Source organism: Nostoc sp. C96, assembly GCF_059384975.1.
In genome coordinates this window covers 3690827-4613572 of sequence record NZ_CM182020.1, presented here as the reverse complement: position 1 = coordinate 4613572, position 922746 = coordinate 3690827, and the positions used below count along the sequence as shown (strand labels likewise).

Sequence of the window (922746 nt, the reverse complement as noted above, 5' to 3'; positions counted from 1 at the left end):
GCGCAACATCTGGGTTTCAGGAAATATCGACAAACCCATATCGCCCAAAAGATCACCAAAAATTTCTGGTAGTGTCTTACCAGCTTGCAACAATGGGGTAAATCCTGATAAGGCAGCCACCCGTGATTCTAAGGTTGTAACTAGGGCTTCATCTCTAGCTGCTTTAGGTAAAACTTGCACTAGCAACCCTCCAGCAGCCGTTACGCCATCTGCACCCACAAATACCCCTAAGACTAAAGCTGAAGGTGTTTGTTCAGAATTTACTAGGTAATGCGCCACATCATCACCAATTTCTCCAGAAACAAGTTCTACTGTACTAGAGTAGGGATAGCCATAACCAATATCCCGAACAACGTAGAGGTAGCCACTACCTACTGCACCGCCGACATCAAGTTTACCTTTAGCATTGGGCGGCAGTTCTACAGACGGGTTGCTAACATAACCCCGGACTGTTCCATCCAAACCTGCATCTACCAATATACCACCCAAAGGGCCATCGCCTTTGACTCGAATATTAATTCTCGATCCTGGACGCTTCATGCTAGAAGCCATCAATAAGCCTGCTGCCATAGTCCTTCCCATTGCAGCTGTTGCCACATAAGAAAGTTTGTGACGCTGTCGAGCCTCTTCTGTCAAGCGTGTAGTGATGACACCCACCGCACGAATCCCACCTTCAGCTGCTGTTGCGCGAATTAACTGATCCGCCATGAAAAAACCTTACATTTCTTAACAACTTCACTTTTTCTATTCTAAGTTCTCAGTTACCATCCAGGTGAGTTGATGATAAGTAGCGATCGCATTTGTAATACTAGAAATACGATTCATTAAAAAATCACATAAAAAATGCTAGGTAATTTTCAACAAAGTCAACTGCGGATAGAAATCGAAGCATCAGCCAGCGCCATTGGTGATAGCTTGCTACGTCCTGCACAATTAGAAAAATGGCTCTTAGGACAACGTTTTAACCCCGGAATGCCCGAAGAAATTTATCCTGGATTCCAGTTTACAAGCTGGACAGGCCCTGTTTCTATTCACCATCAAGTAGATGTAGCTCAATCTAATTGTGTGCGTTTACTACTCAGTGGCGGTATCGATGGCTTCCATGAATGGTACTGGGGCGAAGGTTGGGTACAGTCCCGCCTGGAAGGAATTTCGCTCTTACCCCTAAATTTAGGTCAAACCTTGAGTTTATTAAGCTTGCGGCAGTTTTTGGCTCAGGCAGAAAAAAGGTAAGTAATATAGAGATTGAACATTAGACAGGCTTAATTCATTCATCATTGTCTAATGTCCTTTAACCTTTACTTTGACTTAACCACTAATACAGAACAATTAGCTTCTTCTACTACTTGACTACTCACAGAACCCTGGACAATGCGCTTCATCCCAGTTAATCCGCGACTACCAATAATAATCAAATCAGCTTTGTAAATATTAGCTAGGCGAATAATTTCATCCGCAGCTTCGCCTGTTACCAACTCTACTGCGCTTTGAATAGATAATTTTTCTTGATAAGATTGCAGCTGTTTTTCAATTTGGAAATAAGACAAAGTGGGAGATTCAGGATGAGGGCGATCTGCGGGTAGTTCCATATCTGAATCTGGAGTGGGAAACACATGACAAAGAACGACTTTGGTTTCGGGTGATAATACCAAATTATCCAAAACTTGAATTACGCGTTCTGCAATATCCGAACCATCCAGAGCTATCAAAATATTGTTTAGCACTGCCCTTGTCTCCTCAAAAGTAGACCCCTGAAACTCTAGTACTGACACCAATAATCTTATTGATGGAAACTAAAGTTTATCTTGTGTTATGTATATTGGGCGATCGCCCATCGCTTTTCAGCAATACAGTTTAATCTTTAAGTGTGCAGCCCAAGAATACTATTTGCTAAAAGTATCGGAAAAAATTAAGCATTCCCCATTACTCATCTTGTTGAATCCGCCGCCGGACTGAATCAGCATGGGAAGGTAAGCCTTCTGCTGTGGCTAAGGAATCAATTGCACCTGCGACTTTTTGCAAGGCAGTTGGTGAGTATTGAATAATACTAGAATGTTTAAGAAAGGTTTCCACGCTTAACGCCGAAGTATATCGGGCTGCGCCCGAAGTAGGCAATGTATGGTTTGGCCCTGCTAAATAGTCACCTACAGCTTCTGGTGTAGAGTAACCTAAAAATATCGCCCCAGCGTGGCGGATTTGGGGCAGAATTGCCCAAGGGTCTTTAACTTCTAACTCTAAGTGTTCTGGAGCAAATTCATTGGATAGTTCTGCGGCTGCTTCGAGAGATTCTACCAACACAATTAAGCCGTAGTGAGCGATCGCTTTTTCGGTATCTATCCGTCTGGGATGATCAACTAACTGTCTTTCAACGGCGACTTGGACATTTTTTGCCAAAGCCGGATCAGTGGTCAGCAAAATCGCTGCTGCCATTGGATCATGTTCGGCTTGGGCTAACATATCAGCAGCCACATGCACCGGATTGGCAAATTCATCGGCAATAATTAGCACTTCGCTTGGCCCCGCCAGCATATCAATGCCCACAGTGCCATAGACAAGTTTTTTGGCTAAGGTGACGTAAATATTGCCTGGGCCAGTAATTATATTGACTTTCGGAATTGTTTCTGTCCCATAAGCTAAAGCTGCGATCGCCTGCGCTCCCCCAACGCGATAAATTTCTTGCACTCCTGTTTCTTGGGCCGCCACTAGTACAGCGGGGCTAATGACTTTTCCCGCCCCTGGTGGTGTTACCATGACAACTCGTGGTACACCAGCCACTTTTGCTGGAATGGCGTTCATTAACACCGTACTCGGATAAGCTGCACGACCACCAGGTACATATATCCCGGCTCGATCTACAGGGGTGTAGCGTTTACCCAACACCACATCATCTTCTCCGAAGTTTACCCAGCTTTTGGGGACTCGCTGACGGTGAAATGCTTCAATTTGACGAGCAGCTAACTGAATTGCTTGGAGCAATTCTTGAGATACTTGTTGGTACGCTGTATCTAGTTCGGAACCCGTAACGCGCAGTTCTTCCAGCTTCAAGGTTTGGTTGTCAAATTCAGCAGTGTAATGTAACACAGCTTTGTCGCCTTGGCGCTTCACAGCTTGCAACACTTCCCGCACCGTTGCTTCTTTGTGAACCACCTGTTCGTCATGGGTGCGATCGCAGATACGTTGTAGTTCTGCTTTAACGTCTGCCTGCTGAGTAATGATTCGCAGCATGGAGTAAGGAAAATGCCAAAATTTTAGATTATTCCCGCTTGAGAATTAGTCTTGCTCTTGACCCCCAAAAGGGGCAAGCTTTACTTTGATTCTCATCTCTAGCTTAACCTGGATTTTTTTGATACTCCCAAGGCTGCCAGCACATGGGTTACTTAATTTAGATGAGGAAATTTCTCAGGTTTTAACATGCTTACAAAAGCAATGTATGATTTGTGTACACGTAAACACCTGAAGTTTATATTTATAGTTCCTGTCTACTGACAATACAGCCTGATTCGGAAATAACATTGACAGTCACACCGCTGGTTCAGGTGGTAGTTAGTTAGGTAGATAATTTATTGAAGTACCTTATTTTAGCTTATTTACTTGGTTTGGCATACAAATTAAATCTACTGAAAAAATTGCCAGAGAATGGCTCATTTCCCAATACCTTTGAGTCTTGAACTCAGTCTCAATATTTTTTTGAGAAATTCTGACATTGGCAAGATGAATGCTATATTAGTAAATCTAGTAGTGTGTGTACATATCAATAGTCTTTTTGGAATCGACTGTGGCGAATACAAAGTCTGCTCTCAAACGCGCCAATATCGCCGAACGCAATCGGCTGCGGAATAAAACCTACAAATCAGCTGTTAAGACGCTGATGAAAAAATACTTGACTGTGGTAGCAACCTACGCGGCTAATCCTACGCCCGAACTCAAACAACAAGTAGATGAGCGTCTGGCTGAGGCTTACAGCAAAATCGATAAAGCTGTCAAGCGGGGCATTCTGCACCCCAACAATGGGGCTAGGAAAAAATCGAGATTGGCTCATAAACTCAAGCCAGTCACCTAAACACCACAGTAATTAGTCCAAAGTCAATAGTCCAAAGTCTTAGTTATTAACTCTGGACTATTGATCATTGACATTTGACTAAAATGCAACTAATTGACACCCACGTTCATCTTAACTTTGATAACTTCCAGCCAGATTTAGCCGCAGTGCGATCGCGATGGCAAGAAGCGGGGGTAGTGCGATTAGTACACTCCTGTGTTGAACCATCAGAGTTTTCCAGCATTCAAACTATTGCTCACCAATTTCCCGAACTGAGTTTTGCCGTGGGACTGCATCCCTTGGATGCCGAAAAATGGCAAAGTGATACAGCCGAGACAATTAAATCCTTGGCAAGTTCCGAACCAAAATTAGTGGCGATTGGAGAAATGGGGCTGGATTACTACAAAGCTGAAAACTATGAGCAACAGCGCCTAGTTTTTGAATCGCAATTAGCGATCGCCTCTGAACTCAACCTCCCTGTAATTATTCACTGTCGTGATGCGGCCAGTGATGTCAGGGAAATTTTGCAAAAATGGCAGGAAATCCAAGGAGGAATTCGGGGTGTAATGCACTGCTGGGGTGGAACACCAGAAGAAACCCAATGGTTCCTTGACCTGGGTTTTTACATTAGCTTTAGCGGGACTGTCACATTCAAAAACGCTAAAGAGATTCACGCCTCAGCCGCGATGGTCAGTAGCGATCGCTTATTAATCGAAACAGACTGTCCCTTTTTGACTCCTGTTCCCAAACGGGGTGAGAAACGCAATGAACCGGCTTATGTGCGCTATGTAGCGGAAAAATTAGCCGAATTGCGGGGAGAGACTGTAGAAGCGATCGCCCACCAAACCACGCAAAATGCCTGTAAATTATTTGGTTTGGCTTTATAAAAGTCAAATATGGCGATTGCAGGGTGTGGTAAAAATAATTAAAAGCTCAGGAGGATAAAAATATGTTAATATTAATCCCTCCAAAACATTTTGCTTGCGTCATAATGATAAAGGAAGAAACAAAAAACTTTTAAGCTTATTTATTGTTATCAACTTGACCATCCTCCACTCTCCACATACGGATGCTCGGCATAAATGAATAACCGTGACAACCAACATTGACCTAAAATTTGGCAAAATTTACCCTGCTTTGTATCTAAAACTATAGAAAATTGTTAAAAGTAAGTATCTTGTGAGTAAAACCCACCAAAATATAGCCATTTTGACTCAACGCCCATATCATCCGGCTGATTATCATTATCTTTTGATATTGCCGTCAAGATAACCGGTGTATTTAAAGGTGCAACAATTTTGAGATGCGTAAGCTAATCTACGCGCTTTTGGGAGGGGAAGTGAGGAAAGTAAAGCAAATGCAGAAATATCTCAACGCAAAGTTGAGAAATCAAGTTAATAGCTGGGTTTTAACAGCTATTGATGACTTGCAAGGGCGTTTACCCCCCTTGTCAAAATCACCCTGTCCAGATTAAAAAAATGCTGCGGTTAGCTGCATAAATCCATAACAGGTGGCACAAGGAGAAGTTCCCCAACAAATACGGACACTGGCTAGTAGCAGGAACCGTCCCACAGCAGTGTCCTCTAAAAGTTTAACCAGGTTGACAAAGGTAGAGGCATGAATAACGACAAATATCTGGAACCCGCCTTTTTGTTACCCGACTTGATTGAAATTCAGCGATCAAGCTTTCGCTGGTTTTTAGAAGAAGGGTTGATAGAAGAACTGAACTCCTTTAGTCCTATTACAGACTATACAGGTAAACTCGAACTGCATTTTTTAGGACATAACTATAAACTGAAGGAGCCAAAGTACAGCGTTGAGGAAGCAAAACGGCGAGATAGTACTTATGCAGTGCAGATGTATGTCCCCACACGTCTATTGAACAAAGAAACAGGGGACATTAAAGAACAAGAAGTATTTATTGGTGATTTGCCGTTAATGACCGATCGCGGCACGTTCATTATTAACGGAGCCGAACGGGTAATTGTCAACCAAATTGTGCGATCGCCAGGGGTTTACTACAAATCAGAAATCGATAAAAACGGGCGACGGACTTATTCAGCCAGCCTCATTCCTAACCGAGGTGCATGGCTAAAATTTGAAACAGACCGAAATGATTTAGTTTGGGTACGCATCGACAAAACCCGGAAACTTTCAGCGCAGGTACTGCTGAAAGCCTTGGGTTTATCGGATAACGAAATTTTTGATGCCCTCCGCCACCCAGAATATTTCCAAAAAACCATCGAAAAAGAAGGGCAATTCTCAGAAGAAGAAGCCCTGATGGAGTTGTATCGTAAACTCCGTCCCGGTGAACCACCAACCGTATTAGGTGGACAACAACTCCTAGACTCCCGGTTCTTCGATCCGAAACGCTATGACTTGGGTCGTGTTGGTCGATATAAACTCAACAAAAAACTCCGGTTGTCAGTTCCTGACACCATGCGTGTCCTGACTCCTGGCGATATTTTGTCAGCAGTCGATTACCTAATCAACCTAGAATATGACATCGGTAGCATAGATGACATCGACCACTTGGGTAATCGCCGTGTCAGAAGTGTGGGCGAATTACTGCAAAACCAAGTAAGAGTTGGCTTAAACCGCTTAGAACGGATTATCCGCGAACGGATGACTGTATCTGATGCCGAAGTTTTAACACCAGCATCTTTGGTTAACCCCAAACCATTAGTCGCAGCTATCAAAGAATTCTTTGGTTCCAGCCAATTAAGTCAGTTCATGGATCAAACCAATCCTCTGGCAGAACTGACACACAAACGCCGACTTTCCGCTTTAGGCCCTGGTGGTTTGACCAGAGAACGGGCAGGATTTGCGGTGCGGGATATTCACCCCTCCCACTACGGACGGATTTGTCCCATTGAAACTCCAGAAGGCCCCAACGCTGGTTTGATTGGTTCCTTGGCGACCCATGCACGCGTTAACCAGTACGGGTTTTTAGAAACACCATTCCGACCAGTAGAAAACGCACGGGTCAGATTTGACCTAGCACCCGTGTACATGACCGCCGATGAAGAAGATGATCTGCGGGTAGCACCAGGAGATATTCCAGTTGATGAAAATGGCTACATTATTGGGCCACAAGTACCAGTCCGCTACCGCCAAGAATTCTCCACCACGACACCAGAACAGGTAGACTACGTAGCGGTTTCCCCAGTGCAGATTGTATCGGTAGCAACCAGCATGATTCCTTTCTTGGAACATGACGACGCTAACCGAGCGCTGATGGGTTCTAACATGCAACGTCAAGCAGTACCCTTGCTCAAACCAGAGCGTCCCTTAGTAGGAACTGGTTTAGAAGCTCAAGGCGCGAGAGACTCTGGGATGGTAATTGTCTCCCGAACTGACGGCGATGTTACCTATGTAGACGCGACAGAAATTCGCGTCCGTCCCAAACCAAATGCACCAGAAATTAGATACACCGTTTCTAAATACCAACGTTCTAACCAAGATACCTGTTTAAACCAAAAACCCTTGGTCAGAATGGGTGAACGAGTTGTGGCTGGACAAGTACTAGCAGATGGTTCATCCACAGAAGGTGGTGAATTGGCACTGGGACAAAATATTGTCGTCGCTTATATGCCTTGGGAAGGCTATAACTACGAAGACGCAATTTTGATTTCTGAACGACTAGTACAAGATGACGTTTACACCTCAATTCACATTGAAAAATATGAAATTGAGGCTAGACAAACAAAATTAGGCCCAGAAGAAATTACTAGAGAAATTCCCAACGTCGGGGAAGATGCTTTGCGCCAGTTAGATGAACAAGGCATTATCCGCATTGGGGCGTGGGTAGAATCAGGAGACATCTTAGTCGGTAAAGTTACACCCAAAGGTGAATCTGACCAACCACCAGAAGAAAAACTCTTGCGTGCCATCTTCGGTGAAAAAGCGCGGGATGTACGCGATAACTCTTTGCGTGTACCGAACGGTGAAAAAGGTCGTGTAGTTGATGTGCGCTTGTTTACTCGTGAACAAGGCGATGAACTACCACCTGGAGCCAATATGGTAGTGAGGGTGTATGTCGCCCAAAAACGGAAAATTCAAGTCGGAGACAAAATGGCAGGTCGCCACGGCAACAAAGGAATTATTTCCCGGATATTGCCCCTGGAAGATATGCCTTACTTACCAGATGGTTCACCCGTAGACATAGTACTCAACCCCTTGGGCGTACCTAGCCGGATGAACGTGGGACAAGTATTTGAATGTCTGTTGGGTTGGGCTGGTCATACCTTGGGAGTGCGGTTTAAGATAGTTCCCTTCGATGAAATGTACGGCGAAGAGTCATCCCGCAGAATTGTGCATGGCAAATTGCAAGAAGCGCGGGACGAAACAGGTAGAGACTGGGTATATAACCCAGATGATCCCGGCAAAATCATGGTGTTTGACGGTCGTACAGGTGAACCCTTTGACCGACCAGTCACAGTAGGTGTGGCTTACATGTTGAAACTGGTGCATTTAGTGGATGATAAAATTCACGCTCGGTCTACAGGCCCTTACTCCTTGGTTACTCAGCAACCCTTGGGTGGTAAAGCGCAACAAGGTGGTCAGCGATTTGGAGAAATGGAAGTGTGGGCATTGGAAGCCTTTGGTGCAGCCTACACCTTGCAGGAATTGCTGACAGTCAAATCCGACGATATGCAGGGACGAAATGAAGCCTTAAATGCGATCGTTAAAGGTAAGGCGATTCCTCGACCAGGAACACCGGAATCCTTTAAGGTGTTGATGCGAGAACTGCAATCCTTGGGATTAGATATTGCTGTTCATAAAGTAGAAACCCAAGCAGACGGTAGTTCTTTAGACGTAGAAGTTGATTTAATGGCAGACCAAGCCGCCAGACGCACACCCCCACGACCTACTTACGAATCTCTTTCCCGTGAATCATTGGAAGACGACGAGTAAAAAGGGAATGGAGAGGAGAAAATTTTGAAGTTTTCTTCTCCCCGCTCCCTTCTAAAACTAAATATCTTTCCTAACACGGGTTTAGAACCTCGTGTATTTACATAACTCATAACTTTGAACTTAATAATAAAGAAATGAGATCAGCCCAAACTAATCAGTTTGACTACGTAAAAATCGGCTTGGCATCACCAGAACGCATTCGGCAATGGGGCGAACGCACCCTACCCAATGGTCAATTAGTAGGTGAAGTCACCAAACCAGAAACGATTAATTACCGGACTTTGAAGCCAGAAATGGATGGCTTATTTTGTGAGCGCATCTTTGGCCCCGCAAAAGATTGGGAATGTCACTGTGGTAAATATAAGAGAGTCCGCCACAGAGGTATTGTTTGCGAACGCTGTGGTGTAGAAGTCACAGAATCTAGGGTGCGCCGCCATCGTATGGGGTATATCAAACTCGCAGCACCTGTAGCTCACGTTTGGTATCTCAAAGGTATTCCCAGTTATATTGCCATCCTGTTGGATATGCCTTTGCGGGATGTAGAGCAAATAGTTTATTTCAACTCGTATGTTGTTCTCAGCCCTGGCAATGCCGAAACTTTAACTTATAAGCAACTACTGAGTGAAGACCAGTGGTTGGAAATTGAAGACCAAATTTATAGCGAAGACTCTACCTTACAAGGAGTAGAGGTAGGTATTGGTGCGGAAGCACTGCTGCGCTTGTTAGCTGATATTAATTTAGAGCAAGAAGCAGAAAGTCTGCGCGAAGAAATTAGTACAGCTAAAGGACAAAAACGAGCAAAACTGATTAAGCGCCTGCGGGTAATTGATAACTTCATTGCGACTGGTTCTAAACCAGAGTGGATGGTAATGACAGTTATCCCCGTGATTCCCCCTGATTTGCGCCCAATGGTGCAACTCGATGGTGGACGGTTTGCCACCAGTGACTTGAATGATTTATACAGACGTGTAATCAACCGCAACAACCGTCTGGCTCGCCTACAAGAAATTTTGGCACCAGAAATTATTGTGCGGAACGAAAAGCGGATGCTGCAAGAAGCGGTAGACGCACTGATTGATAACGGTCGTCGGGGTCGGACAGTAGTTGGTGCTAATAACCGACCACTAAAATCTTTATCTGACATTATTGAGGGTAAGCAAGGACGTTTCCGGCAAAACTTGTTAGGTAAACGGGTTGACTACTCTGGACGTTCGGTAATTGTGGTGGGGCCGAAACTGAATATTCACCAGTGCGGCTTACCCAGAGAAATGGCAATTGAGCTATTTCAACCATTTGTGATCAACCGCTTGATTCGCAGCGGAATGGTGAATAACATTAAGGCTGCCAAGAAGCTGATATCGCGGAATGATCCCAGTGTTTGGGATGTACTGGAAGAGGTGATCGAAGGACACCCAGTGATGCTCAACCGCGCACCGACATTGCACCGTTTGGGGATTCAAGCCTTTGAACCAATTTTGGTGGAAGGAAGAGCAATTCAACTGCATCCATTGGTGTGTCCGGCATTTAACGCTGACTTTGATGGAGACCAAATGGCGGTACACGTACCACTATCTTTAGAAAGTCAGGCAGAAGCGCGGTTATTGATGTTGGCTTCAAATAACATTTTGTCGCCAGCTACAGGTAAACCAATTATTACACCCAGCCAAGATATGGTATTGGGGGCCTACTATTTAACCGCAGAAAATCCTCACGCTACGAAAGGTGCTGGTAAGTACTTTGCGTCCCTAGAGGATGTAATTATGGCGTTTGAGCAAGGGGAAATAGATTTACATGCCTACATCTACGTGCGGTTTGATGGTGAACTGGAGTCAGATCAACCCGATACAGAACCGTTGGAAGTAACCAATAATGATGACGGTACTCGAACATTGATGTATAAGTTCCGTCGAGTTCGAGAAGACTCCCAAGGAAATTTGATTTCTCAGTATATACGCACAACACCTGGACGTGTCATTTACAACAATGCCATTCAGGAAGCACTAGCAAGTTAAAAAAGTCAAAAGTCAAAAGTCAAAAGTCAAAAGTATTTGACTGATGACTGTTGACTCTTGACCAATGACTATTGACTAAGGACTAATGACTAATGACTAACGAAAAAAAAGTTTTTCGCAATCGCGTAGTTGATAAAGGTCAACTGAGAAATCTCATCTCTTGGGCGTTTACGCACTACGGGACGGCGCGAACAGCAGTGATGGCGGATAAACTGAAAGATTTAGGTTTCCGTTATGCTACTAGAGCCGGGGTATCAATCAGTGTGGATGATTTGATGGTACCACCGAGTAAGCGCAGTCTTCTAGAAGCCGCAGAAGAAGAAATTCGGGCAACAGAAGCGCGTTACCAGAGGGGAGAAATCACTGAAGTTGAACGCTTCCAAAAAGTAATTGATACTTGGAATGGTACTAGTGAAGCTCTCAAAGACGAGGTAGTTGTCCATTTCAAGAAAACTAATCCCCTCAACTCCGTGTACATGATGGCGTTTTCTGGGGCGCGGGGTAATATTTCCCAAGTCCGTCAGTTAGTGGGGATGCGGGGACTGATGGCAGATCCCCAAGGGGAAATTATTGACTTACCGATTAAAACCAACTTCCGAGAAGGTTTGACTGTCACAGAATATATTATTTCCTCTTACGGTGCGCGTAAAGGATTGGTAGATACAGCGCTACGGACGGCTGACTCTGGTTATTTGACGCGCCGTCTGGTTGACGTATCTCAGGATGTGATTGTTCGAGAATTCGATTGCGGTACTAGCAGAGGTCTAGCGCTACAGTCGATGACAGAAGGTAGCAAAACCTTGATTCCTCTAGCAACACGCTTGATGGGACGGGTAGTGGGAGAGGATATAGTACATCCTACAACCAAAGAAGTAATAGCACCACGCAACACCCCCATTTCTGATGACTTGGCAAAAATAATTCAAAAAGCTGGGGTAACACAAGTGGTGGTGCGATCGCCCCTCACCTGTGAAGCTGCACGTTCTGTTTGTCAACATTGCTACGGCTGGAGTTTGGCTCACGCCAAGATGGTGGATTTGGGCGAAGCTGTGGGGATCATCGCTGCCCAAAGTATAGGGGAACCCGGTACTCAGCTAACCATGAGGACATTCCACACCGGGGGTGTGTTCACCGGAGAAGTAGCCCAGCAAGTGCGCTCAAAAATGGCTGGGACAGTTAAGATTCCGCGCAAATTGCGGACAAGACCCTACCGTACCCGCCACGGGGAAGATGCTTTGTATGTGGAAGCTAACGGCATCTTGATGTTAGAACCCAAGAAAGAAGGTTCAGAAACTCCAGTTGCCCAAGAAATTCAAGTTACCCAAGGTTCCACACTATATATAGTTGATGGTCAACAGGTAAAACTAGGACAATTACTGGCAGAAGTCGCAATTGGTGGTCGGACAACTCGTACCAACACCGAAAAAGCGGTCAAAGATGTGGCCACTGACTTAGCCGGAGAAGTCAAATTTGCCGATGTCGTTGCTGAACAAAAAACAGACCGTCAAGGTAACACCACAACCACCGCATCACGAGGTGGTTTGATTTGGATTTTGTCTGGGGAAGTTTATAACTTGCCCCCTGGTGCAGAATTGGTAGTGAATAATGGCGATCGCATCGCTACGAACGGCGTTTTAGCCGAAACCAGGCTCACCAGTCAGCATGGTGGTGTGGTGCGTTTACCAGAAGCTACTCCTGGTAAGAGTACCAGAGAAATTGAAATCATCACAGCTTCAGTAGTATTAGACCAAGCAGCTGTTACCGTTAACAGTTCTCAAGGGCGGAACAACTACCTCATCTCCACTGGCAACAACCAGGAATTCAACCTCCGAGCTACCCCAGGCACAAAAGTGCAAAATGGTCAAGTAGTAGCCGAATTAATTGATGACCGCTATCGCACTACCACTGGTGGCTTTTTGAAATTCGCCGGACTAGAAGTCCAGAAGAAAGGCAAAGCCAAACAAGGTTATGAAGTGGTACAGGGAGGCACAATGTTGTGGATTCCCGAAGAAACCCACGAGGTGAATAAAGATATCTCCTTGCTGTTAGTGGAAGATGGTCAGTTTGTTGAAGCTGGCTCGGAAGTTGTGAAAGATATCTTCTGCCAAAACAGCGGTGTAGTAGAAGTTACCCAGAAAAACGACATTCTGCGGGAAGTGGTAGTTAAACCCGGCGAACTGCTCATGGTTGATGATCCAGAAGCGGTCATTGGGCGAGATAACACCTTTGTTCAGCCTGGTGAAGAATTGTTGGGACAAACCTTCACGGAATTGCGCTACATCCAGTATGTAGAATCTCCAGAAGGCCCAGCCTTGTTAAGTCGTCCTGTAGTGGAATTTGCCGTACCCAACACCCCAGATGTACCTTCCACCACATCTGTGAGTCAGCAAACCGGACGTTCAATTCAACTGCGAGCAGTACAGCGTCTACCTTACAAAGATGCGGAACGCGTCAAATCTGTAGAAGGCGTGGAACTGTTACGCACTCAACTAGTGTTGGAAATTGAGCAAGAAGGTGAACAAGACCATAATGCTTCTCCTTTAGCAGCAGATATTGAATTGGTTCCTGATCTACAAGATCCAGATATACAGCGTTTGCAGCTAGTAATTTTGGAATCGTTGGTTATTCGGCGGGACATTGTTGCTGATGCTACCCAAGGTAGTACTCAGACAGCGCTGCAAGTACAAGATGGTCAAACCATTGCTCCTGGTGCTGTAGTCGCCAGTACCCAAATCTTGTGTAAAGAAGGGGGTATTGTTCGGGGTGTACAAAAAGGTACAGAAACTGTACGCCGTTGCTTAGTATTGCGTCACAGCGATATGATTTCGATGACAACTGCCTCTAAACCCAAGGTCAAAGTTGGGGATTTGATGGTAGAAGGTGCCGAAATTACTCCGGGAGTATTTGCAGAAGAATCTGGGGAAATTGTAGATATTAAAGCTGCGGCTCCAGCATCGGCTGGTGATGAATCAGCCCTGAGTACGCAGAATTATACTGTAACTATTCGTGCTGGTCGTCCCTACCGAGTCAGTCCTGGTGCAGTGTTGCAGATAGAAGACGGCGATTTAGTACAGCGCGGTGATAACTTAGTGCTGTTGGTATTTGAACGAGCTAAAACCGGAGACATCATTCAAGGTTTGCCGCGGATTGAAGAACTGCTGGAAGCTCGTAAACCAAAAGAAGCGTGCGTCTTAGTCCGCCGCGCTGGGGAAGTCAAGGTTGTTTATGGTGATGGCGATGAAGCGATCGCCGTGAAAATTGTAGAATCCAATGGTGTAGTCACCGACTATCCCCTTGGCCCAGGACAAAACTTGATAGTACCTGATGGTTATCACGTAGCAGCCGGACAACCAATCACTGATGGCCCATCTAACCCTCACGAAATCCTAGAAATCTTCTTTAGCTTGGGTTCTGAAGATGGAGTCTACGCTTGCGCCAGCCATGCTTTGCAGAAAGTGCAAACATTCTTGGTGAACGAAGTGCAATTGGTGTATCAATCCCAAGGTATTGATATTGCGGACAAACACATCGAAGTGATTGTCCGCCAGATGACCAACAAAGTGCGGATTGATGATGGTGGTGATACCACCATGCTGCCTGGGGAGTTGGTAGAGTTGCGCCAAGTTGAACAAGTCAACGAAGCAATGGCAATTACAGGTGGTGCTAGAGCGCAGTACACACCCGTACTATTGGGTATCACCAAAGCATCCTTGAACACAGACAGCTTTATCTCAGCTGCATCCTTCCAAGAAACTACCAGGGTCTTAACGGAAGCAGCAATTGAAGGAAAATCTGACTGGCTGCGGGGTCTAAAAGAGAACGTAATTATTGGACGCTTGATTCCGGCGGGTACGGGATACAATACATACGATGAACCCGGTGCGCTCGAAGATTACGCAACTCTGGACACCACCAGCGTTCTGGATGAGGTAGATGATCCACTAGATATGGTGTTAGACGATCGCACTGCTCGTGCCTACAATTTAGATACACCTTCTCTGACCGAAGGTACTTATGGTAGCCGACGCACAGGCTCAATCTTGGATGAAGATGATTTGATTCTTGATGGAGTCCATGAAGTCCATGACCTCGTATCCGATGACGAAGAAGATGAATATGAGGAAGTTGACGATGATGATGATGATTTCGATATGTAAATCGAAAGTTCATAATTAGCACAAAAGGCAAAAGAAACTTTTCTTTTGCCTTTTTCTTTTGACTATATCGTAAAAATTATGTTCAAATTATTTACTATAGGAATTTCCAATTCATAAATCACCAAATCAAATTTTAGCTATGGCTGACGAAACAAATCTTCTGTCTTTAACAACCCTAGAGTATATTCCTTATATTGATGATGCAGGCCAATTACCTGACATATTTCAAGGAAAAATAGGTGTATATGCAATATTTGACCAAAATAAATCGCTACAATTTGTCGGATATTCTCGTGATATTTATTTAAGCTTGAAACAACATTTAGTCCGTCTACCAGAACAATGTTACTGGGTGAAAGGACAAACTATTGAACGTCCCAATCGTACAGTTTTAGAAAATATTGAAAATGCCTGGATTGCCGAAAATGGAACTGTACCCACAGGAAATGGAGAGAATAAAGAAATATGGACACAACCGATCAACGTTAAAAGTATCATGACACCAGAAGAACAGATTAATTATCAAAATCCCGCTAATGATGAGTTAGCACAAATAAAAGTTATTAAGAATGTAGCACGGCGAGTTGAAGCAGAAATTTTAAAAGTTTTAGAATCCCGTGGTTTGCAAATGCAACTCCGCTTCAATCCCAAATTAAAAGAAGAAGGATTACTAGATTTAAAATCTTGAATCAGAATGCAAAAGTGAGAATTAATGGAAAATTCTTACTGGAATTGTTTGAATTTATTATTGGCAGATAGCAATAACTCTTGAGCTTTTAAATAAACAGTTGTACCTTTTTCCACCTTTTCTAATTGGTTAATAATACTGTGCAGCTGACTAATTACCCGATTACGATCCCAATTTTTGGGGTCATTAGGCATAGAAGCTACTAAGTTTTCAATTTCTTGTTGCGCTCTAGCTAAAGTTTTTACAGCATCAGCCTCAGCTTGTCGTCTGATTTTCACCTGACCCAAATTAGTCTCATAAGTTGCTAATAACTTTTGTGCTTGGGCATAACCTACTAAATCTGAGGAAGAAATCTGTTGTAAACGATTAATTGCTTCAGACCACAAATTTTCTATTTGTTGCCATTCAGTAACAGTATGCGGTGGATTTTGACCTGCTTTTGCAGCTTGCCAAGAAAATTGCTGGGCGGCGGTAATTAAAGTACTGACACGTTCATTACCTGCGGCTAATCCGACAACTTCCTGAAATTCTCGCTTGTAGCCATCTAGTTGATTTTGAGCAGTTTGGCCAGCTAAGGTTTGATCGGGAATTTCTGCTAATGTATCGAGTGCTGAACGCCAAGCTGCGATCGCTAACTTTTTATCGGTTATAGTTGTAGCTTGTTGATACTGCTGTTTAGCATTTAATAATGCTTGGTTATCATCAACCAGCAATGTTTGAGCATTTTTTTCTTGAAAAGCCTTGGCTTCTAATTGTCCTACTTGACGACGCGCCGCATTCAAACCATAAACGCTGAACCGCCATTCATACCAGCCATATTTATATTCTGGCCAATCGTTGGCTAATACAGTTGGCAAATTATTGAGATGTACTTTTGTCTGTTGCAGTTGTTCTTCACCCAACGCTAAATCGGCTGCACTAGTTGGTCTTTCAATCAAGTATTCAGCTTGTTCTAATGACACCAAGGCTTGCCGATAATGTTGTTCTATACTGATGTAACTGGGGAGCAACAACAATGGTGCATTTTGTACTACAGTCCGGCGAATCATTGGTGAAGGCTGATTCGCCACCCAAACTATACCTGCGGGAACGCCGATGAGTATTGTGATCCAGATCAGTTTACCTATACCTTTTTTAGCTTTGCCACGTTTTTGTTGAGAGGAGTTACTACGAATTTGCCCTTGTGTGGCTATTTCCTGTTCTAATTCAGCCAGGGTTTTTGGTTTTGCTGGTTGCTTTGGGGTGATAGAGGAATTAATCCCAGAGTTATTACCTACAAAAATTTTAGTAATTCTGTGTAAAAAAGCCATAAGTATATTCAATGCTGAGTTTAGTATTCCCAAACTCAGCAGGAAGCAATAAGCTGTTAAGCATTTAATTTGTACATTGAGGCCGCAGGGGGGCAGAGTGCAGGGAGCAAGGGAGAGGGTTTGCAGCTTTTATTACCATGAACATGGTGCAATTTAAATGACGATTAGCTTATCATGTTCGGTGAAATAATTATCATTAAGACCGCAGAGGAGCAGAGGAAGCAGGGGAGCGAGTTTTTCATTTATGCACAGATTTCTGGAATTATAACTAATTACCCGAACTTGATATAAAAACAAATTTTCTACTTTTATTTCCATTCACCTTGTAAAGTAAAGCCCGCCCAATAATAAGGTGAAGAATAATTCTCATCTCGCCATAATTCCAACCTCGCCTCTCGCAATGCTGCCGCAGGTGTCATTCCCTGTTTCAAGATTTTGGTATAAAATGTCCTCATTAATTTTGATGTCGCTTCATCATCCACATTCCATAAACTGACTAACACACGAGGGCTACCAGCATACATAAATCCTCTAGCTAATCCGACTAATCCTTCACCTTTGATTTCTTTACTTAAGCCAGTTTCACAAGCACTGAGGACAATTAATTCCGCAGGAAGTTTGAGATTGAAAATATCTTGTAGACGCAAAAAGCCATTTTGTAACCTTCCTTGTTGATCAAATAGTGATAGAACTACGCCAGATAAAGCTGGGTTTTCGGTATCTAAAATGCCGTGGGTGGCAAAATGTATGATGCGGTATTCACTAAGTTGAGAACTAGTAACAAAAGCACGGTTAGCAGCAAAATCTAATGCTTGCAGAGTCTGAGATTTAGGCACTAAAGCTAAAATGTTCTCTGCTTCTTGGCGAGTGAAAGATAAACGCTCAAAAGAGAAATTGGGATTGATCTGGGGAATAATTTGCTTGGGTATGGGCTGATGGATAATTCTAGTCAGGCGATCGTCATCATTGCTAAATACAGCATCTGCGATCACAGCTAAGGCTTTGGGAGGAATTTTGCGTTCTTTGTGTTCGCGCCTGATGACAGCTAGAGTAGAAGCTGATGGTATGTAAAGAATTTCGTTTGTTTCTAGCAGAGGCTTGAAGTTCTTACCTGATGTTCCGGGTTGAGGTAGGGCAGAAAATGGCAGATATTGTAAAGCACCATCACCGACAATCACCAAGCGTTTGTTTTTGATTTTTTCTGCGATCGGTTTTAACAGCGTTTGATTGAGTTTTTCCAGTACTTCGTAACTGCTAAAAGTACCTAACCCAGAGCTTGCATCTATTTTGGTGTTGGCACTGAGGCGGTAGTAACGTATTTTTAATAAATAATTAAATTGCTTAACAACTTTTTCGATATCTGCACGTTTAGGTAATTCATAGCTGCTAATACTAGTTTTACTAACCATCCACAAATAGCTGCGTTCTTCACCAAGGGCGTATTCTAACAACAGAGTATCGTCATCTAATACTTGCTGTTGAATTTCTTTGAGAGAAAGAGGTTGAGGTTGAGTTAGTGCAGCATATTTGGGACTGGTTAATCTGATTTGCGCCTGTACATCTTGATAGTCTTTGAGAAGTGCGGCCAGTTCATTTTCTAGAACTTGCGCTTGTGCTGGGGTGTATTGACCACTGGTATAAAGTTCTAAACGCCGTTTCTCGGTTGCATCCAGCCGCTGTTGCAATTTTTGTTCGGCTTCTAGTAGTTTTGGCTCTACTCCCTGGCGAATATCAGCATTAGCTTCTGTGAGTAGTTCTAACAAACTGCGAGAACGATATTTTTCACTGGTTTGTAGAGCCAAACCATCGTAACCTTGTTTTGGATATTGCTTGTGCAACTGCATTAATAAATCGTTGCAAAACTGGTAAATGGTTTGCTGCGAGGCAAAATAAGAGGTACGCAGTTGCTCGTTAGTAATTTTCGTACGTAAATTTTCGATGAGCTTGATAGCTGCTTCAATTTGAATCAGAGATTGTTTGAGGTTGCCTTGATCACGTTCTAAATAGGCAATGTTATAGAGAGTAATAGCTTCTCCAGCTTGATCCCTCATTTGTCTTCTGAGGGGCAAAGACTGATTGTAGTAAACTAGTGCTTGCTGTTTCTGTCCCAATGCAGAGTAGACACCACCAATGTTGTTAAGGCTAGTTGCAACACCTGCTTTATCACTCACTTGTTGGGATAAAGATAGGGATTGGTTGTAGTATTTGAGTGCCTGTTGTTTGTCTCCTAATGAGTCATAAACACGGCCGATGTTATTGAGCGTGACGGCTTCTCCTGTTTTATCTCCTACTTGCCGTCTTAAGGGCATCGACTGGTTATAGTATTTGAGTGCCTGTTGTTTGTCTCCTAATGAGTCGTAGACACGGCCGATGTTATTGAGAGTGACAGCTTCTCCTGTTTTATCGCCGATTTGTTGCCGCAAGGGTAGACACTGGTTGTAGTATTTGAGTGCCTGCTGTTTGTCTCCCAAAGCATTGTAGACACCGCCAATGTTGTTGAGAGTCGTTGCTTCCCCAACTTTATCGCCTACTTGTTTTGAGAGGGTTAGAGATTGGTTATAAAATGCTAAAGCCTGTTGTTTGTCTCCTAAGCCATCGTAGACACTACCAATGTTATTGAGAGTGGCAGCTTCTCCCGTTTTATCCCCGACTTGTCGTCTTAATGGTAGGGACTGATTATAGTATTGTAGTGCCTGCTGTTTGTCTGCTAGAGAGTCGTAGACACGGCCGATATTATTGAGCGTGACGGCTTGCCCGGCTTTATCACCCACTTGTCGTGATAAGACTAGAGATTGATTATAAAATGCTAGAGCCTGTTGTTTATCTCCCAATGCGTCGTAGATACCACCAATATTGTTGAGAGTGATGGCTTCTCCGGTTTTATCTCCTACTTGTCGTCTCAAGGGTAGAGATTGATCGTAGTACGACAAAGCCTGTTGTTTGTCTCCCAAGGCATCGTAAACACCACCAATATTATTGAGAGTTACTGCTTGCCCAGCTTTATCGCCTACTTGCCGTGATAATGGTAGGGATTTGTTGTAGTATGCCAGTGCTTGCTGTTTGTCTCCTAAAGCATCGTAAACACCGCCAATATTATTGAGGGTGATTGCTTCCTGGGCTTTATTGAGCATTTGTCGTGAGATTGGTAGGGATTTGTTGTAGTATGCCAGTGCTTGCTGTTTGTCTCCCAAGGCATTGTAGACACCGCCGATGTTATTGAAAGTCACTGCTTGCCCAGCCAGATCTCCTACTTGTTGTGATAAGGGTAGGGATTTGTTGTAGTATACCAGCGCTTGCTGTTTGTCTCCCAAGGCATCATAGACACCACCAATGTTGTTGAGAGTTACTGCTTGTCCAGCTATATCTCCTACTTGCTCTCTGAGAGGCAAAGATTGGTTGAAGAATACCAGTGCTTGCTGTTTGTTGCCTAGGGCATCATAAATAAAGCCAAGTTCGTTGAGCGTGATGGCTTGTTGTTTAGCATCGCCAATTTTTTGCCAGAGCTTGAAGGCGGTTTCAAATTTGGCGATCGCCTGTTTGAGGGATGTGGCTGTACCTCGTTCTAGTAATTCTTCGCCTTCTTGAAATATTTGCTCTGCGGTAGAACGGTTGACTTCTGGTGAATTTTTTTGTGGTTGTTGGGTAATTTTTAGTACAGAAAACCCAACCGCTGCTGCACCTGATTTAGTTAACATGATTATGCTGACTAAGAGAAGGAAAGAGCGAGTGGTAAACGTTGCAAAAAATCTTCTTTGCTTTTGGGGACGTTCCATTCTCTTAGCCATAGCAGCATTTTTTGACAAGAAGTTGTATCTGCTTCACTATACTTTTAGGCACAGTGCCGATTTGAATTTTTAATGAAAAAATTCGGACAAAGAGTCATCGCAATCTAGAAACCTTGCAATGCAAGGTCTCTGGAAATATGAACATTATCAAAATCAACCTTTTAATCTAAAACCCAAAACATAGTATCACCTATCTGTAAACAACCATAGTATTGCAGATTACTTCCACTCACCTTGTAAGGTAAAAGCAGCCCAATAATAAGGTGTAGAATAATCTTGCTCTTGCCATAACTCCAATTGGGCGGCTCGCAGGGCTGCCGCAGGTGTCAATTTTTGTTTGAGAATTTTGGTATAAAATTTCTGCATTAATTCTGATGTGGCTTCATCATCTACACTCCACAGACTCACTAATACACGGGGGCTACCAGCATACATAAAACCCCTTGTCAAGCCTACTAATCCTTCGCCCTTGGTTTCTTTGCCTAAGCCAGTTTCACAAGCACTGAGGACAATTAATTCAGCGGGAAGTTTGAGGTTGAAGATATCTTGCAGACGTAAAAAGCCATTTTCTAGTTTGCCTTTTTCATCAAACAATGACAGTACTACGCCTGATGATGTAGGGTTTTCGGTATCTAAAATGCCGTGGGTGGCAAGGTGGACAATGCGGTATTCACTTAGTTGAGGATTGGTAATAAAGGCGCGGTTAGCTGCAAAATCTAATGCTTGCAGAGTTTGAGGTTTGGGAATTAAAGCTAAAATTGCTTGGGCTTCTTGGCGGGTGAAGGGTAGACGGTCAAAAGAGAACTGGGAATTAGTTGCGGGAGAGACGTTTTGCATGACAATGGATTTGAGGCGATCGTCATCTTTGCTAAAAACTGGGTCTGCTAGGATTGCCAAAGTTTTTGGTGCAATTTTACGGTTTTTGTGTTCGCGCCGAATGATTGCTAGGGTAGAGGCTGAGGGTAAGCTGATAATTTCGTGTTTGGCTATGAGAGGTTGAATTTTTTTACCTACAGTTTCAGGTTGGGGTAGGGCGGCAAAGGGTAGATATTGCAAAGCACCATCACCAACAACTAGCAAGCGTTTGTTACCTAATTTATTAGCGACTGGTTGCAATAGGATTTGACTAAGTTTTGCCACTACTTCGGAACTGCGAAAAGCGCCTAAACCAGATTCTGCGCTGATGTTTATGTTGGTATTTAGATTAAAATAGCGGGTTTTTAATAGATAGTTAAACTGCTTAACGAGAATTTTTATGTCTGCGCCTTTGGGTAATTCATAACTGCTGATGCTAGTTTTGCGCACCAACCACAAATAGCTGCGTTCTTCACCGAGGGAGTATTGCAACAACAAAGTTTCATCATCAAGGATTTGTTGCTGAATTTCTTGAACGGAGGGTGTTTGAGGTTGAGTTAAGGCGGCGTAGCGGGGGCTAGTAAACCTAATTTCGGCTTGAATATCTTGATAATCTTTGACGAGAGAAGTAAATTCTGTTTCTAAGGCTTGTGCTTGTTCTGGCGTGTATTTGCCATTGTTATAAAGTTCTAAACGGCGTTTTTCAGTTGCATCAAGTCGCTGTTGTAAGTTGCGTTCGGCTGCTAATAGTTTTGGTTCTACACCTTGGCGAATATCGGCGTTTGCTTCTGTCAGGAGTTCTAATAAACTGCGGGCGCGAGATTTTTCACTGGCTTGCCAACCCTTAGCATCGTAGCCTTGGGATGGGTTTTGTTTGTGCAGTTGCATTAGTAAGTCGATGTAAAACTGGTAAACGTCTTGCTGAGAAGCGAAGTAGGAAGTACGTAGTTGTTCGTTGGTGATTTTGGTGCGTAGGTTTTCAATGAGTTCGATGGCTGCTTCAATTTGGGTAAGGGCTTGTTTAAGATTTCCTCTGTCGCGTTCTAGGTAAGCCACATTATAAAGAGTGACGGCTTCTTGCTCTTTATCCCCGACTTGCCGTGATAAGGGTAGGGACTGGTTGTAAAACTTCAGCGCCTGCTGTTTGTCTCCTAAATCGTCGTAGACACCGCCAATGTTGTTGAGGGTCACGGCTTCCTGTGCTTTATCACTAACTTGCCGTGATAAGGGTAGGGACTGGTTGTAAAACTTCAGCGCCTGCTGTTTGTCTCCTAAATCGTCGTAGACACGGCCGATGTTGTTGAGGGTGACGGCTTTCTGTGCTTTATCCCCGACTTGCTGTGATAGGGGTAGGGACTGGTTGTAAAATTTCAGCGCTTGCTGTTTGTCTCCCAAATCGTCGTAGACACCGCCAATGTTGTTGAGGGTGGTGGCTTCCCCTTTTTTATCACCAACTTGCCTTCTTAGAGGTAGGGACTGGTTGTAAAATTTCAGCGCCTGCTGTTTGTCTCCCAAATCGTCGTAGACACCGCCAATGTTGTTGAGGGTGGTGGCTTCCCCTTTTTTATCACCAACTTGCCTTCTTAGAGGTAGGGACTGGTTGTAAAATTTCAGCGCCTGCTGTTTGTCTCCCAAATCGTCGTAGACACCGCCAATGTTGTTGAGGGTGGTGGCTTCCCCTTTTTTATCACCGACTTGCCTTCTTAGGGGTAGGGACTGGTTGTAAAATTTCAGCGCCTGCTGTTTGTCTCCCAAATCGTCGTAGACACGGCCGATATTGTTGAGGGTGATGGCTTCCCCAGTTTTATCACCGACTTGCCTTCTTAGGGGTAGGGACTGGTTGTAAAATTTCAGCGCCTGCTGTTTGTCTCCTAATGCGGAGTGAATAGAACCCAGATAGCCCAGAGTGACAGCTTGCTTTCTCTCATCACCAACTTTCTGCCATAGTTTTAGAGATGCTTCAAATTTTGCGATCGCTTGTTTAAAAGATTCTGCTGTTCTTTGTTGATAAAGTTCTACACCTTCTTGAAAAACACGTTCTGCCGCAGTGCGATTTGCATCTTGTGTCTCTGTCTGTGGCTGTTGGGCAATCTTTACTACGTAATGCCTAGCCGTAGCTGTACTTGATTCGGCAAATATCATCATGCTAACCAAGAGAATAAAACTGCGACTGGTGAATGCTGCTAAAAGTTGTTTTGGCTTTTGGTGAGGCGCGATTCTCTTGGGCATAGCAGCATTTTTATACAGGTGGTTGTATGTTTTTTAATATACTTCTATGTGCTGTGATAGTTTGTGTTTTTAATGAAAGTTTTTTCTTTAACGCAGAGGCGCAGAAACGCAGAGAGTTATAAGAGAAAACAAGGTTTTTTTACAGGCGATTGATCGCAATTTCAATGTTGCATTGTAAAGTCTATCAAACCCAGCAAGTAGATTTTAATTAGGGCAATTTTGATGAACCTCTCCCCAACCCCTCTCCGACGCGGAGAGGGGCTAAAATATTCGCATTCTTAACGAAAAAATTAGCCTTTAAAGCCTCTCTCCTTGCAGGGGAGAGGTTTGGAGAGGGGTTTTATATTTGTTGAATACAAATTTAATTAACAAAATGCCATTTTGCTTTCTCATTTAGCCAAAACATTTACTCAAAATGCAATATTGCTTTCTCATTTTGGTGTTTTCCGCAAGCAAAATTTTATAATGCTTTCTCAATATCTTAAAATGCTTACTCATTTTAGTAAATCGCGTACTCATTTTAGTGTTTTCCGCAAGCAAAATGCCAAAACGCTTACTCATTATGCCAAAATGCTTTCTCATTTCAGTAAATCGCGTACTTATGAAAAATATTGCAGTGTAGCAAAAGTGATTACAGATTTGCTGGAATTTTCTCAGGCTGAAGAGTACGGATATTATTTAAGGTAAAGAATATTTACCGTACCGTATACAAAGGTATATATTATGGCTCGAAAAAAAAGAAGCTCTAAGGTATTAGAAAAAGCAGAACGTCGCGCATCTGGCATAAATTCAATAGATGCTTATTTAGATTTAGGCAATGGACTTTCTTTACCTGCCTACTCAAATCTGATAGAAAAAATGCGTACAAGAGAAAATTTATACAACTCTGCTCTTTCCAGTCTAGATAAGTTATATCGAGAAATGCTAGAAACTGAGGGCGAGTTGGCAGACATGACAGAACACATGCTGGTAGGAGTTGCGGCTCGATTTGGCAAAAGCAGTGCAGAATACGGTATGGCGGGGGGAGTTCCAAAAAACCAGCGCAACAAAAAACGGCGCGGCGAATCTTTAAATTCTAGTTCTGAGCAACCGTCGTTTGTTTCTAATGTCAACAATCAAAATGGTAATAAAACAACGGTAACGAGTTAGAGGAATTTAATCAAGAAAAAAATGGCGATCGCTCGTTCCGGCAAAAAGGGTGCGATCGCCTTTATTCTGTCTTAATATTAAAGTATTAAATTATACATAACAATATAAATTCAAAGATTCTTATTAAGAATGTTCTAGATTTAAAGAACATAAATTATTTCTATCATTACAAAAATTCCAGAGTAGAAATAACATAGTGATAAATAGATAAATTAAAAAAAATACAATATCTAAAAGATGTAAAATATTGCAGACAAATGCCTACAAATACTCTATGCGTCGAGACTCAATCTTTTACAAACTATTTCAACAATCGCCTACCTTGTTGTTTCAATTACTAGTTGAACCGCCAAGCAATGCAGAAGCTTACCGATTTGATTCAGTAGCAGTCAAAGAACCCAAATTTGAAATTGATGGCGTTGTCTTGAAAAGTTTTGTGGAAGGAAACCTTCCCCACAAACTTTTCGCTTTCTGCCACCAGAAAATCAAGGTGCAGGAGTTGTTTATTTCTGTGAGGTGCAATTTCAAACAGATGAACAGCTTTACGAACGAGTATTTGCCGAATCTGCACTCTATTTTTATCGCAACCGCGCCAGATTTTGCGATTGGCAAGCGGTGATCATTTATCCATCGCGTAATATTGAACAAACCGACATTCATCCTCATCGCTCATTACTCAATGGTGGGCAAGTACATCGAATATATTTAGATGAATTAGGAAATATTCGCTCTTTACCGATATGGGTGGCGCTGATGGTACTAACAACTGTAGAAGAAAACCAAGCACCAGAAGAAGCTAGGTATTTGTTAACCAGAACTCGCCAAGAAACAACTGAGCCAGCCAGTCGCGCCATAATAGAGATAATTCTCACGATTATGGTGTACAAATTTGAACAATTAAGCAGAAAGGAGGTTGAATCTATGTTGGGAATTACACTCAAGGAAACAAGAGTTTACCGAGAGATTAAAGAAGAAGGGCGCGAAGAAGGACGGGAAGAAGGACGAGAGGAAGCAACAGTCAATCTAATTATTCGACTGCTAACTAAGCGCTTTGGCGTACTATCTGAGGAAATGCGCGCCTCAATTGCTGCTTTGCCTTTGCCTGTTCTAGAAGAATTGAGCGAAGCATTGTTAGATTTTCTAAGTTTAGCTGATTTACAAACTTGGCTAGACAAGTAATACAGCACAAGTCAGCATCAGAATAGTTTTAATTCAACATTTTCAAGTCAATTCTTGACCAATTCAGTAAACTGACCTATATATATACTCTCGTTATCTCACTCAGGAACATTATCTGCCTGGACATCGTGATGTACATTTAAATATGGCGGACATATTGAACTGTTCATGACATCCATTCTGCTAAATAATCGCTATCAAGTTATCCAGGTACTCGGTGCTGGTGGATTTGGGGAAACTTTTTTGGCAGAAGATACTCACATGCCTTCTCGCCGTCGCTGTGTCATCAAGCAACTCAAGCCAATTGCTAATGATCCTCAAACTTACGAATTGATTCAGCAACGTTTTGAAAGGGAAGCAGCCACTTTAGAGTATCTGGGGGAAAGTAGTGACCAAATACCCAGACTCCACGCCTATTTTTCAGAGAATGGATTATTTTATCTGGTACAAGAATGGATTCACGGTGAAACGTTAACTCATCTTGTGGAAACTAGAGGATGCCAAAGTGAAGCTACAGTCAGAGAAATTCTCTTGAGTCTGCTATCAATATTAGATTATGTACATAGCAAGGGCATCATTCACCGCGATATCAAACCAGATAATATTATTCTGCGCTCTGTTGATAGCCAGCCTGTCTTGATTGATTTCGGTGCAGTCAAAGAAACGATTCGCACAGTAATGAGTAAACCTGGATATCCGACTCAATCTATGGTGATTGGTACGCCTGGATATATGCCTAGTGAACAAGCAATTGGACGACCAATTTACGCTACAGATATTTATAGTTTAGGCTTAACAGCTATTTATTTATTGACTGGCAAACAGCCTTCAGAATTACCAACTAATCAACAAACTGGGGAGATTCTCTGGCAGAATGAAGCACCGTCGGTTTCGCCACAACTAGCGACAGTGCTAAATCAGGCAATTAAACCTCAAGCGAGCGATCGCTACAGCACTGCGAGTAAAATGCTTTATGCTTTAAACTCTACAACTAATCTGACTCAATCCCCTACTATCAATTTTCGTCCAACTGAAGCTGCATCAACGCAGCAAACCCAGGCTGTTTCTCCCCCTCCCAGCATTCCACCGCGAAATCCCCAAAAACCTATATGGATATTGGGTGGGTTAATTGTCGCTGGTTTAATTGCTGGAATTGGAATTTCTCGCTTGACTCGTCCGCAATCATCCGAAGTACCCATCGTTACAAACTCTGAGTCTCCAGCAGATCCTACCCCACCTTTAACAGGTAATGAACAATCTGCTTCTCCACCCATAGCACCTTCGGTGACACCTAGCACACCCCCACAGCAGCCAAGAATTTCTGCTCCTTTATCCGCTAACAATGACGCTACAGATTCTAACTCTGCAAATGAATCTCCAGTAATTACCGATGACCAGCCTGTAATTACAGATACAGATAATTCAACAGCCAGATCAGAGGCTCAACCTACTGTCATTCCTACAAGAGAAGCACCTGCAATACAACCAGACAAGCCAGATAACAAAAAAAAAGTAAGTACAACAAGCGGTCTCAGCGTTCCCGCATTTCCTACAGGCACAAACAGAAGCACCGTAGAAGCCACTCTCGGAAGAAAAAGTAGAGATTACAAGGGTTTGTGGGGTAATACTCGCGCTGTTACTTATAAAGTTGTTCCCAATCAAATCGACTTGGGCTATCTCTTTGATCGTAATTCTGGAAGGTTAGTGCAAACTGAGGCTGCTTTTAATCAATCAGTCAATCCAGAAGTGATGCAAAATACGTTAAGAGGAATGCTTAATGGTCAAGTCACTCCTGAAATTCAGCAAGGACTAAAACAAATTCAACAGCGTCAGAAAGATGATTTTAGTGTGGATCTAGGTTCTGTCAAAGTACAAATTGTCCGCCAAAATTGTGATTTTATTTATATCAGTATTTGGGAAGGAAATTTACATCCGATTGGCAACCCATCGGCGGCGAAACAGTGTTCTTAATTCCACCCAGGGGCTAGAGACTAGAGATGATTATTTTTCATTCACTCAGCACTTAGCACTAAAACGGATAAACTGGCAATGTAAAGTGGAACCATGCGCCACCGTTGGGACTGGAATCTACCCAAATCTGGCCGTAATGCGCTCGCACAATCCGCTGGCATAAACAAAGACCAATACCATATCCGTCTGTACTTTGATCTCTTTGCAGGCGGAAGTGATTTTCAAAAATCAGATCACGACTTTCGAGGGGAATACCAGGGCCAGTGTCACCGATACTAAACTGAATTTTTTGAGTGGTGCGGTGCAATCCGGCAACGGAAATTTTACCCCCATAAGGTGTATATTTAATTGCATTATCTAAGAGGTTCACCAATACTTGGCGGATGCGCTCTGGATCGGCATAGACGCAAGGTAGATCTGAAGGTATATCTGTTTCTAGTGTTTGGGATTTGGCTGTGTAGCGATCGCGCAATTCCTCTAACACCTCTAAACAGAGTTGTCCTAGTTCGATTTTTTGAGGTATAATCGGCAACTCTTTATCGCTACCTCTACCTACCTGTAAGAGATCGGCAATTAACCGATCAATAATCTTGGCTTGAGTCCGAGCTTGTTTTAACAAATGCGCGGCCATTGCTGGTTTCAAGCGCTGAAATGCGCCTGCTTCTATATTGTAATTAGCTTGAAGGGTTTCAATAGCGATCGCCGCAGCGGTTAAAGGATTCCGCAGGTCGTGAGCCAACATCGCTATGACTCGGTCTTTGAATTGTAGCTGTTCTTGCAGTCTTTCTTTTTCTTGTTTCAAATGAAAAATTTCATCTGAGAGCTTGATTAGTTCTGCGGAAACTGCAACTGAATTAATTGTAGATTTAGGCGGTGACACCCGACCATTGTCATCTATACGTTCTTGAAAATCTTCTTGCAATTTTAAATAAGCATCTACAGCAGTTTGCCAGCGCGGCCACCAGTTTTTTAATTGGGCAATAATATTACTTCCAGCAAGAACTTGCTTGGGTTCTGGGTGGATTTTGATTAATGCTGGCGTAGCTACTAACTTAAAATGTTCTGCGAGATAAGGTTGTTGCCCGACATCAATAATTTGAACCTCAAAGTTATATTCTGCCTGCAATTCTTTTAAGTAAGCACGTATTCGCTGTACTTGTTGTCGAGACTGGGGTCTGCCATCGACAAACAACAATAACTGGAGAGGAGCCTCAAAATAAGTAGGCTGATCCTGGGAAACTTGCATGTAATCGTGTTTCAGCACTGGTAACAACCTGGCGACGCTTTGCAGAAGATAAAATAGACTAACGGTTGTCGATGGTCGTTGTTCTTATTAATTTAATATCTATTTTAGATTTTTCATACTCCTATCTGCTCTGGGTTTTTGATGTAAGATACATCTTTTTTAACCTTTTGCTTGCTTTTTAGCTAACTTGCTGCTCAAGCAACAACTTATTTCTCAGTATAAGTGCGTGTCTAAGTCTGACCACAATGTAGTATCAGGGTTAACTGATGAAAACTTTTATACTAAAAAAAGCCGTTTGATGCAGTAGTAGGTTAATTTAGCGACTTTTACTCAGTCGGCTATTAATGAACTAGATGCCAATACTCAGCCTTTTAACTGAGAATGATTAACTCTCTCAGTCAAATTATGAAATCTGTGCTTAACTATCAGCAGGTCGGTATAGGTTTCAAGCCGATTTTTTCAGAACAGCTTCTCCGTCACTTAAGCAGATTACTCAGCTACAGTCACAAATGTACTGCTTTTTGTCAACTTTTAGTAAGGATTTAGGCAAAATTCCTAAATACAAAGTTAATCGCGCTCTCAATAATATGAATGGGTATAAATTTGGCAACCTACTAATTGTTGCTTGTGAATGCCAATGAGATTTATTCTCTTGTTAACCCTTATATAACTTTTCCATCCTTCTCAAAACTGTGACAGTTTTTGAGAGTATGGGAAATTGATTTAGTGAGCAGCACCGCAAAACATCAAAATTTGTGACAACAGCATTTTCTCCACTTCTACTATCAAGTTTTTGTCTGCAATGCAAAAACAGTCATAGCCAAATACTTACTATTTTGATAACTGCGATCGCATTACCAAAAGTAGCAGTTTTTACTTTTACAAATGCTCAGAGTTTATTGATAGTAGAGTTAAGGGCATCTTTCCTTATATTCTCTTGATAGAACTTGAGGAAATGGCTACCAGACTTAACAGCTTTACTGAAATAATCGATTCTCAAAAAACGCAAGTTTATATCCAGTTTTTGGCATGATCCAAGACTGGCATTTTTTGCTTTTTTCTATGTTTCAGCCTAACAAACTTGACTGAATGTTGTCCAGAATCAATGTAAAACTGAATTCGCTAGAGTTAGCTTTTTGTTTTTTAGATGTTCCTAAGTGATGATGTATTTCTCAGTTTAGCACTGTGCAGCAGCGATGGAAACTAATTTTATTTGGCGTATGTAGGACAAGATTACAATCTTGCAGATGATTCAAATAAATTTCACTAGCCATCATGAAATTCATATTTGAAATTAGTAATTGAGAGTTTTATCATTAGTGACTCTTTCTTCTATGTAAAAAAGTTATCTAATCGTGCAATGTGACATCAGCAAGACCACAATAGCAGTCCGATTTAATTTTTGAACAAATCTCAGTAAAGGCGTAAGCTTCACCTTCCCCCAGAGTACAGACGTTCGCCTTTAACTTTAGTAATCCATATCAATAATACCAACTCTCTAAAATGAGGTAACACATTCAAACCCCGAAAACCATGCCATATCTGACTTTCTTAATTACGAATTGGTATAACCCACCTGCGTGTACAAGTTGTGACCAACCCCTTCGAGGTAGGGAATAGAGAACACTTAACACTTTTGTGATTTAAAAAAGTTTTTTGCCTGTTCCCTCTTGGCACAAAACCCCTTGGATCTAAATCCTGCTGGTACGCTATCGCGAACGCTCAAAACTAGTCTGTTCCCTGTTCCCTTTTAATCAGAGTTTTTAGCAAAATTGTTTATTTACGTGTCTGATTACGAAACTTAGAGGATTATTTGCTAGTCATCCGTTATAGTTTTGCTTGGGATGGACGGTTATCTAGCTGTCACATCTAACCCTTCTTAGCCAACTATAATTCAGCAGATCACAGACACAAAAATGAAACATCAAGGTTTTCATTTTTCTTCCGTAAAAAATATTTATTTTCTTTCTGGAAGAAACCTTAAATTTAATTTATCCTTAAAAGCCGGGCTGACAGCTTTGTTAGTAGCTGCAACTGGTTCTACATTATTGGTGGGTACAGCAAATGGTGGCGCTTCGCCCAACGTTGTGGCGCAAGCACCAGCAACTGCAAAGGTAATTTATGTCAACCCAACAACTGGTCAAAACAATACAGGTGCGGGTGCAACAGCAGCAGCACCTTACAAAACAATTAGCTTCGCCCTGACTCAAGCTCAACCAGGTACAGTTATTCGGCTTGCGCCTGGAACTTATAATCAAGAGGCTGGGGAAACATTTCCGCTGTTGCTCAAATCAGGAGTGACAATTCAGGGTGATGAACCAAGCAAAGGTCAAGGCGTAATTATTACTGGCGCAGGTTTTTACACTAGCCGGACTTTTGCAAGACAAGAAATCACCATCTTGGCTGATAATGATAGTGCGATCGCAGGTGTCACTGTAATTAACCCAACTCAACGTGGTACAGGTATTTGGGTAGAATCGACTAATCCCACTATCCAAAACAGCACTTTTACCAACAATGGTAGAGAGGGTGTATTTGTCACGGGTACAGGAAATCCGACCATCGAAGGCAATATTTTTGTCCAAAACAAAGGTAATGGGATTTCTCTAGCTAGAGCGGCTCAAGGCATAGTCAGAAATAACTTATTTCAAGATACAGGTTTTGGTTTAGCGATCGGTGGTACTTCCACAACTTTAGTTGAAGGAAACCAAATCATCCAAAACCAAGACGGGTTGTTTATTTCCGACTCCGCTAAACCTTTACTCCGCAAGAATGTCATTCAAAATAATAAGCGAGATGGGGTAGTCGCCATTACCACAGCGGAACCTAACCTGGGTACTAATGAAAATCCCGGTGGTAATCTCATTCGCGGTAATACTCGTTATGACGTAAACAACGCCACTAAAACTAGTACCATCGTGGCTGTTGGTAATGATGTTGATCAGAAAAAAATCTTTGGGAAAGTAGATTTTGTTGCAGCTACAGTTGAACCACCAGCAGGCGGTGCTGTGGCCTTTAAAGATGTACCCAGCAATTTTTGGGCAAAAAGCTATATTGAAGCTTTAGCCTCACAAAATATTATTGCGGGCTTTCCTGATGGTACATTTAAACCCAATGAACCTGTAACTCGCGCCCAGTTTGCCACAATTATCACTAAAGCTTTAAATCCATCAGCTAAACGTAGTGCTATCAACTTTCAAGACGTTCCTAGCAATTTTTGGGCTTTCGCTGCCATCAAATCTGCTTATCAAAGCCAATTTGTCTCCGGCTATCCCGATGGAACTTTTAAACCACAGCAACAAATTCCCAGAGTGCAAGCCTTAGTAGCCTTAGCCAATGGTTTAGGCTTAACCGCCAATAATCAAAATATTATTGGATTCTATAATGATGCAGCGCAAATTCCTAACTATGCAGTGGGCCCAGTTGCTGCGGCTACTTCACGCCAATTAGTGATTAACTATCCCACTGTTAAGCAGCTTGATCCTAATCGCCAAGCAACTAGAGCCGAAGTCGCGGCTTTTGTTTACCAAGCACTAGTTAACGCTGGACGCGCTCAACCAATTAACTCACCTTATTTGGTAACAGTTCAGTAAAATTCTTTATTGAAACTGGGTGTAAGGGTAAAAGGGTATGGGGTGTAAGGGTTTTGCATAAATACACCCCTATGCCCCTATACTCTTTCACCCTTTTATTGCGTAAGTCATAAATAAAAATTGCAATTTTTATTACTACATTATTAACAGTAATCATTCTTAAAATATTATTTTAATTAAGTGAGTTATACAACAACCAGTGTACGTGTAGTAAACTAATTTACATATTATTATTTGTTTCTATAAGTAGTAGATATCCTAAATTATTAAGTAATGAAAATTGTTCCCTGACGATGGAAATTGTTGGGAACTCATAGTAAAAAAGTGTAGTCGATGCAAACAAGCCAAATATGATACCAATTCAGAAAAATTAGGTTTTTGGTATCACCACAGATAAATGGAACTCTGAAATTAAATTGACAGTCTTCTGCGGAGACAGCAGATATGAGACTAGAAGTTAAATTCATAGTCTTTAATTACTGTTTTTAGATTTGAAGATGATGTCTGATAAGTATTGTTTGAATTGCAATACAGTTATTTATGCTGCTCATAAATAGTAGTTTATGAGTACTCGCAAAAGTATTTTTGTAAATACTTTTTGGTAATTTTTGGTGGCAATTTTTTCAGAATTTGCCATAAATTTTGTATTGCTATATTTCAGAAAATAAAGATAATAATTGCAGATTTTATTAGAAATATTTTCCGAAATATGCAATTCCAAATCTGGATCTAAGTAATGTCTAATCACTCAATTTAGGTGAGTTATGAACAATCAAAATATCAGGAAAACATCTATCAACTTTGTGAAAGCTTTTTTTGCAGGTGCAGTACTAATTACAGCTTCTGTTGGCCCTGCTTTGGCTGCTGACAAAGTTGAGATTCTGGGTGCAGGATATGGTGGTAACGGTTGTCCTGAAGGTTCTGCTAGTGTCAACGTGAGTCCTGATGGTCAAGAGTTAAGTATTCTCTTTGATCAGTTTATTGCTTTAGGAAATAAATCATCAGAAAGGCGTAAAAGTTGTAACTTGAGCATTCCCATTAAAGTGCCTCAAGGATTCCAAATTTCTCTTTATGATGCTGATTACCGTGGCTATGTCGCTCCTAGCACAACTGGGAGACTTAGAGCCGAATACTTTTTTGCTGGTCAACGTGGCCCTGTTTTCTCTCGGACATTTCGTGGCGAAACTGACTACAACGTTCGAGATCAGTTAGTGACTGTTGCTGATGTGTGGTCAAGCTGTGGCGATAGTGTAAATATGCGTGTCAATGCAGCTATGACTGCGAATGGAGCAGGTATGGCAACTGTTGACTCCTTTGACCTAGCTCACCGCGGGTTAGTGTATCACATCAAATATCGCCGATGTCGTTAGATGACTGGAAAACGAGGAGCTAATCAACTTTAAACTTCAATAGTACTGATTAAAACTGCGATCGCACTCTTAGAGGATGTTTTCAAAATCCTCTGAACTGTAGCAAAAAGTTTTAGCTCCTCTTTCACTCCCACACCCAGTCTCAACAGACAATCCTTGTGCGTAAGTTCTGAGTATAAAAGCGTCAAGACTAACAAATTGCTAGTCTTGACGCTTTCGATTTTGTAGTTTTTCTTAAATCCAGGGTCTTTATGCTTTATTTGACCCTATCTATATATTATGTGTTTATCTTCAGGGTCTTTATATTGGCTGACCCCGTTTGAACAATTTCTAGTTTCTCAAAAATTTTGAGTTTTTCTAATTTCCTCATATTTTTTTTATATTTTCTTTCTTTGTATTGCATATTATCTCGAAAGGTTAAGAAATTTTAAAGATGTATAGATATGTAAACTGAATACGATTTAGTTAACGTTGTTGGTTCCGAGAGACACAACACTGCAAATGGGGTTGCTTCCAGATTTAAATTAATTGTTAGTATATACTAATGGTAAAGTTGCAAAAAACCTTATCTCATAGGGATTGAAACGCTTAAAACTTAACTAATCCCTATTAGTGATTGAGTCTGTATGTTAAAAACCACAAACCTGAAAAATATCTCTAAAAAAATAGCGCTAGGCAGAAATCGTGCTTCTTTCAAGGAAAATGAGGCAATGAGAGCTATTGCATATAGTATGGATTTACTACTACCTGGTTTGTATATATGGATACTTGGTTTTAGTTTCCGCATTGGTGGGAGTATCCCCGATGATATTCCGTATAAATATCCTGGTGAAATTCATAGTTGCACTGGAATTGCTTTAGTATTACCAGGATATAGAATTTTTACGACTTACCAGGGTAGTTATGACCCTAAACAAACACCAAATACAGGGGCTAACAGCTTTTAATTGCGCGGTTCTCGACTCAAATACTTTTGAAACCTTAATGACTCAGGCGGGATATTCAATTTCAGGTAGCGCACCTGCACAGTCTAATAGAATCAAAGTATGGTGGATTCATAACGAATATCCAAGAGTCGAGTCTGTATATAGTACCGACAAGAAGATAGTGATTACTGCGTATCATGTTAACTGATATTCCTTGTTGTTGTTAAACTATTTAGGTAGTTGATTACGTTTTTCCCAGCGCCACAAAAAAGCCATCAAAGCTACTATTCCTAGTTGCAATGCCAAATTAGGTAAAGCGCTGTCAAGTTCTCTACCAGCAAGGACGCGAAAAAAGAAGACAAATGCGCCAATAAAACCAGAAGCACCCACACCAATGTAGATAAATTGCCGGAAGCCGCGATAAGGAGTTGCTGCTTCTGCTTTTAAACGGGCATATTGTTCTGGATTAAGGCGGGTTTTGGGATTTGGTTCTACCATCTGTAAATAATGCTATAATTTCTATTCGTGTATGCCGATGTGGCTCAGTGGTAGAGCAGCTGATTCGTAATCAGCAGGCCACGGGTTCAAATCCCGTCATCGGCTTTTATTCTGTGAGAGTTTCACAAAAGCCTTTTAATAGATTAATACAGTTAGCGATCGCACCTAGATGAGCAATTTCATAACCGTGGGTGTTTTGTGTGGGAAATGCTAAACAAGCAGCACGACCGACATGACCAAATTTCATCGCAATTGAGGCATCACTACCAAAACCGCTGATAATGGCTAATTGTACAGATATATCTAATTGCTTGGCAGAACGGCACAATTGCAGATTCAAGTTTTCATCATATATGCCATAGGCATCTTGAGACAGCAGTACCGGATTTTCCCCGTCTTTAATGGGATATTCCGGTGATAAGGGGCAAATTTCTAAAGCAATCAAAGCATCTAACTGCTGATTTTGGGTAAAAAATAACGCCCCAATTGCGCCGACTTCTTCTTTGGCTGAGGCGACTAAATACACATCACAAACTGGCTGCTTCAGTGTTTGGGCTAAAGCTAAAAGAATCGCCACCGAAGCTTTATTATCTAAGGTATAACTGGCAATGTGATCATTTAACCGAATGGGATGTTTGCGATGCTTGCCAACTACCATTCTGGTTCCTGGTCGAATACCTGCGGCTTCTAATTCAGCAGTGGTGCATTTGGTTTCAATCCAGGCATTTTCCCATTTTACAGGTGTATCTTCTTGTTGGACTTTTTGCGGTGATTCGTGAGATACATGGCGAGAACCAAAGCTGAGAATACCAGAGATGGTTTCATTATCACCAAGTAAATCAACAACACCTTCACCGTAAACCCAAGGATAAGCACCGCCAAGTTTGCGAACTTCTACTCGACCTGCATCACCGATGGTTTTGACAATTGCGCCAATTTCATCTTTGTGAGCCGTAATTGCGATCACTCTATTAGGGTCTTTTCCAGGAATTTTAGCAATAATATTGTCAGCGCGATCGCTCCAAACTTCTACTCCCAACTCGGCAAATTTCTGAAGCAAAAATTGGTTAATCTCCGTCTCTGCACCGCTAGGGGAATGGTGCATGACTAGTTCTTCAATAATCTTAAATAGCTGTTCGTAATCCCACATTCGATTTTAGATTTTAAATTTATATATATTCCATAGATAAATTCCGAGGCTACCCTAGGGGTAATTTAGATGCACAGACATTTTTAAATTGTGGATTGTGGATGTTGAATTTACTATCCAAAACCTAAAATTATTCTGTTTCCTGCCTTATCCTAACGATAAATATTCATGCTGACTTAATTATGCAAGCAATATCTGTACAGAAGCCCAACGCACCCCAACTACCTACATTTACTTCTATTGAAGAGGAACGCCTACACCGCAAACAGCGATTAGCCGCAGCATTACGCCTATTTTCCCGCTATGGTTTTGATGAGGGAATAGCAGGTCATATCACAGCACGCGACCCAGAAACACCCGAACACTTTTGGGTGAACCCTTTTGGAATGCACTTTGGTTTAATTCGCGTCAGTGACTTAATTTTAGTTAACCAAGAAGGTGAGGTTATTATAGGCGATCGCCCAGTTAATCGGGCTGCTTTTGCCATACATTCCCAAATTCATGCAGCTAGACCTGATGCTGTAGCGGCTGCTCATGCTCATTCTATTTATGGTAAAAGTTGGTCGAGTCTTGGTCGTTTGCTTGACCCCCTCACCCAAGATGCTTGCAGTTTTTACCAAGACCACAGCTTATTTGATGACTATACAGGTGTCGTGCTTGACCCGCAAGAAGGCCAGCGGATAGCCCAAACCCTCGGCAAACACAAAGCCATTATCCTGAAGAACCACGGTTTACTTACTGTTGGTCATACAGTTGATGAAGCTGCTTGGTGGTTCATCACAATGGAGCGCTCTTGTCAAGCACAGTTATTGGCTGAGGCCGCTGGCAAACCTAGCCCCATTAAACATGAGTATGCGGAGATAGCGCACTCTCAAGTTGGTTCACACAATTTAGGTTGGTTTAGCTTTCAACCTTTATACGAGATGATTGTGCGGCAAGAACCCGATTTTTTGGATTGAATGCTGACTTTTGATGTTGGCGTTTGAGCATTCCAATTGTACCCACTGCACCAAGCGCCAACAATCCTAAAGACACAGAAGGTTCGGGAACTTCTTTTGCTTGGATTGCGGCAAGTGCAGTCTCTGCAATAAATCTATGAGCAGTAGTAGTAGGGTGAAAATTATCCCAAAATAAAAACTGATTTTGGTTGTTTAGACAATCCACCGTTGATAGACAAGCTTCCGTAACATTATTTAAACCGAATTCTGATGGGGAGGCGATCGCCCGATTAAACAGGGAATTTACATCTACAGGAATAATATTCAAATTGAGATTTTGGTTTAAAGCAGCGACAGTTGTTTGTAAGCCAAAATTAAAATTATTGGTTGATTGAGTAAGAGTTGCCGGATCTCGATTGTCTGCTGTCGATCCTGGAAGCTTCCCTAAATCTGGCAAGTTAAACACCAAAATATTTCTTGCACCCACACTAGCTAGAGTAGTTAATGCCAAGCCGATATTATTTACTGGTGTTGTTAAGTCTTGGGGATTGGGGAATAAAAAGTCATTCGCTCCACCCCACACAACATATAGCGCATTTGGATCAGCAGTCTGGTTATTAGCCAAGAGAGGTTGGGCAAACAAACCTACTTGTTCTAACACTCCTGGTAATGGTGCATCACGTACAACCGCATTACCCACACCAGAAGCAGCACCGCCAAAGGCAAAGTTAATACCTTGGGTGGGAATAGTAGTATTTAATTTGGTGGCTAAAGTCGGCTGTAAGCCTAATTGATTGCCAAAATAGTCAACCCACAATGGGCCGTTAGATAAACTTCTATTGGGGTAAGGTGGATTTGCTGGAAAGACACCACCCGTAGCATTGAAAACATTACCTGTATCAGATAAGCTGTCGCCAAATACATACAGCTGGCTAAAATTTGCAGCCGAAGCTTTCTGAGGCAACATGAAGGATAAAAACACAAAGCCTGCGGCTACCAGTCGTTTTTTCATGCTTTTGATATATTAATTGCTGCGTATCTAATTAAGAGATTAGTAAATGTACTGACTGTATTTTGAGGGTATGGCAAAACCCCATAGCTAGAATTCGAGATTTATGTAATCTTACTGAATAAATTTTGTCAGATTCAACAAGAACTGAATATATTTACTTAATATTTATGATTTACCAAGGTTATACCAAGAACAAGTAAGATTAGGTGGGCGATCGCTTTAACTTCAAAGCATCACTCGCTGATACCCCATCACCTACAGTGCCAAAATACCACAAAACTGCCGCCGCCTCGGCACGGGTCACAGGTTTTTTCGGTTGAAACAACGTCGTATAGCCAAACACCCGCCGAATATTTGATTGTTCAGCACTGGGGAAATCAGCCAAAATTGCCCGTAATGCCTTCGGGTCGATTTTCCCGACATCTTGAAAACCCCAAGTTTGTTTAACTGCATCCAAAGTGGCAGTAGACAAAGCTTGGCGAGTATCTAACGGCACTTTCCACAAAATCAATTGTTCCCGTGTTAAAGGCGCGTCTGGGCGAAATAAAACTGTGGTTGAGTCTCCCGACAAGGGACTGGGAATCAAGCCAGCCTCAGCTAGTCCCTGAATTGTAGGAAAATCTGCATCTGTTTTTGCTACATCACTAAAAGCAGGCTGCGTAGTTTCCGCAGCTAAACGTATCTGCTTGGCAGAATTGTTCGGATACATCGCATTGTTAGCAGCAACTAACCAACGCGCATACATTCGGCGGGTGATGATTTTCCCCGGTTCAAATAAGTTTGTATTGCTGGAATTAGCCTTATTTGCTGAAGATTCAACCGACAACACACCCAATGCAGCTAAGTCTTGGATATGTTGGCGTAATTCTTGTGGCGCTTTGTTGAGGTCAGAAAATTCTTCAGATGTAGTTGTAGTTGCAGTGGTAGTTGAATTATTAGGCGTAGTGCTTGGTTGAGTAGTTGCAGTGTTAGGTGCTACTGGGCCAATAAACTGCGGATCACCAGGTTGCGGAGTATTATTAGTTGTTGGTGTAGATTGCGCCGTCTCAGAACTATTAGGCGCATAATCAATTACTAAACTAGTAGCTGTTTGTGGCTGATTAGGTGCAGCATTCGTCACTGATTGAGCTTGAATGGATACTTTGACGAGCAAATTATTGCGTCGTGCTTCAAAAGTACCAATATCATCAGCTGGTTGTTGGAGAATTTGCCAGTTATTATCTTGCAACTGGCTGCGATAAAAGCTGGTAATAAAATTGCTGGGATCGGAACTCAACCAGCGAGTTGATACTTGATTATTTGAACCACTCGCAGGCGTAACTTCCTGAAGTTTGGCATTGGAATATAACGGGATTTCTTTGGGAAAATCCGCAGGAAGCTGGACTGTTGCTTCGTTTTGTGCTGATTGTGGTTCGCCTTTATTAGTTTCCCCAAAGACAACTGGGTTGTTTTGCAGTCGAGGATCAGCCGCCAAAGATTCTTCCAAGTTTTTGGCGGTTGGATTGTTACTACAGGCTGTTAAGGAAGTAAGTAAAACAGCCAAACTTAATAAGGCGGCTGGACGTTTGCAGAGAAGCACAAGCAGGAATTGATAAATTACGTGTCCATTTCTACCCTAGCGCAGACTGGCAAAACTTTACCGAACATTGCATTGCGATCGCTCATATCAACCTCATCATCAAAAGTGCGATCGCCGCAGATCGACAAAAATTTTTGTAATTTTGCTTCCATAAACTAAAAAAGAAGCATTACTATAATGCTTCCCTGGAAACTGGTCATTTGGGCTAAGTAACCCAGATTAATCTGATTTTTTTAGTAAGCCAAAGTTTCTAAAGTTTCTCTTAAATACTTTTGTACTTGTTGATCCAGGCGCAGACCTTGTAATTGGGCATCACGTTCTAGTTGCCAACTTTGGAAACCGGAACTGGAAGCGATCGCACATTTAAGGCTGTACCAAATTTCGGTATCAGCGGGATATTGGTAATTACTAGCAGCAGGAGTTGCAGTCATAGTCCCTTATTCCTCAACTTTAACAGTTATGGCGGTTTTCGTTTTGAGCGAATACAAACCTGCCCTTGTGAGACAGTGTATACTCTGCGAAATATTTATTAGGTTCTAATGTTTAGGGCTGCTGCGAGTTTCTATTGATCCCGATTAAGGATTGAAACAACCTGGGTAAAATTTGATTAACTTGCACCCCTAAAATAGTGAAATCATGCTTGATATTATCTAAAGATAACGGTTCTAGGGCAGCAAATTCTGTGTCATTAGTCACTAAAATTCTTGCCACACTCACGGGAACTTGTAAAAATAAGTTACTTGCTAAAAAAGCTAAAGCAGCCAATACTAAGCCTAAGCCACGCCACTGCGGCAAAAAGCTGACTAAATGTTGCACTTGGGGAACAACCTTGTAAAGCTGCCACAGCACCACAGTTAATATTATTGCTGTGACTAAGGAAAGTACCCGGTTTAACTTAGTATTAATTAAACAAAGTATCTTACGCTGTTGCTCGGTCAAATTTTCGGGTTTGAGCGCTATGCCTAAAAGAGAATATATATAAAATGGGCGACGTAGCTGCATCCATAACAGTGGGGTAACGCCTATAGTGGCTACTAATAATAACTCTCCCCACACTGGTAAGAGTGGCTCACCTATAGCTAAGAATAATAGGCACAACACCAAAAAAATTGGCAGTGCTGCTAATCCAGCAATGTGAATCCACAATATAGGTTCAGAGCGAAACGAGGACATATTAAAAGTGCTAAGTGCTGAAGTAAATCAGTCAACAGTGAACAGTTATGAAAAGTATTTAAACTGATAACTGATAACTGTTAAAAGTGCTGAGTGCTGAGTTTAAATTTTCAGTTTTGAGTGTGGAACTAACTTATTTTCAGTTCAACACACTTAAACGTTGACTTGAACTCAGCACTTAGTGTTGACCACTATCTTGTCAATGTGAGAGTACGGCGTTTCGTAACCATCTGGTAGGCTTCAATAATGTCGCCTTCAACCCAGTCATGGAATTTGTCTACGTTAATACCGCATTCATAACCAGCATTGACTTCACGAGCATCTTCTTTGATCCGTTTGAGGGAGTCAAGAACACCTTCGTAAACAATTTTTCCGCCACGACGTACACGCAGTTTGCAGTTACGTACCAGCTTGCCAGATTGGACATAACAACCAGCAACGGCTCCTTTACCAACTGGGAAGACAGCACGGACTTCGCACTGACCAAGAGGTTCTTCAACCAACTCTGGTTCCAACAGACCTTCCAAGGCTCCTTGGATATCTTCGAGGAGTTTATAGATAATGTTATACTCCCGGACATCTACACCTGCTTCATCAGCGGCTTGTCTTGCGCCACTGGCGTAGGTGGTGTTAAAGCCAATAATGACTGCGCCACTGGCAGCAGCTAAGTCAATATCTGTTTGGGTAATTTCTCCAGCCGATGCTAACAGCATCCGGATTTGCACTTCGTTTTGGGGGATTTGCTTGAGCGAACCAACGATCGCTTCGACAGAACCTTGCACGTCGCCTTTCAAGATTAAGTTGAGTTCTTTCAACTCGCCTTCTTGTGCTTGAGCCGACAACGTTGTGAGTGTGACACGTCCCTGTAACAGTCGTGACAAGCGTTGTTTGTCGGCGCGATCGCCTGCAATACTCCGAGCTTCTTTTTCGTTCTCAAAGACCTCGAAGTCATCCCCGGCTGCGGGTACATCACTTAATCCTAGTACCTCAACGGCAAAGGAAGGTGAAGCTGCATCAACTCTGCGGCCACGGTCGTCAACCATTGCCCGAACTTTACCAAAGGCTGAACCAGCAACGAGCATATCTCCGACGTGCAGAGTTCCGTTCTGAATTAACAAGGTAGCAACTGCTCCCTTCGCTTTATCCAGGTGGGCTTCAATTACGGTTCCTTTCGCTAGGCGATCGGGGTTGGCAGATAGTTCGCCAACTTCTGCGACTAACAGAATCATTTCCAGAAGCGTATCAAGGTTTTCACCCTTAATTGCACTGACTGGAACCATGATGGTTTCACCACCCCATTCTTCTGGAGTTAAACCATAATGGGTGAGTTCTTGTTTAACTCTGTCTGGTTGTGCGCCTTCTTTGTCAATTTTGTTAATGGCGACGACAATTGGCACTTCTGCTGCTTGTGCGTGGCTGATGGCTTCCACTGTTTGGGGACGCACACCATCATCTGCTGCAACTACCAAAATGGCGATGTCTGTCACCCTAGCACCCCGCGCCCGCATGGCGGTAAAGGCTTCGTGACCAGGGGTATCTAAAAATACGATCTGATGGAGCTTACTGTCATGTTCGATGTCCACATGGTATGCACCGATGTGTTGGGTAATACCACCAGCTTCTCCTGCCGCGACTTTGGTTTTGCGAATCGAGTCAAGTAGGGTAGTTTTACCGTGGTCTACGTGACCCATAATGGTCACCACAGGCGGACGACGAATAAGATGTTCTAAATCGGCCACGTCGATCATTTCTGTGATCTTACGTGCTTCTGCCTCTGGTTCGGCGGTTTCAACTTCTACTTCTAGCTCTTTACCCACCAAGGTAATGGTTGGGATATCTAGATTTTGAGTAATGCTTACCGCCATACCTTTGAGGAACAGGATTTTTACAATCTCTGTATCCGCAACTGCTAATTCGTTGGCGAGTTCTTGCACTGTCAGCGGGCCTGTCACCACGATTTTTTCTGGACGATCGCGTTTTGGCTCTGCTTCTTGACGACGGTTTTGCTCACCACGGTTAGAATGACTGGCTTTTTTATTCGCTCTAGAAGTTGGAGCTGCGATCGCCGCTGCCATTACAGGTTGTGCAGGTCGCGCTGCTTTTGGTTTCGGTGGACGAGCGATAGAAAGACTGGCCTGGATAGTAGTTGGGATATCTAGACCTTCTTCATCTAGAAGATCATCATCTTCAAAGTCATCATCCAGGATTGGTTTGACCCGCTTACCTTTGGGGCCTCCCTTGCCTGCTTTCTCTTTAACTTCGTCAATTATTTCCTCTTCTTGCCATTTTTTCCCACCTTTGGCTAGACGCGGCGGTGTTGGCCGTTTCAGGTCTAATAAATCTGGAACTACAGCATCATCATCGACTCCGATTTTTGCTGTTGCTCCGGCTGCTGGTCTGCTAGGCGGGGTAGCAAGTGGGGCTGCTGTTGGTTCTGTGGAACGTACTGGTCTTTGAGGACGCGGCCCATCTGATCCTGCCCCTGGGGGTCGGTTTGTCCGCTGTTCTGGTTTGACAGGCCCAGGGGTCGGACGACTTTGTTTGGGCGCTGGCGCTTGTCCTGCTTCTGTTGGAGCCTGAGAAGGTTTACCAGCCTTAGTCGGTTTCACCTGGTCGCGATCGCGCTTGAGGATCGGTTTGTCTGCTGAACTTGACAGACCACTAATAGAAGCTTGTTCTGCCTCTGGTCTGGCAGGTGGTGCAGATAGTTGCGGTTTTTGCGGTTTTTCTGGCCTTTGCTTGTGCGAAGGCGCTTTTTCTGGCTTTTCCGCTGCTATATTTTCTGATACTTGCGTATTCGGTTTTGGGGTTGCGTCTGTGACAGCAGGTGCTTGTGAGTTCTCAGACTGATTCCGGGGTACAGGTCGGGTTGGTGCCGTCGGCTTCATGGATGAGACTGGTGTAGCGAAGGGCCGTGGAGGTGCTGGAGAATTGACTTCAGAAGAAGCAAATTGAGTATTAGTAGCAACTGATGCCTCTGGGGCATTGGTGTTAGGATTTCTCAATATTTTGGGTTTACGAATTTCCAAAATTTGTTGTTTGTGTGGTGGTGCAGGTCGGCTATGAGAGCCAGTTTGGTGCGAATTTGGTTTGTTGGTGGTTGTTCCTAGTTCTCTTTTAGGTGTTCCATTCGTTACTGCCAATTTTTCGGCAGCCGTCCGGATATGTTCTGCCTCTGATTCTGAAATAGTGCTGCTATGGCTTTTGACCGCAATATTGAGCTGGTCGCAAATTGCTAATAGCTCTTTGTTATCCAAATTCAATTCCTTTGATAATTCATAGATTCTAACTTTGCCGTTGTTCATCCACTCTTCCCCTTTAATTTACAGTTTTTTGGCGGATGGTTGCCTGGGTGTGCGACATCTCCATCCTTAGATCACTGTTTTTCGGTTGCCCTTGGTAATTTTGCCGGTGCCTCCAATCAGGAAAGAGAGATGTTTCGGGTTAACGTTGGCATCTACGCCAAAAATGGCGGTTGATTGGCTCCCATAAAAAGTTTTTATGAGAACTTTTGATGCCGAACTGCGCCTGAGCGCTACCAGGTTGCCATTCTGTAGTTTTTTGTTTTGCTGATTCTGAGTCTTCCACAACACAATCGAGTAAAACTTTGTGGGAGTATTGCTTCGTTCTTTTTTAAATTAAAGAGCCGCTTGCAGACTACACCCATTTACTATTTTGGCACTAACCCCAACAATTGCAGAGGGTGTATCTTCGGCACGAGTAGTTCGGCTTTCGTTACAATCCTCTGGGGATTACCACCACCAAGTTTTTCAACCTGATATTTAATTTTGGTGATGACTTGGAGCTAGACGTTGCCACAATGTTTGATACAGTGTTTCTGGCACTGATGCTTGTAGCGATCGCCCTAATCTATTCTTTTTGTTTGCCGCTTGCAAACAACTTGCTTGCGGACAAATATAGGCAGAACGCCCCATGCCCTGATCTAATTGTACCTTTCCCGATGGAAAGACGCGGACAATCCGCCAAAAGTCTTGCTTTAAGCCGACTTTGCGGCAACTAATACAACGCCGATAATTCGGTTTCATCAGTTTTTTATAGGCATGAAGTCAAATAATTTTTGATTTTTGATTTACCCCATTGAGAAATTTTGAATTTTTTATTGATTTCATCAGAAAATGATCGGTCAGCAGTTTTATAGGAAAGTCCAGCTAGTATAGCTAACTTTTGACTTGTATCTCATTTTTTCTCAAGTAATTATTAAACTTTGACTGAGGTAAATATTAGCAGAACTGTTCCAGGCTCATAAATTACTCTTCGTCACCTGGATCAAAAGAGTCATCGTCTAATTCTTGTTGGTTTTGCTCATCAAATTCCTCTAATTCCATATCATCATCTTCTAGTTCCATGTCATCTTCCTCTAGTTCCATCTGTTCTTGTTCTAATTGAGCTTGAGCGCGAGCAGCTGCAAACCTTGTATCTTCGCCTGCATAGTCATACTTGGCTTTATCTTTAATATCAATTTTCCAACCAGTGAGGCGGGCTGCTAGACGCACGTTTTGTCCTTCTTTGCCAATTGCTAAACTCAGTTGGTCTTCGGCTACTAATACGTGAGTTTGCCGCGTTTCTGGATCCATCAGCCGGACTTCATCGACTCTCGCTGGACTCAAGGCGTTGGCGATATATGTAGCTGGGTCTGGAGACCAACGAATTACGTCAATTTTTTCACCACGTAGTTCATTCACTACTACTTGGATTCTTGATCCTCGTGCGCCAATACAAGCACCTACAGGGTCAACATCTCGATCTAAGGTATCTACAGCGATTTTAGTCCGGGGGCCGACGTATCGAGATGGGGGATTCGCTTCTCGCGCTACAGCGACTATCCGCACCACTTCATCTTCGATTTCTGGGACTTCGTTGGCAAACAAATAAACTACTAACCCGGCATCAGCACGGGATACTAACAGTTGCGGCCCCCTTTGTTGACCTTGAGAAACTTTCTTCAGGTATACCTTAAAGGTGGCATTAGCTCGATAATTATCGTTTGGTAGCTGTTCTCGCTTGGGTAATTCAGCTTCGACTTCTGGCTGACCAAAGGTACTGCTAACAGCCAAAATTACCGATTGTCTCTCAAATCGCAGAACTCTGGCTTGCAGTACAGTTCCTTCTAAATCTTGGAACTCTTCCTGCACCATCTGGCGTTGTTGATCCCGTAATTTTTGCGCCAGGACTTGCTTGGTTTGCATGGCGGCCATGCGACCGAATTCTCCTTGGTCGGGTGTGACATCCAAGACGACAGAATCGCCTAATTGAGCTTCTGGGGCGACTTGTTGCACTTCGTCTAAAGAAATTTGATGGTCGGTGTTACTAACTTCTTCAACGATGGTTTTTGTGGAGAGAACGCGAAATCCTTCGTCATCAATATCGAGTTCTACTTCAAAATTATCAAAATAATCTTCATCAAATTGCTTGCGTTCTAAATTTTGAGCGCGACGATAACGTTCATAACCTTTCAGCAGTGCTTCTCTAATCGCCGCTTGAACTGCTAAACGAGGTAAGTTTCGCTCACGACTAATACTTTCAATTAATTCTTTTAATCCTGGTAGACTAACCATTGACATAAGCAATCTCCTTTAAAAATTAAGGAATAAGGAGTAGGAAGTAGGAAAAAGCATTAGTAATTAGGGATTAGAGAAAAGATTAACTCTACTCCCTAGTCCCTAGCCTCTAATCTCTAAACCCTAATCCCTCGTTTACCGACGTTCGTCTAGTTGCACCCTAGTAATGAGAGAACGGGGAATCTCTACTACCCGACCTTTTTGATTTAAATAAATGTTGGTTTCATCCCGGCGAATCAACTGACCATTCCACTCTGGTTGTCCGTCGTGGGGTGGCGAAGTGGTGACAATCACAGGAAATCCTTTGAAGGAAATAAATTCTCTATCTGTCACCAATTGCCGCGAAATACCTGGACTAGACACTTCCAAGACATAAGCATCTGGAATGATCTCCGCCGCATCTAAGCAGGGTTCTAAAGCGCGGCTCATCCTTTCGCAATCCTCCAAACCAGTATCTTGCTGGGGATTGCGAATGTCTATCCGCAATACGGGTGGACGTTGGTTAGTGTGAAAAACTGCGCCAACGACTTCTAATCCCAGTTCTGTTGCTACTGGTGCTGCCAAATCTATAATTTGTGGGACTAACGGATGAGTCATGCGAAATTTCAATAAAAAAAGTGGGCTTCGACCCACTTCCTGCGATAGGGATATCTTCCAAGAAGTCTTGTAACGAACTGATGATAGTTCGCCCTAAATTGAGTGTAGCGCATTTCTCTAAGAGTCAATAGTTAAATGGTCAAAAGGCAGGAGGCAGGAGGCAGAAGAATAAAAGTTCATACTTCAGACTTTTTTGTCTCTGATTTCGACGATCGCAGAACTTTGCTCTACTATTGGCTGAATGTATGGTTGTGTTCTTAGCTGTCTGGTTTGCTCGACGATTGTCTCTATATCTTCTTGGGAGAGGCGCTGTACGTAGTTGAGCTTGACTTCTTCTAAGAAATCAAATAATAAGCTTTGAATTTCGGCAGTTACTTGTTTTTGCTGTACTTCTGTGCCTAAAGCGGTGGTAAAACTTTGTATAAGTTGATTTGTGAGTTTTGCACCTTCAGGGTCTTGAATAGCACTGACTAAAGCACCATACAAGCTGGTGGTAATTTGAGTGGCGAGTTGTTCGCTGAGTTGGGTTTGAGCTTGTCCGATGCCTGGGAAGGCTTGGAGGTTGCGGTACATGGGAACTTGATTTAATAAACCGTCGATGTTATGGCGCAAAATCGCGATTAAATCAGGCTGAATTTTGGGTAGAACTTGGTAGACAACGGTTTGTACTAAAATGCCGGCGATCGCTTCTATTTCATTTACATTATTAATATCTACATAAGGGCGTAAGTTCTCTTGTTGCGATATCCAGCGGGTGAAATCACCTTGTTTAATCGAGATTTGAATCTGGTTGATTACCCTAACGACGACAATTTCTGTGAGTTCTTCGGCAAAATTTGCGACAACTGTTTGATTAATTTGGTGCTGTAATGGCTGGAGATCTAATAGTTGGGATTGGTCAAGCCGGACGACTACAGGTATAACTCGCAACCAACGGCAAAATGGCATGAGCAAAAATAAGTCGTACCAGCGGTAAGATATGGCATTTAACCAGCGGTAACCGGGATGACGACGTTTGATATAAAAGATGCGTGCTAAAAACTCGATGGCAAATATCGTGACAAATGGTAGGTCTATGAGCCAAAAATCATCGAGATATTCGCTATTTTCCCCAATTTGGCGGTAGTAGTTGCTGGCGATTAATGGACTAATTTTTTGATTAAAAAAGGTAAATTCTTGATTCCAGCCTTTTTGGGAGAGATAAGCTTGGCTCCAGAAAGTAGCAAAGGACTGCTTGGCGGAATCATTGCCGATGCGATCGCGCATTCGGTTTTTAATTTTTTCTAAAGTACCACTTTTGCCAACTCCGGCAAAGGGGTTGCTATTAATCATCTCGGCACTCAGGCGGCTGAGTTCGTCTAGCTTCGCCTTCGCTTGTGGTGATGTTAAACCTGTCTGACTAACCTGTTCTTTGAGTGCATCTACTGCTTTTAAATAACTTTGGGTTTCTCTATGGGCAGCGATGCCTTTAATTGGATCATATATTTGCGTAATTTTAGGTAATCTCCGCAAGTAGAAATCACGCCATTGTATATAAGTCAAATCAAACACAACTAAGCCTAAGTTAACTGTGGCAAGCAGTGCCATCAATCTTTCAAACCAAAGATTTTTTTGTTTTGGCAATGTTTGATTAACCATTTTTTTGTTTTAGATTATACAAGTTTTAAGTATTTAGTTATAACCTAACCAGAGGGTTGAAAGAAGGAAATAGGAAATCTAAATACTTCTCAAGAAAGATTGCCAAAAATTTATATCAATATTAATTAATTTTAATTAATCACAAATGATTAAACATTGAGAAAAAAGTCTTTAACAAACGTAAAATGCACCTGTTAATCTCTAAATGATGCTAATTTAACTGCAAGGAGTTTGAGATATGTGGTGTGGGTTTAGTAAATCCAGCGCAATTATTGCTGCTACTTGCCTAGTAAGTACCAGTGTACTAATTTCTGACAGTACTTATGCTGCTCGTCAACGTAACTATAAGCCCCAAGAATTGCGTGCTGTGTTGCACGGGCTAGGTTACAAAGTTAAAGTCTCGAATACACCTCTAACAGATGAGGAAACGAAAAAGGCAATTCGTGATTTTCAGAAAGGCTACAAGCTTGGTGTTGACGGTATAGCAGGCCCCAAAACCCAAGATTTAGCGGCCGATATTGTGCAGATCCTGCAAGCTAATTTAAATGTCGTACTTAAACCAAATCCTTCTCTCCCTCGTGATCAGTTTTTTGGCCCGCGCACAGAACAATTAATTAAGGAATATCAGAAAAAAAATCAGCTTCAAGAAACGGGAATTGCTAATTTAGCACTCCGCCAGAAGCTAAATGCAGATGCGAAGGAAACTATAGGTACGCCTCAGTCTCCATCGTCACCCAAACCGACGGCGACACCAACGGCTAAACCGACAGCGACACCGACTGCTAAACCGACGGCGACACCAACTGCTAAACCGACTGCTAAACCGACAGCAACTCCAACAGCGTCACCAACGGCAACTTCAACAGCAACACCAACTACTACACCCTAAGTTGTAGCGGTAGTTTGATAGCTCAAGAAATGCTGATTGCTAAAGCTTTTTAGACCCAAAGTAGTTTCCTGTAGGATAAGTAACCAAGTACACTCAGCACTTGTCTACATTCTTTGATCAGCTTCTTCTAAAGGTCTGCCTTTGGGTGTTGGTAAAATTGGACGACGGTCATCGTAAGGCATAGGAATGTACTGTACGGTTGGCCGTCCTCCCTGTGGTTGGGGATACAAATCCATCAAATCGTAAATGGAACGGGGTAGTCCGACTGTGACAGGCAACCCCATTTCTGTGGCTTCTTCCACTGTGATGGGATAATCGTGAGTCACGCGTCCGGTTGTTAAGGCATCGATAATTGGTTCAATATTTTCTGGTTCAACTTTTTGTTTAGGGATATTATCTTTCAATAAAGTCCGCACAAAGCGTTGTACTTGTTGAATGGCTTTCTCTGACAAGTCTGCCATGATCAAAGTTTGATCATCAATTTCACCGATGGGTTTATCTTTAACTACTTTTAAAATGCTGGCGGCGGGGAAGTTACCTAATTGGGGATCAACTGGCCCCAAAACAGCGTTAGCATCCATCACAATTTCATCAGCGGCTAAGGCCAGCATTGTCCCACCACTCATGGCATAGTGTGGGACAAAAACTGTGACTTTAGAAGGATGACGAATTAATGCTCTAGCTATTTGTTCGGTTGCGAGTACTAAACCGCCGGGAGTGTGCAGAATTAAATCAATCGGAACATCTGGAGGCGTGAGGCGAATTGCCCGCAGAATTTGTTCTGAGTCTTCAATGGTGATGTAGCGGGAGATGGGAATGCCTAGTAAGCTGATAGATTCTTGACGGTGGATGAGCAAAATCACCCGACTTTTGCGTTCTTGTTGGAATTCTTGCAAGCTGCGAATACGCCGATATTCTACTTGGCGTTTTTGCCAGATGGGTTGTAGAGAAGAAAGCAGCAGAAAAATCCAGAATAAATCACCAATACCGAATCCCATAGGTTTGATTGTCCAAAAATAACAGTTCTTGTGATTAATTGTGACAATCTTTGAGCGATCGCAAGTCTATCTAGGGGTTTATCTCACGTTACATATTAAATCAACTCATCAGGATTCACACCCAATTGGCGTAATCGTTCGGCTAATTTTTCTGCTTTCTGTTCAGCAATTATCGCCCGTTCATTCGCCGCAGCAACTTCTTCGGTAGGTTCGGGTATCAATTCACCTTCTAGGGTGAACCAGCGTAACCATAATCTTTCAATATCTCGAAATGTGCCTTGCCATACACCTAAACTTAAATTTAACTCCGGCATTAGTACGCGTCCGTTAGTTAAATTTATTGGTTCATAATGACCACCAACTAACCCAAATGCTTGGAGTTCATTGGTATAACGACTAAACACAATATAGTAAGGAATCCGCAAAATTTTTTCATAAACTTCCCATTTACTCGGTGGTTTATCTTCTGCTTTTTCGCTGGTTCCTAAGTCTTCCGCTTCTGTACCGGGTGATAATAATTCCACAATCACAAAAGGATTTGCTGGCTCTTGCCAAGTGACATAACTTAATCGCAAATCTTCACCTTTGTAGAGTTTTTTAACTCCGACAACACCAAACCAATCTGGGCGTTTATACCATAAAGGATGCTGCAAATCATAATAAAGATTCAAGTCAGCAGCACTATAAACCAACTCTGGATTCCAATTAATTGGTTGAAAAGTTAAGTATAAAAGTAACGGTTGCAAAAAATGAAAATCGTCTGGCAAACCTGGTTCCTCTGGATTATCGCTGGGTAAATCATACATTGTTGGCAGCGTTTCCCAAGGTGGACGCGGCGGATCAGATTGTGGGATGTAGTTAGGATATGTAGTCATATTGAAAGATAATCTATCAAGGAAAAATTCTATAAATATCTTTACGATGGGCAACTCGTTGACAAATTATTGTTTGTGCCTCTTTGTCAACAGAAATTCCTATTCTATAATCACCTACGCGAATTTTATATTTATTGTCGTAGCCTTTCATTTTTTGCAAATAGCCTAACTCAAAAGGATTTTCTGATTCTAGTTCTTGAAAGATAATTGGTTCAATCCGAGCTTGTATATCTTGTGGTAAATCTGCCAATTCTTTTAAAAACTTTTTAGTATATTCAACTGTCCACATTCTTTTGCTTTAACGATTGGTAATATTTCCACGCTTCATCTTTAGAGAGACGTTCCTCATCTTCTGTCTCAGCCATTAGCTTAATCAAGCCATAATTTTCTAAGATTTCTTCAATTTTTTCAAAGTCAGCTATGGAAATTTGTACAGCAACAGGTTGCTGATTTTCATCCATGACATAATTTTTGGTTATTTCTAGCATTTTACTAACATCAGACTGATTGTTAACTAGTTCTATTTACTATTGTGACGCTGTTATTCGACAACAGTGAAAGTAATAATTGCTCTGTTTAATAGTTCTCGGTGCTGTTTATGCTCAAACCATCATAAAACTTGTTTAAGCCTTGTAATTAACGCGATGTTTATATTTGAAACCCCTTTCCAAACCTCTCCCCGCAGCGGAGAGAGGCTTTAATTCTTGCTCCCCTTCCCTTGTAGGGAAGGGGTTGGGGGTTAGGTTTGAGATAAAGTTGCACACGGCGTTAATTAGCAAAATATTTCTTGTTTGTTGGTATAAAAAAATTTTCTTAATTGCTTACAAGTAACTATAACTGCCTAACTGACTTGGGGAATACTGAAATTAAGTACAATTTAGGGTGTATGAAAAATGCCAGAATCTAAAGTCAGTGCTAGACTTTCCCCAGCAGACCGGGAGGCGGTAATGCAAGCAATTACGACCATCAAAGAAAAGTTACCGTTCTTAGTAGATTTGTCAACGGAGGAGCGTAAATCTTTACCGAAGCTGGGAGATAAGAGTCGCGCATTTGTGAGTAAGGCGTTGGAAATAGCTGCACAAAATCCCGACTTCTTACCGCGTTCTTTTGACTTAGATGAAATGCGCCGCGACATTGAATTATTTGAAGCTTTGTATCCGATTTTGCTGTCGTTGACACAACTGCAAGAACTGATAGATGATACATCCGTAGCTGTGGGTAGTGAAGCTTATGCTGCGGGGTTGCTAGTTTATAACTATGCCAAAGCTAGTGGTAAAGGCGCTGGTTTAGAGACAATGGTTGATGATTTAGGACGAAGATTTGCGCGGAAAACTAAAAAAGTCCAGCCACAAGCTTTGTAAGTTGAGAAATTAACTCGACATTTGAGCTTCTGAGCCTGGATGGTTTAGTTTAAAGTGAAAAACTCCGAGTTCAAAGCTAAAATTTTGCTGTTGTAAGTGAGAACGTTCTTGTTTGAAACGAGAACGTTTTTGTTTTAAGTAAGAATGTTTCTGTTTCAAATGAGAACTTTTTTGTTTTAAGTGAGAATGTTCTTGGTTGAAACGAGAGCATTGCGGTTAAAAGTGAGAACGTTTTCGTTTCAAGTTAAAATTTTTGTGTTTGGAACCAGACTTTTGAGGGTTAACGAGCAATAAGTTTCAGTTCAGAATAACGCTAACGACTAGCTTGCTCTTGGATCTTCACTAGGAAGATGTAAGCCAGCATTAACCCAAAAACTCCGCGCACTCCTAATAGAGTCATCTTCGGGATAGCGTTCATCGTTTATATCAAGTCGCTTACAGGTTGCCCTACCAACGGGGGTAACTCCGATCATTGTCTTACCATCTGCTGACCAAAAGAAATGCTCTGACCAAATTTGCTGGCGAGGATTAAATAGAGGTACTACTGCGTTAGTCTCTGAGTCATATCCGGCGACAAAGTTGTAGCGACGCTCATTACAACGACGACAAGCCAAGGCTAGGTTATTAAGTTCATCAGAACCGCCAATAGATTTTGGTATTAAATGGTCTACTGTAAATCTTGTTGTAGAAATGCGTTCTGGAGAATGGCAATACTCGCACAGATAATTGGCACGTTTTCGGACAATTACTTTAGTAGCATCATCAATCATTGTTTTGAGCTACTAACATCGCATTGATATGAGTAAAAATTCTATCTAGTTCTCCGATTTCTTCAAGTTCGATTACTTCTTCTGGAGTTAGTAAGTCAGCTTTTTTGCGTTCTAACAGTTCTTCCATTCGTGCTTGTAGTTGATCGTTAAATTTGAACAGGTAAAACTTATCCAGCTTTTCTATTCTGATACTACCAATCAATGATGAAGGTCTAGCGATTACAGTTGTCATAGCCAGGGCAATATGAGTTATCGATATGTGCTTTTATTTTAGTGTTTTAATAGCTATTAACTAGTTCATATTAGGGTTAAACTGCGCGCACTTAGATTATATATTTACCGTTTTGACGCTGTTATTGTACAACTGGCTGCATAGCCAAGAATTAAGTCTTTCTAAATCCGCAATGGGTAATGCTGACTGAGTAGTTATCTTGGATGTATTAGTTCTGACACCTGAATCTTTTAATGAATCCGCAAAATAAGCCCAAGAGTTTACAGGATATTCTCAAACAACGTCAGCAGTCAGGGTTTGTTGGTCGAGAGGAACAAGTTAATCTATTTCGCAAAAATCTAGAATTACCCTTAGAAGACTCCCGTCGCCACTTTTTATTTAATGTTTGGGGTCAAGGGGGAGTTGGTAAAACTACACTGCTGCGTCAGTTTCGCCAAATTGTAGAAGGGGCAAAAATTATCCCGGCTTACGTTGATGAGGGTGAAAAAAGTATCCCGGAAGTTATGGGGCGTTTGGCGGAAGACTTAGAACAGCAAGGTCATAAGCTGGGACAATTTACGGAACGCTACAAAGTTTATCGTCAGAAGCGTCAGGAATTAGAAACCGACCCCGAAGCACCGCAAGGTTTCTCGGCTTTTGTCGGGAAAACTGTCGCTAAAGCAGGAATGGGGATGGCTAAACAAGTTCCCGGTTCTGGTGCGGTGTTTGGCTTGATAAATGAAGATGCTGTGGTGACTCAAGCCGGGGAATGGACAGCTTATGTAGCGAAAAAATTAGCAAATAAAGACGAAGTTCGCTTAGTCCAAGAACCTGTGGAGGTGCTGACTCCTTTATTTTTAGAAGATATTTCTAAAATTGCTCAAAAGTCTGGTCTTGGGTTGTTCTTTGATACCTATGAACGCAGCGAGGAATTTCTCGATAGCTGGCTGCGGGAAGTTTTAGATGGTCGCTATGGTGAAGTACCTCTCAATATATTGATGATTATTGCTGGTCGGCAAGAATTAGATAAAAACCATTGGGCATTTTATGAGGGGTTAATGGTTCGTTTCCCTTTAGAACCATTTACAGAAGCAGAAGCCCAACAATATCTCACCCGCAAAGGAATTACTAACAGTCGAGTTATTGAAGTAATTTTACGCCTTTCGGGAAAATTACCTTTACTAGTCGCCACCTTAGCGGCGGAAACTCCCAGTGACCCCACTCAAGTAGGCGATCCTAGCGGTACAGCAGTAGAACGCTTTTTAAAATGGATTGATGATCCCAAGCGGCGACAATTAGCTGTAGATGCTGCGCTTCCTCTGTGTTTAAATCGGGATGTGTTGGCTAAATTGCGAGGAGAAGAAGAGGCGGATAGTTTATTTAGCTGGCTGAAAGAAATGCCATTTATTGACGAACGCACTGATGGTTGGGCTTATCATGATGTCGTCAAAACTCAAATGCTTCGCCACAAGCGCCTTGTATCTCCGCAAAGCTGGGCTGATTTGCATGGCAAGTTAGCAGATTATTACGACACCTTGCGGAATAATTTACACCTGGAAGAAGACAAAAAACAGCGTGATCCTGTTTGGCAAAATTACACCCTCAATGTTTTGTATCACGGTTTATGTCAGTCACCACAGAGGAGTTTACCTGCTGCTTTAAATGAATTTCTCGCTGCGCTGAAAAATAAACGCGCTTTTGCTGAACGCTGGGCGGAAAGAATGATACAAGCAGGTCAAGATACGGGTGTAGATGAAATTCAGCGTTGGGGTGAACAATTAGCCAATGGTTTAAAAGCTTATGAGGAAAAACAGTATGAAGTTGCTGCTGAAATGTTCACAGCATTGTTGAGTAATTCCTGTCTTGAAATCAAGTGGCGTGCAGTAGCTTTATATCGACGTGGTGATATTTATGCTCAATCGAACCAATACTTAAAAGCTTTAGGAGATCTGACTGAAGCTATAAATTTAGCTCCAAATGAACCTGAAGGTTTATCATACCGAGGCAAAACTTACCGATTAATGGAGCAATATCAAGAAGCACTGCAAGATTTCGACCGTGCTATTGAACTTAATCCTAAATCTGACTGGGCAATCACAGCTAGAGGTGAAACTTACCGATTAATAGAGCGATATCAAGAAGCATTACAAGATTTCGACCGTGCTATTGAACTTAATCCCAAATACCATTGGGCGATCGCACGTCGCGGTCGAACTTACCAATCAATGGAGTGTTATCAAGAAGCATTGCAAGATTTCGACCGTGCTATTGAACTTAATCCCAAATACCATTGGGCGATCGCTAGTCGAGGTGTAACTTACCGCTTAATGGAGCGTTATCCCGAAGCACTGCAAGATTTTGACCGCGCCATTGAACTTAATCCTAAATCTGACTGGGCGATCGCTAGTCGAGGTGTAACTTACCGCTTAATGGAGCGTTATCCCGAAGCACTGCAAGATTTCGACCGTGCTATTGAACTTAATCTTAAGCTTGACTGGGCGATCGCTAGTCGAGGTGTAACTTACCGCTTAATGGAGCGTTATCCCGAAGCACTGCAAGATTTCGACCGTGCTATTGAACTTAATCCTAAGCTTGACTGGGCGATCGCTAGTCGAGGTGTAACTTACCGCTTAATGGAGCGTTATCCCGAAGCACTGCAAGATTTCGACCGTGCTATTGAACTTAATCCTAAGCTTGACTGGGCGATCGCTAGTCGAGGTGTAACTTACCGCTTAATGGAGCGTTATCCCGAAGCACTGCAAGATTTCGACCGTGCTACTGAACTTGACCCCAAATATGATTGGGTGATGGCACATCGAGGTTTCACTTATTGTTTAATCCGGCGTTATCAGAAAGCACTGTTAGATTTTAATCTCGCTATAAATTTAGATATTGATAATGATAAGTATTTATATATGCGCGCCTTAGTATATCAGGCTCTTCAGCAAACATATCAAGCAAAAACTGACCTAGCACTTGCCATAAAGCTTGCTAAACAAAGCTACGAAAAGGATACTAGAAACTGGCGTAATACTTTTAATTTAGCTATCTACTATTTAGCAGCCGAAGACTCAAAATCAGCAGAAAATTTGTATGATTATGCGCTATCTCAAAGTGCTTCCTTGCATATTAAACTCGAAGCAATTCAAGACCTAAAAGACTTTTTAACAATTTTCCCTAATCATGTGCAAGCCCAATCTATGCGTGAGTTATTACAATCTGCTTTGAAGGTTTAAAGTGATACAGTACTGGTGACAGATTTGAGAGAACCGATGAGTAAATGCTTAATTAACTCTCTGCTGAGAAATCGCAGTTGAGTTGATTGGCTGCGGGGGGCTTTATCTAAATCTTCGTCACGCAGATATTGTTTTTGCTTTCATCTCAACACCCAGACACTCATTCTCTACTCCTTATTTTCAAGCTAGTTAACAGCCTTTTGCCGTATTCAGTCATCCAATTCATATTGACTTTTATTCCCAAAAGTTCTAGATTCATTTGTTGAGATAGTTGAAATTAATTGTCAAAAATACTGCAAATAGTTCCTAATGGGGAGTTAGAAATGACTGTAAGTAAAAGGGGCGTATTGGGTGCTGGTGCTGCATTTGCGGCGCTGACAGGTTTGGTTGTTGGCAGTTTTGGGGTGATGCAGACAAAAAATGCTAATGCTAACTCCATTCTTAATCAACAAGCGCCACACTTACTTGCCCAAGCTAGAAGACTAAATAGTTTAACAGTAATTTTTCCCAGTCGTTCTGACTCTACAGACTTGCAAACTAAAGCCAACGCTGTCGCCCGCTTTCTCTCTAACGAGTTAAAGATTCCCGTCAAAGCGCAGATTGGTGATGATACGGCGGCGGTGGAAGCTTTGAGAGCAAATCGTGCTGATGTAGCTTTTCTTAGCAGTCGTCCGGCGTTGAAGGCTGAACAATTGGCAAATGCAAAGTTGTATCTCGCAGAAGTTCGTGACAATTACTCTGGTAGATACACTTATAATTCCATATTTGTTGTTCCCAATAATAGCCCACTAAAAACCAGAAATACGGCTCAAGCAACCCTAGGACAACTACGGGGTAAGCGGATGGCGTTTACTTCCCCAACTTCTGGTTCAGGGTTCGTTTTCCCGGTGAGTGAGTTAGTAAAACAAGGATTTGTCCCCAACCGCGATCGCCTCGATGGTTTCTTCGGTCAAGTTGCTTACGGTGGTAATTACAGCAAAGCGTTGCAAGCTGTAGTGCGTGGTCAAGCTGATGTCGCGGTTGTTTCTGAGTATGCGATGTTCCCTCCGTACATCACCGCCCAAGAAAAAAGCCAGTTAAGAATATTACATAAAATATCCGGTGTTCCCGCCCACGGTATCGCCATTGATGATGATGTCCCAGTTCAAGACAGAGAAAGATTAATCAACGCTCTACTCAAGTTAAATCAGTCACAAAATAATCAACTATTACGTAACCTGTATAATTCCACCGAATTGGTGAGAGTTGATCATAACCGTCACTTGTCGCCAGTTCGCACCGCCCTTTCTCGCATTGGAATTGCACCATAAATTCAGTAAAACAAATCAAAAGATCCCCGACTTCTTTAAGAAGTCGGGGATCTAAAGCCATTAATAGGATTTCGAGGTATAGGATGGGTAATTTTGTAATTGAATGCCATAACCTAGAGACAGCTTATGCTGCTTCTTTGAACCGTCCTATCCTGAATGACGTTAGTTGTCAGATTAAACAGGGCGAGTTTGTGGTTTTACTGGGACTCAACGGTGCGGGTAAATCTACATTATTGCGATCGCTTGTAGGATTAGTCCCCTTCACCAAGGGAGAAATTTACATCAACGGTTTGACAATGAATCCCCGCACATTACCCCAAATTCGCCGCAATGTGGGGATGTTATTTCAGGGAGGCGGATTAATTCGGCAGTTGTCAGCCATTGATAATGTATTGTGTGGCAGACTGGGCGTAAGGAAAACTTGGCAGACATTATTTGGTTTCCCCCAACGCGATCGCCTTTTAGCAATGGATTTACTTGCACAGTTGGGTTTAAAAGAACAGGCTTATCAAAAAACTAGTCAACTCAGTGGTGGACAGCAACAACGTGTAGCGATCGCCCGTGCATTAATTCAATCACCGCAGATACTCTTAGCTGATGAACCAATTACAGGTTTGGATGTTGTCGCCTGTCAACAGGTAATGGAAACCTTATCAGAATTGCACCAGCAAAGTATGACGATTGTGACAGTGTTGCACGATTTAGGTATAGCTGCACAATACGGTCAACGTGCGATCGTTTTAGAAGCCGGACGCATTGTTTACGACGGACTTTGTGAAAACTTGCAAGCCCAATTTGTCAAATGTTAAATTCAAAAACTCTTCGCCGTTATCCTTGGATCAGTCCCTTACTGATCCTGTTAATTATTGTTGTAGTTTATACATGGGCTTTGCGAGGTATCAAAGTTGATTTTGAATTACTAACATCTAGCTGGCCTTACATCACCGATTTTGTCTCTCGCCTATTTCCCCCTGATACCACGGTTATAGATATAGCAATTAAAGCACTCATAGAAACAGTGCAGATGTCTTTGTGGGGAACCACCATCGGAGCAATTTTATCTTTACCCATTGCTGTCGCTAGTGCTAGTAATGTTGCGCCTCGTTGGTTGCAATGGTTAGCCAACTTACTGCAAAACGCAGTCCGTTCTGTTCCTTCCATTATTTTAGGGTTGATTTTCGTCGCCGCCACTGGCTTAGGCGCACCCGCCGGAACTTTAGCTTTAGCAATTTACACCATTGGTTATCTAGCAAAGTTCTACCAACAAGCCATTGAAGCCGTCAACGCCAAATCTTTAGAATCTTTGCAAGTGATGGGTGCATCAAGATTTCAGATTATGCAGTACGGCATTTTACCCCAAGTCTTACCCTTGGGTTTAGGTTACACCTTATGGATGTTTGAGTATAATATCCGCGCAGCTTCCGTGTTGGGTGTAGTTGGTGCTGGTGGAATTGGTTTTCAATTAAAGAGTTACATTGATGGTTTTGAATACAATAAAGCCACAACTATGATGTTAGTGCTGTTGGTAGTTGTAACTGTAATTGATACTTTTAGTAGTAAATTGCGTCAGCGTCTAGATTCGATGTAGTCGTACTTATCAAACTGTTGATTTATGATCAAGGTTAAAACAGAGGAATTTAGTGAATGCAAACCTTCACAGACATTGGTACATTGATTGTTCGTACACCTGGAACACTTGGTGGCCGTCCTCACATAGCAGAAACCAGAATATCTGTACAAAGGGTTGCAGCTTGGTACAAAATGGGGCTGAATGCTGAGGAAATAGTTGAAAGAATGGGAAACTTGACTTTAGTGCAAGTATATGCAGCATTGACTTATTATCATGCTAATCGAGCAGAAATTGAAGCGTACCTCACGGCTGAAAAGTCCAGTTATGAACAACTAGCAGCATCGATGAATCAATCATTATGAGCAAAATACGGTTGTTCATAGATGAGGATGCAATGGATCATCGATTTGTCGCATCATTAAAAGCAAGGGGTGTAGATGTGACAACCGTTGGAGAATTAAGTAGAACTGGTTTGAGTGATGAAGAACAGTTAGCTATCTCAACTGAACAGCAGCGTGTATTTTATACATTTAATGTTGGTGATTTCTGCCAGTTGCATAGTCTTTACATGACAGAAAACAGAAATCATTCAGGTATTATTATTTCGATGCAAGACTATTCAGTAGGCGAGCAGATGCGGCGAGTTTTGAAGTTGATGACAACTAAATCTGCTGAAGATATGGAGAATCAGCTAGTCTTTTTAAGCGCCTATCCTGAATAGTAATCTAAATAGCTACTCAATAACATATTAAAAAACCCAGCTATAACTCCTGCATCTACCTTGCAAAAGTTGTAGCCAAGTTTTTAGGGAACACACTAATCTTTTAACTTTATAATTTTCTCATTAAATTACAGAATTTTTTACAGAAACTTCATTGAAATTAGAGATTTTTATTGGTAATAATTCTGAGTTATCAGTTTGCTTATCTTCCTGCTTTTCAGCAAAGTGCTTGTCCATTAGTGAAGCAACTTGCTTTGTTTGAATGCGGCTGTAGCGGGTTTTATCTGGCATAACTACATTAGGGCCTGCTTTGCAGTTTTTCATGCAGCCTGTACCTTTGATAGTAACTTGGTCTTCTAGGCCGCGATCGCTCAATGCTGCCTCAAATGCCTGACAAACTTCTTTCCCGCCACGTTTCCAACAGTCTGACTTTTGACACATTAAAATTGTCTGCTTCGTCTTAGCTGGTTTGACTTGAGCCACATTACTAGCTGGTGGTTCCTGTAATGCTGTGCTGGTTGCAACTCTGCCTAAATCAGAACGTGCAGCCATCACCCGTTCTGCTTTTAGGGTATACTCACTCTTTTTTTCGTCGTATTTTTTCGTACCAACAACTTGCAGCCAAGTACCTTTGGGTAAACGCAAATCAAAAGCAGCCCTTAAGGGTTTAGCCAGCTTTACATAGCATTCACCTTCAGAAGTTTCTAATTTCAAGCCTTTTAGCTTATAACCATCTTTAATAACAAAATCTATAAATCTGCCTTCCAAACAAAATTCCGTAATTTCTTGACTGTAGATTATACCCATCTTCTTTGCCCTATTTTTTACTGAATAATTTTGTTCTAATCACGTAATAACTTGCAGACATCTGTCCTTGCTTATTACTTTCAGTAGCGGCTTTGCCAGCTATTCTCAAGAATCTGAATTAGTTCTGGACGGCAGGCGAGAAATCGTTGCATCACACACCAAAATTGAACCATTGCCAAAGGATTAGCAATTTCAACTTGCAACGGCTGGTTAGTCTCACAGCAACAGGGAATATCTAACTCATTTAAACGTTGATAGACTTGCCAGCGGTCTGCCCAATTAACTTCAACTACGTACTTCTGGTCTATTTCTGAACCGGAACTAAACGATTTCAAGAGACGAACCCTCAAAAGTGCGACAAATTTGCAGTAACTAGTTTGCTTTCGCTCCTCGATTCTGACGAATCTTAGGATTACAGCTTCTTTAAATAAGGATAACCTAAGTGCGAACAATTCTCAGTTATTCTCTAATGGAAATATGAAAATTTCTCATTAATTTTGGGTTAAACACAAGCTCAACCGCTTATGTCATCAAGCTTTGACCTGATTTTAATTTTGCAAAAATTTTTTAAATTTTTTTCAGCTTAATTTTCAGGTAACTAGTATTGTGGATGAGAATGACTGTCTGCACTTAGTTTCTATCAATGTCATCGATACACCACCATCTTTCGGCTGGTATGAGTACTGGTAATGAAGAATAGTCTTATTTAACCTAGTTGTTCTACTGAAAATGTAAAGCAGAATTAGTCTCAAACCCTTTTGAATCCTGCCTCCTAGCGCCTGACTTCTGTCTTTTTACTGATGTCTCCCTTGTTTTCGCTGATGCGCGATTTTTCTACTTGGTAATTTCTACTATTAGTAAATATTTCTACAATCTCAAGATATACGCCTAATGAAGTAGGCGCAGATTAACTCGATAAAAAGCAAAAATTTGCAATTATAGCCACAAAAAAATTTAGAAATTTATGATATTCTTTGAACTTGCTTTTATTTTTAGAATGTTAATATGTAAAAACTAAGCAGTTAAAAACTGTAACTGCAAAAAAGCGAGGAGAACTATGTCTGATACACAAACTTTGTTACAAAATTTCGGTCAGGTTTATGACAATCCTGTATTGTTAGACCGTAGTGTTACTGCTCCAGTTACAGAAGGACTCAACGTTTTATTAGCTAGTTTTCAGGCGTTATACTTGCAATACCAAAAACATCATTTTGTTGTAGAAGGTGCAGAATTTTACTCATTACATGAGTTTTTCAACAGTAGTTACAATGAAGTACAAGATCACGTTCATGAAATTGGCGAAAGACTTAATGGTTTAGGTGGTGTACCCGCTGCTTCTTTTAGCAAATTGGCAGAACTAACCTGTTTTGAGCAAGAGTCTGATGGCGTATATTCTTCGCGCAAAATGGTAGAAAATGACCTAGCCGCCGAACAAGCAATTATTAATGTAATTCGTCGTCAAGCTGCTCAGGCTGAGAGTTTGGGCGACCGTGGGACACGCTATTTATACGAAAAAATTCTGTTAAAGACTGAAGAACGAGCTTATCATTTAGCTCATTTCTTAGCCAAAGACAGTTTAACCTTGGGTTTTGTACAACCTGCTCAAAACTAGAAATCTCATTATCTAGTCTATTCTTTATACTGCTGCGGCAAAATCTGACAGCACAGAACATTAAGAAAAGGTAAAAAATGACAGAGAAGTAGTCAGTATCTCTGTCATTTTTTATTTAGATATGCCAAAAATTACCAGATGAAATTATTATTTAGTTAGATATTAAAAATTATTAGCAATTAAGTAAATGATAAATATTTTTATTTAAGAAATATTTCATAACTTGTTGAAGAGTAATATAAGTTGGAAACTCATATTTAAATTATGAGATTTAGCAGCAACTTAAATAAAAATTCTTGGCAAATAATTGAGAGTTTGGGTTTTGAGAATTAATTAAAACTGTAAACACAAAAAAATCTGGATACTGAGTTAGTAAAGACGAGTCAGGCACATGAGATAGTAAATAGAGATATATTCGTCAATAGTCATTCGTCGATAGTAATTTGTTGTTTGTTCATCTTTCACTACACATCTGCTACCCTACTACCTTTTCTCTGGCTGCGGCGATCGCACCTGGAAAACTTGATAATAAACAACATGACTGAGGGCAAACACCCTTAAAATAATCAGGATTTGTATTTTCGTACTCCAACCCCAAGACTATGCCCCGCCGTCAAGACCTCAAAAAAATACTGCTGTTAGGCTCTGGCCCAATTGTAATTGGACAGGCTTGTGAGTTTGACTACTCTGGAACCCAAGCCTGTAAAGCGTTGCGAGAAGAAGGCTATGAAGTGGTGTTAGTCAATTCCAATCCTGCCACAATTATGACTGACCCAGAAACGGCCGATCGCACTTACATTGAGCCGTTAACACCAGAATTAGTTGCTAAAGTTATCGCCAAAGAACGTCCAGATGCTTTACTCCCGACAATGGGGGGACAAACCGCCCTCAACCTCGCCGTTGCTTTAGCTAAAAACGGTGTTCTCGATCAATATAATGTGGAATTAATTGGTGCAAAGTTAGCAGCGATCGAAAAAGCGGAAGACCGCAAACTATTTAATGAAGCAATGGCCAAGATAGGCGTGCATGTCTGTCCTAGTGGTACAGCTTCATCTTTAGAAGAATCCAAAGCGATCGCCCGCAAAATTGGTAGTTATCCCCTCATTATCCGTCCTGCCTTTACAATGGGGGGAACTGGTGGTGGTATTGCCTACAACCAAGAAGAATTTGAAGAAATGGCGCAAGTGGGGATTGATGCGAGTCCTGTATCGCAAATTCTCATTGACCAATCTCTCCTCGGTTGGAAAGAATATGAATTAGAAGTAATGCGCGATTTAGCAGATAACGTGGTGATTATCTGTTCTATCGAAAACCTCGACCCGATGGGGATTCACACAGGGGACTCCATCACCGTTGCACCCGCTCAAACCCTCACCGACAAAGAATATCAGCGGTTGCGGGATATGTCCATTAAAATCATCCGCGAGATTGGGGTAGAAACTGGCGGTTCTAATATTCAGTTCGCTGTTAATCCGGTGACTGGGGATGTTGTGGTAATTGAAATGAACCCCCGTGTATCTCGCAGTTCAGCCTTGGCCTCTAAAGCTACAGGGTTCCCGATAGCTAAGATGGCGGCGAAATTAGCCGTGGGCTACACCTTAGATGAAATTAACAACGACATCACCAAAAAAACCCCCGCCTCCTTTGAACCAACAATTGACTATGTAGTTACCAAAATTCCCCGCTTCGCCTTTGAAAAATTCCCCGGTTCGGAACCAGTGCTAACTACACAGATGAAATCTGTCGGGGAAGCAATGGCGATTGGGCGGACATTCAACGAATCCTTCCAAAAGGCGCTGCGTTCTTTAGAAACCGGACGCGCGGGTTGGGGTTGTGATAAAGCCGAAAAATTACCCAGTGGCGAACAAATCCGCGCCTTATTGCGGACACCGAATCCCGATCGCATTTTTGCTGTGCGTCACGCTATGCAACTAGGTCTCACCAATGAGGAAATCTATGAACTCACAGGGATTGACCCTTGGTTTTTAGATAAAATGCAGCAGTTGTTGGAGACAGAAAAATTTATCAAGCGCACACCGTTAAAGCAGTTGACGAAAGAGCAACTATATGCAGTAAAACGGGAAGGATTTAGCGATCGCCAAATTGCTTTCGCCACCAAAACCACAGAAGATGAAGTTCGCGCCTATCGTCAAGAATTGGGAATTGTACCAGCTTACAAAACTGTTGATACCTGCGCGGCTGAGTTTGAGGCGTTTACTCCTTACTATTATTCCACCTACGAAGAAGAAACCGAAGTTTTACCCTCAGATAAACCCAAAGTGATGATTTTGGGTGGTGGGCCGAACCGTATCGGTCAAGGAATTGAGTTTGACTATTGTTGCTGTCACGCTTCCTACGCTTTAAAAGGTGCAGGCTATGAAACTATCATGGTCAACTCCAACCCAGAGACAGTTTCTACAGACTACGATACTAGCGATCGCCTCTACTTTGAACCATTAACTAAAGAAGATGTTCTCAACATCATCGAAGCCGAAAACCCAGTCGGAATCATCGTCCAATTCGGCGGACAAACCCCATTAAAGTTAGCACTACCTCTGCAACAAGCACTTAGCGAACATCCCTCAGCACTCAGCACTAAAATCTGGGGTACATCCCCAGATTCTATTGACTCCGCCGAAGACAGGGAACGGTTTGAGCAAATTCTCAAGCAATTAAATATTGCTCAACCACCAAACGGGATTGCGCGGAGTTATGAAGATGCGCTGATTGTGGCTAGACGCATTGGTTATCCAGTCGTGGTGCGTCCTAGTTATGTGTTAGGTGGACGCGCAATGGAAATTGTCTACTCAGATACAGAACTGGAACGCTACATGACCTTTGCGGTACAGGTAGAACCAGAACATCCGATTTTAATTGATAAGTTCTTAGAAAATGCGATCGAAGTGGATGTAGATGCGATCGCTGATCATAATGGACGAGTGGTGATTGGTGGCATCATGGAACATATCGAACAAGCCGGAATTCACTCTGGCGACTCCGCTTGTTCTTTACCATCAATTTCTCTCCCTCCCGCAGTTCTTAATCAAATCAGAACTTGGACTGTCCAACTGGCGCAAGCATTGTCAGTAGTCGGGCTAATGAATATTCAGTTTGCGGTGGTGGGTGTTAGCTCATACTCTCCCCAAGTTTACATTCTCGAAGCTAACCCCCGCGCTTCCCGGACTGTACCTTTTGTTTCTAAAGCTACAGGTGTGCAATTGGCGAAGTTGGCATCCTTAATTATGTCGGGTAAAACTCTTGAGGAATTAGGCTTTACTGAGGAAGTCATACCCTCACATATTGCCGTGAAAGAAGCAGTTCTACCGTTTAATAAATTCCCAGGTACAGATACAATATTAGGCCCGGAGATGCGCTCAACTGGTGAGGTGATGGGCATAGATAGCGACTTTGGCCGCGCCTTTGCCAAGGCAGAATTAGCTGCTGGTGAGCGTTTACCCCTCAATGGTACTGTATTTGTCTCCATGAGTGATCGCGACAAAGCCGCGGCCGTTCCTGTTGTCAAGGAATTTATTGACTTAGGCTTTACCGTCATGGCGACCTTCGGTACACGCCAGGCGCTTCAAGAAAATGGATTAAAGGTTGAATTGGTGCTGAAACTTCACGAAGGTCGTCCCCACGTCCTTGACGCGATTAAAAACCAGAAGATTCAACTAATTATCAACACACCGTCCGGCGAAGAAGCGCAAACTGATGCCAGACTCATCCGTCGCACAGCCTTAGCTTACAAAATCCCCATTATCACTACCATTGCTGGGGCTAAGGCTACCGTTGCTGCTATCCGTTCTCTGCAAAATACTACTTTGGACGTAAAAGCTCTCCAAGATTATTCTCTGAGGCGTTAGTCGTAACTCTGCCCGGCGTGGCACTGAATTTGACTGGAGTATGAAGGGTGTGGAGGAAGTTTAAAGATTTCGCTTGTCTCCTACCCTTTTTTTATGAATCTGCTTAAAGCAGTATTTACAAGGAAAATTAAGTAATTATTATAGAAGAAACATTATAGTTACTATTGCGATATTTTAACAAATATGAGTAAACTAATTTTTCTCTCTGCGAATATTTATTAACTAACCTAGAGCGATCGCTCTCAGCCACATCAAGTAATTATACTTACGCCAAAAAGTTGATTTGTCGGAGTTTCAGCCCTCACACCAGAGCCAAAGCAAACAAATGACTTTTATCTACCCCTTAACCATAGTCTATAGTTCTCATTCTGGTTTGATGAGCAACAAAGGTTTATTCACTACTGTGGTTAACCTATCACAACCATTCTCAATTCCAATCATTTTTCGGCTGTGGGGCTTTTCAATATTTCTCATAAATGTTACAATTTTTAATAAAGATTAAAGAGAAAAGGTGTTGTTCTAGCTACCTTTATCTATCCGTAGATACTTGTACAAACTCAGGAAAAACTGTAACCTCTAGCAGTTAAGAGCGTAATTTTTGATTAATAAAAGCAACCGACACCAACGGACGCGTAAATCGTAAACCTAATATGTGTTTCCAGTCAAACTGGGCAGCACCCAAACAAACATCTATTTATTAGTTATCTACTAGTTGAATGACTCAAGCAATCAACCCAACAACACCAATGAGTAGCGCCATGAAGACCGCTCCGACAGCTACAGACCTCGTGCGGACTTACCTGCGTGAGATCGGCCGTGTACCACTGTTAACTCATGAAGAAGAGATTCGTTATGGCAAACAAGTACAGCGTTCAACCGCTTTACAAGAAGTCAGAGAATCCTTAGCTAGTCAGTTGGGGCGTGAACCGACTTTAGAAGAGTGGGCAAAAGAGTCGAAACTAGACATAGCCGATTTGAACGAAGCGATCGCATATGGTGAAATTGCTAAACGAAGAATGGTTGAAGCCAATTTGCGCTTAGTAGTATCTGTAGCTAAGAAGTATATCAAGCGTAACGTTGATTTACTTGACCTGATCCAAGAAGGCAGCATTGGAATGCAGCGCGGCGTAGAAAAATTCGACCCCACCAAAGGTTATCGATTTTCTACTTATGCTTACTGGTGGATTCGCCAAGCAATTACGCGAGCGATCGCCGAAAAAGCCCGCACCATTCGCCTACCCATTCATATCACAGAAAAACTCAATAAAATCAAAAAAGCCCAGCGTCAGTTATCGCAAAAACTCGGACGCGCTCCCTCTGTAGGAGAATTGGCAACAGAACTAGACCTAACTCCCAAACAAGTCAGAGAGTATCTCGAAAAAGCCCGTTTACCTCTTTCCTTAGATTTGCGCTTGGGAGATAACTATGACACCGAACTCGGAGAAATGCTAGAAGACCCAGGCGCTTCTCCCGAAGAGTTTGTCATGCAAACCTCTCTTTCATCTGATTTAGAGCGAGTCATGGAAGAACTCACCCCCCAGCAGCGAGAAGTAATCACCTTACGCTTTGGGTTAATTGATGGTCAAGCTTTAACCCTGGCCAGAATTGGTGAAATCTTAAATATCAGCCGTGAACGAGTTCGCCAAATCGAACGGGAAGCTTTAAACAAACTCCGCAAATCCAAAGCTGCGATGAATGAGTATTTGGCGAGTTAGTCAATTGTCAATTGTCATTAGTAGTTCACAAATGACTAATGACCCATGACAAATGACCATTAGGCGAGAAAATACTCTGGTTTTGGTACGGTTACACCGACTTCCAAGCGAGAATGTGCTTGTTAAATTATTTAACAGGAACACCAAAAAGGCAGCTAGGTTAAATAAACGACAGGCACTTATTATCTCAGTTGTAAACATAGCAGCCAGCAACGGTACTACAGGAGGTAAAACGTGAGTAACCAATCCAATCGAGTGTCAGAATTTTTTAATAGCGACGCATCGGAAACCAGCAACTTTCTGTGGCAGTATGTTAAATCATTAAGTCCTGAAACAGTTAGCCAGTTATCTCAACCAACATCTCCCGAAGTTTTCCAAGTGATGGAACGCAACATTGTGGGTTTGTTAGGTAACTTACCACCCGAACACTTCAATATGACTATTACCACCAGTCGGGAGAGCCTTGGCCGTTTGCTGGCTTCCGCAATGATTAGTGGTTATTTCCTACGTAACGCTGAACAACGTATGGACTTTGACATAGCATTACAAGGTACGGAAACCAATCATCAAGACATTGAAGAGTAATGGCAAATTGTTGAGTTTATCTCAGCCGATGTGCAGAACTCAGATTAGTTTCCTGCGGAATCCTGACAACCTACCTTACCTAAATTCTCAATCCCTGTAATGCGTTAGCGACATCTTCAATACAGCCACTAATCGCTAACGCAATGAGGATTTGATCAATGCTAATCTCAATAGATTTCTAATAGTAGATTAATTAAAAAGCCATCAAATCATAACTTGTTACTTTGTACGGCATCTGCGACAATATTGAATAAATTAAAGTAATTTCGACTATCAATCTAAAAAACTCGGCAGACTAATTTAGTGTCTGCCGAGTTTTTTGATCAGTCACCTATCATTCTCATAAAACTATGACTGAAATTAGTTCTATTCCCCATAAAATTATTGGTGTCGCTGTTATTTGGAACGACCAGCAGCAAATTTTAATTGATCGCCGTCGTCCACAAGGTGCAATGGGTGGTTTGTGGGAATTCCCTGGTGGCAAAATTGAGCCAGGAGAAACAATTGAAGAGTGTATCCGACGGGAAATAGCCGAAGAACTGGGTATAGAAATTGCAGTGAAAGACCATCTCATCACCATTGACCATACTTATACCCATTTGCGCGTGACTTTAACCGTGCATCACTGTCACTTCCTCGCAGGTATTCCCCAACCGTTAGAATGTGATGAAATTCGCTGGGTAAGCCTAGATGAACTGGAAAATTACGCTTTTCCCCAAGCTAACGGTCAAATTATCGCTGCCTTGAAAAGTGCTGAGTATAAAGTGTTGAGTGCTGAGTAAAGCTGTCTTTTGACTATCCAGCATTATGGTCTGGGATTCATCATCGCTGAATAACTGCGATCGCTAATGATTAATCAAGATTGTTCACAAGTAACAATGTATTAACTCAATTCAGTTCATGGCGGCAATTTTCTACAATAATGCCAGGGACTATAAAAAATGGTGTCTGCAAGCAAATGTCTAAAACTGTTGCCGACGTAATGAGCCGTGACCCGATTGTTGTGCGGGCGGAAACTCCTCTGAAGGAAGCCATTCAAATTTTGGCAGAGAAACGCATCAGTGGGCTACCTGTGGTGGATGATGTCGGTCAATTGGTGGGGATTATCTCCGAAACAGATTTGATGTGGCAAGAAACTGGCGTAACTCCACCTGCTTACATCATGTTTTTGGATAGTGTCATCTATTTAAAAAATCCTGCTACTTACGATCGCGATTTACATAAAGCATTAGGGCAAACTGTTGGAGAAGTTATGAGCAAAAATGCTGTAACAATTTCTCCCAACAAAACATTAAAAGAAGCAGCACAAATGATGCACGATCGCAATGTGCATCGCTTACCTGTATTAGATACTGAAGGTCAAGTAGTTGGCATTCTTACCCGTGGTGATGTGATTCGGGCAATGGCAGCAAGTTGATAGTCATTAGTCATTAGTCCTTTGTCATTAGTTAGGAGTTTCTTGACTATTGACTATGGACATTTGACTATTAACTATGGACTATTTTTTAAAACATCTTTGAAATTAGGATTATTAAATGAGTATTACTCCTGAGTCGGTAAGACAAATGCTCAGTTCTGAGGATTTGGGCGATCGCTTGCGTGCTGTCAATCAAATCCGTGACTTAGAACCTGTGATTGGTTTGGAACTAGTGCAGATTGCTATAGGCGATAGCAACTCTAGAGTGCGGTACTCAGCAGTGAGTCAAATGGATACACTCGGTACACAAGATTTGCAATTATCTTTGGATATTTTACGCGATCGCTTGCTCAATGACCCCGAAGCTGACGTGCAAGCCGCCGCCGCCGACTGTTTAGGTGCGCTAAAACTACACGATGCGTTTGCAGATTTAGAGCAGCTTTACCACTCTACTGGTGAGTGGTTAGTTCAATTCAGCATTATTGCCACATTAGGCGAGTTAGGTGATCCGCGTTCTTTTAAATTACTCAAAGAAGCACTTTCATCCGAAAACGAATTAGTGCAAACTGCTGCTATCAGTTCCTTTGGAGACTTAGGAAATATGGAAGCAATTCCTTTATTAGCTCCATATTCTACCAATCCCGACTGGCAAATGCGCTATAGAGTTGTCCAAGCTTTAGCACGGTTAGGTGGCGCAGAAGCAAAATCTATATTAGAAACTTTGGTAAATGATGAAGTTGAAGCAGTCGCCCTAGAAGCGCAGAAATCGTTACAGACTGTTTAGTTATTCCTCAATATAGTAGATCGCACCTGGTAAAAATGGTGCGATCATCTACTGCAAACACTACATTAAAAGACCAACGCCATACTAATACTACTCTTGAAGTGATGAGTGAGATAGTTAATCAGCAGGCCAATTGCACTCAAAATCTACTAACTCAGTGATGACTACGGTAGCCTCCAAATTTTGATGGTTTTGTCCATACTCCCACGGGCTAGAGTTTTGCCATCTGGGCTGATGGCAACAGAACTAAACCCGTCAGAATAAGATGTGAGTGTGCGGATTTCTCTCCCTGTTGCGAGATTCCAAACTTTGATAGTTTGGTCTCCACTAGCACTGGCCAGGGTTTTGCCATCTGCACTAATTGCCACAGAACTAACCCCATCTGTATGCCCTTCCAGGGTGCGGATTTCCTTTCCTGTTAAGAGATTCCACACTTTGATGGTTTTGTCACTACTAGCACTGACAAGGGTGTTGCCATCTGGGCTGATGGACACAGAACTCACACCATCTGTATGCCCTTCCAGGGTGCGGATTTCCTTCCCTATTGCCAGATTCCACACTTTGATGGTTTTGTCACGACTAGCACTGACAAGGGTGTTGCCATCTGAGCTGATGGACACAGAACTCACACCATCTGTATGCCCTTCCAGGGTGCGGATTTCCTTTCCTGTTGCCAGATTCCACACTTTGATGGTTTTGTCACGACTAGCACTGACAAGGGTGTTGCCATCTGGGCTGATGGACACAGAACTCACACCATCTGTATGCCCTTCCAGGGTGCGGATTTCCTTTCCTGTTAAGAGATTCCACACTTTGATGGTTTTGTCACGACTAGCACTGACAAGGGTGTTGCCATCTGGGCTGATGGACACAGAACTCACACCATCTGTATGCCCTTCCAGGGTGCGGATTTCCTTTCCTGTTGCCAGATTCCACACTTTGATGGTGTTGTCACGACTAGCACTAACAAGGGTTTTACCATCTGGGCTAAAGACGACGAAACGAACTGACTTCACATGACCTGTGAGAGTTCCTCTTAAGAACATTTCGCTAGTTTTACCAGTTAATTCACGGCTAATTAAAGCTATTGAATTAGTCGGAAATAAGCCATAACGAACATAACCATATATTTGAAGTCCTACTAAGGTAATAGCAACACCCAGCACCAAGTGTTTTGCCAACTTAATATGTTGTCTCGATTGCTGTGATGATACTTCTGGATTTACTGGTGACTCTACTAATTTTTCTTTTGTGAGTACTTGATCCTGAAAAGATGCTATGGCTGGTGACGATGATGGTGAAAATGAAACTAGTTGTTGATGTATTGGTAATTGTGTTGGTGGGAAGTTTGCAAAGTCTTGCTGGATGTGAGTTACAGAAGGCTGTGGTGGATTTAAATCCTTTAATAATTCTTCTACGGACTCATAACGGTGATGAGATTCTTCTTGCAATAATTTATCTAGCATCTGCCCAAATTCTTGACTCACCCCTTGTCGCAAATGATCTCTCCAACTAAAAACCCACCCATAACCTTGTCGTTTCCATAACTCCCAAGGGTGGGTTCCACTCAACAGGTGAAAGCAAGTTGCACCAACACTATATAAATCACTGGAGGGTAAAGCTTCGCCACCTTGCATTTGTTCCATAGGTGCATAACCAAAAGAACCAATTTGGGTTCCTGCTTGCGTCACTGCTGTTGCGGTCAGTTGCTTGGATGCACCAAAGTCAATCAGTACTAACTTGCCATTACTGTGGCGAATAATATTCTCTGGCTTAATATCGCGGTGAATAACTTTTTGTTGATGAACTGTTTTGAGAATATCTAATAAATCCAGCAATAATTCCCTAGCTTTATCTTCAGTGAAATGTCCTTGCTGTTGTAATTCTTTTAATAAATTCTGTCCTTCAATAAATTCCTGTACCAAGTACAGGCGTTTATCTTCATTAAAATACGCTAACAGTGTGGGTATTTGCGGATGTTTGCCTAACTGTTGCAGTCGCTTTGCTTCTTGTTCAAATAGTTCTGTGGCTTTTTTGAGTGCGCCTGTTCCCTGGACTTGCGGTGCAAATTGCTTGATGACGCAAGACTCATTAAGTTTGTCGATATCTTCTGCTAGATAAGTTTTACCAAATCCCCCGCCACCGATTGATTGAATTGGACGGTAGCGGTTTCTCAAAGCGATTAATGGCGCACCACAGCTAGAGCAGTACTCTACGCCATCAAAATGGGGTGGGTTGTGGCAAGCTGGATCTAGGCAGCAGGTCATAACTGTGCATCTGTCTGGAGGTGTAGTTATTATCGCTTAAGCATGGACTAATCTGAGTAGTTACCGCAAAATAATTAATATATTGAGTGTTACGTTGGGATAAGTCACAACTGAGGGATATGATGATAAACCCAACGGACGAACAAGTACAAGCCTGTGTGCGTGTCTGCCAAATGTTATCAAATACTTACTTCGTCATCCACTAAATACTTGTGGCCAGGTTGTGACTATAAAAACTGCAACCGCTGCAACTGCTAACAAACCCTGAATCAAATTCCCTACTAATGTACCGACGACAATTCCAATACCTGCTTTGACTGCTGGCCATAATTCTCGGCGGTAAATAAATTCACCAATAATTGCACCTATTAGCGGCCCAAATAACATTCCTAACAATGGCCCGCCAAAGGGTAAAGCTGGTAATAATCCCAAGATTCCTAAAACTAAACCAACAACTGCGCCAATTTGTCCCCATTTACTAGCGCCAGCTTGTTTTGCTCCTATGTAACTGGCTAAAAAATCAACTCCGACACTTAAAAGCAAAACTAGAATTGTGACGATTAAAGGTATCTTAATTGCTGCGAAAGAACCACTAACAAGTCCCCAAATAATAATGGCAGCTAAAATTAAACTACTTCCAGGAATGGCTGGGACTACAGCGCCAATAATTCCGACAATCATTAAGGCAATTAATAACCAATAAATAATTTGCATAAGCTGTAAAATTTTTCAAATATACGAGTCAAGATAGGAAAATAAAGTAAATAATTAGCTGTAAGCATACTCTGGTTACTTTGGGTTTTCCTGCATTTACCTCTGCGTTTAAAAATTAAACCATTACATATACAAACTAATTGTGACAGCTAATTTATCAGCAATGCCAGCAATCCAATTTTCATCTTGTTTGGTGTAACTTCTAGGTGCATTTGCTCCTAAAATCATCACGCCTTTATCCCCAATGGGTTGACAAATTACCCCTTGAGTATTTTCGGGTAAGTAATCAAATTCAATTTTGCCGGGGTAGATATTTAAATTAACTAAATAAACTGGCTGTTGTTTTTCCAGTACTCGTTTTATGATTGCCCCTGGTACTACTTCAGATTTAAGTCCCAGAATACCGCGACGTAACAAAACTTTGCCTTGATATACAACTACCAGCGATCGCGTGACTGTGTTAGTTAATATCATCCGAGATGCCCAGGCTAGTTCTGTTTTCACGGCTTCTGGTAAGTCATCTGCAAGCACAAAACCTTCTTCCCCAATCAGTTCAACAGCATCAGGCGATCGCGGCTGTACTTGCTGCCAAATTAAACCCGTTAAAATTAACACAGCACTCAAAATTACGCCCAAAACATCTCCACGAGATTGGGATTCTGTAAGTTCTGGTGTCAATAACCGATTAATCAGCAAAAGTATAGCGCCTAACCCACCGACAACTATGGGTAAACGGCGCAAAACTCGATTGGGATCAGGTTTGGTCATTGGTCAATGGTCATTTGTCTTTTGTTCATAGCCAAAAGTTATTCTCCTTTGCTCCCCTGCTCCTCTGCTCCTCTGCCTATTTACTCTTCTCCAGGTTCAATTATGCGTTGAAACAAATAACCCGTACCTCTTGCAGTCAGTATTAATTCCGGGTTACTGGGATCGTCTTCTAGTTTTGCTCGTAACCGAGATATATGCACATCTACCACCCGCGTATCTACATGGCGTTCTGGTGTGTATCCCCAAACTTCCTGCAAAATCTCGGAACGGGAAAAAGCTTCTCCAGAACGGCTAACTAGCAATTCTAGTAAGCTGAATTCCATTCCCGTCAAGCGAATGCGCTCATCACCTTTGTAAACTTGTCGCTTGTTGGTATCGATTTTGATATTGCCTACGTGAATTACCCCAGAACTGGGAATTCCCGACGCACCTGTTTTATCTACGCGGCGTAAAACTGAGCGAATCCGTGCTTCTAGCTCTTTGGGGGAGAATGGCTTAACTACGTAGTCATCAGCACCTAATTCTAACCCAGTGATGCGATCGGCAACGTCCCCCAAGGCTGTTAGCATAATAATAGGGACATCTGATTCTTTACGTAATTCTTGACACACGCCGTAGCCATCTAGCTTTGGCATCATTACATCCAAAACCACTAAATCAGGATCGGATTTGCGAAAAGTTTCTAACGCTTCCTCGCCGTCGCCAGCAGTCACAACATCGTAGCCAATCATAGAAAGGCGCGTTTCTAAAATCCGGCGAATGCTGGCTTCATCGTCTACCACCAGGATTTTTTCTTTATGACTTTCCAAGTTTCTCAACGCTCCTTAACTAAAATTTTTCATGATTAATTTTTAATACCATAATATTAAGATATCATTCCCACAATTGATTTGAAAAATGCTGGAAAAACCAGTTTTCTTTGACTTTAGTTTTTTGTAAGAATTAAGAAAAAATTAAGATTAATTAACTTAATTAAGATTTAAGAATGCCTAAGCCTAAAACCTTTTACATTTGTAACGAATGTGGTGCAGAATCTCCCCAGTGGTTTGGTAAGTGTCCTAATTGCGGAACCTTCAATTCTTTAGAAGAACAAATTGCCATACAATCTTCCGTTGATGTACCCACAAGAGGGGGAGTCGGCAGTTGGCATAAGGAGCAAAATAATGGGAAATCTCATGCTAAACCAGCAAAACCAAGGGCATCGCTGACATTTGATCAAATTAGCGATCGCCAAGTCACGCGCTGGGAATCTGGCTATGGAGAATTAGATCGAGTCTTGGGTGGTGGTGTTGTTCCTGGTTCAATGGTATTAATCGGTGGTGATCCAGGGATTGGTAAATCTACATTATTGTTGCAAGTATCAAATCAATTGGCGCAGAGATACCGCATTCTCTATGTTTCGGGAGAAGAATCAGGACAGCAAGTCAAATTGCGGGCGTTGCGTTTGGGTGTTTCTAAATCGGTGAGTGTGGTTGGTAATGGTAATGGCACAGCAGCAGAAGCAGCCTTAGATACAGAAGAATCGGCAGTCACAGTAAATACCGAAGTATTAGAAGTAGAAACGGTAACAGACTCCTCTGAGCGTATAGGTGCAGATTTGTATGTCTTACCAGAAACTGATTTAGAAGAAATTTTACGGGAAATAGATTCTCTCAGACCCAATGTGGCGGTGATTGATAGTATTCAAACCGTGTTTTTTCCCGCACTGACATCTGCACCTGGTTCTGTCGCCCAGGTAAGGGAATGTACCGCAGCCTTGATGAAAGTGGCGAAACACGAAGACATCACGATGTTAATTGTCGGACACGTCACCAAAGAAGGTGCGATCGCTGGGCCGAAAGTTTTAGAACACTTAGTAGATACAGTATTGTATTTTGAAGGCGATCGCTTTGCTTCCCACCGCTTATTAAGAACAGTCAAAAACCGTTTCGGTGCTACCCACGAAATCGGCATCTTTGAAATGGTAGAACATGGACTGCGAGAAGTTTCTAACCCTTCAGAGTTATTTTTAGGTAATCGAGATGATCCCGCGCCAGGTACAGCCATTGTCGTTGCTTGCGAAGGTACACGCCCGATTGTAGTGGAATTGCAAGCCTTGGTTAGTCCGACAAGTTACCCCTCACCCCGACGCGCCGGTACTGGTGTAGACTACAACCGCTTAGTCCAAATTCTCGCGGTTTTAGAAAAGCGTGTGGGAATTCCCATGTCAAAGCTAGATTCTTATGTGGCTTCGGCGGGTGGATTGAGTGTAGTCGAACCAGCCGTAGATTTAGGAGTAGCGATCGCCATTGTTGCCAGTTTCCGCGATCGCATCGTCGATCCCGGTACAGTATTAATTGGGGAAGTCGGCTTGGGTGGACAAGTCCGCGCCGTTTCCCAGATGGAACTGCGGTTAAAAGAAGCAGCTAAATTGGGATTTAAACGTGCGATCGTCCCCAAAGGCACAAAATTTCCCGACCTTAACCTGGAAATCTTACCAGTATCCAAAGTAATTGATGCGATTATTGCTGCCATTCCCCATCAAACACTAGAAGATAGCGATTTTGATCCAGACGATGACGAATAGGTAATAGGTGATAGGGAACAGGTTATAGAATCTCCCCTACACCCTCACACCCTTATCCCCCCACACCCCTACTCAACATGACAGCCATCATCACCCAAAACTACCAAGTCACTTGGGAAAAACTACCCGATGATTACGTTCTTCCAGATGAGCCAGTGGATAACATCAACCAACCAGCCATAGCCGCAGCCCTCACCGAAAGCTTACAAATCGCCGGAAAAATCCCTGAAAATGCTTTTACATCAACTAATTATGGGATTTGTGCAACTTTAGATGGAAAAACGGTCATTAAAGCTCCTGATTGGGCATATATTCCCAAAATCACCGTTGATAAAGCAGAAGTAATCCGCAGCTATACTCCCCAACTGCAAGGCGACATCCCCGCAATTGTGATGGAATTTATTTCCGATACAGAAGGAACAGAGTATTCTGCCAAACCGACCTATCCTCCTGGGAAATGGTTTTTCTATGAGCGCATCTTAAAAGTGCCAAACTATGCCATCTTTGAACCTGATAGCGGTAACTTAGAAGTTTATCGCCTAGATAACAATACAGGTAGATACACCATCCAAATCCCTAACGAGAGCCAACATTACTGGATTAGCGAAATGAATCTTTCCCTTAGCGTTTGGCAAGGTACTCGTGAAAACCGCACAGGCCATTGGTTGCGGTGGTGGGATGAACAAGGAAACCTGTTATTCTGGGGTTTTGAGTTAGCAGAACAAGAACGACAACGTGCTGAACAAGAACATCGACGTGCTGAACGACTAGCAGCACAATTGCGAGCGGCAGGTATTGAACCTCAAGATTAGAGTTTTGATGAATACCTCTCGCCTAAGTATAAGTATATTACCCCACCCATCTAATCGGAAAGGCGGGGTATACTTGCGATTTTAATATTATTAACACTGTAAGCGATCGCTAATCTTCAGGGAATACTAAAAATAATCTTTCAAAAAACCCATGAAACAAATTAGCCATAAAATTACAAATAAATTAGAGCGCATATTACTATCTTTTATCCCTCACATTGTCAAGTGGGAAGAATACTTGCAAACTAAAATCAAGAAATATAAACATCAACAACTAAAGCAACAATTAAAATCTGTCGGTTCTCGTGTGCGATTTAGAGATGATATTCGGATTGATCATCCGCAAAATGTTTCCTTTGGCAATAAAATTTACATCGGTACTAACGTTGTATTAGATGGTCGTGGTGGAATTACAATTGGTGACAACACTACAATCGGATTTAACGTTGTCATCTTATCAGCAAATCACAATTATCAAAGTAACGCTCTACCTTACGAACATGATGTTTATATTCATAAACCTGTAGTGATTGGTCAGAATGTTTGGATTGGAGCCAATGTCTTAATTATTCCCGGTATTACGATTGGAGACGGAGCAATTATCGCAGCAGGTACAGTTGTAACTTCTAACGTGGAACCTTTAGCAATTGTAGGCGGTCAACCTAGCAGAATCATTAAATATAGAGATAAAGAACACTATGACCGCCTTGCGCTTGAGCAAGCAAATCAAGCTGGAGTTTTATCTCCAAATTCCCACGTTGAAGGATAATACAAAAATCAATTCCTGAAACTGCCTGATTAATATTGGAGCAATATCCATCCTAGATAATTTGCTAAAACTCATAAACTGGGTTTTTGAAGTTTTACGACTGACAAATTTAATTGAATAGCTAAATTTAGTGTGGATTTATCAATATCAATTGACATTCAATTAGGTTAATTAATGGCTAATATTTTTAGATTAAATTTATAAAGTAAATATTAATCTTTACTTTAGCTCCATTTATGATAGCAACGACCTGTAATTTGATAAGGGTGAAAAATTTCTAGATAATTAGTTTGCAAAGTCTTGAAGAATTTGTTTATCATCTCTGTGTCATCTAAATGGAAAGGATGTTCTTGATTAAAACCTTTAAAAAAGCACCAGTTAAGTATTATTTTACCTTCATCTTTGAGAAGTTTATGAAACTGTAATAGTTGGTGGTTAGGGTCTGGTAAGTGTTCTAAAACATCAAAGCAAACAATAGTATCAAAATTTATGTCTGGTGGTATTTCGAGACAGAAATTTATTTTATCGTTCAAACCTAATTCCTTAGCTCGGTACTCAACAAAATCACGATTAGTCAGATTGATATCACAATAGATTACTTGTTCAACGTGAGGAGAAAGAGCAGCGGCTATGCTGTGAGTACCAATACCTCCACCAAAATCTAATACTCGACCTTGGCTATGATCGGCAATTAAACGCAGAGTATCACCTATATAGTTTTGACTACCTAAGTGCCATGCGCCTAGTTCAAACAAATAGAGTTCATTTACTTTTTCACGATAAAAAGTGGTTGCTTTCTCCCAATCGAAGTCTTTATGACCTAACTCAGCCATTTGTTGCTGACTGCATTTTAACTTTGTTTCTAGCGACACTGAATCTAGGTTCAGAAATCCTTGTATATGTTGTTTCAAATTAAAGGAGCTTTCCCAAAAAGTGCTTAGGAATGATGGTGTATGTAATGTTTGCATAATTTTGGTAATATAATATGTGTGACTTCAGTATGATACTATACGATAAAATTAAAAGCAGAAATTTCTTGTAAGTAATGAAAAATTCTGTCGTAAAAAGACTCAACTACCCCAAATTTAATTGCGTAGCAAAACTGAGGAGTTAGTTTTTAATTTGAGGCTTTTACGGACAATTAGAAGAGCAAGATTCAAGCTTGACTTAGGGTGCATCTAAGTTTTTATTTAGCAAAGACAGTTATTCTGTCTTTGTGAAGAGTACCTCCGTTAGCGCAGCGTAAGTGTCGCAGACAATATGCAGTCATTTAGAAACAATACAAATGGATACTTAGCAGCAATTATAGGTAGTTTAATCGGGGCTGTATCACTTTTATATTTAGGTGGTTATCTAGGCAGAATTTATGTGATTACATTTATGCCAAATGCTGAATTAGAAGGATTAATACCACCTGTAATTGGTCAATTTCTTGGTTGGTGGATTGGAGAAGTACTGGGATGTTGGCTGGCTTTACGTTGGCAAAATCACAGAAGAGTTAATAAAACAGTTAGATTATTAGCAATCCTAACTCCTATTGGCATCATCCTCTGGTTAGTAGCTTTTATTTTTATTTCCCAACTGCTCAACCGTTATTTTAGTGATTTAGAAATCCTGCTATTACAAAACCAAATACGACCAATATCTGTTGGTTTATTAATTATGGTTTTAGCATGGCTGGCAAGATTTTTAACAAAACCTCAGCCTCCTCATCCACACACTTATGAGTAAGCAAACATCCGTGAGAAACAAGATCCCCGACTTCTTTGAGAAGTCGGGGATCTGAATAAGCGCAATTCTCACAAACACAATAGGATTGCTATTGCCGATCAACTAGTTTTAAATCACTGCGATACAATCAATTTCTACCATGACATCTTTTGGCAAACGCGATACTTGAACACAAGCACGCGCTGGGGCTGTATCTTCAGGGAAGTATTTAGCGTAAACTGCATTCACAGCCGCAAAATCATTCATATCAGCTAAAAACACAGTTGTCTTGACAACATCAGCAAAAGTTGCCCCAGCAGCTTTTAAAATTGCTTCTAGATTTGCTAATACTTGCTCAGTTTGCTTTTTTATATCATCAGTGTAAACAACATCACCCAACCGGGGATCGATCGCAATTTGTCCAGCCACAAATATCATTTGTCCAGAAGCTGCGATCGCTTGATTATATGGCCCCACTGGTGCAGGTGCTTGATCAGTATTAATAACTTGCCGTGTCATAGATATTACTTTTTCTAACGATACTACCTGTTTACCGACTTCCATCTCAGAGGCGATCGGTTTATAAATTTCTCCATCAGGCATTATCGCACCAGTTAGGTCAGCATCTATAAAGGTTGCGCCATAAATATCAGCACCAGTTAAGTCAGCCCTCCTCAAATTTGCTCCATCCAGATTTGCGTTCGTTAAATTTGCCAATCGCAGATTAACTCTTTCTAAATTAGCGCCTTGGAGCCTTGATTTTATAAGGTTTGTACTTTGTAGAGATGCTGCTGTAAAGTCTACACCAGTTAAGTTCATCCCTGACAAATTCACTTTGTAGAGATTTGCTCTATGAAATTTAGTGTTTTGGAGTTTAGCATCTTCCAATATAGCTTCAGTTAAATTTGCCAAAGTTAAGTCACATCCTATTAAATAAGCATCACCTAGATTTGCCTTGGTTAGGTTAGCTTTACTTAAATTAGCTCCAGCTAATGAAGCTACATTTAGCTCTGCACTACTAAGATTTGCTCCACTCAAATCTGCCGTATCTAGATTTGCATAAATTAATTTTGCACTACTTAGATTTATACCTGTCAGCTTCGCTTGTTCTAAGTTCGCATAATTTAAATTAGCACTACTAAGATTTGACCAACTTAAATCAGCACCATTAAGGTCTGTCCAATAAAATGTTGCTGAAGAAGCGCTGACTGAATTTAACTTTGTATTTTTAAGAGATGCTTTAGTAAGATTTGTACTATTAAAGTTTCCTTTTTTTAAGGTTGTCCCACTTAAATCAGATCCAGTTAAATTTGAATTGTATAGATCTATCTCACTAAGGTCTAAGCCTTGAAGATTTTCTTCACTCAAATTTACTGAATGAAATTTTCGTTCCCCTGCGGCATATTTTTCTAACAGTTCCTCAGCATACATAATGCACCTTTGAATACTACTGACACAGTATAATCTCCATGATTCCGTGCCACCAGTATTCCTCTCTCCGTGTCCTCTGCGCCTCTGCGGTTCGTTTCTAAATCCCCAACCGTGGACGTATACCATAATGCCGATAACGCCAATAATCACGCAGAATGCGGTCATGATCAAAACATAAATTACTCGGCACAAGCCAAGACTCAAAAATACCTATACCCTTAGCATCATCTCCCGCCCTTGGCTCCCCTGTAGCTGTCGCCAAAAATACAATGCTAATCGTATGCTGACGAGGATCACGATTGGGGTCAGAATACACCAAAAATTGTTCAATTAACTCCACCTGTAAACTTGTTTCTTCCTCAGCTTCCCGCTTTGCGGCTACTTCCACAGGTTCGCCATAGTCAACAAAACCACCGGGAATTGCCCAACCAAACGGAGAATTAAGCCTTTCAATTAACACTATTGGCCGATGTGGTCGATCAATTAATTCGATGATGATATCAACCGTCGGAGCAGGATTGCGGTAATTCATAGTCATTAGTCAATGGTCAATGGTCAAGAGTCAATGGTCAATGGTCAACGGTCAAGAGTCAATGGTCAAAATGAACTACTTTAGACTTTGGACTATTGACCCTTGACTCTGCTAAAAAGAACCTCCTGTTCTGTGGTAGATTCAATGCGATCGCCCAGCGTGTCCTTCAGACTTATACTTGAAATTAAATAAATATGCCTTTTCCCAGATCCAGCGGCATTTTGCTGCATCCTACCTCATTTCCCAGCCGATTTGGTATTGGTGATTTAGGCTTAGAAGCCTATAAGTTTATTGATTTTCTCAGAGAAAGCTACCAGCAATATTGGCAAGTTTTGCCTTTGGGGCCAACTGGTTATGGTAATTCTCCTTACGCTGCTTATTCCGCAATGGCGGGTAATCCCTTCATCATTAGTCCCGAAAAGCTCCAAGAACAAGGTTTACTCTCTGACGAAGACTTTGCTAACCTGCCAGAATTTAACAATTATCAGGTCGACTACGACAAAGTTATAGGAATTAAAACTCAACTGCTCAAAAAAGCCTGCAAAAATTTTCAAAACCAAGCAACACCTCTACAACAAACTGAATTTGCAGGTTTTTGTGACAGCAAAGCTTATTGGTTAGATGATTATGCCTTATTTATGGCACTGAAAGATGCCAATGACGGGGCAAGCTGGCATACTTGGGAACCAGAACTAGTCAAGCGCGCACCAGCCGCAATTGAGCAAGCAAAGCAGCAGTTAAATGCGGAAATTTTTTATTACAAATTCATCCAATTTGAATTTTTCCGTGAGTGGTCGGAACTCAAAGCTTATGCCAATATGAGTGGCATTCAAATTATTGGCGATATTCCGATTTATGTAGCGCAAGATAGTGCCGATGTGTGGTCGCATCCCGATATCTTTTGTCTGGATGAAGAAACCAGAGAACCGAAACTAATGGCGGGAGTTCCACCAGATTATTTTAGTGCTACTGGTCAATTGTGGGGCAACCCGGTTTACAACTGGGAAGAATTGCAAAAACAGAATTTTAAGTGGTGGATAGGTCGCTTTGAAGCAATGCTGGATTATTTAGATGTGATTCGCATTGACCACTTTAGAGGATTTGAAGCTTATTGGGCTGTTCCCCAAGGTGAAGAAACTGCGATTAATGGCGAGTGGGTGAAAGCGCCTGGGGAAGAATTGTTTGATGCAATTAAAGAAGCGCTAGGTAAACTACCTGTATTAGCTGAAGATTTAGGAGTAATTACGCCAGAGGTAGAAGCGCTACGGGACAAGTATGAATTTCCGGGGATGAAAGTGTTACAGTTCGCCTTTGGTTCTGATCCCGGTAATCCATTTTTACCATTTAACTACTCGCAAAATTTTGTAGTTTATACCGGAACCCATGACAATGACACAACAGTGGGCTGGTTTGACAAAGCCAATGATTACGAAAAACGCAACTTTTTACTTTATTTAGGTTGTATTAGTCCTGAAGGCGTACATTGGGATTTAATTCGCCTGGCTTTAAGTTCCGTTGCTAATCAAGCAATTATTCCCTTGCAGGATGTTTTAGGCTTAGGAACCGACGCACGAATGAATTTCCCCAGTGTGGCTGAAGGTAATTGGGGCTGGCGCTATCACTCAGATGTAGTAACTCAAGAATTGCGCGATCGCTTAAAAACTCTCACCCAATTATACGGCCGCGCTCCTAAACAAAAATGAGGGAAATAGGGCAGGGGGCAGGGAGCAAGGGAGAGAATATTTCCCCCTTGCTCCCTGCACCTCATTTCCCCAGCCTCTTCGCTCCCTCATCGTAATTAAGATTGAGGCTTGGCCGCAGCAATTTTCACTTCTTCTGGTTTCCCAGGTTCTCCCATTTGCTTGGCTTCTTCTTGATTAACGCTCATCATCACGCTACCAGCATTATCAGTTTTTACTGTTAGTTGCTCTTGCGCTTTCCAAACGCGATGGCTTCCCTCTGGTAAAACCCCCTCAAACTCGGTTTTACCATCAGCAATTACACGAATCCAAGATGCTGCCTTCAAGGTGACACCAATCTGTACAGTTTGATTGTCTTGATTATCGCTCACAGACTGGGCTGTTGTATTCTCCTTGTCTGAATTAGGTGCAGGCTGTGAAACAGCTTCTGGTTGCGACTGATTATTATCAGCACTAAATTCAGCGCTGTTTAATACTTTAGACAAACTGCTAACAGAGCAAATAATTACAAAGATGTACAGCAAGTAAAGATGAACTGGTCGTAATAATTTCATCGACCGATTCACAGAAACGGGTGCTGTGGTAGCAACCGCCATAGCAGTCACAGGAAAAGCCTTCGCAAATTCTGCACCGTTAAAACCTAACGCATCAGCATATTGCCGAATAAAGCCTTGAATATAAACTGGTTCTGGCAAATCTTCGAGATTACCTTCTTCAATCGCCTGCAATAGTCGCCGCGAAATTTTAGTAATCACCATCATTTCTTCTAGAGACAAACTCCTCTCTTGACGCGCCGCCCAAAGTTGAGCGCCCAATTCTTTCAGCTTTTCGGCTCGTTGTTCTTCTAGAGTGAGTGTTGGCTGCTGATTATTTTTTCTTTTTACCTTAAACCACTTCATGCTTTTGCTACGCTCCTTACCTCAGCTGAGTCTTTAATAGTTTTGTGCTTAATGCTCTTTCGCAAAAAGCGAATTTCTTCATCCTTTAGAGAACGATATTGACCTTCACGTAAAAAGGTTTCTTTGGGGTTTTTTAATTTAATCGCGCCTATAGCAGTTCTATGTAATTTAATAACTGGATGTCCCAAAATCTCGGCTACGCGACGAATTTGGCGATTTCTGCCCTCCTTTAAAACTATTTCTAAACAGCTATTTGTTGCAAAACTTTCTATAAGATTTACTTGAGCAGGCAGCGTTTTTCTTCCATCTAACATCACACCCTGAGACCACTTTTCGATTACTGCTTGTGAAGGATGGCCTTTGACCAAAACACGATAAGTTTTTGCAATACTATGACTTGGATGGGTGAGTCCAAATGTAAGTTCTCCATCGTTTGTGAGAATTAATGCGCCTGTAGACTCTGCATCTAGACGACCAACAGGATGAATTCCTAAACCTGTACGTAACTCCTTGGATAGTAAATCTAAAACAGTTTTTCTGCCTTGAGGATCATCGCAAGTCGAAACTACTCCTGGTGGTTTGTGTAGCAGCAAATATCTTAAAGGCGGACGTTCTGCGGCAGAAATTAATTTGCCATCAATAGCGATCGCATCTTTTTGTGGGTCAACTTTTTGACCTAAATTTGCTGATACCCCATTTACCTGCACACGCGATTGCCGAATCATTTCTTCCGCTTCTCGCCGTGAGGCAATACCTAACTGAGACAGAGCTTTTTGTAACCTTACCTCCATGTTGAAATTACTTATTTTTTATTCAACCTTTAAATAATAATAATATTTGCATTTTGTACTGAATCGCCATAAATGTTACATTTAAAGCTTGTTTCAGTTTAGTTAGTTGATGTGCTATAACTCATCAACAAAATATTTCCATGCCTGAAAAAAATTCCCAAGCAAAAGGTGCAAATAAAATACGAATTATCACAAATGTCCTCACAACCGCAGTCAAACTCTGGTTAAGAGCGCAAGTGAGTCATGTATCCCAGTTAGAGGTGGATATTAAAGCGAGCGATCGCCAACTTCTCTCTGGTCGTATTCCTTGGGTTTCTATTTCTGCAAACGATGCAGTCTATCAAGGCCTCCATATTACACGAATTCAACTCGTAGCGGAGAATATTCAGGTCAACATAGGCGCAGTACTTAAAGGCCAGCCCTTACGACTGTTGGCAACAGTACCAGTGGTTGGCGAACTAATCGTAGATGAGAAAGATCTCAACAGTTCCGTCTCATCCGAACTATTATCGACTGCTTTAAATGAAGTACTGGTTAAACTTTTACCAGAACACTGCCTAAAATCCAAGCAAATAGCTTGGGAAAAAATTATTTTGGAGAATCATCGAATAATTCTGGCTGCTATACTAACATGTCCCAGTGACAATACACCTCTGGAAATATCTTTAAATTTAAATTTAGTGAGTAACCAAGAATTACGGTTATCACAGATTCAAGTTTTAGAAAATGGTGCGCCTTTAGTTGGAGGTAACGAAGATTACCATTTAGATTTAGGTTCTGATGTGAAAATCCAAGAACTCAGCGTGATCCCGGCTCAATTGGTATGCCGCGGTAAGATTAACGTGAATCCGTAGGAAGTGTGAAGTATGAAATTCTTCATACCTTCTGCCTCCTGCCTCCTGCCTTCTACCTTCACTTAATCAACGGCAATAACAATGTGACGAAGTAGTAAACTAATGGCGCTGTAAAAATGTAACTGTCGGTGCGGTCTAAAATTCCGCCATGACCGGGGATCAGTTGTCCCGAATCTTTTACCCCAGCATCGCGCTTCAGCATCGATTCAGTTAAATCGCCTAACAGACTAGCAATACCAATCAGTAAACCCAACGCTGCGCCTGTGAAGAGAAATTTAGGTAACTGAAGATAATAAGCTCCTGCTATAGCAACAGCAACGCTGGCTGCAATGCCAAAGGCTGCGCCTTCCACAGTTTTTTTCGGGCTAATGTCTGACAAGCGAGTTTTACCGAAGAATTTGCCAACTACATAAGCGCCTATATCTGCTGCCCAAATACATAAGAACGCCAGTATTGTGAGTGTGAACCCTGGCGGTAAAGCAAATAAATTTTTTGGGTCTAAAATCTCAGTCCAAGAATTAGGCCAGTAACCTTGTAAGAGAATATTGCTAACGGCTGCACTGCCAATCCCGCGGAGTCTTACCCAGTAGCTTGACAGATAAGCTACATAAAATAGTCCCATAATTGAAGCGGAAATGTCAGCAATTGTCGCCATTTTTGGCTGAAATAGCAGATAAAAACAAATGAAAGTTCCACCCAGAGGTAACACAGCATCAGCTAAACTGCCGTCAATTGTACAGATGATCAGCAAGGCTTGGCTGACAAATAAAGTAGTTTTCGCAGCAGGGACAATGCCTCTAGCCTGTACTAAATTAAAATATTCCAGTTGACCCAAAAAGATGCTGACTGCAATCACAATGGTGAAATACCATCCGCCTAACAGGGTGGCTACCAAAGCAAGAGCGATCGCAATAATTCCACTAATAATTCGAGACCAAGGCATAGAAAGTATTTTGGATTTTGGATTTTGGATTTTAGATTAGAAATTATGTATTAAAGATTAGGGATGGAAAATTGGTAATTACCCATCACATCATCCCCAATCTAAAATTTAAAATCTAAAATCTAAAATCTATTAGATTTAGTCTAGTTTCTCACCACTGAGGATAAAAATGGGATCAACTGCTGTAAAAGTCTGAGAAAACCCTCGTGTCTCCAGGCGATTAACAGCAGACTGAACAACTTCGATATTTACTGCTCGTAACTGCGAAAAGCTTTGAGAAATGGCATACAGGCTCTCTAGATTACCAGCCGTCGCGACGACTCGCCCTGATGGTGGCAAATAATCCCACACTGCTTGTAAAATCTCCTGGATGGCTCGTCCACCTTCAATGCAAACGCGATGAGGTACTGTCTTAATGTTATGTAAACATTCTGGAGCGCTACCTTCCAGAACTTCAACATTTTTGACATCAAAGCGATCGCAGTTACGCTTGATTAGATTGGCTACTTCTTCATCTCGTTCTACAGCAATAATCTTGCCTTGAGGACACAATAAGCCAACTTCTACCGGGATAGTACCAGTTCCCGCACCAATATCCCAAAATACGGAATCAGGTTTGAGTCGGAGTTGAGCAATTAACAACAGCCGCACTTCTCGCTGGCTGAAGGGAATTCCTGGTAATTGCTCGAATAAATCGTCGGGTATACCAGGGGTAACATAAGGCCAATGTTGGGAAGGCATAGAGACACACATTTATACTAAAGATATTGGTTTGTCTGATTGGATAAACCATAAACTATAAAAATTTTTGCGATGTAGCGTCATAAGTAATCATGATCCCTGAGCAAATATTAGGCGATCGCTACGAAATTCAACAGCAGTTAGGAAAAAAGGCAGGGCGGCGGACTTTTGTTGCTCGTGATTTAACAACTCAAGCATTAGTCATCATTAAGTTACTCTCATTTAATAGTGACTTTGAATGGGATGATCTCAAGTTATTTGAGCGTGAAGCCGAAACATTAAAATCTTTATCACATCCTGCTATCCCTCGCTATTTAGACTATTTTGAGGTAAATTCACCTACCATTAAAGGATTTGCCTTAGTACAAACTTATATCCCAGCCCAAACTTTAGAGCAATACTTAAAATCTGGGCGGAGTTTTACAGAAGTTGAAGTTAAACAGATAGCTACAGCAGTTTTAGAAATTTTGACTTATCTACACGGTTTAAATCCACCTGTGATTCACCGTGATCTTAAGCCTAGCAATATTTTATTGGGAGAGCGCTCTGGTAATAGTGTCGGTCAAGTGTATTTAGTAGATTTTGGTTCGGTGCAAACTGTTCTGGCTGCTGAAGGCGGAACACGAACGGTAGTAGGTACTTACGGTTATATGCCACCAGAACAATTTGGTGGACGTACTGTACCTGCATCTGACATTTATAGCTTAGGTGCAACTTTAATATATTTAGTTACGGGAACTCACCCGGCTGATTTACCCCAAAAAGACTTTCGGATTCAGTTTGAGTCAGGAGTTAATCTTGATTCGAGCTTGACTCGGTGGTTAAAGTGGATGACTGAACCCAGTTTAGACAGACGCTTGATTTCGGCAAATGCAGCACTTGCAGCTTTGGAACATCCAAAACTTTTACAAAAACCCCAACCAGCACAAATTAACCTGTCAGACTGGATTAGAGGTTATTGGTATTGGGATGGAAATAACTGGGTTTCTAATAATCTAGCCATTGATGTTTCCAAACCTGCTGGGAGCAAAATTCAATTAATTAAGAATTGGGATGTGTTAGAAATTACTATTCCAGTCAGTGGTTTTAAACCATCAATGCTATTTACAGCGGCATTTGCGATCGCTTGGAATTCATTTATTTTATTTTGGACGATAAATGCGATCGCCGTACCTTTTCCGATCAATATTCCCTTTGTTCTGTTCTCACTGCCTTTTTGGAGTGCTGGCTTTGTGATGATTTGGGGCGTAGTCTTTGGGTTATTTGGCAGTCTGCGATTACGTATAGATCATGAGCAAGTTAGCTTCCACCAAAATTTGTTAGGCTTGACATTTCATCGGACTAAACCATCACCAAAAGAAAATATCACTAAGTTAGTTTATATTCCCCAGCATTTTATTAAAGACGCAGAAGGTAATCGAACTACTGTGCCAGCACAATTAGATATCTGGGTTGGAGTAAAAAAATATCCGCTTACTGGTAACACAGATATAGTTTTATCAGAAGTTGAACTATTATGGTTAGCCAATGAATTAAGTGATTGGTTAAATATACCAATTCAGCACCAATAAATAAACTGGCTCATATTGAGAGATGTGAAATATGGAAAATTCAAATAAAAGACAATCTTTACTGGAACTCATTCAAGCACATTTAAACATGACTCCTGAAAGTACTCTAGAAAAAGTTTTAGAACTGCTAGAAGATGAAGAAGATAGGAGATATGCTTGTGCTGAAATCGTAGACTCAAAAATTAACGATAATATATCTTGGGATGAATATAAGCAAGAAAGAGCGAGAATGTTAGATCCCCAACTTCTGCGATAAGTCAGGAATATTTTTATTCACCTATGATTTAAGAATGCTATATATTTAGTGTTAATTGTAATTTAAAGTGCAATATCCTCAAGAAGTTGATCAAGACTCTTAATCTAGAATAGCCAATTAAAAAATAAAAATAACATAGAGGAACTGTATATGTTTGGACTAGGATGGCCAGAAGTTGGTGTAATTGCTATAGTTGCCCTGCTCATTTTTGGCCCTAAAAAAATTCCTGAACTAGGAAATTCGCTAGGCAAGACACTAAGGGGTTTTAAGGAAGAACTGAACACTCCTAATGATGAAAAGAGTTCGGAAAAAGAACAGGACTAGTCAATACAAATTGGTAATTCGTAATTCGTAATTCATGAGTGAACGACAAGATCCCCGACTTCTCCAAGAAGCCGGGGAGATGGAACAGTGCGATTTTCATAAACCAATAAATTCGGTAAAAATATAAAGGCGCGAGACTTCTCGCGCCTTTATTGCAGAAAAATGAATTATTGTCTGTTGGTTACAACAATGTGTTGATCACCGAGGAAGGTGACACCCCATTTTGATTTTGATTTTCTGTGGTTGTAGGAGTATTTTGTAGAGGAACTTCCTCCTTAACTAAACCACGTACTTTAATTAACTTAATCGCGCGGCTCACGCTCTCTGGCAAAATTACCACTAGGCCGTTTTCAGGAGCCATATCCAAACCTTTGTTAATGGCTTGGGTTTCGTCCATGATGACTTCGCAACGGGCATCGGGTTTAACTTGAGTAATCCCCTTCATAATCAATTGCGAAGCTGATCCCCTTGGTCTACCGCGCGTGTCATCATCTTCTTTGACGATGATGTAGTCGAAAATATCTGCGGCTAGTTTACCCAAGGTAACAAAGTCTTCGTCACGGCGATCTCCAGGGCCACCAACTACACCAATTCTTTGTCCGGTGTTCCAGTTACGCACAAATGCACCTACGGCTTCGTAACTGGCTGGGTTGTGGGCGTAGTCTACTAAGGCGTGGAAGGTTCCTAAGTTGAATAGGTTCATCCTGCCTGGTGTTTGACTCACAGAAGCGCGGAATGTCCTTAAACCAGCGCGAATTTGTTCAATGGTGACGTTCTGCACAAAGGCTGCCAAGCTGGCGGCTAAGGCATTGGCAATCATAAATGGTGCGCGTCCACCCATTGTCAATGGTATTTGCTCGGCTCTTTCGATGCGGTGTGTCCAATCGCCTTTGACAATTGACAGATAACCGTTTTCATAAACTGCGGCTACTCCACCCTGTTGAATGTGCTTGCGGACTAATTCTGAGTCAGGGTTCATGGTGAAGTAGGCAATGTTCGCCTTGGTTTTTTCTGCCATTGCGGCGACGCGGCGATCGTCAGCATTGAGTACGGCATAACCATCAGGATATATGGCTTCGGCAACTACACTCTTGAGGTTGGCTAATTGATCGATGGTATCAATATCACCTATACCTAAATGGTCGGCCGCTACATTCAGCACTATACCGACATTTGCTGCTTCAAACCCTAAGCCGGAACGTAAGATGCCACCACGAGCGCTTTCTAATACAGCTACTTCTACAGTTGGGTCTTGCAGGATGAGATGAGCGCTTTGCGGGCCTGTGTTGTCTCCCGCTTCTACTAAGTAATCACCGATATAAGTTCCATCTGTAGTTGTATAGCCTACTACTTTACCCGTTTGTTTATAAATATGTGCCAGCAATCGGGTTGTGGTAGTTTTACCATTTGTACCTGTGATGCTGAGAAGGGGAATCCGGCTAGACTGTTCATTGGGGAACAGCATATCCATCACTGCACCAGCAACGTTGCGAGGAATCCCAGAACTGGGGGCAACGTGCATCCGAAAACCAGGAGCAGCGTTGACTTCCACGATTACCCCATCGACTTCGCGCAAGGGACGGCTAATATCTGTGGTGACGATATCTAAGCCAGCAATATCTAACCCAATAGTCCTAACTACCCTTTGAGCAATCCAAAGGTTTTCTGGATGGATTTCGTCAGTTCGGTCTACAGCAATGCCACCTGTACTTAGATTAGCGGTAGCTCGGAGGTAACAAATAGTTCCCTTTTGTAGCACACTATTGAGGGTGTGACCTTGCCTTTCTAGTAATTGGTAACTAGTGCGGTCTAGTTCAATTTTAGTGAGAACCTTATCGTGTCCTTCGCCACGATTGGGGTCTTTGTTGGTTTCTTCAATTAATTCGGCGATCGTGGATCTACCATCACCAACGACATGAGCAGGCACACGTTCGGCTACGGCCACTACTTTGCCATCTACCACGAGTACTCGATGATCGCGTCCAACATAATACCGCTCAACAATTATTGATCGGGAAACTTGTCTGGCAGCTTCATAGGCTGCTTCTGCTTCTTCCCAATTTCTAATATCAATGGTGATGCCACGTCCATGATTACCGTCTAGTGGCTTAATCACGATGGGATAGCCACCAACATATTCAATCGCTTCTTCCAAATCATCCAAAAAGTTAATGACAGTACCTCTAGGTACTGGGACACCAGCTGCGGCTAAGATGCGCTTTGTCGCTTCTTTATCACAAGCTAGTTCCACTCCCAGAATGCCGGTTTTATCCGTCATGGTTGCCTGCATCCGTTTTTGGTTCACGCCGTAGCCCAGCTGAATCAAAAAACGCGCTCCCAGCTGCATCCAGGGAATGCCTCTTTTTTCTGCTTCTTTGATAATTGCTTCTGTAGAGGGGCCTAAAGAAGCGTCACGCCAGAAGTCTTTCAGGTCTTGGATATCTTGTTCTAGTTCTGCCTTGGGATAGCGGCCGCGATCGACAATGCTTTGACACAGCCTAACAGCTGCTCTGCCAGCATAGCGTCCTGCTTCCTCGTTCAGGTACTCAATGACTACCTGATAAACGCCGGGGGTGGAAGTTTCACGGGTGCGACCGAAGCCTACGTGCATTCCAGCTAGTTCCTGGAGTTCTAAGGCTACGTGTTCTACAATATGACCCATCATGGTACCTTCTCGTACCCGCATCAGAAAACCACCATGACAGCCAGGCGAACAATAGTGACCCTCCAGACTTGGCAACGCCTCAACTAATCCTTCATAAAATCCAGGGATTTCATTTGAGGGTGTCTCGGCAAGGTTCTCTAAATCGAGGCGCATGACGATCAGTTTGTGGCGTCGAATGCTCCAGTAGTTTGGGCCGCGTAAGGTCTGGATCTTGAGGATTCTCATGGGAATAGGTAGATGGAGATTCGGAACCAATATTCTAGTTTCATACTGGATTTGATCGCTAAACTGTTCATGGTAAACAGTTTTTTCTGTTTACATGGTATTACGTTAATTTTTTCTATCGCTAGAAATATACGCGATCAACTCAGTGTAACCTCGGATACTCTATCCCGTCAGCTGGAGATCCTGTGTACCGCAGGCAATACAGTCCGCTGGTACAAGTGGAAGCGATCGCCATAGCTGAGGATATGCAGACGTAAGTTATGCAATGTCAATGGTTCATTAGCACCAACATGGGGTTCATTGGTGTGGGTCAGTTCAGTGGGGTCGACAATGGTGACACTGCCTTTACCCATGACTTGTAGCCAACCATCGCGTTCAAATACAGCACAGGTATCTTCATCGATACCGATTCCCAGTCTGTCTGGATGAGAGGCGATCGCACTCAGCAGACGACCCATCCGATTACGGTTGTGGAAGTGTTGATCGACAATGACTTCAGGAATAAATCCTAAACCCGTTGCCATGTCGACTAAAGAGCGATTTGGTGTTTCGCCACTACCGCCACCAGCAATCATGTGATGCCCCATTACTGCCGCACCAGCACTAGTACCTGCTAAGGTTAACTGTCCGCCTCTTACCCGCTGACGAATAATTTCCATCGCTGGTGTGTCTGCCAATACGCCACAAAGGCGTAGTTGGTCTCCTCCTGTCAGAAATACCCCGCTACACGCCTCTAGAGATGCCTTGATCTGGGAGGATTCGCATTGTTCCCGCTCACGAATATCTAAAATTTCAACTTTTTCAGCACCCATCTCCTCAAAAATGCGAATATACCGACCACCGATGATAGCGGGTTCGCGGGAGGCTGATGGAACAATTGTAATATAAGCCTTATTAGCACCAGCACGACCGAAAAAAGTTCTTAGGATTTCGCGCCCATGAACTTTATCTTCAGCGCCTCCGATGACCATAACAGCGGTTTTAGTTGCTTGGGGTGTCCTCATTTCCAGCGATTTAGCTTTTAATTGCTGCATTTTGTCTCTCCTGTCAACAACTTCAGGAGCCATTGCGTTGGACGGGTTCCCCGGCTTATAGCAAATGGCTTGAGCCATCGCTTTGGACGGGTTTCCAAGGCACTCCGTTGGGCGGTGAGTCCAGTGCTGGGGGAGGGTTTTCCTCCGCAGGCAACTGGCGTTAGCGAAGCGGTAGCGACGTTAGGAGCGTCACCCGAAGGGCTTTGCCGACTTGACGGAAGTGCCGCCAGCATATAGCAAATGGCGTGTGAATTTAACAAGGTTCAGTATCCTAATGCTTTGGGCATTTTGCTTTCTTAAGAGGACACTTTTTGGAAGTTGCAAGGGGCAATTTCTGCCAACTTGGCTTCTCGCTTGAGGCACATGAAGTTTTGATTTTTCATGTGTCTATTGCCTTTCCTCAAAGCCAGCGCCTTGTTGTTCACCTGTTCACGGTTCCAGACTGGCAGAAGATTGATTGGGAGCTAGGGTTCCTGGGAGAATTTGGGAACTAAGTTTCCTTTCTGGGATTGGGTGTGAGCAGGTCTTAACACGCTGTTTTTAGGTCTGGCTCAATACATCCTGGAAGTTGTTAACTTTCGTCAGATTATTAATTTAAATGTAGTTGTCACAATATTTAAACATAAATTAAGTAATTAGAAAAACTTTGGTTGCCACTAAATATCAATAGTTCTAGTACTTTTAGATACTATTGATTAAGCTTATCTGTAGTTGTAACCTACATTTGCTTCTTGTGTTTACTAGACATTCAATTTTAAGATTAGTGTTCTCGAATACGAATTACTGTGCGCTTTGATATAGTTACGCTTTTTCCTGATTGTTTTACCTCAGTTCTCAGTTCTGGGCTGTTGGGTAAAGCTTTAGCCAAACAAATTGCCCAAGTGAATTTAGTCAATCCCAGAGACTTTACCAATGACAAACACCGCAAGGTAGATGATGAACCCTACGGGGGTGGCGTGGGAATGCTGATGAAGCCAGAACCAATTTTTGGTGCGGTGGAGTCGCTACCCTGTTTACCTCGCAGAGAGATAATTTTGATGAGTCCACAAGGTCAAACCATCGACCAACCTCTGTTGCGGGAATTGGCAGGTAATTATGACCAACTGGTAGTTATCTGTGGACATTATGAAGGGGTAGATGAGCGAGTACAACATTTGGTGACGCGGGAAGTCTCTTTGGGAGATTTTATTCTCACGGGTGGCGAAATTCCGGCAATGGCTTTAATTAATGGTGTGGTGCGCTTGTTACCGGGAACTGTGGGTAAGGTAGAGTCTCTGAAAGCTGAAAGTTTTGAAGAGGGTTTACTAGATTATCCTCAATATACTCGTCCAGCGAATTTTCGCGGCTGGAAAGTACCAGATGTTTTACTTTCTGGGAATCACGCCGCGATCGCCCATTGGCGTTATGAACAACAAATTAAACGCACGGGCGATCGCCGTCCCGATTTACTGGAAAAATGGCAAGAGGAGAAGAGGCTGGGGGGCTGGGGAGCAGGGGAGCAGGGGGAGCAGAAGCAATGACAAAGGACTCATGACAAATGACTAACATCAGAATTGGTAACGGCTACGATATTCACAGATTAGTGAGCGATCGCGCTTTAATTTTAGGTGGCATTCAAATTCCCCACGAATTGGGTTTACTCGGACACAGTGATGCTGATGTCTTAACCCACGCCATTATGGATGCGATGCTGGGGGCTTTATCCTTGGGTGACATTGGCCATTATTTTCCCCCTAGTGATCCCCAATGGGCAGGCGCAGATAGTTTGATACTTTTAACTCAAGTACATCAGCTAATTAAGGAACAAGGTTGGCAGATAGGCAACATTGACTCTGTAGTAGTTGCCGAACGCCCAAAACTAAAACCGCATATCGAGAAAATGCGTAGTAAGCTGGTCACAGTTTTAGAATTACAAGCCAATCAAATTGGGATCAAAGCTACCACCAATGAAAAGCTCGGCCCAGTAGGCAGAGAAGAAGGCATTTGTGCTTATGCTGTAGTCTTACTCGTAACTGCTGATTAATTTAGCATTTGAATATGGCGACTATAGAAGTAAACCAGATATTATTCAGTGCAACAGTAAATCTTCTTGCATTTCAAAACTATGCAAATTTTTAAATATAACTTGTCTAGAATTAAACATTCTTGGATACTCATAATTTTATCTGCATTGACAGCAATGACTGTTGCTGCTTGTAACCCTAGCAACTTTAAAAGTTCGGCAGCACAAATACCACAAGTAGTAAGTAGTATTCTGAGTGATCCCAAAACATTTAATTATGCCTTGAGTCAAGAATTTCCTAATATTTTTGGCTTGACTTATGAAGGCTTAGTTGACCAAAATCCTATTACAGGAAAAGTTGAACCAAGATTAGCCGAGTCTTGGCAAATTTCTGAAGATAAATTGAAGTTTACTTTTACTTTGCGTGATGGGTTGAAATGGTCTGATGGTCAGCCACTCACATCAGATGATGTTGTATTTACTTACAACGATGTTTATTTCAATGAAGCCATTCCCACAGATGTCAGAGATGCTTTTAGAATTGGCGTTAGTCGAAAACTACCTACTATTCGCAAAATAGATGAACGACGAATAGAATTTACTTTGCCAGAACCCTTTAGACCTTTTCTGTTAAATACAGGTACTCCCATATTACCTGCTCACGCTTTGCAAAAATATGTGCAAGAGAAAGACAGTGAAGGAAAGCCGATATTTTTGGCAAAGTGGGGTGTTGATAGTCCTGCTGAAGAAATTATCGTTAATGGCCCTTACAAACTTGAGCGTTATGACACTAGTCAGCGTGTTGTATTTCGTCGTAACCCCTATTATTGGCGTAAAGATGATCAAGGAAAATCCCAGCCTTATATTGAACGTTTAGTTTGGCAAATTGTCGAAAATACTGATACGTCTTTGCTGCAATTTCGCTCTGGTGGCTTGGATACGATAGGTATTTCACCTGATTACTTTTCTCTACTTAAGGTACAAGAAAAACAGGGAAACTTCAAAATTTATGGGAATGAACCTTCAACTGGTACTAGCTTTATTCTGTTTAATTTAAATAAGGGTAAAAGGAACGGCAAACCACTAGTAGACCCAATAAAATCACGTTGGTTTAATACAGTAGAATTTCGTCAGGCGGTTGCTTATGCTATTGACCGCCAAACAATGATTAATAATACTTTTCGCGGTTTGGGCAAACCGCAAAACTCACCTGTTACAGTGCAGAGTCCCTATTATCTTTCACCGGAAGAAGGGCTAAAGACTTATAATTTTGATATAGAAAAAGCCAAGCAATTACTCATCAAAGCAGGATTTAAATATAATCAACAAGGGCAATTACTAGATGCGGAAGGTAATCGTATACGCTTTACTTTACTGACTAATTCTGGTAATAAAATCCGGGAAGCAATGGGAGCGCAGATTAAACAAGATTTGGCTAAAATTGGGATGCAGGTTGATTTTACTCCCATTGCCTGGAATACCTATACAGATAAACTATCTAATACTTTAGACTGGGAAGCTTCTTTACTCGGTTTGACAGGTGGTTTAGAACCAAATGATGGAGCAAATGTTTGGTCTCCTGAAGGCGGATTACACATGTTTAATCAAAAGCCTCAACCTGGTCAAAAACCGATTGAAGGTTGGGAAGTGTCTCCTTGGGAAACAGAAATTGCTAAACTTTACATCCAAGCTACTCAAGAATTTGATGAGGCAAAAGTTAAACAAATTTATGGCAAAACTCAACAAATTACCCAAGAAAATCTGCCTTTTATTTATTTAGTGAATCCCTTAGCTATGACAGCAGTACGTAATCGCTTTGAAGGCATTAATTACTCTGCTTTGAATGGTGCATTCTGGAACATTTACGAAATCAAAATTACAAAATAGTCAAAGCTGAAAATGATCGTCTTGACTATGTACTATGGACTATGGACAAATGACAAATGACCAATGACAAATGATCAGAATTTGCGATCGCTATTGGAAGCCGTTGCCAATGGTAAAGTTACCCCAGATATAGCCTTAAACTCTCTCAAAAACTTAGCCTATGAACCTGTGGGTGAGTTTGCTAAAATCGACAACCATCGCGCCCTGAGAACTGGTTTCCCCGAAGTAATTTGGGGGCCAGGTAAAACTCCTGAACAAATTGTCCAGATTATTGAGGTGATGCGCCAACGTAACCCAGTAGTCATGGCAACTCGCATTGAACCATCAGTTTATGCGGTGCTGCAATCAAAAGTGCGCGGTTTGCAATACTACGAATTGGCAAGAATTTGCGCTATTACTCCCGAAACTATCGAACCTCAGTTCCCTGGCGAAATTGGTATTCTTTCGGCTGGGACTGCTGATTTACCTGTAGCGGAAGAAGCCGCAATCACAGCGGAACTTTCTGGTTTTCGTGTGCAGCGGCTTTGGGATGTGGGGGTGGCGGGTATTCACCGTTTGCTCAGTAATCGTCACTTGATTGAATCAGCATCGGTGTTAATTGTTGTGGCTGGGATGGAAGGTGCTTTACCCAGTGTGGTTGCAGGTTTAGCAAATTGTCCGGTGATTGCTGTTCCTACTAGTATTGGCTACGGTGCAAGTTTTGGTGGTTTAGCACCTCTATTGACAATGCTTAACTCTTGTGCTGCTGGTGTTGGGGTAGTAAATATTGATAACGGTTTTGGTGCAGCGGTATTGGCGGGGCAAATTTTGCGAACAGCTATGAAATTGAGTGAGGAGTAGAGGTTAGAGTATTGAGAATGGGACAAAATATCAGGTAGAGCGATCGCTGATCTCCCCCGGATCAAATTAACCAAATACTGGACATCTTATACATATAGAGGTTATGACATAGAGGACTTACGGGTATTTAGCATGAACTACCTCAATGATGTGACTTTTCAGCTATTTTGGCATTTGCCGATGAATGCTATGGTGCTGGCACAACAAGTTAGTGATCCTAATTTGATCGGACAGGTGCAGAAAGCTTGGAATCATTTTGTCCAAACAGGTCAAATTTGGGCGTTGCTGATTGGTTTGGTGATTGGTTGGCTGTTTCGTAACCTTACCAGCTACGGTTGACACTGATAGGGAGTTGGTAGTACGGATTAGAGTATTTGCCTACTTCCCATTCCCGTTTTTTTATGACGCAACCACAAACTTGGAGCCAGCGATTTGAATCAGCGCTACATCCGGCGATCGCTCTGTTTAATGCCAGCATTAATTTTGATATTGAATTAATTGAATATGATCTGACTGGTTCCCAAGCTCATGCCAAAATGTTGGCGCATACGGGAATAATTTCTACTGAAGAAGGCGAACAACTCGTTTCAGGTTTAGAACAAATTCGCCAAGAATATCGCCAAGGACAATTTCAACCGGGAGTTGATGCTGAAGACGTACATTTTGCTGTGGAACGGCGATTGACGGAAATTGTTGGCGATGTTGGTAAAAAGTTACATACGGCGCGATCGCGCAACGACCAAGTAGGTACAGATACTCGGCTTTATCTACGCGAGCAAATTCAGCAAATTCGCCATTGCTTAAGGGAATTTCAACAAGTTTTGCTAGATATCGCTGAACAAAACGTTGAAACCCTCATTCCTGGTTACACCCATTTACAACGCGCTCAACCCTTGAGTTTAGCCCATCATCTGTTGGCTTACTTTGAAATGGCACAGCGCGATTGGGAACGCTTAGGAGATGTTTCGCGCCGAGTGAATATTTCACCTTTGGGTTGTGGTGCTTTGGCGGGAACGACTTTCCCCATTGACCGCCATTACACAGCCCAGTTGCTAAATTTTGATAGTGTTTATGCTAACAGCTTGGATGGAGTGAGCGATCGCGATTTTGCGATCGAATTTTTGTGTGCGGCTAGTTTGATTATGGTTCACCTTAGCCGCCTTTCGGAAGAAATTATTCTCTGGGCTTCGGAAGAATTTCGCTTCATCACGCTCAAAGATAGCTGTGCTACTGGTTCTAGCATTATGCCTCAAAAGAAAAACCCCGATGTACCAGAATTAGTGCGTGGCAAAACTGGGCGGGTTTTTGGTCATCTCCAAGCGATGTTAGTTATTATGAAAGGCTTGCCTTTGGCATATAACAAAGATTTACAAGAAGACAAAGAAGGTTTATTTGATGGTGTTAACACAGTCAAAGCTTGTTTAGAAGCAATGACTATTTTGCTGCGGGAAGGCTTAGAATTTCGTAGTCAGCGTTTAGGCGAAGCTGTTGCAGAAGACTTTTCTAATGCTACAGATGTAGCAGATTATCTCGCCGCCAGAGGCATTCCCTTCCGTGAAGCTTATAATTTGGTGGGTAAAGTCGTCAAAACTAGTATTGCTGCGGGCAAACTTCTAAAAGACTTAACATTAGACGAATGGCAACAAATACATCCCGCATTCGCCGCAGATATTTATGATGCGATCGCACCGCGAACAGTTGTCGCCGCCCGTAATAGTTACGGTGGTACAGGTTTTGCCCAAGTTAACAAGGCAATTCATACCGCCCGCAATCAAATCAGGGAATAGGTTACAGGTGAGCCACTGCGGTGAAGCAGCCCCCATCTTGGCTGTTCCCTTCGATGGGGGACTGCTGAACCCGAAGGGTGGACGGGTTCCCCAACATAAAAGAGGCAGTGTGTTAGGTGGCTTTGCCGACTTGTAGCAACTGCCGTCAAGTGACGTTAGCGCAGCGTTAGCGACGCAGGAGCGTCACCCGAAGGGTTACAGGGTTAAAAGTCTTGTACTGCCTTCATACTTAAAAACAAATAAGAGCGTACATCTGTACGCCCTTAAAATTAGAATCACTGAAAGAATCAGAAATTAAGCTGGTGGCTTACTCAGCGTCAATTGCTGCTGCGCCCTCATCTTCCTCACTCTTAGGTGGTCGTTGCTGGAACCTTCTTTGCATTCTTCCCGTTGTAGTCCGTTTACGAAACTTTCTGGCGTATGCCTGGTTCCGTAGCGCCTTTTCTTTTTTCGGGTTACGGCGCTTTGCCATGTTCACCTCATTAATAAACAACAAAAAAATATAAACTAGGCATCTCTTAGGCATTATCAGCTATAAAGCTGATGCTATTGATATGATTTTCCCCTAGTTTAACAGTCTAACTGCTTTATTTGAACAACGTACAATTATATCGTATTAATTAAAACCATGTCAATATAAATTTTTGAGGATTTCTTTAACGCCAGTAAGTTCAAAACATCAAATAATTGGGAAAATTAAAAATATTCATCAATGTATCTATATGTATTATCAGGATCAACCTAGAGAAATTTTTATGGGAGATTTCTAGAATGACTTTATGTAAAAATAGCTGGCGATCGCTCCTAAAAAATTAGTAATATTCATGAGCTAATTTAGGTTTTTACTTTAATAAGTAAATCAACTATTTTCTATAATTTAAATATCTATTCCGGGAATTTTTAAGATAAAACCTATCTTTGTTCACTGAAATAAATAATGTATATACAAATACAAAAACTTTCTTTTAACTAAATGCTAAAATTGAGCTATCATACAAAAACTATTAGATAATACTTGCAAATTATCTAGTATTTTGCTTGATGTTCTGAGTTTACCTCGGTGATAAGTCAATAGTTTTCAGTTAGCCAAGCCTGACGGCAATTCCTATGGGAAAAGACTTAACTGAAGGATTGTAGATTGAAGTACTTCCTCATAAGTTGCAGGAAAGTTAGTCTAAATATAGACGTATATTCAATTACTAAGTAAATCAGCTAATACTTTTCAAATATTCTCTGAGCATAAAATCCCAAAGCACAAGCATCTTTGTGTGAAACAAATCTCAATAATTAGCTAGTTGAGTGAATGCGAGTGCAGGAAATAAAAACACATAACACCAAGATTTTCAGCTTGAACGTTCTGGCTTTTTTTGCAGCAGTTGTCCAGTCTACACGCGGTTTATGGCGTTATGGACAAACAGTATTAGGTATTATATTCCGTCATCCTATTACTGGTACAAGTATTATTCCGATATTACCTGACGGTCGAATTGTCTTAATTCGACGGCGAGATAATGGTCTTTGGTCATTACCCGGCGGGATGGTTGACTGGGGAGAAGATATTCCCACTACAGTCCGCCGAGAATTGATAGAGGAAACTGGACTGGAGTTGGTAGAGATTAAACGTTTAGTCGGTGTTTATTCTGCACCCGACCGTGATCCTCGGATTCATTCAATTTGTGTAGTGGTTGAAGCAGAAGTACAAGGGAAAATGGAAATTCAAGATGGGTTAGAAGTCATTGAAATCCAAGCTTTTTCACCTAGTGCTTTACCGAGTGAACCAATGTCCCATGACCATTCCCGACAGATAAAAGACTACTTAAACGGCTTGACAACACTGGCGTAACAATACTTTAGATTTTCGCTCGGAGATTTAATTGCAAAATCCAATATAGAAACTACAATCAACTATGATGTAATTTTTATATACAAGATGGATACACTATTACGTAACTCCCGCAGAAAGCTGTCCCAAGGATTGTTATTCTGGAGCGAAGCTGGTCAAGGTATTCCGGTCGTTTTGTTACATGGTGCTTGGAACGATAGCAGCCAGTGGTCATCGGTAATGGAAAAATTAGCAAAAAATTTCCATTGTTTTGCACCAGACTTGTTAGGCTTTGGAGAGTCTGATAAGCCCAATATCCATCATTCGATAGATTTACAAGTAGATTCTATAGCTGAACTTTTGCAAGCTTTAAGACTGGAAAGAGTATATTTAGTTGGTCATTCTTTAGGTGGTTGGATAGCAGCTAGTTATGCTTTGAAATATCCAGAACAAGTGGAAGGTTTAGTCTTATTAGCACCAGAAGGTGTAGAAGTAGAGAAACAAGAAAAACGTTGGCAACAACGACGCAAATTATTAGAATTTTCTCCGTTATTAGTGAAATTTTTCAAATTTATCAGACCTATCATTAAAATATTCGGTCGGCACGAAAAAATCGAGCAAGACTTACAGCAACGTCAACATTTACTCAAATATCCCGCAGCTTGTGAGTTATTATTTCAAAGACAGACAGCAGAAATTAAAGCCGAGTTACTGCAAGATAAATTGCATTTAATTGAAGTTCCCGTGTTAATTTTACAAGGCGGACAAGATACTTCTGATGCTGTTTTTCAAAGCCAAACTTATAAACAATTCATTCCCCAAGTAGATTTTAAATTAGTAGCTCATGCTGGCAATGATTTACCAGAAGAGTGTGCCGGCATTGTGGCGGAAGAGATTCATGATTTTATTAAACTTTCAATCTAATTTATTGAGAGTTTGCTGCCAATCAGCTATAAATATTCCTTCACTTTCAAATCGTGATATGTGTTTCAAGTTTGTTGCCACAACTGTAACCTTATCAAAAATATTCAGTTGCAAAATGGCTTGAGCAACAAGAATTACATCTATATCTAAGCTGTCCTTACTGGTGGTGGGTTTACATTATGTTATAACCCAAGCCTATAATTCATCTACTTTCTTCACCATTTCAGGAGTTATGTACATTTCAGTAAGTCAATATAGATTATCAATCTTTGCTATTCCCCAAAAAATTAAATTTGGTTCCATAATTAAATGTGCTGCAATGTCTGGATATACAGTTTGCATATAGTTGATTAACAAAGTGCGATCGCCTCCTTTAATTGCAACTTTACTATCAGGAAATAATTGCCACCACGCAGTGATAAAATCTTTGATTCCTGCTAATAAAGTGTAGATCACTCCACTTTGAATTGCTTCTGGTGTATTCAGTGCAAAACGTAGCGCTAAAGATGTAAAATTTTGCGTTTCTAACTGTGGTAATTGACCTGTTTTTTGACCCAAGCTTGCAAGTTGTAAACCTAGTCCTGGCAAAATAGCACCGCCAACTAAATGTTGTTGATGATCTGCGCCTGTAAAAGTGAGTGCTGTTCCCGCATCAATTACTAACATCGGAAATCCCAATTTTATCCCCGCACCCCACAAAGCCAAGGCGCGGTCAATTCCTAATGTGGAATAGGTATTTTTTAAAGGTACATCTTCTAAGGTAATCATCCGAGCATTAGGGTAAGTTTGCCAAAGTGCTGTTTGACTGGGAACAACCGAAGCAATGACCAGGGGAAGGGGGCGAGGAAGGGAAAAAATCTCTGCGGGGAAATCATCTGGAAGTCTACCGTTACCCAACTGCTGTATAACTGAATCAGGTAGATAGTCTGTATTCCACGTATCTTCAAGGGTTTCGCCTACGAATAACCCCCAATGTAGTCGGGAATTGCCTATCTCCAAAGCCAGCCAAGGTTTATGTATACGCGGTTTCACTATTTTGATTTTTTTAAGATAACTATAGGGTTTTTAATAAAAATTTACATTTAAACCGTGTCAAAATAGAACAAGCGGAATAAATACTCATTGTGTTAGAGAGGGGATTTATGGTATCGCTCACCGAAAAAACTGAAAAACGGCTGACTATACAGACTGAGGACATTGCTCAAGATACGACGGCTATTCGCTCTCTCGATTGGGATCGCGATCGCTTTGATATTGAGTTTGGGTTACAAAATGGTACTACCTACAACTCATTTTTGATTCGCGGTGAGCAGATTGCCTTAGTTGATACCTCCCATGAGAAATTCCGTCAGCTGTATTTTGATACGCTCACAGGCTTGATTAATCCTCAAGATATCAATTATTTGATTGTTAGCCACACTGAGCCTGACCATAGCGGCTTAGTGAAAGATTTGTTACAAATGGCTCCAGAAATTACCGTTGTGGCTTCCAAAGTCGCTATTCAATTTTTAGAAGATTTGGTACATCAACCATTTAAACGGCAAATTGTGAAAAATGGCGATCGCATAGATTTAGGTAACGGTCACGAGATAGAATTCGTGATTGCACCCAACTTACATTGGCCTGACACAATATTTAGCTTCGACCACAAAGACCAAATTCTTTTCACCTGCGACGCTTTCGGGATGCACTATTGCTCCGATGCCACTTTTGACGAAGACTTAAAAACTATAGAAGCTGATTTTAAATATTACTATGAATGCTTGATGGGGCCGAATTCGCGCTCGGTATTGTCTGCAATGAAGCGGATGGGCGAATTGCCAGCGATTAAAATGATTGCTACAGGTCACGGGCCGTTACTCTATCACAACGTGGAAGAATTAACCCAACGTTACCGCAAATGGAGCCAGAACCAAGCAAAACCAGAAACCACGGTTGGTATATTCTACGTTTCAGAATACGGTTATAGCGATCGCCTGGCGCAGTCAATTATCAACGGTATCAGCAAAACCGATGTCGCTGTTGAAGTAGTAGATTTGGGTTCAGCCACAGATTTACAAGAATTGCGCGAACTAGTTGGACGTTGTTCGGGGATAGTCATTGGTGCGCCTCCATCTGCTGGTGATACCATTGCTCAAGCCGCACTCAGCACCGTGTTAGGCTCTGCTAAAGATAAACAAGCCATTGGTATATTTGAGACTGGCGGCGGTAATGATGAGCCGACTTACCCCCTATTAACAAAATTCCGGGCGTTGGGACTGCACGTAGCATTCCCGGTAATTCAACTGAGCGAAACCCCCAGCGAAATCACTTACAAGCAGTGTGAAGAAGCTGGCACAGACTTAGGGCAATGGGTAACACGCGATCGCAGCATCAAAGCGATGAAATCCCTGAGTGCAGACTTAGATAAAGCCCTTGGTAGACTCAGTGGCGGACTGTATATTATTACTGCCAAAAAAGGCGACGTATCCAGCGCGATGTTAGCTTCTTGGGTAGCGCAAGCCAGCTTCAAACCCTTGGGATTCTCCATTGCAGTCGCTAAAGACCGGGCGATTGAATCCTTAATGCAAGTAGGCGATCGCTTTGTGTTAAACGTCTTAGAAGAAGGCAATTATCAAACACTTATGCGCCACTTCTTGAAGCGGTTCGCCCCCGGTGCAGACCGTTTTGCAGGTGTGCGAACCCAGCCAGCCGAAGACGGTACACCCATTCTCGCCGACGCTTTAGCTTACATGGAATGCGAAGTCGTTAGCCGGATGGACTGTGGCGACCACTGGGCGGTATACAGCACCGTCAACGGCGGCCGAGTTTCCAAACCGGAAGCACTGACAGCTGTGCATCATCGTAAGGTGGGAAATCACTACTAAAACTTTTTGCTACTCATCAGAGGACTTGTAAAAGATAAATAGCGATCGCACTTTTGAGAATTAGGGGAAGTGCGATCGCTATCATGTTTTAGGTCATAGCATGAAATAGCTAATATTTATTCACTGTAGAATGTAATCAATATTCTGTTGAGTCAGGAGAAATTTTTATGTTGACCTCTGAGACTAACAAAACATTATATGAACAAGATTTTTACTTATGGGTACGAACTACAGTTAAACTTTTGCAGGAAGGTAAACTGGAACAATTAGATATTGCGAATTTAATTGAAGAAATTGATAGTATGGGGCGGAGTGAAAAGAAAGAACTTAAAAATCGTCTAATAATCTTAATTGAACATATATTAAAACTGCAATTCTGGACAGAATAAAAAGAGTACAGTGCCAGAGAATGGCGTAATACTATTGTTGAGCAAAGACGACAAATAATTTATCTTCTAGAAGATAGTCCCAGTTTAAAATCTGTTTTAGATGATGTATTTCTAATCTGTTATACAGATGCTAGAAATGATACTATCAGAAAATATCAACTTCCCTCAGAATTATTTCCTGTAGAATCACCTTTTTCTGTATCTCAGATTCTTGACGCAGATTTTATACCTTAGCAAAACACCTAGTAGAGACATGAAATTTTACGTCTCTACATTTAAATTTATACCTTGATTTAGCAACGAGCGATCGCTTTGTTGTTAGATATGTAAATAAAGACTGATAGAATTAAGCCTGAATAATCTACATATTTCTATATTTTTTGTGAAACGAGACTCTATTTATTACCAAATTTTCAAACGATTTCCAGCGTTAATATTTGAACTTGTTGATAACCGTCCTGCACAGGCGCAAAACTATCGATTTGAGTCAGTGGAGGTAAAAGAAACCGCTTTTCGGATTGATGGTGTCTTTGTACCACCAGAAAACGCAACACCCAAAGTTATCTTTTTTGCTGAAGTTCAATTTCAGAAAGATGAAGGTCTTTATCATCGGTTTTTTACTGAATCGTTGATGTATTTGAACCGAAATCAATCTCAATACGATGATTGGTACTGTGTGGTAATATTTCCATCACGCTCTTTGGAACCAAACGATAAAAGAACCCATCGCATATTTTTAAACAGCGACCAAGTTCAGCGCATTTATTTGGATGAGTTAGGTACTTTTGATACTCTGCCAATAGGTATTAACTTAATGCAGTTAACAATTGCATCCTCTGAAGCGATGGCAGAGCAAGCCAAGCAACTAATTCAACGAGTAAAATTAGAAGAAACAGGCACACTGCCAAAAAACGAAATCATCGAAATTATCACGACAATTGCTGTTTACAAGTTTTCATCTTTGAGTAGAGAGGAAGTAGAAGCTATGCTAGGAATAACTTTAGAGGAAACAAGAGTATATCAGGAAGCAAAAGCTGAAGGTCTAGAACAAGGTCTAGAACAAGGTCTAGAACAAGGTCGAGGTGAAATTCTGAAAGTTACTGTCCCACTGTTACTGAAAACTGGGATGAGTGTAGAACAGATTGCTCAACAACTCAATGTTGCTGTGGAATCTGTGGAGAAATACAGGTAAGATTACTTTTGATGAGTCCTGACGATCGCACCCCATCTTACTCGAATTGCTAAAGATTCGTTCTGTACAATTGACTAAACAGCCGCTAAGAGCGATCGCCTTCAGGTTTAGCGTATCAGTAGTTTTACCAGTAGAATAGACACATCAAATTTTGACGCTATTTGGTTATTGATAGTGAATTTATGACACTTGATAGCTTCTTGATTGCTGTGGCTACTGTACTGTGGACTAAAGCACAGGAGAAAGTTGGCGAAAACATTGGTGATGTTTTATGGACTGCTCCTGGTAAGTTGATAGAATTACTGCGCCGCAAGAATAAAGCACCATCTCTTACCAGTAATGAACCGCAGCCATTAGATTACGGTCAAGCAGTGCTGGAACTGACACAAGCCGCACAAGACCCCGAAATTGCTCAAGCTGTAGTGGATGTGGAAGCAGCAGTTAATAATGATCAGTCTGAAGCTGCTAAGGAAATTAAAGATAAAGCAGCAGAAATCCAATCTCAGCCGTCAGTTGTAAATAACTTTGCGAAGTTAGCAGAAGAAATTAAAGCAGAAAAAGGTACGATGGTTGCTCAACAAATCAACATTGAGCAACAGACTAATACTTACAACTGACTACAGTCGTCCCCAGGGGAGGAGGGGATAAGGTTAACTCCCAATGACTGGCGTGAAGTTTGCACCGCCATGCTGCAAAATCAGCAGGAAGCAGCAAGACTCAGACGCAAAGCGACAGAACAAGGTTTTGAAGTTAACGTTTATGTTCCCTTGGGGTTGGTGGAACGCCAACAGCAGCAACGCCGACAGCTAAATGAATGTCAAGACAGGGCGCAAGTTTATGAGTTAACTCAAGAAGTTATAGTCAAAACCTATGAACATGACGCATTTCTACAAGAAGTAATTACACAACAGCCAAGCGGCAACAATAAACATATTGCTATCATCGGTGAACCAGGAGCAGGTAAAACCACTTTATTGAGTACCATTGCTGCCTTTATTCAAAACAAAACTCAAGATTTACCCATCTGTATTTCTCTCGCCAACTTACAGGGAAGAACCATTGAGGAATATTTACTCAAGCAATGGCTGACTGAAGCGATGAGATTAATAAAATCTGATGCTGTCGTCACGCCAGAAATTGAACGTCAATTACTTGAGTGTTTTGCTAAAGAGAGAGTTTGGCTACTGTTAGATGGTGTAGATGAAATGGGCGAAGATTCACCCGTGCAAGCATTAACCAAAATTAATCGAGAACTGACAGTATATTTGAGACAGGCGCGGGTGGTGTTAACTTGTCGGTTAAATGTTTGGGATGCCCAGGTTAATAATACACTCACAGGATTTGATACTTATAAAACTCAAGAGTTTAAACTAGAACAAATTGATAATTTTATTCAACAGTGGTTTGAGCGTGCTGGTAATTTAGCGAAAGGGAAGACACTACAGGATAAATTAAAAGCAACTCAACATGAAAATATTCGTAAATTGGTAACAAATCCTCTGCGGTTGTCGCTGTTGTGTCAGACATTCTATTTGGATAAGCAGGGAGAATTACCAGAAACGAAAGCAGCACTTTATCAGAGATTTACCCGCTATTTCTATGAATGGAAATCAGAGTTATCTATTGAGTTGTGTAACTCTGATGATTTAAAGGATGAATTACACCAAGCTTTAAGCAAAGTAGCTTTTGCTGGAATTAACAGTCCGGCGCGGTTTCGTTTGCGGCGGAGTTTAGCACATCAAGAAATGGGCGAGAGATTATTTAAATTAGCTGAGAATGTGGGATGGTTAAATTTAGTAGACAGAGTAGCTGAAACTGATGAAAAAGTTTATGCTTTCTTTCATCCTAACTTTCAAGAATATTTTGCTGCGTTAAAGGTTAATGATTGGCATGAGTTTCTGAATCATGTTCCTAATAATCCAACACAAGGAACTTACCGCATTTTTCAACCAGAATGGAGAGAGGTAATTTTGCTGTGGTTTGGGCTGAGAGGGGAGGGACTAAAACAACAGCAGCAAGAATTGATCAATGCTTTAGTAAATTTTAAAGATAGATGTGGTACTTGGGATAGGGAAGATGTAGACAAAGGTTTTTATGAGTATCGAGCTTACTTTTTAGCGGCTGTGGTAATTGCCGAGTTTAAAGATTGTTATCAAGCAGATGAAATCGTAAAGCAAATTGTCAAATGGGATTTTGGTTATTTATCAGAACAACAAAAGCGGGTGCAATTTCTTAGTCCAATTCCAAATGAAGCTAGATCAACATTACAACAAACAGAAAAAACAAAAGCGATCGCCGCTTTGGTGCAACTGCTGCATTCAAAGGATGTGGATGACTCCACCCGTAGGTGGGTAGCATATAGCTTAGGGACAATCGGCACAGGCAATCCAGATGCGATCGCCGCTTTGGTGCAACTGCTGCATTCAAAGGATGTGGATGACTCCACCCGTATGCAGGCAGCAGATAGCTTAGGGAAAATCGGCACAGGCAATCCAGATGCGATCGCTGCTTTGGTGCAACTGCTGCAATCAAAGAATGTGGATGACTCCACCCGTTGGCAGGTAGCATATAGCTTAGGGAAAATCGACCCAGGAAATCCAGATGCGATCGCTGCTTTGGTGCAACTGCTGCAATCAAAGAATGTGGATGACTCCACCCGTAAGCGGGTAGCATATAGCTTAGAGAAAATCGACCCAGGAAATCAAGATGCGATCGCTGCTTTGGTGCAACTGCTGCAATCAAAGAATGTGGATAACTATACCCGTAGGCGGATAGCATATAGCTTAGGGGAAATCGGTACAGGAAATCCAGATGCGATCGCTGCTTTGGTGCAACTGCTGCAATCAAAGAATGTGGATAACTTAATCCGTAGGCGGGTAGCATATAGCTTAGGGACAATCGGTACAGGAAATCCAGATGCGATCGCCGCTTTGGTGCAACTACTGCAATCAAAGAATGTGGATAACTTCACCCGTAGGCTGGTAGCATATAGCTTAGGAGAAATCGACCCAGGAAATCAAGATGCGATCGCCGCTTTGGTGCAACTGCTGCATTCAAAAGATGTGGAGGACTCCACCCGTAGGCGGGTAGCAGATAGCTTAGGGAAAATCGGCACAGGCAATCCAGATGAGATCGCTGCTTTGGTGCAACTGCTGCAATTATCTGATTTGGATAAGTCCACCCGTAAGCAGGCAGCAGAAAGCTTAAAGAGAATCGGCACAGGCAATCAAGATGCGATCGCTGCTTTGGTGCAACTGCTGCATTCAAAGGATGTGAATGACTCAACCCGTTGGTGGGTAGCAGATAGCTTAGGGAAAATCGACACAGGAAATCAAGATGCGATCGCTGCTTTGGTGCAACTGCTGCATTCAAAAGATGTGGATGACTATACCCGTAGGGATGCAGCAGAAAGTTTAGGGAAAGTTATACAAGACAATCAACATCGGTCTTTAGTTATCGCAGGTTTAAAAGATTATTTGCAATTTGCTGATCACTACAAAGTCATCTGGAAATGTTCTCAAAATATGCCTTATCCCGATTTCTACCAAGCTTGGCATCAAGGAAACGCTGAAACAATCTTTATTAACCATCTTGACTTACTCCAAAACTTGCAAACTGCAATTAACAATGACACTCAACTTAGCCAAAACATTCACTTAATTTGTATCGACACGAGTAAATTCATCGCACCAGATAACCCAGCCAGCAAAATTTACACAGCACTTGTCAAAGCTGGCTGTCCTAAATGTGCAGATAGTACGCCGAAAACAATGGCAGAACTGCAAACCTATTGGGAATTGCTAGAAACTGATAAGCAAGTGGTTTTATTGTTTCACCCAGGCGCAACTCAAACTACAGGCGAGGCAACATACAGCCATGTGTTTCTCAACGCCATCAGTAAATTTGAAGGTGCAATTTGTTTGATTAGCGACCCCATACCAAACTACAACACCCTCAAAGTCTTTACACCCCACCAATCAGTTAATGAAATTTTAGAATGGTTGCGGCGTAGTTGTTGATTATATAGTCGATACATTGGCAATGTCAGGCAATACAATCTTGATGTTAGTCGGTACAATCACAATGTTACGCAATACATTGGCAATATTAGGCGATACAATCGCAATGTTACGCAATACATTGGCAATGTCAGGCGATACGTTCACAATGGTGATGCAACATAAGCAAGTGCCTCATAAATATCAGCTTCTTCCAGATACGGATAAGCTTTGAGGATATAGAAATATGTATATATCACCAGGATAAAATATAACATCCTGGCAGATGCCTGTTTGCGGATTTTTTTCGGGAGCGATGGTCATAAGATGGATACGGCATCGAGTATGGCTTTATTGTAACAGCGTTGTCTTGGGCGATCGCTCTTTCAAATCCAAACCTCAGAAAGATGCGCTAGATATCTGCAATTAATTTTGTTATCCTCTGCATAAGAAATACTGTAAATTTCATCAACTAAATTAAGCTTTAATTAAAATAGGTACTCCTTTGCGGCAATTGTGGACTTATATGTAGCAATTGCTGTTTAATCCATAATAAATACTTAAAAATAAACAAGTTATTCAAAAATTATGCCAGATACTAAACCTCGTGATGTACAAGTATTGCCAATTGCTACCGATACAACTGTAATGCGAGCGCGCAGTTGGACAAGGTTAAGATTTGAAATTGAATACGCCCTAGCTAAAGGGACTACGGCTAACTCCTATTTAATTCAAGCTGACAAAATTGCTTTGATTGACCCGCCTGGGGAAACCTTCACGCAAATTTATCTGGATGCGTTGCAACAGCGTATTGATGTCCAAGCAATTAATTATGTCATTCTCGGTCACATCAACCCTAACCGCGCCGCCACTTTAAAAGCTTTATTAGAAATTGCACCCCAAATTACCTTTGTTTGTTCTAACCCAGGGGCGATAAATTTACGCGGTGCTTTAGAAAATCCTGACTTACCAATTATCGTGATGCGGGGGGAAGAAACCCTCGATTTGGGTAAGGGACATAACCTGCAATTCATTCCTACACCCAACCCCCGCTACGCCGATGAACTCTGCACCTACGACCCCCAAACCGAAATTCTCTACACAGATAAGTTATTTGGGGCGCATATCTGCGGCGACCAAGTATTAGACGAAGGCTGGGAAATTATTAACGAAGACCGCCGTTATTATTATGATTGCCTGATGGCTCCCCACGCTCGGCAGGTGGAAACAGCACTAGAAAAACTGGCAGATTTTCCAGCGCGTTTGTATGCTACAGGACACGGGCCTTTGGTACGTTACGGCTTAATTGAGCTAACTAAAGCTTATCGCCAATGGAGTCAACAGCAAACCTCTGCTGACTTGACAGTAGCTTTGATTTATGCTTCGGCGTATGGGAATACTGCCACCTTAGCCCAAGCGATCGCGCGTGGCATTACAAAAGCGGGTGTGGCTGTAGAATCAATTAACTGCGAATTTACCGAGCCAGAAGACATCCGCGCAGCTGTGGAAAAATCGGCTGGTTTTGTCATGGGTTCGCCAACTTTGGGCGGTCATGCACCCACACCTGTACAAACAGCTTTAGGGATTGTTCTATCCACAGCAACGAACAATAAACTTGCGGGTGTCTTTGGTTCTTTTGGCTGGAGTGGTGAGGCGGTCGATTTAATTGAAAGCCGACTCAAAGATGCAGGCTATCGCTTTGGTTTTGATACCATCCGTGTCAAGTTTAAACCCGATGATGCAACCTTACAATTGTGCGAAGAAGCCGGAACAGACTTTGCCCAAGCCTTGAAGAAAGCCAAAAAAGTGCGATCGCAAAGTGTCCCCGCTACAAATGTCGAACAAGCAGTTGGGCGCATCGTTGGTTCCTTGTGCGTGCTGACAGCCAAACAAGAAGATAGAGCCAGTGCTATGTTAGCCTCATGGGTAGCCCAAGCCAGCTTTAATCCGCCAGGGTTAACTATCGCCGTTGCTAAAGAACGGGCAGTAGAACCACTGACTCACTCAGGTAACGAATTTGTCCTGAATATTCTTAAAGAGGGTAATCATATAGGCTTGATGAAACATTTCCTCAAACCCTTCGGCCCTGGACAAGATAGATTTGCTGATGTCGCTACCGAAGAAAGTACAAATGGCTCTCCTATATTGGCAGATGCTTTAGCATATTTGGAGTGTAAAGTCCAAAATCGGATGGAATCGGGAGACCACTGGTTAGTTTATGCCACTGTAGAAAACGGTAAGGTTTTAAATCAAGATGGTGTGACTGCTGTGCATCATCGTAAGTCGGCTACGCATTATTAATGTGTTTTAACACAGAGGAGCGCTGAGGTTAACGCGGAGTTACGCGGAGAATTGCATATTCTTCCTTTGCGTCCTTTGTGGTTTGAGTGAGAATGACATGGGTAAACTTCATTACATCGAGTATAAAGAGTGATTACGATTTACTTTTATGATGTAGGGGTCATCTGTGTTTAAATTTCTCACTAAACTCGACTATTTATTAAAAGAAACCTTCTTAGGGTTGTTGCGTGGCGGCTGGATGAATTGGGCAGCCGTTAGCACTGTGGCGGTATTATTATTTTTATTTGGCTTGAGTCTGCAAACTTCTTGGCAAGTTGAAAAACTCCTGAATCAATTTGGCAGCCAGTTAGAGGTTTCAGTATATTTAGAACCGGGAATAGAAGCTAAGAGCATCGAACATTTGGTCGTGAAAATGCCGGAAGTTGTGGCGATGCAAACGGTTACTAAAGAAGAAGCTTGGGCAAAATTAGTCAAGGATTTGAGAATTGCGGATATTGACGGTGCGACTCAGCAGCTAGGGGAAAACCCTTTAGTTGATGAGATGAAGGTAAAAGCGCGAAATTCTCAAGCTGTACCAGTTTTAGCCACAAGTCTGGCTAAATTACAGGGAGTTGAGACCGTTGAGTATGTCGATGAAGCTGTAAAACGCATCGCTCAGTTGCATCGAGGTTTAAACTGGTTTACTGTGACAATTACCAGTATTTTGACTTTAACTGCGATCGCTGTTACTACTACTACCATTCGCCTTATTGTCTTGGCGCGACGACACGAAATTGAAATTATGCAACTAGTTGGCGCGACTTCGGCGTGGATTTATCTACCGTTTATTTTACAAGGAATTTCCTTTGGTTTAGTTGGTGGTGCGATCGCTTGGAGTTTCATTTCCGTCATCGAACAATTTTTAGGTAAGTTACTCGCTAATCAACCAGAGTTTATTCAATTCCTTGCTAATGGTTTGCAACTTGCGCCCACACAAATCTTATTATTACCTTTGATTCTCTTAAGTTTCGGTGCAACGGTAGGATTAATAGGCAGCTTATTCGCAGTACATCGATTTGCTAAGGCTTAGTCAATGGTCAAGAGTTCTCTATTATATTGATCAAATAACAAATGATATAGCAGTCGAAGTATAGGTGAGGATATTTAAAAAGCAAGAATACTAATCATAGTAAAACTTTACCTCCTGCCTCCTGCCTCCTGCTATAAATGACCAAGGACAAATAACATGGCATCTCAATGGGAATATTTATTAAAAAATCTTGGTGCGTGGCAAGGTTCATTCACCAGATTTTCAACTCAAGGTCAACTCTTAGAAGATATTAAAAGTGTTGTTTCCTTTGAAGGATTAAACGAAAATAAAACTATGCGTCAAATTGTCCGCCGCGAAGGACAAGAAGATTTAGTTTTAGAATACAGTTCTTTAGCTAAAAGTATACTATTCTTTGAAAATGGTGCATTTTCTCAAGGTTCGATTCAGTTAGCACCATTTACAGAATTTGGTGCAGAACTTGGTTTAATTTATGAAAACCGCCGTATACGTTTAGTACAGTTATTTGATAAAAACGGTCAGCTAGATAAACTAACTTTAATTCGAGAACATTTAGCCGGAACCGAACCAGTAGAAAACCCTCCCTTAACGGTGAACGATTTATTGGGAGAATGGCGCGGTGAGGCAATTACAATATATCCTGACTGGCGATCGCCTGATACTTTCTCTTCAACTTTAAAATTACATTTAGATGATACTGGACGATTAGTCCAGAGTTTGACTTTTGGCGAAAGAACCATCACTTCAACAGCAACTATCAAAGGTTCTATCATTCATTTTGACCAAGATCCACAAAAGCAGGTGCAAGTTTTACTATTACCAAACGGTGCTTCTGCAACTTCACCATTACAAGTAAAATTACGTCAACCCTTATTTTTAGAAGTGGGTTGGTTAATTCAGCCTAACTTGCGCCAGCGCATGGTTCGCACCTATAACGATAAAGGTGAATGGGTAAGCCTGACTTTGGTGACTGAACAAAAAGTATAAGTTATTCAATTTACTCTAAATTACCATTTTTCATAATCAGTGAGTGCCTCCTGAGCCAAGGCTTCTAGTTTTTTATCACTAACCTCTTTCTCTAGCTGTTCATCCCTTCGCTTGTAATATAGCTCAGAAAAAGAATAGGCGATTTAATTCATTTAAGCATTAGCATTTCACTTACAATTTCTTTTCCGTATTTTCTGTTACACCAAAGAACAGCGACGCTGTAACGCTTTGTGAAGTAAAGTTTGATATTCTTCATCACCAATACCGTAAGCGCCAAAGCGTTCTAAATGCGGGTTCATCATTTGAGCGTCAAACAGGACAAATTGTTTTTGGCGCAATCTTTCTACTAACTTGACCATTGCTACTTTTGATCCTTCGGGGATGCGGTAAAACATCGATTCACCGATAAAAGCACCGCCAATTACTATTCCTAAAATACCGCCTGCGAGTTCGTCACCTTGCCAAGTTTCAAAACTGTGAGCAAAACCTGTTTTATGCAGTAACAAGTAAATTTCTTTTAATTCTTCTGAAATCCAAGTTGTTTCTCGGTTTGCACAGCCAGCCACAACAGCCGGAAAATCGCGGTTAATCGCTACTGTAAACCGTTCCTGATTCAACACACGCTGCAACGACTTAGGATAGCGGAATCGCTGATCTAAAGGAATCAAAGTCCGATCGCGGCTACCATACCAACCCAAGCCATAATCGTCATCAGCCATGAGAAAATAGCCTTGAGCATAGCCTTGAATAATTGCAGCGATATCATATTGCATAGATAGAGCAAAATAGAATAAAAAAATTCAGAGGAACGCCATTTGATGCGATCGCCATCCTCTGCGCTCCTCTGGGATATATTAAGCGTCCCTCTGCGTTTACCAAAATGACACAACCAATCCCATCCATTACCCTACCACCAGCTAACAACCCCCTCCTTGAAGGTGAGTGGTTACAAGAGTGTTTGTTGCGGTGGTTAGATGCAGAATTTATCCCTGAAGCAGTCAACCAAACGATTGCTCAACGAGCCGCGCAAATCTTTGTGCGCCAACGTATGGAAGGAGAAAATGACTTAGGCTCTCTGGTAATTGCCATTGTTACAGAGATGCAGGCTTTTGATTTTTCCAAAAGCTTTTATGGAGAGTTTGCGATCGCTAACGCCGTCAGCGATCTACTCTTAGAAAGTCTGGGTATAGACCGTTGCTGCGGTCAATAAAGTAAAGTCCAAAGTCAACAGTCCATATTTTGACCATTGACTAATGACTAATAACTACCAGCTAGACTTAACCACTCCAGGTAACAAACCTTCGTGCGCCCATTCCCGCAGAACGTTCCGAGATAGTCCAAAGTCACGGTACACACCTCTGGGGCGACCAGTTACCCAGCAGCGATTGCGGCGACGGTTGGGCGCACTGTTCCGGGGTAGTTGTTGAATTTTCCGATGAGCGTCCAGTTTCTCTTCTAAAGATTCAGCCTGTCTGAACTCTTCCAGCAGAGTTTCCCGCTTTTCGGCATACTTAGCCACTAACTTGGCGCGTTTTTTCTCGCGCTCAATCATACTTTTCTTCGCCATACATTCTAAATAAAGACAGCATTTTCCATTCTACAGTGTCCTAATCAATTCTAGGGATACTCCTTAATTTACCTAGCCTATTGTCATCACTTTATGAGCAGTAGGACACAAATCAGCTAACTCACAACCTCCACAAGCTGGAGAACGGGCTTTACAAACAGCACGACCATGATAAATTAGCCGAATTGACCAATTTTCCCAATCTGCTTGGGGTAATAACTTCATTAAATCTTGTTCAATTTTGACTGGTTCAGAATACTTGGTTAAACCTAACCGCTGACTCAAACGCTTAACGTGAGTATCCACAGTCACCCCAGCATTTATCCCATAAGCATGAGCTAAAACAACATTTGCCGTTTTCCGCGCCACACCAGGTAATTTTAATAAATGCTCCATTTGGTTAGGCACAATCGAATCAAACTCAGTCACAATCATCCGACATGCGGCTTGAATATTCTTGGCTTTATTACGATAAAACCCTGTAGAACGCACCAAGTTTTCTAATTCTGCTAAATCAGCATTCGCTAAACTGGCTGCATCGGGAAAACGACCAAATAAATTTGGTGTAACTTGATTAACTCGCTCATCTGTACACTGAGCCGAGAGAATAGTAGCAACGAGTAGTTGTATAGGTGTTGAGTAATTTAATGAACAAGTTGCATCTGGATATAAATGCTTGAGGCGCTGGAGAATTTCTAACGCTCGTTGTTTTTTAGATGGGGATTTGCGGGTAGTAGTCATGGTAAAAGGCAAAAGTAAAAAGGCAAAAGTAAAAAAAGGCACTGCTGAATATGAGAATGAAAATTAAAAACTCAATCGCTCAAACTCTTATTCTCCGCCCCTCTGCGTCTCTGCGAAAGATAAAAATCATCCGACTAATCAGCAACACCTAAAAAAATAAGTGCCTATTTACTCAGAAATTAGTAAGTAAAAAATAAATTAGCCTGCACAAGCAGGCTTTGTTTGGTTAGCGTCAGACTTGAGTCTGAGTGCTTTAATTTTGCGCCGATCCTACTGAGTGGTTAACTGGATGGTTTCTTTGACTATTAAGAAAATACCTAAGCCTAAAAGTAGGACTAAGCCTGTTTGCATTACACCTTCTTGAATGCGGCTAGGTAAGGGTTTACCGCGTAAACCTTCAATTAATAGAAAAGCTAGTTGTCCGCCGTCTAATGCTGGTAAAGGCAAGATATTGATAATGGCTAAGTTAATGCTGATAATCGCGGCAAAAGATAGTAAATTTGTGCTGTCATCAGCCGCTAATTTTGCACCAACTTTCACAATATTAACTGGCCCAGAAACTTGTCCGATGGTTTGTTGAAAGTTAGTAATTAACTGCCCAAAACCGTTGAGCGTGCCGATAAATAACTGTTGGAAGCGGTTAGCTGCAATACCAAAAATCTCGAAAGGACTGTTAGGTTTACGAAAAACTGGTTTACCATTTGGCCCTAGTTGAATTCCTACCAAGCCTTTACCATCAGCGCCTAGGGCTGGGGTTAATTTTAGGGAAACTTGTTGATTTTTCTGTTGAACTTTGAGGGCGATTTCCTGATTGGGATGAGTTTGAATTTCTTTGGTCAAGATAGCGGTGGATTTGTCTGAAGCCGGGAGTTCTTGACCATTAACTGCTAAAACTATATCACCTTCTCTAATGCCGGCTTGATAGGCAATAGATTGTTCATTAACTGGTTGAACAAGCACACCGGGTTGATAGTTGAACTTTTCTGGGATGCCAACAATACCCAATTGGAGAACTAGCACTAAATAGGCAAATATTAAATTTGCAATTACTCCCGCACTGATGACGATCGCCCGATCTAAAACTGGACGGTTACGCAGCAGATTCGGGTCGTTGGGTGGAATGTCACTATCTGGGTCATCATCGGGAAAGCCCACAAAGCCACCCAAGGGAAAAGCACGGACAGCATATTCGGTTTCCGTTCCTTGGTATTTCCACAAAACTGGGCCGAAACCCAAAGAAAAACGGTTAACGTGAATGCCTTGAGACCTTGCTGCTATAAAGTGTCCCAGTTCGTGTACCAAAATTAAAATAGCCAAGACTGCGATCGCTGCTAAAACTGACATAAAGCAAATTAGTCAAAATATGCGGATATATATGTTTATTGTAGTAGTTGGGGATGGAGTACACAGATAAATCCTGTAACTGCTGTTGAGCTTGATTAATTGCCAACATCTGCCAAACTTCTACAGATGTTTTTTGTCATGCTAAATATGTAAATACAATAGCTGCACCTATTGTATTAAAGGTGTATTCTAGTAAATTTTTATTCCTCTGTTACAATTCAATGTGCAATGCAGACGAATAAAATATTGAATCGCAATTAGTATACTAAACTACTCACGAATTGGTGCAATTACACAAGCCATGCTGATGCACCAACTCAAACAGTAACTAATATTAAATTTTAAATACTCTTGACAGAAACTTTAAAAAGTCACTAAAAAATTGTAGTGAATAAACACAGTAAATCTAGATAGATGTATTGAGACTAAATAAAATATTGCCAAATTGCTCACAATCTCATCGTCAAATAGTTCACTCTTATAGCAGAATTCAAGCTGCGCCGTGCGCTTCAACTGCACGGAGTGCGAAGTAAAACAGTTTATCTCTCTATCTAGAGACATAGATTGGCTACGTTAAGCGGAAATCGACAATATATCTAAAATAATTAGCTTGCGAGTATTAAGTTAAACTGAGCGCAAAATAAATGGGACAAGGTTTTTTACAAATCGGCTTGACACTGTGTCTTGTCATAGCGATCGCCCCTATATTGGGAAGATACATAGCGCGTGTGTTCATGGGAGCGAGAACGTTGCTTGATCCCCTAATGAATCCAATTGAACACAGCATTTATCTGGTAGCAGGTGTTAACAGAAAAGATGATATGACAGGCTGGCAGTATATCCGGGCGATTCTTGCCAGCAATCTTGTTATGGGTATTTTAGTTTTTGGTTTGATACATTATCAAAGATTTTTACCTTGGAATCCCAATAACTTCTTTTCCCCGCGTTGGCATACCTTACTACACACAGTTATTTCTTTTGTTACCAACACCGACCAGCAACACTATGTCCCAGAGACAACCCTGAGTTACTTCAGCCAAGTAGCAGCTTTAGGCTTTTTGATGTTCACCTCAGCAGCTACGGGGTTGGCGGTGGGAATCGCGTTTATTCGTGGGTTGACTAGCAAAAGGTTAGGTAACTTTTATGTTGACCTAATTCGTGGAATTACTAGGATATTACTGCCAATTTCGGTAGTTGGAGCGATCGCCCTTGTTTTATTAGGCGTACCGCAAACCATCGATAAACCATTGATTGTGGAAACGATAGAAGGAAGCACACAATACATTGCCAGAGGCCCTGTAGCTTCCTTTGAGATGATTAAAATGCTGGGTGAGAACGGCGGTGGTTTCTTTGCAGCGAATTCCGCCCATCCCTTTGAAAATCCCAATGGTGCGTCTAACTTAATCGAACTCATTGCCATGATTTCCATTCCCGCAGCCTTGATATTCACCTACGGGATGTTTGCCAAAAATCTCAAACAAGCTTGGCTGTTATTTTGGATGGTATTTACCGCTTTTGTGATTTTAGTTTGGGTGACAGTCAGTGGCGAACTGCAAGGAAATCCCCTCGTTAATGGCACATTGGGAGTAGAACTGCCAAATTTAGAAGGTAAAGAAGTCAGATTTGGAGTTATACAAACAGCACTGTGGGTAGTAACTACCACCGCCACAATGACTGGTGCAGTTAATGGAATGCTCGATTCCCTAATGCCTCAAGGATTATTTGCGACATTATTTAACTTATTTGTGCAGATTATTTGGGGAGGGCAGGGTACAGGTATAGCTTACTTGCTAGTTTACTTAATTCTCACCGTATTCTTAACAGGGTTGATGGTAGGACGCACACCAGAATTTTTAGGACGCAAAATTGAAAAGCGCGAAATCATCCTCGCCAGCGTTGTGCTGTTAATTCACCCCATCATGATTTTAATTCCCAGCGCGATCGCCCTAGCTTATCCCTTCTCCCTCTCAGGAATTACAAACCCCGGCTTTCATGGTATTTCTCAAGTAGTTTATGAATATGCTTCAGCCGCAGCTAATAACGGTTCCGGCTTAGAGAAACTAAATGATAATACCCTGTGGTGGAATTTAAGCACAGGGTTGAGTATGTTGGGTGGGCGCTATATCCCAATTATTGCCATCTTGCTATTAGCTGAGAATATGTCGCGCAAACCAGTCACACCAGAAACAGCGGGAACACTCAAAACAGATTCATTACTATTCACCACAGTGACAGCGGGCATAGTACTAATTTTAGGCGTATTGACATTTTTTCCCGTTTTAGCCCTAGGCCCCATCGCTGAAGGATTTAAACTAGCATCTGGCAGTTAAAAAAGTGCTGAGTTGAGATTGCTGTTAGCGGTAGCGGGGCGTTTAGCCCGTGCTGAGTTGGGAGTTGAGAACAAGAAATAATTCTTCCCCTGCCCCCCTGCCCCCCTGCACCTCTGCCTCCTCTGCCCCCTTGCCCCCTGCCCTGCCTCTATCCTCCCTTGCACTACTGAAGATATGAACCCAGTTGCACCTACCCCCAAATCCAAAACACCAAGAGCGCGTCCGAGCGATCGCCGCCAAGTGCGAAAAAAAGCCAAAATAAATAATCAAGTAATTTACATCAGAGCCATCAGGGATGCTTTTATCAAACTGAATCCCATAGTAGCTATCAAAAATCCGGTGATGTTTGTGGTGTGGATTGGCACACTGATTACCCTCGCAGTCACCATTGATCCCAACTTATTTGGCCCTACCCAACAGAGCAATCCCCAATTATTTAATGGTATCCTCACTGGGATATTGTTTTTTACAGTCTGGTTTGCTAACTTTGCCGAAGCCGTAGCCGAAGGACGGGGTAAAGCCCAAGCCGATGCGTTGCGATCGACACAATCAGAAACCATCGCCAAAAAACTCGCCTCCGACGGCTCAATCTCTGAGGTTCCTTCCACAAGCCTTCAAAAAGGTGACAACGTATATATCGTGGCTGGCGATATCATCCCTGCTGATGGGGAAGTGATCATGGGTGTCGCCTCGGTGGATGAATCTGCAATTACGGGTGAATCTGCACCAGTTCTCAAAGAATCAGGTTCAGATGTCGCTAGTTCCGTTACAGGTGGAACACGCATCATCTCTGACGAGTTAATCATCCGCGTCACAGCTGATCCCGGCAAAGGTTTTATTGATCGGATGATTAATTTAGTAGAAGGTGCAGAACGCAGCAAAACACCCAACGAAATTGCCCTCACAGTATTACTAGCTGTATTAAGCCTCATATTTTTGTTTGTTGTTGCTACCTTGCCAGCATTTGCCTACTACGTTCAAAGTCCTGTCAGTATCCCAGTTTTAATTGCGTTATTAGTAGCATTGATCCCCACAACCATTGGTGGCTTACTCAGCGCGGTCGGGATTGCAGGTATGGATCGAGTCGCCCAATATAATGTTATTGCTACCTCTGGACGAGCAGTGGAAGCCTGTGGCGATATCAACACTTTAATTTTAGATAAAACCGGTACGATTACCCTCGGCAACCGTTTAGCAGAAGAATTTATCCCAGTTAACGGTCATTCTATGCAGGAATTGGCTTATATTGCCCTGATAGCCAGCATATTTGACGATACACCAGAAGGCAAATCTATTGTGCGACTTGCAGAAAGATTAGGCGCTCGATTAGATTTTGATCCCCACCAAGCCGCAGCCGTGGAATTCTCAGCCAAAACCCGGATGAGTGGTACAAATTTAGTCAATGGACGGGAAGCTCGCAAAGGTGCAGTCGCAGCGATTAAAGGATTTGTTCTTTCCCGCAACGGCCGAGATACCCCAGAACTAGATGCTGCATACCAACGAGTTTCTCAACAAGGGGGTACACCTCTAGCAGTTTGCTTAGATCAAGAAATTTATGGTGTCATCTATCTCAAAGATATTGTCAAACCCGGCATTCGTGAGCGTTTTGCCCAGTTGCGTCGGATGGGTGTGCATACTGTCATGCTCACAGGAGACAACCACATTACTGCATCTGTAATTGCTCAAGAAGCCGGTGTGGATGATTTTATTGCCGAAGCCACACCCGAAGATAAAATCAGCGTCATTCAACAAGAACAGGCTGAAGGCAAACTAGTCGCCATGACAGGTGATGGAACTAACGATGCTCCCGCATTGGCACAGGCAAATGTTGGTGTGGCGATGAATACTGGTACTCAAGCTGCTAAAGAAGCAGCCAACATGGTAGATTTAGACTCTGACCCTACCAAACTCATCGATATTATCAGTATTGGTAAACAACTGTTAATTACCCGTGGGGCATTGACAACATTTTCTATTGCTAATGATATTGCTAAGTATTTTGCAATTATTCCGGTAATTTTTGCAGCTACTAACCTGCAAGGTCTGAATATTATGAATTTAACTAGCACAAATTCCGCTGTGCTATCGGCATTAATTTACAATGCTGTGATTATTCCTGCGTTAATTCCCTTAGCATTGAAAGGTGTGAAATTTAGACCCCTGACGGCTAATCAATTACTCAAACGCAATCTTTTGATTTATGGCTTAGGTGGTGTGATTGCACCGTTTATTGCGATTAAGCTATTAGATTTGGTGATTACAGCAGTGGGACTGGCTTAGAAAGGCAAAAATAAAAAGGCAAAAGTAAAATAAGAAAAAATTTTATTTTTTGCCCTGTTAGTAAGGAAAATTGGCAGATAAATATGAATAATGAGCCGAGAAATTTAATGCAGGCGATCGCCTATATTGGGTCACAACTGCCTAAACAAAAACTGGCGTTGATAATTCTAACTATACTTGGACTAAATTTAGGAATTTATCGCGGAGTTTATGCAGCTACCAATACCACATTACAAATTCAATTTACTTGGGCTTATGGTATTTTGGGGGCAATTATCTTAGGGCTAATATTTTACTTATTGATTGTGGTTTTTCAACCAGAACGCTTCTAAAAAATAAATTTAATCCTCAGTACTTTTTATGATAATTATTCGAGAAACCTTCAGAGCCATTCGTATCACTTTAATATTGTGGTTGCTAACGGCACTAATTTATCCTTTAGCCATCCTGGTTATCGGTCAAGGTTTATTTCCTTTTCAAGCTAATGGTAGTGTCATGCTGAATATAGATGACAAGCCTATTGGCTCGGCTTTGATTGGTCAAATATTCACTGACGATCGCTATTTTCAAGGTCGTCCTAGCACAATAAGATATAGCCAAGGCAGAAAGGCTAAACCAAATGGGATATCTGGTGGTAGTAATCTTGCTCCTAGTAACCCAGAGTTGCTCAACCGCGTGATTGAAAAAGCAAATGAATATCAAGAAGAAAGTATTCAACCAATTGAAGATTTAATTTATACCTCCGGCTCAGGTGTAGATCCACATATTTCTTTAAAAGCCGCCAGAGAACAAATAGCAAGAGTAGCTAATGCCCGTGGTATCAAAGAAGATGACATCATACCTTTACTAAATAAGTTTACTGATGGCAGATTTTTATGGATTTTTGGCGAACCAGGGATTAATATTTTGCGGTTGAATTATGCACTTGATTTGCAAGATATCAATCGTAAGCTCAATCAATGAAATGAAGTATGAAGTGTGAAATTAAATTTTTGGCTTTTATAGTTTGATAATTGCTAATTTTTAGAAGAATTTTCTAAAAATTAGCAATTATGTATGATACATACAGCAACTCTCAATCTAAAATCCAAAATGGTCTCAGGTGCAGCGATCAATTCTTCTTACCCAGTACGCCGAGGTAAACATAAAATCTTCATTGGGATGGCTCCGGGTGTGGGTAAAACCTACCGGATGTTAGAAGAAGGAACAGCGCTCAAACAAGAAGGAATTGACGTAGTTATTGGATTGTTGGAAACCCACGGACGTAAAGATACAGCAGAAAAAGCATCTGGGTTAGAAATCATTCCCCGTCAGGAAATTTCTAGAGGTGGGTTAACGCTGACGGAAATGGATACAGAGGCAATTTTACAGCGATGTCTACCCACAAGCAGCTATGGCTATAAGTCTCAATTAGTTTTAGTTGATGAACTCGCCCATACCAATGTCCCTGGTTCCCCACGAGAGAAACGCTACCAAGATGTAGAAGTAATTTTGGCTGCGGGTATTGATGTCTACTCCACAATGAATGTGCAGCATTTAGAAAGTCTCAATGACTTAGTAGCCCGAATTACTGGGGTAGTTGTCAGGGAACGAGTTCCTGATCGGATTTTAGAAGAGGCTGATGAAGTAGTTGTAGTAGATGTTACACCCGAAACTCTGCAAGAAAGGTTATTAGAAGGGAAAATTTACGCGCAGTCAAAAATCCAACAAGCCTTAGATAACTTTTTTCAGCGTCGTAATTTGATTGCTTTACGAGAATTGGCTTTGCGTGAGGTAGCAGACAACATTGAAGAAGATGCGATCGCCTCTACACCGAATGGACAATTTTGTAACATCCACGAGCGAGTTTTAGTCTGTATATCTACTTACCCAAACTCGTTACAATTACTACGGCGTGGTGCAAGACTAGCTAATTACATGAATGCGCCACTGTATGTTGTGTTTGTCGCTGATCCTGAGCGCTTCTTAAGTAAGGAGGAAAGCTTACACATTCACAACTGTGAAAAGCTGTGTCAAGAATTTACAGGTACTTTTCTGCGTGTTGCAAATGGTAATATAGCTCAAGCGATCGCCGAAGTTGCTGAGAAATATCGTATTACTCAAATTGTCATCGGAGAAAGTCAGCGATCGCGCTGGCAAATCCTCCTCAAAGGTTCCTTAACCCAAAAACTCGTCCGCTTATTGAAAAATATCGATATCCATATTATCGCTAGTGATAAACAATCTTCAGTTAAAATCTGAACATTATTCATTCCACAGTATCTCATGAAAGTTGAGACTATCAGCATTAAAAATATCAAAGTTCAGCAAAATCATATTCTAAAAAATATTCTTCATTTAGCATCTACTCCTAACCAAAATACTCCCCAAATCCAACAATTAACTGACACTTTAAACAAAATAGTTGCCACGATTGAACAGATTTGTGATAATCTGCAAATCACACCAGCGAATCTGACTAATTCATCTCGTAAAGCCTATTCCTGGTTCAAGTTTCTCACAGAAGAACAAAACTTAAAGCTTCATCTGATTGGCACTTACCGTGTGCAACAAATGACTCAACAAATTCTCTCCCAAGCAGGACAAGATGTAGTTGAAGTTATGATTGAATTCACAAATTTAGCCGGATTGTACCAAGGTAAAAGGTCTAGTAAAGTTGCTTCTCTTAAGATTAATGAAGGTTTTATTAATGCTTCCGAAGCAGTTTTACAAGCATTAGTCAGATGTATGCTATTGGGCAAAACACCAGCAAGTACTAGACTGATTCGAGAATTTGCCAGTTCAGAAGAATATAGTTCTGTTCTCCTAGATTTGGATTTAATTGCTGACGTAATTGCCGAAAATCCTCAAGGTAATTTTTATAATTTAAATGACTTGTTTGACAAACTCAACCATGAATACTTTGCTACTAATCTTGTCAAACCGCGGCTGACATGGAGTCAAATCAAAACCTACCGTAAATTTGGACATTATGAGCCAGCGAGAGATCGGGTAGTCATGAGTACAAGCCTTGATCACGTTAATGTACCCAAGTTTGTTGCTGAGTTTGTTTTATACCACGAATTACTCCATAAGTACCACGGCACAAAGTGGGTAAATGGTAAACGAATGGTTCATACCACCCAGTTTCGCACTGATGAGAGGAAGTTTAAATTCTACGCAGAAGCAGATAGTTGGTTAAAAAAGTTAGCTTCTCATCAGAGTTGATCAAAAAACTTTCGCCGGAAAAATCCCACCCCATCAAGGTTCCACACCTTTACTCCAAATTTAAGTATGTTTGGGGTTTTTTATGGAGATTTTAGTAGTACAATTGTTCTAGTGATAGACCTCTGAGCGATGCGTTGCCGACGCGAAGAAAAAACATATCAATAACTATGATGACACCATTACAGGGTATAGTTGCAACCCAAGTAAACTCTCAAACCATCACTCAATCGAAGTTTGAGCAATCTTCTGAACACAAAGCTAATCGCCCAAAGAGCGCTAAAATCGACAGTTTGGCTTTTCAAAGGCTCACGGATGTTACTAAGGCAATATTGCATCATGCCTTTTGGTTAGCAGAACAAAAACAACAGCTTTCTTTACGCGATTATAAACAGCTACTTTTAGATCATGGTTGGCAAGGTGAAGAAAAGCGCTATCTCAAGATAGCAGCAGCATTTGCGAAATTTTCACCTCAAGATGTCGCCCAAGTTGAACCGAGAACCATCTATCAGTTGGCAGAAAATAGCAAAAAGTACCAACAAGTCATCAATCGGTTACTGGACTTAAGCATTATCAATCAAGAGAGTGTGCGTTCTTTAATTAAAAAGCAGCGTACCCCTAAAACAATTAAGTCGGAAAAACCCAGTATTTGGCGACGGACAAAAAATGGTGGGAGATATTGTCAAATTCCGCCAATTCATGAACCTTCAGAACAGACGGGTGTAACTTTGCAACGCATGATGGATGAAGAAGGATTGAGCGCCCAGCATATTGTGGCAGAAGCGATCGCTCTCAGGCAAGCATATAAACAAGGGCAATTAGTCCACGCTGAAGATAACAATTAAATTTTCCGCGACAATAGAGTTGTAATTGAGCATAAGTGCGTAGACGCACACCACTCAACTATGACTGATACCAAAATTAAGAAAAAAGGCAAATCTTTGCCGCCAAAGCTCATCATCGGTTTGGGTAAGTTTGTTTGGACAACTCTTTGGCATATTATGATGTCCCGACTCGCCCCGCGTAATAAGTCAGGAGAATACATTCGTCCCGACAGCCAATTTAGAAATGTTGTTAGTCAAGCCGAAGCTAATATTTATCAACCAGCTACGGGACGTTACAAACTTTATGTTGGACTAGGTTGTCCTTGGGCGCACCGCACACTAGTTGTCAGGGCGCTCAAAGGGTTAGAAGATGTCATCTCAGTCACTACTGTTGAACCTTCTGCGGAGTCTGGGGGTTGGGTATTTACCAGCGAAGACGAAGGTTGTCAAACTCTGGCTGAATTGTATCAGCTTGCCCAACCTGGTTACACTGGGCGCAGTACAGTTCCGGTGTTATGGGACAAACAAACCAAAACCATTGTCAATAACGAAAGTGCAGAAATTATTGTCATACTGAACTCAGAATTTAACGAGTTTGCTAAAAATCCCACACTGAATCTCTACCCAGCAGAACTCAAAGAGAAAATTGACTGGTGGAACCAAAAGATTTATACAAGTGTTAACAATGGTGTGTATCGTTGTGGCTTTGCCCAAACTCAAGCAGCATACAACCAAGTTTGTGATGAACTGTTCGCCACCCTTGATGAAATTGACGCAGCCTTAAATACAAGCCGATATCTTTGCGGCAACAACGTTACCTTAGCAGATGTGCGTTTATTCACAACGCTGTTTCGGTTTGACATTGTGTATTATGGGTTGTTCAAGTGTAACCGCCACCGCATTCAAGACTATCCCAATTTAGGAGCCTATTTGCGCGACTTGTATCAGTTACCAAGTGTTGCAGGCACTTGCGATTTAGAGAGTGTCAAGCAAGACTATTATGGAAATCTTTTCCCGCTGAATCCTGGTGGGATTGTGCCGAGTGGCCCTGATATGGCATTTATGTTAAAACCACACAATCGTGAAACCATTGGAGTGCATTAGCCAGCACTTAAATTAGCAATGATTTCCAGGTATTTGCTTCAAAAGCATTTATTATGGTGTTGATAACACCTCTATTGCCAATTTCTTGTGGTTTCAAAATACACAGAAGTAGATATGGCTCAACCATTAGTAACGCTTGGTATCTGTACATACAACAGAGCCGCAAGTTTATCTCAGCACTCTCTTGCGGCATTAGAAAAGCTGACATATTCCAACTATGAAATTATTGTTATTGATGATTGCTCATCTGATAAAACTCAAGATGTATTGCATGAGTACAAAAAAAAATTAAATAGATTACAGTTTTTTCGTAATGACAAAAATCGAGGTATTTGTTATTCACGAAATCGGGTTTTAGAAAAATCTCAAGGAGAAATTATTGTATTTTTTGATGATGATGTCAGTATTTTTCCTAGCTGTTTAGATGAAATGGTTAAAGCATATATGCAAGACCCCGCAGCTTTGTTTGCTTGGGGAGGAGTATATCAATGCCACGGTTCACACGATAGTAATAAACTAACCTTTGGCAGTGGTAGTTTATTTTCTATGAGACGCATAGTTGCCAATCATTTTCGGTTTGATACTAATATTCGATATTTTAAAACTTATTGTTGCGAGGAGCATGAATTTGCTCGGAGAGTGCAACGCCAACCAGGAAAAATTATCCAAATTCCCACCGCTAAGGCAAATCATTACCAAGCTCCTGCTACAAATAGAGCATGGCGAGGTTTAGGAGGAGACCTAAATTATCTTTATGAAAAAGCTAAACATGGTTCTATCTTGAAGTATTACCAGTCTTTGTTAATTGGTATTCAATATACTATTTACTGTATTATCTTCAAGCATCAGGTTGAAAAAGATTACTATCAGCACTATTACAGAGAAGCAGTTCATTCATTTCATCAAGTACTGCTTCTTCTGAGAGATGGCAAGTTTTTAATTGCCAGTAAATATTTATTTAATATAATAGTTGATGTGCCGATTAGGGCATTGATTAAGCGCAGGATAGAAGCAAAACAGGCTGATAAATTTAGGCAATCATTTGCAGGTGCTGAGAATATAGATTTGCAGAGTGAATTTGTGCAGTATAGCAATTTCAATACAAAAGACAGTCGAGAGCTACTTGTAAATACAGAGAGAAATTCAATAAAATAGCTTAAACCGTGCTAACTGAACTTCTAAAGCTTTGATGAGAATTTTATTGAGTTCTGTACTATTTTTAAATGGCAAAATTTGTTGTGTAGGTAAGTCAAACGGAATTTTACCTTCTAACTCTGGGCGCTGCATGTGTGCTAACAAAATTTGTTCCGAGCGTTTACTTTGAATTGCATAACCAATTTCTATGCAAACATTGGGACTAGGAATTAATTGCTGATTTTCTTTACCATCGATGCTGGCTATAGGTGTAGTATCTGCAATAAACAATAGACTCTTACGGATTTTTCGCATCATAGTCCGATTTAATCGCAGAGTTCCATCACTAGGTCTATAAGATTCTACTAATGTTAAAGGCAGACGCGATCGCATATTCAAAATTTCCAAGCTTTTTTGCAATCCCTCTCGCAGGGCATCGCTTGCTGCGCCATACTCAGTTTGATAGCATAAAAAAATCGTTGGGTCTAATTGGGCTAATAATGCTTGTTTGGTGAAATAAATTTCATGACTGATCAAGTCAATATTAGCTACACAATAACCACCACTACCTTCAACATAAAATTCAATATTTTCCCCTTCCAAATAACGCTCAAACCAAACTGACTTTTTCACTACATCGCTATCTTCTAAAAAGTCTGCACGTAATGCCGATCGCAATAGACTTTTTTTACTAAGGCGAATGTCTGGTGGACGTTTTTCTAATTCTGCGATCGGTTCATAATCCTGAACATACCATGCTCTGAGCGCAATAATTGACATAAGGCGCTATTTCACTATTTCTGATTATTTAACTGTTTATTTAACTTGATACAAGCTTACACTGATTTCCCTAAACACAACAACACCCAAGCATCTACTAACTTCGATTATTTCCTCCTCTTGTTTCTTCTAGCCAGGGATGTAATCTATTTCACCACTCAAAACAAGCAATGAAAACCAGTTTACAGCGCCCCCTGATTCTCAATATTTGAGGAAATATCAGCGTTCGCGTTGGGTGTTGTTGTTTTTGAACGAGACAGACATGAACTCAACAGCTTTTTACCTCTTCTTTTATTGCAATCTTGCTGTTTGATCTGCCAGGGAAGCTTGGTCGCTTCATTTATTAGATTATCACTTGTAGATTGGCATGGATTTTTCTGCAACTAAACTTTACTTTTAAGTTCAAAATCAACAACTTAAAAGTCAAAAACTAGAAATGATAAGTATTGGCTTTGATTAATCAAATCACTTGTAAAATTTGGGAAATATTTTGCCTACTCAATTGTTGCCGTTGTTTAATAAATGCCAGGATTACTTTAGTAATCACTCCCTTTTTATTAAGATTTATTGAATAATAAAAATCAATTCACTATTGTAAGTCTATGCCTAGGTTTTTTTCTACTTCCTGTTTGTCTCCCACATTAAATTTACGTAACAATTTAATAGGAATCTCAATCCAAAATTCTGTTCCCTTAGCTAGTTCGGAGATACAGTCCATCATGCCACCATGTTTTTCTACAATAATCTGGTAACTAATTGCTAGTCCTAACCCTGTACCCTTACCTACAGATTTGGTTGTAAAAAACGGATCAAAAATGCGCTTCCTGACTTCTTCTGTCATTCCTAGTCCATTATCAGCGATGCGAATTAATACGCGTGATCTGTCTGTTGATAATCTAGTAGAAATCGAAATCTGAGGCTTAGAAAGCTGAGATTTTCCCTGTGCTAACTCCCCTTGATTCTCCAAGGCATCAATGGCGTTAGTGAGAATGTTCATAAAGACTTGATTGATTTGTCCTGCATAACATTCTATCAATGGTAAATTACCATAGTCTTTGATGATATCAATGCCAGTAAAATAAACACTTGATTTCAGGCGGTGTTGCAAAATTAAGAGCGTATTATCTATGCCTTCATGTAAATCAACAGGTTTATTTTCTGCCTCATCTAAGCGCGAAAAGTTACGTAAAGATAATACAATTGAGCGAATGCGATCGGCTCCAACCTGCATGGAAGAAATCATTTTTGGTAAATCTTCAGATAAAAATTCTAAATCAATGGCTTTGGCTGTAGAGCTAATTTCATGATGCGGCTGGGGATAGTGTAATTGGTAAAGGTCGATTATTTTTAATAAGTCTTGAGTGTACTTACTTGCATAGTGTAAGTTACCGTAGATAAAGTTAACTGGGTTGTTGATTTCGTGGGCGACACCTGCAACTAGTTGTCCCAAACTAGACATTTTTTCAGTTTGAATTAATTGGGTTTGTGCTGCTTGAAGTTCTAACAAAGCTTGTTCTAATTGTGTAGCTTTAGCTGTAGCTTCAGTTTCAGCGGCACAACTTTGTTGATAAAGTTGTGCTTGCTGAATAGCGATCGCAGCTTGATCTGCTAACTGTTGGATTAAATTAATTTCTGTATCTTGCCAATTTCTGGGAGTTGCACACTGATGCACAATTAGTAAACCCCAAAGTTGGGAACCTATATTGATGGGAACAGTTAAGTTGGCTTGTATTTGCAGACTCTGCAAAAATTCTTGGTGACAAGCACTTAAATGATATGCAGAGACATTATTAATTGCTTTAATTTTACCTTGAGAAAGAAAACGAGCAGATTCATCAGGGAGACAGCCGTCTGGTGTTGTAATTCCCAATGTTGATAACCAAGTGCCATTGATTTCTTCAACAATGACTTCACCCACAGATTCACCAGTTTTTTGATAAATTATTACTCTATCTGAGTTAAGCAGCGATCGCACTTCATAGACAATAGTTTGTAAGGTAGTTTTTAAGTCTAATGAACGGCGAATTTGCTCAGAAACTTGTTTGATTACTTTAGTAAACGATAATGATTTTTCTAGTTCTGCGGTTTTCTCTTTTACTCGCACTTCTAAGTTAGCGTTGAGCATTTGTACTTCTTGGTACATTTGTTGCTGCTGAATCGCAATAGAAAAGCTATAAGATAAAGCCTGTGCTAGAGAAATTTCATTATCTGTCCAGGCAATGGCTTGCCCGTTTCTTTCTTCTCGCCACACATCAAAAGAAATTTGTGGTAACTGTTGTTGAGGATGTTGCTCACGTCGCCCAGCCCATAATATTTCTGTGTTGAATTCTGGGCGAAAAATACTTAACACACCAATAAATTGCTGTCGGTATTGCAAAGGCATGACTAACATACCTCGAATTGGGGTTAATCGAAATGCAAATGCTAACACACGCAAATGTGCTTCATGATAAAGGTTATTCGTTACCCAAATTTGCCCTTGTTTGCATTCATCCATCCATTTTTGCCACACAGGATGTTGTTCGATGATGCTAGATTCTAACTCTAATGGCATTTTTGGTTGATTGCCATAGGTGTAAATTTCTGCTGTTGGCTCAATGTAAAGTCTGCCGCCTATGCCATTTAAGGCTGTGATAGTTGCTTCTAAAGCTGCTTGCAATTCAAGTTTTGGTAATTTATGCAGCAGGTTAGTTACGTGATTAATCGTCTCTTCCCGCTTTTGTCTTGCCAGACTTTGGGTATACAGATTACTTTGGGCAATAGCGATCGCAACTTGATCAACAACTTGCTGGACTAAGGTCAATTCTGCTGGCAAAATTTCTCGTGGTTGACTGTGATGCGATACTAATAATCCCCACAGTTTAGTTTTGAGTAGTTCTCCTTCCACTTCGCTATGTAAAATTGGCACCACTAGGGAAGACTGTACTCCCATTGCTGTGAGATATTGAATGTGGCATGGATCTACTTGTCGATAGTAGATATTTTCACTTTCTAAGAGTTCTTGTGTGTCGTTGGACTGTAGCGACGATAACCCGATTTTGCCACTAGATACATTGACAATTACACGCTGCCGTTCTAACAGCAGCCTGTTTCTGCTTTCTGTGGGAATATCTGTCGCTGGAAAGTGCAACCCTAGTAGGGATGGTAAAATCTGGTCATGAATAGATTCAGCAATAACCTCACCACTACCATCAGACTCAAACCGATACACCATAACTCGGTCTGTAGATAAAAACAAACGAATTTCGGCAACGGTGGCTGTTAAAATATCTGGCAGTTCCAGCGATCGCCTGATCCGGTTAATTATCCGGTGTAATAAGCCTTCTTGCTGAAAAGCAGGCTGCGAACCGCTTGGGTTATCAGTATATTCCATTGCCTAGTAAACCTAATAAAAAAATAATTAAACTATGTTAAAAAACGCCGCCAAACCTGAGCCGCCATTTCTATCTTTAACGGTTTAATAACTAAAGAGAAAATATTAATTGTCAACTAATTTTATACTTACTACCGAATGCTGTATTCGGTGATATTATGCAAATCACCAAATTCCAAAACTTTTTCTATGATTTTAAGGGATTTTTATAATTTTTTTATTTTTATGCAAACAAATTAAGTAAATATAATGAGATAATTGCTAAATTTTTTGAGTTTAGGGAATGTCAGCATTCCCGTGTCAGTATCACTATTTTTTTATATGTAGCTATTCTGTGAGACAATCACTAGTAATTACTGAGTAAAGACGTAATCGGCGAATTTCTTCGCGCACATTCATCAAAATTTTACCAAGATGGTTGTTACCAGTTTTATCTGTACCACAACCCCAAAAATAATCAGTGGGAGAATTCTCAACAATCATCTCATCACCTGTTGCTAGTAAAATTTCTCGAATATCGGTATGGGTGAGAAATTTTTTGAGTACAGCCTCGCGCATAACTTGAGTTTTGACTACATCCCAATCTAAACGGAGTGTACGTGAATTACAGCGCCCTAAAGCAGCAGCCTCTTCTGGTGTAGCAGCAGCATGAATCACAGGTATAATTGCGGCATCTTTGCTACCGACAAACTTTTGGGCTTGATAATAATGCTCAACTGTTGACCAATAAGTACCGTGGATTTGGATGGGATGGGAAGAAAAGTTAGAAAAACAACCGTAAGGCTGCCAAACTTTGTAAAAGTAAATGGTCATTTGAAAACTTGTATTTATATATATTCACTCTAGCGGAGTCTCTACAGCCTTCACCAATTCCCGCAGAAGTACATTTAATTTGCACATTGAGGCCGCAGGGGGGCAGGGAGCAGGGGAGAGGGTTTGCAGCTTTTCTTACCATGAACATGGTGCAACTTAAATGACGATTAGCTTACAAAGGACTGACGCACACAAGTTAATTTTTGAGATTGGGTATGGGGGTGTAAGGATGTTTTACACCTACACCCTTCTCTAAAACCTGAATTTTTCGGTTTCTTACGTAAGTCCCAACTACACCCGTCGAAAAAGCCTTTCAACCCTGTTACCTGTAATATTAAATACTAGTTAAAAAAACAGGTTGACCACCCTGATTGAGAGATGTGGTTAAAGCAGCCAAAATTTTGACTAACTCTGCACCTACCCAACCCGATGATACAACTGGAGGTTGATTCTGGAGTATAGATTGAATAAAGCGATCGCACACTTGTTGTAAAGGTTCTCCTGGCTGTAATTCCACTACCTCTCGGCTTTGATTGACAGGGAGAAAATAATTTTCCTGGCGTTCAAACTCACCATGTAATAAAGTTAACGGTGCAGCAGGAGACATTTCATCAAAGATTAAACTACCAAGACTACCCACAACGGCTATTCGTCTTTGTTTATCTGGGTTGAGCCAGCATAGGTGAATGTATGCTTGAAAGTTATTTGGGTATGTCAGCGTCACCCAAACTAAATCTGCTAAATCGGATGGTGAGTTTTCTTTAGTTTGCAACCAAACCGTCCCCGTTGCTTGCACCTTCACAGGTACTTGACCCAACCAGTTGTTAAAAATTGCAATATCATGAATCGCTAAGTCCCATAGTGCATCAACATCTTGGCGGACTGGCCCTAAATGAGTGCGAGAAGCATAGCCATAACGTAATTCACCTAATTTACCAGCGGTTACTACTGCTTTTCCGGCTGTAACCGCTGGGTGAAATAAATAGGTATGATCAACCATCAAGATTAACTGCTGTAACTCTGCTAAATAGCAAAGTTCCTCACATTCTTTCGCGTCTAAAGTTAAAGGCTTTTCGGCTAAAACATGATATCCCTGCTGGAGAGCATCTTTGATTAAAGGATAGTGAGTTGTGGCTGGGGTGGCGATCGCTACTGCTGTCAAATCTGGGATTTCTTTTAAGGCTGTCCACTGAGTTGTTAATAATACGCTCTCATCCAAGTTAAATTGCTGCTTGACGGCTGTTAATCTTTCTGTATGAGGATCTACGACTGCGACTACATTAACTTGGGGATGCGCTAAAAAATTCCGCAGTAAATGTACGCCCCAACGCCCAACCCCAATAACTGCGATTTTAATCATTGGTTAATCGTCAAAAGTCAATAGTCAATAGTCAGCGGTAAAACTGCGATCGTCAACAGTGAAGATGCCAAGTTTGTTATTACTATTGAGTTCACCTATTTATACATCAGCCTTCAGTACTTTTTAGCGAGTGTAAACTCTGATGTTGATTTTGGGAACACTTATATTTAGCTGACTGTTGAATGCTAGGTCTTACTAAATTCCTGGAACAAGCTCGTACGTAAAAATTTATCAGTTTTGGTAAATCTAAAACTAAGGCACTATCATCAATATGAAATGGATTAAGTCATCTGTACATTTGGCAGTCTTTTCAATACTGTGCTTAGATGTTCTGCCAATTTCTAGTTTCACAGCACAGGTCAAAGCTGAATCTTTATCGAAAGCAAAAGCATGGGAAGTTAGCCAAGCATTTAAGCCACCAAAACGAGGAGATCCACCTCCAAGCGCAGGCGGTTCCACTCGTGGTTCTGCTTGTTTGAAAGGTAATAAAAAAATAGTTCCTTTTCTACCTCCAAATAAATTAGGTTTAACATTAGCTGAACGTCCCACATTTTTCTGGTTTGTCCCCCAATCTTCAGTTAAAACAGCCAAGTTTATTCTCTTAACTGATAAAGATGAAACCTCTGTATATGAGACAACTTTGATACTACCAAATAAACCTGGAATTATTAGTTTTACACTCCCTAATACTGCCCCAGAACTGACAGTAGGTAAAACTTATCATTGGTATTTGACAGTTGTTTGCAACTCTCAAGATTCCAGTACAAATCCTTGGGTAGATGGTTGGGTAGAACGAACTGAAGCAGAAGCCTCATTGTCAGCCGCATTGGCTAAGGCGCAACCTCGGAAGTTACCTAGTATTTATGCAGATGCTGGGATTTGGTATGAAGCACTAGCTACTTCAGCACAATTACGCCGCACTGATCCGAAAAATTGGCGAGTCAGAATGGATTGGTGGACATTATTGAAATCAGTCAAGTTAACTGCACTAGCCTCTGAGCAATTTATTGACTGCTGTACAAGTGAAAAATGAGTAGCGAATAGAATTCAAAATACAAAAGGCAAAAGTAAAAATATTAACATCTTTTGCCTTTTTATTTTTTACTTTGAAAATTTATGATGTGGTCAAAACTTAAGTCGCAAATTTGGCAATGGCGGGGTGTTTTATTTGCTGTTCCTAGCGTGACAGCCTTAGTAATTGGATTGCGGTTAATGGGATGGTTGCAATTGTTAGAATTAGTTACATTAGATCATTTTTTTCAGATGCGTCCATCAGAACCAGTTGATAGCCGCATTGTAATAATTGAAATTAATGAAGCAGATATTCGCCAGCAAACGCAGTGGCCAATGACCGATGCAGCTTTGGCTAGTGTATTAGAGCAAATTAAGCAACAAACACCTAGAGCAATTGGGTTAGATATTTATCGTGATTTACCTGTTAACCCTGGTCATCAAGCTTTAGTTAAAGTCTTGGCTTCTACGCCTAATATTATTGGAGTACAGAAAGTCTCTGATACTATTGATAGTTCCGCTGTGAATGCGTCTCCAGTATTGAAGCAACGTCATCAAATTGGCTCAAATGATTTGCCTATAGATGGGGATGGCAGAATTAGAAGAGGATTACTCTACGTTAATTTAAAAAATGACGAGGTTCTGGAAAGCTTTGCTTTGAAATTGGCTTTATTATATTTAAAGCCTGAAGGTATTACCGAGAAACCATCGGCAAATAATCCTAATTATTTGCAGCTAGGTATAGGTATTTTCCCAATTTTTGAAGCTAATGATGGCAGTTATATCCGGGCTAATGCTGGTAGTTATCAAGTGCTGATCAATTACCGAGGACGAATACAAAAGTTTCAAAAAATCTCTTTGACACAAGTCCAGCAAAATCGCATTCCGCCAGACTTAATGCGAGATAAAGTGGTATTAATTGGGGCAACTGCTGAAAGTTTAAAAGATTTATTTTACACACCATATAGTAGTAGCGTGTTTGCTGAACCAGAACGTATGGCTGGTGTAACTATTCATGCAAATTTGATTAGTCAAATTTTGAGTGCAGCTATAGATGGTCGTCAGCAGATTAAGAGTTTACCGGAGCCTTTAGAATATTTGTGGATTTTGAGTTGGTCGATCGCCGGCGCAACTTTATGCTGGATACAACGCCACAGCATTCATCAAAAAATCCGCTTGCCGATCAATGTGGTGTTAACGAGTGGTACTTTAGTTGGCAGTAGTTTTGTCGCTTTTTTAGCTGGTTGGTGGATTCCAGTTGTCCCGTCATTTTTGGCTTTAGCAGGTTCAGCGATCGCAGTTACCCAATACATTGCAGAAAGCGCCAATGGAATGCGGAAAACTTTTGGTCGTTACCTTACTGATGAAGTGGTGGCTAATTTACTCGAAAATCCTGCTGGTTTAAAAATCGGTGGCGATCGCCGCAAAGTCACGCTCCTATTTTCCGATTTACGTGGCTTCTCGGCGATGTCGGAACAATTGTCACCAGAACAAGTTGTGACAATTCTTAATTTTTACCTGGGAACGATGACTGAGGTAATTAATCAGTACAAAGGTACGATTAATGAGTTTATGGGTGACGGTATCTTTGTTATCTTTGGTGCGCCGATTCATCGTCCTGATGATTCCGAAAGAGCGATCGCTTGTGCTGTGGCCATGCAATTAGCGATGCAGCAAGTCAATGAACACAATAAAAAAATGAATCTTCCTATCCTGGAAATGGGAATCGGAATTAATACAGGTGAGGTGGTTGCGGGTAATATTGGTTCCCAAAAACGCGCTCAATATACAGTGATTGGTAGCCATGTTAACTTGGCTTCTCGTGTAGAAACTTATACAGTCGGTGGACAAGTGTTAATTTCGGAAAATACCATCCAAGATGCTCACATCAAACTGCACATTGGTAGCCAAATGCAAATCCAGCCGAAAGGCATCAGAGAACCGATTACTATTTATGAAGTTTGCGGCGTTGGTGGTCAATATAACTTGTTCTTACCTAACGACGATGCCGGAATGGTGACACTCAATCAGCCGATTTTAATAGAGTATACAGTTTTACAGGGTAAACAAGCCGTTGGCACAGTCTTTCAGGGTGAATTGATTAGCCTTTCTGAAAAAGTTGCCCAAATGCGATCGCTCAATTCCTTAGAAGTTTTAAATAATCTTAAACTTAAATTACTAGATGCTGAACTTGCTGCCGAAGAAGATATTTACGCCAAGGTGATGAAAAAATCTGACTTTGACGCACATACTGTAACGATTCGGTTTACATCTGTACCACCAAAGGCGATCGCAATTTTTGAGTCAATAGTCAATAGTCAATAGTCAATAGTCAAAAGTTTCATAATTCATAATTCAGACTTTCTCGATATTATAGAAAAGTAGACAAAACTTAAAAAATATTCATCAAATGCTCATTGACTCCTCTGGCTTGTCCAAGGTCAAAGACTCAGTAAAAGAAAAAATCTTCTTCGGCCATGAACCCAGTGCCGAGTTAATTGCTATTCTTAGCGTCTACTTTGTCCAAGGAATTTTAGGGTTGGCGCGTTTAGCTGTTAGCTTTTTCTTAAAAGATGAATTATTGCTGAGTCCGGCTGAGGTATCGGCAATGTTGGGAGTTGTCGCAATACCTTGGATGATTAAGCCGCTATTTGGCTTTATGTCTGATGGCTTACCCATTTTTGGTTATCGTCGCCGTCCCTACCTGATATTGTCAGGGATACTCGGAGCTATTGCTTGGGTGAGTATGGCCACAATAGTTCATAGTAGCTGGGCAGCAACAATGGCGATCGCCCTCAGTTCCCTAGCTATAGCCGTTAGTGATGTCATAGTTGATTCCTTAGTTGTAGAACGAGCCAGAGTCGAATCTCAAGCAGATGCAGGTTCACTACAATCTCTCTGCTGGGGTGCAACTGCATTTGGAGGTTTAGTCACAGCATATTTTAGCGGGTTGCTACTGGAGCATTTTACTACCCGCACAATATTTTTAATTACCGCCACCTTTCCCCTCATTGTTTCAGGAGTAGCTTGGTTAATTGCTGAGTCTCCTGTTAATAAAGATACTAACGATCCTCATAACGCCAACTCCCTGAGTATCAAGCATCAACTCCAACAACTACGCCAAGCCGTCAGCCAAAAAACAATTTGGCTACCAGCCGCCTTCGTCTTCATTTTGCAAGCTACCCCAACCGCTGAATCTGCCTTTTTCTACTTCAGCACCAACGAACTCCACTTTGAACCAGAATTTTTAGGGCGAGTCCGCCTAGTAACCAGTCTCGCCTCTTTATGTGGCATTTGGATTTTTCAACGTTTTTTGAAAAGCGTGCCATTCCGCGTCATTTTTGGCTGGAGTACTGTTATTTCAGCAGTGTTAGGCATGACAATGCTGCTTTTGGTAACTCACACTAACCGTACTTTGGGTATAGATGACCGCTGGTTTAGCTTAGGCGACAGCCTCATCCTCACCGTCATGGGACAAATCGCCTATATGCCAGTATTGGTATTAGCCGCTAGACTTTGCCCCCCTGGAGTAGAAGCAACTTTATTCGCCTTGTTAATGTCAGTCTTCAACTTAGCAGGTATGGTTTCTTATGAAGTTGGAGCCATTATCATGCACTGGCTAGGAATCACCGAGAGTAACTTTGACTCACTGTGGATTTTGGTAATTATCACAAACCTCAGCACCTTATTACCCCTAGCATTTCTCCAATGGCTACCAAAAGACGACACGCAAACCGAAGCATTACCAACTAACAGCGAACCATTCATCCAAAATTTAATACTCCAAGAACAAGAATCACAAGTTGTTGAATAAAAATCTCTTTGCGTCTTTGCGCGAAATCAATCCTAGACTATGCAGAATTTAACAAACCAACAGACATCAACCATTAATAAATCCTACAGTTCTGAAGATTGGCAAGGAGCCTATCAATCTATCACCCAAGAATATGACTATTGGATTGATGACATAGAAGGACAAATCCCGCCTGAACTGCAAGGTACCCTCTTGAGAAATGGCCCTGGACTGTTGGATGTGAATGGACAACGCATTCATCACCCCATTGATGGTGATGGAATGATTAGCCGCATCACCTTTACGGATGGTCGCGCTCATTTCCGCAATCGTTTTGTTCAGACTGAAGACTATTTAGCGGAACAAAAAGCGGGAAAAATTCTTTATCGCGGCGCTTTTGGCACTCAAAAGCCCGGCGGCTGGTTAGCTAATATCTTCGATTTAAAAATCAAAAATCCTGCTAACACCAGTGTTATTTATTGGGGAGAAAAACTTTTAGCACTGTGGGAAGGGAAAGAACCTTATCTTCTTGACCCCTACACACTAGAAACCTTGGGAAAAGAATATTTCCACGGTTTTTTGTCAGAGGGTCAACCCTTTAGCGCCCATCCCCGAATTGACCCCAGTAGCTATCAAGATGGCGGCGCACCTTGTCTGGTGAATTTTTCCAGCAACCCAGGACTATCCACCAAAATTAGTATTTTTGAACTTGACCAAACAGGTAAGGCGCTCAGAAATCATGACTACATTATTCCTGGTTTCTGCTTTATCCACGATTTTGTGATTACCCCTAATTACTACATCTTCTTTCAAAATCCTGTCACCTTTAATCCCATATTGTTCAGCTTGGGAATCAGCAGTGCAGCAGAAAGTATCAAGTTTCAGCCCAACAAGCCTACGCGCATTTTAGTAATTCCCCGCGCTTCCCAAGAAGGACAACAAAACATCCAAATTTTAGAAACTCAGGCGGGCTTTATTTTCCATCATGCAAATGCTTTTGAGGTGGGAAATGAAGTGTTTATTGATACGATTTGCTATGATAATTTTCCTGAATTAGAGCCTGCAAGCGATTTTCGCCAGATTGATTTTGATCAGTTTCCATCGGGTAATGTTTGGCGGTTTCACCTGAATCTCGATCATCAAACGGTGCAACGGAAATTGATCACACAAAAAAGTTGTGAGTTTCCTAGCGTCAATCCCAACCAAGTTGGACGTTATTATCGATATTTATATTTAGCTGCGGCTCATGCAGAGACGGGAAATGCTCCAGCACAAGCCATTCTCAAACTTGATTTAGAAACGGGAGAACAACAACTTTGGAGCGACGCACCCCGTGGTTTTGTCGGTGAGCCAATTTTTGTTCCACGCCCTGGTGCTGAAAAAGAAGACGATGGCTGGATACTAACTTTAGTTTACGATGCAGCCCATCACCGTTCAGATGTGGTGATTTTAGATGCTAGTAATTTAGCCAAAGGTGCGATCGCCCGCCTACACCTAAAACATCATATACCCTACGGATTTCATGGTAATTTTACTTCCGAGATATTTTGTCCAATTGATCCCTAATGTATAGATATTGATTTTTTACTGTTTATCAACCACAGTTCACCTCAACTGTGGTTTTTTTAACAAAAAACAAAATTGTAACAAAAACTACAGAAATTAATCTTTTTTTGAGCATAGAGGATAAGCTAGGCATATATGTATCCGGTTCGCAAAGATACCGCGATTAGGAGAAACTTTTATGATTGCCACACCAACAATGCCGCTGGAAGCCGCTACCCCAGCCCATATATGCCCTTTTGATCAAGCTTGTAGTTACTTAGAAGCTGCGGCCAAAGAATTAAGGTTAGACCAAGGTGTATTGGAAATTCTTAGCCACCCGCGCAAGGTGGTGACAGTTTCCATTCCCGTGAAACTAGATAATGGTGAAATACGCGTATTAGCCGGACATCGGGTACAACACTCGGATATTTTAGGCCCCTACAAAGGCGGAATTCGTTATCATCCGGCGGTTACACTGCGGGAAGTTTCCGCACTAGCAATGTTGATGACTTGGAAATGTGCGTTGTTGGGTATTCCTTATGGCGGTGCGAAGGGAGGAATTGCGATCGCCCCGGAAAATTATAGTGTGGGAGAATTAGAACGCATTACCCGTCGTTACACCAGCGAATTAATTAAAGATATCGGCCCTTCCGTAGACATCCCTGCGCCAGATATGGGTACTTCTGCCCGTGAAATGGCTTGGATGATGGATACTTATTCAGTCAATATGGGTCATGCTGTACCAGGAGTTGTGACTGGTAAGCCGCTTTCCGTTGGTGGTTCTCTCGGTAGGGAAAAGGCCACCGGACGCGGGACGATGATTATTGTACGGGAAGCATTGGCAGACCAAGGCAGAACTTTAGCAGGAATACGAGTTGTTATTCAAGGTTTTGGTAATGTTGGTGGTGCAGCAGCGGAATTACTATACGCAGCAGGAGCGAAAGTGATAGCTGTTTCCACAGCTACAGGCGGGGTATATGCTCCCGATGGGTTGGATATTCCCGCATTAAAAGCTTACGCCGCCGAAAATCATCACAATCTGCTTAATTTTCCCCATACGAGAGCCATTAGCAATGCCGAATTACTGACTTTGCCTTGCGATGTCTTGATTCCGGCTGCTTTAGAAAACCAAATTACGGCAGAGAATGTTGATCAAGTACAGGCGCAAATGATCGCCGAAGCCGCTAACGGCCCTGTAACCCTGGAAGCCAACCGAGTTCTAGAAGCACGGGGTGTCACGGTACTACCTGACATTTTGGCGAATGCTGGCGGTGTGGTGGTGAGTTATCTCGAATGGGTGCAAGGTTTATCTTACCTATTCTGGGATGAAGAACGAGTCAACCGCGAAATGGAACATTTGATGGTGCAAGCTTACCGTCAAGTTATTCAACAGTCTCAAATGCGACAAGTTCCCCTGCGGTTAGCAGCTTACACCTTGGGTGTAGGAAGAGTAGCACAGGCATTAAGCGATCGCGGTCTTTATCCTTGATAATCTGACAAAGTAGAGATGTTGCCATGCAACGTCTCTACAAAATCTATTTTTATTTGAATCAGCAACCCACAACAGTGCAAATTTGATCTTTGACAGATTTTTCCAGTTTCAGCCAGCCAAAAATCATATATGCTGAATTTTTGTATGTTAACTGTATTGATCAAGAAGATTCTAGGCTAAAAACTGAGAAAAATCTGTGCTGGATATCAAGCAAATACGGGAAAATCCGCAATTAGTACAAGAACGGTTGAACAGTCGTAGCGGTAATTATGACATTCAGCCGATATTAGGGTTAGACAAGCAACAACGAGAATTGGAAGTGAACCGCAGTCAACTCCAAGCTCGGAGTAACGAAATTGGTAAACTTGTTGGGCAGAAGATGAAATCTGGTGTTAATCCCCAAGATCCAGAAATTCAAGCTTTGCGTGATGAAGGTAACTCCATTAAAGCTCAGTTGAGTGAACTGGAACCAAAAGAAAAAGAACTGAAGGCTGAAATTACCCAGCTTGTACTAGCTTTACCCAACTTACCGAGTGACTCCACACCTGTAGGTAAAGGTGAGGAAGAGAATGTAGAAGTACGACGTTGGGGTGATGAGTACTTACCCAAGAACCCGAACATTCTACCGCACTGGGAAATTGGTGAAAAACTAGGTATTCTCAATTTTGAGCGTGCTGTCAAAATTGCCCAAAGTCGCTTTGTCAACTTAATTGGGGCTGGTGCAGCGTTAGAAAGAGCATTAATTAACTTTATGCTGACAACGCAAACCGCAGCAGGCTATGTAGAAGTTAGTCCACCCTTATTAGTAAATACTGATTCTTTAACAGGAACAGGTCAATTACCAAAGTTTGCCGAAGAAAGTTTTAAGTGTGCCGATGATGAATTGTGGTTGATTCCTACAGCCGAAGTTCCTGTTACCAATCTTTACCGTGGGGAAATTTTAGCAGCGGAAGATTTACCTATTTACCACTGTGCTTATACTCCTTGTTTCCGGCGAGAAGCTGGCAGTTATGGGCGAGATATGCGCGGTTTAATTCGTCTGCATCAATTTAATAAAGTTGAATTGGTGAAAATTGTTCATCCCAGTTCTTCTTTTGATGAATTAGAAAAATTAGTAGGAAATGCTGAAGCAATTTTACAGGCTTTAAAATTGCCTTACCGTGTGATTAATCTCTGTACTGGTGATTTAGGTTTTGGGTCAACTAAAACCTATGATTTAGAAGTATGGCTACCATCTTCTGGCAAGTATCGAGAAATTTCTAGTTGTTCTAATTGTTTTGATTTCCAAGCGCGACGGGCTGATATTCGCTTTAAGGAAGCTGGTAAAAAAGGCACACAATTTGTCCATACCCTCAACGGTTCTGGGTTGGCTGTGGGAAGAACAATGGCAGCAATTTTAGAAAATTATCAACAACCAGATGGGACTATTTTGATACCGGAGGTTTTGCAACCTTTCTTAGGGCGTGAAGTGTTGTAATTAAAAATTGGTGAATAAGTAGAGACGTTACCTAAAACGTCTCTACAATTTTTTATGAAGCTGCATAGAATTTGATTGTTTAACTTTAGTTATCCAATTTTGATATAAATTGAGAATTTCGGAGTAAGAAAGTTTACCTTCAGCAACTAGTTCAAATAATGAAGGTAAGAAGAATTTAGGGAAGATTGGAGATAAATATTTACTCAGGCTATTCCTGAATAGCAACTCCAGAAATAACTTTTTCGAGACAGGAAAAGCATAATCACTTAATTCCACCACAGCCATACCATCTGCTTGACGTTGAATAGTAAACTGTTCCACCGCAACAGCTAAATTATCAGAATATTCATCCAAAATTTGATTAAAAATAGTTGCGTCTTCCAAGGCTGCGTTACAACCTTGACCGAGAGAGGGGGATACTCCATGCGCCGCATCTCCAATTAACAGCACGCTATCGCCTTGATGGTAGCGGTTACAGCGTATTGTTAGCACTCTGGATACAGGTCTATTGGCAAAATCTTCAGCTTCTGATTCTGGGAGTATCTGCCCAATTTCTGGGAAATTATGGCGAAAATAGCTCAACACTTCTTGCTGATTAGCTAGTTCAGGAATTGTTTTATCTTTGTGAGGAAACAGTACAACCCCACTCCAGCTACTGTCTGTCTGATACACCAATAAAACGGTTGTACCGTTATCTAACCGCCAAGAGTGGACTTTGCCTTTTTGCCAGTTGATGCCTAATTTGGGATCTAAGGGTGGTAGAAAAATAGATTTGTAGTCGTTTACAACATAATTTTGTTCACACTGAAAGTTCTCTGTGGTGAGAAAACTTTCTCTGACTACTGAACGCGCCCCATCTGCCCCAATTAATAAGTCATAATCAACGGTGATTTCTGCTTCAGAATCAAGTTTTTTAAACTTTACTTGCTTGGCGGCAAAATCTACTTGTGTACATTGATGGTTAAAGTGAAGATTGACTTGATTGCCGCCTTTGATAGTCAACTGTTCTAATAATTTAATTACTAAGCTGGTGCGGTCAAGGCTCAACTGTGAGTATTTTCTACTAAATACCCGTGTTTTACCATTCTTTTGGTGCAGCACTGCTCCGTTTGTCTCTAAGCTGACGGCTTTAACTGCTTCCTCGAGTCCTTCAATTTGCCGTAAAGCATTTATTCCCCTTTGACTAAGGACGATAGAAAAGGTGCGAGATTTGGATAATGGAATAGTTTCTGGATCACTGCGAAAATCAAAAATATCGATTTGATATTTTTCCTGACGGTGTAGCAAGTAGTGAGCGAGTAGAACTCCGCTAGGGCCAGCACCAACGATCGCTACTTTTTTCACCATAATTCAACAACCTCATAATATATTCACTGGGTCAACATCTATAGTCAAGCTAACGCGATCGCCGCATAATTCTCTGATTTCCTCCCAATTGGGTAACTGAGGTAATTCATCAGGACTAAATTTCAACAAGATTTGCCACCGATAACGATTCGCTACCCGCATTACACTCGCAGGTGCTGGACCAAGGATTTCAAATCCTGCATTACTACCCAAGTGTGTAGCAATGATTTGGGCGGTATTCTGCACTTGTATAGGATCAAGGCTGCTGAGACGCAATAAAATTAACCTGCCGTAAGGAGGATAATCTAGGTCTTGGCGTTGTTCTAGTTCGGCTTGGCAAAAAGATTCATAATCATGGGTGCGGACTGCTTCGATTACCTGATGTTCTGGGGTGTAAGTTTGCACTATGACTCTCCCCGCATCATCGCCTCTCCCGGCGCGTCCGGCTACTTGGGTGAGGGTTTGAAATGCTCGTTCACTGGCGCGATAGTCTGATAAATGCAGGAGTCCATCTGCGGCGACAACTCCCACTAGTGTGACTTGGGGTAAGTCTAAACCTTTGGTAAGCATTTGCGTCCCGACTAATAAATCGGCTTCACCGTTAGCAAACTGAGTCAGTAAGGTGCGGTGTGCGCCTTTGTTGCGGGTGGTATCACTATCAAAGCGGATGCAACGCAATTGGGGAAACTCTTTGGCTAATTCCTGGGTAATGCGTTGCGTTCCGCTACCAAAGAATTTTAAGTAAGGCGAACTGCAATCGGGGCAGAATTTGGGATGCGATCGCCCATAATTACAGTAATGACACCGCAATAATTGGGGCGCTCCCTCTTCTGTATGGTGATAGGCTAAGGATACATCACAGTGCGGACATTCCATCACATAGCCACAACTGCGACAAGACACAAAGGTACTATGTCCCCGGCGATGAATAAATAAAATTCCCTGTTGTTTTTTTTCTTGCAGTTGTCCTAAAGCTGCTTGCAAACTGCGACTAAAAATTGACCGATTCCCCTGCTGTAATTCCAGCCGCATATCTACCACTTCAACTGGTGGTAACGGGCGCGAGTTGATGCGTTCTGGTAGTGATAAGTAGAAAGTCACCGAAGTTTGCTCAACGGGGGGAACCCCCGCACGCAACTTCTCGCTGAGTGCTGTTAGCGGTAGCGGGGCGTTTAGCCCGTGCTGAGTCGAAGAAAATTCTTCTACCTCCTGCCCCCTGCCTTCTACCTCCTGTCCCCTGCCCCCTGCCCCCTGCCCCCTGCCTTCTACCTGCTGCCCCCCGCCCCCTGCCCCCTGCCTCCTCACACTCACCCAACTCTCCAACGATGGAGTAGCCGAACCTAAAACCAGGGGACAGTTTTCTAACTCAGCCCGCCATTGGGCGACGGTGCGGGCGTGGTAGGTGGGGATGGGAGAATCTTGTTTAAAACTGCTGTCGTGTTCTTCATCTAAGATAATTAAACCGAGGTTGGGTAAGGGGGCGAAAATTGCACTACGTGTGCCGATGACAACTTGCGGTTCGCCTGTGAGCATTTGTCGCCAAGTGTCGTAACGTTCGCCTTCGGAAAGAGCGCTGTGATAAACGGCGACTTTGTTACCAAAACGGGCGCGAAACCTATCGGTGAGTTGGGGTGTGAGTCCAATTTCTGGGACTAAAACTAAAGCTGATTTGCCTTGATGCAGTAGTGGAGCGATCGCTTGTAAATATACTTCGGTTTTGCCGGAACCTGTGATTCCATGTAACAAAATTTGAGCAAATCCATTGATACTATTGATAGTTGCTAAGGCGTTAGCTTGGGCAGCATTTAAGCTTTTTGCCTGATCTTGGGGTAATGTCGGACTTTGTTCTGCACGCAAAACTTCCCGTTCTTCAATCACGATATAACCTTTTTGTGCCAAGGTTTTGAGGATGGAAGAACTGGCGCTACAAATTTGTAGTAGTTCGCTGTGCCATAATTCCCCACCGCGACGACGCAAGACTTCGATAATTTCTCTTTGACGCTGAGTTAAATCGCGATCGCTGGCATCAATTAGTGTGACAGCTTTTTGTAATTTGGGGCGAGTTAGTCGTGGCGCTTCTAAATAACTTTCCACTAAACCCAAGCGCAACAACTCCCGTACTCCCCGATAGGTGAATTTAACTTTTTGTTGCAAATAGGCAAAGCTGTAATCTCCCGATGGTTGAGTCTGTAAAAGTTGGAGAATTTGCTGTGCGGCGGGACTCAGAAAATTGACAGTTGATAGTTTTGTGGTTGTTTGCTCTTGACTCAGTTGAGTTAATTTGATGCGACGTTGCGATCGCCCTAATAATCCCGGCGGTAAAGCGACGCGAATCACTTGAATCAAGGGCGTATAGTAATATGTCGCCACTCGATTTAATAATTCCCAATAATGGCTGGGAAAAAACCCCACACTTACTACATCTTCTACTTCCCGAATTTTGTCTGTTGCTAAATTAGGTGTCGCTAATAAGCGAATGGCGATCGCTCCTAATTGTTGTGCGCCAAATGGCACAGTTAATATATCCCCTGGTGTTACTTCTAACTGCGGTGGCAATCGGTATGTAAATAATCCTGTAGCCCCTGGACAGTCTACCAACACTTCAATGTAGCGATTACCCAAATTTTGGGCTTGGTACAATTCTCCTGGCTCCGCAACTACTAAATTTTGTAAATTTAAGTCATTAATATACATATTTTTTGTTTTTTATTGACAGGAATTTATTATCCCTTCACTTAGCTCTCAAAAATCAAAGTTTTTTCTCTATAAAAGGTAAAATGTATTTCGCACTACTTTTATCCCTAATGATACTTGATAAGTTTCCTGTTATGTAACGTACTAGACAAATCAAACTTAGCTATACGTGCAATAAATATTTGAAGTCCACCCACAATAAAAACACAAATATATCTCTGACTATTTATGAAATCATTTGCCTATTTACGAAATATGGCATAGCCTTTTTCCGCCCATTGATAGATATTCAATTATTGGTGTATATGAGATGCTTTTATACAAATAATTGATTTCAGTTAATTAAATTACTGAAATTTTGACCTTTAGAAAATTTTATGAAATTCTCATAACCCCAAAATCAAGACTTTAAATTTCGCCATTAATTCCTACCCCTAACACTGAAAAACTTTATAAAAATATAGGAAATTTTAAGAAATAGTACTAATTACTTGGTTTCTTTTATATTTTTTAAGGTTGAGAATGGTTGAGGGAGTTTGACAGATTTAGGGATTAATCAAAAAATAAGAAGTATATCTGTTAGAACCTGAGACAATTAATTTTTAGGTGCAATAACCAGTATTGGTGAGAGGGTTCTATCTAGCAGGAACCAAAAAATGACAGCTAGAAAAGAATTTTTGGTTTTGCTAAGTAATTAGTAGAAACTTGTACTTTGCTATAGAGAGGGTGCATTTGTTTCTAAGGGGAAACTACCAAATTGCAAGCGAGTAGCTGTCAAGGAATTATGTACCAAACAAAGCAACCATCCCTAAAGGAAACTATGAATATTGCTGAATTGGGAACAATGGAAATACTGGAAAACGCTGTCGAGACAGAAGAGCAACTACTCGAAAGTTTAGAAATATTGGTAGAAGAAGAATCCCCAATTCCAGAAAATCTCGACTCAGAGGAACGTGATGGGGATGAGATGGCAGCGGCTCGACCTTCAGGATATAACAAAACCGAGCATGATGATGCTGTAGGTGCATTTTTTAAAGAAATGGCACGTTACCCGCTGCTGAAACCAGATGAAGAAGTAGAATTAGCGCGGCGAGTTCGATTTTTAGAAGAAGTCAGAGAAATTCAAGCCGCCTTACAAGAGCAACTGGGACAACAACCAACTAAAGTCCAAGTAGCTGCTCAATTAGATTTAACAGAAAAGCAATTAGAAAGCCGCTTATATCAAGGTCGAGTAGCAAAACGCAAAATGATTCGCTCGAACCTGAGATTAGTTGTATCAATTGCCAAGCGATATTTAAATCGCGGAGTGCCTTTTTTAGATTTAATTCAAGAAGGGGCGATGGGTTTAAATCGCGCTACAGAAAAATTTGATCCCGATAAAGGTTATAAGTTTTCTACTTATGCTTACTGGTGGATTAGACAAGCAATTACCAGAGCGATCGCTAACGATGCTCGCACAATTCGCCTACCAATTCATATTGTTGAAAAACTTAACAAACTCAAAAAAGCTCAACGCGAACTTAAACAAAAACTTGGTCACAACCCCTCAGAAGCAGAAATGGCCGCTTCTTTGGAAATGACCGTTCAACAATTACGCCAACTACAACAACTACGCCGCCAAGCACTTTCTCTCAACCACCGTGTTGGTAAAGAAGAAGACACCGAATTGATGGACTTATTAGAAGACGAGGACAACCTCTCTCCCGAAGCAAAAATGAATGAAAACATGATGCGCCAGGAGATTTGGGAAGTCTTAGGCGATGTGCTAACTCCTAGAGAGAAAGACGTAATATCTTTACGCTATGGACTCACAACCAGTGAACCATGCACTCTAGAAGAAGTTGGCAATATGTTCAACTTGTCGCGTGAACGAGTGCGCCAAATTCAAAGCAAAGCCATGCGAAAATTACGCCGTCCGCACATTGCTAAACGCTTGAAAGGTTGGCTAATTTAAAAGTCAAAAGTCAAAAGTGATAGTTATAGTGCTTAACTTATCTTTAGATGTTAACTCTCCCTGCTTTTAGAAGCAGGGATTCAAATTGATGCTAAAAATTGGGCTAAAGCCGCAAATCTGGTGCTTTTTACGTTATCTTTCTAGAGAAAAAATCTCTGTAGGACAGTCAAAAGTTCCCTATAAGTCTTAGCTAAATCTAGATTTATACCAAGTCATCAAAATTTTGATACACATACAAGAACCTGTAGGCGCATTCGCTCTTAGTATTTCCGCAGAGTACTTCCGTTCGCCCTTATACCTGTATTTGTATTATCCATAAAGTGAAATAGTATTAATACTTATTTCTCTGTGGATTGGTTTTTCTAGATGGAAATTGGTAACGAAGCTTTTTAACGACTCTGGGACTCAATAGGATTCGGTTAACTCACATCATTGCATTGCTGTCTTTGGCAATAACTAAATTACTTATTATTTTTTAAAATAAATTAATTATTTACTTGCTGAACTACTCAATTCTTCTTTTAAATGTCTTAACTGTCTTAACTGTCTGTTTAATTATTTTCTTAACTATCTTAACTATCCCATTCATCAAAAATAAAGTTTTTAACTCCTATTGCATTTTATTTATAAAGCTGAGATTATTTGACGGAAAGATATTTATAGCAAGTTTTAGAGATGAAGCAAAAATAATAGTTAATTAAACAGGAATGTGACCATTTTTTTTGGTAAGTTCGAGTTGCTATGGACAGTAGAACTAGTTTTTCAAAGCAGCAATTGATGGTTGTTTTTGTATACATTTATTCAGGCTATTGCATAATCAAATTTTCCGAAAAAGCCACTTAATTGATTTGGTTGGATACAGTAACAAGTGGCTGAGATTAAACGTTTCACTACATTTTAGTGAAAGGAATTTATGGAATTTATGATTAAAAGGAGAAGCCTGGTAGTTATTAAATAGTAACCGCAAATATGGAATTGACAAGATTTCAATCAAAACAATGAGCTTAAACTCATAGGTATAAACGGACAATGACTTCAAAAAAGCAACCTTTTAAGTTGCCAAGTTTTTATGTGCCTTGGCCAGCACGGCTGAACCCAAACCTGGAAGCAGCACGGGTACATTCTAAAGCTTGGGCTTATGAAATGGGAATTTTGGGAGGAGCAGAAGGCTCAGAAGATTATGGAATTTGGGATGAGCGCAAGTTTGATGCCCATGACTACGCACTATTGTGTTCCTATACCCATCCAGATGCCGATGAACAGATGCTCAATCTGGTAACTGACTGGTATGTTTGGGTATTTTTCTTCGACGATCACTTTCTTGAGCTTTATAAGCGTACCCAAGATATGGCGGGTGCCAAGAAGTACCTCAATAGACTACCAGCGTTTATGCCTGTGCAGCCCCAAAAAACGCTGCCAGAACCGACCAATGCCGTAGAAAAAGGTTTAGTCGACCTTTGGAATCGCACCATTCCCAATGCCTCCCAAGACTGGGTAATTCGATTTTCGGAAAGTACAATCAATCTTCTCAAAGAATCTCAGTGGGAACTCGCCAATATCAGCCAGGATCGAGTTGCTAATCCCATTGAGTACATTGAGATGCGCCGTAAGGTAGGGGGAGCGCCCTGGTCAGCTAACCTAGTGGAACACGCGGTTGGAGCAGAAATTCCGGCTGCGATCGCGCGCACTCGACCCTTGCGTGTTCTCAAAGACACTTTTTCTGATGGGGTACATCTGCGAAATGACATCCTCTCTTACCAAAGAGAAGTAGAAGAAGAAGGGGAAAATGCTAACTGTATCTTGGTTTTAGAACGATTCCTCGATGTGAGTACCCAAGAGGCGGCCAACCTCACTAACGACTTACTCACATCTAGAGTACAACAGTTCGAAAACACCTTTGTCACAGAGCTTCCTTTCTTGTTCGAGGAATATAGTCTGACTCCTGATGAGCGTCTGAAAGTCGTTCTATATGCCAAAGGACTTCAGGACTGGCAATCAGGAGGTCATGAGTGGCACATGCGATCGAGCCGCTACATGAACCAGACATCAGACAAATCTTCCACAGCCAGCTGGTTTTTAGGCGGCCCTATTGGACTAGGCACATCGGCCGCCCGTCTGGGAGACTTACACGATAGTTTGGGACTAAAACGCTTTAAAAGCTTTACTCATGTTCCCTATCAACCTGTAGGGCCAGTCACCCTACCACAGTTTTATATGCCCTTTTCCACCAGTTTGAATAACCATCTAGAAGAGGCTAGGCGGCATTCTAAAGAATGGGCGCGTCAAATGGGGATGCTGGACGTACTGCCAGGAATGCCCGGCATTTACATCTGGGATGACCACAAATTTGATGTGGCTGACGTAGCCTTATGTGGTGCTTATATTCATCCCAATGGCTCTAGTACTGAGTTAAATATCACAGCCTGCTGGTTGGTTTGGGGAACTTATGCTGATGACTACTTCCCTGCACTGTATGGCTATAGCCGCAACATGGCTGGGGCGAAAATCTTCAACTCTCGGTTATCTGCCTTTATGCCTCTTGATGGAGATGCCATTCCCGAAGCCACCAACCCAGTCGAACGGGGTTTAGCAGATATTTGGATGCGGACGGCTGGCCCCATGACCCCTAATGCTCGTCGTCAGTTTCGTCGAGCGATTGAAGATATGACAGAAAGTTGGTTATGGGAATTGGCTAACCAAATCCAAAATCGCATTCCCGACCCGATAGACTATGTGGAAATGCGTCGAAAGACCTTTGGCTCCGATTTAACCATGAGCCTGTCTCGACTTTCTCAAGGAGATGAGATCCCACCGGAAATCTTTCACACTCGAACTATGCAGAATATCGATAATTCGGCAGCTGATTTCGCTTGTCTGACGAACGATATTTTTTCTTATCAAAAAGAAATTGAATTCGAGGGCGAGATTAATAACGGTGTGCTGGCGGTTCAGAATTTCCTTAACTGCGATATCCCCCACGCTGTGGCAATTGTTAACGACCTGATGACCTCTCGTGCTATTCAGTTTGAACATATTGTTGCTACTGAACTCCCTGCCTTATGTGATGATTTCGGACTAGATACAAATACCCGCAAGAAACTGTACGGATACATCAAGAAATTAGAACAGTGGATGTGTGGGGTACTCAAATGGCATAGAGCAGTAGACCGCTATCAGGAATTTGAATTGCGGAATAACTCAACCCAAAAGCGGTTACTTCAAAGCCCTACAGGCTTAGGCACTGCGGCGACTCAGATTAAACCAAGTATTGGTCAGCAAACAACTCAAACCCATGTTCAGCCAGTGGTGCATAACTTACTGAGTAGTCCAACAGGGTTAGGGACTTCAGCGACCAAAATCGGAACCCTGTTAGGAAGGAAAGAATAGCTCAATCTGAGTCTTGATTCCGGTCAATCAAATAGTTTGTCAATAAACACTATCAATGGAGATTCATCATGACTAATACAGCAAATACTCCCTTAGAAAATCAAATTGAGCAATTGCCAATGAGTTTGCAGACCGAAGCGGCGCGTAATTTGGCAACAACCACCAAAACCCAACCCCAGATGCAGGGTATTACCTCACGGTGGCTCTTAAAACTGCTGCCTTGGGTAGAAACAGTGGGTGGTAGCTATCGGGTCAACCGCCGCTTAACCTATACAGTTGGGGATGGACGAGTCAGCTTTACCAATACAGGCGCTCAAATACAGGTCATTCCGCAAGAACTCACTGAGTTACCTTTGTTGCGGGGATTTGAAGATGTCGGGGTCTTAAATGCTTTAGCTAGTCAATTTGTGCAACAAGAATTTGCTGCTGGAGATGTGATCATACAGGCAGGTCAAGCAGCTGATCAAGTATTGTTGATTGCTCATGGTAAAGTCAATAAAATTGGCCCAGGCAAATATGACGATCAAGTTGTTTTGGCTGTATTAGCTGATGGCGACCATTTTGGTGACTACGCTTTAGTGGAATCCCAAGATATTTGGGATGTGACTCTCACAGCCATTACCCGTTGTACCATCTTGTCTCTGCCTCAAGCAGCCTTTCAAAACCTGGTTAACCAGTCTGAAGCTTTACAAGCGCAAGTAGATCAATTCCGGGCAAAATTGCGCCAACCCAAAAACCAATATGGGGAAGCCTCGATTGATATTACCTCCGGCCACCTTGCAGAGGCAGTATTACCTGGGACTTTTGCAGATTATGAAATCAATCCACGAGAATATGAGTTAAGTGTTGCTCAAACCATTTTGCAAATCAACACACGGGTTGCTGACCTCTACAACGAACCCATGAATCAGACTGAGGAACAATTGCGCCTCACCATTGAAGCATTACGGGAACGCCAAGAACACGAAATGATTAACAATCGTGACTTTGGACTGTTACACAATGCAGATCTCCAACAACGCATCTTTACCCGCAGTGGCCCTCCAACTCCTGATGATCTTGATGAGTTGATCTCTATTGTTTGGAAAGAACCGAGCTTTTTCTTAGCTCATCCCCGCACTATTGCTGCTTTTGGTCGGGAATGCAACCGCCTAGGACTCTATCCCGATCCTATCCCTATGGGTAATAGTGCAATTCCAGCTTGGCGTGGTATTCCCATCTATCCTTGCAATAAGATTCCCGTTACCAAAGAGCGTACTAGCTCCATCATGTTAATGCGTGTGGGAGCAACTAACCAGGGTGTTATTGGTCTGCATAAAACTGGTATTCCTGATGAATATCAGCCTAGTTTATCTGTGCGCTTCATGGGTATTAACGAAAAGGCCGTTATTTCTTACTTAGTTAGTGCTTACTACTCTACAGCCGTTCTTGTTCCTGATGCCCTAGGCATTCTTGAAGATGTAGAAGTTGGTCTCTAAGTAGTTGGACATCCTCTCCAAAGTAGGGGCTAACGAAAGTTTGCTCCTACTCTCCAATGCGCTCTTTTATGAATGTAAATTTAGTCGGATGAAACGTTGACTGTATGACAGATGCTTTGATTAGGCCTGATTTAGACCAAGAAAACAGGCAACTCCAGATGAGCTTAAGCACCAAAGGGGCGCGGAATTTAGCCAAAACCACGAAAACCCAGCCCCAGATGCAGGGTATTACTCCTAGGTGGTTGTTACAGATGTTGCCTTGGGTGCAAGTTACGGGTGGGGCCTATCGGGTTAACCGTCGCTTGACATATCCTGTTGGCAATGGACGGGTTAGCTTTAGCAATATAGGGAATCAAGTAAGAGTCATTCCCCAAACACTTTGTGAACTATCTTTACTGCGTGGGTTTGAGGATATTGAGGTACTCAACGCCTTGGCAGAGCGCTTTGTGCAACAAGAATTTGCCCCTGGTGAGGTAATTGTACAGGAAGGTCAACCAGCTAACCAGGTGTTATTAATTGCTCATGGTAAAGTTAATCAGCTGAAGGCAGGCAAATATGAGGCGGAAGCTTTACGGGATATTCTAGCTGATGGCGATTGTTTTGGTGGCGAAGCTATAGTTCTATCTCAGGAAACTTGGGAGGTTAGCCTAAAAGCTGTTACCCGCTGCATAGTTTTGTCTTTGCCAGTACAGGCGTTTCGGGAGTTGCTCAACCAGTCTGAAGCCTTGCAGACTCAGGTCGATCGCTTGAGAGCAATATTGAGCAAACCCCAGGATAGGCATAATCAAGCGGCGATCGCTATGTCTGCCGGTCACAGTCCGGAAACTGAGTTACCCACAACATTTGCTGATTACGACTTGAATCCACGGGAGTATGAGTTAAGCGTCGCGCAAACCATTTTACAGGTGAATACGCGAGTTGCTGACCTCTACAATGAACCGATGAACCAGACAGAGCAGCAATTACGGCTGACTATTGAAGCGTTGCGGGAACGGCAAGAATACGAAATGCTGAATAACCCTGATTTCGGGTTGTTGCACAATGCTGATCTCAAGCAACGCATCTATACCCGCACCGGGCCACCAACTCCAGATGATTTTGATGAATTGCTGTCTCGGCGGCGCAAATCCCATTTTTTCCTTGCTCATCCTCGTGCGATCGCTGCTTTTGGCAGGGAGTGTAACCGTCGTGGAATCTATTCCCCCAGCAGAGAGGTAAATGGCAAGATTGTGCCTACTTGGCGCAACTATCCGATTTTTCCTTCTAACAAAATTCCGATCACCAAGCAGGGTACTACCTCTATTTTGGTATTCCGTGTCGGAGAAGAAAACCAAGGGGTAGTAGGTCTACACAAAACGGGTATCCCTGATGAATACCAACCCAGTTTATCTGTACGGTTTTTGGGTATCAACGAGAAAGCGATTATTTCTTATCTTGTCACCGCCTACTACTCCGCCGCCATTCTCATCCCCGATGCACTTGGTATCCTAGAAAATGTCGAAATTGGCTGCTAATAATTAACAGCAGGGTAAACTTTAGCAACCGTATTGAACTAATGACCGATTTAATTTTGCGTTTTGCTGAACCTGCTGATAGCAACGTACTATTTCAATTAATTAAACAGTTGGCGGAGTATGAGAAATTATCTCATGCCGTCACAGGAGATGTTGCGGCACTCCAAGAGCATCTATTTGGTTCGCCAAAATATATCGAGGCCATCTTGGCAGAATATCAAGGACAGGCTGTAGGCTTTGCCTTGTTCTTTCACAACTATTCTACTTTTCTGACCAAGCCAGGAATTTATCTGGAAGACTTGTTTGTTTTACCAGATTATCGCCGTCAAGGTATTGGTAAAGCGTTGTTAACTAAACTCGCGCAAATTGCTGTAGAGCGAAATTGTGGACGCTTAGAGTGGAGTGTCTTAGATTGGAACGAGCCAGCCCAAGCATTTTACCGCAGTATGGGAGCCAGCATTTTAGATGATTGGCGAATTTGTCGCGTCACAGCAGAAAACCTGACAAATTTAGCAGCAAAGTAATAAAAAATAGGCTAGTGGTGTGACAAGGCTAAAATAGGGCATAAAATTAGAACAAATTAACCGCCGAAGAAAGCGGATAGAACTAATTTATATTGCAATATTTAAGGCTTAATACCAATTTAATGTAAAGTTGCACATATCTTGATCCCCCTAAATCCCCCTTGAAAAGGGAGAATTGAAGAATTTCCCCTCTTAAAAAGGCTAGGGGGGATCTGATCTATACAGCTTTATAAAAAATTGGTACAACACGCCATTACTAGTTTTTTTATTTCATACTTTCTAGATAGGAATTTCTATTTGAAATTCAGTCCCTTGTCCTGGTTTTGATAGACAAGTCAGTTTCCCATGATGCTTTTCTACGACAATTTGATAGCTAATTGATAAACCTAGTCCTGTACCTACACCCACTGGCTTAGTTGTAAAAAAAGGGTCAAACAAACGGTTGATTAAATTCTCTGGTATACCTGAACCATTATCAATAAATCGAATTATAACGTGTTGTTTATCTGATAAAAAAGTCTGAATGCGGATAGTACTTGGTGTTTGTTGTATTTCTTCAAGAGAACGTTTTTGATCTCGTTCTTCTAAAGCATCTAAAGCATTCACCAAAATGTTCATAAAAACTTGATTCAACTGTCCAGGATAACATTCTATTAAAGGTAAATTGCCATATTCTTTAATGAGTGCAATTTCTGGACGATTATGTTGTGCCTTGAGGCGATGTGCCAAAATAACTAAAGTGCTATCAATGCCAGAATGAATATCTACAGCTTTACACTCTGCTTCATCCATCCGCGAAAAATTGCGTAAGGAAAGAACAATTTGTGTAATTCGTTCTGCGCCAATTTTCATTGAAGATACTAAGCGAGGCAAATCTGCTATTAAAAATTCGAGGTCTATAGCTTTGATGTGGTCTTGAATAACTTTTACTGGATGAGGATAATTTTGCTGATAAAGCTCAATTAAATCCATTAAATCATTGATATATTCTTTAGCAGGTTGAATATTACTGTAAATAAAACTTGTAGGATTATTGATTTCGTGAGCAACTCCTGCAACTAATTGACCAATAGACGACATTTTTTCGCTTTGGATGAGATGTGCTTGAGTATATTGCAATTCTTTGAGGGTTTGCTCTAAATCTTGAGCTTTATGTCTTAAGGCCTCTTCAGCAGCTTTTAATTCACTAATATCTCTAGCAACTGTTGAAAAATATTCAAGTTCTCCCTGTGGTGATTTATGTGCAAGGATTAGTTGGGAAAGCGGAATTTCTTGGCCATTTGCTCCTAAAAGTGCTGTTTCTCCCACCCAATTCCCACATCGGATTGATTCTGGTATTCCCTGATTCATAATAATTTCATTTGTCCATTGGGGGTGATTTTGAGACAAATTTCTGCCTTGAAATGACTCTGTTTCTGACAGTCCTAACATTCTGCGAGCAGCTTTATTAAAGTAGAGAACTTGTCCAGTTAAATCCGCAGTGCTGATAAAATCTGGTGCTGCTTCGAGAATTGCTAATAACTTGGCTTTTTCTTTTTCTGCTTTTTGACGCTCGCTATCATCACGAGATACGCCTACTGTCATCACCACTTCGCCTTTTTCGTTACGGATGGCAGATTTGATGGTATGAAATAAGCGTACTTCCCCATCATACTTTGTCACTGCTTCTTGAATTTCTAGAGTTTTTCCAGTTTCAAATACATAAGCATCATCTTTAATATACTGGAGTGTATTTTCTGGTTCATTAAAAGGAGCATCAATCAAATCTTGCAGTTGTGCTTCTGTCATTCCGTAATAATCACGGAAGGCTTTATTTGACCAAATAATCCGCGATTTAGCACCTTTAACCAATATCATATCAGTTATGCAATCTAAGATTGAGCTATAAAATTCTGCGTTTTTGCTTAGGGTTGTCGTACAATTTTTTACTTGCGTGACATTTTGTAATGTTGAAATAATACTAACTACTTGGCCATTTAAATCCACTATAGGAATATTAGTCCACTCACAAATAACTACTTTTTGGTTTTTTGTAATATTTTTATTGATATTATTAGTTTCTTCTGGCTGCTGCAATAGTATTTGCATAACTGTGCTAACTTGAATTCGTTCATCTTCTGGCACAATTAATTCTGTAATATTGCAACCAATAACCTCATTTTTTCTATATCCAAATAACTTTTCAGCAGCACCATTCCATTCTGTTATCTTAAATGCTGCATCCCACTCAATTATCGGTAAAGGATTATGTTTTATTAGTAACAACAGTTTGTTTTGTAGCTGTTTTAACTCTTTCTCTACTGGTTGAGATGCAATTTCTGTATCGGGGCTGGCATTCTCACAACAATTCTTAATATTACCGTTTTGAATATTTTGCTTTTGAGGGTTCATCCTAATTTAAGGGATTATATAGATTTTATTTGGCTGTTAAATATAGAATTCCCTTTTGTTGAAGCTATGTAACATTCTGCTTAATGAATATGAGACTTGATTGGCTACTAACTGCATACTGATTGTGAGTATAGCAAGAGTACGATCGCCGATTCTGATATGAGCTTTTCTTAACTCATTAGATATGGCTATTCAAAATTATTACAGCGAAGTTTGACAGCCTGTCTTTTGACGCAGGTAATTTAATCAACTGACAATTGTGAATGATATCGTCCGCAATTAAAGTTGGTTTCAGAGAGAACACTCCATGAAAAAAATCATTTCAGTTATGCTGTTAGGCATTGCTATTTTCACATTTGCCTTCAGCAGCCCAGCATTAGCAACAGATACCGCCAATGGAGCTAAAGTATTTAGTGCTAATTGTGCTTCTTGTCACGCAGGTGGTAAAAATTTAGTTAATGCTCAAAAGACCTTGAAAAAAGAAGATTTAGAAAAGTATGGCATGAACTCAGCAGAGGCCATTATTGCTCAAGTAACAAATGGTAAAAATGCTATGCCTGCTTTTAAAGGCCGTCTAAAACTTGACCAAATTGAAGATGTAGCTGCTTACGTACTAGGACAAGCAGACAAATCTTGGAAGTAGAGTTAGTATAGATTTCTACAAACTGCGGGGCTAATTGTCCCGCCGATTTTATTTTTGCCGAAATTGTCGCTAGTACTTATGACTAATTTTGGGCGGTTTTTATTCAGTTTGCTAGTTGTGTTTCCTCTAACTTTTGCTATTCAGTTTTTACCTGTATCACCTACATTGCTTGCCCAAAAAATAGCAAGTGATTCGTTTCATTTAGGTGTAGTCCAGATGCAGCAAGGTAACTATGAGGAAGCGATAGAGCATTTTAACCAAGTAATTGAACGGCAAGGAAAAACCACTTCTGCTTACAGTAATCGCTGTCTTGCTTATCTCTATTTACAAGATTACCATCAAGCGATCGCTGATTGTACCGCAGCTATAAATTATTCCCCAAATAATCTGGAAGCGTATCTAAATCGGGGTTTAGCACATTACCGGCAAGGTAATTATATCAGTGCTATTGACGATGATAATTTAGCGATCGCTCACAAACCTCATGATTTTCGTGCCTACTATAATCGAGGCGTAGCTCATAATACCCTGGGTGATCACACATCGGCCATTAATGATTTTAATCTGGCATTAACGCAAATTCCTCAAGTAGCCAATGTATTATTTGCAGATATTTACAACGATAGGGGTTTAGCTCATTTTCATCTGCATAATTTACCCGCAGCAATGCACGACTTTAATTTAGCGATTCGTTTCAACGCTAAGGATTATCGAGCTTATTTTAACCTTGGTTGTGTGTGTGGTCGTAATGGCGACAACACAGGCGCAGTCAATCATTTTTCGGAAGTTATTCGGCTAGATCCCAGTAATGGACAAGCTTACCTGAATCGAGGTATTGCTCAGTATTATCTAGGGTATCATCAAAGAGCGATCGCTGATTTGAACAAGGCATCTGAGTACTTTGAACACAAGAACCAAAAAGTTGCCTACGAGACAACTATAGATCTACTCAAGCGCTTGCAATACGAAATTCAACTTGCAGTTGAAGTAGCTTGAATAATTCACAAATAGGGGCGAACGGCTGTTTGTCCCTACAGAAAATAGAATCAGGACTCTATTTTTATAGCTTTTTATACCATAATATTTGCTTCTTTTCTCAACAATTACTTCCTGTAAATATGACAGGTTGTCGTTTGACAAGATTTTGCAATAACCGTAACAATACCCATTGGTGATAGTTTTTACTGGGTGTGAGACAAAACGTGAGAAAGAATTATTGGCTGCTAGTTGCTTTACCAAATTTGTTCATAACTTTGCCTGCTGAAGCCATTGAAGAAATTCAACAAACTGGCACTGAAGTAACGCCAATAACGACAAGTATTCCTGACTTAAAAGAAATTGAGTTACCTATTATTAATGCTGAATTACTAACTCAAGAAACGAGTAATGATATAGAATTTAAACAAGAAGATCAGCCAGAAGTAGAAACACAACCTGCTGAAAATGCAGATATTTCTACAGAGGTAATTGGAGAACAAGATACTTTATCTGGCTCTACACCTGTTTATGTGATTGAGAAAGAAGAAATTCAAAAGCAGGGTGCTACTAGTGTTGCTGATGTATTAAAAAAATTGCCTGGTTTTGCGATTAATGATGTCGGTCGTGGCGCAGATATTCACACAGGTACATATTATCGAGGAGCTTCAATTAATCAGTCTGTATTTTTGATTAATGGCAGACAGATTAATAATAATATCAACACTTATCATGGCACAACTGATTTAAATAGCATTCCTGTAGAATCAATAGAACGCGTAGAATTATCTAGCGGTGTAGCTTCTACCTTATATGGTTCCTCAGCTTTTGGTGGCGTTGTGAATATCATCACCAAAGAAGGTTATGGCAAACCAAAGCTAACGGGTAGTGTGGAATATGGCTCATTCAGCTTAAATAATCAACAGACTAGTTTTGGTGGTTCAGTTGGTGCGGCTAGATATAATTTCAGTTTTGAAAGATTTTTTTCTGATAACCGTTATCGTGTACCTGTGGGCGCAGCTAACCGTGATTCTCAAGGTTTTTTATCTAATGCAGATACAGCCACAAGCAGTTATTTTGGCAACATCGGTTTAGATTTAAATTCTCGCAATACTTTGAATTTAGATGTTACCGCCCTGAGTAGCCGTCGAGGTTTAATCTTTTTTGGTTTCCCTTTACAAAGAGACCGTTTAGACCATGATGGCTTGAATATTGGTTTATCTTGGAAAACTCGTTTAGGTAATGGCGATCGCTCTAATCTCACAACTACAATTGGTTACAATCAAGACTATTTCAGTACTTATGGCCCGACAGGTAACTTTTATCGTACAGGTGCTTTAGATACACAACAGTTATCAGCCAGAGTAGACCATGAGTGGCAATTAAGCCAGAGCAATAAATTACGTTGGGGATTGGATTTAAAAAATACTAACTTAAATGGTGATGTATTAAGTAGCGACCCAAATCGCATTACTAATAATGAAACTGAAAACAGAGATTTATTAAACACAGCTTTATTTGCTGTCAATAGTTGGAATATCAGCAAAAATTTTCAACTCGATTTAGGACTCAGACAAAGCTTTGATACAGAGTTTGGTAATTATCTCAATCCTAGCGTGGGCTTACGTTATGCTCTGACACCAACACTAGCCATGCGTGGAAGTTGGACTGGCGGACAACGCAACCCCGGACTAGACCAGTTATATGTTTATGACACAGTGCATGGTTGGGAACCAAACCCTGATTTAGACCCAGAAACAGGCTCTAGTTGGACTGCGGGATTAGATGTCAAATTTGCAGAAAATTTGACTGGACAGTTTACTTATTTCGGTAGCAGCATAGATAATCGTCTGGGTGTGATAGCCGGACGATGGACAAATATTGGGCTAGTAGATACCAATGGTTTAGAAGCAGCCTTACAACTAAAACTAAATTCTGGCTGGTCAACTTTTCTCAACTATACCTATACAGATGCTCAAATTAAAACAGGTACAGAAAGAGGCTTACAGTTAGGTTTGATTCCCTATTCTTTACTGCAAGGTGGTATTGGGTATCAAAATTCTGGTTGGCAAGCTAACTTGTATATGACATACAACAGTGGTGCGCGTCGAGCCTTATTTAATAGAGCCGGAGACCAAAATACAGATTTTGTCCCATCCTATTTCAACTTAGATTTTAGTGGTCGCATTCCTGTAGCTGGCAATTTAGGACTGACAGTTTATTTAGAAAACTTACTGGGTGAGCAATACGAGCGAGTGAATCGCATTTATAGTCCTGGATTTACTTTCCGTTTAGGCTTAAGTTCCAGTTTGTAGATATAGCAGTAATCAGATATGTTAGGACAATTTGAAAGCTTGAATGCCAGGAATAATAAGACTTTTCCCCCTGCCTCCTGCCTTCTGCTATATGAGATATTCCGTCTCAATCAATTAAAATGGCTAGTATGAAAGCCAGAATCGACAATCAAGTATTATTTCTTCACCACCAAGACTTGCCAGAGTTTAAAAAAGGTGGTTCGGTGGTGAGGAATTCTTATTTTTGGGCGCTACGTTCCATTGCGGGTCGGGCTTCGCGCTATAGTGATTGGGAATATGAGTCAGAAGTTTGGTTTGCACTCAAGCGAATGCTGTTGTCATTTGCTGAGTCTGGGTATTTAGGTTACAGAGAAACCTTGTTGGAATTTCCCCTAGAGATGGGAGAAATCCCTGATGTGCTAAGAGATGTATCAACTTGGGAGTAATGCGGGAGTATTCCCCAGCCTTAACAAGTAACCTTTTGCATTGGTTCAGTTTAATTTTCTCATCATTTTTTCTAGACGAATGGATGATAGTATTTTTGCTAACCACATTAGCAACATCTAATTTGTGCTAGTGAATACAAATGACAGTTTCTCAACTTGCTGTGTCATTGTTAGGTCTGGGAAACTCTAGATTGAGAAAAGTTCTAGAATACCAAGCTTTTGTATGTCTAAATCTGCAATTACAGTCACGGTAAAATTATTCGCTGCTTATCAAGAAGCCTTTGGAATTTCAGAATTGGTGTTGGAATTTCCTGAAGCTACACCTGTAAAAGCTGTGTGCGATCGCCTGATTGCAGAACGCCCAGAACTCGCTAAATGGCGTGACATCACTCGCTTTGGGATCAATTTAATCTTTGTTGAACCAGATACATTACTGCAAAATGGTGATGAAGTGGTACTGATTCCACCTGTGAGTGGTGGTTAATAAAAAGTTAAAAAGTAAAAGGCAAAAGGCAAAAGTTATGTTACAGAATACATACGCTCATTCTGACGAATAACGTATGTATTTTGTTTAAAGAAACCCCATCATTTGCCGAGATACTTACTAACCAAGCGAATCGCATCAGTAATGTCCACATCGCCATCCCCATCTGCATCCAAAAAGCTACTCAATACAGAATTACTACCAGATTGAGGATTTTGAGCGTTAGCACCTGATTGTAAAAAATTCAGAACTACTGGCACTATTGAAGGTAGTAATTGTTGAATAGTTCCAGTATCTAACCCAGTGCGCTGAGAAACTGTTTCAGCTACTTGTTGCTGCATCTCCCCAGAAAACAGCGAATTTACAGCTTGCGGATTAGGAGAAGTACCAGCATATTGATTTACTAAAGCTTGAGCTTCGGCTGCGCCGCTGGTAGCTTGCTTTTCTTGTAAAGAAGAGCGTACATAATTGCTCACAATCCCCAAAACCGTTTGGATAGTCGAGGAATCTGCACCAGTGCGATCGCTCAGTTGTTGTAAGGTGTTGATCATATCGCCTAGTTGACCCAAGCCACCTTGTTGATTGAGATTAGTAACAGCACCGAGAATTTGGTCAAACAGTCCCATAAATTTTTCTTCCTGATGAATATTTGTGCAGATTAGCTGAACTTTATCCTATTAACAACCTATCTGAAGAATTACAGTTGTTTGTTGCTAGTTTAACCCCAGGTAGAAGAATTTAACGCCTGAAATCGGTAATATCAGCCTAAAAGGTAAGTATAGATTTTATCTTACTTACTGCAAACTTGGCTTTGTTGGTGATTTGGGCAAGTAGTAATTATGCGTTGGCAATTAGGTCGTCGGAGTACAAACGTCGAAGATCAGCGGGGATTGCGAGTTTCGGCTCCCGTGGTTGGTGGTGGGATTGGCGTACTACTGCTATCGCTGGTGGTGGCGCTATTAGGTGGTGATCCCAGAGTAATTTTGGAACAGAACAACGCACCTAGCGATCGCCCAGTCACGGAGTCACCGCAGACACCAGCCCAAGACCAAATGGCTGATTTTGTTTCCGTAGTGCTGGCTGATACAGAAGATACTTGGAGTGAAATATTTCAACAAAGTGGTGAAAAATACGTCGATCCGAAGTTAGTGCTGTATTCTAATGCGGTGGAATCGGCTTGTGGCTTTGCGCGTTCGGCAGTGGGGCCATTTTACTGTCCGCAAGACCAAAAAGTGTATATTGACTTGAGCTTTTACCGTGATTTAAAGAACCGCTACCAAGCGCCAGGAGATTTTGCTCAAGCTTATGTTATCGCCCATGAAGTTGGGCATCATGTCCAAAATTTGTTGGGAATTTCCGATCAAGTGCGATCGCTACAACAACGAGCCGATCAGGTAGAAGCAAATCAGTTGTCTGTGCGCCAAGAACTCCAAGCAGATTGTTATGCGGGAGTTTGGGCAAATCACGCCGAGCGATCGCGCCAAATTTTGGAAACTGGTGATGTCGAAGAAGCCTTAAATGCGGCTAGTAGTATTGGTGATGATCGCTTACAAGAGCAAGCTAGGGGTTATGTAGTTCCAGAATCTTTTACCCACGGCAGTTCTGCCCAAAGGGTACGATGGTTTAAGCGAGGTATTCAAACAGGCGATCCGCAGCAATGCAATACCTTTAAAGCCGCTAATCCTTAGAGATGCAAAACCCCACTTACCACTTTCTTTTTCAATCTAGAACACAATCAAATTAACAGACATCAAATAAAGTCAAGTGTTGGAATCTAGATGAAAAACCGTACTTTAACCGAAGTTGGTTTTTTATATGAATCCCCTAGACTAGAATAAAAATATAAGCATCACTATAAGCTGCTGAGTGTCAGTACTCAGTTAAATATAAGCAACATGGGATTCTTTGATTCTGAGATAGTTCAGCAAGAAGCAAAAGAGCTTTTTGAAGATTACCAAGCCCTAATCAAACTTGGTAATAGTTATGGCAAATTTGACCGCGAAGGCAAAAAGCTGTTTATTGACCAAATGGAAACCATGATGGATCGCTATCGCATCTTTATGAAGCGTTTCGAGCTATCAGAAGATTTTATGGCGCAAATGACAGTAGAACAGTTAAAAACCCAGTTAGGTCAGTTTGGCATAACTCCACAACAGATGTTTGATCAAATGAACTTCACCCTAGAACGGATGAAAGCCGAACTGGAAAAACAGCCCTAGAGATAATTAAGTATTTGGTATCAAGACTTGCGTTTAGAAAAACAAAGGCGCAGAGAAGAAATTTCCCCTCCGCGCCTGTCTACACCTGTCGTTGGCTTTTGAAAAAATGCTTTTAATTTGATTTAGGGCGAGGAAACTGAGAAGGTGGTTTGAAATTTTCCACTGGTACACCTTTAAGTGCTTTGGTCATGAAATCCTTCCAGATGGGAGCTACCATAACACCACCAGTAGCACCGCTGGCTAATTGTCTGTTATCGTCTCGACCTACCCAAACAGCAGTTGTCAATTGGGGTACTGTACCGACAAACCAAATATCTTTTTCCGAAGATGTTGTTCCCGTCTTCCCCGCGGCTGGGCGGTCGATTGCAGCATTTTTACCAGTACCTTCAGTAATTACAGATTGCATTGTATTAATAATTGCTGCTGATGCCCAAGGATCAAGCACTAATTGGGGCTTCGGGGTATTATCTAACAACACATTGCCGCTGCTGTCGGTAATCCGGGCAATAATTGTTGGTGGTGATTGCCACCCGTAGTTGGCAAAAGTAGCATAAGCACTGGTCATTTCTAATGGTGTCACACCGATCGCACCTAAAGGCAATGAAGTCACAGGTTCCATCGGACTCATAATGCCCAAAGTTCGGCAAGTTTCAATCACCTTTGACATCCCTACAGCCTTACCCAGCTTAATTACAGGAATGTTGCGAGAGACTGATAGAGCTTTGCGAATTGTCATTGCTCCACCAAAGCTACCATCATAGTTCCTGGGATAGTACCAACCATCACCATCGCGGTAGCTTACTGGCGCATCAATTACCGTACTGTCTGGCCCATATTTACCAGTAGCAAAGGCAGTATAGTAAACAAAAGGCTTAAAAGAAGATCCTGGTTGGCGAAGAGCTTGAGTTGCTCGGTTAAACTCACTGACTTTAGGATCTACACCACCCACCAGAGCCTTAATAAAATGTGTACGTGGATCAATGGCTACTAAAGCAATTTGGTTCTTATATAACCCTTGTCCACTAAGTGTTTTATGCCATTTTTTAACAGTATCTTCAGCCATAATTTGGAATTTAGCATCAACTGTAGTTTGAACTCGCATCCCACCTTTGAGTAATGCGTCACGTCCAAACTTTTTCGCTAATTCCTGGGAAACAGTGTTAGAAACATAAGGTAAAGCGCTACCTTGAAAAGACCTAATTCTGCCTAGTTTGATTTCTTGCTTTAAGGCATCATCATATTCTTGCTGGGTAATCCACTTCAATTCCAGCATCCGCCCCAGCACTTCTTTTTGCTTTTGTTTTGCCAGCTTCATACTCGCAAAGGGGCTAAATTCTTCTGGCGCTTGAATTAAACCCGCCATCATGGCCGATTCTCCCAATGTTAGGGTTTCGGCTGATTTATCAAAGTAACTGCGTGCAGCTGTTTGCACTCCGTAATTATTGTGACCCCAATACACTTGATTGAGGTACATTTCTAAAATTTGGTCTTTGGTAAGAATTTGCTCTAGCCGAATGGCCAACACAGCCTCGGCTAATTTCCGAGTAATGGCGCGTTTTTGCGACAAAAACAAATTTTTGACCAACTGCATGGTGATGGTAGAACCACCTTCTTTCACACCACCTGCTACGGCGTTAACGACAATAGCACGACCAATCCCTGTAGGATTAATCCCGTGGTGAGAGTAAAAATGTCCATCTTCACTGGCTAGTACCGCCCGTTTTAAATTGGGCGAAATTCTATCTAAAGGTACAACTTCGCGGTTAGCTTCCCCGTGAACACTGGCAAGCAATTTACCTTTAATGTCATAAATATAAGTCGTTTCTGATGGCAAGAAGTTACGCAGTTGTCTGACATCTGGCAAATTGCGGAAACTAATCGCTAAACCAACTAGCCCTCCAGCTACAATAGAGCTTGTCAGCATGGTTATAGATAACAAAGTACCGCCAGTTATCTGACCTACGCCTTTCAAAAACTCAAAACCCGATGAAGGCCGACGTTGTGGCTGCTTATTTTCAAGAGTCCTAGACGACACGGTGATATCACTTCCTCACTTGTAAATTTAACTGTAATTCATCGAAATGCAGCAAGGTGGTTAATTTTTTGCAATTATATTAATTTGGCAGATGAAAAAACGGACAAATTGCCAGTGAATGTAACCAACCTAACTTCTCAAATAAAAAGTGTAGTTAATAGCGAATCTCCTATTATGGCGCAAGATTTTTCTTGGCTGCATCGTGGGATAGTAGAAGTATTCCCCCAACCGACTGATATTAATAGCGAAATTGAAAGTTTAGAGAAACGTCTAGCAAATAGTAACAGACCTCTGAGGGTGAAATTGGGAATTGACCCTACGGGTGCTGATATTCACTTTGGTCATAGCATACCAGTACGAAAACTGCGAGCGTTTCAAGATGCTGGTCATACGGCAGTTCTGATTATCGGTGATTTTACGGCTCGCATTGGTGATCCTACAGGTAAATCTGAGGTGCGTCGCCAACTGACCCAAGCCGATGTGGCACAAAATGCTCAAACTTACTTAGACCAAGTGCGTCCTATTTTGGATTTTGACACACCAGGACGGTTAGAGGTGCGTTATAACTCCGAATGGCTTTCCCAGCTTAATTTAGGGAAAATTTTGGAGTTACTTTCTACCATGACGGTGGGGCAAATGTTAGCTAAGGAAGGATTTGCTGAACGTTATAAAAAAGAGAATCCGATTTTCTTGCATGAGTTCCTTTATCCGTTAATGCAGGGCTATGATTCTGTGGCCGTTGAAGCAGATGTAGAACTAGGGGGAACTGACCAAAAGTTTAACATTGCTGTGGGACGGGATTTACAACGTCATTTTGGGCAAACACCACAATTTGGTTTACTGCTACCAATTTTAATTGGTACAGACGGCGTACAGAAAATGTCGAAATCTCTGGGTAATTATGTCGGCTTGTCGGAACATCCAGGACAAAAATATCAGAAGTTACAAGGGGTTCCCGATAATTTGCTGGCGCAGTATTTTGAACTTCTGACTGATTTACCTTTAGAGAAATTGCCAGAAAATCCGCGCGATCGCCAGATGCTGTTAGCTTGGGAAGTAGTCAAACAATACCACGGCGAACAAGCCGCCAATGAAGCCAAAGAAGCAGCTAAAAGTGGTGGTAAGGAAGGTGCTGTTCCCGAATTTTCCCTGGCAGAAATACCCCAGTTTCCAGCAAAGTTGGCTTTTATACTCAATGCCACTGGCTTATGTAAAAGTACAGGTGAAGGTCGGCGGAAAATTCAAGAAGGTGGTGTACGCTTAGATGGCGATCGCATTACTGATGTTGATACAACTTACCAGCAGCCCAATGAGTTGTATGGGCGAGTATTGCAAGTAGGTAAAAATAAGTTTGTGCGGCTAGTTGAATAGGGATGTAAGGGAGAATAATTTTGACCATTGACAAATGACAAATGACAAATGACAAATGACAAAATAATCGTAGCTTTGGATGTACCAGATTTAGAAAGTGCGATCGCTTTAATTGACAAGTTAGAATCAGTTAGTTTCTGGAAGGTTGGGTTAGAGTTGTTTACCAGCACTGGGCCGAAAATTTTAGAAATCTTAAAATCTCGGCAAAAGCGCATCTTTCTAGACTTAAAGTTTCACGATATTCCCAATACCGTGGCTGGGGCTTGTCGCAGTGCGGCGCGTTATGGTGTAGATTTACTGACAATTCATGCTACATCTGGTAGAGATGCCCTCAACGCAGCTACCGAAGCAGCCCAAGAAGGTGCAACCCAAGCAAGTTTGAAACCACCTAAATTAATTGCAATTACGCTGCTGACAAGTATTTCTACTAGGCAGTTGGCTTTTGACTTAAAAATTCCTCTAGAGTTGCCCGAATTTGCCCTAGAAATGGCATTGATGGCGAAAGACTGTGGATTGGATGGGGCGGTATGTTCACCGCAAGAAGTGTCTCAGTTACGGCAAAATTGCGGTGATGAGTTTTTACTAGTTTGTCCTGGAGTGCGTCCAACTTGGGCAGAAAAAGGGGATCAAAAGCGATCGCTCACTCCTTCCCAAGCCATACTCGCTGGTGCAAACTATTTAGTAATTGGTCGTCCCATCACAGCAGCAGCTGACCCTGAGTTAGCCTGGAAGCGCATTTCTGATGAATTGAACTAGAGGCTAGGGAATAGGGGCTAGAGGCTAGTTTTTTTTACTTAACAATGTCAGTTCACAATTAAAAATAGCCTGTGGAAAAACCTCACCCAAACATGAAAATCGTTTCTTCTCTACTCCCTACTCCCTACTCCCTACTGCATCTCATAGCTTCCACCTTCTGCCTCACAATTACTAATATCATTGGTAACTCAGTATTTTCTCAAGCCGCACGAAGCAGTGTAAACTCTGCTTGCATAGAAAAAAATATTGAAACATTAACTACTCAACTTTTGCGCGATTTACCTAGCTATGCTAATCGTGCCAGTCAACGCGCTCGTCGTCTTACAAGAAGCAGCGATTTGTTCAGCTATATGCTAGTAGCAGGTAGACCAGAATTTCAACCTCTACCATTAAATCCTGCTGGCGATGATCTAAATGAGCAAAAAAGTTCAAATACAAAAGTCGAGCAAGTTTTTTTTACTACCTTAGAGCGCCAGTATATAGACAGTAAAGCTATTGAATTCCAAGAATTTCATTGGTTGTTTTTGACCAAAAATCAAAGCGGCTGGTATTTGGTGACGATGTTGACGCAAACGGGTGCTTCTACTAACAAACAACCACCTACACCACCGCGTGATAGTAGCAATGGTACAGTTGCTCAAGGGGTAAAAGCTTGGCTACGCGATTGTCAGGCAGGGAGTGTGCGCGGGACAGTAAGAAATTGAGTGAAAATTCTTAGGTTTATGGTATGACGGGTGGCTGACTCATAACGGGTTAGTTTTCCTGGGGTAATCCGGCTAATCTGCGTTTATTCCAGATTGAGTAGGGAACACCTACAAAAGCTCCCAAAATTAGATAAGCCACCAGCGTCGGAATCACCTGCTGTTGTACATGATTCAAAATAGCAATAAACAAAGCTAAACCAAAATTGCGAGCAATACAGAAAATCGCCAAGGTAGATCGGGTATCATCATCGAATCTGCCTAAAGCGTGTCCAATTCCTAGAGAGGCAATCACCATAATTGCGATCGCTACCAGTGGTAATTCCCTAATTTTGGATAACATTGGCAGCCCTAAGATGCACAATAAAACAACCAGCACCAAAAAGAGACTGTTAGCAATAAAAGTCAAGGGTTTAGCAATCTGTTGGGTAAATGTAGGTGCGAACTTTTGCATCAAAATACCGAGACTGACGGGTAATAACTGCACCATAATTACTTGTCGGGCAACTTCTAAAATTGCCACCCTTTGTGAAATACTCGCAAATAAGGTGGCGAAAATTGCCAAAGTGATGGGAGTAACAAAAACCGCCAGTATTGCCAGAGTTAGCTGAAGACTTGCTGAGTAGTGGAAGCTGCCTCCAGCCTGTTGCGATCGCTTTGTGGTCAGAGGCGCACCCGGAGAAGCTGCAAGTATTGCCAATCCGATCATCACTGGCGATGGTAAGTTAAACAGTTTCAAAAGGAGAATAACTACTAGAGGAACCAGCACAACAACCGCTAAAAGCGCACGGAATACTAAGGCAGGTTTTCGCCAGAAGGAGCGCATCTTTTCAAAAGAGAGGTTGCACCCTATGGCTAACATCAGAGAAAAAATAGTGACTTTAACGAGAATCAGTAATAAGGGATGGTGCATGGCTTGCAAATGCTTGATCCTGGGAAATGAAAAATCACTAAAAGATTCCGAACTCGCCGTGAATCAGGACAAAAATTAGCCAGCAAACTAACAGATTTAACTAAGTGGGGTTATTGACTCTCTACTGTCGTGCCATAATGGTACGCATTTCAGCTTCCTTATCTTGAATCAAATCTCCACTAACATCCACTATCACACTATAAATCTTACCCGTAAACTTGAAGGGCGGTTCATAATCGGGTGTTACAGGCGCACCAGGGGCAATCCCACAAGTCACACCACTGGTCAGACCTAGTGCTAAGGGAGTAGTTACAGGGACATCAGCTTGCCCAACTAATTTCCCATCGATATAAAGTTCGGCACGACCCGGCGTTCCTTTCCCCTTGGCTAAATCTGGTTGACCCGTGACTTTAAACTCAAAGCTCAACTGGTGACGACCTTCCGGCACAGATGACCCAGACTCGACATGATAGAGCGATCGCGCTACATAATTATGAACCCATTGCAGTTTGCCATCTTTGACATAGAAGGAGTAGCCACTATCATTACCCCCATGAGCAAGTAATATTCCTTCTGCGCCACCTGTGGGAATTTCCACATCAGCCGTAATACTGTGAGAACGATTGAGCAACTTGACGGCACAATTGGCTGGGATTGCCTGAGTATCAGGATAGTAAGTATAGCGGCTACGATTGACGACAATCTGAGGACGTTCTTCTGCAAATCGTTGTACGCCTCTGCCATCTACAGGCAACACATTGTATTTACCCGCCTCTACGTACCAAGTGGCAATCATTTCAATTAATTTAGGGCGATTATCAGCCGCAATATTGTGATTTTCCGCAAAATCTGAGGCGACGTGATACAGTTCCCAATGATGGGTATCCAAGTCCGTCAGAGTTTCCGCCGAAATGGCCGCACCAAAAAACTGACCTGCTTCTGCAAATGAGGGGCCAGGCCAAGGACAAACCGCCCGCCAACCATCATAGTAAAGAGAACGATGTCCCATCATCTCGAAATATTGGGTCAGGTGCTTAGTAGGTACGGTACTATGATTAAAAGTATGGGCAAAACTGACACCTTCAATGGGAGATTGAGTAACACCCTTAATCGTTGTTGGTGGTTCAATTTCCAGTAATTCCAGCACAGTCGGTACTAGGTCAATAGCATGAGCGTACTGAGTACGGATTTCACCTTTTGCCTCAATGCCTGGATTCCAATGGACTATCAAGGGATCGCTGATTCCACCCCGATAAGTTTCCCGTTTCCAACGACGGAAAGGCGTATTACCTGCCCAAGTCCAACCCCAAGCATAATGGTTGAAAGTTTCTGGACTGCCTAGCTTATCTAGTGCCTTGAGATTTTCCTCTAGGGATTCTGGCACATTGTTAAAAAAGAGGTTCTCATTAACTGAACCAGTTGGCCCCCCTTCAGAACTGGCCCCATTGTCCGAGATGACTATAATTACAGTATTCTCAAACTCGCCGATCGCTTTGAGGAAGTCGAGTAAGCGACCGATATGGTGGTCAGTGTGGGTTAAAAAGCCAGCATATACTTCCATCATCCTGGCATAAAGCCGTTTTTCTGCGGCTGAGAGGGAATCCCAGTGTGGAACATCGGGATCATGGCGGGAGAGTTCGGCATCTGCGGGGACAATCCCTATTTCCTGCTGACGGGCAAAAACCTTTTCCCTGTAAGCTTCCCAGCCATCATCAAACTGTCCTGCGTAGGCATCAGCCCATTCTTTCGGCACATGATGGGGGGCGTGCATCGCACCAGGACAGAAATACATGAAAAAAGGTTTATTGGGGGCAACCTGCTTGGCATCAGCAATAAAGCTAATTGCCTTGTCTGCCAAGTCTGCGGTCAAATGGTAGCCTTCTGCAGGGGTCTTTTCTGGCTTAACGGTGTGGTTGTCATAAACCAAATCTGGATAATACTGGTGGGTTTCTCCGCCTAGAAAACCATAAAAACGTTCAAAACCGCGACCAAGAGGCCAGCGATCATAGGGGCCGGCCGCAGATATCTGGTCTGCGGGCGTTAAATGCCATTTCCCGATCGCATAGGTGTTATAACCTTTCTGTAATAGTATCTCCGAGAGAAACCCATTTTCAAAGGGAATATTCCCATTACCACCCGGATAACCCGTAGACCCTTCTGTAATGCAGGACATAGCGTTGGAATGGTGATTGCGCCCAGTTAGAAGGCAAGAACGGGTGGGTGAACACAACGCCGTCGTGTGTAGATTGTTGTAGCGCAAACCATTGGCGGCTAGTGCGTCTAGGTTGGGTGTTTTGATGGGACTTCCGTAACATCCAAATTGCCCAAAGCCTGTATCATCAAAGACGATAAATAGGATGTTTGGTGTACCTTCTTTAGATCGCAACGGTTCTGGCCAAGCTGGACTGGATTTATCAACTGTCCGACCAATGACACCGGGGAAAGTATTTCCGGGTTTGTATTCACGCAGAGACATAAATCTGACCTCTTGAGAATATGTAATTTTTAACAAAAGCCCCGAAATTCTATCTCCTCTTTAGGAGAGGTTAATTTATAAATTCATTGCCCTAATTAGCACACCAATAAAACTAACTAAGCCAATTATGAGTAAAGCCACTCCGATCATTTCCGCACTGTGAGAGGTTTCGTAGGTATAGCGATTATTTTGGATTTGTTTAAGTAACCGATGGTGTTCTCTCAACCCTAAAACCATTGCCAAAATTCCTGTACCAATGAAAGACAACCCCACAATCACCGAAAATCTGACTGGGTTAAGATGATGACTAAGACGAGTATTTTCAATCGCACTCACAATGGTGGGAATACCAAAACCAAAACCAATCAACGAAAGACAGGTGCGTATCCACGCCATTAATGTGCGGTCTGCTGCCGCCCGACTGCGGTATTTAGCTAGTTCTGTCCGATCTGCTGCTAAATCATTGGTAGACAACTGTTCAGGTGTTTCTGAGTTTATGGGTAGCTGACTCACTAGAACCGCACAGGTAAAGCATCAAATCCCTTAAAAACTAAGGTACTACGACGGGGAAGGGGGGGTCTTGTCGAATCAAACTGAAGATTTGGGAACCGCTTCAGCAAAGTAGAGAAGCAAATATTTAATTCCATCCGAGCCAAAACTGCACCTAGACAGAAATGGATACCAGGGCCAAACCCTAAATGTTCATTAGGCGATCGCTCAATGTCAAAATTGTCTGGTAGAGGAAATTTTGCTGGGTCGTGATTAGCTGCTGCTAATCCCAAAGCAATTACACTACCTGCGGGAATTTTTTGACCACCAATTTCTATATCTTCTTTGGCAATGCGAAATACAAAGGACACCGAACTGTCATAGCGGATGATTTCTTCAATCGCTGATGAGATAAGGGCGGGATTATCCTTGAGTTTCTGTAGCTGTTGGGGATGATTGAGCAAAGCTGATACCCCATTGGGGATTAAATCAGTAGTAGTTGAACGACCAGCATTGAGAATGAGAATGCACAGGGAAGGTAATTCTGCAAAATCCAGGTTTTGCTCTGTGTAAGCCATTGTCAACAAGCTAATCATATCTGTTCCTGGTTTTTGACGGCGTTCAGCTACGAGTTGGTTAATGAAAGCCGTGAATTGAGCAGCACTAGTATCAGCTTTCCGCGCTAATTCTTCTATGTTCTTAGATGGAGCGCCCCAGAAAGAACTGGTATCCGTTGCCCACTTAATTAGGTTAGCGCGATCGCTTTCTGGTACACCAAAAATCTTGGCGATAATTAAGCTAGGTAAGGGTACAGATAGGTCAGAGACAATATCCATATAACCCTGATGTTGCACTTGATCTAATAAGGTATCAGTCGTTTTTTGAATAATGCCCCGCCAACTTTCTAAAGCACGGGTTGTAAAGCCTTGATTCGCTAGTTTTCGCATCCGCGAGTGATCAGGTGGATCTTTTTCAATCATCGAGTTACCCGTCAGTTGCAAAAAGTTTTGAATCAAACTGACATCTAGATTGCCCAATTGCTGAATAAACAAAGTCCGTCGATCAGAACTAAGCCGTTCATCTCGCAAGGCAGCTTCTACATCTTGATATCGAGTTAAAATCCAGTAGCCCAAGGATGCTTCATAGTGAACTGGATCTTCTTCGCGGATACGTTTGTACAGTGGATAGGGATTAGCAATTATTTGTGGTGAAAATAAGTCATAAGTTGGGGACTGATTGCGTTTTGCTAAACCACTTTGGTTATCTTCTCCATTTAATCCTAAATGCTCTGGGGGAATTAATGGGGTAATAGGTGGATGCATAATTAGTAGGAGATCACGATGTTTGCGGAGTAGGATTTATTTAGGCATTTTGAAGTTTTTCCATCCCTAAAAGTCTTTGCAACTAAACTATGAATGGTTTTCATCTGATTTAGAGTTGGTGATGCCCTCAGAGTAAAAGTTTGATAAATAATTTATCTCTGTCGAGCAAAAGATATACGTGCTATACAATTTCTACTTATGGAATGATTTAGGTAGAACTTTTTTATAGTAGTTTTGACTCGATGTGCGACTTATGAGTAAAGCACACCTAAAAAAGCTCTCAAAATTAGATAAGCAACCAGCGTCGGAATCACCTGCTGTTGTACATGATTCAAAATAGCAATAAACAAAGCTAAACCAAAATTGCGAGCAATACAGAAAATCGCCAAGCTAGAACGCGTATCATCATAGACTCTGCCTAAAGCGTGTCCAATTCCTAGAGAGGCAATCACCATAATTGCGATCGCATTTTTTATATTTGAAGTCGCTGAAATAGATTTTGCATTCGCATTTGCTGTTTTTGCGATCGCATTTCTTATGTCTGAAGTGGCTTTAGTTCAGTTTCTCTATTAAATTTTCACTTTCAATTACTTTGTATTTTCAGGCAGGCATCTTGCCTACCCGAAAATAATCATCCCTTATCTGTCTACAGATCCCATGATTACGTCAATACTACCGAGAATCACCACAACATCGGCAACTTTCATACCCCGCAATAAATGAGGCAGAATTTGTAAGTTGTTGAAATCTGCTGGGCGAATTTTCCAGCGCCAAGGGAAGACATTATCATCACCAACGAGATAAATACCTAATTCACCTTTACCGCTTTCGACACGGGCATAAATTTCACCTTTAGGCATTTTAAAAGTGGGGGAAACTTTCTTGCCAATAAACTGGTAATCAAAAGCATCCCACTCAGATTTTTTACCCGCAGCTAGGCGTTTGGCTTCTAGGTTTTCGTAGGGGCCGCCTGGTAGTCCTTTGATGGCTTGTTTGATAATCTTCACGGATTCGCGCATTTCTCGCATCCGCACCATATAACGGGCTAAACAATCACCAGTAGTTTCCCACTGAACGTCCCAGTCAAAATCGTCATAGCACTCGTAATGGTCAACTTTACGCAAATCCCACTTCACGCCAGAAGCGCGTAACATAGGGCCAGACAGCCCCCAGTTAATTGCTTCTTCGCGGGTAATTGTGCCAATACCTTCAATACGACGGCGGAAGATGGGGTTATTGGTAACTAACTTTTCGTATTCATCAACTACAGGTAAAAAGTAGTCACAAAATTCGAGACACTTATCTACCCAACCATAAGGTAAATCAGCAGCTACACCACCAACGCGGAAGTAGTTGTTATTTACCATCCGGTAGCCTGTGGCCGCTTCCCACAAATCGTAAATCATCTCCCGTTCTCGGAACTGATAGAAGAAGGGAGTTTGTGCGCCCACGTCAGCCAGGAACGGGCCGAACCACAGCAAGTGGTTGGCGATGCGATTTAGTTCTAGCATGATGACGCGGATGTAGCTGGCGCGTTTTGGTACAGCCACACCAGCTAACTTTTCTGGGGCGTTAACAGTGACAGCTTCGTTAAACATTCCCGCTGCATAGTCCCATCGACTAACGTAGGGGACGTACATAACAGTGGTGCGGTTCTCGGCAATTTTTTCCATACCTCGGTGTAGGTAGCCGATGACCGGTTCACAATCAATGACATCCTCGCCATCCAATGTGACAATTAGCCTCAGAACCCCGTGCATTGAGGGGTGGTGTGGCCCCATATTCAGCACCATTGGTTCAGTACGGGTTTCTAGTCTTGCCATAAATTCCGTGTTCTCCCATGATCAAAAGTTGAATGGAACCGCGTAGATGCCAACCAGACCGATAAAATCGTGTCTGCCAAAATCAAGTTTGTAGGGGCAATAACTTGAGGGTAAACCCTACATCCATTGCCAATACAGAAGTTTGTTGGAGAAGAGGTGGCAGCAGAGGGATTTTATGATGTTTCTTTTTGTTTCACTTCTTCAACTATTATATGGAGCTTGAGATGCCGGAAATTCAGGCATCGGAATTTTTTCAACTCTGTGTTAGCAAATCGAAAAATTTTTCTCCTCAAGTGCGATCGCTAACTTTTTATTCTTTTAAGTACAAGCACAGTAGCTTTTGAAGCAATATTGTACTTAGAATAATCCCAGGGGTCATCTTGTAGGAGAGCTTGGTAATTTACTGAATTTAACTAATTTTTCATAATCCAAAATGTTGTGTTGTAAATCTGTCTCTGTATATTTCTATCAGTTTTAACTGCAAGTTGTTACTCAAAAAACTGATATGAGGCATTAATAAGATACATGATTGTGATAACTGCTGGAGCAATGGGAATAATTAAATAAGAAGCTCTTCCATAACTAGTGAAGATTTTATTAAAAATTTTGTCCCTTTAAAATTAAAAATCAATGGCACATCTTACAGAATATCCAATTAAAGCCACGCTCCATGAAGGAATTCAAACTATTATCTATCGCACTCAAATACCAGAAACTCAACAACAAGTTATTCTCAAGTTACTAAAAAATGAATATCCTAAATTGGAAGCCTTCACTCGCTTAAAAAATGAGTATTTAATTCAGCAAAATCTAGATTCTCCTTATATTATTAAGGCTATCTGTTTAGAGAATTTTGATCATCGTGTAGGACTAATATTAGAGGATTTTGGTGGGCAGTCTCTAGCACAAATTCTTAAAAACAAAGAACTCGAATTAACTCAATCTTTAAAAATCAGTATTCAATTAACTAAAGCTTTAGATTATCTTCATCAACACCAAATTATTCATAAAGATATTAAACCTAGTAATATCATTATTAACTCGCAAACGAATTTAGTTAAACTTGCTGACTTTGGTATAGCCTCTCGCTTAAATAAAGAAACTCCCCAATTTACTAATCCTAACTGTGTTGAAGGGACACTCGCCTATATGTCCCCTGAACAAACAGGGAGAATGAATCGCATTCTTGACTATCGGAGTGATTTTTATTCTCTGGGTGTAACTTTATATGAAATGCTCACTCAGCAAATACCTTTTTTCAGCCCAGATCCCCTGGAAGTTGTTTACCGACATATTGCAGTTACAGCAATCAATCCTCAGTCTTTAAATCCCAACATTCCCACCGCAGTTTCAGAAATCGTCATGAAACTGATGTCCAAAAATGCTGAAGATCGTTATCAAAGTGCAACAGGATTATTAGTTGATTTAGAAACTTGTCTGGAAGAATTAGAAAGTAGAGGAGAAATTACTAACTTTATTCCAGGTCGTTTAGATGTTTTAAGTCAGTTATTAATCCCGCAAAAGTTATATGGACGAGAAGCGCAAGTTAATGAGCTTTTAACTGCGTTTGAGCAAGTTAATTCTGGAACTAGCGAAATTATGCTAGTTTCTGGATATTCTGGTATTGGCAAATCTGCTTTAGTTAATGAAGTTAATAAACCAATTACCCAACGTCAAGGTTACTTTATTTCCGGGAAATTCGACCAATTAAAGCGGAATGTTCCCTACGCTTCATTAATTCAGGCTTTTACTTATTTAGTGCGCTGTTTATTGACTGAAAATCAGGAAAAAATAGCAGCATGGAAAACAAAAATATTAGCAGCATTAGGTAGTAATGGAAAGGTTATTACTGATGTTATTCCTGAAATTGAATTAATTATTGGCAAACAACCAGAAGTTCCAGAACTAGGAGCAACAGAATCTCAAAATCGCTTTCATCGTGTTTTTGAAGATTTCATCCAAGTTTTTACTCAACAAGAACATCCATTAGTTATCTTTTTAGATGATTTACAATGGGCAGATTCTGCCACTTTAAACTTAATTAAACTGCTCACGACTAACTCTAAGAGCCAATATTTGTTATTTATCGGTGCATATAGAGATAATGAAGTCAGCCCCACTCATCCTTTAATTCAAACAATTGAAGAAATTCAGCTTACTGGCACAATTGTTAATAATCTTATCCTACAGCCTTTAGATTTAAATCATGTTAATCAACTGATTGCTGAGACTTTGCAAGCAAGTCGCCATACCCAAGAGAGAGATGTAAAGTCTACAGCTTTTGAACAGCAAATTAGCCAATTAGCCGAATTAATTTTTAATAAAACAGGCGGTAATCCCTTCTTTTTAACCCAATTACTACAAGTACTTTATCAAGAATACTTGTTGAGCTTTGATTTTAATAGTCAACAATGGCAGTGGAATTTAAAAAAAATCCAATCAATTGGCATCACTGATAAAAATGTAGTGGAACTGGTTGCCAGTCGTCTAGAAAAACTACCTCAAGTCACCCAAGAAGTTTTGAAATTAGCAGCTTGTGTAGGCGATAGATTTAGTCTAGATGTACTGACAATCATCAATGAAAAATCACCATCAATAACAGCCAATGAATTATATCCTGCTTTACAAGCTGGGTTAATTCTGCCTTTAAACGAAAATTATCGTATTCCTTTAGTTTTTAATCAAGAAGAAGCGGTCAAGTTAAAATTTGAGACTGCCAAAATCAGTTATAAATTTTTACACGATAGAGTACAACAAGCTGCCTATTCATTAATTCCCGAATCGCAAAAGCAAGCGACTCATTTAAAAATAGGTCAGTTGCTTGTCCAAAATACTCCCAAAGAGGAAATAGAAGCGAATATTTTTGATATTGTCAACCAATTAAATGTAGGCGTTAATTCATTAATTGAGCAATCGCCAAAAACGGAATTGGCAAAATTGAATTTAATTGCCGGACGTAAGGCAAAAGCATCGACAGCTTATGAAGCTGCTTTAAAATATTACAAAATTGGCATAGAACTTTTAAGTGTAGATGCTTGGCATACTGAATATAACTTAGCACTAGATTTATATGAAGGCGGTGCTGAAGTTGCTTATCTTGGGGGCAATTTTGCTCAGATGCAGCAATGGGCAGATGTAGTACTACTAGAGGCTCAAACCTTACTAGAGAAAGTGAAGGTATATGAAGTACAAATTATTGCCTCAATTATCCAAGGTCAACAATTAAAAGCCATTCAGACAGCATTATCAGTGCTGCAATTACTAGGAATTCAAATTCCCGATAAACCAACAGCAGTTGAGTATGAACAAAGGATAGAGGACATTGCAGCTAATTTACAAGGAAGAGCGATCGCAGATTTAATCAACTTACCATTAATGACCGATCTGCAAAAGATAGCAGCAATGAGAATCCTCATGGGAGTTCTCCCTGCGGCTTTCCAAACTGCGCCTGAATTAATGCCTCTCATTGCCTATGAAATGGTGATTTTATCTTTAAAATATGGCAATACATCTGTTTCTGCATACGGTTACAGCTTATATGGATTACTGCTTTGCGGAGTCCAAGGGAAAATTGATGTTGGCTATGGATTTGGAAAACTGGCATTAAATTTAGTCTCACAATTTAATTCTGAAGAACTAAAAGCGAAAATTCTCACAGTTGTTAGCGCTCATGTTATGCACTGGCAAGAGCATATTCAAGAGACATTCATCACCGCTAAACAAGGATATGCTAGTGGTTTAGAAACTGGGGATTTAGAATATGCTGGGTATTGTGGATATATCTATCCTTATCATTCATTTTGGTTAGGTAAAGAACTCTGGATTTTAGAAAAAGAACTGGCAGCTTATTGTGAATCACTGAAAAAAATTCAGCAACAAGTCGCCTTTACTTGGAACTCAATATATTTGCAAACAGTATTAAATTTGAAGGGCAATCCAGAGAATGTTTGCTGTTTAATGGGTGAAGCTTACGATGAACGAGTAATGTTACCAGTGCATCAACAGGTGAATGACTTGTACACGATGAACCACCTATTTATTAATAAGTTGATGCTGGCTTATATATTCGGTGAACATCAGCAAGCTGTAGAATATGCAGCAATGACAGAAAAATCTTTAGGCGGCGTTACGGGGCTATTTGTTGTTCCCTTATTTTATTTTTATGATTCTTTAGCACAACTGGCCAATTATCATACAGCTTTAGAATCTACGCAGCCAGAAATTTTAGAAAAAGTCCGAAATAATCAGCGAAAAATGGAACTTTGGGCGACTCATGCACCCATGAATCACCTACATAAATTTTATTTAGTTGAGGCAGAAATATCTAGAGTTTTGCAGCAAAACATAGAGGCGATGGATTATTATGAACTGGCAATTCAAACCTCACAAGTAAATAGTTATCTCTTAGATGAAGCTTTAGCATACCAGTTAGCTGGAGAATTTTATCAGTCTTTAGGGAAAGAATTAATCCAGCAAGCTTATATCACTAAAGCTTATTATGCCTGTATTCGTTGGGGTGCGATCGCCAAAGTTAAATACTTAGAAGTAAAATATCCTTTTTTAGTTAAACAAACCACTAATACCGAAACTTTTACGTTTAAACCAGATATCACTCACATGACAACTACCACTACTACCAGTAGTGGTTTAAGTGATTTCTTGGACTTAAATACTTTTGTTAAAGTTTCTCAAGCAATCACCAATGAAATTGTTTTAGAAAATTTGTTGGGTAAGTTAATCAAAATTTTATTAGAAAATGCTGCTGCCCAAAAAGCCGTATTACTACTAGTAAAAGAAAATCAGCTATATATCGAAGCTGCGGGTAATGCTGTAGATGAGATAGCCACAGTTTTACACTCAATGCCTGTTGAGAGTTATCAAGATTTACCTGTGTCTGTGATTAATTATGTTTTCCGCACTCAGGAAAACTTGATATTAAATGATGCGATCGCTACTGAGCCTTTTAACCTAGATAGATATATCCAAATATCAAAATCAAAATCATTACTTTGTTTGCCAATTATCTATCAATCAAAACTCACTGGAATTATTTATTTAGAAAATCAACTGTCAACTGGGGCATTTATTCCCGAAAGAGTGCAAGTATTAAAAGTCTTGATTTCTCAAATGGCGATCGCTATTGAAAATGCTCGATTATATGCCAACGAACAAGATAAGTCTCGACAATTATCCCACTCTTTACAAGATTTACAGGCGGCACAATTACAAATTATCCAAAGTGAAAAGATGTCATCTTTAGGCAATTTAGTTGCTGGAGTAGCACACGAAATTAATAATCCATTGAGCTTTATTTCCGGTAATCTTGACTTAGCCAAAGATGCTGTGAATGATTTAATTGACTACCTGCAACTTTATCAGGCAACCTTTCCTAGCCCTGGAGATGAAATTGATCATAAAGCTGAAGAAATAGATATAGATATTCTGTTAGATGAATTACCCAAAATGATTGATGGGATGAAAACAGGTACAAAACGGATTAGGGAAATTAGTACTTCACTGCGTACATTTTCACGCACCGATACTAAATCTAAAGTATCAGCTAATATCCATGATGGGATTGACAGTACCTTGATGATTTTACAACATCGCTTAAAAGCTAATTATGATCATCCTGGTGTCCAAGTTATTAAAGAGTATGGCAATATTCCCTTGGTAGAATGTTATCTAGGACAGCTTAATCAAGTCTTTATGAATATCTTGGCTAATGCCATTGATGCTTTAGAAGAAGCTTACTCTGCCCATAAAATGTCTGATAATTCAGCAGATATTACTAACATAATTACTATTAAAACAGAAGTGGATCATCTTAATCAATATGTAGTAATTAGAATTAAAGATAATGCACAAGGTATGCCAGAAGAAGTTAAAGCATGTATTTTTGACCATTTATTTACTACTAAAACTGTTGGTAAAGGTACAGGATTAGGTCTATCTATAAGTCGGCAAATCATTGTTGATAATCATGGTGGTAGTTTAAATTGTGAGTCTGTTTTAGGAGTAGGTACAGAATTTATAATTTCTATTCCTATCTCTGGTTGAGCATTAACTATTGATAATGATTTAATCTATATACCCGTTTTCTTCAAGGAGACGGGTATTATATTTTCATATTTAGTTTATAAAAAATTTATAAACTAAAAGTAGTTATACCGAAATATTTTTAAATAAAAATAATAGCCTTGAGACTATTTTTATCATTACAAATTAGTTGGAATCCTCAGTTACATCTAATATATAAACTGTTATTAATATTTATATGCCCAAAAGTTATTAAATAAATCTTGAGGGATAAGTTTTCACTGGTGAAATAAACAAAGTTTAGCTAGTTGTAATTTCAATTAGTTAAATAGTTCCCTGTCTCCAGTAATAAATCATAACGAAATTCCAGACATAAACTTTAGATATCAAAAGTTAATTCCATGAAAAAAAGCAGAGAAATTAAGCAAGTAGCATCAAATCTATTTTCATTACTTGTAAAGCGGTTAAGCTTGATTTTACTGGCTGGGGTGATGGTTCTGCTAGTAGGAAGTAAGTTTGATGCGGTAAGTGCATCACAACCGAATGCAGAATCTGAAATTGAAAGTTTGGCAGTTTGTTACGCATTAGGAACTGATGCTATTGGTCGCGGAAATTTGCAAGAAGGTATAAATACTTACCAAAAATGTTTTACTTCAGATGCTAAAATAACAGCAATTTTTCCTAATGGCGCTCAGGCAACATTTATTGGTGCAGTTAATTGGGCTAATTTTGTCTCTTCAGTATTTCAAGGTAATGGATATACGGCTACTCAACATTTGTTGGGTAGTTTCGATATAAATGTCAACAATAATACAGCAACCATGTCCTCTTACCTTCATGCAACCCATAAGCTTTCCGATACCAGCATTGACGTTGCAAATGGTACCTATGTAGATAAAGTTATCATTCAAAACGGGAAATGGAAAATTAAGGAACGTGTTCTGACACTGATTGATTTCTTAAATCTTTCTTCTCCTGGTTCTTCTGAAGCGGAGGTTTCTTCAGCCGCTAGAAGTAGTAATTCTGTTTCTAATACTTCCTCTGATGATTCTGATTCTAATAATTCCAAAAAACCACATAAACCACATGTTGCTGGTTATATGTAAGAAGGTTACACAGAGTTTAATTTGGGCTTAGTCAAAAGTTAGGACAGGTATTTTACCTGTCCTAAAAAGTATCAACTCAGAGCATTATATATTTACGTAGAATGGCACAAAGAATAAATGACTTCAGACTTCTGCATTTTTACGTAAGTCAAGCAGATATTATGTCAGCTATATTGCAAATTGAACGAGCTAGTAAACATCTATGGCTTTCGATCAACAGCGTTTTGATAAGCTAATTCAGAGATTAGAAATTTTTGCTAGTCAACAGCCGCCTATTTATAGATTGCAAGTTGCGTTTTTGGCTGTGTTGGGCTACGCCTATATATTTCTTATTTTAGCAGTAACAGTAGGATTGCTGGTAGGTATTATTTGGTTAATGCTGACTACTAAATCATCATTTGGCACTTCAGCACTGAAAGCTGTGATTGTTTTGGTAGCGATCGCTATTATACTGGTGCGATCGCTTTGGGTATCATTTCCCCCACCCACAGGGTTAGCATTACGTCGCAAAGATGTACCTAGCCTATTTTGCTTAGTTGATGATATCTCCTCAAAACTCAAGGCTCCACGATTTCATCACATCTTACTGACAACAGATTTTAACGCCAGCGTCGTCCAAAGACCACGTTTAGGTTTATTTGGCTGGTATCAAAATTATCTGATTGTAGGCTTGCCATTGATGTTAGCATTGCCTCCTGAACAATTTCGGGCGGTTTTAGCCCATGAGATGGGACATATTTCGGGAAATCACAGTCGTTTTGCAGCTTGGATTTATCGTCAACGTCTAACTTGGTATCGTATTGAAGAAGGACTAGGAAAAGGTGGCAATGAATCATCATGGTTCATATTTAAACAATTTTTGCAGTGGTACATTCCATTTTTTTATGCGTATTCTTTTGTGTTAGCACGGTTGAATGAATACGAAGCTGATAAATGTGCTGTTGAAATAGCAGGAATAGAACACTCTGCTAAAACTCTGATGAACGTAGAAGTAAAAGCTAGATTTTTAGAAAATTATTTTTGGTCTGATATTTATCAGCAAGTACAGACAGAGATTGAACCACCAAAAACAAGTTATACAGCGATGCAAACAGCTTTGGCTCAGGGAGTACCGCTGAAAGAAGCCAGTATTTATTTAACTCAAGCACTTGCAAAAAAAACTAATAATGCAGATACTCATCCTTGCCTAACAGATAGATTAAAAGCTTTGGGTTGTATCCCTAGCATTCAGGAAGAATTAGCGGTATCTGCACCAGTAAAACTCAGTGCGGCTCATGAATTTCTAGGGACTTCCTTAGAAAAATTTAGAGATGATTTTAGTCAAACTTGGTATGAGAAAGTAGCAACACCTTGGCGACAAAAATATGCAGAAGTTCAGCAATCATTAGCTTTATTAGAAAAGTTGAATGCTAAAGCGGAGAGACAACAGCTATCTTTGGGAGAAGCAACTACAAGAGCTTTGCTCACATTTGAGTTAGATGGTGAAGATGCTGTCATACCGTTATTACGAGAAGTTATTAATTTAGATCATAACCATGCTTCCGCTAATTATTTACTGGGACAAATATTATTAAAACAAGAAGATGCCAGCGGTATCGAACATATTGAAAGAGCGATCGCTCAAGATATAGACATAGGAATTGATGGTTATCAGATAATTTTTTCGTTCCTGAAAAAACAACAACAAGATGATCGGGCTGAACTATATCAAGAGCGTGCCGAAAAGCATTATGATTTAATATTGCGAGGTCAAAAAGAACGTTCTAGTCTACAGACAAATGATGAGTTTAAAGCTCATCATCTTTCAGATGCAGAGATAAATAAGCTGCGTCAGCAATTATCTCGTTATCCACATATCACAACTGCTTACTTAACGCAAAAAGTTGTGCAGTATTTCCCAGAAAAACCACTTTATGTTTTGGCTGTAATGCGAAATTTCAGCTTTTGGGAAAATAATCATGATGCTGATAACGCACAACTGGTTGATGCTCTGTTAAAAGAAGTTGAATTACCAGGGGGAGTATTTTGCTTTATTTTGAACATTAATCTCAATTTTGAGAAGAAATTCAAACAAATACCAGATGCAATCATTTACCAACAGAAAATAAAAAAAAGATAGCTTTGATTCTTCATATCTCTGCGTGAAGTCAATTTCTATCCAGATTCAAATAGATAATAAATCTGTGTGGTACTATTGTAGGGAAATTCTATTTTATTTGTGAGAATATTTTTAACGAACTGCAAAGGACGCAGAGGGCGCTAAGATAAAGTTTCACAAATTATTTAGAACTACTACAGATTTTTTTCTAAGTCTAATGAATTCTGACTCTTCACCATCGCTAATTATTGACGAACAGATATTTTCTCATCTACCTGTGTTACCACAAGAAGTAATTGCAGGTTTAGCGGTGTCTGGGGGAGGTCATTATCTGGATACAACTGTAGGTGGTGGTGGTCACAGTCGCTTGATTTTGCAAACTGCGCCGGATATACAGTTAACGGCTATTGACCAAGATGAGGATGCTTTAGCCGCAGCGAGGAAAGAATTAGCTGAGTTTGGCGATCGCGTAAAATTTATTCAAAGTAATTTTGCTGCTTATCCGTTTCCCGCAGGGACTTTTAACGGTATTCTCGCCGATTTAGGAGTGAGTTCTTATCAGTTAGATACTCCAGAACGGGGTTTTAGCTTTCGCCATACTGCAAGTTTAGATATGCGGATGGATAAGCAGGGTTTACTTAGCGCGGCTGATGTGATTAATGAGTGGGATGAAAGGGAACTTGCAGATATTTTCTTTAAATACGGTGAAGAACGATTATCTCGACGTATTGCTAGACGCATTGTTGAACGCCGTCCCTTTTCCACAACGACACAGTTAGCAGAAGCGATCGCCTCTGCTGTTCCCCCCAAATACCGTTATGGTAGAATTCACCCAGCCACCCGCGCCTTTCAAGCTTTGCGAATTGTCGTCAATGATGAGTTAAAGTCTTTAGAAACTTTTTTAGAAAAAGCACCAAACGCCCTTGTTCGTGGTGGGAGAATTGCTGTGATTAGTTTTCATAGTTTAGAAGATCGTTTGGTTAAACACGGTTTACGCAATTCTCCCTTACTGCGAGTGATTACGAAAAAGCCAATCACAGCCCAAGAATCGGAAATTGCTCATAACCCGCGATCGCGTTCTGCCAAACTGAGAATAGCAGAAAGAGTCAATTGAATATTCAAGCATAATTAAAATAAAAATCCGAGTTAGGAACAATGCACATCCTCTCCCTGCAATATCCTGATGACTTACTTATTACCTCTGGTAAATCACCCCAAGCATTAGAAGCAGAACTCACGTTTTTGCTTGCTGTGAAACTGTTTGAGTTACGGCGACTCTCCCTCGGTAAAGCTGCTGCTTTTTGCAATATGAACAAACCCCGGTTTATGTACGAACTAGGACGTTTACAAGTTCCTGTGATTAACCTTGATGATGATCAAATCGCTGATGAATTAAGCGATGACTAACTCTGCCATTGTTGCTGATAGCAGTCCTCTAATCTCTTTATCAATTATCGAGCAACTGGAACTTTTACCTCAACTGTATCAGCGAATATTGCTTCCCCCAGCTGTATGGGATGAAGTAACTGTTCAAGGATTAGGCTTACCTGGTTCTCTAGCAGTCAGCCAATTAACTTGGCTCGAAATTCAAACCCCTGATACGCTGATATTAGAACCATTATCAATTTTAGTTGATCGTGGAGAAGCTGAAGCCATTGCTCTAGCTCAGTCCATCCCAGATAGTACTGTACTGTTGGATGATGCTCAAGCCCGAAGGGTTGCAGAACGTCTAGGAATTCGCCGAATTGGTACACTGGGAATTTTGCGTAAGGCGAAAAAAGCAGGCTTAATTGTTGAGGTTAAAGTATATATTGAACAGTTACGCACCAATGGAATTTATATCCGGTCTAGCCTCATTGATGCAGTTCTAAAAGATGTTGGAGAACTAGAATAATCTTTAGCTAATAATTAAAATTTATCTCTCCTTTCATAGCGGCGGCGATAGAGTAATTCTAACTGTCCGCCATACTCTTGAATGCGTGCAAGTTGGCGCTGATAGAGTCCGCGGAAGGTGTTTGCAAACAACAGTGTAAAAATAGCCACGACTAATCCTGATGCGGTGGATACCAAGGCTTCACTAATCCCAGCAGTTACCCCGACTGTTGTTGTACCACCCACATCACCAATATTTAGTGAAGCAAAGGACGCGATTAATCCTAAAACTGTACCCAGCAAACCTAATAATGGTGCAAGACCAATAATCGTATCAAAAATGTTTTGAAAACGTTTGAGTAAGGGTATTTCGGCTTGTGCTTCACTTTCTAGCGCTAAACGAAATTCTTCTGGTGTTGGTTCTTCTAATTCTAAAGCTGCAAGAAAAATTCGGGCGATGGGTAAGTCTGTATTTTGCTGTAATTTGTCTAAAGCACCAACCACATTATCTGAACGATATAGCTTGAGTACTTCTTTGACAACACGATTTTGGCGATTGGTAATTCTGATCCAAAATAGGACACGTTCAATAATCAAAGCCACTGCTAACAGAGAGAACCCCAGCAGCGGCCACATAACTACGCCACCAGCGACGAATAAATTGCTAATTTGCATTTTAGTCAAGAGTCAATTGTCATTAATTATTCTCCTCTGTACCTCTTGCTTGTAGTCAGTGCATTTTGGTTGCTACATCTACACCATCACTTTTGAGTATTCCATCTTCCATATAAATGATGCGATCAGCAATATCTAAAATCCGGTTGTCATGGGTGACTAACAAAATTGTACAGCCTTGTTCTTTGGCGAGTTTCTGCATTAATTCCACAACATCGCGTCCAGATTTTTTATCGAGTGCGGCTGTGGGTTCATCTGCTAAAACAATTTTAGGATGGCTGACTAAAGCACGGGCGATCGCAACTCGTTGTTTTTGTCCGCCAGAAAGTTTCTCTGGGTAGTAATTTACACGATCGCCTAAGCCAACTGTTTCGAGCATAGCGATCGCTTTGGCATCCATATTTTCATTCAGATATTCATCATGCAATTCTAAAGACATCCGCACATTTTCTTTTACTGTCAGAAATGTCATCAAATTATGCGCCTGAAAAATATAGCCAATCTGACGACGTAGTACTGTGAGTTTTCTTTTACTAGCGCCACAGATTTCTTGTCCTAAAATTTTTAAACTACCTTCTTGGGCAGAACGTAGTCCACCTAATAAGGTCAATAAGGTAGTTTTGCCCGAACCAGAGGGGCCAGTCATAATGACAATTTCACCAGCATTAATCTCTAAATTAATATCAAATAAAACTTGTTTTTTTAGTCCCCCTTCCCCAAAGTAGTGATTCAATTGATGGACGGTAATTACAGGTTCTAAATTAGCAGATGAGTTAGAGGAGTTGACTGACAGAGATTCTTGTAACATAAAATTTTAATGGTTAAAAAATATCCGCAGGATCAGCAGAACTGAGTTTACGCATAGCGATCGCCCCAGACCCTGTACACATGATGACTGTTAAAATAAACACAGTGATTGCCCGTTGTGAATTCATGAAGATGGGCAACATAGTGGCAGTATAGGCGAGTTGATACAAACCGATAGAAAAGAAAAACGCCGGAATAAAACCTAAGAAAGCGAGAAATAATGCTTCTTGAAATAAGACTACCAACAGATAGCGATCGGTGTAACCCATTGCTTTGAGCGTTGCATATTCGGGTAAATGGTCAGAAACGTCGGAATAAAGAATTTGGTAAACAATAACAATCCCAACAATAAAACCCACTCCCACACCTAAACCAAAAATAAAGCCAATCCCTGTACCGTTAGACCAGTAGGATTTTTCAATTTGCGCGAATTCTTCTGGGGTTAAAACTACAACATCTTTGGGTAATCCAGCAGCTAGTTGCGCTTGTATTTTCAACGGTTCAGCATCTGGTTTGAGAGTAATTAACCCAACCTCAATGCGGTCTGGTTTCCGTTCGGGAAAGATTTGTAAAAAAGTAGAGTCACTGGTAATGACATTACCATCCGCCGCAAAAGATGCACCATTACTAAAAACGCCTTTGACGCGGATATTTTTATTGTTCAATTCCGTGTCAAACTGACCTGTTTTTTGAAAAATCTCGCCCACAGCACCATATTCTGGACGACCTGCTTGGTCAAACAGAACTTGATTTAATTGTTTGATGGGGTCTAGATTTTGTTGAATTTCGGGAAAATTAAACGCAGATTTTGCTGGGTCGATCCCCCAAACTAAAATGGCACGTTCTAATCTTGTTTCGGGGTTGCGCCATTGTCCAGTGCTGATATAAACCGGATTCACTGACTGTACACCCTCATAACCTAATGTTTGGTACAGTCGCTCTCTGGAAAAACTTTTAACAGAAAACAGGGTTTGAAATTGGGGATTAATTAATACCAAATCTGCCTGTAAACTGCGATGTGGTTTAATAGCCGCATCAAACAATGCCCCTTCAAATCCCATCTGAATAAATATCAGCATATCGGCAAAGGTAATACCTGCGACTGCTATTAATAAACGAGTTCTTTCTTTTAATAATTGCCGCCATGCTAACGGCGTTTTGAGGAATAGTTTCATATTTGCTCAATGTCCCCAGAATGACGCTTCATACTTCACACTTCAGACTTTTTTTAAATTTCAATTGCTGCTTGCACTTGCAAGTTAGTGAAACCTGCAACTTTTTTGCTATCTTCAGGGTTGAGGCGAATTTTCACTTCTACAACTCGGCTATCTAAGTTTTCTCCGGGTTGGTTACTAAAGACGTTTTGACGGTTGACTTGTAAACCAACGTAGAAAACTTCACCGCGCAGTTCGCCGTTAAATGCTTGGCTAGTAACTATTGCGGATTGTCCGAGTTTGACTTTGCCAATATCTGTTTGATAAACTTCGGCGACTGCAATCATCTGTTCGGTTTGCGCTAAGTCTGCAATACCCTTATCACTCATTTTTTCGCCCACTCTTGTATGAATCTTGAGTATTTGTCCGGTCATTGGCGATCTGATATAAGCTGCTTGTAAATCGGTCTGGGCGCGTTTGAGTGCAGCGATCGCATTTTCAACTTCCATTCTGGCGGCTTGCACATCTACGGGGCGGACTTCGGCAATACTTGTGAGTGTGGCTTTAGCTTCGCTGACTTGCTTGTTACCAGTGGCGTTAATTCGCGCTAGGGAAACTCTAGCTTCCGCTAGTTGTCTGCTGGCTGTGGAGTTAATTCGCGCTAACACTGCTTTAGCTTCGTCTAGTTGTTGTTTTGCTGTTTCAACCAGCAAGCGCTTACTATCAAAGGCAGAGTTAGAAATTGCACCTTCGGTATATAGCGTTTGATAACGTTGATATTCGGCTTGAGCGTTGTTTAATTCTGCTTCTAGCCTTTTAATTGCGGCGGCTTGGGCGATTCTATCACCTTCCCATTGGGCTTCGATGCGGGCGATCGCTTCTCTTTGTCCAATTGAATCTCCTACAGATTGAGCTTGTAAGCGTTCAATGCTGGCTTGTTGTGCCAAAATTTCGCCAGTCTTCGCACCTGCTTTAACTTGATCAAGTTTAGCTTGAGCCACGCGCACTTGTTTTTCGGCTTGGAGTACAGCAGTTTCTAAGCGATCGCGTGAATCTAAAATAGCGACTATCTGCCCAGCTTGAACAATATCACCTTCTTGGACACGAATTTCTTGGACGCGATCGCCATCCAAAACCAATGGTGCAGATAAGCTAATTACTTCTGCTTCTGGTTCTAGTCTGCCTAAAGCTGTGACTTTCGGTACTGATGTTGTGACAGCCGGTTCCTGAGAAGCAGTTCTTCCCATTTGCCCAAACTGGGAAATACCATAAACCACAATTCCACCAGTAATGGCGGTAGCTGCAATTATTAAACCCAGTAATTTTTTATTGGCAGGTTTCAATAGTATATTTTGTCCCATATTCCCCTCTAAAAAATGAAATCTCTAATTCACATAACTAGTAACGTTCTGTTGCAAATAAACAGTCAACATTTTTCCTAGCAAAGCGCATTGTTCAACAAAATCAATTGTTTCGTTACCACATAATTTCTCCAGAATTAACCCATTAATAAAGCTCAGTACAAAAGAGGCTAAAACTTTATCTTGAACTCCCAGAAACTTACAAGCAGCTTGCAGATAACGCTGATTAGCACCTTGAAAAACACTGCTGTGATTCCGCATTTTTTTTGCATCTTGGTGCTGACAAAAATCCACCCAGACAAATGTCCATTTAATAAAATAATCTTCATTTTTTACTAGATATCTTCCTAACGCTGCCATTGCTTCTGATAGAGTTTCCTTCCCTTCTAATTCCGCTAAAGCTGCACTTACATCCTGTTGCGAAATCTCTTCTACTAATTGTTCAAATAACGCTTCTTTACTAGAAAAGTAGTGATACAAAGTCCCCGTGGAAACCCCCATTCCTTGAGCAATCTGCCGCATAGTAACGGAGCCATAACCTTTTTGGGCAAATAAATCAAAGCATTTGCACAGAAGTTCTTTGCGGTATTGGTCATGGTCAACAATCTTGGGCATGGGGCAAATTTTATTTATATCGAACGCTCGTTATTTATAATCTACTAGCAAAGATCTGCTTAGGCAAGACATTTATAAAAACAAGCACTACTCCAACAAAAGTTACATTTTTCGATTTTATGTAGTGTTGTTTAACTATGAATAAGATATTAATGCAGGCAACTTGCTGAGTTGAAGAAGACTATTGGCTGTCACTGCTTAATTTATACTTGTATACACTTCTTAATTTATTCCTAAATATCAGCCCTGTCAAGGAGAAATCAAGGTGCAGTTAGACAAAAGTAATAGCCTTATAAGATTCAACGGTTATAAAAATATAGTATGTTAGGTCATTGAATGAGACCCAACATACTGATGATTTTTAGGCGGCGTTCCTTAACGGTTAACCGTACTCATATCAGAATAGCGTTCCCCTGCGGTTACGCCTTTGGGTGCAGCAGCTTCAAGGCGATTTAAATCTTCTGTTGTCAAAGTAATCTCAGCAGCAGCAATATTTTCCTCTAAATAAACACGGCGTTTTGTACCAGGGATAGGAACAATATCTTCACCTTGGGCTAAAAGCCAGGCTAGAGCAAGTTGGCTGGGTGTTACGCCTTTTTCTGTGGCGATCGCTTTTACTTGGTCAACTAATTGCAGATTTTTGTAAAAATTATCACCTTGAAAGCGTGGAGCATTTCTGCGATAGTCATCAGCGGCTAAATCATCAGGGCTAGTGATTGCGCCTGATAAAAATCCTCGCCCTAGGGGACTGTAAGCCACAAATCCAATTCCGAGTTCCCGGACAGTCGGGAGAATTTCGTCTTCTGGGTCGCGGCTCCAGAGGGAGTACTCTGTTTGTAGTGCGCTAATTGGATGGACTACCTGCGCCCGTCGGATTGTCGCAGGTGCTGCTTCCGAAAGTCCTAAATAGCGGACTTTACCTTGCTGGACTAACTCGGCCATTGCGCCTACGGTGTCTTCAATTGGCACATTAGGGTCAACCCGATGTTGATAGTATAAATCAATTACCTCAACTCCCAAGCGTTGCAGAGAAGCATCACAACATTGATGCACATATTCTGGTCTACCACTAACACCTTTCCAACCGCCATCTTCAGTCCGGACATTACCAAATTTGGTTGCTAACACTACTTGATCTCGGTGTTCTTTAATGGCTTTGCCGACTAACTTTTCATTGGTAAACGGCCCGTACATATCAGCAGTATCAAGGAAATTCAACCCAAGTTCTAAGGCTCGATGAATAGTGGCGATCGCTTCTTGTTCATCACGACCACTATAAAATTCAGACATACCCATACAACCAAGTCCGAGTTCAGATACTGCCAATCCTTGCTTGCCGAGTTTTCTCGTTTTCACAAAAACATATCCTTCTGATTGAACAAAACACCGCTATTTAGCAGTATTTTAATCATCCAGTCATCTAGCCAAAGAAATACTTAGCCATCAATATAGGATTCATATTTGATAGTTGAAAAAAATCAGTACATTTCTATTTACCTTATTTGCTTTTTCCTCTCTACACAAGTATTTTCAGTACTCACGATAGATTGCTATATTATCTAATTTATCGAAATGATCTAAAAATAATTCATTCAATTGCAAATAATAAATATTGCAATCATGAGACACTAAATCTAAGATGATTTGTAATAGTTTTTGCAACCTGCATTTCCTATTTGAAGGGACTTGAACTACTCAATTAGTCAATCTTTCTTCTAGTAGCTTACCTAATTTAAAAAACAATTATGTTTGAGGCAAAAATCAACTGGCTACTGCCTGTGGCTTTAACTATAGTTAGTTTAGGATCTAACTTACAAAGTGTAAAAGCACAGAGTTTATCTAATTCTTATACATTTAGTGCAGATTACACTACTTCAGTTACTATAGATCCCAGCTTTAGACCAGATTTAGGTATTGTGAGAGCAACCATTACAGGTGAAAGTGTAGAACCTGTTCCTTATGGGTTAAATTTTTTTATTAGCAATACCTACGGTAAGCTTAATCCTATTGAAAACCCAGCAATCAACCGATATACCTTTAATTCTGATCCTAGGGTATTTGGTTTAGATGAAGAACCAATACTTGCTGATAGGTATTATGGCGGTACTAATGAATTATTTGGAACAGCCAGTGACAGCGCGGAAATTAACTTTGCGGAAGGTACTATCAGGGGTGGTGGTACTATAACTATTTCTGGTGGTAAAGGCTTATTCAAGAATGCTACAGGTACTATAACTTTTACTGAGGAAGACAGGCTGAATCCACCGGGAACGCCTTCTCAAGGTTTGGCTAAATTGAACTTTAATTTGCAAACTTCTCAGCCAGTTCCCGAACCAAAAGCCAGTATCACCTTCATTGGTATGGCTGTAATTGGAACTGCTTTACGAATTAAAGGCCATATTCGTCGCAAAGGTAATAGTTCACTTTTTTAAAGTTGATAGACAGTCAAACAATTTTAGATTGACTACCTCCACAAAAGCAAAATAATAATTCAAAATTCGGAGGGTCAAAAGTTCTGGAATATTACCGTAAATACTAGGGGTGCGACTCTTCTCTATATAAAAATATATTACGGTAATATTACTGGATAAGCAAAAAAAGTATGTTATACTATCTAAGCAGGATTACACAAAATAAAAAACCTGCATAAGCAGGCTCTTGGGTTAATTTGCGCTAAGTAAAGCATAGCGTTTTGTTACCATGACTAAATTAGAGTAGAACATAAAGTTAATCTACTCTTGATATCTATGAGCATTTTAGTCAGCTTTTAATTGTTATATTTTTAGCCAACGAGTTTGCCTTTATCAGCCAAAGCGATCGCTAACTACAATTTCTGCCCTGTATAAATAGAGCGAACTTCACCGTTACGACGGATAATCGCTTCTCCGTTATTGACCTCTACTAATGTCCAGCCACTAGTACCAATACTTTCTCCGATATTGATGCGGCGAGTCACACCGTCAACTTGAAATAAAGCCGCAGATTTATTACCTAACTCCAATACACCTTCTAAAGTATGACTGGGAGCAGCTTGAGCGCTGGATGCCAAGTATACTTGTTGAGTAGTTTTTGGTGACGCAGCAGCTACACTAGCCACTGAAGGTTGTGCAGCCCGTAGTGGTGCAACTGGTAGGGACGGAATTGGACTTGCTGATTGGCGCACTGTAATTGGTGTAGTACGGACAGCCACAGGTTTGAGATCTGTCCGCACAGCAGCCGCCAACATATTGACACTGACAGGCTTACCTGGTTGCTTAACAGTATTTAAGGCTGTTTTGACAGCATTAGGTTGGGTTGTTTGTCTAGCATTGGCTATGGGCGGTAAAGCGATGGGAGTTCCCGGAAGCCTTGGTAGCCCGTAGCGCATAGGTGACGGCGCTTGATAAACAGGAATATAGATGCGTTCAACAACGTTGCTTGCAGAACGGTTAGGTGTAGGTGCTGTGTTGTTAGAAGTTAGGGGAGATGGCAAATTACCGATTGGTAAACTACTAACAGATGCAACGGATGTAGGACTAGAAGTTATCCTGTTGCTGATTCCGCTACGGAAAGAGGTTTGGTTTTGCTGATCGATGATGGCTAAAGAACCTAGGAGATAATCAGCTAAATCCGCCTCAACATCTGCGCGTGTAGGTAATTGCGATCCTGACACTAAGATGTTTTGCTGGGTATATTTGCCAGTCAGAACAGAGAGAAATTCAGCGCGGAGTAAGTAAATCGTACCAGCGATCGCTATCCCAACAGCTGTTCCTAAAATTACCAGTTTGCGAAAAGCAAGTCTGATTTTTTTAGGTCTTCTGATCCCGGAAGTCGTTGCTGGCGTATCAACTACAACTGTACTGGGGTGCTGGTTTCTAACTTGAGGAACGCTTTGGACTGTGCGGTTAAGCGTATTTGGTAAGACAATCTGCGGTATATTCAGTGTTTGCAGAGGCTCATAATCTGAGTAATACCAATCGTTTACAGATGTTTCTTCTCTAGAACGCTGTGGTATGCGACCACCATACCTGACAGTATGGGAAGACAAACTGCCACTGCCATCTAAAATATCGTCAATATCGGCAAACAGATCATCCATCAAGCCATCAGCGTAAATGTCTATTGACCAAGGCTCGTTGGTAATTAATTCTTCTGATGGCTCCGGAAAGATGAGATGGGTGTTGAATTCTTGTAACATAGGCATGATTTTGGGTTTTATTTGCCAGGATTAAGTAATGCTCTTAACACCTGGAAATCAGGGTTTTGCAAAGATATCAAACTGCCAGCCTAAACTTGACGAGTTTATTTTTATGTGGTATTAAATTCAACTGTAGTCTGGAGATGGCTAGTGATGCCAGTTTTGAATTCGTGTCATCGATCATACCAATCTCCTCCCTTCTACTATACTCACGTTTGTTAAAACTTTAAGTTACGTTAACGCCGGAAAGTCTTTCTGGTGCTTTGTTTTACGCAATTCCAAATATATTAACAGTGCGTTAATATCCGCAGGATTTACACCCCCTATACGGGTAGCTTGGCCGATAGTCAGTGGTTTTACCTGATTTAATTTTTCCCGTGCTTCTTTAGAAAGGGTATCAATTTTGGCATAATCTAAATCCGCAGGTAGCTGGCGGTGCGCTTGACGGGCGGTTTGCTCAATTTGGTTTTGTTGTCTAGCGAGATAGCCAGAATATTTGATGTCAATTTCTGCGCCTTCTCTCTCAGCAGTGGTAAGGTTGGGGTTGCTTAAGCCATATCTATCTAGGTCAACATAATGAAATCCTGGTCGCCGCAGTAAGTCAGCGAGAGTAATAGAACCTTTAATTGCTTGTTGAGTATTAGTTGCGATCGCTTGGCCAATTTCCTCATGTTCTTTGATGCGGGTGGCGTATAACCGTTCTTTCTCCGCAGTAATTTGGGCTTGTTTGTTGGTGAATAATTCCCAACGGCGATCGTCAATTAAGCCAATTTCTCTACCCAAAGGTGTTAAGCGTTGGTCAGCATTATCAGAACGCAACAGTAAGCGATACTCAGACCGACTAGTAAGCATCCGGTAAGGTTCGCGCAAGTCTTTCGTACACAAGTCATCCATCAGCGTACCGATGTAACTTTGCTCACGCGGAAACACAATCATTTCCTGACCATGCACAAACCGCGCCGCGTTAATTCCCGCCACAATTCCTTGTGCTGCTGCTTCCTCATAGCCTGTTGTCCCGTTAATTTGACCTGCACAAAATAACCCAGCAATCTTCTTCGTCATCATTGTGGGATAACACTGGGTCGCAGGTAAATAATCGTACTCTACAGCGTAAGCCGGACGCAGCATCACACAATTTTCCAAACCAGGGAGACTCCGCAGCATAAGTAATTGCAGATTTTCGGGCAACCCAGTGGAAAAACCTTGAATATATAATTCGGGAATATCTCGTCCTTCTGGTTCAATAAAAATTTGGTGGCTTTCCTTATCCACAAACCGCACAATCTTATCTTCAATGCTGGGGCAGTAACGAGGGCCTTTCGCTTCTACCCAACCACCATAAACAGGGGATAAATGTAAATTTTCTCTGATTAAACGATGGGTTTCATCTGTGGTACGGGTCATATAACAAGGCATTTGTTCCCGTTCTACCCACGCCTGGGGGTCAAAACTAAACCAGCGAACTTCCGCATCTCCCGGCTGGATTTCCATTTTACTGTAGTCCACCGATCGCTTATCTACCCGTGCAGGTGTTCCAGTTTTCAGCCTTCCAGTTTCAAAACCCAAACGATTTAAAGTTTCTGTCAAACCCTCAGCGGCAAATTCTCCCGCGCGTCCCGCCGCCATTGATTTGTTACCCACCCAAATCTTGCCACCTAAAAAAGTCCCAGTCGTCAAAATTACTGTTTTACATTCAAATGCCACGCCAAAATAAGTTTCCACACCAACGACTTCATCGTTAGCACCCAAAACTAAATCTGTCACCATCCCTTCACGGATAGTCAAATTCTCTTGATTTTCGACAATAGCTTTCATCACAGCAGCATATTCGCGCTTGTCTGTTTGGGCGCGTAATGCCCATACCGCAGGCCCCCGTGAAGAGTTGAGGATACGCTTTTGCAAGTATGTGCGGTCTGCCACTTTCCCAATTTCCCCGCCAAGTGCATCTATCTCATGGGTTAACTGAGATTTAGCCGGGCCACCCACCGCTGGGTTACAAGGTTGCCAAGCAATTTTATCTAAATTTAGGGTCAATAGCAGAGTCTGACAACCAAGACGAGCAGCGGCCAAAGCGGCTTCGCAACCGGAGTGACCTGCACCGACGACAATGACATCATAAGCGTCTTGGAATTCAATGGAATTGTGCATGGTCATACTTATACAACAGATAGCTAAAAGCAAAAAAATTTTGGATTTTAGATTTGCAATTTTGGATTGACTGCGCCTATACAGGTAAGCATCTTGGGGATTTTAGGTTGATTCTATCCAGACGGGACAGACATTTTACCGCAAAACTAATCCAAAATCCAAAACCCAAAATCTAAAATTCAGTATGGTCATTGATATTTTAGCTGATCCAGTGCTTTCAAGGATGCGCCTTGTTAATAAAAAAGCTATCAAAAGAACTAGTCATCTAGTATTAGTGAATTTCTAAAATTTAGAAATTATAATTATTAACTAAGTTGAGATAAACAAATTTAGTTTATTTCAGCCTGAATGTCTCAAATGTGACTAATTTTCTAGTATTTACACATATCATAAGCAGAAAATATATTTATAATTTTCAGAATTTCATGAAATATCTAATTAAAAAAGCGAAATTTATCTTTATTGCTATTTTTATTTGTTTGTCATTGGTAGCTAGTAATAGTATTCAACGTTCTCAAATTGCCACAAATTCTTCATCAACAAGTCAATGCTTGGTTGCCGCAGTGACTGGCTGTACTGCTAATGCCCAAGAACCAAGTATTCCTAGCCAGCCCGTAACTGAGGAAGAGCGTTTTGTTGCAGGAATTATGCCGAAGTTAAAAGTAATGCCTGTACCTGGAACGTTTGAATATACTTTATTACGTTCTTATGGTGCTGCATTTATTAATCCAGCGAATGATGTGAAATTGCCGCCAAAATTGATTTTTGATAATGAAGAAGATACGCAAGCATTCCAATCGCAACTGACATTAGAAAAAGTTGTTGGCACAAATGAATGTTATTTGCAAAAATCAGCAGCAGATGCTTTAAATAAAGCCAGATTACAATTTAATATTCCCTTAAAATCAGGTTATGGCGCTAGTGATTGTATGCGTAGCTTTGCCACAAATTTAAGGTTTTGGCATAAATATGCTAATAATAAAACTTTAGAAAAAGTCAAACAAGGTAAAGAAACCGCCATCCTTGGTTTAGTCGCACCACCAGGAACATCGCAGCATCTTTGGGGATTAGCGATTGATTTAGGTGTCTCTAATCCAAAACAAAGACAAATTCTGAATCAACATGGTTGGTTTCAAACCGTGGTCAAAGATGTACCACACTGGACTTATCTTGGTGTATCAGCAGAAGATTTACCTACATTAGGTTTTAAAAATCAAGTGATTCAAGGAATTACTTATTGGCTCACACCTTTGTCATAAATCTCCAACTTATGGGAGAAGTCGGGGAACTGAGCAAGCGCGATTTTCACTTAATATCAATAAGTTTGTCGTAATACTGCTTCTATTGAACCTAACTGGTGAAACATTTCAATTAATTGATGTGATTTGCTTTTACGCTGCTCTAGCATAATTTTTAATGGTGTTAGTAATTGAGCATCTGAGTCATTATGGAGAGCGAATTCAGCAGCTTGTAAAACTTTTTTAGCATTAGCAAAAATATCTTCGTTATCAAAGCCTTCTTTAGCAGAAATCTGGTGTAAAGCTGCATCGGGTGTAGTAACTCTACCTTGTAAAGTTTCATCTAATATCAAACCTTTTAATAATGCTAATAATGCCGCATAAATATTAAAATCATCGCAACTATCAAAAGCTTTAAATTCAATGCGTCCGATTTCTGCGGGAATGCGGGCGACTTTGGTTAATGAAGGGATACTTGTAATTAATTCTTCTGACTTCTCGACAAAAACTAAAGTCGCTGAACGTTTACCTGTTCTGATAAAAGTTCTCACAGAAAGTCCTTCCCATAAACTCCCATTGTAAAAAGGAGAGCTATAAGTAAACGGGACAATGTAGGGACTGTAATAAGTTAACTTTTTGCCAATATCAATTAAACGGTCAGTAGACATATTTGCTACAGATATATTCAAATCTGGCCCGTAGCTAACCATATAAATATTAGCTGTTTGTTCATCAGGATAAGCTTGTAGTTGTTTGATTTCAAAATCGTTTAATGGAGGTTGCGGTTCAAAAACAGTTTTATAGGGGTTATAACTCGCTAAAACTGGGATGTATCCAAAACTCTTTGCTACTTCCCGCAGTAAATGAAAACTTTGTGATAATTCATTAACTGCATCTTGAATATTAGTATGTATGGTTGTTCTAATTTCGATACCTTTAGCTGAACAATCAATTGGTTGCTCAGAGTCAGCAAATCTTTCAAACCCTTCAATATACCATCTTTTCTTTTTAATCCCAGCATCACCTACACGCAGTTGAGGATAGTCGTTGGGATAAATAGGCAATTTTTCTACAATTTGAGCAAAATCTGCAAATTTAGTGTGGGTAAAATCTGCAAACTTTCCTTCTTGGTTCAAAAATGCAACTTCATGTTCAATGCCAAAATAAAACATAGCTTGTACCTGGAAAAAGTTTAATTAGAAAAAATTCTCAATATTTTTTAAAAGTATTTTAACTTGCAGCGTGATCGGGAAGCGATCGCTCATAACTTGTAGTTAGGAAAATAGCAAATCTTAAAAGCCTGTTAGTTAAAGGCACAATCAGTTACCTTCAAGGGTAGCCTAGTATTCACCGAGAGATGTTTGAGGCACAAGTGTATGACTAGTGTTGTGAAATCCCCATACAGTAGCGAACAAATTGCCGCTTGGTTACGTGGACTGCTAACAATTGCTTGGGCAGATGGTAACTTTGATGACCATGAACAGCAATTTATTGCCAGTTTCACTAAAGAAGAATTAGCACCTAGCCTGAAATGGGAGTCTTTAGAAGTCATTACCCCAGAAGACTTAGCCGCAGTTTTAGGTAAAGGTACACCAGCAGCCGAAAATTTTTTACGTACAGCTGTGATGGTAGCGATCGCTGATGGTACATATTCTTCTAGCGAAGATCAAGTTCTCCACCAATTTTGCCAAGCTTTAGAACAACCAGAAGAAATTATCGAAGCCCTGCGTCATACCCTAGAGGTACAAGACCAGCTAGTTTCTGCACCAGGTCTATCTCAAGTACCACCACATTTACCACTCAACTCTCTGCGCGACTGGTTAGATGGGTTAGATGTACAAGACCCCAGAGTTGCCCGGTTCTTATGTAAAATGATTCCTTCTCAGTGTCCCTTTGAACGAGATGTGACTCTATTTGGACGCAAAATTGTTCACATACCACCTTTGTGTAAAATTAATCCACTTTATGAGCAACTTGTCGGTTTACGTTTTCGCGCCCTCTCCTATTTGGCAGATGATTGCGGCGAGGATGTCACGCCCTATATTTGAGTGTTGTTAGGGTAGCGGAAGTTGAGCAGCGTGCTGAGTGTTGAGGAATGAGTTAAAAGTAGAGAATAAAGATAAAGCATTGATTAAAAAACTTATAATTTAAAACTCACTCCTCAGCGCTTTGAGAATATGAAATTCATTGATCAAGTAGAAATTCAAGTTGAAGCAGGTAAAGGTGGCGATGGTATTGTCGCCTTCCGCAGAGAAAAGTATGTACCAGCTGGTGGCCCCTCTGGCGGAAATGGCGGACGGGGTGGTTCAGTTATTTTCAAGGCTGTAGAAAGCCTGCAAACCCTATTGGACTTTAAATATAACCATCTTTTTAAGGCAGAAAATGGTGGTCGAGGCGGCCCGAATAACTGCACTGGTGCATCTGGCAAAGACTTAATCATCGAAGTTCCCTGCGGTACAGCGATTTATGATGCCGAAACTGATGAAATTATCGGCGATTTAATTGAACCTGAACAAACCCTGGTAATTGCTAAAGGTGGTAAAGGTGGACTAGGAAATCAATATTTTTTAAGTAACCGCAACCGCGCCCCAGAATACGCCCTCCCTGGTTTAGAAGGGGAAAGAAAAATGCTTCGTTTGGAGTTAAAACTATTAGCAGAAGTGGGAATTATTGGTTTACCCAATGCTGGTAAATCTACATTGATTTCATCTTTATCAGCAGCACGCCCAAAAATTGCCGATTATCCTTTCACTACCCTTGTGCCAAATTTAGGTGTAGTCCGTAAACCTACTGGTGATGGTACAGTTTTTGCCGACATTCCCGGATTAATTGAAGGCGCAGCCGACGGTGCAGGCTTGGGACATGATTTTTTACGTCATATTGAACGCACAAGAGTGCTATTACACTTGATTGATGCGACTAGTGATGATGTCATCAGAGATTACAATACGATTCAACAAGAATTGCAAGCTTATGGACGAGGGTTAGCAAATCGCCCGCAAATTTTAGCACTGAATAAAATTGACGCAGTTGATAGAGAAGAAGTTGATTTAGAAGCATTAGCTACTCAATTAAATCATCTTGCGTATGCTCCGGTTTTCTTAATTTCTGCGGTAACGCGTAATGGTTTAGAGCCATTGTTACAGTCAGTTTGGAATATTCTTGACCAAATGAATGCTGTTGAAATAGAGCAGGTTTTGAGTTGAGTTAATTTAAAATAAAACTACAGATATTCCCAGATAAATTATCTGTGTCTATCTGCCTCTATCTGCGGTTAATGATTCATTATTTGGGCTTGTGTTAAAAGTCTAATAGTTATGCAGTTACAAGAACAACGCTATTATTCGCCTGAAGAATACCTTGAACTAGAGGTGAATTCTGAGGAAAAACATGAATATATTGATGGGCAAATAATTCAAATGGCAGGCGGAACACCAGATCACAACCAAATAGCTGGTAATTTATATACTGTGATAAACTTTGCTCTTAAGCGTCAGCCTTATCGAGCCTTTGTTACAGACCAGCGTCTATGGATACCTAGCACGCGAATTCTCACTTACCCTGATGTGATGGTGGTGAAAACTCCTTTGGAATTTCAAGAAGGAAGACGAGACACTCTAATTAACCCAGTATTTATTGCTGAGGTGTTGTCAAAATCTACTAAAAGTTATGATCGCGATGAAAAGTTTGCTGCTTATCGCACAATTCCCAGCTTTCAAGAATATATTCTGATTGACCAGTCTAAAATGCACGTTGAGCAGTATTGCAAAACTGAGAATAATAAGTGGCTATTTTCTGAGTATGACGATGCAGATGTGTTATTAAGTTTAGCGGCTGTTCCTTGTCAGGTTTTGCTGGGGGATATTTACGATAAGGTGGATTTCAGTGTGGAGGAGTAGGAGCAATTGGCCTCACGCAGAGACGCGGAGGCGCAGAGAGATAAAGGTTAGACTTTGAGAAACCAGCGTTGGCGATACATCAGAACGGCAACAGCCCACCATAGCAAGACAGTAACAAGGGCGAATAGTAATGAACCGTTGAAAGTTCCTGCCCAAGATGCGAAGATGTTTTGATAAATCCAGTTGTAGGTACTGGGGGCGGTTTCGCCTGTACCGATTTTGGTTTTGGCTAGGATTTTAATTAATAATACAGATGCGACGAAAAGAGCGATCGCATTTAAGCCCATAATTTCAAATGGTTTACTCCAGCGTTTGATTAATCGCACTTCTATCAGTTCGTAACAAGCAGCTAGTAATAGTAATGCCCAACCACTGGTAAAAATAACGTAAGAACTCGTCCACAGTTTTTTGTTAATGGGGAACACCCAACCCCACGCCCAACCAATAATTAAGCAGCCAATACCAAATAAGGCTAACCCTACACTTGTCCGTGTTTGCACTGGCTGTTTACGTATCCATTGCCCTGTGAAGTAGCCAGCAAGAACACTAACAACAGCAGATATAGTGCTGAAAAGTCCCTCTGGATCTCCCATGTTTTTGAACCCATCACCAGCATACAGATGTGCTTGCGGTATAATTAGGCGGTCAATATATGCGCCAAAATTACCTTCCCGTGTCAGCGCACCAGCACCATATTCAGGAACTGTTACATACATCATTGTTAGCCAATAGCCGATGAGTAAGACGGCGGCTAGTATCCATTGTCCTTTGCGTGGGAGCTTGAGAACTGCCAAGGAAGCTAACAGATAAGTGAGGCTGATACGCTGTAACACTCCCATAATGCGGATGCTGCTGAAATCAAAAGTCCCAACGCCTTTGTTCCAAAAGCCATTTAATAATAAACCTAAAGCAAATAAAATTGCTGCACGGCGAACTATTCGCCAATAAACAGCAGCAGTAGGTTTATTTTCTGCGGTGTATTTTGACAAAGAAAATGTCATTGCGACACCAACAATAAATAAAAAGAAAGGAAATACTAAATCCGTTGGTGTGCAACCATGCCAGTCAGCATGAGCCAGGGGAGGGTAAACATCATCAGCTACTCCTGCCATGTTGACAAGAATCATACCAGCAATGGTGATGCCACGAAAAACATCCAGTGAGGTCAGGCGCATAGATGGAATGTTGTGTTCAGAGTCTAAACGGTTGCTTGTTATGATACTTCAGTGGCAATGAAGACTTGACAATATTTACTCAATACTTTGCTATGTCACAAAACAGCACTTAAGGATTTTCCTCACTTAAGTGCTTTTTCGCATAAATATACACCAGTTCACTTTATGGCTACAATCTTGAGAAAACACAAACTATCTATGATTAAAGACGGATTGTGGAAATTAATTGCAACTAATGTATCGTGAAATGGTATCACTCCTTGCAATAGGTAACAATACCTCTGATGTGGCACAATTGAATATATAGTTAGTGACAGTTGAGCAACTGACACTATGACAAAATGTCATATTCATCAAGTTAAATTAAGCAAAGCATAGCCATCGTAGGTTGGTAAATTTATTAGAAAAAGTTAGTGAGGATGAGCGATCGCTCTCTTAACAAAATCTCAAGAGCTAATTGTCAAAAGTGCTGAACTATGCCACACAATAAAGTTAGAAAAGCTGTAATTCCAGCGGCTGGTTTCGGCACTCGCTTGTTTCCAGCTACTAAAGTTGTCAAAAAAGAACTGTTCCCCATTATTGATCGAGATGGTAGAGCTAAACCTGTAATTCTGGCAATTGTCGAAGAGGCTATGAGTGCAGGAATTACAGAAATTGGCATTGTTGTACAACCAGATGATATAGAAATTTTTACAGATTTATTTAAAAATCCACCACAACCAGAACTGTTACAAAAGCTTTCGCCTGAAAATCAAAAATATAGTCGATACCTGCAAGATATTGGTGATAAAATCACGATTCTTACCCAAGAAAAGCCAGAAGGCTATGGTCATGCAGTCTTCTGTGCTAAAAATTGGGTACAAGATGAGCCATTTTTGTTAATGTTAGGTGATCATGTTTACGCATCCGATACTCATAAATCTTGTGCTAGTCAAGTTTTAGATATTTACGCACAAGTACATCAAAGTGTAGTGAGTTTAACAACTATGCCAGCAGCAATTATTCATAAAGCTGGTTGTGTCACCGGAGTATGGCAAGAAACTAATTCTATTTTGCAGGTGACACAACTTGTAGAGAAGCCAACTGTTGATTATGCGCGTCAAAATCTGCGGGTAGTCGGTATCACGGATGATGAGTTTTTATGTGTATTTGGTTTGTATGTACTAACACCAAGGATTTTTGATTGTTTAGCCGAACATATCGAGAAAAATTTACGCGATCGCGGCGAATTTCAGTTAACATCCTCTCTAGATACTCTATGTCAATCTGAGGGAATGACTGGTTATGTTGTCCAAGGAAAATGTTTCGATACAGGCTTATCAGATGCTTATCGGCAAACAATGATTGATTTTAGAAATATCTCAAAATAGTAAATAACAGTATTGTGTCAGCAAACTCTAGTTTTTGGTGAGGTGCAGCCATAAACCGACGCGCACGGTATGAGTGAAACTTGAGCCTGAGTTTGAAGTGGTATAGCTCATTTAACAAAGCCAAGTTTACTATTTAGGTAAATGCACCTTATTTACTACTTGTTTATGAATGAGATGATTTTTCAGATGATCTTTCAGATGATCTTTCAGATGATTTTTCCTGCTTGCCTTTTTTGATTAATTCCATATAAATATTAACCTCACTCACTTCTACATCATGTTCAATTCGAGTTACCTTCCAATTTTCTTTATTGATGTAAATTTCTTCGCCTATTCTGGGAATAAATTGTAAATCATAGAGTTTTTTGAGATAATCCTTTTGTTTTTCTTCCCATAATATTACTTTCACTATATCTCTACTCATAGTTAGCTTATCCTGTTTTGCGAGTAACCGAAAGTCACTGTTTAATGACATTCATTTCGCCAGTTTATCTTACTTATCCAATCCAATAGCGTAGTTTAAACCACATTATTTATAAGATTGTAGTTAAATTGTTGAGGATTTTTTTGTGTTACTTTATGTTCACGCTTTGGCGATCGCAGCGGCTACCTTCGTACCATAGTAGTGTTGCTGAAAATTGAGCGATCGCATCTTTTAATTTATTTGCAAAATAAGTTTTTACTTCACACACAAGAGAGATTAAACTCAATGACATACATTGTCTCCAAAATCATCAGTGTGCAGAGATTTAGATTTAGGATAAATGTATGTCATCTTTAGCGCACTCAATTTAAAGTGAAATATTCAATCTTGAATAATTAGAATTTTCTGCTTCAAATAATGCTGAAGTAATCTATCATTCTTAATAAAGTCCCGAATTTCCGTTAGCTGTTCGCTGCTAACTTCAGTTTCTCCAGGCACAAAACATATCCCTAAAATCAGTATATGAGGTGGAAGATATTTGCCTGTTTGTTTATATTTTACTATTGCCACACATTCACCATTTTTTATCTTTTATCAGGGCATTGCTATACACAAGTAGACTATGCTAAGTTATGTAACTAATGCCCAAGAGCAAGATACGTATTAGATAGTCTTGTGATCAAACTCAGTTACTTTTGTAGCACCATCCCTTTTAAAAGATTCTGAAGTTTAGTTATTGTCACAGGCTGACAATTTTATGGAAAAATTGCAGTTTTAACTAAAAAAACAGAAAAAGTGCTAAGTGTAGTCGATCACATAGCCGAAAATAATTCTCGCCCATCTAATCATAACATTATCTAAAAGAAAGCTATGTGTAAATATTGTTTCATTAGACTCTACAATCCTGATGCAGAGTGAGTTTTAGTTGAAAATCACCCACAGTTATGAATTAACTGTTAAGTCTTAATTCTTGAGCCAGGAACTTTTGTTGACTCTTTGAACAGCTAATATCTTGATTTTTGTACACTTTTGCCAATTGATTAATTTTTAGACACAAATTAGGCACAAATAAGGAAACTGTGCAAATATAAAGAAAAGCTTAAGAGGTTAGAGACTCATGATCACCACTAAAATGATGCAACAGCTTTGGGCTGTAATAGAGTCTACTAATGTCAGCACCTTGCTCCAGTTTGATGACGTGGCTTTAGTACAACTGCTCTTCCAGCAATTAAACACCCAGCAGGAAGAAGATTTACAGGCAGATAGTAGCCTTAATGCTTATATACAATCTAAACTGCCTTTAATTCGAGACACTGCTGAAGGCAGATTATCCTTTAGCACAGAGAATCACTAATACAAAAGTTTACCAATCAAATATGATGAGTCACTGGCTCGGTATTGCGCTTGTAGCTTATCTAATTGGCGCGGCGATTGAAGGGATAAGTACAGCCAGTCAGCTATCTCATTCATTGCCGGAAATAACCAAAGATATGCAATCCCAGCCATCAGAATCTGCTAATCAACTTGAAGAGAAGTGGCGTGTTTTTGCAGCTATTTTCTCTGTAAGTGTTTGTGGAGCTTGTATTTGGCCTTGCCGTCTGCTTCACCGTTTAATTAAAAAGAAAGTTTCGTCTGAGAATTCATCTGATTGAAGCATCTTGATATCATACTGGGTATAGTGACAAATTTCCCAATATTAAACTTGAAAATATTTATGGTATTCCCGCTTGTTGAAAAATTTGTGCGGGTGTAATTTGTAGGCCTTCAAATAAAGAATCTTCTAAACTATCTTCACCAGCTTTTGTTTGTGGGTGTGCATCAGGATAAAAAACAGTAACGGTTTTAGCTTTTGCATCTACAACCCAAACTCTCATCACACCCGCTTCTAGATAATCTGTTGCTTTCGCACTCATTTCACCAAAAGTTTGGTCAGGCGAGATAATTTCTATTGCTAAATCGGGCGGTATGGGACAAGCTTCATCTTCAATTACATCGCTGTGAAGGCGAGAGTATGAAACATAAAGTAAATCTGGTACAGGAACCCAGTCTCGACCTCTGCGTTTTAACGTAACTGCCCATTCGATACCAACTTCACCGCGATTTTTTGCCCACGGCGTTAAAAGTTGAGTCAAAGCCAAGGTTAAACGCGAATGAAATCTTTTTGGTGCCATTTTGGGTTTTGCCTCTCCATCAACTAATTCGTAGGTAATATCACCTTGTGGTAGGGCGAGGAATTCTTTGAGTGTCAGTTGAGATTTGATTTGAGTCATAAATATCGCATCTCCTTGGCGGTTAAGTTTATTATCTGCGATCGCCTAACGGTAGGCATTGCTGAAAAAATCAAGATACTTTTGATGCTGAGATAATTGAGATAAAACCGCTAAAGCAAGAGTTTACACTGAGAAATATCAAAAAATGGAGAAGTTTTGGCACAATAGCAGCTAAATCAGCAAAAGAGAAAATAAAGTATTATGGGATACATTTAGAAGACAGCGATCGCGTCATTCTAACAAAACAGTGTGAGGAAGAAAGAACATGTCTCATTTATTGTGGAAAACACTGGTGTTGTCTCCAGTATGCTTAGGCGTAGCTGTTTTATTTTCTGCGAAGGTAGTTGCAGCTGAAATTGAAACCGAGTCACCAACACCTCAACAACAGTTGATTTCTCAAGCCACAACTGAAGAAAATCAAGTTTTAGAACAAGTAAACCAATATAGTCTTGATGGTAAAAACCAAAATTCCCTATCTCAAGTCACATCAGTTTCGCAGTTTTCCGACGTACAGCCTACAGATTGGGCATTTCAAGCATTACAATCTTTAGTTGAGCGCTACGGATGTATTGCTGGTTATCCTAACGGCACTTATCGCGGTAATCGTGCTTTGACACGTTATGAATTTGCCGCCGGTTTAAATGCTTGTTTAGATAGAGTTAATGAACTGATTGCGACTGCAACCGCTGACTTAGTAAAAAAAGAAGACTTAGCCACACTTCAGCGTTTGCAAGAAGAATTTTCCGCAGAACTGGCAACTTTACGCGGTAGAGTAGATGCACTAGAAGCACGCACCGCAGAGTTAGAAGCCAATCAATTTTCTACCACTACCAAACTTGTTGGTGAGGCGGTTTTTGCTGTCACCGATAGCTTTGGCGACAACGACACCAACAACACCGTTTTCCAAGATAGGGTACGTCTCGATTTTCAAACCAGCTTTACTGGTAAAGATATCCTACACACCCGGATTGCAGCTGGGAATGCCAGTGTTTTACCTTTAGCAAACAACACTTACGAGGGAACGCAAACATTTAACGTGTTCCTAGGTGGTAACAATAGCGCGTTTATCGATTGGTTAGCTTATTACTTTCCTGTGGGTAACTCGCAAATTTACGTTGCAGCTACTGGCGGTATTCACAGTGATTACGTTCCTACCGTTAACCCCTACTTTGAAGATTTTGACGGTGGTAATGGTGCTTTATCTACCTTTGCTGGCGAAAGTCCAATTTATCGGATCGGTGGCGGTGCAGGTGCGGCGCTAAACTTAGCCTTTGGTGGTAGCGGAACTTTTAAACCTTCATTAACTTTGGGTTACTTGGCTGCGGAAGCAAATAACCCCAATTCGGGTTCAGGTTTATTTGCAGGTAACTATGCAGCCTTAGCACAATTGAACTTGAATGTGGGCGATCGCCTGACCTTAGCTGCCACCTACGTTAACGGCTATCATGGTGCAGGTAGCGCTTTATTCGATTTTGGCTCAGTCACCACTGGTGTTGTTGGTACTCGACAAGCTAACCGCCAAGACTTTGCTGGTAGCGGTAGCGCCTACGTGAGTAATTCCTATGGTTTTGAAGCAGCTTTCAAACCTAGCGACAAACTTTCCATTAGTGGTTTTGTGCTGTACAGCCAAGTTACAGGCTTTGGCGCAAACGATGACGATGATATTTGGAGTTATGGATTAGGCGTAGCTCTACCAGATCTAGGTAAAAAAGGCAACGTTTTAGGTATTTTTGGCGGCGCTCAACCTTATGCTGGCAGTGGTAATAACAACACTCCATACCACATTGAAGGTTTCTATAAATACCGCGTCAGCGATAACATTTCCATTACGCCAGGTGTGATTTGGTTAACCAATCCTGGTCAAACTTCTGATGATGCAATCATTGGTACTTTAAGAACCACCTTTGTTTTCTAAAAGTTCTCATCAATAAACGGTATTTCTCAATAAGAAATACCGTTTATTTTTGAAGATTTTGGTTAGTAGCATTTGTGAAAACTAAGAGGTGAATCAAGTTTATGCGCTGAGTGATTCTGGTTCTGTTGCAGCTATTTCCAAAACCCGATGTAACCAATCCTGTATTTGTTGGAATGCAAATTGCTTTTGTTCAGCATCAGACCAGATGTTGTCCCAATGGAATAGCCAACGAGTCATAAGACGACCCAAATCAACTAATTCTGCGGCTCGGTCAATATCATCAGCTTGCACCATGTCAGGGACAGTCCACTCAAGAAAGTATCGGCTTTCCTTAATTAGATCGAGTATTAATTCCTGGGATGATGATTCTCCAGTCCACAAAGACTGAATTTGTGACAGGTGATTTGCTAAATGATGTAAACGAGTGGAAACATCATCTTGCATAAAAATTTGTTGTTTCGGTGTCACTTCGATCATATATTTCCCAAGAATTCGATAATGATTTGGGCTACTCTTTCTCTAATCATAGGATCTAAAATCTCCATTGATTTATTTTGCCGGGGGCGGAGATTTACCATTGATTCAAAAATCATCCTTCCCGTCAATGACATGAAACTGGCTGCCCAAAGATTTTCTTGTCGGCTACCATCAAGCAGTAGAGCCTGTTCGCAATCGTAATGCAGATCGCCACCACCTGCTAATACTCGGCGCTCGATATCAACAGCAGTTTTGATATAGAATTTGTGCTGTTGCAGCATCTGTTCAAGTTGTTCAGGGGTGGCGCGATCGCGTAACAACAGAATCATGGAAATGCTATTTTACTGTTAAGAATTATTCGTCGGGAATATAGCTAAATCTGTTTCTGGGTCGAAAAAGTGAATTTTTTCAGGATTTATTGATAACCATAATTGTTCACCAACACTTAGCTGTCGGTCTGTGGGAATTCTCACTTGCAAGTAAGGCGCACTAGAAGATATTGGTGAGTCTGGTTCAGTTAGTCTGACACTCAAGAAAGCATCGTTACCCAAATTTTCTACCAAGTCTACTTTGACTGGCAGATTTTTAGTCGCAGGTAAACTCAGGTTTAAGTGTTCGGGACGAATGCCCAAAATTAAAGTTTGTTTATCATATTTTTGCAGAGCTTTTCCCCAAGTTTCTGGGAGTGTCAAACGAAATAGGGAATGGCTAATTAACAATGGCGCATGAAACTCTACCGGAATAAAATTCATCGGTGGTGAGCCAATGAATTCAGCCACAAAGCGGTTAGCAGGACGGTTATAGAGTTCTAATGGAGAAGCAAGCTGTTGAATTTGGCCTTGATTCATGATGGCGATGCGATCGCCCATTGTCATTGCTTCGGTTTGGTCGTGGGTAACATAAATCGTTGTTGTGCCTAATTGTCGCTGCAATTTGACAATTTGAGCGCGAGTTTCTGCCCGCAATTTGGCATCTAAGTTAGATAATGGCTCATCCATTAAAAATACTTGAGGATCACGGGCGATCGCTCTTCCTAATGCTACCCGTTGTCTTTGTCCCCCCGATAGTTGTTTGGGTAAGCGATTCAGCAGCATTTCAATTTGTAACAACTGCGCCACAGACCGCACCTGCGTCTCAATTAATTTTTCTTTTGGCGAAATATAACGTAACCCTTTGGGTAATTTCTTCGTTCCCCCTACCAAAAGATTTTCCACCCAATTAGGCATTTTATCTCCCCTGCTCACGCCAGTCGCCTCAACGGGGGGAACCCCCGCACGGCGCTGGCTCCCCTGCTCTCCTGCTCCCTGGCTTCCCCGACGGCGCAACCCAAAAGCAATGTTGTCATACACCGTCATGTGAGGATAGAGGGCGTAATTTTGAAACACCATTGCAATGTCTCGTTCTTTGGGTGGTAAATCATTGATTAAGCGATCGCCTACTAAAATATTGCCACCTGTCAGCGTTTCTAAACCAGCAATTAACCGTAGTAGTGTGCTTTTACCACAGCCCGAAGGCCCCACCAGTACCATAAATTCACCATCGGCGATAGTCAGGTTAATGCGGCGCAAAACATTAAGATTATCTGCACGTTCTTGGGCTGCATTACTTTCGCCCTTGCGGGGGGGGAAACTTTTATAAACGTTTTCTAAAATTACTTGTGCCACAGGTATTAGTTATTGTCATAGGTCATTCATCATAAGTCATTGATCATTAACTAAAAATAAACGACCAATGACAAAGGACATTTTAGCGATAATACATCTTCCCTATGACTACAAAAAGTTAAAAAAATCGCTGGCATGATCAAAAGCCAACTACCCTTGATTTAGGGCTACCTAGAGGTGTTGTGATGACTAACCATCTACCGACAAATCCTATCCCCGACTCAAGTGTTAACCCAGCCCATGAGATTGTAGACTTACAAACCACAGATTGTTGTATTGTGGGTGGTGGCCCAGCCGGGGCTATTTTAGCTTTGTTATTGGCGCGTCAAGGCATATCTGTAATCCTGCTAGAAGCGCATAAAGATTTTGACCGCGACTTTCGGGGAGACACAATTCATCCATCAGTCATGCAAATTATGGATGAATTGGGTTTAAGCGATCGCTTATTGCAATTACCCCATGCCAAAATGCGCCAAATTAATGTCAAAACCCCAGAAGGTAGTTTTACTTTGGCAGATTTTAGCCACCTCAAAACACCTTATCCTTACATCACAATGTTGCCACAAGTGAAATTTCTGGAGTTTATCACCCAAGAAGCGCAACAATATCCTCATTTTCAATTAGTTATGGGTGCGAATGTCCAAGAATTAATTGAGGAAAATGGCACAGTTAAGGGAGTGCGTTATCGCGGTGGGGGTGGTTGGCACGAAGTCCGCGCTATGCTCACAGTTGGTGCAGATGGTCGCCACTCACGGCTAAGACAAATAGGCGGATTTGAATCCATTGAAACTTCCCCACCAATGGATATTCTTTGGTTTCGCTTACCCCGCCATCCCGAAGATTTTGAAGGCGGAATGGGGCGTTTTGCGCCTGGTCATATCGTGGCCATGCTTGACCGTGGTGATGAGTGGCAAATTGCTTATGTGATTCCCAAAGGAGGATATCATCAACTGCGGGCGGCGGGTTTGGAAGAGTTAAAAAAATCTGTAGTTGAAGTTGTGCCAGAATTAAGCGATCGCCTATCTAGCCTTCAAGATTGGTCACAAGTCGCCTTTTTGTCGGTAGAATCGAGCCGTGTTAAACGCTGGTATCGTTCGGGACTATTACTCATTGGTGATGCGGCTCATATTATGTCTCCAGTTGGGGGAGTGGGGATTAATTACGCCATTCAAGATGCCGTCGTAGCCGCCAATGTTCTCAGCAAACCTCTGCACAATAAATACTTAGAACTCCGAGACTTAGCAAAAGTACAGCGTCAACGAGAGTTACCCACACGCATCATCCAAGCATTTCAGACATTTATTCAAAAGCGCGTATTTGCTCCAGTACTTTCTGCTAATCGCACTTTTCAACCCCCATCATTTTTACGCTTGCCATTTTTGCGCGACTTCCCCGCCAGATTGATTGCTTTGGGTGTGTTTCCTGTTCATGTGAAATATTCAAGTAACTCCTAATCGTCTCTGCGTCTCTGCGTGAGATAAGTTATCAACTTCCTTTATTCTGTTCGCAAAATAAAGTTAACGCCAATAATACCGAGCTATTTATATGTTAGAAAACAAGAATTTGGAGCCTCACGCAAAGGCGCAAAGATTTACATAGGGATTAGTTTGAATTGCAATGAGATAAAGTCATAGCCTGTAAGCTTTTATAATTCATCGTTTCAATCCCTAATAGGGATTAGTTGAAATTGCAATATCCAAACCGCCAACCGCAAACACCCACCACAGCACGTTTCAATCCCTAATAGGGATTAGTTGAAATTGCAATATAACAAATCCTGTGGTCGGAGGTACGCAAACTTTATGTTTCAATCCCTAATAGGGATTAGTTGAAATTGCAATATTTATCTGAAGTTGCCACCGCCAGAACGCTCAAACTGTTTCAATCCCTAATAGGGATTAGTTGAAATTGCAATATAGGTGATGCGCTCGGTAGTTTTTCAATTCTTTATGTTTCAATCCCTAATAGGGATTAGTTGAAATTGCAATATTCCCACAAGCCGTACCAAATATTCCACCTTTAGTAGTTTCAATCCCTAATAGGGATTAGTTGAAATTGCAATATGCTGGTGCAAATATCTTGGCTCATCACCCCATTGCCAGTTTCAATCCCTAATAGGGATTAGTTGAAATTGCAATATATACCGCGACCGATGAAGAAAGGAACTGTGTATCTGGTGGTTTCAATCCCTAATAGGGATTAGTTGAAATTGCAATATAGCGGGAGCTGGAAAAGCGCTTTGTATTTGGTTTTCAAGGTTCGATTTCGCGGATGGGCTAATTATAACACCCGATAATGTAAATTGATTTGCGTGAAATCTCTGAAACCCATTCAGAATAATGTGCGCGGACGATTTTAATTTATTTTTTCTGCAAAACCTGGCGCTGAGAGGAATACAGCCATTTTTGTGGAATGCTAATTTTCTACACCTACCCATCCGCGCTTGTGGTCAAAATAAACAACAAATTAACTAATCAAATTCTCCAAAGCTGTCTGCAAATCTTGTGTCAAAGTACTGGCGGCTTGTCTGGCTGCGTGACGGTTATTTTGCGCTTTTTCCCAGCGTTCGGTAACAGAAATTGGTTCGCCTACAGTAATTTGCACTTGTCGCAAACCTAAGCTTGGTCTACCAGGTAATGTTGAGTCTTGAATTCGAGTCAACATATCATACATGAGTAAGGCTGTCTCAGCAAACCGTTCGGATGTAGGTTGTTCTTGGAGATATGTTTCGGTGATGGCGACAAAACTTTCTACTATTCTCATGTGCTGCATTCGCAAATCTGCTTCTTCGGCAATCCAATCTGCCAGTCCGCGTTTCAAGGGTGGTAGTTTATGAATATCGGCAATGTCTTCTCGGTAAATATAATTCCAACCTGCATCTTCTAAACGGCGACAGCGGTCAATAAAGTTTCCTTGTGCTTGGATATTAAAATATTGTTCAGTAACTTTTAAGCTTGTATCTAATAAACGATGCAGTCGAGGAATTAATGTTTGATTAGGTATTTGTGGTAAGTCTTGATGATAAAAGCGGCGATAAAATTCTTCCATCTCGGTAATGAGATGTTCACCCAGCAGACAGATGCGTTGATGATAAATTTCGGCTGAGTTGTTAATTGCAGACTGAGAAATAGACTGTATTGCTAAACCACTATCTGCTTCTAATTTACTTAACAACCAATTTAGTTTTATCCAAGGTGGCTGAACGTAACGATATTGAATAGCTACTGGTACTATAAATACTGTTTCAGTGCGATCGCTTTTTCGCAAGTCTTCTACACACCAAAAACCTAATTGCGCCACACCGGGTTCTAAGGGGCTAACTATGCCACTATGGCCATTAGTACCACCTTCGGGGGCAACTGCGATCGGCATTTTCCCATTAGCAAATAAATCTCGCGCTGTTTGAATAGCCAACCTATCAACGCGTCTCCCCCGCCGTACAGGAACACCACCAACACGGGAAAATAACCAACCCAGCCAGTTTCCCGCCCATATCGTCATCCCTCGTTCATAAATAAAGTGACTATGAATTGGTTCTTGTAACTTGATACTATGCTGACACGCGGCTTTGGGAACAAGACGCGATAGCAGATACAGCATACACAGGGGATCTCTACTTCTGGGTGGCGAAACGCTATCAAAAAGCGGATTTTGCCTGCTTGGAATTTTTGATATAGTTCGGCTAATATCTCTGCGTTCTCGGCTTCTATTTTGACTACACCAGCAGTTAACCAAGGTCGTGTGCGAAACCGTAAGATAAATGGCAAGAACCATCGCATCATCTGGAGCGCCAGAGGGTTAAAATTTTGGGGAATAAATTTTAATGGTGGTTGAGTGGAGTGTATCGTTTTAGGCAAGCGTCTCTCCAGATGATGTTTCTTGCGATTGTACAATATGAGCTTTAGGTTATAGCGTGGGCGTTGACGCGTTCGCGCACCATCTCGAAGAGAAACGTCTTGTTGTGAGACATCGCACAAATCTTTTCTCGCCAACTACAGTTTATAATCAACCATCTACAGCAGAAAATCAGCTTATGTCTAAGCAGTCTCCCAGTTTTCCGTTTAATTCCAATAATCCTCACTCCGATAAATGGCAGGAAAGAACATCACAAGTAGCTTATCGCTTCAACCGCCAATATCAAAACCAAACTTTTGAACTGCCACCAGAAGTTCAATCCATGCCAATATATCAAGAATGGAAAGCGGGGATATTGGCTGGGAGGGCTGTTTCTCCGTTCTGGGAAATTGCTCAACCGCAGAAAAATCAACATTGTTTAGATATTGGTTGCGGTGTCAGCTTTTTGATTTATCCTTGGCGTGATTGGCAAGCATTTTTTTATGGGCAAGAAATTAGTAATATAGCGCGAGATACCCTCAATTCCCGTGGTTCTCAGTTAAACTCCAAACTATTCAAAGGTGTGGAGTTAGGCGGGGCGCATCATTTAAATTATGGTTTAGATCAGTTTGATTTGGCGATCGCTACCGGATTTAGTTGCTATTTTCCCCTGGAATACTGGAACACTGTTTTGGGAGAAGTTCAACGAGTCCTCAAATCTGGTGGACATTTCGTCTTTGATATCCTCAACCCAGAACAACCCCTAGCAGAAGATTGGGCGGTGTTAGAAACTTATTTAGGTGCAGAAGTTTTTTTAGAACCTCTAGCTGAGTGGGAAAAAATGATTAAAGCTGCTGGTGCTAAAGTGATTACAAAGCAATCAGGCGAATTATTTGAATTGTACAAAGTAAGGTTTTAGTTCAGAACATTTCCATCTCAATTATCCTTTCTGATTCGACAATCATCTTCACTCAAGCCAATATTTAATATCCAATGCAATGAATTAGTTATAATTCCAGAAATCTGTGCAGAAATGTAAAAACCTGCTCCTCTGCTCCCCTGCTTCCTCTGCTGTCTTAATGACAATTATTTCACTGAACACGAATTACTTAGTCTTTGTTATCTTCATTACCTAACATTTTTAATAATTTCCTCCCAACTAAAACACCAATAACACTTGCACCAACTAACTCCACTGCCTGGACAACTTTTTTACCTACATCATGAGGGTCGAGATGGTTATGAAATACCTCTTCATCCAGCCATTCTGTAGTAGCTTTAAAGTCATGAATTGGGGTTGGTAATAGCGTTAAATAAGTCCCTTGCCGGATTAAATGTGCGGGTTCGCCTGTAACTTCAAAAATATTGAATAAGTTAGCAGCAGCATCATTTAATCCCAACTTCAATAAAGTTCCCCGAATGTTAACCTTAAATGGTTTGAGGTCTTCTCCGAGAGCCAGTGCTTTTAAATTCCCAGCAATATTAGCTCCTTGTTGATAGGCGACTTGCGCTGTAGGAGGTAATGAATTATCTTGAACTGCTGCACAATCGCCACCAGCAAACACTTCTGGAAAGTCAAGCAATTGCATCGTGGGAGTAACTAGGGGACGGTGATGATGATCTCGATGTTCTTGAGGAATTGCTAACTCTTGAATCAGGGGATTAAGAGAAGTGCCAGCAGTCCAGATTGTGGTATGTGTTGCCAGTGTCTTAATTTCATCATTGCTTTTATATTCAATGGCATTAGGATAAACAGCAGTGGCTTCTGCCTCTTTAAAAATTTCTATTGCTACACTACGTTTTTGTAATTCTCTCTCAGCAATTGGACGCAACGGATCATTAATATCGCCATCAAGAATTTTTTCACCATGATTTAAGAGAATCACTCTGATTTCAGTAGAATTTCCGCCTAAGGCTCTATACCAATGTGGCAGAAAATCAGCTAAAGTTGCTGCCATTTCCACACCAGAAGCACCACCACCAACTACAACTACTGTTAATAGTTTGCGGCGTTGTTCTATATTTTCTGTTTGAACAGCTTTTTGTAAACATTCACGTAAATGTTTGTCAAGGGCGATCGCATCTGCTTGCGTCCAAAAAGGAAAGGCATTTTCTCTGGCACCCTCAACCTGATGATAACCAGTAACGCTACCCAAAGCTAATACTAAGTTGCTGTAATTGTAAGAGTTGCCAGAAACTAATTTAACCTCCCGTTGATGCAAGTCTATGGACTGTACAGTATCTTGCACAAAGATGACACCACTACCTTTAAGTAATTCCGAAAAACGCGGTACTACTTGAATAGCATCCATCTCGCCATCAAAATATTCATAAAGCAATGGCTTAAAGCAAAAACGCTCATTTTTATCAATCAAAATCACAGAACGAGGATAATGTTCATGAGCTAGGTGTAAAGCTGTAAATAGTCCGGTAAAACCACCACCAATAATTACAGTTTGATAAACTTGACTGTTCATAAAAGCTGAGTAATTTCTTGCTAGATGAATAAAAAGAAAGCAATGAGAATAGCACTAAGAGCAATAGCAAATATGAGAGCGTATTCAAATCTCCGGCTAAAAAATCCTACAGCCGCAATTAGAGCGATCGCTAGTCCGATAATGCCGACATACTGCTCTTTTTGTAATCCATGTGCAATCAAGGGGTCTTGCTTTGCACCAGGAACTGGAGTTTCTTGAATTGCTCTTGGAGATGGTAATTCTTGTGCTAATAACTTCATGAAATCCCTCCTAAAAATACTACTAACTTTTGAATGTTTTTATGGCTGCCAAAGATAGAGAAGTGAGAATAAAAATACCCAAATTATATCAACAAAATGCCAAAACAAAGTAGTTGCACTCACACCAAAGTGACCTTTTTCATAGTTACCTTGTCTGAAGGAACGGACAAGCATAGTTATTTGCAGAATCACGCCAGTCAGAACGTGTAAACCGTGAAAACCAGTTAATACATAAAATGTTGAACCTACCAATCCTGTACTTAACCCAAAATCAAGGTTTTTCCACTCAATTCCTTGACTTATTAAGAAATAAGTTCCCATGCAAATTGTTATCAGCCATAACCAACGGAATTTATTTAGCTGATGATGCTTGAGAGCATTTTCTGCTGGTTGAATGACAAAGCTACTTGAAAGTAAAATTACCGTGTTAATAATTACAAAAATAGACAATTCCGGCCCCGAAATTCCAGGTGGTAGCCAATTTTTTGAGTGGGTTAAGCGCAATCCAACGTATGTAAAAATAAAGCTCAAAAAAACTATACTTTCTGACAACAAAAACACGGTAAACCCAAAAATTGCTTTACCATGATGGTCTTCAGCACGTCCACCACGGACTGGTAAAAAACGCTTGAGCCAATTTGGTAAATATTGCCGCCACCGTTCTAAAGGGATAGGACTTTCATCTACATGAATAACACCACGATTCATAGATTCATAACTTTTGTTATTTGCCATTAGTTCTTAGTTTTCTTGCTGATGATAGTCATGAGGTTCTATGACTGAGTATTTGGGATCTCCATAGTCATAAGGTGGTCTTTTGACAACTGGAATCTCTTCAAAGTTATCTCGCGGTGGTGGTGAAGTCGTTGTCCATTCCAGTCCTGTCGCCAGCCAGGGATTATTACTTGCTCTCTGTCCGTATAGCAAAGAACCCACCATATTGGCAATAAAAGGCAGTACAGAAACTCCTAACAAAAATCCCCCTAAACTAGCGAGGATATTCCACCCTTGATAACGTGGGTCGTAAGAGGAAATTCGGCGTACCATTCCCTGTAAACCTAATGGCAGCATGGGAAAAAAAGTGAGGTTAGCACCAATAAAAGTTAACCAGAAATGCACCTTACCCCAGCCTTCAGCGTACATCCGTCCGGTAATCTTCGGAAACCAAAAGTAAATGGCAGCAAAAATTGCCATCGTGATGGTGTTAAAAACGATGTAGTGGAAGTGTCCCACTATAAAGTAAGTATTGTGGACGTGAATATCAAACGGTACTGCTGCCAACATCACCCCAGTGACACCACCAAGCAGAAACATGGCCGCACCGCCCATAGCAAATAGCATGGGTGTCTCTAAGTGCAGCTTACTTTTCCAAATTGTGGCAGTCCAACCAAATGCTTTTACACCAGTTGGTACAGCAACCAACATTGATGTCACCATGAATAACATCCGCATCCAGCCAGGGGTAGCACTGGTGAACATGTGATGTACCCAAACAAAGATGCTAACTACAGCGATACCTAAAGAGGCAACAGCTAATGACCGATAGCCAAATAGGGGGTTACGGGAAAAGGCTGGCAGCACCTCCGCAAAAATACCAAAGGCTGGTAATGCCATGATGTAAACTGCGGGGTGGGAATAAAACCAAAATAAATGCTGGTAAATAATCGGGTCGCCATTTTCCAAGGGCTTGAAGAATTGCGTGCCAAAATTAAGATCAAATAACAGTAGTATCAATGCACCTGTGAGGGAAGGCAAATTAACTAGCTGCAACAACTGGGCGCTGAGAACTGACCAAACAAACACAGGCATTCGGAAAAATGTCATTCCGGGGGCGCGCATCCAAAAAATTGTAGTGACAAAGTTCACAGCCCCCATAATTGAAGAGATGCCAATCAGGACGATACTCACAATCCAAATAAATTCACCGTTAATTGGCTGACCAGGGGGAATTTGTAAACTTATTGGTGGATAAGACCACCAGCCAGACTGCGCCGTACCATTGGGTAGCAAGAAACTAGAGATTAATAAAAGTCCACTGGGGGGCAGAATCCAAAAAGAGATGGCGTTAAGCAGGGGAAAAGCCATATCCCGCGCCCCAATCATCAGTGGTACTAAGTAGTTAGAGATACCTGCATTGAACGGGATAATCCACAAGAAAATCATGATTGTCCCGTGCAAGGTGAATAAGCCGTTGTACAGAGGACGATCAACTACATTTGATGCTGGCGTAATCAGTTCAGCACGGATGAGCATCGCCAACAGTCCGCCAATCAAAAAGAAAATGAAAGTCATCACCATGTACTGAACGCCGATTACCTTATGGTCAGTGCTGAAACTGAAGTAACGTCGCCAGTTATTTTCAGGATCGTTTTGAGGCGTTGTATCTATAGAATCATGTGTCGTCATTCATTACTTTCCTTTCATTTGCGGTTAGCCTTTTGGGCAGTGCGCTCCGTGCGATCGCCGGCTGCTCCGGTGCAACAGTGTACCAGCCAGTTTTCAATAATGTTTTTGGCGGTTGGCTATACTCAGCAACAGCCTGATTTTTGATGGCTAGTGGTTGTTGTTCTGCTGTGGTCAGCCACTGGTTATACTCTTCAAGAGATTCAATGTGTACATTGGCATCCATCAAAGCAAAGTATGTACCGCTAAATAAAGCATCTTTAAGCTTGTATTCACCCATGCGAGTGGGTGTAACTACAAGGTCAATGTCGCGCCCAGGGACAATATACTGCTGTAAGCGGAACTCAGGGACGTAAAAACTGTGAAGTACGTCCTTAGCGTGCATATTCAGACGAGTCCGACGATTTACAGGTAAGTGTAATTCATTACTAGTAGCATTATTTGGATAGCGGAAAGTCCAATCCCACTGCTTTACGAACACCTCAATAGTTTCATCAGCCGGTTTAGGGATATCGCTGATTGATGCGGCATAGACTGGTTCTTCTAGAGGTGTATGCAAATGTACAACTTGTTGCAAACCTAAAATATCTAATTGTTGATAAATATTGAAGCTTTGGAAAGCCAGCCACAACACTAGCAAGGTTGGAGCCGCAGTCCATAATAATTCTAGTTTTATATCGCCTCTGGATGGATGTCCCTCGCTATAGTCATTTTTAGGTGCGCGAAAGAAAAGTACCGAGTACACCATCATGCCTACAAGCCCAAGAATAATAAACGCGCCAATAGCAGTTAAGAAGCTAAACAAACTATCTACCTTTTGTGCTTCTGCTGTAGCTTCCACAGGCAGCCAAGAATAAGCTTGTTCTCCAATCCAATGGCTGATAACAAGCAACACAGCAATATAACTAGCTATTAGTAAATATTCTAAAAATCTAGACATAAATTCGGAGTGCTTCTTGTTTATTGCATTTCACGAAAAAAATGAGCCAAATTTATGGATTTTTCATTCTTTCCCCCTGCTCCCTGCTCCCTGCGGTCTATTTGTATCAAACTTAAAGTGAAACGGTATTATTTGGGTAGTAAGTTTGGGTTTGCGCCCTCTTGGAGTAACTTAGCAGCAGTGATGTGAACCCCGAATTCCGAGCCTAGTTGCCCTCCTAAAGTTCCGTGAACATACAAGAGACCCATGATGGCAATGCCTACTAACAAGTAAAACCACTGCACTTGTCTGGAAGCATTTTTCAGCCAGTGATAGCGTTGTAAACCTCTCCACACAGTCATAGCAACGATGATTCCCAACAACAAAATGCCTCCCAAACCATGTAAAAGCATCGTCCAAGAGGCATTTAATCCCCAATCACTTTTTTGATTAATTGGTGGGTTTGCCAGCATTAGCTCAAAAAAACCAAATGCGACAGTAAAAAATGTCACGACAGCAGCCCCTAGCAGGTTGTACCAACCAACATCGAATAAACCAGAACGGATGGCGGGAAGACCCAAAAATTTGAAGATTGGTCTTTCGACAGGAAAAATAGCTCCTGCTATGTCAAAAAAGATGGCAATGATGAACAAACCTAGTGTCAGGTGTACTAGCTGTGGGTGGAGAGGAACTTCGTAAGGTAGTCCGTTAGCACCGAACCGCAAGCCTAAAGAGTCAATTAGTGGCGAGTTCATGGTGAAACTCCCTGCTTCATGGCTTCAACCACAGGCTCAACGTGCAACCCATATACCCAAAATAATTTGCTGCCGAGATATATTTGCAAGAATACTAGGCAAATTAAAAACGTTGCGACACCAAGGTAAGCCGGGGGTACTTTTAGGGGGTGGCGATCGCGAATTACAAACCGCCAAGCTGTAATAATGGCAAATATCGCCCCCAGTGACCAACCCATGAGGGTGTGAAAATTAAGTGTAGGCTGGACTGCTGGATAAATTTGTGCCAGCCCTGCTTCAAACTGTCCAAAAATTATGGCTACAAAAATTGCGATCGCCGCAACAAACATATTCCAAAAACCAACCTCAAACAAACGTGTATTGCGGGTGAAATAACCAATGACATCACAAACGAATGAGAAAAACACCATCGCAATCACAAAATGGACAACGATTGGGTGTACTGGGTCGGGGTACGGGAGATTTTGGCTATTCAAATTCAGAGCGAACATCGCTTTCTCCTGGCGATCGCTAGATGCTGGAATACAAATTAATCCTAAAACAAAGTCAAATTTCTTCTTAAGTTTTCAGCTTTAAATTTCTCTCCACAAAAGTATTCTTAGTAACTCATATCTAACAAATAGAATAAAAAATACTATCCCAAGGGTGATTTATTATCAAAATAATTTGTTGATTTTTGTTAATTACACTTGAAAATTTTAAAAGGAATAAATCTAAATTTGACAAAATCTATTTTTACTTAAGAAATTAAGTGCTGCTGCCTTGATGATTTAAGAATTTTATAAAATTGTGAAAATGAAATGAAATTCTTCTAGCTCTTTGGCAAGAGTTTTTGATTCCTCCACTAGCTGGAGGCGATCGCCGCGGCAAACATCTAAAGTAATCCCAGAGTTAAAGCAATATATGTAGCAAATTAAATACTTACTTGTGTGATTTTTGTCACATTTTTAGCAATAGTTAAATTAGGAATTATATTCAATATTGTTAAATATATTCATAGAAAGCAGATTTTTTGGGATTAGCAACAATAAAACCCTAGATTTTCAGAAATTAAGGAAACATTATGAGCTATTCTTCTTACCTGCTTAAAGGTCAAAAAGCACTTGTAACGGGTGCTAGTTCTGGCATTGGCGAAGCTATAGCTCGTTATTTGGCTTCCTCTGGTGCAGCTGTCGCTATTAACTATCATTCTGAAGCCGAAGAAGCTGAAAAAATAGTTGATGATATAAAAGCAAATAATGGTGAAGCTTTTGCCATTCAAGCTGATGTCAGCCAGGAAGACCAAGTAAAGGCGATGTTTAAACAAACACTTCAGCAATTTGGAACTATTGACATCTTAGTGAATAATGCAGGTTTGCAAAAAGATTCACCTTTTGTAGATATGACCCTCGACCATTGGAATAAAGTAATTGGGGTAAACTTAACAGGACAATTTTTATGTGCTAGAGAAGCCGCAAAAGAATTCTTACGTCGAGGAGTGCAACCGCAGATTTCATCTGCGGCAGGTAAGATTATTTGCATTAGTTCAGTGCATGAGGTGATTCCTTGGGCGGGTCATGTTAATTATGCTGCTAGTAAAGGCGGTATTCACATGATGATGCAAAGTATTGCCCAAGAACTAGCCCCCCATAAAATACGTGTTAATAGTATTGCCCCTGGTGCAATCAAAACTCCTATTAATAAATCAGCTTGGGATACCCCACAAGCTGAGGCGAAGTTACTCCAACTAATTCCGGCAAAACGAATCGGAGATGTAGAAGACGTTGCCAAAGCCGCAGTTTGGTTAGCTTCTGATGATTCTGATTATGTCAACGGTACAACTTTGTTTGTAGACGGTGGCATGACTTTATATCCAGGTTTTACAGAAAATGGCTAGAAAGTGCTGAGTATTGAGTAAACATCTTAATTCCCAATCCCTCATGGCATCAGATTCATCTAAGAAAACTATTTTTGCGGCGATGGGTGCTAATTTAGCGATCGCTATTACTAAATTTATCGCTGCTTACATTACCAATAGTTCAGCGATGATATCTGAGGGTATTCATTCACTAGTAGATACTGCCGATCAATTATTACTGGTGCTGGGAATTCGTATGAGTCAAAAGCCAGCAGATGATAGCCATCCCTTTGGTTATGGACAAGAACTTTACTTTTGGACTTTAATTGTTGCTATCTTCATCTTTGCCATTGGTGGAGGAATGTCTATTTATGAAGGCATAACTCATTTAATTAACCCCAGCCCCTTAGAAGACCCGATGTGGAATTATATTGTGCTAGGTTTAGCAATCATATTTGAGGGTTTATCTTGGACTGTGGCTTTAAAGGAATTTCTGCCAACTAAGGGTAATCAAACTTTTTGGCAAGCAATTAAAAACAGTAAAGACCCTACAGTATTTACAGTATTATTTGAAGACTCTGCGGCAATATTAGGTTTGATTGTAGCTTTAATAGGCATTTTCTTAGGGCATTTATTTAACAATGTTTATTTTGATGGTATTGCCTCAATCATTATTGGCATTATTTTAGCTGTAGTTGCAGTATTACTAGCAAGAGAAAGTAAAGGATTATTAGTTGGTGAAAGTGCTAATCCTCAAACTGTTGCCAATATTCGCTCTTTATCAAAAATAGAACCAGGTGTACAAGAAGTTATTCGCGTGTTAACCATGCAGCTTGCGCCGCAAGAAGTATTGCTCAACTTAGAAATCCAGTTTGCTAAAAATCTCACAGGTGAGGAAATAGCATTAACTGTCGAGAGATTAGAAACCAAGATTTGCCAAAAACATCCAGAAATAAAACAAATTTTTATTGAAGCTAAATCCTTAAGTGCAACTCGCAAATCTTCAACAATTTCTCAATAAATGCAGAATCTCTAAATAGCTAAAAAGCTACTCAAAGCTAAATCATGAAAATTCCTAGTCAAGAAAATGCTTTTGGCTCACCAGGTATTGAGCCGCGATGGACTCATGCAAATAAAGATGCAGTAGGGACAGCTTACTCTACTTCTAGTCGGGTTTGGTTTACCGTTTGGAATGGGATTTTGACTGAAATCTACCATCCCACAGTAGACAGACCCCAAATTCGGGATTTACAGTATCTCATTTCTGATGGCAAAAGCTTTTTCCACGAGGAGAAATGCCATCTGCAATCAAAAGTAGAACATCTGTGGACTCATGGTTTAGGATACCGCATCACTAATTGTGATCCACAAGGGCGTTATACCATTATCAAAGAAGCGATCGCTGACCCGCATTTATCCTGTATTTTACAGCACACAAAAATCACAGGAGAGCGCAAGTTTATTGACCAACTCCATTTATACGCTTTGTGTGCGCCACATTTAGAAGTCAGTGGTAAAAATAATAATGGCTACACAGTAGAAGTAGCTGGACAAAATATTCTTGTAGCAGAAAAAGGCGGAACTTGGCTGGCGCTAGGTGCAACAATCCCGTTTACTTGTGTTTCCTGCGGCTATGTTGGTCAAAGTGATGGCTGGACAGATTTAGCTGATGATTTCCAAATGGATTGGGAATTTGACTCTGCTGTGGATGGTAACTTAGCTCTGACAGGAAAACTAAATTTAGAGCAGAGTAACGAGTTTACTTTAGGGTTGGCATTCGGCACAACTCTACATAATGCAATTTCTACATTGTTTCAGTCCCTGAATCTGCCTTTTGAACAGCAGAAGCAGCAATATAACGAACAATGGAAGCGATCGCGCAGCGATATCAAATCATTAGAAAATGTTTCTTATGATGATGGGAAGTTGTATCACAACAGCGTTAGTTTGTTGTTGGCACATGAAGACAAAACTTATCCCGGTGCTTTAATTGCCTCTCTCGCCATCCCTTGGGGTGAAGCCAAAGATGACCAAGAACAAGGAGGATATCATTTGGTATGGACGCGGGACATGGTGAGCAGTGTAGCAGGTTTAGTGGCGGCTGGGGAAACAGATACAGCAGTGCGATCGCTCATTTATCTCGCCACCAGCCAGCAGGAAGACGGAGGTTTTGCTCAAAACTTCTGGGTTAATGGCGAACCCTACTGGACAGGTATCCAACTCGATGAAGTCGCATTTCCCATTCTTTTAGCGTGGCTTTTACACCAAGAAAATGTACCACTAAACTTTGATATTTATCCCATGATTTTGCGGGCAGCGGGTTATTTAATTCGTCACGGCCCAGTTACCCAACAAGAACGATGGGAAGAATGTAGCGGCTATTCACCTTCTACACTCGCTTGTAATATTGCTGGCTTAATCTGTGCAGCTAACTTTGCTCGTGAGCGTGGCGACAAAGCAACAGCACAATTTATCGAAGAGTACGCCGATTTTTTAGAATCTCATATTGAAGACTGGACAGTTACTACCGAAGGAACCTTAGTTCCTGACATCAAACGGCATTATATTCGGATTACTCCATCAGATATCAATAATTCTCAACCTAACGAAAATCCCAATCAGGGAACTATTGTGATCAGCAGTCAACCACCTGGTAAACGAGCAGTATTTCCAGCCAAAGAAATTGTCGATGGCGGGTTTTTACAACTGGTACGTTATGGAATTCGTAAACCTGATGACCCAATTATTGTTGATTCTGTCAAAGTAATAGATGCAATCTTAAAAATAGATACACCTGTTGGTTCTTGTTGGCATCGTTATAATTACGACGGCTATGGACAGCAAGAAGACGGCAGTGCTTATACAAGGTGGGGTAAAGGTCGTGCTTGGCCTCTCTTAACAGGAGAAAGAGGACATTATGAATTAGCTGCTGGTGGTGATGTCAAAACATATATCAAAGCAATGGAAGGATTTGCTTCAAATACTTGTTTGCTTCCAGAACAAGTTTGGGATGAAGTCGATAAACCTGATGTGCATCTGTATTTAGGCAAACCAACAGGTTCCGCAATGCCTTTAATGTGGGCGCACGCTGAATATATCAAACTGTTGCGGTCAACGCATGAAGGTCAGGTATTTGATTTAATTCCAGAGGTGGCAAATCGATATTTAGGCGAAAGAAAGCAATGTAAATCATTAGAAATTTGGAAATTTAATCGTCAAATAGGCAAGGTTAAAAGAGGTTATACATTGCGAATTCAAGCTTTAGTATCTTTTCAATTGCACTGGTCAAATGATAATTGGCAAACTACACAAGATACGCCTTCTACTTCTACAAAGTTAGGAGTTAATTTTGTAGATATTTCTGTGTCCGACAATCAAAAAGAGTCAATCAGCTTTACTTTTTTTTGGATTGATAGCAACAAATGGGAAGAACAGAATTATAGCGTTGCAATTGATTAGCTATAGCTAATCGTCATTTAAGTTGCACCATGTTCATGGTAATAAAAGCTGCAAACCCTCTCCCCTGCCCCCCTGCGGCCTCAATGTGCAAATTAAATGCTTAACAGCTTATAGCGGCAACTCTTTGCGCGGCAGTCGCTTCAAGACGGCAGAGCCGCCTAACGCGCTGCCTCGCCCACCACAAATTCCTACACCTTAAACTTCTCCGTAATTCGCTTCATGGCTTCTTCGACATTTTCCCGGCTGTTAAATGCAGAAATGCGGAAGTAACCTTCACCCGCTGCACCAAAACCAGAGCCAGGTGTACCAACTACATTGCAAGTATGCAGCAATTTATCAAAGAAATCCCAACTAGAAAGACTATTGGGAGTTTTCACCCACACGTAAGGCGCATTGACACCACCATAAACAGCCAGTCCCGCGGCTGTGAGTTTTTCTCGAATAATTTTGGCGTTTTCTAAATAGAAACTTACCAAAGCCTTTGTTTGTGCTTGTCCATCTTCAAAATAAACTGCTTCAGCACCTCTTTGCACAATGTAGGACACGCCATTGAACTTGGTGGACTGGCGGCGGTTCCAGAGTTTCCACAGTTCCACATCGGAACCATCTGCGGCTTTGGCTTTTAAAGTTTTGGGTACAACAGTTAAAGCGCAACGCGTTCCCGTAAAACCTGCATTCTTAGAAAAAGAACGAAATTCGATCGCACAATCTCGCGCACCCTCAATTTCGTAAATAGAATGAGGTAAGCTCGGATCTGTAATATACGCTTCGTAAGCTGCATCAAAGAAAATAATTGAACCGTTGGCTTTGGCGTATTCTACCCAAGCTTGCAGATGTTCTTTAGTTGCAGTTGCACCAGTTGGGTTATTGGGAAAGCACAGATAAATTAAATCGACCTTTTCCCTCGGAATTTCCGCCGTAAAGTTATTTTCTGCGGTCACAGGCAGATATACTAAGCCCTCAAATTCGCCTTTATCATTGGCTGATCCTGTGTGTCCTGCCATCACATTAGTGTCTACGTATACAGGGTATACAGGGTCAGTAACAGCAATGATGTTGTTGTTACCAAAGATATCAAGAATATTACCTGTATCGCACTTGGAACCATCAGAAATAAAGATTTCGTCAGCGTCTATAGCTGCGCCGCGTGCGTGGAAGTCGTGAGCAGCAATTTTTTCTCTTAACCAAGCATAACCTTGTTCTGGGCCGTAGCCTTTAAAAGTTCCGCGATCGCCCATTTCTTCCACAGCTTTAATCATCGCCGTGCGGCACGCTTCTGGTAAAGGTTCGGTCACATCGCCAATTCCCAAACGAATAACTTTAGCATCAGGGTTAGCTTCCGCAAAAGCATTTACCCGCCGCGCAATTTCCGGGAACAGATAACCAGCCTTCAACTTCAGGTAGTTGTCGTTAATCGTCGCCATATTAGATAGTGAAATACGCACTACAACAGCTTACAGCTAATTGCTCTTGACGATAGCAGTCTGTCATAACTCGATTATTGATTCACTAACAGTCACTAAACTCACCAGTCTAAACTAGTCTCTGCACTATGACGTTAGAAGCACATCAATTTAAACTTACTAATAGTGAATAGAATTACTATTTAACTTAAAATAGCAGTTTTATTGATTACTCATCTTCTGCATAATTAAACATTAAAACAAATTTTTGTCTAGGTAATACTAGCATAGGTAGGTAGATTGGATGATCATCCCACCCCTTATTTTGTTTTTCTCCTTTCTGATAGCAAATAATTAACGTAGGAACATCAGTATATTCTTGTTGAGCTTTTATTGACCACCTACCTGAACCGAATCCGAACATCCATTGAAACGGTTCTTTTCTAGCCATATCTAATCCTTGATTATGATTTCTTTCACCTCGTCGAACATTTAAACGTCCTTTTGTCATACCTTTCGATTTCATGTCTGTCAAACCTTTGATTATACGTTTATCTTCCCATTTTTCCGAAGGTACATGATGACTTTTCGTATAACCGAGTATTTTAATGATAAAATCTATATCTACTTCATCATATAGATCATTATCTTGATAATTAATTAAGAGTTTTTCAATCTCTGCAAAATTTTGCTCAATTTCTTCTTTTTTATAAGCTGGATTCTGAGGAAAAACTAACGAACCTGGGACTAATACATCAATAACTGATGGATCTAAAACATTAGAGCGGGTTGGTTTTAAATTTCCTCCTATCCAGACAGGTTGAAGTTGAATATTATGAATGTCATCTCCTATTGCTTGACGCATTGATTCATCCGCTTCGTGAATAGAGCGAAAAGAATTTAGTATATGTTCAGGTACAAAAAGACGGGTAACATCTTTCAGTTGTGGACGATAACCATACATTCGAGCATGTTGATGAACCGTATCTACCATTTTTTGTTTTGCATCACGTCCATAATAAGTTACCATTAAACCTTCAATTGTAACTCCCCGACCCAACCTATTACCTCCTATTAATATGTTCATACCCGGATTATAATTAGGTTGTTTGTCAGGATTATTTGCATTGATTATTTTAGGGGTAATTACACTACCAATTTGGCTTTTCAATTCATCTATTAATTCATCTAGTGTAGGTAAGCCAGAGGCAGTTTTGCTTAACTCTTCATAAGCTTTTTCTAACCATTTTTTAGCTTGTTTATTTTCTGTTTCGGAACTTTTTTCTCTAATCGCCTTATCTAAATTAATCACAAATTGACCAATAACTTTTTCTAAAACACTATGTATATCTTGTTTATAACAAATATGAGCAAGAAAGGAATATTTTGCATCTTCTTGATCCGACGATAACATTTTGTAAGTTGAACCTAAAAAGAAGCAACACAATGCAAGTCTTAATCCTTCCGGAATTATCCATTGGTTCCCAGGATTAATTGAACCTTTTTGTTTCTTCAATAGGTTAATTTCTTCAGCATCTACAATACAAGAATAGTTACTGTGCTTAGTAAAAAATAACTCTCCTCCCATATAACCATCTCCTGGCTTTGGCAGTGCTGCACAAAATTTTGGTTTACAGGGATGAGAGAGTTTTTGTAATAATAAACTCTGAGGAGTTGCAGTGATTTGAATATAGATATGATTAGCAACTTCTTGACGAATTAGACCTATTTTTTCAAAAATTGCACTATCTGAAATCGTATCTTTACCTTGTCTAGCTTGTTTAGATTCATTCGTATTTAAACTAGCATTATCTGCTTCATCATCAAAAATTACTGTAGGGACATATTTGACTTTAGCTTTTTTTAAAACCTTGAATAAATTTTCTAAGTGATGAACATTTTTTGTAGAGACTAATACGATACCTCTATCCTTGATATAAGGGATAACTTTAGTTTCTGCAAAATAGTCAGGGTCTTTTTTCCATGCTTCCCAATCAAAAAAAGCAGGGCCTTTAATTTGATTGTTAAATCGATCAGCCGTTTGTTTTCCTAACCAAGTATTATCAGATGTTAAGACAATAAAACAACGAAAATTATTTTCATGAGCCAGTGCTAAAGTTGCAATAGTTGTATTAGTTTTACCACTTTGAACTCGACCATAAATAAGTCCTGTTGTACCATTTGGAATAGGGTCTTGTCCTTTATAAAGTTGACCGACTAAACCTGAACTATTTTTTCCAACATCACCAATACCAAAGTTTTCCGAATAAACATTGACACAATTTTGAACAACTTCAATAGCGGTTTCTTTAAGCTTATTTGCTTCTTTCTGCCCAATTTTTTTCTCTAATTTTTTAATTAGTCTATCAATACAGTCGCCATTGATTTCAATAGGAGTATGTGTCATAAGTTTTTTATGCTGATAAAATTGCATCCGGCCAATTATTTTGAGGTATTGTCCGCTCTAAAGGAACTCTCCCTGTACCTTTAACATAATAGCTTCCTCTTAGTTCTCGCTTCACAGAAATACGCTGATTTGCTAAACCCTCATTTTGATCCAGTATTGTCCATAATTGTTCTTCTGATAGACAACAAATCCCATCTCGATGACAAATTAATGCTATAAAAAGTTTGATATCAGGATAGCTTTTATGAAAGCTTATCAGCGCAAATTCTTCCTGTGAACTGAAGCTAAATGACCAAGAAGAATTGGGCTTTTTCGATATTTTAAATAAAATAGCGGATTGTTTATTTTTACTTTCAGTGAGATAAAGAGATGGATGAATGCAAGATAAATAACTTATGGATATATAAGGTGTTCCTTTGAGAAGTCGGAGAAAAGCTGCACCGTGCAAAAATTCTAGATCATTAATGCTCATGAAACTATTGGCATTAGTCATACACTATGTATTATAGTATACTTTATAAGCATAGTATTTTTGTTCAAGGAATACCTGCTGCTAACAATGCTTGAACAACTGCGACATGATAGATATTTCTCACAGGCATCAGTTGAAGATTACTCCTTAAGTGCAATAGCTGTAAAAAAAGCGATCGCTCTTTCTCAAAAACAAGAGGCGATCGCTTTACAAAAATTTAGATAACAGACATACACAGTAGCAATAAAAATACAGATGACTAGTTATTAGTCTCTGTTTCATGCTCGGCTTTTAAACATCCTGCTCACTCAACTCGCGGGTGATGTGGTCAAAAGGCTCATCCACAAAAGCAGTATTAGCGACACCTGCTGCTGCTACTTGTTCCTTGACCATATCCTTCATTAACTGGACACCGCGAACTGTTGGGCCAATGGGTACTCCTAGAGAATTGTAAGTTTCTCTCAAACCTTGGAGTACGCGCTCATCTAAAACATTGGTGTTACCAGCAACCAGCGCATAAGTAGCGTAGCGGAGATAATAGTCCATATCCCGCAGACAAGCTGCATAACGACGAGTTGTATAGGCGTTTCCACCAGGACGAATCAATTCTGGTAGTTCTTCAAATAATTTAGAACCAGCCTGCTTGACAATTGCAGCTGCATTTGAATTGATCGCAGCAGCAGCTTGTACCCGCGCTGTACCACTTTCAAAATAAGATTTCAGACTGTCGATCGCATTCCGGTCAAAATAACGTCCAGCTACGTCATAATTCTTAATTAAACTTGTGACTGCATCGCGCATTCCTTTTTCTCCCAATCGTTGCTTTCTATGGTTTGATATTTATTTGGCTGCACTTACGCACCAGTAAATTTTTGTGCTATTTAAAATAAGTTCTGCACAAAAACAATCTATCCGCTATTTAAGGATTCTATGCCAAAGTTGTCCCCGATGAAATGAACTTTCCAGTTTTGTACAGATGACGTGCGAAAGGTTAATATAACCTGTAATCCAGAGAATCTGTAACAAAAACTACATAATTCTCTAATCTCAAATCTTTACGATAATCCAGGTGTGTCACAACTTGGTGCGGATCAGTAGGGTTAGAATGCTTTGGCAGATTCTGGTTTTACAATAGGAAATTGGCAGAGAAGGAGTAACAATGACAACCCCACAAGAAGTCTTGAAGTTGATCCAAGACCAAAACATTCAGATGATTGATCTGAAATTCATCGATACACCAGGAACATGGCAGCACTTGACCGTGTACCATAACCAAATCGATGAAAGTTCTTTCTCTGATGGCGTACCTTTCGACGGTTCCAGCATTCGGGGTTGGAAAGGTATCGAAGAATCAGACATGACAATGGTGTTAGATCCCAACACAGCTTGGATTGACCCATTCATGGCAGAGCCAACCCTAAGCATAATTTGTAGCATTAAGGAACCCCGCACAGGGGAATGGTACAACCGTTGCCCACGCGTTATTGCCCAAAAAGCTGTTGATTATCTAGTTTCTACTGGTATTGGTGATACTACTTTCTTTGGGCCAGAAGCTGAATTCTTCATTTTTGATGATGTCCGCTTTGACCAAACTGCCAACTCCGGCTACTACTACGTAGACTCTGTAGAAGGTCGTTGGAACTCTGGTAGACAAGAAGGCCCCAACCTAGGTTACAAACCACGCTTCAAAGAAGGTTACTTCCCAGTTTCGCCAACCGACAGTTTCCAAGACATTCGGACAGAAATGTTGCTGACAATGGCACAGTGCGGTGTCCCCATTGAAAAGCAACACCACGAAGTTGCAACTGGTGGTCAGTGTGAACTCGGCTTCCGCTTTGGTAAGTTAATTGAAGCGGCTGACTGGCTAATGACCTACAAATACGTCATCAAGAACGTCGCCAAGAAATACGGCAAAACCGTTACCTTTATGCCAAAACCAATTTTTGGCGATAACGGTTCTGGTATGCACTGTCACCAGTCCATTTGGAAAGATGGCAAGCCTTTATTTGCAGGCGATAAGTATGCTGGTTTGAGTGAAATGGCACTACATTACATTGGTGGCATTCTTAAACACGCACCAGCACTATTAGGCATCACTAACCCCACAACCAACTCCTACAAGCGTCTCGTACCAGGTTATGAAGCACCTGTTAACTTGGCTTACTCCCAAGGAAACCGTTCTGCTTCTGTGCGTATTCCTCTCTCTGGCACAAACCCCAAAGCAAAACGCCTAGAGTTCCGTTGTCCAGACGCTACTTCTAACCCTTACTTGGCATTTGCAGCCATGCTTTGTGCTGGCTTGGATGGTATCAAGAACAAAATTGATCCAGGTGAGCCTTTAGATAAGAATATTTATGAACTGTCTCCAGCAGAACTGGCGAAGGTTCCTTCTACTCCTGGTTCTCTGGATAAAGCATTGGCAGCCTTAGAGAATGATCACGCTTTCTTAACCGAAACAGGCGTGTTCACAGAAGACTTCATCCAAAATTGGATTGACTACAAACTGGCTAATGAAGTTGAGCAGTTGCAGTTACGTCCTCATCCTTATGAGTTTTATCTCTATTACGACTGCTAATTATATTCAGTAGTGATTTTTCACAGCCACCTTGAGAGGTGGCTTTTTTTATGAGTTAACGCTATTGACAACTTTTTTAACCTAGCTCATCGAAGCGTTACTACTGCCATAAATCGTCCGTGCAGTTTGGTCTATCTTGCCTTGAATGGGATTCCAGTAATTGGATGCTTCTTCAGGAAGACCGAGTTCTTGTGCAGCCCGCATCAGCATTGATTGTTGACGGTTTTTAACTTGTTGATGTTGACGCACCATCAATGCACGAGATTTTTCTTGAATAGACATACTTCAGTCCCCCTTAAGGTTTTAGTTATATATTTTTAGCTGATAGTCCTTTCATTTATGAATATAACAAAAAAACTGTAGCTTAAGTTACCGTTTTGTTTTTTATAGGCTAAATAAAACAAATCTTAATATTTGCGAGCCTGTAATGAGTATTATTGTGTGGCTCAGATTCGTAAAAGTCAGGAATTGCTGATATTCTGGCTCATGGTCACTTTTACAAAAAATCATCATTCTGGTTTCCGGCAAGGAAGAAAAAACTGAGATAGCATCAAAAATGACAGTTAATAAAACTTCATACTATGACAGTTACTTACCCACGAAAATTCCAGAATAGTCTAGGTGCAAGAGATATCTTAAAACGGGTAGTTAGCGATCGCGAACTACATCTAATGACCCTCAACCGCTACCGCTACAGCGAACAACGGAGCTGCAAAGACCTAACCGAGGTAATTGAAAAACTAAACGGACAGCCACGAGAACTAGTGCGAGATTTATCACATCACATTGCTGATGAAGCGCGTCACGCTATGTGGCTAACTGATTTATTAGTAGAACTGGGAGCCGATGTTGGAAATCCCCCTGGAATGCCTTATATCGATGAATTTGAATGGCTGCTAGATAAAAGTAATCACGACCCAAAAACTAACTTGGATGACACCATAATTGCTGGAATGGCAGCAATCAACATCACCGAAAAACGCGGCTGTGAGTATTTCTCTGCCCACATTTACGCGTTAAAGCAAGCACCACAAACCGAAGAAAACATCAAAATCCGCGAAACCATCGAAAAAATCCTGCCAGAAGAAGCCGGACACGTCCGTTGGGGAAACCGTTGGTTAGCCCAAATAGCCGATAAAAGTCCAGAACATCGGCAAAAAGTTGAGCAAGCCAAGCGTAAATATGCCGCCATTGAACAAGCCGCCTACGAATCAGGTATGGATATTACCCTAGGCGCAGAACTGCGCCGCGTTACAAGGCTGGTAGAAGTGGCAAACACTATGCCATTGTGGGAACGTCCCCAGTACCTAATGGAACGCCTACCACAAGCTTTACTTGCCCCTGAATTGCAATTTACCAGAATTCAAGCAGCGCAAAAAGCTTGGCAGCGTAACCCACAAGAGTTTATGGATAAGTTTGTGCCAATGTTCATCAACGGCATTAAAAAGAACGAGATAGAAAAAGAGAAAACTAGCGTTTAAATAAGTAAGGGCGAACATCTGTTCGTCTTTAATGGCTATTACAAAGGTGGCAAATTATTGGGGTCGATACCCTGAGATGCTAAATAAGCCATCAATCGTTCTTTTTGCTGGCGTTCTTGTTCAGCGCGTTGGTGTTCCTGTTCAATTTTTTCTACAGCCCACGGTAATAAATTGCCTTGTGTGTCCCACCAGCGCAACCAATAACCTGTTCGAGCTTCTTTCGTACCTTGCCAAGTTCCCAAATATAAATTCATTGACGCAACGAAATAACGACCGTTTTCGTCGGGTAGCTGCAACTCATAACGTTTATTTTCCAGTTGGTAAAATTCTAATAAACCACCATCTGGTTCAAAAACAATGTATGTGGGAACTTGCAAAATTTGCTCATAAAAAAACCATCTTCCTGGCGGATAGGTGCGCTTGACAGAATATTCACCGCCTTCAGTGTCGGATAAAAATTCCATCACAACAGTCGGCACATCTCCTTCTAAATTAGAAGTATAACTTTTGCGATCGCTCAGAACTTGATTAACAGCTGGAACATAAACCCAATCAGGTGCTTTGAGAATTAATTGTCCATTGACAGTCGCACAAAGACCAAAATTCGAGGCTATCAACATCTGTGGTTGGATGAATCCACTAATTTCTAGGCTTTCACGCAAAGCACCAGCCAAAATTGGCTGATTGGTATTCTCCACAGGTTCATCCTCTAATTGATAATCATCGGGCAACGTTTCCCAAGAGATTACCATTTCAGCTGGCGATTGAGCTTCACTGAGTTGGGTTGCCATAACACAGCATCAATATTAGTTTGTTCTTATGTTATCGCTCTCTGTACAGGGATGAAGCGATCGCACTTATACTCTGGCTAGATGCAGATTTCTCCGCCAGGTTAAAAAATATTTGAATGAGATGCCCTTGATTTTGAAGTGTAAAATCTCAAAAAATTATCTGATTCAAGGAATAGGTGATGTTATAAATTCAGCACGGTTGCTTGGTGTTGCTAATGAAAAGAGGCAAACACTTTCTAGAACAAGACTTTAAGGATGGAATACTGAGAGAATATTAAATTTTTTTCGGGATTTATTAAGATTATTTCGCCACAAGCTGATTTTAGCCTGAACAACTTCTACGCAGCAGGAAAAGCATTATTGAGAGATTCAATTAAATCTCTGCGTCCACTACCGCGATGAGGAGTGGGATTTTCTGGCTCATTAGATTTGGGTTTAGGTTTAGGCTTGGCCGATAACAACATTTTTCCTTCTGCATCACCAATCAGTTTATGTGAGCTATTTAACTGGTCTGAACCGTTAAAAACCAAAGAACCAAACACCAAACTAGAAACTAAAAGTGAAAATGTAACACGCATAGCAGATATTTATTGTGAACTCTAATATTTACTGCTACTTAGTTTCTGAATGTGTATCCGGAAAGTTTGGCAAATAGTATTCTGTTTTACAGAAAGAAATTTAGTTTAAGGTTAAGTTCCCATTCTACAGATGAGACAACAGCACAAATTCAAAGTAGATGGTACTCGATGCTATCTTCGTTGCTAACATCACAGTTGCAGCAAGACTGAAAAGACAAAATAATTTTCCCAGAGCAACCTAAATTTTCATCAAAAGTCAGATTTATCTGTATAAACTTTTGAGTGCTGTTGCCAAATACTGATACTGATCTAAAGTATTGTAAATTTGGGCTGAAATCCTAATGAGCATTCCCGGTGATTCCTGCCAAGGGACTACTTGTACTTGAATGCCAAATTGATCAAATAATTCATCATGTAGCCAGACATGACTACAATTTTCCAAACTAACAGGTATGGGTACAACAGCCATAGAACCAATCATCTCTTCTGGACAAGGTGGTTGTACTTCTAATTCTTTACACAGTAGCTGTCTTGCTTGTAAAACTAACTGATGGTTTCGCTGCATTAATTCTAGCCAACCACCAGGTAACAGAGAACTCATAAAAGCGATCGCTTCTGGTACGCACATATAACCTGTAGGATCATCTGTACCTGTCCAATCAAATTCCAACTGAAAGCGGCTTTTATCGGTGCGCGGTGAATTAGCACCGTGACTAATTGTTAGCGGATGAATTTCTGGTTGTTTATCCCGCTGCACATACAAAAATGCTGCTCCTTTAGGTGCAGAAAGCCATTTATGACAATTTCCGCTATAGTAAGTTGCACCAATCTCCTGCATATTCAGAGAAATCATTCCTGGTGCATGAGCGCCATCTATCAATGTCTCGACATCCCGCGCCTGCAACTCTTTCACTAGCTGCTGCATAGGAAAGATTACCCCTGTCTGGCTGGTTATATGATCTAATAATGCTAATCGGGTTTTGGCTGAAACTTTCTCTAATACTGCTGCAATTATCTGCTGTGGAGACTCTAAGGGAAAAGGAATCTTGGCTACAACTACCCTTGCACCAGTGCGACTAGCAATAAAGTTTAAAGCATTGCGGCAAGCGTTGTACTCATGGTTAGTTGTCAGAATTTCGTCATCAGGTGAAAAAGTCAGAGAACGCAACACTGAATTCACACCTGTTGTAGCATTCGGGACAAATACTAAATCTTTAACATCAGCACTAATAAAAGCTGCTAACTTGCTCCTGGCGTTGTCTAACAGCGGTTCCCACTGTCTCCCAAAAAAATTTACTGGGTCTTGTTCCAACTGCGATCGCAAACTCTGCTGCATCCTTAACACCGCTTTCGGACAAGCACCATAAGAACCATGATTAAGAAAAACTACATTGTCATCTAGTGACCATAGGTCTTGGTAAGATGAAGTACGAAGTTTGAAATCTGGTTTTTCATACTTCATACTTTATCCTTCATACTTTTAAAAACTCCCCAGGCTGGATTCGAACCAGCGACCAATCGATTAACAGTCGATCGCTCTACCACTGAGCTACTGAGGAATGCTGTCGCTCACAGTTTCTAATGTTAGCGTAGTCACTCAGAAATAGCAAGTACTTTCGCCAACTTTTTTCCCAACCCTAATTTTTCCGATGATTTTCCCCAACGACCCCTTCTAGAGGCAGATTAGAGACTTTTGGATAGCAATAATTACTGCAATCCCATTCGTAATGCTGCCAACTTTTGCCGCGATTTATCATCAATAGCACTAGCTAAAAATCGACTATTGGATTTTTTGCGCGTTTGATATTTTTGACGTACTCGACAAACTGTCGTTTCCACAGCATTACACAGTTGTTGTGCTGATAACCATTCTGCCCCGTAACCTTGTACCACCAATTGTTGCGCTCTGTCTGAAGTAGCCACAATCATGCGTGAAACACGAGAAGCAGCAATTTGTGAACGCAAAGAGGCACAAAACTTTTCGATGTATGTATCTGCTGTTTGCCCAAAATCAGTGTAATAAACTGAAACAAGTTCTGTAATAACTTCCCTATTACTAGAAGCGTTATGATATTGAGCATCGAAAACTATTTGCGTTTCATAACCTTGAAAAGCACTGTAACCGATCATCGCTTCGACCAGTTCTCCTCGTGCTGCCTCTAAGCCAGCACTATCACGGGTGTTTTTCAGACAAGGCCAAGCGCCAATTATATTGTAGCCGTCCACTAACAGAACGGCTGGGGCTGAGGAACGGGGCATGGTTTTTAATCACAATTTAAGAGAGTTAACACAATCCATTCATAACTTTTATAGTAATTGAAGCATTACCTGTAACACTATGTTACAAATCACAAAATAATGCGAAGAGATTGCAAAATTAAACTAGAAAAAGCTGTTCATTTCAGAAGACGAGTAGCAGAGAGGATAATTTCATCAATCAATTGAGAGGCTGAAAACCCTTTTGTTACTAGCGTTTTTACTCCTCCCTGTAACCTATTCTGTTGGATCAAAAATATAAACGCGCCTTTAATAAGACGCGTTGTATATGTTAATAATTATTGATGAATTAGCTTCAGCATTTAGGGTAATTCATCATTGACTGTCATCAATCGTTGTTTGAGGCGTTGAGGTTCACCCCAATCAACTAAAGAACCTTTATCTAGTAAGAAAGCACCGTCGCAGTAATTCAACTCATCTAGGCGATGAGTCACCCATAAAGCTGTAATACCCCGACTTTTGACTAGGCGGTGGACACCAGCCACTAAATCTAGTTGGCTATCAGGATCGAGTAAAGCCGTGGGTTCATCTAATAATAAGATTTCACAGTGACGAGCGATCGCACCAGCAATAGCCACACGCTGTTTCTGTCCCCCACTCAAAGCATATATAGGGCGTAATTGCAGTTGCAGCAAATTCACGGCCCCTAAAGCTTCCGCAACCCTTGCTCTCACCGTTGCAGGCGGCAGTTTTTCTTCCACCAGACCAAAAGCCACATCCGCACCAACAGTTGGCATCACCAACTGATGATCGGGATTTTGGAACACAAAACCGACAGGGGGTAAAATACCAATTTCACCAGACTGAGGTTGCAACAGCCCCGCCAGTAGTCGGAGGAGAGTTGATTTGCCACTGCCATTAGTACCCAAAAGCATCCAAAATTCACCTTTGGGAACTTCTAGAGAGCAAGACTTAACGGCTATCTCACCATTAGGCCAACTGAAATTTAAGTCTTTGACTTGAATGCCCACTTCTGCCATTGCTACACCTTACTCACCAGCCAAGGCAAAAAAGCCGGGTGGTCTGCCACTGCTAGTACTGACACCATCTTTCTGAATAATCTGTACCCCAGAAATTTCACTAGCGCGAACAGCGATTTTTTTCTCTGTCTTACCTTCACACTTGAGTTCCACAATATCAGGATTGCCAGAACGCATTGCTGCCAAAATTAGCTGATAGACAGCCTCAGCATCCTCTGTCGACTTACGCTGTATAGATATAGGGAAAGCGGTGTTTCTTACACTTATGTCAATGGTAAACATTTAGGATTAATCAAACATAGCTGTAGCACTCATTTTAGCGTTCGAGGATTCAGGATTGGGGGTTAAAGCCTAGAACATAACATTTAAATTAGAGAATTCTGGAACTAAGAAAATTTCCTCAAACCCCACTCCCAACTCCCGACACTCCACTTCCTGACTTTCCCAAGATTAAATTTGATTCAGAATCCACTGGAAAAAATCACGATTTTCACCTAGAATTATTAGAGTCAGTAAAAAATTGTAAACTGGATTGACAAACCAGTTAAAAATCTGCATAGAAGAGGCTGCTACAAAAGAGCCTACAAGCAGAACTGTACTTATAAGAAAATATTTGGAGATTCACTCTCATGACCATCGCAGTAGGACGGGCCCCCAGTAGAAGAGGGTGGTTTGACGAACTAGACGACTGGTTAAAACGCGATCGCTTCGTATTCGTAGGTTGGTCAGGAATATTATTATTCCCCTGCGCCTTCCTCGCACTAGGCGGTTGGTTAACCGGTACAACCTTCGTCACCTCCTGGTACACCCACGGATTAGCATCATCATACCTAGAAGGCTGCAACTTCCTAACAGTAGCAGTATCAACCCCAGCAGACAGTATGGGACATTCCCTATTACTGTTGTGGGGGCCAGAAGCGCAAGGCGACTTCACCCGTTGGATTCAACTGGGTGGATTATGGCCATTCGTAGCGCTACACGGAGCCTTTGGCTTAATCGGCTTCATGTTGCGGCAATTTGAAATTGCGCGACTAGTAGGCATCCGTCCATACAACGCCCTAGCATTCTCAGCACCCATCGCGGTATTCGTCAGCGTCTTCCTGATGTACCCCTTGGGACAATCGTCTTGGTTCTTTGCACCCAGCTTTGGCGTAGCCGCAATCTTCCGGTTCTTGTTATTCTTGCAAGGCTTCCACAACTGGACACTCAACCCCTTCCACATGATGGGAGTAGCAGGTGTACTCGGTGGAGCGCTGTTGTGCGCCATTCACGGTGCCACAGTCGAAAACACCTTGTTTGAAGACGGTGAAGCCGCCAACACCTTCCGCGCCTTCAACCCCACCCAATCAGAAGAAACCTACTCAATGGTGACCGCAAACCGATTCTGGTCACAGATATTCGGGATTGCCTTCTCCAACAAGCGCTGGTTGCACTTCTTCATGTTGTTTGTACCAGTGACAGGTTTGTGGATGAGCGCCGTTGGCATTGTCGGTTTAGCACTCAACCTGCGGGCTTATGACTTCGTCTCCCAAGAATTGCGGGCAGCCGAAGACCCAGAATTTGAAACTTTCTATACCAAAAACATTTTGCTGAACGAGGGTATCCGCGCTTGGATGGCTCCTCAAGATCAGCCTCACGAACAATTTATATTCCCTGAAGAAGTATTGCCTCGTGGTAACGCTCTCTAAGATTTGATGAAATTCATCATGATCTGATTTTTCATATATCCCTCGCCTTTCGCCGGGGGATTTTTCATTTGGCTCACATTTTTCTAAAATTAATGTGTTATATTGATTCAAGGTTAAAGCCCAGAGTAATTACTCTGCCTTATTAGAACTAAGTCCGCTTAGGCAACAAGGAGGTGATGCCCATGATAGAAAGTAGTAAACGCATGGGTCATCAGGTTGCAGTTAGCCGGCTGTGCGCCGGGGCTGTTCTCTAAAGTTAACCTTAGTTAAATTGAGAAACTCAGTTATCTCAATTAACTAGGTAAGCCTGGGAGTTCCTCCCGGCAGTCTGGTTGCAACCTGAAGACCCGCTAGACCGCTCTGAGTATTAGATCAACAGATCTAAATCAGAGCGGATAGTTTTTTATGGGTAATTTGCTCACAAAGGCTTATAAAATTATTTTGAATATGTAAACTCCAGATTTGAAGCTTTAAATAAAGTCACGATTGGTTAAAAAGTAGCAACGTATGATTACCTCTACTAAACCCAACGTCCAAATAGTAATCAATGCAATTTTTGAGGTTCTAGGTGAACCGAGTAATGAATGCCAGTGTCAGGCATTGGAGCAATATAAAAATGGTAATGCGCGGGAAGCAAAAAAAACTTCCGCCAGTCATTTAAGAGATTTTTACTGTAAATGCTTAGGATTTTTAGTCAGTGCTACAGACATAAATCCTAACCTGAATAAGATTTTGTCAGCCGCAGCAAATGCAGCCGCTGATCACGCACAGATGAAAACTTTAGATGAAATTAGTGATGGTAATGCGATCGCTTTTGAATCCACCGACATAGTTGGGAGTGTCATAGAAAATATTCTCAGATTCCTCACACCCACAACTGAATACCACCAATTAGCTCTAGCTGCCAGAAATAATTATGATGTCCTCAAAGAGCTTGAGCAGAAAAATTCAGAAGATTATTTAATCAAAGCTTTGCTCTATTTAACAAAAGCTCATCCAGATTCCCCTGCACTTTTCACAATCATTGCTGAAGCTAGTACAACCGCAGCACTACATACCAGAAACTTAGCGCATCAAAAAATTACAGATGCGATCGCCTCTGCACTCACATCAAGCGCATAATGACTTTTTCATTACCAACACTTACTGAAAAAAATACAGCAGAGTTATTTTAAGCCAGATATTTCAAATTGTGCTGACAAAAAATATAGATGAGGATTCTGGGGTATGGCACAACTACTGACTGAAGCAGAAATTCACAAACTTGCAAATAGTCTGTCGGGTTGGACTGTAGAGGGTAACAAGTTACAGACTCTACGTAAATTTAAAGATTTTGTTGCAGCAATTGAATTCGTGAATAAATTAGTGGAACCTGCTGAATCAGCGGCACATCATCCAGACATAGAAATTTCTTATAACAAAGTCAAAGTTACACTTACCACTCATGATGCAGGTGGGTTAACCCAAAAAGACTTTGACCTAGCAGCTATAATTTCTCAAATCGTTTAAAATGATTGCTTTGCCTAGCTACAACTGGGTAATCGAAACTGCTGTAGTGGCGATGAATTGGAAATTTAAATACTCTCAACCCTACTCTTGCCTAGGAAAGACAGAAATTTGATTGTGACAGTTTAGGAGGCGATCGCACATAGCTTGTCATCTGCGCCTAATGCTCTATAATAATAAGCTATAAAGGTATGTTTTTGCATAAGTTAATTACATCAATTTTTAACATTAAGTTAAGCAGATGTTGCCTTTGCAAAAACTAAAATTGTAATAGTCGCACTGTAGCTCATTAACGAAATTTCAAAAAATATCGTATTTTTGAGAAGAGGTGTTACGAAACAATTGTCTATACAAGGTGTGAGGAGAAAAGTAAAAATGTCTAATCTCTTGTGGAAATCACTCGTGGTTAGCCCGGCAGTTTTAGGAGCAACCCTACTCGTTTCAGCAACAGCGATTGCAGCTCCTAATGCCAGTGCAGAAGTTTCAACAACTGAAAAAACCGTTGCCATAGAAGTTGCCCAGCCAGAAGTTTTGGCACAAGCTGCTCCTGCTAACAACGACAGCAAAGTTTTAGACCAAGTTAACCGTTACAGCAACGAAGGCAAAACCAGCAATTCGCTGTCTCAAGTAACTTCAGTCTCCCAGTTTTCTGATGTACAACCAACAGACTGGGCATTCCAAGCATTACAGTCCTTGGTAGAGCGTTACGGTTGTATTGCTGGTTATCCCAACGGTACTTACCGTGGTAATCGCGCTCTTACCCGTTATGAATTCGCTGCTGGTTTGAACGCTTGTTTGGATCGAGTAAACGAATTGATTGCCACAGCAACAGCTGACTTAGTAACCAAACAAGATTTAGCAACTTTACAGCGGTTACAAGAAGAATTTTCCGCTGAATTAGCAACCTTGCGTGGTCGTGTAGATGCTTTAGAAGCACGCACTGCTGAATTAGAAGCTAATCAATTCTCGACCACAACCAAACTCGTTGGTGAAGCAATTTTTGCTGTTAGCGATGTATTTGGCGATAACAGCGGTAATAACAATAACACTGTCTTCCAAGACAGAGTACGTCTAGGCTTGCAAACCAGCTTCACTGGTAGAGACGTATTGACTACCCGTTTGACAGCAAGCAACTCAAGTGCTTTTAATTTAACAGACCGTAATAATGCTTCTATCGGTAGCTCAGAAGCTACCCAAACCTTTAATGTAGGCGGTAACGATGCACGTAATAACGGCGTTGAAATAGACCGCTTAACATACGAAGCTCCTCTTGGCCCAGTTCAAGTTTACTTAGCTGCTGCTGGTGGTAAACACAGCCACTACGCTGCTGTTAACAACCCTTACTTCTTTGACAAAACCGACGGTGGTAATGGTGCATTGTCCACCTTCTCCTCCGAAAACCCAATTTACCGCATTGGTGGTGGTGCGGGTATCGCGTTCAACATACCTTTTGGCCAAGGTGGCAGCATTATCAAGCCCAGTTCTATCACCGTAGGTTACTTAGCATCGGAAGCTGATAGTCCAACTTCTGGTGAAGGTCTGTTTAACGGTAACTACTCTGCTTTAGGACAATTGAACTTTGGCATCGGCGATCGCGTAGCTGTCGCCGCTACCTACGTTCACAGTTATAATGGCGCAGGTAGTGCGTTATTTGATAACGGAGAAGGTCTGACACTAGCTGGTGGAACAACCGGCGCAGGTGTTGTAGGCACTAGCTTCGCCAATACTCTGCCAAACGCATCTTCAACAAATTCCTTCGGTCTGTCAGCAGCATTTAGACCCAGTGATAAACTATCCATCAGTGGCTTCATCTCTTACAGCGATGTTACAGGTTTTGGTGTAGGTGATGACAAAGAAGTTTGGAGCTATGGTGCTGGTATAGCACTACCTGACTTTGGTAAGAGAGGAAACGTTCTGGGTATTTTTGGTGGCGTTCAACCTTATGCTATTGGTCGAACCTCAGTATCAGGCGGTAACAACGATCTGCCATTCCAAGTAGAAGGCTTCTACAAATATCGCGTATCTGATAACATTTCCATCACTCCTGGTGTAATCTGGTTGTCTTCTCCTGGCCAGAACGACAGTAATGACGACGCGTTCATCGGTACTCTCAGAACAACCTTCACATTCTAAGAATTTGAAAATCTTGAGATAACTTTCAAATAAAAAACCCCGCCCTTGGCGGGGTTTTTTGTTGGCGACTTATCAAGTTTTAACTTTCTTGACTATCAAAACCAGTTAAAATATCTCTAATTTCATTTGTACCAATATCTTCTCGGTCAGATTTGGCATAAATCGTGAGTAACAAAATACTTGTAGGTGACTCAAGTTGATAAATTAAGCGATATCCAGCACTTTTACCTTTTTGAATATTACTATTGCGAACTCTCACCTTATAAACAACATACTCTTCACCAATACCCCCAATTCTGTCTCCGACTATATTTCCTTGCTGTATTTCCTCAATAATTGGTTCAACATCAGAACGAATATTACGAAATCTCTTTGAGAGTTTGTAAAGCTTCTGCTCAAACTCATCTGAGAACCTAATTGAAACCGGGACATTACTCTGCATCAATCCTGTCCCATAGCTCACTAATTGGTCTAGTTTGTCCCGTTTTAGCTTGCTGTAAGGCTATCTTTAAGCTGGCTTTAATTTCCTCAACGGGTGTATCATCAGGATCAACTTCTGCTGCTGTTGGTTCTGGAACTAACACAATCACCCGCACTTGATGAGGATAAGTGATTTCCCGAATCGGCTGATCTAAAATTAAGTTTCCTTCAGAGTCAATTTTGCCAGTTACTTCGATCGCTTTCATTGCTATTCACCTCATTTGTTGGTGATCCTAACACGGGCAAATCCAAGCAGGGTAAGGGAATCGAAGTTTATTTTAGCTTGAGTTAGGGAATAGGAAGCGATCGCAATAATCTTTCTACAATAGTTCTAGCATTACGTCCGCCTCTGGGAATGAGGCGATGGCAGAGAACATAAGGCACAAGAAATTTTACATCATCGGGAATTGCATAATCACGCCCGGAAATAAATGCTAGGGCTTGAGTAGCTTTTTGTAGAGCTACAGTACCGCGAGGACTAACACCTAATGTAATTTCTTCATCATGTCGGGTTGCTCGTACCAATTCTAAGATGTACTCTTGCAAAGAAGATTCTACCTTTACTTGGGAGCAGATTTGACGCAATTGTTGTAACTCTGCCAAGCTAATACAAGGCTGCAATTGAGTCGTATTTGCCCTTTGTTGGAGATTTTGCAGCATTTGTAATTCTTCTTGTGCAGAAGGATAACCCAAACTCAAAGACAACATAAATCTATCCATTTGCGCTTCAGGTAACGGGAAAGTACCTTGATACTCAATTGGATTCTGGGTAGCAATCACAAAAAATGGCTGAGGAACTGTACGAGAAACACCATCGACTGTCACCTGATTTTCTTCCATTACTTCCAGTAAAGCTGACTGGGTACGGGGTGTAGCGCGGTTAATTTCATCAGCTAGAAGTACATTGGCAAACACTGGCCCAGGAAGAAAGGTAAATTCACCAGTTTTTGGGTTCCAAATATTAGTACCAGTAATATCTGTGGGTAATAAATCCGGAGTGCATTGCAGCCGTTGAAACTTACCATCTAGGGAACGCGCCAAAGATTTAGCCAGCAGCGTCTTACCAACTCCAGGTACATCTTCTAATAACGCATGACCACCACTTAATAACGCGACTAATACCAAACGAATTGCCTCAGTTTTACCGACAATGGTATGAGCTAGATTTTGGGTTAAAGCTTCAATTTGTTCTCTCATACACCACAGAATAATTGAGGAATGGGCGATTAGGAACTGGAATGGAGAATAACCTATGCCTTATTCCCCACTCCCTGATTTTCAGTATTCCCAATTCACTATTGGAAGTTAGCATTCTCCACTCAAAATTTTTCGAGCAATGGTAGAATCTTGCTGAATTTGGGTTTTCAGGGCTTCTAAAGACGCAAATTTCTGTTCTGGGCGTAAAAATTCGATGATTTGTACAGCTAGTTGCTGACCATATAAATCGCCAGACCAATCAAATAGATGTACTTCCACAGATGAATTCGTACCGTTGACTGTGGGGCGATTACCAATATTCATAACTCCCAAAATCAACTGTGGTGTATTTGCATCTGGTATATCACTCAAAATAGATACCCTGACAGCGTAAACACCTTGGCGGGGTAAAAATTTATCGCTGGGTATTTGGAGATTAGCAGTAGGAAAACCAATTGTTCTACCTAGTTGTTGACCTTGAATAACAATACCGAAGAGAGTGTAAGGTCGTCCTAGACATAAATTGGCGCTTTTAATATCGCCGCTTTCGAGACATTGGCGAATCAGGGAAGTGCTAATGGGAGGAAGGCTGACAAATCCACTGTCTGAAAGGTTATCTGTATGAGTTTGTAGAGGAACAATGGTAACGGGAATATTGTAATTGGCAGCAAGTAATTGCAAATCCTTGGCAGTACCTTGGCGTTGTTTGCCAAAACAAAAATCTTGCCCAACACTAATTCGCTGACATTGTAATTGTTGCACGAGAATTTTATCGACAAAATCTTCAGGAGATAAAGCTGATAATTCTTTATCGAAGGGTAATAGTACTAGCTGTTCAACCCCAAGCGATCGCAATTGTTGGACTTTTTCATCCAGTGGTGTCAACCAAGTACGGGGTGTTCCTGTAAAAAATTCCTGTGGATGGGGACGAAAAGTGACAACTGTTGAGTATGTCAGTTCTTGTGCTTGGGGAGTTACCGACTTCTGGGGTGAATTAGCCTCATCTCCCCATCTTTCCATTTCCCCAGCTTTGTTCTGTGCTGGCTGTAGAATCGGCTGAATTACCGTTTGATGGCCAAGATGTACGCCATCAAATTTGCCCAGCGCAACAGTAGTTGGCCTGAGAACCGATGCGGTTGAAGACGCAACCCACACAGAACATCCATTTTGAGACAAATTTAGCACGTAGATTCTGGAATTTGAGGTTTATTTAGCCATGAGTCACAAGCAACCTGATGAAGCACCAATGAAAGAAAGACAAGCTGTGTGAAGGTATAGGTATGATTAGGGTATAAGGGTTGTGAACACCTAATACTCCTGAACTGCCCAAACCTTTGATTTTGAGTTTTTATGGGTAAGTTCTTGATGTACAATTTGTAACTTTAATGAACCCACACCTTTGTCCTCCAGTTATATCAGTGTCCTCATAAGGTACAATCTCGCGCTTATAGCTCTTGATCACCAATCTAATCTAAAATCTACAATTGCTTGACAGGCAACTTTACCCAGACAATTTACTAACAGGAAAAGATTCTGATAATGGAACAGATGTAGAAACTTGCAGCACCATTCTTTCTCGTGCCATAATCGCACCAGGGAATTCCTTAGCTGCTTCTTCTCCTACCGCATCCAAAAAATCATCATTGTGAGCAGGATCGTGGTGGAAGATTACCAACGTTTTGACATTAGCAGCTTTAGCAATTTTCACCGCTTCTTGCCAGGTGGAATGTCCCCAGCCAATTTTCGGCGATTTTGGTGAATAATATTCTTCATCAGTGTATGTACAATCGTAGATGAGAATGTCCGCATTGCGAGATAGCCAAAGAACGTTTTCATCCAGCCTATCCGGAAAATGTTCCGTATCGGTGATATATACAGCAGCACCACCACGCCAGTTAACTCGATAGCCTACTGCTTCACCTGGATGATTCAGCGATGCCGTTTCTATGGTAATGTCATTAATGTGAATGGGTTGCCCTGGTTTGACATCATGAAAATGCAAGTTAGCCTGCATAATCTGCAACGGCACAGGGAAATTAGGGTGAAGCATCTGGTCGTTGAGGCGTTGCTCGATAGTTGAACCATCAGGAGCGATCGCACCATAGATATGAAAATTATTCCCTCTGACAAACCCAGGCACAAAAAAGGGAAACCCCTGCATGTGATCCCAGTGGGAATGAGTAAACAACAGATGAGCTTCTATTGGCATTTGGCGCAATAAAGATTGTCCCAAAACATGCAGCCCTGTACCACCATCGAAAATTAAGCGTTTACCGCCCGCTTGCATCTCAATGCAAGGGGTATTACCGCCATAACGGACGGTGTGTGGCCCTGGACTGGGGATGCTGCCACGAACACCCCAAAATTGTACGGTAAATTGGTTCTCTATCCTAGACATGGGTGTTGCTTGCTGGACTGAGCGGGCGATCAAGAACAGAAATGTTACTTGTTTGGTTAAGTCTATGCTGTTTTACCACATTTGGTAGAGAATGTTTTTCTTGGTAAAACAGCATACCTTGTTTGGAGTAGATTTTGTAAATGTACAAGAAATACTGCAAAAGAGTTACCTTAATTTTTCCCACATTATATGTATCAGTAATATCAAAGCGCTCCTACTTTATAACCTAAATTTTTCTGTGACGCATTTAACTGGTAAGAAAAATGCTAAAGGCAGGAAACTGGAGGTAGTAGGCAGTAAGTTAAAATGCTCATACTTATTTTTCCCAGTTTTTGGATAAATCTCATTATGTATTTGCTTAGAGTCTAGGCGTATATAATAATACTTATTTTAAAGGGATTTCCCAGTGGGATAATTTATCCAGTCCTGTTGCGTAGGTAAGATTGTATTGCAACGGCGTAATACTGATCTGGTTTTTCTTGATTACATGCACATCAATGGGGATATTCTGCGGTAAGTTTAAACCGATTGGGGGTTCTACATCTTCTAAAACTTCTCCGGTTAACCAATAGTAGGTTTTACCACGGGGATCGATGCGCTGATCAAATACATCAACATATCGCCTGACTCCTTGTCTGGTAAAAGTGACCCCAGCAATTTCTGACCACTTCACCGCAGGCACATTAACATTCAGTAACATTAAATCTGGCAGAGGTTTGGCTGCTAGTTGCTCAACCAAAATTTTGGCAAACTTAGCAGCAGGTTGAAAGTCTTTGTAGAGATGACTAGTTAGGCTGAAAGCAATGCTGGAAATACCTTCTATCACACCTTCCATCGCTGCTGAAACAGTACCAGAATAGAGAATTTCCGTACCCAAATTGGCACCTTGGTTAATGCCAGAAAGCACTAAGTCTGGAGGCGACTCTAATAAAGCCCAGAGTGCTAATTTTACACAATCGGAAGGTGTGCCATCACAAGCCCAAGCTTTGATTGCGGGATGAAACATGGATTCAACAATTTCAGCCCGAATTGGCTGGTGTAAGGTAAGTCCATGTCCGGTAGCCGAGCGCTCTCGATCAGGACAAACTACAGTTACATCATGGCCGGCTTCTGCCAAGCAATTAGCTAGGGTACGCACACCCAAGGCAAAAATACCGTCATCATTACTAATGAGTAATCTCATGGGTCATTAGTTAATAGTCAATAGTCAATAGTCAACAGTTAAGAGTCAATTGTCAATGTTTGACATCACAAATACAAAAGAAAAAAATCATCCCAAGCGCGATCGCCTCTAAACTGGTAGAAAGAAATCAATTTATTTGTCCTTTGTTCAAGCTGCTTGCTATTGACCATTGACTATTGACCATTGACTATTGACTATTAACTAATGACTAGCAATTTAGAGACTCAACTTTTAGCATTACAGCAGGAAGGAGAAAATGCGATCGCTGCTGCTGATACCCTAGAACGTCTAGAGGAACTCAGAGTGAATTATCTGGGTAAAAAAGGGCAATTAGGGGCGTTGTTACGCAGTATGGGGCAGATGAGTGCAGAGGAGCGTCCTAAAATTGGAGCGATCGCCAATACAGTTAAAGAGTCCCTGCAAACTAGTCTAGATAAGCAACGTGCTGCTTTAGAAACCGCAGAAATTCAAGCGCAACTAGAAGCAGAAACCCTGGATGTGACTATGCCAGGAATTTTTCGCCCCCAAGGTCGCGTCCATCCCCTCAACGGCATTATTGACCGCGCGTTGGATATTTTTGTCGGTATGGGCTACACCGTAGCTCAAGGGCCAGAAATGGAAACCGACTATTACAATTTTGAAGCCCTGAATACTCCACCCGACCATCCTGCCCGTGATATGCAGGATACCTTTTACCTGCCAGATGGTAATTTATTACGGACTCACACTTCCTCAGTGCAAATCCGCTATATGGAAAAAGAAGAACCACCAATTAGAGTTGTAGCACCTGGGCGAGTTTATCGGCGTGATAATGTAGACGCAACTCACTCAGCAGTTTTCCATCAGATAGAACTTTTAGCCATTGATGAGGGACTGACTTTTACAGACCTCAAAGGCACAGTTAAGATGTTTTTACAAGCGATGTTTGGTGACTTGCCAATTCGCTTCCGTGCTAGTTACTTCCCGTTTACCGAACCTTCAGCTGAGGTAGATTTGCAGTGGAATGGGCGCTGGCTGGAAGTGATGGGTTGCGGCATGGTTGATCCAAATGTGCTTAAATCTGTAGGCTACGACCCAGAAATTTATACTGGGTTTGCTGCTGGTTTTGGCGTAGAACGCTTTGCAATGGTGTTACATCAAATCGATGATATCCGCCGTTTGTATGCCAGTGATTTAAGATTTTTACGGCAGTTTTAAACGTCTACTGCAATCAAGGCAGCAAGAATAATGACTCAATCTTCTAGATTAGATCAAGTTTTAGATAGCATTGAAGAATTATCAATATATGAACAAGAAATACTCATTGATCTGATCCGTCATCGCTTGGCAGAACAACGACGTTCTGCTATTGCTGCGAATATCGCGCAAGCACAAGCAGAATACCAGTCTGGTGAAGTGTTTCGCGGCAATGTTAATCAAATAATGGATGAGTTAAAAAAATGATGACTCTGGTTTTAGCATCATCGTTTAAACGAGCATTTAAGCGGTTGGTGCGACGACAACCAGAGTTGCAATAGCGAATTGAAGAGCGTTTAACGCTTCTAGCATCTGACCCATTTGATCCACTGTTACAAACCCATAAGCTCAAAGGCAAATTGTCTGGAGCTTGGGCTTGTTCAGTGGATTACGATTGTCGTTTCTTAGAGCATTATTTGACTGCGTAGGAATGAAAACTGGCGTTTAGACTAGTTTGCGGTGCGACAATTATCGCAATGTCCACAACGCCAATTAGCAGCATCTTGAGAAAAACCAAAAGCATTTAATAAAAACTGCCAACGACATTGTTTTGTTGTTAAATATTGCTGCATTTGTTTGACAGCTTGCAGTTGTGATGATGCTTGTTTTTGTACTTTTGAATTAATAGAGTAATAGAAAGGATCGAGCCAGTTTAATTGTCCGCTGCTGTGGAGTAATGCAAGTGCGACAGCTGCATCAGGAAATTGTCGCGTTACTGTATTAATATCGCCTTGTTTTGGCAGTTTTTTGACTAATTGTTGTGCTGTTTGCAGTTGCGATCGCATTTTATCAGCAAAAAACTGTTGTCTTTGCTTATCCCCGGAATCTAACCATCCTGTAGGTTCACTCACTAAAGTTAGTGCTTCGGCTGGTTTACCATCTCGGCCAGCACGGCCAATTTCTTGCACATATTCAGATAGCAAATGTGGGGCGTGATAGTGGATAACCCAACGCACATCAGGCTTATTTATCCCCATTCCAAAGGCACAGGTACAAACCACAAAGGGAATTTTACCACCTAACCAACTGGCTTCAACTGCACGGCGTTCGGCTGCACCTAAACCAGCATGATAACTGGCTGTAGCGTAACCCATCTGAGTTAACCATGCGGCTAAATCTTCACTATCTCGACGGGTGCGAACATAAATTAAGCCTGCTTGTGGCGATCGCTTTTCGATAAACTGGAGTAACTGTTGTTTTCTGCCTCGTGGTGTCCAAGCGATACTAACACTAGGATGTAAATTAGGACGATAAGGATTAAGACGAAAAATTTCCGGTTGCTGCAATTGTAAAACTGTTTGAATAATATTTTGGGCTAATGGGTCTGCGGTTGCAGTAAAAGCCGCAATACTGATTTTCGTTCCTGGTGGTTTTGATTTGAGTAATGCGGGCCGCACCGCCCCTAATCTGCGGTAAGCTGGTCGAAATGTTTCCCCCCACTGCACTAAACAATGTGCCTCATCAAGAATTAAGGCGTTGATTTGCAATTGTGGCTGAGATAATCTTTCCCAAACTGGCGGACTTAATAAAGTCTCTGGTGATAAATAAAGTAATCGTAATTTTTGTTTTTCTAATGCTTGCAGCGTTGCACGGCGTTGAGATGAAGGTAATTCACTATGCAAAAGTGCTGCGCTGAGATGGCGTTGACGCAGTTCTTCTACTTGGTTTTCCATGAGTGCTACCAAGGGAGAAACTACCAACGTTAATCCTGTTTGTAATAATGCTGGTAATTGAAAACAAATTGATTTACCTCCGCCTGTTGGCATAATAATCAGTGCATCTTTTTGTGTTAATAAAGTGCTGATTATTTCTCCCTGCGGTGGGCGGAAATCTTCGTAACCCCAAATTTTTTGGAAGGCTGCACGAACATCCTGCCAAGTTTTTGTTCCGGGTTGATTCATTTTGAGAAATAGTAGATGCGCCCTTGGTTTTCCACATTGAATATGAGGTTAGTATGAATATACCTGCTGTTATTTAACATCAGCTTCAGTAATTTCACTATGATTTAATTTTAATTGTCTGCTACTGATTAACTCATTATTTCTGCGGATAATTCTCCTTGGGCAACTTTCGTGACTGAACCTGTCATTGAGATATTAAAGTCGTCGTTAATTTGAATTAAAATTTCTCCGCCAGGCATTTGTACGGTAATTGTAGAATCACATAAACCAAGTTTATGGGCAACAGCCGCAGCCGCACTGCTACTACTACCTGAAGCTAAAGTGTAGCCAGCACCTCTTTCCCAAATTTCAATTTTGATGGTCTTGCGATTTAGAACCTGCATGAATTGAACATTAGTACGATTTGGGAAAAGGGGATTAATTTCTAATATTGGCCCGTACTTTTTGGCGATCGCAGAATTAACCTCAGTTAAAGGAATAACACAGTGGGGATTGCCAATTGTTGCTGCACAGAAGGTAAAATTTTCACCGTCAAAGTTGATTTGTGATTGAATAACTTCTCGGCGATCGCCAACTACGGGGATATCATTACTCCAAAAGCTGACTTTTCCCATTTCTATCTGAACTGTTTTCCCTCCATCTTGGACAACCGATTCCACTACTCCGCCTAGGGTTTCTATGGAGAATGCTACTTCGTTAACTAAACCTTCATCCCATAAGTAGCGTGAGAAAATCCGCAGTCCATTACCGCTTTTTTCAGCTTCACTTCCATCTGGATTGAAGATGCGTAATCCAAACTGTGCTTTTGTTGATGGTAACGGCCCCAACAAGATACCATCAGAACCAATGCCAAAATTTCGATGACAAATTATTTTGATTTGTTCAGGGGTTAAGAGAGACGATAAATATTGGGGATTAATTACTAGATAGTCGTTGCCCAACGCATGATATTTATAAAATTTCATTTCAACGTATCCATTCGATTGCACTGTCTACGTCAAGGTGAACAATCGCATTATCACCAAGTCGCACTCCTGGAGTTGCAATTTTGTAAGTCCATAACCAACCCATCAAGTCGGGGTGCGATTCAGCCTGGGGTTCAAAACGCAGAGGTGAGGCGATGTAGACAGTTCCTTCAATGAATTCGGATTTTTTAAGCTTGGGCATAGCATTGTACCGATTTTCAAATTCAAAGCGCGTTAAGCAATCGCCATTTTCCAATGGAGGAACTGTCAAACGTGGAATCATCGCAGCAAAAGTTTACTTTTATCCTACAACAGGGTAGAGGTGTAGGGGTTTTGCTTACTTACACCCCACACCCCTTGATTAAATCTCTTCACCTTTTATGCCGTAACTTCTTCTTGCTTTTCTTTAGTTTGCAAGGATGAGTAAAGACGATTTAACGCATTAACATAAGCTTGCGCGGATGCAACTATGATGTCTGTGTTGGCTGCATGACCCGAAAACACTCTTGATTCATAGCGCAGACGAATCGTGACTTCCCCAATTGCATCAATCCCAGCGGTTACTGACTGCACAGAAAATTCAATTAATTGGTTGGGTACATTCACAACGCGGTTAATTGCTTTGTAAACTGCATCTACTGGCCCAGTACCAATGGCTGCATCAGTTAACTCTTCACCATTGGGGGTGCGGAGGGTAACTGTAGCGGTGGGACAGGCGTTGCTACCGCAGGAAACTTGCACCAATTCGACACGGAATAAATCGGGAGCTTGTTGAATTTCATCATTGACAATTGCTTCCAAATCCCAATCAGAAATTTCTTTCTTTTTATCAGCAACTTCTTTAAACCTGACGAAGGCTTTGTTTAATTCGGTTTCTGATAATTCAAAGCCCAATTCTTTCAAGCGGGTGCGAAAAGCATTTCTACCAGAATGTTTGCCCAGAACAATTTGATTGTCTGTTAACCCAATTAATTGGGCATCCATAATTTCGTATGTGAGTTTATTTTTTAATACCCCATCTTGGTGGATACCAGATTCATGAGCAAAGGCATTTGCGCCGACAATTGCTTTATTTGGTTGCACTAACATTCCTGTCAAACTCGAAACTTGACGGGAGGTTTTATAAATTTGTCGGGTGTCAATATTAGTTAATGGTTCTTCAGATTCAACTGGTCTTCCGAGGAAAGGATTGAAATATTGACGACGGACATGCAAGGCCATGACTAATTCTTCTAAGGCCGCGTTACCTGCACGTTCACCAATACCATTGATGGTGCATTCTAATTGGCGTGCGCCATTTTTAACGGCTTCTAAAAAGTTAGCAACTGCTAAACCTAAATCGTTATGTCCGTGAACCGAGATAATTGCTTGATCAATATTCGGTACATTTTCTTTAATGCCTTTAATTAATGCACCAAATTCGCTGGGAGTTGTGTAACCAACGGTATCAGGAATATTAACAGTAGTTGCACCAGCGGCGATCGCTCGTTCTAATACTTGATACAAAAATTCTGGATCAGAACGTCCCGCATCTTCCGGAGAAAATTCGACATCATTTGTAAAAGTCTTAGCATAAGCGACCATTTCTTCGGCGATCGCTATGACTTCTGATTTTGTTTTTTTCAGTTTGTATTGCAGGTGAATATCAGAAGTAGCAATAAATGTATGAATTCTGCCCCGTGCTGCCCCTTTAATTGCTTCTGCGGCTGTTTTAATATCGTCGTGTCTTGCTCTAGCCAAACTACAAATTACTGGGCCTTCTTCTGTACCTACAGTTTGGGCTATTTTGCTAACTGCTTCAAAATCTCCTGGACTTGCAAAAGCAAAACCCGCTTCAATTATATCCACACCTAAGCGGGCTAGTTGTTTGGCGATCGCCAGCTTTTCATCTATATTCAACGTTGCGCCTGGACACTGTTCGCCATCTCGGAGTGTAGTATCAAAAATGATAATTCGCTCTGGTTTATTCATCTTTTTGGTTTTTGGTTTAGGTGTAGTTCTTTTATTTTAAATATTTGCAACCTTAGTTGTTTTACTCTTATTTTTGTAAATAATTATTGCTAAGGCACTTGACCATCTACTTTTTCTATTTGGTCTCTAATATCGTTCAAATCTATATATCTATCCGTAGCATTACGCAGTTCTCTGGCGATCATTCCTTCTGTAGACACTACCGTAATATGTGTATTTTTAGATCTTAATAATTCAATAGCTCTTTCAAAATCCCCATCACCACTAAATAAAACTACCCGGTCGTACTGGTCTACAGTATTAAACATATCTACGACAATTTCTATATCTAAATTAGCTTTTTGTGAATAGCGACCGGAAGTGTCATCATAATATTCTTTAAGAATTTTCGTTCGGACTGTATATCCTAGACTGATGAGAGCATCTCGGAAACCTCGTTGATCTTGTGGGTCTTTTAAGCCAGTGTACCAGAAGGCATTTATCAAAGTTGTTTCTGATTGCTCATGTTTGAAATATTCTAATACTCGCCGTGGGTCAAAAAACCAGCCATTTTTTTGTTGAGCATAGAACATATTATTTCCGTCTACAAAAATAGACAGACGATTCATAGGGGAACCCATAAAAATTTACACCTAATATATAGCAATGAATTTAGATTGAACAATAGATTATAGCAACTCTTAAATCATAAATTAGCTAATAGCCGGGAACTAGTTCCTCATGTATAGCCTTTATCTTACCTCTTTCAAAGCATAAATTTGACGCAAACATAAACCCAAGCTGCTGGGTGTTCGATAGTTTAACCTCTAGCACTATATAAATAGGTCAGATGATCAAAATCTACCAATAAAGTTGACTGAGTAACAGCATTCTTAGTTATATAACTGTCAATTTTACTCCTAAAGAGGTAAGGTATATGTCTGAAAGGAGGATATTGGCTGATGCTCATATATGAATACAGTTGAGTTAAGTAAAGTTATCTGTTAGGGCAAATGTAAAAAGTAGAGGAAACAGCGAAGTGAAGGGGAGATTTCAAGTATATTAATCCACATATAGGTTTTACTGTTAACAACATGGTAGCCTTTTTCGCACATGAGACCTGGACACAACAGGCTGAAGTCTTTTTCAACAAAGCTTCCTGGATAATAATTTTTAGGAGGCTCACATTGTGTCTTCAGACGTGAAAATATCGCTGCAATCCAATGCAGAATGGGTATATTCTGACAACAGTAGATTGTTAACTCAGGAGTGGAAAGCAAGAAACAAAGGCAAAATTTTCTCTTTTCTCCACCTTTATACTCTTACACTCTCAAACCAAGTTTCAGCGAGATATTCAAAAAAATTGCACCTGTGAGGTGAGAATTTCCTCGGTTTCACTCTAGAGAAGAAACAATCACTGCTAAAACTCACTCAGCAAATAAGTCAGTCTGTGCCAGGTTGAAAGCCTGCCAAATTCAGGTTCGTTCAGTAAACTGTGCAGAGTCATAAAACATAGATTACAAATGTATAAGATTTTCATTTAAGTTTTATTTCAATATTTTTTACTAAAAAGGAGACTAAATCCAACAGATTGCCAGTGAGTGAAGTACACAATTTAGTTTTCAAAGCTAGATAGAGAGCCTATTTTTATTCAGAATTCTGAATTCAGGCTTCTGAATTCTGCTGTCAATAAAGTTGTACGTAAACCAATTATTAACACGATATGGCAGAAGAACCTACATCTACCGTCAGCAAAAAACATCTATCTACTGCCAATACAGCATCCGGCAAACCCACAAAAGTAACTCTAACGGCATCACAGTCTAAGCTGGTAGCTCGTGTGAGTTATTTTTTAGCGGCTGCGTCCACAATTGGGGCAACATTGCTGACTGCTTCTGGTGTGGGCTGGGTTAATTTGATGGAGAGTCAGATATTTTCGGCGTTTTTTCAACTGCGGGGCGCGATACCTTTAGCAACGTCTTCTCTTCGAGACGCTACGCGAACGACGAACGCATCACCAGCAGATATCGTGATTTTGGCAATCGATGACCAGTCAATCTCACTTCCCGAACAGTACTATAAATCAGATCCACACCAGTATGCCTACCTAGAACCACTGAAATCTTTTCCGTTTAAACGTGCTGCATACGCCCAGATTATCGAAAAGTTAATGCAAGCTGGAGCAAAGTCTGTTGCATTAGATGTAGTTTTCGACACACCCAGCAGTTATGGTAGTGAGGACGATCGCCAGCTGCAAGCTGTATTAAAAAAATATGGCAGTAAAGTTACCTTAGCCGCACTTTACGAAAATTTTGCCACCCATCAAGGTATATTCACCCAACTGACTTTACCTCAAGAGATGTTTCAAGTCGGCGGGGTTTCCATTGGTTCAGTCAATTTCCCTTTAGAAGCAGACGGTAAAGTTCACAAACTAGCCAGTGAATTTCCCAAGCTGTTAGCAACTAATGGAATGTTGACAGAGAAAGCACCTTCCTTTGATGAAGCTGTTTTAGGTGCAGCGCAAATCAAATATCCTCAGCCAAAAGGCGATCGCATTTATTTTTGGGGGACAGCGGGGACTTTTGAGCCGATTTCCTTGTGGTATGTTCTTGATGCACAAAACTGGAATAACTATTTGCAGCAAGGCAGAGTTTTTCAAGACAAAATAGTTTTGATTGGTTCTACAGACAAACTAAACAATGATTATCACCCAGTAGCGGCTGCCAATATGTCGGAACGTATGGCTGGTGTAGAAATTCACGCCAATGCGATCGCCACTTTAATGCAGAATAAAGCGATCGCACCGGCAATTTCTAGTTCAGTTTTGCAAGGGTTGTTTGTGCTGATTTTAGTTGGCGCTACAGTCTACATCGTCAATAGAACCAAGAACAATCTCCAACGATTTTTGGTCAGTTTTGCCGTAGCCAGCATTTGGGGAGGAACTAGCTATATCTGCTTTATATATGGTCAGTTAATTTTCCCAACGGCTATACCAATGATGGCGATCGCTTTTAATGGAATATCTTATCTGGGAATAGAAGTCGCTAGAGAAAAATTGAGAACACGCCAATTAGTCACAATTTTCCAAAAATATAAAACCTCTCCCATTGTCCAAGAAATTATCAGCCAACAAAATGACCTGCAAGACTTACTAAAAAAAAGAGATTTAGCCGTATCTGGCAAAATTCTCGCTGGACGCTACAAAATTGTCAAAGTTCTTGGTTCTGGGGGATTTAGCGAAACCTACATTGCTGAAGATATGCACCGTCCTGGTTATCCACTCTGTGTTGTTAAGCAATTAAAACCAGCTAACACCCAAGCAAAAAGTTTAGAACTTGCCAGACGTTTATTTCATTCCGAAGCCGCAACCCTCGAAAAATTGGGGACTCATCCGCAAATTCCCCAACTTTTGGCTTATTTTGAACAAGATGATGAGTTTTATTTAGTTCAGGAATATGTCATAGGTCATTCCTTGATTAAAGAACTACCATCCGGTCAAGGTTTAAGAGAAACTCAAGTCAGAGAAATTATCAAAGAAATATTACAAATCTTAGTCTTTGTTCACGAAAACGGCGTGATTCATCGAGATATTAAACCCAGTAATATCATGCGCCGCCAAACAGATAACAAACTAGTCTTAATTGACTTTGGTGCAGTCAAAGAACTCTCAACCCCACAACTAGAAAATTCCGAACAAGCCCCTTTTACAATTGGTATTGGTACAAGAGGCTATGCACCTAGCGAACAATGTTTTGGTCGCCCACAGTACAGTAGTGATATTTATGCGATCGGGATGATTGGGATTCGCGCATTAACGGGAATTGCCCCCCATGAAATGAATAGAAATGAGGATGGTGAATGGGAATGGAAAAATCAGGCAATTGTCAGCGATGGCTTCGCTGAGATTTTGGAGAAAATGGTACTTGATGATTTTAAACAACGCTATCAATCAGCCAAAGAAGTATTAGTGATACTGGATAAATTGGCAGTTTTTCCAGATACAAATATTTTGCAGCAAAATGACGATTCAAATTTACCGACTATACCTTGGCTGGGAGATTGAGCAGGAAATTTGTAAAATTCAAAAATCAATATTTTAGCCTACAGCATAATTAGTAAACTGACGCATATAAGGCGAATGAAAACCTAAAACAATATCCTGCTTCGGCACACCCATCTCTACTAAATCAGCAGCAATATCATCTTCTGTACCATTCCATTGCAGCCAAATTTTTTCATTTTTAATATCTAAATGTATGACAGGCCCATAAACGCGCCTTCGATTGCGCCAACCAACATAAAAAAGCTGATAATGGTCGTGTTCAGTATCAAAAATCAGTTGTACTTCTACATTATCTTCCCCTAAATCTCGCGCTGCATATTCTTTGAGTAATCTTTGGATATGCTGTCGATAGATATCTAGCTTTGCCATAGCACAACCTCTTTTTTTTCGTCATCAAAAATCAATAAATTGACTTGACTACGTTGAATGACTGCCTGCACAAATGGCTGTGTCAAAAACTCATCATAGATGAGCCACGGTACTGCTAAGTATAAAGTTTGTTCATAGCCAAAATCTGCTAAAGCATAACGATAGTTAATATACTGACCTATAGCTAAATGGAATTCAGCCATCGCAGAAGCACCTAAAAAACTTTTGACTTCAACTGCAATTTTCTGACCATCACGTTCAGCTGCAACCAGTTTTTCTGCTCCCAAGTCTATATATAGTTTAGTTGTAGAGCTAATCCGAATGCGGAGAGGATCATGTGTAATTATCCATCCATCTTTTTGCAGGGCTATTTTAACTGTATCGTGAAATTTATCTTTGGCTGACATCCCACGCTAATTGTCGCTTTTATGGGTATTTTAGCATTTTTGGAACTGCAATTATTGATGAATATTAATTCAGCAATAACTGCATTTCTTCGACATCTTTGAGCATACCTAAATGTTCAAAAGCATCCATCGCTTCTCTAGCAAATTTATCAGCTTGATCCGCACTACCCCATTTTTTTTCCCATTTAGCCTGAGAGCGTTGATAGCGGGCTAGACGGCGCTTATTTTTGCTGCTGTCAGCCACAATGATGCCTTTAGTTAATAACTGTTGAGATCCATCGCGATCGCCTTGATCAATTGCAATATCCGCCAGCCAATTTTGAGCCGAATTAATTACTCGATACCAGTTAATTTTTTTAGCACATTCCATCACTTCTTGGAAAAGCATTTTCGCTTCGGAATATTTATTTTCCTTGTGTAAGATAACTGCTCGATGATAAAGTACAGGAATGTAATAACGGATATGTTTCTGCTCAATTAAATTCGCTTGAGTTACTAACCTTTGTTCTATATTCAGCCATTTACGTGCTTCTACATAATTTTTTTGTCTGATTTTGAGCCTAGCGATATTTTCAGCTAAGTCAGCTTGATCGCATAAATCTGCATGGTCGCGTAACACCCATGCCCTTTGCAACATCTCTTCAGCTTCTTGAAGACTCTTCTCGGAACATTCCCGAATTAATAGCCAAGTTTTGCGGATGATGAATTTCACCATAAATGACCATTCACCCCGTCTTTCTGATTGTTCCACAAGCCATTGCCACCAATCTAGGCGATCGTCCCAATAAGCATAGAGATTAGCGTAGTGGTTCAACAGCAGACCTAGATCTCTCACTTCTTCATAGTGGTCTTGGTCTCGACACCAATAAAGCACAGCCCGTAAATTTACCTCTTCTACTTCTAGCCTTTCGTAATGTTTCGATTTTTCCCAATCTTCGCCAGCGTAACTATTAGCAAAATCTAAATACCACCTTACCCAACGCCGCCGCGCCTCTCTTGCAAAATCTGGGTTAGCAGCTAACTCGGCCAAAGCATACTCACGAGTCAGAGATAACATTTCATATCGCTTCGTCTCTGGATTTTGATTGACTAAGGAAAGTTGCTGCAAAAGTGCTAAACCATCGTTATTAGAATCAGGTGAATTTGTTAACCCAGCCACCTCAGCCACAGCAGCTTGAGTCGGAGAGTTAGGAAAAATTGCCAGCGACATCAGCAACTTATGGGCTGGTTGTCCAGCAATTCCTTGCACCGATTGTTCAAAGCAAAAACGAGCGACATCACCACTAGCGTTGGTTAGCTTTGCCATTACTGAACTCAGAAAATAACCACTCGATATTTGACCAAGGGCGTAGACAATTGCTAGAGGAATCCCACCAGTGCGTTTGTAGAGTAATTGAGATTCTTGATCATTGATAGTTATACCTTTTTCTCCCGCTTGTTGCTGAATTAGCTGCATTCCATCTTCTACGGTCAAGTTTTGCAGGCTAATTGGTAGTAGCGCAATTCGCTCGCGAGTAGTAATCACCACTTTGACACAAATCGGCAGATTATAAAGGAACTCGATCACCCCACTTCTATCTTCTATCGTCTCCATATTGTCCACAATCAATAATGTGCGCTGTCTAGAGAGAATTTGGCGTACACGGTCAGATTGATCATTAGGAGGAGATTGAATAATTGTCGGGTCGCCAAGTGCATTACCAATCTCTCGAAAAATTTCTCGCAGATTACGCTGTCCTTGCTGGCGTTGCAAAATTCCGTGGGGAATGAGTTCTTGTTGTTTTGCAGAAGTGAAAATAATCGCATTAAATTTAGATGCGATATTCAAATTTTCACGACTAGCTTTTAAACAGATATAAGCTGCTGCTAAAACTAACGCTGTTTTACCTACACCACCAATACCATGTACTGTAATCATGTGAGCGCCATGTTCTGGGGAAAGACGCTCTAATAAAATTTTCATATCTGCCTCACGCCCAATAAATTCTGTGTAGGTTGGCGATGGCAGATTATTAATAATTGCCAGAGGATGTTTAGAAGATGGTTCTATACCTTTGCGATAACCATGTTTTTCTAAAATGTAAACTAGATTCTTTGCTCTTACAGTCTTGTTAGACTCTTCTGTCAACGTTTCAATATCTCGATAGATATTACTTAATCCTGCTCTGACAACAGCATTATTTTTATGTAAATATTTACCAAGTTCTTTTAAGCTATATCCACAAAGTAACCCTAATAATAAGTCTTTTTTAGTATTTTGCCTGTAGCGATTTTTGGTTCGAGCTTCTAAGTCAGTCAGTAGACAGTCTATTTCCCAATCTTTAGTAAGCTTTCGATGCCATGCTTTAGACAGATTCCCACTTTGTGAAGTCGCTGACATAAATATCACCCTATAACTCTGTCAACAATGTCTTAATAGCAACATTGTATATAATCATATCCGGAATGATTATACATAAGTAATTTTAGCAACATTATCAAAACAATAATCTAACAAATGGCCAACATTTTTTTAACATTCTACCTTTTGAATTTACCAAGTTTTATTAAGATTATGAATACTTGGTCAATATAGGAACTGGGAATATTAAAAATATTTCTCATAAATGAAAAGACTATCTTGACGATCATTGTGACATCTTAATAAAGAGGTATTTTGCATGGAGAGAATATTGAATTCCTTAAGTCTGTTACTTGGCATCAAACCAGACAGACTATATTTTCCTCAAGAAAAGCAAGTTTGTGTCTTTAATAAACGTCCGATACTTTATCGAGACTTTAGCCCCAGGTCTGTGCAGGAATCAATCAACGAACTGCAAGAACTATTAAAAATTCAGGGTTTAGAGATAGAAATCACTGGTAGATTTGATTTGCAGACTGATGCAGCAGTCAAAGAATTTCAGACAAGCAATCATCTTGTTTCAGATGGAGTAGTTGGCCCTTTGACTTGGGCTTGTTTGTTATATCCCAAGCTTTACCGTGGTCAGAAAAAGAATTTATCTGAATTGAGAGATGCAGTCGAAGAACTCCAAAATATTCTCTACAAAGAAGAATTTTTGAAGAAACAACCCAATGGCTATTTTGACTGGGAAACTGAAAGGGCTGTGAAACGTTTCCAGAGGGTTTATGGCTTAAAGACTGATGGTATTGTTGGGGCGGCAACTTGGGCAGTTTTATTGGGAATGCGACAAAAAATTGACAAAAGCTTTCCGCAGTTAGTTTATTTTTTGTCACCTCAATCTTGGTTTATGTGGCAACAATTTTTGATGATTTGTTTTATTTTGCTGGGAATTTACTATAGCCCCATACCAGGAGAAACACCAAAACTAAGTACAGCTTTAGCAACAGCCTATGGCTTGACTTGTATTGTGCCGTTTTTAATTGAGTGTTTACCACTAAAGCAACCACAAACCAAGAAATTCCCACTCTTGGAATATGCGCCTTATGTATTAACAGGCTTTTTTTGGAAACCAATTGTGAATTTTTTAGGAACGTTGTTCAATTAATCAGTCAGTAGACTAGTTGCACAAATCTTGATTTTTAACTTGTGGAGCAAGAGTCTTGATGCAAGAAGTCTATAAAAATGATCAGCGATCGCCAAAAACTAAACCTGCCGAAGCGGGTTTTTTAATTAAATTATGTGAATGGATAAAGGCGGGTGCAGGAATTGAACCCGCTAGTCCCGGAGATGGTGGAGACGTTATCCGATAACCCTACATTCTTCGTCCCCAAAGGGCAAGTTGCGAATAAGGGAAACCCGCCATGAAGTGTGAAGTGTGAAGTGTAAAATTTTACACTTCATACTTTAGCCTTTCTACAACTCGCCTGTTGCCAGCATTTGGATGATGCGAGGTGTTCCAGGGTCAAATCCTGCTAAATCCCAAGACAGTGGATCTTTGGGATCTACCAAGGTGATGCGGTATGGTGTCAGGGTGACGTACACAGCCTTAACATCTGGATTCACTTTTTTGCGGTACTCCTGCAAGGCTTGGCTAGGATGCTTGTATCCAGCCCAGCTTTCTGAGTCAGTCCAGAAGCAGACTACATCAGCTTTGAACTTATTTTTAATCATCCACTCGTAAGCAACAGAGGCATCTGTACCACCAAAGTTTTGATTGCTGGCTTTACGCACCGCCGAACTAAAACTATCTTTAGCGGTGATATCTAAATCCCGGAACTCGTTAGCAAAACCGCGAATCATGTAGTTTTTCTCGGCTTTGGCTGTGACGAGTGCCATTGTGGTAGCAACTTCACAGCAACTTAGTCCCATGTCTGCAACTAAGCTACCCATCGAACCGGAAACGTCGACGGCGTGCATGAAAACTTTGCCTGTAGGTTCTACCACATCAAAAGACAATTCAACAGCTTTTTCTAAGATGTCTACGATGCGGGGAACTGGAGTCCAAGTTTTCTTACTACGTCCTAGTCTTCCCCCAGACTCGTAAGTTTTGAGGGCTTTCAAAACATCAATGGGGTGAATGCGACCTTTACGCAGATGTTCTTTGTTGTTGAGAACTCCTTCGACGCGCTCCAAGTTGGCACTTTCGTCAGCACGTAATACGTCCAGTTCAGTTAATGAACCGAGGTTACGCAGCATTGCACCGATGGGCATTTCTTGAAATAGCAACTGCCAAGCTTGCTTATCCATATTGCCCACGGGTGCAGCCATTTCGTGAGTTAAGCGTCCTTGCAAAATGGCTTCGTGGGTTTGCCAAGGGTTGCGCTTTAGCCATTCATACCACCAAATCTGTGCCAAAGCTTGTGAGGGTATCTCTGTGGGCAATTCCTCCCAACCTCTGACAACCCATTCAAATAATTGACGGTGGTTTTCTGTAGGTGGTTTGACGTGAAATAAACGCAAAGCATCGCGGTGGGTAAAGCCTTGGCGTTGTTGATATTTCAACAATTGATAAGCCAAACCTTTTACATCTTCCCGTGACAGCCAGGTTTTCCCAGCTTCCCGCACAACTTTACCGAAGCCGCGCAGAGATTTGGTGTAGTTCAGCCATTCGTAGAAGTGGCTACCTGTGCGAACAACTTGGGGGAAGATTTCAGCAAAAGCCTTTTTTGCTTCGCCTGTTTCACCCATCGACAGTAACACTAAAGCAAGGATAGGTGCGCTGTTATTAATAGCGCGTCCATCGCTGGCATAAAGAATTTCTTCTGCTACACGGCTGGGATTTTCAGCAACAGCTTGGTTGACAACTGCTACAAAGTCTTCAGTTAATTCTGGTTTACCAGCATAGTAGGTGCTTTGGGCTGTCCCAACTAACAGACAGCGCCGCAGCATCTTCCATAGGCCAGCGTCAAACATCCAACCACCGGAACGGCCTTTGATCATCTCGGCTTCCCGTCCAGGGATAGGCTGAGTTTGTGGTGTGCTGGTTTTATTTCTGGTGAAGAAGTTGTAGTTCATGGTTTCATCTCCCAGCCCTTGCGGGCAAAAATAAAAGGTGGCAGGGCAGGATTTGAACCTGCGACATCCCGCGTGGAAGGCGATAACCCTCATTCTTCGGCCTGTGCAGGCAAGGGGTGAACAAGGATGTTTAGGCGCTCTACCAACTGAGCTACCTGCCACATGAAAATATGTAATTGTGTCTCACGCAGAGGCGCAGAGGCGCAGAGACGCAAAGAAGAAAGCAAGAGTTTTGGGTGGCGGAGCAGGATTTGAACCTGCGACCTCTCGAACCCTAATCGATAACCCTCAATTCTTCGGCCTTTGCAGGCAAGGAGTGAATAAGGGTAAAGCGCTCTACCTCTGAGCTACCCACCACATAAAAATTTTGGATTTTGGATTAAATTTAAAATGAAAATTGGTGTGGCAGGATAGGAATCGAACCTACAACCCTCCCGATTATGAGTCGATAACCCTCATTCTTCGGCCTTTGCAGGCAAGGAGTGAACAAAGATGTTTTTGGCGCTCTACCATTGAGCTACCTGCCACATAAGAATTATTTTTAACTCAGCACTTTGTTAGGGTGTAGCGGAGCAGGATTTTCACCTGCACCTCCAGAATTTTGTCTCAAGGATGTTTTAAGTTATTTGCGATAACCCTCGATGTGTCGGCCTTTGCAGGCAAGGCTGGCGCTCTGGTATTTGAGCTATCCGCTACGGTTTTTGGCTAACTCCTTTGGGAAAATCAGCTTGTAGCATTAATGTAGTATGTATGATTTTGAATGTCAAGGGGAAGAGAGGTAGATATTTTTAAACGCAGAGGGACGAGGAGTGGCGCGGAGGTTGAAGGAATTTGAGTAGGGAAATATTTCTTAATGTTTATGTAAAAATTTTGTTTTTGTTGAAGAGATTTTGGGAGGGAAAATATTTTTGCCTGTTTTTGCCGAAAATCTAGATTGGTTGGGTGTTAATTGGTTCAGATGAGCGATCGCCTTTCTGCACTTTTCCGTGATTTTGCCAAAAGATACAAAAACACGTCCCAATTTTTGCCAATATAATATATTATTTCCCAAAAAAATTCGCTTGGCAAAAATCGGCATGAGTGAAAAAACAATGGAAAGTGGCGGGAAGGGTTTTCTCGTTCTACTTTTGCCAATATCGTTTTTAATAATTTTCCTGGTTTCTACCTGGAGATTTTTGCTGGCGCTGGTTGTTTTGATTATTGGTTTCAATATCTGGCAACAATATCAATGGCAACAATGGTGTCAGCGAGTTAACCCGGTTTTCCATCAGTTAGTTCGGGAAAACCAGGGAAAAATTACACCAATGGACTTGGCAATGCGGGGTAGTTTTCCTGGCCCAACAGCAAAACGCTACCTGGATGGCAAAGCTTCAGAGTTTGGTGCAAGTATAGTCAATGCTGGTTCAGGCAATGAAGTTTATTACTTTATTACTGCCAGTATTTTGGGTAATATTCTTGACAGTAGCGAGCCTGTCAAAACTTTGTCTGCTCAACCTGTAACAACGGCTGCGCGATCGCTTTTAGCACCGCCAGCACCTCAAGCAGTAGTAGCAGAATTAGAACCAGAGGTTGAATTAGCACCGTCTGAAACTCATACAGAAGCAAAACCAAATTTAGCAAAACAGTTAATTTTTGGCTCTCTGATTCAATCGGAATTAGCAAAACGCTTGAATGTTTATTCCAGCACTGTCTACAAACGGCGCAATGATCCAGAGTTTCCCGAATGGACTCGCAGCCGTGATCCTGATGGTATAGCTTGGAGTTTTTCGGAAAAAACAAAAGAGTTCTTTCCCTTAGAAGAGTCATGAATGAAGTATGAAGTGGGAAGTATGAAGTATGAAATATAAATTTCATTCTTTGGCCTAGCCTATCGCAAGCTACTACGCATCTATACTTTTCAGACTTCATACTTTAGTCTTCATACTTTCAAACCAACTGCTTCGGTGATGGAATTTAATTTGTTTTGTTCTAACTTGGTTAGCAAACCATTCAAAATTCGGCTTACCATCATTGGGCCTTCATAAATCCAGCCTGTATAAACTTGGATTAGGCTGGCTCCCGCAGTAATTTTTTCCCAAGCGTCTTCTGGGGAAAATATGCCACCAACCCCGATAATGGGAATTTGTCCTTGGGTTTGCTGCCAAATAAACTTAATTACTTCTGTGGAGCGATCGCGCAATGGCGCACCACTAATTCCGCCAGCTTCATCTTGCGGAGGTTTCCCAGTTGGATGAATTAGCTTGGTTTTCAAGCCATCACGGTTGATTGTGGTGTTTGTGGCAATAATTCCTGCTAGTTGGTAGGTTTTAGCCAAGCCAATAATATCGGCGATCGCTTCCAATTCTAAATCAGGGGCTATTTTGACAAATACTGGTTTTTGTGTAGTGTTATCTGTTTGTAGTACGTCCAAGATAGAACTGAGCATAGCGGCATCTTGGAGCGATCGCAATCCTGGTGTATTGGGTGAAGATACATTCACCACAAAATAATCGCCCAACTCTTTCAGCAGCCGAAAACTATTGAGATAATCTGCGGCGGCAGCTTCTAACGGGGTAATTTTCGATTTGCCTAGATTTATACCGATGGGTATTGTATGAGTAAAATCTTTTTGTGCTGCTAACCGAGCAGCCATCACTGCTGCACCTTGATTATTAAAACCCATCCGGTTAAGAACAGCTTGATCTAAAGGCAAACGAAATAATCGGGGTTGAGGATTCCCTGGTTGGGGGTGAAAAGTCACAGTTCCCAACTCAGCGAAGCCAAAACCAAAGTTAGACCAAATTTTTGCCCCTACCCCATCCTTATCAAAACCAGCTGCCAAACCCAGAGGGTTCGGGAAATTTAGTCCAAACAAATTTTGTTCCAGACGGCGATCGCACACACATAAAGACTGCTGTAAGCTGTGATTGATCAAGTCAGCAGGAGTATTATTTGCTTGTGATAACCAACTTAAACTGCGAATAGCTTGATGATGTAGCCACTCTGCATCCGTTTTCAGCACGTTGAACAGTAGTGGACGAAGTGCAGCTTGATAAATATCCATGTGAAGAAGGGAAATGGCGATTAGGGATAAGAGATTACAAAATTACCATTGAGCATTGACTGTTGACCATTGACTCTTGACCCATAACTTTAATTTTGGCTAAACATATATAACTCAGGCGGCTTTTCTGGGCATCTTATATATAAAAAGCGATGTTCACGAAAAATACAATGGGGCAGCCACAAAAACCAATAGCCGCCGAACAAACAATCATTGCTTTGGGACGCGTTCTCCAAACGCTCAGGGAAGAGGATAATGTTGATGTTTTGATTGATACTACTATTTCTTATATTAGAGAACAGTTTGACTACAATCTGGTTTGGATTGCTTTATATGATCTGCCAAAACATACCTTAATTGGTAAAGGTGGTGTTGCACCTGATGGTGATACCAAATTTTTACGCAAACAGGTAACATTAAATCCTGGCGGCCTTTTAGAACAGGTAGTAATTGAACAGCGCCCCTTGGGTGTTGCCGATTTGCGCCTGGAACCTCGTGCAGCAGAATGGCAAGAAATTGGCAAAAAATTTAATATTCAGGGAACGATTGTTTTACCTATTCGCTATAGAGACCGTTTTTTAGGTTTATTATTATTTGGTTCGGAACGTTGGGGATATTTGTTACCAGGTGATGCCAAAGCTCGTTTATTAATGGTATTAGGCGAACTGGGAGCAGTGCTTTATCAAAATGAACTGAATTTGCAGCAACAGCAAACAAAGCATCTCGATGAGCCAATATTACACTTATTAGAAAATTTACGTACTCTCAATAATTTAGACCAAAAGCTGAAAGCAGTTGTCCAAACAACACATCAATTTGTCTCCCCTAGTAAGACAAATATTTATTGGTTTGAGCGCCAAGGGCGTTATTTTTGGTGTCGGATGAGCAATCAACTAGCCAACATCAATCGCCAAGACAACAAACAGCAAATAGCTGCGGGGATGACGGTACAGGATTTAAGCGAGTTTTATTATGCTTTGTCAGTTAATCAAATTGTCTGGATTGGCGATGAGCGTAGTTCTTTGAAAAGTCATTTTACTGCCAAAGTGTTGCAACGTTTACAAGTGCGATCGCTATTAGCAGCACCTATCCTCTGGCAAAAAGAACTCTTGGGGTTTCTGGCGGTGGAGGCCAATGAACCGCGAATCTGGACAGAAGCGGACAAAAATTTTGTCCAAAGTGCCGCGGGACTAATTTCTTTAGTTGCGCCTACCGAAACGATGGACACCACCATCAAGCAAATTCAAGATGATGCTCAATTAACTAGCCAAGTTGCTCAAGCTATTTATCACGAAGATGACCTGCAAGCAACTTTACGCAACTGTGCGACTAAAGTTTTAAACCGCTTCGCCGCCACGCGCTTTTTCCTCTTACAGTACAACCCTGATTTGCATAGTTATCAAATTATTTTTCAAAGCCAAGTCCAAAATCGCCGTCCGTTGACAGTTACCTTCAATGCGCTCAAAGATATGGATGAGCAGATGTTGAAGTCAGCCAAAACGGCAGTAGAAGTGCAGAATATAGAAGAAGATTTGCGGTTTTTTAATTGGCGACCTTTGTTATTAGAGCATGGAACGCGATCGCTGTTGGTTTGTAACTGCACTCAAGGTCATACACCCAGCGCACTTTTAGTAATTACCCATGAAACTAATCGTAGTTGGGCCAGCTTAGAAAAGGAATTGTTATGGGCTGTCGGTCAACAGATTGGTGTAATTATCCGCCAGTGGCAACTACAAACAGATACTAAACAACAGCAGCAAATTCTCTCTAGTATTCAAAAATGCTTACGTATTCTTGAAAAAGCCCAAAGTGACACAACAGAGTCGGGGGCAAAACATCTAGAACACATAGCCATCGAACAAATCGCCACTGTTCTCAATTCTCCTTTAGCTGTGCTGTTATCTTGGTCGCCTGGGGATAATTTTGCGGAAATTATTCCTAGCGTCATTCACGATAATCGATTTGGGCTTGTGCCAGACAATCCTGTCCCCATCCAGACTGAAGCTATAATTCAGTGGGCATTAACCAAAGATGATTATGTGTGTGTGTATGCTGATGATTTACCACCAGAAACCAGAAAATGGTTAAATGGTCAAGGCATTGGTCAAGTTTTAGCGATCGCACTCCGCACTAGCGCTGATTATGCACCCACAGGTGTAGTATTAGTTGCAGATCGTCGAGAACGATATTGGACAGAACAAAGCCTGAATGCAACAGAAACACTAGTCACTCAATTAGCTTGGTCGCGTCGTCAACAACAAATCACCAAACTATTAGAGTCCACAAATCAAGAATTGCAACAACTCAATTGGTATAAACATCGTCGCCTAGAGGAAATTCAAAGAACAGCAACACAGTTATTAAGCCAGATTGAAGATTTGGGTATTCCCAGCAATGAACTGACACAAACGCGCTATAAACTATTGCTGCGACAATTAGACCATGCAACAGCAGCCATGACCGCCTTAGTTAAACTTGAGCAATGGCAATTGCATCATAGTTCTGAAACTATGCCCATAGCCACTTTAATGAAGCGATCGCTAGAACGAGTCGAACATCTACTCAAACAACGCCAACTGTGGGCAGGGGTACATGGTTTAGGACAATCGGCTACAGATACAGATTCTGGTAACAGTGGGATATTCCTCAAAGGATTGCAACCTTCGAGCTATCCATCATCGTTAGCGATCGCTGGCGATATCGTCAAATTTGAATTAGTTTTGTATGAATTATTAGTTGTAGCTTGTAACCGTTCTCTCAGTGGCGGCAGAATTGATATCTGGTGTCGCCGCTTAGAGGAAAGATTGCTAGAACTGTCAATTACAGATCATGGCATGATTGAACCGCACCTGTTGGCAGCACTGCAAAATCAGATACCCAAAGATGTATTAGCCACTTCCTACCTCAACCAACCACCGGTTTTACACCTGCTGATTTGCCAACAACTCATGCAGCAGTTGGGTGGCGAGCTACATTTTTATCAGTTACCAGATCATCGGGTTGTTAGTCGCTTGGTGTTACCTTTAGCTGAGTGAAGAAGGTAGGAGTTAAATTTTCCCAACCCTTACACCCATTCTTCACCAACAACCTTTGTGCGTCAGTCTTGTCTTATTCCAGCTACATTAAATTCAAATGGATTCAATTGTGGATGGATCAAGATGAAAACGAAGCATCAATTTTCATTTGAGTGGAATCAAAAGCGTTATGCGATCGCTTACGATACGATAGGTCAGGGTAAACCCGTCTTGCTCCTACCCGCATTTAGTACTGTTTCCAGCCGTTACGAAATGAAGGGGATTGCCGAGGGAATTGCCAATCGCTACCAAGCCATTACACTCGATTGGTTAGGATTTGGTGAATCCGATCGCCCGGCTATAAATTATCAACCTGCACTATTGCAGCAGATGCTTGAGGCGTTTGTCCAACAGACTTTCTCAGAACCTGTGGCGGTAATTGCGGCTGGTCATACGGCGGGTTATGTCTTGCAACTGGCTCAACAACAACCCCAGGCTTGCTCTGGCATTGTTTTAGTTGCTCCCACCTGGCGCGGCCCTTTACCAACAATGGGCGTACCCAAACCAGTAGCAGCAGCAGTCAGACAACTAGTCAGATTCCCGATTGTGGGTCAAGCGCTTTATCAAGCAAATACAACCAAGGGCTTTCTGCGTCTCATGTATGGAAGGCATGTTTATGCAGATCAGTCACGCCTAACTCCAGAGTTTATTGAGCAGAAGCAGCAAATTACTCGACAGTCTGGGGCGCGATTTGCCCCAGCGGCGTTTGTCACCGGTGGACTTGATCCAGTGAGCGATCGCCAGGAATTCATCACACTACTGCGATCGTCTCCTGTGCCTGTGCTGGTCATCTTAGCAGAACAAGCTCCGCCCTATTCCAAACAAGAAATGGCAGCGATGGCAGCATTACCAGACATTCAATCACTGACACTTCCTGGCACATTGGGAATGTATGAAGAGTATGCCACTGAAGTTACAGAAGCCGTATTGCCCTTTTTAAATGCCAAGACAAGTACAACCGTTGTACCTTAATCTGTGTACAAACCGGATTATTATCTCAGCACCAAAATATAGCAGGAGGCAGGAGGTAAAAGTCTTACTATGTCTGCCATTCATACTTTTTTAATGTCATCACCCATACTTCGACTGCTATAAGACTTCAAAGGATGTCTGAAAAGTATTAAATATTTCTCTTGCTCCCCCCTAGAGTATCGATTCACTAATCAAAAACCTAACTCCCCAGCCCTCTTCCCTAGTAGGGAAGAGGGTAGCTCAACTCTCCTCTCCGACACGGAGAGCCAGAGTGGTTTCATACAACCAGAGAAAAAAATAAATTTAGCTTTCAAAGCCTCTCCCACCGTGGGGGAGAGGTTTGGAGAGGGGTCAAAATCTCGGCTACACAACGAAAAAGCAAAACGTCTAGATTTTTCTTTTTTCGTATGAAACCACCCTGCTTTTTAAGAGTGATTTAGGGGGATCTACAAGTATTTAATACAACACCAAAAAATTTTCAGACATCCTCTGATTTCCAGAGAAATGAAATATTTTTGCTGTTAACAATACTTAAACCACGGGAATAATAGATGTATTAATTTCGCACTAAAAATTCTGTTCTGAGGTATGTACAATGATTATTCCTGTGGATGCAATGGCAGTCATTCCCGGTTACAACCTGACAGAACAACTCTATGCAGGGTCTAGAACTGTAGTCTACCGAGGTATTCGAGCCGCAGATCAACAACCTGTCGTCATCAAATTACTCAACCGCGAATATCCCACCTTTAGCGAACTCTTACAATTTCACAATCAGTACACAATTACGAAAAATCTAGATTTTTCTGGGATTGTTTGTCCTTTAGGTTTAGAAGTAGACCGTAATGGCTATGCCCTAGTCATGGAAGATTTCGGTGGTCTCTCTTTGCGAGAATATTTGAGAAATCAAAAGTTAGGCTTGCAGGAGTTTTTGATCATTGCGCTACAAATGTGCGATATCCTGCACTATCTTTATCAAAACCGTGTTATCCACAAAGATATCAAACCCGCCAATATTTTAATTAACCCAAAAACTCACGAAATTAAGCTTATAGATTTTAGTATTGCTTCGCTTCTGCCTAAAGAAACTCAAACTCTGATTAGCCCCAATATTTTAGAAGGAACCTTGGCTTATTTATCCCCCGAACAAACTGGACGGATGAATCGTGGGATTGATTATCGCAGTGATTTTTATTCTTTAGGAGTGACATTTTTTGAACTGTTAACCGGAGAATTACCTTTCAACTGTGAAGACTCGATGGAGTTGGTGCATTGTCATATTGCGAAAATACCACCTTCAGTTAACAGTGAACAGATTCCTCAAGTGTTGGATAATATTATCCAGAAACTGATGGCAAAAAATGCTGAAGACCGCTATCAGAGCGCGTTAGGGTTGAAACATGATTTAGAAATCTGCCTGTCGCAAATACAAGAAACCGGAAAGATTGTCAACTTTGAGATTGGTGAGTGGGATATTTGCGATCGCTTTATTATCCCCGAAAAATTATACGGTAGAGAAACTGAAGTACAGCAAATCCTAGCAGCATTTGAGCGCATCGCTAGTGTTCAAGAATCATCTAACTCCTGTAGCGAACTCGTTCTGGTTGCTGGTTTTTCGGGAATTGGCAAAACTGCTGTTGTTAACGAAGTCCATAAACCGATTGTCAGACAACGCAGTTATTTTATTAAAGGTAAATTTGACCAATTCAACCGGAATATTCCCTTTTCGGCTTTTGTCCAAGTCCTCAGCGATTTAATTGGGCAGTTATTAACCGAAACTGATCAGCAATTAAAACAATGGCAATATAAAATTCTCCAAGCTTTAGGAGACAATGCCCAGCTAATTATTGATATTATTCCCGACTTAGAAAAAATTATCAGTCAACAACCACCCGTACAAGAATTATTAGGGACGGCGGCTCAAAATCGGTTTAATTTATTATTACAAAAATTTATTCAAATATTTGCCACGCCAGAACATCCCTTAGTAATATTTTTAGATGATTTGCAATGGGCTGATTCGGCTTCTCTACAATTAATTAAATTATTAATGAGTGAGGTTAATAGTACTTATCTGCTATTAATTGGAGCTTATCGAGATAATGAAATATTTCCTGGACATCCTTTAATGTTGACATTAGAGGAAATTAATAAGATGAATGCCAGAGTTAATTCAATTAACTTACAACCTCTGAGTGAATTAAATTTAAATCAGTTAGTTGCTGATACTTTGGGTTGTAGAACAGAAGCATCTTTGCCACTGGCTCGTCTGGTATATCAAAAAACTCAAGGCAATCCATTTTTTAGCACACAATTTCTCAAATCATTACACCAAGATGGGCTGATTAACTTCAATTTTACCCAAGGGTTTTGGGAATGTGATATTGCTCAAATCAACCAGCGATCGCTCACCAATGATGTGGTCGAATTTATGGCGATTCAGTTACAAAAACTGCCAGCATCTACTCAAGAAATATTGCAATTAGCCGCTTGTATAGGTAATAAATTTAATTTAAAAACTTTAGGGATTGTTAATCAACAATCAGTTAAAGCAACTGCGGCGGATTTGTGGCAGGCATTACAAGCAGGATTAATCTTACCACAAAGTGAAATTTACAAATTTTATTTAGGACAAGAAAATCAAAATATCACTCATCAAAATGCTGAACTTGTTACCTACAAGTTTCTCCATGACCGTGTTCAGCAAGCAGCATATTCACTTATACCCGATGAGGCAAAGCAAGCCACTCATCTGCAAATAGGTAGACTTTTACTCCAAGACAGTTCTGATGAGCAAAAAGAAGAACACATCTTTGAAATTGTCAGTCAACTTAACTTAGGGCAAAGCTTAATTACCGACACAGCCGAAAAACTTTTACTCGCTGAGTGTAATCTCAAAGCCAGCCAAAAAGCACTAGTCGCCACTGCCTATACTAGTGCTTTTGACTATGCCACTAGTGGATTAGAGTTATTAGGTGAATCTGCATGGGATGAGTACTATTCGCTCACACTGCATCTGCACAACTTAGCGGCGGAAGCGGCTTATTTATCAGGCAATCTTGATGTGATGGAGCGTTATGCAATAGTGATTCAGCAACAGGCTCAAACCCTGACGGATACTGTCAAGATTGCCGAGGTCAAACTAGAAGCTTACACTAACCAAGGTCAATTTATTTTCGCCATTGAAATGGCATTAGATTTACTGAATCAGTTAGGCATTCATCTACCGAAACAGCCTGTACCCGAAGAAATTCCGGCAGCATTTCAAGCGATCGCACTGCAACTAAATGGGCGATCGGCGGCTGAGTTACTCCATCTCCCGCCAATGACTGATCCAACGGTTTTGGCTGCTATGCGGATTTTAGTTAAGGTTGGGGTTGCTGCTTACGCTTGCAATCCAGTATTGTTTCCGCTGGTGGCTTTGAAAAAAGTAGAACTATCACTCCAGTATGGTAATGCCAATACTTCTGTAATTGGTTATGTTTATTATGGGCTGTTGCTATGTGCCGTACTCGAAGATTTTTCCACAGGTTATGAGTTTGGACAACTAGCACTCAACCTCTGCGAACAATTGCATGAAAAAGAGTTTTACGGACGTACACTAGTCCTGGTCTATTTCTACATTACATTCTGCACACATCATACTCAAGAAACTCTAGCGCCCTTGCAGCAAGCCTACAGCTGTGGTTTAGAAGTTGGCGACTTAGTATTTGCAGGCTTTGGTGGGTTTACTTATTGCTTACATTCATATTTGACTGGACAGCCTTTAAATGAACTGATAAAAAACATGAATACATACAGTCACGGTATCCAGCAAATTGGTCAGCAAACAGCTTTGAACTTTATAAAATCCTATCAACAAACAGTTCTAAATTTACTGGGACAGGCAAATAATCCCATTGTCTTGACTGGCGCAGTAATGGACGAAGCCGTTATGTTGGAAACACTGCATCAAAGTGGCGATCAATCAGGACTGTGGTTTTTGTTAACTAACAAAGTTGGTTTATGTTTCTTGTTTGGGGAATATTCCCAGACTTTAGACGTAGCACAACAGGCTAAACAATACTTGGGAAGTGGCGCTGGTACATTTAATGTACCTCTGTTGTATTTTTATGAATCATTGGCACTGTTGGCAACATCAGGTGATGCAGAAATCATCGTAGCCAATCAGGAAATGCTTCAGAAAAGGGCGCTGGCTGCACCAATGAATTTTCAACATAAGTATGATCTAATTAAAGCCGAACAGCATCGAGTTTTAGATCAAAAACTGGAGGCGATGGAATTATACGATCGCGCTATTGCTGGCGCGAAAGCAAATGGCTACATTCAAGAAGAAGCTCTCGCCAACGAATTGGCGGCGAAGTTTTATCTTGAGTGGGGTAAAGAAACAGTCGCCCAAGCATATATGCAGCAAGCATATTACTGCTATGCTCATTGGGGTGCAAAAGCCAAAACAGATGATTTAGAAAAGAAATATCCCCAGATTCTGCAACACATTCTCCAACAACGAAGATTTAACCTGAATCTGCAAGAAACCATCAGCAACGCTACTATTGTTACCTACACCAGTCAAACTTCTACTTCTCATAGCACCAGCTTTTCTCAGAATCTGGACTTCAGCGCTATTTTAAAAGCTTCAAGGGCGTTATTGAGTGCAATTCAATTGGAGGAGTTGATTACAAATTTAATGCAAGTGCTATTACAAAATTCCGGGGCGCAGAAAATAGCACTTGTCTTACCAGATCAGGCGAATTGGGTTGTAGTATCTGTGACTACTATTGAGGATTTGGAACAGTCGGTCTTTTCACCCCATCCGCTTGATAGTAGTCATGATGTCCCCATCAAGATGATTTATGCAGTGAAACACACCTTGCAACCAATCATTATTCACGACATCACCAAAGAAACTACCTGGTTAGCAGATAGTTACATCCAGCAATATTTACCCAAGAGTGTTGTTTGTACTCCCATTGTCAATCAAGGTCAACTGATTGGTCTGTTGTATTTAGAAAATAGTTTAACAAGCGAAGTCTTTACTAGCGATCGCCTCGAAATTCTGGAATTAATATGCGCTCAAGCGGCGATTTCTCTAGAAAATGCCCGTCTGTATCGAGATGCTCAAAACTATGCTCAACAGTTAGAAGCATCTTTGGTGCAACAGCAAGCCAGCCAAGTTCAGTTCCGCAATCTCGCAGATAATATTCCTGGTGTAGTTTATCAGTTCCGGCTTGCGCCTGATGGGGCAATTTCTGTGCCTTATATTAGCTCTGGTTGTTATGAACTGTATGGGGTAGATCCAGAAGATGTTATGACAGGTAGACAAGCCCTACATACTCTACACCATCCAGAAGATGACCCAGTTGTTGCCCAAGCAATTGCTGAATCTGCCCAAAATATGACTCCGTTTGAGCAAGAATGGCGAATTCTCTTGCCTTCTGGAACTGTAAAATGGATTCAATCTAAAGCCCGACCGGAACTGCAAGCAGATGGTGCAATTATCTGGGATGGGGTAGTGATTGATGTAAGCGATGTCTACGACGAGCTACGCTTACGCAAACTTGCTGAAATCGCACTCAAACAAAAATCTCAAGAATTAGAACAAGCACTTTCTAATTTGCAACAAGCTCAATTACAAATGGTACAAAATGAAAAAATGTCTGCGTTGGGTAATTTAGTAGCAGGGGTAGCCCATGAAATGAATAACCCTCTGGGTTTTATTGTTGCCAGCCTCAAACAAGTTAAACCAACCCTTGCAGATATATTTGCACACTTAAAATTATATCAAGATATTTTTCCTGAAGCTCATACAGAAATTCTTGACCATGCCGCAGAAATAGACTTGGAATATACTTTAGAAGACTTACCCAAGGTAATTGATGCAATGGTAATAGCCTGCGAAAGATTAAAAAATATTAGCACTAGTCTTCGCACCTTCTCCCGTGCCGATAAAGATTACAAAGTGCCATTTAATATTCATCAAGGTATCGACAGCACAATTTTAATTCTCAAGCATCGCCTGAAAGCTAACGAACAACGTCCAGCCATAGAAGTAATTACAAATTACGGTGAAATCCCGCCAATAGATTGTTTTCCTGGACAATTAAATCAGGTATTTATGAATATTTTAGCGAATGCAATTGATGCTTTAGATGATTCGAATGGCGGGCGTGAATTTGCAGAAATCAAGTTAAATCCAAATACAATTACTATTAAAACTTTTATAGAAAACCGCCAGCTAAAAATATCAATTACCGATAATGGTAAAGGAATGACCGCAGAAATTAAATACAAGATTTTTGACCATTTATTTACTACCAAAGAAGTAGGTAAAGGTACAGGATTAGGATTAGCGATCGCCCGACAAATTATCGAAGAAAAACATGGCGGTAAAATCATTGTTAATTCTGTTGTGGGTGAAGGAACTGAATTTATAATTTCTCTACCCATAGCCTAATACCGTTTCACTTTAAGTTTGATACAAATAGACCGCAGGGGGCAGGGAGCAGGGGGAAAGAATGAAAAACCCATAAATTTGTATCATTTTTTTCGTGAAATGGTATAATGTTAAATTTATTTTGCCTTTTAACTTTTTACTTTTGCCTTTTTACTTTTGCCTTGTTCTGTCAAGCTCACGCTGGAATTTCAATCACAAATTCTGTACCTTGTCCTAAAACAGAGTTGCAACTTAACTTACCACTGTGGGTTTCTTCAACAATTTGTCGAGCAATTGCTAATCCTAATCCTGTGCCTTTACCTACTTCTTTAGTGGTAAATAAATGGTCAAATATTTTCTCTTTAACTGATTCTTGTATCCCTTTACCATTATCATAAATTGATATTTTGACGAATTTATCTAAGCACCATGTTGTAATTTTAATTTGGTTGGGATGAGCTTTTATTTCGGGAAAGCTTCTACCTACACTTGCTTCTTCTAAGGCATCAATTGCATTAGCAATAATATTCATAAACACCTGATTTAACTGTCCAGGGAAACATTCTATTTGAGGTAAATCTCCGTATTCGGTGATGACTTCTATGGCTGGACGTTGTTCATTAGCTTTCAGGCGATGTTTGAGAATTAAAATTGTACTATCAATACCATGATGAAGATTAAAATGGACTTTGTAATCTTTATCAGCACGGGAAAAGGTACGCAGGCTTGTGCTAATATTTTTCAGGCGATCGCCAGCTATCATCATTGCATCTATCGTTTTTGGTAAATCTTCTAAAAGATAAATTAAATCAATTTCTTCGGCATGGTCTTGAATTTCATCACTGGGATTTTCTAGAGTTGATTGATAGAGTTTTAAGTGTTCAATGATATCCTCCAAATTTGGTTTAGTTTGTTTGAGAGTTGCCGAAATAAAACCCAAGGGATTATTCATTTCATGAGCTACACCCGCAACTAAATTACCCAACGCCGACATTTTTTCACTTTGAATGATTTGCAATTGTGCTGTTTGTAAATCTTGGAGAGCTTGTTGCAAGTCTAGGGATTTTTGCTTTAACGCTAGTTCAGCTTGTTTGCGCTCATTAATATCTCGCATCACCACTACCGCACCAACTTTGTTACCCCAAGCATCAAAGATTGCTTGACCACTGGCTAACAAAATTCTCTTTGTACCATTTTTAGGTGCAATTACCATCTCGACGTTTTCGATTTTTTCCCCTTGCAAGGCACGGAATAAAGGAATTTCTGTGGTTGATAAAGGTGTTTGACCATCAGGCTGATAAAGGTCAAAATGTTCGGCCCATTGTTCAGAGGGTAATGATGCTATTGGTAAGCCATGAAATTCATAAGTTGCTTTGTTAAATAAGGTCAATTTGCCATTAGCATCACAAACAACAATGCCATCTGTAATATTGTCAATGATGACATTTAAAAATTCTCGTTCTTGCGCCAGAGATGCTTCAGTTTGTTGTAATTGTGCCAGGGATGTTTGTAAGGAATGGGATTTTTCTTGTTCTCGCTCATAAAGTCGGGCATTTGCTAGAGAAATCGCCGCTTGCGTGCAGAGTAAATTCAACAGTTCGACGCGATCGCTAGTGAAGGCTCCTGTTGCTAAATTATTCTCTAGATATAAAATGCCCAGCAATTTACCTTGATGCAAAATCGGACTACACAATATACTCTTAGGCTGTTGACGTAGAATATATGGGTCGTTGGCTAAGGTATAATCTGCGGTTGCATCCCGTAGCACAACAGTTTGGTGGCTATGCTTGACTTTGTAAATTAACTTGTGGGGAATTTCTTGACTGTCTTCAACCGGAATCCTCTGCAATACAACTGGCGGTTTTCCTTCTGTCATCAAGCCTTTGATGAACAGGCGCTCATCTCGCAATAACATTAAGACACATTTATCAGCCCCAGAATTTTTGACAACAATCGCCAGCAATGTTGACAGCAGTTTTCCTAGTTCCATTTCACCAGCTAGAGTTTGATAAGCTGTGAGAATTGCTTTTAAATCGAGGGTATCGGATATATTGTTACTAGAAGTGGGGGAACTGGTAGAGGTGAAAATTCCTGAAGCCAGGATAGTTTCATTAGTTGTAATCGCCGCACGAGTTGATTGTAATATCGGTGCAAGTAATTGGGGATAGTGTTTTTCTAAGTCGGCAATTTTGGCTTTGGCACCCCAATGGGCATAAGCGTAGTAGGCTTGAATCATGTATTCCTCCGCTATGCGCTGTTTATCCCATTGCAGATAAAACTTGGCTGCTAATTCTTGGGCGAGGGCTTCTTCGTTGATCAATTGATGTTCTTTAGCCAGATTTATCGCTTCGTCATAACACTCACTGGCGGCAAATTTTTCACCCAAAACTCGATGACGTTCAGCCTCGACTAAATACCATTTATGCAAGTGGTTCATCGGCGCATAACACGCCCATTGGTGCAGAACTGTTTGGTGGCTGGCTGCAACCGCCAGCAGTTCGGCTTGTTCTGGTTCTGGCTGGGTGGGGACAAGTCCTAGATAAGTTAGCGCCGCATAAAAATGGAAAATCGGCACAAAAATCGATCCTGATACTGCCATCAAACAAGGCTGGGCTTGGTCAATATAGTTGCGTGCATTGGTATAATTAGCAAAATAGCAAGCAAGTAGCAGTTTATAGATATAAACTTGGGCGATCGCAATTAAGTCATTATCCTGCTGGTGCTTAGTCAGCATCAATGTTTCATTGTAGGTATTCCCAATCAAGTAATCTGGTTCGCTGACTGGTTCTATCAGGTTTTCTGCCGCCTGTTTACCCAAATTCAAATAGACTTGAGCCGAATATTGTTTTACCTGAGACAATGCCAGACTATAATCAGCCATAGCTTTAACAAAACTATGCAGTTCTTCACCAGTGAAAAATCTGCCATCACTGTGACCACCCAAAGCAAAACCAGCATGTAAAAAATCTCCGGTTTCGATGCCAGTTTGGTAGGCGGTTAACAGCAAGGGAATTGTGGCATCTAATCGCTCTTGGTAATGTTGAATAAAGCAGCCAAACAAAGAAAGGACAACGGATTTATGCTTTTGGATATGAAATTTTTCTAGTAAGTTGATAGCTAACTGACCAAAGGCATAGCCTGTGACCGCATCTTCTAAGAATGCACACAAAACCATCCCGTGAATGCCATATCCAGTTGTGGATGACACAGTATTACCTGATTGCAGAGATAAACTCACCATCATTGAACTTAACCAGGGTAATAAACCGGGCATTCCTTGGATGATAGGTGAAAACAGCATTCCCAACACTTCGATTGCTGCTTCTGTGGTGGGATCTGTCATTAATGGCAGATTGATCAAGTCGGCAATGTTTCTGCCTGCAAGTTGAGTATTCAGGTTTTGTAGGATTTGGCCAGTCAAGGCTGGATCAGGTGCTTGTGGCAGTTCAACCCCCAATTGTGCTAATGCTGTTCTGCCAACTGCGATCGCCTCCAACACATTACATTGTAAAACTTGGGCGGCAATTTGAATTTCATAAATTTTAACTTTATCTAAAATTGTGTGCGCCGATAGCAATACTATGGTTGCTATCTGTTCCATACTGGCAAAGTCACTATTCAAATAACTCGCTTCAGCCGCGGCAATATGGAGATGCAACGCCAATTCATACTGCTGAACCCAACAATCTTCTGATAATAGTTCTAGTCCAGTTTGGAAATATATTCTCGCTGCGGAATATGCTGTAGAATTTCTTGCCTTAGTGCCTGCTTTTAAGTTAAGTTGCGCCAGTTTCTCCTGTGCTTTTTGTTCTGTAATTAACTGAATGCCTTTATTCAAATGTCCGACAATATCAAAGATTTTTTCTTCTTGTTCGGTGTCAGATAGATTTTGTTGGAGTAATTGTCCGATTTGCAAATGAGTTGCTTGTTTTCGCTCTTGGGGAATCAGCGAATAGGCGGCTTGCTGTACTCTGTCATGTAAAAACTTATATTTTGCTAATTGTTTAGTAGTATTACCTGGTTCTAGGGTCAAGCGATCGCCTTCAATTCCCTGATAAAATTTATAAACTTCACTAATTGGTAAAATTAATCCTTCTTGCAACGCTTTCCACAAATCTGCGGCAGTTTCTATCTCTGACTGCTGAGAAACAATTGCCAAAGTTGCTAAATCAAAAGAGTTGCCAATACAAGCCGCTAATTGTAAGACATTTTGTGTAGATTGTGGCATTTTTTGTAATTGCCATGCCATAAAATCCACAACATCATTTGTAAGTGCCAGTTGATTGACTTGAGCAATATCACATTGCCAACAACCCAAGGCAAAATCAAATTGGATGAGATTTTCTTGATGTAATGATTTCAGAAATTGGTTAGCAAAAAATGGATTCCCCTGAGTTTTTTGATAAATTAATACAGAAAGATTCCATGCCAAATTTTCTGCACATCTCAGAGTGTTGGCTACTAACTGATTTAGTTGTAATTGATTTAGCGGTGCTAAAGTAATAGTATTAATTGTGGCTTGTGTTTTTTGAATTTCATTCAAAGTCAACATTAACGGATCTGCTGGTTTGACTTCATTATTACGATACGCCCCAATTAAGAATAGATAACCTGTATCAGCCATTAAAAGCTGGACTAAGTTTAATGATGCTGAATCTGCCCATTGCAAATCATCTAAAAATATCACTAAGGGATGTTCAGCACAGGTAAATATTTGTGTAAACTTTTGAAATAATAAATTAAATCTATTTTGTGCTGCTGTGCCTGATAATTCTATAGCAGGTGGCTGTTGACCAATGATGATTTCTAATTCGGGAATAACTTCCACAATTACCCCGCCATTTTCACCCACAGCCGCTAAAATTTTATTTTTCCATTGTTGAATTTGTGTATCACTTTCAGTTAAGATTTGACCTATCAAGTCACGGAATGCTTGGACAAAAGCACCCAAGGGAATATTCCGTTGAAATTGGTCGTATTTACCTTTGATAAAATAACCACGTTGTCTAACAATTGGTTTATGAACTTCATTAACAATTGCTGTTTTCCCAATTCCAGATAACCCAGTAACAAGCATCATTTCTGTTGCACCTTGGCTGACTCGCTCAAATGCTTGTAATAGAGTATCTACTTCCGCTTTTCTACCATAAAGTCTATCAGGAATAATGAAGCGATCGCATATATCCCGTTGTCCAATTTCAAAATGTTCAATCGTACCTGTTTCTTGGAGTTGAGATAGACATTTTTCTAAATCATATTTTATTCCCAAAGCACTTTGATATCTGTCTTCAGCATTTTTCGCCATCAACTTCATCACAATATCAGAAATTACTAGCGGAATTTCTTCCCTATTCCCTATTCCCTGTTTCCTGTTCCCTAATGCTGTAGGCATTTTCGCAATATGACAATGTACCAATTCCATCGCATCATTTGATTGAAAAGGTAATTCTCCGGTGAGTAATTCATAGAAAGTCACACCCAAAGAATAAAAATCAGTCCGGTAATCAATTGGGCGATTCATTCTTCCGGTTTGTTCCGGAGAAATGTAAGCAAGTGTCCCTTCTAAGACATTAGGATTAACAATCGCTGGTGTTTCTCTCGGTAATAAAGAGGCAATGCTAAAATCAATTAATTTAACTTGTTTGGTTACAGGATTAATTAAGATATTGCTGGGTTTAATATCTTTATGAATGATGCGATCGTGATATAAAATATCTAAGGTTCTACACAGTGAAATTGCAATTTCTAAAAACTCCTCTAGAAATTCTTGCCTACTCTTAGCTTTCCATTCTGGAAGAGAAATTCCGCCAAAATCTTCCATTATTAACGCATAGGCATTTTTATATGCTTCGAGGCTATAGGTTTGAATAATAAGAGGTGAGTTGAGATTTTTGGCAATGCTGTACTGATTGCAAAAAGATAAAAGTTCACTAAAACTAGGATAAGAGTTTTTTAGCAGTTTAATGACTACAGGTAAATTGTCAGTTTCTCGTACTGCTCGGTAAACTATAGTTCTGGAACCATCATAAATTTGTTCGCCGACTATATATCCGGAAATACTGACTGGAATACTAACCATAACTGCGTTCAGGCTGGAGAATTTCTGACTTTAGTATTCCCAAATTTCTCTAGGGGACTTCAAAAGCAAAAAAGTTGATCTGAATTGTTTTGAATAATGTGTGTATGGAAATACTAAGTAGATGTATTTAGTAACTCAGTAGTACAACAAGGCAAAAGTAAAAAGTGAGCCGCTGCGTTGGGTGGGTTTCCCGACTTGTACCCCTACGGAGACGCTACGCGTAGCGTCTCCGATTAGGAAAAGCAAGTTGCGTTAGCGACGAAGGAGCATCACTCTGAAGGAGTCAAAAGGAAAAAGAAAGAATAGTGATAACACAAGCCTTTTAGCAATTCCAGATGGTCTGTTTATTTACGCCGATCTGTAATAGTATGTTCAGTGTTTCCAACTACAAATTCATCGAAGAACTATACAATGACTCCAGAACTATCGTTTATCGAGGATATTGAGAGACTACTTAATTAATCTCGAAACCCAAGAAGTCAAATTAACTGACATTTCCCCAGAACAAACAGGAACAATGAACCAGGGTATTGACTACCGCACAGATTTTTATTCTTACAGAATACGCTGAAATACCACCAATAGATTGTTTTTCTGGACAATTAAATCAGGTATTTATGAATCTTTTAGCGAATGCAATTGATGCTGTAGATGATTTTAATCACAGGTTTAAACTTGCAAAAATTAAGTTAAATGCAAATAAAATTACTATTAAAAATTTCATAGGAAACTGCTGGTTAAAAATCTCAATTGTCGACAATGGTAAAAGGATTAGCGAAGAAATTAAACACAAAATTTTTGACCATTTATTTACTACGAAATCTGTAGGAAATGGTACCGGTTTAGGAATAGCGACCGCCCGACAAATTGTTGAATAAATCCACGCCGAAAAATTGAGTTGCAACTCGACTTTGGGTGTGGGAACGGAATTTGTGATTAAAATACCATTATAAATTTTTGCTCATCTTTATAAAAAATTTAATAAACTGGGAAAACTAAAACTGTCAATCATCAGGATTTAGCCGTATGGTTAGCACAATACTCAGTATTCCTGGATATCACATCACTCAAGAACTCTACAACGGTTCTAGAACCCAGGTTTACCGAGGGTATCGACAAACTGACTCATTACCTGTAGTGATTAAACTGCTGAAAAATCCTTACCCCAGTTTTAGTGAATTAGTTCAATTTCGCAACCAATATACCATTGCCAAAAATCTCAACTCTCCTTTAATTCTCCAAACTTATAGCTTGGAACCTTACCAAAATGGCTATGTGTTAGTCATGGAAGACTTTGGAGGGATTTCTCTTAAGGAATGGGGAATAGAGAATTGGAAGTCGGGAATGGGGGAAACCTTACAATCTCTACAGGAATTTTTAGAAATAGCGATCGCTTTATGCAACGCTTTAGAAATACTTTACCGCAATGCCTGCGACGGTCTACACCTAAGCATTATTCATAAAGATATTAAACCCAGCAATATTTTAATTAACCCCGAAACCAAACAAGTTAAATTAATTGACTTTAGTATTGCATCTTTACTACCACGAGAAACCCAAACCCTAGTTAATCCCAATGTTTTAGAAGGGACATTGGCTTATATTTCTCCAGAACAAACCGGGAGAATGAATCGGGGGATTGACTATCGGACTGACTTTTATTCTTTAGGGGTGACTTTTTATGAGTTACTCACAGGAGAATTACCCTTTAAATCAAATGATGCGATGGAGTTGGTACATTGTCATATTGCGAAAACACCTGCGGTATTGGAGAACAGAGAAGAGATTCCCCAGGTAATTTCTGATATCGTGATGAAATTGATGGCGAAAAATGCCGAAGACCGCTATCAGAGTGCATTGGGATTGAAATATGATTTAGGAAAATGTTTGGTTCAACTCCAAGAAAATGGCAAAATTGAGAGTTTCCCCATTGCACAGAGAGATGTGTGCGATCGCTTCATCATTCCTGATAAACTGTATGGACGAGAAGCCGAAGTAGAAAAACTACTGCAAGCATTTGAGCGTGTTAGCATTGGCGCATCTAAAATAATATTAGTTGCTGGCTTTTCGGGGATTGGGAAAACAGCAGTTGTCAACGAAGTACATAAACCGATTGTTAGACAACATGGTTATTTTATTAAAGGCAAATTTGATCAGTTTCATCGGAATATTCCTTTTAGTGCATTTGTGCAAGCATTCCGAGATTTAATTGGTCAATTTTTAAGCGAAAGCGAGGCTCAAATCCAGCAATGGAAAAACAAAATATTAGATGCTGTTGGCGAAAATGGACAGGTAATTATTGATGTAATTCCCGAATTAGAACGGATTATTGGTAGACAACAAACCATACCAGAATTATCAGGAACAACAGGCGAAAATAGATTTTATTTAATATTTCAAAAATTTACTAAAGTCTTTACCAGTGCAGCACATCCTTTAGTAATATTTCTAGATGATTTGCAATGGGCAGACTCAGCCTCATTAAAGTTAATGCAACTATTAATGACTGATACATCACATCTTTTGTTAATTGGAGCTTATCGTGATCACGAAGTCACTCCCATACATCCATTAATGTTAATTTTAGGTGAAATTGCTAAAACACAAACAACAATTAATACAATTAATTTATTACCACTAAGTCAAGAACAAGTTAATCTATTAGTTGCGGAAACACTGAGATGTCCAGAAAAGTTAGCTGGGAATCTTTCACAACTTGTATCTCAAAAAACTCAAGGTAATCCATTTTTCGCCACTCAGTTTCTCAAAGCATTGCATCAAGATAAATTAATTAAATTTAACTTTGATTTAGGTTGCTGGGAATGCGACATTACACAAGTAAGTCAGCAAGCAGTGACAAATGATGTTGTGAATTTTATGGCATTTCAATTACAAAGGCTGCCTTTAGCAACTCAAAATGTATTACAGTTAGCAGCTTATATTGGTAATCAATTTGATTTGGCAACTTTAGCAATTGTTGCAGAAATATCAGAAATTGAGGCTGCGGCTGATTTATGGAGAGCCTTGCAGTCAGGGTTAATTTTACCAATTAATAACATTTATAAGTTTTATCAAAGAGATATTCATGATGAAGCAGTTCGAGAAGATGTCAATCATCAACCATTAGTTCAATACAGATTTTTACACGATCGCATCCAACAAGCGGCTTATTCATTAATTCCCGCAGCACTAAAGCATAAAACTCATTACCGCATCGGACAACTACTCTTACAAAAAATTTCTCCCGCCGCCAGAGAAGAACGCATTTTTGAACTGGTTAATCAATTAAATCACGGCACCAGTTTGATTACTCAAGCAACAGAACGAGAGGAACTTGCACAACTGAACCTAACAGCATGTCGTAAAGCGAAAGCCGCCACCGCTTATTTAGCAGCGCGGGAATATGCCACAGTGGGATTGTCACTGTTGGGAGAACAAGCTTGGCAACAACAGTATGAAATCACCATCGCCTTGCATGAATTAGCCGCGGAATTGGCAATGCTGTGCGGTGATTTTGCGGTGATGGAACAACTGATTAACATTGTCATCGAGCAAGCACAATCCTTACCTGAACAGGTGAATGTTTACCGAATTAAAATTCAATCTCTAGTTTCCCAGAATAAATTTAGCGAAGCCATTGCGATCGCCCAAACAATTTTGCAACAGCTTGGCGTTACCTTTCCTGCAACACCCACACCAGCAGATATTCAACAAGAAATTCAGGCGATCGGGGAACTGATAGGCAACAGAAACATCGCAGATTTAGTTCATCTCAGCCTGATGACCGATGCCACAAAAATAGCAATTTTGCAAATTGCTGGTAGCATCATGCCTGTAGCTTACCTTTCTGGCTCTCCCTTGTTTCCCTTACTAATTTCTTTATCAGTCAGAACATCCATTCAGTATGGCAACACGCCAGCTACAGGCTATATTTATTGCTCTTATAGTGTGCTGCTATGTAATTTCTTGCAAGATGTGGATACAGCAACAGAGTTTGGTCAATTAGCACTCCAAGTTGTCGCAAAACTAGATGCTAAAGCGGCTAAACCGCAAGTATGTCTCCTCCTGGGACTATACATTCGCCAACGCAAATCTCACATCAAAGAAACCCTCCCACTCTTGCAAGAAGGATATAGCATTGGGCTAGAAGTCGGCGATCTAGAGTTTGCTGGACACAACGCCCACAATTTTTGCTTTTATGCTTTTTGTTGTGGTCAGTCTCTAATGACATTAGAACAAGAGACTCGCGCTTACTGCAACGGGTTAATGCAGCTTAACCAATTAACCACAGCCAATTATTGCCGCATATATTGGCAAGCTGTGTTAAATCTGCTGAGTTTGACAGAGAAACCCACTATTTTATCTGGGGAAGCCTTACAAGAAAATGAATTTGTTTCTCTACTGCAATCCGCCAATGATGGGTATGGGTTGTACATTTTCTCTTTGTATAAGCTGATGCTTTGTTTCTTGTTTGCAGAACTAGAAGCAGCCGAAAATTATGCAATTGAAGTCAGGCGCTATTTTATGGCTGGTGCAGGATTAGTCAGTGAACCTGCTTTTTATTTCTATGATTCTCTCCTGGCTTTGGCAAAGTTGCATCAACACCCAGATGAGACATCAGAAGTTTTACAGCGTGTAGCTGAAAACCAAAGCAAACTTCAGCATTGGGCGCACTATGCCCCGATGAATCACCAGCATAAAATTGATTTGGTGGAGGCAGAAAAACATCGGATTTTCGGAAAGTTCTATGAAGCAGGAGATTTTTATGATCGCGCCATCTCTGGAGCCAAAGAAAACACGTACATCCAAGAAGAAGCTCTAGCTAACGAACTTGCAGCTAAATTCTACCTCAACTGGGGCAAAGATAAAATTGCCGCAGGTTATATGCAGGAAGCCTACTACTGTTATGCTCATTGGGGAGCAAAAGCGAAAGTTAATCATCTAGAAAAAACCTATCCTCAATTACTCCAACCAATACTGCAACAACAACGCATCAACCTTAATCCCTTAGAAACTATAGCTTTTCGTGGGACTGTCTCATCGACTCACACTTCTACTAGCGACAGCACTAATTATTCAGAAATTCTCGATTTTACCTCTGTGCTGAAAGCGGCTCAGGCAATTTCTAGTTCTTTAAAATTAGACGAACTCATTGCTAATCTAATCCAGATTATTATCGAAAACTCTGGTGCAAAAAAAGCTATATTGTTGCTATCTCAAAATCAGACTTGGCAAGTTCAAGCAATTGGTTTAATTGAGCAGGGAAAATTAAACACTGTTCTAGAGCCGCAATTACTCGATATTTGCCCAGATATTCCCAAAAAAATTATCAATTATGTCATAAATACCCAAGAAACACTGGTGATAGACAATTGCCAAACAGATATACCAGGGGTAATTGGGGAATATATGCTGCAACATCAACCCCCAAGTGTACTTTGCACACCGATAGTTAATCAAGGATATTTGGTAGGTATACTCTACCTAGAAAATAAGTTAACTTCCGGGGTATTTACTCGCGATCGCCTCAACATAATTCATCTTTTGTCTTCTCAAGCCGCCATCTCCTTAGAAAATGCCCAACTTTACCAAAAAGCCGGACAAGCATTACAAGACTTACAACAAGCCCAATTACAAATTGTCCAAAGTGAGAAAATGTCTGCATTGGGTAATTTAGTAGCTGGAGTTGCCCATGAAATGAATAATCCTTTGGGCTTTATTGCTGCTAGTCTCAAACAAGCTAAACCGACCCTGGCTGATATTGTTGAACACTTAAAACTCTATCAAGAAACTTTACCCTTCCCCAGTGATGAAATTCTCCATCATGCCGAAGAAATTGATTTAGATTATAGCTTAGAAGATTTACCCAAAGTCATTGATGCAATGGTGATAGCTTGCGATCGCCTGAAAAATATTAGCACCAGTCTCCGCACTTTTTCCCGCGCTGATAAAGATTATAAAGTACCATTCCAAATCCACGAAGGCATCGACAGCACAATTTTAATTCTCAAACATCGCCTCAAAGCCAATGAACAACGTCCGGCTATTGAAGTGATTACTGATTATGATAACCTGCCGCAGCTTGAGTGTTTTCCTGGACGACTAAATCAAGTTTTTATGAATATTCTAGCTAATGCTATTGACGCTTTAGAAGAATCTAATAACCAACGCAGTTATGCCGAAATTCAAGCTAATATTAATCGGATCATCATTAAAACATCATTAGAAAATCAACATATAAAAATATCAATTGCCGATAATGGTAATGGGATGCCGGAAGATGTAAAAAAACAGATATTTAACCATTTATTTACAACTAAAGCGGTGGGGAAAGGTACAGGATTAGGATTGGCGATCGCCCGTCAAATTATCGTTGAAAAACACGGCGGTTCCATCCAATGCAAATCCTCTCCGGGAGAAGGTACAGAATTTGTCATCTTAATTCCCCTGCGATAATCAATAAGAGGAAAATTTATGAATAATGCAGTGCTTGAACAAGAAATTGCTTTGCTGCGTCAACAAAACGCTGAGTTGCAGCAACAGTTAGCACAATCTAAAAGTGAATCTAGCAAACGAATCATTCAATTAGAACAGGAATTGCAAGCAACTCAACAACTCTTACACAGTAATTACCAAACAGAACTCGCCCTCAAAACTTCTGAAGCAGAATTACTCACATTGTTTAACGCCATCCAAGATGTAATTATCGTTGTTGATTCCGAAGGACGATATCTAAAAATTGCTCCTAGTTGTGCGCCTTCACTATACAAACCGCCTACAGAACTTATAGGTAAAACCACCCATGAAGTTTTACCCACCGACCTTGCTGACTATTTTGTGGAATGTATTCAAAAGGTACTTAAGACAAAGAAAAATGCCACAATCGAATATAGCTTGCCCATTGGCGATCAAGAGATTTGGTTTGAGGGTAATGTTTCTGTAATGGATGAGAACAAGGTAGTTTGGGTAGCGAGAGATATTAGCGATCGCAAAGCAACTGAGGCAGCTTTACGTCAACAAGAAGTTCAGTATCGGAGTATTTTCGAGACTGTTAGTGATGGCATCAGTGTTGTGGATCTAAATAGTGGTAAGATTGTTGCTGCCAATCCGGCTTTTTGTCAGATGCACGGCTACTCTCAAGCAGAATTAGTTCAATTAAGTCCTCCAGATTTTATCCATCCAGATTCTTTGCAGAAATTTGGAGAATTTATTAATTCCATCAAGATGGGTGATGAATTTCACACTCAAGGTGTAGACATTCGCAAAGATGGTACTTGCTTTGATATCGAAGTCACAGGCAAACTCTTAAGCTACAATGGCAAACCCCATGCACTTTCGGTAGTGCGCGATATTAGCCAGCGTAAACAAGTAGAACAAGAACAACGCAGATTACTAGCGATTCTCGAAGCAACCACAGATATTATTGGTATAGCTGATGTGAATGGAAATAATCGCTATCTTAACCAAGCAGGTCAGAAGATTTTAGGCATTTCTCCCTCAGAAACCGATAAGTTTCATATCAGCGAGCTTATAGAACCCTCAATGTTAGAAACATTGCAGACACAGAGCCTACCTACTTTACTTGAGAAGGGTGTCTGGTCTGGAGAATCTAGATTACGCAGTCGTAGTGGAGAAGAATTTCCAGTTTCTCAGGTGATGATTGCCCATAAAAATGAACAGGGAGAAATAGAATTTTTATCAATGATCGCTCGTGATATCCGCGATCGCCAACAAATCGAGGCTCAACTTCGACAACAAGCAAAAGATTTAGCCCAAACTCTAGAAGAACTGCAACGTACCCAAGCACAAATGATTCAAGCTGAAAAAATGTCAAGTTTAGGTCAACTAGTTGCAGGAGTTGCTCATGAAATCAACAATCCTGTCAATTTTATTCATGGTAATCTCACTCATCTGGAAGAACATACCCAAGATTTATTGCAGGTAATTAACTTATGTCAACCTATGAACCTGCCAGAATTTCAAAATTTGTCGGAGGAAATTGACTTAGATTACATTCAGCAAGATTTACCTAAAATCTTGCATTCTATGAAAATAGGGACTCAACGCATCCGTCAAATTGTGTTATCACTGCGTACCTTCTCACGTATGGATGAAGCTGAATTTAAAGAAGTAGATATTCACGAAGGTATAGATAGTACTTTAATGATTTTGCAACATCGTCTCAAACAAAAACCCGAATTTCCCGAAATCCAAGTCATTAGAGACTATGCTTCTTTACCTTTAGTAGAATGCTACGCCGGACAACTCAATCAGGTATTGATGAATATTCTCACCAATGCCATTGATGCTTTAGAAATGGGAATGGGGAAAGATGAACTACCAACAATTACAATTCATACTTCCGTAATTAATTCTGGTTGGGTAAAAATGGCGATCGCTGACAACGGGATGGGAATGTCAGAACAAATTAAAACACAAATTTTCAATCCCTTCTTTACCACCAAGCCTGTTGGTAAGGGAACAGGTATGGGAATGTCCATCAGTTATCAAATCATTACTGAAAAACATGGTGGCAAGTTGGAGTGTTACTCCCAACCAGGAAAGGGAACGGAGTTTGTCATTACAATTCCCATTCGGCAGTGATTAGTCTTTCAGCGGATAACAAACAACGCCTAAATTAATTTTTTGTATCAAAAATAACTATATTATTTGGCGATTTGTAGAGACATCAATTTAAAAATCAATCGCATTGCTATTTATGAGCTAAAGTCTCCCGCCTTTGTAGCAAACTGGTTATAATTATTTTCCGTCTCTCTCAAAACTTAACATTATATCTTCACAGTATTTATATGGGGCGCTATCGTTCTAAATCTGACCTGCCCACAAAAATCTGCCCTGTATGTCAACGTCCCTTCGCTTGGCGAAAGAAGTGGCAAGATTGCTGGGATGAGGTGAAATACTGCTCAGAACGTTGCCGCCGTCGCCGTTCTGAAGCGAAAACAGACTAAGGGGTGAAATATGAAGTATGAACTATGAAGTATGAAGTGTAAAATCAACTTGAATTCAGACGCAAATAGCGCAAACAATTATAGATGCAGGTAAAGGTGCAACCCAAATTAATTATTCATGGAGGAGCAGGTAGTTCTCTCCACGGCAAAGGAGGATTAGAGGCAGTACGCCGATCGCTCCATGCAGTTATCGAAGAAGTTTATGCTTTGTTATTATCAGGGGCAAACGCTTCCGCAGCAGTGCTGCGGGGTTGCCAACTGTTGGAAGATGACCCCAGATTTAATGCTGGTACTGGTTCGGTACTGCAATCTGATGGTCAAATTCGTATGAGTGCGGCTTTAATGGATGGCATCTCAGGACGTTTTAGTGGTGTGATTAATGTCTCGCGGGTAAAAAATCCTATTGAATTAGCATATTTCTTACAAAATTCTCCTGACCGCGTATTGTCAGATTATGGTTCAGCTGAATTAGCGCGAGAGTTACAAGTACCCAGCTACAATGCTTTAACTGATTTGCGATTACAAGAGTGGATTCAGGAACGTCAAGATAATTTTAAAAGCACAATGGCTGGGGTAGTAGCCGAGCCAGAATTATTAGAAACCACCAGCAATGCTGGACGTGGCACGATTGGCGTAGTAGCTTTAGATGCTCATGGTGGCATCGCCGCAGGTACATCCACAGGCGGTAAAGGCTTTGAGAGGATTGGTCGGGTAAGTGATTCGGCAATGCCAGCTGGTAATTACGCCACTAGTTATGCGGCTGTTAGCTGTACTGGAATTGGCGAAGATATTATCGATGAGTGTTTAGCACCAAGGATTGTCGTGCGGGTTACTGATGGGATGACGCTCAAAGATGCTATACAACGCTCGTTTACTGAAGCCCACGAACATCAAAGAGATTTAGGGGCGATCGCCCTAGATGCCAGTGGGGCGATCGCTTGGGGTAAAACTAGCCAAGTCTTACTCGCCGCCTATCACGACGGTGAAAAAGTTGGCGACACTTTAGAAATGGCAGTTGGTACGCAAGTCGGCTGTATATCCTAGTGCTGAGTGCTGAGTATCAATCCGTTTGCTGAATGTCTAAACATATCTGAACTACATCTGTAAAACTTACTCAGCACTCAGCACTTTTCCTCCGCCATCCTTGCTTGACTACCTGACGACTACGAGCAATAACTAAACTATCGTTAGGCACATCTTCGGTGACTGTGGAACCTGCTGCCACATAGACATCATCACCTAAATTAACTGGTGCTACTAACACACTATTAGAACCAGTTTTGGTGCGATCGCCAATTTTAGTCCGGTGTTTTTTTACACCATCATAATTGGCAGTAATTGTGCCTGCTCCAATGTTTACTTGAGTCCCCGCTGTGGCATCACCCAAATAAGATAGATGGGCTACGTTGGTTTTATCACCTAACTGAGTATTTTTTAACTCCACAAAATTTCCGATACGGCAATTCGTTCCTACTTCAGTATGACCACGTAAATGCGCGTAAGGGCCAATCCGAGTTCCGGGTTGCACAATACTATCTGTAACTACAGAATATTGCACTGTAACGTTTTCGCCCAATTGGCTATTTTCAATCAAACTTCCTGGCCCGATGCGGCTACCAGTTTTAATACTGGTATTTCCCCGCAGGTGAGTTTGCGGCTCAATAATTACATCCTGTTGTAACTCTACAGTGTCGTCAATTGTAATGCTATGGGGATCGATGAGGGTGACACCTGCAAGCAGCCATTTTTCTTTGATGCGCCTTTGCAAAATTTCGTAGGCTGTGGCTAATTGTAGGCGATCGTTAATGCCTAAAATTTCTTGATAATCTGCTACATCCACAGCCATCACTTTTCCAACTTGGGTGACAGCATCGGTGAGGTAATATTCTTTTTGGGCATTGTTAGCTTCTAAATGTGGTAAGACTTTGGCTAAGTCCGGCCAACGAAAGCAATAAATCCCGGCGTTAATCTGCCGATTTTCTCTTTGAGCAGGGGTACAATCTTTATCTTCAACCATTTGTTGGACTATATTTGCACCATCGCAGAAAACTCGCCCATAGCCTTTGGGGTCAGATAACTGAGCAGTCAGAATGGTTGCAGCGTTTTGATTTTGTTGGTGAGTGAGCAATAACTGTTTCAGGGTTTCGGTGCGTAACAGTGGTACATCACCATTCAGCACTAATAAATCTCCAGTGTAGCCCTCAAGATAAGGCAGTAATTGCTGGATGGCGTGACCTGTTCCTAGTTGCACTGTCTGTTCTACAAACTCTAAGTTGAAGCTTGATTGTATGGCTGCTTTTACTTCTTGGGCTTGATACCCGACAATCACCATTCGTCTTGAGGGTGAAAGCGGTTCTACGCTGTCTAAAACTTTTTCTACTAGCGATCGCCCACCCAAAGAATGTAAAACTTTGGGTAAGCTGGATTTCATCCTTGTGCCGCGTCCCGCCGCTAGAATTGCTACAACTACCATAATCAAAAGTATGAAGTATCTTCGCCCGTGAAGTTCCCAAAAGGTAGTATAGCAGGAGGCAGAAGACAGGAGGTGAGACCGTGTGTCTTGAGCATTGGCAAAGCCGCCCAACGAGTGACCGAATTTTAGATTTTAAATTTTGGATTGAAGATTGAAAATTCAAAATTTAAACAGGTGACAGGTTCGCCTGACTTTAGGCATGGGGTCAATCTAAAATCTAAAATCCAAAATCGTGTGGCTGTACCCAAAGAGAAAACATTACTTCAAGTTGTAAGTATGAATAAAATCAGTAAATCGCTGCATTAGTTCAGGATTTCGCCACCCTGCTTGAGTTTCTTCCCACATCACAGATAAAGCTTCTGCTGGGCTGAAAGCTCTTTTATAAGGCCGCTCGCTAGTCAGCGCATCATAAATATCAATTAATTGGAAAACTTGCGCTAAAAACGGAATTTCATTCCCCTTCAGTCCATCAGGATAGCCTGAACCATTCCAGCGCTCGTGGTGATGGCGAATAATGGGAATTACACCCTGCATACTACGTAAGGGCTGGCAAATTTTTTCCCCAATTAAAACATGCTGCTGCATCATCTCCCAATCTTCCAAGGTAAGCTGCTCATTTTTGAGTAGCACTGCATCTGGAATGCCAACTTTACCAATGTCGTGAAGATAACCACCCCACATCAAATCTCGCAGTTGAGAGCGAGAAAGATTCAAGTATTCTCCAAAATTTTGTCCTAGTGTGACTAAACGTTCACAGTGATCTCCCGTATTCGGATCTCGACTTTCAATCGCTCTCGCAATTGAAAATAGCACTTGTTCTGCGTGGTCTAAGTCTTCGTTTAATCGCTTTTGTCTGACTAAGGACTTCACACGCGCGGCTAGTTCCACACGATCAAAGGGTTTGGTCAGAAAATCATCGGCTCCAACTTCTATTCCGCGAATACGCGATCGCCGATCATTTAATGCTGTAATAAAAATTACTGGAATTAACCTCGTATGTTCATCCTGCTTGAGTAAGTGACATACCTCAAACCCATCCATACCAGGCATCATCACATCCAGCAAAATTAAATCTGGGTGTTTTTGTGTCACCAACACCACAGCAGCCGCACCACTATCTGCTTCAATTACTTCATAACCTTCCATTGCCAACAATGCAGCAGCTGTCATCCGACTAGCAGCATGGTCGTCAACTACTAAAATTTTTGGTGCTTCAGTATCAAAGAAGCAATTCACTTTGGAGCCTTTGACTTGTAGAGTTCTAGATAATGATGAATTGTAGCCAGAATTAATCTCTGATTTACCCCAAGAAGACCCGGCTTTTCCTTCTTCAATCATTACTTCCTGCTGGGATAAGTTTAGTGGATAGTCCTCTAAGTCCCGCCATTCTAGCTCATTATTTGCATTTCCACTATGCACTTTCTTTTTGGGATTTGACCCACTCAGACTTTGTTGATTAGAGTTTGTGGAATTAGCACTCCAGTAAATCACAAAGGCACCCCATTCTTTTTAAATTAACAGTTTCTGTCTGCAAAAATCAAGTTTAGCTCTGCAACCATACTCCACTTTGCATTTTTACAAGCTTGCTGTCTTATTCTTAGCCTGCTTGTTTTTATCATGCCGAGGATATTTTTCTTTATAAAAATAAAATTTTACTAAGAGAAATTTGCCGCAAACATCCTAAATATCCATTCTAGTATCATAAATTCACCCAAATGTTAAATCAGGTTTTTTACGGATATTTTTAATGTTTCAGTATAGCAAGAGTGTTTTGTTCTTGTTATTTGGCTGGAAAATTATATTTTTATTTTGAGTTTTTATATAATTTTCAAAAAAAACTGTACTTACTGCCAAACTATTTTGACAATTATCATATTTGATAAATATTTTGTTTGATGTTAACTTTCCTAGTTTATACCTCGAAAACCAGAATAATTTTAAGATCATATTTCATTGCTCACTGTAGATTTTGATATCCATTAACTTACCATTTAGCGTTTAAATAGCTTAAGTTTTTATGAATCACTAGATGGAATTGAAACGTTTATATACATATTTTTAATTGTTACTTTGCCCATTGGGTATGATTTGAATTCTAAATATATTAGGACTTAAGCACTGTATATTAGGACTTATTCACTGTACAAAATGGCTATTTTGTGCATAACGAAAATCTGTCATTTCAGACTATTGCCTAAGAGTGCTGGAGCAATTGCGATCGCTGACTAATGGAGAGAAAAAGAAATCTCAATACCAAAAAATCTATCCACATATTTCATTGCTGCTATCTGTACTTCCTTCCTATTAATATCTGATGTGAATTAAACATACCCAAGCTATAACAAGGGTTTCATGCTGTGGTTTAGTCAATATGTTTAACAATTTTGACGTATTTACGCCTTTCCAGACTCTCAATCACATCAGCCTTTGAAAAAAAAGATTAAACATTAAGTCTATATTTATAGCAGAATTACCCAGTGTAAATTCCCCTATGGGTAAGTTTTATAGCGCATATCTACAGGTTGATATCATGTCAGATTAATCAGTTATGGTTCGGGGTATCTGTAAAGAAACAGCACAATTTTCTCCTCTGCTCCTTTTGCGTTATTCATCAGCAGTCTTTCACCGAACACGATATTATTCCTAGTTGGAAATCTGGTCTATGTGTTCCAGGAACTGGTGGGAAATATTTGCTTCAATTACAAGAGAAAATCTAGTGGTGTTTTCGCTGTATTTTGCCAACACAATTGTCAAACCAAGTCAGAATTAACTTCAATAGAGTCAGCTGTTTTGTTTTTCAGGAACCAACGTTTTCGCCAACGGGAAGTAGGTTCTAATAAACAAGCTTGTTGTTCTTGTTGTCGTCGCATCATGATCACATCAGGCGGATCATTTAATTGTGGATCGCGGTAAGGAATTGCAGCACGAGTTAACAAATGTTCTTGTTCTTCTAGAGAGAGGTGAGGAAGTGGTAAGTCACTGAAACACTCTGTACTTGGAGAATAAGCTGCAACTGTACCAGGCGATCGCCTTCCAACTGGCGGGGTAGAACCTATCTTTAATCCAGCCAATATCAGTGCTGTACGTACAGAAGCGGCACAAGAATAAGTTGCCAGTCGGCCTTGTTTACGTAAACAAACTGAGACTTGTTGAAGAAATTCCACAGTCCATAAGTGAGGACACTGAGGGGGTGAAAAGGGATCTAGAAAAATCGCATCTGCACTAAAACCAGATTTATTTACCTCTTGAATCGAGACTCTAGCATCACCAATGAGTAACTTTGCTTGCAGGCGTTCGGTTTTTGCTTGCTTTTCAAAAGCGAGTTGAGTCAAAATTGGCGTGTATTCGTAATTCCATTGATCAAATAAATGATTAGCGATCGCAGCTTGCGGTACAGTCGGATTCAGTTCTAAACCAATTAACTCCACATCACAATTAGGGTTTACTGCCCAGATTGTCTGTAAAGCTGCTGCTGTGTTGTATCCTAGACCATAACAAATATCTAATAGCCGCACAGCTGGTTTAAGCGCCGCTTGCGCTAGTTGAGTCGGTTCAACAAACTTAAAATAACTTTCTTGTTTCGCACCAAAATGACTATGAAATGATTCATTAAACTCTTGAGAGAAAAAGGTAAAAGAACCATCTGCTGTTGCTTGTGGTCGAAAGTGATCAAATTCTGGCATTAGACTTGGTTCACTAATGTTCATGGTCAATATTTTAAAAAAGCTTGACTAGTTATCACTGACTAAGAGTCCAGTATTATTAGGAAATTGATTAGTCAAATATTATTCTGATTCTTTAATTATTTTGAATTTTTATATCTATGGTTAACACTCAACTTTTTGTTTCACCAGCATGGCTTGTCGATCACCTCAACGATTCCCAAGTTGTGATTGTAGATTGTCGTTTTTCTTTGGCTGATCCACAATTGGGGCAAACACAATATCAAATAAGCCACATTCCAGGGTCATATTATCTAGATTTAAATCAGGATCTTTCCAGTCCTGTGGGTAAACATGGCGGTAGACATCCTTTACCTGATACTAACAATCTAGCTAAGAAGTTATCAGCAATGGGGATCAATTCCCAAAAAACTTTGGTTGTAGCTTATGATGATTCTCGCTTGGCTTTTGCATCTCGTTTATGGTGGTTACTCCGCTATCTAGGACATGAACAAGTAGTAGTTATGGATGGTGGCTATACTGCATGGCAACAAGCTGGATACCCAGTTACAGATATTATCCCAGAACTCCAGCCAGGGAATTTTATTCCTCAAATTCAACCCGAATTGGTAGTAGATATAGAAGTTGTTAAAAGTCGCAAAGATTTACCAGAGGTAGTTTTAGTAGATTCAAGAGAAAGCGATCGCTACCGTGGTGAAAGAGAACCAATTGATAAAATTGCTGGTCATATTCCCGGTGCAGTTAACTATCCTTGGCAAGAAGTTACAAACTCATCAGGTTATCTGCTTGCCCAACTACAGCAACGTCAAAGATGGGAAACCATAGAAACAGCTAAAGAAATTTTAGTCTACTGTGGTTCTGGTGTAACGGCTTGTGTCAATTTACTTTCTTTAGAATTAGCTGGCATTCATACAGGTAAGCTTTATGCAGGTAGTTGGAGTGATTGGATTAGTTATGGGTCAATGGTCAATGATCAATAGTCAAAAAAGTTAATTGCACTATAGACTTTGGACTAATTTTAAAATTCACCAATTTTAAAATTATAATAAACGCTCAAGAACCAGCTATCAAAATTAATATTTCTATCTGTAGAATCCCCAAAGCTAAAGCCACTCTGTAAATTGAAACTGCTAGAGTCAGAGACTCGGTAAATAACATGGCCAAATAGACGGTGATACTGGTCGTCTCGTTGTCTTTGCGTAAAATCAGAAAGATTTAATTGATAGTTAATCCCAATTTGTAATGGTTCTTGTAAGTAATAACTTAAAGAAACCCAAAAAGAATTAATTAGCCGACTGCGGTTGTTTGGTTCAGAAAAATTGGCACTAAATTCGTAGAAGCTATCTATAAATAATCTAGAATTAAGCGGGTCTCGTCTTCCTACCGATAGCCGCACTGCATTTTCGTCTAAAAAGCGATCGCCTGCTTGAAAGCGACCAACACTATTAGCATAGAAAAACTGTTGATTATTAAAATCTAGTTCTGCATACATACGTGGTGAAAGTTGTTGATAAATCCCTACGTTAAAACTTATTTGGTTATAGTTAAATCTTGATTGCTCCATATAGCGAATCAAATTACCATTAATTGAACCATTAATATAAGTTTTAGAACCTATAGGAAAGTATGCAGAAGCAAGACTAAGACCATAAAAAATTAAGCCATCTTCTCTCGGAAAAAACTCAGAAGCAAAAATGTTATTTGTATGAAAGTAGCCCAAATTAGCCTGTAAGGAACCTATTGGTTTAAACTTAGATACTGGCAATGGTGGTTTTTTTTGTGGTAAAGGTCGTGGTCTTACCCTTAACTCAAGTTCCTGAACACCATTAGCCTCAGATGTGGGCTTTTTTTGGGGTAAAGGTCTTTGTCTGACTCTTAGTTCTAATTCCCGCAGAATATTAGTTTCAGAGTTTGGCTTTTTTCTTTGTTGCAATATCTGTCTGAGCCTCTCTAACTTCTCATTTCTATCCGCTGAGGGTTTATCCAACAGTTCTTCTATAATCATGGGTGAAGGCTGAGGAAAATCTCTTGGCTGTACTTCTAGTTGTGGTGGATTATTTAAGAGTTGAGGATTGCTAGGAGAATTTGGCGGTTGGGGATTAGGCTCAGTATTAGGTTTTGTTTCAGGAGTGGTTTGGGCTATGATTATGTTTGACTCTGCTAAATTAAAATTAAATGGCTGAGGCAGCAGTAAATCAAAATTACTGACCTGAAACTGGCTGTTTTGGTCAAACTTATAACTTCCCAGGTTATATGCAAAATATTCTAGGTTTTCCTCATTTTGCTCACTAGATTCATCTAAGTTAGCAGCCCACGCTACATCTACGCCAATGCAACATTTATTTGCACCAATCAAAGCTAATAAAGTTGCAAATAAAAATTTTGTCCAGCCTGTGGGTTGCATCAGCATTGACGTTTTATCAACAAAACAATATAACCATTCAGCCCAATCATTAAAAAACAAAGATGTTAACTTTTAGAAATTAATTATTTGATTTTAATATTTTTTGATAATTTTGATTACATTGATTTATACCAGAATTTCGCTAAAATTTTCAATAAATCCACCGAAAATTTAGTTAGAAAACTAAAAAACTGATAAGTAAACCTAATATTTCAGAATCTATCTTCACTTGGTGTGGTCTTAGTTAAACTATCCAGCGTTCAAGCTATGTCTTGGAAATTTATTCCTTTTTTGATGATCGGTGTATGGGGAGTGATAATAATGCCTTCACCGAAGGCGATCGCAGTTACTCCATTGACTCGCGCAGAAATTCAAAATCTGCAAAATCTGGTGCAATTACTTCCTCGGAATAACAAAAAGCGACCAGCACGCAAATTAGATCCGATAATTCCTGGTGATGGTTTGTCTACTGGCAGATCCTCTTTGGCAGATTTGCGTTTTAACGATGGTTCTTTAGCACGGGTTGGAGAACGAGCAATATTTCAATTCCTACCCAAGACTCGGAATTTTCATCTGTCAAATGGGACAGTACTTTTATTGATTCCACCAGGTAAAGGACAGACACGTATTCAAACACCGAGTGCGGCTGCGGCAATTCGTGGTTCAGCATTATTTGTTCGTTATGACAAGCAAACAGACACCACAATTGTTGGGGCGTTGACAAATAGCGGCATTGAGGTTTTGAATCAGGAAGCTTCCCAAAATCAGGTTTTACAAGCTGGACAACTGATGGTCATCGTCAAAGGTGAATTTCAGGGCTTATATGATTTTGATCTCAAAACTTTTTATGAAACGAGTGATTTAGTCCAGGGATTAGATTTAACCAAGCAAAATAATACATCTAATCCAGATCCGGCGATCGCCAGCGTTCAATCTGAAATTGTTGCAGCTTTAGCAGCTCAAACACCCGTAGTCGGCCAAGGAGTCATAGAAAACCCATCTTTTATGGAGTTATCTATTAATTCTTCTAACTCAGCTGACCAAGGTGGGGTGTTAGACAATTCTCCAGTAGATTCTGTCTTACAAACAGGAGAAGTAATCTCAGATACTACTCGCAACTCTATTAATAATGACAACCAAAACATTAATACCATCAACATAAATCAGCCAATTAATGGTATTACTCCTGCCAATCCAGGCGGCAATCCGGGTGGTAACGGCAATCCGGGTGGTAACGGCAATCCAGGCGGCAATGGCAACCCTGGTGATAATCACGGTGGTAACCCTGGCGGCAACGGCAATCCGGGTGGCAATGGCAATCCAGGTGATAATCACGGTGGTAACCCTGGCGGCAACGGCAACCCTGGTGGCAATGGTAACCCTGGCGGTAATCCAGGTGGCAACGGCAACCCTAGTGACAATGGCAACCCTGGCGGGAATCCGGGTGGCAATGGCAACCCTGGTGACAATCCAGGCGGGAATCCAGGTGGCAATGGCAACCCTGGTGACAATCACGGCGGGAATCCAGGTGGCAATGGCAATCCAGGTGGCAATGGCAACCCTGGTGACAATCCAGGCGGGAATCCAGGTGGCAATGGCAACCCTGGTGACAATCCAGGCGGTAACGGCAACCCTGGTGATAATCACGGCGGCAATGGGAATCCAGGCGGGAATCCGGGTGGCAATGGCAACCCTGGTGACAATCCAGGCGGGAATGGCAATTCTGGTGGTAAACCTTTAGAAGGGGACTACCCTGCTCCTTAAACCTCTTCAGGCGTAACAATATGAAGTTAAGAATTATCGACTTTCGTATCTGATTCTTAACTTGAGATTTTATCACCCTCAATAATTACAGCCTTGCAATACATTTATCTTCACGGGTTTGCTTCTAGCCCTAAATCTGCTAAAGCGCTGGCTATGGGCGATCGCTTTACTAAAATTCCGATACAACTAAACATTCCTGATCTCAATGCTGGTGATTTTTCTGGGTTGACAATCACGCGCCAACTAAATCAAATCGCAGCAGCATTTCCTCATGATTCTGAACCCGTTACATTAATAGGCTCTAGTTTAGGTGGTTTGGTATCTGCTCATTTGGCGCAGCAATATCAACAAGTGGAACGCTTAATTTTGTTAGCACCAGCTTTTGGGTTTTTATCTCATTGGTTGTCTAAGCTAGGAGATGAAGAGATGAAGCGCTGGCAACAAGAAAAATATCTCATGGTTTACCACTATGGAGAAGGGAGATCGCTCCCTCTAAGTTACGATTTCATCACGGATGCAGAGCAATACCAAGAGGATATATTGCAACGTCCGGTGCCAACGCTAATTTTGCATGGCAGACAAGATGAGGTCATTCCAATTACTGCTAGTCGCCAATTTGCACGCTCTCGTCCTTGGGTAGAGTTAGTAGAACTCGATAGCGATCATGCTTTAGGCAATGTCACAGAAGAAATTTGGCAAGCAATTCACCTCTTCTGTCAGTTGCCGTAAAGCAGTAAAATATGAGACCAACCAACAAGCAATTTTCTCAGTTATTTGTTTTATTGACCAATGACTATTAACTAAAAATTATGCTTCCTTTTATTCGGTCAGATTTAGCCCAATTTACGGCTTACAAACCTCACCCTAGCAGCAATACAGCAGAACCAGTCGCCACAAAGTTTGATCGGCTGGATACAAACGAAAGTCCTGAAGATTTACCACCTGAACTAAAAGAAAAATTAGCCTGGACATATCAGCAAGTTATAGAAACAAATCGCTATCCTGATGGCGGACATGAGCTACTGAAAGATGCGATCGCTGAGTATGTAAATGAATCGGCTAATCTTTCTTCAGCCTTGTTTACCGCTGCTAATATTTCTGTTGGTAATGGTTCCGATGAACTAATTCGCTCTTTATTAATTGCTACCTGTCTGGGAGGAGAAGGTTCAATTCTAGTAGCTAATCCCACTTTTTCGATGTATGGGATTTTAGCTCAAACCTTGGGTATCGGAGTGGTGACAGTTGGCAGAAATCAAACCAATTTTGAAATAGACATAAAAGCTGCACAAACAGCCATCACCCAAACTCAAAATCCGCCAATTCGGGTAGTTTTTGTTGTACATCCGAATTCTCCCACTGCTAATCTACTCACTGCGGCAGAATTAGCATGGCTCAGAAGTTTACCAGAAGAAATTGTAGTAGTAATTGATGAAGCTTACTTTGAATTTAGCCAAAATACTTTAGTAGGTGAATTGGTACAACGACCCAATTGGATCATTTTACGAACTTTTTCTAAGGCTTTCCGTTTAGCAGCATTGCGTGTGGGTTATTGTATTGCTCATCCAGAAGCGATCGCCATTTTAGAGAAAGTCCGCTTGCCTTACAATCTTCCTAGCTTTTCACTGGCAGCAGCATTAGTGGCTTTACAAAATCGTCAACTTTTGCTTAGTTCAATTCTACAAACACAGAATGAACGCGACAAACTTATAGCAACCTTGGCGCAACATCCAGCCTTACAAGTAGGCGAAAGTGCCGCTAACTTTGTTTATCTACGTCTCCAGTCAAATAATTCTGATTCACAAAATACTACTTTACAAAGTCTTCATCAACAACTCAGAAGTGCGGGAACTCTTGTCAGACTACTGAATGAAGGATTACGAATCACTATTGGGACTCCAGAAGAAAATTCCCGTACCTTGGAAAGACTACAAGCAGCTATGGCAAATTTTGAATACTTAGTATCTAGCAGTTTATGATAACTAGTAATTAAATCTACCATCAATTTCACTGCCCAAACGACGTACTATCCCTACAGTTTGGGGAAAAACACCCACTAAAAGTGCAAAGGCTTCATCAGGTAAATCAGCCACCATTTCTGATGGAAAATATTGGTCAAACTGATCTAAAATCTTCTGCACTCGCTGTTGCGGAACCGGATTTTCGGTAATTTGCTTAATCAACCGAATCCATTGTCGTCGAATCAAGTAGGCTTTCTGGCGTTCCTCATAAGATTCTGGACTTAATAAAGATAAATTGCCGATACGCAGAACCATCTGGCAATCGCTGTCGTAATCTCCACCAACCGCTGCTCCCGGTCCAGCAAATTCTGCATGGTAGCGTTTAAAAAGTATTAACCCATTCCGCTTCCGACTATTGACAATAAAAACCTTTCCACTATGCAGAAGTGTCAAGATATCCGAGCCGTATGATTGCTCAGTTCCATCTGGCATAACAAGATGGTCAAGAAAACTGGTGTCGGGGTAATAAGTTGATACCATAGCGGTTTGATAGCGCATGTGCTTTTCGCTATCCATGTTTTTTATAACTTTTGAATAATTTGGTAGTGGGATGCACGTTAAGCAGTAACTTGGTGTTAAATCAAATTAGTTTTTTGCTTATCTTACTATCAAGAACTTTTTGTTCAATTTAATAATAGAGATGAATGAGATGTCGCTCATTAATTATGTAATCATATTTTATGAGATATGGCTGAATTTGTCTTTAAACTAAACTATAAAAAAATTAAAGTTTCTATAAAGATGAATAAATTAAATACAAAGTTATTATGAGGGAATTTTTATTTAGGGTAATTTTACTGATGGCTTCATCATAGTAGATATTATATATTGAGGAGTTTTGATTATTTTATTATTAAATAAAGTATAAGTAATTATTTTATATTAAGTGTAGAATTCCAATACAAGTCTGTGCATTATTGACCAATAATTTTACGCTTTACTTTCTCTTTCCTTTCTCTAAACCTAGTTTACAAATCCACTTGGATTATTACATTAAATATATTGTATGGCTATTTATGTAAAAATCACTTGAGCTAGAGTTGAAAAATCAGTCTAATTTGGCTCAATTTGTTTTGAGGCGATTTGGACAATAAAAAACTAACTTAGACTTAAAACATAGCCCAAATATCTTAAGTGTTTTATCCTAGACAGACTAGAATTTAGTTACATAAATTTGAATGAAAACTGCGATCGCTATATTTACATCCCATCCCACAACCTAAAATTTAGTCAGAAGAATCAAAATTTAAGTGTTTGTGTAAGAAGATTTGACGAGAACGTTGGAGAAAGAATAAATTCCAATTAGATTCTACTTTATACATTTTGTAACCTAATTTGAAATACAACTGTCGTGCTTGATGATTATCTTCTAAAACATGGAGATATAAGTCTTTAAAACCCCATTCTTGGCAAAGTGTTTCGCAACTCAGTAGTAACTTTGAAGCCACACCATTTCGACGATATTTTTGGTCAACAGCTAAATTAGATAGATAAAGAAAACTTTTGCCATTTTGTTTCCATGAATCATGAAAACGCAAGCCCAGTTCTACAGTTCCCACTAAATTATTAGCGCCAGTAATAGTAGTGTCAACAGCAACTAAACAAATATGGTGGGGTGCTGGTGATGATAACCGATTTCTGAAATCTTCGTAAATACCCAGACGTAACAATGGAAAAGCCCATCCCCAGAAACCAGTTTGAGAGTGAAAGCTTTCGGCAATAATCTGGGAAATAGCAGTCAAATCGGTAGGTGTAGCCGCACGAATTTGGAATTGTTGAGAAGCTTGATGCGCGGCTGATGTCAGTGGTTGTTCGTGAGATGAGTCAAAAAACCAGGATGTCAAGGTTAGTTTATTATTAATTGCATTTTACAAAAATTTTCTCAAATATTCTAAAACACCGTTTGCTACTGTAAATACAATTGTTTTTTGTAGTTTAATGCCAATAAGTTATTTGGGTGTTCTAGGTTCTTCTGTAAGTTAATAACACACTCAGCATCCTTTTGGTGAATTCACAACATTAATTGTCACAACCAATAACATAATCTCAGCAATTATGATCTATCGCTGCTAAATGCTCAAGATTGTCTGTGGGGAATACTATCTAAATCTTGATTGAGTTAGGTCTTTGACTACTTATAGGGGAAATTTAGTCCTGATCGCTGACTGATGTCGCTGCTTATTTATATAAATAAGTAAAGTTACAATAATCAACTTACCGTATTTATACTGAAAAAATCAGGCAAAATATTTTTGAGATATATATTGTACTTATTTGGCGATCGCCTAGATAAGCTAAGTACATGTTGTAATAGTTAAAGCAGCATTAATCTGTGACAGCCCCATGCCACTTGTCTAACTGCTGGTTATGATTGCTAAATTAGAATAAATAGTTAGTCTAATAGTATACTTTGCCTTTAATACTCATAGTTGTGACCTAGCTCACTCTCCCATGACCAACATAAATAAAATTTACCTGCAAATGTTATTACAACTGCAACAAAGGGCAAACTTAATATGCAGCTTCAGTTAGCTTTTCTGCCAGACCTGAATGCTGTGTGTATTCATCAAAAGTCTTCACGGGAGGTGAAACAACACTTGAAAAGCAAGCATCTACTCTTTAGTACCAAGATTGACCATTCCACTAAATCCGCTGTATCAGAGCAAGTGGCAAACATTACCAGCTATTGAGGCTAATTACTGTGAGTAGATACTCTTACACCCAGCATTTGTATAGCCATACAACCCAATTGGGCAAAATGCTCTGCTCTTACCTGATTCAGAAAAATTACCTCCTGAGCAGATTATTCTTTATTCAACTGCTGTTGCAGCAGGAAAGCGGTGCATGAAATCTCAAGTAAACAGTAAGCCGAAAATTTTGGTTGTTGATGACGAACCAGACAACCTTGATTTGCTTTACCGTACTTTCTATCGTGATTATAAGGTGTTGCGGGCAACCTCTGGCCCTGCGGCATTAGATCTTTTGGCAGAAGAAGGAGAGGTCGCAGTGATCATCTCTGATCAGCGAATGCCAATTATGAGTGGTACGGAATTTTTGAGCCTGACAGCAACTCAATATCCAGATATTATTCGGATTATTTTGACTGGCTACACTGATGTTGAAGACTTAGTGGAAGCAATCAACGCTGGTAAGGTATTTAAATATGTCACCAAACCGTGGGAAGCGGAAGAACTCAAAGCTGTGGTACGCCAAGCCTTGGATACCCACAATGTTCTGAAAGCTCGTACCCGCGAACTAACTCGTACCCTCCGACAAGAATCACTGCTGAATACTGTTACCAACACAATTCGCAGTGCTTTAGACTATCGGCAAATTTTGCAAGCAATTGTCGATACAGTTGGCCACATGTTAGAGGTAGATGTTTGCCTGTTACGTCCTTTTCAAGATGAGCAATTAGTAGACGAAGGGTTTATTTACCAAAAACCGCCCCAAGCTGAAACAGAGCAAGTCTCAGGGATTTCAGGAGAAGATGTGTCACCACCATCTTTCTTACCTTCTGCTGCTTTGTTAGCCCAAACTGTTTGGGAAACTCGTGAAGTTCAGGTAATTTACGATGTTGCTACAGATGAGCGAATTCAAGGAGAAAATTCCGAACTACAGCAAAGAGGAACAGCTTTTGCTACTGCTAATATTTACTCCAGCTTAGTTGTACCGCTAATTTGTCAACAAGAATTGTTAGCCGTTTTAGCACTACATCAGTGTCACCAGTCTCGCCTCTGGGGAACTGAGGAAATTCAGCTAGTGACAATGGTGGCAGATCAGGCCGCTTTAGCTTTATCTCAAGCTTATGCTTATGAACAAGTACGCGCTTTAGCGAAGCGAGAAGTGTTAATTAATACAATTACAACAGCAATTCGCTCTAGCTTAGACCCACAAGATATTTTTGCTGCTATTACCCACAAATTAGGCCAAGCCTTACAAGTTGACGGCTGTGCGCTGTCTTTATGGACAGAAGAAGAAGAATCTGTGCAGTGTGTTGGTTTATATGATAGTTTTCAACATTCTGACCATTCGCTCAAGCCAAGCCAAAATTTTAATTTAAATACTAATCTTGACTTAATATCTCAAAATTTCCCTTACTCGACGCAAGCTCCTATTAAAGATAACCCTCTGTTACAAGAAATTTTGCGGACACAGGAGCCGATAGTAATTTCTGATATGAGTGTCTGTTCTTTGGAACTGAAGGGATTTGATTTGCCTTTGAAAAAGCCAGCCCGATCGCTCATGGTTGTGCCTTTATTAGCTGATGGCAAATGTATTGGGAGTATTACCTTACGGGAAGGGCGAAAAGTCCGTGGATGGGTATCATCTGATATTGAACTCGCCAAAGCAGTGGCCGCACAAGCCGCGATCGCTGTACAGCAGTCACGTCTCTATCAAAAAACCCGTGAACAAGCCGAGCGTTTATTGGAACTAGATAAACAAAAAACTGAATTTTTCCAAAATATCTCCCACGAATTCCGTACTCCCATTACCTTGATTCAAGGGCCATTAGAATCTGCGGTAGCTGCTGGGGAAGGTCTATCTCATGCTCAAAGTGCGATCGCACTGCGTAACTCTCGCCGTCTGCTGCGATTAGTCAACCAATTACTCGACTTACAACGCCTAGATGCTGGACGAATGCAGCCAAGCTTTCGTCCCTGTGATTTAGTGGAATTTGTCAGCCAAATTGTTGAGTCATTTCGTCCCTATTGTGAGAAAAAACAACTGCATCTAGCAACTGATTTTACTGTATGTCCCAAGGTTTACTTAGATATGGAAAAATTTGACAAAGTGGTTTACAACCTCTTATCAAATGCCATGAAGTTTACACCTGAAGATGGCACAATCAGCGTTACACTGCAAAATCAAGACGAATACTGCATCCTCCAAGTAAAAGATACAGGAATTGGCATTATTCAAGAACAAATTCCCATGTTATTTGAGCGATTCCGCCAAGCTGAAGGCTCAGAAAACCGTTCCTATGAAGGTAGCGGACTGGGTTTGGCTTTAGTCAAAGAATTAGTAGAACTGCATGGCGGTAAAATCACTGTAGACTCAGTTTATGGTGAAGGAACGACTTTCACATTATGGCTGCTCACTGGCTATGATCACTTACCAATCAACCAAGTATTAGAAACACCTGCTGAATTAAATACTAGCCGTGCCACTGTTGAATTAGCTGATTTAGAACTCATCGAAGCCACTACTGAAAAGTTAGAACATATCTCCCCTAGTTACAATTCAGCACTCAACAACACCAAGTCGCTCATTTCGGCAGAGCCATCAACGCCGCAAACTTCTAAACACTCTATCTTAGTTGTAGACGACAACCCAGATTTACGAACTTACGTATCCGATATCATCCGCCGCAATGGCTATCAAGTCCACACGGCTCGTAATGGTTATGAAGGGTTTGGTGTAGTTCAAGAAATTTTACCCAGCTTGATTGTTACAGATTTGATGATGCCTTTGGTAACTGGGCTGGAAATGATTCGGATGATTCGCTCTGATGAGAAATTAAAAGGAATTCCAATCATTTTGCTTACAGCCAAAGTTGATGAAGAAACCCGTATTGAAAGCACAGAACATGGTGCAGATGCCTATTTAGCCAAACCATTTAATGACAGAGAACTTTTAGCAGAGGTCAGGAATCTCTTAGCCTTGAAGGAAAATGAACGACGAGTTGTAGAATTAAATACTTATCTAACAGAATCAGTTCTTAAGCGTTTTTTGCCAACTGTGTTAGTGCAGAAAGCCGCAGCAGGAGATTTAACTTTAGATTTACGTCCAGAACCACGGTTGATTACAGTTTTATTTAGTGACATTGTAGGGTTTACTCAATTAGCCAATACTCTTAGATCTCGACGGGTGGCAGAATTGCTAAATGAGTATTTAGAATGTATGACCAAAGTTGTGTTTGATAACGGCGGTACTGTAGATAAATTTATGGGAGATGCGATTTTGGCTTTATATGGAGCGCCAGAAGAACTGACTCCTAATGAACAGGTACGTCGAGCTATTAATACAGCTAGAGCAATGCACCGCGCACTCTCGCAGTTAAACCAGCGCTGGCGAGAGCAAGGTGTATTTGAAAGCGATGGACGTTCTAGTGTACAGTTTCGCTGTGGTATTCACCAAGGTACAGCGGTTGTGGGTATGTTTGGTAGTGCAGAACGCGCCGACTATACGGCTATTGGGCCAAGTGTGAATATTGCTGCTCGATTGCAAGCTGCTGCTGTTCCCGGTACGATTTTAGTTTCGGCTGCTGTGGCAGATTATTTGCAGGATGAAGAAATTACCAAAGGTAGTCCACTGAAACTTAAAGGAGTTGATGAAACTGTCCTGACTTTTGCTGTTTCGCCAGATCTAGTAGTTAATCGCTAAGATCCAAACGGAGTCTTTAGCAAAGCTTAAAGACTCTGAATTATCTTTGGCTTCGGTGATATGACAACGCCTGTTGCAGACAAAACTCCTGTTCCACCCAAGATTTGGAGACGACATAACGATCCTCCAAGTTTGTGGATTTTTGTCACTATTAGTTCAGTTTCCCTGCATTTGTTGATTTTCTGGCTGATGCGATCGTCTAATGTGTTTGGATTATGGTTTCCACAGCAAAGTCAAGCTATTGTTCCTATTGAGTTGGTAGAAATTTCTCCCACAGTAAAATCAAAATTACCGACAACAACAGTCTCACCCAAACCAAATATCTCATCCCAACAGAATGTAGCCAGAACTTTGCCAGAAACAGCCAAAAATATAGCTAGAAATCAGGATTCTGAAACCAGCATTCTGAATCGGAAGGAAGTTGTTTCTCCAAAAAACACCAAACCATCAGTCAAAAAATCTGTTTCACAACCCAAACCCAAAGCACAAACGACACCAAAACCCAGTTTTACACCTGACTTGACTAAATCTACGCCAACTCCCAAACCTACACCGACAATTCCTATTGCTAATCTTCCTTGGAATCGCCGACAAAGAATTATCCTCGGAAAAGGAAAACCATTACCAAGCGGCATTCCTTCAGAACAACCAACAAATTCGACCACAGGAACAGAGAATAATCCCCGCACTCCAATAGGAAGTCCTTCTCCAGGTTCCACCGATAATACTTCTAACACGCCTCCTCCAAGAAATCCTACTACTTCTCCAAGTCCTACTACCAATAAAACTTCACCCATTCCCACAAGAAATACTCCTCAAACTCCTACAGACAAAAATCCCACCACTTCTGAACAAGCTGGCTCGACAGTCACAATAGTGCCTTTCGCTGATCAGGAAATGCGTCAACTAAGCAAAGATTTACCTGATGTTCTGGCTAAATACCAGGGAAGTGGTACGAAAACATTAGCAGCGAATTCCCTCGATGGCGAAAATGGACTTGCACCTGCACAACTTGTAGCCAGCTTCGTAATTGATAAAAATGGTAACTTTCAACAGGCTGTAGTTATAGAAATACAACCCTCCAGCCTCCAAGGCGAAAAAAATTCATACCAACAAGCAATCAACGAACTTTTTAGGAACGAGAAGTTTACCCCAGCCTACAATCAAGATGGCAGTAAACCAGATTTGAGTAATCTCTTTGTCAAAATTACAATTCAACCTGTCAATTCTCATTAGATATTTGAATTTTTTGCAAAATAGTGTTAATATGTTTAAGTTGGAAATTTGCGGGCGTAGTTTAGTGGTAAAACTATAGCCTTCCAAGCTATTAATGCGGGTTCGATTCCCGCCGCCCGCTTAAAGATTATTTAAAGCTTTAATATTTTAATGAAACCAAGCTGATTTTAGAGCTTCACCACAGTAATTACAACTAATCCCATTTCATGAAGATCCTCCTATGCTTGTCTAAATTTTGTGATCAAGCTTATAGGCAGTAATCAATGGGAGAGTGCGATCGCTCAAGCTGATGATAAAATTACTAAAGAAGAAGCGGCAATTGAGTTTGCACGGCAGATATTGGAAAGTTAAGCTTTTTAACGCAAAGGTGCGCGGAGAAATTCTCAAGCTCCTTATCCTCTCTGCGCCTCCGCGCCTCTGCGTGAGATATATCACATTACCAATCATGATATAGCTTTTGAGCATGAAACATAATTTCCTCTTTTGGTAGGCGAATCTTAGGGGTTTGACGAGGATAAGAATTTTCAATAGCGCGTGTATCTTGCTCAACCACAGTTGTGACTGCACTTAACATTGAACGTCTTAACAAAGGTAAGAGAATTAGATGTTTGGGTTTGGTTAATACCAACACAAAAGTTTTAGTTTGAGTTTCTGTTTCTGGATACAAAATATGTACCTGCAAAATTTCTCCTAGTAAAAAAGAGGTGCGAAAAGTTAGGACTGATGGAAAAGCATACTCTAAAGTACCAATGTATATTTTAGGTGCAGTCATAACTAGAGGATTGCGGATGATATCATTCCATGTACTATCCTCACGTTCTAGCTCTTGCACAACTTTAGCCCAATATCCTTCATGCTCAAACACCGGAACGCGATTAGCTTTAATACCAAATAAGTCGCGGTGTGTACCGTATTGATGGTTATAGTCATAGTTAATTAACAAGTTATCTAAAAAAGTGCCGCGAATACTCTTTTCTCCAGCTACACCGACAAAACTCATACCTTCGCTAACTTTTGAGATGAGTTCTGGTACAGGAGTTTTCGGCACATGACCAGCGTATGTCCAAATGCAGTCATCTTTGATAATCAGTTCTAGTGGTGTTGTCAGAGGTTGATTTCCCACTTGACCGGACTGATGCAACCTTCCTTGTCCATCAAATTCCAAAGCGTGGAAAGGACAAGCAATTGTACCCCGTTCTTGGCAAATCCAGCCATCAGATAGAGGTGCTTGCATATGCGGACAAACGTTATCGAGAGCGAAAACTTCACCTTGCCCATTTTGCCAGAGGACATAATCTTGACCATTGAGAACAACTTTATAAGGCTTGTTAATGCCAAGCATGGAGCGATGGGCTATTAACCACGGTGCGCCAGGAAGGATTGCCATAGGAGCCTCCTAATAAAGTATGTAGGATGAGGGCGATCGCTCTAATTTCGACCGCGTTAGAGTAAAATTGTGACAAAACTTTCATATTTGATTTAAAAATACGACAGATTATTCATGTTTGTCAATAACTATGGCTATAAGTAAACCTGATCTGATGCGCCGTCAACCCAAGCAAAAGCGGAGTCAGGAACGCGTTGAAAAAATCCTCCAAGCCGCAGCCGAAGTCTTTGCAGAAGTAGGGTATGAAGCTGCAACTACCCATCAAATTGCAGCAAAAGCAGAAACGGCTATAGGTTCTCTGTATCAGTTTTTTCCCGATAAACTCGCAATATTTCATGCACTTGAAGCAATACACATGGAACGGGTGACAGCAATTCTAACCAAACTTATGCAGTCAGCCGACCAGCATCAATCATTATTAGAGTTTATTGAGTGTACAGTCGATATTTACGCTAAATATTTTGCAGATCCTATTCCTCGCGTTGTGTACATTCAGTATTTTGTTGCACCAGAATTATTTAAGCTATTTGACGAAACCTTTGATGAACAGCTAATTCAACAATTCGCCGCCTTCTTTCGCCAATGGAACCCAGACTTAGCTGTAGAAAAAAGTGAACTCCTAGCTGAAACGGTGCATCGAACTTACAACGCCTTACTATTGAATGCACTGAAACAGGATGAAAGTAAACGTCAAGCCCTTTATACAGAACTCAAAGCATTGTTAGTAGCTTATTTAACACCGTATACACTACCTCAGCAAGTAATGAAAGTAATGATATGTCCTCACTGTAATTCATCCCGCCTATCTAAAAATGGGCATCGTCACGGTAAGCAACGCTATCTCTGCAAAGATTGTGGTAAACAGTTCTTAGAAAAATCTGTTTAATGTATCGCAATTGACTGACGTATGAATAAAAATTCAAATAGCTGAAGAGCAGTTACAATAGCTATAGGCAAAGTTTATAGTTAAACAAGCCAGTAGATAAAGAATGGTAAACAGTTTTGTATTCGCAAAAGAAACAATTGCGAGCATTCAGAAGAATATAGAAACACTTGAGAGATGCCTGAATGAGCCTAATCCGCGAGATGAAACAATAGCGGCACTATACGAGTTAGCAAATAATCGGCAAATATCTCTCAGTCAACTTCAAGAAGAATTAGCGCAGCTACAGCAAAAACTAAGTAAGTTCAGTCGTCTTGGTGATGTGTTGAAGGAACAAGTAAAACAAGGAAAATTACCAGTTCTGATTTTTGTTAAATATAATCTTCTATTTAAAGAAATTTTTGATCAATTCTCACATTTAATTTTTTTTAAGCAAGGAAGAAATATTTTTACAAATCTCATTACCGATGCTGAAAATTTATACAGACTAATTAAAGATGAAGCTGAATCTGAAATTTATGAACATAATGAAAAATATATTCTTGAGGAAAGTATAAAATATGCAATACAAGCCTTAATCAAGGCTGGGTTACTTATCAACATATTAACTGAAGAGAAATTACAAAATTGGGCTTTAGAAGATATAACTCCCAAAGAATCAGAAGCTATGTTGACATCTTTGGCATCTACGAAAAAATGGGATTGGGTGTACAGAAATCTTGCATAGTCCTAAATTCATTGAAAAACAAGATGTTTTGAGTATACATAGTAAGCAGATTAATTTATATGGTGGCTCACTAGGTATACGTGATGAAGGCTTGCTAGATTCCGCTATTTATCAACCACAAGCAACTTTTGGTGGTGAGCTTTTACATCCTACAATTGTTGAACAAGCAGCAGCATACTTGTTTCCTATTACTAATAACCATGCTTTTGTAGATGGTAATAAGCTTACTGCTTTTGATGTGATGGTGACATTTTTGAATGTAAATGATTATGAACTGAATATGTCACCAGAACAAGCGTATGAATTAACAATGAAAGTTGCTGAAAATATCATGAGTAAGGAAGAGCTAATTGAATTACTGAAAGATTATATTACAGAATTCATTTAAGCTCTTCATGAAATTGGTATTTTTTACACTGTCACGCCTTCCAACTCTTCATCAGTCAACTCATATAACTGACGCAATTTATCTAATTTATCTGCATCAGCTTGCCAGAAACCGCGCCCTGATGCTTCTAACATTCTGCTAATAATATTGCGGAAAGCTTCAGGGTTAGCTTGGCGTAATTTCTCAGCCATTTCTGGGTCTAAAGCGTAGGTATCAGCCGCTTGGTCATAAACCCAATCATCTTTAAAATCAGCAGTTCCACCCCAACCAATTAAGGCTGTCATCCGTTGCGAAATTTCATAAGCACCACCAGAACCTTGATTTGCCATTGCTTGCGCCCATTTAGGATTGAGTAATTTAGTGCGATATTCCATCCGCAGCAAATCTTCTAGGTTGCGGGGGGTGGTGTCTTTGGAGAAACTTTCGACAAAGCTGGTAGTTACTTTTTTACCGCGTTGTTTTTCGGCGGCTTTTTTCAACCCGCCAGTGTTGGCGTAATATTCCTGAATATCGGTTAAACCATATTCTACCGAATCAATTTCTTGGACAATGCGATCGCTCGTTTTCAACAACTGATTTAACACCTCTGGTCTAGCTTGGCCTTTATCTTGTCTTCCGTAGCTAAACACATTACGGCTTTGCCAAGTATTACCTAACTCTTCCCCAGATTCCCAATTACCATCCACCACCCGATCATTTACCAAAGAACCAAAATCACCCGCAGGGTTAGAAAATAATCTCGCTGAAGCATTTTCTACACCTTGCGCCTGTAACGCCAAAGCGTGTTTCCGAATAAAATTCTGTTCTTCCGACTCATCCGTCTCAGCCGCACGTAAAAACAAATCATCTAATAATTCGATGATATTCACAAAACTATCGCGGAAAATCCCTGACAAATTACCCAACACATCAATACGCGGATGTCCCACCTCAGCCAAAGGTTTTAATTCATAACGGACAATTCTTCCCGTCCCTTCCTTCACAGGTTCAGCACCAACTAATTCCAACAGAATTCCTAACGACTCACCCTTAGTTTTAATCGCATCTAAACCCCACAACAACACCGCCACCGTCTCAGGATACTTCCCATGTTCTTGTAAATGCTGGGCGATAATTTTCTGTGCAATTTCCCTACCCCTTTCATACGCCGCAGGCGAAGGCATTCTATAAGGATCTAACGCATGAATATTCCTCCCCGTTGGCAAAACCCCAGCACCATCACGTAACAAATCACCACCAGGCGCAGGCGGAATATACTCCCCATTCAAGCCCCGCAACAGGTTCGTTAACTCATCCGTAGTTTGCCCTAATAAATTTCTTATCTGTATCTCTTCCTCTCCGTGTCCTTCGCATCTTTGCGGTTCGCTACCAAAATAAGCCTCCAAATAAGCCGCCATCTCCTCCTCATTCGGTGCTTCACCCAAAATATGCAACCCAGAAGAAAACAACCGATTTTCCAAAACCTGCAAATATTCGTACAACTTCACCAGATAATCATCAAAAGCATGACCACTAAACATTCTGATATTTTCTGGCGTAAAAGGAATGCCTAATTTTTTCGCATCCTCAAACGGACAATCGACATCTAAACCCGTATCTACAATTTTTTTACAAATCCCTTCCTTCAGCACATAATTCTTTTTGGGGTCTTCTCGATACTCCGCAATTAAATCGCGCAACGCCACTAATTCCTTATACAAACCTGCACGACCATAAGGTGGTACATTGTGCGAAATTAACACCCCATAACCGCGACGCTTTGCCAAAATTGACTCCGAAGGATTATTCGCCGCATATATATATAGATTGGGTAAATCACCTAACAAAATATCCGACCAAGAATAACCCGTATTTCCTAAAGGAGAACCCGGTAACCATTCCACTGTACCGTGCATTCCAAAGTGAACCACAGCATCAGCTTGCAATTCATTTTGCAACCATTTATAAAAAGCCGCGTATTGCGGATGCGGAGTTAAATCTCGTTCAAACATCAACCGCATCGGGTCGCCTTGAATGCCTAACGGTGGTTGTACGCCTATCCACACATTTCCTAACTGCACACCGCCAATGTGTAATTCATCGCCATAAGTTTTAATCCCGCTACCTGTTAAAGATTTCCATTGTTTCTCAACGCGAGATGTGCGGAGATATCCCAACCATTTTTCTAATTTTCTGGCATTAACAGTAATAGCGGAATCTGGGAAAGGTTTATTCATTTCCCATCTTTCCATCTCTTCATCAGCCTCTTTCACCTGACGAATTAATTCTTCCCCATCTTCTGGAATTTCGCCAACGTTATAACCTTGGTCTTTGAGTGCGTGGAGAAACTTGATCAGACTGCGAGGCACATTCAACAATGCAGCTGTGCCAACAGCACCGTAACCAGGTGGAAAACCATATAAAATAATGGCAATTTTACGTTCCGATGCAGGTTTTTGTCGTAAATCAACCCAGTTTTTGACTCTACCAATTAATCGCTTTACCCGTTCAGGAACCAAATAAATATTTTCGCCTACCAAACCACCGAGGGGAACGGTATCAATTGCACCGTCGAGTTCTGGTAAAGCATATAAGACTACACTTTGTAAGCCGCCGACACCTTGGCGTGTCCAAGAATGTATATCTTGAATTAATAATGGTGCAGCGACAATGTAAGGAACATTTTTAGCAGTTAAGATGCGCTTTGCTACTTCTACTTGCCGTCCTGCTTCCATTGAACCAGCCGGGCCACCCACTAAAGGAAAGCCAATGGTGGAAACTATGGCATCAACTTTAACTGCTTCTTGGGAAAGTGAGGGAGTTTCAATATTATTAAGTTGCCGTTGTTGCTGTTCGTAGTCGGTTGTCATCCAGTCCCGAACTGCTACGTGTCCTTCTACGCCGTTGATGAAAATGGGTAAGGGAATTAAGCCAGCTTCTTCAAAGCGACGAATTAATTGGGGAATGTATGGTTGTTTGGTGATGACGTGTTTGCGGTAAAGCAAAATTCCAACGACTGGAAACGGAGAAATAGTCCTTCTGCCTCCTGCCTCCTGCCTCCTGCCTCTGTTTTGATACCATTCCAAGTATGCTTTTGGCGATGCAAAAAACCCTTGGTAGTCGGGATGGAGTAATCCCATGTTGGGGGTTTCGACTGGTGGGGGAATGTCGCCAATTTTTAAGCCTAGATATTTCTCGGCTAGTGTCCAGAATAAAGAAGCGACGTTTTCTGGCCCGCCTGCATTCCAGTAACCATAAATAATTAACCAGTTGCGTAAGTCTTGGACTTTCTGCACTGGGACGAATTTTAAAAGTTTCGGGCCGATTTTTAAGAAGCTGATGTAACCTGCGAGTTTGTCTTCTTCGCGTCCGTTGCTGAATTTGTCGAGAATGAATTTAACTGGTTTGGGCATTCCTTTGGGTTTGTCACCTATAGCAAAGTCTCCCAGTTTGGTTAAACTCATCAATTCTAAAGCTGACTCAAACACAAGCCTGATAGGAACTTGGGCAAGGCGATCGCGCAACCACAAAACTTGGTCATAATCAAATAACAAGCTGCCAAAGAATACGTCAGCGTCATACAGTGCTGCTTCTAATTCCGCACGCTTACTGGTAATATCGCGATCGCTAAACACCCGAATATCTAATTCAGGACAGCGAGATTCAGCTACAGTTGCCGCTTTTCTGTATAAGTCAGCGTTGAACGATTCAAACCCAGCAATTAAGACGATCCGTTTCATGCCCGTAAGCTACGCAATATTTCTTTACTTAAATTCTAATCGGGGTTGCAGGCTGATTGTGAAACATCTGTCTTTAGTTCACCACGAAGAACCGAGAATTCCATAATTTGGCATTTTGGCAGATTTCCTCAAGTCTAAGTTGGTATGGTGATATCCGCGAATGTCTTTATGCGACAATTACCGACTTGCAGAATCCCTCGGCTAACTACCGGGGGGCTTTTTTTGGTAAAGTGCAAAATTTTTAGGCAACTGCTACTAAAAAAATATAAATGTTATGGTTTTGTTCTTTTAATCTAAAACTTCAAACTGATTCAGCTTTAGATGGAAACATAGAATTAGATGTGTATCTAACTAGGTTAATTATTTCTCAAAATTTAAGATTATTTTTATATATAAAAGGGCAGTTTACTGTTAAATTAACTCAAATAGTTCAATGTTTTTATACGAGTTGTTTAATAAGAATGAAGAGCGATCGCTTGAATATTCATCTGGGCGATCGCTTGAAATTCTAGAGGAAATTATGTTGACTATTTATCATCAAATCATTTGATGTCACCAGTGAATGTAAAAAATGATAACTAACCATTAACGTGATTTAATCTTTTGATAACGAAGTTCACTGCTTACCAAGCAAATATATTTTTATTTTCTCGTTTCACCAATAGTTGAGAAATCAAATTAAGATTTCTAGATTGTAATTAGATAATATAAATAACTTTGCCAAATCAATTTATTGAGGAAATTAGTAAGTAGATGATTTTTGATGATTAGCTGAATTTATTAACTTAATTAGCTCAATTAATTACTATTTAGTGGCTATGGCAAACTGTAGAGGTAACGCCTAAATTCTCGCGGACAGAATTAGCAACCTGAGCAACAAGTGTAACTTCGCCTTTGTTGTTAAAGACCCAACCAGATGCAGGAACTAGAGAGAGGCTATTAAGTGTCTTGGATGGTTTGACAGCGGGAGTTCGTGATTGGTGCTGTGGCTTTGCGGCTACAGTGCGGCGTGTGTCTAACCATACTGCATCGCTATTGAGATTGTCATTGGGACTGGGAGGTAAGCCACCACGTCCAGCTACGGTGAATTGATTGGCTACCTGTCCCGCTGGTGCGCCACAACCTTGAGCGATTAGTTGGGAAACATCTACTACAGTTTGAGGTAAAGTAGTTAAACCTTGGGTCGGATCAACATCGGGGTTGTTAATGTTCACAACTCCATTCACACCACCACGATCTGAACTAGCAGTAATATCACTTTCGGGTGTTGGAGATTGTCGTGGTTGAATGCCAAAGATGCCTCGTGTGGTGATATTAACTTGACCGCCATTACCTGTAAAAGCATTGGCTTTGATGTTGCTATCTTCTGAGGGGATAGCCACAATAAATGGCGCTTTAATATTAATGATGCCACCATTACCACCAGCATCTTGAGTTCCTGCTGTGGTGGAGATTAAACTCTGGCGGCGTAGAAGTAGCACCTCATTTAATGTGAGTGTGATATTACCACCATCACCAGAGGCAGTTTCAGCAATTAACTTGGCTTGATTATCTAATTGGACAATCCGAGCTTTGATATCTAAATTGCCGGCTTGTCCAGAGCCTTCACTACTTACTGATAATTCTGCGCCATCTCGTACCGACAAGCGATCGCTATTAATAATTAAATTACCAGCTTTCCCAGAAGCTTGAGCGTCTGTAAACAAAGTACTTATGACACTTTCACCACCAATATTAGCTGCACCCACAACGTCTATCGAATCAGTAGCGGTGATATTCAAGATTCCCCCCGCCCCTTCCCCAAAAGAAGCAGAACGAATTTCTCCGCCATTCTGCACTACCAACTGTCTCAGAGTGAAAGTTGCATTACCACCTACTTGACTAGAACCAAAATTAGCAGCGGAGATTCTGGCTCCATTTTCCACAGTTAGCAGTCCAGTGGTGATATTCAAGTTGCCGACATCGCCTGTAGCACCTGGGTCAGCACCGACAAAAATTCCACTACGAAAACTATCAAAGGGTGAAGCCGTAGCTTGCGAAGACGCGCCACTGACCAGAATTGCATCTGAAGCTTTAATCGTAATATCGCCGCCGTTACCGCTATTACGAGCAGTTGTGGCTATTTGTGCGCCACCCGTAATCGTAAGTTTTTGAGTTTCAATGGTTAAAGCTCCAGCATTACCAGGGTTTTCTATGTCATTTTGGGCAACTTGAGCAACAATACTACTAGCAATTTGACCATCTTGGCTACCTCCACGCAGTTCTATAAAATCTGAGGCTTTGACATTGATTTTGCCTGCGTTACCTAACCCAAAAGTAGAAGAATCTATAGTTGCACCATCTCGAATTAGTAATTGTTTAGTTTCAATTTTTATGTTACCAGCGTTACCTGTAGCTGACTCCAGAACTTGAGATGCGATACTGCTAGGAGAAAAACCATCTGGGGTTGTACCTGCCAATTCCACCAACTCTGAAGCTTTTACTTGTATGTTTCCCGCATTCCCTGCATCTAAAGCAAAAGTTCCTAGAAACGCACCTGCATCAATCGTGAAATTTCTAGCATTGACGGACAAACTATCTTGTCTACCTTCTCCAAGGTTATCAATAAATACCTGAGAACTATCGGTCAAGTTGACATTTCTACCTTGGAAATGAATGTCACTACCATCATTACCACTGCTATAAATAATCCCACCTTGGGAAACTTGAATATCTCGAAAATCTTGTACACCTGAATAGTCAAAGGCGTAACCTTTCTCAACTTCTGTCAGTTTAACTAAGCCTGTACCAACGCTACCTAGTTCAATTCTGCCTGCGGTTGTTGTCAGATTTCCTCCCTCTATCGCTACATCACCGCCTATCAATGCCAAGGTTTTACCAAGAGGCGCTTTTAAACCAATAGGGCTAGGAGGATCAGTATTATTCATTTCTCCATTGGGACTAGCTTGGGACTGATTGACAATTGTACCGGTATGAGAACCAAAGTATAGTCCGATAGGCGTGCTGATTGTTAACAATGGGTTAGGAGTATGATTTGTCGCGCTAAATTCTCTCCCATCAGCAAACTTAATACTATTGGCAGTACTGGCGACAAAGGAACCACCAACATTTAAGCTGGCATTGGGGCCAAAAACCATTCCACTAGGATTAATTAAAAATAGATTAGCCGTGCCGTTAGCTCTGATAATGCCATCTATATTAGAAATTGAACCACCTGTTACCCGTGCAAAGATGTTTCTGACTGCCGAGTTATTGTTGAAAAAGGCAGTATCTCCTGTCATTGCAGCAGTGTTGACAGAAAAAGAAAATTCTTGAAAGCTGTGGAATAGGTTTGTACCTCTAAGCGTACCGCCCTCAATCATTCTGACATTACCAGAGTTGCTGACAGTGGTATTTACAGGGAGGGTGTTATCTGGAATCATGTCTGCAACGGCTGGGTTACAAGCTAACAACCACAATATTGCCGTGCAATTCCATCTCCAAAATCGCATCAGATAGTTTACCTTTATCACGGCGATCGCACCTTAATTACGTAACAAAACTGTAAAAATCCAGAGATTTAGATCCCCGACTTTTTGAAAAAGTCGGGGATCTATGTTTTTGAGGAAAAGTTAAAAGTTTAGGACTGTTTTTTCAGGTGCTTGCGGTGTTGCAGTAGCGATCGCATCCCCAAAGCGCCTACACTCAGTAAACTAGCTGCAACAGTAGATGGTTCGGGAACTGGTTGACTCGTGTTTTGTCGGTCAATAGTAAATGTGCCACCGCTACTAGCCTGACTAGGAAAGAAGCCAACAATTCTATTAACTCCATCAAAACCTGTTAAATCATTAATCAGCCTAGAATCATCAGACTGAATAAACCAAACTACGTCAGGCTGATTACTAACTACTCCTCCTAAAAAGCTAAGATCATAGCGCAATACATTACCTAAAAAATTGATTCCACCATCAAAGAAGAAATTTTGTAAGGTATTTAATGTAACTGTTGATCCACCATCAATATTGAGATTACTGACACTACCGTCAGCTTCAGTAGTCAATCTGCTAATGGTTAAATCTCCCAATGGGCAAGGATCTTGACCACAAATAGCTAAATTACTTATATCAGAACTAGGCAATGCAATATTAAAATCTTGAATTGCTCCTGGAAAATATCCTAAATTGTCATTGCCTAAACCAGGGGATTGTTCAGGAACAGTAGCGTTTATATCAAAATCAATGATTTGTCCGTTAATGGAGCGTCCAGAATAACGCACTCTCCGCGCTTGTGCAACATCTGGCATCATACTAACTGCAAGAGTAATTAATACTGCTACTCCTACAACTTTTTTAAAAGCTTTGTTCATCATGGAATAACTCATCTCATTACTTAACTAATCTTTGCAATTGATTGCAAAGATAAACATTTGACAAACTCGTAATTAAAGATGCGTACCGAACTTTATTGAATTCAGTTTTAACCCTATTGTTGCTGCATGGAAAACAGCATTTAATTATTGTCATCTAAGCATAAATAACCAAATTTACGATATACATTTTTGTATTTCTTCGTATTTTCTTTATGAAAGCTACATACTTTTATCAGTAAATAGACGTAAATATTTTTTATTGTCAATCAATTAGTATTTATTTAAATGGTTATCAACCTACTGGTAACCTGCTGCTTGCAATAAAAATAATTTGGCGTAGATTCCCCCAGTTTTGAGTAAATCTTCATGAGTACCTTGTTCCTGGACTTCGCCATGTTCAATCACCACAATTTTGTCAGCCATTCTGACAGTAGAAAAACGGTGAGAAATCAAAAACACCATCTGATTTTGAGTCAGAGTCCGAAAATGATTAAAAATTTCAAACTCAGCTTGAGCATCAATCGCAGATGTAGGCTCATCAAGAACTAAAATATCTGCTTGAGTTCGCATAAAAGCACGAGCAAGAGCAATTTTTTGCCACTGTCCACCGGAGAGTTCTTGTCCACCTTTAAACCAGCGTCCAAGTTGAGTTTGAAAACTTTGCGGTAATTTTTCAATAAAAGATTGTGCTAATCCTTTTTGGGCTGCAATTTGCCAGCGATGTTTATCTTCAAGATTTTTAACATCACCAACACCAATATTCTCCCCAACGGTGAATTGATAACGCACAAAGTTTTGGAAAATTACACCAATGCGTCGCCGTAAAATATCAATATCCCATTCTTGTAAGTCCAAACCATCTAATAAAATTCTCCCAGAGTCTGGTGTGTAAAGTCGGGTGAGGAGTTTTATTAAAGTAGTTTTACCGGAACCATTTTCACCAACAATTGCTAGTTTTTCCCCAGGTTTTAAATGTAGAGAAATATTTTTTAAAGCAGGTTTATTACTACCTGGATAAGTAAAAGATACATTCTCAAAACGAACCCCATCTTGGGGCGATAAACCTTTGGTAGCGTAACCCCAAGGCTGAGTAACTTTTTCTTCTAAGAAGTCGTAGAGGTTAGATAAATATAAGTTATCCTCGTACATCCCACCAATGGAAGTCAAAGCATTAGAAAAAGTCGATTGTCCTTGACGAAACACGGTGAGATACATGGTCATATCTCCTAAAGAAATTTTACCCGCAACTGCTTCTATGACAATCCAAGCGTAGGCGATGTAAAAAGCAACAGTACTCACTAAACTCAGCAGATATCCCCAAAGTCCGCGCCGCAGAGTTAAATCTCGGTCTTCGCCGTAGAGTTGGCGAAAAACTTCGCGGTAACGTTCTAACAGCATTTCTCCTAGCTGGTAGAGTTTGATTTCTGTCGCAAAATCTTCCCGTGCTAAGAGATTTTCGATATAGTGCTGTTGACGAGTTTCCGGCGCACGCCAACTAAATAAGCGAAAGGCTTCACCAGCAAATCTAGTTTCGGCAATGAACGCAGGCATGGCTGCTACGATTAAAACTATGACCGCCCCAACAGAAAACTTGACTAACAATACACCGTAGGTAACGAGAGACAAGGCGTTTTGGACTAAGCCAAATGTGCGGTTGACGAGAGAAAGGGGACGGACTGAGGCTTCGCGCCTCGCATTGGTTAATTTGTCGTAAAATTCTGAGTCTTCAAACTGTTGCAGTTCTAAGGTGAGGGCTTTTTCGAGGATGAGAATATTTACCCGTTGACCAAGTAAAACTCGCAGTAAAGATTGACAAACAAGCAAACCGCGCTGACTACCGGCTAATAAAATAACTGCGATCGCTTCTAAACCAACATACCATAAAGGGTGATAACCACCGACTGCATTACCTTGCGCCTCCAATAACACAGCATCTACAATCAGTTTACCAATGTAGGCGATCGCAGCTGGTAAAAGTCCCGCAACTAAAGTTAACGTCGCCAAAGTCATCGTCAAACCACGGCTGGTAGTCCACACTAAATTTATCGCCCGTCCACTGTAGCGAAAGACAGACAGAGATTGTCGCAGAGTGTTTCTTACTTTTTTAGTCCCCATTATTATTCTTATAGCGTAGAAACACCGAGTTGGGGTGATAAGTAAATAAAGAGAATAACTCTTAACTCAACACAACGTATACTACGGATACATTCTGCCTGTAGCTTGATATGAGCCTGTGCATCAACCCCTTCTGCCCTAATCCAGAAAACCCGGACAATGATAATCACCGCTTTTGTCAAAGTTGTGGTTCCCAACTACTTTTAGAAGACCGCTATCGGGTTATGCGCCTGTTAAGTGATAAAACTAGCTTTGGCAAAATCTATGAAGTCTACACTAGGAGTACGCCAAAAATTCTCAAAGTACTGAAAGAACAACTCAATAACCACCCCAAAGCAGTGGAACTCTTTCAGAAAGAGGCTAATGTTTTAAGTCAATTAAATCATCCAGGAATCCCCCAAGTTGATGGTTATTTTCAATATCAAACCAGCAATGGATTCAAGCTCCATTGTTTAGTAATGGAGAAAATTGATGGTGTTAATTTAGAAGAATGGCTACAACAACAAAGTCACCAGCCCATTTCGGAAAAACAAGCGATCGCCTGGTTAAAACAATTAGCAGAAATCTTGAACATAGTCCATAGTCAAGGCTGGTTTCATCGTGATATTAAACCAGCAAATATCATGCTGCGAAATAATGGACAATTAGTTTTAATTGATTTTGGCACCGCTAGAGATGCAACCCACACTTATTTAGCCAAGTTAGGCGAAGGAAATCAAATTACAGCAGTATTTTCAGCCGGTTATACCGCAACAGAACAAGCCTGCGGTCAAGCTGTCCCACAATCAGATTTTTTCTCCCTAGGGCGCACTTTTGTTTATTTATTAACAGCACAATACCCACTACGATTTTACAATGCTCGTGATGATGTTTTAAACTGGCGACCAGCAGCAAATGTCTCCCCAAAATTTGCTGAATTTTTAGATAATTTGATGGCAAGAAAAGCCGCAGATAGACCACAAACTCCTGAAATCTTATTGCAACAACTGCGACAACTAGAACAGACAACAACACTCAAAACCACCCAAATTTCTCGTAAATTTCCTAGAGTAATAACTGTAGGAACTCTCCTAGTTATGGCAGGAGTATTAAGTTATGGATTATATCAATTGCCTAGACTGACATTTATACATAACAATCAATTAGAACATCTGCAAATAGACAACACTCTAAAATCTCACTCACACTACGTTAAAACCCTGTCTATCTCTCAAAATGGTAAAACTTTAGTCAGTGGTAGTAGTGATAAAACCATCAAGATTTGGAACTTAGCAGATGGCAGTTTAATTCGGACAATATCTGGTCATAATAGTGGTGTAATTGCAGTGGCTATTAGCCCAGATAATCAGACTTTAGTGAGTAGTAGTAATGACCAGACTATCAAAATTTGGAACTTAGAAACTGGGACATTAATTCATACTCTGAAAGGACATGAAGGTGCAGTTTGGTCAATTGCTATTAGCCCAGATGGACAAACTTTAGTGAGTGGTAGTGGCGATAAAACCATCAAAATTTGGAATTTAAAAACAGGCAAGTTAGTTAAGACGCTCACCAGCCATTTGAGCTCTGTAATGTCATTAGCAATTAGTCCTGATAGTCAAACATTAATCAGCGGTAGTAATGATAAAACCATCAAAATTTGGAATTTAACCACAGGTGAATTAATGCGGACAATCACAGGTCATGATGATGCCGTTATTTCTCTGGCTATTAATCCTGATAGTCAAACATTAGTCAGTGGTAGTAATGATAAAACAATTAAAATTTGGAATTTAGCCACAGGCGAATTAATTAAGACACTGACAGGTCACAACGCAGAGGTGTTTTCTGTAGCAATTAGTCCTGATGGCAAGACTTTAGCTAGTGGTAGCGGTGACACTACAATTAAACTATGGAATTTAAATGATGGTAGCTTAATTCAGACACTTACAGGTCACACTACTACTGTTTATTCTGTAGTTTTTAGTCCAGATTCGCAAACATTAGTCAGTGGTAGTAGTGATAGAAGTATCAAAATCTGGCGAATTCAGCAGTGAGATAGTAGTTACAAAACTCACAAAGAAATAATTAAGTTAAGTAGTCTTGGAGAAAATTTAGTAAATACATATCTACACTCATACTTTAGTTAAAATATTCTATAAGGTTTTTGAATTTTGTGTTAAGGTAGAAGATAAGAGTAAAATTAATTCATATTTATTTTTTATTATTAGCAGAATTTCACCTTAAATCCAAAATAATTGTTAGTTAATTATGTGATGTTATAATATTTATGGAATCTAATAAGTACAAAATTGAGTACAAGTTTCATTCAATCTGTATTGAAGAGGAATCATTAAGTAGAAAAGCTTACTACTACAAAATTTCTGGCGAATTATGTCATAACAGTGGATTTGTCAATTCAATTTCTGAAGCCGAAAAAGAAGCTAAAGAGAAAATTGATGAAAAGTTTAATCTGATAGATAAAAAAGCTGCGTTACACAGATATTGCGTAATGCGTGATTTTGAAAGCTTTGTGGAATTGTTAAATCAACAACAAGAAATTCCTAAAGAACTGGCGTATCAAGTAGCTTCTCAATTAGCTTTAGCTTCAACTTTAAAGTACTTTACCAAAGAAGCATTAAGAATTGATGTTAATAGTTCAGGAACTGTAGATGTTAGTGGAGAAATCAACACCGATAATTTACAGTAATTAAGTCAGTTTTTGACATAGTATTTTAGCGCTTGTTCAGCCTTGTCTATTTTTAGGTCAGTAATTAATTTGAGGCTTCACCATAACCACCGCTAATGAATATGGCAAAAGATAAAGAACTAGTTCTAAGTCATATTAGTCTTGAAGTCAGAAAATTAATCAAGATGTATGCTGCTGTTAATGAATGTACACAAGTTGAGATGTTAGAGCGCATTGTTTTGGAGTGGAATGCACAACAAAGCCGAACCGAAAGACCTCCAGGAGATGAAGATGAGTAGTGTAGTTTTATTTATATTTTATAAATAATTTTTGAGTCAGTCTTAATCGAAAGTTAATCAATAGCGTTGCGATGTACATAATTTGAAAATTAAATTTAGATTTATCTTGAGCAATACGCCAAATAATAAGAATATTTGCGATATTTAAACTTAAGTAACAAAAACTCAACATTTTCTGTCTGATGGCTGAAGAAGTATAGAGCATACTGTGTTACCTTAGTAATACTTGCAAGGCAAAGTGTTGAATAATTGAGAGGAAAAAATTATCGTAGTCCAAAAGCAGCTAATTAACTCGCAAATCAAGTCACCTCAAGTCTTCTTGATTGACCATGAAAATAATAATCGTGGTTTGATAGACACCTATGAAGCTCTACAGATAGCGCAGAGCGTCGAGCTTGACTTGGTTGTAGTCTCCCAAAACGAAGACATTCCAGTAGCCAAGATTCTCAACTATGGTAAACTTCAGTATCAAAAGAAGAAACGCCAGGGTTCAAGTGCTAGACCTACTGTAAAAGAAGTTCGCTTCCGTCCTAATGTCGGTGCGGGTGATTATAATTTGCGTATTAATCAAGCACTTCAGTGGTTGAGTAAAGGCGATTCAGTCAAATTTGCTATTCGTTTACGGGGTCGAGAAAATCAATATCGCCAGCAAGCTGGAGATATGCTAGACCGCATTGTTACTGATCTAGGTCAAGTTGGGAAAGTCCAATCCCTGGATAAACGCTCATTGATTGTGCAAATCATGCCTGCATAAAAATATAAACAGCGCTCTATATACACGAAATATAGAGCGCTTTTATTTACTTATAAATGGAAATTGCCATTAGTTGGCAGTAGTCATCATAATTTCTTGGATACTATTTAAACAAAAATCAATATGAGAGCGAATAGCTCGCTCATAAACTACGGTTTGCTGTGTGCGTACTCCTACAGCCTGATATATCAACTTAACTTCTGGGAATTCGCTCCAGTACATCAAAAAAATGTCTTTAGCAGGAGTAATAATTTCATAATTATTTTCTTGCCTTTTTTTTCTCAGCTTACAATTATTTAGTTGTAATTTTTGTCTAAATAATTTTTCAAATTCTGGAATTATATTTGCAGTAGTTTCCATACTTGATACACCTTGCAATTGCTTGTTAGGGAAAACATGATTCTGTAATGCTACTGAGTATGACATTAAGCTATCTAATATTAAAGCTAGTCATCTCAAAATTGTTAATTACATAGCACTTTTAGCAGTTGAATAAGACTACATATTTATCAAAAATACCTGCGGAAATTTAATCAATAAAAGGCTTCTATATTCTGGCGAAAAGCAATTAAAGCGTGCTTACCTTGCTCTTCTTTGAGTGCAGACAGAATTGCATTTGATGCTTCTAATGAGACTATTGTCTTGATTTCAATATTAGTGTTGTAGCCTGCTAGGTCTGACAAGCGTCTTCCGTGACCGCCTTCACCCTGCACTTGATTAATTGTATAGCCGCTGACGTTATGGTTTTTTAGCAACTTAACAATCCGGTCTTTGAGTACTGTTTCACCAATAATGGTGATTAAAATAGCAGGCTCAACGGGAGGGGTTGAGTTTGACATAGAGAACTCCAGAAATTCCAATTTAGGTCAATACGGTTCAGTTAAGATCCCCCCGCCTGCGGCGACACCCTTAAAAAGGGGTAATAGAGGGTTATGAGCCGCCCTGTTTAAGGGGGTTGGGGGGGATCTTCAGAAGATTAAAACGTTAACTGAACCGTATTGGATTTTAGGTGATTTTCCAGTCCATATTTTGTATTAAAAAGGCTCAAGCATTTCTGCCTAAGCCGGTAATAAATGCAATTAATATGCTGGATTAATGGGTTAGCTGAAAAAGCTAAATCTATAAAGCTTAGTAGCGGTTACGTGCGCCGTAGCTTCCACGATTACCACCAAATGAACCTCTGTCTTCTTTGGGTTTAGCTTTATTCACTTTCAGGTCACGTCCCATCCATTCAGCACCATCAAGAGCTTCAATGGCTGCTGTTTCTTCAGCATCTGTATTCATTTCCACAAATCCAAAACCGCGCATCCGACCTGTTTCACGGTCAGTAGGTAACTGAATGCGTTTTACTGAACCATATTCTGCAAAAACTGCATTTAGACTATCTTCTGTAACTTCGTAAGAAAGATTGCCTACATAAACTGACATAGATTGTCTCCGAAATCATAAGTGTCTGGAGATTTAGGTTTCGGAGAAAAGTCTGTAAATACCAAAAGGAAAAAGCCTGTCAATAATAAAAACAAACGCGGTCGCCGAATTAACTCTCACTCCTTAGTATGACATAGCAAGCAATTATCAGCGGTGAGTTGTCAAAAGCGTTATATAAAGTTATGTAAGCAATTTATCACTCAGTGTGGGTGATCAAGTTTGATGCTTGCAATAAGCTTAGTCTACGCAAGGATCAATACTTACCCTTGGTAGATAAAGGCTTTCGCAGTAATATATAAGCGCAAAGCCATCTTCTCGAAAGTTAGATTGACAATGATCCCTATACGGCAAACCTTAGTTAAATCTGATATTCAACTTTCTTATTTAGAGTGGAGTCAAGGTCAAGAGCCTTTGCTGTTATTACATGGGCTAGGCGACCATGCGCTGGTTTGGTCTAGCTTGGGAGCATATTTAGCAGCAGATTATCATATAGTTGCGCCAGATATGCGGGGTCATGGTGAAAGCAGCAAACCAGAGAAAGATTATAGCTTTGAAAGTGCGATCGCCGACCTCGAAATTCTCATGGATAAATTAGGATGGTCTTCCGCCCATGTTGTGAGTCATTCCTGGACTGGGAAATTAGCTGTTATCTGGGCTAAGAAAAATCCCCAACGGGTGCGAAGTATGGTGCTGGTTGACCCGATTTTTATCTGGAAAATGCCCGAATTCTTAAAAGCGACGTTTCCTGTGTTGTACCGCTTTTTATCTTTTCTCAAAGGTATGGGGCCATTTGCTAGTTATGCAGAAGCAGAACAACTAGCCCAACAATTAAACCAATATCAAGGCTGGAATGAACTACAACAGCAGGTATTCCAAGCAGGAATAGAACAAAAACCTGATGGTAGCTGGGGTAGTAAGTTCACCATAGCCGCCCGTGATGGGATTTTTGAAGATGTGATGCGTGTACCTGGCTTTACCAGTCCTATTGACACACCCGCATTGTTTGTTAAGTCTGATAAAGGTCTCAACCGCCAAGAATGGCAATTAAAACCCTACAAAACCAATCTGAAAAACTTACGTTTGTGTCAAGTTCCGGGAAACCATTGGCCTTTTCTGACTGAACCTGAGTCATTTAACCGGACTGTGGCGGCTTTCTTAGCAGAGTGTAAATGAGTCAATGGTCAATGGTCATTTGACTTTTGACTCTTGACTTTTGACTTTTGACTGACAATGAGCCTTTGTATAAATCCAGTTTGTCCCAAACCGAACAATCAAGATAACGATAAATACCGCTTCTGTCAAAGTTGTGGTTCTCCGTTGGAATTACCGGGGCGTTACCGCGTCATTCGCTTGTTGAGTGACAAAACTGGCTTTGGCAAAGTATATGAAGCATACACAAAAGATATGCCAAAAATCCTTAAGGTACTGCGAGAGGATTTGTCTGCTGATGCAGCTGCAATCAAAATTTTTCAACAAGAAGCTACTATTCTAGGACAATTACATCATCCGGGTATTCCCAAAGTTGATGGTTATTTTCAATATCAAACGCGCAATGGTTTGATATTACACTGCGCCGCAAAAGAAAAAATCGATGGCTTGGATTTAGAACAATGGATGAATAAACAGCAATATCGTCCAATTTCTCAAACACAAGCTATTGCCTGGTTACAACAATTAGTAGAAATTTTAAACTTGGTACATAGCAAGCAATATCTGCATCAAAATATTCAACCAGCAAATATTAAACTTCGTAGTAATGGGCAATTGGTATTAGTTGATTTTGGCACATCTATAGAAGTAGCCAAGCATTACCTTACTCAATTTAATCATAGTGGTGAAATGACATCAATTATTTCATCTGGCTACAGTGCATTGGAACAAATGAAAGGTCAAGCTGTACCGCAATCAGATTTCTTTGCCTTGGGACGCACTTTTACATTTTTGTTAGCAGGAAGGCATCCTTTAGATATGTATGATGCCAGAAAAAATTTGCTGCAATGGCGCGATTTTGTGTCTCATGTCTCACCTGCACTCTTAGATTTAATTGATTGGTTGATGGCAACGGATATAGAGAAAAGACCAAAAAATGCTCAGGAAATATTGCGGCAGTTAGGCGAAATTGAACAACAGAAAGTTAGAGCGAATATCGTTAATAATCTTCAAGAAAGACGATTTTTGCCAACTATTGCTAAAACAGAAATTAAAGAACAATTGCCTTTAATAGCATTATTAGCCGCATTAATGATGTCATTAAGCTTAATTGGTTTCATGGCTGTGGGAATGCGATCGCCTAAATTTTCTGCCTTGATTACCCAAAGCCAAGCTCCTGATAGAAAAGGTAAAATAGACTTTTTTACATATCAAGAAGGTAGAGATAGTCAAGGTAAAACGGCAGAATTTAGTATTGCGATTTTATCAACAGAATATAAATGGCTATTAAATAGCACGTTTCAAATTAAGCATAATGATCAAGTTGTGAGTCTTGATTTTTTAAAATTAAACCTAGAACAAGAGGGCATTCAAAAAATTATGGAATATCCCACAGAAATCATTTCTGTCGGTACAGCTACTTGTGAAGGCAATTTAGCAGTTGCACAACGTCGCTCTCTAGAACGTGCCAAGCAAGTACAAATGTTGGCTCAAAAATTATTTAAAAATACATCCAGTGTCAAAGGTTATCGCTTATTAAATCTGGGTCAATTTCAGCAGAATAAATGCCCATCTAGTCAAGATATCACTGCATATCAAAGAAGTATTATCATTATTGGTGTGAGGAAAAAATCAAAGGGGGTTATTTTAGATGAGGCGCTGCGAGATAGGTTCATCAATCAACCATTTGCAGATTTTAAATTAGATGATTATTCCTTGGGTTTAATTGACAAATTTGCAACCATTCCTCAACCTATTGTAATACCTGTAAAAAAGTAGATAGGTAGTTTGTAAATAAACGGTATGAGTATTTGAGAGGATGTTTGAAAAGTCGATAAGGATACTAAAAACCCCTCTCCAAACCTCTCCCCGACGCGGAGAGAGGCTTTGAACCGCTCCTTGCCTAGTAGGGAAGGGAGTAGGGGGTTAGGTTTTTAAGATTTTGATGTTAACAACAATAGTTTTCAAACATCCTTTAGGATAGGGATATGGCAAGAGATTAGGGCGTTGCATAAATGCGGGATGAATTAAGCTTTTTTAGCTAGGTTAACTATCGATTTTTGCGACTTTGCGCCTTTGCGCGAAACAAAAAACATCCCTCTAATCAGCAACGCCGAGATTAGAATTGGGTAAATTCATTTATGTATTCTAGTAACAACCCAAAAGATTGGTCATGGCCGTTCTGGCCTGTTGTTCCCCTTTATCCCTACAACAGAAGGCGAACACTTTGCCAAGAAATTGTTAAAGATACAATCTGGACATTTGAGCAGTTTCACGGCATTCTCTACACTATTGTGCCGATTCGGATGACTGTAATTAAGCTAACAGGTGGTGGTTTGCTGGTTTATGCACCTGTTGCACCAACTATTGAATGTGTGCGTATGGTGCAGGAGTTGGTAGGCAAACATGGTGCGGTGAAGTACATTATTCTGCCAACGAGTTCTGGTTTAGAACATAAGGTTTTTGTCGGCCCTTTTGCGAGATGTTTTCCCCAAGCGCAGGTTTTTGTCGCCCCCCATCAATGGAGTTTTCCCTTCGACTTGCCCCTGATTTGGCTAGGTTTTCCGCAAAAACGAACTTCTGTATTACCTGAAGATGCTAGTCTTGCGCCGTTTGCTGATGATTTCGAGTATGAGGTGTTAGATATCAATTTGGGACGCGGTTCTTTTGTGGAAGTGGCATTTTTGCATAAGCGATCGCACACGCTCCTTCTAACCGATACGATAATATCTGTACCCGAAAACCCGCCAGCTATCTTTCAATTAGACCCATACCCCTTGTTATTTCACGCCAGGGAAAATGCCCTCCAACCTATTGAAGATAACCCAGTAAACCGCCGTCAAGGATGGCAGCGTATTTCCTTATTTGCTGTCTATTTCCATCCTAGTGCGCTGGAAGTAACTAAACTAGGTGAAAGTTTCCGTGATGCAGTTAAAGCCCCAGACCATTCTCGCAAAGCGTACTTTGGTTTATATCCATTTCGTTGGCAAGAAAATTGGCAGCAATCATTTCACGCCCTAAGTGCTAACGGTCGTCCATTTGTCGCCCCCATTTTGCAAACCCTCATTCTGCCCCAAGCACCACAACAAGTTCTCGACTGGGCAAACAAAGTTGCAACTTGGGATTTTCAACAGATTATTTCTTGTCATTTTGATGCGCCTATAACTGTAAGTCCCCGTCAATTTCGACAAGCATTTAGTTTTTTAGAAAAGCAGCCATCAGTAAGTGGAGAAAGTCAGCCTTTGTTAGAGGAAGACTTTAAATTTATCAAAGAACTAGAAGCAAACCTACTCAAACAGGGTATTGCTACTCCTCCCAAGGAGAAGGTGTAATAAGTAAGCACGCAAAATTAATTTCTGAAGTCGCAGAAGTAAGTTTTGCGTACACATTTGTTATTTTGGCGATCGATCGCATTTGTTATATCTGGACTCGCAGAAATAGATTTTGCGTACGCATTTGTTATTTTGGCGATCGATCGCATTTGTTATATCTGGACTCGCAGAAATAGATTTTGTGTACGCGTTTGTTATTTTGGCATACGCATTTGTTATATCTGGATTCGCAGAAATAGATTTTGCGTACACAATTTTAGATTTTGAGCCAAAAAACAAAAATAAATGACTATTACGTTAATATGAGCTTGTATAAATAACTTTAGTTACCTGCGTATATAAATGGATATCGCGCTGATCGTCAAATTTCTCGCTCCCTGTCTGCCATTTCTGCTCAATGTGGGTGGTAAAGTTGCAGAAGGCGCATCACAAAAAGTTGGTGAGGATGTTTGGAATAAAGCTAAAGCTATTTGGGGGAAGTTACAACCCAAGGTAGAAGCGAAGGAAGCTGCAAAAGAAGCTGCTGCGGATGTTGCACAAAGTCCAGATAATAAAGATTTACAAGTAAGTTTGCGCGTGCAACTGAAAAAGATTTTGGATGCTGATACAGCACTAGCTGAGGAAATCGCCCAAATTTTGCAGGCAACAAAATCTGATGATAGCTCTGTTAGCCTCAACGCTCAATCTTACGATGAAAGTATACAGATAAATACAGCAGGTGATGTTAATCAGCCAAACTATGATTTCACCAAAAATATCAATAGCCCAAAGTAACTAACCACATTGCTGTTTATGGTACTGCACAGCAAGAAATAGTGGAGTGGCTAGAACGCAGTACCAAAGCTGAATCACCGGGAGTTCTCAAAGCGGGTAACTCCCCTAAAAATTTGGCTTATTGGCAAGGACGAAAAACAGAAATTGCCCAAATTCAGCAATGGTTAAATGATGAAAATACCTGTTTAATCGGTATAGAAGGCATCGGTGGCACAGGTAAATCAACACTGGCGACGAAGATTTATGCTGAAATTGCGGGTTTCCCCAAACGATTTTGGGCTGATGTCAGTAATGGGGCAGGTTTTAGCGATGTCGCCAGAGAAGTATTAACACAATTCGGCTTTCCGGTGCCAGAACAAGAAGCGCAGTTAGTAGAAGCGTTAGTTAGGTGTCTGCGTTCTGGGCAATTTTTACTAATTATTGACAACCTGGAAAGTTTATTACAACCTGATCGACAGTGGGGAAGTTTATTTTACGGTGAGTTTTTCCAAGCATGGGTGGAATCTGGTGGTAATAGTAAGGTGTTAGTCACCACCAGAGAAAGACCAGAATTAAAAGGCTTTGAATGGCTACCCTTGAAAGGTTTGCAAGTAGATGAAGGGGTAGCACTGTTAACAGCATTGGGCATTAAAGGGGATTTAAAAGAGTTTGTGGAATTAGTAGATGGGCATCCCCTATTGTTGAGATTGGTAGCAGACTTATTAAAGGAAGAATATTCACAAGACCCGGATTTAAGCAGATTAGCAGATTTAGGCTTAGGGAATTTGCGCCAGTTGTTGACAGATCCTCAAGTGGTGGGTGTGCATCGCCGGGAAAATGTGGGGATGGTTTTGGTATTGGATGCCAGTTTTGCAAGATTAAGTGAGTTACAAAAAACGTTATTGCAGAATATTAGTGTTTATCGTGGTGCGGTTGACAGTGTAGCAGCAGTTGCAGTGTTGCCGGGAAATTCAGCAGCAGAGATTGAGGGAGAATTAAGGAATATTGTTAAGCGTTCTTTGTTGGTAGAACAACTCAATGGTAAGCGGAGATTTAGATTTCAACCTGTGGTGTTGGAGTATGTGCGGTATAAAGCAGGGGAACAGACACAAGCGCATCAACGAGCGATTAATTATTATTTGTTGAATGTTAAACAAAAACCTTGGCAGACTAAAGATGATATCAAAGAATATTTAGAAGTTTTTCATCACTGGTTTCAACTAGAAAATTATGACTTGGCATTTGATGTCTTAAAATTTTGCAATGATTTTTTAACCTTGCGGGGTTATTACATCGACCAAGTGGAATTATATGGGCAGTTAGTAAGTAAATGGCAAGAAATTGGGGATAGAGAAAATTGGATTTATCGGGCTTCTCTCACTTCATTAGGCATTGCTTACAGTTCCCAGGGACAGTACCAACGGGCGATTGAGTTTTTCCAGTAGTCTTTAGAAATATCAAGGGACATAGGCGAGCGCAATAGTGAAGGTGCTTCCTTACAAAATTTAGGCATTGCTTACAGTTCCCAGGGACAGTACCAACGGGCGATTGAGTTCTACCAGCAGTCTTTAGAAATATCAAGGGACATAGGCGATCGTGATGGCGTTGGTAGTTTATTCAATAATTTAGGCAATGCTTACAAGTCCCAGGGACAGTACCAACGGGCGATTGAGTTCTACCAGCAGTCTTTGGAAATCAAAAGGGACATAGGCGATCGCTTAGGCGAAGGTAATTCCTTAAATAATTTAGGCAGTGCTTACAACTTCCAAGGACATTACCAACGGGCAATTGAGTTCTACCAGCAGTCTTTGGAGATATTTAGGGAGATAGGCAATCGTGATGGCGAAGGTAATTCTTTAATCGGTTTAGGCAGTGTTTACAAGTCCCAAGGACATTATCAACGGGCAATTGAGTTCTACCAACAGTCTTTGGAAATCAAAAGGGAGATAGGCGATCGTGATGGCGTTGGTAGTTCCTTAATCGGTTTAGGCAATGCTTACGATTCCCAGGGAGAGTACCAACGGGCGATTGAGTTTTTCCAGCAGTCTTTGGAAATCAAAAGGGAGATAGGCGATCGTGATGGCGTTGGTAGTTCCTTAATCGGTTTAGGCAATGTTTGCTATTCCCAGGGAGAGTACCAACGGGCGATTGAGTTTTTCCAGCAGTCTTTGGAAATCAAAAGGGAAATAGGCGCTCGTGATGGCGTTGGTAATTCCTTATACAATTTAGGCAATGCTTACGATTCCCAGGGAGAGTACCAACGGGCGATTGAGTTCTACCAGCAGTCTTTGGAAATCAAAAGGGACATAGGCGATCGTGATGGCGTTGGTAATTCCTTAATCGGTTTAGGCAATGCTTACAACTCCCAGGGAGAGTACCAACGGGCGATTGAGTTCTACCAGCAGTCTTTGGAAATCAAAAGGGATATAGGCGATCGCAACGACGTTGGTAATTCCTTAATCGGTTTAGGCGTTGCTTACTATTCCCAGGGAGAGTACCAACGGGCGATTGAGTTCTACCAGCAGTCTTTGGAAATCAAAAGGGAGATAGGCGATCACAATGGTGAAGGCTTATGTTTAATGAATTTAGGCAATGTTTGCTATTCCTTGGGAGAGTACCAACGGGCGATTGAGTTCTACCAGCAGTCTCTGGAAATCAAAAGGGAGATAGGCGATCGCAATGGCGAAGGTAATTCCTTAATGAATTTGGGCAATGCTTATTCTCGATGTGGCAGGATTCAAGAAGGATTTGCAGCTTCGTATCAAGCCCAGCAGATTTACCAAGAACTTGGGCTTCCTTTTGAAGCAATGCCTTATCCTCGGTGGCTAAAATCACTAATAAAATTCGCTCAACGTGGTTGGTTACATTTGATTTTGTGTTTCATTTTTGGGCTGATAGCCTTTCCTTTTGCCCTTGTATGGTTGATTCTGGTAATTTTATGGCGTTTAATGCGTTCCCAGTTTAGAAGATGAAAACTGATATCTTATGACCGTAGTTTTTGGGTGTGGTTGCGTCGCTTGTGGCGTTGGCTTCGCTCTTGGTTTCGGCGGTCATATTAGTTTAAGCTGGCAATGACATCAGTTATATAGTAGCGGGATTAATAGTTGTAATTTCTGAATAACGGGCAAAATCACTGATATTAAACGTCAAAATATGAGTTAAGCCATGCACCAGCATTGCTGCAACCAGTCGCGCATCGTGTACGTTGATTCCTCTAATTCCATAGACAACTACCAGCCTTTCCCATTCCTGGTAAATTGCCTCAGTATCTAGCAACAGTGGAAATAACACTTTTAAACGGTTAACTTCTGCTTGTGCTTCTGCTACACTACGCCCTAAACCATTTCGCTCAATTGGGCGTGTGTAGACGCTCCAAAATTCAATCAAGTTTTGCGGTACAATGTGCAACTGTTCACTGCGATTGTGTAACGTACTGATAGCATTGGCAGCATCAAGGTTCATGGGATGGCTAAGGTCTACACTCCTCAACAAAACATTAGTATCTACCAAGTACGACACTTAACCTCGCTCTCCATAAATACTTTCGCGGCTAATGGCTTCATCAGACAGTGTAGGTAGATTCAGCCCTCGGTGACTTTCTACCCAATCCCGAAATGCGGCTACCCACTCAGTAGGGGTAGCAGTTTCATAGAAAGGACTTTCCTGGGCTGGTTGCACCAGTCGCTCTAGCATAATATCCAGGTGTGGTTTAATTTCCGATGGACTGCGCTGGGAAATCTTCGCCAACAAAAGCGTAATTGTTTCAATGTCTTGACTATGAGATTTTTCTAACTCACTCAAATTGGGTTTTGGTTGACTGTTCATAGTCTGTTAGAACATAGCGATTTTAGTTAACATTTTAATTCTCCGCTTATTGATCAATTCCTACCTTGATCACGCATTTTTTACTTGTCTACAATCTTACTTGTTTCTGCATAAGTTGCGAAACTCAAAGGCGACTCTGTTTTGGCCTTGCAGCTTTTCAGACAAGCATTTGAAAAAGAACGGTTAGCAGTAGAATTAATTGTCAATAATCTGGCAGCAAAACCAACACGTTCAATCTTAGAGGTTACGGTGTAAACACAAGTCACAAATTTTCATGTTCAACCACATACCGCCTAGAACTAAAGTTCCAGGCTTATAGCCAAAGTCCACTCAAGTGGACTGAAAGACATTTTTGGTTGAGTTATCTTGAGATGACTGACGCTATGATACTCGGAATTTATTCTGAGGCGGGACTTGCGTCAAAGGCGGTGTGGGGTTATTTTTTGATTTCTGCAAGAAGTCTATTCAAAAAAGTGGGATGCTGCCTAATTTCATACTTCACACTTCATATTTGTAATAGTGTATGAGTAGAAATCAGGAGCAAATTCCTGTTATGCAACGTCATATTCAGTAAATATCACTAACGATTAGGTTTCCGCCGATGTCCAACAGTCTGAGGGGTAAGCTGCCACTTTTACTGACATTTTGCTTAGTTACTAGCTTGTTACCTGCATCTGGTTCGGTATTATGTCCAGCGATCGCTAATAACAACTACCTGGCTAATCGGGATTATGGCAGAGATGGAAGTGCGGGGACAAGTGGGCGATCGGGTAGAGAGGGCCGCGACGGTCAAAATCAAATTATTTTTGTCGATGGTTCATCAGTTAACCTCGACTTATCAGGTCAAAATGGCGAGGATGGGGAAGACGGTGAAAATGGTTATCGCCCTGACTGCGGTTATCAACCAGAGAAGGGAAATCGTGATATTCATGCAGCCGATGGCGGTGCGGGTGGTAATGGTGGTAAAGGCGGAGATGGCGGAAATGGGGGTTCTCTCACGGCTTATTACACCAATTTAGCCGACTTACGCAAAATTCTCGTTCGCGCTACCCCAGGTGAAGGCGGACGCGGCGGACGCGGTGGTAATGGTACGTCTGGGTGCAATTGTCGCAGGCGCAGTTGGGAAGTGGAAACCTGCAAAGGCACTCCCGGCAGTTCTGATTACAAATGTACTAAGAAGCGTTACAGATGCCATGATGGACGGGATGGCAGCAACGGTAGTGATGGTAGCGATGGTCATACTGGGCGTTTAGGAGTGTTGAGTATTGTTAACAGTAAAGAACCCTTGGCCGCTGAGACTCCTAGCATCAAATTATCAATTACCGAACTCGCTGGTAAACAATTCCCACTCTCGAAAAATAAATGGAACCTGCGTATAGGTGCAACTTCATTACTTGCGCCTGGTTCTATGGTTGCAGATGAGTACCGCGAATTTGCCCAGCGTTTAGAAGAGTCTTTTCAAATTGTTTGGCAGGAAAAACAACCGAGTCAAAGTTTTGGCAATCAACCTGTAACAGTCACTTTAAATGATAGTAAGCAAGTAGAAGTAACTTTTGCTGAAGATTTGTGGGTTGATGGTAACAGTAAAAATGAGAATAATTTGACAACCTATACCGTTAACCACGCAATTCTCAAACAAGATGTTACTCGGTTAGCCATAGCCGAATTTGCAGGTGCAGGAGAAAACCTCAACTTAAAAATAGTTGATTTAGCAGCAAAATCTGATGTGCTTCAGACTAAATTTCGGGTGAAATTCCGGGCGCGAGATAATTCTGGGGGTTTCTCTGACTATCAAACTGTTTATACAGGTGATGTTCCTGCTGAATTTGTCACCCGTGACTATAATCGGTTTATTTTGGCGTTAGGCAAGCTAAAAATCCCAGAAAATGCCCTCAGTTCTGGTACCAATGTTGATATTGAAGTGATAGCAACGCGCTCATTAGGCGAACGTTCGGCAAAGCAAACTATTAACTGGCAAAGTGTAATTCGTAAACCCAAATAAAAGATTAAGTAGATTTTTTGCTTTCAGAAATCATTTGTGCCAATAGAGACCCCATGAAATCTAAAAATTGATCCAATAATGTGCCGATAATACCGATGTAGAGTAAAAACTGAATAATGTTATTAGTATTACCTGCTTTATAGGCTTCCCAGAGAAGAAAGCCTAATCCTCTAGGGCCAATTAACATTTCTATGGCAATAACTGTAAACCACGCTACCCAAATGCCAACTTTTAGGGCATGAAATACATGAAATATGGCAGCACGAAAGTTATTATTTTGCCTGCGAAAATGTTGTAAACCTATTGCTACATTAATGATAATTGTCCAGAGGGTGGCAATAAAAATCACAATTACCGCAGCAGGTTCACTATCTTGAAATAATATCAGCGCAATTGGCAGTAGGGCTAAAGGTGGAATGCTATTAGGTATCTGAAATATTCTTCTAAGAATCTGATACACTGTAACATTTATACCAATGAAATATCCAATAAAACTGCCGAAAACAGCAGCCGGAATGTAACCTACAAACAGTTTTTGTAGGCTGGCTAAAAAGTCTAAAAATATAGTTTGTTCCATGCCTCAGTTTTTATTTGGAACGTTTACATATTACTGTGGCAATCAACAAAAAACAGTTAATAGATAACTCAAGGGAATATATGATAGTTTGCTGAAATTCAATTTATCAGAAAATCGAAGCTAAATCACAAAAATAAATAAAATCTCAATAATTCATGAATAACAAAATACCCGATTTCTCAAAGAAATCGGGTATCTAATATCTAGCTAATTTTTACTTATTTTCAACCGCAAATCATCATGTCATCATGTCTCAAAGATTATAGGCAATTGATGGTTGTACCACCTCTGTAACTTGTGCATGATCATCTGCTGATTGATTAACACGCTCCAGCCATCTTTGGGCTTTGGAATAGTTATCTTTCTGAACTTGTTTGATGGCTTGTTTGTAGTTGAGTGTGACTCCCCAAACATCAGAGGTGAAGCGTTTTTCTTGTTTCATTTTGTCAAAGAACTGCACAGCTTCTAGGTGTGATAAACCACCTTCTGTATTGGCGATCGCTAACATAACTTGATAAACATCATCGGCCATCTTGGCATCACCACAAACATAATAGTGGCATTGAGGATGACTCAGCTTTTGCCATATTTCTTGTGGTTGCTGCTGCATCAAATCTTGTACGTAGGTTTTGGTGTTGCCTTGGCGAGAAAATGCCACGTTTAATTCCGACAGCACGCCCTGATTGTGCCATGTCTGCAATTGCTCTTGATAGAGGAAGTCATGCTGATTACGACAACCAAAGAATAAAGCTGCATTTGCCAAAGGTTGTCCTTGTTGCCACAGGGCTTGTCGGTATTGCAAAAAGCCAATTAACGGTGAAACCCCAGTACCTGGCCCTACCATCAGCATAATTGCTTCTGGATCGCTAGGTGGTCTAAAGGTGGAGGTACGAACGTCAATTCGTACTTTTGTGCCTGGTTCCAGTCCAGCTAAGTAGTTGGAACATAGTCCTTGACGGACTTTGCCTGCATCGGTGGTAATTTGCAATACCCCAACGGTGATTTGAATTTCTTGGGGATGTAGCAAGGGACAGGAGGAAATTGAATACAGACGGGGTTTCTGTCTGGGAAGTAACTCTAGTAAGGCGGCGAGGGTAATTTTGGCGGCGGGGAATTCATCGAATAAGTCAGCCACGCTCATGTAATTGTCGGTGATATTTTTGGTGAGCGCAATGCTGTCGGGATGGTCTTCACCTTGGCGGAGAATTTCTAACCAAGTTTCTAGGCGTTGTTTTTCTGTGAGGTTTGGCGTGGCGGAGTGTAAATATGCCAATAAATCATTGAATGGTTCCCGCAAAGCTAAATCTAGTTCTTCCTGTAACACATGACCGACGGTTGTCGGTACGGGAATTGGGGGTTTGTCTTCGGTTTCCTGACCATCGGCGGTGACGTAACTGGCGCTGAAGTAGGTGTCTTGGGTGACATTGAGGCGATCGCAAATTCGCTGCACCAAGGCTGATGAATTACAAGGATACACTGCCACATGATCGCCTGTTTCATAATTCAGGTTGGTATTGGCAATATCAAAGCTGATAAATCGGGTGGAACGGCTACCAGGAATTACTTCTTGCAGCAGTTCTTGATTAGCAACTACAGGTACGGCTATACCGCGATCGCCACTGTCTACTATACAAGAAAGGTTGAGAACTTCTGCAGCGTTTAACAATTTCACTTGCAATTGCGGCGCATGAGCCGTAGTCGCATCGGCCGCTGTGGCATCTTCACCTAAGACACGGCTAATTAATCTCAGCCACTGCTTGAAGGTGTCGGCTTGTCCTTTGATTTCGTCAGCTTTATGTAGGGGAACAATACAGTTTGCCCCTGAACGAGCTAAGGCTTTATCAACCGCAATTCCCGCTGCACAGAATTGTTCATACACGGTACTGCCCAGCCCCAACACAGAATAATTTAAACTCATTAACGAACCGGGTGGTTGCTTTTTCAACCAGTACAAGAATTTTTTGCCGTTCCCTGGCATTTCCCCGTTACCAAAGGTGGAGGTGACAATCAGCAGTAGTTTTTCGGAGGTAAGGAGGTCAAGGTTATACTCATCTAGTTCCATCACCTTGGGACGATAGCGACTTAATTGCCGCGCCACAGTCCGGGCAAAACCTTCGGCTGTGCCAGTTTCCGAGGCATACAAAATCAAGATTCGGTCTTGTTTGTTGTCGTCTTCGGAAGCAAAAGTCGTGATTTTTTCCAGGTCAATTCCATCTTCTACTGCCCAGCGATCGGCTGCATGGTGATAGGCAGGTTCTAAATAAAAGTCGCGTGTTTGGTGATGCCAAACCGGACAAGCGCTACCGCCTGCTGGTGGTACCACCCAACCCCACTCAGCCGGACACTCTCTACCTGCTTTCTTTTCTCGCAAATCGTGGGCAAGGTACTGGCGCGAAGCAGATTGATGGTCTACCATTGTTACCTTCGCTTTTTGGAAGGAGTGCAGGACGGCAACATTCAGTTCTAAGGCGACGCGATCGCGCCACAATGTCTGCTCGGAACTAGTATCTAATTGCAGTACTTTGGCGATGTCTTCGAGTTTGTCGTAACGCCCTTCTTCCATGAAATCACGCATGATTTCTGTACCCATGTACCAGCCATTAAAGGGGACGCAAGCGTAGGTAATGCCACCAATATCCATACGGAAATTACTGATAGCCGGGATGGCATACCAGCGCAACCCTAAAGATTTGAATTCGGCAATGGTGGGATGTTCAATGTCTATTTCTAAAATTTCGTCTTTAGGGAATTCATAAAGCTTTGGCTCCATTCCCGGCACTTCAATCACTATCGGTAAAATATCGTAGGGTGTGCGGGGTGATGGTGGTTGCCAACCTAGTTTGATCACTGCTTTAGTTAAATCTAAGTTAGCGCGATCGCCCATTACACTGCCATCTGGTTGTTCGTAGGCGGCGTAACGCAGTAATTGGGGATTCCACAGGCGGGGCCCCCAACGTTCTTTCGGTTGTTTGGGACGAAATGCGGTCATGATCACTTGAATATTGCCGCCATTCGTCCCTAAACGCAAATGTTCGACTAATTCTTTGAACATTTCATCAGGGTCGGTAATATGACGGCAATCACGCACCACCATATTATTCCACTGAATCCGACCAATACATTTGGAAGCATTCCGCCAAGCTAACTGTGCGCCATAGGCGAGTTCTTCGTAGGTATGACTGTAAGCACCTGTGGCTTGGACTTCTGCTTGAATTTCTGCCCAACGTAGTTTTTGATGTTCTGGTTCCCAACCTTGTTCAGTCGCAATCACTTCGAGAAATTGCTTGGCTTTTTTTAATAACCTTTCTTCATTTAGCTTGGGCAATTTCATCACATTAGTGACGCGATTAAATAATGTTTGCCATGCCCGCCGTAATTCTGGGGTAAAATTCGGCACATACTTTTCAAATAAGACAAACATGGTGTCAGAAATGGCAGGGTATGCACAAGATGGTACTCCTACATTGCCGTGGATTTGTCCTAATAACCGCAGTTCCAGCAACAGTTCATCAGTGGTTTCACTTTTCAAGCAACGCATGAGAAAATCCAATGATTGAAACAGGTGCAAAGACAGGTAATCGATATCCGCCCTGCCAAAAATCGGCAATACAAAGGGATACTTTTCAAACAAGGTTTGATAAAATACCATCCCCATTTCTTGCTTGTTTTGGCTAAATACCTGCCAAGTGTCTGTCATCTCCTGGAGTAATTCTGGTGGTAAAGCGTCTTCATAACAACGGACTGCTTCTACCATTGGGACAATGATATGGGTATTAAAAAACTTGTAGAGGGCAGAGTTGACACCTTTAGCTAAATCTTGGCGATCATATTCTTCAATATAAGGAATCGAGGGTAACATCCACATCCACACTTGTCGCGCTTTCACCCAGTGGTGGGGACGCATCCCAATATCCGCAAACAAAGCCCCGTAATCTTCTACTGTATCGAAGTCATCGCCTTTTTCGTAAGGCACACCTGTGAGAGGTTCAGAAATGATGTTTTGGGTATGGGGCTGGAGTTGGTGAATACAGTAATCAAATAACTCATAAAAGTAATCTGTCATACTGTCGATCGCTTCACCAAAAATATGTTCTAGTTCTGGTTCTTCCAGCAACAGCCGTTTAAAGAACTTTTCCATTTGCAGTTCTTTCCAAGCCCGCATTTTATTCCAGATATCCTTGACGATGACTTCTTCATTAGCCGTCAGGGGTATAGCTGCGGGAATTTCTACTTCTTTGTCAGTTGTTGAGGTTGGTTTTAGTTGAACACGCGTATGGCTTGGCTGATTGGCTAATAAGTTGACGGTGCTGCTATGTGCTTCACCAATAGTCTGGGTGATCCGTGTTTTCAGGGTTAAGTAGGGTGCTAGACTCCAGGTGGTGATGGGAAATTCTAGTTCAATTGAGTTGTGTCCATGCAGAAAATCTTGCGCCGCAAAGGTCACTGTCCCTGCATCTTGCCAAGGTTGCGTCATATCACCTTGGCGATAACACAGTGTAATAGTAATGGCGCAGTCTTTGTAGTTAGTTAAATTTAATAGCCAGCTGGGCTGCATCCGCGAAAACAGATCTTTGGACAAAATAGATTGTCCTTGCTCTGAAAGTATCTGTACACGACATTTATATTTAAAATCTCCGCCAGATGGAACATCGGTGGCTGAGATTTCTGTTAAATGAATCAGTTGTTGATTGTAATCCATGAGTAAAAAATTATCGAGATGAATAGCAAGTTCAAGTTGATACCAAAATTCGCCGCAACACTAGAGTTCATCTAATTTCTGCGGGATTGAAATCTTCAAACAAGACATCAAAAGTTTGGGTAGTTAAGGTTTAAAATCCTCATTCCCTCCCAAGCGAAGCATCTTGTTGTGTAAGTCCTATTTTTGTATCGTATTGGTTACAAAATGCTCATTCAAAAGTCGGCAAAATACGATTGATCAAAATGGCCTAGAAAAGTTAGCCACCATAATTCATCATTGATTGGAGTTAGACCGATGATTCAGTGGCGTTGAAAATTTTTAATAATTGATTCTGATACCTGAACTATCCGTTCTGTATACGTTTTAAACGGGTATTTGCACATATATACTGACTCACAAATCCTTAAAGGGGCATTAACTAAGTTGGCGTGTTAGATGATACTTAATCTTGGATTATACAGTTTTTTTAAGTGTAAATCACTACAATGTTGCCGCTAAATTTTACTTTTTATTTCAACAATTAGTAAGTTCACCTTGTAGTATGGTAACTGCTTGACCAGAAATGAGTACGCGATCGCCGCCATCATAATATAATTTGACGACACCACCCGGACTAGATGCTTGATAAGCCAAGAAAGTATTCTTACTCAAGCGATCGCGCCAAAACGGTGCTAAACAGCAATGGGCGGCTCCTGTCACTGGATCTTCATCAATACCGAGGGCTGGTGCAAAAAAACGTGAAACAAAATCATATTCTGAGCCTGGATGAGTTTTGCTGGTGACGATTACCCCATCTCCCGGCAAGGTTTTCAAAAGTTGAAAATTCGGCTGCATTTGTCGTACTACATCTTCAGATTCTACTTCTACGAGATAACCGAGAGAATTTTGGTAAACAGCTTGAAAATTTACACCTAAAGCTGTACTGAGTTCTGCTGGTGCGTTCGTCGCTTGCGAGTGATTAACAGGGAAATCTAGCTCAATCCATTCATTTTGGCGCTTGGCAATCAGTAACCCACTTTTGGTATGAAATCGAGCCGCTTCATCCTTTGATAAATGTCCCTCAGACCACAGTACATGGGCGCTGGCTAAAGTTGCATGACCACAAAGCGGCACTTCCACAGCTGGCGTAAACCAACGCAGATTAAAGCCATCCTCTTGTTTGACTAAAAAAGCCGTTTCCGACAAATTCATTTCCTGCGCTACCAGCTGCATCCAGCCAGTATCTTTTGGTGCAGGCAAAACACACACAGCCGCAGGATTTCCCGCAAAAGGTTTATCGGTAAAAGCATCAACCTGAGTAATAACTTGTCCCATAGAGTTACTCTAGAAATGGCAGCTATATATATTTATCAAAACTGTATGAGATATTTACGGATTATCAAAGATAAACGTTATGTATTTACGCTGTAACGTAGAGATTAGATAACGTATCTCACAGCGCGAGTAATGTTAAATCAAGATAAAAACTTGAGGATCACCATTATCAGAGGTATCTTTGCTACCATCCATTTAGCGCTCCTTGCTTCAGGATTAGTTGGCTGCGTGATCCAAGTACACAGCCCACCAGAACAAACTGCAACACCAAAAGAGCAATCGAACAATCAACCTCAACCACAGCCTGAGCAAGCTATAAAACAGGACAAAAATGATGATCATGATCAAGATGATGATAAAAATCATGATCATGATGATAAAAACGATGATAAAGACTAAATAACAGAATTTATCCTTATTTTTAATTATTTATGGTTGCATACAATATCTCTAGTTCCTTTGCCGATACCCTAAGCCACAGACGGCAAAAACTCGCGCAGTTAATTGATTTCCCTGTAATTCTCTGGATCAGGAAGCAACAGCCCCCGCAATTTTAGAGCTAATACCTATCCATTTCGCGCCAGTAGTCATTTTCTGTACTTTGCCGGCTTGCCTTTGCCCAACGCCGCCATCCGCCTAGAAGCAGGCAAACTTGAGTTATTCATGGATGATCCCGAACCCAGTAGCGCTTTATGGCATGGTGAAACCCCCAAACGTGCAGAAATTGCCGAGAAAATAGGCGCAGATGTAGCGAAAACCCTGTCCGAATTGAAACATCGGGGGAGTGGCGCAGCCTCAATTCCGGTGCAGAACTATCGCACCAGCCTTGTGCAATCTCAAATTCTACACAGAGAGATTGCTTCACCATCCGATTTGGCAGGACTAGATTTAGAATTAGCCAAGGCAATTGTTACCTTACGCCTCACCCACGATGCTGGGGCGTTAGCTGAATTACGTAAAGCTGCGGCTGTGAGTGTGGCTGCACACAAAGCAGGTATGGCCGCAACCCCCAAAGCCAAACAAGAAGCAGAAGTCCGCGCGGCAATGGAAGGGGTAATTATTGCCCAGAATATGACAACTTCTTACAACAGTATTGTTACCGTTCACGGCGAAGTTTTGCATAATGAAGCATATCATCACCCACTGCAACCCGGTGATTTATTACTTGCTGATGTGGGTGCAGAAACAGAAATGGGGTGGGCGGCTGATATCACCCGGACTTGGCCTGTTTCTGGAAAGTTTTCCGCCACGCAACGAGATATTTATGATGTTGTTTTAGCGGCTCATGATGCTTGCATTGCCAAAATTCGCCCAGGGGTGGAGTATGGGGATATTCATTTATTAGCTGCAACTACCATTGCCGAAGGTTTAGTAGATTTAGGCATTTTACAAGGCAACCCCCAAGATTTAATAGAAATAGATGCCCATGCACTGTTTTTCCCCCACGGAATTGGGCATTTACTCGGTTTAGATGTGCATGATATGGAAGACTTGGGAGATTTAGCCGGATATGAAGATGGTAGGACAAGGAGCGATCGCTTTGGCTTAAGCTATCTGCGTCTCAATCGTCCCCTACATCCAGGAATGTTAGTCACAATTGAACCGGGATTTTATCAAGTTCCAGCGATTTTAAATGATCCTCAAAATCGCGCTAAATATCAAAATGTCTTGAATTGGGAGCGTTTATCTCAGTTTGCTGATGTTCGCGGTATCCGTATAGAAGATGATGTTTTAGTTACTAGTGATGGTAGCGAAGTTTTAACAGCCACATTACCAAATGATGCTGATACAGTAGAAAATTTGGTGGCTAATATCTCCAAGTAAGAGTTTTTATTTTATTTTCTTCTGAGAAAGTTTTTCTTTATTGGTAGTATTTAGTCAAATTTACGTCTTTGATAATAAGTGAATTTCCTTCTTATGAATATATTTTATTGCAAAACATTTTATGATAAAAATAATATAAATTTATTATCAATAAAAATCAGAATATTATCTGTGAAACTATTGCTGTAAATATCTAATAGATAAGAAGCAATAGCAAATAATATATTAAAATGTACTGATTTTTGAAAAAAATCACACATCATTTCTAATAAATAGAGTCAAAGAATTAGACTTTTTATATGAACAAATGAACAATACACATAAACATATTCTTATATGTGATGATTGCACTATAATTTGTTGGCTATTAAAAACAATTTTAGAAAGCAATGGTTATAAAGTTGATGCCGTATTTAGCGGAATAGAAGTACTAGCAAAAATAGAAACGCAAGTATTTGATTTACTAGTTCTGGATGTCACAATGCCTGGGATGGATGGTTATGAAGTGGCTCACCACATCCAGCAAAATTGTAATTTAAAGTGTTTACCGATTTTGTTACTGAGTGGCCATGAAGAAGATGCAATCCGCAAGAAGTGCCAAGCAAGAATAGCAGGCATTATCCGCAAGCCTGTTGACATGAATGTACTACTAGAAATAGTTAAAAAAGCCTTACAACCAAACGAATCTCAGCAAGTAAGTCTCGTTTAATAAGAGCGATCGCCCACACTGCCACACACCGCCAAAATCAGAATTTATACACAAAAGACGGTTGACCACCCCAACATCAGTAGGTATCCAGTTGTTCAAGTCGGAGTGAAAACTACTAAGCTGGTAGATAGCACGTTCAAATTCTACCGGAAATTCTGCATCGCTGTTTGGCGATTCAGGCTTCCCTATTGGCTAACTACTTGTAACTAAGATATGTTTGACGCATTAGCAGACCGTTTAGAATCCGCCTGGAAAAAACTACGAGGTCAAGATAAAATTTCGGAATCCAACATTCAAGACGCTTTGCGAGAAGTCCGCCGCGCTTTGTTGGAAGCAGATGTCAACCTCCAGGTAGTCAAAGATTTTATTAGCGAAGTTGAAGCCAAGGCGCAGGGAGCCGAGGTAATTTCTGGCGTGCGCCCTGACCAGCAGTTCATCAAAATTGTCTACGATGAACTAGTGCAAGTGATGGGGGAAGAAAACATTCCCCTAGCGGAAGCTGAACAAAAGCCTACCGTTGTGCTGATGGCTGGGTTGCAAGGTACTGGTAAAACCACCGCCACCGCCAAATTAGCTTTACATCTACGGAAATTAGATCGTAGCTGTTTATTAGTCGCCACAGACGTATATCGCCCAGCCGCGATCGATCAGTTGATCACCTTGGGTAAACAAATTGACGTACCAGTATTTGATTTGGGCAGTGACGCTGACCCAGTAGAAATCGCCCGCCAAGGTTTAGAACGCGCCAAAGCCGAAGGTGTAAACACAGTCATAATCGATACCGCGGGTCGTCTGCAAATCGACGAAGATATGATGGCAGAATTAGCCCGCATCAAAGCCACAGTCCAACCCCACGAAACTTTGTTAGTGGTGGACGCAATGACTGGTCAAGAAGCCGCCAACCTCACCCGCACCTTCCATGAGCAAATCGGCATTACTGGGGCAATTCTCACCAAGTTAGATGGTGATAGCCGGGGTGGTGCGGCGTTATCAGTCCGGCAGATTTCTGGCGCACCAATCAAATTTGTTGGTATTGGGGAAAAAGTCGAAGCCCTACAACCTTTCTACCCTGACCGGATGGCATCACGGATTCTGGGTATGGGCGATGTGCTGACCTTGGTAGAAAAAGCCCAAGAAGAAATTGACTTGGCAGATGCCGAGCAAATGCAGGAGAAAATTCTGTCAGCAAAGTTTGACTTTACCGACTTTCTCAAACAGCTGCGTTTGTTGAAAAATATGGGCTCCTTGGGAGGCATTCTCAAGATGATCCCTGGTATGGGCAAGCTTTCTGATGATCAACTCAAGCAGGGAGAAACCCAGCTAAAACGCTGCGAATCGATGATTAACTCCATGACCAAGCAAGAACGCCAAGACCCAGATTTATTGGCCAGTTCTCCCAGCCGACGACGACGGGTAGCGAGTGGTTCTGGTTACAAAGAAGCCGATGTCAGCAAGCTGGTATCAGACTTCCAAAAAATGCGATCGCTCATGCAGCAAATGGGTAAAGGTAACTTCCCCGGTATGCCCGGAGGTATGTTTGGCGGCGGTGGTATGGGCAACCCCTTTGCCGGCGCAGGCAACCGTCCCTCCGCACCTGGATGGCGCGGTTACACTGGTGGTGGCGGTGGCGGCACCAAAAAGAAAAAACCCAAAGATAAAAAGAAAAAAGGTTTTGGCAATCTTTAAGGAAGAGTCAATGGTCAAACCACTTTGGACTATTGACTCTTGACCCTTGACTATTAGTCAATAGCCGTAAACACTAATCAAGTGTTAAAATAGGCATTTCAGTATGGGAATTTATTAACAAAGGCACTTTCGCCCAGTTATTTCCCTCATCTATCCGCTGCCAAAAATCCATATAAACAGGAGAACGATTCTTCAACATGATCAAACTGCGCTTGAAGCGATACGGAAAAAAGCGGGAAGCGAGCTACCGTATTGTCGCCATGAATAGCCTCTCTCGCCGCGATGGTCGACCTTTGGAAGAACTGGGCTTTTACAACCCCAGAACCGATGAAGTAAGACTAGACGTTCCCAGCATCGTCAAGCGACTACAACAAGGCGCACAACCCACTGACACAGTACGTCGCATCCTAGTAAAAGCTAATGTTCTTGAACAGGTCAGTGCAAAACCCGCATCATAACGAAAACACACAATTTCTTCTGACAACTAATCCCAACTACGTTGGATTAGTTAAATTTTTGATGCAGCCGTTTTTAGAATCTCCAAAGACTTTAAGCGTTGATTGTGAAATTTCTCACACCCTGAAAAAGGCTTGGATTCGCATTGCCTTTGACAGTGAAGATAAAGGCAAAGTATTTGGTCGAGGCGGACGCAATATTCAGGCGATTCGGACAGTAATTGCCGCCGCTGCGGAACTTGCTGGACAATCAGTCTACCTGGATATCTATGGCAGCAGTGCTATGGGGCGAGACGGTATGTCTTTTGATGAAGACCGCGAAGAGCGACCGCCACTCCCAAAAACTAGGGAAAGAGGCGGGAACAACGGGCCTAGACCTATTGCTAAACCTCGTTTCCGCTAGGTTTAAACTAAAAAGAAAGGAAGATGAGGGAGAAAAAGTATGAAGTATGAAAGATGAAGTCTGAAACTTAATCCTTCTGCATTGTGCCTCCTCTCATTGACCTAATTTCTAAATGCTATTTTTGAATGCAACTTCTAAATATCTCTGTCAGGGGGTGAAAATAGGGAGTGGCTGAAGTTCGTCTAGGTGAAAATGAAACAATTGACTCGGCACTAAGACGTTTTAAAAAGAAAATTCAAAGAGCCGGGATATTATCTGAAGTTAAACGCCGGGAAAGATACGAAAAACCCAGTTTGCGCCGCAAGCGTAAAGCAGAGGCTGCACGTAAAGGTGTTCGGTAATAAGGGTTTGAAAGCTTAATTAATTTCAACCTCAACCTAGTAGAGACGCGATCGCGTCTCTACTTCTGCTAGAAAAAACAGTAAAAAATAACTATCTGAGATAGTCATTAGCCAGTAAAAATGACGAATCATTAGAAAATAATGTAAAAATAAAGTTAATTAAAAATCTGAAAAATACTGAGACCGTTGTTAAAAATAACTCCTCACACATTTAAGAAATAACTATGGCAGATGCTTTAAAGATTCAGCTGCCAAATATTCCCAGTGCGATCGCTCTTGCAGGTGATGGTGAAGAAAATCTCAAAATCCTGTCTCGGCAAACAGGCGCGGTGTTAGTACTACGCGGACAGGAATTACAGATTACTGGTACAGATGCACAAATTAATTTAGCATCGCGGTTAGTGCGATCGCTCGAAGACCTGTGGATTAAAGGCAATACCATTTCTAGTGCCGATATTTTAACAGCCCGTCAAGCCTTAGATAGCGATCGCGAAGACGAATTACAAGAATTACGTCGAGATGTTCTTGCTAAAACCCGTCGCGGTGATGAAGTCCGCGCCAAAACATTTCGTCAGCGACAGTACATTGAGACTATCCGCAAACGTGACGTTACCTTCTGTACAGGGCCTGCGGGTACAGGTAAAACTTATCTCGCTGTTGTTGTCGCCGTTCAAGCACTCCTCGCCAACCAAGTAGAAAAACTGATTTTAACTCGTCCAGCAGTAGAAGCCGGTGAAAGATTGGGTTTTTTACCAGGAGACTTACAGCAAAAAATTAACCCTTATCTCCGTCCACTTTACGATGCAATTTACGAATTTATTGATGCTGAAAAAGTCCCCAATTTAATGGAACGCGGCATCATTGAAGTTGCACCACTCGCATACATGCGCGGACGTACCCTAAATCATGCTTTCATAATAGTGGATGAAGCTCAAAATACTACACCTGCACAAATCAAAATGGTTTTGACGCGGTTGGGTTTTCGTTCGCGGATGGTGATTACAGGCGATACTACACAAACAGATTTGCCTCATAATCAACAATCAGGTCTATCAGTCGCTTTAGACATTTTAAAGCACGTCGAAGGCATTGGTTTTTGCGAATTCACCCAAAAAGATGTAGTGCGTCATCCCCTAGTTCAGCGAATTGTAGCTGCTTATGAAAAATACGAAAAATAGTTATTAGTCAATGGTCAATGGTCAAAAATTTTCAACTGACAAATGACAAAGGACAATTAATTATGAGTGCAGATTTAAAAGAATTTTTAGAAGCTTGTGAAGCTTTGGGAACTTTGCGTTTAATTGTTACCAGCAGTGCTGCTGTATTAGAAGCGCGTGGTAAAATCGAAAAACTCTTTTATGCTGAATTGCCTAAAGGTAAATATGCCAATATGCACACCGAAGGCTTTGAATTTCATCTCAATATGGACAAAATTACTCAGGTGAAGTTTGAAACAGGTGAAGCGAAAAGAGGTAACTTTACAACTTATGCAATTCGCTTTTTAGATGATAAACAAGAACCTGCTTTAAGCCTATTTCTGCAATGGGGCAAACCGGGAGAATATGAACCAGGTCAAGTAGAAGCTTGGCACGATTTAAAAGAGAAATATGGCGAAATTTGGCAGCCTTTACCAATAGAGTTATAAGTAATTTGTCATTTGTTCTAGTAATGAATAGACAGATTACATAATATTTAATTACGAATTAAAATGAAGGCAATTTGCAGTTTTTGCTTAATTGTTTTATTTATGCTGGGATGGGCTAGAAGTGCAGATGCAGGTGAGTTATCAGAACGCTTGACGAACTTTCCTCAATGGGAAAAATTAACTTCTGTACAGCCAGCTTCCGGCGATTTAGCTTATCCTGAATGGATGTTTGGTACTTGGAAAGTTACAAGTACATTGGTCGATTTAGTTGCACCTTTAGCGCCAGATATTGTTACACCTGGGTTTGAAACTAACCGTCAACAACTTAACCTACCTGTAAGTTTTATTGTTAGGTTTATTAAACAAAAACCATCAGTCACAGTTGGTTTAAAATTTATTCCCCAAATTAATAATTTTTCACCGATTTTAGTAGCAGATAGAGCATTTAATAGCTTGAATTTAGCGAAAGCATATTTAGGTGAGCAAGCAGTATTATCAGTCAAAGTAGATCCAGAATCTCCGAATCGGCAAATTACATTGTTACGCGGGGAACGGCAATTAGTCTCTATTGTGACAGCACGCGCTACAGAAAGTATTTCTGAGCATAAATACATCACTGCGGAAGTATTTCAACAACTCTTTAAAGGCGGTTCTCGACCTTATTTTAATTCTGTAGAGTCTACAACTGCTTACCATAAATTGCCAACAAATAATCCCACAATTGAGGCAGATCAAGTTACTGCGGTCTATCTTTCACCCCAAGATCCAAATTACTTTCAGGCTGCTTCTCACCCAGTTGCGCTGTATCGCTATCGGCTGGAATTTTTTCCTGTAGAACTTCCACCTCATCCAGAAGAATGATTTGTTGTATTAGCTCTTGACTATTTTGTATTACATTATGTAGTATGTTGTTCCAAGCTTAGGATCGCACTCTTGGACGGAATAGATCATGGCAAAATTTCGAGATATTCTCAATTATTATCGTTCCGACTGGAAACTGAGCATTTTCAGTATTACAGCATCGAGCATTTACGAAATTATTGATTTGGTTGTCCCCTATGCGATTGGTCAGATTTTAAATGTTTTGTCTAGCCAACCGTTAGATAAACCTCTGCAAAGTGCGATCGCATCTATCTCCGAAGTTACTAATTACCCAGTTGGTCAAACACTATCTTTAGTGGTTTTACTAGGTCTCATTTTTATAGCAACTGTAGTGAGAGCGCCAACGCAACCTTGGTTAACGATTTGGTTTCACTGGGATATTGCTTTAAGGTCGCGCCGAGATAAAGCTCAAATAGCTATAGAAAAAATCCTCTCTTTGCCCCTAGAATTTTATGATGTAAATAATCCCGGACGTATTGCCGGCAGAGTAGCTAGAGGGATTTCTAACCATACTTGGACATATCCAGAAGTTGCCGGACAATTAATTCCTAAACTGCTGCGTTTGATAGGAATTTTTGTATTTATCGTCGTGATTGAATGGCGAATTGCCGTTCTATACATGATTTCCTTCGTAATTATCCTCGCTTTTAGTTTGAAAGAATTACGGCGAATAATTTGGCACGAAGGTCGCTTGGATAAATATATGGAAGATACGGAAAGTCGGACTTCCGAAATTATCACAAACATCAAAACAGTGAAAGCATTTGCTACAGAAGCGAAGGAATTAAAACGACAACAACAACGTTTAAATCGGGAGCTAACAGTAGTAGATTACCGCATCCACAAAAATTATACAAAACTGGTAGCTTGGCAAAAAACAGTAATCCAGTTTTGTGTATTTACAATTTTAGGTTTAACTTTAGCAGCAACAGTAAATGGCCGAATTTCCCTTGGTCAGTTTGTGATGATCTTGACACTTTCGAGTATGGCGTATGCTGAACTAGAGCCGATTAGCACTGTAGCAGAAGTGTTTGCTCGACGCTATTCTTCTATGTTGCGGTTTCACGAATTTTTGGAAGAGCCAACAGGTTCTGATACATCCAGTCTTTTTGTAGAGAATGAAGCTGAATCGCCTTATCAATTTACTGGCAAAGTGGAGTTTTCTCTGGTGAGTTTTGGGTATCTTGCTAACCGTCCAGTTTTGCAAGATATCAACTTATTGATTGAACCTTACCAAACAGTCGCCTTAGTTGGCCGTTCTGGTTCTGGTAAATCAACTTTAGTAAAACTGCTATTGCGGTATTTTGAACCTCAAGATGGTCAAATTCTGATTGATGGCTATGATATTCGTACCTTGGATGTGGGTAAGTATAGACGCAGATTAGCGATCGTTCACCAAGAAGTAGATGTTTTTAACGGCACAATTTTGGACAACCTCACCTACGGTAGACCAAATGCCACCTTTGAAGAGGTGCAAGAAGCCTGTAAGATTGCCAGAGTTGATGAGGTAGTCCAGATGTTACCCCAAGGCTATTACACCGTTGTTGGGGAACGTGGCGTGAGGCTATCTGGTGGACAAAGACAGCGCCTCGGAATTGCCAGAGCGTTGTTAGTTAAACCAGACGTGCTAATTTTTGACGAAGCTACCTCCAGCTTAGATTATGAGTCAGAACGTTCCATTCAATTGGCGATGCGATCGATTCAGGGAACTTGTACCACAATTGTGATTGCTCACCGTCTGAGTACAGTCCGCGAAGCTGACAAGATTGTAGTGTTAGAACAAGGTAGAATCGCCGAAATTGGTAGCCACGAAGAACTTTTGCGCCACGAAGGTATTTACCAACGCTTACATTCTTTGCAAGAAACTGGCGAACTCTTGAGCTAGGTAGGCAATTTCAACGCAAGTCAATCTGTTTGTGGGGTGGATATAATTATCTTCGCCCTACAGACACCTCTAAGGAACTTACTAAAATTTTTCCTACTCCCCTTGCTATTTTTAAAATCTGCTGCTAAGATTGTAAATCGTGGGACATACGGGTCGGTGTCCGAGTGGTTAATGGAGACGGACTGTAAATCCGTTGGTTTACGCCTACGCTGGTTCAAATCCAGCCCGGCCCACCTTAAATTTTAGATTTTGAGTTTATTCAAATTCAAAATCTAGAATTTGTCAAAAGTTCGCCCGTGTGGCTCAGTGGTAGAGCACACCCTTGGTAAGGGTGAGGTCACGAGTTCAATCCTCGTCACGGGCTTTAAAAACACTGAATAATCAATAGTTTGTAGTAGATAGTCTAAATCACTTTTAGACTTCATCAATAATCACCCTACAGGTCAAAACTTGCATAGAAGTTGCATAAATAAATGGCGTTGCTGATTAGTTGAAGGATTTTGCCGCACGCACAGGCGCAGAGAGAATTAAGTATATTAGGCTTTATCTCCTGATTCAGCAACGCCATTTTTTCCTTGGGACTACTGTCTGACTGCTTACTTCACTTCTGCTTCAAATACACCTACCGGACAAGCAACGTTTGTTCCACCTAGACCACAATAGCCGTTGGGGTTTTTGGCTAGGTATTGCTGATGATAAGCTTCCGCGTAGTAAAATTCTGGCGCATCTAAGATTTCTGTGGTGATTTCGCCATAACGTGCCTTGGTTAGTTCTTGTTGATAAGCGTTTCGTGATGCTTCGGCTTGCTGTTTTTGACTTTCAGAATAGACGTAAATTCCTGAACGGTACTGTGTACCTGCGTCGTTACCTTGGCGCATTCCTTGAGTGGGGTTGTGGCTTTCCCAAAACACTTTGAGTATTTGAGCGTAACTAATAACTTGAGGATCAAACACAACTAAGACCACTTCATTGTGGCCAGTCATCCCTGTACAGACTTCTTCGTAGGTAGGGTTGGGTGTAACTCCCGCTGCATAACCTACAGCAGTGGTATAAACTCCTGGAAGTTGCCAGAATTTACGTTCTGCGCCCCAAAAACAGCCCAGTCCAAACACAGCTTGTTCCATACCTGCGGGGAAAGGTGGTTTTAGGGGATTGTTATTTACATAGTGATGAGCAGGTACTGGCATTTCTTTTGCCCGTCCTGGCAAAGCTTCTTCAGCAGTAGGGAGAGCCAGCTTTTTTTTACCGAATCCAAATAATACCATTGGTTCTAACTCTAAGGTTTGATATACATTTTCACTGTAGTTAATATTCTAACGATTCTGGCGATCGCTACTGATATTCTGCCAAAGCCTGCGATCGCATTTTGACTCGAAGCTGATACCGTTAGGAAATGAATTATTGAACCACAGAGAACACGAACAAAATGATCCCCAACTTTCCTTCAAAAGTTAGGGAGATGAGCCGCTTGACTTTCAAAAATCAAATGGATATGGATTGCTATTTTGCCTATTTATGCACTTTTATTTAGAGAATGCGATCGCATTCTATATAACTTTCTGCCAAATCCAAGGGCTATGAACGAACCAAGGATAGTGGCTGGTTCTGGCACTGGTGCAGGTGTAGTATTTTGACTAATTGCAACTTGACGAAGTTGTACTTGACCAGTACTGGTAAAGGTTAACCCTGTAACAAATGCAGTAATGTCATTAGGATCAAGTCCTGCACTAGGTTCAATACCTAATATACGGAACCTATCTACACCGCCATCACCAAAATTAAAGGCAAAACCCCCAGCAATATCTACTCCAGAATCAACAAAATCATTTGCTGTGCTGTCAAAAGTGAACAAATCGTAGAGGTTATCTCCAATACCAGTGGGCAGAATTACAGAGGCAATGTTTGGCCCTGAATCAACAATGTAGTCGTAACCAATTGCGACTGGAGGATCGATAAACACTGGCTGAGTAGGATCAGCAATGTTAAAGTCGAAATTCCAACCACCGTCTGTAACTACTGGGAGTAAAGGATTTTCTGGAGTTGCTCCTGGTAATGCACCGTTACGGACAGCAAAAGACCAAAGACCAGGAACAGGCTCAGGAAGATTACTGGTATTTTGTAAGTTGAGAATCTCGGCAGTCCGTGAGCCAGGCAGAGTGAAGAAATTAACATTATCACCTGCATCAAAGCCTGCTTGGGCTGGAATTCCACCTAGACCATTCACACCGCCACTAGCATTTCCTGTAGTCCACTCTAAGGTTTCATAACGAAATTCAATGTCAAAGTTTCCTGCGCCTGTGTCATTACGATTGCGGAGAACTGTCTGAAAAGTGTTCAATTTATCAGATCTGTTGGAAAAGTAGCCAACATTGTTCCACGTAACAACCACTGTGTCTGAGTTGGGGGAAGCAACATAAACTTCACCGCAGGTTGTACACCGAGTATCAACATCCGACCAATATGGTGCGATGATTGGTTGGTTAGCAATGGGAAAAGGATTGGGTGTAAATTGAACTAACCGACTTCTAAAGGTGAGGTTCCCATTGTTGTTAACAAAGAAGTTATTAAAAGTGTTCCCAAAAAAGTTGATCTGAAATGGGAGGTCAAGTTGGTTTGATGAGCCATCATCATTTCTCGGAAGGGCTAACTCTCCAAAACCCGCATTACCACCAAATCCATTCAGCAAAAGACCAGCTGCTTGAGCGTTATTAGCTGTACCTATAATTACAAATGCTGCACTTAAGGCAGTCATCGATAGCCTATTCAAAAGTCTGGAGATGGTCATTAGGATGATTTCTTAAACTAACGTGGTTTTACTGAGTCATTACTCCTGCTGAATATCTGCTGTCTCTGTCACAGAATGGCAGATTGAAATCGAAGGGTTTGGGAATCCTAAAAACTGAAACTCAGTAAGAGTTTAATATTCTGTTTAAAAAGGTAAAAGATTTTATGTAAATTTTTCATGAATTGTTCAGTATTTATACGTAAAAATTCTGTAAAGCCCGGTGGATGGCTATTCTATTAAAGTTCCAGTGAACTATGAAGCCACAGATACACAAGTATGTACCAACGGTAACAGCGGCCCTAATTGTTCTTGGCCGTTGACGGCTAAATCGCTGTGACACAAATACACTTTCTCAGATACACGGGAGAGTAAATCTGTCAAAATTCTGCGTAATCTTTCTTGTTCTGTGTTTTTTTCATCTTCGGCTGTCCAAGCTTCGCCTAATCTATGTTGTAAGAATAAGGGCGCACCGAATAAGGTAGCTGCACCACCTTTTGCCCATAATGGTGAACCCGCATCTAGCCAAAAATGCCAACGGTGCGATCGCCGACTCGAACGATATTGGAAAATAGTTGCTAAGGTGACGGCTTTTCTCGATAAGCCAATAGGACGCAAGGGATAAGGATTGGCGGTGATAGTACCACGTCGCAACAATTGAATAAATTCAGCCAAAGTAGTGCTGAGTGAGGAGTCCTGAGTTAAAGATTCTAATTCTCCCCCTGCTCCCTGCTCCCTGCCCCCTGCTCCCTGCCTCCTGCCCCCTGCCCCCTGCCTCAACCTTGTATCAATTTCCCAATAATGTTGGGCAGTTTCTAGCAGTTCTCGCAATGCGGCCATTTGGTCGTAGGGGGGGTTATTGTCTTTACACAGAAAGTCTTGAATTGCTAGATACAACAGAGAAATGGGGCTAGGTATTAAACGCTGTTCTTGTTGCGATCGCTGTTTTTCAATCCACTGTAATATCTGACTATAAGCTGTGGTTGCGGCATAGCCAATTCTATCCCAGCGCTCAAAAGATGTGACTGGTAATAAATTAGGTCGGTCAGGATGAGGTACAAAGCAATAATCAGCGATTAAACCAGCACGTACTGGGTCGATGTGAGTGCTGAGTACTGAGTGCTGAGTTAAAGATTCTACTTCTCCCCCTGCCTCCTGCCCCCTGCCCCCTGCTCCCCTGCTCCCCTGCCTCCTACTCAACACTACTAACATCTCAGCAACTGCATCTCGGTCTACCAAACGCCCCAAACCGGGATAAATTAATGCCAACATGGTTAACAATGCCCTAATCATTGGTGAACTAATCAAGGGGCGTTGGTCGTTGAGTGATTCAACGGGGATGTTTTGCTTAGTGAGAATTTCGGTGATAGTATAACGAGCGATCGCATCTAAACCAGGTGCAATTATGGCAATTTCTTCTGGTTGTATTCGTCCTGATTTGATAGCTTTGCCAATGACCTCGGCTGTAGTTCGCAGCAGTTCAGCACGGGAGGTAGTTTGAATTGATTGTACTGTTGCTGGTAACTGTAACATTACCAGTGGTTGTGTAATAAATTCTACTATTGGTGTAGCTAGTTGCTCTGCCAAAGACTCTTCCACGGGTGCAAACAAAGTTTCTAAGCGACAATGCCTGGCTAAACCTTCCAAATAGTTAGGATCTGCGCCTAATCCCCAGCGGATGGCTCCATCAGGATTGTAAGTAAATGCACCAATTGCGCCATGTTCTAAAAGTGTTTCACATAACTGACGGGCTACGGCTGGATAATCATCAACATCATCAGCTAGTATGGCTTGATACCTTTGGGTCAGGCGCTCTTGGTAATGGCGATCGCTTAACAAATGCTGAGAGTAGAGTTCAGTTATAATCCCATAAGTGAGTAGGCCTCGCTCTAAACACCAGTTACGCCAATCTAGCAGCAAAGATGCCAGAAATTCCGGCTCTAGATTTATGCCATTTTCCTCTAAACCTTTTTGCAAAACCTCTGCAATTCCTTCACAGGGTGTGCCACTATAAGCAGCTAGTTGCAATAAATCCAAAATCCGCCGCACTAAACGGTATTCATTCACTCCCACCCGACGCAATACTTCTGCATCTAATTGCTCACGCCAGAGTTTTGTTGCTAATTCCTGTTCCGTTTCTGGGCGTAATCTTACCGGAAATTGTGCCTTGAGATGCAACAACTCAATTAGTAAAGGCCAAAATAAAATAACTTCATCCTGAAAAAAACCTAATGGAGTTTTAGCACGAATAGGGTATTTTCCTAAAGTTTTTGTAACAATTTTGTCAGATAATTCTCGACGATTGTCATCATTGGCAGCTAAGACCAAAACTCCTGGTTCTGTTTGCTTCAAACCTAAAGGTTTCGAGATGGAATTGTCTGATTTTTTTCCGGCTTTTTTAGTATAAAATAATTCAAAGTTATGATTTTCTATTTGCAGCCAACGACAAAAATGTTCTACTAAACGAGTTGTCTTACCACTGCGGCTATTGCCGACAATCCAAACAGAATGCGAAATCACAAACTTTCTCCTTCTAGATTTGGTTAGTATATCTTGTGCGTTAACTTAGGGTTAAGAATCACTAGAAAAGGCTGGATAATTGCCTAAAATGAATAATTTTGTTTTTACTCAAAAAATTTACTCTTACTTACTAGCTGCTTACCGTTGGTACTTATTAACGCCACAGCGTTCTCTTGATGAGGCTTATCAAGCAGCGTTACAAATTAAATCCATAGAAGATGAGCATTTCAACGGACAGAAGATAGACGCTGACTCAAGCAGCTACAGCAGCAGCATGATGGATTATTTTGAGTTAGATCTAAAAAAACAATTAAAAATTGCCCGGATGCGCTTGACGGAATTTCGAGCCAGCCGTTGGTTTTCTAACGAATCTAATCAAAAAGCAGCCCGAAAAACCGGGATAGAATATCCCAGTGCTGACATCATTTTAGAAAAGTTAAGATTTATTGATGAAGTCATATCAAAATATACTGTAGCTGATATTGAGATTAATTCTGCAATAGTTACCCAACCACAAATAGTCAAAGTTGATGAGGTCGCTACACAAAAATCACCTGCTCCATTGACGACACCATCAGCCAATAAAAATATAGAACAAAAACTAAAACCACGGCGAAAAGCTGATACAACAGGTGTATTGCCGCGCTCGATTTTAGGTACAATTAGTCGTTTACAAGTTGAATTAGACCCTAATTCAGAGCAAGATGTTGTTCAAAGTTTTCGTCAAGCTCAAAGAAGAACCATTATATCGATCAGATTTATATTATTACTAATTATTGTACCTCTTTTAGCGCATCAACTATCAAAAACTTTGATTGTTGGGCCATTAATTAGTCATTTTAGACAAGATGAAACAGCCAATGTCTTTATCAATTTTGAAATGGAAGAAGAAGCTCTGGCAGAATTACAAAGATTTGAGGAAAGACTTAAATTTGAGAATTTAATTGGTCTGACACCAACGCTGAATCCAGAAGCAATAGAAGATAAACTGAAAGAAAAAGCAGCAGAAATTGCTGAAGAATTTCGGGGCGAAAGTGCTAATGCAATTAAAAACGTTTTTGCAGATATTTTCTCGGTAGTTGCTTTTGTGTGGTTGCTGCTGGTTAGTAAGCAATCTATTTCAGTACTAAAAGATTTTTTTGATAATCTTGTTTATGGCTTAAGTGATAGTGCTAAGGCATTTATTATTATTTTGTTTACCGATGTATTTGTAGGATTCCACTCTCCCCACGGCTGGGAAGTAATTTTAGAAGGGATATCTCGTCATTGGGGTTTACCTGCTAATCGAGATTTTATCTTTTTGTTTATTGCGACATTTCCAGTAATTTTAGATACGATTTTTAAATACTGGATATTCCGTTACCTTAACCGGATTTCGCCTTCGGCTGTTGCAACTTACCGCAATATGAATGAGTAGGTGGGGGAGTTAGAAGTTGGGACAAAGAAATAGGGCAATTATTAAATACTCAGCACTTTGTCATCAATGAAATATAGATTAGAAACTATCCTCAGTCTACCAATCATTATGTTGAGTTTTCTGGTGGGGATGCAGCCATTGGGATATCGAGAACTGAGTTCACCAGGATGTCGAGTGAAAAAATGGGATATCCCAGAGTCTTTACAAAACACCCAGCAAGTTCTGATTCAAAGATCGCCTGTTAGTTGTTGTCAAGATGATCTCTCATGTCTCGATCAAGTTTTATATCAACCAGAAAACAATCAATTAGCAGATAAACAAGCCCTAATTACTTCTATCGATCGCAGTTTACAATATTTGCAAACATCACGAGCGATCGCCGCTTATCAAAAATATCCAGTCACGGGAATTACCCGCGATCGCATCATCAAAAGTTTAACCAGATTCCGCCAACTCCTGCTCAAATCTCAATCTGCTAAAGAATTACATCAAGCCATCGAACGAGAGTTTGTTTATTACCAATCTGTTGGTAAAGACGAAAAAGGTACAGTTTTATTTACCGCTTACTATGAACCACTGTATATTGCCAGTCGCTCTCCCACAGCGGAATTTCGCTATCCGGTTTATCGATTACCTCCTGATTTCAACTCCTGGCCGCAGCCTCATCCTACCCGCTTAGAATTAGAAGGTGCTGATGGCTTACAAGGAGCGTCAGGAAAATTGCGCGGATTAGAGTTATTTTGGTTCCGCGATCGCCTGGAACCATATATGATTCAAATTCAAGGTTCGGCGCAGCTACAATTGACCGATGGAACTAAAACAACTATAGGTTACGCAGGTAATACAGCTTATAACTATAAAAGTATTGGCAGAGAACTAGCCAATGATGGCAAATTGCCTTTACAGGGGATGACAATGCCTATTATCCTCGACTATTTTCAACAGCATCCCCCAGAATTAAATATATATATCCCCCGTGATCCTAGTTTTGTGTTTTTTCAAGAAAACCACGGCGCACCAGCCCAAGGTTCAATTAATGTAGCACTCACACCAGAACGCTCAATCGCTACAGATAAGTCTCTCATGCCTCCCGGTGCTTTAGCTTTAATTCGCGCGGCTTTTCCTTTTATCACGACTAACGGTGAGATGGAACATCAGATTGTTAGCCGTTATGTGCTTGATCAAGATACAGGTGGAGCAATTAAAGGCGCAGGTAGAGTGGATTATTTTTTGGGTACTGGGAAACTAGCAGGCGATCGCGCTGGCGTTACTGTTAGCAATGGACAATTGTATTACTTGTTACTCAAGCCTTAAAAAACTAGACACTATAGCCATATTCACTGGCGTTAAGACAGTTTTGATTGTTCAAAGCATTAAAATTATTGGGTTCTTACTCAGCACTCAGCGAGAACTTGTGTTGAGCAAACTGTGGAGATTCAGCAGCATTTTGCTATAAATAGCAAAAAAATTTTCAGCCTGGAACTCATCAAATCATCTGCCGTCATTTTTGCTAATAGTCAATATTTAGACAGAGCAATGTTAAAGCTTGCTTTTATTTTATGCGTATTTAAGTTGATTGTGATATGAAATGGATTGCTTTTCTTTTTTTATAGTTTTATCACAGATAAGTTACTTATCTTAATATTTTGCCAAAACAAAAGGAAAATCAAATCTGAAATAATGATTAATTCCCTTGTATTTGATGATGTAAGTTTAAGTTCCAGTTACTACGACTAATGCTCGTTTATATTAGCAGCACCTTTATTCTGAATTTTAGCGATCGCGGGTTAACTACAAAAACTCAGTGCTGACTACGCTTCACTGTTAGGGGAGCATATTGAATGGTTACTAACCACTTCTTAGCTGCATTTATCCAGTCCATCATTGGGAGTTGAAAGTGTTCAGGATTTTAGTTGATGCCGATTTAATCTTAGATGCTTTGATAAATCGCCACAAATTGACAGAAGATGTCAGAGAATTACTCGACGGGGTGCATCCATCAATTAAGTTGTATTTAACAGATATTGGCTGGCAAAAAATAGCCGCTTACACTAGTCGCTTGCAAAACAGTCAAATTGCGGAGATAGTTATTGATTGGTTGCGCGAAAAAATTCACATTTGTATTGTTGACCAGCAAATTTTGCAACTAGCACGCTCGTTACCCTTGAGAGATTTTGAATCTGCTGTAGAGTTAGTTTGTGTCAGTGATCAATTGCTAGATGCGATCGTTACCCATACACCAGAGGATTTTGTGGAAGCACCAAATCAGCTATGGGTTTGGTCAGTTAGCGACCTGTGGTTGCGAGCCGATTTAGAAAGACAGTTACAAAAGTGTCTTTGATTGCTTAATAGTCAAGGTCAATAGTACTGAGTAAAACATATTCTCCCCTGCATCCTGACACTCTTACTGATTCTAGTGCCAATTTTTCAGGAAGATGGTTGAAAATAAAGTTTTTTTAGGGATTTTCTAGGCGCAGGTTTTTTTTGGTGCTAGGATCTAGCACTATATATTGAGATAAAAGTGCTGTAGCTGTGAAACAAAAGCCAAAACCGAGGATTGCTTTGCTTCGTGAGAGAGCAGGGCTGACCCAGCTTGAATTATCGCGTCTTGTTGGCGTAACTGAAAGCACTATTCAAAACTGGGAAAGCGGCAGAACTGGGACAGACCACATTGAAAGAATCATTAGGTTCTGCAAGGCCTTAGATTGCCAAGTAGAAGACCTAATAGAATATGTGAATGAACCATTAGAAGAACCTGTAGTGAAACCAAGTTCTATCAACGAAATACATCAGATATTGGGAACTGAAGCAGCAGCTTCAACCATAAATTCTGAAAGTGAAGTTACTCAAAAGCGTCAAGCCACGAGTAGCTAACATAGCTCTTAAGTAAATTCCCTGGACTAACCGATAGATAATCTCTCAAAAGTATTTGGCAAGAGATAATCTGTCGGTAATTTTCAAGTATTCAATTTTAATTAGTTTGATTGTATAGCAGAAGGCAGGAGGCAGAAGGCAGGAGGCAGGAGGAAAAGTCTTATTATTCCTGGCATTCCAGCTTTCAAATTGTCCTAACATATCTGACTACTGCTGTATCTCCATAAATTATCTACTGTTACAAACTGGTAGCCTTGTTGTAGTAATTGGGGAATCAAGACTTCTATTGTTGCAGCTACGTCTTGTCCGCCACACACACCATCATGTAAAACAATGAGTGAACCATTTTGTACTTGTTGGTTGACTCGCTGCACTACAGTGGTAATTCCCGGACTGATCCAATCTTCTGGTACAACACTCCACATTACCGGACGGTAATTCCATTGAAGGAATAAATTTAAAGTTTTTGGTGTAAATAAACCATTGGGAGGCCGAACATCGCGTACTTGTTCGGGTAGGAGGTTACAACTATCGTAGATAGCCGCTTGGGTTTTTGCTAAACTTTCTTTGAGTTCATTGGGGGTAAGTAAAGGAAAGGAACGATGATCGTAACCATGCAATCCAATCCAATGGCCGCGATCGCACACTGCTTTAGCAACCTCTGGTGAACGGTTGACACAAGCACCCAACCAAAAAAAACTGGCGGTAATATTGTAGCGGTCTAAAACTTGTAATACTTGGCGGGTGTATTGGGGATGGGGGCCATCATCAAAAGTCAGTGCGATCGCTTTGGAGTTGCGATCGCCACACCAAAGACAATTAGGAAAACTCGGTTGAAGAATCCGATAAATAAAAGGGAAAAAGGGAGCAAACTGCATTACCAATTTTTTTGTAGCTTCCCCTAGTCTAGCTTTAGAATTTTGGGTGTAAGGGTGTAGGAGTATAAGGGAATTATTTTCCCTCTGAGTTCAACTCGCCAAACTTCGGACTCCACCAACCTTTGGCTGTACTAAAATAAGCCACATCTTTATGCTTCTTATCTTGACGAGATGCAGCAGAACAACGCAGCATGGTTTTATTTTGTCCATCTTTGGTGTAGCTATACTCTTCTAGTGGTTTTTTACAGACTGGACAGGGATATGAGCTTAACTTAGCAGGCGGTTGGGAGTGATTTTCTGGTTTGGTTTCTTGGGTGCGTGGTGGTTGCCAAGATTTGCTGAAGTCACTCCAAAATAGGACTATATTTGCACAGCCACTGGTGCATTTGAGGAAATATTTTTTCTTGACCTTGCTGCTGGGAATTTTAGCGAGAAAATTATTACATTCAGGACAGCGAGTTTTAGAAGTATCATATTTGCGTTCAGCTACTGATGTTTTGGCACTTGATGGAGTTATAACAACAGTTTTGGCTTTTATTAAAGCTGGGACGAAGTAATTTTTATTCCAACTTGTTAAGTATTGCTGCCACCCTTGTTTGCCTGCGGCGATCGCATCGAGGGCGCTTTCCATTTTGGCTGTGAACTCTGCTTCTAGTAAATCTGGCAAAGCTTTCTGCAAAAAATCGTCCACTTCTAGCCCTAAAGCTGTGGGTTGAAGATTACCCTTGATTAACTCCACATAACCCCGCTTTTTTAAAGTAGCGACAGTAGGAGCGAATGTACTAGGACGACCGATACCTTTGCGCTCCATGAGTTGTACTAATTTCGGTTCACTGTAACGAGGTGGCGGCTGAGTCTGTTTTTTCTCCGAATTCGCATTCTCTAGAGTTAATGCTTGTCCCTGCTGAACCAGAGGTAACACACTATCTTTGCTGAGGTTATTCCAATAACGAGCGTAACCGTAAAATTCGACTACTTGGCCTCTGGCTTGCCATAACAAGGAACCAGAGTGTGTGATAATCTGAGTCTTGCAGAGTTGAGCAGCCCGACATTGAGATGCGATCGCTCTTTTCCAAATCATCACATACAAGTCAAATTCTTCAGCAGGTAATTCTTGACGTAGCTGGACTGAGGGACGAAACACATCGGTAGGACGAATCGCCTCATGAGCTTCTTGGGCTGTTTTAGCGCTACGATGCTTGGCAATTTGCTGTGGTACATTCTGCGGATCATGTTCTTCCAACCACTGACGAGCCGCAGCGCAGAACTCAGGACTTAACATTACTGAATCTGTTCGCATATATGTGATTAACCCAGCCTCATACAGCTTTTGGGCTAAAACCATCGTTTTGTCGGGAGCTAATTTCAGCTTGGAACCGGCGGCTTGTTGCAGAGTGGAAGTAATAAACGGTGGTGGTGGTTGACGATAAACAGTTTTACCTTCAACATGAACTACTTGATGGGGATGCTGACGTGCTTCTTCAACTAAGCGTGTAGCTTCTGCTTCCGAAAGAACCCGCTTAGATTCTGGCGCTTGGGTGCTATTACCCGCTGCATCATCGTGGGTTTCCGTTTCTGATTCTGGCGCATCACTGAGAGAATTGGTTGTACCTTTGTAAAAAGCCCGGAATCCTTCAGCGTAGTCTACCCACACACTCCAATAGTCTTGGGGTACAAAGGTGACAATCTCCCGTTCTCGCTGACATATTAGGTGCAACGTCGCACTTTGCACTCGCCCGACACTCTTCGCACCATTGTTTAACGCCCAAACCAAGGGACTACCTTTGTAACCAACAAGTTTATCGAGACAATCGCGGCAAAGTCCAGCACCGACCAAGTTAGAATCTAGTTTGCGCGGATTAGCGATCGCACTTCGTACCGCCGATGCTGTAATTTCACTATAAATAACTCGTTTTGGTTCTCGCAATCCCAGCACTTCTTTTAAATGCCAAGCAATTGTTTCACTTTCCCTATCTGGATCTGTGGCGAGAACAACTTCATCAACCTGCTTACTAACTGCCTTTAGCTGCTGGATAGTTTCTTTAGAGCGTTGGTCACGCGGTACATAGTTGCACTGGACGTGACCATCATCAATGACGAAACCTAAAGAATCTTCCCCCGTATTACTCAGTTCGCGGATGTGTCCACAACTAGCCCGCACAATCCAATCAGCACCCAAAATCTGACTGAGCTTTTTGACTTTCCCAGGAGATTCAACAACTAGAAGGCGTTTCGGCATAGATGCTTTTGATAACAGAGATTCTAGTCTTTGATATAGTAATACGATTTGATTGCTGAACTATCAATCAGCACGCTCTACTTCAAAAAATGCAATAAAATTAAACTCCTTCTCCCCTCCGCGCCTCTGCGTGAAACAAATTCATCCCGTATTTTTACTTTATTATTGAATTAGAATAATCGCCTCTTGAACTTTCGTTGCCAGGGCTTTTTGTAGACCTTGTTCAACTTTCTCAGTGAGTTTTTCAAAAGCGGCTTGATTTGTTGTTAGTTGTTCTCGAAATACATTTTCTAATTCTGGTTTTATTTGAATGCACATATCTGCAATTTTCTGATCGTTCATCAAACTAGAACGAATCCAACTGGGGATATCGATATTTTTCTTGATTGTTTCTTGGACAGTTTTGCGATTGAGTTCCATACCTGCGGCCATGACTGAAGCACCGTAGACTAATGCGATCGGCCAGGTTAAGTGTCCTGTAAGAATCAGAGTAATGATACTAGCAACAGTACCACCACCAATCACAACGTTGACGATAAATGCCACTGTGTCAGCTAAAATAGCATCACCAATTCGTAGTTCGGGGTTGACAAAAGCTGGTTCGATGCTATCTTCAAACCTTAAACTACTTCTGGGTATCTGAAACTTGCGGCAGATAGGGTCTGTTTCTGCTGCTAAGTCTGGTTGAATTTTGTTGTTAAACCAACGAATACATTGATTGTTAATTATTTGCTGGGCGACATTACCTTTTAACCACTCTTGTGCGCGATTTTTCATTGATGTTTCCAAATCAGCCAGAGTGCGAATTTTATTTTTTTGCCAGTCTTTTACTCCTGGTCTGACGGCGTGATCAATCAAGTTTTCTGCTAATGGTTGAGTTAACAATTCAACTAACTCTGGGATATGCCTACTAATTAGTTCTTTGAGTTTTTGAGAATCCAAAAGTTGATTCACTTCTTGTTGGAAAGCCGCCGCCCGCAGATCCCATCTTCCAACTCGCGCTAAACCCAGTGCAATGCAGCGTTCTGGTTCAGGATCGGGGCGGAGTTGGCTTTCAGGTTCGGGAAACATTTGCTGACAAATTTGATGGGTAAATTTCATCCGCGATGCACCACCAGTCATCAGCACTAATTTTGGGGTTGTCTCAAGTTGTTGTAGCTTGGTTTTGGCTTCGCTGACAGCATTATGAAATGCTTGAATCCAACTTTTATTTCGTAGTTCGGGTAAAGGTTGGTGTAGAATTTCCTCCATCATCAATTTGTTGACTTGGGGGATAAAATAGATTTGTTCGTTGATGGATTCAAAGCCACGGGCAAAAGATTGCGGGTCGTTATATAACTGTTCATTAGAAAAATAATCTTCTTTGGCTTTGCGACAGGCTAATTCACAACGTGCTTGGTGATGGGGATATTCTTGAAATACTTTTTCGAGTAATGGTTTTTGCTCATGTTTATCAAGAGTCCGGGCAAAAATTGCTTTGTCAATTAAGGATGCACCTAAAGCATTACTACCAAAATCTAACGGAATTTCATGTAAGCTTTTTACCAGTGTAAAATCTGTGGTTGAAGAGCCAATATCCACAATTAGCACCGATGCTAGGAGTTTCTCATACTCCAACTTTCCGGCTTCTTTGGCCTGCATAAAAGCCGCACGGGATTCGGGGATGACGTTGAGGTGGGGAATACCAGCCTCTTGAAGTAGTTTTTGATATGCTTGGCGATCGCTCACAGACCATCCTGAAGGACAACCAATGTAAAAATAACTACTTTCCTCGCCTTCTATTTGTTTGCTTTCTTGGAGTTTGTGGTAGTAAGTAGCGAGAAAAGTGGAGATTGTTTTTCTGTAATTTGCATCGTGGTTGGGTTTTTGCTTGAATGATATTGTCAGTTGAGTAACGCCAGCTTGAATTAAGGCTTGTTCCCCTACTAAATAACCAAGTTTGGGATGCCAACCTAAAGCGGTAATTTGGTTTTTCTTGTTATTAATTTCTAGCATTTGGGGCGGTTCGATGCTTTCGACTATGGCTTTGGCTACGGCTGTCTCACCATGTCCCAAATCAAAACCGATTGTTTCTAAAATTCTCATACTTTTATTGTCTGCTATTCTCTCGCCTCGGAGTATGCTGGCTCAATTACTCGACCACGCCGGAGTAAGCGATCGCCTTTTAACAAGGCAGGTGTGATGGTAACGTAATCTTTGGTGTTTGGGTCGATGCTCGGCTCAAAATCAAAATACTCCCGTTCACTTTGGGGTGCTTGCTGTTGGTAAAGTTGAGCGCGAATTCCTTGAGACATTAAAATTTGGGGGAGGAGTTTTGTTAAGGCGATCGCCATTTGCGGTTGTTCGAGAAATGATGCACCCATCAGCCTTTGAAGAAAATTCAGTAACTCTGGTAGTTCTTCTAAAGTGCGATCGTCTTCTAGTTTGTTTCCTTCGGCAAATCTAGCCACTGCTATGTCAATAGTATTCAGTGCATCGGCTAAGTTATCTAAAAGCAGTTTGCTATCCACTCGCAGCACTGGTTGGGGTGTCTCTAATGATTCCGTAGAGGTAACATTACTCTTGTCCAGTTGCAGCACAACTTCTAAACCGAGAAGCAGTGAAGTTAGTAATATACCCATCCACGCACTCAGGGTAATTTTCGTTAACGAAAATAAAGAGCCGAAAATACCTATATAAATAAGTGCTTTGAGCAGTTTTAGGATGACTCTGTTGGGGTCAAAATTTGCTGCTAGGTTAGTAATTGGCTTTTGCTCTTTTGGAATAACTTGAGACTGGTTAACCACAGTCAAAGTAGCGATTGACTGTCGTAGCATATCTAAAAAAAATGATGCTAAACGTACTTGAGTTAAATTTAGCTCGCTAATATAAATTCTTTCTAAATTATCAAGTCGATTTTGAACGAGCTTAACTATTTGTTCAACACTAGTTATATTATCAATCTCTATCTGTAGTTGGTTACGTTCTGCGTTAAACAGTGTAGTTATAGTTTTCATTGGTTAAGTTTACTAATCGCACTTCACCCTTTATAAATTTAGCTTATAGCGATTCCCTGATTGCCAGAAAAATTAACTCCCGATGGATAGACCTAGAAAGGCTATATCCGTGAAAAGCTAAAAGCTAAAAGTAAGGAGTAGCAATAACTCCTTACTTTTAGCCTTTTAACTAGTTATAGATTATCAGAACTTACGTTTCAAGGTTAACAACTAAGACAAAGTGTAAAAATCATATTCAACCAAACCATTGAGAAGGTTCACAACCAGGCTCAACTGTACCGCTTAAATGATGATTAATCCAAGCTGATTTATCTTGCATAATTGCAAAAATGCCTTGATGAATTAAGTTTTGTAAATGTAGTTTATGCTCTAATGGACTACGGGGAAATTTTTGCTCTATTGGACAATCTTTGATGATGTTTTGTAGCGGAAATTCTCGGTCAAATTCCTCGTTATAAAAACAGGGAATGCGGCTAATCACGAAATTAATCAGTTCTTGACGTAATTCAGGAATTACAAAGGTTTCTTGATAAGGATGATATGAGTATGTGTCTAATACACTGCCAATTTCTCTGACTACTGATTCGCGTGTTAAATTGACTACTGTTTTCATAAGTTTTTATCTCCTTTTAAATACGGTTGAGTCTTCTTTGAAAGAATTGATTCTTGAAAGACTCACTGAATTTTGCTCATCAGCCAAAAATACTTAGCCCAAATTGGTTTTTATACCCGACTTTTTACTTTTATATCGGTACAAAATTCGACATTTAGATAGAGTCGTTTAAGTTAAATTTTATACTTTAAAGCTCTGATCTATGTCTATAAATTCCCACTAAATAGTACAGTACCGAAACTTTATATCCACAATGCTAATTATTTCAAATTTCTATTTTTTTGGCGAAAATCTACACAAAACGCATCATAATCATTAGGGGATCAATTTTAATTTTTTATTAACAACATCCTTGAGACGGAAATATTCAAGGAAGTAAAACTTGCTAAGTAATTTACATTACTTATTGATTGATTACCTATTGTCTCTAAATAATTTTTTATTAAACTCTATGTATTAAAAAAAACAAATTATTGAGGTAGAAGTGTAGCAAATCCTGAAAAAAAGACCTGGCTACGCAGAGCAACCAGTCTAACGATAGATGTAATTAAAAGGTAAAAATTTTGAAAAAGTTCACACTAGTGAGAGTTAATTGATGCAGATGATGATTAATTGCAACGGACGCGGCCAGTCCAGAAAGCATTGCGCCTTCAACAAGATTACCGCCGCACCAATCACCACAACAAACCAAAGGTAGGGAAGTATTGGCAGATAAAACAGTTTCTGGCCAAGGATGACTAGGAAAGGCATAACGCCAACGATGTACTTGCAGCCATAAGGGTGTTTCTAACCAAGGAAGCGCTAGAGTTTGGGCGGCTTGCTGCAACATTTTTTGTCCTACAGGTTGTAAATCTGTGGTTTCTAGATGTTGTTGGGCAAAATTGGCACTGCTTTGGACGACAAATACAGGTTGTTTTGGCTGGGGGCGCTTACTACTATCTAAACCAATCCATCCCAAAATGGGATCATTGGTAAAACTTTGGGCTTGCCAATCTGGTAGGAGTAGGGAATCAGCAGGATAGCCAGCGATCGCACTGATACAAGGCGCAAATTCCACCGCCCGCAGGTTATTTAAAAAGTCTGTTCCTAATAAATTTTCTCCCAAGGGTTCTAACAACATCACAGCTTGGGGTGCAGGAATCGCCAGCACAAGAGCTTTAGCCGTGATTTCTTCATGACTAGATTCGAGAATTAACCGCCAAGCATTTTCGGGAGTTGGATGAATCGCCATCACCCGTTGATTTAATAACACATCCAAACCTTGAGCCAAAAATTTAGCGATCGCACTCATCCCCGCAGGTGCAATATAACGCGGTGCAGCGTTGGGGAGTTCGTGATGATTCCACACTGTGATAATTTGGCGATCGCGCAATAAATCGACAAACTCTTGGAAAAATTCACCCTGGGGTTTCAGATAACACGCCCCATGATCTGCCCAAGTTTCATGCAGGCGACGGGTAGCGACTCGTCCCCCCAAACCACGGGACTTTTCTACAACTAACACCGAATATCCCGCTTGCTTTAACTGCTGGGCGCAAACTAAACCCGCCATGCCAGCACCAATCACTGCAACATCTATCATTAGTTAATAGTCCTGAGTCTTGAGTCTTTGGTTATTATCCAATGACAAATTACAGATGGTGAAGGATAAAAAGACTACTAAAGACCGCCAAACGCTAATAGTAGAATAAAGTACAGATAAGCTGCACGGAAGGGAGGAAGGAACATTGGATGAACTCAGGGCGGCCTTAGAACTAGCAACCGATGATGAATTGCAAGATTTAACAGCAATTTTATTTAGTCGAAAGTTCAATCCCCTAGATTATGTTCAGACACCTGAACCTATCGAAATTCAAAGCCAGAGCCGCCAAGCTTGGTTAGACTCACTAGAAGAGCGTTTTCGGTTTTTGGCAGCGGATGGGGTAACAGTATTGCGCGGACGTACAAACCAAGTAACTTACCGCCAAGCGCTAATTCAAGTTTGTAAATATTTAAAAATTCCTTATTCCCATCAGTTAACAACTGTTGATTTAGAAGCAGAAGTATTTTTACATCTGCTTGGGCAAGTATGGAAAAAACTGCCGGAAAAAGAAAAACAAAAATTGACTGTCAAAGTACAGCGTCATTTGGTGAAAACAGAACTTAAAGAACCTCTACCAATCATGTTGCAACGTGACCCCTTGGGATTACTTTTTAAGGGTGGTAGTGCTTTAGCTGTAACTTCTGTCATTCAACCATTTATCCTCAAACAAATTGCTCAACAATTTGCCATACACTTTGCTACTTATCAAGTAGCGAAACAAGCCACAATTACAGGTTCAACAGTAGCAAAAACCCAGTTTGAAACATACTTCGCCTTGCAAATGGCGCGACGAGGTATGACGTTGAGTGCAGCGCGTTATGGAGCAGTTCGCACAATGTTTGCCTTTGTCGGCCCAGCTATGTGGACTTGGTTTTTGGCAGATTTAGGTTGGAGAGCGATCGCCACTAATTATGGTCGCATTATCCCGACTATTTTTGCCTTAGCACAAATTCGTCTCACTCGCACAGAATGTTGGGAGCCAGCTTGAAACTTGCTTTTGATCATCCCAACCCGCAAAGCCAATTTGCTTGGAATTCTTGCCAAATTGGGCTATTAATTTTTCCCCTTGCGCCGTTTTTAGGGTTTGTGGCGATGGCTTTGGCAGCTTTAATCACTTGGCTGCAACAATATCGCACAATTATTCGCCGCCCAATAAATCGGGGATTTGCCCTGTTTACTTTATTCCTGGTAATTACGTCAGGATTTGCAACAAATAAAACCGATGCTTTTTTAGGTTTATTTAATTTAGTACCTTACTTTTTTGTTTTTGCCGGCTTAAATAGTTTAATTCAGACTATTGCTCAATTGCGCCACATAGCTTGGATTTTGGTAATTGGTGCTGTACCAGTAATCATTATGGGCTTTGGACAATTGTTTTTAGCCTGGGCTTTAAAATTACAGTTTTTGTGGATTGTTTTAGATTGGGCGATCGCACCTGGAGGAGAACCGCCAGGGCGAATGGCGGCTTTATTTATGCACGCCAACCTATTGGCCTCTTATTTAGCGATCGTCTTTACTGTAGGGTTGGGGCTATTGCTAGAACAATGGCAATTAAAAAAGAAAAAAAATTACCAATTCTATTTTCTTACCCTGACTGTAATTGCCAGTTTTGCCGCCTTAATTTTAACTAACTCGCGCAACGGATGGGCGATCGCCATAATTGCCTGTTTAGCTTACGCACTATATCAAGGTTGGCGCATCTTGGTTGGTAGCGTTGTTGCTGTTGTAACTACCATTCTTTTGGCAGCTTTTGCCCCTTCCCCCATTGCCCAAATTTTTCGCCGCGTTGTCCCGGCTTTCTTTTGGGCGCGGTTAAACGATGAAATGTATCCAGATCGACCAGTTGCTTTAATGCGAAAAACTCAGTGGGAATTTGCTTGGTCTTTAGCACAACAGCATCCTTTCACTGGTTGGGGTTTACGTAGTTTCTCCGCACTCTACAAAGCCAAGATGCACATTGATTTAGGTCATCCTCATAACTTGTTTTTAATGCTATCGGCGGAAACGGGATTTCCTACTACTCTTGTGTTTTGTGCTTTACTAGCTTGGATATTAATTGCAGGCATTCAATTTTTGCGCCAATCCAATTATTTACCTAAAACCGATAAGTTAATATTCTTCAGTTATCTTTTGGTATTTGGGCAATGGATACTATTTAATACAGTGGATGTCACTTTATTTGATTTTCGAGTGAATACACTCTCCTGGTTATTTTTATCAGCTATTTGTGGAGTTGTATTTCACTCTCATCAAAATCACAAGCTTTCGGCAAATGAAAACTAGTACAACAAGTCTGAAGGGTGAAATAAATGCTCTTGTCTAGCCTATTTGTGTTGGATACTTGATTTACGCCTGTACTATCTATATAAGCAATTTTGCTCAAAAATAGCATTTAATTGCTTGCATTATTTTACGTGGTTACACTGTCGGCATTAGCAATTATTAGTTAATAAAATTACAGGTAAGTGTGGTTAATTTGTGATCATTCATAAATTAACCACTGTTGCTGATAGTTGGGAAGGTGTAAGGACAACCCTTTTGGGGGTTTCCTACATGACGGGCATCTAATCTTTAGATGCCCTTTTGTATGTTTTATTTTTTATCAGTTAAGCACTATTTTTTAATTTCATTCAAGATGGACAATATTATATGAAATTACCTTTTCAGGGATTTGCATTATTAACGATTGCATCAAGTTTACTGATGATTAATTTTGGTATTTCTTTACCTGCTCAAGCTGCAATTTCTTGTGAACCAGGTACTGTGGTTTATTATCCAAATAATTCTTTGGCAACTTGTTTGCTTGCTCAGAAGATGAATGTTCAAGTTTCTAGTCCTGTTGCCGGAACATCTAATTTTCCTTGCAAAGCCAGAAGTTATATTGTGTTTGATGAAAAAGGACAGTTTACTAGCTGTGAACTTTCAGAAAAAATTCAAATTAGAAACGGTAATTTAGTCGAGACTTGTCTAGCAGAATATAGAGTACAGTTCGCAGTTTCAGATCAAGGTGTTGTCTCTATTACTTGTACACCCTCCTAAGATTCTGCCGAGTAGAGTTGCACAATAACTAGAGAAGAAACAACAGCATAAGTGTAAGTACTCGGTAAAATGGGTGTGTCTGTAAAATGTGAAGACACCCAAGTAGCCAATCTGTATGTTCTCAACAGCTGATTTTCTTCAATTCACCCAATGGTCGGGTATTGCCACATTAGTATTTGCTGTCTTAGCAATACTGTCTTTTGTTTTTAAGTGGGGCATCCGCTTTCGGCTGGTAGGTACAACTGGCTTTATGCTGGTGCTAACAGGCGGGTTATTTGCACTTTCTTTAGTACCGTTAAGTCGGACAGTGATTCCCGGAGCCGGAAAATTTACCCTGGTTTATGATAATGGTGCGACACAAGCCGTAATTGCTATTTCACCAGCTATTTCCCCCTCACAGTTAGAGGCTACCCTGCGTCAAGCGGCTAATAATTTATATTCCTATGGTCGTTTGGGTAATCGAGGCAACAATTATCTAACGATTCGCGCTCGTACCCTGATACACCCAGAACCTGGGGTTTCTGTACCACTTTATCTTGGTCAAATCAAACGTTCTCTAGATTCACGGGAAGATGCGGAGATAGCAGTTGAGATTTATACAGATAAATTTGCTCAATTGCCAAAACCTACTGCTTAACCAAGCTCAAGAGTTACGCAGATGTAGAAAGGTGTAGGGGTTATATATCATGTGCTAACTAGCTCGGATCTCGATCATACCTGTTAGTTTTTTCACTTACACCCCTACACCCAAAAGCATCGCGTTTTTGAGATTGTTTCCGTTTTCATTAAATTTATAAGTATATTCTCTATTAGCAAAATCATAATTTTGTGTTCAAGAAGACATTAATTTTTTTTGTATTTGACTATACAATAAGGATTATTTTTGGATTAAGATAATACTTACCAATTCCATCAATGGAAAAATTCTTAGTAGGTGCTGGTCGTAAGTGATAGTGAGTTTTGTTGATAGGCGGCAGCCTTCTGGAAATATTATGTAATCCTACTAGCATCAATACAAATTCAGGTTTTGCCTAACTAGTTATATGCCCCATCAATCAACTACTACCTTGTCTACTCAAACATCTAATTCATTATCGGCACTGGCGATCGCTCCGGCAAAAGTCATCCGTGGATCTGGAGTATTGTCAGCATCACCAGCAGAGATTGCCCTTTTAGGCAGTCGTCCTTTAATCATTGCTGGCAATCAAACTCTAGCCCTCACTCAAGATACTTTACAACCAATTTTAGAACAACAACAGTTGCATACTGCTCAAGCATCCTATGGTGCCGATTGTTCGGAAGCGAGTTTGAAATCTTTAAGGAAGGCTGCGAAAGAACACAAAGCTGATCTGATTATCGGTGTTGGGGGCGGGAAAGCCTTGGATACAGCTAAATTAGTTGCCCATCAGTTACAGTTACCAGTGGTGACAATTCCCACTTCTGCCGCTACCTGTGCAGCTTGGACAGCCCTTTCTAATGTGTATTCTGAGATAGGGGCTTTTTTGTATGATGTGGCGTTACCTCGCTGTCCCGATTTATTAATTCTGGACTACGACTTGATTCAAACAGCACCACAACACACATTAGTCGCCGGGATTGGTGATGCGATCGCTAAATGGTACGAAGCTTCTGTGAGTAGTGGACACTTGCAGCAGACTTTAATTATTGCCGCAGTCCAACAAGCCAGAGTTTTGCGGGATATTTTATTTCAAAAGTCAGCCGCTGCGCTACAAAAACCAGGCAGTGAAGTTTGGCAAGAAGTTGTCGATGCTACCGTTCTACTAGCGGGAGTCATTGGCGGATTGGGTGGGGCGCAGTGTCGGACTGTTGCCGCCCATGCTGTACACAACGGCTTAACTCACATTGCCGGACACAGCAGCATTCACGGAGAAAAAGTCGCATTCGGTATCTTGGTGCAACTACGTTTAGAAGAAATGATTTTGGGTAATCAGTTAGCCACCACTGCACGCCAACAGTTGTTGAAGTTTTATGCAGAGATTGGCTTGCCCCAAAAATTAGATGATTTGGGCTTAGGCAATGTCAAATTAAGCGAGTTAAAAACAGCGGCGGAAATTTCTCTCGCACCTAATTCGGACATTCATCGCTTACCTTTCAAGGTAGGGATAGAACAACTGATGGCCGCAATGGTTTCTACCACGGCACCAACCGACAGTAGAGAATGTAGCAATCGGGTTGCTGCTAGGGCAATTGAAGAGCAAATTCAGGAGTAAATAACTTCCAGCAGCTTGCAGGATGAAATTTTATGCTTGATTTTTTGCCAAATATATTACCCAGACCAAAAATTTTTATCAAAGTCAGATTTTGCTAACTCATGGTTTTCTCAAATTTATCCACAGCCGCCAACTGTAGTATCTGAGAGAAATTTCACTCACAAATCAACTGTATCAAGAAGTGGTACATCAATGACACTGAATTGGATTGCCCCAGCAGAACGCATACAGAAACTACCCGCTTATGTATTTGCTCGTTTAGATGAACTAAAAGCAAAGGCACGGGAACAAGGACTGGATTTAATTGACTTGGGTATGGGGAACCCAGATGGCCCCACACCACAACCCGTAGTAGAAGCAGCGATCGCCGCTTTGCAAAATCCGGCAAATCACGGTTATCCGCCCTTTGAAGGTACTGCTAGTTTTCGTCGTGCCATCACCAATTGGTACAATCGCCGCTATGGTGTAGTACTTGATCCTGATAGCGAAGCCTTACCGCTACTCGGTTCTAAAGAGGGATTAGGACATTTGGCAATGGCCTATATCAACCCTGGTGATGTAGTTTTAGTGCCTTCACCGGCTTATCCTGCTCATTTTCGTGGGCCTGTAATTGCTGGGGCGCAAGTCCATAACTTAATTCTCAAACCAGAGAACGACTGGTTGATCGATTTAGCGGCGATTCCCGAAGAAGTAGCCCAAAAAGCCAAGATTCTTTATTTCAATTATCCCAGTAATCCCACCGCGGCCACTGCACCGCGAGAATTTTTTGAGGAAATTGTCGCCTTTGCCCGGAAATACGAAATTATGTTGGTGCATGACTTGTGTTATGCCGAGTTAGCTTTTGATGGCTATCAACCCACCAGTTTGTTAGAAATTCCGGGTGCAAAAGAAATTGGTGTGGAATTTCATACCTTATCTAAAACTTACAATATGGCTGGTTGGCGAGTGGGTTTTGTCGTTGGCAACAGTCAAATTATCCAAGGTTTACGGACACTCAAAACTAATTTGGATTATGGGATTTTTGCCGCATTGCAAACAGCTGCTGAGACGGCTTTGCAACTGCCAGATGTATATTTGCACGAAGTCCAACAGCGTTACCGCACCCGCCGCGACTTTTTGATTAAAGGATTAGGTGAGTTGGGTTGGGACATTCCCACAACCAAGGCTACTATGTATCTCTGGGTGAAATGCCCTGTGGGTACTAGTTCTACAGATTTTGCCTTGAATGTATTACAACAAACAGGCGTGGTGGTGACTCCCGGTAATGCCTTTGGGGTTGCGGGTGAAGGGTATGTGCGAATCAGTTTGATTGCAGATTGCGATCGCTTGGGTGAAGCCTTACATCGGTTTAAGCAAGCTGGGATCTCATATCAATCTGAAACATTAGTTTCTGTGCCACTTTAATAAGTGACCTCAGATTTTAATTATCAAAACCCCTAATACACTATAGTATGATAGGGGTTTTGGTGTAAAAAGAGTCAAAAAATATTAATAGTAAAATTCATAGTTCTGACTTTTGAATCAGAGCAAGCTAGATACCTAGATTTGAGATTTAAATGGTGTACTTCAATCATTTAAAATTGCTGTAAGTACCAATTATCTTGAAGTTGGGAAGTTCGTTGAAAGTATTTTTCTCTACTTAGTGCAGCACGGCGTAAATCAATAGACTATCCAACATAGTGCAGAAGTCTGGAATACAATTCTTTTGACTTTTGACTTCCATCTTGCGTTACTAGTCAGATTCATCTTCTAAATTTGATTTTAAAATTTTCTGTCTAGTAGCAATATTGCATTTTGCAAAGCTATTTAGTCGGGAGTTAAAGTTTTTTGGCAGTTTACAGTCAGCTATTTATTGACATCTACAGGCATACGCATTTTTTGAGAGATTTTATTCAGTTTTTCAGAATATTTTTACAATGCAGAAACCTGATCTGGCATTTTATGAAGTCTTCAGACTGGGGGTATCTGCTCGTATCAATTGGCGCATAGCTACCGAACAACTAAGTTAGATAATTTGCCGAATTTTAGCATAGTTGTTGATATTTACAGCAAAAAATTATGCTTGCTCAATATATCAAATCACACAGAACAAATTTCAGTAACCAAAGTCCTATATACTAGACATGAATTTAATAGGTTTGAATTTTTCGTTAATTATGATACAAAGACTATTAATCTTTAGATGAAATACTAACGCATCTCAAGATTTTCAGATTGAGTAAAAAGTATATCCCGGATCATCAAACAACTTTCAACTGCATGTGGTGTAAAAACTCAGAGGGGAGTGACAACATGGATTTACGTGGTGATGCCTTGCAAATCCTTAAAGAAACTAGTCGAACTTTTTATATTCCAATTAGTATTTTACCGTCAGGATTGCAAGAAGCCGTTGCATCAGCATATTTGTGTATGCGTGCCATTGATGAAATTGAAGATCATCCAGAACTGGATAATTCTACAAAGGCACAACTGTTACACAAGATTAGTTTGACATTACAAGCAGGAGTTGATGGCTTTGCAATTGATGCTTTCTCAGTAGGATTTAATGGCTATGAGGATGTCTTAGCAGAAGTAACTCTGAGAGTAAGGGAATGGTCATTATTAGCCCCTGAGACTATTGCACCACGAATTTGGGATGCAACCGCAGCAATGGCTGATCGGATGGCTCATTGGGCAGACAGAAACTGGAAAATTGAAACAGAGTCTGATTTAGATCGTTACACCTTTGGGGTTGCAGGTGCAGTTGGATTGTTACTTTCTGATTTATGGACTTGGTACGATGGTACACAAACCAACCGCACTCTAGCAATTGGCTTTGGTCGTGGCTTACAATCGGTGAACATTCTCCGCAACCATATTGAAGATATGGGACGTGGTGTAGACTTCTTTCCAGAAGGTTGGACAGTAACAGAAATGCAAGAGTATGCCTTACGCAACTTAGCGTTAGCAGATGCTTATACTCAAGCTTTGCCTACTGGCCCTGCTTTAAACTTTTGTCAAATTCCCTTAACTTTGGCACATGGTACGATTGATGCTCTAGCCAATGGTAAAGAAAAACTCAGTCGCAGCGATGTCATTGCCTTGCTTGAGCAATTAAATGCTGTAAATGTCAAAGCCAGTTAATAAATTTGATTCAGTACAATTGATTAAGTTTAATAGTGCTGATTTTAGATTGTGGTGTATTTTGTTTGTTAACCCAAATTTTTAACTACGTCGTAAATCTAAAAAGCAAGTAACCAGAAAATACAGACGTGATTAATGCACGTCTGTATTTCAAAATCAATTACAGCCGGGTGAAAATTTAGCAATTCCGCAGTTCCGACAGCTATATAATTCATCGAAAACTTGCCGTTTTAGGATGCAGAAAGAGCGTATTGTTTTAAATCAGTCAACGAACAGGCTTCCAAGGCTCTAGCGTGAGTGGCTTCCAAAACTACGGGTGGTGCGACACCAGCATCCATTGCTTCTTGCCAACGTGCGGCACACAAACACCAGCGATCGCCAGGCCGTAATCCAGGAAAATTATATTGGGGCATTGGTGTACTCAAATCATTACCACGGGATTTGGTAAACTCCAAAAATTCTGCTGTCACCTGGGCGCAAACAACGTGCATTCCCAAATCTTGCCCACCAGTTTTACAGTAACCATCTCGGTAATAACCAGTCATAGGCGAAGTACAGCAAATTTGTAAATCTGTGCCGAGTACATTTTTAGCTTCTGCCATTTTCTATTCCTTGGTCAATGAACCATAAGGTGCGTTACGTTTTGCTGTAACGCACCCATAATTTAAGCTTTACTGCTTGCTACTATATTTAACTTCTACCAAACACTGTTCCTAGAGAACGGGCAATGTTTTGCGGTTGCATTGCATCCATCGCGGCGGTTGGTTCGTAGCCGCAGTGAACCATACAATCGGCACACTGGGGATTACCACTGGCGCGGCCGTATTGACTCCAGTCTGTTTTGTCTAACAATTCTTTAAAACTGGTGTAATGGCCTTCGTTTAACAAATAACAGGGTTTTTGCCAACCGAGAACGCTATAACTGGGACTTCCCCAAGGTGTACATTCATAGTCTTTTTCGCCAATCAGAAAGTCTAGGAACAAAGGATTATGGTTGAAGTTCCAGTTTTTCTTACCTGATGTGTAGGGAGTGAGAATTTCCCGGAAGAGGGCGCGGGTTTGTTCGCGTTGGAGGAAATGATCTTGGTCTGGGGCCCATTCATAGCTATAGCCAGGGGAAATCATCATCCCATCAATGTTCAGGCTATCGAGAAAATCAAAGAATTCTTGCATTTCTTTGATATCTGCACCTTCAAAGATAGTGGTGTTGGTGGTGACGCGGAAACCTTTGGCTTTGGCTGCACGAATGGCTTGTACGGCAGTATCAAACACGCCTTTGCGATCGACACATTTATCATGCCATTCCCGCATTCCATCTAAATGAACGCTGAAAGTAAAGTAAGGGGAAGGTTGAAATTTGTCGAGGCTTTTTTCGAGTAACAACCCATTGGTACACAAGTAAACATATTTCTTGCGTTCTACTAACCCGCGTACAATTTCATCAATTTGGGGATGGAGTAGTGGTTCTCCCCCAGGAATGGAAACCACAGGTGCGCCACACTCTTCCACAGCGGCGAAGCACTCTTCTGGTGTGAGATTACGTTTGAGAATTTCCACGGGGTGCTGAATTTTGCCACAACCAGAACAAGCTAAATTACAACGAAATAATGGTTCTAGCATCAATACCAAGGGGAAGCGTTTGCGCCCTAAAAAACGCTGAGTTACCAGATACTTCCCAATATCCATCGCTTGTTGTAGATTAATTCCCACTTTTTTATTACTCCTCTCTATATAAGTAAAAAGTGCTGAGTGCTGAGTACTGAGTGCTGAGTAAAGAGTAAAGATTTCTTCTGCCTCCTGCCTCCTGCCTTTCATTTGACATAGCCTTCAGCGATAAACCAATCGACCGCATCTTTTAAGGCTGCTTTTAAGGGAGACTGGGGTAGTCCCAACTCGCGGACAGCTTTACTAGCGTCGTAATACATGTGTTGTTGAGCCATACGGACACCATCGATGGGGACTGAAGGCATTTTTCCTAACGGTGCGAGAATTGTCTCATCAATCCAAGCCACACTCAAGGGTATCCACGAGGGGATAGTGCGCTGGGGTGCTGGTAAATTGGTAATTTCGGCAAGTTGTTCTAGTAGTTGCTTGAGGCTGAGGTTTTGGTGTCCTAAGATATAGCGATCGCCTGACTTCCCTTTTTGCAACGCCAGTAAATGTCCCCAAGCCACATCCCGCACATCGATAAAATTTAGGCCAGTATCCAAATAAAAGGGCATTTCTAGCCGCAAAAACCGCAGGATAATATCTCCGGTGGGTGTAGGCTTAATATCTAAAGAACCAATTGGGCTACTAGGGTTGACAATTACGACATTTTGCCCTCTAGCGGCAGCTTGTTTCGCTTCTTGTTCGGCGAGAAATTTTGACTGTTTGTAACTGCCAATTAGCTTGTCTATGGGGCTTTGATAAGTTTCATCGACAGGTTTACCACCTAGTCCGACTCCTATGGCTGATACTGAACTGGTGTAAACAGTGCGTTCAATGTCGGCTTTGCGGGCGGCTTCAAGAATATTGCGTGTGCCGATAACGTTGTGGCGATACAGTAGTTGTTTGTCTACTTGCCACAAAGAATAATGGGCGGCGACATGAAATAAATATTGACAACCCCGCATTTGTTGCCAAATCTCAGGCTCTGTCAAATCGCCTTTGACTAGTTCCACATCCAAGCTGCGTAAATTGGCTAAATTGCTGCTAGGACGTACCAAAGCTTTGACTTTGTATCCTTGTTGCAGTAGTAACCGCACTAAGTGGGAACCGACAAAACCAGTTCCCCCTGTGACAAAGGCCTGCATTAATTTTTCGCCTCCTGACGAAAGCGCGGGAACCAGTCATCTAAAATGGCGTAAACTACGGGTACGACAATTAAGCTGAGGATTGTGGAACTAACTAAGCCTCCAGCAATAGCCACAGCCATAGGCGATCGCAATTCTGAACCAGCACCAAGACCCAAGGCAATGGGTAACATCCCTAAAATTGTGGAAGCAGTGGTCATCATAATCGGTCGCAGACGTACTGGCCCAGCTTTTAAGATAGCGTCGGTGCGATCTAAGCCTGATTCACGCAGTTGGTTGATATAATCCACCAGCAAAATCGCATTTTTATTGGCCAGTCCTAATAAAAAGACAAAGCCAATCAGCGAAATCATCCCGAAGTCGCTCTTGGTAAACAATAGCGCCAGTAATGCCCCTACCAAGGCCAAAGGTAAGGAAACACCAATCACTACCGGGTCTACCCAACTTTTGAAGAGTAAAATTAGCACTACAACAATACACAGGGCTGACAGCAACAAAGTCGAGGCAAAACTGCCAAATACCTCTGCCAAGCTGGCAGAATCGCCACCTAAATCAAGAGTCACACCAGGAGGTAAAACAGCTTTTGCTTCTGCCACAACTTTGTCAGTTGCATCACCCAATGATAAATTTTGACCAAGGTTGGCACTGATATAGGCGACTCGCTGATTATTCAAACGCTGAATTTGCAAGAATTGTCCTTGTTGATTAGCTTCACCTGTCACTGTAATATCAGCCAATCCGGGAATGTTGACTAAGCTTTCTTTAATTGCTTTGCTGGCCTTGGCTAAAGCTTGTAAATCATCACCTCGCAAGGCTACTTGCAAAGGTTTTTGTCCACCTGTATCGACAAATTGAATATCTTCGACACTGGTTGTTACTCCCTTTAATGTGGGCAAGCTGGTGCGGAATTGGTCTTGCAGTTCGGCAGTGGTAATATTGCGGTCTTCTTTGAGTTTGATGTAGAGTGTGCCTTTATTTGGCTCGCCTTCACGGGAACCAACAGTAGTAAATACTGTTTCCACGGCTGGCGATTTCCTCACAACTTCTTCTAATTTCTTAGCAACGTCTAGAGAGTCGTTGAGGGGGTTAGGCAACTGGAAAGCTTGTCCAGAAGGTGGAAGAGCTTGGGCAGCCGCCTGTTTTTGTAAAGCTGCTAAATCTGGTATTTGTGGTAAAGGAGCAGTATAAGTGATGTTAAACTCACCGCGATCGAGTTTAGGGATAAATCCTTTGGGAATCAGGGGAATCAAGGCTATCCCACCTACAAAACTGAGGACTGCTAATGCTACGACTAGCTTACGGTGTAGTAAAGACCAGTGGAGTAAGTTGCGGTAAGCATGGTTAAACCCTAACCATGTCTTGGCTTCTTTTTTACGGGGTTTAGCAGATACAGGTTTTAGCCAGTAAATAGCCAGCACTGGTGATAAAGTCCGCGCCACCAGCATAGAAGCTAACATTGCGGCTGAAACAGTTATGCCAAAGGGTTTGAAGAATTGTCCAACTACCCCACCCATTAAACCTATAGGCAGGAATACTGCCACAGCTGTCAATGTGGCCGCAGTCACAGTCAAACCAATTTCATTAGTAGCTAATAATGCCGCTTGACGAGGAGTTGCACCATCTTCAACATGGCGCATGATGTTTTCGACATCAACGATCGCATCATCAATAATACTGCCAATTACCAAGGCCAAAGCCAGTAGGGTAATTGTCTCTAAGTTGAAGCCGAAAATCGCCATGACGATAAATGTCGCCAACAACGAAGTTGGAATCGCCAATGCCGAAATGAGAGTGGCTCGCCAACTCCACAAGAAAGGAAAGATCACCACAATTGACAACACTATGGCTTCAATTAGAGCGTCTATGGTTGACTTGGTGGCATGACGAATATACTCGGCTTGGGTCGCAGCTAAGGTGAGTTTGACATCCTTGAGGTTGGTTCTCAACTTCTGCACTTCTTTTTCTGTCCGACTCACCACTTCTAAGGTGTTGGCGTTACCCCGTTTGATCACTTGAAAAGCCAGTGCATCTTGCCCATTAAACCTGACTAATGTGGCTCCGCCTTGGGGAATTGCCGCAGATGCATTTTGGGCTGTGGGTAAAGCTGGTTGAGAACTAGGCGCTCCTAACAAATTGACTTTCAAAACTCCCGGTACTTTGGTAATGACTGGGATAATTTTGTCTTGTGCTACCTTGGTCAATTCTGTGAGATTCTGCGAGGTACTCTCTATGGTGTAGCTAACGGCGGCTGATTCGTTCAGGTTCAGGGGAATAATTTTGTAATTTGCACCCTGCGGTAGACTTAACTGCTTAAGCGCAGTTTCTACCTTGCTGGTGGATTTTTCTAAATCAGTGCCAACTGCAAAAGCTAAACTAACGGCCGTTTGACCAGGATAGGCAGATGAACGCAGATCATCTAGTCCTTCCACAGAGCGTAGGCGCTCTTCAATTGGTTTGGTGAGCTTGGCTTCTGTATCGATTGCTGTTGTCAGTGGTGCTGTGGCGTTGACTACCACCACCGGAAAAGTAATATCTGGAAATAAAGCATACTTGAGGGAACTGAACGCCAAAAGCCCAGCTACCGTTACAGCAATCCAGAAACTCACTGTCAACCACGAGAAGTCAATGGCCAATTTGGAGATATTGAAGCGTTCTCGTGCAGATTTTGCGCTACTAACCTTTACCATCTTGGAAAATTTTGCTGGTGTCCCAATTAATTGTCATGCTACATTAATCGTCTCAAGTTTGGGTGGTTTAGTTTCTTGGGGTGGGCAATTTTACTTAATTAGTTTCTTAAAAAAGCATAAAGGATAAACGGTCAAAAAATTTCTTCTACTTAAACACTTAATAATTAATACTGAGCAATCAGCACTAGTACAACAAGGCAAAAGTAAAAAGTCAAAAGGAAAAAGAAAGAATAGTGATACTAAGCCTTTTCGCAATTCCAGATGGTCTGTTTATTTACGCCGAACTGCACTAGGTAATCAGTAATGTATTACTCTATGCTGAGAGCAAACTTGTGTTACTCACTACATCATCCTGGTTCTCACGGCAATTTTAAGCACACATAATTTTACTTATGAAAATTGGTTCTGTTGACCATAGAGAATTATTCTGTCGTAGTTTTATGGAGAGTTACAGGGAATATGAGCCTGAACATCTCCCTTGGCCTGATTTGGATAATGCAGCTTTGGAACTTTTGCGAAGCATCCCTTTTTGGGGTCAGGCTTTGAATAAAGAACGCCAAGCGGGTGTTATCGTCAGTGAATATGCCAAAACTTTAGACAGGGGCATTTTACAAGAGGCGATCGCTCTCCAAGGTGAAGAAGAATCTCGTCACGCTCGCTTGCTGAAAGTCTTTATTGAGCGTTATGACATTCCTATGCCTGCCTGTCCACCTATAGAAATTCCCGCTAACCTTGAACAGACATTCACTGTATTTGGCTTTGAAGAATGTCTCGATTCTTTTTTTGCCTTTGGCTTATTTGAAATTGCCCGTGAAGCCAGAGTATTTCCTGAGCAAATCTTCACAATCTTTGACTCAATTGTTGATGAAGAGGCACGGCATATTGTATTTTTTGTCAACTGGTTCACTGATTTGCAAATTCAACGTGGTTATGGGTTTTTACCTCTGCGGAGTGTGAAAACTCTCTGGTACTACGGCAGAGCCTTGAGCAGTGTAATTAAGGCATTTGGTGAAGCTGACCCCAATGGTGCTGGGTTCACCGCCAGCGGAGCCAGTGTGTTTAGTCAAGATTTAACACTTGAAAATTTTCTCAAAGTGTGCATTCAAGAAAACCAACGGCGAATGAGTAAGTTTGACTCGCGAATATTGCAACCGCAACTGCTACCTCGACTCGCCAGCATAGCTTTGAGTATTCTCCAGTTATTACCAAAACGTAAAACTTTTGCGGAGGGTGTAAGGGTGTAAGGGTGTGGGGGTATGGGGGTGTAGGTATGTAAGAGTATCAGGTTGTAAGGTATGGGGTGTGGGGGTAAGAATTAGCTGTAAGACTTTTTGACTCTACCCTATACCCTTACACCTCTCTACCCTTTTCATTCCCTCATACTCAACACGAATGATGATGAACACTGTGATTTTAGTGCCGCAGGGTGCGGAGTATAAAGCTGTGTGCCGCGGATTACGTAAAAATACAGAATCGATACCAAAGGTTTTATCGATACCAGTAGGGATGCAGCCTTTGACTAAATACTTGCAACAATGGGATAAACAGCAGGTGTCGCCATCAAAGGTGTTGGTAATGGGTTTGTGTGGGAGCTTGCGCCAGCGCTACACTGTTGGGGATGTAGTGTTGTATCAACATTGCACTTATCAAGGACAGGTGCAAGAATGCGATCGCAGTTTCACTACTCAGTTGTATTCTCCTTTACATCAACAACTATCTCTGGTGAAAGGATTGACAAGCGATCGCGTCATCTGGTCTGCTACAGAAAAATCTCATTTAGGTCAAACATCCGATAGTGATGTTGTTGATATGGAAAGTTTCGCCGCTTTGCAATTTTTTCAGCAAATGGGGGTAGCTGTTACCGTGTTACGTGTGGTTAGTGATGACTGTCAACATGATATTCCTAACCTTACAGATGCTATTAGTGCTGATGGTTCACTGCAAACTTTGCCCTTAGCATGGGGTTTGATTCGTCAACCTATAGCCGCTACTCGGTTAATTCGTGGCTCTTTACAAGGGTTAAAAGTATTAGAAAAAGTTACTCAATCTCTCTTCATTAACGGATAACCGATTTTATCGTCAGTCTACAGGTTTTGTGGCAGAACACAGTCCTGATAAAACAAGTTCCACCACTCCCTACTTGCAACGCAGCATTTGCAGTGAATCAATACTTAAAATTTTTAACCAATAATTTACGATTTTTATATATAAGGTTGTGATATTTTATATTTTATAAAAACACTGCCTTCCTTAGTATAGTTGGCAATTATATTATTTATTGCCGAGAGAATATAAATTAATATGAACCCCTTATTTGCAATCAGAAAATTAGAGCGTAAAGGAGTTAGAAGTACAGCTAATTCCTAGCTAATATAGCGATTTAACCTAACCATAATATAAATTAATTGTTTTTTGATTATCTTGATTAAGGTCAAGATTTAAGCAGTTTTTATTATCAATAAAGGGTGAAATAAATCAAATTTAAAGTATGACATATATTAAAAGTGCTTTTCAAGAATTTATCCCCACTTTAGAAGGATTTGACCAATTACCGTTAGAAGTAATTGTGAGTATTTCGGAAAAACTTGAAGCTTGGCGCTATCGTATTGGACAGAAAATTATTGGTAACGAAAGCATACCGCAAAAAGTCATCTTTCTTTATGAAGGACAAGTCCGCCTCTTGGGATATGAACCCCAAACACAAACAGCCATTACTTTAAAATTGCTCAAACCAGGCGCAATAATTGGGGAAATTAGTTTCTTGCGTCAGGTTCCTTGCGAAATTGCGATCGCCTCAACAGAAGTGATATGTTTAGCATTAAACCTTGACGAATATTTGCACCTATTATCACAATATCCAGAATTTGCAAAAACTCGCCAAAATCACAGCAACATCTCCGAAGTTTTTAGTGTTTTAGGTGTACAAGTAGCCAAGCAAGCTAATGCTGTTGCTAATTTTCAGGAACTATCCGAACAAGCTTTATTCAGCGCTAAAATACATTACTTATCCCCTGGTAAAACTGCCTATAACCAACTAGATAGCAACAGTATTTGGTTTGTTAGTGGCGGCGAAATTAAGAATTTGGCTCCAGGCGATCGCGTCGAATTAAGTGATAATAGTTCAATTGAAGTTTTGGGAAGAACTCCCGCCAGGTTAATTGGGTTCGCTCCAGAAGATTTATCATTTTTAGATAACTATAATACTCCGTCTGAAGAACTTGCTATTAATGACACTCAACTAACTATTACAGACGAGTTAGATATTCCCTATGCACCAGACGAAATTACTCCAGCAAACTATCCAGTACCAAAACAACAAAAATATTTAAAATATCCCTTCGTTCGTGGTAATGGAGAAGTAAATGCGACCTTTGCTTGTTTTCAAATGTTGTCCCAGCATTTACAAATTCCTTTGCGTCGAGAAGTTGTTCGGCGCATTTTATCTGAGCAAATTAAACGCCAAGGTAGTATATCTTTTCCAGCTTGTGCTTATTTAGCAGAATTAATTGGTTTAAAAGCGCAGTTAGTAGATTTACCTGCTAACACCCTTGAACGTCTTCCTACACCAGCACTAATTCGCTATCGAGGAAATTTTGCCGTTTTGTACGCCGCAGATGCACATCATGTTGTGGTTGGTGCGCCATCCCAAGGTATAGTACGCTGTAAACCAAAAGAATTGCTGGCGCATTTAGAACTTGAGGAAGGTAACTATCAGCCACAAATGCGGGTATTACTGCTGAGTGCTACCAAAGAAACACCACAAGAAAGATTTGGTGTATCGTGGTTTTTACCTTATTTGTCGCGCTACCGTCGAGTACTAATTGAAGTCTTTATTGCTTCCTTCTTTGTCCAATTAGCACAACTGGCTAACCCCCTCGTCATTCAGTTGATTATCGACAAAGTAATTGTCCAAAACAGTATTAGCACCTTGAATGTTTTGGGAGTACTACTGTTAGTAGTGGGACTATTTGAAGCGGTAATCAGTACTTTGCGGACTTACTTATTTGTTGATACAACAAACCGCATCGATATGGGTTTGGGTTCGCAGATTATTGACCACTTATTACGGCTACCACTGCGCTATTTTGAACGGCGACCAGTGGGGGAATTGTCAACCAGAATTAATGAGTTAGAAAATATTCGGCAGTTTCTTACAGGGACAGCATTAACTGTAGGGTTAGATGCGTTATTTTCGGTAGTTTATATTGTTGTCATGCTGTTTTATAGTTGGCAACTGACTTTAGTCGGTTTAGGGACAATTCCGATATTTGTTGTGATTACTTTAATTGCTTCCCCCACCATCAGTAAACAATTACGCAACAAAGCCGAACGCAACGCCGAAACTCAATCTTATTTGGTTGAGGTAATGTCTGGTATTCAGACAGTGAAAGCCCAAAATATTGAATTGCGATCGCGCTTTTCTTGGCAAGAGCGTTATGCTCGTTATGTGGGGGCTGGATTTAAAACTGTTGTCACCTCTACCTTGGCAAATTCTACTAGTAGCTTTCTGAATAAACTCAGTAGTTTACTAGTTTTATGGGTAGGTGCTTATTTAGTTTTACAAGGAGAACTGACATTAGGAGAATTAATCGCTTTTCGGATTATTTCTGGTTATGTTACTGGCCCAATTTTACGGTTAGCACAACTCTGGCAAAACTTTCAAGAAACTGCCTTATCTTTAGAACGATTAAGTGATATTGTGGATACGCCAGAAGAAGGCGAAGCTGACAGAGGTAATATTCCTCTACCAGCAATTGACGGTGCAATTAAATTTGACAACGTTTCCTTCCGATTTACACCTAGTGGGCCACTGCAACTTTCTAATATCAATATTGAATTTACCGCCGGACAATTTGTCGGTATTGTTGGGCAGAGTGGCTCAGGTAAAAGTACGATGATGAAATTACTGTTGAGACTTTATGATGTGGAGTCAGGCAGAATTTTAATTGATGGTTATGATATTGCCAAAGTCGAACTTTACTCTTTAAGAAGACAGATAGGCGTAGTCCCCCAAGAAACACTGTTATTTGATGGAACAGTACAAGAAAATATTGCTTTAACTAACCCGGAAGCAACTACAGAAGAAATTATCGAAGCAGCGCGTGTAGCTTGCGCCCATGAGTTTATTATGGGCTTACCCAACGGTTACAATACCCGCGTCGGCGAAAGAGGTGCGGGACTTTCTGGGGGACAGCGCCAAAGAATTGCGATCGCTCGTTCTGTACTCCAACGACCAAAACTGTTAGTCTTAGATGAGGCTACCAGTGCCTTAGATTACCCTACAGAACGCCAAGTTTGTTTAAACTTAGCCAAAGCCTTTCAAGGTAGCACAGTATTTTTCATTACCCACCGCCTAAACACCGTCAGCCATGCAGATACTATCGTTGTCATGGATGCAAGCCGAGTCATAGAACAAGGAAGTCATCAAGAATTAATGGCTGCTAAAGGTCATTATTATTACCTTTATCAACAGCAAGAAGTTAATTTGTAATTGGTCAAGGGTTAATCGCTAATTATTCATTAAAGGTAAAACTACTATGACTCAAATTAATGGTAATCGTCTCAATGGCAATAATGGTAACGGTAAACATCCTTCAGAAACTAAAACAGAATCATCCGTATTAACATCGTCAGATAAAGTTGCACAACAGCCTTTAATTAATCAAAAATTTGATAACTTTGAACAGTCTGTTGTCTTACGCCAATCTCCAGTTTGGTCACGCACAATAATGTTGACCTTGATAGTGTTAGCTTGTTTTGGCATTATTTGGGCTTATGTTGCCAAAATTGAACAAGTTGTACCTGCTACAGGTCAATTAAAACCCCAAGGAACCGTCAAAGATGTGCAAGCACCAGTGAATGGCGTAGTCAAAGAAGTTTATGTCAAAGATGGTCAAAAAGTTAACAAAGGAGACTTACTACTAACCTTTGAAACTGTGGCAACTTTAGCAGAGTTTAATTCATTAATTCAAGTTCGTAATAGCCTAATTAGGGAAAACCAAATTTATCGCCGTTTGATGAGTTCTAGTTACACTGTCGGCTCAGAACTGGAATTTTTACGGAGTAGATTACCCACAGATGCAGTCTTTTTGTTGAAAAGTCGCGCAGCATTAGTTGGCGAAAATGAATTGTTGCGGAAAGAATTAAGAAATTCAACAAATACTCAAGGACTGGGAGTTGATGAACAACAACGTTTGCGAGTATCTAAATTAGAATTAGCTACCCGTGCTAATGCAGCCCAATTAGAAGTTGAGAAAACTAAAAAACAACTTACACAAAATCAAGTTAAAATCGCGGACACACAATCTAGTTTAGCTATTCAACAGCAGATTTTAGATAGATTAAAAACTTTAGCAGAAGAAGGTGGCGTTTCTCAACTGCAATATCTTAATCAACAACAACAAGTCCAAAATCTTCAAGCAGAAGTCGCTCAATTACAAGAAGAAGACAAACGCCTCAAATATGATATAGAAAAAGGACGACAAGAATTAACTAATACTGTGGCGGTTTCTGGAAAAAATGTTTTAGAAAAAGTTTCGGAAAATAAACAACGCATTGCTGATATCGATAGCCAGTTTATCAAAATTGTCTTGGAAAATGAACAGCGGTTGGCAGATATAAACAGCAAAATTTCGCAAGCTCAACTCAATCTCAGATATCAAGAACTACGCGCCCCAGTCAGCGGGGTAGTTTTTGATTCACAAGTTAAAAATCCGGGTTTTGTTGCTAATGCTACACAAAAACTCCTGCAAATAGTCCCTAACGATAACTATATTGCTGAGGTATTCATTACTAATAAAGATATTGGGTTTGTGCGGGAAGGGATGAAAGCTGATGTGAGAATCGATTCCTTTCCATTCAGCGAATTTGGTGATATTAAAGGAGAGCTAATTTCGATTGGTTCTGATGCTTTACCACCGGATGAAACGCACAAATTTTATCGTTTCCCAGCCAGAATATCTTTAGATAAACAAGCACTAAATTTCAACGGTAAACAACTACCATTGCAGTCAGGGATGTCAACCACAGTTAATATTAAGGTGCGCGAAGAAAGAAGTGTGATGAGTCTATTTACTGAGATGTTTACCAAGCAAATTGACAGTTTAAAAGAAGTACGCTAAATCCGCAATTTTTGCGTATTGGGTGATAGGCGATCGCATTTACGCTAAAGTGGAGGCGATCGCATATTTATTTTTACCTATTTGTATGTTTTCCCCTCAACGCATCGAACCTGCACCCGGACAAGAATCAGTCTGGGATTATCCCCGTCCCCCGCGCTTAGAACCTACCAACAAACATATCCAGATAATTTTTAACGGCGTAACCATTGCAGACACCCACAACGCCCAGCGAGTATTAGAAACTAGTCATCCCCCTTCCTACTACATCCCGCCTGAAGATATCAAAATGGAATATTTGATATCAGTACCACAATCTAGTTTTTGCGAGTGGAAAGGACGCGCAGGTTATTACACAATTCGCGTCAGCGATAAAGAAGCCCAAAACGCTGCTTGGTATTATCCTAGTCCGACAACCGCTTTTGCCTCAATTAAAGATTATGTAGCCTTCTATGTCCATCTGATGGATGCTTGCTATGTAGATGGTGAAAAAGTTCAACCACAACCAGGAAACTTTTATGGAGGTTGGGTTACAAGTGATATTGTCGGGCCATTTAAAGGCGGGCCAGGTACTTGGGGATGGTAAATTTCTGAGTGCTGAGTTGAAATAATCAAAACCCTGTCACCTGTCCCCTATCACCTTGTTCCTACTATCAATACTTAAAACAACAACACCCAAACATCTACTCACTTAGGGATTTCCTCACATTCATCACTTACTTTAGGCTGTTACTGATATATCTTCAATCATCAGTTACAACGCCTCAGTTTACCAAGCAGAGGAAATATTAGTGTTCGAGTTGGGTGTTGTTGTTAGGACGAGACAGATTGAAATCAAACAGCGTTTTTACCTCTTAACTAATTTGAACATTGGCTGTTAATCTGCCAGGAAAGCTTTTCAGCTTCAATTACTAAATTATCACAGCTAAATCAACACAATAGGCTTTGATACTAAACTTTACTTTTGCATAGATTCCCGACTTCCCGAAAAAATTGGGGAGCGGGCGATCGCTGAATATCAGATTTTTGACGTTGCTCAACTGCTTATTGTTTCATGAGACTTTTCTCACACTATCTTAATTATCTTCTCATCAAGGTCTAATTTAATTTAGATTAAGCCCAAGTTAAACACTAATCATCGAGGCTGTACTTACAGTCAGGAGGCACATCCATAATCAAGCTTGGCTGAGGAAAGTAACGTAAACACAAACAAATGAAACTATCTGTAGATAAATACAAGGATATTTCTATAAATACATTCATAAAAAGATTAGGGGCATTTTTTCGGACTTCCACCCGTTGGCAGTTCAAGTCTCTTCTAGCATTATTTTTAACTTCTCTCTCTGGAGTCATAGTATTTTTACTGAATGGTTTATCTACACAGGGACGGTTGACAATATTTGTATTTCTCCTAGCAGTAATTTTGTGGTCAACCACCTCAATTAATGCTGGTTATGTAGCGATGGTTTCGGTGCTGTTGCTGCTGTTGACTGGAAGCATTTCTCAAGAACAATTTTTTGAGTCTTTGGGTTCCGATGTTGTCTGGTTAATGATAGGTGCATTTATTTTAGGCGGCGCAGTTAAGCAGACTGGTTTAGCCACACGGCTGACTCAAATAGTTGCAGCGAAAGCGCACAATGTCAGCAGTTTATTTTGGCTGTTAACTACAGTTTTAATTCCTCTGTCATTTTTAATTCCCTCCACCTCTGGACGCGCTGCTGTGACCCATCCGATTTTTCGCAGCGTCGCCCACGCTACGGAGGATGAACGGACTCGTCGCGCTCTAGCATTGTTAATGCCAACTATTATTCTTGTATCTACGATTGTTTCATTAACTGGAGCCGGTTCACATTTAGTCGCCCAAGATTTATTACAAGAAATTTCCGATAGAAGTATTTCTTTTAGTCAGTGGTTGCTTTACGGCTTACCCTTTGGAGTTGTTGCTAGTTATGCCTCTTGCTGGGTAATTATGCGGCTATTTTTAGATAAAAAACGCTTGCAACAAAAACTAAATGTGGAATATTTGCAATCAGCGCCTTTATCTGCACCAGAACGCAAAACATTGTTGATTGTATTGTTAATGTTGGCATTGTGGATAACTGAACAATGGCATGGTTTAGAAATTGCCACCGTCACCGTCATCGGTGCAATGATTCTCACCGCGCCTAACTTTGGAGTTATTAAATGGAAAGATGCAGTCAAAGCTGTTTCTTGGAATCTGATTATTTTTGTCGGTGCAACTTTAGTGTTAGGACGGGCGTTAATCAGTTCTGGCGCTTCGGGATGGTTGATTAATAATATTTTTCAATTTAGTAACATCAACAGCGCCAAATCTCATTTTTTGATTTTGCTACTCATTACAATTATTTCTCTAACTTCCCACATATATATGACTTCTCACACCGCTAGAGCCGCGGCTTTAGTTCCGCCGCTGCTTTACCTCGCTAGTAGTTTAAATATCAATCCTGTCGCTGTGTTGTTTCTTAGCACTTTAGGTATGGACTATTGTCTCACCTTCCCTGTCAGTTCTAAAGCACTGATGGTTTACCAAGATGCAGACGAAGGCTTTAAACCAACAGATTTACTGCGCCTAAGTTCAGTGATGATTGTGATTCACTTTGCTTTAATTCTGTTGTTTTACTTTACCTGGTGGCGTTGGGTAGGGTTATCTCTGTAATTTTTACCCATCTCTGCATTTTCCAATTTAACGACAAAAAAAGCGGCTGGATTGCCGCAGGAAATTAATAATGACACTAAACATTTTAATCGCTCCTTCTGGATTTAAAGAAAGTCTTGACGCGGAACAAGTCGCTGATTGTATTGCTATAGGTATCACCAGGGTTATACCCGATGTAAATATTTGCAAAGCACCTTTAGTAGATGGTGGTGAAGGTTTTACCAAAACCCTAGTAGCAGCCACAGGTGGTACTTTACATCACTTGGAAGTAACTGGCCCCGTGGGACAAAAGGTAGAATCTCACTTTGGCTTTTTGGGTGGAACTAGTAAAAAGACAGCCGTGTTGGAAATGGCGGCGGCGGCGGGGTTACGGCTTGTACCTAGGGATATGCGAAACCCCATGATCACCACAACCTATGGTGTAGGTGAGTTAATTAAAGCGGCGTTAGATGCTGGCGCTGAACGTATTTTAGTGGGTTGCGGTGATTCTGGTACTAACGATGGTGGTGCGGGAATGGCGCAAGCTTTGGGTGTGAAGTTGCTAGATGAAAATGGTAATGAGTTAGGTTTAGGTTGCAGTGAATTAATTAAACTTAAACGCCTTGATTTCTCACAAAAAGACTCTCGTTTAAATCAAGTTCAGATTGATGTAGCTTGCAATTGGCATAATCTTTTGTGTGGTGAGAAGGGTGTGGCGAGAGTTTTCGGCCCGCAAAAAGGCGCATCTCCAGAAACAGTAGAAAAAATGGCTTTAGCATTAGAACACTACGCCGCGGTTATCCAAGCAGATTTAGGTATTGATATGCGAGAAATGTCGGGTAGTGGTGCTTCTGGTGGTTTGGGTACTGGCTTACAAGCGTTAATTGGCGCTAAATTACACCCACGCTACGATATTGTCATGGACTATTTAGAATTAGATAGTTTGATTCCTCAAGCTGATTTAGTAATTACGGCGGAAGGTTGCATTGATTTTCAAACCCCACGGGGGAAAATTCCGGCTGAAGTTGCGAAACGTGCCAAGCGTTATCAATTACCCGTGATTGCATTGGTGGGTACGATTGGCGAGGGTGCAGAAATTAATTTTCAACAAGGGATTGATTATTTCAATAGTATTTTGACACATCCCTGTCAATTGCATGAGGCGATTTCGCAAACTGCAACTTTGTTAACTAATGCAGCTGAACAAGTTGCGCGGTTGTTGTTAGTTGGTAAACAAATTAGGCGTTATCAAGATTTACGTCAAGGTAAGGAAAAATCGAAACAGAGAGGGCGAAGAGAAAGAAGCGTTGCAGAAAGTTATTTAGTCAGTTCTGGCTATAAAATTAGAAGTTAGCAATTTAACGTGAGTTCGACGGATCTAAAAAACTCTCTCGAAATCTCTACGTTAATGTATAGCTAGAATTAATTGAATTTTTCCCCAAAATCTACTATTTATCAGGTTATTTTGGGGATTTTTGAATGTCTAAATTTTAGGAATAGTTATGCAGAATATTCTAATTGTTGATGATGAAATTCGCATTGCGGCTTTTATTGAAAAAGGCTTGCGTAAAAATGGCTTTAATACTGCGATCGCTAACAATGGTGAACAGGCTTTAGAAATGTTGACGACAGCTAAGTTTGACTTGTTGCTGTTAGATGTTAACTTACCTGTAAAGGATGGTTTCACTGTATTAACTGAACTTCGCGCTCATAATATGCTAATTCCGACAATTATAGTTAGTGCCAATCATGATGTGCTAAAACAAATCCCACAATCGGCAAATAAAACTGTTCCTTATATCAGCAAACCATTTAAATTTACTGATTTATTAAACAGCATCCGCACTCACTTATCTAAAAATAATTAAAATTTCCATGTGGTGCGGATAGTACCTACAAAAAGACTTTCGTTATTGGCGTTATGTTCCGGATTCGTAATGAGAAAAACTCCCGGTGTAATGGAAATATTATCTGTCACCCGCAAACGATAAAACCCTTCTATATGTAAGGAAGTATCCCTATCACTAACTAAACTACTACTGATAACTTTTGGTGGCATTCCAATAACTAAACCAGCTAAATTTCCTTCATTTCCCAAATCAGGAAATGCTAAACTCACCGCATAGTTTAAAATATCAGCATCATCATTTGTGACTGGTGACTCTGCTTTTGTATAACCAACCCAACTAGAAACAATAAATTTGGGATTGATTCGCCAGCTAGTTTCTAAACCAAAGGAATTTGCTGTAGTTGCAACATTACCAAAAGGACTACGCGCTGTTAAACTACCTGTGCTACCTGTCAAATTTACGCCACTTTCTCCACCGCCTGCATAGTAAGCATGAATATAGGTAAAAGCAATGCCTAAATTTGCACCTGGTTGATAATTCAAATGTCCTAATGCAGCAAAGTTACCATTAAATAAACCATTTTTGGCTGTTGGTAATGCTGCATCATTAGTCATGTAAGCAAAGCCAAGATTAGTGTTTTGATTTAGTTGATAGTTAAGCCCTAATCCTGCTCCATCCATACCGCGGACAATCGGGTTATATCTACCAAAGCGGGAAACTGCACCACTCCCACTACTGGCTAAAGGATTGATTGGTTCTGCAATATCATTTAATTCTAGTTCGGCGATCGCTAGTGTGGTTTTGATTCTATCACCAATAGGAAAAGCATAATATACTTCATCTAGACCAACATTGTTACCTGTATCTTCATCAAAGCCTAAACGAGTCATTCCTGTTCCAGTAATATTTTCATCAAATTCTGGAATATTCCCTGACTCTAAACGGAGGTTTAATTCATCTTTTCCCGTAAAGCTAGTGACAAAATTTAAGCGCATCCGTTGAGCAAATGTGAGATTATTATCAGCAATATTTTCACCAAAAACACTAGCAACAGTCATGATTGCTTCCGCTTCGAGTTTTGTTGTCGGAGAAAATTGATTTGCTACTAACTCAGCAGTTTGATTTTCTACAGCATCTACCCGATTGCTGATTGTTAATAATTCTGCGGCAAATTCTGATTGGAGTTTTTGAATTACATTTAAATCTTCTTGAGTTATCAAGCTATCTTTTGTTGTGCTAATTAATTCTTGAATTTTTGCTAAACAAGTGCTTAAACTTGCTGCAAACTCATAGCGTGACATAGCGCGATCGCCACGAAATGTACCATTAGAATAACCAGCAATACAACCATATCTTTCTATCAATGATTGTAAAGCTAGAAATGCCCAATCCGTAGGTTGAATGTCAGAAACTTGAGAAACTGATGTTAATTGTGAGATATCTGATGGAAGAGTCTCTGACTGATTTTCTAAGGCAAATGTTGGTATAGCAACTAGTGATGTAGCGAATATAAAATTCGATGTAAAGATGAAATTTTGATAGAAACTAGGCATTTTCAATGCAATGATTAATTATAAATATGTAGTTGGTTATACATAATAAATTAGCATCAAAATATGTAGGAAAATATGAGAAATTTCTCATGATTAAATATTAGTCTTCATATAAATCTAATTGCCTATTCCCGTCTCCATCAAAATATAGCTCATATTCAATTTCTCCATCAGTAATATCCACCTCATAGAAGTTACCTTCGGGTGTAATTTCTATTTCATATTTTGTAATTTTAAAGTTAGGATATTCTTGGCGGATGCGTTTTAATACAATATCAGGAAATTCTTTTGAGGTGACATAGTATTCAGTTTCCAACCATTCACCTGTATCAGAAAATTCAGCTTCGTATTTGATATTATTTTGTATATAAGTCGCCTCATAGCCGTAGTTAGTCTTTTCCCAAACACGAGGAATATGAGAATATTTTTCTGTAAATGCTTTGTCTACAATCTCAGGTGCTTGTATGCGGTTGTTTTGGTTGTGTGAACTATTGCAAGCCGAGAGAAATAAAATAAGCCAAGCATTAAAAGTGCCAAATATAATTTTTTGTATGTGCATAAGATAATGTCAAGCTAAATGCTGTTAATTGCCGTAGCTTTTAACGCAGTTTAACCCAACTCAGACATTCTGAGGAATTTTATTTTTACTTTATTAATAGGTCTTTTAAATATTTTTATTTTGAGGTGTTTATAAAGGTAATGTAATTGTGAATGTGGCTCCTCTTCCCAATTTACTTTCCAGGGTAACTTGTCCACCGTGAGCCTCTACAATGGCTTGAACTATTGATAATCCTAACCCGGCTCCTTCGGAACGACGGCGACTATTTGCAGCACGCGCAAAACGTTGGAAAATTCTTTGTTGATCAACTTGGGCAATACCTTCGCCAGTGTCACTTACCCAAAAGCTAAGTTTACCTCGATAAATAGCTGAACCCAAGGTGATTGTATCAGTAATTTTTGTATGCTGAGTAGCATTTTGTACTAAATTCATTACAGCCTGAGTCAAACGCTGGCGATCTGCAACAATTCTACCTTTAGCAGTAGTCTTCAGTTGCCAGTTGCGATCGCCTAAAGCTTGAACTTTCACAAATAATTCTTCGGTTAAAACGCTAATATCGACTGTTTCTAAATACAAAAAATCAGGACGTTCCGCTTTTGCTAGTAAACTTAAGTCATTCACAAATCGGTTCATCCGTTCTAGTTCATCCATGACTAATGCTAGAGTTTCTTGGATTTCTTGCGGATCATCACCCATCAACTCTAAATGACCACGAATAATTGTAATAGGCGTGCGTAATTCATGGCCAGCGTCGTTAATAAAATCTCGCTGGCTGATAAAAGCAGCTTGTAACCTATCCATCATTTCATTAAAAGTAGCTGCTAGTTCTGCAAGTTCACCCTCACCAGGAATAGAGAGGCGCTGATTTAAATCTGATTCGCTAATATTACGCACAGTTTGGGTTAACAAGCGTAAAGGTGCGAGAATTCTTCCCGAAGCAAACCAAGCTAATACTAAAGCTAAAACTAAAATTCCTGCACTCACAGGGATAATAACTCTGATAGCTTCTACTACTTCCCCATGTTCCCCAGCCGTAGTGTGGGCAATTACAAATACCCCAATAACTTCGCCCTGAATTTTCACAGGTTGAGCCAGATAAATAATACTTTCCACACTGCTACCAGGAAGCTTCCTTTCTCCTTCCTCTGGTTGAGTTAATTTTGACCAATATCGCATTAAAGCCGAGTCTCTGCTAAGTTCTTTTGGTCTACCTCTAGGGCTAGATTTATAAAATTTTCCTTCTGTTAAAGCAATTAAAAATGTGTCGTCTTCGGGAATTTGATTTACCAAAAAAGCATCAAAAAACTCTTTTAACTCTTCTAAAGATTTTGGTGGTTTAATTAAACGGTTATCTGCCTCCTTAAGTAGATTAATCGTATCGTCTTTTTCTCCATTTTCCAGATAATCAAATAATTTCGGATTACCATTAACTAATTCGAGAAAAGTATCCATTTTTTCGTTGATTTCTTTATGGACACGTTTCTCAACTTGGGCATATAAAAAATAACGAAATACTGGCACAAAAAAAATAAATACAAAGCATAAAATGAGAAAATACCAGAAAAAAATCTGGGTGCGTGTAGCCCAAAAAAAACTTTTAATATATTTTAAGCAAGTTTTTGTTACCCGTTCTTGGGAATTTTTATTTCTCCGCATTTTTATGTATACATAGCTATATTTAGCTGAGATTATGCTATTAATATATTATTTATTTTAGTGATATTATTTAGTTTGTTAACTGTTAATCAAAAAAACAATACGACACATAGAGTACTACTATAAGCGCTAAGTGTCGCATTTTGAATATTATTAATTAACTACTATAAATATGAAACTTGTCATGTCAGCATTCACTCGTAATTATCTTATTTGTCTAAGATAAGAAGACGATGAAAGTTTCATGAGAAATTTTTCATGTTCGCAGACGATAACCCATACCTCGAACAGTTTCAATCAGGTTATTGCCTAATTTTTTACGCAAGTAACCAACATAAACATCGACAATGTTAGAACCTGGATCATAGTCGTAACCCCATACCCTATCTAACAATTGCTCACGACTCAAAACTTGTCCAGGATGACGAAAGAAAGTTTCGGCGAGGGTAAATTCCCGTGCTGGTAGTTCTAGTGTTTTGTTACCTACTTTTACTTTACGCGATCGCAAATCCAAAATTATATTCCCAACCTTAAGTACCATCTCATCACTAGCTTGGCTGCTAACACTGTTACGTAATCTCGCCTTTACCCTTACTAACAATTCCTCAAATCGAAAAGGCTTAGTAATATAGTCATCTGCACCTGCTTCAAATCCTGCAACTTTATCTTGAATGTCATCACGCGCAGTCAAAATAATTACCGGGAAATTTTCACCTTGTCCGCGTAATTCTTCTAAAACATCTAAGCCGTCTTTACCCGGAAGCCCTAAATCTAAAATCATCAAGTCAAAAGCACTACCTAACGCCATTTCCGTAGCTGAGTGTGCATCAACCGCTACAGAGGTTGTAAAACCGTGAGAACGCAATCCTTTCTCAATAAACGCCGCTATTCTGGGTTCATCCTCAGCAATAAGAATTCGATTCATCCGATGCACCTATTTTTTGGGTTCTAAAGGTAAGACATCTGTAAATGTACTACCTGTTCCCAATGGTATTTTTTGGTAAACATTGCTGAATTTCCTATTCTTTTAGAAGATACTCTATATTCTGGGCATTTCAAATAGCTATGAAGGTAGAAGTTTTACCCCATAATCCTAACTTGCTGAGTCAATTTGAAAAAAACATATAAACTAGCAACTTATTAAATAATGCTACTTACTAACTTTCGGTTGAAATATTAAATAAGTTCCTCCAAGCCCCTCGACAATGGTGCGTGTATTCGCAACCATCATTTTTTGATAACTATCACCATCACTTTTTGTTTTTCCAAGACTATCCGTATAAAGCCCTCGTTCAGAAACTTTGACTTCTGCTGCTTGCGCCACTGATTGAATTAATTTAGGGTTAATATTTATTTCAGCAAAAATAGTTGGTACTTTAGCTTGCTGGATTTCGTTAACTAAATTGTTTATCTGTCCTTCTGTTGGTTTATCGTCTGGGTTAATACCAGCCAAAACTCCTGCTAGTGGAATACTATATGCTTTAGTATAATAAGCCATTGCATTATGGTTGGTGACTAATTTACGTTTCTCACGAGGAATAGTAGCTATTCTCGTTTTTATCCAACTATCTAACTGAGTTAGGTCACTTTTAATCCGTTGAGTATTACTATTATAAACTCCTGCGTTATCAGGCTCTAATTTCTTGAGATTGTTGCTAATTACTTCTACCATTTTGATACCATACTTAGCATTGTGCCAAATATGGGGGTCTGTAATTCTTTGTCCATCTTCAATAAATCTTTGCGGTTTAGGAACTGCTAACTGACTTACAGCTATTTTGGGTGCAGTATTGCTAGTTGATTTAATAATTCTCATCAAGCCTGGTTCAAAATTGTAGCCATTGTAAAAAATCAAATTAGCTTGGTCAATAGTTTCACGATCTGCCGTGTTTGCTTGATAGTTATGGGGGTCAGTACCTGGGGGAATTAAACAGGCGAGATTCACTGTATTTTCTGCAACTTGTTTAATTAAGTCACATAATATGCTGGTTGTGGCCACAACTTTAGGAAGACTTTCATCAAGTGTTGTAGTTTGTGTGAAAGAAGTATTAGTGGCTTGTCTTGCACAACCCACCAATCCAATCAATAAGATAGTAAAAGCAACGCGTAAGGAATGGATAAATAGTAATTTGTTTAGCATAATTAATTCCTAATAACTAGACTGAATCTAACGATCATCATTATTATTCAATAACAGTGAAATGTTAGATATTCAGGACTAAGTATAAGATTGCATAAGTTCATGGCAAAACAGATACACAAACTCTGTGTACTCCGCGTTTACCTCAGCGCTACTTTGCGTTTAAAAAAGGATCAATTAAAAATTGTTCAACAAAAAGATGAGGGAATTTTATACATCTTTTGACCAGATAATTAACTCGCCTTGTTCACCACCTGCGGCGAGAAATTGACCTTGGGGATGCCAAGCTAAGGTGGAGAACCCGGCGGTAGCACCTGTGAGAATTTGGGATACTTGTGCTGCTGCTGTCCACAAACACAATAAACCATCAGCGCCGGCGGAGGCTAACAAAAAGCTGTGGGGTGCAAATGCGATCGCATTAATCACATCCACATGATTAGTCAACACTCGTGCTTCCCAACCCAAGGATTCATCCTCTAACTTTTCCCAGACGACAATACCCTCAACACTAGAAGTAGCAAGTATCGGCGCACCTAGTTCAGTAGTAGCTTCTGACCATGCTAACTGCCGAATCTTACCAGGAAAGCCACGCATAATCCAAGGGTCGGGATTACTCCAGTCCAACACTGTGACGCTGCGATCCATATTCCCGGAAGCCAAGTATTTGCTATCAGGCGACCAACCCATAGCTACACTGACAGTTGGCATAGTCAGAAAGAATGGTTCTTCATCCCAGTTTTTACTCTCCCAAATCTTGACTCCTTGATAACCACCAATGGCTAAATACTGGCCATCGCTACGCCAATCTATCCCTAAAACTGAGGAGTTATCAAAATTTAAGGTGACGACTATCTCACCCAGATCAGCATCCCAGACTTGCACATAACGCCCCAAACTAAAAGCCAGTAAGTTACTAGTATGATTCCAAGCCAACTTATCTACCCAGGCTGGTGCATTTTCTAAGGTGGCGATGAGTTCATTTTCCCGCCAAATTTTGACTTGTCCATCCTGTCCACCAACCGCTAAAAATTTGCCATCGGCCGAAAAAGCCACACAGTCTACAGATTTACCGCTACCACTTTGCAACTCTATGGCATTGCCATCATTCCATAGCACCACCTCGCCAGCCGCAGATGTCGCCGCAAGAATTTCACCTGAAGGAGACCAAGCTAATGCTGTGACGTAATCTGACAGCATCCCGGAATCATAGATAGCAAATTCTGAGGATTGGTTAGTTGTCAAGTTCATTTTTATCTGCGTTTATCCGCGTTCATCTGCGGTTAATTTTATCTAAATCTAATGCAGAAAATTAGCTGTCTCAATATCAACCGCAGGGTAAGACGCAAAGAATTCAAAGAAAAAATGGGGTAATTCTTTTTCAGAACTACCCCAAATCCAAATTTTAGATGATTACCGCAGTTGCTTAAGCAAAGGCGGCAGTTTTCACATCATTGTTTGCCAAGATTTCTTGCAATTCTTCGGCATCTACTGTTTCTTTATCAACTAGCATTTGTGCTAACTGATCAAGAATGTGGCGGTTGCTGATTAACACATCTTTGGCGCGGTTGTAGGCTGTATCTACGAGTTTCCGCACTTCTTCGTCAATGGCAGCTGCGGTTTCTTCAGAGAAGTCGCGCTCTGACATGATATCGCGTCCGAGGAACATATTACCTTGCTGACGACCAAGAGCCACTGGCCCTAAGCGATCGCTCATCCCAAAGCGAGTAATCATTTGACGGGCTACTCTTGCTACCTGTTGTAGGTCGTTAGAAGCACCTGTGGTTACTTCTTCTTCACCAAAGATAATTTCTTCGGCTAAACGACCACCTAATGCCACAGCCATCTGATTTTCCAGATAGGAGCGACTGTATAAACCTGTGTCCATCCGGTCTTCGCTGGGGGTGAACCAAGTTAAACCACCTGCACGACCGCGAGGAATAATACTAATCTTTTGTACTGGGTCATAGTCGGGCATCAATGCACCAACTAAAGCGTGACCAGCTTCGTGATAAGCTACCAAGGTCTTGCGTTTTTCGCTCATTACCCGGTCTTTCTTCTCTGGGCCAGCTAACACGCGATCGATGGCATCATTGATTTCATCCATCGAAATTTCGGTTAAGTTGCGACGTGCAGCGAGAATTGCCGCTTCATTCAGCAAGTTAGATAAATCTGCACCAGTGAAACCAGGGGTACGACGCGCAATTTTATCCAAATCCACATCTTTGGCTAAGGTTTTGCCACGGGCGTGAACTTTGAGGATTTCGCTGCGTCCGGCGTAGTCGGGACGATCTACTACAACTTGACGGTCAAAACGACCAGGACGTAATAAAGCTGCGTCTAAAACGTCTGGACGGTTGGTAGCAGCAATGATGATGATCCCAGTGTTACCTTCAAAACCATCCATTTCGGTGAGTAACTGGTTGAGGGTTTGTTCCCGTTCATCGTTACCACCACCTAAACCTGCACCCCGTTGACGACCAACTGCGTCAATTTCATCGATGAAGACGATACAAGGAGCGTTAGATTTAGCTTGTTCAAATAAATCACGGACGCGGGAAGCACCCACACCCACGAACATTTCTACAAATTCGGAACCAGAGATAGAGAAGAACGGTACACCAGCTTCCCCAGCCACAGCACGAGCGAGTAAGGTTTTACCTGTACCTGGAGGCCCAACTAATAATACTCCTTTAGGAATTTTTGCACCGACAGCAGTAAAGCGATCGGCGTTTTTGAGAAAGTCTACAACTTCGTTTAATTCGAGCTTGGCTTGGTCAATCCCCGCAACATCACCAAATGTTACCTGGGTTTGGGGTTCCATCTGCACTCGCGCTTTGGATTTACCAAAGTTCATGGCTTGGCTACCAGGGCCACTTTGAGCGCGGCGGAGTAAGAAAAATAAACCAACTAACAGCAGTACAGGGAAAAATAAACTGCTTAGTGCCTTAAACCAAAAACCTTCATCAGTTTGAGGCAATACAGAAATATCAACGCCTTTAGAGGTGAGAGTGTTAATTAAGTCGGGGTCGTTAACTAAGGTGACTTTAATCTGAGTTCCGTCCTGAGCCTTAACAATCGCTGTAGAACGATCTGCACTCACCCTAACTTGTGTAACTCTACCTTTTTCAACTTCTTGAATAAATTGACTGTAGCGCCATGTTTGTGTGTTTTGTGGTTGTTTGTCAAAGAATGCTGTTCCCAGCGCAATGACAACAATAAACAGTAGCGCGTACAGCCCCGCATTTCTCCATCTTTTATTCACTAAGGTCTATCTCCTGTATATTCTGTGCTTTCGCGGAGCGTCTCTGTATGAGAGGGCATTATTAAGAATTATGTTAACTTATTTTAAGGTATACCAAAATGGTACGGTTGTCATGCTAAAAAGCCTCCTGATTTGCTGAAAATTGAGATGGTGGGGATTATATTGTAGCGACCCTGAAGCTTGCTCGACGGTATGAATGGGGATAATTTCTACCACACTATTAGTGTAGGCGATCGCTTCAAATCCCGTGACTAACTCAAGTGTCCAAGGTTCCTCTCGTACTTGTAGCTGTTGGTTTTGCAGCCATTGAATAATTTGCGATCGCATAATTCCGGGTAAAATCCCTACATCTAAGGGCGGTGTCCACCAACAATTATCTCGCCAGCCCCAAAGATTACCAGTGGTAGTTTCTAGCCAATTACCTGCAATATCAACTAAAATCCCTTCCTCGGCTGCTAAAGCTTGCACACTATTTTTAGCTAACCAAGCACCCAAATAATTTCCTGTTTTATGAGAAGGCAAGTTGCGAGAAAATTCTGGTTGTGCAATGGCGCATTTCACCCCATTTTGTTGTTTTTTTGTTAAATCTGCTGGTAAATTTCTGCCAATTATCCATTCCCTACCATCAGGAAACAAGGTAATTCTGAGAACGGGGAAATGTTGGATGAGAATTTCTGCACCTTGATGTATCCGCTGCCAATCTGGTTGTTGCCAAGTAAAAGCTTGTAAACTTAACTGGAGGCGATCGCAGTGTGCCTGCCAGTTAGTTAAACTACTATCGAGAGAATTTTCATAAACTCGCAATGTAGTAAACACCGTTGCACCATAAAGCAACCCCGGATCGTTAATATCTAATTCCAGGGTTTGAGACTCAATTAATTTGCCGTTATACCAATAAATAGGCTTACCCACTCTAGTCAACCCAATTTACTACTTGTACACCAGGAATCTGTCTAAAATGACGGATGTTTCTTGTTACTAAGGTTGCTTGATTAGAGAGAGCAATACTAGCAATCAATAAATCGGCTCGTCCTATTTTTCGGAATTTTGGGATGATGCGTAAACGCTCAAACTGTTCTGATGCGGCTTGACTGACAGGTACAACCAAAAGTTGACTAAGTAGGTCTTCTGTACGAAATAGAAGAGATTGCGCCTTGAGTAAATCTAATCCTGAATTGGCTTTTAAAAGATATTCGATCCTGCCACGCAAAACTTCTGCTTTCGTAATAATAGTAATGCCAACTTCTGGATCATTTACAGACCTTAATCGCTCAACTACATTAGCATTTCCAGCATAAAGATATGTGAGTGTGTCAGTATCAAGCAAATACATCAACCTTCAGACTCCGCATCAACTTCTGAGCGTCCCCTTGCTTGATAAATTGTGGCTCTCAATTCTGCTATTGAATCATCATCTGCTAAACTTCCTGCTTGTTGCAGAAGAATCGCTCGACTACTTTGATAACGTAGCCAGTCATCAATCGCCACTTTCAAGAATCTCCAGTCATCTTCAATTTTACGTCCTGGAATATTTCCCAAAGTAGCTTGATGCAAAACTGTTTCAATGGGTAGTCGTAGATATGCAGAGGTTTCTTCAAGGGTGAGAATATCCGGTAGTGTTAATTGTTCCATAACCTTATTCTCCAGTGTCCGACGAGTTTAGCCAATGACCAAATTCTGCCAAAAAGGAATCGTTCAATATTGCTTGGCGAATCTTTTGGGTAAACCGAATCAGTTCGGTGATATTGTGAATGCTGAGTAAGGTGTAGGCTAAAATTTCTTGCGATCGCACCAAATGAGAAATATATGCCCGACTAAAATTTTGACACGCATAACAATGGCAAGTTTCATCCAATGGTGCAAAATCTTCACGAAATTTAGCATTTTTTAAATTCCAGCGTTCGCCTTGCACCATTGCTGTACCATGTCTCGCCCAACGAGTCGGGATAACGCAATCAAATAAATCTATCCCAGAAGCGATCGCGATCGCCATTTCTCGATAAGTCCCCACACCCATCAAATAGCGGGGCTTTTCTGGTGGTAACAGTGGTGCAGTGGCTTGGACAATCTGCGCCATCAATTCTGCGGGTTCTCCCACACTCACACCACCAATAGCATATCCAGGCAAATCTAACTTAGCTAACGCCACAGCCGCCTGAGAACGCAAATCTAAATACACTCCCCCTTGTACAATCCCAAATAAGGCCTGATCTTGGCGTTGATGTGCTGCTATACAACGTTCTAGCCAACGGTAAGTTCGCTCAGTAGCTGTTTCTACTTCTTGGCGCGTTGCGGGGTAAGGCGGACATTCATCAAAGGCCATGATGACATCCGCCCCCAAAGTATTCTGAATTTCTATAGAACGCTCTGGTGTTAAATTGATAATCTGTCCATCATGGGGTGAGCGAAAGGTTACACCTTCTTCAGTAATTTTTCGCATCTCGCTCAAGCTGAATACTTGAAAACCACCAGAATCAGTGAGCATCGGCCCATCCCAGCCCATAAACTTATGTAACCCACCACCGCCAGCTACAATTGCTTCTCCTGGTTGCAGATGGAGATGGTATGTGTTTGACAATACCATCTGTGCGCCAGTATCTTTTAACTGGGCGGGGGTGACTGTTTTGACATTAGCCAGTGTCCCCACAGGCATAAATCTTGGGGTTTCCACAACACCGTGGGGCGTTAAGAATATCCCGGCTCTAGCTTTTGTTTGGCTACAACGAGCTAAGGATTGAAAAGAAAAATTCTTGGTCAAGGTAAAAGATTAGACGATTTCACTAAATGATTGTCATTTGTCCTTTGTCCTTGGTTATAGCAATTATTAATAGTCTTGGTTTATAGGAGCGCAAAACTTTGTGCCGCTACTAATGACAGATGACTAATGACAGATGACAATTCTAAAACGAATCAGAGCAGTCATCATCAATTTCTGCATCCCATTTGGCAGAGAGAACTTGTTCCATCATTGCTTCAATCGCGCTGACGTTGAAGGTTTTCTCTCGACGTTCTTGTAAAGGGGTAGTAAGGGGAATGAGCCGTAAACACATACCTTCTTGCATCAAATCGAAACAGGTTTCTTGTGGCGAGGACTGTTTCAGTTCTATGTAATCAAAACTATAAACATTCAAATAAAGCGCGCTGTTAGCCACTAAGGTAGAACGTTGCGGATTAGCGAATACTTCTATGACATCTCCTTCACCCTCGCTCACTACCTTTTCTCCGTGGGTGTATATGTAGTGAACTCGACCTAAATCAGAAAGTAATCGCCGCATATCGAGCTTATTCACAATCACGCCCGTGTCAACAATGCACGGAGCAGGTATCCTGGTGTCGGGTAGATGATGACTCATAGGAAATTTAAGGAGTGAGAAAAGGCGAGAACACAGCTAAAAATATTAAATGAATAGCTTAATTAGTTCCCTACATTTAAAAAATATCAATTTTGTGGTGCGATCGCTTCAATACTCTCGATCTAATTTACTAGCTAATGAATACACAAAATTTTTTGCTAGTATTACCTTGTTAAATTTGTTTTTTTATGTTATTATATTGAGCTAAAAAATTAGCTCTACGAGTCCAGCATAGCAAAATTTTTTAGAAGAGTCTGTAAACTAATAGCTATCTTATCCAAAGCTTTAAACTTTTCTACTAGTGGTTGTACCACAGTAATCAATATTATCCCTGAAATAGCTATTAAAAAAATGTAACTAATATGACTAAGTTTTCTCAGTGGTGGAAATCACCTCTGGATACTCTAATTGCAAGTGTAATATTTTACAGTGTTATTCCTTTGCCCTATATTCATGGCTTAGATTTTCGGGGAGTTTCTCGCTTTGCTCCAATAGTTGGGTTACTCATTGGAGGAATTTTAGGGCTGTGTGACACTGGTATGTTTTATTTGGGTATACCAGTATTAACTCGCAGTGCTTTAGTTGTGTGTGCTTGGATAGCTTTGACAGGTGGATTACACTTAGATGGTGCAATGGATACAGCTGATGGTTTAGCTGTGGGAAATCCAGAAAAACGACTAGAAGTCATGGCAGATAGCGCTACAGGGGCTTTTGGGGCAATGGCAGCGATCGCCATAGTATTATTAAAAACAGCAGCTTTAACAGACATTGAAGCTCACCGTTGGTTAATATTAATCGCTGCTTGTGGTTGGGGGCGCTGGGGACAACAACTAGCCATATTGCGATATCCTTACCTGAAACCGACTGGTAAAGGTGCATTTCATAAAGAAGCCATTCGTTCCTACAAAGATATTATTCCCGGACTGCTGTTGTTATTAAGTTTGAGTGGTTTACTGTGGTTGATAGATAGCCAAAACCTCTTTCTGGCACTAGCAATGATACTTGCCGGAAGTGCGATCGCTTGGCTCACAGGCCTATGGTTTAATTACAAATTAGGAGGACACACAGGTGATACCTACGGCGCAGTCGTAGAGTGGACAGAAGCCTTATTGCTCTGTGTGTTAACTGTCTTTTAGTGAAACAAAAGGGCAATCTAACTACTCAGCACTTTACTTAATTGGTTGCAGTTTTGTCACCTTCAGTTTAAAGTTACCCACTCCAGTTTCCCCAAAAGACCGAACACGAATAATATATATTCCTGTTTCGTTGATGCGGGTAAATAGTAGAGAGTTGCTAGTACCATCGGGGCCGTCATCGTTTTCGGCCACGGTTGAGCCATCTGGTGCTAACAGGGTAATGATACAGTCAAAGTTTTCCGAAGATAAATCAACCGCCAGATTATCACCTTTATTCAATTTAACTGTGTAGTCACGGGCAAATCCACCCTGTCCTGTGGGGATATCTTTTTCTGAGAGTGTATCAGAAAGTTCAGTGAGATTAGTTAAAGGAATTGGACTGTACAACTTACTTTGAGCTAATGCTGCTGTTGTACTGATACCAATTGCCAGAAAAGTAGTAGGAACAATGATGAATCTTCTTAAACCTGCTGTAAAAGCTTTACTCATAATCTCCGGCAGTGTTGTCACACAAGGTATTCGCTTAATTATAGATTTGTCAGAGATGACTCGCCTATGAACTAGTATGTTGGTCTTTGATGGCGATCGCAACTGCCGCTAACCCCAAAACTTTAATTCCAGACTGATGAAGTATTTGTACGGCAGATTTGGTGGTAGCGCCAGTAGTGTAAATATCATCTACTAACAATACTGAAGTACTGGGACAGCGATCGCGAAACTTTTTACCAACTACAAAAGCTTCAGCTAAGTTTTTTTCGCGTTCAGACACAGATAAACCAAACTGTGCTTGAGTTTCTCGTACTCTTTCTAAACCGTTGGGGTTTAATTTTAACTTAGTTATTTGGCAAAAGCTTTCGGCAATTAACGCCGCTTGATTGTAACCACGTTGCTTTTGCTTTTGCGGGTGCATGGGTATGGGGACGACTAAAAGTTGAGTATGAGGCTGAGGCGAGTGTAATAACCATGCTTCGCCTAACCATACACCTAACATCCGAGCAATATTTGGCTGGTTTTCATACTTCATCACAGCGATCGCTCGTTTTAGGCTACCACCATATACACCCCAACCAAAAATCGGTACTGCACCTTGCCATGATGCACAAGGATTTTTCTGACCACAATTTTGTAATTGTCTAGCACAGTATTGACACAAAGTATCAGATGTATTTCGCTGACACAAAGGACAATGAGATTGTAAAAATAGGTTGAGCAAACCTTGAAGATTATGAGTCCAACTGGGCATAGAGAATTAGCCTAGATATTTAACATACACGCGATCGCACCGTGCAGTTTCCACACCTATTTCTGGTAGATAACCACTGCTTTCGTATAACTTGACTGCTTCTACTAATATGCTGGCGGTTTCAATCCAAATTTGCTGAAAACCACGGGTAGCAATTGCGGCTTCTAGCTGTTGTAACAAATATTTGCCCAATCCTATACCTCTGACGCTGGGTAAAAGATACATTTTGCGGATTTCCACAGCTTTTTCTCCCCGACTGATGGGGTAATAAGCCCCAGTACCGACTATTTGGCTTTGGTGTTCAATAACCCAAAACTCGCCGCCTGTTGCTAAGTAACATTCTTCTACTTGCAACACATCTCGGTCAGCACCTTTGGGTTCCCAACCCAAACCGTATTCTGATAATACATAACTGATCACTGCGGCCGCTCTGGTGCGATCGCCCTTCTCCCAGTTACGAATTAAGAAATCTCGATAATGTTCTCTCATTCCGATGTGTGGGTTAGGTTTAAACAGAAAAATTTTCTGGATATATATCCCAATTTACCCACTAGATTGCTATTCTGGCAGAAACAATATCACGAGATACTCTGAAATGTATGTATTTTGCCTTGACTTCAATTTTTCATCTCTAAAGCAGAAGTTTGTTTGTTTTGCAGAACTTCTGTAGCTTTTTCCGCAGGAAGCGGTTTATAGAACAAATAGCCTTGTACATCTTCACAGTGAATAGATTTCAAAAAATCTAGTTCTTCTTGCTTTTCTACACCTTCAGCGGTGAGTCTTAGGCCTAAGTTACGTCCCAAGGTGACAATTGCCTTCACAATATGAGCTACTCGCACATCTGTGGTTAACTCTTGAATAAAAGAGCGATCAATTTTCAGGTTGTGCAGTGGGAGAAGTTGCAGGCGTGAAAGCGAAGAGTGGCCTGTCCCAAAGTCATCGATGGAAAGGTGAACACCCATTTGTTCTAAATTATGTAAAACATTTCTGGTAAATTCTAAATCGGCGATCGCTGTTGATTCCGTAATTTCCAATTCTAAAAACTTGGCATCTAATTCTGTCTCTGTGAGAATTCTGGCTACATCTTCTACCAATGTAGATTGGCGAAACTGTTTAGGTGAAAGATTCACAGCCACAGTTAAAGGCGGCAATCCTGCTTGTTGCCAAGCTTTATTTTGCAGACAAGCTGCTCGTAATACCCATTCACCAATGGGAATAATTAATCCACTTTCTTCAGCTAGAGGAATAAACACATTTGGCGCTATTAGACCCATCTCTGGGTTTTGCCAGCGTACTAAAGCCTCCATCCCAGTGATTTGTCCTGTCAAGATATTTACACGGGGCTGATAATATACGATTAATTCTTCCCGTTCCACGGCATAGCGCAAGCTTTTTTCTAAATTTAGCAGTTCTGGAGTTTTGGCACTGAGGGTAGTTGTATAAAACTGATAATTATTTCGGCCTAAATCTTTGGCATGATATAAAGCTGCATCTGCATGTTGAATCAGAATTTCTGGATTATGGCTGTGTTCATCAAACAAAGCAATGCCAATGCTGGCACTGATATAAAGTTCATGTCCATCAAAACAAAACATCTTTTGTAAGGCTTGCAAGATTCTTTGAGCTACTTGGTCTACCTCGTCTAGATAATTAACTCGTGGAAGCAAGATTGTAAATTCATCTCCTCCCCAACGTGCCACAGTATCTCCTTCTCGCAGAGATTCTTTTAGCCTTTGCGCCACAATTTGTAATAATTCGTCTCCCAATGTATGACCTAAAGTATCATTAATCACTTTAAAGCGATCTAAATCGAGAAACATGACCGCTAAACTTTCACGATTGCGGGTTGCGTTTGGTAGAGCTTTAGCCAACAGTTCATTGAATAGTAAACGGTTGGGTAATCCAGTCAGCATATCGTGGAGTGCTTGATAGCGAATTTTTTCCTCTACTTGTTGACGCTGCCAAGCACCGCTAATACTAGCCGCCATTGTCAATAAAGTTGATTCTTCATGCCTTGACCACAGACGCTCTTGAGAACAGTCTGCTAAACCAAGGCAACCCCAAAACTCATCTTCTAGTCGTAAGGGAACTAAAAGTAAAGATTTAATGCCATCCCTATCCAGGAGCTTTTGTTCAGCTATGGGAAATTCTTGGATAGTACCGCTAATAGATTGTCCGCAGGAAAGAGTTGCATACCAACGCGCCAGTTCCGAAGATTGATAAAGTTGATTTTGCCAGTGGGTGCGAGCGGCGGTAAAGTTAGTTCGTGTCCATTCAAATTGTAGGCTGAGAGCCATTTCTCCTGTATCTAAGTGGAGATGGTTTTTAAATAAATAGGCGCGATCAGTCTTCGCCGCTTCTCCTAAAACAGCTAGAGCTTTATCTATGCCAGTTTCGTAATTCATTTCCACTAGCAAGTAATTTGCAGCTTCGGCTACTGCCTGTAATAGGCGATCGCGTTGGCGTAATTCAGCTTCGGCTTGCTTCTGCTCTGTAATATCCCTGACGATAAAAGTTCTAATTAAGTCACTTTCAGGTAAGTAATGGATACATTGTTCAAAAACTTCCTGCTCAACTGTGATCTCGCGGGAAAAAGAATTTATCTTTCTATCCTCTACCGCATTGAGTAATCCTGTCAGCACAGGATGCTTGTTACCAATTTCTCGAATCTTCGGAAATTTCACCGATGCGGCTGGATTGAGATATGTAATTGTTCCCCCTAAATCCATCTCGATAATTGGGTTGGGGATGAGTTCAGGGAAAGATGCTAGGCGTGCTAAAGCCGTTTCACTGGCCGCTTCAAAATTAGGATCAACAATCAAAGTTTGAAACGGATTGGCAACATTCGCCTGTTCTAATAGAAAATCAGATATGTTTTCAATATCCCCACTTTCTGCAAAAGCCTTTTCGGAAATATAAGAAATTGCATAGTATTTAGCCTGGACTTGATTATTGCCAAAGGCAATTACGTCTCCATGTTGAAGATTATGGGAGACGCATTTCATCCCATTTACATATAAGCCATTGGTACTGGATTTACCCTTGAAGTTACCATCAATAATCCGAAAGCCATACTGGTCAGTTTCTGGAAGCGTGACCCGTAGTAAAATCGCATGTTGTCTAGATACTGAACGAGAACGCAGCACGATCGCGTTTCTCGAATCTCGACCAATGGAATAAGTGGTTTCTTGAAGTGGGATAGTTCTTTGTCCTTGCAAGTCTTGGACAACCAATAGGTGACGTATTTTCTCCCACTCATTTCCTGGCATTGCTCTTCCTCAAAATCTCATATCCTGGATTGAATGCTGAAAAATTCTACTTGTAGTCACTTGCTTTCACTTTCATACTTTCTCAAATATCTAGAGTAAATTTAAATGTATAGTATTTTACACAGTGTAAATACCTATTTTATGAGGTAAGGCTAATTTGACTTACCTCAAGATGCTTTTTTTATCACTTCATTAAGATACATTTATAGAAAAAAAGACTTAGTGAAATCACTGAACTATAAATTAATATTTGACTGTAATCCTAACCTAATTTTTTTGTAACATTGTTGAGAGAGGTTTGCCAATCTCAGTTGTTTTCTCTTGAAAACCACCAGCATAGTTAATTACGCAGATAGTTTTGTAAGTTTTATGATTTCCGTAAGCAACGCCACTAACTTTAAATGCAGAGTTAAAGATGTTTTTGCGATGTCCGCGTGATGTTACTCCATCATCAATAATTAATTGCATGACAATATCTTGGGCTGTATTAGGGCCATAACTAATATTTTCAGCCGCAGTTATCTGCCATTTACCATAGCGATTAATGCGCTCAAAAGGACTACTACCATCACTACCATAATGACCTGTATTGCCTTTATCCCCTTGGTCTTTTACATGAGCTTTTGCTGCTAAAGACATCCCTCTAGATACACTTAACGCGCCGACAGGACGTGCTGATTTGAGAAATGCGATCGCCTCATCAACAGCTTTGCTTCCTTCTTGAGTAATTAAAAAAGAATTTTGTGACAGTCTCAGCTTTTTCCCCTGAAACTGTTTTTTATAATTTTCTAAAATGGGAATATATGCCTTGGGATTTTGTCTAACTTTATTAGTTTCTTTAATTACTTCTTGTTCTATAAATGAAATATGATTGGTTTTGGCTACTAAATATAAACTAGATTCTTCATTCAACATTAAAATAGGTTCTGCTAAAGATGCTCTATATTGAAAAATTTGATTATAACAAATAGTAACTAAAATACTGATGATCAAGACTGCTAAATTCATGTATTTCACAATTGTTGCATAACTCATATATATTGTATTTTTTACAACGTGTCACCCTGAGAGTTATGCAATCAGCCAAGTATAATAAATTATTTGTATTACTGAGATAAATCGCACATAGCGAAAGTAAATTTTTTCTGTCTGTTCTCCTGCATATTTGTCTCAAACTTAAAGTGAAACCGTATTACACCCATTCTGAGGTTATGGGAAAATTCGGGAATTACGCCAAAGCTACATCTGAGTTTGACAGCAGTCTAATTGGTAAATCAGGTAAAGTAAAGATAAGTAAAGAAAGCGCGTTAATCATAAATGGCAGCTCTACCCTTACAGGAAATTTCTGCTCAGTTAGAAAGTTCAAATTTACGCGATCGCATGGTTGCACTTGCCAGTCTGCGCGATGTCCCGGCTGAAGATGCAGTACCTTTAATTAAAAAGGTGTTGGATGACGATTCTTTGCAACTGCGCTCTATGGCCATCTTTGCCTTGGGAATCAAGCAAACTGATGAATGTTATGCAATCTTAGTCAGAATTTTGCAAACAGACCCCGATTATGGCATTCGTGCAGATGCTGCTGGTGCATTGGGATATTTAGGTGATGTCAGAGCTTTTGAGGCACTAGCCAGAGCATTTTATGAAGATACTGATTGGTTAGTCCGATTTAGTGCAGCTGTGGCTTTAGGTAATCTTAAAGACCCACGCGCTCGTGAAATTCTCTTGCAGGCTTTGGATAGTAAGGAAGCGGTTTTACAAGAAGCTGCAATTTCTGCACTTGGGGAAATTGGCGACTTAGCAGCAGTTGATAATATTCTCAAATTTGCTCAATCGGATGATTGGCTAGTTAGACAACGGCTGGTAGAAGCCCTAGGAAATCTGCCCACGCCTAAGAGTATCTCGGCTTTAAAATATTTAGAGAAAGATAGTCATCCCAACGTTTCTGAAGCCGCAAGAATCTGCCTCAAGCGAATTGAAGAAAAAGGCAAGCAAGCATAAAATTTCCTTCTCCTGCTACCTTTTAATAATAAGAGGGACTTTTAGTATTTTGATGCAGGGTAATTTCATTTATGAATATTGAAGAGTTTTTTGAGTTAAGTGCTGGTAAATGGTTTTCTCACCGTACTAGCCACCATTTAGCATTTAAACAGTCTGAAGATGGCAAGTCAGATATTGTAATTGAGATGTTGGCAGCAGATCATCCAGAAGTGATTCAACTATGTCAGCAGTACGAAGTCAACCCCAGTGAAGCTTCCTGTGGTGCGAGAGTTACTTGGAACGGCACAATGGAATGGGATGAAGAGAAACACACAGGTTCGACTGTGTTAGTTACTATACCCGATGCTGATAATCCCAGTGAAGGTAAGTTACTCCGCGAAATGGGTTATGCAGAAAAAGCCCCTGTCGCCGGGCGCTATAAGATGGGTAGCGATGACGCATTAACCTTAACCACAGAGTACGAAACCATGTGGTCAGAAGAACGTTTGTGGTTTGCCAGTCCCAATTTAAGAATGCGCGTCAGTATTCTTAAACGCTTTGGCGGTTTTAGTATGGCTTCCTTTACTTCGGAAATTCGTATGGGTGGTAGTCCAGCAGCGGCAAAAGCAGCTGAAGTTAGTAATTCAGCTTCTTAACAGATATAGGAGGTAGGAGAATCTTCCCTACCTTCTCCCTACTATCCTAAATTTGCAGTAAGTTAGCGATCGCCTGTGGTAATGGCAAAATAATGATAATTAATAAAGCCATCGCCATTAATCCTAAAATGTCACGTCCATTATCCAATTCAGTGACATCGTTCAAGGCAGGTTCATCAATCAAAGGCATAAATAATAAAATTATCGCCCAGACAAAAAATTCTGACTGTACCAAAGAAAGTAATAGCAGTAACAAGCGAGCTATTTGACCAATTACTATCGCTGTGCGTTGCCCAAACATAGCATGAACAATATGACCACCATCTAGTTGTCCTACGGGCATTAAATTCAAGGCTGTGACAATTAATCCTAAAAAACCAGCCACAGCTAAGGGATGCAAATCAATAGCAGATTTAGCCGTTAACTGACTACCCAAAGCCACTTTGGAAAGTAATGCTAATAAAATTGAATATTTCGGATTCAGTGCATCTGGATTGAGAATTCCTGTTTTGTCAGTTAAAGGAACTATCTCAGAATGAGCTAAACCCCAAATTAAAATCGGTAATGTTGCGATAAATCCGGCAATTGGCCCAGCAATACTGACATCAAATAAAGCTTTACGGTGAGGAATTGGACTACGCATTTGAATAAATGCGCCGAAAGTCCCCAAGAAAAAAGGCATGGGGATAAAATACGGCAGAGTTGAACGAATTTTGTAGAACTTAGCTGTCAAGTAATGACCAAGTTCGTGAATGCCTAAAATTGTGATTAACCCCAAGGAATATGGCAATCCTTCTAAGAAAACATTTGGATCAGCCTTCAAGGTTGTGAGGTCAACACCAGCAATTCTCGCTCCCACAAAGGTGGTAGTCAAAATAGTTGTAATTAGTAATAGAAGTGCTATTCCTGGTCTAGTTAACTTTTCTGGTTTGTTTTTATTGACGGCTGAAGCCGACTGTGCATTAGGTACTAACACAAAGAAAGGTTTGCCATTCAGCCCTTCTTGAAAGATAACTAAAAAGCGATCGCCAAATTGTGATTCAATGTTGGCTTTAATTCGCTGGTAAGCTTGCTGGGGTGTCGTTCTTAACTGCCCTCGACAGATAATAGCTTGGGGTCGATACTCAAGATTTTGAATATAGTATACAGACCAGGGAAAACAATTTCGTAGCTGGCTTTCTTCGGTAGGTTCAATGGGACGCACTGGCACTGGTTCTGCGGTAGGATGGATAGCCGATTCTAATTTAGGAGCTTGGGGTTCAGTTTGCTTATTTGTTGGTGCTGTTCGCCCCCATTGAAACAACAGCCAGTATAACAAAAGACAAACAATAGAAGACCCAATAATTAATGACGGTGGCGGAGGTTGTTTGATTCCATATCTTACTGTCCATCCCGTCAATAGTAATGCTGGTGTCATTAACACTAGCCATAATAACCAAACAGGTGTGCGTGTAATGCCAATAGCACTGCGTTGCACCATCAGATAAGTAGCTAGTCCCAGTAGGAGGAGAAACCAAAAAGTCATGTGTTCTTTAATAATTTGGAAAAATATCCCACTAGCAGTGTCAGCACCACAGCCATCACCACAAAGCAGAATCTAAAACCCTAATTTTTAACAATAGTTAACTATTTAGGGTTAATTTTTTAGTACCAATTTGCCCAATGATTGCAACAGATGAATTGCTCAAAAGTTTAGACAACAACTGTTTTACAATCTGAAATCCCAAATGGTATAGGCATTTCAACTCTGTTACTAATTTTTACCACTCCTCATTGTTATTGAGTTTTTCTCATGTGTTCCTTACCCCAACAGCCCAGTCATACAGCTAAGTCCCCACGTCCTGTGCTAGATAGCATTTTTGCTTTTCCACCAAATCGGGACACATTGGGAGGAACCTCCTATTTCATTGTAAGAAATGAAGGGAATATCCTCATCGATTGCCCTGCTTTAGATCAAATGAATCTGGATTTTTTGCGATCGCATGGGGGTGTAAGGTGGTTGTTTATCACTCACCGTGGTGCTATTGGCAAAACACCAGAATTTCAGCAAACTTTGGGTTGTGAGATTTTAATTCAAGAACAAGAAGCCTATTTATTACCCGGCTTAACCGTTAATAACTTTTCTCAAGAAATTACTCTCACTTCTACAGTCCAAATAATTTGGACACCAGGCCATTCTCCTGGCTCGTCTTGCCTTTATTACAGCGAATTAGGCGGTGTTTTATTTTCTGGTCGCCATTTAGTTCCCAATCAGTACGGTGAACCAGTACCGTTACGCACGGCTAAAACTTTTCATTGGTCTAGGCAAATTAAAAATGTGCAATCTTTACTAGACCGCTTGACTCCAGCTACCCTTGAGTATATTTGTCCCGGTGCGAATACAGGGTTTCTCAGAGGTCAGCGGGTTATTGACCAAGCATACAAGCGGCTGGCTGTGTTAGATTTTCCAACTTTGTTGCAGTTACAACCTATTTTGTAAGTTTTGAGTAGGAAGTTGGAAATTGAGACTTCCTACTCTTAGTGTCTAGCCTTTTGCACCTACAGCTACTGCATTTTTCGCTAATATTTCGACGGCGGCTTGATATTGCAAATCTGCTGTTGTGGCAATTTCTTCGCGGGTAATAGGCTGTTGGGTAACTACTTGATCTGGCTTAATTCCTAATTTGTTAATATCTCGATGTTGCGGAGTTTCATATTTGGCTATGGTAACTGCCAAACCAGCACCATCGGATAATTCAAATAAAGATTGAATTAAGCCTTTACCAAAAGTAGTTTCGCCTACTAATTTAGCTCGGCCATTGTCTTGTAGTGCGCCAGCGAGAATTTCACTAGCACTAGCAGTTCCTTGATTGACCAAAATGACTAACGGATCTTTTGTCAGTGACGGGCCAAAGGCTTCAAAACTGCCTTGAATGCCTTGGCGATTAACTGTGTAGACAATGGTGCCAGAATCTAGCCATAGCCGCGCAATTTCAATCCCAGCTTGTAAAAGTCCCCCTGGGTTGTTGCGTAAATCTAAAATATAGGCAGCAGCACCTTTTTTCTCTAGACTATTAATAGCGTGTGCTAACTCCGTAGAAGCGTTGGCATTAAATTGAGTCAGGCGAAGATAACCAATGGATGTACCTTGAGGAGAAGTCCGCAATTGGGAGATAACTGGGTTGAGTTCAATGCGATCGCGCATGATACTAACTTCTCTGGATGCCTCTCCTTCGCGTTCAATCAACAGTGTTACTAAACTGCCAATGGGGCCACGCATTCTGGCAGCTGCCTCATCCAAAGTCAAGTTTTCTGTAGAAAATCCTTCAATTTTGAGAATGCGATCGCGCGGTTTAATGCCTGCTTTATCTGCTGGTGAACCTTCAATCGGCGAAACTACTTCTAGTTGACCTGTATGAGGATTGAGGGCAATTTGCAAACCAACTCCAGTTAATTCTCCAGAAGTATTGACCTGCAAGCTGCGGTACTGTTCTGGATCTAAAAAGCGGGTAAAAGGATCATCTAGGCTCTTGAGCATGGACTGAATCGCCGTGTAAGCTGCTTCTGTGCTAGTCAGCGGCTTCTCTAGAGCTTTTTGTCTAACTGCTGCCCAGTTTTGATGATTAAATGTTTCATCTAGATAAGAGCGATTGACAATGCGCCAAACTTCTGAAACGAGCTTTTGCTCATTTGTCAAAGCTGTGGCGGTGGGAATAACTCCACCAATCGCTAAACAAAACGCCAAAAATAACGACAAACTTACCCGAAAAACGTACTTTTGCATGAACCCCATTTTCAATTCCACCTGAACCCAAATTGTATCGAACTGCCCAGTTCTCTTGTTGTTGATGAAATCTATCTCTCGACTATGTTACTTTTTTTATAGAAGTAGTGCATTGCTCTCATCAAATTGTTAAGCAATCTGTGAGTACACAAGGCACTCTACAAACGATAAGATCTACTTTGGAACTGGCATCTTAAGTGTTTGGTTGCAAAGAGAACGCCATATATTTCATATTTACAGAGTGTTAAGTTGCTGAAAACGCTAATCACTCTGAACAGCAAAAAACCAAACAAACAACCTTTTTGTGAAAATCCCAAAATTGCCAATTGGGAGATTGATCAACCGCAACCGATTTTTAGGAACTTGAGATTGTATGGCCAACGTTTACGACTGGTTTGAGGAACGCTTGGAAATTCAGGCGCTTGCTGAAGACGTAACAAGCAAGTACGTACCTCCCCATGTCAACATTTTTTACTGTCTGGGTGGAATTACTCTGGTTTGCTTTCTCATCCAGTTTGCTACTGGATTTGCCATGACGTTCTACTACAGACCAACAGTTGCAGAAGCTTATGCTTCTGTACAGTACATCATGAACGAAGTAAACTTCGGTTGGCTGATTCGCTCTATCCACCGCTGGTCTGCCAGCATGATGGTGTTGATGATGATTCTGCACGTCTTCCGAGTTTACTTGACTGGTGGTTTTAAAAAGCCCCGCGAATTGACCTGGGTAAGTGGTGTAATCATGGCTGTGATCACCGTTTCCTTTGGTGTAACAGGCTACTCTTTACCTTGGGATCAGGTAGGCTACTGGGCTGTGAAAATCGTTAGTGGTGTACCAGAAGCAATTCCTGTAGTTGGGACATTGATTTCTGACTTGTTGCGCGGTGGTTCTAGTGTTGGTCAAGGAACCTTAACTCGTTACTACAGCGCCCACACTTTTGTTTTGCCTTGGTTAATTGCAGTCTTCATGCTGTTCCACTTCTTGATGATTCGCAAGCAAGGTATTTCTGGGCCTTTGTAATCTCATTGTTTGTTCAGCCAAAATGTGAACAGGCAATAGCTATTTCCAGAGAAAGTTGTTTGTTTTAAACTGATGGACAATTAGATATGGTATATCAGCAAGAAATCACAGACACTTTTACTGAGAAGCAAAAGCTACTACCTTGTCTCAGATAGCAAACGGCTAACATCAATGCTTTAACTGAAATTCAGCAGGAGAGCGCATTTAAACATGGCAACGCAGAAAAAACCCGATCTGAGCGATCCTACGTTAAGAGCTAAACTTGCCAAGGGTATGGGTCACAACTATTATGGTGAACCCGCTTGGCCTAATGACCTACTTTATATATTCCCAGTTGTGATCATGGGATCTTTTGCTTGTATTGTGGCTCTAGCTGTGCTAGATCCAGCAATGACAGGTGAACCAGCAGATCCTTTTGCTACACCACTGGAAATTCTGCCAGAGTGGTACTTGTACCCTGTATTCCAAATTTTGCGATCGCTTCCTAACAAATTGTTGGGAGTTTTAGCAATGGCTTCCGTACCCTTGGGGCTAATTCTCGTTCCCTTCATTGAGAACGTGAATAAGTTCCAAAACCCCTTCCGTCGTCCAGTTGCAACTACAGTATTTCTGTTTGGAACTCTCGTAACTTTGTGGTTGGGTATCGGTGCTGCTTTACCTTTAGACAAATCCTTGACCTTGGGACTTTTCTAAATTAGATTAGTTACCGAAAAGTGCTTTGACGCTTGTAAGTTTCAGTAGCATGTAAAAGGGTATGGGTGGTAGTTAAAACCACTCATACTCCCCAAAATATGCTAATGAAACAGTCAACAAGCGTCAATTTTAGTAATCCAGGTAGCATCTGAGATTTTTAGTTTTGGTTCTAAACAATAGCCAAAGTGTTGAGGCGATTTAACTCTGTCCCCTAACATCACAGCTATACCAAAATTCAAAGTCTCTATAATTCAACTTGTAAAAACATTTTTATTGAATAATCAAGTCACGGTCAATGCTGAGAATGGTGGAGCGAGACCATCTGACTGTCAGGAGCGAGCTTCCGCTCTTAAATAAAGTTCAACAATGGTTTGAACAATTTTGTCTGCAATATTTATTTCAACGTGGTTGGTCAGACAACCAACTCTATCGACTCAATTTAGCATTAGCAGAGGGCTTTACCAACGCAGTTCGCCACGCTCATGAGGCTTTACCGCCGGAAACAACTATAGATATTGAAGTTAGCCTATGGGTTGACCGAATGGAAATTAGAATTTGGGATCATGGTCAACCTTTTAATCCTGATGCGATCGCCGAGCCAAAACCTGGTACTCCCCAAGAAGGAGGTTATGGATGGTTTCTATTGAGGCGTTTAACTGATCGGGTAGTTTATGAACGTAGTCCAGATGAAAGAAATTGTCTGTTAATTATCGAGTACAGTCACCAATAAATATCCTAATGCTAAAAGACAAGGGAATTTATCAATACAGCAGAATTCAGGCTGCGCTGTGAGCGTCAGCCGAACGGAGCCAGGAGTCAGAATCCAGAAGTAAAACAGCCTTGATGTTTGGCTTTTAGTAACTGGAAATCCGCTGTAAGTAACAATTTGTGTATAAAAAAAATACTTCAGTTGAGTAAAGTCAGCATACGATTGAGGTGACGCTTTTGCTAAGATTTGGCAGCAGCATAGAGATTACTCAGGCTGTGAAAGAGTGAAACTTATCTAAATAAAAACGTAAATGCTGACTGATGTAATGGGAGAAAACCCGAAAGCTAGTAAAAAAGTTAACGAAACTCCTCACCATGTCTTCGTTTTTATAGAAATTTTTGCCTGTGAAGGTGGAATTCAATCTTATGTGAAAGATATTTTTCAGGCTTATGGGGAATTGAATGCTGGATATAAGACAGATGTATTTGTACTGCGGGATAGCTCTGACTGCTCAAATCCTTTTGAGTCTGATAGTTTAAAGTTTCATTATTTTAAAAATCAATCCCCGCAAATAGGCAGAATTGCTCTGGCCGGGGCTTTGTTAAAGTTTCTCTTACAAAAACGCCCCCAACATATTTTTTGTGGTCATATTAAACTTGCAGTATTAATCCAAACTCTTTGTCAGCCGTTGGGTATTCCCTACACAGTCCTCACCTACGGTAAAGAAGTTTGGGAACCTTTGAAAAGTCAAGAACGCCGCGCCCTCGCCGCCGCCAGTGAAATTTGGACAATCAGCCGCTACAGCCGCGATCGCGCTTGCGCGGCGAATGGAATTGACCCCAAAAACGTGAAAATGCTGCCTTGTGCAATTGATGGAGATAAATTCACTCCAGGGGCAAAACTACCAGAATTAGTAGAGAAGTATGGCTTAACAGATGCTAAGGTCTTGATGACAGTAGCCCGTCTGTGGTCGGGAGATATTTATAAAGGTGTTGATGTCACAATTCGGGCGCTACCTACAATCGCTCAGGTTTTCCCTGAAGTCAAATATTTGGTGATTGGTCGTGGTGATGACCAACCGCGATTAGCCCAGTTGGCAAAAGATTTGGGTGTCAGCGATCGCGTTGTATTTGCTGGTTTTGTCCCTACAGAAGATTTAATCGCCCATTACCGTCTAGCAGATGCTTACATCATGCCTTCTCAAGAAGGTTTTGGGATTGTTTATTTAGAAGCAATGGTGTGTGGTATCCCAGTTTTATCTGGCGATGCGGACGGTTCCGCTGACCCCTTACAAGATGGGAAGCTAGGCTGGCGAGTTCCACACCGCGATGCTGATGCTGTTGCCGCAGCCTGCATAGAAATTCTGCACAAGCACGACCAACGCTGTGATGGAGAGTGGTTGCGAGAACAAGCGATCGCTCATTTCGGTATAGCAGCTTTTAGACAGCAGCTATTGGCTTTAGTTAAAGGTCAATAGTCAAAACATATTTACAAATGACGAATGACAAATGACCATTGACTGCCTCTAAACTCGCTATCCTAGAAAGAGAGCAAGACAGTAATTAAAAAATGAGCTTTAACAATTCTCAATTGAATCTGGTAAATCTCCGCCCTTTGCTCACTTTATTAGCAGTTATCTGGTTGCTAGGTTCATTGGGCTTGGGTTGGTTAGTGAAGTCTGTATTTATTCTTTTTGCACTGCTGTCACTAGCACCTGTAGTTGCATTCTTTGGGTTTCGCTGGTGGCTGCAACGCAACTTAGTGGTTGACAAGTGTCCAGTCTGCGCCTACGAATTTACTGGTTTAAATAATAGCCAATTACAATGCCCTCATTGTGGAGAACAGCTATCAGTTCAGAAAGGTCACTTCCAGCGCTTTGCTCCAGAAGGCACAATTGATGTGACTGCGGTGGAAGTACAAGCCAAATCATTGGAAGATTAATAAAAAAGTATTCAGGAGTCAGAATGAAATTCTCGATGACTGACTGATGAATAAAATTTAACTTTGCAAGAGATTATTTAATGATGAGAGGTTAGCAATCAAGTGCTAACCTCTCATTTAATTTACAGCAGAGTCAAGAGCCTATTTTGATTCTGACATCATGTCCGGCAAATCAGTTATGGTTCGGTAAATCAGTGCAGAAACGACAAAACCCTCTCCCCTGCACCCCTGCTCCTCTGCACCCCTGCGGCCTTCATGATAAGTCTTTCACCGGACACGATATGACTCCTGGTTCTGCTGTAGTTAATGAGTTTAACTGGCCTTAGCCAACCTACCTTCAATTTCTGATGCTTGTACTGCACCAGTGTAATCACCAGTATTGATCACCAAGAAAGGCGTACCAGAGATACCTAAGTCATTGGCTAGTTGGAGGTCTTTTTCAACTGCTTTCTTCGCCAGCTTGCGATCGCTCTCAAATTTCGCTAAATTGAGATTCAATTTTTTAGCAATATCCACATACAAAGTTTCACCTAGTTGCTTTTGATTTTCAAACAAAGCATCATGGTATTCCCAGAACTTACCCTGTTGTTTCGCCGCCCAAGCCGCTTGCGCTGCTGGTAATGCTTCTGCATGGACTCCAGTCAAAGGAAAATTTTTATAAACCAATGTCAGATTATCTTTGTGCTTGTCTACTACTGACTTCAGAGTTTTATGTACCTCAGCACAGTAGGGACATTGAAAATCTGAGAATTCTACTAGCACAGTTTTAGATTTAGCCGCGCCAGTTGTTGGTGAATCCCCAATGATATCTTCAGGATTAGTTTTTAAATCATCTAAAAAAGCCTGTTGTACTTTCTGTAATTTCTCTTGCTTGCCCAGTTGATACTCTTGTAGGGCATTGATCACGAATTGTGGATTGTTACGGATAATTTCTAAGACTTGCTTTTCGAGTTGGGAATTAACATCGGTAGCTGCTTGTGCAGGTAATGTCCAGCCTAAGACTAGACAAAGCAGGCAAACGATAACCCAGGTACGTAAATACTGAAATAATTGTCGCATATCAAAATACTGAAAGTGATCTAGCACTATTTAAGTATTACCTACTGTATCTAAAGATAAAAAGTAGGGGAATGTAAATATTTCTTGTTGAGATAAGTGAGGATTAAACAGGGTTGCAGCCTGGTGATCTTTCGGGAATAGTTATCTTGATCTGGACTTTCTACTTAATTAAAAATTAAGGATTACCTATGATGACTTGGATAACTCATCCAATTTTGGATTTTGGATTTTGGATTTTGGATTGAAAATCTTGATTGCGAAACTATCAGTTGATATTTTGGCAATAATTTTCCAGGAACTAGCAATATAGTTGTGCTACTCCATTACTGCTTAATTTGATTGAAGTTGTCGCATCCTGTCACTTTATTACTCATAAAAAGTCTATAATGCCGTGTGACACGGCATCATAGGGATGAATACGTGCATGAACATTTAGCAAGAACTAGAGTGAATTTATGGGTAAGCAGCGTGTGCTGTCAGGAGTTCAACCAACTGGTAATTTGCATTTGGGTAACTACTTAGGTGCAATTCGCAACTGGGTAGAAATCCAAGACCAGTATGACAATTTCTTTTGTGTAGTAGATTTACACGCGATTACTGTACCGCATAATCCAGCGTCTTTAGCTGCTGATACTTACACCATCGCAGCACTTTACCTGGCCTGTGGGATTGATTTAAACCACTCCAGTATCTTTGTCCAATCCCACGTTTCCGCACACAGTGAACTTGCTTGGCTGCTTAACTGCATCACTCCCTTAAACTGGCTGCAAGATATGATTCAGTTTAAGGAAAAGGCTGTTAAACAAGGAGAAAACGTGAGTACAGGTTTGTTAATCTACCCTGTACTGATGGCGGCAGATATTTTGCTTTATCAAGCTGATAAAGTACCTGTGGGTGAAGACCAAAAGCAACATATTGAACTGACACGGGATATTGTCAACAGATTCAATCACCAATTTGCTAAGGATCAACCAGTATTGAAGTTACCAGACCCGTTGATTCGTAAAGATGGTGCAAGGGTGATGAGTTTGACAGATGGGACACGCAAAATGTCTAAGTCTGACCCATCAGAGTTAAGCCGGATTAATGTGTTAGATCCACCAGATCAGATTGCCAATAAAATTAAACGGTGCAAAACTGATCCTGTAAGGGGTTTAACTTTTGATGACCCAGAACGGCCAGAGTGTAATAACTTGTTAACGTTGTATATGCTGCTGTCTGGTCAGAGCAAAGAAGTAGTAGCCGCCGAATGCCAAGATATGGGTTGGGGACAATTCAAGCCGTTATTGACAGAAACAACAATTAATGCGTTAAAACCAATCCAAGAAAAATATCAGGCAATAATGAATGACAAGGGTTATCTGGAGTCTGTATTGCGTGATGGTAGGGAAAAAGCGCAAGCGATCGCAAATCAAACTCTCACACAAGTAAAATTGGCTTTGGGCTACTCCTTGCCTTTGTAGACGCTTTGAGGTGTGATTCGTTATACCCTGGAAGAATCCCAGACTATTAATGTGTATGTATCACACCCATAGCCCTACTGTGAGTTTATTCCAGAAAGCTGCCCAAGCAGGTGAATTTCTAGTAACTGCTGAGGTAGCGCCCCCAAAAGGGGGAAATCCGGCTCATACAATTGAAATGGCGGCGACTCTTAAGGGGAGAGTTCATGCTGTCAATATTACTGATGGTAGCCGTGCTGTGTTGCGGATGTCGTCGCTGGTGGCTTCAGCGATTTTATTACAAAACGGCATTGAGCCAGTTTGTCAGATGGCTTGCCGCGATCGCAACCGTATCGCTTTACAAGCCGACTTGATGGGCGCTCATGCTTTGGGTATTCGGAATATCTTAGCTTTAACAGGCGACCCAGTAAAAGCAGGCGACCACCCCGATGCGAAGAGTGTATTTGATTTAGAATCAGTGCGACTGCTGCAACTAATTCAAAAAATGAATCAAGGTGTTGATTGCAACGATAAACCCTTGACCGATGGCGCAACAGATTTATTTGTCGGTGCAGCCGTAGACCCTCAATGTGGTAGTTGGTCGGGTTTACAAAGCCGATTTGAACGCAAAGTCGCAGCCGGAGCGCAATTTTTTCAAAGTCAATTAATCACTGATTTTGAAAGACTAGAAAAGTTCATGGATAAGATAGCTTCTGTGCATAAAAAACCAATTCTTGCCGGAATTTTTCTGTTGAAATCAGCGAAAAATGCTCAATTTATTAATAGGTGTGTTCCAGGTGTAAATATACCAGAACATATTATTGATAGATTAGCCAAAGCCAAAGACCCCCTAGAAGAAGGTGTCAAAATTGCCGCCGAACAAGTACAAATAGCAAGGCAATTATGTCATGGTGTCCATATTATGGCAGTGAAGCGGGAAGATTTGATTCCCAAGATTTTGGATTTGGCGGGAGTGCATCCTGTTGATTTGGTTGTAGCGAAGTAGTCTAAGTCAGGTGTCGGATTTTTTCTTCCAGCAGTTGGGATTAACCAGCTGCTTTCTTATTGACTGAATATGGCAATGAGGATTAGTTGAGGTTAGTTCCAAACCTTAAGGTAAAAAGAGAGTACGATTAAAAGAGATTCATCCAATTATAACAATCTTCTCTTTATACTTGAGTTACTATCACAAAGGATTAAGTTGAAGGTAGATAATCAGAAGGAAGCATTATGACAAATTCAAATCATATCAATTTAGAAATACTAGAAGAAGAAAATGAAATAGAACAAGATGATATCGAGCCAGAAGAAGAGTTTATTAATGAACCTTTCGACCCTAATCTTATTCGAGTTGATACTCGACCAATGACTATTGATCTTGTGTTGAAAAGAATTAAATTCAATGAGATTGATCTGGCTCCTGAATTTCAACGTCAAGATGGTATTTGGACACCTACTGCTGAAAGTAGACTGATTGAATCTATTCTAATTCGCATACCACTTCCTGCATTTTATATGGATGCTACTAATGATAACAAATGGCTAGTTATCGATGGTCTGCAAAGGTTGAGTACACTAAGAAAATTTGCTATTGAAAAAACACTTGTTCTACAAAATTTAGAATTTTTAATACATCTTAATGGTAAAAAATATGATGACTTACCTCGTAACTATCAACGTCGTATAGAAGAAACATATATTACAGTTTATTTAATTGATAAAGGAACTCCTCCTGAAGTTAAATATAATATTTTCAGAAGAATTAATACAGGCGGAGTTCCTCTTTCTCCTCAAGAACTCCGTCATGCTTTAAATCCAGGGCAAGCTACAAAATTTTTAGATAAACTTGCTAAATCTCAAGAATTTAAAACAGTTACCAACATCACAAAAGCTCGGCAAAAACGTATGGATGATCATGAATTTGTTCTTGGTTTTATAGCTTTTTATTTAATGCCTTATGAAACTTATCCAATTAAACATGGTAGAGACTATTTTCTCAATGAGGCTATGTTAAAAATTAACAATATGACTCAGGATAAACTTTATGAGGTAGAAGATAAATTTAAACTTGCTATTCTGACAGCTTATTCTGTATTTGGTAAATATGCTTTTAGAAAAATGTTTCATAATAACCAAAAAATGCAACCTATTAATAAGGCTTTGTTTGAGGCTTGGTCTGTTACCCTTAGTAAATTAAATAACCAAGAAACTGAATTAATAAAACAACGCAAAGATAGAGTTATCAATGAATTTGTCAGATATATCGAACAAGATGACGAATTTGTGAAATCAATATCTCAAGCGGCTGTTAAAGTTAATTATAGATTTCAGACAATCGAAACAATTGTTAGAGAAGCACTATTATGATTGGTTTACTGCAATTGAGAAATTTCAAACCTTTTGAGCAACAGTCAATTGATTTCAAAACTCTAACCTTGCTTGCTGGACTTAACAGTACTGGTAAATCTTCTGTTATTCAGTCGCTTTTGCTGCTCCGTCAATCTTATCAACAAGATTTATTACCCTCTATCGGTTTAGCTCTAAATGGTGATTTAGTTTGCATAGGTACAGCTCAAGATGCTTTATTTGAGTCAGCAAAAGAAGACTCAATTGGTTTTGAAGCCTTATGGAGAAATGGAGCAAAAGGCACTTGGCTTTTTGACTATAACAAAGAAGCAGATGTTCTCACTCTTGCGTCACCAGCAACATCTTCTAATATATATGAATTAAGCCTTTTTAGTGATAAGTTTCATTACTTACAAGCAGAACGTATCGGCCCTAGAACATATTCCGATATATCTGATTTCCAAGTAAGGCAGCATCAACAACTGGGAACTAAAGGACAGTATACTGTGCATTTTATCTCTGTTTATAGAGACAAAAATATTCCCAATCCCAAACTTAGTCATCCTAAAGCTATCTCCTTAAATCTTATAGATCAAGTAGAAGCATGGATGGGAGAAGTTAGCCCAGGAACACGACTGCAAATAAAATCTAATCCAGATATGGATTTGGTAAGCGTTCAGTACTCCTACGGTTTGAGTAAAGCTCACCGTGCAACTAATGTTGGTTTTGGTATCTCTTATACTTTGCCGATCATTGTGGCAGTACTTGCTTCTGAGCCTGATACACTAATTGTAGTTGAAAACCCAGAGGCTCATCTTCATCCCAGAGGACAAGCCAAAATGGGAGAATTACTAGCACTTGCAGCGAGTTGTGGTGTTCAAGTGATTATAGAAACTCATAGCGATCATGTTTTAAATGGAATTCGTCTTGCTGTTCATGCAGGTAAGCTTAAGCCAGAGGATGTTCAATTAAACTATTTTCAACGGCAGGAACAAGAAGGGCAATTCTTCACAACAGTAGTATCACCGTGCATTAATCGCAGTGGAAGAATTGACAAATGGCCAGATGGATTCTTTGATGAATGGGACAAGAGTTTGGAAGTTTTACTAGAGCCTGTCGGAGAATAAAGAGTGGATTTAGAAATAGTTTTTAATGAACTATCTCTTCAAGCTCCTGCTGCTGATATTAACACAGCACGACTTTGGATGGAAGAATTTATAAATACAATACTTTCAGTAAAGCCACCTGCTGCGTTTAAAAGGAAGCTTCGTACTAAAAGTGATTTCAATCATTTACTACTGGCACCAGATTACCCTTTAGTTAAATGGCGCAACGATCCAGATGTAGATCCAGAAAAACGAAGATTTATAAGAACTCTTCAAGATAAAAATGATCCACCCTTACCAGAGATTGCTGATCCAGGAATTGAGGTAATTTATGAGCAACAAAAAGCTATTGGCCTCTATTACGCTTTTGTCTTCAATTCTCTTGCAATAAGTTTACCATCTGATCCACAGTGGAATTTAAGCCGTTTAAAGGTTGAGGTCATCACAGTAGACGAAGACGAAGTTGTTACTACTCATGAAACTGTATTACACGCTAGTTGTTGCAACCATGTAGAGGAACATTGCAATTGGATTCAGGCTTTTCAAGAGCGTCTTCGTCAAGAAGTTGTTGATGGCTTAGATTTATGGAACCGTAGAGAAGAATTATTCCCATCCCTGCTTTTTTGTGAAAACGTGAGTAAGCAAATACAAACTCTATATGTCGGTACTCCAGTGCTTAGACAGGTTGTTAAAAAATTGTTTGAGCTTGAAAACTACTGCAAAATTTGGACAGACGGAGCTTTTAATTCAGACTTACTACCAAGCAAAACTACACCAGAAAGTGCTTCTAGGCTCCAGCAATTAAAAGATGAACTCACTTTTTTGTGTCCAGATGGTAAGACACGAGTTTTTAGTTTTCATGTCCGGATGACAGGTGGAGGAGCTTGGCGGCTTCATTTCTCTGAAGAATTAGGGCCTGGCAAAATTATTATTGGTTACATTGGCCCAAAAATACAATAAATTTTCTTTTCCAGATCATACCCAGATACTAGAATCAGACAGTAGATTTATGAAATTTAATCACCAGTAGAATCCACTAAATAGAATCTGGGTCAATACCTAATTTTTGCAGTTTTGCGGCCAAGCGATCGCCTCTTTGTGTCTGTTGATATGCGATTTCTTCTGGCGTAGGAACTAATTCACCTTCAGCCGTAAAAAAGCGTAATTTATTTTGATCAATTCCTAAATACAACTCTAACTGCTGACTCCATAACCAACCTTGAGCGTTTGGTTCTAATGGTTGATACTTACCAGCTACCAAAACAAACCCAGCAAATTCTAAATTATGGGGGTCAAACCAAAAGTATTCCGGCGTGCGAAAGGTGTTTTGATAAATTTCTTTTTTTAAGCCTCTATCTGTTGCAGCGGTAGAATCTGAGAGCAGTTCAATAATCACGTTGGGATATTTACCGTCTTCTTGCCAAACAACCCAGCTTTTACGAGGTTGGCGTTCTGTCCCCAACACGACAAAAAAATCAGGGCCGCGAAAATATTCTGACTTGCGTTGGCGCGGACTGTAGTAAATAGTGATATTTCCAGAGACATAAAAATCATTGCGGTTGCTCCACCACAATTCTAGACACTGAATTAGCAGCGTCATTTGTAGCCGATGTAAGTCACTTTCCAAAGGCGGTTCGTCGCTATATAAATCCCCTGGGGGAAATATAACATCTTCTGGAGTTTCTAAATCTGGAGCAACAGACATGACTACAACTATCTCATTGCTATCAGTTTAGCGTAGCAATGCAATGTCATACCTGATCTTCAATCAGCGTGTGGCTAATGTAAAATCTGCGGTGAGTCGTTGTAAAACTTGTTTCAACACCATCGCTGTCCACTCGATGTCTGCTTCAGTAGTATCTCGTCCTAATGTGATGCGAATACCTCCCAAGGCGGCTTTTTGAGAATAGCCCATTGCTAATAATATGGGGCTAGGGCTGAGTTTACCGCTATGACAAGCAGCACCAGCACTAATGCCAATACCTGCTAAATTTAATTGTCGCACCAAGGTTTTACCGCTGAGTTTTTGGCCGTCGGCATATTCCAGACAGAAACTTGCATGATGTGGTAAGCGATGGATGCGATCGCCTGTGGGAATTAAACCGGGTACATCTGCTAACAATGCAAACAAGCGATCGCGCAAATCAATTAATCTTGGTGTTTCGGTGGCTAGTTCTTTGGCGGCTAATTCAGCAGCGACACCAAACCCAGCTATTATTGGCACAGCTTGTGTTCCAGAACGCAACCCCATTTCTTGCCCACCACCTGTCAGCATAGGCATTAACTTTACACCAGGACGAATATACAACGCTCCTGCACCTTGTGGCCCGTAGATTTTGTGGCTAGAAATGCTGAGTAAATCGACTGGTAATGTCTGCACATCAATGGGTAAACGTCCCGCAACTTGCACTGCATCGGTGTGGAAGATTGCACCATGCGATCGCGCAATATTGCCCAATTCGCTAATTGGCTGAACTGTCCCAACTTCACTTTGTCCGTAAATTATTGATACTAAGACAGTGTTATGTCGCAATGCAGCCTTTAAATCTAAGGGGTTAACTCTACCTTGGCTATCCACTCCCAAAGTTGTGATTTCCCAACCCCACATTTCCAGCATCCGTGCTGTTTCGGCAATGGCGGAATGTTCCACATTAGAAATAATGATATGTTGCGGTACAGTATACAACCGAGCAACACCAATAATTGCCAGATTATCTGCTTCTGTACCACCAGCGGTAAAAATAATTGATTCGGGATGAGTAGCGTTAATTAAGTCTGCAACTTGAACTCTGGCTTGTTCGAGAACTATAGCCGCCCGTTGTCCCCATTCATGCAAACTAGAAGGATTACCCCACTGTTGAGTGAGGACTGCTTGCATTGCTGCGATCGCTTCTGGGCGAGTTGGAGTAGTAGCACTGTAATCTAAATATATTTGCATATCACAACACTTAAGCGAAAAAACACAGACATGGGACTACTCACTATTTTCATCATAGATAGTTCTCTAGTTAAATCTTGAGAAAATGTGAATTAATGTGCATCAATAGGCGGATTTTTTAATTGCCAAGCAAGCTGTTTACCTCTTTAAATAGGCGTACTGTATTTTGGGAACAATAACTATGTTCACTACCAATTCACTTTTAGCAGATTACCGTGCCAATTTTTCGTCAACCCAGTTATTTTTGGCTATTTGCCTTAATATTTGTTACCACTGCTTGTCAACAACCTAAATCATCTCATCAGGGTTTATCACCTTTACCTCAAGATTCATTTATTCAAGTCTATTTAAATCATTCTGAATCTTCAGAATATCAAGAATCTTACCGTCAGCAAACTCGACTGGGAGATGACTTAGAAAAAATCATTGCCGATACTATTTCTCAAGCTAAATCTACTGTAGATGTGGCGGTGCAAGAATTACGCTTACCCAAGGTTGCCCAAGCATTAGTAGACAGACAAAAAGCTGGGGTGAAAGTTAGATTAATTTTAGAAAATAGCTATAGTCGTTCTTGGAGTAGCTATACACCAAATGATATCAAAAAACTAGCACCAAGAGACCGAGAAAAATATAATGAATTTCATCAATTTATTGATTTAAATAAAGATAACAAACTCAGCCCAGAAGAAATTAATCAAAGAGACGCATTAGTAATTGTTCAAAATGCCAAAATTCCCTGGATAGATGATCAAGCTGATGGTTCCGCAGGCAGTAGTTTGATGCACCACAAATTTGTGATTGTTGATAATCGCATTGTAATTGTTAGTTCTGCTAATTTTACCCTCAGCGATACTTCAGGCGATTTTACCAGTCGCACCAGTTTAGGTAATGCTAATAATTTACTAAAAATTGATAGTCCAGAATTAGCATCTGTGTTTACCCAAGAATTTAATATTATGTGGGGTGATGGCGCTGGAGGTAAGCCAGATAGCCAATTCGGTTTGAACAAACCACTGCGTTCTCCTAAACAAATTACTTTGGGCGCAAGTAAAATTACAGTCCAGTTTTCTCCAGCTTCTCCCACTCAACCTTGGAGTAAAACTAGTAATGGTTTAATTGGTGAACATTTAAATTCTGCTACTAAATCTATTGATTTGGCATTATTTGTATTTTCTGAACAGCATCTTGCCGATATTTTAGAACAACGTCATCAGCAAAGTGTAGGTATTCGCGCTTTGATTGACACTCAATTTGCCTATCGTTTCTACAGTGAAGCTTTAGATATGATGGGAGTTGCATTGAGTAATAAGTGTAAGTATGAAATTGATAATAAACCTTGGACAAATCCTATTACTAGTGTTGGTGTACCTGTGTTAGCTAAAGGGGATTTATTGCATCATAAATTTGCTGTAATTGATAATGATATAGTTATTACTGGTTCGCACAATTGGTCAGATGCAGCTAATAGTGGCAATGATGAAACATTGATAGTAATTGAAAATCCTCAAGTGGCGGCTCATTATGTGCGGGAATTTGCCCGTCTTTATGCCAAAACTCAAATTGGTTTACCATCAGAAATACAGGCAAAAATTCCAGCAGAGACGAAAAAATGTCCTAAGATAGTTGCACCAACATCGAGTCAAAATCAACTAACTCAAAAAGTTAATTTCAATACAGCTACTCTGGAAGAATTAGTCATTCTTCCTGGTGTGGGTAAAAAGTTAGCACAGAAGATAATTATTGCGCGTCAACAACAAAAATTTACATCCCTACAAGATTTAGAACGTATTCCCGGTGTGAGCGCAAAGATGCTAGATAAATGGCGTGATTATGTGAGCTTTTAATATATTTGCTTGACGTTTTATTAATTATTTGTATTTGCTTCATTGACCAAAAAAATTTAAATATTTTGCAGATTAAGAAAGCTTCGCTATAGAGTAATTGAGCGGTTGATTAGCAACTATAGCAAAAGGCAGGAGGCAGGAGGAACAGTCTGATTATTTCTGGCATTCACGCTTTCAAATTGTCCTAACATATCTGACTACCGCTATAGTTATTTACTGGCAATACTTGAATTGTAATGTATTGATTTATACATTTTTATTTTCTTTGACCAAGACCTAGTTGTTAATCTCAGCAATGAAGATTTGATCATTGTACGCGGCAACATCAAAACCGCAGAACAGCAACTTTCAGCTTGATTAGTGCCTGAAATTTTACGATAGAGGCTAGTACAACCAGGAAAAAGAAAGAATAGTGACACCATAAGCTTTTTAGTAATTCCAGATGGTGTGTTTATTGACGTAGACCTATGCTAATTGATATATATGACGATCGCTTGCCTAATTTAGAGCGATCGCCTTTTTATGCAAAATAAATATTTCTGTTGACTTATTTATATTTATTATTTATTTCTACTGAAAGTAAGAGGAAGTTTTATTCATAAATTTTCTAGCATGTACCCAGGTCAAGGTAACTGGAGTTAATTTATGCCTTATAACAAAATAGAAGAATTACCCCAAGATATTCAACAAAAACTGCCTCAACACGCCCAACAAATTTTCTTTGCTGCTTTTAATGCTTCCCAAAGCGATGGTTTAAGTGAAGAAGGTGCGACTAATGTTGCTTGGAATAGTGTAAGAAACGAATACGAACAAGGCCAAAACGGCGAATGGCACAGAAGGTCTGAAGATACAGCCGTACACAATAAAGCAGTTACTTCTGGTGGTAATTAAATCATAAAAATCAGGCTGACAGCAGAATGTTTAAGTTAACAAAACTTTCTGTTAGAGTGTGATTCATTCCAGCTTAGTTAGATCAATTAAATTGGAATTTTACTTGAGCAAAAGGCGCTTTGTAATTAATGCAAACCGCCTTTTGCGTTTAAATATTGGGAAAAAATTATCATATTTTGAGTCAATAGAGGGAAATAAATCATTACACTGAGAGGTAGATGCCCTGCTGGGATTGACCGTCCTATACAAATGATGACTAAACAAACTCACAGAATTTTAATCCTTGGTGGAGGCTTTGGTGGTCTCTACACCGCGTTGCGCTTAAGCCAGTTACCTTGGGAATCTCAGCAAAAACCCGAAATTGTACTGGTAGATCAAAGCGATCGCTTTCTATTTTCCCCTTTACTCTACGAATTGCTCACAGGTGAACTGCAAACTTGGGAAATTGCCCCTCCCTTCGCCGAACTCCTCCAAGGCACAGGTGTACGCTTTTACCAAGCAGTAGTATCAGGAATTGATACCGACCAACAACGAGTACAATTACAAGATGGGCCAGAAATTGCCTATGATCGCTTAGTACTGGCTTTAGGTGGAGAAACACCACTAGATATGGTTCCTGGTGCGACTTCCTACGCCCTACCGTTCCGCACCATCAATGATGCTTACCGTCTGGAACAACGACTGCAAATTTTGCAAGAATCCGATGCTGATAAAATTCGGATAGCGATCGTTGGTGCTGGTTACAGTGGTGTTGAACTAGCTTGTAAATTAGCCGACAGGCTGGGCGAAAAAGGCCGTTTGCGCTTAATTGAAATCAGCGACCAAATCTTACGCACCTCCCCAGAGTTTAACCGTGAAACTGCCAAAAAAGCTTTAGACGCAAGGGGTGTATTTATTGATTTAGAAACCAAAGTCGAATCAATTAGTGCAGATACCATCTCCTTAGAATACAAAAATCAAATCGATACAATTCCTGTAGATTTAGTTATTTGGACTGTAGGTACACAAGTAGCACCTGTAGTTAAAAACTTACCTTTCAAGCAAAACCAGCGCCATCAAATCACGACTACACCAACCTTACAAGTTCTTGACCACCCAGAAATTTTTGCCTTGGGCGATTTAGCCGACTGTCGTGATGCGGAAGATCAACAAATTCCCGCCACAGCCCAAGCAGCTTTTCAACAAGCTGATTATACTGCGTGGAATATCTGGGCTTCTTTGAGCGATCGCCCATTGTTACCCTTCCGCTACCAAAAACTAGGAGAAATGATGGCGTTGGGAACAGATAACGCTACTTTGACTGGTTTAGGAGTCAAACTAGATGGTTCTTTAGGTTATGTTGCGCGTCGTCTAGCCTATCTGTATCGAATGCCGACTTTAGAACATCAACTCAAAGTTGGTTTTAATTGGCTAGTCCGTCCTATTATAGAGACACTTTCTCAGTCAATCTAAATCTCATATCATTTTAGATTTTGGACTTCGGCTGCGCTCAGTCGAACGATTTTAGATTGATTGGGGGTTCTTCATCAGTGCCTTTCTTGTTTTGCATTGGTATCACCTTCAAAATACATAATCACAAACAGTTTGATGGAACGACCGAAAGTTATTTTTCTGGATGCTGTCGGCACAATATTCGGCGTAAAAGGCAGTGTGGGCGAAGTATATAGTCAGATAGCCAAAGAATTTGGTGTAGAAGTTTCTGCGGCCAGATTAAATCACGCATTCATCCAAAGTTTTAAAGCCGCACCACCACCAATATTTTTAGATGCAGAACCAGCAGATATCCCTCAACGAGAATTTGATTGGTGGCGGATAATTGCCCTTAATACCTTTGAGACGGCTGGTTTTCTCCAGCAATTTTCTGACTTTTCGGCTTTTTTTAGCGAACTTTACATTCACTTTGGGACTGCTGAACCTTGGTTTATCTATGCTGATGTTTTGCCTTCGCTCATGAACTGGCGGCATTTGGGCATTGAATTAGGAATCATATCTAACTTTGATTCTCGAATTTATTCAGTGTTGCAAAGTTTAGGTATTAGTGATTATTTCACTTCGGTGACAATTTCTACCCAAGCACGCGCTGCTAAACCTGATACCCAAATTTTTGCCGTTGCTTTAGAAAAACACGATTGTTTACCAGAAGCAGCATGGCATATTGGTGACAGTATTATCGAAGATTATCAAGGGGCAAAAGCTGCGGGAATGCGGGGGATTTGGATCAATCGGGATAAAAAATAGAATGTCTGCTAGAGACAAATTGCATACCGGGGATAGGTCATTACTCATGACCCATCCCCGTTTAAATTTAGTGGAGAGGATAAATTTATTTACGTTTGGTATCATCACTCCAAACACTATCGAAAGTTAATTTCTATCGTGCTATTTGGACTGGAATATTAACCACTTCTTCCGCATATTCTGGCTCGATTTCTGCTATAAAAAAAGATACCCGACTGTTTGGAAAAGTCGGGTATCTGAACCTATATATTGAAAAAAGTTACAAAAAAGGACGTGCTAAGAAAAAGCTGGCGATTGATTTAGCATCTACGGGTTCACCTTGTAAAATTGCGGCTTCCAGTTCCTCTGGTGTCATAAGAACCGTTTCAATGTCTTCGTCTTCGTCTTGTTTTGGTGGTGTTTCTAGCTTTTCTAAATCTTGGGCGAGAAAAGCATAAATAATTTCGTCGGAATATCCAGGCGCAAGGAAAAATTCTCCAAGTTTGCGCCATTTTTGGGCGCTATAGCCTGTTTCTTCCTCAATTTCCCGCTTGACTGTTGCTTGCGGATCTTCATTGCGTTCTAAAGTTCCTGCGGGAAATTCTAAGATTCTGCCTTGAACGGCGAAGCGATATTGACGTACAAGTACCAGTTTTCCTTCATTGGTTACAGGTACAGCTAACGCCCCACCTGGGTGACGAATACATTCCCATTCGCCTTCCGATTTATTTGGTAAACGCAAGCGATTGACTTCAAAATCAAATTTGCGTCCTTTATGAAACAGACGTTGTTTTAATAACTGCGGTAATTCTCTACCTAATGGCATAGTTATAGTTTTATCTTTTCAAAATCAACGAACAAACACTGTTTGTCGTTTGTGGGATCAGGATTTTGTGTGTTTATTGGTAGTGACTTGAATTGCTCTTCAGTAAATGTACATCAGAACAGTCTACATCTTTTACCAACTGTTTGATCGTGTATCCGGAAACTGGCTCAATCCAATCTGGAGCAATTTCGGCTAGGGGAACTAAAACAAATGCTCGCTCGCGCATCCGGGGATGGGGGATTTGCAGGGTTGGGGTGTCGAGAATTACTTGATCGTACAACAACAAGTCTAAATCAAGCGATCGCGGCCCCCACCTTTCTTGCCGCACTCGCCCAAATTGCTGTTCTGTGGCTAACAAGGTTTCTAGCAATAACTGCGGTGTCATGTCTACTTGCAAGGTTACGCAGCCATTAATGTAATCTGGCTGCGGTGGCCCTACTGCTTTGGTTATATACCAACTGGATGTTGCTTCTAATTGCATTGTTGGTATAAAGCTTAACTGAGCGATCGCTGCTTCTAAGATTTTTCGAGAATCACCAAGATTACTACCAAGTGCTACAGCAATCCGCCCAGACCTTTTATCACTAAGAGATTCTTGTCCACTATCATGAGGATGATTGATTATATTTTGCTCCCCATTGAGACCGGATAGTTTTAACAATTTTTCTTTAAAGAATTAAATAAAATTACCGACTAAATCTTGACAAAATTCACGTACTAATTATGAGAATAATATTTTCTGTAGCAATGAATTCAGTTAATTATTTATAGGATAATATACTAACACGAACGTAGTTAATTAACCCCTCAAAAGTCTTTTAGGCGGTTAATCTGCGATTAATTGGAGCAAGGAACTAACGTGGGGAATCTCACCTCCTGGTTCAAGCAACAACCAACAAAGTTTGAGTGACTCTGACAAGGAGGAACCGCGATTGTCGCCTGGTAATCAATATAAAAATGAGGAATCCACTGCCGAGAGCTTACCCCCAACCAAGGTGGGAAAGGTGAGGCAACTATTTGGACGGATGGGTAATGTTTCATCGGGAATAGTTACCATATTTACCAGTAGGGAAAAGCCGTTTTATCGTCGTTTCTGGTTTTGGGCAATATTAACTGTCGGTAGTGGCGTAGTTGCTGCGAAATACGTCATTACTTCAATAGATAAAACTTTGCCAGATAAATCAGAACTACAAGCTTTTGTCCGTGAGCAAACATTAACAATTAAAGCCGCTGATGGTAATATCCTCCAGCAACAAGGAGAAGCTACCAGAGAGCAACTTAAAATAGAACAAATCCCCGATAAATTAAAAAAAGCTTTTATTGCCTCAGAAGATCGAAGATTTACAGAACACAACGGTGTCGATCCCCAAGGGATTGTCAGAGCAGGTTTGAATAACTTGCGATCGCAAAATGTGGTAGAAGGTGGTAGCACCATCACCCAACAATTAGCCCGAATTCTGTTCTTAAAACAAGAAAAAACCATCTGGCGCAAACTCAAAGAAGTCCGTCTCGCCCAGAAAATAGAAGCAGAATTTACTAAAGACCAAATTTTAGAGCGTTATTTAAATTTGGTGTATTTAGGCTCAGGAGCTTATGGTGTAGGTGATGCAGCTTGGGTTTATTTCAGTAAGCCAGTAGACCAACTGACCTTAGCCGAAGCAGCCACAATTGCTGGGTTAGCTCCTGCCCCAAGTTTATATTCTCCCGAACAAAATCCCGCAGCTGCTAAACAACGGCGGAATTTGGTATTACAACGGATGCGTGAAGATAACATTATTACCGCTGCCGAAAGTCAAGCTGCGGCTCAAGAACCATTAATTGTCAAAAGTAGCTTGCCGAAACGGCTACAAGTCGAGTCACCCTACTTTACCAGTTACGTTCAGCAAGAATTGCCCAAGTATGTTGCCGCTGATGTACTGGCGGTTGGTGGTTTAACAGTAGAAACCAGCTTAGACTCAAATTGGCAAAAAGCAGCCGAAGCCGCAGTCACAAAAGTATTACGGAATCAAGGGCGTTGGGAAAACTTTAAGCAAGCTGCTTTGGTGGCTATAGACCCCCGCAGTGGGGAAATCAAAGCAATGGTGGGGGGTAAAGATTTTGGTAAAAACCAATTTAATCGCGTTACCCAAGCCAAACGTCAGCCAGGCTCAACTTTTAAGGGATTTGTCTACGCCACGGCGATCGCAACAGGGAAAAGCCCTTACGATACCTATTTAGATGCTCCCTTTATCGTCGATGGCTACGAACCAAAAAACTATAGCGAAAAATTTCGGGGCTTGATGAATATGCGAGATGCCCTCACTCGCTCTGTAAATATAGTTGCATTGAAAGTATTGCTAGATGTGGGATTTGCGCCAACGATTAAACTAGCCCACGATATGGGGATTAAATCGGAACTCAAACCCAATTATTCTCTAGCCCTTGGCTCCAACGAAGTCAACCTTTTAGAATTAACCAGCGCTTACGGCAGTTTTGCCACTCAAGGATTACACGTAGAGCCGCATGGTATTCGTCGCATCCTCAACCGCCAAGGCCAAGTTATCTGGTCAGCTAATTTTAAATCACAGCGAGCGCTTGATGCTGATAGTGCCGCAATCATGACCTGGATGCTGCGTAACGTTGTGGTCGAAGGGACTGGTGCAGCTGCTCAGTTAGATAATCGACCTGTAGCTGGCAAAACAGGAACCTCTGATGAAGCCAGAGATTTGTGGTTTATTGGCTACATCCCCCAAGCAGTGGCGGGAGTTTGGTTAGGTAACGATGACAACCGCGCCACTTATGGTAGTAGTAGTAGCGCCGCTTACACTTGGCACGAATTTATGGCAAAAGCCATAGAGGGAATGACTGTGGAAAAATTCCCTGAAAGGCCAAAGTTAGATGGTCGCAAAGGCACAATTAAAGCCCAACCCATCAAACCCAAGAAAATCCTCAACAGTTCTAGTTCTAGTGACGATAATGATGAGGTGAATTCCAGTGATGCTGATGATAGCGGCTCATCCAGAAGAAGACGCAGACGTAGTTACCAGCAGCAAGACAATAATACTGAGACACCCAGAAGACGGCGGCGCTTTCGCACTGTAGAAAATGATTCTAGTGCCTCAGCGACAGAACCATCCCCCCGTTCTCGCCGAAGATCTAGACAAGTTGAATCAGAATCTCCTACACCTAGAAGGTCTAGACATTCTTCACCGTCAACTAGTAATAGTTCTGGTTCTTCTGGTTCGGGTTCAGCATCAACACCCAGTTGGCGGGATAGACTGAGACCAGGTTCATCTTCACAATAATTAACTTTTCATGACGGCTGAGTTACCATCACTTGCTGGATCTGAGTTTGTCGCCACGTTAACCCAAGCTGACAAAGATAGCGATCGCCCATCAGCTAAAGTCATAGTTGATGCTCTGTTACAAGCAGAAAAAACCGCCAAACAGCAACGAATTAGCTATACTTTTGATTCTCTTGTCGGCACATGGCGACTCTGCTTTGCCACCGGAACACGTAAAGTAAGACAGCGCGGCGGCATAATTTTGGGTAAAGGCTTTTATTGGCCTAAATTTACGCCAACTTATATTTCCTTTAGTGAAGCAACATCAGCCAAAGCAGAAATTAGCAATCAGGTGAAACTAGGGTCTGTGTTTCTTAAACTCACAGGCCCAGCCAAATATTTAGGCAAAAAAAACCTATTGGCATTTGATTTTACCCACATCCAAATTAGTCTTTTTGGTCGTGTTATTTACAACCAGCCTCTAGGCGGTAATAAATCACAAACAAAAGATTTTGACAACAAACCCATCGCTAAATTGCCATTTTTTGCTTTCTTTTTAATTACAGAAGATTTTATCGCCGCCCGTGGCCGGGGAGGTGGACTAGCACTGTGGTTTCGAGAGAGATAATCTGGGCTAAATCAACTATCTATCCCAACTATTATTACGGTACTTTTTGTAACGTCCATAATGATTTCCACGATCACGGCGTGAACTTTCCTGCCGCCCATAACCTTGATTTCGGTTAAAATCATCACGTCGCCGATCAGGTGACTGATGACGATTTATCCGCCCTCGGCTATTTTGTTGACGATTACTTTGATTAATGATTTGGATAATTGTATTGTTATCCCCATTAATCGCCGCTGTTTGGTTTGCTCCTTGATTACTGTTAACCTCTGCTAGTGTAGGAGACGCAACCAGGCCAAAAGTTGTAACTGCTGTTAAAAGACTAAAAATAAATTTTTTCTTGCTCATCTTCGCCATACTTTAAATCAACTCATTGAATAACTACCAAATTTTAAATTTTAGTGGGGCTTGTACCCTTTTAATTACGAATTCGTAATTATTGAGCCACCAAATTTATCTTTTCCAGCCAAAATATCACATCCCATATTATTTAAAGGGTTCAAGCCTGCACCTAAATAAACTGATAGATTTCAGCGGCGGAAATTACGAGGTCTAGTTAAAGATGGGTTATAGGCTGGGTTGTAAACATCCACCTGCACCCCAACAGGAACTTTAATAGTCGGCCCATTTATCCCTGTACCGTTACCTCTACCACCATTAATGCGTTGTCTGCTGGTACGTTGTTGGTTTGCTCGTCCACTCCCTGTATACACTTGGGTACCAACTTGTGTAATTGCGTTTCCTGAGCATCTACCTTGATTTTGCAGATCTACATTGTTGCTCTGGCGGGAAGGCTGTCTAGAGCCACGTACAGCTACTTGCACGGAAACATCCGTCATTACACACTGTGCAGCTACAGGCTCAGTAACAGCAGGTGATATCGATAGTAAAGCACTGCTCGATAACCATCCAAGGAACAAAAGTTTGGATTTCATGCTTATCTCCTAGTCAAAATCAACTTTAATTACTATCGACACACAGTTGTAGAAGTTGTGCTTTGAGTAACGCTTCTACCTGAGTAACTTGTTTGATGCTTGGTGTAGCTAGAAGTGTAGCGACGACAGGGAGCTTGTCGATAATATCGTCGCAGGCGACGACGGGCAGAAGACTCAGATTGAGTATAGTAACTATCTGTTGATTGATCCCTGTCTTCTTCAGAAATGATTTTAATCCCGTTATCGGAATCAACGATTGTTGTACCGTCATCAGTACGGATCTCAACTCTGGATGCGCTGGCTGCACTTGGCAAAACCATCAGAGCTAATAAAATCGCTAAGGGTAAAGACTTTTTCGCTATCATAATGAAATTTCTCCATAAATGGAGGAAAAAAGCTTTTTGATGCTGAGTTAGTTCAAAAAGCCCAACAATTTTAAACTTGATTAACTCAATAATTAGCTTATAACTCCCAATCTTATTTAAGATTGGGAGTTTCAGAGACCATTTATAAAGTGAATACTTAGATAGGATATGTCCTCAAAGCAATAACACACCCTACTGGAATTTTATTTTTACTTTATAAATAATCGCTTAGTACTTAGACTATCTCCGACGCTGATCACGACGAATAGAGTTTCTTTGTATGTTAATTAGCCTAGAGCGTTGGCCAATTCTACCGCCATCACCTACAGCGCCAGCAGATTGACCTGTGTATTGACCATTGTCTTGATTGACACGTCCGCCAGAACGCCGACCTCTAATGCGCTGACGACTGTTTTGGATATTAATTTGATCTGCTCGTTGATAAATTTGGCTGTCATTGCCTACAATAGCAGCGTTTTGCTCAACAGTCTGAGTACTTGTTTGGTTAGTTTCAGCATGAGCAGGTAAGCAAGCCAATCCTAAAGCTGCAACAGAGAAGATGCTTACCAGATAACGTTTTATCAATATCATACTTACCTCAATTTGTTAATTTTTGAGTGCTGTCAAAGAAACACTTTTATGCACAAAAAATGTGCAAAATTAAGCGCAAGCTCTTTAGATGATGATTTTATATCTTACATGAATAGTTTCTCTGTAATTTAGAATAATTTCGTTTTTTATATGTCTATATATTTATATTATTTAAAAATAATGATTGGGGGAGTAAATCTAGCAAGGTATAAAAATCTCTAGTTCTAGCCTTGAACAATGATTATCAAATGAAGTATAGAGAAAGACTAGAAAATAAAGTAATTACTGGTACTTTACATAGACCTGGTTTTGCCCAAAATGAGATTTTTTAGCTTTTATCCCCCAGAATTACTGCCTAATAAAGTTTTTACAGTTGCTGAATTTAAATTTCATAATACCAAATGTCTTCTTCTCGCACGACGATGCGATGGAGAGATAGACGGTCAATTAAACCTTCTTCTTCAAATTGCCCTAAAATCCGAGTGATGGTTACGCGGGTAGAACCAAGCATTTCTGCGAGGTCTTCGTGAGTTAAGCGCATATCTATTAAACGTCCTTGTTCAACTTGTGAACCGAACTTTTTGGACAACCATGCTAATAGTTTAATCAGCATAGTATCAACTTTTTTATAACTACGAATTACCATCAATTCTTCAGCTTGTTGGATATGTGCTAGTAAGGTCTCTTGCGCTTGATACCAATTTTCCATGAGCAAGCTTTTGACTTCTACTTTGGTTAAGCACTCCATCTGATAAGGTTCCATTTTTGACAAGACTTTACCGATGATATCTCCAGGCCCCCATAGTCCTAGAGCAACTGTTGTACCATCTTCTAAATAAGTAAAAGTACGTACGAAGCCTTTTTCAATTTGCCAAAGAACATTTTGCTGGTCTGGCAGGAATGACCGTCTGGTAAAATGCTGTTTGGCGTTCTTCGCAGGTGCGTTAGATAAGCTTGAGTGTAAAGACACCATGATTATAGTACGATTTTTCGACGTATTAACCGTAGTATACATATAGATCAAGCTAAATGAACTTGTAAGTATAGAAAAAATCTGCTCTAGGATAGAGCCAAAAAAGCATCTTAATGCTGTTGTGAGGCTGATAAGTAACTAGCAAAAATTAATGCGTGTAAATATTTTCTACCAAAGGTATGGGCGAATGGATGTTCGCCCATACTGGGGTTTTTACAAAAATCAAATCCGACGGCTATAGGTTAATTGAGAGTTTTGCTAACAATGCCTATCTTCCACTACCATTAAGTCTTCAGCGTCAGCAGTAGTCTGTATAAGCTTTTCCAAACCTATTTTTAAGAATGTTATTACTTTAATTATGCCGATGAACGAGAGTGGCACTAGCTTGATTTACTGGCATGAGTATGACTTCATTAATATTGACATGGGGCGATCGCGTGGTGCAGAAAAATATCACATCAGCGATATCATCAGGAGTTAAGGGGTTTACACCTTGATATACTCGCTTGGCGCGTTCCGCATCGCCGTGAAACCGCACTTCACTAAATTCTGTTTCCACCATCCCAGGATCAACAGACGTTACACGTACAGGAGTACCTAACAGGTCTTGTTTCAAACCTTCCGAGATTGCTTTGACCGCAGCTTTGGTTGCACAGTAGACATTACCACCAGGGTAAGTTTGATGTCCGGCGATGGAACCAAGATTTACTATATGACCACGACCGCGCTTTACCATCCCCGGAACGACATAGCGGCTGAGGTACAGTAAACCTTTGATATTGGTATCTATCATTTCTTCCCAGTCTTGAAAGTCGCCTTCGTGTAGCTTATCTAAACCGCGACTTAAACCGGCGTTGTTGATGAGAATGTCTATATTCGACCATTCGGGAGGTAGGTTAGCAATGGTAGATTCTACCACCGGGCGATCGCGCACATCTAGCTGTAATAAATGAGTTGCTGTGCCAAACTCTTGATTGAGAGTATTGGCTAACTCTTGCAACCTTTCCAACCGCCGCGCCGCTAAAATCAACTTTGCACCAGCACCAGCAAAAACCTTGGCACAAGCAGTACCAATTCCACTGCTTGCACCAGTAATTAACACAATTTGATTTTGTAGGGAAATCATTGTTAGTCAAGAGTCAATGGTCAAGAGTCAATGGTCAATGGTTAAGAGCTAAGAGTCAAGTACAAACCAATGACAAATGACAAAGCGCAAAGTCTGAGCGCCGGAAGCCGGCGCTCAGAACTTTGTAAGAGAGGACTAACGACTAATTTTTGACTACTCGCAAACGCTGACTCACCATTGTGATCCCTTCACCTCGAACAATCACAGCTGAAATCCAGTGATTACCAGGAGTTGCGGGTGCGCGTCCGACTTTAAAGATGCCGCCTGATGTGAGTAATTGCAAATCTAAAGATGAGGGAGCGAGATATTTTTCTACTTTAACTGGTTCTTCTGTCGCTGTTCCTAGGAGAAAATCATCTCCTAATGGTTCTTTAACGATCGCATCAAAACTGTATTGTTGTCCGACTTTTACCTGCTGGGGTAATTTAATATCCAGTTGGGGTGGTTGATTACCAGAGGTAATTAAAGTACGTTCCCCTAAGATATCTTGACTAACAATTTTGCCGCCAACAATTCTTTGACGAGATGTGATTGTTGCATTCAGCGCCAATTTATTAGCGTTAGTCGATGGTGCGCTAGAAATGTTAGTCACTGTTTCGGCAATAATGCCATTACCTTCAGATTTCCAAGATTGCACCTTGGTTGTGTAGCGTAACTGGGGATATTGTTTCCAAAGAGTCAGCAGGGCTTTTTCCAAGTTTGTCCGGTTTAACCCATCTCCATTGGTAAAATTAGGACTATAGAATTGGAGTACGGCTTTAGCGTTGCCTTTACTAGCAGCTGTATCAATTTGTGTTAATAAATTGTTTAGTTCTGCGGGTGCCTTTGGGGGAGTTGCAGCTTGCACATGGTGTAAACTGCTAGTTAAACTCAGTGTCAGCAGCGATAATAACAGCCAACTTTGAGTAGAAAACCTGGGTTGGCGTTTGAGGAATACAGCAATAATGTTAGTCATTGGTAACAGTTTACTGATTTTATTCATGAACGTAGGGAAATTGTTTTATCTTAATTAAGCTAGGCGCTAAACGGTAGAGGTTTGATGACAAACGCACCGATAAAATTACTCATAGCTGCTAGTGGGACTGGTGGACATTTGTTTCCAGCGATCGCACTGGCAGAAAAACTGCCAGACTATGAAATTGAATGGTTGGGTGTGCCGAATCGACTAGAAACGCAACTTGTTCCCAAACAGTACCCCTTGAATACTATTCCAGTTGAAGGGTTCCAGCAAGGGTTCGGACTTGCATCTCTAGGCATTTTGGCTAAACTCATTGGTTCGATTATAGAAGTTCGACGAATTCTCAAACAGGGCAAATTTCAGGGCGTATTTACGACAGGCGGTTATATTGCGGGGCCTGCGGTGATTGCGGCGCGTTCTTTAGGTTTACCTGTAGTTTTTCACGAATCTAATGCTTTACCAGGAAAAGTGACACGGTTTTTTGGCCCTTGGTGCAATGCAATGGCGCTGGGATTTGACGCAGCAGCCAAGTATTTACCCAAAGCTAAAAATGTCTGTGTTGGTACACCAGTGCGATCGCAATTTTTAGAGGGAGAAATTCCCCCGCTAGATTTAACTATCCCCGATAATGCACCGTTAATTGTCGTGTTTGGCGGTAGTCAAGGCGCAGTGGCTGTGAATAAATTCGTCCGTCAAGCTGCGAGTGCTTGGTTAGATACTGGTGCTTATATTGTGCATTTAACAGGCGATCGCGATCCCGATGCAGGTATTTTTAAACATCCGCAATATATAGAGTTACCCTTTTATGACAATATGGCGGCACTGTTGCGGCGTGCAACTTTAGCAATTAGTCGTTCTGGTGCTGGTAGCTTAACAGAATTAGCCGTGTGTGGCACACCCGCAATTTTGATCCCTTACCCCTTTGCAGCGGAAGATCATCAATCTTACAACGCAGATGTATTTACCAAAGCTGGCGCAGCAATTACTTACAAACAGTCAGAGTTAACCGCCGAAATATTGCAAACTCAAGTTTTACAGTTATTGCAAAATCCTGCCGAGTTAACCAAAATGGGGGAAAATGCCAAAGCGATCGCCGTTCCTGATAGCGCTGATAAATTGGCTTCTTTATTACGAGAAGTGCTGGAAAATTAAACAATTTAATAGAAAGACACGAAATTTCGTGTCTTTTTTATATATGATGAAACTCAAAATCTGCCAGGATAAGTTCTGATAAATTTGCAGGTTTATAGCCAGTATTTTGGATAAGTCCTTTCCTTGGCTAGATTATTAAAAATAACAGCGCACAACACAAGGATAATAGAACCTTCTAATACCGGAGTGAAAAGAAAGTGCCAAGGAGCTTTAGTCATCATGACAACTAATACAACTGCACCTGAAGGTGGATGCAAAGTAGCAGTTAATTGCATGATTCCAATAGCAGTAGCAACAGCCATTCCCATAGCCCAAGGTTCTGAACCAAAAAGATGCAGAACAATCAGGCTGACAATAGCAGCCAAACAATTACCACCAATGACATTACGCGGTTGAGCCAAAGGACTATCAGGTACACCAAAAATCAAAACGCTAGTAGCACCAAAAGGAGCAATTAGTAAAGGAGAATTAGTTTTAACAGAAAGGTAAGCTGTTAAAGCTATGCCAAAAAAACTCCCGCACCAACTCCAAAAAATATGTTTGTGATGAGGAATCTCTAAAGTAACAGAGCGTCTACTTGCACGAATTTTAAACCAGTAGCCATGTAGTAATTTATAGTGAAAATTTTTGATATATGTATGATTAATTTGTCTTTTTGGTAAAAAACTTTTCATAGTTAATTATAAAAAATAAAAGAAACTAGCCTTAATCTAAAATGTTGCTTTTCTCTAAATAAATGTTAGGTAAGAATTTACATATATTTCAATATTTGGGGAGACATAAACTGAATCAATTTAAAAAGTCATGATTCCATGACATTAATGTTTAGAATACCTCCTAACCATGTCAATAAAACTTTAAAAAGATATAAATAACTAATATTAAATATTAGATAAAGTTATATTTTCCGAAAAAATAATCAGAAGTCGGTTTTTCTAGGAAAGAATTGTATTAATGAAAAAGCTTGGAATTAATTTTTCTCAACTCCAAGCTTCATTCTCAGTACAACATTGTCTACTATCTATTCATCACTAAATAAATCCCCCAAATCGCCATTGCGCGGAGGTAAGTACTAGCTCGGAAAGTCCCAGCTGCGGTAATTGCTTCTGGTGTGCGGAATTGCAAACCATTTTCATAAATTTGCTGCACTACAGCTTGCGTTAGCCGCAAAGCTTCATCTTGCATTCCCATTTGTACCAGAAACGCCGCTAGTCCAAAATTGATTCCTGTCCAAACTTCTAAAGGATGGGTAGCCTTGGGGTTTTCTGGTGAACCATCGGGAAGCACACCATTCGCCGCACCAAATTCACCATTTTGGAATTTCAAGAAACAAGCATCATACACAGTCTTCAGGGCAGATAAAGCGCGATCGCTCGGTACAATATCCGGTAGTTCTAGTAATCTGGCATAAAATTGCCCACATAATTGATCTGCCATCACCACAGCAGAACCACTGCCACTATCTAACCTGTAATATTGTCCATTCCACAACTTGTCCTGATAAATTGGGAGAGATTGCTGTAACCAACCCTCATAAATCAACTTCTGTTTCCCTTTCTCTGCATCTCCCTGGTTCGTTATTAAAATATCACTAATTGCGATCGCTGCCTCCAAAGCCGCCAACCACAACCCACCACAATAAGCACTCACCCCCAATAACCGCCAATCATCAAAGGTTTGATCTGGTGCGCCAGAGTTCTCTGGAATTCCATCACCATCTTTGTCGAAAGTTTTCAGATAATCCAGAGTTTGAACAATTGCATCCCAACAATCTGCTAAAAACTCGACATCATCAGCACCAGTCAGCAAATAATCGCGGTAAACTTGCAAGACAAAATCGCAGCTTAAATCCTTCCACAAATTACAGTCTTGATAGCAGGTGTAATTAGTTTTCTCCCACACGTGTTCATTGGGTGCGCCTAAATCGTGGGGTGTGGCACCAGCAACTTTACGGGTGGCGGTTGTTGTATCTGCACCAATGGTATAGTAATAGCCAATAATCCGTTGATGGTCATCACTTTGGGGAATTCCCCGTGCAAACGCCCGCATCACCGACTTTTCTAATTCGGGAAATAGTAGCAGCAAGCCAAAGGAACCGTATAACCGCACATCTAAACTTTCATACCAGCGGTAATCTAAACATTCCAACACCGCAAATTGGCCGATAGGATCGATTTCTGATGCTGCACTCCAGAGAGTACCACCACTAGTTAAGTCGTATAATTCATTAAATAACGCCATTTTGAACCAATCTGGCAAATCTTCGCGGTTGAGAATTGGCGCTTGCCAACTTTGAATTTGCGATCGCCATGTTTGATAATTTGCTAAGGCAGTAGTCGCAATTTTCCAGGCTTGATTCCCGTCTTTACCGAAGAAATCTGTATATCTACGGTAATAATTCACTCCCGCGGCAAATTCTGTTACCGGGAAATCCCAAGCCAACACAAAGGGAATTTCTAAAGTTTCCCCTGGTTGGAGAGTGAAGCGAACTGCGATCGCACTTCCTAGACGTTGATTTTCTCCTGCTGGATTAGTATCTAGATAATTAGGTAAAGAACCATCAGCCGCAAAGCTTTGCCATACCTCCTCACCCGTACCTTCAGGATGCCATTTACTGTGGTGAAAAACTTCCACTTGGGGATGTTTCACAGTTGCAATACACCAACTCCCGTCACCTTCCTGTACAGGTTCACTAATTCCCACTCTGCCTAAAAAACAACCAAAATATTCGGAATTTTCCACTACCTGATTGTAATTTCCCTGACTTTCACCCCAGCGCGGCTGATATTCATAAACTGGGCTACCATCATCGCGGATCTTGACTTCCGGCGACTTCAACGCATTAGTAAACCAGCCCACCATATTTTCCCAAGTCAGCATAATGCTGAGAGTAATCGGTGCATTGCTGAGATTATGCGCCTTCCACAAAAACACCGCCACCGGATAACTCGTTTCTTGATAATTATTTGCCCAGATTGGCGAAAACTGCTCACAAGTTAGCTGTGCTTGAAAGACATTTTCATACACAAACCAACTACGCGGATATAAAGCATGATAAGTCCCTGTTTGAAAGGAAGTAAATTCTCCCCTGCTCCCCTGCTCCTCTGCTCCCCTGCCTGTACTGGCTGGATACCATTGCCAAGCATTGAGACTATTATCTTCTGGTGATTGAGTAGATAAAGCGTAGGCTTGAGAAGATGTGCCATGAGACTCAAACACACTGAATTGACAACTCGGCACATTTTTAAAGATATGTTCACCGCCATCGATGTGCCACAGGTTAAAATCTCCTCTAGAAGAACGCCCGATGCAACCTGCACCAAAACCACCCAACGGCATCCCATGCCAAGGGCCATCATCAATATTACTGGCATAGCGGACTGTATAAGGTTTGTCCCAGCCTAAACCGATGGGACGATTCCAAGTGTAGTCAGGAATTTCTGGAGAGTGTTGATTTGTCATCGCCTGATGTCACAGCGTGCAGTTACGCTAAGGAAGCTTAACGCGATGTGTCATTTTTCTCAAGTTTTTTCTCCAAAGTATAAATGACTTCCTTTAGGAAGATGAACTGTCAAGCTAGTACGTTTACATTAATCACGGATGTCTGCTTAAGCACTAGGACATTTCAAGGCTTAACCTGCTGTTAAGCCTTTTTTTTTGGGAAATTTGGTGCGATCTCTTGCATCTTCGATACTTATTTGTAATAAACGAATCAAAATTATGCAAAAAACGCATGAGTGCGGATGCAATAAATTCCAACAAATGCGATTCTCATTGTTGTAGGAATAGGTTGATGCTGATAGAGATAGATACCCCTGGCAAAAACCGGGGGCTTTTTATTGGCTAGAAAAGTCAGGATTTACTCACAAAGGTGAGTAGCCAAAATTAAGTGTTAAAGCCTATTTATCCAGTAAATATTTAGTAGTGTGTGTTACAGCAAAGGGTCACGCACCACTACAATAATCAAGATTGTTAGTTTGTCAGTAAATAAATTTCAGATTTCTGTATATTTCAGTAATTCAACGTTATTTACCAACTTTTTTCGTGTTAAGTTGGTAAATAACAGATGAATTGAAAGATTGCTAATGAGTCCTAAACGCATTTTAGCTTTTAGTTGTTGGTTATTGTTTGCTTGCCTATTAGTTATTGGTTGTAATCAAGCAAATACACCTAACTCAGCCACAAGTGCTAGTCCAACACCCCAACTAACCACTTTAACTATTTCAGCCGCAGCTAGTCTCAAAGATGCACTCGAAGCAATCAAACCAATTTACAATCAGGCAAAACCAAACATTAACCTAGCCTACAACTTTGGTTCATCGGGTGCTTTGCAGCAGCAAATCGAACAAGGCGCAAAAGTTGATGTTTTCATCTCCGCCGCCACTAAACAAATAGATGCACTGGATAAAAAGGGTTTGTTAGTTGATGGTACTAAGAAGAATTTATTGCAAAATCAACTAGTATTAATTGCCCCACAAAATTCTACAAAGATATCAGATTTTCAAGATTTAACTTCGCCTCAAATTAAGAAAGTTGCTTTAGGTGAACCCAAGAGTGTACCTGCGGGACAATATGCTCAACAAGTTTTGACTGCGTTAAAAATTGCTGACAAAATTAAAAGTAAATTTGTTTACGCTAAAGATGTACGTCAAGCTTTGAACTATGTAGAATCCGGTAATGTTGATGCTGGTTTAGTTTACCTTTCCGATGCAAAAAGTACTGCAAAAGTCAAAATAATAACCACTGCACCAGAAAACAGTCATTCCCCGATTGTCTATCCTATTGCAGTACTCAAAAGTAGTAAAAATATTGATGTATCTCAAGATTTTGAGCAGTTTTTATCTAGTAATAATGAAGCTAAAAGTGTATTTAAAAAACAGGGTTTTGTCTTAGCTGGAAGTTGATAGAAAAATACATCTTGGATAAAAGATAGATATTTGATAAACTATGCCACAGGATTTATCACCTCTTTGGATATCTCTGAAAACTTCATTATTAGCCACATTTATTACTTTTTTTGTGGGGATAGCTGCGGCTTATTGGATGCTCAGTTATCGCGGTAAAGCGAAATCTTTAATTGAGAGTATCTTTGTTGCGCCGTTGATTTTACCACCAACAGTTGTCGGTTTTTTGTTGTTGTTATTTTTTGGTAAAAATGGGCCTGTGGGGAAACTCATGGAGCCTTTTGATATAACTATTGTCTTTACTTGGTATGGTGCAGCGATCGCCGCGACTGTTGTCTCTTTCCCATTAATGTATAAAACTGCACTAGGAGCTTTTGAACAAATTGATGGTAATTTGTTACGGGTGGCGAGAACCCTAGGCGCAAGTGAATCAACAATCTTTTGGCGAATTAGTTTACCTTTAGCCTTACCGGGAATTTTAGCAGCGACGACCTTGGCTTTTGCCCGTGCATTGGGCGAATTCGGTGCAACCTTAATGCTGGCTGGGAATATTCCCGGACAAACCCAGACGATTCCAATGGCGATTTATTTTGCTGTGGAAGCAGGCGCAATGGATGAAGCTTGGTTTTGGGCGATCGCAATTATGATCATTTCATTATCGGGAATTTTTGCGGTCAATTTTTGGCAGGAATTGAGACAACAAGGAAGACGCAAGGAAGTAGGAACAAGAAAACAAGAAAGACGATTGACTAAATCTTATTCTGCGTCTGCACCAACTTCCGAAATAGGACTGTTTGTAGACATTGAAAAAAAATTGCCCAGTTTTCATTTGCAAGTTTTCTTCAGTAGCGATGAGCAACCACTAGGCTTGTTAGGCGGTTCCGGCGCAGGTAAAAGTATGATTTTGCGTTGCATTGCGGGAATTGAAACGCCAACTAGAGGGCGGATAGTCTTGAATGGTAGAGTTTTGTTTGACTCCGAAAAGGGGATTAATCTACCCAGCCGCGATCGCCGCATTGGTTTTTTAGTCCAAAATTATGCTCTATTCCCAAATATGACGGTGGCTGAAAATATCGCTTTTGGCTTACCGCAAGGATTATCTGCGTCAAGTGTGCGCGGACAAATTGAAGAACAACTCATAGCGATGCAATTGCAAGGATTAGGCGATCGCTATCCCCATCAACTTTCAGGCGGTCAACAACAACGGGTGGCTTTAGCTAGAGCCTTGGCGAGTCAACCAGAAGCTTTACTTTTAGATGAGCCATTTTCCGCCCTTGATACTCATCTGCGTAGTCAATTAGAACAGCAAATGACTGCAACTTTAGCCGATTACCAAGGTGTCGCTTTGTTTGTGACTCATAATATGGATGAAGCTTACCGAGTTTGTCCAAATTTATTGGTATTGGAAAATGGTGAAGCCGTACATCAAGGTTCTAAATATGATGTTTTCGAGCATCCTGCTAGTGTGAGTGTTGCTCAATTAACTGGTTGTAAGAATTTTTCTCGCGCTGTCGTTCAAGGAACCCAAAAAATACAAGCACTGGATTGGGGTTGTCACCTCGAAGTTGTCCAACCAATTCCCGATGAACTATCTCACGTTGGTCTTCGCGCTCATCAACTAATCTTTTCCCCTGATTCAACTCAAGTTAATACCTTTCCCTGTTGGCTAGTGCGAACAAGTGAAACGCCTCATCGCATGACTTTATTCTTAAAACTACACACTTCTCCGAATAATCCCCAAGACTATCATCTACAAGCGGAGGTGTTCAAAGAAAAATGGGTACAGATTAAAGACCAACCTTACCCTTGGTATGTGCGTTTAGACCCCTTACGGTTGATTTTGATGGAAAACTAACACTTTTAACTCAGCACGGGCTGAACGCCCCGCTACCTCTCTAAGCGCAGCCATACCCACAGGGCTTTAAAGCACTATCACTAACGATATTGCTTGGCTTGGGTTTCATATAAATAGGCATAACGACTACCCAACTTGATTAGTTCATCGTGAGTGCCACTTTCCATAATTGTGCCGTTTTCCATGACATAAATGCGATCGGCCATCTTAACTGTAGATAAACGATGGCTAATTAAAATTGCTGCTTGATTTTGGATCAATTGACGGAATTTTTCAAACACTTCATATTCCGCTTTCGGATCCATTGCACTAGTAGGTTCATCTAAAACTATCAACTGAGAATCTCTTAAAAATGCCCGCGCTAAGGCTATTTTTTGCCATTGACCAATACTTAATTCTTCTCCTTGATCAAATAATTTACCCAAAATTGTGTCATACCCTTTGGGTAATTTAGTAATCACATCATCTGCACCAGAACGCCGCGCTGCAGTCATAATACTTTCTCGATTAGCGGGCAATTCAATGTTAGCTAACCAAATATTTTCCTGGGCTGTAAAATTATATTTAGCGTAGTCTTGAAAAATCACGCTAATGTCGCGGCGTAATTCAGCAATTTTATAGTCTCTAATATCGATACCATCAATAGTGATGCTACCAGCGGTTGGATCATACAAGCGACATAGCAATTTAATTAAAGTTGTTTTTCCCGAACCATTTTCACCAACTAGTGCTACTACTTCTCCCGGTTTGATGTTCAAATTGATATTATGCAGTGCTTGACGGGTTGTAGTAGAGTATTGAAAACTCACATCATGAAACACAATACCTGTCTGCATTGGTCGCGGTATTGGTTTGGCATTTACCGGATCAATTAATCTGGGTTTAAGGTCAAGAAACTCGTAGAGATTACCTAAAAATAAATTATCTTCGTACAGCGCCGAAACGTTAGCTAATAAACTTTTAATATCGTTCTGTCCTCGTTGTAGTGCTTGATAATAAAGCACCAAATCACCTAAACGCAGAACTCCGTTGATAGCTTGATAAATAATTAAAGCATAAATAGCAAATATGATAATTCCAGCGATCGCCTCTGCTGCAAAGTTAGCTATAAAGCGGCGGGTGAAAATTTTCAGGCTTTCTTTATAGATTTGTCTGCGGATGCGGAGATACCAATTACTAAAGTAGTGACCTAAATCAAATAAGCGAATTTCTTTAGCAAATTGGTCTGATGTCAGCATCCAAGCTAAATAAAAACTTTGACGTTGCATCGGTGTCCATTTGCGCTGCCAATCATACATAATACGGCTATATTTGACGCGCACTAACATTGCTGGTAATGCAGCCACAAATAAAACACCCAAAATGCCCCAATGGAGTGTTAGTAACAAACCAATCATTGCTACTAAAGAAATACTATTTTGCCCAATCTGTGCTAAACGATTGAGAATTTGCGGTGGTCGATAAGGTGCTTCTTGTTGCGCTCTTTGTAAGGTATCGTAGTATAAAGAATTTTCGTAATACTCTAGGTCAGCCTCAATAGATTTAGCGTTAATAATTCCTTGCATATAGTCAGTTACCCGTTGAGAATGGGCAGTGGTGACTAGTTCTGTTAAGGAGTTAGCCAGAGTGGTTAATAAAGTCACTCCACCAGCGATCGCAATTAAGACTAAAACATTACGAAATGCTGCTGCTTTGTCTGCTAGGCTCAGGTTGGCAGCTACTGCATCAATAATGAGTTTCGAGAGATAAATTGAGATTACTGGTAAGATACCTTGAATAGTCAGTAAGACTACACGGGCGATCGTCCAACCAGGGCTACTTTGCCATACTAAACGCAATGCAGGCAAAAGTCGCAGAGTATTTTGTAGCTTATCTCGAATTTTTTTGCCTAGTTGCATATTTAAAATGGCGATCGCAGTAAAGAATGTGCAAATGTCAACTCTAATTTCTTAGACTTTAGATTGTAACGGCAGATAGGTTCCCTTGAACAAGGTCATTTTCTACTAACTTCACCAACTCAGGCAGTGCCGCTAACGAACGTTGCCGCCGTAAACTATAAATCGGCACTTGTTGAACTACACTCATACATTGCCTAAAATGTTCTTTGAGAAATTCTGGCGCAGTCAAAGCTTGCATTTCTCTAGAGTGTCGGACTAATTCTCCAAAGCTTTGTTTTGCTTCTAAAGGAACTATTTCTGCGTGAGTTCCCCAACCTAAAACATAAATTTTTTTCAGAGGTACAGATTGTTGAAAGAAGCCGTCTTGCAATCGATGAACACGCTTCACAGTTTGGGAATTTAGTAAAGGTAAGCTTTCTGGTACATGGCCAAAAGAAGCCACCGCATCTGGCCAAAGCTTAATTTGCGGAAACCCAGGAATTACTAGCGATTGTTTTTCACCAACTTGAATTGCCAAAACATCATCTGTCAAAATGCTGTAGCCGTGAGCGTGAAAACATTCTGCTAAAGTTGACTTACCAAAACCAGAGTCAGCCATAAAGGCCACAGCATTACCATTGATGACTACACTACTAGCATGAAGGACAAGCAAGCCCCTCTGTCTTAGCAATACACAAATAATCACACCCACCAGAAAAGTCCGGATCATATCCTCATCAACACCTGGGTTGGGGTCAATGACAATTTCTTTACCGTCTTTCACCAACACCATACCGAATTCAGCAATTCTCGCTAATAGGTAGTTACCACCATCACTACGCTTTTGTTGTGGTTCATTTAGCTTACCCAAGCGGATAACTACATCCGCTGGTTTGTCACTGGGGATGAGTTCAGGTAAGGGTAATTCGGAGTGAATGCCTAAGTTGTATGCTGTGTAAACGTACATCTAATAATATTGCTGGATGACTACTAAAAAACTATTTTTGGTTATGCAAAACTCAATTTTACTAACGCTGTTATATTGACAAATTTCTGACAATCTGTAATAAAGGAAGCCATCAGGAAATAGTTTTCCTGATGTTTCCAAACATCTGATTTAAGTTTTCCAGTAGTCCTAAAAAGCTCTATTTTCTAGGAATACTGAAGTTTATCTTAGTTCTAGAGTATATTTGGGTGTAATGGTAAAACCAGTTAGTACCATTACACTCATAACTTGTCTAGAACTCTTATTGGGGAATAAGTACTCCACTTTGGGAACCATCTAGCCCTAGGACTGAGCCAGGAATCGGAGTAGGATTATTTCCGATTTGGAAAGTATCTGCATTATCTGTTGCACCAAAAGCATGGGTAACGTTTTCAACACTACCGTAGTTTGTTAATTTGGGAGCTTCGTAAGCTTTTTTCATTGTTTGGGTCTCCTGTTGGTTTTGTTTATTTCTTACTAAACTAGATGTTGGCTTTGAGACATTCACCAAATCAGTCTAGGTAGGAGCAGGCTAAAGCCGCACTGCCCCTAGTCAGACTTATGGTTTGTTTTATGTAGAATTCAGCCAAAGAGCGAATTTTAAGTATTCATCTTCCTCGATTGCTACCTACGGGAATGAGTATTCCATTTAGACAACCATCTAGTCCTAGGACTGAGCCAGGAATCGGAGTAGGATTATTTCCAATGAAGATAGTATCCGCCGTAGCATCGTCGCCAAAAGCATGGGTAACATCTTGAACATTACCGTAGTTCATTATTTGAGGAGCTTCGTAAGCTTTTTTCATATTTTCTGTCTCTTGCTTGCTTCGTTTATCTTTTGCTGGAATATATAGCCGTAGTCATTTAGGGTAGGTCAATATTGATTACTCAAAGCCTGATAGCTAATGGCTTGATACTCAGTACTTTGCTATCAATATTGGCTTGGAGATCCTGCCCAATTTAGTCTAGGTAGGAGCAGGCTAAAAATGCACTGCCCCTAGTCAGACTTATGGTTTGTTTTGGTTATGATTTAGTCAAAGAGCGAGTATGACAAATTACCAAATTGGTATTGTTTCATCGTTCTTTGTCTTAGCGATTGGGAATGAGTACCCCATTTTGGGAACCACTGAGTCCAATAGTTGAACCAGGAATAGGAGTAGGATTACTTCCAATTAGGAAGGTATCTCTTCCACCTGAGTGACCAAAAGCATTGGTAATATTTTGCACACTACCGTAGTTTGTGAGTTGAGGAGCTTCGTAAGCTTTTTTCATTGTTAAGTCTCCTGTTGTTTTTGTTGATTTGTAACTGGACTAGATGTTGGCTTTGAGATATTATTCACCAATTCAGCCTAGGTAGGAGCAGGCTAAAAATGCGCTACCCCTAGTCCGACTTATGGTTTATTTGGTTATGGTTCAGCCAAAGAGCGAGTGTTAAAGCTTTCCAAACTGGAATTGTAGAATCATCATTTGCATCCTCTGTTGTAGATATAAGATTGTCGTAGTATCTGCGGAGCGTGTTGAGATCCACAAATTCTTGAAGATTATTGGCATCATTGGTAATTACTTCATCTAACAGATGCCGATCAAAATGCAATAACCCACGCTGGAAGTTGGGTGTCATGTTGGTTTTGCCACCACGCCACTGTACTTCTTGGGGAAGAATACCTTCTAAACCTCTCCGCATCACTAGGCGATACCATCCTTGATTGAGCTTTTGTTCTGGTGGTAAAGATAGGCAAAATTCAATCAAACGTTTATCCATAAATGGATGACGTGACTCTAGAGAAAATGCAGCAGAACATAGGTCTCCTAATTCCAGAACTGTGGTAAACAAGGCAGAGTTTAAGGTACGACATTGTTCCTCTCTCACTGTAATAGCTGGATTTTGGTCTTGATCATGAGATGGTGTTAGAGGATTTATCCCGACTTGTTTGGCGAAGTGAGGGTTGATTAAAGAAATGACTTGAGGTTGATTTTGTTTGTGACCGCGGAGCGATCGCCAAATCTTCAAGATATATTGAGGAACCAAGGGTTTAATTCCGTAAGTGACGAACAATTTCCGCCTCGAAACTCGAAAATGCTGACTGATTTGCAACGCAGTTCGCACAAAAGTGAGCATTTTTCTCTGTTTGACTAACTCCTGTAAATAGGTAATTGCATATTTGTAGAAAATGGCTGCCAACGAGGTATCAAAGTGTTGAGATATTGCCTCAGCTTCTTGGATAAACGTCTCCCACTTTCCTTGACGTGCTAACTCGGCGAAATATGTTACCCCGTGAGATACTGTTGTATCACCATCAAAACCATCTAAAGAAATGCGAATACCTGCTTGTTGAGCAGCCCGATTTAATCCCCATACCAGAAAATGGCTAGGCCCAATAAAGGGTTCTTCCATGTATTTATAGTAGTCCTGCCATTCCGATAGAGGTCCTGATTGATCGGCGTGGACATAATGGGGGATAAATCCACCCTGATTTAATACAGGGTTAATATATTGACGTTCATCACATTCTGGAACATCTGCAAAAATATTCGAGAAAGTGTGCAGTTGTGCGCCTTTTTCTTGCAATATATCTCTGGCTACACAAGCAATGGAAGAGGAGTCTAAGCCACCACTCAAGTGACAACTAACAGGAAATGCACTGCGTAAGCGACAACGAACTGCTTCAGTAAACACCTCTCGGAAAGCTGCTGCATATTCTGCATCTGAGTTTAGTCTTAACTCTTGACCCACTTTTAAAGACCAGTAGGCGTGAGATTGTAATCCACCCATGTAACCCACTGTCATTGTGTGAGCCGGAGGTAATCTATAGATATTTTTATAGGCAGTAATAGATTTATCTTCTGTAAATGGGTGTAAATGGTTGGCGATCGCAACTTCGTTCACCACTTTCGTCACTTCTGGTAAACACAAAAGCGCTTTTATCTCAGAAGCAAAGTAAAATTTTTCTCCAGGTTGATAGTAATAATATAAGGGTTTGATGCCAAAATGATCTCTGGCACAGAATAATGTCTGCTTCTGTTGATCCCAGATCACAAATGCAAAATCACCCAGTAATTTGTTTGGACATTGCTCACCCCATTTTGCATAAGCCGCCAGTACTAACTGGCTATCTGTGATTTTTTCGGGTGGGCAATTATCAATGGATAATGCAGATATTAGTTCATCTCGGTTATCTATACGGATATCTGCTGTAATGACTAACTCGCCATTGCGATCAACTAAAGGTAATTTCTCTAGGAGCGATTCTGGAGTACTCCACAGCATCCGATGACCTAGACCAATTGCGCCAGAACACCATACATCTGCACCATCAGGCCCCCGATGAGCGATCGCATCTACCATCACAGCCAGCTTTTGTGGCTCAACTGACTGACTATCTAGATTGTAAATGCCAACTATGCCACTCATGATTTATATCCCTGCAAAAGACGGCAATGGAGTAAAGCGTGAGAGATCAGGAAGATAGCCGATGACTACTTGTCCTTGAGTTTCAATCCAAGCATGAGCTTCTAAGTTTCCAGCTTTGCCTTTAACGACTCCGATACGTAATTCAGGTGAATAACCATAGCGAGTCATTAATATTTGGCAAGTTAAAGCCCTCGCTAGGCATTTAGCTCCACCAGGGGTGTAACGCGTGCTAATGTTGATCGCCCAAACAATTTTATTTAAAGAAACTGGTTTTAGACTGGAGTTTGGCTGACTGTGCTGATTTATGAGTTTTCTTAAAGTATTAAAGGATAGTAACCGCATTCCTAGCCGCACTAATCCCAGTAACATGAACGTACTTAATAAAAATTGGCGATCGCTGTTGGTTAGTTGCAGTATTTTAAGCAGACGTTTCATTCTTAATTTCTATCAATCCTTTCGCTGCTAAGTCTTCTAGCAAATCCGAAATATCAAGTTTACATACCTCTGCTTCTACTTCATATTCTGCTAAGATAGCATCTTGAATTTCTTTGATAGTCTTAGGTGATTGAATGAAATTCCATATACTAGCCCCTACTTGATTCAGTCCATAATAAGCACCAGATTTAATATCAAGTATGACCACTTCTCCTTGTAATTCTGAACAAATTTGTTCTCTTGAGGCTACTACACTAACATTTTCAGATGAACTTAATTTTGTAAGCATTCTTCTAGTATAATCACTGATTTTTAATTGTTTATACTAAAATTAATTTATAACACCTTGTGGAAATTACTGTTACGTAAAAGTGATATCTTCATCCTTTGTTTTAAAAATAGCTGACTTTATAAAGTAATTGTGAAGTAATATAATATAGTCATATAGTCTTACTCTCTGTAGTTAATTCATCTACTGAATTATAAATGTTCAATGGCATATTAAAGTAATAAATACATCAACTAGCAGTTAAGTAATTTATTGACTAAAAAGTTTCGTATGTTCTCAATTACTTAAGATACACATGTTGAGATACAACGAAATTCACATTTTTGACTGGACAAAAAGGCAAAAAATGACAATGAGTATACAACGAGAAAAAGTATACTTATTATCTTATCTATACAATGACAAAAATAATATTTCAAAACTATTTACCTTAAGTCAATATATCTTTTGAAGGATATCTCAACTCAAGGTGAGAAGTATCGATAATTTAAATGGGCTTGCCAAGAAAGCAATTGACCTTTTTAGACAGAATAACAAATAAAAAGTTCCCTAAGCCGGAGATGAATTCTTCAGCCCACCCAGAATAATTGCTTAAGCTCAAAACCTATGTCGGGATGACTGGATTCGAACCAGCGGCCCCTTCGTCCCGAACGAAGTGCGCTACCAAGCTGCGCTACATCCCGCTAAAAAATAGTAAATATTTTTATTATGATACCACAAATGTCTTGAAAAAGCGAGTAGACAGAGAAACTAGAAAATCAGCAGATATTGAACTGTATGAGGCAGAAAAACAAAATGAGCAATGACAACTATATATATAGATTGCTTGCTACGATTAGATTTGTATAACTTTCAGTGGTAAAAGTGGATTGTGACTGTTAACCAAAAGCCAGACTGGTTGCGAGTAAAAGCGCCTCAATGGGAGCGCGTCGGTAACGTTAAAGAAATTTTGCGGGATTTAGCACTCAATACGGTTTGTGAGGAAGCGTCCTGTCCGAATATTGGTGAGTGCTTCAATGCAGGTACTGCCACTTTTTTGATTATGGGGCCAGCTTGTACCCGTGCTTGCCCTTACTGTGATATTGATTTTGAGAAAAAGCCAAAACCTTTAGACCCCACAGAACCAGCTAGATTAGCAGAAGCAGTTCGCCGTATGAGGCTGAATCATGTCGTAATTACTTCTGTCAACCGAGATGATTTACCAGATGGCGGCGCTTATCAGTTTGTGGAGTGCATTAGTGCGGTGCGTAGTGTCTCACCTCACACCACAATTGAGGTATTAATTCCTGATTTGTGTGGTAACTGGAATGCTTTGGAAATAATTCTCCAAGCTAATCCAGAAGTACTCAACCATAATACAGAAACGGTTCCACGGCTTTATCGTCGGGTGCGTCCCCAAGGAAAATACGATCGCACTCTCGAATTATTGCAGCGATCGCGGCAAATTGCACCTTGGGCATACACTAAATCTGGCATCATGGTGGGCTTGGGCGAAACCGATAGCGAAATCCGCCAAGTCATGCAAGACTTACGCGCCGTCGATTGTGACATTTTGACAATTGGACAATATCTCCAACCCAGTCAAAAACATTTGCAAGTTGATGCGTTTGTTACCCCAGAACAATTTGCTGCTTGGCAAGTATTTGGTGAAGAACTAGGATTTTTACAAGTTGTTTCTTCTCCCTTAACCAGAAGTTCATATCATGCTGAACAAGTTCGAGAGTTAATGGAACGCTATCCCAGAAAAGTGCTGAGTGCTGATAAATCAGTTATCAGTCATCAGTAAACAGGGAGTAGACTTGATAACTGATAACTGAGAACTGTTGAAAGTGGTGCAAGAAACTACCATTGCAATTTTGGGTGCAGGTGCTTGGGGTGCAGCTTTAGCAAATCTAGCAGCAGCCAATGGTCATAAGGTGCGACTATGGTCGCGTCAAGGAACAGAAACGCTCCAAGCTGTTGTTCAAGATGCTCAAATCGTGCTATCTGCTATTTCCATGAAAGGGGTAAGAACTGTAGCCTCACAAGTACAATCTTGCCCCCTTTTACCAGAAACAATTTTTGTCACAGCAACCAAAGGGTTAGAACCACAAACCACTGCTACGCCGACGCAAATTTGGCAAGCCGCATTTCCTAATCATCCAGTGGTTGTTTTATCAGGCCCGAATTTATCAGCAGAAATTCAAAAATTATTACCAGCTGCAACCGTAGTAGCCAGCAACATCTCCACTGCGGCCGAAAAAGTGCAACTGGTATTTTCTTCACCGCGTTTCCGAGTTTATACCAATCCCGATCCCCTGGGTGTGGAATTAGGGGGAACACTGAAGAATGTGATGGCGATCGCAGCTGGTGTGTGTGATGGCTTACAATTGGGAACCAACGCCAAAGCTGCCTTAGTTACCCGTGGACTTACAGAAATGGTTCGCATCGGCAATTTTTTAGGTGCGAAAACGGAAACTTTTTATGGTTTGTCAGGTCTGGGAGATTTGTTAGCCACTTGCAATAGTCCTTTAAGTCGTAACTACCAAGTCGGCTATCAAATGGCTTGTGGTAAAACCCTGACAAATATTCTTGCTAATTTGCCAGGAACTGCCGAGGGAGTCAATACTTGCCAAGTTTTGATGCAATTAGCCCAGCAACAAAATATCTATATGCCCATCACTGAACAAGTTTATCGCTTACTTCAGAGTGAAGTTACGCCTCAACAAGCACTTGATGAACTCATGTTGCGGAACATCAAGCCAGAGTATCACTGATATTAGTCATTTGTCATAGGTCATTTGTCAATGGTTAAAAGCCAGAAGAAAGTCCCAACGAAACTTATTTAATAGCCCAGTATGAAATATTGGCTAGTATTTTTACTCAGTACGGGCTGAACGCCCCGCTACCGCTAGAAGTATGAAATTTCATACTTTATTGGCTTTTCTTTTTACCTCCACTTCTCAACAATCCTGAAACAGAAAATACTAAATCGTCAGGAAATTACTTTTAGAGCCATGTAGATATGACTAACCAGATGTTAAACATAACTTTACTCAAAGATGTTTATACCAGTTAGAAAAGTAACATTTATCACTTATTAAGTTGAAATACTGACTAGGTAGCTCAGAAATTAAAGCCTATCTGTAGATTTGAATAGCTATTGGTTCAATCAAATGTTCAGCTGCTGAAGGATTTCGGCATTTAATGTTGGAAACACTAGTGCAGTTTTTGAAAAAAAATTGTATTGGAATCCTCTACCGTGTTATTTCATCTTGAATCACGGGAACAATAGCAACAGTTGATTTTGATTAGCTGACCCTTCGGGTTCTATTTCCAGAACCCATTCGGGGAACGCAGTCGCCTAGATTGGGGAAACCCTTCTACAGCGCTGACTCACCGTAATCTATTGTTACCTGGAGCCATTGAGACGATATGCCAGCAACATCTTTTTACCCGGATGCCGCCTACAATTCCCAAAAGTCCCGCCAGGTTTTAGACCCAGATCTCACGGTTGACGACGGTGATTTGTCGGTCGAAGATCTCCAAGACTTGGAGATAGTTTCTGTTGACCCTGCTAGTTTTGGTGCAAATACTAACCGCCGCAGCACAGACCTGGTACGTCTATATCTTCAGGAAATTGGACGAGTCCGGTTGTTGGGGCGTGATGAAGAAGTTTCAGAAGCTCAAAAAGTTCAGCGCTACCTACGGATGCGGACAGTACTTGCTAATGCCGCCAAGCAAGGAGATGCTGTAGTTGCGCCCTATCTGCGATTAATTGAAGTTCAAGAACGTTTAGCATCTGAACTCGGCCACCGTCCATCTTTAGAAAGATGGGCTGCTACTGCTGGTGTGCAGTTGTCAGATCTCAAGCCAACTTTGTCAGAAGGCAAACGCCGTTGGGCTGAAATTGCCAAGATTACAGTAGAAGAATTGGAGCAAATTCAGTCTCAAGGACTGCAATCCAAAGAACACATGATCAAGGCGAACCTGCGTCTTGTGGTTTCTGTTGCGAAGAAATACCAAAATCGTGGTTTGGAATTATTGGATTTAGTTCAAGAAGGAACTCTTGGTTTAGAAAGAGCCGTAGAAAAATTTGATCCAACTAAAGGTTATCGCTTTAGTACTTACGCTTACTGGTGGATTCGTCAAGGGATTACAAGAGCGATCGCTACTTCTAGTCGCACAATTCGCCTCCCGGTTCATATTACAGAAAAATTAAACAAAATTAAAAAAGCGCAACGCAAAATTGCTCAAGAAAAAGGTCGGACTCCTACCTTAGAAGACTTGGCAATTGAATTAGAAATGACACCATCTCAAGTCAGAGAAGTGTTGCTCAGAGTTCCTCGTTCTGTTTCTTTAGAAACCAAAGTTGGTAAAGACAAAGATACAGAGTTAGGAGAATTGCTGGAAACCGATAGCGTGACTCCAGAAGAAATGTTAATGCGAGAATCTTTACAAAAAGACTTGCAAAATCTGTTGGCTGATTTAACTACCCGCGAACGAGATGTAATTCTGATGCGGTTTGGTTTAGCTGATGGTCATCCTTATTCTTTGGCCGAAATTGGCCGCGCCCTTGATTTATCACGGGAACGGGTACGCCAAATTGAATCAAAAGCTTTGCAAAAGCTCCGCCAACCCAAGCGCCGTAACCTGATCCGTGACTATTTAGAGTCTCTGAGTTAGTTAATAGTCAGTCAGTTAATAGTCAAGGGTCAATGGTCAATAGCAAACAAAATTCTAACTATAGATTGTTGACTTTGGACTTATTTTTCTGGAGAAAATTGCTTTGATCTCTTCGGCTAGAATCTTTCTCAAGCTTATAAATAATCTTTTGCAGCTAGAGAAACTGACCCTTTGTTTCCCTACTTCTCAAGGTAGTTTGAGGATGGCGATCGCTAATCTAGAATTGCCCTAAGAGTTTGGTTCACAATGTTTGAGCATTTAATAAATATTGTCAATAAGCTTTAGTTGTTGCAAATTGCTCACAACATTTGTTATATTCTCAACTAATAGGCTTTGTTGAGAAAAATTAGTATGACAGTCTACACAACTACTTCACTCAAAGCAGAATTAAATGAAAGAGGCTGGCGTTTAACACCCCAGCGCGAAGTAATTCTACACATTTTTCAAGAACTTCCGCAAGGTGAACACCTCAGTGCGGAGGATCTGTATCATCGCTTAGAAACCGATGGTGAAGGTATCAGTCTCTCAACCATCTATCGGACATTGAAGCTGATGGCACGGATGGGAATTTTACGGGAATTAGAATTAGGGGAAGGCCATAAACATTACGAAATTAATCAGCCGTACCCACACCATCACCATCATTTAATTTGTGTTCGGTGCAACAGCACCATTGAGTTTAAAAATGATTCGATTTTAAAAATTGGTGCAAAAACTGCTCAAAAAGAAGGATTTCATCTGCTTGACTGTCAAATGACAATTCATGCAGTATGCCCCAAGTGCCAACGGGCATTAATGCCACTGTAGCACTGGGGCAGGATAACCAAAGAATTTTGGATTTTAAATTTTGGATTTTGGATTGATCAATTAGCCAATCTAAGACTCAATGGGTGATAGACCAAGATAAATCTAAAATTGGCAGAGTTATCGGAGGGAAGTAACGGCTTGGGGATTCACATTGATAAATATAAGCGGATGTTAAAAGCGTCCGCTTCTAATATCACTGAGACTGACACCGTAAAATTCCTGAGCTTGCTTAATTGCTTTTTTTGTATCGTCGGCCATAACACCGTTAAGCTTCCCTTTATAAAAGCCCTTGTCTCGCAGTCGCCGTTGAATTTCTAAAACACTAAAGTCACTCTTAGGCGCATTGTTCACCTTGCTATATAGCCTAGCTCTGGTAGTGGGGCCAGCAATTCCACTGGCGGCTAAGTAATTATCTGTTTGAAAGCGACGTACCGCATCTGAGGTATAAGAACCAAAGTAGCCATTTGGCTCTCCCTGTAAATATCCGGCTTTAATTAATTGTTCTTGCACAATTCTGACAGCTTCACCGCGATCGCCCATACGAAGATTGTCTCGATCAGCTGCTCGTTTTGGCGGAGTATCTTCACCAAAACCTACACCTCTTCCTGGCAATTTGCTAAGAGTTGCAGGGCCAACAATCCCATCAACATTTAGCTTATAAGCATCTTGGAAACGCTTCACAGATTCTTCGGTAATTGGGCCAAATATCCCTGTAGAATTCCCGTAGTAATAACCTGCTACCCGCAAGCGTTCTTGCAGAACCCTCACTTCTTCCCCTTCATCACCTTTCATCAGGTATTGAGAATTACTGCGCTTGGTGGCTTGGGTTGTGGTTTTTTGGACTGGTGTACTAGCAGCCGCAACTTTAGTTGTTTGAGATGTCCGCACAACTGTTGGTTTTTTTGCTTGGCTATTTGCTGATGATTTACGCCAGTTATCTAATTTTTGGAGTGTGGTGGCTCCCATCACCCCATCAATTGGTAAACCCGCAGCTTTTTGGAAGCGTCTGACAGCTTCTTCGGTGGGAAAATCGTAAACTTGGGTGATTTGTGCTTGATAAAAGCCTGCTTGTTGCAACTTTTGTTGCAGATTTCTGACAGAAGGGCCTTGATCTCCTCGTTCTAGAGCCAAGACACTATTGACACTACTGAGAATAGACAAGGTCAGCGCCAGAGGTAACATATACTTCCAAGCCTTACCAGAAAGTTTCCTCCAGTCTGGTGCTGAGGCTTTGTCTAACAAATCACTCAGCAACACCAATTCACTGGATTCACAGTCTTCATAGGCAAATGCTAGGTGCAAATATGCAAGGTTGTCCATAGTTCATTCCTACACCATTAATATTGATCTGGGATGTATTTTTCTTCGATGGCTGCTTCAGCTTGATGTACTAAATTTCTTAAATTTTCTAGTGTCAGTATATCTACATCCTCCCATAAACTGCGCTTGTGTGCTTCAAGTAATCGTTCAGCAATATCACGCAACGCATGAGGATTATTGTACTGAATAAATTCTGAAATGGTTGTATCAAATAAATAAGACTCTGCTATACCTTGATACATATAGTCTTCTACGCATTTAGTTGTGGCATCGTAGGCAAATAAAAAATCAACGGTTGCTGACATTTCAAAGGCACCTTTATAACCGTGGCGCATAACTCCGGCAATCCACTTAGGATTAATCACGCGAGAACGATACACCCGCGCAATTTCTTCTTTGAGTTGGCGAATGCGTGGATTAGTGGGAATAGAATTATCACCAAAATAAATTTGCGGATTCTTACCTTGCAGAGAACGGGCGGCAACTGTTAAACCACCTTGAAATTGATAATAATCATCAGAATCAAGTAAGTCGTGTTCGCGGTTGTCTTGGTTGTGCAGGACAATTTGCATTTGTTGTAAACGTTGTTGAAATGCTTCTGGTGCAGCAATTCCGGTGAGTTTGCCTTTGTCTTGGGTAGAAGTAATGCTGGTGTAGGCGTAACAACTCCAGTTGATATAGGCGCGGGCTAAATCTTGGTCATCAGTCCAATTTTGCGATTCAATTAAACCTTGAATTCCTGCGCCGTAAGCCCCTGGTTGGGAGCCAAAAATGCGATATTGCGATCGCACTGTTGCCTCTTGTTCTGTTAAACCTTGTGTTACCCAATACTCTGTATCTTGCTGAACTTGCACCGCTAAGGGGTTTTCTGTTGGAGATTCATCTAAGGCGGCGACTGCTATAACTGCTTGCTCAAATAAATCAATTAAGTTAGGGAAAGCATCGCGGAAAAATCCAGAAATTCTTAAGGTGACATCCACACGGGGACGACCCAAAATTGACAACGGCAAAATTTCAAAATCTACAACTCGCCGCGCTGCACCATCCCACACAGGGCGCACACCCAGCAATGCCAAAGCTTCGGCAATGTCATCACCGCCAGTCCGCATAGTAGCTGTACCCCACAAAGATAATCCCAGTGTTTTGGGATACTCTCCATGCTCTTGGGTATAGGCTTCGATTAAGTTCTCAGCTGCTTTTCTGCCAACATCCCAGGCTGTTTCTGTGGGTAAGGCGCGAATATCTACTGAGTAAAAGTTTTTGCCTGTGGGGAGAACTTCTGGTCTGCCGCGTGTGGGTGCGCCGGAAGCACCACTGGGGACGTATCCGCCATCAAGTCCGTGGAGTAAGTTGGTAAGTTCGGCGGGGGTTTGTTGGAGGGCGGGGAGGAGTTTTGAGTTGATCCAGTCTAGGGTTGTAGAGAGGGGGGAAGGGGGGAGAGTGGGGAGTTGTTCTACTAGTTCGGCGGCTTGTTCTTCTAGGAGTTCTACTACATCGCCGATGGTGCGACAGGAGTTAAGTTTCACGCAGAGGCGCGGAGGCGCGGAGTGAGAGTTTGGGAGGATGAATAAGGAGCTAAATTCGTCTGTTAGGGGATCTATGTCTAATCCCCAGGCTTGGGACAGGGCGCGGGTGATGCCGATGGAATGGCGGTTGGGGATACGGGCGATCGCAACTATTAAGTCTCGCAGTTGTCTACCTTGGGGACATTGCCCAAAAATATGCAAGCCGTCGCGGATTTGGGCTTCTTTGAGTTCGCATAGATAACCATCAAGTGAAGGCAAAAGTGAAAAGTCAAAAGGCAAAAGTGAAGGGTCTTGTGATGAAGTATTTTCTACTTTGGTATTGAGTCCTAAGTCGAGGTGGAGGTTTTCTTTGATGACTAGTTCGCGGATGCGATCACGGATTGCGGGTAATCTTGAAGGGTCTAAACTTTCGGCTTCGTAAAATTCATCAATTAAGTTTTCTAATTGTTGCAAAGCCCCATACAGTTCTGCACGAGTCATTGGTGGTGTGAGGTGGTCGATAATCACCGCTTGGGCGCGGCGTTTGGCTTGGGAACCCTCACCCGGATCGTTGACGATAAACGGGTACAGGTGGGGCATTGCACCAAAAGCAACTTCGGGATAGCAATTGCTGGATAAAGCCAAACTTTTCCCTGGTAGCCATTCCAGGTTGCCATGTTTGCCGACGTGTACCACTGCATCAGCCCCAAAACATTCTCTGACCCAGTAATAAAAAGCTAAATACGCATGGGTTGGTTCTAAATCTGGGGCGTGATAATTCAAACTAGGGTCAAGGTCATAACCCCGCGCTGGCTGAATACCTATGAAAATATTGCCGAGTTGGATTCCAGGAATGGGGAATGCTTCTTGACTCCCGACTCCCCACCGTTCATTAATACTTTGCTTGATTGTTTCTGGTAATGAGGCGAAATATTTCTGATATGCTTCACTTGAAAGACTTTGCCGAACTGGTCGTAACTCTCTGGCTTCGGGGTCATTGGTGACACCATCTGTCAGAAGTTGGATTAATTCTTTACCATCTGTTGGTAAGTTATCTAATTCATAACCAGCAATTTGTAAGGCTTTGAGGATTTCTACACAACTAGCTGGTGTATCTAAACCAACACCATTGGCGAGGCGACCGTCGCGGTTGGGATAATTAGCCAAAATTAGAGCAATGCGGCGTTTTTGGGGTGGTTTAGTTCTGAGGCGTACCCAATTAGCGGACAGTTGAGCGACAAAATCAATGCGATCGCTCACTGGTTCATAAACGACTACATCCGTTTCTAGATCAGAGTTACGTGTTTGCAAAGCTTTGAAGGACACTGCACGGCTGATAATCCTGCCATCTACCTCTGGTAGTGCCACATTCATAGCAATATCACGGGGTGATAACCCTTGAGACAGTGACTCCCACTGTTCAACGGAACCACCACTCAGGATTACTTGCAACACTGGCACATCTAAGTTTTGCCACAGTTCTGTTTCGGGTGCTTCTGTATCTAAACGCGCTAAGGAAAAACTGGTGGTATTTAACAGGATGGCGATTTGTTCTGTATCTTTGGGCTGGAAAAATTCGCTTAATTCATCTTGAACACTGGGGTCACGTAGCGAAGAAACAAAAACTGGGATTGGTTGTAAGTTTTTCTGAGCTAAGGCTGCACATAAAGCGTCAATCACCTTAGTATTTCCTGATAGATAATGAGCGCGGTAGAACAAAATGCCTACTTTAGGGAGCGAGAGATAGGATGGGGGGCAGGGAGCAGGGGGCAGAGGGGAAAATTCATCTCCCTTACTCCCAGCTTCTTTTCCTCCCTGCCTCATCTCTCCCCATTCATACAACCCAACACGAGGAACAATTTGCGGTGGTAAGGAATTAAAGGATGTCTCTAAGCAACTATCAGCAATAAATTTCAACGCATTCACAAAATTATTAACACCACCTTCGCTGAAGTATTGCCATACTTGGTTCACAATATCGACAGAAACAGTAGATTGAGAGACTAATTCCGGGTCAAGCGCGTCATCTCCTGGCATTACAATTAAGGTGGTACCGTTACGTTGTACAATTTCCTGCACCACTTCTAAACCATAGGCCCAGTATGCACGTCCGCCTAAAAGACGTAAAATAATTACCTCAGCAAGTTCCAAAACTTGCTCGCTATAAGCATCAATACTGATTTGTTGTTGTAACTGCAATAAGTTAGCGACTCTTAATGCAGGAAAATTTGTCGGTAATTTGGTAACTGCTGCTGCCAAAGTTTGAATGTCAGTATCCGCAGCCGTAATAAACACAAACGGCGCTGGAGTTTGTTCTACAAAAATTAAACCTTCTGACTGATTCCACCCGACTGATTTAGCATTTATCCGGTGCATAATCCCGCCTTACCGTCTTAAACTGTTGGTTATAACCCGATTCAAAAACATTCCACCCTAGCACAACCAGTTGCTCAAAGAGAGGTCATCTCTCCAAGTCACTGGCTCCTCATCCCCTTTTACCTGACCTTTGAAAATGCTTAGTTCACCTGATTTGAGCTTTTCTCAAAATTTGCCTTTAGTTGTATTTAATCAGCTTGGGGAATTGTTACAGCAAATGGCTCAATCTGTGGAAAATTCTGTGCTAGTGCTGACAGAAGCTGTACTGGCAAGGATTATCATATCTGAAGAATGGCAAGGTCAAAGATTCACATTGGTGGTTTCTGATCAGTTTAGTGCGCTTTTGTTAGGAACCTGTGAGCAAGGGAGCAGGGAAGCAGGAGAGGCAGAGGAGCCGGGAAGCAGGGGAGCAGGGGGAGAATTTATAACTCAGCATTCACAACTCTCTACTTCCTACGCCCCAATCAGCACTAGCTTGACTTTTAGTTCAGAAGCGATCGCCTCCTTTGTTGGCAAATTGAAGGATTTGTTTGCAAGTGATTCTGATACGCGTCACAATCTGGAATTCTACAGTCAAATTCTCCGCCCTAATGATGCTACGCTTCAAAGTCAATTCACGCTATTGTTATTAGAATATCTGCTGCCACACAAGAATCAGGCAGTAACAGAAGCTTTAAGCGCAAATCAGGGCGAAAATTTCTGTCAAGCAATTGAAATTGCTTTGCAAAAACAAATTTCTCAAGAAAGATTATTAAATCAAGTTACAACTCAGATCCGCAAAAGTTTAGATTTGCCAGTCATTATGGCAACAGCGATCGCCCAAGTACGTGATTTTTTGAAATTAGACAGGTTAGTAATATATAAATTTGAAGGGCCAAGGGTCAATACCCAAAACTTAACGCTTAATCAGCAAAATCATTCTCAACCCTCTATACAAGACTGGTACAAGTATGGGGGTTGTATAGTTTATGAAGCTAAGGCGACAGATGCGATTTCTTCGGTGTTAGATTATTCAGAAACAAATTGCTTTACACGCAATTCTGCTTGTTGGGATAAGTATCGCCAAGGTTTTACCTTAGTGGTTGAAGATGTGGAAAAAACTTATGCTCTGGAAGAGTGTTTGTTAAATTTTCTTCGTGCTAATCGTGTCAGGGCAAAGTTAGCAGCCCCAATTATGTTTGAGGAAAAACTTTGGGGGTTGTTAATTGCTCATCAATGTGAAAGTCCTCGCCAGTGGAATGAAAACGAACGAAATTTATTGACTTCCATTGCAGAACAATTGGCGATCGCCATTCATCAATCTGAGTTAATGCGATCGCTCACTCAAGAAAAACAAACTCTCGAACAACGGGTGCTAGAACGCACAATGGCTTTACGTGATGCTTTGTTAGCAGCTGAAGCCGCTAGTCGTTTACGCAATGAATTTCTCGCCACCATTAGCCATGAATTACTTACGCCGTTAACTTATGTTATTGGGATGTCTTCTACGTTGTTGCGCTGGCCTATCGGTGAGTTGAGCCAACGACAGCGAGATTATCTGCAAACCATCCACGACAGTGGCGAACATTTATTAGAAATGATTAATGACATCCTGGATTTATCACAAATCGAGGCTGGCAAAACAGCTTTAAATATTAATGAATTTTCTTTAGCACAAATGGCAGAAAATGCTGTTGCAATCTTAAGAGATAAGGCCACTAACGAACAAGTTAATCTTAAACTGGATTTACAAATTGATCCAAGGCGCGATCGCTTTAGTGCTGATGCTGAACGCATAGAACAGATTCTCTGGAATTTGTTAACTAATGCCATTAAATTTACACCTGAAGATGGCAGTGTGACTTTGAGAATTTGGGTAGAAGATCATACTGCTGTTTTTCAAGTTGAAGATACGGGAATTGGCATTGCTGAAGAGCAATTACCATTAATGTTTGAGAAATTTCAGCAGCTTGATACACCCTATCGTCGCCGTTATGAAGGTACTGGACTTGGTTTGGCATTAACTAAACAACTTGTAGAACTGCATCGTGGTCGAATTGAAGTAGAATCCACAGTGGGTATCGGCTCTATTTTTACTGTTTGGATACCTACTCAGTCAGCAAAAGTGCTAAGTGCTGAGTCCTAATTTATTAGTGCTGTTGGCGGTAGCGGGGCGTTCAGCCCGTGCTGAGAGAACAAGTTTTGACTATTGACTATTAACCAATGACAAATGAAAACTCATTTACAACCCTAAAACAAGGACTAATTGTATCTTGCCAAGCGCCTGTTGATTCACCTCTGCATGAACCAAAAATTATAGCTGCAATGGCACAGGCTGCTGTTAATAATGGGGCTGTTGGTGTCCGCATCGATACACCAATTCATATCAATGCTGTCAGAGAGGGCGTGAAAGTTCCGATTATTGGTTTATGGAAGCAAATAATCCCTAAGTATGATGTATACATTACACCTCAGTTTGATCATGCTGCTGCTGTTGCTCAAGCTGGAGCCGATATAATTGCGATCGATGCGACGACAAGGCATCGTCCTGGTGGTGAGACAGTAGTAGATATAATTACCCGCATTCATCAGGAATTAGGCAAACCAGTTATTGCTGATGTGGATACAATTGAGTCAGCTAAAGCCGCCGCCGCCGCAGGTGCAGATATTGTGGCAACAACTCTTTATGGCTATACTCCCAAAACTAATAATGATTCTCCGCCTTGTTGGGAACTGCTGACACAAATGCTAGAGGAGTTAAAGATTCCGGTGATTTGTGAAGGCGGAATTTCTTCACCGCAAATGGCACGTCACGCTTTAAATTTAGGTGCTTACGCTGTTGTAGTTGGCACTGCAATCACTGGTATTGATTTGCAAGTGAAGAATTATCAACGAGTTATGCAGCACGGCAGATAATGTTGAATGCTATTTTACGGAATTCCTGATACAAATTTTCTTTGCCTGCTCTTACGCCTCTAGGGCAGGTTTATTTCCCAAAATTAAGCTGATGTGATTTTGATGATTGTCTGCTAATTGCAACATCTCGTTTAATTTTAGATTTGGGAATGGGGATTACTCGCCATCCCCATTCTGTAATTTCAATATCCTGCTTGCTTGTCTACCACATTGCGTAAAGGCTGACCAGTTTGGTAGCGGTGGAAGTTATCAAGAAACAGTTCCACTGAACGCTGTTGAACTTTTGGAGAATGACCAGAACAGTGAGGGGTAATGAAAAGATTTGGAACCGACCACAAAGGACTGTCTGATGGTAGAGGTTCGGTCACTACTGTATCTAAAGCAGCCCCAGCAATCCAACCTTCGGTGAGTGCTTTGATTAATGCTGGTTCGTTAACTACAGCACCACGAGCAATATTAATTAAATAAGCATGAGGCGGTAGCGATCGCAATACTTCCTCATTGATTAAATTTTGAGTTTCGGCGGTGAGTGGTGTCGCAACTACGACATAATCTGCTTCCGGGAGGTGCGATCGCCATTCATCTACACCCACCACTTTGTCAAAATTTTCTAGTTCTTGGGGATGACGGCGAGTACCAATAATTTTCATCCCAAAAGCTTTAGCGCGGGAGGCGATCGCTTGACCAATCCCGCCCGCGCCAATAATTAACAAAGTAGCATCCGTCAATTCTTGAATCGGAAAACCTCTTTTCCACTGGTGTTCAGCTTGCAAAGCTTGCAAATCTGCCAGATTCTTAGCATGGGCAAGTATATAAGTTAAGACAAATTCGGCAATGGGAATCGCATGAACTCCTGCACCATTGGTGAGGATGAGGTCGCGTTCTAAATAAGTCGGAGTCAAAATATGATTTACCCCTGCATTCGGCGCATGATGCCAACGTAATGCGGGTGCTGCTGCTAATACACGATGCAAAACTGGGCTTTTCAGAAAAAACCAACTTAAATAAATCTCGGCCTCAGTCGCATCATGATCAAGATTGCCATCACTATCAACCAGTACAACTTTGATATCTGATGGTAGATGTGGCTCAATTTCGGCAGCGATTTCGATAGGCAAAATGATCTTCATCTTAAGTTACCGAATTACAGGGTTATTTTCGTTTGGGCTTCAATTTCTTTGAAACTTAATAACTACCTAACTGCAATAACTGTTTATACGCATAGCTACCTTCCCGATTCATTACTTGGTCAAGAATCGTTTCTCTGATGCTAACAAATGCTTCATTACCCCTATCTCTGGGGCGTGGAAGATTGACAGGTAAATCTAAAGCAATTCTGCCATCTTCAATCACAATCACGCGGTCAGCTAATGCTACCGCTTCTTCGACATCGTGAGTGACTAAAAAAGCTGTAAACTGCTGCTCTTGCCACAATTTTTCAATCAATCGCTGCATATCAATCCGAGTCAGCGCATCCAAGGCTCCTAAAGGCTCGTCTAATAACAATAAGCGGGGTTGACTGACTAATGCTCTAGCTAAAGATACTCTCTGTCTTTGTCCACCAGAGAGTACAGATGGCCATTCTTCGCCTCTATCTTGTAATCCCACTTGTTCTAGCGCCCACTGCGCCTTTTCACGCCAACCATCTTGTAATCCTAGCCCTACATTTTGAATGACGCGCTTCCATTCCAGCAATCGTGGGTCTTGGAACATAACTCTGACGGAACTACTCAGTTTCCGCAATGGTTCGCCATCTAACAGAATCCCGCCAGCACTTGCTTTTTCTAACCCTGACACAAGGCGTAATAAGGTACTTTTACCGCAACCACTACGCCCGACAATAGCAACAAATTCTCCTGGTGATACTTCTAAATTAATAGAATTTAAAACAGTTTTTTTGCCAAAAGCTTTTGTCAGATCCAAAATACTTAGTTGTGTTCCTTGTGGTTGATAACTCATAATATCTCCTGACTACATTGTTATTTTGTGTTAGCTTGATTCTGCCTAAGAATTTTGATAATTAGGATGCCAAGCTAACCATTTTCTTTCTAAGAATCTAGCAGTAGCATCTGCTAATTTACCCAGTAGGGCATAAATAAAAATACTCAAAACTACGACATCAGTTTGCATAAATTCACGGGCATTCATCGCCATATAACCTAAGCCAGAATCAGCGGCAATTGTTTCGGCAACAATTAATGTCAACCACATAATTCCTAAAGAAAAGCGGACACCCACAAGAATTGAAGATAATGCCCCTGGTAAAATAATTTGCCACAAAAGTTGTACTGGTTTTAATCCATAGACTCGTCCCATTTCTATCAAGCCTGGGTCAACGCTGCGGATGCCATGAAATGTATTTAGATAAAGAGGGAAAAACACCCCCATAGATACAAGAAATAATCTAGCTTGGTCACCAATGCCAAACCATAAAATTACTAGGGGAATTAATGCCAAATTGGGAATTGTCCGCAGCATTTGCAGTGAACTATCTAATAGTTTTTCTGCTAGGGGAAAAATCCCATTAAGTAATCCCAAACTAAAACCAATACTGCCACCAACTAAAAAACCAGAAATGGCACGTCCAGCACTAATGCCTATATGCTGAAATAATTCTCCGGTTGCAGCTAATTTAAATGCTGTAATTACTACACCGCTTGGTGCAGGTAAAATGCGATTAGAAAGTAAACCAGTTCTTGATGACAATTCCCAAAGCACTACTACTAAAATTGGGACAATCCAAGGGACTATTTTTTGGATTTGCTGATTTTGGAGTAATTCATTGAGCGAGATGCTGAGATTTTTGGTGTTTTTTAAGGTAATAGTCATGAGGCACTCGTTAATTGTTTAGCAAATTTTTCACTGGCAATAGAAGTCAATATTGGTTGTGTGTTTAGTGTTGGTTCACTCTGCAAAGGCAAGTGAGGGAATAATAATTCGGCAGTACGATAAGCTTCTTCTAGGTGGGGATAGCCAGAGAAGATGAAGGTTTCTATACCCAGTTGTTGATACTCCAACATTCTGGCGGCAACAGTATCGGGATCGCCCACTAAAGCTGTACCAGCACCACCACGCACTAAGCCAATCCCAGCCCAGAGATTGGGGCTAATTTCTAAGGTTTCCCGACTGCCATTGTGTAGCTGTGTCATACGTTGCTGCCCTTCGGAGTCGGAACTAGCAAAGGCTTTTTGGGCTTGAGCGATCGCATCTTCATCGATATATTTGATCAACTCGTTGGCTGCATCCCAAGCGGCAGACTGAGTTTCCCTCACAATTACATGCAGGCGAATACCAAAACGCACTGTTCTACCTTGTGCGGCTGCTAGTTGTTTAACTTCAGCAATTTTTTGGGCTACTTGTTCAGGCGGTTCTCCCCACGTTAAGTAAGTATCTATATGTTTGGCTGCAACTCGCTTTGCCGCTGCTGATGAACCGCCAAACCACAGCGGTGGATAGGGTTTTTGGACGGGCGGAAATAACAGTTTACCGCCTTGAATATCGAGATATTTACCTTGAAAATCAACTGCCTCGCCACTAATGATTCCCCGCCAAACTGTGAGGAATTCATCAGTTAAGTCGTAGCGATCGTCATGGCTCAAATGTAAGCCATCTCCTGCTAATTGCTTTGGTTCTCCACCAGTGACGACATTAATTAACAATCGCCCATGTGACATTCGATCAAATGTTGCGGTCATGCGGGCAACAAAGGTGGGCGAACTAATGCCGGGACGAATTGCTACTAGGAATTTCATCCGCTTGGTGACAGATATTAATGAGGCCGCAGTTATCCAAGCGTCTTCGCAAAAAGGCCCTGTGGGTAACAATGCCCCCGTATAACCCAAGTTATCTACAGCTTGGGCAATTTGCTGTAAATATTCTGGAGTCGCATCACGTCCTCCAAGTTGTGTTCCTAAATAATGTCCGTCACGCGCCGTGGGAATAAACCAAAGAATTTGCATTATTGTTATTAAGACTACATAAAACTACTGTAAATCGGTAGAGTTACCGTATTTTATAGTCATGATTTTACAGGAAATTATGGAAAAAGCAAGTCCCAATTTGACAAATTCTGATTTTCTGCTCTAGAAACTAAAGGTAGTCCGTAGCGCACCTACCCAAATAGCATTGTTAGCATCGTTATGTTCTGGACTGGTAATCACATAAAAAGTTGGTGTCACCCGCACATTGTCATTAACTCGAAATGTATAGAAAGCCTCTAAATGTAAAGACGTATCGGGATCTTCTCGACTTGCTGCGTTTGGTCTAGGTCGATAATCGTTGCTGGTAACTTTTGGCGGTACACCAACAATAAATCCACCGACGTTACCCTCTTTAAATAAGTCTGGAAAAGCCAAGGTGAGTGCGCCATTTATGATTGTCGCATCATTATTAGGGCCGCTTTCTTGATGAGCTAGTGTATAACCAAACCAACCACCGACAACAAAGCGGCGACTTGCTCTCCAGTTAAATTGCAGCCCAAAATTATCGGTTGAGGTGGAGTTTTGCTCAAACGGATTTCTAGCGAAAGCACTACCTGTACCACCAGTTAGGTTAAACCCAGTTCTAGTCCCAAAATATTTATGTACGTAAGCAAGACCAATATCTAACTGACGGCTAGGTGATATGGTCAGTTGACTAAATATGATGTTATTGGCATCAGCAAATCCGTTACCTTCACCACTGGCTCTACTTGCCTGAGTGTTATCTGCTGTGTAAGCTAAACTCAATTGCACTTGATTGCTAAATTTATATCCTAAAGCCGCACCCGCACCGTCAAAACCAGGTCTATAAACGGTCGGGTTAAAGGTGGCAAATCGAGAAACAGCGCCATTTAAACCGCCAATAGAAGAGTTTAAGGTTGGAGCATAGATAGCTGGTTGCAATGCCCTCGGCCCTACCCAAATAGTGGCATTTTTACCAAAAGGAAAACGGTAGACTAACTGGCTCAGATATACTCCTTCCTCAGTACCCTGATCAAATGTAAAGCGGGTCATGGCTGTGCCAGTACTGCTAGTCAAGTTAGGAATAGTGTTGCTTGATAAGATAGTTGAGAGTTGATCTTTACCCGTGAAGCTGGTTTGTAAGATTAACCGAGAGCGATAACCAAAAACGGTTTGAGTGTCGTCTTTGGTATCATTAGCTGGGCGATTATTGGCGCGATCGCCAAAGGTGTCAGCCACTATAAATACTGCATCACCCAGTAGTTTGGTAGTAGTAGAAAACTGATTGGCTTCTACTTCCGCAGTCCGCGCTTCTAAGCTATCTAGTCTCGCGCGTAATTGTTGTAGTTCTGGGGCAAATTCGGCTTGCAGCTTTTGTAAGGTCTCTAAATCTTCTTTTTTAACTAAATCAGCCGTATTAGAAGCAATTAATTCACTGAGGCGGTCAAGTGCTGCATTTAACCCAGCGGCAAATTCATAGCGAGTTAACGCACGATTCCCTTTGAATGTGCCATCTGGATAGCCGGCGATCGCACCGTAGCGCTCAACTAAAGATTGTAATGCCTGAAATGCCCAATCTGTCGGTCTAACATCAGATAGTTGCGACACTGATGTGACTTGTCCTGTGATTTCGGTTGGTGAATTAGCCGATTCTTGGTCTTGAGTAACTACAGGTGTAGGCGAAATAATTTTTGTTGGTACAGTCTCCTGTGTTGTAACATCTGCATTCGCTACTGAAGGTAAAAATAAAAGTCCATAAAAAACTGTAGGGATAACTAGCAAATAGTTCCACAAAAACTTAGACATGGGTTGTTTCTCGCACAATCTGGATTTATGTTCTGGCAAAAGGTCATAGAACCTGATTTAAGAGCAAACATGGATATAGAACATTCCAGGAATTTCTCTTTTCCAGTTTGCTTGATTGAAATATTTACTTGTTAGTTATCAATCTACTTCTTCTTGAATTCACAACAGATTCTTGATAGCTACTATCTCTGATTAGTAAGAGCTATCTTTTGGAAATTCTCCAGCCTAACTTGATTCTGGCAATATTCTTTAATTTTATGAGTCATTTAATTCAACTACAATGAATAAATCAAAGAATATTGTTGATGACTAATTTTTTCGGATTTTATAGTGTATTTGTCAAGCTAAATTTTTGAATTTTTATGCGAATTTTATGACAAATCAACAGTGGCTTGATATCAGCATGTATTTTTTATTGAAAATTTTTAACTGGCATAATTCAGTTTGTAAATCTGGTGATATTATCTCGGAATATCTACTTACTAGCGGTTTTCCTTAACTCAGCTATTCCTTGAGTCAGATTAGCCCTGATGTAGAAATAGCCTTAATTGTGGTTTATCGTTGATGATAGATAAGCAAACAACGGTAAATCGATAGATATTATGTTGTTAAAGATTACTCTTGTGATGTTTGCATAAACTAATGTAAAAAGCAAGCCCTTTTTATAGGCATAAAGATTGCTTCATATAACGTTACTTAGAAATTGATTTAAGAGGCTTGCTTTTTTTAGAGAACCATGAGAGACTTCGTTATGGCTAAACTACGGTAAACTGGTCAAGTTACCGTAGTAATTTACAAGTAAATCTGCTGGCAATCAGCCACAAAAACTGACAAGCTAAGGCTGTTAGTAAGCAGTTAGGCAAATAGGGAAAAATTTTCTCCGGTGTGCAGCTATCGAAGGGAGAGAAGGTTAATGTTGAAGACGTTAGTAAATAATTTTGCACTCAATTTACAAGCAGATGTACTTGTAATTGGTGGTGGCCCAGCAGGTACATGGGCTGCATTGAGTGCTGTGTCTGGTGGGGCGAGGGTGGTATTAGTAGACAAAGGCTACTGTGGCACGTCGGGATGTGCGGCGGCTTCTGGCAATGGAGTTTGGTATGTACCGCCCGAAGCAGAAGCGCGAGAAACTGCGATGGCGAGCAGAGAATCATTGGGGGGATTCTTAGCCAACCGCCGTTGGATGAAGCGTGTTTTGGATCAGACATTTACGAACGTCAACTTATTAGCTGAGTGGGGTTATCCTTTTCCCACTGATGATCAAGGTAAACCTTATCGGCGATCGCTCCAAGGCCCAGAATATATGCGGCTAATGCGGCGACAAATTCAACGCGCTGGAGTAAAAATATTAGACCACAGCCCCGCCTTAGAACTGCTAGTAGATGAAGAAGGCAAAGTTGCAGGCGCAACTGGGATTAACCGTCAAACTAGTGAAAAATGGAGAGTAATATCAGGAGCAACTATCATCGCCACCGGTGGTTGTGCATTCTTGAGCAAAGCGTTAGGGTGCAACATCCTAACTGGGGATGGTTACTTGATGGCGGCAGAAGCAGGTGCCGAAATGTCGGGTATGGAGTTTTCCAATGCTTACGGCATCTCTCCTGCCTTTTCCTCAGTCACCAAAACCCTCTTCTACAACTGGGCTACCTTTACCTACGAAGATGGCACGCCAATACCCGGCGCAGGTTCCCAACGTGGCCGCTCTGTCATTGCTGAAACCTTACTGCAACAGCCAGTTTACGCCATTTTAGATCAAGCTTCCGAACAGATGCGCTCATCTATGCGGTTAGCACAGCCCAACTTTTTCTTACCCTTTGACCGAGCGCGAATAGACCCATTTACCCAACGTTTCCGCATTACCTTACGCCTAGAAGGTACAGTGCGCGGTACAGGGGGAATTCGGATTCTTGATGAAACCTGCGCCGCTTCTGTACCAGGACTCTATGCAGCTGGTGATGCTGCTACCCGCGAACTAATTTGTGGTGGGTTTACAGGTGGTGGTAGCCATAATGCAGCTTGGGCGATTTCCTCCGGTTATTGGGCCGGCAATTCTGCTGCCGAGTACGCCTTCAATTTAGGACAGCAATCACATCAACGCCAGGTTCATGGTGTGGGTGAAGCAGTGTTGCAGCCAAAAGCCGACAACTCTTTTAGTCCAAACATCAACGAATTCATCCAAGCAGTACAAACAGAAGTCTTCCCCTACAATCGCAATTATTTCCGCACAGAAAAAGGCTTATCTGATTCTCTTTCCCGCCTAAATAGCTTGTGGCAGATTATCCGCGATACCCATATAGAAGACAGTCAACTCATCCGAGCGCGAGAAGCCGCCGCAATGGTAGCTACAGCACGATGGATGTACAGCAGTGCCTTGGAACGCAAAGAAACACGAGGAATGCACAAACATCAAGACTATCCCCAACAAGATGCTAATCAACAACATTACTTAATTAGTGGTGGTCTAGATCAAGTTTGGGTAAAAACTCAACCACTCAGCAACACCAATAAATCTTTATTAACAACAGGAGTAGCAGCGTGATTGAGTTAGTCAGCGCGTCACGCTGCATTCAGTGTAATCTCTGCGTTAACGTTTGCCCTACTAACGTGTTTGATCCTGTACCTGATGCACCGCCCACAATCGCACGTCAGAGTGATTGTCAAACCTGCTTTATGTGCGAATTGTATTGCCCTGTTGACGCTCTTTATGTATCACCAGACACCGAGCTACAAACCTCAGTCAACGAAGCAGAGTTGGCGGAAGCAGGTTTACTTGGTAGTTACCGCAAAAATATCGGTTGGGGAAAAAAACAAACTTCCAGCGCCAAAACCGATCAAACATTTCAAGTTTTAAAACAGATGAAATGAGGAGAAAACAATATTCAGAATCCTGAATGATTGCTCCTAACGTCTGAATTTCTATGCCACAACGGAGAAAGTAGATATGTTGTCGTTTGCAGTAGGGACTGGTTTTATCAGTCAAAGAAAAATATCAACTGTAGTTGTTTGTTTCCTGCTGCTACTAACAACAGCGTGTAGTCAAGGGAGTAATAATTCTAGAGTCCAAGCTGAAAATGTTAGCCCTACCACAACTACCTTACGCATAGGCTATGTGGGTAGTGCAGAACCTACAGGGCCACTAGGTTGGGCAAAAAAACAGGGAATATTAGAACGAGAACTACAAAAATCTGGATTTCAAAACGTTACCTTTGCCAGATTTGGTAACGGGCCAGATTTAAATGAGTCTCTGGTTGCAGGACAGATAGATGTGGGTTTTTTAGGGGATACACCAGCTATAGTTTTGAAAGCTAGGGGTATTCATACCAAGTTGTTGCGAATTACTCAATTTAATAACACTGCTTGGCTAGTAGCGAAAAAAAATGGGGCAAATTCTTTAACTGAGCTTAAAGGACAGAAAGTAGCTACCCAAAAAGGTTCATATATGCACCGTTACCTGTTGGGTCTACTAGATCAGACTAAACTTGCTAAAGAAGTCAAAGTTGTTCACTTAATGAGTACTGAGGCCAAGTCTGCTTTAGAACGTGGTGACATTGCAGCTTATGCAACTTCTAGCGATATGGGGCCTTTTCTCAAATCCCAAGGGTTTCCGGTGATTGATTCATCAGCAGATCACAATGGTTTGTCGGGGACATCATTAGTGGTCGCAACGGACAAGTTTCTCGCCCAAAAGCCGGATTTTCCTCAGAAATTCAACACAATCCTGACAACATCCGTCAAAGATTTAAAAGCTAACTCCGAAGAATATTACAAATATCACGCCGAGACTAGTAAATATCCAGTCAACATTATCAAGACATCGTACCCACTTAATCAAGTTCCTGAAGAACCATTTCCATCTGAAGGAGTGAAACTCTTAGAAGGTACGAAAAATTTTCTGGTATCGCAAAAGTTAGCGCAGTCAGATTTTGCTTTATCAGATTGGATGGTGAAATAATTTGGCATCATTTCTAGTCTGAGTTAAAAAACATTACCATCTCCGCCATGTACTGAAAAATATACAATCGGGATTATTCCGATGACTATTGCATTAGAACGCCCGAAAAAATCTAAATCGGCGCAGATTAGGGAAAAATTGGGTTATCACATCATTGATCCTGATGTCCATCCGCAAGAATTTTCACCCGCTTTTTTAGACTATTTAGAGCAAGTTGCACACGGCGTGAATTAGGAAATAGTAAGTCAAAAGTAAAACATACCTTTGCCTTTTCTCTTTTTACTTTTGACTTCAATACAGTTGTCTACTCGTTAACTCTAGGGTGGACATGATTAAATGTCCATCCTATTTTCCTAACTTGAAAGGAAATTGCATAATGGTACAAGCATTAAAAACCCTTCCTAATTATGACCCAACCTTATTTGAAGGTGCGGCGGAAGGTTACGCTCAGTACAGAACTAAATATCCACCTGCTTTATTTGAGAAATTAACAGAAATATTTAAGCTTAACGGTCAAGGCAGACTTTTAGATTTAGGTTGTGGCCCAGGATTAATTGCTATTCCTTTGCGGACTCAATTTGTAGAGGTAATTGCGATAGATCCTTCTTCAGAAATGTTGCAAGAAGCGCAACGCCAAGCAGCCGCAGTGGAAGCAAATAATATAACTTGGCTAGAACAAGGAGCAGAACTGATTGACTCTAGTTTAGGGGAATTTAAATTAGTCACAATCGGTAGAGCTTTTCATTGGATGGAGCGAGAATTAGTATTAGCAAAAATTTATGAGCTACTTGCTGATGATGGTGGATTAGCACTGATTAATACTAATGAGAATCCCTGGTCAAGTAACCTTCCGTGGAAACAAGCTGCTATTGGTGTTGTGAAAAAATGGCTAGGTGAAGAACGTCGCACTGGAAAAAGAGGACAAGGTGTTCGTAAACCAGTAGATCCGCCGCATGAAGTGGTAATTGCTAATTCTGCTTTTGCTCGTCAAGAAGTGTTTGAAGTTCCATTTCAAAAAACTTGGACAGTCTCTAGTTACCTTGGCTATTTATACACTACAGCTTTTGCATTGAAGATTTTCTTTGGTGATAATGCTCCAAAATTTGAAGCAGATTTACAAGCAGCATTACTAGAAGTTGAACCTTCCGGAGAGTTCAGCGAAGAAATCACCGCTAATATTTTGGTAGCTTTGAAGAATTAATCCACAAATTTAAAATTAAGCAAGAAAAGCGGGTTATTTCTATTGCTTACCGCAAATTTTTCAAGTTTGCCTCCTAAAAGTTGATTGAGTTTTCAGTCCCTCATCGAGTCAGAGTGGGTATTACCCACTCTCTTTCCTAAATAAAATATTTAAATTGAGTTATAAATTCTCAAAGTAAATAACTACAAATTTTTCTATCCATATTTTTTCCGTAAAAGAGCTTATGCCAGGTTTTCCAACAAAATTTAATTTTTGGCAACGTTTAAAAATAGCCCGTCGTTCTCTACTATTTATAGTTGGTTACTGTTTGGTACTATCAACTACTCTGTTGAGTTGTAACGCATCTTCTGATAATACTCAACAGCAAGCAAGCGCACCAAGTAATGCTGCAAAACAAGTAGTAAGAATTGTCCGGTCAAAGCAACTTTCTGCACTAGCGGTTTTAGAAAAGCAAGGTAATTTAGAAAAAAGATTAGAACCATTGGGTTTTAAAGTAGAGTGGCCGGAATTTGCTGCTGGGCCGCAACAGTTAGAGGCGCTCAATGCTAACGGACTTGACATTGCTTCTACAGCAGAATCACCTCCAATATTTGCACAAGCAGCAGGAACACCTCTTGTGTATCTAGCTACTACATCTTTTAGCGGTAAAGCTGTCTCGCTGTTAGTTCCCACAAACTCTCCTGTGAAAGCTATTGCTGATTTAAAAGGTAAAAAAGTTGCTTTTCAAAAAGCATCAATTGGTCACTATCTTTTAGTTAAAGCATTAGAATCAGTAGGACTAAAATTAAGTGATGTGCAGTCAGTTTTCTTACCACCTCCAGATGCTAATGTAGCCTTTAGTCAAGGTAAAGTTGATGGTTGGTTTATCTGGGAACCATTTGTGACTAGAGCCGAACAAAAGAAAGTTGGTCGGGTGTTGGTAGATGGTGGTAATTTGCGAGATACAGGCAATTTTTACTCGACTACAAAACAGTTTTATCAAGCACATCCTGATGTGATTAAAGCATTTTTAGAAGAGCTAGAAAAAGCTGATCTTTGGACTAAAGAACATCGTGAAGAAGTAGCGCAGTTATTAGCTCCAGTTACTCAGCTTGATGTACCTACTCTCGAAATTATGCACGCTAAGTATGACTATGGTCTGCGACCAATTACTGAGCAAGTGATTGCTAAACAACAAGAAGTTGCTGATAAATGGTACAGCTTGGGTCAAATACCTAAGAAAGTGAATGTCAGAGATGGATTTTTGACTCCCGAAGAATACGCCAAAATCACTCCCTCGGATGTGTTAGCGAAAAAGTAAGAAAGTTTCTAGTTAAAAGTGAGGAGATGTTATGCCAACATTAACGTTAACAGAAGTAAAAGTTACGCCGCTTAATGCGCCTTTGGGTGCGGTAGTAACTGGGTTGGATGCTAGTCAACCTGTTACACCAGAAGTAATTTTACAACTGAAGCAAACTTTGCGCGATCGCCACATTTTAATCTTCAAAAATCAAAAGCTGACAGATGAGCAACTGTTGAATTTTGCATATTACTTTGGCGACCTATATGTACCACCAGATGATGTTCCTGTGTTGGCTTCTCAACCAGGTGTCACTCCTGTAGTGATTAACGTTTCTAATGTCGATGGTGGTTATACAGGTACGGGAGAATTAGCCTTCCATTCCGACCACCATTGGACTCCCCGTCCTTCTGCTGGTTCGTTGCTTTATGCTTTGGAAGTTCCCAGCCAAGGTGGTGATACTTATTGGTTAAACCTCAATTTGGCTTATGAAACTTTGGATGAAGCAACTAAACGCCGAATTGCAGATTTACAGTTAATTACCTACAATCCATTTTTACGGGAACGTAACGCACCCAAAACTAAATATCGTCTTGACCGCAATATTCCGTTAATTAGTCCTGTTTTCCCTCATCCTCTGGTCAGAACACATCCTGAAAGCGGTAAAAAAATACTTTATTTGGACTATGCTACAGAAGTTGAAGTCGTCGGTTTAGAACCAGAAGAGGGTGCAGAACTCATCGAACAGTTGCGAGAACATTTAAATCAGCCGCAGTTTTACTACCAACATAAATGGTCTGTCGGTGATATTGTTTTTTGGGACAATCAAGCTACTTTACACTACCGTCAAGCGTTTGATGCAAATGAGCGCCGAGTCATGAAGCGCGTTAGCCTTGCGGGTAGCCGTCCTTTCTAGATTTTAATTTACCAGGTACTGCGTGATTTTTTTGGAGTAGCACAACCTACTCCAATTTTTTATTTATCTAAGTCAAGTGATAGTTTTTGTCAAATACTGTTCACCTTAATTGATATTTATTTTCTCAAAGTATATTGTTCTTAACAGAAGTAATATCTTGCAAAAGCTGAATTTTCCTAAAAATCTCAATTAGCAAGAGTCTTGTAGCTCTGAAAAAGCAACTTAGTCAGAATTTTTGGCTTGATATTTGTAAAAGGTCATTATAAGATTACAGGGTTTAGTGATAATAGGTGGCAATAACTATGAGCTTTTCCAGCATTGCTGTTGAGCAACGTTCTAAAGAAGCTCAGGCTCTGAGGTTTTTTCTAGGTTACAGTTTGGTGGGTTCCCTGGCATTGCATATTGCCCTACTAGGTTCTGGTATAGGCAACTTTTTGGCAAGAGTACCTGTAGACGGAGATAATGAACCCATAGAAATAGCGATCGCTGATACTCCGGCTCCAGAAATAGAAAAAACTCCGATAGAAGAAAAACAGGAACCGCCTGATCAAGTTGTGTCTCGGACTGAAACTCAGATTCCCGAAAAGTCACCTGTTATTCCTCAACAACAGTCAATAGCGATCGCTCCAGTCCAGAAATTTGTTGAAAAGCCTCAAACTCAGCCTGTTCAACGGCAACCAAAGCAAACCGTCCCATCAGATAAACCTTCAACCACTACTACTTCCAAAACTACACAAACATCTACAAACACTGGTGGTAGTTCTAGTACTACATCTGAATCAACCAGCACTAATAACGGTGGCAGTTCAGGATCGAGTGGTGGCACGGGAATTTTAACTGGGAGTGGGAGTGGTGTAGGTGTTGGTAGTGGCAGTGGTACTGGCACTGGTATCGGTAATGGTAATGGCACAGGTACAGGTACTGGCACAGGTACTGGCAGTGGCAGTGGTACTGGCACTGGCATCGGTAATGGTAATGGTACAGGTACTGGTACAGGCACTGGTACTGGTAATGCTAATCCAGTAGCAGTAGCTCCAAGGCAACCAAAAATTGAAGCACCAACCAATCGTAGTAATGGTAATGGCCGTGCTGCCTGCCGTCAGTGCGATAATAAATATCCAGAACAAGCAAGACGACGCGGTATTGAAGGGAATGTTGGTGTTGCAGTTGATACAGATGCTAGTGGTAATGTAACTAATGTCAGATTAACCCGTTCAAGTGGCAACCGAGAGCTAGACGAAGCGCATCTCAGACAAGCCCGTGAATGGAAACTGAAGCCGAGTGAGGCTGGTAGACAAGGAGTATCAATTGAAACTAATTATGCTATCCGAGGCTCACGACGATATCGAGAAGCTCAAGAACGCAAGCGACAAAGACAAGCCAGAGAAGCGGAACAAAGAAATCAACCAACAGCCACAGCTAATCAAAGTGAAGCTAGTGAAACTCCTAGACGCAGGCGGCGTTTAACATCGGGAACTATTGTTGATGTTCCTCCAGAAACAAGGCAGAGACGAGAATCAGCATCTACATCAGAAAATACTCCGCTGCGTCGTCAGTTGCGTCAACGGACAAACAGGAATACGTCACAGCCACGCCCAAGCGAAGCAGCCACATCCAGTGGTGAAAATAATGCACCAAAAGTGCGTCGTCGCCGCCGTCCAGATTCTGCGGCAAATTCTGATAGTAGTAGTAAGTTGCGGAATGCTTTGCGCCGTTCTCGACCACAATCTGAGTCTGCGCCTGCTGCGGCTCCCTCAGAGCCAAAGAATTAATGAATAATATTGTGTTCTAGTTATGGCAGTTGCTGAATAGATTTTTATCATGGTAAGAGCGTAAATCCTTGCGCTCTTACCTGTGTATTGTGTGGTTTTTGCAGTTTTCACCGAGGATTTTTGAGACAAGGAGATTGCCCATCGGTGGAAGATTCATCACCATAAATTGCTAAAGTATGATATCCAGGATCAGAATCTGTATAAAGTACTCGAAAAGTGTATAGCTTACTTTTACCTTGCCCTTCTGTAATCACTGTTAAAAGTGTTTTATCTGTGTTTGGCAGTCCGGGAATTTTTAGTTTAGGAATGCGCCTCATTTGAATGACATTGGCGGCGGAGTTTTTACAATCTCCAGAATTGAAATTTTGATTTTGCCCAAACTGGGTACAGACTGGCCCATCAAAATCTATGGTTACTTGTGATGGGTCATTTAACCAAACTTTTTTAATTGTTTCGCCAGCTGGTAAAAAGCTTAAATTTGTACCCTGTACATAAGAAACTGTGATAGTTGGCACTACGCCACTTAAACCTTGTGCTTGACAGGAAAGCATAGAACGCAAAACTACATTCTGGGCTATGGCTCGGCCAGCCAATAATATAATTCCAGATGAAATAATTACGGAGGCCAGAGAGAAAAAATTAGGGGCGTTGGCATTTTTCATGACTGCGATCGCTAAACTAAGTCAAGATTAAAAATTAAAACTGTAGTTGTTGATTAACGTATACCTCAACTTCTTTACCAGCAGCTATAAACCACACGTTAGTTTGTTGGGTTAATTGGGCAATTGCCTGTTGATTACGTTGGGAAATTTGGGGAATTACAGAGTTAAACCCACCTTCTAATACCCCAGCTAAAAGGTTACGTCGGGGATTAGTATTACTTACAATCGTACCTGTAGCAGTTGTTGTGACAACTTGAGCCTCTGTACGGTTAAATAACTCTGCGGCTTTACCAATACCACCCAAGACAAATAACCCTAAATCCATGCTTGCAATAGCTCCACTGGCATTAGGAAATTTATTTGCTATTAAAGGTCTACCTCTAACACCACGAATAATAATCGCATTTTTGGGTAAGGTTGTTTCTGTCAAAACACCGTCTTTTTGCGAGACAATTTTTGTGACATTTAACTGTAACAGACCTTGATCAGACAGAGATTTAATTTCCGCCAATAACTCAGTTTTTGCTGGAATCGCAACCTGACCATCGATAGATTTTAAAGGTTGTTTTAATTGAATGACAAAGACATTTTTATCTTCATCATCATCTTTGTCATTACCTCTGGTTCTAGTAGTTTCTCCAAAAATGGCTGTAGCTACCACAGCCTTAGTACTAGTACCCACAGCTACAGTTTTCGGGCCTTGAGTTTGTCCTGGGCTAAGTCCAGGATTAGTCTGAGGTTGTGGTTGAGTTTGGGGTTGTGTTACTTCTGGCGAGGTCACAGTATTGTTGTTGTTGGCTGGAGGAACTTGACTGATATTCACTCCGGATGTTCCAGTTGTCGAAACCTGACCATAACTGCCTAATTTAGCTAACTTTGCCCATTCTTGCAGCGGATCTGGTGGAGCAGGTGGAGTGTTAACTACTGGTTGTGGTGGTGGAGAAAATTCTGGGACTGTGCGACTTTCGGGGATAGCTGGTACAACAGCAGGCCTTTCTATAGCCGGATTAATTGGACGGGGAATATACACTACCTGGGCTGGTGTTTGCACTGCTGGGCGAACATTTCTGACTGTGGCTGTGCGGTTAGGTCTGGTATCTACTGACGAAACTAATCTGACTGGATTTCTGAGACTTTGTTGAGAGGCTGTTACTTCATCTGCTTGTTCAGCGAGAGCTAATTTTGTTTTTAAGTCTTCAATTTCTTGTTGTAAGTCTTGCTGGCGGGTAGTAGTGGCGGTTGTGGATGGAGTGGGAACAGAAACAGGATTGCTATTTGACTTTTGACTGCTACCACTCATAAGTTGAGATAAAAAACCACCAGCTAATAAAACTACTACTAAGGTGGCGGAGCCGACTAAAGTTAATTTGGCAAAAGGATTTGCAGATAGAGGTTGGGTGTGTTTAATTTCTGGCGGTTCAGTAGTCAAAGCCTCTGGAATGTCTGTCTCTTCTGTGGCTTCGACATTCACAGTTTTTGATTCGTCTTCAAAACCTACTAATCTAGCGATTTTTGATTCCCAATCGGCAGATTCTGTTTGTTTTTGTGAATCAGTCTGAGGGCGATTCACAAGATTTTGAGAAGAAAGTTCTGAAGAAATGGAATAAGAAGTCATGGTATATAGTTTTGGTGATAATGTTTAAGAACAATTTTTGTCTTTTATGTCACATATATTGTAAATTTCTAATCTCGCTTCGCCAAGGCGGTAAGCAGCTAAATGCCAAGACAGTGGTTTGTCTGGTAATGATGTTAATGCTTCATCGACAACTCGGACTAAAATTTGTTTATTAAAAGGACTTGATTGTCCTAGTTTGTCATAATTGGTAAAACTTAATTGATGAGCATACACTTCTAATTTCCAAGCTCCCTCTGTTATTTTAGTAGGCTGGGAAATACTATCAATTACTAATACATATTCACTTCCTTTATTAATATTTTGGAATTGTGAGCCTGATTTTAAATTTGTCAGTTCTAAAAGTAGTTTTTGTTTAATGTTATTAGATACCATCTGAGAACTAATATCCCAAGCTGTTTGCGGTGGTTGTTGTTCTGACCAAGTAAGCATGAGGCTTATGGTTTCCCCAACAAACCGCCGAATTGTTTCGGGATATCTTTCAATGCTTGGTTTAGGATCTACTGTGATGGCTTGACCGTCTATAAGTTGTACTAAACTTTGTGGTGTTAATTGTTGTTTCAGCGCCTGTAACATTGACCCATGAAACATTAATAGCAGTAAGGCAAATACATTTAAGCCGAATGTGGCGACGGCAAATAAAGGTAAAATGTTGCTTTTTTTGTTTTCTGTTTTGAGTATTTGCATGAATACTATTTATATAAAATTTACCTTAGAAAACTACTGATTGGTTTCTGATTGAGACATTGATTAGTTTTATCTTCTGGGTTATTGTATTCATCTATTAAACATAAATTCCGAATTTCATAAATTTCTAATTTGTCTGTACGCGTGCTATATATGGCTTTTTGTAGGTCTGTACTATTTTCATTAAGAGGATAGGGAAAATAATCTACTGCACGAACTAATAAATCTTTATTAAATGCTGTGACTCTTCGACGATTGTCAGAACGTTTGGTTTGTACTAAGTCAGCTACCATCCCTACACGCCATTTACCTGGAGCGATTTTTTGAGGCGGATAGAGGCGTTTGATGACTAACTGGGCGGTGATGCTTTGGCTGGTGTTGTTGGCAAAGACTTCTGGGGGTGTTAGTTCGGCGATCGCACTTAATAAACCTTTACGAAAATCTTCAGCAATAGCAAAACTAGCTATCCATGTGCTAGTTGTGACGTTTCTATTACCACCTTTGACAGTCCGCACCTGTATTCCTGGATCGGGTTTAGGTTTAGCGACTTCTTCAATAGTTTGGGGGGGTAAGTTTCCTGACCAGTTAAACATGGTGGTCATGGTTTTACTGACAAATCTGCTAATCGTTTCGGTGTCCCTTTCTAAGTCATCAGTTGCGCTAGGTGACTTACCATCAATCATCTGTACAAAGTTAGGTGGTTTTCTCAGACTCAGTTGGCGGATATTTAAGCCTTGAATAATAAATAAAGTTAACACTAATATTTGCAAACTGAAAGTAGCGATCGCAAAAGTTGTCAATACACTTCCTGTTTGTTTTTGTTGTCTTTTTTTAAGTAAATTGACCATACGATCACCTGCTAAGAATTCAGAAGTCAGGAGTCAGAATTCAGATTCGATTCTTCACCAAAGTTTCAGTATTACTAATAGCGCTAAAAACTGCAAACCCTCCTGCCGCAGCTAAAAACAACGATAACAACGGTGCTAAAATTCCTAAAAAGATAATAAACCACATTAAATCAGGGCTGGCATTGATATCTTGTCCCGGCCCGTTAATAATTACTGCTGCTGTTAATGCTGCAACAATATTAAACGAAATTTTAGCAATTCCCGCCGCTAAAAACCCTGTCATCCAAGCAAAAATCGGCTTTCCCGCCCCAGGTAATAATGAAGCGCCTACGGCTATGGGGCCTAAAGCTGCTATCAATAACATCGTAGCTTCTAGTAAATTTTGAAAAGCATATTGTAGTGAAATTAAAAAGTTTTTAATAGTTGTTTGTCCTGTATTGCCTAACAGTGCATTAAATGCGGTATCAGTAATAATTCCTGTACCAAATTTAATTTGATTAACTTGATTCTCTAATCTATCTATCCAAGTTCTATTACCGTATCTATTTCTATATTCTTGCCATAGGTCATCAATTTGTTCAGTGGCTTTATTCAAACAGTCAGTTTGTTGTTGACCAGTGAGTGCTTGACAAGGACGCAGTAACGAACCTGCTACCTCTTCCGCTACACTCATGTTGATTGCTTGCTGATAAGTTTGTTCTGTATCTGCTGTGGTAACTACTTGCTGATTCACTACATTGATAAAATTTCTCACCCCTAAAGTGAGGTTAGAAAGCACGCTTCCACCGCCAGGGTTACTTAATAAAACTACGACAACAAAAGGCCAAATTAAGCCAGATATGGGGCGAGAATATTCACTATAAATTACATCCTTTAGCCATTGCACCATAAAAAATAACAGCGTACCAACGGCAAAGAACACACCTAAATTTGTGATAGCTCCATATAAGTTATTACTGGTGTTATTTTGTAATAACTCTACCCATTGTTTATCCCAACTTTCAGCGATACTTTTAGCTGTTGTTGCTCCATTTTCAAGGGTATCTGTAATGCCTGGAAAAGCTTGTAAAATATAAAGCTGCATTTTAATTTACATTTTTTTATGATTAATGATCATGGTTCGCGCCCAAACAAATCTATTTGAGCCGAAGTCCGTAAAAGTCTGGCGGCTTCTGCTGCTGAATCAACCCGACGAGCGCGGTTTGTTTCTTCAACTTGCTGAGAAATATTCGCTAAATTTAAATTTGAGTATTGTATTGTTTGGTTTGTTTGGATTGTTTGAGCGAGATTTTCTGCGTTAATTTTTGCTTGTTCTTGGAGGATTTTAACGGTTTGTAAGTCTATATTCGCTTGGCATAAACCACCTGCTGTACCACCAGGCGCTACACCTGCTGTACTACCCTGTAAACCTCTTTCCAACATCTGACATGCCTGCTCTATAAGTCCATCTGCAAAACTACTCCTATCAGCATCTTCAACTGACTTAGCAATTCTTTCTATACTTCTTTCCGTATCTTCTAATTTAGTTTTTAGGCGTGTTTGTCCTTCTCTACCCAAAACACCAGATACAGCACCACGAGTAACTATGCGATTTAGTTCGTTACTCACCCCGGCACCATTGACTGCGGAATTATTTTCATATCTTCCTGATATGGAGTTAATCTCAATCTCGTTGCGTACTTGTTTACCAGCAGCAACTGGATCTGGTAGATTCAATTCGCCACTGGAATTACTGAGCGCACCTTGAGTTCTAATATCTAGTGGTCGGAAAGTTTCATTCACATTATTTCTGAGATAATTTTGTAAATCTACAGAATAGTATTGAAAATCAGTCCAGACCTTACCTAGTTGTGCCATTGCGGGCAGAATTAATAAACTAGAAAAAACTAATGTCAATAAAGTTGTTTTACTCATAAATTTTTACCTATATCTAAGATTAATTGCTAATTTATCCACTCCGCAGCGAAGCTAATAACTGACGAGCAAAGATAGAAATTGCTTCGTATTTATCACTATGTTGTTGCATTGCTTTTCTCCGAGCAGTTTGCTCATTGGGGTTATTAGCAACTACCGCTAATTGTTCGTAACCTGGATAGTAACGGCAAAATGTATAAATGCCGTTATCATCTAATAACCATTGGCTGTAAACTCCTTCTTTGCGCGGGAAAAAGCTTTCAGAAGCATTACGGGCAATAATATCGCGGGGATATTTCAAAATACTGACGAAGCTATCAACTGCAACTGGTTGGATACGACCGATGAGTCTGGTGGATAGGTTTTGCAGAATTTTGGATGAGGCTTTGGATTTAGCGATGGTATCGGGGTCTTGGGCTGATAAGATGACGCGAATCCCGGCTTTGGCACCGTTGGCACAAATTCTGCCTACTAAGTCGGCAATTTGGTCAAATTCAAACAGAATTGGCGCTTCATCAATAAAGAAGATAGACGCTGGGCTACTTAAGGCGCGGCGCAAAGCGGCAGAATAGGCGCTTAAGGAGAGGACGGCTGCATCTTCGTTATCAGCGAGGTTTCGCAGGGCAAAAACTAGCAGTTGAGCATCGGTGGGAAAGCTGGATGGTGAGGAAATTGCTTGTCCTACACGACTGGATAGCCAAAACCGTAAGCGTAGTTGAATTTGACTGAGCGCATCTTCGACTCGACCACTCACAGAATCGAGACGCAGATGTTCTGGTGAACAGAAATAGAGGAAATCGTTTAAAGTTGGGGTTTTTTGCCATTCTGGGCTACCAAATCCCCCATTAATGGCGAGGCGATATCGTTCTTGAATACCTTCATCAGCAAAGAAGGCTCCCAATGCTAGGTTGAGGAGAGAACGCACTGTTTGAGAGAGGAGTTGATTTTCGGTAGATGAGCCTAAGACCATTGTCATTAAGGCTGATTCGAGAAAGGCGACATAATCGAGAAGGCGATCGCGTTGTTCTTCGGGAGAGAGCGATCGCAAATCTGGTTGTTCAAATAAGTTATTCGATTGTTTGGAAATATCAAAGTACGCCCCATTCCCTTCCATAAACTCGGTATAGTCGGTGAATGTAGATGACCCATCTGGTTTAGGGAAATCTAAGGCCACAACCGGAATATTATGGGCTAAAGCTTGGGTTAAAATTCCCGATACCAACACTGATTTCCCTGCACGGGTAGTAGCAAACAGCGCTAAGTTTTTGTGTTGGTTAAACATATCTAAATGTATGGGTGTGCCGCCTTCTTCAGCAATTAATTCAAAGCCATATTTATCGCCGGCTTTGGTCATTACTAAAGGCATTAATCCTGGCACTTCACTGGTTAAATACAACTGTCGGCGGTTAAAGGGTTTAACTAACAATCCTTCCCACACTATGGGTAAAGATTGCAGCCAAACTTTCCAAGCATATTCTGTTTCTCGTATTACCTGGGCTGGACGTTGAAAACAGTTTTCAATATATCTGATGGCTTCATCTAATTTTGCCTGGCTGGGACGATGCACAAAAATGGCAATTCCCGCGTGAATCGGTACGGCTCCTTCATACAATTGTTCTTGGGCGGCGACCGATTTTTTTAATTTTAATTGGGCGTTGACATCAATTGTTTTACTTTTTTCTTGTGCCAAAAGTGCTGAGACATTTGATTGTTTCAATACCCTTTGTAATGTTGTTTTGACAATTGCAGGATTGGCGGCTGTTAACTGGCAAAAAATTTCTGTATCCACTACAGTTTCTCTCGCCAGGAGTTCCCATAAGTACCGCAGTTGCGAAAATTTATTCGGCCAACCACCTGGTTTTTCGAGAAAAGCCATCGCACCGATGTAATGATTGTTGATGTTCACCCAGCGGCGATCGGCACAAGGGACACTAGATTCCATCAGCAAGGTTGTACTGTGGATATTCTCAACCAGCAATTTACTACTAGCTAAGTCGGAATTAACTTGTTCGTGTAATCCAGTTTCATCTAATGTGAGTAATTGGGGAATTTCTATGGGTGGTGTATCGTTAAATCTCAACCAGACTTCTTCCCAAAGTTCCTCTGCATTTAAGGGTTTAATATCTAACCCCATTTTATTAGATAATATTTGTTCCCAACGGCAAAAACCTTGTTTATAAGCGTCGGTAATAACAGTTTCAATCCGTTGATTTTCTATTTCTTCGAGTTCACCTTTAAATTTTAACCACCACGATTCTGCTCTCGCCAATAGTTTTTCAATCCAATCATCGGCATTGGTAGAATTTGGTTCTACAGTATAAGTTACATATATTCGCAGAAATTTTGGCTTACGAATACCAGAAGTAGTCAGTTCTCTAATTCTGGCTCGTTCTGCCATAACTAAATATTTAATATCATTCGATGGAGAACGTTTGATTAAATCTGCTAGTTCTTGTTGTCGGTGTTTATCTGAACTAAAAGACCCTATATGTAAGGTCATTCTTTCACCTTCGGGGATATCTTTTAGTCCAGATTCAATATTATTAAATATAGTATTTATTTGTTCAGATCTTAAAGTCGTATGGATGCCTTTACATTCAAAGCCAAAGACAAAGCAAAATCTATCTCTTTGAGTTCCTTTCGCCAAAATATAAGCGCCAAGATCACGTCCATCTACTCCAATGCGTAGCATTGTTGCTAGGTGTAAAGCATCTTCAAATGGAGTTAATCTACTTTCGTTTCCTGGGGTACCGATGCTTTTTTTTCCGATTTTTTGCTTCATGATTAATTTCCAGCAAGCTTTGATAACGAGCAAAGCCTCTAGTCCAAGTGGGAACTCCGATAAATTTACTTAAAAAACGCCAACTCCTACCACCAGATAATATCCACCAAGTTGCTATTCCCCAACCTGCTATTAAAAATGTCCACAACCATTTTTGAAATTCATCGGCGAATAAGCCACCGAAAACGCCATTAACAATAAAGTATGCAGTTAGGGCAATTACTAACCAAGGAAAAATTTGATCGGCAGGAATTGGCCCTAATGATGGTTGTGCGCCTAAAATTTGATTGACTGGACGAAAATCTTGCTCCCGTTCTTCAGACATAGAATTAATTACCAATTATGAAGCCTGTCATAACATCGGCAATTGTGACAGCTAAGACAACTAATAAAGGGGTTCTGGCAATACTTTGCCAATCTTCGTCTTTTCGCACTGCGTTAATTACCCCAATCAACGAAACTGCAATATAAAGCAAGTAAATGCCTCGCAAGACGTTAAATATTAAACTAACTGCTGTTTCTGTACCGCCACTATTAGTAGTTGAGCCTTGTACTAAGTTAGTTTTGAAAAACCTTTCGGCTTTGCCAAAAAATTGTGCTTGTGCTGGGGCGGCTAAGTAATCTAACCAAAATAAACTCAGAATGACGACTGGTGCCAATATTTGTAGTGCTATGCGCCAGCGTTGCGGTAAATTGACTTGTTGCCCAATTTGTTGTATTGATATAACAATTAAACTGCCAATTAATAAACAAAAAAGTAGGAATGGGCTTTTTAAGCTGATAACGCTCAAAAATACGGCGCAAGCCAGTAAAAATGGCACTGATTCCAGGAAGGTAATGCGCCAAAATTTTAAGGTAGCCTGAATATTAGGTAATTTTTTCACAGCGCTATTATTTACAAGTTTACGAATGTTGTCTGCTCGATCACCCTGTCTAGACATTTGTGAATTTCCTGAGTTATTTATTAAATAATTTTAGTTGTTGCTTACTGAAAACCATGTTAATTTATCACAAATAATGGCTCATATAATAGAAATTATGTACTAACAGTATGATATGTATTCATGTTCTTATTAATTATTAAGAACAAGTTAACCAATTCTTAATATCGGGTAAAATACCGAACTTTTTATATTCTTTTCAATATTTTGCTTTGACCGACAATTATTTTCTCTAATTTGAACAAGTTCACAATTAATTGCTTCAATCACAACTTTTATCTCCTCTAAAAGTTACTAATCATAAAATTTGTAGCATTAAATATGCTTTTTTTTGCCTGGATAAATGCTAGACAGTTAAAAAATTTGTGATTAATACTTTAGTCATTGCACCTGTATAACTCCAGATGTGTACTGAAATAGAAAGCTAGTGTAATTGTGCAACAGTTGTCAATGAGGATGGTAGATGCTGTTTGCTGAAGTAATGGCTAATTTTTACACAGCGATCGCCTCGGCTTTGATTACCAATGGCAGATAACCACTGTCGAGTTAATCTGTTATTATGCTTAGATATGAGACTCAACTTTAGAACTTTTTCATCAACGAGCGATCGCCTGTGATACTGGTTGTAATTATCAGTAAAAGAGCTTTGCTCTACGTGATTACCCGCAATTTTATTGAGGTTGATGTGGAGCATTGGCACGTTTTTGTTAAAGAACTCTAATTTGTCAGTAATTTTGTCAAGTCTAGCACAATCGGGACTGTATTTTTTACACAAAAAGAATAAACGATTTGCTTTTTTATTTAACTAACCCGCCAATTAGCAACATTCGGCAACTTAAGCCTACACTGATGCCTAGCACAGTTGTAATCGGGAAATTTACGGTGAATGGCTAACAGAGAATTTTAATTTCATCTAGTAAACTACTGAATTAATTGCAATTTTTCCGCAAATAACAGCAGCTTCAGTTCGGTATTTATGAAAATTATCAAAAAATATAGATGAGAGTTTTCTTTGTGTCAGAGATAACTCATAATATCTTCACATTCTAGCTGATAATTCTCGATGAATCCGAATACTCATTTACAAATAATTTTAACTGACACACCTATCGGTACTGTATTACCGGCGATCGCTCAAACTAACCTACCTGACTGGTGGTTAGCTGGGGGTGCAGTCCGCAATAGCGTTTGGCGAGCAATATTTGGCGAAGACTGTGCGTTAGTCATCAATGACTTTGATATCGCCTTCTTTGATGAAGCTGGTAGCCGTTCCCAGGAACTATCTGCACAAACCAGCCTCACGGCAAAATTCCCTAACTATAAGTTTGATGTCAAAAATCAAGCGAGTTTTGCTCGGTGGCGTTCAGGCAAGCGTCCTTATACTAGTACAAAAGATGGAGTGCAAGATTGGTTACACACAGCAACTGCTGTTGCTGTCAGGTTAAATACCCAAGGAGAATGGGAATTTTTTACACCTTACGGATTAGATGATTTGTTTGCTGGCATTATTCGACCAACACCCGCACATATTCATAACCCAGATGCTCATAACAAAGCATCAACATTTCTCGCCAAGTGTCCCCATCTGAGATTGGCATAATTATAGTTCACCAAGAGCAAATTATGATTCCTATGAAAGGTCATGGTGTAATGCACTATCTCACCAAATAAAGTAAATCAATTATTTATAGCAATTGATAAATTCTGACAGATTGTTGAGAAAACGACTATGCGCTAAATAAGTAATTCATTTTTATGATTTGTTACCTATATATTAACTTTGAAACATTTGTTAATTAAAGGAATCATGTTTTGTTGAGCTATTAAGTAGTGATCAGTATTAACTCTTAATGCAAGTTTCCTAATAGTTTTGATAAAGAATTGTATTGTTAATCAAACAGATACTTATCGGTATTCATATACTGGATATTAATTTCCACAAAGTGCTATTTGCACTAGGAGGTTCCAATGGTTCACACTTTTGAAGTGTTGGTTGACATTAAGGAATATACCGATCAAGCCAACAATAGCTATCAATGCGGAACGTCAAGATACGAGATTAGCGCTGAGTCAAGAGAAAAGGCAGATGGTATGGCAAGGGTTCAGGCCAGAAGTGAACATCCAAAAGGCACTGAATATGATGTTAGAGTAACCAGACTTCTCAAATAAATTACAGTCTGGATTCAACAATAAATTTATTAATTGTTCTCTGTTTCCCAGTATTAATAAATAATTCTTAGTTGTGTAATCTTCCAAACAATAACCTTGATGTTGATTACAAAAATTTGTTGCCTATGTAAATTTTGATAAAAGTTGCAACAAATTAATCTCTGCATCATTGCGGGAATATTGCATCACTTTTTAAGTAGCACTATCACTTTCAAGATTTTTGCAGTAAGTAACTAACTAACTGTTCACCTGCGGTATCGATGTGGCGTTTTAGTAACCGCACGGCAGTTTTTGTATCTCGCTGTTTGCAAGCATCTAAAAGTTGATAGTGTTCTTTTTGAGAACGTTTTTGATAATCCATTTGTGCCATCTGCACACGCACATAGCGATCGCAATTTATATGCAGGTTTTTCACCATTGCCAATAGTCGCGGACGTTCAGCGCTGGTGTAAAGTGTGGCGTGAAATTCCCAGTTAAGTTGCGCCAACAAACTTACATCGGTGGTTTGATCAGTTTTTTCGAGAATTACTGCTGCTTTTTCTAAATCTGCTGTGCTTAATTTCGGGATTGCCAATTGTAGTGCTTTCACTTCCAAAGCACTACGAATCTCACAAATTTCTTGCGCTTCATTTGCTGTGAGAACCGATACCATTGCACCACGATTGAGATGCAGTATCACTAAACCTTCCGCTTCTAATTGACGCAAAGCTTCCCGCACAGGAATGCGACTCACGCCAAATTGTGTGGCGATTTCATCTTGTCTAAGAGATTGTCCTTCTTGAAAAATGCCACGTAAAATCGCTTCCCGCAAGGCATCGGCAATTAAATCAGGGGTGCTGCGTTGTTGTTGCAGCACATTGGCTGCTAAATCATTTAAGTTCATATTTTATATTGTATACAATTTTAGAAATATTGTATACAATATCCAAGGTTACAAATAATTCCCTTAACCAAACGGGAGACTATTTATGAGCATTGCATCTCAAGCAACAGACCGAGTTATCATCTTCGACACCACCTTACGAGATGGCGAACAATCTCCAGGCGCAACCCTGAATGTAGAAGAGAAATTAGCGATCGCTCATCAACTAGCTCTCCTGGGTGTGGATGTGATCGAAGCGGGTTTTGCCGTTGCTAGTCCGGGAGATTTTCAAGCCGTCAAAACCATTGCTGAACAAGTAGGAAAAGTAGACGGGCCAATAATTTGCAGTTTAGCCAGAGCCACTCGTAAAGATATTCAAGCCGCCGCCGAAGCCTTAAAGCCAGCCGCACATCCACGCATTCACACAATGATTTCCACATCTGATATTCACTTGCAATATCAGTTGAAAAAGTCGCGCAGTGAAGTATTAGCGATCGCCCAAGAAATGGTTGCATTCGCTAAATCTTTTGTAGAAGATGTCGAATTCTCACCAATGGATGCTAGTCGGACAGAACCAGAATTTTTGTATCAGGTATTGGAGGTAGCGATCGCCGCAGGTGCAACTACAATCAATATTCCTGATACCGTCGGTTACTGCACACCCAAGGAAATGGGAATTCTCATCCAAGGGATTCGGAAAAATGTGCCGAATATTGACCAAGTGATTCTTTCCATTCACACCCAAAATGACTTGGGTTTGGCAACAGCCAATGCCTTCGCAGCCATAGAACATGGCGTGCGTCAAGTAGAATGCACAATTAACGGCATTGGTGAACGTGCCGGAAATGCTGCATTAGAAGAAATTGTTATGGCCTTGCAAGTGCGGAAACATTACTTCAATCCGTACTTTGGCCGTCCTGTTGATGCTGATGCACCACTCACCAACGTTAAAACCCAGGAGATTTACAAAACGTCTTCCTTAGTTTCCCAATTCACCGGAATGTTGATTCAGCCGAATAAAGCAATTGTAGGAGCAAATGCCTTCGCCCATGAATCAGGCATTCATCAAGATGGCATCATCAAGCATCGCCAAACCTACGAAATCATGGAAGCTGCATCCATTGGATTGCCAGAAAATCGTATCGTTTTAGGTAAACACTCAGGACGAAATGCTTTTCGTACAAGGTTGAAAGAATTAGGCTTGGAACTGAATGAAGCCGACTTGAACAAAGCCTTCAACCGCTTTAAAGAAGTTGCAGACAAGAAAAAAGAGATATCTGATTGGGATTTAGAAGCGATCGTGCGGGATGAAAGCCAAAATCAAGCCGAAAGCGGCTTTCAACTCGAACACGTCCAAGTAATTTGCGGTGACTGCACTTGTCCCACAGCAACCATTACAATTGTCACTCCCGATGGCAAAATTCTCACAGATGCCAGCGTCGGTACAGGGCCAGTGGATGCAGTCTATCAAGTAATCAACCGCTTAGTACAGATTCCCAATCAATTAATTGAATTTTCTGTGCAATCTGTAACTGGCGGAATTGATGCTTTAGGAACAGTCACAATTCGCTTGAGATATCAAGATAAGATATTTTCTGGACAAGCATCTGATACAGATATTGTCGTAGCCGCAGCGTACGCCCATCTCCACGCTGTAAATCGCCTTTATCGTTACTTGCAAACTCAGAAAATTCCGGCTCAAGTGAGCGAGTAGAAATATCATCTATCTAATAAAAAAGGGATGATTAAATCATCCCTTTCTCATACCAACTTTATCTACACCCATAACAATTAGAACACTCGGAAAATAAACGGATAACGGAACGGTTCATCAGGATTGCTAAAACAGTGCAGCAGCGCCACAATTGTCAGCCCCCAGTGTAATAAAAAGCCCAAAGCTACAAGGGGAAAGAATAAAAGTCCCCCAATCCCAAAAGTGAGCCAAGATAAAACTGCAATTGGTACTCCAATTATGGTTGCCCAAAACCAAACATTGAAGTGGAAATTAATTGATTCTTTAGCATTACTTTTAACAACAGGGTCATCCGAAATAATATTAATGACAATCGGTACACCAATCGAAAACAACGTTGTACTAAAGAAAATTGCCCCATGACACAGAGATGATAACAGTTTGCGCTTATCAGAATCGAAAGAAGTTTGCATCCTGGTGGCTCCTTAAGTTACTTGTTATCTTTTATTGTAAATGGTAGTTTTTCAGCCTTATATGGCAGTTTACCGTACTTCGTAAATTCTCGAATATTTCTTAACCATTGATTAGCTTTGCCAATTACTCATCAGAGATAAATGATGGTGTTTCCCGTACCTACGCGTTAGAAAACTATAATTTTTCAGCAATCAGGTTTGAATTCTGAACTAGGTTTAGGGTCGGCTTTTTTAATAAAACTCTCAATCAAACAAATATTTAATAGTTAATGCCCACCTTACAGATATGTATTGTTTTCCATAAATTAAATATAAGTACTACTTTAAAAGTAATACTCATCAATTCTCCATAGCTTGGTGTTGAATCTGATTTAGACTGATAAATGTTAAATAAATAATTCATCAATGGCACAGGGAGAAATCTTACTCAACCCTGGCACTTTATGGACAAGTGTCAAAGAATGTACTGAATATGCTTTAAAATGTGGAGCATTACTGTCTATCCCCACAAAGTTTGAATTTGTTGAACAAGACGGTGTTAACTTTTTAGTCCGAATTTTATCTAACCTTGTTCGCAAAGACGCAGCGAAGAAACAGCAAGACAAACAAACTTCTGCTGGTAAGGAGTTCAACCCTTTCCTTCCCTACGAAAAGGATTTATTTGTGGCGGATGTTTCCGATACTCATGTCTGTATTTTGAATAAATTCAACGTGGTTGACTATCACCTACTCATCATCACCCGCGCATTTGAAGAACAAGAAAGCCTACTTACCCCAGAAGATTTTGCTGCTTTATTAGCATGTTTAGCCGACTTTGATGGTTTAGCTTTTTACAACAGTGGTAAAACCGCAGGCGCTAGTCAGCGACACAAGCACTTACAAATAGTACCTTTACCACTAGTTACTTCAGGAGTGCAAACACCTATTGAACCACTACTAACATCAGCAGAATTTGAAGATGGTGTAGGAAGCATAACGCAATTACCTTTTGTTAACGCCTTTGCAAATTTAGATCCCAATTGGGTGCAATCTCCGCTAACTTATGCTGAGTCTATATTAAAGGTATATCAAAATTTATTAAGTGCTGTTGGGATAGAAGCAGTTAATAATAATCAACCATCTGGTGCTTACAATCTGTTAGTAACTAGAGAATGGATGTTCATCGTACCGCGATCGCAAGAACATTTCCACTCCATTTCTGTCAACTCATTAGGATTCGCTGGTGCGTTACTGGTACGGAATGAACAAGAAATGCAACTCCTCAAAAACACAGGCCCAATGATCATCCTGAAAGAAGTGGCTGTACAAAATTCCCAGGTCAATAGTCAATAGTAATTTATATCTCCATCACTCCTTCAAGCCTGTCGTCCACTCTCCCCTTTCACAACCGCAGAGGTTATCAGATGCGCTAAACGCAAAGCCTCTGGTACATGACCACAGTCTGTTAGTCGCTGAAGCACTTGAGCCGTAACATCAGGTTCTGCACCATAAACTTGAAAGTAAAACGGTGGATATTCATAGACAGTGCCAGCATGAAGTATGGTTTCTAGCCGTTTTTCTGGATGAGGCAATCTTTGCATTGCGTAAATCATCGCGTTGAGTTTAGGTTGCTTTCGCATCACGGCAATACAAGGGCGCTCTAATCTTTCGGCTAACAATGGCAAATCAACTATATTAAAGCCACCTAAAGAAATTCCATCTAACAGCACTATATGGAGATGTGGTAAAAATTTGCCCCCAATTAGCAACTGACAAAGTGTTTCGGTTGCATCCCAACCATCAGCTTGTATCTCTCCCCAAACCATACCTTCAAAGCGAGTGTCTGCACAGATAACACCTGCAACCCCTACAGGTTTATTGGTGTTCCGCATAAAAGGAGCATCGTCAAAACCTACAGCACGAATTGTCCGGTGATTTTTGAGCAGAACTTTTAGTTCCATGAATATCTTTATATAACGCTGAAATTCTCAGAGCTTCTCCAAGACAACGATTATATTAAAGCTTTTACCCATAATAAAAACGCCCTCCATTGGAGGGCGTTTTTATCACTTTTCTACTGAAAGAGACGTTAGCGTTACCGTCTCAGAAAATTAACCATTGATAGCAGGAGCTTGAAGTGCAACAGGAGCAACATCACCAGCAGCCAAATCTAAGGGGAAGTTGTGAGCATTGCGCTCGTGCATTACTTCCATACCCAAGTTAGCGCGGTTGATGATATCAGCCCAGGTGTTAATTACACGACCTTGAGAGTCAATCACAGACTGGTTGAAGTTGAAACCGTTCAAGTTGAACGCCATTGTGCTTACGCCCAATGCTGTGAACCAGATTCCAATTACAGGCCATGCAGCTAAGAAGAAGTGCAAGGAACGGCTGTTGTTGAAGGACGCGTATTGGAATATCAAGCGACCGAAGTAACCGTGTGCTGCAACGATGTTGTAGGTTTCTTCTTCTTGTCCGAATTTGTATCCGTAGTTTTGGGATTCGTTTTCGGTTGTCTCACGAACTAAGGAGGATGTTACCAAGCTTCCGTGCATTGCGGAGAATAAGCTACCACCGAATACACCTGCTACACCCAACATGTGGAAGGGGTGCATCAAGATGTTGTGTTCTGCTTGGAACACGATCATGAAGTTGAAGGTTCCAGAGATACCCAAGGGCATACCATCAGAGAATGAACCTTGTCCAATTGGGTAGATCAAGAATACTGCTGTTGCTGCTGCTACTGGTGCAGAGAAGGCTAGGCAGATCCAAGGACGCATACCCAAACGGTAAGACAATTCCCACTCACGACCGAGGTAGCAGAATACGCCAATCAGGAAGTGGAATATTACCAATTGGTAAGGGCCACCATTGTACAACCACTCATCAAGAGAAGCTGCTTCCCAAATTGGGTAGAAGTGCAAGCCAATTGCGTTGGAGGAAGGTACTACTGCACCAGAGATGATGTTGTTTCCGTAGAGTAAGGAACCTGCTACTGGTTCACGGATACCATCGATGTCTACTGGGGGTGCGGCGATGAAGGCGATTACGAAGCAGGTGGTTGCAGCCAGCAAGGTTGGGATCATTAATACGCCGAACCAGCCGATGTATAGGCGGTTGTTTGTGCTGGTGATCCAGTTGCAGAACTGCTCCCATACGTTGGCGCTACGGCGCTGTTGTAAGGTTGCTGTCATGTCTTTATGATTGCTTTGGTTATGTATGTTTCAGGTGTTTTCACCTGTTGTTACATATCTTAAAGGTAATTATTGCTTTTTGTAAAGCATTCTGAGAAAAAATTTTTAACTTACCCTGTAGAAAGCTCTGATACCTAGTTATAGTCAGGGTTTTGCGGTAAATTGATACGTTTACAATTCTTCAAGATATCTATTTTATGACGGATGCTAATTCTGCCATTGTTACCTACAGCCCTGCTTATACAATCGTTCCAACTTACGAGTGCTTCAATCGCTGTACTTACTGCAACTTTCGTGCCAACCCCGGTGAGAGTTCTTGGCTGACGCTATCAGCAGCAGAGGAAATCTTAAAACAACTTAAAAATGAGAAAATCTGTGAAATTCTGATCCTTAGTGGTGAGGTACACCCTAATTCACCACAGCGTCAGGCCTGGTTTCAGCGAATTTATGATTTATGTGCATTAGCATTGACGATGGGTTTTTTACCACACACCAACGCTGGGCCTCTGAGTTTTGCAGAAATGCAACAGTTAAAAAATGTCAATGTCTCAATGGGTTTGATGTTGGAACAGTTAACACCAGAACTGTTGAAGACTGTACATCGCTACGCACCTAGTAAAGTCCCAGAATTGAGACTGCAACAATTACAATGGGCGGGAGAATTGCAAATTCCCTTCACCACAGGTTTGCTTTTAGGAATTGGCGAAACCGCAGATGATTGGTGGACAACCTTAGAAGCTATATCTAAGACTCATCAACGCCACCATCACATTCAAGAAGTGATTTTGCAACCTCACAGTCCGGGAAATCAGCAAACATTTGACGCACCAGGTTTTGACCCCCATCAGTTACCCGCAGTGATTACCAAAGCCCGTCAAATTTTACCGCCAGAAATTACAATTCAAATTCCGCCAAATCTAGTTAAAGATGAGCAATGGTTACTCGCTTGTATTAAAGCGGGTGCTAGAGATTTAGGCGGAATAAGCCCAAAAGATGAAGTGAATCCCGACTATCCTCATATTCAAGAACAAGAATTGAGAGACATTTTACAACCAGCGGGGTGGGAATTAGTGCCGCGGTTACCTGTGTATCCGCAATTTGATAGCTGGTTGTCAGAAGAATTGCAAACAGCAGTGAGTCTCTGGTGGAATAGATCCTGAAAGCTGACTGCATATCGCACCCCCCAAAAGACAGAGCTTGTACCCTAGCAACTGTTGTAAAATAGACAATAGAAGGATTCGGAGGGCCAGTTAACTGGTCATAAACGCCTATAGAGACTATCTTCGGAAATCTCCAAGGTTTAAAGTCCAGCCAGCTGAAACACCTACAGCGGCTGTACCACCAGCGTATACCAGGCGATCGCATCACAACGCCTGAGTTTTCCCAGCGTCTAGCAGCCATTAGCACAGAAATCAATCAACCCGTGTGTGCCTATCTCAACCGTCGCGGTCAAGTGATTCGTGTTGGGGTAGGCACACCGCGTCAGACGCAAATCCCACCGCTAGAACTGCCTCGTTATGGTGCAGAACGTCTTAGCGGTATTCGCTGTATTGCCACCCATCTCAAATCAGAACCACCGAATGAGGTAGCCCTGACAGCTATGGCAATGCAACGTTTAGACGCGTTGGTGCTGCTGAATATTACTGGAACAGGATTTACTCGGCGTGGTGGTGGTGCGACAGGTTATGTCAAAGAAGCTTATTTAGCTCATTTAGTCTCAGATACTAAACAATTAGTAACAGTCCAAAACTCAGCACCTGGTACGCAAAACTCAGCAATTTACTCTAGTATTTCCCCACCGATGAGCTTGGATATGTTGGCAGAACAAGATTTCATCGACTTAGTGGAAGGACTAGAAGAAGAATTCCGCCGAGAATTTGTTGCCCAGGAAGTAGATGCTGACCATGACCGCGTGTTAATTGTGGGAGTGATGACAGATGAATTAACTCCGCAACAATTTCACGACACCATAGCGGAATTAGGGCGATTAGTAGATACGGCTGGCGGTGATGTCATACAGACATTACAACAAAAGCGATCGCGCATTCATCCTCAAACAGTCATCGGTGAAGGTAAGGTGCAAGAAGTCGCCTTAACTGCCCAAACCCTAGGATGTAATCTTGTTGTCTTCGACCGCGACCTCTCACCCGCCCAAGTCCGTAACTTAGAAGCACAAATTGGTATTCGGGTAGTTGACCGCACAGAAGTCATTCTGGATATCTTTGCCCAACGCGCCCAATCCCGTGCAGGTAAATTGCAAGTAGAACTGGCACAGTTAGGATATATGCTGCCGCGACTGACTGGTAGAGGACAAGCAATGTCGCGGTTAGGTGGTGGTATCGGTACTCGCGGCCCTGGTGAAACCAAACTAGAAACAGAACGCCGGGCAATTCAGCGGCGAATTTCTCGACTGCAACAAGAAGTCGACCAGTTGCAAGCCCATCGTTCGCGGTTACGGCAACGACGGCAACATCGGGAAGTTCCTTCAGTCGCCTTGGTTGGTTATACCAACGCTGGGAAATCGACCTCACTCAATGCCCTGACTAACGCTGAAGTCTATACGGCTGACCAGCTATTTGCTACCCTTGACCCAACTACACGTCGTTTGGTAATTCCCCATGCTGACACTAATGAACCCCAAGAAATTCTGATTACAGATACAGTAGGGTTCATTCACGAATTACCTGCATCCTTAATGGATGCTTTCCGTGCCACCTTGGAAGAAGTCACAGAAGCTGATGCTTTATTACATTTAGTGGATTTGTCTCATCCTGCTTGGTTAAGTCACATTCGCTCAGTACGAGAAATTCTTGCCGCCATGCCTGTGACTCCTGGCCCAGCGTTGGTTGCCTTTAACAAAATTGATCAAGTAGACAGCGAAACGTTAGCTATAGCACGGGAAGAATTTCCTTTAGCTGTGTTCATTTCGGCAAGTGAACGTTTAGGCTTAGAAACCTTGCGTTTACGTCTTAGCCAATTGATTGCATACGCTGTTGAACCTCGGTAAATACCGAAAATAAATTTTGAATATTTAATGCACAATGCCGTAGTTCGTATAACTACGGCTTTCATTTTTTAATCTTGAATTACTGTGGTATTTCCTGAATGACAGGATGATTGAAAATGTGCTAGAACCAATAGCTATCAGTATAAAAAGTACAAAGTAAAGAATCCAGATACGCCAAATTTTTCAGCATTTTTGATAGTCTGCTAATTTTTACAAAGTTGTACTAGATATTTTTATTGTTCTGTAATTCAGAAAGTAAGTCGAGTTTTCGCCCAGATTTGACGAAACCTAGACATTACTTTCTTACTTTGATTTTTGCCCACTTTCCCGGCGATCGCTATCCTAACCACTAATCATTTATGTCAACAAATTCTCAACAAATAGAAAATAAGAAAGTCAAAGTTCAACTTCTGTTAGCAGGAGGACATCAGTACACAGTTTATTTGAATCCAGATGACCCTGTACTGCATAGCCTGTTAACAACTATTGTGGCTCGTGCTTATAAACAAGAATCTGCGAGTCACTGTTTATTTCAAGTTCCCATTAATGAAGGACATTCTGCCTTATCTTTTGCTAGTGAAAATCTTGTTGGTTTAGTAACCGAACCACCTCTTTGGATACAGCAAACTGAAAATGTAGAACCTGTAGCCAATGATATTTTGAATTCTAGTTATGTACAAATAGATAATTTTCTCTCGCCTAATGAGCATGAGCGCCTGATCAAGTATGTACTAGCTAACAAATCAAATTTTGTCTCTACTAGTACTTCTACTAATGATCAAAATTATCGTCGCTCAATGGTGCTGTACTCATTCCCTGAGTTTGCTGAACTAATTGTCAACAAAATCCAAAATATTATGCCTGATGTTATGAGTAAATTGGGAATGTCGCCATTTCCGATATCTCAAATTGAAAGCCAACTGACATCACATAATGATGGAAATTTTTACAAAATTCATAACGATAATGGTAGTCCAGATACTGCCACAAGAGAATTAACTTATGTTTATTACTTCAATCGAGAACCCAAGCGGTTTTCGGGAGGAGAATTATTAATATACGACAGTAAAGTGGAAAATAACTTTTATGTCAAAGCAGAATCTTTTAAAACTGTCGAACCGCGCAATAACAGTGTTGTCTTTTTCCTCAGCCGATATATGCACCAGGTTCTCCCGGTAAAGTGTCCATCTAAAGCCTTTGCAGATAGCCGTTTTACTATCAATGGTTGGGTACGCCGAGAAGCATCTTAGGTTAGATGCCTATTTACTTTGAATCATCTTCAAGTGAGGTGATATCCTCACTTTTTTATTTATAAAGAAGACTTAAAGATTAAATTTATTCTGCTAGAAAATACTTAAATAAGTTTTTTAAATGTAAACATATAACCTCTATATAAATACATAAAAACTATTGTTTTCCACCTTTAGATTAAAGTTCTTATAAAAATCTAGATAAACTATAGACTACTGATAATCTACTGTGGCAAATTATATTTATTAATCACTGAGAAAATAAAAGTTTCAGAGATTCCTATCAAGTGCATCCCACATTGAATTCCCTCCTAGAAAATAGAAAGTTTCGTTATACAAACTAACTGATATAGCAAGGGCTTAAATAATAAATTGCCTAAAAAATAGCTGCTCACAAGCAACTTGTAGACTCAGTTTGTCATAACTTAAACGCTCTATTTTGAAGGGATATTTTATGCTGCAATGCGATTTCATGAAGCTTTTTACAAGCAAAAAGGAGTTTTAAACAAGTGGTTCAAATGAATTTACAAAGACGAATAGGTTATATAACTTGTGGTTTTTCGTCATTGGCTATAGTTATGGCTGGGCAGATGTCTCAAGCAGATGCTGCATCTATCAGTTTTTCAGGCACAGGAACTAATACTGCATCAGGTGGAACTACTAATGCTTTAGGAGCATCAGTCATCTTTGATGACAGTCTAAATCCAGGAAAATTGACAATTACCTTAAGGAATACAGGTCCAGGTGCTTCAGCACCCTCTGATGTTCTGACATCAGTCTTTTGGGAGTATGGCGGATCTGCTCTAACAAACTTATCGTTATATTCTGCCAACGCTCCAACTACCATTGGAAGCAATGCAGGTAATAATGTCGATCTAAAAGGTATCAATGAATGGAAATTGCCAAACACTGGTAATGGTACCAATGATCTTCCTGGCATAACCCAAAACTATGGTATTGGTACTGCGGGATTAGGAATTTTTCAAGGCGGTGGTGGACAGCAATTTAATTACGGCATCATCAGTGGTTATGATAGTCCAAACCCAGCCGTAACAGGTGGGACTTTTGTGAAAGATTATGCAACCTTCGTTTTATCAGGTCTACCGAGCGCTTTCGATATAACGAAGATTGGTAACATTCGCTTCCAGTTCGGAACTAATCTAAGTGAACCAAGCTTTGCTGGTGTACTACAAACACCCGCGCCCGCACCAGCGCCAGCGCCAGCGCCAGCGCCAGCACCAGCGCCAGCACCAGCACCAGCACCAGCACCAGCGCCAGCACCAGCACCAGCACCAGCACCAGCGCCAGCGCCAGCACCAGCGCCAGCACCAGCACCAGCGCCCGCACCTACTCCATCTCCTACAACTTACTATCAGCCATCTACTTCTCAGCCGCTACCAAAGAGAGTTCCTGAACCTAGTACACTAGCAGCTTTAAGCTTATTTGGTATGAGTACTTTAAGGCTGAAGAAAAAAAATCAAGATGAGAAATCGCCAGCCTAAACAAGATAATTAAGTTCTCATATTAATTTAGATATGGGTTGAGAAGTAGATAAACACTTCTTGCCCAATTTTTTTGAGCCATAATTCTTTGATTAGTACAAGTCACCAGATTTACTTTTGGTGACAAACAAGGTTAAAGCAACTAGAACGAATAACGAAGTTTTAGAATTGAGAAGTATAAAACCAAATAGAGGACATTATGGCTGCTAACGTAGAAATTTACACTTGGAGGACTTGCCCATTTTGCATCCGTGCCAAAAGTTTGCTGACCAGTAAGGGCGTTGAATTTACAGAATACAGCATTGATGGTGACGAAGACGCACGAGATAAAATGGCTCAAAGAGGTAATGGCAAACGTTCTGTACCCCAAATTTTTATTAACGATCGCCATATTGGTGGTTGTGATGATATTCACGCCTTAGACCGTCAAGGTAAGCTGGATGAACTACTAGCTAGTTAGAGGTAATTTATAAAATAAGCAAGTATTAAAATTAGGCTACTGTCTGCTGCTAATCTTTGTGAGTTAGTTAAATCATCAGGCGTTAATCTAAATTGAAGAACTTAGAATTTCCTGGCGATTGAGGCAAACAGCGTGAAACTGGCTTTTATTATTGATCCCATCCATCTGCTTGACCCGTGTCATGATACCAGCGTTGCTTTGATGGAAGCAGCACAAATTTTAGGGCATGAAATCTGGATAACTCAGGCAAGCTGGCTGAGTGTGGTAGAAGGTAAAGCATGGGCTATTCTGCAACAGGTAGAACTAGTACCAATACAGTTAGTAGAGGGACGTTGGGTAGCGGCAAATCCTTGGTATACGTTAAGCCAACGTTCCTTAATGAAGCTGGAAACAATGGATGCCGTATTTATGCGGACAGATCCACCAGTTAATGATTCTTACCTATTTGCTACCTACATTCTCGATTATGTTGACCAAAACAAAACTTTGGTAATTAACAATCCCGATGGTATCAGGAGGGCAAACGAAAAAATGTATGCTCTCCAATTTAGTGAAGTAATTCCCGAAACTATTGTCAGTGCTGATAAGCAGTTTATCCGACAATTTGTTGAAGCTAAAGGAGCGACGGTTCTCAAACCACTAGGTAACAAAGCTGGGGAAGGGATTTTATTTTTACAAGCAGGCGATCGCAACTTTAACTCTATTGTTGAACTTAGCACCTATCAGGGAAAATTACCTGTGATGGTGCAAACCTATTTACCAGAGGCTAAAGATGGAGATAAGCGCATCATCTTGCTTCATGGTGAACCGATTGGTGCTTTAAATCGTCTTTCTAGTGGCAGTGATTTCCGCAACAATATGGCTGCTGGTGGTACAGTTGCGGAAACTGAAATTACTCCCAGAGAACATGAAATATGTACTCGCCTAGCTGAAAAATTACGCCAAGATGGCTTAATTTTTGTAGGTATTGATGTGATTGGTGGTTACCTAACAGAAGTCAACGTTACCAGTCCTACAGGAATTCGGGAAATCGATAGACTCAATGGGACTCGTTTAGGTCATCAGGTAATTCAATGGGTGGAACAGAGACTACAAGCTAAAAAATAAAATAATGGCGATGATTTTGAATATTTCACGGTCTGCTTTGGTGATTTACTGTCCAGTAACTCTAGAATCAAGGGCATAATTTGAGCGATCGCACCTGTCAGGTAAGGCTTCTCGCTTTTGAGACAGGTGCTAATAATAGAAATCAATCGTGACTCCGCTCAACATTTTTTCTAAATACAAAATTAGGACATAGGAGTCAGCAGACTCTTGCCCAAATAAATTTAGCCTGTAAGTAGTTTGGAGGAGTTTTTCACCAATTAGCAAAATCAAAAATGGCAACAGAATTTTTGCTTCTGTCCCTCGTGAAACTTAGGAATTAGCAAATTTTATACAGCGCTCAGTCTGAACTGAAACTGCAAATTTCATTTAAAATCTCAAATTCACAATTAATCATTTGCCTGGTGGAGTACGCCGTCTTTGGAGAAATTCAGGAATGTCTAAACCTGATTTTTCTTTAGGTTCTGCTACTGGTGTAGATGGATTTGCTGTTGGTGATTGGGAGGCTGGTTTTTTTTGTGCTGGTGCTACACGAGGATTGCTGGCATTTTGTGGTGGTGCTGTTGGGCCTTCACCTGTGAAGCCAGTGGCAATCACGGTAATTCTGACTTCACCTTGTAGTCGGTCATCAATTACTGCACCAAAAATAATATTGGCGTTGGGATCAACTACCTCATAAATTGTTTCTGCGGCTGCATTCACTTCATGCAAGGTTAAGTCACTACCGCCAGTAATGTTGAAGACTACTCCTCTAGCTCCTTCAATCGAAGATTCTAGCAAAGGTGAAGAAATAGCTGCGATCGCCGCTTCTCTAGCGCGTGATTTGCCTGAGCTAATCCCAATCCCCATCAGTGCTGATCCCGCATCTGCCATCACAGCACGCACATCTGCAAAGTCTACGTTGACTAAACCAGGAATAGTGATGATGTCAGATATGCCTTGTACCCCTTGACGCAACACATCATCTGCATAACGAAAAGCTTCCTGTACAGGTGTCTGTTCGGGAATCACTTCTAATAATTTGTTGTTGGGGATGATAATCAGTGTATCTACCCGACTTTTCAGTCCTTCAATACCTTGTTCTGCTTGGCTGGTACGGCGGCGACCTTCAAACACAAATGGACGTGTGACCACACCAACTGTCAAAGCGCCCATTTCTTTAGCTACTTCTGCAACTATTGGCGCAGCACCTGTTCCAGTTCCACCACCCATTCCAGCAGTGATGAATACTAAATCAGCACCCTCTAAAGCTGTGGCAATTTCATCGCGTGATTCTTCAGCGGCCTTCTGCCCAATCGCCGGATTACCACCTGCGCCTAAACCACGGGTTAACTTTTGTCCAATTTGCAGCCGACTTGGCGCTCCAGCTAAAGTTAAAGCTTGAGCATCAGTATTAATTGACCAAAACTCCACGCCACTCACATCAGACTCGATCATCCGGTTCACGGCATTACCACCACCACCACCAACACCAATTACTTTGATGTTGGCGACTCTACCTGGAACAATCTCGCCAATGCGGCTATTTTCTACTGATATTTTTTTACTGTCTTGGCCTTGAGCAAAGTTCAGCCCAGAATGATTAAAGGGATTATTTGAGTTCACTGCCAGCGAAAATCCTGATTGTCCCACAGATTGGGAGTTTTTATAGGTAAGCCCTTGGTTATTATCAAGCGTCATTGGATTTGTGAAAGGTAGATAAACGACTTTTCCGGGTGTTATTCACCTCAGAATCAACTATAGTTTGACACTGCCAAAATCTATAGGTACTGCTCTTGATTGTGAACATGACTGACAACCTTAACAAGATTGTCAATCTGAAAGTTTGCTATGGAAGCAGCTGTTAGAGCAGGCGATCGCATAGCTAATTCTAGAGAAGTATACCTACATTTACCTAAAGTTGATCTGTCTAACTTTAATAAGCTATTGATAGCTTTACTACTATGTTGCCGATTTTGCATAGTATAAATTTGGCATACTGAATGCCCTCCTATGATTTTGGTTAATGATTTAAGTTGGTCATTAATTTTACAACTACCTGTGATAGTTTTTTGTGTGCTAACTTTCGCTTTTCTGGAGTTTAATGAGTAAATTTTATTATTTCTTAATATTAAATAATACTCAAAATTAGGGTTACTTTTACTTTTATCATCTGTAGTATTGACTTGTTTTCCTTTGTAAAATCTAAACTTCATGAGCTTACAAAGCACACTAAGCTTATATAATTGAGCAGATAACATAACTGATAAAGATGCAAGGTGTCGCGTCTTATCTGCTTTAATAATATAGTTGATAGATTTAACCATTGGCGATAATTGCAACCTAAAAACTAAAATTTATCTTCTACATACATATCACTAGATTTTAGAGATAAAGGAAAATTTGGATTGATAGCCACAAAGGAGACTTGATAGTTAAGCCTCCTGTTATCTCTTATTAAAAGTTCACGCTAATTTTTTGAGTGTATTGTCAAAAAAGTGAAAATTATCAATAAACTTATATATTTATCTATTAGCATCAAATTTCTTAATTTACTGATAATATTTGATACATATAAATCAATATAGACTGTTTCTTAGGGTATTTGCGAGTCAACCTTTTGGCTTTTTTGGATCATATGTACTATGGGAGAGTCAGGATTTTTGAGATCAATATACTCTATTTGACTAGGATTAATTTTGGCAGGTAAATTTCGTAGTTGTGTCAGTACCTTGATTTGTTCTGCTAATAGTGAACTGGGAGTACCAAAATGTACATTGCCGATTTCGGTTTTCAGGATTAAATTCGTTAAATCTTGAAAATTAACTTCCATAATTTTCACAGAACTTTGACTTAGTGAGGGATACAGTTGAATCCAATATTTCTGATATTGTTCTGGTGTGCCAACAACTTTCAGACTTGGTAATTTCAACTTTGGATTCACTAATGTATATTTTTCTAACGGTATCCAAACACCATTAGCATCTAGCAAACCAGTAGAAGACTGTTTATTTTTAGCTGGAGTATTGGCTTCTGCAAACCTTTGAGCCATTGCTATAGGTACACGTTCTTGGATTTCGATAATTAACCCAGGCGGAAACAAGCGCCGATTAACAATTGCTTGAGCGATTGTCGGTTGTTTTTTCAAAGAGTCAGCGATCGCCGCAGGTTCAACCTTCCATAAAGATTGAGGATAAGATAGCTTCAGCATCGACTTAATTGCTGTTTCTGGCAGGACTTGATTCCCTGACTTGATCACAATTTGTTTGGGATCATTGAGTACCCATACAGGTTGAAGTGCTACCCAAAGCGATCCCCCAGCTAAACCGCTAATGGCCACAGTTCGCCAAATAGCTTGAATAATTTTCATTTGCCTCTGCCGACGTAATTTTTTGCGGCGCTGGGCTAAATCTGTCTGAGAAACGGAGACAATACCTGCCATTCTCACCTCTTGTTGATTACAATCTAAATTTTTAATTTGGCTGATAAAGTTGGTTAAGTGCAGAATTCTCTATGGTTTTCAGTATCACCTTACAGCAACAACAGCAAAATTTAGGTATGAGAAACTTTACCTATTTTATTTTGCAGTGTTGAGTTGCCATTAAGTTAATTCTGGTGAACTTAAGTTACCGCGATCGCCTACGAACCTGGCAAACGAATTAGCGTTGACAAAAATACTATTCTATGCACTTGTAATAGGTAACTTCTTTACAGTAATTATGCCTTTCTGCGACGCATATCGCATTAATTGTCAAAAAATATAGCTAATTTCGAGACACAGATGTTTTGTCGCAAAAGCAATATTGTGTCCCACATTTAACTCAAATGACAAAACATAATCTTGAGCTTGACATTATAGCAATCCTATTTGATTTGTAAACATCGTGCAGGGAAGAAGAGTATTGGCAATAAATATGCTTCTCGGTTCTTGTGAATGATTGAGAACGGCAAATGTTGATTCTGCCTTAATCTAAGAAGTAAAAATTTTACCAGCATTTATATCTGACATAAACCATAAATTAATCTCAGAGTAAATACTTAAATTGATAATTAAATAAATACATATTGAAATTTTGTGTCTGCTAATTCTCTTGACGACATTAACAACTGCATATAAGTTTGTATTCAGTCAAGTAAAAGCTTAAAGATTGTCAAAAGTTCAACAAAATAAGGCTAAAAGACAGATATACTGAACTTATCAGGGACAATTCCATTTCTAGTATTGTCTAATAGCCACTGGTAGCAAAAGCTTACCTAGTGAAACTCACCCGAAATTCAAAAACCAAGGTGAATTCATCTAATAGCTATAACTTAACTAGATATGCTTCGTATATAAATATACAAATAACACAGTATCTACAACTGCATCTACATCTCAATGATTAATACAGAGTATTTGTCACGCTTTTATAAAGCATGTAACCCTAGCTATGCGCTCAACATGAGCGATCGGCTTGATCAGCAGTACTATATAGATTTCGCCAATGTACGTGGCTGCAAAATTGTCGAAGAATTGCAACGTACAATCAGCCGTATTTCTCCCGATGAACCTACCTGTCAGTTATTTACAGGTCATATTGGTTGTGGTAAATCTACAGAATTACAACGCCTCAAAGCAGAACTAGAAGCTGTAGGATTTCATGTAGTTTACTTTGAATCTAGTCAAGACTTGGATATGGCGGATATCGATGTCAGCGATATTTTGCTGAGTGTAGCTCGTCAAGTCAGCGCTAGTTTAGAAGCAATTAAGATCCAAGTTCAACCACATTACTTTATCAATCTCTTCAAAGAAATTGGAGATTTTTTGCAAAGCCCTATAGAACTTTCTGGACAAGCAGAGTTGTCCTTGGGAATTGCGAAAATTACAGCCAAAACCAAAGATAGCGCCCAGGTAAGAAATCAACTGAGGCAATATCTAGAACCACGTACTAATAGTATTTTGCAAGCAATTAACGAAGAGGTTCTAGAAAAAGCTGTTGAACAACTTAAACTCAGAGGTCAAAAAGGTTTAGTTGTTATTGTTGATAATTTAGATCGAGTAGATATGCGTCCTTTAGCATCTGGGCGGACACAACCAGAATATCTGTTCATAGACCGAGGTGAACAATTACGCCGCCTCAAATGCCATGTAGTCTACACTATTCCCCTAGCGTTAATTTTTTCTAATGAGTATGAAACACTCAAAAACCGCTTAGGTGGAGGTATTGCGCCTAAAGTATTACCAATGGTAAGAGTTAGGCAAAGAGATGGTAGTGACTACGAACCAGGGATGTTACTACTGCGCCAGTTAGTTTTAGCCAGAGCTTTTCCAGCAGTTTCCTACAACGAAAGGCTGTCGTTAATCACAGAATTATTTGAGTATCCTGAAACCCTCGACCGTTTATGTCGTGTGAGTGGCGGCCACATCCGTAACTTATTAGGATTGCTATATAGCTGTCTGCAACGCCAAGATCCTCCTTTTTCTGGGGACTGTTTAGAAGCAGTAATTAAAGACTACCGAGATGACTTGCTATTAGCTATTGATGAATATCAGTGGGAACTATTATTTGAGGTTGTACAACAGCAGAGCGTAAAAGGAGAATCTGAGTATCAAAGCTTGCTGCGAAGTATGTATTTATTTGAATACCGCGATCCTGTTGGTCGTTGGTTTGGGATTAGTCCAGCATTAGCAGAGACAGAAAAAGTTATTGCTTGGCAGCAAAAAATATAATCGTACTGAGTGAGCTAATAGTTATTAGCATCAGTCATTAGTCCATCTTCATTTGACTAGTGACTAATTTATAATGAGCAATTTTTCCTGTTGAGGCTGTATTCCGGTTTTGAGATATGACAAAATCCCCATTCACAGTAGAGAGTGTTAATCATAATAAGAATTCTCTACAAAGGTTAGTGCGCTCAATCAAGCTTTCTAAAGGTCAATTTGCTCTTATTCTTGTGCGATGTAACTATCAGCAATTAAGAGAGCAAATGCTAGAAAATATTCGCTCTCTGACAAAAGATATAAACTTACAAGAAATCTATCTCCAACCAGCAACTAAAGCCTTACATACAACAATCATTACAAAATTAAGTCTAGATCATCCTGCCGTAATTACAGATTCTCTACCATCAGCAGTCATGGTTTTTGGTTTAGAGTCAATTCTGGCACTGGAAGACTTATTAACGAGTCTTAATCAAGCTAGAGATATCTATACAGCAACTTTTCCTTTTCCTGTGGTGTTGTGGCTACAAGATGAAGTGGCAACAATGCTGACCAAACTAGCACCAGATTTCAAAAGTTGGGCTGCCACTACTATCAAGTTTGAATTGTCAAAAGAAGATTTAATTGCCTTAATACGTCAAGAGACAGAATCACTGTTTGCTAAATTTTTAGAAGCAGGTGCGGAAAAATTTTTATCTAATGCTGCTCTTGATTTAGCACCTAAATCACAACATCGTCACGAAATTGAGTCTGCCAGAAATGATTTACTGCGTCTGTATAGTGTTCAATTAGAGCCAGGGTTAGAAGCTAGTTTAGAATTTGTTTTAGGACGAGATAAATACGCTAGTGACCAAATTAATAGTGCATTAGCTCATTATCAAAGAAGCTTAAGTTTATGGCAGAGAGAGGCTAAACGAGAAAATGAAATAGTTCAAAAAATAGAAGTATTAGATGAAAAATTAGAACATAATTATGCTTACAGAATTCGACAGGCAATAGTCTTATTCCATGTGGGTCTATGTTATCGCCGTATGGCTGACTTACATCAAATTACTAATAGTAACTATTGTCAACACGCTCTTTCATGGTTTCAGAGGTGTTTAGATTTATTAGAACAATTACAAAGACAAGATTTAGTAGCAAAATTTATTTTGCCTGCTTGTGAAATGCTGCAACGTTTAAAATATTTGGACGAGCTAGAAGTATTAGCACAAAAGTCTTTACATCTACATGAAAAGTATGGAAATACTGCTAAATTAGCACAAGATTATGGCTTTTTAGCAGATGTAGCAGCATCACGCAATAATTGGGTATTGGCACATGAATTAGCCAATACCGCACTTTCTATTGCCGAATTAGCAACAGAAGTTTCTCGACAGCAGGAAAGTTGGTATCTTTTATTGTTGGCTCGGACTCAGAAACATTTAGGGCAATGGGAAGAAGCAATTAGTAATTTAGAATGGGCTAGGGTAGTTTGTGAACTACAGTATGAACCATCGCTATATTTAGAAATTTTAGAAGAATTGCGATCGCTCTACTTCTTTGAGCGCCATGATTATGCAGAAGCATTCAATCTCAAGCAAGAAAAAGTTCAAATAGAACACCAATATGGTTTTCGTGTATTTATTGGAGCCAGTCAATTACAGCCAAAACGCTACAGAATTAACCCTGTTTTAGAAACCCAAAAAATTTCATTTATCCCAGAGGATATCGCTCAAGAAATAGCTGCTTCTGGACGGCTGCAAGATGTTAACCGTTTAATTGAAAGAATTACCCGTGCTGATCATAAATTAACTATCATACATGGACAATCAGGAGTTGGTAAAAGTTCAACTATTAAAGCAGGTTTAGTACCTGCTTTAAAGGGAAGAGTTATTGGTGAAAGGATTCCCTTACCGATTGTTTTATCAGGATATACAGATTGGGTAACAGCTTTGGGACGTAGTATCAACCAAACTTTAGCACAGTCAGAATTAGCAATTGCTGTAGAATTTACACCTACTATCCTCATAGAAAAGCTACGTTTAGCAACAGAATGTAATCATATAATAGTTATTATATTTGACCAGTTTGAAGAATTTTTCTTTACGAGTAACTCTAGCCAAAGATTAGAATTTTATAAATTTTTTATTGCCTGCTTGAATATTCCTTATGTAAAAACAATTATTTCATTAAGAGAAGATTATTTACATTATTTGTTGGAATTTGAACGTTTTAGTAAAGAAAATAATGATTATTTATATGATTTAGGTGTAATTAATAAAAATATTCTTGATAAAGATATTCGTTATTTTTTAGGTAAATTTTCCATAGAAGATACAAGAGGAATTATTTACAGTTTTACAAAACGCTCCCACTATGAAATGAGTGATGAATTAATTCATCAGCTAGTCCAGGATTTAGCTGGAGAATCAGGAGAAGTAAATCCAATTGAATTACAAATAGTTGGAGTGCAGTTACAAGCAGAAAATATCACGACACTCGAACAATATAAAATTTGTGGTAGTTCAGCAAAGCTAGTTGAGCGCTGGCTTGAGGAAGTGATCAAGGATTGTGGCGAAGAAAATGAAGATTTAAGTTGGCAATTATTATTTGAGCTAACTGATGAAAAAGGCTTTCGTCCCCTCAAGACTAAATCTGATTTAACCATTGCTTTAGGAAAGAATATCCATACAACATCTGGCACAAAATCAGACTGTGAGCTAATTCTCGAAATTTTAGTAGGTTCAGGTTTGATATTGCGGTTGCGTGAAGAATTAGGCGATCGCTATCAATTAGTCCATGATTATTTGGTAGAGCCAATTCGTCAGAGAAATAGTTATGGCATAGTTGCTGAACTCGAAAAAGTCAAATCTGAAAAAAAACGCGCTGAAGTTGCACAAAAGCTGTCTCAAGAACATCTCAATTTAATTTTGCAAAGGCGGTTGCGAGAAGCACGCATAGCAGGTGTTGTGTTGGCAATTATGGGTGGGACTATTGCCGCTTTATGGTGGCAAGCCGACTTGCAAAAAAGAGCCGCAATTCGTCAAACAATTCGCGCCGAACGTAGTGAAACTAATTTGAAAATTAGTGCGATCGCCGCAACTAGTGAAGCTTTATTTGCTTCCAACAAAGAGTTTGATGCCCTTTTAGAAGGTTTACGCGCCTGGAGAAAATTGAAACAAGCAGACGAAGTGTTACCAGAAACTCGAATGCGTGTAGTAACTGCCTTACAACAGGCAGTTTATGGGGTGTCGGAGTTAAATCGTTTGGAAGGACACACTGATATTGTTTGGGGTGTCGCTTTTAGTCCTGATGGCAAATTATTGGCTTCTGGTAGCCGCGATCAAACAGTGAAACTTTGGCGACCTGATGGAACTTTGCTACAAACTCTGAAAGGTCATACTGAGTCAGTCACCAGCGTGAGTTTTAGTCCCGATGGGCAAAGTCTCGCATCTTCCAGCCTCGACAAAACTGTACAAATCTGGCAGAAAAACCCAATTACGGGCGAATTTGATTTACAACCAGCCAAAACCCTAGTAGACCGAGGCTGGGTTTATTGTGTGAGTTACAGTCCCGATGGAGAGTTGCTGGCGACAGGTAATAAAGATGCCACAGTCAAACTTTGGCGTAAGGACGGTACTTTAGTCAAAGTTCTGAAAGGACATCAAGGGTGGGTAAATTGGGTCAGTTTTAGCCCTGATGGTCAATTAATTGCTTCAGCTAGTGACGATCGCACCGTAAAAATCTGGCGACGCGATGGCACACTAGTCAAAACACTGTCTGGACATCAAAATGGTGTAACTGTTGTGACTTTTAGTCCTGATGGGCAAATGATTGCTTCAGCAGGTAGAGATAAAATTATCAAATTGTGGCAGCGACAGCCAAATAGTGACGATAACTTTGACTTTCAAGCTTATAAAAATTTAGAGCAGCATACTAGTACAATTTGGAGCCTGAATTTCAGCATTGATGGGCAAAGGTTAGCGTCAGGAAGTGATGACAATACTGTTAACCTTTGGAGTAGCACCGGCACATTACTCAAAACCTTTAAAGGCCATAGTGATGCGGTGGCTAGTGTGGCTTTTAGCCCAGATAACAAAATATTGGCATCAGGTAGTTATGACAAAAGTGTCAAAATTTGGAGTTTGGATGCACCAACATTACCAATTTTGCGGGGGCATCAAGATAGAGTTTTGAGTGTCGCATGGAGTCCTGATGGGCAGATGTTGGCTTCTGGTAGCCGCGATCGCACCGTAAAACTCTGGCAAAGAGAAACAATTCGTGGCGAAGCCACAACCCGACTTTACAAAACTTTAGTAGGGCATACAGATAAAGTTCCTAGTGTAAGTTTTGACCCTTTCGGTGAACTGCTGGCATCAGGTAGTTATGACAAAACAGTAAAAATCTGGCGACGGGATGGCACTTTACTCAAGACCTTGCAAGGACATACTGATAGTGTTATGAGTGTCAGTTTTAGTCCTGATGGCCAGCTATTAGCATCAGCCAGTAAAGACAAAACAATCAAACTGTGGAGTCGTGACGGTCAATTACTCACAACCTTGGTAGGACACCAAGGTTGGGTAAACAGCGTTAATTTTAGTCCTGATAGCCAGCTGCTTGCCTCTGCTAGTGATGATCAAACAGTCAAACTGTGGCGACGGGATGGTACTTTGGTCAAAACGTTTTCACCCCATGACAGTTGGGTATTGGGTGTTAGCTTCAGCCCTACTGACCAATTAATCGCTTCTGCTAGTTGGGATAACACCGTGAGATTATGGCGGCGCGATGGTACTTTGTTAAAAACATTGTTAAAGGGCTACAGCGATAGTGTTAATTCCGTGACTTTCAGCCCCAATGGTGAATTACTGGCGGCTGCTAGTTGGGATAGCACAGTCAAACTGTGGAGTCGTGATGGCAAGTTAATTAAAACCCTGAATGGACATCGCGCCCCAGTCTTGAGTGTGAGTTTTAGCCCGGATGGTCATACATTAGCATCCGCAAGTGATGACAACACAATCATTTTGTGGAATTTGCATTTGGAAGACTTACTGTTGCGTGGTTGTAACTGGGCAGACAATTACCTTAGTCACAACCATAATGTTGAAGAACGCGATCGCTTTTTGTGTGATGGCATTAGTCCTGGCCAATAAAGATTTCAGTTGATCAAACCAAGAGCGATCGCTTTGCAAATTTTTTAATCGCTGTTTTCTTTAATCACCTCTGGTAGCAAATTTTCTAGAAAAGCTTTGAGTCTCATCCTCTCAATGTAAGGCCAGCCACCCTCAGACTCAATATCTTTCAGTAGTGAGTAAAGTTGCTGACGATTATCGGGCAGACTCTCCTGAAAAACACCATCCCGAATTGCTCGATGTAAATACTCCAACTGCCGCAGCAAGTTTAAAAGAGCGAGTGGATCTCCTTGGCAATCCCTCGCTACATCATTCACTGCTGAGGCAATTTTTTCCAATTCCTCAGAAAAATCTGTCGATTCAAAACTTTTGTTGCTCATGCAACTCTCTCTGTCAAAATTAGGTCTACTCAAATTTACCGAAGATTGTCGGTTTTCAGGCGCGATCGCCAGTGGTTAATACATAATCCTTACATTCAGAAATATCAGGCTTCTGTAAGCTTCTAGGAGTTGCTCATGGCTGATTTTGAAGTATTTGCTACTACTATTCGTTTTCACTGTCTCAAAGGAACTTAGTCAGTCTAGTTCAAAATCTCCTCTTTGCCAGATTAGTCTCCCCAATAATTTTGTGAACTCAGTCCAAATCAAAAACAATAGCAATCTCTCGCAAAAGAGAGTGGTGGCTTTGATTACAGCCTCCTAGGAAGCTAGATAGGATCAAAGACTTCCTACTTTAAACTAGAGTGCTTTGATTTTGAGTTAAAAAAAATCGTATGATCTGGCTGATTTCCCTATAAAGCAATGGGCTGTATGTAGTGGCAATACATACATAATACAGAAAGGCTTCTAAAACCCTGCAAATGCCTACGGTAGTTGCAGGGTGTGAAGCCCGACGTTAAAAGCATCACCGACAGCAAGCCTACCCTTCGGGAAAAACTGGCTATCGGTGAGGACAGCTTTTCGTCAGAGATCAAAACTTCGTGCAGTTTTACAACTTAGATATTAATTTTTGACATTGAGGTTGACCATGAGGTATCGCGCTTTAATTGTTGCATTCTTGGCTTTATGCTTGGGGCTATTAACTGCTTGTAGTGATGCTCCAGAGTCTAGTGGTAGAGATGTACTAACCTACGAACAAATTCGTGGGACTGGCTTGGCTAACAAATGCCCTCAATTGGCAGAAACAAGCCGTGGCTCCATTCCCATTGATGGTAGCCAGTCATATAGCATCAAAGAACTTTGCTTGGAACCAACTAACTTCTTTGTCAAAGAAGAACCAGCTAATAAACGGCAAACAGCCGAATTTGTACCTGGAAAACTGTTAACTAGATACACTTCCACCATTGACCAAGTACAAGGGCCGCTCAAGTTCAACTCAGATGGTAGCTTGACTTTTGTTGAAGAAGATGGTTTAGACTTCCAAGCTATAACAGTTCAACTTCCTGGTGGTGAGCGAGTACCTTTCCTCTTCACCATTAAAGACTTAGTGGCTCAAACACAATCTGGTTTAACCAGTATCAATACTTCTACTGACTTTGAAGGTCAATTTAAAGTGCCTTCTTATCGTGGCGCAGCCTTCTTAGATCCCAAAGGTCGCGGTATCGTTAGTGGTTATGACAATGCTGTTGCTCTTCCTGCTCAAGCAGATGATGAAGAACTCACCCGTGCTAATGTCAAGCGTGCCGAAATTCTGAAAGGTAAGATTTCTCTGCAAGTAGCCAAAATAGATAGCTCTAGTGGTGAAATTGCTGGCACATTTGAGAGTGAACAGCCTTCTGATACTGACTTGGGAGCCGGTGAACCCAAGGAAGTGAAGATTCGCGGTTTGTTTTACGCCAGAGTTGAGCCAACTCGTTCTTAAACTCAGCACATTGCTGGCATTTAAGATCACAATTTTGAGCCATTAGGCTTCATCACAAAATTTCATATCAGTCTTTAGGGAATGGATGGGTGAATTTTGAACTAAATTGACCTAAATGGCAACATATTTCACTATAAAAGGGCGATCAGCCCTTTTTTTATTGTCTTAGCAAAAAAGTAAACTTTTCCTCGGTTTCATTAACTACTATAAATTCTTCAATTGTGCATAATCTGCGTTTACGCTTAGTTACTGAACAATTTTAAAAATCATATTAATTATTTGACGTAAATACAGTATGTTCACTGATAATAAAATTTTTATTCATGCAGCAAAATCATAAGACATTCACTTCATAATCGATTAAATAAATTAAGTACAATTTCGGTTTTAAATCAAGTAAATTATTTCATATTTTGTTTATATGTAGTTTTAATCAGCTACAGCTAATACCAAATCACAATAACTAAAAAACAATTTCGCTTACTTAAATATTGCTCGATTATTCAAATTTTCATAGTGATAGCAATGCTGTATGACAGAGGATATCTCTGGTTAATATAGCAGGCTATGTGCTGTGAAATTTTGTAATCTTAGCTTGTTTAAAAGTGCCTAATTAACTGTTTATTTGCTAAATAAACGCGGTGCTATGCCTACCACAGCCACCAATGAACTGAAGCATGAAATTTGGCAGTTGTTGCGAGAATATAAAGAATCTCGCTCGGAAAATATCCGCAATCAACTGGTAAAACTCAATTTTGGACTGGTAAGAAAAGAAGCTCACTACTGGATTAACCAATGTCGTGAAAGCTATGATGATTTACTCCAAGTTGGTTGTTTAGGTCTAATTCGAGCTATTGAAAGGTTTGAAATTTCTAAAGGACACGCTTTCAGTTCCTTTGCTATTCCCTATATTCGTGGTGAAATTCAACACTACCTGCGGGATAAAGGTGTAACTGTCAGAATTCCTAGACGCTATTTGGCACTACAACAGCAAGCCATTGGAGTTTCTCGTTCTTTACGAGAAAAATATAACCGCCAACCTACAGACTCTGAATTAGCAGCAGCCTTGGATATTACTCTGAGTGAGTGGCAAGAAATCAAATTAGCATGGATTAATCGCGCTCCTCTGAGCCTAGATGTGCCAATTCAAGACTCAGAAGAAGGAGCTACCAGTTTAGGAGAATTAGTCCCAGATCCTCACTACCGTAGCTTTCAACTAGCTCAAGAAGACCAACTGCGTTTACAACAAGCATTGTTTCAGCTAGAAAAGTGTACTCGTGAAGTTTTAGAATGTGTGTTTTTGCAAGATTTGACACAAAAACAAGTAGCTGAACATTTGGGTATTAGTGTAGTTACGGTTTCTCGCAGAGTCAAGAAAGGGTTGGATTTATTAAAACATCTCATGTGTGCAACAGATGATTAAATTTAAGCAAAATAAAACCGTGTTTGTACTGGTTTAATTATGCTAAAAACAACCCTTAAAATCTAATAATTTAGGTTATAAAAGGAAAATACTTTGTCTGAAATAAAAACAGGCTGTGTAAATTTTCCCAAGCAAATTTTTCCTATAGCTTTTGAGAACGGCTAATGGCCATAAATTCCAAAATTGCAATTGCAACTATTTTAACTTTGGCGATCGCTGGATGCGCCTCAGAAAACACACCACAAGCCAGTACTCCTGCGCCGATTCCTGCGGCTCCAGCAGCACCACCAGCCGCAGCGCCACCCCCAGCAGCGCCAGCGACTCAGACTCAATCTTTTAATAACCCTGTGGTGTCTACGAAAAAGGCAACTAACGTTGTTTATCTTACTCCTACCTTAATTCAGCCCACTAATGGCAAAACCCGGATAGATTTAGTGTCTAAAGGGAGGCCTGATCCATTTGCACAAATTGTTAGTCCGATTGGTTCTGAAGTGGGGCAAAATCCGAATGCCAAGCAGATTCCTCGATTACCTCCCTTACCAACAGCTATTGCCAAAAATCGCAAAATGCCAATCAGCATTGCTGCGGCTATAGCGAAAAAAACTGCCATTCAATTCGCACAGGCTCCCAAATCTATTCTGCCTAGGGTTTTGCCACAAGTTGTTCCTAGTAGTCCTTTTGGATCTGTATTACCACCTGCACCCCAACCAGATTTAGCAAAAGCAGTGGTGGTGACTGGCGTAGTTTTGATTGGTAGAGAACCCCAAGCTATTATTCAAATCCCTAATGAGCCTTCAAGTCGCTATGTACAAGCGGGACAGAGATTAGCAAACGGTCTGTTGATTAAACGGATTGAAATGAATCAGGGTTCAAATCCGATCGTGATTCTGGAACAATACGGTATTGAAGTTGCCAGAATGGTAGGTGAAGCTCCTGCTAACTCAACGCCATCAGTGACATCTGCTACTGCTGGTAAATCGATTTCATCAACCATACCAACTCAAAATCTTATTGCTGTCGGAGCATCTTAAGGATGGATACTCAAGAAAAATTTGAATTTGCTGGTTTACCTCTAGCTGTCTATCGAGAGATAGCTGCTCATCTGCGCCAAGTGGAAGGAGTGGAAGCGGGTTTAATTCCTCAGTCATCTCAACAATTTGATTACAATCAAAGCCAAATTAATGGTTTGTGGATATCTTGGTCTCCTAACTCTCGTCTTGCAAGCCGACAACGGGTGCAGCAAATTTTGGCTTACTACCACAGCCTTTATGGAGTTTGACGACTGAAATTTCAGTAAGTGGCTCAAATACATTAATACTTTTTAGTTTGCTGGGTGAAGTCAATCTATCCAATCGAGTAACTGGTGATTGGGTAATATTTGTCTTGACCCTGTTTAATTGTCTGAAAAAATACCCAGTTTCTGGCTCACCATCAGCGTTGTATCCATTTTGGTAGATGCGGTTGGTTATTGATTTTGATAAAAAAATGTCAGTGTTTGACTCAAAACATGATAATAAGTGATGCAATTATAAATTGCTGAGGTAAACTTGCAAGCAAAGTAATGCAAAATATTACTCAGCTGCTCTTCGGTCTGGGCATCACTCAAAATGGAACACTGGCAATTTCTCATCCAGAAACAGGGCGATCGCTCTTGGCACACCTTGGAATCGCCAAATATACAAATTTTAGAAGGTCGGTATAGAGTTTTAGCTCGTTCTGACCTTCCCAATACGGATGTGGAAGTGCGGGTAACTCACTCTTCAACTCAAGAAGTTCCCCCTAAACGGCGAATTCAAAAGCAATCGCGGCGCACTACCTCAGAAGGTTTAATGGCGGTAATTCCCTTTACGCTCCTCAAGCCGGGAATATGGGAATTACGCTGTTCTGGCGATTTGATGTCAGATATTTTTGGTAAATCATGGCAACAGAGTGTCTATCTGCAAGTCTTGTCTACTTTGGCAGATGGCGAAATCGATAAATTAGCGGGTGGTGGCAATTTAGAGTCAAATTCTCAGGAATTTTTCATGGTTCCCTTGCCATACACACAAAATTTTGATGAGCCAGACAGTAGTGTTGGTAAACAGCCGATTTCTCTAGGCTCAGAGTCTCATACACAGAGCAATTTAGTTACTAACGAACTTTCTGCTGAAATTGCATCAATAGCCAGTGATGATACTGTTCTCACAACAGCAGAAGAAATCCCTGCTAGTGATGCGGTTATTAGTGAAGAAGCTTTACCTACAAGCGATCGCATTCCCACCACCATAGAGGAATTCCCTGCTAGTGATGCGGTTATTAGTGAAGAAGCTTTACCTACAAGCGATCGCATTCCCACCACCATAGAGGAATTCCCTGCTAGTGATGCGGTTGTCAGTGAAGAAGCTTTACCTACAAGCGATCGCATTCCCACCACCATAGAGGAATTCCCTGCTAGTGATGCGGTTGTCAGTGAAGAAGCTTTACCTACAAGCGATCGCATTCCCACCACCATAGAGGAATTCCCTGCTAGTGATGCGGTTATTAGTGAAGAAGCTTTACTCACAAGCGATCTCATTCCCACCACCATAGAGGAATTCCCTGCTAGTGATGCGGTTATTAGTGAAGAAGCTTTACTCACAAGCGATCGCATTCCCACCACCACAGAAGAATTCCCTGCTAGTGATGCGGTTATTAGTGAAGAAGCTTTACTCACAAGCGATCGCATTCCCACCACCACAGAGGAAATTACTGATAGCGAACTATCTGTCGAAGAAACTGTAGTAACGAATGAACACACTCTGTCAGTCGTCAGAGAAGAAATTCCTGACAGTAGCCTGGTTATTTCTCAACTGTCTGCTGAAAAATATGAAGATGGAATGATCGATCAGCCTGTTAATCCGGTGTGGCTGAAAGGTGAAACGGCAGAGCAAATATTACAAAGTTTAATAGATCAAGCTTTACCTACCTCATTATTAGAGGATGAACAGCTTGAAGAAGTGGAGACGATACAACCAGTACCACCACTCAGGCTGACTTTAGAGCAAGAAAACTATATTGCTCGTTGGGGACAAGGACTGAGTATTAATGCCAATGTAGAGTTACAAACACCACAATATCTGGAAGATGAGCCACAGTACTCAACTACTTTTCATACACTAGAGGTCAAAATTGAGCTACGTTCACCTTTGAGTTCGGGAATTTTAGCTCAGGTACGGCAACCTTTAGCAGATAATTTACTGCCTTTTACGATTAACTCTGCTATTAATATTCCGATTGATTGTGAATCTAAGCTGCTTTTGGGCGAACTCAGTTTATATGGCGCAATTAGTGATTTTGATGATGTCATACTTTTAGCTAGTCGCTCTTTTACAATCACGGCGGATGTCACAGAATTACTGGCGATGGCAACAGTGACTAAATCTAGTCAGCAAAACTTTTTAGATAACTCTAGCGCTGTAGGGGTTTCTCCACCAAATCAAGAGCCAGAAACATCGGCAAGTTTGAGTTTGGAACTTTTTAACCTTGTGAAAACTTCTTTAACACAACCTCAAACTATTCTGCCATCGCCGAACCAGCCTTTACCAGAACAAATTAATCTGTTTTCTCTCAAGAAATCGGGAGATTTGCGATCGCCACAACTACCACAATTGCCAAAGTTCCCAGAAAATCAAACTAGTGCAATCGCCATCAATGATGATCTGACAGAGGTGACTGCGGAAGGGAAGGAGGAAATTGAGTCGCAAGATAATGCTTTACTCTCCCAAACTACAATCCCCTTAGCACCCATTAACTTGGAACAGCTATCAATTAGAAGTCGTCCTGGATGGATGTTGGGTAATATATTCCCTTATCTCAAACGCCTCAAAAGTGTCCCGGTTGAGACAACAGAAGAGACAAATAATTTACTAGATGTATCTGAAACTGCGATCGTTGAAGATTCTTTACCAGATTTGTCTGAACCTGCGATCACTGAAGATTCTTTACCAGATGTATCTGAAACTGCGATCACTGAAGATTCTCTGTTAGTTGAGCCAGCGATTACAGCGGATGAGAACCTAGATGTAGATGATTCTGTACTCGAAACTGACGTTTCAAGCAGTTCCGAGTTATTTGCTGTGTCTATGCTACAAATGGCTGTCACACCAAGTTTAGAATTTAGTGATGACTCCATCTCAGAACCTGCTGCTCCTTTAAGTTCGGAATTGATAGCAGAGGTTAATCCTTACTCATCACCGTTAATTAGGAAGTGGATGCAGAGCCAAGGATACGTTGTACCTGAACTTCCTGTACCAGAGCAAAATCATCAAATTGAGGTTGTAGAGCCGGAAATTGCTCCTGTGGAGGAGGAAGCAATAGAGTCTGACTTATTCATCCCAAGTGTTGATGTTCAATTGTCATCAAATCTAGATACGGATTTAGAAAATCTCGATGGTGAATCAGAGGAAAATATTGAAGAACAGAGCAGTTTGGGTACCTCTGAACTTCAAGATGACACTGGGATTAGCATAATTACTGAGGAATCTGAGGAGTTAAATATCTCAGCAGAAGTTGAAACAGAAAATATTCCGCAAGAATTGTCTAACTATTCATTGCCATTAATCCAGCTACCGCTGACTCAAAAGATTAAAATACCTAGAGCTTGGTTAGGGCAAGAGATTGTTGTTGATGATACTTATAGTGACCCCGAAGAGGATTTTGCTGGAGAGCAAAAACAGCAGTCAAGCTCGGCTGTATCAAACTCATTACCTTTGGATGGGGAAATGCTTGAGGCTTTACCTACTCCTCAACTGTATATACCAGAAGGTGAACTGATTGCAGGCCAGTCTGTGCGTGTGCGTGTAGAACTACCAGAAGTCCCTCAGCAGGTGGTGGTGAAATTATGGATTGAGGATTGCCAAACTCGTGGGTTGTTAGATGGCCCTCATTTATTAAAAGATTTGCTACCTAAAGCTTTGGGTGGTGTAGAGGTGATGACTCAAATCAATATTCCTTTCGGCTGTGTGGAAATTCGTTTAGAGGCGATCGCCTTTCATACTTCTACTCAACAGGAAAGTCACAAAGCCACGGCTGTGCGGACTGTAATTCCACCAGACTTGCCAAATTATCAGTTAGATGAATTGCTGGGTTTGTGAACACCTGTTTTACATAACTGTGTTAAAAATCTTGAGAATTTAAAAAAGTTGGCTGAATTTGCAGTAAGCTCATCTTGAATTGTAGTGTGATTTAACAGGAAACTTTACCATGTCCACTGAATTTTTGCCTCACATTCTGGCTTATTCTGCATCGTACTTGTCTCCTATCTTTGTTCCCATTATTGGTTGGGTTTTACCAATTGCAACATTCTCGTTTCTTTTGGTATACATTGAACGCGATGATGTTGGCTAAATAGGTATTTAGTAATAAGTGATTGGCTACTGCAATTTTTACCAATTATTTATTACTAACTTCCAATTCACCAGATTGTGAAGCCAATTAATGATGATAAAACCGTCTGACTCTAAGAGTCAGACGGTTTTTTTGTACTGTTTTCTAAACAAGTGCTAGAAAATTCAGTGAATATATATTATTAAGTTCAAATCGCTTTTATAGCGAAGAACCGATTCCAGCGTAGGCTCCGTAGAAGAAGATACCTACAACAGTAATGACACCTAAACCTGCGATTGTAGCTACAACCCACAGGGGAATTCTTCCAGTTCCAGCAGACACAGATTTTCCTCCTCCCTTAATAAAAAATCAACTCAGATTTTAGATAAACAAAGTTTCACAAAAACAGTTCTAGTTAGTTAAAGAAGTAACTAGAAAAGAGAATACCGAGAACAAAAATCAGTAGCAATCCCAGGTATAAAGAAGTACGGTTGAGTTCAACCGGCTGATTATTAGTATTGGGCGTTCTTTCCATGATTTGCTCCTAGCGTTGAATAAATTGCATTGCGGCGATCGCGCCCAAGAAAAACACGGTTGGCACACCTAAAGTATGAACTGCCAGCCATCTAACTGTAAAAATTGGATAGGTAACTGGTTGATTGATGTTATTTCCGCTAGTCATGATCTCAAACTACTTTCCGATAAATTTTTCAACTTGCTGTTTGGCTTCATAACGATTCTTCACAATTGGCACTTCTTGCCGTGTTTGTGTGTAATATTCGTTAGGGCGAGGTGTGCCAAATACATCATAAGCCAGCCCAGTGCTAACAAATAGCCAGCCTGCAATAAATAATGCTGGGATGGTGATGCTGTGAATTACCCAATAACGAATGCTGGTAATAATGTCCGAAAATGGACGTTCTCCAGTGGTACCTGACATTTAGATCCCTACCTTCACAAAGACTGTTATTGAGTTTATTATCCTACAAAGTTTAGAAAGAGTTACAAGTTGCAACGCACTTCTCATAAATCAGCGTGAACACCTAAACTTTCGCTAGGTCTAAGCGGCTTTTTCTAGAGCAGCTTTTTCTGTATTGGCGTTATATTTCAGCAATACACCGCGATCGCCAATAATAAATCCTTGATCTGGCTTGAGAAACACTATCTTATATAGATTAGCGGCTACCTGTTCCACATCCCGGTCTTTCTCCCAGGTTTTACCACCGTCAGTACTCCGCAATAAATTACCGCTACCGCCGCCTATCCAAAGTTCTTCCGGTGTGCGATATGCCAAATCCAATAACCCCCAACTGGTGGATAACTCTGGATATACAGCTTCTTGCCATTCTTCGGCGTTATTGGGTTCGCTAAATTGAATCTGACCACCCCGTGCTAACAACCACAGTTGACCATTGTCATTGAAACCCATGTTTTCTACCCGCCGAGAACTATTGCGGTTATGGGGAACCCACGCATTTTGTCCTGGTTCCCAAGTTGAGTAAAAGCTCCCCTTGGCGGAAACAGCGACATATTTGCCATCAGCAGAACGTTGCATATTACGAACTACGCCGACGGCTGCTTCTACTTGAGCTTTCCAATTTTTACCGCCATCGGTGGTTTTGTAAATTGCGCCTACATCAGTAGCCATTTCCGCTGAGTTGGTTCCCAGCGCATGAACAGTAATTGGATTACCTGGTAACTTTTCGCTCAAAGGAATCCGTGACCAAGAACGGCCATCATCGGTAGTATGCAGCAGTAGCGAGGGTTCGCCGACAATCCAGCCTTCTTCCCCAGAAAAACTTACGGAGTCAAAACGATACCGAGAATCGTCTAATGCTAAAGACAAGGGTTGCCAATTTTTACCCCCGTCTTTAGTTTCTAAAAGCGTGGCGTTGCTTCCTACTAAAAAACCATGCTGAGAATCTTGCGTAAAAGCAATATCCAGCAACTTCTCGTTGGTTGGTACAGTGATGATTTCCCAAGGGTTGAAGCTAGTGGAAGGCACTTTGCTACAACCTATACACAAAACAACTACTATCAAAAAGGCAATTATGCGTTGCCAGCTTCTCACAATGAACTGCATCAGTATTTCTTAGTGTTTTCTAAATTCGTTTAGGTTTTACCCCAGAGATGCGATCGCTCTCTAGAATTAGGTAAAAAAAGATAGCGGGTCTTATTGTAAGCCGTAAAGACTGATAAAGAACAAGAACGCCAGAGCCAAAGCCCCAAAAATCAAGATATTCTTTTGCCCTGGAGTGAGCTTATTAACACCCAAACCAAAACCGAGATTTTCTTTAAAACCAGATGCTGTACCAGACGGGCCAATGTTGGTAAAAGCAGTTTTCTTGGCACTACAAACTGGACAACGCCAATTTACAGGCAGTTCTGTAAACAGTGTCCCTGAAGGGATATCATGCTTATCATCTCCCTTCTCAGGTTCATAAACATAACCGCAGGCGCGACACTCATAGCGGTCTAACGCTGGAGTCTCAACAGCTTGTTCGCTCATGGCTAAGGTCTCCCAGAGGGGAATTATTAAATATACGTTAAAAATTATGACATAACTGTTAGACTTTTCTATCACTTACACAAACGAATCAAATACCTGAAATCCGTTTGTTTCCCAGATTTCAGAAAACTCTAAAAGATATAATGTAAAAGAAATGTAACAGCGTTATTCACACCATAAGCGGTAGAAATTCATTGTGTTTGTCCTCAGCGGTTACGAGTACTTTCTAGGCTTCTTAATTATCTGTAGCCTAGTGCCTGCCCTAGCGCTTTCTGCTTCCAAGCTTCTCAGACCCAGTGGTAACAGCCTGGAACGCCTCACAACTTATGAATCTGGGATGGAACCAATTGGGGGAGCCTGGATTCAGTTCAACATCCGCTACTACATGTTTGCGCTGGTCTTCGTCGTCTTTGACGTAGAAACCGTGTTCCTATATCCTTGGGCGGTGGCTTTTCACCGTTTAGGGTTATTAGCATTCATTGAAGCGCTAATTTTTATTGCAATTCTTGTAGTTGCCTTAGTTTACGCATGGCGTAAAGGAGCTTTGGAATGGTCTTGAATTCTGATCTAAGCACCCAAGACAAAGAGAAAATCATCAACCCTATTGAGCGTCCGACAGTCACTCAAGACCTTTCAGAAAATATTATCTTGACAACGGTTGATGACCTCTACAACTGGGCTAGGCTTTCAAGTCTTTGGCCTTTACTATTTGGTACAGCTTGCTGCTTTATTGAGTTTGCAGCTTTAATTGGCTCTCGGTTTGACTTTGACCGCTTTGGGTTAATTCCCCGTTCTAGTCCCCGTCAAGCTGATTTGATTATTACTGCCGGCACAATCACCATGAAGATGGCACCCCAGTTAGTGCGTCTTTATGAACAAATGCCTGAACCAAAGTATGTGATTGCGATGGGCGCTTGTACAATTACTGGCGGGATGTTCAGCGTGGATTCTCCCACTGCTGTACGCGGAGTTGATAAATTGATTCCGGTGGATGTGTATTTGCCTGGTTGTCCTCCCCGTCCCGAAGCGATTATTGATGCGATCATTAAGCTGCGGAAGAAAATTGCTAATGATTCCATGCAAGAACGTGATCAATCTAAGCAAACCCACCGCTTTTATAGTACGACTCATAACTTGAAGCCAGTAGCAGAAATTTTAACTGGCAAGTATATGCAGTCAGAAACTCGCTTTACTCCACCAAAAGAATTGACAGAAGCTATTGGTCTACCAGTACCACCTGCGCTGCTAACTTCAAAAACCAAGGAGGAACAAAGCCGTGGCTGATGAAGAAACTAAACCAGTACCAGCAGGGGAAGATGCTTTAGTTCCATCTGGGCCGATTTCTCAATGGTTGGCAGGAAATGGCTTTGATCATGAGTCTTTAGCACCTGATAAAAATGGCGTAGAGATTATTAAAGTCGGGCCAGAATTTTTGCTCCCCATTGCTACAGCTTTGTATGCTTATGGGTTCAATTATCTCCAGTTTCAATCTGGTATTGATCTTGGCCCAGGACAGGATTTGGTCAGTGTGTATCACTTAGTCAAAGTTGGTGATAACGCTGATAGACCAGAAGAAGTGCGAGTGAAGGTATTTCTCCCACGGGAAAATCCTACAGTGCCTTCAGTATATTGGATCTGGAAAACTGCCGACTGGCAAGAACGTGAAAGCTACGATATGTTCGGCATTATCTACGAAGGACATCCTAACCTGAAGCGGATTTTAATGCCGGAAGATTGGGTGGGTTGGCCTTTGCGGAAAGATTACATCTCGCCTGATTTTTACGAGTTACAAGACGCTTATTAAAAGTGCTGAGTCTCAGTTGGTGAGAATTTTGATGTCTCATTACTAACCCTTCTCCGGTGACGGAGGAGGGTAATGTTTTTTTAACGCGGAGTTTCGCGGAGGTTGGCGCAGCGAAAAGTTGCGTGCGGGGGTTCCCCCCGTTGAGCAAACTTTTCAAGACAGAGGTACGCGGAGGGGGATGTTCTACTTTGGTGAGGATGGGTGATGATATGAATAGTTAAGTTGTACAGTTATGCGTTATGTCTGACGAATTATTAAAGTCTTTTCAGCAAGCTTATAGAAATTTAGAGTTATTACCACTCATTGAGACAAAAGACTTAGATAGATTTAGGGTGAATTATGGTGATGAGGTAATTGAGGAATTAGAGCAGTTAGTCGAAGATAGTCCTAATGGTGATGGCAAGATTATTTTTACCGGACATCGTGGTTGTGGTAAGTCTACTTTGTTGGCTGAGTTTAGTAGAAGAACACAAAACCGTTATTTTGTAGTTTTATTTTCGATTTCCGACACAATTGAAATGTCAGATGTTAATCACATCAATATTTTATTTGCCATTGCCGTTAATTTAATGTACGAGGCAGAAGCTCGTAGAGTTGAAATTCCTAAGTCTGCGAAAAATGCTTTTTATAAGTGGTTTGCTACTCGCACTAAGACAGAAGAATTTAACATTGAAGCTGAAACTTCGCTTGGGTTTGATTTGCTCAAATTGATTAGTAATAAGTTAAAGGCTGATGCGGCTGTTCGCTATGAGATTAAGCAAGAGTTTGAGAGAAAAATTTCTGATTTAATTGCTCGGATTAATGAAATAGCTGCCGTTATTCATGTAGCTACTAAAAAAGATGTTTTAGTGATTATTGATGATTTAGATAAATTGGAACTAGAAAGGGTAAATGACATATATAGAGACAATATTAAAACTTTATGTCAACCAAATTTTAGAATTATTTATACACTACCTATTGCTGTTTTAAGAGATAAGTTTCTCAGACGACTGATTGAGACGGAAACTAATGATCAAGTTGTAGTTATGCCTGTATTAAAGTTATTTGAACAAGGGCAAAGTCGTCAGGTTGGTGCAAAGCCTAGACCGCAGGCAGAGAATATTTTGTGTGAAATCTTACAAAAACGAATTGCATCTGAACTTATAGAAAAACAAACAGCAGAAAAGATTGTTTTAAATAGCGGTGGTGTGTTGCGAGAATTGGTGAGAATTGCTAATGAATGCTGCCGCATTTGTCTGCGATTAATTAGGCGTAAACCTGAACAAGCTGTGGTTATTGATGAGCAAATTTTAGATGAGGCGGTTAATAATATCCGTAATGATTTCGCTGTGCCTTTGGGGAAACTGGATTATGGCATCTTGCAAACTACATATAACAACTTTATGCCTGATGATCCGAGAGATTCTGAGTTTTTAGATTTGCTCCACGGACTTTATATTTTGGAATATCGCAACCGCAAGAACTGGTACGATGTTCATCCAATAGTTGTAGAACTCTTGAGAGACCGGGGGTTAATCAATGACAGTTAATGAACTATTTGAAGATGGAGAAAATCAAGATATTTATGATGACTTAATTGTTTCCATTGAGGCTAAAGCACATCGGTTGAATTTGCTAATTGCTGTTTGTGATGATGCTAGTTTTCGGGATAAGATTATTGCTCAATATGAGGCAGAATTACAGCCACAAATTCGTTGCTATCGGGTGACATTGGCAAGGGGCGAACCAAGTTTGAGGGCTGCTGTTGCTCAATTGGTGAAAAGAGAAGAATATTTGCAGCAACATAACTCGGCAGTAATTAGTGTGACTGGTGCAGAACAGCTTCATTTTTTGAAGTTGGGGGAGGAACGTTCAGAACAAGAGATATTTTTCGGTTATTTACAGTGGACTAGGGAAGGGTTAAGAGAATTTCCTTTTGCAATTGTTTTGTGGGTGACTAATCAAATATTAGTTGAGTTAATTAAAAAAGCGCCTGATTTTTGGAGTTGGCGCAATGGTGTTTTTCGGTTTGCGTCTAGAAGGAAAAACACTGTTTCTGCTAGAGAATTAGAGCCGATTCGATTTGCTTTTAGTGGTAATGAATTATCAAGTTTTGATGATGACAATGATTATTTATTGCCTATAGAAGATTTGCAAGGATTTATTCAAGATTTAGAACAGCGTGGTGTGAAAGATGCAACATTAGCAACTTTATACTTTAGTTTAGGAGATATTTATAGAAAAAGACTCGACCGGAGTGAGTGTCAAGATTATAAAAATGAGCAAGAATTAGGCATTAAGTATTTAAACAAAGCTGTAGAATTGCAAAAAGAATTAGGTTTAGAAAAAGACTTAGCCAGCAGCCTCAATAATTTAGCATTACTCTACGAATCCCAAGGCAGATACAGCGAAGCGGAACCTTTGTACATTCAAGCTTTGTCACTGTATCGCAAACTCCTGGGTGAAGAACATCCCGATATCGCCACTAGCCTCAACAATTTAGCCGCACTCTACGAATCCCAAGGCAGATACAGCGAAGCCGAAGCTTTGTATATTCAAGCTTTGGCACTGAGGCGCAAACTCCTGGGTGAAGAACATCCCGATGTCGCCACCAGCCTCAACAATTTAGCAGAAATCTATCGTTCCCAAGGCAGATACAGCGAAGCCGAAGCTTTGTATATTCAAGCTTTGGCACTGAGGCGCAAACTCCTGGGTGAAGAACATCCCGATATCGCCATCAGCCTCAACGGTTTAGCCTCACTCTACTATTCCCAAGGCAGATACAGCGAAGCCGAAGCTTTGTACATTCAAGCTTTGGCACTGTGGCGCAAACTTCTGGGTGAAGAACATCCTTATGTAGCCACCAACCTCAACAATTTAGCCACACTCTACGATTGCCAAGGCAGATACAGCGAAGCAGAACCTCTTTACATTCAATCTTTGGCACTCAGGCGCAAGCTGTTTGGAGAAGAACATCCTGATGTCGCCACCAGCCTCTACGGTTTAGCCTCACTCTACGATTCCCAAGGCAGATACAGCGAAGCCGAAGCTTTGTACATTCAAGCTTTGGCACTGTGGCGCAAACTTCTGGGTGAAGAACATCCTTATGTAGCCACCAACCTCAACAATTTAGCCGCACTCTATCGTTCCCAAGGCAGATACAGCGAAGCCGAACCTTTGTACATTCAAGCTTTAGATATTTTTGAGCGACGCTTAGGGATAGATCATCCAAATACTATAACTGTACGTAAAAATTTAGCATATTTGCGCGATCGCCTGTCCTCAGAATCATAACAGCGATCGCCTAATCTCGGCTTTTCATGTTTTAAGCAAGAATATTCTTGTTTCAAATAAGAACGTTCCTATTTTAAGTGAGAACGTTCCTATTTTAAGTGAGAACGTTCTCGTTCTAAGTGAGAATGTTTCTGTTTCAAGTGAGAACGTTCTCGTTTCAAACTAAAAGTTGTGTGTTCTGAAGTGGAATGATGAGGTTCTGAAGGCGATCGCTTAAGCTTTTTACTCGGAGTTTCGTGTTCTGAGGTGGAATGATGACGTTGTGAGTGTGATCGCTATCGTTGAAAAATCCTCTGTGAAATATTATGTCATCTATTCCAGCAAGATATGCGATCGCCTGCCTTGATTTTGCGGATTTATACTTAAGTGCTAAATGTGTAAAGTTGATACAGCAGATAGCCATCAAGCTTGTATATATGCAAAATAGAAATTTGTAGGAACTGCAATTTAAAACTAAAGTTAGTAAATCAATATTTTTCAGTCAGTATGATGGAGCAAAATGATCATCAACAGCGCCGCGCCGCTAATCAAGAGTTTGAACAATCTCTCAATCAATTGGAAGGTATTTTACACGACGAAAATCTGGCTGAGAATGAAGCAACTCAGGCTGAGGAAATAACTGATGCCGAATTAGTGGATGAGTTGGGCGATATTGATTTAGCGGCTTTTGAGGATGCCGTTGCTGATATTGAACAATATTTGCAAGAAAAGACAAAGTGATGTTTGTCTAGCCAGCTGTTATTTGTCGCCGAGCTTCATACAACATTAAAGCAGCTGCGATCGCCACATTCAAAGACTCTACTCCAGGACTCAGGGGAATATTCACTTGTTTATCTGCTATGTTTGCCAAGTCTGCCGATAAACCTGCGCCTTCGTTCCCCAATAAAATTAAACTGGGTTTGCGCCAATCAATTTCCCAATAAGTTAATTTTGCTGTCGGCAAAGTCGCTATCACTTGCATTCCCGCCTGCTGACTTTGCTGAACTGTGGTTAATAAATTTTCAGTCACTGCCATATTTAAGCGAAACCATTGTCCAGCACTAGCACGCAACACTTTGGGATTATCTAAATCCACGCTATCACCTGTCAACCACAATCCCGATGCACCAGCCGCCGCCGCTGTGCGAATAATCGTACCTAAATTTCCTGGGTCTTGGATGGTTTCTAAGGCTAAAACAACACCATCAAAGGGGACTTGATTGATAGATTCGCTGCGTCTGGCTGTGGCGACTACTCCATCTGGTTGTATTGTAGTGGCGATCGCTCCTAAAACTTCCTCACTAACAATTTCGGCGCGATCGCACCGACTACAAACCTTTTCCCACAATGCGGTATGACTAGCTTGCCAATCTGGTGTACAACACACCGTTTCTAATGGATAATCAACCGCACAAGCTTCCTCCAACAAATGCGTCCCTTCCAGCAAAAATAATTCCTGCTTGTGACGCTCTTTAGTAGAGTGCAGCTTGCGAATTTGCTTAACGAGAGAATTTTGTAAACTAGTTAACACAATTAAAGGCAAAAGTAAAAAGTAAAAAGTAAAAAGTAAAAGTTTCTGCCTTTTGCCTTTTACCCTTTAACTTTCAATGCGGAACCCGGGACTTGAACCCGGAAGCCTTGCGGCACTAGAACCTGAATCTAGCGCGTCTGCCAATTCCGCCAGTTCCGCTGGCATCGATTTTATATCGACAATTTATAATTATTACTCAAATGTTTATTTTTGTCAAGTAATAGCCAAATATTCTGTGTCATAGATATTCCAGAGCGAAGATTGGGAACTATGATGGGTGGTTAGATTTTGCCCAAACCAAAGTACAGTATCTAGGGAGTATGGCGATCGCCAATGAGCGTAATTTCCCAATTCACCTTAGACTAAACTATGGTTATTTCAGCCCTTAGTTCACTAGCTAAAAAATATATTGATTAATACAAGATGTAGACAAATTAAATCTTTACTGTAGAATCAAAACCAACTTCAACCCTTGAAAACTACGTATTATTTTTGGAGGTAGGCTTATCAATCCTTCTACCAGCTTACCAGATGCCAAGCTTGCACCTCAAGCAGACTCCTCAGTCTTGCAAATTTGGGGTGGGCATCCTTTGCATGGTCATGTAAAAATTAGCGGGGCAAAAAATTCAGCACTAGTAATCATGGCTGGAGCATTGCTCTGTTCTGGAGATTGTCACATCCGCAATGTTCCCTTGTTGGCGGATGTGGAAAAAATGGGACAAGTTTTATCAGCCTTGGGTGTACGCGTCTCACACCAAGGTGACATTTTAGATATTAATGCCAGCAACATTACTACATCTAAAGCTCCGTACGAACTCGTTACTCAACTACGCGCCAGCTTTTTTGCCATTGGTTCCATACTAGCAAGGCTAGGAGTAGCGCAAATGCCTTTACCTGGGGGCTGTGCTATTGGTGCTAGACCAGTTGATTTGCACGTCCGGGGACTGCAAGCGATGGGAGCCGAAGTACAGATTGAACATGGCATTTGTAATGCTTATGTTCCCGGCGGCGGCAGATTAAAAGGAGCCAAAATTTACCTCGACACTCCCAGTGTGGGAGCAACGGAAACGTTGATGATGGCTGCTACCCTTGCTGATGGTGAAACCATCATCGAAAATGCTGCTCGTGAGCCAGAAGTTGCTGATTTGGCGAATTTCTGTAACGCAATGGGAGCTAAAATTCACGGTGCTGGTACTAGCATAATTACAATTGTGGGTGTGCCTCAATTGCATTCTGTTGACTACAGCATTATCCCCGATCGCATTGAAACCGGAACTTTTTTGGTAGCAGGTGCGATTACGCGTTCCGAAATCTTACTATCCCCAGTCGTACCCGACCATTTAATTCCCGTGATTGCCAAACTCCGAGAAATCGGCGTACCCATCATTGAGGAAGGCCCAGATTGCTTGCGACTGCTACCTGCGGAAACCCTCAAGGCGACATATATTGAAACCTTACCTCATCCCGGTTTCCCCACAGATATGCAAGCACCGTTTATGGCATTGCTCACCTTGGCTGAAGGTGACAGCATCATTAACGAATCTGTGTTTGAAAATCGCTTGCGCCATGCTTCCGAGTTAAATCGCTTGGGAGCAGATATTCGCGTTAAAGGCAATGCGGCCTTTGTCCGGGGAGTCCCGATGTTATCAGGTGCGCCTGTATTAGGCACAGACTTGCGTGCATCAGCAGCCCTCGTCTTAGCTGGACTAGCAGCGGAAGGTTTAACTACCTTTCAAGGATTGCATCACCTCGATCGCGGCTACGATCGCCTTGATCTCAAATTGCTGCAACTGGGCGCTAAAATCAAGCGTGTACAGGAAATCCCTACACCAGAATTAACATCTAATGGCAGTAACCCGCCAGTAACAATTTCGACTTAGTAGTTCGGTGGGCATTGCCCACCCTACTTAATCGTTATAATGAGGAGTGTTTGCTTATTTACTTGCAAAAATCTACAACTTAGCTTTAATTAGACTGTCTAAAGTTGTTTTTTTATTCAGTCACTTTAAAAAAGGTAAGAAAAAATGCTTAAGCCCATCAAGATGATGACGGAATCATTTGCACCTAATTTAATGCGTGACTTAATTAAACTAATAAAATTTAAAATAACTCAATTAGTTAATAATGCAGTGAGGTTTTATTGGCAAGTTATGGGGATTTCCCCTCACAGTAATTTGCTAGGATTAACTTATGCAAATGATAAATTCACTGATGGTGCTGGAGCGCAAATTCAAAGAATATATAGTATTTATGCAGCTTCCCGATTGCTTCAGGTGCCATACATTCATTCACCATTAACTAAATTAAACTATCAAGGTTTGGTCGCTCTTGAGCAAAATACTACAAATCAAGATATTGTTAATGAGTATAATCAAATATTTAAAATATCCTCTGATAGAGAATTACCAGTCGATTATACTACTGAATATATTAAAAATCTAGATTTATTGACTTTTGAAAAACTGAGAAGAAAGGCACTAAAAAGCAAAAGGTTCATTTTGGCTAAAGTCTTGCTTCCCTATAAAATCACAGATACCTATCCAGAAGCTTTACAATGCGTCAAGGATGTATCCCCTTTCTCTTTGCAGAAATCATCAGTGATTCGCATTGCCATACATGTGAGAAGAGGTGATTTATTGTTTGTTGCTTCTCACAGAATGCTGTCAAATGAATATTATATTACCGTAGCTCAAAAAATCAGGGCAATTCTAGATCAACTTAAACTTGACTATGTGTTTGAATTACATACCGAAATGCCTACACAATCTTTTACGGTAACACCAAATCAACATAGTATGTTAAAAAGTAATGTGGTTGTTGATCCTAAATCAACTCAGTTGGCAGAATTTGATGTCATACCTAATTTAGAAAAGTTTGTTAATGCTGATCCCATAGAAACGCTTCAAAGAATGTCATCAGCAACCGTTCTGATAATGAGCCACTCTTCATTTAGCTATTTATCAGCTATTTTGAATGTAAAAGGAGTGATTCTTTACCATAAATTTTGGCATAGTCCCCTGAAAAGTTGGTTAATAACTAACAATGTAGGGGATTTTTCCCAAGAGGAATTTATTCAGCAACTCCAAAAAAATTTAGCAGTGCCTGAACAAATTTCTAGTTTGATAGAATGACAATAAGTTATTCTGCAACACCTCATTTTTTCAACTTGCTACATCATGTCATTTATTAAAACCCCGCTGATTGGTTTAAAAGCTGACTCCTTTCGTCATCCCTTAAACCTGGAATCTACCAAAACTCTCAAACAGATACCAGGTATTGATTTGATGGTACGAAATTGGCTGGGGCCAATGGCGGAGCAAGTTTTTTATGTAGAAAATATTGCCTCTAGTATTTTAGTTAGTGAAAATCAACTGCCTGATTTACATAAATTATTACTAGAAGCTTGTAAAACTTTAGATATTGAGCCACCACAATTATATGTGCGGCAACATCCAGCACCTAACGCCTACACTTTTGCAATGCGCGGTAAGCAGCCGTTTGTGGTGCTGCACACTTCTTTGATAGATATTCTTACCCCAGAAGAAATTCAAGCGGTAATTGCCCATGAATTAGGGCATCTTAAATGTGACCACAGTGTCTATTTAACGCCTGTAAATTTATTAATTTTAGCGGCGGCAATTGTGCCAAATGTGGGTAATTTGCTGGCGCAAGCCATCCAAACACAACTTTTAGAATGGGTACGCTGTGCTGAGTTTACATGCGATCGCGCCGCTTTGTTAGCCACCCAAAACCCCAAAGTGGTCATGTCTGTACTCATGAAACTTGCAGGCGGTTCACCCACACTCGCACCCCAACTCAATCTTGATGCCTTTGTTGACCAAGCTCGTGCTTATGATGATATTAGTAAGACAGAATTAGGTGAAATGGTCAAAGCAGCCCGCACAGCCCAATTAAGCCATCCTGTCCCAGTCTTGCGTGCTAGAGAAATTGACCGTTGGGCTAGTAGTCAAGAATATCAAACTTTACTGCAAAGTCACGGGTTGAAAAATTCTGGTGGAGTGCCAGCAAAAGGCGGTTGGCGTAACTGGTAAACCGAGATAATCTGCGGTATGTCGTAGGCGATCGCCCTCATGTAAGATATGGGTATAGTCCCAAAATCTTCTAATGACCAGGTTTCCCTACGACCAATTTGCCAAAGATTATCTTAAAGAATTATTACAACCATTAGGAGAAATAGAAACTAGCCAAAAAGTCTCTGCGGAAATCCGCGAGATTGATGTTTATTTCGCACCGACATCTCAATCAACCAGCGATAAAATAGAATTAGGTTTATTAGGAAAAATTGCATCTGCACCTGCATTAATTGAACCCTTTAGAAATGCCGCTACAATTGCCGAAATTCGCAGTTGTATGAATAAGCTATTTGATATATTTGCCGAAATCAAGCGTCAGATTAAAGTTGATAACAATCGGATTACAGAATCAGAATTACCTCGGTTGTGGATTTTATCACCTACGGCTTCGGAGTCTATCTTAGAGGGTTTTAGAACTAGCCAAGACATAGAAAGCTGGGAAGTAGGCGTAAATTTTCTCGGTGATTATTTAAGAACAGCAATTGTTGCAATTTATCAATTACCAGGTATTAAAGAAACACTATGGCTGAGAATTTTAGGAAAAGGCAGAGTTCAGCAACAAGCAATCGATGAACTAGAAGCACTGCCCCTAGAAAATCCCTTACGTGCTAAAGCAATTGATTTATTATTAAGTTTGAAGACGACCTTGGAAGTAAATCAAAATATAGACGCAGAGGATAGAGATTTAATTATGCGCTTATCACCTATTTACGAGCAAAAATTAGCAGAAACTAAACAAGAAGGCATTCAAGAAGGTATTCAAGCAGAACGACGTAAGCTGATAGAGAATTTATTGCGCTTCCGGTTTGGTTCTTCAGATACGAAACTAACAGGGATTATAGAACCATTATTAGCTTTATCACCAGACGAATTTACTCCTTTATTACTGCAATTATCGCGCGAAGAATTGTTAGATAGATTTATGTAGAAGATGTGCAAAAAATTTTAGGTAATTAAGAAAAAGCTTTTTGGTATGCTAACTTGAGCAGACTCAAAAAAGTAATTTTTCAAGCAAAAACGCCTTTATGACAGATGTCTCTCAACCAATTAACCTCTGGGAATACGAACAGTTAGCCAAACAGCATCTCTCACAGATGGCTTTTGATTATTACAGTAGTGGCGCTTGGGATGAAATCACATTACGAGATAACCGCGCTGCATTTGAAAAGATTAAATTGCGTCCTCGGATGTTAGTTGATGTGAGCGATCGCAACTTAACTACTTCTATTTTAGGAAAGCCTCTACAACTACCTTTATTAATTGCACCGATGGCGTTTCAGTGTCTAGCCCATCCAGAGGGAGAACTTGCCACAGCTTTAGCAGCAGCCTCCACTGGTGTGGGTATGGTGTTGAGTACAATGGCAACTAAGAGCCTAGAAGAAGTCGCTGCGGTAGGTTACAAACATAACGCCTTGCAATGGTTCCAACTTTATATCCACAAAGACCGAGGCTTGACTCGAAATTTGGTAGAAAGGGCTTACGCTGCTGGTTATCAAGCTTTATGTTTGACTGTAGATGCGCCTATTTTAGGACGGCGAGAGCGTGATATGCGTAATGTATTTACCTTACCACCAGGATTACATTTGGCAAATATTACAAATATCTCAGGGTTGAATATTCCCCAAGAATCAGGAGAATCTGGATTATTTACCTATTTTGCCCAGCAATTAAACCCTGCGGTAACTTGGTCTGACTTGGAATGGTTACAGTCTTTATCGCCACTACCTTTGGTACTCAAAGGTATTTTACGAGGTGATGATGCTGTGCGTGCAGTTGAGCGTGGAGCCAAAGCAATTGTAGTGTCTAATCATGGTGGCAGACAACTCGATGGAGCGATCGCGTCATTCGATGCACTAGCTGAGATAGTTGCATCTGTTGATAATCAAGCCGAAGTACTGGTAGATGGTGGTATCCGTCGCGGTACAGATATCCTCAAAGCCTTGGCTGTTGGTGCAAAAGCTGTCCTCATCGGCCGCCCTGTACTGTGGGGATTAGCTGTCGCTGGGCAAGTTGGTGTATCGCATATCATCTCGCTGTTAGAAAATGAGTTAAGCGTAGCAATGGCTCTGAGTGGTTGTACATCTATAAAAGATATTGACTCTAGTTTAGTGACTGGAAATTACTTGCAATAACTTCAAAAGATATGTTATATTAGGAAAGTTGCACCCAAGGGCGGGTGGCGAAACTGGTAGACGCACCACACTCAAAATGTGGCGACCTTGCGGTCATAGGAGTTCGATTCTCCTCCTGCCCATTCTTAATAGTTTTTCAATCTTGTCATACTCAATTATTCTCAATATTATCTATCCTGTTCTGCGGCGCTGCGTTCTCGTGCCAAGCCATCAATAGCATCACCCAAGGCGGTGGTGAGACTTTTGCGTGTTTGAGCGTGGCTTTCTTGTTCAGTTTTTAATGCTTGCAATAGGCGATCACGCTCTTTGATGGCTGCAATCAGTTTTGTTTGCAATTCTTCTACCGCTTGGATTTGGGTAATTTCTGCTTGGATGGCTGCTGTCGCTTTACCGTCAGCCAGTGTTGCGGCTTCAATACCTTGGAGTTTGTGAATATCTGCTTTGAGAGATGCGATCGTTTGTTGGAATAGATGCGCGTCTGTACGGCGTTGTTCTGCTTCTGTATTGTAGAGTTTACGCCATTTTTCCGCACTTTCCCAAGCTGCGGCTAAATCAACTTTTTGTTCTGCCAATTGGCGTTTGAGTGCTTGAATTTCCGCTAACCATTGCTGCGTTAAAGATGTACTTTCACTCATTTTTCTAAGGTTGTATTTGTATAGTGTCAGTTGTAACTGCACTCTGATTATCTGTCACTCTTAATTTAGAGGTGTATTTGCCATTGCGATCGCTACTTCTTTGCGCCTTTGCACGCCAGTTGCTTCAAGTCGGCGGAGCCGCCCAACGCACTGGCTCGCCTTTGCGTGAGGCAAATAAATATCTACTAAAACGGGATAGGCTAACCTATCCCGTCAAGATATCCTATCGCTTAAACTTTAACACTGAGTTTAAGTTCCTGTAGTCCAAGAGTTGATGTACTCAATTTGATCTGGTGTCAAGCTATCGATATAAATGCCAATAGCTTGCAACTTCAACCGAGCAATTTCTTGGTCTACCTCGGTAGGAATAGAGTGTAAACCAGGTTCCAATTTACCTTGATTTTTCACTAAGTATTCACAAGCCAACGCTTGGTTTGCAAAGCTCATATCCATTACAGCGCTGGGATGTCCTTCGGCTGCGGCGAGGTTGACTAAGCGTCCTTCACCCAAAACAATCACTGATTTACCGCTCTTCAGTTTATATTGTTCGGTAAAGGGGCGGACTTGCTTAATTTCTTCAGCTTGACTAGCTAAATATTTCAGGTCAAGTTCGATATCAAAGTGACCAGAGTTACAAACGATCGCACCATCTTTCATAACATCGAAATGCTCACCGCGAATGACGTGCTTGTTACCAGTCACAGTAATAAATAAGTCACCTTGGGGTGCAGCTTCAGCCATTGGGAGAACGCGGAAGCCATCCATCACCGCTTCAATTGCTTTGATGGGGTCAATTTCGGTAACAATTACGTTAGCACCCAAACCACGGGCGCGTAATGCTGTACCTTTACCGCACCAGCCATAACCAGCAACGACAATAGTTTTGCCAGCTAAAAGAATATTTGTCGCCCGGATAATCCCATCCAGGGTTGATTGTCCTGTACCGTAGCGATTATCAAAAAAGTGCTTGGTGTCTGCGTCGTTGACATTCACAGCCGGGAAGGTGAGAACACCGTCTCTGAACATCGCGCGTAAGCGCACAATTCCGGTTGTGGTTTCTTCTGTAGTCCCAATTAAATCTGCAATTTGATGTTGACGTTGCTGAACTAGGGTAGCAACCACATCACTACCGTCATCAATAATAATGTTAGGACGGTGGTCTAAAGCAATTTGGACGTGGCGATTATAGGTTTCGTTATCTTCGCCTTTGAGTGCAAAGACAGGAATTTCATGATCGACAACGAGACTAGCAGCTACGTCATCTTGAGTTGATAAGGGATTACTCGCAATTAAAACTGCATCTGCACCACCAGCTTTAAGTGCAATGGCTAGATGTGCTGTTTCTGTGGTGATGTGGGCGCAAGCCACAAGGCGAAGCCCAGCAAAAGGTTTTTCTTGAGCAAAGCGATCGCGGATTTGCCGTAAAACTGGCATTTCCCGTCCAGCCCATTCAATGCGCTGTCTTCCCAAGGGAGCGAGGGCGAGGTCTTTAACCTCGTGCTTTAATCGGGGAGATGTTGCGGTCATAAGTTCCTCAAAAACGTAAAAAATGTACGTAAATATCGGTTACGCACTTTATTAGTTTATTGTACGACTAGGATTTTTGGGTTGTTTAGTTCGGATTTAGAATTGAAGGGCGTGAAGGGCGATCGCTCCTGAGTTTAATTTATTGCCTGTCTAACCAAGCCTGTAAATCAGCCAAACTGTTAAAATCCAACAATGCTTCGCTTAAATCTTCCAAAACAGGCAAAGGCAAATAGCAATTGCGGAGCGCATTTCCCCAGATGCTACTGAATCAAATCGGTAAGCTTCTGCATTACTTGGCGGTGTGGCTAGTAATTGAAACAACAGTGTAGGAGATTGTTGAAAAAGTTTGTAAAATATTGAATTTCAGCCCATGAAGTAGCAATAACAAGATATGTTCAATATTTTAAACTTATTTATCTGCCTGTATTAGTCTTGTCGGTGCTGGACTTATGCTTTTCGGAAAAGTCCTAAAAGGAACTGTGACTGATACTGGTGGAATGGTTGCAAGTCTACGCTGCGTTCAACTTGCTAAAGATACTAATGACAGGCTCGACAAGATTTTAGCTGAGTTGGATAACGAAAGTTAGAGACTTATTCCCAATAAATGCTTTAATTTATCTCTGGTAAGAAAATAATCATATATTCTGCTAAGTTAGCTCCAAAAGTTGATGAACCAAAATGTCATCTATCTAAAGAATTAAAAAATCGAAATGTCATAATTTTCAACATTTAAGCAGAAAATTCAACTTTAGATAGGTACAATTACTAAAGTCAATTTTGGAGCATAGCTAAGGAAGTAATCAAAAATAGATTTTTCTTAAGGAGGTGTTGGAGTGCGTTGGCATTTTTTGGCGATTTTTGGTTCAATAACGGTGTCTGTTGTGTCTTTACCACCAGTAACAGCCCAGATTCCATTGTTACCACTGTTGCAAACTCCCAGCAGTCCCAGTAATGACTCTGATAGTAGAACTGTTTCTGACTGGATTTATTTAGATGGTCGGCGTTTATTTCAGATAAGCGCCACGAAAACTAATTTATCAGAGCGCTTACAAAACATTCAGCGAAATTTGAATCAAATTAGCCAGAATTACTTTCAATCCTCTGAACAAGAAGTCAATGTCGAGGTGCGTAAAGTTAACGAAATACCTGTAATTCAGGTTAATGGCGAATATCTGATGAGTGTCACTGCGGAGGATGCGAAACTCCGACAGGAAGATCAGCAGATATCGGCGAATCAAATTGCTGATGCTTTACAAGAAGATTTACAGCGAGCAAAGCAAGAACGACAAACTCAATATCTGCTCAATCAAGGTAAAATTGCTGCTGGCATTGGTCTGGTAATGGTGGTCACAAGTTGGGGTGTATATTATTGGCAGCGTCGTTCACGAAAAGAACCAGCACAGTCAGTTCCCTCAATCTCTTCAACAGCGCAACCAATTACTACGCAACTGAATCAACAGCAACATCGTCATTTCCAGGAAGTTAAGAAGCGTTTGTTTCAGTTAACGCAAGCAGGAATCTGGGGAGGAGGCAATTTTCTAATTTTGGGTCTATTTCCCTACACTCGGCCGTTTCAAGTAGCTATTCTCTCCGCTGCTCAAATTCCGATAAAACTCGCTGTTGTGGTGTTGGGGACTTATGTCGCTACCCGTTTCAGCTATGCTCTCATTGATCGCTTTACTACTACACTCATCAGCAGTGGTGCGTTGTTAACATCCGATACCTCGGAACGTCTGCGTTTACGCGTCTCTACCTTTTCTGGCGTGACTAAAAGTATTGTCACGGGTATCTGGATAGGAGTTGGGATTTTACTCGCCTTAGTTTCTTTGGGTATCGATATTGTTCCCTTACTTGCAGGTGCAGGTTTAGTTGGTGTTGCTGTATCTTTGGCTTCCCAAAACCTGATTAAAGATGCAATTAACGGCTTCTTGATTATTCTGGAAGACCAGTATGCTTTGGGCGATGTAATTAATGTTGGCAATGTGGGCGGCTTAGTGGAAAATCTCAATTTGCGGATGACACAATTGCGTGATTCTGAAGGACGCTTAATCACCATTCCCAATAGTGAGATTAAAATTGTTGCTAACCTTTCTAGCCGTTGGTCACGCGCCGATTTAACTGTTCCCATTGCTTATGAAGCTGATGTTGACCATGCTTTGAACTTGATTAAAAAAGTAGCTTTAGAAATGGATCAAGATTTGCAATGGAAACATCAAATTATCGAAACTCCGCAGGTTTTAGGTATTGATAATTTTGGCGATCGCGGTTTAATTATCCGTGTCTGGATTAAAACCCAACCTCTTAAACAATGGGATGTCGCACGGGAATATCGCCGCCGCCTGAAAGTTACCCTCGACCAAGCAGGAATTAATATCCCTGTACCACAACAAACAATTTGGGTGAACGATGCACAGCTATTGAATGCACAGATGAATGGAAAAGCAGATGAGTCAATAGTCAATAGTCAATAGTAGTGTGGGCAAAATCTTGCCCACCTCTGGGCAAAACAGTACATTTGTACTATAATAGATATAGCATCCACAAATCCTAGTGCAGTGCAACTATGATCAAGCATTACATTCTCAACCTCAATCCAACTGCCAAGCACGAATGGGATCGCTGTATTTTACGTGACCCACTGACGGCAAAACGCCCAGATTTCTCCCGATTAATTGCCGAAGCAGTTGGTGCTGATACAGGAAGTTATTTAATCAGCGTAAATATTGAAATACAGGTATTAGAACAAGCCGCAGTACCCCAAGCTGAACAACTTTCACTTTCTTTTCCAGAGGTAAATATCCAATCGCCAATGAGAGAAGCGGCGTAAAGGGAGAGCAGAGAAGGGGAGAAACTTACCACTGTAATTGAATTGGCCCACCAAACTTCCGCATCTCTGCAAAAAATTGTCCTTGCGCTCCTCCATCTGGTAGCGTTGCTAAATAAACTGCTGTTTCTGCGCCTTCTTCTGCGGTGAATGGCGCATTCTCACCTCCCATATCAGTTTTCATCCAACCAGGAGAATAGGCATTCACAAGAATATTCTCATGTTGGAGTTCCCTCGCCAGAAGTATAGTTAGCCCGTTGATCCCGACTTTGGAAAGTCTATAGGAAGGTGCTAGGGGGTAGTAGTCACCACCCATTGTATGCAAAGAGGCCATTTCGGTAGAAACATTCACAATGCGACCGTAGTTGTTGAGTTTCATCAAGGGGATGAAAGCTTGAGAAATTCTCAGTACCGCGAGAACATTGGTGTTAAATGTAGCTTGCATTGTCTCTGGCTGAACAGTTAATAAGCTGGATTCTTCTGGTGTGGCTGTAGGATTAATACCAGCGTTGTTCACCAGAATATCGACCTTACTGTAGGTTTGTTGTAGCCATTGGGTAAATTCGGCAACACTAGTATCACTATTGACATCGAGTACATGATAGTTAACATCTAGTCCTTCACTAGATAACTGCTGCTTGGCTGTTAGACCATCTGTTTCATTTCGGCTGGTTAACACAACATGAATACCGTTTTGAGCCAATTTTCGAGAGATAGCATATCCTAAGCCACGATTACTACCTGTAACTACGGCAATCTTGCTTTGAGTTGTCATGTTGATAACTTTTAAATAACTGTTAGTTTTACTTTACTGAGATGTTATAAATTAATCAAATTGATTGAAATAATGTGTTTCATCGATGGGATTAATAGATTTATCTGCCGTTGATCTAAATTTGCTGGTTGCATTTGAGGCACTTTTTGAAGAAAAAAGTGTGACAGCCGCAGCTACAAGGCTGTATTTAGGGCAACCAGCCATGAGTGCGGCTTTGGGAAGATTACGCACGCTATTTCAAGATGATTTATTTATCCGAATCGGCAGGGAAATGAAGCCTACAGCCAAAGCAGTGACAATTGCACCCGGTATCAAAGCGGCTTTACAACAAATTCGGCAAACATTAGCCGCCAGCCAAACGTTTGATGCCACAACTTCTCAAAACACATTTACCATTGGCAGTTCAGATTACACCAGTCATGTTGTGATGCCCAAACTTTTGCAAGTTTGTCATCAAATTGCACCAAACATTAATTTTCGTTTGATTGGTTTTGCTAAAGACTCGGTAGGAGAATTACTAGAAAATCGAGAGATTGATTTAGCCTTGGGTGTGTTTCAAAATCCACCCAGGCAAACGATACAGATGCCGTTATTTGCAGAACACTTTGTTGGCATCTGTCGTCGAGGGCATCCTGTGATTACTCAAAATGCGATCGCACCAGAAAGTTTTGCTAATCTGCTCCATGCTCTGTTTACCATCAGACAAGATGAAATTGGTGAAATCGACAAAGTTTTAGCTCAGTCCAATCTCCAACGTCGCATTGTGTTGACGACTCCCCATTTACTAGTACTACCAGCAATTATTTCATCTAGTGACTTAGTGGCTGCTGTGCCATCACGGTTAGTAACATCCTTGGCAGATCAAGGTGCAGTAGAAATTTTTGAACTGCCTATACAAACACAACCGTGGATGATTTCAATGTTGTGGAGCCGACTAACAGATCAGGATCAGGCAAATTGTTGGTTACGACAGATGCTCAAGAGCATTTGTGAGGAAATTTAAAACACAAAATTCTTAGAGTCGTTCAAAGCGTTAGCAGATACATTGCGTAACCTTACTAACTCCAAAGCTACACGTTGACCAGCAGTACCATCTAAGTCAATTAAAACTGAGGTGTCTGTTCCTGATGTTTGCAACTGTAAGTAACCGCCAGCAATGGCTGTGGCGAAGTTCAAGTTACTTAAATCTAAACTTCGCCAGAGTGCTTGTAAGACAATTTTATCTGTACCAACGGCAAAGTCTGTAATTGTATCGCCGCTATCCGCAAGGCTGGTATAAACAAAGCTATCTGCACCAGTACCACCTGTCAGCACATCTGCACCTCTCAAGCCTGCAATCAAATCATTGGCAGCCGTACCTCTGAGATTATTAGGATATGCTGTGCCATTAATTACAGATGCTTCATAAGCTCCGATATCTACCCGACCATTAGAAATACGTCGATAACCACTACCACGTTGATCAAAAGGTATGCCTTCGGTAGTATTGCCATCTCTATCTAAGTCTGCAATGTCGGCAGGTATATCGGCGTTGTTACCTGCGTTAATGGCGGGACTGCCATAAACTAAGGCGTGGGTTTTGACTGGGCCGCCATTGTCACGCAGGATAGTATCAATAACTTGGGAAATGCTGACTTGCAGTTGTTCGGCAGGGTTAAAGCCAGTACTGCCATCAAGGTTGCCAATCAGGTTATAGCCGTTGCTGATAAAGTTACCAAAAACATCAGGGTTAACTGCACCAGGAATGTTATCGTTATTGCCTGCTATGATACTGTTTTTGATGGTGGCTGTACCTGTTTCGGAGTTATAGATACCTGCGCCGTTAGATACAGTGTTTTCATCATCGTAGTAAGACTTGTTGAAGGCGATCGTGCTGTTGCTGACGGTTAAAGTGCCAGAGTTATAAATTCCACCACCTTCGGAGTAGGACTGGTTGCCACTAATGGTACTGTTAACTAAAGTTAGAGTGCCAGAGTTGTTAATGCCACCGCCAATGCCTGCGATGTTGTTGTTAATGGTGGTGTTAATTATGATCGCAGTACCGTTGTTAAGAATACCACCTCCTAACCCTGCTGAGTTATCGCTGATAGTAGAACTAATGATAGTTATGGTGCCATCATTAACAATCGTGCCATTTGCGGCTCCATCTGGATTGGAATTACCAGTGATAGTACTTCTAATGACTGTAAGATTGCCAGATGCTGAGTTATAGATACCGTTGCTGTTAATATCTCCTGTTACTTCTAAACCTCCTATATTACTGCTGATGGTGCTGTTGCTGACAGTTACATTGCCACTGTTACGGAGACCTGCTCTGCCGGAGTTTGAAGAGTTATTACTGATATTGCTGTTATTTACTGTCGCTGTGCCACGAACAACAAGACCGGCTGTACTAAATTCAGAGTCTGAAGTGTTGCCATTGATAGTACTTCTGTCTATTTTGATAGTGCCATTGGCAATAAGTCCGCTAGAATTTCGGCCGCTATTGTAATTAATCGAGCTATTAGTTACTGTCAGGGTTCCTGAATGAATGACTCCACTCGACCAATATGACTGATTATTATCTATGTGGCTGTAGCTGATGATCAGTGTGCCTGAGCTATCAATGCCAGATGAAGCACCATTAACATCAATTGCTCTATTATTACTAACACTACTATTTTTAATCGTGAGGCTGCCATTACTTACAATGCCGCTAAATGCGTTGTAGTATGGGTTGCTGGATTCATTGCCATTAACACTGCTATAACTTAAAGTTACAGTGCCAGTGCTGTAGATACCAGTACCATCACCTGTGCCTCTGTTATTGTTGATGGTGCTGTTTTTAGCTGTTAAAGTCCCAGTGTTATATATACCTGCACCGTTGCCTAAGTTATCGGGGAAGTAAGTGTCATTGTAGTACCCGGCAGAGTTGCCATTAATAGCACTGTTGTTAAGAGTGACAATACCAGCGTTGTAGATACCACCCCCATCGCCTGCATAAAAGAAACCCTCAGCATCAACTTGGCCTGCATAGTTAGCTGTAACGCTGCTGTTGTTGACTTTTAAAACTCCAGAGTTCGAGTTATAAATGCCACCACCATTGTTGCCGGAACTGTCTTGACCACCAGAAAAGTTATTGCGAATGGTGACATTTCTTAATGTCAGATTACCAGCATTGTAAACGCCGCCACCGCCTCTTGTATCTGTGGCATAGCCATTAGCAATTGTTAAACCTTCAATGTCAACAGTGATGCCGTTAGCAATTTCAAATACACGAGATATGTTGTTGTCTTGAGCAAAATTGTAGTTACCGCTGATGGTGAGTAAGTTTGAGCCTCTACCATCAATGCTGAGGTCATCGGCGATGAACAAACTACTACCGCCAAGGCTGATAGTATCGGCAATGTTGTCGGTGAAGAGTCCGCCTGTAAACCTGATTAAGTCTTTGCCGACTGAGGTATTGGCATTTAAAATTGCTTGCTGTAATGAACCAAGACCACTGCTTTTAGTGTTGGTGACGTTAAAGGTAGCCATTGTTTATCTCACTCCTGTTGGTTTTGGTTGTGTCAGCAATATGAGTAAGCTTTTTGGCTGCTTACTTTCGCTAAACACACAAAATGACGGCGCTGTTAGGAACAGTGCTTTTTTGGGTATGGGAACAATTAATGACAATTCTGGAGAGACACCAGTTAGATGAGGCTGGTGTAGACTGATTGCATAAAGTGGAGCAGGGAAAAGTAAATCAAGATTAGGAAATTAAAATCGCCTATTCTTTTTGGTTTTTATTGGAAAAACCAATATTTGCTTTTGCAATAAGTCTGGTTTGGGAGTTGATCAGCACTAGTTTTTGATGGTAATCTCGAAAATTTATTTAACCCAATGAATTTAGGTGATGATTAAGATTTTACTAATACTCTTTTGAGAGAATATTAAGTAAGATTACGTAATTGGTTTGTGAGGCGATCGCCCTTTTTAATCTGCGTCAAAATCAAGTCTGCAAATACAGTTTTTTGTGGCAGTTTCAGTACATTTTTACTATAATAGATATATCAAGTAAAGTTCTCAAAAAAGTAATCTTTTCGCTACTCTTAGAAGAAGTTTGAAAGCAGAGAATAGAAGTATTTTTTAATACTTCTGATATCTCTTTTACTAGGTGATGAATTGAGATTTTCAGAGGAAGAATAGTTGATGATGCAAATGAGTCATTATCCATCTGCGATCGCTCAGGCTGCTCAACGTGTAAATGAACTAGACTCGCAGTTGATGGCCGTACAGCACCAAATTAACCGCTTTGAAGGGAATGCAGATCGGGCTGCGGCTTTTGATGTAGATTTGAAAAATGATGCTCAACGCAAGGCGCGGCGCTTTGAGGTATTACTGTTGAATCACGAATATCAGAAGGCGATAGATACACAAATTCAACTGACTATGGAAAAAGCTAATGCGATCGCGCATTTAGAATATCTGCGTAACCAGTTGAGTGTGGCGAAGTTAGAGGCGAGATTAGCGATCACGCAACAACTCACTGATTATGAATCACGGGAATTAGTCGGTTTGTAGTATCTATGTAGAGACTTTGCATTGCAAAGTCTCTACTGTAAGATTTATGCAGCTTGATTAGATTCAGACAAGCTAGAACGCGCATTTAAAGACAGCATCACGCGGGAAATACCCGTAACCACAATGCTAGAACCTAACAATGTACCTAGTAGCCAAGGTGCGTTGCTAGGAAACTGAAACCAAATAAGTGCGCCTAAAAATAGGGTAATAATGCCATTACCTAATACCCATGTCCAGTTTTGTTGGGGACGTAAGCGGAATGCCAAAATTAACTCGAATGTACCTTCTGTGAGCAAAAAGCTACCGAGTAACAGGGTGAGTGTGAGAATACCTGTTCGAGGATAAATTAATAGCATCACACCTGTAGCAATATAAAGTGCGCTTAAGAGAATTTTCAACAAAAAACCTCCTTCGCGGCGGGTATGAGTCGCATAAACAAGCTTGGCAAATCCCGCACTCATCAGAATTAGCGCCACCCAACTCTCAGCAAATATAGTTGTAATAACAGGCAAGGCGATCGCTATAATCCCTAAAATAATCAAAAGAGCGCCAATTACAATTGAAGTATTAACTTGCTTGTTAATATCGCTAGACTGATTGATATTATTAGTAACATCGTTTGTCATACAAAATTTTTCCTTAATCTTGAGTAAACTCTAAGATTAGGTTAAAAATTTTTCTTGAGGCTAAACAGAGTCTTAAGGTAGACACATTGGTAATAAATTAATCCTGAGTATCCTCAAAATCTACGACCTCAGTATTACTCAAATCTATTTTCCCTGAAGACAACAGTTGAGCAATTTGCTGGTTAATAGTTACAATCTCAAAACGCTGTCTAGCCATATTTCTGGCATTGTCAGCCATAGTTGCAGTTATTTCTATGTCTTCAAGACAAGTGTTAATTACTTTTGCTAGTTCCTGGGGTTCTCCAGGTGTGGTTAAAAAACCATTTACGCCATGTTCGACTAATTCCTTAGCGCCGCCTGCTTTGGCTGCAACTATAGGTGTACCGCATAACATCGCCTCAACGATGACTCTACCAAAGGGTTCTGGTGAAGTGGAAGTATGAGTAACTAAATTACAAGCTGACATTAATTGCGGAATATCAGCACGAAATCCTAAGAATTTGACACGATTTTCTAAACCCAGTTTGGCAACTTGTTGATGTAATTCTTGGACATAATCTTGTTCTCCAAATAAGGCATCACCTACTAAAATTGCTGTGACTTGTGGTGGACACTTCGCTAATGCTGCAATTAAAATATGTTGTCCTTTCCAGGGAGCGAGTCGGCTGAAATGTCCAATTACAAATTTATCTTGTAACTCTAATTCTTGCTGGAGTTTTTGAATTTCTACATCAGAAATTTGATATTTTTTACTATCAAAACCGTTATAAACAATTTCTGTTAATTCTGCCTTGCCTCCAGCTTGTACAAATGCTGTTTGACTAGCCTGAGAATTAGCAATGACTAATGATGCGAAACTATTAGCTAAGGTAACAGCTACTCGCAAATTAATTGAGCTAAAGTGTTCTAAAGAAAGAATATCGTGTAAATGATAAACTAAGGGACGATGGGCTAAAAAACTAGCTAATGCGCCGACAACTAATGCTTTTTGAGTATTTGCATAAATTAAATCGTATTTTCTGGCAATTTTAGTAACTTTAATTAATAAAGGTACGAGTTGAATGAAGTTGGCTAATATTTGGAATAAATTACTTTGCTTTTTAACCTTAATTGTTTTTTTTGTTAATACTTCAACTGGGATTTGATTTTGCTGGAGTAATGTTTTAAAGTCGCCATCGGCAAACAAGCCAACTAAAGCGCGATCGCTATAGGGTTTAGCAATATCAATTAAACAAAGTTCTGCACCACCAGGCTTACCACTTTGGTCTAGAAATAGAATTTTCATATAATATTTACATTTGATAAAATTTTAACTTTAAGCTAAAAGCACATCCCGCACTTTTTGAGCTATCAAAGACCAATCATAGTGAGTAATAGCATATTCACGACAGTCTTGACGAGAAGGAATGTGAATTTGTCCTGAAAGTATATTTTCTAATTTTTCGGCAATAGCTGAAACTTCGATTGAACTAGTAATTAAATCTGGAGAAAATTGAGTTAAAATTTCTGGCATCCCCCCAACTGGTGTACATATAACTGGGGTTCCACAAGCTAAAGATTCAACAACTGCTAAACCAAAGCCTTCAAAAGATTGACTAGGCATCACAGTTAATTCAGCAGCTTGGTAAGCTATAGGTAATTGCTCATCTGGTAGAAATCCTAAAAATTTTACTGTATCTTCTAAGCCTAATTCTTTAGCTTGCTGTTGGAGTTCATCTTGCATGTAACCACGACCAGCAATTGCTAACCAAACATCTGGAATCTTGGGTTTAATGATTGCTAAAGCTTGTAATAATTTATCAATACCCATCCGATAAACTAAGCGGCGAGATGTAAATAATATCCGCCGATTATCTGGCCAGCCTAGTTGTTGTTGTGCCTCTTTTTGTGACAAGTTTGGTTGAAAGCGATGAATATTCACACCACCAGGAATAATGTGAATTTTTTCCCAAGGTACTTGATATTGTTGATGTAAAATATTGCCAAATGCTTTACTCAAAACAATAAAGCGATCGCAGTGATTATAAGTGTTTTTTTCGATTAACCAACGCTTGATAATTAGACTGATTTGATTAGTAGCTACTTCCTGCTGACTTTCTGATGACCAAGGGCCATGAAAGTTAAAGGTAATAGGGATATTTGGTGGTAAAATATCCATAATCGGGAAGCTATACAATGCAAAATGCAAATTAATTGCATCTGGTTTTTTGATTTTTCTGTTCTGAAAGTTACTGCGAATAGACCAAAATCTTTGCCAAATTGCCGTATCAGGATTGGCTAAGTTAGTTAACTGAATTGGAGAATTTAAATCAGTCTCTGGTAAACCAACTCCACATAATTCTATTTGGTCTTGACGCTCTGCTAATTGATGAGTTAGTTCATAAACATACCTTTCTAACCCTCCAGGTGTTTTGGGAAACCAGCCTAAACCCAATGTCAGTATAGATGCAGGGTTAGGCTGATAATTTTCTTTTTTATATTCCACTGACTTCTCTCCTATGATTTTGAGTGTGCGTATTTTTACTATCACCCTCAGATTAAATACTTTTTCAATTTTGCAGTAGATTAATTCGACTAATACTTATTTCCTGTGATTTTTACAAAAATCAGCACTCTTTGTGTCTTACTATATGCAGATTTTGATTCTAGATATCTAACTACTAAAATTTAAAAAGTTAATCATCAAAGAAAAGATTTTTTTGCAGAGGACAATAATTTATAAACCATTTATATGCTAGTGTCAAGCAAGATTTTTGTTGTTTAAATTACATCATTTTTTTTCCTAATTTTTCACCAAGTAATAAAAAATATTGATTTTGGGTATAATTATTGATGCTGTGTATTCAGTTTTACTTTTTCAGCTATTTATCAGTAAATCTTGATACAAATATAAAGATTATTCTAGGAATTCCTAGCAGCTACTTGAAAAATTTGTGTGTTTTTCATAAATTTTAGGTAAATATCAATTTTAAAATACCCAGTGTTTGCTATCTATGTAATATGTCCTTGAAGAATTAAGCTTAATTGTTGGAATTTCCAGCAGGCAGACTATATCAGGTGAAACTACACATACCATCTCACCATAGACAGTAGTTGATTATTTCTCCTTAATGCACCAGGGTATTTGAGTAATCTCTATTTGTGTTGATTATATTAGTCAGCATACAACTATCTCTAGTCAATTTTTAGCCAAAATTATGTTAGTGGCAGACTTTTTCATGTGTGTCTAGATGCGAGCAGTCTAAAAAAATAATTAAAAATATTATGCAAATAAATATACAGATGCACTTGAGAAAAATTTATCGACAACTTAATAAATACATCCAAAGAATATTTAAATCAGGAAATAATCGGCAGTTCAAACCCATATATTTTATGTTGATGGGGATAGCTGTTGTATTTATTGCTTTTACCCTAGACGTAAGTACTGAAACAAGTGTTACGGGTGTGGCTGCAAGTACTTATAAAACATCTTGGATAGGAAATTCTTTTGGCGGTGGCGATAAGTGGGTACAAAATAATATTGAAGCAATGTATGTTGCACCTGATGGCACAGTTTATACTAATAGTCATTGGGATGAAGCTGGTAGAGAAGCAGGTATATATAAAGATGGCAATGTAATTGGAACTTTAGAAAGTACTCACGGCTGGAGTCGCAGTGGTGGTAAGGCGGTAGCAGCTAATAGTAAATATATTTATATTGCCTTAGCGCAAGGCTCAATTGGTAAAACAGATGAAGATTATCCACCAGAAGGGGTAACTTGGTATACTGTCAGACGCTATAACTTAGAGGGAAAACCAGCACCTTTTAATGGAGGAAGGGGTTGGGATAAAAGTATGTTAATTATCAGTAATAAAAGTGAAGTTACTGGATTAGCAACTGCGGGAAATGAGTTATATGTGAGTGATGCTGCAACTAACAAAATTCGCGTCTACAATAGCGAAACTATGCAGGAACTACGTAGTTTTAGTGTAGTTAATCCAGGCGCGATCGCAGTAGACAAACAAGCAAATCTCTGGGTTCTGCAAAACCAAAATAAAATTTTGTGCTATTCTTCCACGGGTAAGCAATTACCGCAACAAATTACTAATATCACCAAACCAACGGCGATCGCGATTGATCATCAAGATAGACTTTTAATTGCAGATAACAGTCAGCGTCAGCAAGTATTAATTTACAACATCAAGAATCAGCCTGTGCAGGTTGGCACTTTTGGGAGTAAAGGCGGTGTTTATGCAAATACGCCTGGGGAAGTGCAACCATTGAAACTATATGGGATTACTGGAATTGGTGCAGATACCGCCGGGAATATCTATGTCAATAGCAATGGATTTAACAAATCCGGTACAGATTTACGCAAGTTTTCACCAGCAGGGAAGCAACTATGGCAATTACACGGATTATTATTTGTTGATAACGCTGATGCAGATCCGCAAACCGATGGTTTAGAAGTGTTCACTAAACAAGAACACTTCTTGATGGACTACAACCAACCGTCAGGTAAGCAATGGACTTACAAAGCTTACACCTTAAATCCCTTCAAATATCCCCAAGATCCGCGCTTACACACTTCCCCAGATGCTACTTTTGTCCGCCGCATTCAAGGTAAGCGGTTTTTATTTCTGACAAATATGTACGCCAGCTTTATGCAAATTTACCGCTTCGACTCGGCGAAAGATGGTAAGATTGCCATTCCTGCGGGGATGTTTGTTGGCACAAATGGCGGTGGTGAAAAATCAGTTAGTGGAAATTGGCCGCCACATCAACCAAATAAAGGAGAATGGATTTGGCGCGATCGCAATGGTAATGGTGCATTTGATCAAGGTGAGTATGATCAAAGTGAAGACTATCCCTATTTAGGTGGTTGGTGGGTTGATAGTAAAGGTGATATTTGGAAAGCTTTACGCACTCAAGATGGAATTGGGATTCGCCACTATCCCCTCCAAGGACTAGATCAACATGGTAATCCTATGTATAGCTATAGTTCGATGCAGAAGCAGAAAACTCCTAGCATGATTACCGATGTGCGCCGCATTGAATACTTAAAAGAAACCGATACGATGTATTTATCAGGCTTTACTGTTGATCATCCAGCGATCGGTGATGATGCTGGAGTCGTCGGTTCTGAGATTCTCCGCTTTGATAATTGGCGTAAAGGTAATAATCCCACACTTCGTTGGCGCGTTGTCATTCCCCACGACACCACAGGTAAACGCGAAGTCTCCACCGCCGCCATGAGTGTTGCTGGCGACTATGTATTTGCTGTGAAAATGAAAACAGCAGAGGTTTATGTTTACAATGCCAAAACAGGCGCTACTGTCAAAACATTAAAACCAGGCGCAGAAGTTGCAGGTGAAAGCGGTTGGATTGATATACCCCAGGGTATCCGCGCTTTTCGGCGTTCTAATGGTGAGTATGTGGTGTTTGTTGAAGAAGATTGGAAAGGTAAAGTAATTATGTATCGCTTCCAAAGTTAGCTTTTCCTGTAAAAATTAGTGTGTTTTAGATCCCCGATTTCTTACATAAGTCGGGGATCTATTTGTATAGGAATAATTTTCAAAAAAGTAGGATATTGATACTAAATAACTATAGTTATTAACATAAGAAATTGCTTTACATTGCTGATTATTTTTTCATCAAATAAATAAATATTGAGCTTCCATCTATGCGATAAGTGAACTATCATACTAAATACATTTTACAATAATCACTCAATAAAGTTTATGTACAGTTGTAAAAAACAAGCTGAAAGCTTTGAAATAAAAAGTAAATAGATATAGTTATTATTTATTCGAGCTTGATAGATGATCAACAATCCTAACCATCAAAAATAAATATATAAATATATCTATTCACATCCATATTTTTTGAATAAACATATATGAAAATTAAAAGTTATTTACAACAGTTACAAAAACTAATTCCTGGAGTTTGGCTGGAGAGAATGCAATATATTCATTCCAGTTTACTCATACGCTGGATTTTGCTTCAAGGTAGTCAGCAATTAACATTTAACCAAAAATCTGCTATGGTATTTTCTCCTCATCAAGATGATGAGACATTTGGTTGTGGAGGGATGATTGCTCGCAAATGTGAGCAGGGTATTCCAGTAATAGTGGTGTTTATTACCAATGGTCAAGGTTCAGGAAATATAGATATAGAATCGAGAAATAAAATTATTCAAACTCGCAGACGAGAGGCAATTAAGGCATTAAATGTTTTGGGTGTTGAGACATCAGCAATTCACTTTTTAGAGCAAGTAGATGGAGGACTGCAAGAGTTAAATACCGCAGAAAAACAAGAAGCGATCGCCCAAATATCTGAACTTCTCCAACATCATCAACCAGAGGAAGTTTATGTACCCCACAGAAAGGACTGTCACCGTGATCATGAAGCGACATTTTATCTGGTAAAAGCCGCAATTCAGCAAGCAAATATTAAAGTTGACCTGCTGCAATATCCTATTTGGTTATTTTGGCGATCGCCATTATTTATTATGCTCAAATTATCAGATATAGCCGCAGCTTACAGTTTTTCAATTACCTCAGTGCAGCAGAAAAAAAATCAGGCGATCGCCGCCTATACTTCTCAACTTGCAAGTCTACCTCATGGGTTCGTCAATCGCTTTTTGGGTGCTTATGAAATATTTTTTAAAGTTGAGTCTTAATTATTATCTACCTCCTACTATCAATGACATCTATAGAGAAAAAATCCTATGAAAATATTACATATTACAAATCATGTCGAAAAAATTGGTAATGGAATTGTTAACGTAGCCGTAGACTTAGCCTGTCTGCAATCACAAGATGGTCATGATGTGGCTGTAGCTTCTGCTGGTGGAGAATTTGAAACATTACTAGCACGTCATAACATCAAACACTGCCAATTAGATCAATCCAGACAACCACTCAATTTACTCAAAGCTGCTTGGCGTTTTAGCGAGATTGTCCAGCAGTTTCAACCAGATATTGTCCATGCACACATGATGACAGGTGTCGTCCTGGCAGGTATTCTCCGCCAAGCATACCAGTATCATTTAGTATCTACCGTTCACAACGAATTTCAGCGTAGTGCTGTCTTAATGGGATTAGCAGATCGAGTCATCGCTGTTAGTCAAGCAGTATCCGATTCAATGGTGCGTCGTGGTATACCTCAGAATAAATTACGCGTGGTTTCCAACGGCACATTAGGTAGTCCTCGCCATCCCAACATTCAAGATTACCAACCTCTACCCTTACATCACCCAGCCATCACTACCGTTGCCGGGATGTATACTCGTAAAGGCATTGCAGAGTTAATCAAAGCATTTACAAAAATTGCGCCTCAGTTTCCCGAAGCACACTTATATTTAGTAGGAAACGGGCCAGACCGTTCTATATTTGAAGCAATAGTAGACAATATCCCCTGCGCCAAACTGCGTCAACGCATTCACTTTGAGGGCTTTCAGGCAGAACCCCAACGTTATATGCTGGCAACTGACATCTTTGTCCTGGCTTCCTACTGCGAATCTTTTGGCTTAGTGCTAACAGAAGCGCGAGAAGCGGGTTGTGCCATTGTTGCCAGTGATGTAGACGGCATTCCCGAAACATTAGATAATCGCCAAGCTGGTATTTTAGTGCCACCAAAAGATAGTCAATCTTTAGCCAATGTTTTAACGCAATTACTTGGTGATTCTGTACAACTTCAGTATTGGAAAAACCGCGCCAAACAAAATTTAGAACGGTTCAAAGCTGTACGAGTGCATGAAGAAACAATGAATGTGTATCGTGAATTAGTGAAAAACTATAACGTCCGTACCATTATGGATACCAAAGAAGTTTTACTCATGAAAACTCCCACCGCCCCAATGCGTTAAATTAACTGGGAAGTTCTGGTTATGTTGCGATCGCCATACAGTTGGAGCTAATTTTGTAGAGACTCATTCAGTTGTTGTTGAAGTTGTTGGACTTCTGCGATCGATAATCCAGTAATACGAGCCACAACTTCAACTGGAAAACCTTCTCGTAAAGAATTATTGGCAATCTCTCTCTGTTTTCTTGCCTCTGCTTCTTCCTGAATCGAACGGTAAATCACAGATTCTTGCATAATGTCTCTCCGCACTAGACTATAAATCACTTTATACCGATTTTGTTTTGAGTAAATCTAACGTTTGATGAGGTATGGTGGGGCGATCGCTATAACTATTCAATCGCCGATTGGATCGTGCGGCTTACCTAGGACGTGAGTTTATGCGAGCGGAATTGGCATTGGTAACAGGACAAGACTACGTACACGATTAAATAGGTTTGTGATAATTTAACGTTTGTGGTTAGTGGTTGCCGATTCTCTCAAACTCAGCACCAGCGGCTTCCTTCAATCCGCTGCACCGCAATTGTTAGACCGCGCAAGAGAGCAGACTCCAACAGTACTCTAGTCCGACCTCTCCGCGTACCTAAACTAAATTTTTACCGCAAAACATTCATCTTTTAAGGAAGCACATGATAGCCCTAACCTAATTCGATTCTTAGAAACGCTTTGCTAACATAGCAATCTGCTTTGGGGTTTTTGCAAGCTCAGTCGAATCACCATTACGCCAGTAGATTTCTTCTCCAATATATGAGAGTTCTTCTTGAGGTGGAATGGTAATAACAATAATACCTAAGCCGTAGAATGAATTAAAATCCATGTTCGACAAAATTGAGGTCTTTAGCGATGGAGACATCTCAGAATTCTTTATCGCATCCTTCCACTTTGAGAAATAATTCTCTACTGATAGTCCCATAACTTTAGCTTCTCTAATGACTCCAACAACAAATCGTTTTCCAATTTTTTTAGGTTCTATACCGTCTAAACTTTTAATCCGAGCTGCATCATCCTCTTTATCAGTAACACCAATAATGACCTTACCCATTCTGTTTGTTCCATTATTAGCAATTGCAGCGATAGTCTTGATGACCTTATCAATAAGTTGAGAATCAACATTACGTTTATCAGAAAGTGAAAGAAGTCCTTGCTTTAGCTCGTAGTCAGCTAGTTCGATCTCTGATCTTCTGATAGCTTCCTCAATATCAGTTGTTGCGTGGCTCCCATAAATTTGAGAACGAATATCAGCCTCAACAAAGTATTTGCCAATCAGCCCTTTTATCTGATCTATATTTTTGCGCCTTTCACCAGGTAATGTTGCCCTTCTACTTGTTTCTAATCTTCCGGCTAAGTCAAAAATATCTTTTCTGATACCCGCATAGTCAGTAATTTTTTTGCCTTCCTTAACAATGAGTTCGTGAAATGCGATTAAAAGGGTTGTGAAAACAGATGGGAAGGCATTAGTTGTTCTCTTTTTAAAGACAATATCTCTGAGCTTTTCAGGTTTGCCTTCATTGCAAACCTTGATAATTTCATCAGTGCAAAACTTAAATTCTTCAGCAAACTTTTCGGAACCATACACTTCAAGTGCATTTGATACTCGATCAGATTCGGAAGTTCCAAGTTTGTAAATTTCATCAAGGGCATCTTTGGATCTCTCAATCATCTCTCCACCCGTAATACACGCTGCGATATCCGCAATGCACTGCTCATCCATACTATCTCGCAAGTCAGTTGAGCGTAAAATGCCTTGATTTACCCAAAATACCTCATCAGCGGGAATTGCATATCCATGTTTCGTCATTGGTAAGTCGATACTAATAGATGGCATTGACCTAAGTAAAAGAATATCAGCGGTGTTATCTCCCCGTAGAGTACAAGCAACTTTCCTAACCATATTAGAGAAATCGTTTTGCACACCCGCTTGCCGTCTTTCTTGGTCACTCAAGCGCCGCCCGAATGTATTAATTCGGTCAAAAACATCGTTTATTTCTGCTTCTGTTGCATTACGCATTACTGAGAGAGCAAGAGTATAGTCCAATATCGTGCTAACTTCTCGTTGCGAGAGATATTCTTGTGCTAAGTTCGGTACGAACAAGCCTTCATCTGCACGGCTTTTTGCTGTTGGAAAATACCGAAGATCAAAATATTTTCCATCTGGCGCAGAAAATGCCGTTTCAACGAAGGACATAATAGCTTGTAATCTTTGCAAACCATCAATTATTTCATAGGTTCCTGGTGCATTATCCCTCTCTGCAATCAAAATTGCTGGCACTGGATATTTTTTAAGAATTGATTCGATGAGCTTCTGCTTTTCCTCCAGAGTCCAAACCAATTTTCTCTGGTAACGACGATTCACATAAAGTTTATCTTCTACATACCATGTATAAACTGACTGAATCGACGTTGGCTGAGAAACCAATTCTGCCATTTTGAGTCCTCCGCTCTCAATTTAGGAGCTAGATGATAATGCTGTTTGATTATAACTACTCTCTGCGTGAGATAATTTAACCCTGTTGGTGTTGATACAAGGGTGAAAATTTATGGAGTACGATTTTAAAGCCTTGGCGGAACTTTACAAAAACGCACTCCTAAATGACGTACTCCCATTTTGGGAACAGCACTCCTTAGACTTGGAACAAGGCGGTTACTTTACCTGCTTAAATCGTCAAGGCCAAGTTTACGACACCGACAAGTTTATCTGGTTGCAAAACCGCCAAGTCTGGACTTTTTCGATGTTATGCAACCAATTAGAAAAACGGGAAAACTGGCTCGAAATTGCCAGCAATGGTGCAAAGTTCCTCGCCCAACATGGCAGAGATGCTGAAGGAAATTGGTATTTTGCCTTAACTCGTGAAGGTCAACCCCTAGTACAGCCTTATAATATTTTTTCTGATTGCTTTGCTGCAATGGCTTTTAGCCAATATGCCTTAGCCTCCGGTGAAGAATGGGCGCAAGATGTGGCAATGCAAGCTTACAACAATGTATTACGTCGCCAAGATAATCCCAAAGGTGAATATACTAAAACTTATCCCGGCACACGCCCAATGAAAGCCTTGGCTGTGCCGATGATTTTAGCTAACCTGACTCTCGAAATGGAATGGTTGCTACCAAGTGAAACTTTAGAAAGTGTTTTAGCCACAACCGTTAAGGAAGTGATGAGTGATTTCCTCGACCAAGAACGGGGATTAATGTACGAAAATGTCGCCCCCGATGGTTCTCATATCAATTGTTTTGAAGGCAGATTGATTAATCCTGGTCACGGTATCGAAGCGATGTGGTTTATTATGGATATCGCCCGCCGGAAAAATGACAGTAAAACGATTAACCAAGCTGTTGATGTGGTGCTAAATATCTTGAATTTTGCTTGGGATGAAGAATACGGCGGCTTGTATTACTTTATGGATGCAGATGGACATCCGCCACAGCAATTGGAATGGGATCAAAAGTTGTGGTGGGTACATCTAGAATCTTTAGTTGCATTAGCAATGGGTTATCATCTGACAAAACGTGCCGCTTGCTGGGAATGGTATGAAAAAATGCACGATTACGCCTGGAAGCACTTTGCTGATCCCGAATATGGAGAGTGGTTTGGCTATCTTAATCGGCGTGGAGAAGTATTATTAAATCTCAAAGGCGGTAAATGGAAGGGATGTTTTCATGTACCCCGCGCTTTATACCTATGTTGGCAGCAGTTTGCGGCTTTGAGTCGGATTTTCCCTACTGTTGTCAGTGAATAGCAAAAACCCCGGCGAAACTTACCGAGGTCAAAGGAGAAGGTCTAAATGTCGATGGGATATACCGAAGTCTCAAAATCTTAACTAACTACAAACCCAAATAAAACTAAAGCTGTTACAAGTGCAGTTGCAACTGCGCCTTGGATAACGTAACGGCGTTGTTCCCAAATGGCTGGATACTCGGCGTAATACATCTTAGGTTCGGTTGCATAGTTATTCAGAATGCCATCTTCGTTAATTGTGGTATACATAATTTTTTTCCTTGCTTGTTAACTTATGTAAATAAATTTAACAATATTGTTACAAAAGGTCAAGTGGACTTGACAAAAAAAGTTTTATTGATTTCATTGCTTTAGCTTATTGATGCTGATGTTTGGGAAGATGTCGGATAGTCCATCTTGGTTTTACACTGAAGTCTGGAGTGATGAGGAAAAAGTTGATGCGATTGTTAATGAGTACATTACTTGCCAGTGTTAGCCTTGGAGTATCTGCATTAGCTGTTCCAGCACAACAGTCGGTTTCTAATACGCAAGTTGCAGCAATGGTAGAAGCGCTGCGAAAAGCTGCACCCCAAACGGGTAAAGTCAACGATGGACTTTATAGTGATTGGCAAGTTCAACCTGGTACAGTCAAAGCTTGGTCGAAATTTTGCCTCAAAAAAGAACTTACACCAACACAGTTTGAAAATAATCCAGCAACTGCACGCCAAGTTATTTCTTGCATTACGCGTCGAGAGTTAGACAAACAGTTACGCGCCGCTAACAATAATGAAACTGCGGCGGTTAATGGTGTTGCTTGTTGGTGGATGACTGGTAACTATACAGGTTGTAACAGTGGCTTTACTGCTGCTTATGTCCGAAAAGTTGTTACTTTTTATCAGCAGCAGCGTACTAAACCCTCTACTACTCAATCATAGAAATAGTGTTTATCTTGATTGCCTATCCCCGAACTGACCGTTCGATTTGGGGCAAAGGTATTGATTTTTATTCGTTATCGGGGATTGTTGTAAGATTGTTGACTTTGTGGAAATTGATTAAAAGGTAGAAAGCACCCTGAAGGTTGCGGATGATGGGAGTGGAATTTTGTTTTAGGTGGGTTAGCGATCGCCTAACCCACTCCTAGTAATATTTAAAAATTATTCTTCGTCTTCGTCTTCGTCATCTTCACATTCTTCTTCGTCTTCTCCAAATACTTCATCTATAAGTTCTTGAGCGCGTTCGTTGGAAATATTCAAAGCTTCTTGCAACTCAGAAATATAATCTTGTTCGCTATCGGGTACTTCTTCATCAATACCTACTACCAAAATAGCGGTGATGTATGCGGCTTCACGATAACCTCTGTTTGGCAAGGATTCAATCGCTTTGGCAATTAAGTCTTCTGGATCTTCCTCTTCTAACAGAGAGACTAATGTTTCGCCTAATTCTTCAAAATCTTCTTCAGAATAATCTTCAAATTGAGCAATTTCGCCCAGCATTTCACTCAAAGCGTATTCTTCGGAGTAGCTAATACCTTCACCATCAGCTGCGCCGGAAAATAGCCCGATAAGAGCGATCGCAACTTCTGGTTCTAAAGCAACTGAACTGGCGCTACGGCCTTTGGGCAAACGTCTAGACATAAAAATCCTATAAAAGTTTGATACTGCTTAAGCAAGCAATTTCTCAGGCTGGAAATCGCTTCTTCGTTAGCATTCCCAAAAAAATCAGAAAAAACACAGGAATTCTGGTTTTTTTAGGTAAACTTTTTTTCATCCTTGTGGTTGCTTGCTTTTGCTTTCGCTAAAAGTGCTGTCCCATAAGCGGCTTCGGTGTTTTCTGAGGCAACTACAGGTACTTTTAAATGCCGTTGACGAATAGCATTCCAAGTAGAGTTTGCTGCACCACCGCCTGCTGTATAAACTCGTTGTACCTGATTTGCTCCCAAGTTTTGTAGTAATTCATAACCCCGTGCTTCTATCCGCGCCATACTTTCTAGCAAACCATGTAAAAATTCCCTTGGTTCATCTGGACGGGGTGTGAGTCTTGGTGGTAAATTAGGGTCATTAATGGGAAAGCGATCGCCTGGTTGCAATAAGGGATAATAATCTAAGTTGCTAACTTTGGCTGGATCAATTTCCTGACTCAAGCTTTCTAACTCTGCATTGGTAAAAAATTCTCGCAACACTGCACCGCCAGTATTAGACGCACCGCCAGTCAACCACAAATCACCAAAACGATGACTGTAAATTCCATATCTGGCATCTTCTATACGGGTATGGCTTAATAATTTCAGTACCAAGGTTGAACCCAAAGATGTCACCGCTTCCCCTGGAGATTCTGCACCACTGGCAATAAAAGCGGCGATACTATCAGTTGTGCCTGCACATACCAAGCAATCTTTTGGTAAACCGAACTGAGATGCAATATCCGGGCGAATTTCTCTAATTGGCGTTCCTGGTGCTAAAACTGTTGGTAACTGAATCGGTATTTCTAGTTTTTCCAACCATTCTGGATATTGCAACGCTTCCACGTCATAGCCTAACTTTAAAGCATTGTGGTAATCACTACTACCCAATTGTCCATGCAGGAGAAAGGCTAACCAATCGGCTTGATGCAGAAAATAGCGAGCTTCTGAGAAAAATGCTTGCTGTGACATCCACAGAAGTTTGGCAAGACTGGAAGTAGCACTTAATACTGTATGGTTGGGCGGCGCAATTTGCCTCAATTGCTCCAACACAACTGCTCCCCGTGCATCGTTGTACAGTAAAGGTGCAGCTACAGGCTCACCAGCCCCATCACACAGCAAAACAGTAGAGGAAGTCCCATTGATAGCGATCGCTCTGATTTCTCGCCGCAATGGCTCAGAAATCTCTGCTAATAAGCTCCATAAAGCACTTTTCCAGTGTGCAGCCTCCAACTTCTGCCCAGAATAGCGCACTTCTGTTTGTATCTTGCCTTGCTCATCAATTACCACCGCCCTTGCGCCAGAAGTGCCATAATCAATTCCTAAATACAAATCCATATTTTTATAAATTTTTATAATGAAAGATAACTATAGACTACTGACCGACAAGGGCTTTTGTTGCATCTTGTAACAAGATATTCCCCAAAATCAGCAAAACAAGGAAAAGTAGTAAACGAACTGTCCAATATTGATTTGAGCTTAGGAGATTTTGAACCATGCCCATCTCAGATACCCAAGTTTATATTGCTCTAGTTGTGGCGCTAGTTCCAGGCCTTCTGGCTTGGCGTTTAGCGACAGAACTTTACAAGTAAAACTACGCTCTGACTTCCTAAGCAGAGCTTAACAGTAAGTGCCACACCCTTACACAACAATCAGGCTTTGCTTGGTTGTTGTGTTTATGTTTGGAGACAGGTAATTAAAGATATACATTGCACCCATCACAGACAATGTAGGCGATCGCACATCACAATTTTTTATCCCCCAAATCATTCTTGTGGAAAGAAGAACATCTACCACAAGTTAGAGGCTTTTAAAATTACACGCAGCAAACTGTTAATCATACCGGGTTGCAATTGCTGAAAGCAACTTGGGATGCAGAGAAACTCTTCAGGGGTCAAACACAATGGTTAAGCTGTCTAACCCTGCTCTCCACGAAGAACCCCGTTATCAGCCAGCACCAATAATTCCTCTCAAGCAAGAGCAATCTTTACTTGATTGGTTAGCTAGTACTGGTCGATTACAACCTTACGTATTTGCAGAAAACTATTACGAAGATGAGGAAGAGGACGAGGAAGAAGTGGTAGAGCCAATCGATACAGATGAATATGAATCAGAAGAAATCGACCATTTAGAGGAGTGAATTTAACCACCAACAACATAAACTGCTGTTGGTGGTTCATTTTTGCCGTATCCTACAAAAGCAGAAATGGTAAATTCTCCCATCCTCATACTGTTTCACTTTAAATTTTGATACAAATAGACCGCAGGGGGCAGGGAGCAGGGAGCAAGGGGAAAGAATGGAAAACCGATAACTTTGTATCATTTTTTTCGTGAAATTGTATCTCGTAATTTTTAAATCTGATGATGAATGACAAAACCAGTGGCTCCAGATTGATTTCTGAAGTTAAACAATGTCTGCTGTTAGCTGTTCCGTTAGCAGCAGCACAAGTAGCGCAATCAGCAACTGGCTTTGTAGATACAGTGATGATGGGTTGGCTAGGAAGTCAGACGATCGCATCTGGAGGTTTGGGTGCTGCGCTCTTTATCTTTTTTTTGATGATTACTACAGGGATGATTACGGCTGTCAGTCCTTTGGCGGCGGAAGCCTACGGAGCCGGAAAGCTGGAAGAAGTTGGCAAGATTGTGCGACAAGGGTTATTGATATCTCTGCTGTTAGGGATACCGATTACAGTCTTACTTTGGCATGGAAGTACTTTGTTGGTGCTGTTGGGACAAAATGCTGATACCGCCGCATTAGCGCAAACTTATTTAAGAGCGATCGCTTGGGGTTTTATCCCTGGATTGGGTTTTGCTGTGCTGAAAAGCTTTCTTTCTGCCCTCTCACAACCGCAGTTAGTGATGGTAACTGTGGTCTTGGGTACGTTACTCAATATTACAGCTAACTATGTTTTAATGTTTGGCAAATTAGGATTACCCGCCCTTGGATTAGCTGGTATTGGTTGGGCAAGTACTCTGTCATTATGGAGTATGTTTATTGTCTTGATTATTTATATATTGAGTCAGCGTCGCTTTGCTGTTTACCAAATCTTTCAATTTTCAGCTAATTCCAGTTTTCAGCAACAAAATCGCCACATTTTTTGGGATATTTTTCAGGTTGGCTTACCCATTAGCGGATTAATTGCCGTAGAAGCGGGATTATTCACTGTTGTCACATTTATTATCGGACAATTAGGGACAACTGCTCTGGCCGCCCATCAAATTGCTTTGCAAACGGCTTCTATGTCATTTCAGATGGTTTTGGGCATTTCTTTCGCCACTACAGTACGTGTAGGACAGTTAGCCGGAGAGCAAAATTTGAAGGGTGTGCGTCTGGCTGGATATGTGGGAATTGCTTTGGGAGCCTTGTCTATGGCGATCGCCGGATTGATATTTTGGCTAGTTCCAAAATTGGTGGTTTCACTTTACCTGGATATTGACAATCCCAACAATCAAGATGTGATAGCCTTGGCAATGAAATTACTGGCGGTAGCAGCGATTTTTCAAATTGTTGATGGAATACAAGTCACCGCAGCTGGAGCGTTACGCGGACTAAAAGATACTCGCATCCCAATGTTGATTGGAGTTTTTGCTTATTGGTGTGTTGGTTTATTAACTGGTTACGCTTTAGAAATTTGGTTTGGGTTGGGAGCGCTCGGTTTGTGGTGGGGTTTAGCAATTGGTTTAGCTAGTGCGGCTATAGTCTTGTCTTGGCGGTTTAACATTTTGTCTTCTAGGTTGAGAAAAGGAGTTGTGAGATTCCCTACTCACAACTCTTAATTTTCACGACAGTTCTAAATCACGCAATGTTAAAGTAAATGTCGTCCATCCCTGGTTACTGATGACTTGAATGCTACCTTGCAGTTGTGCTATTAATTTCTGGACGATCGCTAAACCTAAGCCTGTACCACCTTGGTTCCAAATGTCTGTATCAGGGATGCGGTAGAATTTTTCAAAAATCTTGGGTAATTCGGTGATGGGGATTTCGGCTGAGTTACTAATGGTAATCAGCATTTTGACTGAAAATTCCGAAATTTCATGGCTGACACTCAAAATAATTGCACCGCCACTAGGCGTATACTTACAAGCATTATTGAGCAATTCCACTAAGATGCGTTCTAAGCAGGTACGGTCGGAGAATAGTGAAGGCAGATTTTCTGGAAGATTTAACTGCAAGGTTTGTTGATTTTCTTGAGTGCGGATTTGAAATGGCTCGATTAACCAAGGTAGCCATTGTTGGAAGAGTAATAAATCAGGAGCCAGCAGGAGATTAGATGAATTTTCGAGGCGTTGTAACTCTAATAAGTCGTTGATTAATTCCATTTCCCGATCACACTCTGCTTCCAAAACGTCCAGAAAGTAATGCTGTTCTTGAACAGCTGTGGACATCTGTAACATTTGGATCATACCTTTCATGTGGCACAGAGGCGATCGCAATTCATGGGAAACTAAATTTAAAAAGTCATTTTTGAGTTGATTCAGCTGCTCCCACTGAGCTACAAGTTGCTCTTGTTGCATTTGCTTTTGTCGAGCTTCCATTGCTTGTAACCGTTCACTCACATCCCGAAACACTAACACTGCGCCTGTAATATTATCTTTGTCGTCTTTGATAGGTGCGGCGCTCTGCTCAATTGGTGTTTCGCCCCCATTTTGAGCAATCAGTAAAGTTATTGTCGAGAGAGGTGCGATCGCCCCTGATTGTAAAACTTTTGTTAGCGGATTTTCTAAGAGTTCACGAGTTGTTAAATCAATAATTTTAAATATTTCTGATATATTTTTTTCAATTGCTTCTGATTGTGTCCATCCTGTCAATTTTTCCGCCACCGGATTCATAAAAGTGACTAGTTGATTGCTATTACTCGATATCACTCCATCACTAATACTATTTAATAGGGTAGATAACCATTTTTGATTGGTTTTTAATTGTTTTTCTAGTCTGTGTTTTGTAAGAGCTATTTCAATATTAGTTTGTAGTTCTCTTTCTTTAAAAGGCTTGAGTAAATAACCAAATGGCTCGGTAATTTTAGCTCTTTCTAAGGTATTCTCATCAGCATAAGCAGTTAAATAAATTATGGGAACATCTAAGTATTTATGAATTTGCTCCGCAGCTTGTATACCATCCATTTGCCCCTTTAATCTTATGTCCATTAGCACTAAGTCAGGGATAATTTCTACAGCTTTATTAATTGCTTCTTGTCCTGAAGAAGCAATAGCCGGTACTGTATAACCAAATTTTCTCAGTCTATTTTGTAAATCTTTAGCAACAATAGATTCGTCTTCGACAACTAAAATATTTGCGTCTGTCATGTATGTATTTTGTACAAGTAATTACCAAGCAAAGATAAAAATAAATTTGTTAAAAAAATCCATGAGATGAAAACCTCTTTCTGCCTCCTGATGTCTGAGTATGTTAAATATGGATTACCTAACTTATATTAATGGAAATGTTATTTGAAACTCTACACCAGGATTAATTTTAATATTAATATTTCCTGCTATTTGTTGAGTCAAAGCATCAACCAACTGCCAGCCCAAAGATGCTGTATTTTTGAAATTAAAATTAGGTGGTAAACCCACACCATTATCGCTTACGGTAATGGTAAATTGCTGTTCGACTTTTTCTGTAATTCCAATAAAAATTTCGCCATCTCCACCATTAGGAAAACCATATTTTAAAGAGTTAGAAACCAGTTCATGAATAATTAAACCACAGGGAATTGCTAAATCTAAGCCAAGTAACACCTGACAATCAACATTAAATCTTAAAGAGATTGCACCTTCGTAAACTTCGTAAGAACTAAATAAACTGGTGACTAAATCTTGAATATATTCCCCAAAATCGATCCGAGCTAAATCAGGCGATTGATACATTTTTTCATGAACCAAAGCCATTGAGGCAATGCGCTGCTGACTTTGTTGAAAAATGACCAGATCTTGTTTGTCTTTAATATACTCAGATTGCAAATTGAGCAGACTAGAAATTACCTGTAAATTATTTTTGACTCTGTGGTAAATTTCTTTCAGTAAAACTTCTTTTTCGAGTAATGATGCTTGAATTTGCGCTTGAGAATGTTTGCGATCGCTAATATCTTCAATGACAGCAATAAAGTAATTAGGCTCTCCAGCAATATTGTGTGTTAAAGATACAGTCAGATTAATCCAGACGACAGAACCATCTTTGCAAAAATAACGCTTTTCGATTGTATAAGTTTGAATATTACCTATTAATATTTCATCAACATATTTCAACGATGTAATTAAATCATCGGGGTGAGTAATTTCTTGAAAAGTGCGTGACTCTAATTCCTCGGCTGTATACCCAACAATATCACACAGCCTTTGGTTAACTAATAACCATCTTCCATCTAAACCTACATGTGCAATACCAACTGCTGCTTGATGAAATGCTGTACGGAATCTCTCTTCACTATCTCGTAATGCCTTTTCTATCTCTCTACGTTTAGCGATTTCTGCCTCTAGTGATTCGTTGATTCTTTTTAACTCGGCTGTGCGTTCTTCTACTTTGATTTCTAGTTGCGCGAGTATTTCACTCAAAGTTTCTTCGGCTTGCTTGCGCTCAGTAATATCAGTATGAGAACCTACCATCCTGACTACATTACCAGCTTCATCCCACAATGCTTGACCCCGATCTAATATCCATTTATATGTCCCGTCTTTACACAGAACTCGAAATTCAGTCGCGTAAAATGACGTAACTTTGGCAAAGTGATCTTGCACTGCTTTCACTACAGAATCTAAATCCTCTGGGTGGACTCGTATCCAGATTTCTTGAAGGTTATTTTCAATCTCATTGTCTGCATAACCCAGCATTTCTTTCCAACGAGAGGAAAAGAAAACTTTATTTGTTTTGATATTCCAATCCCAAATACCATCATTATTACCACGTAAAGCTAATTGCCATCGTTCTTCACTTTCTCTGAGTATTTCTTCTGTACGTTTACGTTCGGCAATTTCTGTTGCTAGTTGAGAGTTTGCTGCTTCTAATTGTGCATGGCTAGGTAAAGCTAGTGCTTGAGGGATCAACGGTAAAAGTTGTACAGCGGTAGTTACCGAGATTAAAGCTGTGATTGCTTTAATCAATCCTGATAACCAATAGGTGGGATACCACAGCGTCCACACATCCATCACATGAGTTGTACCGCAAGCGATGATAAATGCACCAAACATTAAAAATATCCAGCCGAAAGGCACATCTTTTCTTTTGCTGACGAAATACACCAGTATGAATGGAATTGAATAATAAGCTATGGCAATTAGTGTATCTGAAACAACATGCAGCCAGACTAATCCTGGCTTCCAAAGATAGCAATGCCCGTGGGGAATAAACTGGTTAGGAAAAAAAAACTATCTAAAAACGCCATCCTCAAAACCTATTTATTGTAAAAGTCTTTACTGGAGCGTCATGGTTGGCAAAGAGTTTTTTACCTCCTCAATGTACAGACACCCACAAAGTACCTATGTCCTTCATACTGCATAATAATGCACTTTTAAACTAAGTAATGTAATAAATATTGATTGACATTAAGTTATCTCAAAAACGAGTTGCTTGTTACCGTAAATATTCTGAAATTGGCATTCTCTCTTATAACAAATATAACTTATTCTGATAACGATTTTGCCTGTAATATGAATGACCAACTATTGTTTATCCAAATTGATCTAGGCTAGTCAATTTAAATAGCTATTAGTATTTGGTTAAAAGATGCAAATATGCTTCAGCTTGGTTAGTCATCTTGTAAGCAGTTACGCTATATTTTCATTGAAATGTTAGATTTATTTGGAGAATAAAAGCAAAATGAAGCGTTTTTTGACTGGAATTATTGTACTAACTAGCTTATTGATCACACCTGGTTGCTCATCGGTACCAAAATCTGGAGAAACGCAGGTATCTGCTAGTGATTCACAACATACGGATCATCCGCATGATATGTCGAGTGATCATCAAGAAAACTCAATGGAACATACTGGTCATGAAGCTAATACAAAAATTACTACCCAAGCTAAACTGACTACACCAAAAAATATAGTGCCGAATCAGTCTGTAAATTTAGTCATTAATGTTCAAGATACTGCTGGCAAATCTATCGACAAGTTTGATACTTTTCAAGAAAAACTTATGCACTTAATTGTCGTTAGAGATGATCTCGCTACTTATGATCACATTCATCCAACTTACAAAGGTAATGGACGTTTTGAAGTAAGTACTAATTTTTCTAGTCCTGGTGATTATAGCTTGTTTAGTGACTATAAACCATCTGGACAAAAAGAGGCAGTTTCACTGATGCAGGTCAAAATTCCCGGCTCAGTTCCACTACCGAAAAATTTAGAAAAGTTTGAAAAAACCAAGGTTTTATCTAATACTAAAGTTAATCTTAACTTTGCTAATAAAAATATTTCAGCAGGTAAAGAAGTAACCTTAAATTTTGATGTTAAAGATGCAGCAAATAATCAGCTAATTAAGGATCTACAACCTTATTTAGGTGAAAAAGGGCATTTAGTAATTGTAAAAAGCTCATCACCTTTAGCAGTCTCCGATTATATTCATGCCCATGCTCTCAAAAATAGCGCTGATGGACAAATACAATTTGTCACCAGCTTTCCCCAGCCGGGAACTTATAAACTTTGGATGCAGTTCCAGCGCAATGGAAAAGTTGACACAGCGGATTTTTGGGTCAATGTAGTATGAGTTTGGCGATCGCCTATACTAATTCTGTAGACAAATGGCGATCGCTTACATATTTATTTAATATTAATTTTACATCTATCCAAAAGTATATTTTTAGTTATTTAAAATACCTGCAAATCAAAAATAGTAGTTTTTGTAGGATGCAATTTGTTGCATAAGGGTTGCAATTAAATATCAATCAGTTTATTGTGTTTGATTAAATCACGAAAATTTGTACTGTTTGTTGAGAAAAGCGGGTAGAAAAAGTGGTAGGGAGAAAAATATATAACTATAAGTTCGTCCTACTTCTGATTACTCTATTCAGGCTTAACTTAACAGTATTTTAACTCAAGAGAAAGTGATAAAACCGTGTTGTAGAGGCGTTCTGTGTAATCGAACTTACAAGAAACTATAAGGGCTTGCTGGTATGAGACTATCTGAGCTAGATCCACTCATCCCGCTAAATGATTTAAGAGCAGAACTCTTGAAGTTACCGAAGGGTTACTTATTTTACGAAGCAGAACTGGTAGATTTTTTATCTCGCAGAAGATGGCCTGAGAGTGATCGCCGTATTGACCGTACAACTTTTTGGCGCTGGCGAAACGATAACGGAATTGAACGCCAAAAAGTATTTAGTCGATTGGATCTTATCAAACTCTGTCGTATCTGCGACCACTACCGTGTAGATGGAACTCGTAGTGAGTATTTAACTATCATGAAACAAAAAAAAGAGTTAGCTTTTAACAGATGAGGATGAATCTTTAATACCAAAATACATAAACCCGATTTAGGCATAAATTCAGCCAAAAAATTGGGTTTTTTTACTATTATTCAAAATTTATCTCAAACAAATTTTTACTTTACTTGCTGATATTAATTGAAGAAATGATTGGTAGAACCTAGACACAGACAGCAATTCCCCATCTAAAATCCAAAATGGGATGACATCTATCTATAGTCAGAAAATATATTTAGGTAGCATAAATTAAATCATGCTGTAAGAATGAGGTTTTTATTTAATTCTCCAGAGAGAATTTATAAAAAATAATTTATTTATAGACCTTGAATGTGCCACTATGTTCACCATTGGTGATTATGTGCTGAATCAACAAACAGGTCATCTAGGAAAAGTGATTGGTTACGGGCAGCAAATTATGAACCATAATATGGAAACCGTAACTTTGAAAGTGCTAGTAGCTGAGACTGCTAATTCTCAGAGACGAGAGTTTGTATTCGAGGATCAAGTTTCAGCTTGGGTAAGGTGGTCTGTAGTATGAAACTGCCATTGATATGTGAGAAATTATATTGAAACTTATTAAATAGAATTCAGTATAAATTTTTTATCAGGGGCAAATTTATTAATTGGTTTATCTAGATAATAAAGGTGAAAAATTATGGTAAAAGATGTGATTTTATGTCTCCAAGAAGCTGCTGCGGAGATAATATTTAAACCTAATTCAATATCTAACAAACTTAGTGAATGCTTCATTAGTCCGCCTTGTGGATGTGCTAATCCAGGGAAAGAACTGAAGTGTGAAGATTGTCCTTATCTTGAGGCTTGTTTATCTAGGATTAAATTAGCAAGTGAGGAGTGGTAAGCTGTTAAGCATTTAGTTTGCACATTGAGGCCGCAAGGGAGAGGGTTTACAGCTTTTATTACCATGAAAATGATGCAATTTAAATGACGATTAGCTTAATAAAAAGATATGATTCCTAGCTTTTTTCTACAATAAACTAGCAGAATTTGTATCTAAAAATAACGTTGCCTGTGATTGATGACGGAGAATCGATGCAGGACAATCGGTGCTTATTGTTTGTTGTAACATCTGTTTTACTACCTGAGCTTTACGTTTTGCTGGTGCTAGACAGATAATTTTATTAGCTGAACAAATTAATGGCAGAGTGACTGTAAAAGCATACTGTGGAACACTGTCAATATTAGGGAAGTGGCCTGTATTTACTTGTTGTTGGCGATTGACTAGATCTAATTTTACCAACTTGACACTATAAGGATCTTGAAAATTCGCTACCGATGGATCGTTAAAAGCCAAGTGTCCATTTTCGCCTACGCCTAAACAACATAAATCTATTGGCTGTGCTTGCAAAAGTTGAGTGTAGCGATCGCATTCAGCCACAGGCTCTAATGTATCACCTTGAATATAGTGAAATTGCTGCGGATTCAGTTTATTTTCTACACGTTCGTGCAGATAACGCCGGAAACTTGCAGGATGATCAGCCGTAATTCCTAAATATTCATCTAAATGAAATAAAGTAATTTTTGACCAATCTACACCACCCAACTGTATTAACGCATCTAAAAATTTGAGTTGGGAGTTACCTGTTGCTAATAAAACAGCTGCTTTATCCTGTTTTTTCAGGACATCTTCTAAATATTTGTGTACGATTTGTGCAACATCGATAGCCATTTCCGCTTCAGAATTGTAAATCTGTACGGCTAAATCATCAACGTGAAAAAAATTTTGGGTAGCTACCATTTTTTGAAGTGTGAAGTGTGAAGTGGGAAGTGTAAAATTCACCTGGACAATAGTTATAGTGCTATTTCTACTTTTGCCTTGTTGCACTAGTTCCTAATATCAGTATAAAGGGAATCAAATAAGGTAAACTATGTAAATAAAGTTAACAATTATTTACAATTAAAGAATTATGCTAGATGCGATTCTCTTCGACTTAGACGGGACTATTGTTAATACTGATCCGATTCACTACCAAGCTTGGCAGCAAATGTTGGCAAGCCACAGCATCGAGATTGATGAAACATTCTACAAATCTCGGATTAGTGGTCGCTTGAACCCAGAAATTGTCAAAGATATCTTGCCGCAATTATCAGCAACAGCAGGACAGAAGTTTGCTGACGACAAAGAAGCGCTTTTTCGCCAACTGGCTTCCCAACTACAACCTTTAAATGGGTTTGCTGAACTCATAGCCTGGACAGACACACATCAGCTAAAACGAGCATTAGTCACCAACGCCCCCAGGTTAAATGTAGAATTTGTGCTTGAGGTTTTAGGGATTAAAGAAGCTTTTCATACAGTGATTTTGGCAGAGGATTGCACCGCAGGTAAACCTGATCCTGCACCTTATCAAGCTGCTTTAAACAAATTAAAGATTAACGCAGAGAAAGCGATCGCCCTAGAAGACTCTCCCTCTGGTATTCGTGCAGCCGTTGCGGCTGGTATTCCTACCATTGGCATCGCCTCCACTCAAGATCCACAAATTCTGCAAACAGTCGGCGCATTTATGGCAATTCCAGATTTTACCGATTTGCAGTTGTGGGCGTTTTTAAATTCTTTGATAATTAGTCAACGGTCAATAGTCAATAGTCAATAGTTGTTGGGTAAAAGTACTAGCCTCTATTGAACTTGTTCGCTGCTGAGGTGGGCGATCGCTTGTTTAATCCAATCTTCCACATAGGCATCTTTTGGTAGTCCAATGTCTTCACTCACGACGTGTAAGGCGTGGCTGACTTCATGGGCTGTATAACCTAAAGCGAACAAAGTCATCTGCACTTCTTCCAAAATCCCTGGTGCTGGGCCGCCTGTAGCGACGAAGAACCCGGCTGATTTGCGCCACTCAATCAACTTGCTTTTGAGTTCCAAACAGATGCGTTCTGCGGTTTTTTTGCCCACTCCAGGGGCTTGAATTAAGATTTGGGTGTTGCCAGCAATAATCGCTTGGACTAAATCTGGTAATTCTAAAGTGTCTAAGAGGGCGATCGCTAATGCTGCACCAATACCGCTAACTGTTAACAAGTGACGAAATAAGTCCCGTTCTGCTGGTGAAGCAAAGCCGTAGAGTAAAGGCACTTCTTCCCGAATTTGGTAATGGGTGAAAATTTGCGCCACCCCTCCCGATTCTGGCAACTGCTGTGCCAATCGTTGCGGAACTTGCAAATCGTAACCTATGCCATTGACTTCCAGAGTCAGAATGACGCGATTACCGTTATTTGTCTGAACGCCAGCAATAATACCTTTGAGATAGCTAATCATAAGAATCCAAAATATTGCAAACCTTCTAAAATTCCCCCAGCACAAGAGCCTTGTGCTAAGTATCGATAGTCAGCAGGATACTCAGAATGCCATTGGAATAACTCTGATCTGGCATTACCGACTATGATTCCCCGTTCATTGCCCACAGCGAACAAAGCAATATCATTACCTGAATCACCGCAGACAACTGTTTGTTCTGCTGCAAATTGCCATTTTTGCCGAAGAAACTGCATTGCCTGACCTTTATCGCTGGAACGCGGCACAATGTCGAGGTCAATACCGCTGCTATAGATTAACTTTATATTTAAAGCATACTTTTGTAGTTTTGTCTCAATCTGTGGTAAAATTTTATCTGCAAATTCTTGTTTAACGAAGAAACTTACCTTAAACGGGCGTTGTTCAGAATCCGGTTGTGGTGATAATTCTGGAAAAGACTTAGCTACTGAAAATACCAATTCGCGGTTCCATCCAGGCGACAGGATATCTGACCAATCTGCATCTGGGCTGTCGCTGTTATTGAGATAAATTTCTGTCCCAACAGAACAGACAAGCGCATCTGGTTCGATGAGATTTTTTTCAACTTGCAATTCGCGGTAAAGCACAGGCGATCGCCCCGTAGCATAAGCTATTTTTGTGCCGTATTCTTGGCGATGTTGACTCAGTATTTGATTTAGTTCTACTAAAGCTTCGTCATTACCTACGAGGGTGTGATCCAAGTCAGTGACAAAGAGAAAAGGTTTCATAATTTTTTCCCGTTAGTAGTTGCCTAAACACCTGAAAATTCTGCGGAAAGGGATTTTCAGCTTACGTTCCGAGTTACTCTACCAGATTTTTGCTCTTGTGTATTATTACTAACGGGAGAATTATGCTTCAGGTTAAAAATCAGTCATCTATAGCGGTAATACCATTTTGGATTTTAGATTTTGGATTTTGGATTGGGGAATTGCTTAAAGATGAGCTTTTCACCAATCAATGTGTCGCAATCATTTTTCAAATTGGTATAAGTTAGGACTTACGCACTGTACAAAATAACTATCTTGTGCATTAACGTAAATACGTTGTTTCAGGCTCTTATCAATCACCTTTAATTGAGTGCGATCGCTAAAATCTCATTGAAAAATCTAGCTATTAGCCTTGAAAACTCCACCCGTTATTTTGGCTTTTCTGTCAATGCGTAAGTCCTATAAGTTTAGGAATAGCGCCTGAAAAGTTCAGATACCCGACTTCTTCAAGAAGTCGGGTATCTTGTTGTTCACTTTGTGTATTGATAAACTTTGCTAAAACTACTCATCATTCAGGGTTTCAATCAGTAAATCTACTTGCTGTTGTCGCTGTTGCAAGAAGCTTTCACATTGACGTATATGCTCAACAGCAGTAGCAAACTGCTCAAATACTTCTTCTAATCCTAATTCACCCGCTTCAATCCGGGCAATAATTTTTTCAATTTCCACTACCTTCGCCTCGTAATTCACACTGGCGATCGCTTCAGAATCCGAGGAACTTTTGCGTTTAACCATCAATCTTTTTGGGTTTTTGTAGTCACTTCCGTAACTTTCACTTTAACTTCTCCCTGACCCAACTGAATCAACAATTCTTGCCCGACGGTTAACTCTGTTGCAGTCCGCGCGATCGCCCCATTTTCTTGACGTACCACCGCATAACCCCTATTTAACACGGCTTTGGGGTCGAGGGTGGCTAACTTTTGCCGTAACATTTCTAAGTGCTGTGTGGCTTGTTGCGATCGCCTGCTGGTGATTTGCAAAAGTTGCTGACGCTTCCACTGTAACTTTTGCATTTCTTGTTTGACTTGCCTATCTAACCCTAACCTTTGCAAGCGATTACGTAATGTTTGCAGTTGATTTTCAGCAGATGTCCTCACCTCATACACCGCATCATATAAAGCATCAATTCGCTGCTGATGTTGAGCATACAACTCTGACAAAGCAGGCACAACCAATTCTGCGGCTGCGGTCGGTGTATGTACGCAGACATCAGCAACTAAATCTACAAAGGATTCATCTCGTTGATGACCAATCCCAGTAATTACCGGGATAGAACACTCGGCTACAGCCCTGACAACACGCTCATCATTAAAGCAAGCTAATTCTTCAACCGCACCACCACCCCGCGATAAAATTAGCACCTCAGCGCGACCATCTCTTTCTACCCTGGTGATCGCCTTAACTATCGATTCTGGCGCTTGTTCTCCCTGTACTGTTGCTGGCGAAAATAATACTTGTAAACCTGGGTATCTGTGCTTGAGGGTTTTTTGAATATCACCCCAAGCCGCAGCAGTGGGTGAAGTCACAACTGCGATCGTTTGGGGATGGGGTGGAAGCTGCTGCTTTCTTTCCTCGTCAAATAACCCTTCTGATAGCAAACGGTTACGTAATTGTTGATAACGTAATGCTTGTAACCCTACACCCGCAGGTAAAGCTTGCCAAACCGTTAACTGATATTCTCCCCTTTGCGGATACAGACGGATACTACCCAAAATGATAATTTGTTCGCCAACCGCAGGAATTTGTACTAGTTTTGCTACTTGGCTATTCCAGGCGACACACTTAATCCCTGCTGTTCCATCTGGATCTTGGAGTGTAAAAAATAACCCACTCCGATGGTGATTCACGCTAGATACTTCCCCTGTTACCCAAACTTGCCGTAGTTGCTCATCTTGCTCTAACAGCAAGCGGATATAATCAGTTAAACCAGCTACAGAAAGCGCTGTATTGAAAGTTACAGAGTCAGTAAAATCGGCCGTCATTAATTAAGGGGGGCAGAATAAACTAGCAAATTATCTATCCAAATCCTAACAAAACCTTGCATTTCCCAGCGTGGTAGTGCTGAACACCTCAGATACAATCTTGCTTAGGAGACACCAACTTAGCCAGCCGGTATGGTGAAAGCCATAATAGTTGAGGGGGAGAAAGACTACTCAAATTAGGTAGCGATCGCGTTACGATGTTGTCACGTTTATTTCTCTAAGAAATCCTATTTCCGCATTTTCTGGCTAAAATAGTATATCTGTTCTACTTCACATCCAAACCTAACACTCCATAAATCCATATATATAGATAGAGGCAGTAATGGCTATCAACACTGATAATTCCGGCAAGCAAAAAGCCCTGAATATGGTACTCAACCAGATTGAGCGCAGCTTTGGTAAAGGAGCTATTATGCGCCTGGGCGATGCAACCCGGATGCGGGTGGAGACAATTTCCACTGGAGCGCTCACCTTAGATTTAGCTCTAGGTGGTGGTTTGCCCAAAGGGCGGGTAATTGAGATTTATGGCCCAGAAAGTTCTGGTAAAACGACAGTTGCACTACATGCCCTCGCTGAAGTTCAAAGATTAGGTGGTATTGCTGCTTTTGTGGATGCTGAACACGCCTTAGACCCTACTTATGCGGCAGCTTTGGGTGTAGATATCGAAAATTTGCTGGTTTCCCAACCGGATACAGGGGAAGCTGCTTTAGAAATTGTTGATCAACTAGTGCGTTCATCTGCTGTTGACATTGTAGTTATCGACTCAGTAGCAGCATTAGTTCCCCGCGCTGAAATTGAAGGCGATATGGGAGACGCTCATGTGGGTTTACAAGCACGCTTGATGAGCCAAGCTCTGCGTAAAATTACTGGGAATATTGGTAAATCTGGTTGTACAGTAATTTTCATTAACCAGCTGCGGCAAAAAATTGGCATTACCTACGGTAGTCCAGAAACCACTACTGGTGGTAACGCCTTAAAGTTTTACGCTTCTGTGCGCTTAGATATTCGCCGCATTCAAACTTTGAAAAAAGGTACAGAAGAATTTGGCAACCGCGTTAAGGTAAAAGTAGCTAAAAACAAAGTAGCACCTCCTTTTAGGGTGGCGGAATTTGACATTATTTTTGGTAAGGGAGTGTCAATTTTAGGTTGTTTAGTCGATATAGCTGAAGAAACAGGGGTTTTAACTCGCAAGGGTGCTTGGTATAGCTATAACGGTGACAACATTTCTCAAGGTAGAGATAATGCTATTAAATACTTAGAAGAAAAGCCGGAATTCGTTGAACAAATTAAACAGCAAGTGCGTCAGAAACTTGATATGGGTGCTGTTGTTTCTGCTAATTCTGTAGCTAAAGTCAGTGAAGATGAGGAAGAAGAATACGAAGAAGAAGAATAAGTCAGATGGGGTGCGTTCAAGTTGCACATACTCTGCTTAAAGCTGTCATTAGTCCTTTGTCAATACGAATTACTCAGGACTACCTGTTGTGTTTTAGCTGATTGAGCAGTGAACAGTGACAAATAATAACTGTTCACTGTTTTTTTATATTGGCGAAGGCGTAATTTGGTTGAAAAATCTATCTAAAATATCTGATTTCTGTTCTGTACTAAAACCATCATGACTATTTGGAGGGTTTAAGCCAAAATTTTTGGTAAATGGAACAGCTTTGTCGGTAATTTCAGGTAAGTACTTTTCTGGAGTAACATAACTCAATGTATCATCTATATTACAGCTTTTGCGAGATGAAAGCTGCATCAGTAATTCCATTGCTACTGTTGGTAAAATGCGTCGGTTATCGTTGTAGAAAAAATTAAAAGTAAGATTACCGATGCGAACGCGATCGCCTTCTTTGAGTCTAATGCGCTGATAGACACGTTCACCATTCACAAAGGAACCATTAGTACTTTTAAAATCTACTAAGTAAAAACCTGCTTCATCTTCTTGATCTATATCTTCATCTTCTTGATCTATATATTGAATAGCCGCATGGCGACGAGACAGATATTTATCACCTATACATATCCCACAATGGCGATCGCGTCCGATTGTCCAAATTTGTTGTGCTTGTAGTAGCGTTTGAGTTTGATTATCTCCCAAGTTAGTGACTAAGTAAACCTTGTCATCATTCACTACACCTTGCACATAACTGGAGTTTAAACCTGTCATACCAGACAATGATAGGTCTTCCATCTGAAGAATATCTTCTAGAAGTCCACTATGGTGTTCGTACAATTTGACAAATACTTGATATAAGCTTAACTTTCGCTCTATTTGCTTACTCTGGAACTCAGCAATTTTGGCTGAATTTTTTAGTGTAAATAGATATGATTTGCTGATGTTGGTCATGAACTTTTTTCTCAGCCTACAATCAGGAACAATTGCCTGTTTAGTTTTTGTTGCTATTTTAAAAATTTCGCAACTCAATAGAATTAAGTTTGACGATTTTTACTAAGAATTCCTACTTAAATTTTGGTACTTAGTTATGAATATCGTAAAACTTGAATTTAAAAAAAATATTATGTAACTTTGTTTTATATTGTAAATTACTGTAGTCTAATTTTAACAGATGCTAATCATTAAGAATAATTTAAGCATTTCTTAAGTAATATTAGAAAGATTAAATTTACAGCATAAATTTCGGAGTGAATACGAAGAGCAAAATTAAGTAGAGCGTATTACTACTTAATTTTGCTCTTAATTAATCCAAACTATTAGAGTCTAATACTTACTTTTTAAAATTGGTAAAAATCTGCAATTTTTCACTATTGAATTACAGTAAGCCACGTTTACCATTGGGACGTACTGTCATCCAATTAGTTTTTGCTAGTGCTAGTTGCTCATCTAAAATTTTGGCTCCAGTTAGATTAGCACCACACAAATTAGCACCTCGAAGATTAGCATTGCTCAAATGAGCATAACTAAGATCTGCTCCCCGCAGGTCTGCTCCTTCCAAGTCAGCATGATTGAAATAAGCTTTGCTTAAATTAGCATCTCTGAGATTGGCGCGAGTGAGACTAGCCCTACCAAAATCGCTATTGTGAAGATTTGCTCCTTGGAGATTAGTGCTTTGCAGTTGAGCCGAATGGAAATTGGTTTCTGACAATTCACTACCTTGGAGATTCAGGAAGTTTAAATTATGTAAGGCAAAATCTCTTCTTCCCTTGAGATAGGCTGTTAATAAAGTTTGACTGTCTAATCTACGTCCAGCTTTGGATTGTTGAGTATTCGCACTATTGCTATTGCTGTTAGGCAACATTCCTGGTTTACCCATAGCTGCTGGTCTTATTCCACCAGCATCTGCACCAGCGGCCTCGGCAATTTTAGCTCGTCTAGCCCGAATGGCTGCTGCTACCTGTGCTACTCCTGTAGCTGTAGCTCCTACAGCAGAAGGATTGCTGCATAAAATAGCAGAGTTGTCTCCAAGTTGCGATGTTTTTTCTTTAGTATTGGTGTCAGATTTTACTAGCAAGCTTTTAGCCAAACTATCTAAGTAAGGCTCCATCTCTAAGGCTCTGAGAACGTCTGCGGCTGATTGGTAACGATTGCGAACAGAAACATCTAACATTTTTCGCAATACACCAGTCAAGTGATCACTCACATGCACCAACTGTTCCCACATCATTTCACCTGTTGTGGGATTGTAATCTAAATCTTTAGGAGTTTTGCTAGTGAGTAAATAAATACAGGTGACTCCTAAAGCGTAGATATCACTCGCGTAAACTGGACGCATCGCCATTTGTTCTGGCGGTGCAAAACCAGGAGTACCAATTGCATAGGCAGTTAAGGCGGTCTGTCCTGATTGACTAGGTGCAGCTTGAGTAACTTGGTTTTTGACAGCACCAAAGTCAATCAAGACCATTCTGGCATCTTGACTACGGCGAATTAAGTTGGCTGGTTTGATATCACGATGAATTACCTTCTGCTCGTGGATGTATTGCAGTAAAGGTAAAATCTCGCTCAAAAATTGTTTAACGCCTGCTTCGCTCAAAACTCCATTAGCTTTGATTTCCTGCTGTAAGGTAGCGCCGCTAATATATTCTTGGACTAGATAGAATTGTTCCTGTTCTTCAAAATAGTCGAGTAGTCTGGGGACTTGAGGATGGTTGCCGATTTTACCTAGAGTTCTAGCTTCTCGCTCAAATAGTTCTCGCGCCATTTGCAAAACGTGAGGTGCGTTGCCTGAAGGACGTAATTGCTTGATGACACAACTCGGTTCTCCAGGTAAAGCTTCATCCTGAGCTAAGAAGGTTGCTCCAAAGCCACCTTGACCTAACGGTTTACTCACCCGATAGCGATCGCGCAGCAGTAGGCGCGAGCCACACGACTGACACCTTTGGCTATACACTACATTTTCTGGATTGGGACAGGTTGGATTTAAGCAGTAGCTCATGCACTGTCAACTCGCTGCGCGAAGAATGGCTGGGAGCATTACGCTCTAGTTTAATTATTTAAACCAAAATCAACTCTTGGCAGGTAATTTATGCTGGAAATCCTTTGAAGAGTTCCTAAAGTTTGACTGGTTTATCTAAGCGATCATCACAACAAGATAGCTGATGTGAGGCGCGATCGTCAGTAGTTATCAAGCTATTTGTGTAATAAGTTATTTTCAGCTAAAAATTCTACGTATTTTTACAGTTACTTAAGTAGTGCTGAGTTGAAAGTGCTGAGTGCTGAGTTGAGAAAGCGCCTACGGCACTAATGTTTGCAATTGCTTTGCAAATTAGTACTCAGCAACACCACTTGCTTCAACTTTGGGAACCAAAGCAACGCAGTGGCTCCTCAGCACTCAGCGAGAAGTTGCGTGCGCGGGTTCCCCGCGTTGAGCAAAGTTCGGAGGGTTCCCAAAGTTGAGCAAACTTCGGTAACTCAGCACTCAGTACTTACAGATTAGACAATACTTCCCGTGCAACAGCTAGAGTCTGCTCAATATCTTTTTCAGTATGAGCTAAAGACGTAAACCCAGCTTCAAACTGAGAAGGTGCTAAATAAACACCACGTTCTAACATACCGCGATGAAAACGTCCAAATTTTGCGCTATCTGACTTTTTAGCATCTTCGTAGTTATGAACAGGCCCAGAGGTGAAAAATAAGCCAAACATGGCACTAATGTAACCACCGCAAGCTCCATGACCAGTTTCTTGGGCAATTTGCAGTAACCCGTTTGATAGCTTTTGAGTAATTCGGTCAAGATACTCATAAGTTCCCGGTTTTTGGAGCAATTCTAGGGTTTTAATGCCTGCTGTCATCGCCAAAGGATTCCCGGAAAGAGTTCCTGCTTGATACACAGGGCCTGCGGGAGCAATCATGGACATAATCTCTCGCCGTCCTCCATAGGCTCCTACTGGCAAACCACCACCAATGACTTTACCTAGTGTTGTCAAATCGGGAGTAATGCCAAATTTCTCTTGAGCGCCACCGTATGCAATACGGAAGCCTGTCATAACTTCATCAAATACTAATAAAGCCCCATGTTCTTGGGTGAGTTCCCTGAGTCCTTCTAAAAAGCCAGCATCGGGAGGAATAAACCCAGCGTTACCAACAACTGGCTCTAGAATTACTCCAGCAATTTGGTCGCGGTTTTCTTCAAATAAGGCTTTGACTGCTTCCAAGTCATTGAAAGGAGCCGTTAGGGTACTGCTAGTTGCTGATTTTGGTACTCCTGGGGAGTCGGGTAAACCAAGTGTCGCCACACCTGAACCAGCTTTTACCAAGAACATATCAGCATGTCCGTGGTAGCAACCTTCAAATTTGATGATTTTCTCGCGGTTGGTAAAAGCTCGCATCAGTCGTAAAACTGCCATACAAGCTTCTGTTCCAGAGTTCACAAATCTGACCATTTCAATGCTAGGAACAGCATCAATGACCATCTCTGCAAGAACATTTTCTAGAACTGAAGGCGCTCCAAAACTAGTGCCTTTTTCTAAAGCTTCATGGAGTGCTGAGATGACTTCTGGATGAGCATGACCGCAAATTGCTGGCCCCCAAGTACCCACATAGTCTATGTATTGGTTGCCATCAACATCCCAGAAGTATGCTCCTTTGACACGATCAAAAACTATGGGTTGTCCACCTACAGATTTAAATGCTCTGACAGGAGAACTGACTCCTCCTGGCATGAGGTTTTGGGCGGCGGCGAAAATTTCTTGTGATTTTGTGGTTTTAATTGTGGTGTTTACCAAGGCTGTCTCCTAAAAGTGAGGAACAAAAAAAGCTCTATCTTAGGATAGGGTTAAAAACTGTGCATAATTTCTATCCTATAGAAATAGCTGAACCAGGAAAATAACAACCATGTTGTACAAGTCCAATGATGACTTGCCTTTAGAAATCCGGAATCGGTTATCTGAGGCATACCAGGAGCTTTACCGTGCTGCTTTTAACTCGGCTCTCCATTGGTATGGTGAAGCATCAAAAGCTCATCAAGTTGCGTTAAGTGCGGTTAAAATGCAGTCTGCAATGGACAGAAATGTTGTTGTTTCAGGCTAAATAATCAATTTTCATTTTCGTAAAACATACCAGCTGTCATATTGAGAATGGTATCGTGAATCCATTAATCATTGTTGTTAGAGTCAAGTAAGTTGGTATGTTTTCTACCGAATCAGATTCATTGCGTCACGCTATTCCCGTTGAAACAATTCGCTACGATGAACGGGGTTTGGTAGCGGCTATTGTGCAGGACTATTTAGATGGCACAGTGTTGATGTTGGCGTGGATGAATCGGGAGTCGTTACAAAAGACTTTGGAAACTGGAGAAACTTGGTTTTGGAGTCGTTCCCGGCAAGAGTTATGGCATAAGGGAGGGACTTCGGGACATATTCAAAAAGTTCAGAGCATCCGTTATGACTGTGATAGTGATGCTTTATTAATTGGGGTGGAGCAAATTGGAGATGTTGCTTGCCATACGGGTGAGCGCAGTTGTTTTCATCAAGTAGATGGCAAAATTAATCCACCGCCAGCAGATACATTATCCCAGGTGTTTCAGGTGATCTGCGATCGCCGAGACAACCCCACGGATACTTCTTATACCTGCAAGCTATTCGCAGGCGGCGATAATAAGATTTTGAAAAAGATAGGTGAAGAATCGGCTGAGGTTGTCATGGCTTTTAAAGATGATGAAGCAGATGCAATTGCCGGTGAAGTTGCGGATTTGCTTTATCACACCTTGGTGGCCTTAGCTCATCATCAAGTTGATTTAAAGGCTGTATATCGAAAGTTACAAGAACGCAGACGGTAGCACAACAAGGCAAAAGTCAAAAGTCAAAAGGAAAAAGAAAGAATAGTGATACCACAAGTCTTTTAGCAATTCCAGATGGTCTGTAGAGAATAAAAATAGGGGCGAACGGCCGTTTGCCCCTACTAATTCTGACTTCATACTTCACATTTTTTGTAATTCTTATCATTCGCTGAAATTTTCCTCACTGATTCCACAGGGTTTCCACAGGCATTTTAGTAGTTTTCCACAGACACTCCACGAGATGATCAGCACTTGCGATGTTACTGGGGATTTTTACTTCACAGTTATTGCTTAGTTCAGTGACTGAGTTTTTGTGAATTTATGTAACAAAAACTTAGCTCTAAGTCTGATTATTGCGTCAAGATTTCTTTTTTAAAGAACCGGTTTTAACATTTCGCAGCATTGACAAACCTACCCCCTCTTGAAGCACAATGATGCGACTGGCACTTTTTTCTAGCCCAAGTTATCTGGGGAACTCAAAACATTCCTGAGATGTTTGGAGGTTCCATTCTTTGCTTCAAAAGTGCCAGTAAATTCGCTTGATCGACCTCAGAGAAGGAAAATCTCATGAACGCAACGGTGAGCATTTTTACGGAAATTCCCGAAACACTCCATGAATCCCTCAAAAGCTATTTAGAAACTCACCCTGATTGGGATCAAACCCGTGTGCTAACAGCAGCATTGTCACTGTTTTTACTCCAAAATGGGGATAGCGATCGCCGTGCTGCTCGTGTTTATTTAGAAACTTTATTCCATAACTGCTAATTATGTAGTAGGTAACAGGTGACATTCCTGATATCTTAACTATCTTGGCGATCGCTATACCAATCAGGACTTAGGCAAAAACAGAATACATAAAAGTCAGGGCGAACAAATGTTCGCCCTGACTTAGTATTAATTATCAAACAATTAATTCAAGGGTTAGTTTCCAATTGCGGAGAATGAGTAGGACATTCAAACTTATAACCTACGCCACGTACAGTCTGAATTAATGCTGGTTGGCTGGCATCAACTTCAATTTTCTTACGAATTTGACCGATATGTACATCTACAACCCGTTGGTCGCCAACATATTCATAGTCCCAAACCTCTTGAATTAGTTCGGCTCGTCGCCAAACTCGCCCAGGATGGCTGGCTAAAAAATGTAACAGGTCAAATTCTAAGGCTGTTAGGGGTACTGGTAGGTTGTTCAATGTCACTTCCCGACGGACGGGATCGATCATCAGTTTTTCAAATACTAGGCGTTTTTGTTCTGCCGTTGTCACAACCCGTTGTCGCCGCAAAATAGCAGCAACTCTGACTTCTAACTCTCCTAAACCAAATGGCTTGGTGAGATAGTCATCAGCACCTTTAGCAAAGCCGCGAATCTTGTCAGCTTCATCCGCACGGCTAGTGAGCATGAGAACAAACACACCATTACGACTTTGCATCTCTTGGCAGAGGTTGAACCCAATAACGTCTGGTAAATTTACATCTAAAATTACCAAGTCAGGGTTAAATTGCTCGAATAGCGCTAAGGCTGTTTTACCATCCTCAGCCGCCTCCACCTGATAGTTCTGCTTAATCAAAAAGCGTTGGATTAAGTTGCGAACCGCAGGGTCGTCATCAACTACAAGAATCTTGGCAGGAGCCATGACCATCACTTTGCACAAAAATTCGTAAGATTAACAGGAGAATTGCGTATTTGGGATTGTTACACAACCTTTGCTAGTGTTACCCGCACTTGAGATGCTGGTACTGTAATCGCTAGTTATAGCAGTTCTGTAACTTAGGAAAATTTCCTACTCCCAATTACGTGGTAATTTAAAGCTTTTCAATTTTAATATCGATATGCTTGTGGATACCACTAGTGATTGTGAAGCTAGTTCATCTAAATTGCCTCAAGGCACGGTAAATTGCCAAATTTGAAACATAAAAATTAATTTTTTCATAAAAAAATAAGTTTTAAGAAGTCTTAGTTCAAATTCTAGAGTAAAGCCCTCACTGGTCAACGACATGAGGGGATACACGGAGTTCTAGCAATATGTTAAAGTTGCTATAGTTAAATTTCCTGGGTCAGTTTAACTTACCCGTGCTACTATTCCTGGTAGAGCATATTAAGTTGCTGGCAACATTTGTTTAAATCTAGGCAAAACCTAAAGTTGTTTTCCAAAAAGCAAAATACCGCCGCTGACTAAGGTTGAAGTGTAAACTCCCATGAGCGATCAAAATCCCTACGACAAACTTGGGGTGTCCGAAGATGCAAGCTTTGATGAAATTCAGGATGCTCGCAATCGCCTATTGGAGCAACACAGTGGCGATGCTAAGAGTCTGGAACTCATTGAAGCTTCTTATGACGCAATTTTAATGGATCGGTTACGGATGCGTCAGGAAGGCAAAATCAAAGTACCTGAGCGAATCCGGTTTCCAGAACTACGAGTGCAATTTCCTCCTAAAGAAGTTTCCACTCCTCGTGAACAGTCGCCTGCATGGCTACAAAGAATATTAGATCAGCCAACAACGGCAGATGTACTGTTACCAGGTGCTTGGTATTTGGGTTTGAGTGCTATCGGTATTTTTTATCCTGCCACGGGTGATCAAGTTTTACAGTTGGTGTTAGTGGTTGGGGTAGGTATTAGTGTTTACTTTCTCAATCGTAAAGAAGGTAAGTTTGGTAGAGCCGTTTTGTTAACGCTGATTGGTCTGATACTAGGCTTGATTATTGGCGGATTAGTTGCAAGCTGGCTTTTACCACAATTCAATTTAGGTAGGCTGAGTACTGAGCAATTTTCTACAGTGTTCACATTTATATTATTGTGGTTGATTAGTAGTTTTTTGCGGTAAGGTATAAAGCTTGAAATTCTTTATGGGTAGCAGATGATTTATGCTGTTACCCATTTTTTGCACAAGAGGCACTATCGGAGAGCTAGAGTTCTATTCTCTAAGATGAGAGCCACTGCTGAACTTAAATCGGGAACAATTAAGTCGGGTTGGTACAGTTCTAGTTGAGTGCGATCGCGGATACCAGACTCGACTGCCATAACTTTAATATTATGTTTTTTAGCAGCAGTAATGTCGGCTTCTGTATCTCCTACCATCCATGTATCAGCAGCGGGAGATAGTTCTTTTAATGCTTTTGCCATTAACAATGGCTTATCTTCGATGTCACGAGTCTTAACATAATCGTTAGTTAGGCAATAACAGCGATTTTCTGGGAAAAATCTCCCTAAATCAAATTTTTGGAAGGCAAAGTCTAATTCCCTAACTCGTCGCATTGTCATGACTGCTAAATCAATTCCAGCTGCTTGAATTTTTAACAGTGCATCTACAGCACCTGGTACTAGGGTGTCATATTCAAAATAAGGTTGTGTATGTACTGTTTTCCGCCGCAGTTGGGAAAATTCTTGTGCTTGCGTTTCATCAAGGCCAGAATTTAAGGCAATTTGGATTTCGGGAATGCGCGATCGCTTCTGTTGCCAAAATTCAGCTTTTTTTAGTTGGCGAACCGCTTGTCCTGGACGTTTAGTTTTTTCTAAACAATATTGATAAACGCGATAGTACCGTTCAGAAACATCAACAATGGGGCCGTCGAAGTCGGTAAATAGTCTTAGCATCGGCGGAATTTAAATGTTAATTTTTCTTAAGAGTAACTTACTTGTGTATCAATAGTCATCAATCAATATATTTATATAAATATTTATTTTAAATTGTTGGGTTAAGCAATGCAAAACCCAACTTCTTGATGGGTAAGACTAATTTAGAGGGGTAGAAAGGATGATTCAGAACTAAAGTTGCGTGTCTGAGATTTTTTGTTGAAGCTGCCCATACACTAAATTAGTCCGATCATGCTACTACTCTTTGAACGTTGAAGAATCAATATTCAGCAAACGGCGTACAGCTTGTTCTATATCTGTTTCTTTGATTAAAGATTCTCCGATTAAAACGGCGTTAGTACCGGCTTCAGCCATGAGGGATAAATCTGTATTTGTATACAAACCTGATTCACTAACGACGATCGCACCTAAGTTTTGGATTTGCGATCGCCTGGCTGCTAGTAGTCTTTGAGTTGTGCTGATATCCACGGTGAAGTCAACCAAACTTTGGTTGTTAATCCCAATCAAGCGAACATCATCTAGCTGCAATACTCGATCCAGTTCCCCTAGGGTATGCACTTCTATTAAGGCATTCATCCCCAAATAATGAATAATGCGTTGAAAATCTTGTAGTTGTCTATCTGTAAGAATTGCGGCTATCAGTAGAACTGCATCTGCACCTGCGGCTCGTGCTAAATAAATTTGGCAGGGATCAATAATAAACTCTTTGCAAAGCAGTGGTACTGATACTTTGTGGCGAATTATCCGCAGACTTTCAAAACTACCTTGAAAAAATGTTCTTTCAGTGAAAACAGAAATACAAGCAGCACCAGCACGTTGATATGCTTTGGCGATCGCAATAGCATCAAAGTCTGCACGAATCATGCCATAACCCGGAGAAACTTTTTGAATTTCTGCAATCAGACTAGGATGATGAGGACTTTGTTGTAAAGCTGTTAAGAAATCTCGTACAGTTGGCGCAGCTGTTAACTGACGTTGCAAAGAAGCTAAAGACATGTGTTGTTGAATCTGTGCTACTTCTTGCTTTTTCTGCCACACAATTTCTCTTAACATGGGTTGGAGATGAGAATTCACAGTAGTCATCGGATAAATCATAAGTTGTAAAAAATTGGCAGATGAACTAAATCAGAAATTATGAAGCATTCACCTCAGCCAAATAAATCTTGCTGAGTAAAGTTGTTTTCACTAATCTTGCAAAGCTGAAGTTTTGGCATTTTTATAGCAAAGTTACAATTACACCAAAACTTTTAGTGGAGTAACGAAACCCAAAATCATCCAGGCTTTGTTGGGTAAAGCTGCCGCTACATGAATTGTATTAGCCTATAACGGCTATTTCAAAACATGAAAATTAGCCAGAAACATTCTGGCCAATGATTAAATTTCTTCTGGGTAGTTAAGGCTGTACAATCACTGATAGCAAGTGGAGTTTTTAAGAGCGTACCCAATTTGATTTGATGTCAAAAACGCCTAATTTTTGTTCGGAATCTTTTGCTTCTTTTCGCTTTGCACCTTCAAGTAAGTAGTTATTTTTTAGGAGGCGAATGTAGGTGCGATATGGGATGTAATCTATAGGGTTATAACCAGAAAACCGGAGCATTAAAACACATGCCCAGGAATACTTACCGGCAATAATTGCTTTAACAATTTGTTCAACTTGTTCTGTATTAATTTTTTTGGCGTTTTGTAAATTGTCGAGTTGATGCATAAAACCCTCTCTCTGGCTTTAAGCTCCAGATTTTATAGTTTGGATTGTCTCTAACACCAAAAACTCTGTTCAGGGTATCCGCCTATTAGTTCACGGATATAAATAGGATGTAGTAAAGGCTATATAATCGATACTTTCTTTCACAATTAAACAAATATTGTCAACCCATAAGCGCTGGGATTGATTTGTTTTTATGTTTGGCATAGCTGACTGGGTGGCTGTTCACAGGCCTGAAAAAAGTTTTGACTCGGAACTACTTCAAATAAATCACCCTGGCTAAAGTAGTCAAGTGCCACCTCAACTAATTTCACCTACTAACCTGTTTCGTGGTCAGCGTTGTGTGTTGGTAGAAGACGTTGAACCCTATTTGCGTGGTAGATTGCTGGTGCTGCTTGTGATGTCTGGCGCGATCGCTTTGTGCCGAGAAAGTGAAAGCTGTTTCCCTGATGGTTAATCCCATTAGGGAATTCAAGGCAATTGCCCATCTTTTATATCGTTCTGGATATTCGTAGCTGCTGGTAAATAAGCCTCTACGCTGAGAATCCAGGTGAAACAGGCTATCTGCTAAGGCAGTGTCTAGTGATAGTGCGCGATACACGAGCATCGCCAAAGGTATTGTAGATGGGTCAATCACAAATCATCGGCATTTTTTTGAAACTGTTGGAGGGAACATAGCGCGATCGCCTGATTTTCCAATTAATCTCGCTATCTCAACAAAACTAGTTTGACACTACAGCACAAATGAAACTTGAAAATAGGGGTGGATTAAATCAACTAGCATTATGATCTGCTGAGTAAATTTAGAAATATCCTCCCCCTATCAATAAACCGTGTTGCAGAAGCTGCTTCTTTGTTAAGACTACTGAATATTAGGTCGCAGATATATGATCATTGTTTTGCTAGACCTATCTGTTTTTTCGCTCTTGCCATTGATTAAATTTTGTCAAGACTATTTATTGGAAAAAATGCTGCAAATGCAATCTGGTTTGGGGAGATAACACTGTCTAGATAACCATAAATGTGTCAGGCTAACTTTAGTTTTTTGTCCATTCCATGAATTTTATGTATTCTAAAACACATTAAATCTTAATTTTTTTTATTTCTTCAGAGGGAAGTAAAGCCAATTATTTTACTTATTTTATCTGTTGATTTATTTTAACTATCAAATTATTTATCTCTTTAGATAGATGATTTAGTCTATTATTTTATAGTTAGATCCCATAGGGAATAAAATTTAAAATAATCAATGCAACATGAGAAAATTAAGAATATAAAATACAAATATATTTGAAAAAAATATATTTTTGTGGATGAGCAAGAAAAGTAAATATATTCTAGTTTACAGCACAGTAGCCACACTGTGAGAATTTTTATTGCATTCAATAATGATGTAAGATTGTTATATAAACTTATACTATTTAGCTCTAGCTCAATACTAATTATTTATTAGATGGCAGGAATTAAAAATACAGGTTTTGATTAGGGAAATATGCTAATTCTCTTCTGAGAATTGCAATATATTAGCAATAAGACTGAAGTAATCTTTATCTTGTCTATATAAAAATCTTAATTTATAACAAGAAATGTTTTTTCTCAGTAAAAAATCGAAGTGATATCTTTTTATTGGTAGAATATTTTTAAATAAATCAGAAATTTAAATTATTTTTTAATTTCCCTTTGCTATTGCCATTAATGATTTACAGCCGGATTCAGACTGTGAAAGTTGCCAATTCTCCGCTATATAGCTTTAGTGTCAAATAGTTAAAAGGAGTGCGGGATATGAATACTAACGGCTACACGTTAGTTCTTTCCATCTCGAAATCGGTGCTAAAGCCACAATCCGAGTTGTGGGGATTTAACTACTTTTGTAGGTGTAAGAGTGATGAAATAGTAGAGTTAAATATGCACACTTTGATTGAGGAATTAAAACAGGTTAACAAACATTTACTGCAAGAAATTGTAGAACGGAAGCAGAAGGAGGCAAGTTTAGAAAAATCTGTCATTTTACTTCGTTCTATTTTGGAGTCAACGGCTCATGGCATGATTGCAGTTAGTTTGGAGGAAGATATTGTTAGTTTTAATCAACAATTTGTCCAGATGTGGCAGATACCCAACTCTCTGACAATATCGAGACATAGTTTTCCATGCCAAGCTTTTTTTGAGAATCAACTCAAACAGCCGCAACTATTTCGGGATTCGATGTGGGAAATGAAGTGTGATTGTCAGAGCGATCGCTACGATATTCTAGAGTTAAAGGATGGTAGAGTCTTCGCTCAATACTCTAAACCGCAGAAGGTAAATCACGAAGTGATTGGTAGAGTTTGGAGTATTTGGGATATTTCCGAACTGAGCCAAGCTTTAGAACAGTCTAAACAACTGGGTGAATTGAGAGCGCAATTTTTATCTATGCTTTCTCATCAATTGCGTACACCGTTGAATGTAGTTTCATTTTCTAATAGCTTACTCAAGAGACACATCCATGAATGGACAGAGGAAAAAACTAAACCATTATTAGATCGCATTCAAATGGCTGTAGAACAACTCAGCAAGATGCTAGACGACATTATTTTTTTTGCTAAAGCAGAAGCGGCTAAACTTCACTTTGAGGCTAAACCACTGAATGTAGTGCGGTTGTGCCATGAGATTGTGGCACAAATCCATACCTACAGTAGCCAAAACAGAATTAATTTTGTCAGTCAAGATGGCTGTTTTACTGCTTTTTTCGATAAAAAATTGCTGGAGCCAATACTGAAGAACTTGCTCGACAATGCAATTAAGTATTCTCCATCAGGTGCTGCGGTGGATTTCCAACTTTCATGGGAACAAAAGACGGTGATTTTTCAAGTCACGGATAGGGGTATTGGTATTCCTACAGCAGATAAAGCGCGGCTATTTGAACCATTTTATCGAGGTAGTAATATTGCGAATCTACCGGGTACTGGACTAGGACTAGCAATTGTGAAAACTCTGGTTGACTTACACGGTGGTCATATTGATATGAAAAGTGAAGTTGGTGTAGGCACAACTTTTACTATTATGCTGCCATCAGTGAAATAAAAGTTTTGAATGAGTTTTTTCAACCTGCCACAAATCTTAGTAATAGAACAATGATGCACACATCGTCGCCAACAATTCTGGTCATTGAAGATGATGCTGTTACCCGCAATCTCTTCTTAGACAGTTTACAAGCTGAAGGTTATGACACAATCGGTGCAGAAAATGGTCGTATTGGTATTCAACTAACACAAGAGCATTTACCAGATTTGGTGATCTGCGATATCTTAATGCCAGATATGGATGGTTACGATGTTTTAAATGCTTTACGTCAAGACCAACTGACAGCGATTATTCCTTTTATTTTTCTGACCGGTAGCGATACTAAGGATGCTTTACGTAAAGGGATGGAGTTAGGTGCGGATGATTATCTGACCAAACCTTTAACTGTTGAGCAATTGTTGAGGGCGATTAATATTCGATTGGAAAAACAAGCTCTGCTTAGGTATTGGTATGCTACTCAAACACATCAAATATCGCAATCTATACCTGCAAACATCGCGGTCTCGAACACTCCTGAGCCATTTTTCCCTTCGGTTCCTCAATTCCAAAAAGTTTTCGACTACATTGAAGCTAATTATCACCAAGGAATTACCTTAGCTAAAGTTGCTGAGGCGGTGGGTTATTCCCGCGCTTATTTAACTAATAGAGTTGCGAAACAAACAGGAGAAACTGTCAATGGCTGGATTGTTAAGCGGCGAATGATGGCGGCGCGTTCTTTGTTGAAGAATACTAACCAAACCGTTGAGCAAATTGCTTTGGCTTTAGGTTATCAAAATGCTTGTCACTTTTCTCGCCAGTTTCGACAGCATCATGGCATACCTCCCAAACATTGGCGAAAAAAGCAGGAGTTTTTTAATACTTGCACTCAGTTGGAAAAGTGTTTACCTGTGGCTCAAACATAAAAAGGCCAGCAATCATTTTAATTATTCTTTGGCTGAGACAACTGCTGGATTAATAGTTGCACACCCAAAGCTATTAATCCGATCGCTACTATCCCAAATATCCCACTGCCTAAAGCAACTATACCAACAACTAAGGTGCGTACCGCAGAGGTAATTTTGATGACGAGTTCATTAGTAGAATGGACTGGTTTGCTGGCAAAGGAAGTTGCGATCGCTATCATCAGCGAATATAAAGCATAGGACATTCCACTGGAAATTATTGCACCTGTGATGCAGCGTAGTGGTGATGCTTGCGCCTGGGTTGCTGTTTCTTGTGGTGTGATGTTTTCACTCATAAGTTAAATCAAAGGTCAAAGGTCAAAAGGCAAAAATTAAAAGGCAAAAATTAAAAATTTTTTTTACTTTTTACTTCTTACTTATTCAGATGCTATCTGAATGCCGTGTGTAATGGTGCGAGTCACGAACAATTCTAAATCTTCATCGGGTATTGCTTCTCTGATGGATTGTTTCACTGCTTGGGCTTGTGGTTCAGATTCGACAATTGCAAAGACACTCGGCCCAGAACCAGACATCATTGTTCCGAGAACTCCTGGTTGAGTTGCAAAGAGTTCGCGTAGTTGCATAACTTGGGGATGAGCAGGTAAAACAACACGCTCTAAGTCATTGTGCAGTTTTTGGGCAATTTCGGCTGCATCTTTATGCACAATGGCTTTGACTATTCCACCAGAATGAACTGCGGCGGCGCGTGCTGCTAAATCTTCGGTAGTTTTAATATAGGTATGACCAAATTCTTGACGATAGGTTTTGTATGCCCAAGGTGTAGAAATTTCTAGACTGCGATATTTGGCTAATACTATATATATATGATCTAAATTTGGTAGTGGTGCAAGTTGTTCACCTCTACCTGTGGCGATCGCTGTCCCACCTGCGACACAAAATGGTATATCTGAACCTAGGGTAGCTCCCAATTCTTCGATTTCTGTTTGGGTAAGTCCCAAGTTCCAGAGTAAATCTATTCCTACCAAAACTGCTGCGGCGTTTGTTGAACCTCCCGCCAAACCAGCCGCGATGGGGATGTTTTTCTCCAGTGTAATTTCCACTCCGCCATGTTTAGCCGCAACTTCGGGAAATTGTGTCGCCATCAGTTCGGCGGCGCGATAGACGAGATTAGTTTTATCGGTGGGTACTTGAGGATGGTGACAGTGGACGCGAATAGTTTGTTCACTGATGGCGCGGACAGAAATTTTGTCGGCGAGGTCGATGCTTTGCAAAATCATGACTAATTCATGATAACCATCAGCGCGATCGCCAATGATTTCCAGATACAAATTTATTTTGGCAGGAGCAATTAAACTGTAGGAACGCATGTTCAAAAACATTAAGGATTAAGTGTGAAGTCTGAAGTGTGAAGTCTGAAATGAATACTTCATACTTCAGACTTCATGCTTCCCACTTCATTAGCGAGAGTTACCCATTGCTGAGTGCTGATTTCTTCAGCTCTAGCTTGGGGATTTATTTCTAATTGTTCCAGTAATTGGGTCAGGCGATCGCGGTCAATTACAGATTGCAAATTATTCCGCAACATTTTGCGCTTTGACCCAAATCCTAACTTTACCAGATTCTCTAATCTGCGTGGGTCGTTGGCAAGAATTTCTAATCGACGCGGACGCAACCTCACTACTGCTGAGTCTACTTTTGGTGGTGGATAAAATGCACTTGCGGGAACTGGACAAATTAACTCACATTCTGCTAAATACTGCACCCTTACTGATAAAGCTCCAAAAGTTTTTGACCCGGCTTTAGCATACAATCTTTCTGCTACTTCTTTCTGAATTAATAGCACTATGGAATCAAATGGTTTGGGGTTAGGATTGGCGATGGTTCCTAATAGTTTTTCGATGATTGGCCCGGTGATATTGTAGGGAATGTTCGCCACTACTTTATTTGCATTTTGAAATTGAGGAAATGCTACTACATTTGTTTCTAAATTTAACTCCAGAAAATCACCTTGTAATAATAAAAAATTTTCTTTATTTCCTAACTCTTTGACTAATAACTTACATAAATCTCTATCGATTTCAACTGCTACCAAAGCCTGTATTAAAGGTAATAAACGTCGAGTTAGAATGCCTGTACCTGGCCCAATTTCCAGGATGCGGTCATTTGTACTACACTCTGCCGCCTGCACAATTGCGTTGAGTGCCTTGTCACTTTTGAGCCAATGTTGAGCAAATACCTTGCGCGGTCGTACCATCTATTTTTCTTGTCCTGTAATGTTTTGGGCGTTTAACAAAAAATCCATTTCTTACTTTTTGCTTACTTTTGAATGTTGTTTTTTATAACGAATCGTTGTTTTTTGGTTGACATTACAAAAAAATGTAGTAAAGTTTGACCTAATATCTGTGCTAGGTGCTAGATAGTGTCATTCAAAAATCAAGGCACAGAAGATATCTTTGATGGCAACAATTCAAAAAATGCTCGAAAAACTTGCCCTGTCAACCTGTGGAATGTTGCACAAAGAAAACTAAATCAACTAAATGTGGCAATTTATTGAGATGATATGAAAATACCTCCAGGTAATAAGTTAGAAGCATGACAAGGTGACAGAGAAGGTCAGCATAGTATTAGAATTAACAAGCAATATCGAATATGTTTTGTGTGGACAAATGAAGGAGCTTATGAAGTAGAAATAGTAGATTATCATGATTGAGGTACATATTCATGAGAATACCTAAATATCGTCCTCCCAACCATCCTGGAGAAATTTTACTCAAAGACTTTCTAGAACTACTAGAAATATCCCCAACCGAACTAGCTCAAGCAATTCACGTTCCGCCTCAACACATAAATGAACTAGTAAATGGAAAATGCGGAATAATACCAAGCACAGCCTTGCGGTTAGCCAAATTTTTGGGAAATAGTGCAGAGTTTTGGTTGAACCTGCAACAAAACTGGGAACTTTATCAAGTCTTTCAAGAAGAAGCAGAAGATTTGAACAGCATACTGAAATTTACCTGGAAAGAACAAGTTACTTGATGATTTATCTTACGAGAAATTCTAGCGATCGCACTTCATCATCATCAGTTACTCTACAGGGTATCAGGGTCAACACCCAAAGCGCGTAAACGTTCGCGCAAACGAGCATTTGATTGATCAGCTATTGCCATACGTTGGCGTTCAACTTCCATTTTAGCTAAATCTGCATTCAGTAAAATGGGCGTACTAGTAGTTTGTTGAACAGACAGATCCCCGACTTCTCAAAGAAGTCGGGGATCTGATGTCAAGATGTATATAACGAGAGTTATCAAGACTCACCGAGAGATGGAAGTGCGTATTTAACTGGTAAAAATAATAACACAAAGCTACTGTGTGGCGGTTCGTGGTACAACCCTGCCCAGCCCTGTCGGTCTGCCTCCCGTTTCGACCTCACGCAAGTGCTTTGTGACCGCAATGTTGGGTTTCGTGTGGTTGCGGTGGCGTAAAACAGTTATCAGTACGATCGCCTCTCCTGTAGGTTGGGTAGCGCGACAGCGTAACCCAATAAATCAAGCTGAATTTTTGTGGAGAGAGTATGGCTGAATCAATACCTCCGCCGGAATTCCCAAACAGGAATGCAAACGCCGAATCATATCTAGTGTTAGTGGTTGCTGGCGATGCAAAACAAGAGTCACTTCCCCATGATTTCCAATAATAGGCTCTAAATCCTGCCAAGATAACCCACGGGATTCGAGATAGTATAAGATTGCCTCAATTGGGTCTGGTGGAATGATGGGATAATGTTGCTGTTCATAAACTTCCACCAAAGTTGTTAAAACTTCCAAGCGATCGCATTCTGGTGTATTTTGTTGGGCATCAAATAACCGTGCAATTTCATCAAGCACTGCACGATAATCAGCTTCATTTCTGATAGGGCGGAGTTCCAGCATCTACTTCACCTTAAATCATTGTTGCATCTACGTTATCGTACTCAGAGTGTGTTCCCACAAAGCGAATAAAAATAATTTTAATGTCATAACGGATGTGAACAATTAAACGGTAATCATTGCCTTTGATATTAAAAACAACCCGATTATTAGGAATAAGACTGGCATTGCGATAAATACTTTTGATATCTGTTGGAGAGTTCCAGTCTGCACGAGAAGCTTCATCATACCAAGCTTTTAGAAGCTGTTCAGCTTCAGGATGTGTTTCCCAAAATTGCCTTAAGGTACTGCGGGCAATGATTCGCATATTAGAATTACAAGATTTTTCCAATTATATCTGCATAAAGGCGATCGCCCTCCGGCCAAAGATGTGTGCGATCGCCTTTATCATGCCTTCATATTAATGTATAAAACTATACTTGTTAACCACAAATACAAAAATTCTTGTTAACAATTATCCAGTTTGAAGAGGTATTAAATAATAACAAATAGTCAGGCAATCGCCTTAAAAACTCAGCATATTGTTTTACTCAAACAAGTAAAAAATACTTTAAAATCATATACATTGGAATTAAATGATTATTTGCGGCTTTCGGGTTGGTTAATCGGGATTTCAATCACAAATTCTGCTCCTTTTTGCGGTGCTGAGTTGCAATATAACTTACCGGCATGTCTATCTACTATAATTTGATAACTAATTGATAGACCTAATCCTGTACCCTTACCGACATCTTTAGTAGTAAAGAAAGGGTCAAAAAGTTTAGAAATTACAGATTGAGTAATTCCCATACCATTATCTGATATATGGATAGCGATTCGGTTACTATTAATCTGTTCCGTGCGGATACAAATTTTTCCTTGTTCGCCGACAAAAGCATCATCTAAAGCATCAATAGCATTACTCAAAATATTCATGAATACCTGATTGAGTTGACCAGGATAACACTCTATTAGAGGTAATTTGCTATATTCCTTAATAACTTCAATTTCTGGATGATCTTGTTTACATTTGAGACGGTTGTGTAGAATCATTAAAGTACTTTCTATACCTTCATGAATATCTACTTTTTTGAATTCAGCTTCATCCAAACGAGAGAAATTACGCAGCGATAATACAATTTCTCGGATGCGTTGAGTTCCTACTTGCATAGATTGAAGTAGTTTAACTAAATCTGTTTTGAGAAATTCAAGGTCAATATCTGCTATTTCTGCTTGAATTTCTGCGGGAGGCTCAGGAAAATGTTGTTGATAAAGTTCTACCAGTCCTAATAAATCTTTAGTATATTCACTGGCTGGAATCAGATTACCGTGAATAAAATTAACTGGATTGTTAATTTCATGGGCTACACCTGCAACCATATTACCCAAAGAAGACATTTTCTCACTTTGAATGAGTTGAGATTGAGTACGTTGAAGTTCTGATAAAGTATTTTCTAAATTTCTGGCTTGTTCTTGTAATTGCATTACTGCTTGTTTGCGTTCAGTTTCTGCCTGTTTACGTGATGTAATATTTAACGTTGAGCCAACAATCTGATAAATTCTGCCTTGACTATTTTTCAAGGGATTAAGAGTAGTAAACCACCAAGTTTCTGCACTATCAAAAGTTAAACATTCTTCATAATTAATACTATCACCAGCATCTACACAGCTTTGATAACGTTGAGTTATACCAGCACCTTCAACCTCACCATGTAATTCTTCTGGAGTTTTACCTACAATTTTTTCGTGATTAATCCCGACGATTTTTTCTGCGGCCGAGTTACAACCAGCAAAACGAAATTCACCATTTTCTAAAACATTGACTACAAATATTAATTGGGGAAATCCATCATAAATAGTGCGTAAAAATTGCTCCTTCTCTTGCAATTTAGCTTCTGCTTGTTTGCGATCGCGGATATCACGCGTAATAGTTGATAGATATAAAGGTTCACCAGTTTCAGGATTTTTGATCAAAAAAAGATTGTAATCAACAGGTATTGGTTCTTCGGTTTGAAAGTGTCGGAAACGATATTCGCCTTGCCAGACACCATCTCTCATCACTGTAGGAATAATATGCTGATATACATATTCTTTATCTTCTGGGCTAAAGCATTGATCAATTGTGAAATCTTCACTAAAACTTTGACTATCTAATCCCAACAGTTGTTTGCCAGCTTCATTCAAGAAAATAGGTTTTCCTATTAAGTCAGCACAGCCAATAAAATCACTGCTATTTTCAATTAGAGAAACGAACACTTGCCGTTCTTTTTCAGCTTGCTTACGTTCTGTGATATCGGTGACAGTGACAACTAGTTGATAAATCTCGGAGGAACTATCAAACAGCGGCGTGACATTAAACAACCACGAAATTTCTTGTCCATCCAGTAAGAAAGATTCTTCAAAAAATATAGTCTTGCGAGATTGGATACATTTTCTGTAGTGTTGGCGATAACGATGTGCCACATCAGCAGGTAATCCTTCTGCCATTGTTTTACCCACCAAAGATTCCAGTGGTATCTGAATCAGTTTGAGAATGGCAGGATTGAATTTAGCGTAACGAAACTCTGTTCCGTCATCCAAGATATCTAAAACATAAATACCATAGTCTACGCCCTCCCAGATGCTTTGCAAAAACTGTGCTTGCTCTCTAAATTGTTGTTCGGTTTGTTTACGTTTGCTAATATCAGCCAAGTAACCATACCAGATAATCGCTCCGTCTGCTTGCAGTTCTGGTCGAGATACACCACGCACCCATCCCTGTTTACTAGAAGTATTTCCTACACGCCACTCATATTCAAACTTTTGCAGAGTTTGGGCAGAGTGCATAATTGCAGCTTGCAACCCAGACAAATCATCAGGGTGGACATTCGCAAATCCCACAGTCGCATCTTCTTCAACTTTTTCTGGTTCTAGCCCTAAAACTTCTCGGCATCCAGAAGAAACAAAGGGGAAAGACATAGTACCATCAAGATCAAGCCGAAATTCATACAGCATTCCTGGTACGTTATCTGCCAACTTCTGAAATCTAGCTTTACTCTGGCGTAAAGCTGCGGTGCATTCCTCTAATTGCTGATTTATTTGTTTGAGTGCGATTTCTGCTGAGTTCCTGGATGACTCGGTATGCTGACACTGGGTAACTACCTGACGCAACTCCATGAGTTCTGTTTGCAGGGAGTCGTAAGTATTTTTATCTACAGTAATCAGATTGCCAGCCATAGTTTTATTACTTGCCCAGTGGGGAACTGAAGTGAACTTAAGTTATATGTTTCCCAATCTCAGATAAACAAGAACCATAGCTGCAATAAAATTCTATATAAATAGAGGTTAATATCCCCGACTGCTTAAATCAGTCAGGGATATTTTTATTTACAAATGATTGAGCAACTCACCTAATTGATGTTTAATCAATAAACCTTTGAGAGTGGAATTTTCAGCTTTTAAAGCCGTATTTTCTGCTTCTAATTCCTTAATTCTATCTTGTAAAGCTTCTTTAGTTGTTCCTTGCCGATGAATGACAACTTCTTTATAAATAGCTAAATTTGCATCCTCATTAATCCAGCGTTGATAAGTTTTAGTATGCTCCTGTACTGTATGCCCCATGTAATCAGCCATCGTTTTAATCGGCACTCTTAACCGATGACCGCGAATTGCATAAGCATGACGCAAATCATAAGGTCTAAATCCGATGTCAGCAGTTCTAAATTTAACTTGCAGTTTGGCAGTTTTATTACTCAGAGTTCCGGCATTATAAGGCAATTTAATCTTTTTCAAATCAAATAATTCTATCCAATGGGGATGTATGGGGGGAATTCCACAACTGCGTTCACCTGTTTTAGTACCTTCAGTTAAACTAGGATTTAAAGTAACTAAATGAAAGGTATTTGTTGCATCCATAAAAGCATCTATATCAACAGCAAATAACTCATGGGGTCTTAAACCATAAGTAGCTAACATCCCATAAGCCCATTGCCATTGCTCTGGTTCTGTCAAGTTATCTTTACTAGCGTATACAGATAATGGACTGCCAATTTTGCTAAACCCTTGAATAATTTCTTCGTCGGTTGGCACTTTGCGAATCGTTGGGTTGGGTTTAGGGGTAGCGTAACTATAAATTGTGGCAAAATTGGTAATTCCGCAAAATTCACAAAACTTTTTTAACTGCCAAACCAAGAAAAAGCGAGATGAGGTATTCGGTTTAGTTTTTTCTAACGCCACTTCTAATGCTTGGGCAGACATGAGCATATCTGGCGGTAATTTTTTCAGATGGCGCAAATAATGAGTTTCCCAGGTGCGGATTCCTTGCCTATTTTGTTCATGAGTTTTCCAAAATTGGCGCTCATATTCTTGAATTAATTCACTGATGAGTTTGGTAGATTTTGCTGTGTCTGGCAGTTCGATTTTTTGGGCTTGTTTACCTAGTAATTCTGGAGTCCATTGAAATTGTTTAGTGATTAATAATAAGTCTAATTCTCGCGCTTTTAAAACTGCTATTTTCAAGCCAGTATCATTAGCAGCAAAACCACAAGAAATTGTATATTGTTTATTAGGACTACCTTGTTTACCAATATCGCCCGGTCTACAAGGAAATGTCCCTTGTAAACCGATGGTTTTATGACTAGTTAATTTAAGTTTGATTTTGACCTTTTCTAGACTTAATGCAGAGTTAGCTTGCTGAAGAGAAAATTTGATTCTTAAATATTCCCGTTCTATTTTGGCAAATTCATCGGATGCAGGGTGTTTTGCTTTCCACTGCTTCCATTTAGATGGTTCCCATTGGTCAATTGTTATACCATCCCATTCAGCTTTACGGGGGTCGTAGGTGCTGGTTGCGTTACTGGGCATGATGATTTAATTTGATTGCATTAGTCTTGGTTTTGAAGATAGCTAATCACAGTCAAGAAGTAAAGCCAGAATAAATTAGTTAAGGCACAATTTGCAAATCTATACGGAATTAATACTCAGGACACTGAAGTTAAGAAAGGAAGTATGGCAGTACAACTATTATGAGTTCTAGATATTTATTACCATTTATCGTTGTGGCGATCGCAGCCAGTCTTGGCAGTTGTAGTTCTAATCCTACACCCACATCCAGCAAAATTGACGACCAAGCCCCAGTAGCTACAGCTACCACCAATCCAGCCCCAACTCCCAGCCAAAGCCCTAGCATGGCGCAACTGCGAGCCAGAAATACAAAGATTGAGCCATTGGAAGCAGCACCCAAAACAGAGACAAATAAAACTGTCAACGTTACTCTCTACACCAGCGATACTCAATGTCAAGAACTAATTCCTCAAAAGGTAGAAGTACCAGCCACCGAACCTGTAGCCAGTGCAGTTGGTAAAATTGTCGAAGAAAGAGACACCGCCGACTTTAGTTTGTCTGGCTATCGCGTGAATATCAAAAATGGCGTGGCTACCGTTGATTTGCGCTTATCTCCTCAATCTAAGCGCCAAATAGCCTCACTTTCTAGCTGCGAACAGTTTGCTTTATTTGGGAGTGTCCGCAAAACTCTTATGAGTAACTCGCAATGGAAAATTAAAGACGTGCGCTTCACAGAGAAAGGCGAAGAAATTGTCCTTTAGTGATTGGTGATTCAGTCCTACTTCTCAACTATCAAAAATCTGTTATTCGGGTGGGTAAATTTTGCCCATACTTGGAATGAGCAGGTATATATGGGGGATAATGCGATCGCCTCACCAATATTTCCTGATTTAAAATTGACGGCGGCTCAAGTTTTGCAAGGTTAATGTGCGATCTCCAATCTTCCAACTCCAGGGTTTGAATTCTACCGAAATGACGCTGATTGTGAGTGACTAAAATTAGATTATTAGCGATCGCAACTCCCGCAATCAGTAAGTCAATATCATCAACGGGAATACCTTGGAGTCGCAAGTCTGCATTTAACCACGCTAAACCTACCATTGATTGTTAAATGTTACTCAATAATTTCATCATATTGATTGGTATCTTCTCCAGATAATTTTTTTATATCCTCCAAGACATCTGCCAAGGTTTTTTGATCTAGCCATTGATGACGTTCTTTAGTGTAGTCACCTTTACCGGGGCTAAAATATTGAATAAACCGAATAGTATCAGCAACTCCCAAAGAATTTATTAAAGCTTCGTAGCCCTGTCTGATAATTTCATTTTGAGTTTTCATCATTGCTTTCCTCGGCTTGTATTACTTCAGCCAGCCATTGAACGGGATTATTAACTACAATGTTAATTAATTGAGAGTTTTTTTGAGCTTTTTTGAAGAGCCTGTCATCCGTTGTCAGAAATACATCAGCTTGGCTTCTTTCCGCACTGGCGATGTGGGTGGCATCATAAGTGGAGAATCCTAATTTTTGAAGTTCGGCGGCTCTGTTGTCAATAATGGGACTGTTAATAACTTTGATTTTAGCAATATTGAGTAATTTTTTGACGTTTTCTAGTCTTTCTAAGTCAGGCATTTGGTTTAATTCGGCGATTAACGCACTACTATTAATAAGTTTCCAAGTTGACAATTGACATTCCCTGAGAATTGTCATGACTGCCTGTGCTTCTAAATAAATACGAGATTGTGTCTGGTCATCAAACGGACGATTCAAACAACAAGCATCCAGATAGATTTTATATTGTTTACTCATGGTGTTTATGAGTAATTTCTACATGATTACAAGGGCGATTGATCGCATATTTAGTATATTATCGCGTCAAGGCTTAGATCCCCGACTTCTATTCGTCGGGGCTAGGTAACAGAGGTGAATTGATGTGCGATCGCACCTCCTAAAATGGTAGATGTAGGTTGGATGGAGGCGCACAAAGATATTGATAGCAACACAGTAAATCGAGATTGCGCCGTAACCCAACACCAATTGCTGTGTCAATTTGAATTGTTGTAGTTGAGAAATGTAGCTTTTTTTATGTCATTTGTTGGGTTCGGTTTCGTCTCACCCAACCTACAGGAGATTGCGATCGTACTACCAAGCCCTGCCCCCCACAAACACAACCCGAAAACCTACATCGATAAGCCAGTCGCCACGTTCAACCCTAAAGCGACCCGCCGAACGGCAATACCTGGGAACGTCACCCCACGAACCACCGCGCAGAAGACAAGAAAGATTATTATTTTCACCTAACCAAGTACTGCCGTCACTGGGTGCATTATTATAATTTTCGTGCCACTTATCCTGACAAAATTCCCATACATTACCACACATATCAATTAAACCAAAGGGGTTAGCAGGAAATTTCCCGACATCAGTTGTTTGCTGACGATATTCACCCTTTGGTGCAGTAGCGTAAGTATAATTTCCGTCATAATTTGCCAACTCAGTGGTAATCGGTTCACCAAAATAAAACGGCGTAGTCGTTCCCGCACGACAAGCATATTCCCATTCCGCCTCACTGGGTAAACGGTATATCTTACCAGTCTTTTTCGACAATCGATCGCAAAACTCCACCGCATCATCCCAAGAAACACATTCTACAGGGCGGTTAGAACCCTTAAAATGGGATGGGTCGGGATTTAAATCAAGATTTACCTGATCAAGAGCCGCAACGGCTTGCCATTGAGCTTGGGTGACAGGAAATTTCCCCATGAAAAATGGTTGAACAGTAACGTTATGCTGTGGACTTTCAGAGTAATCTCGTCCTTCCTCATTCTCTGGCGAACCCATGAGGAATGTACCGCCAGGAATTGACACCATTTCTAGAACTACGCCATTACCCAAATCTTCAGTAAAAAACTCGGCGCTTCCCTGACTGCGGTTGATGATTTGTCCTTTAGCGTCTACCTTCACTATTTCAAACTCAAATTGATTGGTTTGAATTGTGTTAGGTAACGTAGAACCCCTCTCCAAACCTCTCCCCGAAGCGAAGAGAGGCTTTGAGTCTTGCTCCCCTTCCCTGGTAGTGAAGGGGCTGGGGGTTAGGTTTGAGGGATACGCCGCGTCAGGTAATTCTTCCGCAGATACAGGCGATTTTGGTTGTCCAATAATGCGTTTTTCTATCGGTGCAACATCTTCATCCCGCAAACCTAAATGTTGCTGATAATCTCTTAAATCATTGAGCGTTCTTTCACTTAGGGTTGGTTCAATTTCAACTGTTTCAAGCAGTGTTGCTTCATATTCGTCTAATTTGCGCTGATATTCCAGATATGGTTGTTTAACTTCCGCTTCAATTGCATCAGCCACATCAGCATCAAGCTTTAACTGGAGACGTAATGAGTTTAACAGCCTACGAGCAGGAATGGTAAACTTGCCCTGATTTATGCGGCGTTCCACTTCCTGACGATACTTCAGATGAGGGTCATCCTTGGGCGACTTCGCCAGAAAAATCCGATAACCATCTTTAAAAGGATAAAACTCCGGTGTCATCGCGGGAGATGCTTCTTGGACTTTGGTTTTGGCGTAGTCATGCAACTCATCCACCGCAATAAAACCATCGCCATCTTTATCGGCTACACCTTTTTCTATGCCTTCTACTAAATATTGAGTGTAAATCGACAAGTCTAATTCATCAGATGCAAAGGCATATTGTGTAGAAGTGGAAGCAGTGAGAATTGCTGTTCCTTCACCGCCTAATTGCTGTTGTAGGTCAATCGTACCACTGTCTTTAGCTGTCAAACCTTTGGCAAAAGCACCACTAAAGCAGCAATCTAAAATTACTACCCTGCGCTTAGATTTACTGTCATTCATCCATCGGTGTACACTTGTGGCAGCTACGGCTGTAAATGGAAGCAGTTTATTTTGATTTTTTTGAGTTTCGCAAGTCGAGAAGTAAAAATCACCATTTTCAACCGTCACCCCATGACCAGAAAAATACAAAAGCACTAAATCATCTTTTTGACGATTAGCATACAAGTTATAGATTTCCCTTTCCAATTCCTGACGCTTGGGATTTTTCAGCACCGTGACATCATCAAAACCACCCATTTCCGGGTTCTCTAACACACGCCGCATCGCCTCCACATCTTCCACAGCCTTGGGTAGCGGTGCTAGTGTCGGTTCATGATATTCACTAATTCCAATTAGCAGTGCTACCTTAGCCATTATTGCTATTTGACGAGTTGTTGAGAAATTCTTGGGCTTTTTGGTAAGCAAAGTTAAATTCTTCGCGGCTACTGGCTTCGATGTTGAGTTCTCTACCATCAGGCGCTTTCACCATGATTTTAATTGGTTTGTTGCCAAAGCGATCGCCCAGAAACCCAAACAAAGATTTCAGGTTTTTGGCGTTAACCTCTGCATTCAACAACCCCAACAAAAAGCCACCCAACGCCTTAGAACCTTCTGGTACATCCGTAACCGCAACTAAATCTGCGTCCTCCACCCCATCCACCTCGCGCAACTGGGGAAGCAAATTCTGTACTTGGGCTTGCAATTCTTCATCATCCAAACCCAATTCAGCCAGGGAAACAGTCACCTGAACATTAGATTTAGTTACCATATACACGTTTAAATATAATTTAGAGTCTATTTAAACGATTGTATCGGTTATTTAGGCGATTTGAGTAAAATTGCGGTGATAAGGGTAGGGTGGGCAAATTTTGCCCATCTTACGAACCAGATTGATTTAACAACCATTGTTCAATCAATTCCGTCATAATATCGCTCATTTGTCGTTCTTGAGAGACTGCGGCGGACTTGAGTTGCCGATGTAATTGTTTAGGCAAATAAATAGTTGTCCGGGTATAATCTGGGTCAGTGCTTTTAGTGCGAGAAGTGGGTTTATCGTCAATATTTGGAAGTTGATCTCTGAGTTGACGACTACGCGCAGCGTCAATCAAATCATCAAAACGGCTAGTCTTTTTTTTGTTATTCATTTTAATTATTTCAATATTTCTTTTCCGGCTTCAGCGTAACACCGCCAAGCTATTTGAGCGTAAGAGTCTTTTACAGCATTCACCGGAACTCCTTCTAAAGCCGCACGTTGAAATACAGCTAGACGGCGAATTCCTGATTGAAATACAGGTAAATCTGCACTCAATAGAGTTGTTCTCGCTTCTTCACCCGCCTTATTAGGATAAGGGGGAATAATTGTTAGTAAAATCCGATACTTAATTTTGAGTTTTTGCAGTGAATCTACCATTTGGATTGTTGCAGCTAAAGCGATCGCATCTGGTGTAGTTGGTATAACTAATAAATCACAACCTTTCGCTAGAGTTTTTAACTCATCTGCATCCGGTCTGGCTGGAGTATCAATTACTATATGTTCATAGAGTTTAGCTAAACTAACTGCTTGCGCTTCATCCGCAACTTTAAACGGTAAACAGCCCCGGTTCGACCAATCTAAAGCACTACGGTTTAAATCTCCATCTACCAATAGTGTGTCAGCTTTGTTCTGTAAATACGTAGCTAAATGCAACGCTGTCGTTGATTTACCAACTCCCCCCTTAAATGCGGCTACGGTGATGATCATTTTGGTTTTCAACAGGAAATAACGCCAAAATTTTACCCGATATAAACATCTAAATATTTAGATGTTTATTAAATGTTTAGATGTTTCAACGTTCAGATGTTTAATAAATTAAATATTTATATACTTTTATTTAGTATATAAATATTTAGTCAGTTAAATTTATTAAGTAAAAAGAGTGTTGAGCATATTTTTTATACAAACATTACTGATAAGCTTTTGGGGAAAAACTTCAAACCCTCTCCCCTGCTCTTCTGCTCCCCTGCCCCCTTGCAGTCTCAACAAGCTAATCTGTTGCCCATTCCCTTTTTGATAGACAGGTGTACCGAAAAGTTTTACAATTTGTCTCATAAAAGTAAATGTACTTACTGCACCATCAAGCCCAGCATAGTAAAGATTTTCTGGTGATTCTGCCCGCCCGTGGAATCATTCTATTAAGATAAGAAAGTCTTTATGAGAGGGTAGAAACAATGGATGTAAAACTGATCCTAGTTGGATTAACAGTAGTATTTACTGTTGCGTGCCTATTTTTTGGCACGAAAAATGGATTTTATGATTCAGAGAACTATCATGGCAATGGCTCTGCACACTAACTAGCAGTCATAAAAAGAAACTAAGAGCTAGAGACAAGAGACTAATGAGTAGTATTTTTACTCAGCACTCACCACTCAGCACTTTTTCCGGCTAAATCATGCCCAACTTTTATGAACCAGTACAGGTTTGTAAAAAGCGTTCTCTCCAATCAAAAATCCGTAATCTCAGGGTATATGGGCGCAGTACAAAACTTAGCCCTATGTCACAAAAGCAAAATCTCCAAAACTCCTAGCTTTTGCGATATATCAAAGGTGATTAGATTGGAGGGGGGAAAGCATGAGGGATAATCTGTCGGCATCCTCTCGCTTTGATACTGAGGAAACAAATGTTGAATTAAACTGTTTTCCTTACAGTGTCCAGCATAATGATGAGGGTGTATGTTTACTGGTCAAAATGGGGCCGCATCGCATTCTGCTAGATTGTGGAATGGAGAATATTGCTTCCTTACACAAGGGGCTAACTAAGTCGGCGCGTCGGGGTAGTTCACCCTTACCAGCAGATGTGGTATTGATCAGTCACGCTCACCCAGATCATGCCAGGGGTGTGTTGGCATTACACAAAGCTTTCCCACTATTACCTATTTATGCCAGCGAAGTAACTACCAAGTTACTGCCATTGAATTGGCCAGAGCAGAACCCCACAGAAATTCCCCAATTGTGTCATGCTCTACCATTGAGATCGCCTATAGAATTGCAAGAAGGTTTAGTAGTAGAGTTATTTCCCGCCGGACACTTACCAGGGGCGGTAGCAATTTTACTCACCTATACAACCGAGCAGCGCGCTTACAAAGTACTATATACAGGCGACTTTTTCTTATCAAATTCCCGCCTAGTAGAAGGTTTGCGCTTAGAAGAATTGCGGGGATTAGATGTAAATGTGCTGATAATCGAAGGTACTTATGGCACATCCCGTCATCCCCACCGCCGTAACCAAGAAAATCAACTAGCAGAACGAATTAATCGAGCGATCGCAGAGTATCATTCTGTCATCCTCCCCACACCAGCATTAGGTTTGGGACAAGAACTACTAATGCTGCTGCGGAGTCATCATCACTTCACCGGGCGAGATTTAGATATTTGGGTGGATGGTACCGTAGCTAAAGGTTGTGATGCTTATCTAGAATTACTCGCCTATCTTCCCCCATCCGTGCAGAACTTTGCCCGCCATCAACCCTTGTTTTGGGATGAACGGGTACGTCCTAGAGTCCGACGCTTGCAGCCAGAACGGCGTACTGTAGTAGGACAGTCACCCTGTATTGTTCTCACAGACTCAACCGCTGATTTAGGCGAATATTGCCAACCCAATACAGGCCCTTGGCTGATTCTTGTACCCGAAAAAATTGATATAAAAATTAATAAACAATATTTAGCCCCCACCACAGTAGAAAGCTACCTTCTCGCCCAACATAGTGACGGCCCTGGTACTACTCAATTAATTCACAATTTACGTCCCCAGCACGTCTTATTTGTCCACGGTTCGGCTGCTTACCTAGCTGATCTCACTAGTTTAGAAGAATTACAAAACCGCTATCATATCCATTCGCCGTCAGCTGACACCTTGGTCGAAATGCCGATTGGGGATACATTTGTCCAGCCAGCTGCACCGGAAACTAACTACGAAGGTGAACTGACAGAATTAGCCACAGTCATCACCATTAGCTTACCAGAAGCAATTACAGAAGACCCACGTTGGCGGGAGTTTGCCGATACTGGCTTAATTGAAGCGCGTTGGCAAGGAGAAGAAATTGTCTTGCGGGGGTTATCGCAAAGAGAATTACTCAATCAAAATAGCGATCGCTATACTTTATCTGATGTTGACTGCTGTGGAACTTGCCGACACCAACGAGGACAGCGCTGTTGGAACCCTGTTTCGCCTTTATATAACTTTAAAGTCACACTGGAAGGTTATTGTCCAGCTTTTGAACGCATATCAACAACTGAGTCCTGAGTGAGGAGAGATTAATCTCACTCACCCAGGACTTAGGACTGTGCTTTTAGTTAATCAGGATTGGAATCGGTAAAATGGTTACGGATGCGTTCAGCTTCAGGACAATCTTCAGTTAGGAGAGGTTCGACATTACCCCGTGGTACGGAAGCTAACTTTTGAGTGACAGCGCCAATACTTTCGAGGCGAACCATTTCTTCCCAAGAACAAACTTCGTCTTCCTCATCTGTTTCATAGCGTAGCGTCACCAAATCTCCCTCTATGTCGATGATGCGGGCGCGTTCTATCCAGCGTTGCTGGTCCCGCAAGAAAACACATACCTCCCGCCCATCGCAACACAGTTGATAAATCTTGCGGTGTAGCATGTACTGCTTCTGCCTTTTTAAACAACGTACGTTAAACCTGAAAAAATTTGGGTTTTACCCCAATAGATTACATCCCTAGAGAAAGTTAGTTTCACGGTTAAGAATGTAGTGCGTTTAATGACCCTGCCTTTGAATTTAGGTAAATTTTGGATCATAAACTAGTAGCTACTGCACCCGTTAAACTCAATCTCTTTCAGGGTTGTAAGAGAGAATGTCTACTTCATAGAAGTCACACAATCCGGGATTTGTCCTAACCAGTTTAACAGCTGCTGGTGAGTCTTTCCTATCATTATGTAATAATAAATACTCCAAAACAAGCGGTGATTGCGGTTGTTTAAGTTGCCTACTTGTAGTCATGGGCATTACTGGGAAGTCTGGGGAATCTGCTGTACTTTTACCCCTGTGTATTTGATCTTAACTCATTATTTTGCTGACCTTCATTGTTTTCAGCAACAACATCTTAATGAGTTTTAATTTTTAGACTTTTACCAGGGGAGTGAGACACTCAATTTCTAGAAACTGGTTGTAAAGGTATAGAGATTGGCTAACTTAGTTAGATTTGTATGGGGTCAGAAATTTTATCAGGCGATCCGAAGAACCCTCTCGTTTGATTTTACCTGCCGCCACCGCATCATACAGATCTGCCAAAGCTACCAAATCCTCAGACTGATAGCATTTAGTCGCTAGGACTTGATGAAGTAGACCCTCAGATTCAACACTAAGATATCCAGTTTGAAAAGCAGATTCAACGAGTGCGCGAATCATTGTAGTTAGGCCATCATCAGCAACTTAATATATCTAGTGTGGAATATTTCTCTTTCCCAGTGATTGATATAAAACGTAGATACTTGTGATATTAATTACATAAAAAGTGTGATTTAAATCACACTTTTTAGTGATAACACTCGTATCTGATTCCTTTGTTAACCGTATAAACCACTAGAAAGAAAAGAACGTTTTTTGAGTTTTAGGATGTTTTAATCATTGTTACTGAAGATAAAATATACTAAATAGCAAATTTTAATTTGTTAAAAATTATACTTAGTACAAAATTGGCGGAAATCTTCATCCTGTTGACTCAATTGCACCCAGTCAAGGTTTAAAGAGATAAATTTTTGTGACAAACGATCGCAAGCCGGGCGTTCTGTTGCGTAATGTCCAGCATCAACTAAAATTAAACCGCGATCGCGGCTTTCTTGAAACTGATGAAATTTACAATCAGAAGTTAAATAAACTTGCGCCCCCGTTTTCACCACTGCCGAAATGTAACTCGCACCGGAACCACCCAAAACAGCCACCCGTGAAATTGTTTGGTGTAAATCAGCCGTTGGCGAGAAAATCAAATCAGGCGGCTTGAGTTGCTGTTGAATTATTCCCAGTAACTCTTGTAGTGTCAGTAATTTTTCCAGTACACCAACCCGTCCGTAACCCAAACCAGAAACAGTCGGCACAATGGGCGTAACTTCTTGAAGATTGAGAATTTGCGCCAAAACATCAGCCGTACCGTCTTGTACTTGGTCAAAATTAGTATGAGCAGTATATATACCAATATTGTGAGTAAAAGCTGACCGTACCATTTCGGATATTGCTTCACCACGGCGGAAAGATTTGGGAGGAGCAAAAATCAAAGGATGATGAGCAAAAATTAGATTAGCATTTTGGGCGATCGCTTCCTCCATTACCGCCAAAGTCGGCGTTAAACACACCAACACCCGCGCCGACTCTTGCAAAACACCAGGCTCAACTTGCCAGCCACAATTATCCCAGCTTTCACACCAAGCCGGATTCGCCCATGCTTCAAACCAGGTTATTAAATCAACAATTTTCATAATTAATCTAAAATATTTCAGAAAAAACCGAAACTATTTTACCTCCTGCCTTCTGCCCCCTGCCTTCTTCAGCGCTTTTGCGGTTGAATATTCAACTGTAATGCTAACTGCTGACGTATTTCCTGAAAAGGCTGATTCCAGACAGGCTGACTATGCCAATTCCAAGCGGTAACGGGGATAAACCCTTCACTAGCAAGATAAGTTAGCAGACGATATTCATCTTCTGGTTTACGGGAGAAAGGAAAGGGATTACGAAAGCCAGTGTCACATAGCTTATAACATGTCACCTGATCGAGACTAATGCGATGTATTAGTTCTTGCCCTTTAGCCAGTAAATAATCTAAAAAAATTAGACTGAAAGGCTCTACATTAGCGCGAGTTTGTGGTTCTTTTTGTACCCATCTTGCCCACTCAAAACCATACATAAAATCGTGAACGTAACAAAAGCGTATTTCTTGATTAATTCCAAATAACTGGCTCAGAGCAACCATTTTGTTAGTAAAATTCTTTAAAAATGCAATAGCATCATCTCCCAGTCCCAAAGCTTGCCGCAAAATACTACTTACCATAAAATCACAATCCCAAAAAATATTGCCAGGAAAGTTTTTTAATTGAGCATCTAATATACATTCCAATGTATGTTGCAGATTTGATATTAATTTAATATCTGTTGTTTCTTCCGCAATTAAATTTTCCAATTCTGCAAAGCTCGTAATTAATTGTTTTTGAGGATTAAGTGATAAAGGATTTACCGAATTCTGGGACAGAAATTCATCAATAATTTGAAAGTTATAAGTAGAAGGCAGGTCTTGCTTCATACAGATTCAACTAGCCTCAGCCAATAATATATTTCATTTTATTGGCTTATATGTCTAAATGCCTAATAATATTAACTAGACATAAATAATATTAATGTTTTTATTTTTATAAAAAAGCCGCATTTTAGCGCTCAATCTTCAAGATTGTGGATAATATAAATACCTTGAAAAGCCTCAACTTATCAAGCTTCTTCTGCGGCTATAAGTGAAGTAAAAAATTAGGAATAAAAACTTATCAGCTATCTTTTAATTAGCCAGAAATATGCACAACTAACTCGCGCACATGACTGCGTTGACGGTGTTCCCAAACATAAATTCCCTGCCAAGTACCCAATACCAAATAACCACGATTAATAGGTATATGTTCAGAAGTGTGAGTTAATGCTGAACGGATATGTGCTGGCATATCATCCGGCCCTTCCGCATCATGGATGTATCCACCAGATTCTGGGACTAGTTTAGCCATAAAGTTAGCTAAATCTACTAATACATCGGGATCAGCATTTTCTTGGATGACTAAACTCGCGGAAGTGTGGCGTAAAAATAAAGTGCAAAGACCAGTTTCTACACCAGATTCAGAGACTATCGCTTCAATTTTGGCAGTAATATTATGAAAAGATTTGCCAGTAGTAGAAACTCTCAGTAGCTTTTGGTAGTGAACCATCTGTAGATTAATTGACTATTCACTAATAATATAGACTTTCTTAGGCAATTGGCTGCAAAGTTTAGCCACAATTTAGCTATATTATTGAATGAATAGTCAAGAGCATTATAAAATATTTTTCTGCTTATTGGGTGATGGCGATCGCTCACCAAAATTCTAGTCATGTTTTGACTAATTAGGTAAAGTTTGTCAACAAGTTATAACTATCTAATTTGCTCAATTAAATTTACAAATATTTTTATTCAAACTAGCAGAATAATTATACTCGCCTTTGTGCTTTCGGGCATTATCTAGAGACTAAACTTTTCAGAATTGACTTCAGAAGTTTTTCTACCCTAGCAAGCAAAGGAAATCATTCCAATGGCACATTTGTTTGAGGCATTTAGGATTCGTGAAATCACCTTGCGTAACCGTATTGTCGTTTCACCCATGTGTCAATACTCTAGTACAAATGGATATGCTAACAACTGGCACTTAGTACATTTAGCTTCTCGCGCCGTTGGCGGTGCTGGTTTAGTGTTCACAGAAGCGGCGGCTATAGAAGCGCGTGGGCGAATTAGTCCGCAAGATTTGGGTATATGGTCAGACGAACACATAGAAGGTTTAGTCAAAATTGTTGAATTAATTCATAACTTTGGTGCAGTTGCAGGGATACAACTCGCCCATGCAGGGAGAAAAGCCAGCACCGCCAAACCCAGTCGCGGCGGAAAAGCCTTAGATGAATCGCAAGAAGGTTGGCGACCTGTAGTTTCTGCTAGTGCGATCGCCTTTAGTAAAGAAAGTCCAGTACCAGAAGCCTTGAGTATTAGCGAAATTCAACAAATTATTCAGGCTTTTGTTCAAGCAACTCAACGTTCACTGCAAGCTGGGTTCAAAGTCATCGAAATTCATGCAGCCCACGGCTACCTACTCCATCAATTTCTCTCACCCTTAGCTAATCAGCGTCAAGATAATTATGGTGGTAGCTTTGAAAATCGGACTCGTTTGTTATTAGAAGTTGTGACAGCTGTGCGCCAAGTCTGGCCGGAAACCTATCCCTTATTTGTGCGTATCTCCGCCACCGATTGGATAGACAAAGGTTGGAACATTGAACAAAGTGTAACCTTGAGCGAGAAACTCAAAACTTTAGGTGTAGACTTAATCGACTGTTCCTCTGGAGGCATTATCCCTGGCATTAACATTCCCGTCAAACCAGGTTACCAAACTCAATTTGCTGAACGTATCCGTCGGGAAGCAAATATCCATACAGGTGCAGTCGGCTTAATTACCTCTCCCGAACAAGCCGACCAGATTATTCAAACAGAAGTAGCAGACTTAGTTTTATTGGGGCGCGAATTACTCCGCAATCCTTACTGGCCGCATTTAGCAGCCAAAAAACTAGGACACGAAAAACTCTGGCCAGTACAATATGATCGTGCTTGGGTGTAGGTGATAGAGTTATACCGTTTCACTTTCAATTTGATACAAATAGACCGCAGGGGGCAGGGAGCAGGGAGCAGGGGGAAAGAATGAAAAACCCATAAATCTGTATCATGTATCATTTTTTTCGTGAAATGGTATCAGCACTCAGAACTTTTAACCCAGCACTTTCAAAAAAGGGAGCTGACAATAACAGCATAGATGTGTAAAGTAGTTGAGGACTATTTACTTTCTCAACCTACATCCATCTATGGATAGAAAAACAAAACGCCTACTGCTGCTTGTAGCTTCCTGTAGTATTGCTGGGGTCATTTTAGGTGGTACTAGCAGCTGGGCAGAGAGTAATTTGTGTTTACATGCTAGTCAAGTTACCAGTGACTGCTTAACCCAAGACCCCATTGAAAAAACTATCCAAGGAATGAGTACCGGGTTAATCGCCGGGGCTGGGGCAGCTTTTGGTGTAGCATGGAATATCCGCCACCAAGACTAAAATTGATAGTTGCGATCGCGTACCCATAGGCTCACAGGCATAGCTTTACCCTGTGGGTCAACTTTCACCTTGACGATGATTGATCGCAATTGTCCGTCTCTCGTTTGCCGCACAACTTGAGAAACATCATTATTGATTTGTTGCCTTTCTTCATCTGGCACATTATAGTTTTCGATCCCATACTGTACATAACCATCCTGATAAACACCTTTTAAGGCGGCTTGATTAGTAGGAAGGGATCTAGGTTGATTACTAGTTACTCGTACAGGTCTCCAAGCCCTAGGAACACCACGACTAAAAGATGGTTGCTCCTGTAAAATTACATACAAAGTAGTTCCTTCGATTAATTGTCCATTCCGCCCGCGATTTCTCCGCAATAATTCTTGCCAGCCAGAGAGTCTTCTGAGGGTAGAAATCCGAGATATATTGTAGTCAAGCTCTAAAGAATTACCTTGCAAGACATTGCGAGAATTCACAGGTACAGTTTGCAAAATTACTTCTTTACCTGTGAGGTTAGTATACGCCGATAAGAAAGGTACTGCGAAAATAATTCCCGCTTGAATTGCTAAGGGAAGTATCAACCGTCCTATCGGTAAAGGCTTATTGGCTCTTTGTTCGGTAGCTAACAAATAATCCCGAAAAGTCAGCTTCTCTGAAAATTCAGCTTCGGGAGACAATGATTTATTCTTAGTAGATTCAGAACTTTTACTAGATTCAGACTTTTTAGCAGATTCCGAAGGTTCATTTTTCATGAGCGTAGTCCTAAAAATCAAGGTAGTGAGTAGAATCAAACGAAATTATTAGGACTGACGCAGAGAAACTCTCAAAACGGCGATGTACAGAGATTGCTTTTGCTGACAAATATTTATCCATGTTCATCTGCGGTGAATTAATTTTTGATCACGCAGAGTCACAAAGGAGGACACTTGCGTGGGCGGGTTTCCCGACTTGAGCAAAGTGTCCGTCGCAGAGGAGAAAATTAGGAAGATTTGGCATTACCGGAAGACTTAGAGTTAGAACCTACACGGCGTTCAAACCAAAGTCCAGCACTAATTAACGCCGAACCGCACATGACAAACACCAGAGATTTCAACAGAAGTTCAGTGTCATATTCCAGCATTCGACTAATCACTTGCAGCGTTAACAACAGCATACCGCCCCAAAACGATCGCCTGTCATTAAACTTCAATCCTTCCCGAATTAGTCCCCAAGCTAACACTGTGAACAACACATTGAAAGCAAAAACCCCCAAATCATCAATAGGGTTGATAGCTTGATGCCAAAAAGGTACTACAGCTGTGAAGCCTAGAAAAGTAACAATCAACGGTAAATTGAAGATTGCTTCCCGACGAATAGGTTTGTTGCGTTGACGGACTAAAAACAACCATTGCAATACCACCAAGCCACTGAGAATCCCCAAATCAATGATTGGTCGATACCCGAATATATTTATGTTACTAGTTGACGAAGAGAAATTGTAGCTAGAAGTTTGCCACAGCCAACGAAAAGACAGCACATAAAAAGCTAGACCAAAGGCTATCAATGATAAATCACGGGCTAAAGATTGAAACAGCCTGTAATTAATTGTGGGGAATAGCAGGTCATCGTAGCTCCAGAATAATGCAGGGGGCAGGGTAAAAGCAAAAGATGCCACCCAAGGCGCAGTTTCCGCAAGATTTGACAGCGGTAAGGGGTCGAGATTCAATTGTAAAGAACTGGCAAAAATAAAAGCTGCGATCGCAAAAATCCACCGAGAACGGCAGAAATAAGCTAAGGGTACAAATAATACCCACGACAGCAAAGGCATGTGTTTAATGACTAGTATTGCCCAATTCCATTCATTGGCGGAATAACGTAAATCTCCTAAACCTGTCCAATAGCCAATCTGGATGAGGACAATTCCCAGGATTCCTAGAGAATTGAGGGACAGACTGTAAGCCATAACCAAAACGCCAAAACCCCAGGCAAAAAACAGTTCTGGCGTTGAACCGTTAATATTGAACACATCAGCCATCAATGCGATAGTTGCACCAAAAACCATCGCACCTAAAATGAGCAATCCTTCACCCAGGAGGCGTTGACTACGTTTGAGTTTTTTGCCTTCAGGAATGCCAATAGCGGCTTGTCTCCAGGTGTAAAAACCAGTGATAGTTGTAGCCATAAACAAACTCATCATGATGATGAATTTGACATCCCGCGACCATCCTAGCCAGTTAGCAGCAACAAAAGTAATAATTCCCAAGGTGAGGAGGATACTACCAATCATGACCGCAGTCATCATTGAGCGATCGCGTGCAGCCGCTTCTAGGTTATTAAATTGATAACGGTCTGCTATTTGTTGGTACTGCGAAGCACTAATTAATCCTTCATCTCGCCATAGTTGTGATTCTCGGCGTAACTTCCGCTGAAAATTATCCAATATCATGACCATCTCCAAAGCAATGAGGTAGTTTCACGGTCAAACAACTTTAGATTTTGGATTTGAGATTAACCCCACAGATAAATCTAGGAGCTTGTACCATTAAGGAACTATTGGTCATCGTCAGAATAGCGGTTATTGTATTTTCAGTATGCAGCCAAGGCAGTGCATAGCATTGTTCTTGTGTAACAGTTTTACTAGGATTAAAAATACGTATAATTATTCACACAAATAATGGAAAAGCCTTCCAATTTATTACTGAAACTTTCACGGCGTTTATTTGAAAGCGCAGAAGAACAAGAAAAATTTATCGCAGCCTTAGTTAATCCCCAATATTTTGCCCCGTCTATTCTTTGGTGTCAGCCAAAACCAGAAATATCACCTTTTGCAGTAGAAACACCTTTAACTTGGCAACCACAATTTATCGACAGATTAGCTTTAGGAGAAAAACCAGGTCAACATCCCCTACATAATCAAGGATATTTCTATTGCTTAGATTTTTCTTCTGTATTTTCAGCTTCAATTTTGTTAGCAATTACTCAGCCAATATATGCAGTTTTTGATATGTGTGCGGCTCCAGGTGGAAAAAGTATATTTGCCTGGAAAGCTTTGCACCCAGATTTACTAATTAGTAATGAAGTGATTGGCAAACGTTTAGGTATGCTCATTTCTAATTTAAAACGTTGTCAGATAAACCCATCGATTGTACTTAACAGAGATTCGAGTATTTTTGCTGAAAGTATCCCCTCCTCTAGTAACTTAGTAATTGTTGATGCGCCTTGTACCGGACAATCATTACTAGCCAAAGGTGAAAAAGCACCAGGATGTTTTCATCCTACGGCCATTAATAAAAGTGCCAATCGCCAAAAACGGATTATTGCTAACTCTGCTCAAATAGTCGCATCTCAAGGCTATCTTGCTTATATGACCTGCACCTATTCTCCAGAAGAAAATGAGCAGGTTTGTGAATGGTTTTTATCACGCTTTCCGCAGTTTCAAGCAGTCAAGGTTAGCCATTTACAAGAGTATCAATCGCACCTTACAACTATTCCTTGTTACCGTATGTTTCCGCAAAGTAGATTAGGTGCTGGAGCGTTTGCTGTGCTGTTTCAAAATACTGCTGAGGGTGAGAGTCAGGAGTTTGATTTAGGTGCGTTATCTGCGGTGTGGATGAATAATAAGAATGAAGCTCCAGAATAGAATGTTTATTTGTGCGGGTATAAGGTACAAGTCCTTACCCGTTCAGAGTAAAATATAGTTAGTAAATTTGGGGTTTAGTTGAGAGACACTTCTATGATGAATTTACAAGAAATTATTAATTCTATTAATAGTTTACCCATTGAAGAACGTGAATATTTATTTGAATTTCTACGTAAAAAAAAGGAGGAAACTAGAGGGGATAATTTTTGGCAAGGATTACAAAAATTTAGAAAGGTAATTCAAGGCGAGGAGATGATTTTTACTGATGAAGATTTTACCGATTTACGAGATAGTAGCCTGGGTAGAGAAATTAATTTATGAGTTTGAAGTTCTTACTTAATACTAATATTCTCTCAGAGCCAGCACGTCCTACACCAAATGAAAATGTTTTACATAAACTAGATATTCATAAGTCAGAAGTGGCTGTTTCTAGTATTGTTGTTCATGAACTTTTATATGGTTGTTTGCGTTTACCGGAATCTAAACGACGAGAGTCTCTTTTGAATTATATTTACGAATCAGTCTTGAATTTACCAGTCTTAGATTATGATTTAAAGGCAGCACAGTGGCACGCCCAAGAAAGAGCTAAATTATCTCAAATTGGTAGAATGCCTGCTTTTGTAGATGGTCAAATTGCAAGTATTGCTTACAGTAATAATTTAATTTTAGTCACTAATAATGTTTCTGATTTTGCGTTTTTTAATAATTTAAATATTGAAAATTGGTTTGTTAATACTGTTTAAGTAGGAAGAAATTAATGAATATATCAAAGCAATTTATGAAAAATGCTACCTTTATCTAAGTAAAGGTGACAAGCTGACTATCACCACTGATAAACCAGAGAAAAATATGAGTATCTAAAATAATTTTCACCCGCCCTCAAATGCGTTTAATATATCTTCAGGCAGAGGTGCATCAAAATCATCAGGTACAGTAAAATCTCCTGCACATAAACCAAAAATTCGTAGCGGCTTATTAGTATTTTGAATTGGTTTTAATTCAGCAATTGGTTTATCTGCTTGAATAATAATAAAACTTTCACCCGCCTCAACTTGATTCAGGTATTTTAAGGGGTTTTGTTGAATTTCATCAACTGTGATTCTCTGCATTTGAGTAGTTTGGTATTCAAGATTCTTAGTTTAATAAATTATTATTGTTTTATTAAACTACACGAAATCAATTTAGGAGTCTGCTAAGTATCAGAATCGTACAATATTTTTAAATGTGCGGGTAAATCTATCTCTTGAAATTGTTCAACAGGAATAGTAGGCAGACCACTTAATTCTGATAAATCTCTAATTTTTCTTGTTAATAATTCAATTAAGGTTCCGTTTTTTGTTAGTTGAAATAAATCTTCCTTGTCTAGAACAATGATTATTTTATTGGTTCTGGCATGAAAAATTATCTGGCGAAGTCTACAATCGCTGACGGCTCTTTGTCTTGTACTATCTCGTTTAGGAAAGCCAGACGCTCCATTTAATGTAACAAAAACTCCAAGACCTGCACCTCGCAAATTATGCTCCATTATGCTACATAATGGAGCAAATTGATTTTCTTTTAAAGGTTCTTTTGTAGCTTTTGCCTCAATTACTATATTTCTATTTTCCTGTTTAAGATATAAAGCTTTACGTACAACTTCCCAACTAATATCATCACCAGTTACCAGCAAATCATATTGAGGGCCAGCAGATTGAAAACTTTTAATACTTTGTACGCCTTTTAGACTTTTAAACAATAACAGTACGATCTTTTCTAGTAGTTTGCCAGCATCTTGTGTTTGTTTAGGTGTGGGAGTTGCTAGTTCTGTATATATTTTTAATTCATTCAAATATTCAGCAAGTTTCTCATCTACCTTATACAAATAAGAAGCTAATTTATTTAATGCTGGATCTCCTTGCTCCAGACGTTCCATAGCTTTAATTATGCTGTCAACAAGTTCATCATTACTTTCCATGACTCAATTAAACAAACTCAATTGGTTGTTTAGATATCGCCATAAGATCAAACGATAGCTCATCATAATTTTCTAGAACCATATCACAATAGGGGCAAGTCCAAGGTAAATCAGGAAAGCCTTTACCATAAGCAATTGCATCTACAGGAACATCTGGTTCGCAGTTATGGTAGATAAGAAGCTTCATTTCACAAAGTCCTTCTGCTTCAAGAACCGCCAAGATAGCAATGGCATCAGAGTATTCTATACCCAACAGCACAGCAAGTTGATGCGGCATTACATTGGTCGAAGCCGTCATAAAATGCTTACTCAGTTCAGCTTTATGATTATCAGACAAAAAGCCTAAACGCTCTTTGTGAATTAAGCTAACCATTGCCTTAGCCTTAAAGTCCAAGTTCTTTTAGCAGAAACCTAAGAACAGAAGTACTACCACCATAATACCCTGAATGGCACTTGAGGTGTTGAAGAGAATCTTGGGTTGTAGAGTTGGGTTTTAGTCCAAAATAGCAATGTGCTTTGATGAGATGCTTAACTTTAAGTTTTTTTGACTGCTCTACCTCAATTTCAGTCGTAGTTAATTCTCTGTCCAGTTGAAATTCGTAAGATTTTGTACCCCACTCTTTGATTAGGGTTAACAAGATAGCATCTTCAGCATTTCTTATCTTTTCTGGATCACCTACCAAACCAAGCTGATTGAATACCGAATTAGCTAATTTTTCTGACAAAGCTTGTAATCCTTTAACATCAATCTCCTTAACTCCTGCACTATGAGCGTTGATCGCAAGCCCTGATGCTTCTGCTCTAATGCGTAGATGTCGCCATTTATAGGGAGTATGATTAAGATATTTATCCCACATATCGTGCAGAACAAGTTGATGAAGATTAGGATGTTTCCAGTCTGCTTGACAATGATCAGCTAATTCATCAAAAAATCCAGGAATATGATGCCAAAAAGGAAATTGAGATGGTTCGATCCTTTCATCTATTGTTGAACTACAAGTAAATCCATTCCAGGAAAAAGCTACATAATCTTGTGCTACCTCAGCAATGACAGACCAGCGAATATAGCGTTTATCTAGTTGGTCAGCAATTCCCTGTCCCCTACGAACATGCTCGACAATTCTATATGTTCTGATGTACCACGTTTTAAGAGGTTCATTTGATTCTTGAATTGGCCCGTACCAATCTTCCTGACCAAATTCTGTTAGTAAAGATGCAGAATTATTTAAGGTTGGTGTCCGCGTTAATTTACCCAGTTTCAAGCTTAACCATTGTCTTGGTTGCTTTACATAAGCAACTAATATTTGATCTGAAGTAAGCTGACCTTTTTCAAGTGCATTGGCTATATGTACGGCTAATTCAGCTTTTTTAAGACGGCTTGTCCCTGATGAGATAAGCTGGAGGGTTTCACTTGTAAACTCATTACTAGATAAAAATTTTTCACAGAATTCCCTACCTGGAGAAAAACCATGATCAACAAAAGCGTGAATACTCATTTCGTGTTGACGCACTTGAAAGGTTATTAAAAAAAGAGCATAGCAAAAAGTATCTACGCTTAAGCAATTGATAGTAGGGCAGGCATCTTGCCTACCCTAACAGAAGTTAACCCAAGGCAGACTTGAGGTCACTCTGTGCTTGTTCCAAAGCCTGTGGTAATTTACTGTCATCGCGGCCGCCGGCTTGGGCGAGGTTTGGTCTACCGCCGCCGCCACCGCCGCAGATTTTAGCGATCGCACCGACAAATTTTCCAGCTTGTAAACCTTTCTTGTTCACCTCTGGACTAAAGGCTGCAACTATGCTTACTTTGCCAGCTTCGGGAACAGAACCGAGTACTACAGCACCGTTACCGATTTTTTGCAGTAAGCGTTCCGCCGCAGTTTTTAATGATTCGGGGTCAACGCCTTCGAGTTGGGCAACAATAATTTTATGGTCGCTTACTGTTTGCGCTGTTTCTAGCAAGCTGTCAGATTTAGCGATCGCTAGTTGTCCTTTTAGCGTTTCTAGTTGCTTTTCAGCGTTTCTTAGTTCGCTTTGCAGAGTTGTGATTCTGTCTGGTAGTTCTTCGGGTTTAACTTTAAAGCGATCGCTTAAATCTTTGACTACTTTATCCCGGACATTTAGGTAATCTAGTATCGCCGGGCCGGAAACTGCTTCAATCCGCCGTACTCCAGAAGCTACACCAGCCTCAGAAATAATCTTGAATACGCCAATCTCCGCAGTATTACTTACGTGCGTACCTCCGCACAATTCCATCGACACGCTAGGAAAATCGATGACGCGGACTTCTTCTCCGTATTTTTCCCCAAACATCGCCACAGCACCTCTAGCTTTTGCCTCAGCTAAGGGTAACACTTCGATTTTTGCGGAGTGCGCCTCAGAAATCCAAGTATTCACTTGTTCTTCAACTTGTTGGACTTCCTCACTTGTCAAAGCGCGGGGACAGTTGAAGTCAAAGCGCAATCTGTCGAAGGAAACCAGCGAACCAGCTTGGGAGATTCCCTCATCGACGATTTTCTTTAACGCCGCTTGCAATAAGTGGGTGGCGGTGTGGTTTGCTTGGGCGCGACGACGACAAGCAGCATCAATTTGGGCGGTAACTGTATCGCCTACACGCAGAGTTCCGCGTTCGATGCGTCCGAAGTGAACGAAGAAATCAGATTCTTTCTTCACATCTTCCACGCGCACTACAATACCATCGCCAGAGATATAACCGCGATCGCCTATTTGTCCCCCAGATTCGGCATAAAATGGGGTTTGGTTGAGGACGATTTGTACTTCTGTTCCGGCTTCGGCTGCTTCTTCGGCGACACCATTGACTAGTAATACTTCCACTTTCGCCGTCGCCGCAGCTTGGGTATAACCTAAAAATTCCGTGGCGTGGATGTGTTCTGCAAGTTTGTCCAGGGAACCTTGTACAGTTAAATCGATGGTTTCGTGGGCGGCTTTCGCACGTTCCACTTGCTTTTGCATTTCGGTATTAAATCCGGTTTCGTCAACGGTGAGGTTGTTTTCTTCCGCGATTTCTTGAGTAAGTTCTAAAGGAAAACCGTAGGTATCGTAAAGGGTGAAAGCACTTTCTCCGCTAATTTCGGTTTGTCCTTGCTGCTTCACTTGTTGGATAATTTCTTCCAGAAGTTTCTCACCTCTATCCAGAGTTTTGAGAAAATTCGATTCTTCCCGTTCCAATTCTGCTTTGATAGCTGCTTCCCGTTGCCGCACATTGGGGTAAGCTGATTCTGAAAGAGCGATCGCAGTTTCTGCAACTTGGTTGATAAAATTCCCAGAAATCCCTAGTAATCGCCCGTGACGTACCACCCGCCGAATTAAGCGACGCAACACATAACCCCGTCCCACATTCGAGGCGCGAATTTCATCAGCAATCATGTGAACCACAGCACGCACATGATCACCAATGACTTTTAACGAAACCTTTGTTTTCTCATCGCTTGTATGATAGTCAATGCCAGCAATTTGCGCTGCCGTTTTAATAATTGGGAAAATTAAATCTGTTTCATAGTTATTCGGCACTTTTTGGAGAATTTGTGCCATTCTCTCCAAACCCATACCGGTATCTATATTCTTATTTTGCAGTGGTGTTAAATTACCGGACGCATCCCGGTTGTACTGCATAAATACCAAGTTATAAAACTCGATAAACCGGGTATCATCTTCTAAGTCAATATTGTCGTCACCGCGTTCCGGGTGAAAGTCGTAATAAATTTCCGAACAAGGGCCGCAGGGTCCAGTGGGGCCAGAAGCCCAAAAGTTATCATCTGCACCCATCCGTTTTATTCTGGCTGCGGTTACACCAATTTTGTCACGCCAGATATTATATGCTTCGTCGTCTTCTTCAAAGACGCTGACGACAAGGTTTTCGGGAGAAAAGCCAAATACTTGTGTGGAGATTTCCCAACCCCAAGCGATCGCTTGTTCTTTAAAATAATCACCAAAGCTGAAGTTACCCAACATCTCAAAAAATGTGTGGTGGCGTTTGGTACGTCCGACGTTTTCAATATCGTTGGTACGAATACACTTTTGGGATGTGGTGGCTCTTTTAAATTCAGGTGTGCGCTGTCCCAGGAATATGGGCTTAAATGGTAACATCCCCGCGATCGTCAGCAGCACGGTTGGATCTTCCGGTACGAGGGAAGCACTAGGGAGAATTTGGTGTTTCCGTTGAGCGTAGAAGTCAAGAAATAAGGTGCGAATTTCGTTACCGCTGATGAATTGGGGATTAGAAGACATGGGTAAACTGAAGTATAAAGTTATTAAGTATCAGGTGTGAAGTATGAAGTTACCGTTGATTTTCTCGTACTTCCTCCTTCACCCTTTCTTTTGATAAAGTATGCCGCAGGAGAAAAAATTTCTCCCTCTAGCCTCTATTTTTGCATTTTGTTTCGGTTTGCTGCTAGTAATTTTTACTTAGAGAGCTATTTTTGCAGCGATCGCCTACGCCTATATAAGTAATGTTACTACCTCACTCTAGCCAGATGTGTGCGATGCCGATGCAGGAATAACATTGATTTGTAAAGCAAATATTAAAATTCATCAAAAGAGGTATGTCATGGCACTAAAACTAAAAGTTCCCAACATTACTTGTGACAAGTGTGCTGAAAAAATTACCGAATCTATTCATGTGATGGAACCTGATGCTCAGGTTGATGTGAATGTTCAAGACAAAACTGTCACCGTAGAATCCGCAGCTTCTGAAGAGTCGATTAAACAGGTAATAGTTGCTTCTGGGTACAACATTGAAGGTTATTGATTACTTCATAAAATTTTTACGAAGTTTTTAAATTAGCTCGTTCTATATCTGAATATTTTGCCTCTCGTAAATTCACTTATTAAAGAGGTGAAATTAACTTAATAAAACCTAGGACATAAATATGTGTCACTAGGTTTTCTCCGTGCTAAACCCTTGCTGTTAAAACCTTACATAACATTCTTTATATTTAGTTAGCATCTCGGTTTTTACGGAATAAAGGCAAATTTTATTTTTTTTTAAACATTTAGCGTGGTCTAATAAAATCAAGCAACACAAATAAAAATAGGTTATTTTATTGTGTATATAATTGCCGATGAATCACACCTATAAACTACAGTTGTTTTATTAAAGCTCAATATAATTTCCGTATTTTCACTGTTTGAAAAAAAAGGTTCAAGACAGACAGTAATTATCAGGACTAGAGAGTTACCAGGTTGCATTTAGGGTCATACATTAAGATGATATTAAAATTTTTAGAATATAGTTAATTTAAGGTTATGACTATCAAACATAGTGAAATCTATCAATCATAAAAATACTGAAAGATTCACTGTTTTAAAAAAATAGTAGGAATTTTTAGCTTGAAATAAGGCAGATATAAAAAAAATGAATATTTCAATTCTGGTCTTTGGAAGTGATGAATTTGTTGCTCAACTTCCCGATCAGATCCTGGATGCAACCGCTTTTAGATTAGCAGTTATTACTGATTTCCAGGAGGCAATTTCTCAACTTGAAATTGAGCCGCCTGATGTCATATTTGTACAAGCAAGTTTGGATGGAAGTATAGAACTGTGCGGTTGGTTAAAAAACCAACCCCAACTCTCTTGGTTGTATTGCATCCTTTTCGAGGATCGTTCTTATCAGTTAGCTGCTAAAAGTGAGCAGGATTTGTGTTGGGAATGGGAAATGACGGCTACTGCACTCAGACAAGGTGCTGATGCTTATATTTGGCAGCTAACTCATGAAATAATCGACAAGAATACTGTCAGCGTAGCAGCCCATCATCAGGTAATACTCGCTCAATTAAGTGTGGGTTTACGGAAAGCTCAAAAATACCGTGAACTGATGCGGACAAATGATTTATTATCTGCGATCGCTTTAGCCGATTCATTAACAGAAATTAGTAATCGTCGCGCAATGGAATGGGATTTACCTCGACAAGTAAAAAAAGCTCGCACTCAAGCTACTCCTTTGAGTTTGATTATTTTAGATATAGACTATTTCAAAAAAGTCAATGATACTTATGGGCATTTAGTGGGCGATCGTCTATTACAATTATTAGCTTACAGACTGCGACACAACCTCCGAGCTAAAGATACGCCATTCCGTTATGGTGGTGAAGAATTTGTCGTGGTTCTAAGCAACACCAATAGTGAAGAAGCGATGATAGTCGCAGAACGCTTAAATCGCATAGTTGCAGAACAACCATTTGCCATTGATCAAGAACTGACTATTCCGATTACAATTAGCTTAGGTGTTGCTACTCTCCAAGCTAACGATGATGATAAGGGTTATAGCTTACTCCATCGTGCTGATCAATGCCTGTTGAATGCGAAAAATTTAGGGCGTAATCAAGTAGTTAATGGGGAATATACTGATTTCTCCTATCTGAAAGCTGTGTCTTCTTAAATAGGATATACAGAGTTGCTTGTATTGCTTTCTTTGTCATTAGTCATTTGTCATTGGTCATTTGGATTGACAAGGACAAGGGACAAATGACTAATGATAGTCTTAAGGAGAAAATCTCCAACTTAAACCCATACCAGCTTTACCATTTTTCCGCCCAATAAACAATTTCTGCGGCTGTACTATCAATGGCTACACCGTAGCTATCACCATGATTCCATTTAAATCCCGGAGTACCTCTATCCTTCGCATTCAAGACTAAGATTTCATAGGAAGGCGGAAAAGATTCCCCTCCTGTATCACCAGTGTAGAAAAAGGTGGTGGGAATACCATTAGGAAGGTTGGCGTGGACGTTGGTATCCCCGCCTTGATATTGACGTTTGGCAAGTTTTCTGTATTGTGCCAGTAATGTTTGAATTTGTGCGGGGGATTGTTTTTCTCTGACTTGCAAGAAACTACTGGCTTGGGCTACACCAGGAGAGTAAGCAATTCGCACATCCTTTGTGTTCGCTGAAATTTCGCGGGGAAAATGCTGAATTTCTGCTGGACTTGCCCAAAGTTGATTGCGGATTTCACTGTAGCGCGATGTATTAGTAATGATTTTCGCATCAGTAGTACTACTAAACGCTTTTCTGATTAAGAAACTACCGCCAACAATTCCTAAACTCCCCAGAGAAAGGAAAACTATCATGGCGGCTTTAGCAAGGTGCGATCGCTGCATTGCGTTGGGTACTGCTAAACTTTATCTGCATATACCCAATAAATAAACTATATTCGTAAGATTGCGGAGCTACTACTAATAATATTGATGAAATCTTTGTGGAATCAGGGAAAATACGGGAGTTTTATAAAATTATCGTAAATATATTCATATCCCCGACTTCTTCAGAAAGTCGGGGATCTCTTAAATCCAGCCAACAATCATCCCCGCCAGTAAAATAAAGCCAATCCACACATTCTGCCGAAACATTTCAGCGTAAGCTGGATTAGGTAAATCTTGGTGTTTCAAGCGCCAATACTGCCAAACCCAGCCAATAGTAGCTAGTCCTAAAGTCATCCAAAAAGCTAGGTGAAGGTGAATCACCATCCCCAGCCAGCCTAATAATAAGATTGTGCCAGCAAAGAAAATGCCAATGGCATCTGGGGCATAATTGCCAAAAAACAAAGCGCTAGAATTAATACCTATGCGTCGGTCATCTTCGCGATCGCTCATAGCATATACAGTATCAAAGCCCAATGTCCAGAGTACAGTTGCACCCCACAATAACCAAGTTGGTAGGGAAATACTTCCAGTCACAGCACTCCAGCTAATCAACACCGCAAAACCCCAAGCGATGGATAGTACCAACTGCGGTACAGGAAACACACGCTTTGCCCCTGGGTACAGTATAATTACGGGGACGGCGGCGACTGATAGCCAAAAGCTCAGAGGATTAAGATAAAATGCCAATATGGCGGCACATCCCAGGGCAATCATCGCCACGGCAATGCCAACTTTAATTGATAAAGCGCGGGAAGCTAAAGGGCGATCGCGTGTCCTCTCAACTTCTGGGTCAATATCTTTATCCCACAAATCATTGACCACACACCCAGCTGCACTTGTGGCGAGAGTACCCAACACAATCACCCCCACCAAAGGTAAAGGCGGTTGTCCAGCCGCAGCCAAAACCACAGCCCACAAGCCCGGAATCATCAAAATTAACCGCCCTTCCGGTTTATGCCAGCGTAAAAGCCGGATAATTACAAGCCACACAGGTTCTTGCTTAGGTTCTGGCGTAATCAACATACAAATCAAACAAAATTACTAAATTTTGATAAGTTAACACTTCTTCACATCTATAGAATAACTTTATTTGTTATTTGTAAAAACACAACCTAAATTTGCAACGATGGACACATATTCATTGTGAAAAAATAGGGGTGTAAGGGAAAAAATTAACAAGTAAATAATACTGATAAATCAACCCCTACACCCAGCCCCAGCAAGAGTTTCATTCGTTTCAGGGTCTACCATCTCAACACGCCATCTTCTATCGTCCTTCCTAAATAGAGAGAGAAAACTAGATGCTAAATTTAGTTTCCGCTGGCTGGGAGAGTGTCAAAACTCCACCAGTTCAGCAACACCGGATTATTGCTGCCATTGATTTGGGAACCAATTCTCTGCACATGGTAGTGGTAAAAATTGACCCAACCCTACCAGCTTTTAGCATTTTTACCAGAGAAAAAGAAACTGTGAGACTGGGCGATCGCGATTTAGTTACTGGCGATTTAAAACCAGAAGTCATGGATAGGGCGATCGCCACTTTAAAACGCTTCCAAGCAGTTGCCAAAACTTTTAATGCTGAAACCATCATTGCTGTAGCTACCAGTGCAGTGCGAGAAGCCCCCAATGGCAAAGATTTTCTCCACCGAATAGATAGCGAATTAGGTTTAAGCGTTGACTTAATTTCTGATCAAGAAGAAGCACGCCGCATCTATTTAGGAGTGCTGTCGGGGATGGAATTTAACAACCAGCCCCACATCATTATCGATATTGGCGGTGGTTCTACAGAAATTATTTTGGGAGACAGCGAAGAACCGCGCACACTTACCAGTACAAAAGTGGGTGCAGTGCGACTCACTGGAGAGTTCATCTCCACCGACCCCATTAGCAATATAGAGTTTCAATATCTGCAAGCGTATGTAAGGGGGATGTTAGAACGTTCTGTAGAAGATGTGTTAGCAAATATTCAGTTTGGCGAATTTCCCCGGTTAGTCGGCACATCCGGCACAATTGAAACTCTCGCCTTAATTGATGCTAGGGAAAAATTGGCGATGATGCCTTCTACTCTCAATGGTTATCAATTGAGTCTCCAGGACTTACAGGGCTGGGTGAATCGCTTGGCAAAAATGACCAATGTCGAAAGAACAGCCATCCCAGGTATGCCAGAAAAGCGTTCAGAAGTGATTTTAGCAGGTGCGATCGTCCTGCAAGAAGCCATGACCTTATTGGGTGTAGATTCAGTCACACTGTGCGGGCGGGCGCTGCGCGAAGGCGTAATTGTTGATTGGATGCTGACTCACGGTTTAATCGAAGACCGCTTACGTTACCAAAGTTCCATCCGCCAGCGGAGTGTGCTGAAGCAGTTAAGCAAATACCAAATTAATATTGAACACAGCGATCGCGTAGCTGTCTTTGCTCTGAGTTTATTTGACCAGACTCAAGGCATTCTCCACAACTGGGGAGATGATGAACGTCAACTTTTATGGGCAGCAGCAATCTTACACAATTGCGGTCATCATATCAGCCATTCTGCTCATCATAAACACTCCTACTATTTAATTCGCAACGGCGAATTACTAGGCTATACCGAAACCGAAATCGAAATCATTGCCAACTTAGCCCGTTATCATCGCAAATCTCCACCCAAGAAAAAACACGAAAATTTCCGCAATTTGTTGAGTAAAAATCATCGACAAATCGTCTGTCAATTAAGTGCAATTTTACGATTGGCAGTCGCCCTAGATAGACGACAAATTGGCGCAATATCTCAGGTTAAGTTTAAGTATTATCCTGATGTACAAGAAGTTTATCTATCAATTTTCCCCTCTCATTCTGACGATGATTGCTCCCTAGAAATGTGGAGTTTAGATTATAAAAAAGGCGTGTTTGAAGCAGAGTTTGATGTTAGGTTAATTGCCACCTTAGAAGCTGTGAAAGTAGCAGTTAACTAATATTAGAGACGCGATAACTCGCGTCTTTCCTGTAATACCATTTCACGCAGAAAATGATACAAATTTATAGGTTTTTCATTCTTTCCCTCTGCCCACGCCAGTCGCTACAAGTCGGGAAACCCGCCCAACGCGCTGGCTCCCCTGCGGTCTATTTGTATCAAACTTAAATAACCTGTTTTCTATAACGGCAAAATTACCGTAAATGTAGAGCCTTTTCCTAATTGTGAAACTACCTTGATTTCACCATGCAATAATTGAACTAGACGAGACACGATCGCTAATCCTAAACCTGTCCCGTGAGAATCTTGCGGTTGTTGATTGACTGCACGAAAATAAGGCTGGAAAATTTTTGTTTGAGCATCCGAGGCAATGCCTAATCCAGTATCAGTAATAGATATAGCCCAATTTTGTTCAGATTCTTGATAACATTGCAAACGCACCGTTCCAGAGTCTGTATAGCGAATGGCGTTACTCAGTAAATTAGTGAGAATTTGCTGAACTCGCAGCGGATCTGTAGTAACTTGATTGGGAGCGCGATCGCAATCAATAATTAAAGATAATTCTTTATTCAGTGCTAGGGGTTCAATTATTTCGACAACAGAGTTGATCAACTCACGCACATCAGCCACAGTTGGCTGTAAGATCATTCTGCCAGCATCATAACGAGAGATTTCCAGAGTATCGTTAATTAACCGCAGAATCAGCCGCCCACTTTTCATCACGCGCTCAATACTTTGGAGATTAGAAGTAGAATCCTTGAGTTCGGGATTTTGGCGCTGCTGTCGGAGAAACAAGTCTGCGTAACCAATAATGGAAGTTAACGGTGTTTTTAATTCATGCGCCAACTGCGACAGATTATCTTGACTAGCGCGAACCAAGCGAGTGAGTTCTTGGTTAGTCAAGCGTAACTGACCTTGGAGTTGTTCTAACTCTTGTAGCCTTCCGTAAGTATAGCTGTTAAAGCAACGGGCGATCGCTTCATCAATTACCGTATCAATCAGACGCACAGCCCGTAAAAGTTCCACAGGAGATGCTTTTAATAAATCTTCTTCTAGAAAAGCAAAAATTACAAACCGCAGTAAACGATACTCTCGTGCAATTTCTGCTGGTTCAAATCCTTGTTCAGCACGTAGCAAGCCATGTTCTAAACTTGCATCAACTACTGTTTGTAAATCACTCTTTTCTGACTCCGAAAGTACTGCTGCTAAAGCTTTTAAAACACGAGGTAAACTATTACGTACAGCTTTAAAAGTTAGTTCCTTCGTGGCCTCAATTTCTTCATCTTGATAAACTGCTTTTACCCATTGCTCAACAATCGCATCACTTTTATTAGTCAGCGTTTGGCTAAAATCCATCTGAATATTTTATAATACAGCATCTTCAATCAGAAGTAGCTTAGTGCGTTTTGAATAGTCTTTGCACCTTACAAAAGATGGAATTTAGGAAAATAGAGAATAATTTAACAATATTTGTCAGTCTAGCTGCGACTTTAATCGCTAAGGCGAGTATGCAATTATACTTTTCCAAAAATATCTTAATATTAAATCATTTGTTAATAGCGATATCCTCGACTTCGCCAAGAATGCGGGTATATAAAACCATCAATTTTTATCAAGCTTAATTCAATTATGCTGAATACCCATTTGCTCATTTTCCAACGCTTTGAGAATTTTGAAATATAAATTCTCAACTCTTTGTACTTGAGCCTCACCAATAGCAGCATAATGAGTTAAACCAGGAGAACCATTAACTTCGATAATCACATAATTATTCATTGGCATAGTTATATCTTCAGTAATAATGTCTAACCCTGACAGTCTTAATCCCATATCTTTAGTGACATTTATCGCTAACTTTTGAAAATCAGGATGGATACTTTCAGTCAAATCTACACCATCCCCACCACTCGATAAATTGGCATTATCTAACAAATAAACAACCTGATTTTCGGGAATGACACTATCTAACTTCAGCTTTTGTCGCTTTAATTTTCGCTTGATGCGGAAATCATGAACATCTATATTGTTTTTTCTACCATTAGTCGTAAAATCTTTTGATTTTTGCTGTGTCAGTTCTAAAATAGTAGACTTACCATCACCGACTACACATAAAGGAATTCTTTGATATACCGCCAGCACTTCATCATCCATGACAACAATTCTGTAATCATTGCCAACATAAAATCTTTCGACAATTAATCCTGGCGTAATTCGTAAGATTTTTTTCGCAACTTGATAATATTCTGTTTTATTGTAGACTTTAGTAACAAATCTGCCTTGGCTCAGGTTAATGGGCTTCACAATCACCGGAAAACCTAATTCTTTAGCGTAATCAAATCCGGCATCAATATTTCTCTCACTTCCTATTTTTTCACATAATTTCTTGCTAAAAAAAGTTTGCCCTTCAGTAACTTTATATCCAAAGTGGTTGAGAAAAAAATTAGAATATGCTTTATCTTTAGCTATTTCGGCAGAACCAAAACCGTTAATATTTAATTTACTATGACTAAAACAAGCTTTATTGCCATTTTTAAATGTAATATGCCCGACAAAAGCATATTCAGGATCTACGACAACTATTGCACCTATTTGCGGAGCAATTTTTTGAATTATGGATGTTACTAATGGCATTTGCTTTATCCAAAAGTATAATTCGCAGAAATTTTAACGAATTGGTAAGTATTGGTCAATAATATAATAAAAATCAAACAATTTTTAGGACTTTATTTTCAGCAAAATTTATTTAAAAATAATTTATAAAAATTAATATTATTTTCTGGATAAAAAATGTTTAGTTACTAGTATTTTTTTACACATAATACTTAAAAAGTATATATTGAGACCTGAATATTTTTTTCCGGTTGGTATTAAATGTGCATGTAGAAGTAAGTAAGCTGAGTGGAGATGCCACACTTGTTAATAATTTAAATTTTGGATTTGTTTTTGCCTTCTTTAGTTGCTAATGAAGGGTTTTAGACCGATCGCCAGTTAAATTTACAAGATAAGTTATTGTAAAACGCTCCGCGAAATCTTGACAATCCAAAAATAATCGAATAACAAGGTGGCAGCAGCTTGAAAAAAGGCGTTAGTGCATCCCCGCCAAGAGAAGTCAGTAACGCCTTCACTGAAAATTACACACGGATAATTTAAATCATGCCACAAAATACGGAATACAAAGCTAATCAAACCGAAAATCAGGCGATCGCCTATAAAGAACGCCTCAATTCTTGGGCAATTGCCCGTTTACAGCCAGATGCCCAAAGAGAAATTGTCGCTCGCTTTCGCAGTCGTTCCGATGCCGATGGTTATATGCAGCGCCTACGTCAAATGATGCCAGATGCTTCTTTTATGGTTGTATTTGATTGTCAACGCGAAGAAGTTGTAGCTTAAAGTGTCGATTTGTTATTTAAGTTCAAATTTGAAGGATTAAGGGTGCGCTCACCATTATTATTGAGGTGCGTTACATCCTTATTAACGCACCAATATTAGATCTGTATGAGTATAGGGAATGAGGAGTTGGGAATTAGGGAATAGTGAAAAATCATTGTCCCTCATCCCTCCTCCAGATGCAAACTATTTAGGCAACACTTCCCCCAGTGCTTCTATCAGTCGGTCAACATTTTCTTTACGGCTATTAAAGCCCATCAACCCAACACGCCACACTTTACCAGCCAGTTCTCCTAGTCCACCGCCAACTTCAATTCCGTGTTCTGTTAACAGCTGTCGTGCGATCGCTTTACCATCCACCCCTTCAGGAATGCGGACTGTAGTGAGAGTCGGCAAACGATATTCCCGTTCAACGTGCAAACTCAGTCCTACGTCTTCTAGCCTGTCCCAGAAATATTCCACATTCTTTTGATGACGTTGCCAGCAATTAGCTAATCCTTCCTCGGCAACTAAGCGCAGGGCTTCCCGCAGAGCATAATACAAGTTGATTGGGGCTGTATGATGATAAACGCGTTCACTACCCCAATACTTACTGAGTAAAGTCATATCTAAATACCAGTTTGCCACCTTTGTGCTACGGCGCTGCAATTTCTCCCAAGCACGGGGACTCATGGTAAAAGGTGAAGCCCCAGGTGGACAACCCAAGCCTTTTTGACTACAGCTATAGGCTAAATCTACTCCCCACTCATCTAAAAATATTGGTACGCCACCAAGGCTAGTTACAGTATCCACTAATAACAACGTGCCAAATTCTCGACACAATTCACCAACACCTTCCAATGGTTGACGCGCACCTGTAGAAGTTTCAGCGTGAACCAAAGCCAAAATGGTTGGGCGATGGGTTTCCATTGCGGTGCGGAGTTCTTCTAAAGAGAAAACTTGCCCCCAAGGTTTGGTAATGCTACGCACATCAGCACCATATCGCCCAGCCATATCAACAAGGCGATTACCAAAGTATCCCGCCACACCGATTAAAACCACATCACCGGGTTCTACCGAATTGGCGATAGTTGCTTCCATTGCAGCAGAACCCGTACCGCTGACAGCGATAGTTAAGGGATTTTCGGTTTGCCAAACGTAACGCAGTAACGACTGAATTTCATCCATCAGCCCTAAGAAATCTGGGTCAAGATGCCCTAGAGGAGAGGTATTCATTGCCTGGAGAACTGTAGGATGGGCATTGGAGGGGCCTGGCCCTAACAGTAACTTGGAAGGGATTTCTAGAGGTTTGAGTTGTAAGCGCTGACTATCGTTAATTGAGATTGTTGGCGACATAATTTGTTGCTGTCTAGACAGTACTTACCGGATCATAGAGCGATCGCATCACCCTTGTATCGTCTTGGGGCTAACACATTACCACTATGAATCAGCAAGTATTTCTGATGTGTGTAAATTAAGTATGTAACAGGTACTTCCCTCTCAGCCAACAAAACTATGATATTTGCAGGTAAACGTCCCAATAACTTGGGTGTAAATAATGGCAAATTAGCAGCTTGCCCCAATTCGCCTAATTGTGTATCTAGCCAAAGTACAGATGCAGTTCACCAAATCGCACCGCTAACTTTTAATACTAGTCCAGAACAAGCGATCGCCAATCTCAAAAACATTATTCAGTCCTTGCCTAGAACCACAATTATTGCTGAAACTCAGGACTATTTATATGCAGAATTTAAAAGTGCTTTGATGGGATTTGTTGACGATGTAGAGTTTTATCTAGACCGGAATGCGAATGTAATTCAAGTGCGTTCAGCTTCTCGTTTAGGTCAAAGTGATTTAGGTGTTAACCGCAAAAGAATTGAAACAATTCGCGCCCAACTCTAGAAATTCAAGTAAAGCATGTAATGTTTTGTAAAGTTCAAGACTGAAAATCTTTACCCTTTTTGATAAATAAAAAAATTCCCCACTTCTTTAAGAAGTGGGGAATTTTTCATGAAGTATATCTTCATAAAAAGATGCGTATAAACGCGAATCCTGAAATTAATTAACGTAGCAAATAATAGTTGCAACACACCAACATGTGCTGTAGTCACCACCTAATATTATTAGGAAATAAATATGTTAAAAGTAGGTTTTAAAAAAAGCTTATTGACAGCGATCGCAGTTATCTCAATATTACCTGCAATTACCCAGACTGCTCAAGCTGGTGCTGCTAACAATGTATTTGGAGCCATTTCTTATTCTCCTTCTACTAAAGTTTATTCAACAGGAATTGCTAAAACAAAGCAAGCAGCAATCAACGCATCTTTAAATAAATGTCGCCGTGAAAGTGCGGCTGGAGATTGTACAACACCATTATGGTTTAAAAATGCTTGGGGAGCTTTAGCTGTGGGTTCTGATGGTAGTTATGGTACAGGCTGGGGTACTAACCAATCTCTTGCCAAAAAATATGCTGTAGAAACCTGTCAGAAATACGGTGGTGAAGATTGTCAAGTTGTTTTAATTAAACAAGCCAGATAATAGGCTATTTAATTTAAAAATAGACAGGTATGGGCAACGCATTCTCAAACAAGAGGATGCGATTTTTTTATATCTCGCACCCCTACAAAAGCATCGATTTATCTTCTGGCAATTCCTGAAGTCACAGTACTGCGAACATGACCATTTTTGGCAAATTTATTTTGCAAAATTTGGCGATAAACTTCTTCATAACCATCAGTCATCCGCTGAAAGCTAAAATTGTTTTCGACATACTGACGGCAAGTATACCTGTCTAAGTCTGCGACTTTGTTAATGGCACTCACACATTCCGCCACATTATTACAGATAAAACCGGATTTTCCGTCGGCAATTACCTCAGATGTCGAACCTAATTTCATCGCAATTACTGGCGTACCTGCTGCCATTGATTCCACCATCACCAAACCAAAGGGTTCTCGCCAAGTAATGGGAAATAAAGTAGCTACTGCACCACCCATAAGAGCATTTTTTTGTTGATGATTCGCTTCACCTAAATACTCAATTTGTTCGCCATCAATTAAAGGTTTAATTTCTCGTTCAAAGTAATCTACATCAACAACATCTACCTTACCAGCCATTTTTAAACGCCAACCAGATTGTTTAGCAATTGCTATTGCTAAATGTGTTCCCTTCTCTGGAGATATTCGACCTAAAAATGCTAAATAAGGCTGTTCTTCCGGTTCAGGATGAAACTTGTAACTACTTACATCTATACCATTGTAAACTGTGGCTGTATAATTCAAACCTAGGGAATTTTCCCGTTGGGTATGAGAAATGCTGATAAAAGGTTGACGTTTCGCATATTGAAACATCTTTTGATTATCAGGGGTAAAAATACCGTGTAAAGTATGAACTGTCGGGGTACTCACAAGATTTGCATAAGGCAATGCTGCACAGCCCATGTGAGAGTGGATAATATCAAATTCATCTGCCCGTTCATATACAGAGGCTAACTGCAACATTTCATAAATGTTATATTCCTTGATATCCTTATCGAGTCGTAAAGCACGAGGATGTACTGATTCTAGCTTGGCTAAACTAATAGAATCACCCGATGCGAATAAAGTAACTTCATGTCCGCGTCGCACTAATTCATCGGTCAGTAACCCCACAACTAACTCAATACCCCCATAAGCTGGAGGTGGTACTCTCTCCCACAGTGGGGCAACTTGAGCTATTCTCATTACAAACCTCCTAAAAGATAAATTTTGAATTAATAGTGTTTGTTTTTCAATAGCGATGAATTTTGAGTGGAAATAACTCACTAGAGTAGTAACTCAGCACTTTTTCCTAGCACTATCAACTCAGTTTAAAAAGTAATTTTCTAAATAAGTGCATCAAAATATTAGACTTTAACTGCTAAAGAATTTGTCTATCTTTGTAGATAAATTTGACTATCCTCAAGAGGTAAACAGAGTGCATTGATTTAGTCTCTTTGGTTTGGGTATCAAAGGCATCGTCTTTATCAGCTGATTTTTTGACTTTTGAGTTAAATTAGATACACTAGGAAAATATAGAAAATCACTAAATTCTCAAGATGAATATTTCGCCTACACAAAAAAAACCGCATGTCGCATGGCAAGCGGTTTTGTCAGTAATTATGTATATTTTTATGTATTTACCTATACTTGTATTAGGATTTTATAGTTTTAACCAGTCTCCTTACAGTGCAACTTGGCAAGGATTTACCCTCGATTGGTATAGCAAACTCTTCAGTGACGATCGCATTTTATCTGCTTTGAACAATAGTTTGATAGTTGCCTTTTGTGCCGTGGGAATTTCCGCCGTGTTGGGAACCTTAATGGCGGTGGGATTAGCGCGGTATACATTTCCAGGTAAGAGTTTGTATCGGGGTGTAGCTTACTTACCCTTAATTATTCCTGATATTGCGATCGCCGTTGCCACTTTGGTATTTCTCGCCGCCTTTGCTGTTCCTTTGAGTTTATGGACAATTGTCGCGGCGCACATCGTATTTTGTTTAGCCTATGTAGGGCTAGTAGTGGGTTCAAGACTTAATAACTTAGATCCCCACTTAGAAGAAGCTGCACTAGATTTAGGCGCTACACCAGTACAAGCATTTATTAAAGTATTACTACCACAATTAATGCCAGGAATTGTAGCTGGTTGTCTGCTGGCTTTTGTTCTCAGTTTAGATGATTTTCTCATTGCTAGTTTTACCGCTGGTAGCGGTTACAACACCTTGCCAATGGAGATTTTTAGTCGGATTAGAACAGGTGTGAAGCCTGATATCAATGCTCTCAGTATGTTGCTAATTACAGTATCAGCAATTGTTGCTTTTATAGCTGAATTTATGCGGATTTTAGGAGAGAGAAAATAGTTAATGTATAACTACATCACCGACTTATTAAATAAGTCGGTGATGTAAAAAAATGGATATAAATTCAACTGTATAAATAATTCACAATAGCTCAATTATAACAAAATCTATTCAGCGTTAATTAGTACTTACATCCATCATCAAATACCCTTGACAATGGCAAGATACCTATCTTATGATTCCTGGTGGAATGGAAATTAGTGCTATCATTCATTCTCAAAATTAAACAGTACCCAACACACAGGGACAAATAAATTACGCTCATCTGTATGTTTTCATGCTGGTATATATGCAGATGAAATTTAGTTGATATTTATTTGTCTAGAAATCGGTTTTCAATTCGATAATATTGGGGCTAACTTTGGACAAGTTGCTACCTCCTCCTCGTTATGCAAATCTGCCAAAATCCCAATTGTTCAAATCCCTTTAATGCTGACGGCAATAGATTTTGCATAAGTTGCGGACACAGCAGTTTTGGCAAACTGCTAAGAAACCGTTACCGCGTATTAAAACTATTAGGCGAAGGCGGATTTAGCAAAACTTACGCAGCCGAAGATGCAGATAGACTAGATGCACCTTGCGTCATTAAACAATTCTTTCCGCAAATTCAAGGAACCGGACAACGTACTAAAGCCGCGGAATTCTTCAAAGAAGAGGCATTTCGACTGTATGAACTCGGAGAAAATCATAGCCAAATTCCCAGATTATTAGCTTACTTTGCCCAAGGTTCGAGTTTATATTTAGTTCAAGAATTTATCCAAGGTAGAACCCTCTTAGAAGAAGTTCAAGAGCAATCTTTTAACGAAGAGAAAATTCGCAAAATATTAACTGATTTATTACCAGTATTAGAATTTATTCATGCTTGCAACTTTGTTCATCGAGATATCAAACCAGAGAACATTATCCGGCGTGATAGCGATGGCAAATTAGTATTAATTGACTTTGGTGGTGCAAAACAAGTAACCCAAACTAGCATAGCTAGACAAGCTACAGTAATTTATACAATGGGTTATGCTCCCAGTGAGCAGATGGCGGGTTTTGCTTGTCCGGCGAGTGATTTATATGCTTTGGGGGTCACTTGTGTGCGGTTACTAACGCAATGTTTACCCATCCAAGATGCTTACGGACAAATTAAAGACCCCATTTATGATGCCATGAACGGTCAGTGGTTATGGCAGGAATATTTAGATGCACAAGGTATTTATATTAGCGAAGACTTAAGAAAAATTTTAGATAAATTACTGCAACATTTAGCAAGCGATCGGTATCAATCAGCCACAGAAGTTTTGAATGATTTGAAATCGGCTAAAACAGTTATTATTGAACCACAAATAACTCAACTGACATTACTAAAATTACCAACAGAACCAAAAATAATTAAACCCTTACCGCCCTTAGAAACCTGTGAATTTGCAGTAGTTACAGTAGATACAGGCGGTAGAGAAGTTAGCCGCGATCGCACCACCGCCGAGTTCTTTGTGGAAGAATTGAGCAAAGGCGTAACCTTAGCAATGGTAGCGATTCCCGGCGGTACTTATTTAATGGGTTCACCCACCTTTGAAGGCGATGCAGATGAACGTCCCCAACATCGAGTAGCGATCGCACCCTTTTTTATGGGTAAATATCCTATAACCCAAGCACAGTGGCGTGCTGTCACCGCCTTACCCAAAGTCAAACAAACCTTAAATCCCTATCCTTCTAAATTTAAAGGACTTAATCGCCCAGTAGAAAACGTTTCTTGGCACGAAGCTGTAGAATTTTGTGTCAGACTCTCCCAACAAACCGGAAGGGAATATCGCCTCCCCAGTGAAGCCGAATGGGAATATGCTTGTCGCGCCGGAACCACCACATCCTTTCATTTTGGCGAAAAAATCACTACAGAACTAGTCAACTACAGCGATAGCGATACCTATTTGATGGAAGGAAAAACCAGGTATCGCAAAGAAACCACCGATGTGGGAAATTTTCAAGTCGCCAACGCCTTTGGATTGTACGATATGCACGGGTTAGTTTGGGAATGGTGCGCTGACCCTTGGCACAACAATTACCAAGGCGCACCCTCAGATGGACGAGTTTGGGAAGATGGCGGTGATAGTAACCGCCGCGTCTTGCGCGGTGGTTCCTGGAACTTTGGTGCAGAACTGTGTCGCAGCGCCAGCCGCAGTTGGAATGAATCAGACGGCGGTTTAAGGATTTGCGGTTTTCGCGTCGTCTTTTCTGTGGGATAGGACTTTATTCATCCTCCAAAAAATAGCGATCGCCCTAGCTTGTCAACATATATTCATCCAAAATTAGTATAGTCATTCACTTTCTGCAATATATGGACTTGACAAAAATATTAAATGAAGGACAAGTAATAATTCCTGAAGAATTACTAAAAGCTTATGGTTGGGAAGTCGGTCAGGAATTAATAGCAATTAAAATGGGTGATGGCATTCTTCTCAAACCCAAACAACTTTTTACAGCGACTACCTTGGATGATGTTGCAGGTTGCTTAAAATATCAAGGCGCACCAAAATCCTTATCGGAAATGGATGAAGCAATTCGTCAGGGTATAGAGGAATACTGGTATGGTGGCAGTTGATACTAACATCCTAACGACTGAACTGAAATATAACTGTTAATCACATAAAGCTAAGTCAAACCAGAAAGTTGTCCCGATGCCAATTTCACTTACCAAGTGAACTTTACTCCCATGTCTTTCCACAATATTTCTGACAATTGATAAACCCAAACCAGTCCCTTCTAAAGTATGAACTCGGTTTTCCACGCGGAAGAAGCGGTCAAAAATTGCCTGTTGGTCTTCTGAGCCGATACCAATACCAGTATCAGATACTTCTACGCGCACACACGGAGATTGATTGGGAGCGTGGGGTTTGGGATCTAATTGATAGGTGCGAATAGCTACTTTCCCCCCTGCTTTGGTAAATTTCAAGGCATTTCCGACTAAATTAGCTAAGACTTGGAGTAATAAATCATAATTACCCAGAACCAGCGGTAAATTAGGAGCAACTTCTTGAATTAGTTCAATACCTTTATCTTTAGCGTTGAGTTGATAAGTTCGCAGTGTTTGTTCAATAGCTTGGGCGAGATCTACACCATCAAAGTTGTAACTCCGACCAGATTCTAACTTAGATAAGTCTAAAACATCGTTAACCAAACGAGTCAGGCGATCAGTTTCATGGTTGACAGTTTTAAGAAAATCCTGACGCTGTTCTATACTCAAGTCTTCGCCATAGTCGTGCAGCGTTTCAATAAAAGATTTGATATTGAATAACGGTGTGCGGAGTTCATGGGAAACGTTGCTGATAAATTGGCTCTTAGCTTCGTTGAGTTCTACTTCCCGCGTAATATCTTGTACAGTAATCGCAATCCCTTTAATACTTTCCCGTTGGAGATTGAGTACTGTAGTTAACAAAATCCGAATGGTGCGCTTGGTTGGTTGATTGAGATGAATGCGGAACTCGGCGCTGTCGCATTCTCCCGCCGCCATTTCGTAAAGGGGACGAGTGATTTCCATCTGAATAGCTGGGGGTAATTGATGTAAAACATTACTACCTACAACATCATTGCCTTCCCAGCAAAAAATTCGGCGTGCTGTGGGGTTGACTAAAATCACCTGCATATTGTTGTCAATCAACACCGCACCATCAGCAATCGTGGAAACTAACGTTTCTAGTTTGGCTTTTTCTGCTGTTAGTTCTTCAATATTTTGTTCTTCATAGCGTTCTAGACGCTCTGCCATATCATTGAAACTGAGAATTAACTCTCCGAGTTCACCGCCTAGGGGTAAATCGATGCGCTGCTTGAAATTCCCAGTGGCGATTTGTTTCACACCAACTAACAGTTCTTTAATTGGCTTGGTAATAGTTAAAGCATTAATGACACCAGCCAAAATTACCATCACCCAAATCGTGATAAACACAGCAATGGTGACATCACGGGTGAAATTCGTGGAAATGACGGCGGTTTGGTTGGGATTGATGCCAATAGCCAAAACACCCAGGTATTTTTTATCGACGATGAGGGGGACAAATACATCGGTGACAATGCCATCTGGGGTGTTATGTTGCCGCACCATTGGCTTATCGTCATCACCAGGGTAATCGTCTGGCAATTGTATGCGTCGCTCGATTGTCAACAAAGAGTTTTCCACCTCTCGTTCCCAAAAGGGAATGCCAAAAAAGATTTTGCCGCTTTCGTCAGCGTAGAGCATATACCTCACACTGGAAGTACTGCTATAAAATCTTTGGGAAAATTGAGCAACCTCAGTGAGATTATTTTCCGCAATAAGAGGGGTAACATTAGCAGCAAGTAGCAGCCCCAAGTCGCGGCCGAATCGGGTGTCATTCAGACGAGCATCTTGCTGAATTGTATTTACAGCCCAAAAGGTCAGACCACTCATCACCAAAGAAACCACTAACGTGGCAACAGCTAGAAGCTTAGTTTGGAGGGTGAAATCTGACCACCAATTGGCGATCGCTTCTCGGATTGTTTTTAACAGAGCTAACATTTTCAATAAAGTTGTTAGTAGTTTTTGTGATAAACCCCAACAACTAAAAAATTAACAGTTAATTTGTCTAACATGGTAGAGAAAAGTCTGAATTCTGAAGTCTGAAGTCTGAAGGTTGGTTAGCAAAGCCGTTACCGTAGGCTAAGGCAGAATACATTTCATAATTCACACTTCATACTTCATTTAGCACTCTATAGCCAATGTCTCTCCTATAATATATTCCTTCAAACTGAATAGATTTCAAGCCTGTATATGCTTGGGCGATCGCTTGTTGAAAATTTTCCCCTGTCCCAGTCACATTTAACACCCGTCCCCCGTCAGTGACAACTTGCTGTTGGTCGTTCAATTTTGTCCCCGCATGAAATACGGTGACTCCTGCGGCTGCTTCAATACCAGTAATTACCTTGCCTTTTTGATAATCTCCCGGATAACCACCAGAGGCCGCCACTACAGTAGCTGCTGCGCCATTGTGCCAAGCAATGGGGGGCATTTCTCCTAAACACTGCTGTACACAAGCCAGGATTAAATCTATCAAGGGTGTGGCTAACAATGGCAAAATCACCTGGGTTTCGGGATCACCAAAGCGACAGTTAAATTCCAACACCTGAAAATCACCTTCCGGTGTAATCATCAAGCCGGCGTAAAGCACACCACGATAGTCTATGCCTTTGGTGCGGAGAGTAGCGATCGCTTTCTCTAACACCTCTGTTTGCACCCGTGCCATTAATTCTGGTGTAGCGATCGGCGCTGGGCAGTATGCTCCCATCCCCCCAGTATTATCGCCCGTATCACCCTCACCGACTCGTTTATGGTCTTGCGCCGGCAACAAGGGACGAATTGTTAACCCATCAGTCAAGGCTAAAACTGATACCTCTTGGCCAATTAAACACTCTTCAATTACGACAAACTCACCCGCACTGCCAAACTGCCCTTGAAAAATGGCATCAATGGCGGTCTCTGCTTGTTCTATTGTGGTAGCAACTGTTACGCCTTTCCCTGCTGCCAAGCCATCAGCTTTCACCACTATCGGCACACCCTGAGCTTTAATATATGATTTAGCAGCCGCCGCCTCCGTAAATACCGCAGCCTTAGCTGTCGGAATACCAGCTTCCTGCATCAGAGACTTTGCCCAAGCCTTGCTGGCCTCAATTTGCGCTCCAGCTTTGACAGGGCCAAATACCATTAGTCCTTGCGCTTGTAAGTAGTCTGTAATTCCCTTCGCCAGTGGGACTTCTGGCCCGACTACTACCAAAGAAATGTCATTTGCTAGGGCGTATTGGCTGATCCCTGCAAAATCATCGACTGCCAAGGGCAAATTCTCACACCTTGCCATATTGGCTGTACCACCGTTCCCCGGTACACACACCACTTGTTCAACTTGCTCTGATTGCAATAACTTCCATGCTAGAGCGTGTTCACGCCCTCCGTTACCGACAACTAAAACTTTCACTGATTTCCTCTTGCGTCCCTTGTGACATGAGAATACTCTAGGAAGTCAAAAGTCAAAAGTCAAAAGTCAAAAGACTTCATCTCCCCAACCTTTGCGCTATTGCCAATGACAGCTATGTACTAGAACTACTCGCGGATCAATTTTTCACTAATTTAGGTACTGATGCAAGTCCTTGATCAGGCAAAGGTATAAATAAACTTACTGACAGCATATTTCTCGATAATAAAAGTACATTATTTAGGTAATAAAACTAGGGAGAGAGACCATGATGATTCCGACTTCGGAATTCTACTGTAATTATTATGTTGGAAATTAAATTAATCTTAGGAAATATCTATCAGTATACGTAAGTAATTTTGCTATATTTTCATGATTAATTTAAACATTACTGCTAAATGGTGACGTTTCTACAAGATAAGTATTAACCTGTGAATATTGCCGTCAGGGAAATATCAAAAAACAGGTAAATAGAAAATATGACTAAAATTATTGTTACAGGAGCAGCAGGCTTTATTGGTTCTCACATTACAGAAGTGCTGCTACAACAAGGAGAAGAAGTAATCGGTATTGATGAATTTAATGATTACTACGATCCAATATTAAAACGTAAGAACATTGCTTACTTAAGTTGCTGGCCTAACTTTAAATTAATTGAAGGAAATATTCAGTTTTTAGATTGGCAAACCTTACTCCAAGATGTAGAAATTATTTACCATCAGGCAGCACAAGCAGGGGTTAGGGCTAGTTGGGGTGAAGGTTTCCGTGCTTATACTGAACGTAATATCAACTCTACACAAGTTTTGTTAGAAGCAGCTAAGGATGCGAAAAAACTTCAAAGGTTAGTATTTGCTTCGACATCTAGCGTTTATGGTGATGCAGAAACTTTACCCACTGATGAAAGTATTTGCCCTCATCCTGTTTCACCCTATGGCATTACTAAGTTAGCCGCAGAACGGTTGTGTGGACTGTATCAGAAAAACTTTAATGTGCCGATTGTGGCATTACGCTATTTTACAGTTTACGGGCCGAGACAGCGCCCAGATATGGCATTTCATAAATTTTTTAAAGCTATTTTGCAGGATGAAGCAATTCCGATTTATGGGGATGGACAGCAAACGCGGGACTTTACGTTTGTGAGTGATGTTGTTGCGGCAAATTTGGCTGCGGCGAGTGCAGCGACAGCAGTTGGTAAAATTTTAAACATTGGTGGTGGTAGCCGAGTTGTGTTAACAGAAGTTTTGGACACAATGGCAGAAATTGTCGGATCAGCCGATTAAGAAAAACTACATTGAAAAAGCAATGGGAGATGCACGCCACACGGCGGCGGATATATCCCAAGCCCAGAAAATTTTGGGATATCAGCCGCAAGTTTCTCTGAGGGAGGGATTGACACAAGAATGGCAGTGGGTGAAGGGATTATATTAAATGAGCAAGATTTGGATGTAATGCGATCGCATTTTAGGAGTGAAAGTCACAAATCTCTGAAAACTCCAGCGATTGCTTTTTTGTCGATATGCGATCGCTGTATCTTAGAAGTATTATTCTTAGGTCAGGCGTAGGTTGGGTTGAGGCTTTGCGAAACCCAACATTTTCAGGATTTTATTGGGTTACGCTTCGCCAATTAATGTAAATGCTGCCCAGTTAATTGGTAGAGAATTTTCTTTAATTCTGCCTAGCATGGCTTGGCGTAATGCTTGGGCTTTATCTGGATTTTTTTGCAGGTGTTGATAAAACTCAGTCATGAGTAACTGGGTTTCTTCATCGGGAATTAGCCACAGAGAAACTAAGACACTGGGAACACCAGCAGAAATTATCGAACGAGATAAACCAATCACGCCATCACCTGTGATGCGTCCGCGTCCGGTTTGACAAGCACTGATGACAAATAATTCGGCTTGCAGTTTTAAGTCTAATATTTCTTCGGCAGTTAGTAAGCCATTACCTGTTTCATTTTGATTTTCTGGATTTGGTGCTAATGCAATCCAACTTCCTAAACCGCGAATATCATCAGCCCATCCATGAGTTGCTAAATGAATAATTCGGGCTTTTGGTAGGAGTTTTAAAATTTGGTTTTTGGTGGCATCTTTACCGATGATGGCTTTGGTATTTAATAACCGCGCAATTTCTTTGGCTTCAATTTCTGCACCAGGTAAAGCTTCTAATTGTTCTGGTTTTTCCCCAGGTTTGTAAGCGACAAGGGGCATGATAGGATTACCGACAACTACGGCATTTTGATTAGATGCGTTTCGTGTTTGGATGCGTTGTTTATGAGTTAAATCTAATACTTGAATTGACGGTGTAGTGAGGATGGTGTGTTTTTCAATGAGGCATTTATTGTCTGCATCTTTTAAAGCAGGGAAAGGCACAAAAAATAATGATGATTGAGGGATGAAAATAACATGAGCGTTAGGGTCTTTGGGTAATTCTTGGGCGATTGGTTGAATCAGCATTTCATGGAGTTGCTGTAGAGGTTTTTTCCAAAGACGAGTGTTAGTGCCAAGAATGCTGTTAACTAAATTTGCCAGATTGGTGTTTTGTGTTTGCCACAATGGTTTAATGTCTCGGCGATGAAATGTGGCTTCACCGTTAGGTTTGATTACCCAAATGTAGAGTTCTGATTCTTGAGCTTCTTCTTTTCCTTGAATTTTGAAGTCATCGTAAATAATAGAGTATTGCACCAAGGTAGAGTTTTGTTGTTTGGCAATTTGTTTTATCTCGCCTATTGTTGGTGCAGAGAGCGATTTCATTTCGTTGCTATCTTTATTCAAGCGAGATGAGAGTAATTCAACAAATGCTCTAGCACGTCCACGTTCAGATATTTCTAAAGCTGCATCGGTTTTATTTTGGGCGATGAGGACTTTTTGTAAGGTGTTGTAGGTGTTACTTTGTGTCTCGAAAATTGAGATTTTGTTGGTGTCATTTAATTTTTTGTCTCGCAGAGATTCATAAACCTTAATTCCCTTATAAAGCGTTTTCTCTGCTGCGGGGAGATTACCCGATTTGTAGAGAGCATATCCTAAATTGTTTAAAGACTGTCCTTCACCGAAACGGTCTTTGATTTCCCGCGCGATCGCTAATCTCTGCTGGTGGTACTCAATGGCTTTGGGGTAGTCTCCTAGTGAATAGTAAGCAACACCGAGATTCCCTAGTGACTGTCCCTCACCGAGACGGTCTTTGATTTCCCGCGCGATCGCTAAAACTTGTTGTAGGTACTCAATGGCTTTTGGGTAGTCTCCTAGAAAAAAGTAAGCATTACCGAGATTTCCCAGTGCGGCTCCCTCACCGAGACGGTTTTTAATTTCACGAGTGATCGCTAAAACTTGTTGTAGGTACTCAATAGCTTTCGGGTAGTCTCCTAGTGAATTGTAAGCATTACCGAGATTTCCCAGTGCGGCTCCCTCACCGTTACGGTTTTTGATTTCACGGGCGATCACTAAACTCTGCTGGTGGTACTCAATGGCTTTGGGGTAGTCTCCTAGTGAATTGTAAGCAACACCGAGATTCCCTAGTGACTGTCCCTCACCGTTACGGTTTTTGATTTCACGGGCGATCACTAAACTCTGCTGGTGGTACTCAATGGCTTTGGGGTAGTCTCCTAGTGAATTGTAAGCAAGACCGAGATTTCCCAGTGATTGTCCCTCACCCAGACGGTCTTTAATTTCACGGGCGATCGCTAAACTCTGCTGGTGGTACTCAATAGCTTTGGGGTAGTCTCCTAGTGAATTGTAAGCATTACCGAGATTTCCCAGTGCTACACCCTCACCGTTACGGTTTTTGATTTCACGGGCGATCGCTAATAACTGCTGGTGATATTCTATGGCTTTGGGGTAGTCTCCTAGTGAATTGTAAGCAACACCGAGACTTCCTAGTGCTGCACCTTCACCGAGACGATCTTTAATTTCACGGGCGATGGCTAATCTCTGCTGGTGGTATTCTATGGCTTTGGGGTAGTCTCCTAGTGAATTGTAAGCAACACCGAGATTTCCTAGTGCTGCACCTTCACCGAGACGGTTTTTGATTTCACGATAAATATTGAGTGCTTGTTGCCAAGACTGTAATGCTGCTTTAAATTGACTGATTTGATACTGCTGAACACCTTGGTCTAACAGTCTATCTGCTTCGGCTTTGCGTGAGTCTGGGGTTTGTGCTGAAGCGACTAAGTTGGAGTTGAGGAGAAAATCTAGTTTGGGTAAATCTAAGTTGATGCTGAGGGTTGCAATCAGCAAGGCGATGAGGGCATATTTGCAGAGTTTGAAGTGCATCGCGGTGAGTCGTGGCCAGGGTTGAGGTTTATTTTAATACAACCACAGATTGCCAAAATTAGCCTGAGATTAAAATTCTATTTTCTAAATCCGGGATATGGCAAAATGCTGAGTGAGTCTTTAATATCATGTACGCTTGATTACTTACTGAACCCTCTAAACCCCACCCCGCCACAGCTACGCTTTGTCTCCCCTCCCCGTTCACGGGGAGGGGTTGGGGGTGGGGTGCAATGATTTTGGGAAATATAACTAATTAATCGGACTTGATATAAGACTCATTCATGAGTATTAAAGACTCATTAATCGAGTTCCAAGGCTCATTAATGAAGTTCCGAAACTCATTCACGAATATCAAAGGCTCATTAATGAAGTTCCGAAACTCATTCACGAATATCAAAGACTCATTAATGAAGTTCCAAGACTCATTTACGAGTATCAAAGGCTCATTAATAAAGTTCCAAGACTCATTCACAAGTATCAAAGACTCATTAATGAAGTTCTAATACTCATTCACAGGTATCAGAGTGATTCGCATGATGGATAATTGTTTGTGCGATCGCATTTACGTATAATTTTTTTTCAAAATTACTCTCAGATAGATGCAGCAGTGTAGACTCGGCATTTAAAATCTCACAGTCATGAATGAGCAAGATTTGGATGTAGTGCGATCGCAAATTTTGAGTAACCCCAGAAATACCCACACATCTTGCACTTATCGTGTATGCCAGAAAACTAATTACTCCCATTCTTGAAATTCATTGCTGGTGTTGCGAAGTAAGCTATTAATTTGGGTGCGATGAGTTTCAAAGTTAGCAGCGATATAAATGAGTAAAATACCCAGTAGTAGCCCAATGACCCATTTTAAAAACGGGTAATTTAAGCTAAAAATTACTAATTGATAAATGCTGGTAATTAAAAAAGTAGCTGTCCCAACATAGAGAAAAGCCCGAATTCGCAAAGCTAATCCGGCAAAAATAGCAATGAGGCTGAAAATTCCAGGGATAAAAACTCTATTTTGATGAAAGAACAGCGCCCATCCACAAATGAAACTCATACCTATAAGCCGTAAAATGTGACGAGATGATTTATATTCAGGTAGTTTTAGCTGTGGATCAATTTGGGCAATGTATAACAGTGATAATCCACTGGCGGTAAAATACCACAAAGCATCAGTGAGATTTAATTGGTATAACCATTTAAATAATGCCCAATCAATTAAGGCGACGCTGATATATGTCACCCGAATATTCTCACTCACCTTGGCTAAGATGATGTAGAATCCGGCTACTATTAATAGGGTAATTGGGTAAATTGGTAGTCTGGTTTCCCATAAAATGATCAGTGGCAGAATGTATGCAGCAAGTTGCCAAGGTCTTTTTGACCAACCCCAATTTTCCCAGGGTAAGCTGTATAAAAAGTAGGCTATTAAACAAGCGATCGCCCCATTCCAAGGTACTAACGGCCCAGCTATCCACTGTCCCACGGCAGTTTCTCGCCAATAAACCCGCATACCCAATACTTGTAATAAGCCGAGGTAAACCCACATCTCTTCTGTGGTAATTCTGCCGAAAACACGCGGCGAATTGGTCGTACCTCGTCCTTGAAAGATGGCATACATAATTAATAATGCCCCTGTACCCAAGCCTACAAGGCGGTTACTGTGAATTGGCTGGGGAATGGCAAGGGTTAATAATACACTACTCCAAGCCCAGTGGAGATGGGCGATGCCTTGGATTTCTTGGCGGCTGAGGCGTAAGTATTGGCTTAACCAAGGTGATAGTCGGCTGTAAACAAGCATGATGCTTGTACCTAATGTTGACATGGCAATTAACCCATCACCTAATGCACCCCCTCTAGCCTGGGACATTTGATAGAACAATAGTTCATAAGCAGAAATTGATACACCAATAATGCCGAAGTACAGCAGAGGTTTGAAATCTGGGTGTCGTCTACCTACACCTATGACAATTAATGCGACACCCAAGGTAAATAAACCTGTCCACTCAGTAAAAGTAGTTAAACGCAGTAAAACACTAAATGCGCCATAGACTAAGGGCAAAATATGTAAACTGCTGGGAAGTTTTTCTGGGTGATATTTTCGTCGCCACCATTCGCCAAACAGTTGGGTAAATAAACCTAAAACGATATTAGCGATCGCCACTCTAATTGTCGAACGTTCCCCGAAGCTTAATACTTCGGCAATGAATAATTCCACACACCAACCAATAGCGTAAAATGCCCAATTTGTTGGTTCTCGCCAACTACGATAAGCAATAGCGACTAAAGTAATTGCACTGGCAACTAAATACCAAACTCCTGGGGTGACGGTGGCTTGATAAACTAAGACTGAGTGTAGTGTCAGGGTGGATAGTACAGTACAACATAAAGCGATCGCCCATTTATCACTAGCTTCTGCATAGATAGCGGCTAATTCATGGTTGCGTTGTTGCAATACTTTCCGCATTAACCATAAACTCAAAGTGGCGATCGCACCAACTACTAACCAACCTGCAACAGCGAGGCGGGGTAAGCCTGGTATACCTTCCCACAACAGCGCCGCCACAAAACTCAATCCTAAACCAATGGTAAAGGCGGCAGATCCTTCATTTCTTAAATAGCGGGTATTGAGATACATGACACCCGTACCCACCGCCAAACCAATAAATCTAGTTCCTGGTAGAAGTATAGTTAAAAACTGCACTGCAAACACAGCCAACCCACTCAATAAAGCCCTGATGGTGCGGGGTTTGCCTGTGGTGCGACTCGCTAAAAAAGTCAAAGATAAGGGTGTAATTAACCAAATCGCGCCCCAATATTGTTTGTTAACAGTGGCATCAAAAAATAAACTAAAACTGACGATGGATAATACTAACCCGAAATGCCATGCACTACTTTGCCAGCCACCATTACCGCCGAGACTAAATCCCCATTCTGCCACCATCACAACTGAGATAACAGTTGCCCAGAGATAATGGGGGAGAGTGGGGAAAAACCAGTCTATTACCGAGAAAAGTGCCAGTAACCCGATGAAGTGAGTCAGGTAGATTAAAGGCGTGGAAGATGGCGAACGGCGTTTGGTGACAACAATTAAGGTGATGGTAGAAAAAACTAGATTTAGCGATCGCAAAGTAGGATTAATTGTGGCGATGGTCGTTAAACTAGTGCCAAATAATAGTGCGAGTGCTTCGCCAAAATTTGCCAAATCTCGTTTCTCGGCGTGACGCAAGCGATCGCAAAACCATACCATAAAGATTAAATAAGGAAATAATGCCAAACTCAGCAACGCCCAAGGTTCATTTTGCGCTTGCGTAAGATTTGTGGCAATTGCGATCGTCCATTGTCGCGTTCCTGGTGGTACTAATCGCCAACCCAGCCAAATTGACTGTAAGCCGATAAAGAAAAGCGCCGCTAAATCAATGTGGTGACTATATCTCTGCAAACGCTGACTGACATACCACAAAGCCAAACCACTCACAGCCAAAGCTTGCCCTGGATAATCTGCTACGGCGACAGCCCAACCGAAGAATAGTAAGATTCCACCCAATAATTCCCAAAAAGTATTGAGTGCTGGGTGCTGAGTATTATATACCTCTACCCCCTGCCCCCTGCCTCCTGCTCCCTGCTCCCTGCCCCCTGCTCCCTGCTCCCTGCTCCCTGCCTCCTGCCCTCTGCCTTCTGCCTCCTGCACCAACCAAGTAATCAACCAACCACAGACACCAATGGCTAAACCCAGTTGCGTAACATTTACCCCAGCAACAAAAACTGCTCGTGACAGCAGTACTATCAACGCATAAACAATAACAGTAGCAAATAAACCCAGTTGATTTTCGGTGTTGATGCGTTGTTGGCGACGAATGTGATAGACAGTCAGTAGAGTTGTGCCAATCATCGCTGTATATACAGCAATTAAAGGAAAAACGTTGATTTTCCAACCCCAATGTAAATAACTCAGCGCCAGAATATTGATGAGTGGTAATTTGCTGATGCGGGAGTTGGGAAAAACTGTACGGTTGTTGCAGAGTAAAACTGTAATGAAAGTTAGGGTAGGGGCAGCGATCGCTACTGTCAACCAATTAAGAGGATTCTGCCACAACCCGAAACTATCCATTGCCCAAAAATTCACAGGCACGAGAAATAAGGTGACAATTAATAATGTCTGAGTGGTTAATCTCAGATTTTCTTGTCTACCAGTCCAAAAGCTTAAACCCCAAAAAGTTAAAGTATAAGCAAATAACACCCCATACTGTCCCGCAGCCGGAAACCTTTCCCACTGACTTGCAGCTAATACGCCAGAGGACAGCACTACTAAAAATACACCTAAAAATAGCAGCCAGCGAACACTCAATTCTTCTCCCAGAGATTGCAACATCCTCGTTACAAAATTTGGTTGAGAAGGTTTTTTGGGCGGTGCTGGCGAATAAGCAATTAATGGTTTTTCTTGTCTTGCAGTTACACCTGCTACCAATGGTTTAAGTTCGACTTGCGGCTGTAACACCACTGTACAGGAGAGATACTCTCGACACAGCTGCTTAACTTGGGCATCAGAAATCAAACCTAAGCGTAGCCACAAATCTAATCCCTCCAATAATTGTGGATGGGAGGATGGTAGCGTCAGGTTAATTTTTAACGGGCGCTCTGGAGATGATGACATAAGCAGCAGCCGTGTAGGTATATACTTAAATCGTGGTTTGGGTAAAGTATATCTTGGCTCAACTTGTGCCAGTTAGTAGAGCGATCGCCAGAATGTTTTAAGGTGAGTTGGATGAATCTCTCCCCAACCCCTCTGTCTTGAAAAGTTTTGCGCCGGGAAACCCGGACGCGCAACGCCAGTTGCTTTATGCCGGGGAACCCGTCCAACGTACTGGCTCAACTTTTCGCTCCGACGCGGAGAGGGGCAGAAATTTTTTGCGTTTTCAACAAAAAAATTAGGGTGTCAAAGCCTCTCTCCGTTTCGGGGAGAGGTTTGGAGAGGGGTTTTTAACATCCGTCGAACTCATTCCCTTTATCATCGAGACAATTTCACAAACACCTTCTCACCCTTCATCTGAACTGGATATGACTGTAAAGGGACATCAGCCGTCAAACATTCCCCAGTCTCTAGTTGATATTGAAACCCATGTGCTGGACAGGTGATGATGCCATTTTCCACCTTCCCAGTATCCAGAGGTGATGCGAGATGAGAACAAGCGTTGCGGTAACAGGTAATGCGATCGCCTTGCCGATATAAAATTAGTGTATGTCCCGCAACCTTAGTCGCAAATATGCCTAAATCTGGAATTTGCTCCACAGTTGCTACTCGTACCCAAGCAGTTGTAATGCTGGGAGCAAAGGGACTAGTTAAACCAGTATTAGTATTATCTACCGCAGGGCGATCGCTTACCGCAACAACGTTAGTAATTTCTGGACAATAATTCTTAATTGCTTTTTCTACTCCCTGAGATAATGTCAAATGAGAAGCTGGACAACTGCTGCAAGTTCCGATTAACCTAACTTCTACAGTATCCGGTGGTTTAAAAGCGACTAATTCTATATCCCCATTGTGACTTTTTAGCCCTGGACGTACTTCTTCTAGGGCGGATTGAATGCGTTGTAATATTGGTGGGAGTGGTGGTTTAACTAAGTCGTGATACAGCAAAACTGCATACACAACTTCATCATCCACAGCATGACGTAAAGCTGAAATAGATTCTTGTTTGAGGCTTTTAATCAATCGTGTCAGTGCTTCTTTATGCAAAGCTTCAATCGCTCGTTTCAGACCGACAGCTACACACCTTTGACTTTCATCCCACTCAGATATAATTGCCTCAAAGCGGTTAATTTCTTCAACGAATTCTTCGAGGTTGGTCATTAACAAAAGTATGAAGTGTGAAATTATTGTGGCTGTTAGCTACTTAATTATTTCATTTTGAAATCTTTAAGTAGAAAGGGCATTAAAATACCCGTAATTAAGCTAGACACAGTTATGGGAATACACAAGGGAATATCTGCTTGGGCAAGTGCTATTAGTGATAGCAAACCAACGCCAATTCCAATTGATGTTTGTTGCACAAAATGCAGAGGTTCGCGTATTAGCTTGCCTTTGAAGAATAATTTGGCAGAATACCAACCTAATTCAAACATTTTCTCTCCTAGAAAGTTTTCAACAAAGTTAATAAAGCAAATCCTAAAAGAATAGCTGGAATAGCACCAGCCGGGGCAAACATTGCTCCCAACATAGCCGAGAAAGAATAACCAATATCTTTACCAGCTAATATCATTCCACCAATTGCACCGCCAATCATCGAGATGATTGTTGCTATGATTAACCACACTAATGCAGTAACTATATTCAGATCACTAGATACCATACTCGTGAGAAAATCACTCACACTAAAATTGCTCAATAACTCACTCATTTTTTCTTCCTTTGCGGTTCGTTAATAAATCTGGTAAGCCTAGCTAATAGCCCTAATTTCTATCTCTACATCTTTTAATGCCTGCACGACTAACTCAGCTTGTTCCAACTGTTGATGTTCGGTGAAAATAGACCAAGCTTCTTGATAGTAATTTTGGGCTTGTAAAAGATTTTTAGAATTACCTAATTCTGGGTTTTCCGGATAATCAGGTAAGTTGAATAAAGCATTAGCTTTGTTGGAAATTGTGTTAGCATATTCTAGAGGTGTATCTCTAGAATTACGCACTTTTAACGCTTCATTGTATGCGGCGATCGCCTTTAAATTATTCTCTACAGGATGAGAACTAACTAAATACTGCAAAGCATTCCCCAAGTTGTTTTGCAACATAGCATATTCTCTGGGATGGTCAATCAAATTAATATGCTTTAAGGCAACTTCAAATGATTGCACTGCTAACCCCTGACGTAAATATTCCCGTTCTGAGGCCATTGGCATCGAAAGGTAGGCGATCGCAATATTGTTGTATAAAATCGCGTAATCTTGCGGGTAATCTTCCCAGGTAAACACCCGCAAAGCTTCATGATAAGCCTGGATACTATCACTAATTCTGGCTAAGTTATAGGTTGCTAGAGATTGCAACACCAAGCCAAAATTCATCTGCGCCTCCGCCACCTCTTCCGGCGTGGCTAACTCTTGTAAGATTGGTAATGCCTCTTCATAACCAGCCTTAGCTTGCAGCAGCAATTCCGTATCCGCGTGGGGAATTATTTGTAAAGTCCCAGCCATCCCCACCTGGGCTTTAGCCTTCAGCAAAGGATACTCCTCACCAGACATTTCATAAGCCCGATAATATAGCCCAACAGCATTCCGCAAATCTTGGGCAGTTTTTGGCTTCTTTTGAAAACCTTGTGCCATTTCGATTAGCATCTGGATTTTTTCTGCTGTCGTTGCTGACTCTGAAGCGATCGCTGCCACAGCTGCTTTCACCGCCGAATCTGTAATGCTAGGTGTCATAATTACCCTACTCTAGCTATTAAAAAAATTACTCGATTCATGCCCTCGAAATACACAAAAATTTCCTCACTACCAAAGGCTATTAAAGTGTGAAGTATGAAGTGTGAAATAAACACATCCATATATTTAGTTAGACAGCAACTAATTATGGGCAACTTATTGATGCTGTGGTTTGCAGTGACACATCAAAGTACAAATTTTATACTTCAGACTACCCTACGGGTACGCCAGAGGCGAACAGACTTCATACTTTCTTCCCCAATTTCCTTACTATAAAACACTCTATTTCCAAAATTCTAGAGGGTAATTAACAATATTATTATCAAATTACAACACGAAATTCATAATAATTATTTTTTGTATCATCAGTAAACAAAATATATATTTAACAGATAAAAATACCTAGTTTAATGCCTTCTATATGCCTCCGCTTATCTGCATGATATCTTCCGAATATCCACAAATAATTATTTTTTATTTAAGAAAATAAAAATAATCTAAAAATACATTATTGTAAAAGATAAACATCAAAAACAGGTGAGACTCTACAAGCGCCGTAGACGCAAAGCGGCTTGTCGCCAGACATCGCCTGCATCATATCTGAGAAAAAATAAACCAACACATAGCCAATGACTAACGTACTCTGGCTGCAAGGTGGTGCCTGTTCAGGCAACACCATGTCGTTTCTAAATGCCGAAGAACCGACAGTCTGTGACCTCATTGCTGACTTTGGCATTAAGGTGCTTTGGCATCCTTCCTTAGGATTGGAACTAGGCAACAACTTACAAACCCTATTATGGGACTGCATTTCCGGCAAAATCCCTTTAGATATTTTGGTATTTGAAGGTAGTGTAGTAAACGCCCCCAACGGCACAGGTGAATGGAATCGCTTCGCCGATCGCCCGATGAAAGATTGGTTAATTGACCTAGCGCAAGCTGCCAGCTTCATAGTTGCTGTCGGAGATTGTGCTACTTGGGGCGGAATTCCCGCAATGTCTCCCAACCCCAGCGAATCCCAAGGCTTACAATTTCTCAAACGTCAAGAAGGTGGCTTTTTAGGTAAAGACTTCCGCGCCAAATCTGGCTTACCTGTAATCAATATTCCCGGATGTCCCGCACACCCTGACTGGATAACGCAGATATTAGTGGCGATCGCTACCGGACGCATCGGCGATATTGCTTTGGATGAACTAAATCGTCCCCAAACCTTCTTCAACACTTACACCCAAACAGGCTGTACCCGCAACGTCCACTTTGCCTACAAAGCCTCAACCGCCGAATTTGGTCAACGCAAAGGCTGTCTCTTCTACGACTTAGGCTGTCGCGGCCCCATGACTCACTCATCCTGTAACCGCATCCTCTGGAACCGCGTCTCCTCCAAAACCCGCGCCGGAATGCCGTGTTTAGGTTGTACAGAACCAGAATTTCCCTTCTTTGACCTCAAACCCGGAACCGTATTTAAAACCCAAACCGTCATGGGAGTTCCCAAAGAACTACCACCAGGAGTCAACAAAAAAGACTACGCCCTCCTCACAATGGTCGCTAAAGATGCAGCCCCACCTTGGGCAGAAGAAGACTTTTTTACAGTTTAGTCAATAGTCTAAAGCTTTTGACTATTGACCATTGACCATTGACTATGGACAAAATAAATGGGAAAACAAACATTAGATATATCACCCGTCGGGAGAGTCGAGGGTGATTTAGATGTTCGCGTGGAAATTGCCGACGGCTATGTAGTCAACGCCTGGACTCACGCCGAACTCTTTCGCGGATTTGAAATCATCCTCCGTGGCAAAGACCCCCAAGCTGGATTAATTGTTACACCTCGGATTTGCGGTATTTGCGGTGGTTCTCACCTAACTTCTGCATCTTGGGCGTTAGATACAGCCTGGGGTACAGAAGTGCCACGCAACGCCATCTTAGCTAGAAACCTTGGTCAAATTGTCGAAACTATCCAAAGTATTCCGCGTTACTTTTATGGATTGTTCGCCATTGACTTAACCAATAAAAACTACCGTAGTAGCCGCTTCTATGATGAAGCAGTCCGCCGCTTTTCTGCGTTCACCGGGAAATCTTACGAACTCGGTGTGACCATTTCCGCCAAACCCGTAGAAATTTACGCCCTCTTGGGTGGTCAATGGCCTCACTCTAGTTACATGGTTCCTGGTGGTGTGATGTGCGCCCCCACCCTCACCGACATTACCCGCGCTTGGGCGATTTTAGAATACTTCCGCACCAACTGGTTAGAACCTGTATGGTTAGGCTGTTCTTTAGAACGCTACGAAGAAATTCAGACTTACGACGACTTCATGAACTGGTTAGATGAAGACATCAAACATCGTGAATCTGACTTAGGCTTTTATTGGCGCATGGGTTTAGATATTGGTTTAGATAGATATGGCGCAGGTGTAGGTAAATACGTCACTTGGGGATATTTAGCCCACGAGGATAAATACCAAAAGCCCACCATTGAAGGGCGGAATGCGGCGATGATTATGAAGAGTGGCGTGTATGATAGCTTCACCGACACGCACACCTTGATGGATCAATCCTTCGCCCGTGAGAATTTAACCCATTCTTGGTACGATGAAGGGACAGCAGATATTCATCCAGGCGATCGCACTACAAAACCTACTGCCAATAATACAAAAGACTTCGACAATGCCTATTCTTGGGCAAGTGCAGTCCTCCACAAAGACTTCGGACGCTTAGAAGCAGGCCCCTTAGCGCGTCAGTTAGTTGCGGGTGGTAATCACGGCGAATCTTGGCAACATCATGACGGTTTTATCTTAGATGTATTCAAGAAAATGGGCGGTGCAAATATTCACGTCCGTCAATTAGCGAGGCTTCACGAACAAGTTAAACTATATCGCCAAGCCGAACATTGTCTGCGTGAATTTGTATTAAACGACCCTTGGTATATCAAACCCACAGAAAAAGACGGTAAAGGCTGGGGTGGAACCGAAGCAGCGCGGGGTGCTTTGTGTCACTGGGTAGACATAGAAGGCGGTAAGATTAAGAATTACCAAGTAATTGCCCCTGGTACTTGGAACATCGGCCCCCGTGACGGTGAAGGTAAACGCGGCCCAATTGAAGAAGCTTTAGTAGGGACACCTATCAAAGATCCAACAGACCCTGTAGAAGTTGGACACGTCGCGCGTGCTTTTGATTCATGTTTGGTGTGTACAGTCCACGCCCACGATGCAAAGACAGGCGAGGAGTTGGCACGTTTTCGGACAGCGTAAGTTTAAACGCAGAGAGTTTGTTATGAGTGAGTATGGCTAATGGCTAGTTAATATTTATCTATTAAGTGCTAATAATCACAGCCAACTGCGCTTAAAACAACCTCTGCGATTTTCTTACCTAATATTGTGGCATTTCCACAATGGCGCTTGTTCCTTGAATACCATAACGAGTCACCGCAGAAATAGCGACATCTTCAACTTGGTTATTATTTAACAAAGTTGAATTCTGCCCAGTCGGTAAAATATTGGTATTCCATTCATTGCCTGTTTTGGTTTGCACAACCCATAACCAAACAGGCTGTTTACCTGTGGGTTGCCATCTCAAAACTGTTTTAGTGCCAGTGACATCTTTTTCTAGGCTCACCTGGGGTTTTTCTGGGGGTGTATTATCTAACCAAGGTGATGAAGGGACTAAGGCCGAATGATGATAAACATCTTGTGGTAATAAATCGGCTATTCCGCCGCGATTTTGCAGCAGAGGTTTCATACTAAAGTGAATATTGCCATCTGAACCAGTACGTCCTTGAGTGGTTTTAATTTGATAGACAATTTCTTTAGCAGGCCAGGCTGTACTACTATTTTGACCGATACGGCTAGTAAAAATTCCTGGCCAAATGTGGCGAGATTGAGTGTTTTGTTCTATCCACCAGTTCAACAATACAGGATAACTTTGTTGTGCCTGTTCAATTTTCCAATAAAGTTGGGGTGAGAGATAATCTAACCAGCCATTCATTAACCATTTGCGAGAATCTGCATATAGTTCTTGATAAGCATTAAAGGCTTTGTTATTGCCTATTTGGCTGGGAAATCCTGGTTGCCAAATACCAAAAGGACTAATACCAAATTTCACCCAAGGTTTAGTACTTTTAATGCTCTGGTAAAGCCGTTGAATTAATGTGTTGACATTTTCTCGCCGCCAATCATTGTGGTTTTCTGTACCTCCTGATTTTTGATATTTTTGCCAACTGATTTCATCAGGAAAATCAATAGTTTTATTTCTCCTATCTTTTTCAGGATAGGGATAAAAGTAATCATCAATGTGAACGCCATCGATATCATATCGATTCACAACATCCATAATTACTTGAACTGTGTAGTCTTGCACAGCTTGTTCTCCTGGGTCTAACCAGAGATATTTGCCGTAATGTTTGACTAATTCTGGATGGGTTTTGCTGATATGATTTGCGGCAACAATCGATTTTCCTTGGGGATGACGAGCGCGATAAGGATTAAACCAAGCGTGTAATTCTAGTCCACGTTTATGGGCTTCTGTTACTGCGAAAGCTAAGGGATCATAATAAGGCGCGGGTGGTTTACCCATCTGTCCAGTTAAAAACTCCGACCAAGGTTCTAATGCAGATTGGTATAAGGCATCACAACCAGGACGGACTTGTAAAATTACGGCATTGAGTTTTAATTTGGCCGCGCGATCCAGTATTGTAATTAGCTCTGCTTGTTGTTGGCTGGTGGTTAAACTCGGTTGAGAAGGCCAGTCAATATTGGCGACACTAGCAACCCAAACACCCCGAAATTCTCTGCTGGGTGATGGGGGGACGATAGCGACTGGCTGAGTTGAGGAGTTAGCCATTTGGACTGGAAGCAGACATAACGCAACAGCTAGGAGAAAGTAGAGAAGAAACTTGATGTTTCTAACTAGATGATGATTTTTCCGATGCTGTGCTAAACGTAAAAATCCACTAAGAAAAATGTCTTTGATGTTCACAAAAATTTTGGAGGAGCGTTTAACAGATTAAACTATAACGTTATGGAAAATTCCTCTACACCCTCTACGCGCCTTGCTTCCCTCGATGTGTTTCGGGGAATGGCGATCGCCTCTATGATTTTAGTGAATAATCCCGGTAGTTGGGATTATGTTTATCCGCCTCTCGACCATGCCGAATGGCACGGTTGCACACCGACAGACTTGGTTTTCCCGTTCTTTTTATTTATCGTCGGTGTCGCAATGCCGTTTTCTTTCGCCAAGTACACCCCAGAAAATCGCCCTACGGCTACTGTCTATCAGCGCATTCTCCGCCGGGGACTGATATTATTTGCCCTTGGCTTGTTCCTGGCGTTGTTTTCTTTAACCCTTGATTGGTTAATTAAAGGTATACCTCCCAATTTCAGCACCCTGCGAATTATGGGAGTCTTACAGCGCATCAGCCTCGCTTATGTATTCGCAGCAATAGCAGTTCTCAACCTTTCTCGCCGTTGGTTGTGGATATTATCAGCCGTTGTCCTCATTGGGTACTGGTTAGCAATGCAATTTATCCCCGTCCCCGGTTTTGGCGCAGGGAATCTCACTCCTGAAGGTAATCTTGGCGGTTACATCGACCGGATAATTCTTGGCAAACACATTTATCGTAGTGGTTCTTTTGACCCGGAAGGTTTATTTAGTACTTTGCCAGCAGTTGTTACCGTCTTTTTAGGCTATTTTACAGGTGATTGGTTGCGAACTCAGCCAATTAAAAGCCGCACTAGTATCAATTTAGTAATTTTTGGTTTAATTGCTCTTGTGATTGGATTATTATGGGGATTTTTGTTTCCTATTAATAAACAACTATGGACAAGTTCTTACGTTTTATTTACTGCGGGTTGGGCATTACTAACTTTAGCTTTGTGTTATGAACTCATAGAAGTCCGTCATTTTAGACGGTGGGGACTACCATTAGAAGTGATGGGGCTAAATGCTATCTTTTTGTTTGTTGCTTCTGGCATATTTACCAGAATCTTACTTAAAACGAAGATTGGCAGTAGCACAACTTATACCTGGATTTATGAACACTTATTTCGCCCGTGGGCTGGGACGTTTAATGGTTCGCTAATATTTGCCATAGTTATGGTTTTATTTTGGTGGACGATTCTTTATGGAATGTATCGTCGGCGTTGGTTTTTTAAGATTTAGTAGAGGTAAATCGCTGTTCGCCCCATAGATATAAAACCATAAAAAATTCCTCAGTCATCCGGAATTGAAAAATTGAGCTTTGTAGCTTTCCGTATCCACACAGCAATTATTCAGTCATTAATCTGAAAATACGGAAATGGCAGTAAAGCAACTATCACAACTAAATTTAGCTTCTTATACTTCCAATAAAACATTTTATCCATCCCCAATTGCTTGGGAAGATCAGGTGTTTTATTTTATGATGCTCGACCGATTTTCTGATGGTAAGGAGAATGGATATAAAGATAATGCGGGAAATGTTGTTTCCAATGGTGTAACTCCCTTATTCACTGGTGAGCAAAATAATGCCACACGCACACCAGAAGGTGCAGAGCGTTGGCGAGAAGCAGGTATAAAATACGTTGGTGGGAATCTTAAAGGACTAACTAGTAAAGTCGGATATTTAAAGCGTTTAGGCGTTACCGCCATTTGGATTAGTCCGATTTTCAAACAGGTATCTTTTCAAGATACATATCATGGCTACGGTATTCAAGATTTCTTAGAAGTTAACCCTAAGTTCGGTAGCAGTGAGGACTTGAAAGAGTTAGTGCAAACTGCTCATGCCAATGGTATTTATGTAATTCTTGATATTATTCTCAACCATTCTGGTAATATCTTTAAATACGCAGCAGGTGATGTTAACTATAATGGCACACCTTATCAAGTCAAAGGTTTTAATGACGCAACAGGTCAACCTAGCATTCCATTTCGTAAAACTGACCCCAATAATCCTGCTACTTGGCCTCAAGAAAATGACGCAATTTGGCCAGTAGAATTTCAAGACCCATCTTTATATACCCAAAAGGGACGCATTAGAAATTGGGATGGCTATCCCGAATTTTTAGAAGGCGACTTTGAGGATTTAAAAGATATTCGTCATGGCTTTGGCGGACTAGATGATTATGTGATCTCTCCGGCTTTAAAATATCTGGCTCAGGCGTATAAATATTGGATAGCCTACGCCGATATTGATGGTTTCCGCATTGATACTGTCAAACACATGGATAAAGGTGCAACTCGAATTTTTGCTTCGATGATTCATGAGTTTGCTCAAAGTATTGGTAAGGAAAAATTCTTTTTAGTTGGTGAGATTACTGGCGGAAGACAAAGAGCATTTGAAACTTTAGAAGAAACAGGTTTAGATGCGGCTTTAGGTGTAGATGACATTCCTGACAAACTTGAATATTTAGTGAAAGGATATCGCAACCCTAAAGATTACTTTAGTTTATTCCGCAATTCTTTGCTGGTGCAGAAAGAATCTCACATTTGGTTTAGAGATAAGGTCGTGACGATGTTTGACGACCATGACCAAGTGCGTAAGGGACAAAACAAAGCCAGATTTTGTGCAGATAAGGACGCTGCAAAAGTAGTCCTAAATGCTTTAGCGCTAAATGCTTTAACCCTGGGAATCCCTTGTATTTATTATGGGACAGAACAAGCCTTTGATGGTCATGGAGATAGCGATCGCTATTTACGTGAGGCTATGTTCGGTGGAGAGTTCGGCGCATTTGGGACTAAAGGTGTTCACTTCTTTAATGAAGAAAATTACGTCTATCAAGAAATCTCCAAAATTCTCAAAATCAGAAGCGAGAAAAAAGCCTTAAGTCGTGGTCGCCAATATCTCCGTTCAATTTCTGGTGATGGTGTCAACTTCGGTTTACCGCAGATAATTGGTAATGAAATTCGTTCTGTTGTACCTTGGTCTCGTATTCTCAGTGATCAAGAAATAGTTGCGGCTATTAACACCGACTATAACCAAGCTCGTGAAGCTTGGGTAACTATTGATAACGAATTACACAATGAAGGTGATTTCTTCACTTGCATTTACTCCACCGATAAACAACAAGTAGGACAAAAGGTGAAAATTGAAGCTAGGAATGGTAAAGCCGTGAAAATTGCTGTTCCCGCCGCTGGGTTTGTAATTTACGCATAAATTTCTGTTAATTGCTCGAATTTATTTCCTCTGAGAGCGCATATATGTATATGCGCTCTTTTTTTATTGGTATTGATGGAGCGATCGCAGTGTTCAAATTTTTGTCACTAAAATCTTTATCTAATAAATATTCTATGCAAAAATATCAAATTTGAATACAAAAATTAATCCTACATCAATATGAAAATATATATAATTCCTAACCTAGGTGGTGAGCAAAATATGAGTACTGACTTCATTTTCTAGGTAACTACAGGCCTCAAACATAGCAGTTTTCAAGCACATCAAATACGCCACCAGCTTTGTCGCGCACCTTCACGCCACTTGCTATAACTTTGGGAATCAAAGTAACGCCGTGGCGACCCTTAGCAAGGGGAGGGTTGGAGAGGGGTAATTTTGTACCGCACCAGAGTTAGAAACGCTATCAACTTTTTTATAATCGCAGTATATCAAAAAAATAAATTTCAAAATGTTGAATTCAGACACAATTGATATCATTGACTGTACCCATGAGCCAATTCATATCCCTGGTTATATTCAGCCACATGGTTTACTTTTAGCTTTAGAAAAAACACAGCTAAAAATTATTCAAGTTAGTGAAAATACTGCTCAATTTTTTGGTATATCCGCAGCAGATTTAATTGGTAAAGATTTAAGTTACCTTTTTTCATTAGAGCAAATCCAGTTAATTAATGATTATCTCCAACAAGAAATTTTAACATTTGTCCATCTGTTTGAATTAAAATCTCAACTGCATAACATTGGTGGAGAAAATTTTCCGAAAGTGTTTCTCGGAATTATGCAGCGATCGCACAATGTTTTAATCTTAGAATTAGAACCACATTCTTATCCAAAAAGTAGTCCATTCCTGGGATATTATCATCTTTTAGAAACAACAGTTTCTCAGATAGTTAGGGCTAAAAATTCCTCAGAACTATTTCAAATTATTGTCAAAGAAGTTAGAAGAATTACTCAATTTGATCGAGTCATGCTTTACAGATTAGAAGCAGACTACAGCGGAGTTGTGATTGCTGAAGATAAACAAAGCCATCTAGAAAGTTATTTAGAACTACACTATCCAGCATCTGATATTCCAGCCCAAGCTAGACAACTTTACTACGAGAAATGGTTGCGGATGATTCCCGATATAAATTATCAACCAGTACAATTAATTCCGCCCCATATATCCTTAGATCTGAGTGGAGCAACACTAAGAAGCGTCTCACCCTGGCATATAGAATACTTGCAGAATATGGGGGTTACAGCAACTATGTGTATCTCTCTAATTAATCAAAATAGGCTTTGGGGTTTAATTGCTTGTCATAATTACACACCTAAAAAAGTTGATTATGAGACACGCAAAATTTGTGAATTTATCGGACAGTTTGCCTCAGTTGAATTACTCAATCAGAAAGAACGGGCATTAAATTCCTATCGCCAACAAGTTAAAGTAATTCAAGAACAACTTAGGCAAGCATTATCTAATAAATTAGAATATATCGGCAATGTCTTCCAACGCAACGAGTCCAATTTATTAAATTTAGTCCAAGCTCAAGGGGTCGCCATATTATTAGAAGAACAACTAACACTAATTGGTCAAACTCCTGCTGAACCCGAAATGAGAAAGCTAATAAATTGGCTTTCTGAGCAAAAACCCCCAGAAATTTTTTCTACTGATTCTTTACCACAACTCTATCCACCAGCTAAAAAATTCAAAGATAAAGTTAGTGGCATTCTCGCAATTTCAATTTTCCTTAATCAAAGGTCTTACCATATTATTTGGTTACGACCTGAGCAAGTGCAAACAGTTAATTGGGCTGGTAATCCTCATACATCAATTTCTGTAGCTGCAAATAAGACTTTGCGTCTAACTCCACGTAAGTCATTTGAACGATGGAAACAAACAGTTCAAGATAAATCCTATCCCTGGCAAAATTTTGAAATTGAAGTTGCACAGGAAATGAAAAATAACCTGATGTTGGCAGCACTAGAATTTTCCCATGTAGCGCTTCAACAAGCAGCTGAACAAGCAGAAATTGCCAACCGTGCTAAAAGTCAATTTTTAGCGAAGATGAGTCATGAATTGCGTACGCCACTCAATGCTATTTTAGGTTTCACCCAAATTATGACCCGGAATAGTTCTTTATCTCAAGATGATAAAGAGCATTTAGATATTATTAGCCGTAGTGGTGAACATTTATTAGCTTTAATTAATGATGTTTTAGAAATGTCAAAAATTGAAGCTGGTCAAATAACTCTAAATGAAAGTTGTTTTGATTTGTATCGTTTGATTTACTCAATTCAAGAAATGTTTGCCCTGAAAGCCTCAGATAAGGGATTAAATATCATTACTGAGTTAAGTTCAGAAGTAAATCAATATGTTTGTGGTGATGAAGGTAAGCTCAGGCAAATACTGATTAACCTGCTAGGCAATGCTATCAAATTTACAATTGTTGGTCATGTGGCACTGCGAGTATCTTATGCTGATCATGCTTCATTTTCCGAAGAATCAGACAAGATAACTGTAGAATTTGCTGTTGAAGATACTGGCCCAGGAATTGCCAATGAGGATTTAGAGTTAATCTTTGAAGCATTTGCACAGGCTAAAGGTGGACGACAGTTTATGCAGGGTACTGGCTTAGGACTAGCCATTAGTCGTCAGTTTGCCAGATTAATGGGGGGTGATATTCGCACTCACAGTGTTTTAGGTCAAGGCTCAACCTTTACTTGCAGCGTGCAAATGACTGTTGTAGATAAAGTGGATGTTTTGCCTTCAACACAATTAGCCAGGCGAGTCATTGGTTTAGAACCTGGTCAACCTAAATACCGTATTTTAATTGTTGAGGATGTTTTAGAAAATCGTCAGTTGATGGTAAAACTGCTGAAGTTTGTTGGCTTTGATGTGTGTGCAGCAGAGAATGGTTTAACAGCTGTTGATATCTGCAAAGCTTGGCAACCGCATCTCATTTGGATGGATATACAAATGCCTGTGATGAATGGTTACGAAGCAACTAAGCAAATTCGCGCTCATACTCAAAGTAAAGTTTTAGCAATTATCGCTTTAACGGCGAGTGCTTTTGAAGAAGACAGACAAGAAATTTTGCAAGTAGGCTGTGATGATTTTGTTGCCAAACCTTTTGAAGAAACGGTTCTATTTGACAAAATGGCGCAATATCTTGGTGTGCGTTACATTTATGCCGAAAATCAGCAACAAAATCCCCCAGAATTAAAACACCAATCTCCAAAATTAACTGTATCTGATTTAGCAGATATGCCAGCAAATTGGATTGCTCAAGTTCATGAAGCGGCACTGATGATAGATGATGAAAAACTTTATCAACTTTTCCAAGAAATTCCGGCAAACAAGGCTCAAATTGCGGCTGCATTGAAAGATTTAGTAGATAACTTCCATTTAGAGACTGTTATTAACTTGACTAAAGCAATCTTAGATTAATTTCTGGTACTCTTCTCTTCATCATGCAGTTACATCTGATTTTTTAAATATGGACTTATCTAACTCATCTTCTACTCATTCTGCTTTAATTTTGCTGATTGATGATACCCCAGATAATCTACGTCTGTTAGCCAAGATACTTGAGTCTAAGGGATTTAAAGTAAAAAAAACTGTTAGCGGTAAAATGGCAATTCAGGCTGCACAAATAGAACCACCTGATTTGATTTTATTAGATATTAATATGCCCGAACTCAATGGCTATGAAGTTTGTCAACAATTAAAATTACAAGAAAAAACCGCTAACATTCCGATAATTTTTATTAGTGCCTTAGATCAAACTATAGATAAAATTAAAGCTTTTGAGTTAGGGGGAGTAGACTATATTACTAAACCTTTTCAAGAGTTGGAAGTGCTGGCGCGGGTGCAAAATCAATTAATTATTTATCAGCAGCGGCAATTACTAATAGCGCAAACTCAACATTTACAGCAAGAAATTCAAGAGCGTCAACAAGCACAAGCAGCTTTGCAAGCACTCAATAAAAGTTTTGAAAAACAAATTATCGAACGTACTGAAGAATTACAAAAATCTCTAGAATTTGAGGCAAGATTAAAACGAATTACAGATACAGTTCGTGACAGTTTGGATGAAGGACAAATTTGGCAGGCAGCAGTGGCAGAGTTGGTAGTTGGCTTGGAACTAGATTGTTGCTATGCAACTATTTGTAATAATGATTTAAAAACTTGTGTTGTTGCTCATGAATATAGCAATACTAGTGATATTGGTTGGGGTATTAATTGTATTAAACAAGTAAAAAACTGGGTGGGATTTCCTACAAAATTGCGGACAGAACACTGCACTCAATTTTGCTGGTACTTTCTCAATAGTGATAATATATATGAGCGAAAATATGCTATTTTATTATGCCAAATTTTTGATGATCAAAAAATTTTAGGTAGTTTATGGTTGTTTAAATCAGTAACAAAAGCCTTTGATGAACTGGAAGTAAGGCTAGTCAAACAGTTAGCAAATCAATGTGCGATCGCGCTGCGCCAAGCTCGACTTTATCAGGCTGCTCAAGCACAAGTTGAAGAGTTACAACGACTGAATCAACTCAAAGATGATTTTCTCTGTTCTATCTCTCATGAATTACGCAACCCCATCGCTAATATTCAATCATTTATCCAGTTATTAGAAACAGAATTAACGAGTATAAAACAACATAATCACAAGGTATCCCAATACTTGACAATTTTATACGAAGAGTCAGAAGGCGAACTTCAGCTAATTCAAGATTTACTGGATTTGCAATATTTAAATGCTGAGTTTTATCCCTTACAATTAACAACTATCAATTTGGCTGATTGGATTCCCTACACAATCGAAGTATTTATAATTCAATCTCAACAACAGCACAAAAATTTGCAAGTTCAACTGGCTCCTGATTTACCATTACTAACTACCGATATATCTAGCTTGAGCCGCATTGTGCGTGAGTTAGTCAAAAATGCCTGTAAGTACACGCCTCCAGGCGAAAATATTACAGTCACTGCTCATCAACAAGATGATCAGCTGCATCTTTGCGTAGTTAATTCTGGTGTAGAAATTCCTGAAGTTGAACTATCTCGCATTTTTGACAAATTCTACCGCATCCCCAATATGGGACATTTAACTGCTGGAGGTACTGGTTTGGGGTTGGCTTTGGTGAAAAAACTAGTAGCACTTTTAAGTGGCTCTATTGTTGTCGAATCACGCACCAGAGAGATTTGCTTTACCGTGGTGTTACCACTGCTTCCCCATATTCATGAAGACACGGTAAAAGAACTTGACGACTAAATATTTTTACAGTACAAATATACTAATTTAATTTGCTGATTATGTAAATATATTACACTCCACCACTACACCAGCAGGAGAGCCAAGTTAATGAAGCTATCGAAGGTAGACTTGAGCAGTTTAGTAGCGATCGCTCATTCTGAAGGATACTTGCAGTTATTGCTTGATAGAGGTGATGAACTGGAATTTTTAGAAATTCCAGCACCAATAGAAGCTTACGAAGGTTTGCAACACTTGAATGAGATTGTGGCAGAAACTGCAACACTTCCTATTGTAGAAGAACCAATTGCGATGCTACCAGTTAGCTCATCAATGGCGATCGCAGTTGGGTATAATGAGAGCGATCGCATTTTACAAGTAGAGTTTCACAACGGTGCAGTCTATCAATATGCAGAAGTTGAGCCAGAAACTTGGGAAGATTTACATGAGGCTGACTCTGTTGGTGAGTTTTTCAATGAAGAAATTAAAGGCAGATATCTGTCGGAACGCATAGATAATATAACCATAGTAGTAAATAATTCGTGAATCAAAAGAACCCCGACTTTTTAACAAAGTCGGGGTTTTGATTAGCATTAGGGACTTCCAGAGAAAAGAGTGTAACCCTTGTCTGGGAATCTAGTTTACTCGCCCGATGTATGAAACAGATGATATACAGGCTCAACATGACTTGTTGAACGAAGTTTCTACATTAGTAGCTCGACATATTATCCAAGAATCTAAGAGCTTTAACTCCAGACAATTTCGCCCAAGCTTATGCTCATTGAGAATCTGGACGAGCGATCGGCAAGTTAGTTTTAACCGGATTTGCACAATAATACAGATTAGTTCTTGCAACAATTGATATTTAAACAGGAAAAATTAAACATGATTCATGCTTATGCAGCCAAAACAGTAGGTGCAGCACTAGAACAATTTGAATACGATCCAGGTGTGCTGAAAGACCAAGAAGTGGAAATTAATGTTGAATATTGCGGACTTTGCCATAGCGACCTAAGTATGCTCAAAAATGACTGGGGTATCAGTCGATATCCCTTTGTGCCTGGCCATGAAGTTGTGGGAACGATCGCAGCTGTTGGCGATCGCGTTACCACGCTCAAAGTCGGTCAGCGTGTCGGATTGGGGTGGTCTTCCCATTCTTGTATGCACTGCGAATATTGTATGTCCGGCGATCACAACTTATGCCTAACCCTAGAGCAAACGATTATCGGTCGTTATGGCGGATTTGCTGATAAGGTACGCGCCCATGAAGAATGGGTGATTCCTCTGCCAGAAGCAGTTGATCCTGCTAAGGTGGGGCCGCTGTTCTGTGGAGGTGTTACCGTGTTCAACCCCATTGTTCAATTCGATGTCAAGCCAACTGATAGAGTTGGTGTAATTGGGATCGGAGGGCTTGGACATATAGCATTACGATTTCTAAAAGCTTGGGGATGTGATGTCACGGCATTTTCAACCAATCCAAATAAAGAGTCTGAAGCCCGTGAGTTAGGCGCTAATCACTTCATAAACTCCCGCGATGCCAAAGCGATCGAGTCTGTTTCCAACTCGTTTGATTTGATTCTCTCAACAGTAAATGCAGATTTAGATTGGGCAACGTACATTAATGCACTGCGCCCCAAAGGACGGTTACATTTTGTGGGAGTCGTACCAAACCCAATTCAAGCTTATGTGTTTCCTTTAATTGCTGGGCAAAAATCCATATCGGGTAGCCCTACAGGTAGCCCGATAACAATCGCAAAAATGCTCGACTTTGCTGCGCGTCATGGCATTGAACCTGTGACAGAAACTTTTGATTTTAGCCAAGTAAATGAAGCGATCGCTCATTTAGAAGCAGGCAAGGCTCGTTATCGAATTGTTTTAAAGCATTAGAAATAAAGAAGCCATGCAAGAAATTGAACATAAAATTTCACGTTTGACTAATTTTGGTCAAGAGAATTTACCAAACTTAGGCAAGTGGTTTGTTGATATTTGTTAAGGAGCAACGTAATTGTTAGAAGTTAAATAACGGTTTTTCTTGCAATAGCCATTCTCCTCACTGCGTTCTTTTATTGTTGAGTGCAGAGATTTATTTTGGTGGGAAAGAGCAGTTGCCTACAGCAACTGCTCTCTTCCCTTCAGAATGATGATCATTTTTAGAAGTTGTATACCTTATATTTAAATTTAGCTAGTTACCTCTAAAATTATGTTAAATTATATACAAAAAACTTATATAAGTATAATCTTAGTTCAAGAAGGGTTATTGTATAGTTTAGTTTATTTTTATCAGTAGTCTTTAAGTATAAACTATGATAGAGTTTGCTGTCATTACTTCAGTAATTAAGAAATATGCGCCTCAAGCTAGTCAAATAATTATTAAACAAGCTCAAAAAAACGAAGCTGTTATTAAAGTTTTACAAGAATTAAAACTCAATCCTACTCAAATTATTGATGACGTTGATACTGTTTATGCTTACACACTGGTAAAGTATGGCGTATTTAAACCAGAAGCAATTTTAAACTTGTTGAGAGAGAAAGTAATTAAAGATTTTTTTTGGGATGCTTATAGTAATAATGCTGGTTTTGGGTTTGTAGAAAATACCAAAAAATTTCTGAATCAAAATAGCGAACTCAAAACACAGATTATTCATAGTAAAATTAATTTTTCGGCGGAATTAGAGGAATTTGGCGAAACTTTTATTGCAGTTGCCAAACAAACTAAATCATCTAAATATCAGCCTTATCCAGATTGGAATCTAGATGTTTATCCCAAAGAGTTTAAAGCCTTAATTTTTGAAAAAACGCGCCTATTTTGTGGGCGTGATTTTGTGTTCAAAGCTATTAATAAATTTTTCGCCACTCAACCCAAAGGTTATTTTACTGTGATTGGGGATGCAGGGATGGGAAAAAGTGCGATCGCAGCTAAATATATTTCGATGATCAAATGTCCTTGTTATTTTAATGTATTCGCAGAAGGACGCAATAAACCAGAACAGTTTTTAGCTAACATCCGCCAACAATTAATTAAGCGGTATGCTCTACAAAACTCAGAAAATGCTGATTTAAGAACCTTACTGCAAAAAGCTAGTGAAGAACTCAAAGGGCAAAAACTTGTTATTGTTGTTGATGCACTGGATGAAGTAGAACAAGCCGGAAATAGTAATCTTTTAGATTTACCTCAAAATCTACCTGATGGGATTTATTTTTTACTGACTAGACGACCTTATACTCAAGAAACTAAACGTTTAACGTTGTCTCCTGATACGCCTGTGGATGAATTAGATTTAACAAAAAGTGATTATATAGCTGCGAGTCAGGAAGATGTCAAAGAGTATATTCAACTTTTTTTGCAGAATGATCATCAGCTGAAAGTTTGGATTAGCGATCGCCATATTTCAGAAGAGACTTTTACTCAGGAAATAGCTGTTAAGAGTGAAAATAATTTCATATATTTACGCTATCTATTACCGGGAATTTCTGAAGGTAAATATAACGATTTAACTTTAAAAGGATTACCCCAAGGTCTGCAAGATTATTATACAACTCATTGGCAGCGGATGGGGATGAATAATGAATCTAATGAACAAAAGGTGAAAATACTTTATATCTTAGTAGAAAGAGGTGAAGCAATATCTCTCAGCATGATTGCAGAAATTCTTGATGAAGATGAATATAATGTGAAATCGGTGTTAAATGATTGGGTTGAATATGTAACACCGACAGTCAATGTAGAAGAAGGAAAAACTTACTATAGTATTTATCATCGGAGTTTCTTAGAGTTTCTCAAAGGGCAAGATAAATTAGGTAAAGGACGCAAACTGTTTAGAGAAGTTAATAAAATTATGGCTGAGTATATGCTCAATGAGATGGCATAAATGAGTAAAATTTCTACTAAATTAGCCGCAAAATCACCAGAATTTCAAAACTTGTTTATGGGTCAATTTCCTGAAAAACAATTAAAAGCAGGAAACTCGGCAATATATTATCAAACTCTCACAGATTTTGATTTTATTGCTCTCAAAATTCAAGATCCGCACTTTGGAGTAGAAGCCCTGATTAGGGATTATGATTTGATTGATGATCCAGAGATATTAGCGAACTTAGAAGCAGACGAAAAACTAGATCCAGATAAAATCAAAACTCTGAAATTAATTAAACGTGCTTTACAGTTATCCGCCCATGTTTTGAATCAAGATAAAACCCAATTAGTCGGGCAATTATGGGGAAGATTACAGGCTTTCCCGCAGTCAGAAATCCAGACAATATTAACAGATGCAGTCCAAAGTAAAAGTGAAATTCCGCGATTCCGTCCGACTACAGCCAGCTTAACTACTCCAGACGGAAATCTACTGCGTACCCTCACAGGACATAATCACTCAGTAAGTGCAGTAGCAATTACACCAGATGGTCAAAAAGCCATTTCTGCATCTGATGACAGTACCCTGAAACTCTGGGATTTAGAGACAGGAAAAGAAATTTTTACTTTCACTGGTCATTACGGCTGCGTCAATGCAGTAGCAATTACACCAGATGGCAAAACCGCCATTTCTGGTTCCGATGACCATACCCTGAAACTCTGGAATTTAGAGACAGGAAAAGAAATCTCCACCCTGACTGGTCATTACGGCTGTGTCAATGCAGTAGCAATTACACCAGATGGACAAACAGCAGTTTCTGGTTCCGATGACCATACCCTGAAACTCTGGGATTTGGAAACTGGTCAGGAAATTTTGACTCTCATTGGTCATGACAATTGGGTAAATGCAGTAGCAATTACACCAGATGGTCAAAAAGCTGTTTCCGGTTCTGATGACCACAACCTGAAACTCTGGGACTTGGAAACTGGGTTAGAAATATTTACCCTCAGAGGCCATAACAATTGGGTAAAGACAGTAGCAATTACCCCAGATGGCAAAAAAGCCATTTCTGGTTCTGATGATAAAACTCTAAAAATCTGGGATTTAGACACAAGTCAAGAAATATTTACTTTAACTGGTCATGACAACTGGGTAAGAACAGTAGCAATTACCCCAGATGGCAAAAAAGCCGTTTCTGGTTCTTATGATAAAACCATAAAAATCTGGGATTTAGAAATAGGAAAAGAAATTTTTACTCTTCCTGGCAAACGTTATAATAACGACGCTGCAAATATATTAGACATTACCCCAGATGGCAAAAAAGCTGTAAAAATTTGGGATTTAGCAATAGGAAAGTCCATCTCTATCCTTACTGGATATAACGAATGGGTAAATGCAGTAGCCATTACCCCAGATGGCAAAAAAGCTCTTTCTGGTTTAGATGATAAAACTCTAAAACTCTGGGATTTAGAAACAGATCAAGAAATCTTTAATCAAACAGGCCATAACGACTGGGTAAATGCAGTAGCTATTACTCCAAACGGTGAAAAAGCTGTTTCTGGTTCTGATGATAAAACTTTGAAACTCTGGGATTTACCAACAGGAAAGGAAATTTTTACTCTTCCTTTAGAAGCTTATGCAAATACAGGTCATAAAGGTTGGGTAACAGCAGTAGCTATCACTCCAGATAGCAAAAAAGCTCTTTCTAGTGCATCTGATAACACCTTAAAATTGTGGAATTTAGAAACAGGTCAGGAAATTTTCACCCTCACTGGTCATCAAGGTTCAATATGGGCAGTAGCTATTACTGCAAACGGTAAAAAAGCCCTTTCTGGTTCAGAAGATAACACCCTAAAATTGTGGGATTTAGAGACAGGAAAAGAACTCTCTACCCTTAGAGGTCATAGAGGTGCAATCTGGTCGGTAGCTATTACTCCTGATGGAAACAAAGCTATTTCTGGTTCTTGGGATAACACTCTAAAAATATGGAATTTAGCAACAAGTCAGGAAATTTTTACCCTCACTGGTCATACTTATCGAGTCAAAACAGTAGCAATTACTCCAGATGGCAAAAAAGCCCTTTCTGGTTCTGATGATAAAACTCTAAAACTTTGGGATTTAGAGACAGGAAAGGAAATTTATACTTTGACTGGTCATCAAAATTGGGTCAGATCAGTAGCAATTATCACTGATGGCAAAAAAGCCATTTCTAGTTCTGATGACAAGACGATAAAGTTGTGGAATTTAGAGACAGGAAAAGAAATTTCTACTTTTATTGGTGACACATCTATTGTGTGTTGTGCTGTTTCCCCAGATGGCTTGACAATTGTAGCAGGAGAACAATCAGGACGTGTTCATTTTCTGGTGTTAGAAGGTGATTAAAAAATGAATAATATTACCCAAAATACAAGTAATATTCCCAGATATCCCCCAGAATTTAGACAAATTATTAACGCCAAAAATCACAAATTTGTCGGACGTGAATTTGTCTTTGCTGCTATTAACAACTTTCTCAACCAATATGACCGGGGCTATTTTACTATTATTGGTGAGCCGGGAATTGGTAAGAGTGCGATTATTGCCCATTATGTTAGCCAAAATCCCGGAACTATCTATTATAATGTCGAAATTTTGGGTAAAAGTCGCGCTGAAGAATTCCTGGCGATGGTTTACAATCAATTAATAGAAATTGCTCAAAATCAAGGCATTAAAAATATACCTGCTGATTTGATTGAATCTACCGTAGAAGATAGTAGTTTTTTATCGTTGTTACTGCAACAAATCAGCGACAAATTAAATTTTCAACAAAGATTGATTATTACAATTGATGGTTGCGATAGAATTGATATCAACAATCAACCACGCGGATCAAATATTTTCTATTTACCCCGCTACTTACCAGAAAAAGTTTATTTTATCCTCACTCGTCGTCCTTTTCTAACAGATAAATCAGGTTTATTAATTGAAACCCCATCCCAATCTTTAGATTTATCAGTGTACTTAGAAAAAAATCGTGCTGATATCCAAGAATATATTAAAACTTATTTAAATGAATTGTGCCATTCTGATGATAGTCTGAGTGCAGAGAAGAATTTTGAAGATATTTCACTTAACAATGATGAAACAAATTTTATGTATGTTAGCGAAATTTTAGCAGCAACTAATAAAGACATTTATCCCCCAAACTTACAACTCTATTATCAAAATCATTTAGAAAAGATGAATTTAGCAATTTGTAAACAACAAACAATGGCTTTACAGGTGTTAAATATATTAGTTCAAGAGCAATCAATACCAAGAGAAATTATAGCGTCAAGGTTAGATACAGATGAATATGAAATTAAGGTAATTTTAGATCAGTGGCACGAGTTTCTACATTTAAAATCAATAGCTAAAGAAATTTATTACAGTCTTTATCATGTTAGTTTTTGTAATTGGTTAAGGCAACAAATTTAGTCTAACTAGCTAGTGATTAACTGCTGAAATCTTTCATTATTGGCAATTTCATCAAAATCAATATCATCCGCTGCTTCTTCTTTATATCTGGGATTAATTTCAATTGCTTGTTGCAGACATTCAATTGCTAATTCGGCTTGTTTTTGCAGTGCATAACAAGCTGCTTTGTTGTAATAAGCGATCGCATAATCTGGTTTAATGGCTATGGCTTGATTAAATGCCGCGATCGCATCATCATCCAGCCCTAATCTTACCAGCGTATAACCGCGTTTATCCCACAGTTTCGGAGATTCTGGTTGAAATGTTAATGCTTGCTCAAATGAAGCTAATGCTTCTTCGTATTCATCCAGTTCGATGAGGGATAGACCACGATTTAACCAAGCAGTTGCATCATCGGGTTTGATTTTGGTCGCTTTATTAAAACAAGCAAAGGCTTGCTTATGCTGGCGGAGATTACCGAAAGCTACGCCGCGATCGCACCACGCTTGATGGTAATCTGGTTGCAACTTGATAGCTTGATCATAAGAGGCGATCGCATCTTGATAACGCTTTAATCTAGCGAAAGTTAAACCACGTTTCAACCAAGCAGTTGCATTCTCCGGCTGGATTTTGACTGCTTGATTGTAGCAGGCGATCGCTTCTTCATATTGCTTTTGGGCAAATAAATCATCACCCTGTTGTAAATCAGCTTCTACTGATACTGGCGGTTCTGGAGTTTGTTGTTCTTTTGATTCTGTAATTTCTTGCAGAATTGACTCTTTACGTTGTTGAGCATCTAATTGTAAATCCGAAAGTTGCGCCACAAATTCCGTTTCTAATTTTTCCAGTTTTTCCAGAATGAATAACTTTTGTTTTTGAGCATTTACCTGTAACTCTGAAAATTGTGCAGCAAACTCTAAACCCGATTTTTCCAAATTTTCGATAATTAAATCTTGACGATTTTGGATATCTAATTGTGCTTCTGCTTGTAATTTTTCCAGATTTTCCCATAAAATCTGTTTTTGTTGCTCATACTCTGATGGCAAAATAGAAAGTTGAGATTTCAGACTATTTGCTAATTCTATGATATTATTCAGAGTTTTATCTTTTTGTTGTTCAGCATTTACCCTAATTCCCGCCAACTCTGAGATAAACTCTGTTTGATTTTTGACCAATTCTTCAAGTAAGTTATCTTTACGCTGCTGACTTTCAGAACGTAATCCTGATATATGTAAATTAAAGCTTTGTTCTAATTCGGAAATATTGTGTTTAGTTCTATCTCTTTGTTGTTCAGCATCTACCCTAATTCCTGCCAACTCTGAGATCAAGTCTGCTTGAGATTGTAACAAACCTTCAATTAAGGTATTTTTTTGCTGTTGAACATCCGATTGTAGATTTGTAATTTGAGTTATGAAATCATTTTTAGACTTTTCTAAATAGTCCCAAGTTAAATGCTTGTGTTTTTCAGTGCCTAATTTGATTTCGGAAATGTGCGAAGCAAAATCAGATTCTAAATTCCCTATATTCTCTAAACTTATATCGCGTTTTTGTGCAGCAGCTAACTGCAACTCTTGTAATTGATTACTAAATTCAGATTCTATATGTTCTATATGCTTTTGCAGGTGCTTTATTTCTGTTTCTAAGCTGGATAATATACTATTTTTTGATTGCATTAAATCAGCAGAAAAAGTAGATAAATTATCTTGTTCTTGTTGTATCTTCTGCTGTAAAGCTGCCGATTCATTTTCTAATTCTCGATTGATTTTTTTGACTTCTTGAATCAAATTTTCGGCTTCTTGCTTAACAATAGTTATCTGATTTTGTAAATTTTCTATGCCTTGTAGCTGTCCCATTGCTCTGTCAACAATTTCTCGAATTGCGACTCGCCGTAACAACCAAAATAAAGCAATTACAGCGACAGGAAATAGACTGAGTATAACTAACCAGACATTGAGCAAAATATTTGTCTGATTCAAATTAGATGGAACTTGCTTCCGCAGTTGGTTTAATTCTTCCCGTTCTGGAGTTGAGAGTACCTGCGCTACAGTTTGTGCTTTGGCGATGGGTGGTATAGTTTGTCCACTAGCCAAACCAGCAGACAGCAGCAAGGGTGAAAATGCGATCGCGCTTTTCAAGACTAATGCTAAAACAAATTGATTCTTGCTGTACATCACAACCATCTCGATGAGTTTGTGCCTTTTTCCAATCTATAACAGAATTTAGTTATCGGTTGTATGTACTCACTGCACAATAGCTGAGTTTCTCAAGTTGATTTGTAACTTAAGAAACTCAGTGGAGAGGAAAAATTACCCTGAAAGTCAAATTTATTCTGGGTTCAACCTTTTTTGACGTTTTTGGAATTTGGTGTTGCCAAAAATGCTGTGTTGTACCAGCCATGAGCAGAAAACTGCCATGTGTTAGCTCAACTTCAGCTTTCAAATCTTTGTTGTGCTTGTGTCTGAACATAAACCTTCTCGCACCACCAAAGCTGACAGAGGCAATTACAGGATTTTTACCTAGTTCTTTCTCTGCATCCGTATGCCAAGAAATGCCATCATTTCCATCGCGGTAAAGATTAAGTAGAACACTGTTAAATTGTATTTCTATAACCTTCTCAATGCGCTCTTTTACTTTTAGCAATGTTGGTGTCCAAGGTTCTGGTTCCAGATGAATACCTGAAAATGTATATGAGTGTTCTTTGTCTCCATACCATGCTGTTTTTCTCGGCAAATTTACCTCTTTGCCATAAGCATACATACTATCTTGTCGCCATTTGATTTCATCTTGCAGCAAGCGAAAAAACTCATCACTTTCTTGCTGACTAAAGAAACTGCGATAAAAAGTAACTTCAGCATCTGGCAGAGATAATTTTTTACCCACTATCTCGTCATTTGCTTCATCCTTAACATTAATAAACCCTGAGAACAAGTCTCCTTGAATAAAACTTGGAGAAATTTTACTTTTCATATTATTCCTTAGTATTCTGGCAAGTTTACCGTGAATTGTATCTCATACCTATCTATTTTAACCATCTCATATCTTTTAGTTTTAACGTAGAAAACTTCACCATCAATTGATTCATTTGATGTTACTGAGTTTGTAACTTGACAAGATTGTAAAAATAACTCATGAAATTTATTTAACCTATCTTTACGATGATTACCTGGACTTGTACAAATAATGCGATTTAATCCTTTGAAAGAATTAGTCATTAATCTATATAGTTGTTCTAGATTAAATGCTTCTACATCAATGATATTGGAGAAAATGTGAATTTTAATAGTATTTTGGTCTGAAACTAAATCACTAGAATTTAAATCATCAATATACTTGTTAACTACTCTTAGCATAGTTGATGTAGAAAGATTATTTTGAAACATTTGCTTAATAAAATAGCAACCACGATTTAGTGCTATTGAAGATGGCTCTATAAGGGTAATTGATGTGATATTGGGTTTGATACAATATTGAATGAAATAGTCAATCAAAACGCAAGTTGCAAGTGCTTGTCCACATCCCCAATCGATAATTTCTATATTTTTACCATCAGTGTAGAGAAAGTTAGTGCAGTCAAATGCAGCACAAAGCTTGTGAAAATGATGTCCACCATAACAAGCAATGTATCGGTCACATTCTGTTTCGTTACATAACACTGCTGTGCCGCGATCTAAACCCTCAAACATACTAGGAACACTTGCTATATGTCTACATTTTTCGACACAAGACCTGTAAATACTATCAAAAAATCTTATTTGGGCTGTCTCTATGTTTGGAATGTTCATAAAAGGAATAGTAAATGTACTGCTATCTCTTGTTAAAATTGTTGCTGAACAAGATTAAAAAAGTGTACAGCAGTTTTGAAAAAAAGGGAATATAAGCCCACTTGTCTTGAAACTGATGTGATTACAAAGGATAAATGACAGCCAAATGTTTCCGATATAAGAAGGCAAATATTAGCCTTCAACTATCTACAGTGACTTGTGGTGAACATTTCGGAAATGGTACCGTCTACAAGTTGGCACAGGAGTTGAAAGAGTTCTCAAATCATGAAGCGCAGACGCATAGTAGCTGGTTTTCAAGCAACACTCTTCAGTCTTAGCTTAGTCTCAACATATTTTTTACCTAACTCTACTATTGTTGCTGCACCGCCGAGAACGCCAGATCAAACAGTAAATTGCGAGATGTTAGTAGTCGGTGGTGGACTTTCTGGGGTAGCCACAGCTTACGAAGGGTTACTAGCAGGCCGAACAGTGTGTTTAACAGAAATTACTGATTGGTTGGGGGGACAAATTTCTTCTCAGGGGACATCTGCGTTAGATGAACGACCAACCCAACGCGATCGCCAATTCTATTCTCGCGGGTATACTGAATTACGCAACAGGATTCAACGCCATTACGGCAAACTTAACCCTGGTGAGTGTTGGGTAAGTGACTCTTGTTTTTTACCCCGTGATGCCCACACAATTCTGATACAGATGCTCAAAGATGCAGAAAAAAAGGGCAAAGGGAAATTGCAATGGTTTCCTAATACTGTAATTAAGGAAGTAAATATTAATTCTAGTGGGAAAATCATTGATGGTGCGATCGCCATTCAACATCAAGCAGCTAAAGGCGCACCACCCCTCAACACCTTTACCCTAGCGCAAACATTTAAAGATGCTTATACCTACCAAAACTCATCTCGCTTGAGCAAAAAGATTATTCGCTTTGTTCCCAAAGTTAGCAAAAAATCCACCACCAGCAATTCTCCCCAGTGGTACGTTGTTGATGCAAGTGAAACTGGCGAAATTATTGCCCTAGCAGATGTTCCCTATCGTTTGGGTATTGATGGGCGTTCTTTCCTCGAACCTTCTGCTTCCAGCACCAGTAATGATCCTTACTGTACTCAAGGTTTTACCTATACCTTTGCAATGGAGGCTACTAGGGAACCACAACCCCAAACAATGCCCCCATTCTATTTACAGTATTCACCATATTTCAGCTATGAATTAAAAAGATTAGCCAACTTTGGTTTAGTTTTTACCTACCGCCGCATCTGGAACCCCACCCCCGGACAACCCACACAATTCAACGGTGTGAAATTTACTGCACCCACCCCAGGAGATATCTCTATGCAAAACTGGACTTGGGGTAACGACTACCGTCCAGGTACTGCCAAAGATAACTTAGTTTACACTCGTCAACAATTGCAAGCCGCGGGACAGTTAAAACCAGGCGGTTGGATGGGCGGACTCAGGACAGAAACCCTCCGCAAAGGTGAAGAAAACGCCTTGGCATATTATTACTGGCTAGTCGCTGGAACTACAGATTCTCAGTTAGGCAAGGGTGTAAAAGAACCGCAAACACGAAATCGATTGCTGACAGGCTTAAATTCACCAATGGGAACGGTGCATGGCTTGTCAAAATATCCCTATATGCGAGAAGGTAGGCGGATAATTGGTCGCCCTAGTTGGGGACAGCCCCAAGGCTTTACTATTTGGGAAGTTGATATTTCTCGCCGCAACTACAACGATGAGTACTACCGCAAAACTTTAACTGCGGATACTTATCGTCAGTTAAAAGCGACACTGGCAGGTTTAGAAGCTGCATCAGTAATTACTGGGCAAGTCTCACCAGATAAAGCATTACGCCGCAGCCGTTCGACAATTTACCCAGATGCTGTAGGTATTGGTCATTACGCCATCGACTTTCATCCTTGCATGGTGCAAAGTCCACCAGAAACCCCAGGTAACAAAGAACGTCCCGGCGAAAGACGCGGCGCAGGACAAGCTTATCCATTCCAAATTGCGCTACGGGCAATGATTCCCCAAAAAATTGATAATTTAATCGTTGGTGGTAAAAGTATCGCTACTAGTCATATTGCTTCAGCAGCTTATCGGGTACATTCCTTTGAATGGTCTTCTGGTGCTGCGGCGGGAACTGTAGTAGCTTTCGCCTTAAAAAATCATATTGCACCATACCAAATAGTGGATGATTTACCCAAACCAGAACCACAACTGCAAGCATTGAAACGCTTGTTAGAGCAAAATGGCAATCCTACTGCCTTCCCTGACACCTCAATATTTAATCAAAACTGGGAAGATTGGCGATAGTTACTTGAGGATTGGAAATGAGAAAGATGTTTCTTTAATTTCCAGTCCTTATTTAAGATGAGTGCGATCGCGCCATATCATATCCAGCAGATTACTTATGATATATCATTGCGAATGCAACGCAGTGGAACGACGCGATCGCAATGAGTCTGCGTTATGAGACTCGGAATTTATTTCCAAGCGGGACAGATACGCTCAACCAAGATTTGTGTAAACTCAGCACTCTTAAGTTTATAGGCTAAAGCGTGTAGTAAAATTTGCCTAAGTGCGTAAAACTACATAATGGCTTTAGACTTCTCTGGTCAAAATCTTCGAGGGCGCAACTTTAAAGAACAAGACCTTACGGGTGCAAATTTTAGCTATGCCGATATTCAAGGCGCAAACTTTAGCGGTGCTAACTTAACAGGAGCAAACTTTAGCCACGCCAAAGCTGGATTTCTCAAATATTTAGCGATTCTATTAATTCCTTTTTCATTCCAACTTTCAGTAACTTTAGGAATTTTCTGGACTTTCAACGGTTACTTTGTATCGTCAACATTTATCTTATCTCGTACAGAATACCAGCCAGTAGGCTGGGTTATTTTGCTCATATTGATTGCTTTCTACTTCTTAACAATTCGTTTGGGAGTAGCATTCGATTTAGGAGTCGGAGCCTTTGCATTTACTATAGCTACAGCATTCATAATAATTATCAGTGGCGGAGATAGCTATTTCAATTTAGGTGTAGCCATTGCCTCTGCTGGATGCTTTGCCTTAGTGTTTGCGGGAATAAGCACATTTGGACTAGTCATAACCCTAGCCATAGTAGAAGCAGCTACTGGAGTATTAGCCATAGCTGTAGCTGTAGCCTTAACTGGAGTAGCTACTGGAGTACTAGTCTCAGTTAGTAAATTATCTCTATCTAAAGTTGCAACAGCAGCCTTTGCCTTAGTTGGAACTTTACTAGACATTTACATCGCTTGGCAAGCGATGAAAGGAAACGAAAAATATTCTCTAGTTCGTAATTCAGCTATTGCCTTTGCAGCTATAGGTGGTACAAGTTTTCGTAACGCTGACTTAACCAATGCTGACTTCACCAAAGCCACACTCAAAAGCACAGATTTCCGCAACGCTAATCTCACCCTTACTTGTTGGCATCAAGCCAAAATGCTTGACCGTGTTCGCCCTGGTAAAACCTATCTGCAAAACTCACAAGTTCGTCAACTGTTAGTTACCGGACAAGGACAAGACAAAAACTTCGATCGCCAAATCCTGCGGGGTATCAACTTCCAAAAAGCTAACCTAGCAGATGCCAGCTTTATCGGCGCTGACCTCAGTGAAGCTAATTTACAAGATGCTGATTTATCCAGAGCCAAACTTAAACAAACCCAACTAGACGCAACCGATTTCACAGGCGCAATTCTCACAGGTGCATTCATTGAAGATTGGGGTATTACAAATGATACTAAATTGCATGGTGTGAGGTGTGAATATGTCTTTATGCGTTTACCCACCAAAGCCAACCCCAACCCCCTCCGCAAACCCGATAATCAACAAGAAGTCTTTCAAGACGGCGACTTTGCCGAATTTATTCAACCAATTTTTGACACCCTCGACCTATATCACAATCAAGGCGTTGACCCTCGCGCCATTGCTATTGCGTTTAAGAAATTAGCAGAAAATCATCCCGAAGCTCAGTTAGAAATCGTTGCAATGGAGAAACGCGGCGATGATAAATTATTACTCCGCGCCAAAACTGCGGCAGATGTTAATAAATCGCAACTGAGTGCTGAATATTTTGCAGATTATAATCAACTCAAAGCTTTATCTCAAAGTCAACAATCATTACTTATAGAAAAAGACGATCGCATTCGTAGTTTAGAAACGATGCTGACAACTGCTCTCAAGCAGCCCAAATATTATATAGAAGGAGATAATGAAGTGTCTGATATTAGCGGCATTAGTATTCAAGGCAGCAGTAATGTTAGTGGTATTGCGGGTGGTGGTTCTGTTGCCAACTTAGGAACAATTAGCGGCAATGTCAATATTGCCATTAATGAGTTACCCGATTCCCCCAATAGTGAGCAACCAGGAATTAAAGAATTACTCACACAATTACAAGCGGCAATTTCCCAATCTTCAGAATTATCTGATGAAGACAAAGCCGAGGCTTTAGAACAAGTCAAAACCTTAGCCGAAGCAGGCCAAAATCCCCAAGAACAGACCAAGCAAAAAACTGCTAAGACAGCCATCACCATGTTAAAAGGTTTATTTTCTGGCTTACCCGCCGTCGCCACATTGGTAGAAGCCGCAAATAAATTATTACCTGTAATTTCTAAACTATTCGGGTTGGGATAATTCTGGAGGCGCAGATACCCGACTTCTTGAAGAAGTCGGGTATCTTGGGGAATGTGATGAGGCAATTGCGATCGCCTACAATATAGACATAAAGCGATTGTTTAAAGATATATGGAAAAACTAAACATCAAAGAAGAAGCAAAAAAATTAATTGAGCAATTGCCTGATAATTGTACATGGGATGATCTAATGTACGAGATTTATGTCAGACAAGTAATTGAGGCTGGACTTGCTGACTCTCAGGCTGGTAGAGTAACTTCTGTACAAGCAGTTAGGGCAAAATTTGGACTACCAGAGTGAAAGTTTTTTGGACAGAAACAGCTATAGAAAACTTATCAGCTATCTACACTTACATTTCCCAAAACTCACCACAATATGCAGCAAGGATAGTAGACCGAATTACCAGACGTTCGGAACAAATTTCTAATTTTCCTTTATCTGGCAGAATTGTGCCAGAGTTTGAAACTGAGCAGATTCGTGAAGTAATTGAAGGTTCATATCGAATTATTTATTATATTAAGCCCGAACAAATAGAGGTTTTGGCTGTTATACATGGCTCGCAGCAATTCATACAGTAACCGTAGGGTGGGTACTACAATGCCCACCCTACAAACTAATAAAAGAATTAATTTTTTTCAACATTAATTCTAAAAAAGTAAAATAAAATCTGCTGACTATCATCCAAATATGGGACAGAATGCAACAATAGATCCGAACTTTTTCTTAGTTTGTGGACTGGGCAGTTTAGGGCAATATTGCGTATCTGTGCTGAAGGAATTTGGAGTTAAAGTCAATGCAATTGAAGAGATAAATACTCAAACTTGGGAAATTCCTGAATTACCAGATTGTATAGATAAATTAGTCACTGGTGATTGTCGCCAACCAAAAATATTAGAACAAGCAGGAATTAAACAGTGTCGGGCAATTTTGATTGTAACAAGTGATGAGTGCGTGAATATAGCCGCAGCATTTGCTGCGCGATCGCTTAATCCGCAAGTGCGTTTAGTTATCCGTTCCGCCCAAGATAACCTGAATGAGTTACTACAACAAAGTTTGGGTAATTTTATCGCCTTTGAAGCAACGCAATTACCAGCTAATAGTTTTGCTTTAGCCGCATTAGGCTGTGAAACCAGAGGATTTTTTAATTTAAATAACCGTTTACTGCAAGTGTTCGGAGTACACATCAATGGTTCCCATCGTTGGAGTCATTGTTGTCTTTCCGAAGTTAATACCAGCCATCGCCGTGTACTTGTCCACGCCAGAGCCGGAAAACCTCTAGCCAAAGGTTTCTATCAATGGAAACCAGATGCTAAACTCCTTCCCGGAGACTCTATTTTTTATGTAGAAGCAACTGAAAATTTCACTACTCATTCCCCAAAACAGATGAACACATTTGGACAATCCTGGAATGAGATTGTCACTGAGATAAAATGGCAAAATCTGCACCACAAATTAACTCAGTTTTGGGAAGAAAGTACTCAAACCCGTCGAGTTGCTTTTATTGGCGCATTATTTTTGGTGATTTTGTTCTTGTTAGGAACACTGCTTTATAAATCACAGTATCCCGAAATGACCTGGCAAGATGCGCTGAATGTGGCTTTGGTATTGAGTCTCGGTGGCTATGGTGATTTATTTGGTCAGCAAAAAATACCTTTTGTAATTACATGGTGGCTGCATTTATTTAGTATTACCATGAGCGTTACTGGTACACTGTTTGTCGGCATTCTCTATGCTTTAATGACCGAACGTGTTTTATCTGCAAGATTTCAGTTTTCTAAACGTCGTCCCCCCATTCCCAAAACAGACCATGTAGTCATAGTTGGGATGGGAAGAGTTGGTCGAAGAGTCGCCGAGTTGTTGCAAGAACTCAAACAACCCTTGGTAGGCGTAAATACCAAAGACATTGAACCAGGAATCTTGCCCCAAATGCCTTTGGTTTTAGGAAACATTAACAGTGCTTTAACTAAAGTTCATATTCAAACTGCCAAAAGTGTCATTGTCGTAACCGATGATGAAGTGACAAATTTAGAAATTGCCTTAAAAGCACGCACCGTCAACCCAAAAGCCAACTTAGTCATTCGTACCTTTGACCCACGTTTTAGTGAAAATGTGGCAAACCTGCTACCTTATGCGAGAGTTTTGGGAGTGTATGAATTAGCCGCCGAGGCTTTTGTAGGTGCAGCATTTGGGGAAAATATTGTAAATTTATTTCGTTTAGATAACCAAACAACTCTTGTTACCGAATATCAAATTGAAGCTGACGACACCCTCAATGGCAAATTAATCGCTGATATTGCTTATGGCTACGGACTAGTGCCAATTTTTCATCTGAGAGCGAACCAATATACACCCAAGTTTATGCCCTCTGATGATATGAAATTAATTGTAGGCGATCGCTTAATAGTTTTAGCCACCATTGAAGGGCTACAAGCAGTCGAACGCGGAACCATCAAAACAGGTAAATGTTGGGTGCGAGTCGCAAAAACCATTTCCCCAGAAGCCACCTTTGAAGGCGCAGCCGTGATTTCACGCGTCACTGGTTGCGATATGCAGCTGGCGAGAACTTTAATGAATCAAATACCCGCCACTCTGCAACATCCCCTCTACCTACACCAAGCACATCGTTTAGTACATGAATTGAGTAAATCTCAAGTTTCCGCCTATATTGAATAGTGCTGAGTGCTGAGTCATATATTTTTCCCTACACTCTAAACCCTGACACCCCTAATTAAAACTCTCTTTTCGGAATTTCCTCACGAAATTCAATCACTAATTGCATTGTTTCCACAGTTAAATCGCGTAAATCTCGATTCAGAAAAACTGCACCTTGCGGCCCGAACCAACGGTCAAAAATAGCCACATATTGACTATCGTCGTTGACAAAGCCTTGCATGAACTTGACCAGGGAATAATTTACAGCGTCGAGGAACTTAGAATTATCCTCTGGAACCATACAGGCTATACCTTCTCGTGAAAAAGGTCTATCAGGTGCGATCGCAAAATTATCAGGATTTTTGGCCTTTTGCAACCATCCCTCCAACAAAATACTATCGGATGCAAAAGCATCTATTTTGCCTTGTTCCAAAGCCGCATATCCTTCTGCACGGCTTTTCAAATACACCAATTTAGCTTGGGGTTGCGCCTGTCTAATGGCTAATTCATTTGTAGTTTGCGCCAAAACACCAATTCGTTTACCAACCAACGACTCAGCCGAACCAAGATTACTTCCTGATTTCACTAATAATTGCGTTCCAGTCACACCATAACTCACCGAAAAATCAACTTGTTTATCTCGTTCCCAAGTAAAACTACTAGCATCACAAACAATATCAACTTCGCCCTTAACTATTTTGGGAATTCTCTGTGCAGGAGTCACGCCAACTAGTTTTAATTGAATTTTTTTGCCTAATTGTTTTTCTAATTGTTGTTTAATCAAATTCAACATATCTACAGAATAACCAGTCAGCTTACCTTGGTTATCTGTGTAAGCAAAAGGCAGTGCATCTTTACTGGTACCCGCAGTCAGTACCCCTGTACGCGCAACTTTTTGCATCACAGTCTCGGCTGTAGCAACATTAGGCATAATTGCCGCCAACGCGAGACTAATCACAGGGAGAGCGACTTTAGTATATTTAGTTATGTTTATGAATCCAGATAAGCACTTTAAATCAAAACTTTTATTCACAGCACCCTCACATTTAAACCTTGGGTTAGCAACAATCTGTTGTGATGCACAAAATACAGTAATTATCCCTGTCAAATACAAATTAATTTAATCCGGTAATGATTCTTTACTTTGATAAATTTATCAAATAATCAATAGCAAATATCAGCAATAAAAAACAGGACTTACAGAGATTGTAGTCCTGTTAAACTGATTTTTAGCTAGATTTAAATTTTGCTTGGTACTAGCACTTTTGCTTCTACTTTCACACTCTTCACACCTTGGACTTCTTTAACTAATTTTTCTGCTTTCTGTAATTCTGTACTAGAAGCAGCAGTACCTTTAATTACAATGTCACCTGCTTTAGCTTCCACCTCTAATTGATTGTTTGGTAAGTCTGCTTTCAGCTTTTTGGTAACTTCCTTTTTTAATTCACCCTCAGATTTTGTAGTTACAGGAGTATTTTTTGTTTCTGCTGTTTTTTCAGTTGCAGTTTTAGGTGTTTTATCTGTCGTTTGAGTAGTCTGTGAAGCAGGTTTTACTGATGCTGGGGAAGATTCATTATTAGTGCTAGGTGTTTTAGCAGCATCTTTAGGAGTTTCTTGACAACCAAAAGCACCAACTAACAGAATGCTACTGATGATAAACGGAACTAACTTTTTCATTTCTGTCTCCAAATTGAATACTTGTAGCGGTCAATAGAGATAGATGCTTTTCTGAAGAGAAAAATTCAAACACAATCAATGAGGCTATAGCAAAACGGCTAAAGTCAGCAGCCGTAAATTAATATGCAAGTTGCCAGCTATTAACAAACTGTAGATGCCAAGATAATTTTACAGGGTATATCCTGTGCCATCTAATAACGGTTTTATGATGTTATCAAATTAATTATCTACTTGCCTATAATTCGTCAAAAATTTATATAAAATATAATTTTGCCCTAGTTGGTTTTGATACATTATGTACAAAAATACTCTTGTGAATGACTGGCTTACTCTATGTAGAAAAAACCATAATTCTGATGTTCGGTTAATCTGAATTTCTAAATTTAGAATAATTGATAAATTCAATATAGTGAAGCGCAACAGAAAATAATCCTATGAGTAATATTTCCCATCATCAGCCAGATAATTTTATGCCAGCAGATGCTAATAAAAATCAGTTTTGGCAATATGTTCAATCTCTAAATCGAGATACCGTTGTCCAACTATCTAAACCAGACTCGGCAGAAGTATTACAATTAATTCAACAGGCTATTGTGGCCATGTTGGGCAATTTACCTCATGACAGATTTAATACTGTTATTACTACTAACCGTGAAGAATTAGGTAAATTATTAGGTTCGGCGATGGTTGATGGCTATTTTCTCCGTAACGCCGAACAAAGATTTCAAATAGAAAGAAATCTTCAGATAACGGATGACAAAGCTACAAATCCAGAGTAATTCCAAACATCCGAAATTTGATACATGATTAGACTTCTCTGCGTTGTGGAATTTGTATTTAGTAACCCTCCCAAATCTCAGGAGGGTTATTTTTATAACTTTACTTACAACCTAAAGACTCGCGTGTATCTGCACTAGTTTTAGAATTGACACCACTAGCTTTAGCGCAGAGTTTTTTAATTTCCGTTTTATCTAACACTGCATTAGTGAAATCTGCACCTGTAACCTCAACATTATCAAAAGTCGATCGCAGCATCATTGCATCTGTCAAAACTGCATCACTTAAATCAGCGTTTTTGAATCTGGCTAGATAAGCTATGCCATTGCTAAAATCTACACCGTGCAGATTCACCCCTTCCAGAACAGTACCGTTAAACACGCCGCCACGTAAGTCAGCATTGCTAAAATTAGCATTCTCTAAATCAATGTTGGTAAACTCACTCCCAATTAAACTTTGACCAGAAAAATCTTTTCCCTTAACTTCATCTCCCGCAGAACGAGTAATACTCGAAGAACTCGCAGCCTCGGCCGACAAGGGAAATAAAAATAGAACCATAGCCAAAGCAAAACTAGCTAGTATGCGGAAATATTTCATAATGTATTCTTAACAAATCTCAACACTTCTATAAATAACATTACTAGGTTGAAGTCTGAAGGGTGAAGTCTGAAGTATAAAATTTCTGCCTTGACTTAGGATATATAGATGTTGAAGAGCATAACTACCTGTGGCTAATCAAGAAAACATCGCCGCATCCTTGGCGCGAACTCCTTTATATCAACTGGGTGTAGAACTCAAAGCCCGCCTGACCAGCTTTGGTGGTTGGGAAATGCCTGTACAATACAGCGGTATCACCAGCGAACATGAAGCGGTGAGAAATGCTGCTGGGATGTTTGATATTTCCCACATGGGCAAATTTACCCTGGAAGGGAAAAAAGTCATTGACCAACTCCAGGGTTTAGTACCTTCAGACTTGAGTCGCTTACAACCTGGTCAAGCCCAATATACAGTATTGCTCAATCCCCAAGGGGGAATTATTGACGATATTATTGTTTATTATCAAGGTGAAGAGAAAGTGGCGATCGTTGTCAATGCAGCGACCACAACCAAAGATAAGACATGGCTATTACAAAACCTCAATTTAGATGAAATTCAATTTCAAGACCTCTCACCCGAAAAAGTTTTAATTGCCCTGCAAGGGCCACAAGCTGTTAAATTTTTCCAGCCATTAGTAGAAGCAGACTTACAACCAGTCAAAGCATTTGGTCATTTACAAACAACCATCCTTGGTAAACCCGCCTTTATCGCCCGTACAGGTTACACCGGGGAAGATGGTTTTGAAATCATGGTAAACCCAGAAGTAGGCATAGAATTATGGCGTAGTCTCTACAACGCTGGTGTCGTTCCCTGTGGACTAGGTGCAAGAGATACCCTGCGCCTCGAAGCCGCAATGGCACTTTACGGCCAAGACATCGACGATAACACCACACCCCTAGAAGCAGGTTTAGGGTGGTTAGTTCACCTTGATAGTAAAGGTGACTTTATTGGGCGGTCAGTCTTAGAACAGCAAAAAGCTAACGGAGTGCAACGCCGACTCGTCGGTTTACAAATGCAAGGACGTAACATCGCCCGTCACGGCTATCAAGTTTTATCAGCAGGTCAAGTCGTTGGGGAAATTACCAGTGGTACTATCTCTCTAACACTTGGTTATCCCATTGCCTTGGCTTACGTTCCCACTAAACTAGCAAGTGTCGGCCAGCAGATAGAAGTAGAAATTCGCGGGAAAACTTACCCAGCAGTTGTAGTCAAACGCCCCTTTTATCGCTCAAAAACTAAAAAATGAAAGATCAAGTGACAATTTACTACGCGTAATTTCACTTCATACTTTCTGCTTCATGCTTTGCAGTTTTTAAGGAATAATGTGTTGTGAACTACTCAATCTACAGTAAAGCTCATAATCAAAGATGACCTGCATTACTGTTGGGCAATAATTTTTTTGATATTGGAGAGTAAGTGATATGTCTAAATATCCTGTTGATTTGAAATACCTAGATAGTCATGAATACGTACGCCTAGATGGTGAAACTGCTACTATCGGTATTACTGAATATGCCGTAAACCAATTAGGTAGTATTGTCTTTGTAGAATTGCCAGAAATTGGCACTACTGTTGAGAAAGGTGAAGAATTTGGCACAGTTGAATCAGTGAAAGCTGTTGAAACACTATATTCACCAGTCAGCGGTACAGTCGTAGAACGTAATGATATTGTAATGGATGATCCTGAAGTCCTATCAGATGACCCCTATGGTGAGGGGTGGTTTTTGAAAGTGCGCGTTAATGACCCCAGTGAACTTGAAGATACTTTGACTGCTGATAATTACAGCGCCTTGGTAGAAGGTATGTAAGAAGTGTGAAGTGTGAAGTATGAATTTCATACTTCGTACTTTTCCTTAAATGCCAACTTGTTAAAAGAATTTTTTATTGCAAAATATTAAATAGTAGCGTCCGGAGTTCGATTTGTGGTATCTCATGCACCTCAAACCAAGTCTACCATCCCAGCAAATTCACCGTCCTCTATTTTTGTTCAGCGACATATAGGCCCTAACACCGATGAAATTCAGCAAATGCTGAAATTTTTGGGTTTTGCCAGCCTAGACGATCTAATCGATCGCACAGTACCACAAGCCATCCGATCGCAGCAAACGCTACAATTACCCGACGCACAAAGTGAGTACGCAGCCTTAGCCAAGTTAAAAAACATTGCTGCTAAAAATCAAGTGTGTCGTTCATATATTGGTATGGGATATTACGGCTGCATTACACCGCCTGTAATTGGTCGTAATATCTTAGAAAATCCCGGTTGGTATACTGCTTACACTCCCTATCAGCCAGAAATTGCCCAAGGACGGCTGGAAGCATTGCTGAATTTTCAAACTATGATTATTGACTTAACAGGTTTGGAAATTGCCAACGCTTCATTACTAGATGAAGCCACCGCCGCCGCCGAAGCAATGAGTATGAGTTATGGTGTCAGCAAAAATAAAGCCCATACCTACTTTGTTTCCCGTGACTGTCATCCCCAAACCATTGATGTGTTGCAAACACGGGCGAAACCTCTGGGAATTAACATCTTAGTTGGCGACCATCAAACCTTTGATTTTGCTGAACCGATTTTTGGGGCAGTGTTACAATATCCTGCCACCGATGGCACTATTTACGACTATCGCGCCTTTATCGACAAAGCCCATGAAGTAGGCGCATTAGTTACAGTCGCCGCTGATCCTCTCAGCTTAACGTTACTTACACCACCAGGTGAATTTGGCGCTGATATTGCTGTGGGTAGCACACAACGATTTGGTATTCCCTTGGGGTTTGGGGGGCCTCATGCGGCGTACTTTGCTACTAAAGAAGAGTATAAACGCCAAGTTCCAGGGCGCATTGTTGGGTTATCCAAAGATGTCAACGGTAAGCCTGCATTACGTTTAGCGCTACAAACCCGCGAACAGCACATTCGCAGGGAAAAGGCAACTAGTAATATTTGTACCGCACAGGTGCTACTGGCTGTCATGGCGGGTATGTACGCCGTTTATCACGGGCCAGAGGGACTGAAGAATATTGCTGAGAATATCCACAAGCTAACTTTCATCTTGGCAACAGGATTAAAGCGTCTGGGTTATAAGATTAGTTGTGAAAATTTCTTCGATACCCTGCGAGTAGAGTTAGGCACACACAGCCTAGAAAATATTCTTGCAGGATGCCAAGCCAGAAATATTAACTTACGGATTTTTGATGAGACATCTGTTGGTATCTCTTTAGATGAGACAACTACCCCAGAAGATTTAATCGACCTGTGGCAAATTTTTGCGGGTAAAGATGAATTACCCTTCTCTATAGAAGCATTAACTAACTCAACTTCGGATATTCTTCAACTTCGCCAAAGCAGCTACCTCACCCATCCTGTCTTTAACCGCTATCACTCCGAAACAGAGTTGTTGCGTTATCTGCACAAACTAGAAACTAAGGATTTATCGCTAACTACATCGATGATTCCTCTAGGTTCCTGCACAATGAAGCTGAATGCAACCGCCGAAATGATTCCGGTGAGTTGGGAGGAGTTTGGCAAGATACATCCCTTTGCACCGCCATCGCAAACGCGGGGTTATCAAATTCTGTTCCAGCAACTTGAGGCGTGGTTAGCGGAAATTACTGGGTTTGCTGGAATTTCGCTACAACCAAATGCTGGTTCCCAAGGTGAATACGCTGGACTTTTAGTAATTCACGAATATCACGCCAGTCGAGGCGAAGCACACCGCAACATCTGTTTAATTCCCACCTCCGCACATGGAACAAACCCCGCCAGTGCGGTAATGTGTGGCATGAAGGTGGTAGCCGTTGCCTGTGATGGTGACGGTAATATTGATGTAGATGACCTCAAAATCAAAGCAGAAAAGCATAGTAGTGAACTCGCCGCTTTGATGGTGACATATCCCTCAACTCATGGTGTGTTTGAGGAAGGTATTCAAGAAATTTGTGCGGTTGTGCATCGCCACGGTGGACAAGTATACATGGATGGGGCGAACATGAACGCCCAGGTCGGGTTGTGTCGTCCTGGCGATATTGGTGCAGATGTTTGTCACTTGAATTTGCACAAAACCTTCTGTATTCCTCACGGTGGCGGTGGCCCTGGTATGGGGCCAATTGGTGTCGCCTCCCATCTAGTACCTTTTTTACCTGGACACGCTGTAGTTCCTCTCAATAAATCCACTCAGCACTCAACAGGCGCAGTCGCCGCCGCACCTTGGGGTAGTGCCAGCATTTTGGTAATTTCTTGGATGTATATCGCTATGATGGGGGCGACTGGTTTAACAGAAGCTACGAAAGTGGCAATTCTGAATGCTAACTATATTGCCAAGAGGCTTGAAAGCTACTACCCAGTGTTATACAAAGGCAAAAATGGCCTGGTTGCCCATGAATGTATTTTAGATTTGCGATCGCTCAAAAAATCCGCCAACATCGATATTGATGATGTTGCTAAACGCTTAATGGACTATGGTTTCCATGCGCCGACTGTCTCTTGGCCTGTGGCAGGTACTATCATGGTGGAACCCACAGAAAGCGAATCTCAAGCAGAATTAGACCGTTTTTGTGATGCCCTCATTGCTATTCGCCAAGAAATCGCCGACATCGAATCAGGCAAAATGGATGTTGAGGATAATCTCTTGAAGAACGCACCTCATACAACCGAAAGTCTCATCGTTGGGGACTGGACTCATCCCTATTCCCGCGAACAAGCCGCTTACCCCGCACCTTGGACACGGGAATCTAAATTCTGGCCTAGTGTTGGTCGTATTGACGCAGCTTTTGGTGACAGGAATTTTGTTTGTTCTTGTTTGCCTATGGAGGCATATTCAAATTAAATCAAGAGTCAGCATACAGAATTCAGAATTCTCTAGGTATCTAGGGGTTGTCTGTATGGGAAAAGATGTTGCCCTAATTTCCTTCTGACTCCTGAGTTCTTTTCTCATAAAGAGCGCTGTGCTGGCATACTAACAACAGCATTCTTTTTGACACCTCAACCAAGGTGCCACTCTACCATGATTGACAGTCTGATTCATGCCTATACTCCTTTTCTCATTTGGGTTGGGATAGGATTACTAGGCTCTCGGCTAATTCCAGATAGTTTCCTTAAGTGGCTTGGTAATGGGTTGTATTGGGTGGGAGTGCCATTACAAATTTTAGTTTTGGCGCGTCACACTGATTTATCTCATGGTCTCGTCATACCCGGAGTGGCAGTTGGAGTATTATTGCTAAGTCTGGTTTTAGCGTTGTTGATTTGGCAAGCTTTACAATGGTTCAGAAATCGAAAACAACAGCCAGATTTACCAAACTCGGACTTAGCAGTAGATATGTCTTTGATGCAAGCCAGTTTGGGCAGTTTTATTCTAGCTGCCATTCTAGGTAATACAGGTTTCGTCGGACTCACACTTACTCAAGTACTAACTAGTCCAAGAAACAATGACTGGGCAGTATTATTCAGTGTTACCAACAATGTTATCGGTACTTATGGAGTTGCTGTATTAATTGCCAGCTATTTTGGCAAGAGCAAAATCAACAACAACTGGTGGACTCAGTTACGGGATTTAGTCACAGTTCCCAGCTTGTGGACATTTTTTCTCGGCTTGAGTACTCAATTTATTGAATTACCAGCAGTAGTTGAGACAGGATTAGAACAAGCTGTTTGGGTAGTTATTGCCTTAGCTTTGTTACTTGTTGGTCTGCGACTCGGTACAATCACGGGCTGGAAAAGTTTGAAAATTGCTTCAATTGCCAGTGTTCTAAAAGTATTTGTTGTACCTGTATTAGTAGGATTAGGCGCTACCTTTTTAGGTGTTACTGGTGAAGAACGGCTAGTGCTGGTGTTAATGTCTGGAACACCCACAGGGCTTTCTGTACTAATTTTGGCAGAAGTGTATGACTTGGATCGAAACTTATTAGCCAGTAGTATTGCCTTGACGTTTATCGGATTATTTCTGGCGCTACCTTTGTGGCTTGTCTGGTTTAGCTGATGGGCTACAACAACTTTGATAATTTTTGATACAACTTTTAGTGAGACTTTGAATGTTAGGACACTATAGTGTATCGGAATCAGCCAGGGTTTGAGCAAAAAATCTCTCAAGCCTTTCAGACAGCCTAATTTTTGCTTAACCAGATATATTATTTAATTTAAATGAGTGATGATCATTGGCGATCGCATCTAAGATGCTTATAGCTTATTCTTTTAGAATCTTTATTGACATAATATTATGGGGTTCAAAAATTTCTATGGTGCTTAGGAAGCCCTAGCGCTGATCATCTAGTCCGTGTGTTTACCAAAGTAAGGAATCATATTATATTTTTATGTCTATCGAGAATCGCGCTAGAAATTCTCAGAATTGGCCAGTAAGTCGCCATCCTAAAAATCTTTTCTATGGGATATTTGCATCTTTACCCCTACCCCTAGCCTTGGCATTACCAGCAGCTGCTTTGCAAGTGCAGTTATCTCCCAGTAATCCGCAGTTGGGAGATACCCTGTCTGTCATGATTGATGTCAATCAACAAGATAATCAGCAACCAAAAGTAGTAGTAGGCGAGAAAACCTATCCAGCTTTTGCCGTTTCCCCCAATAAATATCGTGCTTTGATTCCTACAACTCCACTGGAAGCAGCTGGAAACAGAACATTGAAAGTCGCGGGAGATGGCCAAGTACAGAACTTAACAGTCAAATTGCGATCGCGCAAATTCCCTGTACAACGCATTACTCTATCACCAGGCAAATCTGCTGATGGAGCCACAGAGTACGAACTCAAGCGTGTAGCAGCTTTCAAAGCCTTGCAAACACCAGAAAAATATTGGAACGGTAAATTTATCGCCCCCAGTAAAGCCCGGATTAGTTCAATCTATGGCGTACGTCGTTACTATAATGGTAAATTTGCAAAGGATTATTATCATCGGGGTGTTGACTACGCCGGAGCCGCAGGTTCACCTGTAACTGCGCCAGCATCTGGGCGAGTTGCTTTAGTTGGTACAGTATCTCAAGGCTTCCGAGTTCATGGCAATGTAGTTGGCATTGATCACGGTCAAGGAGTGACCAGTATATTTTTGCACTTAAGTCGCATTAACGTTAAGGAAGGCGATTTTGTCAAAGCTGGTCAATTAATTGGCGCAGTCGGTTCAACAGGTGCTGCTACAGGGCCACATTTGCACTGGGGTTTATATGTCAATGGCCAATCTGTTGATCCAGTACCCTGGCGAACACAAGTTTTTGAATAAAAAATGTGAATTAAATAGTGCGTGTGCATAATTTGTAGATTATGCACCGATAATTGGGCAAGATAAATTGGATTTGTACCGTCCTTACCTTACTTGGGTGGCTTAAATAAGATGAGCGTTATGAGTATTGAGAAAATTGTAGAACAAGCTCTCCAGGATGGTTATCTCACACCCGCAATGGAAGCAGAAGTTGGGCGAATTTGTGATAACGCATCGGAACTATCAATAGAAGAGTATATGGCTCTGGATCGATTAATGGGAGCCTTATTAACTGGTGAGGTAGTGGCGGTACCTCGCAAACAATTTATCAACGTTATGGAAGAATTGGTCTTGACTGAAGCGATCGCCCGTGTCGCCGAAATTGAAGCTACCAGCGAAAGTTCTCTAGATGTGGGTGATATCGCCGCTTATGCTCTCAACCGCTTACCACCTTTATATGCAACCACAGAAGAAGGTGCTAACTACCAACGGATACGTGCCAAAGCCGATCTACAAGAGTTGATTTCTCAACAAGTAACTGAAGCAATCGGTCGTAACCTTGACCAACCCAACGACAACAAAACACCAGTTTTAGCTAAAAACACTGGTAATGAAGTTCTTAAACAAGTTAGTACCTTACTCCAAGTTTACGCCCCTAGCTTTGAGCAAAAATGAATCTTGGTCAATAGTCAATAGTCAGGATGTTTTGACGATGAACGTTTGACTATGGACTCTTGACTCTTGATTAATCACGGACTGTTACCAATGTGCCTACTTTAACTTGGTCATATAACAAACGCACATCAGAGTTACGCATCCTCAAGCAACCGTGAGAAATAGCAGTCCCTAGCAAGTGAATATCTGGTGTACCGTGAAAGCCAATCTCGTTGCGTCCATCTGTCCAAAAACCAATCCAGCGTTCACCTAACGGACTATCAGTTCCTGGCGGAAATACCTTACCAGTGATGGGGTGTCGCCAAATCGGGTCATGCTGCATATTCATCACTTCAAAAGAACCCGTAGGCGTTTCCCAACCTTTTTTACCTATAGCGATTGGGTAACTGGCTATAACTAAATCTCCTTGATAAACATAAGTGCGGCGATCGCTTAAATCAACTACCACTTGTGTTTTTATTCCCAGTTTATTAGAAGTTTTTTGTTGATTGGAAAACTGGGTAAAAAAGGATGTTGGTTGAGCATCATTATTGATATTTTCTGTTTGTTCTGGTTCCAACCCGACTAATCGTTTGTTATTGGGTATATCAGTGTCTCTAGCTACATTTTTGATTACTGTACCCGACTTATGATGAGGCTGAATGTCAGAAGATTTAAATTGATAATTCCTCTGCAAATTTTGCCCAGGAAGAGATTCATCAGCATTTGTAGACGCACCAAAAGCTGTTTCCCCATATATACTCCCAGGAAATTTTCTATTAGTGGCTGAATTATCCGACTGTTGTTGCGTTGTGGTCACTCGCCAATGAACAGCTAACGATAAGATGGCTGTGCCGAAACAGAGAAACATTGCTATACGCGTTACAGATTCATTTCTTACCATTGCGATCGCCTATTATTTATCCCTGACAGATCCATCTCTTGGAATAATTGAATGCGCTCATCATTCAATTATCAATAATTTATAAATACTTATCTGTTTCCTTATAAATTTGCCAATCTTTCTGGGCAAACTAAGTCTAAGCGGATGTCCCAGCAAATAAGACTTCTGGTGAGAAACCTTTATTCCTGTAAAGACCGAACGAAGGTTTTTTCCGTTCAGGCTTTTTTCTAGAACTCTCCAAGTGCAGGAATCAATCATTAATGGTGTGGGTGGGAGAAAATCCATGTTTGAAAAACTATTGCTTGCAATCACAATCACATTTTCCATTAATTTCTTTCTTCAAGTTCGGATACCAAATCCAGCTAATACTGGTGCTATTTATCAGGAATATCCAGAAAAAAACACAATTCTGGTAACTAGACCGGAAAAATAACATTCTTTTTACAGGATGCCAGCAGAAATTCATAAATTCTGACTCATAATTAATAATTATGAATTTTTGCGAGCTTCATAAATTTCTGGCAACAATCACCAAAAACACGATTCTACTCTACCCTTAGTGAAGTTACCACGATCTCTAAAACAGTCTAACGACTTCTCTAACTTCAATTCAGTATTCAAAGTAGAAGCTCAGAAATTTAACTATTTATCTGTCAGCAGATCTAGATTTTTCCCCCGCAGTAGGACGCAAAATCAACGGTTTAGATGGATGTAGAGATATAGGGGTGTAAGTGAGGAAAAAGCTATACATCTGTCTTTGACTAGGTAAGTACACTTAAATTATTGGATTTTCATAAACAGTAAATTTTGTCAAGCGTAAATAGTCAGTTGCTATCAGCAGCACAATTATACGTAAAACTTCTATGAGTAGAAATGTGCCACCATCCTACTAAAAATTGCCTCGTTTCCATGAAAAACCAGATTTGCTGACTATTGACGTAACTAGGAATCTCACCCCTATTCTCTGCTTTGATGTTCCAGTCATTAATCCGGCACTTAATTCAGGAACATCCGGTCAGTTCATAGGTCTAATAGTAAGGGATGATTTAAAGCCAATACGATCTATGAGTCAATCGATTGCTGTATCCTGGTCAACGGTTGATGCGAAATGTACAGAAGCATCGGTGCAAGTTGACAAACTCTCAAATCACGATCTAATTTTGCGCTGTCAAGTGGGATTGCGTCCAGATCGTGCTGCGTTTGCAGAACTCCTGCGCCGCTATCAAACCCAAGTTGATCGAGTTTTATACCACCTCGCTCCAGATTGGCCTGATAGAGCCGATTTAGCTCAAGAAGTGTGGATTCGAGTGTATCGGAATATCAACCGATTGCAAGAACCTGCTAAGTTTCGCGGCTGGTTAAGCCGGATTGCCACTAACTTGTTTTACGATGAATTGCGTAAACGCAAGCGGGTTGTCAGTCCCTTGTCTCTAGATGCTCCCCGCACGCTAGATGATGGCGAAATGGATTGGGAAATTGCTGGTGACACTCCAGGCCCCGAAGAGGAGTTGACCACTAGAGAATTTTACGAGCAATTGCGAGAAGCGATCGCCGATTTACCAGAAGTGTTTCGGACTACAATTGTCTTACGAGAAATCGAAGGCATGGCTTATGAAGAAATTGCCGAAATTACAGGGGTTTCCTTGGGAACGGTAAAATCAAGAATAGCCAGAGCAAGATCCAGATTGCAAGCTCAATTGCAAAATTATCTAGATGCCTAAATTACATTCTCTTTTCTTTGTTTAATGCCAGAATTTAAACATTGATTAAGAATTGTCAGGAATCAATCGGCGTATTTCTGCCGTCAATGATCAACAAATCAGAAATTTCTCAAAGAATTTCCGAGAATTGCTGGCTAATTTACCCGTGTATGAATTAGTAATAATGTTAAGATGACTACTGATTCTCAGTTTAACGACCGTTCCCATTTGCAACTTCCTGGAGATTTGTCAGAAGGGATTGATCAACATACCAATGAATCAACGGGTACTATGAATATGGTGAAGCGCGATCGCTTCGAGTTATTAAGTGCATACCTCGATGGAGAGGTAACAGCTACAGAACGCAGGCAAGTAGAAGAATGGTTGGCAAACGATGCCTCCGTTCAGTGTTTGTATGCCAGATTATTAAAACTGCGGCAAGGTTTACGGACTCTACCAGTACCAGATACCGCACAATCACCAGAAGTCACAGCCCAACAAGTCTTCTCTCGGTTGCGGCGGCGTTCGCGTTTAGCCTGGACATTTGGCGGTGCAGCGGTTGCTGCTTGTGTGATTAGCGTAGTTTCAGGTTTGCTACCTGGAAGTGAATTTAGAACACCACAGCTGGCTCAAAAACCACAAGTAGAAGTAGAAGAATCTACACCAGTGGCAAAAACATCTCCTACTCCTGCTGCACCATTGATGGTGGCATTAAATAATCCTGTGATTGAAATCCCGAAAGCAGCAGTTACTTCTCCAGAAAAGACTATTCAACTCCAACAGCCTGGACTAAAACAAATTGAGCCAGACTTGAATTAGTCTCAAGTGAGGGTTAAACCGCAGCCACTCCACCAACCATCGGTGAGAAGAGTGCCATTTAATTGGTTAACAAGCTCTAAATTCATCACATAAACCCAAGCCCAACCCAGAACGTCGCCTTGTGGTGTGTAAACTTCACCTTGTAGGCGATTGTAAAGGTTTTCTGTGATTGGTCTATTGGGTTGGTAATCTTCTAGATGATCTAAAGCTTGTAAAATTTTTGGTTCACAGAAAGAAAGCAAATAACCGTGGACTTGATTCTGTCCTGATGTTATTGCTGGGTAGCCCATAGGCAAAGCAAACAGTTTGCCTAATATTACTGCCCTTTGAGCATTTACCACCTTACCTGCACAGTATTTTTGATAATTAGCTTCACCGGGTTTGAGTGTACCGTAAACAAAAACCCGCAATTCTTCGGCAAATTTTGTCATTTGTGTAAGTTAGTTTATCAGCTGTCACCATTTAAAAATTAGATTTAGTTCTCTTTAGTTCTCGTCAATTCAATACTAATTTTGCCGCCAAAATCAGGAATAGGTGCTGCGGGTTTGGTGACAACTACTTGGACTTGCGTAACGCGATCGCTCTGGTGCAAAATAGTGTCGGCAATTGTGCCTGCTAACTTTTCAAGTAAAGCGAACTGAGATGTTTTGACTAAGTTTTGAATAGTGCTAATCACACTGCGATAATCGAGAGTATCTGCGATCGCATCAGTTTTGGCAGCTTGGGAAAGATCTAACCATAACTTGACATCCACCTCAAACCATTGCCCTAAAACTTGTTCCTCTGGTAAATATCCTGTGTAGCCATAGCAGCGAATTCCCGTTAAATAAATACAGTCCATAGTGTTTGAGATAAATTTGCTATACAAAATTTAACAAACAACGGTGGGAAAACCTATAAATTCACTGAAAGTCAGTCTGGGAGCATGTCACAATTGAATATTGTCTGATAGCTACCTAGGATTTGATGCTGGTCGCCTATAGGAATGTTAATCAACTTTGGGCTTTTGTCTTGACGGAGACATTAAAACGTCTAGGTTTAACTTGTGCTGTAATTTGTCCTGGTTCTCGTTCTACACCCCTAACAGTTGCCTTTGCTCAACAAGTACCCGATATTGAAGCTATATCTATTCTCGATGAACGCTCTGCGGCTTTTTTTGCCTTGGGAGTAGCTAAAGCCACCGGCAGATCTGTTGCACTAGTTTGTACTTCTGGTACAGCAGGCGCAAACTTTTATCCCGCAGTGATTGAAGCCAAAGAAAGTCGCGTACCACTGCTAGTATTAACCACCGATAGACCACCAGAACTGCGAGATTGTCACTCTGGTCAAACCATCGACCAAGTGAAGTTATATGGTAGTTATCCCAACTGGCAAACTGAGTTAGCTTTACCTGCTGCAAATATGGAAATGCTGGCTTATTTGCGACAAACGGTAATTTATGCCTGGGAAAGAACACAAACACCAACAAAAGGCTCAGTACATTTAAACATTCCCTTCCGTGACCCCCTTGCGCCAGTTCCCGATGGTACTGACTTTCAGCTTGACCCAGAAGTATTCTTTACAGCCGCCACAAATACTATTTCCATTCCCCACTCCCCATTCCCCATTCCCGAAGCATGGCAAAATTGCGATCGCGGGATAATTATTGCTGGAGTGGCTCAACCTCAAAATCCTCAAGAATATTGTAGAGCGATCGCAACACTCTCTCAAACGCTGCAATGGCCTGTCCTCGCTGAAGGACTTTCGCCACTGAGAAATTATGCTGACCTCAACCCTCATTTAATTTCCACCTACGACCTGATTTTACGCAATCAGCAATTAGCAAAGCAGTTAGCACCCCAAATAGTAATTCAGGTAGGAGATATCCCTACCAGTAAAGAATTGCGGACTTGGTTAAGTTCTACACAACCCCGACGCTGGGTAATTGACCCTAGCGACCAAAACCTCGATCCTCTCCACGGAAGAACGATTCATCTGCGAATCAGTGTAGATCAGTTGGGGATATGGGAAAACGACAAAGAGAATTCCCGGTCGGAATATCTGCAAAGTTGGTGTATTGCAGAAGCGAAAGTCAGAATCGCCGTTGACCAGACTATGGCGAAAATGGAATATTTATTTGAAGGTAAAGCGGCCTGGTTATTATCTCAAACATTACCACCAGGAACGCCGTTATTTATTGCCAATAGTATGCCTGTGAGGGATGTAGAGTATTTTTGGCAACCGAATAATTTAGGAGTGCGGACATATTTTAACCGAGGTGCTAATGGGATTGATGGCACATTATCCACCGCATTAGGAATTGCTCATCGTCAACAAAGTAGTGTCATCTTGACAGGAGATTTAGCGTTATTACATGATACTAATGGTTTTTTAATCCGCAATAAATTTGTCGGTCATCTCACAATTGTTTTAATTAATAATAATGGTGGTGGAATTTTTGAAATGTTACCCATCGCCAAATTCGACCCACCTTTTGAAGAATATTTTGGCACTCCCCAGGATATTGATTTTGCTCAATTGTGCGCTACATACGGTGTCCAGTATGAATTAATTACTTCTTGGGAAGAATTACCGAGAAAAATAAATCCATTACCAAATCAAGGAATAAGAGTTTTAGAGTTGCAGACAAATCGTAAAGTTGATGCTAAATGGCGACAGGAGAATTTAGGAAAGTTTGCGTGAGCTATTGTGATTTAAATGTGTTAAAAGTTAGGAAAATAACTTATATTTCATAAATTAAAAGAAAGAAGTCATGATAAATGAAAGAATTATAATTGGGAAAACAGTTGAAGAAGCTACTGAATATGTAAAAGGCAATGGTTACGAATTGATCATAGTACAAGACAACTGGATGATACAAAATCTAGCTACTAGAGGAGTATATGTAGTTGTGGTAGATAATAAAGTAACTAAGCTTAAAGATGTTCATCATTAAGGTTTAGTTGAGATAACTAGACATTTTCATATTCTGAAGTGAATCTCAGTAACCGAACCATGATTAAGCAATCAGTGCAGAAAATCAGACATCTTGCAATTATTCAAAAATCATTAAGCAAAACCTCCATCTAATTTTGCTCTTAAGGCGCAAATATAAATAATGGCTGGAATGAGCCTTTTATAATTAGGGCTTGTCAATTGCCATGCAGTGAATAGTCCTGCACCTATCCACCCAACTGGGCCGATAATTACCGCTATTGTACTTGACATTGTTGTGTAGGCAACAAAGGGTAAAGTAACTCCTAATATTCCCGTAAGCGTACCTAATGTTGTTGAAGCTAGTAAGTAAATACCAAAACCAGACAATTGAGCGCTTGTTAAAGCAAGAAAAATACTAGTACTTCCTAATAATTCACCGCCTTTATCAAATTGTGATGCTGTTTTTCTTAACTCCTGTTCCATTTCTCGCTTTTGTTCGGGGGTCATTTTTTCCAAGATTGTTGCCATCACCTTCTGTGTAATTTTTACCTCCATCTCACTAGCAGATTCATATTTACCACATTTAATTTTTAACTTTTTAGCAGCTTTCTTAACTATTTTTTGATAACTGGGTTGAGCATCACATATTTCGTTAAATATATAAATTGCAGCATCTTGACTTGCCTCCCATAGACGATTAACAATAGCATCGACTGTTGGTTTTGAGGCTTTAAGAATATCTGCCAATGCTTTCCTATCCTCTAATGAAGCACGATCTAGTAAAGATTTAAGGTCATTCATATTTTTATACCCTTTAAGATAAGCAATCCTAATAATAAGATTCCCAACAGTATTGTTTATATCTCAGGGCTGAATATAACAAGGCTAAAAAGCTACTTCATCAAGGAAACCATTTCTCACTGCCATAATCGTTTTACTGTAGTAATATCCCTCTCAACTAGTAGCGTGTGCCTGTAACCAAGCTTCCAAATCCGCGATCGCTACAAAATCCAGCAATGCTTCACCCAATGCTTCTACCTGTTCTAAAGACAACGCCTGAATCTGGCGCTGAAGTTCATCGTCAATTGTACCTACTCGTCGGTTCAACTGTCGGAGAATGAGCGATCGCGCTTCTTGTTCTCGTGCTTCTCGAATAGCCCGTGGTTCTTCTGAAATCAGTCCCAACATTGCTTCAATCTCCTCTCGGCTTAGGGTAGAAAACTTGTAGAGTATAATCGTCGTCACTAAATTTATTATCGCTTGTTCTGATTGTTGCTGTGCTTGTTCTAGCAGATACCGCGCTGCTTCCACTGCTTCGGTTTCAGGCGTTGTCGTCAGCAACATCAAAGCTAATACTAAAGGTTGTTGTCGTAAATCGCCTAATTCATCCAAATATACTCGCCGGACTTGATTGCTTTGTAACAATGCTTGGTGAATCCGAGGATTTGAAGGTTCCAAATTACGCGAAGGAAAAATAACCACGCCAAACCAGTCATCATAACGAATCGAGTGGCGGTAGAGAAACAAAAACAATTCGCTAAAAAAGCGATGGTACAAGTCTTCGTCCTTTTGAAACTGGACTTCAGCAAAGAAGACAACTTGAGATGCTGCATTAGCTGGAGGTAGAAACACTCCGTCAATTCGGAATGCTGTTTCTTTAATTTCCACCGATTCAAATAAATAATTCTCTGCTTCTGATGGTGGTTGATCTACTAATTCAAACAGCAAACCGGGAAATTGTTGGAATAATTTGTAGAAAATAGAGTCGCGGCGCATTGCGATTGTGAGTCAATTACCAGCCCTGATTTTACTGGAGAGAGGAAATTTTAGCGATCGCTTCTCAGTCCGCGATAAAATTCTCAAGCACAATAGCGCAATTCTTTCTCATGCAAGTCAACTGGCAATCTGTCAAAACCTACGAAGATATCCTTTATCACAAAACCGATGGCATTGCAAAAATCACCATCAACCGCCCGCACAAACGTAATGCTTTTCGTCCGAAAACTGTCTTTGAACTCTATGATGCCTTTTGTGATGCCCGTGAAGATACAAATATTGGCGTAGTTCTATTTACTGGTGCTGGCCCCCATACTGATGGTAAGTATGCTTTTTGTTCTGGTGGTGATCAAAGTGTGCGGGGAGAGGCGGGTTATGTAGATGATGCGGGAATTCCTCGTTTGAATGTGCTGGATTTGCAGCGTTTGATACGTTCGATGCCGAAAGTTGTGATTGCTTTAGTTGCGGGATATGCGATCGGTGGTGGACATGTTTTACACTTGATTTGCGACCTCACCATTGCTGCTGATAACGCTATTTTTGGACAAACTGGCCCCAAAGTTGGCAGTTTTGATGGTGGTTTTGGTGCTAGTTATCTCGCCCGCAGTGTTGGGCAAAAAAAGGCGCGAGAAATTTGGTTTCTCTGCCGTCAATATAATGCTCAAGAGGCGCTAGATATGGGTTTAATTAACTGTATCGTGCCGGTAGAAGAATTAGAAAATGAAGGTGTTCAATGGGCGCAAGAAATTTTACAAAAAAGTCCCATCGCCATTCGCTGTCTCAAAGCTGCATTCAACGCCGATTGTGACGGACAAGCTGGTTTGCAAGAACTCGCGGGGAATGCAACTTTACTGTATTACATGACAGAAGAAGGTGCTGAAGGCAAACAGGCATTTTTAGAAAAGCGATCACCAAATTTTCGTTCTTTCCCTTGGCTACCTTAATATGGCAAAAATCGCACCTTTGAAGCATACCAATTTGAGCTTAGGTAGTTTAGCGTTGTCTAGAAAAGCTTTTTGACAAAGTTTTCAATTCACAAGCCAAAATTGGTATTAGGTGCGATTTTTTGAGATGTCAACGTTTACAGCACTAGCAATTTTCAAGAGAAATATTTTTTTAATGTCTATAAACTGAGTCTAATAAGAAATAGTGGCTAAATTAGCACTCACCGTTTTAGCCTCAGTCTCTTCAGTAATTAAATTAGCTATTTCTTCAATAGGCACAACTGTTATATTGTCGGCAACAGAAACTAGAGAATGTCCAGCATTTAATACTGGTGTACCATCTGGCAAACTCCAAGAATCTTCTAAAGTTTCCCAAGAAGGTGCAAAAGGTGGAAGTGCTAAAGAGCAAGCTTTCCAACTGGCTTGCACCGTCGCTCCCAACTGTTGACACATTCCGCCACGGCGACCTTCTGGTTTGTAATGACGACAATATCTACAGGCAGATGTCAAAAAGTTTATCGGTTTCATTTGAGTTCATCTTTAGTGCTGTTCAGGGCTGTCTTGCATATTTATATTCTGCGCCTAGATATAAATACGTAATATTGGCAGCAAATTATTATTTACACTAGGTTCTAGCGATCCCAACAGAAAAATAAACTTCATGATGTTTTTAGAATTTTGTTATATTTTTAAATGATTGTTAAAGTACTTACCTACTAATTTTTGGCTGAAAATAGCTAGGGATCAAGGATAAAACTCAAAGTTTAGATTTAACTTATGTTTAGCTTTAATGTTTCAAACAAGCTTATATATAGCTAATTAACGATAAATTTGTGTATCTAATTTAGCAATCAAGGATGAAATTTACATAATTCTTACTGAGACATCATCTGTGAAAGTTTATTGGCTGAGACATCCTTTTTACTAAATTAAGTACTCAGTCATTTTGAAAATTCAACATTGTATGTGTCGATCAGTACTAAGAAAGTAGACAACAACAGGAAAATAATTTAGTGGGATTTTAGACAATTTGCCTAAAGAAATTACTTAAAATCCTGGCAATAACAAAAAAATAGATGGCTTTAGTTAAGCCAAAAAATCTATATGAGGACTGTCAAGGTCTTTTAACATCTCAGGCAGAAATATTAGACCTTAGTTTTAGACTTATTTTTGTTAAACCAATTAGCCGAATCCTGAGTTTTTGGGATAAATATCAACTTGAAATCCCAATTATTAATTTCTAACTATTTGTTAAAAGGCTAGGAATTAACCTATATTTCTTAAGTATTTCTCAGAGGGTGACGGTAAAATATGAACTTTACCAAAACTTTTCGAGTTTTTTTGCAAAAATATCAACTTTATTAAATTTTAGTTAAAAAATATTAAGTATTTGACTGTTCTGAAACCGACGTATTGACAGCAAAAATCAACAGTGTGGGTACAAGTAAACCTTTATCCTCTAAGCCTTACACCCAATCTCAATCAATAACTTATGTTCAAAACTGCTTAGAGGCACAAACAGCACAAACTTGCCAGCGCTGGAGTTCCCCTGGAGGGGTAGGAGATTGACAATGGGGACAAAGAGGTAAACCATGCGATCGCACTTGCATTTTTTTAGCCCATAGTCCAAAGGCAGTCTGAGGATTTTCCAAGGCCTGCGAATCATCACGCTGCACATCACTCACATTTCCCAGATAACTAGGATGTTCTTGCGGCGAACCTGTGAGTTGTTGCTGTGGCTTTGCTGAAGAATTCTGCCACCCAGCCGTAGAAAAGCGGATATCAACCAACGGGTTAGGCAAATTTTCATTTAACTTTAACAGGATGATTTGGCGTTTAAAAGCCAGATTTTGCGCCCAAGCAGCACTTGAAGTCGCCACTCGCAAAACATCACGCTGAATCACTAACGGTTGGGTATGTTTAGCGGCGGCTGCACCTACCACTTCTGCCCAAAAATGAAGCACTTTTTGAAATGGCTGCTCTTGCCATCTGGCTTGTTGTTCTAAAAAGCCTAAAATATCATTGACTGATTTCCAAGACATCCTTACTTCAAAGTGCTGAGTGCTGAAATTCAAGATAGTTCCAGAAAGTCTATAGTGATGCGAAATTTTTCGCTAGTATTAGCACACATTAGCTCTATTCCATTCCACAGTCTAGGTTTGAGGCAGACAGGTAATGAGTCAAAACTCGCCAATAGATTCCGGTATTCAATCATCTAAACCACCTGAGTTGAAGCCACCACTAGCCGCAGCCCTGGCCAGTTTGGAAGTGCAACTAGATCAAGAGTTGGCTAGATACCGTCGTTCACGCATAGCATCAAAAACAGCTTATCAATCCCGTACAGGCAATAACATTAACACTCAAACCCAGGACACAACAGAAATAACAGCACTAGGGGGCAAAATTCAGCTACCTGTAACTGAAGTTAAAACGAGTATACAGCCTGCATCTGTAACTGAAGTGTCTCTAGAGAAACCAGTAACAACAGCTAAGGCGGAAACGACAGAACAGCCCCAACAGAAATCTTCTAGCAGTTCCAGCCAAACTCAAATTCCCCTACCATCACCAAATTCTACTAGCAGTAGCAGTATAGTGCCTGCCACGGCTCAAGTTACTCCCAGTGAAAATCTAATGCAGGCAAAGGAAACTCCAACTCAGCCAGACGATTATTTGGAATCGAGTGAAGCATTGCTGCGGAGTTTAAATGATGAACAACAACAACAAACAAAGCCCGCCAGTAATTCTAACGATAGCCTGCTATCACCTTTAGGTATCGGCTCGATGTTGTTGCTGTTGATGGCTAGTTTGACCTTGGGTTACATAGTGTTTAATCCAAAAAGCTTGCCACAGTTGAGTTTCGATAAAATATTTAATAGTAATTCCGCTGCTAATACCGATAAAACTCAGACTCAGGAAACAGCCAGCCAGCCCCAGTCTCCAGCCCAAACGGAACTTACACCTATACCGAAATATCCCAATTTGGCAACAAAAGAGTTTCCTGAACTGAAAGACCCCAACGATATAGTTGGTTTACAACCAAAAACTCCCCCAAGAGCGATCGCACCTGTAAATCCACCTGTGGTAATTTCCACTCCAGTTGCACCACCAGTGGTTAACCCCTTACCGGATGTGCAGCCAGTACAGCCGTTGAATCTACCGCCTATCGCCACAGCCCAAGCTGTACCGCAGCCGACCGTGACTCCCCCACAAGTAAATGCCGAAATCCAACCAGCAGCAGATGGGTTTTATCATATCGTCATGGATAATGAAGGCGATCGCACGGTTACTTCTGTACGCCAAGTAGTTCCCGATGCTTATTTATCGCGCGACCAAAAGCTGATTTATCTCGGTGCGTTAAAAACTAAAGAGCAAGTGCAGAAAAGATTACAAGAACTACAAGCCAAAGGCATTAAAGCACGGGTGCAGTAGCCATAAGTGATAAAAATCTACGATAGGATGAGGAAAACATCGACAAAATGCTCTGCCTGTTGACTGACAACAAGCGAAAAATGCGGTTTTGGGGTCTCCCCAAGAAAAGCAATTTTTCAAGAGAGTGAATGGAGAGCCGATATGGAATTAATCAAACGTATCCTGCGGGTAATTCGCGCTAACCTCAATAGTCTGATAGGCAGTGCAGAAGATACAGAAAAAATTTTGGAACAAGCCGTCGCCGAAATGCAAGAAAATTTGGTGCGCTTGCGACAGGGGTTAGCACAAGCTATCGCTACCCAAAAACGCACTGAACGCCAAGCAATAGCCGCCCAATCCACGGCAGAAACATGGTATCGCAATGCCCAAATTGCCATAGAAAAAGGCAATGAACCTCTAGCCAGAGAAGCTCTAACCAAGCGTCGCGCCTATCAAGAAACGGCCACTTCCCTCTCCCATCAAATCGGTCAACAAACCGAAATTATCGAGCGACTGAAGAAAGATATGCGATCGCTCGAAGTCAAGATTTCGGAAGCCAAAACCAAAAAAGATATGTATATTGCCCGCGCCCGTTCAGCGGAAGCATCCTATCGACTTCAAGAAATGCTCAGTGGAGCTTCGGCTACTAGTAGTCTCAATGCGTTTGAACGTATGGAAGAGAAGGTTTTTCAGATTGAAGCGAAATCAGCAGCGATCGCCCAACTAGACGGTGATGATTTGCAAAAACAATTTGCTTCTCTAGAATCTGCTAAAAGTATTGATGCAGAATTGGCAACAATGAAACAACAGGCACTGCATGAATCAGAAGGTACACCACAACAGCAATTACCTCCAGATTCAGAGCCATAAAAAGTAGTCAATCGCTATAGTCAGGGTATATCTTAACAATTAAGAGGTATCAGGAGGTACCGAACCAAGCCGGAAAGATTACATTTAAATAAGAAACTATTAAATAGTAAAAACCTTAACTGTTCATCCAAGTACCGAAACTGCAAAAGGAAAAGAAATTATGGGATTATTCGATCGCATTAAGCGAGTAGTCAGTGCAAATATCAATGATTTGGTAAATAAAGCTGAAGACCCAGAAAAAATGCTAGAGCAAGCCATCCTGGAAATGCAGGAAGACTTGGTGCAGTTGCGTCAGGGTGTGGCTCAAGCGATCGCCGCCCAAAAACGCACTGAAAAACAGTACAATGATGCCCAAAATGAAATCAACAAATGGCAGCGTAATGCTCAACTCGCACTGCAAAAAGGCGATGAAAATCTCGCACGCCAAGCCCTAGAACGGAAAAAGACGTTCACTGAAACCGGCACAGCACTCAAAACTAGTTTAGATCAGCAAAGTACTCAAGTTGAAACACTGAAGCGCAATTTAATCCAGCTAGAAAGTAAAATTTCCGAAGCCAAGACCAAAAAAGAAATGCTCAAGGCGCGGATTACCACCGCCAAAGCCCAAGAGCAACTTGAAGGTATGGTACGCGGGATGAATAGCAGCAGTGCAATGGCGGCTTTCGAGCGGATGGAAGAAAAAGTCCTGATGCAGGAAGCCCGCGCCCAGTCTGCCGCAGAGTTAGCTGGCTCGGATTTAGAAAGTCAATTTGCCAAGCTAGAAGCTGGTAGTGATGTGGATGATGAATTGGCTGCTTTAAAAGCATCTCTATTACCACCCGCAACTCCAGCCAATCAGAACTTACTACCACCAGAGCAAACTACTCCTTCCCAAACAACCCCTCCCAAATCGAATGAAGTAGTTGATGCTGAGTTGGAATCTTTACGCAAGCAACTAGATCAAATGTAAAATTTTGTTAGATACTGATTTGAGCCAGTCCCACACCTGTTGGTTGTGGGATTTTGCGTCGGTGGTCAAAAGTCAATAGTTGAGAATTCTTGTAGTTAACAATAAACTATAGACTTTGGACTATTGACAACTTTGGGATAAAGTATTTTTTGTGCCAAGTAATTGATGTCAACTAATGGAGACTGCCATGAGTAAGGGTGTAATCACCATCACTGATGCTGAGTTTGAAACCGAAGTGTTGAAATCTGAGCAGCCTGTATTAGTTTACTTTTGGGCTTCTTGGTGTGGCCCATGTCAGTTGATGTCACCACTGATTAATCTAGCTGCCAACAAATTTAGCGATCGCCTAAAAGTTGTCAAAATGGAAATTGACCCCAATCCAGTTTCTGTGAAGCAGTACGGGGTAGAAGGCGTACCAGCCTTAAGGCTCATTCAAGGGGAAAAATTATTAGAAGCAACTGAGGGCGTTATTGGTAAAGAAAAATTACTGAGTTTACTAGATACGCATTTAAATCAAAATTAGTCAATAGTCAATAGTCAATACTATGGACTATTGACCATTGACCATTGACCATTGACCCTTGACTAATATGCAATTTGCACAGCGTTTACAACCTCTACAATTTAACGTGTTTGCTGAGATGGACAGAGCCAAAGCTGCGGCTTTGTCAGTCGGACAACAGTTAATTGATTTGTCACTGGGGTCTTCTGATTTGCCTACAGAGGCGCACGTTCTGGAAGCGATCGCCCAATCTCTCAATGACCAGAGTACTCACGGTTATTTGTTATTTAACGGCACGCAAGCATTTCGTCAAGCTGCGGCTGACTGGTATGAGCAAAAATTTGGCATCAAGGTTGATCCAGAAACAGAGGTGCTACCTTTAATTGGTTCCCAAGAAGGTACGGCTCACTTACCTCTAGCTTTATTAAATCCTGGTGATTTTGCCTTATTGCTCGACCCTGGTTATCCATCCCATGCAGGCGGAGTCTATTTAGCCAGTGGACAAATTTATCCTATGCCTCTACTGGCAGAAAATGGTTTTTTACCAGTATTAGCTGATATTCCCGCCCCTGTTGTGGCTCAATCGAAGATGATGGTGTTGAGCTATCCCCATAATCCCACAGCGGCGATCGCACCTTTGGCATTTTTCCAAGAAGCAGTGGCTTTTTGTCAACAACACAATATTGTTTTAGTTCACGATTTCCCTTATGTAGATTTAGTATTTGCGGAAACTGCGGGAATAGGCGAGGGTTTTCCTCAGTCTTTAGTTCCTTCAATTCTGCAAGCTGATCCAGACAAAAGCGTCTCAATTGAATTTTTCACGCTTTCTAAGTCTTACAACATGGGCGGTTTCCGCATTGGGTACGCTATTGGCAATGCTGAGTTAATCAAAGCTTTACGTCAAATCAAAGCCGCAGTTGATTTTAATCAGTATAGAGGGATTTTAAATGGGGCGATCGCTGCCCTGACTGGGCCGCAAGCTGGAGTAACAACTACAGTCGCTACCTTCCGTCAACGACGTGATGCTTTCGTGAATGCCTTACATCGCATTGGCTGGCAAGTTCCTAGCCCTCAAGCCACTATGTATATTTGGGCTAAGTTACCTTCTCCTTGGCAAAACAATTCTGTCGAATTTTGTACCCAGTTAGTTAAACAAACTGGCGTAGCCGCTTCTCCTGGCGCTGGTTTTGGTAAATCTGGCGAAGGATATGTCCGTTTTGCTTTGGTACACGAACCACCTTTGTTAGAAACTGCTGTGGAAAGAATTGCGAAGTTTCTTTAAGTACGTCGATGCTAAGTGAATTTATCAACTCTTGATGTTAAACTTGCCAGAATTTTATTAATACCCACCTACGCTGGGTTTGTTTAAGATAAACTACAGAGAAATTACTGAAATGTCATCGAGATATTACAATCTATCGACGACAGTAAATCACAAGTAATTAACACAGGTGCATGGCAAGTAGTGTGGTAAAAATTAGCGTTTGTGCTTTGTCTTTTGCAGTGATTGGTGCTTTAGGACAGCAACCTCTTTGGGCATTCAGCAATACTTCAATAGCAGAAAATGTAGAAGAGATGAATTTCCAGTCTGAAGCCACTGAAGATGGGAAGAACATTGACAGCACAAATCATTACTACACACCAAGTTTAATTCCTCAACAGCCTAGTACTACTAGTGCGGCTCCGCTATCAACCTACATTCATCCATATAGCAATAGCTGGACAAACCTCAAGAGTGCATCTCCTCGCCCACGCAAAGTGCCAGAATCTTCAGCAGTACTAGGCTTGATGGCGATCATCGGCTGGTTTGGTATACAACACAAGCGGAAAAAAGCTCAGTAAAAAAGCAACTTTTGTAATCAGCGTAATATTAATGACACTAGTTAAATCAGTAATTATGTATAATTGCTGATTTAAATCACAAAATATTAGTCATCTTTTTATTCATAATCTACAACAGCTTTACCCAATTAAGTCTCCCAGTTTCTTAAACTAGGTTGGTGTGCGTAACTACTAAACATGGCTAAAAAGCTGGTAATTTTTTTAACCAGCCGCATTCTTAAAAAGCCAAAGCCTGTAGTCAGGCTAATCCAATTCTAGAAACAAAGACAGTATATAAAATTACCCCAAAACTGGTGGAGACAGTAAATGAAAAGAACTTTCCAAACACTTGTAATTGGTGCCTCATTGGCTGTTGGCGTGAGTGCGATCGCCTCTAACCCAGCACAAGCTACAACTTTTTCTTTTAATAACACCAACGAAATCAATACCTACACAGGTGGCTCAAACGGCCAGTTCATCAAGTCAGACACTACTGCTGCTGTTAAGGCTTTAACAGATAAAGATGCCAGTTCCAACGTTGAACTTTGGTACAGCAGTGAAAATCCTACTGCTAACGTTGGCTTTACTGCAACAAAAGGACAATACAGCGCTACTGTCAGCAGTGTAACTAAAGACGACTGGAATAGTTTTGGTTCCCAATGGCTAGGTGATTTGTTGAATACTTACACTCCATTTAAATCAGTTTGGAATGGGTTTTCATCAACTACCCAATCATTAGTCACCAGCTATTTTCCTTCTTTGGGAATGGGAGATCCCAACATTGGTGGCTTCCAATTCGGTGCAAATGGCGGCGTAGAACTACAATTAGTTGGTCACTTGGATGTTAAGAGTCAGCTTTCTAGTACACTTTCTACCAAGCTGAATGAAGCGTGGAATGGTGGAGTTAAATTACTATTTCCTGGTCAAACAACTCTACCAACCGCTTCACAAGTCCAGACTAAGATTTCATCACTTCAAACATTGTATAATTCGTCTTCAACTCCTGCTGCTACCAAGGCAACACTGCAAGCTCAAATAGCTCAACTAACAACATTTAAAGATGTAATCAGTCTGCAAACAACCTTAAGCCTCTACCAAGGTGTAATCGGTGCTAGTGAAATCGCCAAAGTAGTTACTGGTGGTAAGACTTACTACGCTTACAGCTTTAACTCCACAGCATCTGGTATTACTGCTTCTGATGACGGTGTATCTTACAGTGCTATTTATAATTGGCAAACACCAGGATATGTTTCTTCCACTTCTGTACCAGAACCTTCGGTAGTACTTGGTATGTTAGGTGTAGCTGGAATCGTTGCTACACAACGCAAGTTAAAAAAAGTATCAGGTTGAGACTCTGGTTTTCATCTTAAATAATCAGCCAAGGAGCATAACTTGCTCCTTTTTTTTATAAAAAATTAATCTGTTTTATGTAAAACTACTGTTGCTTATATCACTATATTAAGTCATTTATATAAGTGAAAATACATTAACAGGGATACTAAAAAAGTTAAATTTTATTAAAAAAATTAAATAAGTATAGGGTAAATATTAAGTGTTTATGAAGATTTCTCTATAAACTGCAATCATGCTATTTATTAAATATTAGAAAAAAATTAATTTTTATTTACTATTGTTTGAAACAGCAAAATAGCTTCAAAGTAGAAAAACTTAATTCAACAACACAATAGATTCTTTGTTATTCCATTTATCAGCTTAATAAGTATTTTTTGGAATATTAGTCTTAAATTATATTTCCTAATGACAGCACATTTACTTACTATAAATCAGCAAGTGCATCCACATCAATTAAAAAGGATTTTACTCATTGAAGATAATGATGTAAATAGAATGTTGCTGAGCGATTATCTAGGTTACTGTGGATATCATGTCAAAAGTCTATCAAATGGCGCAGCTTTGTTCTCAACAATAGAAAACTTTCAGCCAGATTTAATGTTACTAGACTTAAAATTACCAGATGTTGATGGTTATTGGCTGCTAGAACAAATCCAACAACATTCATATTTACCAAAGATACCTATTATTGTGGTTTCAGCCTTTGCTTTTAAAGCAGATCAAGAGCGAGCTATAAGTTTAGGCGCTCGTCGTTATCTTGTCAAACCTATAAACTTGACTGCTTTGATGATGACGATTCAAGAAGAGTTGGCTTGTCGCTGCATCTAAAATTTTGAATTTTGACGATTTTTATATTTCAAATTCACATTTTTATTACTTCAAAATATCTAGATTTTTCGTAATTTTACGGAAATTGATTTTTCAATTAGACAAAATCATACATTTTTACGCTACTTTCTGAATATAAATAATACTGTCAAGAACAATATACCCTATAAAAGCTGTTCAGCGTTTTAGCCGAGTATATACGTCAATAATTTTAGATATTGATTATCATAGAATTATTAACCTTTAGATTGAGTTAACAATTCAAGTCATCGCTGAAGTTAGCAAATTGGTGATTTTGACATATTATCACATAAAATCCTAGTTGCTGAGGATGATAATTTCCTCTTGCTTAAACCCCAAAAAAGTTTACAGGAGTTAGGATGTAAGGTTTTAGATATGGCTGATGTTGGAGAGTAAGCTGTAAACCATCTGAGAGATTTTCCTAAAGTTAGTATTATTTAATATCAGATTAATTGAGAAAATCTGTGGTATATGAGCTAATATGTTTCCGCCAAATAAGTTTATCTGTAGAAGACAGGGAACAGAAACAACAAGCTTATCTTAACTGGATTGCTAGATAATCATCTCAATATTATCTCGAAAAATTTTTACATATTCGTATTATATAGCGGTTTCCCATTATAGAAATTCTAACTTATCTCACCACTGTTCTCAGTAAAATATACCTCACTAAAACGAGAAACGCTATATTTAAATAGGTATTTGGTATATATGAAATTACATCAGAAAAACACAAGTGATTCTAGAAAAGATGTTGTAAAATCTTTGGCAGAAACAGAACTGTATATTACTGCCGAAATGGCTATTGAACAGCACAAAATTAACAAACAAATGCAAGAAGAACAGCAACCAATGGTGGCAATTATTAACAGTATGCAACATGCTGTAATTGTCACAGATACTCATGGTTGCATTCAATTTATGAATTTAATGGCTGAAGCACTCACAGGTTGGAACTCAAAAGAGGCTTGTGGGAAAAGTTTAGCAGAAGTTGTGCAATTAATTGACAAAGATATAGAAGAAACAATTGAAAACTTAGCGACACTAACAATAGTAACAGGAGCAATTTTACATTTACCAGATAATTGTGTGTTAGTTGCTAAAAACGGTAGAGAAATACTAGTAGGAGATTATGCTGCACCTGTTCGTGATAGTAATCACAATATTACTGGTGTAGTAATAGTTCTTCAAGAAGTTACCCAACGCAAACTCATAGAGTCACAATTACTCCAAAATGCCTTTTATGATGGACTGACAGCATTACCAAATCGAGCTTTATTTTTAGATCGATTGAAGCAAGCTGTAGAAAGAAGTAAACGCCGAATAGATTACCGTTTTGGAATTTTATTTTTAGATTTAGATGGCTTTCAAGAAATTAACGATCGCTTTGGCCATGCAATGGGCGATGATTTACTAGTAGCGATCGCTCGCAGGCTCGAATCGTGTCTCCGTAGTGGTGATACCGTTGGACGGTTTAGTGGTGATGAGTTTGCGGTGCTGCTAGAAGATATTAAAGATATTAATGATGCTATTAACGTTGCCAAACGAATTCAAGATACTTTAGGCTTACCCTTAACCTTAAATGGAAATCTGATTTCTACCACAGCCAGTATAGGTATTACCATCAATCAAGGTGGTGGAGACCAACCGGAAAAATTACTGCAAAATGCGGATGCAGCTATGTATCATGCAAAACAGCAGGGAAAAGCCCGTTATGCTGTATTTGATGTAATTGTTAAGCATGATAGTCAGGAATAGGCTGGAAAGTCCTTTGGTGTTTGTGTATAAAAAATTGCTATAGCATGATTGGAGATGGAATTGCTGTTACCCTCACAAACCTTCAGATGAAATGGATGAAAATTATAGCAGAATGTAGGAGGAAAAGTCTTACTATTCCTGGCATTCACGCTTTCAAGTTAGTTGTCCTAACATAATATGACTACCGCTATAAAAATATAAAAAAGGGTGGTAATTGCCCACCCTAATTGCAAAGTTGAATTGTGAATTTCACATAACAGATTTAAACCACAGCCGATACTTCCTTCTGAAAATAAGCCTGCATAACTCTTTCAGCAATTTGACGACTAGTTAAACCTAATTCTGCCTTAGATTCTTCTGGGGTAGCGTGTTCAACTAACGTGTCTGGGATACCAATACGCTTCACTGGGACAACAATATCAGCATCAAGTAAAGCTTCAGCCACAGCAGAACCAAAGCCACCCATCACACAACCTTCTTCTAAAGTGACAACCCGGCCAATTTTCTTAGCCAACGGTAAAATCAACTCTGTATCTAAAGGCTTGACAAAACGGGGATTAATCACTGTTGCTTCAATGCCATGTTCGCTGAGAATTTCTGCCGCCTGCATACTGGGGTAAACCATTGTGCCGTAGCCAATGATTAATACATCATCACCATTGCGGAGAATTTCACCCTTACCAATTTCCAAAGGTTCCCAACCTTCTTCCATTAAGGGTACACCGTGACCATTACCACGAGGGAAGCGCATAGCGATCGGGCTACTGGTATGATTAATCCCAGTGACCATCATCTGTTGCAATTCTGCTTCATCCTTCGGTGCCATTAACACGATGTTGGGAATGCAGCGCAAATAAGCAATATCATACATTCCTTGATGGGTGGGGCCATCAGCGCCAACAATTCCCGCCCTGTCTAAACAGAAGAACACAGGCAAGTTTTGAATACAAACATCATGAATAATTTGGTCGTAAGCCCGTTGTAGAAAGGTTGAGTAGATAGCAGCCACAGGACGCATCCCTTCTGATGCTAAACCCGCAGCTAAAGTTACAGCGTGTTGTTCGGCGATGCCAACATCTATATATTGATTAGGTAGTTTAGCTTGTAGCTTGTCTAAACCTGTACCAGTGGCCATTGCTGCTGTAATACCGATGATTTTCGGGTTTTGTTCAGCGAGTTTGACTAAAGTATGGGCAAAGACTTTGGCATAAGCGGGAGGTTTGGGCTTGCTGGAAGGAATGGCTTTGCCAGTTGTTAAATTAAAAGGAGTTTGGGCGTGGTAGCCTACTTGGTCTTGTTCAGCGATTTCATAGCCTTTACCTTTGATTGTGGCTACGTGTACCAAAACTGGCCCTTGTATTTGATGCGCCTGTTGGAAAGTCGCAATCAATTCTTCTAAGTTGTGTCCATCAACTGGCCCCATGTAGGTAAAGCCCAGTTCTTCAAATACCGCCCCCACTTTGGGAACCGCCAAGCGCTTCATTCCCTCTTTAATGCGTCCCAATTCTGGAGACAGAGATTCACCAACGAAAGGAATTTGTTTGAATTGTTCTTCAAAGTTATCTTTGATGAATTGTACTGGCGGGCTAAGGCGCATTTTGTTGAGATAGCGAGGAATCGCACCCACATTGGGAGAAATTGACATCTCGTTATCGTTGAGAACCACTAACAAGTTAGTTTTAGGCATGTGTCCAGCGTGGTTGATGGCTTCCAATGCCATACCACCAGTTAAAGCACCATCACCAATGACAGCAACGGCTTTAAATTTTTCGCCTTTAGCATCTCTGGCTAATGCCATACCCAAGGCGGCGGAGATACTTGTAGAAGCGTGTCCCGCGCCAAAGTGGTCAAACTTGCTTTCGCCGCGCTTGAGATAACCAGCAATTCCTTCTTTTTGTCTGAGAGTATGGAAGTTGGCGTAACGTCCTGTAATCAGTTTGTGGGGATAAGCTTGGTGTCCTACATCCCAAATAACTTTATCCCGATCTAAATCTAATGTTTGGTAAAGCCCTAGAGTTAACTCTACAACACCCAAACCTGGCCCTAGATGACCCCCTGTTGCGGCTACTGTTTGGAGGTGTTTATCGCGGATTTGGCGGGCAATCTGTTGAAGTTGCCGGATAGATAAACCGTGCAACTGATTGGGATGGGTGATTTCACTCAGATGCATATTATAGGGTTTTCCTCTCTAATTTCTACTTCTGGTATTCTGATTTTCCCACGGTCGGGTTGTCCCCATGATTATGGGGAGTTGCAATTCTGTTACATAACCCATTAAGAATTAGAACTTACGTAGTCGAACTCTCTCAGAACTTACTTACAAAGATTGTCTGTGGAAATTGGGTGTAAGAGTTTTGCATACCCATAAGCCTCGGTACCATTGGCAAAACCATTAATTTTTCGTTGAATTGCGTAAATTTTGGGAATATGGGTAAGTTACCTCGGTTACTAAGGGGAAACTGTATTATCAGGCACACTCGGCACTTCTGGTGTATCTGGTAGTTGTCTTTGGCGTTGCAAATATTTACTCAATACGTAAGCCATATCCCCACGAGTCATAGGTTGTAATGGAGAAATATTACCTTGGCTATCTGTGTTGACAAATCCTTCTGAGATTACAGTCGCGATCGCTTTTCTCGCCCAGGTAGGAATTGATGTAGCATCAGGATGAGAGGAGAGAATGTCATTGACTGTACTATCATCAAACTGAAATACGCCGTAAGCTTGAGCAAATATCGCTAAAGCTTCTGCCCTAGTTACTCTTTGGTTGGGAAAAAATAAATTCCCTCGATAGCCTTTCATAATGTCTGTTTTTAAGACTATCTGAATATCGTTAAATGCCCGATTAGAGGCTGGGACATCGGCAATCACAACGTTTTCTTGACTAACAGCTTGTCGTTTATCTATTCGAAAGACTTTCACCATAATTGAGGCTAATTCTGCCCGACTCAGCAATCTTTCAGGATAAAAATTGCCATCGGCAGAATTTGTCATCCATTGGGCTTTAATGACCTGTTGAATGGGATCTGAGCTTGTCTGAGAAGGAGTTTCTGTTGATTGTGCCTGAACACTTAGAGGAAAACTTTGGAGTAGCACAACTAAAGAAATAGCACTAAAGTACTGGCTGATATTTCTCATTATTTTCAGATATTCATTTATGAATACAAAAAACTGTCAAACAATTTTAGATTTTGGATTTTACTCATCAGATGACGACGCAAAATAGTTAAGAAATGTTGCGAAGCTGAGTTGAAGATTACAGTTACCAGTTACCAGCAAACTGTAGCTCACAATAATTTTTTTAGTAAAGCGATATCTGATAAACAAAACAAAAATCATCTAAAAAGGAGTTTGAGAATGCAGCAGCAAACATTTAAGCAACATCCGAGGCTAGGCACGGAAGTATTACAAGGTGGCAATTTAAGGGAACTCACAAACCAACAAAGACAGGAATTTAAACAATCGCTTTGGGAGAATGGGGTAATTGTCGTCAGAAATCAAAACATGACGGCATCACAATTGCAGGAATTTACCAACCATACTTTTGGCGAGTCAGGCTTTAAGTATCTGCCGAAATCTCTAGATCCAGATATTCACCCAGATTTGCAAAGTCCTGGTGTATCTATTTTAGGAAATCCCAAAGAAAGCTCTCCAGAAATCATCGGACAATTTGCTTGGCAATGGCATCATGATAAAGACCATCTGCCCAGAACAGACGGTCTAGATATGAATTCTTTGTATGTGGTGATGTTGTACGGGGTGGAAATACCAGCACAAGGACTGGATGGCAAACCCCACACTACCGAATTTATTGACATGGTAGAAGCTTATCAAAATCTTGAGCCTGGATATCGGCGGCAATTAGAGCAAATGTCCATGTATCATCTGCCGCCCAGAAGTTATAAGCTAGGGTCTGATGTGCCAATGAAAAAGCATCCTATCGTCTCAATTCATAAAGTAACTGGACACAAAGGATTATATCTAGGTTCAGACACATCAATAGCTGTAGGCATGGAAGATGACCTGAGTTTGGCGAAACAGTTTTGGCAAGAACTATTTCAAAGAATTTTAGAATGTACGCCAGTTTACGCTCATGTTTGGCAGCCTGGAGATTTAGTTGTTTGGGATAACTCACAAGTTATGCACGCAGGTATTCCTTATGATGGCAGTAAGTATAAGCGTGTGGCATTACGTGTTGCCGCCGTGGATAAGACCCAAATTGTCTAAAGCTGAAAGCATTTGTGCGAATTGTACTGATATTTTCTACGTGCCTCTGTAAGTTAAATGAATTAGATTTGGCTTACAGAGGCACATGAATTACAGGGTTAAGCGCTAATTTTACCAAGAACCCCAAATCGCAAAAGTAATTCCTGGTGTCTGCATATTTACAAACATAGTTTGTCCATCAGGTGAGAAACAAACTCCAGCAAACTCCGATGTGTTGAGAGCATTCTTCGCAAACTTGTAAAGACTGCCACTGGGAGTGATCCCTAAAATATAATCAGTTCCATCTCCATCTTCACAGAGAAAGATATCTCGATTGGGGAAAACGACAATATTGTCTGGATTATCTAGCACACCAGAATTGTTAGGTTCAATATATAGTTCAACGGTATTGTTAGTGGGTGAATAACGCCAGATTTGCCCATCTCCAGTACTACCCCCACTCTTACAAGTGAAGTAGACATAACCACTGCCATAAAATATGCCTTCCCCACCAGAAAACCTCGCAGCACCGCTGTTATACCCGGCTGTTCTGACAGTATCAGAGGTGGGATCAGGATTAGTAATCTGTACCCAGTTCACCGACCTAGGTGTATTTTTGGGGAAACCTGTAGCTGTGTTGATTCCAGACGACCCTATAATCCTTAAGGCGTATAGTGTGCCGCCAGCACTCAGGTTGTTAATATTATTGGGAACGAAGCGGTAGAACAGTCCATTTGGCTGGTCTTCCGTCATGTAGATATACCCTGTGTTGGGGTCTACAGCAGCAGCTTCGTGATTAAAACGCCCCATAGCGGTTAGGGGAACTGGAGTAACAAAAGTATTGGCGCTACTGGGAACTTCAAACACATAACCATGCTTTTTGCCGTTATTGGTTTCAAAGGTTTCCTCGCAACTTAACCAAGACCCCGAAGGTGTAGGGCCACCAGCACAATTGCGAATGGTTCCCGCTAGGACTCCCCGATGTTCTACCAAGTTGCGAGAAGAATTAACGACCAATTTTGTACAACCACCTCTCGCACTGGTGTTGTACTTGCTACCAGTAGGAGCATTCAAACCATTGCTAGAAGTGGGCGTGAGTTCGTGGTTCCGAATCAGAATTGTATTACCATTGGCTCCAGCAAAGGCGGCCATACCATCGTGTCCCCCAGGAACTGTATAGCCGTCGGTCATGGTTTGCCCTGTTTCTGATAATCTCCTGTAAGAGAATCCCGCGGGTAAATCTAGGACACCTAGAGGATCGGTTTGCAAAGCACCGTAAGGCCCGGCCGCCAAAGTGCGTTTAGCGTAAAAAGCTTGTAATGGTGATAAGAGAACTGCACCAGCTGTTCCGGTTCCAGCTAGGGTAAAAAATTTCCGCCTTGATAAAGTCACTATGTTCTCCTGAATTTAGGTACAATTTGCTGACCGCTTAATTGCTAGTCGTTATTCAGAAGTTTTAAGTGATTAATGTTAAGAGACTGCTAAGATAACCTTATAAAAGCCATATAAAATCTAGTTAAAAACTATCATCCCGCCTGTTATCAGATGATAGTTTTTAAGATTTAGACGGTGACGAAATAGTTGGCGCTCAGGCTGAGGTTGGTAGAGCCTTGAATGATAGCCACTAGTTCCAGACTACTTTCATTCAGGAATAGGGCTGTACCTGTAGGTAAACCAGTCGGTACAGATCCCAAGCTATAGCTAGATCTCGCGCCAGATAATTGGATGGTGTCTTCTAAAGTATTGAAATCAGTAATTAGGGCATAGTCGCCTAGACCGGAAGTGCTGGTATTCCCATCGCTGTAGAAGACACCTGTAGTAGTACCGACAACAAAGCGATCGCTCCCCACACTCCCAGTCAAGCGGTCAATTTCACCAAAACCCCTACTTACTGCGGCATCTGCGCCGGTGAGTATGTCGTTTCCGTCGTCACCAAATAAGCGATCGCTCCCAGCCCCACCAAAGACAGAATCGTTACCGCGTCCACCATTGAGGCGATCGCTCCCACTCTCCCCATAAAGCAAATCATTGCCGTCTCCGCCTGTAATCCGGTCATTGCCAGCATTGCCCCGAATGGTATCATTCGCTGCACCACCCGACAGAACATCATTACCAGTAGTACCTAGAAGATTGAGTGCAACAATTACCTTGTTATTTTTGGTACTGTTATAGTTCTCACCCAAAAACCCTGCATTCAGTACTGTATTTAAGTTGAGGAGAGTGCCGTTAGATTGAGTAAAGCTATTGCCTTGAAGTAACTGTGTATACAAAGTGTGGGCATAGCTATGATTACCCAAAAAACTAATTTGTCCTGGTTGGAAAAGATCATTCCAGTTGATATACAGGTCTAAGGTGGCTAACCGCGCATCATAACCGAGGGTTTCACTGGTATGTATGGCTGTCACACGAGTCGCGTCTGTGGGATCTAGGCGATCGCCTGTTGCTGCACCTTCAAATTCTGGCCCGGCTGGATCTAGTCCAACAATTTGCCCAATAGAACGCCCAGTAGAAGCACGATAAGCAGAGCCAGCAAACCCGGCTACGTGCGCTCCTAAACTATGCCCGATAAGGTTGATATCAGTTGCATCTACGCCGCTATTTCTTAAGTAAGTAGCTAACTGATTACCTACATCTCGTGTGTTGGCCGCAGCAGTTGGATAATATAAAGAACTAGCGCCTGCTTCCCAATCTACGAGAATGATGTTTGCATTCGACTCGCGCTGTCGAATGGTTTGGGCAATGTTTACTACCCAATCTGCGGGTATATAGTTATTACCAGCGTTACCAGCAGTGCTTTGATAGCCATGAATAATCGTGTATGTCGGTGCATCGGTATTAATACTTCCTGAACGGTTAATAGCACCGTTACCCCAAATATTAAAACTAACTTGAACCATAGGAAAAATGTCTGTTTTTTGGGAATAAATTTTTTGGCAGCAAAAATTCATTTACTTAATTGCGGAGATATCTGCAATCAAGTAAATGTCAGATTAAAAATTATTTGGTGCGGCTGAATTTATTGATAAAAATGATTTTACTGATGACTAAAATCTTTGTAGAGACGTGATGGAGCAACATCTCTACACGGATTTATATCTCAATTCAGCAATATTCAGAAATTTAAATAATTGAAAAACTGATTTTGCTATAGACAAATTAAACTGATTACTTAATTTTTTAGTAAAAATTAGTATAAGTTTAATTTAAAAACAAATAAAATTTTATTTATGGTTACAGGTGCGATCGCCTGTTGAATATTCAAAATCGCACAAAAGACTTATACCTACAATTTTATCTATGCAGGTTCACAATCACAGCAGAGACACAAATTTAAAATTTCCTAGTGTGAGATTTACCAACTTTGTTCAAGTTGTTTATGAGACGAAACCTGTTGGGGCTTTTCGTGAGAAATCGCTTTGAGTTTAGAGGTGAATGACTCGGAGCGATCGCTTGTTTGGGGCGTAAAGCGGTCAATTGGAGGATGATTGACTGTAGATGTCAGCAGTTTTGCCTGTTTGTCAGGGTTTGATGATGGAAGATGACTGGGAAGCATTGGTTGTGAATTCAGCCTGGGTTTAACCTCGGTGGCTGGAAGGCTCAATGTTGAAGATGCCAAAATGTTTTTGACTCGTTGACTATCTACTCGGCTCGATAATGTCTCTGTTCGTTTGTAGCTTTGCTGATATTTATCATCAACAGCAGACGATGAGTGTGTTGTTGCCAAATTGGCAACATTCGCTACATTTTCTGAGCTAATATCTTCTTGAGCAGGTGGTAAGGCTGGTGTAGTCAGCGCCGTTAATATTTCTGGGAATTTGCTACAAATCAGGCGTTCAAATTCCATATTGAAATGATATATAGGCTGCTGTCGGCGTTGCCAAAATGCCATAATTTGCTGTACAGAAATGGCTTTATAGCGACCTTGATAAAGCGCTTCAATGACTGCTAGGTGCAGCCAATCTAGAGGATATTGATTTTGCCAACGGTTAACTAGCTCAGTGGCACTATAGCCGCTGAGGTCGAAACTGTAATGAATAAGTAGAGCAGCTGCCAATTCGGCAGAAGTTTCTGGCGTTTTGGTAAACATGGGACTATTGGCTTGCGGCAACAGGTATAAATTTTCGACCCATCGCCTATAGCCTAGCGTGTTTTTAGCTATAGGGTTGGTAAACAAGAGTTTCCAAGTGGATAAGCAGTGTTTTTCATTTTACTTGGTCAACTCTTGGCTGTCGAAACAATATAGGGGGAATTAATATTTGGTGTGCGGTTAATAGCTACTAAGGCTTGATAAACCATTGCAGCTACTTCCGCCCTTGTGGCTTCTCGCGTTGGGGCGAGTAAATTGGGCTGGGGATAGTTGACAACAATTCTTTGTTGTGTAGCGGTTGCCACCGCTTTTTGGGCATAGTCAGGAATAGTATTACTGTCAGTGTAAGGAAGTAACATATTGCTTTGGGCTGCGGGTAAGCCGAGACCGTTGACCAGAGAAACAATCACTTGTAATCTTTGCACATTTTGATCGGGGCGGAAGGTGCGATCGCTAAATCCACTCACAAAGCCACCACTTGCCGCAATTTGTAAAGCTTTGTATGCCCAAAAATTCTGGGGTACATCAATAAATTCAATGGCTGGGCGTTTGGGCGCGGGGTTAAAAGCCGCCGCCACTAAAGCTGCATATTGGGCGCGAGTCATAGGTTTATCTGGCTGGTAGCTACCATCAGCGAAACCGTGGGTTAAATTCAGGCTGGCTAAGGCGCGAATAAATGGTTCCGCCCAGTGTCGGTTTAAGTCGGCGAAGGTGGGAACTTCGGCATCAGGACTGACAATATAAGGTGAGGCGATCGCTTTTTCTTTGCTGTTGGCGACTAATGCCTGATATATTAAGGCGGCCATCTCACCGCGGGTAATGTCTCGCAGTGGTTCTAATCGGTCAGATTGGGGATAGTTAACAATGATGAGTTTTTGTGTAGCGGCGGCGACTGCATTAGTAGCATAACTGGGAATTTGGGCGCGATCGCGGTATACACTCAACACATTCGGAGTGCCACCGCCAAATTTTAAACCATTAACAATAGATACAATCGCCTGTACCCTGGTGAGATTATTGCCTGGGCGAAATGTCCCATCAGGAAAACCGCTAATAAATCCAGCATCCGCCGCACTGGAAATGGCTGAAGCTGCCCAAAAATCAGGTTTTACATCAGGAAATTTGCTAGATTTGCTGCTGGGTAACTGAAAGGTTTTCGCCAGCACAGCCGCATATTGGGCGCGAGTAATTGGGGCGTTTGGGCCAAAAGTGCCATCAGGAAAACCACTAATTGCGCCTCGACTGACTAAGGCTTGCACAAACACCGCCGCCCAGTGTCCCACTAAATCAGGAAAACTGCTACTCCCAGTAACTATTCTCGGACTATCTTCGGTAGCGGCAATAAAATTTACCTGTCCTTTAACTAAAGTCGGATTTAACTGATTACCTGCGGAAATGAGGGGTTGGGCGGTAGCATTTTGTAAATCAAACTCGCCATTATCTTGAAAGATATTCGCGCCAGCATCTTGGCTATTACCTAAATCTGGCATAGCATTCGCATTGACTAACAAACCACCTTGGGCATTTTTGATAATTAAATTTTGCCGTAATACCGGACGAGCATCACGAGACAGTGCGATCGCGGTACGATTTTCTGATAATTTATTATTGGCAATTAATGGGGCGGCTGAGTCGGTAACTGCTATCCCCAAAGGATTTTTTTGAAAAGTGTTGCGTAAAACTTCCCCTTTACTATTACGCGCCATAAACAATCCACTAGCAGCATTTTGAACAAACACATTATCTAAAATCGCTGGTTTGGCATTACCTGTCGTAAATATTCCTTCCCGTCCACAATTAAGCAACGTATTGTTAGCCATGTAGGGAATTGATGATTCTATCCACACCCCAGTGCCTTTAGGAATAGGATTAGTCAAACTCACACCCATCAGACTGGCATCACCCAGCAGCAACAACGTAATATTCTGTACACCAAAACTTGGGCTTTGATATTCCCCACCCCCAGAAATGATAATTCCTGCACCTTTATTAACTTCATTACCAATAACTGTTACACCCGCAGTCAACACCAAGGGAAACTGTTCACCGTTAGCGGCGCTATAAGTGCCAGGTGCCAACTGAATAATTATCGGTGTTGTGGTTCTTAACGCACGGGTGAGAGTTTTAAACGGACTCAACCGCGAACCATCATTTGTATCTTTGCCTGCTACAGGGTTGACATAGAGTGTGGCCACGAGGGTGGAGTTTACCATTGGTTGTTGAGCTGCAAGTGTTTAAATGTCACGGCATGAATAATAACTTATCGCAGGAGGCAGAATAATTTGAGATTTTAAATTTTAGATTTGGAATTGGTTGATGAAAAATCCCAAATCGGACTTACGCAAAAAACTTTGTCATCTTCTGGTTTAAACAAAATTTGTTTCTTGTAAAAATTCGATAATTGCCGCATTGATCACTTTTGCTGAACCTGTTGAAGCATCATGATAGCAATCAGACAGAATTTGCAACTGAGAATTGGCAATACAGCGATGTAGTTTTTCGCCATGACTAGCAGGAAACCAACTATCTTTATCACCCCATAAAATTAGTGTGGGACACTCAATATTAGATAGCTTGTTTTGAATTCTACTCAGCATATTCGGTTTATTGCTTTGCAAGTTTTCAATCTCTCGCGCAGCTAGTTGTAAATCTTCGGCAACTTTTACCAAAGTACCGGGAATTTCTGTAAAAGGATAAGTTATCCAATGCACATCTTCTTGGGACAAAATTGATGGGTCAAATAGCACTCTACGCCGTTCGATCGCCATGATTTCTCTAACTAGAGGTGCGAATAAATAAGCTAAACGTAATGAATCTATTGTTTGTAAAACTTCTATTGGAGTCTGAGCCAAAATTGACATTGCCCAATGGGGTAAGCGGTCGGCGAAAATCGGTACATTAACTACTACTAACCGTGCTACTAATTCTGGCTTTTCTTGCGCTAGGGCTAAAGCAACTAACCCACCTAAAGACTCTGCCACAAGCACAACAGGTTCATCACATAATGCTTGAATAATGCGATCTAATTCAATAACTTGATGCCCATCATGTTCTCGACGCAGGCAAGGTTTTTCAGAAAATCCAAAGCCTTTAGCATCAAAACAAATTACTCGAAAATATTTTGATAGTGGTTCAACACTATAACGCCAGTTATAGCTCCAGCTACCCATACCGTGCATTAAAATTAAGGGCTTACCTGTACCTTTTTCTCCATAAGCAATTTGTACAGGATATCCTTGAGCATCAGTAATAATTAAACTTTGTCGCCCTTGCGGAAAAGTTGCTTGCCACCAATCTTTCATTCTTTTACTAATTTAATATCTAACCACCAGTTATTACTCGCCACAGAGTGCTAATTAATAGCACTGGTATTGTAATTAAAACAATGCCTAGTAATAATAAGCCTAATAAAACTACTAACACAAACCAAGTGTCTGCTTTGTGTGTACTGCGAGGAACTTTTAAATGTTCTTCTAATAGTTTGAGATTATATTCGTTGGATTTCCAAGCAAAATCAAACAAGTCTCCGGCTACAGGTAAACTACCTACCAAGCTATCAATGATGATATTCAAGATCATTCTGCCTAAAGTAGCTTTAGTAGCGCCTAATCGTGCGGCTTCTAAGATGATGTAGCTCGAAAATACCAATCCTATAACATCACCACCCACAGGTAGTAGCCCCAATAGTGGATCTAAACCTACACTAATTTCTGTGCCGGGAATAGTGATGGCTTTATCCATAACGCGACTTAACTGGCGCAGCCGCCTCAAGGAAGGTGCTTGAGCGTCAGGATCAATTTGAGGAAACCGTGAGGAAGAATCAGGCATTCAAGCGATCGCTTCTTTGATGTTGAACCGTTCAATATTTTACTGCTGCTGGGCAATTTGACAAGAGTTTGTCCTAATACTTAATTTACAAGTGCTGAGTCAATGGTCAATGGTCAAGGGTCAATGGTCAATATTCATTTGTTCTTTTCCCCAGCTTCGTGGCTTCCTACTTTCTGGTAGTGCATATCTTCGCCAACAATCACGTTTAATTGATTGCCTATGAGTAAAACAGCAGCACTCATCCATAGCCACAACATTAAAACGATGACAGTCCCGACTGCACCATAAACTTTATTGTAGTTGCCAAAATTGGCTACATAAAGCCGAAACAGTGATGAGAGTATTGCCCAAAAAATCGCGGCTAAACTTGCTCCTGGCATAATGGGTGTACCGGAATTCCACACACTAGGCCCATAGCGATAAATAAAACTAAAGGCGCTGGCAACAATACTTAAACTCACAGGCCAGCGTAACAACTGCCAAAGGTGCTGCAAGAAAAGTAAAGAATGATGCTCATGCACCACTATAGTCAACACTAAGTCACTGACAAAGACTAAAAACGAAGCCAACATCAACAGTACAATAGTACCAAATGTCAAGCCCAAGGATATCAGTTTAGCTTGCCAAAAAGGGCGGCTATTTTGTGATGGAGTTTGATGGATTTGATCAAATGCAGTCATCGCCGTACTTACTGCACCAGAAGCAGTCCAAATAGCGATCGCAAAACTCAGAGAAAATAAACTACTATTCTTAGAATGGGCAATTTCTCTACTGGCAAAGTCCCGAATCAAAATCAGTGCTTCTTCTGGTGCAACTTGACTCAACAAAGTTGCCATTTGCCTAAAGGTATCTTGTAAAGATTCTGCCAACAAGCCGATAGCCGTGAGTACTGCCAAAATAGCCGGAAATAAAGATAACATGGCATTGAAGGCAATTTCAGCCGCCAGTCCTAATAGTCGTCGTTCGATTGTCCGAGCAAAGGTTTTTTTGAGGGTGCGCCAATTAAGATGGCGAAAAAAACGGACAAAACGCGGCTTTGGCATAACTAACTATTAAGTCTTCACAAGCACAATGTCACAATAACTCATAGCAGGTGATAGGTTACAGGTTACAGAGTTAAAAGTTTACTGGTGTCTAAGTTTTATCATCTATCGATATATATATCAAAGAGGCGGGAAAATTTAGAATTTCCCCGCACCGATGTTATCTAATGATTTTTAGTTCAGAAGATAGCTAGACAGCTACAGGTGTAGCGAATTTAGCATAACGCTCTATGTAAAATTCTTTGGGATTAGCGATCGCTTTTACCGATTCTCGTTCTTTGAGTGCATGTTTCCACTGTTTCAGACGGGCAAACTCCGCTGGTAGAGGAAAATCACGGTATTTTTTCAGGGCAGCCCAGCGCTCAAACCAAGGGAAAAAGGTGAAGTCTACTAAACTTACAGATTCACCAAACCAATAGGGGCCGTCTTTCGACAACTTCCCGAATGCTTCATTTTCAATGAATTCTAGATGTTTGTAGAGTTCTTTTTTCGCTTCTTCTTGTTTTTGCAGATCTGGACTTCGCAAGAGGCTAGAAAAAGCTGGCACAAATCTAGTATTTGCAAAATCAATCCAGATGCGGGCTTGAGCTTTACCTATAGCATTGTTGGGTAGAAGCGATGGGTTGGGAAATACCTCATCCAGATATTCATTAATGACAGCAGATTCCCAAACGCGGCGATCGCCATGCACCAGTGCGGGTACTTTTCCATAAGGGGAAATATCTGTAAATCCCGCAGGTTTATTCTGCAAATCAATTTCAATCAAATCAAAGTCGATACCCTTTTCTTGCAGTACCAGACGAGAACGGTGAGCAAAAGGACAAACGACGGCACTATATATTTTGACTTCAGCCATGTTGATGTTCCTTTGTGAATAGGAATTTTTTAGCCGGCTTTGAGATGCTTTCATCCCAAATCTGTTAATTAGACAGAGACAGAAAAACTTTCTTACCTTCTGCCTTCTACCTCCTGCCTCCTGCCTTCTCTACAGCCAAGGCACTTCTTCAGGTGCGTAACGGAAGGCGCGAAAAACTGAATTCTGCTCTCCACGAGCTACTAACGACTTCTCTCCAGGGACGTTACGAGCTGCAAAATGTGGGTTGATGTATTCCCAAACTAGTTCCCCTTCTTCAGTCACCTCAAAGATGCGTCCATAAGCACCTTCGGTAATCAACGTGTTGCCATTAGGAAGGCGTTGCGCTCCTGATATGTATGAACTAAAGAAGTTGTGCGGAGGGCTATCTGTATATTCCCAAACTATTTCTTGAGTTTGGCGGTTCACTTCAATCACACGGGAGAAATTTAACGCTGTGTGACGACGATGTGCGCCGTTATCAAAAATCAAGATATTGCCGTTGGCTAATTCGTTAGGAAAATGCTGCTGTGCTAGTACGTCATCCCCTAGTGTCCAGATGATATTTCCAGTTTGGCGATCGATAATAGCGACTGTGGAAATATTACGGAAGCTCACGATAATATTGCCATCAGCGAGTTCGCCGACAGTGTTACCGTGAGTCCATTCATGGCGTTGGTCTTGGGGAGTAATGACAAACTTTTCCGGGTCGAGGTGTTCGTAGGCGTGCCAAGTCCAGACAATTTCGCCTGCGGGAGTCACTTCGTAAAGTACATCTGCATAGATATCACCATCTGCTTCTGTTCCCGCTACACCGCCTTTGATGCGCGGAACCAGAGATTGGGGAATCTTTTCAATGGCTAATAAAATTACATTCCCATTGCGGAGTTTACGCCCATCATGATGATGGTCTGGATGGTGATATTCCCAGATGATATTGCCTTTGGGGTCTACTTCTAAAACCACACCACCTTTAAAGGCTGACCATAGAGGGAAGCGTGGGGGAATTTCTGGTGTCTTACCGTTATAGAAAAGATTGCCATTGGGTAAGAGATAACCATATAAACCTGGCGGATAAGGTAGGTTCCATTGATGTACTACTTCTCCTTGCAAGTTCAAAAGATAGACTTCTCCATCACCTGTTAGTGGTGTAAAGAGTGTATATCCTTTGAAGGCTTTCTCCGGATTATAAGCCTTTAAGCCAGTACCCCGACGGCGGATAGTATTTTGTTCAACAAATGTTTTGGCGATCGTCATATTCTACCTGGGAAATTGCTCATGTTTAAATTCAAATCACAGAATTCAAAACTTTTAAGGTGCTGGGTTGGGATGTTGAGTGTTAATTGCATCCAACTCTGCCAAAATCTCTTTACTGAGAACTAAGTTCACACTTTCTAGATTTTCTTGGAGTTGTTCTAAGGTTGTTGCACCAATAATTGTGCTAGTCACAAACCAGCGACTCCGCACGAATGCTAAAGCTAGTTGTGTGGGACTAAGTTGATGGCGTTTAGCTAGTTCCACATAAGCGGCTACTGCTTCAGTCACTTTAGGTTTCAGATATCTTTGACCAAAGTTTTCAAACAATGTAATTCTTGTATTTTCTGGTTTGTCGTTGAGATATTTACCAGTTAAAAAGCCAAATGCTAAAGGGCTATAAGCCAATAAACCAATGTTTTCGTAATAAACTGCTTCAGCTAAAGCTCCATCAAATACTCGATTGAGTAAGTTATAGGCATTTTGAATGGAGATAACTTTTGGTAATCCTAATTGTTTGGCAGCATTACTAAATTGTGTGACTCCCCAAGGAGTTTCATTACTTAACCCAAGATAACGAATTTTTCCGGCTTGGATGACATCAGCAAAGGCTTCTAGTTGTTCTACTATGGGAACTGATGGTTTAGCTTGGGTGGGGTCAAAAATGGTCTGACCAAAACGTGGTACATAGCGGTCGGGCCAGTGAATTTGATAAAGGTCTATATAGTCTGTTTGCAATCTTTTTAGACTATCATCTACAGCTTGTTTAATATTATCGCGCTCAATTGCATCTGCTCCTCCACGTAACCATTTAAAGCCACGTCCTGGGCCAGCTATTTTAGTAGCGACGATCACTTTATCCCGCTGCTGATGTTTTAACCATTCGCCAATGTATGTTTCTGTAAGACCATAGGTTTTTTCGCTAGGTGGCACTGGGTACATTTCCGCAGCATCAATGAAATTAACCCCATGAGCAATAGCATAGTCTAGTTGTTGATGGGCTTCTTCAATACTGTTTTGCCGCCCATAAGTCATAGTGCCGAGGCAAATTTCCGAAACGTTTAGATCACTTTCACCTAATTGATTGTAACGCATGTTTTTGTGTTATTTTTTGATGGTTTGATTGTAAAAAGATTCCTAGAATATTTCTTGTGTTAGATTGTTGACTTTTTCATTTAATGATTATCACTGTGATTATGTCAACTGTTAATGTTTTGATATTTCACCAGTGAATAAAACATAAATTAACCTGATATATTTTTCAGGATTTGATGTTATAAACTCAAGTCGAAAGTTTACATATAGCTACTCAGGATAATGGCTGTTATTGGATGATTTGTTAAGGCTTATCTTATAAGCTACTATAAATCGGTCTATTTACCGTAGATTGTACCAGAAAGTTATAGAGATACTTCAGTTACAAAAGTTTATATAACCTGAGTAGGGCTAAGAATTTTGCCTTTTTGACTCCTCTAGCAGACTTGTAAGACAGATGTTTCCTGTATTTGAAGGAGCTTAGGGATTGACTATGGGTCTTTTCCATTCACAATACTCTGTCAATTAGCTTGCTTTTTCGATTTGCCTGTGCTAACTTTTGCATGTACTCTATACAACGATAAGTCGCTCGATAAACCGTTGTTAAGGACACGATATCACAGCTAAATGGGCGGTAATTTTCTAAGGAGAGTGCTGGAGTTCACCTCTAGCCTCTCATGTTTCTTCTGAAAAACGGTAGTATGCAACATCACACAGATAGCACAATAGCTTGTGGATGACTCCGAGGCTGGAATAACTAGGCTATGGATTGAGAAAATGCGATCGCACTTTTGTGATTAAGAAAGCTTAGTAACTTGACCTGAAACTATTTTTTAACTTATGACTAAAGTTTTAATTCTCGATGCTGATCAACAACCGCTATCTCCGGTGCGTATCAGCCATGCAAGGACATTGTTATCTCAAGGGAAAGCATCTGTTTTCCAACGATATCCCTTCACCATTATTTTGAAAGAGTCTTTTTCGCAAATTAAACCAGAGCAACTTGGCTTTACACTTCAACTGATTGCCGTTAGTGCCATAAAAAATAAAACGAGGATTGATATGAGTCCCTTTTCTAAGCGTGGTAATCGATAACGCAGAACTCAGAGAATTCAGTCTGGATTTTTTCTAGCTTCTGAATTATTCCGCCAAGATTTTTATATGGGAAAACAGGGGAGTTTGAAAGTTATCACTCCTGATATTTTGTGAACTTCCCCTAATTTAATAGTATACAACTGTAACTCTATAGATTTATAGTATTTAAAAAGATTTGGAGAAACATTTTTGATGATTAGCTTGATATATCGCTACTTAATCGCTAGGTGGCGATCGCTCATTCAATTTAGCAATATTTCATTACCTAAATTCCGCTTTCATTATGCGCCTTTACCCATCACAGGAGCTTTCATTACGGGTCTTTGTTTGAGCTTGATATTTGCGGCTTGCTCATCACCATCAAATGTTAATTCTGCCAATAGTAATGCCAATCCAGTTAGTGATTCTGCACCTCCAGAAGCGAAAATTGTCAGATTTGGTTATCAAAAATCACTGATTTTATTGAAGGCTAAAGGAGTATTAGAAAAGCGGTTTGCACCAGAAGGTAAATCGGTAGAATGGATTGAATTTCCCGCAGGGCCACAACTACTAGAAGCAATGAATGTGGGTAGCATTGACTTTGGTCATGTAGGAGAATCACCGCCAATATTTGCCCAAGCCGCAGGTGCCGCATTGACCTATGTTGCTGGTATTGCTCCTAGTCCAGCGGGTTCAGCAATTCTTGTCCCAGAAAATTCTTCAATTAAGCAATTGAGTGACCTGAAAGGTAAAAAAATTGCCTTTCAAAAAGGTTCAAGCGCTCATTTATTACTAGTTCAAGCTCTGCAAAAAGGGGGAGTGCAATATAGTGAAATTGAGCCAAAATATTTACCACCATCAGATGCACGAGCAGCATTTGTCAAAGGTAGTGTAGACGCTTGGGTAATTTGGGATCCGTTTTATGCAGCAGCACAAGAGGCAACTAACGCGAGGGTTTTAGTTGATGGCACAGGTATTAATAAACAAGGCGGATATTATTTAGGAACCCGTAAGTTTGTCACGGAAAATCCCCAAACTGTGAAGACAATTCTAGAAGAAATTCAAAAACTCGAAGAATGGTCACAACAGCATCGAGAAGAAGTAGCACAAACTCTTGCACCTGTGTTAGGTATTGATTTAGCAACCATGCAAAAGGCAACCAGTAGACGTAGTTTTGGGGTAGTGCCAATTGATGACAATTTGATCAATTTACAACAACAAGTTGCAGATACCTATTATCAATTGAAGTTGATACCTAAACAGGTGAATGTCAGAGATGCTGTATTAACCAAAGAACAATATGCAGCATTTTCACCAAAGGTTTAACACAAAAAAATCAGAACTTAGGAGCCAGAATTCTATTACTGAATTCTGTGCAACTATTAGGTTAAACTTATCCTCTATCATTACCTATGAGCAATCCTACAGAACTATTGCGATCGCGCTACGGTGAACTTCCTTTTAATTCTGAAATTAATTGGAATGAATCACTCACAACATTGCTATCGCACCGTTCCATCCGTTCTTATCTCAGCAATCCTCTACCGCCAGGAACCCTGGAAATCTTGGTGACAGCGGCTCAGTCTGCATCTACTTCTTCAAATCTGCAAACTTGGAGTGTGGTAGCAGTCGAAGATACCCAACGCAAAGAAGAACTATCTAAGTTGGCGGGAAATCAAGCACACATCCGACAAGCACCTTTATTTTTGGTTTGGTTAGCAGACTTGGCGCGGTTGAGTTATGTAGCTGATAGTCGCGGCATTGCCCACGAAGCTCTAGACTATTTAGAAATGTTTGTGATGGCGACTGTTGATGCTACCTTAGCTGCACAAAACGCCACGATCGCAGCTGAATCTCTCGGCTTGGGAACAGTATACATCGGCGGGATTCGCAACCGCCCCGAAGAAGTAGCACAAATCCTCAACTTACCTTCCTCTGTATATGCGGTGTTTGGGTTATGTGTGGGTTATCCAAATCCCGAAGTGAATGCGGCCATTAAACCGCGCTTACCGCAATCAGCCGTACTGCATCGGGAAACTTATAAATTAGCCGAACAAGATGAAGCAATCGCCCACTACAACGACATCATTAAACAGTTTTATACTGAACAACAGATGAATATTGCTGGGGATTGGTCACAACATTCATCAGAGCGCATTGCAACTTTAGAATCATTAAGAGGACGCGATCGCTTACGGGAAGCCTTAAATAATCTTGGTTTTCAGTTACTGTAAAAAGTTAAAGGTGTAGGGGTCTAAGAATGCAGAAGAAAAAAACCCTTACACCCTTATACCCTTACACCCTTTATAACCACTAGTCTTTGTGTACAAGTCCTCACAAGAAACTATTTCTTCTTGTTCTTGTGGCTTTGGCGACCTGCTTCAGCGTGCTGTTCGCTTGTACCACCCTGAGTACCCTTTGATTCAGTATCTTCTGTATCGTCAGCGTCATCTTGTTGTTTCTTACGACCACCGCCGTGAGAATGCTTTCCACCTTCACGACCAATTTCGGCCATGTGTTCTCTATCTTGGCTGACAGTTTCGCCACCTTTACGACCAGCTTCACGAGCTTCTTCGGAAGTGAATTCGTGAGCAGTACCTTTTTCATGAGCAGCGTGTCCGCCTTTGCTGGCGATTTCGCGTTGCTTATCTTCATCCATAGAAGCAAAGCCGCGTTTGCTAGTATCTGACATAATAATGCTCCTGGTAATGAACTATAGTTTTTGACTTTTGCAGTCAGTAAAAACTTTTAGTTGATACACGTTCTCAATTTAGCTATCTAAAAAGCAGCTTTCATTGGCCATAGGAGAGAATCATGTCAGACCAAGCCCCCACTTAAGATATATAACCTAAGTTATTGAGGATAACAATTGAATTGCAGACTACTTAAACATTAACTTTTTCTCTTGGGGTTCTGATTTGTTCAATATCTTCTGCTGCTAATAACTCCCGAATTAAATGTGCTAAAGACTTCTGCACCAAACGCGTCCCAATTTGCTGACCTAAACGCTGCACACCAGGGTTAACTAATAATTGGGCAAACTGAGGAGCCATTTGTACTGGGTCAAAACCACGGGTTTCTTGAAGAATTTGCAAAATGTTTTTCACATGCTCTAAAGTCTGTTGTTGTTCGACTGTTGCGGCTTGTGTTTCGTTAACTGCTGTTAAACCTACCCGTTCGCGGAGTAAGTAGGTGAAGTTGTGCAGCACATTTTTACTTAAAGCATTAACTCCGTTGACGAATTCATCTACTAATCTGTCACGAATAAATGCGCCACGTTCCGAAGAGAGAAAATCTAAACCTTGATTTAAAACTAAATTAAAGTCGTAGTCTTCATTATTGCGGGCATTGCGTAACAAATTTTCTAGGCGATTCCAGCGGAATTTGCCTTCTTTAAATAGTAAATCTCGCAGTGATGTTCTTAATTGGGGTGCGGGGTCAGTTAACAGACGTTTGGAAACGTAAGGGTAAGCTTCACTGAGAACTTTGAAGTTAGGATCGATAAAGATTGCAATTCCTTCCAATGTCACCAGAGAGCGAATAATTAAAGCGTAGTAGGGAGGAACGCGGAAGGGATATTCATACATCAACGCTGAGAGTTCATCGGTGATGCTTTTAATGTTGAGTTCTGCTACACTCGCACCTTGAGCATCAGCAAATACTCTGGCGAATGCGGGGATAATGGGCGTTAAATCTGTGTCTGGTGTTAAAAAGTCTAGTTTGACGTAATCTTGGGCTAAACCTTCAAAATCACGGTTGACGACGTGAACGATCGCCTCAATTAAACCATATCTTTGGGGTGGCTGAATCTCGCTCATCATCCCAAAGTCGAGATAAGCTAATTTCCCGTCTGGGGTGGCTAATAAATTACCTGGGTGCGGGTCGGCGTGGAAAAATCCATGTTCTAGTAGCTGTCGCAAAGAACACTGCACACCAACTTCTATTAAATAACGTGCATCTATGCCTTGAGCGCTAATTTCTGCTGTCTGGGTTAATTTTGTCCCGTTAATCCATTCCATCGTCAGGACGCGACGATTGGTATACTCCCAGTAAATCTTCGGTACGTATATGTCTCTAATATGACCATATAATTGAAAAAAGCGCTCGGCATTTTCACCTTCATGGATATAATCCATTTCTTCAAAAATGCGATCGCCTAATTCATCTAAAATTCCCACTAAATCACTCCGCACCCGTTTGACGTTGTGTTGTACCCAACCAGCGATGCGGCGCAAAATATACAAGTCAATTGTAATTCTTTCTCTTAAATCAGGACGTTGGACTTTAACGGCAACTTCTTCACCTGTTTTGAGTTTGCCTTTATACACTTGTCCCAAGGAAGCCGCCGCAATGGGTTCAACGGAAAGTTCTGTATAAATTTCTTCTGGTGCTGCGCCTAGTTCTTCCTCAATAAACTGGTAAGCAATTTCATTCGGGAAAGGCGGTAATTGGTCTTGTAATTTAGTTAATTCTTCTAAATAAACAGGTGGTACTAAATCGGGCCTGGTGGATAATGCTTGACCTATCTTGATGTAAGCAGGCCCCAGTCGCGTCAACAATTCTCGCAGTTGCACAGCGCGGCGACGATCATTTTTAACAACTTTTCCCCGTTTACTATCCCACCACACCCCAAAAGCAAAGGCTAGAGTTGGTTGCAATACCGTAGCAATTCGCTGCAAAACTTGTAGCGGTCTTTTTCGATAATGCGCCGCAACATCTAAAGGATTGTACTTGATCGCTTCATACTCGGCGTTTTGGATTAACTGACTAGGCGTTCTGACAACCAAAGCTTGTGTACCATTGTCTGATACGACTTCAGTCTTATGTAGTTCGCCCTCAATCGTTTGGGAAGTTCGGGGAAGTGTCTTAACCATCATGAAGAAAGCCACCAGTCGAATGGAACATGTTAAGTATTGTAACAATATGTTTAGCCATCAACATCCCTAATATTGGGGATCAGCTTAATTAGCATTTTCCGCATAAGAATGTTGTGGCTACTACTACTCAAAATATTTATTTACACCAGCAGAGGCAAAGACTAGGTTTGCTACACTGAAGACGTACTAGTTCCATTTTAAGTGCTGAGTTGAAAGTGCTGAGTCAAGACAGTGAGTGCTTACCGTACTCCATATTCAAGATTCTTTTTTTAATAGCACACTCAGCAAGAAGTTGCGTGCGGGGGTTTTCCCCGTTGAGCAAACTTCGGTAACTCAGCACTCAGCACTAACGGGGGAAAAGCTTGATGTTGCTTGGTCTGCGAATTGAAAACTTTGCCCTAATTGACCAACTGGAACTAGAATTTGGCGTTGGGTTAAATGTCTTAACAGGTGAAACCGGGGCAGGAAAATCGATTATCTTAGATGCGATTGATGCGGCCTTGGGTGGTAAAGTCTCCAGTCGAGTGATCCGCACTGGGACAAACCGCGCAATGGTAGAAGCAACTTTTAAATCTCATCAGTCTTTAGCTGCTTGGTTAACTGAACAGGAAATAGATTTAATAGATGAGAACTCAGTAGTTATTAGTAGAGAAATTACAGCCACAGGTAGTAATATTCGCAGCCGATCACGGGTGAATGGTGTGTTAGTGAATCGGCAACTCATGGTAGGATTGCGCGATCGCCTCGTTGAAATTACAGCCCAAGGTCAAACTGTACAAGTAGGACAATCTGCCCAAGTTCGGGAATGGTTGGATGTTTACGGTGGAGATGCTTTAATCAAACAACGTCAAGTGATTGCGACCGCTTATCATGCTTACCAACAAGCCCATTTAGCTTTAGAAAAACGTCGCACATCAGAACGAGAACGTCTGCAACAACTCGACTTGCTGACATATCAAGTGCAGGAGTTGACAACAGCCAACCTCAGCGAACCGCAAGAATTAGAACAACTTACACAAGAACGGGAACGGTTAAATCACGTCGTTGATTTACAACAGATGAGTTACAAAGTTTATCAGGCTTTGTATCAAAACGACGGAGACACACCAGCCGCCGCCGACTTGTTGGGAGACAGCGAAGCCACCTTAAATGACATGGTGGAATATGATAGCCAACTGCAATCATTATTAGAATTGGTGAGAGACGCACAAACCGCAGTTGTGGAAGTAGGAAGACAGATTAACGCCTACGGGGATAGTTTAGAAGCTGATCCGCAACGATTGGAAGAAGTAGAAGAAAGAATCCGGGAATTAAAGCAAATTTGCCGCAAGTATGGGCCGACACTCACAGAAGCGATCGCCTACTACCAACGCATCCAACAAGAATTAGCCGAACTCAACGATAGCGAACATTCTATCGAAAGTTTGGAGCAGCAAGAAAAAACTTGTTTTGATAAACTTACCCAAGCTTGCCAAAAGTTAACTAAACTACGCCGTCAAGCTGCGAATAACTTAGAAACTCGGTTGATCGCCGAACTCAAACCATTGGCGATGGAAAAAGTACAGTTCCAAGTGGAAATAGTACCCATCGTTCCCACTGCGGCGGGTGCTGACAAAATCACCTTTGTGTTCAGTCCCAACCCTGGCGAACCATTGCAACCATTAACAGAAATCGCTTCCGGTGGAGAAATGAGCCGCTTTTTATTAGCTTTGAAAGCTTGTTTTTCTCAAGCCGACTCCGCCGAGACATTGGTATTTGATGAAATTGATGTCGGCGTTTCTGGGAGAGTCGCCCAAGCGATCGCCGAAAAATTACACCAACTCGGTCAAAGCCATCAAGTATTATGTGTTACACACCAACCTTTAGTGGCAGCAATGGCTGACCGTCATTTCCGGGTTGATAAGCAAACTATTACTCAAGGCAAAGGTAAAAAAACTAACAACGGCAGTACAGAGCAGCGTACCGTTGTGCGAGTCACTTATTTAGATAACATCAATACACGCCGCGAAGAACTAGCGCAGTTAGCCGGGGGTAAATCTGCAAGTGAGGCGATCGCTTTTGCCGAGTCTTTATTATTACAAGCCGCCAACCACCGCAGCCAAGAATTATAGGCCTAGATGATTTTCCGCGTAGACTATACACAATATTTGAAAAAGTAATGAGTGACAATACTCATCTTAAATCCATAGCCTAAGCGCCTCTTGTCTTTTATCAAGATGTACTTTACTTAACCGAAAAATAATTTTATTCATAATTAAAAATTATATAAAATAAGTTGATTTATTCTCTTTGATTATTAATAATCTTCAAGGTCTTAACTGTCTTAACTGTCCTTGCGTTCTTCTTAGAAGTCAGAGATATTAAAAAACATCAAGTGAGTGTTACTTTTTTCCAGAATTTTCAAGTAAAAACCACAACAAACCTCAAAAGGTAATGTTATGACTAATGTGAAAGAAATAGTACCAGCTTCAGAATTTTTGAAAAAAAACTTAGGCATTTCCGAAGCGCCCTTTGAAGCATATATTAACTACGGATATGCGCTACTCACTATTGCTGGAGCCGATGGAGAAGTTTCTGAAGGCGAACTTAATTGGTTAGAAAATCATCAGCGCTTGGCTGGTGCGCCAGAAGAAATAATAGCAAAATACAAAACATTTGCATACAAAAATGCTGATTTAGAAGGCATCCTGAGCAAGATTTCAGTTGATGTTTCTACTTGGTCTAAATCAAGGTCATTATTGTATCATGCAATTCAAATGTCTCGTGCCGATAACAATTACTCAATTGAAGAGCAAAAAGCCGTGAAAAAAGCTGCTAAATTGCTAAAGGTTGAAGATGATATTGCGCTTGCTATTAATAGATTAGTCGAAACAGAAGAAGCAGTAACTTCACTGCGTAAAGCACTATTACAAACTGAAGTTTTAGCTTAATCAAAAAGATTGTTATTCTTTGATATAGTTTGGTTTTTTCCAGCCGTTCTACTAACAGTTATTGAGAAAAGTTCAAGATATCAGTATTACTTAATAACTTTGAGAGCGCACATATAATCAAGGTTTCGGGCTATTTTTCACAAAATGATTTATCAGCCCGAAACTATTGCCATATATGGAGGTAAACAAGCCTTTATATGACGTAATATTCATTAAGTTCTGTGTTTTATCAATATATTTGAGATGCCTACCATCAGTCAAAAATCAACAAAAAAAGCTTGGGCAGGTGCGATCGCCAAACCAGCAACAGAATTTCCGCTGACCCAATTGCCAGTTATCTTTGGTAAAATCCCCAATGGCTTACGCGGCACACTCTACCGTAATGGACCTGGACGGCTAGAACGTGGCGGAAAGCTGATGGGACATTGGTTTGATGGAGATGGAGCAATTCTCGCTGTTCATTTTACCGATGCAGGAGCTACCGCAGTTTATCGTTACGTACAAACCTCTGGTTATCAAGAAGAAACCGCCGCCGCTAAACTGCTTTATGGTAACTATGGTATGACTGCACCAGGAGCCTTTTGGAATCAATGGCTCAAACCAGTGAAAAACACTGCAAATACTTCGGTGATAGCCCTTCCAGATAAACTTTTAGCACTGTGGGAAGCTGGTAAACCCTACGCTTTAGATTTGCAAACTTTAGAAACCCACGGCGAAGATGATTTAGGAGGGTTAAATCAAGGATTAACTTATTCTGCACATTATAAGCGCGACAAGCAAACAGGGGAAATTTTTAACTTTGGGGTCACTCCTGGATTAAATGGCAAACTCAATCTTTACCAGAGCAATTCCACTGGGAAAATTACCCAAAAAGCAACATACTCTCTTGATGGAATCCCGATATTGCATGATTTTGTGTTAGCAGGGCAATATCTTGTGTTTTGCATTCCGCCAGTGCGGCTGAATATTTTGCCTGTACTGCTAGGTACAAGCTATAGTGATGCACTAGAGTGGCAACCCCAACTAGGAACTCAAATTTTAGTTTTTGATCGCCAGACATTATCTCTGGTGAGTCGTGGTGAAACCGAACCGTGGTATCAATGGCATTTTGCCAACGGTTATCTAGATGCTAGTGGTTCAGTGATTGTAGATATTGCTCAATACAAAGACTTTCAAACTAACCAATACCTGAAGGAAGTATCTACAGGTAAGACTCACACTGCTGCTGAAAGTAGACTCACAAGAATACATCTTCAGCCTCAAACAGGCAAAGTTACAACCATTGAGCAAGTGCTAGACAGACATTGCGAGTTCCCCAATGTACCACAGCCAAATGTCGGGCAATTTTCTCGGTATACATATTTTGCCTCATACCAACAAGGCACAGATATTAGCCAAGAACTATTAAATGCGATCGCCCGCTTTGATCACCACACTGAAATCCTGACAGAAGCGAAATTCCCAGAAAATCTCTATCCTTCAGAACCATTACCTGCTCAAGATACCCAAAACCCCAATCAAAGTTGGGTAATGACAGTTGTCTACGATGGTAATTCTCATAGTAGTGAAGTTTGGGTCTTTGATAGCGATCGCCTGGACGAAGAACCCGTTTGCAAACTGAGATTACCAAGTGTTATTCCTCCAAGTTTCCACGGAACTTGGAATCAGGCTTAAAGAAGTAATAAGTCAAAACAAAGAACAGCGAAAAATTGATATTTAAGAGATGAATATACTAATTATCCTGGGTGAAGTCATATTTTTAATCATCATTTTCTGGCTGTTTAACTGGCTGATTGGCATAATCTTCAAGCAGGTCGCTAAAGCTTATTGGATGCAGAGAAAAACTGAAAATATCACCTTTTTGCGCCGCAGTATTGGCAGAATTTTCATGCTGATTGCTGTGGTGCTATGTCTGGCGCTGGTTGGTGTGAATGGAATTATAATTTATCGCGGTGGCAACGTTCAAGAATTTCAACTTAATCTGATTCGCAGTCTTCCTACTCAATTTTGGATTAATTTATGTACTGCAAGTTTAAAAACTATCACTTTGCTATTGCTAGTTAAATTTACCGTACCACCTTTAAGCCAAGGGATTGACTGGATTTGCGACTATGCTAAGAAAGTTGATCAAATCAAAGCTAATGATGAGAGTGTGGAGGCTTTTTTTCAAACATTAAAAAGAATTATTATTCATAGTATCTGGATATCTTCTGCTATTTTATGTGCTGACTTTTTGTACCTACCAGCAGTTGTTACTAAATATCTTTTTATTGCCTTAAAAATTTATCTCACTATCTCAGTTGGTTTACTCATTGTCAAAGCAGTTGCCACTATTGTTGATACTCTTGATGCGCTCAGTTTAAAATTTTCTAATTCTAACAATTTACTGCGTTTATATGAACGTTTACGCCATTTAATTCCCCTCTTCAAAAAATGTTTAGAATATGTTCTTTATGTAGGTATAGTAAATCTCGTTCTGCCAGAAATAGAACCAATTGCTTGGATAAGTGCTTATACACCTAGAATTGTCCAAATTATTGGAGTTTTCTTTATTAGTAACGTTTTGATAGAAGTCGCTTACTTTATTCTGGATGAATTTTATTTAAGGACTACAGATAGCAATGATTCACAGCGACAGAAACGGCTAACGCTAATTCCTTTAATGCGGAGTTTTGCCAAATACTTTATCTATTTTACTGGCGGAGTAACTATACTCAAACTGATTGGTATTGATCCTGCACCTATCTTAGCAGGTGCAGGAATTGTGGGGATAGCAGTTGGGTTGGGGGCGCAAAACCTAATTAATGATGTTGTTTGTGGATTTTTGATTTTGTTTGAAAACTATTACTTAGTTGGTGATTATGTTGAAGCTGGGAAAATGGAAGAGAGAACTGTTGAAGGGGTTGTAGAGGCGATTGAACTGCGAACCACTCATGTTCGTCATCCTGATGGTCAATTACAGATTATTCGCAATGGGGATATAGGTTCAATTATCAACTATTCTAAGCAATATATATATGCCAGGGTAGAAGTTAGTGTTTCTTACGACTCCAATTTAGATCATGTATATAGAGTAGTGGAAAAGGTAGGACAGCAGTTAAAATTAGATGAACAAGATGTCATAGAACCCACGCGAGTAGCTGGAATAGAACATTTTGGAGAGGATAACTTATTGTTGCTGACGTTGACAAAAGTTAAGCCAGGAAAACACCTGCATATTCAGCGCGTTCTGCGTAAGATATTGATGGATGCTTTTAATCAGGAAGAAATTGAAATTTGCGGTTTTGCTAAAAACTGAGAAATCAAGGATTAAAATCATCATCTTGATTTCCAGCTATAAATACTCTTATTCCCTTGTGGTTTGATAAATTAAGCATTTTGATAATTTTTGCGTAAGCTAGTAGATTGGGTAAAACAAAGTTAACGCCAACACAGAGATTTATGTTGGGTTGCACTGCACTTCACCCAACCTACATTTATAAATACTTTTGTAATAACAAATGTAATTTTTCTTTTGTTGCTGTTGGTGCTTTATCTAATTGAGTCAAAATGGCGTATTTCAAGGCGGAGTGTGCGTCACTGGGTGGGGGATTTTCACTCAAACGGCGGACAGTTTCTTGAATGACTTTTTGGGCGTTGACTGCGTTGCGTTGCAAGTTACCAATTACCATCTCAACGGTGACGCTATCATGGTCTGGATGCCAACAATCGTAATCGGTGACTAATGCTAAGGTTGCGTAGGCGATTTCTGCTTCTCTGGCTAACTTGGCTTCTGGTAAGTTGGTCATCCCAATTACCGTTGCGCCCCAACTGCGGTACAGGTTAGATTCGGCTTTGGTGGAAAATGCTGGCCCTTCCATGCAGATATATGTGCCGCCACGATGTAGGGTGACATCTGGTAAATTGAGAGATGCGATCGCCTCTGCTAAAACTCCAGCTAAATTGTGACAAATCGGATCACCAAAGGCAATATGCGCTACAATTCCCTCGCCAAAAAAGGTGGAAATACGATTTTTTGTCCGGTCTATAAACTGGTCTGGGACTACCATATCTAATGGTTTGGCTTCGGCTTTTAAAGAACCCACCGCACTAGCCGAAATTAAATATTCTACCCCCAATTGCTTCATTGCATAGATGTTGGCACGAAATGGTAATTCCGAAGGTAACAGGGTATGATTGCGCCCGTGACGCGCCAAAAAAGCTACCTTTGTCCCTTCTAGTGTCCCCAAAATCACAGCATCGGAAGGCGAACCAAAGGGCGTTTCAATTTGCACTTCTTCTATATCCTTCAAAGCGGCCATTTTGTATAGTCCGCTACCACCAATAATGCCAATTTTAGGGTTAACCATAACTTTTGATACTTGTTGCTGATCTGCCTAGTTATTTTACACAGGTGGGCGAGACTTATGAGCAAATCAAGCGAGAATTCCACCTTGATAGTCAAGCATCCCAGCAGTTATCGGCAATAATGACTCAAAAATTTGGTTGCGATCGTCTCAAGTGCATTAATCCATCTCAAGGATACAAAAAAGAAGCTTACACCATCTCAAACTCTAATTGATGACTCTTGAGAAAATCATGGGTGAAATGATCCACCACATTTGTATCAGCTAGTTCTAAATTATAAAAATCTACAACTTCATGATCAAAATAAGGGCCAGCGTGCCAAGTTCCCTCATTTAATTTAATAAAACAATTCCCTGGAATCCGAAAAGCAGCAAGTTCTTCTAAAACTGGTTCATCCAATTCATTATGAGGAGGACAAACAGCAATGAACCAATCCTTTCCTTCTAAAGAACCTAAACATTGAGTACATTTTACATGACGCGTAATTTTATTAAACTTTCGTCCACGCTTTTCTAGACACATAATATAAAATCTTGGAGTTCCATTTTGCAGATTTAATTGAGCATCTTCTGTATCAAATTGCTTACCATCTGTGGTTGCAAAAATCACTTGTCCATAACGCCGAAAATTTTCTGCGGTGACTAATTCTGCTTGTAATTCTTGAACTGTTTGTGATGCACTCATAATATTAAAAACCTACTGTTCTAATTCTTGAGGAATAAGTGATTTAGGAATTAAGGAAGCTTGGATTTCTTTATCTGAAGGTCTTGTATACCACCAAGCCCAAGCGATTAACACTGCTTGTAATGGCAATCTAATTGCTTGAACCCAAGGTGAATCTGAATATGGGATGGTTTCAATTTTAATATGATTAACTGCCATGTTGATATTGGCAGGAAAAACAGCAATAAATAGCAGCACCAGTCCCCAAGCAGCAGCTTGACTCACAGGCGGAACTAATAACCCAATACCACCTAAAATCTCATAAAAGCCACTGAGATAAACTAATTCTAAAGGGTAAGGCAGTTGTGGCGGCATGATTTTAACGTAAGGTTGCGGTACTGCAAAATGTGTAATACCGACGATGATGATTGATATTGCCAAGATGACACGAAAGAGTTCCTTACGTCTGTTCATGGTTGAGGCTGATTTTATACTTGCGCTTACCAATTCAGTTTGGTGATATGAGGTGAATTTGTCTTCAATCAACAGTAGGAAATATCACCGAATATTAGTTAGATTTTAAAATGTGCTTGCGATCGCTCCCTGATCCAATCCTGTAAAATTCCATTGACTAACGACCCCGTTCACCCGCTGCTAATAATTTCTCGAACTCTACGAAAAGACTCTGTACGGTTTGTGTTCAACGGGATTGTTAGACCGTCTTGACTTTGCGAAGTTTGACACTACCGCCTTCAACAATCTGCATTGTTAGCTGATAGCCTTCCATCAATAACATTCCAACAAGCGGTTCTGAATCAGCTTCGTCCACTGGGATTGTTAGCAAGGTGCTATCCCAGACTACAGCAGCTTCGTAGACGTTGAAAACACACTCACTGCCATCTCCAAGAATTGCCCGTCCTCGTCTTTTCCATCTCAAGTTTAACTCAGCAATCGCATCTGGAGGCAACGACAGCCAACCATTGAAACCTGTGTCTACAATCGCATCTTTTGTAAAAACTTTGCCATCAAAGCGACGAATTGAAAGTGGAATAATTGGTTCAAATTCTGCATTGACTACTCCAGTAATCATGCAGTTCTCGGAGTCCGTCCGCCAAATCGACGAACATGGCGAGAGCCAATTCGGACAATCCAAATTTGAGCATCGGGGTGACGGGTTTCGAGGCGATCGCAAGCTACAATTTCGCTTTTGTCAATTTCAAAGTCACCAGTTTCAAGATCAATCGCTACAATTTTGCCGTCATTCCCAGCCTCAACTTGAGGTTTGATCTGAGTTTCATAAATATAATCACCTCGTTGGGCAAATTCCTCTTTGCTGTAGCGGGGTTGTCGTACTGTCATCGTTCCAATTTTCGGTTTGTCTATGGCTTTATTGTAAGCTGATGCCGATCGCTTGTTAGTTAGATTTTAAAATCTGCGATCGCTCCTGTATCCAATCCTGTAAAATTCCATTGACTAACGGCTCAACTCACACGCCGCTAGTAACTTTCAGGGGATGAAGATGTTCTAACTTTCGGTCTCGCGTGCAGTGATTTGTTAGACGCTCGCTTAATTGGCAACCTAACTAATCTATCTTTATGAGCCAGTTGCTTCTGCTGCAAGTCATTAAAAATCGCTCTTAAGTCGTAATGAAACATTGAGCGTATTCTTCTCTATACTTGTGAATTTCATCAAGAATTTCATTTTTATACATGACTAAACCTCTGGATTATAACCACTAAGCTCATAGGGAGTGCAAATAACTGGCAATATATAACCGATATCAACACTAATCTGCGCCAGCTTACGCTGAATTTGAGCATTTGCCATGTGCTTGCAGTTCCAGGTTAGCAGATAATCTAAGTTATAGACGGTTGCTAATGCCATGTGTTAAAGCATCGTTGGATGCTTTTTGAGGAAGATTGCTTTGATTCAGAAAGGCTTGTGACAGTTGAAACGCTTCTTCCGTCAGTTCAAGAAGCATTAGGGATTGTGACTTTTAAGACAGTCGCTACGCGAGCAGCGATCGCACTTAAGCGGCATAACGGTGCGCTTGATCGGCCGCAATTAACCTCAAACTCAGGACTAACAGCTTTCGGCAGTCCGCTTCAAGCGAATTGTTATGCTGCGATCCTTCGGGGTGCGGAAAATTCCTGAAACCCTTAACAGGTAAAGTTCCTGATTTTTGAATTTGATTACAATCCAAGAGATCGATCAAAGACTGTTCTAGATGGATTCTCAACTCGTTGAAGCAACTTAATTGAAGATAAAACTCCAAAGTACTTCCCCATTTGGATCTGGAGATATACAATCCACCCATTCTTCTCTTATTGTGCCGAAATTATTATAAGTCCTCAAAGTTCCCCAGGCGTGGTGCCCAACGCCAGATGAAGCTATGTATCCTTGCCTACCTGGTGCAATAGTGAAATTGTAAGATGTAGAGCTAGTAACAGACCACGACCAAGTAAAACCGACTGTTGCAGCAATTGTATCAGCGGCTTTGTCGTTTAATGATATATTTACTGACACTCCCATTGTCGTACTTACAGTATAAGTGTTTGTACAACTGATTGCACCTGTGGGACACACTATTGTGTCAGTAACTCTAACATAAGGTAGCCTTTCCCAAAGATGACCACTTTCTTTGAAGGAGTATTGCGTCCAGCCACCTGTCTCCATAGGAATAATGGCGGTTGACATGCTCCCAATACCAGGCTTTTGCTCAAGCTCACTAATAGAGGATTCTTCCTTTTGTTGTGGTGAAAGTTCACTATTAGACTTGTATTCTTTTTTTGTTACTTCATTCATGTACTCCTCAAAAGAAAGCGGCTGGATAACATCCCCTACCTGCTTAAAAGTACTTCCAACAAAGCATTTATTTATATGATCATAGTTGGGCTCGCCAGTCATTTCACTTTCCCTCTCTAGTTAATATTTTAGGGTGCTATTTCCCCTTTGAACACGTATGAACAGTCAAGAAGATACAACAAAATTGAATTTACATTCATAATTTGTGGCATCAGAAGTAGTCTTATGTGGTTTTCCATCATAAATCTTCACTTAACCCAATCCCTTTCATATCCCTAGCAGTGTCGTTTAGCCGCATAACTATTTATTATACGGAAACTTTCTGTATAATCTTTTTCTCAGTCTTGATATATCAAGCATTACATCTAGATCTTGACTTAATATGCGGAAAACTTCTTTTTTACCCTCTTATTTAGGTACTATACTGTATTTTTCCGTATAATCACCTTTCACGGGAGAATTATATAGAATTTTTCTGCCTATCTCTTAATGTTATAAAGAGTTTTTCCGTATAACATTCCTATTTAGAGTATTCAACAGAATTTTTCTGTATAACATCCCATAGAATTACACCCAAAGGAATTGCTTGAACAAATACAGTGTGTCATTCGACTTATCTTGCCAATCAAAGATAGAATCAGAGTCTCAGTTTATGCCGATCGCCTGTTAATGAGATTTTAAAACTTGCGATCGCTTCTGTATCCAATCTTGTAAAATTCTATTGACTAACTCTGGTGCTTCATCTTGGGGGCAATGTCCTACGCCTTCTAGGGGTATAAACTTTTCTACTGACGGGTAGTTAGCTAACTCTCGCCCTAAATTTACTGGTTCCCAAGGGTCGGCTGTTCCCCATAAAATAATTGCCGGACAAGATAGTAATGGCAGTAAGTCTTCTGGTAACGGCCCGGTGGAGTAAGAAGTAAATGCCAAAAACACAGCCACAGCACCCGGATCTTTGGCTGGCGCTGTGAGAATATCGACTAGTTCATCTGTGACTGTCTCTGCATTGGCGTAAGCTTGCAGCAAGATTTTCCGCACTGTTTTTGGTTTGGCAACTTGATTAAAAAAGAATTGCCCAATTGGTTTAATAGACAATACCCGTTGTAAAATTGGCGCACCCACACGCCGAGTCCAAGGTAGAGTTTCTCGTTTGCGATCATGCAGTAATCTTAAAGAACAGTTAATTAACGCTACTCCCAAGGCAATGTTTGGAGAACTAACTGCGGCTTGCATGGCGACAATACAGCCAATGGAATTTCCCACTAAAAAAGCTGGTTCACCCACCACTTCCCGGCAAAAGTCTGCTACTTGCTGTCCCCACAGTTCTAAAGTGTAGGCAATTTTTTCTCCTGGCTGAGGTTTAGCAGAACCACCGAAGCCAAGCAAATCTATGGCATAAACCCGACAAGTTTGGGCTAGTGCTGGGATGTTTTTACGCCAATGCCACCCAGAAGCGCCAAAGCCATGTACTAAAATAACGGCAGGCCCGGTAGTTCCTTGAGTTTGATAGCAAATTGGGAACCCCTGCCACATCCAAGTTTTTGCGGTTAAAGCAGTTGTAGAAGTATTCATCAGAAATCTGTATTTTTATTTACTAATTTTAATATTTCGTAATCTTTTTGGTAATTTATCTTAAATTGTAGAGGTGCTTGTAAAGAGTGTACTAGCAATAAAATTAATCAAGAGATAAATAAATCACTTTTTTAAATTTAAGGTAAGTATAAAAACTGAGTTAAATTTATTGATAATTGCTTGGAAAGTAGAGAAAACCTAGATATTAAAATTACTGCCCTATAGATTTAATGTAATATATTTATCAACGGTTCGATATTCAGTAGTTTTACAATTTACGGTTTCTCTGTTGATCTCTACAATCGTTTGATATCGAGCATCTGCAATAGGGTGGTTGGCTGCCAGAAAAATGACGCTAAATTTCACCTAAACTTTTGTTCCTAGTTCCTTCTGGTTCACGAAGATGACAATACTAGAAACAATTCATACTCCTGTTGGCGGCTATGCCCCGGATTTTGAACTGCCAGGAATTGACGAGCGAGTACATCATCTCAGGCGTTATTTAGAAAAATACCGGGCAGTTGGCGTTGTTTTTATTGGCAACCACTGTCCTTATGTCAACTTATACCTAGATAAGCTCAAAAAAATTCAAGGGGAATTTGCTGGGAGTGGCTTTACGCTAATTGGGATAAATGGCTGTGATGCTATTAAGTACCCGACAGAAAGCTTTGACAACATGAAAGCTTTTGCCACACATCAAAGATTAAACTTTCCCTATCTTTGGGATTCTACTCAAGATGTTACTCGGAGTTTTGGCGCAATTAAAACTCCGATGGCTTTTTTAATAGATAGTAATGGTATGGTGCGTTATAAAGGGCAAATTGATAGTTACCCGCAAGCGCCATCATCTGTAAGAGAAGATTATTTGCGAAATGCGATCGCTTCTTGGTTTAAAAGTCAAGCAATTAACCCGCAAGAAACAGAACCAGTAGGAACTTCATTGATTTGGCGCAACTAGACATATATAGTCATTGTGCTGCTATCTTAAATTGGAGGCAATTGCAACTTTTTCGATAAAGCGTAACTTCATGGGAACGAATTACCGACGGGTTTTACTTAAACTAAGCGGTGAAGCCTTAATGGGCAACATGGGCTATGGTATTGATCCAGAAGTGGTCAAAGAAGTAGCACAAGAAGTAGCAGAGGTGATAGCCACTGGCGTTCAAATCGCCATAGTCGTTGGCGGCGGCAATATTTTTCGTGGCGTGAAAGCGGCATCGGCGGGGATGGATAGGGCAACCGCTGACTACATCGGCATGATTGCCACGGTAATGAATGCCATGACGCTGCAAGATTCGCTAGAACGAATAGGGGTACAGACGCGGGTACAGACTGCGATCGCTATGCAAGAGTTAGCAGAACCATATATTCGTCGTCGTGCCATCCGTCATCTTGAAAAAGGACGGGTGGTAATTTTTGGTGCTGGTTCAGGAAATCCCTTCTTTACCACTGACACGGCTGCGGCATTGAGAGCCGCAGAAATTGATGCAGAAGCGATTTTTAAAGCCACCAAGGTAGATGGCATCTACGATGCTGACCCCCAAATTTATCCTAACGCCAAACGTTTTACTACCCTGACCTACGCACACGTTTTGACTCATGATTTGCGGGTAATGGATAGTACTGCGATTGCCTTGTGTAAAGAAAACAATATCCCAATTCTTGTATTTGACTTAACGGTGCGAGGTAACATCCGCCGAGCAGTCATGGGAGAATCAATCGGCACCCTTGTGGGAGGTTCTTGTGAAATTAGCTGAAGCTGAGAGTACGATGCAAAAAACCGTTGAGTCTACTCAACGCGCATTTAATACAATTCGCACTGGTCGCGCCAATAGCAGTCTCTTAGATAAGGTGTTAGTGGATTATTACGGTTCACCAACACCCTTAAAATCACTGGCGAATATTAGCACGCCAGATGCAACTACAATTTTGGTTCAACCTTACGATAAAAGCAGTTTAAACATTGTTGAGAAGGCTATCTCTCTTTCTGATGTGGGTTTAACACCCAATAACGACGGTTCGGTGATTCGGTTGAATATTCCGCCATTGACTAGCGATCGCCGTAAAGAATTCGTTAAACTGGCTGCTAAGTACGCAGAAGAAGGTCGTGTTGCTATTCGTAACATCCGCCGTGATGCTTTAGACTCCATTCGTAAGCAAGAGAAAGCCTCAGAAATTTCTGAGGACGAAGCCAAAGACCAACAAGATAAACTGCAAAAACTAACAGACAAGTACACAGCTAAAATTAACGAATTATTGGCAGAAAAAGAAAAAGACATCTCAACTGTCTAAAGTATGAAGTTTGAATTCTCAAGTGTGAATTTTAGAAGTTCATACTTTTGTTTAGCTTGATTGAGAAAAATCGAGAGGCTCAGATACCCGACTTTTTAAAAGCCGGGTATCTTGTAGTTTACGAATAATTGATCTCAATGAACAATCATATTTGCTAACCTAGGGCTATTGGGGTTTATTGTCAGCCCAAGAGGTTAACATGGCTCATTTAGATCTGCGTCGCCCCCAAAATACTAACGGCGATTTTTATGTAGATACTACCTGTATTGATTGTGATACCTGTCGCTGGATGAGTCCAGAAGTTTTTTATCGTGTGGATGAACAGTCGGCAGTTGATCATCAACCAAATAATGCAGCAGAAAGATTAACAGCACTTCAAGCACTTTTAGCTTGTCCTACAAGTTCTATTGGGACAGTTGAAAAACCTAAAGATATCAAAAATACTCAAGAAACTTTTCCGATTTTGGTAGCAGAAAATGTCTATCATTGTGGCTATCATTCAGAAAAATCTTATGGTGCTGCTAGTTACTTTATTCAATTATCAGAAGGTAATATTTTGGTGGATTCTCCCCGATTTACCCCACCTTTAGTGAAGCAACTAGAAGAAATGGGGGGAATTCGTTATATGTATTTGACTCATCAAGATGATGTAGCAGATCATCAAAAGTATGCTGAACACTTTCAATGTGAAAGAATTCTTCACGCTGATGATATTTCTGGAGGTACTCGCAATGTAGAAATTCAGCTAACAGGTATAGACCCATTTGCATTAAATTCAGATTTATTAATTATTCCTGTTCCTGGACATACCAAAGGACACACAGTTTTACTCTACAAAAATAAGTTTTTGTTCACAGGCGACCATCTTGCTTGGTCAGAAAGTAGGCAGCAATTAGCTGCATTTCGTGACCATTGTTGGTATTCTTGGTCAGAACAAATCAAATCAATGCGGAATTTGGCTAATTACACCTTTGAATGGGTTTTACCAGGTCATGGCCGGAGATTTCATGCAGATGTTGATACTATGGGTCAGCAAATGCAAAAGTGTATTACCTTAATGGAAAGTCTTTGATGATTCACTAAAAAATAAAGACCACTCGCAAATCCCATTCTTTATCTTCACGGACAATTTCAATTTGTCGAATAAATTCTCGCAGGTAAAAGCGTCGTTCTGCTTCTGATAAATCTAACCAAAATTGCGGAATAGAAACGGCTTGAGCGACAGAACGTAGATTAACTGGGGGAAGTGTCGCCAGCTTTGCTTGGAGTGCAGAGATTTCTGTGCGGAGTTTGTACTCTCTAAATTTTGCTGTTTCTGCATCTAAAATGCCAGTTTCAATTAAAGCAGGTAACTGAGCGAGAATTTCTTGTTGACGAGCGATCGCATCTCCTAAACTATTTTTTACTGTATCCAGTTCAGGAGAATTCATTCCGGCTACTGCTAATGGTAAATCACGGCAAACTTTAGCGATCGTAGATTCTAAGATGTCTTGATAGGGAATAGCTCGACACTTGGGATTGAGAGGACAACTAATAGGACGTAAATAAAGGTACTCTTTATCTTGATAGCGGCGAGTAACACGAGTGACTGTCGTATGAGATTGACATTCACCGCAGACAACTAACCCAGCTAAAGAACGCGGCGCACTTGCAGTTCGAGAGGGTAAGCGACTATTACGGCGCAAAAGTCGGTCAATTTGAGCAGCTTCTTCTCTGGAAATAACAGGAGTATGAGTATCAGAGATAATTTCACCATTGAGATAAGCCGTATCTCCCCGATAGACAGGATTAGTTAACCAGCGTCGCCCAGTAGTGACAGAAATTTTCTTTCCGTATTTTTTTGCCAAGTAACGCACTGCGCCGCGCAAGGAACCGTAGAGTAAAAAGTTATCGAAAAACTCTTTCACCACTGGGGAGGTACTGCGGTCAATAATGTATTTACCTTGACCACGGCGATAACCGTATGGTGTTTTTCCGGGGGGAGGTGCTGCTTCTAAACGATTGCGGGCGTGTCCTTGGCGGATGCGCCGACTTCGTTGTTGATATTGGATTTCTTGGAGTAATTTCAGTAATTCAGCCCGGAAATGAGATTGCTCTGATGTGTAGGCTTGTTCGGTAGCAATTACAGCTATACCCATCGCTTCTAATTCATTTAAGCGATCGCTTACTTCCTCTACCGTATCTCCCAATTCTTCCAAGCGACGCACCAGCAAATATTCTACTGGTTCATTTTGGCAGTCTGTGATTAGTTGTTGTAATTGTGATCGCTTTGTGTATCCATAGGTATCTCTCTTAACTAAATCTTCATAAACTCGTTCTACATCCCATTGCCAATTAATGCTTTGAGGCACAGATTCTAAGAGAGGATCATAATAAATGTAAGCAATAATTTTCATCAGTCAGTATTTAATAATCAATAGTTGTATGGTGCCAACATCAGCCACAAAGCTACTGAATTAAGCTTTTTGTAATTGCCAATTGTTGTAAACCATAAAAGTTCATAAGGTAAATAATAATTTTCAGTAAAGATTTAGCAAAGAATCCTGATATTATTTGTTCCCTAAATTATCAAGTTATCAACACGCAATCTCTCTAATTAGCAAAGATATTTTAAAGTTTAGGTATGACTAGCATCATGATCTGCTTTAGAGTATATATAATGATATTGAGATCAAAGTTAAGTAGCATTTTGTGGTTATCTTTCAGATAATATTCTGTCATATAGTAGCTAAAATGCTTCTAGTCATGAATTTCCCTATTTAGTGACATACAACAACTCAGTTGAAGACTGCTTGTAATCAAAAATAAGCAAGACTTTAACTTAGATATTTTGATGTGAGTAGATGAAAAGTGCTATTGATTGGTTTATTTAGATTGAACTAAATGGCTGTTATTAACAGCTTAACAAGGATACATCAAAAAATATAGTGATTTTTACTTAGTATCTAACAATCAAGGATAAATCAATTAAATAAGTATGAGAGTAATTTCTTCTCTAGTCCCTCATCCTCAATCCCTATTTTAGGCTAGGTTTGAATCAATAGACATCTTGCAAAAGTAATTATTGGTATGGGAATTTTAGATTGTTGCCGCGATAAATGCGGCAAGTCAGTAAAGCCTTATACAAGACAAAAAATATTTATGCAAGAAGTCTAATATAGTTTAGTAACTCACTACAGTATGTTATCTCTTCTTAAGAAGAAAACATAATATCTGCAAATTTGCGGTTTGTTAATTATTCAATAATAAGCTAGTTAAACAGACTAGAAACTTAGCATAAATCTGCTATTAGAGCAAATTTATTTCTGCTAAATTAACTGAAAATTATGCGTTCTTTAGCAGACTTGAGATGAAACTTTATCGTGTTGCTATTAATTAGCTCAAACCTAATCTTTTTATCCAACTGGCATTAATCATAGGATTTTAATTTATGTATCTAAGAATCAAGCGTCGACAATTTGGTCAGTTAGTTATTGCCAGCGCGGCTACAAATATGCTCGTTAATCTCGTCAAAAATAAAACCTTAGCACAAGAGGCGCGATCGCTAGTCGGAGTTAGACTGCCTGCAAGCAAAAATCAGCAAAACGCTAAAATCTCTCTAGATTTAGAAAACACCAGTCCAGCATTTACCTTAGTGTCTTTAGATTTAACAACTGGTGGTGAAAGATTAAGTACAGCAATTCCTGCAAGTATTGTTGATAATCTAACGACAAAAATTGAAACTGCTAAAAGAGCGTTTTCTACTGAATCAAGCCGAATTACTGGTTTTACTAGCTTTACAGATGGCACGATGGTGATGCTTACAGTAGAAACAACCCAAAAAGGGAATCATAGTAAAATTATATTTACTGATAATAAATCTAAGAAATCAACAGCTAAAAAAATATCAGGATTTAAAAATGGTAATCATACAATAGAAGGAGTATTAGGAACCAAAAATAACAAACTTATTGGAATTGCTAGTGCTAACAATGGCGTTCCTCCTTTCTATCTAGTAATGATTGACCGTAACAATGGCAAAATCACCTCTGGTGATGAGTTAAAATTACCCGAATTGCCACGAAATTTACGCTTCAGTAATCTAGCTCTTAGCCCTGATGGTAAGTTTTATGCGACTATTTTGACTTCAGACGGTAGAACAACTTTAGTGCAGCTAGATCCTAACAAGACCTCACTACTTACAGGCAAATTATTAATTACTACTGTGGCAGGGTTAACATACAATAGAAAATATTTATCCAATGACTTACTTAGCTTAACTTTCTCTCCCTCTGGTCAACTTATTGCACTTGCTAATCTCAATAATAGTCCGAAAAATTCTGTTTTTTCTGTGGATATAAAAACTGGAAATATGACACTTTTATCACAAGTAAATGCAAATAAAATTGCCTTTATTCCCTAGCAGAAAGATAGTGTTTATTGGTTGGGGAAAGAGGCTATATTTGGCTCACACTACTGTTAATTACAAGCTTTTAACTGTAGGTAGTAGCTTGTTCCATTACTGTTGACTGATCTCAATCACATTTCCATCAGGATCTTGGGTAAAAATGGCAGGGCGACCGGAGGCACTCGCTTGAATAGAATAATTGTGACTGAGTAATTCTTGTTTAGCTTGTTCTAAATCAGCCACAGCAAAAGCAATGTGGGGATTACGTCCCCATTTTTCGTTTGGGTTATCGGTTGGTGTAGTGGATGCGACTATTAGATGTATTTGATAGTTGCCGACTTGATACCATGCACCTGGATATTTGAGGGATCGGTCAATTTTTGATAATCCCAACACTCGGCTGTAAAAGTGTTCGGAACGCTCTAAATCAGTAACGAGAATGGCTGTATGAAGGCTCTGGGTTATCTGCATTGTCAGTGATGATCGCTGTTGTTTTGATTTTGACGTATTTGCGGCACAACTAGCCGATCGCTCCTGGGATTCAATCTGGAGCGATCGCCTTTATTTTGAGATGAGATCATTTGTCCATAAGGGTTTGAATGCTTTTTAAGCTTAAATGTCATGAAACAATAACATTTAAGCTCTGTTCAAAAAAGCAAATGTCATAGTTCTATGACAATATGATCCCGCTAGAGCTATTAAATTCGTAAAAGCTAGGAAAAAGTGCCTTGAGACCCCTTGATCAATACCGAGGGTTACTGGTTAATATTTACTTAACAAAACGACTCCTCCGATCCCGAAAAATGCTTACCCAAGCATTTAAGGAAATTAAAAGGGAGTGACCCTCATTTTAAAAGCAAATTAAAAAACTTTAAAAACTGGGCAAAACCAGGAGTCAGGAATAAGAAATTCATCTGAAGAAGAATGGCACTTTTTATAAAGCATTCTGTAACTCAGAGAGATAATTACCTTTCAAACTACTGGAGGCCAAATTAATGGCAAAAGAACGCCCACCGCTAGAGGAGATGACATTACGGCAACTACGTAAAGTTGCCAGCGAATATAGCGTCTCCCGCTATAGCCGAATGCGTAAATCACAATTGCTGGCAGCAATTCAAGAAGTCCAGCGTAGTAAAGCTTCGCTTAGTCCATCTCGTTCACTGGAGGCACAGGAAACCGTGGAAGCAGCAAAATTTGAACTTGGTCAAGAAGACCGTACTGGTGGCTCTCTGGCTGATGTTGATGAATTACTCGCAGATCTACCAGGTGGTTATGGTGAAAGTCGAATTGTACTTTTACCACGCGATCCGCAATGGGCTTACACTTATTGGGATATTCCCAATGATCATAAAGAAGAACTGCGGCGGCAAGGTGGACAGCAGTTGGCACTGCGAATTTATGATGTCACCGACATCAGTCTTGAATATCAAAGTCCCCACAGCATCCAAGAATATCCTGTTGATGAACTAGCCAGAGAATGGTACCTACCAATTCCTGTAAGCGATCGCGATTATGTCATTGATATCGGTTATCGGACTTTTGATGGTCGTTGGTTAATTTTAGCTCGTTCTGCCCAAGTACACATTCCTCCTGTGTATCCATCTGACTGGATTGAGGATGTCTTCATCACCGTCAACTTTGAAGAAGACTTGCGTGGTAGAACTCTGTACGAATTAGTACCACCTGCCAAGAAACTGGCAACAACAGCCGGTGCAAATGGTGGCAACCCCATTTACGACCAAATCTTTGGCTTGGCAGAATCTGCCGAAGCACAACGGGTTGCAGGTTCTCTGTTTGGTTCCATGCAACACGTACCTGGTTCTGTACGTCCCGAACAAGCTATCAGTTCCTACGTCTTCCCATCTGGTGTAGGTATGTGGGCAGTTCCCACCACCTCTGGTTTAAATATGTCAGGTGTGGGAATGTCTGGTGCAGGCTTCTCAGCTTCCGCCGTACCAATGCGTCCTCGCCAGTTCTGGTTAATTGCCGATGCTGAATTGATTGTTTACGGTGCAACCGAACCCGATGCTACCGTAACAATTGGTGGTCGGGAAATTAAACTGAATCCTGATGGTACATTCCGCTTCCAAATGTCCTTCCAAGATGGTTTAATTGACTACCCAATTTTGGCAGTTGCTGCTGATGGTGAGCAAACACGCTCAATTCACATGAAGTTCAATCGTGAAACACCATCTCGCAATACTAACACTAAAGAAGAAGCCATTCCCGAATGGATTTTCTAAGTAATCCGAAATTGGTATTTTGAATTATAACCCGCTATAGTCGTTCTGTAGCGGGTTTTTATTATCTTAGTATGTGGATCAAAAAAATATTTTTCTTATCTATATTTATCATGACGATAAATTTGTTATTAGCTTGTAAAGACGATACCGCGAATTCATCAACAAAAGCAGCAAAAACCTGTCCTGGTGAAAATCCTCAATTCAGTATTGAATTTTTCAAAGCTAATAATCAAGGTCAGAAATATGCCAAAGGCATTAATCATGTGATTATTTTTAATCCTAAATCACCAAAATTAGATTTTAAAGTCAATGTGGGTTTATCTCATAAACTTTATGCTAAAGATAAACAGGGAAAATTCATCAGAAATTATGTACCAAAGCAATTTAATGAAATTATTACTGATGCAAATTCTCAGTTAAATGGCCAACGACCTCTAGCCGCAATTAATGCTGACTATATAGGCACCGATGATAAACCACAAGGCTTAAATATTTCTCGCGGAGTTGAATATTCTGGCGCATTTAAAAATCGGCGTTCTTCTTTTGGGATTTCTGGAGGGAGACCCCAAGAAAGAATAGCTACACTTCAGGCGGGAAGAAGAAGTAACAATATTCTAAATTACAATTTGGTTGGTGGTAATGGCAGATTTTATCGTCAAGGTAAATTTAAAGATATCTGTCAAGATTTAGGAGAATTTGCCTGTAAGCAAGTGACAAATCGTTCTATGGTGGCGACAACAAGTAAAGGTTATGTAATTTTATTAGTGAATGACTTAAAAGCTAATTCAGTCATTGAAGCTTTGCCAGTAAATCAAGAGTTACTACCAGATATGTTTGATGATGTTTTAGCTGGAATCTCCCGTAATAACTGTTTAGGTAAAATTCAAGAAGGAATGTTATTTGATGGCGGTGGTTCTCCCGGATTATATTACAACGGAAAAATTTATCTAGAAAATGGTGGTGCAATTGGTTCTGTATTTTTAATTTACAAAACATCTAATTAATTTTTTTCTAGATTTAATAAATGCGATCGCTTATTTAGCAGCGATCGCATTTATTTCTGACTACTAATCAAGTTAAACAGTAACTCTTGTACCGTCAAATTTAGTAAAGGTAAAGCCTCGGAACTCTTCGTTATAACCCAATCTTTCATCTCTCAAGAGGCTAATAGCCACTTCTTCACCTAAAGCTAAACCAGCTGCACCGTCAGTCCGCCAGTGAATACCGCCGTGACCTCGACCAATGGCATAATTTGTTGCCAGCTTGTTCAATTCACCACCCACTGTTAATGGTTCACCAGTGTAGGGAATTAACTGTGTTGGGTCGTTGGGATCGGGTACTACTGGGTTAGGAATAACATGATTTTCATCAAAGAAAGCTTTTAATAATGTCACATTAACACCTGCGATCGCCGCCGCACCACCTGTATATGAGGAATGTAACGGTGCTGCTTCTGGATAAGCTTGCGGTAGCAAATAAGTACCAAAGTTGCTGTAAGTTCTTGCCAAAGCTTGGGAATTCAATATCTCAGGATGAATCGGATATTGAGTGCTATTGACAATGTTGTTATAAACTAGTCCACCGTATGCTTCTGGTCGCAAAATGCGGTGTACATAATACTTCTGCCAATATGAGGCTCGAATTGCCCGTGATGTTCCCAAATTTAACAGTGCTTGCAAATGCCCAACTGCAAATGTGGCATTAGAACCCACTTGAGTCCGAGAATTGACATAAGGATTACCCGGATTCAACGGTGCGCCAATTCCACCATCAATCAGTGGGTCACTCAAACTAACTGGGGAACTGAGTAGTAAAGAAGCTCCGTAATACAAAGCGCCACCAATATGGGCAAACTCTCCCAAATCACGCACAGTAGATACATAACGGCGTTTGGGATCATAATTAATCGCTCGGCCAGAATTGCCACCATTCTGGACAGTCAGCCATTCGTTAAAATTGGTGAGAAAATCATTACCAGGGAGCGCAGTCCGAATTACTGCCAAAATATACTGGGTTCCCCAAGGAATATTCCGCAATAAAAATTGGGAAATGTAAGGGCCGTTTAATATCCCTGGAGGAGTTACGTGTTTTGCAGTTCTCCCGGAACGATCAGAGCGATCGACATAGCTGACACTACCGCGAAACAAAGTTTGTGGGGTGACACGACCATTGATTTTTGGCCCGTAAAAAGCCGACAGTCTGTTCAACTCTTCAACAGCTGCCAACACTTTGGAGTCATCTGTATTGTTTTGAAATTTAGAAAAAGGCACATCACGCAGTAAAGCTTGCCAGTATAATTCCACTGCTTCATCTGCGCGTGCAGCACTAGCTAAAACTGGTGGTGGTGGTACTGCTATCTGAGCAGCATTAATGCCTTCAAGGCTGATTGCCAGCGGCCCTTGAGGGTTAACTAGTTTTCTTGTGCCACCCAAAATAATCTTTTCATACTGATTGGGGTCTTGGCTGGTTAGTGCGCTAATCAAAGAGTTGTAAGCGTTGAGATTGACTTCACCTCGTTGGTTGTGGGGCAAACCTCTAGAGTCGCTGCCAATTTTGTTGGCATACCTCTCTTCATCACCGTTAGTTGGATGTGGTGGAATGGGAAAACTCCGTTCTAGTCTTGCAGCTTCAAGTCTGACTCGGTAGGCTTTTTCAACAAACTTGTTGTAGTTGAACCGCCCAACAATATCTCGTTCTCTAGCTTGAACAACACCTTCTTTTTTGAAAGACGAAAACGTGGAACCCATCATACCTGCAACCACACCAGTTGCCGTTAACATAGTGGTGCGGTTGATAAATGAACGTCTGCTGAAGCGTTTTATCAATGAACGGCGAGTTGGAGAATTTTGGTTTTCGTTTTGAGCTTGATTTGTTGACTCAGATTCAAATTGCATCAAATTTGCTCCTAAATTAAAAAAAGTCAATATGATTTAGAGCTACAGGTAATTTCCTGTAAACATTGCTCACTTATGGCGCATCATCGGCAACATAATGCGTTAAAGAAGTTCTGTTTGGAGATGTAGAGAGTTTCCTATTTCCTGTCCCTGATGTAGAAAAAATCTATTTACCAGTATTCAGGCTGAATTTCTCTGCCTACCGTTTTTTATATATGCACTCACTAAACTACTAAAAATTTATCGATTTACAGTATTTAGTGATCAAATTAGAATTTCCCACAAATCAGCTAGAAAAGCAATATGATTGTCTAAATAAAACGCGGAAACTAGATTCTGTCAGAGTTTTGCGACAATTTAGCTTTTTGAGAGAATGTCGAAAATACTACCTGTGTCTAAGTTAATTTCCACCAGACACTAGTTTCTCAGGACTTACGCACAAAGGAGACCGGGTGTTGACGGGTAAGTCCCAAATGCTTGTATATTCGGACAAATTTTAGGTCAAATTCAGTGTTTCAGCAGTAAACATAATTTCTTGGAGCTTGCGTTTGCTGCTGATCTGTGTGAATATTCTATCAAAATAACGGTAAACTGCTCGATTTATCGTAGTATTGATTATACTTATAGCCTGAATGTTACCGATGTTGCTCAAGTATTTATCAAATCGACTTATGAAGATTGTCAGCAGCTTTCTTCAGAATTATGAAGTATGGAGAATTAATACATTTGCCTTATTCTTTGCTTGCGGGTTAATGTTAACGCTGGTGATATCTGCGTGTTCTACTAACAATGCCAGTAACTCTACCGCAACACCAACAGGAAATCAAACCGCGACAAATCAAGGTGTGGTGGTTCGCATTGGCTATCAAAAAGCCGCAACTATTCTCAGTGCGATTAAAGCACAACAAGATTTGGAAAAAGCCTTTGCAGCTAGTGGTGCTTCGGTAACATGGGCAGAATTTCCTTCTGGCCCCCCAATGTTAGAAGCAATGAACGCTGGGAGTATTGATTTTGGCTACACAGGTGAATCCCCACCAATTTTTGCCCAAGCTGCGGGTAATCCCTTGGTTTATGTTGCTTACGATCCTTGGAGTATCAAAGCCGAGGCAATTATTGTGCCGAAAAACTCATCTATTCAAAGCCTTGCAGACCTCAAAGGTAAACGAGTCGCTGTTGCAAAAGGTTCCAATACTAACTATTTATTGGTCAAAGCCTTAGAAAAGGGCGGAGTAGATTACAAAGATATCAAACCAGCTTTTCTGCAACCTCCTGATGCGCGTGCGGCTTTTGAAGGTAACAATGTTGATGCTTGGGCAATTTGGGATCCTTATTTAGCGGCGGCGCAGGCTGCTACCGGCGCACGTACCTTAACTGATGCAACTGGGTTAGCACCAAATCGGGGTTATTATTTAGCGGCTAAATCTTTTGTAGACAAGAACCCTGATGCTTTAAAAACAGTGTTGGAAGAAGTCAAAAAAAGAAGCGACTGGGCAAAAAATAATCCTACAGAAGTTGCCAAATTTCTCTCCCCAGCATTGGGAATTGATGCTGGTGTTTTAGAAGTGGCAGAAAAAAGACGGGACTATGACGTACTACCCCTAACAGACGAAGTAATTCGCGCACAGCAGCAGATAGCCGATACATTTTACAAAATCAAGCTGATACCGAAATCTGTCAATATTAGCGAAATCGTTTGGAAAGGCGAGAGATAGGAGGCAGAAGGCAGAAGGCAGGAGGTAGTCTAAATGAAAAAGGAAGATTCCCTACACCCCACACCCTTTTTTATAGATATGAATATCAATACTCAGTGGATTAAAACCGATGTGCTTGTCATTGGCGGTGGTACAGCAGGAACGATGGCTGGAATTAAAGCCAAACAAGCAAATCCTGATGCAGAGGTGCTGATTTTAGAAAAGGCTAACATACGAAGGAGTGGTGCGATCGCAATGGGGATGGATGGCGTAAATACCGCCGTCATTCCTGGACACTCCACCCCAGAACAGTACGTCCGCGAAATCACCCTCGCTAACGATGGCATTCTCAACCAAAAAGCCGTATATCAAACAGGCAAATTAGGTTACGAAGTCATCCAAGAATTAGAAAGCTGGGGTGTGAAATTTCAAAAAGATGCCCAAGGAAACTATGACTTAAAGCAAGTGCATCGTGTGGGTAAATATGTCTTACCCATGCCAGAAGGTAAAGATCTCAAAACCATTCTCACCCGCCAAGTCAAACGCCACAAAGTCAAAGTTACAAACCGCGTTATGGCGACGCGTGTCTTAGTCAAAGCCGGACGTGCTGTTGGCGCAGTGGGATTTGATGTCAGAAATGGCGACTATATAGTTATTCAAGCCAAAGCCGTCATCCTTTGTACAGGTGCTTGTGGCAGACTCGGCTTACCTTCCTCTGGCTATCTCTACGGCACTTACGAAAATCCTACAAACGCTGGGGATGGCTATTCTATGGCTTATCATGCAGGCGCAGAACTCAGCAATATTGAATGCTTTCAAATTAATCCCTTAATTAAAGATTACAACGGCCCTGCTTGTGCTTATGTTGCCGGGCCTTTTGGCGCACATACAGCCAACGCCGAAGGAAATCGCTTCATTAGTTGCGACTATTGGAGTGGTCAAATGATGTTGGAAATTTGGAAAGAATTAAACTCAGGGAAAGGGCCAGTCCAACTCAAAATGACCCATCTTGATGAAGATACAATTGCCGAAATTGAATCTATACTTTGGGCAAATGAACGACCAAGTAGAGAACGCTTTCATCAAGGGAGAAATGAAGATTATCGCACCCACGGCGTAGAAATGCACATTTCCGAAATCGGCTTATGTAGCGGTCATAGTGCTTCTGGTGTGTGGGTAAACGAAAACGCGCAAACAACAGTTCCCGGTTTATATGCAGCCGGAGACATGGCCAGCGTTCCTCATAATTATATGATTGGGGCATTTGTTTTCGGTCGCATAGCAGGAACTCATGCCATTGAATATATCCAAGATTTAGATTTTGTTGAACCAGATGCCGAGTTTTTAGAAACAGAAAAAACTAGAATTTACGCCCCGTTAACTCGACCACATGGTGTACCTCATACCCAAGTCGAATATAAACTCAGACGCTTAGTTAATGATTATCTTCAACCACCCAAATCAGGTAACAAAATCGAAATTGGTTTGAAACATTTTGTGCAGTATCAACAAACATTAGATTTAATGGGCGCGCGCGACCCTCATGAATTAATGCGTTCTCTGGAAGTGCATTTTATTCGTGACTGTGCAGAAATGGCAGCCAGAGCATCATTATATCGTCAAGAAACTCGCTGGGGTTTATATCATTACCGCTTAGATTATCCTGAAAAAAATGATGCTGAATGGTTTTGTCACGTCAATTTGAAAAAGAATGAATCAGGACAAATGATATTGTTTAAACGTCCTGTAGAGTCTTACATTGTAGAAGTAGATACAGTTAAAGAATCATACAATGTAGCTGTAAGCTAAAAAAAGCAAAAAAAATGCCTATTTATAATTCAATAGGTCAACAATATTCAAAAACTCGCGTTCCTGATATCCGCATTGTAAATCAATTAATTGATTTACTCAATTTACCAAAAGGTGGCGTTATTGCTGATATTGGTGCTGGTACGGGTGGTTATAGTGTAGCCTTGGCTAACCAAGGATTGTTTGTTTATGCTGTTGAACCTTCTATTGTGATGCGACAGCAAGCAGTTGTACATCCTCAAGTGGAATGGTTTACTGGCTATGCAGAAAATTTAGCTTTACCAGATAAATCTGTTGATGGTGTTATCAGTATTCTAGCAATACATCACTTTTCGCATCTCGAAAAAGCTTTCCAAGAAATGCACAGAGTTATTAGAGATGGGGCAATAGTTTTACTAACTTTTGATATTAGATTAGCTCAAAGAATTTGGCTGTATGATTATTTTCCTTTTTTATGGGAAGATGCTTTACGATTTTTACCGCTAAACGAACAGATTGATTTACTTCAGCAGAATACTAAAAAGCATGTTGAAGCTATACCATTTTTGTTACCACACGACTTATCTGATTTATTTGCAGCCGCAGCTTGGAGACGACCAGAATTATATCTTCAAGCAGAAGTCCGGGCGGGAATATCATCTTTTGCATTAGCAAATCAAGATTTGGTAGAACAAGTAGAACAAGGAGTAAATGTACTTGCAGCCGATTTAAGTAGTGGAGAATGGAATAAAAAATATGGTGAAATTTACAAGTTGAAAGAGATTGATATAGGTTATCGTTTTATTTTGGCAACGCCTGATTAATAATTATAGTTAAAATCTATGGCAAAGAAAGTTGCTTTGGGTCAACAGATAAAAATTAAAAAAGCGGAGATTAAAGATGCAGAACGAATTGCTATTCTTGGCGAACAACTTGGATATTCTCTAACAAGTCAACAAGTAGAACAACGCCTTGAGAAAGTTAAAAATAATTATGACCATGTTGTTTATGTTGCGACTTTAGCAAATGATTATGTGATTGGTTGGGCGCACGCTCATATTTGTGATTTACTAATTATGCCAACTCAGGCAATTCTTTTAGGTTTAGTGGTAGATAAAGATTATCGTCATCATGGAATTGGACGTTATTTAATGCAGCAAATCGAACAATGGGCTGCTATGAAACAATGTGATGGCGTTATGTTACGTTCTAATATTATCCGCAAAGAGGCACACTTATTTTATGAGAAAATTGGCTATACCAATATCAAACAATCATTGGCTTTTTATAAACCATTGAGTTAGCAATAATATTTAATGTTTAAATTACAAAATCAGGGAGTAGTTTTATGGCTTTAATCAATCAAAGAATAGATGTACCTGTGATCGTTGATGAATCAAAATGTTTAGAGAAATGTACAGCCTGTGTAGAAGTCTGTCCTTTGGATGTGTTGGCAAAAAATCCAGAGACAGGGAAAGCATATATGAAGTATGACGAGTGTTGGTTTTGTCTACCTTGTGAAAAAGAATGTCCAACCAATGCTATTACTGTGCATATTCCTTTTTTATTACGTTAAATATTAGAGTATTTTGAATTATGAGTGATGATATACAGCCTTGGCTAGAAATGTTGCGATCGCCTGATGTAAATGAACGCTTAGTAGCCGTCAAAACCTTACAACATCTCGGCGATGATGAAACAGTAGACGCACTCATCATTGCCTTACAAGATGAAAATATTGCTGTGCAAAAAATAGCTATATCTGCTCTTTGGGAAATTGCCAATCCTGTAGCAATCCCTGCTTTACTTGAATGCTTGAGTTCCCAAGATGAAGATATTCGGACTGAAGCGACATCAGCTTTAAACGAGTTAGTTAGTCAAGATGATTTATTACTTTTACTAAATAAACTACAAATTGATGATATAAATACACAACTAAATATCTCAGTGTTGTTGCGGAAAATTCATGATATTCAATCGTTACCTTATATCTTACCGTTTTTAAAATCAAATAATCCCGAATTAAGAGAAACCGCAATAACTACGTTGCGATATCTTAATCAACTAGAAAAATGCCCTGAAGCTTTAGATTTAATCTTTGATGAATCAGCTGTTGTGCGTCGTGCTACTGCTTTAACTATAGGACATTTACAAGATACCGAAGTAATTACTAAACTCAGTCAAGCACTGATTAATGATAGTGACTGGCAAGTGCGGCGGAATGCAGCTAAATCTTTAGCTATTCAGGCAAATCATCAAGTAATCTTTGCATTAGAAACTGCTTTAAGTGATGAACATTGGCAAGTCAGAAAAGCATCTGCACAAGCGTTGCAAAAAATTCCAGATGTACAAGTTATGCCACAATTAATTCAAGCATTAACAGATGAATATGCAGATGTGCGGAAAGAAGCTGTAATTGCTCTTGGTAATTTTGCTCATTCTGATGTTATTAATCCTCTGCAACAAGCTTTAGATGATCCTGATAAGGAGGTAGCTATTCAAGCACAACGAGCGATTTATAAAATACAAACAGATATTGTTTTTAACGCAGAGGAACGCTAAGTAAGCGCGGTGAAACCAGCCCCCGTCTTGGCGGTTTCCGTCACGTTAGCGCAGCGTTAGCGACGCAGGAGCGTCACCCGAAGGGAGGTACGCAGAGTTTTTTCTGTTGAATGAAAGTTTTTAAGAGAGTTAGTAATAGTGGGGCAATCAGAAGTTAATTTTTATCAGCAAGAAGTAGTTGAACTCCTCAAACAGGTCATTGAACCAATTTTAAAAAATGACGTTGTTAGTTTGGGAATGGTGCGAAATCTTCGTATAGTTGATGATTACGTTTACTTGCGGTTATATATTGGTTCTCATCAGCAGCAATTAAAGTTAGAAGTTGAATCTAAGTTATCGTCTTTATCTTGGTGTAAAAAGGTTTATATTCAAATTTGTATAATTCCTGGTGTAAAAATAACTCTGGGAATTTCTAGTGGTAAAGGTGGCGTAGGTAAATCAACAACAGCCGTTAATATAGCCGCAGCTTTAAGCTTACAAGGTGCAAAGGTTGGGCTATTAGATGCTGATGTTTATGGGCCTAATTTGCCGCAAATGTTGGGTTTAGGACAAGCTGATATTGAAGTAATTCATACTCCGACGGGTGATAAGTTTTTACCTCTGGAAGTGCAAGGAATAAAGTTGATGTCAGTAGGGTTACTGGCAGAAAAGAATCGTCCTTTGGCTTGGCGGGGGCCTGTACTGCACAAAATTATTACTCAATTTATCAATGATGTGGAATGGGGTGAATTAGATTATTTATTAATAGATTTACCTCCCGGTACAGGTGATGCTCAAATTACAATTATTCAAGAAAGCCCAATTTGTGGTGTTATTTTAGTGACAACTCCGCAGCAAGTTGCGATCGCAGATGTTCGCCGTAATATATATATGTTTCGCCAAGTCGGTGTTCCGGTGCTGGGGATTGTGGAAAATATGAGTTATTTAATCTGTGGTGATTGTGGTTCACACACATATATTTTTGGGAGTGGTGGCGGTGAACAACTCGCAACGGAATTACAAGCGCCACTGTTAGGACAAATCCCAATAGATCAGCGCATTTGTAGCGGCGGTGATAGCGGAAATCCGATCGCAACTAGTGAACAAGCTTCTCCAGCAGGTGAGGTTTTTAGACAAATTGCGATCGCACTTCACACAACTTTCCGCAAAATCTAAAATCCAAAATGGTATTACACACTAGATATACATAGCAAAGTAATCATTGTAGATTTCTGTATTAGTCATAACTGTAAGTTCTATTTGTTTGAGTTCTGCATCTGTAACCGGACTTGTAGCTAAATCTAAGCTTTCTTGAGGAATAAAATCACCACAATATTCATTTGCAGGGAGTGCAGCATTCATCTTTTGGGGATAACTCAATTTGAGATTATTCATGATAGTAATGAATTGACTGCGGCTGCGATCGCTAAATCTGGGATTGAGGCGTTTTTCTTCGCCAATGGTGGAAACTGTACGTCCTTTGTAGTCGTGAGCCGGATAGACTAAGGTATCATCTGGCAAGGTGAATAACTTTTGTGTGACCACATCATATAGAGTTCCCGGATCACCTTCTTGAAAATCTGTACGTCCACAACCACGAATCAATAAGGCATCGCCGCTTAAAAGATGGGTTTTGTTGACTAAATATGCGATATGGCTGGCGGTGTGGCCTGGTGTAAAAATTGCTTCAACAATAACTGCTCCCACCTCGATATTTTCACCACCAACCAGAGAGCGATCAGCTTTTGTCACAGCCGGATTTATGGGAACAATCACCTGACAACCTGTTTTTTCTCTGAGTTTACCTGCACCTGTGATGTGATCTGCATGAAGATGAGTTTCTAGACAGTAGCGGAGTTTTAATCCCAGTTCGTTTAGTGATTGCAAATCGCGGTCAACTTGCTCTAATACAGGATCAACTAAAACCGCATCTCCTGTCTGCTGATCTGCAATGAGGTAAGTATAGCTACTGCTTTCTGGGTCAAAGAATTGGCGAAATAGTAAAGTTGAGTGGGATATTTCCGAATTGCGCTCGCTGCTCTCGCTATTCAACCAAGACATCACAGGAATCGCACGCACACGCACTGGTAATGACTGTAATAACGTCTGAGATAATTGCTGTGCCTGTATTCGTAATTCGGGAACCGCGATAGTTTCCCATAAGTCGCCCTTGCGTGGAGTTCCCAAGGTATAAAGCAAGGTGGAAACTTGATCATCTGCTGTATATAAAGCACCTTGGGTATTTGTATCTAAGCCTAAACCGATACTATTAGGGCGAATTAATCTTTGCGATCGCAAATTGTCAATCAAAGGATGAGGCGAGTGGCGATAATCGGCAGCTAACCCTGTACAATTCACTACCCGCTTGACGTGTAAGACAGTATTTGTCTGGGTTTTGCGCCCAGATATAGTTACTGCTACCCCATTTGGTAACAGTTGATATTCCTGAATCCTTCCTGAAGAAATGATCAGTTGACCAGAATCCAGCATTTCTCTCATCACATCTGCTACTCTTTGAGCAATGCGGTGACGATGTACATCCCAATAGGGTGTCAAATGTCGCAAAAAACGTTGCTGTTCTAAGGTCGGTAATTTTTGCCAAATTTGTTGAGTAATGGGACGTAGTGAATCAATCACTGCTCGCCAATCATAACCTTGAGATGCGGCATTTTCTACCTCACTTCGTAGCCAATGTAACCAACCGCGTACTGTTGTTGGCGAGCTTTCGGGAGTTAATCGGTGGGAATAAGGTTGAGATGCTTGATGTTTTTGCGGAAATAAACCTCGACGAGACACAGCATAAATTTTACCTTGATGATGGCGATCGCGCAGAGATAAAACCATATCTACCATTGTCAACCCTGTACCCACAAGCAACACAGCCGCATCAGGCTCAAGGTCTGCTAGTGCATCGGTTGACCAAGCATTTCGCCGATAACTTTGATTTTTACTATCTGAATTATCTGTTGGCAGTGTAAAAGGCGAGTTTCCTAATGCCAAAACCACTTTATCTGCCGTAAAACAGCGACCACTACGCAACGAAATGATCGCACCTTTGTCTTTGGGTTCTATTCCGACTACTTCATCAGTCAAGCGTTCTAGTTGCACATCGCTAGGTGCTGTAGCTTCTGCTTCTGCCAAAATCGACTGAATATATAAACCGTAGACTTTACGCGGGATGAAGCTACTAGCATTAACTTCTTGTGCAAAAAATGATGCTAACTCATTCTGATTATATTGAAGCCAGCGCAACAGATGTCCCCCATCATGAGCAAATGCACTCATGTTACCTGCTGAAACATTCAACAAATGACAGTTGGTATCTGTGCTGTAGGCAATGCCTTTGCCAATTTGAGAACTGCGCTCAATCAGCTTGATAATTAGGGGTTGGCTGGCAGTTTTTAATAGGTGCGTAGCAACTAGAGAACCACTAAAGCCTCCACCAACAATAGCTATTGTGGCTGGAGTATGAGTAGTGAAAGAATTAGGCTTCATAGCAGTCTCGGTTCAATTATTACAGCTAATTTGTCAAGTCTTTTTACTAGGAATAAATTTTTTCTCCCCCAGCCAGCAGAAGTCAGACTTGATGTCATTTAAATTCTCATAATACCTGCTTTAATATATAAAATACATCTAATCAATGGGAAAACCGTATTTAAATTAACTCTACTTTATCACTACCATGAGAGAATAATAATCAAAAAAAAGCCGAAACTATTACATAGAGAATCATCCAGCCGTATCAACAGTTCAATTTTTAGACAAATATTGCCAGTGATATATAGCGGTAGTCAGATACGTTAGGACAACTTGAAAGCGTGAATGCCGGGAATAGTAAGACTTTTCCTCCTGCCTTCTGCTATAGAAAGCTGTTTTCAGATGGCGCGGAGTTTCGAGGCTTTCAAGTACTTGCATATATGACAATACAGTTCAGATCCGCTGATTTTTTCTTTTCCTGTTCCCTTATCTCCACACAAGAACTTTCTTAACTGAACCGTATGGACATCTAGAATGCGTATCTGAATTACTACAGGAAACATTACCAAAAATAGCGATTCAGGATTGCATCATTTTTTAACTACATTACCTGGGGAAATAAAAAAATTAACTCTATATCTACATCCAGTTGAGAATTTTGCAAATGTTATCGACTAAATCTAAAGGCATAAATGGTTTGATGATGACTCCGGCTACTCCCAAGTTACGAAATTCTGCTTGTTCGCTAATGTGGAATTTTGCTGTTAGTAAAACAGTAGGAATATGGCTAGTTGCGATATTATCTTGGAGTTTTTGAAATGTGGTCAGTCCATCCATTTCTGGCATCACCAAATCTAGTATAATCGCATCTGGTTGCTTAGATACAGCAATTTCTATGCCTGCGCTACCCGAAGATGCTGTGATTACATCCCAATTTGCGGCTGACTCTAGAGAGATTTGCACAATTTCCAGCACGCTATCTTCATCATCAATAACTAGAATTCGTTTTGTCATTTTTAGTTTATCTTGATTATATAAATAAAGTTCTGTACCAGAATAATTAGTACTTTTTTGAAGAACGAGAGTTATTTTGGCAAGAAAGTAATTATTGACCAATGAAAAACTTGAGATTCAGAAACTTACCGTAAAATAGATTGTTTAATTTTTGCCATATAATATAAGTGTTAAAACTTAGATTATATATTGTATATAACAGGTTAGTTGCTGGTTGGTAATAACTTGTAAAAAAATTAAAAAATGTAATTGAAAGCCCAGTACCTTGAATGAATATATATTCTGTTGATCTGAGTAATTAGCCATCAATTAATAAAAGTTAAAAGTTTAAATTCACCACAAATTGATTGTGAAAATTCTAATAGTAGAAGATGATACAAATATCATTGAAATACTGAGGGTAGCACTTTCAGAAAAATATTATTTGGTGGAGGTAGCTACTGATGGTAAAAGAGGTTTAGAACAGGCTTTAGCCACTGCCTACGATTTAATTGTGCTGGATGTGAGCCTGTCGATAATTGATGGTATAAGTATTTGCCAACAACTACGTAATCAAGGTTGTTGGATACCAATTTTATTACTAACAGGCAAAGATAATATTGCTAAAACAATTACTGGGTTAGATGCTGGAGCAGATGATTATGTACTTGAGCCATTTAATTTAGAGGAATTATTGGCAAGAATCCGGGCTTTGTTGCGTCGAGGTATGATTAGCACAACACCGATAATTCAATTTGGGGCTTTGCTTCTTGACCCTAGATGCGGTCAAATCAGTTATCAGGGAAAAATTCTGCCCCTGACTGCTAAGGAATATGCTCTGCTAGAACTGTTATTACGCAATAGTCGGCGCATATTCAGCCAAAGCTCCCTGCTAGATCATTTATGGTCTTTGAATGAAATTCCTTCAGAAAATACTGTGAGAGCGCACATTAAAAGTTTGCGTTCTAAACTGAGAAAGGTAGGAGCAAAGGCTGATTTGATTGAAACAGTTTATGGATTTGGTTATCGCCTCAATACCAAAGAGTTAGAAGTTGGTAATGTCCAGCCAAAAATTATGGGGACAGAAAAGCCGATACATAGCATAAAAGCTGATGAGGAAAGTGACGATCGCCTATTACCCACAACTGATTCTGCCACAGAACAGCGCATCAAGTCCCAACTTGCTGGAGTGTGGGAGCGTTATCAAGATAAATATAGCGATCGCCTGGCAATTATCCAGCAAGCTGTGAAATATTTACTAGAAAATAGGTTAACTGAAGATTTACGACAACAAGCACAACAACAAGCCCATACTTTAGCCGGTTCTTTAGGTACCTTTGGCTTTGATAATGCGACTTGCTTGTGTCAAAACATAGAAACAATTTTAAAATCAACCGAAACACTCGGTCAAACCCAAGCAGAACAAATACAAATGCTGCTGCTGGAGTTACAAAAAATATTAGAGCAAAATCCGACATTAATTCCGCCACAGTCAGATGTTCAAGCTACTTATCTCAACCAAGAATATCGCCTGTTAATCGTTGATGATGATCTGGAATTAGCGCAACAAGTAGCAGCAGAAGCAACTATTGCGGGAATTGAAACTGTAGTAGCTGAGAGTATCTCTGCAGCTAGGTTAGCGATCGCTCACTCTCGACCAGATGTCGTATTGTTAGATTTATGCTTTCCCCAATCTCCTGAAGATGGCTTTGCATTACTCGCAGAACTCACAGCCCTAAATCCTCCCATACCTGTATTAGTATTTACATCACAAGATAGTTTTACCGAACGGGTAAAGGTAGCAAGAATGGGCGGAAAAGGCTTTTTACAAAAGCCTGTTTTTCCATCAGAGATTATGGAAGCGATCGCTACTATTCTGCAACAATCCAATACATCATCAGCCAAATTGTTGATTGTAGATGATGACCCGCAAATACTCGATATTCTACATACAATTTTACAGCCTTGGGGATTTACCCTGACTCTGTTAGACGATCCGCAAAATTTTTGGGATACCTTAGAAGAATTTATTCCCGATATGCTGATTTTAGATTTGGAAATGCCTAACTTCAGTGGAATCGATTTGTGTCAAGTTGTCAGAAATGATCCGCATTGGAGCAATTTACCTATATTATTTTTATCAGCGCATAGAGACACTCAGATAGTGCAGAGAGTGTTTGCGGCTGGTGCTGATGATTATGTTACTAAACCCATTGTCGAAGCAGAATTACTGGCGCGTGTTCTTTGTCGTTTAGAACGCAGCCAAATTATCCGCAAATTTGCAGAGATTGACGCTTTAACGGGAATTACCAATCGACGGAAATCCGCCCAAGAACTAACTCGATTGTTGCATCTTGCAGAACGTCAAAATCAACCATTTTATTTTGCAGTTTTAGACTTAGACCGTTTTAAATATATTAATGACCAATATGGTCACGATGCAGGAGATCAAGTTTTAAGCCAATTGGGAAAACTCTTAAAGCAATCATTCCGCCAAGAAGATGTAGTGGCGCGTTGGGGTGGAGAAGAATTTGTCATTGGATTGTATGGTATTACCCAACAACAGGTAGTGAAACGACTTAATCATTTGTTAGACTCTCTGCGTTGCCTAGAATTTACCACTAGCAATCAAGAAAATTTTACTGTTACCATCAGTGCTGGAGTGGCAGAGTATCCCAAAGATGGCCATGATGTACAAACGCTGTATCGTGCTGCTGATGCTGCTTTGTACCAAGCTAAAGCCGCAGGGCGTGATCAGATATTTTTGTCGAAGATGAATTAAGGTTAAATTTCGGCGATCGCTATTTTTATTTTGTTGCTAGGTAATATCCAGTTCGGCAAATTACTAAGGTGGGGTATCATGCTGGCGTTTGAGGAGTCGGAGCCTTTGATGTTTGGGGGTCGAGTGGATGCAATACTTTTCGGATAAGGAATTTACTCGTGTTCGCGTAGCGTCTCCTTTAGGAGAAGGTAAGCAAGGGTGCAGGGGTGCAGGGGTGCAAGGGAGAATTGACAGTAACCTCTCCCTTCCCCTCTGCTCCTCCGCCCCCCTGCTGCCTCAACGAAGAGACATCTTAATCGAAAGGTATTGCGAGTGGATGGGGTGATATTAATCCACTTTCTATGTCTTTTGATATAAGTTTGTTTGATTTGTAGATATTAAAGTGAAAGATTAATTCTGATAGAAACTTATGACAACCGAGCAAGAACTTGTTTGAACGTGATTATTTCAGAAAAACTAACTCCTATCGCGATCGCACAGAAGTTACTCGACAAAATCGATTTAAGTAAGCTTTCAGCGTTTGAAGATGATATCGTACAGTGAAAGCAAAATCTCCACCACAATCAAAATCACTACATACCACTCTACTCGTTGGCTACTACTATGCTGCATAAACTCCAGTACCGTTTGTGCAGTTTGGGAAATTAGCTCTAGTTTGCGTTCCAAAGCATTGTGACGCTCACGGATTTCGTATTCATCCTCTAAGCGCAGATATAAATTTTCTAACTGTGGGGATTCCCAGAGCAACTCTGGCTTATCGATAATCTCGACACGACCCACTATCTTATGTTGAACTAACAACGTTGTTCCTAGTTGACGCAGCAATTCCCGACTCTGCCGCCGACTTCTGTTTTCACGCTGGAGACTGGCAGCAAACGGTTCAATTTGATCGAATACTGCCGCTAGGCTAGTTTCATAATGAGACAGCACAACACTTTTTGCGAGAACATCAGCCACTATTTGCAAGCGTTCTACACTCAATTCACGCAGAAAAATTTTTCCTTCCTTGACTCGTTCACTTTCCACAATGTTGAGATGAACTTCCACTTGTTCTGTCTCAGGTTGGCTAAAACAGTCATGAACTAGAGAAGATAGCTGGCTCAAAAAGGCTGTATTTGCTACAGGATCAAGGTTAAACAGAACAACTACACCATAGCCCAGCAGTACAGCACAACCACACTCACCTACTTTCACCATTATGGGCATAGTTGCCAAGCAATCATAATTTTCCAATTTCTGTAGATCAATCTTTTTGCCAAGAAATAGGGCTTGCGCTTTAAAGCTATCTGTATCACTAAAAAGGAATTTCTGCATTGTTGCCCTATGCTATGTTTGGCCTATTAACCTTTAGTGTTGGCGGCGCAATTGATCCGGTCTTGGTGGAGATTACCACAATCTCAGTTGATCAATCAACCTCTTCACTACTACCAATAAATGCGCTGGTATTGTGGTAATTACCTTGTCTCTAAGTTATGGCAAGAACAATGAGTCCTTAAAATTCCTTTAAGGTTTTCCGTATGTTTTTTTTAACCTATTGTCAGTAGTATAAAAATTCATATATTGCAACCCACCTTGTTACCTAATATCTGAGTGTACAGTTATTTTGTTAGGTTTTGTTAGAAACTCTACTCTTAATCAGAGTATCAAACTGTCAAATCAAATCAAAAGTTACCATGAACAAACAATCATTTAACTACAAATACTCAATTATTCTTTTATTAGGTGCTTTAATTGTTAGTAACGGATTTTTTGGGAAAGTATCGGCTCAAAATATTCCTACTTCAGATACTACTGATTCTGTTGCCGTCACTGTCACCAATCAAGAGTTTCCTCAATGGGGATATTACACGGTGCGAAGAGATTTACGCAGATGTGCTTCTCCAATATGCGGTGGATATTTCATCAAGCAAGTCAACTTGCAAGCTACTCCTTGCTTAGATGGTATTTTTCGTGAGGAATGCTATGTGTCTGCAATTGATTGGAGTTCTCTAAAAGTATCACCATTAGAACTGGTAAAAATTCAAAATGATGATGGTAGTCGTCTGCTTCTCAGAGGAAATATCATTCCAGTAACATTGCCCGGATTTGGTGAGTTTGGGAATTTGAGAGTAAAAGAAGCCTTTGTAGCTGCTACAAATACCCCAGCAAAAGGTACTTTTGTAGCACTAAAAGACAATGGTATTCGCTGTATCACTACTCCTTGTTTCTCCACAAATCAACTGATTTTGAATAAGCCGAAGATTTCTCAAGTCTCGTCAATCGATTTGAGTCAAACGGGTGCAACGCAAAAACAAATTGATGCAGCAACAAGCGAAATTTTTGGTAAAGGTTTGATTGCTGTAGGTAGAACGGAGGTAGTAGAAAACGTAGATCCCACAAGGAGAGGTACTCAGTTTGTGGGTACGCAACTGTATCTGAGAGTGAACCCAAAGTAAAGGAATGTTGGTTAGCTCAGGTAAATATAATTCCCAAAATAGACAAGCTATGCTGAGAGCGATCGCACTTTAACTGGTCGCGTATTTCAGAACTAAGTATTGATTGACATACAGCAGTCAATCAATACACAGACTAGTTTTCCTTTGCTGCTGTATCACCAGGGCCAGCCGTGACAATCACCACATTTTCTGGCTGAATTAAATCTTTGATCACCTGTTGAATTTGAGTCATATTTACAGCTTGAATGCGTCGCGGAAATTCACGGATTTCTGCGGGAGAAAGACCCAAAACAGCATTATTTAAAATGATGCTGGCAACTTCGCTGGGATTCGCTAATTCTACTGGGTAGCTGTTAGCAATGGAACGTTTAGCAGTATTTAATTCTGCTTCAGTAATACCTTGTTCGCGTAACTGCTTGAGTAAAGCGAGGGTACTAGCGATCGCTTTTTGAGCATCTGTAGGCGCAGTCTGCATTTCAATTAAGAAGGGGCCAGGATTAATACCAGCCGCAAAACCACTGTAGATACCATAAGTCAAACCGAGGCGATCGCGCACTTCTGTACCCAAACGGCTAGATAAAGTATCACCGCCTAAAATTTGATTCAACACCAAAGCTGCATAGAAACGGGGGTCTTTGCGAGAAATCCCGTTGTAGCCAATGTAAGTTACAGCCTCAGCTTTACCGGGAATCACTTTATTCAAGCGGGTGGAAGTTTTTGGGAGTGAGACTTTGGGTAAATTCAACGCAGGTGGTTTACCTTCAGCTTGCCATTTTGCAAACGCTTGATTCAACAAATCTTTTACCTTCATCGGGTCAAAATCACCCACTAAAGCCAGTGTCGTTGTATCTGGACGGTAATGTTGACGATAAAAACTCAACAAATCATCACGAGTAATAGCCTTTAAACTCGTATCTGTGGAAAAACTGTGAAAAGGATGATTTTCTGGGTAAATTGCTTGTTGGAATACGCGCCTTGCTAAAGTACTGGGGTCATCTAACTGTACTTGCAAACTTGTTAACGCCCGTTGACGACTCAGTTCTAATTGGTCAGCCGGAAAATTAGCATTCTGCAACACATCTGCCAAAGTTTGAATTAAGATGGGCAAGTTTGCCGAAAGTCCTTCACCGCCAATGCTCACACCTTCGCGGCTGGCGCTAAACTCTAAACTGGCTCCCCTATCTTCTAAAGTTTGAGCTAAAGCCAAAGCATTTTTCGTTTGGGTTCCATTCATTAAGTTTTCTGCGGTGAGAATGGCGAGTCCAGCTTTTTGATTACCATCAAACTCAGTTCCCGCATCAATTTGACCACTAATGTTAATTGTGGGCAGACTGCGGTCAGGTAACAGTAAGACTCGCAAACCATTGGCTAAAGAAAACTGCTGTGGTAGAGGTTGTTGATTAGATACCGTAGATGAAGTAGCCGGAGGTAAATATTTCGCCAGTTCGGCTGGGTCTACAGGTTTACCAGGGCTAAAGTTTTCCACAGTCCGACCAGAACCACTACCAGAAGTTCCGGCTTGACCATCTGGTTGAGTTGGTTCAAAAAAGCCAATGGTTTGTTTAGCTGGAACAAGGTAAGTTTTTGCTACTCGTTGCACATCTTCTGGTGTAACTTTGGCGATCGCCGCTAAATAGCGTTCAATATATTTATAATCTCCCGCTACAGTTTGGTTATACCCCAACTGACTAGCTTGGCTGCTGATATCTTGATTACCTAAGACAAACGAAGCTTGCAGTAAAGTCTTCGCTCGGTTTAACTCTTCTGCACTCACTCCTTTTTGTTGTAATTCTGATAGCGATGTTTGCAGAACTTGGGCAATTTGCTCTAGCTTTTGACCAGGGGCGGCTGTCGCATCAATTTCATACCAACCCGGTTCAATTAATTCCGCCGCACTCGCACTCACAGAACTAGCCAGACCAGATTCTACCAAAGCTTGATAAAGTCTAGAACTGCGTCCCCCTGTGAGAATTGCATCCATCACATCAATTGCAGATACATCAGGATGCTTGATGTCTGGCAAAGGATACACAACATGCAACAAAGCCGCACTTCCCGGTTCTTTTAAAACTATGGGAGTAGAAGATTTAGAAGTTTGACCCTTGACCCTTGACCCTTGACCATTGACTCTTGATTCTTGATTCTTCGTCAACTTGCCAAAACTTTCTTTCACCGCCTTGAGTACAGGTTCTGTGGCAAAATCCCCTGTAATTACCAAAGTCGCATTGTCAGGACTGTAGTAAGTTTGGTAATAATTCCGCACCTGTTCGACAGTGAATTTTTCCACATCGGCTTTTGTACCACCTACAGATAAACCATAAGCCCGATTGGGAAAAGCCGCCTGCATTACAGCCCGATTTAAACGGTAGCTTGGTGAATTTTCATACCCTTGCAACTCAGAAATTACCACACGCTTTTCACTGGTGAGTTGCTCAGTGCCAATCAAAGCATTTTTCATCCGGTCTGCTTCTAAAATTAGCAGTGCTTGGAGTTTATCTCGCTGCACTGTGCCAAAATAAGCTGTTTCGTCGTAACTAGTAAAAGCATTAAACTGACTACCTAAAGCACTAAACAAACGGCCAAACTGCACTGGACGTTCTTTCGTACCTTTGAACATCAAATGTTCTAGTTGGTGAGAAATACCACTTTCCCCTTTACCTTCGTTGCGTGAACCAACTTTGTACCATACTTGCACACTCACAACCGGAGCAGTATGGACTTCTTTAGTTAACACCGTTAAACCGTTGTCTAATACCGTTTTTTTAACTCCTTGGGTAAAAGATAGTCCGGAGACAGGCGCAACGGCGACTGGTGTCACCGCATTGATCACGTTACCCGAAAAAGGTATAAAACTCAGAAGAAAACTAAGTAAAAATGCTAAAAACATCTTTGAGCGTCGCTGCATAAGCAAATCAAAATGCGAATTTGTAATTCATAACGGCGATTCTAGCGAATCATTGGGTCAGTTGCTTTAAACCTCGATTCTCCATCTACTCCCACAGAGGAGAGATGGTGGCAAAATTAGGCGATCGCTTATTATACTTACAACCAACGTTGTTGTTTAGCAAAGGCAATACTGCTCAAAACAATTAGTAATATCACGCTAATTACAACTGGATATGCCCAAGCTTGCTCTAACTCTGGCATATATTTAAAGTTCATTCCATAAAAACCAGTAATGAAGGTGATGGGTAAAAATACAGTAGAAAGAATTGTTAACCGATTAATGCGTTCACTGGTTTTGCTGGCAATGTTATCCCGTTGAATTTCCATTAATTCTGACATCCAAGCTCGTAAAGCTTGGTATTCTTGCCAGAGATGATCAATTTGATAAACTAACTCTTGATTGAATAATGTTTTAACTGGCAGAGTAATCCATTGAAAATCTTCATAATTCATCATTGCTAGAAGTGACTTAAGATTTTGAAAATTCCGCCGCCCAGAGCGAGTAGATTGCCTCATGGCGGCAATTTTATGATAGGTTGTTTCATCACCAGAATTGGCTAGAACTTCATCTTCTAAATCATCAAGCTGTCTAGAAATATAATCAAATACACTATGATAATTATTTAAAATATCTTTAAAAATCAAATATAAAATATAATCAACTCCCCAGCTTTGAATATCTATGTTTTGTTTTTGGATGTTATTGAGTAATATAGTTAAAACTTTGATTTCTGTAATTTCAAAAGTAATAATAAAGTTGCGACCTAATACAATACTCCCTCGCGCTACCTGAAACTCTCGATTTTTGAGTTGATGAGTGAGGATTTCATAGCCATCAAATAGACAATCTTCCATATCTTCATCAATTCCTGTGAGGGAATGGTTAAAAATCATGTCGATGCGAGATGGATCAAGTTGAAAGTGGTTAATAATTTTAGCGGTTCCGGTGCGATCGCGAAAATGAATACAGCGTAACCAGATATTCTGAGAACCATCAATCTTTTTGAGTATCGGCTCAACATCTTTACTAGAGAATAACTCTAGGTGATTCTGAGAAAATGTCAACAGAGTTAGCATATAGCGTTCCTAATTCAGTTGTGATCATTACTCACAAAGCAATTCTATTTCTCCTAGCGGCAACAGAATTTTGCTTTTAAGCTAATCGTCATTTAAGTTGCACCATATTCATGGTAATAAAAGCTGCAAACCCTCTCCCCTGCTCCCTGCTCCCTGCTCCCTGCCCCCCTGCGGCCTCAATGTGCAATCTTATTTGCTTAACAGCTTAAGTGAGCATCACAACGACTCATGTTTTCCATAAATATCATGAATTCGTGGATGGCGCATGGCAGATATTTAACAATTGAATTAAATTGAAATCTATCACTGACTAGGCGAGGTTCCCTCATCAAAGGGACGGACAATAGCAGGTTCAGGCGTGACTTCTGGTTGAAAAATGGCTTGCAATGCTTGTTCTAGGGTTTGCGCCATGACGATGCGGTTTTCGTAAGCTACAACTACCCGCACTAAGGTTGGTAAACTATTCTGGGTGGCTTCTAAATATATTGGCTCGACGTATAGTAATGATTCTTCGATGGGAATGACTAACAAATTTCCTTGAATTGCTCTTGAGCCTTGACGATTCCATAAAGAAATTTGCTGAGAAATTACTGGATCTTGGTTAATGCGTGCTTCAATTTGTTCTGTTCCGTAAACTAGACGCTGTTTAGGAAAGATATATAACAATAACTTACCGTAGTTATCGCCATCCGATCGCGCTGCTAACCAAGCAACTAAATTTGTCCGCTGTCTGGGAGTGTAAGGTAACAGTAAGATAAATTCTTCAAAAGGAACAGTAGGCAGGTTGGTAATTAAATAATACGCCTCGACTGGACGCGCTTTATCACCATAAATTTCGTTGGGAATTTGCCACTGGTCTTCGCGGTTGTAAAATACTTGGGGGTCGGTCATGTGATAAGTTATCAACCGTTCCGCTTGAATTTGAAAAAAGTCGGCAGGATAGCGGATATGATTACGGATGGTAGCTGGCATGGCGCTAAGAGGTTTAAACATCTTGGGAAAGATGTTTGCCCAAGTTCTAATTATGGGATCGCTGAAGTCAGCAATGTAAAAATTAACAGTACCGTTGTAGGCATCAATGACTACTTTAACGGAGTTGCGGATATAGTTAATGCCTTCATTATTCGGGTCAGAATAAGGATAGCGATCGCTAGTTGTATAGGCATCTACTATCCAATATAAATAATTTTTTACACCAGGAAACCCGTAACCAATACTAGGATCAGCTGCGACTAAGTAAGGGTCACTATCAAATTTGAGAAAAGGTGCGATCGCCCGAATTCGTTGATTGATATTCCTCCGAAATAATACTTTTGTCTCTGGCAAAAAGTCGCGAGTGAAGAGCATTTGCCAATCTTTTAAATACATAGCAAATAAACCGCGTCGCCATGCACTACCAATCGAAATGCCACCTATACCATCATAAATGTTGTAAGCGTTATCACTTCCACTAGGATAATCTAATTCTCTAACTCTAGTGCCAGTCATGACATAGGTGTTAGTAATTTCACCGTAATAAATTCGGGGTAGACCAATAGGAATGCTATCTCGAATAGCGTCATTAGAAGTTGTGAGAGCGCCATTAGCCGTACCAGCAATATCTTTGACAAAATATTCGGGTAGTCCCCCCGGTGCGACTGTATTCACTGGACTCAGAGTAAATCCATAGCCATGTGTATAAATTAAATGTTGGTTTACCCATGTCTGCGCTTGTTGGGGTACAGCACCATAGTCTAATTCCCGCGCTGCAATTAAGACTTGTCGCCGTTCAATTAATTCAGTTGGTGTTTCCGGCGCAGTTGGTTGCTGTAGAATTGCTTCTGTTGCTAGGGTATATCGATCAATATCAGCACCGAAAAAACGATAGTAAGGACGAATTTGTTGCAGTTGGCGGTTCGTTTCTAAAAGTGGACGCTGATCCCAAAGGCGAATGTTGCGAATTGTTAAGTCATTGGCGCGGATATCCGCTTCAGTTAAGGTTCCTTGGGGGTTGAAGGTTCTCGCGTCAATTGCTTCTAAGTCAAATGCTTGGCGAGTTAAGGCAATAGTCCGTTTAATATATGGTTCTTCTCGCTGCAATTCATTTGGCTGAACAACGAGATACTGTACCACTGTTGGTAAAACCACCCCAGCAGCCACAGCCACCACCAAATAAACCCCCAAACCGTAAAATACCCAGTGACGATAGGGAGATTTTCGTCGCCAAACAACTGTGCGCCCCAACAGGTAAAATGCGATCGCCACTGCTAAAACACACAACACTGTGTAAGCTGGTAACTGTGTTTGCACATCGGTGTAGCTGGCTCCGTAACTCACACCTTGTTGAGAATAAACTAGTTCGTAACGACTCAGCCAATAACTCAAGGCGACAACTAGCATTAACAAGCCACCCATCCCAGACAAATGACGCTGCTGTGGCGATGAAAACCCAGGAAAAATCCCCTGACTTAAACTGTCTGCGGAAAGAAGATAAATTAGGCTAACGGCGATGAAACCATATAAAAATAACCCCATTAACCAAAGTTCCATCAATTCCCCAACAGGTAGGGAAAAGATATAAAAGCTGATATCTCGATTAAATAAAGGCTCGGAGTAGTTAAAAGCAGTAGGATGAAAATATTGCAGAACTTTTGCCCAGTTGTGGTAAATTATCCAACCAAACAAAACACTAAATGCACCAGCGATCGCCGTTAATAACCAGCGAGGATAAATTACAATAGCGATCGCAACTCCCACAACTAAGCCAACATACACAACTTGAGTAGTAATTTGCCTACCCAAAGCCCAAATTGTCTCTAGTCGGAACAGGGAAATTACAGGTAAACTAGTTTGGTTCACAGAAGACTGCCAATAAGCAAAGGCAATTTGACTGTAGTGCGTCAGCATTAACCCAACTAACAAGCTGAATATTGCAACTATTGGTAGTAACCAGCGTAATTTAATTGGCAATATACCTGTGTAAGTTATCTGACTGTTATCATATTTTGCATACTGCGGACTGAGGAGGTTTTTTAGTTCTGCACTCAGTCCAGCTTCCTCACGCTTGACTTGGGCAATTTTTAAAGATGAGGGATATTTTAGTCGCTGTGCTAACTCTAAATTTCCCCATAAGTAGATAGCACTAATGCCTGCAACAAATAATACTAAACTAAACTTAGTTACTACCCTTAACAAGAATACTTGGAGATAGCCAACTTCTTGAAACCAAAAAATTTCTGCTCCTAGACGGGAGGCTACATTCAAAAACAGCCACAGCCCTAGGAGTATTATGAACAGTCTCAAGCACCATTTCCAAAGCATTTTGTGGCAGCCAATCTATTGCTCAAGGAAAGTATGTCATAAGTCGTAACTATATTTCTATAATCTGAGAATGTGGAAATTTGAGCATCTCTCTGAGATGAGAAATACTCAAACTCTGTGAACTCTGCGCGACGGACACTTTGCTCAAGTCGGCGGAGCCGCCCACGCAAGTGTCCTCCTCGGTGGTTTTTTATTTCACGCAGAGGCGCAAAGGCGCAGAGAGGAGGGGGAGTTGTTTACAATCCGGCGACAACTTGCTGTACTCGTTCTACACTGGGATTATCTTGTTTTTGCGAGTAGAGTTTCATTGCTTGTTCAAAGGCGAGTTTAGCTTCTGGTTTCTTTTTCAAAGCTAATAAAGCATTACCTTTATTTTCATAAGCTGCGGCATAATTGGGATCTCGTTGAATAATGCGATCGCAATCTTTGATAGCATCCTCATATTTTTTGCGATTAAACCGGGCTAAACTGCGTTGATAATAAGCTTCGATATAGTTTTCATCAATCTCAATGGCGCGGTCAAAATCTTTAGTTGCATCTTTATGCTGGCTAATAGCTGAACGAGCGAGGCCGCGATTTAAATATGCCCAAGCCCAACCACTAGAATTATCAATAGCTTTATCATAATCTTGAATAGCACTTTGATAATCTTGCAGTGCAAAACGCGCTAAACCTCGGTTATTGTAGGCTTCAGCAAATTTAGCATTGATTCTAATAGCTTGGGAAGCTTCGGTAATGACCGTGGCATAATCTTTTTGAATGCGGCGAATTGTGGCGCGTCCGTTATAAGCTTCTGCATTGTTAGAGTCGAAGCGAATTGCTTGGTCAAAATCAGTTAATGCACTTTGATAATCATTCTGCTCGATGCGAGTTAGCCCACGATTGCTGTATGCTTTGGCATAGCTAGGGTCAATTTCAATAGCTTTGTTATAGTCAGCGATCGCAGCTTGATAGTTTTTTAATTTACTCTGAGCAAAACCGCGACTGGTATAAGTTTGAGCATCTCTAGGATTTAATTCTATAGCTTTGTTGTAATAGGCGATCGCATTTTGATATCTTCTTTTACTACTGAGTGTATTTCCCCAACGGCTGTAATCTCCAGCATCAGCACGAATATTGTTAGGTAGGCTATCAACATCAAGATTAGCACCCCTTAAATCTGCATTATCTAAGTTGGCGCTATTTAATTTACTACCAATCAAATCTGCACCTTGCAAATTCGCATTGTAGAGGTTAGCATTTTGCAAATCAGTATTGTTCAGTCGGGCATTACTCAAGTCAGCATTTTGTAAGTTCGCATAACTGAGATTGGCATTTTTCAGTTCTACACCCCTCAAGTTATAACCATTCAAATTCACTCGACTCAGGTTAACCCCATTCAACGACACCCCACGGAAGTTAAAATTTCTCAAATCTGCATTACTTAAATCAACACCATTGAGATTTACTCCCTGGAGGTTGACATTATCAAATCGCACACCCCGCATGTTAGCATCAGTCAGATTTGCACCATTTAAATTAGCGCCACTTAAATCCGCATTCGTTAAATCAGCACGACTTAAATTAGCATTTCGCAAATCTGCGCCACTTAAATTAGTGCTACTCAAGTCTGCATCACTTAAGTTTGCACTTACCAAGTCAGCCCGAAAGGCGTTAGCACGAGACAGTTTCGCCTTACTTAAATTAGTATTACGCAAATTAGCGCCACTCAAGTCAGCATTGCTTAAATTTGCACCACCCAAATTTGAGTCAGATAAATCAGACCGCAACAAGTTTTTCCAGCTAAAATCTGCCCCACTTAAGTCACATTTCGGACATTTATTTGTATCTATTAGCTGTTTAAGATGTTCTGGTTTGCTTGCATAAACCGGAAGTGTCATTAACAGTGGAGTCAAAATAGTCAGAGTTATCAAAAACTGCTTTAGATTTTTTGCTTTAGTAGTCTCAGTAAATTTTCTTAGCATCCGTCACTAATCCTCAAGCTGCTTCTAATTTTTACAAGCTCAAAACCTAGTATTACGGATAAACTCAGCGCTATCTTTGTTCCTGAGTACCACTTTGCGCTACTCTGCGCTTACCCTTGCGCCCTTTGCGTTTCAATTTCCACCCTCAGATGACAAAATGTAAAAACCCTGCTCAATATTGAACAGGGATATGTAAATTTTCTTTATTAAAATTCTCAGCATCCAACCTAGAACATATTCATAATCGTAATCACACTTACACTGGTTAATATAACCAAAACGCCCATGAATACAGATACACCTAGTTGGTTGGGTTTAGAAGTGTTCATTTGTGTAAATTTCCTTAATTATTATGCTTTGTTTAAGAATAACAATCCCCGTATAAATATCTAAGAAAGTCAGGTAAAACTTAAAATAGCGCAAAGCTTCTTAGTAAAGACTGCTGTAAGTGCTTACATATCAGTAGGAAAAATCGCTGAAACTGTCCAAGCTAGTTTTTATGGTTGTAAAATTACTGTTGACAGCGATCGCAAATAACACTCAACAGTTAACAAAAAACTATGTTGTGTCATTAATTTTCATTTTTAACCATTAACGATTAATTTTTATGATTAAAATCCTCCACCTTTCAGATATCCACATGGGAAGTGGTTTTTCCCACGGTCGAATTAACCCGACGACTGGGTTAAACACGCGTTTGGAGGATTTTGTTAATACCTTATCGCTGTGTATTGATCGCGCATTAACTGATCCTGTAGATTTAGTCATATTTGGTGGGGATGCTTTTCCTGATGCGACACCGCCGCCTTATGTCCAAGAAGCCTTCGCCTGTCAGTTTCGCCGCCTTGTGGATGCTAATATCCCCACAGTCTTATTAGTCGGAAATCATGACCAACATTCCCAAGGTTTGGGAGGCGCAAGTTTAAATATTTACCGGACTTTGGGTGTACCGGGGTTTATGGTAGGTGATACGTTGAAAACTCATCATATCCAAACCCGCAACGGGAAAGTCCAAGTAATCACTCTACCTTGGTTAACTCGTTCTACATTAATGACACGCCAAGAAACGGAAGGTGTGTCATTAGCGGAAGTCAACCAATTATTAACAGATAGGTTACAAGTCGTTATTGAAGGGGAAATTCGCCGCCTTGACCCCGATGCGCCGACTATATTATTAGCTCACTTAATGGCGGATAATGCAACTTTAGGCGCAGAACGTTTACTGGCGGTGGGTAAGGGTTTTACTTTGCCGTTATCGTTATTGACGCGACCTTGTTTTGATTATGTGGCGTTAGGACATGTTCACAAACACCAGAATTTAAATAAACATAACAACCCACCAGTAATTTATCCCGGAAGTATTGAAAGGGTAGATTTTAGCGAAGAAAAAGAAGATAAAGGCTATGTGATGGTTGAACTGGAGAAGGGAAATACTACTTGGGAATTTTGTCCTTTACCAGTTCGCAGTTTTCGCACCATTGAAGTAGATATATCCAAAGCCGAAGATCCCCAGGGCGCAATTTTGAAAGCGATCGCCAAATATGATATTCAAGATGCAGTAGTGCGATTAATTTATAAATTGCGTTCCGAACAGTTAGATGTAATTGAAAATGCTGTCTTACATACTGCCTTAAAATCCGCCCACACCTACACCATTCAACCAGAACTACTCAGTCAGTTAGCGCGTCCCCGCGTTCCCGAATTGAGTGCGAGTAGTAGTATTGACCCAATGGAAGCATTGAAAACCTACTTAAATAATCGTGAAGACCTTAAAGAAATTGCTGCAACTATGCTAGAAGCTGCGGAAAAGTTGCTATCTGATGATGTAGAAATTTGGTTAGAAGGTGCTGCTGATTGATTATTTCCAAATCATAGGAGCGATCGCCGCGATAATCAACAGAAAAACAATTTCTAAAACATAGCTGACATACACAGTGCTATTGAGCAAACCATCCCAAAGATAACCTTTACGTTTAGGCTGGGGACTGCGTTTTAAAGAATGACTCCAACTGGTGTAAATACCGGGACTGTTGAAACCACAGGTATTCTTTAAAATCAACTCAATTTCAGCGACGCGGGGATAAAAACCGCGCTGAAAGTGCTTCCATTGACTTTCGAGAATCCAGAAAAATATCGGGATAGAACAACCGATAATAGCGATCGCACTAGCTTTTGATTGTTGCTGTAACATCAAAGCTAAAACACCCCCAGTCCCGGTAATTCCCAGCGCCTTAATTACCCAAATCTGCTTATTGTAATCTTCAATAGTGTTTTGCAGAAAAAAGTATTCTTGTTTGAGCAAGTCTAATTCAAAATCACTCAAAGGTTGGGGCTGAGATTCAGATGGTGATGGGTTAGACATGGGTATTAGCAGAGTTTACTGAGATGAAATTAGCATAATTTGTAATTCGTGTACCAACAAAAAGATCCCCGACGAGTGTTTGATACTCGCCCACGAGAATAAAAGACTCATCCACGAGTGTTTGATACTCACTCACGAGAATAAAAAACTCACCGACGAGTGTTTAATACTCACTCACGAGACTAAAAGACTCATCCACGAGTGTTTGATACTCACTCACGAGATAAAAAGACTCGCCCATGAGTGTTTGATACTCACCCACGAGACTAAAAGACTCATCCACGAGTGTTTGATACTCACTCACGAGATAAAAAGACTCGCCCACGAGTGTTTGATACTCGCTCAGGAGAATTGCAACCTGAATAATCAAGTTACAATTTAAATCAGTAAATTAAACGATTTTGTAAAATTAAGTAGAGGACTGACACAGCTAAATTAGTGCAATAGTAGATATTTTATCCACGCTCATCGGCGTTTATCGGCGTTTATCGGCGGTTAATTCCACCCAAATCTATTGCAACATTTTAGTCCGGTCACGCTAGTAGGGTGTGTTACGGCAATCTCAGGATTTGAGGGTTAAAGAGTAATCAGAGCTTCCAGTTTGGGGATGCTAGATTAACTTTGGGGAATCCCGAAACTTTGTTACAAATTTGGGCAAGAGTAAACGATGGTGCGTGTTAGCTATGGTAATGATGTCAAAGCGCGGGTAAAGAAACTTTTAGAAAGGTTTTTGGCTTATGCCAATGACGAGTTAGAAGACGGTGAACTTTATAAAATTGCCCTCAATTGGGAAACACCGCAGCAAGTCATAGTTAGAACACAGCTAAGAGTTCTGGCGGAACTTAGCGGTTTAACTAAAGAAGAAGTCAGGGAAGCATTAAAACGACTGGAAGATTATGTAAACATTCTCGAAGATTTGCGCGAACATAAACGAGGCTCGGAAGACTGGCACTTTCGGCTAGAACTTTGGTATGGCAAAAGCAACAAACACGGGAATTTGCAAAAATTTGATGCCGAATGGCAACGCCGACGAGAAGAATTACCAGGCGTGCAGCTTGCAGAAGGTAGAAAAACTCAACTAGATATCTCGCAATCCCAAAATACCCGATCTTCTCTAATGCACATTCTCCACCTTTCAGACCTGCACTTCGGCACACCTGACCAAGCAAAACAGTGGTCTAATCAACTAGCAAGCGACTTGCAAAACGAACTCAATATTCCTCACCTGGATGCCCTCATCCTCTCCGGCGACATCGCCAACAAATCAAGCCCCGACGAATACGAAGCCGCCCAACAATTCCTTAACGAACTCCGCCACGAATTTAACCTGAAACCAGAGCAAATTATCATCGTCCCCGGTAATCATGACCTCAACTGGTCACTAGCAAAAAAAGCTTACCAATTAATTGACCGCGACGACTACGAGGGACAACTAAAACCAGGTGAATATATAGAAGAAAGTGCCAGTGTTATTCGTGTACGAGACGAAGAGAAATATAAACAACGCTTTGAACACTTCTGCAACTTCTACCAAACCATCAAAACCAAACCCTATCCCCTAGACCATGACCAACAATACACCCTCGACCATTTCCCCAATCAAAACTTACTCATTCTAGGTTTAAACTCCGCTTGGCACTTAGATCATCATTACAAATCCCGTGCCAGCATTAACATGAATGCACTCAGCAACGCCCTCACAGCAATTCGCCGCAATCAAGATTATAAAAACTGCCGCAAAATTGCCGTCTGGCATCATCCCCTCGATAGCGCCTGGGAAGACCGCATCAAAGACCAAAGCTTCATGGAACAGTTAGCCGTCGCAGGTTTCCGCATCTTCCTCCACGGACACGTCCACAAAGCCGAAACTAACCTCTACCGTTACGATATGAGTGCAAATGGTCGCAAACTTGACCGCATCTGTGCAGGAACTTTCGGCGCACCCACCCAAGAACTTAACCCCGGTTATCCTTGGCAATACAACCTGCTAAAAATTGCCGAAAACAACCTCACTGTCTACACTCGTCGCCGCGAAGAACTTAACGGTGCATGGAAACCCGATGCACGCTGGCTAATGGGTGCAGGGCAAAATCCCTTACCTTATTATGAGATTTCGCTATAAGTAGCCATTATGAACTGCGTACACCAGGACACATAAAAATGAGTATTATATATCTACATTGATATTCGTCAAAAAGGACTAAATTAAACCTAACTTGAGATGACCGGGTTTCGACACTTCTCCTGCCGGAGAAAGCAGTCGAAATGCGTCTTCTAAATAATTGTGTCCACCTACTTAAAACCAAAATTCAGATCCCTCCGCCTACGGCGACCCCCTTAAAAATGAGGCAAAGGAAAGTTATTAGCCCTCATTTTTAAGGGGTTTGGGAAATCTTAACCAACAACAAAATTCACCAATTTACCAGGTACGACAATTACCTTTTTAATCTCCTTACCTTCCAGGTGACGTTGCACAACTTCTGATTCACGGGCATATTTTTCTAACTCGGCTTTATCTGCTTGCGCCGGAACTTGAATATCAGCACGCTTTTTGCCGTTAATTTGAATTACCAAAGTAATTTCATCAGCGATTAAAGCAGCTGCATCAAACACTGGCCAAGTTTGGGTATGGACTGAATTTTTATTACCCAATAAATGCCACAATTCATCAGCAATGTGTGGCGCAAAAGGAGCCAGTAACGCCACTAAACTTTGAATTCCTTCGGCATAAATTGGCGAATTTTTACAGTCGCTATCAGTTAAAGAATTACTCAACTTCATCAATTCCGAAATAGCGGTATTGAATTGATATTCATCTTCTAAATCTTCGGTGACTGATTTAATGGCTGTGTGAATTGCTCGGCGTAATTCCTTTTCTGGTTTACTTAAATCAGCCAGTTGTGCTTGCTTACGTGATACCCCAGCGGCCGCATAATCTGTTACCAAACGCCACACGCGATTTAAAAAGCGGAATTGTCCTTCCACATCGGCTTCATCCCATTCCAAATCTTTTTCTGGTGGCGCTTTGAATAAAATGAACATCCGCGCTGTGTCTATACCATATTTAGAAATCACATCTTCCGGTGCGACACCATTACCCTTAGATTTGGACATAGTAGCGTACAGACGTTGTAATGGTTCTCCGGTTTGGGGGTCGCGGGGGTCAGCGGAGTTAACCAAATGGGAGGGAACCCATTTATCTTTCCCGCCCTTGTTGGGATTCATATAAGTTAAACCCTGCACCATCCCTTGAGTTAACAACCGCGCAAAAGGTTCATCAAAATTCAACAAGCCGCGATCGCGCAATACTTTAGTAAAGAACCGTGAATATAATAAGTGCAGAATCGCGTGTTCAATACCGCCAACATACTGGTCTATGGGCATCCAGTCGTTAGTTTTGCTGAGGTCAAACACCTGCTGTTCATTCTTTGCATCAGTAAACCGCAAGAAATACCACGAAGAATCAATGAAAGTATCCATCGTGTCGGTTTCCCGCTTGGCTGGCGTACCGCAAGTTGGACAAGGTACATTTACCCAGCTTTCTAACTGTGTCAACGGTGAACCACCACGTCCTGTAAATTCCACTTCTTCGGGTAACTGTACTGGCAAATCTTGGTCTGGGACTGGCACAATTCCGCAGTTTGGACAGTGAATTACTGGGATGGGTGCGCCCCAATAACGTTGCCTAGAAATTAACCAATCTCGCAAGCGGTATTGGATGCGTTCTTTGCCAAAACCTTGTTCTTGGGCATATTTGACTATTGCAGCTTTCGCTTCAACTGAATTCATCCCCGTAAACTGCCCAGAATTAATTAAAATTCCTGGTTCAGTATATGCTTCGTTATATTCAATTTGGATGAGTTGAGTCACTTCCTCAGTTTCGGATGTGGGCGTTAAATCAAAACCTGCCACATCTTCTGGTGCAGCAATCACAACATCAATCGGCAAATCATAAGTCTTGGCAAACTTAAAGTCCCGTACATCATGGGCTGGTACACCCATCACCGCCCCAGTACCGTATTCATACAATACATAATCAGCAATTAAGATTTGCACTTCTTCCCCAGTGAAGGGGTTAATGGCTTTACCACCCGTAGGAACACCCCGCTTTGGTTTGTCTTCGGCGGTGCGTTCCAATTCACTTTGATGGGAAACTTCGGTAATAAAAGCGTTTACCGCTGCTTGCTGGTCTTTAGTGGTGACGCGCTTGGTGAGGGGATGTTCTGGGGCTAAAACTACATAGCTAACACCAAAAACGGTATCAGGGCGAGTGGTGTACACGCCGATTTTTTCATCCATCCCCATAATCGGAAATTCTAAATACGCACCGACAGATTTACCAATCCAGTTTGCCTGCATTAACTTGACACGTTCCGGCCAACCTGTCAATTTATCCAAGTCGTTGAGCAATTCTTCGGCGTAGTCGGTAATTTTGAAAAACCATTGGCGCAATAATTTGCGCTCGACTTTCGCACCACTGCGCCAAGAACGGCCTTCGCTATCAACTTGTTCGTTGGCTAATACGGTTTGGTCGATAGGATCCCAGTTCACCGCCGCTTCTCTTTGGTAAGCTAACCCGGCTTGTAAAAACTGCAAGAAAATCCATTGAGTCCACTTGTAATAATCTGGTGAACAGGTAGCCACTTCGCTTTCCCAGTCGATAGATAAACCCAAACGCTGCAATTGCTGACGCATTTGAGCAATATTTTGATAAGTCCACTTAGCGGGGGGAACTCCACGGTCGATGGCTGCGTTTTCTGCGGGTAAGCCAAAAGCATCCCAACCCATCGGGTGCAAGACTCGATAACCTTGCATTCGCTTGAGACGAGCAATCACATCTGTAATTGTGTAATTACGGACGTGACCCATGTGTAAGCTACCCGATGGATAGGGAAACATGGATAAAGCATAGAATTTCGGCTTGTTGTTGTTTGTCGGGGTATGATCTAAACCAAGTTCCGCCCAGCTTTTTTGCCATTTTTCTTCAATGGCGGCAGGAGAATATTTATTGAACGCAATATCATTACTTTTAGCCTTTAAATTCTCAGTCATGCTCAGTCTAATACTCAAATGTGTAATTTTCAGTGTTTGAGAGTGAGTTTTGAGCAAAATTCTAGATTGAGAGTCTATGCTCAAAAATTTCTCATTCTTTATTATCCCTTTGTCTCTGTTTTATGTAGCTCAGAGTTAGGGAAGAAATCAGTGCGATCGCAGCATAATTTATTTTTGCAGATGTTCACTACACATCAACAAGCGATCGCTATTCAACAATTAAAAAAAATTTATCTGGCGATGACTAAAAATAACGCTAAACTCTTATGACGAAAAAGCCCTGAAAGTCAATTTGATCACCACTGATGAAGTTAGCCGATATCCTCAAAGACTCAAATTACAAGCTGTCGCAGTTTGAGAAGCCTGAAATTGAGCAGTTAGAGCAAACAATTACCCTTAAAGAAACCAAAAACGGTGAAGTTCCTTATACCGTTTGTTTGGTGCGTCAAAAGGCGATTAAGCTCACACCAGAGGAAGCAATTCGGCAATTATATTTACGGGTTTTGCGCGATCGCTTGCACTATCCCCTCAGTCGCATTCAGGTTGAGTATGGGGTGAACTTTGGGCGAGAGGTAAAACGGGCGGACATCGTAGTGATGGACAAAGACCGTCCCAACACGGTTTACATGATTGTGGAGCTAAAAAAGCCAAAGCTCAAGGATGGCAAAGACCAGCTGCGCTCTTACTGCAATGCTACAGGTGCGCCGATCGCAGTTTGGACAAATGGCGATCAAATTTCCTACTACCAGCGCAAAGACCCCAATTATTTTGAAGACATTCCAGGGCTACCAAATGCGAATCAAACCCTAGCAGATATTCTCCAGATCAAGTTCACCCTGGAAGACCTGATTGCTAATGACAAGTTAGTGAAGGAGAATAAATCGCTCAAAACTTTGATTGAAGAAATGGAAGATGAGGTGTTAGCTAATGCTGGGGTAGATGTATTTGAGGAACTGTTTAAGCTAATTTTCACCAAGCTCTATGATGAGTGGTATTCTGGGCAGGGTAACAGGCGAGCTACCCGTTCTTTAGAATTTCGCAATACGGGACAGACAGAAGCCGCACTAAAAAATAAGATTCAGGATTTATTCGACAAAGCCAAGAAGAAGTGGGAAGGGGTGTTTAGTGAGGATGCCAAAATTAGCCTCACGCCGTCTCACCTGTCGGTTTGTGTGTCATCGTTGGAAAATGTGAAGCTGTTTAACTCCAACCTGGATGTGATCGATGAAGCGTTTGAGTATTTGATCAACCAGAGTAGCAAGGGCGAAAAGGGACAGTTTTTTACGCCGCGCTATGTAATTGATATGTGTGTGAAAATGCTCAACCCGCAAGAAGATGAGTACATGATAGATACGGCTGCGGGGTCATCGGGGTTTCCGGTGCATACAATTTTTCATGTCTGGCGGCAGATTTTAGAGGATGAGGGTTTGGCAGCAAGTCATTTGTTTTCGCTGGAAGATAAGCCGCCCCGGTGCAAAGAGTATGTGGAAGACAAGGTGTTTGCCATCGACTTTGATGAAAAAGCGGTGCGGGTAGCGCGGACACTAAACCTGATTGCAGGGGATGGACAGACGAATGTATTGCACCTGAACACCCTGGATTATGAACTCTGGGATGAAGTCACCGAGCAAGATGATTGGGATAACATTTACCATGAGGGATTCAGGCGACTGAAAAAGCTGCGACCGAAAGCTAGCAAGGACTATCGAGAGTTTCAGTTTGATGTGCTGATGGCGAATCCGCCCTTTGCGGGGGACATCAAAGAACCGCGCATGATTGCCCGCTATGACCTGGCAAAAAAGCCCGATGGCAAGTGGCAAACCAAGGTAGGGCGAGACATTTTGTTTATTGAACGCAACTTGGATTTTTTGAAACCAGGGGGGAGAATGGCGATCGTGCTTCCCCAAGGACGGTTCAACAACTCATCCGATAAAAACATTCGAGATTTTATTGCGGAACGCTGCCGGATTTTGGCGGTAGTGGGGCTACATGGCAACACCTTTAAGCCGCACACAGGCACAAAAACCTCAGTCCTATTTTTACAGAAATGGAACGACGACCCCAAAGCAGGCGCACTTTGTCCCCGACAGGATGACTACAACATCTTTTTTGCCACCATGCGAAAGTCAGGGAAGGATAACTCTGGAGACAAGATTTGGCGCAAGATTTCATCGTCTACGGCTTCACCAAGCGATGAGGAAATCAGCGATTTGATGCCGCCCTCGCCAGTGCAAAGAGTCGTTGGCGTAGAGAGCGATTTTTTGCAAGATGATCACAGTCATTTAGTGGTGGATCATGACCTGTATAACCACGAAGGAATGACGGAAGACGGCATTGCCGAAGCCTTTATTGAGTTTGCCAAAAAGGAGAAGCTCAGTTTTTTTGAACTCAGCCCATCTGTTATGCCGTTTGATGCAGTGAAGTATCAGCAGTTAATGGATGGGCTTGAAGCAGTTGAAGTAAGTTTAGGCGATGTAATTAAGCACAATATTACTTTTAGAATTGATAGTGAATTCTTCGAGACTAAGTATCTTGAAGTTGAGCAAGCTATTAAGTCTAAAACCAACACTCTGCTAGAATCCCTTGCAAACTGGATTACTCAGGGGCCAAATCCTAATTTTTCTCAAGATGAAAGTGATATTCACTGTCTCAATGGGAGGAATATTGCTGGAGGAACTGTTGCTTATGAAGGCTCTGATTACATTGCGGAATCTGAATATCACAATCTAGAGAGATTTCAGATAAAGAAGAATGATATTTTAATTACACTTAAAGGTTATGGTTCTATTGGAAAGCTTGGCTTTGTCAGTACGATTAAAAAGTCAATTTTTAGTCGAGACGTAGGCATTATTAGACTAAAGAAAAATACAATTAATCCAGCCTATTTATTTATATTCCTCCTAAGCCAACATGGAATTTTAACTATAGACAGGGGAAATACAGGAGGAACAGGGCAGAGAACCTTAACAACAACCTACTTAAAAAATATGTATATCCCTCGATTTAAGTTCGAGGATTTTATTGGTGAGTTTGTTTACAAATCGGAGGAACTTCTTAAGCAATCCAGCCTAATTTATCAACAAACTGAGGATTTGCTGTTGTCGGAGCTTGGCTTGAAGGACTGGCAACCCAAGGAAGAAACAGTTGCTGTCAAGAGTTTTGCTGAGTCGTTCCTATCCTCCGGTCGCTTAGACGCTGAATATTACCAGCCAAAATATGATGAGGTTGAGCGACGTATTAAAAACTATTCTGGTGGTTGGGATTATCTAGGTAACAAATTTTTCGTAGAAACAGGTGAATATTCAGAAGAATATTTTCCAAAATCAGTAAATTTCAAGTTTTATATTAGAAATACGAATATAGTTGGAGGCCAAATAAATATTGATGACAATTACTATGTTCAACCTGAGAAATTTTCAAAATTTGTTCAAGAAGGAGATATTTTAACAGCTAGAGTTGGAGCCATTGGTTCTTTTGGAAATGTATATAAAGAATTAAACGGATCTATCTATTCTGATAATGTTCTTTCTCTAAGACAGGTTCAGAAAGAAAATTTGCTGTCTAACGTATACACTTTGTATTTCAATACAAAACCTAACCGAGAGTTAATGGATAAATTCTCAGGAGGTTCTGTTCAACCGTTAATAACTCAAACTTCCATAAAATCTCTACCAATACCTATATTTGATTTGCAATTTCAACAAAAAATTAATTCAAGACTAGATGAGAGCTTTAAACTAAAAAAGAAATCTAAACAACTGTTGGAAATTGCTAAAACAGGAGTAGAACGGGCGATAGAGACTGATGAAGCAACAGCAACGACTTGGATAAACCAACAACTTGAAGCCTTGGGGGTAAGACTAACGTGATTATGCAGGCTGAAGCAAAGAAAATCCATACAACCGAAGAGTATCTCGATTTCGAGGTAAATTCAGATATTCGGCATGAGTATATCAATGGAGAAATAATCCCTATGACTGGCGGTACTCCCGAACATAATGAAATTGCCAGTATTCTTAATGCCGCCTTAAGAGTCAGTTTGAAAGGTAAACCTTACAGTATTTTTGTAGCGGATCAACGGCTTTGGATTCCTGAACGCAAGCTTTATACCTACCCGGATGTCATGGTTGTCCCCCGCCCACTCCAACGACAACAGGGACGAACTGATACGATTACTAACCCGGTGATGATTGCTGAAGTGCTTTCAAAATCGACCAAAAGCTACGATAGGGATGAAAAATTTTCAGCGTATCGTACCATTTCCACATTTCAAGAATATTTATTGATTGATCAGTACACTGCTCATGTTGAGCAATACTCTAAAACAGACTCCCACAAATGGATATTTACTGAATATGACGATCCAGAATCGTATATTTCACTTTCATCAATTCCCTTTGAAATTCGTTTAGCAGATATTTATGAAAGTGTTGAATTCGAGCCATAGTGGAAATTGCTAAACCAGTAGTAGAACGGTCAATTGAGACAGATGAAGCGACGGCAAAGACCAGGATAAACCAGCAATTAAAAGCCTTGGAGGTCAACCGATCATGATTACTCAACCTGAGACTAAACGTTACACCATTGATGAGTATTTAGAACTAGAAATCGCCTCCGAAACACGCAACGAATATTGTGATGGAGAAATCATTCCTATGACTGGTGGAACCCCAGACCATAATGATATTGCCAGCAACCTTGTAGCTATCCTAAAAGCAGCATTGCGGGGAAAGGCTTACCGGATATTTATCCTGGATCAGCGACTCTGGGTTCCCGATGTAAATCTCTATACTTACCCTGATGTCATGGTTCTACCCAAACCCATAGAACTGCAAACGGGACGCAAAGATACTGTGGTTAACCCCTGCTTTATCGCCGAAGTATTGTCTAAATCCACCCAAAATTATGACCGTGGTGAGAAATTTGTTGCTTATCGGACAATTTCGACTTTCCAAGAATATTTGCTGATTGATCAATATCGCATACATGTTGAGCATCATCTCAAAACAGCCGCCCATCAGTGGCTATTTTCAGAATACGATGACCCAAGTGTCACCCTTTCTTTGAGTACCTTGGAGTTGCAAATTCAAATTGCCGAATTTTACGAAAATATTGATTTTTCCACCGTTTGAGTTGAATGGCTAAAACAGGAAGAGACTGAGGCAGCGATCGCAATTTTATAACCATCATATAAATGATACAATATGATGCCTCTAGAACTGTATTCTTACAGTTATCTAGTTAAAAAACACTACTTCTCCCACTTAGGAGCAATTATGACAAAGAAACATCTGTCGGCGTTGGCACATCGCACACTGGTTATCTTTGTCACTATGCTAATGTCATCGGAGTTAATGATCACGGCGGCTAGGGCGAATCATCTCTACATAGCCCAAAAACCGCAAAATACCACTCCTGAAAGCCAAAGAGCCGCCACCCAAGCCAAACAACTGCTGCAAGAAGCACAACAATTATATGAACAAGGTACAGCGACAGGGCGGCAAGCGGCGATCGCAAAATATGAAGAAGCATTGAAAATTTGGCAGCAAATTGGCGATCGCAGTTACGAGGCTACCACACTCTTAGCGATCGGCACACTTTATTACACTCAAAATGACAATCAAAAAGCACTAGGATATTTTCAGCGAGGTCTAACTATTCGCCGCGAACAAAAAGACCGTTTTGGTGAAGCGGTGATGTTGAATTCTGTTGCTAATGCTTACGCTAACTTGGGTCAACCTCAACAAGCCCTAGAATTTTATAGCCAAGCATTACGATTATTTCGCACTGAAAAAAAACCTGATTTTATTGTTAATACTTTAATTGGTATTGGGGGCGTTTATTTCAATGCGGGGGAAACAAAACAAGCACTACAAGCTTATAATCAAGCCCTGGGAATTCAACGTCAACAAAAAAATTTAGATGGACAAGCCGATATTTTACAAATTATCGGCATTACTTACACTAATTTGGGTGAACCGCAAAAAGCTTTAGAGGCTTTTCAACAGTCCTTAGAAATTCAAAAGACGAGAAATAATCTGAGTGGACAAGCTGATGCACTCAACTATATCGGCGTACTTTATTTATCTATTGGTGATGAGCAAAAATCGCGGGAAGCTCTCAATCAATCGCTAAAACTGCAACAACAAAGTCAAGGTAATCTTTCAGGAATCGCTTTGGCATTTAACCTCAGTAAGCAAGCTGTAACTCTGACTGGAATTGCTGGTAGCTATTCTTTTAGTGAACCACAAAAATCTTTAGAATACTATAACCAAGCGCGATCGCTTTTACAAAAAGCAGGTAATCCCCATTCAGAAGCCGAACTATTAGGACAGATTGCATTAGTCTACGATAGATTAGGTGAAAAACAAAAAGCCCTTAATACTTTAAATGAAGCATTAACATTACAAAGGTTTACCAAAAATCGGGCGAGGGAAGCTTTCACCCTGGATACTATGGCTGGGATTTATGCTTCATTAGGAGATTATCAACAAGCAATTAATATTTACAATCAAGCCCTAAATATTGAACGTGAAGTCAAAGATGTGAAAGGGGAAGGCGATACACTAAAAAATATCGCTTCAGTTTATAAGTTGCTTGGTGATAATAAGGCAAGTATTGAAACTGCTAATCAAGCCCTAGAAAAATTTAAAACTACAGGCGATCGCGATAAAGAAGCGCAAACTTTAGATAATATTGGCAGTGCCTATCGCGCTTTAGAAAATTATCCCCAAGCCTTAGAATATTACAAACAAGCGCAGCAGTTACGCCGTGAACAAGGCAATGTGATAGGTCAAATTAGCGCCATTAGTGGTATCGTGCGAGTCTACGAAGCGTTAAAGGATTATCCTAAAGCCCTAGATGCTACTAACCAAATTTTGACATTAGCACAGCAAACAAAAAATAGTTTTGCCGAAACCAGTGCTTACGCTTTCTTCGGGAGAGTTTATTTAGCTGCGGGTGATTATCAAAAAGCCTTAGATGCTTCACAAAAAGCCGTGACTGGCTGGCAAAAATTAGGACAAAAAGAGGCTGAAGCCAACGTTATTGGTAATTTAGGCAGAACTTACAACGCCTTAAAGCGGACAGAACAAGCGATCGCCACTTATAATCAAGAATTAAAATTGCGCCAGAGCATTGGCGATCGCACCGGAGAAGCAGACACCCTGTATTATATAGCTCAGACAGAACGCGATCGCGGCAATCTCACCACTGCCCGTACCCACATAGAAAACACAATTAAAATTGTCGAAGATATCCGCACCAACGTTACCAGTCAAGACTTGCGGACATCTTACTTTGCATCTGTGCAGAAATATTACCAATTTTACATTGACCTATTAATGCGCCTACATAAACAAGAACCAGCCAAAGGTTATGATGCTTTGGCATTGCAAGTTAGCGAACGTGCTAGGGCGCGTAGTCTTTTAGACTTGCTCACTGAAGCCAACGCAGATATCCGCCAAGGCGTAAACCCCAAGCTACTGCAAACAGAACGCAACTTACAGCAACAACTCAATGCTAGAGAAAAACTCCGTATCCAACTTTTAAACGGTAAATATACGGAAGCCCAAATCCAAAATTTAGACAAAGAAACTGCACAACTACTACAACAGTATCAGCAAGTTCAAGTAGAAATTAAAAATAGCAGTCCCCGTTATGCAGCCCTAACCCAACCACAACCCTTATCATTAAAGCAAATTCAGCAACAAGTCTTAGATGATAATACCTTGCTCCTAGAATACTCCTTGGGAGAAGAACGCAGTTATCTTTGGGCTGTCAGCAAAAACGACATAACTAGTTACGAACTACCTAAAAGCGCCGAAATCAAAACCGCCGTCCAAAAATTCCGCGATGCTTTAACCGCCCCATCCCAAAGAACCAGTATTGCTAGAAGCAGCAAAGCCGCGGCAGAATTGTCACAAATGATACTTGCACCAGTCGCCCAGCAACTCGGAAAAAAACGCTTAGTTGTCGTTAGTGATGGCGCTTTACAGTATGTACCCATCACCGCATTAGCCGTCCCCAATAGCCAAACCTATCAGCCACTAGTCACAACCAACGAAATTATTTCCCTTCCCTCAGCCTCAACTATCGCCCTGCTGCGTCAGGAAGTCAAAGGGCGGAAAAAAGCTGCCAAAACCTTAGCTGTACTGGCAGATCCCGTATTTTCTGCCCAAGATGAACGCCTCAACGGTCAACCAGCAAATCGCCCAACGGTCACTCAAAACTTGAATCTCTTTGACCAGCAACAATTATCACGTTCAGCCAGAGAAGCAGATATTGACTTTGAACGGCTGCGTTTTACCCGTAAAGAAGCCGAGGAAATTCTCTCTTTCGTATCCAATAAAGAACGTAAGCAAGCCTTAGACTTTACCGCCAGTCGAGATGTCGCCACAAGTCCAGAGTTAAGCCAATATCAAATTATTCATTTTGCCACTCACGGCATTTTAAATAGCACCAATCCAGAATTATCTGGGGTCGTGCTGTCGCTGTTTGATAGCAAAGGAACACCCCAAAATGGCTTTTTGCGCCTCCGCGATATTTTTAACCTAAATTTGCCAGCAGAATTAATAGTTCTCAGTGCTTGTCAAACAGGCTTAGGTGAAGAAGTCAAGGGAGAAGGATTAGTTGGGTTAACCAGAGGATTTATGTATGCGGGAAGTCAACGTGTTGTAGTCAGTTTGTGGAGTGTTGATGACGAAGCTACATCAGAATTGATGAAATTATTTTATGCCAATATGTTACGCAAAAATTTAAAACCTGCGGCGGCGTTAAGGGCAGCACAAATAGAAATGTCACGTAATCCAAATTATGCTGCACCTTATTATTGGGCTGCATTTACATTACAAGGAGAGTGGAAGTAAAAATAATATTGAAATCAAGTCTGATTGACAGAAGAGGGATATCTCCTAAAATTACTGTTTCTGGGCGCAACCTTCTAAAACTTTATTACCCAATATCAAAACAGCCGAGTAAGGGTAGTTTTTATCTGACATCCCATCACTGCAAGCACTGACTTTTTCCAGAATTAGCATATTATTGCCCCTGAGTTTGTAAACTCTTACTAGATCAGCGGAGCGACCTGCTGCTGCTAGAGGTTTAACATAAGGAAACGTTTGTTTCTTCACCTCTGGAGAAGAGTAAACAATGCCATTTTTACTGACAGTTACGTTCCAAAAAGGTTCTGTACCTAAAGCGACAAATTTTTCACTGTTAGGAGTTACTGCTTGCAGGCTAGAACTGTGAACTAGTAAACCACCACTCAAGCTCAACAATGCAACATAAGGGATAAAAGCTTTCATTGCTCAAGATTTTTATGCGATGAATATTTAATAGATACACATTGACTATGCCAATTCCGCTTGGCAATAAAAAGCCCCAACAGCATTGGGGTTAAGATCGAATAGTTTTAACATTTCCAGAATAATAAATACTTGTAAGCTAATCGTCATTTAAGTTGCACCATGTTCATGGTAATAAAAGCTGCAAACCCTCTCCCCTGCTCCCTGCCCCCCTGCGGCCTCAATGTGCAAATTAAATGCTTAACAGCTTATGGGCTGTGAAAAATTTTGTATCTATTTCCAAGAAGATAGCGGCGGAACTTGTGTTAATTCATGGCTGAGAATTTCATGAATGTAGCCATTAGTGGCAAGAAGTCGACCGGAATTGATTTGCAAAGGACTACCATCATAGGCAGTGACTTTACCGCCAGCTTCTTGTAATAAAATTATGCCAGCGGCTATATCCCAAGGCGAGAGTCCTCGTTCCCAGTAACCATCAACACGCCCACAGGCTACATGGGCTAAATCAATGGATGCTGAACCGCTACGTCTCACCCCCTGGGTAAGATGAGTCAGGTGACAAAATTCGGCGTAATTATTATCTGAGGTTTCGCGGCGATCATAAGCAAAGCCAGTGACTAATAAGCTTTTACCCAATTCACTTGTTTCGGAAACTTGAATGGGGCGGCGGTTACGGGTTGCACCTAAGCCAGCCGCCGCCCGGAATAACTCATTATGCAACGGGTCATAAATTACGCCTACCTGTGGTACACCGTTAATTAATAGCCCTATAGAAACGGCAAAAAAAGGGTATTGGTGAGCATAGTTAGTAGTTCCATCTAAAGGATCGATCGCCCACAGAAATTCATTATCTTGATTGCCAATCTTACCTGATTCTTCCGCCAAAATAGAATGCTGCGGCAAGTGACGGTGCAGAATTTCTAAAACCACTGCTTCTGAGGCTTTATCCGCCGCCGTTACCAAATCACCAGGGCGGCCTTTTTCTGTGACTGCATCTTCTAATTTGCCTAAGTAACCTTGTAAAACTCCACCCGCAGCTAAAGCCGCCTCGGTAGCAATATCGAGAAAAGTTTGTAGTTGAGTCATTGGTTAGTCAAGAGTCAATAGTCAAGAGTCAATGGTCAATGGTCAAGAGTCAATAGTCAAGAGTCATTTGTAACTCTCCCCATATCTTCGACTCAGCACTTTCATCGATTCAAAAAGCGAAACTCCGCCGGAGTTTGACGCATAGGGTTTTCTGGGTTCCAAATCCCTTCTCCCATAATTCTCGCCCACTGTTGGGCGCGTTCTAGGCGTTGGTCGTATTTGTGATTAGGCGATCGCCCAACAAATAGCGCATATCCTTGTTTGACTATTTGTTCGTTTAATAACTGATTATCTTTCCAGACATAAGCCAGTGTTCGCCCCAGTTTATCTTTATTTTCAATATCAAACTCTAGTTTGATTGATTGTTCTATCCCCCCAATTAACTTTTCTAAACTTTGTCTAGCTTCATCGCCCCAGGGGTTTTGTCGCAAGTCTGGCGCATCAATCCCAATTAACCGCACTGGGGAAGCAAAATTAGGTTGTTCACCCATACCCAACACTTCTAAACTTTGCCCACTTACCACACGCGCCACTTTCACCAGGATTTGATGATCTGCGGGTTGACTTTTGGCTTGACAACTTACCAGTAGTAATAAGCAGGTTAATATAGCTATTTTTCGCGTCCAAAACCCAAAACGCCCTAAAACTGTAGCGATTTGCATATTTACTCCTGTTTCTAGTAGAGGCCAAAACGGCCTCTACTAGAAAAACTAAATTTTAATCTTCGTCTAATGGTAAACCTGCTTTGACTCTGCCTTTAGCAAAGTAACGCCCAAATTGGAGTTCGTAGACTTCATCCTCGTCTTGTGTCTCCACTTCTAAGTCTGAACGGGCGTAACTCACACACAGCAAAGCATAACCTTGCCGACGCAACTCTAAGGACAAACCAACCGCCTCTGGTTGGTCAACTTCTCCCGACAAAACCCTGACAGCGCAAGCGGTACAAGCCCCATTACGACAGGAAAAAGGCAATTCCACCCCTTGGTTTTCGGCAGAGTGTAGGATGTAGCGGTCATCTGGGACTTGGAGGGTGTATTCTTTGCCAGTGGCGCGATCGCGGACTTTAATTGTGTATGTACGGGACATCTTGATTTTGAATTTGGGTTTTGACCTTTAGATCTCTACTCTAAAATGTCTTTTAATATGTTGTTTGCACTTTCTATAATTTTATATTACAATAATAAATTGTGACACCTGGAGAGGTGGCCGAGTGGTTGAAGGCGCAGACCTGGAAAGTCTGTTTGGGGGTGACTTCAACGAGGGTTCGAATCCCTCCCTCTCCGTTTTTGTATATAGCAAAAATTGCAAAATTTTAAACTTTAGCTGGCTTTAGTTTAAAATTTTGTATTTTTATTGCAGCATCAAATACTTCTAAAGTTATTTAGACTCTTTAAATAATTATTCTTAGTCAATCTCAAATTCTGTTGTGTGACTATAGTCAGAGTCAATTAAAACCTGAATAATTGAAACTAAAAATGTTCTCCAGTTGTCATAATTAGGAATGAGCATTCTTTGAGCGTGAGCATTGAGTATAGCCATATACTAAAATGTGATGTTCAAAAATGGAAATCCAGGTTTTGGGCATCTATTGAGCATGAATGAGGGTTTGACGGGTAAAAATATTGAGATTGCGTTACTTGTATGGAATTTCACATTTCCGTAACTCCAGTAGGGCAGAATGACTACTTGGTGCGAACGGAACAAGTCGCGCCTGGGGTGCCATTGGCAGAAGAACTAGTGACTTGGCCTGTAGCTGATTGGTTAGCAGCCGCAGGACATTTGATGAATGATCCTTTGAGGTCAGTTTTACAGGGAGATGCGTTGATACAGTCCACCGCAGGCATCGCCAGAAACTCTGTAAACTTGGTGGCATTGGGTCAGCAATTTTATAATGCTCTGTTTAAAGGCACTCTCAGAGATAGTTGGATTACAGCTCAAGGCATTGCCCAAAACCATCAACAAGTACTGCGCCTCCGGTTAGGTCTTAAGGATAATAGGTTAGCACGTCTACCTTGGGAAGTCATGCACGCAGGCGATCGCCCTCTAGCAACGGGGCCTTATGTGGCATTCTCGCGCTACCAAAGTGGCATTCTCACCAACGCTCGCTTGCCCTCCAGAAATTTACCACAACTGCCAGAAGATGGTGTAGTTAGGGTTTTAATGGTGCTGGCATCGCCCACAGATCAAATGCGGCTGGGTTTGTTGAAGCAAGAAGCCCTGAGACTGCAAGCAGAACTGCACCGTCATGCCTCCCGCACGGCTGACAGTAGCATTTCCCTACCCGAAATTGAACTCACTATTTTAGATCAGCCAGGTAGAGAAGAATTAACCCAAGCCTTAGAACAAAGTAGATACCAAGTTCTTCACTACTCCGGCCATAGTGACTTAGGGCCAAGTGGTGGCGAAATTTATTTGGTTAGTAGCAGAACTGGCTTGACAGAAACCTTGAGTGGCGATGACCTAGCAGGTCTGCTCGTCAATAATAATATTCAAATGGCTGTGTTTAACTCTTGTTGGGGAGCATACACAGCAACAAGCGATACAACAGAAGAAACAGGCGAACGTAACCTGACTGAAAGTTTAGTCAGACGCGGGATCAAGTGCGTTTTGGCTATGTCAGAACGCATTCCTGATGAAGTTGCACTCACGCTGACACAACTTTTGTACCGGAACTTGAGTCAAGGATATCCGGTAGATTTATGCGTTAGTCGGGTGCGTCAGGGATTAATTTCAGCTTATGGTTCGCACCAAACTTATTGGGCATTACCAATTTTGTATCTTCAACCCGAATTTGATGGTTTTTTGGGAACAGAACTGCCGAATTTTACCAGTACAGAGTCGCTGAATGACAATAGCCGGAGTGTGAAGGTATCTTCTACCACAACTTATTCTGCTATGACGGATGAAGCCCAGATAGCTTTACCCATTGATGACATGATGCCGGGTTTAGGCCATGATACTTCCGAGTTGGATTGGTTGGGTGAAGAGACTTGGGGCGATTTAGTTGATGAAATTGAATATGACGACCCCAGTTATGCCGAAGATTCAGCCATAGTTTCGGATTTGTTTCGTCAGATAGATCAGCAGATACCCAGCAATAATGGTCAATCTCCCTTGACTGAAGAAGTACCACCCAATCACAGAGAAAATATTTTTACCACTAGACAAATGAGTGGCGAGGTAACACCCACTGATAGACAAGGATCATGGGGAAATTTGGGTGCAACACCCAACGAAACTGTATCAAGTCAGGAAGAAACTTGGCCGGCTTATGAAGCATCGTTACCCACATCTGTGCCTAAACTTCGTCGTTCTAATTGGCGACTGATTTTGAGTATTTTTGGGGTAGGTGCGATCGCTAGTATCCTCGGTTTCGGTTGGTGGTGGCAACTGCGCCGCACTTCAACTTTTGCCGACATCCCCCAAATACCCGTTCAGCAGTCTCTGTCTAGCAAAACTAATCCGAAAATCAATTTAGAAACTAGTCCCACAGCTATTATTGCTACTAGTGCCATAGAAAAATTAAGCCAAGGTGACTTGTCGGCTGGGTTGGTAGCTGTAGAAGAATTATTAAATCGTGGCGCATTACAATCTGCCCAAACTGCCCTAAATGTTGTGCCAATTAAGCAAGGAAATGATCCTGCACTCAACTTTTTTAAAGGACGACTAGCTTGGCAGTTAATTCAGACTGGAGATAAAAAATATACCATTGATGATGCCCGACGTTTTTGGGAAGTTGCAGTGAAAGCAGAACCAAACTCGGTTTTGTATACCAATGCTTTAGGGTTTGCCTACTACGCAGAAAGTAATGTAAATCGCGCTAATGATTCTTGGTTTAAGGCGCTAAATTTAGCTTTAAATCAGCAAAATTCCGCAAGTGTAGCCCTTTCTGTGCAGAATGCTCCCGTTCCTCACGATGCCTTGACTGCCTACGCTGGTTTAGCAATTGGATTGTATAAATCTGCACGCAGTCAACCGACGGTCAAACAAGGGCAATATATGAAAGAAGCGATTAAGTTGCGTCAATTGGTAATTAATCAAGACCCGGTAAATTTTCAAGTAAATAAATTAAGTAATAATTGGCTTTGGACAGAAAAGGCCATTGCTGATTGGCGATCGCTCCTGCAACAAAAAACTCAAGAATGAGCAACACTCTTCCCATTTAGCATCAAATTTTAGCTTGATAATTTATCTCATATATGATATGCAGAGCAAAGAAAATGTAACAATTTGTCTCTGACAGGGAAAGCAGAAGAGATAAGTTTCTGTAACATTAAATAATAATAATAATGATGTTCAAAATTAAGGAATTACTTCATGCCCTACACGAATGAAGAAGGTGGTCGTCTTAACAATTTTGCCCAAGAGCCAAAGGTTTATCGAGCAGAACCTCCAACAGCAGAGCAAAAGCGTAACTATATTATTCTTGGTGCAGTCGCCACAGTTTTGGTCGGCGGCTTAATTTTTGTCGCCTTTTCCGTTTCTCACCTCAGTTAAATAAAAACTGTTTTTGTTAATAAAATTTAATTTTATTGTGGTGTTGCAGGTTTTCGTTGTCAGGGGAACCTGTTTTTTATTGGTGATGTCAAGACTCTAAAGTCAAAATATTTATCCCAATTCTCTAAATCCAGACTATAGATAATTCTCCCCCTGCTCCCTGCTCCCTGCCCCTCTGCTGCCTATGTGTAGCCATATTTTGGGGAATTGGTATTATATGTATCGGCATAAAATTTTGCGTTCCGGCTTGACAATGGCAGTCATAGTTCAATAACGTTCAGTTAAGAACAATAGTAAGTAGAAAAGCCACTTGCGTGGTGATCCAGGCTGTGGGAAGATTACCCCGAACTAGATAGGTCTACTTAAAATAAACCTTGTTTAGGTGATGTACACTGTTTCTTGGCTGTTGAGCCACCATGAGCGTGAATGATCCGGCACACCACGATAATTTTGCTTGGAATCGGCAAGTATATCACCGTTTGAAACTTGCCCTCAGTTTGGGCTTAAGAAGACAACTGTTTTTAGCCGTATGTGACGATTTACAGTTGCGAAATCAAGTAGCAGCGCGGCTGCATTCAACGTTAGCTTATCCAGTTGGGCAAGTTTTATATCAGCCCCAAGATGGACAGGAAATTAGTAGCACTCCAGCTTACCCGCGATTAGTGACTTTGCGGTTGAATTTAAACGAGCCTAACCCTGTAGCCCAGATCAATCAATGGCTGGCTAATTATCCCCCACCAATTGTCGGTGTAACCAAAGACAACCCTGGTAGATCTTTACCAATACCGACATTTCAAATTGTGGGTGTAGAACAGCTAACAAAGCAACCTGTAGCAGTGCAACGGTTATTTTTACATTCTCTGCGCCTCTGTGAAGAAGCTTTTTCTAGCCAAGAATCTAGCGGATTTTTAGAATCTACGGTGTTGTTGTGGATTTCGCGTCCTTGGTTGTCAGCTATTCAGCAGTCAGCGCCCCAATTTTGGCGTTGGCGTACAGGTATATTTACCTTTGCGGGAGAACCCACGCCAGCAAAACGCAATGTCAATTATCCAGAACGTGTTTCTAATTCCAGAAATTTGGATTTCGGGAATTTAGAGGGGACTAGTGTCAACGAATCCACAATTGAAGCACCAAGCAAAACCCCACCTCCCGCAGAAAATGGTACGGTTCCTGTAGAAACACCAGCGAAGCGCCTTAGTAGTGTTTTAGAAATTCCCCCGCCACCGCCAGGATTTACCAAGCAAGAAGCTCACTTACCAGAATCTTTGGTTAAATCTAGTGAGACTACTAGCCCTACTCCATCACTGTCTGCGTTATCCCATATTAGCCAGGAGTTAACAGAGTTAGTATTAGCGACGATTAATGCCAAAATTGCTCAAGAAGAAGATGAGAATTGGCAACCACAACAGATTCTGTTGGTTATTGAAGAATTACACGTTAAGCAAGCTGCAAAAGAGGATTTGGCCGCAGCTTATCATCAGTTGGGTAACTTATATCGTTTGCGGATTGAGCAAGGACATTCCACCCTAGAAAACTTGATGGTATCAATTCTGGCTTATCAAGAAGCGATCGCCTACGATGAACAATCACCACAATTACCCGATATTCTCAATGATTTAGGCACATTGTACTGGATGTTGTACCGCACGCCACCCAATGTTGAGGCGGGACAAAATTACATTGAACAGGGGATTGAATTTTATCACTTAGCTTTGAAGATGATTTCTCCGCAGACTCACCCAGAAACTTATGCACGGGTGCAGAATAATCTGGGAACAGCATTCGGTGATTTAGCCAGGTTTTCTAACCCTGCGGAAAATTGGCAACAGGCAGTATCAGCTTATACAGAAGCATTAGCCCATCGGACTGTAGAGATGGATACGCTGAAATATGCGGCTTGTCAAAATAATTTAGGTACAGCGTACTGGCATCTGGGACAATATAATCAACCAGTGGTGCATCTGAAAAAAGCGATCACCGCATATAACCAAGCACTGGCTCATTACAATGCCGAACAAGAACCCCTCAAATATGGGATGATTCAAAACAATATCGGTACAGCCTACTGGAATTTAGCACAATACGAACAACCTGCCGACAATCTTCAGCAAGCTATTGATGTTTACTGCGAAGCTTTAAAATATCGCACCGCCGCCAATGTTCCCAGTGCTTGCGCCGCCACCCAAAATAATTTAGCTACAGCTTACTGGCATCTAGCGAATCTGCCGCAAACCACCAAAGAACGCAAGCAAAAGTTACTCAAATTATCAATTATTGCTTACGAAGAGGCGATTGCTTTGGCACATTCTCTCAATGGTATACCGCTAAGTTTTGATTTGTTGGCGGCTCATAATAACTTAGGACTAGCCCATTATCAGTTAGTAACAGATAATTCTTTTAATGGCGATAAATCCACGCGATCGCACCATTTAGAAATTGCATTAGATCACCATTTACAAGCTTTAAATGGATTAAGTAAACAACCAGAAGCTTATCAAACTACCTTTGCTTATATTGTCAAAACAATCCGCGCCTTCCACAACGAATTAGGCATTCAAGGACAAAATTTAGCTTTATCAAAAGTTCCTGGTCAATTGTTACCAGAAATTTTGGCAAAGTTGTGAAAAATTTATCACCTTTTAGCCACTATATAGCTATTAATCTTTTCCCCAAATATGTCTATTCAAATTCAAATCTTCCACAATATCGAGCATGAGATGTATATTTTCAAAATATTCTCGCATAGGGGCGAAGCTTAACATCTTTTTAAAAAGTTTAGGCTCAAAAATATCATCTGCATACTCAATAGCTATATAGATCATATTTTGCACAAATGACACATAAATATTTTTTCTAGCTTTCTTTCTAAACTGAACTAGCTTGACCATTAAATTGGTAGACAAAACATATCTGGCTTCAACTTGATTGTCACCATAAACAGTAAAGAATTGTGAAAACTCTGGGTCTTCTAATTTAACTAAATTTTCTTTATTTTGGTTCAAAGCATAAATATTTGTATTTAATAAATTCGGTAAAACTATAGTCTTACCACTAATCTTTTTATTAAAGTCGGCTTGAAAAAATAATCCTTTAAATACTGTTCTTCTAGACACCTCATTTTTCATGATTTCTTCTTCAAAATGTCTATAACTAATTTTTTCGCCTCGGAGTATTCTCACGATTATATAAGGAATACTTTTAACAAGCTTGATGACTAATAATATAGAATACAGTGGCAGTAAAAATCCAAAAACCATTCTAACGACAAATGGAGGAACCATCATGGAATGCAACATTTTTAAATGTTGAGAAAAAGAGAGATATTTTATCCACCGATGTTGTAATTCTACTTCTGTAGAAATTTCCGAAAAGAAAATTGGTGTTTCATGAACTTGTCCAAAAATACATTCTTGTTGCTGTATTCTATTAGGTTTTAATAAAGGTTGAAAAATCTGGCTATGAATAAAGGCAGACAGAGTATATTCATTATCTACTTCTGATGCGTAACTAGAATAATTTAGACTTTTATTGGTATTAATAAAGTCAAAAATCTTTTGAATAATTTTTGGTTTAAATCCCTCGGTATAGGTTTCTATAGCAGAAGTATAAAAAGCAATCCATCCCCATAAACAAGCTAAGAATCCTAGTAAAAATGAAAATATCAGAAAATATGGTAATGGAACTTGATTAACAAAACAAAAAATAAGATATTCGATAGGGAATAATTTGACTAAAAGGCAAAATATGATAAATATAATAATACTAACAAACGAGACTGATAGGATAGTTTGTTTTCTAACTGATTCCAGTTCTTTTAAATCATCCAACAAATTTTCTTGGCAAAATATTTTAAAATTATTTAAATTTCTCCTTGTGATTTTGGAATCATTGATTTTTTCTTTTGGCTGTTGAGACGTTGATTCTATCGCAGAATAATTATCTGGTAATAAAGTTGATATAAATTGCTTTGCCCAAATTTGTGTTACTTCTTGCTCACTATTAGTAAGTTGTTGACAAAGTGCGATCGCTTTTTCTAATTGTTCATTTCCTTTATAGGCTTTAACCAACCACATCTGCGCTTGATGATAATCTTTGAATCCTGCATCAGTCCCTTGATAAAATTCTTCTAAGGCTTGAACAGCTTCAGCATAACGGCGAAATTTTAGCGCTTTATTTCCAGTTATAAGTAATTTGGCTGCTTGTTCTGCTGTGAGGAGTTGTTGATGAGTCATTGTGGGAGTGGTTTGATTAGAGGCTATTTATACAAGAAATATTAATTAGTGGCGACTTGTTGTAGGCTGCGGATACAATTAGTTTTTTAATGCCACACTTTAGATTAGACAGTTCACTATAGTTATTAAAAATTGCCTAAGATATTAGCTAAATAGATTTCTAACATTTACAGTTTGTTTTTCTTGGGGCAAAATTTGGAATTGTACTTTTAACTGATAGTTCATCCATGATGCAAACAAATTTGTGGGAAACATTTCCACAACATTGTTATATTCGGTGACAGCACTGTTATAAAATCTTCGCGCGGCTGAAATCTGTTCTTCAATTTCAGTCAGCGAATACTGTAACTGGATAAAATGCTCGTTGGTTTTGAGTTCTGGATATGCTTCGACTGCGATGATGATATTATCCAAGTTTCTAGATATTTGGTCTTCTATCGTCACTCTTGTACTTTCACTTACACGTTCTGAAATTACTTTAGTTCTGAGTTTGACAATTTCGGTTAAAGTTTTCTGCTCAAATTCCATATATTTTTCTGCAATCGCTACAAGATTAGGTATCAAATCCCATCTTTTTTGCAACAATACATCAATGGTGGAGAAGGCATAATCAACCTGATTTTTACTTTTAATCAACTTATTATAAAGATTGGCAAATATACACGCAGTTATCAGCCAGAATGTAAATAATACTAAAGCTGGTGAAATAGACATATTGGTAACTGTAAATATATCAACTGATTTAAACCTGTTAATATGGATTTTAGTATCAATTAGTGCTAATTAATAACAGTGTTTTTAGGTAATAAGTTTCTTAAATTATCGTTTTAATCAGTATAAATAATGAAATAGGTTATATATTTAGTATGCTTATTTTTGAGTTCGATGATTGAACATTTAGTATTAATGTAAATTAAAATCTATTATTAATTTTTTCAGGTATATTTACTTAAATTCATTTCTGAACAATTAGATCCCCGAATTCTTTAAAAAGTCGGGGATCTGAATCTCACGAGTCAATGAGCTAGAGGAGTTGCTTGTTTTTTTAATTGGTCAATTACCGCAAAACGGATATCACGTTTTTCTGTAATTAACTTAATTCCAGCTTGCTGAAAATTTAAGAAATCTAATCCTTGTTCTTTACCGCTAATTAAAAAATCATTAATAGCCACTGTATAAATCTTTTGTAAATCAAGATTTTGACCATTAATTAACCAATGTCCGGATTTTTTTTCTTGAGTAACTTTAGCTGTTTGCAGGTAGCCACCAGTCCCTTTATTAGCTTGTCCTTGCTCTAGTACTCTTTTTAATAATTCGCCATTCATTTCTACCGCCACAACTTTACCACCAAAAGGTAGTATGCGAATGACATCATATTGCGTAATTGACCCTGGCGGAATTACATCATCAACTCGAATTGAACCACCATTAAATATAGCTAAATCTGCATTTGGAACTTCCTGCAACATCGCCTCACCAATTAACTTGGTTAGCTTTGTAGGTTTATTCCGGACGCTGGCTTCTAAACCATCTAGAGGAACGGGAATTTTAGCTACTTCTTGGGTTGGTTCAAAACCATTAGCGCGAAATGCTTGATAACCGCGGTTTAGCCATTCTTTGACTATTTGTGCTGTTTTCGGTTCTTCAGGAATTTTATCGGTAATTGGCATTAAACGAGAGTTAATTTCCAGGTTACGCTTTTTGGTGTCGTAGCGCAGTTGATGAATATATACTGTACGTGCGTTCGCATCGGCTTTAAATATTGGGGTAAAATCCCGATCCCGCCATTGTTGAATATTTTCGTGTTCGTGACCGCCGATAATCAGGTCAATTTCTGGTATTGTTTCTGCAAGTGTGCGATCGCTCTCTATGGGTAAATGAGTTACAGCTACCAAAATATCGACTTTTCCCTTCAACGCTGCTACCTGCTGTTTGGCTACCGTTAAGGGATCTGTGTAACTGACGTACTTTTGTTTATTACTATCGAGAGTGACACCAATTAACCCAACTCTGACAATAGCACCGCGATCGCCTTTAACATTAAATACTATCGACCTAGGGACACTTTTGAAAGGTTGACCTTGACTATCCGACACATTCCCAGAAAACCAACGAAACCGAGATTCTTGCAATCGTTGATAAAATAAGTTTTCTGGTAAGTCAAATTCATGATTGCCAAAAGTTGCATAGTCCAAACCTAAAGCATTCAACACAGCTACCATCTGCTGTCCTGCTAAAGGTATACCGTTAATTTTGGCTGTTCCTAAAGCCGAAGGACTGAAAAAATCTCCAGCTAACACAGTATAAGTGCGCGGGTTTGTTTGACGTAATTGTTTTCTTACAGTAGCGACACGCGCCAAACCACCACGACTTCCCCCTTCCACTGGTGTAATTTCGTAGATGTCATTCAGCTGCAAGAGATTAATATTGACAATTTCTGCAAATACCGGAGTTGTGAAAGTAACTGTAGCTAATAGCTGTAAAAATATGCTGCACCCAGGTAATATATGTTTCATATTTTTTGATTAGCAGATTTTATCTAGATAATTGATAAATTGATTTTTGTCACGCCACTACGTATATTGCCAAAATCAAATATACATTTGAATATTTAATATTTACTTAATATATAGTGAGTTGCATATCACCGACTTCTATAAGAAGTCGGTGATATTTTTTGCAAATAATAAAAAAGCTAAAAATTCAGGTAATACCAAAAGATAGAAGATATCCCTGAGATAAAAACTTATTGTAATAACGCAACTTCTATCTCAGGTTAATAATTGTGACTAAAAGTGAAATTGTGCATCAACAAAGACCGCTGATTGTCGCGGGAATTATTTTAGGATTGGGTTTAAGTGGTTTTATTGACGGAATTTTACTGCACCAAATCTTGCAATGGCATCACATGGTCAGTACTATTAAACCTTTAACCAACGACTCTAATATAGATTTAAATATGGTGTGGGATGGCTTATTTCATGCCTTAGACTTTGGATTAACCGTGACAGGAATCATCCTTTTGTGGCGTGCTGGCGGTCGTGATGATGTTGATTGGTCATCATCAACCTTTTTTGGGTCTATACTCATCGGAGCAGGATTATTTGATGTAGTTGAAGGCATAATTGACCACCAAATTCTCGGTATCCATCATGTGAAGCCAGGAACAAATCAGTTAGCTTGGGATTTGGGATTTCTCGTATTTGGTGCGTTGCTTGTGTTTGTTGGCTGGATAATGCTACAAAAGAGCAAAAAAAGTTACTAACTTTCTTTATGACTACTGATACCTTTGAAAAAACTAGCTGGAGTTGGGAAGTATCTCAATTTCAGCAACAAATCGGCGAATGGATAGAATACCAATTTGACCGCTTTCAAAATTCTGTACCAAACTTGTCGCCAGACTGGAAAATTAGTCCTTGGCTGAGTAATTTACTAATTTTGTTGTTTTGGCTGATACTTGCAGTATTTTTGGCTTTCGTAGCTTGGCGCTTATGGCAAGAATTCAGTCCATATATATATTCTTGGTTATCTGGGGGTAAAGATGCTGGGGATGCTGCGGCGAGAAATCGCGCTCATGATTTATCTGTAGCACTTTTGCTAGAGCGATCGCAAGAATTTTACCGTCAGGGTAATTATCGTGAAGCTTGTCGTTGTTTGTACTTAGCAATTTTACAAAACCTGCATGATACCAAGCTCGTTCCGCATAAATTCAGCCGTACCGATGGCGAATATTTACAGGTGTTACGTTCAACTGTTACCCCAGTACAACCTTACGAAACCTTGATTACTACCCATGAACAATTATGTTTCGGCAATGCTGAGATATTGCCAGAAAATTATCAACAATGTCAGCAAGCCTATCAAGAAATTATTAATCAACAACACAAATCAGCACTCAGCACTTAAGTTATGAAAAAATCAAATCGTGTTGCTTGGATAGGAGCGATCGCACTTGGTGTAATAATTTTACTTAGTTTATTCGCTGCTCCTAATACTAAAATTTACACTGGTTCTACTTATAGTCGGGCTGCTGATGGCTATGGTGCTTGGTATGCTTATATGCAGCAACAAGGAATAACTATTCAGCGTTGGCAAAAGCCTCTAGAAAATTTTAAACCTGAAAAAACTCCTGTCACTATGTTAAGGGTGAGTAGTTCCCCTAGGGAAGCTTATTTGTTATTTGACGAACAGGAATGGTTAGATAAAGGCAATAATTTAGTAATTTTAGGTGTCAAAACACCTGTAACAGAAGCTAAATTTCACTCTCTGCAAAAATCAAATTTTGGTGATATTGTAATTGCCACAAAAAGACGTAATATCAAAGTAGAAAAACCAAGCATTTCTTTAGGCGATCGCTTTGGTGCTGTTGTTTGGGAAGAAAAAAAAGAAAAAGGTAAAGTAATTTTTTCTAATACTCCCTATTTAGCAGCTAATGCCTATCAAGATAATTTAAGCAACTTTCAATATCTTGCCAGCTTAGTTAACCAAAAAGGCAACCAATTATTTGTAGATGAATATATTCATGGTTATAAAGATTCAGATGTCAAGCAGAGTGAAGGTGAAGGCGACCTATTCAGCTATTTTGCCAAAACACCGCTGTTTCCTGCACTAGTTCAAGTAGGAGTTTTACTATTAGTCTTAATTTGGGCAAAAAATCAACGCTTTGGTAAACCAATAGCCTTAGAAACTCCAGTTGTAGATAACAGCCAAGCATATATCCAAGCACTAGCAGGAGTATTAGAAAAAGCCGAATCTAGCAACTTTGTTGTAGAAATGGTAGGTAAAGAAGAACAAATACAACTGCAAAAAGCTTTAGGATTAGGCACAACATTACTAGAACACCAAACACTTTTGCAAGTTTGGCAAGAAAAAACAGGTACAAATACAGCAGAACTCGACGCAGTATTAAAATTATCTACCCAAAAACAGCGCATAAGTGAACGAGAACTGTTAAGCTGGTTGGCAAAATGGCGAACCCTGAAGGAAATACCCAAGTAATTTCCTATTTTGCACCAACTTTGACAGCAACAGCTGTATGTTTATGCTTGAATATTTTATTCATAAAAATTATGAGCCAAAATCATTCTGTATTTATTGACCTTGACCAAAACCTTAATCAAATTATCGTCGGACAATCTAGCCTCATAAAGCAGTTGCTAGTGGCTTTATTAGCAGGTGGACATGTAATTTTAGAAGGTGTACCCGGAACAGGTAAAACACTTTTAGTTAAAGTTTTAGCGCAGTTAATTCAAGGTGACTTTCGTCGCATTCAACTTACACCAGATGTGTTACCTTCCGACATTACAGGAACAAATATTTTTGATTTAAATAGTCGTAATTTCACCTTAAAGAAAGGGCCAGTTTTTACAGAAGTGCTTCTAGCAGATGAAATTAACCGCACTCCTCCCAAAACCCAAGCGGCGCTGTTAGAAGCAATGGAAGAAATGCAAGTAACTTTGGATGGTGAAAGTTTACCTTTACCGGATTTATTTTGGGTAATTGCGACACAAAACCCTTTGGAATTTGAAGGGACTTATCCTTTACCAGAAGCACAGTTAGACAGGTTTTTATTCAAACTATTAGTAGATTATCCCGACCAAGCCGCAGAAAAACAAATGTTACTCAATCGCCAAGCCGGTTTTGCAGCGCGACGTATAGATATTTCTAGTTTAAAACCCGTAGCAACCGTAGCAGACATTTTACAAGCACGGCAAGAAGTGAAACAAGTGCAAGTCTCTGAAAAGATTATCGATTATCTCTTAGCTTTAGTGAGAGCTTCGCGCCAATTTCCAGATTTAGCTTTAGGTGCTTCACCCCGTGCTGCTGGTGCTTGGTTACAAACATCCCAAGCCGCCGCATGGTTAGCTGGACGAGATTTTGTCACACCAGATGATGTGAAAGCTGTAGCTTCACCTTTGTTACGTCATCGTTTGCTTCTTAAACCAGAAGCGATGCTAGATGGTTTACAAATTGATGCGATTATTGCGTCAGTAATTAATCAAGTACAAGTCCCCCGATGAGAAATCAAGACCTAACAGGTAATGAATTAGCTTTAGTCAATCCTAGCTCTAATTTAAATATTAATTACAAAATCTAACCAAGTATGCAAAGCAATCCATCGTCAAATGAGCAACAATCAAAATAGAATATTCAATTTAATAGTTCCTCGTTTGACCAAAGGGATATTAACGATTCCATCTCCAGATTATTGGTTTAAAACAGTAATAATGTTAGTGTTTTATTCATTAATTACTTTACCAATTGGTTTATATTCTGGATTTCTAAAATTTGGGTGGGCGCAATTAACACTAGGAGATTTTTTTAAGGTTGTAGGCATTTGCTTATTTGCACCAGCAATTACTGAAGAGTTATTTTTTCGAGTTTTACTACTACCTCACATTACAGAAGAGGTGACTAAGATAAGAAAAATGTTGTGGGGATGTGTAAGTTTGGCAATTTTTATTGTTTACCATCCTCTCAATGCTTTAACAGCATATCCGGCTGGGAATCCCACCTTTATGAATGTAATATTTTTATTCCAGGCAGGAATTTTAGGCATTATTTGTACTGTTGCTTATTTACAAAGTGGCTCTCTATGGCCTTCAGTTATAATGCACTGGATAATTGTAGTAGTTTGGCTAGTACTTTTTGGTGGATATGAAAAACTGAGTACTTGATGAATTGATTGAATTATTCAGCGTAAAATTATCATTTATATTTTTAAAATGGTTCCTGCAAGAAGAGTTTATTTTTTATTAGGATTAGGAATTGCGATCGCTCCCATCCTATCCTTATTTATCACCATTCCCGTTAGCATCGCCATCACTTTATTATTCGATGCCATTATTCTGATATTGATGATTGTGGATGGGTTGCGAGTCCGTCCATTACGAGTGCAAATCAAGCGCGACTTACCGCAACGTTTATCGATTGGGCGAGATAATCCGGTAATGTTGACGGTAACAGCCGCAAATACTGACGCAATCATTCAAATTCGTGATTACTATCCCCCAGAATTTGGCGTATCTACCCCGACACTCACCGCCACTATTCCCACTAACACTACCCAAGAATTAACTTACACTGTCCACCCCAGACAACGCGGCGAATTTCCTTGGGGAAATATTCAAGTGCGACAGTTGGGAAGTTGGGGGTTAGCTTGGCATAATTGGCAAATACCGCAAAATGTTTCAGTCAAAGTTTATCCTGATTTAATTGGGTTGCGATCGCTCTCTATTCGCCTCACCTTACAATCATCAGGTTCCATCCGCCAATCTCGCCGGATGGGTATCGGTACAGAGTTTGCAGAACTGCGGAACTATCACACTGGTGATGATTTGCGCTTTATTGATTGGAAAGCTACCGCCAGGAGAACTACTGGGAATACACCGCCTTTAGTCAGGGTATTAGAACCAGAACAAGAACAAACCTTGATTATTTTATTAGACCGTGGTCGGCTGATGACAGCACAAGTCAAAGGCTTACAGCGATTTGATTGGGGTTTAAATGCTACTTTATCATTAGCATTAGCCGGATTACATCGGGGCGATCGCGTCGGGGTGGGTGTATTTGACCGCCAAATGCACACATGGGTATCACCAGAACGCGGACAATCTCATCTCGGTAAATTAATTGATTATCTCACGCCAATTCAACCAGTTTTACTCGAATCTGATTATTTAGGTGCTGTTACCAATGTAGTACAAAGGCAAACTCGCCGCGCCTTAGTAGTTGTCATCACCGATTTAGTTGATGTCACCGCCTCTACTGAATTATTAGCCGCACTTTCCCGGTTAGCACCAAGATATCTACCCTTCTGCGTCACTTTGCGAGATCCCCAAGTTGATCATCTAGCGCACACATTTACTCAAGAAGTCACAGCCGCTTACAGTCGTGCTGTGGCTTTAGATTTATTAGCACAACGTCAAGTTGCTTTTGCTCAATTAAAGCAAAAGGGTGTCTTGGTACTTGATGCACCAGCAAATCAAATTACTGATCAGTTGGTTGAAAGATATCTGCAACTTAAAGCCAGAAATCAGCTGTAAGATTTCAGTACGTTTTGTTGTAGTTTAGGGACATCCAGCATCGAGTATTATGCCACTACTGCAACCGCAAAGTGTAATGGTAAAACTCTTCATTCTTAATGTAATCTCGCACTTCATAGAGTTTTTGCGCGGCTATGTTAGAAATTTGAGTGGCTAAAATTACTCTAACTGCTCCACTTTCTTTTGCGTATTCTTCCGCAGCACTCATCAATAAATTTGCAACTCCCTTGCGGCGATATGACTCTTTTACATACAAATCGTTCAATATCCATACTCGTTTCATCGACACCGAAGAAAAGCTAGGATAAAGCTGAGTAAATCCAACTAACTCCCCATTCTCATTAGCTGCAAAAACTACCGAGTCCTTATTCTTGAAACGTTCTTCGAGAAACTCTTTAGCAGCTTCAATATTTGATGCCTGATTGTAAAAAATACGATACTGATTAAATATTACTGAAACACTTTCAAGATGATTAATATTAGCCAAGAAAACTTCCATTGAGTATCCTCATCACTTCAATGTAGTTTACACCTATAGACTGTTCAAGCGTTGCAAATAATCCAAGAAATACTGAGCAATCGCAAATTAAACCCAGATATAGAGACATATTGTACTAGCATTTCATAAACCGTAGATGAGGCAGTATACGGATTTTGCTATAGCATCTTAATTCTTGTTGAATCACAAAAATTAGCCAGCAACTATGAAGTCAGCTTTTTGGTAGATGAGTTTTATCAAAATCCGATAAAACATTTAATAAATACAGCTTATCTTTTTATAAAAAATCTCTTTGAGAAGTTATTTTTCATAAAATACGTTAAATTGATAAACAAACCGTATATTATTTAAATAATATCTCACAAACTGTTCTAAAAATCAAGCTATTAGCAAGGCAAAGCAGCAATTTATTGATGAGCAATGTAGTCGTGAACTGTTAATTGGGATAAATATATGACAGGTAAATTAGAAGGAAAAGTAGCAATTATTACTGGAGCTTCTGCGGGGATAGGTGAAGCAACTGCGATCGCCTTAGCCGCAGAAGGAGCGCAAGTAGTGATTGCTGCAAGGCGTTCTGACCGATTAGATGCAGTAGCGCAAAAGATTACGGAGAATGGCGGCAAAGCATTACCGATAGTTACAGATGTTACCGATGAAGCCCAAGTCAAAAATTTGGTAGATAAAGCGATCGCCGCCTGGGGAAGAGTTGATATCTTAGTCAACAATGCGGGAATTGCTGTTATCGGCGAGATTGACGGCGGTAACACAGCAAATTGGCGACGGATGATTGATATCAACGTTTTAGGCGTGCTGTATGCGACACACTCCGTTTTGCCAATTTTGAAAGCACAAAATTCTGGACATATCGTTAACATCTCTTCAGTGGCGGGTCGTACAGCTAGAGCCGGGATTGGGATTTACAACGCTACAAAATGGGGTGTCAATGGTTTTTCGGAAGCATTACGTCAAGAAGTTTACCAACATAACATCCGCGTCACTATCATCGAACCCGGTTTAGTTGATACAGAAATCAACGACTTGATTGACGACCCCATCGCCAAACAACGCAGCGAAGAACGACGTAAAACAGTCACCCCACTAGAAAGCGAAGATATAGCCGCAGCTATTGTCTATGCAGTGACTCAACCGCCACGGGTGAATGTAAATGAAATTCTCATCCGTCCCACACAACAGGGATGGTAATTAATTCCCCAACATTATTGGAAATTACAAAAATATGACCACTCCAACTACAGCATCTACCTGGGAACAGTTATCGGAAATTGCTCAAAAACATACCCCAGCGCGGCGGGTACGGCGACCAGGACAGTCTCCATCTACTGCACCTATTCCTAGCAGTCTGCATAAACTACCACCAGGCACCACACCACCCGTATTGCTTTACCGCGATACAAACTCTTGGTGTCCTTTTTGTGAAAGAGTGTGGTTTGCTTTAGAAGAAAAACAAATTCCCTTTGAAACAGAGTTTATTGACTTAAGCAATAAACCCAAATGGTATACCGATTTAGTTCCCACAACCCTTGTCCCAGCAGCCAAAATTGAAGGTGAGTTAGTCTACGAATCTAAGGATATTCTCTTAGCTTTAGAAGCCAGATTTCCTAGTCCGTCACTACTTCCTGAAGATCCAGAAGAAAACGCTGTAGCTAGACAGTGGGTGGAAGATGCAGAGACTAATGGTTTTCGCAATCTTGCTTATAAGTTCTTGCGGGAAACTCCGACCGATGCGGATGAGTTAGCTAACTTGCAAGCGACCTTTGAAGCCAGTCTAGACGAGTTGGAGCAAACTTTAGGCAAATATCCAGGCCCCTATTTTTTATCAACCTTTAGCTTGGTTGATATTATGTATAGCCCCCATCTAGATAGACTGGCGGCGAATTTACCTGTGTATCGGGGCTATCAAATCAAAGGAAATCTCCGCTTTCCACGAATTAATGCTTGGTTTGCAGCGTTGAATGAACGTCCTGCTTATCATCGAGTCAAATCAGACGACATCACCAATAATTTACTGCTGCGGCGGAGATTTGGTATTGAACCAACAGGAAACGCCTTACCTTTAAATACAGCAGATAGTAATGCTATTCAATATCGCGCCGAAGCAGCAGAAAGACTCAGTGATAACCATGAAGTTGCGATCGCAGATATTATCAAAAATTCCGGTGTGCAAGCACTCGCTGTAGACGGTGATATTACCACAATTAAAGAAGCAGTAGATTTGCATTTAAGACTGCTGGCAGAATATCTAATTCATGGTGATAGCGCACCCTTACCAGGAGGTCGCACTGGTGGCAAAAATAGTATAGAAACAACAGTATCAGCAGTTGGTGCGATCGCTCTTGCCTACGTCAGAAATCGTGTCTGTGCGCCGCGTGATATGAGTGCTGGTGCAGCCACCGCATTCCGCGCCGCAGTGGATCAGGTTTTGGCATCTTTGTATTAAGCTCATAATTAATTTCATAAAATTGGGAAGTAGAAATTTCTACTTCCCAAATAACCGTAACCGCAAATTTGAAACCCTACAGTAAAGAAATGATAGAGAGGGGAGTTGAGCAAAAAAAGCTAGGTGCTACTTTTGAGCAACCGCGACACCATTCGGTTCACCAAGCACTTTGGCAAATCTTTCTAAATAGAAACTGACAGGATTTGCTACTGCTTGAATAGACTCACGACTTTCTACTGCATTCCACCATTGCAGCAAGCGGGGTGTTTCTGTTGGTAATGTAAACTTACGGAAGTGTTCGAGGACAGGTAAACGCTCAAACCAAGGATAGAAGCTGATATCCACTAAACTAAACTGTTCGCCAAACCAGTAAGGGCCATTACCAGAAAACTTACCTAATCCTTCTTGCTCAATATACAAAAGCGCTTCGACAAATTCTTTTCGCCCTTGTTCTTGTTCTTGAGCATCTTTACCACGCAAGAACTTGTTAAACGCAGGAACAAGGCGGGTATTGGCGTAATCAATCCAAATTCGCGCGATCGCTTTTGTTGTAGGATCATGAGGTAACAAAGCTGGCTCTGGAAAGACTTCTTCTAGATATTCATTAATCACCGCAGATTCATAAATTTCTACATCCCCATGCTTGATTGCGGGAACTTTACCATAGCGCGAAATCTGCGTAAAATCTGATGGTTTGTTCTGTAAGTCAATTTCAGTTGGCGTAAAGTCAATTTTCTTTTCTAGCAAAACTACGCGGGTTCTTTGAGAAAAGGTAGAGGCTTTAGCGAAGTAAAGTTGGAGGTTACTCATGAAATTTTTCCTTGTATGGCAGTTTAAATTGCACCTTAAAGTTCAAGCAAACAGAAGTTTACTCAACCTTAAAGTACGATAAATCTATAGGATTGCCGTAGAATATCAAGAGTATTACATATCCTTTGGGAAAACACAACATTACTCTCAACATGTCTTCCTTGCCTCTTTTATCGAATAGAACTGCTAGATATGTAATACTTAGTAATAATGATTGTTAGTAAATCTAACTATTACCAGTCTGTTAGGTCATTCTACACCACAAAACATCAGACCAAAACCAGATATAAAGATGATGAAAGAAATATCACGTCGCCAATTTATCACCACAGCCACCCTGACGACAGGCTTTGTTTTAGCAGTGCAGCCTGTATTTGCCAAAGTAATTACCACCAATAGTAAGGGCTTAACTGCGGGTGCGGTGAAAATTCCGGTTAAAAATGGTGAAATCCCAGCTTATAGAGCCGTACCTGCGACTGGCAGCAATTTTCCCGTGGTTTTGGTAATTCAAGAAATTTTTGGTGTGCATGAGCATATTCAAGATGTTTGTCGTCGCTTTGCCAAATTGGGATATTTAGCGATCGCACCAGAATTATTTGTGCGTCAAGGTGATGTGTCAAAATTAAGTAACATAGACGAAATCCGTCAAGTAGTAGCGAAAGTCCCCGATGCACAGGTACTATCCGACCTAGATGCAACAGTCAACTGGGCAGTAAAATCAGCTAAGGGAAATACCAAGCGAATTGGAATTACAGGCTTTTGTTGGGGTGGAAGAATAACATGGCTATATGCTGCACATAATCCCCAAGTCAAAGCAGGTGTAGCGTGGTATGGCAGACTTGTGGGTAATGCTAGTGAACTCACACCCAAACATCCCGTTGATATTGCTTCCACATTAAAAGTACCTGTCTTGGGGTTATACGGCGGTAAAGATACAGGCATACCTGTAGATACAGTAGAACAAATGCGCGATCGCCTCAAATCCAGCAGCAGCAAATCTCAAATTATCGTCTACCCAGATGCACCCCACGCCTTTTTTGCAGATTATCGCCCATCTTACCGCGAGCAAGAAGCTAAAGAAGGCTGGCAAAAACTCCAAGCATGGTTTAAGCAACATGGGGTGTAATATCTTGTGCAGTCAAAGACTCATCATTAGACTTGCAAAGAAGCAAGGGAGAAGTTGAAAGATGAAAAAGTCCAACTACTACAACAATATTGCACCAATCTATGACCAAACACGTTGGTTATCAGAAACAATAGCAGAAGAAGTAGCGGACTTTATTCTTCAACTTGTTTGTGCCACACCTGAGACATCTTTTTTAGAGCCTGGTGTCGGCACAGGATTAAATATTATTCCTCTCGTCAAACGAGGCTATTCTGTAACAGGAATTGATGTCTCGGAAGAAATGCTAAATCAATGTCGTCAAAAATTAAATGGTACTCCTGAAAATTTGCGGTTGATTCAAGCGGATGCGTCACAATTACCATTTTCAGATAACAGTTTTGATGTTGTGTTAACTGTTCATATACTCCACACAGTTGCTGATTGGAGAGCATTTTTAGATGAAATTGAGCGAGTGCTGAAGCCAGGAGGTTTTTATCTCAATTGTCAATGGATTACTCCCCCAGCTAGAAGAGAATTTGAAAGCTATTTCCGAAAAATCCTATCTAAGTATGAAGAATCAAAGCCGATTTCTCAACCAATACATGCAATAGATGTACAAGAATATTTACATCAAAAAGGTTACATTGCTAATTATTTAGTAGCTAAAGAATGGTTAGTCAGCAACACAATTGATGATTTAATCAATTTTTTTAAATCACGAGCCTACGGTTTATGTTGGGGATTGTCAGATGATAAATATCATTTGGCTATCAACGAATTTAAAGAATTTTGTCTCAATCATTATGGTTCGTTAGATAAAATTATATCTTCTCCAGCAAAGTTTGAAATCTGGGCTTACAGAACACTCTGAAACCATATCGAAATTAGCTGAATTAGCAAGATAAAAACTAGTAAATTAAACTTGCAATCTGAATTAGGAGAAATAAACTCAATGACAACCACTGCATTAATTGTTGGTGCTGGTAATGGACTGAGTGCATCCCTAGCGCGTCTGTTCGCTGCTGAGGGGATGAGTGTTGCTTTAGCAGCACGGCAGATTGATAAGCTGAGTACATTGTCTCAAGAGATTGGCGCGGTTAGTTTTGCCTGTGATGCTTCTCAACCAAACGAGGTACACCAACTGTTCAACAATGTAGAACAAAAGTTAGGAGCGCCAACCGTTGTAGTTTACAATCCAAGTCTGCGAGTTACAGGTAAACTCATTGAACTTGACCCCAGTGAGGTGGCGAAATCGTTGGAAATTACTGCTTATGGTGGCTTTTTGGTAGCACAAGCCGCAGCTAAACGGATGTTGAAATTAGGAGAAGGGGCAATTTTCTTTACAGGTGCGTCGGCTAGTGTCAAAGGTTATCCGCGTTCTGCGCCTTTTGCGATGGGGAAATTTGCTTTGCGGGGTTTAGTTCAAAGCATCGCGCGGGAACTCGCACCGCAGAATATACATGTGGCGCACTTTATTATTGATGGCGGGATTCGTTCAGACATACGACAAGAAGCCACCGATAAACCGGATAGTTTACTAGATCCTGATGCGATCGCCCAAACTTACCTCAACATTCTCCGTCAACCCCGTAGTGCTTGGACATGGGAAGTAGAATTACGTCCTTGGGTGGAAACATTTTAGTACGGCGAATAAACAGTTATCAGCCGCATCTACACAAAAAATTCGCTCTTGCATAGTGGCCATTTTCCAAGTTGGGTACTGACTCATTCACTCCATTACCGTCATAAATATTCCTGTTTTGTATCCTACACATCTTAACAACAAGTAATTTCTAGGGTAAAAGTGGATACAGCTAAGAATTATAAAAAATCATCATAGAAATAGTATGAGTGAATTAGCGGTAATCAGCTTTAATGATAAATATAAAGCAGATGAAATGCTTCTAGAACTACTAAAACTGGAACAAGAGCATCTAGCTGATTTAGAAGATGCAGTTGTCATCACAAAAAATGCACAGGGTAGGATAAGGGTTAAACCCTATCATGATTTAGTCAAACCTGGTGATTTGAGTAATGAGCTTTGGGGTGGCATCATTAGCGCAACTTTTTTTCATCGCACTCTTACCATTAAAGAAAGTGTATTTGACAGTAGTTTTTTAACCGAAGTTGAAGCAGCTTTAACCCCTAATTCATCTGCTATATTTGTTTTGATTAATGATTTTGATCCCGAAAAAATAATTGCAGAATTTCATCGATTTGAAGGCAATTTAATTAGAACAACTCTGTCTAAAGAGCAAATTGAGTATCTAAAGAAAACTCCTCAAAAAGTCTAATTAGAACACCAATTCTGTAATCATGAAACAACCCCTCTTCGATGCAGAGAGGAGAGTTGAGCTACCCCATTCCCTCGCAGGGAAGGGGGCTAGGGGCTAAGTTTTCGATTAGTGAATCGATGCTCTAGTTCGACTGCGAAAGACTAGAGATGAAGATGAAATTGACTAACGACGTTTGCGGTTACAATACAACACCAAAAATATAAATAATCCTAGTCCCACAAGATATTTAATTGGGTTTGGTACATTGGGATTAGGCGAAAAAAATCCTTCTACTGTACCAGCAATAATTAACATAGGTACAATCCCAAAAACTAATTGTGCTGCTTGGGAACCATAAAACTTTAACGCATCACCACGGCGATATTTACCAGGAAATAAAATTGCTCTCGCTAATAATAAACCTGCACCACCAGCAAAAAAGATGGCGGGTAATTCTAAAGCACCGTGGGGAAAAACAAAAGCCCAAAAAGGGTAAGCTAAATTATTTTGACCGACTAAAGTACCAACAGCGCCAATTAATAAACCATTGAATACCATTAAATAAGTTGTGTATGCTCCCGCAGAGATTCCACCAGCAACCGCACCAAAAGACACCGAAAGATTATTAATCATGATGCTGCTGGATGCTAACGGTTCAACTCCCACAATCGATCCCATCCATAATTTATGCTCATCCCGTACCTGAGAAATTAAGTGTTGTGGTACTACAAGAGACATAAATGTTGGGTCTTGCCAAGCATACCACCAAGCCACCAAAGCCCCTAGCAAAAACAAACCTGTAGCTGTAGCAATGTAGACAAATGTTTGCTGCACCACAGATGGTAATCCCCAACGGTAAAATTCCAGCGCCGCCCGCCATTCTTGTCGCCGCGAACCTTGGTAAATCTGCGTGTAACCACGAGTTGTTAAATTTTGCAAACTTTGAATTAAAGTTTGACCAATTTGTTGAGTGCGGGCGCGGGCTAAATCAGCTGCAACAGAACGATATAAACTGGCTAATTCTCTAATTTCCTGGGCGCGGACTGATTTCAGCCCCTTTTTTTCTACTTGCTTTAATAAGGTATCTAAACGCTGCCAATTTGGTTCTCTGCGGGCAATCCAACGTTGAATGTTCATAAAGTAGGGGAGTAATTTGTAAATAACGTGATGTGCAACAACCCCCCTCAAAAGGGGGACTTTGATTCTTGTTCCCCCTTTTTTAAGGGGGGTTAGGGGGGATCAAAGTTGATCAGACTTGTGTGTATACGGAGCCTGGGAGGAGAGAGGCTTTGACTCTTGCTCCCCTTCCTAGTAGGGAAGGGGTTGGGGGTTAGGTTTGAGCAAAAGTTGCACACGGCGTTAAATCATTTAGGATTGTTAGATTTTAGGTTAGCAATTAAGATTCATTTTCTAAAATTTAGTCATCAACGCAGCCCGAAACCTCGATAAATTCTACATTTCTTAATTACGAATTACGAATTACGAATTACGAATTGCTCTAACCTACCTTAAGATAGCCACAAATTCACAACTGTACTTTCAGGGAAATTTGGCATCATGTCTGAAAACCTTGGTTCTCCCACTCCCATACAACCACTCAGCGTTGGGAATGTTGTCAGTGCAGGAATTCGCCTGTATCGTTCTCATCTTAAGGATTATTTTTTACTGGCGTTGAGAGCATATATATGGTTATTCATACCTGTATATGGATGGGCAAAGTGTTACGCTCTCATTTCGCTGATTTCGCGTTTGGCTTTTGGTGAATTAGTTAATCAGCCTGAAACAATCTCATCAGGTGAGCGCTTTGTCAATTCTCGGAAGTGGCAATTTTTGCTGATGATGCTGTTAATGTTTCTGGTAGGTATAGGTATTGTTGTTGGGATGGTGATTTTATTTGCGTTGTTTGGTGTTTTATCAGCAGCCTTGGTTGGAGGAGTTGGTCAACAGGGGAATCCTGCTAGTATTGTTTTATTGATTGCGATCGCTCTTGTTGTAGGTATTGCAGCTTTTATCGGAGTTTTATGGCTGTTAACGCGGTTTTATTTAGTGGATGTACCCTTAGCTATCGAAGAGAATATTGATGCGACATCAACCATTAGCCGCAGTTGGGAGTTAACCCAAGGTTATGTTTGGCGGATTATGTTTATTTCCTTTGTGGCTTTTTTGATTACAATACCAATTCAAATAGCATTTCAAATTGTTTCGGGAATTGTTCAGTTGGTTCTTGGCTCCTTGATTGGAGAAGATTTAGGATTTTTTACTCTAGTTTATTCTGTGTTAATTTTGGCTTTAAGTTTTGCTGGCAGTGCTGCAATTGTACCGTTTTGGCAAACAGTCAAAGCAGTTATTTATTACGACCTCCGCAGTCGCCGTGAAGGGTTAGGCTTGCAGTTACGCGACCATGAAATTTAAAGACTAGTACAAATATTATTATGCAGTTTTTTAACCGCGTTAAATTCCGCACACCCGAAAGTGTCGAACTAGAATTTACCCTCGCTGGTATAGGAAACCGTGCTTGGGCTTTACTAATTGACTATTTCGTATTGGCTGTAATTTTATTAGTGTGTATCTATACCTGGATTTCTATATCTGGTCAGTTAGCCGATATTTTTCAGGATCAAGATACTATTGGTTCACAAGTGGGACTTTGGTTAATCGCCATTACCTTTTTACTTCTGTTCGGAATTTACGTTGGTTATTTTGTATTTTTTGAAACTATTTGGCAAGGACAAACCCCAGGAAAACGCTTTGCTAAAATTCGCGTTGTGCGAGATGATGGTAGACCTGTTGGGTTAGCCCAAGCAACTTTACGTGCCTTATTGCGCCCTTTAGACGAATTTTTATTTCTGGGATCTTTTTTAATTATGTTTAGTCGTCGGGAAAAGCGCCTGGGTGATTGGGCGGCTGGTACAATTGTGATTGAGGCAGAAAGAGCGATCGCCTCAGCAACTTTCACAATTTCTGAACAAGCTAAGTCGCTTTATACAGAATTACTCAGCATTGCCGATTTATCTCAACTACTACCAGATGATTTTGCCATAATTCGGGAATATTTGCAGCGACGCGGCGCAATGGCAGCCAAATCAAGAGTTGCTCTTGCTTCTAAGTTAAGTCAACAAGTTGCAGCTATTATTAACTTAGAGCAATTGCCAGAAGTCCCTCCTGATATATTTCTAGAGGCTATTTATTTAGCTTATCAACACAAAGAATTTTAGTATTTTCTCTGCTGGCGGCGCGGATGGGTAGGTGTAGAACATCAAGGTTAAAGCATAATCGCTGTATTCCTTTTAGTACAAGCTTTTGCAGAAGAATTTAATTAAAACCCTCCGCGTGCCTTACGCAGTATATATTTCAGCTATTTTCGTTCAATTAACTGACTTTTACTTGTGTTAAAATCAACCCATCCGCGAAATCGAACCTTGAAAACTAAATATAGTCGACTTTTTTGGCTCCCGCAATTGCAATTTCAACTAATCCCTATTAGGGATTGAAACTTGGATTAATCAGCACGTAAGAATTCAGCTGCGATCATTGCAATTTCAACTAATCCCTATTAGGGATTGAAACAAGCCATTGATTCAAAGCCAGATAACGCTGGCAGATTGCAATTTCAACTAATCCCTATTAGGGATTGAAACGGATGCGCTCAAGAAATTGGCATCAAAGGACAGATTGCAATTTCAACTAATCCCTATTAGGGATTGAAACGTCTGAGCCGCCTGCCGAAGCTCAAGCAAATCGATTGCAATTTCAACTAATCCCTATTAGGGATTGAAACGTAGTATTTGTTCCAAGATATTTGATTTTTTACGATTGCAATTTCAACTAATCCCTATTAGGGATTGAAACTGACAGTCCCTTCTATGTGGATGGGGTAATTACCATTGCAATTTCAACTAATCCCTATTAGGGATTGAAACATATTTCCACTGAAACAAATGTGATGGTTTATTCGAATTGCAATTTCAACTAATCCCTATTAGGGATTGAAACATCGTCCCGCCAAAGTATCTGCTACTGCTCGTGGTGCAGCAGATTGCAATTTCAACTAATCCCTATTAGGGATTGAAACATAATAAATTTGCGTTTAATGACTCCTGCCAATTTGGCAGGTTATTGCAATTTCAACTAATCCCTATTAGGGATTGAAACTTGGGGTTCCGATCCACATGATCCGCCTTGATATTGCAATTTCAACTAATCCCTATTAGGGATTGAAACTTAAAGCTGCTAAGGTTTCTATTACTGATAAAGGTATTGCAATTTCAACTAATCCCTATTAGGGATTGAAACTTTGTCTAAATTTTTTTACTGTTCTGCCATAAACCATTGCAATTTCAACTAATCCCTATTAGGGATTGAAACAATCGGGTTGGGAGCAAAAAAGAAAATGGGTGGAATTGCAATTTCAACTAATCCCTATTAGGGATTGAAACTGGCTTGAGATACTTTTATGTCAGTATTTAGTATTTGAATTGCAATTTCAACTAATCCCTATTAGGGATTGAAACATAAAAAACAAATACTTAAAACTTCATAACTTATATTGCAATTTCAACTAATCCCTATTAGGGATTGAAACCAATATACTTGAGCCGCTCTACTATTTTCCCAGGAGGGTTTAATTGCAATTTCAACTAATCCCTATTAGGGATTGAAACAGTTAAAGCTACTTACAATATTCCTGATATTGATTGCAATTTCAACTAATCCCTATTAGGGATTGAAACGATATTAACTCAAGCTTTGGCTTCCTGTGGTGTGGATTGCAATTTCAACTAATCCCTATTAGGGATTGAAACTAATGACACAGCTAAAAACTTAGGTGTACCTACGTATTGCAATTTCAACTAATCCCTATTAGGGATTGAAACCAGCAGCAGATTTCAGTGGTACTGGTGCTAGATAATTGCAATTTCAACTAATCCCTATTAGGGATTGAAACTTACTAATGTTTATATTTTCACCTATTTTTTTGAATTGCAATTTCAACTAATCCCTATTAGGGATTGAAACTTTACTGTGGATATTTAGCGAATTTGATTCAAATTGCAATTTCAACTAATCCCTATTAGGGATTGAAACTTTGAAGTAGTTCACTCACCATTAACAGGGAAAAATTGCAATTTCAACTAATCCCTATTAGGGATTGAAACAAAAGTTTAGCCTATCTTAATAAGAAGATTACAGGATTGCAATTTCAACTAATCCTTATTAGGGATTGAAACTAATTTTTCTCGAACCAATGCCTCATCTCTAAAACCAGTTAAAACGGCTGTTCCATCTTTAACAAAAAGCGGACGTTTGAGCAGCATTGCATCAAATGCAAATGCGTCAATCCATTGTTGTTCAGTCCAAGTCTTTTTTTCTTCACCTAAAGCGCGGTAAGATTGCCCAGAGGTATTTCGCATAGGAGCATAACCCAGAGATTTTACCCAATTTTGGATTTGCTCACGGGTAGGTGGATTATCTTTAGTATTGATAAACTCATAGTCAATTTGGTTATTTTGCAGCCAAGTTAGAGCTTTTTTACAAGTACCGCAATTAGGAATGCCGTAGACTTTAAGAGGCATAAAAAAGTTGAATAATAGTTTTCAGATATAACATTAACAGTTAACAGTGGTCTAAAAGGCTGTTTGAAAAGTCATGATTGATTTATCAAATATTTTTTACCCCACCCTAATACCGTTTCACTTTAAGTTTGATACAAATAGACCGCAGGGGAGCCAGCGCGTTGGGCGGGTTTCCCGACTTGTAGCGACTGGCGTGGGCAGAGGAGCAGGGGGGCGGAGGAGAAATTATTCGTATCATTTATTTAGTGAAATGGTATAGTCCTCACGCTACATACTTCAAGTCGGCAAAGCCACCCAACGCAGTGGCTCCCCTGGGAAATGGGAGGGAACTAGATGTGTGAAAAGTCCTCTTGTTACGAATTATTTGCTCCTAATTGAAGGCTGTAAAGATTGGCATAGACTCCTTGTTGTTCTATGAGTTCTGTATGAGTACCTTGTTCGACTATTTGTCCTTGTTGAATGACTAACACCTGATCGGCCTGAGTCACGGTGCTGAGACGGTGAGCAATGACAAAGCTAGTACGATTTTTTAACAAACGAGCGATCGCACTCTGCACTAGTGTTTCTGTACGAGTATCAATACTACTAGTTGCTTCATCTAAAATCAAAATTCGTGGATTAATCAACACCGCACGGGCAATACTAATTAATTGGCGCTGTCCTTGACTCAGGGGCGCACCTCTTTCACCTAATTGGGTGGCGTAACCTTGTGGTAGTGAGGTAATGAATTCATGCACATTTGCCAATTGAGCCGCACTTTCTATATCGGCTTGGCTGGCGTATGGAGAGCCAAAGGCAATATTTTCGGCAACAGTCCCACTGAACAAAATATTATCTTGTAAAACAATGCCAATTTGACGGCGCAAACTAGCTTGCGTCACACTCCGCACATCAATGTTATCTATTTTGACTGCACCACCAGACACATCGTAAAAACGCAATATCAGGTTAATAATAGTGGTTTTACCTGAGCCTGTTGACCCTACTAGTGCAATCATTTGCCCAGGACTAGCGTGTAAATTCACTCCTTTGAGAACCAGTTGCTCTGGGTTATAGCCAAAGGTGACATTCTCAAATCTCACCTCGCCTTGAATAGCCGGCATTTCTTCAGCATCTGGCGCATCTTGGAGTTTGGCTGGTTCATCTAACAGCAGAAAAATTCGCTCTAATCCGGCAAAGGCTGATTGAGCTTGGGTGTAAAACTGGCTGAGAATTTGGATGGGGCGAAAAAATTGCTGGACGTACAGTAAAAACGATGTGACGACACCAACTGTGGCGGCTCCGGTGACAGCGAGATAACCCCCAAATGCTAGTACACCTGCGGTTGCGAGGGTATTGAGAAAATCAATCGACGGTAAAAAGGCCGCAGTAATAGCCACCGCCTCAACATTCGCATCTCGATTAGCAGCGTTGAGAATGTCGAATTCTCGAATATTGACTTGTACACGATTAAATGCTTGGGCTTCGCGCACACTGCTAATATCTTCTTCTAACTTGGCGGAAAGGTCGCCAATTGTTTGGCGTGTAACGCGAAATCTGGCTCTCGCCCACCGGGAAAATAAACTAGTAGTAAAAATCATCAGTGGCACAACTAGGTTGCTCAACAAGCCGAGTTGTAGATTAATTGTCAGCATTGCAATGACAATACCCACCAAACTGAAAACGTTACCCAACATTTGGGCGACGGTTTGACCAAATGCCTGATTTACGGTATTAACATCATTTAATAAGCGACTCATTAAATCGCCGGCTTCACTGCGGTCAAAAAAGCTGAGTGGTAAACTCTGGATTTTCAGAAAAATATCTTGTCGTAGTTGTGCCAACAATCGCTGCATAATCCAGCCGACGCGAACAATTTGACCACGTGTTGCCGAAATACCCAGTACATAGATTAGTGCTAGTAATCCTAACAGCAGCAACAACCCCGGTAAATTACCTTTAGCAATGAGATGATCAATTGACCAACCCAGTAAGAACGGCCCGATCGCCTGCGTTGACGCACCAATTAGTACTAATGTCAAGGCAATCGGAATTTCTTTGCGATAGGGACGCAGATATTGTAAAAAGCGCCGTAAGGTTGAGAGTTGCTGAGTTGCCAGTTGCTCGGATGCAACAATCGGGCCTGTAGCTCTCATAAGAATTTAGGATTTTAGATTATAGGTTGGGGATAGGGAATTGTTGTCTGCGGCTGGCTAGGAATTAATGATTTGTCGCAATTATTGTTTGTTATACGTTGACAAAACCTTTCAAATCATCTCATAAATGTGCTGCGGAAGTCATATTTGATTGCTTGATTTGAGATTCCAAAATTGCGCCGTAAAGTGGGCTGGTTTGCATCAATTCTTCATGGGTTCCTTGGGCTACCAATAGACCTTTATCTATCAACAAAATGCGATCGGCATTTTTAACGGTACTAATGCGTTGCGCCACTACAAAGGTGACACAAGCTTTTTGCTGCATTAAATTATCTAGTTCAGCTTGAATTTGGGCGGCGGTTTTCGCATCAACCGCAGAGGTACTATCATCCAAAATCAGAATACTGTAATCAGTGAGTAAGGTACGAGCGATCGCTATCCGTTGTTTTTGTCCACCAGATAAGCCAACACCGCGCTCACCGACAATTGTTTCGTAGCCATCGGGCAAGCTAATAATAAAATCATGAATCTGGGCTGTTTTTGCTACCTCTATTACCTGTTCTAAGGTGGCTTTGGGTTTGGCGTAGGCAATATTCTCACGGATAGTGCCAGAGAATAAAGTTGTTTCTTGAAAGACAATGCCGATATGCGATCGCAAACTTTGCAACGTAAAATCCCGCACATCCCGCCCGTCAATACGGATGGCTCCCCCAGTCACATCATAAAAACGCGGAATCAAGTTCATGACTGTGCTTTTGCCGGAACCTGTCATGCCCAGAACAGCAATTAACTCTTTGGGCTTGGTTTCAAAGGAAACATTTTTCAGCGCTTCGCTTGTGGCTCCCGGATAGCGAAAGGATACGTTTTCAAAGGTAATTCTGCCACCACAAATTTTAAATTGTTGGGCATGAGGGCGATCGCGGATTTCGACTGCGGCATCTACTACTTCAAATACTCGTGTCGCCGAGGCTGCGGCTTGGGCGATCGCTGGGGCGGCAAAACCAATTAATAAAATAGGTTGAAAAATTAACACTAAGTAGGAATTAAACGCCACCAATTCCCCAATGGAAAAGCTATTGCTAATTACCTGGGTTCCGCCATAACCAAACACTGCCAGCGTTACCAAGTTACTCAGCAAAAAGATAAAAGGGAACGTGTTACGAATGGCACGAATCGTCTGCATATTTGCGGTGACGAGGCCATCGTTCAAGGTGGTGTAACGCGACTTTTCGGCGGACTCCCGCACAAAGGCTTTAACTACACGTATCCCTAGCAAATTCTCTTGTAAAACAGCATTCAAATTCCCCAATTGCTGTTGTATTTGCCCAAACAGTTGGTTATTCTGACTAATGAATTGTGCCATCAACCATGCTGATATCGGTACTACTGATAGTGTAATTAAAGCGAGTTGCCAATTCATCACGAGCAAGATTACCGCAATGGCTACCAATGTCACCAATCCCCCAATCACCTGAATCAAGCTAGTACCGACAAATGTGCGGATTAGCTCAATGTCACTAGTCACACGGGTTAACAATTGGGAGGTTTGCGATTGGTCATGATAGCTAAAACTGAGATTTTGAATTTTGCTGAAAATTTTGTTGCGTAAGTCATAAGCGACACCTTGAGAAGCGGCTTCTGCCAAATAGCTTTGACCAAAGTTAAACAAACCTCGTGCGATCGCCGCTACTACCATCCAAGCCGCACTGTAAAGTACTATCTGTAAGTTTCGCGGCGCAATTCCTTGATCAATTCCCCAACGAAATAATTGCGGAGTTACAGCATTTGCCACTGTCAATAATAAGACACTGATCAAAGCCCCCAATGAAATCCAGCGGTAATTGCCTAAACTCTCCAGTACCCGCTGAATTGAACGCATCGACGAAGTTTGCCGGAGTTCTGGTCGTTGCACCAATTGTCGTCACCTCCAACTAATACCATTTCACTTTAAGTTTGATACAAATAGACCGCAGGGGGCAGGGGGTAGGAGGCAGGGGGCAGGGGGCAGGGAGCAAGGGGAAAGAATGGAAAATCGATGATGAATTTGTATCATTTTTTTCGTGAAATGGTGTCAGAGGATGTCTGAAAACTTTTTGATGTTGTATTTGAGATTTGTAGATCCCCCTAAATCCCCCTTAAAAAGGGGGACTTTGATTCATTTCCCCCCTTTTTAAGGGGGGCTAGGGGGGATCAGGCAAAATATTTAATACTTCTCAGACATCCTCTAATAATTTTGCACACCCACACCCCTACCCCGTGACACCCATGTTTTACTCCCCACTCCCTATTTCCGCACAGTCACCACTAGTAATTGTACTGTGACAGTCGTACCTGATGCAGCATCAGAAGAAATAGAAAATTCTCCACCATGAGCATTGACAATGCGTTTCGTAATCGCCAGTCCCAGTCCTGTACCAGCAGATTTTGTTGAGAAGAATGGCTGAGTGAGTTTAGAGAGAATTTCTGAAGGAATTGGCTCACCGCCATTACAAACATTGATGCAAACTTGACCTGGAGATGAATTTTTCACTTCCCAAATAATCACATCTCCTGAAGCAACTGCTTCACAAGCATTACGCACAACATTGATAAATACTTGTTTGAGCTTATCTTTATCTCCTAAAATTTTGACTGGATGTGGGCTAGGGATAAATTCAATTTTGCGTGAGAATGCTTCTGGCATTTCTCTAATTAATTGCTGCAATTCCTGAATGAACTCATTCACATCTAATTCACCCAGTTGCAACACTTGGGGTTTAGCATAAAGCAAAATTTCACTCAGCAGATTTTCTAACCGTGTAGCTTCGCTCAGTGCTAACGATAATCGCTCTTTAGCTGCTGAGTTTAATATAGTTTTTTTGAAGTAGTTTAATCCCATGATCATTGTCGTCAAGGGATTCCGAATTTCATGGACAATCATGGCTGCAAACTCGCCAATAGCTGCGAGTCGTTCTTGTTCTACCAGCTTGGCTTGGGCTGTCCGCAGTTCGGCAGTGCGTTTTTCTACTTCAGACTCTAAAACTTGATTAAATTTGCACTGTTGTTGGTAGAGATAATAATTATCAATTGCTGTAGCTGCCCGTTCTGCAAATACTTCGGCAACTTGAATTTCTTCTTTGGTAAACTCTCTTTGCTGGCGATGAAAAGAGCAGATAGTCCCAATTACTTTTCCTTCTGCTGTCCGTAATGGTATGCCTAAATAAGCATAGTAACCTTCGGGAATATGCCCATACTCAGGATTTTTTACCGCATCTTCTACTGCTAAGGGGCGACCAATTTCGATTACAGTCCCAGTGAGCAAACCATGTAGTGAATAGACATGTTCACCCTCACCCATATCAATACTACTGGCTAGTACTTGCTCAAAACCTTTTTGGCACACGGTCACAACTGACCAATCTACTTCTAGTAATTCACTAACTCCACAGGCAATACTCTGTAGGTAACTATTTAGCTCCCCAGATCGATAGTTCAAACAGGATAAAAATGCGATCGCTCGTCTTTCGCGCTGCCATAGTTGCTTTTGCAACAAACTTGTTTTACCACTGGCTTTGCTCATATTTGCCTGTTGCAGAAGTTAATAATTTTTTAATAATCATTAATCCTAAGTTCAAAATCTTCTCCAGTAATTATCCTGGACATATATCATAATTTAACTAACTTTGGATTTTCGATTTAATCATAAGAAATAATACTGGAATTACATCCTAATTTCTACTATTAATTAATAAATATTTGATTAAATTAATAAATTTTAATAACATCTCAATTATAGAGTAAATTCGTTAAATAGTTCCTGAATATTATCTACTAATAATATAGAGGTTAATCTAAGATTAATACATAGTTAACAATTAGCTAAGTTTAAAGCTATTGCAAGGTTACGATGAAAATATAGCCGTAGTCAGATATGTTAGGACAATTTGAAAGCTTGAATGCCAGGAATAATCAAACTTTTTCTCCAGCATAGCTGCCTTCTGCTATAAATCTGCGACGCAGAACTGATATCAGTTATCATTCATTCCGTGTATCTGTGCAGAAACCAGAAAACCCTCTTCTCAGCTATCTCTTTGTAAGCTAATCAGCATTTAAGCTACACTATTGAAATTGTAAATAAATGACTTAAACCCTCTCCTCTGCCCCTCTGCTCCCCTGCGGTCTAAACTGCAAACTAGGGGCTTAACAGCTTATGTGATCACCCGTAATCTTAATCTCTTATTAATAAAAAACAGTATTTACACTGTCGGCAATTGTAAAAAATAAAGCGAAGATTTTGATAGATATTATACTCGTTATATCAAAAATAACGGGAATTAACTAGATAACTGGTCTGGCAGAATAAATTCTCTAGTTACGTTGGCAAGTCCTATTTGTCAAGGACTACAGCGACTTTGCTCGCCGAGAAAAATGACTCAATATTCATGCGTGGGTATTTAAGTGTGAAGACAGAATTGATAATTAATTATACGCACAGACATAAACAAATTTGTCAACCGCGCATAATACCACTGAAGCCTTTAACATTCAGCTTTGTTATTGCAGCAGTATTGTGCAATTATCATCAGGCGATCGCCCAAACTTCTAATCCTCAGACCTTACCATCTGGAAGGATTGAAGAGATTTCTGTTCCTTCCTTACCTTCAGATGCACTACCGCAACCATCAGACCAAGAGCCATTACTTCCACCTGTGCAGTTACCTGGTGAAGCGACACCCACAGAGGATGATTCTAATGCCAAATTCCGGGTTGAGCGCATAGAAGTTGTTGGTAGTACAGTATTTAAACCAGAAGATTTTGCCCCAATTACAGCCCCTTTTGTGGGACGAGAAGTAACCTTTGCAGACTTATTACAAGTCAAAGAAGCCATCAGTAAGTTCTACACAGATAAAGGCTATGTCACTACAGGCGCTTTAATTTCACCGCAAACAGTAGATGCGGGAGTGATCAAAATTCAGGTAGTCGAAGGTAGTTTACAAGAAATCCAAATTGTCGGGAATCGGCGATTAAATAGCAACTACATTCGCGATCGCATCCGCATTGGTGCAGGAAAACCCTTGAATGTGCCACGCTTACTGGAAAAGCTGCAACAACTCCGACTCGATCCACGCATTAAAAATCTCTCAGCGGAATTGCAAACCGGTACAACTCCCGGAACGAATATTTTACGTGTCGAAGTTCAAGAAGCCGACACCTTCACAGCTACAGTCACCTTAGATAATGGGCGATCGCCCAGTGTTGGTAGTTTTCGCCGGGGTATAGATGTACAAGAAGCCAATTTACTAGGTTTGGGAGATACCTTGAGTGTGGGATATACCAATACCGACGGCAGTAATACAATCGCTGCTAGTTACACATTGCCCGTTAATGCTTACAATGGCGCTTTATCTTTTAGTGTTAACCAAGGCTGGAACAACGTCATTGAAAAACCATTCAGCGTTCTGGATATTCAGTCAAATAGCACCGCTTACGAATTTGGATTTCGTCAACCATTACTGCAAAAGCCAACCCAAGAATTAGCGGTGGGGGTATCCTTTTCACGTCAAGAAAGCCAAACAAAAATCGGTCTAGATAATATTGGCGGCTTTCCCTTATCACCTGGTGCAGATGATAATGGTAAAACCAATATTTCTGCCTTACGCTTTACCCAAGAGTATACCCAACGCAGCAGTAAACAAGTTTTTGCCGCGCGATCGCAATTTAGTCTGGGAGTCGATTGGTTTGGAGCCAATGTCAGCAACGAGGCTCCCGATAGTCGCTTTTTTAGTTGGCGGGGACAAGCACAGTGGGTACGACAATTCGCACCAGATACCCTGTTTTTAACTAGAGGCGATTTACAAATAGCCGCAGATACCCTCGTACCTTTAGAGCAATTTGGTCTGGGTGGACAGCTAAGTGTGCGGGGCTATCGCCAGGATACATTACTCACAGATAACGGTATCTTGTTTTCCTCAGAATTTCGATTTCCGATTGTGCGTGTTAACAAAATCCAAGGAGTCCTACAACTAGCACCTTTTATTGATGTTGGTAAAGGCTGGAATACCAAAGGGAACAATCCCTCTTCAAGCACATTAGTAGGTGCTGGGTTAGGGCTGTTGTGGAAACAAGGTAATAACTTCTCCGCCCGTTTGGATTGGGGGATTCCGCTGATATCAGTGGATGGTGCAAAAGAAACTCTCCAAGAAAATGGTTTGTACTTTTCTATGCAGTATTCGCCATTTTGATAGAAAAAGTGGCGTTGCATCAATGCGGGATTGTCATGGCGAGTGCAATGAAGTAATACCCTGCGGGAAGCTGCGCGTCTACACTTACTTCGCGATCGCTACGTAACCTACTAGTTCGCCGTAATACCAATTCACAAAAATCTTGATACACATACAAGAACTTGTAGGAGCAAACGGCTTTCTGTCCAGTGTGAGAAGCGGGTTTTCTTACTTGAGTAAACTGTTCAATTCTGATTGAGAATTGCTGTATGCACATAAATTTTGTCAATCTCCCTGTCTCAATCATTTTGTGAATTGGTATGACTGCATTGGGAACAATAAACACGTAATAAAAAATAAGAAATCGGTTGATGAAATTAACTTTTGTTGGGTTTTACTTTCTCGGTGTAATCTGCATATCTGCAATTTACAATAATTGTGTTCAGGCGCAAGTAATACCTGACAACACTCTTAATACTGCTGTGAGTGGTAGTAGTAATTACACTATCATCAACGGCACTCGTGTCGGCAATAATTTATTTCATAGCTTTAGCCAATTCTCTATACTTACAGGCGATTCTGTTCTGTTTAATAATTCCACTACCGTAGAAAACATCTTCGCCCGTGTCACAGGTGGGAGTGTGTCGAATATCGATGGCACAATCAGCGCCAACGGTAGTGCTAATTTATTCTTGCTGAATCCTGCGGGGATTTTGTTTGGGGCTAATGCTAAATTGAATATTGGGGGTTCTTTTGTCGGCACTAGTGCAAATAGCATTAAATTTGCAGATGGGTTAAAGTTTAGCGCCACCGATACTACATCGCCAGCCTTATTAACTATGAGCGCTCCCGTAGGTTTGCAACTTGGTAGCAATCCAGGCGCGATTACCGTTCAAGGAGCCGGACACAATGCTAACTTCAGTGCATCGTCATCAATATCTGGACTCAACCTCGGTACAAGAGGATTACAGCTACAATCTGGCAAAACCTTAGCATTAGTGGGTGGGAATATTGCCTTAAATGGAGGCTTACTCTCCGCACCAGGAGGACAAATAGAACTGGGTAGCGTCAGTAACGCCAATGTTGTTCTCAATTCCACTTCTCAAGGCTTTACCCTGAGTTATCCCAATACAGCAAGTTTCGGCAATATTACCCTCACCCAACGAGCTTTAGCATCTACACGCGATCTCAGTCGAGGAAATGGCGGATCTATCAATATTCAAGGAAAGCAAGTAAGTATCCGCGATGGTTCTTTGGTATTTGTTCAAAATCGGGCGTTGCATAATAGAGGGATGACTTGAGGGTATCTACTGTGCAATGTCCATACTGCGGATCTACGAAAATTCGTAAGAACGGAAAGCGAAGAAGTAAACAAAATCACATTTGCGTATCATGCGCTCGCCAATTTATTGATTTGTACGAGCCACCAAAAGGATATTCTGAGGAATTGAAACAAGAATGCTTAAAAATGTACCTTAACGGTATGGGTTTTCGTGGGATTGAACGAGTCAAAGGAGTACATCATACTACTATTATTTATTGGGTCAAACAATTGGGAGAGAAACTTCCGGACGTACCGAAAGAAGATGTAATTCCAGAAGTTGGAGAACTTGATGAATTAGAGACATTTGTTGGTTCAAAAAAAACAAAATTTGGTTATGGACAGCAGTAAATCACTTTACTCAAGGTATTTTAGCCTGGGTTTTGGGAGACCATAGTGCCGAAACTTTTGAGCCATTGTGGAAAATTGCTAAACAATGGAAAAGCTATTTTTATGTGACAGATGGCTGGAAAGTTTACCCAAGCTTTATTCCAGATGGAGACCAAATTGTCAGTAAAACATATATGACACGAGTTGAAAATGAAAACACTAGGCTTAGACATTATTTAGCACGCCTTCACCGAAAAACTTTATGCTATTCCAAGACAGAAGAAATGCTGAGATACTCGGTTAAATTATTACTTCATTATTTGAAGTATCAAACTGTACCTACATAAATCGATTCATCCCTTCATTCAGCAACGCCCAAAATCGTAGTAACCAAGCTGCTGGTAATATTGTTGTTAATGCTACAGAATCATTGGATATTATCGGTAAGTCACCTAATTTTGCGAGTTCTAGCAGTTTAGTCAATGACACCATGTCTTCTGCCGCAGCAGGGCATATCATCGTTAATACCCCGAAGTTAAATATTGATCAAGGTGGTTACATCTTAAACCGCACATTTAGCTCCGCCGCTGGGGGCAACATTATCATCAATAGTGATGCAGTGGATGTCAATGGTTTTGCATTGGGCGATCCTTCACCTTTTCGAGCCGTTAGTCAAATATTAACCGCTTCTTTTGGTAAGGGAAAGGGCGGAGATATTTCCCTTACCACGCAAGATTTATCTATTTCAGCGGGAGCCAATATAGCAGCTAGACCTTATTCTTCAGGTAAGGGCGGCGATGTGAATATCACAGCAGATACAATTCTGGTGACAGGTGAAGGAACTCCAAAAGGTAGTTATTTTAGTTTACTTTCTGCTGCCACATTCGGGGTTGGCGATGCCGGGAATTTGGACATTAAAACCCGTAAGCTATCGGTTCAAGCTGGTGGTAGAGTATCGGCTTCGAGCATAATTCTCGGAAATGCAGGTTCACTGACTATCAACGCGTCAGAATCGATTGATGTGAGTGGGATGAAACCTGGAGAAACCCCCAGTTATATTGGTAGTGCTGTTCTACCTGTAGGCGCTTTTAGTAAAATTTCCCGCGCTAATGCAGGTAACGCTACTATTAACGCCCCACTTGTTACTGTCTCTGATGGGGCGACGATTTTTGTTCAAAATACTGGCTCTGGGACAGCGGGCAATTTGCAAATTAATGCCAATACCCTCACACTCAAGAATGGTGGAAACCTTTTAGCTTCCACAAAAGCAGGCGAAGGCGGTAACATCAATTTGCAACTACGAGATTTACTACTTATGCGTTATAGCGGTTTTATTAGTGCCGAAGCAGCTGGTACTGGCAATGGTGGCAATATTAGTATTAATGCTCCGGTGATTGTTGGGCTGGAAAATAGTGACATTATTGCCAATGCAGTACAAGGAAAGGGTGGCAATATTAGCATTACAACTCAAGGGATTATTGGTCTAGAATTCCGCGATACTTTGACTCCCAGAGTTGACCTGACCAATGATATTACAGCTAGTTCTGCATTTAATGTCAATGGCACGGTGGAAATTAATAACATTGGTGTTGACCCAAATTCAGGTTTAGTAAAACTACCAGCAAATGTAACTGATCCATCGCAGCAAATAGCGAGTGGTTGTTCCGCTAATCCCAGTAGTAGTTTTGTCGCTACCGGACGAGGTGGGATACCACAAAATCCCACACAGGAAATTAGGAGCGATCGCACTTGGTCTGATGTCCGCGACATCTCTGCATTCCACCAAACACAACAAGTCCAAGCCCAAACACCCAAATCACCAGAAACTCTTGTCCAAGCAACTTCTTGGCATCGTAACACCCAAGGCAAAATTGAATTAATTGCAGCTAAATATTCTACAAATGTTCAGCCATCGTTAAGCTGTGCAGCAGTTCCCAAAAGTTAAATTTAAATCTTCATAGTATTAAAACTCTCATCTGGGAACACTAAATTACCTGTAGAAAATTAGAGATGAATTGATGAAAGTAAGTTTTGCTAACTTGGGCTTCATTGGTGCAATTTTTCTATCTATGATTTGCAACAGTAGTGTTCAAGCGCAAGTCAAACCTGATGGCACTCTCAATACCATTGTGACTGGCAGTAATAATTACACCATCACGGGAGGCACTGTTGTTGACAAGAATTTATTTCATAGCTTCAGCCAATTTTCAATTCCCAGCAACGGCTCTGTCACCTTCAGCTATAGCGGCAATATCCAAAACATTTTCAGTCGCGTCACTGGCAATAGTGTTTCTGACATCGATGGAAGCATTAACGCTAGTGCAAATCTATTTTTACTCAACCCTGCGGGGATTATTTTTGGTAAAAACGCCAGTTTGAATATTAGTGGTTCCTTTGTAGCGACAACTGCCAATAGCATTAAGTTTGCTGATGGAACTGAATTTAGTGCAGTTAGTCCGCAAACAAATACATTGTTAACTATGAGTGTGCCTATTGGACTACAAATGGGTAATTATCCCTCACCTATACAAGTTCAAGGTACAGGACATAGCTTAAATAGTATCAATAGTTTTTCTCCTTTAATTCGTAATCCTAGCTCAACAAAATTGCAAGTACAGTCAGGCAAAACCCTGGCACTGGTGGGTGGTAATATCAATTTGAATGGCGCTACCATAACGGCTGAAACAGGGCAAATAGCATTAGGTAGTTTAGGTGGTGCAGGATTAGTTAGTTTAGTACCAACTACTCAAGGCTATAAATTGGAGTATGAGCAGGGACAAAGTTTTGCTGATATTCAACTGGCGCAAAAGTCGCTCTTAGATGTGAGTGGGTTCAACTCTGGTGCAGTTCAACTTCAGGGCAAAAATATCAACTTTACTGATGGTTCGTTGATTTTCTCCAAAAATTATGGCAGTCTTCCCAGTGGAGATATTCATTTACAAGCATCAGAAGCGATCGCAATTATTGGCACAACACCCAATGCTAAAATTCGCAGTTGGATTCGCTCGGAAGCCTTGGGGAAGGGAGCCAGCGCCAATATCAGTATCATCACTCCTCGTTTGAAGCTTCAAGAAGGTTCAGGAATAAATACTGTAACTTTTGGATCTGCTAACAGTGGCAACATTCACATAAAAGCGACAGATATGCAAGTATCGGGCTTTTCCAGCCTGAATCCTACTGGTGTCACCTCCATTGCCACTGGCACCTATGGAACAGGAACAGCTGGTAATCTTTTAGTGGAGGGGAATAATTTACTAGTTTCTGAGGGAGCTTCTTTATCTTCGGTGACATTTGGTCGAGGCTCCAGCGGTCAGGTGATAATTCGTAATCAAAATACCACAGTCATGGGCGAAAGCCCTTCTGGGCTTTATAGCAATATTAGTCTAACTAGCTTTGCAACTGGAAATACTCAAGATTTGATATTAGATACTGGCAAGTTACAAATATTGAATGGTGGAGCAATTGGTTCATCTGTATTCTTTCAAGGTAATGGCGGAAATGTAAAAATCAAAGCCAGGGAGGCGATCGCCATTAGTGGTAGCAGTAGTAACAATAACAGTAATATTAACTCTTCTGCTGTGCGTTTAAGTCCTCAGTTACGCCAAATATTTAGCCTCCCAGATATACTGACGGCAAATGCTGGTAATGTCAGTATTAATACACCTAAGTTGACACTAAGCGATAGTGGGACAGTCAGTGTTACTAGTCAAGGTACTGGTAACGCGGGTAATCTTCAGATCACCGCAGATCAGATCCAATTAAAAAATCAAGCCTTAATTCAGGCACAGACAGAATCTGGTCAGGGTGGTGATATCAACTTGCAAGTAGGAAGTTTGCTGCTGATGCGCGATCGCAGTAAAATTACAGCCACAGCAGGCGGTCAGGGTAATGGCGGTAATATCAATATCAACGCACCTATCATTGTGGGTTTAGAAGATAGTGACATTATTGCGAATGCAGTACAAGGAAAGGGTGGAAATATTCAAATCATCACTCAGGGGATTATCGGTTTAGAATATCGTCCGCAACTGACACCACAAAATGAGATTACTGCTAGTTCCCAATTTGGGGTGAATGGTACAGTGCAAGTGAATAATGTTGGTGTTGACCCTAATTCTGGTTTAGTGGAATTGCCAGCAAATGTCAGTGATCCATCTCAACAAATTGCTAGTGGATGTGCAAATACCAACGGTAGTAGTTTTGTCGCCACAGGAAGAGGTGGGATACCGCAAAATCCCACACAGGAAATTGGGAGCGATCGCACTTGGTCTGATGTGCGTGATATCTCTGCATTCCACACAACAAAGCAATTGCCAGCCCAAACACTTTCTTCCCCAAAAATTCTTGTCCAAGCAACATCCTGGAGACGTAACGCCCAAGGCAAAATCGAATTAATTACTACTCAAGTAGCCAATGTTCAAACATCTCTCACTTGTGCTGCACAAATAAAATAATAGCTACTCTACAAAGATGCTTCGTGTTAACGAAAGCAGTGTTTTGTGCTGACTATCTAGTGCAAGCAATACTCTCAATATATCAGGATAAAGTATTTTAAGTAATGTTAGGGATGTATTTTGTAGTTAAAAGACCCTATAACGGGTAAGAATCCCAATTATTTAGATAGGAAATCTTGATTAATATATTATTTCATAGATTTGAAACCAGACTATCTATTCACTTTGGTATTAATAATTATTGCTAACATAATACACCCAAAATATTAATGAAATTATCTTTACTTTGTTTATTGCCAAGTATTAGCCTAATTTGTTGTTTGACTGTAACATCTCATGTCAAAGCCAACACTATCACTAACCAGAAATCTCAACAAATAGCTGGTCAAGAACTAGCTTTTAAGAAACAAGTTTTATCTAATTTAGGCTCAGTTGGTCGCGTACAACAAGCATATTTTTTAGAAAATGGAGTTTTCGCAACTCAAATTCAACAGTTAGGATTAGATGCAAATTTTGAAAATAGTATTCCCGGTTATAGATGGCAGATATTTACTGATAGAAAAGCTAAGAAAGTTGTCATGACTGTATTAGCACCGCAGCAAAATAGCTCTCGAACTTATATTAATTTTGTTGCTTTAAGCACAACGGATACAAATGACAAAATCACAATGTCTACTCTGTGCGAAAGTGAGCAAAATAAGTTAGTTATTCCTAAACTACCAACTAAAATTTTAAAGAATCAAGGTATTGAATGTCCATCTGGCTTTAGAAACTTGGAATTGAGTGAACATGAAAATAAAATCTCCGAGCAGTTAGAAAATGAAAAACAGCAGAGAGTATTGGTTAGTATTATAAACTCTCTACAGCAGAAATATTATGAACGCAATCAAGTGTTTACAGATGATATAGAGAAGCTTTTTGGATTTTCTATAAGTAAAGTCGAATCATTTTCTGAGTTAAAATTAAAATTATTACCAATCAAAAATATCCGAAATGGGATTATTATTATAGCTCCGTTTCCTAGTCAAAAACAAAAAAGTTATATTGGGATAGTTAAACCTAATAAATCTAGCACTATACAGCGCAAGTCAATCATTTGTGAAATTTCCGAACAGGAAACTCTAGATTTAGAAAATTTAAATAATCTACCTATCAATGATTTACTCATTTGTCCTCAAGATTCTCTCCAGATAAGTCTTATTCCAGAGGAAACTACATTTATAAATCAAGAAATTGAAAAACTTACAAAGTATCAGGCTGAAATTCTAGAAATTGATCAACCTCAAAAAACACAGGTTTTACAAGTTGCAGATAAACTAGCGAAAGAAGGTAAATATTTGCAATCTCTACAAAAGTATTATTTAGCATTAGGAGTTTTAGGAATTACTGAATACGATATTTTCGCAGTACTTAGTGCAGAAAGTGGGTTTAATCCAATTGTAGATACATTTTTTCAGAAAATTAATCCTGTGCTAGAAGCTGCAAAACCTTCGTTATTAGAACAAAGACAGGAAATCAATTCGGAAATGTATAGTTTCTTTGACAAGTTTTCCGCCGTCAAGAACAGCACAGCACAAAAAATTCAGGAATTAGCAGCTTTACAGTTAGGCTTCAATGTTTTAACTATGCCTAACCAAGATTTAAAAATACCCGAAAATAAAAATGAGGAATTCTCGGAAGTTGCGGAATTATTACGAGAGCAGTTTAATGATAAATCACCGCAATTTAATAATAAATTACCCAACAATTTACGCAGTTATGTGAATAAAAATAAAACTGCGATCGCCAGCATTCGTAACTTACTATTGAGTGAGGAAATACCTCGCTGGGGGTTGGATTATAAATCGATTAAGGAGGGAGATTTTAATGCTCCTAGTCCGAGCTATTTAAGTATTGTCAATTTACATCGTTTGTTGGTAATTGACATTTTAGATAAGCAGCAGCAAGGGAAGAATCAAGAGATGCTGAAATCTTTAGAGGCATCTTGGAGACTCAGTACATCATTCCAGGATGAACCATCTTTAATTGGTCAACTTGTGAATATAATTATCAGGCGATCGCAAATCCGGGTGATGGAGAAAATCGATAATTTACCTGTAGTCTGGCAAAAGCGATTACTGGAAAAAGACTATACAAAAGCTATGATCCAGGCATTGAATACTGAAGCTTTTTTTCAGCTACAAGGCTTAGATAAAATTATCCCGTTAGATAAAGATACACCGTTATCTCAGCTATATCGTAATTGGTATGGAGTGAATACATATAAACTGAATCAAGAATTTTATGCTGAAATAGAACGAAAAAAAGATAATCTTTGTTCAGTTGACTTACAAGCTTTAGAAAAACGGTATTTTTTAGCTAATAGCTCCGTGAAACCAAGTTATGTCAATGAGCTTTTGAAAGCACATCATCTGATGTTAGAGTCAGAAATGTTGCAAAAAGTTTTACAGATAAAAGCAGCTATTCACCACGATAAAGCCTTACCAAATTCCCTCTCTCAAATGTCATCAAATGTTTGTTTGGGTAATCAATGGGTCTATAAATCTTCATCTGATGGTAAATGGTTGATTTATCTTAATCAACAACCCATTTGGCAATCTCAAATTCAGCGATCGCCACTAACTTACACAGGAAAACTTTAAAACCCCTTACCCTCCCAGTTAACTCCCAAATCATTTCCTAGTCAGTTGAGTTAGAAACCAAAGCATTTTGGGAATACTAAAATATGGGTATAAAAGGCGACTAGTTTATGAGTTTAATTGAATTGCCAGCCAATGTTACTGATTCATCGCAGCCGATAGCTAGTGGTTGTTCTAATACAAATGGTAGTAGTTTTGTCGCCACAGGATGCGGTGGTATACCGCAAAATCCCCGTGAAGATGTGAGGAGTTACGCAATTATGCACTTGGTCTGATGCACGTGACAGGACATCTCTGCATTTTTGCAAATCAGCAATGTGAATACTCAAGCACCCCCATCTCCCTGTAATGCTGATTTGTCGATTTAATGTACTCCAGAAATTTCTCAGGCTGCAAATTTTCCTCTACCAACTTTGAACCCATTAGTCACTAACGTATGAATCTCCAAATTAAAAAACGTCGTTGGCTATATATCAGTCTGAGTCTTTTGAGTTTGTATTTGGCAGTTACTATTACACCTGCTCAAGCATCTATACAAGCACCAACAAATTCTCCTTATAGCCTCAATGTCAATATATCCGCTACGGAATCTACAAATTGGCTAGAACAAGGACGACAGCTTTACCATTCAGGGAACTTTACAGAAGCGGTGAACGCGTGGCAGAAGGCAGTACAAAATTACCATAGCCAAGGCGATCGCCGGAACGAAGCTTTAAGTTTAAGTTACCTATCGTTGGCACAACAAGAACTCAACCAATGGGAAGTCGCCCAACAATCTATCGAACAAAGTGTAAAAATTTTGCAAACTTCTCAACCCTCTATAGATGCAATTATCTGGGCGCAAATACTGAATACTCAAGCAAATTTACAACTACGTACTGGCAAAGCGGAAACTGCCCTAGATATTTGGCGACAAGCTCAAAAATATTATGAGCAAGCAGGGGATAAGATGGGCAGCTTAGGCAGTCAAATCAACCAAGCACAAGCCTTACAAAGTTTGGGATTTTACCGTCGTTCAAAACAGCAATTAGAGGCGTTAGGGCAGAAGTTAGTCGCAATGCCAGATTCCGAAATTAAAGTTAGTGGGTTGCGATCGCTGGGTTTAGCTTTACACGCCATTGGCGATCGCAACACTCAGCCAGTATTAGAACAAAGTTTAGCCACAGCCCAGCAAATTGCCGCTAAAACTCAATTAAGTTCTATTCTTGCCAGTCTGGGGAAAGTTGCTTCTGATTTGCAAGACCCAGAAGCCGCCCTAAATTACTTTGAAGATGCCGAAACCACAGCTACAAATCCTAATGAAGCTTTACAAGCGCGTTTAGCTCGATTCAAATTATTAGTAGATTACGACAAACTGGAATATGCAATTCCCCTGGCACCACAATTACGACAACAGTTGTCAGAACTGCCGCCCAGTCATAGTTCCTTGGGTGCAGCAATTAATTTTGTCGCCACATTGAATCGCTTAAAAAACCCAGAGCAAGTTTTACCCAGTCAAGATTTGGCACAACTGATGGCCAGCACTGTTCAGTCTGCCCAAAAAATTCAGGATAGTAGCGCTCAATCTTATGCGCTGTATGAGTGGGCGCAACTCTACAGTCGCCAAAAACAGTGGTCTCAGGCACAGGAACTAGCCGAGAAATCTCTGAATATTGCCCGTGAAATTCAAGCAGATGATTTGATTTCTCAATCAGCATGGCAGGTTGGCAAGTTATATAAACAACAAGGTAATCACCCTCAAGCAATTACAGCGTATACCGAAGCAGTGAAGTCATTAAAGGCATTGCGCGGGGATATGGTGGCGGTGAATCCTGATGTGCAATTTTCCTTCCGGGAAAGTGTTGAGCCTGTCTATCGAGAACTAGTGAGTTTACTGCTAGATGACCAACCTAGCCAGACAGCATTAACTCAAGCACGAGAATTGATTGAATCACTACAAGTTGCTGAACTGGATAACTTTTTCCGGGAAGCTTGTTTGGATAAAGCCCAGCAAATTGATAAAGTTGACCCGACAGCAACAGTTGTTTATCCGATTATTTTAAGCGATCGCTTAGGCGTAATTTTCTCTCAAGCCGGAAAACCACTACGTTACTACGCCACTCACAAATCTCAAGCGGAAATTGATCAAACTCTAGAGAAGTTCCTGGTTGCTCTCAACCCAGTTTCCGACTCAACCGTTCGGGAGCAATTATCCCGACAGATTTATGATTGGTTGATTCGTCCAGCAGAAGCAGATCAAGCCTTCAAAGATACTAAGACATTGGTATTTGTGTTAGATGGGCGATTGCGGAACATTCCTATGGCAGCCTTATATGACGGTAATCAATATCTGATTGAGAAGTATGCTGTGGCACTTTCACCAGGATTGCAACTGATGGCGGCTCGGTCACTCCAGCAAAATCACATTGATGCGATTGTCGGTGGGATTAGTGAATCTCGTGCTGGTTTTAGTGCTTTACCAGCAGTGGAATCAGAAGTGAAGCAAATCGCCCAAAAAGTGCCATCTTCAGCCTTACTCAACCAGCAATTCACCAGTCAAGCCCTCGCCGATCAGATCAAATCTAATAAGGCTAATGTTGTCCATCTAGCAACCCACGGACAATTTAGTTCTCGTCTCGAAGATACTTTCCTACTTACGTGGGATGGACAAGTGAATGTGAAAGAATTGTCCGAACTCCTGAAAAATCGTAGTGGAAACTCATCAAAGGCGATCGAATTATTAGTACTAAGTGCCTGTGATACTGCTAGTGGAGATGATCGTGCTGCTCTGGGATTAGCAGGTTTAGCAGTGAAATCCGGCGCTCGTTCCACTATTGCCACACTTTGGCCAGTTAAAGATAAAGCCGCCCAAATGCTCATGACTCGTTTCTATGACCAACTACGGCAGCCCAAAATCACAAAAGCTGAAGCACTACGACAGGCACAAATTAACCTAATTCGCCAAACTGATTTCCGCGATCCGTTCTTTTGGTCTGCCTTTGTTTTGGTAGGAAACTGGTCTTGATTACGTACTATTACTGTGAAATTTCGGATGAAACAAAACACTTATTTTATGGATTTTTCATCCAAATTCGGATATAAATGCTAGTAACCTTCCCTACTTTAACTAGTGTTTAGAAGCTTTTCAGGAGTTGTCTGTACAGTGGTTATTCATGTATTTTCTATCACTGCTTAATGAGATGAGGTCAAACATAATGAAACATCGACATCTAACTACATTGAGCATCATTGCTCTGATTGTTAGCAGTACATGTGCTAGTGCATCTGCCATAACATTTACTCCACCGGTTAAAAATTCTGCACCCAAACAAGCAACTGGAGGTGCTTCTCGCGGCAGTATCTTTACCCCAAATAAAAGTAATAGTGCGCCTAGACAAGCAACTGGAGGTGCTTCTCGCGGCAATGTCTTTACTCCAAATAAAAGTAATAGTGCGCCTAGACAAGCAACCGGAGGCGCATCCCGTGGCAATCTCTTTACTCCCAAAAAAGATAACAGCGCTCCTCAACAGGCATCTGGAGGCGCATCCCGTGGCAATCTTTTTACCCCTAAAAAAGATAACAGCGCTCCTCAACAGGCATCTGGAGGAGCTTCCCGTCTTGGTACTTACTACTTGAATCCTTCGACTGTAGCAGCGACTGGGCCGGCAGCGCTCATCGCCCTTCTACCAGAAAGCTTCTATGGCACAACGATTTCCGGACACCCTACAATTTTGGTCTACCTTCCTCCTTCTAATGCAGAAGAAGCCGTGTTTAGCCTCAAAAATGAAACTGGTAATACACAGTATCAAATGACCATTCCGGTTGTGGGGAAAGCTGGAGTAATAGCAGTCAAATTACCAGCGGATGCACCTGCTTTAGAGGTGGGGAAAAACTATCAATGGTTCTTGGCGCTGAAAGTGGATGGCACACTTAGCCCAAGTACACCTTACGTTGATGGTTGGATTGAGCGTATCCAGCCTACTGCTGAACTGGCAACAGCAATGCAGCAGGAAGATGCTCTGAAGCGAGCAACTGCTTTAGGTAAAAATGGTGTGTGGTATGACTGTGTAGCCACAATGGCTGGGCTGCATACTACCCAACCTAAAAATGTCACCGTGATTAAGCAATGGCAAGAACTTCTGTCCTCCGTTAGCTTAAAGGATATTGCAACAGTTCCCTTAGTAGCATCTACTAATTAGGGACTAGGGACTGGGGACTAATAACTAAGAAGACCCCAATCCCCATTACCTAATCTCAGACAAGTATTTAGTGGAGTCATGGCTGACGAATGCGAATCAATGTTATAAGCCTCTGGCGAAATTATGTGGCGTAAATTCCAAGGTTTCATCCAACGCTCTCGCAGTGTTTTAATTATTACTCCCAGTGTCGCTCTCACAGTTATTGTTGGGCAGTCATTGGGACTTTTTAATTTGCCGGAGTGGAAACTTCGTGATGAATGGATGCGACAGCGTGCGTGCGAAGCACGCGCCCTAATTGGGTGTTCGCAAAATATCATCGCTGACGAAATTGTTATTGTGACAATTGATGAACGCGATATCCAATCAGTTGGTAAATGGCCCATTCCAGATTTATCACTAGCACAATTACTAGAAAAGATCCGAGCGCAACAACCCCGCGCCATAGGCTTGGATATCTATCGAGATTTACCCGAAGGTAAAGGACATGAACAACTTGTCCAAATCTTTCGTAACACTCCCAATTTAATTGGCGTGGAGAAAATTACTGGGGAGCGTGTTAATCCGCCACCTGAATTGCAAAAACTGGATCAAGTAGGATTAGCCGATTTGGTGTTAGATGGCGATCGCCATGTGCGTCGTGCCTTACTTACCTCGACTGATGCCAAACAAGAGGGAAAAGTTAAAGCGGGACTGGCAACTCTTGTCGCCCTCAAGTACCTGGAAGTTGACAAAATCTCCTTAGAATCCGTTGACGAAAAGCAACAGAAGTTTCGTTTGAATAAGCAAATCTATCTACCACTCCAAAATCAAGAGGCGGGTTATTCTGATGCTGATGTTGGTGGCTATCAAATTTTGCTCAACTGGTATGGTTCAGAAGCGGCATTTCGCACAGTGGCTATGCGAGATGTGTTAGCAGGCAAAATTCCGGCAAAGATGATGCGCGATCGCATGGTATTTATTGGGTCAACAGCTGCTAGTACCAATGACTTTTTTAGCACACCTTTCAGTTCTTCTTTGATTTCTGCCCAAAAACCTACACCAGGTGTGATTATTCATGCCAATATTGCCCATCAAATAGTCCAAGGCGCAAAAACCGGCAAAGCCAACCTCCACGGTGTTTCTGGAATTACAGCGTCATTTTGGATTATTGTGTGGTCTTTGATCGGTTCTGGTGGTAGTTGGTTTTTAGCGAGTGTGCGTACCCAGCGCCAGATTCCAGGAGGGAAAATTCTGTGGGCAACTGTAGGTATCAGTGGTGCTTTGATGGGTGGTGGCTACGGGATGTTTCTGCACGGTATTCTAATTCCAGTAACTCCAGGGTTAGCAGCATTCATTAGTAGCGTCATTGCCACTACTAATGCCTATAAACAACAGAAATTAGAAGAAGCGAATCGACAATTAGAAATTGCCAACTCTCAACTCCTAGATTATTCCAAAACTCTCGAATTCAAAGTTGAAGAGCGAACTCATGAACTGCTGGAGGCCAAACAGGCTGCTGATGCTGCTAACGAGGCCAAGAGCGAGTTTCTCGCCAATATGAGTCATGAGTTACGCACACCGTTAAATGGCATTCTGGGTTTTGCCCAAGTACTAGAACTATCGCCAAACTTGACTGAGAAAAATCGAGAGGGAGTCAGCATTATTTATCAATGCGGTATCCACCTACTGACGCTGATCAATGACATTCTAGATCTCTCGAAAATTGAAGCTCGTAAATTAGAATTAGTCACAACTAACGTACATTTACCCACTTTTTTACATAGTGTAACTGAGATTTGTAGTATTCGAGCCGAACAAAAAGGAATTGGATTTCATATTTTAATGGACAATTCCTTAGCAGTTGTGATTCAAGTAGATGAAAAGCGGCTAAGGCAAGTTTTGATCAACTTACTGGGCAACGCTATCAAATTTACAGACACTGGTAGCGTCACATTTAAAGTAGATGTGATTGAGCAAGAGTCTTCTCAAGTGAGCAATGAGACTAAAGAAATAAGTTATCAGAAGATTCGCTTCCAGATTGAAGATACAGGTATTGGGATGTCACCAGACCAATTAGAGAAAATCTTTTTGGCCTTTGAGCAAGTAGGTGAAGCTGGACGGAAATCTGAAGGTACAGGTTTGGGATTAGCCATCAGTCAAAGAATTGCCACATTAATGGGTAGCCAAATTCAAGTACAGAGTAGCTTGGGAGAAGGTAGTCTATTTTGGTTGGATTTAACACTACCAGTACCAGCGTCTCATGACTGGAATACGGGAACTATTGCCGCCAGCGATCAGAAAATCATAGGGATTCGGGGTCGTACGCCCAAAATTTTGATTGTCGATGATGATCACAACCACCTTTCTCTGTTGAGTAGTCTGCTACAAAAAATTGGCTGTCGAACTTTAGAAGCAATCGACGGCAAACAAGGGTTACAAGTAGCAACTGAGTATCAGCCAGATATGATTGTGCTTGATTTAGCGATGCCAAACATGGATGGTTTTGAGCTAATGGTGCAATTACAAGAAAATCCCCACACTCGTTTGATTCCGATTATTGTTTCTAGTGCTAGAGTGTTCGAGGAAAATCAGCAACGAAGTTTAGAGGCTGGCGCAACAGCATTCTTACCCAAACCTTTGCAAGTTGATGAACTATTAAATGCAGTGCGATCGCTCCTCAAAGTGGACTGGATCTATGCCCCATCTCCATCTCAGCAGTTACCTGCCAAGAATGAGCCAATAGAGCAGAATAGTGAATTGACTTTGCCATCTCAGGAGATTTTGCAACAACTATATCATCTAGCAATGATGGGGGATATTCCCGCGATCGAGGCAATGATCACAGAGTTAATTAAACAAGATAGTCAGTTCACTCCTTTTGCGACTACCTTGGGTAAACTTACTGCCAATTTCCAAACCACAAAAATCCGTAAGTTCCTGAAAAAATTTGTCACCACGGAGTCACATCAATGATCACTGAAGCTCTTTTGAAACCAATGCACATATTATTGGTGGACGATAATCCGAATAATCTGAAGGTGCTATCTGAAGCGATTAAGGGATGTGGTTGGAAAGCACTGATGGCGACGGATGGCGAGTCAGCGATTGAACAAACAGAATACGCTCATCCCGATTTAATTCTCCTTGATGTAATGATGCCAGGTCTTGATGGATTTGAAACTTGTCGCAGGCTGAAAGCTAATGATATCACTCAGAGTATTCCTGTCATTTTTATGACTGCCTTGTCTGATGCTACAGACAAAGTGAAAGGACTGGAAATTGGCGCAGTTGACTACATTACCAAACCTTTTCAACAAGAAGAAGTCATTGCTCGACTCAAGTTACATCTAAAAATCTCCCATCTGACGCGCACATTGGAACAGCGGGTGCAAGAACGTACCGCGGAATTAACCCATTCTATACAACAGTTACAACAAACCCAATTGCAATTAATCCAGAGTGAGAAAATGTCTACTCTGGGACAGCTTGTTGCGGGTATAGGTCATGAAATTAATAACCCAATTGGTTTTATTAGTGGCAATTGCGCTTATATTGAGCAATATGTGAAGGATCTTTTTCGTTTGGTGAATCTGCAACAGCACAAGCTACCAGATCCAGATCCCGAACTGGAAGAACTGATGGAAGAAATTGACTTAGAGTATTTAGTTGAGGATTTACCAAAACTTCTCTTATCAATGCACCAGGGAATTGATCGTCTCAAAGACATCAGCTTATCTTTGAGAACCTTTGCTCGTGCCGATATTTCATCTAAGATCAAGTTTCAGATTCATGAAGGACTTGATAGTACCATCATGCTATTAAAGCATCGCCTTAAAGACCAAGGCGATCGCCCTAAAATCGAAGTTGTTACGCAATACAGTGAGTTACCCCCAATTACTTGCTATCCCGGACAACTGAATCAAGTGTTTATGAATATTATTGCTAATGCTATTGATGCCTTTGATGACCTGCATCAAAACGCCTCAAAACAGAAGATAGCCCCTTGTCAATACACAATCACAATTACTACATCGGTTGATGAGCAGCAACAAACAGTGACAATTTGTATCGAAGATAATGCTTTAGGTATGCCGCCGGAAGTGCAAGCTAGAATTTTTGAGCCATCTTTTACAACTAAACCTGTGGGTAAGGGAACTGGTCTAGGATTAGCGATTAGCTACCAAATCATTGTCGATAAACATCATGGACACATCCGCTGCTCGTCAATTTCTGGTCAGGGAACGAAGTTTGTGATTACTCTACCAATTTAGCTTTGCACTCTTGGCTAGGAATCATAGCAACTATTGCTATCATATTTTTTTAGACTATTTAGTAGCCATTAAATCAAGCCAAGCCACTAGCTTTTCGTGGTACTGTTTAGGTCTGATACCAATTCACCAAATGATTGAGACAAATAGATTGACACAACCCAGGCGCAGAAAGCAATTCCCAATCCAAAATCTAAAATGGAATGAAGCCAGTTTTTTGAGTTGGTAATTAATCTCGACAATCTGTCTTAGTTCATCCTCAAAATTGGTGTAGACAATGCGCTGTTCTTGAGGTTCAATAAATTTTCCTAAATCCCATAGTTGACGATGTGTTTGCGTAGGTCAACTCTGAATATTGATCAGGACTTACGCATAGGTAACGGAGAAATGAGAGTTTGAGAGGTGTTTTGCGTAAATCCTATTGATGCTAAATGACTCAACTTGGATGTGTGCAATCAAGTTCAGTTGCGCTTTCATGAGATATTGAAAAAGTATCAAGCTCAATGAAATGTAAATAAATTTAGGTTAAAGCCAGCAGCTGGATTTGAACCTGCGACCTTCCGATTACAAGTCGGATGCACTACCACTGTGCTATGCTGGCATTATTAAGCTCACCGATTTCTGATTATAGCATAAGCAAAATATTTGTCTAGAGGAAGCTGCGAAAAAAATTAGCTTGGATCTTCGAGACTGGAAGGTTAGTCCCTAAACCTAAATAATTACATCTTGCAGCAGTGGTTTTATTTCAATTAAAGTCAGATAGGCAATGGTGAAAATGCGCTTCTTATCTGATTTTTGCGTTGCGGAGATTGCCCACCCTACAGTTATTGAGAATCGAGACAAAAAAATCCTTGAGTTGCCGATAAAGTTGATAAATTAATATTCATAGCAAAAGCTAACTAAAAATCCTGGGCTGGACGCAAAAAGATTGAATACAGTGGCAAACTGTATTTTTTTTGACACGGCTAGGTAAAGAAACAGCAATGGATGAAGGAGGCAAGAGGCAGAAGGCAGGAGGCAGCAGGTTTTGTGCAGAAGGGGATTCTGAACCCTCCTGAACAATAGCTACTGAACTTTCGTTCAGTGGAGGTCTTAAACCCTTCCTCCTGCCTCCTGCCCCCTAACTCCTGCCTTCAAAGATAATTGTTCTTTACAAATCAAAAATATGGCAGTGTTAATCGGACGAGATGTATTAAGTCTGGCGGACTTCAGTCCAACGGAACTTCAAGAAATTCTGGAATTGGCTGGTAAGCTTAAATCTCAACAGCTAAAGTTGCGGTGTAATAGGGTGTTGGGTTTGCTGTTTTCTAAAGCTTCCACTCGCACGCGTGTGAGTTTTACTGTGGCGATGTATCAACTGGGTGGACAGGTAATCGATTTGCATCCTAATGTTACCCAAGTGAGTCGCGGCGAACCAATTCAAGATACAGCACGGGTACTAGATCGATATTTGGATATTTTGGCTATTCGGACTTTTGCCCAGCAGGATTTAGAAATTTTCGCTAATTATGCCAAAATTCCTGTAATTAATGCGCTGACTGATGCGGAACATCCTTGTCAGATATTGGCTGATTTATTGACGATTCAAGAATGTTTTGGGAAGTTGGCTGGTTTAACTTTGACTTATGTTGGTGATGGCAATAATGTGGCGAATTCTTTGATGCTGGGTTGCGCTTTGACGGGGATGAATGTCAGGGTTGCTACTCCCCAAGGATTTGAACCAGATGCCAAAATTGTAGAACAAGCAAGGGCGATCGCGGGTGGTAAAACTGAAGTTATGCTGACTCATGACCCGGAATTAGCCGCTAAGGATGCTTCTGTACTTTACACTGATGTTTGGGCAAGTATGGGTCAAGAACAAGAAGCTGATGACCGAATGCCAATTTTTCAACCTTATCAAATTTCAGAACAACTGCTGAGTTTGGCTGATCAAGATGCAATTGTTTTACATTGTTTACCAGCCCATCGCGGCGAAGAAATTACTGAAGAAGTAATTGAAGGTTCTCAGTCACGAGTTTGGGATCAGGCCGAAAATCGTCTTCACGCACAAAAAGCTTTGCTGGCTAGTATTTTGGGGGCTGAGTGAACAGTAACAGTTAAAAAGATAAAAGGCAAAAGAATTAAACTTTTTCTTTCTTTTGCCTTTTATTTTTTTCTTTCACCTTGTTATCTGGATTTTTTTGTAGTACTAATGTTCTAGGGACATTTGTATTTACTTGCAACAATTATTATGGAAAGACTAACAGAAGCGCAACAAGAATTATATGAATGGTTGGCAGAATATATCCGAACGCACCAACATTCTCCTTCAATTCGGCAAATGATGCAAGGGATGAATTTGAAGTCGCCAGCACCTATTCAAAGTCGCTTAGAACATTTACGAAATAAAGGCTACATTGAATGGACTGAAGGTAAAGCCCGCACAATCAGGGTTTTGCATCCAGTTAAACAAGGTGTACCTATTTTAGGTAATATTGCGGCTGGTGGTTTAATTGAGCCTTACACGGAGGCTGTAGATTATTTAGATTTTGGCAACTTTTCTTTACCGCCACAAACCTATGCTTTGCGGGTGACAGGCGACAGTATGATAGAAGATTTAATTGCTGATGGCGATGTGGTATTTTTACGGCCAGTCTTAGAACCAGATCAGTTAAAAAATGGCACAATTGTTGCAGCAAGGGTGGATGGTTACGGTAATACATTAAAACGTTTTTACCGCAATGGCGATCGCGTCACTCTCCAACCTGCTAACCAAAAGTATAGCCCCATTGAAGTTTTAGCTATGCAGGTACAGGTTCAAGGTTCTCTTGTTGGCGTTTGGCGTGGATATAACTGAAGGTAAAAGTCAAAAGTCAAAAGGCAAAAGAAAAAATTTTTACTTTTAACTTTTGACTTTGTATTAGGGTTCATCACCAACTTTGTTTTTGATTTTTTATGTACCTAACGCAAAATTCGGTGCAGCAAATACCTGCTTTCCGGCTAAGAATACCTTTTGCTAGGGAAGATAAGGGTAAGTACCATCACCAAGCACTACCAGGATGTCCGAGGATACCGTCATCTCTGCAATTGCGCCAGTATCAGCATCAAGCTGTCACTAATTGGTTTGCTAACAACGGTAGAGGTACGCTAAAAATGGCGACTGGTAGTGGTAAGACTATCACTGCACTGGCGATCGCTTGTGAATTGTACCAGCAAATTAACTTACAAGTGCTGTTGGTGGTGTGTCCCTATCGCCATCTTGTTACTCAATGGGCGCGAGAATGCGAAAAGTTTAATTTACAACCGATATTAGCCTTTGAGAATGTCCGCAGTTGGCAAAGTCAACTTTCTACTCAACTTTACAATTTGCGTTCTGGTTCTCAAGGCTTTATCACCATCATTACTACTAACTCGACATTAATTGGTGAAGGTTTCCAATCGCAACTCAAGTATTTACCGCCGAAAACGTTAATTATTGGTGATGAAGCCCATAATTTAGGCGCACCAAAATTAGAAGAAAGCTTACCTCGACGGGTTGGGTTGCGATTAGCTTTATCTGCTACGCCTGAAAGATATTTTGATGATAGCGGTACGCAATCTTTATTTGATTATTTCGGCCCGGTGCTGCAACCAGAGTTTACATTGCGGGATGCGATCGCTCAAGGAGCTTTGGTACATTATTTGTATTATCCAATTTTGGTGGAATTAACGGAAACAGAAAGTATTGCCTATTTAAAGTTAACTAAAAAAATCGGACGTTCTCTACTATATCGAGAACGCAAAACTGAAAATTCACCCAATTTTGAAGACAATGAAGATTTAAAACCTTTATTAATGCAACGGGCGAGATTAATTGGTGCAGCCGCAAATAAATTATCCGCCTTACGGCAATTAATGGCAACACGCCGCGACACTACTCATACACTTTTTTATTGTAGTGATGGTTCGTTGGAAATGGGACGTTCATCTCTACAACAACTCAAAGCCGTTGTGAAAATTTTGGGAGGAGATTTAGGTTATAAAGTTAGTACCTACACAGCCCAAACGCCGTTAGCCGAGAGAGAAGTTTTACGTCGTCAATTTGAAAATGGTGAGTTACAAGGTTTAGTCGCCATTCGCTGTTTAGATGAGGGGGTTGATATTCCCGCCATTAAAACTGCGGTGATTTTATCGAGTTCTGGAAATCCTCGTCAATTTATTCAACGCCGAGGCAGAGTTTTACGTCCCCATCCGAGTAAGGAACGTGCGACTATCTACGACATGATTGTTTTACCACCAGATTTAGAGAGGGAAACCATAGAAGTTGAACGCAACTTATTAAGAAAAGAATTGCGACGGTTTATAGAATTTGCTGATTTAGCCGATAATGCTGGTGAAGCTAGGATGAAGCTATTAGATTTACAAAAACGTTACAGTTTATTAGATATTTGATAGCCTATTGATAATCTGAATACTTATAAGGCAACTGCTGGTGATGAAATAAAACTTCTATTTTTGTATTAAAAATCAACATTATAAAAAATCTATTAACTTGCGTATATAATAGTCAACATTAAAATCAAAAATTAATCTGTCCAGAAAGTAAAATTAGCTTTATGGCTAAAAAATGGTCATATTTGAGCTTAATTATTACTAATTGGGCTTTTGAGATAACTTTAATATAAATTACTGAAAAGTTGAACAATGGAGCTACTGTTTGATGAACTTCGGCAAGCCAATCAACAGTTGCAGCAGGAGAAGAAAGATGCTGCGTCGAAAAGCGGAGGAATCACTTTGTCAAATCCAGACAGAGTTAGAATTACGCGTAACAGAACGCACGGCTGAACTAGTTGAGGCAAATCGGCGCTTGCAACAAGAAATTGAGCAACGCAAACAAGTCGAAGCAACACTCCAGCAGCGTGAAGGTCAGTGGCAAGCTCTATTTGATCATACTCTTGATGCGATCGCCATTGTAGATGATGAAGGCAGGTATGTAGAAGTCAACAAAGCCGCCTGTAATTTGTTTGGTCTATCTAGAGAGGAACTTTTGCGTTCTCAGATTGCAGATTTTACAAAACCAGGCTTTGATTTTGCCCAGGTTTGGCAGCAGTTCACCGAACAAGGTCAGATGCAGGGAGAATTTTCTATACATCGTCCCGATGGAGAGATTCGAGAAACAGAATTTGCGGCGGTTGCTAACTTTATCCCACATCGTCATCTTTCAATTTTGCGCGATATTAGCGAACGCAAACAAACGCAAAAAGCTTTGCAGGAAAGGGAGGAACGGTTACAACTTGCTCTCCGGGCTGGTAGCATTGGCATTTGGGATTGGAACTTCCAAACCAATAAAGTTGTGTGGTCGGAGCATCTGTTCTCTCTATTTGGTCTGACCCCCGATACATTTGATGTTAGCTATGAAAATTTTTTAAAGATTGTCCATCCCGATGACCGCGAATTTTTACAGCAGTCAGTTATTCGAGCTATTCACGAGCAAGTACCTTACGACATCCAATTCCGAGTGATTCTTCCGGATGGTACAATTCGCTGGTCAGATTGTAAGGGGAAGATTTTCTACGATGATCATGGTCAGCCAGTGCGAATGATTGGGGTGAATATAGATATCACCCATCGCCAACAATTTGAAGAAGATCTCCAAGCAAGTGAAGAACGCTTCCGCGCCCTAAGTACTTCAGCCCCCGTCGCAATTTGTCATGTAGATGTTAACAGCAACGGTTTATATTCCAATCCTCGCTGGCAAGAATTATCGGGACTAAGCGCTGAGGAAAGTTTAGGCAAAGGTTGGGTACAAGCAATTCATCCCGAAGACAGGGAAGCTTTATTCGCAGCTTGGGAAAGTTATTTACGTGGCGAACAAGAGTTTTTAGAGGAATACCGACTTGTTACTGCCCAAGGAAAAATTCATTGGGTTGTTGGTCGTATTGCACCCATAAGAGGAGCTACAGGTGAAATTGTCGGTTATGTCAGTGTTAAGGAAGATATCACCAAGCGCAAACAAGCAGAACAGAAAATTCGTGAACAAGCAGCTTTAATTGATATCGCTAGTGATGCCATTTTTGTCTGCGATTTAGAAAACCACATTCTGTTCTGGAACCAAGGGGCTGAATGCTTGTACGGTTGGACAGCCCAGGAAAGCTTTGGTAAAAAAGCTCATGAACTGTTTGACAGAAAATCATTATCGCAACTCGAAGCAAGTCTAAAAGCTACTATCGAACAAGGATCTTGGCAAGGTGAGTTAGAGCAAATTACCAAAATAGGGAAAGAAATTATTGTTGCTAGTCGTTGGACATTAGTCTGCGATGAATCAGCAAAACCTCAATCCATCCTAGTAGTCAACACCGACATCACTGAGAAAAAACAACTAGAGCAGCAATTCTACCGCGCTCAACGCTTGGAGAGTGTAGGAACTCTCGCCAGTGGCATTGCTCACGACCTGAACAATGTCTTTACGCCCATGATGATGATTGCTCAATTGCTGCCTTCAAGATGCAAAAATGTTGATGCGCGGACTCAACAAATGTTCCAAACACTAGAAACCAACTCTAAACGTGGCTCTGATTTAGTTAAACAAATTCTCACCTTTGCCCGTGGTACAGAAGGTCAACATATCCTTTTACAACCTGGACATTTGCTCAAAGAATTGGTCAAAGTCATCAAACAGACATTTCCTAAGTCTATTGAAATCGTGACTGAGATTCCCACAGATACACTATGGATGGTAAAAGCCAATCCTACTCAATTAGACCAGGTGTTCATGAATTTGGTAGTCAATGCCCGTGATGCAATGCCTGATGGTGGTAAGCTGACCATCACTGCCGAAAATCGTATGATTGACGAAACATACTCCCGAATGCGCCTAGAGGCTCACGTAGGAGGCTATATCGTTGTTACTATCTCAGATACAGGGACGGGAATTTCGCCAGAGTTATTAGAACGCATATTTGATCCCTTTTTCACGACTAAAGAAGTCGGTAAAGGTACAGGCTTAGGTCTGTCAACAGTGTTAGGGATCGTCAAGAACCACGGCGGTTTTGTGGAAGTCTCAAGTCAGGTAGGTAAACAGACAAAATTTCAAGTGTTCTTACCCAGAGGAGAAGGTATAGCAATCGAAGCGATGGTACAGACAGATTTGCCTAAAGGTAATGGTGAGTTCATTTTAGTTGTAGATGATGAAGCAGTGGTTCAACAAACCACACAGGCAGCCTTAGCAGATTATAACTACAAAACCCTAGTAGCTAATGATGGCCTTGAAGCGATCGCTCTCTATGTGGAACATCAGCAAGAAATCAGCGCTGTGTTGCTAGATATGGTTATGCCCAACATGGACGGATTTACTGCCATCCGTACCCTAAAAACCCTCAATCGCAACGTCAAGATTGTTGCCAGCAGTGGTTTACCTGCTAGTGAGCAAAAGGCCATTGCGGCTGGTGCAGATAAATTTCTGCCTAAGCCTTACACAGCCACAGATTTATTAACTACTTTATTGGATGGGAGCTAAAAATATTAATATTAGCTGTATGTTTGCTATAGAAAAAGTTGCTAAATATTCAATTACAAAAAATTATAAATAGCAATTATATCAGCAATTAAATTAAAAGCACAGTTTTTTTGTCAAAAAATATTGAAATTTATTATTCCTAATTGACAGAGTTTAGGAATATTAGTAACAGTGGCTTTACCGATGTAAAAACAACAATTGAGGCGAGTACAATGTAGAAAAACGCTAATAAAAAAACGAAGATGTCGCTAGAGCAAAATATCGATGATGTGCAAGAGCCAATTACTAGCGCCTCGCCGGAAGTGCGGCAAATTATTGAGCGAATCTGGAATCTAGAAAAAAGCAGGCTGGATAAAAAAAGTAATAGCCCCATCAACGATGATATTTTGGCAATTGTCAAGGAAACCGTACAATGAAGCTCACTTCCATTAAACTGTGTAACTTCCGCTCTTTTTATGGCAGAACACCAGAGATAGTTTTGGCTGGTGGTGATATTCTCAACACCACAATTATTCATGGTAATAATGGAGCCGGAAAAACCAGTTTACTGAATGCTTTTACCTGGGTATTATATGAGAAGTTTAGTGCTGCTTTTGCTTCAACAGAACAGTTGGTAAATAAAAGAGCGATCGCGGAAGCCAAAACTGGGCAATCGATAGAATGTTGGGTAGAAGTAAACTGGGAGCATGAGGGTAAACGCTACAATGCCAAACGTCAGTGTCGGATTTATAAAGACAAAACTGACTTCGACTTACTCAAAACAGAATTATTAATGCAAGTTGCTGGGGATGATGGTAGATGGTATTTTCCCCTCCAGAAACCAGAAGAAATCATCGGGCAGATTTTACCAGCAAGTTTACATCAATACTTCTTCTTTGATGGGGAACGCATTGAAGAAATAGTTCGTTCTGACAAAAAAGCGGAAATAGCTGAAGCTATCAAGATTTTCTTGGGGGTAGAGGTAATTAACCGTTCTATCAAACATCTCGGTGAAGCCAAAAAAAGTTTAGAGAATGAACTAAAAGCCATTGGTGACTCGGAAATTAAACAACTTTTAAAACAGCAAGAAAAGTTGGAACAAGAAGTTGCTCAGATTAACACTAGACAAACAGAGATTAAGCAAGAATTAGAACATCAACAAAGCCTTAAAAAAGAGACAGGTAATCGTTTACAGGAACTGAGCGCAGCTAAAGAACTGCAAGAAAGACGGCAAGAATTAGAAAACCAAAAAACATCTCATCAAGAAAGTCTCCGTCAAACTAGAGACACACTCAAAAAAATTATTTCAGCACGCGGGTATACAATTCTATTATCAGAGACTACAACACAATTTCGAACAATTATCCATAATTTGAAAGCAAGCGGTGAATTAACGTCTGGAATTTCGCGGGAATTTATTAACGAATTACTCCAAAGTAACCGTTGTATTTGTGGTGCTGAATTAAACGCAGGTAGTCATAACCATACAAATGTAAGTAATTGGTTAGAAAGAGCAGGTTCTTCAGTGGTGGAAGAAACTGCAATTCGCATGAGCGCACAAGTAGACGAAATCGACAAGCAAGCTGTAACATTTTGGGAAGAAGTAGACAGAGAACAAGCCAGAATTAATCAGTTACGTCAAAATATTTCGCAAATTGAAACTGAATTAGATAGCATTCATGAACGCTTACGTAAAGATGCTAACGAAGAAATTAGTAGTTTGCAAAAACGCTTAGATGAAATTGAAAGTAAAATTGATGAATTGAATCGAGAACAAGGTGCAAATCAACAGCGAATTTCCCATTTAAAAACTGAGATTGATGCTTTAAACAAACAAATAGCCAAGCAGAAACTGAATGAAGAAAAACAATTATTGGCACAAAGACGCATCAACGTCACTCAAGATGCAATTGAACGCTTAACTGAAGTTAAAAATCGGCAGGAAAAACAGTTTCGTTGGCAATTAGAAAAGCGATTACAAGAGATATTTACATTAATATCATTTGCACCATATTTACCTAAAATCAGCGATAAATATGAACTCACCTTAGTAGAAAATACAGCCAGAGTAGAATCACTTGTTGCTGCATCTACAGGAGAGAACCAAATTCTCAGTTTGTCTTTTATCGCCAGTATTATTGATAAAGTCCGCGAATGGAGTGAAAAGCGCAAAGTTTTAACTGTACCGAATAGCAGCACTTTTCCCATTGTGATGGATTCTCCTTTTGGGAGTTTAGATGAAAGTTATCGTCGCCGCATTGCTCAAACATTACCTGAGTTAGCAAATCAGTTAATTATTTTAGTGACGAAAACTCAATGGCGTGGAGAAGTAGAGCAAGAAATGGCGAATAGAATTGGTAGGGAATATGTACTGACTTATTATTCTTCCAAGCCTGATTGTGAGCAAGATTATATTGAGTTGGGTGAGGAAAGATATCCGCTAGTGAAGCAAAGTCCGAATGAGTTTGAATATACTGAGATGATGGTAGTTGAGCGTAATTGGTAGTATGAATTTGTTTCACGCAGAGACGCAGAGGCGCAGAGAGTGAGAGTTTGAGAGATGAAACAAAGTCAGCTGTCGCTACATTACCATTCATTTGTGTGTATCTGCTCAAACTCGGCTGCAATTACCTGTTGCAATTCTCTAGCTTCTGCATCGCTCAAAATTTCAGCAAATTTGGCTAAAGGATGTTCTTGTTGCGGTGTCACATCATTGTCTGGTAACTGACGTAGAAAATTAGTAATCACATCAGCAAGGGATAGTTTTTGTTGCTGCGCCCAACGTTCTGCTTTTTGGAGCAAAGCTTCATCAATATCTAATGTAATTTTGCTGGTCATGACTGTATTTGGTCTGAGACTTTCTGATTTTAGCCTGTACACCTCTTCAACATGATGGCGAGGTAAACTGGTGGAATTGACTGATGTGAACCTTGTCCTATGCCGGATTTTTTATTGGAAGTTGGTACAGAAGAACTACCTGCGAATTTTCTCAGTGATGCTATCGTACAATGGCGATCGCGCATTCCCCAAACTCTCGCAGCCAATAGTCTCAGCAGTGAAGCTATAGAAGTTTACGGTACTCCCCGACGCTTGGCGGTGCTTATCAAAGGTCTACCACAGCAACAGCCAGACCGGGAAGAAGAAATCAAAGGCCCTCCCGCCCAAGCTGCGTTTAAAGATGGTCAAGCAACACCCGCAGCGGTAGGCTTTGCGAAAAAGCAAGGTGTGGAACTCGACGCGCTACAAATTCGCCCTACAGACAAAGGCGATTTTGTTTTTGTCAATAAAAAAACTCCTGGTCGCCCCGTAGCTGATATTTTGACCGAACTGGTTCCCCAATGGATTTTTAATTTAGAAGGTAAGCGGTTGATGCGCTGGGGTGACGGCGATGTGAAGTTTTCTCGCCCGGTGCGGTGGCTGGTGGCTTTGTTGAATGAGCTAATATTGCCGATAGAATTGGTTAATGGTTCCGATAAAGTTACAAGCGATCGCATTTCTCATGGTCATCGTGTATTACATCCCAAACCTATAACTATTAATCAAGCAACTGATTACGTTGATACTCTCCGTTCTGGCTATGTAGTAGTTGATGATCATGAACGCTCAACTACAATTCAAAAAGAAGTTTATGCAGCCGTTAATCATCTCAATGGTTCCACAGAAATCTATCCTGACTTATTAAAAGAAGTAACTAATTTGGTAGAATGGCCTTCGCCAGTGGTTGGTAAATTCGACTCAGATTTTTTGAATTTACCCACAGAAGTAATTACGACTGTAATGGTGAGCCATCAAAGATATTTCCCTGTGTTTCAAACAGAAAATCACAAGGAATTACTACCCAATTTTATCACTGTTTCTAATGGCGACCCAGCAAAATCAGATATCATTGCTAAAGGTAATGAACGAGTAATTCGCGCCCGATTAGCAGATGGACAGTTTTTCTATAATGCCGATATAGCTAAACCTTTAGAAAGCTTTTTACCGCAATTAGAAAAGGTAACTTTCCAAGAAGATTTAGGTTCACTGCGTGCCAAGGTAAATCGCATTGTTAATATTGCCGAGCAAATTGCTACACAACTTGGTTTATCGACAACAGATAGCCAAAATATTCAAAGGGCGGCTTTATTATGTAAAGCAGATTTAGTCAGTCAAATGGTGTATGAATTCCCAGAATTGCAAGGCATTATGGGACAAAAATATGCTTTAGCTAGTGGCGAACCAGAAGCGGTGGCGACGGCAATTTTTGAACATTATTTACCACGGGGAGCCGATGATATTTTACCGGAAACGTTAACAGGACGAGTTGTCGGTTTAGCTGATAGATTAGATACCTTAGTTAGTATTTTTGGCTTGGGGTTAATTCCTACAGGTTCATCTGACCCCTTTGCTTTACGTCGGGCTGCTAATGCGATTGTAAATATTACTTGGGCTGCAAATTTAGGAATTAATTTAGATAATTTATTGCAGCAAACAGCAGCTAACTTTGCCCAAGAATATAGCAAAGAACCAGGGCAATTAGTTACAACCTTGCAAGACTTTTTCCTGCAAAGAATTAGGACATTACTGCAAGAAGAGAAAGAAATTGATTACGATTTGGTCAATGCTGTTTTGGGAGAAAATGACCCAGAATATACAGAAAGAGCATTGCAAGATTTATTAGATGTCCGCGATCGCGCCTTATATCTGCAACAAATCCGCAACGATGGTACTCTCGATAAAATCTACGAAACCGTCAACCGTTCTACCCGCCTCGCCGCCCAAGGTGATTTGGATACCAAACAGCTAGAACCAGCAGGTTTAATTAATCCTGAACTATTCCAAAAGTCATCAGAAAAAGCGTTTTATGATGCCATTGTGGAATTAGTCCCCCAAACCCAAACCGCCCAACAGTCACGTAATTATCAACTGTTAGTTGCAGCGTTAGAAAAAATTGCTCCTACCGTCAGCAATTTCTTTGATGGTGCGGATAGTGTGTTAGTGATGGATACAAATCCCGAAATTAAGCGCAATCGTTTAAATTTGCTGGGATTACTGCGAAATCACGCGCGGGTGTTATCTGACTTTGGGGCGATCGTTAAAAATTTGTAGCACATATCAACAAAAGGTGGTGTAAATGTTACCAATTAGCGCTAGTATAGGGAGTGCTTAACCAGGGGTCTCTGCTACAGTCTATGTCCAAAGCTCATGTAATTGGATTAGGTAAGTCCGGTGTTGCTGCGGCGAGATTGTTGAAACGGGAAGGCTGGGAGGTGGAGCTAGGCGAGCGAAACACCTCTGATACCTTCCTGCAACAACAACAAGAACTTGCTGCCGAACAAATCACAGTTAAACTAGGATATTCCCTAGATTTAAACAGTCCTGATTTACCCCAATTAATTGTTGTTAGTCCCGGTGTACCTTGGGATATTCCCGTGTTAGTCAAAGCACGAGAACTAGGCATTGAAACTATTGGCGAAATGGAATTGGCTTGGCGAAATTTAAAATCCCAGCCTTGGGTAGCAATCACGGGTACAAACGGCAAAACGACCACCACAGCCTTAATCGCCGCCATATTCCAAGCAGCCGGATTTGATGCTCCTGCCTGCGGTAACATCGGCTATGCAGCTTGTGAAGTTGCCCTATCCCCCAAACTTCCCGATTGGGTAATTGGTGAAATTAGCAGCTATCAAATAGAATCGTCCTCATCCTTAGCACCCCGCATCGGCGTGTGGACAACATTTACACCCGACCACCTCGCCCGTCACAAAACTTTAGAAAATTACTACAACATCAAAGCCAAGCTTTTGCAGCACTCCCAATTGCAAGTATTTAACGGCGATGATGCTTATTTAAATAAAGTCGGTCTGAGTCATTGGCCTGATGCTTATTGGACAAGTGTCAAGGGCCAAGATTTTTTAATTGGCGACAAAGGTTTTTACATTGAAGACGGCTGGGTGATTGAGAAATTAAACGCCACCTCCACACCAACCAAAATTCTTCCAGCCTCTGCATTACGTATGGTAGGAGAACACAACCTACAAAATCTCCTCATCGCCGTAGCCGCAGCACGGTTAGCAGACATTCAAACCGACGCAATTACCAAAGCAATCAGAGAATTCCCTGGTGTTCCCCACCGCTTAGAACATATCTGCACTTGGGAAGGTATTGACTTTATCAACGACAGCAAAGCCACCAACTACGATGCAGCTGAGGTAGGGTTAGCATCGGTGAAGAGTCCCACAATTTTGATTGCAGGGGGAGAAGCCAAACCCGGCGATGATACAGGTTGGTTAGCCAAAATCCAAGCCAAAGCCGCCGCCGTATTACTCATTGGCGCAGCCGCACCAGCTTTTGCCCAACGCTTACAAGAAGTAGGGTACACCAATTACGAAATCATCGAAACAATGGCAAAAGCTGTACCTCGGTCAGCAGAATTAGCCAAACAGCATCAAGCACCTGTAGTATTGTTGTCTCCCGCTTGTGCAAGTTTCGACCAGTATCCTAACTTTGAGGTGCGTGGAGACGACTTCCGCCAGTTGTGTTTAGCTTGGGCGGGGCGTTAATAAATTATATACATCATCGCGCCCGTTTTATTAGTTATTAGCAACCTGACAAATTGCCATAATATGTGATGAATATTTGTTAGTAGTGTAATGAACAAGTTCTAGTCCTGCACCTTCTAGTTCTTGGATAAGTTTAGGCATTTCATACTTATGATGTCTCCAAATTGTAATTTCTTTACCCTTGGGGATTTCAACAGATTTATCTATTCCTTGAAAGCTGAAATCGATATTGTAATTATGCAGAAATTTGATATTAGCGACTACACTATCTGTTGCTAAGTCATACTTTCTAACCAATTGACAATCTTGAGATTTTAGCCCAATGCTATTTTTGATTGAGCGATATATTTCTTCTGCATGATACTTACAGCCGCCTCTGGCTATTCCATCCCATTGAGAGTTAGAACCAATTTCATTAGTAAATATAAGAAAATCATTTTCATCCATACTATTTCTAAAGTTCTTCAGTACCTGATTTCTATTGTGATGGTTGCCCATTGTTACACCTAAGTGCAGAATGATTTTGAGGTTTCCTGAGAAATTTGCAGGGATACAGCTATTTTCAATGTCCATTTGTTGGTTGATATAATCAATCTTCGGGAACCAAGCTGTAAAATTTTTTCTAGATACAGTCAGCAATCCTTCACTAATATCTAAGGCGATGTATTTATTAATTTTATTCAATTGATTGAGTTTAGCCACAAAATCTTTAGCCGGATATGAATTTCCTGCACCCACATCAATAACATTAACTTGTTCACATTTTTGAATATTGCTATAAATATATGCAAAATTGTTCCTTAAAAGATCAATTTCTACACTTGATTTGCGATACCATTTAGGACTAACAAATTTTTGATAAAACTCATGCCAAATTTTCGCTCCTTGACCTTTATAAGCATATTTTAAAGGAATTTCCCATCTAGTTTCTAATGCGTGAATGATTTCTAAAACTTCTGCTTTTGAAAAAACAGAGTAGAACTCAGAACTTGGCTTTGCTACGCGAGTATGAGAAGTTGAATTATCTAATGAAATTGGTGAATTGCTAAGAAACTTTTTAGCCATTTAGTCCTTGTTCTGAGATGTTTTGCAGTATGAGGTAGTAAATAATTGGTCACTACTGTGGCCAGTCTTGTATTTTCCCATACATTGCTCTCAAACAAGCTGTTAAATTTTATTCTGTGGTGGTCGTCTAAGAGGTTGTTTTAAAAGTCTGCTTGTTGGTAGCAAAACACTTTAGAGCCTCCTAAATCACCCTTTTTAAGGGGGACTTTGATATTAGTTCCCCCCTTTTTAAAGGTACTTAGGGCAGGAGTTGGAGGTTAGGTTTGAGAGAAAGTTGCACATACGTTACCTTAATTCCAAACACTCAAAGTGTGTAGACTACAAAGTCGGTATAACCAATGCCCACCCCTCACTATTCTTACATTACCCAAATCTCCCACTTACATAATCTGCGGTCTTTTTATCCACAGGATGATGAAAAATAACTTCTGTTTTGTTAAATTCAATCAATTCACCCAAATACATAAACGCCGTATAGTCAGAAACCCGCACGGCCTGCTGCATACTATGAGTAACAATTAATATTGTTACTGTTTCTTTTAACTTGCCAATCAACTCTTCAATACTGGCAGTGGCTATGGGGTCTAATGCAGATGTCGGCTCATCAAATAAGACTATCTCTGGTTCAGTAGCTAATGCACGGGCAATACATAACCTCTGCTGTTGACCACCAGAAAGATTATAGGCTAAATCATTTAACCGATCCTTGACTTCATCCCACAAAGCAGCGTTGCGTAAAGCTTTTTCTACTTTGTTATCAATCACACCGCGTTTTGATTCGCCCCGGACTCGTAAACCATAAGCAACATTTTCATAAATTGATTTAGGAAAAGGATTAGGTCTTTGAAAGACCATGCTAATTCGCATCCGTACTTCAATGGGGTCAACTTTATGACTGAGGAGGTTAATTCCATCTGGTTTAAGAGTGATTTCGCCTTTGTAGCGATTTCCCGGATATAAGTCGTGCATCCGGTTAAAGCATCGTAGCAAGGTGGTTTTACCGCATCCAGAAGGGCCAATTAGGGCTGTTACCTGCTTGTCTGCAATGGGCAAATGAATGTCTTTGAGGGCGTGAACTTTGCCACCGTAGTAAAAATTGAGGTAATCAACAGAGGCTTTGAGAGGAGTTTCTACCATTTGATTTTTTGGCGTAAACGATAGCGGATGTAAATAGCAACAGCATTCATGGCGAGGGTAATAGCAATTAGCACAATACCTGCGGCGGCGGCGTTCACCTGAAATTCGGCTTGGGGACGAGACACCCAATCAAACATTTGAATTGGTAGTACTGTGAAGGGAGCCAGTAACCAAGCAAAGGAGACAAAAGGGAATTGTCCTGTGATGGGGGAGTCTGGTAAAAAAGCGATAAATGTGAGTGCGCCAATGGTAACAAGGGGTGCAGTTTCACCGATCGCTCTGGCTAATGCCACAATAATTCCAGTTAAAATTGTGCCTGTAGAATATGGCAGGACATGATCCCAAATCATTTGCCATTTGGAAGCACCAGTGGCGTAGGCGGCTTCACGAATACTATTGGGAATGGCGCGGAGAGCTTCGCGGGTAGTGACAATCACTACTGGCAAAATTAATAATGCCAAAGTTAACCCAGCAGTAATAACACTTTGACCCAAGTTTAAGCCATAGACAAACACACCCAATGCCAAAAGTCCATAAATGATGGAAGGAACTCCGGCTAGGTTGGTAACGTTAATCTCAATTAAGGCAGATATCCAATTTTTGAGGGCGTATTCTTCTAAATAAATTCCTGATGCAATACCAATGGGAATTGCTGCTAATGCGGTGACTAGCATGACTAACATTGTCCCTACCCAAGCCGAGAGGATACCTGCTTGTTCGGCTTTACGACTGGGAAATGAGGTGATAAATTGCCAAGAAAGACGCGGCCATCCATCACTAAACAAGTCAAAGATTAATGCGAATAAGGTGATAATACCGACGAACATGGCCAACAAGCCAATGATGCTAAAAATATTTTGCGATCGCTTGTTGCGCGTGATAATTTTGCGAATGTAGGGAATAGTTTGACTAACCATGTCAATAAATTTCTCGATAGCGCTTGCTGAGGAAATAACCAATAATATTGAAGACCAAGGTCATCAGCATCAGCGTCAGTCCCACTGCAAAGATAGTTTCATACTCTAAACTGCCGTGGGGTAAGTCGCCCAGACTCACGCCTACAATATAAGCAGTCATTGTCGCCGCTGGTTCCAAGGGGTTAAAGGTGAGATTTGGTTGTCCCCCAGCCGCAATAGCCACCACTATTGTTTCACCCACAGCACGGGAAATTCCCAAAATATATGCAGCGGAAATACCAGAAATAGCTGATGGCAAAACTACGCGTAATGCTGTCTGCAAGCGTGTCGCGCCTGTTGCATAAGATCCCTCCCGTAAATGTGTTGGCACAGCACGCATCGCATCTTCACTCAGGGAACTCACGTAGGGAATAATCATCATCCCGATGACTAAACCTGCACTCAGCATATTAAAACCAGGTAAGTCGGGTAAAACAATTTGCAACAATGGCGTGACGAATAATAACGCAAAGTAACCGTAAACCACAGTCGGAATACCTGCAAGTAATTCCAACACAGGCTTAACTACTTCTCGGACTATAGGAGGCGCAAATTCACTCAAGTAAATTGCAATAATTGTCCCCAAGGGAATAGCTACGAATAAGGCGACTGCTGTTGTAGTTAATGTCCCAGCCACTAAAGGCCAAATACCAAAATGCTTGTCATCAAATAAAGGTGTCCATTGAGTATCTGTCAAAAATTCCCATAACGATACTTGATGGAAGAATTTCACCGACTCGTAAAGCAAAATACCCACGATAGCTATTGTTGTTGCTACCGAAGACAATGCTGCGAGAAACAAGATAAATTCTATGATTCGTTCCCGCAGATTACGTAATAGCTTGGCAGAAAATCGAGTTTTTTTAGCAATAGTCATGCTCTTTTGAAGGAGGCAGAAGGCAGAAGGCAGGAGGTTTTGTACCCAACGGGAAGCTAACGCAACAGAAGAAGATTTTGACCCCTCCTGAACAATAGCTACTCTCACAAAAGTTCAGTAGGGACATTAAACCCTTGAACATCCGCTTATAGCAGGAGTTAGGGGTCAGTTTTCCTCCTGCCTCCTGCCCCCTAACTCCTGCCTTCAAAGATAAAATCAGGAAATAAGTTGAATTACTGAGCTTCTCGACGCAGCAGTTCGTCAATTTTTAGTCCCACAGCCTCTTTACCACCAAAAACCGTGCCAAATCTCTTTTTACCAAAATGGCTTTGGGCTGTGGTATATGCGGAAGCTGGTAACGCTACATATCTTGTTTCTTGGGCGAATTTTGCCCCATTGCGTAAATAGAACTGCACAAACTGTTTCACTTCTGGTTTATCCACAGACTTGGAACTGACATAGATAAACAAAGGACGAGATAAAGGAGAGTAACTACCATTTTTCACGGTAGTTGGCGATGGTAATACACCATTAACAGGTACTGCTTTTAACCTTTTTTGGTTTTCTGCATAGTAGGCGTAACCAAAATAACCAATGGCGTTTTTATCGCGGGAAACACCTTGTACAAGCACGTTGTCGTCTTCACTAGCTGTAAAGTCACCACGGCTAGATTTCGCTTTGCCCACAATAGCTTCGGTAAAATAGTCAAAAGTTCCCGAATTAGCACCAGGGCCAAACAACTTTAAAGGTGCATTGGGAAATCCCTTGCGGATTAAACTCCAACTATTAACTTTACCCTGTGCGCCTGGCTCCCACATTTTTTTGAGTTCGGCTACAGACAAATTCTTCGCCCAAGTATTTTGGGGATTAACTACTACTGTGATGGCATCATAAGCTACTGGTAGTTCCATATAACGAATACCAGCCGCTTTACAAGCTTCAATTTCTTTTTGCAAAATCGGACGGGAAGCGCCGGAAATATCTGTCTCACCCCGACAGAATTTTTTAAACCCACCACCAGTACCCGAAACACCAACTGTCACCCTAACTCTACCGCCTTGAGATTTTTGAAATTCTTCTGCTACTGCTTCTGTGATGGGGAAAACAGTACTAGAACCATCAATTGCAATAGTTTTCACGCTTTGGGATTGAACAGCAGACATGGATAAACCCAAAGTAGTTGCTATCATCGAAATCCCAGCAGTTACTGTCCAGCTATTAAGCTTCAAGCTAATTTTACTCACAACAACGATCCTCTTTTGTTTGATACTTTGTGCTTCCAAAGGGCTAAAAAATTGATCAGGTTAATAACTGGTCAAAACTTTATCTATCACTGTAAAAAAAGTGACTTACCAAGGTAATAAAAAAATTAATTATTGGTTATAAAGTAGTTAAGCTTTGACGTATTTTTGATTATGATGATGCGGTTAAGCAGCAATAAATTCTTGAGTATTTTTCTAGAGATGTATTGTTAACCTGATCTCTGCTGAATCAACAATCAAGCAGAATTCTGGAGTGGAAATTTATAAATCAGAATTAGAATAGTCTCTCTATCTAGATTTGAGACTTAAATTATGTATTTCACTTATTTAAAATATGCTGTATTTTCCAGCAATTATATGTTAATTTAAATGCTGGAAAATCAGTTATTAAAGTATTATTTAAATTTAGCCATAACATAGAAGTTTATTTTTTAATCGATTAAGCACTTAGTCTAAATTAAGTATAATATTTTACTAATATAATCAAATGATTAGAACAGAACAAAATTCACTTTGTACACATAAAGTACATTAAAGTTGATTTTCTTTCTATTTTCTGGCGTAAGTATGTAATATCTATATTTCAGTTTCAATTTTGTAGCGATCGCCACCGTGACACTTATAGACTAGCTACTAAAAATACATAATCTATTTAAAAAAACAATGAAGCGCTATAACAAATTTATTCAAATTTTAAAAAACAATTTGCTTTTTAGAGAAGAATTTATAAAATAGGTCTAAATATCATTTTTTGCTGGCAATATCTAAAAATAAATCTCAAAAAATCCGAAATTTAGCAATAAAAAATCGGAAAGTTGTAGTATTTAGTGGTAACATATTTTACAGTAAATCTTAAGGAGAGTCAGGATTTTTTACCTGAATCTTATACAGATATCTAATATCAGTATATTTGCTGTATAACGAAATTGCAGAAATTAACTTCCAGTTTGATCACCAGTGTAGTAATACAAAGCCACGGATTTTCATGATTGCGTTTAGTCAACATCTATACACTTACGATTTTCTGGCATGAATAAGCTAATTCCAGCAATCAAAGTTAAAAATCTTAGCCTTTACTACAACACCCAAAAAATCCTGGAAGGGGTATCAATGGATATTTACCAGGACAAAGTAACAGCAATTATTGGCCCTAGTGGTTGTGGTAAGTCTACTTTTATTAAAAGCCTCAATCGGATGAACGAATTAGAAGCTGACGTTCAAGTTGAGGGGAAAGTAGAATTTTACAATCAAAATATTTATGAACGTCGAGTCAATTTAAATCGATTACGTCGCCAAGTCAGCATAGTGCTGCCTAAGCCAAATCTTTTTCCTATGAGTGTTTATGATAATGTTGCTTATGGCGTAAAAATTCTGGGATGGCGACCGAAGGTAGAATTAGATCAAATTGTCGAATCTGCTATCAAAGACGCTGATCTTTGGGATGAAGTCAAAAATAAACTGCATAAATCTGCTTTAGAACTCTCTGGCGGACAGCAACAACGACTCTGTATAGCCCGTGCTTTAGCAGTGAAACCGAAAATTATTCTCATGGATGAACCTTGTTTTGGGCTTGATCCGATAGCGGCGACAAAGGTGGAAGGTTTAATTCAGAGTTTGCGTTTGCGATCGGAATTAACAATGGTGATTATTAGCCATAATTTGCAGCAAGTCACGCGCATATCTGATTTCACAGCTTTTTTCAGTACCAATGAACATCGCATTGGTCAAATGGTAGAATTTGGACTGACAAAAAAAATTTTTACTAACGCCTTGGATGTCCGCACCCGTGAATATGTGTTAAGCCGCCTTGGTAGTAGTAAATATGAAAATCGATAAAAAGTATGAAGCATGAAGTATGCAATCAGGCTGAGGAAAGAGTATTTTGTGTGTACTGTTTTTTCTAAAATCTAATATGAGTCCTATATTTATTATTTATCAAAATTGGTGATGTTCAGATCCCCGACTTCTCAAAGAAGTTGGGGATACAAGGGAATTTATTTTCAGGAGTTTTACGGTTATCAAATAGTTTATTGCATAGATATAACATGGGTATTTTCCTGGCTTGGATAATAACTTAATCATCTAAGCTAAATTACCTGTGGTAATTTATGAGCTATGCTAAAGCAACTGAGTTAAATGGCTCAGGTCGAATCACCGAAATTCAGTCATTTGAAGCCGAACAAACGCTTGTCTGTGCTGCTTCTGGTAGCAAAACTGAGGTAGCAGTTTTATTATTAGATGCGGAAAACTTACAAATCAACACTGAAACCGAAAAATTTTTAACCACAGTTTGTACTTGTCCAATTCAAATTAAAATAGCCTTTGCCAATTGGTGTAGCATGGGCAAACTAGATGTAGAGTTGCATGGACGTGGTTACGATTTAATTCATGTCCCCGTAGGTAAGGATAATGCTGACGGAAAAATGATCGCCTTTGGTTCATCTATTCATGAAAGATATCCCAAAGCGAGAGAAGTTTTGGTTTGTTCTTCTGATAAAGTGATGACTAATTTATGCAACCATCTACGGCAACATGGCTTAACAGTATATCAAGTAAGTCAACAAGGTGAAGATATTACAGTATTAAATAGTTATACAGGTCAGCTTGTGACACGAGGTAATAATGCTGTACCAGAAATTCCCGATATTTCTCAATTTATTCTACAAATTAAAGAGTTAGTTAAAGCAGAACAAAAACGCATTCATAGTTACTGGATTAACTTAGCTACAATCTCCCAAAATTATAAGGATAAGTATAAAGTAAATATTACTCAGGTAGCTGCTAAACACTTACCAGGGAAGAAAGCTAGGGAAATATTTGTAAATTACCCGGCAGAATTTGTACTTCATCAAATTGAGCCAAATGCTCCGGTATATATCACATTATTTGAAATTGATCCTACTAAAGATGCAGTTACAGAAAGTGCTGCTCATTCTCCATCAACAAGTATTAGTACTAAACTACAATTAGAACAGGTACTAAAAAATATTGTTAGTAAATTAACTAGCAACTCTCCCGGAAGCCATATTAACATTAACCTTGTAGGTAGTGAGTTTAAGCAGCAATATGCTAAATCTATTACCGAACAAATCAAAAGCTTGCAATTAAGTGGTAGTTTTATTAAATTCCTACAATCTTGTACTTCTTTTAAACTCAAGCAAACTCCCAAAGGATGGGAGATAGCAGTTAAATAACCTCCTATTCAAACTCTTGCTTATTCAGGTGTAATCATGTAGGATGCTTACATAATTATTGCTTAGGAAGGACTTGATAATCTAGCAAAACAGGCAGAATTTACACATAGATAAGCTCTCATGCTAGATTTTCGAGATTTATGGAAATTGCTCACGTTCACTTCTATGTAGAAAATGCTCCAGCTTGGCGGGATTGGTGCGTAGATTATCTGGGATTTACCGCAGTTAATAGTGGAATAAGTTCCAATCACACTTGTACGGAAATGGTACAAAGTGGCGCTATTTGTTTTTTGCTATCTTCACCATTATTGCCCACAAGCCCGGTTGCGGAGTTTTTGCGTCAACATCCTCCTGGTGTGGCGGATATTGCTTTTGCCGTAACAGATGTAGCAGATGCGATCGCTCAAGCAGCAGCACAAGGAGCTACAATCTTAGAACCCATCCAAGAATATCTCGGTTATAAATGCGGGAAAATTGCGGCTTGGGGTGGAATGACTCATACGTTGATGGAAAAACCAGCGGGAGGAAAACGGGAAACACGCGATCGCCCCATGTTTACGGCCATCGATCATCTAGTATTAAATGTACCAGTTGGTGAGTTAGAGCGTGCTGTGGCTTGGTACAAAAACGTTTTAGATTTGCAACCGCAACAAGCATTTAAAATTAAAACCGATCGCTCTGGGTTATATAGCCAAGTGCTAGTTTCCCGCAATGGCAGTGTACAATTACCCATTAATGAACCAGCTTCTAGTAATTCGCAAATTCAAGAATTTTTAACTGTGAATCGCGGTGCGGGGATTCAACACATTGCTTTGCGAACATCCAACTTGATTAGTGCGATCGCGCAATTACGCAGCCGTGGTTTATCTTTACTGTCAGTTCCCCAAACTTACTACTCCCAGCTAAAAAAGCGGACAGAATTTCGCTTGTCGCCCTTAGAATTAGAAGCGATCGCTCAACAAGAAATTTTAGTAGACTGGCAAGCTAATAGTCAAAACGCTTTGTTACTGCAAATTTTTACTCAACCTATCTTTGCACAGCCGACATTTTTCTTTGAGTTTATTGAAAGGCGTTTCCAAGCGCAAGGTTTTGGCGAAGGAAATTTTCGGGCTTTATTTGAAGCAATTGAAAGCGAACAAATAAAACGCGGAACTTTGCAATAAAGCAGCAATAATAAGTAATAGTAATTCACCAAAATCTTGATAGTCAGCAACGGCGGAATCAGCCTCGTTAACTTCATAGCGAATGAAAATACTGCATCTACCCTGAACCTTTGTAGAGATGTTGCAATGCAATATCTCTTTATTTTTCGTTACATTTTGCGTAATTATTTGAGAAAGTTGCTAATTCATGCAGTATTTGTTGACGCGTGATGAACTATTTTAAGGAATGCTGCACATACTACCCAAAACTTGGATTTATTTGTTATCGTGATCCCAAAGGAATTATTAAGCATCCACAAGATTTGTCAGACGCTAATTAAGCGCCAAAATACCTGCTGGGTGCGAGATATCAAAGTTATTCACTAAAATTTAAAACTCATTAACTAGAGTATCTATTTGGGAGGTAACACTTATGGTTACAGTATCTCATCAAACATTGTCTTCACTTTCTCAAGAGCGATCGCTCATTCTCTGGTTTGATGAGGTAGGCATTAAAGATATTCACCTAGTAGGTGGAAAAAATGCCTCCTTGGGAGAGATGATTCAACAGTTAACCCCTAAAGGTGTAAATGTACCAATGGGGTTTGCAACTACCGCTTATGCTTATCGTTATTTCATCCAATCAGCGGGATTAGAAATCAAGTTACGCCAACTTTTTGCTGATTTAAATGTTGAGGATGTAAACAATTTACGCGAACGGGGAGACAAAGCGCGATCGCTATTACTGCACACACCATTCCCTGAAGATTTACGACAGGCGATTGCTAAAGCTTACGCGAGTTTATGTGAGCAATACTTAACAGAAACTGATGTTGCAGTTCGTTCTAGCGCCACCGCCGAAGACCTCCCCGATGCGAGTTTTGCTGGACAGCAAGAAACTTATTTAAATATTGTTGGTGTTGATGAAGTAATTACAGCTTGTCATAAATGTTTTGCTTCTATATTTACTGACCGTGCTATTTCTTATCGCCATACAAAAGGATTTGATCATTTTAATGTGGCTTTATCAGTTGGTGTCCAAAAAATGGTGCGTTCTGATTTAGCAACATCTGGGGTGATGTTTTCTATTGATACCGAAACCGGGTTTAAAGATGCCGCTTTGATTACCGCCGCTTATGGTTTAGGAGAAAACGTTGTTCAAGGTGCAGTTAATCCCGATGAATATGTCGTATTTAAACCAACATTAAAAACAGGTTTTCGCCCAATTATAGATAAGAAATTGGGTAGTAAAGAAATCAAAATGATTTATGTGCCGGCAACGGAAATAGATATCATGGCTTGTGCTGCTGATAGCGCCCATACATTAACAGTTAGAGCCGATGATGATAATTGTAAGTTAACCAAAAATGTACCCGTTAGTGAAAGCGATCGCACTAAATTTGCCCTGAATGATGAAGAAATTTTACAACTAGGAAAATGGGCTGGCGTTATCGAAGACCATTACTCCCAAGTCCACGGTAATTACACCCCAATGGATATTGAGTGGGCAAAAGATGGCATTACTAATCAACTATTTATAGTCCAAGCACGTCCTGAAACTGTGCAGTCGCAGAAAAATGGCAATGTCTTGCGGAGTTATCGCTTAATATCAGGGAAAGAAACCCCAACCCCTTTAGTTACCGGACGCGCCATAGGCGAAGCCATCAGCCAAGGTAAAGTGAGTGTCATTGTTAATGTCCACGATATCGACAAATTCCAACCAGGGGATGTATTAGTCACCGAAAGAACCGATCCCGACTGGGAACCAATTATGAAACGCGCCAGTGCAATTATTACCAACGCGGGTGGACGTACCTGTCATGCAGCGATTATTGCACGAGAATTGGGTGTGCCGGCGATCGTTGGTTGCGGGAATGCAACACAAGTCCTCAAAAACAATCAAGAAGTTACAGTTTCTTGTGCTGAAGGCGAAGACGGTCAAGTTTATCCCGGCTTGTTACCTTTTGAAGTCAAAGAAGTTCCTCTAGAAAACTTACCCCGCACTCGCACGCAAATATTAATGAATGTGGGAAATCCCCAGGAGGCTTTTAGTTTATCTGCAATTCCCAACGATGGCGTAGGTTTAGCGCGGACAGAATTTATCATTGCAAATCAAATTCAAATTCATCCAATGGCGTTAATTCACTACGACCAATTGCAAGATGCAAAAGTCAAAGCCCAAATAACAGAAATTACCTCACTTTATGATGATAAACCACAGTATTTTGTTGATAAATTAGCCCAAGGTATAGGCAGAATTGCCGCCGCCTTTTACCCCAAACCTGTGATTGTGCGGATGTCAGATTTTAAGAGTAATGAATATGCCAATTTATTAGGTGGTAAACAATTTGAACCTCATGAAGAAAACCCCATGCTAGGTTGGCGCGGTGCAGCACGTTATTATGATGAGGGTTATAAAGCCGCTTTTGCCTTAGAATGTCAAGCCATCAAGCGAGTTCGGGATGAAATGGGTTTAACAAATGTCATCCCCATGATTCCATTTTGCCGCACTCCCGAAGAAGGAAAGTTAGTATTAGCAGAGATGGCAAAAAATGGCTTGCAACAAGGTGTAAATAACTTGCAAGTTTATGTTATGTGCGAGTTACCCAGTAACGTAATTTTGGCAAAAGAATTTGCCAATGTTTTTGATGGTTTCTCCATTGGTTCCAATGATTTAACTCAGCTAACCTTGGGTTTAGACAGAGATTCGGCTTTAGTCGCCAGATTATTTGATGAACGCAGTCCCGCAGTTAAGCAAATGGTCAAAATGGCCATTGAAGCCGCCAAAAAACGCCACCGTAAAATCGGTATATGCGGACAAGCACCCAGCGACTACCCAGAATTTGCCCAGTTTTTAGTCGAACAGGGCATTGATTCTATTAGTTTAAATCCCGATTCTGTGTTAAAAACAATGCTGGAAATCGCAAAAGTGGAAAATCCTGAGTCTTAAGTAAAGCGATAAATTTCAAATTCTAGAGACTCAGAACCCCGACTTCTTGAAGAAGTCGGGGTTCTTCTTGTTCACGAGGATGTTTTTACCGATATTCTTGAAGAAGAGCCACTTAATGCTGGCGTACCAAAAAATCAGATTGTGTTGGGGTTCCGGTCTGAAGAACTGCGGCAAAATTCAGAATTTGCGATCGCCTAAAATTCACTATCATTAGGGTGGGCAATGCTCACCCTAAAAAATTT

At 40.7% G+C, this 922746-nt stretch carries 758 protein-coding genes, 13 tRNA genes, 12 pseudogenes and 2 CRISPR repeat arrays (1 of these 785 running past the window's edge); of the genes and pseudogenes, 412 read left to right on the top strand and 371 right to left on the bottom strand.

The annotated features are described in order from the left end of the window. On the bottom strand, positions 1 to 708 hold the 5' portion of the coding sequence (gene hslO, locus AC504W_RS19690) for an Hsp33 family molecular chaperone HslO (RefSeq protein WP_494873923.1). 198 nt of this gene lie to the left of the window's left edge; 708 of the gene's 906 nt are visible here — the first part of the coding sequence; its start codon is at positions 706 to 708; its stop codon lies off the left edge, out of view. Positions 709 to 843: 135 nt separating this feature from the next. Here hslO and AC504W_RS19685 point away from each other — a divergent pair, with 135 nt between their 5' ends. Further along, positions 844 to 1233, top strand: coding sequence for a hypothetical protein (locus tag AC504W_RS19685; RefSeq protein ID WP_494873922.1), 390 nt, complete (start codon positions 844 to 846; stop codon positions 1231 to 1233). 65 nt (positions 1234 to 1298) lie between these two features. Here the strand turns inward: AC504W_RS19685 and AC504W_RS19680 are convergent, their stop codons facing one another. Then, positions 1299 to 1724, bottom strand: coding sequence for a universal stress protein (locus tag AC504W_RS19680; protein WP_494873921.1), 426 nt, complete (start codon positions 1722 to 1724; stop codon positions 1299 to 1301). 199 nt (positions 1725 to 1923) lie between these two features. Further along, the gene (gene hisD / locus AC504W_RS19675) at positions 1924 to 3225 is read right to left on the bottom strand and encodes a histidinol dehydrogenase (protein ID WP_494873920.1); all 1302 of its coding nucleotides are present in this window, start codon (positions 3223 to 3225) and stop codon (positions 1924 to 1926) included. Positions 3226 to 3775: 550 nt separating this feature from the next. Here hisD and rpsT point away from each other — a divergent pair. The 6 genes from rpsT to AC504W_RS19645 all read left to right on the top strand — a co-directional run bounded on the left by rpsT (position 3776) and on the right by AC504W_RS19645 (position 15813). After that, entirely contained in the window at positions 3776 to 4060 is a 285-nt protein-coding gene (gene rpsT, locus AC504W_RS19670; protein WP_103126749.1) for a 30S ribosomal protein S20, read from the top strand. An 83-nt stretch (positions 4061 to 4143) separates the two neighbouring features. Then, positions 4144 to 4926 carry a TatD family hydrolase gene (locus AC504W_RS19665; RefSeq protein WP_494873919.1) on the top strand — a complete coding sequence of 261 codons (783 nt, stop codon included), beginning with the start codon at positions 4144 to 4146 and terminating at the stop codon, positions 4924 to 4926. 730 nt (positions 4927 to 5656) lie between these two features. Beyond that, positions 5657 to 8956 (top strand): DNA-directed RNA polymerase subunit beta, encoded by a 3300-nt coding sequence (gene rpoB / locus AC504W_RS19660; RefSeq protein WP_103126748.1) that lies wholly within the window; start codon positions 5657 to 5659, stop codon positions 8954 to 8956. Between the two features lie 134 nt (positions 8957 to 9090). Beyond that, complete coding sequence (locus tag AC504W_RS19655; RefSeq protein ID WP_096579138.1) at positions 9091 to 10968, top strand: DNA-directed RNA polymerase subunit gamma; 1878 nt, start codon at positions 9091 to 9093, stop codon at positions 10966 to 10968. Positions 10969 to 11060: 92 nt separating this feature from the next. Continuing rightward, positions 11061 to 15125, top strand: coding sequence for a DNA-directed RNA polymerase subunit beta'' (locus AC504W_RS19650; protein WP_096579136.1), 4065 nt, complete (start codon positions 11061 to 11063; stop codon positions 15123 to 15125). Between the two features lie 139 nt (positions 15126 to 15264). After that, entirely contained in the window at positions 15265 to 15813 is a 549-nt protein-coding gene (locus AC504W_RS19645; protein WP_494873918.1) for a GIY-YIG nuclease family protein, read from the top strand. 35 nt (positions 15814 to 15848) lie between these two features. Here AC504W_RS19645 and AC504W_RS19640 read toward each other — a convergent pair whose 3' ends face one another. From AC504W_RS19640 to AC504W_RS19630, 3 genes are all read right to left on the bottom strand, one after another. After that, complete coding sequence (locus tag AC504W_RS19640; RefSeq protein ID WP_494879391.1) at positions 15849 to 17123, bottom strand: hypothetical protein; 1275 nt, start codon at positions 17121 to 17123, stop codon at positions 15849 to 15851. A gap of 308 nt (positions 17124 to 17431) precedes the next feature. Next, positions 17432 to 20818 (bottom strand): CHAT domain-containing tetratricopeptide repeat protein, encoded by a 3387-nt coding sequence (locus tag AC504W_RS19635; protein ID WP_494873916.1) that lies wholly within the window; start codon positions 20816 to 20818, stop codon positions 17432 to 17434. Between the two features lie 309 nt (positions 20819 to 21127). Continuing rightward, complete coding sequence (locus tag AC504W_RS19630; protein ID WP_494873915.1) at positions 21128 to 23992, bottom strand: CHAT domain-containing protein; 2865 nt, start codon at positions 23990 to 23992, stop codon at positions 21128 to 21130. Between the two features lie 381 nt (positions 23993 to 24373). Here AC504W_RS19630 and AC504W_RS19625 point away from each other — a divergent pair, with 381 nt between their 5' ends. The 4 genes and pseudogenes from AC504W_RS19625 to AC504W_RS19610 all read left to right on the top strand — a co-directional run bounded on the left by AC504W_RS19625 (position 24374) and on the right by AC504W_RS19610 (position 28291). Beyond that, a complete protein-coding gene (locus tag AC504W_RS19625; protein ID WP_494873913.1) occupies positions 24374 to 24679 on the top strand; it encodes a hypothetical protein in 306 nt (101 codons plus the stop codon). A gap of 36 nt (positions 24680 to 24715) precedes the next feature. Beyond that, the gene (locus tag AC504W_RS19620; RefSeq protein ID WP_494873912.1) at positions 24716 to 25141 is read left to right on the top strand and encodes a hypothetical protein; all 426 of its coding nucleotides are present in this window, start codon (positions 24716 to 24718) and stop codon (positions 25139 to 25141) included. 274 nt (positions 25142 to 25415) lie between these two features. Then, positions 25416 to 26320 (top strand): annotated as a pseudogene (locus AC504W_RS19615) (Rpn family recombination-promoting nuclease/putative transposase). A 168-nt stretch (positions 26321 to 26488) separates the two neighbouring features. Beyond that, positions 26489 to 28291 carry a protein kinase domain-containing protein gene (locus tag AC504W_RS19610; RefSeq protein ID WP_494873911.1) on the top strand — a complete coding sequence of 601 codons (1803 nt, stop codon included), beginning with the start codon at positions 26489 to 26491 and terminating at the stop codon, positions 28289 to 28291. Between the two features lie 58 nt (positions 28292 to 28349). Here the strand turns inward: AC504W_RS19610 and AC504W_RS19605 are convergent, their stop codons facing one another. Then, entirely contained in the window at positions 28350 to 29555 is a 1206-nt protein-coding gene (locus AC504W_RS19605; RefSeq protein ID WP_494873910.1) for a histidine kinase, read from the bottom strand. Between the two features lie 1898 nt (positions 29556 to 31453). On the opposite strand from AC504W_RS19605, the gene AC504W_RS19600 reads away from it, so the two are divergent. From AC504W_RS19600 to AC504W_RS19590, 3 genes are all read left to right on the top strand, one after another. Continuing rightward, complete coding sequence (locus AC504W_RS19600) at positions 31454 to 33130, top strand: DUF1565 domain-containing protein (protein ID WP_494873909.1); 1677 nt, start codon at positions 31454 to 31456, stop codon at positions 33128 to 33130. 764 nt (positions 33131 to 33894) lie between these two features. Next, positions 33895 to 34500 carry a DUF4360 domain-containing protein gene (locus AC504W_RS19595; protein WP_494873907.1) on the top strand — a complete coding sequence of 202 codons (606 nt, stop codon included), beginning with the start codon at positions 33895 to 33897 and terminating at the stop codon, positions 34498 to 34500. 710 nt (positions 34501 to 35210) lie between these two features. After that, positions 35211 to 35447, top strand: coding sequence for a hypothetical protein (locus AC504W_RS19590; protein WP_494873906.1), 237 nt, complete (start codon positions 35211 to 35213; stop codon positions 35445 to 35447). 207 nt (positions 35448 to 35654) lie between these two features. Here the strand turns inward: AC504W_RS19590 and AC504W_RS19585 are convergent, their stop codons facing one another. Further along, complete coding sequence (locus AC504W_RS19585) at positions 35655 to 35924, bottom strand: DUF3493 domain-containing protein (RefSeq protein ID WP_494873905.1); 270 nt, start codon at positions 35922 to 35924, stop codon at positions 35655 to 35657. 33 nt (positions 35925 to 35957) lie between these two features. Here AC504W_RS19585 and AC504W_RS19580 point away from each other — a divergent pair. Next, a tRNA-Thr gene (locus AC504W_RS19580) sits at positions 35958 to 36029 on the top strand. A gap of 1 nt (position 36030) precedes the next feature. Here AC504W_RS19580 and AC504W_RS19575 read toward each other — a convergent pair. Next, on the bottom strand, positions 36031 to 37074 hold the full coding sequence (locus AC504W_RS19575) for a M42 family metallopeptidase (RefSeq protein WP_494873904.1): 1044 nt from the start codon (positions 37072 to 37074) through the stop codon (positions 36031 to 36033). Between the two features lie 182 nt (positions 37075 to 37256). Here AC504W_RS19575 and AC504W_RS19570 point away from each other — a divergent pair, with 182 nt between their 5' ends. Further along, complete coding sequence (locus tag AC504W_RS19570) at positions 37257 to 38033, top strand: class II aldolase/adducin family protein (RefSeq protein WP_494873903.1); 777 nt, start codon at positions 37257 to 37259, stop codon at positions 38031 to 38033. Here the strand turns inward: AC504W_RS19570 and AC504W_RS19565 are convergent. From AC504W_RS19565 to AC504W_RS19515, 11 genes are all read right to left on the bottom strand, one after another. Further along, entirely contained in the window at positions 37975 to 39024 is a 1050-nt protein-coding gene (locus AC504W_RS19565; RefSeq protein ID WP_494873902.1) for an SGNH/GDSL hydrolase family protein, read from the bottom strand. The two genes, AC504W_RS19570 and AC504W_RS19565, sit on opposite strands and share 59 nt — an antisense overlap. A 202-nt stretch (positions 39025 to 39226) precedes the next feature. After that, entirely contained in the window at positions 39227 to 40603 is a 1377-nt protein-coding gene (locus tag AC504W_RS19560) for an S-layer homology domain-containing protein (RefSeq protein ID WP_494873901.1), read from the bottom strand. 17 nt (positions 40604 to 40620) lie between these two features. Beyond that, positions 40621 to 40755: a hypothetical protein gene (locus AC504W_RS19555; protein ID WP_494873900.1), complete on the bottom strand. Its 135-nt coding sequence runs from the start codon at positions 40753 to 40755 to the stop codon at positions 40621 to 40623. Between the two features lie 81 nt (positions 40756 to 40836). Next, on the bottom strand, positions 40837 to 41034 hold the full coding sequence (locus tag AC504W_RS19550) for a hypothetical protein (protein ID WP_494873899.1): 198 nt from the start codon (positions 41032 to 41034) through the stop codon (positions 40837 to 40839). A gap of 112 nt (positions 41035 to 41146) precedes the next feature. After that, on the bottom strand, positions 41147 to 41776 hold the full coding sequence (locus AC504W_RS19545) for a low-complexity tail membrane protein (protein WP_096579100.1): 630 nt from the start codon (positions 41774 to 41776) through the stop codon (positions 41147 to 41149). Positions 41777 to 41967: 191 nt separating this feature from the next. Beyond that, on the bottom strand, positions 41968 to 45081 hold the full coding sequence (gene infB / locus AC504W_RS19540) for a translation initiation factor IF-2 (RefSeq protein ID WP_494873898.1): 3114 nt from the start codon (positions 45079 to 45081) through the stop codon (positions 41968 to 41970). A gap of 139 nt (positions 45082 to 45220) precedes the next feature. After that, positions 45221 to 45364 carry a hypothetical protein gene (locus AC504W_RS19535; protein WP_494873897.1) on the bottom strand — a complete coding sequence of 48 codons (144 nt, stop codon included), beginning with the start codon at positions 45362 to 45364 and terminating at the stop codon, positions 45221 to 45223. A gap of 194 nt (positions 45365 to 45558) precedes the next feature. Further along, positions 45559 to 45822, bottom strand: coding sequence for a YlxR family protein (locus AC504W_RS19530; RefSeq protein ID WP_494873896.1), 264 nt, complete (start codon positions 45820 to 45822; stop codon positions 45559 to 45561). Positions 45823 to 46044: 222 nt separating this feature from the next. Then, a complete protein-coding gene (nusA, locus tag AC504W_RS19525) occupies positions 46045 to 47358 on the bottom strand; it encodes a transcription termination factor NusA (protein WP_494873895.1) in 1314 nt (437 codons plus the stop codon). 132 nt (positions 47359 to 47490) lie between these two features. Next, entirely contained in the window at positions 47491 to 47952 is a 462-nt protein-coding gene (gene rimP / locus AC504W_RS19520) for a ribosome maturation factor RimP (protein WP_096585136.1), read from the bottom strand. 183 nt (positions 47953 to 48135) lie between these two features. Continuing rightward, positions 48136 to 49590 (bottom strand): hypothetical protein, encoded by a 1455-nt coding sequence (locus tag AC504W_RS19515; RefSeq protein ID WP_494873894.1) that lies wholly within the window; start codon positions 49588 to 49590, stop codon positions 48136 to 48138. A gap of 238 nt (positions 49591 to 49828) precedes the next feature. Between AC504W_RS19515 and AC504W_RS19510 the strand changes: the two genes are divergently transcribed. Beyond that, entirely contained in the window at positions 49829 to 50479 is a 651-nt protein-coding gene (locus AC504W_RS19510) for a peptidoglycan-binding protein (protein ID WP_494873893.1), read from the top strand. 104 nt (positions 50480 to 50583) lie between these two features. Here AC504W_RS19510 and AC504W_RS19505 read toward each other — a convergent pair whose 3' ends face one another. From AC504W_RS19505 to AC504W_RS19490, 4 genes are all read right to left on the bottom strand, one after another. Beyond that, positions 50584 to 51477 carry an SDH family Clp fold serine proteinase gene (locus AC504W_RS19505; protein ID WP_494873892.1) on the bottom strand — a complete coding sequence of 298 codons (894 nt, stop codon included), beginning with the start codon at positions 51475 to 51477 and terminating at the stop codon, positions 50584 to 50586. A 95-nt stretch (positions 51478 to 51572) separates the two neighbouring features. Beyond that, complete coding sequence (locus AC504W_RS19500) at positions 51573 to 52352, bottom strand: Uma2 family endonuclease (RefSeq protein WP_494873891.1); 780 nt, start codon at positions 52350 to 52352, stop codon at positions 51573 to 51575. 16 nt (positions 52353 to 52368) lie between these two features. Then, entirely contained in the window at positions 52369 to 52641 is a 273-nt protein-coding gene (locus AC504W_RS19495; protein ID WP_494873890.1) for a type II toxin-antitoxin system RelE family toxin, read from the bottom strand. Continuing rightward, positions 52628 to 52840, bottom strand: coding sequence for a RelB antitoxin-like protein (locus tag AC504W_RS19490; RefSeq protein ID WP_494879389.1), 213 nt, complete (start codon positions 52838 to 52840; stop codon positions 52628 to 52630). The genes AC504W_RS19495 and AC504W_RS19490 overlap by 14 nt, the downstream gene beginning before the upstream one ends. Before the next feature lie 405 nt (positions 52841 to 53245). On the opposite strand from AC504W_RS19490, the gene AC504W_RS19485 reads away from it, so the two are divergent. Beyond that, positions 53246 to 53713 (top strand): hypothetical protein, encoded by a 468-nt coding sequence (locus AC504W_RS19485; protein WP_494873888.1) that lies wholly within the window; start codon positions 53246 to 53248, stop codon positions 53711 to 53713. 320 nt (positions 53714 to 54033) lie between these two features. On the opposite strand, the gene AC504W_RS19480 is transcribed toward AC504W_RS19485, so the two are convergent. Together AC504W_RS19480 and AC504W_RS19475 are read right to left on the bottom strand one after the other, a co-directional pair. Next, complete coding sequence (locus AC504W_RS19480; RefSeq protein WP_494873887.1) at positions 54034 to 54483, bottom strand: HNH endonuclease; 450 nt, start codon at positions 54481 to 54483, stop codon at positions 54034 to 54036. Next, positions 54476 to 54715 (bottom strand): hypothetical protein, encoded by a 240-nt coding sequence (locus AC504W_RS19475; protein WP_494873886.1) that lies wholly within the window; start codon positions 54713 to 54715, stop codon positions 54476 to 54478. The genes AC504W_RS19480 and AC504W_RS19475 overlap by 8 nt, the downstream gene beginning before the upstream one ends. Positions 54716 to 54948: 233 nt before the next feature. Here AC504W_RS19475 and AC504W_RS19470 point away from each other — a divergent pair, with 233 nt between their 5' ends. The 6 genes from AC504W_RS19470 to AC504W_RS19445 all read left to right on the top strand — a co-directional run bounded on the left by AC504W_RS19470 (position 54949) and on the right by AC504W_RS19445 (position 61531). Next, positions 54949 to 57930, top strand: coding sequence for a tetratricopeptide repeat protein (locus tag AC504W_RS19470; RefSeq protein WP_494873885.1), 2982 nt, complete (start codon positions 54949 to 54951; stop codon positions 57928 to 57930). Positions 57931 to 58253: 323 nt separating this feature from the next. Continuing rightward, positions 58254 to 59240 (top strand): phosphate/phosphite/phosphonate ABC transporter substrate-binding protein, encoded by a 987-nt coding sequence (locus AC504W_RS19465; RefSeq protein WP_494873884.1) that lies wholly within the window; start codon positions 58254 to 58256, stop codon positions 59238 to 59240. Positions 59241 to 59323: 83 nt separating this feature from the next. Next, the gene (locus tag AC504W_RS19460; RefSeq protein WP_494873883.1) at positions 59324 to 60049 is read left to right on the top strand and encodes a phosphonate ABC transporter ATP-binding protein; all 726 of its coding nucleotides are present in this window, start codon (positions 59324 to 59326) and stop codon (positions 60047 to 60049) included. Next, positions 60043 to 60828 (top strand): phosphonate ABC transporter, permease protein PhnE, encoded by a 786-nt coding sequence (gene phnE / locus AC504W_RS19455; protein ID WP_494873882.1) that lies wholly within the window; start codon positions 60043 to 60045, stop codon positions 60826 to 60828. The genes AC504W_RS19460 and phnE overlap by 7 nt, the downstream gene beginning before the upstream one ends. A gap of 56 nt (positions 60829 to 60884) precedes the next feature. Next, positions 60885 to 61172, top strand: coding sequence for a DUF433 domain-containing protein (locus AC504W_RS19450; RefSeq protein ID WP_494873881.1), 288 nt, complete (start codon positions 60885 to 60887; stop codon positions 61170 to 61172). Beyond that, positions 61169 to 61531 (top strand): DUF5615 family PIN-like protein, encoded by a 363-nt coding sequence (locus AC504W_RS19445; RefSeq protein WP_494873880.1) that lies wholly within the window; start codon positions 61169 to 61171, stop codon positions 61529 to 61531. The genes AC504W_RS19450 and AC504W_RS19445 overlap by 4 nt, the downstream gene beginning before the upstream one ends. 123 nt (positions 61532 to 61654) lie before the next feature. On the opposite strand, the gene AC504W_RS19440 is transcribed toward AC504W_RS19445, so the two are convergent. Next, positions 61655 to 62338, bottom strand: a complete 684-nt coding sequence (locus AC504W_RS19440; RefSeq protein ID WP_494873879.1) for a (2Fe-2S) ferredoxin domain-containing protein — start codon at positions 62336 to 62338, stop codon at positions 61655 to 61657. A gap of 80 nt (positions 62339 to 62418) precedes the next feature. Further along, positions 62419 to 62673 carry an Asr1405/Asl0597 family protein gene (locus tag AC504W_RS19435; RefSeq protein ID WP_096579060.1) on the bottom strand — a complete coding sequence of 85 codons (255 nt, stop codon included), beginning with the start codon at positions 62671 to 62673 and terminating at the stop codon, positions 62419 to 62421. A gap of 722 nt (positions 62674 to 63395) precedes the next feature. Here AC504W_RS19435 and dpsA point away from each other — a divergent pair. From dpsA to nblB, 7 genes are all read left to right on the top strand, one after another. Then, a complete protein-coding gene (gene dpsA / locus AC504W_RS19430; protein ID WP_494873878.1) occupies positions 63396 to 63950 on the top strand; it encodes a DNA starvation/stress protection protein DpsA in 555 nt (184 codons plus the stop codon). A gap of 602 nt (positions 63951 to 64552) precedes the next feature. Further along, on the top strand, positions 64553 to 67813 hold the full coding sequence (carB, locus tag AC504W_RS19425; RefSeq protein WP_494873877.1) for a carbamoyl-phosphate synthase large subunit: 3261 nt from the start codon (positions 64553 to 64555) through the stop codon (positions 67811 to 67813). A gap of 758 nt (positions 67814 to 68571) precedes the next feature. Then, positions 68572 to 69528, top strand: coding sequence for an RNA polymerase sigma factor, RpoD/SigA family (locus AC504W_RS19420; protein ID WP_494878704.1), 957 nt, complete (start codon positions 68572 to 68574; stop codon positions 69526 to 69528). 234 nt (positions 69529 to 69762) lie between these two features. Further along, positions 69763 to 70113, top strand: coding sequence for a DUF760 domain-containing protein (locus tag AC504W_RS19415; protein WP_494873876.1), 351 nt, complete (start codon positions 69763 to 69765; stop codon positions 70111 to 70113). Positions 70114 to 70463: 350 nt separating this feature from the next. Further along, positions 70464 to 70895 carry an 8-oxo-dGTP diphosphatase MutT gene (mutT, locus tag AC504W_RS19410; RefSeq protein WP_494873875.1) on the top strand — a complete coding sequence of 144 codons (432 nt, stop codon included), beginning with the start codon at positions 70464 to 70466 and terminating at the stop codon, positions 70893 to 70895. A gap of 176 nt (positions 70896 to 71071) precedes the next feature. Further along, positions 71072 to 71530: a CBS domain-containing protein gene (locus AC504W_RS19405; RefSeq protein ID WP_494873874.1), complete on the top strand. Its 459-nt coding sequence runs from the start codon at positions 71072 to 71074 to the stop codon at positions 71528 to 71530. Positions 71531 to 71648: 118 nt separating this feature from the next. Continuing rightward, the gene (gene nblB, locus AC504W_RS19400) at positions 71649 to 72314 is read left to right on the top strand and encodes a phycobilisome degradation protein NblB (RefSeq protein WP_494873872.1); all 666 of its coding nucleotides are present in this window, start codon (positions 71649 to 71651) and stop codon (positions 72312 to 72314) included. A gap of 164 nt (positions 72315 to 72478) precedes the next feature. On the opposite strand, the gene AC504W_RS19395 is transcribed toward nblB, so the two are convergent. After that, positions 72479 to 74581, bottom strand: coding sequence for a protein kinase domain-containing protein (locus AC504W_RS19395; RefSeq protein ID WP_494873871.1), 2103 nt, complete (start codon positions 74579 to 74581; stop codon positions 72479 to 72481). Positions 74582 to 74700: 119 nt separating this feature from the next. Between AC504W_RS19395 and AC504W_RS19390 the strand changes: the two genes are divergently transcribed. After that, a complete protein-coding gene (locus tag AC504W_RS19390; RefSeq protein ID WP_494878703.1) occupies positions 74701 to 74787 on the top strand; it encodes a DUF6888 family protein in 87 nt (28 codons plus the stop codon). On the opposite strand, the gene AC504W_RS19385 is transcribed toward AC504W_RS19390, so the two are convergent. The 3 genes from AC504W_RS19385 to rpaB all read right to left on the bottom strand — a co-directional run bounded on the left by AC504W_RS19385 (position 74777) and on the right by rpaB (position 76872). Continuing rightward, positions 74777 to 75295, bottom strand: a complete 519-nt coding sequence (locus AC504W_RS19385; protein WP_096585124.1) for a DUF456 domain-containing protein — start codon at positions 75293 to 75295, stop codon at positions 74777 to 74779. The two genes, AC504W_RS19390 and AC504W_RS19385, sit on opposite strands and share 11 nt — an antisense overlap. 123 nt (positions 75296 to 75418) lie before the next feature. Beyond that, positions 75419 to 76063, bottom strand: a complete 645-nt coding sequence (locus AC504W_RS19380) for a cofactor assembly of complex C subunit B (RefSeq protein ID WP_494873870.1) — start codon at positions 76061 to 76063, stop codon at positions 75419 to 75421. 80 nt (positions 76064 to 76143) lie between these two features. Further along, positions 76144 to 76872: a response regulator transcription factor RpaB gene (rpaB, locus tag AC504W_RS19375; protein ID WP_011318678.1), complete on the bottom strand. Its 729-nt coding sequence runs from the start codon at positions 76870 to 76872 to the stop codon at positions 76144 to 76146. Between the two features lie 176 nt (positions 76873 to 77048). Between rpaB and radA the strand changes: the two genes are divergently transcribed. The 3 genes from radA (at position 77049) to AC504W_RS19360 (ending at position 80210) form a co-directional block, all read left to right on the top strand. Then, the gene (radA, locus tag AC504W_RS19370) at positions 77049 to 78629 is read left to right on the top strand and encodes a DNA repair protein RadA (RefSeq protein ID WP_494879386.1); all 1581 of its coding nucleotides are present in this window, start codon (positions 77049 to 77051) and stop codon (positions 78627 to 78629) included. A 77-nt stretch (positions 78630 to 78706) separates the two neighbouring features. Continuing rightward, positions 78707 to 79441, top strand: coding sequence for a Uma2 family endonuclease (locus tag AC504W_RS19365; protein WP_494873868.1), 735 nt, complete (start codon positions 78707 to 78709; stop codon positions 79439 to 79441). A 151-nt stretch (positions 79442 to 79592) separates the two neighbouring features. Continuing rightward, positions 79593 to 80210: an acyltransferase gene (locus AC504W_RS19360; RefSeq protein WP_494873867.1), complete on the top strand. Its 618-nt coding sequence runs from the start codon at positions 79593 to 79595 to the stop codon at positions 80208 to 80210. Between the two features lie 224 nt (positions 80211 to 80434). On the opposite strand, the gene AC504W_RS19355 is transcribed toward AC504W_RS19360, so the two are convergent. Further along, the gene (locus tag AC504W_RS19355) at positions 80435 to 81178 is read right to left on the bottom strand and encodes a class I SAM-dependent methyltransferase (protein WP_494873865.1); all 744 of its coding nucleotides are present in this window, start codon (positions 81176 to 81178) and stop codon (positions 80435 to 80437) included. 292 nt (positions 81179 to 81470) lie between these two features. Here AC504W_RS19355 and AC504W_RS19350 point away from each other — a divergent pair, with 292 nt between their 5' ends. Continuing rightward, positions 81471 to 81941, top strand: coding sequence for a hypothetical protein (locus tag AC504W_RS19350; protein ID WP_494873864.1), 471 nt, complete (start codon positions 81471 to 81473; stop codon positions 81939 to 81941). 108 nt (positions 81942 to 82049) lie between these two features. On the opposite strand, the gene AC504W_RS19345 is transcribed toward AC504W_RS19350, so the two are convergent. Both AC504W_RS19345 and AC504W_RS19340 read right to left on the bottom strand, forming a co-directional pair. Continuing rightward, complete coding sequence (locus tag AC504W_RS19345) at positions 82050 to 83516, bottom strand: Rid family detoxifying hydrolase (RefSeq protein WP_494873862.1); 1467 nt, start codon at positions 83514 to 83516, stop codon at positions 82050 to 82052. Then, positions 83449 to 83883, bottom strand: a complete 435-nt coding sequence (locus AC504W_RS19340) for an NUDIX domain-containing protein (RefSeq protein WP_494878702.1) — start codon at positions 83881 to 83883, stop codon at positions 83449 to 83451. The genes AC504W_RS19345 and AC504W_RS19340 overlap by 68 nt, the downstream gene beginning before the upstream one ends. Before the next feature lie 194 nt (positions 83884 to 84077). Here AC504W_RS19340 and malQ point away from each other — a divergent pair, with 194 nt between their 5' ends. Then, positions 84078 to 85586: a 4-alpha-glucanotransferase gene (gene malQ, locus AC504W_RS19335; RefSeq protein ID WP_494873861.1), complete on the top strand. Its 1509-nt coding sequence runs from the start codon at positions 84078 to 84080 to the stop codon at positions 85584 to 85586. A 95-nt stretch (positions 85587 to 85681) separates the two neighbouring features. Here malQ and AC504W_RS19330 read toward each other — a convergent pair whose 3' ends face one another. Further along, complete coding sequence (locus AC504W_RS19330; protein WP_103126411.1) at positions 85682 to 86482, bottom strand: helix-turn-helix domain-containing protein; 801 nt, start codon at positions 86480 to 86482, stop codon at positions 85682 to 85684. After that, complete coding sequence (locus tag AC504W_RS19325; RefSeq protein WP_494873860.1) at positions 86479 to 87273, bottom strand: pseudouridine synthase; 795 nt, start codon at positions 87271 to 87273, stop codon at positions 86479 to 86481. The genes AC504W_RS19330 and AC504W_RS19325 overlap by 4 nt, the downstream gene beginning before the upstream one ends. 140 nt (positions 87274 to 87413) lie before the next feature. On the opposite strand from AC504W_RS19325, the gene AC504W_RS19320 reads away from it, so the two are divergent. Continuing rightward, positions 87414 to 88127 (top strand): LmeA family phospholipid-binding protein, encoded by a 714-nt coding sequence (locus AC504W_RS19320; protein WP_494873859.1) that lies wholly within the window; start codon positions 87414 to 87416, stop codon positions 88125 to 88127. A 58-nt stretch (positions 88128 to 88185) separates the two neighbouring features. On the opposite strand, the gene AC504W_RS19315 is transcribed toward AC504W_RS19320, so the two are convergent. Next, a complete protein-coding gene (locus AC504W_RS19315; protein WP_494873858.1) occupies positions 88186 to 89070 on the bottom strand; it encodes a phosphatidate cytidylyltransferase in 885 nt (294 codons plus the stop codon). 138 nt (positions 89071 to 89208) lie between these two features. Then, entirely contained in the window at positions 89209 to 89811 is a 603-nt protein-coding gene (gene cbiT, locus AC504W_RS19310) for a precorrin-6Y C5,15-methyltransferase subunit CbiT (protein ID WP_494873857.1), read from the bottom strand. Positions 89812 to 89903: 92 nt separating this feature from the next. Between cbiT and AC504W_RS19305 the strand changes: the two genes are divergently transcribed. From AC504W_RS19305 to tatA, 3 genes are all read left to right on the top strand, one after another. Continuing rightward, positions 89904 to 91382 carry a serine/threonine protein kinase gene (locus tag AC504W_RS19305; protein WP_494873856.1) on the top strand — a complete coding sequence of 493 codons (1479 nt, stop codon included), beginning with the start codon at positions 89904 to 89906 and terminating at the stop codon, positions 91380 to 91382. 31 nt (positions 91383 to 91413) lie between these two features. After that, positions 91414 to 91638, top strand: coding sequence for a hypothetical protein (locus tag AC504W_RS19300; RefSeq protein ID WP_494873855.1), 225 nt, complete (start codon positions 91414 to 91416; stop codon positions 91636 to 91638). Between the two features lie 150 nt (positions 91639 to 91788). Beyond that, positions 91789 to 91962, top strand: coding sequence for a twin-arginine translocase TatA/TatE family subunit (gene tatA / locus AC504W_RS19295; protein WP_494873854.1), 174 nt, complete (start codon positions 91789 to 91791; stop codon positions 91960 to 91962). A 181-nt stretch (positions 91963 to 92143) separates the two neighbouring features. Here the strand turns inward: tatA and cphA are convergent, their stop codons facing one another. The 3 genes from cphA to AC504W_RS19280 all read right to left on the bottom strand — a co-directional run bounded on the left by cphA (position 92144) and on the right by AC504W_RS19280 (position 96119). Then, positions 92144 to 94852: a cyanophycin synthetase gene (gene cphA, locus AC504W_RS19290; RefSeq protein WP_494873853.1), complete on the bottom strand. Its 2709-nt coding sequence runs from the start codon at positions 94850 to 94852 to the stop codon at positions 92144 to 92146. 170 nt (positions 94853 to 95022) lie between these two features. Beyond that, positions 95023 to 95886, bottom strand: coding sequence for a cyanophycinase (locus tag AC504W_RS19285; RefSeq protein ID WP_494873851.1), 864 nt, complete (start codon positions 95884 to 95886; stop codon positions 95023 to 95025). Beyond that, positions 95874 to 96119 (bottom strand): hypothetical protein, encoded by a 246-nt coding sequence (locus AC504W_RS19280; RefSeq protein ID WP_494873849.1) that lies wholly within the window; start codon positions 96117 to 96119, stop codon positions 95874 to 95876. The genes AC504W_RS19285 and AC504W_RS19280 overlap by 13 nt, the downstream gene beginning before the upstream one ends. A 78-nt stretch (positions 96120 to 96197) precedes the next feature. Here AC504W_RS19280 and AC504W_RS19275 point away from each other — a divergent pair, with 78 nt between their 5' ends. From AC504W_RS19275 to AC504W_RS19240, 8 genes are all read left to right on the top strand, one after another. Beyond that, the gene (locus AC504W_RS19275) at positions 96198 to 96380 is read left to right on the top strand and encodes a hypothetical protein (protein WP_494879384.1); all 183 of its coding nucleotides are present in this window, start codon (positions 96198 to 96200) and stop codon (positions 96378 to 96380) included. 291 nt (positions 96381 to 96671) lie between these two features. Beyond that, entirely contained in the window at positions 96672 to 97406 is a 735-nt protein-coding gene (gene trmD, locus AC504W_RS19270) for a tRNA (guanosine(37)-N1)-methyltransferase TrmD (protein WP_494873848.1), read from the top strand. 17 nt (positions 97407 to 97423) lie between these two features. Beyond that, entirely contained in the window at positions 97424 to 97909 is a 486-nt protein-coding gene (ispF, locus tag AC504W_RS19265; protein WP_494873847.1) for a 2-C-methyl-D-erythritol 2,4-cyclodiphosphate synthase, read from the top strand. Positions 97910 to 97990: 81 nt separating this feature from the next. Then, on the top strand, positions 97991 to 99775 hold the full coding sequence (locus AC504W_RS19260; RefSeq protein WP_494873846.1) for an ABC transporter substrate-binding protein: 1785 nt from the start codon (positions 97991 to 97993) through the stop codon (positions 99773 to 99775). 63 nt (positions 99776 to 99838) lie between these two features. Continuing rightward, positions 99839 to 100615: a nickel pincer cofactor biosynthesis protein LarB gene (gene larB, locus AC504W_RS19255; RefSeq protein WP_494873845.1), complete on the top strand. Its 777-nt coding sequence runs from the start codon at positions 99839 to 99841 to the stop codon at positions 100613 to 100615. A 132-nt stretch (positions 100616 to 100747) separates the two neighbouring features. Beyond that, entirely contained in the window at positions 100748 to 100954 is a 207-nt protein-coding gene (locus tag AC504W_RS19250; RefSeq protein ID WP_494873844.1) for a hypothetical protein, read from the top strand. A 62-nt stretch (positions 100955 to 101016) separates the two neighbouring features. Then, positions 101017 to 102402: an argininosuccinate lyase gene (gene argH / locus AC504W_RS19245; protein ID WP_494873843.1), complete on the top strand. Its 1386-nt coding sequence runs from the start codon at positions 101017 to 101019 to the stop codon at positions 102400 to 102402. A gap of 7 nt (positions 102403 to 102409) precedes the next feature. After that, positions 102410 to 102538, top strand: a complete 129-nt coding sequence (locus tag AC504W_RS19240; RefSeq protein ID WP_494873842.1) for a hypothetical protein — start codon at positions 102410 to 102412, stop codon at positions 102536 to 102538. Positions 102539 to 102709: 171 nt separating this feature from the next. On the opposite strand, the gene AC504W_RS19235 is transcribed toward AC504W_RS19240, so the two are convergent. Next, the gene (locus tag AC504W_RS19235) at positions 102710 to 102874 is read right to left on the bottom strand and encodes a hypothetical protein (RefSeq protein WP_009457656.1); all 165 of its coding nucleotides are present in this window, start codon (positions 102872 to 102874) and stop codon (positions 102710 to 102712) included. Between the two features lie 876 nt (positions 102875 to 103750). On the opposite strand from AC504W_RS19235, the gene AC504W_RS19230 reads away from it, so the two are divergent. Beyond that, a complete protein-coding gene (locus AC504W_RS19230) occupies positions 103751 to 104245 on the top strand; it encodes an NUDIX hydrolase (protein ID WP_494878701.1) in 495 nt (164 codons plus the stop codon). 87 nt (positions 104246 to 104332) lie between these two features. Continuing rightward, positions 104333 to 105148 (top strand): alpha/beta fold hydrolase, encoded by an 816-nt coding sequence (locus AC504W_RS19225; RefSeq protein WP_494873841.1) that lies wholly within the window; start codon positions 104333 to 104335, stop codon positions 105146 to 105148. 249 nt (positions 105149 to 105397) lie between these two features. Here AC504W_RS19225 and AC504W_RS19220 read toward each other — a convergent pair whose 3' ends face one another. Beyond that, on the bottom strand, positions 105398 to 106180 hold the full coding sequence (locus tag AC504W_RS19220; RefSeq protein WP_494873840.1) for a pantothenate kinase: 783 nt from the start codon (positions 106178 to 106180) through the stop codon (positions 105398 to 105400). 110 nt (positions 106181 to 106290) lie between these two features. On the opposite strand from AC504W_RS19220, the gene AC504W_RS19215 reads away from it, so the two are divergent. The 5 genes and pseudogenes from AC504W_RS19215 to AC504W_RS19195 all read left to right on the top strand — a co-directional run bounded on the left by AC504W_RS19215 (position 106291) and on the right by AC504W_RS19195 (position 113615). Further along, a complete protein-coding gene (locus AC504W_RS19215) occupies positions 106291 to 108015 on the top strand; it encodes a diflavin flavoprotein (protein ID WP_494873839.1) in 1725 nt (574 codons plus the stop codon). Between the two features lie 167 nt (positions 108016 to 108182). Next, positions 108183 to 108638 (top strand): annotated as a pseudogene (locus tag AC504W_RS19210) (DUF29 domain-containing protein). Positions 108639 to 108786: 148 nt separating this feature from the next. Beyond that, on the top strand, positions 108787 to 109596 hold the full coding sequence (locus AC504W_RS19205) for an Rpn family recombination-promoting nuclease/putative transposase (protein WP_494873838.1): 810 nt from the start codon (positions 108787 to 108789) through the stop codon (positions 109594 to 109596). Positions 109597 to 109778: 182 nt separating this feature from the next. Continuing rightward, complete coding sequence (locus AC504W_RS19200) at positions 109779 to 110213, top strand: hypothetical protein (protein WP_494873837.1); 435 nt, start codon at positions 109779 to 109781, stop codon at positions 110211 to 110213. A 69-nt stretch (positions 110214 to 110282) separates the two neighbouring features. Continuing rightward, positions 110283 to 113615 carry a HEAT repeat domain-containing protein gene (locus AC504W_RS19195; RefSeq protein ID WP_494873836.1) on the top strand — a complete coding sequence of 1111 codons (3333 nt, stop codon included), beginning with the start codon at positions 110283 to 110285 and terminating at the stop codon, positions 113613 to 113615. On the opposite strand, the gene AC504W_RS19190 is transcribed toward AC504W_RS19195, so the two are convergent. Next, positions 113616 to 113762: a hypothetical protein gene (locus tag AC504W_RS19190; protein WP_494873835.1), complete on the bottom strand. Its 147-nt coding sequence runs from the start codon at positions 113760 to 113762 to the stop codon at positions 113616 to 113618. Positions 113763 to 114182: 420 nt separating this feature from the next. Between AC504W_RS19190 and AC504W_RS19185 the strand changes: the two genes are divergently transcribed. The 3 genes from AC504W_RS19185 (at position 114183) to AC504W_RS19175 (ending at position 117930) form a co-directional block, all read left to right on the top strand. After that, positions 114183 to 115895: a diflavin flavoprotein gene (locus AC504W_RS19185; protein WP_494873834.1), complete on the top strand. Its 1713-nt coding sequence runs from the start codon at positions 114183 to 114185 to the stop codon at positions 115893 to 115895. A 166-nt stretch (positions 115896 to 116061) separates the two neighbouring features. Next, positions 116062 to 116964 (top strand): cell division protein FtsX, encoded by a 903-nt coding sequence (locus tag AC504W_RS19180; RefSeq protein ID WP_096578977.1) that lies wholly within the window; start codon positions 116062 to 116064, stop codon positions 116962 to 116964. Between the two features lie 156 nt (positions 116965 to 117120). After that, entirely contained in the window at positions 117121 to 117930 is an 810-nt protein-coding gene (locus tag AC504W_RS19175; RefSeq protein WP_494873832.1) for a DUF3598 family protein, read from the top strand. 197 nt (positions 117931 to 118127) lie between these two features. Here AC504W_RS19175 and aat read toward each other — a convergent pair whose 3' ends face one another. Further along, positions 118128 to 118703 carry a leucyl/phenylalanyl-tRNA--protein transferase gene (aat, locus tag AC504W_RS19170; RefSeq protein ID WP_494873831.1) on the bottom strand — a complete coding sequence of 192 codons (576 nt, stop codon included), beginning with the start codon at positions 118701 to 118703 and terminating at the stop codon, positions 118128 to 118130. Between the two features lie 107 nt (positions 118704 to 118810). Here aat and AC504W_RS19165 point away from each other — a divergent pair, with 107 nt between their 5' ends. Continuing rightward, complete coding sequence (locus AC504W_RS19165) at positions 118811 to 119140, top strand: DUF8822 family protein (protein ID WP_494873830.1); 330 nt, start codon at positions 118811 to 118813, stop codon at positions 119138 to 119140. 54 nt (positions 119141 to 119194) lie between these two features. On the opposite strand, the gene rpsN is transcribed toward AC504W_RS19165, so the two are convergent. The 3 genes from rpsN to rseP all read right to left on the bottom strand — a co-directional run bounded on the left by rpsN (position 119195) and on the right by rseP (position 121582). Beyond that, positions 119195 to 119497: a 30S ribosomal protein S14 gene (gene rpsN, locus AC504W_RS19160; RefSeq protein ID WP_044500173.1), complete on the bottom strand. Its 303-nt coding sequence runs from the start codon at positions 119495 to 119497 to the stop codon at positions 119195 to 119197. 72 nt (positions 119498 to 119569) lie between these two features. Continuing rightward, the gene (nth, locus tag AC504W_RS19155) at positions 119570 to 120238 is read right to left on the bottom strand and encodes an endonuclease III (RefSeq protein WP_494873829.1); all 669 of its coding nucleotides are present in this window, start codon (positions 120236 to 120238) and stop codon (positions 119570 to 119572) included. 270 nt (positions 120239 to 120508) lie between these two features. After that, positions 120509 to 121582 carry an RIP metalloprotease RseP gene (gene rseP, locus AC504W_RS19150; RefSeq protein WP_096578962.1) on the bottom strand — a complete coding sequence of 358 codons (1074 nt, stop codon included), beginning with the start codon at positions 121580 to 121582 and terminating at the stop codon, positions 120509 to 120511. Between the two features lie 644 nt (positions 121583 to 122226). Between rseP and kdpA the strand changes: the two genes are divergently transcribed. The 9 genes from kdpA (at position 122227) to AC504W_RS19105 (ending at position 132479) form a co-directional block, all read left to right on the top strand. Then, on the top strand, positions 122227 to 123912 hold the full coding sequence (kdpA, locus tag AC504W_RS19145) for a potassium-transporting ATPase subunit KdpA (protein WP_494873828.1): 1686 nt from the start codon (positions 122227 to 122229) through the stop codon (positions 123910 to 123912). A gap of 174 nt (positions 123913 to 124086) precedes the next feature. Next, positions 124087 to 126192, top strand: coding sequence for a potassium-transporting ATPase subunit KdpB (kdpB, locus tag AC504W_RS19140; RefSeq protein WP_494873827.1), 2106 nt, complete (start codon positions 124087 to 124089; stop codon positions 126190 to 126192). An 83-nt stretch (positions 126193 to 126275) separates the two neighbouring features. Beyond that, positions 126276 to 126524, top strand: a complete 249-nt coding sequence (locus AC504W_RS19135) for a potassium-transporting ATPase subunit F (protein WP_494873826.1) — start codon at positions 126276 to 126278, stop codon at positions 126522 to 126524. Between the two features lie 28 nt (positions 126525 to 126552). Further along, positions 126553 to 127155, top strand: coding sequence for a K(+)-transporting ATPase subunit C (kdpC, locus tag AC504W_RS19130; protein ID WP_494873825.1), 603 nt, complete (start codon positions 126553 to 126555; stop codon positions 127153 to 127155). A gap of 129 nt (positions 127156 to 127284) precedes the next feature. Continuing rightward, on the top strand, positions 127285 to 128433 hold the full coding sequence (locus AC504W_RS19125; protein ID WP_494873824.1) for a universal stress protein: 1149 nt from the start codon (positions 127285 to 127287) through the stop codon (positions 128431 to 128433). A 24-nt stretch (positions 128434 to 128457) separates the two neighbouring features. After that, the gene (locus AC504W_RS19120; protein ID WP_494873823.1) at positions 128458 to 129399 is read left to right on the top strand and encodes a M48 family peptidase; all 942 of its coding nucleotides are present in this window, start codon (positions 128458 to 128460) and stop codon (positions 129397 to 129399) included. Positions 129400 to 129566: 167 nt separating this feature from the next. Then, a complete protein-coding gene (locus tag AC504W_RS19115; RefSeq protein WP_494873822.1) occupies positions 129567 to 130241 on the top strand; it encodes a hypothetical protein in 675 nt (224 codons plus the stop codon). 60 nt (positions 130242 to 130301) lie between these two features. Further along, complete coding sequence (locus AC504W_RS19110) at positions 130302 to 131324, top strand: glutathione S-transferase family protein (protein ID WP_494873821.1); 1023 nt, start codon at positions 130302 to 130304, stop codon at positions 131322 to 131324. 114 nt (positions 131325 to 131438) lie between these two features. Beyond that, complete coding sequence (locus AC504W_RS19105; protein WP_494873820.1) at positions 131439 to 132479, top strand: glycosyltransferase family 2 protein; 1041 nt, start codon at positions 131439 to 131441, stop codon at positions 132477 to 132479. Here AC504W_RS19105 and AC504W_RS19100 read toward each other — a convergent pair. The 4 genes from AC504W_RS19100 to AC504W_RS19085 form a co-directional block, all read right to left on the bottom strand. Then, positions 132468 to 133238, bottom strand: coding sequence for a hypothetical protein (locus AC504W_RS19100; RefSeq protein WP_494873819.1), 771 nt, complete (start codon positions 133236 to 133238; stop codon positions 132468 to 132470). The two genes, AC504W_RS19105 and AC504W_RS19100, sit on opposite strands and share 12 nt — an antisense overlap. Before the next feature lie 589 nt (positions 133239 to 133827). Beyond that, complete coding sequence (locus tag AC504W_RS19095; RefSeq protein WP_494873818.1) at positions 133828 to 136611, bottom strand: GAF domain-containing sensor histidine kinase; 2784 nt, start codon at positions 136609 to 136611, stop codon at positions 133828 to 133830. A gap of 327 nt (positions 136612 to 136938) precedes the next feature. Next, on the bottom strand, positions 136939 to 137424 hold the full coding sequence (gene ybiA, locus AC504W_RS19090; protein ID WP_096578940.1) for a riboflavin biosynthesis intermediates N-glycosidase: 486 nt from the start codon (positions 137422 to 137424) through the stop codon (positions 136939 to 136941). A gap of 334 nt (positions 137425 to 137758) precedes the next feature. After that, positions 137759 to 138784, bottom strand: a complete 1026-nt coding sequence (locus AC504W_RS19085) for a Gfo/Idh/MocA family protein (protein ID WP_494873816.1) — start codon at positions 138782 to 138784, stop codon at positions 137759 to 137761. 271 nt (positions 138785 to 139055) lie between these two features. Here AC504W_RS19085 and AC504W_RS19080 point away from each other — a divergent pair, with 271 nt between their 5' ends. The 6 genes from AC504W_RS19080 (at position 139056) to serS (ending at position 148102) form a co-directional block, all read left to right on the top strand. Continuing rightward, positions 139056 to 139817: a DUF928 domain-containing protein gene (locus AC504W_RS19080; protein WP_494873814.1), complete on the top strand. Its 762-nt coding sequence runs from the start codon at positions 139056 to 139058 to the stop codon at positions 139815 to 139817. Between the two features lie 83 nt (positions 139818 to 139900). Continuing rightward, positions 139901 to 142120: a CHASE2 domain-containing protein gene (locus tag AC504W_RS19075; RefSeq protein WP_494873813.1), complete on the top strand. Its 2220-nt coding sequence runs from the start codon at positions 139901 to 139903 to the stop codon at positions 142118 to 142120. An 85-nt stretch (positions 142121 to 142205) separates the two neighbouring features. After that, complete coding sequence (locus AC504W_RS19070) at positions 142206 to 143609, top strand: folate/biopterin family MFS transporter (RefSeq protein ID WP_494873811.1); 1404 nt, start codon at positions 142206 to 142208, stop codon at positions 143607 to 143609. A gap of 39 nt (positions 143610 to 143648) precedes the next feature. After that, a complete protein-coding gene (locus AC504W_RS19065; RefSeq protein WP_494873810.1) occupies positions 143649 to 145154 on the top strand; it encodes a carotenoid oxygenase family protein in 1506 nt (501 codons plus the stop codon). A gap of 178 nt (positions 145155 to 145332) precedes the next feature. Continuing rightward, positions 145333 to 146622 (top strand): Glu/Leu/Phe/Val family dehydrogenase, encoded by a 1290-nt coding sequence (locus AC504W_RS19060; RefSeq protein WP_494873809.1) that lies wholly within the window; start codon positions 145333 to 145335, stop codon positions 146620 to 146622. A gap of 199 nt (positions 146623 to 146821) precedes the next feature. Continuing rightward, positions 146822 to 148102, top strand: a complete 1281-nt coding sequence (serS, locus tag AC504W_RS19055; protein ID WP_494873808.1) for a serine--tRNA ligase — start codon at positions 146822 to 146824, stop codon at positions 148100 to 148102. 42 nt (positions 148103 to 148144) lie between these two features. Here serS and AC504W_RS19050 read toward each other — a convergent pair whose 3' ends face one another. Both AC504W_RS19050 and priA read right to left on the bottom strand, forming a co-directional pair. Continuing rightward, positions 148145 to 149449, bottom strand: a complete 1305-nt coding sequence (locus tag AC504W_RS19050) for an FAD-dependent oxidoreductase (RefSeq protein ID WP_494873807.1) — start codon at positions 149447 to 149449, stop codon at positions 148145 to 148147. A 12-nt stretch (positions 149450 to 149461) separates the two neighbouring features. Further along, a complete protein-coding gene (gene priA, locus AC504W_RS19045; RefSeq protein WP_494873806.1) occupies positions 149462 to 152143 on the bottom strand; it encodes a primosomal protein N' in 2682 nt (893 codons plus the stop codon). Between the two features lie 784 nt (positions 152144 to 152927). Here priA and AC504W_RS19040 point away from each other — a divergent pair. The 5 genes from AC504W_RS19040 to AC504W_RS19020 all read left to right on the top strand — a co-directional run bounded on the left by AC504W_RS19040 (position 152928) and on the right by AC504W_RS19020 (position 161000). Beyond that, the gene (locus AC504W_RS19040; RefSeq protein ID WP_096578922.1) at positions 152928 to 154097 is read left to right on the top strand and encodes an RpoD/SigA family RNA polymerase sigma factor; all 1170 of its coding nucleotides are present in this window, start codon (positions 152928 to 152930) and stop codon (positions 154095 to 154097) included. A gap of 1029 nt (positions 154098 to 155126) precedes the next feature. Continuing rightward, positions 155127 to 157484: a family 2 encapsulin nanocompartment cargo protein terpene cyclase gene (locus AC504W_RS19035; protein ID WP_494873805.1), complete on the top strand. Its 2358-nt coding sequence runs from the start codon at positions 155127 to 155129 to the stop codon at positions 157482 to 157484. A 68-nt stretch (positions 157485 to 157552) separates the two neighbouring features. Further along, positions 157553 to 158962 carry a family 2B encapsulin nanocompartment shell protein gene (locus AC504W_RS19030; protein WP_494873804.1) on the top strand — a complete coding sequence of 470 codons (1410 nt, stop codon included), beginning with the start codon at positions 157553 to 157555 and terminating at the stop codon, positions 158960 to 158962. A gap of 104 nt (positions 158963 to 159066) precedes the next feature. Continuing rightward, on the top strand, positions 159067 to 160476 hold the full coding sequence (locus AC504W_RS19025; RefSeq protein WP_494873803.1) for a family 2B encapsulin nanocompartment shell protein: 1410 nt from the start codon (positions 159067 to 159069) through the stop codon (positions 160474 to 160476). A gap of 41 nt (positions 160477 to 160517) precedes the next feature. Beyond that, on the top strand, positions 160518 to 161000 hold the full coding sequence (locus AC504W_RS19020) for a GNAT family N-acetyltransferase (protein WP_494873802.1): 483 nt from the start codon (positions 160518 to 160520) through the stop codon (positions 160998 to 161000). A 279-nt stretch (positions 161001 to 161279) separates the two neighbouring features. Here the strand turns inward: AC504W_RS19020 and AC504W_RS19015 are convergent, their stop codons facing one another. Next, entirely contained in the window at positions 161280 to 163391 is a 2112-nt protein-coding gene (locus AC504W_RS19015; protein WP_494873801.1) for a PAS domain S-box protein, read from the bottom strand. 307 nt (positions 163392 to 163698) lie between these two features. On the opposite strand from AC504W_RS19015, the gene petJ reads away from it, so the two are divergent. The 5 genes from petJ (at position 163699) to AC504W_RS18990 (ending at position 168233) form a co-directional block, all read left to right on the top strand. Further along, the gene (gene petJ / locus AC504W_RS19010; protein WP_494873800.1) at positions 163699 to 164034 is read left to right on the top strand and encodes a cytochrome c6 PetJ; all 336 of its coding nucleotides are present in this window, start codon (positions 163699 to 163701) and stop codon (positions 164032 to 164034) included. Positions 164035 to 164112: 78 nt separating this feature from the next. Next, positions 164113 to 165030 (top strand): tetratricopeptide repeat protein, encoded by a 918-nt coding sequence (locus AC504W_RS19005; protein WP_494873799.1) that lies wholly within the window; start codon positions 164113 to 164115, stop codon positions 165028 to 165030. A 206-nt stretch (positions 165031 to 165236) separates the two neighbouring features. Further along, a complete protein-coding gene (locus AC504W_RS19000) occupies positions 165237 to 167324 on the top strand; it encodes a TonB-dependent receptor plug domain-containing protein (protein ID WP_494873798.1) in 2088 nt (695 codons plus the stop codon). Between the two features lie 128 nt (positions 167325 to 167452). Continuing rightward, positions 167453 to 167749, top strand: coding sequence for a hypothetical protein (locus AC504W_RS18995; protein ID WP_103126100.1), 297 nt, complete (start codon positions 167453 to 167455; stop codon positions 167747 to 167749). A 223-nt stretch (positions 167750 to 167972) separates the two neighbouring features. Beyond that, positions 167973 to 168233, top strand: a complete 261-nt coding sequence (locus tag AC504W_RS18990) for a MoaD/ThiS family protein (RefSeq protein ID WP_096578908.1) — start codon at positions 167973 to 167975, stop codon at positions 168231 to 168233. A 101-nt stretch (positions 168234 to 168334) separates the two neighbouring features. On the opposite strand, the gene AC504W_RS18985 is transcribed toward AC504W_RS18990, so the two are convergent. Next, positions 168335 to 168859, bottom strand: a complete 525-nt coding sequence (locus AC504W_RS18985) for a DUF937 domain-containing protein (protein ID WP_494873797.1) — start codon at positions 168857 to 168859, stop codon at positions 168335 to 168337. Positions 168860 to 169072: 213 nt separating this feature from the next. Here AC504W_RS18985 and ypfJ point away from each other — a divergent pair, with 213 nt between their 5' ends. After that, complete coding sequence (gene ypfJ, locus AC504W_RS18980) at positions 169073 to 169921, top strand: KPN_02809 family neutral zinc metallopeptidase (protein WP_494873796.1); 849 nt, start codon at positions 169073 to 169075, stop codon at positions 169919 to 169921. A gap of 207 nt (positions 169922 to 170128) precedes the next feature. After that, entirely contained in the window at positions 170129 to 170452 is a 324-nt protein-coding gene (locus tag AC504W_RS18975; RefSeq protein ID WP_103126035.1) for a DUF1825 family protein, read from the top strand. A gap of 112 nt (positions 170453 to 170564) precedes the next feature. Here AC504W_RS18975 and AC504W_RS18970 read toward each other — a convergent pair whose 3' ends face one another. Then, complete coding sequence (locus AC504W_RS18970) at positions 170565 to 172487, bottom strand: transglycosylase domain-containing protein (RefSeq protein ID WP_494873795.1); 1923 nt, start codon at positions 172485 to 172487, stop codon at positions 170565 to 170567. Between the two features lie 174 nt (positions 172488 to 172661). Here AC504W_RS18970 and tyrS point away from each other — a divergent pair, with 174 nt between their 5' ends. From tyrS to AC504W_RS18955, 3 genes are all read left to right on the top strand, one after another. Further along, the gene (gene tyrS, locus AC504W_RS18965) at positions 172662 to 173858 is read left to right on the top strand and encodes a tyrosine--tRNA ligase (RefSeq protein WP_494878700.1); all 1197 of its coding nucleotides are present in this window, start codon (positions 172662 to 172664) and stop codon (positions 173856 to 173858) included. A gap of 48 nt (positions 173859 to 173906) precedes the next feature. Beyond that, on the top strand, positions 173907 to 174614 hold the full coding sequence (gene pyrF / locus AC504W_RS18960) for an orotidine-5'-phosphate decarboxylase (protein ID WP_494873794.1): 708 nt from the start codon (positions 173907 to 173909) through the stop codon (positions 174612 to 174614). Between the two features lie 92 nt (positions 174615 to 174706). After that, positions 174707 to 175318, top strand: coding sequence for a hypothetical protein (locus tag AC504W_RS18955; protein WP_494873793.1), 612 nt, complete (start codon positions 174707 to 174709; stop codon positions 175316 to 175318). A gap of 49 nt (positions 175319 to 175367) precedes the next feature. On the opposite strand, the gene AC504W_RS18950 is transcribed toward AC504W_RS18955, so the two are convergent. The 6 genes from AC504W_RS18950 to AC504W_RS18925 form a co-directional block, all read right to left on the bottom strand. Further along, positions 175368 to 176228, bottom strand: coding sequence for a bile acid:sodium symporter family protein (locus tag AC504W_RS18950; RefSeq protein ID WP_494873792.1), 861 nt, complete (start codon positions 176226 to 176228; stop codon positions 175368 to 175370). Positions 176229 to 176349: 121 nt separating this feature from the next. Then, on the bottom strand, positions 176350 to 178704 hold the full coding sequence (locus AC504W_RS18945) for an arylsulfatase (RefSeq protein ID WP_494873791.1): 2355 nt from the start codon (positions 178702 to 178704) through the stop codon (positions 176350 to 176352). A 75-nt stretch (positions 178705 to 178779) separates the two neighbouring features. Next, complete coding sequence (locus AC504W_RS18940) at positions 178780 to 179217, bottom strand: YidH family protein (protein WP_494873790.1); 438 nt, start codon at positions 179215 to 179217, stop codon at positions 178780 to 178782. Then, on the bottom strand, positions 179217 to 180515 hold the full coding sequence (locus AC504W_RS18935; protein WP_494873789.1) for a cytochrome P450: 1299 nt from the start codon (positions 180513 to 180515) through the stop codon (positions 179217 to 179219). Before AC504W_RS18935 ends, AC504W_RS18940 begins: the two co-directional genes overlap by 1 nt. Before the next feature lie 251 nt (positions 180516 to 180766). Beyond that, a complete protein-coding gene (locus tag AC504W_RS18930; RefSeq protein ID WP_494873788.1) occupies positions 180767 to 180970 on the bottom strand; it encodes a hypothetical protein in 204 nt (67 codons plus the stop codon). A 183-nt stretch (positions 180971 to 181153) separates the two neighbouring features. Further along, complete coding sequence (locus AC504W_RS18925; RefSeq protein WP_494873787.1) at positions 181154 to 182338, bottom strand: NAD(P)H-quinone oxidoreductase subunit H; 1185 nt, start codon at positions 182336 to 182338, stop codon at positions 181154 to 181156. A 630-nt stretch (positions 182339 to 182968) separates the two neighbouring features. Here AC504W_RS18925 and AC504W_RS18920 point away from each other — a divergent pair. The 6 genes from AC504W_RS18920 to AC504W_RS18895 all read left to right on the top strand — a co-directional run bounded on the left by AC504W_RS18920 (position 182969) and on the right by AC504W_RS18895 (position 193475). Further along, entirely contained in the window at positions 182969 to 188398 is a 5430-nt protein-coding gene (locus AC504W_RS18920; protein WP_494873786.1) for a trifunctional serine/threonine-protein kinase/ATP-binding protein/sensor histidine kinase, read from the top strand. A 380-nt stretch (positions 188399 to 188778) separates the two neighbouring features. Beyond that, positions 188779 to 189483 (top strand): nuclear transport factor 2 family protein, encoded by a 705-nt coding sequence (locus AC504W_RS18915; protein ID WP_494873785.1) that lies wholly within the window; start codon positions 188779 to 188781, stop codon positions 189481 to 189483. 202 nt (positions 189484 to 189685) lie between these two features. Next, complete coding sequence (locus AC504W_RS18910; protein ID WP_494873784.1) at positions 189686 to 191602, top strand: M48 family metalloprotease; 1917 nt, start codon at positions 189686 to 189688, stop codon at positions 191600 to 191602. A 196-nt stretch (positions 191603 to 191798) separates the two neighbouring features. After that, positions 191799 to 192695: a 16S rRNA (cytosine(1402)-N(4))-methyltransferase RsmH gene (rsmH, locus tag AC504W_RS18905; RefSeq protein ID WP_494873783.1), complete on the top strand. Its 897-nt coding sequence runs from the start codon at positions 191799 to 191801 to the stop codon at positions 192693 to 192695. A gap of 41 nt (positions 192696 to 192736) precedes the next feature. Next, positions 192737 to 192988, top strand: coding sequence for a UPF0175 family protein (locus AC504W_RS18900; RefSeq protein WP_494873782.1), 252 nt, complete (start codon positions 192737 to 192739; stop codon positions 192986 to 192988). Then, a complete protein-coding gene (locus tag AC504W_RS18895; RefSeq protein WP_494873781.1) occupies positions 192981 to 193475 on the top strand; it encodes a PIN domain-containing protein in 495 nt (164 codons plus the stop codon). The genes AC504W_RS18900 and AC504W_RS18895 overlap by 8 nt, the downstream gene beginning before the upstream one ends. A 14-nt stretch (positions 193476 to 193489) precedes the next feature. Here AC504W_RS18895 and AC504W_RS18890 read toward each other — a convergent pair whose 3' ends face one another. The 6 genes from AC504W_RS18890 to AC504W_RS18865 all read right to left on the bottom strand — a co-directional run bounded on the left by AC504W_RS18890 (position 193490) and on the right by AC504W_RS18865 (position 199421). Next, the gene (locus tag AC504W_RS18890) at positions 193490 to 194128 is read right to left on the bottom strand and encodes a MotA/TolQ/ExbB proton channel family protein (RefSeq protein WP_494878699.1); all 639 of its coding nucleotides are present in this window, start codon (positions 194126 to 194128) and stop codon (positions 193490 to 193492) included. Positions 194129 to 194183: 55 nt separating this feature from the next. Further along, complete coding sequence (locus AC504W_RS18885; protein ID WP_494873780.1) at positions 194184 to 194936, bottom strand: DevA family ABC transporter ATP-binding protein; 753 nt, start codon at positions 194934 to 194936, stop codon at positions 194184 to 194186. 13 nt (positions 194937 to 194949) lie between these two features. Next, positions 194950 to 196110 (bottom strand): ABC transporter permease DevC, encoded by a 1161-nt coding sequence (gene devC / locus AC504W_RS18880; protein WP_494873779.1) that lies wholly within the window; start codon positions 196108 to 196110, stop codon positions 194950 to 194952. A 53-nt stretch (positions 196111 to 196163) separates the two neighbouring features. Beyond that, complete coding sequence (locus AC504W_RS18875; RefSeq protein ID WP_494873778.1) at positions 196164 to 197450, bottom strand: ABC exporter membrane fusion protein; 1287 nt, start codon at positions 197448 to 197450, stop codon at positions 196164 to 196166. Between the two features lie 24 nt (positions 197451 to 197474). Beyond that, positions 197475 to 198065: a TetR/AcrR family transcriptional regulator gene (locus AC504W_RS18870; RefSeq protein WP_494873777.1), complete on the bottom strand. Its 591-nt coding sequence runs from the start codon at positions 198063 to 198065 to the stop codon at positions 197475 to 197477. A 375-nt stretch (positions 198066 to 198440) separates the two neighbouring features. Continuing rightward, a complete protein-coding gene (locus tag AC504W_RS18865) occupies positions 198441 to 199421 on the bottom strand; it encodes an aldo/keto reductase (RefSeq protein ID WP_494873776.1) in 981 nt (326 codons plus the stop codon). A gap of 389 nt (positions 199422 to 199810) precedes the next feature. Between AC504W_RS18865 and AC504W_RS18860 the strand changes: the two genes are divergently transcribed. Next, entirely contained in the window at positions 199811 to 200497 is a 687-nt protein-coding gene (locus tag AC504W_RS18860; RefSeq protein ID WP_494873775.1) for a hypothetical protein, read from the top strand. 392 nt (positions 200498 to 200889) lie between these two features. Here AC504W_RS18860 and AC504W_RS18855 read toward each other — a convergent pair whose 3' ends face one another. Together AC504W_RS18855 and mnmG are read right to left on the bottom strand one after the other, a co-directional pair. Then, positions 200890 to 202248, bottom strand: a complete 1359-nt coding sequence (locus AC504W_RS18855; RefSeq protein ID WP_494873774.1) for a hypothetical protein — start codon at positions 202246 to 202248, stop codon at positions 200890 to 200892. Between the two features lie 225 nt (positions 202249 to 202473). Further along, positions 202474 to 204396, bottom strand: a complete 1923-nt coding sequence (gene mnmG / locus AC504W_RS18850) for a tRNA uridine-5-carboxymethylaminomethyl(34) synthesis enzyme MnmG (protein ID WP_494873772.1) — start codon at positions 204394 to 204396, stop codon at positions 202474 to 202476. A gap of 419 nt (positions 204397 to 204815) precedes the next feature. On the opposite strand from mnmG, the gene AC504W_RS18845 reads away from it, so the two are divergent. Next, positions 204816 to 205649, top strand: coding sequence for a D-alanyl-D-alanine carboxypeptidase family protein (locus tag AC504W_RS18845; protein WP_494873771.1), 834 nt, complete (start codon positions 204816 to 204818; stop codon positions 205647 to 205649). A 56-nt stretch (positions 205650 to 205705) separates the two neighbouring features. On the opposite strand, the gene AC504W_RS18840 is transcribed toward AC504W_RS18845, so the two are convergent. Continuing rightward, positions 205706 to 206800, bottom strand: coding sequence for a glutamate--cysteine ligase (locus AC504W_RS18840; RefSeq protein ID WP_494873770.1), 1095 nt, complete (start codon positions 206798 to 206800; stop codon positions 205706 to 205708). A 204-nt stretch (positions 206801 to 207004) separates the two neighbouring features. Here AC504W_RS18840 and AC504W_RS18835 point away from each other — a divergent pair, with 204 nt between their 5' ends. The 3 genes from AC504W_RS18835 to AC504W_RS18825 all read left to right on the top strand — a co-directional run bounded on the left by AC504W_RS18835 (position 207005) and on the right by AC504W_RS18825 (position 209527). Further along, a complete protein-coding gene (locus tag AC504W_RS18835) occupies positions 207005 to 207676 on the top strand; it encodes a Mo-dependent nitrogenase C-terminal domain-containing protein (protein ID WP_494873769.1) in 672 nt (223 codons plus the stop codon). Between the two features lie 129 nt (positions 207677 to 207805). Continuing rightward, positions 207806 to 208834 (top strand): GTPase ObgE, encoded by a 1029-nt coding sequence (gene obgE / locus AC504W_RS18830; protein ID WP_494873768.1) that lies wholly within the window; start codon positions 207806 to 207808, stop codon positions 208832 to 208834. A 111-nt stretch (positions 208835 to 208945) separates the two neighbouring features. Next, complete coding sequence (locus tag AC504W_RS18825; RefSeq protein ID WP_494873767.1) at positions 208946 to 209527, top strand: Uma2 family endonuclease; 582 nt, start codon at positions 208946 to 208948, stop codon at positions 209525 to 209527. A gap of 47 nt (positions 209528 to 209574) precedes the next feature. On the opposite strand, the gene AC504W_RS18820 is transcribed toward AC504W_RS18825, so the two are convergent. Continuing rightward, positions 209575 to 210702: an acyltransferase family protein gene (locus tag AC504W_RS18820; protein WP_494873766.1), complete on the bottom strand. Its 1128-nt coding sequence runs from the start codon at positions 210700 to 210702 to the stop codon at positions 209575 to 209577. A 476-nt stretch (positions 210703 to 211178) separates the two neighbouring features. Between AC504W_RS18820 and AC504W_RS18815 the strand changes: the two genes are divergently transcribed. After that, on the top strand, positions 211179 to 212072 hold the full coding sequence (locus AC504W_RS18815) for a sugar phosphate nucleotidyltransferase (RefSeq protein WP_494873765.1): 894 nt from the start codon (positions 211179 to 211181) through the stop codon (positions 212070 to 212072). 163 nt (positions 212073 to 212235) lie between these two features. Here the strand turns inward: AC504W_RS18815 and AC504W_RS18810 are convergent, their stop codons facing one another. The 3 genes from AC504W_RS18810 to AC504W_RS18800 form a co-directional block, all read right to left on the bottom strand. Further along, entirely contained in the window at positions 212236 to 212496 is a 261-nt protein-coding gene (locus AC504W_RS18810) for a hypothetical protein (protein WP_494873764.1), read from the bottom strand. Between the two features lie 148 nt (positions 212497 to 212644). Next, positions 212645 to 212788, bottom strand: a complete 144-nt coding sequence (locus AC504W_RS18805; RefSeq protein ID WP_494873762.1) for a hypothetical protein — start codon at positions 212786 to 212788, stop codon at positions 212645 to 212647. Positions 212789 to 212877: 89 nt separating this feature from the next. Then, positions 212878 to 213066: a hypothetical protein gene (locus AC504W_RS18800; protein ID WP_096578843.1), complete on the bottom strand. Its 189-nt coding sequence runs from the start codon at positions 213064 to 213066 to the stop codon at positions 212878 to 212880. 547 nt (positions 213067 to 213613) lie between these two features. Between AC504W_RS18800 and AC504W_RS18795 the strand changes: the two genes are divergently transcribed. Together AC504W_RS18795 and AC504W_RS18790 are read left to right on the top strand one after the other, a co-directional pair. Beyond that, a complete protein-coding gene (locus AC504W_RS18795) occupies positions 213614 to 213850 on the top strand; it encodes a hypothetical protein (RefSeq protein WP_494873761.1) in 237 nt (78 codons plus the stop codon). Positions 213851 to 213875: 25 nt separating this feature from the next. Next, positions 213876 to 214148, top strand: a complete 273-nt coding sequence (locus AC504W_RS18790; RefSeq protein WP_494878698.1) for a hypothetical protein — start codon at positions 213876 to 213878, stop codon at positions 214146 to 214148. Between the two features lie 60 nt (positions 214149 to 214208). On the opposite strand, the gene AC504W_RS18785 is transcribed toward AC504W_RS18790, so the two are convergent. Beyond that, positions 214209 to 214766 (bottom strand): Uma2 family endonuclease, encoded by a 558-nt coding sequence (locus tag AC504W_RS18785; RefSeq protein WP_494873759.1) that lies wholly within the window; start codon positions 214764 to 214766, stop codon positions 214209 to 214211. Between the two features lie 265 nt (positions 214767 to 215031). Between AC504W_RS18785 and AC504W_RS18780 the strand changes: the two genes are divergently transcribed. Continuing rightward, the gene (locus AC504W_RS18780; protein WP_494873758.1) at positions 215032 to 216681 is read left to right on the top strand and encodes an iron uptake porin; all 1650 of its coding nucleotides are present in this window, start codon (positions 215032 to 215034) and stop codon (positions 216679 to 216681) included. A gap of 99 nt (positions 216682 to 216780) precedes the next feature. Here AC504W_RS18780 and AC504W_RS18775 read toward each other — a convergent pair whose 3' ends face one another. The 3 genes from AC504W_RS18775 to AC504W_RS18765 are packed head-to-tail and all read right to left on the bottom strand — an operon-like array spanning position 216781 to position 218822. After that, the gene (locus tag AC504W_RS18775; protein ID WP_494873756.1) at positions 216781 to 217158 is read right to left on the bottom strand and encodes a hypothetical protein; all 378 of its coding nucleotides are present in this window, start codon (positions 217156 to 217158) and stop codon (positions 216781 to 216783) included. Then, entirely contained in the window at positions 217155 to 217487 is a 333-nt protein-coding gene (locus AC504W_RS18770; protein ID WP_494873755.1) for a DUF5674 family protein, read from the bottom strand. Before AC504W_RS18770 ends, AC504W_RS18775 begins: the two co-directional genes overlap by 4 nt. Before the next feature lie 18 nt (positions 217488 to 217505). After that, positions 217506 to 218822 carry an ABC transporter ATP-binding protein gene (locus AC504W_RS18765; protein WP_494873754.1) on the bottom strand — a complete coding sequence of 439 codons (1317 nt, stop codon included), beginning with the start codon at positions 218820 to 218822 and terminating at the stop codon, positions 217506 to 217508. A 185-nt stretch (positions 218823 to 219007) separates the two neighbouring features. Here AC504W_RS18765 and AC504W_RS18760 point away from each other — a divergent pair, with 185 nt between their 5' ends. Beyond that, a complete protein-coding gene (locus AC504W_RS18760) occupies positions 219008 to 220276 on the top strand; it encodes an FAD-dependent oxidoreductase (protein ID WP_494873753.1) in 1269 nt (422 codons plus the stop codon). Positions 220277 to 220479: 203 nt separating this feature from the next. Continuing rightward, positions 220480 to 221040: a CRISPR direct-repeat array (repeat unit 39 nt; unit sequence GTTTCAATCCCTAATAGGGATTAGTTGAAATTGCAATAT). A gap of 248 nt (positions 221041 to 221288) precedes the next feature. Here the strand turns inward: AC504W_RS18760 and AC504W_RS18755 are convergent. Next, positions 221289 to 222679 (bottom strand): annotated as a pseudogene (locus AC504W_RS18755) (lysophospholipid acyltransferase family protein). 176 nt (positions 222680 to 222855) lie between these two features. Here AC504W_RS18755 and AC504W_RS18750 point away from each other — a divergent pair. Continuing rightward, complete coding sequence (locus tag AC504W_RS18750; protein ID WP_494873752.1) at positions 222856 to 223575, top strand: class I SAM-dependent methyltransferase; 720 nt, start codon at positions 222856 to 222858, stop codon at positions 223573 to 223575. A 190-nt stretch (positions 223576 to 223765) separates the two neighbouring features. Here AC504W_RS18750 and AC504W_RS18745 read toward each other — a convergent pair whose 3' ends face one another. From AC504W_RS18745 to AC504W_RS18715, 7 genes are all read right to left on the bottom strand, one after another. Further along, positions 223766 to 225133 carry an NAD(P)/FAD-dependent oxidoreductase gene (locus AC504W_RS18745; RefSeq protein WP_494873751.1) on the bottom strand — a complete coding sequence of 456 codons (1368 nt, stop codon included), beginning with the start codon at positions 225131 to 225133 and terminating at the stop codon, positions 223766 to 223768. 20 nt (positions 225134 to 225153) lie between these two features. After that, on the bottom strand, positions 225154 to 225393 hold the full coding sequence (locus tag AC504W_RS18740; protein WP_096578827.1) for a hypothetical protein: 240 nt from the start codon (positions 225391 to 225393) through the stop codon (positions 225154 to 225156). A 39-nt stretch (positions 225394 to 225432) separates the two neighbouring features. Next, positions 225433 to 226101, bottom strand: a complete 669-nt coding sequence (locus tag AC504W_RS18735; protein ID WP_494878696.1) for a cytochrome c oxidase subunit 3 — start codon at positions 226099 to 226101, stop codon at positions 225433 to 225435. A gap of 33 nt (positions 226102 to 226134) precedes the next feature. Next, entirely contained in the window at positions 226135 to 227799 is a 1665-nt protein-coding gene (locus AC504W_RS18730; protein WP_494873750.1) for a cytochrome c oxidase subunit I, read from the bottom strand. Continuing rightward, the gene (locus AC504W_RS18725; protein WP_494873749.1) at positions 227786 to 228736 is read right to left on the bottom strand and encodes a cytochrome c oxidase subunit II; all 951 of its coding nucleotides are present in this window, start codon (positions 228734 to 228736) and stop codon (positions 227786 to 227788) included. Before AC504W_RS18725 ends, AC504W_RS18730 begins: the two co-directional genes overlap by 14 nt. Positions 228737 to 228864: 128 nt before the next feature. Then, positions 228865 to 229470: a DUF2231 domain-containing protein gene (locus tag AC504W_RS18720; protein WP_494873748.1), complete on the bottom strand. Its 606-nt coding sequence runs from the start codon at positions 229468 to 229470 to the stop codon at positions 228865 to 228867. Next, the gene (locus AC504W_RS18715; protein ID WP_494873747.1) at positions 229467 to 229961 is read right to left on the bottom strand and encodes a DUF2231 domain-containing protein; all 495 of its coding nucleotides are present in this window, start codon (positions 229959 to 229961) and stop codon (positions 229467 to 229469) included. Before AC504W_RS18715 ends, AC504W_RS18720 begins: the two co-directional genes overlap by 4 nt. A 572-nt stretch (positions 229962 to 230533) precedes the next feature. Here AC504W_RS18715 and AC504W_RS18710 point away from each other — a divergent pair. Genes AC504W_RS18710 through AC504W_RS18700 form a run of 3 tightly spaced genes read left to right on the top strand, consistent with a single transcriptional unit; the run spans position 230534 to position 234766 of the window. Then, the gene (locus AC504W_RS18710) at positions 230534 to 231346 is read left to right on the top strand and encodes an SDR family oxidoreductase (RefSeq protein ID WP_494873746.1); all 813 of its coding nucleotides are present in this window, start codon (positions 230534 to 230536) and stop codon (positions 231344 to 231346) included. A 43-nt stretch (positions 231347 to 231389) separates the two neighbouring features. Continuing rightward, positions 231390 to 232328 (top strand): cation diffusion facilitator family transporter, encoded by a 939-nt coding sequence (locus AC504W_RS18705; protein ID WP_494873745.1) that lies wholly within the window; start codon positions 231390 to 231392, stop codon positions 232326 to 232328. A 44-nt stretch (positions 232329 to 232372) separates the two neighbouring features. After that, the gene (locus AC504W_RS18700; protein WP_494873744.1) at positions 232373 to 234766 is read left to right on the top strand and encodes a glycoside hydrolase family 15 protein; all 2394 of its coding nucleotides are present in this window, start codon (positions 232373 to 232375) and stop codon (positions 234764 to 234766) included. A 188-nt stretch (positions 234767 to 234954) separates the two neighbouring features. Here the strand turns inward: AC504W_RS18700 and AC504W_RS18695 are convergent, their stop codons facing one another. The 3 genes from AC504W_RS18695 to AC504W_RS18685 form a co-directional block, all read right to left on the bottom strand. Beyond that, positions 234955 to 236190, bottom strand: a complete 1236-nt coding sequence (locus AC504W_RS18695; protein ID WP_494873743.1) for an LL-diaminopimelate aminotransferase — start codon at positions 236188 to 236190, stop codon at positions 234955 to 234957. A 208-nt stretch (positions 236191 to 236398) separates the two neighbouring features. Next, positions 236399 to 238576, bottom strand: a complete 2178-nt coding sequence (locus tag AC504W_RS18690; RefSeq protein WP_494873742.1) for a Z1 domain-containing protein — start codon at positions 238574 to 238576, stop codon at positions 236399 to 236401. 7 nt (positions 238577 to 238583) lie between these two features. Continuing rightward, on the bottom strand, positions 238584 to 239069 hold the full coding sequence (locus AC504W_RS18685) for a hypothetical protein (protein WP_494873741.1): 486 nt from the start codon (positions 239067 to 239069) through the stop codon (positions 238584 to 238586). A 66-nt stretch (positions 239070 to 239135) separates the two neighbouring features. Here AC504W_RS18685 and AC504W_RS18680 point away from each other — a divergent pair, with 66 nt between their 5' ends. Then, entirely contained in the window at positions 239136 to 239273 is a 138-nt protein-coding gene (locus AC504W_RS18680; RefSeq protein ID WP_494873740.1) for a hypothetical protein, read from the top strand. 66 nt (positions 239274 to 239339) lie between these two features. On the opposite strand, the gene apcB is transcribed toward AC504W_RS18680, so the two are convergent. Further along, the gene (gene apcB, locus AC504W_RS18675; protein ID WP_193892047.1) at positions 239340 to 239849 is read right to left on the bottom strand and encodes an allophycocyanin subunit beta; all 510 of its coding nucleotides are present in this window, start codon (positions 239847 to 239849) and stop codon (positions 239340 to 239342) included. A gap of 358 nt (positions 239850 to 240207) precedes the next feature. Here apcB and glnA point away from each other — a divergent pair, with 358 nt between their 5' ends. Then, positions 240208 to 241623, top strand: a complete 1416-nt coding sequence (glnA, locus tag AC504W_RS18670; RefSeq protein ID WP_096578813.1) for a type I glutamate--ammonia ligase — start codon at positions 240208 to 240210, stop codon at positions 241621 to 241623. Positions 241624 to 241704: 81 nt separating this feature from the next. Here glnA and gifA read toward each other — a convergent pair whose 3' ends face one another. Then, positions 241705 to 241905 (bottom strand): glutamine synthetase inactivation factor IF7A, encoded by a 201-nt coding sequence (gifA, locus tag AC504W_RS18665; RefSeq protein ID WP_096578811.1) that lies wholly within the window; start codon positions 241903 to 241905, stop codon positions 241705 to 241707. 299 nt (positions 241906 to 242204) lie between these two features. Here gifA and AC504W_RS18660 point away from each other — a divergent pair, with 299 nt between their 5' ends. After that, entirely contained in the window at positions 242205 to 243104 is a 900-nt protein-coding gene (locus AC504W_RS18660) for a ferritin-like domain-containing protein (protein ID WP_494873739.1), read from the top strand. Positions 243105 to 243142: 38 nt separating this feature from the next. On the opposite strand, the gene AC504W_RS18655 is transcribed toward AC504W_RS18660, so the two are convergent. The 7 genes from AC504W_RS18655 to AC504W_RS18625 form a co-directional block, all read right to left on the bottom strand. Further along, the gene (locus AC504W_RS18655) at positions 243143 to 243895 is read right to left on the bottom strand and encodes a Uma2 family endonuclease (RefSeq protein WP_494873738.1); all 753 of its coding nucleotides are present in this window, start codon (positions 243893 to 243895) and stop codon (positions 243143 to 243145) included. A gap of 338 nt (positions 243896 to 244233) precedes the next feature. Next, positions 244234 to 244473 (bottom strand): heterocyst-inhibiting protein PatX, encoded by a 240-nt coding sequence (gene patX, locus AC504W_RS18650; protein ID WP_096578807.1) that lies wholly within the window; start codon positions 244471 to 244473, stop codon positions 244234 to 244236. A 262-nt stretch (positions 244474 to 244735) separates the two neighbouring features. After that, positions 244736 to 245935, bottom strand: coding sequence for an aminotransferase class V-fold PLP-dependent enzyme (locus tag AC504W_RS18645; protein WP_494873737.1), 1200 nt, complete (start codon positions 245933 to 245935; stop codon positions 244736 to 244738). A 25-nt stretch (positions 245936 to 245960) separates the two neighbouring features. Continuing rightward, positions 245961 to 246032 (bottom strand) — tRNA-Asn (locus AC504W_RS18640). Positions 246033 to 246180: 148 nt separating this feature from the next. Beyond that, positions 246181 to 246732, bottom strand: coding sequence for an NYN domain-containing protein (locus AC504W_RS18635; protein ID WP_494873736.1), 552 nt, complete (start codon positions 246730 to 246732; stop codon positions 246181 to 246183). A 320-nt stretch (positions 246733 to 247052) separates the two neighbouring features. Next, positions 247053 to 247730, bottom strand: coding sequence for an ABC transporter ATP-binding protein (locus AC504W_RS18630; RefSeq protein WP_103126074.1), 678 nt, complete (start codon positions 247728 to 247730; stop codon positions 247053 to 247055). A 9-nt stretch (positions 247731 to 247739) separates the two neighbouring features. Next, complete coding sequence (locus tag AC504W_RS18625; protein ID WP_229541639.1) at positions 247740 to 248012, bottom strand: UPF0367 protein family; 273 nt, start codon at positions 248010 to 248012, stop codon at positions 247740 to 247742. A 347-nt stretch (positions 248013 to 248359) separates the two neighbouring features. Here AC504W_RS18625 and psbD point away from each other — a divergent pair, with 347 nt between their 5' ends. From psbD to AC504W_RS18605, 4 genes are all read left to right on the top strand, one after another. Further along, positions 248360 to 249418, top strand: coding sequence for a photosystem II D2 protein (photosystem q(a) protein) (gene psbD / locus AC504W_RS18620; protein ID WP_494873734.1), 1059 nt, complete (start codon positions 248360 to 248362; stop codon positions 249416 to 249418). Between the two features lie 507 nt (positions 249419 to 249925). Then, positions 249926 to 250540, top strand: coding sequence for a hypothetical protein (locus AC504W_RS18615; protein ID WP_494873733.1), 615 nt, complete (start codon positions 249926 to 249928; stop codon positions 250538 to 250540). A gap of 105 nt (positions 250541 to 250645) precedes the next feature. Then, positions 250646 to 250927, top strand: a complete 282-nt coding sequence (locus AC504W_RS18610) for a 4a-hydroxytetrahydrobiopterin dehydratase (RefSeq protein WP_494873732.1) — start codon at positions 250646 to 250648, stop codon at positions 250925 to 250927. Between the two features lie 372 nt (positions 250928 to 251299). Then, positions 251300 to 253057, top strand: a complete 1758-nt coding sequence (locus tag AC504W_RS18605; RefSeq protein WP_494873730.1) for an iron uptake porin — start codon at positions 251300 to 251302, stop codon at positions 253055 to 253057. 79 nt (positions 253058 to 253136) lie between these two features. Here the strand turns inward: AC504W_RS18605 and AC504W_RS18600 are convergent, their stop codons facing one another. From AC504W_RS18600 to surE, 6 genes are all read right to left on the bottom strand, one after another. Then, positions 253137 to 253499, bottom strand: coding sequence for a type II toxin-antitoxin system RelE/ParE family toxin (locus tag AC504W_RS18600; protein WP_494873728.1), 363 nt, complete (start codon positions 253497 to 253499; stop codon positions 253137 to 253139). Then, positions 253489 to 253743, bottom strand: a complete 255-nt coding sequence (locus AC504W_RS18595; protein WP_494873726.1) for a type II toxin-antitoxin system RelN family antitoxin — start codon at positions 253741 to 253743, stop codon at positions 253489 to 253491. Before AC504W_RS18595 ends, AC504W_RS18600 begins: the two co-directional genes overlap by 11 nt. 82 nt (positions 253744 to 253825) lie before the next feature. Further along, on the bottom strand, positions 253826 to 254734 hold the full coding sequence (locus tag AC504W_RS18590; protein WP_494873725.1) for an AAA family ATPase: 909 nt from the start codon (positions 254732 to 254734) through the stop codon (positions 253826 to 253828). Positions 254735 to 254842: 108 nt separating this feature from the next. Further along, positions 254843 to 255919, bottom strand: coding sequence for a bifunctional riboflavin kinase/FAD synthetase (locus AC504W_RS18585; protein ID WP_494873724.1), 1077 nt, complete (start codon positions 255917 to 255919; stop codon positions 254843 to 254845). Between the two features lie 316 nt (positions 255920 to 256235). Next, positions 256236 to 257132, bottom strand: coding sequence for an MBL fold metallo-hydrolase (locus tag AC504W_RS18580; protein ID WP_096578783.1), 897 nt, complete (start codon positions 257130 to 257132; stop codon positions 256236 to 256238). Between the two features lie 385 nt (positions 257133 to 257517). Continuing rightward, entirely contained in the window at positions 257518 to 258315 is a 798-nt protein-coding gene (gene surE / locus AC504W_RS18575; protein WP_096578779.1) for a 5'/3'-nucleotidase SurE, read from the bottom strand. A gap of 204 nt (positions 258316 to 258519) precedes the next feature. Between surE and pheS the strand changes: the two genes are divergently transcribed. Together pheS and AC504W_RS18565 are read left to right on the top strand one after the other, a co-directional pair. Next, entirely contained in the window at positions 258520 to 259512 is a 993-nt protein-coding gene (gene pheS / locus AC504W_RS18570; RefSeq protein WP_494873722.1) for a phenylalanine--tRNA ligase subunit alpha, read from the top strand. A gap of 30 nt (positions 259513 to 259542) precedes the next feature. Further along, positions 259543 to 259758, top strand: a complete 216-nt coding sequence (locus tag AC504W_RS18565) for a hypothetical protein (RefSeq protein ID WP_494873721.1) — start codon at positions 259543 to 259545, stop codon at positions 259756 to 259758. Positions 259759 to 260000: 242 nt separating this feature from the next. On the opposite strand, the gene AC504W_RS18560 is transcribed toward AC504W_RS18565, so the two are convergent. From AC504W_RS18560 to labA, 5 genes are all read right to left on the bottom strand, one after another. Beyond that, entirely contained in the window at positions 260001 to 261452 is a 1452-nt protein-coding gene (locus AC504W_RS18560; protein ID WP_494873720.1) for a RecQ family ATP-dependent DNA helicase, read from the bottom strand. Between the two features lie 128 nt (positions 261453 to 261580). Then, positions 261581 to 262417: a diaminopimelate epimerase gene (gene dapF / locus AC504W_RS18555; protein ID WP_494873719.1), complete on the bottom strand. Its 837-nt coding sequence runs from the start codon at positions 262415 to 262417 to the stop codon at positions 261581 to 261583. Position 262418: 1 nt separating this feature from the next. Continuing rightward, positions 262419 to 262700, bottom strand: coding sequence for a hypothetical protein (locus tag AC504W_RS18550; RefSeq protein ID WP_494873718.1), 282 nt, complete (start codon positions 262698 to 262700; stop codon positions 262419 to 262421). Positions 262701 to 262795: 95 nt separating this feature from the next. Then, positions 262796 to 264388, bottom strand: a complete 1593-nt coding sequence (locus tag AC504W_RS18545; protein WP_494873717.1) for a 2-isopropylmalate synthase — start codon at positions 264386 to 264388, stop codon at positions 262796 to 262798. A gap of 89 nt (positions 264389 to 264477) precedes the next feature. Beyond that, the gene (labA, locus tag AC504W_RS18540; RefSeq protein ID WP_015114631.1) at positions 264478 to 265008 is read right to left on the bottom strand and encodes a low amplitude/bright protein LabA; all 531 of its coding nucleotides are present in this window, start codon (positions 265006 to 265008) and stop codon (positions 264478 to 264480) included. A gap of 1082 nt (positions 265009 to 266090) precedes the next feature. Between labA and AC504W_RS18535 the strand changes: the two genes are divergently transcribed. After that, complete coding sequence (locus AC504W_RS18535; protein WP_494873716.1) at positions 266091 to 268430, top strand: CHASE2 domain-containing protein; 2340 nt, start codon at positions 266091 to 266093, stop codon at positions 268428 to 268430. A 33-nt stretch (positions 268431 to 268463) separates the two neighbouring features. On the opposite strand, the gene AC504W_RS18530 is transcribed toward AC504W_RS18535, so the two are convergent. From AC504W_RS18530 to AC504W_RS18520, 3 genes are all read right to left on the bottom strand, one after another. Further along, positions 268464 to 268799 carry a XisI protein gene (locus AC504W_RS18530; protein ID WP_494873715.1) on the bottom strand — a complete coding sequence of 112 codons (336 nt, stop codon included), beginning with the start codon at positions 268797 to 268799 and terminating at the stop codon, positions 268464 to 268466. Continuing rightward, positions 268787 to 269206: a XisH family protein gene (locus tag AC504W_RS18525; RefSeq protein ID WP_494873714.1), complete on the bottom strand. Its 420-nt coding sequence runs from the start codon at positions 269204 to 269206 to the stop codon at positions 268787 to 268789. The genes AC504W_RS18530 and AC504W_RS18525 overlap by 13 nt, the downstream gene beginning before the upstream one ends. Before the next feature lie 64 nt (positions 269207 to 269270). Then, the gene (locus AC504W_RS18520; RefSeq protein ID WP_494873713.1) at positions 269271 to 271586 is read right to left on the bottom strand and encodes a tetratricopeptide repeat protein; all 2316 of its coding nucleotides are present in this window, start codon (positions 271584 to 271586) and stop codon (positions 269271 to 269273) included. Between the two features lie 280 nt (positions 271587 to 271866). On the opposite strand from AC504W_RS18520, the gene AC504W_RS18515 reads away from it, so the two are divergent. Both AC504W_RS18515 and AC504W_RS18510 read left to right on the top strand, forming a co-directional pair. Further along, the gene (locus tag AC504W_RS18515) at positions 271867 to 272712 is read left to right on the top strand and encodes a peptidoglycan-binding domain-containing protein (protein WP_494873712.1); all 846 of its coding nucleotides are present in this window, start codon (positions 271867 to 271869) and stop codon (positions 272710 to 272712) included. A 58-nt stretch (positions 272713 to 272770) separates the two neighbouring features. Continuing rightward, complete coding sequence (locus AC504W_RS18510; RefSeq protein WP_494873711.1) at positions 272771 to 272917, top strand: hypothetical protein; 147 nt, start codon at positions 272771 to 272773, stop codon at positions 272915 to 272917. Between the two features lie 103 nt (positions 272918 to 273020). Here the strand turns inward: AC504W_RS18510 and AC504W_RS18505 are convergent, their stop codons facing one another. The 4 genes from AC504W_RS18505 to AC504W_RS18490 all read right to left on the bottom strand — a co-directional run bounded on the left by AC504W_RS18505 (position 273021) and on the right by AC504W_RS18490 (position 275150). After that, positions 273021 to 274622, bottom strand: coding sequence for a TROVE domain-containing protein (locus AC504W_RS18505; protein ID WP_494873709.1), 1602 nt, complete (start codon positions 274620 to 274622; stop codon positions 273021 to 273023). A gap of 37 nt (positions 274623 to 274659) precedes the next feature. Then, positions 274660 to 274783 (bottom strand) — tRNA-OTHER (locus AC504W_RS18500). Between the two features lie 72 nt (positions 274784 to 274855). After that, positions 274856 to 274979, bottom strand: a tRNA-OTHER gene (locus tag AC504W_RS18495). A gap of 41 nt (positions 274980 to 275020) precedes the next feature. After that, positions 275021 to 275150, bottom strand: a tRNA-Met gene (locus AC504W_RS18490). Between the two features lie 548 nt (positions 275151 to 275698). On the opposite strand from AC504W_RS18490, the gene AC504W_RS18485 reads away from it, so the two are divergent. Next, positions 275699 to 276430, top strand: coding sequence for a hypothetical protein (locus AC504W_RS18485; RefSeq protein WP_494873708.1), 732 nt, complete (start codon positions 275699 to 275701; stop codon positions 276428 to 276430). A gap of 110 nt (positions 276431 to 276540) precedes the next feature. Here AC504W_RS18485 and AC504W_RS18480 read toward each other — a convergent pair whose 3' ends face one another. Next, a complete protein-coding gene (locus tag AC504W_RS18480) occupies positions 276541 to 277665 on the bottom strand; it encodes a quinone-dependent dihydroorotate dehydrogenase (protein WP_494873707.1) in 1125 nt (374 codons plus the stop codon). A gap of 170 nt (positions 277666 to 277835) precedes the next feature. On the opposite strand from AC504W_RS18480, the gene AC504W_RS18475 reads away from it, so the two are divergent. The 3 genes from AC504W_RS18475 to AC504W_RS18465 all read left to right on the top strand — a co-directional run bounded on the left by AC504W_RS18475 (position 277836) and on the right by AC504W_RS18465 (position 288165). Continuing rightward, positions 277836 to 280700: a GAF domain-containing protein gene (locus AC504W_RS18475; RefSeq protein ID WP_494878694.1), complete on the top strand. Its 2865-nt coding sequence runs from the start codon at positions 277836 to 277838 to the stop codon at positions 280698 to 280700. Between the two features lie 123 nt (positions 280701 to 280823). Beyond that, a complete protein-coding gene (locus AC504W_RS18470) occupies positions 280824 to 281711 on the top strand; it encodes an alpha/beta fold hydrolase (protein WP_494873706.1) in 888 nt (295 codons plus the stop codon). Positions 281712 to 282306: 595 nt separating this feature from the next. Then, positions 282307 to 288165 carry a trifunctional serine/threonine-protein kinase/ATP-binding protein/sensor histidine kinase gene (locus tag AC504W_RS18465; protein WP_494873704.1) on the top strand — a complete coding sequence of 1953 codons (5859 nt, stop codon included), beginning with the start codon at positions 282307 to 282309 and terminating at the stop codon, positions 288163 to 288165. 175 nt (positions 288166 to 288340) lie between these two features. Here AC504W_RS18465 and AC504W_RS18460 read toward each other — a convergent pair whose 3' ends face one another. Then, on the bottom strand, positions 288341 to 294223 hold the full coding sequence (locus tag AC504W_RS18460; RefSeq protein ID WP_494873702.1) for an AAA family ATPase: 5883 nt from the start codon (positions 294221 to 294223) through the stop codon (positions 288341 to 288343). Between the two features lie 545 nt (positions 294224 to 294768). Here AC504W_RS18460 and AC504W_RS18455 point away from each other — a divergent pair. The 5 genes and pseudogenes from AC504W_RS18455 to AC504W_RS18435 form a co-directional block, all read left to right on the top strand. Continuing rightward, positions 294769 to 295176: pseudogene (locus AC504W_RS18455) on the top strand (sensor histidine kinase); the annotation flags it as partial. Positions 295177 to 295249: 73 nt separating this feature from the next. Then, positions 295250 to 300679 carry a trifunctional serine/threonine-protein kinase/ATP-binding protein/sensor histidine kinase gene (locus AC504W_RS18450; protein WP_494873700.1) on the top strand — a complete coding sequence of 1810 codons (5430 nt, stop codon included), beginning with the start codon at positions 295250 to 295252 and terminating at the stop codon, positions 300677 to 300679. A gap of 18 nt (positions 300680 to 300697) precedes the next feature. Continuing rightward, positions 300698 to 302827: a PAS domain S-box protein gene (locus AC504W_RS18445; RefSeq protein WP_494873699.1), complete on the top strand. Its 2130-nt coding sequence runs from the start codon at positions 300698 to 300700 to the stop codon at positions 302825 to 302827. A gap of 206 nt (positions 302828 to 303033) precedes the next feature. Continuing rightward, on the top strand, positions 303034 to 303192 hold the full coding sequence (locus AC504W_RS18440) for a DUF2256 domain-containing protein (RefSeq protein WP_494873698.1): 159 nt from the start codon (positions 303034 to 303036) through the stop codon (positions 303190 to 303192). Positions 303193 to 303276: 84 nt separating this feature from the next. Beyond that, entirely contained in the window at positions 303277 to 304236 is a 960-nt protein-coding gene (locus AC504W_RS18435; RefSeq protein WP_096578745.1) for an isoaspartyl peptidase/L-asparaginase, read from the top strand. A 70-nt stretch (positions 304237 to 304306) separates the two neighbouring features. On the opposite strand, the gene glmU is transcribed toward AC504W_RS18435, so the two are convergent. The 3 genes from glmU to AC504W_RS18420 all read right to left on the bottom strand — a co-directional run bounded on the left by glmU (position 304307) and on the right by AC504W_RS18420 (position 309348). Then, positions 304307 to 305665: a bifunctional UDP-N-acetylglucosamine diphosphorylase/glucosamine-1-phosphate N-acetyltransferase GlmU gene (gene glmU / locus AC504W_RS18430; protein WP_494873697.1), complete on the bottom strand. Its 1359-nt coding sequence runs from the start codon at positions 305663 to 305665 to the stop codon at positions 304307 to 304309. Between the two features lie 258 nt (positions 305666 to 305923). Then, entirely contained in the window at positions 305924 to 307156 is a 1233-nt protein-coding gene (locus AC504W_RS18425; RefSeq protein WP_494873696.1) for an HD domain-containing phosphohydrolase, read from the bottom strand. Positions 307157 to 308415: 1259 nt separating this feature from the next. Continuing rightward, entirely contained in the window at positions 308416 to 309348 is a 933-nt protein-coding gene (locus AC504W_RS18420; protein ID WP_494873695.1) for a tRNA (5-methylaminomethyl-2-thiouridine)(34)-methyltransferase MnmD, read from the bottom strand. Positions 309349 to 309488: 140 nt separating this feature from the next. Between AC504W_RS18420 and AC504W_RS18415 the strand changes: the two genes are divergently transcribed. Continuing rightward, positions 309489 to 310328, top strand: a complete 840-nt coding sequence (locus AC504W_RS18415) for a sulfurtransferase (protein WP_494873694.1) — start codon at positions 309489 to 309491, stop codon at positions 310326 to 310328. A 38-nt stretch (positions 310329 to 310366) separates the two neighbouring features. On the opposite strand, the gene AC504W_RS18410 is transcribed toward AC504W_RS18415, so the two are convergent. Further along, positions 310367 to 311758, bottom strand: coding sequence for a porin family protein (locus AC504W_RS18410; RefSeq protein WP_494873693.1), 1392 nt, complete (start codon positions 311756 to 311758; stop codon positions 310367 to 310369). A 315-nt stretch (positions 311759 to 312073) separates the two neighbouring features. Here AC504W_RS18410 and AC504W_RS18405 point away from each other — a divergent pair, with 315 nt between their 5' ends. The 3 genes from AC504W_RS18405 (at position 312074) to AC504W_RS18395 (ending at position 315492) form a co-directional block, all read left to right on the top strand. Further along, the gene (locus AC504W_RS18405; protein ID WP_494873691.1) at positions 312074 to 313516 is read left to right on the top strand and encodes a FecR domain-containing protein; all 1443 of its coding nucleotides are present in this window, start codon (positions 312074 to 312076) and stop codon (positions 313514 to 313516) included. 93 nt (positions 313517 to 313609) lie between these two features. After that, positions 313610 to 314245, top strand: a complete 636-nt coding sequence (locus AC504W_RS18400; RefSeq protein ID WP_494873689.1) for a YqiA/YcfP family alpha/beta fold hydrolase — start codon at positions 313610 to 313612, stop codon at positions 314243 to 314245. Positions 314246 to 314325: 80 nt separating this feature from the next. Next, positions 314326 to 315492 carry a histidinol-phosphate transaminase gene (locus tag AC504W_RS18395; RefSeq protein WP_494873688.1) on the top strand — a complete coding sequence of 389 codons (1167 nt, stop codon included), beginning with the start codon at positions 314326 to 314328 and terminating at the stop codon, positions 315490 to 315492. 3 nt (positions 315493 to 315495) lie between these two features. Here AC504W_RS18395 and AC504W_RS18390 read toward each other — a convergent pair whose 3' ends face one another. Both AC504W_RS18390 and AC504W_RS18385 read right to left on the bottom strand, forming a co-directional pair. After that, positions 315496 to 316050: a hypothetical protein gene (locus tag AC504W_RS18390; protein WP_096578729.1), complete on the bottom strand. Its 555-nt coding sequence runs from the start codon at positions 316048 to 316050 to the stop codon at positions 315496 to 315498. Positions 316051 to 316760: 710 nt separating this feature from the next. Beyond that, positions 316761 to 317378, bottom strand: a complete 618-nt coding sequence (locus tag AC504W_RS18385) for a GNAT family N-acetyltransferase (protein WP_494873687.1) — start codon at positions 317376 to 317378, stop codon at positions 316761 to 316763. A gap of 1000 nt (positions 317379 to 318378) precedes the next feature. Between AC504W_RS18385 and AC504W_RS18380 the strand changes: the two genes are divergently transcribed. The 3 genes from AC504W_RS18380 to AC504W_RS18370 all read left to right on the top strand — a co-directional run bounded on the left by AC504W_RS18380 (position 318379) and on the right by AC504W_RS18370 (position 323278). Next, positions 318379 to 321921 (top strand): response regulator, encoded by a 3543-nt coding sequence (locus AC504W_RS18380; protein WP_494873686.1) that lies wholly within the window; start codon positions 318379 to 318381, stop codon positions 321919 to 321921. A gap of 60 nt (positions 321922 to 321981) precedes the next feature. Then, entirely contained in the window at positions 321982 to 323157 is a 1176-nt protein-coding gene (locus AC504W_RS18375; RefSeq protein WP_494873685.1) for a hypothetical protein, read from the top strand. Between the two features lie 50 nt (positions 323158 to 323207). Next, positions 323208 to 323278: transfer RNA gene (locus AC504W_RS18370), tRNA-Gly, on the top strand. 315 nt (positions 323279 to 323593) lie between these two features. Here AC504W_RS18370 and AC504W_RS18365 read toward each other — a convergent pair. Continuing rightward, a complete protein-coding gene (locus tag AC504W_RS18365; RefSeq protein ID WP_494873684.1) occupies positions 323594 to 324544 on the bottom strand; it encodes a Rieske 2Fe-2S domain-containing protein in 951 nt (316 codons plus the stop codon). Between the two features lie 130 nt (positions 324545 to 324674). Between AC504W_RS18365 and AC504W_RS18360 the strand changes: the two genes are divergently transcribed. The 3 genes from AC504W_RS18360 to AC504W_RS18350 all read left to right on the top strand — a co-directional run bounded on the left by AC504W_RS18360 (position 324675) and on the right by AC504W_RS18350 (position 326542). Beyond that, a complete protein-coding gene (locus tag AC504W_RS18360) occupies positions 324675 to 325430 on the top strand; it encodes a TetR/AcrR family transcriptional regulator (RefSeq protein WP_494873683.1) in 756 nt (251 codons plus the stop codon). A gap of 103 nt (positions 325431 to 325533) precedes the next feature. Next, on the top strand, positions 325534 to 326154 hold the full coding sequence (locus AC504W_RS18355) for a hypothetical protein (protein WP_494873682.1): 621 nt from the start codon (positions 325534 to 325536) through the stop codon (positions 326152 to 326154). Beyond that, entirely contained in the window at positions 326147 to 326542 is a 396-nt protein-coding gene (locus AC504W_RS18350; RefSeq protein WP_494873681.1) for a type II toxin-antitoxin system death-on-curing family toxin, read from the top strand. Before AC504W_RS18355 ends, AC504W_RS18350 begins: the two co-directional genes overlap by 8 nt. A 23-nt stretch (positions 326543 to 326565) precedes the next feature. Here AC504W_RS18350 and bchH read toward each other — a convergent pair whose 3' ends face one another. The 4 genes from bchH to AC504W_RS18330 form a co-directional block, all read right to left on the bottom strand. After that, positions 326566 to 330261 (bottom strand): magnesium chelatase subunit H, encoded by a 3696-nt coding sequence (bchH, locus tag AC504W_RS18345; protein WP_494879382.1) that lies wholly within the window; start codon positions 330259 to 330261, stop codon positions 326566 to 326568. A gap of 809 nt (positions 330262 to 331070) precedes the next feature. Continuing rightward, positions 331071 to 333752, bottom strand: coding sequence for a two-partner secretion domain-containing protein (locus AC504W_RS18340; protein WP_494873679.1), 2682 nt, complete (start codon positions 333750 to 333752; stop codon positions 331071 to 331073). A gap of 128 nt (positions 333753 to 333880) precedes the next feature. Further along, positions 333881 to 334609: a hypothetical protein gene (locus AC504W_RS18335; RefSeq protein ID WP_494873678.1), complete on the bottom strand. Its 729-nt coding sequence runs from the start codon at positions 334607 to 334609 to the stop codon at positions 333881 to 333883. A gap of 297 nt (positions 334610 to 334906) precedes the next feature. After that, complete coding sequence (locus tag AC504W_RS18330) at positions 334907 to 336724, bottom strand: ABC transporter ATP-binding protein (protein WP_494873677.1); 1818 nt, start codon at positions 336722 to 336724, stop codon at positions 334907 to 334909. 110 nt (positions 336725 to 336834) lie between these two features. On the opposite strand from AC504W_RS18330, the gene AC504W_RS18325 reads away from it, so the two are divergent. From AC504W_RS18325 to infC, 4 genes are all read left to right on the top strand, one after another. Beyond that, the gene (locus tag AC504W_RS18325; protein ID WP_494873676.1) at positions 336835 to 338760 is read left to right on the top strand and encodes a protein kinase domain-containing protein; all 1926 of its coding nucleotides are present in this window, start codon (positions 336835 to 336837) and stop codon (positions 338758 to 338760) included. A gap of 233 nt (positions 338761 to 338993) precedes the next feature. Beyond that, positions 338994 to 339413 (top strand): hypothetical protein, encoded by a 420-nt coding sequence (locus AC504W_RS18320; RefSeq protein WP_096578705.1) that lies wholly within the window; start codon positions 338994 to 338996, stop codon positions 339411 to 339413. A 101-nt stretch (positions 339414 to 339514) separates the two neighbouring features. Beyond that, the gene (locus AC504W_RS18315) at positions 339515 to 339691 is read left to right on the top strand and encodes a hypothetical protein (RefSeq protein ID WP_494873675.1); all 177 of its coding nucleotides are present in this window, start codon (positions 339515 to 339517) and stop codon (positions 339689 to 339691) included. Positions 339692 to 340010: 319 nt separating this feature from the next. Then, the gene (gene infC / locus AC504W_RS18310) at positions 340011 to 340445 is read left to right on the top strand and encodes a translation initiation factor IF-3 (RefSeq protein WP_245894954.1); all 435 of its coding nucleotides are present in this window, start codon (positions 340011 to 340013) and stop codon (positions 340443 to 340445) included. Between the two features lie 69 nt (positions 340446 to 340514). Here infC and AC504W_RS18305 read toward each other — a convergent pair whose 3' ends face one another. The 3 genes from AC504W_RS18305 to rbp form a co-directional block, all read right to left on the bottom strand. Further along, a complete protein-coding gene (locus tag AC504W_RS18305; RefSeq protein ID WP_494873674.1) occupies positions 340515 to 340805 on the bottom strand; it encodes a hypothetical protein in 291 nt (96 codons plus the stop codon). A 173-nt stretch (positions 340806 to 340978) separates the two neighbouring features. Beyond that, positions 340979 to 341284 carry a P-II family nitrogen regulator gene (locus tag AC504W_RS18300; RefSeq protein ID WP_096578697.1) on the bottom strand — a complete coding sequence of 102 codons (306 nt, stop codon included), beginning with the start codon at positions 341282 to 341284 and terminating at the stop codon, positions 340979 to 340981. Between the two features lie 289 nt (positions 341285 to 341573). Then, the gene (rbp, locus tag AC504W_RS18295; RefSeq protein WP_494873673.1) at positions 341574 to 341873 is read right to left on the bottom strand and encodes an RNA-binding regulator; all 300 of its coding nucleotides are present in this window, start codon (positions 341871 to 341873) and stop codon (positions 341574 to 341576) included. 333 nt (positions 341874 to 342206) lie between these two features. On the opposite strand from rbp, the gene AC504W_RS18290 reads away from it, so the two are divergent. The 6 genes from AC504W_RS18290 to AC504W_RS18265 all read left to right on the top strand — a co-directional run bounded on the left by AC504W_RS18290 (position 342207) and on the right by AC504W_RS18265 (position 350079). Next, positions 342207 to 343046 carry an alpha/beta fold hydrolase gene (locus AC504W_RS18290; RefSeq protein ID WP_494873672.1) on the top strand — a complete coding sequence of 280 codons (840 nt, stop codon included), beginning with the start codon at positions 342207 to 342209 and terminating at the stop codon, positions 343044 to 343046. Positions 343047 to 343103: 57 nt separating this feature from the next. Further along, positions 343104 to 344801, top strand: a complete 1698-nt coding sequence (locus tag AC504W_RS18285; RefSeq protein ID WP_494873671.1) for a protein kinase domain-containing protein — start codon at positions 343104 to 343106, stop codon at positions 344799 to 344801. Positions 344802 to 345163: 362 nt separating this feature from the next. Beyond that, positions 345164 to 346354 carry a DUF4336 domain-containing protein gene (locus AC504W_RS18280; protein ID WP_494873669.1) on the top strand — a complete coding sequence of 397 codons (1191 nt, stop codon included), beginning with the start codon at positions 345164 to 345166 and terminating at the stop codon, positions 346352 to 346354. A gap of 342 nt (positions 346355 to 346696) precedes the next feature. Beyond that, positions 346697 to 347128 (top strand): hypothetical protein, encoded by a 432-nt coding sequence (locus AC504W_RS18275; RefSeq protein WP_494873668.1) that lies wholly within the window; start codon positions 346697 to 346699, stop codon positions 347126 to 347128. 41 nt (positions 347129 to 347169) lie between these two features. Then, entirely contained in the window at positions 347170 to 348552 is a 1383-nt protein-coding gene (locus tag AC504W_RS18270; RefSeq protein WP_494873667.1) for an NB-ARC domain-containing protein, read from the top strand. 9 nt (positions 348553 to 348561) lie between these two features. After that, on the top strand, positions 348562 to 350079 hold the full coding sequence (locus AC504W_RS18265) for a tetratricopeptide repeat protein (RefSeq protein ID WP_494878693.1): 1518 nt from the start codon (positions 348562 to 348564) through the stop codon (positions 350077 to 350079). Between the two features lie 109 nt (positions 350080 to 350188). Here AC504W_RS18265 and AC504W_RS18260 read toward each other — a convergent pair whose 3' ends face one another. Together AC504W_RS18260 and AC504W_RS18255 are read right to left on the bottom strand one after the other, a co-directional pair. Continuing rightward, positions 350189 to 350569, bottom strand: coding sequence for a type II toxin-antitoxin system VapC family toxin (locus AC504W_RS18260; protein ID WP_494879381.1), 381 nt, complete (start codon positions 350567 to 350569; stop codon positions 350189 to 350191). A gap of 57 nt (positions 350570 to 350626) precedes the next feature. Continuing rightward, positions 350627 to 350932: a hypothetical protein gene (locus tag AC504W_RS18255; RefSeq protein WP_494873665.1), complete on the bottom strand. Its 306-nt coding sequence runs from the start codon at positions 350930 to 350932 to the stop codon at positions 350627 to 350629. 601 nt (positions 350933 to 351533) lie between these two features. Between AC504W_RS18255 and AC504W_RS18250 the strand changes: the two genes are divergently transcribed. Next, positions 351534 to 352934, top strand: a complete 1401-nt coding sequence (locus AC504W_RS18250; protein WP_494873664.1) for a collagen-like protein — start codon at positions 351534 to 351536, stop codon at positions 352932 to 352934. 4 nt (positions 352935 to 352938) lie between these two features. On the opposite strand, the gene AC504W_RS18245 is transcribed toward AC504W_RS18250, so the two are convergent. The 3 genes from AC504W_RS18245 to AC504W_RS18235 all read right to left on the bottom strand — a co-directional run bounded on the left by AC504W_RS18245 (position 352939) and on the right by AC504W_RS18235 (position 359524). Beyond that, positions 352939 to 353511: an ABC transporter permease gene (locus AC504W_RS18245; RefSeq protein ID WP_494873663.1), complete on the bottom strand. Its 573-nt coding sequence runs from the start codon at positions 353509 to 353511 to the stop codon at positions 352939 to 352941. A gap of 253 nt (positions 353512 to 353764) precedes the next feature. Then, a complete protein-coding gene (locus AC504W_RS18240; RefSeq protein ID WP_494879380.1) occupies positions 353765 to 358210 on the bottom strand; it encodes a nitric oxide synthase oxygenase in 4446 nt (1481 codons plus the stop codon). 513 nt (positions 358211 to 358723) lie between these two features. Next, positions 358724 to 359524 carry a PhzF family phenazine biosynthesis protein gene (locus tag AC504W_RS18235; protein WP_494873661.1) on the bottom strand — a complete coding sequence of 267 codons (801 nt, stop codon included), beginning with the start codon at positions 359522 to 359524 and terminating at the stop codon, positions 358724 to 358726. Between the two features lie 132 nt (positions 359525 to 359656). Between AC504W_RS18235 and AC504W_RS18230 the strand changes: the two genes are divergently transcribed. The 13 genes and pseudogenes from AC504W_RS18230 to AC504W_RS18170 all read left to right on the top strand — a co-directional run bounded on the left by AC504W_RS18230 (position 359657) and on the right by AC504W_RS18170 (position 369718). After that, entirely contained in the window at positions 359657 to 359923 is a 267-nt protein-coding gene (locus AC504W_RS18230; protein ID WP_494873660.1) for a hypothetical protein, read from the top strand. A gap of 32 nt (positions 359924 to 359955) precedes the next feature. After that, a pseudogene (locus AC504W_RS18225) lies at positions 359956 to 361348 on the top strand (aminopeptidase P family protein). Between the two features lie 307 nt (positions 361349 to 361655). Beyond that, entirely contained in the window at positions 361656 to 362057 is a 402-nt protein-coding gene (locus AC504W_RS18220) for a response regulator (RefSeq protein WP_494873658.1), read from the top strand. A gap of 213 nt (positions 362058 to 362270) precedes the next feature. Continuing rightward, complete coding sequence (gene ffh / locus AC504W_RS18215) at positions 362271 to 363743, top strand: signal recognition particle protein (protein ID WP_494873657.1); 1473 nt, start codon at positions 362271 to 362273, stop codon at positions 363741 to 363743. A gap of 197 nt (positions 363744 to 363940) precedes the next feature. After that, a complete protein-coding gene (gene rpsP, locus AC504W_RS18210) occupies positions 363941 to 364201 on the top strand; it encodes a 30S ribosomal protein S16 (RefSeq protein ID WP_096578659.1) in 261 nt (86 codons plus the stop codon). After that, positions 364164 to 364601, top strand: coding sequence for a KH domain-containing protein (locus tag AC504W_RS18205; RefSeq protein WP_096578656.1), 438 nt, complete (start codon positions 364164 to 364166; stop codon positions 364599 to 364601). The genes rpsP and AC504W_RS18205 overlap by 38 nt, the downstream gene beginning before the upstream one ends. A 167-nt stretch (positions 364602 to 364768) precedes the next feature. Beyond that, positions 364769 to 364942: a 30S ribosomal protein S21 gene (rpsU, locus tag AC504W_RS18200; protein WP_015114573.1), complete on the top strand. Its 174-nt coding sequence runs from the start codon at positions 364769 to 364771 to the stop codon at positions 364940 to 364942. Positions 364943 to 365166: 224 nt separating this feature from the next. Further along, a complete protein-coding gene (locus AC504W_RS18195) occupies positions 365167 to 366120 on the top strand; it encodes a PhoH family protein (protein ID WP_494873656.1) in 954 nt (317 codons plus the stop codon). A gap of 62 nt (positions 366121 to 366182) precedes the next feature. Next, positions 366183 to 366587, top strand: a complete 405-nt coding sequence (locus AC504W_RS18190) for a ChuX/HutX family heme-like substrate-binding protein (RefSeq protein WP_494873655.1) — start codon at positions 366183 to 366185, stop codon at positions 366585 to 366587. Positions 366588 to 366650: 63 nt separating this feature from the next. Then, complete coding sequence (locus AC504W_RS18185) at positions 366651 to 367448, top strand: DUF6816 family protein (RefSeq protein WP_494873654.1); 798 nt, start codon at positions 366651 to 366653, stop codon at positions 367446 to 367448. Positions 367449 to 367536: 88 nt separating this feature from the next. Then, a complete protein-coding gene (locus AC504W_RS18180; RefSeq protein WP_494873653.1) occupies positions 367537 to 369354 on the top strand; it encodes an ABC transporter ATP-binding protein in 1818 nt (605 codons plus the stop codon). Between the two features lie 150 nt (positions 369355 to 369504). Then, a tRNA-Tyr gene (locus tag AC504W_RS18175) sits at positions 369505 to 369587 on the top strand. 59 nt (positions 369588 to 369646) lie between these two features. Next, positions 369647 to 369718: transfer RNA gene (locus AC504W_RS18170), tRNA-Thr, on the top strand. Positions 369719 to 369950: 232 nt separating this feature from the next. On the opposite strand, the gene msrA is transcribed toward AC504W_RS18170, so the two are convergent. From msrA to AC504W_RS18155, 3 genes are all read right to left on the bottom strand, one after another. After that, complete coding sequence (msrA, locus tag AC504W_RS18165) at positions 369951 to 370619, bottom strand: peptide-methionine (S)-S-oxide reductase MsrA (protein ID WP_494873652.1); 669 nt, start codon at positions 370617 to 370619, stop codon at positions 369951 to 369953. A gap of 248 nt (positions 370620 to 370867) precedes the next feature. After that, positions 370868 to 372106, bottom strand: coding sequence for a PEP-CTERM sorting domain-containing protein (locus AC504W_RS18160; protein WP_494873651.1), 1239 nt, complete (start codon positions 372104 to 372106; stop codon positions 370868 to 370870). 285 nt (positions 372107 to 372391) lie between these two features. Further along, positions 372392 to 374656 (bottom strand): recombinase family protein, encoded by a 2265-nt coding sequence (locus tag AC504W_RS18155; protein ID WP_494873650.1) that lies wholly within the window; start codon positions 374654 to 374656, stop codon positions 372392 to 372394. A gap of 88 nt (positions 374657 to 374744) precedes the next feature. Between AC504W_RS18155 and AC504W_RS18150 the strand changes: the two genes are divergently transcribed. The 4 genes from AC504W_RS18150 to AC504W_RS18135 all read left to right on the top strand — a co-directional run bounded on the left by AC504W_RS18150 (position 374745) and on the right by AC504W_RS18135 (position 378947). Then, positions 374745 to 376073 (top strand): proton extrusion protein PcxA, encoded by a 1329-nt coding sequence (locus AC504W_RS18150; RefSeq protein ID WP_494873649.1) that lies wholly within the window; start codon positions 374745 to 374747, stop codon positions 376071 to 376073. A 66-nt stretch (positions 376074 to 376139) separates the two neighbouring features. Then, complete coding sequence (gene mltA / locus AC504W_RS18145; protein ID WP_494873648.1) at positions 376140 to 377387, top strand: murein transglycosylase A; 1248 nt, start codon at positions 376140 to 376142, stop codon at positions 377385 to 377387. A gap of 583 nt (positions 377388 to 377970) precedes the next feature. Then, positions 377971 to 378414 carry a hypothetical protein gene (locus tag AC504W_RS18140; protein ID WP_096578640.1) on the top strand — a complete coding sequence of 148 codons (444 nt, stop codon included), beginning with the start codon at positions 377971 to 377973 and terminating at the stop codon, positions 378412 to 378414. A gap of 191 nt (positions 378415 to 378605) precedes the next feature. Next, entirely contained in the window at positions 378606 to 378947 is a 342-nt protein-coding gene (locus tag AC504W_RS18135; RefSeq protein WP_494873647.1) for a helix-turn-helix transcriptional regulator, read from the top strand. Between the two features lie 194 nt (positions 378948 to 379141). Here AC504W_RS18135 and AC504W_RS18130 read toward each other — a convergent pair whose 3' ends face one another. The 6 genes from AC504W_RS18130 to AC504W_RS18105 all read right to left on the bottom strand — a co-directional run bounded on the left by AC504W_RS18130 (position 379142) and on the right by AC504W_RS18105 (position 387255). After that, positions 379142 to 379825, bottom strand: coding sequence for a polysaccharide deacetylase family protein (locus tag AC504W_RS18130; protein WP_494879378.1), 684 nt, complete (start codon positions 379823 to 379825; stop codon positions 379142 to 379144). 73 nt (positions 379826 to 379898) lie between these two features. After that, the gene (topA, locus tag AC504W_RS18125; protein ID WP_494873645.1) at positions 379899 to 382064 is read right to left on the bottom strand and encodes a type I DNA topoisomerase; all 2166 of its coding nucleotides are present in this window, start codon (positions 382062 to 382064) and stop codon (positions 379899 to 379901) included. A 162-nt stretch (positions 382065 to 382226) separates the two neighbouring features. Further along, the gene (locus AC504W_RS18120) at positions 382227 to 384149 is read right to left on the bottom strand and encodes an Hsp70 family protein (protein WP_494873644.1); all 1923 of its coding nucleotides are present in this window, start codon (positions 384147 to 384149) and stop codon (positions 382227 to 382229) included. Between the two features lie 14 nt (positions 384150 to 384163). Continuing rightward, entirely contained in the window at positions 384164 to 385060 is an 897-nt protein-coding gene (locus AC504W_RS18115; RefSeq protein WP_494873643.1) for a hypothetical protein, read from the bottom strand. A gap of 235 nt (positions 385061 to 385295) precedes the next feature. Beyond that, positions 385296 to 385673, bottom strand: coding sequence for a hypothetical protein (locus AC504W_RS18110; RefSeq protein WP_096578627.1), 378 nt, complete (start codon positions 385671 to 385673; stop codon positions 385296 to 385298). A 547-nt stretch (positions 385674 to 386220) separates the two neighbouring features. Further along, positions 386221 to 387255, bottom strand: coding sequence for an NAD(P)/FAD-dependent oxidoreductase (locus AC504W_RS18105; protein ID WP_494873641.1), 1035 nt, complete (start codon positions 387253 to 387255; stop codon positions 386221 to 386223). A gap of 145 nt (positions 387256 to 387400) precedes the next feature. Between AC504W_RS18105 and AC504W_RS18100 the strand changes: the two genes are divergently transcribed. The 7 genes from AC504W_RS18100 (at position 387401) to AC504W_RS18070 (ending at position 395648) form a co-directional block, all read left to right on the top strand. Beyond that, positions 387401 to 388243: a YaaW family protein gene (locus AC504W_RS18100; protein ID WP_494873639.1), complete on the top strand. Its 843-nt coding sequence runs from the start codon at positions 387401 to 387403 to the stop codon at positions 388241 to 388243. Next, the gene (locus AC504W_RS18095) at positions 388225 to 389538 is read left to right on the top strand and encodes an O-antigen ligase family protein (RefSeq protein ID WP_494873637.1); all 1314 of its coding nucleotides are present in this window, start codon (positions 388225 to 388227) and stop codon (positions 389536 to 389538) included. The genes AC504W_RS18100 and AC504W_RS18095 overlap by 19 nt, the downstream gene beginning before the upstream one ends. Positions 389539 to 389904: 366 nt before the next feature. Continuing rightward, positions 389905 to 390294: a hypothetical protein gene (locus tag AC504W_RS18090; RefSeq protein WP_494873635.1), complete on the top strand. Its 390-nt coding sequence runs from the start codon at positions 389905 to 389907 to the stop codon at positions 390292 to 390294. Positions 390295 to 390409: 115 nt separating this feature from the next. Continuing rightward, positions 390410 to 390931, top strand: a complete 522-nt coding sequence (locus AC504W_RS18085; RefSeq protein ID WP_494873633.1) for a Ycf51 family protein — start codon at positions 390410 to 390412, stop codon at positions 390929 to 390931. 406 nt (positions 390932 to 391337) lie between these two features. After that, positions 391338 to 392525 (top strand): iron-containing alcohol dehydrogenase family protein, encoded by a 1188-nt coding sequence (locus AC504W_RS18080; RefSeq protein WP_494873632.1) that lies wholly within the window; start codon positions 391338 to 391340, stop codon positions 392523 to 392525. 192 nt (positions 392526 to 392717) lie between these two features. Further along, entirely contained in the window at positions 392718 to 393929 is a 1212-nt protein-coding gene (locus AC504W_RS18075; protein ID WP_494873631.1) for an aspartate aminotransferase, read from the top strand. An 888-nt stretch (positions 393930 to 394817) separates the two neighbouring features. After that, positions 394818 to 395648, top strand: coding sequence for a squalene/phytoene synthase family protein (locus tag AC504W_RS18070; protein WP_494873630.1), 831 nt, complete (start codon positions 394818 to 394820; stop codon positions 395646 to 395648). 230 nt (positions 395649 to 395878) lie between these two features. Here the strand turns inward: AC504W_RS18070 and AC504W_RS18065 are convergent, their stop codons facing one another. The 4 genes from AC504W_RS18065 to AC504W_RS18050 form a co-directional block, all read right to left on the bottom strand. Then, positions 395879 to 396250, bottom strand: a complete 372-nt coding sequence (locus tag AC504W_RS18065; protein ID WP_494873629.1) for a DUF2237 family protein — start codon at positions 396248 to 396250, stop codon at positions 395879 to 395881. Between the two features lie 88 nt (positions 396251 to 396338). Continuing rightward, entirely contained in the window at positions 396339 to 397358 is a 1020-nt protein-coding gene (gene hpnH / locus AC504W_RS18060) for an adenosyl-hopene transferase HpnH (RefSeq protein ID WP_096578607.1), read from the bottom strand. 101 nt (positions 397359 to 397459) lie between these two features. After that, the gene (gene hpnA / locus AC504W_RS18055; protein WP_494873628.1) at positions 397460 to 398443 is read right to left on the bottom strand and encodes a hopanoid-associated sugar epimerase; all 984 of its coding nucleotides are present in this window, start codon (positions 398441 to 398443) and stop codon (positions 397460 to 397462) included. Further along, entirely contained in the window at positions 398443 to 401130 is a 2688-nt protein-coding gene (locus AC504W_RS18050) for an efflux RND transporter permease subunit (protein ID WP_494873627.1), read from the bottom strand. Before AC504W_RS18050 ends, hpnA begins: the two co-directional genes overlap by 1 nt. On the opposite strand from AC504W_RS18050, the gene AC504W_RS18045 reads away from it, so the two are divergent. From AC504W_RS18045 to AC504W_RS18005, 9 genes are all read left to right on the top strand, one after another. After that, complete coding sequence (locus AC504W_RS18045; protein WP_187308199.1) at positions 401069 to 401257, top strand: hypothetical protein; 189 nt, start codon at positions 401069 to 401071, stop codon at positions 401255 to 401257. The genes AC504W_RS18050 and AC504W_RS18045 overlap by 62 nt on opposite strands. Positions 401258 to 401522: 265 nt before the next feature. Then, positions 401523 to 402374, top strand: coding sequence for a ferritin-like domain-containing protein (locus tag AC504W_RS18040; RefSeq protein ID WP_494873626.1), 852 nt, complete (start codon positions 401523 to 401525; stop codon positions 402372 to 402374). 151 nt (positions 402375 to 402525) lie between these two features. Further along, the gene (locus AC504W_RS18035; protein WP_494878691.1) at positions 402526 to 403197 is read left to right on the top strand and encodes a 5'-methylthioadenosine/S-adenosylhomocysteine nucleosidase family protein; all 672 of its coding nucleotides are present in this window, start codon (positions 402526 to 402528) and stop codon (positions 403195 to 403197) included. A gap of 421 nt (positions 403198 to 403618) precedes the next feature. Then, positions 403619 to 406621 (top strand): peptidase domain-containing ABC transporter, encoded by a 3003-nt coding sequence (locus AC504W_RS18030; protein WP_494873625.1) that lies wholly within the window; start codon positions 403619 to 403621, stop codon positions 406619 to 406621. Between the two features lie 46 nt (positions 406622 to 406667). Next, positions 406668 to 408251: an HlyD family type I secretion periplasmic adaptor subunit gene (locus tag AC504W_RS18025; protein ID WP_494873624.1), complete on the top strand. Its 1584-nt coding sequence runs from the start codon at positions 406668 to 406670 to the stop codon at positions 408249 to 408251. A gap of 85 nt (positions 408252 to 408336) precedes the next feature. Next, positions 408337 to 408834, top strand: a complete 498-nt coding sequence (locus tag AC504W_RS18020) for a DUF427 domain-containing protein (RefSeq protein WP_494878690.1) — start codon at positions 408337 to 408339, stop codon at positions 408832 to 408834. Positions 408835 to 409461: 627 nt separating this feature from the next. Beyond that, positions 409462 to 410925, top strand: a complete 1464-nt coding sequence (locus AC504W_RS18015; protein WP_494873623.1) for an SLC13 family permease — start codon at positions 409462 to 409464, stop codon at positions 410923 to 410925. A gap of 70 nt (positions 410926 to 410995) precedes the next feature. Then, positions 410996 to 412258: a glycerate kinase family protein gene (locus tag AC504W_RS18010; protein WP_494873622.1), complete on the top strand. Its 1263-nt coding sequence runs from the start codon at positions 410996 to 410998 to the stop codon at positions 412256 to 412258. A 148-nt stretch (positions 412259 to 412406) separates the two neighbouring features. Continuing rightward, positions 412407 to 412772 carry a response regulator transcription factor gene (locus AC504W_RS18005; RefSeq protein ID WP_494873621.1) on the top strand — a complete coding sequence of 122 codons (366 nt, stop codon included), beginning with the start codon at positions 412407 to 412409 and terminating at the stop codon, positions 412770 to 412772. Here the strand turns inward: AC504W_RS18005 and AC504W_RS18000 are convergent. The 12 genes from AC504W_RS18000 to AC504W_RS17945 all read right to left on the bottom strand — a co-directional run bounded on the left by AC504W_RS18000 (position 412769) and on the right by AC504W_RS17945 (position 425277). Next, positions 412769 to 414307, bottom strand: coding sequence for an iron uptake porin (locus tag AC504W_RS18000; protein WP_494873620.1), 1539 nt, complete (start codon positions 414305 to 414307; stop codon positions 412769 to 412771). The genes AC504W_RS18005 and AC504W_RS18000 overlap by 4 nt on opposite strands. Positions 414308 to 414407: 100 nt before the next feature. Beyond that, positions 414408 to 414866: a PepSY-like domain-containing protein gene (locus AC504W_RS17995; RefSeq protein ID WP_494873619.1), complete on the bottom strand. Its 459-nt coding sequence runs from the start codon at positions 414864 to 414866 to the stop codon at positions 414408 to 414410. Positions 414867 to 414995: 129 nt separating this feature from the next. Then, the gene (locus AC504W_RS17990) at positions 414996 to 416522 is read right to left on the bottom strand and encodes a sensor histidine kinase (RefSeq protein WP_494873618.1); all 1527 of its coding nucleotides are present in this window, start codon (positions 416520 to 416522) and stop codon (positions 414996 to 414998) included. A 256-nt stretch (positions 416523 to 416778) separates the two neighbouring features. Continuing rightward, a complete protein-coding gene (locus AC504W_RS17985) occupies positions 416779 to 417447 on the bottom strand; it encodes a response regulator transcription factor (protein ID WP_494873617.1) in 669 nt (222 codons plus the stop codon). 225 nt (positions 417448 to 417672) lie between these two features. Beyond that, positions 417673 to 418662 (bottom strand): metal ABC transporter solute-binding protein, Zn/Mn family, encoded by a 990-nt coding sequence (locus tag AC504W_RS17980; protein ID WP_494873616.1) that lies wholly within the window; start codon positions 418660 to 418662, stop codon positions 417673 to 417675. Between the two features lie 210 nt (positions 418663 to 418872). Next, the gene (locus tag AC504W_RS17975) at positions 418873 to 419910 is read right to left on the bottom strand and encodes a WD40 repeat domain-containing protein (RefSeq protein ID WP_494873615.1); all 1038 of its coding nucleotides are present in this window, start codon (positions 419908 to 419910) and stop codon (positions 418873 to 418875) included. A 175-nt stretch (positions 419911 to 420085) separates the two neighbouring features. Beyond that, complete coding sequence (ftsH3, locus tag AC504W_RS17970; protein WP_494873614.1) at positions 420086 to 421924, bottom strand: ATP-dependent zinc metalloprotease FtsH3; 1839 nt, start codon at positions 421922 to 421924, stop codon at positions 420086 to 420088. 78 nt (positions 421925 to 422002) lie between these two features. Continuing rightward, entirely contained in the window at positions 422003 to 422824 is an 822-nt protein-coding gene (locus tag AC504W_RS17965; protein ID WP_494878688.1) for an aminotransferase class IV, read from the bottom strand. Positions 422825 to 422837: 13 nt separating this feature from the next. After that, positions 422838 to 423257, bottom strand: coding sequence for a type II toxin-antitoxin system VapC family toxin (locus AC504W_RS17960; protein WP_494873613.1), 420 nt, complete (start codon positions 423255 to 423257; stop codon positions 422838 to 422840). Then, a complete protein-coding gene (locus tag AC504W_RS17955; protein ID WP_494873612.1) occupies positions 423257 to 423556 on the bottom strand; it encodes a helix-turn-helix domain-containing protein in 300 nt (99 codons plus the stop codon). The genes AC504W_RS17960 and AC504W_RS17955 overlap by 1 nt, the downstream gene beginning before the upstream one ends. Positions 423557 to 423560: 4 nt before the next feature. Continuing rightward, the gene (tgt, locus tag AC504W_RS17950) at positions 423561 to 424682 is read right to left on the bottom strand and encodes a tRNA guanosine(34) transglycosylase Tgt (RefSeq protein WP_494873611.1); all 1122 of its coding nucleotides are present in this window, start codon (positions 424680 to 424682) and stop codon (positions 423561 to 423563) included. A 142-nt stretch (positions 424683 to 424824) separates the two neighbouring features. Then, a complete protein-coding gene (locus AC504W_RS17945) occupies positions 424825 to 425277 on the bottom strand; it encodes a hypothetical protein (RefSeq protein ID WP_096578585.1) in 453 nt (150 codons plus the stop codon). Positions 425278 to 425639: 362 nt separating this feature from the next. Between AC504W_RS17945 and cobS the strand changes: the two genes are divergently transcribed. Beyond that, positions 425640 to 426413 carry an adenosylcobinamide-GDP ribazoletransferase gene (gene cobS / locus AC504W_RS17940; RefSeq protein WP_494873610.1) on the top strand — a complete coding sequence of 258 codons (774 nt, stop codon included), beginning with the start codon at positions 425640 to 425642 and terminating at the stop codon, positions 426411 to 426413. A gap of 33 nt (positions 426414 to 426446) precedes the next feature. Here the strand turns inward: cobS and AC504W_RS17935 are convergent, their stop codons facing one another. From AC504W_RS17935 to AC504W_RS17915, 5 genes are all read right to left on the bottom strand, one after another. Continuing rightward, on the bottom strand, positions 426447 to 426902 hold the full coding sequence (locus AC504W_RS17935) for a PPC domain-containing protein (RefSeq protein WP_096578581.1): 456 nt from the start codon (positions 426900 to 426902) through the stop codon (positions 426447 to 426449). A gap of 64 nt (positions 426903 to 426966) precedes the next feature. Next, entirely contained in the window at positions 426967 to 427656 is a 690-nt protein-coding gene (locus AC504W_RS17930) for a ComF family protein (protein WP_494873609.1), read from the bottom strand. A gap of 6 nt (positions 427657 to 427662) precedes the next feature. Then, positions 427663 to 428145, bottom strand: coding sequence for a GNAT family N-acetyltransferase (locus AC504W_RS17925; RefSeq protein ID WP_494873608.1), 483 nt, complete (start codon positions 428143 to 428145; stop codon positions 427663 to 427665). Positions 428146 to 428273: 128 nt separating this feature from the next. Further along, positions 428274 to 430925: an EAL domain-containing protein gene (locus AC504W_RS17920; RefSeq protein ID WP_494873607.1), complete on the bottom strand. Its 2652-nt coding sequence runs from the start codon at positions 430923 to 430925 to the stop codon at positions 428274 to 428276. Positions 430926 to 431192: 267 nt separating this feature from the next. Next, a complete protein-coding gene (locus AC504W_RS17915; RefSeq protein ID WP_494873606.1) occupies positions 431193 to 431960 on the bottom strand; it encodes a CAP domain-containing protein in 768 nt (255 codons plus the stop codon). A gap of 282 nt (positions 431961 to 432242) precedes the next feature. Between AC504W_RS17915 and AC504W_RS17910 the strand changes: the two genes are divergently transcribed. Continuing rightward, positions 432243 to 432923 carry a HEAT repeat domain-containing protein gene (locus AC504W_RS17910; RefSeq protein WP_096578573.1) on the top strand — a complete coding sequence of 227 codons (681 nt, stop codon included), beginning with the start codon at positions 432243 to 432245 and terminating at the stop codon, positions 432921 to 432923. 71 nt (positions 432924 to 432994) lie between these two features. Then, positions 432995 to 433558, top strand: coding sequence for a phycobiliprotein lyase (locus AC504W_RS17905; RefSeq protein WP_494873605.1), 564 nt, complete (start codon positions 432995 to 432997; stop codon positions 433556 to 433558). 46 nt (positions 433559 to 433604) lie between these two features. Here AC504W_RS17905 and AC504W_RS17900 read toward each other — a convergent pair whose 3' ends face one another. Next, positions 433605 to 435083 carry a site-2 protease family protein gene (locus tag AC504W_RS17900; protein WP_494873604.1) on the bottom strand — a complete coding sequence of 493 codons (1479 nt, stop codon included), beginning with the start codon at positions 435081 to 435083 and terminating at the stop codon, positions 433605 to 433607. 267 nt (positions 435084 to 435350) lie between these two features. On the opposite strand from AC504W_RS17900, the gene AC504W_RS17895 reads away from it, so the two are divergent. Then, on the top strand, positions 435351 to 436037 hold the full coding sequence (locus tag AC504W_RS17895; RefSeq protein ID WP_494873603.1) for an MBL fold metallo-hydrolase: 687 nt from the start codon (positions 435351 to 435353) through the stop codon (positions 436035 to 436037). Between the two features lie 45 nt (positions 436038 to 436082). On the opposite strand, the gene ctpA is transcribed toward AC504W_RS17895, so the two are convergent. Continuing rightward, positions 436083 to 437330 carry a carboxyl-terminal processing protease CtpA gene (gene ctpA / locus AC504W_RS17890; RefSeq protein ID WP_494873602.1) on the bottom strand — a complete coding sequence of 416 codons (1248 nt, stop codon included), beginning with the start codon at positions 437328 to 437330 and terminating at the stop codon, positions 436083 to 436085. A 364-nt stretch (positions 437331 to 437694) separates the two neighbouring features. On the opposite strand from ctpA, the gene petB reads away from it, so the two are divergent. The 5 genes from petB to AC504W_RS17865 all read left to right on the top strand — a co-directional run bounded on the left by petB (position 437695) and on the right by AC504W_RS17865 (position 441685). Next, positions 437695 to 438342, top strand: coding sequence for a cytochrome b6 (gene petB / locus AC504W_RS17885; RefSeq protein WP_096578563.1), 648 nt, complete (start codon positions 437695 to 437697; stop codon positions 438340 to 438342). Between the two features lie 210 nt (positions 438343 to 438552). Then, on the top strand, positions 438553 to 439035 hold the full coding sequence (gene petD, locus AC504W_RS17880; protein WP_015115194.1) for a cytochrome b6-f complex subunit IV: 483 nt from the start codon (positions 438553 to 438555) through the stop codon (positions 439033 to 439035). Positions 439036 to 439330: 295 nt separating this feature from the next. Further along, positions 439331 to 439765, top strand: a complete 435-nt coding sequence (locus AC504W_RS17875; protein ID WP_096578561.1) for an ATP-binding protein — start codon at positions 439331 to 439333, stop codon at positions 439763 to 439765. 289 nt (positions 439766 to 440054) lie between these two features. After that, positions 440055 to 441221 carry a glycosyltransferase gene (locus tag AC504W_RS17870; RefSeq protein ID WP_494873601.1) on the top strand — a complete coding sequence of 389 codons (1167 nt, stop codon included), beginning with the start codon at positions 440055 to 440057 and terminating at the stop codon, positions 441219 to 441221. Between the two features lie 92 nt (positions 441222 to 441313). Beyond that, positions 441314 to 441685, top strand: a complete 372-nt coding sequence (locus AC504W_RS17865) for a hypothetical protein (RefSeq protein ID WP_494873600.1) — start codon at positions 441314 to 441316, stop codon at positions 441683 to 441685. Positions 441686 to 441997: 312 nt separating this feature from the next. Here the strand turns inward: AC504W_RS17865 and AC504W_RS17860 are convergent, their stop codons facing one another. Then, the gene (locus tag AC504W_RS17860) at positions 441998 to 442744 is read right to left on the bottom strand and encodes a DsbA family protein (RefSeq protein ID WP_494873598.1); all 747 of its coding nucleotides are present in this window, start codon (positions 442742 to 442744) and stop codon (positions 441998 to 442000) included. 455 nt (positions 442745 to 443199) lie between these two features. On the opposite strand from AC504W_RS17860, the gene trpS reads away from it, so the two are divergent. The 5 genes from trpS to AC504W_RS17835 all read left to right on the top strand — a co-directional run bounded on the left by trpS (position 443200) and on the right by AC504W_RS17835 (position 448595). Beyond that, positions 443200 to 444207, top strand: coding sequence for a tryptophan--tRNA ligase (trpS, locus tag AC504W_RS17855; protein ID WP_494873596.1), 1008 nt, complete (start codon positions 443200 to 443202; stop codon positions 444205 to 444207). Positions 444208 to 444262: 55 nt separating this feature from the next. After that, a complete protein-coding gene (locus AC504W_RS17850; RefSeq protein WP_494873595.1) occupies positions 444263 to 445189 on the top strand; it encodes a methylenetetrahydrofolate reductase in 927 nt (308 codons plus the stop codon). A 224-nt stretch (positions 445190 to 445413) separates the two neighbouring features. Further along, complete coding sequence (locus tag AC504W_RS17845; RefSeq protein ID WP_494873594.1) at positions 445414 to 446550, top strand: GmrSD restriction endonuclease domain-containing protein; 1137 nt, start codon at positions 445414 to 445416, stop codon at positions 446548 to 446550. Beyond that, positions 446547 to 447656, top strand: a complete 1110-nt coding sequence (locus tag AC504W_RS17840; RefSeq protein ID WP_494873593.1) for an AAA family ATPase — start codon at positions 446547 to 446549, stop codon at positions 447654 to 447656. The genes AC504W_RS17845 and AC504W_RS17840 overlap by 4 nt, the downstream gene beginning before the upstream one ends. Before the next feature lie 3 nt (positions 447657 to 447659). Continuing rightward, positions 447660 to 448595: a hypothetical protein gene (locus AC504W_RS17835; protein WP_494873592.1), complete on the top strand. Its 936-nt coding sequence runs from the start codon at positions 447660 to 447662 to the stop codon at positions 448593 to 448595. A gap of 76 nt (positions 448596 to 448671) precedes the next feature. Here the strand turns inward: AC504W_RS17835 and AC504W_RS17830 are convergent, their stop codons facing one another. Next, positions 448672 to 449340 carry a Uma2 family endonuclease gene (locus AC504W_RS17830; RefSeq protein WP_494873591.1) on the bottom strand — a complete coding sequence of 223 codons (669 nt, stop codon included), beginning with the start codon at positions 449338 to 449340 and terminating at the stop codon, positions 448672 to 448674. 63 nt (positions 449341 to 449403) lie between these two features. After that, on the bottom strand, positions 449404 to 450573 hold the full coding sequence (locus tag AC504W_RS17825) for a cysteine desulfurase family protein (protein WP_494873590.1): 1170 nt from the start codon (positions 450571 to 450573) through the stop codon (positions 449404 to 449406). Positions 450574 to 450788: 215 nt separating this feature from the next. Between AC504W_RS17825 and AC504W_RS17820 the strand changes: the two genes are divergently transcribed. The 4 genes from AC504W_RS17820 to AC504W_RS17805 all read left to right on the top strand — a co-directional run bounded on the left by AC504W_RS17820 (position 450789) and on the right by AC504W_RS17805 (position 455546). Continuing rightward, entirely contained in the window at positions 450789 to 452417 is a 1629-nt protein-coding gene (locus AC504W_RS17820) for a DUF655 domain-containing protein (RefSeq protein ID WP_494873589.1), read from the top strand. Between the two features lie 645 nt (positions 452418 to 453062). Then, positions 453063 to 453308, top strand: a complete 246-nt coding sequence (locus AC504W_RS17815) for a ChaB family protein (RefSeq protein ID WP_494873588.1) — start codon at positions 453063 to 453065, stop codon at positions 453306 to 453308. 252 nt (positions 453309 to 453560) lie between these two features. Further along, positions 453561 to 454760 (top strand): NAD(P)/FAD-dependent oxidoreductase, encoded by a 1200-nt coding sequence (locus tag AC504W_RS17810; protein WP_494878686.1) that lies wholly within the window; start codon positions 453561 to 453563, stop codon positions 454758 to 454760. A gap of 135 nt (positions 454761 to 454895) precedes the next feature. Continuing rightward, on the top strand, positions 454896 to 455546 hold the full coding sequence (locus tag AC504W_RS17805; RefSeq protein WP_096578539.1) for an HAD-IA family hydrolase: 651 nt from the start codon (positions 454896 to 454898) through the stop codon (positions 455544 to 455546). Positions 455547 to 455805: 259 nt separating this feature from the next. Here the strand turns inward: AC504W_RS17805 and AC504W_RS17800 are convergent, their stop codons facing one another. Continuing rightward, positions 455806 to 456351 (bottom strand): NUDIX hydrolase, encoded by a 546-nt coding sequence (locus AC504W_RS17800; protein WP_015115213.1) that lies wholly within the window; start codon positions 456349 to 456351, stop codon positions 455806 to 455808. A gap of 73 nt (positions 456352 to 456424) precedes the next feature. Further along, positions 456425 to 456973 (bottom strand): 2-amino-4-hydroxy-6-hydroxymethyldihydropteridine diphosphokinase, encoded by a 549-nt coding sequence (gene folK, locus AC504W_RS17795; protein ID WP_494878684.1) that lies wholly within the window; start codon positions 456971 to 456973, stop codon positions 456425 to 456427. A 310-nt stretch (positions 456974 to 457283) separates the two neighbouring features. Between folK and AC504W_RS17790 the strand changes: the two genes are divergently transcribed. Next, positions 457284 to 459635, top strand: a complete 2352-nt coding sequence (locus AC504W_RS17790; protein WP_494878683.1) for a transglycosylase domain-containing protein — start codon at positions 457284 to 457286, stop codon at positions 459633 to 459635. Positions 459636 to 459645: 10 nt separating this feature from the next. Next, the gene (locus AC504W_RS17785; RefSeq protein WP_494873587.1) at positions 459646 to 460242 is read left to right on the top strand and encodes a hypothetical protein; all 597 of its coding nucleotides are present in this window, start codon (positions 459646 to 459648) and stop codon (positions 460240 to 460242) included. A gap of 15 nt (positions 460243 to 460257) precedes the next feature. Here AC504W_RS17785 and AC504W_RS17780 read toward each other — a convergent pair whose 3' ends face one another. The 7 genes from AC504W_RS17780 to AC504W_RS17750 form a co-directional block, all read right to left on the bottom strand. Next, positions 460258 to 460590: a hypothetical protein gene (locus tag AC504W_RS17780; RefSeq protein ID WP_494873585.1), complete on the bottom strand. Its 333-nt coding sequence runs from the start codon at positions 460588 to 460590 to the stop codon at positions 460258 to 460260. 182 nt (positions 460591 to 460772) lie between these two features. Then, entirely contained in the window at positions 460773 to 461177 is a 405-nt protein-coding gene (locus tag AC504W_RS17775; RefSeq protein WP_494873584.1) for a hypothetical protein, read from the bottom strand. 32 nt (positions 461178 to 461209) lie between these two features. Beyond that, the gene (locus AC504W_RS17770; RefSeq protein WP_494873583.1) at positions 461210 to 461542 is read right to left on the bottom strand and encodes a hypothetical protein; all 333 of its coding nucleotides are present in this window, start codon (positions 461540 to 461542) and stop codon (positions 461210 to 461212) included. A 240-nt stretch (positions 461543 to 461782) separates the two neighbouring features. Further along, the gene (locus AC504W_RS17765) at positions 461783 to 462133 is read right to left on the bottom strand and encodes a hypothetical protein (RefSeq protein ID WP_494873582.1); all 351 of its coding nucleotides are present in this window, start codon (positions 462131 to 462133) and stop codon (positions 461783 to 461785) included. 382 nt (positions 462134 to 462515) lie between these two features. Further along, positions 462516 to 463106 (bottom strand): Crp/Fnr family transcriptional regulator, encoded by a 591-nt coding sequence (locus AC504W_RS17760; RefSeq protein WP_494873581.1) that lies wholly within the window; start codon positions 463104 to 463106, stop codon positions 462516 to 462518. A 352-nt stretch (positions 463107 to 463458) separates the two neighbouring features. Further along, the gene (locus AC504W_RS17755; RefSeq protein WP_494873580.1) at positions 463459 to 464232 is read right to left on the bottom strand and encodes an SDR family oxidoreductase; all 774 of its coding nucleotides are present in this window, start codon (positions 464230 to 464232) and stop codon (positions 463459 to 463461) included. Positions 464233 to 464374: 142 nt separating this feature from the next. Next, positions 464375 to 465187, bottom strand: a complete 813-nt coding sequence (locus AC504W_RS17750; protein ID WP_494873579.1) for a DUF8623 domain-containing protein — start codon at positions 465185 to 465187, stop codon at positions 464375 to 464377. 84 nt (positions 465188 to 465271) lie between these two features. Between AC504W_RS17750 and murG the strand changes: the two genes are divergently transcribed. Then, positions 465272 to 466342: an undecaprenyldiphospho-muramoylpentapeptide beta-N-acetylglucosaminyltransferase gene (gene murG, locus AC504W_RS17745; protein WP_494873578.1), complete on the top strand. Its 1071-nt coding sequence runs from the start codon at positions 465272 to 465274 to the stop codon at positions 466340 to 466342. Between the two features lie 92 nt (positions 466343 to 466434). On the opposite strand, the gene AC504W_RS17740 is transcribed toward murG, so the two are convergent. Then, the gene (locus tag AC504W_RS17740; RefSeq protein WP_103125961.1) at positions 466435 to 467016 is read right to left on the bottom strand and encodes an HPP family protein; all 582 of its coding nucleotides are present in this window, start codon (positions 467014 to 467016) and stop codon (positions 466435 to 466437) included. Positions 467017 to 467359: 343 nt separating this feature from the next. Further along, on the bottom strand, positions 467360 to 469804 hold the full coding sequence (locus tag AC504W_RS17735) for a GH116 family glycosyl hydrolase (RefSeq protein ID WP_494873577.1): 2445 nt from the start codon (positions 469802 to 469804) through the stop codon (positions 467360 to 467362). 623 nt (positions 469805 to 470427) lie between these two features. Here AC504W_RS17735 and modA point away from each other — a divergent pair. Next, positions 470428 to 471246 (top strand): molybdate ABC transporter substrate-binding protein, encoded by an 819-nt coding sequence (modA, locus tag AC504W_RS17730; RefSeq protein ID WP_494873576.1) that lies wholly within the window; start codon positions 470428 to 470430, stop codon positions 471244 to 471246. A gap of 43 nt (positions 471247 to 471289) precedes the next feature. Next, positions 471290 to 473101, top strand: a complete 1812-nt coding sequence (gene modB / locus AC504W_RS17725) for a molybdate ABC transporter permease subunit (RefSeq protein ID WP_494879377.1) — start codon at positions 471290 to 471292, stop codon at positions 473099 to 473101. Between the two features lie 80 nt (positions 473102 to 473181). Here the strand turns inward: modB and AC504W_RS17720 are convergent, their stop codons facing one another. The 9 genes from AC504W_RS17720 to AC504W_RS17680 all read right to left on the bottom strand — a co-directional run bounded on the left by AC504W_RS17720 (position 473182) and on the right by AC504W_RS17680 (position 480782). Next, a complete protein-coding gene (locus AC504W_RS17720; RefSeq protein ID WP_494873574.1) occupies positions 473182 to 474999 on the bottom strand; it encodes an ABC transporter ATP-binding protein in 1818 nt (605 codons plus the stop codon). 58 nt (positions 475000 to 475057) lie between these two features. Then, positions 475058 to 475945, bottom strand: coding sequence for a serine kinase (locus tag AC504W_RS17715; RefSeq protein WP_494873573.1), 888 nt, complete (start codon positions 475943 to 475945; stop codon positions 475058 to 475060). Between the two features lie 280 nt (positions 475946 to 476225). Then, positions 476226 to 476405 (bottom strand): lasso peptide, encoded by a 180-nt coding sequence (locus tag AC504W_RS17710; RefSeq protein WP_494873572.1) that lies wholly within the window; start codon positions 476403 to 476405, stop codon positions 476226 to 476228. 166 nt (positions 476406 to 476571) lie between these two features. Further along, a complete protein-coding gene (locus tag AC504W_RS17705; protein WP_494873571.1) occupies positions 476572 to 476769 on the bottom strand; it encodes a lasso peptide in 198 nt (65 codons plus the stop codon). A gap of 283 nt (positions 476770 to 477052) precedes the next feature. Beyond that, positions 477053 to 477235 carry a lasso peptide gene (locus AC504W_RS17700; RefSeq protein ID WP_494873570.1) on the bottom strand — a complete coding sequence of 61 codons (183 nt, stop codon included), beginning with the start codon at positions 477233 to 477235 and terminating at the stop codon, positions 477053 to 477055. Between the two features lie 109 nt (positions 477236 to 477344). Then, the gene (locus AC504W_RS17695; RefSeq protein WP_494879375.1) at positions 477345 to 479375 is read right to left on the bottom strand and encodes a lasso peptide isopeptide bond-forming cyclase; all 2031 of its coding nucleotides are present in this window, start codon (positions 479373 to 479375) and stop codon (positions 477345 to 477347) included. 3 nt (positions 479376 to 479378) lie between these two features. Continuing rightward, the gene (locus AC504W_RS17690; protein ID WP_494873568.1) at positions 479379 to 479810 is read right to left on the bottom strand and encodes a lasso peptide biosynthesis B2 protein; all 432 of its coding nucleotides are present in this window, start codon (positions 479808 to 479810) and stop codon (positions 479379 to 479381) included. Beyond that, entirely contained in the window at positions 479794 to 480099 is a 306-nt protein-coding gene (locus AC504W_RS17685) for a PqqD family peptide modification chaperone (protein WP_103125966.1), read from the bottom strand. Before AC504W_RS17685 ends, AC504W_RS17690 begins: the two co-directional genes overlap by 17 nt. 609 nt (positions 480100 to 480708) lie before the next feature. Then, positions 480709 to 480782, bottom strand: a tRNA-Pro gene (locus AC504W_RS17680). A 188-nt stretch (positions 480783 to 480970) separates the two neighbouring features. Between AC504W_RS17680 and lipA the strand changes: the two genes are divergently transcribed. From lipA to AC504W_RS17660, 4 genes are all read left to right on the top strand, one after another. Continuing rightward, positions 480971 to 481885, top strand: coding sequence for a lipoyl synthase (gene lipA, locus AC504W_RS17675; protein WP_494873567.1), 915 nt, complete (start codon positions 480971 to 480973; stop codon positions 481883 to 481885). A 46-nt stretch (positions 481886 to 481931) separates the two neighbouring features. Further along, complete coding sequence (locus AC504W_RS17670; RefSeq protein WP_494878682.1) at positions 481932 to 482855, top strand: NAD(P)H-dependent glycerol-3-phosphate dehydrogenase; 924 nt, start codon at positions 481932 to 481934, stop codon at positions 482853 to 482855. A 658-nt stretch (positions 482856 to 483513) separates the two neighbouring features. Continuing rightward, the gene (gene sigC / locus AC504W_RS17665) at positions 483514 to 484764 is read left to right on the top strand and encodes an RNA polymerase sigma factor SigC (RefSeq protein ID WP_494873566.1); all 1251 of its coding nucleotides are present in this window, start codon (positions 483514 to 483516) and stop codon (positions 484762 to 484764) included. A 351-nt stretch (positions 484765 to 485115) separates the two neighbouring features. Beyond that, positions 485116 to 485571, top strand: coding sequence for a Fur family transcriptional regulator (locus tag AC504W_RS17660; protein WP_015115240.1), 456 nt, complete (start codon positions 485116 to 485118; stop codon positions 485569 to 485571). Between the two features lie 171 nt (positions 485572 to 485742). On the opposite strand, the gene AC504W_RS17655 is transcribed toward AC504W_RS17660, so the two are convergent. Both AC504W_RS17655 and cobN read right to left on the bottom strand, forming a co-directional pair. Then, the gene (locus tag AC504W_RS17655) at positions 485743 to 486891 is read right to left on the bottom strand and encodes a peptidoglycan-binding domain-containing protein (RefSeq protein ID WP_494873565.1); all 1149 of its coding nucleotides are present in this window, start codon (positions 486889 to 486891) and stop codon (positions 485743 to 485745) included. 17 nt (positions 486892 to 486908) lie between these two features. After that, a complete protein-coding gene (gene cobN, locus AC504W_RS17650) occupies positions 486909 to 490772 on the bottom strand; it encodes a cobaltochelatase subunit CobN (RefSeq protein WP_494873564.1) in 3864 nt (1287 codons plus the stop codon). Between the two features lie 136 nt (positions 490773 to 490908). On the opposite strand from cobN, the gene AC504W_RS17645 reads away from it, so the two are divergent. Beyond that, on the top strand, positions 490909 to 492897 hold the full coding sequence (locus AC504W_RS17645; protein ID WP_494873563.1) for a GAF domain-containing sensor histidine kinase: 1989 nt from the start codon (positions 490909 to 490911) through the stop codon (positions 492895 to 492897). Positions 492898 to 492974: 77 nt separating this feature from the next. Next, positions 492975 to 493667, top strand: coding sequence for an N-acetylmannosamine-6-phosphate 2-epimerase (locus AC504W_RS17640; protein WP_494873562.1), 693 nt, complete (start codon positions 492975 to 492977; stop codon positions 493665 to 493667). 182 nt (positions 493668 to 493849) lie between these two features. On the opposite strand, the gene AC504W_RS17635 is transcribed toward AC504W_RS17640, so the two are convergent. The 5 genes from AC504W_RS17635 to AC504W_RS17615 form a co-directional block, all read right to left on the bottom strand. Continuing rightward, entirely contained in the window at positions 493850 to 494797 is a 948-nt protein-coding gene (locus AC504W_RS17635; protein ID WP_494873561.1) for a D-2-hydroxyacid dehydrogenase, read from the bottom strand. Between the two features lie 55 nt (positions 494798 to 494852). Further along, on the bottom strand, positions 494853 to 495626 hold the full coding sequence (locus tag AC504W_RS17630) for an ATP-binding cassette domain-containing protein (RefSeq protein ID WP_494873560.1): 774 nt from the start codon (positions 495624 to 495626) through the stop codon (positions 494853 to 494855). Positions 495627 to 495671: 45 nt separating this feature from the next. Then, complete coding sequence (gene ssuC, locus AC504W_RS17625; protein WP_494873559.1) at positions 495672 to 496496, bottom strand: aliphatic sulfonate ABC transporter permease SsuC; 825 nt, start codon at positions 496494 to 496496, stop codon at positions 495672 to 495674. Then, complete coding sequence (ssuD, locus tag AC504W_RS17620; RefSeq protein ID WP_494879372.1) at positions 496493 to 497626, bottom strand: FMNH2-dependent alkanesulfonate monooxygenase; 1134 nt, start codon at positions 497624 to 497626, stop codon at positions 496493 to 496495. Before ssuD ends, ssuC begins: the two co-directional genes overlap by 4 nt. 123 nt (positions 497627 to 497749) lie before the next feature. After that, the gene (locus AC504W_RS17615) at positions 497750 to 499414 is read right to left on the bottom strand and encodes an iron uptake porin (protein ID WP_494873557.1); all 1665 of its coding nucleotides are present in this window, start codon (positions 499412 to 499414) and stop codon (positions 497750 to 497752) included. 913 nt (positions 499415 to 500327) lie between these two features. Between AC504W_RS17615 and AC504W_RS17610 the strand changes: the two genes are divergently transcribed. The 8 genes from AC504W_RS17610 to AC504W_RS17575 all read left to right on the top strand — a co-directional run bounded on the left by AC504W_RS17610 (position 500328) and on the right by AC504W_RS17575 (position 508534). Further along, the gene (locus AC504W_RS17610; protein WP_494873556.1) at positions 500328 to 501953 is read left to right on the top strand and encodes an FAD-dependent oxidoreductase; all 1626 of its coding nucleotides are present in this window, start codon (positions 500328 to 500330) and stop codon (positions 501951 to 501953) included. After that, entirely contained in the window at positions 501950 to 502279 is a 330-nt protein-coding gene (locus AC504W_RS17605; protein ID WP_494873555.1) for a 4Fe-4S binding protein, read from the top strand. The genes AC504W_RS17610 and AC504W_RS17605 overlap by 4 nt, the downstream gene beginning before the upstream one ends. Positions 502280 to 502355: 76 nt before the next feature. After that, positions 502356 to 503366 carry an ABC transporter substrate-binding protein gene (locus AC504W_RS17600; protein WP_494873553.1) on the top strand — a complete coding sequence of 337 codons (1011 nt, stop codon included), beginning with the start codon at positions 502356 to 502358 and terminating at the stop codon, positions 503364 to 503366. 81 nt (positions 503367 to 503447) lie between these two features. After that, positions 503448 to 503600 (top strand): hypothetical protein, encoded by a 153-nt coding sequence (locus AC504W_RS17595; RefSeq protein ID WP_494873552.1) that lies wholly within the window; start codon positions 503448 to 503450, stop codon positions 503598 to 503600. A 142-nt stretch (positions 503601 to 503742) separates the two neighbouring features. Next, complete coding sequence (locus AC504W_RS17590; protein WP_494873551.1) at positions 503743 to 504567, top strand: class I SAM-dependent methyltransferase; 825 nt, start codon at positions 503743 to 503745, stop codon at positions 504565 to 504567. A 223-nt stretch (positions 504568 to 504790) separates the two neighbouring features. After that, positions 504791 to 505867, top strand: coding sequence for an aliphatic sulfonate ABC transporter substrate-binding protein (locus tag AC504W_RS17585; protein WP_494873550.1), 1077 nt, complete (start codon positions 504791 to 504793; stop codon positions 505865 to 505867). Positions 505868 to 505898: 31 nt separating this feature from the next. Next, positions 505899 to 506762 (top strand): TauD/TfdA dioxygenase family protein, encoded by an 864-nt coding sequence (locus AC504W_RS17580; RefSeq protein WP_494873549.1) that lies wholly within the window; start codon positions 505899 to 505901, stop codon positions 506760 to 506762. Positions 506763 to 507064: 302 nt separating this feature from the next. After that, positions 507065 to 508534, top strand: coding sequence for an energy transducer TonB (locus AC504W_RS17575; protein WP_494873548.1), 1470 nt, complete (start codon positions 507065 to 507067; stop codon positions 508532 to 508534). A 107-nt stretch (positions 508535 to 508641) separates the two neighbouring features. Here the strand turns inward: AC504W_RS17575 and AC504W_RS17570 are convergent, their stop codons facing one another. From AC504W_RS17570 to AC504W_RS17525, 10 genes are all read right to left on the bottom strand, one after another. Further along, positions 508642 to 509196, bottom strand: a complete 555-nt coding sequence (locus tag AC504W_RS17570; RefSeq protein ID WP_494873547.1) for a hypothetical protein — start codon at positions 509194 to 509196, stop codon at positions 508642 to 508644. A 34-nt stretch (positions 509197 to 509230) separates the two neighbouring features. Beyond that, on the bottom strand, positions 509231 to 510811 hold the full coding sequence (locus AC504W_RS17565) for a TrbI/VirB10 family protein (RefSeq protein ID WP_494873546.1): 1581 nt from the start codon (positions 510809 to 510811) through the stop codon (positions 509231 to 509233). 24 nt (positions 510812 to 510835) lie between these two features. Continuing rightward, positions 510836 to 511516, bottom strand: coding sequence for a hypothetical protein (locus tag AC504W_RS17560; protein ID WP_096578453.1), 681 nt, complete (start codon positions 511514 to 511516; stop codon positions 510836 to 510838). Positions 511517 to 511536: 20 nt separating this feature from the next. Then, complete coding sequence (locus AC504W_RS17555; protein ID WP_494873545.1) at positions 511537 to 512364, bottom strand: hypothetical protein; 828 nt, start codon at positions 512362 to 512364, stop codon at positions 511537 to 511539. Positions 512365 to 512404: 40 nt separating this feature from the next. Continuing rightward, positions 512405 to 513448, bottom strand: coding sequence for a hypothetical protein (locus tag AC504W_RS17550; protein WP_494873544.1), 1044 nt, complete (start codon positions 513446 to 513448; stop codon positions 512405 to 512407). 29 nt (positions 513449 to 513477) lie between these two features. Then, positions 513478 to 514278: a hypothetical protein gene (locus tag AC504W_RS17545; protein ID WP_494873542.1), complete on the bottom strand. Its 801-nt coding sequence runs from the start codon at positions 514276 to 514278 to the stop codon at positions 513478 to 513480. A 34-nt stretch (positions 514279 to 514312) separates the two neighbouring features. Then, a complete protein-coding gene (locus AC504W_RS17540) occupies positions 514313 to 517060 on the bottom strand; it encodes a putative type IV secretion/conjugal transfer ATPase (RefSeq protein WP_494873541.1) in 2748 nt (915 codons plus the stop codon). Next, positions 517008 to 517385, bottom strand: coding sequence for a hypothetical protein (locus AC504W_RS17535; protein ID WP_015115253.1), 378 nt, complete (start codon positions 517383 to 517385; stop codon positions 517008 to 517010). The genes AC504W_RS17540 and AC504W_RS17535 overlap by 53 nt, the downstream gene beginning before the upstream one ends. 4 nt (positions 517386 to 517389) lie before the next feature. Continuing rightward, positions 517390 to 518001: a hypothetical protein gene (locus AC504W_RS17530; protein WP_494873540.1), complete on the bottom strand. Its 612-nt coding sequence runs from the start codon at positions 517999 to 518001 to the stop codon at positions 517390 to 517392. Positions 518002 to 518425: 424 nt separating this feature from the next. Next, positions 518426 to 518695 (bottom strand): hypothetical protein, encoded by a 270-nt coding sequence (locus AC504W_RS17525; RefSeq protein ID WP_494873539.1) that lies wholly within the window; start codon positions 518693 to 518695, stop codon positions 518426 to 518428. A gap of 369 nt (positions 518696 to 519064) precedes the next feature. Between AC504W_RS17525 and AC504W_RS17520 the strand changes: the two genes are divergently transcribed. Next, positions 519065 to 519601, top strand: coding sequence for a nucleotidyltransferase family protein (locus AC504W_RS17520; protein WP_494873538.1), 537 nt, complete (start codon positions 519065 to 519067; stop codon positions 519599 to 519601). Between the two features lie 368 nt (positions 519602 to 519969). After that, complete coding sequence (locus tag AC504W_RS17515) at positions 519970 to 520170, top strand: hypothetical protein (RefSeq protein WP_096578439.1); 201 nt, start codon at positions 519970 to 519972, stop codon at positions 520168 to 520170. 211 nt (positions 520171 to 520381) lie between these two features. Here the strand turns inward: AC504W_RS17515 and AC504W_RS17510 are convergent, their stop codons facing one another. Further along, entirely contained in the window at positions 520382 to 521053 is a 672-nt protein-coding gene (locus AC504W_RS17510; protein ID WP_494873537.1) for a GntR family transcriptional regulator, read from the bottom strand. 85 nt (positions 521054 to 521138) lie between these two features. Between AC504W_RS17510 and AC504W_RS17505 the strand changes: the two genes are divergently transcribed. After that, positions 521139 to 522746: a 2-isopropylmalate synthase gene (locus tag AC504W_RS17505; RefSeq protein WP_494873536.1), complete on the top strand. Its 1608-nt coding sequence runs from the start codon at positions 521139 to 521141 to the stop codon at positions 522744 to 522746. Between the two features lie 77 nt (positions 522747 to 522823). On the opposite strand, the gene AC504W_RS17500 is transcribed toward AC504W_RS17505, so the two are convergent. Continuing rightward, positions 522824 to 523198 carry a DUF4870 domain-containing protein gene (locus AC504W_RS17500; RefSeq protein WP_494873535.1) on the bottom strand — a complete coding sequence of 125 codons (375 nt, stop codon included), beginning with the start codon at positions 523196 to 523198 and terminating at the stop codon, positions 522824 to 522826. A 405-nt stretch (positions 523199 to 523603) separates the two neighbouring features. Here AC504W_RS17500 and AC504W_RS17495 point away from each other — a divergent pair, with 405 nt between their 5' ends. After that, positions 523604 to 524530, top strand: coding sequence for an ATP adenylyltransferase family protein (locus AC504W_RS17495; RefSeq protein ID WP_494879370.1), 927 nt, complete (start codon positions 523604 to 523606; stop codon positions 524528 to 524530). Between the two features lie 23 nt (positions 524531 to 524553). On the opposite strand, the gene AC504W_RS17490 is transcribed toward AC504W_RS17495, so the two are convergent. Together AC504W_RS17490 and psbA are read right to left on the bottom strand one after the other, a co-directional pair. Continuing rightward, positions 524554 to 525138: an endonuclease dU gene (locus tag AC504W_RS17490; protein WP_494873533.1), complete on the bottom strand. Its 585-nt coding sequence runs from the start codon at positions 525136 to 525138 to the stop codon at positions 524554 to 524556. A gap of 150 nt (positions 525139 to 525288) precedes the next feature. Next, positions 525289 to 526371 carry a photosystem II q(b) protein gene (psbA, locus tag AC504W_RS17485; RefSeq protein WP_494873532.1) on the bottom strand — a complete coding sequence of 361 codons (1083 nt, stop codon included), beginning with the start codon at positions 526369 to 526371 and terminating at the stop codon, positions 525289 to 525291. A 197-nt stretch (positions 526372 to 526568) separates the two neighbouring features. Here psbA and cofG point away from each other — a divergent pair, with 197 nt between their 5' ends. The 7 genes and pseudogenes from cofG (at position 526569) to gshB (ending at position 533697) form a co-directional block, all read left to right on the top strand. Continuing rightward, on the top strand, positions 526569 to 527531 hold the full coding sequence (gene cofG, locus AC504W_RS17480) for a 7,8-didemethyl-8-hydroxy-5-deazariboflavin synthase subunit CofG (RefSeq protein ID WP_494873531.1): 963 nt from the start codon (positions 526569 to 526571) through the stop codon (positions 527529 to 527531). Positions 527532 to 527641: 110 nt separating this feature from the next. Further along, complete coding sequence (gene hflX, locus AC504W_RS17475) at positions 527642 to 529378, top strand: GTPase HflX (RefSeq protein WP_103125990.1); 1737 nt, start codon at positions 527642 to 527644, stop codon at positions 529376 to 529378. Positions 529379 to 529737: 359 nt separating this feature from the next. Beyond that, positions 529738 to 530628 (top strand): 2OG-Fe(II) oxygenase, encoded by an 891-nt coding sequence (locus tag AC504W_RS17470; protein ID WP_494873530.1) that lies wholly within the window; start codon positions 529738 to 529740, stop codon positions 530626 to 530628. Between the two features lie 518 nt (positions 530629 to 531146). Further along, a pseudogene (locus AC504W_RS17465) lies at positions 531147 to 531878 on the top strand (XDD4 family exosortase-dependent surface protein); the annotation flags it as partial. 186 nt (positions 531879 to 532064) lie between these two features. Continuing rightward, positions 532065 to 532130: pseudogene (locus tag AC504W_RS17460) on the top strand (hypothetical protein); the annotation flags it as partial. Positions 532131 to 532329: 199 nt separating this feature from the next. Beyond that, positions 532330 to 532590, top strand: a complete 261-nt coding sequence (grxC, locus tag AC504W_RS17455) for a glutaredoxin 3 (protein WP_494873529.1) — start codon at positions 532330 to 532332, stop codon at positions 532588 to 532590. Between the two features lie 132 nt (positions 532591 to 532722). Further along, the gene (gene gshB / locus AC504W_RS17450; protein ID WP_494873528.1) at positions 532723 to 533697 is read left to right on the top strand and encodes a glutathione synthase; all 975 of its coding nucleotides are present in this window, start codon (positions 532723 to 532725) and stop codon (positions 533695 to 533697) included. Between the two features lie 390 nt (positions 533698 to 534087). Here the strand turns inward: gshB and ftsZ are convergent, their stop codons facing one another. The 3 genes from ftsZ to AC504W_RS17435 all read right to left on the bottom strand — a co-directional run bounded on the left by ftsZ (position 534088) and on the right by AC504W_RS17435 (position 537115). Next, positions 534088 to 535374, bottom strand: a complete 1287-nt coding sequence (ftsZ, locus tag AC504W_RS17445; RefSeq protein ID WP_044501075.1) for a cell division protein FtsZ — start codon at positions 535372 to 535374, stop codon at positions 534088 to 534090. A gap of 80 nt (positions 535375 to 535454) precedes the next feature. Beyond that, positions 535455 to 536000: a hypothetical protein gene (locus tag AC504W_RS17440; protein ID WP_494873527.1), complete on the bottom strand. Its 546-nt coding sequence runs from the start codon at positions 535998 to 536000 to the stop codon at positions 535455 to 535457. Between the two features lie 269 nt (positions 536001 to 536269). Continuing rightward, positions 536270 to 537115: a cell division protein FtsQ/DivIB gene (locus AC504W_RS17435; RefSeq protein WP_494873526.1), complete on the bottom strand. Its 846-nt coding sequence runs from the start codon at positions 537113 to 537115 to the stop codon at positions 536270 to 536272. 936 nt (positions 537116 to 538051) lie between these two features. On the opposite strand from AC504W_RS17435, the gene AC504W_RS17430 reads away from it, so the two are divergent. Together AC504W_RS17430 and AC504W_RS17425 are read left to right on the top strand one after the other, a co-directional pair. Then, the gene (locus AC504W_RS17430) at positions 538052 to 539383 is read left to right on the top strand and encodes a P-loop NTPase fold protein (RefSeq protein WP_494873525.1); all 1332 of its coding nucleotides are present in this window, start codon (positions 538052 to 538054) and stop codon (positions 539381 to 539383) included. 116 nt (positions 539384 to 539499) lie between these two features. Further along, positions 539500 to 544506 carry a WD40 domain-containing protein gene (locus AC504W_RS17425; protein ID WP_494873524.1) on the top strand — a complete coding sequence of 1669 codons (5007 nt, stop codon included), beginning with the start codon at positions 539500 to 539502 and terminating at the stop codon, positions 544504 to 544506. 44 nt (positions 544507 to 544550) lie between these two features. Here the strand turns inward: AC504W_RS17425 and AC504W_RS17420 are convergent, their stop codons facing one another. Further along, positions 544551 to 544865, bottom strand: a complete 315-nt coding sequence (locus AC504W_RS17420; RefSeq protein WP_494873522.1) for a hypothetical protein — start codon at positions 544863 to 544865, stop codon at positions 544551 to 544553. A 646-nt stretch (positions 544866 to 545511) separates the two neighbouring features. On the opposite strand from AC504W_RS17420, the gene AC504W_RS17415 reads away from it, so the two are divergent. The 6 genes from AC504W_RS17415 to AC504W_RS17390 all read left to right on the top strand — a co-directional run bounded on the left by AC504W_RS17415 (position 545512) and on the right by AC504W_RS17390 (position 553132). Then, positions 545512 to 546345 carry a photosystem II manganese-stabilizing polypeptide gene (locus AC504W_RS17415; protein WP_096578404.1) on the top strand — a complete coding sequence of 278 codons (834 nt, stop codon included), beginning with the start codon at positions 545512 to 545514 and terminating at the stop codon, positions 546343 to 546345. A 646-nt stretch (positions 546346 to 546991) separates the two neighbouring features. Further along, on the top strand, positions 546992 to 547768 hold the full coding sequence (locus AC504W_RS17410) for an RNA polymerase sigma factor SigF (RefSeq protein ID WP_096578402.1): 777 nt from the start codon (positions 546992 to 546994) through the stop codon (positions 547766 to 547768). Between the two features lie 164 nt (positions 547769 to 547932). Further along, on the top strand, positions 547933 to 548799 hold the full coding sequence (locus AC504W_RS17405) for a hypothetical protein (RefSeq protein WP_494873521.1): 867 nt from the start codon (positions 547933 to 547935) through the stop codon (positions 548797 to 548799). Between the two features lie 2 nt (positions 548800 to 548801). Continuing rightward, positions 548802 to 549047 (top strand): hypothetical protein, encoded by a 246-nt coding sequence (locus tag AC504W_RS17400; protein WP_096578398.1) that lies wholly within the window; start codon positions 548802 to 548804, stop codon positions 549045 to 549047. A gap of 328 nt (positions 549048 to 549375) precedes the next feature. Then, positions 549376 to 552879 carry a hypothetical protein gene (locus tag AC504W_RS17395; RefSeq protein ID WP_494873520.1) on the top strand — a complete coding sequence of 1168 codons (3504 nt, stop codon included), beginning with the start codon at positions 549376 to 549378 and terminating at the stop codon, positions 552877 to 552879. A 109-nt stretch (positions 552880 to 552988) separates the two neighbouring features. Next, complete coding sequence (locus tag AC504W_RS17390; RefSeq protein ID WP_494873519.1) at positions 552989 to 553132, top strand: photosystem I reaction center subunit VIII; 144 nt, start codon at positions 552989 to 552991, stop codon at positions 553130 to 553132. Between the two features lie 198 nt (positions 553133 to 553330). Here the strand turns inward: AC504W_RS17390 and AC504W_RS17385 are convergent, their stop codons facing one another. The 6 genes from AC504W_RS17385 to AC504W_RS17360 form a co-directional block, all read right to left on the bottom strand. Next, entirely contained in the window at positions 553331 to 553453 is a 123-nt protein-coding gene (locus tag AC504W_RS17385; protein ID WP_062295774.1) for a photosystem II reaction center protein J, read from the bottom strand. 73 nt (positions 553454 to 553526) lie between these two features. Beyond that, a complete protein-coding gene (psbL, locus tag AC504W_RS17380; RefSeq protein WP_096604190.1) occupies positions 553527 to 553646 on the bottom strand; it encodes a photosystem II reaction center protein PsbL in 120 nt (39 codons plus the stop codon). Positions 553647 to 553655: 9 nt separating this feature from the next. Then, positions 553656 to 553793 (bottom strand): cytochrome b559 subunit beta, encoded by a 138-nt coding sequence (gene psbF / locus AC504W_RS17375; protein ID WP_015115279.1) that lies wholly within the window; start codon positions 553791 to 553793, stop codon positions 553656 to 553658. A 9-nt stretch (positions 553794 to 553802) separates the two neighbouring features. After that, positions 553803 to 554051, bottom strand: coding sequence for a cytochrome b559 subunit alpha (psbE, locus tag AC504W_RS17370; RefSeq protein WP_015115280.1), 249 nt, complete (start codon positions 554049 to 554051; stop codon positions 553803 to 553805). Positions 554052 to 554171: 120 nt separating this feature from the next. Then, entirely contained in the window at positions 554172 to 555194 is a 1023-nt protein-coding gene (locus tag AC504W_RS17365; protein WP_494873518.1) for a photosynthesis system II assembly factor Ycf48, read from the bottom strand. Positions 555195 to 555284: 90 nt separating this feature from the next. Continuing rightward, positions 555285 to 555620 (bottom strand): rubredoxin, encoded by a 336-nt coding sequence (locus tag AC504W_RS17360; RefSeq protein ID WP_096578392.1) that lies wholly within the window; start codon positions 555618 to 555620, stop codon positions 555285 to 555287. 196 nt (positions 555621 to 555816) lie between these two features. On the opposite strand from AC504W_RS17360, the gene ndhC reads away from it, so the two are divergent. The 6 genes from ndhC to AC504W_RS17330 all read left to right on the top strand — a co-directional run bounded on the left by ndhC (position 555817) and on the right by AC504W_RS17330 (position 561420). Beyond that, a complete protein-coding gene (gene ndhC, locus AC504W_RS17355) occupies positions 555817 to 556179 on the top strand; it encodes a photosynthetic/respiratory NAD(P)H-quinone oxidoreductase subunit C (protein ID WP_015115283.1) in 363 nt (120 codons plus the stop codon). Further along, complete coding sequence (locus AC504W_RS17350; protein ID WP_494873517.1) at positions 556170 to 556904, top strand: NADH dehydrogenase subunit K; 735 nt, start codon at positions 556170 to 556172, stop codon at positions 556902 to 556904. Before ndhC ends, AC504W_RS17350 begins: the two co-directional genes overlap by 10 nt. A gap of 55 nt (positions 556905 to 556959) precedes the next feature. Beyond that, on the top strand, positions 556960 to 557424 hold the full coding sequence (locus AC504W_RS17345; RefSeq protein WP_494878681.1) for an NAD(P)H-quinone oxidoreductase subunit J: 465 nt from the start codon (positions 556960 to 556962) through the stop codon (positions 557422 to 557424). Positions 557425 to 557663: 239 nt separating this feature from the next. Further along, complete coding sequence (locus tag AC504W_RS17340; protein ID WP_494873516.1) at positions 557664 to 558956, top strand: ATP-binding protein; 1293 nt, start codon at positions 557664 to 557666, stop codon at positions 558954 to 558956. Continuing rightward, on the top strand, positions 558946 to 560700 hold the full coding sequence (locus AC504W_RS17335; RefSeq protein WP_494873515.1) for a tetratricopeptide repeat protein: 1755 nt from the start codon (positions 558946 to 558948) through the stop codon (positions 560698 to 560700). Before AC504W_RS17340 ends, AC504W_RS17335 begins: the two co-directional genes overlap by 11 nt. A 486-nt stretch (positions 560701 to 561186) precedes the next feature. Further along, on the top strand, positions 561187 to 561420 hold the full coding sequence (locus AC504W_RS17330) for a hypothetical protein (protein WP_245894890.1): 234 nt from the start codon (positions 561187 to 561189) through the stop codon (positions 561418 to 561420). Between the two features lie 7 nt (positions 561421 to 561427). On the opposite strand, the gene AC504W_RS17325 is transcribed toward AC504W_RS17330, so the two are convergent. The 3 genes from AC504W_RS17325 to AC504W_RS17315 form a co-directional block, all read right to left on the bottom strand. Next, complete coding sequence (locus AC504W_RS17325) at positions 561428 to 562210, bottom strand: TrmH family RNA methyltransferase (protein ID WP_494873513.1); 783 nt, start codon at positions 562208 to 562210, stop codon at positions 561428 to 561430. Between the two features lie 77 nt (positions 562211 to 562287). Beyond that, positions 562288 to 562369, bottom strand: a tRNA-Leu gene (locus tag AC504W_RS17320). A gap of 54 nt (positions 562370 to 562423) precedes the next feature. After that, positions 562424 to 562561, bottom strand: a complete 138-nt coding sequence (locus tag AC504W_RS17315; RefSeq protein ID WP_494873512.1) for a hypothetical protein — start codon at positions 562559 to 562561, stop codon at positions 562424 to 562426. A gap of 155 nt (positions 562562 to 562716) precedes the next feature. Between AC504W_RS17315 and murA the strand changes: the two genes are divergently transcribed. From murA to AC504W_RS17285, 6 genes are all read left to right on the top strand, one after another. Further along, complete coding sequence (gene murA, locus AC504W_RS17310; RefSeq protein ID WP_494878679.1) at positions 562717 to 564090, top strand: UDP-N-acetylglucosamine 1-carboxyvinyltransferase; 1374 nt, start codon at positions 562717 to 562719, stop codon at positions 564088 to 564090. A 144-nt stretch (positions 564091 to 564234) separates the two neighbouring features. After that, positions 564235 to 565341 carry an O-fucosyltransferase family protein gene (locus AC504W_RS17305; RefSeq protein ID WP_494873511.1) on the top strand — a complete coding sequence of 369 codons (1107 nt, stop codon included), beginning with the start codon at positions 564235 to 564237 and terminating at the stop codon, positions 565339 to 565341. 45 nt (positions 565342 to 565386) lie between these two features. Continuing rightward, on the top strand, positions 565387 to 566262 hold the full coding sequence (locus AC504W_RS17300; RefSeq protein WP_494879367.1) for a M48 family metallopeptidase: 876 nt from the start codon (positions 565387 to 565389) through the stop codon (positions 566260 to 566262). 73 nt (positions 566263 to 566335) lie between these two features. Next, complete coding sequence (locus AC504W_RS17295; RefSeq protein WP_494873509.1) at positions 566336 to 567232, top strand: RpnC/YadD family protein; 897 nt, start codon at positions 566336 to 566338, stop codon at positions 567230 to 567232. A gap of 97 nt (positions 567233 to 567329) precedes the next feature. Then, on the top strand, positions 567330 to 568436 hold the full coding sequence (locus AC504W_RS17290; protein WP_494873508.1) for an alpha-hydroxy acid oxidase: 1107 nt from the start codon (positions 567330 to 567332) through the stop codon (positions 568434 to 568436). Between the two features lie 38 nt (positions 568437 to 568474). Next, positions 568475 to 568558 (top strand) — tRNA-Leu (locus tag AC504W_RS17285). Between the two features lie 45 nt (positions 568559 to 568603). Here the strand turns inward: AC504W_RS17285 and AC504W_RS17280 are convergent. The 4 genes and pseudogenes from AC504W_RS17280 to AC504W_RS17265 all read right to left on the bottom strand — a co-directional run. Further along, complete coding sequence (locus AC504W_RS17280; protein ID WP_494873507.1) at positions 568604 to 569071, bottom strand: hypothetical protein; 468 nt, start codon at positions 569069 to 569071, stop codon at positions 568604 to 568606. A gap of 249 nt (positions 569072 to 569320) precedes the next feature. Further along, positions 569321 to 570598 (bottom strand): adenosylhomocysteinase, encoded by a 1278-nt coding sequence (gene ahcY, locus AC504W_RS17275; protein WP_096578364.1) that lies wholly within the window; start codon positions 570596 to 570598, stop codon positions 569321 to 569323. 139 nt (positions 570599 to 570737) lie between these two features. Beyond that, a complete protein-coding gene (locus AC504W_RS17270) occupies positions 570738 to 570791 on the bottom strand; it encodes a hypothetical protein (protein ID WP_494878678.1) in 54 nt (17 codons plus the stop codon). A 41-nt stretch (positions 570792 to 570832) separates the two neighbouring features. Then, positions 570833 to 570955, bottom strand: a pseudogene (locus AC504W_RS17265) (DUF2887 domain-containing protein); the annotation flags it as partial. A gap of 92 nt (positions 570956 to 571047) precedes the next feature. On the opposite strand from AC504W_RS17265, the gene AC504W_RS17260 reads away from it, so the two are divergent. The 3 genes from AC504W_RS17260 (at position 571048) to AC504W_RS17250 (ending at position 573425) form a co-directional block, all read left to right on the top strand. After that, a complete protein-coding gene (locus AC504W_RS17260) occupies positions 571048 to 571185 on the top strand; it encodes a hypothetical protein (protein WP_494873506.1) in 138 nt (45 codons plus the stop codon). A 246-nt stretch (positions 571186 to 571431) separates the two neighbouring features. Further along, a complete protein-coding gene (locus AC504W_RS17255; protein ID WP_494873505.1) occupies positions 571432 to 573069 on the top strand; it encodes a mechanosensitive ion channel family protein in 1638 nt (545 codons plus the stop codon). Positions 573070 to 573161: 92 nt separating this feature from the next. Then, a complete protein-coding gene (locus tag AC504W_RS17250; protein ID WP_494873504.1) occupies positions 573162 to 573425 on the top strand; it encodes a hypothetical protein in 264 nt (87 codons plus the stop codon). Between the two features lie 25 nt (positions 573426 to 573450). On the opposite strand, the gene AC504W_RS17245 is transcribed toward AC504W_RS17250, so the two are convergent. Then, positions 573451 to 574197 (bottom strand): SDR family oxidoreductase, encoded by a 747-nt coding sequence (locus tag AC504W_RS17245; RefSeq protein WP_494873503.1) that lies wholly within the window; start codon positions 574195 to 574197, stop codon positions 573451 to 573453. A gap of 85 nt (positions 574198 to 574282) precedes the next feature. Between AC504W_RS17245 and AC504W_RS17240 the strand changes: the two genes are divergently transcribed. Then, a complete protein-coding gene (locus AC504W_RS17240) occupies positions 574283 to 575200 on the top strand; it encodes a LysR family transcriptional regulator (protein WP_494873502.1) in 918 nt (305 codons plus the stop codon). Here the strand turns inward: AC504W_RS17240 and AC504W_RS17235 are convergent. After that, on the bottom strand, positions 575197 to 577713 hold the full coding sequence (locus AC504W_RS17235) for a beta strand repeat-containing protein (RefSeq protein ID WP_494873501.1): 2517 nt from the start codon (positions 577711 to 577713) through the stop codon (positions 575197 to 575199). The genes AC504W_RS17240 and AC504W_RS17235 overlap by 4 nt on opposite strands. A 654-nt stretch (positions 577714 to 578367) precedes the next feature. Here AC504W_RS17235 and AC504W_RS17230 point away from each other — a divergent pair. After that, positions 578368 to 578739: a hypothetical protein gene (locus AC504W_RS17230; protein WP_494873500.1), complete on the top strand. Its 372-nt coding sequence runs from the start codon at positions 578368 to 578370 to the stop codon at positions 578737 to 578739. A gap of 44 nt (positions 578740 to 578783) precedes the next feature. On the opposite strand, the gene AC504W_RS17225 is transcribed toward AC504W_RS17230, so the two are convergent. The 3 genes from AC504W_RS17225 to AC504W_RS17215 form a co-directional block, all read right to left on the bottom strand. After that, positions 578784 to 579365, bottom strand: coding sequence for an HdeD family acid-resistance protein (locus AC504W_RS17225; RefSeq protein ID WP_494873499.1), 582 nt, complete (start codon positions 579363 to 579365; stop codon positions 578784 to 578786). Positions 579366 to 579462: 97 nt separating this feature from the next. Continuing rightward, positions 579463 to 580650: a glycosyltransferase family 4 protein gene (locus tag AC504W_RS17220; protein ID WP_494873498.1), complete on the bottom strand. Its 1188-nt coding sequence runs from the start codon at positions 580648 to 580650 to the stop codon at positions 579463 to 579465. Between the two features lie 30 nt (positions 580651 to 580680). Then, positions 580681 to 581850, bottom strand: a complete 1170-nt coding sequence (locus tag AC504W_RS17215; protein ID WP_494873496.1) for a glycosyltransferase family 4 protein — start codon at positions 581848 to 581850, stop codon at positions 580681 to 580683. Between the two features lie 779 nt (positions 581851 to 582629). Here AC504W_RS17215 and AC504W_RS17210 point away from each other — a divergent pair. The 3 genes from AC504W_RS17210 (at position 582630) to AC504W_RS17200 (ending at position 587221) form a co-directional block, all read left to right on the top strand. Beyond that, positions 582630 to 584843: an NHL repeat-containing protein gene (locus AC504W_RS17210; protein ID WP_494873494.1), complete on the top strand. Its 2214-nt coding sequence runs from the start codon at positions 582630 to 582632 to the stop codon at positions 584841 to 584843. A gap of 404 nt (positions 584844 to 585247) precedes the next feature. After that, positions 585248 to 586033 (top strand): PIG-L deacetylase family protein, encoded by a 786-nt coding sequence (locus AC504W_RS17205; protein ID WP_494873492.1) that lies wholly within the window; start codon positions 585248 to 585250, stop codon positions 586031 to 586033. Positions 586034 to 586081: 48 nt separating this feature from the next. Further along, the gene (locus AC504W_RS17200; RefSeq protein WP_494873491.1) at positions 586082 to 587221 is read left to right on the top strand and encodes a glycosyltransferase family 4 protein; all 1140 of its coding nucleotides are present in this window, start codon (positions 586082 to 586084) and stop codon (positions 587219 to 587221) included. 47 nt (positions 587222 to 587268) lie between these two features. Here AC504W_RS17200 and AC504W_RS17195 read toward each other — a convergent pair whose 3' ends face one another. Beyond that, complete coding sequence (locus AC504W_RS17195; RefSeq protein ID WP_494873490.1) at positions 587269 to 587451, bottom strand: Rpn/YhgA-type helix-turn-helix domain-containing protein; 183 nt, start codon at positions 587449 to 587451, stop codon at positions 587269 to 587271. A gap of 143 nt (positions 587452 to 587594) precedes the next feature. Here AC504W_RS17195 and AC504W_RS17190 point away from each other — a divergent pair, with 143 nt between their 5' ends. Next, positions 587595 to 587645 (top strand): hypothetical protein, encoded by a 51-nt coding sequence (locus AC504W_RS17190; RefSeq protein WP_404827137.1) that lies wholly within the window; start codon positions 587595 to 587597, stop codon positions 587643 to 587645. Positions 587646 to 587869: 224 nt separating this feature from the next. On the opposite strand, the gene AC504W_RS17185 is transcribed toward AC504W_RS17190, so the two are convergent. Beyond that, on the bottom strand, positions 587870 to 589639 hold the full coding sequence (locus tag AC504W_RS17185; RefSeq protein ID WP_494873489.1) for a GmrSD restriction endonuclease domain-containing protein: 1770 nt from the start codon (positions 589637 to 589639) through the stop codon (positions 587870 to 587872). A 112-nt stretch (positions 589640 to 589751) separates the two neighbouring features. On the opposite strand from AC504W_RS17185, the gene AC504W_RS17180 reads away from it, so the two are divergent. After that, on the top strand, positions 589752 to 590948 hold the full coding sequence (locus tag AC504W_RS17180; RefSeq protein ID WP_494873488.1) for a n-acyl-d-glucosamine 2-epimerase: 1197 nt from the start codon (positions 589752 to 589754) through the stop codon (positions 590946 to 590948). Between the two features lie 77 nt (positions 590949 to 591025). Here AC504W_RS17180 and psb34 (AC504W_RS17175) read toward each other — a convergent pair whose 3' ends face one another. Then, on the bottom strand, positions 591026 to 591196 hold the full coding sequence (gene psb34 / locus AC504W_RS17175; protein ID WP_494873487.1) for a photosystem II assembly protein Psb34: 171 nt from the start codon (positions 591194 to 591196) through the stop codon (positions 591026 to 591028). A gap of 188 nt (positions 591197 to 591384) precedes the next feature. On the opposite strand from psb34 (AC504W_RS17175), the gene AC504W_RS17170 reads away from it, so the two are divergent. After that, complete coding sequence (locus AC504W_RS17170; RefSeq protein WP_494879365.1) at positions 591385 to 591861, top strand: hypothetical protein; 477 nt, start codon at positions 591385 to 591387, stop codon at positions 591859 to 591861. 219 nt (positions 591862 to 592080) lie between these two features. Here AC504W_RS17170 and AC504W_RS17165 read toward each other — a convergent pair whose 3' ends face one another. Next, entirely contained in the window at positions 592081 to 592560 is a 480-nt protein-coding gene (locus AC504W_RS17165) for a tellurite resistance TerB family protein (RefSeq protein WP_494873485.1), read from the bottom strand. Between the two features lie 113 nt (positions 592561 to 592673). Beyond that, positions 592674 to 593942, bottom strand: a complete 1269-nt coding sequence (locus AC504W_RS17160) for an FGGY-family carbohydrate kinase (RefSeq protein WP_494873484.1) — start codon at positions 593940 to 593942, stop codon at positions 592674 to 592676. A 158-nt stretch (positions 593943 to 594100) separates the two neighbouring features. Here AC504W_RS17160 and psaM point away from each other — a divergent pair, with 158 nt between their 5' ends. Further along, a complete protein-coding gene (psaM, locus tag AC504W_RS17155) occupies positions 594101 to 594196 on the top strand; it encodes a photosystem I reaction center subunit XII (protein WP_015115322.1) in 96 nt (31 codons plus the stop codon). Positions 594197 to 594245: 49 nt separating this feature from the next. On the opposite strand, the gene AC504W_RS17150 is transcribed toward psaM, so the two are convergent. After that, positions 594246 to 594401, bottom strand: a complete 156-nt coding sequence (locus AC504W_RS17150) for a hypothetical protein (protein ID WP_494879363.1) — start codon at positions 594399 to 594401, stop codon at positions 594246 to 594248. A gap of 106 nt (positions 594402 to 594507) precedes the next feature. On the opposite strand from AC504W_RS17150, the gene AC504W_RS17145 reads away from it, so the two are divergent. Next, positions 594508 to 594744: a DUF3134 family protein gene (locus tag AC504W_RS17145; RefSeq protein ID WP_494873483.1), complete on the top strand. Its 237-nt coding sequence runs from the start codon at positions 594508 to 594510 to the stop codon at positions 594742 to 594744. Positions 594745 to 594965: 221 nt separating this feature from the next. After that, complete coding sequence (locus AC504W_RS17140) at positions 594966 to 596381, top strand: MATE family efflux transporter (protein WP_494873482.1); 1416 nt, start codon at positions 594966 to 594968, stop codon at positions 596379 to 596381. A 3-nt stretch (positions 596382 to 596384) separates the two neighbouring features. Here AC504W_RS17140 and AC504W_RS17135 read toward each other — a convergent pair whose 3' ends face one another. Both AC504W_RS17135 and AC504W_RS17130 read right to left on the bottom strand, forming a co-directional pair. Then, a complete protein-coding gene (locus AC504W_RS17135) occupies positions 596385 to 597908 on the bottom strand; it encodes a hybrid sensor histidine kinase/response regulator (protein WP_494873481.1) in 1524 nt (507 codons plus the stop codon). A 123-nt stretch (positions 597909 to 598031) separates the two neighbouring features. Continuing rightward, complete coding sequence (locus AC504W_RS17130; protein WP_494878677.1) at positions 598032 to 599945, bottom strand: PAS domain S-box protein; 1914 nt, start codon at positions 599943 to 599945, stop codon at positions 598032 to 598034. A 472-nt stretch (positions 599946 to 600417) separates the two neighbouring features. Here AC504W_RS17130 and AC504W_RS17125 point away from each other — a divergent pair, with 472 nt between their 5' ends. The 4 genes from AC504W_RS17125 to AC504W_RS17110 all read left to right on the top strand — a co-directional run bounded on the left by AC504W_RS17125 (position 600418) and on the right by AC504W_RS17110 (position 602885). Then, positions 600418 to 601308: a DUF8832 domain-containing protein gene (locus AC504W_RS17125; RefSeq protein WP_494873480.1), complete on the top strand. Its 891-nt coding sequence runs from the start codon at positions 600418 to 600420 to the stop codon at positions 601306 to 601308. A 406-nt stretch (positions 601309 to 601714) separates the two neighbouring features. Beyond that, positions 601715 to 602038: a hypothetical protein gene (locus AC504W_RS17120; protein ID WP_096578324.1), complete on the top strand. Its 324-nt coding sequence runs from the start codon at positions 601715 to 601717 to the stop codon at positions 602036 to 602038. Between the two features lie 325 nt (positions 602039 to 602363). Continuing rightward, a complete protein-coding gene (locus AC504W_RS17115) occupies positions 602364 to 602564 on the top strand; it encodes a hypothetical protein (protein WP_096578322.1) in 201 nt (66 codons plus the stop codon). A 117-nt stretch (positions 602565 to 602681) separates the two neighbouring features. After that, on the top strand, positions 602682 to 602885 hold the full coding sequence (locus AC504W_RS17110; RefSeq protein WP_096578320.1) for a hypothetical protein: 204 nt from the start codon (positions 602682 to 602684) through the stop codon (positions 602883 to 602885). A gap of 126 nt (positions 602886 to 603011) precedes the next feature. On the opposite strand, the gene AC504W_RS17105 is transcribed toward AC504W_RS17110, so the two are convergent. Further along, complete coding sequence (locus tag AC504W_RS17105; protein WP_494873479.1) at positions 603012 to 603782, bottom strand: glucosamine-6-phosphate deaminase; 771 nt, start codon at positions 603780 to 603782, stop codon at positions 603012 to 603014. A 169-nt stretch (positions 603783 to 603951) separates the two neighbouring features. On the opposite strand from AC504W_RS17105, the gene AC504W_RS17100 reads away from it, so the two are divergent. After that, complete coding sequence (locus AC504W_RS17100; RefSeq protein ID WP_494873477.1) at positions 603952 to 604635, top strand: HAD family hydrolase; 684 nt, start codon at positions 603952 to 603954, stop codon at positions 604633 to 604635. 23 nt (positions 604636 to 604658) lie between these two features. Here AC504W_RS17100 and ruvA read toward each other — a convergent pair whose 3' ends face one another. The 4 genes from ruvA to xseA all read right to left on the bottom strand — a co-directional run bounded on the left by ruvA (position 604659) and on the right by xseA (position 608058). Beyond that, positions 604659 to 605294 carry a Holliday junction branch migration protein RuvA gene (gene ruvA, locus AC504W_RS17095; protein WP_494873476.1) on the bottom strand — a complete coding sequence of 212 codons (636 nt, stop codon included), beginning with the start codon at positions 605292 to 605294 and terminating at the stop codon, positions 604659 to 604661. Beyond that, positions 605291 to 606037 carry a sucrose-phosphate phosphatase gene (locus AC504W_RS17090; RefSeq protein ID WP_494873475.1) on the bottom strand — a complete coding sequence of 249 codons (747 nt, stop codon included), beginning with the start codon at positions 606035 to 606037 and terminating at the stop codon, positions 605291 to 605293. The genes ruvA and AC504W_RS17090 overlap by 4 nt, the downstream gene beginning before the upstream one ends. A 540-nt stretch (positions 606038 to 606577) precedes the next feature. Next, positions 606578 to 606811: an exodeoxyribonuclease VII small subunit gene (gene xseB / locus AC504W_RS17085; RefSeq protein WP_494873474.1), complete on the bottom strand. Its 234-nt coding sequence runs from the start codon at positions 606809 to 606811 to the stop codon at positions 606578 to 606580. After that, complete coding sequence (gene xseA, locus AC504W_RS17080; protein ID WP_494873473.1) at positions 606811 to 608058, bottom strand: exodeoxyribonuclease VII large subunit; 1248 nt, start codon at positions 608056 to 608058, stop codon at positions 606811 to 606813. The genes xseB and xseA overlap by 1 nt, the downstream gene beginning before the upstream one ends. Positions 608059 to 608380: 322 nt before the next feature. Here xseA and recA point away from each other — a divergent pair, with 322 nt between their 5' ends. Continuing rightward, positions 608381 to 609451: a recombinase RecA gene (recA, locus tag AC504W_RS17075; protein WP_096578306.1), complete on the top strand. Its 1071-nt coding sequence runs from the start codon at positions 608381 to 608383 to the stop codon at positions 609449 to 609451. Between the two features lie 144 nt (positions 609452 to 609595). On the opposite strand, the gene AC504W_RS17070 is transcribed toward recA, so the two are convergent. Together AC504W_RS17070 and AC504W_RS17065 are read right to left on the bottom strand one after the other, a co-directional pair. Then, positions 609596 to 610399: an FHA domain-containing protein gene (locus AC504W_RS17070; protein ID WP_494873472.1), complete on the bottom strand. Its 804-nt coding sequence runs from the start codon at positions 610397 to 610399 to the stop codon at positions 609596 to 609598. Between the two features lie 424 nt (positions 610400 to 610823). Next, positions 610824 to 612443 (bottom strand): serine/threonine-protein kinase, encoded by a 1620-nt coding sequence (locus tag AC504W_RS17065; protein ID WP_494873471.1) that lies wholly within the window; start codon positions 612441 to 612443, stop codon positions 610824 to 610826. 308 nt (positions 612444 to 612751) lie between these two features. Between AC504W_RS17065 and AC504W_RS17060 the strand changes: the two genes are divergently transcribed. Beyond that, positions 612752 to 612904 (top strand): hypothetical protein, encoded by a 153-nt coding sequence (locus tag AC504W_RS17060; RefSeq protein WP_494873470.1) that lies wholly within the window; start codon positions 612752 to 612754, stop codon positions 612902 to 612904. Positions 612905 to 612933: 29 nt separating this feature from the next. On the opposite strand, the gene hemL is transcribed toward AC504W_RS17060, so the two are convergent. After that, positions 612934 to 614232, bottom strand: coding sequence for a glutamate-1-semialdehyde 2,1-aminomutase (gene hemL / locus AC504W_RS17055; RefSeq protein ID WP_494873469.1), 1299 nt, complete (start codon positions 614230 to 614232; stop codon positions 612934 to 612936). 109 nt (positions 614233 to 614341) lie between these two features. On the opposite strand from hemL, the gene AC504W_RS17050 reads away from it, so the two are divergent. From AC504W_RS17050 to AC504W_RS17040, 3 genes are all read left to right on the top strand, one after another. Continuing rightward, complete coding sequence (locus AC504W_RS17050) at positions 614342 to 614536, top strand: ChaB family protein (RefSeq protein WP_096578298.1); 195 nt, start codon at positions 614342 to 614344, stop codon at positions 614534 to 614536. A gap of 97 nt (positions 614537 to 614633) precedes the next feature. Continuing rightward, positions 614634 to 615284, top strand: coding sequence for a bifunctional phosphoribosyl-AMP cyclohydrolase/phosphoribosyl-ATP diphosphatase HisIE (gene hisIE, locus AC504W_RS17045; protein WP_494873468.1), 651 nt, complete (start codon positions 614634 to 614636; stop codon positions 615282 to 615284). 567 nt (positions 615285 to 615851) lie between these two features. Then, positions 615852 to 616049: a DUF2811 domain-containing protein gene (locus AC504W_RS17040; protein ID WP_015115341.1), complete on the top strand. Its 198-nt coding sequence runs from the start codon at positions 615852 to 615854 to the stop codon at positions 616047 to 616049. Between the two features lie 149 nt (positions 616050 to 616198). Here AC504W_RS17040 and AC504W_RS17035 read toward each other — a convergent pair whose 3' ends face one another. Next, on the bottom strand, positions 616199 to 616918 hold the full coding sequence (locus AC504W_RS17035; RefSeq protein WP_015115342.1) for a response regulator transcription factor: 720 nt from the start codon (positions 616916 to 616918) through the stop codon (positions 616199 to 616201). Between the two features lie 562 nt (positions 616919 to 617480). Here AC504W_RS17035 and AC504W_RS17030 point away from each other — a divergent pair. Then, positions 617481 to 618107 (top strand): CPP1-like family protein, encoded by a 627-nt coding sequence (locus AC504W_RS17030; RefSeq protein ID WP_096578294.1) that lies wholly within the window; start codon positions 617481 to 617483, stop codon positions 618105 to 618107. Between the two features lie 71 nt (positions 618108 to 618178). On the opposite strand, the gene AC504W_RS17025 is transcribed toward AC504W_RS17030, so the two are convergent. The 4 genes from AC504W_RS17025 to AC504W_RS17010 all read right to left on the bottom strand — a co-directional run bounded on the left by AC504W_RS17025 (position 618179) and on the right by AC504W_RS17010 (position 621216). After that, positions 618179 to 618877, bottom strand: coding sequence for an HAD family hydrolase (locus AC504W_RS17025; protein ID WP_494873467.1), 699 nt, complete (start codon positions 618875 to 618877; stop codon positions 618179 to 618181). 237 nt (positions 618878 to 619114) lie between these two features. Then, positions 619115 to 619972 (bottom strand): indole-3-glycerol phosphate synthase TrpC, encoded by an 858-nt coding sequence (gene trpC, locus AC504W_RS17020; protein ID WP_494873466.1) that lies wholly within the window; start codon positions 619970 to 619972, stop codon positions 619115 to 619117. A gap of 334 nt (positions 619973 to 620306) precedes the next feature. Then, on the bottom strand, positions 620307 to 620582 hold the full coding sequence (locus tag AC504W_RS17015; RefSeq protein WP_096578288.1) for a HetP family heterocyst commitment protein: 276 nt from the start codon (positions 620580 to 620582) through the stop codon (positions 620307 to 620309). Positions 620583 to 620889: 307 nt separating this feature from the next. Next, a complete protein-coding gene (locus AC504W_RS17010; protein WP_494873465.1) occupies positions 620890 to 621216 on the bottom strand; it encodes a hypothetical protein in 327 nt (108 codons plus the stop codon). Positions 621217 to 622484: 1268 nt separating this feature from the next. Between AC504W_RS17010 and AC504W_RS17005 the strand changes: the two genes are divergently transcribed. Both AC504W_RS17005 and AC504W_RS17000 read left to right on the top strand, forming a co-directional pair. Further along, positions 622485 to 623639 (top strand): PAS domain-containing sensor histidine kinase, encoded by a 1155-nt coding sequence (locus tag AC504W_RS17005; protein ID WP_494879360.1) that lies wholly within the window; start codon positions 622485 to 622487, stop codon positions 623637 to 623639. A 50-nt stretch (positions 623640 to 623689) separates the two neighbouring features. Then, positions 623690 to 624541, top strand: coding sequence for a response regulator transcription factor (locus tag AC504W_RS17000; protein ID WP_494873463.1), 852 nt, complete (start codon positions 623690 to 623692; stop codon positions 624539 to 624541). Positions 624542 to 624558: 17 nt separating this feature from the next. Here AC504W_RS17000 and AC504W_RS16995 read toward each other — a convergent pair whose 3' ends face one another. The 3 genes from AC504W_RS16995 to rsmA all read right to left on the bottom strand — a co-directional run bounded on the left by AC504W_RS16995 (position 624559) and on the right by rsmA (position 626795). Further along, positions 624559 to 624876: a DUF3082 domain-containing protein gene (locus tag AC504W_RS16995; RefSeq protein WP_494873462.1), complete on the bottom strand. Its 318-nt coding sequence runs from the start codon at positions 624874 to 624876 to the stop codon at positions 624559 to 624561. A gap of 81 nt (positions 624877 to 624957) precedes the next feature. Further along, complete coding sequence (ispE, locus tag AC504W_RS16990) at positions 624958 to 625908, bottom strand: 4-(cytidine 5'-diphospho)-2-C-methyl-D-erythritol kinase (protein WP_494873461.1); 951 nt, start codon at positions 625906 to 625908, stop codon at positions 624958 to 624960. Between the two features lie 59 nt (positions 625909 to 625967). Then, positions 625968 to 626795, bottom strand: a complete 828-nt coding sequence (rsmA, locus tag AC504W_RS16985; RefSeq protein ID WP_494873460.1) for a 16S rRNA (adenine(1518)-N(6)/adenine(1519)-N(6))-dimethyltransferase RsmA — start codon at positions 626793 to 626795, stop codon at positions 625968 to 625970. Positions 626796 to 627262: 467 nt separating this feature from the next. Between rsmA and AC504W_RS16980 the strand changes: the two genes are divergently transcribed. Continuing rightward, positions 627263 to 627577, top strand: a complete 315-nt coding sequence (locus tag AC504W_RS16980; RefSeq protein ID WP_494873458.1) for a HigA family addiction module antitoxin — start codon at positions 627263 to 627265, stop codon at positions 627575 to 627577. A 302-nt stretch (positions 627578 to 627879) separates the two neighbouring features. Then, a pseudogene (locus AC504W_RS16975) lies at positions 627880 to 628023 on the top strand (hypothetical protein); the annotation flags it as partial. A gap of 63 nt (positions 628024 to 628086) precedes the next feature. Here AC504W_RS16975 and AC504W_RS16970 read toward each other — a convergent pair. From AC504W_RS16970 to AC504W_RS16955, 4 genes are all read right to left on the bottom strand, one after another. Then, entirely contained in the window at positions 628087 to 628467 is a 381-nt protein-coding gene (locus tag AC504W_RS16970; protein ID WP_494873457.1) for a helix-turn-helix domain-containing protein, read from the bottom strand. 10 nt (positions 628468 to 628477) lie between these two features. After that, on the bottom strand, positions 628478 to 628771 hold the full coding sequence (locus AC504W_RS16965) for a type II toxin-antitoxin system HigB family toxin (RefSeq protein ID WP_494873456.1): 294 nt from the start codon (positions 628769 to 628771) through the stop codon (positions 628478 to 628480). Positions 628772 to 629043: 272 nt separating this feature from the next. Beyond that, a complete protein-coding gene (locus AC504W_RS16960) occupies positions 629044 to 631659 on the bottom strand; it encodes a PAS domain-containing sensor histidine kinase (RefSeq protein WP_494873455.1) in 2616 nt (871 codons plus the stop codon). Positions 631660 to 631809: 150 nt separating this feature from the next. After that, entirely contained in the window at positions 631810 to 633285 is a 1476-nt protein-coding gene (locus AC504W_RS16955) for an integrase (protein WP_494873454.1), read from the bottom strand. Positions 633286 to 633446: 161 nt separating this feature from the next. Between AC504W_RS16955 and AC504W_RS16950 the strand changes: the two genes are divergently transcribed. Next, the gene (locus AC504W_RS16950) at positions 633447 to 634025 is read left to right on the top strand and encodes a sporulation/spore germination protein (RefSeq protein WP_494873453.1); all 579 of its coding nucleotides are present in this window, start codon (positions 633447 to 633449) and stop codon (positions 634023 to 634025) included. 31 nt (positions 634026 to 634056) lie between these two features. Here the strand turns inward: AC504W_RS16950 and AC504W_RS16945 are convergent, their stop codons facing one another. From AC504W_RS16945 to AC504W_RS16915, 7 genes are all read right to left on the bottom strand, one after another. Further along, positions 634057 to 634365: a PIN domain-containing protein gene (locus AC504W_RS16945; RefSeq protein ID WP_494873452.1), complete on the bottom strand. Its 309-nt coding sequence runs from the start codon at positions 634363 to 634365 to the stop codon at positions 634057 to 634059. Between the two features lie 13 nt (positions 634366 to 634378). After that, positions 634379 to 634603, bottom strand: a complete 225-nt coding sequence (locus AC504W_RS16940; RefSeq protein ID WP_494878675.1) for a hypothetical protein — start codon at positions 634601 to 634603, stop codon at positions 634379 to 634381. Beyond that, a complete protein-coding gene (locus tag AC504W_RS16935) occupies positions 634587 to 635072 on the bottom strand; it encodes a PIN domain-containing protein (RefSeq protein WP_494873451.1) in 486 nt (161 codons plus the stop codon). Before AC504W_RS16935 ends, AC504W_RS16940 begins: the two co-directional genes overlap by 17 nt. A gap of 333 nt (positions 635073 to 635405) precedes the next feature. After that, a complete protein-coding gene (locus AC504W_RS16930) occupies positions 635406 to 637478 on the bottom strand; it encodes a caspase, EACC1-associated type (RefSeq protein WP_494873450.1) in 2073 nt (690 codons plus the stop codon). Then, positions 637471 to 637872, bottom strand: a complete 402-nt coding sequence (locus tag AC504W_RS16925) for a sugar ABC transporter permease (protein WP_494873449.1) — start codon at positions 637870 to 637872, stop codon at positions 637471 to 637473. The genes AC504W_RS16930 and AC504W_RS16925 overlap by 8 nt, the downstream gene beginning before the upstream one ends. Positions 637873 to 637981: 109 nt before the next feature. Next, complete coding sequence (locus tag AC504W_RS16920) at positions 637982 to 638248, bottom strand: CopG family transcriptional regulator (RefSeq protein ID WP_494873448.1); 267 nt, start codon at positions 638246 to 638248, stop codon at positions 637982 to 637984. 5 nt (positions 638249 to 638253) lie between these two features. Beyond that, the gene (locus AC504W_RS16915) at positions 638254 to 638844 is read right to left on the bottom strand and encodes a ParA family protein (protein WP_494873447.1); all 591 of its coding nucleotides are present in this window, start codon (positions 638842 to 638844) and stop codon (positions 638254 to 638256) included. Between the two features lie 467 nt (positions 638845 to 639311). Here AC504W_RS16915 and AC504W_RS16910 point away from each other — a divergent pair, with 467 nt between their 5' ends. Then, on the top strand, positions 639312 to 639434 hold the full coding sequence (locus tag AC504W_RS16910) for a DUF8629 family protein (protein ID WP_015115367.1): 123 nt from the start codon (positions 639312 to 639314) through the stop codon (positions 639432 to 639434). Between the two features lie 277 nt (positions 639435 to 639711). Then, positions 639712 to 641382 carry an MBL fold metallo-hydrolase gene (locus AC504W_RS16905; protein WP_494873445.1) on the top strand — a complete coding sequence of 557 codons (1671 nt, stop codon included), beginning with the start codon at positions 639712 to 639714 and terminating at the stop codon, positions 641380 to 641382. A gap of 50 nt (positions 641383 to 641432) precedes the next feature. Here the strand turns inward: AC504W_RS16905 and AC504W_RS16900 are convergent, their stop codons facing one another. The 6 genes from AC504W_RS16900 to AC504W_RS16875 all read right to left on the bottom strand — a co-directional run bounded on the left by AC504W_RS16900 (position 641433) and on the right by AC504W_RS16875 (position 645055). Then, positions 641433 to 641744 (bottom strand): DUF6679 family protein, encoded by a 312-nt coding sequence (locus tag AC504W_RS16900; RefSeq protein WP_494873444.1) that lies wholly within the window; start codon positions 641742 to 641744, stop codon positions 641433 to 641435. A gap of 183 nt (positions 641745 to 641927) precedes the next feature. Beyond that, positions 641928 to 642107 (bottom strand): hypothetical protein, encoded by a 180-nt coding sequence (locus tag AC504W_RS16895; protein WP_096578251.1) that lies wholly within the window; start codon positions 642105 to 642107, stop codon positions 641928 to 641930. A 186-nt stretch (positions 642108 to 642293) separates the two neighbouring features. After that, positions 642294 to 642509, bottom strand: coding sequence for a hypothetical protein (locus AC504W_RS16890; RefSeq protein ID WP_494873442.1), 216 nt, complete (start codon positions 642507 to 642509; stop codon positions 642294 to 642296). A 263-nt stretch (positions 642510 to 642772) separates the two neighbouring features. Beyond that, positions 642773 to 643573, bottom strand: a complete 801-nt coding sequence (locus tag AC504W_RS16885) for a Nif3-like dinuclear metal center hexameric protein (protein ID WP_494873441.1) — start codon at positions 643571 to 643573, stop codon at positions 642773 to 642775. A gap of 68 nt (positions 643574 to 643641) precedes the next feature. Then, complete coding sequence (locus AC504W_RS16880) at positions 643642 to 644391, bottom strand: hypothetical protein (protein ID WP_494873440.1); 750 nt, start codon at positions 644389 to 644391, stop codon at positions 643642 to 643644. 250 nt (positions 644392 to 644641) lie between these two features. Further along, on the bottom strand, positions 644642 to 645055 hold the full coding sequence (locus AC504W_RS16875; protein ID WP_015115374.1) for a secondary thiamine-phosphate synthase enzyme YjbQ: 414 nt from the start codon (positions 645053 to 645055) through the stop codon (positions 644642 to 644644). Between the two features lie 360 nt (positions 645056 to 645415). On the opposite strand from AC504W_RS16875, the gene namA reads away from it, so the two are divergent. Together namA and AC504W_RS16865 are read left to right on the top strand one after the other, a co-directional pair. After that, positions 645416 to 646483, top strand: coding sequence for an NADPH dehydrogenase NamA (gene namA / locus AC504W_RS16870; RefSeq protein WP_494873438.1), 1068 nt, complete (start codon positions 645416 to 645418; stop codon positions 646481 to 646483). Between the two features lie 241 nt (positions 646484 to 646724). Next, positions 646725 to 646964 carry a hypothetical protein gene (locus tag AC504W_RS16865; protein ID WP_494873437.1) on the top strand — a complete coding sequence of 80 codons (240 nt, stop codon included), beginning with the start codon at positions 646725 to 646727 and terminating at the stop codon, positions 646962 to 646964. On the opposite strand, the gene AC504W_RS16860 is transcribed toward AC504W_RS16865, so the two are convergent. Next, on the bottom strand, positions 646961 to 647716 hold the full coding sequence (locus AC504W_RS16860) for a GDYXXLXY domain-containing protein (protein WP_494873435.1): 756 nt from the start codon (positions 647714 to 647716) through the stop codon (positions 646961 to 646963). The genes AC504W_RS16865 and AC504W_RS16860 overlap by 4 nt on opposite strands. Positions 647717 to 647943: 227 nt before the next feature. After that, on the bottom strand, positions 647944 to 649389 hold the full coding sequence (locus tag AC504W_RS16855; protein ID WP_494873433.1) for a DUF2157 domain-containing protein: 1446 nt from the start codon (positions 649387 to 649389) through the stop codon (positions 647944 to 647946). A 228-nt stretch (positions 649390 to 649617) separates the two neighbouring features. Between AC504W_RS16855 and AC504W_RS16850 the strand changes: the two genes are divergently transcribed. The 3 genes from AC504W_RS16850 (at position 649618) to AC504W_RS16840 (ending at position 651326) form a co-directional block, all read left to right on the top strand. Further along, positions 649618 to 650583: an RsmB/NOP family class I SAM-dependent RNA methyltransferase gene (locus AC504W_RS16850; RefSeq protein ID WP_494873432.1), complete on the top strand. Its 966-nt coding sequence runs from the start codon at positions 649618 to 649620 to the stop codon at positions 650581 to 650583. 93 nt (positions 650584 to 650676) lie between these two features. After that, positions 650677 to 650904: a hypothetical protein gene (locus AC504W_RS16845; protein ID WP_494873431.1), complete on the top strand. Its 228-nt coding sequence runs from the start codon at positions 650677 to 650679 to the stop codon at positions 650902 to 650904. After that, entirely contained in the window at positions 650901 to 651326 is a 426-nt protein-coding gene (locus AC504W_RS16840) for a type II toxin-antitoxin system VapC family toxin (protein WP_494873429.1), read from the top strand. The genes AC504W_RS16845 and AC504W_RS16840 overlap by 4 nt, the downstream gene beginning before the upstream one ends. 126 nt (positions 651327 to 651452) lie before the next feature. Here AC504W_RS16840 and AC504W_RS16835 read toward each other — a convergent pair whose 3' ends face one another. From AC504W_RS16835 to alaS, 5 genes are all read right to left on the bottom strand, one after another. Next, positions 651453 to 651692, bottom strand: a complete 240-nt coding sequence (locus AC504W_RS16835) for a type II toxin-antitoxin system Phd/YefM family antitoxin (protein WP_494873427.1) — start codon at positions 651690 to 651692, stop codon at positions 651453 to 651455. 83 nt (positions 651693 to 651775) lie between these two features. Further along, complete coding sequence (locus AC504W_RS16830) at positions 651776 to 652537, bottom strand: hypothetical protein (protein WP_494873425.1); 762 nt, start codon at positions 652535 to 652537, stop codon at positions 651776 to 651778. A gap of 7 nt (positions 652538 to 652544) precedes the next feature. Further along, entirely contained in the window at positions 652545 to 652910 is a 366-nt protein-coding gene (locus AC504W_RS16825) for a hypothetical protein (protein ID WP_494873424.1), read from the bottom strand. A 10-nt stretch (positions 652911 to 652920) separates the two neighbouring features. After that, positions 652921 to 654033: a hypothetical protein gene (locus tag AC504W_RS16820; protein WP_494879357.1), complete on the bottom strand. Its 1113-nt coding sequence runs from the start codon at positions 654031 to 654033 to the stop codon at positions 652921 to 652923. A 106-nt stretch (positions 654034 to 654139) separates the two neighbouring features. After that, positions 654140 to 656782, bottom strand: coding sequence for an alanine--tRNA ligase (gene alaS / locus AC504W_RS16815; RefSeq protein WP_494873422.1), 2643 nt, complete (start codon positions 656780 to 656782; stop codon positions 654140 to 654142). Positions 656783 to 657101: 319 nt separating this feature from the next. Between alaS and AC504W_RS16810 the strand changes: the two genes are divergently transcribed. Together AC504W_RS16810 and AC504W_RS16805 are read left to right on the top strand one after the other, a co-directional pair. Further along, a complete protein-coding gene (locus AC504W_RS16810) occupies positions 657102 to 657302 on the top strand; it encodes a heavy-metal-associated domain-containing protein (protein ID WP_096585009.1) in 201 nt (66 codons plus the stop codon). Between the two features lie 606 nt (positions 657303 to 657908). After that, complete coding sequence (locus AC504W_RS16805) at positions 657909 to 658931, top strand: diguanylate cyclase (protein WP_494873421.1); 1023 nt, start codon at positions 657909 to 657911, stop codon at positions 658929 to 658931. 139 nt (positions 658932 to 659070) lie between these two features. Here the strand turns inward: AC504W_RS16805 and AC504W_RS16800 are convergent, their stop codons facing one another. Both AC504W_RS16800 and AC504W_RS16795 read right to left on the bottom strand, forming a co-directional pair. Then, positions 659071 to 659649 carry a hypothetical protein gene (locus tag AC504W_RS16800; protein ID WP_494873420.1) on the bottom strand — a complete coding sequence of 193 codons (579 nt, stop codon included), beginning with the start codon at positions 659647 to 659649 and terminating at the stop codon, positions 659071 to 659073. Positions 659650 to 659832: 183 nt separating this feature from the next. After that, positions 659833 to 660714 (bottom strand): 4-hydroxybenzoate solanesyltransferase, encoded by an 882-nt coding sequence (locus tag AC504W_RS16795; RefSeq protein WP_494873419.1) that lies wholly within the window; start codon positions 660712 to 660714, stop codon positions 659833 to 659835. 278 nt (positions 660715 to 660992) lie between these two features. Here AC504W_RS16795 and AC504W_RS16790 point away from each other — a divergent pair, with 278 nt between their 5' ends. Then, positions 660993 to 662642: a Ppx/GppA phosphatase family protein gene (locus AC504W_RS16790; RefSeq protein ID WP_494879355.1), complete on the top strand. Its 1650-nt coding sequence runs from the start codon at positions 660993 to 660995 to the stop codon at positions 662640 to 662642. Positions 662643 to 662821: 179 nt separating this feature from the next. Here the strand turns inward: AC504W_RS16790 and AC504W_RS16785 are convergent, their stop codons facing one another. Together AC504W_RS16785 and AC504W_RS16780 are read right to left on the bottom strand one after the other, a co-directional pair. After that, entirely contained in the window at positions 662822 to 663997 is a 1176-nt protein-coding gene (locus AC504W_RS16785) for a sensor histidine kinase (protein ID WP_494873417.1), read from the bottom strand. A 267-nt stretch (positions 663998 to 664264) separates the two neighbouring features. Next, on the bottom strand, positions 664265 to 665272 hold the full coding sequence (locus AC504W_RS16780; protein WP_494873416.1) for a cyanophycin synthetase: 1008 nt from the start codon (positions 665270 to 665272) through the stop codon (positions 664265 to 664267). Between the two features lie 522 nt (positions 665273 to 665794). On the opposite strand from AC504W_RS16780, the gene AC504W_RS16775 reads away from it, so the two are divergent. Then, positions 665795 to 666031 (top strand): hypothetical protein, encoded by a 237-nt coding sequence (locus AC504W_RS16775; protein ID WP_096578216.1) that lies wholly within the window; start codon positions 665795 to 665797, stop codon positions 666029 to 666031. Between the two features lie 183 nt (positions 666032 to 666214). Here the strand turns inward: AC504W_RS16775 and AC504W_RS16770 are convergent, their stop codons facing one another. Beyond that, positions 666215 to 667363: an alanine--glyoxylate aminotransferase family protein gene (locus tag AC504W_RS16770; protein ID WP_494879353.1), complete on the bottom strand. Its 1149-nt coding sequence runs from the start codon at positions 667361 to 667363 to the stop codon at positions 666215 to 666217. 159 nt (positions 667364 to 667522) lie between these two features. Here AC504W_RS16770 and AC504W_RS16765 point away from each other — a divergent pair, with 159 nt between their 5' ends. Then, positions 667523 to 667909 carry a DUF1499 domain-containing protein gene (locus AC504W_RS16765; RefSeq protein ID WP_494873414.1) on the top strand — a complete coding sequence of 129 codons (387 nt, stop codon included), beginning with the start codon at positions 667523 to 667525 and terminating at the stop codon, positions 667907 to 667909. A 234-nt stretch (positions 667910 to 668143) separates the two neighbouring features. Then, positions 668144 to 668545, top strand: coding sequence for a DUF4189 domain-containing protein (locus AC504W_RS16760; protein ID WP_096578212.1), 402 nt, complete (start codon positions 668144 to 668146; stop codon positions 668543 to 668545). A 98-nt stretch (positions 668546 to 668643) separates the two neighbouring features. Here AC504W_RS16760 and AC504W_RS16755 read toward each other — a convergent pair whose 3' ends face one another. Further along, complete coding sequence (locus tag AC504W_RS16755; RefSeq protein ID WP_494873413.1) at positions 668644 to 669729, bottom strand: glycosyltransferase family 4 protein; 1086 nt, start codon at positions 669727 to 669729, stop codon at positions 668644 to 668646. 353 nt (positions 669730 to 670082) lie between these two features. Here AC504W_RS16755 and AC504W_RS16750 point away from each other — a divergent pair, with 353 nt between their 5' ends. The 3 genes from AC504W_RS16750 to AC504W_RS16740 all read left to right on the top strand — a co-directional run bounded on the left by AC504W_RS16750 (position 670083) and on the right by AC504W_RS16740 (position 673467). After that, positions 670083 to 670883: an ABC transporter permease gene (locus AC504W_RS16750; RefSeq protein ID WP_494873412.1), complete on the top strand. Its 801-nt coding sequence runs from the start codon at positions 670083 to 670085 to the stop codon at positions 670881 to 670883. A gap of 389 nt (positions 670884 to 671272) precedes the next feature. Further along, positions 671273 to 673111 (top strand): bifunctional serine/threonine-protein kinase/formylglycine-generating enzyme family protein, encoded by a 1839-nt coding sequence (locus AC504W_RS16745; RefSeq protein ID WP_494873411.1) that lies wholly within the window; start codon positions 671273 to 671275, stop codon positions 673109 to 673111. Positions 673112 to 673203: 92 nt separating this feature from the next. Beyond that, positions 673204 to 673467, top strand: coding sequence for an AbrB/MazE/SpoVT family DNA-binding domain-containing protein (locus tag AC504W_RS16740; RefSeq protein WP_494873410.1), 264 nt, complete (start codon positions 673204 to 673206; stop codon positions 673465 to 673467). A gap of 36 nt (positions 673468 to 673503) precedes the next feature. On the opposite strand, the gene nblS is transcribed toward AC504W_RS16740, so the two are convergent. Both nblS and purD read right to left on the bottom strand, forming a co-directional pair. Then, positions 673504 to 675396, bottom strand: a complete 1893-nt coding sequence (nblS, locus tag AC504W_RS16735) for a two-component system sensor histidine kinase NblS (RefSeq protein WP_494873409.1) — start codon at positions 675394 to 675396, stop codon at positions 673504 to 673506. A 172-nt stretch (positions 675397 to 675568) separates the two neighbouring features. Then, positions 675569 to 676846 carry a phosphoribosylamine--glycine ligase gene (gene purD / locus AC504W_RS16730; protein ID WP_494873408.1) on the bottom strand — a complete coding sequence of 426 codons (1278 nt, stop codon included), beginning with the start codon at positions 676844 to 676846 and terminating at the stop codon, positions 675569 to 675571. Between the two features lie 476 nt (positions 676847 to 677322). Here purD and AC504W_RS16725 point away from each other — a divergent pair. Both AC504W_RS16725 and AC504W_RS16720 read left to right on the top strand, forming a co-directional pair. Further along, a pseudogene (locus AC504W_RS16725) lies at positions 677323 to 678271 on the top strand (NAD-dependent epimerase/dehydratase family protein). Further along, positions 678244 to 678405, top strand: a complete 162-nt coding sequence (locus AC504W_RS16720; protein WP_494873407.1) for a hypothetical protein — start codon at positions 678244 to 678246, stop codon at positions 678403 to 678405. Before AC504W_RS16725 ends, AC504W_RS16720 begins: the two are co-directional and overlap by 28 nt. A 48-nt stretch (positions 678406 to 678453) precedes the next feature. Here AC504W_RS16720 and AC504W_RS16715 read toward each other — a convergent pair whose 3' ends face one another. From AC504W_RS16715 to AC504W_RS16680, 8 genes are all read right to left on the bottom strand, one after another. Next, a complete protein-coding gene (locus AC504W_RS16715; RefSeq protein WP_494873406.1) occupies positions 678454 to 681108 on the bottom strand; it encodes a CHAT domain-containing protein in 2655 nt (884 codons plus the stop codon). Between the two features lie 506 nt (positions 681109 to 681614). After that, complete coding sequence (locus AC504W_RS16710; RefSeq protein WP_494873405.1) at positions 681615 to 681854, bottom strand: hypothetical protein; 240 nt, start codon at positions 681852 to 681854, stop codon at positions 681615 to 681617. Beyond that, the gene (locus tag AC504W_RS16705) at positions 681845 to 685759 is read right to left on the bottom strand and encodes a DUF2157 domain-containing protein (RefSeq protein WP_494873404.1); all 3915 of its coding nucleotides are present in this window, start codon (positions 685757 to 685759) and stop codon (positions 681845 to 681847) included. The genes AC504W_RS16710 and AC504W_RS16705 overlap by 10 nt, the downstream gene beginning before the upstream one ends. A 72-nt stretch (positions 685760 to 685831) precedes the next feature. Then, a complete protein-coding gene (locus AC504W_RS16700; RefSeq protein ID WP_494879351.1) occupies positions 685832 to 685978 on the bottom strand; it encodes a hypothetical protein in 147 nt (48 codons plus the stop codon). 135 nt (positions 685979 to 686113) lie between these two features. After that, positions 686114 to 686956, bottom strand: coding sequence for a NifU family protein (locus AC504W_RS16695; protein ID WP_494873402.1), 843 nt, complete (start codon positions 686954 to 686956; stop codon positions 686114 to 686116). Positions 686957 to 687003: 47 nt separating this feature from the next. Further along, positions 687004 to 687228, bottom strand: coding sequence for a hypothetical protein (locus tag AC504W_RS16690; protein ID WP_096578188.1), 225 nt, complete (start codon positions 687226 to 687228; stop codon positions 687004 to 687006). Between the two features lie 8 nt (positions 687229 to 687236). Next, positions 687237 to 687503, bottom strand: a complete 267-nt coding sequence (locus AC504W_RS16685) for an asr0689 family protein (RefSeq protein WP_096578186.1) — start codon at positions 687501 to 687503, stop codon at positions 687237 to 687239. A 39-nt stretch (positions 687504 to 687542) separates the two neighbouring features. Then, the gene (locus AC504W_RS16680; RefSeq protein ID WP_494879349.1) at positions 687543 to 688517 is read right to left on the bottom strand and encodes a hypothetical protein; all 975 of its coding nucleotides are present in this window, start codon (positions 688515 to 688517) and stop codon (positions 687543 to 687545) included. A 629-nt stretch (positions 688518 to 689146) separates the two neighbouring features. Here AC504W_RS16680 and AC504W_RS16675 point away from each other — a divergent pair. Then, positions 689147 to 690109 (top strand): NADH-quinone oxidoreductase subunit B family protein, encoded by a 963-nt coding sequence (locus AC504W_RS16675; protein WP_494873400.1) that lies wholly within the window; start codon positions 689147 to 689149, stop codon positions 690107 to 690109. A 57-nt stretch (positions 690110 to 690166) separates the two neighbouring features. After that, a complete protein-coding gene (locus AC504W_RS16670; RefSeq protein WP_494879347.1) occupies positions 690167 to 691762 on the top strand; it encodes a nickel-dependent hydrogenase large subunit in 1596 nt (531 codons plus the stop codon). 118 nt (positions 691763 to 691880) lie between these two features. On the opposite strand, the gene AC504W_RS16665 is transcribed toward AC504W_RS16670, so the two are convergent. Then, on the bottom strand, positions 691881 to 693485 hold the full coding sequence (locus AC504W_RS16665) for a glycoside hydrolase family 10-like protein (RefSeq protein ID WP_494873398.1): 1605 nt from the start codon (positions 693483 to 693485) through the stop codon (positions 691881 to 691883). Between the two features lie 42 nt (positions 693486 to 693527). On the opposite strand from AC504W_RS16665, the gene AC504W_RS16660 reads away from it, so the two are divergent. From AC504W_RS16660 to AC504W_RS16620, 9 genes are all read left to right on the top strand, one after another. Next, positions 693528 to 694667: an acyltransferase family protein gene (locus AC504W_RS16660; RefSeq protein WP_494873397.1), complete on the top strand. Its 1140-nt coding sequence runs from the start codon at positions 693528 to 693530 to the stop codon at positions 694665 to 694667. Positions 694668 to 694803: 136 nt separating this feature from the next. Further along, positions 694804 to 696639, top strand: a complete 1836-nt coding sequence (locus AC504W_RS16655) for an alpha-amylase family glycosyl hydrolase (RefSeq protein ID WP_494873396.1) — start codon at positions 694804 to 694806, stop codon at positions 696637 to 696639. A 469-nt stretch (positions 696640 to 697108) separates the two neighbouring features. Continuing rightward, positions 697109 to 700093 carry an ATP-binding protein gene (locus tag AC504W_RS16650; RefSeq protein WP_494873395.1) on the top strand — a complete coding sequence of 995 codons (2985 nt, stop codon included), beginning with the start codon at positions 697109 to 697111 and terminating at the stop codon, positions 700091 to 700093. 49 nt (positions 700094 to 700142) lie between these two features. Further along, positions 700143 to 701927 carry a hybrid sensor histidine kinase/response regulator gene (locus AC504W_RS16645; protein WP_494873394.1) on the top strand — a complete coding sequence of 595 codons (1785 nt, stop codon included), beginning with the start codon at positions 700143 to 700145 and terminating at the stop codon, positions 701925 to 701927. Positions 701928 to 702017: 90 nt separating this feature from the next. Further along, the gene (locus AC504W_RS16640; protein WP_494873393.1) at positions 702018 to 702452 is read left to right on the top strand and encodes a KTSC domain-containing protein; all 435 of its coding nucleotides are present in this window, start codon (positions 702018 to 702020) and stop codon (positions 702450 to 702452) included. Positions 702453 to 702791: 339 nt separating this feature from the next. Next, entirely contained in the window at positions 702792 to 703793 is a 1002-nt protein-coding gene (gene ahr, locus AC504W_RS16635; RefSeq protein WP_494873392.1) for an NADPH-dependent aldehyde reductase Ahr, read from the top strand. Between the two features lie 416 nt (positions 703794 to 704209). After that, a complete protein-coding gene (locus AC504W_RS16630; protein ID WP_494873391.1) occupies positions 704210 to 705775 on the top strand; it encodes an AAA family ATPase in 1566 nt (521 codons plus the stop codon). Then, positions 705776 to 708139, top strand: a complete 2364-nt coding sequence (locus tag AC504W_RS16625) for a WD40 repeat domain-containing protein (RefSeq protein ID WP_494873390.1) — start codon at positions 705776 to 705778, stop codon at positions 708137 to 708139. A gap of 3 nt (positions 708140 to 708142) precedes the next feature. Next, positions 708143 to 709213 (top strand): ATP-binding protein, encoded by a 1071-nt coding sequence (locus tag AC504W_RS16620; protein WP_494873389.1) that lies wholly within the window; start codon positions 708143 to 708145, stop codon positions 709211 to 709213. A gap of 5 nt (positions 709214 to 709218) precedes the next feature. Here AC504W_RS16620 and AC504W_RS16615 read toward each other — a convergent pair whose 3' ends face one another. The 3 genes from AC504W_RS16615 to AC504W_RS16605 all read right to left on the bottom strand — a co-directional run bounded on the left by AC504W_RS16615 (position 709219) and on the right by AC504W_RS16605 (position 712974). Continuing rightward, on the bottom strand, positions 709219 to 711363 hold the full coding sequence (locus AC504W_RS16615; RefSeq protein ID WP_494873388.1) for a tetratricopeptide repeat protein: 2145 nt from the start codon (positions 711361 to 711363) through the stop codon (positions 709219 to 709221). Between the two features lie 118 nt (positions 711364 to 711481). Further along, complete coding sequence (locus tag AC504W_RS16610; RefSeq protein WP_494873387.1) at positions 711482 to 712159, bottom strand: alpha-ketoglutarate-dependent dioxygenase AlkB family protein; 678 nt, start codon at positions 712157 to 712159, stop codon at positions 711482 to 711484. Positions 712160 to 712167: 8 nt separating this feature from the next. After that, positions 712168 to 712974, bottom strand: a complete 807-nt coding sequence (locus AC504W_RS16605) for a hypothetical protein (RefSeq protein ID WP_494873386.1) — start codon at positions 712972 to 712974, stop codon at positions 712168 to 712170. A 264-nt stretch (positions 712975 to 713238) separates the two neighbouring features. Between AC504W_RS16605 and AC504W_RS16600 the strand changes: the two genes are divergently transcribed. The 5 genes from AC504W_RS16600 to AC504W_RS16580 all read left to right on the top strand — a co-directional run bounded on the left by AC504W_RS16600 (position 713239) and on the right by AC504W_RS16580 (position 720294). Next, a complete protein-coding gene (locus tag AC504W_RS16600) occupies positions 713239 to 715284 on the top strand; it encodes an FAD-dependent oxidoreductase (RefSeq protein WP_494873385.1) in 2046 nt (681 codons plus the stop codon). A 282-nt stretch (positions 715285 to 715566) separates the two neighbouring features. After that, entirely contained in the window at positions 715567 to 717621 is a 2055-nt protein-coding gene (locus tag AC504W_RS16595; protein WP_494873384.1) for a pentapeptide repeat-containing protein, read from the top strand. A 111-nt stretch (positions 717622 to 717732) separates the two neighbouring features. Next, a complete protein-coding gene (locus AC504W_RS16590) occupies positions 717733 to 717921 on the top strand; it encodes a hypothetical protein (RefSeq protein WP_190670631.1) in 189 nt (62 codons plus the stop codon). Then, complete coding sequence (locus AC504W_RS16585) at positions 717918 to 718199, top strand: type II toxin-antitoxin system RelE/ParE family toxin (RefSeq protein WP_494873383.1); 282 nt, start codon at positions 717918 to 717920, stop codon at positions 718197 to 718199. Before AC504W_RS16590 ends, AC504W_RS16585 begins: the two co-directional genes overlap by 4 nt. A gap of 109 nt (positions 718200 to 718308) precedes the next feature. Beyond that, positions 718309 to 720294: a potassium channel family protein gene (locus AC504W_RS16580; protein WP_494873382.1), complete on the top strand. Its 1986-nt coding sequence runs from the start codon at positions 718309 to 718311 to the stop codon at positions 720292 to 720294. Positions 720295 to 720349: 55 nt separating this feature from the next. Here the strand turns inward: AC504W_RS16580 and AC504W_RS16575 are convergent, their stop codons facing one another. Together AC504W_RS16575 and AC504W_RS16570 are read right to left on the bottom strand one after the other, a co-directional pair. Further along, a complete protein-coding gene (locus AC504W_RS16575; RefSeq protein ID WP_494873381.1) occupies positions 720350 to 721204 on the bottom strand; it encodes an amino acid ABC transporter substrate-binding protein in 855 nt (284 codons plus the stop codon). Positions 721205 to 721512: 308 nt separating this feature from the next. Then, complete coding sequence (locus AC504W_RS16570) at positions 721513 to 721950, bottom strand: BON domain-containing protein (protein WP_494873380.1); 438 nt, start codon at positions 721948 to 721950, stop codon at positions 721513 to 721515. A 434-nt stretch (positions 721951 to 722384) separates the two neighbouring features. Here AC504W_RS16570 and AC504W_RS16565 point away from each other — a divergent pair, with 434 nt between their 5' ends. Then, positions 722385 to 722729, top strand: coding sequence for a DUF760 domain-containing protein (locus tag AC504W_RS16565; protein WP_096578142.1), 345 nt, complete (start codon positions 722385 to 722387; stop codon positions 722727 to 722729). Positions 722730 to 722829: 100 nt separating this feature from the next. On the opposite strand, the gene AC504W_RS16560 is transcribed toward AC504W_RS16565, so the two are convergent. Further along, positions 722830 to 723324 carry a pentapeptide repeat-containing protein gene (locus AC504W_RS16560; RefSeq protein ID WP_494873379.1) on the bottom strand — a complete coding sequence of 165 codons (495 nt, stop codon included), beginning with the start codon at positions 723322 to 723324 and terminating at the stop codon, positions 722830 to 722832. A 130-nt stretch (positions 723325 to 723454) separates the two neighbouring features. Between AC504W_RS16560 and gcvT the strand changes: the two genes are divergently transcribed. The 6 genes from gcvT to AC504W_RS16530 all read left to right on the top strand — a co-directional run bounded on the left by gcvT (position 723455) and on the right by AC504W_RS16530 (position 731190). Continuing rightward, positions 723455 to 724570 (top strand): glycine cleavage system aminomethyltransferase GcvT, encoded by a 1116-nt coding sequence (gene gcvT, locus AC504W_RS16555; RefSeq protein WP_494873378.1) that lies wholly within the window; start codon positions 723455 to 723457, stop codon positions 724568 to 724570. A 175-nt stretch (positions 724571 to 724745) separates the two neighbouring features. Further along, positions 724746 to 725132 carry a glycine cleavage system protein GcvH gene (gene gcvH, locus AC504W_RS16550; RefSeq protein ID WP_096578136.1) on the top strand — a complete coding sequence of 129 codons (387 nt, stop codon included), beginning with the start codon at positions 724746 to 724748 and terminating at the stop codon, positions 725130 to 725132. A gap of 114 nt (positions 725133 to 725246) precedes the next feature. After that, entirely contained in the window at positions 725247 to 728144 is a 2898-nt protein-coding gene (gene gcvP, locus AC504W_RS16545; RefSeq protein ID WP_494873377.1) for an aminomethyl-transferring glycine dehydrogenase, read from the top strand. Between the two features lie 177 nt (positions 728145 to 728321). Further along, positions 728322 to 729293, top strand: coding sequence for an AEC family transporter (locus AC504W_RS16540; RefSeq protein ID WP_494873376.1), 972 nt, complete (start codon positions 728322 to 728324; stop codon positions 729291 to 729293). A 331-nt stretch (positions 729294 to 729624) separates the two neighbouring features. After that, complete coding sequence (locus AC504W_RS16535) at positions 729625 to 730536, top strand: M23 family metallopeptidase (protein ID WP_494873375.1); 912 nt, start codon at positions 729625 to 729627, stop codon at positions 730534 to 730536. A gap of 120 nt (positions 730537 to 730656) precedes the next feature. Next, on the top strand, positions 730657 to 731190 hold the full coding sequence (locus tag AC504W_RS16530) for a late competence development ComFB family protein (RefSeq protein WP_494873374.1): 534 nt from the start codon (positions 730657 to 730659) through the stop codon (positions 731188 to 731190). A gap of 70 nt (positions 731191 to 731260) precedes the next feature. Here AC504W_RS16530 and AC504W_RS16525 read toward each other — a convergent pair whose 3' ends face one another. After that, positions 731261 to 732073: a L,D-transpeptidase gene (locus AC504W_RS16525; RefSeq protein WP_494873373.1), complete on the bottom strand. Its 813-nt coding sequence runs from the start codon at positions 732071 to 732073 to the stop codon at positions 731261 to 731263. 241 nt (positions 732074 to 732314) lie between these two features. On the opposite strand from AC504W_RS16525, the gene AC504W_RS16520 reads away from it, so the two are divergent. The 3 genes from AC504W_RS16520 (at position 732315) to AC504W_RS16510 (ending at position 734592) form a co-directional block, all read left to right on the top strand. Next, positions 732315 to 732506 carry a QAALIT motif small membrane protein gene (locus AC504W_RS16520; protein ID WP_096578126.1) on the top strand — a complete coding sequence of 64 codons (192 nt, stop codon included), beginning with the start codon at positions 732315 to 732317 and terminating at the stop codon, positions 732504 to 732506. A gap of 631 nt (positions 732507 to 733137) precedes the next feature. Continuing rightward, on the top strand, positions 733138 to 733794 hold the full coding sequence (locus AC504W_RS16515; protein ID WP_096578124.1) for a sigma-70 family RNA polymerase sigma factor: 657 nt from the start codon (positions 733138 to 733140) through the stop codon (positions 733792 to 733794). Between the two features lie 171 nt (positions 733795 to 733965). Next, positions 733966 to 734592 (top strand): anti-sigma factor family protein, encoded by a 627-nt coding sequence (locus AC504W_RS16510; protein ID WP_096578122.1) that lies wholly within the window; start codon positions 733966 to 733968, stop codon positions 734590 to 734592. 2 nt (positions 734593 to 734594) lie between these two features. Here the strand turns inward: AC504W_RS16510 and AC504W_RS16505 are convergent, their stop codons facing one another. Then, positions 734595 to 735023 (bottom strand): gamma-glutamylcyclotransferase family protein, encoded by a 429-nt coding sequence (locus AC504W_RS16505; protein ID WP_494873372.1) that lies wholly within the window; start codon positions 735021 to 735023, stop codon positions 734595 to 734597. A gap of 44 nt (positions 735024 to 735067) precedes the next feature. After that, a complete protein-coding gene (gene folB / locus AC504W_RS16500; RefSeq protein WP_494873370.1) occupies positions 735068 to 735433 on the bottom strand; it encodes a dihydroneopterin aldolase in 366 nt (121 codons plus the stop codon). A gap of 125 nt (positions 735434 to 735558) precedes the next feature. On the opposite strand from folB, the gene menD reads away from it, so the two are divergent. Together menD and AC504W_RS16490 are read left to right on the top strand one after the other, a co-directional pair. Then, positions 735559 to 737274, top strand: coding sequence for a 2-succinyl-5-enolpyruvyl-6-hydroxy-3-cyclohexene-1-carboxylic-acid synthase (gene menD / locus AC504W_RS16495; RefSeq protein WP_494879344.1), 1716 nt, complete (start codon positions 735559 to 735561; stop codon positions 737272 to 737274). Positions 737275 to 737344: 70 nt separating this feature from the next. Next, positions 737345 to 737527 carry a hypothetical protein gene (locus AC504W_RS16490; protein WP_494873369.1) on the top strand — a complete coding sequence of 61 codons (183 nt, stop codon included), beginning with the start codon at positions 737345 to 737347 and terminating at the stop codon, positions 737525 to 737527. Positions 737528 to 737640: 113 nt separating this feature from the next. Here AC504W_RS16490 and AC504W_RS16485 read toward each other — a convergent pair whose 3' ends face one another. After that, the gene (locus AC504W_RS16485) at positions 737641 to 738309 is read right to left on the bottom strand and encodes a hypothetical protein (RefSeq protein WP_494873368.1); all 669 of its coding nucleotides are present in this window, start codon (positions 738307 to 738309) and stop codon (positions 737641 to 737643) included. A gap of 153 nt (positions 738310 to 738462) precedes the next feature. After that, the gene (locus tag AC504W_RS16480) at positions 738463 to 739284 is read right to left on the bottom strand and encodes a DUF2887 domain-containing protein (RefSeq protein ID WP_494873366.1); all 822 of its coding nucleotides are present in this window, start codon (positions 739282 to 739284) and stop codon (positions 738463 to 738465) included. A gap of 110 nt (positions 739285 to 739394) precedes the next feature. On the opposite strand from AC504W_RS16480, the gene menB reads away from it, so the two are divergent. Then, positions 739395 to 740228 carry a 1,4-dihydroxy-2-naphthoyl-CoA synthase gene (gene menB, locus AC504W_RS16475; protein ID WP_494873365.1) on the top strand — a complete coding sequence of 278 codons (834 nt, stop codon included), beginning with the start codon at positions 739395 to 739397 and terminating at the stop codon, positions 740226 to 740228. A gap of 192 nt (positions 740229 to 740420) precedes the next feature. Here menB and AC504W_RS16470 read toward each other — a convergent pair whose 3' ends face one another. After that, a complete protein-coding gene (locus AC504W_RS16470; RefSeq protein WP_494873364.1) occupies positions 740421 to 740756 on the bottom strand; it encodes a hypothetical protein in 336 nt (111 codons plus the stop codon). A 968-nt stretch (positions 740757 to 741724) separates the two neighbouring features. Further along, positions 741725 to 742270, bottom strand: coding sequence for a DciA family protein (locus AC504W_RS16465; protein ID WP_494873363.1), 546 nt, complete (start codon positions 742268 to 742270; stop codon positions 741725 to 741727). Between the two features lie 133 nt (positions 742271 to 742403). Here AC504W_RS16465 and AC504W_RS16460 point away from each other — a divergent pair, with 133 nt between their 5' ends. From AC504W_RS16460 to AC504W_RS16420, 9 genes are all read left to right on the top strand, one after another. Beyond that, positions 742404 to 743657, top strand: a complete 1254-nt coding sequence (locus tag AC504W_RS16460; RefSeq protein ID WP_494873362.1) for a hypothetical protein — start codon at positions 742404 to 742406, stop codon at positions 743655 to 743657. Positions 743658 to 743798: 141 nt separating this feature from the next. Continuing rightward, the gene (locus tag AC504W_RS16455) at positions 743799 to 744506 is read left to right on the top strand and encodes a PspA/IM30 family protein (RefSeq protein ID WP_494873361.1); all 708 of its coding nucleotides are present in this window, start codon (positions 743799 to 743801) and stop codon (positions 744504 to 744506) included. 160 nt (positions 744507 to 744666) lie between these two features. Beyond that, entirely contained in the window at positions 744667 to 745455 is a 789-nt protein-coding gene (locus AC504W_RS16450) for a PspA/IM30 family protein (RefSeq protein WP_096578100.1), read from the top strand. A gap of 187 nt (positions 745456 to 745642) precedes the next feature. Continuing rightward, complete coding sequence (locus AC504W_RS16445) at positions 745643 to 745978, top strand: thioredoxin family protein (RefSeq protein ID WP_096584998.1); 336 nt, start codon at positions 745643 to 745645, stop codon at positions 745976 to 745978. A 67-nt stretch (positions 745979 to 746045) separates the two neighbouring features. After that, positions 746046 to 747239 (top strand): LL-diaminopimelate aminotransferase, encoded by a 1194-nt coding sequence (locus AC504W_RS16440; protein WP_494878673.1) that lies wholly within the window; start codon positions 746046 to 746048, stop codon positions 747237 to 747239. A 173-nt stretch (positions 747240 to 747412) separates the two neighbouring features. After that, a complete protein-coding gene (locus AC504W_RS16435; RefSeq protein WP_494873360.1) occupies positions 747413 to 747799 on the top strand; it encodes a PEP-CTERM sorting domain-containing protein in 387 nt (128 codons plus the stop codon). Positions 747800 to 748105: 306 nt separating this feature from the next. Further along, entirely contained in the window at positions 748106 to 749128 is a 1023-nt protein-coding gene (locus tag AC504W_RS16430; protein WP_494873359.1) for an NF038130 family PEP-CTERM protein, read from the top strand. Between the two features lie 408 nt (positions 749129 to 749536). Then, positions 749537 to 749959 carry a response regulator gene (locus AC504W_RS16425; protein ID WP_494873358.1) on the top strand — a complete coding sequence of 141 codons (423 nt, stop codon included), beginning with the start codon at positions 749537 to 749539 and terminating at the stop codon, positions 749957 to 749959. A 732-nt stretch (positions 749960 to 750691) separates the two neighbouring features. Then, positions 750692 to 751738 carry a diguanylate cyclase domain-containing protein gene (locus tag AC504W_RS16420; RefSeq protein ID WP_494873357.1) on the top strand — a complete coding sequence of 349 codons (1047 nt, stop codon included), beginning with the start codon at positions 750692 to 750694 and terminating at the stop codon, positions 751736 to 751738. Between the two features lie 262 nt (positions 751739 to 752000). Here AC504W_RS16420 and dxs read toward each other — a convergent pair whose 3' ends face one another. Continuing rightward, positions 752001 to 753908 (bottom strand): 1-deoxy-D-xylulose-5-phosphate synthase, encoded by a 1908-nt coding sequence (gene dxs / locus AC504W_RS16415; protein WP_494873356.1) that lies wholly within the window; start codon positions 753906 to 753908, stop codon positions 752001 to 752003. Between the two features lie 278 nt (positions 753909 to 754186). Then, positions 754187 to 754876 carry an S-layer homology domain-containing protein gene (locus AC504W_RS16410; protein WP_494873355.1) on the bottom strand — a complete coding sequence of 230 codons (690 nt, stop codon included), beginning with the start codon at positions 754874 to 754876 and terminating at the stop codon, positions 754187 to 754189. A 219-nt stretch (positions 754877 to 755095) separates the two neighbouring features. Here AC504W_RS16410 and AC504W_RS16405 point away from each other — a divergent pair, with 219 nt between their 5' ends. Continuing rightward, entirely contained in the window at positions 755096 to 755965 is an 870-nt protein-coding gene (locus tag AC504W_RS16405; RefSeq protein ID WP_494873354.1) for a TauD/TfdA dioxygenase family protein, read from the top strand. A 111-nt stretch (positions 755966 to 756076) separates the two neighbouring features. On the opposite strand, the gene AC504W_RS16400 is transcribed toward AC504W_RS16405, so the two are convergent. The 10 genes from AC504W_RS16400 to AC504W_RS16355 all read right to left on the bottom strand — a co-directional run bounded on the left by AC504W_RS16400 (position 756077) and on the right by AC504W_RS16355 (position 768104). Further along, positions 756077 to 757336 carry an alkaline phosphatase PhoX gene (locus AC504W_RS16400; protein WP_494873353.1) on the bottom strand — a complete coding sequence of 420 codons (1260 nt, stop codon included), beginning with the start codon at positions 757334 to 757336 and terminating at the stop codon, positions 756077 to 756079. Between the two features lie 170 nt (positions 757337 to 757506). After that, complete coding sequence (locus AC504W_RS16395) at positions 757507 to 758841, bottom strand: alpha/beta hydrolase family protein (protein WP_494873352.1); 1335 nt, start codon at positions 758839 to 758841, stop codon at positions 757507 to 757509. A 455-nt stretch (positions 758842 to 759296) separates the two neighbouring features. Continuing rightward, entirely contained in the window at positions 759297 to 760031 is a 735-nt protein-coding gene (locus AC504W_RS16390; RefSeq protein WP_494873351.1) for a hypothetical protein, read from the bottom strand. 128 nt (positions 760032 to 760159) lie between these two features. Continuing rightward, complete coding sequence (locus tag AC504W_RS16385; RefSeq protein WP_494873350.1) at positions 760160 to 762244, bottom strand: S-layer homology domain-containing protein; 2085 nt, start codon at positions 762242 to 762244, stop codon at positions 760160 to 760162. 153 nt (positions 762245 to 762397) lie between these two features. Then, entirely contained in the window at positions 762398 to 763333 is a 936-nt protein-coding gene (locus AC504W_RS16380) for an alpha/beta fold hydrolase (RefSeq protein WP_494873349.1), read from the bottom strand. 19 nt (positions 763334 to 763352) lie between these two features. Beyond that, positions 763353 to 763859 carry a DUF4112 domain-containing protein gene (locus AC504W_RS16375; RefSeq protein WP_096578074.1) on the bottom strand — a complete coding sequence of 169 codons (507 nt, stop codon included), beginning with the start codon at positions 763857 to 763859 and terminating at the stop codon, positions 763353 to 763355. A gap of 134 nt (positions 763860 to 763993) precedes the next feature. Then, on the bottom strand, positions 763994 to 764902 hold the full coding sequence (locus tag AC504W_RS16370; RefSeq protein ID WP_494873348.1) for a YihY/virulence factor BrkB family protein: 909 nt from the start codon (positions 764900 to 764902) through the stop codon (positions 763994 to 763996). Between the two features lie 190 nt (positions 764903 to 765092). Further along, on the bottom strand, positions 765093 to 765758 hold the full coding sequence (locus tag AC504W_RS16365) for a glutathione S-transferase family protein (RefSeq protein ID WP_494873347.1): 666 nt from the start codon (positions 765756 to 765758) through the stop codon (positions 765093 to 765095). A gap of 129 nt (positions 765759 to 765887) precedes the next feature. Then, complete coding sequence (locus tag AC504W_RS16360; RefSeq protein WP_494873346.1) at positions 765888 to 767012, bottom strand: aryl-sulfate sulfotransferase; 1125 nt, start codon at positions 767010 to 767012, stop codon at positions 765888 to 765890. Positions 767013 to 767066: 54 nt separating this feature from the next. Continuing rightward, on the bottom strand, positions 767067 to 768104 hold the full coding sequence (locus AC504W_RS16355; RefSeq protein WP_494873345.1) for an NADP(H)-dependent aldo-keto reductase: 1038 nt from the start codon (positions 768102 to 768104) through the stop codon (positions 767067 to 767069). A 780-nt stretch (positions 768105 to 768884) separates the two neighbouring features. Between AC504W_RS16355 and AC504W_RS16350 the strand changes: the two genes are divergently transcribed. The 3 genes from AC504W_RS16350 (at position 768885) to AC504W_RS16340 (ending at position 771352) form a co-directional block, all read left to right on the top strand. Next, positions 768885 to 769139, top strand: a complete 255-nt coding sequence (locus AC504W_RS16350) for an RRXRR domain-containing protein (RefSeq protein WP_096578064.1) — start codon at positions 768885 to 768887, stop codon at positions 769137 to 769139. A gap of 192 nt (positions 769140 to 769331) precedes the next feature. Then, positions 769332 to 770444, top strand: a complete 1113-nt coding sequence (locus AC504W_RS16345) for a sulfonate ABC transporter substrate-binding protein (protein ID WP_494873344.1) — start codon at positions 769332 to 769334, stop codon at positions 770442 to 770444. An 86-nt stretch (positions 770445 to 770530) separates the two neighbouring features. After that, positions 770531 to 771352, top strand: coding sequence for an NADPH-dependent oxidoreductase (locus AC504W_RS16340; protein WP_494873343.1), 822 nt, complete (start codon positions 770531 to 770533; stop codon positions 771350 to 771352). Between the two features lie 110 nt (positions 771353 to 771462). Here AC504W_RS16340 and AC504W_RS16335 read toward each other — a convergent pair whose 3' ends face one another. After that, positions 771463 to 771810, bottom strand: coding sequence for a KGG domain-containing protein (locus tag AC504W_RS16335; RefSeq protein WP_494873342.1), 348 nt, complete (start codon positions 771808 to 771810; stop codon positions 771463 to 771465). A 193-nt stretch (positions 771811 to 772003) separates the two neighbouring features. Continuing rightward, a complete protein-coding gene (locus AC504W_RS16330) occupies positions 772004 to 773995 on the bottom strand; it encodes an ABC1 kinase family protein (protein ID WP_494873341.1) in 1992 nt (663 codons plus the stop codon). A gap of 365 nt (positions 773996 to 774360) precedes the next feature. On the opposite strand from AC504W_RS16330, the gene recN reads away from it, so the two are divergent. The 4 genes from recN (at position 774361) to AC504W_RS16310 (ending at position 780223) form a co-directional block, all read left to right on the top strand. Beyond that, positions 774361 to 776106, top strand: a complete 1746-nt coding sequence (gene recN / locus AC504W_RS16325) for a DNA repair protein RecN (RefSeq protein WP_494873340.1) — start codon at positions 774361 to 774363, stop codon at positions 776104 to 776106. 327 nt (positions 776107 to 776433) lie between these two features. After that, complete coding sequence (locus tag AC504W_RS16320; protein WP_494873339.1) at positions 776434 to 776925, top strand: TerB family tellurite resistance protein; 492 nt, start codon at positions 776434 to 776436, stop codon at positions 776923 to 776925. A gap of 243 nt (positions 776926 to 777168) precedes the next feature. Then, positions 777169 to 778599, top strand: a complete 1431-nt coding sequence (locus AC504W_RS16315) for a carotenoid oxygenase family protein (RefSeq protein ID WP_494873338.1) — start codon at positions 777169 to 777171, stop codon at positions 778597 to 778599. A gap of 49 nt (positions 778600 to 778648) precedes the next feature. After that, on the top strand, positions 778649 to 780223 hold the full coding sequence (locus AC504W_RS16310; RefSeq protein ID WP_494873337.1) for a mechanosensitive ion channel family protein: 1575 nt from the start codon (positions 778649 to 778651) through the stop codon (positions 780221 to 780223). Positions 780224 to 780401: 178 nt separating this feature from the next. Here the strand turns inward: AC504W_RS16310 and AC504W_RS16305 are convergent, their stop codons facing one another. The 8 genes from AC504W_RS16305 to AC504W_RS16270 form a co-directional block, all read right to left on the bottom strand. Further along, the gene (locus AC504W_RS16305; RefSeq protein ID WP_494873336.1) at positions 780402 to 781274 is read right to left on the bottom strand and encodes an S-methyl-5'-thioadenosine phosphorylase; all 873 of its coding nucleotides are present in this window, start codon (positions 781272 to 781274) and stop codon (positions 780402 to 780404) included. Between the two features lie 187 nt (positions 781275 to 781461). Next, entirely contained in the window at positions 781462 to 781956 is a 495-nt protein-coding gene (locus AC504W_RS16300; protein ID WP_494873335.1) for an ureidoglycolate lyase, read from the bottom strand. 12 nt (positions 781957 to 781968) lie between these two features. After that, complete coding sequence (locus tag AC504W_RS16295) at positions 781969 to 782409, bottom strand: DoxX family protein (RefSeq protein WP_494873333.1); 441 nt, start codon at positions 782407 to 782409, stop codon at positions 781969 to 781971. Between the two features lie 238 nt (positions 782410 to 782647). Beyond that, positions 782648 to 783025: a clan AA aspartic protease gene (locus tag AC504W_RS16290; protein ID WP_494873332.1), complete on the bottom strand. Its 378-nt coding sequence runs from the start codon at positions 783023 to 783025 to the stop codon at positions 782648 to 782650. Then, the gene (locus AC504W_RS16285; RefSeq protein ID WP_015115501.1) at positions 783022 to 783294 is read right to left on the bottom strand and encodes a hypothetical protein; all 273 of its coding nucleotides are present in this window, start codon (positions 783292 to 783294) and stop codon (positions 783022 to 783024) included. The genes AC504W_RS16290 and AC504W_RS16285 overlap by 4 nt, the downstream gene beginning before the upstream one ends. A 354-nt stretch (positions 783295 to 783648) precedes the next feature. Continuing rightward, positions 783649 to 783819 (bottom strand): hypothetical protein, encoded by a 171-nt coding sequence (locus tag AC504W_RS16280; RefSeq protein WP_494873331.1) that lies wholly within the window; start codon positions 783817 to 783819, stop codon positions 783649 to 783651. A gap of 369 nt (positions 783820 to 784188) precedes the next feature. After that, positions 784189 to 784842: a DUF6060 domain-containing protein gene (locus AC504W_RS16275; protein WP_494873330.1), complete on the bottom strand. Its 654-nt coding sequence runs from the start codon at positions 784840 to 784842 to the stop codon at positions 784189 to 784191. 564 nt (positions 784843 to 785406) lie between these two features. After that, positions 785407 to 786312, bottom strand: a complete 906-nt coding sequence (locus tag AC504W_RS16270; protein WP_494873329.1) for an alpha/beta fold hydrolase — start codon at positions 786310 to 786312, stop codon at positions 785407 to 785409. 403 nt (positions 786313 to 786715) lie between these two features. Between AC504W_RS16270 and AC504W_RS16265 the strand changes: the two genes are divergently transcribed. From AC504W_RS16265 to AC504W_RS16250, 4 genes are all read left to right on the top strand, one after another. After that, positions 786716 to 787270 carry a thioredoxin family protein gene (locus AC504W_RS16265; RefSeq protein ID WP_494873328.1) on the top strand — a complete coding sequence of 185 codons (555 nt, stop codon included), beginning with the start codon at positions 786716 to 786718 and terminating at the stop codon, positions 787268 to 787270. A gap of 70 nt (positions 787271 to 787340) precedes the next feature. Beyond that, entirely contained in the window at positions 787341 to 788069 is a 729-nt protein-coding gene (gene pyrH / locus AC504W_RS16260; RefSeq protein ID WP_096578023.1) for a UMP kinase, read from the top strand. Then, the gene (frr, locus tag AC504W_RS16255; RefSeq protein WP_494873327.1) at positions 788056 to 788604 is read left to right on the top strand and encodes a ribosome recycling factor; all 549 of its coding nucleotides are present in this window, start codon (positions 788056 to 788058) and stop codon (positions 788602 to 788604) included. Before pyrH ends, frr begins: the two co-directional genes overlap by 14 nt. A 199-nt stretch (positions 788605 to 788803) precedes the next feature. Beyond that, positions 788804 to 789676: an MBL fold metallo-hydrolase gene (locus AC504W_RS16250; RefSeq protein ID WP_494873326.1), complete on the top strand. Its 873-nt coding sequence runs from the start codon at positions 788804 to 788806 to the stop codon at positions 789674 to 789676. Between the two features lie 7 nt (positions 789677 to 789683). Here the strand turns inward: AC504W_RS16250 and AC504W_RS16245 are convergent, their stop codons facing one another. Continuing rightward, a complete protein-coding gene (locus tag AC504W_RS16245) occupies positions 789684 to 791000 on the bottom strand; it encodes a recombinase family protein (RefSeq protein ID WP_494873325.1) in 1317 nt (438 codons plus the stop codon). Between the two features lie 1034 nt (positions 791001 to 792034). On the opposite strand from AC504W_RS16245, the gene AC504W_RS16240 reads away from it, so the two are divergent. Beyond that, complete coding sequence (locus tag AC504W_RS16240) at positions 792035 to 793006, top strand: hypothetical protein (protein ID WP_494873324.1); 972 nt, start codon at positions 792035 to 792037, stop codon at positions 793004 to 793006. 96 nt (positions 793007 to 793102) lie between these two features. Here AC504W_RS16240 and AC504W_RS16235 read toward each other — a convergent pair whose 3' ends face one another. Next, positions 793103 to 793462, bottom strand: coding sequence for a VOC family protein (locus AC504W_RS16235; RefSeq protein ID WP_494873323.1), 360 nt, complete (start codon positions 793460 to 793462; stop codon positions 793103 to 793105). A gap of 524 nt (positions 793463 to 793986) precedes the next feature. Here AC504W_RS16235 and AC504W_RS16230 point away from each other — a divergent pair. Beyond that, positions 793987 to 795234 carry a DUF4912 domain-containing protein gene (locus AC504W_RS16230; RefSeq protein WP_494873322.1) on the top strand — a complete coding sequence of 416 codons (1248 nt, stop codon included), beginning with the start codon at positions 793987 to 793989 and terminating at the stop codon, positions 795232 to 795234. Positions 795235 to 795305: 71 nt separating this feature from the next. Continuing rightward, entirely contained in the window at positions 795306 to 796238 is a 933-nt protein-coding gene (locus AC504W_RS16225) for a phosphodiester glycosidase family protein (protein WP_494873321.1), read from the top strand. Between the two features lie 72 nt (positions 796239 to 796310). Here the strand turns inward: AC504W_RS16225 and AC504W_RS16220 are convergent, their stop codons facing one another. Next, positions 796311 to 798128, bottom strand: coding sequence for a vanadium-dependent haloperoxidase (locus tag AC504W_RS16220; protein WP_494873320.1), 1818 nt, complete (start codon positions 798126 to 798128; stop codon positions 796311 to 796313). A gap of 671 nt (positions 798129 to 798799) precedes the next feature. Here AC504W_RS16220 and AC504W_RS16215 point away from each other — a divergent pair. The 7 genes from AC504W_RS16215 (at position 798800) to AC504W_RS16185 (ending at position 805324) form a co-directional block, all read left to right on the top strand. After that, positions 798800 to 799840: a sulfonate ABC transporter substrate-binding protein gene (locus AC504W_RS16215; protein WP_494873319.1), complete on the top strand. Its 1041-nt coding sequence runs from the start codon at positions 798800 to 798802 to the stop codon at positions 799838 to 799840. A 78-nt stretch (positions 799841 to 799918) separates the two neighbouring features. After that, positions 799919 to 801628: a fumarate reductase/succinate dehydrogenase flavoprotein subunit gene (locus tag AC504W_RS16210; RefSeq protein ID WP_494878671.1), complete on the top strand. Its 1710-nt coding sequence runs from the start codon at positions 799919 to 799921 to the stop codon at positions 801626 to 801628. 14 nt (positions 801629 to 801642) lie between these two features. Further along, the gene (locus AC504W_RS16205) at positions 801643 to 802431 is read left to right on the top strand and encodes a class I SAM-dependent methyltransferase (protein ID WP_494873318.1); all 789 of its coding nucleotides are present in this window, start codon (positions 801643 to 801645) and stop codon (positions 802429 to 802431) included. A gap of 18 nt (positions 802432 to 802449) precedes the next feature. Beyond that, complete coding sequence (locus AC504W_RS16200) at positions 802450 to 802911, top strand: GNAT family N-acetyltransferase (protein ID WP_494873317.1); 462 nt, start codon at positions 802450 to 802452, stop codon at positions 802909 to 802911. Between the two features lie 44 nt (positions 802912 to 802955). Further along, positions 802956 to 803183: a 4Fe-4S dicluster domain-containing protein gene (locus tag AC504W_RS16195; protein ID WP_494873316.1), complete on the top strand. Its 228-nt coding sequence runs from the start codon at positions 802956 to 802958 to the stop codon at positions 803181 to 803183. 20 nt (positions 803184 to 803203) lie between these two features. Then, positions 803204 to 804169, top strand: coding sequence for a HEAT repeat domain-containing protein (locus AC504W_RS16190; RefSeq protein ID WP_494873315.1), 966 nt, complete (start codon positions 803204 to 803206; stop codon positions 804167 to 804169). Positions 804170 to 804307: 138 nt separating this feature from the next. Further along, positions 804308 to 805324, top strand: a complete 1017-nt coding sequence (locus AC504W_RS16185; protein WP_494873314.1) for an Mrp/NBP35 family ATP-binding protein — start codon at positions 804308 to 804310, stop codon at positions 805322 to 805324. A gap of 21 nt (positions 805325 to 805345) precedes the next feature. Here AC504W_RS16185 and AC504W_RS16180 read toward each other — a convergent pair whose 3' ends face one another. Together AC504W_RS16180 and AC504W_RS16175 are read right to left on the bottom strand one after the other, a co-directional pair. Continuing rightward, positions 805346 to 807643, bottom strand: coding sequence for an FAD/NAD(P)-binding protein (locus AC504W_RS16180; protein WP_494873313.1), 2298 nt, complete (start codon positions 807641 to 807643; stop codon positions 805346 to 805348). A gap of 621 nt (positions 807644 to 808264) precedes the next feature. Continuing rightward, positions 808265 to 808639, bottom strand: a complete 375-nt coding sequence (locus tag AC504W_RS16175) for a response regulator (protein WP_494873312.1) — start codon at positions 808637 to 808639, stop codon at positions 808265 to 808267. Positions 808640 to 808988: 349 nt separating this feature from the next. Between AC504W_RS16175 and AC504W_RS16170 the strand changes: the two genes are divergently transcribed. Continuing rightward, on the top strand, positions 808989 to 811400 hold the full coding sequence (locus AC504W_RS16170) for a response regulator (protein ID WP_494873311.1): 2412 nt from the start codon (positions 808989 to 808991) through the stop codon (positions 811398 to 811400). A gap of 513 nt (positions 811401 to 811913) precedes the next feature. On the opposite strand, the gene AC504W_RS16165 is transcribed toward AC504W_RS16170, so the two are convergent. Next, positions 811914 to 812714 carry an RMD1 family protein gene (locus AC504W_RS16165; protein WP_494873309.1) on the bottom strand — a complete coding sequence of 267 codons (801 nt, stop codon included), beginning with the start codon at positions 812712 to 812714 and terminating at the stop codon, positions 811914 to 811916. 359 nt (positions 812715 to 813073) lie between these two features. Here AC504W_RS16165 and AC504W_RS16160 point away from each other — a divergent pair, with 359 nt between their 5' ends. Then, the gene (locus AC504W_RS16160) at positions 813074 to 813835 is read left to right on the top strand and encodes a DUF6748 domain-containing protein (RefSeq protein ID WP_494873308.1); all 762 of its coding nucleotides are present in this window, start codon (positions 813074 to 813076) and stop codon (positions 813833 to 813835) included. A gap of 133 nt (positions 813836 to 813968) precedes the next feature. Here AC504W_RS16160 and AC504W_RS16155 read toward each other — a convergent pair whose 3' ends face one another. The 4 genes from AC504W_RS16155 to AC504W_RS16140 all read right to left on the bottom strand — a co-directional run bounded on the left by AC504W_RS16155 (position 813969) and on the right by AC504W_RS16140 (position 823122). After that, entirely contained in the window at positions 813969 to 816740 is a 2772-nt protein-coding gene (locus tag AC504W_RS16155; RefSeq protein ID WP_494873307.1) for a M16 family metallopeptidase, read from the bottom strand. Positions 816741 to 816877: 137 nt separating this feature from the next. After that, a complete protein-coding gene (locus AC504W_RS16150; RefSeq protein WP_103124801.1) occupies positions 816878 to 817858 on the bottom strand; it encodes a magnesium transporter CorA family protein in 981 nt (326 codons plus the stop codon). Positions 817859 to 818161: 303 nt separating this feature from the next. Further along, on the bottom strand, positions 818162 to 821158 hold the full coding sequence (locus AC504W_RS16145) for a UPF0182 family protein (protein ID WP_494873306.1): 2997 nt from the start codon (positions 821156 to 821158) through the stop codon (positions 818162 to 818164). 236 nt (positions 821159 to 821394) lie between these two features. Beyond that, complete coding sequence (locus tag AC504W_RS16140) at positions 821395 to 823122, bottom strand: pentapeptide repeat-containing protein (RefSeq protein ID WP_494879340.1); 1728 nt, start codon at positions 823120 to 823122, stop codon at positions 821395 to 821397. Positions 823123 to 823729: 607 nt separating this feature from the next. Between AC504W_RS16140 and sbcD the strand changes: the two genes are divergently transcribed. After that, positions 823730 to 824980 carry an exonuclease subunit SbcD gene (gene sbcD / locus AC504W_RS16135; RefSeq protein WP_494873304.1) on the top strand — a complete coding sequence of 417 codons (1251 nt, stop codon included), beginning with the start codon at positions 823730 to 823732 and terminating at the stop codon, positions 824978 to 824980. On the opposite strand, the gene AC504W_RS16130 is transcribed toward sbcD, so the two are convergent. Next, entirely contained in the window at positions 824981 to 825484 is a 504-nt protein-coding gene (locus tag AC504W_RS16130) for a hypothetical protein (protein ID WP_494873303.1), read from the bottom strand. A 667-nt stretch (positions 825485 to 826151) separates the two neighbouring features. Between AC504W_RS16130 and AC504W_RS16125 the strand changes: the two genes are divergently transcribed. Further along, on the top strand, positions 826152 to 827606 hold the full coding sequence (locus AC504W_RS16125; protein WP_494873302.1) for a metallophosphoesterase: 1455 nt from the start codon (positions 826152 to 826154) through the stop codon (positions 827604 to 827606). Positions 827607 to 827878: 272 nt separating this feature from the next. On the opposite strand, the gene leuS is transcribed toward AC504W_RS16125, so the two are convergent. Continuing rightward, a complete protein-coding gene (leuS, locus tag AC504W_RS16120; RefSeq protein WP_494873301.1) occupies positions 827879 to 830536 on the bottom strand; it encodes a leucine--tRNA ligase in 2658 nt (885 codons plus the stop codon). 42 nt (positions 830537 to 830578) lie between these two features. On the opposite strand from leuS, the gene AC504W_RS16115 reads away from it, so the two are divergent. The 5 genes from AC504W_RS16115 (at position 830579) to AC504W_RS16095 (ending at position 839403) form a co-directional block, all read left to right on the top strand. Then, entirely contained in the window at positions 830579 to 830806 is a 228-nt protein-coding gene (locus tag AC504W_RS16115; RefSeq protein WP_494873300.1) for a hypothetical protein, read from the top strand. Positions 830807 to 830841: 35 nt separating this feature from the next. Next, positions 830842 to 834405 carry an N-6 DNA methylase gene (locus AC504W_RS16110; RefSeq protein ID WP_494873299.1) on the top strand — a complete coding sequence of 1188 codons (3564 nt, stop codon included), beginning with the start codon at positions 830842 to 830844 and terminating at the stop codon, positions 834403 to 834405. Positions 834406 to 834407: 2 nt separating this feature from the next. Then, positions 834408 to 834983 carry a Uma2 family endonuclease gene (locus AC504W_RS16105; protein WP_494873298.1) on the top strand — a complete coding sequence of 192 codons (576 nt, stop codon included), beginning with the start codon at positions 834408 to 834410 and terminating at the stop codon, positions 834981 to 834983. Between the two features lie 103 nt (positions 834984 to 835086). Then, positions 835087 to 835668, top strand: coding sequence for a Uma2 family endonuclease (locus AC504W_RS16100; protein ID WP_494873297.1), 582 nt, complete (start codon positions 835087 to 835089; stop codon positions 835666 to 835668). A 144-nt stretch (positions 835669 to 835812) separates the two neighbouring features. Continuing rightward, complete coding sequence (locus tag AC504W_RS16095) at positions 835813 to 839403, top strand: tetratricopeptide repeat protein (RefSeq protein ID WP_494873296.1); 3591 nt, start codon at positions 835813 to 835815, stop codon at positions 839401 to 839403. Positions 839404 to 839454: 51 nt separating this feature from the next. Here the strand turns inward: AC504W_RS16095 and AC504W_RS16090 are convergent, their stop codons facing one another. From AC504W_RS16090 to AC504W_RS16075, 4 genes are all read right to left on the bottom strand, one after another. Further along, a complete protein-coding gene (locus AC504W_RS16090; protein WP_494873295.1) occupies positions 839455 to 839841 on the bottom strand; it encodes a COG3650 family protein in 387 nt (128 codons plus the stop codon). A 273-nt stretch (positions 839842 to 840114) separates the two neighbouring features. Further along, on the bottom strand, positions 840115 to 840927 hold the full coding sequence (locus AC504W_RS16085) for an inositol monophosphatase family protein (protein ID WP_494873294.1): 813 nt from the start codon (positions 840925 to 840927) through the stop codon (positions 840115 to 840117). Positions 840928 to 841028: 101 nt separating this feature from the next. Further along, the gene (locus AC504W_RS16080; RefSeq protein WP_494873293.1) at positions 841029 to 841589 is read right to left on the bottom strand and encodes a thermonuclease family protein; all 561 of its coding nucleotides are present in this window, start codon (positions 841587 to 841589) and stop codon (positions 841029 to 841031) included. A gap of 55 nt (positions 841590 to 841644) precedes the next feature. Continuing rightward, complete coding sequence (locus tag AC504W_RS16075) at positions 841645 to 842013, bottom strand: 2Fe-2S iron-sulfur cluster-binding protein (RefSeq protein WP_096577961.1); 369 nt, start codon at positions 842011 to 842013, stop codon at positions 841645 to 841647. Between the two features lie 110 nt (positions 842014 to 842123). Between AC504W_RS16075 and AC504W_RS16070 the strand changes: the two genes are divergently transcribed. The 4 genes from AC504W_RS16070 (at position 842124) to AC504W_RS16055 (ending at position 848048) form a co-directional block, all read left to right on the top strand. Then, positions 842124 to 842210 (top strand) — tRNA-Ser (locus tag AC504W_RS16070). A 358-nt stretch (positions 842211 to 842568) separates the two neighbouring features. Continuing rightward, a complete protein-coding gene (gene hetF, locus AC504W_RS16065; RefSeq protein ID WP_494873292.1) occupies positions 842569 to 845073 on the top strand; it encodes a cell division protein HetF in 2505 nt (834 codons plus the stop codon). Positions 845074 to 845244: 171 nt separating this feature from the next. Then, positions 845245 to 845424 (top strand): photosystem II assembly protein Psb34, encoded by a 180-nt coding sequence (psb34, locus tag AC504W_RS16060; protein WP_494873291.1) that lies wholly within the window; start codon positions 845245 to 845247, stop codon positions 845422 to 845424. 416 nt (positions 845425 to 845840) lie between these two features. Next, complete coding sequence (locus AC504W_RS16055; RefSeq protein WP_494873290.1) at positions 845841 to 848048, top strand: tetratricopeptide repeat protein; 2208 nt, start codon at positions 845841 to 845843, stop codon at positions 848046 to 848048. Between the two features lie 33 nt (positions 848049 to 848081). Here AC504W_RS16055 and AC504W_RS16050 read toward each other — a convergent pair whose 3' ends face one another. From AC504W_RS16050 to AC504W_RS16040, 3 genes are all read right to left on the bottom strand, one after another. Then, positions 848082 to 849656 carry a DUF3137 domain-containing protein gene (locus AC504W_RS16050; protein WP_494873289.1) on the bottom strand — a complete coding sequence of 525 codons (1575 nt, stop codon included), beginning with the start codon at positions 849654 to 849656 and terminating at the stop codon, positions 848082 to 848084. A gap of 144 nt (positions 849657 to 849800) precedes the next feature. Continuing rightward, on the bottom strand, positions 849801 to 850370 hold the full coding sequence (locus AC504W_RS16045) for a LemA family protein (RefSeq protein ID WP_494873288.1): 570 nt from the start codon (positions 850368 to 850370) through the stop codon (positions 849801 to 849803). Between the two features lie 302 nt (positions 850371 to 850672). Further along, positions 850673 to 852172 (bottom strand): bifunctional metallophosphatase/5'-nucleotidase, encoded by a 1500-nt coding sequence (locus AC504W_RS16040; protein WP_494873287.1) that lies wholly within the window; start codon positions 852170 to 852172, stop codon positions 850673 to 850675. A 266-nt stretch (positions 852173 to 852438) separates the two neighbouring features. Here AC504W_RS16040 and AC504W_RS16035 point away from each other — a divergent pair, with 266 nt between their 5' ends. The 6 genes from AC504W_RS16035 to AC504W_RS16010 all read left to right on the top strand — a co-directional run bounded on the left by AC504W_RS16035 (position 852439) and on the right by AC504W_RS16010 (position 857701). Then, positions 852439 to 852921: a DUF2243 domain-containing protein gene (locus tag AC504W_RS16035; RefSeq protein WP_494878669.1), complete on the top strand. Its 483-nt coding sequence runs from the start codon at positions 852439 to 852441 to the stop codon at positions 852919 to 852921. 8 nt (positions 852922 to 852929) lie between these two features. Continuing rightward, entirely contained in the window at positions 852930 to 853562 is a 633-nt protein-coding gene (locus AC504W_RS16030; RefSeq protein ID WP_494873286.1) for a DUF4129 domain-containing protein, read from the top strand. A 3-nt stretch (positions 853563 to 853565) separates the two neighbouring features. Further along, entirely contained in the window at positions 853566 to 854654 is a 1089-nt protein-coding gene (locus AC504W_RS16025) for a DUF4350 domain-containing protein (protein WP_494873285.1), read from the top strand. Positions 854655 to 854725: 71 nt separating this feature from the next. After that, positions 854726 to 855676, top strand: a complete 951-nt coding sequence (locus AC504W_RS16020) for an AAA family ATPase (protein ID WP_494873284.1) — start codon at positions 854726 to 854728, stop codon at positions 855674 to 855676. Positions 855677 to 855781: 105 nt separating this feature from the next. Then, positions 855782 to 856333 carry a CPBP family glutamic-type intramembrane protease gene (locus AC504W_RS16015; RefSeq protein ID WP_494873283.1) on the top strand — a complete coding sequence of 184 codons (552 nt, stop codon included), beginning with the start codon at positions 855782 to 855784 and terminating at the stop codon, positions 856331 to 856333. Between the two features lie 48 nt (positions 856334 to 856381). Next, complete coding sequence (locus tag AC504W_RS16010; RefSeq protein WP_494873282.1) at positions 856382 to 857701, top strand: DUF58 domain-containing protein; 1320 nt, start codon at positions 856382 to 856384, stop codon at positions 857699 to 857701. Between the two features lie 55 nt (positions 857702 to 857756). Here AC504W_RS16010 and AC504W_RS16005 read toward each other — a convergent pair whose 3' ends face one another. Then, positions 857757 to 858200, bottom strand: a complete 444-nt coding sequence (locus AC504W_RS16005; RefSeq protein WP_494873281.1) for a GNAT family N-acetyltransferase — start codon at positions 858198 to 858200, stop codon at positions 857757 to 857759. A 453-nt stretch (positions 858201 to 858653) separates the two neighbouring features. On the opposite strand from AC504W_RS16005, the gene AC504W_RS16000 reads away from it, so the two are divergent. Both AC504W_RS16000 and AC504W_RS15995 read left to right on the top strand, forming a co-directional pair. Beyond that, positions 858654 to 859403, top strand: coding sequence for an SDR family NAD(P)-dependent oxidoreductase (locus tag AC504W_RS16000; protein WP_494873280.1), 750 nt, complete (start codon positions 858654 to 858656; stop codon positions 859401 to 859403). Positions 859404 to 859437: 34 nt separating this feature from the next. Further along, positions 859438 to 860658 carry a glutathione S-transferase family protein gene (locus tag AC504W_RS15995; RefSeq protein WP_494873279.1) on the top strand — a complete coding sequence of 407 codons (1221 nt, stop codon included), beginning with the start codon at positions 859438 to 859440 and terminating at the stop codon, positions 860656 to 860658. A 126-nt stretch (positions 860659 to 860784) separates the two neighbouring features. Here the strand turns inward: AC504W_RS15995 and AC504W_RS15990 are convergent, their stop codons facing one another. Further along, positions 860785 to 861468, bottom strand: a complete 684-nt coding sequence (locus AC504W_RS15990) for a glutathione S-transferase family protein (RefSeq protein ID WP_494873278.1) — start codon at positions 861466 to 861468, stop codon at positions 860785 to 860787. Between the two features lie 295 nt (positions 861469 to 861763). Between AC504W_RS15990 and AC504W_RS15985 the strand changes: the two genes are divergently transcribed. From AC504W_RS15985 to AC504W_RS15970, 4 genes are all read left to right on the top strand, one after another. Continuing rightward, complete coding sequence (locus tag AC504W_RS15985; RefSeq protein ID WP_494878667.1) at positions 861764 to 862594, top strand: dienelactone hydrolase family protein; 831 nt, start codon at positions 861764 to 861766, stop codon at positions 862592 to 862594. 61 nt (positions 862595 to 862655) lie between these two features. Further along, positions 862656 to 863444, top strand: a complete 789-nt coding sequence (locus AC504W_RS15980; RefSeq protein WP_494873277.1) for a class I SAM-dependent methyltransferase — start codon at positions 862656 to 862658, stop codon at positions 863442 to 863444. A gap of 81 nt (positions 863445 to 863525) precedes the next feature. Further along, the gene (locus AC504W_RS15975; RefSeq protein ID WP_494873276.1) at positions 863526 to 864215 is read left to right on the top strand and encodes an SDR family NAD(P)-dependent oxidoreductase; all 690 of its coding nucleotides are present in this window, start codon (positions 863526 to 863528) and stop codon (positions 864213 to 864215) included. Between the two features lie 205 nt (positions 864216 to 864420). Next, entirely contained in the window at positions 864421 to 864867 is a 447-nt protein-coding gene (locus AC504W_RS15970) for a DUF1269 domain-containing protein (protein WP_494873275.1), read from the top strand. A 165-nt stretch (positions 864868 to 865032) separates the two neighbouring features. On the opposite strand, the gene AC504W_RS15965 is transcribed toward AC504W_RS15970, so the two are convergent. Beyond that, on the bottom strand, positions 865033 to 865986 hold the full coding sequence (locus AC504W_RS15965; RefSeq protein WP_494873274.1) for a stage II sporulation protein M: 954 nt from the start codon (positions 865984 to 865986) through the stop codon (positions 865033 to 865035). Positions 865987 to 866406: 420 nt separating this feature from the next. Here AC504W_RS15965 and AC504W_RS15960 point away from each other — a divergent pair, with 420 nt between their 5' ends. Both AC504W_RS15960 and AC504W_RS15955 read left to right on the top strand, forming a co-directional pair. Next, positions 866407 to 867261: a DUF975 domain-containing protein gene (locus tag AC504W_RS15960; protein WP_494873273.1), complete on the top strand. Its 855-nt coding sequence runs from the start codon at positions 866407 to 866409 to the stop codon at positions 867259 to 867261. 20 nt (positions 867262 to 867281) lie between these two features. After that, positions 867282 to 868064 carry an RDD family protein gene (locus AC504W_RS15955; RefSeq protein ID WP_494873272.1) on the top strand — a complete coding sequence of 261 codons (783 nt, stop codon included), beginning with the start codon at positions 867282 to 867284 and terminating at the stop codon, positions 868062 to 868064. A 242-nt stretch (positions 868065 to 868306) separates the two neighbouring features. Then, a CRISPR array of direct repeats spans positions 868307 to 870077; the repeat unit is 37 nt; unit sequence ATTGCAATTTCAACTAATCCCTATTAGGGATTGAAAC. On the opposite strand, the pseudogene AC504W_RS15950 reads toward AC504W_RS15955, so the two are convergent. From AC504W_RS15950 to AC504W_RS15935, 4 genes and pseudogenes are all read right to left on the bottom strand, one after another. Beyond that, positions 870078 to 870422, bottom strand: a pseudogene (locus AC504W_RS15950) (Spx/MgsR family RNA polymerase-binding regulatory protein); the annotation flags it as partial. 353 nt (positions 870423 to 870775) lie between these two features. After that, positions 870776 to 872557 (bottom strand): ABC transporter ATP-binding protein, encoded by a 1782-nt coding sequence (locus AC504W_RS15945; protein WP_494873271.1) that lies wholly within the window; start codon positions 872555 to 872557, stop codon positions 870776 to 870778. A 121-nt stretch (positions 872558 to 872678) separates the two neighbouring features. Next, a complete protein-coding gene (locus AC504W_RS15940; protein ID WP_494878665.1) occupies positions 872679 to 874436 on the bottom strand; it encodes an ABC transporter ATP-binding protein in 1758 nt (585 codons plus the stop codon). Positions 874437 to 874841: 405 nt separating this feature from the next. Then, positions 874842 to 876116: an ATP-binding protein gene (locus AC504W_RS15935; protein WP_494873270.1), complete on the bottom strand. Its 1275-nt coding sequence runs from the start codon at positions 876114 to 876116 to the stop codon at positions 874842 to 874844. A gap of 862 nt (positions 876117 to 876978) precedes the next feature. Here AC504W_RS15935 and AC504W_RS15930 point away from each other — a divergent pair. The 11 genes and pseudogenes from AC504W_RS15930 to AC504W_RS15880 all read left to right on the top strand — a co-directional run bounded on the left by AC504W_RS15930 (position 876979) and on the right by AC504W_RS15880 (position 895929). Further along, complete coding sequence (locus tag AC504W_RS15930; protein ID WP_494873269.1) at positions 876979 to 878778, top strand: ShlB/FhaC/HecB family hemolysin secretion/activation protein; 1800 nt, start codon at positions 876979 to 876981, stop codon at positions 878776 to 878778. Positions 878779 to 879128: 350 nt separating this feature from the next. After that, positions 879129 to 880058 (top strand): filamentous hemagglutinin N-terminal domain-containing protein, encoded by a 930-nt coding sequence (locus AC504W_RS15925; RefSeq protein ID WP_494873268.1) that lies wholly within the window; start codon positions 879129 to 879131, stop codon positions 880056 to 880058. Positions 880059 to 880069: 11 nt separating this feature from the next. Beyond that, positions 880070 to 880755 (top strand): IS1 family transposase gene (locus AC504W_RS15920; protein WP_494873060.1). Its coding sequence is split into 2 segments (ribosomal slippage): positions 880070 to 880409 and positions 880409 to 880755, totalling 687 coding nucleotides; the frame shifts between segments, so codons are not numbered across the junction. Between the two features lie 29 nt (positions 880756 to 880784). Then, positions 880785 to 882353 (top strand): annotated as a pseudogene (locus AC504W_RS15915) (autotransporter outer membrane beta-barrel domain-containing protein); the annotation flags it as partial. 73 nt (positions 882354 to 882426) lie between these two features. Continuing rightward, positions 882427 to 884862 (top strand): two-partner secretion domain-containing protein, encoded by a 2436-nt coding sequence (locus AC504W_RS15910; protein WP_494873267.1) that lies wholly within the window; start codon positions 882427 to 882429, stop codon positions 884860 to 884862. Between the two features lie 269 nt (positions 884863 to 885131). Beyond that, positions 885132 to 887504 (top strand): type IV pilin-like G/H family protein, encoded by a 2373-nt coding sequence (locus AC504W_RS15905; protein WP_494873265.1) that lies wholly within the window; start codon positions 885132 to 885134, stop codon positions 887502 to 887504. A 107-nt stretch (positions 887505 to 887611) separates the two neighbouring features. Continuing rightward, on the top strand, positions 887612 to 887776 hold the full coding sequence (locus AC504W_RS15900; protein ID WP_494878813.1) for a hypothetical protein: 165 nt from the start codon (positions 887612 to 887614) through the stop codon (positions 887774 to 887776). Between the two features lie 161 nt (positions 887777 to 887937). Beyond that, a complete protein-coding gene (locus AC504W_RS15895; RefSeq protein WP_494873264.1) occupies positions 887938 to 890505 on the top strand; it encodes a CHAT domain-containing protein in 2568 nt (855 codons plus the stop codon). 190 nt (positions 890506 to 890695) lie between these two features. Further along, complete coding sequence (locus AC504W_RS15890) at positions 890696 to 891679, top strand: DUF928 domain-containing protein (RefSeq protein ID WP_494873263.1); 984 nt, start codon at positions 890696 to 890698, stop codon at positions 891677 to 891679. A gap of 123 nt (positions 891680 to 891802) precedes the next feature. Next, positions 891803 to 894631, top strand: coding sequence for a CHASE2 domain-containing protein (locus AC504W_RS15885; RefSeq protein WP_494879337.1), 2829 nt, complete (start codon positions 891803 to 891805; stop codon positions 894629 to 894631). Then, positions 894628 to 895929, top strand: coding sequence for a hybrid sensor histidine kinase/response regulator (locus tag AC504W_RS15880; protein WP_494873261.1), 1302 nt, complete (start codon positions 894628 to 894630; stop codon positions 895927 to 895929). Before AC504W_RS15885 ends, AC504W_RS15880 begins: the two co-directional genes overlap by 4 nt. 526 nt (positions 895930 to 896455) lie before the next feature. Here AC504W_RS15880 and AC504W_RS15875 read toward each other — a convergent pair. Continuing rightward, positions 896456 to 896527: transfer RNA gene (locus AC504W_RS15875), tRNA-Thr, on the bottom strand. A 564-nt stretch (positions 896528 to 897091) separates the two neighbouring features. Here AC504W_RS15875 and argF point away from each other — a divergent pair. The 6 genes from argF (at position 897092) to AC504W_RS15845 (ending at position 905885) form a co-directional block, all read left to right on the top strand. Beyond that, on the top strand, positions 897092 to 898012 hold the full coding sequence (gene argF / locus AC504W_RS15870) for an ornithine carbamoyltransferase (protein ID WP_494873260.1): 921 nt from the start codon (positions 897092 to 897094) through the stop codon (positions 898010 to 898012). 144 nt (positions 898013 to 898156) lie between these two features. After that, on the top strand, positions 898157 to 898762 hold the full coding sequence (gene lexA / locus AC504W_RS15865) for a transcriptional repressor LexA (RefSeq protein WP_494873259.1): 606 nt from the start codon (positions 898157 to 898159) through the stop codon (positions 898760 to 898762). A gap of 98 nt (positions 898763 to 898860) precedes the next feature. Then, positions 898861 to 900336 (top strand): DNA phosphorothioation system restriction enzyme, encoded by a 1476-nt coding sequence (locus AC504W_RS15860; RefSeq protein WP_494873258.1) that lies wholly within the window; start codon positions 898861 to 898863, stop codon positions 900334 to 900336. A 313-nt stretch (positions 900337 to 900649) separates the two neighbouring features. Further along, the gene (locus tag AC504W_RS15855) at positions 900650 to 903400 is read left to right on the top strand and encodes a PAS domain-containing hybrid sensor histidine kinase/response regulator (RefSeq protein ID WP_494873257.1); all 2751 of its coding nucleotides are present in this window, start codon (positions 900650 to 900652) and stop codon (positions 903398 to 903400) included. Between the two features lie 242 nt (positions 903401 to 903642). Beyond that, positions 903643 to 903816, top strand: a complete 174-nt coding sequence (locus AC504W_RS15850; protein WP_494873256.1) for a hypothetical protein — start codon at positions 903643 to 903645, stop codon at positions 903814 to 903816. After that, entirely contained in the window at positions 903813 to 905885 is a 2073-nt protein-coding gene (locus AC504W_RS15845) for an AAA family ATPase (RefSeq protein WP_494873255.1), read from the top strand. Before AC504W_RS15850 ends, AC504W_RS15845 begins: the two co-directional genes overlap by 4 nt. An 80-nt stretch (positions 905886 to 905965) precedes the next feature. Here the strand turns inward: AC504W_RS15845 and AC504W_RS15840 are convergent, their stop codons facing one another. After that, positions 905966 to 906217, bottom strand: coding sequence for a DUF6364 family protein (locus AC504W_RS15840; protein ID WP_494873254.1), 252 nt, complete (start codon positions 906215 to 906217; stop codon positions 905966 to 905968). Between the two features lie 99 nt (positions 906218 to 906316). On the opposite strand from AC504W_RS15840, the gene glyS reads away from it, so the two are divergent. Further along, entirely contained in the window at positions 906317 to 908467 is a 2151-nt protein-coding gene (gene glyS / locus AC504W_RS15835) for a glycine--tRNA ligase subunit beta (protein ID WP_494873253.1), read from the top strand. 83 nt (positions 908468 to 908550) lie between these two features. Beyond that, positions 908551 to 909921 carry a UDP-N-acetylmuramoyl-L-alanine--D-glutamate ligase gene (murD, locus tag AC504W_RS15830; RefSeq protein ID WP_494873252.1) on the top strand — a complete coding sequence of 457 codons (1371 nt, stop codon included), beginning with the start codon at positions 908551 to 908553 and terminating at the stop codon, positions 909919 to 909921. 30 nt (positions 909922 to 909951) lie between these two features. Here murD and AC504W_RS15825 read toward each other — a convergent pair whose 3' ends face one another. The 5 genes from AC504W_RS15825 to AC504W_RS15805 all read right to left on the bottom strand — a co-directional run bounded on the left by AC504W_RS15825 (position 909952) and on the right by AC504W_RS15805 (position 915200). Continuing rightward, the gene (locus tag AC504W_RS15825) at positions 909952 to 910986 is read right to left on the bottom strand and encodes an L-histidine N(alpha)-methyltransferase (RefSeq protein WP_494873251.1); all 1035 of its coding nucleotides are present in this window, start codon (positions 910984 to 910986) and stop codon (positions 909952 to 909954) included. A 363-nt stretch (positions 910987 to 911349) separates the two neighbouring features. Further along, positions 911350 to 912123 (bottom strand): phosphate ABC transporter ATP-binding protein PstB, encoded by a 774-nt coding sequence (pstB, locus tag AC504W_RS15820; protein ID WP_494873250.1) that lies wholly within the window; start codon positions 912121 to 912123, stop codon positions 911350 to 911352. Then, a complete protein-coding gene (pstA, locus tag AC504W_RS15815; protein ID WP_494873249.1) occupies positions 912117 to 913040 on the bottom strand; it encodes a phosphate ABC transporter permease PstA in 924 nt (307 codons plus the stop codon). Before pstA ends, pstB begins: the two co-directional genes overlap by 7 nt. A gap of 1 nt (position 913041) precedes the next feature. Beyond that, positions 913042 to 913956, bottom strand: a complete 915-nt coding sequence (gene pstC / locus AC504W_RS15810) for a phosphate ABC transporter permease subunit PstC (protein WP_494873248.1) — start codon at positions 913954 to 913956, stop codon at positions 913042 to 913044. Positions 913957 to 914189: 233 nt separating this feature from the next. Further along, complete coding sequence (locus AC504W_RS15805; protein WP_494873247.1) at positions 914190 to 915200, bottom strand: PstS family phosphate ABC transporter substrate-binding protein; 1011 nt, start codon at positions 915198 to 915200, stop codon at positions 914190 to 914192. A 1047-nt stretch (positions 915201 to 916247) separates the two neighbouring features. On the opposite strand from AC504W_RS15805, the gene AC504W_RS15800 reads away from it, so the two are divergent. The 5 genes from AC504W_RS15800 (at position 916248) to AC504W_RS15780 (ending at position 922702) form a co-directional block, all read left to right on the top strand. Beyond that, positions 916248 to 917054: a phosphate ABC transporter ATP-binding protein gene (locus AC504W_RS15800; protein ID WP_494873246.1), complete on the top strand. Its 807-nt coding sequence runs from the start codon at positions 916248 to 916250 to the stop codon at positions 917052 to 917054. A gap of 272 nt (positions 917055 to 917326) precedes the next feature. Beyond that, a complete protein-coding gene (locus tag AC504W_RS15795; RefSeq protein ID WP_494873244.1) occupies positions 917327 to 918412 on the top strand; it encodes an NYN domain-containing protein in 1086 nt (361 codons plus the stop codon). Between the two features lie 140 nt (positions 918413 to 918552). Then, positions 918553 to 919575 (top strand): 4-hydroxyphenylpyruvate dioxygenase, encoded by a 1023-nt coding sequence (gene hppD, locus AC504W_RS15790; protein WP_494873243.1) that lies wholly within the window; start codon positions 918553 to 918555, stop codon positions 919573 to 919575. A 412-nt stretch (positions 919576 to 919987) separates the two neighbouring features. Next, positions 919988 to 922504, top strand: a complete 2517-nt coding sequence (gene ppsA, locus AC504W_RS15785) for a phosphoenolpyruvate synthase (RefSeq protein ID WP_494873242.1) — start codon at positions 919988 to 919990, stop codon at positions 922502 to 922504. A 12-nt stretch (positions 922505 to 922516) separates the two neighbouring features. Then, entirely contained in the window at positions 922517 to 922702 is a 186-nt protein-coding gene (locus AC504W_RS15780) for an element excision factor XisI family protein (RefSeq protein WP_494878663.1), read from the top strand. Positions 922703 to 922746 lie beyond the last annotated feature (44 nt).

What these genes read in the sequence shown, in the direction of transcription:
- psb34 (WP_494873487.1), bottom strand. Translation starts at nt 591,196, where the DNA reads ATGTATACCACAATTAACGAAGATGGCATTCTGAATAACTATGCAACC.
- cofG (WP_494873531.1), top strand. Translation starts at nt 526,569, where the DNA reads ATGACGGATGCTAATTCTGCCATTGTTACCTACAGCCCTGCTTATACA.
- AC504W_RS18240 (WP_494879380.1), bottom strand. Translation starts at nt 358,210, where the DNA reads ATGGATTACAATCAACAACTGATTCATTTAACAGAAATCTCAGCCACC.
- menD (WP_494879344.1), top strand. Translation starts at nt 735,559, where the DNA reads ATGCTGGTCGCCTATAGGAATGTTAATCAACTTTGGGCTTTTGTCTTG.
- AC504W_RS16190 (WP_494873315.1), top strand. Translation starts at nt 803,204, where the DNA reads ATGAGTGATGATATACAGCCTTGGCTAGAAATGTTGCGATCGCCTGAT.
- dxs (WP_494873356.1), bottom strand. Translation starts at nt 753,908, where the DNA reads ATGCATCTGAGTGAAATCACCCATCCCAATCAGTTGCACGGTTTATCT.
- AC504W_RS17655 (WP_494873565.1), bottom strand. Translation starts at nt 486,891, where the DNA reads ATGGACAACCTTGCATATTTGCACCTAGCATTTGCCTATGAAGACTGT.
- AC504W_RS17395 (WP_494873520.1), top strand. Translation starts at nt 549,376, where the DNA reads ATGGAACACTGGCAATTTCTCATCCAGAAACAGGGCGATCGCTCTTGG.
- AC504W_RS19585 (WP_494873905.1), bottom strand. Translation starts at nt 35,924, where the DNA reads ATGGTAGAACCAAATCCCAAAACCCGCCTTAATCCAGAACAATATGCC.
- AC504W_RS19110 (WP_494873821.1), top strand. Translation starts at nt 130,302, where the DNA reads ATGACTGATACCAAAATTAAGAAAAAAGGCAAATCTTTGCCGCCAAAG.
- AC504W_RS18885 (WP_494873780.1), bottom strand. Translation starts at nt 194,936, where the DNA reads ATGTTACAAGAATCTCTGTCAGTCAACTCCTCTAACTCATCTGCTAAT.
- AC504W_RS16430 (WP_494873359.1), top strand. Translation starts at nt 748,106, where the DNA reads ATGAAAAGAACTTTCCAAACACTTGTAATTGGTGCCTCATTGGCTGTT.
- AC504W_RS17985 (WP_494873617.1), bottom strand. Translation starts at nt 417,447, where the DNA reads ATGAATCGAATTCTTATTGCTGAGGATGAACCCAGAATAGCGGCGTTT.
- AC504W_RS18065 (WP_494873629.1), bottom strand. Translation starts at nt 396,250, where the DNA reads ATGGCAGAAGCTAAAAATGTACTCGGCACAGATTTACAAATTTGCTGT.
- AC504W_RS16375 (WP_096578074.1), bottom strand. Translation starts at nt 763,859, where the DNA reads ATGCCTGATTCTTCCTCACGGTTTCCTCAAATTGATCCTGACGCTCAA.
- AC504W_RS18875 (WP_494873778.1), bottom strand. Translation starts at nt 197,450, where the DNA reads ATGGGACAAAATATACTATTGAAACCTGCCAATAAAAAATTACTGGGT.
- AC504W_RS16320 (WP_494873339.1), top strand. Translation starts at nt 776,434, where the DNA reads ATGACTAATGTGAAAGAAATAGTACCAGCTTCAGAATTTTTGAAAAAA.
- AC504W_RS15850 (WP_494873256.1), top strand. Translation starts at nt 903,643, where the DNA reads ATGTCGCTAGAGCAAAATATCGATGATGTGCAAGAGCCAATTACTAGC.
- AC504W_RS17180 (WP_494873488.1), top strand. Translation starts at nt 589,752, where the DNA reads ATGGAGTACGATTTTAAAGCCTTGGCGGAACTTTACAAAAACGCACTC.
- AC504W_RS15925 (WP_494873268.1), top strand. Translation starts at nt 879,129, where the DNA reads ATGAAATTAACTTTTGTTGGGTTTTACTTTCTCGGTGTAATCTGCATA.
- AC504W_RS15940 (WP_494878665.1), bottom strand. Translation starts at nt 874,436, where the DNA reads ATGCGTTCAATTCAGCGGGTACTGGAGAGTTTAGGCAATTACCGCTGG.
- AC504W_RS19620 (WP_494873912.1), top strand. Translation starts at nt 24,716, where the DNA reads ATGGCTCGAAAAAAAAGAAGCTCTAAGGTATTAGAAAAAGCAGAACGT.
- AC504W_RS17515 (WP_096578439.1), top strand. Translation starts at nt 519,970, where the DNA reads ATGGTTCACACTTTTGAAGTGTTGGTTGACATTAAGGAATATACCGAT.
- AC504W_RS16775 (WP_096578216.1), top strand. Translation starts at nt 665,795, where the DNA reads ATGCCACAAAATACGGAATACAAAGCTAATCAAACCGAAAATCAGGCG.
- AC504W_RS19590 (WP_494873906.1), top strand. Translation starts at nt 35,211, where the DNA reads ATGAGAGCTATTGCATATAGTATGGATTTACTACTACCTGGTTTGTAT.
- AC504W_RS16510 (WP_096578122.1), top strand. Translation starts at nt 733,966, where the DNA reads ATGACTACTGATTCTCAGTTTAACGACCGTTCCCATTTGCAACTTCCT.
- AC504W_RS19395 (WP_494873871.1), bottom strand. Translation starts at nt 74,581, where the DNA reads ATGACCTGCTGCCTAGATCCAGCTTGCCACAACCCACCCCATTTTGAT.
- AC504W_RS19385 (WP_096585124.1), bottom strand. Translation starts at nt 75,295, where the DNA reads ATGCAAATTATTTATTGGTTATTAATTGCCTTAATGATTGTCGGAATT.
- AC504W_RS16490 (WP_494873369.1), top strand. Translation starts at nt 737,345, where the DNA reads ATGATAAATGAAAGAATTATAATTGGGAAAACAGTTGAAGAAGCTACT.
- AC504W_RS18365 (WP_494873684.1), bottom strand. Translation starts at nt 324,544, where the DNA reads ATGGCAATCCTTCCTGGCGCACCGTGGTTAATAGCCCATCGCTCCATG.
- AC504W_RS17750 (WP_494873579.1), bottom strand. Translation starts at nt 465,187, where the DNA reads ATGACTAACATTATTGCTGTATTCCTCAAACGCCAACCCAGGTTTTCT.
- AC504W_RS17775 (WP_494873584.1), bottom strand. Translation starts at nt 461,177, where the DNA reads ATGAAATCCAAACTTTTGTTCCTTGGATGGTTATCGAGCAGTGCTTTA.
- AC504W_RS18710 (WP_494873746.1), top strand. Translation starts at nt 230,534, where the DNA reads ATGAGCTATTCTTCTTACCTGCTTAAAGGTCAAAAAGCACTTGTAACG.
- AC504W_RS17430 (WP_494873525.1), top strand. Translation starts at nt 538,052, where the DNA reads ATGATTAATACAGAGTATTTGTCACGCTTTTATAAAGCATGTAACCCT.
- AC504W_RS19630 (WP_494873915.1), bottom strand. Translation starts at nt 23,992, where the DNA reads ATGCCCAAGAGAATCGCGCCTCACCAAAAGCCAAAACAACTTTTAGCA.
- AC504W_RS16660 (WP_494873397.1), top strand. Translation starts at nt 693,528, where the DNA reads ATGGAAAATTCCTCTACACCCTCTACGCGCCTTGCTTCCCTCGATGTG.
- AC504W_RS17500 (WP_494873535.1), bottom strand. Translation starts at nt 523,198, where the DNA reads ATGCAAACTTCTTTCGATTCTGATAAGCGCAAACTGTTATCATCTCTG.
- AC504W_RS17995 (WP_494873619.1), bottom strand. Translation starts at nt 414,866, where the DNA reads ATGCACATACAAAAAATTATATTTGGCACTTTTAATGCTTGGCTTATT.
- AC504W_RS18480 (WP_494873707.1), bottom strand. Translation starts at nt 277,665, where the DNA reads ATGGATATTTATCAAGCTGCACTTCGTCCACTACTGTTCAACGTGCTG.
- AC504W_RS18230 (WP_494873660.1), top strand. Translation starts at nt 359,657, where the DNA reads ATGTTAAATCAAGATAAAAACTTGAGGATCACCATTATCAGAGGTATC.
- AC504W_RS17960 (WP_494873613.1), bottom strand. Translation starts at nt 423,257, where the DNA reads ATGTATTTGCTTGATACTGACACACTCACATATCTTTATGCTGGAAAT.
- AC504W_RS17335 (WP_494873515.1), top strand. Translation starts at nt 558,946, where the DNA reads ATGACAGTTAATGAACTATTTGAAGATGGAGAAAATCAAGATATTTAT.
- AC504W_RS19200 (WP_494873837.1), top strand. Translation starts at nt 109,779, where the DNA reads ATGACACTTGATAGCTTCTTGATTGCTGTGGCTACTGTACTGTGGACT.
- AC504W_RS15885 (WP_494879337.1), top strand. Translation starts at nt 891,803, where the DNA reads ATGTGGCGTAAATTCCAAGGTTTCATCCAACGCTCTCGCAGTGTTTTA.
- AC504W_RS16200 (WP_494873317.1), top strand. Translation starts at nt 802,450, where the DNA reads ATGGCAAAGAAAGTTGCTTTGGGTCAACAGATAAAAATTAAAAAAGCG.
- AC504W_RS17740 (WP_103125961.1), bottom strand. Translation starts at nt 467,016, where the DNA reads ATGAAAAGTTTTTTACCAAAAAGACAAATTAATCATACATATATCAAA.
- alaS (WP_494873422.1), bottom strand. Translation starts at nt 656,782, where the DNA reads ATGTCTTCTAATCCCCAATTCATCAGCGGTAACGAAATTCGCACCTTA.
- AC504W_RS17025 (WP_494873467.1), bottom strand. Translation starts at nt 618,877, where the DNA reads ATGCTAAGACTATTTACCGACTTCGACGGCCCCATTGTTGATGTTTCT.
- AC504W_RS19545 (WP_096579100.1), bottom strand. Translation starts at nt 41,776, where the DNA reads ATGTCCTCGTTTCGCTCTGAACCTATATTGTGGATTCACATTGCTGGA.
- AC504W_RS18315 (WP_494873675.1), top strand. Translation starts at nt 339,515, where the DNA reads ATGGCAAAAGATAAAGAACTAGTTCTAAGTCATATTAGTCTTGAAGTC.
- AC504W_RS18695 (WP_494873743.1), bottom strand. Translation starts at nt 236,190, where the DNA reads ATGGCGACGATTAACGACAACTACCTGAAGTTGAAGGCTGGTTATCTG.
- dapF (WP_494873719.1), bottom strand. Translation starts at nt 262,417, where the DNA reads ATGAAATTTTATAAATATCATGCGTTGGGCAACGACTATCTAGTAATT.
- AC504W_RS18855 (WP_494873774.1), bottom strand. Translation starts at nt 202,248, where the DNA reads ATGCCTATGTTACAAGAATTCAACACCCATCTCATCTTTCCGGAGCCA.
- ssuD (WP_494879372.1), bottom strand. Translation starts at nt 497,626, where the DNA reads ATGCAAATTCTTTGGTTTATTCCCACGGCGCGTGACGGACATTATTTA.
- apcB (WP_193892047.1), bottom strand. Translation starts at nt 239,849, where the DNA reads ATGCGCGATGCAGTCACAAGTTTAATTAAGAATTATGACGTAGCTGGA.
- AC504W_RS19225 (WP_494873841.1), top strand. Translation starts at nt 104,333, where the DNA reads ATGGATACACTATTACGTAACTCCCGCAGAAAGCTGTCCCAAGGATTG.
- topA (WP_494873645.1), bottom strand. Translation starts at nt 382,064, where the DNA reads ATGCCGAAACGCCTTCTAGTTGTTGAATCTCCTGGGAAAGTCAAAAAG.
- AC504W_RS16340 (WP_494873343.1), top strand. Translation starts at nt 770,531, where the DNA reads ATGAGCAATCCTACAGAACTATTGCGATCGCGCTACGGTGAACTTCCT.
- AC504W_RS18515 (WP_494873712.1), top strand. Translation starts at nt 271,867, where the DNA reads ATGGAGAGAATATTGAATTCCTTAAGTCTGTTACTTGGCATCAAACCA.
- AC504W_RS17840 (WP_494873593.1), top strand. Translation starts at nt 446,547, where the DNA reads ATGATTGGTTTACTGCAATTGAGAAATTTCAAACCTTTTGAGCAACAG.
- AC504W_RS18085 (WP_494873633.1), top strand. Translation starts at nt 390,410, where the DNA reads ATGTTCTCAACAGCTGATTTTCTTCAATTCACCCAATGGTCGGGTATT.
- xseB (WP_494873474.1), bottom strand. Translation starts at nt 606,811, where the DNA reads ATGGTTAAACGCAAAAGTTCCTCGGATTCTGAAGCGATCGCCAGTGTG.
- AC504W_RS18095 (WP_494873637.1), top strand. Translation starts at nt 388,225, where the DNA reads ATGTTGGGAGCCAGCTTGAAACTTGCTTTTGATCATCCCAACCCGCAA.
- AC504W_RS18360 (WP_494873683.1), top strand. Translation starts at nt 324,675, where the DNA reads ATGGCTATAAGTAAACCTGATCTGATGCGCCGTCAACCCAAGCAAAAG.
- AC504W_RS15955 (WP_494873272.1), top strand. Translation starts at nt 867,282, where the DNA reads ATGCAGTTTTTTAACCGCGTTAAATTCCGCACACCCGAAAGTGTCGAA.
- AC504W_RS16485 (WP_494873368.1), bottom strand. Translation starts at nt 738,309, where the DNA reads ATGAATGACCTTAAATCTTTACTAGATCGTGCTTCATTAGAGGATAGG.
- AC504W_RS16905 (WP_494873445.1), top strand. Translation starts at nt 639,712, where the DNA reads ATGAGGGATAATCTGTCGGCATCCTCTCGCTTTGATACTGAGGAAACA.
- AC504W_RS18040 (WP_494873626.1), top strand. Translation starts at nt 401,523, where the DNA reads ATGAAAATTGGTTCTGTTGACCATAGAGAATTATTCTGTCGTAGTTTT.
- AC504W_RS16850 (WP_494873432.1), top strand. Translation starts at nt 649,618, where the DNA reads ATGGAAAAGCCTTCCAATTTATTACTGAAACTTTCACGGCGTTTATTT.
- AC504W_RS16670 (WP_494879347.1), top strand. Translation starts at nt 690,167, where the DNA reads ATGGGAAAACAAACATTAGATATATCACCCGTCGGGAGAGTCGAGGGT.
- AC504W_RS17410 (WP_096578402.1), top strand. Translation starts at nt 546,992, where the DNA reads ATGCCTACCACAGCCACCAATGAACTGAAGCATGAAATTTGGCAGTTG.
- AC504W_RS16840 (WP_494873429.1), top strand. Translation starts at nt 650,901, where the DNA reads ATGAGTTTGAAGTTCTTACTTAATACTAATATTCTCTCAGAGCCAGCA.
- AC504W_RS16935 (WP_494873451.1), bottom strand. Translation starts at nt 635,072, where the DNA reads ATGAGTAAACAATATAAAATCTATCTGGATGCTTGTTGTTTGAATCGT.
- AC504W_RS18895 (WP_494873781.1), top strand. Translation starts at nt 192,981, where the DNA reads ATGACTAACTCTGCCATTGTTGCTGATAGCAGTCCTCTAATCTCTTTA.
- AC504W_RS18395 (WP_494873688.1), top strand. Translation starts at nt 314,326, where the DNA reads ATGCTTCCTTTTATTCGGTCAGATTTAGCCCAATTTACGGCTTACAAA.
- AC504W_RS18725 (WP_494873749.1), bottom strand. Translation starts at nt 228,736, where the DNA reads ATGTCTAGATTTTTAGAATATTTACTAATAGCTAGTTATATTGCTGTG.
- AC504W_RS19005 (WP_494873799.1), top strand. Translation starts at nt 164,113, where the DNA reads ATGACTAATTTTGGGCGGTTTTTATTCAGTTTGCTAGTTGTGTTTCCT.
- AC504W_RS16940 (WP_494878675.1), bottom strand. Translation starts at nt 634,603, where the DNA reads ATGAAAACTCAAAATGAAATTATCAGACAGGGCTACGAAGCTTTAATA.
- AC504W_RS19440 (WP_494873879.1), bottom strand. Translation starts at nt 62,338, where the DNA reads ATGGGTATAATCTACAGTCAAGAAATTACGGAATTTTGTTTGGAAGGC.
- AC504W_RS18520 (WP_494873713.1), bottom strand. Translation starts at nt 271,586, where the DNA reads ATGTCAGCGACTTCACAAAGTGGGAATCTGTCTAAAGCATGGCATCGA.
- rimP (WP_096585136.1), bottom strand. Translation starts at nt 47,952, where the DNA reads ATGACTCATCCGTTAGTCCCACAAATTATAGATTTGGCAGCACCAGTA.
- AC504W_RS17910 (WP_096578573.1), top strand. Translation starts at nt 432,243, where the DNA reads ATGGCAGCTCTACCCTTACAGGAAATTTCTGCTCAGTTAGAAAGTTCA.
- AC504W_RS19025 (WP_494873803.1), top strand. Translation starts at nt 159,067, where the DNA reads ATGACAGATGCTTTGATTAGGCCTGATTTAGACCAAGAAAACAGGCAA.
- AC504W_RS17770 (WP_494873583.1), bottom strand. Translation starts at nt 461,542, where the DNA reads ATGATAGCGAAAAAGTCTTTACCCTTAGCGATTTTATTAGCTCTGATG.
- AC504W_RS15970 (WP_494873275.1), top strand. Translation starts at nt 864,421, where the DNA reads ATGAGTGAATTAGCGGTAATCAGCTTTAATGATAAATATAAAGCAGAT.
- AC504W_RS17905 (WP_494873605.1), top strand. Translation starts at nt 432,995, where the DNA reads ATGAATATTGAAGAGTTTTTTGAGTTAAGTGCTGGTAAATGGTTTTCT.
- AC504W_RS17125 (WP_494873480.1), top strand. Translation starts at nt 600,418, where the DNA reads ATGAAGCGTTTTTTGACTGGAATTATTGTACTAACTAGCTTATTGATC.
- psbL (WP_096604190.1), bottom strand. Translation starts at nt 553,646, where the DNA reads ATGGAAAGAACGCCCAATACTAATAATCAGCCGGTTGAACTCAACCGT.
- AC504W_RS17700 (WP_494873570.1), bottom strand. Translation starts at nt 477,235, where the DNA reads ATGAAAAAAGCTTACGAAGCTCCTCAACTCACAAACTACGGTAGTGTG.
- AC504W_RS19285 (WP_494873851.1), bottom strand. Translation starts at nt 95,886, where the DNA reads ATGCAGCAATTAAAAGCTAAATCGCTGGAAATGAGGACACCCCAAGCA.
- AC504W_RS17535 (WP_015115253.1), bottom strand. Translation starts at nt 517,385, where the DNA reads ATGTCTGAAGAACGGGAGCAAGATTTTCGTCCAGTCAATCAAATTTTA.
- AC504W_RS16640 (WP_494873393.1), top strand. Translation starts at nt 702,018, where the DNA reads ATGAAGCTATCGAAGGTAGACTTGAGCAGTTTAGTAGCGATCGCTCAT.
- AC504W_RS17400 (WP_096578398.1), top strand. Translation starts at nt 548,802, where the DNA reads ATGGATACTCAAGAAAAATTTGAATTTGCTGGTTTACCTCTAGCTGTC.
- AC504W_RS19530 (WP_494873896.1), bottom strand. Translation starts at nt 45,822, where the DNA reads ATGAAACCGAATTATCGGCGTTGTATTAGTTGCCGCAAAGTCGGCTTA.
- AC504W_RS16930 (WP_494873450.1), bottom strand. Translation starts at nt 637,478, where the DNA reads ATGGCTAAGGTAGCACTGCTAATTGGAATTAGTGAATATCATGAACCG.
- AC504W_RS17830 (WP_494873591.1), bottom strand. Translation starts at nt 449,340, where the DNA reads ATGTCTGTTGCTCCAGATTTAGAAACTCCAGAAGATGTTATATTTCCC.
- AC504W_RS16710 (WP_494873405.1), bottom strand. Translation starts at nt 681,854, where the DNA reads ATGGGAGTAATTAGTTTTCTGGCATACACGATAAGTGCAAGATGTGTG.
- AC504W_RS16745 (WP_494873411.1), top strand. Translation starts at nt 671,273, where the DNA reads ATGCAAATCTGCCAAAATCCCAATTGTTCAAATCCCTTTAATGCTGAC.
- AC504W_RS18780 (WP_494873758.1), top strand. Translation starts at nt 215,032, where the DNA reads ATGTCTCATTTATTGTGGAAAACACTGGTGTTGTCTCCAGTATGCTTA.
- hetF (WP_494873292.1), top strand. Translation starts at nt 842,569, where the DNA reads ATGGAATTTCACATTTCCGTAACTCCAGTAGGGCAGAATGACTACTTG.
- AC504W_RS15895 (WP_494873264.1), top strand. Translation starts at nt 887,938, where the DNA reads ATGAATCTCCAAATTAAAAAACGTCGTTGGCTATATATCAGTCTGAGT.
- pstB (WP_494873250.1), bottom strand. Translation starts at nt 912,123, where the DNA reads ATGGTAGAAACTCCTCTCAAAGCCTCTGTTGATTACCTCAATTTTTAC.
- AC504W_RS19065 (WP_494873810.1), top strand. Translation starts at nt 143,649, where the DNA reads ATGCAGAATTTAACAAACCAACAGACATCAACCATTAATAAATCCTAC.
- AC504W_RS18120 (WP_494873644.1), bottom strand. Translation starts at nt 384,149, where the DNA reads ATGAGAATTTTAGAAACAATCGGTTTTGATTTGGGACATGGTGAGACA.
- AC504W_RS15845 (WP_494873255.1), top strand. Translation starts at nt 903,813, where the DNA reads ATGAAGCTCACTTCCATTAAACTGTGTAACTTCCGCTCTTTTTATGGC.
- AC504W_RS17785 (WP_494873587.1), top strand. Translation starts at nt 459,646, where the DNA reads ATGACGGCTGAGTTACCATCACTTGCTGGATCTGAGTTTGTCGCCACG.
- AC504W_RS18890 (WP_494878699.1), bottom strand. Translation starts at nt 194,128, where the DNA reads ATGCAAATTAGCAATTTATTCGTCGCTGGTGGCGTAGTTATGTGGCCG.
- AC504W_RS16825 (WP_494873424.1), bottom strand. Translation starts at nt 652,910, where the DNA reads ATGGTTAGCTTAATTCACAAAGAGCGTTTAGGCTTTTTGTCTGATAAT.
- AC504W_RS16980 (WP_494873458.1), top strand. Translation starts at nt 627,263, where the DNA reads ATGAGAATACCTAAATATCGTCCTCCCAACCATCCTGGAGAAATTTTA.
- AC504W_RS19500 (WP_494873891.1), bottom strand. Translation starts at nt 52,352, where the DNA reads ATGACTACATATCCTAACTACATCCCACAATCTGATCCGCCGCGTCCA.
- AC504W_RS18510 (WP_494873711.1), top strand. Translation starts at nt 272,771, where the DNA reads ATGCAAGAAGTCTATAAAAATGATCAGCGATCGCCAAAAACTAAACCT.
- AC504W_RS17290 (WP_494873508.1), top strand. Translation starts at nt 567,330, where the DNA reads ATGACAGATGTCTCTCAACCAATTAACCTCTGGGAATACGAACAGTTA.
- AC504W_RS17705 (WP_494873571.1), bottom strand. Translation starts at nt 476,769, where the DNA reads ATGAAAAAAGCTTACGAAGCTCCTCAAATAATGAACTACGGTAATGTT.
- mutT (WP_494873875.1), top strand. Translation starts at nt 70,464, where the DNA reads ATGACTGAAATTAGTTCTATTCCCCATAAAATTATTGGTGTCGCTGTT.
- AC504W_RS15800 (WP_494873246.1), top strand. Translation starts at nt 916,248, where the DNA reads ATGAATAAGCTAATTCCAGCAATCAAAGTTAAAAATCTTAGCCTTTAC.
- AC504W_RS18405 (WP_494873691.1), top strand. Translation starts at nt 312,074, where the DNA reads ATGCCTTCACCGAAGGCGATCGCAGTTACTCCATTGACTCGCGCAGAA.
- AC504W_RS18185 (WP_494873654.1), top strand. Translation starts at nt 366,651, where the DNA reads ATGAAGGCAATTTGCAGTTTTTGCTTAATTGTTTTATTTATGCTGGGA.
- murG (WP_494873578.1), top strand. Translation starts at nt 465,272, where the DNA reads ATGACAAACGCACCGATAAAATTACTCATAGCTGCTAGTGGGACTGGT.
- AC504W_RS19030 (WP_494873804.1), top strand. Translation starts at nt 157,553, where the DNA reads ATGACTAATACAGCAAATACTCCCTTAGAAAATCAAATTGAGCAATTG.
- AC504W_RS18975 (WP_103126035.1), top strand. Translation starts at nt 170,129, where the DNA reads ATGGGATTCTTTGATTCTGAGATAGTTCAGCAAGAAGCAAAAGAGCTT.
- AC504W_RS16235 (WP_494873323.1), bottom strand. Translation starts at nt 793,462, where the DNA reads ATGCAGATAACCCAGAGCCTTCATACAGCCATTCTCGTTACTGATTTA.
- AC504W_RS19475 (WP_494873886.1), bottom strand. Translation starts at nt 54,715, where the DNA reads ATGACAACTGTAATCGCTAGACCTTCATCATTGATTGGTAGTATCAGA.
- AC504W_RS17645 (WP_494873563.1), top strand. Translation starts at nt 490,909, where the DNA reads ATGCTTAGTTCACCTGATTTGAGCTTTTCTCAAAATTTGCCTTTAGTT.
- AC504W_RS18615 (WP_494873733.1), top strand. Translation starts at nt 249,926, where the DNA reads ATGATTACCTCTACTAAACCCAACGTCCAAATAGTAATCAATGCAATT.
- AC504W_RS18320 (WP_096578705.1), top strand. Translation starts at nt 338,994, where the DNA reads ATGGAATCTAATAAGTACAAAATTGAGTACAAGTTTCATTCAATCTGT.
- AC504W_RS17815 (WP_494873588.1), top strand. Translation starts at nt 453,063, where the DNA reads ATGCCTTATAACAAAATAGAAGAATTACCCCAAGATATTCAACAAAAA.
- AC504W_RS16855 (WP_494873433.1), bottom strand. Translation starts at nt 649,389, where the DNA reads ATGATATTGGATAATTTTCAGCGGAAGTTACGCCGAGAATCACAACTA.
- hisIE (WP_494873468.1), top strand. Translation starts at nt 614,634, where the DNA reads ATGTTTTCTACCGAATCAGATTCATTGCGTCACGCTATTCCCGTTGAA.
- pyrH (WP_096578023.1), top strand. Translation starts at nt 787,341, where the DNA reads ATGGGAACGAATTACCGACGGGTTTTACTTAAACTAAGCGGTGAAGCC.
- AC504W_RS15985 (WP_494878667.1), top strand. Translation starts at nt 861,764, where the DNA reads ATGAAAGAAATATCACGTCGCCAATTTATCACCACAGCCACCCTGACG.
- AC504W_RS17660 (WP_015115240.1), top strand. Translation starts at nt 485,116, where the DNA reads ATGACAGTCTACACAACTACTTCACTCAAAGCAGAATTAAATGAAAGA.
- AC504W_RS17245 (WP_494873503.1), bottom strand. Translation starts at nt 574,197, where the DNA reads ATGACAACTCAAAGCAAGATTGCCGTAGTTACAGGTAGTAATCGTGGC.
- AC504W_RS15960 (WP_494873273.1), top strand. Translation starts at nt 866,407, where the DNA reads ATGTCTGAAAACCTTGGTTCTCCCACTCCCATACAACCACTCAGCGTT.
- AC504W_RS19340 (WP_494878702.1), bottom strand. Translation starts at nt 83,883, where the DNA reads ATGAATTACCGCAATCCTGCTCCGACGGTTGATATCATCATCGAATTA.
- AC504W_RS16180 (WP_494873313.1), bottom strand. Translation starts at nt 807,643, where the DNA reads ATGAAGCCTAATTCTTTCACTACTCATACTCCAGCCACAATAGCTATT.
- AC504W_RS18955 (WP_494873793.1), top strand. Translation starts at nt 174,707, where the DNA reads ATGAAAATCGTTTCTTCTCTACTCCCTACTCCCTACTCCCTACTGCAT.
- AC504W_RS18600 (WP_494873728.1), bottom strand. Translation starts at nt 253,499, where the DNA reads ATGCAGAGTAATGTCCCGGTTTCAATTAGGTTCTCAGATGAGTTTGAG.
- AC504W_RS18995 (WP_103126100.1), top strand. Translation starts at nt 167,453, where the DNA reads ATGAAAGCCAGAATCGACAATCAAGTATTATTTCTTCACCACCAAGAC.
- AC504W_RS19515 (WP_494873894.1), bottom strand. Translation starts at nt 49,590, where the DNA reads ATGGTTAATCAAACATTGCCAAAACAAAAAAATCTTTGGTTTGAAAGA.
- AC504W_RS16265 (WP_494873328.1), top strand. Translation starts at nt 786,716, where the DNA reads ATGACAATACTAGAAACAATTCATACTCCTGTTGGCGGCTATGCCCCG.
- AC504W_RS17340 (WP_494873516.1), top strand. Translation starts at nt 557,664, where the DNA reads ATGTCTGACGAATTATTAAAGTCTTTTCAGCAAGCTTATAGAAATTTA.
- AC504W_RS18070 (WP_494873630.1), top strand. Translation starts at nt 394,818, where the DNA reads ATGGATTTACGTGGTGATGCCTTGCAAATCCTTAAAGAAACTAGTCGA.
- AC504W_RS17135 (WP_494873481.1), bottom strand. Translation starts at nt 597,908, where the DNA reads ATGACAGACGCAAATATTTTAGTTGTCGAAGACGAATCTATTGTTGCT.
- AC504W_RS16245 (WP_494873325.1), bottom strand. Translation starts at nt 791,000, where the DNA reads ATGAAAATTATTGCTTACATTTATTATGATCCTCTCTTAGAATCTGTG.
- AC504W_RS17390 (WP_494873519.1), top strand. Translation starts at nt 552,989, where the DNA reads ATGTCCACTGAATTTTTGCCTCACATTCTGGCTTATTCTGCATCGTAC.
- AC504W_RS18920 (WP_494873786.1), top strand. Translation starts at nt 182,969, where the DNA reads ATGGCACATCTTACAGAATATCCAATTAAAGCCACGCTCCATGAAGGA.
- AC504W_RS17100 (WP_494873477.1), top strand. Translation starts at nt 603,952, where the DNA reads ATGCTAGATGCGATTCTCTTCGACTTAGACGGGACTATTGTTAATACT.
- AC504W_RS19460 (WP_494873883.1), top strand. Translation starts at nt 59,324, where the DNA reads ATGGGTAATTTTGTAATTGAATGCCATAACCTAGAGACAGCTTATGCT.
- AC504W_RS17595 (WP_494873552.1), top strand. Translation starts at nt 503,448, where the DNA reads ATGACTATTGCATTAGAACGCCCGAAAAAATCTAAATCGGCGCAGATT.
- AC504W_RS16900 (WP_494873444.1), bottom strand. Translation starts at nt 641,744, where the DNA reads ATGCTACACCGCAAGATTTATCAACTGTGTTGCGATGGGCGGGAGGTA.
- AC504W_RS17050 (WP_096578298.1), top strand. Translation starts at nt 614,342, where the DNA reads ATGTTGTACAAGTCCAATGATGACTTGCCTTTAGAAATCCGGAATCGG.
- AC504W_RS18605 (WP_494873730.1), top strand. Translation starts at nt 251,300, where the DNA reads ATGTCTAATCTCTTGTGGAAATCACTCGTGGTTAGCCCGGCAGTTTTA.
- leuS (WP_494873301.1), bottom strand. Translation starts at nt 830,536, where the DNA reads ATGACTGAGAATTTAAAGGCTAAAAGTAATGATATTGCGTTCAATAAA.
- AC504W_RS16085 (WP_494873294.1), bottom strand. Translation starts at nt 840,927, where the DNA reads ATGACTCAACTACAAACTTTTCTCGATATTGCTACCGAGGCGGCTTTA.
- AC504W_RS17205 (WP_494873492.1), top strand. Translation starts at nt 585,248, where the DNA reads ATGAAAATTAAAAGTTATTTACAACAGTTACAAAAACTAATTCCTGGA.
- AC504W_RS17990 (WP_494873618.1), bottom strand. Translation starts at nt 416,522, where the DNA reads ATGCGGAGAAATAAAAATTCCCAAGAACGGGTAACAAAAACTTGCTTA.
- AC504W_RS18700 (WP_494873744.1), top strand. Translation starts at nt 232,373, where the DNA reads ATGAAAATTCCTAGTCAAGAAAATGCTTTTGGCTCACCAGGTATTGAG.
- AC504W_RS16335 (WP_494873342.1), bottom strand. Translation starts at nt 771,810, where the DNA reads ATGTCAGATACTAGCAAACGCGGCTTTGCTTCTATGGATGAAGATAAG.
- AC504W_RS19650 (WP_096579136.1), top strand. Translation starts at nt 11,061, where the DNA reads ATGACTAACGAAAAAAAAGTTTTTCGCAATCGCGTAGTTGATAAAGGT.
- AC504W_RS19280 (WP_494873849.1), bottom strand. Translation starts at nt 96,119, where the DNA reads ATGCTGGCGGCACTTCCGTCAAGTCGGCAAAGCCCTTCGGGTGACGCT.
- AC504W_RS16240 (WP_494873324.1), top strand. Translation starts at nt 792,035, where the DNA reads ATGTATCTAAGAATCAAGCGTCGACAATTTGGTCAGTTAGTTATTGCC.
- AC504W_RS18005 (WP_494873621.1), top strand. Translation starts at nt 412,407, where the DNA reads ATGCAGAATATTCTAATTGTTGATGATGAAATTCGCATTGCGGCTTTT.
- AC504W_RS16605 (WP_494873386.1), bottom strand. Translation starts at nt 712,974, where the DNA reads ATGAACATTCCAAACATAGAGACAGCCCAAATAAGATTTTTTGATAGT.
- aat (WP_494873831.1), bottom strand. Translation starts at nt 118,703, where the DNA reads ATGCAATATGATATCGCTGCAATTATTCAAGGCTATGCTCAAGGCTAT.
- AC504W_RS16230 (WP_494873322.1), top strand. Translation starts at nt 793,987, where the DNA reads ATGGCAAAAGAACGCCCACCGCTAGAGGAGATGACATTACGGCAACTA.
- AC504W_RS18250 (WP_494873664.1), top strand. Translation starts at nt 351,534, where the DNA reads ATGTCCAACAGTCTGAGGGGTAAGCTGCCACTTTTACTGACATTTTGC.
- AC504W_RS17825 (WP_494873590.1), bottom strand. Translation starts at nt 450,573, where the DNA reads ATGCAAATATATTTAGATTACAGTGCTACTACTCCAACTCGCCCAGAA.
- AC504W_RS18245 (WP_494873663.1), bottom strand. Translation starts at nt 353,511, where the DNA reads ATGGAACAAACTATATTTTTAGACTTTTTAGCCAGCCTACAAAAACTG.
- AC504W_RS16095 (WP_494873296.1), top strand. Translation starts at nt 835,813, where the DNA reads ATGACAAAGAAACATCTGTCGGCGTTGGCACATCGCACACTGGTTATC.
- AC504W_RS18030 (WP_494873625.1), top strand. Translation starts at nt 403,619, where the DNA reads ATGACATATATTAAAAGTGCTTTTCAAGAATTTATCCCCACTTTAGAA.
- AC504W_RS16795 (WP_494873419.1), bottom strand. Translation starts at nt 660,714, where the DNA reads ATGTTGATTACGCCAGAACCTAAGCAAGAACCTGTGTGGCTTGTAATT.
- AC504W_RS16530 (WP_494873374.1), top strand. Translation starts at nt 730,657, where the DNA reads ATGAGTATTGAGAAAATTGTAGAACAAGCTCTCCAGGATGGTTATCTC.
- AC504W_RS18820 (WP_494873766.1), bottom strand. Translation starts at nt 210,702, where the DNA reads ATGCGCCTGACCTCACTGGATGTTTTTCGTGGCATCACCATTGCTGGT.
- AC504W_RS19685 (WP_494873922.1), top strand. Translation starts at nt 844, where the DNA reads ATGCTAGGTAATTTTCAACAAAGTCAACTGCGGATAGAAATCGAAGCA.
- AC504W_RS17105 (WP_494873479.1), bottom strand. Translation starts at nt 603,782, where the DNA reads ATGGTAGCTACCCAAAATTTTTTTCACGTTGATGATTTAGCCGTACAG.
- AC504W_RS19250 (WP_494873844.1), top strand. Translation starts at nt 100,748, where the DNA reads ATGAACTACCTCAATGATGTGACTTTTCAGCTATTTTGGCATTTGCCG.
- AC504W_RS17845 (WP_494873594.1), top strand. Translation starts at nt 445,414, where the DNA reads ATGACAAATTCAAATCATATCAATTTAGAAATACTAGAAGAAGAAAAT.
- AC504W_RS17715 (WP_494873573.1), bottom strand. Translation starts at nt 475,945, where the DNA reads ATGTACGTTTACACAGCATACAACTTAGGCATTCACTCCGAATTACCC.
- ispF (WP_494873847.1), top strand. Translation starts at nt 97,424, where the DNA reads ATGACTAACATCAGAATTGGTAACGGCTACGATATTCACAGATTAGTG.
- murD (WP_494873252.1), top strand. Translation starts at nt 908,551, where the DNA reads ATGTCCAAAGCTCATGTAATTGGATTAGGTAAGTCCGGTGTTGCTGCG.
- AC504W_RS16345 (WP_494873344.1), top strand. Translation starts at nt 769,332, where the DNA reads ATGATTAGCTTGATATATCGCTACTTAATCGCTAGGTGGCGATCGCTC.
- AC504W_RS19085 (WP_494873816.1), bottom strand. Translation starts at nt 138,784, where the DNA reads ATGATTAAAATCGCAGTTATTGGGGTTGGGCGTTGGGGCGTACATTTA.
- AC504W_RS18815 (WP_494873765.1), top strand. Translation starts at nt 211,179, where the DNA reads ATGCCACACAATAAAGTTAGAAAAGCTGTAATTCCAGCGGCTGGTTTC.
- psbD (WP_494873734.1), top strand. Translation starts at nt 248,360, where the DNA reads ATGACCATCGCAGTAGGACGGGCCCCCAGTAGAAGAGGGTGGTTTGAC.
- AC504W_RS18930 (WP_494873788.1), bottom strand. Translation starts at nt 180,970, where the DNA reads ATGGTGATTGCCTCTCTAGGAATTGGACACGCTTTAGGCAGAGTCTAT.
- AC504W_RS16040 (WP_494873287.1), bottom strand. Translation starts at nt 852,172, where the DNA reads ATGAAACATATATTACCTGGGTGCAGCATATTTTTACAGCTATTAGCT.
- AC504W_RS19060 (WP_494873809.1), top strand. Translation starts at nt 145,333, where the DNA reads ATGATTGCCACACCAACAATGCCGCTGGAAGCCGCTACCCCAGCCCAT.
- ctpA (WP_494873602.1), bottom strand. Translation starts at nt 437,330, where the DNA reads ATGGGGTTCATGCAAAAGTACGTTTTTCGGGTAAGTTTGTCGTTATTT.
- AC504W_RS16620 (WP_494873389.1), top strand. Translation starts at nt 708,143, where the DNA reads ATGAATAATATTACCCAAAATACAAGTAATATTCCCAGATATCCCCCA.
- glyS (WP_494873253.1), top strand. Translation starts at nt 906,317, where the DNA reads ATGCCGGATTTTTTATTGGAAGTTGGTACAGAAGAACTACCTGCGAAT.
- AC504W_RS19645 (WP_494873918.1), top strand. Translation starts at nt 15,265, where the DNA reads ATGGCTGACGAAACAAATCTTCTGTCTTTAACAACCCTAGAGTATATT.
- AC504W_RS17305 (WP_494873511.1), top strand. Translation starts at nt 564,235, where the DNA reads ATGCTTAAGCCCATCAAGATGATGACGGAATCATTTGCACCTAATTTA.
- AC504W_RS17065 (WP_494873471.1), bottom strand. Translation starts at nt 612,443, where the DNA reads ATGAGCTACTGCTTAAATCCAACCTGTCCCAATCCAGAAAATGTAGTG.
- AC504W_RS16770 (WP_494879353.1), bottom strand. Translation starts at nt 667,363, where the DNA reads ATGTCGCCAACAATCTCAATTAACGATAGTCAGCGCTTACAACTCAAA.
- AC504W_RS18285 (WP_494873671.1), top strand. Translation starts at nt 343,104, where the DNA reads ATGAGCCTTTGTATAAATCCAGTTTGTCCCAAACCGAACAATCAAGAT.
- AC504W_RS18505 (WP_494873709.1), bottom strand. Translation starts at nt 274,622, where the DNA reads ATGAACTACAACTTCTTCACCAGAAATAAAACCAGCACACCACAAACT.
- AC504W_RS18990 (WP_096578908.1), top strand. Translation starts at nt 167,973, where the DNA reads ATGTCTAAATCTGCAATTACAGTCACGGTAAAATTATTCGCTGCTTAT.
- AC504W_RS17360 (WP_096578392.1), bottom strand. Translation starts at nt 555,620, where the DNA reads ATGAGCGAACAAGCTGTTGAGACTCCAGCGTTAGACCGCTATGAGTGT.
- priA (WP_494873806.1), bottom strand. Translation starts at nt 152,143, where the DNA reads ATGTATATTAATGACTTAAATTTACAAAATTTAGTAGTTGCGGAGCCA.
- AC504W_RS18810 (WP_494873764.1), bottom strand. Translation starts at nt 212,496, where the DNA reads ATGAGTAGAGATATAGTGAAAGTAATATTATGGGAAGAAAAACAAAAG.
- AC504W_RS18435 (WP_096578745.1), top strand. Translation starts at nt 303,277, where the DNA reads ATGCAGGTAAAGGTGCAACCCAAATTAATTATTCATGGAGGAGCAGGT.
- AC504W_RS16330 (WP_494873341.1), bottom strand. Translation starts at nt 773,995, where the DNA reads ATGATGGTTAAGACACTTCCCCGAACTTCCCAAACGATTGAGGGCGAA.
- AC504W_RS17710 (WP_494873572.1), bottom strand. Translation starts at nt 476,405, where the DNA reads ATGAAAAAAGCTTACGAAGCTCCCAAATTAACAAACTACGGTAGTGTT.
- AC504W_RS16860 (WP_494873435.1), bottom strand. Translation starts at nt 647,716, where the DNA reads ATGAAAAATGAACCTTCGGAATCTGCTAAAAAGTCTGAATCTAGTAAA.
- AC504W_RS17755 (WP_494873580.1), bottom strand. Translation starts at nt 464,232, where the DNA reads ATGATTTCCCTACAAAATCAAATTGTGTTAATTACTGGTGCAAGCAGT.
- AC504W_RS19390 (WP_494878703.1), top strand. Translation starts at nt 74,701, where the DNA reads ATGATGATAAACCCAACGGACGAACAAGTACAAGCCTGTGTGCGTGTC.
- AC504W_RS16435 (WP_494873360.1), top strand. Translation starts at nt 747,413, where the DNA reads ATGGCAAGTAGTGTGGTAAAAATTAGCGTTTGTGCTTTGTCTTTTGCA.
- AC504W_RS19135 (WP_494873826.1), top strand. Translation starts at nt 126,276, where the DNA reads ATGAATAATGAGCCGAGAAATTTAATGCAGGCGATCGCCTATATTGGG.
- AC504W_RS17895 (WP_494873603.1), top strand. Translation starts at nt 435,351, where the DNA reads ATGTGTTCCTTACCCCAACAGCCCAGTCATACAGCTAAGTCCCCACGT.
- AC504W_RS17165 (WP_494873485.1), bottom strand. Translation starts at nt 592,560, where the DNA reads ATGTCTAGACGTTTGCCCAAAGGCCGTAGCGCCAGTTCAGTTGCTTTA.
- AC504W_RS17005 (WP_494879360.1), top strand. Translation starts at nt 622,485, where the DNA reads ATGCACACTTTGATTGAGGAATTAAAACAGGTTAACAAACATTTACTG.
- AC504W_RS18720 (WP_494873748.1), bottom strand. Translation starts at nt 229,470, where the DNA reads ATGAACTCGCCACTAATTGACTCTTTAGGCTTGCGGTTCGGTGCTAAC.
- AC504W_RS16160 (WP_494873308.1), top strand. Translation starts at nt 813,074, where the DNA reads ATGAACAAACAATCATTTAACTACAAATACTCAATTATTCTTTTATTA.
- AC504W_RS17260 (WP_494873506.1), top strand. Translation starts at nt 571,048, where the DNA reads ATGCTTTTCGGAAAAGTCCTAAAAGGAACTGTGACTGATACTGGTGGA.
- AC504W_RS19480 (WP_494873887.1), bottom strand. Translation starts at nt 54,483, where the DNA reads ATGATTGATGATGCTACTAAAGTAATTGTCCGAAAACGTGCCAATTAT.
- AC504W_RS17585 (WP_494873550.1), top strand. Translation starts at nt 504,791, where the DNA reads ATGCCAGGTTTTCCAACAAAATTTAATTTTTGGCAACGTTTAAAAATA.
- AC504W_RS16465 (WP_494873363.1), bottom strand. Translation starts at nt 742,270, where the DNA reads ATGTCTTGGAAATCAGTCAATGATATTTTAGGCTTTTTAGAACAACAA.
- AC504W_RS17490 (WP_494873533.1), bottom strand. Translation starts at nt 525,138, where the DNA reads ATGGAACTAAAAGTTCTGCTCAAAAATCACCGGACAATTCGTGCTGTA.
- AC504W_RS18845 (WP_494873771.1), top strand. Translation starts at nt 204,816, where the DNA reads ATGAAATATCTAATTAAAAAAGCGAAATTTATCTTTATTGCTATTTTT.
- AC504W_RS19555 (WP_494873900.1), bottom strand. Translation starts at nt 40,755, where the DNA reads ATGGAAGCAAAATTACAAAAATTTTTGTCGATCTGCGGCGATCGCACT.
- AC504W_RS16300 (WP_494873335.1), bottom strand. Translation starts at nt 781,956, where the DNA reads ATGAGTGCATCACAAACAGTTCAAGAATTACAAGCAGAATTAGTCACC.
- obgE (WP_494873768.1), top strand. Translation starts at nt 207,806, where the DNA reads ATGAAATTCATTGATCAAGTAGAAATTCAAGTTGAAGCAGGTAAAGGT.
- AC504W_RS16165 (WP_494873309.1), bottom strand. Translation starts at nt 812,714, where the DNA reads ATGCAGAAATTCCTTTTTAGTGATACAGATAGCTTTAAAGCGCAAGCC.
- AC504W_RS16755 (WP_494873413.1), bottom strand. Translation starts at nt 669,729, where the DNA reads ATGAGAATAGCTCAAGTTGCCCCACTGTGGGAGAGAGTACCACCTCCA.
- AC504W_RS17195 (WP_494873490.1), bottom strand. Translation starts at nt 587,451, where the DNA reads ATGCAAGAATCTGTGATTTACCGTTCGATTCAGGAAGAAGCAGAGGCA.
- AC504W_RS18115 (WP_494873643.1), bottom strand. Translation starts at nt 385,060, where the DNA reads ATGAAAACTATAACTACACTGTTTAACGCAGAACGTAACCAACTACAG.
- AC504W_RS16205 (WP_494873318.1), top strand. Translation starts at nt 801,643, where the DNA reads ATGCCTATTTATAATTCAATAGGTCAACAATATTCAAAAACTCGCGTT.
- AC504W_RS17935 (WP_096578581.1), bottom strand. Translation starts at nt 426,902, where the DNA reads ATGAGTAAAGCTTTTACAGCAGGTTTAAGAAGATTCATCATTGTTCCT.
- AC504W_RS18645 (WP_494873737.1), bottom strand. Translation starts at nt 245,935, where the DNA reads ATGAAGTATGAAAAACCAGATTTCAAACTTCGTACTTCATCTTACCAA.
- AC504W_RS16925 (WP_494873449.1), bottom strand. Translation starts at nt 637,872, where the DNA reads ATGGTAACTAAATCTAATGTTCAGGTGACTGTTTCCCTGGCTGAATTG.
- AC504W_RS16105 (WP_494873298.1), top strand. Translation starts at nt 834,408, where the DNA reads ATGCAGGCTGAAGCAAAGAAAATCCATACAACCGAAGAGTATCTCGAT.
- infB (WP_494873898.1), bottom strand. Translation starts at nt 45,081, where the DNA reads ATGAACAACGGCAAAGTTAGAATCTATGAATTATCAAAGGAATTGAAT.
- AC504W_RS18015 (WP_494873623.1), top strand. Translation starts at nt 409,462, where the DNA reads ATGAAACTATCTGTAGATAAATACAAGGATATTTCTATAAATACATTC.
- AC504W_RS17915 (WP_494873606.1), bottom strand. Translation starts at nt 431,960, where the DNA reads ATGAGTTATGCAACAATTGTGAAATACATGAATTTAGCAGTCTTGATC.
- AC504W_RS19635 (WP_494873916.1), bottom strand. Translation starts at nt 20,818, where the DNA reads ATGTTAACTAAATCAGGTGCAGCAGCGGTTGGGTTTTCTGTACTAAAA.
- AC504W_RS16570 (WP_494873380.1), bottom strand. Translation starts at nt 721,950, where the DNA reads ATGAAAAAGTTAGTTCCGTTTATCATCAGTAGCATTCTGTTAGTTGGT.
- devC (WP_494873779.1), bottom strand. Translation starts at nt 196,110, where the DNA reads ATGAAACTATTCCTCAAAACGCCGTTAGCATGGCGGCAATTATTAAAA.
- AC504W_RS19465 (WP_494873884.1), top strand. Translation starts at nt 58,254, where the DNA reads ATGACTGTAAGTAAAAGGGGCGTATTGGGTGCTGGTGCTGCATTTGCG.
- AC504W_RS17975 (WP_494873615.1), bottom strand. Translation starts at nt 419,910, where the DNA reads ATGAACTTGACAACTAACCAATCCTCAGAATTTGCTATCTATGATTCC.
- AC504W_RS16895 (WP_096578251.1), bottom strand. Translation starts at nt 642,107, where the DNA reads ATGCCCATGACTACAAGTAGGCAACTTAAACAACCGCAATCACCGCTT.
- AC504W_RS18610 (WP_494873732.1), top strand. Translation starts at nt 250,646, where the DNA reads ATGGCACAACTACTGACTGAAGCAGAAATTCACAAACTTGCAAATAGT.
- AC504W_RS19655 (WP_096579138.1), top strand. Translation starts at nt 9,091, where the DNA reads ATGAGATCAGCCCAAACTAATCAGTTTGACTACGTAAAAATCGGCTTG.
- AC504W_RS18260 (WP_494879381.1), bottom strand. Translation starts at nt 350,569, where the DNA reads ATGAACCTTGATGCTGCCAATGCTATCAGTACGTTACACAATCGCAGT.
- AC504W_RS17115 (WP_096578322.1), top strand. Translation starts at nt 602,364, where the DNA reads ATGTTCACCATTGGTGATTATGTGCTGAATCAACAAACAGGTCATCTA.
- ruvA (WP_494873476.1), bottom strand. Translation starts at nt 605,294, where the DNA reads ATGATTAGCTATCTCAAAGGTATTATTGCTGGCGTTCAGACAAATAAC.
- AC504W_RS17565 (WP_494873546.1), bottom strand. Translation starts at nt 510,811, where the DNA reads ATGACTTCTTATTCCATTTCTTCAGAACTTTCTTCTCAAAATCTTGTG.
- AC504W_RS17545 (WP_494873542.1), bottom strand. Translation starts at nt 514,278, where the DNA reads ATGAGTAAAACAACTTTATTGACATTAGTTTTTTCTAGTTTATTAATT.
- AC504W_RS17690 (WP_494873568.1), bottom strand. Translation starts at nt 479,810, where the DNA reads ATGAAACGTCTGCTTAAAATACTGCAACTAACCAACAGCGATCGCCAA.
- AC504W_RS16380 (WP_494873349.1), bottom strand. Translation starts at nt 763,333, where the DNA reads ATGAAAGATTGGTGGCAAGCAACTTTTCCGCAAGGGCGACAAAGTTTA.
- AC504W_RS17040 (WP_015115341.1), top strand. Translation starts at nt 615,852, where the DNA reads ATGAACGCAACGGTGAGCATTTTTACGGAAATTCCCGAAACACTCCAT.
- AC504W_RS17495 (WP_494879370.1), top strand. Translation starts at nt 523,604, where the DNA reads ATGGCACAGGGAGAAATCTTACTCAACCCTGGCACTTTATGGACAAGT.
- AC504W_RS18020 (WP_494878690.1), top strand. Translation starts at nt 408,337, where the DNA reads ATGTTTTCCCCTCAACGCATCGAACCTGCACCCGGACAAGAATCAGTC.
- AC504W_RS18340 (WP_494873679.1), bottom strand. Translation starts at nt 333,752, where the DNA reads ATGCGATTTTGGAGATGGAATTGCACGGCAATATTGTGGTTGTTAGCT.
- kdpB (WP_494873827.1), top strand. Translation starts at nt 124,087, where the DNA reads ATGAACCCAGTTGCACCTACCCCCAAATCCAAAACACCAAGAGCGCGT.
- AC504W_RS16285 (WP_015115501.1), bottom strand. Translation starts at nt 783,294, where the DNA reads ATGACAGTACGACAACCCCGCTACAGCAAAGAGGAATTTGCCCAACGA.
- AC504W_RS18735 (WP_494878696.1), bottom strand. Translation starts at nt 226,101, where the DNA reads ATGAATCGTGGTGTTATTCATGTAGATGAAAGTCCTATCCCTTTAGAA.
- AC504W_RS17540 (WP_494873541.1), bottom strand. Translation starts at nt 517,060, where the DNA reads ATGAAGCAAAAAATCGGAAAAAAAAGCATCGGTACCCCAGGAAACGAA.
- modB (WP_494879377.1), top strand. Translation starts at nt 471,290, where the DNA reads ATGCCACAGGATTTATCACCTCTTTGGATATCTCTGAAAACTTCATTA.
- AC504W_RS16145 (WP_494873306.1), bottom strand. Translation starts at nt 821,158, where the DNA reads ATGCTTTGGAAATGGTGCTTGAGACTGTTCATAATACTCCTAGGGCTG.
- AC504W_RS17875 (WP_096578561.1), top strand. Translation starts at nt 439,331, where the DNA reads ATGCTGAGAATGGTGGAGCGAGACCATCTGACTGTCAGGAGCGAGCTT.
- AC504W_RS19120 (WP_494873823.1), top strand. Translation starts at nt 128,458, where the DNA reads ATGAAAGTTGAGACTATCAGCATTAAAAATATCAAAGTTCAGCAAAAT.
- AC504W_RS16125 (WP_494873302.1), top strand. Translation starts at nt 826,152, where the DNA reads ATGGTGCGTGTTAGCTATGGTAATGATGTCAAAGCGCGGGTAAAGAAA.
- rbp (WP_494873673.1), bottom strand. Translation starts at nt 341,873, where the DNA reads ATGTCAGTTTATGTAGGCAATCTTTCTTACGAAGTTACAGAAGATAGT.
- AC504W_RS17945 (WP_096578585.1), bottom strand. Translation starts at nt 425,277, where the DNA reads ATGAGTCATCATCTACCCGACACCAGGATACCTGCTCCGTGCATTGTT.
- ispE (WP_494873461.1), bottom strand. Translation starts at nt 625,908, where the DNA reads ATGCGTTCCTACAGTTTAATTGCTCCTGCCAAAATAAATTTGTATCTG.
- AC504W_RS18550 (WP_494873718.1), bottom strand. Translation starts at nt 262,700, where the DNA reads ATGATTCCACGTTTGACAGTTCCTCCATTGGAAAATGGCGATTGCTTA.
- AC504W_RS18075 (WP_494873631.1), top strand. Translation starts at nt 392,718, where the DNA reads ATGACACTGAATTGGATTGCCCCAGCAGAACGCATACAGAAACTACCC.
- AC504W_RS16305 (WP_494873336.1), bottom strand. Translation starts at nt 781,274, where the DNA reads ATGGTTAACCCTAAAATTGGCATTATTGGTGGTAGCGGACTATACAAA.
- AC504W_RS16965 (WP_494873456.1), bottom strand. Translation starts at nt 628,771, where the DNA reads ATGCGAATCATTGCCCGCAGTACCTTAAGGCAATTTTGGGAAACACAT.
- AC504W_RS19380 (WP_494873870.1), bottom strand. Translation starts at nt 76,063, where the DNA reads ATGACCAAACCTGATCCCAATCGAGTTTTGCGCCGTTTACCCATAGTT.
- AC504W_RS16480 (WP_494873366.1), bottom strand. Translation starts at nt 739,284, where the DNA reads ATGCGCCGCGACTCTATTTTCTACAAATTATTCCAACAATTTCCCGGT.
- AC504W_RS16880 (WP_494873440.1), bottom strand. Translation starts at nt 644,391, where the DNA reads ATGAAGCAAGACCTGCCTTCTACTTATAACTTTCAAATTATTGATGAA.
- AC504W_RS19595 (WP_494873907.1), top strand. Translation starts at nt 33,895, where the DNA reads ATGAACAATCAAAATATCAGGAAAACATCTATCAACTTTGTGAAAGCT.
- AC504W_RS18660 (WP_494873739.1), top strand. Translation starts at nt 242,205, where the DNA reads ATGACAGTTACTTACCCACGAAAATTCCAGAATAGTCTAGGTGCAAGA.
- AC504W_RS18000 (WP_494873620.1), bottom strand. Translation starts at nt 414,307, where the DNA reads ATGCCTAGTTTCTATCAAAATTTCATCTTTACATCGAATTTTATATTC.
- AC504W_RS16875 (WP_015115374.1), bottom strand. Translation starts at nt 645,055, where the DNA reads ATGGTTCACTACCAAAAGCTACTGAGAGTTTCTACTACTGGCAAATCT.
- AC504W_RS17230 (WP_494873500.1), top strand. Translation starts at nt 578,368, where the DNA reads ATGATGCAAATGAGTCATTATCCATCTGCGATCGCTCAGGCTGCTCAA.
- AC504W_RS16595 (WP_494873384.1), top strand. Translation starts at nt 715,567, where the DNA reads ATGGCTTTAGACTTCTCTGGTCAAAATCTTCGAGGGCGCAACTTTAAA.
- AC504W_RS18795 (WP_494873761.1), top strand. Translation starts at nt 213,614, where the DNA reads ATGATCACCACTAAAATGATGCAACAGCTTTGGGCTGTAATAGAGTCT.
- AC504W_RS17575 (WP_494873548.1), top strand. Translation starts at nt 507,065, where the DNA reads ATGAGCTTTTCCAGCATTGCTGTTGAGCAACGTTCTAAAGAAGCTCAG.
- AC504W_RS16540 (WP_494873376.1), top strand. Translation starts at nt 728,322, where the DNA reads ATGATTGACAGTCTGATTCATGCCTATACTCCTTTTCTCATTTGGGTT.
- AC504W_RS19260 (WP_494873846.1), top strand. Translation starts at nt 97,991, where the DNA reads ATGCAAATTTTTAAATATAACTTGTCTAGAATTAAACATTCTTGGATA.
- AC504W_RS17765 (WP_494873582.1), bottom strand. Translation starts at nt 462,133, where the DNA reads ATGATATTGATAAAACGTTATCTGGTAAGCATCTTCTCTGTTGCAGCT.
- AC504W_RS16110 (WP_494873299.1), top strand. Translation starts at nt 830,842, where the DNA reads ATGAAGTTAGCCGATATCCTCAAAGACTCAAATTACAAGCTGTCGCAG.
- AC504W_RS16705 (WP_494873404.1), bottom strand. Translation starts at nt 685,759, where the DNA reads ATGTCATCATCTCCAGAGCGCCCGTTAAAAATTAACCTGACGCTACCA.
- AC504W_RS16250 (WP_494873326.1), top strand. Translation starts at nt 788,804, where the DNA reads ATGGCTCATTTAGATCTGCGTCGCCCCCAAAATACTAACGGCGATTTT.
- AC504W_RS19070 (WP_494873811.1), top strand. Translation starts at nt 142,206, where the DNA reads ATGCTCATTGACTCCTCTGGCTTGTCCAAGGTCAAAGACTCAGTAAAA.
- AC504W_RS18705 (WP_494873745.1), top strand. Translation starts at nt 231,390, where the DNA reads ATGGCATCAGATTCATCTAAGAAAACTATTTTTGCGGCGATGGGTGCT.
- AC504W_RS16685 (WP_096578186.1), bottom strand. Translation starts at nt 687,503, where the DNA reads ATGAGTGAGTTATTGAGCAATTTTAGTGTGAGTGATTTTCTCACGAGT.
- AC504W_RS16295 (WP_494873333.1), bottom strand. Translation starts at nt 782,409, where the DNA reads ATGAACAGACGTAAGGAACTCTTTCGTGTCATCTTGGCAATATCAATC.
- AC504W_RS17280 (WP_494873507.1), bottom strand. Translation starts at nt 569,071, where the DNA reads ATGAGTGAAAGTACATCTTTAACGCAGCAATGGTTAGCGGAAATTCAA.
- AC504W_RS19495 (WP_494873890.1), bottom strand. Translation starts at nt 52,641, where the DNA reads ATGTGGACAGTTGAATATACTAAAAAGTTTTTAAAAGAATTGGCAGAT.
- AC504W_RS18105 (WP_494873641.1), bottom strand. Translation starts at nt 387,255, where the DNA reads ATGATAGATGTTGCAGTGATTGGTGCTGGCATGGCGGGTTTAGTTTGC.
- AC504W_RS18910 (WP_494873784.1), top strand. Translation starts at nt 189,686, where the DNA reads ATGGCTTTCGATCAACAGCGTTTTGATAAGCTAATTCAGAGATTAGAA.
- AC504W_RS15965 (WP_494873274.1), bottom strand. Translation starts at nt 865,986, where the DNA reads ATGAACATTCAACGTTGGATTGCCCGCAGAGAACCAAATTGGCAGCGT.
- grxC (WP_494873529.1), top strand. Translation starts at nt 532,330, where the DNA reads ATGGCTGCTAACGTAGAAATTTACACTTGGAGGACTTGCCCATTTTGC.
- mnmG (WP_494873772.1), bottom strand. Translation starts at nt 204,396, where the DNA reads ATGACCATGCACAATTCCATTGAATTCCAAGACGCTTATGATGTCATT.
- AC504W_RS16995 (WP_494873462.1), bottom strand. Translation starts at nt 624,876, where the DNA reads ATGAGTGAAAACATCACACCACAAGAAACAGCAACCCAGGCGCAAGCA.
- AC504W_RS16830 (WP_494873425.1), bottom strand. Translation starts at nt 652,537, where the DNA reads ATGGAAAGTAATGATGAACTTGTTGACAGCATAATTAAAGCTATGGAA.
- AC504W_RS16030 (WP_494873286.1), top strand. Translation starts at nt 852,930, where the DNA reads ATGACTACTGATACCTTTGAAAAAACTAGCTGGAGTTGGGAAGTATCT.
- AC504W_RS18195 (WP_494873656.1), top strand. Translation starts at nt 365,167, where the DNA reads ATGGCAGATGCTTTAAAGATTCAGCTGCCAAATATTCCCAGTGCGATC.
- AC504W_RS18750 (WP_494873752.1), top strand. Translation starts at nt 222,856, where the DNA reads ATGTCTAAGCAGTCTCCCAGTTTTCCGTTTAATTCCAATAATCCTCAC.
- AC504W_RS17000 (WP_494873463.1), top strand. Translation starts at nt 623,690, where the DNA reads ATGATGCACACATCGTCGCCAACAATTCTGGTCATTGAAGATGATGCT.
- AC504W_RS16740 (WP_494873410.1), top strand. Translation starts at nt 673,204, where the DNA reads ATGGACTTGACAAAAATATTAAATGAAGGACAAGTAATAATTCCTGAA.
- AC504W_RS17615 (WP_494873557.1), bottom strand. Translation starts at nt 499,414, where the DNA reads ATGTCTAAGTTTTTGTGGAACTATTTGCTAGTTATCCCTACAGTTTTT.
- AC504W_RS16150 (WP_103124801.1), bottom strand. Translation starts at nt 817,858, where the DNA reads ATGCTAACTCTGTTGACATTTTCTCAGAATCACCTAGAGTTATTCTCT.
- AC504W_RS19355 (WP_494873865.1), bottom strand. Translation starts at nt 81,178, where the DNA reads ATGCAAACATTACATACACCATCATTCCTAAGCACTTTTTGGGAAAGC.
- AC504W_RS16390 (WP_494873351.1), bottom strand. Translation starts at nt 760,031, where the DNA reads ATGTTTACCAAAACGCCAGAAACTTCTGCCGAATTGGCAGCTGCTCTA.
- AC504W_RS16425 (WP_494873358.1), top strand. Translation starts at nt 749,537, where the DNA reads ATGACAGCACATTTACTTACTATAAATCAGCAAGTGCATCCACATCAA.
- AC504W_RS19445 (WP_494873880.1), top strand. Translation starts at nt 61,169, where the DNA reads ATGAGCAAAATACGGTTGTTCATAGATGAGGATGCAATGGATCATCGA.
- AC504W_RS16355 (WP_494873345.1), bottom strand. Translation starts at nt 768,104, where the DNA reads ATGCGTTACAATCAATTAGGTGAAAGTGATCTAAACGTTTCGGAAATT.
- psbE (WP_015115280.1), bottom strand. Translation starts at nt 554,051, where the DNA reads ATGTCAGGTACCACTGGAGAACGTCCATTTTCGGACATTATTACCAGC.
- AC504W_RS19405 (WP_494873874.1), top strand. Translation starts at nt 71,072, where the DNA reads ATGTCTAAAACTGTTGCCGACGTAATGAGCCGTGACCCGATTGTTGTG.
- AC504W_RS16910 (WP_015115367.1), top strand. Translation starts at nt 639,312, where the DNA reads ATGGATGTAAAACTGATCCTAGTTGGATTAACAGTAGTATTTACTGTT.
- AC504W_RS18860 (WP_494873775.1), top strand. Translation starts at nt 199,811, where the DNA reads ATGTTTGAGGCAAAAATCAACTGGCTACTGCCTGTGGCTTTAACTATA.
- AC504W_RS16600 (WP_494873385.1), top strand. Translation starts at nt 713,239, where the DNA reads ATGAAGCGCAGACGCATAGTAGCTGGTTTTCAAGCAACACTCTTCAGT.
- AC504W_RS18180 (WP_494873653.1), top strand. Translation starts at nt 367,537, where the DNA reads ATGGCAAAATTTCGAGATATTCTCAATTATTATCGTTCCGACTGGAAA.
- AC504W_RS15860 (WP_494873258.1), top strand. Translation starts at nt 898,861, where the DNA reads ATGTACCTAACGCAAAATTCGGTGCAGCAAATACCTGCTTTCCGGCTA.
- AC504W_RS19035 (WP_494873805.1), top strand. Translation starts at nt 155,127, where the DNA reads ATGACTTCAAAAAAGCAACCTTTTAAGTTGCCAAGTTTTTATGTGCCT.
- AC504W_RS18770 (WP_494873755.1), bottom strand. Translation starts at nt 217,487, where the DNA reads ATGATTCTGTTGTTACGCGATCGCGCCACCCCTGAACAACTTGAACAG.
- AC504W_RS18205 (WP_096578656.1), top strand. Translation starts at nt 364,164, where the DNA reads ATGTTCTTGAACAGGTCAGTGCAAAACCCGCATCATAACGAAAACACA.
- cbiT (WP_494873857.1), bottom strand. Translation starts at nt 89,811, where the DNA reads ATGCCTTCCCAACATTGGCCTTATGTTACCCCTGGTATACCCGACGAT.
- AC504W_RS19320 (WP_494873859.1), top strand. Translation starts at nt 87,414, where the DNA reads ATGCCTGAAAAAAATTCCCAAGCAAAAGGTGCAAATAAAATACGAATT.
- AC504W_RS17470 (WP_494873530.1), top strand. Translation starts at nt 529,738, where the DNA reads ATGTCAACAAATTCTCAACAAATAGAAAATAAGAAAGTCAAAGTTCAA.
- AC504W_RS19665 (WP_494873919.1), top strand. Translation starts at nt 4,144, where the DNA reads ATGCAACTAATTGACACCCACGTTCATCTTAACTTTGATAACTTCCAG.
- pyrF (WP_494873794.1), top strand. Translation starts at nt 173,907, where the DNA reads ATGACAAATGACAAAATAATCGTAGCTTTGGATGTACCAGATTTAGAA.
- AC504W_RS18235 (WP_494873661.1), bottom strand. Translation starts at nt 359,524, where the DNA reads ATGGGACAAGTTATTACTCAGGTTGATGCTTTTACCGATAAACCTTTT.
- AC504W_RS16945 (WP_494873452.1), bottom strand. Translation starts at nt 634,365, where the DNA reads ATGGTAGGTTTAGCGTGGTTAAATGCAGACTTGCGACTCCAAGGTATT.
- AC504W_RS18580 (WP_096578783.1), bottom strand. Translation starts at nt 257,132, where the DNA reads ATGTCTAGGATAGAGAACCAATTTACCGTACAATTTTGGGGTGTTCGT.
- AC504W_RS17870 (WP_494873601.1), top strand. Translation starts at nt 440,055, where the DNA reads ATGCTGACTGATGTAATGGGAGAAAACCCGAAAGCTAGTAAAAAAGTT.
- AC504W_RS16055 (WP_494873290.1), top strand. Translation starts at nt 845,841, where the DNA reads ATGAGCGTGAATGATCCGGCACACCACGATAATTTTGCTTGGAATCGG.
- AC504W_RS17090 (WP_494873475.1), bottom strand. Translation starts at nt 606,037, where the DNA reads ATGAAACCTTTTCTCTTTGTCACTGACTTGGATCACACCCTCGTAGGT.
- sigC (WP_494873566.1), top strand. Translation starts at nt 483,514, where the DNA reads ATGCCAGCAACATCTTTTTACCCGGATGCCGCCTACAATTCCCAAAAG.
- xseA (WP_494873473.1), bottom strand. Translation starts at nt 608,058, where the DNA reads ATGACGGCCGATTTTACTGACTCTGTAACTTTCAATACAGCGCTTTCT.
- ppsA (WP_494873242.1), top strand. Translation starts at nt 919,988, where the DNA reads ATGGTTACAGTATCTCATCAAACATTGTCTTCACTTTCTCAAGAGCGA.
- AC504W_RS19040 (WP_096578922.1), top strand. Translation starts at nt 152,928, where the DNA reads ATGTACCAAACAAAGCAACCATCCCTAAAGGAAACTATGAATATTGCT.
- AC504W_RS18730 (WP_494873750.1), bottom strand. Translation starts at nt 227,799, where the DNA reads ATGACGACACATGATTCTATAGATACAACGCCTCAAAACGATCCTGAA.
- AC504W_RS17240 (WP_494873502.1), top strand. Translation starts at nt 574,283, where the DNA reads ATGGGATTAATAGATTTATCTGCCGTTGATCTAAATTTGCTGGTTGCA.
- AC504W_RS16505 (WP_494873372.1), bottom strand. Translation starts at nt 735,023, where the DNA reads ATGACAAAATTTGCCGAAGAATTGCGGGTTTTTGTTTACGGTACACTC.
- AC504W_RS19600 (WP_494873909.1), top strand. Translation starts at nt 31,454, where the DNA reads ATGAAACATCAAGGTTTTCATTTTTCTTCCGTAAAAAATATTTATTTT.
- AC504W_RS17510 (WP_494873537.1), bottom strand. Translation starts at nt 521,053, where the DNA reads ATGAACTTAAATGATTTAGCAGCCAATGTGCTGCAACAACAACGCAGC.
- AC504W_RS19550 (WP_494873899.1), bottom strand. Translation starts at nt 41,034, where the DNA reads ATGACTGCAACTCCTGCTGCTAGTAATTACCAATATCCCGCTGATACC.
- AC504W_RS19490 (WP_494879389.1), bottom strand. Translation starts at nt 52,840, where the DNA reads ATGCTAGAAATAACCAAAAATTATGTCATGGATGAAAATCAGCAACCT.
- sbcD (WP_494873304.1), top strand. Translation starts at nt 823,730, where the DNA reads ATGATTAAAATCCTCCACCTTTCAGATATCCACATGGGAAGTGGTTTT.
- AC504W_RS16810 (WP_096585009.1), top strand. Translation starts at nt 657,102, where the DNA reads ATGGCACTAAAACTAAAAGTTCCCAACATTACTTGTGACAAGTGTGCT.
- petJ (WP_494873800.1), top strand. Translation starts at nt 163,699, where the DNA reads ATGAAAAAAATCATTTCAGTTATGCTGTTAGGCATTGCTATTTTCACA.
- AC504W_RS18535 (WP_494873716.1), top strand. Translation starts at nt 266,091, where the DNA reads ATGGCAGAAGAACCTACATCTACCGTCAGCAAAAAACATCTATCTACT.
- AC504W_RS18390 (WP_096578729.1), bottom strand. Translation starts at nt 316,050, where the DNA reads ATGGATAGCGAAAAGCACATGCGCTATCAAACCGCTATGGTATCAACT.
- AC504W_RS15975 (WP_494873276.1), top strand. Translation starts at nt 863,526, where the DNA reads ATGACAACCACTGCATTAATTGTTGGTGCTGGTAATGGACTGAGTGCA.
- AC504W_RS16130 (WP_494873303.1), bottom strand. Translation starts at nt 825,484, where the DNA reads ATGTCTAACCCATCACCATCTGAATCTCAGCCCCAACCTTTGAGTGAT.
- AC504W_RS18130 (WP_494879378.1), bottom strand. Translation starts at nt 379,825, where the DNA reads ATGCAGTTTGCTCCCTTTTTCCCTTTTATTTATCGGATTCTTCAACCG.
- AC504W_RS16075 (WP_096577961.1), bottom strand. Translation starts at nt 842,013, where the DNA reads ATGTCCCGTACATACACAATTAAAGTCCGCGATCGCGCCACTGGCAAA.
- psb34 (WP_494873291.1), top strand. Translation starts at nt 845,245, where the DNA reads ATGCCCTACACGAATGAAGAAGGTGGTCGTCTTAACAATTTTGCCCAA.
- AC504W_RS19185 (WP_494873834.1), top strand. Translation starts at nt 114,183, where the DNA reads ATGCCAGATACTAAACCTCGTGATGTACAAGTATTGCCAATTGCTACC.
- AC504W_RS17600 (WP_494873553.1), top strand. Translation starts at nt 502,356, where the DNA reads ATGTTGTCGTTTGCAGTAGGGACTGGTTTTATCAGTCAAAGAAAAATA.
- AC504W_RS19570 (WP_494873903.1), top strand. Translation starts at nt 37,257, where the DNA reads ATGCAAGCAATATCTGTACAGAAGCCCAACGCACCCCAACTACCTACA.
- AC504W_RS18280 (WP_494873669.1), top strand. Translation starts at nt 345,164, where the DNA reads ATGTATTCTAGTAACAACCCAAAAGATTGGTCATGGCCGTTCTGGCCT.
- AC504W_RS17110 (WP_096578320.1), top strand. Translation starts at nt 602,682, where the DNA reads ATGGTAAAAGATGTGATTTTATGTCTCCAAGAAGCTGCTGCGGAGATA.
- kdpC (WP_494873825.1), top strand. Translation starts at nt 126,553, where the DNA reads ATGATAATTATTCGAGAAACCTTCAGAGCCATTCGTATCACTTTAATA.
- AC504W_RS17170 (WP_494879365.1), top strand. Translation starts at nt 591,385, where the DNA reads ATGCGATTGTTAATGAGTACATTACTTGCCAGTGTTAGCCTTGGAGTA.
- AC504W_RS16515 (WP_096578124.1), top strand. Translation starts at nt 733,138, where the DNA reads ATGAGTCAATCGATTGCTGTATCCTGGTCAACGGTTGATGCGAAATGT.
- AC504W_RS16290 (WP_494873332.1), bottom strand. Translation starts at nt 783,025, where the DNA reads ATGATTACTGGAGTAGTCAATGCAGAATTTGAACCAATTATTCCACTT.
- modA (WP_494873576.1), top strand. Translation starts at nt 470,428, where the DNA reads ATGAGTCCTAAACGCATTTTAGCTTTTAGTTGTTGGTTATTGTTTGCT.
- ybiA (WP_096578940.1), bottom strand. Translation starts at nt 137,424, where the DNA reads ATGACCATTTACTTTTACAAAGTTTGGCAGCCTTACGGTTGTTTTTCT.
- AC504W_RS19080 (WP_494873814.1), top strand. Translation starts at nt 139,056, where the DNA reads ATGAAATGGATTAAGTCATCTGTACATTTGGCAGTCTTTTCAATACTG.
- hpnA (WP_494873628.1), bottom strand. Translation starts at nt 398,443, where the DNA reads ATGCAGGCCTTTGTCACAGGGGGAACTGGTTTTGTCGGTTCCCACTTA.
- AC504W_RS16590 (WP_190670631.1), top strand. Translation starts at nt 717,733, where the DNA reads ATGGAAAAACTAAACATCAAAGAAGAAGCAAAAAAATTAATTGAGCAA.
- ftsZ (WP_044501075.1), bottom strand. Translation starts at nt 535,374, where the DNA reads ATGACGCTTGATAATAACCAAGGGCTTACCTATAAAAACTCCCAATCT.
- AC504W_RS18595 (WP_494873726.1), bottom strand. Translation starts at nt 253,743, where the DNA reads ATGAAAGCGATCGAAGTAACTGGCAAAATTGACTCTGAAGGAAACTTA.
- AC504W_RS17405 (WP_494873521.1), top strand. Translation starts at nt 547,933, where the DNA reads ATGGCCATAAATTCCAAAATTGCAATTGCAACTATTTTAACTTTGGCG.
- kdpA (WP_494873828.1), top strand. Translation starts at nt 122,227, where the DNA reads ATGGGACAAGGTTTTTTACAAATCGGCTTGACACTGTGTCTTGTCATA.
- pheS (WP_494873722.1), top strand. Translation starts at nt 258,520, where the DNA reads ATGACTAGCAATTTAGAGACTCAACTTTTAGCATTACAGCAGGAAGGA.
- AC504W_RS17060 (WP_494873470.1), top strand. Translation starts at nt 612,752, where the DNA reads ATGTTTGCAATTGCTTTGCAAATTAGTACTCAGCAACACCACTTGCTT.
- AC504W_RS18110 (WP_096578627.1), bottom strand. Translation starts at nt 385,673, where the DNA reads ATGAAAACAGTAGTCAATTTAACACGCGAATCAGTAGTCAGAGAAATT.
- AC504W_RS19215 (WP_494873839.1), top strand. Translation starts at nt 106,291, where the DNA reads ATGGTATCGCTCACCGAAAAAACTGAAAAACGGCTGACTATACAGACT.
- AC504W_RS16615 (WP_494873388.1), bottom strand. Translation starts at nt 711,363, where the DNA reads ATGTACAGCAAGAATCAATTTGTTTTAGCATTAGTCTTGAAAAGCGCG.
- nblS (WP_494873409.1), bottom strand. Translation starts at nt 675,396, where the DNA reads ATGTTAGCTCTGTTAAAAACAATCCGAGAAGCGATCGCCAATTGGTGG.
- AC504W_RS19015 (WP_494873801.1), bottom strand. Translation starts at nt 163,391, where the DNA reads ATGAACCCTCAAAAGCAAAATATTCAAAACGGTAATATTAAGAATTGT.
- AC504W_RS18160 (WP_494873651.1), bottom strand. Translation starts at nt 372,106, where the DNA reads ATGACTGCCTTAAGTGCAGCATTTGTAATTATAGGTACAGCTAATAAC.
- phnE (WP_494873882.1), top strand. Translation starts at nt 60,043, where the DNA reads ATGTTAAATTCAAAAACTCTTCGCCGTTATCCTTGGATCAGTCCCTTA.
- msrA (WP_494873652.1), bottom strand. Translation starts at nt 370,619, where the DNA reads ATGGTATTATTTGGATTCGGTAAAAAAAAGCTGGCTCTCCCTACTGCT.
- AC504W_RS16630 (WP_494873391.1), top strand. Translation starts at nt 704,210, where the DNA reads ATGATAGAGTTTGCTGTCATTACTTCAGTAATTAAGAAATATGCGCCT.
- bchH (WP_494879382.1), bottom strand. Translation starts at nt 330,261, where the DNA reads ATGAAACGGATCGTCTTAATTGCTGGGTTTGAATCGTTCAACGCTGAC.
- AC504W_RS18680 (WP_494873740.1), top strand. Translation starts at nt 239,136, where the DNA reads ATGCTTGAACAACTGCGACATGATAGATATTTCTCACAGGCATCAGTT.
- folB (WP_494873370.1), bottom strand. Translation starts at nt 735,433, where the DNA reads ATGGACTGTATTTATTTAACGGGAATTCGCTGCTATGGCTACACAGGA.
- AC504W_RS18470 (WP_494873706.1), top strand. Translation starts at nt 280,824, where the DNA reads ATGAAAACGAAGCATCAATTTTCATTTGAGTGGAATCAAAAGCGTTAT.
- AC504W_RS16695 (WP_494873402.1), bottom strand. Translation starts at nt 686,956, where the DNA reads ATGACCAACCTCGAAGAATTCGTTGAAGAAATTAACCGCTTTGAGGCA.
- AC504W_RS17120 (WP_096578324.1), top strand. Translation starts at nt 601,715, where the DNA reads ATGAGACTATCTGAGCTAGATCCACTCATCCCGCTAAATGATTTAAGA.
- rpsN (WP_044500173.1), bottom strand. Translation starts at nt 119,497, where the DNA reads ATGGCGAAGAAAAGTATGATTGAGCGCGAGAAAAAACGCGCCAAGTTA.
- AC504W_RS16610 (WP_494873387.1), bottom strand. Translation starts at nt 712,159, where the DNA reads ATGAAAAGTAAAATTTCTCCAAGTTTTATTCAAGGAGACTTGTTCTCA.
- petD (WP_015115194.1), top strand. Translation starts at nt 438,553, where the DNA reads ATGGCAACGCAGAAAAAACCCGATCTGAGCGATCCTACGTTAAGAGCT.
- AC504W_RS17865 (WP_494873600.1), top strand. Translation starts at nt 441,314, where the DNA reads ATGAGCTTTAACAATTCTCAATTGAATCTGGTAAATCTCCGCCCTTTG.
- AC504W_RS16575 (WP_494873381.1), bottom strand. Translation starts at nt 721,204, where the DNA reads ATGCCTAATGTTGCTACAGCCGAGACTGTGATGCAAAAAGTTGCGCGT.
- AC504W_RS18305 (WP_494873674.1), bottom strand. Translation starts at nt 340,805, where the DNA reads ATGGAAACTACTGCAAATATAATTCCAGAATTTGAAAAATTATTTAGA.
- AC504W_RS16445 (WP_096584998.1), top strand. Translation starts at nt 745,643, where the DNA reads ATGAGTAAGGGTGTAATCACCATCACTGATGCTGAGTTTGAAACCGAA.
- malQ (WP_494873861.1), top strand. Translation starts at nt 84,078, where the DNA reads ATGCCTTTTCCCAGATCCAGCGGCATTTTGCTGCATCCTACCTCATTT.
- AC504W_RS18290 (WP_494873672.1), top strand. Translation starts at nt 342,207, where the DNA reads ATGATCCCTATACGGCAAACCTTAGTTAAATCTGATATTCAACTTTCT.
- AC504W_RS17560 (WP_096578453.1), bottom strand. Translation starts at nt 511,516, where the DNA reads ATGCAAATACTCAAAACAGAAAACAAAAAAAGCAACATTTTACCTTTA.
- rsmH (WP_494873783.1), top strand. Translation starts at nt 191,799, where the DNA reads ATGAATTCTGACTCTTCACCATCGCTAATTATTGACGAACAGATATTT.
- AC504W_RS18805 (WP_494873762.1), bottom strand. Translation starts at nt 212,788, where the DNA reads ATGTCATTGAGTTTAATCTCTCTTGTGTGTGAAGTAAAAACTTATTTT.
- AC504W_RS18530 (WP_494873715.1), bottom strand. Translation starts at nt 268,799, where the DNA reads ATGGCAAAGCTAGATATCTATCGACAGCATATCCAAAGATTACTCAAA.
- AC504W_RS16565 (WP_096578142.1), top strand. Translation starts at nt 722,385, where the DNA reads ATGAGTAATATTTCCCATCATCAGCCAGATAATTTTATGCCAGCAGAT.
- AC504W_RS18220 (WP_494873658.1), top strand. Translation starts at nt 361,656, where the DNA reads ATGAACAATACACATAAACATATTCTTATATGTGATGATTGCACTATA.
- AC504W_RS18035 (WP_494878691.1), top strand. Translation starts at nt 402,526, where the DNA reads ATGATGAACACTGTGATTTTAGTGCCGCAGGGTGCGGAGTATAAAGCT.
- AC504W_RS19115 (WP_494873822.1), top strand. Translation starts at nt 129,567, where the DNA reads ATGATGACACCATTACAGGGTATAGTTGCAACCCAAGTAAACTCTCAA.
- AC504W_RS19350 (WP_494873864.1), top strand. Translation starts at nt 81,471, where the DNA reads ATGCAGTCATTTAGAAACAATACAAATGGATACTTAGCAGCAATTATA.
- AC504W_RS19610 (WP_494873911.1), top strand. Translation starts at nt 26,489, where the DNA reads ATGACATCCATTCTGCTAAATAATCGCTATCAAGTTATCCAGGTACTC.
- AC504W_RS16885 (WP_494873441.1), bottom strand. Translation starts at nt 643,573, where the DNA reads ATGAAAATTGTTGATTTAATAACCTGGTTTGAAGCATGGGCGAATCCG.
- AC504W_RS19485 (WP_494873888.1), top strand. Translation starts at nt 53,246, where the DNA reads ATGCCAGAATCTAAAGTCAGTGCTAGACTTTCCCCAGCAGACCGGGAG.
- mltA (WP_494873648.1), top strand. Translation starts at nt 376,140, where the DNA reads ATGAAATATAGATTAGAAACTATCCTCAGTCTACCAATCATTATGTTG.
- AC504W_RS16275 (WP_494873330.1), bottom strand. Translation starts at nt 784,842, where the DNA reads ATGACTGGCGAGCCCAACTATGATCATATAAATAAATGCTTTGTTGGA.
- AC504W_RS17580 (WP_494873549.1), top strand. Translation starts at nt 505,899, where the DNA reads ATGCCAACATTAACGTTAACAGAAGTAAAAGTTACGCCGCTTAATGCG.
- AC504W_RS19360 (WP_494873867.1), top strand. Translation starts at nt 79,593, where the DNA reads ATGAAACAAATTAGCCATAAAATTACAAATAAATTAGAGCGCATATTA.
- AC504W_RS16350 (WP_096578064.1), top strand. Translation starts at nt 768,885, where the DNA reads ATGACTAAAGTTTTAATTCTCGATGCTGATCAACAACCGCTATCTCCG.
- AC504W_RS17015 (WP_096578288.1), bottom strand. Translation starts at nt 620,582, where the DNA reads ATGCATCAACTCGACAATTTACAAAACGCCAAAAAAATTAATACAGAA.
- nblB (WP_494873872.1), top strand. Translation starts at nt 71,649, where the DNA reads ATGAGTATTACTCCTGAGTCGGTAAGACAAATGCTCAGTTCTGAGGAT.
- rpsP (WP_096578659.1), top strand. Translation starts at nt 363,941, where the DNA reads ATGATCAAACTGCGCTTGAAGCGATACGGAAAAAAGCGGGAAGCGAGC.
- AC504W_RS18745 (WP_494873751.1), bottom strand. Translation starts at nt 225,133, where the DNA reads ATGAACAGTCAAGTTTATCAAACTGTAATTATTGGTGGTGGTTTTACC.
- AC504W_RS17980 (WP_494873616.1), bottom strand. Translation starts at nt 418,662, where the DNA reads ATGCTAAACAAATTACTATTTATCCATTCCTTACGCGTTGCTTTTACT.
- AC504W_RS18775 (WP_494873756.1), bottom strand. Translation starts at nt 217,158, where the DNA reads ATGATCGAAGTGACACCGAAACAACAAATTTTTATGCAAGATGATGTT.
- AC504W_RS18375 (WP_494873685.1), top strand. Translation starts at nt 321,982, where the DNA reads ATGACAACGCCTGTTGCAGACAAAACTCCTGTTCCACCCAAGATTTGG.
- AC504W_RS16450 (WP_096578100.1), top strand. Translation starts at nt 744,667, where the DNA reads ATGGGATTATTCGATCGCATTAAGCGAGTAGTCAGTGCAAATATCAAT.
- AC504W_RS15880 (WP_494873261.1), top strand. Translation starts at nt 894,628, where the DNA reads ATGATCACTGAAGCTCTTTTGAAACCAATGCACATATTATTGGTGGAC.
- AC504W_RS18420 (WP_494873695.1), bottom strand. Translation starts at nt 309,348, where the DNA reads ATGCCAGAATTTGATCACTTTCGACCACAAGCAACAGCAGATGGTTCT.
- AC504W_RS17035 (WP_015115342.1), bottom strand. Translation starts at nt 616,918, where the DNA reads ATGGCTCCTGCCAAGATTCTTGTAGTTGATGACGACCCTGCGGTTCGC.
- AC504W_RS16535 (WP_494873375.1), top strand. Translation starts at nt 729,625, where the DNA reads ATGTCTATCGAGAATCGCGCTAGAAATTCTCAGAATTGGCCAGTAAGT.
- AC504W_RS16005 (WP_494873281.1), bottom strand. Translation starts at nt 858,200, where the DNA reads ATGGAAGTTTTCTTGGCTAATATTAATCATCTTGAAAGTGTTTCAGTA.
- AC504W_RS17220 (WP_494873498.1), bottom strand. Translation starts at nt 580,650, where the DNA reads ATGAAAATTCTATTTCTAGACCAAAGTGGTAAGCCTGGTGGTGCAGAA.
- AC504W_RS18790 (WP_494878698.1), top strand. Translation starts at nt 213,876, where the DNA reads ATGAGTCACTGGCTCGGTATTGCGCTTGTAGCTTATCTAATTGGCGCG.
- ahcY (WP_096578364.1), bottom strand. Translation starts at nt 570,598, where the DNA reads ATGACCGCAACATCTCCCCGATTAAAGCACGAGGTTAAAGACCTCGCC.
- surE (WP_096578779.1), bottom strand. Translation starts at nt 258,315, where the DNA reads ATGAGATTACTCATTAGTAATGATGACGGTATTTTTGCCTTGGGTGTG.
- AC504W_RS18445 (WP_494873699.1), top strand. Translation starts at nt 300,698, where the DNA reads ATGAATAATGCAGTGCTTGAACAAGAAATTGCTTTGCTGCGTCAACAA.
- argF (WP_494873260.1), top strand. Translation starts at nt 897,092, where the DNA reads ATGGCAGTGTTAATCGGACGAGATGTATTAAGTCTGGCGGACTTCAGT.
- AC504W_RS15900 (WP_494878813.1), top strand. Translation starts at nt 887,612, where the DNA reads ATGAGTTTAATTGAATTGCCAGCCAATGTTACTGATTCATCGCAGCCG.
- AC504W_RS17070 (WP_494873472.1), bottom strand. Translation starts at nt 610,399, where the DNA reads ATGACCAACATCAGCAAATCATATCTATTTACACTAAAAAATTCAGCC.
- AC504W_RS18590 (WP_494873725.1), bottom strand. Translation starts at nt 254,734, where the DNA reads ATGAGAGAACAAATTGAAGCTTTAACCCAAAATCTAGCTCATACCATT.
- AC504W_RS19020 (WP_494873802.1), top strand. Translation starts at nt 160,518, where the DNA reads ATGACCGATTTAATTTTGCGTTTTGCTGAACCTGCTGATAGCAACGTA.
- AC504W_RS18450 (WP_494873700.1), top strand. Translation starts at nt 295,250, where the DNA reads ATGGTTAGCACAATACTCAGTATTCCTGGATATCACATCACTCAAGAA.
- AC504W_RS17925 (WP_494873608.1), bottom strand. Translation starts at nt 428,145, where the DNA reads ATGAGAGAACATTATCGAGATTTCTTAATTCGTAACTGGGAGAAGGGC.
- AC504W_RS18635 (WP_494873736.1), bottom strand. Translation starts at nt 246,732, where the DNA reads ATGCCCCGTTCCTCAGCCCCAGCCGTTCTGTTAGTGGACGGCTACAAT.
- AC504W_RS18915 (WP_494873785.1), top strand. Translation starts at nt 188,779, where the DNA reads ATGAAAAAAAGCAGAGAAATTAAGCAAGTAGCATCAAATCTATTTTCA.
- AC504W_RS17210 (WP_494873494.1), top strand. Translation starts at nt 582,630, where the DNA reads ATGCAAATAAATATACAGATGCACTTGAGAAAAATTTATCGACAACTT.
- AC504W_RS16785 (WP_494873417.1), bottom strand. Translation starts at nt 663,997, where the DNA reads ATGGATTTTAGCCAAACGCTGACTAATAAAAGTGATGCGATTGTTGAG.
- AC504W_RS17520 (WP_494873538.1), top strand. Translation starts at nt 519,065, where the DNA reads ATGAATCCGAATACTCATTTACAAATAATTTTAACTGACACACCTATC.
- glnA (WP_096578813.1), top strand. Translation starts at nt 240,208, where the DNA reads ATGACAACCCCACAAGAAGTCTTGAAGTTGATCCAAGACCAAAACATT.
- AC504W_RS16025 (WP_494873285.1), top strand. Translation starts at nt 853,566, where the DNA reads ATGAAAAAATCAAATCGTGTTGCTTGGATAGGAGCGATCGCACTTGGT.
- AC504W_RS18460 (WP_494873702.1), bottom strand. Translation starts at nt 294,223, where the DNA reads ATGGTTAGTATTCCAGTCAGTATTTCCGGATATATAGTCGGCGAACAA.
- AC504W_RS16835 (WP_494873427.1), bottom strand. Translation starts at nt 651,692, where the DNA reads ATGCAGAGAATCACAGTTGATGAAATTCAACAAAACCCCTTAAAATAC.
- AC504W_RS18380 (WP_494873686.1), top strand. Translation starts at nt 318,379, where the DNA reads ATGAAATCTCAAGTAAACAGTAAGCCGAAAATTTTGGTTGTTGATGAC.
- AC504W_RS16650 (WP_494873395.1), top strand. Translation starts at nt 697,109, where the DNA reads ATGTTGAATTCAGACACAATTGATATCATTGACTGTACCCATGAGCCA.
- AC504W_RS16805 (WP_494873421.1), top strand. Translation starts at nt 657,909, where the DNA reads ATGAATATTTCAATTCTGGTCTTTGGAAGTGATGAATTTGTTGCTCAA.
- AC504W_RS16090 (WP_494873295.1), bottom strand. Translation starts at nt 839,841, where the DNA reads ATGAAAGCTTTTATCCCTTATGTTGCATTGTTGAGCTTGAGTGGTGGT.
- lexA (WP_494873259.1), top strand. Translation starts at nt 898,157, where the DNA reads ATGGAAAGACTAACAGAAGCGCAACAAGAATTATATGAATGGTTGGCA.
- AC504W_RS18740 (WP_096578827.1), bottom strand. Translation starts at nt 225,393, where the DNA reads ATGAAGTTATTAGCACAAGAATTACCATCTCCAAGAGCAATTCAAGAA.
- AC504W_RS19050 (WP_494873807.1), bottom strand. Translation starts at nt 149,449, where the DNA reads ATGGTGAAAAAAGTAGCGATCGTTGGTGCTGGCCCTAGCGGAGTTCTA.
- cobN (WP_494873564.1), bottom strand. Translation starts at nt 490,772, where the DNA reads ATGCACCGGATAAATGCTAAATCAGTCGGGTGGAATCAGTCAGAAGGT.
- nth (WP_494873829.1), bottom strand. Translation starts at nt 120,238, where the DNA reads ATGACTACTACCCGCAAATCCCCATCTAAAAAACAACGAGCGTTAGAA.
- AC504W_RS19305 (WP_494873856.1), top strand. Translation starts at nt 89,904, where the DNA reads ATGATCCCTGAGCAAATATTAGGCGATCGCTACGAAATTCAACAGCAG.
- pstA (WP_494873249.1), bottom strand. Translation starts at nt 913,040, where the DNA reads ATGGTTAGTCAAACTATTCCCTACATTCGCAAAATTATCACGCGCAAC.
- AC504W_RS16020 (WP_494873284.1), top strand. Translation starts at nt 854,726, where the DNA reads ATGAGCCAAAATCATTCTGTATTTATTGACCTTGACCAAAACCTTAAT.
- AC504W_RS16155 (WP_494873307.1), bottom strand. Translation starts at nt 816,740, where the DNA reads ATGCAGCGACGCTCAAAGATGTTTTTAGCATTTTTACTTAGTTTTCTT.
- AC504W_RS18080 (WP_494873632.1), top strand. Translation starts at nt 391,338, where the DNA reads ATGCCCCATCAATCAACTACTACCTTGTCTACTCAAACATCTAATTCA.
- AC504W_RS17550 (WP_494873544.1), bottom strand. Translation starts at nt 513,448, where the DNA reads ATGCAGCTTTATATTTTACAAGCTTTTCCAGGCATTACAGATACCCTT.
- AC504W_RS18010 (WP_494873622.1), top strand. Translation starts at nt 410,996, where the DNA reads ATGACACTAAACATTTTAATCGCTCCTTCTGGATTTAAAGAAAGTCTT.
- AC504W_RS18760 (WP_494873753.1), top strand. Translation starts at nt 219,008, where the DNA reads ATGACTAACCATCTACCGACAAATCCTATCCCCGACTCAAGTGTTAAC.
- AC504W_RS15995 (WP_494873279.1), top strand. Translation starts at nt 859,438, where the DNA reads ATGACCACTCCAACTACAGCATCTACCTGGGAACAGTTATCGGAAATT.
- AC504W_RS19075 (WP_494873813.1), top strand. Translation starts at nt 139,901, where the DNA reads ATGATGTGGTCAAAACTTAAGTCGCAAATTTGGCAATGGCGGGGTGTT.
- AC504W_RS15905 (WP_494873265.1), top strand. Translation starts at nt 885,132, where the DNA reads ATGAAATTATCTTTACTTTGTTTATTGCCAAGTATTAGCCTAATTTGT.
- AC504W_RS16045 (WP_494873288.1), bottom strand. Translation starts at nt 850,370, where the DNA reads ATGTCTATTTCACCAGCTTTAGTATTATTTACATTCTGGCTGATAACT.
- carB (WP_494873877.1), top strand. Translation starts at nt 64,553, where the DNA reads ATGCCCCGCCGTCAAGACCTCAAAAAAATACTGCTGTTAGGCTCTGGC.
- ffh (WP_494873657.1), top strand. Translation starts at nt 362,271, where the DNA reads ATGTTTGACGCATTAGCAGACCGTTTAGAATCCGCCTGGAAAAAACTA.
- tyrS (WP_494878700.1), top strand. Translation starts at nt 172,662, where the DNA reads ATGGCGCAAGATTTTTCTTGGCTGCATCGTGGGATAGTAGAAGTATTC.
- AC504W_RS18335 (WP_494873678.1), bottom strand. Translation starts at nt 334,609, where the DNA reads ATGATGAACAAAGCTTTTAAAAAAGTTGTAGGAGTAGCAGTATTAATT.
- ssuC (WP_494873559.1), bottom strand. Translation starts at nt 496,496, where the DNA reads ATGACTATTACCTTAAAAAACACCAAAAATCTCAGCATCTCGCTCAAT.
- AC504W_RS17860 (WP_494873598.1), bottom strand. Translation starts at nt 442,744, where the DNA reads ATGCGACAATTATTTCAGTATTTACGTACCTGGGTTATCGTTTGCCTG.
- AC504W_RS16915 (WP_494873447.1), bottom strand. Translation starts at nt 638,844, where the DNA reads ATGATCATCACCGTAGCCGCATTTAAGGGGGGAGTTGGTAAATCAACG.
- rpoB (WP_103126748.1), top strand. Translation starts at nt 5,657, where the DNA reads ATGAATAACGACAAATATCTGGAACCCGCCTTTTTGTTACCCGACTTG.
- AC504W_RS18630 (WP_103126074.1), bottom strand. Translation starts at nt 247,730, where the DNA reads ATGGCAGAAGTGGGCATTCAAGTCAAAGACTTAAATTTCAGTTGGCCT.
- rseP (WP_096578962.1), bottom strand. Translation starts at nt 121,582, where the DNA reads ATGTCAGTTTTAGCAGCGATCGCAGTCTTGGCTATTTTAATTTTGGTA.
- AC504W_RS16800 (WP_494873420.1), bottom strand. Translation starts at nt 659,649, where the DNA reads ATGCAGCGATCGCACCTTGCTAAAGCCGCCATGATAGTTTTCCTTTCT.
- AC504W_RS16645 (WP_494873394.1), top strand. Translation starts at nt 700,143, where the DNA reads ATGGACTTATCTAACTCATCTTCTACTCATTCTGCTTTAATTTTGCTG.
- AC504W_RS18190 (WP_494873655.1), top strand. Translation starts at nt 366,183, where the DNA reads ATGAGTGCAGATTTAAAAGAATTTTTAGAAGCTTGTGAAGCTTTGGGA.
- AC504W_RS17760 (WP_494873581.1), bottom strand. Translation starts at nt 463,106, where the DNA reads ATGGTGTCTTTACACTCAAGCTTATCTAACGCACCTGCGAAGAACGCC.
- AC504W_RS16865 (WP_494873437.1), top strand. Translation starts at nt 646,725, where the DNA reads ATGGATAGAAAAACAAAACGCCTACTGCTGCTTGTAGCTTCCTGTAGT.
- AC504W_RS16750 (WP_494873412.1), top strand. Translation starts at nt 670,083, where the DNA reads ATGAATATTTCGCCTACACAAAAAAAACCGCATGTCGCATGGCAAGCG.
- tatA (WP_494873854.1), top strand. Translation starts at nt 91,789, where the DNA reads ATGTTTGGACTAGGATGGCCAGAAGTTGGTGTAATTGCTATAGTTGCC.
- AC504W_RS16780 (WP_494873416.1), bottom strand. Translation starts at nt 665,272, where the DNA reads ATGCCATTAGTAACATCCATAATTCAAAAAATTGCTCCGCAAATAGGT.
- AC504W_RS18300 (WP_096578697.1), bottom strand. Translation starts at nt 341,284, where the DNA reads ATGTCAAACTCAACCCCTCCCGTTGAGCCTGCTATTTTAATCACCATT.
- AC504W_RS16440 (WP_494878673.1), top strand. Translation starts at nt 746,046, where the DNA reads ATGCAATTTGCACAGCGTTTACAACCTCTACAATTTAACGTGTTTGCT.
- AC504W_RS16395 (WP_494873352.1), bottom strand. Translation starts at nt 758,841, where the DNA reads ATGGTTCAAGTTAGTTTTAATATTTGGGGTAACGGTGCTATTAACCGT.
- AC504W_RS18715 (WP_494873747.1), bottom strand. Translation starts at nt 229,961, where the DNA reads ATGTTCGCTCTGAATTTGAATAGCCAAAATCTCCCGTACCCCGACCCA.
- AC504W_RS19345 (WP_494873862.1), bottom strand. Translation starts at nt 83,516, where the DNA reads ATGACCGCATTCTGCGTGATTATTGGCGTTATCGGCATTATGGTATAC.
- dpsA (WP_494873878.1), top strand. Translation starts at nt 63,396, where the DNA reads ATGTCTGATACACAAACTTTGTTACAAAATTTCGGTCAGGTTTATGAC.
- AC504W_RS16580 (WP_494873382.1), top strand. Translation starts at nt 718,309, where the DNA reads ATGGGACAGAATGCAACAATAGATCCGAACTTTTTCTTAGTTTGTGGA.
- AC504W_RS18355 (WP_494873682.1), top strand. Translation starts at nt 325,534, where the DNA reads ATGGTAAACAGTTTTGTATTCGCAAAAGAAACAATTGCGAGCATTCAG.
- AC504W_RS16920 (WP_494873448.1), bottom strand. Translation starts at nt 638,248, where the DNA reads ATGAATAACAAAAAAAAGACTAGCCGTTTTGATGATTTGATTGACGCT.
- nusA (WP_494873895.1), bottom strand. Translation starts at nt 47,358, where the DNA reads ATGTCAATGGTTAGTCTACCAGGATTAAAAGAATTAATTGAAAGTATT.
- AC504W_RS17145 (WP_494873483.1), top strand. Translation starts at nt 594,508, where the DNA reads ATGGTTAAGCTGTCTAACCCTGCTCTCCACGAAGAACCCCGTTATCAG.
- AC504W_RS16720 (WP_494873407.1), top strand. Translation starts at nt 678,244, where the DNA reads ATGGCAGTGGGTGAAGGGATTATATTAAATGAGCAAGATTTGGATGTA.
- AC504W_RS15935 (WP_494873270.1), bottom strand. Translation starts at nt 876,116, where the DNA reads ATGAGCAAAGCCAGTGGTAAAACAAGTTTGTTGCAAAAGCAACTATGG.
- AC504W_RS19505 (WP_494873892.1), bottom strand. Translation starts at nt 51,477, where the DNA reads ATGGGATTCGGTATTGGTGATTTATTCTGGATTTTTCTGCTGCTTTCT.
- AC504W_RS16420 (WP_494873357.1), top strand. Translation starts at nt 750,692, where the DNA reads ATGAAATTACATCAGAAAAACACAAGTGATTCTAGAAAAGATGTTGTA.
- AC504W_RS18685 (WP_494873741.1), bottom strand. Translation starts at nt 239,069, where the DNA reads ATGACTAATGCCAATAGTTTCATGAGCATTAATGATCTAGAATTTTTG.
- AC504W_RS16845 (WP_494873431.1), top strand. Translation starts at nt 650,677, where the DNA reads ATGATGAATTTACAAGAAATTATTAATTCTATTAATAGTTTACCCATT.
- AC504W_RS15795 (WP_494873244.1), top strand. Translation starts at nt 917,327, where the DNA reads ATGAGCTATGCTAAAGCAACTGAGTTAAATGGCTCAGGTCGAATCACC.
- AC504W_RS19640 (WP_494879391.1), bottom strand. Translation starts at nt 17,123, where the DNA reads ATGGCTTTTTTACACAGAATTACTAAAATTTTTGTAGGTAATAACTCT.
- AC504W_RS16225 (WP_494873321.1), top strand. Translation starts at nt 795,306, where the DNA reads ATGTGGATCAAAAAAATATTTTTCTTATCTATATTTATCATGACGATA.
- AC504W_RS17420 (WP_494873522.1), bottom strand. Translation starts at nt 544,865, where the DNA reads ATGAGCAACAAAAGTTTTGAATCGACAGATTTTTCTGAGGAATTGGAA.
- ypfJ (WP_494873796.1), top strand. Translation starts at nt 169,073, where the DNA reads ATGCGTTGGCAATTAGGTCGTCGGAGTACAAACGTCGAAGATCAGCGG.
- recA (WP_096578306.1), top strand. Translation starts at nt 608,381, where the DNA reads ATGGCTATCAACACTGATAATTCCGGCAAGCAAAAAGCCCTGAATATG.
- AC504W_RS18835 (WP_494873769.1), top strand. Translation starts at nt 207,005, where the DNA reads ATGACTAGTGTTGTGAAATCCCCATACAGTAGCGAACAAATTGCCGCT.
- AC504W_RS18840 (WP_494873770.1), bottom strand. Translation starts at nt 206,800, where the DNA reads ATGTTTTATTTTGGCATTGAACATGAAGTTGCATTTTTGAACCAAGAA.
- AC504W_RS18415 (WP_494873694.1), top strand. Translation starts at nt 309,489, where the DNA reads ATGGTTAACACTCAACTTTTTGTTTCACCAGCATGGCTTGTCGATCAC.
- petB (WP_096578563.1), top strand. Translation starts at nt 437,695, where the DNA reads ATGGCCAACGTTTACGACTGGTTTGAGGAACGCTTGGAAATTCAGGCG.
- AC504W_RS17200 (WP_494873491.1), top strand. Translation starts at nt 586,082, where the DNA reads ATGAAAATATTACATATTACAAATCATGTCGAAAAAATTGGTAATGGA.
- AC504W_RS16000 (WP_494873280.1), top strand. Translation starts at nt 858,654, where the DNA reads ATGACAGGTAAATTAGAAGGAAAAGTAGCAATTATTACTGGAGCTTCT.
- AC504W_RS16370 (WP_494873348.1), bottom strand. Translation starts at nt 764,902, where the DNA reads ATGCCAAAGCCGCGTTTTGTCCGTTTTTTTCGCCATCTTAATTGGCGC.
- AC504W_RS19105 (WP_494873820.1), top strand. Translation starts at nt 131,439, where the DNA reads ATGGCTCAACCATTAGTAACGCTTGGTATCTGTACATACAACAGAGCC.
- AC504W_RS17570 (WP_494873547.1), bottom strand. Translation starts at nt 509,196, where the DNA reads ATGAAAAATGCCAACGCCCCTAATTTTTTCTCTCTGGCCTCCGTAATT.
- AC504W_RS18475 (WP_494878694.1), top strand. Translation starts at nt 277,836, where the DNA reads ATGGGGCAGCCACAAAAACCAATAGCCGCCGAACAAACAATCATTGCT.
- AC504W_RS17530 (WP_494873540.1), bottom strand. Translation starts at nt 518,001, where the DNA reads ATGTCTAGACAGGGTGATCGAGCAGACAACATTCGTAAACTTGTAAAT.
- namA (WP_494873438.1), top strand. Translation starts at nt 645,416, where the DNA reads ATGGCACATTTGTTTGAGGCATTTAGGATTCGTGAAATCACCTTGCGT.
- AC504W_RS17415 (WP_096578404.1), top strand. Translation starts at nt 545,512, where the DNA reads ATGAGGTATCGCGCTTTAATTGTTGCATTCTTGGCTTTATGCTTGGGG.
- AC504W_RS18325 (WP_494873676.1), top strand. Translation starts at nt 336,835, where the DNA reads ATGAGCCTGTGCATCAACCCCTTCTGCCCTAATCCAGAAAACCCGGAC.
- AC504W_RS15890 (WP_494873263.1), top strand. Translation starts at nt 890,696, where the DNA reads ATGAAACATCGACATCTAACTACATTGAGCATCATTGCTCTGATTGTT.
- AC504W_RS18440 (WP_494873698.1), top strand. Translation starts at nt 303,034, where the DNA reads ATGGGGCGCTATCGTTCTAAATCTGACCTGCCCACAAAAATCTGCCCT.
- AC504W_RS17365 (WP_494873518.1), bottom strand. Translation starts at nt 555,194, where the DNA reads ATGCAGTTCATTGTGAGAAGCTGGCAACGCATAATTGCCTTTTTGATA.
- AC504W_RS18985 (WP_494873797.1), bottom strand. Translation starts at nt 168,859, where the DNA reads ATGGGACTGTTTGACCAAATTCTCGGTGCTGTTACTAATCTCAATCAA.
- AC504W_RS17735 (WP_494873577.1), bottom strand. Translation starts at nt 469,804, where the DNA reads ATGACAAATCAACACTCTCCAGAAATTCCTGACTACACTTGGAATCGT.
- AC504W_RS19450 (WP_494873881.1), top strand. Translation starts at nt 60,885, where the DNA reads ATGCAAACCTTCACAGACATTGGTACATTGATTGTTCGTACACCTGGA.
- AC504W_RS17300 (WP_494879367.1), top strand. Translation starts at nt 565,387, where the DNA reads ATGTCATTTATTAAAACCCCGCTGATTGGTTTAAAAGCTGACTCCTTT.
- AC504W_RS16210 (WP_494878671.1), top strand. Translation starts at nt 799,919, where the DNA reads ATGAATATCAATACTCAGTGGATTAAAACCGATGTGCTTGTCATTGGC.
- AC504W_RS16625 (WP_494873390.1), top strand. Translation starts at nt 705,776, where the DNA reads ATGAGTAAAATTTCTACTAAATTAGCCGCAAAATCACCAGAATTTCAA.
- AC504W_RS17805 (WP_096578539.1), top strand. Translation starts at nt 454,896, where the DNA reads ATGGAACGACCGAAAGTTATTTTTCTGGATGCTGTCGGCACAATATTC.
- AC504W_RS18465 (WP_494873704.1), top strand. Translation starts at nt 282,307, where the DNA reads ATGATTATTCCTGTGGATGCAATGGCAGTCATTCCCGGTTACAACCTG.
- AC504W_RS18275 (WP_494873668.1), top strand. Translation starts at nt 346,697, where the DNA reads ATGGATATCGCGCTGATCGTCAAATTTCTCGCTCCCTGTCTGCCATTT.
- AC504W_RS18625 (WP_229541639.1), bottom strand. Translation starts at nt 248,012, where the DNA reads ATGTTTACCATTGACATAAGTGTAAGAAACACCGCTTTCCCTATATCT.
- AC504W_RS15980 (WP_494873277.1), top strand. Translation starts at nt 862,656, where the DNA reads ATGAAAAAGTCCAACTACTACAACAATATTGCACCAATCTATGACCAA.
- hisD (WP_494873920.1), bottom strand. Translation starts at nt 3,225, where the DNA reads ATGCTGCGAATCATTACTCAGCAGGCAGACGTTAAAGCAGAACTACAA.
- AC504W_RS15930 (WP_494873269.1), top strand. Translation starts at nt 876,979, where the DNA reads ATGCGTGGGTATTTAAGTGTGAAGACAGAATTGATAATTAATTATACG.
- ahr (WP_494873392.1), top strand. Translation starts at nt 702,792, where the DNA reads ATGATTCATGCTTATGCAGCCAAAACAGTAGGTGCAGCACTAGAACAA.
- AC504W_RS19165 (WP_494873830.1), top strand. Translation starts at nt 118,811, where the DNA reads ATGACACAACCAATCCCATCCATTACCCTACCACCAGCTAACAACCCC.
- AC504W_RS19420 (WP_494878704.1), top strand. Translation starts at nt 68,572, where the DNA reads ATGAAGACCGCTCCGACAGCTACAGACCTCGTGCGGACTTACCTGCGT.
- AC504W_RS17425 (WP_494873524.1), top strand. Translation starts at nt 539,500, where the DNA reads ATGACAAAATCCCCATTCACAGTAGAGAGTGTTAATCATAATAAGAAT.
- AC504W_RS17555 (WP_494873545.1), bottom strand. Translation starts at nt 512,364, where the DNA reads ATGGTCAATTTACTTAAAAAAAGACAACAAAAACAAACAGGAAGTGTA.
- AC504W_RS18560 (WP_494873720.1), bottom strand. Translation starts at nt 261,452, where the DNA reads ATGAATCAACCCGGAACAAAAACTTGGCAGGATGTTCGTGCAGCCTTC.
- AC504W_RS16310 (WP_494873337.1), top strand. Translation starts at nt 778,649, where the DNA reads ATGAATATACTAATTATCCTGGGTGAAGTCATATTTTTAATCATCATT.
- AC504W_RS16215 (WP_494873319.1), top strand. Translation starts at nt 798,800, where the DNA reads ATGAAGATTGTCAGCAGCTTTCTTCAGAATTATGAAGTATGGAGAATT.
- AC504W_RS19235 (WP_009457656.1), bottom strand. Translation starts at nt 102,874, where the DNA reads ATGGCAAAGCGCCGTAACCCGAAAAAAGAAAAGGCGCTACGGAACCAG.
- AC504W_RS16405 (WP_494873354.1), top strand. Translation starts at nt 755,096, where the DNA reads ATGCAGCAGCAAACATTTAAGCAACATCCGAGGCTAGGCACGGAAGTA.
- pstC (WP_494873248.1), bottom strand. Translation starts at nt 913,956, where the DNA reads ATGACTATTGCTAAAAAAACTCGATTTTCTGCCAAGCTATTACGTAAT.
- AC504W_RS18690 (WP_494873742.1), bottom strand. Translation starts at nt 238,576, where the DNA reads ATGACACATACTCCTATTGAAATCAATGGCGACTGTATTGATAGACTA.
- AC504W_RS17590 (WP_494873551.1), top strand. Translation starts at nt 503,743, where the DNA reads ATGGTACAAGCATTAAAAACCCTTCCTAATTATGACCCAACCTTATTT.
- AC504W_RS19365 (WP_494873868.1), top strand. Translation starts at nt 78,707, where the DNA reads ATGACAGCCATCATCACCCAAAACTACCAAGTCACTTGGGAAAAACTA.
- AC504W_RS16970 (WP_494873457.1), bottom strand. Translation starts at nt 628,467, where the DNA reads ATGCTGGAACTCCGCCCTATCAGAAATGAAGCTGATTATCGTGCAGTG.
- psbA (WP_494873532.1), bottom strand. Translation starts at nt 526,371, where the DNA reads ATGACAGCAACCTTACAACAGCGCCGTAGCGCCAACGTATGGGAGCAG.
- AC504W_RS18410 (WP_494873693.1), bottom strand. Translation starts at nt 311,758, where the DNA reads ATGCTGATGCAACCCACAGGCTGGACAAAATTTTTATTTGCAACTTTA.
- AC504W_RS17920 (WP_494873607.1), bottom strand. Translation starts at nt 430,925, where the DNA reads ATGCCAGGAAATGAGTGGGAGAAAATACGTCACCTATTGGTTGTCCAA.
- AC504W_RS16315 (WP_494873338.1), top strand. Translation starts at nt 777,169, where the DNA reads ATGCCTACCATCAGTCAAAAATCAACAAAAAAAGCTTGGGCAGGTGCG.
- AC504W_RS16195 (WP_494873316.1), top strand. Translation starts at nt 802,956, where the DNA reads ATGGCTTTAATCAATCAAAGAATAGATGTACCTGTGATCGTTGATGAA.
- AC504W_RS18025 (WP_494873624.1), top strand. Translation starts at nt 406,668, where the DNA reads ATGACTCAAATTAATGGTAATCGTCTCAATGGCAATAATGGTAACGGT.
- AC504W_RS19175 (WP_494873832.1), top strand. Translation starts at nt 117,121, where the DNA reads ATGGCATCTCAATGGGAATATTTATTAAAAAATCTTGGTGCGTGGCAA.
- gifA (WP_096578811.1), bottom strand. Translation starts at nt 241,905, where the DNA reads ATGTCTATTCAAGAAAAATCTCGTGCATTGATGGTGCGTCAACATCAA.
- AC504W_RS17955 (WP_494873612.1), bottom strand. Translation starts at nt 423,556, where the DNA reads ATGGAACAATTAACACTACCGGATATTCTCACCCTTGAAGAAACCTCT.
- AC504W_RS16015 (WP_494873283.1), top strand. Translation starts at nt 855,782, where the DNA reads ATGAGCAACAATCAAAATAGAATATTCAATTTAATAGTTCCTCGTTTG.
- AC504W_RS16360 (WP_494873346.1), bottom strand. Translation starts at nt 767,012, where the DNA reads ATGACGATCGCCAAAACATTTGTTGAACAAAATACTATCCGCCGTCGG.
- AC504W_RS16890 (WP_494873442.1), bottom strand. Translation starts at nt 642,509, where the DNA reads ATGATTCGCGCACTCGTTGAATCTGCTTTTCAAACTGGATATCTTAGT.
- AC504W_RS16765 (WP_494873414.1), top strand. Translation starts at nt 667,523, where the DNA reads ATGATATTTGCAGGTAAACGTCCCAATAACTTGGGTGTAAATAATGGC.
- trpS (WP_494873596.1), top strand. Translation starts at nt 443,200, where the DNA reads ATGGGTAAGCAGCGTGTGCTGTCAGGAGTTCAACCAACTGGTAATTTG.
- AC504W_RS16760 (WP_096578212.1), top strand. Translation starts at nt 668,144, where the DNA reads ATGTTAAAAGTAGGTTTTAAAAAAAGCTTATTGACAGCGATCGCAGTT.
- AC504W_RS18655 (WP_494873738.1), bottom strand. Translation starts at nt 243,895, where the DNA reads ATGGCAACCCAACTCAGTGAAGCTCAATCGCCAGCTGAAATGGTAATC.
- AC504W_RS16385 (WP_494873350.1), bottom strand. Translation starts at nt 762,244, where the DNA reads ATGGTAAACTCCACCCTCGTGGCCACACTCTATGTCAACCCTGTAGCA.
- AC504W_RS18785 (WP_494873759.1), bottom strand. Translation starts at nt 214,766, where the DNA reads ATGACTCAAATCAAATCTCAACTGACACTCAAAGAATTCCTCGCCCTA.
- AC504W_RS17800 (WP_015115213.1), bottom strand. Translation starts at nt 456,351, where the DNA reads ATGCCATTAGGTAGAGAATTACCGCAGTTATTAAAACAACGTCTGTTT.
- AC504W_RS17695 (WP_494879375.1), bottom strand. Translation starts at nt 479,375, where the DNA reads ATGAGTGGCATAGTTGGCATTTACAATCTAGATAGTCAGTCAGTTGAG.
- gcvH (WP_096578136.1), top strand. Translation starts at nt 724,746, where the DNA reads ATGTCTAAATATCCTGTTGATTTGAAATACCTAGATAGTCATGAATAC.
- AC504W_RS16140 (WP_494879340.1), bottom strand. Translation starts at nt 823,122, where the DNA reads ATGCTAAGAAAATTTACTGAGACTACTAAAGCAAAAAATCTAAAGCAG.
- AC504W_RS18525 (WP_494873714.1), bottom strand. Translation starts at nt 269,206, where the DNA reads ATGTCAGCCAAAGATAAATTTCACGATACAGTTAAAATAGCCCTGCAA.
- AC504W_RS17525 (WP_494873539.1), bottom strand. Translation starts at nt 518,695, where the DNA reads ATGCTCCACATCAACCTCAATAAAATTGCGGGTAATCACGTAGAGCAA.
- AC504W_RS17780 (WP_494873585.1), bottom strand. Translation starts at nt 460,590, where the DNA reads ATGAGCAAGAAAAAATTTATTTTTAGTCTTTTAACAGCAGTTACAACT.
- cphA (WP_494873853.1), bottom strand. Translation starts at nt 94,852, where the DNA reads ATGAGAATCCTCAAGATCCAGACCTTACGCGGCCCAAACTACTGGAGC.
- AC504W_RS18330 (WP_494873677.1), bottom strand. Translation starts at nt 336,724, where the DNA reads ATGGGGACTAAAAAAGTAAGAAACACTCTGCGACAATCTCTGTCTGTC.
- AC504W_RS18950 (WP_494873792.1), bottom strand. Translation starts at nt 176,228, where the DNA reads ATGCACCATCCCTTATTACTGATTCTCGTTAAAGTCACTATTTTTTCT.
- AC504W_RS16715 (WP_494873406.1), bottom strand. Translation starts at nt 681,108, where the DNA reads ATGCACTTCAAACTCTGCAAATATGCCCTCATCGCCTTGCTGATTGCA.
- AC504W_RS16100 (WP_494873297.1), top strand. Translation starts at nt 835,087, where the DNA reads ATGATTACTCAACCTGAGACTAAACGTTACACCATTGATGAGTATTTA.
- AC504W_RS17225 (WP_494873499.1), bottom strand. Translation starts at nt 579,365, where the DNA reads ATGACAAACGATGTTACTAATAATATCAATCAGTCTAGCGATATTAAC.
- AC504W_RS18255 (WP_494873665.1), bottom strand. Translation starts at nt 350,932, where the DNA reads ATGAACAGTCAACCAAAACCCAATTTGAGTGAGTTAGAAAAATCTCAT.
- AC504W_RS15855 (WP_494873257.1), top strand. Translation starts at nt 900,650, where the DNA reads ATGCTGCGTCGAAAAGCGGAGGAATCACTTTGTCAAATCCAGACAGAG.
- AC504W_RS17810 (WP_494878686.1), top strand. Translation starts at nt 453,561, where the DNA reads ATGACTAAACAAACTCACAGAATTTTAATCCTTGGTGGAGGCTTTGGT.
- AC504W_RS17235 (WP_494873501.1), bottom strand. Translation starts at nt 577,713, where the DNA reads ATGGCTACCTTTAACGTCACCAACACTAAAAGCAGTGGTCTTGGTTCA.
- psbF (WP_015115279.1), bottom strand. Translation starts at nt 553,793, where the DNA reads ATGACTAGCGGAAATAACATCAATCAACCAGTTACCTATCCAATTTTT.
- AC504W_RS17610 (WP_494873556.1), top strand. Translation starts at nt 500,328, where the DNA reads ATGTTGAAGACGTTAGTAAATAATTTTGCACTCAATTTACAAGCAGAT.
- AC504W_RS16175 (WP_494873312.1), bottom strand. Translation starts at nt 808,639, where the DNA reads ATGACAAAACGAATTCTAGTTATTGATGATGAAGATAGCGTGCTGGAA.
- AC504W_RS17635 (WP_494873561.1), bottom strand. Translation starts at nt 494,797, where the DNA reads ATGAAGATCATTTTGCCTATCGAAATCGCTGCCGAAATTGAGCCACAT.
- AC504W_RS17930 (WP_494873609.1), bottom strand. Translation starts at nt 427,656, where the DNA reads ATGCCCAGTTGGACTCATAATCTTCAAGGTTTGCTCAACCTATTTTTA.
- AC504W_RS17440 (WP_494873527.1), bottom strand. Translation starts at nt 536,000, where the DNA reads ATGGTTAAATCTATCAACTATATTATTAAAGCAGATAAGACGCGACAC.
- AC504W_RS16960 (WP_494873455.1), bottom strand. Translation starts at nt 631,659, where the DNA reads ATGGCTGGCAATCTGATTACTGTAGATAAAAATACTTACGACTCCCTG.
- AC504W_RS16690 (WP_096578188.1), bottom strand. Translation starts at nt 687,228, where the DNA reads ATGTTTGAATTAGGTTGGTATTCTGCCAAATTATTCTTCAAAGGCAAG.
- AC504W_RS16455 (WP_494873361.1), top strand. Translation starts at nt 743,799, where the DNA reads ATGGAATTAATCAAACGTATCCTGCGGGTAATTCGCGCTAACCTCAAT.
- larB (WP_494873845.1), top strand. Translation starts at nt 99,839, where the DNA reads ATGACAAATGATCAGAATTTGCGATCGCTATTGGAAGCCGTTGCCAAT.
- AC504W_RS18935 (WP_494873789.1), bottom strand. Translation starts at nt 180,515, where the DNA reads ATGCATCCACCTATTACCCCATTAATTCCCCCAGAGCATTTAGGATTA.
- AC504W_RS19325 (WP_494873860.1), bottom strand. Translation starts at nt 87,273, where the DNA reads ATGGAGGTAAGGTTACAAAAAGCTCTGTCTCAGTTAGGTATTGCCTCA.
- patX (WP_096578807.1), bottom strand. Translation starts at nt 244,473, where the DNA reads ATGCGTGTTACATTTTCACTTTTAGTTTCTAGTTTGGTGTTTGGTTCT.
- AC504W_RS15840 (WP_494873254.1), bottom strand. Translation starts at nt 906,217, where the DNA reads ATGACCAGCAAAATTACATTAGATATTGATGAAGCTTTGCTCCAAAAA.
- AC504W_RS19330 (WP_103126411.1), bottom strand. Translation starts at nt 86,482, where the DNA reads ATGAAGTGGTTTAAGGTAAAAAGAAAAAATAATCAGCAGCCAACACTC.
- AC504W_RS16560 (WP_494873379.1), bottom strand. Translation starts at nt 723,324, where the DNA reads ATGAAATATTTCCGCATACTAGCTAGTTTTGCTTTGGCTATGGTTCTA.
- AC504W_RS16655 (WP_494873396.1), top strand. Translation starts at nt 694,804, where the DNA reads ATGGCAGTAAAGCAACTATCACAACTAAATTTAGCTTCTTATACTTCC.
- AC504W_RS16820 (WP_494879357.1), bottom strand. Translation starts at nt 654,033, where the DNA reads ATGAGTATTCACGCTTTTGTTGATCATGGTTTTTCTCCAGGTAGGGAA.
- cobS (WP_494873610.1), top strand. Translation starts at nt 425,640, where the DNA reads ATGACTAAGTTTTCTCAGTGGTGGAAATCACCTCTGGATACTCTAATT.
- labA (WP_015114631.1), bottom strand. Translation starts at nt 265,008, where the DNA reads ATGGGTTCCCCTATGAATCGTCTGTCTATTTTTGTAGACGGAAATAAT.
- AC504W_RS15990 (WP_494873278.1), bottom strand. Translation starts at nt 861,468, where the DNA reads ATGAGTAACCTCCAACTTTACTTCGCTAAAGCCTCTACCTTTTCTCAA.
- AC504W_RS16050 (WP_494873289.1), bottom strand. Translation starts at nt 849,656, where the DNA reads ATGACTCATCAACAACTCCTCACAGCAGAACAAGCAGCCAAATTACTT.
- radA (WP_494879386.1), top strand. Translation starts at nt 77,049, where the DNA reads ATGCCTAAGCCTAAAACCTTTTACATTTGTAACGAATGTGGTGCAGAA.
- AC504W_RS16270 (WP_494873329.1), bottom strand. Translation starts at nt 786,312, where the DNA reads ATGAATACTTCTACAACTGCTTTAACCGCAAAAACTTGGATGTGGCAG.
- AC504W_RS16220 (WP_494873320.1), bottom strand. Translation starts at nt 798,128, where the DNA reads ATGCAATTTGAATCTGAGTCAACAAATCAAGCTCAAAACGAAAACCAA.
- AC504W_RS16080 (WP_494873293.1), bottom strand. Translation starts at nt 841,589, where the DNA reads ATGCAAATCGCTACAGTTTTAGGGCGTTTTGGGTTTTGGACGCGAAAA.
- AC504W_RS16410 (WP_494873355.1), bottom strand. Translation starts at nt 754,876, where the DNA reads ATGAGAAATATCAGCCAGTACTTTAGTGCTATTTCTTTAGTTGTGCTA.
- AC504W_RS17330 (WP_245894890.1), top strand. Translation starts at nt 561,187, where the DNA reads ATGATGGAGCAAAATGATCATCAACAGCGCCGCGCCGCTAATCAAGAG.
- AC504W_RS17640 (WP_494873562.1), top strand. Translation starts at nt 492,975, where the DNA reads ATGACAAATGAAAACTCATTTACAACCCTAAAACAAGGACTAATTGTA.
- AC504W_RS19125 (WP_494873824.1), top strand. Translation starts at nt 127,285, where the DNA reads ATGGTCTCAGGTGCAGCGATCAATTCTTCTTACCCAGTACGCCGAGGT.
- AC504W_RS15825 (WP_494873251.1), bottom strand. Translation starts at nt 910,986, where the DNA reads ATGGCTAAAAAGTTTCTTAGCAATTCACCAATTTCATTAGATAATTCA.
- AC504W_RS19470 (WP_494873885.1), top strand. Translation starts at nt 54,949, where the DNA reads ATGAATCCGCAAAATAAGCCCAAGAGTTTACAGGATATTCTCAAACAA.
- glmU (WP_494873697.1), bottom strand. Translation starts at nt 305,665, where the DNA reads ATGGTAGTTGTAGCAATTCTAGCGGCGGGACGCGGCACAAGGATGAAA.
- AC504W_RS17030 (WP_096578294.1), top strand. Translation starts at nt 617,481, where the DNA reads ATGAGCGATCAAAATCCCTACGACAAACTTGGGGTGTCCGAAGATGCA.
- AC504W_RS17900 (WP_494873604.1), bottom strand. Translation starts at nt 435,083, where the DNA reads ATGACTTTTTGGTTTCTCCTCCTACTGGGACTAGCTACTTATCTGATG.
- AC504W_RS17160 (WP_494873484.1), bottom strand. Translation starts at nt 593,942, where the DNA reads ATGGATTTGTATTTAGGAATTGATTATGGCACTTCTGGCGCAAGGGCG.
- AC504W_RS16680 (WP_494879349.1), bottom strand. Translation starts at nt 688,517, where the DNA reads ATGACACCTAGCATTACAGATTCGGCGGTGAAAGCAGCTGTGGCAGCG.
- AC504W_RS17435 (WP_494873526.1), bottom strand. Translation starts at nt 537,115, where the DNA reads ATGGCAGGTATTGTCTCCGTTTCTCAGACAGATTTAGCCCAGCGCCGC.
- trpC (WP_494873466.1), bottom strand. Translation starts at nt 619,972, where the DNA reads ATGATTTATCCGATGACTACTGTGAATTCTCATCTCCAACCCATGTTA.
- menB (WP_494873365.1), top strand. Translation starts at nt 739,395, where the DNA reads ATGCAAGTCAACTGGCAATCTGTCAAAACCTACGAAGATATCCTTTAT.
- AC504W_RS17295 (WP_494873509.1), top strand. Translation starts at nt 566,336, where the DNA reads ATGACCAGGTTTCCCTACGACCAATTTGCCAAAGATTATCTTAAAGAA.
- hppD (WP_494873243.1), top strand. Translation starts at nt 918,553, where the DNA reads ATGGAAATTGCTCACGTTCACTTCTATGTAGAAAATGCTCCAGCTTGG.
- AC504W_RS18150 (WP_494873649.1), top strand. Translation starts at nt 374,745, where the DNA reads ATGAATAATTTTGTTTTTACTCAAAAAATTTACTCTTACTTACTAGCT.
- AC504W_RS18485 (WP_494873708.1), top strand. Translation starts at nt 275,699, where the DNA reads ATGAGTGAAAAAACAATGGAAAGTGGCGGGAAGGGTTTTCTCGTTCTA.
- AC504W_RS18925 (WP_494873787.1), bottom strand. Translation starts at nt 182,338, where the DNA reads ATGGCAAGACTAGAAACCCGTACTGAACCAATGGTGCTGAATATGGGG.
- AC504W_RS19315 (WP_494873858.1), bottom strand. Translation starts at nt 89,070, where the DNA reads ATGCCTTGGTCTCGAATTATTAGTGGAATTATTGCGATCGCTCTTGCT.
- AC504W_RS16470 (WP_494873364.1), bottom strand. Translation starts at nt 740,756, where the DNA reads ATGAAACCGATAAACTTTTTGACATCTGCCTGTAGATATTGTCGTCAT.
- AC504W_RS17250 (WP_494873504.1), top strand. Translation starts at nt 573,162, where the DNA reads ATGATCAAGCATTACATTCTCAACCTCAATCCAACTGCCAAGCACGAA.
- AC504W_RS17140 (WP_494873482.1), top strand. Translation starts at nt 594,966, where the DNA reads ATGATGAATGACAAAACCAGTGGCTCCAGATTGATTTCTGAAGTTAAA.
- AC504W_RS19095 (WP_494873818.1), bottom strand. Translation starts at nt 136,611, where the DNA reads ATGGAATATACTGATAACCCAAGCGGTTCGCAGCCTGCTTTTCAGCAA.
- AC504W_RS19575 (WP_494873904.1), bottom strand. Translation starts at nt 37,074, where the DNA reads ATGTGGGATTACGAACAGCTATTTAAGATTATTGAAGAACTAGTCATG.
- AC504W_RS17185 (WP_494873489.1), bottom strand. Translation starts at nt 589,639, where the DNA reads ATGGCAGAATTGGTTTCTCAGCCAACGTCGATTCAGTCAGTTTATACA.
- AC504W_RS16010 (WP_494873282.1), top strand. Translation starts at nt 856,382, where the DNA reads ATGGTTCCTGCAAGAAGAGTTTATTTTTTATTAGGATTAGGAATTGCG.
- AC504W_RS18090 (WP_494873635.1), top strand. Translation starts at nt 389,905, where the DNA reads ATGAAATTACCTTTTCAGGGATTTGCATTATTAACGATTGCATCAAGT.
- AC504W_RS18050 (WP_494873627.1), bottom strand. Translation starts at nt 401,130, where the DNA reads ATGGTAAAGGTTAGTAGCGCAAAATCTGCACGAGAACGCTTCAATATC.
- AC504W_RS17720 (WP_494873574.1), bottom strand. Translation starts at nt 474,999, where the DNA reads ATGCAACTAGGCAAAAAAATTCGAGATAAGCTACAAAATACTCTGCGA.
- AC504W_RS16280 (WP_494873331.1), bottom strand. Translation starts at nt 783,819, where the DNA reads ATGGCATTAGCAACCGTCTATAACTTAGATTATCTGCTAACCTGGAAC.
- AC504W_RS15910 (WP_494873267.1), top strand. Translation starts at nt 882,427, where the DNA reads ATGAAAGTAAGTTTTGCTAACTTGGGCTTCATTGGTGCAATTTTTCTA.
- AC504W_RS16790 (WP_494879355.1), top strand. Translation starts at nt 660,993, where the DNA reads ATGCTAAATTTAGTTTCCGCTGGCTGGGAGAGTGTCAAAACTCCACCA.
- psaM (WP_015115322.1), top strand. Translation starts at nt 594,101, where the DNA reads ATGCCCATCTCAGATACCCAAGTTTATATTGCTCTAGTTGTGGCGCTA.
- AC504W_RS15945 (WP_494873271.1), bottom strand. Translation starts at nt 872,557, where the DNA reads ATGAGAGCTACAGGCCCGATTGTTGCATCCGAGCAACTGGCAACTCAG.
- AC504W_RS18545 (WP_494873717.1), bottom strand. Translation starts at nt 264,388, where the DNA reads ATGAATAAACCAGAGCGAATTATCATTTTTGATACTACACTCCGAGAT.
- AC504W_RS19300 (WP_494873855.1), top strand. Translation starts at nt 91,414, where the DNA reads ATGGAAAATTCAAATAAAAGACAATCTTTACTGGAACTCATTCAAGCA.
- AC504W_RS19100 (WP_494873819.1), bottom strand. Translation starts at nt 133,238, where the DNA reads ATGTCAATTATTGCGCTCAGAGCATGGTATGTTCAGGATTATGAACCG.
- AC504W_RS19510 (WP_494873893.1), top strand. Translation starts at nt 49,829, where the DNA reads ATGTGGTGTGGGTTTAGTAAATCCAGCGCAATTATTGCTGCTACTTGC.
- AC504W_RS18945 (WP_494873791.1), bottom strand. Translation starts at nt 178,704, where the DNA reads ATGTCTCTGCGTGAATACAAACCCGGAAATACTTTCCCCGGTGTCATT.
- AC504W_RS18900 (WP_494873782.1), top strand. Translation starts at nt 192,737, where the DNA reads ATGCACATCCTCTCCCTGCAATATCCTGATGACTTACTTATTACCTCT.
- AC504W_RS17850 (WP_494873595.1), top strand. Translation starts at nt 444,263, where the DNA reads ATGTATCACACCCATAGCCCTACTGTGAGTTTATTCCAGAAAGCTGCC.
- AC504W_RS17685 (WP_103125966.1), bottom strand. Translation starts at nt 480,099, where the DNA reads ATGCTTACAAAATTAAGTTCATCTGAAAATGTTAGTGTAGTAGCCTCA.
- AC504W_RS18870 (WP_494873777.1), bottom strand. Translation starts at nt 198,065, where the DNA reads ATGCCCAAGATTGTTGACCATGACCAATACCGCAAAGAACTTCTGTGC.
- AC504W_RS16675 (WP_494873400.1), top strand. Translation starts at nt 689,147, where the DNA reads ATGACTAACGTACTCTGGCTGCAAGGTGGTGCCTGTTCAGGCAACACC.
- AC504W_RS18565 (WP_494873721.1), top strand. Translation starts at nt 259,543, where the DNA reads ATGACTCAATCTTCTAGATTAGATCAAGTTTTAGATAGCATTGAAGAA.
- AC504W_RS16460 (WP_494873362.1), top strand. Translation starts at nt 742,404, where the DNA reads ATGAGTCAAAACTCGCCAATAGATTCCGGTATTCAATCATCTAAACCA.
- AC504W_RS19565 (WP_494873902.1), bottom strand. Translation starts at nt 39,024, where the DNA reads ATGAAAAAACGACTGGTAGCCGCAGGCTTTGTGTTTTTATCCTTCATG.
- AC504W_RS17630 (WP_494873560.1), bottom strand. Translation starts at nt 495,626, where the DNA reads ATGAGTTATCAACCACAAGGAACACAACTAAGTATTTTGGATCTGACA.
- AC504W_RS17505 (WP_494873536.1), top strand. Translation starts at nt 521,139, where the DNA reads ATGAGCATTGCATCTCAAGCAACAGACCGAGTTATCATCTTCGACACC.
- AC504W_RS16365 (WP_494873347.1), bottom strand. Translation starts at nt 765,758, where the DNA reads ATGGCTGAAGTCAAAATATATAGTGCCGTCGTTTGTCCTTTTGCTCAC.
- AC504W_RS19195 (WP_494873836.1), top strand. Translation starts at nt 110,283, where the DNA reads ATGCTGCAAAATCAGCAGGAAGCAGCAAGACTCAGACGCAAAGCGACA.
- AC504W_RS16955 (WP_494873454.1), bottom strand. Translation starts at nt 633,285, where the DNA reads ATGCCCAGTAACGCAACCAGCACCTACGACCCCCGTAAAGCTGAATGG.
- AC504W_RS17350 (WP_494873517.1), top strand. Translation starts at nt 556,170, where the DNA reads ATGGTCTTGAATTCTGATCTAAGCACCCAAGACAAAGAGAAAATCATC.
- AC504W_RS18045 (WP_187308199.1), top strand. Translation starts at nt 401,069, where the DNA reads ATGGCCAATTTGGAGATATTGAAGCGTTCTCGTGCAGATTTTGCGCTA.
- AC504W_RS16525 (WP_494873373.1), bottom strand. Translation starts at nt 732,073, where the DNA reads ATGGTAAGAAATGAATCTGTAACGCGTATAGCAATGTTTCTCTGTTTC.
- AC504W_RS16950 (WP_494873453.1), top strand. Translation starts at nt 633,447, where the DNA reads ATGAGTTCTAGATATTTATTACCATTTATCGTTGTGGCGATCGCAGCC.
- AC504W_RS18825 (WP_494873767.1), top strand. Translation starts at nt 208,946, where the DNA reads ATGCAGTTACAAGAACAACGCTATTATTCGCCTGAAGAATACCTTGAA.
- rsmA (WP_494873460.1), bottom strand. Translation starts at nt 626,795, where the DNA reads ATGGTACGACCGCGCAAGGTATTTGCTCAACATTGGCTCAAAAGTGAC.
- recN (WP_494873340.1), top strand. Translation starts at nt 774,361, where the DNA reads ATGTTGCTTGGTCTGCGAATTGAAAACTTTGCCCTAATTGACCAACTG.
- argH (WP_494873843.1), top strand. Translation starts at nt 101,017, where the DNA reads ATGACGCAACCACAAACTTGGAGCCAGCGATTTGAATCAGCGCTACAT.